Raw genomic sequence first — 922746 nt, 5'->3', positions numbered from 1 at the left:
AGAAACTTTCGCGCCTTCCTCGATGGCGCGCATGAGATGGACGAGCATTTCCGCACCGCGCCGGTGCAGGAGAACCTGCCGGCGCTGCTGGGTCTGGTCGGCTGGTGGCATCGCGTGATCTGCGGTTACCCGGCGCGCGCCGTCATCCCTTATGACCAGCGCCTGTCCAGGCTGCCGGCCTATCTGCAGCAGCTTGACATGGAATCGAACGGCAAGAGCGTCACCCTCGAAGGCACTCAGGTGACGACGCCGACCGGACCGTTGGTCTGGGGTGAGCCCGGCACCAATGGCCAGCATGCCTTCTTCCAGCTGCTGCACCAGGGCACCGATTTCATTCCGGTCGAATTCCTCGCCGCGGCCGTCGGCCACGAGCCCGATCTCAAGCACCAGCATGACCTGCTGCTTGCCAACTGCCTGGCGCAGTCGGAAGCGCTGATGAAGGGCCGCACGCTGGAGGAGGCCCGCGCCCAGATGCTGGCCAAGGGCATGAAGCCGGCCGATGTCGACAAGATCGCCCCGCACCGCGTCTTCTCCGGCAACCGGCCCTCAGTGACCATCCTCTACCGCAAACTCGACCCGCGCACCTTCGGCCGGCTGATCGCGCTCTACGAGCATCGCGTCTTCGTCGAGGGCACGCTGTTCAACATCAACTCCTTCGACCAGTGGGGCGTCGAGCTCGGCAAGGAACTGGCCACCGGCCTTTTGCCTGTCGTGGAGGGCAAGGAAAGTGCCGCGAAGCGAGATGCATCGACCGCTGGCCTTGTGGGATTCATCCACCATTTGCGTGGCTCGGAGTGAAAAGCTTGGCAGACATCAAGGGAATATTGTTCGACAAGGACGGGACACTTGTCGACTTCAACGCGACCTGGCTCGGCGTCGCCGACTTCATGGCCATGGATGCCTCGGAAGGCGACCGCTGGAAAGCCGACAGGCTGCTTGCGGCTGCCGGCTTCGATTTCGCCAACAAGCGTTTCAAACCGGACTCGATCTTTGCGTCCGGCACCAATCTCGACGTCGTCGAATTGTGGTTCCCGCGCCTGTCCAACGAGGACCAGATGCTTGCGGTCGCCCGCTTCAACGAGATCACCTCGGTGCAGGGCTCGGCAATGGCTGTGGCGTTGCCCGGCATCGTCGACACGCTGACGGCACTGCACAGGAAGTCCTACCGGCTTGGCGTCGCCACCAACGACTCGACCAGCGGTGCGGAAAAGACGCTGGTCACGCTCGGCGTCGCCCAATTGTTCGACGCGGCCTATGGCTACGACGCGGTGGCCAATCCGAAGCCGGCGCCCGACACCATCCTGGCCTTCAGCGATCTCACCGGCCTCAGGCCGGCGGAGATCGCCATGGTCGGCGACAACAGGCACGACCTTGAAATGGCGCGCGCCGGCGGCTGCGGGCTGGCGGTTGGCGTGCTCTCCGGCACCGGCACCCGCGAATCGCTGGCCGGGATTGCCGATGTTGTCCTGGATTCCGTAGCCGACCTGCCGGACTTTCTTTCGGCACGGGTCAAGGAGACGATCTGATCCCGTCGGTGGATGCAGTCGCCTCGTCAGCCTTCAAAACGAAAGACACCGCTTGGCTGCAGCGCGCTGTTTTTCGCCTGGCCGAAATCCGGCACCTGATATTCGGCGAGCAACCGCAGCCGTGACAGCGGCAGATAGGCGCGGCCGGGGTCGCCGACCAGGACCTCGATGCCGGCATTCAGGCAGCGTTCGAAAAAGGGCATGACGCGGTCGCCGACGTCCTGGCTGTAGAAGACATCGCCGGCAAGCACGAGGTCGACCATTGGTGGCGAACCCCCGGTGATATCGTCTGCGATCACCGTGATCACGACGCCGTTCGCCGCGGCGTTGAGGCCGAGTGCTGCAACGCCGTTGCGGTCGATCTCGGCGGCAATCACCTCGCGCGCCCCCGCCTTGGCGGCGGCAATGCCGACAAGGCCGGAACCGGCGCCGAGGTCGAGCACGCGGCGACCGGCCACGATTTCCGGATGGTCCAGTATGTGGCGCGCAAGCACGGCGCCGCCGGCCCACACATAGGCCCAATAGGGCGCCTGCGGCTCAGGTCCATCATCGTCCGTCTCTTCATCGACGTCGATGCTTTGGTGCGGATCGGTAAGCCGCCGCAGGCCACTGGCCGGATGCGGCGTATAGAGGCGGATCTCGGGGAGCGACGGCACCGGGGCGATGCGCGTGTTCGCCCTGATGAACTCTGTCGGATCAGGACGGCAAAGCGTGTCCTCGGCCTGCGTGCCGTCGGCTGCGATCATTCGCGCAACGCTCGCCGCAGGATCTTGCCGACCGGTGTCTTCGGCAGCTCGGTGCGGAATTCGATGTATTTGGGCCGCTTGTAGCCAGTCAGGTTCTCGCGGCAAAAGGCGGTGATCGCTTCAGCGGTCAGGGCCGGATCCTTCTTGACGATGAACAGCTTCGGCACTTCGCCCGAATGCTCGTCCGGCACGCCGATCGCCGCCACTTCGAGCACGCCCGGATGCATCGCCACGACTTCCTCGAGCTCGTTCGGGTAGACGTTGAAGCCCGAGACCAGGATCATGTCCTTCTTGCGGTCGACGATCTTGGTGTAGCCGCGCTCGTCCATGAAGCCCATGTCGCCGGATTTGAAGTAGCCGTCCTTGGTCATCACCTTGGCGGTCTCATCCGGCCGGTTCCAGTAGCCCGCCATCACTTGCGGTCCCCGGATGCAGATTTCGCCGACCTCGCCGAGCGGCAGATTGTTGCCGTCATCGTCGCGAATGGCGATCTCGGTCGAGGGCAGCGGCAGGCCGATCGTGCCTGTGAAGTCACCGGCGGTGAACTTGTTGGCGGTGGCCACCGGCGAGGTTTCCGAGAGGCCGTAGCCTTCGGTGACCGGACAACCGGTCAGCGCCTTCCAGCGTTCGGCGACGCCTTTCTGCACCGCCATGCCGCCGCCCAGCGTCAGGATCAGCGGCTTGAAGTCGAGCTTGCGGAAATCCTCATTGTTGAGCAGCGCGTTGAACAGCGTGTTGAGGCCCGGAAAGATGTGCACCGGATATTTCTGCAGTTCCTTGACGAAGCCGGGAATGTCGCGCGGGTTGGGAATGAGCACATTGCGGGCGCCCTGCTGCATGCCCATCAGCGCGTTCACCGTCAGCGCGAAGATATGATAGAGCGGCAGTGCGCAGATGAAGTTGGGGTGCGCCGGTTTCGGCTTGATCGTATAGGCGTCCTCCATCCACTGCGCGTTCTGCACGACATTGGCGAGCACGTTGCTGTGCAGCAGCGTGGCACCCTTTGAGACGCCCGTGGTGCCGCCGGTGTACTGCAGGAAGGCGACATCGTCGGCTGCCACCTTGGCCGGCTTGAAGGTCGCGCCGGCGCCGGCCTTCAAGGCCGCGTTGAACTTGACATGGCCGGGCAGCGACCAGGCCGGCACCATCTTCTTCACGCGGCGCACGACGAAATTGACGATCGTGCCCTTCAGCCCGCCGAGCATGTCGCCCATCGCGGCGACCACCACATGCTTGACCGCGGTCCTGGCGATCACCGCCTGCAAGGTGTTGGCAAAGTTCTCCAGGATGACGATGGCCTGCGCACCGGAATCCTTCAGCTGATGTTCGAGCTCGCGTGGGGTGTAGAGCGGATTGATGTTCACCACGACATAGCCGGCGCGCAAGACGGCCATCATCGCCACGGGATATTGCAGCACGTTCGGCATCATCAGCGCGACGCGAGCGCCTTTCTGAAGGCCTTTCGATTGCAGGTAGGCGCCGAAGGCCGCCGACAGCCGCTCGACATCGGTGTAGCTGATGGACTTGTCCATGCAGGTGAAGGCCGGCTGCGCGGAAAATTGCTTGCAGGCGGCCACGAGGAAATCGCCGATCGAGCTGTAGGGCAGGGCGCCGATTTCGGCTGGCACGTTTTTTGGATAGCTCTTGAGCCACGGCTTTTCCGGCAGTCCCGCGGCGAGAGCCGTGAGCGCTTTCGGCAACCCCTTGGCTGGGGCGGGCTTCGCTGCCGGTGGTGCCTTCGCCGTTGCAGTCTTCGCTGCCGGCTTGACAGCGACTGCCTTTGCGGTGGCCGTCTTTCCGGTCACGGGCTTGGCCGGGGCTTTGGCCGCCGGCTTTGCGCTTGCCTTTGCTGGCACGCTGGCCGCCTTCGGCTGGGCTGCGGCGGCTTTGGCAACTGACGCTTTCGGCTTGGCCGTGGCAGCAGCTGCTTTGGCAGCCGCCTTGGCTCCCGCTTTCACCGGCGCCGTCGTCCTTGATGCTTTTGCCACCCGTTCCTCCCTCGACAATTCTTGCTCGCCCGCGCCGCGCTCGCCCCTGAATTGACAGAGACGCCCTCCGCTGCTGCCGCTATATCATCTATGTATTGCCTCCATTGGTGACGGTGCAAGTGTTGCCCTTGCGGCAAGGCGGCGAAAGATTTGCCGCCGAAAATGTTTCCTGCCGCCGACACCCTCCCCCTGTGTCCCGGCACACCCTCCCCCTGTGTCCCGGCGCACCCTCGGCCACTCGCAAGCGCGCGCGACATCGATATCGTCAGATCGGCGATCAATAAAAAAATGCGGTCGTTAACAATAGCGTGAATGGAAAAAAACTGCTAATTTTTTCTGCCATTTAGCAAAATCGCGGATTTTTTTCCTGCTTCCCGCGGGGTAAGCAAACGGGGTGTTCCAAAGCCGGAAAAACGGTGCTTATATGCGCGCTTCGCGAGCCTGATAGAGGGGCTTGGAAGAACATCAGGGAGTGCTCAATGAAGAAGAAACTGACTTTTGCAGCCGCGTTGCTGGCTGCAAGCGTCCTGGGCGGCGTGGCCAACGCGAAAACTCTGGTCTATTGTGCGGAAGCTTCGCCGGAGGGTTTCGACCCGGCGCCGTATACCGCCGGCCAGACGTTCGACGCGTCCTCGCGTACCGTCTTCAACCGCCTTGTCGAATTCGATCACGGCAAGACAACGATCTCGCCGGGCCTGGCTGAAAGCTGGACGATCTCCGACGATGGCAAGGAATACGTCTTCAAGCTGCGCAAGGGCGTCAAGTTCGCCGCCACCGACTATTTCACCCCGACGCGCGACTTCAACGCCGACGACGTGGTGTTCTCGTTCACGCGTCAGGTCGACAAGGCCGGCCCGTGGTTCCAGTACATCCCGGGCATTGCCTACCAGTATTACAATGACCAGTTCGGCGACAACATCACCAAGGTCGAAAAGGTCGATGACCTGACGGTGAAGTTCACCCTCAAGGATCCGGCAATCACCTTCATTCCGACGCTGGGCATGGACTTCGCCTCGGTCGTCTCCAAGGAATATGCCGACAAGCTGCAGGCCGACAAGACGCCTGAACTGTTCAACCAGAAGCCGATCGGCACCGGCCCGTTCATCTTCGTCGACTACCAGACCGACGCGGCCATCCGCTACAAGGCCAACCCGGACTATTGGGGCGGCAAGCAGAAGATCGACGACCTGGTCTTCGCCATCACCACCGATCCGGCGGTGCGCGCGCAGAAGCTCAAGGCTGGCGAATGCAACATCATGTCGTATCCGGCACCGGCCGACATCGCCGGCCTGCAGGCTGAAGCCAGCCTGAAGGTCGACGAGCAGGAAGGCCTCAATGTCGGTGCGCTGATGTACAACACGCAGCAGAAGCCGTTCGACGACGTGCGCGTCCGCAAGGCGCTCAACATGGCCATCAACAAGAAGGCCATCATCGATGCCGTCTTCCAGGGTGCCGGCCAGGTGGCGGTCAATCCGATCCCGCCGACCATGTGGTCCTACAACAAGGAAGTGAAGGACGATCCGTACGATCCGGATGCATCCAAGAAGCTGCTTGAAGAAGCCGGCGTCAAGGACCTCAAGATGAACGTCTGGGCCATGCCGGTGTCGCGCCCGTACATGCCGAACGCGCGCCGCACCGCCGAACTGATCCAGGCGGACTTCGCCAAGGTCGGCGTCACCGTCAACATCGTCAGCTACGATTGGGGTGAATACCTCAAGCGCGCTTCCGCGGTCGATCACGACGGCGCCGTCATCGTCGGCTGGACCGGCGACAATGGCGATCCGGACAACTTCCTCGGCGTGCTCCTGAGCTGCGCTTCCGTCGGTTCGAACAACCGCGCGGAATGGTGCAACAAGGACTTCGACGCGCTCATCAACAAGGCCAAGACCGTTTCGGATCAGGCCGAGCGCACCAAGCTCTATGAACAGGCACAGGTCATCTTCAAGGAACAGGCACCCTGGGCGACGCTCGCTCACTCCAAGGTGTTCATGCCGATGCAGAAGACCGTCACCGGCTTTGCGATGGATCCGCTCGGTATCCATCGCTTCGACGGCGTCGATATCGCCGAATAAGGTTGCGAAACGGGGGCGTCGCCATGTGGTGACGCCCCCACTCGCCCGCCATGCTGCGTTATATCCTCGGCAAGCTCGCCCTCATCATCCCGACCTTCATCGGGATAACCATCCTCGCCTTTGGCTTCGTGCGCATCCTGCCCGGTGATCCCGTGCTGGTGCTTGCGGGCGAACGCGGCCTGTCGCCCGAACGTCACACGGCGCTGATGCACCAGTTCGGTTTCGACCTGCCGATCTGGCAACAATATTTGACCTATCTGACCAACATCCTCAGCGGTGATTTCGGCACCTCGTTTTCCACCAAGACGCCGGTGCTCAAGGATTTCCTGGTGCGCTTCCCGGCAACGGTCGAGCTCGCCATCTGCGCCATGATCTTTGCCGTCCTCCTGGGTGTCGCCGCCGGCATCTTTGCCGCCATTCGGCGCGGCTCCTGGTTCGATCAGCTGACCATGGGCACGGCGCTGGCAGGCTATTCCATGCCGATCTTCTGGTGGGGTCTGCTGCTGATCATCGTGTTCTCAGGCACGCTGCACTGGACGCCGGTTTCCGGCCGCATAGACCTTCTCTATTTCTTCAAGCCGGTGACCGGCTTCATGACCATCGATTCCCTGATCTCGGGGCAGAAGGGCGCCTTCCGTTCGGCGCTGTCGCACCTCATCCTTCCGACAATCGTGCTCGGCACCATACCGCTCGCCGTCATCGCCAGGCAGACGCGTTCGGCCATGCTCGAAGTGCTCGGCGAAGACTATGTGCGCACCGCGCGCGCCAAGGGCCTGACCCCGTTCCGGGTCGTCGGCCTGCATGCCTTCCGCAACGCGCTGATCCCGGTCGTCACCACCATCGGCCTGCAGGTCGGCACGCTTTTGACCGGCGCCATCCTGACCGAGAGCATCTTCTCCTGGCCCGGCATCGGCAAATGGATGATCGACGCCATTTCCAAGCGCGATTATTTCACCGTGCAGGGCGGGTTGCTTTTGATTGCGCTGATCGTCATGTCGGTGAACCTGATCGTCGACGTGCTCTACGCCGTCATCAACCCACGCATCCGGGCCAACTGACATGAGCAACGAAGGCCCAGCCACAGTCGAAGCCGCGACCGTCGTCAAGCAGCAGGACGCAAGGCTGCAGATGTTCGGCGAGTTCTGGCATTACTTCTCGGTCAACAAGGGCGCGGTGATCGGGCTCTTCGTCTTTGCGCTGCTGATCCTGATCGCCATTTTCGCGCCGCTGCTGGCGCCGCATTCGCCGGACGACCAGTTCCGCGACTTCTTCCTGACGCCGCCGGCCTGGCAGGAGGGCGGCAACGCGCAGTTCCTGCTCGGCACCGACGCCGTCGGTCGCGATATGCTGTCGCGCCTGATCTATGGCTCGCGTTTCTCGCTCGCCATCGGCTTCGTCGTCGTCACGTCAGCGCTGATTTCCGGCGTCATCCTCGGCCTGCTCGCCGGCTACTGCCGCGGTTGGGTCGACACGCTGATCATGCGCATCATGGACATCATCCTGGCCTTCCCGTCGCTGCTCTTGGCCCTGGTGCTGGTCGCGGTGCTCGGGCCCGGCCTCGTCAACGCCATGATCGCCATCGCCTTCGTGCTGCAGCCGCATTTCGCCCGGCTCACCCGCGCTGCCGTGATGGCCGAGAAGACCCGCGAATATGTCGTCTCGGCCAAGGTCGCCGGCGCCAGCCATCTCAGGCTGATGCTGGTCACCATCCTGCCCAACTGCATCGCGCCGCTGATCGTGCAGGCGACGCTGTCCTTCTCCAATGCCATTCTCGAGGCGGCGGCCCTTGGCTTCCTCGGCATGGGCGCGCAGCCGCCGACGCCCGAATGGGGCACCATGCTGGCCGAGGCGCGCGAGTTCATCCTGCGCGCCTGGTGGGTCGTGACCTTTCCCGGCCTCGCCATCCTGATCACCGTCTTCGCCATCAACCTGATCGGCGACGGCCTGCGCGACGCGCTCGACCCCAAGCTGAAGAGGTCGTGAGCATGCCTCTGCTCGAGATCAAGAACCTCACCGTCTCTTTCGACACCGCGGCCGGACCGTTCATGGCCGTGCAAGGCATCGACCTGTCGGTCGAGCCGCGCGAAGTGCTGGCGATCGTCGGCGAGTCCGGTTCCGGCAAGTCGGTGTCGATGCTGGCGGTGATGGGGCTGTTGCCCAACACGGCAACGGTCAAAGCCGACCGCATGGCCTTCGACGGCGTCGACCTCCTGGAACTCAGCCCGTCCGAACGCCGCAAGATCGTCGGCAAGGACATCTCGATGATCTTTCAGGAGCCGGTCGCCAGCCTCAACCCGTGCTTCAACGTCGGCTTCCAGATCGAGGAAGTGCTGCGCTTCCACATGGGCATGGACCGTGCCCAGCGCCGGGCCCGCGCCATCGAGTTGATGAAGCTGGTCGGCATCGCCGACCCGGAAGAACGGCTGAGCTCGTTTCCGCACCAGATGTCCGGCGGCCAGTGCCAGCGCGTCATGATCGCCATCGCCATCGCCTGCAATCCGAAACTGCTGATCGCCGACGAGCCGACAACTGCGCTCGACGTCACCATCCAGAAACAGATCCTCGATCTCCTGGTTTCGCTGCAGGCCAAATACGGCATGGGCCTGATCATGATCACCCATAACATGGGCGTGGTGGCCGAGACCGCCGACCGCGTCATCGTCCAGTACAAGGGCCGCAAGATGGAAGAGGCCGACGTGCTGTCGCTGTTTGAATCACCGAAGAGCAATTACACGCGGGCTCTGCTCTCGGCGCTGCCGGAGAATGCCGTCGGCGACCGGCTGCCGACCGTGTCCGACATGATGTTCGAACCGGCCCCCTCTGCCGCGGGAGCCGCCTCATGAGCACCACGGTTCTCGAAGGCAAGAATATCGTCCGCGACTATCACATCGGCGGCGGCCTGTTCACCGGACCGCGCACCGTGCATGCGGTCAAGGGTGTCTCCTTCAAGGTGGACAAGGGCAAGACTCTGGCCATCGTCGGCGAAAGCGGCTGCGGCAAGTCAACGCTTGCCCGCATCATCACGCTGATCGATCCGGCGACATCAGGTGACCTGTTCATCGACGGCAACAAGGTCGACATCGCCAGGAACCCCTTGACGAAGGAGATGCGCCGCAAGGTGCAGATCGTCTTCCAGAACCCCTATGGATCGCTCAATCCGCGCCAGAAGATCGGCGACGTGCTGGGCGAGCCTCTGCTGATCAACACCGACAAGTCGGCCGCCGAACGGCGCGACCTGGCGATGAAGATGCTGAAGAAGGTCGGCCTCGGCCACGAGCACTACAACCGCTATCCGCACATGTTCTCGGGCGGCCAGCGCCAGCGCATCGCCATTGCCCGCGCGCTGATGCTCAACCCAAGCCTGCTGGTGCTTGACGAACCGGTCTCGGCGCTCGACCTTTCGGTACAGGCGCAGGTGCTCAACCTGCTCGCCGACCTGCAGGACGAATTCCAGCTGACCTATGTCTTCATCAGCCACGATTTGTCCGTCGTGCGTTACATCGCCGACGATGTGATGGTGATGTATTTCGGCGAAGCGGTCGAATACGGCTCGCGCGACGAGGTTTTTTCGGACCCCAAGCACGCCTACACCAAGACGCTGTTTGCCGCCACGCCGCGTGCCGACGTCGCCTCGATCAAGGCGAGGCTGGCGAAGAAGAAGGCCGCCTGAGATCAGCTGACACTGGCCAGTGTCAGCTAAATTGGTGGCACCGGCACCAACATCTTTGCGAGCAGGACGTTAGCGTGACCGCGCGGGAAGTCCTCGAGTTGTACGAGCCGCTGAAATCCATGCTTCTCGTAGAAGTCCGGCGCCTGGAAGGTGAAGGACGAGAGATGGATGACATGGCACCCGCGCCGACGCGCTTCCTGTTCGGCTTCGGCGAGGAGGCGCGAGCCGAGGCCTTTGCCGCGCTCGCTGTCAGCGATCCATAGCGTCTTGATTTCGCACACGCCCGCCCAACTGTGCCCGTGGAGACCGGCATAGATCGTCCCGTCGTCCCTCTTCAGGAAGATCGATAAATAACGGCCGTCATCGACGCCGGTGACGGCGACGTTGAAGCCGTAGAGGCGATCCTCGAGCGCGACAATGTCCTCTGGCGTGGGTTCACTGAGAACAACAAGAGACGTCGCCTCGTCGGCGCTTGGATCATCGGAGCCGCCGGGACCAGTCATGTCACGACAGCTTGGCGATGATGGCGCGCAGCGCCTCACCGAAGCGCCGGACTTCCTCGATCGTGTTGTAGTGGACCAGCGAGGCGCGGATGGCGCCGCTGTCCATCGAGAGGTTGAGGCGCTTCATCAGCCGCGGCGCGTACATGTGGCCGTCGCGGATGCCGATCTGCATCTCGGCCATCTCCTCGACGATCCGCTGCGGCGACAGTGTGCCGATGTTGAAACAGAAGGTCGGCACGCGCTCATTGATGCGGGCCTCGTCGGCAACGCCGTAGATCGTTGCGCCGCAATCCTTCAGCACGGCAAGCATCTCGCGCGCCAGCACCAGCTCATAATCGCGGATGGCGCCCATGCCGGCGACGATGTTGTCGCGCCGCGAGCGGTTGTTGGATGGAGCCAGATTGCGGCCGATCAGTTCGAGATACTGCACGGCGGCGTCCATGCCCGAGACATTCTCGTAGATGAAGGTGCCGGCCTCGACCTTGTAGGGCGGTTCGTCGGGGATGAAATCCTCGCGGAAAGTCGGCAGCCGCTTCAGCGTTTCGAAACGGCCCCACAGGAAGCCCATATGCGGCGAGAAATTTTTGTAGCCGGAGCAGACGAGATAGTCGCAATCCCAGGCCTGCACGTCGATCAGCCCATGCGGCCCGTAATGCACGCAATCGAGGAAGACTTCGGCGCCGGCCGCGTGCGCGATCCCAGCCACCGATGCGACATCGACGATCGAGCCGATCGAATGCGCGGTGACCGTGCAGGCGACGAGACGGGTGCGGTCGGAAACCAGCGGGCGCAGATCGTCGACATGCAGATTGCCGTCCTCGCGCATGCGCCACCATTTGAACTTGACGCCGGCGGACTCCAGCGCCAGCCAGGTCGCGATGTTGGCGTCGTGGTCCATGTCGGTGATGACGATCTCGTCACGCTCTTGCAGCATCTGGCCGATGCCGAGGCTGACCAGGCGAATGAACGAGGTGGCGTTCATGCCGAAGCAGATTTCCGCCGGGCTATAGGCATTGATGAGCAGCGCGACGCTTGTCCGAGCATCGGCAACCGACTGGTCGACGGCGACGCTGCGGCCATAGCGGCCGCCGCGCTGCACATTGTGCGAAACCAGATGGTTGGTCACCGCGTCGAGCACGCTCTGCGGGATCTGCGCGCCGGCGGCGTTGTCCAAAAAGATGAAATCCCCGGCCCGCTGCAAGGCTGGAAACATGGCGCGGATGGTGTCGACGGGGAACGCGCTTGCGTTCGCATTGTCGGTCTGGTGCTTGTTCACGGCAGGCTCCTGCAGAGGACTTGGGCGGGGGGATCGGTTGGCGAGGTCAGCGCTTCTTTTCGGTCTTGAAGCGGTCTTCAAGCAGGCTGACGAGGCGCACCATCGGCCAGAGGAAGATGAGATAGACAAGCGCTGCGCCGATCAGCGGCGATGGATTGGCGTAGAGCGATTGCGCGTTGGTCGCCTCCTTCAGGAGCTCGGGCAGCGCCACGGTGGAGGCGAGCGAAGTGTCCTTGAACATCGAGACGCAGTTGCTGGTCATCGGCGGGATGACCACGCGGATCGCTTGCGGCAGCACCACCTTGCGCAAGGTCAGGAGGAACGGCAGGCCAAGCGCCTGCGACGCCTCGAACTGGCCACGCGGAATGCTTTCGATGCCGGAGCGGAACACCTCGGCCGAGTAGGCCGACATGATGAAGGCGAAGGCCGTCACCGCCGAAGCCCAGGACGACAGGCGTATGCCGAGGAAGGGCAGCGCGTAGTAGATCAGGATCAGCACGACCAGCACCGGCAGGGCGCGGAAGATGTCGGTGTAGCCGACCGCCAGCCACCGCAGCGGCTTTGGCGCATAGAGTCGGACCAGGCTGATCACCAGGCCGATGGGGATGCCGATGCCGATGCTCAATATGCCGAGCAGCAGCGTGTTCAGGAAGCCGCGCAGCAGCGCTGGCAGGCTGGACATGATGACATCGGGGTTGAAGAAGGTATCCAGCAGCGACATGGGAGCGTTCCCGAACCCGAGAGCAAGGATGCTCAGGTTAAAACCAATCGACCTCGCCAATGGCGAGACGGTCTGCGCGGAAGCCGGCGCTGGCGCATGAAATGAATCGTGCCGGCCTGGAAAGCCGGCACGATGTCAGCGCAGCTTTCAGCTCAGGCCTTCGGCAGCGGCATTTCCTTCATGGTCGAAGAGTCGGCGGGTGCGTCGCTGCCGAACCACTTCTTGTGGATCGCGGCCAGCGTGCCGTCCTTCTTCATAGCGCTCAGCGCGTCGTTCAGCTTGCCGAGCAGCGGATGGTCCTTGGTCATCATCAGGCCGTACTGTTCGCCGGTCTTGATGCGCTCCTTGACGACCAGGTCCTTCATCTTGGTGAAGGAATATTCCATGCCCGGAATGTCGCTGACAGCCGCATCGACGCGTCCTGCGCTGAGGTCGAGCAGCAGGTTCTGCTGCGTGTCGTAACCCTTCACGTCACTGAAGCCGTCGGCCTCCTGATGCGCCTTGACCCAGGTCTCGCCGGTCGAGCCGGACAGCACGCCGACGATCTTGCCCTTGAGGTCGGCTTCGGCCTTGATCGCGCTGTCGGTCTTGGTGGCGATGCCCATGTCGGAATCATAATAGGGCTGCGTGAACGACTGCGATTTCAGCCGCTCCGCCGTGATGGTGATCGACGAGATGGCGACGTCGATACGCTTCGAGGTGGTGGCGGCGAACAGCGCCTGGAAGCCGAGATCGGCAATGTCGGTGGTCATGCCGATGCGCTTGGCCGCTTCGTTGACGATGTCGACTTCAAAGCCCTCGAAGGTGCCGCTCTCGTTCTTGTATTCGAACGGCGGATTGGTCGGGTAGGCGCCGACATTGAGCACGTCGGCGGCATAGGCGGTGGCGGGGCCGGCGGCGATGCCGATGGCGGCAGCGAGAAGAAGCAGTCTGCGACGAGTGAAGCTCATGTGTGTTCCCTCTGTTGTTGATCGGGCGGGTTGCTCCCGCACGGTTTTTTGCCGCCCCGCTTCAGGCAGGGCGTCAATTCATGGCAGCGACCATGCGATCGAGCGCGGTCGCTATCTGGTCACGTTCCCGGCACACGCACATCCGCAGGAAGGCCGTTGCCGAACTCCCGAACAGATGGCCGGGCGCCAGCCCGACACGTGCCGTCTCCAATATCCTGGCGCAGGCGTGGCGGGCGTCGCTTTCGCCTTCCATGGCGAAGAAGGCATACATGCCGCCGCGCGGTTTCGCAGGCAGGATGATGCCCGGAATCTGCGCCAGCCTGTCATAGGCAAGGTCGAGACCGGTCCTGATCCGCTGCCGGATCTCCTCGACCAACGGCTCGCCCTGGCGGATCGCCGCGACAGCGCCAGCCTGGATCGGCGCCGCCGTGCCGCTGTTGACATATTGCGTCATGGCGCCGAGCTGGTCGGCCACCCCTGATGGATGCGTCAGCCAGCCGATGCGCCAGCCGGTCATCGCCCAGGCCTTCGAGAAGCTGTTGACCGACAGCACCCGGTCGCCATCCTCGGCGATCTGCAGGATGGAGGGGGCAACGTCGCCGTTGAAATAGAGCCTGCTATAGACCTCGTCGGAGATGATCCAGATGCCGGTGCGCCGGCTGAAATCGAGCAGCGCCTGCATCTCCTCGCGCGACGCGGTCCAGCCGGTTGGGTTGGATGGCGTCGACAGGAAGATGGCGCGGGTGCGTGCATCGCAGATCGCAAACAGCCGGTCGAGGTCGAGATGCCAGTCACCTCTGTAGTCGAGCGAAAACGGCCGTGGCTCACCGCCGATCAAATGGATGGCGTTGTGGATGTTGGGCCATTGCGGCGCGACATAGACGACGTTGGTGCCGGTATCGACCAGCAGTTCCAGCGCCAGGTACAGCGCCTGCATGCCGCCCGGCGTGACGGTGGTGCGTGCGATCGGGATCGGCCGGCCATGGATGCGCGTCTGGTACTCCGACAGCGCTTCATTCAGCGGGCCGTGGCCGCGCATGTTGGGAACGTAGAAGGTCAGGCCTTCATCGAAGGCTGCCTTGGCGGCGTCGCGGATGAAAGCCGGTGTCACCATGTCGCCTTCGCCGTACCAGAGCGCGATCACATCGCCCAGTTCACGCGCCCGCACGGCAAGGTTGGCGATGTTTTCTGTGTGCAGATCGCGAATCTGGGCGCGCACGCCATCGAAGGCATAGCGCGCGCTGGACGATGACTGGGGCAGTACGAACGACAAGGACTGAAACCCCTCCCACCCGGAGCACAACGATGGACTGGCCGGGAAGCCCGCCCGATACGGCCGTCGCCATCGATCCTGGAATGCTTATCCAAAGTGCGGCACTTTTCAAGGCGAAAGTTTTAAGCTTAAAAAGTTTGACCGGCCTGTTGCATTGCCGATACGCCTTTTTCGCCTTGCCGCGCGTCTCAGGCCAGTTCGTCGCGTGCCGCGGCACAGTTGGCCGCGGCGCCGGCGCCGAGAAACATCGTGTCGCTGGCCAGGATGAAGAAGCTGGCGCCGATGGCCGCCCATTGCCCGACGGGCTGCGGGCTGGCGCAAAATATGCCGGCTGCCTTGCCGTGCGCGATCGTCACGCCGACGATCGTGCGGATCGCTGCATTGAGCCTGTCGGCGCCGTTCGGCCCGATCGCGTCGATCGACACCGAAAGATCGCCAGGGCCGACGAAGATCACGTCGATACCGTCGACGGCCGCGATCGCTTCGATGTTGGCCAGCCCTTCCGATGTCTCGACCTGGATCGCGACGACGATCCTGTCATTGGCGCCGGCCAGATATTCGGGAATGCGATAGCCGTAGCCGGCGGCCCGGCCCGGTCCGACGCCGCGCTCGCCTTTTGGCGGATAGCGCGAGGCTTTGACTGCTGCTGCGGCCTGGGCGGCGGTCGATATGCGCGGCACCAGCACGCCTTGCGCGCCACTATCCAAAGCCGCCTGGATGGCTTCCGGCGCATGGCCGGGAACACGCACCATGGCCGGCACGCGATGCACGTCGGCCGCCCGCACCATGCTCTCGATCATGTCGCGCGAGATTTGCGCATGCTCCCAGTCGATGCAGAGGAAATCGAGGCCGGACTGCGCCATCACTTCGACCGCGACGGGATGGGGAATGGCCGCAAAGGAACCGACGAGGCTCGTCTTGCCGATGCATTTCTGGCGGAACTCGCTCATGCCGATCCCCTTTTTTGTCTCTGCCGGAATCCATATCCGCAAACCATGGCGAGGCGAAGCTATTTCATGCTTGAAATATTTTTGCGGAGCCGTAGCGTGCGATCTTCGCCGGGAGGTCGCGACATGAACAAACCACATCCCTTGCACGGCCCGAACAGACTGAAGCTTGGCGTCTTCTCGACCAATGCCGACGGCGGGCTTGCCATCACCGATGTGCCGGAACGCTGGACGGCAAATTGGCAGGACAATCTGACCGCGGCGCAGATCGCCGACCGCGCCGGGCTGGAGTTCATGCTGCCGATCGCGCGCTGGCGCGGTTTTGGCGGCCGCAACAAGGTGCGCGAATGGTCGTTCGAGACCTTCACATGGGCGGCGGCCCTTGCTATGGCCACCGAGCAGATCGGCCTGTTCATGACCGTTCATGTGCCGCTGGTGCATCCGCTCTATGCCGCCAAGGCGCTGGCGACGGTCGACCATATCAGCCAGGGTCGCGCGGGCTTGAACATCGTCTGCGGCTGGAACCCGAAGGAATTCGGCATGTTCGGCACGCCTCTGGTCGAGAAGGGCTACGATCAGGCAGCCGAATGGATCGAGATCCTCGAAAAGCTGTATGCCTCGCCCGAGCCGCTCGATTACGAAGACACCTACTACCGCCTCAAGGAAGCCGTCAGCCGGCCAGCCAGCCTGCAGGTTCCGCGCCCCGTGACCATGAACGCCGCTTTCGGCGGGCCGGGCCGCGATTTCGCCGCCGCCCGATGCGACTATCTGTTCACGACCTTTTCCGAGATGGGCGATGCCGGCAAGCATGTCGCCGATATCAGCGAACGGGCCGACAAGGCGGGCCGCGACGTCGGTGTCTACACGGTTGCACATGTTGTCTGCCGCCCGACGATGGAGGAGGCGCAGGCCTATTACACGCGCTATGCCGTTGATATGGCCGACCACGACGCGGTTGATGCCCATATGGCCGGCAAGAAGGAATTCTCGCAATCGCACGACCCGCATGCCTATGACCGCTACCGGCAACGTTTCGCCGGTGGCGCCGGGACCTATCCGCTGATCGGAACGCCGGAAACGATCGCCGCCGACATGGCCGCCATTGCCGGGCACGGCTATCAGGGCATCGCGCTGTCCTTCGTCAACTACACGCAGGAGCTGCCTTATTTCTGCGATCACGTGCTGCCGATTTTGAGACAGGCGGGACTACGCGAATAATTTATTCTGCGCGGGCAGTTATTCCGGTGATTGGTTATTCCGGTATAACTGCCGTGGCCTGAATCTCCACCTTGGCGCGGTCCTCGACCAGCGCCATCACCTGCATGGCGGCCATTGCTGGAAAATGCCGGCCGATCACCTCGCGATAGGCCTCGCCGATACCCCTAAGGTTGGCGAGGTATTCGGCCTTATCGGTGAAATACCAGGTCATCGAGGTGATGTGCTGCGGCCCCGCACCGGCCTCGGCCAGCACCGCGACGACGTTCTCGAGCGTCTGCTTCACCTGGCCGACGAAGTCGTCGGTTTCGAACTGGCATTGCCCGTTCCAGCCGACCTGTCCGCCGACGAAGACGAGCTGCCCGCGCGCCGCGACGCCGTTGGCGTAGCCGACAGGTTTCGCCCAGCCTTCCGGCTGCAGAATAGTGTGCATTCAAAACCTCCCGGTATTCCAAAAACCAATTTTCAAAATCGAATGCCCGTCAAATCTCTGCCGTCAGGCCGCGCCCATCACTTGCCGCGCGATCACCACCTTCTGCACGTCGGAGGCACCCTCGTAGATGCGCAGCGCGCGGATCTCGCGATACAGGCTTTCGACGATATGGCCTTTGCGGACGCCGTCGCCGCCATGCAGCTGCACCGCCTTGTCGATCACCTCTTGCGCCTTGTCGGTGGCAAACAGCTTGGCCATCGCGGCCTCGCGCGTGACGCGGGGCGCACCCATATCCTTCGTCCATGCGGCGCGGTAGACCAGCAGGGCGGCCGCGTCGACATCGAGCGCCATGTCGGCGATATGACCCTGCACCATCTGCAGTTCGGCCATCGGCGCGCCGAACAGTTTGCGCTCGGCCACGCGTTTGATGCTTTCATCCAGCGCGCGGCGGGCAAAGCCGAGTGCTGCCGCCCCTACGGTTGAGCGGAACACGTCGAGCACCGACATGGCGATGCGGAAGCCGTCGCCGGGCTTGCCAATCAGTGACGAGGCGGGCAGGCGGACCTGGTCGAACGACAGGCGCGCCAGCGGATGCGGCGCAATCACTTCCAGCCGCTCGGCAATGCCGAGGCCCTTGGCGTCGCCAGGCACGAGGAAGGCCGAGAGCCCCCTGGCGCCCGGCGCCTCGCCGGTGCGGGCAAAGACGACATAGAGGTCGGCGATGCCGCCATTGGAGATCCAGGTCTTTTCACCCGACAAAACATAGCTGTCGCCGTCGCGGGTCGCCGTCATTTCGGTGTTGGCCACATCCGATCCCGAGCGCGGTTCCGACAGGGCAAAAGCGGAAATCGCCTTGCCGGCGCGCGTCTTCGAAAGCCATTGCTGCTGTTGCGGCGTGCCGAACAGGCTGAGCGCGCCGGTGCCCAGCCCCTGCATGGCGAAGGCGAAATCGGCCAACCCGTCATGGCGCGCGAGCGTCTCGCGCGTGATGCACAGTGTGCGCACATCGAGTGGTCCAGGATTGTCGGTGTCGAGTGCCGTCGGCTTCAGCCAGCCGTCTCTGCCGAGCTTGCCCACCAGCTCGCGGCAGGCGGCGTCGACATCATGGTGATCGACTGGCAGGTTTTCCGCGCACCATGTCTCCAGGCGTTCGGCCCACTCGCGATGGCGGTCTTCGAAGAACGGCCAGTTCAGGAAGGAGCGGTCAGGCATTGGTGCCTCCGGTACTCGGGCCTTGCGCTCTACGGCGCCCCCCTCTGTCCTGCCGGACATCTCCCCCACGAGGGGGAGATTGGCTGGCACGGCCGTCCCGCCAATTCTGCTACGTTTGATAATGGCGAAACCAAAGCGGATAGCCGATCTCCCCCCTCGTGGGGGAGATGTCCGGCAGGACAGAGGGGGGCGCTGTCCCGCCAACGTCTCCATTGAAACGCTCATCCTCAATCCCCCTCGAACACCGGCTTTTCCTTGGCCACGAACGCCTTGTAGGCGCGCTCGAAGTCGCGGGTCTGCATGCAGATCGCTTGCGCCTGCGCTTCCGCTTCGATCGCCTGGTCGAGACCCATCGACCATTCCTGGTTGAGCTGCGTCTTGGTGATGCCGTGGGCGAAGGTCGGGCCGGAGACGATGCGCGCCGCCATGTCGAGTGCGTCGGCCTCCAGCGAGGCGGCATCGACCAGCCGGTTGTAAAAACCCCAGCGCTCGCCTTCCGCCGCCGTCATGGTGCGGCCGGTGTAGAGCAGTTCGGCGGCGCGGCCCTGGCCGATGATGCGCGGCAGGATCGCACAGGCGCCCATGTCGCAACCGGCGAGGCCGACGCGGGTGAACAGGAAGGCGGTCTTGGCTTCCGGCGTGGCGATGCGGATGTCGGAGCTCATCGCAATGATGGCGCCGGCGCCGACCGCGACACCGTCGACCGCCGCAATGATCGGCTTGCCGCAATTCAGCATCGCCTTCACGAAATCGCCAGTCATGCGGGTGAAGGCGAGAAGCTCTTTCATGTCCATCTTGACCAGCGGGCCAATGATGTCGTGGACATCGCCGCCGGAGCAGAAATTGCCGCCATTGGAGAGGAACACCACGGCGTCGACATCGTCGGCATAGACGAGGTCGCGGAATGTGTCGCGCAGCTCGGCATAGCTGTCGAAGGTCAGCGGGTTCTTGCGCTCCGGCCGGTCGAGCCGGACCTTGGCGATCCTGCCCTCGACCTCCCACAGGAAATGCTTCGGCTTGCGCCCGGCCATCGCGGTCATTCGCGTCCCTCCCAGTTGCTGCGGAACGAGGTCAGCATGCCGGTCAGCCGGCGCGCGTCGTCCTCGCTGACCTTGCCCAGTAGTTCACCGATCCAGCCTTCATGCGCCGCGGCGATCGTGGCGAAGGCCTGCGTGCCTTCCTCTGTCAGCCGCACCATCGATGTGCGGCGGTCGCCATTGCGCCGCGCGCGCGCAACAAGGCCTTCCGAAACCAGCCGGTCGATGATGCCCGTGACATTGCCGTTGGAAACCAGCAGGAAGCGCGACAGGTCGCTCATCAGCATGCCTTCCGGCACCCGATAAAGGGCTGCCATCACATCGAAGCGCGGCAGCGTCGTGTTGAAGTCCTTCTTCAGGCGCTCGCGCAGCTCGGCCTCGATCGTGCGCGAGGCACGCAGCAGCCTGATCCACAGACGCAAGCGGTCCTTGCCGGGTCCCGACGGCGCGGGCAGGGGGCCGGCTACCATGTTTCGCCTCCTGAAATGGAAATCGCCTGTCCGGTGATCGACTGGGCGGCGTCGCCACAGAGCCACAGCACGGCGGCGGCAATCTCATCCGGTTGGATGAAGCGGCCTTGCGGATTGGTCGAGGCAAGGCTCGACCGTGCCTGCTCGGCCGAGCGGCCGGTCTTCTCGATGATGCGCTGGATGGTTTCTTCCAGCATTTCGGTTTCCACAAAGCCCGGGCACACGGCGTTGACGGTCACGCCGGATTTCGCCGTCTCGACCGCCAGCGCCCGCATCAGGCCGACGACGCCATGTTTGGCGGCGACGTAAGGTGCGACATAGGCGTAGCCTTTCAGCCCGGCCGTGGAGGCGATGAAGACGATCCGCCCCGCCTTGCGCGCGGCCATCCCGGCCAGCGCCGGCTTCACCGTCAGGAAGGCGCCGGTCAAATTGACGTCGAGCGTCCGCTGCCAGTCGCTGAGCGCGGTTTTGTGCGCCGGCGCGCTGCCGGACATGCCGGCATTGGCGACGACGATGTCGAAGGGTCCGCGCGCGGCTTGCGCCCTTTCGTAGAGCGACGCCATTGCCGCCTCATCGGTGACGTCGGCGGCGATGCCGAAAATGCCTTTGCTTTCGCCAGCCACTTTGGCAAGCTCGGTGTCGCGCCGGCCGCAGATGGTCACATCGATACCGGCGCCAGCCAAGGCCAGCGCAATGGCCCGGCCGACACCGGAGCCGCCGCCGGTGACCAACGCATGTTTACCCGCAATCATGCGCGTATCCTCGAAACATGGCGCTGCCCCTCGCCCTCACGCAAGATCGACGCCATGGCATGCACAGGTCTTCTGTGACTAGCATGAGTGATTAGCCCGATGCCTGGTTGCCAAGTGGTTCCCCCAATCCGTCGCTGCTTCGCAGCGCCACCTTCCCCCTCCGGAGGGAAAGGAAGGGAGCCTCATGGGACGAGCATCGGCGGCAAAGGGCTCGCGCCCTTCCTCTCCCCCGTCGATCGGGGAGAGGTGGCGCTGCGGAGCAGCGACGGAGTGGGGGTCGACCAGCGCAGCGCGAGACAATGAATGCGCCAAGCTGCCCTGCGTACTATTACGGCGAGAAGGTGCCGGCTGGCGGATGAGGGGCGGCGCTGATGTGGCAAACGAAAAGCGCTCATACTTTCAGCCCCGCTGCGGCGTCGCGCTCGGCCAGCCGGTAGAGCTGGTCGCGTCCGGGCAGATAGGGATCCGGCCATCTGACACCACGGTCGCCGAGCGTGACGGCGGCATGCAGCGTCCAGTAGGGATCGGCGAGATGCGGCCGTGCCAGCGCCACCAGGTCGGCGCGGCCAGCCATCAGGATCGAATTGACATGGTCCGGTTCGTAGATGTTGCCGACCGCCATCGTCGCCATGCCGACCTCGTTGCGGATGCGGTCGGAAAACGGCGTTTGGAACATGCGGCCATAGACAGGCTTTGCCAGGGCCGAGGTCTGGCCGGCCGAGACGTCGCAAATATCGACGCCGGCCTCATGCAGCAGCCGTGCGATCTCGACCGCATCGGCAGGCGTCACGCCTTCGATGCCGACCCAGTCATTGGCCGAAATGCGCATCGAGATCGGCTTCTCCGCCGGCCAGGCGGCGCGCACCGCGCGGAAGATTTCGAGAGGATAGCGCATGCGATTGTCAAGCGAACCGCCATAGTCATCCGTGCGCCGGTTGGTGACCGGCGTGATGAAGGACGACAAGAGATAGCCGTGCGCGGCGTGGATCTCGAGCATGTCGAAGCCGCAGCGATCGGCCATCTCGGCCGAGGCCACGAATTCGTCGCGCACGCGGTCCATGTCGGCGCGGTCCATCGCCTTCGGCACCTGATTCTGCGGTGACCAGGCAACGGCCGAGGCCGCTATCACAGGCCAGTTGCCCGAGGTCAGCGGCACGTCCGTGCCCTCCCAGCCGAGCCGGGTTGAGCCCTTGGCGCCGGAATGGCCGATCTGGGCGCAGATCTTGGCTTCGGTTTCGGTGTGGACGAAATCGACCAGCCGCTTCCACGCCACCTCATGCTCGGGCGCGTAGAATCCCGGACAACCGGGCGTGATCCGCCCTTCCGGGCTGACGCAGGTCATCTCGATATAGATGAGCCCGGCGCCGCCCTTGGCCCGTTCCGCGTAATGGGTGAAATGCCAGTCGGTCGGACAGCCGTCGACGGCCTTGTACTGCGCCATCGGCGAGACGACGACGCGGTTCTGCAGCTTCATGTCGCGCAGCTTGAACGGCGCGAACATCGGCGCGCGGCGCAGGCTGTTGCCGCCGGCGCCCGCCTGGCGCTGGAACCACTCCTCCGCGCCGCCCAGCCATTCGGCATCGCGCAGCCGCAGATTCTCGTGGCTGATGCGCTGCGAGCGGGTCAAAAGCGAATAGTTGAACTGCACCGGATCGAGGCCGAGATAGCGCTCGACCTCCTCGAACCATTCGAGCGAATTGCGCGCCGCCGATTGCAACTTCAGCACCTCGGTGCGGCGGGCGTCCTCATATTTGCGGAAGGCAGCCTCGAGGTCCGGCTCGGTTTCGACATACTCGGCCAGCGCTACGGCGCTTTCCAATGCGAGTTTGGTGCCGGAGCCGATCGAGAAATGCGCCGACGCCGCCGCATCGCCCATCAGCGCGAGGTTCTTGTAGGACCAGCGCTCGCATAGCACGCGCGGAAAATTGATCCATGCCGAACCTCGGATGTGGTTGGCATTGGTCATCAGCGCGTGGCCGCCGAGATGTCTTTCGAAGATACGCTCGCAGACGGCGATCGATTCCTGCTGCGACATCGCGCCGAAGCCGAAGGCAGTCCAGGTTTGTTCGCTGCACTCGACGATGAACGTCGCGGTGTCGCTGTCGAACTGGTAGGCGTGCGCCCACACCCAGCCATGCTCGGTCTTCTCGAAGATGAAGGTGAAAGCGTCGTCGAATTTCTGTTGGGTGCCGAGCCAGACGAACTTGCATTTGCGGGTGTCGATGTCGGGCTTGAAGATGTCGACGAAGCTGTTGCGCGCCCTGGAGTTCAGGCCGTCGGCGGCGACGACCAGATCATGCGTCTCCATATAGGGCTTGGGATCGGCGATATCGGTCTCGAACATCAGCTTGACGCCGAGTTCGCGCGCCCGGCGCTGCAGCAGGACCAGCAGACGCTTGCGGCCGATGCCGCAGAAGCCGTGTCCTGACGAGACCGTGCGCACGCCGTCATGGATGACGGCGATGTCGTCCCAGTAGGCAAAATGCTTCTTGATCCAGACGGCGCTGACCGGATCGTTTTTCGACAAATTGTCGAGCGTCTCGGCCGACAGCACGACGCCCCAGCCGAACGTGTCGTCGGCGTGGTTGCGCTCGAACACCGTCACATCGTGCGCGGCGTCCCTCAGCTTCATCGAAATGGCAAAGTAGAGGCCGGCTGGTCCGCCGCCGAGAACCGCAACCTTCATCTGTGCGATCTCCTCTTCGCTTGCTGGAGTTCAGTATCGCGCCGGCGGCAAGATATTTCAAGCTTAAAGTTTTATATCGAAACGATTGTCCTGATATGGCGAAAGCGCGCTTGCGTGTCATCGCGCAAGCGCGCTGCCGGATCATTTTTCCGGGCTCTTCGGGCTCCACAGCACCGTCTCGGCGCCCTTCTCATAGGCCATCCCATCGGGATAGCTGATCGCTTCCAGTTGCAGTCCCCAAGGCGCCTGGAAGTAGAGAATGGTCTGGCCGGCGGCAGGCCCTTCCTTGACTGGCAGCGGTCCCATGCGTGTCTTGACGCCCTTGCCGTCGAGATAGGCTTTGGCCGCAGTGACATCGTCGACATAGAGGGCAATGTGGAAGCCGCCAATGTCGCTGTTCTTCGGCGTCAGGTCCTTCTGGTCAGGTGCTGTGTATTTGAAGAGCTCGATGTTCGATCCATAGCCGCAGCGCACCATGGTGACCTCTTCGATCACCGCCTTCGGATCGACACCCAGCAGATCCTGCATGAACGTGCCCTTGTCGTCGGCGAACGGGCCGAACGACATCGCCTTCTTGCAGCCGACCACCTCGGTGAAGAAGTCGACCGCCTGCTTCATGTCGGGCACGGTGATGCCCGTGTGGTCGTGGCCGCGCATGCCTGGGATCGAATCCGCCGAGGCCATGCCGGCGCTGCCAAGAATTGCCGCGGCGAGCGTTGCATTTCGAAGTATCGTCTTCATGTCCGTCCTCTCCATTGGCGGGACCTGGGTCTTTGCGGTCGCATGTCCGAACCCCGCTTTTCGGCGTGCGTATGCATTCAAGTCGGCGGCTTGGCCGCGGCAGGGATGTCCAGCCAGCCGGCGTCGATTTCAGGCAGTGGAATGGCTGCGATCAGGTCGCGCGTGTAGGCTTGCCGCGGCTTGTCGAACAAGGCGTCGGTGGCGCTGGCCTCGACGATCACGCCTTCGCGCATGACGATGACTTGCCGGCACAGCCGCCGAATGACCGACAGATCGTGGCTGATGAAAGCGACGGTCAGGCCCATCTCCGCCGCGAGCTTCTCCAGCAGGGTCAGGATCTGCGCCTGCGTCGACACGTCGAGACCAGAGACGATCTCGTCGGCCAGCACGAATTTCGGCGACAGCGCCAGAGCGCGCGCAATGCCGACGCGCTGACGCTGTCCGCCCGACAGTTCATGGCGATAGCGGCTGGCAAAACTCTGCGGCAGGCCGACGCGTTGCAAGGCCTCGGCGACGCGCGCCTTCAGATCGTCGCCGAGGCCATTCTGCTTCAGCGGTGCGGCGATGATGCTGGCAATGGTGCGGCGCGGGTTGAGCGACGACATCGGATCTTGAAAAATCATCTGAAGATTGCGGCGCAATGGCCGCAGCTCCGCTTCCGGCAGACGGGTAATGTCGCGGCCGTCGAAAGTGATGCTGCCGGCGCTGGGCTCCAAGAGGCGCACCAGAGCGCGGCCGAGCGTTGATTTTCCCGATCCGGATTCGCCGACGATGCCGGTCACCGAGCCCTTGGGGAGATCGAAATCCAGCCCTTTCAGGATCTCGGCCAATGGCGCGCGGCCGATCAGCGGCTTGCGCGTCATATCGGGCAGCGCGACCTTCAGCCCGCGCACGGAGAACAACGGTTCAACCATGCGGCCGCCTCCAAGCCTGGTCTGCGGCAGCGATCTCTGAAGCAAGCCCGGCGAGTACTTGGTCGTCCACTGGTTTTAGCGAGGCGAAAGGATCGGTGTAGCGTGGCGTCGCCGCCATCAGCGCGCGTGTGTAGGGGTGCTGCGGCGCGGCAAACAGTGCTGCGGTCTCGGCCTCCTCCACCACCTTGCCGGCATAGAGCACCGACACCTTCTGGCTGATCTTGGCGACGACGCCGAGATCATGCGTGACGAACAGGATCGCCGTGCCGTGCTCGCGCTGCAATTGCACGATCAGCCGCAGGATCTGCTTCTGCACGGTGACATCGAGCGCCGTCGTCGGCTCGTCGGCGACGATCAGCCGTGGCTCGGCGGCGAAAGCGGCGGCGATCAGCACGCGCTGGCGCATGCCGCCGGACAATTCGTGCGGGTAGCTTTTCAGCACGCGGTCGGGGTCGCGGATCTGCACCTCGTCCAGCAATTGCCGGATGCGCGTATCGGCCTTCTCGCCACTCCAGCCGAGGATGCGCACCAGCCGGTCGGTCATCTGCGAGCCGATGCGCCGCGACGGGTTGAGCGCGGTCAACGGGTCCTGCGGGATCAGCGCGGTGCGCGCGCCGATCAGCGTGCGCCGTGCCTTCGGCTGCAGCCTGCCGAGGTCTTCGCCCTCGAGCAGCATGTCGCCTTCGACAATTCGCACGCTTGACGGCAGCACACCGAGCACCGCCTTGCCGATCATCGTCTTGCCGGCACCGCTTTCGCCGACCAGCGCGCGGACCTCGCCGGGCTGGACGGAGAGCGACACCGAACGCAGCACGCGCTGGCCGCTGGGCAGCACGGCGCTCAGATCTCTGATCTCGAGGCAGGCGCTCATCGCAGCACCGGATCGAAGCGCGTCTTCAGCGCCTCGCCGAACTGGCTGAACGACAGCACTGTCAGGATCAGCGTGATCAATGGGAACACCAGCACCCACCAGGCCTGATGGATCGACAGCCGGCCCTCGGCGATGATGCCGCCCCAGGTCGGGTCGTCGGTCGAGATCGACAGATTGACGAAGGACAGGATTGCCTCGACGATGACGGCGATGCCCATTTCCAGCGACAGCAGCGCCACGATCGACGGCACCACATTGGGCAACACTTCGCGCAGCATGATGCCGATGCGGCCATAGCCGGCGATGCGGGCATTCTCGACATAGTCCATGCGCGACTGGCCCATCGCCTCGGCGCGGATCACCCGGCAGAAACGCGTCCAGTCGATGATCGCGATGGCGAGGATCACGGAGCTTAGGCCGGTGCCGAGCACGGCAACCAGAAGGATGGCGAACAGCACTGGCGGAAACGCCATCCAGACATCGACGATGCGCGAAATGATGCGGTCGGCCCAGCCGCCGAAATAGCCTGCGATCAGCCCGAGCGTCGAGCCGACCAGGCAGGCGGCGATGGCCGCGGCAAACGCGACGATGAAAGCGATGCGGCCGCCGAAGATCAGCCGGGAGAGCAGGTCGCGGCCGAGGCTGTCGGTGCCGAGCCAATAGCCGGGTTCGGCTCCATTCATCCAGAATGGCGGCAACCGTTCCAGCATCAGATCCTGCGCCAGCGGATCCTGTGGCGCGACCAGTGGCGCGAAGATCGCCGCCAGAAGCGCCAGCAGCAGCCAGCCGCCGGCCAGCCACAAGCGCGGCGACACGCCTCGCCTTCTCGCGCGTCCCTCATCCATGGCGCAGCCTCGGATTGAGCAGCGCATACATCATGTCGACGCTGAGGTTGATCAGCACGAACAGCAGCGCGAAGACCAGCACGATGCCCTGGATCAGCGGCAGGTCGCGGTTGATGACGGCATCGATCGCCATATTGCCGAGGCCTTCATAGGAAAACAGCCGCTCGACGATGACCGTGCCGCCGATGAGGAAGGTGAACTGCACGCCGACCAGCGTCAGCGTCGGCAAAGCGGCATTCTTCAATGCTTCGCGCAGGATGACCTGCGTTTCCGAAAACCCCTTCACCCGCGCCAGCACGACATAGTCGAGGTCGAGAATTTCCTTCAGCGACTGTTTCAGCAGCTGCGAGATGATCGCCGCCAGCGGCAGCGCCAGCGCCACGGCCGGCATCAGCATGTGCTTCAGGAGATCCCAGGTGAGGTCGAGGCGCAGCCGAAGCAGGCTCTCGAACAGATAGAACTGGGTGACGAAGGGCAGGTCGAGCTGCGGCGACACCCGGCCGGAAATGTCGAAGATCGGCACCAGCACGCCGAACAGAAGGATCAGCACCAGGCCCCACAGGAAGTCGGGAATGGAGAGTGCCGCGCCGCTGGCGATGTCGATGCCCGCCTCGACCGCCGTGCCACGCTCGCGCGCGCCGATGATCGCCGTGGTGCCGCCGAGCGCCACTGCCATCACAAGCGCGACGATCGCAAGCTCCAGCGTCGCCGGCAGCCGGTTGAAGACGAGGCCGAGCACCTCTTGCCGCAGCGAGATCGAGGTACCGAAATCACCCCTGGCCACGCCGGACAACCAGATGAAGAATTGTTGGACGATGGTCTTGTCGAGCCCGTAGAGCGCGCGCAGCCGGGCGATGTCGGCATCCGTCGCACCGGGCGGCAGCATCATGGCGATCGGATCGCCGGGCGCGACGCGGATCACGACAAAGACGACGACGGCCACGCCGAACAGCGTGATCAGCATCGTCAGAAGACGGATCAGGAATCGTTGCAGGAGCATTCCGGCGTAAGCCTACTGCGTTTTGGTGGCTGGAACGAAAATCCCCTCATCCGGCCGCTTCGCGGCCACCTTCTCCCCGAGGGGAGACGAGGTCGCTGACAGCTGAGCCGGTCTCTTCTCCCCAGCGGGGAGAAGGTGGCCCGAAGGGCCGGATGAGGGGGCCTGCGTCGTTAAAGAAGGCACGCCGTCTCGCGACAGCGTGCCTTCCCATATTGGTCAGGCCGGGGTCATCAGGGCTGGCAGCAGCGCGCCGGACACATGTTGCACCACATTAACGCTCTTGGCATGCACGATCGGCTGCGCATACTGCATCAACGGCAGCACATAGGCCTGCTCGGCGATGTATTTGTCGACAGCCTTCCAGCCGGCAATGCGCTTGGCCTCGTCCTTCTCGCCCCACAGCGGGTTGATCATGTCGATCAGATCCTGGCTGTCCCACACCGAATGCGGGCTCGGGCCGTACATGGCAAAGCCGGTCGAGGTGGTCGGATCGCCGATGGCGTTGCCCCAGTTGTAGAAGGCGGCCGGCGCCAGCTTGTCGGCGGCGCGCAGCTCATAGTGCTTGGCGATCTCGTAGACTTCGATTGTCGCCTCGATACCGACCTTGCGCCACATGCCGACGATCGCCTGAATCATCTCATAGTCCTTGGGCTTGAAGCCCTTGGTCGTCTGGATGGTGAACTTGACCGGCTTTTCCGGCGAATAGCCGGAGGCAGCCAGCAGTTCCTTGGCTTTCTCCGGATTGTGCTCGACCTTGATCGACGCATCGTAGGCCGTGTATTCCGGCGTCTCCAGCGTGTCGATCGGCTGGCCATAGCCGCGCAGCAGGCGATCGACCAACAGCTTCTTGTCGATCGACATGACGGCTGCCTGGCGCACGTTCTTGTCCAGCATCGCCTCGATGTCGTTGAAGAAGATCATGCCGATGTCGGAAACGTTCTTGCACGAGCCGGCCAATCCGTCCTTGGCGATCAGCCGGTCATACTCCTCATAGGGAATTTCGAGCGTCACCTGCGAGGAACCGGATTCGATCTCGGCGACGCGGCTTGCCGCGTCAGCGACGAACTTGATCGTCACATTCTCGAAGGCCGGCTTGCCGCCCCAGTAGTTCGGGTTGGCCTTGAGCCGCAGGAAGGCGTTGCGCTCGAATTTTTCGACCATGTAGGGGCCGGTGCCGATCGGCGCTTTCTCGAAGCCTTCGGCGCCGACCTTCTCGTAATAGGCCTTCGGCATGATGTAGCCGGTCAGGAACGACATCCATTTGAAATAGACCGGGTCGAACTGCACGACATCACCGGTGATCTTGTTGCCGTCGATCTTGAAGTTGTTGACGTTCTTCCAGACGAACTGGATCGGGTTGCCAGTCTTTTCGTCACCCGCCCGCTGCAGCGACCAGACCACGTCCTCGGCCGTGAACGGCGAGCCGTCATGCCAGGTCACGCCTTCGCGCACCGTCATCGTGATCTTGGTGCGGTCGTCGTTCCAGCCCCATTCGGTGAGCAGGCCCGGCGCGAAGGACAGGTCTGGCTTTTGGGGAATGAATTGATCGAACACCGACTGGTAGAGACCCTGGATCGTCGGGTTGACGGCCGAGGGGCCGGTGGTCGGATCCCAGGACGGCAAGTTGACATTATAGGCGATGGTCAGTTCGCCGGCAGCCGCCTTGGCGATCTGCGGCAGGCCGACGGCGGCCACCCCGAGTGCCGCGGCACTGTATCCCAGCAATTCGCGTCTGTTGATTGTCATGGTCGTTCCCCTTGTTGGTTTTCTGTTTTCTGCGCGCGTCGTCTTCAGTTCATTGGTTCAGGCTTCTTGGGCAGCAGTTGCCCTCTTTCGCCTGTGTGAAATCTTCGGCTCCTACCTCCCGCCAAGCTGTTGCGCGAGCATGTATCCGGAAGCCGCACCGGTCCCGGCGCCCGGCCACGTTGCAGCACCGGTGAGATGCAGGTTGCCGACCGGCGTGTTCCAGCCGGCATAGCCGCGCACCGGGCGAAACAGGAAATTCTGCGCCAGATGATGGCTGCCGCAGACCTGATCGCCGCCGACGAGGTTCGGGTTCTCGCGCTCGAGATCGATGGGCGAGAACACCGCCTGGCCGAGGATCTTGTTTCGCAGGCCGGGCGCATAGGTCTCGATGATGTCGAGGACACGGTCGGCGTAGACCTCCTTGACCTTGTCCCAATGCGCTGGCGCGATCTTGCCTGCCGCATCGCCAAGGATTTCGGCGGGCAGCATGCGCACCTGCACCCACAGCACATGCTTGCCCTGAGGCGCCCGCGACGGGTCGATCGCCGTCGGCTGACCGACGACCAGCACCGGCTCGTCCGGCAGTATGCCCGCCATCGCCTGCTGATAGGTGCGCGACATGGCGTCGAGCGACGGCGACAGATGGACATAAGCAAACTTCTGAAGCTCAGCGCTGGCGCGCCAGTCCGGCAGATCGTCGAGCGCCAGATGGATCATCATCGTGCCCGGCGCGTATCGGAATTTTTGCATCGCCTTGTCGAAGCCGGTGTCGCTAGAACCATTGGGCAGCAGTTTGCCGGTCAGCGCCTTGGGCGCGACGCCGGCAATCACCGCCCTGTTGGCGGTATGGGTCTCACCGGAAGCAAGCCGCACGCCGGTCGCCTTGCCGGCCGAAACCGTGATCTCGGCCACGTCGGCGCCGGTGAAGATCTTGCCGCCGGCGGAAGTCACCATGCCAGACAGAGCACGGATGATGGTGTCGGCGCCACCCTTGCCCAGCACCATGCCGAAACTCTGGTTGGCCATCGATTCCAGATAGGGGAACACGGCGCCGCCGGCGATGTCGGGCGCGAAGTCGAGATGCATGCCCCAGGTGGCGAGCGTTGCCCTGATATGAGGCGACTCGAAGTTCTCCTCCAGCCAGGCGCGTGGCGAAGACAACAGCAGCCGTCCCGTATCGAGCGCGCCGGCAGTGCCCTTCTTGCGCCACAGGTTCCACGCCGTGCCGACAAGCGCGCGGGCGCTCATCGGCGAACCCAGCAGCCGGAACAGATGCTCGGCCTCCGCCGGGAAGGCGGCGACCAATCTGCGCCATGTCGCGGCGTCAGTGGCGGAAAAGGCGGCCATCCGCGCGGCGGTCTTTTCCAGGTCGTTGCTGACGCCGAACCAGCGTCCGTCCGGAAAGGCGCTGGCGAAACAATCGGCGACGGGCGCGAATTCCAGCCCCTGCGCTTTCAATTCATTTGCATATTTCCGGTGGAAGGCGGAGCCGGCGAACAGGCTGAGATTCATCGCGCCGAAATCGTGACGGAAGCCGGGAAGGGTGAATTCGCGCGTCTGGACAGCGCCGCCGATTGCTGCGCTGCGCTCGAAAATCCCGATTTTCCAGCCTTTGAGCGCCAAATGCGCGGCGCATGCCAGACTGTTGTGGCCCGCCCCGACAAAGATGGCGTCAAACTCGCTCACGCCCCGTTCCCATTTCCTTTATGCTTAAAGATAATTGCAGATGCATATGTTTTCGTCTAGTAGGATATTAAGGGCCGAGACGAGCCTTGATCATCATCACGAAAGAGGGAACTTCAGACCATGGACACCCAAAAACTCCTCGGCGAAGTCGCCGGCCAGCTTCTTTCAGGCGCCATCAAGGTGGTCGACCTGTCGGCGCCGCTCGGACCCGACACGCCGTTGATCAAGCTGCCGCCGGAGCTCGCCGTCGACACACCCAAGGTCGAGATCCACAACATCTCCCGCTATGACAAGAACGGTCCCTGGTGGGCCTGGAACTGGCTGAAGCTTGGCGAACATTCGGGCACGCATTTCGATGCGCCGCAGCACTGGATCTCTGGCAAGGATTATCCGGACGGCGCCACCGACACCATTCCGGCGCAGAACTTCGTCGGCCCGGTCAATGTCATCGACTGCTCGAAGGAAGCCGCCGCCGACCATGATTTCCTGCTCACCGTCGACCACATTAAGGCATGGGAAGCCAAGCATGGCGCGATCAACGCCGGCGAGTGGGTGGTGATGCGCACCGACTGGTACAAGCGCAACGGCTCCGAAGCCGAGTTCCTCAACGCCAACGAGACCGGCCCGCACACGCCCGGCCCGACGGCCGAAGCCATCCAGTTTCTGATCAGCAAGGACATCAAGGGCTGGGGCTCGGAGACGATCGGCACGGATGCCGGCAAGGCCGGTGGCATGGAGCCGCCGTTCCCGGCGCACACGCTGATGCACAAGGCCAACCGCTACGGTCTAGCCAGCCTCTGCAACCTCGACCAGCTGCCGCCGAAGGGTGCCATCCTGATCGCGGCGCCGCTCAAGATCGAACACGGCACCGGCAGTCCGATCCGCGCGCTGGCGCTTGTGTCTGGGCAGTAAGGAGATCTTCGGGAGAAGGTCATGCAGGTTGGCGAAGCGATAGGGAGGCAGGTTGACGGCGCTCGCGCCTTACGGCGCCCCCCTCTGCCCTGCCGGGCATCTCCCCCACAAGGGGGGAGATTGGCGGCTTCCGCGACGGCTCCCATCTTGCAACGTAGAAAATTGGCGAAAGCCGAGATGATAGCCGATCTCCCCCCTTGTGGGGGAGATGTCCGGCAGGACAGAGGGGGGCGTCGTAGAGGGCCGCCCTCCCATGCCCATCCGCTGCCCACAGGAAACGCCCAATGAACGCCCCCGATCACATCATCGTCGGCAGCGGCATCAACGCGCTGGTCTGCGCGGCGATGCTCGGCGGCAAGGGCGCCAAGGTGCTTGTCCTGGAGCGCAACGACCGCATTGGCGGCTGCATGCGCACCGAGGAGATCACCGCGCCCGGCTTCATCCATGACGTGATGGCGACGACCTTCGTGCTGTTCATCACCTCGCCGGCCTTTGCGGTACTCGGCGCCGACCTTGCGCGGCACGGGCTTGAATTCTGCCATACGGCCAAGCCGACCGGCGTGCTGCGGCCGGACGGCAGCTATGCCGTGCTCACCACCGACCGCGCCGCCAATGTCGCTGCCCTCAACGCAATCGCGGCAGGCGACGGCGACCGGCACGCGAACGATGTCGGCGGCATCGAGCGCAATGCCGGCCTGCTGTTCGGCCTGCTCGGCGGCAGCCTGTGGTCCTATCCGACCGCGAAGCTTTTGGCCGGCGATGCCTGGCGGCGCGGCTCGCGTGGCCTTGCCGCCTTTCTCGGCGAAGCACTCGTGCCGGCGCGCAGCTGGCTGGAAAGCACCTACCAGTCCGAAACCATCCGTGCGCTGTGGGCGCCCTGGGTGCTGCATGCCGGGCTCGGACCGGAAGATGCATTCTCCGGCCAAATCGCCAAGGTGATCGCCTTCGCGCTGGAGGCGGCCGGGGCACCGATCGTCAAGGGCGGCGCGCAGAACCTGCTGGCCGCCTTCGAGGCATTGATCACCGAGCGTGGCGGCGTCATCTCTACCGAAGCGGACGTTGCTTCCATCATCCTGGCTGGAGGTCGCGCCACCGGCGTGCGGCTGGCCTCGGGCGAAACGGTCCATGCGAAGAAGAGCGTCATATGCTCGGTCACGCCAACGCAGCTCTATGGCAGGCTGCTTGGCGCGGATGCACCCAAAGCCGATGTCGAGGCGACGCAAAAATACCGCTACGGCAAAGGCAATTTCCAGATCCACTACGCGTTGGACAAACCGCCCTCATGGCGGGGCGAAGGCCTGGACAAAGTGGCGCTGCTGCACCTGACACCGGGACTGGATGGCGTCTCGAAGGCCTGCAACGAGGCGGCGCGCGGCATGCTGCCTGAGGTGCCGACCATCTGTGTCGGCCAGCCGCACGCGCTCGATCCGTCGCGCTGTCCGGAGGGCAAGGCGATCCTGTGGCTGCAACTGCCCGAGGTACCACGTCACATCGAGGGCGATGCCGCAGGCAAGCTGCAGGCGCCGGCTGACGGGCAATGGACCGACGCGTTGCGGGAAGCTTATGCCGATCGCGCCGAAGCGATCCTTGCCAGCCATATCGACGGCTTCAAGGACAGCGTCATCGCGCGCCGCGCCTATTCGCCGGCCGATCTCGAAGCGATGAACATCAATCTTGTCGGTGGCGATCCCTATGGTGGCTCCTCGACCATCGACCAATCGTTCCTGTGGCGGCCGTTCAAGACCAGCCGCAACCACCAGACCGGCATCAAGAACCTCTACCATATCGGCGCCTCCACCCATCCCGGTGCCGGCCTTGGCGGCGGCTCCGGCTTTCTCCTGGCGGGGAGGCTGTGATGGAACAGAAGGTTGCCGAAAAGCGCCAGCGCATCTCGACCCTGGGGCAGATCGGCCTGCAGCAATTCGCGCCCTATCTGATGAACCGCATCATGGGCCGCTACAACGCCACCTTGCGCGACGATTTCCGCAAGCAGGGGCTGACCATTCCGCAGGTACGCACGCTCGCCGTGCTGTCGGTCACCGACGGCATCACCGTCAACGACCTGTCGGTCTACACTGTGATCGAGCAGTCGACCTTGAGCCGGACGCTCGACTCGCTGGAGGGCCAGGGCCTGGTACGGCGCGAGCAAGGTGTCACCGACAGCCGCATCCGCCACGTGTTCCTGACCGACGAGGGCCGCGCCGAATTCACCCGCGCCTGGCCTGCCATGCATGACGCGTTCGAGGCGATGTTCGACGATATCGACGACGCTGAATATTCCGCACTCATCGCGACGCTTTTGAAGATGCTGAAAAACATTCGCAAGCACGACATCTAGCATGACCCCGAAGAGTGGATACCGGTTCTCGGAAGAGGTCATGCTCAAGCAGATAGACCTACGCGCCGCCAGCCTCAGGCGGTAACGGAAGGATTGAAAAAATGGCCGAACGGTCTTTTGCCAAGGAAGTCGAGAAGCTCAGGCTCGGCGCCGGCGAGGAATTTGCCGGCGAAGGCATCCTCGCCATCACCAAGGCGCTGCTGCAATGCGGTGTCGGCTATGTCGGCGGCTATCAGGGCGCGCCGATCAGCCATCTGATGGATGTGCTGGCCGACGCGCAGGACATTCTGGGCGAGCTCGGCGTGCATTTCGAGGCCAGCGCCTCGGAAGCCACCGCCACCGCCATGCTGGCCGCCTCGGTGCATTATCCGATCCGCGGTGCGGCGACCTTCAAGTCGACGGTCGGCACCAATGTCGCCTCCGACGCGCTGGCCAATCTCGCCTCCGGCGGCGTCACCGGCGGCGCGCTGATCATTGTCGGCGAGGATTATGGTGAGGGCTCCTCGATCATGCAGGAGCGCAGCCATGCCTTCGCCATGAAGAGCCAGGTCTGGCTGCTCGACCCGCGCCCGAACCTGCCGTCGATCGTCAAGGCGGTGGAGGATGGCTTCGAGCTGTCGGAGATTTCCAACACGCCGGTCATGCTGCAGGTCCGCATCCGCTGCTGCCATGTCCACGGCCATTTCATCGCCAAGGACAACAAGCGGCCGCCAATGACGGTTGCCGATGCGCTTGACGCGCCGCGCCGCGACACCGGCCGCATCGTGCTGCCGCCCGCTTCCTTCCTGCATGAGAAGGAGAAGGTGCAGAAGCGCTGGCCGGCGGCGGTGGACTTCATCCGCAAGAACAAGATCAATGAATTCTTCGGCTCGGATCATGGTTCGGTCGGCATCGTCATGCAGGGCGGCATGTACAATTCGGTCATCCGCGCGCTGCAGCGGCTCGGCCTTGCCGACACTTACGGCGACACCGATGTGCCGCTCTACGTGCTCAACGCCGTCTATCCGCTGATCGATGACGAATTCCTGTCCTTCTGTGAGGGCAAGCAGTCGGTGCTGGTCGTCGAGGAAGGCCAGCCCAACTACATCGAGCAGGCCTTTGCTTCGATGCTGCACAAGGCCGGTCGCGGCACCAGGCTGGTCGGCAAGGAGCATTTGCCGATGGCCGGCGAATACACCGGCCAGGTCATGCTCGACGGCATCGGCGCCTTCCTGCGCGTCGAGGCGCCGCATCTGCTGCCGGGCGAGGTGCGCGCCCCCAACAAGGTCGGCGACGGCGTCGACGCCGCAGACCTGATCAATGTCGTGCCGGGCCGGCCGCCAGGCTTCTGCATCGGCTGCCCCGAGCGGCCGATCTTTGCCGCGACCAAACTGGTCGAGCAGGAACTCGGCAAGCACCACATCGCCTCCGACATCGGCTGCCACCTGTTCTCGATCATGCCGCCTTTCGAACTCGGCGCCACCACCATGGGCTATGGGCTTGGGCCGGCTTCGGCCTCCGCGTTCAATTCGCCTGATGCCAAGCGCCGTTCGATCTCCTTCGTCGGCGACGGCGGCTTCTGGCACAACGGCCTGACCTCCTCGATCGGCAATGCGGTGTTCAACAAGAATGACGGCGTCATCGTCATCGTCGATAATTTCTATTCGGCGGCGACCGGCGGCCAGGACATCCTGTCATCGCGCGCCGGCAACAAAACCAAGTCGACGAAGCATCCGATCACCGAGGCCGTGAAAGGCATGGGTGTCAAATGGCTTCGCCATGTCGACCGCACCTATGACGTCACCAAGATGCAGGACACGCTGCGCGAGGCGCTGACGACGGAGGAGAAGGGGCCGAAGGTCATCGTCGCCTCGTCCGAATGCATGCTCAACCGTCAGCGCCGCGAAAAGCCGCTGGTCGACAAGGCGATCAAGGGCGGGGAGCGGGTGGTGAAGCCGAAGTTTGGTGTCGACGAGGACATCTGCACCGGCGACCATGCCTGCATGCGGCTGTCGGGCTGCCCCTCGCTGTCGGTGAAGTCAACAGACGATCCCCTGCGCGACGATCCGGTCGCCCATATCGACCAAAGCTGCGTCGGCTGCGGCAATTGCGGCGAGGTCGCCGATGCGGCGGTGCTCTGCCCATCCTTCTACCGCGCCGACGTCGTCCACAATCCGAGCCGCTGGGACCGTTTCCTGGAAGCCGCGCGCCGCGCCACCATCGGCCTGTTGCAGCGCCGCCGCGAAAGCCGGCGGCTGACCTTCGCCGATGCTTGACGCCGTCCCCCCCACTTCGCGCCCACGCCGGCGCTCAGGATAACGAGCGTGTCATCAAGCTTGCCGTGCTGGCGGTCGGCGGCCAGGGCGGCGGCGTGCTGGCCGACTGGATCACCGACGTTGCCGAGCGTAGCGGCTTTGTCGCGCAATCGACCTCGGTCGCCGGCGTCGCCCAGCGCACCGGCGCCACCATCTATTATGTCGAGATGGCCCGCGACACCGGCCGCCTGCCGGTCTTCGCGCTGTCGCCCTCGCAGGGCGATGTCGATATCCTGATCGCCGCCGAACTGATGGAAGCCGGCCGCGCCATCATCCGCGGCTTCGTCACGCCCGAGCGCACCACGCTGATTGCTTCCTCGCACCGCATCGCCGCCGTGTCGGAAAAAATCGAGCCGGGAGATGGCCGGGCCTCGTCGTCCAAGGTGCATGCGACGGCGGAAGCCGCATCGAAGCGCTTCATCGCCTTCGACATGGAAAAGATCGCCGCCGACAATGGCTCGATGATCTCGGCCAGCCTGCTTGGCGCGCTGGCGGGGTCCGACGCGCTGCCGTTCTCTCGTGAGAGCTACGAACAGGCGATCGGTGCCGGCGGCCGGGGCGTCAAGGCGAGCCTCGCCGCCTTTGGCGCTGCGTTTGATCGCGCGCGCGGCACGGCAGCACCGGCGCCGAAGCCGGCCGAGCCGGCGATTGTCGAATCGGCCCTGGGCGCCGGACAGGTGAGTGGCCCGCAAAACCTGCTGCAAGGCTGGCAGGCCTTGGCCGCGCGCATCGATCTGTTGCCGGTGGCCGTGCGCGACATGGCGCTCCGGGGCCTGAGAAAGGTCGTCGATTATCAGGACATCGCCTACGGGCGCGAGTATCTCGATCGGCTGGACAAGGCGGTCGCGCTGGACGGGCCGGACCGCGGCTACAGCCTGTCCATCGCCGCCGCGAAGCACCTGGCCAACGCGCTGTGCTACGACGACATGATCCGCGTCGCCGATCTGAAGACACGCTCGACGCGCGACAAACGCGTCCGCCGCGAGGTCGGCGTCAAGGACGGCTCGATCCTGCAGGTGACCGAGTATTTCCATCCGCGCATCGAGGAGTTCTGCGGCACGCTGCCGGCAAGCCTAGGCAGCTACATCGAAAACCGTCCGAAGTTCGCCGCCTTTCTCGATCGCCGCATCAACCACGGCCGCCGCATCCGCACCGACAGCTTTGCCGGCTTTGCCGCCCTCTGGTTCATCGGCGGCCTGCGCCGCTGGCGCCGCAGCCTGCTGCGCCACAAGGTCGAGATCGCGCATCTCGATCGCTGGTACGCGCTGGTACTCGACCATGTGCCCCAGGATTATGCGCTGGCTGTCGAGATCCTCAACTGCCGCCGGCTGATCAAAGGCTATAGCGACACCCACGTCCGCGCGCAGTCGAAATTCGACCGGGTGCTGTCCGCGCTAGATCTGCTCAAGGGCCGAGCGGACGCCGCCGACTGGCTTCGCCGCCTGCGCGAGATGGCGCTGAAGGACGAGAAGGGCGACATGCTCGACGGTGCGCTGAAGACGGTGGCAACGCTGGGGGACGAAGTCGATTAGCGCGTCCGCAACGGGACCTTCTATGCGGCTGTATCTTATGCCAAGGACTTAAAGGTGTGCTCGACCCCGTTGTCTGCACAAAACTTTTGAAACTTGTCTACGGCCCGTTCTTCGTTGGTGTATTTGTCTCTTAAAAGTGCGAATGCGAGGTGGGCGAGAGCCTCTGTGGGTACATCGACCCAGAACTCGTAATCGTCATCCCCCCAGAATTTCTCAACTTTCGGACCCATGTCGTGGCCGAGGATACGTGCCCCCTCTGACGACACATCGAGGTAGACCTTCCGGTATTCCACGTCGTCTTGCAAAAACAGTGTTGCAGAATGTGCCATTCTTTCTTTGTCCACTCCCCTCGGTATCGGTGATTTTCGAAAGTAGGGACAATTTGAGCGGGCGTGCAAGGTCTTAGGTTGTTGTGTGCGGGCGGTGGGCTGAAGACCGTAGCGATTGCAGGGCCGGATCCAATCTAACGGGTGGCGTCCGCGGACTGGAGCGATGGCGCAAGCCCACGCAGCGGCGCCGCCTCCGGATAGAGATGCAAGAGCCCCGAATCGACGCGCCGGCGCAGATGCGCATCCATTTCGGCCCGATCCTTGCAGCCGTGGAACTGGCTACCGCAATGGTCGCGCAGGCGCACGAGATCGGCCATGACAGGCGACATCGGCAGGCCCGCCGCTTCGAGCAGGCTTGCGCTGAGGAAGCCGACATCGAGTGGCGTCATGTCAGGCATCGGATGGCGCAGTGGGTGGTTGAAGGTGGTGAGCGTGTAGAAGGTGCGATAGGCAAGCGAGCCAGGGCTCGCCAAGGCGTCGTCGCCGGCGATGGCGTCGACGAACGGCTTTGTCGCTGACGACTGGTGATCACCAAATTCGAGCACCACGGCGCCGCGTTTGCCGGCATCCGCTTGCCTGTTGTCGAGGAAGTCCTGGAAATCGCCGCGCGCCACCGCCATCCGGCGTAGATATTCATTGGCCTGGAAATCATCCGAGAAAGGCTCGCCCTCGACCTTCACCTCAGGCTCCATCCGCCCCTCATAGGGCGAGTGCGGAAACATGGTCTGGATCTCGAGGAACAGCGGGCGGCCGTCCTCCTTGCGGTGCCTGGCGATGAACGCCTCGGCTGCGCGATAGTAGAAGTTGTCGCGCAGGTGATAGAAGGGCGCGGCGATGTCCTTGATGTCGAGCACGGTCTCGAAACCGATCGACTTCAGGAACGGCCCTTCATTGACGAACGAAAAGTCCATTGGCGTCATCACGACAGTCCGATAGCCGCAGCGCGCCAGCACCTCCGGCAAGGCACCGGCGACCTTGTCCTGCAGGGTGATCGTCAGATAGGGGCTTCGCCAGCCGAAATCGGTGGCCGACAGACCGGTCATCAGCGACAGATTGGTGATCCAGGTGCCGCCGCCAAACGTCTCGACCTGCATCGGATGCGGCGTGCCGGCCCCGGGTGCGAACCTTTGCAAGAAGCCCGCGCCATTGCTGAGCTGCGGAAAATAGCCGGGATCGGACTGGCTTTCGCTGAGCACGAAGAAGATGTCAGGAAGGTTCGCGCGGTCACCGCAATCGACCGTGTCGGCAAAAGGCGGCTGTGGCGCGACGGCTTGCAGCCGCTTCTCGAAGGCCGATTCGACGACCAAGTTGCGCAAATCCAGCAGCGAGACGAAGAAGGCCGACATGTGCCGGCCCTGCATATAGTAGAAATAGCGGTCCTTCGATGCCTCGGCCGGAAAGGTCACCGGCACCAGAACGACAAGCGCCGCCATGACCAGGACGCGTGCCGACACCGGCCAGCCAATTTTCCGATCGATCCGGAACAGAAGGATCGCAGCCCCGATGCCGAGCCCCAGGGCAATGACGACGGGCGCGATCAGATGGAGGTAGGATCCGAGCAGGAAGCGATACACTTCCGGGTCCCTCGACACGAAGACCGCGTCGTAGAAGTGCAGCGAAAACCCCTTCATCCTGAACTTGATCGCTGAAACCACCGTGATGAAAGCGATGCCCATCCAGGCGAGATAGACGGAAAAGGCCAGGCGTCCCGAAGCCAGGAACAGAAGTCCGGCAAGGGCTGCCACCAGCGCCAGCGAGAACGGCACCGACAGCCATTCGTGCTCGGCCCGTCCGGCGGCGAAGACGCCGGCGAGGCTGACCACGGCCAGCGTCAGCGGATGGCAGAGCACCCGTCCAAGGATTTGAAGCTGAACCACAGATTTTCCCATGAACATGCCTGAGCATAGTTTCGGGAAACTCTTCGATTATTCGTGGGCTAAGAACAAATGTATAGTGAATTTAACCTTAACTCCGGACTGGTGCGCGGGATTGCCCGGTGCGCCAATTCAGGTGATGAGTCCCTGCATTGGCTTCACTGCGGCAGACTCCGGAAACACCTTGTCGCCGAGGGCAGCCGCCGACAATCCGAACTGATCGGCGAGCAGCCCTTTCAGCACCGCCCTGACATCGCTGGTCGGCGCCAGATCGCGTTGTTGGTAAAGCTGAGCCGGCTTCAATCCAGGCCAGTCGGCGATGACGCGCCCACCCTTGATGGCGCCGCCGGCCAGCAGCACCAAGGTGCCGGTGCCGTGATCTGTGCCGACAGTGCCGTTGATCTGGGCCGTGCGTCCGAACTCGGTGATGACGACGATCGCCGTGTCCTCCCAGCGTTCGCCAAGACCCTTTTCGAACGCCTCGAAGGCGCCGTCGAGACCGCCGAGCAAGGTGGCGAGCCGGCCGGTCGCACCGCCTTCATTGACATGCGTGTCCCAGCCATCGAAGGCGAGGGCCGCAACGCGCGGCCCGTCATCGGCCGCCATCAGCTTGGCCGCACCCTGTGCGGCCTGCCGCATGCCGGCGGCGCTGTCGAGACCGCCCTTCGGCTTCATCGCCCCGCCCTTCGGCGTCATCGCGTTGCCGCCCATCTGGTCGTCCAGCGCCATGCGGTCGGCGTCGAGCCCTTTTTGCAGGGCCACCGCCAGAACCGGGTCGCGGTGCTGGTAAAGGTCGAGAACGCGGGCCGCGAAACCATCGCTGGGTGCCGGCAGCGATTGCGGCGCCCAGCCAAGTACGGGTGCGGCCCCGCGGATCACCAGCGGCGTCGACGGCCCGACGGCCAGCCCGCCAAGCCTTGCAACGCGGTCGCCCGATGGCAGGTTTTCAATCGCCCGGTTGAGCCAGCCGGTGGCGACATGGCCGGGGCCGGCAAAGCCGCTTTCCAGCACATCCTGACCATCGAAATGTGAGCGGTCGCGATAGCCGGTTGCGGCCGCATGCACGACCGCCGCCTGGCTGTTCCTGAACAGTCGCGCAAACACCGGCATCGCCGGGTTGAGCGCGAAGAAGCCGTCGAGCGGCAGCGCCGCATGCGGGCCGGTCAGCGACAAGGCGATGTCGCCATGCAGGCCGGCATAGTCGGGATCGCCGACCGGACCGACCGCCGACAGGCCGTCAAGCGCGCCGCGCAGCACGATGACGATCAGACGCGGGTCGCGATTGTCGGCGGCGCGGGCAAAGCGCGGCATGTAGGCCCAGGCAAACAGCGCGCCACCGGTCATCAACATTGCGCGGCGGGAGGGGTCGGGAACTTCGCACAGCAGGCTCATGAATTCGTCTCCACGGGAGTTGTCTGCGCTGGAACTATCTGCGCTGAAATCACCTTCGCTGAAATTCGGGGGCCATCAGCAACAGCGCCAGCCCTTGCTGCTTGGATTCGGCACGGGCGATCGCTTGCCTCGTTTCCGGTGAGGCGGCAGGGCCGATCAGCGCGTCGAGCATGTCGTTGGGATTGCCGATATCTCTAGCCTGGCGTGCCGCTTGCCAGGCGATATCGAGGCGGATCTTCATGCCCTCGGCCGACGCCCAGCCGTCGGCCCCGTCGGAAAAGCCGTTGGGTCCCGGTGGCTGCCAGAGTGGCTCGCCCAGTGCGTTGAGCCAGTTGAGCGACTGGCCGGGATCGTTCGCCGGGCCGGGGCCGGCCGCCCTTCGGATGGCGGCGATATAGTCGAAGGGCGAGCGCATCTTCGCCAAAGGCGTCGACCATGCCTCCGGCATGTCGATGAGGGCGACCGCCAGTGCCCGCAGATTGCCGTCGGTCTTGGTGAAAACCCTGGCGAGGCGGGCGATTGTAGCCGGCGGGGGCGTATCGGCGATGAAATGGCGGGCCAGTTTGGTGGCGATGTGCAGGGCCGTTGCCGGATGGCGGGCGATATCGTTGAGCGCGGCCTCGGCCTGTCCCATGCCGCCGGCGGGATAGGTCTTGCCGAGCAGCATTGCGTCGCCCGGCTCATGCGCATTTGCGTTGAAGACAAAATTGCCGGGCTCGCCCAGTCGTCCATCGCGACCGGCCATCGTCCAGCCGGTGAGGATGCGCGCGAAACTGGTGACATCGGCTTGGCTATAGCCGCCGCCGACGCCGAGCGTGTGCAATTCCAGGATTTCACGAGCCAGGTTTTCGTTGAGGCCGCGCTTGCGGTTCTTGCCTGCGCGCGATTCCGGGCCGATCGACTGCTGGTTGTCGAGATAGAACAGCATCGCCGGATGACGCTCCACCGCCAGAAGCATGTCGGCGAAACGGCCGAGCACGAAGGGGCGGATGGCTTCCCGCTCGAAGGCGCCGGCGCTGGCGCGAACGACGGTGTCCTTTGCCACCGAAACACAGAAATGGTTCGACCAGAAGCAGACAAGGCGTTCGACAAAGCCAGCCTTGGCCCGAACAGCCTTGTCGAAGCGCGCCTGCGCTTCCGCCCGGAACAACGCCGCCTCGACCGGCGGCACGGTGGGTTTGCCGGGAGGCAGGGAGGTCGGCACGATTTGGGCGGGCACGGCTTGAGCGCTCGCCGCCGCCGGCTGCGCTGCCGCGGCCATGCGCTCGCGCTCCAACTTGCGCTGGAAATTTGCCGCCATGCTGGCCTCGATGGCAGTCGTGCTGCCCAGCAGGCCGGCATAGGCGGGGTCATCAAGTGAGATCATGGCGATGTCGGCTTGCCGCAACTCCGCCTTGAGATAACCGCGTGGATCGCCGGCTATGCTGTCGCGGTCGCCGGGCCGTGCTCCGAGCCCGAAGCGGTTGAACGCGACGAGGGCGGGATCAGGGGAATTGGAGGCCGGGATAGCCAAGTCAGCTCTCCATTGCTTGAGTCTCCCGCGCCTGGCGCAGGATGTCCGTTCGAGCCGTTTCGTACCTGTTCAACCTGGGTCGGGGGCCGGCACGCGGTGGAGCGGCCGACCCCCTTGTGTTTCTACCAGCGGTGCCAACGGTGCCAGCGATGGTGCGGATGCCCGACATAGAAGGCCGGGCCATGCCAACGGTGGTAACGAGGATAGACGACCACACGATTAGGGACGCAGCGGCCCCAATGATTGGGATGCCAGCCCGGTCCACAACCCCAGGCGACATGCTCGACCAGCGCCGGCGTGGCAAGGGGCGCCAATGGCATCGCTAGGGATGCCGCAGCGGTCGCAACCGTTCCGGCTACGGCAAGAGCGGCGGTGATCGCGTATCTTGTCAGATGGTTCATGACGATGCTCCGAATGTTTCCGAGGTTGAAAACTTGCCGCACCACACGGATCCGGCAGGACTGCCCTTCGCTTCGTTAAACGGCGCCGTCAGCGTTTTCCGTCGGTCATCACTGTGATTTTTTTGGCGTTGCCCCGCTGCGTTTCATCAGCCCTTGCGCCAGCACGCCGCGCCCCTCAGCGGAACTTGCCGCCGCGAACTCGACGATGCGCTGCTCCAGCCGCGTGCGCACGGTGACGTCGGCATTGCGGGCCCGCTCCAGCGCCGCCGACAGTGCAGTCGTGTCCAGAACCGGCTGTTGCAGCAGGTCCGCTGCCTCACGCCTGGCTTGCTGGCCGTCGAGGATGACCTGACGGGATTCACGGCGAACGTCACGCAACGCCTTGCGGAAGACGGTGCGATCCTGCTCGGGAAGCCGGTCACCGGCCGCCTCCAGCGAATAGCCCTGGTTTTTGCCGTTTCTTATCCACACGGCTCCGCCGGCAAGCGCTCCGGCCAGGAAGACGTTGAGCACCACCGACGCGATGACAAGGTTGCGGCTCATGGTCATAGGTCTTCCTCGATCGTGTCGCGGTCGGGGCTGGCATCGCCAAATGCCGTCACATTGGCATCCAGCACAGTGTGGTCCGGCTGGACCTCGGGCGTGACGATGGCCACCAGGGCCAGTCCTGCCACGGCGCCGGCCAGGCCAATGCCGGCAAGTCCCAGCCCCAGCCACCAGAACCGCTGACGCCGGCGCTGGACGAGGTGCCGGCGGGCGGCCTGCAGGATGCTGCCGTGCAGGGCTCTGCCGGGAGCGTCGACGCGGTAGCCGTCAAGCAGCGCGTCCAGCGTCCCGGCATGCTTCAAAATGGCCTTGCCCGCTTCGCTTGCGGCAAAGACCGTGCCGGCCATCCGCTCAGCCTCGGGCCATCGCCGCAAGTCACCGCCATAGGCCGCCGCCAGGGCGGCAAAGTGCTCGGCATCCATTGCCGGTTCGTTCCTGGACCCTTCAGCCACGTGTCTTCCCCTTGCCCGTCAGTACCGCGTGCCGGCGCGGTGTCGGAACGACAACAACCGGCCACCTGGCGGCGCCTGCAAGGCGCGATGGCCGTTGCGCGTTGGTGCCGGCCCGGTTCTCACGCATCGGCGCCATCCCTGGCCAGGATCGTCTGCAGCGACCGCCGGCCGCGCGCGAGTAAGCTTTCCAAGGCATCGACGCTGATCTCCAAGGTCGCAGCCGCCTCTATGTTGGACATCTCCTGATAATAGACCAGGATGATCGCCTCGCGTTGGCGCGGCGCGATGCGTTGCAGCGCCTGTTCGACCCGACGAGCTTCTTCCCCAGGATGAGCATCGGGAAGCGGCGCAGGATCGGCGACCTCCGGCACCTCGTCTGTCACCCATTCGCGGCGCCGGCGCAGCCGGTCGTAGCACAGGTTCAGCGTCACCCGGTGGACCCAGCTGTCGAAGCGCGCATTGCCGTGTCGCCAGCCCGCGGCATGACGCCAGATCCGGACAAAAGTTTCCTGTGCGACATCCTCGGCCTCCGCCGCGTCGCCGAGCATGCGCACGGCAAGCGCCAGGATGCGCGGCAGCTTGCGCGCGACCAGGGCTTGCACGGCTGCCGGATCGCCGGCGCCGACACGGCGAACCAGCTCCTCGTCTGGATCCGCAGCCATCAGTCGGCGCACTCCCGATGTTCATCGCGCGTCATTGCCTCTTGGTCATTGCTCCTGCTTGGGAGCGGTTTTGTGGCCCGGCAATTCGTCGGCCGTCAAAATGCCGTCGGCATTCTTGTCCAACCGGGCAAAGCGCTTGGCGAAGAAGGCATCGAGTTCGGCGCGGTTGATGAAGCCGTCATGATTGGAATCGATCCGCGCAAAGGATTTGGCGGCGTCGCCCTTGACGTTGCGCTTCGCCTGAAAGGCCTCCCATTCCAGCAGGCTGATCTTGCCGTCGCCATCCGTGTCGGCCGCCATGATCGCCTTTTCGCGCCGCTTCTGGAATTTGGCCAGCGTGATGTCGGACCCGGCCTTTGGTGTGGCGGGGGCGACGGTTGGCGGCGTGGTGGCGGGGGGCGGTGTCGTTGTCTGGGCGAGAGCCGCAACGGCCTGCAAACTCAAGGCAACGACTAAAATCGAACGGCTGATCATACTTTGCGTCTCCGGTTGGCGCGTTGCCGACGGCCTGTGCCGCCATCACGCTTCAACCGTTAAACGCCGCGACCCGAAAAATCCGTCGGTCGCGCATGCCGATCCGTTCGTGCTCGAACAGACAAATAGAGCCCATCCCGAATCCATAGGGATGGAACAGTCCCTAGTCGGATTGGTCGGCCGCAACCAGTTGCTCAGGCTTGAACCCGGCATGTTGCGGGGTCCACACCTCACCCTCGCGATTGAACCAGTGGCACATATACATGCCCGAGGCCGCGCCATCGCTGACCGTCATCCTGGGGCCCCCGGATTTCAGCTTGACGACGTCTCCGGTCTTGAAATTGTTGGGCATTTTTTACCTCCCATGCTGAGGCCACGAGTTTCACATCAAACCGGGGTCTCGACAATGGCAGATGTGCTTCACCGGCGTCGCAATCCACGACAACAAACGCGGCGTTAACGCTTTCGTAAATACTTGGTCGCTACTTGGATGCTCATGGCCTCGTGGCGGAGCGGCTACGCTGGAGACGGCAAATCTCTGAAGCCTCGGTTCGATCCCGAGGCGAGGCCTCCAAACTTTCCAAGATGCTGCCGGACCGTCAGGAGACACCAATCCTGTCCGGCAATGCGTTCAGCAGAGACAATCGACAAGAAGCGAGAGGCCGGGCACAAGAGGCTTGGCCCCGGACGCAAGAGGCTCAGCCCAGTGAGGGCGCTATTACCTGTTCTTTTGGAGGGAAGTGGTGCCGCTTAGGTGACTCGAACACCTGACCCCCGCATTACGAATGCGGTGCTCTACCAACTGAGCTAAAGCGGCCCAGGAGGCCGAGACCTCCAGGATGGGCAGGGTGATAGACGCAACCGGCCGCGAATTCAAGATGGGACTTGGCAATTCATGCGTCGTGCCGTCGTCGAAAGCCGGCCGCCGCGTTGTTTGCCAACCGTTGCCAAGTCGTGCTCCGCACGGCGCGCACCTTCCTGCGCTTGAAAATCGGTGAAACATGCTGATTTTGTTGCCGGAACAGCGCCGGCATGGACTTTGGACACCTCTCCAAGGCAGAATGCGCCGCTCGCCCGTTGATTGATTGGCCGCCTGCGGCTAACGATCACGGCAAGGTTGGCGAACGGACAGAGGGACCCGCTTGGACGCGATCGAAAAAGCGATCCGGAACGCCTTGGAGAGAGGCAATGCCGAGGACCGCGCGTTCCGCGAACGGGTCTATCGATCGGCGTTTGCCGCGCTTGACCGCGCGCTCCAGGCCAATCCCAGCGTGACCGTCGAGGTCGCCATCAAGCGCCGCAAGGCGATCCAGGCGAAAATCACCGAAATCGAATCCGAGTTCCTGCCGGCGGTGCCCGATGTCGGCTCGCAAGGCGATGCTCCGGCGGTCGAGCTTGGTGCAGACTCGGCGCCCGCTGTCGAAACTGGCCAACAGGCACCGTCGCCCGCTGTCGTCGTCGATGGGCCTGCGCAATCCGCTTCCGATGCGCCGCGCTCGCGCGTGCTGCCCGTCGTTCCCGACATCATGCCGGACGCCGCCCTTCCCCACGCTCCGGCCATCGACATGTCGGCGCCGGCCTCGGCCGGCGCGGCGACGGAAGTGGCGCCCGATCGCGATGAACGGCGCATTCGAGGGCGCCGTCTGCCACTGACCGCCATCTTCCTGACCGTGACGCTGCTCGCCGCTGTCGGCATCGGCCTGTTTTTCGCCGTGCAGACCGGCGTGTTCAAGACACAGGCGCAGCTCGATACCGCCCCGCCGCAAGCGCCGCCGACCGTCGATGACGACGATTTCACACCGGCCGACAGCGGCCCGGCAAAGCCCGGCGCCGCGGATCAGGCGCGCGACTGGATCAACGTGTTTTCGCCGACCGATGCGTCGCATGTCAGCGCCCCGTCGGACGCCAAGGCCGAGGTGATGAAGGACGATACCGGGTCGTTCCTGCGCATCCGTTCCGGCGCCTCCGGTTCGGCGATCAGCTTCGATGTCGGGCAAGGCGTGCTGGAGAAGCTCGCCGGCAAACATGCCGTGTTCGACATCATTGCCCGCTCCGAAGAAGGCAAGGAGACGCAGATTTCCGTCGACTGCAATTTCGGCGAACTGGGCGATTGCGGCCGCAAGCGCTATGCGGTCGGCCAGCAGCAGAACGAATATCTGTTCGACGTGCAGTTTCCCGACAAGCATCCCGGCTCGGCCGGCACGATCGCCATCAATTCCGACTTCGACAAGCAGGGCAAGGCCGCCGACATCTACGAGATCCGGGTTTCGGTCGAGCCGTAAGAGCGCCGGACAGGTCTAGAGCAATTCCAGGAAAAGTGTGAAACGGTTTTCCATCCGGAATTGCGTCAAAACAAAGAGCTAGAGCGCTTCGCCGTTTCCGTGAAACGGTGAATGCTCTAGCGATCGAGCAGCGCCTGCAGCGTCTCGATGCGGTCGGCCTCGTTGGCCGGCTTGTCCCAGCGCAGCCGTGAAATCCGGGGAAAGCGCATGGCGACGCCGGATTTGTGCCGGGTCGAGCGGTTGAGCCCTTCGAAGGCCACTTCCAGCACCAGGCCGTTGTCGCGGTCCGCCCTTACCGAGCGCACTGGGCCGAAACGCTCGACCGTGTTGTCGCGGACATATTTGTCGATCTGCTTCAGCTCCTCGTCGGTAAAGCCGAAATAGGCCTTGCCGACCGGCACCAGCTCCTCCTCGCCTTCGGCACCGGACCAGACGCCGAACGTGTAGTCCGAATAGAAGCTGGAACGCTTGCCATGGCCGCGTTGCGCATACATCAGCACCGCATCCACCGTGTGCGGATCGCGTTTCCACTTGAACCATGGGCCTTTCGGCCTGCCGGCGACGTAGGCTGAGTCCCAGCGCTTCAGCATGACGCCTTCGATGATCGGATGCGGCGGCGCCCGCCGCAGCTCCTCCAGCGCTTGCCAGTCCGTGAATTCGACGAATGGCGACAGATCGAAGCGGCTCGGGTCGAGCGTCCCGGCGAAGCTTTCGAGGCGGCCGCGCCGCTCGCGAAACGACAGAGCGCGCAAATCCTCGTCGCCGATCTGCAGCAGATCGTAGCAGCGCATGAAGGCCGGGTACTGCTGCTGCATCTTCGGTGTCACCGTCTTGCGGTTCAGCCGCTGCTGCAGATCCGAGAACGTTCCCGTTGCCTCCCGGGGATCGCCGACCAGCAGCTCGCCGTCCAGCGTCGCGGAAAAATGCATGGCGCCGGCGAGGTCGGGAAAGGCGCCGGAGACATCGTCGCCGGTGCGCGAATAGAGCCGGCGGATGCCGCCTTCAGCCACCGCCTGGACGCGAATGCCGTCCCATTTCCATTCGGCCGCATAATCCGCCGGATCGAGCTTTTCGAGATCGCCGTCGCCAACCGGGTTCGACAGCATCACCGGACGAAACAACGCCAGCGCCGTGCTTTGTGGCTTTTCGGCCTTGCCTTCCAGCCACGCGAACAGCGCCGTGTAAGGCGGCGACAGCCCGTGCCAGAGTTCCTCGATCTCGGCGACATCGACGGTGCCGAAATCCGCCAGCGCTTGTTTGGCCAGCCGCGCCGACACGCCGATGCGCAGGCCGCCGGTGACCAGCTTGATGATGGCAAAGCGCGCCGAGATGCCGGCGCTGTCGAGCAGCCCTGTCAGCACCTTCGGCCCGTCGGACCGGCTTGCCGCCTGCAGTCTTGCGACGACCTCGCCAAGTGTCGGCTCCCGGTTCGGGATATTTCCTGATGTTTGCGGCCAGACCAGCGAGACTGTCTCTGCCAAATCGCCGACATAGTCGTAGGAATAGCCGAACAGCACCGGATCCATGCGCTCGGTGACCAGCGTGCGCAGCATCGCCGGCTTGACCGCGGCGATGTTGAGATCGCCGGTGATGGCGGCCAGCGCCAGGCCGCGATCGGGATCCTCGACGCTGCGGAAATAGTCGGTCAACAAGGTCAGCTTGCCGTTGCGCGACGGCGTCAGGACAAGACGGTCGAGAAGTTCGGCGAAGCGGTTCATGCCATCAATCGCCCTCGTCCTCGTAACCAACCAGATGCAGCGGTCGCGCCGCGATGCCTTCGAGTTCGCACCAGCGCACCAGCGCTTCCTCGCGGCCATGCGTCACCCAGATCTCCTCGGCTCCGGTCTCCTTGATGGTGGCGGTCAGTTCGTCCCAGTCGGCATGGTCCGAGATGATCAGCGGCAGTTCGACACCGCCCTGCTTGGCACGCTGGCGAATGCGCATCCAGCCGGAGGCAAAGCACGAGATCGGATCGGGAAAACGCCGCGCCCAGCGGTCGGCGAAGGCCGAAGGCGGGCCGACGACGATGGCGCCCGCGAAGTCTTCCTTGCCACTCTCCACCGTTGCCGGTTCGAGAGTGCCCAGGTCGATGCCCTGGCTCTGGTAATACTCGCTGAGTTTGGCCAGCGCGCCATGGATGTAGAGCGGCTTGTCGTAGCCGGCATCGCGCAACAGCCGCATCACCCGTTGCGCCTTGCCCAGCGCATAGGCGCCGACCAGATGCGAGCGCTCGGGAAACTGCGCCGCCGATTTCAGCAGGCGGGCGATCTCTTCCGTATCGGGTGGATGGCGAAACACCGGCAGGCCGAAGGTCGCTTCGGTGATGAACACATCGCATTGGATCGGTTCGAATGGCGCGCAGGTCGCGTCCTTGCGCCGCTTGTAGTCGCCGGAAGCGACGATACGTGTGCCCTGATGCTCGACTGATATCTGCGCCGAGCCCAGCACATGACCGGCTGGATGGAAGCTGACGCTGACACCGTTGAGGACAATTGTCTCACCCAACTGTGCCGCTTGCGTAGTTCCCGCGAAATCCTCGCCATAGCGCAGGCCCATGATGTCCAGCGTCTGTTGCGTCGCCAGCACCGAGCGGTGGCCGGAACGCGCATGGTCGGAATGGCCATGCGTGATCAGCGCCCGGTCGACCGGCCGCACCGGGTCGATGAAGAAATCGCCCGGCGGGCAATAAAGGCCCTCGGGCCGGGGGTGAAGCAGGTCGCTGGCGCGCATGATCCCAAGATAGGATATAATTCCGCTGCGGGAAGCCTGTTGTAAGTGACTGCTGACTCCCGCATACAGCACCGCCGGCTCGATCCGCCGACAGGACTCATCGCCATGAAACCGCTTCAGGCCTCGTCCGGCGACTTGAACGCCGATCGCCGTGCCGATTATGCCGAGATGCTTCATGCGGAAGGCGATCATGCGGCAGCGGCGGAATTGCTGCTCGGTGCGCTGGAAATGACGCCGCAATGGGCGATGGGCTGGTTTCGCCTTGGCGAGATGCAGCAGGCGGCGGGCGCGGTGGATCTGGCTGCGCAGGCCTGGACGATGTCGCTGCAACTCGACCCATCCGATCATCAAGGCGCTGCACTGAACCTGCAATTGATCGGCAAGGCGCCGGCGGTCGATGCGCTCCCCAGTGCTTTCGTCGAGACACTGTTCGACCACTATGCCGAGAGCTTCGATGAATCCCTGGTCGACAGACTGGGTTACCGGCTGCCTGAGTTGCTCGATCAGGCCATTCGAACGGCAAGGCCGGGCCGCTTCCCGCTGGCGCTGGATCTCGGCTGCGGCACCGGCCTGATGGGGCAGAGGCTGCGGCCGATTGTCGATCGGCTGGAGGGCTATGACATCTCGGCCAGGATGCTGAGAAAGGCGCGCGCCAAGGGCGCCTATGATTTCCTCGGCAAGGCCGATCTGCGGGATTTTGTCCATGCCGGCCCGAAAGCCGATCTGGTGACGGTGGCCGATGTCTTCATCTATGTCGGCGCGCTGGGCGGCATTGTGAAGACGATTGCCGGCTTGCTGGCGAGCGATGGCCTGTTCGCGTTTTCCGTCGAGAAGCTGGCCGGCGATGGCGATTTTGTCTTGCAGCCATCGCGCCGCTACGCACATGCGCAACACTATGTGCGCGACGTCCTTGCTGCCAACGGATTTTCGGCCCTGTCGCTGGAAACGACCGTGATCCGGCAGGACCGGCGGGAACCCGTCAACGGGCTGGTCGTTGTGGCAGGCAGGCTGCCGGCGGCTTGAGGCTGCGATCTCTTGGCGGCCCCGCAGACATCCATGCTGCGAAAAAGTCCGATTTGCATGCGCGACTGATATTTGCGATCTGGGCGGGATATCAGGAGGAGCATAATCCATGCGCTGGAACATGATGATCTTGGCATCTTGCCTGCTGACCGCCGGCTGCGTTGGCGGCACCTCGGTGTCCGAACGCCAGGACGCCAACATACAGTCCTCCCTGCAGTATGACAGCGTGCCGTGCGACCAGTTGCTGGCGCAGCGCAACGGCTTGGCGCAGCAATACAACCTTTCGGCGAAGGCCAAGCCGACCTTCTCCAATCCGGCGATGGGCTTCGGCCCGTTCACGCCGGACATGCGCTCCAAGGCCAAGCGCGATACCGACCAGGCGAGCGGCGAGATCGATGCCATGAACCGGTCGATCGATCGCCGCGAATGCGGCCAGCCGGACAAGCAGAAGAAGCTCGCCCTGCCTGGTTAAAGATCCGCGACCGCCACGGGTCGAGAATCGCAGGCAGCAAACCATTTTGCAGGGCACGATCGGATGCATCTCTCGGAGCTCGGGGACCGCATATGTATCTTGGGGCCGTCCAACAGTGGCAAGTCGACCCTCGCCGACGCGATTGCCCGCAAGCGTGATCTGGCGACTGTTCACCTCGATCAGCTCTTCCATCTCCCGAACACGGATTGGGAAGCACGCCCAAGAGACGAATTCATTGCCTTGCACGACGCCGCAATCGCCGGCGAGCGTTGGGTGATGGATGGGAATTATTCGGTAGGTATGCCGCAACGTTTTCGGCGGGCGACGGGATTGATCCTGCTGGACATTTCCACGCCCGCAAGTTTGTTGCGCTATTTTCGCCGGACGTTGCTGGAGCGGGAGAGGCGCGGTGCCTTGGAGGGCGGGCGCGACAGCGTCAAATGGGATATGATCCGCCATATCACTGTCGCCACGCCGAAAAATCGCAAACGGTACCGGACTATGTTCGAGCAGATCGATCTGCCAAAGGTGCAGTTATCGTCACTGCGGGCAATCAAGAAGTGCTTCCGGGAGTGGGACCTGGCCCTATGAGGCCTTGTCCTGGCTAGTACCCCGCTTTGCGGTCCACCAGATTGTCGAGCTTTTCGCCGCGCTCGAAGGCGTCCATCTGGCGCAGCATGATCGGCGCCAAATGGACAGGGTCGGAGGTCGCCGCCGCGTGCGGCGTCACGAACACTTTTGGATGTCCCCACAGCGGACTGGTCTTCGGCAGCGGTTCGACCTCGAACACGTCGAGGCTTGCCTCCTTCAGCGTGCCGTCATCCAGTGCCCGCAAAATGTCGGCGTCCTTCTGCAGGCGGCCGCGCCCGGCATTGATCAGCACCGAGCCGCCGAGGCCGTTGCGCTTCCTCAATTCCTTCAGCACGCCATAGTTGATGATACCCTTTGTGTCCGGCGTCAGCGGCAAAAGCACGACCAGGATGTCGGTTGCCTTGAGGAAGGGGATCAGCCCGGCCTCGCCGGAATAGGTCGCGACGCCTTGCATAGGTCGCTCGCTGCGCGACCAGCCATTGACGGCAAAGCCAAGCGATAGCAACACCGAGGCCGCGGCGCGGCCGAGACTGCCCAGACCCATGATGCCGACCGAAATGTCACCGGCCGGCCTTTGCTGTGGCTCGTGCCAGATCTTTTTCGGCTGCTGAGAGCGGTAGAGCAGGCCCTGGCGGTGATGGTCGAGCACCCGCCAGACGACATATTCGGTCATGTACTGGGTGAGGTTCTCGGCGACGACCTTGACGATCGGCACATCGGGCAGGCCGGGATCGGCGAAGATATGGTCGACGCCGGCCCCGATCGAGAAGATGGCGCGCAGATTGGGCAGCGACGCCAGAATGTTCGGCTTCTGCTTCCACACCACGGCATAGGTGATCGAGGGGTCGCTGGCGCCGTCCGGCTCCAGCACCACCTCGCGTTCGGCCGACAGGAGTTCGCGCCAGCGCTGCGGATGAAAGCCGGTGACGGCAAGCAGGATGCGGCCTTTTTCCATCGCGGTCTTTTAGTCCCTCTCTACGCAAATCACTCGCTGACGATCCCGACCGGCGCCGTCTCTATCTTGAAGGCGGCCGAGATCAGCGCCCGAGTATAGTCGGTTTGCGGATTTTCAAAAATCTGCTGGGAAGGGCCGGCTTCGACGATCCTGCCATTGCGCATGACGATGACGTCGTTGGCCAGCGCGCGGATGACTTTCAGGTCATGGCTGATGAAAAGATAGGCGAGGTCGTGCTTGGCCTGCAGGCTGCGCAGGAGGTCGACGACCTGCGCCTGCACGCTCATGTCGAGCGCCGATGTCGGCTCGTCCAGCATGACGAAGCGCGGGTTGAGCACCATGGCGCGTGCAATGGCGACGCGCTGGCGCTGGCCGCCGGAAAACTCGTGTGGGTAGCGGTTGCGCGTCGCCGGATCGAGGCCGACTTCCTTCAGCACGGCCGCCACCTTGTCGTCGCGCTGGTCGGGCGACAGTTTCGGCTCGTGGATCTTCAGGCCTTCCTCGATGATCTCGGCGATCGACATGCGCGGGCTGAGCGATCCGAACGGATCCTGGAAGACGATCTGCAATTCGCGCCGCAACGGCCGCATGGCGTTGAAGGACAGCTGGTTGATGTCGCGGCCGTTGAACTGGATGGACCCGGTCGACGAGATCATGCGCGCCAGCGCCAGGCCGAGCGTCGTCTTGCCGGAGCCGGATTCGCCGACCACGCCCAGCGTCTGGCCGGCACGCACGGTGACATCGATGCCGTCGACAGCCTTCACATTGTCGACGGTGCGGCGAAAGAAGCCCTGCTTGATCGGGAACCAGACTTTTATGTCCTTGCCGGTCATGACAGGCTTGGCCGCGGCATTGGCCGCCGGCGGTTTGCCCTTCGGCTCGGCCGCCAGCAGATGCCTTGTGTAGGCATGCTGCGGATTGGCGAAGATCTCCTTGGTTGGGCCTGTCTCGACGATCTTGCCCTTGGTCATCACGCAGACCCGGTCGGCAATCTTGCGCACGATGCCGAGATCATGGGTGATGAACAGCATCGACATGCCTTTGCGGCTCTTCAGGCCGGCCAGCAGTTCGAGAATCTGCGCCTGCACGGTGACGTCGAGCGCCGTCGTCGGTTCGTCGGCGATCAAAAGTTCAGGCTCGTTGGCCAGCGCCATGGCGATCATCACGCGCTGGCGCTGGCCGCCCGAGAGCTGGTGCGGATAGGCATCGAGGCGCTTGTGCGGATCGCGGATGCCGACCTCGTTGAGCAAGGCCAGCGTGCGCTCCTTGGCCGGGCGGTCGGCCATGCCTTGATGCAGCTTCAGGATCTCGACGATTTGATGCTCGATCGTGTGCAGCGGATTGAGCGACGTCATCGGCTCCTGGAAGATCATGGTGATCTTGTTGCCGCGCACCTGCCGAAGCTGCTTCTCGCTCATCGCAAGCAGGTCGGCGCCCTGGAACAGGATCTTTCCCGAGGGGTGGCTGGCGTTGGGATAGGGCAACAGCTTCAAAACCGACAGCGCCGAGACCGATTTGCCGGAGCCGGATTCGCCGACCAGCGCCACCGTCTCGCCCTTTGCGATGTCGAACGATATATGGTCGACCGCCAGCGACTGGCCGCCGCCCTGGCCGAAGGCGACGCTGAGGTCCTGTACGCTGAGCAGGGGTGCCTCGCTCATCGGAACGTCTTGCGCGGATCGAAGGCATCGCGCGTCGCCTCGCCGACGAAGACCAGCAGCGACAGCATCAGCGAGATGACGATGAAGCCTGAAATGCCGAGCCAAGGCGCATTGAGGTTGCGCTGCGCCTGCTTGAGCAGTTCGCCGAGCGAGGCGGAGCCGGGCGGCAGGCCAAAGCCGAGATAGTCGAGCGAGGTCAGCGTCGAGATCGAGCCTGAGAGCAGAAAGGGCATGAAGGTCAAGGTCGCCACCATGGCGTTGGGCAACAGGTGCCGGAACATGATGGTGCGGTTGGGCACGCCGAGCGCCCGGGCCGCGTTGACATATTCGAAATTGCGGGCGCGCAGGAACTCGGCCCGCACCACGCCGACCAGCGCCACCCAGGAGAACAACAGCATCAGGCCGAGCAGGATGAAGAAGCCCGGCGGCAGGATGGCGGCGACGATGAGCAGGAGATAGAGCACTGGGATCGCGGACCAGATTTCGATGAAACGCTGGAACAGCAGATCGGTCCAACCGCCGAAATAGCCTTGCACGGCGCCGGCCGCGACGCCGATCAAGGCCGAGCCGGCAGTCAGGATCAGGCCGAACAGCACCGAAATGCGGAAGCCGTAGATGACGCGCGCCAGCACGTCGCGTGCCTGGTCGTCGGTGCCGAGCCAGTTCCAGTTGCCGACGATGCAGGCCGGGTCGGCAGCGCCCTGCGGGTACTGGTTGCAGCGCGTCTTGGCGTCATACTGCCAGGACGGCTTGGCCGGGGCTGCTTCCGGAATGGCGTTGTTGACGGTCTGGTAGGAGTAGCGCACCGGCGGCCAGATCATCCAGCCATTGGCGTTGATCTCATCCTGGATGACCGGGTCGCGATAGTCGGTGACGGCATAGAAGCCGCCGAATTTTTCCTCGGGGTAGGCGACCAGCACCGGAAACAGGATCTCGCCCTTGTAGGACGCGATGATCGGTTTGTCGTTGGCGATGAATTCGGCAAACAGCGACAGCACGAACAGGACGAGGAAGATCCACAACGACCAGAAGCCGCGCCGGTTGGCTTTGAAGTTCTGCAGGCGGCGCTTGTTGAGCGGCGACAGAAACGGCCGCTTGATCCGCACGGGTGCCGCCTCCGCGGTGGCAGTAGCCTCCGACATCAGACGTCTCTCCGCTCGAAATCGATGCGCGGATCAACCCAGGTGTAGAGCAGGTCGGACAAGAGCCCGACGAACAGCCCGAGAAGCGAGAAGATGTAGAGATTGGCGAACACCACCGGATAGTCGCGCTCGACCACCGACCTGAAGCCGAGGAGGCCGAGGCCATCGAGGGAAAAGATGTTCTCGATCAACAGCGAGCCGGTGAAGAAGGCCGAGATGAAGGCGCCGGGAAAGCCGGCGATGACAATCAGCATGGCATTGCGGAAGACGTGGCCATAGAGCACTTGCCGTTCCGACAGGCCCTTGGCCCGCGCCGTCACCACATACTGCTTGCGGATTTCTTCCAGGAACGAGTTCTTGGTCAGCAGCGTCGTGGTGGCGAAGGCCGACAGCACCAGAGCGGTCAGCGGCAAGGTCATGTGCCAGAAATAGTCGACGATCTTGCCCCACCAGGACAATTGATCCCAATTGTCCGACGTCAGGCCGCGCAACGGAAACCAGTCCCAGAAGGACCCACCGGCAAACAGAACCATCAGCATGATGCCGAACAGGAAGCCCGGGATGGCATAGCCGACAATGACGACGCCGCTGGTCCAGACGTCGAACGGAGTGCCGTCCTTGACCGCCTTGCGGATGCCGAGCGGGATCGAGATCAGGTAGGACAAAAGCGTGATCCATAGCCCGATCGAGATCGACACCGGCATTTTTTCCAGGATCAGGTCGAGCACGGAAATGTCGCGGAAATAGCTGTCGCCGAAATCGAAGCGGGAATAGTTCCACAACATCATGCCGAAACGCTCGAGCGGCGGCTTGTCGAAGCCGAACTGCTTCTCCAGCTTCTTGATGAATTCCGGATCGAGTCCCTGCGCGCCGCGATATTTCGAGCTGACATCGCCGGCGACGTCGAAATTGGCGCTGCCGCCTGCATCGCCACCGCCGCCGCCGAGGCGGTCGCTGCCACCCTGGTTGGTCAGCCTGGCGATGACCTGCTCGACCGGACCGCCCGGCGCGAACTGGATGACGGCGAAGGATATCGCCATGATGCCGAACAGGGTCGGGATCATCAAAAGGATGCGGCGCAGTATATAGGCGCCCATCAGTTTTTACCCTCCCCCTTGTGGGGAGGGTCGATCCGCGAAGCGGAGCGGGGTGGGGGTAATCTCAAGGCAATGCCGGCGCTAGCACCCCCACCCCGGTTCGCCATCCGCGCTGCGCGCGGAGAGCTCGCCGACCCTCCCCACAGGGGGAGGGTGAAGTGCTGCGCAACATCTCAGCCTTTGCCAATTTTTGCCGCCTTGCCCTTATCGAACCACCACAGCGTCTCGACCGGAAAGCCGAAATCGGGCTTCTGCTCGACAAAGCCGAACATGTCCCAATAGGCGACGCGGTGATTCGCCAGATAGTATGTTGGAATCCAGTCCAGTCGCGCGCGCAAGGCCCGGTCGAGCGCTCTGAGCGCCGTGACGAGTTCAATTCGGCTCTTCGCCTTACCGGCCGCCACGATCATCGCGTCGATGGCCTTGCTTTCGGTGCCCGGATAATTGCGCTGCCCCGGAATTTTCGCCATTCGGGAATCATAGAGCATCTGCAGGCTGTCGTCGGTCGGCGTCGCCCCGATCGACCAATGCAGCAAGGCAAGATCGAAGTCGTAATCGCTGTGCCGCTGCTCATACTGCGCCGAATCGATTTGCCGGATCGAGGCGTCGATCCCGATCGCCTTCATATTCTCGGACCATGGGGTGTAGATGCGAACGATGCCGTCATCCTCGGCCAACATCTCGACCCGCAACCGCTCACCCTTGTCGTTGACGACGAAACTGCCCGCGCGCTTCCAGCCGGCTTGCGCAAGCAATCTCGAAGCTTCGCCCAGCAGCTTGCGGTCATGGCCCGAACCGTCGGAGAGGGGCTGCGTCACCGCTTCTCCAAAGACCTCTGGCGGCAACTCTGCCCGGAACGGCTCCAGCAGGGCCAATTCGCCAGGCGAGGGCAGGCCTTCGGCCTTGTAATCCGATCGTTCGAAGTTCGATTGAGAGCGCTCGTAAGAGCCGTAAAACAGAACCCGCTTCATCCATTCGAAATCGAAGCAATTGGCGATCGCCTGCCGCACCCGTTCGTCGCGGAATTGCGGACGACGCTGATTCAGCGCGACACCTTGCATGTCTGGCGTCTTCTCGCCGGGAAATTCCCGTTTGACGACCTTGCCATCCTTCAACGCCGGAAAGTCGTATCCGGTCGCCCACACCCGTGAGGTGAATTCCTCGCGAAAATGCGTGTCGCCTTTCTTGAAGGCTTCGAAGGCGGCCTGCCGATCAAGATAGAAGTCGATGCGGATACGGTCGAAATTGTAGAAGCCGCGGTTCACCGGGAGATCGCGGCCCCAATAGTCGGCCACGCGGTCAAATTCGACAGTCTGTCCGGCCGCCACGCGCCCAATCTTGTAGGGTCCCGAGCCAAGCGGCGGTGTCATCGTCGAGGCATCGAAATCATTGGCCGTATAAAAGGCCTTGGAGACGATCGGCATCCCCACGATCGCAAGGATGTTTTGCGCCGACTGTTTGCCGTTGAGGGTGAGATCGAGGATGGCGGGATCGACCGCAACCGCGTCGGCCATGTACCGCAACGCCTGGGAAAGGTTCGGATGACCCTTGTCTTTGTAAAGCTTCAGCGAGAAGGCAACGTCCTCCGCGGTCAGGGGCGAGCCGTCGTGGAAACGCGCTTGCGGTCGCAGTGCGAAACGGAAACCGTTGCGGTCTGGCGACAGGGTAACGGTTTCGGCAAGCAGGCCATAGACCGCATCCGGCTCATCGAGCGCGCTTGTCATCAGCGAATCGAAACAGAGTTCGGTGCGCGGCGGCGCCTCCCCCTTCAGCACCAGTGAGTTCAATGTGTTGAAGGTCAGGAAGCTCTGATTGAGGGTCGAGTTCGGCGGCGCAAAATTCATCTGACCGCCTTTGGGGGCGTCCGGATTGACGTAGTCGAAATGCGTGAAGTCCGGTTTGTATTTGAGGTCGCCGAAGGCAGAGAGGCCGTGCAGTTTGGTGCCGGTCGCAGTGTCGGCGAAGGCTTTGCCGGGCAGCAAGGCGGCGGCAGCAACGGCACTGCCCAAGGCCAGGAAGTCGCGGCGGGCAAGGGCCGCCATCAATTGCCGCCCTTGTACTTGGCCGCCAAGGCTTTCTCCTTGTCCGGATCGATCCACCAGGAATCGATGTCGGCACCGACATAGGCGGGCTGCTTGTCGGGGAATTTGAACTTGTCCCAATAGGCCAGCCAGACCACCGAGCGGTAATATTGCGGCAAGACATAGAAGTTCCACAGCAGGATGCGGTCGAGTGCGTGGGTGGCGGCAACGAGATCGTCACGATCTGTGGCGAAGATGATGCGGTCGACCAGCGCGTCGACGGTCGGATCCTTGATGCCCATCAGATTGCGCGAACCTGGCGAGTCGGCGGCTTTAGAGCTCCAGAAGTCGCGTTGCTCGTTGCCCGGCGAATCCGACTGCTGCAGAATCCCGGTGACGACATCGAAATCGAAATTGTTGACGCGGTTGATGTACTGGGTCTGGTCAATGATGCGCAAAGTGGCGTCGACACCGATCTTGCGCAGATTGGCGACATAGGGGCTGGCGATCACCTGGTCGGTATCGTTCCAGCCAAGGATCTCGAACTTGAACGGCGCACCGGTCTTGGCATTGACCATCTTGCCGGCCTTGATCACCCAGCCAGCCTTGGCGAAGAGATCCACTGCCTGTTTCAGGTACTTCCGTTCCGCCTGCGGCGAATCGTAGACCGGCAGCTTGAATTCCTGGGTGAAAAGTTCGGGCGGCAGCTTGTCGCGATATTTTTCCAGGATCTCCAGTTCCTTGCCTTGAGGCAACCCGCTGGAGGCCAGTTCGGTGCCCTGGAAATAACTTGATGTGCGGGTGTTGGAGCCGAAGAACAGCGTGCGGTTCATGCTCTCGAAATCGAACGGGATGGTCAGCGCCTCGCGCACCAGCCGGTCCTGGAACAGCGGCCGCCGCTGGTTGAGGACGAAGCCCTGCATTGCCTGTGGCGCCTGGGTCTGGAAGTCCTTCTTGATGACATCGCCAGCCTGTATCGCCGGGAAATTATAGGCCGTTGCCCATTTGCGCGAGCTGTATTCGCGGTTGATGTCTTCGAGCCCGCCCTTGGTGAAGGCCAGCCAGGCGGCATTGTCGTCGAGGATGTAGGTGTAGCGTCGCGTGTCGAAATTCTCGCGGCCGATCTTCACCGGCAGCTTGGCCGCCCAGTAGTCCGGCACGCGTTGCCAGATGATTTCCGAGCCCGCCTTGAAACTGGCGATCTTGTAGGCCGCCGAACCGAGCGGGATTTCCAGCGTCGGCTTGGCGACGTTGCGCTTCTTGCCGTTGGCATCGGTGCCTTCCCACCAATGTTTCGGCAGCACGGCAAGATCGCCGATGATCTTGGGCAGTTCGCGGTTGCCCTTCTGGTTGAAATGGAACTCGACCTCCCGGTCGGAGATTGCCACCGCATCGGTGACATTCTCAAAATAGCGGCTGTATTGCGGGCTGTTGGCCTTGAGCACCTGGAACGACCAGATCACGTCATCGACGGTGATCGGCTGGCCATCATGCCATTTGGCGCGCGGGTCTAGCCGATAGGTCGCGGAGGAATAATCGGCCGGATATTTGTAGGCGTCTGCGATCAGTGGATGGCTGGTGCTGCCCTCATCGGTCGCCTGCTCCATCAGCGTGTCGTAGAGCAGACCGCCACCGAACCCGACGAGGCCGGCGGCCGGGGATCCCTGGACGATGTACGGATTGAAGCTGTCGAACGTGCCTGGCACCACCGAATTCAGCGTGCCGCCCTTGGGCGCATTCGGGTTGACGTAGTCGTAGTGCTGGAAATTGTCGCCGTATTTGGATTCGCCGATCAGCGATGAGGTGGTGCGCCATTCGTCGGCGCGGGCAGCCTGCAATCCTGCCGCCAGAAGGGCTGCCGCCAGCATCGACTTGAGAAGCGTCCGGCCAACCGTCATGCACTATCCTCTTCGCAATGCCCGTTCATGGGCAATCTAGATGATTTGGCGCTCGTGAAAACCGCCATGCGCGGCTTTGTCGCCGCATATGCATTTTTCCTAACAAAAAAGCCGGGCTGAACCCGGCTTTTTCAAGGTCGTCGAGATGATATCCGGTTATTGAGCCGGAGCCGGGGCGGCAGGAGCGGCCGGCTTGGCGGGCGCTGCGGCTTCAGCCGGCTTGGCCGGGGCTGCTGCATCGGCAGGCTTGGCCGGCGCGCTCGAATCGGCGGCTGCACCCGGTGCCGGCAGCGGCTTGGGGCTGTCGGACAGCGTGCGCAGATAGGCGATGACGTTGGCGCGGTCCTCGTCCTTGGGCAGGCCGGCGAAGCCCATGGCGGTGCCCTTCACGAATTTCTTCGGCGAGGTGATGAAGTGGTTGATGTTGTCGTAGGTCCACTTCTCGGCGCCGCCCTTGGAAAATTCCTTCATGCCTGCCGAATAGGCGAAGCCTTCATGCTCGGCGACCGGGCGGTCGATGAGATCCCACAAATCCGGGCCGACCTTAGTTGGGGCCGCCCTTTTCGCCGGAATGGCAGGCCTGGCATTTCTTGAAGACGGCAGCGCCTTGCTCGACATTGGCGGTCGCCAGCAGGTCGGCGATCGGCTTGGCCGCGACGGCAGGAGCGGCCGGGCCGCCCTCGGCAGGCTCGGCGGCCTCGATGGCAAAGCCGGGCTTTTCAGGCGCCGGCGAAGCAAACAGCGCATCGGACACAATGCCGACCGAGAAGACGACGAAAACGGTTCCGAGCAATCCGGCGAGCAGCTTGTTGACTTCGTTGGAATCCATACGCCCCTTGCTCCCTTTTCCGGCGGACCGAACCGTCCACTCCGTCCGTCGGTATCGTGACCCGCCCTGCCAGGGCGGTCAAATCGGGCGGAAACTAGGTCTTTTGCTGCGGCGTTGCAACACCTATAAGGGCGCTTCCAGTGAGACCTTTTGCCACTTTCCTTGTCCTCTTTTCGAGACGCCTTGCACCTGAGATGTCCACGCTGATCCTGATCCCGGCCCGCATGGCTTCGACCCGCCTGCCGGGCAAGCCGCTGGCCGACATAGCCGGCGCCCCGATGATCGTCCATGTCGCGCGCCGTGCCGCCGAGGCCGACCTTGGCCGGGTGGTGGTGGCGACCGACACGCAAAGCGTGGCCGAAGCGGTGCGCGCGCACGGTTTCGAGGCCGTGATGACGCGCATGGATCACGAATCCGGCTCCGACCGCATCCACGAAGCGCTGGTCGCGCTCGATCCCGGGCGCGACGTCGAAACCATCGTGAATGTGCAGGGTGACCTGCCGACGATCGATCCCCAGATCATCGCCGCGTCGCTCAGGCCGTTCGAGGACAGCGCGGTGGACATCGCTACGCTCGGTGTCGAGATCGTCCGCGACGAGGAAAAGACCAATCCCAACGTCGTCAAGATCGTCGGTTCGCCGCTGTCCGGCACCAGGCTGAGGGCACTCTATTTCACCCGCGCCACGGCACCCTGGGGCGAGGGGCCGCTTTATCACCATGTCGGTCTCTATGCTTACCGCCGCGCAGCGCTCGAGCGTTTTGTCGCGCTGAAGCCGTCGCCACTTGAGCGGCGCGAGCGGCTGGAGCAGTTGCGGGCGCTTGAGGCCGGCATGCGCATCGACGCCGAGATCGTCCAGTCGCTGCCGCTAGGCGTCGACACGCCGGAAGACCTCGAACGCGCCAGAACCATCCTTTCAATCTGAAGCTTCCCCTTCGAGCAGAGACTTTGGCCCATGCCTGAAAAGACCAACAGAATATCCTTCCAGGGCGAGCCGGGCGCCAATTCCGACACCGCCAGCCGCAACATGTTCCCTTCGATGGAGCCGTTGCCGTGTCCGACCTTCGAGGACGCGTTCAACGCGGTCGAGACCGGCAAGGCCGACCTCGCCATGATCCCGATCGAGAACACCATTGCCGGGCGCGTTGCCGATATCCATCATCTGCTGCCGGAATCGAAGCTGCACATCGTCGGCGAATATTTCCTGCCCATTCATTTCCAGCTGATGGTGCTGCCAGGCGTCAAGCGCGACGAGATCAAGACGGTGCACAGCCACATCCACGCGCTTGGCCAGTGCCGCAAATACATCCGCAAGAACGGCTGGAAGGCGATCGTCGCCGGCGACACGGCTGGCGCCGCCAAGATGGTCTCCGAGGTCAAGGACCGCACCATGGCGGCGCTGTCGCCGGCGCTGGCCGCGATCCTCTATGGGCTCGATATCATCGAGCAAAATGTCGAGGACACCGACTCTAACGTCACCCGCTTTGTCGTCCTGACCAAGAACAAGCAATGGGCCGAGCGCCCGTCACCCGACGTCAAGATGATGACGACCTTCATCTTCCGCGTCCGCAACGTGCCGGCCGCGCTCTACAAGGCGATGGGCGGGTTTGCCACCAACGGCATCAACATGACCAAGCTGGAGAGCTACCAGTTGGGGGCTTTCACGGCGACGCTGTTCTACGCCGACATCGAGGGCCATCCCGACGATCCGCTGGTCAAGCTGGCGCTGGACGAGCTTCGCTTCTTCTCCCGCGAAGTGCGGATTCTCGGCGTCTATCCGGCCAGCGCGTCGCGTGAGCAGTGGAAAGTGGCGGACTAAACCACCGAGCCCAGTGGCACGTAGTCGATCTCCATGAAGGCCTCGACCTCCGGCACCCAGCGGTCGCGCACGAAGGCGACATGGTCTGGATGGTCGTTGTACCTGGTATAGGCAGCCTGGTCGGCGAACTCCATCGAGAAGCCGAAATGATAGTCGTTCTTGGGGCTGATCTGCCGCAATTGCTCGAAATGCGTGACGCCCCTGATCGCGGTGAGGATTTTCTTGGCATCGACCAGGAACCTCTTTTCCTCCAGCGAATGCGATGGATGCTTCAGCGTGAAAACGACGGTGTGACGGATCATGTCCTGCTCCTGCAATGTCTTTGAATAATCGCGGCCATCATTCCGAGTCGACCCAGGCGCGGATGAGGTGATGCGCTATCGCGCCTTTCGGTGGCGTGACCAGATTGTCGGCATGCTCCCTGGCCAGCATAAGGCGTACCTCGTCGCGGCCAAACCAGCGGCAGTCCTCCAGCTCGTTGAGGTCGGCCTGGATATCGTCGTTGAGCGGCTCGCCGAAGCAGCCGATCATCAGCGAATAGGGAAACGGCCAGGGCTGGCTGGCGTGGTAGACGACGCGGCCGAGCCTGATGCCGGCCTCCTCCAGTGTCTCGCGGCGCACTGCCGCTTCGATCGTCTCGCCCGGCTCGATGAAGCCGGCAAGGGCGGAGTACATGCCCGGCGCGAAATGACGGCCGCGCCCGAGCAGGCACTTCTCCCGCGTCGCCGTCAGCATGATCGCCACCGGGTCGGTGCGTGGAAAATGCTCGGTCCCGCAATTCGGGCAATGCCGCTTGTAGCCGCCGGCCCGCATCTGCGATTCGGTGCCGCATTTGCTGCAGAAACGATGGCTGGCATGCCAGGCGAGCAGGGCCGCCCCTTGCGCCATCGCGCCGGCAGCCGCCTCGTCGATCAGCCCTTGCATATAGACCGAGCGGTAGTCGATGGCCTTGATGGTCTCCGGCAATTGTTCAGCGTCGATGCCGGCCGGCACCGCCAGCACCGGTCCCTGTTCGGAAAAACCGAGCAGGATGCCTTGCGCCAGTGAAATCTTGAAGGGCTCGCTCTCGGCGGCGCCGAACCAGGGGTCGAGACCACCGCCATACCCGAGCTTCAGAAAGAGCCGGCCGCCATTCATCAGAAGCAGCCTTGTCGCCGGGTCGGCGAGCGCCTTGTCGACGGAATCGTCGGCGCGGTTCTCGGATTGCCGGTCGATGGTGTTGCCGGCAAAGCCGACGAACTGGCTCGGCTCGCGCAAAGGCGCGTCAAACAGGCGGAAGCTCATGGAGACTCTGGCGTACGTTGCGGGATGGACACGGGGAACGCTTATAGCGCCGCCTTGATCGTTTCGGCAAACCGCCGCAGGTCGGAACGTTGATAGGGCTCACGCAGGCCGTGCCCCCATACTGGGCCTGGCCAGCCGGGATCGCCTTCCGAACGCGCGATGACATGGATGTGCAGCTGGCGCACGATGTTGCCGAGCGCGCCGGTGTTGATCTTGGTGCAGCCGGTCGCTTTTTTCAGTCCCTGCGCCACCATATTGGTCTCGAAGGTCAGCATCGCCTGGTCGAGCGGCGTCATGTCGTGGATTTCCTCCGCGCCCGGCCGCTGCGGCACCAGAAGCAGCCATGGCCAGCGACGGTCGTTCATCACCCGCAGTTCGCACAGCCCAAGCCACATCAACTGCTCGCTGTCCGCCTCCAGCCGGGCGTCCAGCGTGAATCCGGCCTTCAGGCCCGGCAACATCGGCGTTTCCCTTGCTTTTCTTGGTTTGCTCAAACGCAGGAACGCTAGAGCGGCGGCAAGGGGGCTGCAAGCGAATCATTGCGCGCCTCACGGTTTGGTGCGCCAATTCCATATCTTTACGATTTCTCCGGCGCACTTGCATTTCGTCGCACAATTGCCGATATGGAAAGCGGGAGGTTGGTGGTGGACGATCCACTCGCCAACCGGGTCAGGTCCGGAAGGAAGCAGCCCTAACGAGCCCGGAACGGGTCATTGTTCCAGCCTCCCACCTCATCGGCCCCTCTCGCGACATTGACGACGCATTGCAGCGCGGGCGAGACTATTGGAGCAATTCCAGGGAAAGTGTGAGCGGTTTCCCGTCCGGAATTGCGTCAAAGCAAAGTGATAGAGCGGTTCGCCGTTTCCAGAAACGGTGAAACGCTCTAACAGGAATCGGCCGCCTTCGGGCGCGGCCATTTGGAGCTTTACGGGCGAATGAGCGAAGCCGGAAATTCGGGACCAAAAAGCCTGGAGATAGGCAAGGCCGCCGCCTATCGCGTTCTGGCGCGCAAGTACCGTCCTTCGAACTTCTCCGAACTGGTCGGCCAGGAGCCGACGGTGCGCACCCTCACCAATGCCTTTGCCACCGGCCGCATCGCCCAGGCCTGGATGCTGACCGGCGTGCGCGGCGTCGGCAAGACCACGACGGCGCGCATACTCGCGCGGGCCCTGAACTATAAAACCGCCACCGTCGACCAGCCTTCGGTCGACCTTGCCGTGCTCGGCGAGCATTGCCAGGCGATCATGGAAGGCCGCCATGTCGACGTCATCGAGATGGACGCCGCCTCGCACACCGGCATCGACGACATCAGGGACATCATCGAGCGCGTGCGCTACGCGCCGGTCTCGGCCCGCTACAAGGTCTACATCATCGACGAAGTGCACATGCTGTCGACGCAGGCCTTCAACGGCCTGCTGAAGACGCTGGAAGAGCCGCCGCCGCACGTCAAATTCATCTTCGCCACCACCGAAATCCGCAAGGTTCCGATCACCGTCCTGTCGCGCTGCCAGCGCTTTGACTTGAGGCGCATCGACGCCGGCGCGCTGGTCGCGCATCTGTCCTCGATATCGGCCAAGGAAGGCATTTCGGTCGACGACGATGCGCTGGCGATGATCGCGCGCGCCGCCGAAGGTTCGGCCCGCGATTCGCTCTCCATCCTCGATCAGGCGATTGCCCATGGTGCCGGCTCGGTCAGCGCCGATGCGGTTCGGGCGATGCTGGGGCTCGCCGACCGCGCCCGCATCGTCGACCTGTTCGAACATGTCATGAAGGGCGATGTGGCGGCAGCCCTTGGCGAATTCCGCGCACAGTACGATACCGGCGCCGATCCGGCCGCCGTGCTGACCGATCTTGCCGAATTCAACCATCTCGTCACTCGGCTGCGTTTCGTGCCGACGGCCATCGAGGATGCCTCGCTATCCGAGGACGAGCGGCAGCGCGGCGCGGATTTCGCCAGGACGCTGTCGGTCAGGGTGCTGTCGCGGACCTGGCAGATGCTGCTCAAGGGCATTCCCGAGGTGCAGTCCTCCAACCGGCCGGTGAGTGCCGCCGAAATGGTGCTGATCCGGCTGGCGCACGCCGCCGACCTGCCGACGCTGGACGAGGCGTTGAGATCGCTTGAGGGCGCAGCACCGCTGCAAAATGGCGCGCCGCGCCCGAATGGCGCCCCCGCAGGGTCCGGCAATGGCGGCGGCGCCAGCGCGGTGACGCAGACGCGTATGCCTGCCGGGTCGGGCGGCGCACAGACCATGCGGCTGGTCGAAGCCACGCCCGCCCCCGTTGCCTTCGTCGCTCCGCCGGAACCGGTCGTGGAGACGCAATCGGCGCCGCTGAAATCGCTGGCCGACATCATTGCCCTGGCCGATGCGCAGCGCGACATCGCCTTCAAGGTGCAGGTCAAGAGCTATATCCGCCTTGTGCGCATCGAGCCCGGCCGTATCGACGTCGGCCTGACCAGCGACGCGCCCAAGATGCTGCTCAACGACCTGACGACGAAGTTGCGCGCCTGGACCGGCCGCAGCTGGCTGGTCTCGCTTTCGAAGGAAGAGGGCGGCCAGACCCTTGCCGAAATGGAATCGGCCAAGCGCGAGAACGCCTTCCTCGACGCCAAGAGCGACCCGACGGTGGCCGCCATCCTGGCGCGCTTTCCCGGTGCCAAGATCATCGACGTGCGCATTCCAGACGCGCCGGAAGCCGAAACGACAGAGGCAGAAGTCCCGGTCGAGCCCCCGGCTGACGACGACGAAACCTGACCCAGCCACGAATCCGCAAAGGACCCGACCATGAAAGATCTTCTCGGCCTGATGGGCAAGGCGAAGGAAATGCAGGCCAAGTTTCAGGCCATGCAGGACGAGATCGCCACGCTGGAAGCGTCCGGCCAAGCCGGCGGCGGTCTGGTCAACGTGACGCTGACCGGAAAATTCGAGATGAAGTCACTGAAGATCGATCCGTCTTTGTTCAAGGAGGACGATGTCGAAATCCTCGAAGACCTGGTGCTCGCCGCCCACAACGACGCCAAGACCAAGGTCGAGCAGATCATGCAGGAAAAAACCAAGGCGCTGACCGCCGGTCTGCCGATCCCGCCGGGAATGAAGCTGCCCTTCTAGCATTCGGCGCGCTCCATGACCGACGAGCCCTCCGAAAGATTGATCGAGCAACGTATCCGCAACAGGATCTACGAGATCCTGGAAATCCTGGCCGATTGCGACGGCGGCGTCGATCTCGTCGGCATCAAGGGTTACTTCAATCTGTTCGAGGATTTCGTCCATCGCCCGTCGATCGAAGCCGGCACGTCGGCGCTTTCGAAGGACGAGCGCGCCATCGTGCTGGAGATCGCCGAATTCCTGGAAGCAGCCAGCGAGACAAACCCGGACTTCACCAAGGCCGAATTCATCGAAAGCGACTGGCCGGCAAAGATCGCGCCGACGGCCAGGGACGCGCGGACGCTGTTCCTCCGGCGCGGCCTGTTTTCGGAGAAGCTCGAGGAGCTTGAGCCTGGCCAGCCGGCCGCGGTTGCGGCCGGGCGATAGACCGGTTCCAGGAAAAACGTGACGCGGTTTTCCCTAGGCAATTGCGGCGAAACAAAGAGAGAGCGGTCATCGCTTTTGTGAAACGATGGCTCGATCTATCTGGAAAGCCACGAAATTGTGCCAATTTGGCAACAGTACGTTGTTAATAACGTTTTGGCCATCATTTTGCCCGAAAGTGTCTCATTCTTGCCGCAGCTTGGGGGCGGGCACGAAGTGAGAGGGTTACCTGTTGATTTCCACGCGATGGAAGACGCCGCTGTTGCTCGGCGCCGTCATTTCACCCCTGTTTTTGGCTGCCTGCAGCCAGACCACTTCGCACGGCATGTCCGTTGCCAGCCTGACCGACGCCATCACGCCGAGTTTCCTGAGCTCCCGGGCCTACAGCCATACGCCGAAGGACAAGGAATGCCTGGAAAGGGCGATGTTCTTCGAGTCCAACCGCTCAAGCCGCGACGGCATGATCGCGGTCGGCACGGTGGTGATGAACCGGCTGCGCTCCGGTAACCACGGCAGCACCATCTGCCAGGTGGTGGGCGAACCCGGGCAGTTCGCGCCCGGCGTCATGACTAGGCCGATGAATTCACGCGCAATGCCCGATGTCGAGGAAGCAGCCGACGCCGTGCTCAAGGGCGAGCGCAAGGCCAAGCTCAAGAACACCATGTATTTCCACACCGCCGGGCTGCGCTTCCCCTACAAGAACATGCACTACACCATGGTTGCCGGCGGCAATGCCTTCTATGAGAAGCGCGGCCGCAACTGGCAGCCGCTGCCGGATGAGCCGCAGGTCGCCATTGCCTCGGCGGCGCCGGAGAAGCCAGCCGCACCGGTGACGCTGGTCGCGTCCGCCGAGCCGGTGCGTCCGGCCAGGACTGCAACCGTTCGATCCGCTCCTGCCCAACAGACCTTTGTGACCGCAGCCGCCGCGCCGACCGCGAAATCCGCGCGTGTCTCGGCGGAGCCGATGGTGGTGGCGATGCAGGAGCCGATGGAGGAACCGGATGCCGCCCGTTTTGGCGGAACCTTGAACACAAGGACAAGGGTCATCTCCTCGGTTGAGGACGCGCCGCAAGAGGCGTCGATGGGGTTCCAGTCGACGCCTGAGAACACCGACGCCATCGGCGCGATGATCGTCAGCCAGGGCCGGCCGCTCGAAGCCAACTGAACGGATCCGCACTCCGTAGGGTCCGACAATTCAACATGGCGGATCCGGTGCCGACGCAGGCTGTTTCAAAGCGCGCTGAAAAATCCTAGATCAGAGCGATGTCCAAGCGAATCGCCGGTCCCGAGATCGAACGCCTGATCCAGCTCCTGGCCAAGGTGCCGGGGTTGGGTCCCCGTTCGGCCAGGCGCGCGGCCCTACATCTGATCAAGAAGAAGGAACAGCTGCTGTCGCCGCTCGCTGCCGCCATGGCCGAGGCGGCCGACAAGGTGTGCATCTGCTCGACCTGCGGCAATGTCGATACATCCGATCCCTGCATGATCTGTACCGATCCGCGCCGTGATGCCGGCACCATCATCGTCGTCGAGGACGTCTCCGACCTGTGGGCGCTGGAGCGCGCGGCGGCGATGAATGTGCGCTACCACGTGCTCGGCGGCACGCTGTCGCCGCTCGACGGCATCGGCCCCGACCAGCTCAACATGCGCTCGCTGGTCGACCGCGTCGCCGGTGGCGAGGTCAAGGAGATCATCCTCGCCGTCAACGCGACGGTCGAGGGCCAGACGACCGCGCATTACCTTACCGACCAGCTGTCCGGCTTCGATATCAAGGTGACACGGCTGGCGCATGGCGTGCCGGTAGGCGGCGAACTCGACTATCTCGACGAGGGCACGCTGGCTGCGGCGCTGCGCTCGCGGACGGCGTTTTGACGCAATTGGCGGGGATGCTTGCGGAGATGACTGCATTCCTTGGCGCCCCCCTCTGTCCTGCCGGACATCTCCCCTTCAAGGGGGGAGATTGGCCGTCACACCTGTTTTCGCGAATTTTCAAAGTTGCTGGTTTGGCGCCGCGGTCGAAGCGGCTGATCTCCCCCTTGAAGGGGAGATGTCCGGCAGGACAGAGGGGGGCGCCACGGAACGCAACCTTCGCAATCTCATCTCTGCATTTCTTCTGGCCGTGCTGACTAGTCTCTTCATTCTCCCCTCGGCCTCCGCCGCAAAGATCGACGACCAGTTCCGCGCCTGGCTGCAAAGCGATCTCTGGCCGCAAGCCAAGGCGAAAGGCATTTCCAAAAAAACCTTCGATGCCGCCTTCGATGGCATCAAGCCCAATCTGAAGCTGCCCGACCTGGTCAAGCCGGGCGAGAAGGCGACCACGCCGCAGAAGCAGCACCAGGCCGAATTCGGTTCGCCCGGCGCCTATTTCGCCGAGAAGACGGTTGGCGCGGTGACATCTGGCGGGCGGGCACGCGAAGCCGCCAATGCCAGGACACTTGCGGCCATCGAAAAGCGTTATGGCGTGCCGGGCGAAGTGCTGCTGGCGATCTGGGGTCGCGAGACCGGCTTCGGCGCGGCGAAGATGCCCTACGACGCCTTCGAAGTGCTGGGCACCAAGGCGTTCATGTCGACCAAGAAGGACTTCTTCCGCACCGAACTCCTGGCCGCACTCGAAATCGTCGAGCGCGGACTGGCCCCGGTCGGCGCGATGAAATCGTCCTGGGCCGGCGCGCTCGGCCAGCCGCAATTCATGCCGACCTCGTTCCTGAAACATGCCGTCGATTTCGATGGCGACGGCCGCGTCGACATCTGGAACTCGACGCCGGACGTGCTGGCCTCGATCGCCAACTATCTCGTCCACTATGGCTGGGTGAAGGGCCGTGGCTGGGGTTTCGAGGTGACCGTGCCGGAGACGGTCTCGTGTTCGTTGGAAGGTCCTGACCAGGGCAAGAAGATCTCCGAGTGGGCGGCAATGGGCATCAGCCGTGTTGGCGGCAAACCGTTTCCGGCGAGTGAGCTGAAGGCCGAGGGATTTCTGCTGATGCCGGCAGGGCGCAGCGGCCCGGCCTTTATCGCCACGCCGAATTTCTACGTGCTGAAGGAATACAACACCAGCGACCTCTACGCGCTGTTCATCGGCCATGGCGCCGATCGCATCGCCCATGGCGATCAGAATTTTGCCGGCAGCTGGGGCGCGGTCGGCGGGCTGCACCGCTCTGACATCGCCGCCCTGCAACGCGCGCTGGAAGCCAAGGGCTATGATGTCGGCAGCGCCGATGGCCTGCCCGGCTTCAAGACCCGCCGTTCGATCGGCACATGGCAAGCCAAGAACGGCCGCGCCGCCACCTGCTTCCCTGACGCCGACCTGGTCGCAGTGCTGAAATAGCTCTGGAATTAGTAGATTTTTCTCGATCGGCCGCCTCGATTGGCTAGCCTATGCGTCGACACCCCACCGGCCTTTCTGGCCCAATGAGCCGTCGTATAAATGCTCGTTGCCCGCCACGGGGCCGCCGGATATGGTGTTGACCAACTGGACAAAAACCGCAACGGTAAGAGATCAGAGAGGCCGTCTCCAGGCCCCGAAAAAAAATCCGCAACCCTGAGCCGGGAACTCAGGTCAACAAACAACAAAACAGGGAACAATCACAATGATGATGGAAAAGTTTGCTCTACGCTCCCGCATCTTGCTCGCGGGTGCAGCCATGTCCGCGCTGCTCCTGGCCGGCGCGCCAGCCGGCGCGGTCACGCCCGCCGACACGCTGGTCGAAGGGTTCGCGATCGACGACATCATCTCCATGGATCCGGGCGAGGCGTTCGAGCTGTCGACCGCCGAGGTCACCGGCAACACTTATGATCTGCTGGTCCGTCTCGATCTCAGCGACACCTCCAAGGTCAAGGGCGACCTCGCCGAAAGCTGGACCGTCTCCGACGACGGCCTGACCTACACCTTCAAGCTCAAGCCCGGCCTCAAATTCGCTTCCGGCAATCCGGTCACCGCGGCCGACGTCGCCTGGTCGTTCGAGCGCGTCATCAAGCTGGACAAGAGCCCGGCCTTCATCATCGGCCAGTTCGGCATCAGCGGCGACAACGTCACCGAAAAGGCCAAGGCGGTCGACGACGGCACTTTCCAGTTCACCGTCGACAAGGCCTATGCGCCGAGCTTCGTGCTGAACTGCCTGTCGGCAACGGTCGCTTCGGTGGTCGACGCCAAGGTGGTCAAGGAACATATCGCGGCGGTAACGCCAAGTGCCGACTACAAATGGGACAATGATTTCGGCAATGCCTGGCTGAAGACCGGCTATGCCGGTTCAGGTGTCTTCAAGCTGCGCGAATGGCGGGCCAACGAGGCCGTCGTTCTCGAGCGCAACGACAACTACTACGGCGAAAAGGCCAAGCTTGCCCGCGTCATCTACCGCAACATGAAGGAAAGCTCGGGCCAGCGTCTGGCGCTCGAGGCCGGCGACATCGACGTTGCCCGCAATCTCGAGCCGAACGACCTCGACGCCATCGCCAAGAATGCCGACCTCACCACCACGAGCGCGCCGAAGGGCACGGTCTATTACATCAGCCTCAACCAGAAGAACGCGAACCTCGCCAAGCCGGAGGTGCGCCAGGCGTTCAAGTATCTGGTCGACTATGATGCCTTGAGCTCGACCATCCTCAAGGGCATCGGCGAAATCCACCAGACCTTCCTGCCCAAGGGCGTGCTCGGGGAACTCGACGAAAATCCCTTCAAGCTCGACGTCGCCAAGGCCAAGGAATTGCTGGCCAAGGCTGGTCTGGCCGACGGCTTCAGCGTAACCATGGACGTACGCACCGGCCAGCCGACGACCGGCATGGCCGAATCGATCCAGCAGACGCTCGGCCAGGCCGGTATCAAGCTCGAGATCATCCCCGGCGACGGCAAGCAGACGCTGACCAAGTATCGTGCCCGCAATCACGATATCTATATCGGCCAGTGGGGTCAGGACTATTTCGATCCGAACTCCAACGCCCAGACTTTTGCCTCGAACCCGGACAATTCGGATGCAGCCAAGACCAAGACGCTGGCCTGGCGCAACGCCTGGGACATTCCGGATCTGACCAAACAGACGGAAGGGGCGCTGCTCGAAAAGGATGCGGGCAAGCGCGCCGATATGTACAAGGACCTTGAGAAGAAGATCCTCGACACCAGCCCCTTCGTCGTCATCCACCAGCAGCTGGAAGTCGCCGGCCTGCGCAAGAACCTCAAGGGTTTTGCGCTCGGCCCGAGCTTCGACAGCAATTTCGTCGGGCCGGTGTCCAAGGAATAGTGTTCGCGGACACGCCGCATGAGCGCGGTTGAAAAAGAAGTGGCGGCGGGGCGCGGCAGCGCCCGTGCCGTTGCTATCGCATCTTCGCTTGGCCGTTTCCTGGTCATCGCGATCACGACCTATCTTGGTCTGCTCGCGGTGACCTTCTTCATCGGCCGCGTCATCCCGATCGACCCGGTGCTGGCGGTGCTTGGCGACCGGGCGCCGGCCAATGTCGTCGAGCGTACGCGCCGCGAGATGGGCCTCGATTTGCCGCTGGTCGAGCAGTTCTACATCTATGTGAAAAATGCCCTGAACGGCAATTTCGGCGTCTCGGTGCTGACCACCAATCCGGTCATGACCGACATTCGCCGCGCGCTGCCGGCAACCACGGAGCTGGCGACGCTGGGAACGCTGATCGGTGCGCTGTTCGGCGTGCCGCTTGGCGTGCTGGCCGCGGTCAGGCGCGGCAGCCTCATCGATCAGATCGTGCGCGTCATCGGCCTGATCGGCTACTCCGTGCCGATCTTCTGGCTTGGCCTGCTGGCGCTGGTGCTGTTCTACGCCAAGCTTCAATGGGTCGCTTTTCCGGCCCGGCTCGACGTCGTCTACGAATACACCTTCACGCCGATCACCGGCTTCTACCTCCTGGATTCCCTGTGGCAGGGGCAGTGGGATGTTTTCTACGACGCCTTCCGCCACATCATCTTGCCGGCCTCGCTGCTCGGCTATTTCTCGCTCGCCTATATCAGCCGCATGACGCGCTCGTTCATGCTCAACGAATTGTCGCAGGAATACATCGTCGCGGCGCGCGCCAAGGGCCTGTCGGAAACCCGCATCATCTGGGGCCACGCGCTGCGCAATGCCGCGGTGCCGATGGTGACGGTGATCGCGCTTTCCTATGCCGGGCTGCTCGAAGGTTCGGTGCTCACCGAGACCGTCTTCTCGTGGCCCGGCATCGGCCTCTACATCACCAACTCGCTGCAGAACGCCGACATGAACGCCGTGCTCGGCGGCACCATCGTCATCGGTTCGGTGTTCATCGCCATCAACCTGCTCTCCGACCTGCTCTACCGGGTGCTCGATCCGAGGACGAAGGTAAGATGAACAGAGGTATCCTACTTTCGGGCCCAGCTGCGGCCAATCACCCCCACTCCGGCCCTTCGGGCCACCTCTCCCCCTGCCCGGGGGAGAGGAAAAGCCGGGCGCACGCTTGGCGCCTTTCCTCTCCCCCGTCGAGCGGGGGAGAGGTGGTCTGCGAAGCAGACCGGAGTGGGGGTCGACAGCTCCAGGAGGCATCGTCATGACCGCCTCCGACGCCCGCCCTCTCTCCCGTCGCGATTGGCTGCTCAGCGAGCGGCCGGCCTCGCGCATGCAGGCAAGGCTCGGCCGCGCCTATGTGGCGTGGCGGCGCTTTTCCGCCAATCGGCTGGCTTTTCTCGGCCTGCTCATCATCATTGCCCTGCTGGTCGTTGCCGCCCTTGCCGGGGTGCTGGCGCCCTATTCGCCGACATTCGGCGACCTCAAGGGGTCGCGCCTGCTGGCGCCGAGCGCCGAGCACTGGTTCGGCACCGACGATCTCGGCCGTGATATCCTTTCGCGCATCCTCTACGGCTCGCGCTGGACGCTCTATGTGGTCATCCTGGTTGCCATCATCGCCGCACCCATCGGCCTTCTGGTCGGCACCGTTGCCGGCTATGCCGGCGGCTGGACCGACGCCGTCCTGATGCGCATCACCGACATCTTCCTCGCCTTTCCCAAGCTGATCCTGGCGCTCGCCTTCGTCGCCGCACTCGGGCCCGGCATCGAGAATGCGGTGCTGGCCATCGCCATCACCTCCTGGCCGCCTTACGCCCGCATCGCGCGGGCAGAGACGCTGACGGTGCGCAATTCCGATTACATCAAGGCGGTGCAACTGATGGGCGCTTCGCCCTTCCGCATCGTGCTGCGCCACATCATGCCGCTCTGCATCTCCTCGCTGATCATCCGGGTGACGCTCGACATGGCAGGCATCATCCTGACCGCCGCCGGGCTCGGTTTCCTCGGCCTTGGCGCACAGCCGCCGCTGCCGGAATGGGGTACGATGATCGCTTCGGGCCGCCGCTTCGTGCTCGATCAGTGGTGGGTGGCCGGTGCGCCGGGCTTCGCCATCCTCATCGTCAGCCTCGGCTTCAACCTGCTCGGCGATGGCCTGCGCGACGCGCTCGATCCCCGCAGTGGTGACCAATGAGTGGCGACCCCAATCAGCAGAAATCAATGAGCGCTCTGCTCGATGTCGACGATCTGCGCGTCACTTTCCCGACCCGCACCGGGTTGATCGAGGCGGTGCGCGGCGTCTCCTTCTCGCTCGGCCGCGAACGGCTCGGCATCGTCGGCGAGTCCGGCTCGGGCAAGTCGCAGACCGGCCGTGCCATCATGGGCCTGACGCCGCCGCAGGCGCGGATATCGGCCAACAAGCTCGCCTTCGACGGCATCGACCTGCTCAACGTCTCGCCACGCGAACGCCGGAAGCTGCGTGGCAAACGCATCGCCATGATCCTGCAGGATCCAAAATACTCGCTCGACCCGGTGATGAGCATCGGCCGCCAGATCGTCGAGACGCTGCGCACCCATGAAAAGGTCGGCAAAGCCGAGGCGCGCGACCGCGCGCTGGCGATGCTGGAGGCGGTGCAGATCCGTGATCCCTCTCGCGTCTTCGACCTGCATCCGCATGAGGTGTCCGGAGGCATGGGTCAGCGCGCCATGATCGCCATGATGCTGATCGCCGGGCCGGAAATGATGATTGCCGACGAGCCGACCTCGGCGCTCGACGTCACTGTGCAGCTCGACGTGCTCGGCATTCTCGACCGGCTGGTCAGCGAGCGCGGCATGGGGCTGATCTTCATCTCGCATGATCTGCGCCTGGTCTCGTCCTTCTGCGACCGCGTCATCGTCATGTATGCCGGCAAGGTGGTCGAGCAGCTCAAGGCTTCGGAACTCGGCCGCGCCCAGCATCCCTACACGCGCGGCCTGCTCAACTGCATGCCCAAGATCGGCGCCGACCGTCACCCGCTGCCGGTGCTCGACCGCAAGCCGGAGTGGGCGGCATGACTTCTGCGATCGCCGTCGACAGGCTGGAAGTGATCTTCGACCGTTTTCGCGCGCTGAAGGGCGTCGGCCTCGACGTGCAGCCGGGCGAATCTTTCGGCCTGGTCGGCGAATCCGGCTCCGGCAAATCGACGCTGCTCAGGGCCATCGCCGGCCTTGCGCCGGTCGCATCGGGCAGTATCACCGTCAATGGCAAGACGCTCGGCACCCGCCGTGACAAGGCTTTCTACCGCGAAGTGCAGATGGTCTTCCAGGATCCGTACGGTTCGCTGCACCCACGCCAGACCGTCGACCGCCTATTGCAGGAGCCGCTTGCCATCCATGGCTTTGCCGATGGCGAAAAGCGCATCCAGCGGGCGCTCGACGAGGTCGGCCTCGGCAACGGTTTTCGCTTCCGCTACTCGCACCAATTGTCGGGCGGCCAACGCCAGCGCGTGGCGATCGCGCGTGCCTTGATCCTCGAACCGTCGATCCTGCTGCTCGACGAGCCGACCTCGGCGCTCGACGCCTCGGTGCAGGCGGAGGTGCTCAATCTGCTGGAAGAGATCCGCCGGCGGCGCAAGCTGACCTTCCTGATGGTCAGTCACGACCTCGCCATCATCACCCATATGTGCGAGCGGCTGATGGTGATGCAAAGCGGCGAGGCGGTGGAGAATCTGGCGGCGGCCGATCTCGTCGAACGTCGCGTGACCAAGGACTATACGCGCAACCTGTTGCGGGCCAGCGACGGGTTTGTGAGAACCGCCTGAATTCGTTTTCTCGTTTTGCGCCGAACAACCATCTTGGGGAATTCCTATGGAGGAATGGAAGTTTGCGGATCCGCCCAATCTCGCAGTGTTCTCGGACAAGAGCATATTTAAACGTGGCGACTGGATCGCATACGTTGTGCATGAAGATGACGACGACGACAGCTACAACGACGAAGGTGGCAGTTGGCAATTCCACAACAGCGAACCCGGACCTGTGGATGACGGCGACATAATGCTCGTCGGCCTGCAAGAGGTGGTACGGTGGGATGAGACCATCCTGGAGTTGGCCGATTTGCCAAAAGGTTGGCATGCTTGGCGCGCCTCGAAATCGTCGCCATGGCGGCGCGCCAAGTCACGCCCCGTACCCTCCAACGACAACGAATGACCCGGCAAAGCCTTAAGTCTGAGCTTGCACCGGTTCGCCGCTCTCCACGGGTGGCTCTTCCTGGGCTTTCGGCTCCTTGATCCTGAACCACGTCACATAAAGCGCCGGCAGGAACAGCAGCGTGATCGCCGTGCCGGCGATGATGCCGCCCATCATGGCATAGGCCATCGGCCCCCAGAACACTTCGCGTGCGATCGGGATCAGCGCCAGGCTGGCGGCCGCCGCCGTCAGCGCGATCGGCCGCATGCGGTGTTCCGTCGCCTCGATGACGGCGGCCCAGCGGTCCTTGCCTTCGGCGACGAGGTCCTCGATCTGCACGATCAGGATGACCGAGTTGCGGATCAGGATGCCGATCAGCGCCAGCACGCCGAGAATGGCGACGAACCCAAGCGGCGCCCCGCTGGGCACCAGTGCGGCCACCACGCCGATCAGGCCGAGCGGCGCCACCGCCACGACCAGGAACAGGCGCTGGAAGCTTTGCAGCTGGATCATCAGGATGGTCGCCATGACGAACAGCATCAGCGGCACCACCGCGGCGATAGGTCCCTGGCTTTTGGCGCTCTCCTCGACCGAGCCCGCGGTCTGGACTGAATAGCCCGGCGGCAGCTTGGCGATGAAGGCGTCGACCGATGGCTTCAGCTCGTTGACGACGGTGGCCGGCAGCACATCGCCAACCAGCCCGGCGCGCACGGTGATCGTCGGAATGCGGTTACGCCGCCACACCGTCGGCTGTTCGAGGTCGTAGCGGAAGTTCGCCACCGCCGCGAGCGGGATCGCCTCACCGTTGCCGGTTGGCAGCTGGAGGTTCTGCAGCGTATCGATCGAGCCGCGTTCGGCCCCGCGCGAGCGCGCAATGACGTTGATCAGATAGGTGGCGTCGCGCACCTGGGTGATGGTGGCGCCGCCGACCGTGCTGTTCAGCGCGCTGGCGATATCGGAGGAGGTGATGCCGAGCTGGCGCGCCTTGTCCTGCAGCACGTCGACCCTGAGCACGCGCTGCGGTTCGTTCCAGTCGAAGGTCGACGCCGCCAGCTTCGGATTGACCGAAATCAGGCCGGCGAATTGCTGCGCCAGCTCGCGCACCGTCTGGATATCGGGGCCGCCGACGCGGTACTGTACCGGACGCCCGACCGGCGGTCCGAGTTCGAGCGGCTTGACGAAGGCGTCGGTGCCGACGAATTCCTCGCGCAGCAGCTTCTCCAGCACAGGCTTCAGCCGATTGCGCGCCTCGATGCTCTTGGTGACGATGACCGTCTGGCCGAAATAGGGATTGGCCGGCTGTACGTCGAAGGTGAGCACGAAACGCACCGCACCCTGGCCGATATAGGAACTGAAATGGTCGATATCGGGATTGCCGGTCAGCGCTCGCTGCTCGAAACGCTCGATCTGGTCGCGGGTCTCGGTGACCGACGAGTTCTGCGGCAGATTCCAGTCGACAATCAACTCCGGCCGATCCGACGGCGGAAAGAACTGCTGCTGGACGAGGCCGAAGCCGGCTATCGAGCCGGCAAACAACAGCACGGTGGCGATGATGGTCAGCCAGTGATGGCGCACAGAGCCGAGCAGCACGCGCCTGAACAGGGTGGTGAAGCGGCCAGGCTTGTCGTGATGCTTTTGTTTCATCGTCGCCGGCAGGATGGTGACGCCGAGCAGCGGCGCGAACAGCACCGCCACGATCCACGACACCAGAAGCGACACGGCAATGACGACGAACAGCGTAAAAGTGTATTCACCGGCGGGGCTGTTGTTGAGGCCGATCGGGATGAAGCCGGCGACGGTCACCAGCGTGCCGGTCAGCATCGGGAACGCGGTCGAGGTGTAGACATAGGTCGCTGCCTTGCGCAGATTGTCACCGACCTCCAGCCGCGCCACCATCATCTCGACGGCGATCATCGCGTCGTCGACCAGCAGCCCGAGCGCGATGATCAGTGCCCCCAGCGAGATGCGCTGCAGCGAGATGCCGAGATAGGCCATGACCGTGAAAGTGATGGCCAGAACCAGCGGGATCGACAGCGCCACGACGAAGCCGGCGCGCATGCCGAGGCTGATGAAGGACACGGCCAGCACGATGGCGACCGCCTCGGCCAGCGCCCGGGTGAAGCCCGAAACCGCTTCCTCCACGATCACCGGCTGATCGGCGACCAGATGCACACCGACGCCGACCGGCAGGTCGGCCAGCACCTCGTTCATTTTCTTCTCAAGTGCGGCGCCGAATTCGAGCAGATTGGCGTTGGGCTTCATGCCGATGGCAAGCCCGATGGCGTCCTGGCCGTTGAAGCGGAACAGCGCCGTCGGCGGATCGGCATAGCCGCGCCGGATCGTTGCCACATCGCTCAGCCGGAAAAAGCGGTCGTTGACGCGCAGATTGATGCCGCGCAGGCTGTCCTCGGAGGTGAACTGGCCACCGACCCGGACGCTGACGCGCTCGGGTCCGGATTCGACGACGCCCGACGGCGTTATGGCGTTCTGCGCCTGCAGGCTGGCCACGATCGCTTGCTGGTTGAGACCAAGTGCAGCGATCTGGCGGGTCGAGAATTCGAGATAGATGGCTTCGTCCTGGTCGCCGACCAGATCGACCTTGCCGGCGTTGGGCACGGTCAGGATCCTCGTCCTGACATCCTCGACATAATCGCGCAGCTGGCGCGGCGTCAGCCCGTCCGAGGTGAAGGCGTAGATATTGCCATAGACGTCGCCGAAGCGATCGTTGAAGAACGGCCCCTGCACGCCTTGCGGAAACTGCGCCTGGATGTCGTTGACCATGTTGCGCACCTGAGTCCAGTTCGGCACGACATCGCGCGCCTTGGTGGTGTCCTTCAGGTTGACGAAGATGACGGTCTTGCCAGCGGTGGTGACCGAGCGGGTGAAGTCGAGACTGTCCAGTTCCTCCAGTTTCTTCTCGATGCGGTCGGTAACTTGCCGCACCGTCTCGTTGACCGATGCGCCCGGCCAGTTGGCCTGGATGACCATGGTCTTGATGGTGAAGGGAGGGTCTTCCTCGCGGCCGAGATTGAGGTAGGCAAAGATGCCGGCAACGACGAAGACCAGCATGAAGTACCAGACCAGCGACCGGTGGTTGAGCGCCCAGTCCGAGAGGTTGAACCCCTTCATGTCGCCCTTCCTTGCGGGATCTTGACCTTCTGGCCCTCAACCAGGCTGTGGACGCCGGCGGTGACGACGCGCATGCCCGCTTCGAGCCCTTCGGCGACAATGAAGCTGGCGCCACCCTTCGATGCAATCTTGATGTCGCGCGTGGAGACGCTCGATGTCTTTTCGTCGACGATCCAGACCTTGTCGCCGCCGTTCTTCTGCAGCAGCGCCGACAGCGGCAGCTCGATCGTAGGCGCGACTTTCGCCACCCGTGTCGCGGTCACCGTCGAGCCGAGCCGGAAGGCCTGCGGCGGGTCGGTGAGCGTCAGCCGGACGCGGCGGCTGCGGGTCGAGCTGTCGGCCTGCGGCGCGATCTCGCGCAGCGTCGCTTCAGTCTCGATAGACGGCAGCGATTGCAGGATGACCTCGAAGGGCGTGCCGACGGCAAGGTCGCCGATCAGCTGGTCGGGAATGTCGACCACCGCTTCGCGCAGGTCCGAGCGCGCCACGGTGACGATGGTCAGGCCGGGAGAGACCGTCTGGCCGACTTCGGCGCCGGTAGCGGTGACGACGCCGTCGAAGTCCGAGAACAGCCTCGCATAGCCAAGCTGCTCTTGCGATTTTGACAGTGCGGCCTTGGCCCGTTCGACGCCGGCTTCGGCGGCTTGCCTGGCCTGTTGCGCGGCTTCGAAGACGGCCTGCGAGGTGTTGGCGGCGGCAAGCAATTGACGTTGGCGGTCCTCGCTGGCGGCGGCATTGGTGAATTGCGCCTCAGCGTTGGAGAGTTCGGCCTTCGCCGCCTGCACGGCAAGTTCCAACGCCGTCGGATCGAGCGTGGCGATCGTGGTTCCCTTGCTGACAATGTCGCCGACCTTGACGTCGCGCGAGACGACGCGGCCGAGCAGGCGGAAGGCGAGATCGGCGCTGACCTGCGGCTCGATGGAGCCGGCGAAGCCGAAGGTCTGCGACGTCCGCGGCTCGATCACCATCGACAGCACCGGCCGGATGATCTCGGGCGGCTTTTCATCCGACTTCGAACAGGCAGCGAGCGTCACCAGTGCAGTGAGGGCAGGCACAAAAAGCAGGATGCGCGGCAATCTCATTGTCCGGCTCCCGAAATCTCGACCGTCTGTCCCGGGCTGAGCAGTTGGCCTCCTGATGTGACGACGCTTTGCCCGGCCTCAAGCCCCTTGTCGACGACGACGACACCGGAATCGAAGGCCAGCACATTGACCAGTGTCGACGTCACTGCCTTGGACGAGGGGTCAACAACCCAGACGGCCGGCTTGCCTTCGCTCGATGTCAACGCTTGCCAGGGCAGAATGACGGCTTTCGACGGCTGGGCGCTGACCGAGCCGATGACCGCCGCGCCCAGCGGCATGCCTGCGGGCGTGTCAGGAATGGCGATCTTGACCCGGATCGAACCCGAAGCCGGATCGACCGCCGGCGCAATTTCGCGCACCTTGCCCATGGCCTTGACCTGCGGGTCGGCCAACAGCGTGATCGTCACCGACGGCGTTGGCGCTGTTTTGGCGACCAGCGTTTCCTGGACATTGAACACCGCGTCGCGGTCTCCGTCCTCGGCCACGGTGAAGACGGTCTGTGCCGCCTGTACCACTTGCCCGGCTTCGACCTGGCGGGCGGTGATGACGCCGGCGGCGCCCGCCTTGAGTTCGGTGAAGGACAGATTCTCCCTGGCGTTGGAGAGTGCGCTTTGCGCTTGGTCGACACTGCCTTGCGCCACCTTCCGCGCCTGGTCGGCCGCATCATAGTCGCGCCTGGTGGTAAACCCCTGGGCAAGCAGCGTCTTCTGCCGCTCGAAGGCAGCGGCGGACTGGGTCAGTTGCGCTTGTGCTGCGTCGAGATCGGCCTGTGCGGAGCGCAGATCGGATTCCTGCTCCTGCGGGTCGATGCGGGCAAGCACCGCACCTGGGTCGACATGCTGGCCGACATCGACGAGCCGCTCGGCGACGCGGCCGCCGACACGGAACGACAGATTGTTCAGCGTGCGCGCCGCGATCACGCCGGTCAGCGAGGTCCTCGGCGCATAGTCGGCCAGCGCTACCGTTTCGGTGCGCACCATGATCGGCAGCTTGTGCTCGGCCGCTTCCTGCTTCTGGCAACCGGCAAGAAGCAGGCTCGCAATCGCGCAGACAAGGATTGGGGTGGTTCGAAATGGCAAAAGGCTGGAGGGCGATGGTTGCAAGGCGGACGATGTCGCGTTCCTGCTCATGGCTTCCCCTGCCTGCGTGGGACGCTCCCACTGCGGAGCCTCGCGGACGTCTGGAAGATAGTCGATCCCTTGAAAAAGAAAACCTCTCTCGTACGCGTATCGAGCGACTGGTTAAGGTGGCGCCGGGATCGCAGGCCCAATCGCCTACCGGTGGTGCCGACTTGAGGAAAACGTGAAATAAGGTCAGAAGACGTGTCAGCGGCATCAAACAAGAACGGGCGCCGGCCCGATGAGGATATCATGAAGAATTCAGCCATTTCCGAACGCAAGAACCAGTCGATCTCGCGCGGCGTCGGCATGACCACGCAGATCTATGCCGACCGGGCTGAAAATTCGGAGATCTGGGATGTCGAAGGCCGCCGCTACATCGATTTCTCGTCGGGTATCGCCGTCGTCAACACCGGTCATCGCCACCCCAAGGTGATCGAGGCGGTCAAGGCGCAGCTCGACCGCTTCACCCACACCTGCCACCAGGTGGTGCCCTATGAGAGCTATGTGCGGCTGGCCGAACGGCTGAACGGCATGTTGCCCGGCAAGTTCGAGAAGAAGACGATCTTCGTCACCACCGGCGCCGAGGCGGTCGAGAACGCCATCAAGATCGCCCGCAACGCCACCGGCCGCCCGGCGGTCATCGCCTTCGCCGGCGGCTTCCATGGCCGCACCTTCATGGGCATGGCGCTGACCGGCAAGGTCGTGCCCTACAAGGTCGGCTTCGGCGCCATGCCGGGCGACGTCTACCACGCTCCGTTCCCGGTGCCGCTGCACGGCGTTTCGGTCGCCGATTCGCTGGCCGCACTCGACCGGCTGTTCAAGGCCGATGTCGACCCGGCCCGCGTCGCCGCCATCATCATCGAGCCGGTTCAGGGCGAGGGCGGCTTCTACGAGGCGCCGCGTGACTTCCTGGTTGCGCTGCGCAAGCTTTGCGACCAGCACGGCATGCTGCTGATCGCCGACGAAGTGCAGACCGGCTTTGCCCGCACCGGCAAGATGTTCGCGATGGATCACCATGAGGTGGCCGCCGACATCACCACCATGGCCAAGAGCCTGGCCGGCGGTTTCCCGCTGGCCGCGGTCACCGGCCGCGCCGAAATCATGGATGCGCCCGGCCCGGGCGGGCTCGGCGGCACCTATGGCGGCAGCCCGATCGGTGTCGCCGCCGCCCACGCCGTGCTCGACGTGATCGATGACGAAAAGCTCTGCGACCGCGCCAACACGCTGGGTGCAAGGCTGAAGCAGCGGCTGCAGTCGATCCGCGATGACGTGCCCGAGATCGTCGACATCAGGGGTCTCGGCTTCATGAACGCGGTCGAATTCAACGACGTCAAGAAGGGCCTGCCGTCGGCCGAGATCGCCAACGCGATCCGGCTGAAGGCGCTCGACAAGGGCCTGATCCTGCTGACCTGCGGCGTCTATGGCAACGTCATCCGCTTCCTAGCGCCGATCACCATCCAGGACAGCGTCATGAACGAGGCGCTCGACATCCTGGAAAGCTCGATCCGCGAAGTCTGCGCTGCGTAGCGCAAACCCCCACCTCCCCCTTGTGGGGAGGTCGGACCGGAGGTCCGGGTGGGGGGCCTCGCGCAGACCCCACCCCGATGCTTCGCATCGACCCTCCCCACAAGGGGGAGGGTAGGCATCCTGCTAACCCGCCGCCCTGGCCGGCACGTTTTCCTGAAACGCGGCCAGTGCCGCTTTCAGCCCTTCGGGACCCATGGCCACCGTTTCCGGCGTCGGCGAGAAGCCGGCGCCGAGCATCTTGCGGCCAAGCATGTGGTCGCCTGGACGGTTGACCGATTCGATGCCGAGCAGCCGGTCGCCGGCATAGTGGTAGATCGAGAATTTGTTGTCGGGCAGGTCGCCCAGCACGACATGGCTGTCGCCGCCGGCGGTCAGGCCGACCATCTGCAATTTCATGTCGCCGATATCGGACCAGAACCATGGCACCGCCGAATAGGCGTCTGCATGGCCTGATATCGTGCGCGCGGCAAGCCGCGCCTGATCGGTGGCGTTTTGCACCGATTCCAGCCGCACGTCGCCGCCGGTGAACCAGTGTCGGTAAGAGGCGGCATCGCCGATGGCGAGAATCTCCGGCACCGAAGTGCGCATCTGGTGGTCGACGCGGATGCCATTGGCGATGCTGAGGCCTGCGGATTGAGCCAGTTCGACATTCGGTACGGCGCCGATGCCGACGATGACCATGCGCGCCGGCAGTCTTTCGCCCGACGAGGTGATCGCGGCCACCACATGGCCGTTCTCGCCTTCGAGCCTGACGATCGAGGTGCCGGTGAGGATGCGTACGCCTGTCGCTTCCAGCCGTTGCCGGACGTGGCTCGCCACGATCGGCGCCACCGCACGGCCCAGCAGCCGGTCCACCGCTTCGACGACTGTCACCGTGCGGCCGGCGGCCCTCAGGGTGGCTGCGATCTCCAGCCCAATGAAGCCGCCGCCGAGGATGACGACCTCGTCGCTCTGCGCGCTGAGCTCGCGGATCAGCCGCGCATCGGCCAGCGAGCGCAGCGACAGCACGCCGGACAGGTCCGAGCCGGGCAACGGTAGGGTGCGCGGGCGCGAGCCGGTCGCCAGGATCAGGTGATCAAAAGCAAGCGCGCCGCCGCCTGATATCTCCAGGCTGCGGCGTCCGGTATCGATGCGATCGATCCTGACGCCCGGCCGGTAGTCGATGGCGCTGCCGGTGTAGAAGGCCTCGCCACGCAAGGGTTGCGGTTTGGCCTCGGCATCCTTGATGAAGGTCTTCGACAGCGGCGGCTTGTGGTAGGGCAACTCGTTCTCGTCACCGACGAGGATCACCGGCCCGTCATAGCCGTCCTCGCGCAGACTGGCGGCCGCTTGCACGCCCGCATGACCCGCGCCGACAATGACCACACCGTTCTTCATCGCATTCCGATCCCGCTTCTATCCTAGGATGTCTCGCCAAGTGGCGATTGTCTGGCGCCGCCGCAAGCGAGCTTTTGCGGGTCGCACCCGGAATGGCGGCTGTCAATCGGACAGTTCGGATGCAAGACCGGTGCAGGAAGCGGCGTAAAGTTGACAGTCGTAGTTTAGAATAATTCTAAACTGTTGTTTCAATTGACTTTTCTTGCGGATTGTCATTGACATCCGACGATGTCGCAGCTTTATGGAAGCTCGCGCGTCAGCGCATCCCTTTAATGTCTGGGCCTTGAACCCTTTCGATTGGAGGCATTTTGGTGTCTTTCTTCCGCGAACCGCGCCATGGCGCGGCATCTCTTGCGCCCAATGGCATGCCTATGGCGTGGCGCTCGCTGCCACGCGCGCCGTTTACAGAAATTCCGAGAAACTGGAGAGCGATTATGACAGCACGATATGGCGGCAGGTTTGCCGCGATCGGCGCCACGGCCCTGCTGACGGCGGCGGTGTTCGTGTTGCCGGCAAAGGCGGAAACCGACGTGAAGGCGGTCATCAAGACCTATTCCGACATCGGGCTGGCCAAATACGAGGATTCGCTGACCACGGCGCAGGCGCTCGACAAGGCGGTCGACGCATTGCTCGCCACGCCATCGGTGGAAACCCTCAACGCTGCCCGCGAGGCATGGAAGGCATCGCGCGTTCCCTATCAGCAGACCGAAGTCTACCGTTTCGGCAACAAGATCGTCGACGACTGGGAAGGCGAGGTGAATTCCTGGCCGCTGGACGAAGGCCTGATCGACTACGTCGCCAAGAGCTACGGCACTGAATCGGACGCGAATTCGCTCTATACGGCCAATGTGATTGCCAACAAGGAGATCGAGATCAACGGCAAGAAGGTCGATGCCTCGACGCTTTCGCCGGAATTCCTGTCCGGCACGCTGCAGCAAGCCGGCGGCATCGAAGCCAACGTCGCCACCGGCTATCACGCCATCGAATTCCTGCTCTGGGGCCAGGATCTGCATGGCACCGGTCCGGGCGCCGGCGAGCGGCCCTCCACGGACTATGATCTCAAGAACTGCACCGGCGGCAATTGCGACCGCCGCGCCCAGTATCTGAAATCGGCGACTGACCTTCTGGTCTCCGACTTGCAGAAGATGGTCAACGACTGGAAGGAGGACGGCGCCGCACGCAAAAACCTCGTCGATGGCGAGCCGAACACCGCCATCTCGATCATCTTCACCGGCATGGGCTCGCTGTCCTATGGCGAACTGGCCGGCGAGCGCATGAAGCTCGGCCTTCTGCTGCATGACCCGGAAGAGGAGCATGACTGCTTCTCCGACAACACCTACAACTCGCATCTTTACGACGCCGTCGGCATCCGCGCCGCCTATCATGCCAGCTACACCAGGCTTGACGGCACCGTCGTTTCGGGTCCATCGGTGCACGACATGGTGAAGGCAGCCGATCCGGCGATCGACAAGGAACTGTCTGACAAACTCGATGTCACCGTCGCCAAGATGGAAGCGATCAAGGCACGGGCACTGGCCGGCGAGGCCTATGACCAGCAGATCGCCGAGGGCAACACGCAAGGCAACGCTACCGTGCAGGCAGCGATCGACGCGCTGATCGACCAGACCAAGTCGATCGAACGCGCCGTTGGCTCGTTGAAGCTGAGCACCATCGCCTTCGAAGGGTCCGACAGTCTCGACGCGCCCGACAAGGTGTTCAAGTAGCCGTCGAAAGGCTGGAGCCTGATCCGGAGCTGGACAATCGGCTTCGCAATGGGCTCTGGTTAAGAAATCAAGCCACACGGCGCTGGAGGCGCCGTCAGCCATCCGAGCAAACTGATGCTGATCTGCCATTGCAATATCATCACGGAGAAGGAGATCGAGCAGACGATCATCGGGCTGCTGGACCAGGATCCCTGGCAGCTGATCGTGCCGGCGAAGGTCTATCATGCCATGCAAAAGCGCGGTCGCTGTTGCGGCTGCTTCCCAAATGTGGTCGAAACGATCATTCGGGTCACCGAAAATTACCACGCCCGCTCGGAGGCGAGCGGCGTGGATGTCGTTTCACATCTGGATCGCGTCAGAGGCCTGCGCGTCCAATACGGGAGCAGAACCCATGAAAGGCGAAAAGCAGATCATCGAGCGGCTTAACGAGGCTCTTTTTCTGGAGCTCGGCGCCGTCAACCAGTATTGGGTGCATTTCCGTCTGCTCGAGGATTGGGGATACGCCAAGCTGGCCAAGAAGGAGCGCGCGGAATCGATCGAGGAGATGCACCATGCCGACAGGCTCGTGGCCCGCATCATCTTTCTTGAAGGCCATCCGAACCTGCAGTCCGTGGCGCCGCTGCGCATCGGGCAGAATGTCAAGGAAGTGCTCGAATCCGATCTGGCAGGCGAATATGACGCGCGTACAGCCTACAAGCGCTCGCGCGAAATCTGCAACGAAGCCGGCGACTACGTGACGATGAAGCTGTTCGAGGAATTGCTGGCTGACGAAGAGGGTCACATCGACTTCCTCGAGACGCAACTCGACCTGCTTGCGTCGATCGGCGAGGAAAAATACGGCCAGCTCAACGCCGCATCGGCGGACGAGGCGGAGTAAGGGCATGCGGGAATGCGGCGCCTGCTAGAGTTCGTGCGCCGCTCGCGGCGGGCCGATGGCTCGCCGCCCCTCGAGAAGACGCCGGCCAGATTGGCGCGTCGGCGCTGTGTCGTCCTCGTGGTGGCGCTCACCTCTTCCGCGATGGCTGGTGACCTTCAGCCTGCCGGCCTCGCCACCACGCGCACCGACCTCAATCCAAAGGATCAGGCGCGCGTCACCGCCATCACCAGGCCGACCACTGATTTTTCCAAGCCCGAGCAGTTCGAACGGATGCAGGGTGGCGCCGGCACGTCCAGGAAGGACGTCAGCCGCGATTCTTTCTCTCAACCCTCGGCCAACATCACCTTCGAGGAAGAGGGCGACTTCAAGCTCGGCAATGCCCTTTTCCGCAAGAACTGGGTGTCGTCGCCTTCCTCGACGCAGGCGTCGGACGGGCTCGGCCCGCTGTTCAACGAACGCGCCTGCCAGAACTGTCATCTGAAGGATGGCCGCGGGCGTCCGCCGCAAGGCGACGCCGGCACGACTTCGATGTTCCTGCGGCTGGCCCGTGACGCCGGCAGCGAGGAGGAGAAAGCCGAGCTTGCCGACCACAAGGCGCTCAACTTCCCCGATCCGGTCTACGGCACGCAGTTGCAGGAACTGGCCGTCCCCGGCCTGCGCGGCGAAGGCAGGATGCATGTCGACTATCAGGAACGGCAGGTGACGCTGGCCGACGGCACACTGATTTCCCTGCGCAAACCCAGCTATTCGGTTGTCGATCCTGCCTATGGACCGCTCGATCCGCGCACCACGCTGTCGCCGCGCCTGACGCCACCGATGATCGGCCTTGGCCTGATCGAACAGATCGCACCGGCGGACATTCTGGTCCGCGCCGACCCGGACGACCGGGACGGCGACGGCATTTCCGGCAGGCCGAACATCGTGCGCGACGGCCAAAGCGGCGAACTGACGCTTGGCCGGTTCGGCTGGAAAGCGCAGACCGCGTCGATCCGCCAGCAGGCGGCGGACGCCTTTGCCGGCGACATCGGCATCTCGACGCCCGAAGAGCCGAAACACTGGGGCGACTGCACCGCCGCGCAAGCCAAATGCCTCGCCATGCCGAACGGCGTGCAGCAGCGTCTCGGCCCGGTCGAGGCGCCGCCGCCGGTGATGGACCTCGTTACCTTCTATTCGCAGAACCTGGCCGTGCCGGCGCGCCGTGACCTCGACACACCGCAAGTGCTCACGGGCAAGAAGGTCTTCTACGAGATCGGCTGCATTGCCTGCCACACCCCGAAATTCGTTACCCGTCGCGGCACGCCCAACAAGGCGCAGGCCTTCCAGTTGATCTGGCCCTATTCCGACTTCCTGCTGCACGACATGGGGCCTGATCTGGCTGATGGCCAGGCGGTGGGCGATGCGACCGGCAATGACTGGCGCACGCCGCCGCTGTGGGGCATCGGCCTGACCGAGACGGTGAACGGCAATTCTTTCTTCCTGCATGACGGGCGCGCGCGCAGCCTGACCGAGGCCATCCTGTGGCATGGTGGCGAAGCGCAGAAGGCGCGCGACCGCTTTGCCGCCGCCAACGCCGCCGACCGTGATGCGCTGCTCAAATTCCTGGAGTCACTGTGATGCTCAAGCGCTCTGCATTGTTTCTCGTTCTTCCGCTGGCTTTGCTAGGCGCCGTCCCGGCGTCGGCGGCGGTCAAAGCCTCCGACATCATCCAGCGGGCGATCGATGGCTTTGTCCGCCCGGCCTATGCCAGCCTGCACGAGCATGCTGAAACCTTGACCGGATCCATGCGAAAGCTCTGCGTCGCGCCCTCGCAAGGCGAGCTTGATGCGGCGCGTGCCGAATTCTCCGCCACCGTCTATGCCTGGTCGTCAGCCGAAATCATCGGCTTTGGGCCGATCAAGGAGGACAACCGGCTGGAACGCATGCTGTTCTGGCCGGATCGCAAGAGCATCGGGCTGAAGCAGGTGCAGGCGGCACTGTCGGCCAAGGATCCGACCGCCACCGATCCGGCACAGCTGGCCGGCAAGAGCGTCGCCATGCAGGGACTGGGCGCGCTGGAGTTCGTGCTTTACGGCGACGGCGCCGATGCGCTTGTAGGCAAGGATGATCGCTATCGCTGCGCTTATGGCGCGGCGGTTGCCGGCAACATCGAAGCCATGGCCGGTGAGGCCAGCGCGGCCTGGAACAAGCCGGACGGCTTTGCAGCGCTTTGGGCCAGTCCGGGGCCCCAGAACGCGCTCTACCGCGACGGCAACGAAGCAGTGACCGAACTGGTCGGTGTCTTCATCAATGAGCTGGAAATGGTCCGCGACGTGCGCCTGAAAGGGTTTTTCGGCGGCAAGCCGGATGCGGACAAGCCGAAACAGGCAATTTACTGGCGCTCGCAAAACACCACCGTGTCACTGGCTGGAAATCTCTCCGGCATCGATACGCTGTTCCAGGCCTCGAAGCTTGGCGATGCCCTGCCTGCCGATGCGCGCTGGATGGCCGATTCGATCCATATCCAGCTGGTCAACGGTGTCGCCACCGCCAAGGCCGTCAGCGGTCCAATCGACAAGGCGCTTGCCGATCCGGCTCTGCGTGACAAACTCGACCATTTCGCGCTGATCACCTCCAGCCTGTCGACCCTGATCGGCACGAGATTGACCGCCGAATTCGGTCTGACCGCCGGCTTCTCCTCGCTGGATGGGGACTGAATTGAAAACCCCTCTGATCGATCGTCGCGATTTCCTGAGAGCTGCTGGCGTTGGCTTCATGGCCGTGATGGCGCCGTCGGCCTGGGCAACGACGCTTGCGGCCGACGCCGTCTTCGCCACCGCCTTCGTCAAGCGCGACGGCAGCTTTGGCGCCGCCGTCCTGTCCGAGGCCGGCAAGGTCCTGCATGCGATCGACCTGCCCGATCGCGGCCATGACGTCACTTTCGATCCGGTGTCGAAACGGTCCGTGGTCTTCGCGCGCCAGCCCGGCACCTTCGCTGTGGTCTTCGACCATTCGGGTCGTGACGCGCCGCTGACCATCGCCAGCATTGCCGGCCGGCATTTCTTCGGCCACGGCGTATTCTCAGTCGACGGCGCGCTGCTCTATGCCACCGAAAACGACTTCGACAACGCCGCTGGCGTCGTCGGCGTCTACGATGCGCGGGCGAAATTCAGCCGTGTCGGCGAGTTCCCGACCTATGGCATGGGTCCGCACGAACTTCTGCTCCTTGGCGACGGCAGGACGATCGCGGTTGCCAATGGCGGCATCGAGACCCATCCGGACTACGGCCGCGCCGAGCTCAACATCGCGACCATGAAGCCATCCTATGCGCTGATAGACCGCGTCACAGGCGACCTCATCGAAAAACACGAATTGCCGGCCGCACTGCATCAGCTGTCGATCCGCCACATGGACGCCGACCCGTCCGGAACCGTCTGGTTCGGCTGCCAATACCGGGGGCCGGGTACCGATCGTCCGTTGCTGATCGGCCGCGCCACGCGCGGCAAGGAGCTCCAGCTGCTCGACATGCCGCAGGACGTTTTGTCCGGCTTCCGCAACTATATAGGCTCGGTCGCCGCCAATCCGGCAGCCGGCACCGTCGCCGTCTCCTCGCCGGAAGGCAATTCGCTTGTCGTCATCGATGCAGCCAGCGGCCGTATCGTCTCGAGCAGCGCGCTGGTCGAGGTCTGCGGCGTGGCGCCCGACGGAACCGGCTTCATGGCCACCACAGGCGCCGGCGAGATCATCGAGGGCAACGGTGCGACACGCTCCGAACCGGACTATGTCTGGGACAACCACATGCTGCGCATCGAGCAGACTTAGGCTTCTCCTTCTCCCACAAGGCGAGAAGGAACTACGAAGCGAAGCCGCTTAACGAATTATGCACTATCCCCTTGCGGTGGCGGGCCGTGGCGGGCACAGGGGATTGTTTCTCGAACCGGTCGTATCATGAAATTGCTTGCCATCGACTGTGCCGCCAACCTCTGCGCCGCCTGCGTCTATGACGCGACGGCGAAGCGGGAGCTTGGCCGTTCGGTGCTCGATCTCGGCAAGGGCCATGCCGAGCATCTGATGGCGGTCATCGCCGAAGCGCTGAAGGCAAGTGCAACCGACTATGCCGGTCTTGGCGCCGTTGCCGTGTCTGTCGGCCCCGGTTCTTTCACCGGTCTGCGCGTCGGCGTGTCGACCGCGCGTGGCCTTGCGCTGGCGCTGAAGGTCCCGGCGATCGGGGTGACGACGCTCGAGGCGCTGGCCGCTGAAGCAGGGGCGGAATTCCCCGGTCGCGCCGTTCTGGCAGCGCTAGATGCCGGGCGGGAGGAAATCCACGCCGCTTTTTACGATAAAACGTCAGCTTTGACTTACGGTCCAGCGGTGGCCACACTGGCTGATGTCGTGGCGATGGCGACGGAAAGGTCTTCGGTGCTTGCCGGTACTGCAGCGGCGCTGATTACCGCATCAGCCGGGCGCCCCTTCGATACCGGACCCCAGACAGCCACCGCCGACATAGTTGCTTACGCCCGCTTGGCTGCCGCGAAGGGGGAAAGCGAAAAGCCGAAACCGCTCTATCTGCGTGGCGCGGACGCCAAGCCGCAAGCGGGATTCATATTATCAAGGCAAGAGAGTTGATGCGCATACCCTTTCTCCAACCACGCCGCCGGGACTATGCGCTCGAGCCGCTGAGGATCGCCGACAGCCGCGCGGTCTCGCTGCTGCATCGCGAGGACTTTGTCCGCCCCTGGACCGATGGCGAATTCGCCGCCTTGCTCGAACAGGACACCGTGTTCGGCTATGCGGCGCGTGAAACCGGACAGGGCGCCAAGCCGCCCGTCGGCTTCGTGCTGGCGAGGCTCGCGGCCGGCGAGGGCGAGATATTGACCGTCGCGGTGGCGCGATCGCATCGCCGGCAGGGATTGGGCTGGCAATTGATGGACGCGGTGTTGCGCGAACTGCACGCGCAGCGCGCCGAAGCGCTGTTCCTCGAAGTCGACGAGACCAATGTTGCCGCGATTGCGCTTTATCGGCGACTGGGCTTCCGCGAGGTCGGCAAGCGGCCGAATTACTACAGATCGCCGGAACACGGACCGACCGGCGCGCTTGTCATGCGCCGCGATCTTCGCTAGCGAGACGGCCGGGGTAGGGCGATGATCAAGAAAATCAGGATTTTCCTGGCGCTGGGCCTCGTTGTTGCCGGCTCATTGGTCCTCGTGCCGTTGCAGATACTGTCGATGAAGACCGGCTGGTGGCCGGAAACCGTCATCCTCAAGATCTGGCACAGGCTGATCATCAGGGCGCTCGGCATGCGCATCCATGTCAAGGGTACGCTGTCGACCAAGCGCCCGCTGCTGATTGCCTCAAACCACATCTCCTGGACCGACATCATGGTGCTGGGCTCTTTTGCCGATGTGAAATTCATCGCCAGAGCCGATATGGAAGGCTGGCCGCTGATCGGCATGCTGTCGAAGCTGCAGCGCACAGTGTTCATCGAGCGCGAGCGCAAGCGTTCCTCGGGCGACCAGGCAAGCGAGATCGCCAGCCGCATGGCCAAGGGCGATGCGATGGTGCTGTTTGCCGAAGGCTCGACCGGCGATGGCAATATCATCCTGCCGTTCAAGAGCACGCTGTTCGGCGCCGCCTCGATGGCGATTTCGGAAGGCGCGGCCGAGCAGGTGTTCATCCAGCCGGTGGCGATTGCCTACACCCGCCTGCACGGCGTGCCGCTCGGCCGCCGCCACCGCCCGCTTGCCGCCTGGATCGGCGACGAGGATTTGATGCCGCATCTCAGGGTATTGCTGGCGGAGGGGGCCCTCGACGTCGAGGTGCATTTCGGCGAACCGATCGCCTTTTCCAAGGGTTCGAACCGCAAGGAAACGTCGAAACTGATGGAAAGCCAGGTGCGCGCGATGATGCAGGCAGCGCTCGCCGATCCCAGCCCGAGCCGCTAGCCCCGGCATACGCCTGCAGGCGCATGCCGAGAATCGTCTGTTTTTTGTCACGGAAAGGCGTTAGAAGCCGCCGGATGGACTTGAACACGATAGAAAGCGACGACATCGGCACTGTGGCTGGACAGCCGGCAGTGCTTTCCACGGCAGCGAAAAAAGTCTTCATCAAGACCTATGGCTGCCAGATGAACGTCTATGATTCACAGCGTATGACCGATGCGCTGGCCGCCGACGGCTACACCGCGACCGACGCCATTGGCGAGGCCGACCTGGTGCTGCTCAACACCTGCCACATCAGGGAGAAGGCGGCCGAAAAGGTCTATTCCGAGCTGGGCCGTATCCGCGATATGAAGGCCGAACGTGCCTTGGCCGGCCGCGAGATGCTGGTCGGCGTCGCCGGCTGTGTGGCGCAGGCCGAAGGCGCCGAGATCATCCGCCGTTCGCCGGCCGTCGATCTGGTCATCGGTCCGCAGACCTATCACCGGCTGCCCGATGTGCTGGCCAGGGTGCGCGGCGGCCAAAAGATCGTCGAAACCGACTACGCCATCGAGGACAAGTTCGAGCATTTGCCGCAGCCGAAGCGCGCCGAGGTCATCAAGCGTGGCGTCACCGCCTTCCTCACCGTGCAGGAAGGTTGCGACAAGTTTTGCACCTTCTGTGTCGTGCCGTACACCAGAGGCTCCGAAGTCTCACGGCCGGTGGCGCAGATTGTCGCCGAGGCCGAGCGCCTGGCGGAAGCCGGCGTGCGCGAAGTGACGCTGCTTGGCCAGAACGTCAATGCCTGGCACGGCCAGGGCGAGGCCAAAGGGGGCAAGACCGAGGAGTGGGGTCTTGGCCGGCTGCTGTTCAGGCTCGCCGAAATTCCCGGCCTGGCGCGGCTGCGCTACACCACCAGCCACCCGCGCGACATGGATGACGAGCTCATCGCCGCCCATCGCGATCTGCCGGCATTGATGCCCTATCTGCATCTGCCGGTGCAGTCCGGCTCCGACCGCATCCTCAAGGCGATGAATCGCCGGCATACGGCGAAGGATTATCTGGCGCTGCTCGACCGCATCCGTGCCGCCCGGCCCGACATCGCGCTTTCCGGCGATTTTATCGTCGGCTTTCCCGGCGAGACGGAAGCCGATTTCGAAGCGACCATGGAATTGGTGCGCCAGGTGAATTACGCCTCGGCCTTCTCGTTCAAATATTCGCCGCGTCCCGGCACGCCGGGCGCCGAAATGCCCGATCATGTGCCGGAAACGGTCAAGGATGAGCGCCTGCAGCGACTGCAGGCTTTGCTTGTGAAACAGCAGCAGGAGTTCGGCTTGAGCCTCGTTGGCACCACCATCGACACGCTGATCGAGAAGCCCGGCCGTCAGGCTGGCCAGAAGGTCGGCCGCTCGCCCTGGCTGCAGCCGGTTATTGTTGATGAAAAGGCCGGCGAAATCGGTGACATTATCCAGGTGCGAATCACGAAGACAGGTTACAACAGCCTGTTCGCCGAATTGGCCTGAGGGGTCTCGGCAGATGAGGAGAGACGGTTGAGCGCAGCAGAGCTGAAGAACCTGCCCCCGGTACCGGCATCTGGGGCTTCTGACATGGCGCACATCGTTCTGACTTTCGACAACAACAAGCTTGCCAGCGCCCTTTACGGTCAGTTCGACGAAAACCTCGCCAGGCTCGAGCAGAAGCTCGGCGTCGACATCCGCTCGCGCGGCAACCAACTGACCATCAAGGGCTCGGCGTCAGCCGCCGAGCAGGCGCGCCGTGCGCTCGACAATCTCTACGGCATTCTCCAGAAAGGCGTCGATATCGGCCAGTCCGATGTCGATGGCGCCGTGCGCATGGCGATCGCCGCCGACGATCAACTGACGCTGCCGACGCTGGAGCGCAAGGGCAAGGTCTCCGCCGCCCAGATCGCCACCCGCAAGAAGACGATCTATGCCCGTTCGCTCAACCAGGACGCCTATATGCGGGCGCTGGAACGGTCGGAACTGGTGTTCGGCATCGGCCCGGCCGGCACCGGCAAGACCTATCTGGCGGTGGCGCATGCGGCGATGCTGCTCGAGCGCGGCATGGTCGAGCGCATCATTCTTTCGCGGCCGGCGGTCGAGGCCGGCGAACGGCTCGGCTTCCTGCCGGGCGACATGAAGGAGAAGGTCGATCCCTATCTGCGGCCGCTCTATGATGCGCTTTACGACATGATGCCGGCCGATAAGGTCGAGCGCGCCATTGCCGCCGAAGTGATCGAGATCGCGCCGCTAGCCTTCATGCGCGGCCGCACGCTGGCGCATGCCGCGGTCATCCTCGACGAGGCGCAGAACACCACGCCGATGCAGATGAAGATGTTCCTGACCCGTCTGGGCGAGAACTCGCGCATGATCGTCACCGGCGATCCGACCCAGATCGACCTTCCTTCGAACACCAAATCGGGCCTGGTCGAAGCCTTGCGGGTGCTGGACGGCGTGGCAGGGGCGGTCACCGTGCGCTTCAACGATGGCGACGTGGTCCGCCATCCGCTGGTGGCGGAAATCGTCAGGGCCTACGACCGGGACGCCAAATTGGCGCGCGGCCTCGGCGCCGAGAATTGATCTTGGCGATGCGGCTTCATGCCTGAGGACATAGTATCCGGCGACGGGAAAGTTCCCGTCGACATCGATATATCGGTCGAAGCGGGCAACTGGCCCGATGAGGCAAGCCTGACGCGGCTGGTCGACCGCGCTGTCACGGCTGCTTTTGCCGAAACCGGCGTGGCGGGCCGTTCCGAACTCAGCCTCGTTTTTTCCAACGATGCCCATATCCGTACCCTCAACGCCGGCTGGCGCGGCAAGGACAAACCGACCAACGTCTTGTCTTTCCCGGCTTTTCCGTTGGCGCAAGGCGGCCCGCTGCCGCCGATGCTCGGCGATATCGTGCTGGCCGCCGAGACGGTCGCGCGTGAAGCGGCACTGGAAGACAAGCCTGTCGAGAACCATATCACCCATCTCGTCATCCACGGCCTGCTGCACTTGCTGGGCTACGATCACGAGACCGACACTGAGGCCGAGGCGATGGAGGCCATCGAACGCGCAGCGCTCGCAAGGCTTGCCATTCCCGATCCCTACGCGTAACTACATCTGACAATTGACCGGACGACGATGAACGACAAACCAGATACTGCCGCCCGCCCCGACGCCGGCAGTGCGACCAAGGCTTCCGATACGTCGGAAGAGGGATCAAGTCCGAGTCCCGTTACCCCTGGTGCTGCCAGCACTGGCAGCGTTGCCAGCGAAACATCGCCTGCCGGTCCCTCCCTGTTCGACCGCGTTCTGGGCCTGTTTCGGCAACGCAACGGAACCAGCCTGCGTGAGGAAATTGCCGGCGCGCTTGCCGAGACGACGAGCGATGCCGAATCCTTCTCGCCCGGCGAACGCGCCATGCTCAACAACATCCTGCGGCTGCGCGAGGTGCGCGTCGAGGACGTCATGGTGCCGCGCGCCGACATCCAGGGGGTCGAGATAACGACGACGCTCGGCGATCTCCTGGGCACTTTCGAACAATCCGGCCATTCGCGCATGCCGGTCTATTCCGAGACGCTCGATGATCCGCGCGGCATGGTCCATATTCGTGACGTGCTGGCCCACATCACCAAGATCGCGCGGGTCAAGAAGGGCCGCACGACCAGGAAGACCCCCGCCGCCACGGTTCTCGATCTCGCCCAGGTCGACCTCGCACGCACCATTGGCGACCTCAATCTGATCCGCCCGGTGCTGTTCGTGCCGCCGTCCATGCTTGCCTCCGACCTGATGGGCCGCATGCAGACGACGCGCACGCAGATGGCGTTGGTCATCGATGAATATGGCGGCACCGACGGCCTCGCCTCGCTGGAGGACATCGTCGAAATGGTGGTCGGCGACATCGAGGACGAGCATGACGAAGACGAGCCGATGATCACCCAGAGCGGTGACGGCGTGTTCATCGTCGACGGCAAGGCCGAGATCGACGACGTTGCCAAGATGATCGGCGAGGATTTCGCCGCCGGCGAACATGGCGAATATGTCGACACAATCGGCGGCATGATCTTCAACACGCTTGGCCGCGTTCCGGCCCGCGGCGAGGTGGTGCAGGCGATACCCGGCTTCGAGTTCCACGTGCTCGACGCCGATCCGCGCCGCGTCAAGCGCGTGCGCATCGTGCAGAGCCAGAAGGGCGAGCGCCGCCGGCGCGCAGCACGCACCGAACAGGCTTAAGCATGATGCCGAAAGGTTGCAGACTTTTCGGATAGATATCATGCGGCAAAACAAGGGTCCAAGCGCTCACCGATGACGGTCGAAGACCCTTTCAAGCACTCTACCCTGGGGTCCGGTGTGTTCTACAAGGATCCATGGGCCGCGCTGGACTGGCTTGAAGCAGCCTTTGGCTTCGTGCGCAGCATGGTGGTCCGCGATGCCGAGGGCAGACTTGTTCACGCCGAGATGCGGTTCGGCGACAGCTACATCATCGTCGATTCCGAATGGACCGATTATGTCGCCAGCCCGGCTTCGGTCTCGGGCAGGAACACGCAATCGGTCTATGTCAGGCTGAAGGATAGCATCGACGCACATTGCGACCAGGCTCGGGCCGCCGGCGCCGATATAATCCAGGAGCCGACGGATCAGTTCTACGGTGAACGCCAGTATCGGGCGCGCGATCCCGAGGGCCATGTCTGGACCTTTACGCAGACCATCCGTTCGGTTCCGCGCGAGGAGGCCGAGCGGCTGGGCGGTGTTCAAATCGACGGCTGGCACCGGTAGGGCGGTGGCCGGGGCTTGCGTCACGGCCGGCCATCCGGCGTTTGGAGCGCGGACCGCGGCCTGTTAAATCTTGCGTCCTGATTCGCGCGACTCGGAAGTATGCATGGAGCGCCTGGCCGGCCGGATAATTCTGCTTTGGGGTTGGCGGCGCGCGCTCGTGGCGTTTCTCGCAGGCGCCCTGGCGGTGCTTGGGCAGGCGCCCTACGATTTCTTCGCCGCCTGTTTCATCTCGTTTCCGCTGCTGGTCTGGCTGCTCGATGGCGCCACCGGTGTAGCCTCCGGCAGCCTGTTCCGGCGCCTGCGGGCGGCCTTCGCCGTCGGCTGGTGGTTCGGCTTCGGCTATTTCCTTGCCGGCCTCTGGTGGATCGGCTCGGCGCTGCTGGTCGAAGCCGACAGCTTTGCCTGGGCGCTTCCCTTCGCGGTGGTCGGCATTCCCTTCATGCTCGCCTTTTTCTACGGCTTTGCGGCAATCGTTGCCCGGCTGCTGTGGAGCAACGACATTGGCCGCATCGCCGCCCTTGCCTTCGGCTTCGGGCTGATGGAGTGGCTGCGCGGCTTCCTGTTCACCGGTTTTCCCTGGAATGCCGTCGGCTACGCGGCCATGCCCGTGCCCTTGCTGATGCAGAGCGTCTCGGTGACCGGGATGATCGGCATGAACGCGCTCGCTGTGTTCGTTTTCGCGCTGCCGGCGCTGCTGGCCGCGCGCCGGCATCTTCGCCTCGGCGCGGCGCTGTTTGTCGTGCTTGCCGCTGCCCATGTCGGCTTCGGCTATGTCAGGCTTGCCGCTCCCGAAAAACCGGCGGCGCGCAGCCTGGACGTCCGCATCGTGCAGCCGGCCGTGGACCTGTCGGAAAAATGGGACGCCTCGGTGCGCGACCGCATCTTCGCCACCCTGATGGGGCTGTCGGCCAAGGCGCCGGACCCTGGCCATGAAAGGCCGCAACTGATCCTGTGGCCCGAAACCTCGGTGCCGTTCCTCTTCACCGAGCGTCCGGACGCATTGACGGCGCTGGGCGACATGCTCGGACCCGGCCAGATGCTGATCGCCGGCGTCGTTCGGGAGGAAGGCGGCTCGGCCGCGAATGCTGACAGCCGTTATTACAACTCCGTGGTGGCGATCGACGACAAGGGCGAAATCGCCGACGCCGTCGACAAGGTTCACTTGGTGCCGTTCGGCGAATACCTGCCTTTCTCCGACCTGCTCGAGCGTTTCGGCATCGAGCAGCTGGTTGCCGGGCCGATGAATTTTGCGGCCGGCAACGAGCGGCACGCCATCACCTTGCCTGGCGGCATCCGCGCACTGCCATTTATCTGCTATGAGGTGATCTTTCCGGATCTGGTGGCAGTTGACGCAACGTCAGCACAGCTTATTGTGAACGTTACCAATGATGCGTGGTTCGGCGACACGCCGGGTCCGTATCAGCATTTCAGGCAGGCCCAGATCCGTGCGGTGGAGAATGGATTGCCATTGCTGCGTGCTGCCAACAACGGCATCTCGGCCGTCGTTGATCCGCGCGGCCGCATCGTCGATGCGCTGGCGATCGACGCCCGCGGCGCCATCGATGCCCATGTCCCGATTTCCGAACAGACGGTCATATCTCCCGGCCAACGGCGCATTAACGGAATGCTGATCATGTTGCTGTTTGCCATCGCCGCGGCATTGTTGAACGTAAGGCAAAGGCTACGGGTGAATTGACAGCCCACACATTAGAAACTCATACTGTAAGCGCCTGAAATTTCTCGAAGCCGGTTGATCATTCTGTTTGGGGCAGTTGCCTCCGGCTTCGTTTGGGCAGGAAAAAAATAGAGAAAGCCGAAAAAATTCGGCGAGGAAAAAATGACAGAAGACAACAAGAAGAAACCGAATCCGATCGATATCCATGTTGGCAGTCGCATCCGGCTTCGCCGCAACATGCTGGGAATGAGCCAGGAAAAGCTGGGGGAAAACCTCGGCATCACATTTCAACAGATTCAGAAATATGAAAAGGGCACCAACCGCGTCGGCGCCAGCCGCCTGCAGGCGATCGCGTCCATACTCGGCGTGCCTGTCGCCTTCTTTTTCGAGGATGCGCCCGGCCAGGAGCCCGTGGCGGGCCGTGGATTTGCCGAGGATGCGTCGATGGCTTTCGCCGTCGAATTCTGCGGCAGCCCCGAAGGTCTTCAGCTCAACCGGGCCTTTGTCAAGATCGCCGACGCCAAGGTGCGCCGCAGGATCATAGACCTGGTCAAGTCCCTCTCCACGGACGATCCCGACTGATCCGCAGTCACGCCAGGACCGGCGGCGTCTTGCCGCCGGTGGCACAAGATAAACGCATCGACATTCATGCCAGAACCGAAGCATCGCTTGACGAGCGGCGCTTCGCCCCGCTAACACGTGGCGCGCCAAAATCGGCAACCTGCCGATCGTTTTTCAAGAGGGGACACCCGTGACGCGGCAGAACTACTTCTTTACCTCGGAATCCGTTGCCGAGGGCCATCCCGACAAAGTCTGTGACCGGATCTCCGACGAGATCGTCGATCTGGTCTATCGCGAAGCCAAGAAGACCGGCATGGATCCGTGGAAAGTCCGCGTCGCCTGCGAGACGCTGGCCACCACCAACCGTGTCGTCATCGCCGGCGAGGTGCGTGTTCCCGACACGCTGCTCAAGCGGGACAAGGCTGGCAATATTCTCAAGGATGCCGCCGGGCATTCGGTCGTCAACCCGGCCAAGTTCAAGTCGGTCGCCCGCAAGGCGATCCGCGAAATCGGCTATGAGCAGGCCGGCTTCCACTGGAAAACGGCGAAGATCGAGGTCTTGCTGCACGGCCAGTCGCCTGACATCGGCCAGGGCGTCGACAACGCCTCCGACCGTCAGGGCGAAGAGGGTGCTGGCGACCAGGGCATCATGTTCGGCTACGCCTGCCGCGAGACGCCGGATCTGATGCCGGCGCCGATCTACTACAGCCACAAGATCCTCGAACTGCTGGCTGCCGCCCGTCACGAAGGCAGCGGTGAAGCCGGCAAGCTCGGCCCGGACGCCAAGAGCCAGGTCACTGTTCGCTATGTCGACGGCAAGGCCGCCGAGGCGACGCAGATCGTGCTGTCCACGCAGCATCTCGATGCGAGCTGGGATTCGAAGAAGGTCCGCAAGGTTGTCGAACCCTATATCCGCGAGGCGCTGGGCGACCTCAAGATCGCCGACAACTGCATGTGGTACATCAATCCGACCGGCAAGTTCGTCATCGGCGGACCGGACGGTGACGCCGGCCTGACCGGCCGCAAGATCATCGTCGACACCTACGGCGGTGCCGCACCGCATGGCGGCGGCGCCTTCTCCGGCAAGGACACCACCAAGGTCGATCGTTCGGCGGCCTATGCGGCGCGCTATCTGGCCAAGAACGTCGTGGCGGCGAAACTCGCCGACCGCTGCACCATCCAGCTTTCCTACGCCATCGGCGTTGCCCAGCCGCTGTCGGTCTATGTCGACCTGCACGGGACCGGCAAGGTCGACGAGGCAAAGCTCGAGGAGGCGCTGCGCACCGTGATGGATCTGTCGCCATCCGGTATCCGCCGCCATCTCGATCTCAACAAGCCGATCTACGCCAAGACGTCGTCCTACGGCCATTTCGGCCGCAAGGCCGGCCGCGACGGGTCTTTCTCCTGGGAAAAGACCGATCTCGCCAAGGCGCTCAAGGATGCGGTCGCCGCCTGACAGCGGCGCCGCAGAGTCCCGCCATGGACCCGAAGGACAGACCAAGCCGCGCGACCGAAGCCTTCTTCGGTCGCCGGCGCGGCAAGACCATGCGTCCGCAGCAGGCGGCCGCACTGGAAAGCGGTTTCGGGACATATCGGCTCAATCTGACGGCTGAACCGCCGGCCGATCTGCACACTCTGTTTGAAGCCGATGTCAGCGCGGTTCGCCTCGAGATCGGCTTCGGCGGCGGCGAACATCTCCTGCATCGCGCGACCGAGGCGCCTTCGATCGGCTTTATCGGCGTCGAGCCCTTCGTCAACGGCATGGCCAAGATGATGATGGCGGTGCGCGAGAAGCCGCTCGCCAATCTGCGGGTCTATGACGACGACGCCACCCGGCTGCTCGACTGGCTGCCGCAAGCCTCGCTCGACGGCATCGATCTGCTCTATCCCGATCCCTGGCCGAAGAAGAAACACTGGAAGCGGCGCTTCGTTAGCCCGGTCAATCTCGAGCGATTCGCGCGTGTGCTGAGGCCGGGTTCAAGATTCCGCTTTGCGTCCGACATCGACACCTATGTCAACTGGACCCTTCTGCATTGCCGTGCGCATGGCGCATTCGCGTGGCGGGCTTCGGAGGCGGCGGACTGGCACCGGCCCTATGATGGCTGGCCGGGGACGCGTTACGAGGCGAAGGCCATTCGGGAGGGACGGCGGCCGGCCTATCTTACCTTCGTCAGGATCTAAGCGCGCTCTCCGGGCACAATGGCGAACATGGTCCGCCCCGCCCGATTTTCAGAAACGGCCGATCCTGTTGAATATAGCCGGGTCCATGCCGAGCCTGCGCAGATCGTCCGCACGCGGCTTGCGCCCGGCTTCCACGGCCCGCGAGGCGGCGACCGCGCTGCCGAATGTCGTGAAGAGTTCGCCTATGGCGGATAATATCTTACGGTTGGTCATGGTCATGCCCTTTCGGTGCTGTGTCGTGCAATCATCTTTGTGCGATGCAACATAAATGGGGACGCAACGGCAAAGCTTACAGGGGTTTCGCCGCATGTAGGCCATGCGTCTGGCGCAACACTGGCGCCGCACGGCTTTGCCCGGCCCGCATAGCGGGCTTGAAACACCGGCCATGTTGGTTTATATCAGCCTCAAATTCTTGGTCGGTATGACGAAGAGTGGGTCCACCCGGTCCCGCTCTTTTTTATTACCTGCCGATAAGTTCGGATAGAGCGACAGGGCTTCAATGACTGCAACGGCAAACGAGGGCGACGATCGCATCATCCGCGAAAGCGGCATCGATGCGCGCATCGCGCTGATCGTCCAGCCGGTTCTGCGCGGCATCGGCTTCCGTCTCGTGCGGGTGCATCTGTCGGGCCAGAACGGGCTGACGCTGCAGATCATGGCCGAGCGCGAGGACGGCACCATGACCGTCGAGGATTGCGAAGAGGTCAGCCGCGCGGTGTCGCCGGCGCTCGACGTCGATGATCCGATCGAAAAGGCCTATCACCTCGAAGTCTCGTCGCCCGGCATCGACCGGCCGCTGGTCCGCAAATCGGACTTCACGACCTGGACGGGTCATCTGGTCAAGATGGAGACATCGATCGTCGTTGCCGACCGCAAGCGGTTCAAGGGCAAGATCGTCGAGGCCGGCGAAGACGATGTGCTGATCGAGCGCGAAAAGGCCGCCTATGGCGAGGAGCCGACGGTGCGGGTCCCCTATGACGCGATTGCCGAAACGCGCCTGATCCTGACCGACGATCTCATCCGCGACGCCCTGTCGAAGGACAACAGGGCGCGCAAGGAAGCCAAAAGAAACCGCGGCGAACCGGACGATGACGTGCCCGAGGGTGCGGAAGCAGACGCCACGGAAGAACACGAACAGGAACTATGATTGAGCTGCCGGGCGCAATGGTCCGGCAAACAGGCTCGGGAGAAAAACGATGGTTGTAAGCGCCAACAGACTTGAACTGCTGCAGATCGCCGACGCGGTCGCGCGTGAAAAGTCGATCGACAAGTCGATCGTCATCGCCGCCATGGCCGATGCGATCCAGAAGGCGGCGCGCTCGCGTTATGGCCAGGAGACCAACATCCGCGCCGACATCAACCCGAACACCGGCGAGATGAAGCTGCAGCGGCTGATGGAAGTGGTCGAGAAGGTCGATGACTACGCCACGCAGATCGCCATTTCCTCGGCTCGCGAGCGCAATCCCGACGCCCAGCTCGGCGATTTCATCGCCGAACAGCTGCCGCCGATGGATTTCGGCCGCATCGCCGCCCAGTCGGCCAAGCAGGTCATCGTGCAGAAGGTGCGCGAGGCCGAGCGTGATCGTCAGTATGACGAATACAAGGACCGCATCGGCGAAATCGTCAACGGCACCGTCAAGCGCGTCGAATACGGCAACGTCATCGTCGATCTCGGCCGTGGCGAAGCGATCATCCGTCGCGACGAACTGATCCCGCGCGAAAACTACAAATATGGCGACCGCGTCCGCGCCTACGTCTACGACGTGCGCCGTGAGCAGCGCGGCCCGCAGATCTTCCTGTCGCGAACCCATCCGCAGTTCATGGCCAAACTGTTCACCATGGAAGTGCCGGAAATCTATGACGGCATCATCGAGATCAAGGCGGTCGCCCGCGACCCGGGTTCGCGCGCCAAGATCGCCGTCATCTCGCGCGATAGCTCGATCGATCCTGTCGGCGCCTGCGTTGGTATGCGCGGCAGCCGCGTCCAGGCCGTCGTCGGCGAATTGCAGGGCGAGAAGATCGACATCATTCCGTGGTCGCCTTCGGCCGCGTCCTTCATCGTCAATGCGCTGCAGCCGGCGGAAGTCGCCAAGGTCGTGCTCGACGAGGATGCCGAACGCATCGAAGTCGTGGTTCCCGACGACCAGCTGTCGCTGGCCATCGGCCGCCGCGGCCAGAACGTGCGGCTTGCTTCGCAGCTGACCGGCTGGGATATCGACATCCTGACCGAGGCCGAAGAATCCGAGCGCCGCCAGAAGGAATTCGTCGAGCGTTCGTCGCTGTTCATGGAAGCCCTCGACGTCGACGAGATGGTCGGCCAGGTGCTTGCCTCCGAAGGCTTCACCAGTGTCGAGGAAGTCGCTTATGTCGATTCCGGCGAGATCGCCTCGATCGACGGTTTCGACGAAGACACCGCTTCGGAAATCCAGACCCGCGCCCGCGAATATCTCGAGAAGATCGAGGCCGAGCACGACGACAAGCGCAAGGCGCTCGGCGTCTCGGACGAATTGCGCGAAATCCCCGGCATCACCACCGCCATGATGGTGACGCTCGGCGAAGACGGCGTGAAGACGATCGAGGACTTTGCCGGCTATGCCGCCGACGACCTCACCGGCTGGAAGGAACGCAAGGACGGCGAGACCAAGGTATTCCCCGGCGTGCTTGCCAATCACGGCGTCGCGCGTGCCGATGCCGAGCAGATGGTTCTGGCTGCCCGCCTCAAGGCCGGCTGGATCACCGAAGACGAGCTTGCGGCCGAAGAAGTCTCGGCTGACGAAGCCGTTGGTGCGTGAGGTGAAACCGCATCGCACCGAACCCGCCCCTGGACGAGATGAACGATCGCACCTGCATCGTTACGCGCAAACAAGCCGAACCGGATGAACTGATCCGTTTCGTCGTCGGCCCGGATTCGTCCGTCGTTCCCGACATCAAGAGAAATCTGCCCGGCCGCGGTTGCTGGGTGAGCGCCGACCGCCTACATATCGACAAGGCTGCGGCGAAGAACCTCTTTGCCCGCGCCTTCAAGGCACAGGTGGTCGTGCCGCCCGATCTCGGCGGCATGGTCGACGGGCTGCTTTCCAGACACGCTCTGGGCATGCTTGGTCTTGCCCGCAAGGCAGGCGCAATTTCGCTTGGTGCTACCAAGGTCGAGAGCGCGGTGCGCGGCGGATTGGCGCTTTTCGTGCTGCATGCGACGGAGGCGTCCGACGACGGCGTGCGCAAGATCAGCCAGGCGCGACGGGCGACAGTCCATCTCGGCGGGCCCGCTATCCTTGCCTACAAACTTTTCTCCGAGGCCGAGTTGAGCTTGGCATTGGGGGGTACAAATGTGATACATGCTGCCGTTCTCGCGGGAGACGCGGGCAGGGCGGTCCAGAAGCGCATGGTTGCGCTCGACCGGTATCGGGGCGGTTCCCCGGACGATCTGGCAATGCTTGCGGCTGTTGCTGACGAAGATGATGCCGCAGAGGATATGGAATGAGCGATACGAAATCGGGTGACGACAATACGCTGAGTGTGACGCCGAAGAAGACCTTGACGCTGAAGCGCCCCGGTATGGAACAGGGCACTGTGCGCCAGAACTTCTCGCACGGCCGCACCAAGCAGGTCGTCGTCGAAACCAAGAAGCGCAAGTTCTCGATGCCTGGCGACAAGCCGGAGCCGGTTGCCGCCCCCGTCTTCACACCGAAGCCGGCGGTTGTGGCCGCGCCCGTTGTGCAGGAAGCGCCGAAGGCACCGCCACCGCCACCGCCCCCACCAGCACCGGTCGAACGCGGCGGCATGGTGCTGAACGAACTGTCGCGCAGTGAAATGGAAGCGCGCCGCAGGGCGCTTGAAGGCTCCAAGGTGCGCGAGGTCGAGGACCGTCAGCGCGCCGCCGAGGACGCTAAGCGCCGTGCCGAGGACGAAGAGCGCCGCAAGCGCGAACGCGATGAATCCGCACGCCGCCAGGCCGAGGAAGAAGGCGCGGCTGCTGACCGAGGCCGAGTCCCGCCGTCGGGCCGAGGAAGAGGCCCGTCGCCGCGCGCCATTGGCTGCCGAACTGGCAACAGTCGATGACGAGGAAGTGGCCAAGCCGAAGCGGACTGGTGCCGGTGTGCCGGTGCGCCGTCCGGTCACGCCCGAAGTGGCGCGTCCGGCTAAGCCGACCAAGAGCGAGGAAGACCGCCGCCGTGGCAAGCTGACGCTGAATTCGGCATTGTCCGACGAAGACGCGCGGGCTCGTTCGCTGTCGTCGATGCGTCGCCGCCAGGAAAAATTCAAGCGCGCGATGCATAATGAGCCGCGCGAGAAAGTCATGCGCGAAGTGATCCTGCCAGAGACCATCACCATCCAGGAACTGGCGCAACGCATGTCCGAGCGCGCGGTCGACCTGGTCAAGTTCTTCATGAAGCAGGGTCAGATCCTGAAGCCGGGCGACGTCATCGACGCCGATACGGCAGAACTGGTCGCCACCGAATTCGGCCACACGGTCCGCCGCGTCGCCGAGTCCGACATCGAGGAAGGCCTGTTCAACATCGCCGACAATGCCGAGGACCTGGTGACGCGTCCGCCTGTCGTGACGATCATGGGCCACGTCGATCACGGCAAGACCTCGCTGCTCGACGCCATCCGCAACGCCAATGTCGTCTCCGGCGAAGCCGGCGGCATCACCCAGCATATCGGTGCCTACCAGGTCGAGAAGAATGGTCACAAGATCACCTTCATCGACACGCCCGGCCACGCCGCCTTCACGGCGATGCGTGCTCGTGGCGCCCAGGCGACCGACATTGCCATCCTGGTTGTGGCGGCCGACGACAGCGTCATGCCGCAGACGATCGAATCGATCAGCCATGCCAAGGCGGCCGGCGTTCCGATCATCGTGGCGATCAACAAGATCGACAAGCATGATGCCGATCCGCAGAAGGTGCGCTCGGAACTGCTGCGCCACGAGGTCTTCGTCGAATCCATGGGCGGTGAAGTTCTGGACGTCGAAGTGTCGGCGACCAAGGGCACCAACCTCGACAAGCTGCTCGAGGCGATCCTGCTGCAGGCCGAAATTCTCGACCTGAAGGCCAATCCGGATCGTACCGCCGAGGGTGTCGTCATCGAAGCCCAGCTCGACAAGGGCCGTGGTCCCGTTGCCACCGTGCTGGTGCAGACCGGCACGCTGATGCCGGGCGACATCCTTGTTGCCGGCAACGAATGGGGCCGGGTGCGCGCGCTGGTCAACGATCGTGGCACGCAGATCAAGGAAGCGCCGCCGGCGATGCCGGTCGAAGTGCTTGGTCTGCAGGGCACGCCGCAGGCCGGCGACCGCTTCGCCGTGGTCAACAACGAGGCCCGTGCCCGCGAGATCACCGAATATCGCCAGCGTCTGGCGCGCGAGAAGGCGGTTGCCAAGCATGCCGGCCAGCGCGGTTCGCTCGAGCAGATGATGTCGCAGTTGCAGACGAGCGGGTTGAAGGAATTCCCGCTGGTCATCAAGGGCGACGTGCAAGGCTCGATCGAAGCGATCAACGCTGCGCTCGACAAGCTCGGCACCGACGAAGTGCGTGCACGCATCGTCCATGCCGGCGCCGGCGCCATCACCGAAAGCGACGTGTCGCTGGCGGAGACCTCGGGTGCCGCGATCATCGGCTTCAACGTCCGCGCCAACGTCCAGGCGCGTGCCGCCGCGGTGGCCGCGGGCATTGAGATCCGCTACTACTCGATCATCTACAACCTTGTGGATGACGTGAAGGCGGCTCTGTCGGGCCTGCTGTCGCCGGAGCGTCGCGAGACCTTCATCGGCAATGCGCAGATCCTCGAAATCTTCGACATCACCAAGGTCGGCAAGATCGCCGGCTGCCGTGTCACCGAAGGCAAGGTCGAGCGCGGTGCTGGCGTGCGCCTGATCCGCGACAACGTCGTCATCCACGAAGGCACGCTGAAGACGCTGAAGCGCTTCAAGGACGAAGTTTCGGAAGTCCCCGGCGGCCAGGAATGCGGCATGGCCTTCCAGAACTACGAGGACATGCGCGTCGGCGACGTCATCGAGTGCTTCCGCGTCGAGATGGTGACCCGGACGCTCTGAGTTCGAGTGACTTGTCCATACCGGGCGGTGGTCGAAAGACCGCCGCCCAAACCATATGAGACATGCGGCACGGTCCCATCCCGCGCCTCACGCTTTCAGGATTGAGAAAAATGCCCCGTCCAACCACATCCAGCCCATCCCAGCGCATGCTGCGCGTCGCCGAACAGGTGCGCCATGCGCTGTCCGAAACCCTGCAGCGCGGCGAGATCATCGATCCGCTGATCGAAAACACCGTGGTGTCGGTCTCGGAAGTGCGCATGTCGCCCGACCTCAAGGTCGCCACGGCTTTCGTCTCGCCACTCGGCGCCAAGGATACCGATGCGGTGGTCGAGGCGCTGAACAAGCATGCGAAGTTCGTGCGCGGCCGTGTCTCCGGCGCGCTGCGGCAGATGAAGTTCATGCCGGAGTTCCGCTTCAAGCTCGACACTTCATTCGACAATTTCGCCAGGATCAACGACCTGTTGAAGTCGCCCGAAGTGGCGCGCGATCTGGGTCCTGAGGATCTGGACAAAGACGACAACAAGGACACCGAATAGTGGCGCGCCGCGGCAAGAAGAAGGGCCGGCCGATCTCGGGCTGGCTGATACTGGACAAGCCGGTCGGCATGGGCTCGACCGAAGCCGTCTCCAAGATCAAATGGCTGTTCCAGGCGGAAAAGGCCGGCCATGCCGGCACACTCGATCCGCTGGCTTCCGGCATGCTGCCGATCGCGCTTGGCGAGGCCACCAAGACCGTGCCTTACGTGCAGGACGGCGCCAAGATCTATCGCTTCACCGTTGCTTGGGGACAGGAGCGCTCCACCGATGATCTTGAAGGCCCGGTGACGAAGGAGGCCGACCTGCGTCCATCGGAAGCCGAGGTCAAGGCGCTGCTGCCGAAATACACCGGCGTCATCATGCAGACGCCGCCGCAATTCTCGGCCATCAAGATCGCGGGCGAGCGCGCCTATGATCTGGCCCGCGACGGCGCGACAGTCGACATACCCCCGCGCGAGATCGAGATCGGCCGTCTGGACGTTGTCGAGCATAGCGCCGACCATACCGTTTTCGAGGTCGAATGCGGCAAGGGCACGTATGTGCGCTCGCTGGCCCGCGACATGGGCCGCGACATGGGCTGCTTCGGCCATATCAGCGAATTGCGCCGGGTCGAGGTCGAGCCGTTCACGGCGGAGGATTTCGTCACCATCGCCGAACTGGAAGCCGCCCGTTTCGGTGTGCAGGATGAAGACAACTCGGACGCGGCGGACATCGCTGACGCGACGGACATCGCTGACGCGACGGAAGCCGCTGACGCGGTGGAGACGCCAATTGACTTCGGCGCCATCGATGCGCTTCTGGTCGATACATCGGCTGCCCTCGATTGCCTGCCGCAGATCGCCATCAGCGACGACGCGGCGACCAAGATCCGCCTTGGCAACCCGGTCATCATCCGCGGCCGCGATGCACCGGTGGAAGCCGAGGAAGCCTGCGCCACGGCGCGCGGCAAGCTGGTCGCCATCGGCGCCATCGAGCAAGGCATGTTCAAGCCCAAACGGGTCTTTGCCGGCTGACTCCTGTCGTCTAATGTCGAGCCGGGACTCGCGTGAGGGGCATATGGCAAAGGCTGAGGCGATCAAGAAGCGGGCGCCCGTGAAAACAAGGCGGCCGCCGGTCGGTGCGTCGCCCGGCACGCTGATCGCCGACCCCTCGGCGCGGCGCAGCGAACTCAGGCTGACACTGATCTCGCCGCAGAAATTCAAAACCATCGAAAATGCCAGCATCGACGACCTCAACACCCATTGCGACAAATGGCCGGTCCTCTGGCTCGACTGCACCGGCCTCGCCAACATCCAGCTGATCGAGGAGATCGGCCGCATTTTCAGCTTGCATCCGCTGGCGCTGGAGGACGTCGTCAACACCGGCCAGCGGCCGAAGGTCGATTTCTTCGAGGACCATGCCTTCGTCGTCGTCAGGATGATCGACGATGTCACGTCGCACCGCTACGAGCAGATCGCCGTCTTCTTCGGCAACAATTTCGTCGTCACCTTCCAGGAGCGGGAAGGCGATCCGTTCGATCCGGTGCGCAAGCGCATCGAAAGTTCGGCGCCCAACCGGTTGCGCGCGCGCGGCGCCGACTACCTCGCCTATGCGCTGATCGACGCTGTCGTCGACAGTTACTTCCCGCCGATCGAGGCGGCCGGCGACATTGTCGACAGCATCGAGGACGAGATGCTGCATTCGCCGCACAAGCACCAGATGCGGCAGCTGCATGAATTGCGGCGCGATGCCAATGTGCTGAAGGGCGTGCTGTGGCCGATGCGCGATGCGCTGGCGACGCTGATCCGCAACGACGTGCCCTATGTGAAGGCCGAGACCAAGATATTTCTCAACGACACGCTCGACCATTCGCTCAGGCTGATCGAACTGGTCGAAACCCAGCGCGACATGCTGACCGGCCTGATCGAGATGCATCTTTCGCTGAGCCAGGCGCGCACCAACGACGTCATCAGCTATCTCACCATCGTCTCGGTCATCTTCATGCCGCTGACCTTCCTGGTCGGTGTGTGGGGCATGAATTTCGATCCGGAGTCTTCGCCCTGGAACATGCCGGAACTGAAGTCCCATTACGGCTATCCCCTATCGCTGCTGTTCATGGCCATTGTCGCGTTCGGGTTGATCGCCTTCTTCAAATGGAAGAAATGGCTCTGACAAGGATAAACCAGGCCATTTCGACCTGAAAAGCCGGCTTGTGAATTGGGCTGGTGTTTTCCGGGGAATTGCACTATATGCGCCGCAGCATAGCGCTAAGACGCTTTGCTTGCACCGGCCCCTGCTGGACGACATCCCGGCTGAGGGCGACCCGTTTCCTCAAACAGATAAGGAAAAACACGATGTCGATTACTGCCGAGCGCAAACAGGAATTGATGGGTGAATTCGCAACCGCCAAGGGCGACACCGGGTCTCCGGAAGTCCAGGTGGCCATCCTTTCCGAGCGCATCAAGAACCTGACCGACCACTTCAAGGACCACAAGAAGGACAACCATTCCCGCCGTGGTCTGCTCGCCCTCGTCTCCCAGCGCCGCAGCCTGCTTGATTATCTCAAGCGCAAGGACGACGCGCGCTACCAGACGTTGATCGAGAAGCTCGGTCTGCGCCGTTGACGAATTGACCGGCGGGCTTTCTTCGGAGAGCCCGCCGGTCGCGCATTCTGCCAGTCGTATCGGCTGGCCAGACCCGGTTTCGATCGTGCAGAGGGCACTCGAAACCGCCCATGGACGGTCATGGGGCAGGATTGCAGGACGCTCGCGCGCGCTCGCCGCGCCGAAATTACCCGAGCTTCCCGTTGTCTTGCCCGTGGCTGCCCGAGAAAGGAAGCCAGGGAAAGGGCATCCGTGCACCGTGAAACGGCGCGGCCCTTTCCTCATATTAAGGACAAGAAATGTTCAATCACCACAAAGTGGAAATCGAATGGGGCGGCCGTCCGCTCATCCTCGAAACCGGCAAGATCGCACGTCAGGCTGACGGCGCGGTGCTCGCCACCTACGGCGAGACCAAGGTCCTCGCCACCGTCGTTTCGATGAAGGAGCCGAAGCCCGGCCTCGATTTCTTCCCGCTGACCGTCAACTACCAGGAAAAGACCTACGCCGCCGGCAAGATCCCGGGTGGCTATTTCAAGCGTGAAGGCCGTCCGAGCGAAAAGGAAACGCTGGTTTCCCGCCTGATCGACCGCCCGATCCGCCCGCTCTTCGCCGCGGGCTACAAGAACGACACCCAGATCGTCGTCACCGTCGTCCAGCACGATCTCGAGAACGATCCGGACATCCTGTCGATCGTCGCCACCTCGGCTGCCCTGACGCTCTCGGGCGTGCCCTTCATGGGTCCCATCGGCGGCGCCCGCGTCGGTTACATCAACGGCGAATACGTGCTCAACCCGCATGTCGATGAGATGCAGGAATCCAAGCTCGACCTCGTCGTCGCCGGCACCACCGACGCCGTGCTGATGGTTGAGTCCGAGGCCAAGGAATTGGGCGAAGAGCTGATGCTCGGCGCCGTCATGTTCGGTCACAAGGGCTTCCAGCCGGTCATCGACGCCATCATCAAGCTGGCCGAAGTTGCAGCCAAGGAGCCGCGCGACTTCACCGCGCCGGATTATTCCGCGCTTGAAGCAGAGATGCTGAAGATCGTCGGCGACGAGCTCAGCGCTGCCTACAAGAACGTCGACAAGCAGAAGCGCTACGCCGCCGTCGACGCCGTCAAGGCGAAGGTCAAGGCCGCGTTCGCCCCGGCTGAAGGCGAAGACGCCAAGTACACCTCCGAGCAGATCGGCACCGTGTTCAAGGAACTCCAGGCCAAGGTCGTGCGCTGGAACATCCTCGACACCGGCTCGCGCATCGATGGTCGCGACCTGAGCACGGTCCGCAAGATCGTCTCGGAAGTCGGCGTCCTGCCGCGCACCCACGGTTCGGCACTGTTCACCCGCGGCGAGACCCAGGCGCTGGTCGTTGCCACGCTCGGCACCGGCGAGGACGAGCAGTATGTCGATTCGCTGACCGGCATGTACAAGGAGAAGTTCCTCCTTCACTACAACTTCCCTCCCTATTCCGTCGGTGAGACCGGCCGCATGGGTTCGCCGGGCCGCCGCGAAATCGGCCATGGCAAGCTCGCCTGGCGCGCTATCCGCCCGATGCTGCCGACCTCCGACCAGTTCCCCTACACGCTGCGCGTCGTTTCGGAGATCACCGAGTCCAATGGTTCGTCGTCGATGGCGACCGTCTGCGGCACCTCGCTGGCGCTGATGGATGCCGGCGTGCCGCTGGCCAAACCCGTTGCCGGTATCGCCATGGGCCTGATCAAGGAAGGCGAGCGCTTCGCCGTGCTCTCCGACATTCTTGGTGACGAGGATCATCTCGGCGACATGGACTTCAAGGTCGCCGGCACCGAAGGTGGCATCACCTCGCTGCAGATGGACATCAAGATCGATGGCATCACCGAGGAGATCATGAAGATCGCGCTTGGCCAGGCCAAGGACGGCCGTCTGCATATCCTCGGCGAGATGGCACATGCCCTGACCGGCGCGCGTTCGGAGCTCGGTGAGTTCGCACCGCGCATCGAAGTGATGCACATCCCGACCGACAAGATCCGTGACGTCATCGGATCAGGCGGCAAGGTCATCCGCGAGATCGTCGAGAAGACCGGCGCCAAGATCAACATCGAGGATGACGGCACGGTCAAGATCGCTTCGTCCAACGCCAAGGAGATCGAGGCGGCGAAGAAGTGGATCCACACCATCGTCGCCGAGCCGGAAGTCGGCGAGATTTACGAAGGCACGGTCGTCAAGACCGCCGACTTCGGCGCTTTCGTCAACTTCTTCGGCCCGCGTGACGGCCTCGTCCACATCTCGCAGCTTGCCAACGACCGGGTCGCCAAGACCTCGGACGTGGTCAAGGAAGGCGACAAGGTCTGGGTCAAGCTGATGGGCTTCGACGAGCGCGGCAAGGTCCGCCTGTCGATGAAGGTCGTCGACCAGGCCACCGGCAAGGAGCTCGCCCGCGACAAGAAGACCGAAGGCGAAGAAAACGCCGCCTGATCGGTCTGAGATCATGAATCGAAACGGGCGCGGCTTAGGTCGCGCCCGTTTTCATTTTCAGCCCGGGTTTCATTTTCAGCCCGGGTCTTCATTCTCAGATTGCCAAGACAGACCTCATTTCGAGACCGAACGATGTCCGCCGAGCCGCTGAAGACGCTTTTTCATCCCTTTGAGGCCGAGACTGTTCCTCTGCCGGGAAACGGCAATCGCGTGCTGTTTCTCGGCACCGAACCGGGTTTTCGCCTGCCTGAAGGCTTCGAAGCCGCGCTTCATCTCGTACAAGGCTTCCGGCCGCATTTTAGCGCGCTGCAGGCGTCTGGCTTCGTCGTCACCGCGCAAGTGGAAGGCGATGGCTTCGATATGGCACTTGTGCTTGCCGGCCGGCATCGCGGCCTGAACGAAGTGCGCATCGCGCAGGCGCTTGAACGCGTCGCGCCGGGCGGCCTGGTGGTCGTTGCCGGCGGCAAGGACGATGGCATTGCCAGCCTGCGCAAGCGCGTTGACGAACTAGTGCCGCTTGAAGGCCATCTGCCGAAATATCACGGCATCGCCTTCTGGTTGCGCCGTCCCGCCGATCTGGCCGCCGCGGAAGAATTACGCGCCGCCAATCCCGCTCTGCTGGTTGAAAACCGGTTCCACACCGCGCCCGGCATGTTTTCCTTCGACCGGATCGATACCGGCTCGAAATTGCTGGTCGAGAACCTGCCGAATGATTTGCGTGGCAACATTGCCGATTTCTGCGCCGGCTGGGGCTATGTGGCTGCCGAGATCGCCGCCCGCTCCCCCGGCATTCTGGCGCTCGACCTCTATGAAGCCGATTTCGCCTCGCTCGAAGCCGCAAAGCTCAATCTGGCGGGGGTTAGCCAGTCGATCACCAGGAATTTCTTCTGGGTCGATCTGCTGAAGGAACCGGTCGAGAAACGCTACGACGCGATCGCCATGAACCCGCCCTTTCATCGCAGCCGGGCGGCCGAGCCGGAGATCGGCGCCGGCATGGTCCGCGCGGCGGCCAAGGCCTTGAAGCCAGGTGGGCGGCTGTTCATGGTCGCCAACCGTCAGCTTCCCTATGAGCCGATCCTGGCGGCCGCCTTTTCGAGCCATGCCGAACTTGCCCGTGACGGCATGTTCAAGGTGCTTTCCGCTCGTCGTTGAAGCATGATCCCGAAAAGTGGATACCGGTTTTCGGAAAAGATCATGCTCAGACGAAAACAGCCATCGCGTCGCGTTCAATGCAGATTGGCGACGCGTCGGACTTCGTCGGTGACATGCGCGTCGCCGACTCTGAGCTTGAGAGGGGCCGGCCTGCCGAACAGGTAGCCCTGCACCACTTCGCAGCCGGCTGCCCTGAGCAGCGTCGCCTGGCTTTCGGTCTCGACGCCTTCGGCAATGATGCTGACGCCGAGCGCGCGCGACAGCCCGACGATGGTCGAGACGACCGCGCCGGAACTGGAATCGGTATCGAGGCGGCTGACGAAGGACCGGTCGATCTTCAGCTTGCCGAACGAGAAGTCGATCAGGTAGCTCAAATTGGAATAGCCGGTGCCGAAATCGTCGACGGCGACCGAGATGCCCATATCCGCAAGCTGCTTCAGGATGGCGGCGGCGCGGTCTCGGTCCTGCATCATCGCCGTCTCGGTCACTTCCAGCTCCAGCCGCGACGGCTTGATGCCGGTGGCCGTCATGGTGTCGCGCACGGTGCCGACGAAGTCCTTGGTCATGAACTGGACGGGCGAGATGTTGACGGCGACGAAGCAGTCGTCGGGCAAATGCCGGGCGTCGCTGCAGGCTTTGCGCAGCACCCATTCGCCGATCGGGCCGATCATGCCGGTTTCCTCGGCGATCGGAATGAACTCCATCGGTGGGATCATGCCGCGTTCCGGATGCCGCCAGCGGATCAGCGCTTCGTAGCCGACGATGCGGCCGGTCGGCAGATCGAGCTGCGGCTGGTAGTGAAGATCGAAGTCACCGCGCTCGAAGGCTGTATTCAGTTCGGATTCGATCCATTGGCGATGGTCGGCGACCCTGCCCATTTCGGCATGGAAGACCGACCAGTTGCCGACGCCGCTGGCGCGCGCGTTCTGCAGCGCCAGATTGGAGCGGCGCAGGAGGAGGACGGGATCGACGCCGTCCTTTGGCATCGCCACGATGCCCACCGACAGGCTGACCGATTGCTGGTGCGTGCCGAGTTCATAGGGCTCCATCATCTCGTCGATGAGCCTCTCAATGGTGCTTTCCAATGACCCTGAAACCTGGTTGTCAGGGAGCAGAATCGCGAATTCACCGGCACCGATGCGTCCGATCAGCGCGCGCTGCGGCACGCAAGTCTTCAATCGCTTGGTGAAGGCGCGGATCAACTCGTCGCCCTGGCTGTAGCCGATGGCGTCATTGATCTGCTTGAAACGGTCGATGTCGATATCGATGAGGAACATCGGCTCGCCGGTCCGGCTTGTCGCGCATGCCGCCTCGGCAATCTTGCCGACCATCGCCGGGCGCGCCACCAGACCGGTCAGCTTGTCGAAATGGGTTTCCGTGAAGACGAAATCCGCCGATTCATCGACGCCGGCAAAGAAGGACATTGCGGCGACCGACGCCGCTAGTGCGCAAAGAGCGGCCATCACTGCGACCATCATGTCCGCGGAGATGCCGGCAAAGCCATCGCCGAGACCGAGCTTCAGGCCCCAGAGTCCGAGGACAAAACTGCCGAGGCCCGAACTCGCTATGGTGAGCAGTCGGAACACCGGTGTTCGCTTCGGGTTACTGACGGCGGACATTGAAAGATCCCCAGAGTACGGGGCTTTCTAGCGGATATCTCCTTAAAATGAGTTTCCGCGAATGCATCTAATTTTATTGGACCGAAAGTATTTCTCGAGCTGGTTAAAGCCCGTCCCGTCGAACTGGGTTCAGTCGGGGCATTTTAAGCTTTTGTTTTATGAATGTCGTTGTCCCAAAACCGCTGCGCACTTTTGGGCGACATGCATTAGTCTCGTCCGCCGTCGGTCTGCTTCAATTCATCGAGCGTCGGCATGGAAACGATGTGATAGCCGGAATCGACATAGTGGATTTCGCCGGTAACGCCGGAAGACAGGTCGGACAGCAGATAAAGCGCGGAGCCGCCGACCTCGTCGATGGTCACCGTGCGGCGCAGCGGCGAGTTGCGCTGCTGGTAGGAGAACATGTGGCGGGCGTCGGAAATGCCGGCGCCGGCGAGCGTACGCACCGGTCCAGCCGATATGCCATTCACCCTGATGCCGCGCGGACCGTAGTCGTTGGCGAGGTAGCGCACACTGGCCTCCAGTCCGGCCTTGGCGACGCCCATGACATTGTAGTTCGGCATGACGCGGACCGATCCTGCATAGGTCAGCGTGATCATCGACCCGCCGTCCTGCATCAAGGCAGCGGCATGGCGGGCGATCTCGGTGAAGGAGTAGCAGGAGATCACCATGGTGCGGACGAAATTGTCCCGGCTGGTGTCGGCGTAGAGGCCCTTCAGCTCGTTCTTGTCGGAAAAGCCGATGGCATGGACGACGAAATCCAACCCGCCCCATTCCTTGCCCAGGGTCTCGAACGTGGCGGCGACTGAAGCGCTGTCCTCGACATCGCACGGCACGACCAGCGCGGCGCCGAGTTTGTCGGCCAGCGGCTTGACTCGCCGCCCGAAGGCATCGCCCTGATAGGTGAAGGCGAGTTCCGCCCCATGTTCGGATAATTTCCGGGCGATTCCCCAGGCGATCGAATGATCGTTGGCGACACCCATGACAAGCCCGCGCTTGCCCTTCATCAATCCGTCCATGGCCGGCAAATCCTTATGCGGAATAGCGCTGGAAAACGAGCGTGGCGTTGGTGCCACCGAAGCCGAACGAATTTGACAAGACAGTGTCGATCCTGGCGTCGTCGATGCGTTTTCGCACGATCGGCATGCCCTCGAATTCGGGGTCGAGGGTCTCGATATGGGCGCTTTCGCCGATGAAACCGCCTTGCATCATCAGGATCGAGTAGATGGATTCCTGCACGCCAGCCGCGCCCAGCGAATGGCCGGTCAGCGATTTCGTCGAGGTGATGTACGGCATCTCTGAGCCGAACACCTCGCGGATAGCACCCATTTCCTTGGAATCCCCCACCGGCGTCGACGTGCCATGGGTGTTGATGTAGTCGACCGGCGTGGAAACCGTGGCCAGCGCCTGGCGCATGCAGCGGACCGCGCCTTCGCCTGAAGGGGCAACCATGTCGTGGCCGTCGGAGGTCGCGCCATAGCCGACGATCTCGGCATAGATCTTGGCGCCGCGCGCCTTGGCATGCTCCAGCTCTTCCAGCACCAGCACTCCGGCGCCGCCGGCGATGACGAAGCCGTCGCGATTGGCATCATACGCGCGCGAAGCGGTCGACGCCTTGTCATTGAATTTCGACGACATGGCGCCCATCGCGTCGAACAGGTCCGACATCGTCCAGTCGAGATCCTCGTGGCCGCCGGCAAAGACCATGTCCTGCTTGCCCCACTGGATCAATTCGTAGCCGTTGCCGATGCAATGCGCCGAGGTCGAGCAGGCCGACGAGATCGAGTAGTTGACGCCGTGGATCTTGAACCAGGTGGCAAGCGTTGCCGATGCGGTCGACGACATCGCCTTCGGCACCGCGAACGGACCGATGCGCTTGGGACTGCCGTTCTTCAGCGTGATTTCGGCCGCTTCGACGATGGTGCGGGTGGATGGTCCGCCCGATCCCATGACGATGCCGGTGCGCTCATTGGTGATGTCGCTCTCGCCGAGGCCCGCATCCGCGATCGCCTGATCCATGGCGACGTGGTTCCAGGCCGCACCTTGGCTCAGGAAGCGCATCGCACGGCGATCGATCATGGCCGATGGATCGAGCGTCGGCGCTCCCCACACCTGGCAACGGAAGCCGTGTTCGGCGAAGGAATCGGAGAAGCTGATGCCGGATCTGGCGTCATGCAGCGAGGCTTGCACCTCGTTGGCATTGTTGCCGATCGACGACACGATGCCGAGGCCTGTGACTACGACACGTCTCATTCGCAACTCCTTCCAGGGATGCTGGCCAGCGGGGCCGGCCAGGGATGCCGGTCAGCCGACCGCCGACTGCTTGGACAGACCGACTTTCAAATCCGTTGCCGCGTATATGGGTTCGCCATCCGCCTTCAGCCAGCCATCGGCGATGCCGAGCACCAGCCGGCCTCGCATCACGCGCTTGAAGTCGATCCCATACTCGACCTTCTTCACCGAGGGCGTCACCATGCCCTTGAATTTCACTTCACCGGTCGACAGCGCCATCCCCTTGCCGGGTTCGCCGAGCCAGCCAAGATAGAACCCCGTCAATTGCCACATGGCGTCGAGGCCGAGGCACCCCGGCATGATCGGATTGCCGATAAAATGGCAGGCAAAGAACCACAGGTCCGGCTTGATGTCGAACTCAGCGCGGATGAAACCCTTCTCAAAGGCGCCGCCCGTTTCGCTGATCTCGGTGATGCGGTCGAACATCAGCATGGGCGGGTAGGGAAGCTGGGCATTGCCCGGTCCGAACAGTTCGCCGCGGGCGCAGGCCAGCAATTCATCGTACTCGTAGCTGGATTTACCCGCCATCAATCTCATCCCCATATCGTTTGGGCTATCGGGTGCCCTTGTCGTTGGTTTCCTAACACAATCTGTTTCAGGCCGGAAACCGGCGTTTGCGCTTAACCTGCTCGTCTGCCTGGGTCAATGCGCGCTATTGATCGCATTCGGACGACAGAATATATGTCCTGAGAGGTCCGGTTTCGGCAGACGTTCATTTTTTTGCCATTCTGGGCGTGTCTTGGGGCGGAACTGTGGGGTTCGACGAGAAGATGGACCTGGACGGCCGGAAGGAAAATGTCGCTGTGGACAAGCGGGTCCGTGAAGCCGGCTTGAGGCCGACGCGTCAGCGCATTGCGCTGGCCGACCTGCTTTTCGCCAAGGGCGACCGTCATTTGTCGGCTGAGGAACTGCACGAGGAGGCCGTTGCCGCCGGCGTGCCGGTATCGCTGGCCACCGTCTACAATGCCCTCCACCAGTTCACCCAGGCGGGACTGTTGCGCATCCTCGCCGTCGAGGGCGCCAAGACCTATTTCGACACCAACACCTCCGACCACCACCATTTCTACATCGAAGGCGAAAACCGCATATTCGACATTGCCGGCGGTCCGGTGACGGTTGCCAACCTGCCGGAGCCGCCGGAAGGGATGGAGATCGCCAATGTCGATATCGTGGTGAGGCTGCGCCCCAAACGCCCCGAATGATCGGCCAGGCCAGAAGCATCGGCCAGGCCAGAATGATCGGCCAGACCAGAATGATCGGCCAGGGATGAAACCCCTCGATCTCACAATCCGGCTCGAATGGGCAATCGTGGCGCTGGCTGCCGTCGTTTTCTACGGTTCGACCGGCATGTCCTGGTGGCTGTTCGGATTGCTTATCCTGGCGCCTGACCTGTCGATGTCGGGCTATCTGGCCGGACCGCGCGTCGGTGCCCTTGCCTACAACGCCTTGCATATCCTGATCGTGCCCGTGCTGCTGCTGCTGCTCGCCGGGCACATGTGGGGCAATGCGACCGCGATGGCGGTTGCGCTGATCTGGATCGCCCACATCGCCATCGACCGTGCGCTGGGCTACGGCCTGAAGCTGTCAACCGGATTTCAGGACACGCATCTCGGCCGTATCGGGCGCTAGACCTTGACCGCGAGGGATCGCGATCAAGAGCGAGAATCAGTCCTTCACCCGTTCGCCGGGATAGGCGCCCCAGACGATCGACTGGGCAAGCCAGCCGGTGTGGCCATCGAACGTCATTTCGCACCACTGGCCGTCGCAGGATTTGATTGTGCCCATGACGCCGGGCTCGACCATCGCGACCACCCGTGCGTCCTTGTCAGGACTGTTGAGAAGGTTGATCTGGTTGCCCTTGCCGCGCTGCCATGGTGCCACGATTGCCGTGCGCCGGCCGGACAGCAGCGACTGGTTGATCCAGCCTTCCGAACCGTCGGCATCGCGCACGCGGCGCCATGTGTCGAATTCCTGGATGATCTCCATCGGCAGGCCGGCCTTCATATACATCCAGTCGACCGAGTAGTTGGCGCCGGGGCCGACGCGCGAGTTGACGCGGCCGGATTTCAGGCTGACGAATCGCGGCAGCGGTAGGCCGCTCGGCCCGAGCGTCACGACGCTCTGTGCAGGCGCTGCGGCACTCTGCGCGGCCGCAAGCGGAGAATAAAGCAGAGCGCCGAGAAATGCTGCACTGAGGGTCAGGCGAAGCGACGCGAAACCAGACACTTTCATTCCTTTCGGCGCTTGCCCATCGGCCTCGGCGCCCCTTTTTCTTTGTCTTCGGCGGCACCGCTTGTTACATGGGGTAATCGGCACCGCGACCGGCTTTCAGTTTCGCCGGTCTTGGTTAAAGAGGTCTCAACGAGATCGGGTTAGAGCAATTCCAGCAAAAGTGTGAAGCGGTTTTGCGTTCGGAATTGCGGCAAATACTCGAGAGGGAAACAATGGCAGGCAAAAAAGGCCTCTCGTCGTCATCACGCGAAAGCTGCCCGACCCGGTCGAGACCCGCATGCGCGAGCTGTTCGACGCAAGGCTGAATGTCGAGGACAGGCCGATGACGCAGCCGGAACTGGTCGCGGCGGTCAAGGAAGCCGACGTTCTGGTGCCGACCATAACCGACAATATCGACGCTGCGCTGATCGCCCAGGCCGGCGACAACCTCAAGCTGATCGCCAATTTCGGCAACGGCGTCGACAAGATCGATGTCGCTGCCGCGGCCAAGAGGGGCATCACCGTCACCAACACGCCCAATGTGCTGACCGAGGACACCGCCGACATGACGATGGCACTGATGCTGGCGGTGCCGCGGCGGCTGGCGGAAGGCGCCAACGTGCTCACCGGCGACAAGAAATGGGCCGGCTGGTCGCCGACCTGGATGCTGGGCCGGCGCATCTGGGGCAAGCGGCTGGGCATTGTCGGCATGGGCCGCATCGGCACCGCCGTCGCCAGGCGGGCCAAGGCCTTCGGACTGTCGATCCACTATCACAACCGCCACCGCGTGCTGCCGGCCGTGGAAGACGGGCTGGAGGCGACCTATTGGGAGAGCCTCGACCAGATGCTGGCCCGCATGGACATCATTTCGGTCAACTGCCCGTCGACGCCGGCGACCTTCCATCTGCTTTCGGCGCGGCGGCTGGCGCTGCTGCAGCCCACCGCCTATGTCGTCAACACCGCGCGCGGCGACATCATCGACGAGGAAGCCCTGGTCAAGCTGATCCAGGACGGCAAGATTGCCGGAGCCGGTCTTGACGTCTACGAGCACGAGCCGGCTTTGAACGGCAAGCTGCTGAAGCTCGCCGCCAAGAACAAGGTCGTGCTTCTGCCGCATATGGGCTCGGCGACGCTCGAGGGCCGCATCGACATGGGTGAAAAGGTCATCATCAACATCCGCGCCTTCGTTGACGGTCACCGTCCGCCGGATCGGGTGCTGCCGCTCAGGACTTGACGCTACCGCGGCGCAACGTTTTACGACTTTTTGAATGAAAGCGCAGGCTTACGAAAAAGCCTTGCGCATCGTGATCGAGGTCGGCCTGGCATAGCCCTCATGCGCCGTCCGCTCGGTCTCATGAAAACCGAAGCGGACAAAGGCTGCATGGTTCCCGGTCAGTTCGATCCGGGTCTGAAGCTCGATGGCGCCCTTGCCGCGGCTGCGGGCAAGGTCTTCGACCGCTTGCATCAGCCGCCGGCCAATGCCTTGTCCCTGGCAGTCCGGCGCGACGGCGAGCTTGCCGACATAAAACTCTGTCACCTTTTCAAGGGCAAAGACGCAGCCGACGATCCTGTCGCCCTTGAATGCCACGAAGCCGGTCTCCCGCAGCGCCTTGTCCCGCAGGCTGTCGGCGGTCAAAAGGTGGGCCGAGGAGGGCGGGTCGATGACGCCGTCCATCGAGGCGAAGGCACGCATGATCAGTGTGAGCACATCGCCCCAACGGTCGAAATCGGCCGGGATCTGCGTGATAAAGACAGCGTCGGTCCGCTCCACGAGGTCAGTTTCTCTTGTAGCGGATCGTGTCGAAGCGCGCCGCCAGCGCATCATAGAGCAGCAGGCGGCCGACCAGCGGTTCGCCGATGCCGGTGATCAGCTTGATCGCCTCCATCGCCTGCAGCGTGCCCACGACTCCGGTCAGCGCACCAAGCACGCCCGCCTCGGCACAGGACGGCACCAGGCCCGGCGGTGGCGCTTCCGGAAACAGGTCGCGATAGCCTGGGTTGGGCTTGCCGTCCTTGCCGTCTTCGAATGGCTTCAGCACCGTGACGGAGCCGTCGAAGCGTCCGACCGCGGCATGCACCAGCGGTTTCCCAGCGCTCGCGCAGGCATCCGCCACCGCATAGCGGGTTTCGAAATTGTCGGAGCCGTCGACGACGATGTCATAGCCGGCAACGAGGGCAGGCGCATTGTCTGGGGTCAGCCGGATTGCATGCGTTTCAACCATTGTGTTGGGATTGATGCGGGCGATTGCCGCCTTGGCGCTATCGGTCTTCAGCATGCCGACGGTGTCGGTGCCGTGAATGACCTGGCGCTGCAGGTTGGACAGCGAAACGGTGTCATCATCGACCACGCCGAGCGTGCCGACGCCGGCGGCGGCAAGATATTCAAGCACCGGCGCGCCCAGTCCGCCGGCGCCGATGACCAGCACCCGCGCCTGCTTCAGCCTCTGCTGGCCGGCGCCGCCGATCTCGGGCAGCACGATGTGGCGGGCATAGCGTTCGATCTCGTCGGCGGTCAGGGTAGTAGGGGTCATTGCCGGACCATATAATGGCTGAAAATCCTTGTCAGGTGCCAATGCATGTCGCCCAAAAGTGTGAAGCGGTTTTGGGACAACGACATGCATAAGAGCTAGATCGTTGGCCCAACCCTACCATGGTCGACCGTCAGGAACTGCGCACGACCGGCCAGGCTGGAAAACAGCGCCGCATCGGTTCCGGTCATGAATGCCTGGCAGTTCAAGTCTTCGAGGATGGAAAACAGCGCCGCGCGCCGCCCGCTATCGAGATGCGCTGCGATCTCGTCGAGCAACAGGATCGGTGTCATGCCTGACATTTCGCCGGTCAGCCGGGCATGCGACAGCACGATGCCGACCAGCAGCGCCTTTTGCTCGCCTGTCGAGCAAAGCTCGGCCGGCATCGCCTTGGGACGGTGCCGAACCACCAAGTCCGAGCGATGCGGGCCCTCGAGCGTGCGTCCAGCGGCACGATCGCGGTCACGGCCCTCGACAAGCGTCCGGCGGAAGCGCTCCTCGACATCGACCGCCGGCACGGCGGCGATCTCGGCTTCCAGATCGCCCGAAAGGCCGATATCGGCCTGCGGAAACGGTCCCGTGTCAGGCAGCCTGTCGATCATGGCGGCGAGCAGGCGCACCATCTCGGCTCGCGCCGCGGCGATCGCCACACCGGTTTCGGCCATCTGCGTCTCGATCGCGTCGAACCAGCGGTCGTCGCGAGAGCCTTCGGTAAGCAGACGATTACGGCCGCGCATCGCCTTCTCGTAGTCGATCGCACGTTGCCCGTGGCCGGGGTCGATCGCCAGCACCAGCCGGTCGAGAAAGCGCCGGCGATCCGCGGCCGGCCCGGTGAACAACGAGTCCATGGCCGGCGTCAGCCACACCACGCGCAGCCATTCCAGCATGTCCTCGGCCGAACGCGCCGGAGCTCCGTTGATGCGCACCCGCCTGCCGCCTTCGCCAGCGGTGTCGCCTCCGGAAATGCCCGTTCCGATCTCGACCTGGCCGTCAAGCCCGTCGAGCTGGGCATGCAGCGCAAAGCCGCCGTCGCCACCCTCGCGCGCGACGTCTGCGTAAGGCGCGCGGCGCAAGCCACGCCCCGGTGTCAAAAAGGATATCGCTTCGAGGAGATTGGTCTTGCCGGCGCCGTTGTCGCCGGAAAAAACCACGGCACCCGGCGCCAGATCGATCGTCAACGTCGCGTAGTTGCGGAAATTGGTAAGTGTTAGCTTACTTATATGATTCTGTACCGGCAACCGCTATCCGCCTGTCGAAGTTGCCGCAAACATCGCTCTTGCCGCCGGTCCATCACAGGACCGAATTGCTGACGCCGCGCCGGCTACACCCGCATCGGCATCAGCACATAGAGTGCGGTCTCGTCGGCCATGTCGTGGATCAGCGTCGGCGAACCGGCATCGGCCAGCATGAACTTGGCCTCCGTGCCGGTCAGCTGTGCGGCAACGTCGAGCAGATATTTGGCATTGAAGCCGATCTCGATCGGATCGGACGAATAGTCGGCGGCCAATTCCTCGGTGGCGCTGCCCGAATCCGGATTGTTGACCGCAAGCGTCACCTGACCCTCGCTGATCGACAGCTTCACCGCGCGGCCGCGTTCGGAAGAGATGGTCGAGACGCGATCGACAGCGGCAGCAAAGCTCTGGCGGTCGATGATCAGCTTCTTGTCGTTGCCGGTCGGAATGACCCGCTGATAATCGGGGAAGGTGCCGTCGATCAGCTTCGAGGTCAAAACCACGCTGCCGATGGTGAAGCGGATCTTGGTGTCCGACAGTTCGGTGGTGACCGCGACATCCGGATCGTCGACCAGCTTCTGCAGCTCGCTCACTGTCTTGCGCGGAATGATGATGCCCGGCATGCCCTCGGAACCGGCCGGCGCGTCGATCTCGGCGCGCGCCAGACGGTGGCCGTCGGTCGCCACCGAGCGCAGCTTCAGCTTGCCGCCGACCTCATGCGTGTGCAGGTAGATACCGTTCAGGTAGTAGCGCGTCTCCTCGGTGGAGATGGCGAACTGGGTCTTTTCGATCAGGCCTCTCAGGGCAACCGAGTCGAGACGGAAGATATGCGAGAAGGATCCGGCCGAAAGCTCCGGGAAGTCGGATTGCGGCAGGCACTGGAGGCGGAAGCTCGAGCGGCCTGACGTCACCGTCATGGCGTTGCCGTCCTCGTCCGTCTTCAGCATCACCTCGGCGCCATCGGCGAGCTTGCGAACGATGTCGTAGAGCAGATGTGCCGGAACCGTCGTCGCCCCGCCGCGCTCGACCTTGGCGGGCGTCGCTTCCGTCACCTCGAGATCGAGGTCGGTCGCCTTCATTTCAAGGCTGGCGCCCTCGGCGCTGAGCAGCACGTTGGACAGGATCGGTATGGTGTTGCGCCGCTCGACCACACGGTGGACGTGGTTGAGCGACTTCAGGAGATTTGACCGTTCCAGGATAACACGCATGACGAAACAGGCTCGCTTGAATGAATGACGGGTCACCAGTGGGCGGCGCCCCGCGAAAGGTCTGAACAGGCTCAGAATCTGCGTAAACTGACAGGAAAAAACCAGCAAACGCAAGCCCGCGCCGCCGGTTCGGGCAGGCTACGCGGGCTTTCTGGGGATAAAGGGCACGAAGTCCGCGAGCCGGTGCCGTAAAACCGAAATCCGGGCCGCTGCCAGGCGGCGCCACGAGCCCATTCCGGGCTCCGGGCCGCACTGGCAAGCCATTGAATTCCGGTGTTGTTCCGGTTCGCCCCCGGTCCGGTCAGGCCTGGTCGTTGATCAACCGCCTCAAGAGCTCGAGTTCCTGCGCCAGCGTGTTGTCGTTGCCGGAAAGGTCTTCGATCTTGCGCACTGCATGCAGCACCGTGGTGTGATCGCGGCCCCCGAAACGTCGTCCGATCTCGGGCAGCGAGCGCGGCGTCATCACCTTCGACAGGTACATGGCGACCTGCCGCGGCTTGACGATGGTGCGCGTGCGCCGGTTGGACAGCAGTTCGGTCTTCGACACATTGTAGTGGCGCGCGACGATGCGCTGGATGTCCTCGATACGGACCCGCTTCGGCTCGCCGGTGCGATAGATGTGGCCGAGGATCTCGTCGATCCGGTCGATGGTGATCTGCGGCTCGAAGGACTGACGGAACAGCAGCTGGTTGAATGCGCCTTCCAGTTCGCGTCCGCTGCCGGTCACGGTGCGTGCGACGTGATTGAGGATCTCTTCCGAAATGTTCAGCGACGCGTCATCGACCCTGGCCGTGGCCAGGCGCAATTTGAGCATGCCAAGGCGCATGGCGAAATCGGGCGCCGACATTTCAAGCGCGACACCACCATTGAGGCGTGAACGGACCCGCGGTTCGAGCGATTCCAGTTCCGACGGCGGCCGGTCGGCGGCGACGACGACCTGCTTGGCGCTGTCGAGCAACATGTTGATCAGGTGGCAGAATTCATGCTGGATCGACTTGCCCTGCAAGAACTGCATGTCGTCGATGATGAGCAGGTCGATGTCGCGCAGCTGTTCCTTGAGCGTCAGCGCGTTGTTGTCGCGGATCGCGGTGGCAAAGCGCCACATGAAATACTCGGCCGTGAGATAGACGACGCGCGACTTGGGGTTCTGCTTCAGCGATTCCGCGGCGATGGCCTGCAACAAATGTGTCTTGCCGAGCCCGACGGTTGCGTGAAGGAAAAGCGGGTTGAAGCGCACCGCGCTCGATTGCGATTCAGCCACTGCCTTGGCGGCGGCGAAAGCCACCCGGTTCGACGGTCCCTCGATGAAGGAGCCGAACGTATAGCGAGGATCAAGCGGTGACCCCAGCACATTGTGCCGGAATTCGCTCTCGATCGGTGTGCCTGGACGCGGAGCCGGTGCACGCTCCACCCGGCCGGGGCTGACGGTGCCGGCGGCAAGCGCCGTCTGCGTCTGCCGAGTCATCTTGTTGCGTGCAGGAACCACCTCCGGCTCGGCCTGGCTGCGTCCCTGACGGGTTGCCGTGCGCACGACGATGTCGATCTTGAGGAGATCGGGATCCTCCTGCTTCCACAGCTCGGAGATGAGGTCGAGATAGTGGCCGTTGATCCATGAGCGCAGGAAGGCGGTGGGCACCGAGATGCGGACAATGCCCTTGGAAGCTTCCGCGACCTTCATGCGGCCAAACCAGCTCGAATAGACTTCGGTTCCCAGGCGCGCCTTCAACTGGGTCTTGACCCGGTCGAATTTCTGTTCCGCGTCGCTGGAGACCGCCATGTCGTTCGCTCCGATCAAAGTTCCAGGAAATGGGAGGTCGCCCGTAAGTTCCCTTTCGATGCCGCTCTGCATGATCTTTTCCTTGTCCTTCCGTACCTGTTTTCCACCGGGGATGCGCCTCCTGCATCCGATTCCGGCGACTGCGTCTTTGCTACGATGTCCGCTGCCGCCGCCGGCAGATGGACGTCGCCCATTATCCAAGGGAACCGGTGCCGGCCCATGGAAGCCAGTCCGCGTTGGGTATGTCAGGGCAATACAACACCGTCCGGCGAAAAGAGCGCCGGCGCGCCGTCTACCTGCCATGTCTAGTTACGCCAGTCCCCTACCGTATCGAAAAAGACAAACCAAATCCGTCCGCAGACTTGATCCGCGTTGCAAATCCCGCCAATTTAAGCTGGCCGATTCAGGCTGGGTTTAAGGCCCAGAGCCCGTCCCTTTCGATAGATCGACATTACCGAAATCGCTGTGGATAGAGCAAGGCCACGTCTAACGGATTTTTAAGGAATCTGGTTACTGGAGGCGGGTTCGAGTAGCGTGCCGCAACGGCACATTTTAACAAAGCCATTGTGATTCAAACCCTTTTCCGGCGAATGTGAAAAACCGGGCGCTGAGAGAAATATTCTGAAATAATTCGCTTGACAGCTACTTGTCCCCCATCGGGTTGGCCCGGTGTGGACAAGCTGTGGATCACCATCTGTAAGTGTCTGAAAGGTATGAGCTATTTCTGATAGCTAAGAATCTTTAAGTCAGCCCTTTTCAAGCATGCCGACCAACAGCATGCATGCATATGCCGGCAAAGTATTCCCAATCGTGAAATCCACACAAGACGTCGTTTCCGGACATTCTTTTTAAGTGCTTGCCGGCAAACGAAAAAACCCGGCACAAACGGCCGGGTTCGAAAGAACGTCAGTCTAGGTAAGTGATATCAGGCCGACAGAACCTTGACCCGATGGGCCAGTCGCGACACCTTGCGGGACGCCGTGTTCTTGTGGATCACGCCCTTGGTTGCGGCGCGCATCAATTCCGGCTCCGCGATCTTGAAGGCAGCCTGTGCGGCAGCCTTGTCACCGGAGGCAAGTGCCTCTTCGACCTGGCGGATATAGGTGCGGACGCGCGAGCGGCGGTTCTTGTTGATCGCTGCGCGGCGGACGATCTTGCGCGTTGCCTTTTTGGCCGAGGATGTATTGGCCATGATGCCTCTCTTCTGATCTGGTCGGCGCATGCGGGATGCCGCAGGGCGCAAAAAACAAACGGGCAGCCACGGGGCCGCCTCGGTTGGTGCGGCTTATAGTTCAGCTTTTCCGGCGCGTCAACGCTGCTTGGCCTTCTTTTGGCGGCCAACAGCCATCTTCTTCGCAGCCAAAGGATTGGCGTCAGCGGTTGGTGAAATTCGGCTTCCGCTTCTCGGCGAAAGCCGCCATGCCTTCCTTCTGATCGTCCAGTGCAAACAGCGAGTGGAACAGCCGGCGCTCGAACCGCAACCCCTCGGCAAGCGTCGTCTCGAAGGCGCGGTTGACAGCCTCCTTTGCCATCATCACCGATGGCAGCGAGAAAGCGGCGATCTTGGCTGCCGCCTTCAGCGCCTCCTCGACAAGCTCGCCGGCAGGCACGACCCGCGACACCAGGCCCGAACGCTCGGCTTCGGCGGCATCCATCATCCGCCCGGTCAGGCACATGTCCATCGCCTTCGCCTTGCCGACGAAGCGGGTCAGCCGTTGCGATCCGCCCATGCCTGGAATGACGCCGAGCGTGATCTCGGGTTGGCCGAACTTGGCCGTGTCGGCGGCGATGATGAAATCGCACATCATCGCCAGCTCGCAGCCGCCGCCGAGTGCATAGCCCGCCACCGCCGCGATAATAGGCTTTCGCGCCCGCGTAAGCTCTTCCCAGCCGACGAAGAAGTCTTGGGCGTAGGCGTCCGCATAGGAGATGGACTGCATCTCCTTGATATCGGCGCCGGCGGCGAAAGCCTTTTCGGAACCGGTGATGACCATGGCGCCGATGCCGGCGTCGGCGCCGAAGGCGTTCACGGCTGCGATCAGTTCGGCCAGTATCCGGGAGTTCAGCGCGTTGAGCGCCTGCGGCCTGTTCAGCGTGATCAGTCCGACCTTGCCGTGCGTCTCGGTGATGATCGTCTCATAGGCCATGGCTGCTTCTCCTCGCTCGCGCTCGTCTAACTCACCGCTGACATGTCCGGCAATAGAAGGTCGATCGGCCGCTCTGCACGATCCGTTCGATGTGGCCGCTGCAGCCGGGCTTCGAGCAGGCCTCGCCTTCGCGGTCGTAGACGGCGAAGGAGTGCTGGAAATAGCCCAGCGACCCATCGGTCTGCATATAGTCGCGCAGTGAGGACCCGCCGGCCGCAATCGCATCTGATATCACCGAGCGGATGGCTTCGGCGAGGTGTTCGCTTTGGGCCTGGGCTTTCTTTCCGGGTTTGGCGATCGTACCCGCCTCGCGCAGCGGCGACAGGCTGGCGCGCCACAGCGCCTCCGACACATAGATGTTGCCAAGCCCGGCGATCAGCCTCTGGTCGAGAAGCGCTGCCTTCAGCGGTGATCGCCGCCCTTTCATCAATGAGGCAAGCAGTGTGCCGTCCAGTGTATTGCCCGTTGGCTCAACGCCGAGTCCGGCCAGCATCGGATGGACGTCCGGCCCTTCCGCAAACAGCATGAAGCCGAAGCGGCGCGGATCATTGAAGATCACGCGTGATCGGGCGCCTGCCGGAGATACGACATGGAAGACGACATGGTCGTGATTGGAGCTCTTCGAGCGGTCGTGCTGGAAGATACCGGGCATGTCGCTGCCGTCCGCCGTCTCGATGCGGAATGAGCCCGACATGCCGAGATGGCAGATCAGCATGGGACCGCCTTCCAGGTCCATCGTCAGATACTTGGCCCGCCGACCGAGTGCCGCGATCGTCTTGCCGGTCAGCCGCTGCGAGAATTTCTCGGGAAATGGAAAGCGCAGATCCGGGCGGCGCGCCTCGACACGGGCAATGGTGGCGCCTTCCAGGACCGGCTGCAGTCCGCGCCGGACGGTTTCGACCTCCGGCAATTCAGGCATGACCGCCAATCGCCGTATAGAAAGAAGTGCCGTAAAGGCCGTGCGCCAGGCCGAGATGCTCGGCCACGGTTTCGCCGATGTCGGCGAATGTCGTTCTCAGCCCGATGTCGCCGCCCTTGAAACCCGGACCTGTGCCGATCACCGGAATGCGCTCGCGCGTATGATCGGTGCCTTGCCAGGTCGGATCGTTGCCGTGGTCGGCCGTCAGGATGAGAAGATCGCCCTGCCGCAACCTTGCAAATGCCTCCGGCAGCCGCCGATCGAAGGCCTCGAGCGCGGCAGCATAGCCCGCAACATCGCGGCGATGACCGAATTCGGTGTCGAAGTCGACGAAATTGGCGAAGACGAGATCGCCGTCGCCGGCATCATCCATCGCGCCCAGCGCCTCGTCGAACATGGCCATGTTGCCCGCCCCCTTGCGCACTTGCGAAATTCCGCGATGGGCGAAGATGTCGCCGATCTTGCCGATGGCGATGACACGGCTGCCACGCGCTGTCAGCCGATCGAGCAGGGTCGGTTCCGGCGGAGGCACGGCATAGTCATGACGGTTGTATGTGCGCTCGAAAGTGGCGGTGGTTTCGCCGACGAAAGGCCGTGCGATCACCCGTCCGATCCTCAGCGGGTCAACCAGCCTGCGCACCACCTTGCAGAATTCATAAAGCCGCTCGAGGCCGAAATGGACTTCATGCGCGGCGATCTGCAGGACCGAGTCGACAGACGTGTAGCAGATCGGCTTGCCGGTGCGGATGTGCTCCTCGCCGAAGCGCTCGATGATCTCGGTGCCCGGTGCGTGACAATTGCCGAGAATGCCCGGCACTTTGCCCTCGCGGATGATCGCCTCGGTCAGTTCAGCCGGAAAGGTGGGAACCGTATCCGGGAAATAACCCCAGTCGAGGCGCACCGGCAGGCCGGCGATTTCCCAATGGCCCGACGGCGTGTCCTTGCCGCTGGAAACCTCCTGCGCGGCGCCATGGAATGCAGCCGCGAGCAGATCCGTCCCACTGCTGGCAAAGCCCAGTCCCGTCGCGGTTTCGGCAGCCTTGCCAAGCCCGAGCGAGGCCATGTGGGGGACAAACAGCGGTCCACTGCGAAGCCCTTCGCGATCCGCGCGTCCTTCGGCACAAGCTTCTGCGATGTGCGCGAATGTGTTGGCGCCGTCGTCACCGTAGCGGTCGGCGTCGGTCGCGCCGCCGATGCCGAAAGAGTCCAGAACGAAGAGGAAAGCGCGCGCCATCGAGTTGTTGCCAGTTTGAACGACCAGACATAGGGTTCCGCGACTTCATTGGCAATTCGGAAACCAAACGGCAACGGCTTGGCGCGATAGTCCAGTTGTCTCGCCCAAAGGTGTGCAGCGGTTTTGGGCAACGAAAGAATCGCAACGATGCGACGGGCATGGATCTAGGAAAACAGACGGCGGTTTTGTCATGAGCGTTGCGCTGAAGGCGTCTGCTGCCCTCATCTTGGTGCAGGCCGTGGTCTGCTCCAATCCGGCACATGCCGACTGGCGCGATGACATCGGCACGTTTCGCATCGGCATCGTTGCCGAGCCAGGCGCCGGCAACACCGTTCCGGGGCTGGCTGTGTTGACCGACGCCTATACCAAGGCCCTGGGCATGAAGGTCGAGTTTGTCGTTGCCCGTGACTATGCCGCGCTGATCGAGGCGCAGGCCAATGCCCGCATCGAATACGCGATCTATTCGGCAACCGCCTATGCGACGGCCTCGCAGCGCTGCTTATGTATCGAGCCGCTTGTGGCTCCAGTCGATTCCGACGGCGCGATCGGCATCCGCTCCGTTCTGCTGACACGGGACGGCAAGCTGCCCGACCTGGCGGCGATGCAGAGCCATCGCATCGCCATGGCGCCTTCGGGCAGCGTCGGCGGTTCTCTCTTGCCGTTGGCGGCGTTGGCGGCGGAAGGCCGCAAGGTTGCGCAAGATGCACCGTTTCTGGTCCATGCCGACTCGGCTGCGGCGGCCGAAACGATGCTGGTCGATGGCAAAGCCGATGGCCTGTTCGGTTGGGTGACGGCCGCTGCCGACGGCCAGCCGCAAACATCGGGCACGCAGGCAAGGCTCGAAGCAGCAGGGCTTTCGGCTACGGCGCTTCGGGTCGTATGGACGTCTGGCTTGCTGAGATATGGCCCCCACGCCGTCCGCAGCGATCTCGACCCTGAAGCCAAACGCCGGCTCACTGTGTTCCTCACCAACCTCAAGTCGATCACGCCTGATATCTACGACCTTCTGGAATCAAAGCATTCGGGAGGCTTCGCTACCGTCGCACCAAAGGATTACGAGATGGCCGCTTCTATCGTGCGCTTCGTCTCGGACAGTGCTCCGCGGCAGTAGCGCAATTCCAGGAAACAGAAGAAGTGCGTAACGATTTTTAGTCTGCAGCTGCGCGGCAACAGAAAACTGGAGCAATCCTGCGAACCGCCTGGTTGCCTCTGTTCAACAGTCGCCGCAAGCGATAGTCACGCTTCTGCGGGGACGCAGATAGTAGGTTTCGCTCATCGTTATGTTGCTGAAAGCCGAGGTCAGTCCAAGCTTCTGTTGACTGCTCGCGCTCCACGCAATGACTGGAATGTAGCCGAGATTGCTTTCGACGCGGATAAGGAAGGTGCTGGCGACCTTGAGCGTTGCTGGAACCGTGGTTTCCGTGGTCGCGGCGGCGCCGGCGCTGGCGACGCCAAGGACCAGCTTGCGTGACCATACCACCAGTGCCCTCGTCCCATCGGCCGAGACCTGTATTGCCGTGATGGTGATGGTCGGGGTCGAGCGGCTGTAGGGCCGAAGGGTGACGGTGCCGATCTGCATGATGGCGTCGACATCAGCCTTGACCACGCTTGTCTGCTGGGTGACGAGATCGGCCACCATGCTGCCGATACGACTGACCTTCTTGCTGGTCTCGATGGCCTGTGACGCCTCCATTGTCAGGAAATACATGATCAGCAGAATAGGCATGATCAAAGCGAACTCGACCGCCGCGATGCCGCGGCGATCGGACCAGAATCGACTTGCCTTCCGCCAAACTCCCGCAGTCCTAAGATGTGCCCCCGCACGCATCATGCCCATTGCCCTTTTTCTTTTGCTGCTTGTGCATCCGCCTCGAATTCAGTCGAACGGCTCGTTCTGCCAGGTCACCGATGCGAAATGCAGAGTCTTGTTGCCGCCCATCGACTGCGCCAACAGGTCGGTCATAATAGGCCACTTGTAGAAGACGCGGAGCATGTTCCTTGATTCCGCCGCCCCCGCCGTAACGACAAAGGGCACTTCGGCGGTGCCATTGGTCAACTGGACATCGTTGTTTTTGATCTTGAAGCCCGCCGTGGCCGCGTCGGCGAATGTTGTATATTGGCGGAGATCCACCAGCAGCTGATTGGGACAATCCTGGGAAACGATGATCTCCAGTTTTGTGCAGATCATGTCCCGCAGACTGGTCCCGGCGACGTCGGTCGCCTTCAACTGGCCGGTGCGCAGCTTGCGCGCGACATCATCGGTGATGTTGGCCATCACTTCCTGGCCGGCAAACGCTATGCAGCTTTCCAGAATGGCAAAGACAAGCAGGGCGAACGGAACTGAAAGGATTGCGAATTCGATTGCCGTGGCGCCGCGCCGGTCACGAAGGAAACGTGCGAAAAACCTTGGGCGTCTCGCCGTATGGTCGCCTGCGCAGCCGAATTCCTTGCTCATGTCTGATCCTGCCGATCTCTGTACGGTCTCGGAAGGAGCATTAGCGCAAACCGATTTAGGTCCGGTTTGGATGACCGTTAAAGTCAGCGCCAGCTTTTTAACCAGCCGATAACCTGAGCTTCATTCGGCTACGCCATCCTACCGGCTGACGCTCATCTCCGCTTCAGAGGCCTTCTCCGCATCGCTCTTGTAGGAGCTTTCGCAATAGGGCGTGCAGGACATCGTCTGTATTTCGGCACGCCGATAGATACGCACGGACGAGGCGGCCTGCCGCACGACGGTAACCTGCTCGTCGACGATCGGGCTGCCATCCGTGTCGAGCACGACCAGATTGGTGACGCCGAAGCCTTTGCCGGTCAGCACGATCGTCGAAGCGTCCTGCACGGAAGCGTCGGCGATTGCCGGGTTGCCGACCACGATCGTGTCGGCGGGGCGCGACAGTTTGACGATCTTGGCCTGGTTCATCGTCACCTCGATGCCAGGGCCGGCCATCGCGGGCGCGATGAAGGTCGTGGCGGCAAGAAGCGCGGCAATCAGGGTTGACGATCTCGGCTGGGCCATTGAGGCGCTCCACGCAAGCGGACTGATCAACGGAACATGAACGAGATTGGTGAACCAACGGTTAAGCACGTGTCGTTGCCGATGGTGCAACGGCCGACAAGGCAGCCTCCGAGCTGCGGTCCTGTCGGAGTCGCAAGCGCCACCAAACCTGCAAACGGAGGGTCGGTCGGCACTTAGCCTGGAGTTAACCACGCAATATGTTCGAACCGGGAAAGGAATCGGTAAGGCTGTTTATTAAGCCGATCGAAAGAGCTTCTCCCTAGATTGGCAGCATCCGATCAACCATCACAGAAGTTGACGGAAGTGCTGTAACACGTGGAGTAGGAGCTCTCAAATGTCTAATCTCATCGCACGTTTTGTGAAGGACGAATCCGGCGCGACCGCTATCGAATATGGTCTGATCGCCGCTCTCATCGCGCTCGCCATCATCACCGGCGCCGGCGCACTCGGCAATGCACTCAACGCCAAGTTCACGACCATCGGAACCACGCTGAACTCGGCCCCCGGCGGCGCCTGATTTGGCGTATTGCTGAGCGCTCAGATTGCGTTTCTGGAAAGGGCTGCCCGCGTGGCGGCCCTTTTTCTGCGCCGTCGTCAATATCAATCAGTCATCTTTTCGTTCCGGGCCTCATCAATCGTTAATCGAACATGCCTAGATTGAGCCCCGTGAAATCGGACAATAGGCATAGCGCCGATGCTTGAAGCCCTGATCTTCGTCGTTTTTCCGTTCTGCATGCTGTTTGCCGCGATCTCCGACATGCTGTCGATGACGATCGCCAATCGCGTGCCGGTGCTGCTCGTCGTTGTCTTCGCGCTGGTTGCGCCGCTGACGGGTATGGAATGGGCGGCATATGGCGGACATTTCGCTGCCGGCGCCCTGGTCCTTGCCGTGACGTTCGGCCTGTTTGCAATGGGCGGCATGGGCGGCGGCGACGCCAAGCTTCTGGCTGCCACCGCGATGTGGATGGGCCTCAATCTGAATCTCGTTGCGTATCTTGTCGCCTCGACAATGATCGGTGGCCTGCTGACGCTCGCCATCATCCTCTACCGGAAGTCGCTGCTTGCGGCCGTTACCGGCCAAAATCCGTTCCTGCGCCATTTCGCCGACGAGGCAAAAGGTGTTCCTTATGGAGTAGCCCTTGGCCTTGGCGGGTTGCTGATCTATCCGGATTCGCCTTTGATGGTATGGGCGCTGGCCAAGCTGGCGGCCTGAACACGATCTTATTTTTCTATTGGTCAGCGTTGCCGCGACAGGCTTTCAACAAGGCCGGCCCGGTCATTTCTGCCGGTCCGGCCACATTCCGGCTAATTTATGTAAACCTTAAATTAATCACGATCGTAAGCATTACATTAACCTTGTTTTGACGATTGCCGCTGCAAAGTCCGGCTTGGCTACGTGGTTTGCCAGGGCAAGGGTTCGGACAGATGCCAGCATCGCGATTGATAATTCTGAGCGTGGCGGTGGCCGCGGCGGGTGGCGCTGGGTATGTCGCGAAAAATATGGTGGCACCGCCGCCCCAGGTCGTCGTCGATTCCGGCCCCCAGGCTCCGGCGGTATCACTGCAGGATGTGCTTGTGCTTTCGGGCGACGTTCCGATGGGCAGCCCGATCGAGAACAACATCGCCTGGCAATCCTGGCCCGCCGACGGCGTCAACCCGAATTTCATCACCCGCACCGCCGAGCCTGAGGCACTGGAGAAGCTGAAGGGTTCCATTGCCCGTGTGGCGATGTACGCCGGAGAGCCTCTGCGGCGTTCCAAGTTGATCGGCGAGGGGCAGAGCTTCATGTCGTCGATCCTGCCTTCTGGCATGCGGGCTGTGGCCACGGCCATCTCGGCCGACACGTCGGCCGGCGGCTTCATTCTTCCGAACGATTTCGTCGATGTCATCATGACCCGCAGGGCCGATGCCGCCAGCGGGGCCGCCGGTTTCAACACCGAGACCATCCTCAAGAATATCCGTGTCCTGGCCATCGACCAGACCATTCAAGAGGACGAGGAAGGCAAGAAGACCAGGGTGGGCCAGACCGCTACGCTGGAACTGACGCCCAAGCAGGCGGAGATCATCACCGTCGCCCAACAGATGGCGGATCGCCTGACCCTGGCGTTGCGGGCGGTCGCGGACACGCAGGAAAAGAATGTGGGTGAGGCCGACTATCTCGTTTCCGGCAATGGTCGCAGGGGAACGGTGAGGCTGATCAAGTCGGGCGAAGTTTCCGAAGTAGGGGCAAGGAAATGAGGCTAAGTGGTAAACTGCCGGCAATTGTAGCCGCGGCATTCGGCCTGCTGCTCGTCGGAACGAATCTGCAAGGCGTTGTCGAGGCAAAGAACGCGCAGGTCACCGCATCGACGGCCACCCAGCGCGTCAAGCTCGGCCTCAACAAATCGGTGGTCATCGACCTGCCGAGCGACGCCTACGACATTCTCGTCGCCAACCCGGCGGTGGCCGATGCGGTGACCCGCACCGCAAGGCGCATCTACCTGTTCGGCAAGGCGGTTGGCGAGACGAACATCTTTGTCTTCGGCCCGAATGGCGAGCAGATCGTCAGCCTGGATCTGGCCGTCGAACGCGACGTTGCCGGCCTCGAGGACTATATCAGGCGCTTCATTCCGACCTCGGCCGTCAAGGTGGAATTGCTGAACGACAACGTCGTTCTCACAGGAACCGTGGATACTCCCCTGGATGCCAAGCGCGCCGAACAACTGGCAAACATGTTCGTATCGGGTGGTGAAGCGACGACGGGGCAATATTCGCAGACGGCGGCCGGCGGCTCGGCGCAGAGCGGTGTCGACATCAACAACCCAGACCAGGAGCGCCGCACCAGCCAGATCGTCAACCTGATCCAGATCATCGGCGATGACCAGGTCACACTGAAGGTGACGGTCGCCGAAGTCAGCCGCTCGGTGATGAAGCAGCTCGGCGTCAATATGGTCGGCGCTGGCAGCTCGAACGGCATTTCCTACAGCGGGGCGAGTTCGCCTGCTTTCGGGTTGGGCAAGCCGATTTCGGCCACGTCCGGTTTGTTGCTGGGGGACGGGAGCGGAAACGGCCTCCAAGCCTACATCAATGCCATGGAGCAAAGCGGCGTGATGAAGACGCTGGCTGAACCGACCCTCACCGCCGTGTCGGGCGAGAAGGCGACATTCAAGGTGGGCGGCGAGTACAACCTGGTAACCGGCCGCACGAATAACGTGTCGACCGACAACCAGACCGGCCAGACCACATACACGTTTGAAAAGCTCGAATACGGCATTGGCCTCGAGTTCCAGCCCGTCGTGTTGTCAGCGGGGCGCATAAGCCTCAAGGTCAGAACGGCTGTTTCGGAGCCGACAACGGATGGGGCGCCGACCCTCGAAGGAGGGGGGAGCAGCAAAAATATCGGTCTACCCGGCATGACGATGTTGTCGATCCGCAAGAGACTTGCCGATACCACTGTCGAATTGCCTTCGGGCGGGTCGATGATGATCGCCGGCCTTGTTCGCGACGACGTTCGCCAGGCTGTCTCGGGCCTGCCTGGTCTGGCCAAGATCCCGGTGCTCGGCGCGCTTTTCCGCAGCAGGGATTTCATCCGCAACGAGACCGAGCTCGTCATCATCATTACGCCCTATCTGGTGAAGCCGGTGGCACGCAACGACCTTGCCAAGCCGGACGACAATTTCAACGCCGCCAGCGATGGCGCCGGCATGTTCCTTGGCCGCGTCAACCGCGTCTACGGCACCATGCAGACCGACAAGCCCAACGGCCGCTACCACGGCGTTGTCGGCTTCATCTACAAGTAAGCGGGGAAGCGGACATGTCTCAGTCAGCATTGAAGGCAAGGACCATCGCCACGACGGTGCGCCTTGACCGTTCTCAGGTCTGCCGGCGAGCCGTTCCGGCCCTGGCGGTCGTGGTTGCGGCGCTGCTCGCCGGCTGTGCCCAGCGCGACAGCATCACGGTCGGCGCCATTCCGGATGACTATCGCACCAACCATCCGATTGTCATCGCGGAGAAGAATCAGAAGATCGACCTGCCGGTTGGCGCCGGTGACCGCGGCATGACCGGCTCCCAGCGCGATACGCTTCTTGGCTTCCTCGACGGCTATGACAAGAGTGCCGCCCCGACGCTGACGATCCAGGTCCCGAGCGGATCGGCCAATGAGGTTGCCGCGACGGCGGCCGGCCGTGATTTCGCCAGGCTCGCAGTCGCCAGCGGCATCAAGCGCAACCGCATCGCCGTGGTCTCTTATCAGGCCGGCTCGAGCGAGACATCCGCCCCGGTTCGCGTCTCCTACATTACGGTGAAAGCCCAGACCGACAAATGCGGACGCTGGCCCGACGACCTCGTCGATACGTCGGAAAACAAGCACTATGCCGACTTCGGCTGCTCCTATCAGAACAATCTTGCCGCCCAGATGGCCAACCCGAACGACCTGCTCGGGCCGCGCAAGCCTGCCAATATTGATCCGGCAAATCGTAGCCAAGCCATCGGGGTCTACCAAAAGAGAGGCATCTCGGATGAGTTCCTCGGCAATTCGGAAGTGACGTACTGAGCCGCAGTCTCGAACAGAACAGGCTACGCGAAAGAGCATGACGATGAGCAACCTTGCCTACGACGCCCCGGTGGATGGCAGCGATACCTCGCAGCAGGACATCGCCGCGATGCAGGCGTTGCGGCCGATCCCGCGCATCTCGATCCAGGCATTCTGCGAGACCGAGGGCGTTGCCAATCCGGTCGAGCGCGCCGGCGAGGACCGCCGCATGACCAAGGCGCATCTCAAGGTCCATATGGGCGGCGTTCCCACCGCCATCGAATTCTACCAATCGGCGCCAACGCCCAACCTGATCCTGCTGGAATCGCGCAGCGAGCCGAAGCAATTGCTGGAGCAACTCGCCCAGCTCTCGGAATATTGCGATCCCACTTCCAAGGTGGTGGTGATCGGTCATTACAATGATGTCGGTCTCTACCGCGAACTCATCCGCAACGGCATTTCCGAATATGTGATCGCACCGGTATCGATGGCTGACATTGTCAGCGTGGTGTCGTCGATTTTCATCGATCCGGAAGCCGAGCCGCTCGGCCGCTCGATCGCCTTTGTCGGCGCCAAGGGTGGCGTCGGCTCCTCGACGATTGCCCACAATGTGGCTTGGGCGATGTCCTCTCTGTTCAAATCCGAGGTGGTCGTCGCCGATCTCGATCTCGCTTTCGGCACCGCCAACATCAATTTCGACCAGGATCCGGCACAAGGCATCGCCGAAGCGGTGTTTTCGCCGGAGCGCATCGATGAAGTCTATCTTGACCGGCTGCTGACCCAGTGCGCCGAGCATCTGTCGTTGCTGGCAGCACCTTCGACGCTCGAACGGGTCTATGACTTCGATCCGGAGGCCTTCACTCAGCTCATCGACACCGCCCAGCGCAGCGTGCCGCTTTTGGTGCTCGATATTCCCCATGTCTGGACGGGCTGGACCAAGAACACCCTGATCAAGGCCGACGAGATCGTCATCACGGCGACACCGGAACTGGCCAATCTGCGCAACACCAAGAACCTCGTCGACATGTTCAAACGGCTTCGTCCCAACGACCCGCCGCCGAAGTTGATCATCAACCAGGCCGGCGTCCCGAAGCGTCCGGAGATTTCGCCGTCCGACTTCGCCGAGCCGCTCGGCCTGTCGCCAATGTCGGTCATTGGTTTCGATCCGTTGCTGTTCGGCAATGCCGCCAACAACGGACGCATGCTTGGCGAAATGGATGCTAAGAACCCGGTTGTCGCGATGATCAACGAAATGGCGCATGTGCTGACCGGGCGCAGTGAAATCAAGGCCAAGAAGAAGGCCGGGCTTGGCAACCTGCTCGGCAAGTTCTCGCGCAACAAGAAGTGACGCTTCAGCAGTGGAATCGGTAGTCGATCATGTTTGGTAAAAGAGGCAGCGACGACGGCAACCGGTTCACGCCGGAATTTCGCCAGCCAGCACCGGCGCCTGTCGCGCCGCCGGCTGCAAGTTCCGCGGAGACGGCGGTTCTGGCCCGGCCTGCGGCTGCGCCAAGCGCGCCTGTCGCGCCGCCGGCGCGCCGCGCGGTCGAGGCACCGCCATTGGCGCCTGAGCCGAAGCGGGCACAGCGCGAAAAGAGCGAAACCTACTACGACACCAAGAGCCAGGTTTTCTCCGCGCTCATCGACACGATCGATCTGTCGCAGCTCGCCAAGCTTGATCCTGAAAGCGCGCGCGAGGAAATCCGCGACATCGTCAACGACATCATCGCGATCAAGAATTTCGCGATGACGATCGCCGAGCAGGAAGAATTGCTCGAGGACATCTGCAACGATGTGCTCGGCTATGGGCCGCTCGAGCCGCTGCTCGCGCGCGACGACATCGCCGATATCATGGTCAACGGCTCCAAGAACGTCTACATCGAAGTCAACGGCAAGGTCGAGCAGACCGGCATCCGCTTCCGTGATAACCAGCAGCTCCTCAACATCTGCCAGCGCATCGTCAGCCAGGTTGGCCGCCGTGTCGACGAATCCAGTCCGATCTGCGACGCGCGCCTTCCCGACGGCTCCCGCGTCAACGTCATCGCGCCGCCGCTCTCCATCGACGGCGCCACGCTCACCATCCGCAAATTCAAGAAGGACAAGCTGACGCTCGATCAGTTGGTCAAGTTCGGCGCCATTTCACCGCAGGGCGCCGAAGTTCTCAAGATCATCAGCCGTGTTCGCTGCAACATCGTCATCTCGGGTGGTACCGGCTCGGGCAAGACGACGCTGCTCAACTGCCTGACCAACTATATCGACCGCGAGGAGCGCGTCATCACCTGCGAGGACTCGGCCGAGCTGCAACTGCAGCAGCCGCATGTCGTGCGCCTCGAAACCCGCCCGCCCAATCTGGAGGGCGAAGGTGAGGTGACAATGCGTGACCTGGTCAAGAACTGCCTGCGCATGCGCCCCGAGCGCATCATCGTCGGCGAAGTGCGCGGACCAGAAGTGTTCGACCTTCTGCAGGCGATGAACACCGGCCATGACGGTTCGATGGGAACGATCCACTCGAACAGTCCGCGCGAATGCCTGAACCGTATCGAATCCATGATCGCCATGGGCGGTTATTCGCTGCCGCAGAAGACAGTGCGCGAAATCGTCGTCGGCTCCATCGACGTGATCATCCAGGCGGCACGCCTGCGTGACGGATCGCGTCGCATCACCCACATCACCGAGGTGATCGGAATGGAGGGCGACGTCATCATCACGCAGGATATCGTCCTGTACAACATCAAGGGCGAGGACGCCAATGGAAGGCTGCTGGGAGAGCATGTATCGACCGGCATCGGTCGTCCGCATTTCTGGGAGCGGGCTCGCTATTATGGCGAGGAGCAGCGCCTCGCCATTGCGCTCGAGGCGATGGAGAAACGCGCTGACTGACGCATCCTGGGGCGTAAGGGTTCGGGCCAATGTTTGGAATTGACGGCACAGTACTGGCCTTTATCGTGCTCGCCGGCTTCAGCGCCGGCGCGGTCGCCTATGCATTCCTGTTCACCCGGATCAGCAACGAGAAACAGGTTGGCAAGCGGCTCGAAACGATCAGGACGGCCGAGACGGATCGTTCCGTCGTCAAGGCCTCGCGCGACCGCGCAGCGGAAGCCGTCAAGCGGCGCAAATCGGTTCAGGATTCGCTCAACGAGCTCGACGCAAAGCAGAAAACCAAAGACAGCGCGGTCAAGAAACCACCGCTGAAAGCCCAGCTCCGTCAGGCCGGGTTGAAGACCACCATCGAGCGCTTCTATATATACTCCGCCATATGCGGCCTCGCTTTGACGATGGCTGCCTTTGTGGGCGGAGCGCCGCTGATCGTCTTGCCGGGCGTGCTGCTGGCCGGCGCGCTCGGCCTGCCGCGCTGGTTCGTCTCGTTTCGTCGCGCCCGCCGCGTCAAGGCATTCCTCAACGAATTTCCAAACGCGCTCGACATCATCGTGCGCGCCGTAAAATCCGGCCTGCCGCTGAACGACGCCGTGCGCCTGATCGCCAACGAATCGCCCGAACCGGTGAAGACCGAATTTCGTCGTATCGTCGATTCCCAGCAGATGGGCCTGTCGATCCCCGATGCGACCTTGCGCATGCCCGAAACCATGCCTTGCACGGAGGCAAGCTTCTTCGGCATCGTCATCCAGATTCAGTCGCAGGCCGGCGGCAATCTCTCCGAGGCGCTGGGCAACCTTTCGCGCGTGCTCCGCGATCGCAAGAAGATGAAAGCCAAGGTCGCGGCGCTGTCGATGGAAGCCAAGGCGTCCGCCGCGATCATCGGTGCGCTGCCCTTCATCGTCGCCTTTCTCGTCTACCTGTCGAGCCCGGCCTACCTGATGCCGCTGTTCGTCACCAGCGTTGGACATCTGATCCTTGGGTGCTCGGCAGTCTGGATGTCGATCGGCATCTTTGTAATGCGCAAAATGATGAACTTCGAAGTCTAGGATCGCGGCATGACCGAGCAAGTCATCAAAACCCTGACGGATCCGACCTTCCTGATCGCGATGCTGGTCGCCATTGCGGTGTTTGCGACCGTCTTCACCTTGCTGCCGGCGTTTGGCGGAAACCAGCTCAAGTCACGCATGAAAACCGTTGCGCTGGAACGCGACGAACTGCGTGCCAAACAGCGCGCCCGGCTTGCTGTCGAGGCGGATCGCCGGCGCAAGGGTCTGCGCGAGGAACAGTCGGTTGGCATGCGCAACATTGTCGATCGGCTGGATCTGAAGCGCGCGCTCGCCGACGAGGGCACGTTACAGAAACTCAAGGTGGCCGGGTTTCGCGGGCAAAATCCGCTGACGCGGTTTCTTTTCTTCCGTCTCGTGCTTCCTTTTGTCGGCTTCGCGCTGGCGGCAATCTACATCTTCGTGCTCGGAGGATTACCCGACAAGCCATTGGTCATCAGGCTGTTCGTCTGCATCCTCGTTGCTTATGGCGGCTTCTACGCGCCGGTTGTCTATGTCAACAACCGTGCCACCAAGCGCAAGCAGTCGATCCAGATGGCATGGCCGGATGCGCTCGATCTGCTGCTGATCTGCGTCGAGTCGGGCATGTCGGTGGAAGCAGCACTCCGCAAGGTCGCCGACGAGATCGGTGCGCAATCGGTGGCTCTGGCGGAAGAATTCATCCTCACCAACGCCGAGCTTTCCTATCTGCAGGAGCGCAAGCAGGCGTACGAGAACCTGGCAAGCCGCACCGGCCTGGATTCAGTCAAGTCCGTGTCGCAGGCACTCGTCCAGGCCGAGCGCTACGGCACGCCGGTGGCGCATGCACTGCGCGTGCTTGCTGCCGAAAGCCGCGACATGCGCATGAATGCGGCCGAAAAGAAGGCTGCCGCCTTGCCGCCAAAGCTCACCGTGCCGATGATCCTGTTTTTCCTGCCAGTGCTTTTCGCCATCATTCTAGGCCCCGCCGGCATTCAGGTCAGCCAGCGCGGTATCTTCGGAGATCATTCGGCACCGGCAGCAGCCCAGTAACGGCAAGGCAAATCCCTGCACGACACATGAAGAAGCCGCGCTGCATGCAGCGCGGCTTCATTGATGGTCGCTACAAGGATCGTCGTCTCAGTTGGTCGCGGACTTTGACTTGTCCTGATCCTTGAGCTGGCTCCAGGCGTTTTGCTGCGCCAGCATCTGCCTGAGATAGGCGACATTCGCCTGCGCCTGTTCGGGCGAGAGTTCCTGTGAGGCGATCTTCTCGGCTTCGTCGAAACGGCCCTGCAAGCCGACGACCAGTGCCAGGTTCTGGCGGACCCGGCTGTCCGCGTTCGGCTGCTGCGCGGCCGAACGCATATAAGTTTCGGCGGTGCGCAGATCACCTTCCAGCACATAGGACATGCCAAGATTGGAGAGCACGGAAGGCTCGTTCGGCTTGAGGTCGAGCGCCTTGCGGTAAAGCTGGCGCGCATCGTCCTTCTGGCCAGTCTGGTCGAGAATGGCCGCTTCGGCCGACACCAGCTTCCAGTCGGGATATTCCGGTGTTTGGGCGCGGCGCACGGCGTCGAGTGCTGCCTCGAACTGGCCGTTGGCGGCCAGCGCCTTGCCATAGGCGGCAAGCACGTCACGATCCTTCGGCAGGGCGATCGCCAGCTTGCGCATCACGGCGAGCGACTGGTCGGCGTCGCCATCCATCTGCAATGCCGCCGCGTAGTTGGTCGCTATCCGCTTGTCGTTTGGGTTCTTGGCGTAGGATTGGCCAAGTGACGTCGTTGCAGTGTGCAGTTCTCCCGCCGACATGGTTTCCAGCGGTTTGCCGCTGGTGCGCCCGATCGAGCCGGTGGAGATCTTGTCGGTTCCGCAGCCGGCGACGCCCGCTGCGAGCGCCAGCGCAAGGGCCGTGGTGATGAGCCGTGTTCCCCTGGCGTTGATCCTGCGGTTGGTCGGCATGGCTACCTAAGCCTCCATTCATGCGCGGCCATTGCGTGGCCGTCTTCCCTCTCGCAGAAATATTCTGTTAACCCTAACGGACGGTTAAGAACGGCGACTCGAAGGTCGCCGCATGGAGAACATCGAATGCCTGTCGAACTCGTCGAGAAGAAACTGCCGGGCTCACTGCCGGTCCATCTGGTCGCCAGGGACGGTCTCGAGGCGACGGGTCTTGCGCCAGCCGCCGTCGCCTGGGCCAGAGCCAACGGTTTTTCCGGCGAGGCAAGCAGGACGCTGGTCGTGCCCGGCGAAAACGGCGCGCTCGGCGGCGCCTTGTTCGGTATAGGCGATGGCGAAGGCGCGCTCGCCCTCGGCGCGCTGGCGAAAGCCTTGCCGGAAGGCGACTGGCATTTCGCCTCGGCGCCGGTCGAGCCGGAACTCGCGGCGACCGCGCTGGTGCTCGGCGGCTATGTCTTCACCCGCTACGGCAAGAAGTCAGACAAGGCGCTGCGCTTCGAACTGCCGGCCGGCGTCGATGCCGGGCGCGTTCGCCGCATTGCCGATGGCGTCTTCATGACACGTGATCTGGTCAACACGCCGACCAGCGATATGGGCCCGGAAGACCTGGAGCAGGCGGTGCGGACCCTGGCCGCCAGGCACAAGGCCGAAGTCTCGGTGGTGAAGGGCGGGGATCTCCTCGATCAGAACTTCCCGATGATCCATGCCGTCGGCCGCGCGTCGGCCGGCGCACCGCGTCTGATCGACATGAGATGGGGGCAGCAAGGCGCGCCGAAGGTGACGCTGGTCGGCAAGGGCGTCTGTTTCGACACGGGCGGTCTCGACATCAAACCATCGTCCGGCATGCTGTTGATGAAGAAGGACATGGGCGGCGCCGCCAATGTGCTTGGCCTCGCCTCGATGATCATGGCTGCCGGCCTGAATTTGCGGCTGCGCGTGCTCATTCCCGCGGTCGAGAATTCGATTGCCGGCAACGCCTTCCGGCCCGGCGACGTGCTGACGAGCCGCAAGGGCATGTCAGTCGAGATCGGCAACACGGATGCCGAGGGGCGGCTGGTGCTGGCCGATGCGCTGGCGCTGGCCGACGAGGAGGAACCGCAGCTTCTGGTCGACATGGCGACGCTGACCGGGGCTGCCCGTGTCGCGCTCGGCCCCGATTTGCCACCCTTCTATACCGGCGACGAAGCGCTGGCTGCCGAACTGGCGGCGGCTTCCGTCGCGGTCGAAGATCCGCTGTGGCGCATGCCGTTGTGGCGGCCCTACGATGCAAAGCTGTCGTCGAAGATCGCCGACATCAACAATGTCACCACGGACGGTTTTGCCGGCTCGATCACGGCGGCACTGTTCCTCAAGCGCTTTGTCGAAAAGACCGCGGGCTGGGCGCATTTCGACATCTTCGCCTGGAACCCAGCCGACCGCCCGCATGGTCCCGCCGGCGGCGAGGCACAAGGCATCCGCGCGCTGGAGCGGATCATCTCGAAACGCTACGGCTGATTGAGGCAGGAAGAGCCGGCAAATTGCTTCGACTGAAACGGAACCGAAACAATTTGCCGTCATGCTGGCGTGATGTCGATTGGGATGCGCCCGAGCCAGGCCTTGCGACTGTGGCAGCAAGTGATGCTATCGCAGGTGCGCGACGACGCGCCCGATCTGACCATGCGCCAGACGGCGATCCTGTTCACAATCTATCTCGATCCGCCGCCGCATACGGTGCGCGGGCTCGCCGCCCGCCTCAATGTCACCAAGCCGGTGATCACCCGCGCGCTTGACACGATGGGCGCGCTAAAACTGGTGTCGCGCCATCGCGACGAGCTCGACAAGCGCAATGTCCTGATCAGGCGCACGGTCGAGGGCGCGCTCTTTGTCGAGCGCTTCGGCGATGGTATCATCGCCAAGGCCCACGAACTGCCAATCTAGAAGAGCATGATCCCGTGGGAACCGGTTTTCGGACAAGATCATGCGCAAACAAACAAAAGCCGAGTTGCCGATTTGACCGCCAGGGATGCCCGCCTTCACGCTTTCCGTTCCGACCTTGCCGATGCACGGCTGAAGGGCGAGGTCGCCGCCGAGCGCTTCGTCGCCGGCCGGCCGGCGCGGATCACCGCGTCCGTGGCCGATATGCGCAAGGCGCCGCGGCCGGATGCCGGCGTCAACACGCAACTTCTGTTCGGCGATGATGTCCTGGTCTTTGAAGTGGCAGAAGGCTGGGCCTGGGTCCAGGCCGAACGCGACGGCTATGTCGGCTATGTCGCCGACACGATGCTGGGCGGACGGGACCATGCGCCCACGCACATCGTCTGCGTGCCGCGCACCTTCCTCTACCCCGGGCCGGATCTGCGCTTTCCGATCGCCGGACAATTGTCGATGGGATCGACGGTGACGGTGACGGATACAGCCGAGACACGCGGCACGCACTATGCCGTCCTGCCCTCCGGCGAGGCGTTGATCGCGGGTCATCTGCGGCCGCTCGGTGAAGCAGCCGCTGACTATGTCGCTGTTGCCGAGACATTTCTTGGAACACCCTATCTCTGGGGTGGTACTTCCGGCTTCGGCATCGACTGTTCGGGCCTGGTGCAACTGGCGATGCGCATGGCCGGCAGCAACGTGCTGCGCGATTCCGACATGCAGGCGGCGACACTCGGCGATCCGCTCGAGCCGGGTCCTGATTTCTCAGGGCTGCGTCGCGGCGATCTGGTGTTCTGGAAGGGCCATGTCGCCATCATGACCGACGCCGACACGATGATCCACGCCAACGGCCACACCATGCTGGTGTCGCGCGAAGGGCTGAAGGACGCCGTCGCCCGCATTGGCTACCTCTATGGCGGCCCGACAGGGTTTCGGCGGCCGTAGCAGAAGCGCCAGTCCTTCCCCCACAGGGGGAAGGGAAAAACGATCCCCTTTTGTTCCGATTCTTCTTGGCGTTCGCGCGCCGTCGCGCTACCTCTGGCGGGTGACAGAGCAGCCGCGCCTTGCCGAACAGAATGCCACCGTGGCCCTGCCCGAACCATTCGTCAGATGGTTTGGCGAGAAAGGCTGGTCGCCGCGCGCCCATCAGATTGAACTTCTGGCGACAGCCCAGGCCGGACAGTCGGTCCTGCTGATCGCGCCGACCGGGGCCGGCAAGACGCTGGCCGGCTTCCTGCCTTCGCTGACCGAACTGGCTGTCAGGCCAAGGAGAAAGCCAGGCCAGGCGCATCGCGGCATCCACACGCTCTACATCTCGCCGCTGAAGGCGCTTGCTGTCGATATCGAACGCAATCTCGGCAAGCCGGTGGAGGAGATTGGCCTGCCCGTCACCATCGAGACGCGCACAGGCGACACGCCATCACACAAACGACAGCGCCAGAAGCTGGTGCCGCCCGACATCCTGCTGACCACGCCCGAGCAACTGGCGCTGCTGATCGCGGCGTCCGATGCCCGTCGCTTCTTCGAGGATCTGCGCTATGTCGTGCTCGACGAGTTGCACTCGCTGGTGACGTCGAAGCGCGGACATCTGCTGGCGCTCGGTCTGGCGCGGCTCCGCAGCTATGTGCCTGGCCTGCAGACGATCGGTTTGTCGGCGACAGTCGCCGAGCCCGACGAATTGCGGCGTTGGCTGGTCGACCAGAATCCGCCAGGCACTATGGCCGGCCTGATCACCGTGGCCGGTGGGGCCAAGCCCGACATCTCCATTCTCGACTCGGAACAGCATGTGCCGTGGTCCGGCCATTCGGCCCGCTACGCCATTCCCGAAATCTATGAGGCGATCAAGCGGCACCGCACGACGATCCTGTTCGTCAACACACGCAGCCAGGCGGAGCTTTTGTTCCAGGAATTGTGGCGGGCAAATGAGGACTCGCTGCCGATTGCCTTGCATCACGGCTCGCTCGATGTCGGTCAGCGTCGGCGTGTCGAGAAGGCGATGGGCGAGAATGCGCTGCGCGCCATCGTCGCCACGTCGACGCTCGACCTCGGCATCGACTGGGGCGATGTCGATCTTGTCGTGCATGTCGGCGCGCCGAAGGGGGCAAGCCGGCTGGCGCAGCGCATCGGCCGCGCCAACCACCGCATGGACGAGCCTTCCAAGGCAATCCTCATTCCGGCCAATCGTTTCGAGGTGTTGGAATGCCGGGCCGCCCTCGACGCCAATTATCTCGGTGCGCAGGACACGCCGCCGCTGATCACCGGCGCGCTCGACGTGCTGTCGCAGCATGTGCTGGGCGTCGCCTGCGGTGCGCCCTTCGATGCCGATCTGCTGTTTGAAGAGGTGCGCGGTGCCGCGCCCTATGCCGGGCTCGCGCGTGAGACCTTCGACCGCGTCGTAGATTTCGTCGCCACCGGCGGCTACGCGCTGAAGAATTACGAGCGCTATGCCCGCATTAGAAAGACGGTCGACGGGCTGTGGCGCGTCTCGCATCCGCGCATCGCGCAGCAATACCGGCTGAATGTCGGCACCATCGTCGAAATGCCGGAGCTCAATGTCCGCTATGTCAGGCAGGGCCGCGGCATGGCGGGTCGCGGCGGGCCCGTGCTGGGCAAGGTCGAGGAGTATTTCGCCGAGACGCTGCGGCCTGGGGACAACTTCCTGTTCGCCGGCAAGGTGCTGCGCTTCGAGGGCATCCGCGAAAACGAATGCGTCGTCTCCAACGGCGCCGGCGCCAACATCATTGTGCCGTCCTATGCCGGTGGCAAGTTTCCGCTGTCGACCTATCTGGCCGATCAGGTGCGCGGCATGCTGGCCGACAGCGACCGCTGGCAGGCGCTGCCCGAGCAGGTTGCCGACTGGCTGCGGCTGCAGAAGGAAAAATCGGTGCTGCCGAAGCGCGGCGACCTTTTGGTCGAGACCTTTCCACGCGGCAACCGCCACTACATGGTCGCCTATCCCTTCGAGGGCAGGCTGGCGCACCAGACGCTTGGCATGCTTTTGACACGGCGGCTGGAGCGCGCGAACGCCCGCCCGCTCGGCTTCGTCGCCACCGATTATTCGCTGGCCGTCTGGGCGCTGGACGACATGGCGGCCCTGTTCAAGGCGAAGAAGCCGTCATTGGCCGCCTTGTTCGACGAAGACATGTTGGGCGACGATCTCGAGGCCTGGCTGAACGACAGCTGGATGCTGAAGCGTACTTTCCGCACCTGCGCTGTCATCGCAGGGCTGATCGAGAAGCGTTTTCCGGGACAGGAGAAGAGCGGCCGTCAGGTGACGGTGTCGGCCGATCTCATCTATGACGTGCTGCGCAGCCACGAGCCGGACCATATCCTGCTGCAGGCAACGCGCACCGATGCGGCGGCCGGGCTGCTCGATGTCAGCAGACTTGCCGAGATGCTCTCGCGCGTGCGTGGTCGAATCATGCATAAGCATCTTGAGCAGATATCGCCGCTGGCGGTGCCGATCATGCTGGAGATCGGCAAGGAATCGGTGAATGGCGGCGCCAATGAGTCGCTTTTGATGGAAGCCGCCGATCTGGTCGAGGAGGCCATGGGCCAAAGATGAGTCGGATTTCCTGATGAATTTTTCGCTGGCGCGCGCATCGCTGATCGCCGAGGCCGACCTTGTCGGCATCGCCGGCGAGCGTGCCGTCTGCGACCCGCGCGGCGTGCTTTATTTTCCGGATCTGCGGCTTCTGGCCGTTTCCGACCTGCATCTCGAAAAGGGTTCGTCGCTGGCACGGCGCGGTACGTTGATCCCGCCTTACGACACCGGCGCGACCTTGCTCAGATTGCAGGCCGTCATCGCTGACTACCAACCATCGATCGTCATCAGCCTGGGCGACTCCTTTCATGATGGCGGCGGCGCCGAACGCATGCACGCAAGTTTCCGCGAGCGGCTGGAAGCGCTGATAGCTGGCCGCGACTGGTTCTGGGTTGCCGGCAACCATGATCCGGAAGCGCCAGCCGATCTGCCCGGCGAGACGGTGCGCGAACTCGCCATAGGCTCGCTGCTGTTCCGGCATGAACCATCGAAGCAGCGTGTCGAAGGCGAAATAGCGGGCCATCTGCATCCCTGCGCCCGCATCGTGCAACGCGGCCGTTCGGTCAGGCGGCGCTGCTTTGCCGGCGACGGCGGCCGCATGATCATGCCGGCCTTCGGCGCCTATACCGGTTCGCTCAACGTGCTCGACCGCGCCTATGCCGGACTGTTCCGGCCGGACACGCTGATGGCATACATGCTTGGCACGGACCGCATCTTCGCGATCTCGCGCTCGATGCTACGGCCTGGCTGAGATCGCCGCCCAGTTTGCTGAAATTCAAGTTTTTTTAAGTACTGCCTGTATGCGATCAAGCGCTTCTTGCGCGCCACCATATCCTTGCGCAGCCGAGCGTCTGAGCCATTGGACGGCGAGGGCAGTATTCTCCTCAACGCCAACGCCTTTGAGATACATTAATCCCAGGTTGAATTGGGCCTTGCCGTTGTTCAGTTGTGCAGCCTTTTCATACCAATAAAAGGCTAGCTTGGGATTCTTATCTACAACCTCTCCGATTAGGTAAGCAGCAGCCAAATTAATCTGCGCATCAACGTTACCTTGCTCTGCTGCCTTGCTTAACCAAAGGATCGCGTCGGCTCCACTTTTGGGAACTCCCTTTCCGACGAAATACACATATCCAAGATATTGCTGAGCTTCGGACAAACCTTTGATCGCGGCTCGGCGCCATAGCTTCGCCGCTTTGGCATCATCCAGCTGGACGCCCTTACCCCAGGAATACAGAAGTCCAAGGTTCAACTCGGCCACTGCCATGTCCTGATCTGCCGCCTTACCCCACCACTCGGCAGCTTTGGAATAATCCAGTGGAACACCAAATCCCCTAGAATACAGAAATCCGACATTAAATTGGGCAATAGCATCCCCTTTTTGCGCGAGGGCCGTCCATTCTTTGTATGCTTCTGGATAATTCTTCGCTTTAAAGGCGGCCTCGGCTTCGAGCGCGCCTGCCATTAAATCGTGGGAAGCAAAAACCAAAATGCCTGCAACGCAAACCCCTCGTGCGAGGTGCGATGCCAAATTGAAGGGGGTGAGGATCATCACCTGCTATGCTAATCCGGAAGATGTGGTTCCAAGAATTACGACACGTTATTCCGAGCCGTAAATTAAGACAACATTATCTGACATCCAGAAACTGCGATGGTATGTCGGCGTTCGCTAGCTGCCGTAATACAGGGTCACCGTGTGCTTCGCCTCGGCGAAGAACAGCCAGCGTTCGACCAACATGCCAGCGAATTGGACAATCGCGGCGAGCCCTGACGGCACCGCGGTATAGGGCCAGGGCAAGGCGAATGTCGCGGCGAGCAACAAGACCGGCAGGGCGAAGACCAGGAGCTGCGTGATCTGGCGTAGCCGCGCGCTGTGCTTGCGCGCGATGCGAAAGCCCATTTCCTTGAGTAGATAATTCTCCTCGGTGTGGGGCCATTCCAGCGACCGCACCGTGCCGCCGGCCAAACCGGTCGCGGTGTTGGCGGTGGTCGGGATTTCGAGTTGGTCGTTGTAGCGCCAGGTCGCCAGCTTCCAGCCCCAGCCGAGCAAGGTCAGCAGTGCGGAAGCCGCCACGAATATTTTCGAACCGAGAGCAAAACTCTGCAAAAGCGCATTCAGGAGAACGCAGCCGGTCATCGACGAGAAGATGAGATAAGCCGGCAGCGTGAAGCGGCTGTGCCACTGCGCGATCGGTTTCAGTGAGGCGTAGATCATGCCCGTGGTGCAGACGGTGACGACGGCACCACAGGCCGTCAGCAATCCGGCCACCGTCACCCAACCGCCGCTGCGGCCGAAGAAGACCCAGCCGATGCCGAACAGTCCCGCCGGGATGAAGGTGATGACCGAAGCGACACCCTCGCGCGACAGCCAAGAACTGCGCCACTGCGAGAACGCCCGCCAGGCGCGTTCGGGTCTGCCGAGATGACCCGTTGAAGACAACAGTCCGGCCGCGATCAGGCTGAGCGCCAGGCCCATGCCGATGAGGCCCAGCCAGAAATCGGGCGGGATGATCTGGAAGCCTCCGAGCACGCCCAGCAGCGCGAGCAGGCCATAGCCGGCGCCGGTGGCGGTGGTGAAGAAGACGACGGAGAAGGCTGGATGCATGGGCTAGTTCGAAAGCATGCGGTCGACCCAGCCGAGGAAGCCGCCTTCGGCTCGCACCGGTTCGAGTGCCAGCGCGGGAACCGATGCGGCGCGCGTGGTGTGGGCGCGTGGCGGCAGATATTTGTTGGTCGGGCGATAGCCGAGCTCCGGCATCAGGTCGACGCCGCCACGCTCCGCCACCAATTGCGAGACAGCCGACAAGGGATCGCCAAGGTCGCCGAAATGCCGGGCACTGGTCGGGCAAGCGGCGACGCAGGCCGGCACGCGGTCTTCTTCGGCCAGATTGTCATTGTAGATGCGGTCGACGCACAGCGTGCACTTCTTCATCACGCCGACATCGGTATCGAATTCGCGTGCGCCGTAAGGACAGGCCCAGCTGCACAATTTGCAGCCGATGCACTTGTCCTCGTCGATCAGCACGATGCCGTCCGAGGCCCGCTTGTAGGAGGCGCCGGTCGGGCAGACGGTGACGCAGGCGGGCGTCTCGCAATGCAGGCAGGAGCGCGGGAAGTTGACGGTGCGCCCGCCCATCTCGGTGGTGTGCTCATAAGCGTGCACGCGGTTGAACCAGACGCCGTCGACATGGCCGCCATAGGGGTCGATGTCGGTCAGCGGCGCCATGTGGCCGCCGGTGTTCCATTCCTTGCAGGCGGTGACGCAGGCCTGGCAGCCGACGCACGTATCGAGATCGATGACGAGGCCGAGCTTCTTGCCGCTTTGACTTGGCAGACAGGTCATTTTGCCGCCTCTCTTGCCCGGCGGAACTCGGCGCCGAAAGTCAGCCTGTCGGGCGAGGGCTCGAAATGCGGCGGTTGCTGGAAACGCTCGAATTGCGGCTCGGTGAAGCCGGCTTCTTCCGCCGCGCATTTGACGATGCGCACCCGCAGGTCGAACCACGCCGCCTGGCCGGTGACCGGATCGGAGTTCGAATAGCGCTTGCCACTAGAGTCGGCGGAAGTCTGGTCGCCGATGATATGGTTGAGCAGGAAGCCACGGTTGGATTCGGCCGCGTCGTCCTTCAGCCCCCAGCTGCCGCGCCGCTTGCCGATGGCGTTCCACGTCCAGACCGTGCTTTCGTTCACCCCGTCGATCAGCTTGATCTGCCCCTTCACTCTGCCGTTGATGCTTTCGATCCACACCCAGTCGTCATCGACAAGGCTGAGGCCAGCTGCCGTCCGGTGATGCACGAACAGCCGGTTCTGGCTGGTGATTTGCCTGAGCCACGCATTCTGCGATCCCCAGGAGTGGTACATGTGCATCGGCCGCTGCGTCAGCGCATGCAGGGGATATTTTTCGAGGTCGACGACCGCTTCCTCGAAGGGCATGTACCAGAACGGCAGCGGGTCCATATAGGTCTCGATGCGCTGGCGATCGCCTTCCGGCGGCAAGACACGGCCATGGCCACGCGCGGCGAGGCGGAAGCGCTGCAGCGGCTCGGAATAGAGCTGGAAGACGATCGGCTCGGCCTTGGGGATGAAGCCCATCTGAACCGCGAAATCGAGATAGGAGCGGTTGGCCATCTTGTAGTAGCGCTGGTCCTCAGCGAAATCATGGTGCCAGAAGCCGCCATTGTCGATGTAACGCTGCAACTGGTCGGGATTAACCTCGCCCTTGCCGGTCGAGGTTCCATCCTTGCCGCGCCAGCCGGCGAGCGGGCCGATGCCGGGCGAGCGCTCATGGTTGACGATGTAGTCGGCATAGTCGCGATACTTGGCGGCGCCGTCCTCATCGACGAAACCGGGCAGGCCAAGCCGCGCGCCGAGTTCGATCAGCACCGACTGGAACGGCCTGACGTCGCGGTCGGGCTCGACGACGGGATGGCGGATGGCGTCGCCGGGTCCGTCGGCATGGCTGATCGGCCGGTCGAGCAGGCTGATGCAGTCGTGGCGCTCGAGATAGGTCGTGTCCGGCAGCACCAGATCGGCGAACGGCACGGTCTCGGAATAATAGGCGTCGGAATAGATGATGAAAGGGATCTTGTAGTTGCCCGCTTCGTCGCTGTCGGTCAGCATCGCCATGGTCTCGACGGTGTTCATCGAGGAATTCCACGCCATGTTCGACATGTACATCATCAGCGTGTCGATCTTGTAGGGATCGCCGGCCCAAGCATTGCGGATGACGGTGTGCATCAGGCCATGCGCGGCCAGTGGCGCGTCCCAGGAATAGGCCTTGTCGATACGGGTAGGCGTGCCGGCCTCGTCGACCAGCAAATCGTCCGGCCCGCAGATGAAACCGAGCGGCATGCCGTCGAGCGGCGTCATCGGCTTGACGGTCTTGCCCGCAGGTTTCGGTCCGGGCGGCGCGGACCGGGGATAGGGCGGCTTGAAACGGAAACCGCCGGGGACATCCACCGTACCCAGCAGCACCTGCAGCAAATGGATGGCGCGGCAGGTGTGAAAACCGTTCGAATGGGCCGAGATGCCGCGCATGGCGTGCATCGAGACAGGCCGCCCCTTGATCGTCTCGTGCCGGCGCCCGGCCCAGTCGGTCCAGGAGATCGGCAATTCGATCGTCTGTTCGAAGGCGACATGGGCGAGTTCGGCGGCGATCCTGCGGATCGTGTCGGCGGCAATGCCGCAACGCTCGGCAACCGCATCCGGTGTATAGCTCTCATCGAGGTAGCGGTCGGCGATCAACTGGAACACCGGAACGCAGTGGCGACCGCCGATCGTGAAGCTGCCGGTCAGCGCCGGTTTCGCACCGGCATCGGTGGCGCTGACCGGTGTCTTCGCCACCCTGTCCCAGGCCAGCGGATTGCCGTCGGCGTCGCGAACGAACAGACCGTCATCGGCGGCACCCGGCTCCTGCACGACGAGGACATGGGCATTGGTGTAGCGCAGCAGATAATCGAGATCGACGCGGCCCGCCCTGAGCAATTCGTGGATAAGGGCGAACACGAACAAGCCGTCGGTGCCGGGCCGGATGCCGATCCAGTCGTCGGCAATGGCATTGTAGCCGGTGCGGCACGGGTTGATCGAGACGACCTTGGCGCCGCGCGCCTTTAGCTTGCCGAGACCGATCTTGATCGGGTTGGAATCATGGTCCTCGGCGACGCCGAACAGCATGAAATATCGGGTGTTGTCCCAGTCGGGCTCGCCGAACTCCCAGAACGAACCGCCGATCGTGTAGAGCCCGCCGGCCGCCATGTTGACCGAACAGAAGCCGCCATGGGCGGCGAAGTTCGGCGTGCCGAACTGGCTCGCCCACCAGCCGGTCAAGGATTGGGATTGATCGCGGCCAGTGAAGAAGGCCAGTTTTTTCGGATCGGTCCGGCGGATGGCCGAGAGCCGTTCCGTTGCGATCGAGAACGCCTCCTCCCATTCGATCTCGCGGAACTCGCCAGAGCCGCGCGGGCCGGTGCGCAGCAATGGCTTCTTCAGCCTTGCCGGGCTGTAATGCTGCATGATGCCGGAGCTGCCCTTGCCGCAGATCACGCCGCGATTGACCGGATGGTCCTTGTTGCCGTTGATGTAGCGGACCTTGCCATCCTTGATGTGCACGTCGATGCCGCAGCGGCAGGCGCACATATAGCAGGTCGTCTTGGCGATGCTGTCGGAAACATCAGGCGAGGTGTCGACGCCATCGCCTTCATCCGGTGCGCGCGTGTCGGCAAGCGGGCGTTGCGAGGGTGCCGAATTCGCGCCGCGCCGCGGTCCCTGCATCATGATCCGGTGTTGCCTGTACGGCCGACGGATTTAGCCCGTGTCTTCGGTCCGGGGCCGCGCATGTAATGCTCTTCCGGATGATAGCGATCGCCGGCCAGCCGCCGCCTTATGCTGCGGGTCCAATGCGCAAGCAGGGATCTGAACCGCCCGATCATTCTGCGCTCCTCGATCTCTCGGCGAATTTTTTCCAACTTCGCTCAAAAACTTAGAATAAAGCTATCGATCCGTCTAATCAGTTGTTCTTGTAAATTCGATCGATATTGGTTCTTAATGCGCCCATGACCCTGGACCAGTTGCGGATTTTCGTCGCCGTCGCCGAGCGCGGCCATATGACCAAGGCGGCGGAACTGCTGGGCATTTCGCAGTCGGCCGCGTCGGCCGCCATCCGCGCGCTTGAAGAACAGCACGGCGTGCATCTGTTCGACCGGGTCGGCCGCAACATCGAGCTTGCCCAGACCGGCCACCGGTTCCTGCCGGAGGCCAAGGCCGTGCTCGAACGGGCCGCCGCCGCCCGCAATGTGCTGGAGCATGTCTCGCAGACCGTCACCGGCAGCCTCTCGATTGCCGCCAGCCAGACCATCGCCAGCTACTGGCTGCCGCGCCGGCTGGCTTCCTTCCACGAAGCCTATCCCGCCGTCAGGTTGAGCGTCAGCATCGGCAACACCAGGCAGGTTGAGGCCAATGTCCTCGATGGCGCGGCCGATCTCGGCCTGGTCGAAGGGCGCACCGAGTCCGACATATTGCGCCGCACCAAGGTCGACGTCGACAGACTGATGCTGGTGGTTGCCAGCGCGCATCCGGAGATCGCCGAAGTTGCGCCCGGCCACTCCGACATCAAGGACCTGCGCTGGATCATCCGCGAGGGCGGTTCGGGCACGCGCGAAGTGCTGGAGGATCTGGCACGCCGCGAAGGAATTTCACTCGCCGACTTGCAGATATTCCTGGTGCTGCCAAGCAACGAGGCTATCCGCCAGGCGGTCGAGGCAGGAGCCGGCGCCACCATCATTTCGGAGCTTGTCGTGGCCCGCGCCGTGGCCGAAGGCAGTCTGAGATCGGTACCGCTCGAATTGCCGCAACGCGACTTCGCCATGATCACCCATCGCGATCGCCAGGCAAGCCTGGCCCAGATGGCGCTCAAGGCGCATCTCGGTGCCGGCGCCGACGAAACGGTGCCGGCTCGCCCGTGAGTGGGCCGCGTCAACCGAATTTTCGCTGAGCGTCCAGTGCCAGGCCAAGTCCGACCGAGCCGAACATGTCGCCTTCGATGACGGATGCCTGCGGCACCAGCGCCAGGATTTCTCGCCTTGCCAGCGGGATCGCGGTCGATCCGCCGGTCAGGAACACTGCGGTGATGTCGGACGGCTTGACCTGAGCATCCCGGATGGTCTGGCCAACCGTGGCGGTGACCCGCTCGATGTCCCGGGCAATCGTGGCATCCAGCCCGCTGCGCGTGATTTCGGCGGCGAACTCCGCACCCGGCAACTTCACCGCCACATGGGCGGACGAACTGTCGGTCAGCTCGATCTTGGCCTTTTCGACAAGTGCCGCCAGCGCGTGTCCGTAGCGGTGTTCGACGATGTGGATGAAGCGGTCGACCAGGTCGGCGCGCTCGGCCTCGTAGCGGATCTGGCGCAAATGCGTCATCGCCTTGGCGGTGTAGACCAGGTTGATGCGCTGCCATGTCGCGAGGTCGATGAAGTAACTGGCCGGCAGGTTGCGCTTGCCGTCCTTGGTTGGCGTCAAATAGCCGAGCTGCGGCATCACATGGGCGATGCTCAGCAGTCGGTCGAAATCCGTGCCGCCGATATGGACGCCCCGGCTGGCCAGGATGTCGTCCTTGCGGTCGAGCAAACGGGAGCGCTGCGGTGAAACGCGCACGATCGAGAAGTCCGACGTGCCGCCGCCCATGTCGATGATCAGCGCCAGTTCCTCGCGCGTCACCTTCTGCTCGTAGTCGAGCGCCGCCGCGATAGGCTCGAACTGGAAGGCGATATGCTTGAAGCCCTGGGCGCGCGTGGCGTTCTCGAGTTCGCTTTGCGCCTTCGCGTCGGCTTCGGCGTCATCATCGACGAATTGCACCGGCCGGCCAAGAACCACGGTCTCGACGGTATCGCCGGCATCTGCTTCCAGCTTCTTCTTAAGATGACCGAGGAACATGCCGACGATCTCCATGAAGCCGATCGAGCGCGCCTTGATGCGGGTCTTTTCATGGGCCAGCGAACTGCCGAGCACGCTCTTCAGCGAACGCATCAGCCGGCCTTCGATGCTGTCGGTGTAGTTGGCGATGGCGTGGCGGCCGAAACAGGTGCGGTTGTCCTCGAAGTTGAAGAACACGGCACTGGGCAGCGTCACCTGGCCGTCTTCAAGTGCGACAAGGCGCGGCTGCCCGTTGCGGACCACGCCAACGGTGGAGTTTGAAGTGCCGAAGTCGATGCCGCCGAAGGCTGGTCGCATGACAAGTTCCTGTATTTGTCGTCGGCGAGCCGACAGGCGCCATGAGAAATCGCGCGCTGCCCGGGGACGGGCTGCTCTGCCGAACCGAATTGTTTGTGTCTGCCATTTGGCTGGGGAGCGCGGTCTACCGCATGCTCCTGCAAAGGGAAACCATTTTTCGGGAAAAGTTCTGAAGTGCGTCGCGTTTGAGTGGATTCACGCGACGCACTTCAGGTCTTTGATTCGATGCATGTCGTTCTCCCAAAACCGGGGCCACTTTTGGGCGACATGCATTAATCGCGCCGGAAGATCAGCCTTCCGAGCCAGCCGGTCAGCATGGCCAGCGATATCGCGAAGACGCCATAGAGGAAGGAATAATTGTGGGCGACACGGAAGATCGACTGTTCGAAACCGGATTTGCGGATTTCGAGCTGGGCCGAGCTTTCCTTGATGAACAGGCCGCTCTTGAACAGGAACGCGCGGGCTTTATGGGTTCCAACTGGCACGTTCGGCGCCAGCCTGACGGTGGCGCGGAACAGGTTCTGCGACAGGAATTGCACGCCGCCGACATTCTCGCTGTAAAGGCCGGTCGCCGACTTGCGTTCCCGCAACGCAGCGGTGAATTCCTCGATGGTCGCCGGGCTGTCGCCGGCATCGGCGGGCTGCATGTAGAGGTTGGAGGCGCCGAGCGACAGCTGCTTGTAGCTGTTGGGTTCGGTGATGTCCTGCAGCGGCCGCGTCGTTGCCACCGAATAGGACACCGGCACGTTCTCGAAGGTTTCGGAGTCCAGATTGACCCAGACGCCGAGCACTCGGTCCTTGCGGCGCACCACCACCGGTTTGGGCGGACCTTCGAGCACGACGATGACATCGTAACGGCCCTGGCGCGCGACGAGTGGATCGGGATTTTCCAGCGACCCGAAGATGGTCAGGTCGGCGCCGGAAAAGCCGGCGGTGATCGAGACATTGTCGGTGGAGAGCCCGATCTGGATGCCTTCCGTCAGCGGGGTCTGTGCCTTCGCCGGCACGGCGGCCGCAAGCAGCGACAGGACAATGGCGGTTGCGAATGCGTTGCGAGCCCTCATCAGTTGAGGCCCACGGCGGACAGCGAATAGAGATTGGGCGGGGTGACGAAAAGATCGATCGCCAATCGTATCGCCACCGCCAGTACCAGCAGCGCCAGCAAGGCCCTGAGCTGCTCGCCGCGCAGCCTCTGACCGGCCTTGGCGCCATATTGCGCGCCGGCCACGCCGCCCGCCATCAGCAGGAAGGCCAGCACGACGTCGACCGTCTGGTTGGTGGTGGCGTGGACCAGTGTCGTGTAGGCGGAGGTGAAGATGATCTGGAACAGCGAGGTGCCGATGACCACGTTGGTCGGCACTTTCAGCAGATAGATCAGCGCCGGCACCATGATGAAGCCGCCGCCGACGCCCATGATCGACGACAGGAAGCCGATACCGGCGCCAAGGCCGAGCACCGGGATGACGCTGACGAACAGTTTCGAGGCCCTGAAGCGCATCTTCAGCGGCAAGCGGTGGATCCAGTTGTGCTGGCCGGATTTCTTCAGCACCGGCGCCGCACCGCTGCGCGTGGCGCGCAGCGCATTGACGCTTTCGACCAGCATCAGCCCGCCGACGGTGCCGAGCAGCACGACGTAGAGCAGCGAGATGAACAGGTCGAGCTGGCCGAGGCGGCGCAGGAAGGCGAAGACGTAGATGCCGCCGGTGGAACCGACAATACCGCCGGCCAGCAACACCCCGCCGAGCTTGAAGTCGAGGGTCCCTCGCTTCATGTGCGAAAGCACGCCGGAGACGGAGGATGCGATGACCTGGTTGGCGCCGGTGGCGACCGCGATCGCCGGGGGTATGTTGTAGAAGATCAAGAGCGGCGTGATGAGGAAGCCGCCGCCGACGCCGAACATGCCCGACAGGAAACCCACCGCCGCGCCCATGGCCAGCAGGACGAAGATATTGACGGAAATTTCCGCGATCGGGAGATAGATGCCCACCCGTCAGTCTCGATCAGTTCTGCCTGTCGGCGAATGCAACCGTTGCGGGCATCTTGGACCGACAAGCCAATTCGTTCTTGCGCCGGAGGTGCTGCGAAGTCAAACCGCGCCACGCCGCCGAAACAAAAAACATCTCAATCAGTTAACAGGCAAATGTGTGGCAAGGGCGTCGTGGAAGCGACGCCTCTGCCGTTATTTGCGCGCCAGCAGCGCCTTGACCAATTTCTCATCGACCTCGCCGGTCGCCGCCATCTTGTTGTCGGTCTGGAAAGCCATGATCGCGGTCTTCGTCTTCTGGCCCATCTTGCCGTCGGCGCCACCGGCGTCGTAGCCGTTCTTGTTGAGAATGCGCTGGATGTTCTGGACTGCCTTCTTCATGTCGATACTGGCGGTCGTCTGCGGTGCGCCGTCCTGCCAGGATTCGGGAATGTCGGCCGAATTGGCTGCCGCATCCAGCGGCTTGGCCTTCCACAGCTCAGTCGCGGCGCGGGCGCGTTCGAGCTGCTCTGGCCGCAGCGCATTGGCGATTTCGTCGCGCTTGGCCGCGGCATCCTTGTCGCCGGTCTTGGCAACCAGCGCGAACCATTTGTAGGATTCCTCGAGATTCTGCTTCATGCCGACGCCCTTGGCGGCGAGGATGCCGAGATTGAACTGGCTGTCCTTGACGCCGACATCGGCCGCCGCCTGGAACCAGTGCGCGGCCGACTCATTGTCGGTCACGCCGTCCGCGGCCATGGCGAACAGCACGGCCAGATTGTGCATGCCGCTGGCGTTGCCCTGCTCAGCGGAAAGCTGGTACCAGGTCTTCGCCTTCTTGATGTCGCGCGCGACGCCGATGCCTTTTTCGTAGAAATTGCCGATGCGATATTCGGCGGGCGCGAAGCCGAGTTCCGCCGATTTCTCGTACCATTTGGCGGCCGCCGCCATGTCTTCCTTGACGCCGCGCGACTCGGCATAGCGCGAGCCGATCTCGAACAGCGCCTTGGCATCACCGCCGGCGGCGGCATCGCGCAAGGCGACCGGGCCGGCGTCAGCGGGAATGTCGAACTTTGCCGTCGCCGCCGCCGGCGAAGCGTCCGCTGGCGCAACCGCGCCCGTGGTGTCCTTGGCGGCGGTCGGCTGAGCCGCCATCGGCTGGGTAGCGGTGTCGGCATCGGTTGCGTCAGCGGAGGGCGTAGCAGCCGGGGCGGGCATAGCGGAAGCCGTCGTGTCGGACGCCATCGCGTTCGCATCGGCGGGCGCGGCCGAAGCGAACGGTGCGGGAGCCGGCTGGGCTGGCGGCGCGGCATCGATAGACGGCTCGGCGCCTGGCGGCGTGGCCATCGGGGTTTGCGATGCCATATCGTCCTTGGTTGGCGGGTCGGACGGTTCGGCCTGTCTGACGGCACGTTCCGGCGCGCTTTCCGCTGCCGGAAGCTGAATGTCTGTCTTTGGCTGGCCAGCGGCGTCGAATGAGGCGGTTTTCACCGGCTGCGAGGCGACGATCGGCGCGACATCGTTGCTCGCCACCTGGGCGGGATCGGCGAAGAAGGCCTTGCCCAGCTGTAGGGCGCCCAGCGCCAGCAGGATCGCCGTTGTCCCCATCAGGATCGGCTTGCGCCGTGCCTTGAGCAGGTCGCCAATCCGCAGCGCCTTCACCGGTCCGGTCACCGTCGACTGGCGCTTCAGCGCATCGGCCTCGGCGGCCGCGGCCTGCGCCGCGCGCCGGGCCGCGGCGATGAAATCCGATTTCGCGGCATCGGTGTCGCTGGGCTTGGCCGGCTGGCCGCGCTCGTCGCGCACGCGCTTCATGATTGCATTGAGGTCAGGTGCGCCGGAGCCGGGCTCCAGTGGCCGGTTGGCCATTTTCGGATCGAGCGGCTCGTCGAGATCGACGCTCGGTATCGGAGCATTCGGCGCCGAGCCGGCCAGTGGCGGAATGTCCGCCTCCTTCTTGCCCTTGAAGGCGCGGGCCAGGCCGCCGAACATCGATTTGCGGCCGCCCGCCTGTTCGTTCTTCTCGACAATCGTGTCAGAGCCGAGAGCAGCCATGGCCGCAGCCGCTGCGGCTTCGGCGGGCGTGCGCGTTCCCATACCCAGGCCGCCCAGGTCGCTGCGAGCACCCGGCTCATTGCGCAGGATGGCGGCGGCGCGGCCATCGAGATCGGCCATGTCCCCAGTCAATGGCAGGGGCTGATCGATATCCATCGACGGTGCGTCGACAGCCATCTTGGGTCGCCGTGCGCCGCGCCAGTTGCTCGGCTCGACCGGTGCCGCATCCAGTAGTTCGCTCATCGCCTCGACCGGCTCGCCGGGTTCGAGCGAACCCAGCCGGTCGACGATCTTGAGCAACGTGTCGTGGATGGCCTCGAATGTTCTCGAATTGCGCTCGTCGGAGCGCCGCGTCAGCGTTTCAAGCGTCTTCAAATCCTGGGCGAGGCCGGAAACGGCGGTCGTATTGGCGCTCGAACCGGCCAGCGATTGCACTGCGTTCTCGGCCGCTTCACGCGCCGCGCCAAGGATGGAATCGCGGGTTCCAGCGAGCGACTTTTCAATTTCGTTGAGACGCGGGCTGATGTCCTCGAATTCCGGCAGCGGCGTGCTGGGCTTGGAAAGATGGGCAGACAGGCCGGCGACCTGCGCCTCCAGGCTGCGGATCAGCGCCGGATCGATGCCGGCCACCTGCGCTGCCGAAGCGTCCAGCCGGCTTGAAATGTCTTCGAGCCGGCTTTCCAGGCCGCGGATCGCCGCTTCGCCCGCGGGATCGGGAACACGCGTTTCCATGCGCTTGGCCAAAGCGGTGAAGCGGGCATCGATGGCTTCCATGATCCCGGCGCTGTCGACCTGCGGCATGCGCTGGTCGAGCCTGTCGGCAACCTCGTCCAGCCGGCGTTCGAGATCGCGGAACAGCATGTTGCCCTGTTCGATGGCGTCACCCTGGCGGCGTTCCATCATGCCCGACAGCACGTCGAAGCGCTGTTCCAGCCCGTGGAAGATGTAGTCGGCGTCGGGCATGGCGGGCGCCTGGTCGATCTTGTCGGCGATGAGTGCGATCTGCTTGGCCAGGCGCTCCATCGCCTGCTCGGGCAGGTTGGCGCGGCCGGCGAGCTCGTCGACCCGGCTCGACAGCGTACCCAGCCGGTCCATGACCGCGTTGCCGGGCCGATCCTGCGCCACTTCCTCGATCTGGCTGGCAAGCGAGTCGATCCGCCTCTCGATGCGCTCGAAAGCCTCGTGGTCGAATGAATTGGCTTGCGCCGCGACCGTCGATGCGACGATGGCGCGGGAAATCTCGTCCAGCCGCTCGTCGATCATGCCAAGCGTGTCGCTGCCGCGATTGTCCTGCTGGCTGGCGAAATGATCGACGGCGCTGGCAAGCGTGCGCACTTTTTCCTCGAGCGAGCGCAGCGACAGCGATTCCGGCAAATTGTTGACGGCATTGCTGATCTGCTCGAGCCGGTCGGTCAGGACAGACAGGCCCGGGTCGTCCGGCCGGTTGCGCTGGTTGGCGTCGACGCGGTCCTCGAAAGCCGTCCAGCGGCGATCGAAATCGTCCCAGCGGCGATCGACCTTCTGCACGCTCTCTTCGCGCGCCAGCGTCTCGAGCGCGGCTTTGACCTGTTCGAGCTCGAGCCGCAGCATGTTGACGCTTCTGTCGTCGCTCTTCTCGGCCAGCGTCTGGATGGCGCCGGAAAGCCGTTCGAACTCAAGGCCGAGTTCGGCGCTGCCCTTGGCCGAAGCGCCGGGCCTGGCGCCCGACTGGAAAGCCCGCTCGATGTCCTTGCGCAGCGCTTCGAACTCGCGCTGCAGCCCTGATGTCATCTGGTGGCGCAATTCCTCGCGCATGCCGCGCAACTCGCCGGCGATCTTGCCGACCATGGCCACGCCGTCCTCCTGGCCGCGCACGCGATCGATGTCGCGGGCAATGGCCTGGTAGGCGGTGGCTCCCTGCATCGGGCTCTTCGGGCGCGGCGCCGGCTGCGGATCCTCATACCAGCGCTGCTGGCCGGCGGGCCGGGCGGCGGGATAGCGCGCATCGGCGCCATATTGGCGGGGATCGGGTTGGCGGAGATCTGGACGTGCCATCGGTTCCTCGCGCGTCCGCTCGAGCCGCTGCTCCAGCGTCTCCAGCGACTGGTTCAACTGCTCGAGCGTGGTCTGCGGCCTGCGCTGCCTGCCGGCGTTGAGAGTATCGAGATAGGACCGCTTGCTGTTCATAGGTGCGTCCGTCTTTCAGAATGGCTGGCTCGTGGCCAGTTCCCCCAAGTCCCTGTCGGAACGAAGGCGACCTGCGGCTATGCCGCGGCGGAAGACGAGCTTCCCAGGTTCTCACCCGCGCTCCGAAAAACCGTGAAAAATTCGATACAGGATAACCACGGGTAGCCGACGTGCCCACATTTCCCCCAACGTGGTAAACAACGCGTTAACCAAACTTAAGAAGTTGCAAGGATGTTGGCTGCCGGCCTGACGGTGCGGCATAAAGCTCACCGCGCAGAACGCCCTTGCGTCATGAGGCGGCTATCGGTATAGAATTGACGTAAACGTAAAAGGCGCATCGAGCGTGCTGTTTGCGATTTGTTTGTTGAAACCACGACTGGAAGCAAGCCCCCGCTTCCAGTCAGGCGACGCACGGTCCAGGACCGCGACGCCACCAGACGGGGAAAGCCAGTGACCATGAAGCTTATCTCGGCCGGCGAGACCGCGGCCAATACCAATATGTCTGTCGAAGCCGGCGAGGACCTTGTCCGCATCGGCGAGATGGCGAAGAAATACGGAGTGACGCTGCGCACGCTGCGTTTCTACGAAGACAAGGGCCTGCTCAACCCGCAGCGTGACGGTTCGACCCGTCTCTACACGCGCCGCGACAAGGCCCGGCTGAAGCTGATCCTGCTTGGCCGCAAGGTCGGGTTCTCGCTGCGCGACGTCAAGCAGATGATGGATCTCTACGATCCGACCGGTTCAAACACCAAGCAACTCAAGCTCGCGCTGGACAAGTCGGAAAAGCAGCTTGCCCGCCTGCAGAAGCAACGGGCGCTGATCGACGACGCCATCAACGAGCTGAGCGGCTCGATGTCGGCGGTGCGCCAGATGCTGGCCGAGCGCACGGCACCGCAGGCGAGCGCGGCTAGCTAAGGCAATTCCGTTCGGGATCGCATCAAGCTCCAAGTCATCTGCTGATCGTTTGATTATCAAAGCCGCGTGGCCCTGCCGCGCGGCTTTTCGTTGTTCTGGCCCCACCCATATGGCCTTTCGGCGCTGGCTTGCGCGACGTCGCGCCGCTACGCTCATTGCCGCAGTGGGCGGGAAATCTTGTCGCATCGAAAAAATTGACGTTTACGCAAACGTCAATTTTTGCTATCCCGCTTCCAACATGGGTCCGCATGCCGCCCCTGGCTTGTCTTCGGGGCATTCGGACCGGGTTTGCAGGGTGGAGAAAAAGCATGCCGACATACAGGGCTCCGGTCCAGGACACGCTGTTCGTGCTCAACGAGGTGCTGGGTTATCAGCGCTATTCGAACCTTCCCGGATTTTCCGACGCCACGCCCGATGTGCTCGAGGCGATCCTCGCCGAAGGCGCCAAGCTCGCCGAAAACGTCATGCATCCGCTGAACCGTGTCGGCGACATGGAAGGCTGCGTGCGTCATGACGATGGCTCGGTGACGACGCCGAAAGGCTTCAAGGAGGCCTTCGACCAGTATCGCGAGGGCGGCTGGATGGGATTGGCCGCACCGGTCGAGTTCGGCGGCCAGGGCCTGCCCTATGCCGTGCACACCGCCGTCGCCGAATACATGGTCTCGGCCAACATGTCGCTGATGATGTATCCGGGCCTGACGCAAGGTGCGATCGCGGCGATCATCACCCACGGCACCGACGAGCAGAAGGCCAAATGGCTGCCCAGGATGATCGAAGGCGCCTGGACCGGCACCATGAACCTGACCGAGCCGCATTGCGGCACCGATCTCGGCCTGCTGCGCACCAAGGCGGTGCCGAACGGCGATGGCACCTACAAGATTTCAGGCCAGAAGATCTTCATCTCGGCCGGCGAACACGACATGTCGGACAACATCGTCCATCTGGTGCTGGCCCGCATCGAGGGCGCGCCGGAAGGCGTCAAGGGCATCTCGCTGTTCATCGTGCCGAAGCTCATGCTCGACGCATCGGGCAATCCGGGCGCCAGGAACACCGTCTCCTGCGGCTCGATCGAGGAGAAGATGGGCATCCATGGCAATTCGACCTGCGTCATGAACTATGACGAGGCCGAGGGCACGTTGCTCGGCGAGGCCAATGGCGGCCTCAAGGCCATGTTCACGATGATGAACGAAGCGCGCCTTGGCGTTGGCCTGCAAGGGCTTTCGCAGTCGGAGATCGCCTACCAGAACGCCGTCGCCTACGCCAAGGACCGTTTGCAGGGCCGTTCATTGTCGGGGCCGAAGGCGCCGGACAAGAAGGCCGACCCGATCATCGTCCATCCCGACATCCGTCGCAGCCTGATGACCATGAAAGCCTTCAACGAGGCCGGCCGCGCGCTGGCGCTGTGGACGGCGATCAAGTCCGACATCGCCCACCGCTCCGGTGACGACAAGGACCGCCAGGCCGCCGACGACTACACCGGCCTGATGACGCCGGTGGTCAAGGGCGTGCTCACCGACAAGGGGTTCGACCACGCCGTCATGGCGCAGCAGGTGTTCGGCGGTCACGGCTACATCGAAGAGCACGGCATGAGCCAGTTCGTGCGCGATGCCCGCATCGCCATGATCTATGAGGGCGCCAACGGCATCCAGGCGCTCGATCTCGTTGGCCGCAAGCTCGGCCTGAATGGCGGCCGCGCCGTGCAGGCCTTCTTCAAGGAAGTCGGTGAGTTCTGCGAAGAGAACCGCGCCGACGAGAAGATGGCGCCGTTCACCAAGGCTCTGAAGAAAGGCCTCAACGATTTGCAGGCCGCCACCATGTGGCTGGTGCAGAACGGCATGGCCAAGCCCGACAATGCCGGCGCCGCCTCCACCGACTTCATGCATCTCTTCGGCCTGGTCGCGCTGGGCTACATGTGGGCGCAGATGGCCAAGGCGGCACTTGGCAAGACGGACGCCAATGGCGCCCAATCTTCCCATGAAAACAACGTGGCCTTCTACGACAACAAGGTCGTGACGGGACGCTTCTTCATGGAGCGGATCATGCCGGAGACGTCAGCTCATCTCGCCCGCATTTCGAGCGGCGCCGACACATTGATGGCACTGCCGGCGGAAGCGTTCTAAGCTCGACCTCGCTAGCCTTTTTGTCTGTCGATACGCGGAGGAAATCGTGGCGACAAATCCAGCCGAAGTGCTCTCTTTGCCCAAGCCCGCCTGGGCGGGGGACGAGGTCGGCATGCTCTACGACATGGCGCATCGCTTCATGTCGGAGGAGATCGCGCCGCGCTACGACGAGTTCGAGAAGAACGAGATGGTCGACCGCGAGAGCTGGCTGAAGGCCGGTTCCGCCGGCCTGCTCTGCGCTTCGATGCCGGAAGAATATGGCGGCTCGGGCGGCACCTTCGCGCATGAGAGCGCCATCATCGAGGCGATCGGCCATGTCGGCGTCGACGGTTTCGGCATCGGCCTGCACAATTCGATCGTCGCGCCCTACATCCTCCACTACGGCTCCGAGGAGCAGAAGAAGAAATGGCTGCCGAAGCTGGCGACCGGCGAACTGATCGGCGCCATCGCCATGACCGAGCCTGGCGCCGGCTCCGACCTGCAAGGCGTCAAGACGCGGGCGCAGAAGGATGGCAACCAGTACAAGATCAACGGCTCCAAGACCTTCATCACCAACGGCCAGCTTGCGAACTTCATCATCGTCGTCACCAAGACCGATCCGGAGAAGGGCGCCAAGGGCACCTCGCTGATCGTCGTCGAGACCGACGAGGTCGAAGGTTTTCAGCGCGGCCGTAACCTCGACAAGATCGGGCTCAAGGCTAACGACACGTCGGAACTGTTCTTCAACGACATGCGCGTGCCGACCTCCAACCTGCTCGGCCACGAGGAAGGGCAGGGTTTCGTCCAGCTGATGCAGCAATTGCCGCAGGAGCGGCTGCAGATCGGCACCGGCGCCATCGCCATGATCGAGCGGGCGCTGGCGCTGACCATCGACTACGTCAAGGAGCGTAAGGCGTTCGGCAAGGCGATCATCGATTTCCAGAACACGCAGTTCAAGTTGGCCGAACTCAAGACCGAGGCCACCATCGGCCGCGTCTTCTACAATGATTGCGTTTCTCGCCACATCGCCGGCGGCCTCGATCCTGTGACCGCGTCGATGGCCAAATACTGGCTCAGCGACCTGCAGGGAAAAGTCGTCGACGAATGCCTTCAATTGCATGGGGGCTATGGCTACATGAATGAATATCCGATCGCCCGCATGTTCCGCGACGCTCGCGTCCAGCGCATCTACGGCGGCACCAACGAGATCATGAAATTGCTGATCGGACGCTCGCTCTAATGCATGTCGCTCAAAAGTGGTCCCGGTTTTGGGGGATCGACATGCATCAGTCCAAAGCGGTCCGATAAACCAGGGAGCAAGAAAATGGCTGAAGCTTATGTCTATGACGCCGTGCGCACGCCGCGCGGCAAGGGCAAGAAGGACGGATCGCTGCACGAGGTGCCGGCGGTGCGGCTTGCCGCCAAGACGCTCGAGGCGCTGCGCGACCGCAATGGGCTCGACACCGGCACTGTCGATGACATCATCTTCGGCTGCGTCGATCCGGTCGGCGAGGCGGGTTCGGTCATTCCGCGCGCCGCCGCCTTCGAGGCCGGCTACGACACCAGGGCGCCCGGCATGCAGATCTCGCGCTTCTGCGCTTCCGGGCTCGATGCCATCAATTTCGGCGCCGCCAAGATCGCGCAGGGCGCCGATGAGATCGTCATCGCCGGCGGCGTCGAATCGATGTCGCGCGTCGGCATGGGCGCCTCCGGCGGTGCCTGGTTCATGGATCCTTCGGTCGGCCTGCCCGGCTGGTTCGTGCCGCAAGGCATCTCGGCCGACCTGATCGCCACCAAATATGGCTTCTCGCGCGACGACGTCGACGCCTATGCGGTCGAGAGCCAGAAGCGTGCGGCAAAATCCTGGGCCGACGGCCGCTTCAAGAGGTCCGTCATTCCGATCAAGGACCAGAACGGCCTGACCATCCTCGACCATGACGAGCATATGCGCCCGTCGACCGACATGCAGTCGCTTGCCTCGCTCAACCCGTCCTTCGTCATGCCTGGCGAAATGGGCGGCTTCGATGCGGTTGCCGTGCAGAAGCACCCCGAGGTGGAAGAGGTCAATCACGTCCACCATGCCGGCAATTCGTCCGGTATCGTCGATGGCGCGGCAGCCGTGCTGCTCGGCTCGAAGAAGGCCGGCAAGGCGATGGGGCTGAAGCCGCGCGCTCGCATCCGCACCTTCGCCAACATCGGCTCCGAGCCGGTGCTGATGCTGACCGGTCCGGTCGACGTCACCGAGAAGCTGTTGAAGCGTGCCAAGATGAAGCTCTCCGACATCGACCTGTTCGAGCTCAACGAAGCCTTCGCTTCGGTGGTGCTGCGCTACATGCAGGCCTTCGATATTCCGCATGACAAGATCAACGTCAATGGCGGTGCCATCGCCATGGGCCATCCGCTCGGCGCTACCGGCGCGATGATCTTCGGCACGGTGCTGGACGAGCTCGAGCGCCGCGATCTGAACACCGCCTTGGTGACGCTGTGCATCGGCGCCGGCATGGGCACCGCAACCATCATCGAACGCGTCTGACGGGGAGAGAAACGATGAGCTACACCAACTTCACCCTCGACATCGACGCCGACGGCATTGCGCTGGTCACCTGGGACATGCCGGGCCGTTCGATGAACGTCTTCACCGAAGAGGCGATGCGGGAGCTGAACGCCATCGTCGATCATGTGGCTGCTGACGCCGCCATCAAGGGCGCGGTGATCACCTCCGGCAAGGACACCTTCTCCGGTGGCGCCGACATCACTTTGCTGCAGAAGATGCTGACGACCTTCGCTGCGGAAAAGGGCAAGGACGCCGAAAAGGCGACCAAGGCGCTGTTCGACAATGCCGGCATGATGACCGGCCTGTTCCGCAAGCTGGAAACTTGCGGCAAGCCGTGGGTGTCGGCGATCAACGGCACCTGCATGGGCGGCGCCTTCGAATTGTCGCTGGCCTGCCACGGCCGTATTGCGGCCGACAGCGACAAGGTCAAGATGGCGCTTCCCGAGGTGAAGATCGGCATCTTTCCGGGTGCCGGTGGCACCCAGCGCGTGCCGCGGCTGACCGATCAGCAGCAGGCTTTGCAGATGCTGACCTCCGGCCAGACATTGTCGCCGCAGAAGGCCAAGTCGATGGGCCTGATCCATGAGATCGCCGAGCCGGCCAGGCTGGTCGAGGCCGCCAAGGCGATGATCAGGAACGGCCTGAAGCCGGTGGCGCCGTGGGACGAGAAGGGTTTCAAGCTGCCCGGCGGCCAGATCTATTCGCCTGCCGGCTTCAATCTGTGGCCGCCGGCCATCGCCATCCTGCGTCGCGAGACCTATGGCAACTATCCGGCTGCCGCGGCGATCCTGAAATGCGTCTATGAAGGCCTGCTGGTGCCGTTCGACACCGCCTTGCGCATCGAGCAGCGCTACTTCACCGAGATCATGCAGACCAAGGAAGCGGCGGCGATGATCCGCTCGCTGTTCGTGTCTTTGCAGGAACTGAACAAGGGCGCCCGCCGTCCCGCCGGCGTGCCCGAAACCAAGTTCAAGAAGATCGGCATTCTCGGCGCCGGCTTCATGGGCGCCGGCATCGCCTATGTCACCGCCAAGGCCGGCATCCCGGTGGTGCTGCTCGACCGTGATCTGGAGTCGGCGACCAAGGGCAAGGCACATTCCGACAGCCTGATCTCGGATCAGGTGAAGAAGGGCCGCGCCAAGCCGGAGGACAAGGACAAACTGCTGTCGCTGATCACGCCGACAGCCGACTACGCCCACCTAGCCGGCTGCGATCTGGTGGTCGAGGCGGTGTTCGAGGATTCGGCCGTCAAGAAGAGCGCCACCGAACAGGCGGAAGCCGTGCTGAAGCCATCGGCGATCTTCGCGTCGAACACCTCGACCATCCCGATCACCGGCCTGGCGAAGAATTCGGCGCGGCCGAAGAATTTTATCGGCATTCACTTCTTCTCGCCTGTCGACAAGATGATGCTGGTCGAGATCATTTTGGGCAAGAAGACCGGCGACAAGGCGCTGGCCACGGCGATCGACTTCGTCCGCGCCATCAAGAAGACGCCGATCGTCGTCAACGACACGCGCGGCTTCTACGTCAACCGCTGCGTGCTGCGCTATATGTCGGAAGCCTACAAGATGCTGATCGAAGGCGTCCCGGCGCCGATGATCGAGAATGCCGCGAAAGCCGCCGGCATGCCGGTCGGCCCCCTGGCGCTGACCGACGAGACGGCCATCGACCTTGCCCAGAAGATCATGAAGCAGACCATCAGGGATTTGGGCGACAAGGCGGTCGATCCCAAGCAGATGGCGCTGATCAACGCCATGGTCGACGATCACGGCCGCTTTGGCCGCAAGAACGGCAAGGGTTTCTACGATTATCCGGCCAAGCCCGCCAAGAAGAAGCTGTGGCCGGGCCTCAAGGATCTCTATCCGCAGCTTGCGCCCGAGAAGGTCGATTATGAGGAATTGCAGCAGCGGCTGCTGGTCACCATCGCGCTGGAAGCGGCCCGGGTGATGGAAGAGGGCATCGTCACCGACCCGCGCGAGGCAGATGTCGGCTCGATCCTGGCCTTCGGTTTCGCCCCCTACACCGGTGGTACGCTGTCCTACATCGACGGCATCGGCGCCAAGACTTTCGTCAAGATCGCCAAGAACCTGCAGAAGAAATACGGCGCCGAGTTCAAGGCGCCCAAGCTGCTGCTCGACATGGCCGAGAAGGGCGAGAGCTTCTACCAGCGCTTCGATCCCTACGCCAAGGGCGACGTGAAGCAGGCAGCCTGACGCTAGGTTATGTATGTCTGGGCACGCATGGCGCGCATGCTGGCCACGGCACTTGGCCGCTCGGCCCGGCCACGCCCGCCGACCGAAGCCGAGCGGCCGTTCATGCTCTCGCACGGGAATCTGCGCGAGCAGGCCAAGCGAGCCTGATCGCGCAAAACAATTTCGCGTTGGCCTGTCAGGCCGAGGCCGCAATCAGGAAGTCGGTCACTTCGTCCGAGAAGCTCATCTTGCGGCCGTCGAAGACGACATAACGCGTGCCCTCGGGGTCTCGGCGCCCGGTCGGCATCCCGTGCGCGACCAGCACTTCGGCGCAACCCAGCCAGTCGCCGTCGGGTTCGGGCTCGTTGACCGACCCCCATCCGAGTGTTCCAAGCACATTGCCGCCGAAACCGTGCGGCTCGCGCCAGTCGGCGCCGTGGTCGAGCAGGAAGCGCGTGAGGTCGACATCGCCGCGGAAGACAGCGTGGTTCAACGCCGAGGCATCCCAGTCGCCGCCGCGCATGGCGATCGGCCAACCCATCCGGACCATTGTCTTCACCGCGTCGCCACAACCCTGCGCGACAAGCTCGGGCAGCAACCGTAACTGCTGGCCCGATAGCGAGCCAGGCAGATCGGGCCGGCGGGCCTTGATCTCACGGGCCGTCGCCTCGTCGCCTGCCGCGCAGGCCGCGACGAACCGCTCCTCGTCGGGAAGCGGGTCGTCGTCTGCCGGTTGCCGCAGCAGCGCGGCGACGTCCGGCAGGCCAAAGCGCAGGGCGACCTGGTAGGCGCTCAAGCCCTCGGGCGTTCGCATGGAGGCATCGGCGCCGGCCGCAAGCAGCGCTTCGATATGCGCCGGCGAGCGCCGCCGCCGGATTGCCCACAACAGCGGACTGCCCCAATCGGAGGTTGGCTGGCTGCCGGCCGGTTCGTTGGGGCTGGCATCCGGCGCGGCGAGCAGCAGTTTCAACACCTCCAGGCTGTCGAGATCGAGAACCCGGTAAAGTGCATTGGAACCGGTGACACGCGCTCCGGCATCGAGCAGAAGCCGCGTGCAGGCCGGGTTCTCGAGCGAGTGGTAGAGCGACTCGCCGTCATTGGGATTGGCGCCGGCGTCGAGCAGCAGCTTCGTCATCACCGGATCGTGGTTCTGGCCGGCCGCGCCATAAAGCGCCGAGAGCGGATATTCGTCCGAAGGCTTTTCCAGCGATGCCGGCGGCCAGCGGCTGCCGACCGCCTGGTTGGGATCGGCGCCGGCCTCCAACAGCAATTTGGCCGCGGCGTGGAGAGCATCGCGAAAGCGCGGCAGCCACACAAGGCTCGAATGGGTGACGGCGACCAGCGGTGGCAGGCTGAGCGGGCCGCCCGGGCGGTTGATCCAGCCGGCGTCGCTCGTGATGGCCTCGCGCAGCAAAGCCTCATCGCCAATGGCGCAGGCGAGATAGGCATCGCCGTGGATCAGTGCCGGGTGGTCCGCGATCATGCGGGCAGCGGCAGCGGGGCTCGCCCGATTGCCGCTGCCGCTGATGTCGCCGGCATAGACGAGGCTTGCCCAGTTGCTGATCGAGCGCACACGGTCGGCACCGTAGGCGCGCCGGGCGTCGACGAAGCTGCTCAGGTCACGCCACGACGGGAAGCCATATTCGCGCGCCAGGCAGGACTGGGCGTCGTGCAGGCGCAGGTCGAGCGCGCGAATCGCGTGATCATCTTTGCCCGCTGCCAACGGCAACGCGTCACGAAAACGCGCAAGCGCATCCGGCTCGCCGCGCCTGTAGGCCGCGAACAATTCTTTGGCCTGCTTCTTCAACAGGTCGAGATCGGGACGGTTGGGGAGTTGTTTCATGAAAACCTCCGTGCGTTTCTTCGCCGAAGGTCCGCAAATCCGGCTGCACAAAGGTTTGGTTGTCAGCTCATCGATGCAAGTGGGTTCAACCCTTCCCGCGGACCCGGATGCGGCTTGCACCGCGGGTGGACCATAGTGTCGTTCGCAGGCCAAGGTCAATCCGGAGATAAAGTCATCGGCGCGGTCACAGCTGTGTGCTTGGATCACTTTCTGTCCGGCAAGGTTGTCGGCGGTAGACAATCCGCGGGTCGCGCGCTAGACAGCTTAGAGGCATTTTTTCCTGTTTGAAGGAGAGCAAGACGTGCTCTCGCATGACCGAGTCTGGGCCGCCATCGATGCTCTTGCCGAGCGCTATTCGCTTTCGGCCTCGGGTCTGGCCAAGCGCGCGGGGCTCGATTCCACCGCCTTCAACAAGTCGAAGCGCTTGTCGTCGGATGGCCGGCCGCGCTGGCCCTCGACCGAATCGCTGGCCAAGATCATCGAGGCGACGGGCGCTTCGCTCGACGAATTCACCGGTCTGATCGAGGGCCGGCCCGGGATCGGCAATGGTGCTTCGACCAGTCATGCCGCTTCGGTCGCCCGCAGAAGTTCCGTGCCGTTGCTCGGCTTTGCCCAGGCCGGCGCCGGCGGCTTCTTCGACGATGCCGGCTTTCCGGCCGGGCAGGGCTGGGATCTGGTCGAACTGCCGGCGCAATCGACCGAGAGTTCCTATGCGCTGCAGGTGCAGGGCGATTCCATGCTGCCGCTCTACCGCAATGGCGATGTCCTCATCGTCGAACCGGGCGCCATCACCCGCAAGGGCGATCGCGTCGTCGTCAAGACCACTGCCGGCGAGGTGATGGCCAAGGTGCTCGAGCGCCAGACCGTCAAGTCGATTGCGCTGGTCTCGCTCAATCCCGATCATCCCGACCGCGATATTCCCATGCGCGATGTCGAATGGGTGGCGCGGATTGTCTGGGCAAGCCAGTAGGTTCGGCTGGTGCGGCTCCTTCCTATTGCCCTGTCTGTTCTGATGGTCCCGGTGATGGCGGCCATGGTCGTCACTGGCGGTCGCACGCTGAAAGGAAGCGACAGCGTCGTCACGGTGGATCAGCTTGATCCGGGCGCCGATACGATCGCGCAGCAAGGCGCCGATACGGCCCCTGAAGAGCCGGCCACATCGGCCATAGCAGCTCCACAGCCGCCACAGCCGGCGTCACATTCGAGGGCGATCGATCCCGAAATTGTCGCCCCACCGGAACTGCCCGCCGAGGGGCTTGAACGGGTCGAGCCGCGCGAGCCATTGAGCAAGCTTGCGCTGGCCGTGCCGCCCAAGCCGAAAATGCCTGATGACTGGAATGGCACAAAGCTGTTCCAGCCGGTTGCGCCGGCCGCCGGGCTGATCGAGGCAAAGGGCTACTCGGTCGCGGTTTCCGGCATCGACATCGTCAGGCAGGACGAGACCTGCGGCGAGGACGGTAAAACCTGGCCATGCGGCGTCCGGGCGCGGACGGCGTTCCGCGCCTTCCTGCGCGGCCGCGCGGTGGTCTGCACCGTGCCGCCCGATGGCGGCCGCGACCTGATCGCCGCCGAATGCCGGATCGGCAAGCAGGATATCGGTCAATGGCTGGTCGAAAACGGCTGGGCGCGCGCCGCCAAGGGCGGGCCCTATGTCGAGGCCGGCGACAAGGCGCGCACGGCCAAGAAGGGCATTTTCGGATCGGCGCCCGATCTGTCCGGCCTGCCGGCAATGCCGGCCGCGCCGAGCCCGGCGCCTCAGGCGCCGAGTTCGATCCTGGAAGAGGTCGACGGCGTGCTCAAGCCAGCTGACCAGCCAGTGCCCGCTCAATGAGCGCCCGCGTCTCGGCAATGCCGTAGAGCGCTGCGAACGAACCGAAGCGTGGGCCGCGCTCCTGGCCGATCAGCACCTGATAGATCATCTGGAAGAAGGCGCCCGAGACGCCGGGGCCACCCTCCGGACTCTGCTTGGAATGATCCTGATAGCGTTCGATCTTGCGTGCGACGTTGAGCGAGGCGTTCTGGATCGCTTCGCCATTGGCGCCTGCCGGCAATTCGCCAAGCGCCTTGTCGAGGGCTTGCAGCGCCTCGCGCTCGACCTCGTCGGCCGGGCGGAAGGTTTTCGTCGGCTTCACGAAATCGTCGAAATAGCGGATCGCATGGCCGACCAACTGGTCGAGCTCGGGATGCGTCTTTGGCGTCACCCCTTGCGTGTGGCGTGAGATGAAGCCCCACAGCACATCCTTGTTCTGCGCGTTGGAAGCGCTGACCAGATTGAGCAGCAGAGAGAACGGCACCGGCATGTCGATGGCCGGCGGGTTGCCGTCATGCATATGCCAGACCGGGTTGCCCAGCCGTTCCTTCCAGTCCTGCCGGGGATACGCGGCGAGGAAGGTATAGTATTCGTCCACAGCCCGCGGGATGACGTCGAAATACAGCTTCTTGGCCTGCCGCGGGCGCTGGTACATGTAGAGCCCGAGGCTTTCGGTCGGCGCATAGGTCAGCCACTCGTCGATGGTCAGCCCGTTCCCCTTCGACTTCGAGATCTTCTGGCCGTTCTCGTCGAGGAACAGTTCGTAGACGAAATGCTCCGGCGCCCGGCCGCCCAGAATGTTGCAGATGCGGTCGTAGACCACCGCATTGGTCTGGTGGTCCTTGCCGAACATTTCGAAATCGACGCCAAGGGCTGCCCAGCGCATGCCGAAATCCGGCTTCCACTGCAGCTTCACGCGGCCGCCGGTGATCGAAAGCGTGGTCTCGGTGCCCTCGTCGTCGAAGGTGATGGTGCCGGCCTCGGCGTCGACATGCTTCATCGGCACGTAAAGCACGCGGCCACTCTTCGGCGAAATCGGCAGGAACGGGCTGTAGGTCGCCTGCCGCTCCGGGCCGAGCGTCGGCAGCATCACCGCCATGATCTGGTCGTAGCGCTCGGCGGCGCGCTTGAGCATCGCGTCGAAACGGCCGGACCTGTAGTATTGCGTCGCGCTGGCGAACTCGTAGTCGAAGCCGAACGTGTCGAGGAAGCGGCACAGCATCGCATTGTTGTGGTCGGCGAAGCTGGCATAGTCGTCGCCGAACGGATTGGGGACCGAGGACAGCGGCTTGTGCAAATGCTGCTCGAGTGCGGCGCGATCCGGCACGTTGTCGGGTATCTTGCGCATGCCGTCCATATCGTCGGAAAAGCACAGCAGCTTGGTCGCAACCTTGTCCTGCGTCAGGACGCGGAAGGCATGGCGCACCATAGACGTGCGCGCCACCTCGCCGAACGTGCCGATATGCGGCAGGCCGGACGGTCCGTAGCCGGTCTCGAACAGGATTGTCTGCGGAAAGTCGGCGCCTTTGTAGCGCTCGATGATCTTTTTGGCTTCTTCGAATGGCCACGCCTTGCTCTCGGCCGCGGCCGCCAGCAGCTCGGGATTGAGATCGATGATGTTTGATCCCGCCATGTTCACTGTTTTCCAAATCATTCGCCGGCCCATTCGAAGGCGGGCCGGAGCAGAGGTTTTTCAACCGGTCTCTAGGCGTGCATCGCCGGAGCGTCAACGCGTGCGGCGCTTTTTCCTTGCGGTGCGGATTGGGCGTTCCTACCTTCGAAGCCCGGTTTAAGGAGAAAAAATTGCCGACACCGCATGAAGCCCTGATCTACCTGATGGTCATCACCTCGGCCTCGGATCGCGACATGACCGATGTCGAACTGGCGCGGATCGGCGATGTCGTCCGCTCCTGGCCGGTGTTCGAGGACTTCAACCACGACAGGCTGGTCGGCGTCGCCCAGGCCTGCCAGAAGCGCCTGCACGAAAAGGACGGGCTGGAAGGCGTGCTGGCCGAAGTCGCCGAGGTCTTGCCCGAGCGCTTGCGCGATACCGCCTATGCCGCCGCCTTCGAGGTTGCCGCCGTCGATCTCGAAATGCGCATGGAAGAGGTGCGGGTGCTGCAGCTGATCCGGCGTCAGCTCGATCTCGACACGCTGACGGTCGCGGCAATAGGCCGTGCCGCCAAGGCGCGGCTGCGCACGCTGACCTGAATATCAGCAGCGTCTAGAAAAAGCTGACCGGGAAATAGCGCAGGTAGAATTCGGCGAACGTGCCTTTCATCGAAATCTCCTGCAAGGCGTAGTCCATCGCGGCGGCCAGCGCTGGATTGTCCGCTTTGGTGGCGATGGCCATGCCCGTGCCCAGATACTCGGGCGCCAGATAGGGCCCGCCGGCAAAGCGGCAGCAGCCCGCGGCATCCGAGCCGCCCAGCCAGAAGGCCAGGCGCATGCCGTCGCCGAAGGCCGCGTCGACCTTGCCGGCCTTGAGATCGTTGTAAAGGTCTTCCGGTCTGTCGAAAGTGACGACCTGAACCGTGTTGAAATAGTCGCGCAGCATGCGCTCATGCGCTGAGCCGGATATGACGCCGACGCGCTTGCCGTGCAATTTGTCAAAGACGGGTTCGGTCAGCGCCTTGCTCTTCGGCATGATGAAGCGTGCCGGAAACTGCAGATAGGGGCGCGAGAAGGCATAGGTCGCGCGCGATTCCGGCGTTGCGGCGATGCCGGCGATGATCGCCTCGCCTTCGCCTTTCTGCAGTGCGCCCTCCAGCTCGCTCCAGGGCAAGGCCTGGATCTGGCACTTTTCGACGATGCCAAGCTCGGCGCAGATGGCGCGTGCCAGATCGATGTGGAGGCCGGACAGCTTTCCCGAGCCGTCGAGGAAATTGAAGGGTGGGAAGTCCGTGGTGGTCAGGAATCTCAGCCGGGGCAGCGCCGAAAGGTCCGGCTTGGGCAGCCGCTCCTTGGCATCCCACAGAACCGGAACCTGAGGCGCCGCGGCGCGCGCGCCATCGGCGAACGACAGCAAACCGATCAGCATCGCAAGGGCGAAGGACCTCCACTGGAACGCCAAGATAAAACTCCGCCACGCTCGTGCTCGCACCGGTTTTGGTACGAAAATGGTACAGGCACAATGGTTTTTGATTTCAACACGCCGATTTCAGGATATGATTTAGCCGGTTTGCAAATCAGCCTTGGCCGCCTTGGTGAGAGGATCAAGGTCGGAACCACAGAATAAGCATGCGGTTTGCAATCCGTGGTCGGTGGCGAAGTGTAAATCAGACACGCATCATTGGCCGCAATGCATGAGGCAACATGGGGTTGATGTTGCGATGAGTCAGTTCGATCGCACGCTGGAATTCATAGACCAACTGCAGCACGCCGCAACGGCGGCGGCAGTCTGCGAAAGGCTGCTGGGCATAACGTCGGATTTCGGTCTCACCGCACTGATGGCGGGAACCGTACCGCAGCCAGGCACGCCGGCCGGCCAGCAAAAGCAGCATGTGCTTCTCTGCGACTGGCCTGGCGAGTGGCTCGAGCGCTATGTGGCACGCAACTATGTCGATCACGACCCCGTCGTCAGCCACATGAAACAGCTGCAGGCGCCCTTCCAGTGGCGCGAGGCGTCGCAGAGCATCCGCATAGACAAGAGCAGTGGCGAAGTGATGGGCGATGCCGGCGCCTTCAAACTGCGCGATGGGCTGGCCTTCCCGCTGATCACGCTCGACGGCCAGATCGTCATGGTGTCACTGGGCGGCGAGGCCGTGGAATTGTCCGCTGCCGAGTTCGGCCAGGTGTCGCTGGTGTCGACCTACGCGGTTGGCCGCGCCATGCAACTCCACACCATGGCGAGCAAGACCATCGATCATATCGTGCTGACGCCGCGTGAGCGCGAATGCCTGCAATGGGCCGCCGTCGGCAAGTCCGAATGGGAGATTTCGCAAATCCTCGGCATCTCCGAACACACCTCGGAGAAACATCTTCTTAACGCCAAAAGCAAACTCGGTGCCGTCAACCGGGTTCAAGCTGTCGCCGAAGCGATAAGGCGAGGCTACATTAGTTAGGTCGGCCGTGCCGGCCTAGAAATCCTTGCCTACGCGATCACGCAATTTTCTCATCAAAGCACGGCCGTATCTTCCTCTGAACACAGGAGACGGCGGAATGCTTTTTTCCCTTACAACCCAGGAATTGATGGAACGTCCCGACCTTTGGGAGGCCGTCCACAGGCTGCGCTACAAGATATTCGTCGAGGAGATGGGATGGGATGATCTCAGGCGCCCCGACGGGCTCGAACGCGACCAGTTCGATCATGACGAGGCAGTGCATCAGATCGTCATCAGAGGTGACGAAGTCGCGGGCTATCAAAGGATGTTGCCGACCACGAGGCCACATCTGCTGACCGAGGTTTTGACCGACCTCTCCGAAGGAACGCCGCCATCGGGCCCAAACATCTGGGAATTGACCCGCTATGCGGTGGCTCCCGGTTTTCGTGATGGCCGTCGTGGCGTCTCGACCGTCGGCACCGAACTGATCGCGGGCTTCGTCGAGTGGGGGCTGAAGCGCGGCGTCGACAAGGTGATCATCGAGTTCGAGCCGATGTGGGTGCTGCGCGCCTTGCAACTGCACTTCCTGGCGACCCCGCTGGGCTATCAGCGCACCTATGGCAACCAGCAGGTGGTCGCCACTCTGCTCACCTTCAACGAGCACACGCTCGACGTGGTGCGGTCGCGCCGCAATCATTTTGCTCCCGTGCTGGCCAGGGGATATCCCGACATGCTCGGCCAAAGGCGAGCGTCATGAGGTCGGAGACAGTCATGAGCGCACATCCACAACCCGAACTCCGCAATCACACGCTGGTCGTCACCGTGTCGTCGAGTGACGGCCGGCCGGTGCTGGACAGGAGAGCCTATGAAAGCCTGGCAAGGACTTTCCATGAAGCCGCCGACAATGAGGAGGTGCGCGTCGTCGTGTTGCGCGGCCTGGCAGGCTGTTTCTGCCTCGGCGGCGACTTCTCCGAATTCCTCGATGCCACCAAGCACCAGAAACTGATCGCCGCCGTCACCGACCTGTTTCGCACGCTGGCGACATTTCCCAAGCCCATCCTTGCCTGCGTCGATGGCGATGCCGTCGGCGTCGGCTGCACCATCCTGTTCCATTGCGACATGGTGATCGCGTCCGATGAGAGCACGTTCAGGGTGCCGTTCGTCGATTTCGGCCTGGTGCCGGATGCAGCGACCAGCATCCTGGCGCCGCAGAAGCTCGGCTATGCCGGTGCTTTCCGCTTCTTCTGCCTCGGCGACACGCTTCGCGCCGAGGATGCCAGGGCGCTCGGCCTCGTCGCCGAGATCGTACCGGGCGGCACCGTCGAGGAAGCGGCGCTTGGCCGGGCGAGACAGCTTGTCAAGAAGCCGGTCGCCGCCCTGTTGCAGACGCGCGGCCTGTTGAAGGGGAACACCGAGGCGCTCTGCGACCGCATCGACCACGAGATTTCGCTTTTCCAGCAGGCGCTGCAGGACGACACCACGCTGCGGCGATTGCAGCGCATCGCCCGGCTCGCGGCCTGAGCGAAAGCGTCAAGGAATACGCGCCGCGCGGCCCTTGGCCGCGCGGCGCGGAAGCGTCAATCCTGCTTGCCGAGGAACGATGGCCCTTCGCCGATGATCTTCTTGTCCTCCTTGCCGATCACGTCGAGATCGCGCCCGTCATAGGGCAGCGACAACAGGATGCGCCGCATGACCGCCAGCCGCGCGCGTCGCTTGTCATTGGCCCGCACGATGATCCATGGCGCGAACTCCTTGTGCGTGCGCTCGAACATGGCATCGCGCACCTCTGTGTAATCGTCCCACTTGGTGATACCGGCAACGTCGATCGGCGAAAACTTCCAGCTCTTCAGCGGGCTGTAGCGGCGGTCGTGAAAGCGCTCCAGCTGCGTTTCCTGGCCGATGTTCAGCCAGAACTTGAAGAAGTGGATGCCCTCGTTGGAGATCATCCGCTCGAAATGCGGCGTCTCCTCGAGAAACTGTTCGTGCTGTTGCGGCGTGCAGAAACCCATCACCGGCTCGACGCCGGCGCGGTTGTACCAGGATCGGTCGAAGGTGACGAATTCGCCCGATGTCGGGAAATGATCGACATAGCGCTGGTAGTACCATTGCCCCAGCTCGGTCGGGGTCGGCTTGGTCAGCGCCACATTGCGTGCCGTACGCGGGTTGAGGTATTGGCGTACCACGAAGATCGTGCCGCCCTTGCCGGCGGCGTCGCGGCCCTCGAACAGCGCCATCACCCGTTTGCCGGTCGACTGAAGCCAGGCCTGCGCCTTGACCAGCTCGATCTGCAATTTCTCGAGCGTCCCGTCATACTCGTCGCTTTTCATCTTCTTGTCGTAGGGATAGCCGCCGGCGGTCAGCTTGTTGTCCTCGACCCAGTCGGGAAGCGCGGGATTTTCGATGTCGAACTCCCGCTCCTTGCCGTCGATCCTGATCTTCAGCGGCCCCGAAGTCGGCGCGGCAGAACTTTCCTTGGTTTTTTTCATCAAGACGAACCCTTTCCAGCTTCCGGACTCATGCTATGGGGAGCCACTACAGCGCCGCGCATCCGTTTGGACGCGCAAAAGACGCTGTAGCACTTTTAGTTTGCGCATGATCCTTTCCGAAAATCGATTCCCGATTTTCGGGGTCATGCGGCAACCGGCCGAGCGGAAGTTTTCGTCACGGTGCGGCCGGGTGCGAAGGCATGGGGTGCGGGCTCACGAGCGAATGGCTGACCTGGATGCAGAGCAGAGAGGCATCGCGCAAACCATGGCCACACGGCTGTGGAACAGCCGCTGGCTGCTTGCGGCCGGCATCGTCGCGGTCGTCATTGTCTATGCCTTGGCCGGGATTTCAGCCTATGTCGTCCTCGCGGCGCTGCTCCTGCTGCTTGTCGCGGCGATACTGCCGGCCACCGGCGCGCGCCAATCCACCGAGAGCGGCGCTGCCATCGAGGCCACCGGCCTGCAGCGGCTTTCCGGTGAATATCTGGCCGCCGCGGTCGCCGATCCTCTGATCATCTTCGACCGGACCGCCACCATCGTGCATGCCAATGCCGCCGCTTTCGCCGCCTTCGGCGGGATCGCGCCGGGCATGTCGCTGTCGTTGAAGTTCCGGGCGCCGGAAATGCAGGCGCTGCTGGACGGTGTGCTGTCGGGCGACGTCGCCTCCGATGTCGTCGACTATACGGAAAAGCTGCCGGTCGAACGGGCCTACCGGGTGAGCGCGTCCTCGGTCGGTCACGCCACCGATCTTTATGTGCTGGTGTTCAAGGACCAGAGCGAAGCGCGCAGGATCGACCGCATGCGCGCCGACTTCATCGCCAATGCCAGCCACGAACTGCGCACGCCGCTCGCCTCCATCGCCGGCTTCATCGAAACGCTGCGCGGGCCAGCCCGCAATGACCCGGCGGCGCGCGATCAGTTCCTGCAGATCATGCAGAGCCAGACCGGCCGCATGGCGCGCCTGATCGACGATTTGCTGTCGCTGTCGCGGCTCGAGATGAAGCCCTATCTGAAACCTGGAACCGAGGTCGATCTGCGCGAAACCATCGACAGCGTCATCGATTCACTCGGACCGCTGGCCAGGGAAAACAGCGTTGCCATCGAGCGGGACTTTGCCGAAGGGCCGCTTGATGTGCCGGGCGATCGCGACGAGCTTTTCCAGGTTTTCGAGAACCTCCTGGAAAACGCCTGCAAATACGGCCAGTCGGGCGGGCGCGTGACGGTGTCGATCGCGCGCAGCGATGCCGGCTCTGAACCCGGCATCGACGTGACCATCAGGGATTTTGGCCCCGGCATACCCGAGGAGCACATTCCGCGCATCACCGAGCGCTTCTACCGCGTCGATGTCGAGACCAGCCGCACCCAGAAAGGCACCGGCCTTGGCCTGTCGATCGTCAAGCATATCCTGACGCGCCACAACGCCAGGCTTTCGATCAAGTCCGAGGTCGGCAAGGGCGCGGCCTTCTCGGTTCATTTGCCGACGCACTGATATCGCCCTAGTTTCGGGGGGACTGTTTCTTTTTTCTGTCATCCGGCTAGCGTATCAGCGGGGATTCGAGGAAACGACTCAAAATCCAAACACCCCGTGGGAAGGCATTTTGCCATGCAGTCCGTGCACATCGTCAGCGCCTATGACGAGGAGCTGAAATATCTGTCGAAGCGCATCGCGGCGATGGGCGGCCATGCCGAGCGCATGGTCGAGCAGGCCATCGCCGCTTTGGTCAATGCCGACCCGGGACTGGCTCAGAAGGTCATCCGCGACGATGCCGTGCTGGATGAAGGGCAACGCGAAATCGACGACAAGGCGATCATCATCATCGCCAAGCGTCAGCCGATGGCGACGGATTTGCGCGAGATCGTCGGCACCATTCGCATCTCCGCGGACCTCGAACGGGTCGGCGACCTCGCCAAGAACGTTGCCAAGCGGGTGGTCGCCGTTACCGACGGACGCCAGCCGACCAGCCTGTTCCGCGGCCTCGAGGCCCTGGCCAACCTGGCGCTGACCCAGCTCAAGGAAGTGCTCGATGTCTATGCATCGCGCTCGGTCGACAAGATCGGTTTCGTGCGCGACCGCGACGACCAGATCGACGCCATGTACACATCGCTGTTTCGCGAATTGCTGACCTACATGATGGAAGATCCGCGCAACATCACGCCCTGCACGCATCTGCTGTTCTGCGCCAAGAACATCGAGCGCATCGGTGATCACGCCACCAACATCGCCGAGACCATCTACTACATCGTCACCGGCGAGCAGTTGCCGGCCGAGCGGCCCAAGGGCGACAAGACCGACAAGATCGGCCTTTCCGGGACGCTGCCGGTGAAGTGAACGGCGGCCTCTCGAACCGCCACGCGAATTGCGCTAAGCTTTCCGGGCTTTGCCTCTATCCTCGTCCGTGGGTTTGCTTCGGGAGGTCGTGATGGAAAATGTTCGGAACCTGACCCCGGCGTCTGCGCCGACATCCGGCATTATCGCTTGCGGCGTCTACACGGCCGGGCGCCGCATCGCCGACATCCCCATCGAGGAAGCCGGCGAATGGGCAAAAAAATCCGGACATGTCGTCTGGATTGGCCTGCTCGAGCCCGACCGCAACCTGCTGCTTCGCGTCCAGGCGCAGTTTCACCTGCATGAGCTGGCGATCGAGGATGCCGAGCACCCGCACCAGCGGCCGAAGATCGAACAATATGGCGACGCCTTGTTCATCGTCGCCCGCACCGCGCAGCTGATCGACGGCCGGGTCACCTTCGGCGAGACCCATTTGTTCGTCGGTAGCGGCTACATCGTCAGCGTCAGGCACGGTCCCTCGACGTCCTATGCCGCCGTTCGTCAGCACTGGGAAAGCTGCCCGCACTCGCTGGCCAAGGGCGAGGATTTCGTCCTCTACGCCATTCTCGATTTCATCGTCGACAATTACATGCCGGTGCTCGAGCAGATCGAGGACGAGGTCGAGGCGATCGAGGACAAGATTCTGCTGAAGCCGATGACCGGTCCCGATATCGAGCGGCTCTATATGCTGCGCCGCGATCTCCTGCGCCTGCGCAATGCGGCGCTACCGCTGGTCGAAGTCTGCCGCCGGCTGACCAGCGCCGAGCTGCCGCAGATCCATACGGCCATGCACCCGCTGTTTCGCGACGTCACCGACCACATCCGCACCGTCCAGGAGAAGATCGACAGCCTGCGCGAGGTGCTGGCGTTCGCTTTTGAAGCCAGCCTTCTGGTCGGCCAGAGCCAGGAAACGGCGAACACCAAGAAGCTCGCCTCATGGGCCGCCATCCTGGCGGTGCCGACGGCGCTCGCCGGTATCTACGGTATGAATTTCAGCGATATGCCGGAACTGAAGATGGAATACGGCTATCCGGTGGTTCTGGCCACGATCGCGCTGATCTGCGCGTTCCTCTACTGGCGGTTCCGCAAGAATGGGTGGCTGTGAAGAGTAGGGCAGTAGGCAATAGGCAATAGGCAATAGGCAATAGGCAATAGGCAATAGGCAATAGGCAGTAGGGTAAGAAGTTCAGAGCAAATTGCCCTACTGCCTATTCCCTACCGCCTAATCCCTAACTATCGGCTCCGCCGCCGCTCCGATGCCGGCTGGAATGCCACGCGGGCGTGATACTTGCAGTAGGGTCCGGTTTCGGCGGCCTCGTTGCCGCAGAAATGGAAGTCCTCCGAAAGCGGATCGCCGTTCGGCCATTTGCAGGTCCGCTCGGTCAGCTCGACGAGCTGCAGATGCCGCGAGATCGGCAACACGACATTCTCGACCGGGCGGATGTAGTGGCGTGCCACCGGTTCAGCGTCGAACTGCGTCTGCAAGGCCGTCGCGCCGATCGACGTCGTGACGTGGCGGGTAGCGGTTGCTGCGCGTGATACCGATTTCTGAACGGTCGATCCTTGCGCCGCCTTCTTCTGGCGTGCCGGCGTTGCGGTCGAGCGTCCGCGGCCCGACAGTTTCAGCCGGTGCACCTTGCCAATGACCGCGTTACGGCTGACCCCTCCAAGCTGTGCGGCAATCTGGCTTGCGCTCAGACCCTCCGACCACAGTTTCCTCAAGAGTTCTACCCGCTCGTCAGTCCAGTTCATGAGACCGCGCTCCTCTAAGCGTGCGGCAATCGGAATCCTTTCCCGACCCGGCAACATTTGCCGGGGCAGACACCACATATATCTGGTGATTAGGTCCGCCGCACGAAATCTAGTTATTTCTCGACTACAACTACTCTATGCGCTGACTCGGTGACAAGAGTCCCAAGTGCAACACGAATCGGTTTTTTCGGTTTTCCCCAACTTGCCCGGTCGCTTATGAGCCGGCGTCTCGTCAGGGGGCTCGCCGCGCGCCACTACGCGACGTTTTCGTTGACTTCATGGCCGAAAAACACGATAAGCCGCACAGGCCGCCGCTTTGGCGGCTTTTTTGATTTTCCGGTACCGGAGACGCATATAATGAGCGGTTCGGCGCTTTACGAGACCTTTGCTCGCGCACCCCTGGCCTTTGACCACGGGGAAGGCACCTGGCTGATTACCGACAAAGGCGAGCGATATCTCGATTTTGCCGGCGGCATCGCCGTAAACTCGCTTGGCCACAGCCATCCGCATCTGGTCGCCGCACTCACCGAGCAGGCCGCCAAGCTCTGGCATGTTTCCAATCTCTACGAGATCCCGGGGCAGAGCCGGCTCGGCGAGCGGCTGGTCGACGCCACTTTCGCCGACAAGGTGTTCTTCACCAATTCCGGCGCCGAGGCGCTGGAATGCGCAATCAAGACGGCGCGCCGCTACCAGTTCGTCAACGGACACCCGGAGCGCTTCCGCGTCATCACTTTCGAAGGCGCCTTCCATGGCCGTACGCTTGCGACCATCGCGGCCGGCGGCCAGTACAAATATCTCGAAGGCTTCGGCCCCAAGGTCGAAGGTTTCGATCAGGTCGGTTTCGACGATATCGACGCCGCCGAGAAGGCGATCACACCGGAAACGGCCGCCATACTGATCGAACCGGTGCAGGGCGAGGGCGGTATCCGTCCGGTGCCGACGCAATCGCTGAAGCGACTGCGGCAATTGTGCGAGCAGCACGGCCTGCTGTTGATCTTCGACGAGGTTCAGTGCGGCATCGGCCGCACCGGCAAGCTGTTCGCGCATGAATGGTCAGGGGTTACGCCAGACATCATGGCGATCGCCAAGGGCATTGGCGGCGGCTTCCCGATGGGCGCCTGCCTTGCCACGGATGAAGCGGCCGTCGGCATGACCGCAGGCGTGCATGGCACCACGTTCGGCGGCAACCCGCTGGCCATGGCTGTCGGCAACGCCGTGCTCGATGTCGTGCTGGAAGACGGCTTCCTCGAAGACGTCCAGCGCAAGGCGCTGCTGATGAAGCAGGGTCTCGCGTCGGTCGCCGACGAGTTTCCCGAAGTCATCGAGGACATCAGGGGCACCGGGCTGATGCTCGGCCTCAAATGCGCCATGCCCAACACCAAGGTGAACATGGCATTGCGCGACCAGCACCTGCTGACGGTTCCGGCCGGCGACAACGTCATTCGCCTGTTGCCGCCGCTCACCGTTACCGATGCCGAGATCCACGACGCGCTCAACCGCATCCGCGCCGGCGCCAAGGGCCTGGCGGAGGCGATCGCCTCCGCCGCCGCGAAGTAATCCCGGAACCATTGCTGATGTCAGTTCGCCATTTCACCGATCTTTCCGCCGTCTCCGAAGGCGATCTGCGCTTCATGCTGGACGATGCGGTGGTGCGAAAGGCTCGCCTCAAGGCCGGCGAGCGGACCAAGCCGCTTGAAGGCAAGGTGCTGGCGATGATCTTCGACAAGCCGTCGACGCGCACGCGTGTGTCCTTCGACGTCGGCATGCGCCAGCTTGGCGGCGAAACCATCATGCTGACCGGCACCGAGATGCAGCTCGGCCGTTCCGAGACCATCGCCGACACCGCCAAGGTGCTGTCGCGTTATGTCGACGCGATCATGATCCGCACCACCTCGCATGAGCGGCTGCTGGAGCTGACCGAGAACGCCACCGTGCCGGTGATCAACGGACTGACCGACGACACCCATCCCTGCCAGCTGATGGCCGATATCATGACCTTCGAGGAGCATCGCGGTCCGGTCGCCGGCAAGACCATCGCCTGGACCGGCGACGGCAACAATGTGCTGCATTCGCTGCTCGAGGCCTCGGCCCGGTTCCGCTTCAACCTCAACGTCGCCGTGCCCGAGGGCAGCGAGCCGGCGCAGAAGCATATCGACTGGTCGCAGGCGCATGGCGGCAAGCTGCACTTCACCCGCTCGCCCGAGGAAGCCGTCGATCAGGCCGACTGCATCGTCACCGATTGCTGGGTGTCGATGGGCCAGGAGCATCGCGCCCGCGGCCACAACGTGTTCTCGCCCTATCAGGTCAACGCCAAGCTGATGGCCAGGGCCAAGCCGGACGCGCTGTTCATGCACTGCCTGCCGGCGCATCGCGGCGAGGAAGTGACCGACGAGGTTATCGACGGGCCGCATTCGGTGGTCTTCGACGAAGCCGAGAACAGGCTCCATGCCCAGAAGGCCGTGCTCGCCTGGTGTCTCGGCGCTTGATCTCCGGGGGTGTGATGCCTATCTGCGGGCCATCACGCAAATCAAGCGCGTTTCGTCGCATGCGCCCCTCAGGGCGGCATGGCCGCGCCCTGGAGCTTTGTCATGTTGGAAACCTATCAAGTGACTGAACATCACCCCAAACTCGGTGAATTCGGCTACGCCGGCGACGATCACGTCGTGCCGTTCGAGGTCGGCCCGCTCGATGTGCGCGGCCGCACCGTCCAGCTCGGGCCGATGCTCGACGCCATCCTCACTCGCCACGACTATCCCGAGCCGGTCGCCCGCCTGCTGGCGGAGGCCTGTGTGCTGACGGTGCTGCTCGGCACCTCGCTCAAGTTCGAGGGCAAATTCATCCTGCAGACCCGCACCGACGGGCCTGTCGACATGCTGGTCGCGGATTTTTCCACGCCCTCGGCATTGCGCGCCTATGCGCGTTTCGATGCCGACCGGCTGGAGGCGCTGGTCGCGGCAGGAGAAACGTCGCAGCAGACCCTGCTCGGCAGCGGCGTGCTGGCGCTGACCATTGACCAGGGCGCCCATACGCAGCGCTATCAGGGTATCGTCCAGCTCGACGGCGAGACGCTGGAAGACGCGGCACGCACCTATTTCCGTCAGTCGGAGCAGATCCCGACCGATCTCAGGCTGTCGGTGGCCAAGCTTTTGACGCCCGGACCCGGCGGGGCCCGCGAGCAGTGGCGCGCCGGTGGCATCCTGGCGCAGTTCCTGCCGCAGTCGCCCGAGCGCATGCGCGTCCCGGACCTGCCGGGTGGCGATGGCGATCCGCGCGAGGAGATCCACGATCCGGCCGACAATTCCTGGCAGGAATTGCTGGCGCTGCTCGGCACCATCGAGCCGACTGAACTGATCGACCCGACGATCGGCGCCGAGCGGCTGCTTTATAGGCTGTTCCACGAGCATGGCGTGCGCGTCTTCGGCGGCGTTCCGGTCGCCGACCAGTGCTCGTGCTCTAGGGACAAGATCCGCGGCATCCTTGAAGGTTTTTCCGCACAGGAGATCAAGGACAGCACCGAGGATGGCGGCATCCACGTCGCCTGCGAATTCTGCTCGAAGCAATATGACTTCGACCCAGCGGAATTTGCGGCTCAGTGAGCCCTCTTTCTCCCCGTAGAACGGGGAGAAAGACGCTAATTCACCGTTCGCCGCGTCCCCGGCAGATCGAGTGAAAACGCCGGAATGGCGATGTCGAACGTCTCGCCCCGCTTGTTGCGCATCGTGTAGTGCCCGACCATGATGCCGGACGGCGTCGAGAGCGGGCAACCGGACGTGTACTGATAACTGTCGCCGGGATTGAGTTCCGGCTGATCGCCGACGACGCCGGGGCCGCGCACCTCTTCGACCCGGCCGGTGCCGTCGGTGATGTGCCAATAGCGCGACAAAAGCTGCACGAAATCGTCCGACTGATTGTCGATAGTTATCTGATAGCCCCAGACATAGCGGTTCTCCGAGGGATCCGAGCGGTCCTCCAGATAGAACGGCCTGACCTGGACTTCGATGTTGCGCGTCACGGCGCTGTACATAAGCGACTCCAAAACAATCCGGTAACTTTCGGCGCTCCACGCGGGCTGGTCAACGGTGCGCGTCCTGTCATTGCGCATTGAGCGGCAGGTGGCGGCAAAGAATGTCATTTAGGTGACACATGACAATGATGGTGTGCGCCAATCAGTGCCGCGCGACTCGGGCGCTCTGTCGAACTGTTGAACCGGTCGTCATGCCAGCCAGATTGTTCTGGCGGACCGGTTTTTCTGGAGTGACCGGATCTCGATGGAACTCACTCTCATAGCCGCCACGCTTTCGACTGCCCTTGTCCTCTCAAATCTCGCCAGCATCGTGCTTGCCGCTTCGCGCCTGAAACGGCGCCGCACCATCGCGCCGCCGGCCGGCAAGCCGCAGCCGGTGTCGATCGTCGTGCCGGCGCGTGGCGTCGAGCCGTTCACGCATGAGACGCTGGAGCGTGCCTTCTCGCTCAACTGGCCGCGCTATGAGCTGATCTTCTGCGTCGCCCATGCCGACGATCCGGTGGTCAAACTGATAAACAGGGCGATTGCCCTGTTTCCAAAGGTGCCGGCCCGGCTGCTGGTCGGCGACGACCGTATCAGCGCCAATCCGAAACTCAACAATTGCCTCAAGGGCTGGGAAGCGGCGCGCCATGACTGGGTCATCCTGGCCGATTCCAACGTGCTGATGCCGAGGGATTACGTCCAGCACCTCATGGCTGCATGGCGGCCCGGCACCGGCCTTGTCTGCTCGACGCCGATCGGCTCGCGGCCGGCCGGCTTTTGGGCCGAGGTCGAATGCGCTTTCCTCAACACGCTGCAGGCGCGCTGGCAATATGCCGGCGATGCGCTTGGCCTTGGCTTTGCCCAGGGCAAGAGCATGCTCTGGAACAAGCCGATGCTCGACGCCAATGGCGGCATCCGCGCGCTGGCCGCCGAGATCGCCGAGGATGCCGCCGCGACCAAGCTGGTGAACAGCCTCGGCCTGCGCGTCAATCTCGTCGCCGCGCCCTTCGAGCAGCCGCTCGGCCGGCGCACGTTCGACGAGATCTGGTCGCGCCAGGCCCGTTGGGCGCGCCTGCGCCGCGTCACTTTCCCGCTGTTCTTCGCACCCGAAATCCTGACTGGCGCGGTGGTGCCGCTGGTGCTTGCGCTGCTTGCGGCGGCAAGTGCCGGCGTCAGCCTCTGGGCAACCGCCCTTACCGTGCTGGCGGCCTTCTACCTTCCGGAGTGCGCCCTGGCCTGGTCCAAGGGCTGGTACCTGTCGCCGCGCATGGTCGCGGCGATCATGGCGCGCGACCTGATCCTGCCGGCGATGTGGGCGCGCGGTTGGCTCGGCGGCGCCGTCGACTGGCGCGGCAACGCGATGACCATCGGCACCAAGGCGGCCGAGCTGGAAGAGACGCCGTCCGGCGCGTGAAGGCCTCTATCTGGCCTTCAGCGCCTGCGCGATGTCCTCTAGCAGATCGTCGGTATCTTCCAGGCCAACCGACAGCCTGAGCGTGCCCGGCCCGATGCCGAGCTCGGCGCGCGCCTCGTCACTCAAATTCTTGTGCGTCGTCGTCGCCGGGTGGGTGATCAGGCTCTTGGCATCGCCGAGATTGTTGGAGATCAGCACGATGTCGAGCGCGTTCTGCAAGGCGAAGGCCGCCTGCTTGCCGCCCTTGACGTCGAGGCAGATCAGCGTCGAGCCGCCCGCCATCTGCTTCTTGACGATATCGGCCTGCGGGTGGTCGGCGCGCCCGGGATAGATGACACGGGCGATTTCCGGCCGCTCGGCCAGGAAATCCGCGATCTTGCCTGCGCTTTCCGTCTGCTGGCGCACGCGCAGCGGCAGCGTTTCCAGGCCCTTCAACAGCGTCCAGGCGTTGAACGGCGACAGGCTGGGTCCGGTGTGGCGGAAATAGTCGTGCAGGTTCTCGTCGATCCACTTCTTGTCCGACAGGATGACGCCACCGAGACAGCGCCCCTGGCCATCGATGTGCTTGGTCGCCGAATAGACGACGATATGGGCGCCGAGCTGCAACGGCTTCTGCTGAAGGGGCGTAGCAAAGACATTGTCGACAATCAGTCGCGCCCCGATCGTATTGGCAAGCGAAGCGACCGCTGCGATGTCGACCACTTCCAGCGTCGGGTTGGTCGGGCTTTCCAGGAAGAACAGCTTGGTGTTCGGCTTGACCGCCTTTTCCCAATTGGCGATGTCGGTGCCGTCGACCAGCGTCGCCTCGATGCCGTATCTCGGCGCCAGCGTCTCGACCACCCAGCGACACGAACCGAACAATGCGCGCGCCGCCACGATATGGTCGCCGGCCTTGGCGCTGCACAGAAGCGCCGCCGTCACCGCGGCCATGCCCGACGCGGTGGCGCGCGCGTCTTCCGCGCCTTCGAGTGCACACATGCGTTTTTCGAACATGTCGACGGTCGGATTGGCGTAGCGCGAATAGATGAAGCCCGGCTCCTCGCCCTTGAAGCGGGCTTCGGCGGCTTGCGCGGTTTCGTAGACATAGCCCTGGGTAAGGTAAATCGCTTCCGACGTTTCGCCGAAGCCGGAACGCAGCGTTCCGCTGTGCACGAGTGCCGTCTGAGGCTTCCAGTTGCGCTTCTTGGTGCTCATCGCTCTTCTTCCAGACACAAAAAAACCGGCCGCGAAAGTCGCAACCGGTCCATACGGCCTTGCGGCCCGACGGTCCTTTAGCGACTTGTTTAACGTGGCTGCAAGCCGACCGGCCAAATCACCACGGGATAACGACCCTTTAGACCCGCGCCACGCTTGCGTCAATTGCCGGCTTCATTAAGAGGTTTGTACCAAGCAGGTTCCGCAAAAGTGTTCCACGGTTTTGCGGCAAGAACCTGCGACAAGAAAAATCGCCTGGCTAAGGAGCGGAGCCTTGCGGCAGACAGGCATTCTTCCAGATCAGGACATATCGGCGCTGCTCCAGTCCGGCGCGCTGAAGTCGGCGCGTGCGCTCGACGCCGACCAGATCCAGCCGGCCAGCCTTGATCTCAGGCTCGGCGACAAGGCCTGGCGGGTGCGTGCCTCCTTCCTGCCGGGTCCCAACCACAAGGTTTCGGAAAAGCTCGATCGGCTGCAGCTGCACGAGATCAATCTTGCCGAGGGCGCGGTGCTGGAGACCGGCTGCGTCTATATCGTGCCGCTGCTCGAAAGCCTGGCATTGCCGGCGGACATTTCGGCCTCGGCCAATCCGAAGAGCTCGACCGGGCGGCTCGACATCTTCACCCGTGTCATGACCGATCGCGGCCACGAGTTCGACAAGATCGCCGCCGGTTATCATGGCCCGCTCTATCTGGAGGTCAGCCCGCGCACCTTCCCGATTGTCGTGCGCACCGGTTCGCGTCTGTCGCAGATACGTTTCCGCACCGGCAATGCGCTGCTCTCGGAAGCCGAGCTGCATGAATTGCATCGCGCGCAGATGCTGGTCGCCACCGAGCCGCCGAACATTTCCGGCGGCGGCATCGCGCTGTCGATCGACCTCAACGGCGATCAAAATGGGCTGGTCGGCTACCGCGGCAAGCATCACACCGGTCTCGTCGATGTCGACAAGCGCGCGGCACAGGAGGTCGTCGACTTCTGGGAACCGATCCACAAGAGCGGCGCCGGTGAGCTGGTGCTCGATCCCGACGAGTTCTACATCCTCGTCAGCCAGGAGGCGGTGCATGTGCCGCCGCTCTACGCCGCCGAGATGACGCCCTTCGATCCGCTTGTCGGCGAGTTCCGCGTCCACTATGCCGGCTTCTTCGACCCGGGCTTCGGCCATTCCGCGTCCGGTGGCACCGGCAGCCGGGCTGTGCTGGAAGTGCGCAGCCACGAAGTGCCGTTCATCCTCGACCATGGCCAGATCGTCGGCCGGCTGGTCTACGAGCACATGCTGAAGCGGCCGCAGGCGCTCTACGGCACCGATCTCGGCTCCAACTACCAGGCTCAGGGCCTGAAGCTGTCCAAGCATTTCCGCGCCGCGCGCTGAGCGCTGAGCGCCTATACCGTCAGGCAAAATACTTGCCTGTACCGGCTCGCCATGCTTGGCTGCCTTGCTGGTCGTCAAGCTAGCGGCGTTCAAGGGGAACCAAGAAAATGCAGATTTCGAAATGGATCATATCGGCGGCCGGCGCTGCCGTGCTGGTGCTGGCGGCCGGCTCGCTGTCGCAGGCGGCTGAGAAAATCAAGATCGGCACCGAGGGCGCCTATCCGCCGTTCAATACCATTACGGCTGACGGCAAGGTCGAAGGCTTCGATATCGACATCGCCAATGCGCTGTGCGCGCAGATGAAGGTCGAGTGCGAGATCGTCACCCAGGACTGGGACGGCATCATACCCGCCCTGCAGGCCAAAAAGTTCGACGCCATCATCGCCTCGATGAGCATCACCGAGGAGCGCAAGAAGCAGGTCGCCTTCACCAACAAATATTATACGACACCGCTCGCTCTGGTGGCGCCGAAGGACAGCGATCTCACTTCGACCGAACCGGCAGCCCTTGCCGGCAAGACGGTCGGCGCCCAGGCTTCGACCACGCAGGCCGACTATGCTCAGAATACCTATGGCAAGGCGGGCGCGGAGGCAAAGCTCTACCCGACCCAGGAAGAGGCGATCACCGACCTGACCAACGGCCGTCTCGACGCCGTACTTTCAGACAAGTTCGTGCTGATGGACTGGCTGAAGAAGGCAAGCGACGGCTGCTGCAAGCTGGTCGGCGATGTCAAGGGCACGGAAACGCAAGCCGGCATTGCCGTTCGCCTGGACGACACAGCACTACGCGACAAGCTCAACGCGGCCATCGACGCCATCGTCGCCGACGGCACCTACAAGAAGATCCAGGCCAAGTATTTCGACTTCGATATTTATTGAGGCGTGGGAACTGCCAATCTCCCCCTCGTGGGGGAGATGCCCGGCAGGGCAGAGGGGGGCGCGAAGGATCGCGACCTCTCCTTAAGAGCAGCGGGAATAGCCTGAAGGCACAGTTGTTTTGATTGAGACGCTGGCGGGATAGCGCCCCCCTCTGGCCTGCCGGCCATCTCCCCCACGAGGGGGAGATTACGCTGTCAAAGCGCCCTAACCGCCACCTTCACCGGTTGCTCGATCTCGAGCGGGTTGCGCAGCGGCAGGCCGAAATCCTTGGCCTCGATCTCGAACACGTCGCCGGCCTCGGTCTTGATGCCGTCGGCGAAGGAGAGCGTCGCCGTGCCGAACATGTGCACATGCACGTCGCCCGGCTGGCGGAAGGCTGCATATTTGAAGTGATGATGTTCGAGATTGGCGATGGTGTGCGACATGTTCGCTTCACCGGACAGGAACGGCTTTTCCCATAGCACCTCGCTGTCGCGCAGGATGCGTGAGCTGCCCCTGATATCGGAAGGCAGGTCGCCGATCAGGATCTCCGGACCGAACGAGGCGTTGCGCAGCTTGGAATGGGCGAGGAACAGATAGTTCACGCGTTCGGTGACGTGGTCGGAAAACTCGTTCGACAGCGTGAAGCCGACGCGGAAGGGCGCGCCGTCGTCGCCGATGACATAGATGCCGGCCACCTCGGGCTCTTCGCCGGCGTCCTTGGCGAAAGCCGGTGACAGGAGTGCGGCGCCTGGCGCCACCGCCATCGTGCCGTTGCCCTTGTAGAACCATTCCGGCTGCACGCCGATCTGGCCTTTCGCGGGCTTGCCGCCCTCCAGCCCCATGCGGAACATCTTCATGGAATCGGTGAGCTGCTCCTCGCCATCGGCGCTGAGCTTCTTGTGCATGGAATCGCGTGTCGCGGCCGAGCCGAGATGCGTCAGCCCGGTGCCGGTCAGGTGCAGATGCGCCGGGTCTGGGTGGTTGATCGGCGACAGCAGCCGCCCCTTCTTGTAGGCCGCCTCGAGATCGACTGTCTCGCCAAGCCCCTTGCGTTCGATCAGCGCAACGAGCCCGGTGCCGGTGCGCGCGGCTTCCATGGCCAGCGAATAGACGCTGCGGGCGCCGTTGATGATCCGGGTCTTGCCGCCGTTGCGGGCGACGACGCGGATGGTCTCGGCGTCGTCGAGGATCTGGGAGATCAGCATGATAAACCCTCTCTGAATTGTCTTGGCTCGGTTGCCGCTTTGACAAACCTTACCCGGCGCAGCGCAGACCTATCCGTGCCACGGGTTGAAATTCTTCGTCCGGATTGCGCTCGCGAACCTAGTCCTTCACCGGACTTCTTTGCACTGCCCGGCAGCGCCGCGATGTGACCCGTATGCCGTCCTGGTTTCCGCTCCCGGGCTAACCCTTGTTCTTGTTGTAGACGTCGAAGACCACGGCGCCGAGCAGCACCAGGCCTTTGACCACCTGCTGCCAGTCGACATTGACGCCCATGATCGACATGCCGTTGTTCATCACGCCCATGATGAAGCCGCCGACCACCGCGCCGATGACCTGGCCGACGCCGCCCATCGCCGAGGCGCCGCCGATAAACACCGCGGCGATGACGTCGAGTTCGCTGCCGAGGCCCGCCGCAGGCACGGCCTGCCCCAGGCGCGCCGCTATGATCAGGCCGCCAAGCGCCGACAGCACGCCCATGTTGACGAACACCATCAGGGTCAGCCGCTCGGTCTTGATGCCCGACAGCTGCGCCGCCTTGGCGTTGCCGCCCATGGCGTAGATGCGGCGGCCGATCGTCATGCGTTTGGTGACGAAGACGAACAATGCGATCAGCGCGCCCATCACCATAAGTACGATCGGCAGGCCCCTATAGCTGGCGAACTGGTAGACAAGGAACAGCGCCAGCGCGCTGGTCACCAAGGTCTTGATGACGAACAGCGTGAAGGGCTCGGCTTGGTAGCCATGCGCTTCGCGAGTACGCCGTGCCTTGAGTCCGAAATAAGCATAGGCGAGCACGGCGATCAGGCCCAGCACAATCGTCGTCATGTGCAGGGTCATGCCGCTGCCCATGATGGTCTTGCCAGCGGCGTTCACCGTCGGTGGGATCAGCGTCAAGGGGCCGATCAAGTCGGGAATGAAGCCGGAACTGAGCGCCTTGAAGCCGTCTGGAAGCGGCCCCACCGAAGACCCGCCACCCAGCAGCGCCTGGCAGATGCCGCGAAAGATCAGCATTCCCGCCAGCGTCACGATGAAGCTCGGTATTCGGTGATAGGCAATCCAGTAGCCTTGGGCAGCGCCGATGCCGCCGCCGATGATGAGGCAGATGATCGACACCACCAGCGGATTGCTGAATGGTCCGAGCGGCCAGATGACCATCATCATCGCCGCCAGCGCGCCGATGAAACCGGCGACGGAGCCGACACTGAGGTCAATATGGCCGGAGACGATGACCAAGAGCATGCCCAGCGCCATCACGATGATGAAGCTGTTCTGCTGCACCAGATTGCTCAGGTTGACCGGCTTGAACAGCGTGCCGGAGGTGGTGAACTGGAAGAACACCATGATGGCGATCAACGCCAGGATCAGGCCGTAGTCGCGCAAATTGGTGATCAGCGCCGAGACGGCAACGCGCGGCCCCTGCTGCACATCTTCGGCGACGCCGCTTTTCGGCGCGGGAGCGCTTTCGGTTGTCATGATGTTTTTCCTTCTCCTCGAACGATGGCGCGCATGATCTTTTCCTGACTGGCGTCACTCGCCGCCATTTCTCCAACCATGCGCCCTTCATTCATGACGTAGATGCGGTCGGTGATGCCGAGGAGTTCAGGCATCTCCGACGAGATGACGATGATCGCCTTACCCTCGGAGGCGAGGCGGGCGATGATGGTGTAGATTTCGTACTTGGCGCCGACGTCGATGCCGCGCGTCGGCTCGTCGAGGATCAGCACTTCCGGATTGGCGAACAGCCACTTCGACAGCACCACCTTCTGTTGATTGCCGCCCGATAGATTGCCGGTCATCTGATAGACGCTGGACGAGCGGATGTTGGTCTTGGCCTTGTAGTCGTTGGCGACGGCGAGTTCGCGCAAATCGTCGATCACGGCGTGGCGCGACACGCCGCCAAGGTTGGCCAGCGTGATGTTGTGCTTGATATGGTCGATCAGGTTGAGACCGTAGGTCTTGCGGTCCTCGGTGACGTAGGCAACGCCATGGGCCACCGCCTTGCTGACCGAGGAGACATCGATCGGCTTGCCGTTGAGCAGCACCTCGCCGGTGATGCGGCGGCCATAGGAGCGGCCGAACAGGCTCATGGCGAATTCGGTGCGTCCGGCGCCCATAAGCCCGGCGATACCCACCACCTCGCCCTTGCGCACGTTGACATCGATGCCCTTGATCACTTGCCGGTCGGCATGGAGCGGATGATAGACCGACCAGTTCTTCACTTCGAACACGACCTCGCCGATGTCAGGCTCGCGCGGCGGATAGCGGTCGTCGAGCGAGCGCCCGACCATCGAGGTGATGATGCGGTCTTCCGAGATGTCTTTCTTGGCCAGTGTCTCGATGGTCCGCCCGTCGCGGATGATGGTGACCTTGTCGGCGACCCGGTTTATCTCGTTGAGCTTGTGCGAGATCAGGATCGAGGTGATGCCTTGGCGCTTGAATTCGAGCAGCAGGTCGAGCAGCGTCTGGCTGTCTTTTTCGGACAGGCTCGCCGTCGGCTCGTCGAGAATCAGCAGCTTGACTTCCTTGCTGAGCGCCTTGGCGATCTCGACCAGCTGCTGCTTGCCGACGCCGATGTTGGTGATCAGCGTCTTGGGGTCCTCCTTGAGGCCCACCTTCTTGAGCAAGGCGCTGGTGCGCGTCTCGTTGGCATTCCAGTCGATGACGCCGAATTTGGCGTGTTCGTTGCCAAGGAAAATGTTCTCGGCAATCGACAGCATCGGCACCAGCGCAAGTTCCTGGTGAATGATGACGATGCCCTTGTGTTCGCTGTCGTGAATGCCTTTGAAATGGCACTCCTCACCACGGTAGACGATCGCGCCGTCATAGGTGCCGGACGCATAGACGCCTGATAACACCTTCATCAGCGTCGATTTGCCGGCGCCGTTCTCGCCGACCACGGCATGGATCTCGCCTTCCTCGACGCTGAGGTTGACGTTCGACAGCGCCTTTACGCCGGGGAACGTCTTGGTGATGTCGCGCATCTCCAAAATCGTCGAGGCCATCAGGAATACCGCTCCTCCGAGGTCCGGAACAATGCCGGGACTAAAGCGCGTCGCGTTGAGGCGGATTCAGGCAACGCGCTTTAAGTCTTTGTTTTTATGCATGTCGTTGTCCCAAAACGGGACCACTTTTGGGCGACATGCATTAATATGCGAATTTTGGATTCGCCGCGCTAGCAAAAAGGGGCCCCGCTGTGCGCGGGACCCCAGGCTTTGTAACCGGGATTACTTCAGATCTTCGGCCTTGATGTAGCCGGAGTCGACCACCAGCGCCTGGTAGTTCGACTTGTCGACATCATGCGGCGTCAGAAGGATCGAAGGAACGACCTTGACGTCGTTGTTGTAGGTCTTTTCATCGAGGCCTTCCGGCTTGCCGCCCGAGAGCACCTTGTCGATCAGGCCGACAGTCGCCTTGGCCAGTTCGCGGGTGTCCTTGAACACGGTCGAGTACTGCTCGCCCGAGATGATCAGCTTGACCGAAGCGGTCTCGGCATCCTGGCCGGTCACGATCGGCCATGGCTGAGCGTCCGTGCCGTAGCCGACAGCGCGCAGCGAAGCGGTGATGCCGCGCGACAGGCCGTCATAGGGCGACAGAACGCCGTCGACGCGGCTGCCGTCCGAGTAGTTGGCGGAGAGCAGGTTGTCCATACGCGCCTGGGCGGTGGCAGCGAGCCAACGCAGCGTGCCGACCTTGTCCATGCCGGTCTGGCCGGACTTGATCTTGATCGAGCCGTCATCGATCAGCGGCTGCAGCACGGAGATCGCGCCGTTGTAGAAGAAGAAGGCGTTGTTGTCGTCGGGCGAACCGCCGAACAGTTCGACGTTCCACGGCTTGGTGTTCGGGAAACGCTCCTTGAGGCCCTTGACCAGCGAATTCGCCTGGATGACGCCGACGCCGAAATTGTCGAAGGTGGTGTAGTAGTCGACATTGGCGGTCTTCTTGATCAGGCGGTCATAGGCGACGACGACGACACCAGCGTCAGCGGCCTTCTGCAGCGCATCCGACAGGGTGGTGCCGTCGATCGAGGCGATGATCAGCGCCTTCGGGCCCTTGGTGATTTCGTTTTCCAGCTGGCTGAGCTGGTTGGGGATGTCGTTCTGCGCATACTGCAGGTCGACGGTGTAGCCGAGTGCCTCGAGCTGGGACTTGACGGCGTCGCCGTCATTGATCCAGCGCTGCGATTCCTTGGTGGGCATCAGCACGCCGATCAGGCCTTTGTCTGCTGCGTGCGCCGAGTAGGTCATGGCAGCGATGCCAAGGGCCGCGACGGCGGCCAGTGTCTTGATGATTTTCACTTTAACTCTCCCTGGTTGATGGACGCGGCACCCCGGGGGTCGCGGGCCGCGCAATCGTGCAGAAGCGCCAAGGCACTGCTGCCGTCATATCGATCTCCGGTATCCTCCCATGGCCCCGAGGCGCTGATTTCAATCGATACGATTTTTCTCGTCAGCGACCGTCACGTCTCGGAACGCGCGAAGGGTGTGGCTCTTTGCCATAACTGTCAAATGCGATCTTTGATGGTTGCTATATCATGGCTGGTATATGTATTGCGGCGTGACGGGTTGATCCCAATACCGGCCGTCCGCGAGCAGAAAAGAGGGAAAGCGATGGCTGCGCCAGGGAATCCGACTGCAGTTTCAGACAGTTACAGAGAGACGCCGGGCGATGGCGAAACCCTGCTGCGCAGCGGTCTCAGCCTACGTCACATGCGCATGATCGTCGCGCTCGACGATCATGGCCGGGTCAGCGCGGCGGCCCAGGTCATGAACATTTCGCAGCCGGCGGCCTCGCGCATGATCAGCGAGATGGAGGCGGTGCTGGAGGTCAAGCTGTGCGAGAGACTGCCGCGCGGCATCACCTTGACGCCCTACGGCAAGGCTTTGGCCAGGCGCGCGCGTTCGATCCTCTTGGAAATGCGCGAGGTCGACCGCGAGATCTCCGAGCTCAAGGCCGGCAAGGGTGGTTCGGTGTTCCTGGGCGCCGTGACGGCGCCTGCAATCGAGCTGGCGGTGCCGGCAATTCGCGAAATCCGCCGCATCTATCCGCGCATCGAGATCACCATGCAGGTCGAGACCTCCAACGTGCTGGCTCGCGAGCTGATCGCCACGCGCCATGATTTCATCATCGCGCGCATCCCCGACGACCTCAATCCGCGCCTGTTCGAGTCGCGCGTCATCGGCGTCGAGAAGGCGTGCCTGATCGTGCGCCGGGGCCATCCGCTGACCAAGGGCAAAGCGGTGCGGCTGGAAGAGACCGCCGCCTATGACTGGGTCTTCCAGTCGGGCGGCTCGCCCTTGCGCCAGGCGATGGAGAGCAATTTCCTCAACCGCAACATCGCTCTGCCGGACCGCATCCTCAACACCAGCTCACTGCTGCTGACCCTGGTCATGGTTGCGCAGTCCGATGCCATTGCGCCGGTCTCGGTCCAGGTGGCGAAATTCATCCAGAACCCCGACGGGCTGGCCGGCGCCATCGATGTTGTCCAGACCGAATTCGACATCGAGGTCAGGCCCTACAGCCTGATCACGGTCAGGAATCGCGTGCTGTCGCCGGCCGCCAAGATGCTGCACGATTTCATTCTGCGGGAGGTGGGATGATGGCTGGTTGGGTAGGGCTGTCCGGCGTCGAGTTCGATCGGGGCGCGCAAAAGCACATGAAAGAGCCGCCAGGCCGAGGCTAGCGAAAGCGAGCCGGGAACATTATTTCCCGCCGATGCGTTCATGATCTTGCAAGGGACGATTTCTTCTGGAGACTGAACATGTGCAGCTTCGAAATCATCGATCTGCTTTACGTGGTCGAAGCCTGCAAGCACGATCGATCGGTCGGGAATTTCGTGTCCATGGCTGAAAGCGTGGAAGAATTGCGGGTACTGACCGGCGATTTCGTTTCATCGGATGACGCGGTGGCAAACGCCCTCGCAACGGTGGCGCTTGCGCGAGGCTGCTCGGTTTTGTTCGACGAACAGGCAGGCGCTGAACTGTTTCTGGCGCCCTAAGCTGGAGCGGGTAGAGGGAATCGAACCCTCGCGTTCAGCTTGGGAAGCTGACAAGCTACCATTACATCATACCCGCGTGTGCCCTCGTTACCATGACGGCCCGGCTTCGGGCAATCGCCAAAGCGGCGCTCGCGCCGGCGCCAAACAAGATCAGGCGCCGGGCAGGTAGATCACCGCGTACTCGTCGGCATAGGCCCGCTTCCAGCCCAGCTGGTCGAAGAAGGGGATGCGGCTGTCGTCGGCCGACAGCAGCGCCCAGCCGATGGCGTATTTCTTCAGCCGGGCGTCGAGGAGCGGCTTGCCGCCGCTGTGGCCCGTCTCGTCATCGGCTTTTGTGAAACCGCCCAGGAACAGCTGGTCCGTCCGTCCGTCGATATAGGTCTTGATCCCGTGGAAGATCAGCGTGCCGCCGAAATTGTATGAATTCAGCACATTGCCGGAAAGATGATGGCTTTCGGCGAATGCCAGCGCCCCGCTGGCCGACGTCTTGGGACTCGGCGTGACCTGATAAGCACTGAAGAGCACGGCGACCGCGCCGATCGGCAAAACGACCGCCGCGCAGCAGATCGCGTAGAAGTGCCTGGCGAAGAATTTTTCCAGGCCGTCGCGCTTTGCAGCCAGCCATGCGGTGGCTGAAAGCGAGGGGTATTGCTGCGCAACCTCGACCGCGATCACCAAGGGGATCAGCAGGAAGAACAGATACATGAAACGCACATGGGCGAGATAGACATGCAAGGTGAAGATGACGAACAACGCCTTGGCCCAGCCAATTCGCAACCGTGACACCAGAAGCCCGAAAAGCGCCAGCAGCATCGCAACTTCCTGGACGGGGTAATCCTGCTGACTGAACGCTTTCCATTCCATGATCAACGACACCGCCTCATTGCCATAGGCCACGGCGAAGGTCGCCAGGATGGCCTGGACGCCATAGGGGTGGATCAGGCTGACCAGCGGGCAAAGCAGCCCGAATGCGATCCATTTCGCTAGGAGGCCTGGTTTCGACAGGCCTGTGCGCGCCAGCAGATCGAGACCGGCGAAAGCCGCGATGATGAAGCTCAGCGTGAAGGTGGCGTGCAGGTTCGCCCACAAAACGACCAGCACAAGCAGCCACCAGGGCGGCGCCCGTTCTTCCCTTGCCGCACGAAAGAGCATCTCCGTCCAGATGACGATGATCGGGAAGGTCAAGACATGCGGACGCGCCGTGAAGATCGGGCTGGTCAGGTACACCGCGGCGAAGGCCAGCGTAATGGCCAGGATCGGCTTCAGCCAGGCGCTGAGAAACCACCCCATCAGGAAAACCGTCAGGGAGATCGAGGCGATGATCAGCGTGACCACCCCGTTCCAGCCTCCTGACCGGTAGGCAAGGGCCAGCAGGACCTGCCCCAGCCATTCCTTGGCAATCCATGGCTGGCCGGCAAACGTGTAGGAATAAGGGTCGACTGTCGGGAATGTCCGGTTTGCCAGAAAATCCAGCCCGACCTTCACTTGCCACCAGTTGTCGGGATCCTGCAGGGTGGAACCGGCTTGGGTAGCCAGCGCCGCCGCCATCGCCAAGGCCGCGAGCAGGCAGAAGATCAGCCTGTTCCGCTCACCGTATGTCGCGGCCTCCACGCTGGCCTGGGCGTTGTTCATGGTTCGCCGCCTCTAATCGTTTCCGATGACAGTTTGGTTCAAGGTGTTCGATTGGCCGGCCGCCGGGGTTCATCGCGTGGTCCGGTCGGCTCTGTCGTCGCCGCGACCGAGCGCCGTGTTCGACAAACCGGGTGCGCCGGATCGTGGCATCCTCGGAACGTCAAACGGCAGGCTTGACCGCTTGCGCAAAATATTGGGCTCCGACAGGGATCTTGGTGAGGAAGCGCTCAAGCGGCCTCAGTCTTGCAAGCAGCCGAGGAAAGAAAATCCGGTAGATGATCCTTGTGTTGGCAAGGCCCGCCTCGGCCATGCGCCTGCGCATCTCCCGGGAATTTATCAAAACCGCGTTTTCGTCGAAGGCGCAGTTTCTCACAGCGTGCGTGGTCAGCGGGTTCCACGGATTGTGCTCGAAAAGAAAGAAACTGCCGCGGTTCGCCAGCACCCGGCCGATCTCCGCCAGCAGCCCGATCTGCAGGTCCTCGGGAATGTGGTGGAAGACGCAAGCCGCGAAGGCCAGGTCGAAGCTGCCGTCGGCAAAAGGAATTGTCTTGCCGTCGAAATGCGTGAAGGCGGCCTGGCCGGGAAAGCGCTGGCTGGCGATGTCGAGCGATTCCCGTGACGGATCGAGCAAGGTGATCTCTGCGTCGGGAAACGCGTTGCGCATATGGCCGAGCGAATTGCCGACGCCGGCGCCAAAATCGAGTATCCGCCGTGGTTTCACACCGGCCCGCCGCAGCGTCGCGGCGACGTCGTCGATCTTGTATCGGGCGAAGAAATCCGGCGTTTCGCCGCTCAGCCTTATGCTCGCGGCATGCTGCTCCTGGTATTCCCGCGCAAACTGGTCGAACTCCGCCTCAAGCACGTGCTGCCCTCTTTGCCATTTCCTGCAGGCGATGGACGGGCAGTTCGCCGTCCCCGGCTGCCTGGCTGCGCGAAACGACCTCGTTGACGAAGTAGAGCGGCCGCCGCTTCGTCTCCATGTACATGCGCCCGAGATATTCGCCGAAGATGCCAAGCACCATAAGCTGGACGCTGCCGAGGATCAGCACGATCGCGGCAAGGCTGGTCCAGCCGGGCAACACGTTTCCGACAGACCATTCAAACAGGGTGTAGCCGAGCACGACCAGCCCCAGAAGTCCGAACATCATTCCGAGCAGCGAGGCGAACCGCAAGGGGACGATCGAGAAGCTGGTCATCGCGTCGACCGCCAGAAGAACCATTTTCTTCAGCGGATAGTGGGTGGTGCCGGCAAAGCGCCGGTGCCGTTCATAGGGGAAAGCCACCTGTTTCAACCCGATCCAGCTCACCATGCCGCGAATGAACCTGTAGCGTTCGGGCATCGCGTTCAGATGGTCGAGCGCGCGGCGGCTCATCAGCCGGAAATCACCGGTATTCGGGGCTATATCGACATCGACCAAGCGGCGCAGCAAGCGGTAGAACATCGAGGCGGAAGCTAGCTTGAACCAGCTTTCGCCATCGCGCGTCAGCCGCTGGCCGTAAACGACATCGAAGCCTTCGTTCATCTTCGTCATCATCGCACCGAGCAGCTCAGGCGGATCCTGCAGGTCGGCATCGAGAATGAGAATGCGCTGGCCGCGACAGAATTCGAGTCCCGCGCTCAACGCGATCTGGTGGCCATAGTTGCGGGCAAGATCGATGGCAACGACATGGTTGTCCTTTTCGGCCAGCTGGAAAATGGCCTCGCGCGTGCCGTCGGTCGCGCCATCGATGACAAGGACGATTTCGTAGGAAGGGCCTTGTTCGAGGCATGCGGCCGTCACTCGCCGATGCAGTTCGGCCACGCCGTCCAGCTCATTGTAGCATGGGACGACCACCGACAGCATGACGGCGCGTCGCGCGGTGTTTTTCTCCGTCTCCACCAAAAGCCTTGCTCCCGCTATTCGATTGGGAATAGCGGCAATTGGTTAGAAAACAGATAAGCCAGCGGGATCGGCCATAGCCATCGGCCGGCCGTCTTTTCCGCCGCCAGTGGCCACGGAACGAACCGGCAGGGCCATGCGGATGCGGGCGCCTTGCCAGGACCCCGCCGCGATCCGGATGGTGCCGTCATGCAGCAGCGCGATCTGCCGGGCAAGGTTCAATCCCAGACCTGCCCCGCGCGATTGCGGCTGCAAGCGGTAGAAGGGTTCGAAGACATTCTCGTGCTCGTCCGCCGGAATGCCCGGGCCTTCATCGCGGACTTCGACGCCGCCGGTCTCGTCAACGGCTATGGTGATCGTGCCGGAGCCGCCGCCATGGTCGATGGCATTGCGCACGAGATTTGCCAGCGCCCGCTCGATCTGCAGGACATTGACCTCGACATGGACCTTGCCGGCGGGCGGCTCGAAGGCAAGATCGTAGCCTGCCTCGATGGCGAGCGGGGCGAAGTCGGCGGCGACCCGGCTGACAAGGTCGCAGAGATCGATGATCCGGCGCTGGTCCGCCGGGCGGTCAAGCAACTGGTGGTCGAGCAACTGTTGCGCAAGATGCGACAGGCGCTCGATGTCATGCAGCAGGCGTGCACTTTGCGGCTCCTGCTTCAGCAGTTCGGCGCGTGTGCGCAAGATGGCGATCGGCGTGCGCAGTTCATGGGCCGCGTCGGTGAGGAAGCGATTGTGCCGGTCATAGCCTTGGGCGAGCCGCGCCAGCGTCTGGTTGAAGGCATGCACCAGCGGCTCGATCTCCTGCGGCACATTCTTGACCGGGAGTTGCATCGCGCGGGTGCCGATGTCGATGCGCGCGGCCTGCTGGACGGTGTCGACGAGGCCGGCAAAGGAACGGCGCACGACGGCGGGCGTCGTCACCAGGGTCGTGGCTCCCATGACGAGGACAATCGGCAACAAAAGGATGATGATGATGGCCGTGAGAGCGGGAAGCGCCTTCTCCCAGTTCCTGCTGCCGTCCGGGTTCTTGGCGACATCGACGGTTGCCGAAATGGTGACTTCGAGGCCTTCTGTTTTGTCGCGCAAGGATCGTGTCGCGGCGATGATCTGAACCGTGCCCGCCTTGGTCGAAACCCTTTCGAGATAGGCCTCCGGCCGCGGGTCATCTTCGGAAAACCCGATGGTCGCGTGATCGGCCGCGCCCAGCAGATCGCCAAAATTCCTGGCGTAGACGTCGGGTATGGTGCCGAAGCGGACGCTCTGGCCGTCGGCGTCGCGGACGATGTACCAGACACTCGGGAAGCCCTCACGAAACGAACGCAACTCGTCGGTCTCATGGACGATCAGCCTGCCGTTGCCGTCACGATCGACCGCATCCTTGAGGGCGGCGACGGCAGCCTCGTTGTCGACAAGAAGCCGTGGATTGGCGATCCATAGCACGGCCGCGCACAGCACGATGAAGATGAGGAGCGTCGCCGCCTGCAGCAGGATCAGCCGCCGCACCAGCACCCATTGCAGCGAGCGTGCGCGCGGCTTTTTCACGAGGCTGCCCGCAGGAGATAACCGAGGTTGCGGATCGCCCTGATCTCGATGCCGGCGGCGACATCGTCAAGCTTGCGGCGCAGCCGCGAAATGTGCGCATCCAGCGCGTTGGAGCCGATTTCGTCGTCGAGGGCGTAGACGGCCTCTTCCAGGGCGCCGCGCATGATGGTCCGGCCCGGCCTGCGGATGAGCGTTTCGAGCACCAGCCGTTCACGCCGCGGCAGCTCCAGGGCCTGATCCTCGACAAGCGCCTCGCGATGGCGGAAATCATAGGTGAGGCGGCCGACCACCGTCTGGTTGGCGCGCGAGGTGAACGAACGCCTGTGCAGGGCATTGAGCCTGGCAACCAGTTCCACCGTGGCAAATGGCTTGACCATGTAGTCGTCGGCGCCGGCATCGAGCCCGGCCACCCGGTCGTCGAGACCGCTGAGCGCCGTCAGCGCGATCACCGGCACGTCCAGATGCAAGGCCCGCAGGCGTGGGATCAGGCTGAGACCATCGCCATCCGGCAGGCGGCGGTCCAGCACCACGGCGTCATGATAGCCGAGCCGCGCCACGGCTTCGGCATCGGCCAGTGTCGCGGCATGGTCGACGATGATGTCCTGGCGCTCGAGTGCCGTCTTCAGCACCGAGGCCATTTCCGGTTCGTCCTCGATCAGCAGGATGCGCATGCGCACGCTCCGTCACGGGCAGCCGGGAGGCTGTGGCAAGTCATTCGCATTCCAGCTTCGGTTGACGAAAATTGGTGATGAACCATCGGCCGCCCGAGGCGCGGGCGTAGAACGTATAGAAGCATTCCTGGCGCTCGATATAGCCAGGCGTTTCGGTCTCTTCGTAGACGGTTCCGTGTTTTGTGTGGCGAACCTCGCCGCTCGAGGTCCCGGACACCGCGTTGGTGGATATTTTCCGCCATTGATAGGCCCGCTCGCCTTGCCCGAGATCAACGACGGCGGTTGGCGGTCCGTAGTCCAGAATGACCGATTCGACCTGTTGCCCGATATAGTTCTTCATGATGTCGGAGGCGCATCCTGTCAGCGCCAGCAGGATTGCGACGAAGAACGCCTTCGAGATCCACACAAGATGGTTTGCGCTGCGTTTGGACATATCTGATTCCCATCATCAAGGTCATCCGCGGCACCCAAAGCATGTCGCCCAAAAGTGACCTCGGTTTTGGGACAACGACATGCGTAAAAACAAGAACCTGAAGCGCGCCGCATGAATCCATTTCGATGCGACGCGCTTTAGGGTGTGAAGATTGCATCGACATTACGCGGGCTGGTGTGATCTGCCGATGCGCGTCGATGTTGGTGCTGAGGCAGGCACGCAATTGCGCGGCACCCATTATCTCTGGGCACCGCGCTGGTCGAATAGACCGCAAGACGGCTGGATTCAGCCGAACCCCGTGGCCTGTCCTAGAAACGATAGTTGATGCCGGCCTTCAGTTCATGGCTGCCGATGGTCGCCTTGGATTTGCCGAAGGTCGATGTCGTTTCAACACCTGGTGTGCGCACATAGTCATATTCGACCTTGGCAGAGAGGCCTCCGGCAAAACCCTGCTCGATGCCGGCGCCGACCAGGTAGCCGAGTTTCCATCCGTCGGTGCTGCTCACCCTGTCGCCCTTTTCGAATTTGGTCATGGCGACGCCCCCGGTTCCAAACAGCAGCGTCTGGTCGAAGCTCAAGCCGGCCTTGGCCTTGGCGGCACCGCGCCACTTTTCCTTGATCTTGCCGCCCTCGACGTCGTGCTCGGCGCCACCCAGATAGGAGCCCTCGATCTCGGCGCCGAGAACCGCCGGGCCTATCTGCTGGTTGTAGCCGGCCTGAACGCCGCCGCTGAGACCATTCCTGCCGGCAAACGGGTTCGGCATCCCGGTGAACGCCGTGCCGCCATGCACGCCGACATAGGCGCCGCTCCACTGGAAAGCAGGGGGATCATTGTAGGTGGGCGCAAGGTCGGCGGCCATCGCCGGCCCGAGGAGGCACACGGCAAGGGCACTTGCCGTCAGGATGATCTTTGCTTGAGAGAACACTGCATTACTCCAACACACGCGCGCATCCGGCAATCGATACGCAGGTTAATTCCCGAGGAGCTCGGCCGTTGGGCGGTCGGCTCCGATTTGGTGTCTTTCAGGGACGGTTGCGCGGTCCTGGGACTGGCTTTCGCCAGCTGTGGTAGGGGGTCAGAGCGCCCGCGCGGCCAATCACCTGAAAGACGCCGACTGTCTCGCAGGCGAAAATTGCACGCACATTGCGGGAAATCGAAAAATGAAGATTTTTCGCTTTATTTTCAACGAATTAAGGCGGTTTCATTTACGCATATTTAACAAATTGACACGGGTTCGGTCCGTTCGGTAGCGCAACCTTGCCATCCAATGCCTCGCTCGAGGTCTTCGGCATCCCGCAAAACTGTCGGCTTGAAGCCGGCAAGCCAAGTGCGTATGTCTGGGCCGACGCCCCTCGAGTCTGGGTAATTCAATCTGGAGACGAGCCTTGTCCGCACTGACGCGCTTTCTCGGCGACTCGCCGCTCAAGGTGATTCTGAAACTGCTGGTCGTGTCGTTCCTCGTCGGCCTGGTCATGAATGCCTTCGGCTGGTCGCCGATGGATGTGCTCTACGGCTTCCAGAAGTTCTTCATCGACCTGTGGAACCTGGGCTTCCACGCCATCGACCGTTTCCTTGGCTATATCCTGCTGGGCGCAGCCATCGTCGTGCCTGCCTTCATCCTGCTCAGGCTCGCCAACTACCGGAAGTAGAGCATGATCCCGAAAAGTGGGAACCGGTTTTCGGATAAGGTCATGCTTAAAGAGGGCTACCGGGCGTAGCCCGAGGCCACCTCGAACAGGATGGCGTGGCGCGCGGCAAGCGCGGGCACGTCCGTGGAATAGCCACCGCCGATGACGCCGCAGACCGGAATGCCCTGCGTGCGAAAGTGGCGGATCACCATGTCGTCGCGGGCCCGCAGGCCGTCATCCGATAGCGCCAGCCGGCCAAGCCGGTCCTCGGCATGGACGTCGACGCCGGCATTGTAGAACACGATGTCCCAATGCGCCTGGGCGGACAGGTCCGGCAGGATGGCGGCGAGCCTCTCCATGTAGGCGGCGTCACCCGTGCCGTCGGGCAGCGCGACATCGAAGTCGGAGGCGATCTTGCGCACGGGGTAGTTGCGGTCGCCATGCATGGAAAAGGTGAACACGCGCGGATCATCAGCGAGAATATCCGCCGTGCCGTCGCCTTGATGCACGTCGAGGTCGACGACCAGGATGTTTCGGGCCGCGCCTTCGGTGAGCAGGACCAGCGCGGCGACGGCGACATCGTTGAAGGTGCAGAAGCCCGCACCTTGCGCGCGCTGCGCATGATGGCTGCCGCCGGCGGTGTTGCAGGCAATGCCGTCGCGCAAGGCGAGCCGCGCCGCCAGCACCGTGCCGCCGGTGGCAAGCTGCGCGCGTAGCGAGACACGCGGGGTCACCGGAAAGCCGATCTCGCGTTCGATTTTTTCGGGCACCGAACAGCTGATGACCTGGGCGACATAGTCCGCCGCATGCGCAAGCTCCAGCCATGAAGCCGGCGCCGGTTCGGCGGTGTTGAGCGCGTCGCGTCCAGCCAGTCCGCGTGCGTGCAAGGTGTCCATCAGCAGCGGATATTTACTCATCGGAAAGCGATGGTTGGTGGCGAAGCCGGCGTCGTAGTCGGGGTGATGGACGATCTGCAGGGGCATGAACTGGATCCGGCGGGCTCGCGCCAGACCGGGGAATTCGGTTGGCCCTCGCGGGAAGAATGATTGCGCGGTGGCCGGAAAATGGGGCACATCGGCTGTTCGATCAAGCCGCAATCAGCAAGGCAGCAATCCTTGGATAAGGGTGCAACCCCAGTCGACGCCAGATCCTCAATCGGCCCCGGATCTTTTGTCGTCACCAACCGTTCCGTGCTCGCCATCGCCGTGCCGATGACGCTTGCCTATCTGACGACGCCGATGCTCGGTCTGGTCGACACGGCTGTCGTCGGTCAGTTCGGCGATGCCGCCCTGCTCGGCGGCCTGGCGGCCGGCGCACTGGTCTTCGACGTCGTTTTCACCTCCTTCAATTTCCTGCGTTCGGGCACCACCGGGCTCGTCGCCCAGGCTTTCGGGCGCGGCGATGCCCTGGAGGAACAGGCGGTGTTCTGGCGCGCCGTGCTGATCGCGGTCGTCGCCGGCATCGTGCTCGCGGCACTTGCGCCCCTGGTCGCCATCGCCGGGCAAAAGTTCATGGGCGCCGAACCGCGCGTCAGCGAGGCGATGGGCGTCTACATCCGCATCAGGCTGCTCGCTGCACCTTTTTCGCTGATCAACTACGCCATCCTTGGCTACGTTCTGGGGCGCGGCGAGGGCGGGCTCGGACTGATGCTGCAACTGGTGCTGAACGGCATCAACATCGCGCTCTGCTTCCTGCTTGGCCTGGAGCTTGGTTGGGGTGTCGCCGGCGTCGCCTGGGCGACCGTTACCGGTGAGTTCCTTGCCATGCTGCTCGGCCTGGCGATCGTGATCCGCCGGTTCCGCGCGGCCCCCTCCTTGCCGCGCCATCGCCTGCTCGACATGGCCACCTTCATGCACATGCTGTCGCTCAACCGCGACATCATGATCCGCTCGTTCTCGCTGCTCGCCGCCTTCGCGCTGTTCACCCGCCAGGGCGCACAGTTCGGCACGGTGACGCTGGCCGCCAACGCCGTGCTGATGAACTTCTTCCTCGTCGCCGGCTACTTCCTCGATGGCTTTGCCACTGCCGCCGAACAGCTGGCGGGCCGTGCCGTCGGTGCGCGTGCCGCCGCGCCGTTCCGGCAAGCCGTGCGGCTGACGCTGTTCTGGGGCTTCGGGCTGGCGGGGGGCGCGACGCTGGTGCTGCTGTTTGGTGGCGCCAATCTGGTTGCTCTTGTGACGACATCGGAGGACGTCCGTTCAGTGGCCGATATCTACCTGCCGTGGGCGGCATTCACCGCGCTGAGCGGTGTGCTGGCTTTTCAAATGGATGGCGTCTTCATCGGCGCGACCTGGTCGCGCGACATGCGCAACATGATGCTGCTGTCGTTCCTCGTTTTCGCGGCCGCGCTGCTGACCCTTGCGCCGACCTTCGGCAACAATGGACTGTGGGCAGCGTTGCACGTTTTCCTGCTCGCGCGCGGCTTCAGCCTGCTGACGATCCTGCGGCTGCGGATGCGGACGGCGTTCAGCTGAGCGGCCTCGTTGCCCATCGATCGAGATGGCTGTCGCGCAACTCGCGAATGGATCTGAGCCGTTCCGTGTCGGCAAAGCGTGCCATCCCGGCGACAATCCGGCCCGGCAGCGCTGGTCCGGCATAGATCATGCTGGTGTAGAGCTGGACGAGATCCGCGCCCGCGCGGATCTTTTCCAGCGCGGTCCCGGCAGAATCGACGCCGCCGACGCCGATGATGACGCGGTCCGGGCCAAGCAGCTTGCGCATCTTCGCCAGCACGATGGTCGAGCGTTCGAACAAGGGTTTGCCCGAGAGTCCGCCGGTTTCGCGCGCGGCGTTGCCGCTGCGCAATGCCGGTCGAGAGATGGTGGTGTTGGAGACGATGACGCCGTCGATTCGCTTCTCGGTGATCTCGGCGGCAATGTCCTCCAGCTCGGCCTCGACCAGATCCGGCGCGATCTTCAGGAAGACCGGCGGCTGGGCTGTTGCCGTGGCGCGCGCGGCCATGACACGCGACAAAAGTTCGCCAAGCTGCTCGCGCGCTTGCATGTTGCGCAGGCCTGGCGTGTTGGGCGAGGAGATGTTGACGGTCAGATAGCTGGCGTATTGCGCAAACCGGGCGACACCGCGCTCATAGTCACTGACGCGGTCGGTGCTGTCCTTGTTGGCGCCGATGTTGACGCCGACGATGCCGCTGCGCCCCTTGCGTGCGGCAAGGCGCTTTTCGGCCGCTGCATGGCCTTCATTGTTGAAGCCCAGCCGGTTGATCACCGCTTCGTCAGCCGTCAGCCGGAAGATCCGCGGCTTCGGGTTGCCGGCCTGCGGCAGCGGCGTGATCGTGCCGACCTCGGCAAAGCCGAAGCCCAGGCCAAGCAGCGCGTCAGGCACCTCGGCGTTCTTGTCGTAGCCCGCAGCCATGCCGAGCGGGTTCGGAAACTCGAGGCCGCAGACCGTAACCTTCAGCCGCGCGTCGAGCGTCGTCCGCGCGCCGACCGGCAGGCCGCATCGCAGCGCCGCGATCGACAGGCCATGCGCGGTTTCCGGGTCGAATGTGAACAGCAGCTTCTGGCCAAGCCGGTCGAGCACGCTCATTGCCCCTCCAGTTCTGGGAACTGGTGCACACCATCAGCGCCAAGCGGCAGTGGTCGGACCCACAGCACGGCCTTGAGGTCGAGCGGACCATAAAGATGCGGAAACAGCGCGCCGCCGCGCGAGACTTCGTATTTCAGCGCGGCGCCCAGGCTGGTCCCGTCGATGGCGACCAGCAGAAGGTCGGTCTGGCCGGCAAAGTGCTTTGCCGCCGTTTCCTTGGCCTGCGCCGCCGTGGAGAAATGGATGAAGCCGTCGGCGACATCGATCGGCGCGCCGGTGAAGCGGCCATCTGTTTCGGCCTCGCGCCAAGGCGCTTGCGGGGTTATCTTGTAGATAATCTGAGACATGGTTGCGCTATAGAGCAGTTCCAGGAAAAGTGTGAAACGGTTTTCCGTCCGGAATTGCGTCAAAAAAATGTGCCCGAACCAGCCACGCGGGAAAGGCCACGCCAAGGATCTTCCCCATTTCCGGCGCAAACATGCGATATTTCAGGCCTTGGCCATGGAGGACAACATGCGTCTGCAGCACATCTTGATCCCCGCCGCGCTCGTTTCGCTGGTCGCGGCTTCAGCTTATTCGGAAGAAACCGACCGTTACCGGCTGGAAAAGTCTGATAACGGCTATGTCCGCATGGATACGCAGACCGGCGCCATGTCGATCTGCGAGGAGCGCTCGGGCCAGCTCGTCTGCAAGATGGCGGCCGACGAACGCGCTGCCTTCCAGGATGAGGTCGACCGCTTGCAGACCTCGATGAAGGCGATGGACGAGCGCGTCACCAAACTCGAGAATTCGCTCTCCGCCCGCCTCGAATCGAAACTGCCGAGCGAGGAGGATTTCAACAAGACGATGAGCTACATGGAGCGCTTCCTGCGCGGCTTCATGGGCATCGTCAAGGATATGGACAAGGACAACGGCGCCCAGCTCAATTCGCAGAAGACCTGAGCATCCAAAGTAGGGAAAACGCGGCGCGCTGGCTTTGCCGCTTGAAAACAGCGCGCAGCCCCTCATAATCGTCCAACTGATCCCGAAAAAAGCAAAAATCATCGGGGGATTCGGGGAGGGACATTTGCCGGCCGGCTATTCTTTCGTCATCGCCGACGATCACCCGCTGTTTCGCGGTGCGCTGCGCGAAGCGCTCGCCGGCATCGGCAATGTCGCCGCCATCCACGAGGCCGGCGATTTCGAGAGTGCCAAGGCGCTGGTGGTGGCCAACGAGGATGTCGATCTGGTGCTGCTCGACCTGTCGATGCCGGGCGCCAGCGGCCTGTCCGGCTTGATCTCGCTGCGCGGGATCCACCCGGCGGTGCCGCTGGTCGTGGTGTCGGCGCATGACGATCCGGCGACCATCAGGCGTGCGCTCGATCTCGGTGCTTCCGGCTTCATCTCCAAATCGGCCAGCATGGAAGAGATCCGCAGCGCCGTGCAATCGGTGCTTGCCGGTGACATTGCCGCCCCTGTCGGCGTCGATCTCGGCGTCGAGCGCGATCCCGAAATATCCGACCTGATCAAGCGCCTGCAGGCGTTGACGCCGCAGCAGACCCGGGTGCTCGGCATGCTGGCCGAGGGCTTGCTCAACAAGCAGATCGCCTATGAACTCGGCGTCTCCGAGGCCACCATCAAGGCGCATGTCTCGGCCATCCTGCAGAAGCTCGGCGTCGACAGCCGCACCCAGGCGGTGATCCTGCTGTCCAAGATCGGCAGCGACCCGCTGCAACCGGCAAGCTGATCGCCAGAGGACCAGCCCCGACGTCTATTCAGGGTGCAGGATTTGGCGACCAAGCCACGGGCGGCTCGTTTGAGTCGACTGTTCTACCTGGATACCGCCGAGCCTGGCCGATGGCGGCGCCAAGGCCGATCGATGCGATCGCCACCAGCGGAATGCCGACGATCCAGGGCAGGCGCGGTGCCAGCGCGTAAAGCGCGGTGCCGATTGAAGGTCCAAGCGAGTCCTTGAGGTCGACCGCCACCGACGAAGCCGCCATGTAGGAGGCCCGTCGCGCCGGAGGCGCAAGTGCATTGACGGCGGTCGGCACCAGCGGCCCGACCAGCATCTGGGCGATCGAGCACAGGCTGACCGCGCCGATCAGCGTCAACAGTGCAGGCGAGGCGGCCAGCAACGCAAAGGCGAGTATCGTCGCGAGGCCGGCACCAACTGTCAGCCACAGAGCGGACCGTGCCTGGACCATACGGCTGACCAGCATCTGCAGGGCCACCGTCAAGGCGGCGGCGTAGGCGAACAGCGCGCCGACGCCTGATGGCGTCAGCGTGCCTGAATCATGCGCGTAGAGGGGGATAATGGCTTCGATCCAGTTGCCGGCGACCTCGAACAGGACGACCCAGAGCAGGAGCTTCGCCAACCGGCCGTCGCGAAACGCCGGCAGCAACGCCGAGAGACCCTCTTCCTCTTCATCGCCTTCGCCCTGGTCGGCAGCGCGTCCCAGATCGATCGTCTCTCTCAGGGCGAGCAGCATCACGATGCCGCCCAGCAGAAGCATTCCACCGGCGGCGAGGAACACGGTTCGCAGCGACAGGAGCACAAGCAGGGCGCCGCAGGCAGGTCCGAGGATATGCCCCGCACTCGAACTTACGCGTGCCAGGCTGAACCAGCGGGGATGTGTGGATGGCGAGGTCACATCGGCGATCGCGGTCAGGATCGTCGGGTGAAGCACCGACTCGCATATGCCGGTCAACAGCAACACGATCGCGGTGACGGCGACGCCATGCACGAAGAACAGGGCGAGGAAGCCGGCCCCGACGCCGAGCGACGACGCGATCAGCACCGGCCGTCGGCCCACCCTGTCGGCGATGCCGCCGATCAGCGGCGCCGCCAGAAGCTCGCCGCCGGCATAGCAGCCGAACAGCAGGCCGATCGCTCCGACAGGAATGCCGGCCTCACTGTTTGCCCAGAGCGGGAAGAAAGGCACGAGTGCGCCATCGGCGAAACCCGCGCAGAAGAAGAGCAGAAGGCCGAGCAGTGCCGGGCGCGGCGTTGCGCGCCAGGAGGATAGAAAAATGTTGATCATGACGTCACCTGCGCCTGGGATTCCCCGCTGTTGGCGAGAATCCGGAGGTTGCGCGTTGGTTGACGTAAACGCTTACGGCCGCCCTGAAGCGACATGGGTGTTTGCGTTGGGTATGCGGCCGCTTCAGCCGAGCCGCACGGACAGTTCGACGTCCTCGCCAAACGTGGTGGACATGTAGCCCGATGCCGGTGAGCGCACGCGCTCCAGGTATTCGGGACAGAAATCGGCGTTGTCGGCGATGACCAACGCCCCTGGCCTGAGGCGGCTCTCGACCAGGCTCAGGATCTCCGGGTAGATTGCCTTGGCGCCGTCGAGCAGCAAAAGGTCGATCGTATCCGGCAGGTCGGCGCCCAGCGTCTGCAGCGCGTCTCCCTCACGGATCTCCACCAGGTCGATGAGGCCGCCCTCGGTCAAATTGGCCTTGGCCCGCATGACCTTGGACGGCTCGAACTCGGTGGTGATCAGATGGCCGCCGCCATTGTCCCTGAGCGCCGCGGCAAGATAGAGCGTCGAGATGCCGAAGGAGGTGCCGAACTCGATGATGATGCGCGCGCCACTGCCGCGTGCCAGCATGTAGAGCAGCGTGCCGGTCTCCGGCGAGATCGCGAGCCAGAGATCCTTCAGTCGTCCGTAGAAATCGACATAGTCGGTCTTGCTGTGCGTGAGGCGCGCCCGCTCCTCGTGCGAGAACTCGGCCATTGCGGGGCTGGTCGCCGCGCCGGCCTCCTTGAACAGGCGAGCCAGCAGGGGTGCAAGCGGGGCGTTGGTGAGCGTCGTCATGAAAGTCTCCGTTCGAAAAATGACTGCGTCCTTGTGTCGTTCTGAAAATACGAATAATCCTTCAGGTTTCCAATTCGCATTGCCGGACCGAGACATGACCGGACGCTCAAGTCCTTTGATTTCTTCACGAAAACAGCCAAAACAGGCACGCGCGACGGACCTTGTCGCGGCGATTTTGCAAGCTGCTGTTCAGGTTTTGGCGAGCGAAGGCGCGCAGCGTTTCACCACCACACGCGTCGCCGAAAAGGCCGGGGTGAGTGTCGGCTCGCTCTATCAATATTTCCCGAACAAGGCCGCCCTTTTGTTCAGGCTCCAGAGCGATGAATGGCGGCAGACGGGTGGTCTGCTGCGCACCATACTCGAGAACGACCAGCGACCACCGCTCGAACGGCTGCGTGCCTTGGTCCACGCCTTCATCCGCTCGGAGTGCGAAGAGGCCGCCGTGCGCGTGGCGCTCAATGACGCCGCACCCCTCTACCGCGACGCACCCGAAGCGCACGAGGCGAAAGCCTCAGGAGAGCGTACCGTTCAGACCTTCCTGCTTGAGGCATTGCCCGAGGCCGAGCAAGCCGTCCGTGTCCTGGCGGGCGACCTGATCATCGCGACACTCAGCGCGGTGGGAAAGGATTTTTCGGGAAGTCCTCAAACGCCAGGTGAGATCCAGAGCTATGCCGACGGCATGGCCGACATGTTCTGCGCTTACCTCGAAAGCCTCGGACACCGGAACTGAGACCGCCGGCTCTGGCCGGGCGCCTTTGACGCTATTCGGCGGCCGATGCCAGCGGCCTGACCCTGGCCATCATCGAGCGCAGCACTGCCGGTTTGAGCGGCTTGTTGATCACGGCAATCTCCAGCCCGCCCGCAGCCGTGCGCACCTCGTTGGAGCGGTCGGCGGTGACCAGTACGGCCGGCAGGTTGTCGCCATGGATCGCGCGCAGCCTGACGATGAGTTCGAGACCGGTTTCGCCATCGAGATGATAGTCGGCAAGGACGATGTCCGGGCGACGCATCGTGGCGCTTTCCAGATCCCCTGAGCCGGACACGGTGTCGACATTGCAGCCCCAGCCTTCGAGCAGGAGCCGCATGCCTTCGAGGATGCGGACGTCGTTGTCGATGCACAGCACGTGCAGTCCCGCCAGCGAGGCTGTGGCGCGGGCCGGGGTTTTGGTTTCGATCTCGCGTCGCGGCTCCTGCACGGCCGCCACGGGCAGGATGACGGAGAAGCGCGTGCCCTTGCCCGGGTTGGAAAAGATCCGGATTTCCAGGCGCAACACGCGGGCGATGCGGTCGACGATGGAGAGGCCGAGACCGAGGCCCTCGGCCTCGCGCGCGCCTTCATCCAGTCGGGTGAATTCATGAAAGACCGTGTTCAGCTTGTCGCCGGCGATGCCGATGCCGGTGTCGATCACCTGGATCTCGGCCAGTTCGCCGCGCCGCCTGACGCCGACCAGCACACGGCCGTGGCGCGTGTATTTGATTGCGTTGGAGACGAGGTTCTGGATCAGGCGACGCAACAAATTGCGGTCCGTCGTCACCGTCAGCGATGACGGCATGATCGTCAGCTCGAGCTTCTTTTCGGCGGCCAGCGGTTGGAAGTCGTTGCCGATCTGGCGCAGCAATCCGTCGAGGTTGAAGGCGGTATCGTCCGGCTTCATCGCACCGGCGTCGAGGCGGGAGATGTCGAGCACGGCGCCGAGAATGGTCTCGACCGATTCCAGCGAGGATTCGATGTTGACCGCTGCCTTGCCGGCAGGTCCCTTGCCGGCCTTCTCGATCAGCGACGAGCAATAGAGCCTGGCAGCGTTCAGCGGCTGCAGGATGTCGTGGCCAGCGGCGGCGAGGAAGCGCGTCTTGCCGAGATTGGCCTCCTCGGCCAGCATCTGCGCCTGCGCCAGTTCCTCGTTGACCCGGGTCAGTTCGATGGTGCGGGTCTTGACGCGCTGCTCCAGCGATTCATTGGCGCGTTTCAGCGCCAAATCCTGCTCGACGCGCCCGGAAATGTCGGCATAGGTGGCGACAATGCCGCCGTCCGGCATCGGGTTGGACCGCAGTTCCAGGATGCGGCCCGAGGTTTTCAGCTCCATCTGCCATGGGCTGACGAAACTGGTCAGCCGGTTGAGCATGGCCACGCGCTGCTCCGCCGGAATGTCGCCGCGCTCCGAGAGATGGCGCAGGATGCTGTCGAGCGAGACGCCGACCTGGCCCATCTCGTCGGGCAGGTCGAACAGGGCCCGGTACTGGCGGTTCCAGCAGATCAGGCGGAAATCGCGATCGAAGACGGTGATGCCTTGTTCCATCTGGTCGAGCGCGATCTGCAGCAAGTCACGGTTGTGCTGCAGCGCCTCGGTGGCGTCGTCGAGCAAGCGGAAGGCGTCCCTCGATTCGCGGTCGTGGCGCCGAAACAGCAGCGACAGGATCAGCCGCGCCGAGGAGGAGCCGACGGCGCTGGCCAGCAATTGCTCGGAAAAGCGGATGACGTCCATGCTCGCCTGCTCGTTGCCGTGCAGCGAGATTCCGTTGGTCTTTTCGAACGACTGGAAGGAGCGCTCGGTGCGCTCGACGCCGAGATAGCGCCCGATCGTGTCCTTGAGGTCGTTGACGGTGATGGCGGTGCGGAAGCGGCGCAGGCTGGGCATCGGGCCGGCATCGCGCGGCACGAAGATCGACGCCTGGATGCGTTCCAGCGGCACCGATGCGCGCGAGAGGGAACCCAGCACAAAGAACACCGCGTTGATCGACAGGCTCCACAACACGCCGTGGTTCAGCGGTTCGGCGACGGTGCCGAACAGGGCCTGCGGCCGCAACGCCTCGAAGCCGAACAGCCCGTGCACGATGATGCCGGTATCGGGTGCGGCAAGCGATGGAAACAACAGCGTGTAGCCCCAGACGAGGATGCCGGCGACCATGCCAAGTGCTGCGCCCCGGCCATTGGCGCCGCGCCAGATCAGCCCGCCGATCAGCGCCGGCGCGAACTGTGCGATCGCCGCGAACGACATCAGGCCGATCGACGACAGCCGCGCGCTGTTGGTGCTCTCGCGGTAGTAGAGGAAGGCGATGAACAAAAGGATGAAGATCGCCCCGCGCCGAACATTGAGGATGAGCGTCGACCAGTCTTCGGTCTCGGACGTCGAGGTCTTGAGCAGGCGGCGCACGAACAACGGAATGACGAGGTCGTTGGAGATCATGATCGACAGCGCCACGCTCTCGACGATCACCATCGCGGTTGCCGCCGACAGCCCGCCGATGAAAGCCGCCATCGCCAGCACGTCATGGCCGCTGAACAAGGGCAGCGACAGCACGTAGAGATCGCTGCTGGTCCCGGTGCCGACCAGCGAAAGGCCGGCAAAGGCGATCGGCAGCACGAACAGATTGATCGCCACGAGGTAGAGCGGAAACACCCATGTCGCGGTGCGCAACTCGGCCTCGCCACGGTTCTCGACGATGGTGACGTAGAACTGCCGCGGCAGCATGATGATGGCAAAGCCGCTCAGGCAGGTCAGCACCAGCCAGGTGGCGAGCGAGGTGTTGTAGCTCATCGCCTGCCGAACCTGTGCATTCTGCGCGAGCTTGTCGACCATGTCGCCCGGGCCGCCGAAGATCAGGAAGGTGACCATCAGGCCGATGGCCAGGAAGGCGGCGAGCTTGACCACGGTTTCGACGGCCACCGCCAGCACCAGCCCGTCCTGGTGTTCGGTGGCGTCGGCGTGGCGTGTGCCGAACAGCACCGCAAACAGCGCCAGCAGCATGGCGACGACCAGCGAGATGTCGCTGACGAAGGGATCGAAGGAGGGCGGCGATCCCGTATAGTGCTCGACCATCAGGCTGACCGAACCGGAGATCGCCTTCAACTGCAGCGCGATGTAGGGGACCGCGCCGATGGTGGCGATCAGCGTGGCGATCGCCGCGACAGTAAAACTCTTGCCGTAGCGTGCGCCGAGGAAGTCGGCGATCGAGGTGATCTTCTCCGTCTTGGCCAGCCGCACGATGCGGTTGAGCAGCGGGAAGCCGAACACGAAGACCAGCACCGGGCCGGTATAGATACCCAGGAATTCGAGGCCGCGTTCGGAAGAGAGGCCGACCGAGCCGAAGAAGGTCCAGGACGTGCAGTAGATCGCGAGGCTGAGCGCGTAGATGAAGGGCCGGGCTCGGCTCGGCTCTGAAATGGCCGAGCGGCGGTCGCCCAGGCTGGCGATGGCGAACAGCAGCGTCACATAGGCGATCGCGATGATGACGATGAACAAGCCCTGCACGCCGGCAAGATCCTCCCTGTGCCGAATTTCAACCCGGCTTGCCCAGACGCAATCACAGCTTGGCGTCCGAGTCCATCACGGCTTTGGGTGCATGAAGGCCGTGATTTCCGGGACTGCCGCCGGGTAAGGAGAAACCGGTTGCTTTCTCCTTTTTGCCGATGTTGCAACCGGAGGTTTTTGTTATGTTGCCTCAGGTCGATGCCCGCAAGGACGGAAACGGCAGTTCGGCCGGTCACGACAAGGAGGGTCGAATGCTGAAAGAATTCCAGGAATTCATTTCCAAGGGCAATGTGATGGACCTTGCGGTCGGCGTCATCATCGGCGCGGCCTTCGGCAAGATCGTAGATTCTCTTGTCAACGACATCATCATGCCGATCGTCGGCGCGATTTTCGGCGGCTTGGACTTCAACAACTATTTCCTGGGGCTCTCCTCGGCCGTCAACGCCACCTCGCTGGCGGACGCCAAAAAGCAAGGCGCTGTTTTCGCCTATGGCAGCTTCATCACCGTGGCGCTGAACTTCATCATCCTCGCTTTCATCATCTTCCTGATGGTCAAGGCAGTGAACAACATGCGCAAGCGGCTTGAACGCGAGAAGCCGGCTGCACCAGCCGCTCCGCCGCCAGCCGATGTCGCGCTGCTCACCGAAATTCGCGACCTGCTCGCCAAGAGATAGACAGATCAGGTTCTTCTGGACCAAAACCCCGGTCGTTCGCGGCCGGGGTTTTCTGTTTTCGCATCTGGTAAGGAGCGCTGATGAACGCCGAGATCGGAACGGACCCGCCCATGACCCTGATCAACAGCTTGCGCACGGAAGCCCGCGCCGCGCCCGAAAGCGGCATTGTCGCCGTCGTCAATTACGGCCGCCTGCGCGAAGGCATGATCCCGCTCTGGGCCGGCGAGGGCGACCTGCCGACGCCTGCGTTCATCACCGATGCCGCGTCCAAAGCGCTGGCCGGTGGCGAGACGTTCTACACTTGGCAGAGGGGCATCCCCGATCTCAGGCAGGCGCTTTCCCGTTACTATGCCAGGCATTTCGGCAAGAATTTCCCCGAGGAGCAATTCATCGTCACCGGGTCCGGCATGCATGCCATCCAGCTGGCACTCGACGCGCTCGCAGGCGCCGGCGACGAGGTGGTCTACCTGTCGCCGGCCTGGCCGAATTTCGATGCCGCAGCAGGGATATCGGGAGCCGTTCCGGTGGCGGTCACGCTCGATCATTCCGGCAATGGCTGGTCCTGCGACGTCGAGAAGATTGCGGCGGCGATCACGCCGCGCACCAAGGCGCTGTTCATCAACACGCCGTCGAACCCAACCGGTTGGACCGCCGATCATGAGACCTTGCAGGCGATCCTCGATCTGGCGCGCGCGAGAAACCTCTGGATCATCGCCGACGAGATCTATTCGCTGTTCCACTACAGCCACGGCCGTGCGCCGTCCTTCCTCGACATCGCCACTGCGGAAGACCGCATCCTGTTCGTCAACAGTTTTTCCAAGAACTGGGCGATGACCGGCTGGCGTGTCGGCTGGATCAAGACCCATCCGAGCTTGCAGCAGGTGTTCGAGAACCTGATCCAGTATTCCAACTCCGGCGTCGCCCAGTTCATGCAGCGCGGCGCGGTTGCCGCCCTTGATGAGGGTGACGCCTTCGTTGCCGAACAGGTGGAGCGGGCACGCAAGGCGCGCGATCTGGTCTGCGATATTCTCGGAGCCACAGGCCGAGCCCGGTTCACCGTGCCGCAAGGCGCATTCTATCTGTTCTTCACCGTCGACGGCATTACCGATTCCCGCGCGGCTGCATTCGACATCGTCGACAAAGCCAATGTCGGCCTGGCGCCCGGCACCGCCTTCGGTCCCGGCGGCGAAGCCTTCCTCAGGCTGTGCTTCCACCGCCGCCTCGACCAGATCGAGGAAGCGGCGCACCGATTGGCGAAGTGGATGAAGACAGTTTGAGGATTGGGCTGGACATGAAAGCCGGCGCGTTTGAAGATTCTGGACCGCCTCACCCCTCGGCCGCGGTAACGGCATGGATCCTAGGGGCTGCGCCGCGTCGCTTCGCTCCTTGCTCCGCCCTAGGATGACGAAGTGAAAGATGCCTCAGCTAATCTCGAAGGTCGGCCATTGCTACGATGCCAGCTCTAACTTCTGTGACTAGCCAGAAGCCCCCGCGCCTTCGTCATCCTAGGGCGTAGCAGTCGCGAAGCGACGTCGCGGAGACCCTAGGATCCATGCCGTGACGTCGGAGCGTCGCGGCGTTGGAAGCAATCGACAGGCGCAAACAGCAACGGGCTTCAGCCGCCTGACTTGGGTACCAGCAGCGGTATGATCCGGTCGCTCTTCGCCACCGAAGGCCGGCCGGCGGAGCCATAGGGAATGCCGAGTGCATCCCAGGTCTCGACCAGCGCGTCCTGCAACTCGGCGATCAGCGCATCGGAATGAAACGGCGTCGGCGTGATGCGCAGCCGCTCGGTGCCGCGCGGCACCGTCGGGTAGTTGATCGGCTGGATGTAGATGCCGTGCACGCCGAGCAGGCGGTCGCTGGCCATCTTGCAGGCCTCCGGATCGCCGACCAGTAGGGGTACGATATGGGTCGGTGAGTCCATCACAGGCAGGCCGGCGGCCGAAAGGATCTGCTTGGTTCGTGTCGCCTGCTGCTGCTGGGCGTCGCGCTCTGCCTGCGAGCGCTTGAGATGGCGGATCGACGTGGTCGCCGCGGCCGCGATCGCCGGCGGCAGCGCCGTGGTGAAGATGAAGCCCGGCGCGTAGGAGCGCACGGCGTCGATCACGGCACTTGTGCCGGTGATGTAGCCGCCCAGCGTGCCGAACGCCTTGGCCAGCGTGCCTTCGATGATGTCGATGCGGTCGGCCAGGCCTTCGCGCTCGGTGATGCCGCCGCCGCGCGGTCCATACATGCCGACGGCATGGACCTCGTCGATATAGGTCATGGCGTTGTAGCGTTCGGCGAGCTCGACGATCTGCCTGATCGGCGCGATGTCGCCATCCATCGAATAGACGCTTTCGAAGACGATCAGCTTGGCGCGTTCGCGGCCGGCCGCCTGCAGCAGGCTTTCCAGATGCGCGACATCATTGTGGCGGAAGATCTTCTTTTCGGCGCCCGAGCGCCGCACACCTTCGATCATCGAGGCGTGGTTCAATTCGTCCGAGATGATCAGGCAGTTGGGCAAAAGCCTGGCGATGGTCGAAATCGAGGCTTCATTGGAGACAAAGCCGGAGGTGAAGACGAGCGCCGCTTCCTTGTCGTGCAGGTCGGCAAGCTCCAGTTCGAGCTCGACCAGCGGGTTGCTGGTGCCGGAAATGTTGCGGGTGCCGCCGGCGCCCGAACCCATCTTGCCGGCCGCATTCTGGAAAGCGGCGATGACGTCGGGATGCTGGCCCATGCCGAGATAGTCATTGGAGCACCAAACGGTGATTTCCTCGGCGCGGCCATTGGAACGCCAGATGGCGCGCGGAAACTTGCCCGCGATGCGCTCCAGGTCGGCGAAAACGCGATAGCGACGCTCGGCATGGAGCTGGTCGATCGCTTCCTCGAAGAACCGCTGATAATTCATGTCGACTTCCCAATTTTGCGCGGGATCATAATCATTGCCCTATTGGTCGTCCACCGGGCCTTTTTGGTCAAAATGCCACGCCCCGGACCTGTTCCTAACGACCACGGATCGTGGCCTATTCCCTTGATGTGGATCAATTTTGTTTCAGGACGATGCCACATGCCGACAACGTCGGTTACCACGAGTTCTAATGGCCAGGCGGCAGGCTTTCCAGTAGAGCGGGGGTTGAGACAGTTTCCGATAAATCTTGAGATGCGAGGTCACGGATGACAGTTTTGGTAACAGGCGGCGCCGGTTATATCGGCAGCCATATGGTCTGGGAGCTGCTGGATGCCGGCGAGAGCGTGGTCGTTCTCGACCGTCTTTCGACCGGTTTCGAATGGGCGGTGGCGCCGGAGGCAAAGTTGGTTGTCGGCGATGTCGCCGACAGGGAATTGGTCGGCTCTATCATCAGGGACAATCATGTCGACGCGATCATCCATTTCGCCGGTTCGATCGTGGTCCCGGAATCGGTCGCCGACCCGCTCAGTTATTATGAGAACAACACGTCGAAGACGCGCACGCTGATCGAGACCGCGGTGCGCGAGGGCGTGCCCAATTTCATCTTCTCCTCGACCGCGGCCGTCTATGGCGGCGCCGGACTGGAGCCGGTGCGCGAGGATGCCCGCTTGGCGCCGGAATCGCCCTACGGCCTGTCCAAGCTGATGAGCGAATGGATGCTACGCGATGCGGCGATCGCGCACGGGTTGCGCTATACGGCACTACGCTACTTCAACGTCGCCGGCGCCGACCCGAAGGGCCGCACCGGCCAGTCGACGCCTGGCGCCACCCATCTGATCAAGGTTGCCTGCGAGACGGCGCTCGGCAAGCGGCCGTTCATGCAGGTGTTCGGCACCGACTATCCGACGCCGGACGGCACCTGCATGCGCGACTACATCCATGTCAGCGATCTGGCGGCGGCGCATCGCCTTGCCCTGCAGCGGCTGCGCGCCGGGGGACAAAGCCTCGTCGCCAATTGCGGCTACAGCCATGGCTACTCGGTGCTCGAGGTCATCGACAGCGTGCGCCGCGCCTTCGGCCATGATTTCGAGGTGAAGATGGGCGATCGCCGTCCCGGCGACGCCGCGGCGGTGGTTGCCAATTCGGATCTCGCCCGCGCGGAACTCGGCTGGACCCCGCAACGCGACGATCTCGACCAGATCGTTGCCGACGCGCTTGCCTGGGAGCGCATCCTGACCGGCAAGAACTCCGCGCGGGGCTGAGCCGGGTTCCCCCAAGGGCTCGCAAGGCACGCGGCGAAGCGCTATTGAAGGCATTCGCGGCACGGCGTGGAGGCGTTGCGTCGCGTGGAGTCTTTGGGGGATGGCATGAAAATAACGGTGCTCGGGGCCGGTGTCGTCGGTACGGCCGCCGCCTATTATCTGGCGAGTGACGGCCACGAGGTCACCGTGATCGAGCGCCATGCGGCGCCGGCGCGCGGCACCAGTCAGTCGAACGCCGGCCTGGTCTCGCCAGGCGATGCCACCGCCTGGGCTTCGCCGGCGGCGCTGAAGACCTTCCTGCGTGCGCTCTACAACCATGATCTCGGCATCAAGGTCCGGCTGCGCTTCGATCCCTATTTCCTCGCCTGGAGCCTGCGCTTCCTGCGCCAATGCACGAAAGAGCGCCTGCGCGCCAACAGCCGGGTCAAGCTGCGCCTGGCGCTCTATTCGCGCGACTGCATCAACGCCATCTCAGCCGTTTCAGGCATTCACTATGACGAGCGCAAGAAGGGCATCCTTTATTTCTTCCGCTCGCAGCACAGCCTCGACACCGGCACCGACAATTATCGCTACCTGGCCGAGCACGGCCTGCCGATCGAGATCGTCGGTCGGGAGCGGCTGATCGAGCTTGAACCGGGTCTTGCCGGCGTGAAGGAAAAGATCGCCGGCGGCGTCTATTCGCCGATCGACCAGACCGGCGATTCCCGGCAGTTCGTGGAAAAGCTCGCGGCCTATTCAGCAGAAAAGCTCGGCGTGAAATTTCTCTACGGCACGACGGTTGAGGGCCTCGACATCGAGGGCGACCGGGTGCGCGCGGTGATGACTTCGGCCGGGCCGGTCGCCGGCGATGCCGTGGTCATCTCGATGGGACCGGAGAGCGGCCTTCTCGGGCGCCGCTACGGCATCGACCTGCCTGTCTATCCGGTGAAGGGTTATACCGCGACCATTCCGCTGGAGGACGAGAGCAAGGGGCCGACCATGGGCGGTGCCGACGAGGATCAGTTGATCGCCTATTCCAGGCTTGGCAACCGGCTGCGGCTCGCCTCGACCGCCGAATTCACCGGCTTCGACCGCAGCCATAAGCCCAGCGACTTCGCTGCCATGTTCAGGACCGGCAAGGATCTGTTCCCTGGTGCCTTCGACGAGAACAAGGCCGAGCTGTGGGCGGGCCTGCGGCCGATGATGCCGAACTCGGTGCCGGTCATCGGCCAGGCGCGCTACAAAAACCTCTATCTCGACACCGGCCACGGCCATGTCGGCTGGACCATGGCCTGCGGCTCGGGAAAATTCCTTGCCGACCTCGTCGCCGGCCGCAAGCCGGAGATCGACCCGCAAGGGCTGGTTTACGGAGGCTAAGATGTCGGGACCGCAAGTCGCCATCGACCTTGGCCGCATCGAGCGCAACGCCCGCACGATCGTCGAGCGCTGCGCGCTATCGGGCATCAAGGTGTTCGGCGTCACCAAGGGCACCTGCGGCATGCCGCAAGTGGCGCGCGCCATGCTGCGCGGCGGCGTTGCCGGCATCGCAGAATCGCGCTTCGAGAACATCCGCCGGCTGCGTGACAGCGGCATCAACGCGCCGATCATGCTGCTGCGCAGCCCGCCGATGGCGCGTGTCGAGGAGGTGGTGCGCACCGTCGACATCAGCCTGCAGTCGGAACTCGCCACCATCCGCGAGATTTCGCGTATCGCCGAGCGCATGGGCCGGGTTCACGACATCATGCTGATGATCGATCTCGGCGATCTCCGCGAAGGCATCTGGCCAAACGACCTTATTCCGACGGTCGAACAGATCCAGGAATTCAAGGGCGTGCGCATCGCCGGCATCGGCACCAATCTCGGCTGCTTCGGCGCCATCATGCCGACGCCGGAAAACCTCGGGCAACTCGTCGCCCATGCCTACAAGACCGAACGCCTGTCCGGCAAAAGCCTCGACTGGATTTCCGGCGGCGCCTCGTCGTCGCTGCCGCTGCTGCTCGAAGGCAGACTGCCGGCCGGCATCAACAATCTGCGGGTCGGCGAGGCGATCCTGCAGGGCGGCGTCGAGACCTTCCGCGACACGCCATGGGCGGAACTTGAACCCGATGCCTGCCGGCTGACCAGCGACATCATCGAGGTCAAGCTCAAGCCGTCACGGCCGATCGGCCAATCGGGCTACGACGCCTTCGGCAACCAGCCGGTCTTTCCCGACGAGGGCGACAGGCTGCGCGCTATCGCCAATATTGGCCGCGAGGACGTGCTGGTCGAGGGGCTGACGCCGATCGCCAAGGGGATACGGGTGCTCGGCGCCTCCAGCGACCATCTGCTGCTCGATGTCGCCGACGCCGATCCGCCGCCGGCCGTCGGCGACCGCGTCGCCTTCCGCATGAGCTATGGCGCCATGCTGTTGGCGATGACTTCGGAATATGTCGAGAAGGCCCCGATGCATGACGTCGAGGACTTTTCCGGCCGCAAGATGGTGCAGATCATGGCCGAGCAGGGGACAGCCGGCATCCTGGCCCGGGAAGGCACCGGCGCGCGGCTGGAAGCGATGAATTTCGACGTCGTGGAACTGGCCGATATCGAGCGGCCGCCATCGGGGCTGATCCGGCTGACAGTCGGTACCGACCGTCGCATCGTCCACAAGGCGCTGACCGCGACGGCGCGCGCGACGCATTCCTTCGGCCTGATCTGGATCGATTCCATAGCCGCCCTGATGCCCGAGGACGAGGACGGCATCGACCTGCCGGAAGGCTCGGTCCTGGCGCGCACCCTCGGCCTCGACCACAAGGCGGGCGCGCTGCAGCCGCAGCTGTCGCCGGAGAATGTCGTCATTGTCGGCCTCCGCCACGCCGACCCGGCCGAGGCGCGCGTGCTGAAGGACTCGCGCGTCTCCGCCTTCACCATGACCGACATCGACGCCATGGGCATGCGCGACCTGATGCATGAAGCGATCCGCATCGCCACGTCGGGCACGCAAGGTTTTCATGTCAGCTACTCGCCCACAGTGACTGAATTCGCCGGCTGGGCAGCGGGCTCCGGTGGGCTGACGGTGCGCGAAACGCATCAGGCGATGGAGGCGGTCGCGCTCTCCGGTGGTCTGTTGTCGATGGATGTTTCGGGTCTGACCGCAGGTCTGGAGCCACGGATCGGCACCGACGTGATCAACTTCGTCATGTCGGTTTTCGGCAAGCGGATCTTGTAGTCAGCCCTGCGCTTCGACCGCGGCGCGCCATGCGCTGACGTAGTCGGCCCAAACCGGGTCGGTCGGCGGCTCCATTCTTTCGCCTTTGCCTTGCGTCGTTGTCTGATCGGAGGCCAGGAGCGCCGCGCCGATGCTGGTGCCGGTGGCGGCTTCGGACGCAACAACGGCGCGTGCCGTGCTGGCTGCCAGCATGCCGACAAAGAGCCGGTTGCGGGCAAAGGGACCTTCGACAGTGGTCGGGCCGTCGGCGCCGATCAGGTCGAGGCAGGTCGCCGTCATCAAGGCCAGATAGAACGAGATGGCGGCAAAGCGCTGGCCATTGTTCATGCCGTCGGCGTTGAGCCATGTCGCAGCCTGATGCGGGAACGGCCCCGACCCTTGCTGGGTCGACGGCAGCAGCAGCACCTTTTGCGCCAGCACGGCGCCGACATCGGCTTCGGTCCACTGTTCCGGCTGGTCCTTCGTCAGCACGGAAAACTCGCGGCCACCCATGAAGCGCGCCGAGGGAACGGGATTGCCGAGTGCGTTGACATTGACCAGCGTGTCGCGCGCGGCATCCAGCGCAATCTGTTTGCCGCCGACTGCCATCGACACCACCCAGGTGCCGGTCGAGACGACGGAGAAAGGCGGTTTGTCGGACAGCAGATGCGGCAGCAGCGAGGCGTTGGAATCATGTAAGCCGCAGAACACTGGCGTTTGCGGATCGAGTCCGGTTCGCACCGCAACGATGGGCAGGATCGGGCCGAGGCGATCGCTCGCCGGCCGCACCGGCGCCATCAGGTCGCGCCATTCCAGGCTGTCGACCAATGATGAAAAATCCGCCTTCCAAGGGTTCCACAGATCGGTGTGGCAGCCGAGCGAAGTCACCTCGTTGGCGGCTATGCCGGTCAGGCGCAAGGCCCAGTATTGCGGGTACATCAGCATCGCGGCAGCCTTGGCGAATTCCGCCGCGAAGCTTTTCTGCTGCCAGAAGAATTGCGCAGCGAGATTGAGGCCGAGCGGCAGGCGCGGCGTGCCGGTCTCGGCGAAAGGCGGGCGGATCGCTTCATAATCCGCTGCCAGCCGGTCAGGGCCGTCGAATTCATAGTCGAGCACCGGCAGCACCAGCTCGCCCGCGGCATCGACCAGTGCGCCCGTCGCGCCATGGGTGGTGATCGATATGGCGTCGATGCGCTGCTCGCGGTTGAGGCTGGCAAGGCTGTCGAGGATGAACGTCCACAAGGCCTCGACATCGTGGTGCGGGTAGGGCGCCTGCCGCACCGGCGCATTGGCCATGCGGCGCAGCGCCATCTCGCTCAGCGTGGCGAGGTCGACCAGCGCCACCTTGGCGTTGGTCTTGCCGATGTCGATGACGGCCACGTGGCGCATCGCACTCATGCCATATGGAACACGGTTTCCAGCGGCACGGCCACCGGCTCGTTGTCCGGCCTGGTTTCCATGATGTCGGCCATGTGTGCCCACCAGCGCTGCATCACCGGATGCTTGGGCAGTTCGTCCATGCCGTGGTCGTCTCGCCGCCACAGCACGCCGAACAGGATATTGGTCTCCTCGTCGAGGTAGATGGAGTAATCGGAGACGCCGGCCTGCTTCAGCAGTGATACCAGCGCCGGCCAGATCTCGTCGTGACGCTTCCTGTACTCGGCCTTCATGCCGGGCTTCAGCTTCATCTTGAACGCGTATTTCTCAGGCATCAGCGCCCTCCGCGCAGCCGCCGCCAGACGATCGGCAGCGCGATGACGATGATCAGCAGCAGGCCGATGAAGATCGACATGACGATGCCGGGCACATTGAGCAGGCCAAGCCCGAAGGTCACCAGCCCCATGATGAAGGCGGCGAGCACGACGCCCAGAATGCTGCCTGCGCCGCCGAGAATGCTGACGCCGCCGAGCACCACCATGGTGATGACTTCCAGTTCGTAACCCTGTGCAATCGACGGCCGTGTCGAGCCAAGGCGCGAGGTGATCAGCACCGAGGCGATGCCCGACATCAGCCCGGTCAGGCAGAACAGGATGAACTTGGTGCGGCCGACGCGCACGCCGGAAAATTGCGCTGCGACCGGATTGTTGCCTATGGCAAAGACGCGTCGGCCGAAACTCGTGCGGTGCAGCAAGAACCAGTAGACGACGGCCGCAATGAGGAAGAGCACCAGTTCGAACGACACCACCCACCAGACATAGCCCTGGCCGAAAAAGGCGAAGCTTGAGGGGTAGCCCTTGTAGGCCTGGTCGCCGAGGATGATGAAGGCGATGCCGCGAAACAGGCTCATCGTGCCGATGGTGACGACGATGGAGGGCAGCCCGAGCCTTGTCACCAGCAACCCGTTGAAGGCGCCGCAGCCGAGCCCGACGACGATGCCGATCAGCACCAGCACCGGTGTGCCGGCGCCGGCCTGCACCGCCATGCCCATCATCGTCGAGGCGAGCGCGATGATGGCGGCGACGGACAGGTCGATCTCGCCCGAAATGATCAGCAGCGCCATGGCGAAGGCGATCAGGCCCTTCTCGGTGAAATTGAAGGTGAGATCGGACAGCGAGTACGGGTCGAGGAAATAGGGCGAGGCGAAGCTGTTGATGGCGAAGATGGCGACGGCCACCACGACCAGCAGTGCTTCCCAGGAAAAGATCGCGGAACGCAGTGGCTTGTCGAGCCGGTCGGGAATGTGGCGCGGGGCGGGGATGTCGGTCATGTCACCGCTTCCACCTTTCTGAGGATGATGCGGCCCTGCTGGCGTTCGCCGCGCGCATTGAGCACGACGGCCAGAATGATGGCGCTGCCCGAAATCGCCATCTGCCAGAAGGGCGAGATGTTGATGACCGGCAGCGCGTTGGAAATGATGCCGAGGAACAGCGCGCCGAGCACCGCGCCGCCGACCGAGCCGATGCCGCCGGCGATCGAGATGCCGCCGATAACGCAGGCGGCGATGATGTTGAGCTCATAGCCGTTGGCGACCTCGACCGAGGCGATGACGTAACGCGAGATCCAGAGGTAGCCGGAAAGCCCGCCGATCATGCCGGAGATGCAGAAGACGATGAACTTCGTCCGGCCGACATCGATGCCGGCATAGACCGATGCCGTCGGGTTGACGCCGATGGCATAGATCGAGCGGCCGAGCGCGGTGCGCGTCATCAAGACGAAGAACAGCCCGATGACCAGGATGGCGATCCACGACAGCACCGGAATGCCGAGGAAGGCGGCGCGCTGAAAGCCGATGAAGTCCGGGCTCATCTTGTCGGCGTTGACCCACGCACCGCCGGACAGGACGAAGGTGGCGCCGCGATAGATGGTCAGCGTGCCCAACGTCACCACGATCGAGGGGATGTTCAGCCGCCACACCAAAAGGCCGTTGATGGCGCCCAGCACCAGTCCGACGGCCAGCGCGATAACGATCAGCAGCGGGATCGGGATCGCCGGATGCGCGGCGTTCAGCATCGCCACCACCATGCCGGTGAAGCAGAGGTTGGACGCCATTGACAGATCGATCGACCGGGTCAGGATGACAACCATCTGGCCAAGCGCCAGGATCATCAGGATCGAGGTGTCGTTGAACACCTGGCGCAGATTGCCGGGGTCGGCAAAGGCCGGGAAGCGCGTCGAGATCAATCCGATCAGCACGACGATGGCCGCGAACAGCCAGATTTCGCGGTATTTGAGGAAAGCCTTCATGCCGCGATCCCTGCTGCCGTCCTGACCAGCGTTTCGGCGTCCAGTCCCTTGTTGTCGTAGACCGCCGCGACGAGACCCTCGCGCATGACGACGACGCGGTCGGACATGCCGAGGATTTCGGGCAGTTCGGACGACACCATGATCACCGACAGGCCTTGCGCCACCAGCTCGGCCATGAAGCCGTGCACCGCGGCCTTGGAGCCGATATCGATGCCCTTGGTCGGCTCGTCCAGGATGATGACCTTGGGCGCGGTTGCCAGCCATTTGGCGATGACGATCTTCTGCTGGTTGCCGCCAGACAGCGTACCGACATCCTGACTGAGCGAAGAGGCGCGCAGGTCGAGCCGCTCGGTGTAGGAGCGGGCCAGATCGAATTCTTCCGCCAGCCGCAGCAGGCCGGATCTGGAGGTACGCTTGAGCGAAGGCAGCGAGACGTTCTGGAAGATCGGCAGGCCGATCACCACGCCTTGCTTGCCGCGCTCCTCCGGCACATAGACGATGCCGGCATCGATCGAATCCGCCGCCGATTTCGGCGCGATCGTCTTGCCTTCCAGCGTGATCGTGCCGGCTGAGGTGCGGGTGATGCCCGATATCGCCTGCATCACCTCGCTGCGCCCGGCGCCGACAAGGCCGTAGAAACCGAGGATTTCGCCCTTGTGCAATTCGAAGCCGATGTCGTTGAATTCGGTCGGGTGCGACAGGCCGGAAACGGAGAGCACAGGCGCGCCGATCTCGGCCTTGCGCTGCGGGAAGATGTGGTCGACCGCGCGGCCGACCATCAGGCGCACGATCTGGCTCTGGCCGGCATCCTTGATCAGGCCTTCGCCGACCATCTCGCCATCGCGGAACACCGTGTAGCGGTCGGCGATGCGGTAGATCTCGTCGAACTTGTGGCTGATGAACAGGATCGCCTTGCCTTCGCTCTTGAGGAACTCGATGAGCAGGAAAAGCTCCTCGATCTCCTTCATCGAAAGCGCGGCGGTCGGCTCGTCCATGATGACGATCTGCGCGTCGATAGACATGGCTCGCGCGACGGCGACCAGATGCTTGTTGGCGATGCCGAGGTCCTTCAGCCGCGCGTCGGCGTCGATATGGCCTGCATGCATGGTGTCGAGCACTTCGCGCGCATTTTTGCGCATCGTGCGCCAGTCGATGGTGCCGAAGCGCGTGCGCGGCGCGTGGCCGAGAAAGATGTTTTCGGCAACCGTCAAATCGTCGAACAGCACGGTTTCCTGGTGGATGGCGGTGACGCCATAGCCGAAGGCGGCATGCGCGCTGGGCAGGGTGACGGCCTCGCCGTCGATGCTGATGGTGCCCGCATCGGGCTGGTAGATGCCGGTCATGATCTTGACCAGCGTCGACTTGCCGGCGCCGTTTTCGCCGATCAACGCGGTGACCTCGCCCGGATAGAGCGACAGGCTGACATTGTGCAGCGCGCGCACGCCGGGAAAGCTCTTGGAGATGCCGGACAGCGTCAGGCGTGGGGCTGCTTTACCCTCCCCCTTGTGGGAAAGGTCGCAAACAAGGTGAGCGGGGTCTACAGGCATATCAAGGTCCTGGCACATGGAGATGTCGCCACCCGCATATAGATTCTTACGAAGAGGGACCCCCACCCTAACCCTCCCCACAAGGGGGAGGGAACGCTGCCGCGCGCTCTGTATCTCCGCTCTTGCATCCAGGCCTCAGTAATTTGCAGAGATCAGCACCAGCAGGGTCTCCCTCCCCCTTGTGGGGAGGGATTAAGGGTGGGGGGTACGTGCCGGGCCAACATTTCAGAAATATGCAAATGCCCTCCCCACAAGGGGGAGGGTGCAACCGCTCCAGATCAATAGATCTTGGAGAATTTCTCGATGTTGGTCTTGTCGAACTGGAAGGGCGGAGCCATCGCGGCCGAGTTGGTGTCGTCGAGCGTGACCTTGCCGACGCGGCCGATCGACAGCGTGGCGCCGGGCTTGGCCTCTTCCTTCTTCACCGCCAGATCATGGGCGAGGTAGACGGCCGAGTAGCCGAGATCGATCGGGTTCCACAGCGCAACCGCCTGGCTGGAACCGTTGTCGATGAACTTCTTGAACTCGGACGGCAGCGCGAGACCGGTGACATTGACCTTGCCGATGAGGTTCTCGTCGGTGACGACTTGGGCGGCGGCAACGACGCCGACGGTGGTCGGCGCGATGATCGCCTTGAGGTTCGGATAGGACTTCAGCAGACCCTTGGCTTCGTCGGTGCTCTTGGCGGAGTCGTCATCGCCATAGACCGTGGCGACGAGTTTGATCTTGGGGAACTTCTCCGGCAGGATCTTCTTGGCCGCATCGATCCAGGCGTTCTGGTTGGTCGCGGTCGACGACGCTGACAGGATGGCGACGTCGCCGCCTTCCGGCAGGTAGTCGGCCGCGAGCTTGATGATGGTCTCGCCGATCAGGCCGGTGTCGGACGGGTTGAGGTGAAGCTGGCGGCCTTCCTTGGCGACGCCCGAATCCCACGAGATGACGGTGATGCCGCGTTCCATGGCCTTCTTCAGCACCGGCACCAGCGCGTCGGCGTCATTGGCCGAAATGGCGATGGCGTTGACCTTCTGGGCGATCAGCGAATTGACCACTTCGATCTGCGCTTCCGCGGTCGCCTTGGTCGGGCCGGTGTAGATGATGTCGACATCGCCGAGTTCCTTGGCCGCCTCTTCGGCGCCTTTGTTGGCGGCATCGAAGAAGCCGTTGCCGAGCGACTTCACCACCAGCGCGATCTTGACGTTTTCTGCGTAGGCTGCATTCACGAACATGGCGGCAGAGAATGCCGCCGTCACCATCAATTTCTTCAAGAAGCTCATCGAATATCCTCCCTTGAGCGTTGCATTCCATCACCGCTGCGGGCGTGAGGGTGTCTCAGGCCTGCAGTGAAGATTCTTCCTTTGCCGACTTGCGGGCGACGATCAGCGTCACGCCTGCGGTTTCCAACATCTTGGCTTCGCGATCCTCGATCCCGTCATCGGTGATGACGGTGGCGATGCGCGACAGGCCGCACAGGATCAGGCTGGAGCGCTTGCGGAATTTCGAGGAATCGACCAGCACCACCAGCTCGTCGGCCTGGTCGATCAGTTTCTGCTCCGCCTGGATCAGCAGGGGATCGCCTTCCATCAGCCCGAGCGGCCCCAGCCCCTGCGCGCCCATGAACATGCGGCGCGCGTAGAAATTGCGCGTCACGTCATTGTCGAAGGGCGACAGGATGATGTTCTGCTCGCGATAGATGGTGCCGCCCGACAGCATTACCGTGTTCTTCGAGTGCTTGAGCAGGTGCTCGGCGATCGGGAACGAATTGGTGAAGATCGGCATGCGGCGGCCGGTCAGGAAATGCACCATCTGGAAGGTGGTGGTGCCGCCATTGATGATGATCGGTTCGCCGTCCTTGCACAGCTCCACCGCTTCGCGGGCAATTGCCCGCTTTTGCGAGGCGTTGATCGTTTCGTTGACGGAAAAGGGCCGGCCGGCCAGCCCGATGAACTGTGGCGGCGAGATCGCCTCGGCGCCACCGCGCACACGGCGAAGGCGCTTTTGAACGTGGAGGGCCGCGATATCGCGCCGGATTGTCGCCTCGGAAGACTCCGTCAGGTCGACCATCTCCTGCACCGTCACAACAGGCTTTTCCTGGACGGCGGACAGAATGATCCTGTGGCGCTCTTTTTCGTGCATGGTTCCTCCCTGCCTGAGCATCTAGGCACCCAAAACGCGCAGTGTCAATCATTTCCGATCATATAATTTCATTGTGCAGTGCAGTATGATCGATGTTGATCGTTTGTGATTGACAAGTTGGCCGCTTCCGTGGAAATTCGGGTCAAATGGGCCGCACCGTTTGCGTGCCTTTCGGGAGGATACCCTATGCTCGACAAGCGCACCGGCGCGCGCCTCGCCAATCTGTGGGATGAGGCCAAGGCTCAAACGATGAGCGAGCCGGAACTTCTGGTCTATCGCTCGAACACACTCGGCTCCGACAAGCGTGTCACCAACTATGGCGGCGGCAACACGTCCTCGAAGATGTGGCAGAAAGACCCGCTCACCGGCGAGAGCGTCGAAGTGCTGTGGGTCAAGGGATCGGGCGGCGACAGTGCTTCGATCAAGCTTGATGGTTTTGCCACGCTCTACATGGACAAGCTGCGCGCGCTGAAAGGCCTATATCGGGGCGTTGAGCACGAAGACGAGATGGTGGGGTATCTGCCTCACTGCACGTTCAATCTGAATCCGCGCGCGGCCTCGATCGACACGCCGCTGCATGCCTATGTGCCGAGGCCTTTTGTCGACCACATGCATCCCGACGCCATCATTGCCATTGCCGCGGCGAAAGATTCCAAGGCGCTGACCAAGGAGATCTTCGGCGACGCCATAGGCTGGTTGCCCTGGAAGCGCCCCGGCTTCGAACTCGGCCTGTGGCTGGAGAAATTCTGCCTCGAACATCCCGCCGCCAAGGGCGTCATTCTGGAAAGCCACGGCCTGTTCACCTGGGGCGACACCCCTGTGGAATGCTACGAGACGACGATCTCGGTGATCAACCAGGCGATCGAATGGTTCGAGCGCCGCTCCGAGGGCCTCGCGATCTTTGGTGGTGAAGTGGTCAAGTCGCTCGACGCCACTGAGCGCCGTGCCATCGCGGCAAAACTGATGCCGAGGATCCGCGGCCTGATCTCGGAAAAGAGCCACAAAACGGGCCATTTCGATGATTCCGCCGCCGTGCTCGAATTCGTCAACTCCAGGGATTTGCGGCCGCTGGCAGCACTCGGCACGTCGTGCCCTGACCATTTCCTGCGCACCAAGATCCGTCCGCTGGTCATCGAGTTCGATCCGGCAAAGCCTGACGTCGATGCCGTCATCGCGCGGCTTGCCGATGACGTGGCTGCCTATCGCGTTGGCTACCAGGCCTATTACGACAGCTGCAAGCATGCGGATTCGCCCGCCATCCGCGATCCAAATGCCGTTGTCTATCTGATGCCCGGCGTCGGCATGTTCACCTTCGCCGGCGACAAGGCGACGGCCCGCATTTCGGGTGAGTTCTACGTCAACGCCATCAACGTCATGCGCGGTGCATCGACCGTCTCGTCCTATGTCGGCCTGCCCGCACAGGAAGCCTTCGACATCGAATACTGGCTGCTCGAGGATCTGAAGCTGCAGCGCATGCCGAAGCCGAAGTCGCTTGCCGGCCAGATCGCGCTGGTCACCGGCGGCGCAGGCGGCATCGGCCGCGCCACGGCCGACCGCCTGCTGCGCGAAGGCGCCTGCGTCGTGCTGGCCGACATCGACGAGGCAGCGCTGGCCAGCGCCAATGACGAACTGGCCAAGGCCTATGGCAAGGATTTTGTCCGGCCGGTGCTGATCAATGTCACCTCGGAGGACCAGGTCATCTCGGGCTTTGCCGAGACGGCGGTCGAGTTCGGCGGTATCGACATTCTGGTGTCGAATGCTGGCCTTGCCACCTCGGCGCCGATCGAGGAGACGACGCTGGCGCTGTGGAACAAGAACATGGACATCCTGTCGACCGGCTATTTCCTGGTCTCGCGGGAAGCGTTCCGGCTGTTCAGGGTGCAGAAGATCGGCGGCAACATCGTCTTCGTCGCGTCGAAGAACGGCCTTGCCGCCTCGCCCAACGCCGCCGCCTATTGCACCGCCAAGGCCGCCGAGATCCATCTCGCCCGCTGCCTGGCGCTGGAGGGCGCGGAAGCCCAGATCAGGGTCAATGTCGTAAACCCGGACGCGGTGCTGCGCGGCTCGAAGATCTGGACCGGCGAGTGGAAGGAACAGCGCGCCGCAGCCTACAAGATGTCGACCGACGATCTGGAGGAGCACTACCGCTCGCGTTCGATGCTGAAACGCTCGGTGTTCCCGGAAGACATCGCGGAGGCGATCTATTTCTTTGCCTCCGACATGTCGGCCAAGTCCACCGGCAACATCATCAATGTCGACGCGGGCAACGCTCAGAGCTTTACGCGATAATTTCTTACCCTCCCCCTTGTGGGGAGGGTCGGCAGGCAGTCGCCGCGAAGCGGTGAGTGCTTGCCGGGGCGGGGGTAACCCCGCCGGCCCTGCTGGCTGAAGCAGCACCATCGGGAGGAACCGCCAGTGTCCGAATCCATCATCTCCGCCGACCTCGTCGACAAGGACAATGCCGCGCGCAAGGCCAACCTCGAGCGCGACTACGCCTCGCTGGGCGAGCGCCTCGACCGTCGCGGCATCGCCATCGACGCCATCCGCGACAAGGTCGAGAAATTCGCCGTGGCGATCCCGTCCTGGGGCGTCGGCACCGGCGGTACGCGCTTTGCCCGCTTTCCCGGCGCCGGCGAGCCGCGCGACATCTTCGACAAGATCGAGGACTGCGCCGTCATCAAGCAATTGACGCAGGCGACGCCGACCGTTTCCCTGCACATCCCGTGGGACAAGGCCGACCCGAACCGGCTGAAGCAGGCGGCCTCGCGCTTTGGCCTCGGCTTCGACGCCATGAACTCCAACACCTTTTCCGACGCCAAGGACCAGAAGCTCTCCTACAAATTCGGCTCGCTGTCGCATGCCGACGCCGGCACGCGTAGGCAAGCGGTCGAGCACAATTTCGAATGCATCGAGATCGGCAAGACGCTCGGCTCCAAGGCGCTGACGGTGTGGATCGGCGACGGTTCGAACTTTCCAGGCCAGGTCAATTTCGCCAAGGCGTTCGAGCGCTATCTCGACGCCATGAAGGAGGTTTATGCCGGACTGCCCGCCGACTGGAAGCTGTTCAGCGAGCACAAGATGTACGAGCCGGCCTTCTATTCCACCGTCGTGCAGGACTGGGGCACCAACTACATGATCGCGCAAGAGTTGGGCGACAAGGCGTTCTGCCTTGTCGACCTTGGCCACCATGCGCCCAACGTCAACATCGAGATGATCGTCTCGCGGCTGATCCAGTTCAAGAAACTCGGCGGCTTCCATTTCAACGATTCGAAATATGGCGACGACGATCTCGATGCCGGTTCGATCGATCCCTACCGGCTGTTCCTCGTCTTCAACGAACTGGTCGATGCCGAACTGTCCGGCGCCGAGGGTTTCGACCCGGCCCATATGCTCGACCAGAGCCATAACGTCACCGACCCGATCGAAAGCCTGATGCTGTCGGCGGTCGAGGTGCAGCGCGCCTATGCGCAGGCGCTGCTGGTCGACCGCAAGGCGCTGGAAGGTTTTCAGGACAGCAACGACGCGCTGATGGCGACGCAGACGCTGAAAGCCGCCTACCGCACCGATGTCGAGCCGATCCTTGCCATGGCGCGTCTGAAGACGGGCGGCGCCATCGACCCGATTGCCGCCTATCGGGCGGCGGGTTACCGCGCCAAGGTCGCGGCGGAACGGCCTGCGGTCGCCGGTGGAAGCGGCGGGATTGTCTGAGGCCGAGCCAGTCCCCCTCATCCGGCCGCTTCGCGGCCACCTTCTCCCCGAGGGGAGAAGAGACGCGCGTCAACGTCGGTGACCTCCTCTCCCCTCGGGGAGAGGTCGGATTGCCCCGAATTGCTCTTTGCAATTCGGTTGGCAATCCGGGTGAGGGGGCTCTTTCTCACGCTCCTTCAATTGTTATTGGACTCGATCGGTCCAACACGGTCTTCTAGGCGTCCCCCGCCCGGAGAACCGCCATGCCTCTCAACCGTCGGACACTGATCGCCGCCAGTCTTTCCATCACCTTTGCCCTGTCGCCGTTGACATGCGTCTTCGCGGCATCGCCGACGCCGGCCAAGGGCGAGCACGGCATGGTGGTGACGGCCCAGCATCTGGCGTCCGAAGTCGGCATCGAGGTCTTGAAGAAGGGCGGCAATGCTGTCGATGCCGCGGTTGCCGTCGGCTATGCGCTCGCCGTCGTCTACCCCAATGCCGGCAATATCGGCGGCGGCGGCTTCATGACCATTCGCTTCAAGGACGGCAAATCGACCTTCCTCGATTTCCGCGAGCGCGCGCCGCTGGCGGCGACCAAGACCATGTATCTCGACAAGGACGGCGACCCGGTGAAGGGCGCCAGCCTTGACGGCTATCTCGCGGTCGGCGTGCCGGGCTCGGTGGCTGGTTTGGAGATGGCCCGCGAAAAATATGGCAAATTGTCCCGGCAGGATCTGATGGCGCCGGCGATCAGCTATGCCAAGGACGGATTCATCCTCAATCAGGGCGACGCCGCCTCTTTTGCCGGCAACGCCGACAGGCTGGCGAAGGACCCTGCGGCCGCCGCCGCCTTCCTCAAGCCCGATGGCAAGCCCTACGGCATCGGCGAGCGCCTGGTCCAGCCCGACCTCGCGGCGTCGCTTGCCGCCATTTCCGAAAAGGGCCCGGATGCCTTCTACAAAGGCGCCATCGCCGATGCCATCGTCAAAGCGAGCGGCGCCAAGGGCGGCATTCTGGCCAAGCCGGATTTCGAGCAATATGCGGTGCGTGAGCTGAAGCCCGTTACCTGCACCTATCGCGGCTACGAGATCACCTCCTCGCCGCCGCCCAGCTCCGGCGGCGTCATCATCTGCGAAATCCTCAACGTGCTGGAAGGCTATCCCTTATCCTATCTCGGCGCAGGTTCGGCCGAGACGGTCCATGTCATGGTCGAGGCGATGCGCTACGCCTATGTCGACCGCAATTCCGCGCTCGGCGATCCCGATTTCGTCGACAATCCGGTCTCGAAACTGCTTGATAAGGCCTATGCCAAGGACATCCGCGACAAGATCGACCCGTTCCGGGCCGGCGTGTCGCAGGATCTGATGCCGAAGGGCTTTGGCGAGAGCAAGGAGACGACCCATTATTCGATCATCGACGATGACGGCAACGCCGTTGCGGTCACCTACACGCTGAACGGGTCCTTCGGCGCCGGCGTCGTGGCTGATGGCACCGGCATCCTGCTCAACAACGAGATGGACGATTTCACCCAGAAGCCCGGCGTGCCCAACCTCTATGGCCTGGTCCAGGGCGAGGCCAACGCCATCCAGCCGAAGAAGACGCCACTGTCATCGATGAGCCCGACCGTGGTGGCCAAGGACGGCAAGCCGTTCATGGTCATCGGCAGCCCCGGCGGCTCGCGCATCATCACCATCACGCTTGAGGCCATCGTCAACGTCATCGACCACGGCATGAACATCCAGGAGGCGATCGACGCGCCGCGCATCCATCACCAGTGGCTGCCCGATACGGTTTATATCGAGCCGTTCGGGCTGTCGCCTGATACCGAAAAGCTGCTGGCCGGCATGGGGTATCACCTAAATCTCGCTGACCAGACCTGGGGCCAGGCGGCTGGCATCCTGGTCGGTGGCAAGAGCCTGGCGGAAATCGAGAAAGGCGGCGGCGCCCGCTACAACGGCGCTATCGACAGCCGCGCGGCCGCTGGCGAGGCGCTCGGATACTGATGGCTCGGAGGAAAGGCTTGGTGCAGCGTAGCGATTCGGGTTGATCGCCTACTGCTCAAGTGGATTGGCTCATAACCGGTTTGGTCGTCACAAGACCAGTGTGATGGTGGACGCAACCAGCATCAAAGCGGCAATGCCGACGAACAGCGCATAGATGCGCGGCCTGTCGAGCAGCAGCGCGTTTCCGGATATCCAGGCAGACGTGGCGCCGCCAAGCGCGAACAGGAAGCCGTTGCGGTGCCCGAACACCATCGATGCGGCCATCAGCCCGCCAATGATCAGCGCGCCGAACACGATGATCACGGCAACGGCGTATTTCTCGAAATCGTTGCCGCTTCCCATGCTCGGACCGATCGCGTTCAACGTCGGCAGGTCGTCCGGATCGAAGGGGTTCGTCGACCCATATTCGTCTTGACCGGCAGGCTCTCGCATCATTCGTTCTCCGTATAGCGGCAACAAATCATCAAGCCTCGCCGAGTGCAACCCGATCGCGCTGCCTTGAGGCGTTCGACCGGTCTCTAACGCCTTCGGGCGGCGGCTTGCCGCCGGCTTTTTGATTCGTGCCCCGGTCGTCTTTTGGTCTCAGGCAATCCAGGACACGGCTGCCCGAAGGCAACCGTGGACCCCTCTATCATGGAATGCATTCGTGGAGGAAAAATGATGCGGGATGTGGATTGGGCTTCGCGAGCAACGATTTTCGGTGGGGGTGACGCCGCACAGCACCATGACGAAGGCCGAACCGCCATGCCGCCAACGCGAATGTGGAACACGGCCGCGTCTGATCGCGGCCCTGGACGCGTCGCATCGTCACGGGTCCATGCGACGCGCGCTTCAGCTGTTGCATGCCAGATCACAGGCAGGGCTGGCCGGCATGCATCAGAACTTCATGCTGAGGCTGCCCTTGATGACACGGCCTTCGCCATAGATGCAGCTGAGGTCTTTGTTACTGCCGGCCTCATAGCAGGTCGAATAGTAGGTCTTGTCGAACAGGTTGGAGACATTGAGCGCCGCCTGCCAGCCATTCTTCTTGTAGCGCAATGCCGCGTCGACCAGCGTATGGCCAGGCACGTTCACTGTGTTTGCATTGTCGCCGAAGCTGGCGCCGATATAGCGCACACCGGCGCCGACGCTCAGGCCCTCAAGGACGCCGCTGCCAACCTCATAGTTGGCCCACAACGATGCCTGGTGTTCCGGCACCCTGGCCGGGCGGTTGCCGATGATGGCGGCGGCATCGCTGGTTATCTCGGCGTCGAGATAGGTGTAGGCCGCCGTCATGCTGAGGCCGGAAGCCAGATCTGCGTTGGCCTCGATCTCCAGGCCACGATGGCGGACTTCTCCGGTCTGGACCTGGTAGACGGGATTGGCTGCCGCCGTCGGCACATTGGTCTTGCGCAGGTCGAACAGCGAAGCGGTGATGAAGCCGGGGAAGAAGGTCGGCTCGTATTTCACGCCGACTTCGTACTGCTTCCCCAGCGAAGGCAGCAGCGCGTCTCCGGACTGGGTCGGGCCGATATTGGTGGTGAAGGATTCGGCATAGCTGGCGTAAGGCGTCAGCCCGTTGTCGAAGAGATAGCCGATGCCGATATTGCCGGTGAAGGCATGGTCCTTTTGATCGTAGCTGCCTGTGCCGAGTCGGTCGAAATTGGTGTGGTCGATCCAGGCCTGCCGGCCACCGACAGTCAGGACCCAGTGGTCGGCGATCTTGGACTGGTTTTGTGCATAGAGACCGACCCGCCCGATCGTCTCCACGCGATCCGTGATGATGAGGCTCGGCGGCGTGACTGGGATCGAATAGTCCGGGTTCTGGGTGTCCAGCGGCGGACCCTCGCCGTAGCCATTGCGCCCGTCGACCGACTGCCTGCTGTAGTCGAGACCGAACAACAGCTTGTTTTCGACCGCGCCGAAGTCAGCCTTGTATTCGGCCTGGTTGTCGACGTTGAACAGCCTTGCGGTCTCGTCCACCGTGAACAGGGTGCGCGACATCGTATGGTCGTCGATCATGTCCGCGCCGCCAAGCCAATGGCCATAGTAGAGCTGCCGGTAGTCGGTGTCCTGCTGCGAGTAGCGCAGGTTCTGCCGCACCGTCCAATGGTCGTCGAACTCATGGCTGAACTGGTAGCCGATCGAACCATGATTGGCATCGAAACGGTCGAAGTCGGGCGAGCCGGTGAAGAAATTGCGCGGCAGATTGCCGTACTGCGCCGGCAGGAACTGAATCGGCGTCAGCCTGTCCCACTGGTAGTTGGCCAGGATGGTCAGCGAGGTCTGCGCATCCGGCTGCCACTTGAGCGCCGGCGCGACGAAAATGCGATCGTTGCGGGAATAGTCGGTTTCGAGCTCACCGTTGCGAACCAGACCGGTCAGCCGGTAGGACCACACGCCGGCATCGTCGATCGGGCCACCGATATCCAGCCCGGCCTCGACCGTGTTGAAGCTGCCATAGCTGAGGAAGCCGTCATAGATCGGCTTGTCGGTCGGCCGCTTGGTGACGGCATTGACCATGCCGCCAGCCTCGTTCTCGCCGTAGAGCACCGAGGACGGTCCCTTCAGCACCTCGATTCGCTCCAGCCCGTAGGGCTCGATCTTGAAGCCTGAGAAATCGATCACCTTCTGCGGCAGCCCGTCGCGGTAGATCGCCGAGGTGCAGAGGTCAAACCCACGGATCAGGCATTGGTCGAAGCGATCGTCGATGCCCCATGGCGAAATGGTGACTCCGGCAAGATAGGACAAGGCGTCCTCAAGCTGCCCCGGCTGGCGGTCGTCGAGTTGCTTGCGGGTCACCACCGAAATCGACCGCGGAATTTCCTTCAGCGGCGTGTCGGTCTTCGAGCCGGTGGTGGTGTTCTTGGCGATGTAGCCGTCATCCGGTCCGACCGGGCTGTCGCTGTGTCCCTCGACATTGATCGGGTTGAGTTCGGTCGTGGTTTCCTGCGCAAGGGCCTGGGTGCAAAGCAGGGTCGAAAGCGATGCGACCATGAGGCCCTGGGCCCGGCTTCGCCGACGCGCCGCACGATATGCACTCAACCCCATCTCGATACCCCTCATGCCTGCAATGCGCCCAGGATCGTTCCGCCCTGCGCCAATTTAAAATTGTTGACTCGTTTAGTCATCTTCAATGTTGACTATTAAAGTCATGTTTCATAGTCAACCTGCCATCGGCTGCCGACAGCCAGATTTTTTGAACCGCGTCGTGTTGGAGAAAAACCGTGCCTGAAATCGACGCCCAGCCGGCTTTCCGCACAGGCGCCGCGCGGTGATGGCGGCCCTTGAATCCCACGGGGCTGGCCGTCTGCGCGGTCGGATCACCCGGCGCGGCGCGCTGGGACTTTTCGTTCTGCCCTTCGCCGCAATTGCATCGCCATCTGCCGCGGCGAAACCGTTGCGCATCGTCTGCCTGGATGACGGCCTGGCCGAGACTTTGCTCATGCTCGGCGTCAACCCGGTTGCCATCGCCGGCCGCGACATCTGGGAGACCTGGGTGGTCGAACCGCCGCTGCCGCCTGACATCGCCGATGTCGGCACGCTGCTCGAACCCAATCTCGAATTGCTGCAGCAGCTCAAGCCCGACATCATTCTGTCCATGCCGTATCTCGTAGGCATCAAGCCGCTGCTCGAACGCGTGGCGCCGGTGACGACGATCGGGCTCTATACCGAAGCCGGGCAGCCCTATCAGCGCGCCATCGAGGCAACCCGCCAGCTCGCCGGGCTTGTCGGCAAGGAAAGCGAAGGCGAAGCGCTGATCGCGGCGACGGATGCGTGTTTTTCAGAAGTTCGCCAGCAGCTGGCGCCGCTTTCGGCGCGGCCGATCTATGTCGTCAGCTTCATGGACCCGCGCAATGTGCGCGTCTACGGCAAGAAGAGTCTGTTTCAGGAGGTGTTCGACCGCATCGGGCTCGGCAATGCCTGGACGGCCGAGACCAATTATTGGGGATTTTCGACCGTCGGCATCGACGGGCTGGCGACATCCAGCGACGCGCGCCTCGCCTATCTCGAACCCTTGCCCGAGGGCGCCGGCGGCACGCTGACCGAAAGTCCGGTCTGGAACGCCATGCCTTTCGTGCGCAACCGCTCGATCATGCGCCTTCCCGCCGTCCATATGTTCGGCGCGCTTCCGTCCGCCACCCGTTTTGCCCGGGTCCTGGCGTCGGCGATGACCGCGGAGGCCGCCCGTGGCTGAGGATGCTGCGGCCATTGCCCAAGGGGGAAAGCCCGCGTCGGCCGGCCGGGCCTTCCCATGGAGCTTCCTTGGCAATCAGCCGATAGGCGCGATCCTGCTTTGTGCGCTGCTGATCACGGCAGCGGCAGCGGCGACCGTCTCGAACCTCGCGGTGCAGCTGCCATCGGCGCTCTGGATGCAATCGCTCGCCGCCCCCCACATCGCCGACATGCGGCAGGTGCTCGTCCACTATGCCTTCCTGCCTCGGCTTGCCGTCAGCCTTCTGTGTGGTGCGGCGCTCGGGCTTGCCGGAACCGTCCTGCAACAGGTTCTGCGCAATCCGCTCGCCTCGCCCGAAACGGTCGGCGTCTCGGCTGGCGCCTATCTGGCGCTGGCACTGGCGACGCTTCTGTCGCCATCCCTGTTTGCCTTCGGCCGCGAATGGGTGGCGCTGGCCGGCGCATTCATTGCCCTTGCCGCGGTCTTCGCTTTGTCCTGGCACAAGGGCCTGTCGCCGCTTTCGGTCGTGCTGGCGGGGCTCGTGGTCAGCCTCTATGCCGGCGCCATCGGCGCCGCTCTCATTGTGCTGCGGCATGAATGGCTGGCCAGCCTGTTCATCTGGGGCGCCGGTTCGCTCGGCCAGCAGGACTGGTCGACGACGCTGTGGCTTTTGCCGCGCATCGGCACTGCCGCGCTGGCGATCTTCCTCATGGTGCGGCCGCTGACCTTGCTTGGCCTCGACGACGAAGGCGCGCGCAGCCTTGGCGTGCCGCTCGGCGCCTACCGCTTCGCCGGACTGGCGGCCGCCGTCGCGCTGATCGCCTTTGTCGTTGCCGCTGTCGGCGTCATCGGTTTCGTCGGCCTGGCCGCCGCGACGCTTGCGCGCATTGGCGGCGCCCGACGGCTGGGCCAGCAGCTGGTGATGGCGCCGCTGATCGGCGGCGCGTTGCTGTGGGCCGCCGACCAAGGCGTGCAGATCGCGACCGGGCCGCAAGGCGACCTGCTGCCGACCGGGGCGATCACCGCACTTCTCGGCGCGCCGCTGCTGCTCTGGTTGCTGCCGCGCCTTGCCCTTGGCTCGGAAGCCCCGGCATTGACGGCCGAGCGCCTGCCACGATCAAGCCGGCCCGGCCTGATGTTGGCGATGATCGGCCTGGCTCTGCTTTTGCTGCTCGGGCTGGCCTTGCTCTATGGACCAGGCCCGCATGGCTGGACCTTCGCTTTCGGCGATGAGCTGCGGCCCCTGCTGGCGTGGCGGTGGCCTCGCGTGCTCGCCGCGCTGAGCGCCGGCGCCATGCTGGCGCTTGCCGGGCTGATGATGCAGCGGCTGACCGGCAATCCGATGGCCAGCCCCGAAGTGCTTGGCATCAGCGCCGGCGCCGCACTCGGCATGATGGTGGCGCTGTTTGCGCTCGTCGATGCCGGACGCCCGGTTCAGACGGCGGCGGCAACCATCGGCGCCTTCGCCGCTTTGCTGGTGACGCTGGCGATCGGCCGCCGTGCCGCCTATGCACCGGAGCGGCTGTTGCTCGCCGGCGTTGCCCTGACCGCCTTGTTCGACGCGCTGATCCTGGTGCTCACCGCCACCGGCGATCCTCGCGCCATGTTGCTGCTCAACTGGCTCACCGGTTCGACCTATGGCGTCGATGTCGGCGCCGCCCTGCTGACCGGTGGCATTGCCGTCTGCCTCTTCGCGCTCGCGCCTCTCTTCATGCGCTGGCTCGACATCCTGCCGCTCGGACCCGCCGCGATTCAAGGCCTTGGCATAAACCTGAAAATGACGCGGCTTCTGGTGCTGCTGGTGGTCGCGGCACTCACCGCTGCCTCGACGCTGATCGTCGGCCCGCTGACCTTCATCGGCCTGATGGCGCCGCACCTTGCCCGTCGCCTCGGTCTTTCCCGTGCGCTGCCGCAGGCCATTGGCGCGGTGCTCGCCGGCGCGCTGATCATGGTCGCCGCCGACTGGATCGGCCGCACCGCCATCTTCCCGCGCCAGATCCCGGCCGGTCTCGTCGCCACGCTGATCGGCGGCCCGGTGCTGATGTGGCTGCTGCGCCGCCGCTGATCTTTTGCCCCTGTGGAGATATCCATGTCGAAGTCGACGCCAGCCCTGATCGCCGACACCACCGTCCACGACTTCGTCCCGGTGCATGGCGGCGCGCCCTGGCGGATATTCCTGCACGTGCCCTCCGGGCCAGTGCCCGAGGCCGGCTGGCCTGTGCTCTACATGACCGACGGCAACGCCGTCATAGGCACGGCGGTCGACGCCATGCGCGCACAGGCCTTCTATCCCACGGGCACCAATGTCGGCTGGGGCGTCATCGTCGCCATCGGCTATCCCGTAGAGGGCGCTTATGACCCGCTGCGCCGCTCATGGGATCTCGGCCCACCGCCGGGCAAGACCTATCCGCCCTTCTACGAGGGCACGCCCGAAGTCCGGACCGGTGGGGCAGGGGAATTCCTTGCCTTCATCGAGGACGAGCTGAAGCCATGGGTCGCCGGTCGGGTCACGGTCGATGCAAGCCGCCAGGCGCTTTACGGCCATTCCTTCGGTGGCCTGTTCGCGCTCTACGCCCTGTTCACGCGGCCTTCGGCCTTCCAGACCTGGATCGCGGCGAGCCCCGCCATCTATTGGGAAGACCGTGCCATCGACCGCTTTCTCGAAACGTTCGAGGCGGCCGTTCCCGATGGCCTGACGGCGACCATGATCCTGTCGGCCGGCGAATATGAGACAGAGAAGCTGGCGCCGTTCCAGATCGGCGCCGAGGACGAGGAAAAGCGCCTGCAGCAGAAGAAGGTGACACGCACCGACGAATTCGCGCGGGCCATGGCGGAGCGGCTTGATGCTTTCCCGGGCGTGCGCGCGAGCTTCGAACTGCATGCCGGCGAGAACCACATGTCGATCCTGCCGGTAACGGTCAATCGCGCCGTGCAGGCAGCATTTGCGGTGAGGGGGAAGGATACCGCCCTTTGCTGAACGCTGCGGCAAGGCGGTCGGCGCCTCGCGCTGTCATTCCTGTGAGGGGGAAGCGCTCAATCGGCGGTAGGAGACGCCGCCGAAGTTTGCCGTCACAAAATCCGTGACGGACATCTTGCGCTTGCCTCCGTCGCTGCAGGCGTAAACCGGCCAACCGGCATCGCTGCATTCTCTGGCAGCGCAGATGCGCGCCAGGCAGTTCCCGATAGTCAGCCGGAAGCCGCCCTTGCCGGCGAAGCCTTGCAACAGGCTGCCGTCCGCCGAGCGCCATGTCCGCGCACGGAATTCCGCCCGCAAAAGCAGTGGTTCGAGAGGGACCGCAAGGTTGCTTTCGCCGGCACGCCCTGCGAGCTGCAGACGGAAGCGCGCCATTGCGGTGGCGTATGCGGTCACAAGATCCGCTTGGCGAAAATAGGCGGTCGCCAGGCTTGAGCGGTCAAGCAGATGAGACGTCCACTCGCCTGCCTCTACCGGCCTCAGCAAGGCAACAAAGGCAACAAAGGCGAAGCAAGCTCGTGACATTTCCAGCCGCCATGTCGATCTCGGCGTGCCGGTTAGCCCCCCGGTTGCCCTCCTATAGCATCCCGCCAATCGGTGCCTGGCGCAAGCCGCTTGCGGAGGCAGTTCAAAGGCCGCCGAGCAAAGGCGCCAGGAGCCGAAGACGGTGTGTGGGCGATGGCGAGGTGGAGGTGGCGTTTGGGGAAAGGGGTCTTCACCAGCCAGGGTTCCTAGCCGATGCGAGCCGGCGACAGCTCGAACAGAGTGGCGCCGTTCTCCTGGCCGCGCTCGACATAGCCGATGACGCCAAACCATCTTTCGACATCCGGTCCCTGGAGCCAGCTGCGCGAGTGGATGGGGAGGTTGCCGGCGAGCGCCTGGATATGCCGGATATGCCGCTTGCAGAAGCGAACGGTGGCGGCACGGAAGAAATCCTCCTGCGCGGCAAACAGCGTGTCGGCGGCATCGCTGTTCTCATGCCAGGCGATGATCGCCACCGTCTTGTCGCCCTCCACAAGCGCGTGAGCGCGGCCTTCCTTCAAATTCATCATCAGATTGTCGTAGGCGATCTTGCTGTCCTTGCCGGCGGCCACGTATTCATCCGACATCCGCTTGGACAGTCCGCGAAAGACATCTTCCACATCCCCGAGCGTTGCTGCGCGTGCTCTCATTTCTCCTCCTAGCGCCCCGGCAGGCAGTTTGCCCTAAGGTTGGGGGATCACCAAGCAAATCAAATCCGCCGGCGGCCTAATATGCGCAAAGTGATTTCGCCCAGAGGATGCGGACGCCGCCGACTACGCCGGCAAGCCTGCAATCCGCATGGCATCGGTGACGTCATCGACGATATCTGGCGAAAGTCCTACGGCGGCGGACCAGCGGCCGATGGAAAAATGCGGGTCGAGCGACAAAAGCCGCGCTCCCGCCGCTTTTGCCTCGTCGATCCGCCCGAGCCTGGCCAGCGGTGCGGCCAGCCATCCGTGCAGCATGCTGAATCCGGGGTTCATTTCCACCGCCCGCCGGCCTGATAAGACGGCCTGCTCGTGCCGGCCGGTGAGAAAATTGCCGAATCCGATCATGCCTTGCGGTACGCAGCTCATGGTGTCGAGAGGGTTCAGCCGTAACGCTTGCTCGCCCCAGTCGATCGCCCGGGCAGCGTCGCCGCCATACGCTACCGACACGCAGCCGAAGGCATAGACGAAGGCGCAGGAGGCGCTGAGCGTCAAAGCCTGCGCAAACGCCTCGTCGGCAAGTCTACGATCATGCTCCACGATCCCGATGGTAAATCCGGCCAGAGCGAGCGCCATGGCGTCGCCCGAGCCATGCTCTATCGCCGCATGGGCATGGCGGATCGATCTTTCCCGATTCTCCGGTTTCATGCCGCCGCGCACGAACAGCGACTGATGCGCCCAGGCGGCAAAGCCATGGGCAAGGGCATAGGTTGGTTCGATGGCGAGCGCCTGGTCGAGCAGCGGCAGGCCCTTGGCCGCACCCTGCGGCATGAAGGTGTAGACATCGGGCAGCGCGCGCAGCAGAAGATCATAGGCGTCGAGACTGTCGGGGCGCTGGCGCTTGACGCGTTCGATCTCGGCCCGGCGCAGATTGGGCTCTATTGCCGCGACCACGCTGACGGTGATCTCGTCCTGCAGTGCGAACACATCGGTCAGTTCGCGGTCGTAGCGTTCGGCCCACAGATGGCTGCCGTCCTCCGCATCGATGAGCTGGCCGGTGATGCGCACGCGGCTACCCACCTTGCGCACGCTGCCTTCCAGCACATAGCGCACGCCGAGCTCGTGTCCGACCTGCTTCACATCCACCGCACGGCCCTTGTAGCTGAAGGAGGAATTTCGCGCGATGATGAACAGCCAGCGGATCCGCGACAGACCGGTGATGATGTCCTCGACCATGCCGTCGGCAAAGTAATCCTGCTCCGGATCGCCGCTGAGGTTCACGAAGGGCAGCACGGCGATGGACGGACGGGCGGGAATGCCCAGGCCAGGCTTCGGTTGCGGTATCGGCGCCGTCGCCTCGCCTTCCTCGCGGGCGGTGCCGACGAAGCGAAAACCCCGGCGCAGAATGGTGCGGATCAGGCGCTGCTCCTCGCCGCTGTCGCGGAGTGCATTTCGCGCGGCGTTGATGCGGCTGGCGAGCGTGGCGTCGGAGACGATGCGCCCCTGCCAGACCGCATCGATCAGATCGTCCTTGCTGACCACCCGCTCGCGATTGCGGATCAGATATTGCAGCAGGTCGAACACCTGCGGCTCGATGGAAATCAGGTCGTTGCCGCGGCGCAGTTCGCGCCGATCGCCGTCCAGGGCAAAATCCTCGAAGAGATACGGCAAAATGGTTCGCTCCAGACCGCGCGGCAAACAGGCCGACACTTTAGCCGCGTCGTGGGCGCAAAATCAAAGCGATCTCAAGGTAAAATCAAGAGCTCCTGAAGGTCGCCTCAAAGCGCGCCCGCCGGCCCTGCCGCATAGTCCTCCTGCAACCAACGCAAACAATGATTTTGAAAAGGAGAACTCAAATGTCGAACAACGCAGCAAAGTCCGTCGTCCTCGTGCATGGCGGCTTCGTCGATGGCTCCGGCTGGGACGGCGTCTACCAGATCCTCAAGAAGGACGGCTATGACGTGACCATCGTCCAGAACCCGACGACCTCGCTCGCCGACGATGTCGCCGTGACCAAGCGCGCCATCGCCGCCGCTGCCGGCAACGTCATCCTGGTTGGCCACTCCTATGGCGGCGTGGTGGTGTCGGAAGCCGGCACCGATCCGAAGGTGGCGGCTGTCGTCTATATCGCGGCCTTCGCGCCGGACGCCGGAGAGTCGGTTTCGAGCCTGATCGCCAACCCGCCGCCCGGAGCCTCGGTGCCGCCGATCCTGCCGCCCGTCGACGGCTTCCTGATGCTCGACAAGGCCAAGTTCGCCGCCTCGTTCGCCGCCGATGTCCGTCCCTCGCTCGCCTCCTTCATGGCGGATTCGCAGGTGCCGTGGGGTGTGGCGGCGCTCGAAGGCAAGGTCACCGCTCCGGCCTGGAAGGTCAAGCCCTCGTGGTATCTGGTCGCCACCGACGACCGCATGATCCCCCCGCCGGCGCAGCGCCAGATGGCAACCCGCGCCCAGGCGACGACGGTCGAGGTTCCCGGCAGCCATGCCGTCTATGTCTCCAACCCCGCAGCCGTCGCCAAGCTCATCGAACAGGCGGCCGCCGGCAAGAACTGAGCCCGCATCACCCGAGATGGACGGCCTGGGCGCCTGGTGGCGCCCGGGCTTTTTGCTGGGCCAATCGGCGCAAAGTCGTTTCACCGAATGAAGCGTGCGATGACGTGACGGGCTCGTCTCACCAAGTCGATGGAGATGGCCTAAGGCGATGAAATTAATCGGGAAATGGTGCCCAGAGGCGGATTCGAACCACCGACACGCGGATTTTCAGTCCGCTGCTCTACCAACTGAGCTATCTGGGCCTGTTCCGGCAAACGAAAACTCGCAGACCGGATTTCATCGAGGCGCCGTGGGGCGCCCCTTGAAAGCGCGTGGGTTATAGCACGGGAATTCGGCCTGTCCAGCGCCTAGGTGGCGATTTCAGACAGGAAAAGCGATGCCGTGCAACGGCCTGGTTCCGATGCCGCGACGGCAGCCGGAGTGGCGGGCGGTGCGGTGCCATTTCGGTTGCCCCGTCCTTGTTCGTGTCGCGATCGCGGGCCGTAACGACAGGACCCGTCCTTTAGCCGACGATCGAGGTCCGGCAGCGCATTCACTGGCCCTGGACGGGCCCGGCTGGTCGCCGCTGCCTATCTGGCGCCGGTCACGCCCCTGCGAAAATCGGAGGGCGACATGCCGGCCAGCTTGCGGAAAGACTTGTTGAAGGCGCTGAGCGAGCCGAAGCCCGAATCCATGGCGACGCGCAGCACATTGGCGTCCTGATGCATCAACAGCGCCTGGGCGTAGCTCAGCCGCAGCAGGTTGACATATTCGTTGAGCGTCATGCCGGTCGATTTCTTGAACAGGCTCATGGCGTATTTGGGATGGATGTCGGCGGCGGCCGCGATGTTCACGCAATCGATGTCGTAGAGGAAGTTCTCGGCGATGAAATCGCACATGCGCCCGACATTGCGCGACGATTGCTGGTCGAACGGGCTGCCCGTTTCCTGCCCGGTCGCGGTTCCGGGCACCAGCCGGTAGGGCTCGAACCGTACCCGCTCCAGCCGCAGGAGCAACTCGTTCACGGCATGCTCGGTCATGGCCGGATCTTTCGAGCGGAAGTAGCGGTTCCAGCGCTCGAAATTGTGGTGGTCGGCCGGGTCGGTGGCGCCGGTCACCAGCGTGGCGCCGGTCATCAGCCGATGGCGGACATCCGTCGGCAAATGCAAGCGGAAGAAATGCACCAGCGGCAGATGCGCGCCGGCATAGATGGCGTCGTCGGACAGATCGTCCATCTGGTGCGGCAGGCCGCCCCAGAACAGGCACATCTCGCCCGCCGACAGTGCGATCTCATGTTCGTTCATGCGGTAGTGCACGCTGCCGCGCACGATGAAATTGACCTCGACCTGGGCATGCCAATGCGGCTTGAGCATCACCAGCGGATGGTTGTGAAACATCTGCAAGGCCAGCGGCAGGCCTTCCACGCTGCTGGCGCCAGGCTGGTAGAACGGCCGATCCGGCATCTTACTTTCCGCCAATTTCATATTCCCTTTGACGGCGACAGGCCCTGCCCACTGCATAGTCTAGCCACGCTCACAGTGAGAGAGCAAATGAAATGGGAGGATTTCTATGCGCATCACATTGACCTGCGCCGCGCTCGCGCTTGCCCTGGGCTCAGCCCCGGCCTTTGCGCAATCCGGCGAAATCACCATCTGGAGCTGGAATATCGCAGCTTCATCGCTGAAGGCGACCGTTGCCGGCTTCAACAAGCAATTTCCCGACGTCAAGGTCACGGTCCAGGATCTCGGCAACCAGCCGACCTACGACAAGTCGATCGCCGGCTGTGCCGCCGGCGGCGTCGGCCTGCCCGACATCGTCTCGGTCGAAAACGGCGAGGCCGAGAATTATTGGAGTCAGTTCCCCGACTGCTTCGTCGACCTGCATACGCTGGGCTACAGCGCCGAGGACCAGGCGAAATTCCCCGATTTCAAGCGCACCGAGCTCGAAGTCGGTGACAAGGCCTACGCGATGCCGTGGGATTCGGGTCCGGTCGCCGCCTTCTATCGCCGCGACTTCTACGAGAAGGCCGGCGTCGACCCGGCGTTGATCAAGACCTGGGACGATTTCATCGCCGCCGGCAAGAAAATCCAGGCCGCCAATCCGGGCGTCACCATGACCAACGCCGATTTCAATGGCGATAGCGAATTCTTCCGCATGATCTCCAACGAACAGGGCTGCGCCTATTTCTCCGCCGACGGCCAGTCGATCACGGTCAACCAGCCAAAATGCGTCGATGCCATGACCAAGGTCAAGGAGATGAAGGACGCCGGCATCATCTCGTCCGCCGACTGGGGCACCAAGATCACCAACAACACCGCCGGCACGGTCGCCACACAGATCTATGGCGGCTGGTATGAAGGCACTATCCGCACGGAATCGGCCGGTGAAAACGGCAAATGGGGCGTCTATCTGATGCCGAGCCTCACGGCCGACGGGCCGCGCGCCGCCAATCTCGGCGGGTCCTCGCTGGCCATCACATCGGCGTCCAAGAACAAGGAGGCCGCCTACGCCTATCTGAAGTATACGCTCGGAACCAATGAAGGCCAGATCACGATGCTGAAGGAGTTCGGCCTGGTGCCATCGCTGGTGTCGGCGCTCAATGACCCCTATGTCTCGCAAGGCCTGCCTTATTGGGGTGGCCAGGCGGTGTGGAAGGACATCCTCGGCACCTTGCCCAAGGTTGTTCCGAGCCGCGGCACGCCGTTCCAGAGCGATGCCGAAATCATCGTCCGCGCCGTGCAGACCAAATATCTGGGCGGCGGCTACCCCGACGCCAAGGCGGCGCTCGACGATGCCGCAAGCCAGATCGCGGCGGCGACCGGATTGCCCGTCAAATCGTGACCTCCGGCGGGCCGAGTGATGCGTCCGGCGGGAACGTTGGCGCTGCCCCTCATCCCCCTGCCGGGACCTTCTCCCCGTATAGTGACGGGGAGAAGGGAGATTGCCGCAGCGCCGGTGCCCTTTCCTGCAACGCCGGTGATTGACGAAACCATTGATGACAGCGCCCCTCTCCCCGTCACTATACGGGGAGAGGATGCCGGCAGGCAGGTGAGGGGCGGCGCGGACCTCGAAGATTGAATACCAACACGCCACCCGAACGGGCGGAAAGCAAAAGGGAAGGAGGCAAAAAAATGCGCAACCGCAACGCCACGGCCTATCGCTTCCTCACGCCCTATCTGCTGATCTTCGCAATCTTCTGGGTGTGGCCGATCATCAGCTCCTTCATGATCTCCTTCCAGGCGACGCGCACCGTGCCGTGGCGGTTCGCGCCAGGCTTCAACTGGGGCCGGTTGATCGGCGATCCGGCCTTTTTCAACGCGCTGAAGAACACGCTGCTCATCCTGGTCATCCAGGTGCCGGTGATGATCTCGCTGGCGCTCGTCATGGCGGTGCTTTTGAACTCGCCGCTCTTGAAGGCGCGCGGCCTCTACCGCTTTGCCTTCTTCGCCCCGGTGGTGGTCGGCGAGGTCGCCTATTCGGCGGTGTTCCGGCTGATGTTCAACCTCGATTTCGGCATCATCAACAAGCTCTTGAACAGCGTCGGCCTGCCCAAGATCGACTGGTTCTCCAATGTCACGCCGGCGATGGCGCTGATCATGATCGCGGTGACCTGGCGCTGGGCCGGTTACAACGCCATCATCCTGCTCGCCGGCATGCAGTCCATTCCCGAAGATGTTTACGAGGCGGCGACGCTCGACCGCGTCAGCAAGCTCAAGCAGTTCTTCTATATCACCCTGCCGCTCTTGAAGCCGGTCATCGTGTTCTGCCTCGTGCTGTCGATCATCGGCACCATGCAGCTGTTCACCGAGCCGTTCCTGATCACCGAGCGCGGCGGGCCGGGCGGCGGCACGGAGACGCTTGGCCTGCTGCTTTACCGCCAGGGTTTTCGGTCGCTCAATTTCGGCTATGCCTCGGCCGTTGCCTACACCATGGCCGGGCTGGCGATCGCCATCACGCTGGCGCAGCTGTGGCTGACGAGGGAACCGAAATGAGTTCGCGCTCCTCCGCCAGACTGGGACGCAGCATCGCGCTGCATCTGTTCCTGACGCCGCTGGCGCTGATCTGGTTGTTTCCGCTGTGGATGATGGTGGTGTTCTCGACCATGCCGGACAACGGCATCTTCAGCCCCGGCATCGAGCTTTTGCCGCACGGCAATTTCATCGACAATTTCAACAATCTGCAGCGTGACACCAACTTCGTCGGCGCCATCGGTATTTCGGTCTCGGTGGCGGTGACCTACACATTCCTGTCGGTGCTGCTGACGTCGATGGCCGGCTGGGCGCTGGCCCGTTACCAGTTCTTCGGCAAGGGCGTGGTTGTCGCCATCATCCTCGGCACCATCACGCTTCCCTATGCGGTCGTGCTGATCCCGCAATTCATCATGGTGGCGCGCGACTTCAAGCTCGCCAACACCTGGGTGGCGCTGATCGTGCCGCCGCTGTTCAATTCGCTCGGTGTGCTGTTCATGCGGCAGAGTTTTTCGATGATGCCGGACGACCTCTTCGATGCGGCGCGCGTCGAAGGCGTCAAGGAATGGCGCATCTTCCTCTTCGTCGCGCTGCCCTTGGCGCGGCCGATGCTGGCCGCACTTGCCATCATCCTGTTCCTCGCCTCCTGGAACAATTATCTGTGGCCGCTTTTGATCAACAGCCAGCCCGGTTCGATGACAGCACCCGTGGCGCTCGGCACGCTGATCGGCCTTACCAAAGTGTCGTGGGGCGGCATCATGGCGGGCGCGGTGATGCTGACCGTGCCGATGCTCGTCGTCTTCGTGCTGCTGCAGCGCCATTTCATCGCCGGCATCGCCGCCGGCGCGGTCAAGTAAACAGGATCTAAATGGCAACCGTCACGCTCAACAATGTCATCAAGCGCTTCGGCGTCTTCGAGGTCGTCCATGGCGCCAGCATCGACATCAAGGACGGCGAATTCGTCGTCTTCGTCGGCCCTTCCGGCTGCGGAAAATCGACGCTGCTCAGGATGATCGCCGGGCTCGAGGACATCAGCGGCGGCGAGATCGCCATCGGCGGCAAGGTGGTGAACGATGTCGAGCCGGCCGACCGCGGCATCGCCATGGTGTTCCAGTCCTACGCACTCTATCCGCACATGAACGTCGAGCAGAATCTGAGCTTCGGGTTGAGGATGACCGGCAATCCCAAGGCCGACACCGACCGGCGGGTGAAGCGGGCGTCCGAGATCCTGCGCATCAGCGAATTGATGGACAGGCGCCCGAAAAAACTCTCCGGCGGCCAGCGCCAGCGCGTCGCCATCGGCCGCGCCATCGTGCGCGAACCGCAGGTGTTCCTGTTCGACGAGCCGCTCTCCAATCTCGACGCGGAATTGCGCGTCCAGATGCGGGTCGAGATCTCCCGACTGCACAAGGAACTCGGCGCCACCATGATCTATGTCACGCATGACCAGACCGAGGCGATGACACTCGCCGACAGGATCGTCGTGCTGCGCGCCGGCCATGTCGAGCAGATCGGCCGGCCGCTCGATCTCTACGACAATCCCGACAATCAGTTCGTGGCGGGCTTTGTCGGATCGCCGAAGATGAACTTCATCAACGGCCGCATTGTCGGGCACGATGCGCGTGGTGTCGTGGTCGAGCTGGCGGGTCAGGAGAAGACCCGCATCATACAACCGCTGACGGGCGCTGCACCCGAAACAGGCGGCCCAGAAATCGGCAGCAAGGTCATCGTCGGCGTGCGGCCCGAACATTTCGGCAATGCCGGAGAGGGCGACACCGACCTTGTGGTTGCCATCGACGTGGTCGAGCATCTGGGCGGCACGAGTTTCCTCTATGCAAGAACGGCCAATGGTGACGACGTGGTAATCCAGCGCGATGCGGCAAAGGTCCCTGACACACCCGAGATCACCGTCTCCATCCGCAAATCCTACCTGTTCGACGAAAAAGGACTGCGGCTGCGCTGACCGCCGGCCCTTTCCAGCCTTCAAGGAGAATGACAATGAACGCAACCACGCCCATTCGCTGGGGCATTCTCGGCCCAGGCAGCATCGCCCAGTCCTTTGCCGGCGGCGTGGCCGGTTCGCGCACCGGAAAGCTGGTCGCCATCGGCGCACGCAATCCCGCCAAGCCGGGCCTCGCCGAGAGTTTTCCCGGTGCCCGCATTCTCGACGGCTACGACGCATTGCTCGCCGATCCAGACATCGATGCCGTCTATATTTCGATACCGCACCCCGGTCATGCGCAGTGGGCGATCAAGGCGGCCGAGGCCGGAAAGCACGTTCTGTGCGAAAAGCCGATCGCTCTGACGGCTTTCGAGGCCGACGCCATGATGCATGCCGCGCGCAAGGCCGGCACTTTCCTCGGCGAAGCCTTCATGTACCGGCTGCATCCGCAGACGCTGAAGCTGGTCGAACTGATCAGGTCGGGTGTCATTGGCGAGATCAGGATGATCAAGTCGAGCTTCGGTTTCGCCATGCCGGGCTTCATGCCGGAGCACCGTCTCTATGCCAATGATCTCGCCGGCGGCGGCATTCTTGACGTCGGCGGCTATCCCGTCTCGATGGTGCGGCTGATTGCCGGCGCGGCGGTCGGAAAGCCTTTCGCTGAGCCGGACAAGGTGGTCGGCACCGCCCATCTTGGCCAGTCCGGCGTCGACGAATGGGCCTCCGCGCTGCTGCATTTCCCAGGTGGCATTGTCGCCGAAGTCTCCTGCAGCATCTCGCTCAACCAGGACAATGTCTTGCGCATCCTGGGCACCAAGGGCCGCATCGAAGTGCCGGACTTCTGGTTCGCCGGCGGCAACCGCGACGTTGGCCTCGGCCAGATCGAAATCATTGCATCCGATGGCGCGCGCGAGACCATCAGCGTCGACGAGAAGCGCCATCTTTATTCCTTCGAGGTCGACGCCGCCGGTGAGGCCATCCGCGCCGGGCGGCAGGAATTCGCCTGGCCGGGCATGGCCTGGGCGGAGAGCCTCGGCACCTTACGCGTGTTGGACAGATGGCGGGCGGCAGCGGGCCTCGAATACGGGATCGAGAAGGCCCAACAACGCGTCAACACCATCTCCGGCTGGCCTTTGCGATCCAACGGCGAGGCGATCGCCAAGCGCACGATCCCTGGCCTGTCGAAGCCGGCATCGGTGGTGGCACTCGGCTTCGAGGATTTCCGCACCTTCTCCTCAGGTTCGATCCTGCTCGATGCCTTTTTCGAGGCCGGCGGCAATCTCTTCGACACCGGCTATGTCTACGGCGCCGGCTATACCGAGAAGCTGCTTGGCGAGTGGTTGAAAAACCGCGGCGTGCGCGCGCAATCGGTGGTCATCGCCAAGGGTGCGCATTCGCCGCTTTGCTATCCCGATGTGATCGGCAAGCAGCTCGACCAGTCGCTTGACCGGCTGCAGACCGATCATGTCGATGTCTATTTCATGCACCGCGACAATCCGGATGTGCCGGTCGGCGAATTCGTCGATGCGATGGATCGCGAGGTGAAGGCCGGCCGCATCCGCGGGCCCTTCGGCGGCTCGAACTGGACGATGGAACGCATGGATCAGGCGATTGCCTATGCCGAACGCACCGGCAAGCAGAGGCCCGGCGCGCTGTCCAACAATTTCTCGCTGGCCGAAATGCTGGAGCCGATCTGGGCTGGCTGCATTACGTCCTCCACGGATGCGTGGAAGGCCTGGCTGACATCTAGGCAGATGCCGAATTTCGCCTGGTCGAGCCAGGGGCGTGGCTTCTTCACCGATCGCGCCGGGCGCGACAAGCGCGACAACGAGGAACTGGTGCGGGTGTGGTACTCGGAGCGGAATTTCGGCCGTCGCGACCGGGCGATCGAACTTGCCGAGAGACTGGGCAAGAGCCCGATCCATGTCGCGCTGGCCTATGTGCTCGCCCAACCCTTCCCCTCCATCCCGCTGATCGGGCCGCGCACGCTGGATGAGTTGGACGACAGCCTGCGCGCTCTCGACATCACGCTGTCGCAACCCGATCTCGAATGGCTGGATGGCGGCAATCTGCGCGCTGCCTAGTCAGTTGCTCGTAGCGGCGTCAGGTCTCGTCATCAAGCGCCCTGACGCCGCGCCTGGCCGGGGTTCTCAAATTGGCGTACATGCCGGTCGTGCGGAATTGACTCGGCGTGATGCCGTAGCCGCGGCGGAAGACCTTCGAAAAATAGTTGGCGTCCTCGAAGCCGCACAGGATGGCGACTTCCTTCACCGGCAGGAAATCCGCCTTTGTCAGCAGCTTCGCCGCGCGTTGCAGGCGCTGCTGCAGCACGAACTCGGCGGGTGGCAGGCCTTCGCTTTCGGCAAAGCAGCGTGAGAAATGGGCCCGGCTGAGGCCACTGATCTGGACCAGGTCCGCCACCGGCAGCGGCCTGTCGAGATTGGCGTTGATGTGATCGATGACCGGCTGCATGGCGCTCAGTTTTTCGGCGAAGGCGTGTGAGCCGAAGACATCGTCATAGAGCGCCATCGCCGCCTCGTAGGCGACGGCGGACGCGGCCCCCGGCGAAGCGGCCCCTTTGATCAGACGCAGGCTGCAATCGGCAAGATGATCGATCGTCGCCGGCTGCAGCCGAAATACCGGACCGGAGACGCTGAGGATCGACTTGTGGATGCGCAGCGCCTCCTCGCCGTTCATCGAAATCCAGAAATATTCCCAGCGCTCGTCCCCGGCCAGCCAGTAGCGGTGGTTGTGCGGCACCAGCACCAGCAAGGTGTCGTTCTTCTGCAGGCGGTAGTTGCGGTTCTCGTAGCGCAGCCGGCCTGTTCCGCTGATCGTGTGCTGAAGCACGGTGAACGGTGTCTGGCCGCGCCTGCGCCCATCCCAATCGTAGATCTCGTCCTCGCGCACCTCATAGCCCGTGCTCGTCGGCATGGCGTGCAGGCGCTGGCGGCCGCGCGGCAGCGAGATCGTGCGCATGGACTGTCCGTTGGCGATCAAATCTTGCAGCACAAAATTACCCTTGAAAGCATAATCCTTCTCTGGTCGCGCTCGCGAATAAGCGCATAATCCCCGTCGAAAAGCGAGAGAGATCCGCAGTCGAGGAGCGGACAGGGAGGTTGGCGAGCCGGATTCCGGCTTGTCCCGCATACATGCCGCGGCATGTGGCTACAGCTTCCCATTGTCATTCCTTGTCTGCCATGTGAACGGAATGAGGTGCGGCTGATGAGTTTCAAAATCGCTATCATCGGTGCCGGCAGCGTCGGCTTCACCAAGAAATTGTTCACCGACATCCTGTGCGTACCCGAATTCAAGGACATCGAATTCGCGCTGACCGACGTCAGCGAGCACAACCTTCAGATGATCAAGGCGATCCTCGACAGGATCGTCGAGGCGAACAGATTGCCGACCAAGGTGACGGCGACGACCGACCGCCGCAAGGCGCTCGAAGGCGCACGCTACGTCATCAGCTGCGTGCGGGTCGGCGGTCTCGAAGCCTATGCCGACGATATCCGCATTCCCCTGAAATATGGCATCGACCAATGCGTCGGCGATACCATCTGCGCCGGCGGCATTCTCTATGGCCAGCGCAACATCCCGGTGATCCTGGATTTCTGCAAGGACATACGCGAGGTCGCCGAGACCAACGTCAAATTCCTGAACTACGCCAACCCGATGGCGATGAACACCTGGGCAGCGATCGAATACGGCAAGGTCGACACGGTCGGGCTCTGCCACGGCGTCCAGCACGGCGCCGAGCAGATCGCCGAGGTGCTCGGCGCGAAGTCCAGGCAGGAGCTCGACTATGTCTGTTCCGGCATCAACCACCAGACCTGGTTCATCGACCTGCGCCTCAATGGCCGCAAGATCGGCAAGGACGAGCTGGTCGCTGCCTTCGAGGCACACCCGGTCTATTCGCAGCAGGAGAAGCTGCGCATCGATGTCCTGAAGCGCTTCGGCGTCTATTCGACCGAAAGCAACGGCCATCTTTCCGAGTATCTGCCCTGGTACCGCAAGCGTCCCGACGAGATCACGCGCTGGATCGATATGTCCAACTGGATCCATGGCGAGACCGGCGGCTATCTCCGCTACTCCACCGAAACCCGCAACTGGTTCGAGACGGAATATCCGCAGTTCCTCGAAGCGGCATCACAGCCGATCGATACCGGGAAGCGCTCCAACGAGCATGCCAGCCACATATTGGAAGCGCTGGAGACCAACCGCGTCTATCGCGGCCATTTCAACGTCAGGAACAATGGGGTGATCACCAACCTGCCGCAGGACGCCATCATCGAGTCGCCCGGCTTCGTCGACCGTTTCGGCATCAACATGGCCGCCGGCATCACGCTGCCGGAAGCCTGCGCCGCCACCTGCATCGCCTCGATCAACGTCCAGCGCATGTCGGTGCATGCCGCGATATCGGGCGACATCGATCTTCTGAAGCTCGCCGTGCTGCATGACCCGCTGGTCGGCGCGGTTTCGACCCCGGAGGAGGTCTGGCAGATGGTCGATGAAATGGTCGTCGCCCAGGCGGCCTGGCTGCCGCAATATACCCATGCGGTTCCAGCCGCCAGGGAGCGGCTGTCGACATCCAACGTGAAGACCCGCGAGTGGGCGGGCGCCGCACGGCGAAGTGTGCGCTCGATCGAGGAACTGCGTGCCGAAAAAGCCGCGCTGAAGCAAGCCGGCTGAAGCGGGCCGGCTGAAACGGGCCGGCTGAAACCTCATGCGGTGATGGTGGATCCAAGGGAGGCGGATCCACTGCCACGAAGCCGTTTTGAGTGCGAGGAGAAGCGGAGCAGGTGCAAACGCTCCGGAACAAACAAGAGGGAGAGAGACAGTGAGGAATTTACGCAATATCGGCCTTGCTGCCGGACTGGCGCTGAGCGTCTCGGTTTCGGCACTCAGTGCATACGCTTCCGAGCCTACGGTTCCGCCGGCGCCGACACCATTCCCCGCCGAGGGCAAGATCAACTATGTCGCGCGTGACTCCATTCTGGAGTTCAAGGCGCTCCCGCAATATCACGAGCCCGACTGGGTCACCGAGAAATACGTCAAGACCGGCAAGTTGCCGCCGGTGAAAGACAGGCTGCCGAAAGAGCCGCTGGTCTTCAAGACGGGCAACATGCAGGACGGCATCGGCGTCTATGGCGATACGATGCGCCATGTCATCGGCGGCCGGCCGGAAGGCTGGAACTACGGCGCCGGCCAGACGCAAGGCTGGGGCGGCATCGACATCGGCCTTTCCGAATGCCTGACGCGCACCGCGCCGCTGTTCCAGGTCGAGGCGAAGGACACCGAACCGCTGCCGAACCTGGCCAGGAGCTGGGACTGGTCGAGCGATGGCCACAAGCTGACCATGCACCTGGTCGAAGGAGCGAAGTGGTCGGATGGCGTTGCCTTCAACGCCGACGATGTCATGTTCTACTGGGACGACGAGGTCGTTGATCCCAATGTCTCGCCGCTGAACGGCGCCACAGAGGAAACCTTCGGTGTCGGCACGACGCTGAAGAGGATCGACGACTACACCGTCGAGTGGACCTTCAAGGAGGCGTTTCCGAAACAATATCTCTACGCGATGGCCTATGGCACCTTCTGTCCCGGCCCCGCGCACATATTGAAGCCGCAGCATCCGAAATATTCGAAGAACACCTACGACCAGTTCAAGAACGCCTTTCCGCCGGAATTCATGAACATGCCGGTGATGGGCGCCTGGGTGCCGGTCGAGTACCGGCCGGACGACATCATCGTCATGCGCCGCAACCCCTACTATTGGAAGGTCGACGAGAAGGGCAACCAGCTGCCTTACCTCAACGAGCTGCAATACAAGCTGTCGACCTGGGCCGACCGCGACGTCCAGGCGGTTGCCGGCTCGGCCGACTTCTCCAATCTCGAGCAGCCGGAAAACTTCGTCGCCTCGCTGAAGCGTGCGGCGGAGGCAAATGCGCCCGCCCGCCTGGCCTTTGGCCCGCGGCTGATCGGCTACAATCTGCGCATGAATTTTTCCGCCAATGGCTGGGGCAACCCGGACGAACGCGGGCAAGCCGTGCGCGAGCTGAACCGCAACGAGGACTTCCGCAAGGCCGTCACCATGGCGCTCGACCGCAAGGCGCTCGGCGACTCGCTGGTCAAGGGCCCGTTCACCGCCATCTATGCCGGCGGCCTGTCGTCAGGCACCAGCTTCTATGACCGCGATTCGACCGTCTACTACCCCTTCGACCTCGAGGGCGCCAAAGCGGAGCTCGCCAAGGCCGGCCTCAAGGATACGGACGGCGACGGTTTCGTGAACTTCCCGGCCAGCACCGCCGGCGGCAAGAACGTCGAGATCGTGATGCTGGTCAACAACGACTACACAACCGACAAGAGCCTTGCCGAAGGCGTCGTCGCCCAGATGGAAAAGCTCGGAATTCGGGTCGTGCTCAACGGGCTTAACGGCACCCAGCGCGACGCCTCGCAATATTCCGGCCGCTTCGACTGGCTGGTCCGGCGCAACGACCAGGAGCTGACATCGGTGGTGCAGAACACCGAGCAGCTCGCTCCCGTTGGCCCGAAGACCAGCTGGAACCACCGCGCGCCTGAAAGCGGCGAGGTAGACCTGATGCCTTTCGAGAAGGACCTCGTCGACATCGTCAACAAATTCGTCTCAACACAGGACAATGACCAGCGCGCGAGCCTGATGAAGCAGTTCCAGAAGATCTCGACGGAACACGTCTACAATGTCGGCCTGACAGAATATCCTGGCGCGCTGATCATCAACAAGCGCTTCTCGAACATTCCGCAGGGCACGCCGATCTTCATGTTCAACTGGGCCGAGGATTCGATCATCCGCGAACGGGTCTTTGTCGCGGCCGACAAGCAGGCGAAATACGAATTGTTCCCTGAGGAGCTGCCCGGCAAACCCGGAGACAAAGGCCCGATGAATTAGGGGTCCGATGAATTAGGTTTACCTCCCTGACCAAGAGAACTCCGGCCGCGCCGTTGGCGCGGCCGGACAAAACCAACCTCCGGACGCAACCAAAGGGCGCGATCGGCGAGACAAGGAAACGGACCGTCCATGTTGCGATTCCTGCTCACGCGCATAGCGTCGGCAATACCGGTCCTCGCCATTCTGAGCCTGGTCACCTTTGCCATCATCCAGGCGCCGCCGGGCGACTATGCCGACTACATCCGCTCGCAGCTGATCAACCAGGGCGGAGCCTCTTTCGCCGAGGCCGACGCGCAGGCCAAGGCCTATCGCATCGAGCACGGCCTCGATAAGCCGCTGCCCGTCCAGTATCTCAACTGGATCGGCGGCATCATCACCCGTGGCGATTTCGGCTACAGCCTCTATTACAACAAGCCGGTCGCCGACGTGGTCGGCGAGCGCCTGCCGCGCACGCTCATTCTGGCGCTGGTCTGCCATCTGCTCGCCTCGGTGCTCGGCATCACATTCGGCATATGGGCGGCGACACGGCAATACACCTGGATCGACTCGACGCTGTCGGCCATCTCCTTCCTCGGCATGACGGTGCCGCGCTTCCTGATGGCGCTGATCATCGTCTATCTCATGGTCTTCCAGTTCAACGTATCGGAGATCGGCAGCTTCTTCTCGCCGCAATATGGCGGCGCGCCATGGTCGTGGGCCAAATTCGCCGACCTGGTCAAACATGTCTGGCCGGTCGTGGCGATCGCCACCTTCGGCGGCCTCGCCTACAATATGCGCGTCATGCGCGGCAACCTGCTCGACACGCTGAATGCGCAATATGTCGAGACGGCCAGGGCCAAGGGGCTGACCGGCGCCGCCGTCGTCATGCGTCACGCCGTGCCCAACGCGCTGCACCCGCTCGTCATGTACCAGGGCGTGGTGCTGCCCTATATGCTGACCGGCGAGATCGAGACGGCGATCATCTTCGCGCTGCCGACCGTCGGCCCGGCAATCGTCGGCTCCATGGCGGTCGGCGACGTCTATGTCACCGCCACCTTCATGATGGTGCTGTCGGCGACGCTGATCGTCGGCAACATCATCGCCGACATGCTGCTCGTCCTGCTCGATCCGCGCGTCCGCCAGTTCGGAGAGGGTTAGATGTTGGCGCGCGATCCATCACCTCCACCGCTGCCGGCCGAAGGCCCCATCGTAGCCAAACCGGCGCGCGGCAATGAAAGCTACGTCGCGCTGGTCTGGCGCCGCCTGAAGCGCTCCTGGACCGGCATGGCCGGGCTTTGGCTGGTCGTGCTCCTGCTGGTGATGGCCGTGTTCGCCGAGTTCATGGCGCCAATGGACCCGAAGGTCACGGATGTCGGCTTCGCTCCGCCGCAGCTGCCAAGCTTCCATGACAAGGACGGCGGTTTCGTCGCGCGGCCGAGGGTCTATGCGCTGGCCGATTCGGCGGACCTCGATCCGGTCACCTTCCAGCCCGTCGTCGGTCCCGACTACGACAATCCAAGGCTGCTTGGTTTCTTCGTGCATGGCGCGCCCTACAAGCTGTTCGGGTTGTTGCCGGCGGACCGGCATCTGTTCGGCTCGCTGGACGGCCAGCCGGTGCATTTCCTCGGCACCGACAAGTTCGGCCGCGACGTGCTGTCGCGCGCCATCCACGGCTCGCGTGTCTCGCTGATGATCGCGCTGACGGTCGTCTTCATCATCACCGTCATCGGCACCACCGTCGGCATGGTCTCCGGCTATTTCGGCGGCAGGTTCGATGTCTGGATGCAGCGCTTCGTCGAACTGGTGCTCGCCTTCCCGCAACTGCCGCTCTATTTGGCGCTGACGACGTTGATCCCGGTCACCGCTCCCACCAACGTCTTCCTCGCCTTCGTCATCATCGTCATGTCGGCATTGGGCTGGGCGCAGATGTCGCGCGAGGTGCGCGGCAAGACGCTGGCGCTGGCGCGGATCGAGTATGTGCGCGCCGCTATGGCCGTCGGCGCCACCGACCGGCGCATCATCATGCAGCACATCTTCCCCAATGTGATGAGCCATGTGATCGTTGCCGTGACGCTGGCGATCCCGACCGTGGTGCTGCTCGAATCTTTCCTGGGTTTTCTCGGCTTCGCCGTCAAACCGCCGCTGATCTCGTGGGGCCTGATGCTGCAGGACACCGCGACCTATTCCGTCATCGGCACCTATCCCTGGATCCTGTCGCCGGTCGGTTTCGTGCTCGTCACCGTCTTTGCCTTCAACGCGCTGGGCGACGGCCTGCGCGACGCCGTCGATCCCTATTGAGGTGGCACAGATGTCCGTCGCGCTCGCCGAATCCTTCGCACCGATCATCCGTCACGACCATGACGGACGCCAGGACCAGCCCATCATCGACGCCCGCAACGTCGCCGTGGCCTTCAAGGTCGAGCATGGCGTCGTCGAAGCGGTCAAGGACATCTCGTTCCAGCTCTATCGCGGCGAAACGATCGCGATCGTCGGCGAATCCGGTTCTGGCAAGTCGGTGACGGCGCGCACCGTCATGGGATTGCTGTCGCGGCGCGCCACGGTGTCGCCCGGATCGAGCGTCTGCTATGACGGGCAAAACATCCTGAAATTTCCCGAGAGCGCCCGGCGCAAGCTGCGCGGCAACCGCATCTCGATGATCTTCCAGGAGCCGATGAGCTCGCTCAATCCGATCTATACGGTCGGCAGCCAGATCGTCGAGGCGATCCGGGTGCATCGTAAGGTCAGCCGCAAGCAGGCCTGGGCGCGCGCGCTCGAACTTCTGCAGCACGTGCAGATTCCCGACCCCGTCGCGCGGCTCAAGCAATACCCGCACCAGCTATCGGGCGGGCAACGCCAGCGGGTGATGATCGCCATGGCGCTGGCCAACAATCCAGATGTGCTGATCGCCGATGAGCCGACCACGGCGCTCGATGTCACCGTCCAGGCGCAGATCCTGAACCTGATCCGCAGCCTGCAGAAAGAGCTGCGCATGGCGGTCATCCTGATCACCCACGACCTGACCGTGGTGCGCCAGTTCTCCGACTACGTCTATGTCATGCAGCATGGCGAAATGTGCGAGCACAACGTCACCGAACGGCTGTTCGCCAACCCACAGCACCCCTATACGAGGCGGCTGCTGGCTTCCGAGCCGAGCGGGCAGCCGAAACCGCTGCCGGAGGGCTGCGGCACCATTCTCGAAGCCAGCGGCGTGCGCGTCTCATTCATGCTGCGCCACGGCACCTTCCTGAGGCCGGACTGGCGAGAACTGGTCGCCGTCGACGATCTTGGCCTGAAACTCTGCCGCCATGAGACGCTGGGGCTGGTCGGCGAGTCCGGCTCCGGCAAGACCACCTTCGGGCAGGCCCTGCTCAAGCTGATCGACGCCAAGCGCGGCGAGATCCGTTTCGACGGCAAGCCGATCCACGGCCTGTCGCGGGCCGAGATGCGACCGTTGCGCTCGCGCATGCAGATCGTCTTCCAGGATCCGTTCTCCTCGCTCAACCCGCGCATGACGATCGGCCAGATCATAGAGGAAGGGCTGATCGTCAACAGCATAGGGGCGACGCGGCGCGAGCGGGTCGAACGGGTGCGCGACGCGCTGGTCAGCGCCGGCATGCCGGGCGATATACTGTCACGGTTTCCGCACGAATTCTCCGGCGGCCAGCGCCAACGCATCGCGATCGCCCGCGCCATCGCGTTGGAACCCGAGTTCATCCTGCTCGACGAGCCAACTTCGGCGCTCGACCTCTCCGTCCAGGCGCAGATCATCGACCTGCTGCGCAAGCTGCAGGACGAGCGCGGCCTCAGCTACCTCTTCATCTCGCACGACCTCAAGGTGGTGCGCGCGCTGTGCCACCGCGTCGTCGTCATGCAGAACGGCAAGATCGTTGAGCAAGGCCCTGTCGACGACGTCCTGTCCAATCCCAAGACCGCCTACACCGAACGGCTCGTCAGGGCCGCTTTCGATGTGGCCTGAACATATGCCGGAGGTTAGCATGGCAAGAAATCCCAAGATCACTTTCATCGGCGCAGGCTCGACGGTGTTCATGAAGAACATTGTCGGCGACGTGCTGCAACGCCCGTCGCTGTCCGGCGCGACGATCGCACTGATGGACATCAATCCGCAGCGGCTGGAAGAGAGCGCCATCGTCGTCAACAAGCTGATCGCGACGCTAGGCGTCAAGGCGAAGGCCGAGACCCATTCGGACCAGCGCAAGGCGCTGGCGGGCGCAGATTTCGTCGTCGTCGCCTTCCAGATCGGCGGCTACGAGCCCTGCACGGTCACCGACTTCGAAGTGCCGAAGAAATACGGCCTGCGCCAGACGATCGCCGACACGCTCGGCGTCGGCGGCATTATGCGTGGCTTGAGGACCGTGCCGCATCTGTGGAAGATCTGCGAAGACATGCTCGCCGTCTGCCCGCAGGCGATCATGCTGCAATATGTCAACCCGATGGCGATCAACACCTGGGCGATATCAGAGAAATATCCCGAGATCAGGCAGGTCGGCCTCTGCCATTCGGTGCAGGGCACGGCAATGGAACTGGCCCACGACCTCGACCTTCCTTACGAAGAGATCCGCTATCGCTCGGCCGGTATCAACCACATGGCCTTCTATCTCAACTTCGAGCATCGCCAGCCGGACGGCTCCTATCGCGACCTCTATCCCGATCTCGTGCGCGCCTATCGCGAAGGCCGTGCGCCCAAGCCCGGCTGGAACCCGCGCTGCCCCAACAAGGTGCGCTACGAGATGCTGACCAGGCTCGGCTATTTCGTCACCGAAAGCTCGGAACATTTCGCTGAATACACGCCCTATTTCATCAAGGAAGGCCGCCCGGACCTGATCGAGAAATACGGCATCCCGCTGGATGAGTATCCCAAGCGCTGCATCGAGCAGATCGAGCGCTGGAAAGACCAGGCGCAGGCCTACCGCTCGGCCCAGCGCATCGAGGTCGAGGAGTCGAAGGAGTACGCCTCATCGATCATGAATTCGGTCTGGACGGGCGAACCCTCGGTGATCTACGGCAACGTCCGCAACAATGGCTGCATCACCTCGCTGCCCCGGGATTGCGCCGCCGAAGTGCCGTGCCTGGTCGATGCCTCCGGCATCCAGCCGACCTATGTCGGCGACCTGCCGCCGCAATTGACCGCGCTGATCCGCACCAACATCAACGTGCAGGAACTGACGGTGCGGGCGCTGATGAGCGAGAACCGCGAGCACATCTACCATGCGGCGATGATGGATCCGCACACCGCGGCCGAGCTCGATCTCGACCAGATCTGGTCACTGGTCGATGATCTCTTGGCTGCTCATGGTGAATGGCTGCCTGCCTGGGCGCGCTTGAAGCGCAAGAACGAGGCCGCCGCCTGATCGGCGGCGCCCAGCCTTAATTCGGAGCGTCGGGGTCCGTCTCTTCCTCGTCATCGCGGGCCTTGATGACATAGGCGCCCTTCAGCCAGCGGTTGAGGTCGATGTCCTTGCAGCGCGTCGAGCAGAACGGAAAGGTGTCGCGCGCCGAGGGCTTGCCGCATTCGGGGCAGGGGCGCTTTGGGCGCAAGGGCGTGACCTTGGAGTCGGAATTCACAGCCGGGTTCCCGCCAGCCAGCCGCCATGCACCTTGAAGCCTTCGCCGCTCAACAGGGCGACGGTCTCATACAGAGGCAGCCCGACGATGTTGGTGTAGGAGCCGACCAGCTTGACGACGAAGGCGCCGGCGAGACCCTGGACGGCGTAGCCGCCGGCCTTGCCGCGCCATTCACCCGAGGCGACATAGGCGTCGATCTCCTCGCGCGGCAGCCGCTTGAAGCGCACCCGCGTCTCGACCAGCCGCTGGCGCAGCTTGCCACCCGGCGTGATCAGGCAGATGCCGGAATAGACCCGGTGCGAGCGGCCGGACAACAGCCCGAGGCAGTTGGCGGCGTCGTCGAGGGTTTCTGCCTTGGGCAGGATGCGCCGCCCGACGGCAACCACCGTGTCGGCGGCCAGCACGAAGCCCGGCGCATAGTCGGCTTCGGTCTTCAGCGACGCGAACGCCTTCTCGGCCTTTTCCTTCGACAGCCGCTTGGCCAGCGAGCGCGGATGCTCGGCACGCAGCGGCGTTTCGTCGACATCGGCCGGCAGCACACGGTCCGGCTCGATGCCGGCCTGTTGCAAGAGCTCGATCCGGCGCGGCGAACCCGAGGCAAGCACCAGCTTCTGCAAAATGCTCATCGCGGACCAGTCGGGCTTTGCTTACTTGAAACGATAGGTGATGCGGCCCTTGGTCAGGTCGTATGGCGTCATCTCGACCAGAACCTTGTCGCCGGTCAGCACGCGAATGCGGTTCTTGCGCATGCGGCCGGCCGTATGGGCGATGATTTCATGTTCGTTTTCGAGCTTTACCCGAAACATCGCGTTCGGCAACAATTCCGTCACGACACCCGGAAACTCGAGGACTTCTTCCTTCGGCATTCGATACCTTTGCTTGGATGGTAGTTCCAGCACCCTGGCCGGAATTTCGGCGGAACCTATATGATAATCGTCCGCTTGTGAACACGCTTAATCCGCCGCGTTTTTTGCCTCTGGAAGCAAAAAACGTCGGCCTATGCGCAACTTCAGCCGCTCGCGCACGTCGCGATAACTAGCCATGATCTGTTCGCGCGTGCCGCCGGCATCGGTCGGGTCCGGCGTCGGCCAGTATTCGACCTCGACGGCGAGCGAGCGGGTAAGCTCAAGTGCGGCGTGGTGCGCTTCCGGCGCCAGCGTGACGATGAGGTCGAAATAGTCGTCCTCGAGATCGTCCATGGTCCTTGGGTGACACTCGCCCAGCGACAGGCCTTCTTCGGCCAGCACCGCATCGACGAACGGATCGCGCTCGCCGGCGCGAACGCCGGCCGAAGCGACGAAGATGGTGGCAGGCAGCATCCGCCGCGCCAGCTGCTCGGCCATTGGCGAGCGCACGGCATTCATGCCGCACAGGAACAGGATCGAACGGGGCAGGGCGCCGGGTGCCAGGACTAGCCCCGCCAGTGCAGCACACAGACCAGCGTGAACAGCCGGCGCGCCGTGTCGAAATCGATGTCGATCTTGCCGGAGAGCCGGTCCATCAGCGTCTGCGAGCCTTCATTGTGCAGGCCGCGGCGGCCCATGTCGATCGCCTCGATGTGGCTCGGTGTCGAGGAGCGGATGGCGTCGTAATAGCTCTCGCAGATCATGTAGTAGTCCTTGACGATGCGCCTCAGCGGCGTCAGCGACAGGATATGGGTGACGACGGCGGCGCCATCCTCGCGGGCCACGGCAAACACCAGGCGCTGCTCGGCCAGCGACAGTTTTAGCCGATAGGGCCCAGGGCCGCTGTCATTGACCGGCTGAAAACTGTTTTCCTCGATCAGGTCGAAGATCGCCACCGCGCGCTCATGCTCGACATCGGGTGTCGAACGGCCGATCGATTCATCGAGTTCGACATCGATCAGCCTGGCGCGGGTTTGATCGGAGTCCGACATCGCGGCCTACATGTTCAACCGTATGGCGACGGAGCGTCCGTGCGCGTCAAGGCCTTCCGCCTTGGCGAGCGCAATCGCCGCCGGCGCCAGGACCCGCAACTGCTCCGGCCCAAGCTTGAGGATCGAGGTGCGCTTGACGAAGTCGAGCACCGACAGCCCGGACGAGAAGCGCGCCGAGCGTGCCGTCGGCAGCACATGGTTGGAGCCGCCGACATAGTCGCCGATGGCTTCCGGCGTGTGGCGGCCCAGAAACACGGCACCGGCATTGCGCATCCGCGACAGGAAACCCTCGGCATCGTCGATTGCCAATTCGACATGTTCGGCGGCGATGCGGTCGACCAGCGGCAGCGAGGATTCAATGGTTGGAACCAGGATCACGGCGCCGAAATCGCGCCAGCTCGCCGCTGCCGTCTCGGCGCGCGGCAGGCTCTGCAGCTGGCGCTCGACCGCCTGTTCGACAGCGATGCCGAAGGCCGGATCGTCGGTGACCAGGATCGACTGCGCCGATGTGTCGTGCTCGGCCTGGGCCAGCAGGTCGGCGGCGATCCAGTCCGGATCATTGCTGCCGTCGGCCACGACAAGCACTTCCGACGGCCCGGCGATCATGTCGATGCCGACGGTGCCGAACACCTGGCGCTTGGCCGCCGCGACATAGGCATTGCCCGGTCCGACGATCTTGGCGACCGGCCGGATGGTTTCCGTGCCGTAGGCAAGGGCTGCGATCGCCTGCGCGCCGCCGACGCGGTAGATTTCGGATACCCCGGCGATATCGGCAGCCACCAGCACCAGCGGATTGATGATGCCGCCCGGCGCCGGCACGACCATGACGATGCGCTCGACGCCGGCCACCCTGGCCGGGACTGCGTTCATCAGCACCGAGCTTGGATAGCTCGCCGTGCCGCCCGGCACATAGAGCCCGACCGCCTCGACCGCCGTCCAGCGCCAGCCGAGTTCCACGCCGGCGGCATCCGTATAGCGATCGTCCTTCGGCCGCTGCCGTTCGTGATGGGAGCGGATGCGGTCGCGCGCGAATTCCAGCGCCTCGATCGTCTTTGGGTCGGCGGCCTTGTAAGCCTGCGCGATGTCGTCCTTCGAGACGGCGATGCCCAGTCCAGCCAGATCGGCGCGATCGAATTTCTGCGAATAGTCGATCAGCGCCGCGTCGCCCTCCGCGCGCACGAGCGCGATGATGTCGCGCACCGCGGCATCGACATCGGCGGACACTTCCCGCTTGGTCAGTAGGAAGGCGGCGAAACGCCGCTCGAAATCGGCATCGGATTGACGAAGCGTGATGGCCATCGGACGCTCAGGCCTTGTGGATGGGGCGCGAGGTGGCTTCCCACGCCCCGCCAATATCGGCAAGGCGGGCCTCGATGCATTCGACGTCGAGCATGATCGCGCCGCCGCCCGCAAAGATCAACTCGACGATGCCGGCCGGCTTGCTGATCTCGATGAAGCTGATCGCCAGCAGCGACAGGATCTCGGCGGGCTTGTCGCGGTCGATGCCGCTGGTCTTGGCGCCGAGCACCCGGTCGAAATGCAGCACGGCCTGCCGCCGCTCATTGTGCTGGCGAAACAGGCCGGATTTGGCCTCCCAGACGAAACGGTTCATGGTCAGCAAGAAACGCTTGGCCGCAGGCAGGAATTCGAGGTCGCTGACTTTCAGTACGGCGTCCTGGACATGAGCCGAAACAATGCTCAGATCCTGGTCGTCGAGCGCGATAAGCTTAAGGCCGGTCATGCGGATTTCGCACCTGAAGGTTGATAACTGAACCTTCTGTTAGGCGGTCTTTCCCGTCGGCGCAACCGCACCGCAAGGCCTTGCGATTGGCCTATGCGGAAATCCGCTCGATCTCCGCGCCGCAGTTGGACAGCTTTTCTTCCAGCCGTTCGAAGCCGCGGTCGAGATGGTAGACCCGGTTGACCGTGGTCTCGCCTTCGGCCGCGAGGCCGGCGATGACCAGCGACACGGAAGCGCGAAGATCGGTCGCCATGACCGGGGCGCCCTTCAGCTTCGGCACGCCGTCGACGATCGCCGTCTGGCCCGAAAGCGTGATGTGGGCGCCGAGCCGCGCCAGTTCCTGCACATGCATGAAGCGGTTTTCGAAAATCGTCTCGGTGATGCGCGACTTGCCCTTCGCCATGGTCATCAGACCCATGAACTGCGCCTGCAAATCGGTCGGGAAGGCCGGGAAGGGTGCGGTCGTCACGTCGACCGGCGAAATGCCGGCGCCGTTGCGCTTCACGCGAATGCCGGAATTGGTCGGCGTGATTTCGGCGCCGGTCTGGGCGATCACGTCCAGTGCCGTCTGCAGCAGCTCCGGCCGCGCGCCTTCGAGCACGACGTCGCCGCCGGTCATGGCGACGGCCATGGCATAGGTGCCGGTCTCGATGCGGTCGGGAATGACGCGCACGCGCGCACCCGACAGCGATTCGACGCCATCGATGGTGATGGTTGGCGTTCCGGCGCCATGGATCTTGGCGCCCATGGCGTTGAGGCATTCGGCGAGGTTGACGATCTCCGGCTCGCAGGCCGCGTTTTCCAGCACCGTCTCGCCCTTGGCGAGTGCCGCGGCCATCATCAGCACATGGGTGGCGCCGACCGAGACTTTCGGGAAGATGTAGCGGTTGCCGACAAGGCGGCCATTCCTGGTCTTGGCGATGACATAGCCGGTGTCGACGTCGATATCGGCGCCCAGCGCCTGCAGGCCTTCAAGGAACAGATCGACCGGGCGCGTGCCGATGGCGCAACCACCCGGCAGCGACACCTTGGCCTCGCCCATGCGGGCCAGCAGCGGGCCGATCACCCAGAACGAGGCGCGCATCTTCGACACCAGCTCGTAGGGCGCCGTCGTGTCGACAATGTTGCGGGCGGAGAAGTTGATGGTGCGCGAATAGCCCTCATTCTGCTTCTCGCGGCGGCCATTGACCGAATAATCGACGCCGTGATTGCCGAGGATGCGGATCAGCTGCTCGACATCGGCCAGATGCGGCACGTTTTCCAGCGTCAGCGTGTCGTCGGTGAGCAGCGAGGCGATCATCAGGGGCAGGGCCGCGTTTTTCGCGCCCGAGATCGGAATGCTTCCGGAGAGCTTGTTGCCCCCGACAATTCTGATGCGATCCATGGAAGAACGTCCCTCTCGGCCAAAAAGGCCGGTTCAATCGTTTGAGTAGCGGCCCGTCTAGACCATTGGCCGGCTTGGTTCAAGAAATAGGATTTCGCCCACCCCGGGCCAAGAGTGGCCGATTTGAGTTAATCTTTTTGTATTTCCTTCGATGCAGCAAGCCCGTCCGGCCGCAGATCGGCTTCTCCGGTGCGGCGCGAGCGCGACTGCGCCTTGCGCTTCTGCAGATTGGCGCGCAATTGCTCGGCCAGCCGATCCTTGCGGATTGTCGCGCTGTTTTTCGGTGGAATTGTCTTGTCTTCCATCGCCCCGTCCCCGCCGGCGACCCACCAGCTTGCTGTTCAGGGATTAGCCAACATTGTGGCACGGCCATGTCATTAAAAGCTATCCGGCAAAGGCTTTCACAGAAGCGTTGCACTTGGCCTTGCGCTTGCCGGTTCGATATGGCAGAAGCCCCGCCATCAGCGGCTGCGGTAGCTCAGTGGTAGAGCACTCCCTTGGTAAGGGAGAGGTCGAGAGTTCAATCCTCTCTCGCAGCACCAGTTCCCAACGATCAGCATTGTCGTGAATTTTGTCCCTTGCATTTGCGAGGCAGGGCTCGCGCATCGCGCCTTCGAGCCGAGATGCATTTCGGCATCGACACGATTCGTTAACCAAGATGCTGTTCATCGGCAGACGTGTTGTGGAATGGATGCCCGTCTGCGCCGGTCAAGTCCGTGCCTTGTCAGGGAGTGGGCCGAAAGGCTCCTCGTATGGGCGGCGACCTCAATCGCCCGAAACTAAAAGAATGTGCAAGGCATGAACGTGATTGAAAACGAGCAAAACGCGCCCGGCGCTTCCCATCGTTGGACATTGCTGCCGGCCATGATGGCGACGTTCCTTTGCCTGTGCGTCAGCAGCGCGTTCGCGGAGACGCGCGCTTTGAGGATTCAACATCTCCATACGGGCGAGAAGGCTGAAATCGTCTTCAAGCGCAACGGGCGCTACGATCCGGCGGGATTGAAGAAGATCAATCTCATGCTGCGCGACTGGCGTCGCAACGAACCGACGAAGATGGATCCGCGCCTGCTCGATCTTGTCTGGCAGGCTTACCGCGCCAGCGGCTCGACGGCCTATATCCATGTGGTCAGCGCCTATCGTTCGCCGGCGACGAACGCAATGCTGCGCAGCCGCTCCAAGGGCGTGGCCCGGGAAAGCCAACATATGGTTGGCCGCGCGATGGATTTCTTCCTGCCGGATGTGCCGCTGAAGAAGTTGCGCGACATCGGCCTCAAGATGCAGGGCGGCGGGGTGGGCTATTACCCGACCTCCGGTTCGCCTTTCATACATATGGATGTCGGCAATGTGCGGCATTGGCCGGGCATCAGCCGCCAGGAACTCGCCAGGGTATTTCCCAACGGCAACACACTGCATGTGCCGAGCGACGGCAAACCGCTGCCCGGCTACGAGCAGGCGTTTGCCGCCTACAAATCGCGCAAGGGCGCCGGCACGCCCAACATCGAACTGGCAAGCGTCGACGGCGGCCAACGCAGGCCGCGCGGCCTGCTGGCGACGCTTCTGGGTGGAGACGAGTCGGATGATGTCGCGGAGGCGGTGCCGGCACCACGCAAGCCGGCCAGGTCCGTTGAACCCAGGCCTGCCGGCATCGCGATCGTGCCGCCGCAGGATGCCCAGCGGGCGGACATCCAGATGGCTTCCGGCGATGCAGGCGAGGAACCGCCAGTTGGACAGAAGGGGAAGACGCCTGAAGCGATCGTCATGGCCATGGCGCCGGGCTCGGTGCCGCTGCCCGCCTTCGCACCGCGCACCGAGCTTGCGGCACCCGTTCCGACCCCGCAAACCGCACCGTTGGCAATCGCCGATGCGTCCACGGCGCGGGCCGAACTGGCCGCTGCCAAGCCGGCAGCCGCCAATGCCGAAATTCCCACGGGTAAGGCGGATGCCGCTGTCGCGAGCGTCGCGCCGGACATGGTGGCGCTCAACATCCCCTTGCCGACATGGCGGCCGGAAAGCCGGACAAGTCCGGTGCGCCAGCCGGAAGCAGCCAAATCTCGCGATGCGGTCGGTGCCCTCCTGGCCATGCAGCACGCCGCTGACGGCCTTGATCGGCTGGCCGCTGAGCAGGTTGCAGTTCCCCCATCGAAGCCCGAAGATCGCGTCAGGGCCAGCCCGAAGGCAGACCGCGTCCAGCCACGTCTCGATCCCGAAGCCACCGCCGTCATTGTGCCAGCCGCGTTGTCCGGCCGGCCGATCGGGACAGGTCGCGGCATCGTCGGCGGAGCCAGGCCTGCGACGGCGCCCGTCATTGCTGCCAATCTCATCCGCACGGCGCCGGAGCATGTCTATCTCGACGGATTCCAGCCGCGAGGACAGACGTCCGATCACCGCCGCTTCACCGGCTCCGCGGTCAAGTTCTTGCCCATCGCCAGCTTCAAATAGGCTGGCCGCGTCCGGGATTTGACATATAGGGAGCAGGCGTGTCGTGGACGGCGAATGCACCCGTTCGACCTGACATGAAATGTGGTGCACGATGCGGATCGCAGGGTCGCAGAGGGATTGCGCAACCCATCCTGAAATCTTGCCGAACGGCTCTGTAAAATAATTTCCAAATTTGACAATCTTGCATGGAATTGTAAGATAATCATCTTCCGTCAGCGATAGGCGATGACCATGTCCATCCGTGAAGAACTGGCCAACATGACCGTGGCGTTCACCTCCGCGGAAGAGAAGATCGTCCAGGTCCTGCTTGCCGATTATCCCATGTCGGGGCTGGGCACCGCGACCAGGCTGGCGCGGCGGGCCGGCGTCAGCGACCCGAGTGTGACGCGCCTGATGACCAAGCTTGGCTATGTCGGCTTTGCCGACTTCCAGGCGCGCCTGCTCACCGAAGTCGAATCGAGGCTGCATTCGCCGCTTTTGATGATGGAGGCCAAGCGTCCGGGCGGCTCCAGCGAAGGCACCGCACTCGCCTATTTCCATTCGGTTTCCGACAGTCTCGAGCGCACCCGCACCGCGGTGCCGGTGCAGGCCTACACGCGCGCCGTCAACATGCTGCTTGAGAGCAAGGGCCAGGTCGTGCTGCTGGGCGGCCGGTTCAGCCGGCATATCGCATCCATGCTGGCCGGCTACCTCCTGCAGTTCCGCTCTGGCGTGCGCGACATCGGTTCGTTGAGCCCCGCCGATTTCGACCTGTTGATCGACCTTGGCAAGCGCGACCTGCTCGTCGTCTTCGACTACCGGCGCTACCAGTCGGACGTGGTGAGATTTGCGCAGCAGGCCAAGGAACGCGGCGTCTCCATCCTGCTGTTCACCGATGTGTGGTTGTCGCCGATATCAGAGGTCGCCGACCTGACCATGGTCGCGGCGATCGACGCCAACTCGCCCTTCGACACGCTGGCCACCGCCGTTGCCCAGATGGAAACCGTCTTTGCCCATGCGCTGGAAGGCCATGGCGCCGGGGTACGCAAGCGCATCGAGGACATCGAGAAGATCCGCAGCGCCAATGCCGTCACCCTCGATGCCGCCCTATCGCCGCCGGACGCCGAAGCCGCCAAACCCGGAACCTCTAGGAAATAGCGTCGATGTGCACAGCGTCGCGATGCAACAAGGGAAAAGAAAATGCCTGACAACCAGACCATCATCGAAGCCGTGCAGGCTGAGATCGAGACCGATCGCGACTGGTTGATCGGGCTGACCCGCGACATGGTCCGCATCCCTTCGGTGAACCCCAAATTCGAGCCCAATCCGGCGATCAACCGCGAGGCGGACGTCCAGGCGCTGCTTGAGCCGATCCTCAAGCAGGACGGTTTCAGGACCGAACAATGGGATGCCTTGCCCGGCCGGCCCAATCTGGTCGGCGAATGGGCTGGAGACGAGGACCGCAGCCTGATCCTGTGCGGCCATATCGACGTCGTGCCGGTCGGCGCGATGAAGGACTGGTCGGTCGATCCGTTCGGCGGCGAGATCACCAATGGCCGGCTTTATGGCCGTGGCGCCGTCGACATGAAGGGCGGCGTCGCCGCCTGCATCGCCGCAGCACGCGCGATCCGCAAGGCGGGCATCACGCTGCAGGGCCGGCTGGCCATCCATTCCGTCGTCGATGAGGAAGCCGGCGGCTTCGGCGCTATGGACGCCGTGAAGAAGGGCAAGCTCGCCAAGGCGGTGCTGGTCGCCGAACCAACCTGGGGCGATGTCCTGCCGGTCGAAGGCGGGTTGGAATGGGCGCGGGTGACGATCCGCGGCCGCAACGCCCATTCGGCGCTGCGCTACAACGAGATCTATCCGCAGCGCCACGACAAGGACCGGCTGGAGCCGGGCGTCAACGCGATCGAGATCGCCGCCCGCTTCATCGGGGCCGTACGCCAGTATGAGCTGGACCGCACGCGGGCGAAATCCCATCCGCTGCTGCCGCTCGGCATGAACACCATCAACATCGGCGTCATGCATGGCGGCACTGGCCTTGGCGAACACGGCCTGCCGACCGTGATGACCAACCCGGCCATCATTCCCGATGTCGCGGTGCTCGACCTCGACATGAAATTCCTGCCGGATGAGAACTCGGCCGACTATCGCCGCGACTTCGAGGCCTTCGTCCACCATTTCGCGCAAACCGATGCCTGGCTGCGCGACAATCCGCCTGCCATCCAGTGGGAGCTCGGCGGCCTGTATTTCCCGCCGATGAACACGCCGGTCGATCATCCGCTGGTGACATCGCTGATGAAGCGCAAGGCGATGGTCGGCAAGGCGCCGCAGGCGCGCGGCTTCGTCGCCGTGTGCGATGCCGCGCACTATGCCGGCGCCGGCGTCGACGGTGTCATCTTCGGCCCGTCGGGCGACGGTTTTCACGGTGCCAACGAATATGTCGAGGTCGAATCGGTGGTCGAGACCGCCAAGGTGATCGCCGCTTCGGTGATCGACTGGTGCGGCATCCGCTGAGGCGGAGCCGCTACTTCGAAAACGGTCAGGCCGGGCGCTTCAGGCGCCCGGCGACGGCACCCCATGAAGCCTTGATCATGCCGACCAGCCCGCTCGGGTAGGCCAGCATCACGCCGATGATCAGCACCGCCGTGATCATCGGTCGCCACGCGCCGAAATCGGCCATCCATTCGGCAAAAATCGTCAGCACGAAGGAAGCGATGATGGCGCCGTAAATGGTGCTGGTGCCGCCAAGCAGCACCATCGACAGGATGATGGTCGCCAGGCTCATGCCGAACACGTCGATCGAGGCGTTGCGCTGGTAGGCGGCATAGAAGGCGCCGGCGATGCCGGTGAAGAAGGCGCTCGCCGCAAGCGTCAGCATGCGCTGGCGCACGATCGAGACGCCGCGGCTGATGGCGTATTCCTCATTGTCGCGCAAGGCGACGATGCTGGCCCCGGCGCGCGAGCGCACGAACACGCGCAGGAACAGCGTGCTTGCCACCAGCAGGGCCAGCGCGATGTAGAAATAGGCTGATTTGCCGTCGCGGACCATGTTGTGGTCGAAGACGTAGAGGCCGGGAATGCGCACCAGCCCTTGCGTGCCGCCGGTGATGTCGGACTGGCTGATGATCACCTGCATCACCAGCTGCGCGAAGCCGAAAGTGACCAGGATGATGTAGATGCCCTTCAGCCGCAAGATCGGGATGGTCACCAGGATCGCCGCCAGCGTGGCGATGACACCGCTGGCAAACAGCGCGATCCATGGGTCGAATGCGGCGAGCTTGGTGAGCAGGCTGTAGGCATAGACGCCGATGCCGAACAGCGCCAGATGGCCGAAATTGAAGACGCCGCCATAGCCGAGGCTGAGGTCCCAGTTCGAGGCGACGATCGCATAGATGAAGGCCATGATCAGGATGTGGCGGGCATAGGTGTCGCCGAAGATCAACGGCAGTAGCGCCAACAGGGCGAAGCCGAGCACGAAGCCGATGGCCTCCTGCTTCCAGGGCGTGCGGCCGGGGGCGATCGGGGTTGCCGCCTCTGCGTGGCTAAGGGTCATCGGCGATGTCGTGTCGGTCATGCAAGGCCTCGGGAGCGGCTGGCGAAAATGCCCTCGGGGCGCACCATCAGGGTCAGAATGAGCACGCCGAACAGCAGCGCCGGCGTCCAGTACAAGCCGAAATAATAGCTGCAGGCGGCTTCAAAGAAGCCGATCAGATAGGCGGCGAAGATCGGTCCCGAGATGCTCGATATGCCGCCGAAGACGACGACGATCAGCGCCTTGAGCAGCGGATCGCTGCCCATCACCGGCGACATGAAACGGTAGCCGCCCATGAAGATACCGGCCAGCCCGGCCAGCGAAGCGGCGATGGCGAAGGCCAATCCGTAGAGCGCGGTGACGTTCAGTCCGACAAGGTGGCTGGCATCTTCGTTCTGCGCCACGGCGCGCAGCGCCAGCCCGAGCCGTGTGCGGTTGAGGAACATCCAAAGTGCGGCAAGGATCAGCGGCGTGATGACGATGATGGCAATCTGGTGCAGGGAGACGCCGACGCCGCCGATGGTGGTGTTGCCGGCGATGAGCGCCGGGATCTGCTTCGAGCGTGGTCCCCAGATGGTCAAGGCGCCATTCTCGATCAGCGATCCGGCCGCCAGCGTGGTGATGACGACGACCAGCACGATGTTGGGCCGGCCGATCAACGGCCGCACGACGCTCGCCTGCAGGATCCAGCCGACGCCGGCCATGACGACGACGGCGACCGGAAAGGCGACCGCCGCCGGTAGGCCGAGTTCGACCAGTTGCCAGGCGATGTAGGCGCCCAGCATCATGAACACGCCATGGCTGAAATTGAACACGCCGATCGTCGTCCAGACGAGCGCGAGCCCGACCGCCATCATGGCGTAGAGCGAGCCCTGGAACAGGCCGCCGAACAGGATTTCCGCCAATGCGCTCATTCCCAAGTTCCTAATGGCCAAAATACATCGACATGATCTCGCCGTGGTCGAGGCTCTCGCCCGGCTTGATCTCGGTCGCCACCGCGCCATGATTGACGAGGTAGAGTTGCTGCGTCAGCTCGAGCAGGAATTCGATGTCCTGCTCGACGACGATAAGCGGCACGCCGCCGCGCGAAATGTCCATGACGGAGGCGCAGAGCTCGTCCTTGATCTTGGGCGCCAGCCCAAGGGTCGGCTCGTCAAGGATCAGCAGGCGCGGATGGCTCATGAGCGCGGTGCCGATCGACACCATCTGGCGCTCGCCGCCCGACAGCGTGCGCACGCGCTGGCGCCAGCGTTCCGCCAGTTTCGGGAACAGCTTGATCACCTTTTCGCGGTTCTCCGCCTCATGCGGCCTCGCCCGCGGCGAATAGGCGCCGAGCGCCATGCAGTCGGCGATCGAGAGATCGGGAAACAGCCGATTGCCTTGCGGAACATGGATCAGGCCGGTGCCGACGATGGCCCGCGCGCTGTGGCCGACAATGTCCTGCCCATCGAACAGGATGCGGCCGCTTTTCGGCTGCAACAGCCCGGAGATGGCGCGCAGCAGCGTCGTCTTGCCATGGCCGTTGGGGCCGAACAGGCCGACATTGCCGAAACGGCCGGCCTCCAGCGAGATATCGTGCAGCACGGTGACGCGGCCATAGCCGGCGGTGACGCCTTCGACGCTGAGAATGGGGTTCACGCCGCCGACCTCCTCGTGCCGAGATAGGCTTCGATGACGCGCGGGTCGGCGATCACGCCGGCCGGGTCGCCGGCGGCCAGGACGCGGCCATTGTTGAGCACCAGCAGATGCTGCGAAAGGCTCATCAGGAAGGTCAGCACATGCTCGATCAACAGGATGGTGATGCCGCGTTCGGCGGTGCGACGGATCAGGCCGATCGATGTCTCGATCTCGGGCTTGGTCAGGCTCGACGCCGGTTCGTCAAGCAAAAGCATGCGCGGCTGCATGGCGATAGCGGTAGCTAGCATCAGGCATTTGCGCTCGAAGACGGACAATTCACCGGCGAGCCGCCCGAAGGACGCGGACCCCAGCCCGACGAACTCCAATGCCTCGGCGGCCGCATTGCGGGCCATGGCCGCTGTCTTTTCCTGCCTGCCGTAGCTGGCGCCGATCAGCGCGTTCTCGAACACGGTCAGCCCGTCGAAGCTGGTCTCGCGCTGAAACGTACGGGCAAGGCCGAGGCGCGCGATGGCGTGTCCCGACTTGCCGTTGATGGCATTTCCGTCAAAGCGGATGCGGCCCCGGTCGGGGCCGAATGGGATACCGGTGATGATGTTGAACAGAGTGCTCTTGCCGCTGCCGTTCGGGCCGGCGATGCCAAAGATCTCGCCGGCCTCGACCTTGAACGACACGCCGTCGACGGCCTTCAGCGAACCAAAGGCCTTCGACACGTCGTCCAGTTCAAGCAGGGCCATTCCTCACTTCATCCAGGGCTGGAGCTTGAAGGCGCCGGTGGCGTATTTCTCCGGAGAGATCAGCGTGCGCTGGCCGTCCCAGATCTGGAAGAAGGTGATCGGGATGTAGTCGTCGCCCTGCGTCGCAAGGTGAGTGGCGGGATCGAATTTCAGCCGGCCTTCCGCGACCTGCTTGTCGGTCTCCGACAGCGCCTTCATGATCGCCGCATGGTCGGATGCGCCACCGACTTTCTTGACCGCGTCGAAATAGACATTGGTCATTTCGTAGAGGCCGACGCCATAGGTGCCGCTCTCGACGCCGTATTTTGCCTTGAACTTGGCCGCCACTTCATCGGCGCGCGGGTTCTTCGGCGTGGTCAGCGCGCCGCCGAGCAGATTGTAGATGACACCATCCGACTTCTTGCCGGTCAGTTCGACGAACTCCGGAACGCTCGGCGCATATTGCAGGAAGACGAGGCTCTTGGTCGGCTGCTCGAGGAACTGGTTCAGGAACGACGCCGAATTGCCCGGCAGATAGTCGGTGTTGATGACGACATCGGGAACGTTCTCGCGCACCTTGGCCAGGATCGAACGCCAGTCGGTCACTTCGCCGAAGGGCACGATCTCGTCGACGGTGATGGTCCAGCCCTTCTCCTTGAAGGTCTTCTTCATGCCCTCGGAGATGGTCTTCGAATAGGCGTTGTCGGACGAGATGATGGCGACCTTCTTGGTCGGCAAGGTGATCTTGCCGTCGGCCGCGAGCTTTTCGACGAACAGGGTGACGTCGGTGTTGTAGGCGTCGAAGGAAGGCGTCAGCGACCAGCAGCACATATATTTGTCGGGGCTCGGCGCGATGATGTCCCTGGTCTGCTGCGAGGTGGCGGCCAGCATGTAAGGCATGTCTGCTTCGGCCATGTTGTCGATCTCGAAATTGGTCAGGCTGGCATAGCCGGTCAGCATGAAATGCACGCCCGGATCGCCAAGCAGGCGCTCGACCGCGCTGGTGACGTTGCCGGCGGACTGATCCTTGACGTCGCCGACCACCAGCTCGAACGTGTCCCCGGCAACGCCGCCGGCTGCGTTGGCCTCGTCGATGGCCATCTGCACGCCGCGCTGGAATTCCTGGCCGTCCGCCGCGGCCGGGCCGGTCAGCGGCGCAAGCAGGCCGATCTTGACGACATCGGCGAAAGCGGGCGCGCCTGATGCGGCAAACATGCCGATCAGCGTCGTGCTCATCAGGATATGGCGGATTCGACTTGCGGCGGATTTGGCTTTCATCGTGCTGTTCCCTGTTTTCCTCCCGTTCATCGGGAGTTGGATAATTGACAATCTACGCATAATTGTTCTTATTTGAAAAGGATTTTTCAGTGCAACCTGACCGGGAAATGTTTACGGCGGGACACGGGGGAACAGTGGCGCTTTGTTGCGCAGCTGCTTCAAAACAGGGCAATTCCAGACGGAGCCGACAATGACGATCTCGCAGAAGACCCTTGAAACCAGCCACGGCAAGATCGCGGTGCGCCAGGCCGGTGGCCAGGGAGCCGCCGTCATGCTGATCCACGGCAATTCGTCGTCCAGTGCCGTTTTCCGCAACCAGTTGGAGGGCTCGCTGGGCGAGCGCTACCACATCATCGCTCCCGACCTGCCGGGACACGGGGCTTCCGGCGATGCGATCGATCCGGAGCGCTCCTACAGCATGGAAGGCTATGCCGATGCCATGACCGAAGTGCTCGGGCTGCTCGGGGTCGACAAGGCCATCGTCTTCGGCTGGTCGCTCGGCGGCCATATCGGACTTGAGATGATCGACCGCTTTCCCGGCCTGCTCGGACTGATGATCACAGGCACGCCGCCGGTGGCGCCCGAGGAGGTCGGCAACGGCTTCAAGCCGAGCCCGCATATGCACCTTGCCGGACAGGAAACCTTCAGCGCAGCCGATGTCGAGGCCTATGCGCGCAGCACCTGCGGCGAACCGTTCGAGCCGTTCCTCCTCGACACGGTGGCGCGCACCGACGGACGGGCGCGGCGCCTGATGTTCGAAAAATTCGCGGCCGGCACCGGCAGGAACCAGCGCGAGATCGTCGCCGGCAAGACGCCGCCGATCGCCGTTCTGAACGGCATCGACGAGCCTTTCGTCAACACCGATTTCGTCTCGGCTGTGAAGTTTTCCAATCTGTGGGAAGGCAAGGCGCACCTGCTCGACAAATCCGGCCACGCCCCGTTCTGGGATTCTCCAGATCGATTCGACCCGATCTTCGCCCGCTTCCTGGCGAGCGTAGATCGAGCATAGGTTCGACCGAACGGCCTACGCCACTGACCAGCCGCCATCGATCAGAATGTTGGCGCCTGTGATCATCGATGCGGCGGGCGAGGCCAGGAACACCACGGTTCCGGCAACGTCGATCGGGTCGCCGATGCGGCCGAGTGGAATGTGGCCCAGCACATGGGCATGAAAGTCCGGCTCGGCGAGGGAAGGCCGCGTTCCGTCGGTCCAGATGAAGGTCGGCGCGACGCTGTTGACGGCGATCTTGTGCTGCGCCCATTCGGCCGCCAGGCAGCGCGTCAGATGGTTGATCGCCGCCTTGCTCATGCAGTAGATCGCCTCGCCCTTCAGCGTCACCGTGCCGGCCTGTGAGCTTATGTTGATGATGCGCCCGGATTTCTGCGCGATCATCAACCGTCCGACCGCCTGGGTGGTGAAGAACGTGCCCTTGAGGTTGACATTCACCGTCAGGTCGAAATCTTCCTCGGTGACATTCTCGGTCAGGTTCTCCGGCCCGAGCCCGACATTGTTGACCAGCACATCGATGCGGCCGAAGACGGCATGCGCCTCGGCGACGGCGGCCCGCACCGTGGCGAGATCGGTGAGATCCATATGCACCGCCAGCGCCCGCCGGCCCATGCTCTCGATCTCGGCGACAAGGTCTGCCCCATCGGCCTTGCCGCGCACGCCGACGATCATGTCGGCGCCGGAGCCGGCGCAGGCCAGCGCGCAGGCGCGGCCGATGCCGCGTGAAGCGCCGGTGACCAGCACCACCTTGCCGACCAGATCGAATTTTGGCGTGAACTCCGTCATCGCAACCTCCCCAGAAATTTTGCGGACCCGCGCGGGCAGCGGCGGCCTCTTTGCCGAACACTACTTGGTCGCCAGATGAAAGCCAGCAGGCAGCTCACGACAAGAACACCGCTTGCGCCCGGACTTGCCACGCGCCGGCCATCATGATGCCATCTCCCCGCGGAAGATTGCGCCGTGCGGGTTCCGGGTTGGGCGATGCTGCTTGGGCGAATGACAGTCGAGGGTGCGCGCAGGTGCGTGGCGTTTGTCGCCGTGCTGATCTTGTGCCTGTACACGCTCGCCCCGGCTCAGGCCGAGGAGCCGAAGGCGCTGAAAGGTGTCGCGCTGATCATCGGCCAGTCCGACTACCAGCATGTCGGCAAACTGCCCAATCCCGAAAACGACGCCCGCGCTATCGAGGAAATGTTCGACAAGCTCGGTTTCGAGACCGATGTCGCCACCAACCGCGACGCGCGCAAACTGCGGCGTGACCTCGAAGGCTTCGTCGATGACGCCGAGGGCGCCGATGTCGCCGTCATCTATTATTCGGGCCATGGCATCGAAGCCGGCGGCGAGAATTTTCTGGTCCCAGTCGATGCCGATGTCTCGGCGCTCGACGATGCCGGCGAAAAACTGGTGCCGCTGTCGTCGATCGTCGCCGAACTGAAGGCGAAGGTGCCGGTCACCATCGTGCTGCTCGACGCCTGCCGCAACGATCCGTTCCCACCGGGCACGCTGCTGAAGCTGGCGCCGGGCGACGACGGCAAGCCGATCGGCGCCGGCGGTCTTGGCGAAACCCGCAGCGTCGTGGCGCTGAACAACGGCGCACCGGCCAAGGGCTCGGCTGATGACAGCCTCGGCCAGGTCATCGGTTTTGCCGCCGAGCCCGGCAAGGTGGCGCTCGACGGTCCGGCCGACGGCAACAGCCCCTATGCGGCGGCGATATTGCGTCACATCGACACGATGGGCGGCGAGGAATTCGGCACCGTGCTGCGCATGATTGGTGAGGAGGTCTATCTCAAGACCAACGGCCAGCAGCGGCCATGGGTCAATGAAAGCCTGCGCCGGCTGCTCTATTTCGGTACGCCCGCCGAGCAGCCAAAAGGCGACGAGGGCGAAATCCTCACCGAGCGCCGCCGGCTGCTGGTCACCATCTCGGCGCTGCCCGATCCGGAACGCCGTCAGATCGAAACCATTTCCCGCGATGGTGGCGTGCCGATGGACGCGCTCTACGCCATGCTGAAGACGCTTGGCACCGACACGCCGAAAGACCCGGCCGAGCTCGACAAATTGCTGCGCGGCCAGACCGAGCGGCTGAAGCAGGTGCTGGCCGAGCAGTCGGCCTTGAAAAGCCAGGATCCGGAAATCGTCCGTCTGTCGAAACTGGCCGAACAGGCGGTGCAGGAAGGCGCGCTCGATGCGGCGCAGAAATTCCACGAGCAGGCCAAGGCTCGCGTTGGCGAACTGTCGAAGACGGTCGACCAGGCCGAAGCCGATCTCAAGGCGCGTCGGCTGGAATTCGCGGAAGTCTTCGCCAGCAGCGCCAAGACCTACGAGCTGTCTTTCAACTATCTCAAGGCGGCGCAGGACTACGCCAAGGCCTTTGACGAAGTGGAAAAATGGAGCGATGCGGACGCCTGGTTCTACAAGGGAGCAGAGGCCGAGGCGCTTTCCAACCAGGGCGCGTTCTCCGGCGACAACGCGTTTCTTGTCCAGGCTATCGCCGCTTACGAAAAGAGCCTGACCTATGTGTCGCGCGAAAAGACCCCGCGCAGCTGGGCCGCCACGCAGAACAACCTCGCCACCACTTTGTCGACGCTGGGCGAGCGCGAGGCCGGCCGCGACAATCTCGACAAGGCGGCCGGCGCCTTCGAGCAGGCGCTGAGTGTCTACACGCGCGAAGCCTCTCCGGACGATTGGGCGTCCACGTCTGGCAATCTCGGTACCGTCTACTGGCGGCTTGGACAGCGCGAGAACGGTACGGCACTGCTCGACAAGGCGGTCGCGACTTTCCGCGAGGCGCTCGAGGTGCAGGGGTCGAAAAAAGTGCCGCTGGAATGGGCGGCGAGCGAGAACAATCTCGGCATCGTGCTGTCGGAACTCGGCGAGCGCGAGGCGACAAGCGACAGTTTTCGTGCCGCGATCGAAGCGCATCGTGCCGCGTTGACGCAGTACAGCCGCGAGCGCGTGCCGCTCGACTGGGCGTTGAGCCAGGTCAATCTCGGTGCTGCCCTGTTCCGTCTCGGCGCGCGCGAGAAGGATGTGGCTACGCTGGACCAGGCGGTTGCAGCCTACCAGTCGGCAACGGAGGAAATGACGAGGGAACGTGCCCCGGCGCAATGGGCGACGATCCAGAACAATATGAGCTCGGCGCTGGAGACGATCGGCGAAATCAATGGCGATGTCGCCACACTGCAGCGTGCACGCGATGCTGCGGAGGCGGCACTTACGGTCTGGACGCGCGAGCATGCGCCGTCGAGCTGGGCGAACGGCCAACTGACGCTCGGCAACGCGCTGCAGCGTCTCGGCGCCAAGCAGGACGACAGTGCCACGCTGCTCAAGGCGGTCAGCGCCTATGAGGCGGCTCTCAGTGAATATCCGCGCGAAAAGCTGCCACTCGATTGGGCCTCGCTGCAGCAGAATCTGGGCTCCGCCTATGCCTCGCTCGGCGAGCGCGACACGGGGGTCGACTATCTGCAGAAGTCGGCAACCGCCTATCGCAACGCCTCGGAGGTCTATACCGCTGCCGCAGCTCCGCTCGAATTCGCCGCCATCGAACACAGTCTCGGCAGCACGCTGTCGAGCTGGGGCGACCGCGCCGGCGACAGAGCAGTGCTCGAACAAGCAGTGGCCGCTTACGATGCCGCACTCACCGTGCGGACCAAACAGAGCGCTCCAAAAGACTGGGCGAAGACGCAGTACCGGCTGGGTGCGGCCCTTTCTATGCTGGGCAAGGCCGATGGCGGCCCGACAGAAGCGCTTGAACGCTCGGTGAGGGCTTACCGTGCGGCGCTTGAGGTGCAGACCCGCGACAGCGAACCGGAGGCCTGGGCGGCAACGCAATGGGGCTTGGGCCACGTACTCCTGGTGCTGGGCGACCGGACAAGCAACGGCGAGGATTTCGCCCAGTCGGTGACGGCGCTCGAAGCGGCCTTGCCGCTCTATGACATCGCCACGGTGCCGCAGGATCACGCCCAGCTGCAAAACGATCTCGGCAGCGCCTACTACTACCTTGCTGGCGCCAGCAATGATCCGTCGCTCTACCAGAAGGCCGCAACGGCGCATGAAGCGGCGCTGGCCGTCTATGCGACGCTACCTGACCGCACGCTGTGGGCCTCTGTCGAAGGCGATCTCGGCAACGCGCGTATGATGCAGGCGAGCGCCACTTCCGACCCGGACACCATGGCGAAATCGGTGCAGGCCTATGAGGCGGCACTGTCGGTGACGACCCGCGACAAGGATGCCGACGGCTGGATCCGCAACCAGGCCAACCTCGCCAGCGCCTTGTCGACGCTGGGCTACTGGCGCAACGACGTCGCCTTGCTGAAGCGCTCGGCCGGCATCTATCGCAGCATACAAAGCGTGCGCACCCGCGACCGTGCGCCGGAGCAATGGGCGCGCACGCAAGGCGATTTCGCCCGTGTGCTCGGTATGATCGGAGAGAAGGCGCCGGAACCGGCGGTGTTCGACGAGGCCATCGCCGTCAACCGGGCGCTTGCCGACGAGGTCGGCCGCGATCGCGACCCCGACCGCTGGGCCAGTCTGCAGAACGAGGTCGGCTACTCGCTGACGCTTGCCGGCCGGACCGAAAACAACGTTGCCCGCTTCGAGGAAGCGGTGCCGATCCTGCGCGAGGCGATCGCCGTGCAGAAGAAGATCAATTCGGTTCCGGGCATCGCCTTCACTGAAGACAGCCTGTGCGATGTGCTGACCGATCTGGGCGCTGCCCGCAAGCAGAAGGCACTTGCCGAGGAAGCGATTGCCGCGTGCCAGGACGCACTGGTCATCTTCCGGGATCGCAAGATGGACGATCTCACCGCCGGCTCGGAGAAAAACCTTGCCGAGGCACAAGCCCTGCTGGCCGAGCTAAACTGACGGAATTGCCGTTCTGGGGCCAGGTGCTTGCAACGACGCGTGACAATGACGAGCGTCTGCCGTATATTGACATAAAGATATCCTTATGTGACATGAAAAGGCTTGTCGCCAAAGGGATAAAAAATGTCGCAGAATTCTGCATCGCTGGACGCTTTGTTCGGCCCCGTCGCGGCAAAACCCGACGGGTCGGAGGTGCTTGCCGCGCTGACGGCTGCTGCGCGCGAACGCATCCTGATCCTTGACGGCGCCATGGGCACGCAGATCCAGGGCCTGGGTTTCGACGAGGACCAGTTTCGCGGCGACGCCTTCGCCGGCTGCGCCTGCCACCAGCAGGGCAACAACGATCTTCTGATCCTGACCCAGCCCGGGGCGATCGAGGAGATCCACTATCAGTACGCCATCGCAGGCGCCGATATCCTCGAAACCAACACCTTCTCCTCGACCTCGATCGCCCAGGCCGATTACGGCATGGAGGATGCCGTCTATGCGCTGAATCGCGATGGCGCGCGACTGGTGCGGCGAGCCGCCGTTCGTGCCGAGCAGCAGGACGGCAAGCGCCGTTTCGTCGCCGGCGCGCTGGGGCCGACCAACCGCACCGCCTCGATGTCGCCGGATGTCAACAATCCCGGCTACCGCGCGGTGACCTTCGACGATCTGCGCCTCGCCTATGGCGAACAGCTGCGCGGCCTGATCGACGGTGGCGCCGACATCATCCTGATCGAGACCATCTTCGACACGCTGAACGCCAAGGCGGCGATCTTCGCAGCAGAAGAGATCTTCATCGAGAAGGGTGTGCGCCTGCCGGTGATGATCTCCGGCACCATCACCGACCTCTCCGGCCGCACGCTGTCGGGCCAGACGCCGACCGCCTTCTGGCATTCGGTGCGTCATGCCAGCCCCTTCACCATCGGCCTCAACTGCGCGCTCGGCGCCAACGCCATGCGCGCGCATCTGGCAGAGATTTCGGGCGTCGCCAACACCTTCACCTGCGCCTATCCGAATGCCGGCCTGCCCAATGAATTCGGTCGATATGACGAGAGCCCTGAATTCATGGCCGCGCAGATCGAGGATTTCGCCAGGGAAGGGCTGGTCAATGTCGTCGGCGGCTGCTGCGGTTCGACGCCGGACCACATCCGTGCCATCGCTGAGGCGGTGCGGAAGTATCCGCCGCGCGCCATTCCGGACATCGAGCCCAAGATGCGCCTGTCCGGGCTGGAGCCGTTCACGCTCACGGACGAGATTCCCTTCGTCAATGTCGGCGAGCGCACCAATGTCACCGGCTCGGCCAAGTTCCGGAAGCTGATCACGGCGGGCGACTATGTCGCCGCGCTCGATGTGGCGCGCGACCAGGTCGCCAATGGCGCCCAGATCATCGACATCAACATGGACGAGGGGCTGATCGATTCGAAGAAGGCGATGGTCGAGTACCTCAACCTGATCGCCGCCGAGCCGGACATCGCTCGCGTTCCTGTCATGGTCGACAGTTCGAAGTGGGAGATCATCGAGGCCGGCCTGAAATGCGTGCAGGGCAAGCCGCTGGTCAACTCCATCTCGATGAAGGAAGGCGAGGCGGCTTTCCTGCATCATGCCAGGCTGGTGCGGGCCTATGGCGCCGCCGTGGTCGTCATGGCCTTCGACGAAGACGGCCAGGCCGACACCAAGGTGCGCAAGGTCGAGATCTGCACCCGCGCCTACAAGCTCCTGACCGAGCAGGCCGGCTTCCCGCCCGAGGACATCGTCTTCGATCCCAACGTGTTCGCCATCGCCACCGGCATCGAGGAACACGACAATTATGGCGCCGACTTCATCGAGGCGGCGGGCGAGATCACCGGCACGCTGCCGCATGTCCATATTTCCGGCGGCGTCTCGAACCTGTCCTTCTCGTTCAGGGGCAACGAGCCGGTGCGCGAGGCCATGCATGCGGTGTTCCTCTACCATGCCATCCAGCGCGGCATGGACATGGGCATCGTCAATGCCGGCCAGCTTGCCGTCTACGACACGATCGAGCCGGCGCTGCGCGAGGCCTGCGAGGATGTCGTGCTCAACCGCGTGCCCAAGGCTGGCGGCACCGCCACCGAACGCATGCTGGAGATCGCTGAACGCTTCAAGGGCACGGCGGGCCAGGAAGCCAAGGAGCGCGATCTCGCCTGGCGCGAATGGACGGTCGAACAGCGGATCAGCCATGCGCTGGTCAACGGCATCACCGAATTCATCGATGCCGACACCGAGGAAGCGCGGTTGGCGGCCGAGCGTCCGCTGCATGTCATTGAAGGCCCACTAATGGCCGGCATGAACGTCGTCGGCGACCTGTTCGGCGCGGGCAAGATGTTCCTGCCGCAAGTGGTTAAGTCGGCCCGCGTCATGAAACAAGCGGTGGCCGGATTGCTGCCTCATATGGAGGCCGAGAAGCTGGCCAATGCCGCCAATGGCATCGACAATGGCGAACGCCAGACAGCGGGAAAAATCCTGATGGCGACGGTGAAGGGCGATGTCCACGACATCGGCAAGAACATCGTTGGCGTGGTGCTGGCCTGCAACAATTACGAGATCATCGATCTCGGCGTCATGGTGCCGGCGGCAAAGATCCTGCAGACGGCGCGCGAGAGACAAGTCGACATTATCGGCCTGTCAGGCCTGATCACGCCATCGCTCGACGAGATGGCGCACATGGCCGCCGAGATGGAGCGTGAGGGTTTCGACATTCCGCTGCTGATCGGCGGCGCGACGACCAGCCGCGTGCACACGGCGGTGAAAATCCACCCGCGCTACACCAAGGGCCAAACGGTCTATGTCACCGACGCCAGCCGGGCGGTCGGCGTGGTCTCGTCCTTGCTGTCGAACGAGACCAAGGGCGGCTATGTCGACACGGTGCGCGCCGAATACAAGAAAGTCGCCGACGCGCATGCCCGCTCCGAAGCCGACAAGCAGCGGCTGCCGCTGGCCAAGGCGAGGGCCAACGCGCATCGGATCGACTGGTCTGAATATGAGCCGCCGAAGCCGTCCTTCACGGGCGTGAAGGTGTTCGAGAACTGGGATCTCACGGAACTCGCACGCTACATCGACTGGACGCCGTTCTTCCAGACCTGGGAGTTGAAGGGCCGCTATCCAAAAATCCTCGAAGACGAGGCGCAAGGCGCCGCCGCGCGCCAACTGTTCGAGGATGCGCAGGCGATGCTGAAGAAGATCATTGCCGAAAAATGGTTCGCGCCGCGCGGCGTCATCGGTTTCTGGCCGGCCAATGCCGTCGGCGACGACATCAGGCTGTTCACGAACGAGGCACGCTCGCAGGAACTGGCGACCTTCTTCACCCTGCGCCAGCAACTGACCAAGCGTGACGGCAAGGCCAATGTCGCCCTGTCGGATTTCGTCGCGCCGGCGGATAGCGGCAAGCCCGACTATATTGGCGGCTTCATCGTCACGGCCGGCATCGAGGAGGTGGCGATCGCCGAGCGCTTCGAGCGCGCCAATGACGACTACTCCTCGATCATGGTCAAGGCGCTGGCCGACCGCTTCGCCGAAGCCTTTGCCGAGCGCATGCACGAGAAGGTGCGAAAGGAATTCTGGGGCTACGCGGCAGACGAAGTGCTGGCGCCGGACGAACTGATCGGCGAACCCTATCGCGGCATCCGCCCGGCGCCCGGCTATCCGGCGCAGCCCGACCACACCGAGAAGGCTACTTTGTTCCGGCTGCTCGACGGCGAAGGCAATGCCGGCGTGAGCCTGACCGAAAGCTACGCGATGTGGCCGGGTTCGTCCGTGTCCGGCATCTATCTGGCGCATCCCGAAAGCTATTATTTCGGCGTCGCCAAGGTCGAACGCGACCAGGTCGAGGATTATGCACGCCGCAAGGCGATGCCGTTGGCCGAGGTCGAGCGCTGGCTTGGCCCTATCCTCAACTACGTGCCGGCACACTATGCCGAGGCGGCTGAATAGCTGATGCCGGCGCGCACCTGATGGTGAAGCGACAGGCGAATGCCGATCGCTTCTCCATTGTCATCCTGGCCCGCTTCGATTCCGGTGGGCTATTGCATGGCGGACGGGTTCATCCACAGCAGCTCCCAGACGTTGCCGTCCGGATCTTCGATGTGGCGGTTGAACATGAAACCGAGATCCTGCACCGGGTTGGGATCGGCGCGACCGCCTGCCGCCACGCCCTTCTCGATTACGGCATTGACCTCGTCCTTGCTGTCGGTGGTGAGCGCGATCAGCATCTGGCTGTCCCGCTTGGCATCGCCGATCGGGCGCGCTGTGAACTGGCCGTAGTGCTGGTGCGTCAGCAACATGACCCCAATCGAGTCGGAGAACATGATCGAGCTGGCCTGGTCGTTCGAGAATTGCGGGTTCAGCGTGCCGCCGATCGCGAGATAGAACTTGGTCGCCGCCTGCAGATCGCGTACCGGCAGATTGAGGAAGATCATCTTGGTCATCGGTTCAAGCCTTGCTTTCGTTGACGGGTACTAGTCAGTCTAGTACTGTATCGATGGCTATCACGCGGGAACGGTACCGTCTAGTACTGATCGAGGGGCGCTATGGAAAATAATGGTGAGACCAGGGCGGCTCGCAAGGATCGTGAAATCATCGAAGCGGCCACGGCCGCGTTCATCGCCAAGGGTTATGATGGAACCAGCATGGAAGAGATCGCCACCAAGGCGGGCGCTTCCAAGCAGACCGTCTACAAGCATTTCACGGACAAGGAGACGCTGTTCGGCGAAGTCGTCGAGGCCACCGCGAGCCAGACCAACGACGTCGTCGAGTCCGTCACGATGCTGCTTTCCGAGGCGCAATTCATGGAGGGCGGCCTGCAGCAGCTTGCCCGACGCATGACAACGACACTGATGGACGACGAGTTGCTGAGGCTGCGGCGTCTGATTATCGCAAACGCGGATCGAATGCCGCAGCTTGGCCGCAGCTGGTATGAAAAAGGTTTTGAGCGCATGCTTGCCTCGGTGGCATCATGCTTTCAAAAACTCACCAGTCGAGGCCTGTTGCAGACCAGCGATCCCCGTTTGGCGGCCAGCCATCTCTTCGGAATGCTTCTCTGGATCCCCATGAACGAAGCCATGTTCACCGGAAGCAACCCGCGTTCGAAGGCTGATCTTGAGCGGCATGCCGATGCTTCGGTTGAAGCGTTCCTTGCCGCCTATGGGCCGCGGTCGAAATAATCACGCTCCTCTCTGTCGGCGATGCGTCTTGCGGTCGATTGCCGTCCACGCCCGTCGCCTTTTGCTTAAGGTGCCCGTCTACATCGGCTGGTATCTTGAGGAGATCTGCCGCGCCAGAAACAGCTTCAACTGCCAGCAGACCGGTTTTGCACAGGCTGCTCGCTTACGATCCAAGGCTGCGATAAACCCAAGCGGCCGTCTTTGCAGTTGGAGCGCCAAATGACCGTAGTCACACGCCGCAGGCTTTTGAAGACAGCCGCGGTTGCCGGCGCGGGCGGGGTCGGGCTCACGGCCCTGGGTCGGCTTGGCGGCTGGGCCGCCGCCACAGCTGAGCCTGTGGTTTTGCAGACGGCAAAAATCCAGGCGAAGCTGATGGATGTCGGCCAGACCAGGGATGTGCTGACCTATGGCAACGCTGGAATGCCGCCCGTGCTCAGAATGAAAAAAGGCGAGCCCTTTGCCGCGCGTCTCGTCAATGCCATCGACGATCCGACGACGATCCACTGGCACGGCATTCGCGTTCCAAACAAGATGGATGGCGTGCCGTTTCTGGTCCAGCCCTACGTCTACACCGGCGATCATTTCGATTACGCCTTCACGCCACCCGACGCCGGCACCTTCTGGTATCATCCGCATTGCAACACGCTGGAGCAGATGGGCCACGGCCTGACGGGCGTGGTCGTGGTCGAAAACCCCAGCGATCCGGAATTCGATGCCGAAATTGTGCTCAATCTGCGCGACTGGCGCCTCGGCGACGACGGCCAGTTCATCGACCAGTTCCGGCCGCGCGATGCCGCAAGAACCGGCACTTACGGCACGGTGCGCACAGCCAATTGGCTCGACCAGCCGCAATATGATGCGCCGGCCGGCGGGCTGGCGCGGCTGCGTGTCGCGATCACCGACGTCACCCGAATCTACGCTTTTCGCGTCGACGGTGCGGACGCGATTGTCATGGCGCTCGACGGCAATCCGGTGCCTGAGCGTTTTTCGCCCGATGCCTTGCTGCTTGGACCGGGACAGCGCATGGAGCTGGCCATCCGCATGCCCGACGACGAGGGCGCGATCGTCAGCTTGAGGGACGTCAGGGGCACCAAGCCAAAAATCCTGGCAACCCTGCGCGCAACAGGAAAATCCCTCAAACGGGACATTCGCGATGTCGCTCCGCTGGAGGTCAATCCGGTGGCGGAAGTGGATCTCGCCAGCGCCCAGCATATTTCCCTGGCTCTGAGCGCCACGGCGGAAAACGTCCCGAGCGACGGTATCTGCGGTTCGCTTGGCTACAGTTTCTGGGCCATCAACAAGGTGCCGTGGCCCGGCGATACGCCGGATCCGACAGCACCCTTGGCCGAATTGAAGCTTGGCGGGAGCTATGTCATCGACATGGAGAACCTGACGCCGCAATCCCATCCGATGCATCTGCACGGCATGAGCTTCAAGGTGCTGTCATCCTCGACGCGTCAGGTGCAGCCTGTCATTTCCGACACCTATCTCATCCAGCCCAACGAGAAGGTTCAGCTCGGTTTCGTCGCCGACAATCCCGGTGACTGGCTGCTGCACTGCCACATCATCGAGCATCAGAAATCGGGAATGACGAGCTACGTCAGGGTGGTCTGAAGCCGCTCCCGGGATCGCGTCAGTCTCCGTGTCGCTCCGTGACCGTCACTTGCGCAGCTGCGCCTCGATCTCGTCGAGGATCTTGTCCTTGCCGATGCCGGTGAGGAAGGCGAGGCCCTTGATGACCGGCTTGGTCACCGAAGCGGAGATCGGGGTGGTGGCGACGATGAAGTCGACATTGTCGGCCAGTCCCGGCACTTCTGTGGCCTTTGCCTGCTGGGCATTGAAGGTGAGGCCGCGTTTCTTCATTTCCTCGGTGACGGCGACGTTGACCGCGGTCGAGGTGGCGATGCCCGTGCCGCAGGCAAAGAGAATGGTTTTCTGTCTGGACATCTCTGCTTCTCCTTGTTTCAGCCGAGTACGGCTCGCACGTCTTCGAGGGTTCTGGCCGACCTCAAGCCGTCCAAGGCTTGCGGGTTCTGGATGGTGGCCATGACGGCCTGCAGCGCCTCAATCTGCTTGTCCTTGTCATTGATGGCAAGCAGGAAGACGAAGCCGACCGGCAGCATCTCGTCGGGGTCTTCCATGTTGGCGAAGATCACAGGTTGCTTCAGTGTGCCCATCGCGATGCCCGGCTTCAGCACATGCTCCGGATCGGTGTGCGGTACCGCGACATTGTCGGGGCGCTCCAGCGGCAATCCAGTCGGGATGCTCATTTCACGGCGCACGACCGCGTCGGCGTAGGAGCTTTTGACATAGCCAAGCCTCTCCAGCCGGCCGGCCAGGATGCGGATGATCTCCTCATTGGTCGATGCATCCGATCCGAGCACGATCGCTTCGGGATCCAGAAGCTGCATGAGGCCGTCAGGCATTTCTTTGCTCCGTCGATGAAATCGTGCGCCCGTGAAGGGCGCACGACTATTTTCAAGTTCCTGGCGCTGTCAGATTCAGGCCGTCTCTTCGGCCGGCTCGTCCTCGGCACCCGCGGCCCGTTCCCAGCCGAGCGGATTGCGGCGGTAGAGGACAAACAATGCCGCGATGACCGCAGCGATCACGATGATGCCGACAAGCCCCATTCCTTGGATCGCCTCGATGATCACGTAAGGCACCCACAGGAAGCCGTCGACCACCGAGGTGATCTGCAGCGCATCCGCCGGCAGCTTGAAGCCCGATGCGACGGCAGCGCTTGTGAACAGCGGCGCCAGCGCGTTGGCGACGTAGAAGCCGATGGCCAGCGTCACCGTACCGATCACCACCATGCGGAACACATTGCCTTTGACCAGCGGCGCGGTCATGGCGACGATGAAGGGAATGACCGCCAGGTCGGCGAACAGGATGACGCGGTTGCCCGGCAGGATGATGGACAGGATGATCGCGATCGGCACCAGGATTAGCGACGACGAGATCGCCGCCGGATGGCCGATCAGGATCGCCGAATCGAGGCCGACAAGCAACTCGCGGTCGCCGGTGCGCTTGCGTACGAACGCCTGTGCGGCGTCGGAAACCGGGAGCAGGCCCTCCATCAGGATCTTGACCATGCGCGGCAGCAGCAGCATCACCGCCGCCAGCGTCATGCCGGTGCCCAGAACCTTTGCCAGCACCACGCTGAGATCACCCGCATTGTAGAAGGCGATCGCGCCGAGCACGAGGCCGATGATGAGGCCCATCACGACAGGTTCGCCGAACACGCCGAACCTGCGCTCGATAGTATCGGTGTTGATGTTGATGCGATTGATCCCGGGAATGCGGTCCATAATCCAGTTGAGCACAATGGCGATCGGCAGGATCTGCGCCGAGGCGAGGTGAGGCACCGAAATGCCGGGCACGCCGTAGAATTGCTGCACGGCGCGCGCCGACCAGTCGGCGAAGAGCAGCGAGAGTGCTGCGACAAGTGCCGCGACCGCGATGCCATAGGCCAGATTGTCTGTCGCGGCGACGACCAGCGAGCCGACAAAGGCGAAGTGCCAGAAATTCCAGACGTCGACATTGAGCGTGCGCGTCATGCGTGTCAGCAACAGCACGATGTTGACGAGGATGCCGACCGGAATCACCCACAGGCCGACCGATGAGCCGAAGGCGATCGCCGCGGCCGAAGGCCAGCCGACATCGATGATGTCACGATGGATGCCGGTGTTGGTGACGATGGCCTTGGCAACGTCTCCGATCGACGTGAACATGAGGCCAAGCACGAGATTGATGCCGATGAAGGCGACGCCGATGGTGACGGCGGCTCGAAAAGCCTTGCTGACCTTGGCGCCCAGAACCACGGCGATGATAAAAATCACGATCGGTAGCAGGATCGTCGGGCCGAGCGTGTCGATGGCCCCTTTGAGGCCCGCGAGAACAGTATCCATTATTCCTCCCCTGGAGCCCCCGAGCCTTCGCTCGACGCCTCGCAATGTTGCTCCATCCAGCCTTTGACGCCACCTTGGCGCAAAGACACTCCCCAGTCCGCCGCGAGGCGCATGCTCTCCGATCTGTCGATGAACATTTGCCTTTGTTGGCGAACGAATGTTTTATTGGGGCTGTTCACGACAATGTCAATTGGCACCCTTTGTGCCAATCACGGGGGACGAATGTCCCTTGTTCGGGCAATTTCGTTGGAAAATGCCGGTCGCCAACGGTTTCGTTGGCAAAGGGAGCCCGTTCCCTGCTATCCGACCACAAATCACGAAGCTGTGGACATTCCCGCATGACCAATGTCGCCCTGACCGGCCTTGCCCGCGATCTCGCCAGGCGTGCCGCCGAGGGCCGCCCTGTGCGCATCGGCGTCATCGGTTCGGGCGAAATGGGCACCGATCTGGTCACCCAGGGCATGCTGATGCCGGGCATTTCGGTCTGCGCCGTCTCGACACGGCGCCCGCACACCGCGCGCGATGCCATCCGCATCGCTTATGGCGACGAAGCCATGGCGGTCGAAGCCGACACCGCGTCGAAAGTCACCGGCGCCATCGAGAACGGCAAGATCGCCATCACCTCCAACGAGATGCTGGTCACCAATCCGTTGATCGACGTCGTCATCGACGCCACCGGCAAGCCTGGTGTCGCCGCCGATTTCTGCCTGTCGGCGATGGAGCACGGCAAGCATCTGGTGATGATGAACGTCGAGGCCGACGTCACTATTGGCTGCTATCTCAAACAGCAGGCCGACCGGCTTGGCGTCGTCTATTCGGTGGGTGCGGGCGACGAGCCGTCGAGCTGCATGGAACTGATCGAGTTTGCGTCGGCGCTTGGCCTAACTATCGTCTCGGCCGGCAAGGGCAAGAACAACCCGCTCAACCACGATGCCGTGCCGGACGACTATCGCGAGGAAGCGATCCGCCGCAACATGAACCCGCGCATGCTGGTCGAGTTCGTCGACGGTTCCAAGACCATGGTCGAGATGTGCGCCATCGCCAACGCCACCGGGCTGGTGCCCGATGTGCCCGGCATGCACGGCCCCAAGGCCGACCGCGACGACCTCGCCAAGGTGCTCATCCCGCGCGAGGATGGCGGACTGCTCACGAAGAAAGGCGTCGTCGACTACACGATCGGCAAGGGCGTCGCGCCCGGCGTCTTCGTCATCGTCGAGGCGACGCATCCGCGCATCATCGAGCGCATGGACGATCTGCATATCGGCCACGGCCCTTACTACAGCCTGTTTCGTCCGTATCATCTGACGTCGCTGGAAGTGCCGCTGACCGCCGCCCGCATCGTGCTGTTCGGCAAGCCCGACATGGTGCCGTTGCCGAGGCCGGTGGCCGAGGTGTGCGCCGTCGCCAAGCGCGACCTTGCCGCCGGCGAGACCTTCGATGCGATCGGCGAGACCTGCTACCGTTCCTGGACCATGACCGTCGGCGAAGCCCGTGCCCAGCGCGCCGTGCCGGTCGGCCTGCTCGAGGGCGGCAAAGTGCTGAAACCGGTCAGGAAAGGCGAGTTGCTGACCGCCGACAATGCGGCGCCCGACCAAACGACGAGGCTGTTCGCCTTGCGGCGGCTGCAGGACGAGATGCTTTACGGGGGTTGAGACCACCAGCTTATCGACGTTGGTGCCGCCCCTCATCCGCCTGCCGGCACCTTCTCCCCGTATAGTGACGGGGAGAAGGGGGCTGGCCGCAACCTCAGAGCCCATTCTGCAACGCTGGCGATTGGCGAAACCATCGACGAGAGAGTCCTTCTCCCCGTCCCTATACGGGGAGAAGTGCCCGGCAGGGCGATGAGGGGCAGCGCGACATCCAAAGCCTTTTTGCGGCGCATAGGCCCCGCGAAGAGGTTAAACCGATCAGACGGCCTTACTTCCCCAGCTCGACTGACCGCAGCCGCGCCGCCTCCACCGCCTGCGTCAGCAGATTGGTCAGCCGATCCTCGCCCATCAGCACATCTAGCGCCGCTGCCGTCGTCCCCTTGGGGCTGGTCACCTGTTGGCGCAGCAAGCCCGGCTCCTCGCCGCTTTCGGCGGCGAGCGAGGCAGCGCCGTAGACGGTCTGCATGGCGAGCAGCTTGGCGGTTGCCGTCGGCAGCCCGGCCCTCTCGGCGGCCACGGTCAGCGCCTCGATGAAATGGAAGATATAGGCCGGCCCTGACCCCGACACGGCGGTCACTGCATCCATCAGGCCCTCGTCGTCGATGGTGGCCACTTCGCCGCTCGCCGACAGCAGGTCGGCGGCGAAACGCTTGGTGTCGTCGGAAACCAGCCTGTTGGAAAACACCACCATCATGCCCTTGCCGATCGCTGCCGGCGTGTTGGGCATGCAGCGCACGATCGGCGCGCGGCTGCCCAAGATTTCCTCGAAGGTGGCGGCAGGCGTGCCGGCGGCGATACTGACGAAAGTGGTGCGGCCATCGGCGAAGCGCTTGTAGGCGGCGGTGACGTCGCGGATCACCTGCGGCTTCACCGCGATGACGACGAGATCGGGCACGGCATCGGCTGGAATATCGCCGGCATCGGCTGATGTGCCGCAGCCCAACGCCGCGGCGCGATTGCGCAGATCGGCATTGGGCTCGACCACGAAAACCGCCGACGGCGCAAGCTTGCCGGACTTCAGCCAGCCCGAGAGCATGGCGTAACCCATATTGCCGCAGCCGGCGAGAACAAGCCTGATCGTCATCGAAAGCCCTCCGAAGGAAGGCCTTCACATAAACGCTGGCGCTTGCCTGGGGAAGCCCCCGTCAGGAGGAACGGGAAGATCGCTCACCGCGATCGGGATCACGCACCGCCATCGACCGCAGCGAGACTTGCCTGAGGCCAAGCACACCGAGCACGAAGAACAGCCAGACCGGGTCGCCGCGATGGAAGAAGAAGCTTTCGAGGAAAGCGTTCAGCGCCGTGAACAGCACCACCATCATGAAGAAGTCGCCGAGAAAGATGTTTTCCCTGCGCAGCGGGATGCGCATGTAGTCGCGCAGCGGCGCGATGAGGAAGGTGTAGACCGCCACGCACAGTGCCGGAATACCCATCAGCACGGCGATGTCGAGATAGCCGTCATGGCCGTGCACGATGGTTCTGATGTCCCAGGGCCGGTCGAAGGGCTGGTCCTGGTTGAGCAGCAGCGGCGTGCCCCAGAAGCTTTCATAGCCGTAGCCGGTCCATGGCTTCTTCGCCAACATGCTGCCGGCGAACTCCCACAGCGTCGTGCGGCCGGTATAGGTCATGTCGGGGAAATAGATCGCCGCCAGATGTTTTACCGGCGGCAGGAAGACGATGCCCAGCGTGCCGACCGCCGTGGCGATGATCGCCAGCGCAAACAGGATCGGCGTGCCGAGCCGCATGCCTATCAGGCTCGGGAACATCACGATCAGGATCGAGAACGGCACCAAGCCGGCTGTTGTCTTGGAGCCTGTGTGCAGCATGAAGATCATCGCTGCGACGAAGATCCCGGCGCCCCAGTACCGCTGCCCGCGCCGGTAGAGATACAGACCTGCGAAGCTGAGGCAGGCCATGATCGGGCCGGCGATGTTCTTATGGGTGAACACGCCGCGCCATAGGCCGGCATGTTCGGGCTCCTGCGAGTCGGCGGTGTGCATCGCTTCGTGCGGAAAGGCGATGAGGCCGAGATAGGAAAGGCCCATGACCACGACGGCGGTGAAGATGATGACCTTCGAGAAGGCCTCGGCGTCGCGCGGCAGCACCAGGATCGTCGCCATCGTCAAAATGCCGATCAGGGTGAAAGAGGCGGCGCGCATGGCCGAAGGCGGATCGGTCGCCAGGATCACCGACAGGAAAAAGAAGCCCAGCATCAGCATCCAGGACGGGCTGAGCAGCGAGCGCACCACGCGCGGATCGGCAAAGGCCATCAGCGAGAAGATCGATATGGCTCCAAGCGAACTGAAGCCAAGCTGGTTGACGATGTCGCCGCCTTGACCGGTGAGTTCGGCGCCGCCTGGCTGGAATGGCCGGAAGGACACCAGGATGACGGTGAACAGCAGCGCGGCAATGGCAGTCGCCACGCCTTCGCGCGTGAACGCGGCGCTGAGCGGTGCGCGCTCAGTTTTTCTCAGGCTGGCGGTATTGCTCATTGGCATATCCGAATTCGGCCAGCACGCGGCCCAGCGCCACGTGGACGGGGTAGATGGCGATAGCCGGCGATCCGGTCCGCGCCAGCCGGATCAGGCCGCGAAACGGCGAGGCGGCAAGCAGCGCCAGGCTCTTCAGCAAAACCTTGGCACCGGCCAGTGGCATGCCGGCGCGCTTCTTCTTTTCGACCAGTGTCGAGATCACACCGTTGCGCAAGCTGCGGGCACGAATCCAGTCGGCCTCGACACGCCGCGCCGGAACGGTTTCTTGCACCTTGGCCTCGGCGCACCAACCCAGCACAAAGCCCTTCTGCGCCGACCGGCTGAGAAAGTCGGAATCGCCGCCGCCCATGAAGTTGAATTTCAGATCGAGAAAGGGCGGACCCATGGCGATCAGCACGTTGCGCCCGACCAGAAGATTGCCGGACGAATAGAGCGCCGGCACGCGTCCGGTTTCCCGGTAAGGTGGTGCGAACACGGGATGCTCGGCCCATCTGGCATGGGCTGGGTCGGCAAACACGGGAACTTGCGGGCCGCCGACGATGTCGGCGCCGAGCGTCTCGGCCGCCGTGCACATCCGTTCCAGCCATTGCGGATCGGCGATCTCGTCATCGTCGATGACCAGCAGGTGCCTGAAGTTGGGGAATTGCAGGATCGCCGTCTGCCAGCCGGCATTGTAGGCGCTGCAATTGCCGCGCTCATGCGCGACGATGACCAGGCCAGGCATCTCGCCGCGCTCGAACAGCGGCAGTGCCGCCTTGGCGCCGGCCCGCGCCTCGGCTTCGTTTTCCATGACGATGACGGCAAAGCGCCTGCCGGTTTGCTGCGCGCGCAGCGACGCCAGCGTTTCCAGCACCTGTTCAGGCCGCTTGAAGGTCGGCAAGGTGACGATCGCTTCGATGGCCTCGACGTCAAGCCGCGCCGAGCGTCCAGCGATCGATACCGAACCGTCCGATGGCAAAGGGATCATCCGTGTCCAGCCACATGGTGAGTTGGGCTCTGGTAGCACCACGGTTGATAAGGTTTCGTTAATCACCTTGCGCGGAGAAGCCCGCCAGGCAGCGGCTTTCGGTCGCCGAATGTGCTGGCTTAATCAAGGGTTCACCGCACTTTGCTACCGGCTACACCACAGGATAGGTGAGATGCATCTGCTGTTCGCCACATCGATCGTGCCCGACGGCGCTCTCGCCTCGGGCTACGAGATCGCCAACGCCGCGATCATCGCCGCCTTGCGGCGCGCTGGCGCGCGCGTAACCGTCATTGGCTTCACCTGGCCGGGGAAACCCGCGGCCGATCCCGAAAACACCGTGGTGCTGGGTGCTATCGACGTGCGCACGGACAATGCCTCCACTCGGCAAAAGCTGGCCTGGGTCGGCAAGGCGCTGCTTTCGGGCCTCACCTTTGCGTCGGTCAAGTTGCGTGCGGTGTCCGACGGCGATGTACTTGCCGCTGTCGAGCGTGCTGGACCGTTTGACGGCTACGTGCTGAATTCCGTGCAGTTCGCAGGCGCCTTCGAAAAGCTGTTCACTGAGCGGCCGTCGATCTTCGTTGCCCACAATGTCGAGCATCTTTCGGCGCGGGAGAACGCCGCTGCCGCCGGCGGCCTGTTTCAGCGCTTATTATTCCGCCGCGAGGCGAGGTTGCTCAAGACCTTGGAAGAGCGTCTCTGTCGCCGGGCGCGCTTCGTCTTCACCCTGGCCGAAGAAGACCGCGCGGCACTCGGTGTCGCCTCGCACGATCGCTCGGCGGTGCTGCCACTGGTAGTCGGCGCTGATGCGCCAACTCCGAAAGGCCAGCGCCACATCGACTGCGATGCAGCACTGATCGGCACCTGGACCTGGCAGCCGAACCGCATCGGCCTCGACTGGTTTCTCGGCAAGGTCGTACCGCATCTACGATCCGGTTTCCGCATCCGCGTTGCCGGCAGCATGCCTTCCGGCGTCATTTCGAAGCATCCCGGTGTCGAATTTGTCGGCCGCGTGCCCGATGCGCAGGCCTTTGTGCGCAGTGCCGCCGTCATCCCGTTGATCAGCACCGCCGGCAGCGGCGTCCAGTTGAAGACCATCGAAACCTTCGAGCTCGGCCTGCCTTCGGTCGCCACCAGCCGTTCGCTGCGCGGCATCGACCATCGCCCGGCCAATTGCGTCGTCACCGACGATCCCGCAGCCTTCGCCAGGGCTCTCGAAGCCGCGGCGGCCGACATCCGCGACGTCGACGGCAGCGCATTCCGGCGTTCGCAGGTCAAGGCGCTCGACGTCGCCATCCGGCTCGGCCTCGAAAAGCTCGGACCTGTCAGGCAGGAGGCGTTTGCATGAACATGCATAACGCCCGGGCAGCGTCCGGGCTCGACACGTTGAAGACGATCCTTGGCATCCCGGTGGTTGCGATCCGCTGGAACGATGCCATCGTCCTGCTGAACCGCCTGATCGCCGAGCGGCGCTTCACCAAGGTCAGTTTCCTCAACGCCCACAACGCCAACATCGCCCATACCGATCCGGTCTTCGCCGAGGCGCTCGATGATTTCCTCATCCTGCCCGACGGCATTGGTGTCGATCTGGCAGCGAAACTTCTCTACGGCGCGCCGTTTCCGGACAATCTCAACGGCACCGATTTCGTCCCCGCCTTCCTGCAGGCCTCGACGACGCCGCTGACCGTCGGGCTGCTCGGTGCGACGCGCGTCAACGCCGAGGCGGCGTCGGTCAAGCTGGCGGCACTGGCCGTGCAGCACCGCTTCGTGGTCATCCATGACGGCTATTTCCCTGCTTCGCAGGAATCGGAAATCGTCGACAGGATCGCCGCGCTGCGGCCGGACGTGCTTCTGGTCGCCATGGGCGTGCCACGCCAGGAATTGTGGATCGCACGCCATATCGACGCGCGCCACTGCACGCTGCCGATCGCCGTCGGCGCGTTGCTCGACTTCCTGAGCGGCTCGGTGCCACGGGCACCCTTGTGGATGCGCCGGCTGCGGCTCGAATGGCTGTTTCGGTTGGCTGTCGAACCGGGTCGCCTTTGGCGCCGCTATGTGGTCGGCAATCCCCTGTTCCTGCTGCGCGTCGTCAGGCAGAAATTCTCGCGAACACCCGAAACGGCGAGGGACAGCCAGTGAACAGCAGGTTCGTTCCAGGCGCCGCTGTCGAACCGAGCCCGCTTCGGCGGACACCGACGGCGGCAATCGTGACAGCAAGCTACGCGCCCGATTTCGAGCGCTGCCGTCTGCTGTGCGAGACGCTTGATCGCCACGTTTCCGGCGCGGCGCACCACTACATCCTGGTCGAACATCGCGATGTCAGGCTGTTTCGCCAATTGGAGACCGGCCGCCGCAGCGTCGTCGATGAAAGGGAATTGCTGCCGCGCTGGCTACACGTCTTCGACGATCCGCTCAGCCTGTTTCGCCGGCGCGTCTGGCTCAGCCTGAAGACCCAGCCGCTGCGCGGCTGGCATGTGCAGCAGCTGCGCCGCATCGCGATATCAGCGCACGCATCCGAAGACGTGCTGATCTTCTGCGATTCCGACGTCGCCTTCCTAAAACCTTTCGACTGCGGCGCTTTCTGGCATGACGGCAAGGCGCGGCTGTTCCGTCGCGACGGTGTGCTGGCGAACGAAGGTCATGAAGAGCATCGCATCTGGTCGCGCAACGCCGGGTCGGCACTCGGTATCGACCCGTCCCGGACATCGATCCACGACTATATCTCGACACTGATCGCCTGGCGGCGCGACACCGTGCTGGCCATGTGCGGCCAGATCGAGAAGGTCCATGGCCGAAACTGGGTCGAGGTCGTCGGCTCGGCGCGCAAATTCTCCGAATGCATGATCTACGGCCGCTATGTCGACGATCTGCTGGAGGGCGCCGGCCACTTCCACGGCTCGGAGGAGTTCTGCCGTGTCCACTGGACCGGCGAAGCGCTGTCGGACGACGAGTTCCGCCACTTCGTTGCCGCCATGGCGCCGGAGCAGGTGGCGATCGGCATGCAATCCTTCATCGGCACCGATATCGGCCGCATCCGCCGTCTGATTGGGTTGAATGAAGCATGATCCCGAAAAGTGGGAACCGGTTTTCGGAAAAGATCATGCTCAAACAAGGAAGTCTTAGACGGGTTTGGCCGGCTTGCGCATCGCCGAATAGGTGAGCAGCGTCGAGGCGAGATACAAAAGCAGGAAGACGACGTTGAGCGACAGCACCAGGTTCGGCGTGTCGAGGATGGTCGTCAGCACATAGGTCAGCAACAGCGCCTTCAGCCCGGCGAGCAGGCCGAGATTGAGCGCCCGCACCAATGTCTGGCCGCGTGCGAACAAAAGCTCGGCCTGGTATTCGACCAGATTGCGCAGTCCCGGCACGCAGATCGCCAGCACGACCAGCGGGGCGGCCTCGGCGACATTCTTGCCGAGCGCATTGGGGAAGAAGTGCAGCACGATGCCAAGCGTCAGCAGCGCCAGCGTCGACACCGCGAACACGCCGCCTTCGATGCCGCTCTTGACCGCCAGCCGTGACAGCAATTCCGGCGCGCGCATCATGCGCTGCACCAGCATCATCGAGAAGGTGCGGATAGGAATGGCGGTCAGGTCGACCAGCCGCATGATGATGGCGTAGATACCGGCCAGATGCGGGCCGCCGATCGCCAGGACCAGCAGCTTGTCGAACTCCATCTGCAGATAGAACAGCACTTCGGCGCCGGCGACATAGATGGAATCGGCCAATCGCCTGAGATAAAGCTCGATGCGCAGCCGCAGACGCTGGCGTGGATAGAAGAAGCCGAACGCAATCAGCAGCGAGGCGGCGTTGGCGCCGATATAGAACCACGACCATATCCAGACGCTGTGTTGCGCCCAGAACATGAACAGCACCGCGCCAAGCGCCCGCAGCGCCGTCGCCAGGATGGCCAGCAAGGCGGCGCGGCCGAACTTGCCCAGACCGTTGTTGACGATCAGCGCCACCTCCACCGGCCGCCACAGCAGCGCTTCGGCAAAGACGATTGCGGCAAACACCGACAGCGGCACGGTGTCGGCGAAGAAAAATCAGATAGACGCCGAACGAGGCCGCCGCCAGCAGCGGCAGCGACAGCACGCCGAGCAGCAGGAAGCCGGCGGTGAAGGTGCCGATCAGATTGGGGCGGATGGTGGCGGTGCGGTAGAGTGCCGAGATGAAACCGAAGGCGAGGATGCGCGACAGCATGACGCCGGCCGCCGATGCGGTGGCGAACATGCCGAATTCGGAGATAGACAGCGTGTTGGCCAGGGCGATGAAATAGGCGAGTGAAAACACCAGTCGCCCACCGGCGCCGCTGATCGCCGAGAAATAGTCGCGAAGCAGCCCCCGTCGTTCGGCCAAAAAGCTGCCGATCCGGGCGAGGGGCCGCCTTTGCGGTATGTCACTGGCCTGCGTCATGTCTCTCATGGAGAGCCTAGGCCGGAAAACTTAACGTGCCGTTCTGAGGCTTAAGGTTGTGTCGAAAATAGATGCAACCGAAGAGGGAAACCGCAGCTTCGGCGCGGGAAAATTAACCTTTTGTTTTCCATGCCTGTTTAGCGTGGCTTAACGAATGGCCAATCGCCGTTCGCAGGTCGCCAAGGGTAAAGTTCCAGACGATGGTCGACAGGGAAAACCGCGAAGACTGGAAGCGCGAGCGCTCGTTGCTGGCGCTTGGCCAGGCTGTGCGCGGCGACGACCCCGACGCGTCCCTGGTCTCGATCGGGGACCGGGCAGACCCGTCATGGCGCGAGGATGCCGCCACGCGCCATCGCCTTGCCCGTTCACGGCGCGAAACGCGGACGAACCCGAAGCTGTCGGATCCTGTCGCAACAGACGGGTATCAGGCTGGCTATGAACCCGCTTTGTCAGCGCAGATGCCGTCCGAACGCGGTCCATCCGCCGACGGTTTTTCGGCAACCGGATCGGCATCATCAGGCAGCACGCAAACCACGTCGCGGACACAGTCTGTTGCTGCCGGTACCTATCGCCCCTCCGAACGTTACCATTCAGGCGAGGCGTCGGCATCGCACAACGACGGCGCCGACAGCCAGCAATGGAAGCCGCTGATCGATCCGATGCAGGTCGTCCGTGGTGTCGGCAAGTCGAAGCTGCTGATCGTGACGACGACGATACTGGGTGCCGCGCTTGGCATTGCCATCGCGCTCTCGACGCCGAAGAAATATGAGGCCACCACCGAACTGATCGTCGACCCGCGCGACCTGAAGCTGACCGATCGCGACCTCACCCAGTCGGTCGTCGCTTCGGACGCCACGCTGGCCATCGTCGAAAACCAGGTCCGGGTGCTGACGTCAGGCACTGTTCTCAACAAAGTCGTCGACAAGCTCAATCTCGTCAACGACCCGGAATTCAATGGGCAAGGCAGCGGCGGCCTCAGCGTCATGTCGCTCATCCGCTCCATCCTGTCTCGCAATGACGGGCCGGGGGGTGTCGACGACACCCGCCGCCGTGCGCTGGCTGTCGGCAATCTGGCCGAGAGCCTCTCGGTCGAGCGCGGCGGCAAGACCTTCGTCATCACCGTCAGCGCCACCACGCAAAATGGCGAGAAGTCGGCTCTGATCGCCAACACGATGACGGACGTCTTCCTGCAGACCTTCGGCCAGATCCAGTCGGACACCGCCGGCCGCGCCACCGACGAACTGACGGCAAGGCTGGACGAGTTGCGCAAGGGCGTCGAGGCGGCCGAGCGCAAGGTCGAGGATTTCAGGGCCTCGCACGACCTTGTCGACGCGCAGGGCCACCTCATCAGCGACGATGAGATGCTGAAGCTCAACGAGCAGCTGTCGGTTGCGCGCGCCCGCACACTGGAGCTGAATGCCCGGGCGGCTTCGGCGCGTTCGGTCGACGTCAACTCGGTTCTCACCGGCACCTTGCCGGAGGAGATCAACTCCAACACGATGAGCGATCTGCGTTCGCAATATGCGTCGCTCAGGCAGGAGGCTGACCGCGCCGCCATCCGGTTCGGCCCGCGTCACCCAGAACTCCAGGCGCTCAATGCCCAGATTGCCGGCGCGCGCGACCGCATTGCCGCGGAGTTGCGCCGCATCGGCTCCTCGCTGCAGGTCGACCTCAAGCGCGCCGTCCAGCTCGAACAGGATCTCGCTTCTCGTCTGGCGCAGCTGAAGGTCCGCAGCGGCGACGTCAACGGCGATCTGGTGTCGATGCGCGAACTGGAGCGCGAGGCTACCGCCAAGCGGTCCGTCTACGAACAATACCTGCTGCGTGCCAAGGAGACCGGCGAGCAGAAGGACATCAACACCGCCAACATCAATGTGATCTCGAAGGCCTTCGCCCCGCTCGAGCCGAACGGGCCGTCGCGGGTCGTGGTGGCGCTTGCCGGCCTGTTGCTGGGCTTTGCCTCCGGCATTGGCCTCGGCGCCATGCGGGGCGCCTATGAGAGCCTGCGCGACACCGCCAATTCGCGATCGCGCCGCGACCGCAACATGGACGAACGCCGGACGCCCTACGAGGATAAGGCATATCGAGCAGCGTCCCCGCCTGCGCCGCAGCCACCAGCGCCGCAAGCGTCGGCACCACCGCCTGCGCCTCTACCGCCGGCGGCACCACCTGCGCCGCCATCGCCGGTTGCACCACCGCCTGTCCGGCAGGCCGAGATCGCGCCGGAAGAAGGTCCCGGCCGGATCAGTGCGCTGCTGTCGAGGCTGCACAAGTCCGTATCCCGCAAGCCGTCCCCGGACGAGCACTTCGATACCGAATGGGTCTCTGCTGAAAACGGGAAGCCAACGCAGGATCCGGCGTACCCCGCTTTTCCCCAGTCGGCGCCGGCCTTTGCGCCCCGGCAGCAAGTTGTGGCAGCCTACCCGCCGCCGCTTTTCCAGCCGGGCGTCCAGGCCCCATATGTGCAGCAGATGGCGCAGCCGCCATTGCCGCCTCACATTGTGCCGCAGCGACCATATTCGGGCCCGCAACTCTATCCCTACGCGCAGCCATTGGGCTACACGCAGCAGTCTGGCCATCCCTATCCGCAGCCCATTCCGGCCCCCAATGCCGGACAGCAGCCCTATCCGCCTCAGCCTGCTTCCGAGTCTTATCCGCAGCCGCCCATCCCGCCGCAGCAGGCGCCTCAGCGATCGGTGGAGCCGCCGCAGGACGTCGAGCAGCAGACGCCAATCGAGGAAATCCGCGCCAGCCTGCGCGAATTCCGCGAAGCGGTCCGCGAACTCACCGAGAGCCGCGCGCGCCGCAGGTATTTCTGAGCCACAAAATTCTTCGCGGTGCCGTACAAAAACATGCCGGTTTCGCGTAAACGGCATAGGAAGGCGCTTTGGCGGGATTGCGTGTTGGAATTTTCGTGAAAATGCCACGCTGTGAAAGATCGAAAAGCGCGTCGCTTCCAGAAGCGACGCGCTTGGGCATTTTGGTGTTGAGGGTGGTCCATGGCCGAAGTGATTGATGGCAAGAGCGTTGCCGAAGACGTGGTGCGGACGGTCAAGACCCTGACGGCCGAGCTGGTTGCCAAAGGCAACGCCAAGCCCGGTCTTGCCGTGGTCATCGTCGGCGAGGATCCGGCCAGCCAGGTCTATGTCGCTTCCAAATCGCGCACTGCCAAGGAATGCGGCTTTCATTCCGTCCAGCACACGCTGCCGGCCGAAACCTCCGAACAGGCATTGCTGAAGATCATCGGCGACCTCAACGCCGATCCGGCCATCAACGGCATCCTGGTGCAGCTTCCGCTGCCGGCCCATATCGACGCCGGCAAGATCATCCAGACCATCGCGCCGGAAAAGGATGTCGACGGCTTCCATTTCATCAATGTAGGCAAGCTCGGCACCGGCGAACTCGAGACAGCCTTCGTGCCTTGCACGCCCGCCGGCTCGATGCTTTTGATCGAGCGGGTACGCGGCAAGGACCTGTCCGGCCTCAATGCCGTCGTCGTCGGCCGCTCCAACATCGTCGGCAAGCCGATGGCCAACCTCCTGCTTGCCGCCAACTGTACCGTCACCATCGCCCACAGCCGCACCAGGGATCTGCCGGCACTGGCCCGCACCGCCGACATTCTCGTCGCGGCGGTCGGCCGGCCGGAGATGATAAGGGGCGATTGGGTGAAGCCTGGCGCCACCGTCATCGATGTCGGCATCAACCGCATTCCGGCGCCGGAGAAGGGCGAGGGCAAATCCCGCCTCGTCGGCGATGTCGCCTATGCCGAAGCGGCCAAGGCCGCCGGGGCCATCACGCCGGTGCCCGGCGGTGTCGGCCCGATGACCATTGCCATGCTGATGGCCAATACGTTAGCCTCCGCCTACCTTGCGGCCGGATTGAAACGGCCGTCCTTCTGACCCGCCAGAAAGCCGCAGCTTTGCCGAACCCCAGTGTTCCCTCAGAACGGCCGGTCATGACGGACCCCGTTCAAGGCGGCCGGCAGTTCGCTTTCCTGCTGGTCGACAAGTTCTCCATGTTCTCGCTGGCCGCAGCGATAGACACGTTCCGGTCGGCAAACCGGTTGCTCGGCCGCGACTTCTATGGCTGGACCACGGTGTCGGCCGACGGCGATCCGGTGATGGCCTCCAATGGCCTGCCGCTCAAGATCGACTACGCCGTTGCCGACCTGCCGCCGGTCGATATCCTCTTCGTCTCGGTCGGGCTGACGACGGAATTTCCAGGCAAGAGCAAGGTGCTGGCAGCACTGCGCAGCTGGGGCAGGCGTGGCAATGCGCTCGGTGCCTTGTCGGTCGGCTCCTACCTGCTGGCCGAGGCCGGCCAGCTCGAGGGCTATCGCTGCACCATCCATTGGGAAAACCGCGCCGGCTTCGTCGAGCGCTTCCCCGACATCAATTGCACGGGCAACGTCTTCGAGATCGATCGCAAGCGTTACACCTGTGCCGGCGGCACCACCTCGATCGACCTGATGCTGGAGATCGTGCGCGGCGATTTCGGCTCGAACCTCGCCAATGGCGTCGCCAACCAGTTCCAGCACGAACGCATCCGCTCGGCGGGAGACCGCCAGCGTGTCGGGCCGGAACGCGACCTGACCGGCAAGTCGGAGAAGCTCAGGCGCATCGTCGAACTGATGGCCGACCATCTCGACGAGCCGCTGTCGGCCGTGCAACTGGCCAAATCCGCCGGCCTGTCGGTGCGCCAGGTCGAGCGCCTGTTCCTGCGCCATCTCAGCGTCACGCCCGGCCGTTATTACATGCGGTTGCGGCTGGAGCGGGCGCGCGAATTGCTGCGCCAGACCAACATGCCGATCCTCGATGTGGCGATCGCGACCGGCTTCACCTCGCATTCCTACTTCGCTCAGAGCTACCGGCTGCAATTCGGCAGGCCGCCCTCGGAAGAGCGCCGCACGACCTACTGAGCGGATTTTTGCTTCCGCCGAAAAGTTTGGCATTCGGCTCCCTCACAGCCGTGCCCGGACTTGTGTCCTGACGCCGTGTCAAATAGCTTTCCCGCCCGGATCAGGGGCGGATTTGAGGAGATATCGATGGCGGGATTTGCACGGAGCGTCGCTGCGGCGATCCTCCTTTTGTCGATGACGACATTCGGCTTTGCCGCAAACAAGGTCATCATCATTCTCGATGCCTCGGGCTCGATGTGGGCGCAGATCGACGGCAAGCCCAAGCTCGAAATCGCCCGTGAATCGCTGAGGTCAGTGCTTCAATCGGTCCCCGCCGACGATGAGATCGGCTTCATGGCCTATGGCCATCGCGAAAAGGGCAGCTGCGACGACATCCAGTTGATCGTGCCGCCACAGGCGGGTTCGGCCAGCGCCATTTCGGCCGCCGCCGACAGCCTGAAATTCCTCGGCAAGACGCCGCTGACGGCGGCCGTCAAGCAGGCGGCCGAAGCGTTGAAATACACAGAGGACAAGGCGACCGTCGTGCTTATCACCGACGGGCTCGAAACATGCGGCGGCGACCCTTGCGCGCTTGGCAAGGAGCTTGAGGCATCCGGCGTCGACTTCACCGCCGATGTCGTCGGCTTCGGCCTTACCGCCGATGAGGGCAAGCAGATTGCCTGCCTCGCCGACAACACCGGCGGCAAATACATCCAGGCCTCCGACGAGAAGGCGTTGCAAGAGGCGCTTGTCGAGACCGTGGCGGCGCCAGCTCCTGAACCGGCACCCGCACCCGCCCCGGCGCCTGCGCCAGCCAAACCGGAATTCAATTTCCAGCCGACGGTGGTGATGGCCGAAGGTGGCGAGCCGATCACCGACGGCAATGCCTGGGAGATCTACAAGGCGAACGCCGACGGCTCGCGTGGCGATTCCGTCACCACCGAATATGGCACCTACAACGGCAATCTCGAGCCGGGCGACTATGTGGTCGTGGCGCGCGATGACGAGGCCAAGGTGGAGCAGAAATTCAAGATCGAGGCCGGCCAGGTCTACAAGCCGCTCTTCACCTTGAATGCAGGCACCATCCTCATTCATCCGCGGCCAAGCCAGGGCGCCGACATCAGCGACGCGGCCAGCCTCAATTTCGCTTATCCGGGCGGCAGCACCACCCACTATGGCGACACCAAGGTCATCGTGCCGGCGGGCGAACAGAAGGTCACGGTCCAGATCGGCACCGGCAGCGTCACCGAAACCATCCAGCTCGTCGCCGGGCAGAAGATCGAGAAGGACGTCATCGTCGGCGTTGGCCATGTCGTGCTCAACGCCTTCTATATCGCCGGCGGTGACAAGGTCGACAATTCCGGCCTCGGTTTCGAGATCGTCAAGGCGAAGAAGAAAATCGACGGCACGCATGACAGTGTCGAGCATTCCTACGGGCCGGACAGCAAGTTCTGGCTGCCACCGGACGACTATGTCGCGGTCACCACGCTTGATCTTGCGGTTGTCGAGCAGCCGTTCAGCGTCAAGGTTGGCGATACCATGGACATCAAGGTGCCGCTCGATGCCGGTGTTCTGGCCATGTCGGCCCCCGGCGCCTATTCGATCGAGATCCTATCACCGAAAAAGGACATAGAGGGCAAGCGCAAGGCGCTTGGCCTGAGCTATGGCGACAGCTGGCAGCAGACCGTTCCGGCCGGCGACTATGTGGTTGTCCGGCATATGTCCGATGCAGGCCATGACAAGGAAATGCCGGTGACGGTCAAGGCCGGCGAACGGAGTGAGATCACCGTTACGCCGTGACTGCCGTTTGACCGGCAGCAAAAAAGGGCGGCCACGAGCCGCCCTTTTTTCATGGACAGGATGGAGATTGCGTCAAGCCGTGCCGAAGGCGCTGGCGCCATGATCGGCGCGGCCGACCAATTGCCGGAAGCCGGCGAACAGCTCGCGGCCAAAACCGAATTCATTGCCGATGAGATCGGCTTCCGCCGTACGGCGCAGTGCGAATTCCGGGGCCGGCACAAACACTTCCAGCGTGCCTGCATCGGCGTCCAGCCGGATGATGTCGCCCTCATGGATCCTGGCGATAGGTCCGTCCTCGACCGCTTCCGGCGTCACGTGGATCGCTGCCGGCACTTTGCCGGAAGCACCCGACATGCGCCCGTCGGTGACCAGCGCCACGCGCTGGCCGCGATCCTGCAGGATGCCGAGCACGGTGGTCAGCTTGTGCAGTTCCGGCATGCCATTGGCCTTCGGTCCCTGGAAGCGGATGACGGCGATGAAATCCCCGGTCAGCGTGCCGGCCTTGAACGCTTCATTCAGCCCTTGCTGGCTGTCGAAGACCTTGGCCGGCGCCTCGATGATGCGCCGCTCCGGCTTCACGGCGGAAGTCTTGATGACGGCGTGGCCGAGATTGCCCGACAGCACTTTTAGGCCGCCTGTCGCCTGGAATGCCTTGTTGAAAGGCGCCAGCACCTTCTCGTCGCCGCTCGTCCGCGGCGAGGCTTCGCGCACGACGCTGCCGTCGGCGCCAAGCTTTGCTTCGACCGCATAGGGCCGCAGGCCTTCGCCCCAGACCGTCTGCACATCTTCATGCAGGATGCCTTCGTCGAGCAGCTCGCGGATCAGGAAGCCGAGCCCGCCGGCGGCGTGGAAATGGTTCACGTCGGCGAGACCGTTCGGATAGACCCGCGCCAGCAGCGGCACCGCTTCCGAAAGGTCGGAAATATCCTGCCAGGTGATGGCGATGCCGGCCGCCGCCGCCATGGCGATCAGGTGGATGGTGTGATTGGTCGAACCGCCGGTGGCGTGCAGGCCGACGACGCCGTTGACGATCGAGCGCTCGTCGATCATCCGGCCGACAGGCGTGTAGGCATTGCCGAGCGCGGTGATCGCCAGCGCCCGCTTGGTCGCCTCGCGGGTCAGCGCTTCGCGCAGCGGTGTGCCGGGATTGACGAAGGAAGCGCCCGGCGTGTGCAGACCCATGATCTCCATCAGCATCTGGTTGGAATTCGCCGTGCCGTAGAAGGTGCAGGTGCCCGGTCCATGGTAGGACTTGGACTCGGCCTCCAGCAGTTCGGCGCGACCTGCCTTGCCCTCGGCATAGAGCTGGCGGACCTTGGCTTTTTCGTCATTGGGCAGGCCGGTCGTCATCGGCCCGGCCGGAATGAACACCGCCGGCAGATGGCCGAAGGTGAGGGCGGCGATGACCAGCCCGGGCACGATCTTGTCGCAGACGCCGAGATAGACGGCAGCGTCGAACATGTTGTGCGACAGGCCGATCGCGGCGGCCATGGCGATGACGTCGCGCGAAAACAGCGACAGCTCCATGCCGGGCTGGCCTTGCGTGACGCCGTCGCACATTGCCGGCACGCCGCCGGCCACCTGGGCTATGCCGCCAGCTTCGCGTGCCGCGTCCTTGATCAGCGCCGGAAAGGTCTCGAACGGCTGATGCGCCGACAGCATGTCGTTGTAGGAGGTGATGATGCCGAGGTTCGGCACCTTGTCCGCACCCAGCGCCAGCTTTTCCGAGGGGCTGCACACCGCAAAGCCATGGGCGAGGTTGCCGCACGACAGCACGGCCCGGTTGGCTGTGCGGTTCGATGCCTCGGCGATGCGGCCGAGATAACGCTCGCGGCCCGGCTTTGAACGCTGGCGGATGCGCTCGGTGATGGCTTCGATGTCGCGTCTGGCGGTCATGGCGTCGGTCCTTTCAGGCGAGGTCCCGCAACACGATCCGGCTGTCCGCCGGGACCCTCAGCACGTTCAAATCAGGGAGCCCAGAAAACCTCTACGGGCTTGTGTGCGGCGTCGAGCACAGCGCGGATTGGCTTTCGCGGTCCAGGTGCCACCGCGCTGTCGAAGGCGGTGCGCTTGTCCTCGCCTTCGATGTGCAGCGCGATGAAGCCGGCATCGACGATGCGCGCCAGCGACAGGGTCAGCCGCGGCTCGCCAGCGCTTGCCGCATGAACCGGCAGCACGATCCTGTCGGAGGACGGGTCGAGCAATCTTGCCAGGTCATCGGCATCGGGAAAGAAAGAAGCGGTGTGGCCGTCCGGCCCCATGCCGAGCACGACGACATCGAGCGGCCACGGCAGTGACTGCAGCGCCGCATTGTCGGAGGAAGCCGCATCCTCGATGCTGGTGGCTTCGTGATAGAGCGGCACGAAGCGCGCCGCCTTGGCCGCGTTCTGCAAGAGATTGGCGGCCACCAGGCCGGCGTTGGAACGCGGCGAGGAGGCTGGCACGAAACGCTCGTCGACCAGCGTCACGATCACCTTGTCCCAGGCGATGGGGATCGCCGAAAGGGCGGCGAAGAATTTTGCCGGCGTGGTGCCACCGGAGACGGCGAGCAGCCCTGTGCCGCGCTCGGCGATTGCCTTGGTCAGGCGGCCAGCGACATGACCGGCAAGGGCCGCCGCCAGTTCCTGGCGCCCGGCGAAGCCGTTCCAGTCATAGGCGGCGCCGTTCAATTGCTCTCGTGCCATGTCCGCCCGTCGCGTTCGATCAGCGCTATCGAGGCCGAGGGGCCCCAGGTGCCTGCCGTATAGCCCTGCGCTTCCTGTCTGGCGCTTTCCCAGGCGTTCTGGATCGGGTCGATCCATTTCCACGCCGCCTCGACTTCGTCGCGGCGCATGAACAGGGTCTGGTTGCCACGGATGACATCCATGATCAGCCGCTCATAGGCATCTGGCGCGCGGCCGTCGAAGGACTGCGCGAAGCTCATGTCGAGCGAGATCTGGCGCAGCCGCATGCCGCCCGGGCCTGGGTCCTTGATCATGATGAACTGCTTGACGCCTTCGTCGGGCTGCAGCCGGATGACCAGCTGGTTGGCGAAGATCGGTCCGGCGCTGTCGCCGAAGATCGAATGCGGGATCGGCTTGAATTCGATGACGATTTCCGAAACCCGGGTCGCCAGCCGCTTGCCGGTCCTGAGGTAGAACGGAACGCCCGCCCAGCGCCAGGTGCCGATCTCGGCCTTGATGGCGACGAAGGTCTCGGTGTTGCTGTCGTGGGCAAGCTCCTCGACATAGCCCTTTACAGCTCCGCTGGCCGAGGCGCCTGCGCGGTACTGGCCGCGCACGGTGTGCTTCGGCGCCTCGTTGCCGTTGATGCGCTTCAGCGCCCGCAGCACCTTCAGCTTCTCGTCGCGCACCGCGTCGGCGTCCATCGACGACGGCGCTTCCATGGCGACGAGGCACAAGAGCTGCAGTATATGGTTCTGCACCATGTCGCGCAGCGCGCCGGCCTTGTCGTAATAGGTGACGCGGTCTTCCAGCCCCACGGTCTCGGCCACGGTGATCTGCACATGGTCGATATGGGCGGAGTTCCACAGCGGCTCGTAGAGTGCGTTGGCAAAGCGCAGCGCCATCAGGTTCTGCACCGTCTCCTTGCCGAGATAGTGGTCGATGCGGAAGATCTGGCTTTCGTGGAAATCGTCCCCGACCAGGTCGTTGAGTGCTCGCGCCGAGGCAAGGTCGCGGCCGATCGGCTTCTCCAGCACGATGCGCGAGTTCGGCGTGATCAGATTGTGCTCTTTCAGCTTGTGCGAGATATCGCCGAACAGCGCCGGCGCCACCGCCAGGTAGAAGGCGCGGATGCGGTCGCTGTCGCCGATCGCCTTCTTCAATTTGTCGAATCCGGCCCCGCTTGTCGCGTCGGCCGAGACATAAGAGAGGCGCGCCAGGAAGGTCTTCAGTTCCTTTGCGTCGATATCGGCCGGTTTGACGTGCTCGGAGATCGCCTGCTTGGCGAAGGCCTGGAATTCCTCATCGCTCATCTTCGAGCGTGACGTGCCGATGATGCGCGTCGGCTCGGAGAATTGATGGTCGCGCTGGCGGTAGTAGAGCGACGGCAGAAGCTTGCGCTCCGACAGATCGCCGGTGCCGCCGAAAATGATGAAGTCGAAAGGGTCGACGGGGATGATCTGGCTGGTCATGGTCTGTCCGCTTTGACGCCGGTCGCTGTGACGCGGCTGATATAATCTAATCGATTTAAATTTTCCAGTGCCATGGTGTCACATCTGGGTGTATGCGCCTGCCCCTTGACAGTCCGATGAGCTGGAGGCTTGTCGACAGGCGCGGCTCCGGAAGCCTTCGCAGTTGCAGCATAGAGCGGGATCGAGGCGAAAGCCAAAGGAGAAATCGGCGATGGCCGCACATCTTTCGACCAATCCGGTCAGAAGCCGTGGCTTTGCGCGGATGAGCGCCATTGGCGCGCCGGTTGACCGTCACCAATCATGAGCGGGAAAAGCATGCGTCTGGAAAACAAGGTTGCCGTCATCACCGGTGCCGCGTCGGGCTTTGGCGAGGGCATCGCCAGGCGCTTTGCGCAGGAGGGCGCCAGGGTCGTTGTCGCCGATCTCAATGCCAAGGGCGCGGAGCGCGTCGCCGGCGAAATCGGTGAAGCGGCGATCTGGACCCAGACGGATGTTTCGCTGCGCTCCGAATTCGACGAGATGGTCTATGCGGCCAAAAGCGCCTTCGGACGCATCGACATCATGGTCAACAATGCCGGTTACACCCATCGCAACGGCGACATGCTCAATGTCGACGAGGAAACCTTCGACCTGATCACCGCAGTCAACATGAAGGCGATCTATCACGCAGCACGCGCCGTGGTGCCGATCATGGAGCGGCAGGGCGGCGGCGTCATCCTGACCACGGCCTCCACCGCAGGTCTGCGGCCGCGACCGGGTCTCACCTGGTACAATGCCTCGAAAGGCTGGGCGATCACCGCCACCAAGTCGATGGCGGTGGAACTGGCGCCGAAGAACATCCGCGTCAACTGCCTCTGCCCTGTTGCTGGCGAGACTGGCATGCTGGAGAAATTCATGGGCGCCGATACGCCCGAAATCCGCGAGAAGTTCCGGGCATCGATCCCGCTCGGGCGGCTTTCGACGCCGCTCGACATCGCCAACGCAGCGCTCTGGCTGGCCTCGGACGAAGCCGCCTTCATCACCGGTGTGGCGCTGGAGGTCGATGGCGGCCGCTGTATATGAAAGCCTGGTCTATGTCGCCCAAAAGTGCGCAGCGGTTTTGGGCAACGACATGCGCTAAAACAGCAGGCGCGCTCGCGCAGCCAGCGTTTCGACGACAGGTTGCGGTGGCTGTCAGGCGCCGGTCTTGATGTAGCTCTTGTAGATCCAGCCGGTCTTGCCGTTATAGGTGATCTGGCACCATTGCTTGCAGCTCATCACCTGCACCGAGGTTCTGGCCGGCACCGTGCCGATGGCGGCGGCATTTTTCTTCGGACCGCTCCGCATGGTCACGGCCCTCAGGATACGCCCCGTTCCGGCGGCTGCGACCTTCCTGGGCTTCGCCTTGGCCTGGCTGCCGTCACCTTCCGCCGCCGCGGGCTGCTGCTCCGGCACTTGCGGCTGCACTGCGGGGATGGCGGCGGTTTGTGCGCCATCGGGATGGCTGCCCGCCGCTGCGGTGGGCGCGGCAACCTTGGCAAGTTCAGTGCTGGCATCTGTATCGGCTGCCGGCTGTGCGAACGCCGCCACCGGCTTGTCCGGCGCCTGTTCAGCCTGGTTCGCCGCCTGGCTGGGAGCAGGCGCGTCGGAAGCGGATGCGGCCTTCGACTGCGAACCGGTCCAACGAGGATCATTGGCTGCGAGCGCCTGTACGTTGGCTTGCGCGGCGGCCACGCTCGGTGAAACCGCGTCGGACTTGCGCGCCTGCGGCACGGTCGCCGCCGCGACTGCGGCCCCCACCGGGGCGATTTTCGTCGTTTTCACTGGAATGGTCGGAATGGTTTGCTCGGGGCTTGCTGCCGCCTGCCTGTCATTGGCCGGCAATGCCAGCCACAACGCCACCGCGGCGACGCCAAGCAGTGCGGCGGTGCCGATCGCAGCGATCACCAGATGCGAGTTCGAACGGACTTCCTGCCAGAACGACGGGCGCATGTCGTATCCGAACTGCATAGCAAAGCGCCGACGTTCCGGCGTACCGAAACTGAAGGGCTCTCTCACTCTCGCCACCTCCATAAGCGGGCCGATGTTCTTTCGATCGAATGCCAAGAACCTGGCGCCAGATCTGCATCGGTCCCAAGAAACCAAAGCGGGCAAGCCCGCAGAATTCCCCGTCAGTCGCCCACAATCGGCATCTCTTGCCGCTGATTGTGGCATCACTACGCCTTCCCCGCGATTCTGCACCTTTGCCGGAGATTCTGCAATGTGCCGCTACGGCAACAAATATTACAGCAATATTACAGGAATTCAGAGCGATCCTGTCCAGCCTGAGGCAGGATCATAAAAGTGGCATCAGGCTTTCGCCATGCCAAACGAGAGATCAGACTTCAGCCGACAGATGGAACCAGTCCTGATTCCATGGAGACGGAACAGGCTCTAAATCCTGTCCCGCAGCGCAAACCAGTTGAGCGCCAGGAACAGCAGCGGCGTGCGGAAGCGCCGGCCGCCGGGGAACGGCGGGATTTTCAAATCCTCGATCAGCTTCAGCCGGTCGCGGTTGCCGGCAACGGTTTCGGCATAGAGCTTGCCGAAGAAGTTCGACAGCATGACGCCGTGGCCGGAATAGCCGCCGGCCGAGATCACATTGGGCATCACTTCGCGCACGAACGGTTTTCTCGGCACCGTGATGCCGACATAGCCGCCCCAGCCATGCGTGATCTCGACATCCCTGAGCGCCGGATAGAGTTCGGCGATCTGGCGGCGGATGTGGATGTGGATATCCTTCGGATCGTTGACGCCATAAACCTCGCGTCCGCCAAACAGCAGCCGCCCGTCCTTCGATCTGCGGAAATAGCGCACGACGAAGCGGGAATCGTCGACCGCTTCGCCGCCCGGCAGCACGTCTGAGTCCGCCCCCAGAGGAACGGTTGCGCCGATGAACGAACCGATCGGCATGATGTGCGCCGCACTCACCGGCTCGAGCGTGCCGCCATAGGCATTGACCGCGATCAGGCATTTCTGCGCCGTCACCGTGCCTTTCGGTGTCGAAACCTTGACCTTGCCGCCACTGGAAACGATGCCGGTCGACGGGGTTCCCTCGAACAGCTGGGCGCCGGCCAGCGCTGCCACCCGCGCCGTGCCGATCACCAGCTTCATCGGGTGGATGTGGCCAGTGCCGGTGTCGCGCGTCCCGCCGAAATAGGCGGTCGAGCCCAGCCGCTCCGCCGTCTCCCTGGCATCCATGAACGAGATATGCGGGTAGGAAAAACGGCTCGCCATGGTTTCGGCATGCGCCTTGTAGTCGTCGACGTAGCGCGGCTTGTGCGCCACCGAGAGCTGGCCCGGCATATAGTCGATATCGATCTGGTTGGCGGCAGTGAATTCGAGGAGGTGCGTCTTCGCCTCCTCGGCGAGATCGAACAGCGCCTTGGCGCGGGTGAAGCCATACTCGGCTTCCAGGTCCTCGACCCAGGCACGCTGGCCGGTGCCAAGTTGGCCGCCATTGCGCCCGGAGGCGCCATCACCAAAGCGATACGCCTCGATCAAAACGACATTGGCGCCCGCCTTGGCCAGATGCGCTGCCGCCGACAGACCGGTAAAGCCGCCGCCAATGATGACGACATCGCACGTGCGGTCGCCATCCAGCGCCGGGTATTCCGGCCGTACGCCGGCCGTGTCCTCATACCAGGAACGGCCGGGAGAGATCGGGGATTGGTAGGGCATGATGCTCACAGGGGAGTAGGGGAGTAGGGGAATAGGGGAATAGGGGAATAGGGGAATAGGGGAATAGGTAAGCTAGTCGGCGGCAAGTTTACGGATGAGAAGTCGAAGAAGCTTTCCCACACTTTCAGTACTCGCCAACAATGAGGCGATCGTCGCTTTCGGCGCGATGCCGGTGCGTTCAGCAATTAGAAGCTGAGTTTCCAGTTCCTTCAGCGATCCTTGAGCTATACGGAGAAACTGCAAATAGGAGCCTCGAATTTCTCTGCCATACCCCTCCGCTATGTTTGCCGGCACCGAGCTTGCGGCGCGTCGCACTTGGCTGGTCAGTCCATAAAGTTCTTCCTTTGGCCAGGATTTCGTTGCGCCGTAAACAGCCACTGCAAGGTCCATCGCCTGTTGCCAAACCAGCAAGTCCTTGTAGGAGCCTGTTTTTTTCGGCCATTCGTTCCTACTCCCCTACTCCCCTACTGCCTTACACATTCAGCAACAAATACTCCCGCTCCCACGGGCTGATCACTTCCATGAAGGTCTCGAATTCCGCCCGTTTGATCGCCGCATAGGTCGCGGCGAAGGACTTACCCAGATGCGCGCAGAGTTCCTCGTCGCCCTCGAACAGGTCGACGGCTTCGAGCAGGCCACGCGGCAGGTCGATCTCGTCGGCGTTGGCCGTGGTCAGCACCGGAGGCTCGGCCTTGATCTTGTTGGTGATGCCGATCAGCCCGCAGGCAAGCGATGCCGCCAGCGCCAGATAGGGGTTGGCATCGGAGGACGGGATGCGGTTTTCGACGCGCCGTGCCGCCGGATCCGAGCGTGGCACACGAAACGCCGTGGTGCGGTTGTCATAGCCCCATTTGTTGTTGACCGGCGCCGACGCCGCCTGCGTCAGCCGGCGGTAGGAATTGACATAGGGCGCGAACATCACCAGCGCGTTCGGCACATGCTTCTGCATGCCGCCGATGAAGTGGAAAAAATCGTCGGTTTCCGAGCCGTCGGCGGCTGAAAAGATGTTTTGTCCAGTCTTCTTGTCGATGATCGACTGATGGATATGCATGGCGGAGCCGGGCTGCCCCTGGATCGGCTTGGCCATGAAGGTGGCGTAGATCTCGTGCTTCAGCGCCGCCTCGCGAATGGTGCGCTTGAACATGAACACCTGGTCGGCCAGTTCGATCGGGTCGCCGTGGCGCAGATTGATCTCCAGCTGGCCGGCGCCTTCCTCGTGGATCAGTGTATCGATCTCCAGGCCCTGGCTTTCGGAGAAATGGTAGATGTCATCGATCAGTTCGTCGAATTCGTTGACGCCGGCGATCGAATAGCCGGCGCCGCCGCCGATCGCGCGCCCCGAACGGCCGACTGGCGGGGTCAGCGGATAGTCCGGGTCGGGATTCTTGCGCACCAGGTAGAACTCGATCTCGGGCGCCACCACCGGCTTCAGGCCGAGTCTGTCATAAGCAGCCACCACACGCTTCAGCACGTTGCGCGGTGTGAACTCGACCGAGCGGCCATCCTGGTGGACAAGGTCGCAGATGACCGCGGCCGTCGGGTCTTCTTCCCAGGGCACCACTGTCAGCGTCGACAGGTCCGGCATCAGCTTGAGGTCGCCGTCGTCTTCCGGGTAATGGAAGCCGTTGCCATCCTCGGGGTAGCCGCCGGAAATCGTCGTCATGAAGACAGCCGATGGCAGTGCCAGCGAGGTGTTGGAGGTGAATTTCTTCGATGGCATCATCTTGCCACGCGCGACGCCGGCCTGATCGGGCGTGATGCACTCGATGTCCTCGATGCCGCGCCACTCCAGCCAGGCGCTGACTTCCTTCCAGTTCTTGACGCCCCGTTGGTTTTTCACGAAGGCAGGCGTGCGGGCACGTCCTCCGCGGCTCGACGGACGGACTTCCTTTTTTGCAGGCGGCATCATTCACCAGATTGGGTTGCGGATTGTGGAGTATAGCCGTGCCCTCCTATGGAAGGGAAGGGGAGCGGCGCCGGGCATTGGCTGACGCGGTTGAAAATCACGCCAATCGGCTTAGTTTCCCCATTCCCAATGCCAATCGAGACGTCCAATGCGGCACAACGGCAAACTGACGACGATCGGCTTCGATGCCGACGACACGCTGTGGCAGAACGAGCAGTTCTTCCGCCTGACGGAGAAGCGCTTTGCCGCCATGCTCGCCGATCATGGCGAAGCGGAGCACATCTCGGCACGATTGCTGGAGGCCGAAAGGCGCAACCTCGCCGTCTATGGCTTCGGCATCAAAGGATTTACCCTGTCGATGATCGAAACGGCGATCGAGGTCACGCAAGGCCGCGTACCGGCTTCGGTCATATCGGAGATTCTCGATGCCGGCCGCGAGATGCTGAGCCATCCGATCGAGGCCTTGCCGCACGCGCGCGAAACTGTCGAAAAGCTTGCCGGCGCATTCCGCCTTGTGCTGATCACCAAGGGCGACCTCTTTGACCAGGAGCGCAAGCTGGCTGGGTCAGGCCTGGGCGATCTGTTCGATGCGGTCGAGATCGTCAGCGACAAGAATGCCGCCACCTATAGCAGGCTCTTCAACCGCCACGGCGATGGTCCTGCGAAAAGCATGATGGTCGGCAACTCGCTGAAGTCGGACGTGGTGCCGGCCATCGAGGCCGGCGGTTGGGGTGTCCATGTGCCGCATGAACTGACCTGGGTGCTGGAGCATGTCGAAGCGCCGGCTGCCGAACCGCGGTTCCACCAGATATCCGATCTCGGACAACTGCCGGGACTGGTTGAAAGCATCATCAATCCGGGCTGATCGCCGGAACTTACCTATTTTTGCGCAATTCCGGACGGAAAAACCGTTACACAGTTTTCCTGCAGTCGCTCTAGCGGCCGATCAGGCGATCGATCACCGGTTGCAGCCGTTCGGGCGTGATCGGCTTGGCGACCACCACGTCGATGATGTCGGACAGGCCCAGGCTTTCCGTCGTGCCATTCTTGGTTGAAAGCAGGATTACCGGTGGCTGCGATTTGCCCGAGACCCGCCGCAACGCGGCGATGCTGGACATCAGGTTGTCGCAGTCCTTGTTGTCGGCGCCGCCGTCAAGGACAACCGCACCGGGAATGAGGGACCGCAAGATCCTTGCCGCCGTGTCGGGAGATTCCGAAATCGGCTTGAGCCCGGATCGCTCGACGATCTTTGAAATCACCACGCGATTGATCGGCGATCTGCCGACGACAAGCACCTGCGACGGATCACGGATCGTCTCGGTGCTTGTGTCGCGGGTCACCAGATTCGGATGTCTTGGAGTCTCGCCTTCGCGATTCACTGGGCACACAAGTCGGCCAAGAAGCTCGTCCCTATTTCAATGCAGAGTTGAATCTCAGGCGCAATTGGCGTGAGATCGCTACCCATGTCAAGTTGAAATAAAAGGACCCGAAATCATCTCCGGGAGCAGTGAATTTCAAGCAACGCTACTGTACTCAACTGTCCACACGTGAATTTCATGAAAAGAAAATTCACCTGCGCAGAGGCTGCGCAGGTGATAGGTCGGTTGCAATGATTTCGATCAGCCGTGGCTCTGCTGCGTGACGATCACCGGGATCAGCAGATCGCCCCAGTTGCCGTCACCGCCGTGATGTCGTGCCGAGCGCACGAGCTCGACCGAGACGCCCGCCTCGACCGCCTTCATCACCGACTGGTTGAGGCGGTGCAGGTCGTTGGCCAACATGCGGATCGTCGCTTGCTGGTCGACGCTCATCGTCGTGGACTGTTCCTCAGCGCGTTCCTTGACACGGCTTATCGATGCCATTGGTCTTCTCCTTGTGTTCCAAGCCCTGTTGGGCGTTTCCTCTGTATTTCTGTGATCCGCTATTCCGCGGCCGGTTTGAACTGTGCGTGCTCGGTCGATTCATGCATGGCGGTGGTCGAGGACTGGCCGCCGGTGATCGCCATCGAGACGGCGTCGAAATAGCCGGTGCCGACCTCGCGCTGGTGCTTGGTCGCGGTGTAGCCATTGGCCTCGGCAGCGAACTCGGCTTCCTGCAACTCGGAATAGGCCGCCATCTGCCGTGCCTTGTAGCCGCGCGCCAGTTCGAACATGCCATAGTTGAGCTGGTGGAAGCCGGCGAGCGTGATGAACTGGAACTTGTAACCCATGGCGCCGAGCTCTCTCTGGAACCTGGCGATCGTCGCGTCGTCGAGGTTCTTCTTCCAGTTGAACGATGGCGAGCAATTGTAGGCGAGCAGCTTGTCGGGGTGGTGCCTGCGCACGCCCTCGGCAAATTTCCTGGCCTGCGCCAGGTCGGGCTTCGAGGTCTCGCACCAGATCAGATCCGCGTAAGGCGCATAGGCGATAGCGCGGGCGATGCAGGGCTCGATGCCGTTCCTGACGTTGTAGAAGCCCTCCACCGTGCGCCCGGCGCCGTAGTCGACGAAAGGCTGGTCGCGTTCGTCGATGTCGGAGGTGAGCAGCTTGGCGGCTTCCGCATCGGTGCGCGCGACGACCAGGGTCGGCGTGCCCATCACGTCCGCCGCCAGGCGCGCGGCGTTGAGGTTGCGGATATGCGCCGCGGTCGGGATCAGCACCTTGCCGCCGAGATGGCCGCACTTCTTTTCCGACGCCAACTGATCCTCATAGTGGACGCCGGCGGCGCCCGCCTCGATGAAGGCCTTCATGATTTCGAAGGCGTTGAGCGGTCCGCCGAAGCCGGCTTCCGCGTCGGCGACGATCGGCGCGAACCAAGTCTCGACCGAAAGCCCGTTGCCTTCGGACGTTTCGATCTGGTCGGCGCGCTGCAGCGTGCGGTTGATGCGCTTGACCAGTTCCGGCGCCGCATTGGCCGGGTAGAGCGACTGGTCCGGATACATCGCGCCAGCCGTGTTGGCGTCGGCGGCAACCTGCCAGCCCGACAGATAGATCGCCTTCAGCCCGGCGCGCACCTGCTGCATTGCCTGGTTGCCGGACATGGCGCCGAGCGCGTTGACGAAATCCTCCTCGTGGATGAGCTTCCACAACCGGTTGGCGCCCATTTCGGCGAGGCTCTGGCGGATCTGCACCGAACCGCGCAGCCGCTTCACATCCGCCGCGGAATAGGGCCGTTCGATGCCGTCGAAGCGACCTTCCGGCGCCGATGGGACGAGGTTGTAAAAATCAGTCATTGGTCACTCCGAAGGATTGCTGCGCGGTGTCCGGGCATCAATTATCTGTGCACCGGAATATGACTGAATTTACATTGCGGCGCGAAATGGGCCAGAAAATTCAACAGAATCGGCGAGATATAAGGGAAAACCTGTGTTGCCTTTGACAGGCGCGCGCTGTAAATTTGTCATGATTGTAAATGGCAGCACAGCGAGGTTGCCACCAAATCTGTGTAAATTCCTGTCAAGGACAGTCGATGGCTGACCAGAAAATATTCGCCGGGCCGCGCATCCGCCGTATCCGCAACGCCAAGGGCCTGACCCAGACAGCGATGGCCGAGGGCCTCGGTATTTCGCCATCCTATCTCAACCTGATCGAGCGCAATCAGCGGCCTCTGACGGTGCAACTGATCCTCAAGCTGGCGTCCGTCTACAAGGTCGATCCTCACGAACTGCAAGGCGAGGCAAGGGGATCCGTCGCTGCCTTGAAGGAGGTGTTCACCGATCCCCTGCTGGTCGGCGAATTGCCGGGCGATCAGGAACTGATCGAGCTTGCCGAGGCAGCGCCCAACGCGTCCGCGGCGGTGATAAAGCTGTTCCGCGCCTATCGCGAGCAGGCCGAGCGCCTGTCCGATCTCAACGAGCTTTTGGCGCGCGAAGGTCGCGCAACGGCACTTTCCGGCGCCCGCCTGCCGATCGACGAGGTGCACGAGATTTTCGAGCGCCGGCCGAACCATTTCGCAGCCCTCGAAGAGGAGGCCGCGGCGTTCACCTCGGTGCTCGATCCCGGCGACGATCTGTTCGGCGCGCTGAAGGCCTGGCTGAAACGCGAATACGGCATCGTGGTCAAGGTGCTGCCGGTCGCCACCATGCCGAACTGGCGCCGCCGTTACGATCGCCACTCGCAGCGCCTGTTCCTGTCCGAACGCCTGTCGCCGTTCGACCAGTTGCGCGAAGTCGCGATGGAGGCCTGTCTGATCCGCATGACAGTCGCGGTCGCCGGCGAGATCCAGGCGCTCAAACTGGCCACCGACGAGGCACGCCGCCTGGCCCGCTTCGAACTTGGCCGCTATGCGGCGCATGCGTTGATGATGCCCTATCAGGCTTTTCACGCGGCTGCCGTGCGTGCCCGCTACGACATCGATGTCCTGCGCTCGCGCTTCGGTGTCTCCTTCGAACAGGCGGCGAACCGGCTGACCATGCTGCAGCGGCAGGGTGCCTCAGGCGTGCCGTTCTTCATGCTGGAGGTCGACAATGCCGGCAACCGCTTCCGCAAGGCCGGCAGCCAGGGCTTTCCGCAAAGCCGCTTCGGCGGCGGCTGTCCCAAACTGCCTGTCCATGTTGCCTTCACCCAGCCCGGCCAGGTCTTCGTCGAGGCGGTGGAAATGCCCGACGGCGCCGAGTTCCTGTGCATCGCCCGCACGCTGGAAGGGCCGCAAGGCGCGTTCTCGGAACGCCCGCGCCGCACCGCGCTGCTGCTCGGTTGCGACATCGGCTTTCGTGACGAGATCATTTACGGCGCGGCACTGCCTGGCGCGGTTGCCGCTGCAAAGGCCGGGGCCGGCACTGTCGCGGCGACGCCGGTCGGGCCTGCCTGCCGGCTTTGCGAACGCGTCGGCTGCCTGGCGCGCGCCGAACCGCCGGTGACGCGTCCGCTCGGCCTCGACGAGATGGTGACGGGCTTGAGCGCCTTCGATTTCCAGTGACGCCGAGGCAAGGTGCCACACAAGGCAAGGTGCCACAATTGTCGCCGGTCGCTGGCTCACCCCTGGGGTTCGGCTTTGCGTTACGCGAACAGGGTATCTTTTTGTCGTCCCTTGCGCATCGTCCCGTCCACAAAAGCCCGACAGTCGCGCCCATGACCGACACCGCATCATCGCCGATCGTCGCATCGCCAGCCGTCTCGCCGCGCGAGGAACGCGTCGGCATGCTTTTGGTGTTCCTGTCGGCGCTGATGTGGAGTTTCGGCGGCACCATCGCCCGCTTCATCACCACCGGCGACAGCTGGACGGTTATTTTCTGGCGCTCCATCTGGGCAGCCGCCTTCCTGATCTGCTTCATGGTCTGGCGCGACGGCTGGCGCGGCATGCTGAAAATGTTCCGTGACATGGGTCTGCCCGGCCTTGGCGTCGGGATCTGCTTCGCCACCGCATCGACCGCGTTCGTCGTGGCGCTTGGCTACACCACCGTCGCCAACATCCTGTTGATGCAGGCCGGCGTGCCGTTGCTGGCGGCGCTGTTTGCCTGGGCGTTGTTCCGCGAAAAGGTTGGTATCACGACCTGGGTGGCGATTGCCGCCGTCATCGCCGGCGTCGCCATCATGGTGTCGGAATCGCTCAATGGCGCCGTCTCGCCCATAGGCGACGGGCTGGCGCTGTTGATCGCGGTCATGTTCTCGATCGCCACCGTCATCACCCGGCGGTTTTCCAGCGTACGCATGACGCCGGCGACCTGCCTCGGCACCATGCTTGCGGCCGGCTTTGCCGCCTCGCAGGCATCGACATTCACTGTATCGGCCAGTGACATGGGCTTTCTCTTTGCTTTCGGCGTGGTCAATCTCGGCATTGGCCTCGCGTTCTTCGCCACCGGCGCACGGCTGATTCCGGCGGCCATCGCCGCACTGCTCGGCACGTTCGAGCCGATCCTCGGCCCTATATGGGTCTGGCTGATCCATTCCGAGGTGCCGTCGGCGCGCACCATCATCGGTGGCGCGGTGGTGGTCACGGCGCTGCTCGTCCATATCGGGCTCGAATTCAAGCGCCAGACACGGCCCGAGCGCGCTGGGGTTACCGGAGTGCCGTCGCCTAATTGAGGCGGCGCGCAGCTTTGCCATTGACAACTTCGTAGCCGCGCGGGCAGGCTGGGAATACGGCAACAACAAGACAGGCGTATCTTGCCAAGTCTCCCCCCCGGTCAGATCGAGACCGGACCACATCGTCGTATCTTTGCCCGCGCCACGGCGAAAGCCTCTGACGATAGCGGCATGCCTCCCAGGCCGCCGCAGGGGCACAGAGCCATCTCTCGCCGCTCATCGGACCGCCCGCATGGTGTCGGCAGTTCGCGCTTGTCGCCCCTTGGAAAGCTCAATAGTCTGAAACAAAAGCACGGTCGCGCTGACACCACGACGAGCCGGCGAAGGAACACTCACCAAAGGAGAATAGCATGATCCGCAAAGCGCTCTGGCTTTCGGCAACCTCGGTATTTCTGACGCTTTTCACCGTCGGCGGTCACGCCGAAGACCGTGTCGTCAACGTCTTCAACTGGTCGGACTATATCGACAGTTCGATCATCGACGATTTCACCAAGGAAACCGGCATCAAGGTCGTCTACGACACCTTCGATTCCAACGAAATCCTTGAAACCAAGCTGCTTGCCGGCGGCAGCGGCTATGACGTCGTCGTGCCCAGCGGCAATTTCCTCGCGCGCCAGATCCAGGCCGGGGTGTTCCAGAAGCTCGACAAGTCGAAGCTGCCGAACATTTCCAACATGTGGGATACGGTTTCGGAGCGAACCGCCAAGTATGACCCCGGCAACGAATACTCGGTCAATTACATGTGGGGCACGGTTGGCATCGGCTACAACATCAAGAAGGTGCAGGCGGCACTCGGCACCGACAAGATCGACAGCTGGGATGTCTTCTTCAATCCCGACAGCCTGGCCAAGTTGAAGGACTGCGGCGTCTATGTGCTGGACTCGCCGGCCGACATCATTCCGGCGGCCTTGAAATATCTCAACCTCGACCCGAACAGCACGTCGCCAGACGATATCGCCAAGGCCGAGGAGACGTTGCTCAAGGTCCGGCCTTACATCCGAAAGTTCCACTCCTCCGAATACATTAACGCGCTCGCCAACGGCGATATCTGCCTGGCGGTCGGCTGGTCGGGTGACGTGTTCCAGGCCCGCAACCGTGCGGTCGAGGCCAAGCAAGGCGTCGAGATCGGCTATTCCGTGCCGAAGGAGGGCGCTCAGATGTGGTTCGACCAGATGGCGATCCCTGCGGACGCGCCGCATGTTGCGGAAGCGCTCGAGTTCATCAATTACATGATGAAGCCGGAAGTTATCGCCAAGTCGTCGAACTACGTGCTCTACGCAAACGGCAACAAGGCTTCGCAGCAATTCGTCGACAAGGCACTGTTGGATGATCTTTCGGTTTATCCCGATGCCGAGACGATAAAGAAGCTCTACACCGTCTCGCCATACGATCCCAAGACCCAGCGCGTCATCACGCGCACCTGGACCAAGATCGTTACTGGCCAGTAAGCAAATCCGACATGGTCCCGGCAGCCACCTGCCCGGGACCATTCTTTTCTGGGGCAAGAAGCAAGAATCAGGACGGAGTGGGACATGAAATCGCTTGGCAGCATCCGCAGGGATTTTGCGCCGTGGAACGACCCGAATGCCAAGCCTTATATCCAGTTCGACAACGTCACTAAGAAGTTCGGTGACTTCACAGCCGTCAACAACCTGTCGCTGACCATCTTCGAGCGCGAGTTCTTCGCTCTGCTCGGCGCCTCCGGTTGCGGAAAATCGACGCTGCTCAGGATGCTCGCGGGCTTCGAGGAGCCGACGGCCGGCCGCATCCTGCTCGACGGCCAGGATCTGCGCGGCATCCCGCCCTACCGGCGGCCGGTCAACATGATGTTCCAGTCCTATGCGCTGTTCCCGCACATGACGGTCGAGAACAACATCGCCTTCGGCCTCAAGCAGGACGGCATGCCGAAGCCCGAGATCGCGTCGCGCGTTGCCGAGATGCTGAAGCTGGTCAAGCTCGAGCAGTTCGCCAAGCGCAAGCCGCATCAGCTGTCCGGCGGCCAGCGCCAGCGCGTCGCACTCGCCCGCTCGGTCGCCAAGCGGCCGAAGGTGCTGCTGCTCGACGAGCCGCTTGGCGCTTTGGACAAGAAACTGCGCGAGGAAACGCAGTTCGAATTGATGGACCTGCAGCAGAACCTCGGCCTGACCTTCGTCGTCGTCACCCACGACCAGGAAGAGGCGATGACGATGGCCGATCGCATCGCCATCATCGACAAGGGCGAGGTGATGCAGGTGGCAACGCCGGCCGAAGTCTATGAGGCGCCAGGGTCGCGCTTCGTCGCCGGCTTCGTCGGCAATGTGAACATGTTCGAAGGCAAGATCGCGCGTGGCGAGGCCGGCAGCGCCAGCATCGATGCCGGCAATGGCATCACCATCCGCACCGACAATGCCGGCACCGCCGGCGCCGGAACGGCCGTCACCTTCGCCATCAGGCCGGAAAAGATCAAGGTGTCGTCGAAGAAGCCGGCCGAGGCGGTCAACGCGATAGAGGGCGAGGTCTACGACATCGCCTATCTCGGCGACATGACCGTCTATCACGTCAGGCTGGACGACGGCCAGGTGGTGCGCGCGAGCACCATGAACGCGGCCCGCATCACCGAGGATCCGTTGAGCTGGAACGACCGCGCCTGGGTTTCCTTCCGGCCCGACGCCGGCGTCGTGCTGACGCGGTAGGGGGCGACCATGTCGAGCGCCGCCGTCACCACCGCATCAGCCTCTCCGGCAACCAATGCCGGCAAATCCGCCCTCGCCAGGCTGGGCGCCGCCTTCTTTGGCCGCCTGGTCATCATCATCCCCTATGTTTGGCTGCTGTTCTTCTTCCTCATTCCGTTCGTCATCGTCTTCAAGATCTCGCTGTCGCAGACGGCGATCGCCATTCCGCCCTATACGCCGGCACTCGATTTCGGCGGCGGCATTTCCGGGTTCCTTACCCAGCTGAAACAACTCAGCCTCGACAACTACGCCTGGCTGACGCAGGACGCGCTCTACTTCAACGCCTATGTGACCAGCGTCATCATCGCCGCGATCTCGACGATCCTGACATTGCTCGTCGGCTATCCGATCGCCTACGGCATGGCGCGCGCACCGGCGACGATCCGCCCGACCTTGCTGATGCTGGTGATCCTGCCGTTCTGGACCTCGTTCCTGATCCGCGTCTACGCCTGGATCGGCATTCTCAAGCCCGAGGGGCTGCTCAATCAGCTGCTGCTCGCCACCGGCGTCATCCACCAGCCGCTGATCATCCTCAACACCTATACGGCGATCTTCATCGGTATCGTCTATTCCTACCTGCCGTTCATGGTGCTGCCGCTCTATTCCGCGCTTGAGAAGATGGATTATTCGCTGATCGAGGCAGCCAAGGATCTCGGCTGCCCGCCGACCAGCGCGTTTTGGAAGATCACTTTCCCGCTGTCGCTGCCCGGCGTCATCGCCGGTTGCCTGCTGGTGTTCATCCCCGCGGTCGGCGAGTTCGTCATTCCCGACCTGCTCGGTGGATCGCAGACGCTGATGATCGGCAAGACGTTGTGGAACGAGTTCTTCGCCAATCGCGACTGGCCGGTATCGTCGGCCGTGGCCGTCATCCTGCTGTTGCTGCTGATCGTGCCGATCATGCTCTTCCAGCGGGCTCAGGCGCGCGCTCAAGAAATGGACAGGTGACCTCATGAACGCCACCTGGAGCCGCTTCAACATCACCTCGATCGTGCTTGGCTTTGCCTTTCTCTATTTGCCGATCGTGCTGCTCATCGTCTTCTCCTTCAACGAGTCGAAACTGGTCACCGTCTGGGGCGGTTTCTCGACCAAATGGTACGTCTCGCTGTTCCACAACCAGGGCCTCATGGACGCGACCTGGGTTACGGCGCGTGTTGGCCTGATTTCGGCCACCGTTGCGACGGTGCTGGGCACTCTGGCTGCACTCACCTTGACCCGCTACACGCGCTTCAAGGGCAGGGTGCTGTTTTCAGGCATGGTCTTTGCGCCGCTGGTCATGCCGGAAGTCATCACCGGCCTGTCGCTGCTGCTGCTCTTCGTCGCTGTCGGCCTCGACCGCGGCTTCCTCACCGTGACGCTCGCCCACATCACACTGACCATGTGCTTCGTCGCTGTCGTCGTACAGTCGCGCCTCATCACCTTTGACCGCTCGCTTGAGGAAGCAGCGATGGATCTGGGCGCAACGCCGGTGAAGACCTTCTTCCAGATCACGCTGCCGGTGATCATGCCGGCCATCGTCTCCGGCTGGATGCTGGCCTTCACTCTGTCGCTCGACGATCTGGTCATCGCCAGCTTCACCTCCGGGCCGGGCGCCACGACGCTGCCGATGAAGATCTACAGCCAGGTTCGCCTCGGCGTGACGCCGGAGATCAACGCCGCCTGCACCATCCTGATCGCCGTTGTGGCAATTGGCGTCGTCATCGCCTCGCTTGCCAACAAGCGGCGTGAGGTGCAGCGCCAACTCGACGAGCGGGCCGCGCAGCGCGGCTGAAAGATGGAAGGCGCGGCTGCTTATTCCCCCGAAACGCCGCGGCTGATCGGGGAAATGAACGGCGTGCTCCATGTCCCGCCGACAAAGAACGACGACTGGTTGGGGCCTTGCTGACCATTGGTCTGCGTTGCCGCCTGGTCCGCCTGGATGACACCGCCGGACAATGCCAGTCCTCGTCCGGCGTAGGAGGCGATGCCCGACAGCCAAATCTTGTACTTCGCCGAATTGGCTTCGGCCTTGTCGATCCGTGCCACGCCCTTCGAAATGGTGGCCTTGATCTCGGCGCCGTCGATCGGCAGCGTTCCGTCGGAGACGTCGTCAAGCGCGAAGAAGCCGCCTTGTTCGGTATGCTTGAGGAAGGCCGGCAGGTTGAGTTTGCTCAATGCACCTGGCCCGAAGGTCGCCGAAACCGAGCCGTCGGCATTGTCGAAGATGGAGTCCCAGGTTCTGCCTGGTCCCTTGAGGATCACCGAGACGGTGCCAGTGCCCACCGGCACCAGCCGGGTCATGCCTGCCGCCGTGCCAAAGGCACCGCCGTCGATGTCGGACGCCAGCAGCCGGATCTCGACCTGCGAGCCTTCCGGCTTGCGGTCGAAGCGAAGGCTGGTCTGGATGTTGCCGCCGAAGGCCGAGGCGTCGGAGATGTCGAAGACGGAAAGACCATCCTTGACCTGGGCGGTGGCGGCGACATCGGCGAGCTGGATAGGCCCCGCCGTGGCGTGCGCTGCCGACAACCTCAGATCGAGGTTGATCTTGTCGGCGAAACTTGTGTCGATTTCGCCGGGCCCCGCCCCTCCGGTCGGCGCCAGCGGCGTGAAGGCGGAGAGGAACGATCTGAGGTCGAGCGTGTCGAAGGCGAGCGTGCCGGAGATCACCGGTTGCGCTTCGCCAAGCGAGAGGTCCAGCGCACCCATTCCCGGATTGTTGTCCAGGGCAATGGCCGTGTTGTCGAATTTGACGCGCCCGCCCGTTGCCGTGATCTTGCTCGAAATGCTGACCGAGCCGATCGCAGCGCCCGGCGCAATGCCGGCCTGCGACCATTCCAGGACACGCCGTAGCGAGGGTGCCGAGAATTTCGCCTGGCCGTCGAAATATGTATTCTCGGACATGCTGGCCGTGCCATCGAACGAGAAGGTGGCGGGTGCCGCCTTGAAGGATAGCGTGAGCGGCGCCGTACCGCCGGCAAACAGCACAAGCGGTTTCGGCGAGGCGACGTCCAGCGCAACGCTTTCGCCGCGCCAGATCCCTGTTGCCGACAGCGTCGCATTGCTGTTCATCGCCGCCCAATTCGCCTGGCCGGTCAAACTGCTCAGGATCTCGACGTCCTTGCCGGCGATGGAGGCCACCATGCGGCCGTCGCGGAACTCGACCGTGCCGAATGTGTCGGTCGGCAGCTTGTCGAGATCCGGCTTGGCGGGGTCGGCATTGACCACGCCGCGCGCCGTGTCGATAGAGCGCGTGATGCGCCCGCCGGTCGGGACGGCGGGCAGGAAGAGGCCGGTTGGCGTGCGCTGAACCCGGATCGTCGGCCGCACCAGCCGTGCCGTCGAAAACACCACGTCGCCGCGCAGGGCCGCCATGGCGGAAAGGTCGACCTCGACCCGCTCTGCTTCGACGACCGGCGGCGCCTCGGTGTCGGTCCATTGTGAGAGCGTCACATCGGTCAGGATGGCGCGGAATGTCGGCCAGACCTCGATGCGCGGCGAACCTTCGATGGCGACCCGAAAGCCGCTCCACGCACTCATTTCCCAGGCGATGCGGTCGCGCACGATACGGGTGGAGGCGATCAGCGGCAGGGCGGCAACCACCAGCGCGATGACGATACCGGCAGCGCCGATCGTCCATACTCCGCGCCGGATCAAAGATGATGGCATATCGCCCCGTATGCTTCCATTCCGACAAAAATCGCCCGACGGGTGTAACCCGGGCCGTCACTACGGCCCCAGTCGTCACTACGACTTAGGGCTGAGGCATTTCAAGTCATTATGGCCCGGCGATGGCATTTGCGCACATCTGGTCGCATTGACCGAACAAAATCTTGCTCTGCTGCGTTGCGATATGCATAAGCGATGGCGACCGTGGAGGAACGATCATGGCTGCCGAAGTACCGCTCTGGACCCCGACACAAGACCAGATTGACGCCGCGCCGTTGACCGCTTTCACCAAGGCAGCCTCTTTGAAAGCCGGCGCAACGTTTTCTTCGTATTCGCAGCTTCACGGCTGGTCGGTCGAGGACCGTGAAGGGTTCTGGAGCCTGGTCTGGGATTTCTGCGGCATCGTCGGCGACAAGGGCACCGATGGGGGCGAGCCCGCGCTCGTCGATGGCGACAGGATGCCCGGTGCCTCCTTCTTCCCCGATGCCACGCTGAACTTCGCCGAGAATCTGCTGAAGAAGACCGGCGCCGGTGAGGCAATCGTGTTTCGCGGCGAGGACAAAGTCGAGCGCCGGCTGTCTTGGAACGAGTTGCACGCGCTGACCTCGCGGCTGCAGCAGCTTTTCCTGTCGCTCAAGGTGAAGAAGGGCGACCGCATTGCCGCCATGATGCCCAACATGCCGGAGACCGTCGCCGCCATGCTGGCCGCCGCCTCGATCGGCGCCGTCTGGTCGTCCTGCTCTCCCGATTTCGGCGAGCAGGGCGTGCTCGACCGCTTCGGCCAGATCGAGCCCGTCATTTTCATCGCGCCGGATGGCTATTGGTACAACGGCAAGGCGATCGAGGTCGCCGACAAGATTGCCGCGGTCGCGGCCAAGCTCGGCACTGTCCGCAAGATCCTGGTCGTCGACTATCTCGGCACATCGAGCGATGTCGCTGCTACCATAGACAAGGCGGTGGCGCTGGAAGAGGCGTTGTCGCCCTTCGCCGGCAAGCCCGTTGCCTTCGAGCCACTGCCGTTTTCGCATCCGCTCTACATCCTGTTTTCGTCAGGCACGACCGGCATTCCCAAATGCATCGTCCACTCGGCCGGCGGCACGCTGCTCCAGCATGTCAAGGAACATCGGCTGCATGCCGGGTTGCTCGACGGCGACCGCTTCTTCTACTTCACCACTTGCGGCTGGATGATGTGGAACTGGCTGGTATCGGGTCTCGCTTCGGGTGCGACGCTGCTGCTCTATGACGGCTCGCCCTTCTACCCCGACGGCAATGTGCTGTTCGATTTCGCCGATGCTGAGAAGATGACCTTCTTCGGCACCTCGGCCAAGTTCATCGATTCGGTGCGCAAGGCTGGTCTCAAGCCGATCCGCACGCATGATCTGTCCACCGTGCGGGCTATTGCCTCCACAGGCTCGCCGCTGTCGCCGGAGGATTTCTGCTTCGTCTATGACGGGATCAAGAAGGACGTGCACCTGGCGTCGGTCTCCGGCGGCACCGACATCGTCTCCTGCTTCGTGCTCGGCGTGCCGACGCAGCCGGTCTGGACCGGCGAGATCCAGGGACCCGGCCTCGGCCTCGCGGTCGATGTCTGGGACGACGAGGGCAGGCCGATCCGACAGGAGAAGGGCGAACTGGTCTGCACCAAGGCCTTTCCGGCGATGCCAATCGGCTTCTGGAACGATCCCGAGGGCAAGAAGTACCAGGCGGCCTATTTCGAGCGTTTCGACAATGTCTGGTGCCACGGCGATTTCGCCGAATGGACCGTGCATGGCGGCCTGATCATCCATGGCCGCTCCGACGCCACGCTCAACCCGGGCGGTGTGCGCATCGGCACGGCGGAGATCTACAACCAGGTGGAACAGATGCCGGAGATTCTGGAAGCGCTGTGCATCGGCCAGGACTTCGACAATGACGTGCGCGTCGTGCTGTTCGTGCGGCTGGCCGCCGGCGTGCAACTCGACGAGGAACTCGAAAAACGCATTCGCGCCAAAATCCGCAGCGGCGCGAGCCCGCGTCACGTGCCGGCCAGGATCGTCGCCGTGTCAGACATCCCGCGCACCAAGTCGGGCAAGATCACGGAACTCGCGGTGCGCGACGTCGTGCACGGCCGCGCCATCAAGAACAAGGAGGCGCTCGCCAATCCAGACGCGCTGGAGCTGTTCAAGAACCTGCCGCAATTAGCTGAATAGCCGGGCGCAGGCATGGTTAACCAAATATGTCAGTAGAATTTACCTAGATTTCATGAGTGGTACACATTCGTAAATTTTCCGCCGTGCCGGTAAGGAGTTGTTAAGGTCCGGCGTCGATAGTCGCATGTAACTTGAGGGAGAAATCCCGTTCCTCAGCCCCCGGAGGATCCGAATTCGCTCAAGCCCCCGTTGTGACAGCAATCCCATCTCTTAAGGCGCCCTTTTGGGCGCCTTTTCTTTGTCGCTACCGGACCGAGCCGTGGAGAGGGCTGGCCTATTCCGCGAGCACGCGGGTCGATGGGAAAGCGACCTCGACCAGGGTGCCTTCACCCGGTGTCGAGTTGATGGTGAACCGGGCGCGGTTGGCTTCCACCATCGCCTTGGTCAGTGGCAGTCCAAGGCCCGTGCCGTCGCCGCGCCCACGCTTCAGCGCGTTGATCTGCTTGAACGGCTTCAACGCCTGCTCGATCTCGGCCTGGCTCATGCCGATGCCGGTGTCGCGCACCCGCATGACGACGTCGCCCGACGTCTCATAGGCGGTCGAGACGATCACCTGGCCGCCGGCCTGGGTGTAACGGACGGCGTTTGACAGGATGTTGAGCGCGATCTGGCGCACGCTGCGCAGGTCGGCCACCACTTCCGGCAGCCGCGATGCGAAGCTGGAGCGGATGATGACGCGTTCGCGGTTGGCCTGCGGCTGCATCATCGCCACCGTCTCGGCCAGCGTGTCGTTGAGCGACACCGCCTCATAGGCCATCTCCTGCTGGCCGGCTTCGATCTTCGAGATGTCGAGCAGGTCGTTGACCAGGTCGAGCACATGATTGCCCGAGCGGTTGATGTCGCGCAGATAGTCGCGGTAGCGGTCATTGGCGACAGGTCCGAACTTCTCGTCGACCATTAGTTCGGAAAAGCCGATGATGGCATTGAGCGGCGTGCGGATCTCGTGGCTGATGCGGGCGAGGAAATCGGTCTTCTGGGAAGACGCGCGCTCGGCCACCGCACGTGCCTGGGTCAAATCCTCTTCGGCCCGCTTCCACTGCGTGATGTCGCGCACGACAGCGCAGAAGCCACTGTCGCTGGGCAGCCGGCCGATGGTCATGAACAGCGGAATGAAGCGCCCCTGCGCCTCGCGGCCGATCACCTCGCGGCCGTCGTTCATGACGCTCGCCACGCCTGGCTCGGACAATCCGTTGAGATAGTCGCGCGCCGCGCGCTGGCTTTCGATCGCAAACAGCGAGGCGAACGGCTTGCCGGTCACGTCGTCGCTGTCGAAACCGAACAGCGCTTCGGCCGGGCGGCTGATCGAGCGGATGGTGCCGTCACGGCCGATCAGCACGACGCCGTCGGTGGCGGTGTCGATGATGGTGCGCATCTCGGCGATGCGCGCCTTCAGCTCGGGAATGTCGGGCTGCGTCTGCTCGTCGCCAACCGCATGCAGGGCCGCCGGTGCATCATCCTCGCCGGAGCGACGCACCACCAGCATCAGCGCCTTGCCGTCGCGCCAGGGAACCGAGCGCAAGATGGCCTCGATCGGGAATTCCTGCCCGTCACGCGTCTTCAACCGCAGCGCGCGATCGGTGCCGTCGGAGGCGCCGTCATCGGCATAGGGGTCGGCAAACAGCGCGCCGAGGCCACCGGCATCCGCCAGGTCATCGAGCGCCTCATAGCCGGTCAGATTGAGGAATTCCTCGTTCGCATAGTGCAACTGGTCGCCGGAATGGATGAGCAGCGGCACCGGCAGCTTGCCGAGCAGCAAGGTGTCCGGAGCCTTGTGCTCATCTCCAGCCGAAAACGCCGATGGCACGAAGCCTTCGGTCTTGAGCGGCGGCACCTGCAGGCGAGGGCGCTCGCCTCGTGCCGTGACGGCGTCGCTTGCGCTGGTGGTTTCCTCGGCGGATGCAACCGCCTCCTCGTCCGCCGCTGCGCGTTCCTCGTCGGGCTGCGCCCAGTCCTCGCTATCCTCGGCATCGCGAAAATCAGCTGACGTCATACTGTCGTCATCGCCGGCGTCATGTGTCGCGTCAGTGGCTTCAGGCTCTTCGCCAGCCGCAATGGGCTTGGTGATTTCCTGTTCCGCCGCCAGCGGTTCGGAAACAGGGGCCTCGTCAGTGTTGTCCGTGACAGGACCGCTTTCGTCATCATGGCCGGCATAGTCGAGCAGCGAGCCCGTCACATTCGGCACGAAGGGTTCTTCAAGAACCGTTTCGCCGGGGTGGCCGCCGTCAAGCCGCGCCAGATCCTGCTCGTCTTCGGCATCGACATCGGTCTCGGATGGCTCGACCGGTTCGTTCTCTGGCTCTGCCGCGGGGATTTCGCCGGCATGCGTCGGACCTTCCTGTTGGACGACATCGGGCGTCGACGCAACCTCGCCGGCCGCCTTGGCCGGAGCCTCGGCCTCCGCTTTCGGCACACCCGCGGTGTCCGCCAAAGGTTCAGCGGATGTCTCGGTCTTCACTCCCCCGGAGCTTTCGAGGCCGGGCTTCTCTGTCTCTGCCGGCTCGACCGGGGCGCTGTCCTTCTTCAGTCTCTCGCCGATTTCGCGAAACGCGCTGCGTTCCAGGGTCGACAGGCCCTTGTCGTTGGCTGGCTGGCGATGCTCGGCCAGCCGGATCACCTTGTCGGCAAAGCGCCGCTCCGGTTTCGGCACGATGGTCAGCGCCGGCACTTCGCCCTTGAACGGGTCCGATGCCTGAGGATCCTCGGCCTTCGGCTGTTCGGGCTCGGGTTCGACGGCTTGCGGTTTCGGCGCCGCGCCATTGGGCACCAGCGCCATGCCGATCGCTTCCGGATCGACGACCGCATCACTGGCGCGGGCGACGCCGAAGCCACGGAAACCCTCGAAGGCGCGGCTGCGGTCATAGACAGGCAGCGCGGCGAGGTCGACAGGTATCTTCAGATCGGTGCCGACGACCGGCCACAGCACGGAGCGCCCGGACCAGGTATCGCGCCGTTCCAGGAGGCCGGATATCTCGCCGGAGGGGTCGAGGCCGAAGGTGGCCGCGACATCCCTGAAGCGCCGGCCGATCACGTCGGCTGCCGGCTTGCCGACGATGTCGGCGAATTCGGGGGACAGTGCGCTGAACTTGCCCTCGGCATCGGTGCGCCAGACGAAGCGTACCGGCGCCGCCGTGCGGTCGATCGACCTCGCAACCGGGCGTTCGAGAGGCGCGGCGGCCTTCGTATCGTCCTGCGTCGGATTTTCCGCTGCAACTTCCGCGACGGTGCCGGGAGGCTCGGCGGACTCGGTTGCGGCTGGCCGGTCGGTTGGTTGTGCATCATCACCGGCATTGAAGTACCAGTGATCATGCTGCGCCGGCGTGCGGTCGGCCGGGTCGTTGTCCGCCGCCTCCGCGGGTTGCTCGGCGGGATAGATATTCTCAGGCTCGGCAGGCACCGATATGGTCTCGGCGGCTTCCGCAACGCTCGGTTCGTCCACTACGGCAGCCGGGTGTTCGCTGTCGACTGTCGGCCTGTTGTCCTGATCGGGTTCCGGCTGGGCGATCGTGCTTTCCGCAGCTGCAGTCCCGGATGAGGCTGGCTGCTGTGCTTCCACGATGCTGCCGTCGGCAGCGGCTTTGTCGTCGAGCCGGTCTTCGTCGATCACCACCAGCAGATGCCGTTCCTCGGTCAATCTTGCCAGCCCTGCCGGATAGGAGACCGTGCGGCCGGGGACGAGACGCTTGACGATGCGGTCGGTCTCGGCCGCGACGTCGGCGACGAGGGCCGCCAGCGTCTCCGGCAAGATGCCCAGTGCCGGAAATCCTTCCGAGGCCGCCTCGATAGTACCGCCGGCGTCGACAAAGGCGATGAAATGGCCATCCTCGGTGAAGCCGCTGATGGCGCGAGTGGCGATTTCGCCGGCACTGCGCGAACCTGTCTGCGCCGCCGGAACGGCCAGCATGATGGCTTTTTCGGCGTCCGGCATGGTCACCGCACTGGCCAGGAAGCCGACGGCGCGGCTGGTCATGCCGGTCGCCAGCCGCACCATGATGGCGCGGTCGCTGCCGATCTCGGGAAATCCGCTGGTCGCCATGATCTGGCGCCTGGCGATCAGGGGCAACTGTGCCGAGGCGCCGATGATCGCCTCGATGTCGGGATAGCCGAACACCGCGGCGCCTGGCCCATTGGCCCAGATCACCTGCTCCAGATCCGCCGACAGGATCGCGATCGCGTCGCCGGCGGCAAAGCGCTGGCGAACCGCGTCGAGCACGGCGACGTCGAGGAAGGAATATTCGGACGGCATGCGCTTGGCGAACCCTCACGGAGCGGCGAATTTGCAGTTAACGCTTTGTTAATAAAAGCCGGAGGCGCGAAGGTCCACAAGCCAGAACGTGCAAAGGCTGGAATCTGGGCTCTTGGTTAACGGCCCAAAAGAAATTTATGGTGCACTGCAACAAAGATATTGCAATGCACAAAATTTGCCTTTATATTGCCATCATACATGAACGAGACGGCTTTCTGTCAAAGCCGCTGCCGCTGAAAAGGATGGAATATGTCCAGGACCAAGACTGCCGACACGATCGAAAACGTTGAATTCCCGAGCTTTGATGCTTCCAAGGCCACCGACCAGATGCGCGCTTTCGCCGAAAAGGGCGTCGAGCAGTCGAAGGAAGCCTATGCCAAGCTGAAGACCGGCGCCGAGGAGACCCGGAAGGCTCTGGAGTCGACCTTCGAGACCGCCAAGACCGTTTCCAGCGACCTGTCGCTCAAGACCATTTCCGCTTTGCGCGCCAATGCCGAGGCCGGCTTCTCCCATCTCGAAGCGCTGATCGGCGCCAAGTCGCTGTCGGAAGTCGTCGAGCTGCAGACCGCCTTCCTGCGCAAGCGCGTCGAAACGACCGTCGAGCAGGCCAAGGACTTCCAGGCCGTTGCCTCCAAGGCCGCCGAAGACGTCTCCAAGCCGATCAAGACCGCCTTCGAGAAGGCGATGAAGGAAATCAAGGTTGCCTAACATCTACGCATGATCTGAAGATGCAACAAAAGGTCGCATTTTCTTAAAAACGATCGGGCGTATGATGGTAGTCATCAAGGAATACCCGGCGGGTGGAACCTCCTCCCTCTGCTCTCCGGGGTGACCAGCCAGCACCTCCTCCCGCTGGCTCGTAACAGGAAAAGGCCGGCACCTCCTCCCGCCGGCCTTTTTCTTTGTCTGGGTCCTGCTCTTGCCTTGTGCCCTCTTTTTGCCAGGCAAATGCCGCGCCGGTGTGGGGAAGTGACCTTTGCTTTCCAAAAGCCTTGAATTAGAATCCATAAGCCCGTAAGGACGCATCGCCGAACGACAGAGCGGTCGGGACGAGTTTCTGTTTCGATCCCGCTCAGGCAAACGTGCCGTTGTAGCTCAGATGGTTAGAGCGCCGGATTGTGGATCCGGAGGTCGCTGGTTCGATCCCAGCCAACGGTACCATTGGGTTTCCCGATAAGTAATTGAATTTGTTGTAGAATTTACCGTTTCCGGTAGCCGGTCTTGCGGCCATTCTTGATTTTGTGTTACCTATTGTGTTACCTATTGTGATACAAATGGGGTTTCTAGGGGCGTGGGAAGACGACGCGAAGCATATGATCCTGACCGCTTCCTGCAACTGAGGGGCGATCATTTCCATTACTACCGGCGGGTGCCCAGAGAGGTCAGGGATGTCGACGAGCGTGGCGTGTTCGTGCGCCGCGCCCTCGACACCACCGACCGCATAAAGGCGCGCACCGCCAGAGATCTCAACGAGGCTGCTGACAATGCTTTGTGGGCGTCGTTGATGTTGGGTGAAAATCCACAGGCGGCGCGTACCCGATATCGCCAGGCCATCAAGCGCGCCGAGTCTCTGGGATTCGTCTATAGACCGCTCGCCGAGATCCTGGTCGCCGAGCCCCTCGATACCATCCTGCAGCGGGTAGAGAGCACGATAGGCGAGCCTGCCAAATCACCATCTGTCGACGCGGTCGGCGGCGCGGTCGCCCGCCCTGACGACAAGATATCGGAAGCGCTGGAGCTATATTTCAACGAGATTGCCCGCGACGAAATCCGCACAAAAAGTCCTGACCAGAAGAAGCGCTGGAAGGCAAAGCGCGAAATGAGCGTCGATGTCTTCATCGGCCTGGTCGCCGACAAGCCAATGAGCGAGATCACGCGCGATGACGCGCGAGCCGTGCATAGATATTGGCTGGACCGTGTTGCGCCCGACAAAGGGCGACCGGACCGTTCAGCGTCGACAGGCAACCGAAACATGGGCAACCTTCGAACCCTCTACGCCGACTACTTTCGCCATCTCGGTTTCCCCGAACAGAAGAACCCGTTCGCAGATCTGTCATTCACCGACAAGTCGAAACGCAGTCGGCCGCCGTTCCCAACCGACTGGATTCGCGACAGGATCTTTGCGCCTGGCGCGCTTTCGGCACTCAATGATGAGGCACGAGGAATCGTGCTTGCCTTCGCTGAGACAGGCGCCCGGCCGAGCGAACTCGCGAACCTGCACGCCGGTGTCATCCATGTTGACCATGAGGTGCCGCACATTTCGGTCGAGCCGCGCGACGATCCCGACGATCCACGAGAGATCAAGACCGCCTCGTCGGTGCGCAAAGTGCCGCTGGTCGGCGTGGCGCTTGAGGTGTTCAAAAAGCATCCTAAGGGCTTCCCACGGTACAAGGATCGCGAGGCGTCGCTGTCAGCCCTGCTGAACAAGCACTTCAAGAGCTACAATTTGTTTCCGACGGACAATCACACCGTCTATTCGCTGCGCCATTCATTCGAAGACCGCATGAAGAACGGTAGGCTGGACGAGGAGCTTCGGCGCATGCTGATGGGCCACACGATCGACCGCCCGAAATACGGCGAGGGCGGCGACATGAAGATGTGGCAAGAGGAACTTATGAAGATCGTGTTGCCGTTCAATCCTGGGATCGTATGACACGCTGGCGCACTGCGGCGAGGCGTTCCTCCTTCGCTCCATGATCCTGCAGGGCGCGTTCCAAATGGTCGTATAGCGGGAGCCATGCCTCACCATGGTCACCTCGCGCAACGATGATCTCGGCGACGCGGTCGAGCGCTCGCTCAATCCGCTGTGCTGTGACTGGTCGAGGCGTGGGCGAGCATCGCTTCACGGCTTCGCCCTTCTGCAGGGCCAGGAATGTAGCATCCCCTATTCGTAGGCGGACGTTCCTGGTGCAGTGAAGGGCCGGCGTTCGGCTCGGGCTTTAACGGCGGCTGCGGCGTGCAGATGGGAAAGTCTCTCGGCCCGGCCGGGGTTAGTAGCGGGAGACCGCTACGTCGCAAGACCCACTATTGAAGAGGCATTCTTTTGCTATCGGCGGCACGCTGCTTAGTCTAGGTGCTGAGCGACGGCTTTGCGCCGAATTTCGGACCTATTGTCGACTGATGCCAAAGCCCAAGTGCGGAAATTATCGAGAGACAATCGCGATTGCCTCAAAAGCGGGCGCGGCTAATCGACAAACAGTTGCACAGATGGACAATGCTAGGTCATCAAAGCCGGATCAAAGGGGCATTTTGTCAGCTTCTCAAAACCGCTGCTCGTAATCAAAACCTGCTCCTCGAGCTTCACGCCTTCAAACGTGAAGACAATTCCGGCGTCCACAAACGCTTGGCGGATCGCCGCGATGTTGTGGGGACGCGGTTTCCGAATGCCTTTCTCGAGAACACTATCGTCATTTCGCTAAGGTTGGCCTTTGAGGCAAGGCGAACTCGCGACCAGTTCAGTAGGGCGCGTGCTGCTTTTGATTGATCGGCTGAGAGTAGGTTTCGGCTGTCCATAGACCACGAACATTCAGCTTGGCTAAAATGTTCCCTCGATTTTGCGAATGGTACGCAAATTCACCAACTCGACAGGCGACAACCAGCCGAGCTAGCCGCATCATTTCCCTGGTCGCGCATCACGATTCCGATGGAACATAAGCTGCGGCTTGAGCTTAGTCACGAATGAGCGAGCGCGGAATTAACTTCCTGGACCGATGGCTGGCCAACAACGTCCCCGAGACAACGAAGGCTGATGTCATCTCGGTTGACGAACTCACGCACAAGCTGATCGCCGATGCAAAGGCGCTGGGGATCAAACGCAGTGAGATCGACGAGGAGGTGGAGAGCCTCTATCGCACGATCCTCGACGCGATTGTGCATTACGATCCAGGCTTGCCCGAATAACCACCCCTACCGAAGCACACAAAAGCCCCGGCGCAGGGTGAATCGCCGGGGCCTTAGCCATGTACGAGCTACTTGTCATGTCCGCTCATTAAGATGCGCTAATGTGCTCAAGAATGAGTAAATCCGCTCCGCAACCTGTAGCTGGTGGCAGTCGAGTGAAAGTCAGGAATATAATCCTCCCGTTGCGGCGATCCCCTCAAACGGAGTTCGTCACTATGGCTAGGACCAAAACCGCCAAACAGCTTTCGCAGGCAGAAATCGACCGCTTCATGATCGAGGCGGAGCGGCTTCACAAGAGCATCGTCCAGCCGCTGCTATCCCCAAGCTGCGAGCATTATCGATCGCTCCAGGCAGTGCATAAGGTGCTGCTGAAATCGATCAAAGAAATCACCGGCAGGGATGCATCATTCATCAGGTGGAACCTGACAGGGCCGGCGCGGGCTGGAACATAAGGGCGCCCTGATAGTTTTCATGGCGGCAGAGGTTCCAACGCCTCGGCAAGTCCCGCGATCCCTAGGGGCGCCCGCTGCTGCCGTGAATGGGGCAGCGGGATTGCCGGCATGATCGCCTTGACGGAACATTAGCCATCTCTGAAGATTGATGCATGCGGCAGGTGGTGCCCTCCTGCCGAAGATCGGGCCTCCGATCCGCCCGCGCACCTCTGGCCGAGAGCGCGGGCTTTTCAATCGTCAGGGGATTAGATGACCGACAAGCCGGCCACAACCTACATCGTCTCGGTTTTCGAGAAGCCGCATTGGCGTACGATGCTGACCACGAAGGACAAGACTAAGGCGCTGGCCATGGCAAAGGAGATCGGCGACAAGGTGCGGGTCGAGGAGATGACGCCGAAGCCTAAGAGGCGCTAGACGGCTCTCGATGCCGCTGCAATCGGCGACATAAACTATGGTACCTGGGCGAGCTTTGAAGGTCTCGGGCTGCATGGGTGAACAGGAGCACGACAAACAGAACGACCACTGCAGACGCAAACCCGGTAACAAGAGCCATACAGGTCAACGTCACTGGCGCCGGGAAGTTCCCAGGCACGGATAAATGGCCGGCGCCAGGGGTGGGAGCTGTTGAGCTGTGCGGCGCCGGCCAAGCGGACAATCAGGTCCGCCGCAAGCAGATGCTAATATACCGAACGCGATTATACCGAAGGCGATCCCTGGCCATGGTGTGATCGCGGAAGTGAGTTTCTGGTAGCCTTGTCGCGCAGGTACATGGTCAGGATTTTCTCGACCATCGACGACACCGACCGCATGTCGTCCTTTGGCGAGGCCAAAGGCAGAGGGCTTTTCATATCGGTTGGTCAAGTCTACACCATCGGTCGGGCGAAAAACGCTGGTGGGGCGCCATGAAACCGATCGCGATTGCAATTCCGTTACTCTTGCTCGTGGTGCAGGCTCAAGCGCAAGAGCGCAGGGATATCGCCGGCCTGAGTTGCGCCGAAGTTCAGGCACTACTGAAGCAGGACGGCACCACCGTCATTCGCTACCGCTCCATATTCAACCTCAGCCTGACGCGCCACGACCTCTATGTCAGCGGGCAGAAGCAATGCCGTCCTGGCGAGGTGGCTACTGGCGCAGGCGTGCCGACGACCGACACAGATTATTGCCCGGTCCATAAATGCATTGCGAGCGATCTCTTCGTGGCAAGGTAGCCGGCCAGGTCGAGCCAATGATCGCCGAAAGGTAGCCGGGCTTTTCTTTGACAAATTAGCTGCTAAGGCGCCAACGGCGGCTATGTAGAGGGTGACCATGTCACTGCGAATTGGTCTGGTAGCATTTGACCTAAATGTCGTTGGAAAAATCAGAGATCGCGTGCTGCTTGAGTTCCGCCCCGTTCCAGCGAACCCCTCCCATTCCCCGACGGCCAGCATCGCGCCAGTTGAGCCCCAACGCAAGCGTGCTCCCCGGAAGGGAGCGGCTTGACGAAGTCGGCGAATAAGCGGATTTTGATCGCGGGTTTGAACACCCTGACCGCGATACACAGAACACCACGATTGGCGTCGTAGGATCTGCTGAGGCGCGTTCAGTGGCCTTGGCGGGCTGCTGGGGCGCGCATAGAGCCGCCTTAGCGGGCGACTGAACTTCGGCCACGTTATAGCGGCCGGGGGCAGATCGTCAATGTCCAGGGCGCAAGCCTGAAGGCGTTCTGACTGGTCTCGCGGCCAGTGTTCAACCCCCGGCTTCGGCGCCGTCCGCCGATGATGGAAGATGGACAGAAACTGTCCGCCGGCTTTGAACAGCCGGTTCGAACCGCGAGACCAATGACCTACATCACCATAGCAATGCTGCTTGCCGCAGCGGGCCTCCGCACGCGCCTTGGGCGCCTCTTGCCTGGCGCACCAGCTCCTCCGCGCCTCCAACGTGCTCCACGAGGCCGGCAGCCGCGCTCTTGACCATGTGAAGCGGGAGGCGGGGCAATAAGCGACCTCGATCTCACCAAAAAGGGCGAAGCCTATGTCGCGGCATCGCTGGCCGCCGATCCCGAAACCTTGCTTGTCCCGCTGACCAACCGGAAGGCCATCGCGGACTCGATCGAGCGGCTGATCAATATGCTCGATGCGATGTCGCCAGATGTCGACCTCGAGGACGGCGCCGACGACGAACCCGATAGCGATGGCGAGCCCTATCTTGGCTGGACTATGCGAGGCCCAGAGGCAGGCGGCATAAACGACGACTGCGAGCTCGACAAAGCTGACGACGAAGACAGCGACCCGGCCGAGTGCAGCGACCCGCTGGAGCCTTCCCTGTGTGGCACTGCCATCTACAACCCGACGACAGGCGGGATGGAAACCGACCTCGAAGGGGATGGCGCCGGCTTCGGGTCAAGGGCTGATGACGAAGACGAACTCGGCTGGACGGAGCATATCGACCAGCGAAAGGCCCGCATTGTCGAGACTGGCACTTGGAACACGCCAGACGGCGAGCCTGATCTCGGCTGGACCGGTCATGGGCGCGGGTGCACTACGGACGAGCCGCGAGACGATCGGGAAGGCGACGACGAGCGCGAAGCCATCGACGCGCGCGAGCAGCCCGACACCGCCGACTGAAAAAGCTGCAAACTTGCAGGATTGGCCCGCTGCCTCACGGTGGCGGGCTCTTCTATTCTTTGTGTTGAACGATGTAGCTATTGCTGATGGCTTTGTTCCCAACGCCCCGCGTGACAACCACGGTGGTGTACCCGGCGGGTAGTGAACCGGTGACAGTCTCGTCGACAGGATGGCATCGTCCGACGACTTCCCCGTTTGGCGCACCTGCGAGCCTGTCTTTCAGAGCTGCCCGACACACGTCTAGCGACGCATATGTGGTCGGCGCGGCCTCAATGGGCTTGCAAACGGCAGCCTCGCCTGGGCTGCAAGAGAGTAAAAGCAATACTGCTGCGGTTGCCGGGTCCATTGTCGAAGCTCCGCTGAGACCAGCCTCAACGCGGAACGACGGCCTTTGTTGCACAGGCAGCCCCGGCCGCGACCCGCTGCCGAGAGGTGGCGGGCGTCGATCAGGACTTTCCCGAGAGTGCAGGGTTCCTATCAGCAACCGATTGCATGATATTTTTGAATTCTTGGGACAGGTTCCCGCCATTGCGCCTGTTCTTGTTCACGCGTGTGGCATCCATTTCATCGGCCAAGATGACCAATGCCCTGTCGGCCATCGCGAGCGCTTTCGGCTTTTGTGCTTCCTCGACCATGTTGACGAGGTCACGAATGATCGCCTCAAGCTCATTAGCCAGCGGCGACAGCTTCGTTGAGTTCATTCCGATCGGTGGTCGCTTGCTCGTCATAAACCTTCCCTTCCCATGTCGCGTTCATGTCGCACGGACCTGCCGATAGTCGCAGGAAACCCTTGGAAATCAACGGTAGTGGTTTGCAACATGGTGCGACATGGAGACAGCAACAGAGGCGCGCTTTTGCAAACGCACTGAGAGCGCTTCACTCTTCAACATCTTCCACGACCTCGTTCTCGATCTCGACGGCGACGGCGTGGAACTTTCGCCGCTCGCCGGCTCCACTGTCCATTTCGACTATGACGGCGACGGCTTCGCCGAGCGGACCGGCTGGGTCTCGGCGGATGACGGTATCCTGGTTGTCGATGCCAATAGAAACGGCGTCGTCGACGGCGTCTCCGAGCTCTTCGGCTCGTCCACGCAGGACGGCTTTGCCGTTCTGGAAACCTTCGATACCAATGGCGACGGCAAGATCGATGCGTCCGATGCGGTGTTCAGCACGCTCAGGGTCTGGCAGGATCTCGACCAGGATGGTGTGTCAGACGCCGGCGAGATGATGACGCTTGAGCCTCACCCGATTGAGGCAGTTGGCGGGGCGGAAATGCCGCATGAGGCCTATTGTCGTTAGCCTCCGACCTGACCGGACCACGATATCGCCTAGGCGGCGCCGCGCCTATCAAGTCGCGTATGGGAGGTTGCTCAACTGGACGCTCGTCAACGTCGACCGCCTTTCGGCTGAGCCAAGCCGGCAGAATCTCTCTCAGCACGGATTTGAGATATTTGACCATTGGTTAGTGTGGCGCGGTTGCGTTCACTTCAGCCAGCTTTGCAACTGCTCGCTCGACCCGTTCGGCCGCACTGTCGGTTTCGTTGAAGCTCAGCAACAACTCGTGCTGCAACAGTGCGAGCCTGGCCGCGCGGTAGATAGGACCGCTTCGAGCAATCTCGGGGTTGAACTGAAAAGTAGGGGGTCATGGTGCCGAATCCTTCAGCCGATCGACCCGGCTCCGTCCTCAGAGCCGGGTCCGGGATCGGAGATCAGTAGTCGCTGTTCTGGATGACGACGTGGCGATGGCGATGCATGGGGCGATCATCGGAGCGCCTGATGACAATAGTGTCGGAGCGGTGCTTCCGGTGCCAATTACGCTTTCCGTTGTCGTAAAAAGCTTCCGTGCCATGCTTGCGGTGATGGAGGCGCTGCCCGTCCTCGTTGATGACGGCCACCCGGTTATTATGGTGACGGTGCTGCTTGTTGGTCGTGATGACGATCGAGTCCGCCGAAGCCACGGCAGGGGCGGCCAGGCAAAGGGCCAGCGCGCCCAGAATCAGGGTGGTTTTCATTATAAGTTCTCCGAGAAATTAAGATGCCCTTCGCCACCTAAACATCGCTGCAGGGCTTTGGTTCCTGCTCCGATCGAGCTGATTAGGGCGAAGGTAGCTACTTGCCGTCAGGGGTCCGGGTTCAAAATCCCGAGCCATGCCGGCCGGAAACCGCTGGGCATCAGAGTTGAGCTAAACCGCAAGAAATCGAGTTTTTCGTGTAATTTCTGCAGGTTTCCGCACGGTAAAAAAGCGGCTGTATCTCTTTCTGCGCATGGCATTGAGAGCGATTTTAGCGACAACCCCCCTTCCCAAAAACCAATCCATTGCGAAGGAAGCAGCCACGCGGTCCGAGGCTTTCTGCCGGTAGCTTTTCGGATGCCCCCCGTGCCTGGGAGCGGCGGAATGGCTAAGTCGCCGGGGACGATACGGTGGGAACGCTGGCGCGATCGGCAGCCCAAAGGCGAGATCATCGTCGATGTACCCGTCGACCATGCGCTCATCGATCTGATGCTCGACACTGGCACGATAGACGAGCGAAGCAGTCGCGACCGGAAGAAGCTTGCTGAAGTGATCCTGCGCCTGACCGCCAACGCGTTGGCCCCAAGCCTCTCCGCCAGAAGGAGAACTGCAGATGCTGGCCAGAACGCCGCGCAAGGACGACTTTTCTGAACTGCTTCGGATCCCGCCCAAGCCGGCGGCCCCGTGTGTCGAAGACATGAGCCCGCTGATCGGGTTGGTTCTGCTTCCGGCAATGAGGCTTTTCGGAAAAGCGCCTCACGCCAGTGTTTTTCGAGCGACAGACCTTGAACGGGCGCTAAGAGCCGCAGGCATCCGAATTATCACCGTTGAGTGGCATGCGGCGAGAGGCAGGGATTTTCGTCCACACATCGTGGCACGCGGGGAACCTTGACAATGGGCTTCGCTGCTGTTGCCGGTACCGCTCCGGCAGGGGACTGGAGCTTCCATTACATGGTGCACTCAAACCCCGCCGCAATGTTCACGTAATGCTTGCCTGCCAGCCTTTTTCAATGATGATGTCCGCCTTTCCAGATCACCCTTATGCAACTCGCAGAACCACGGGATTGCGGACTGGCGTGCATCTGCTGATCCGCATTGGGGGATTGCTGCTACTGACATCAGGATTGATCGCGCCGCGCGTAGTTGCGCAACCGAATGACGACAAGGCGAGGCCAGCTTTGGAGAAAGTCGATCGGCGTGTAGCAATTACCTTTGATGATCTCCCGTTCGTTCATGCCTCAGAGCCGGGGACGAGAAACGGCGTCGAAAATGCGATTACCGCCAACCGAGCGATCGTAGGCGCGCTGGATAAAAGCAGAATTCCGGCGATTGGTTTCGTGGTCGAGAATCGAGTTCGCTCTTTGGGTAAAGAGGGGGTTGAACTCCTGAAGATGTGGGCTTCGCGTGGATTCGAACTCGGAAATCACAGTTTCAGTCACGCAGACAGCAACGAGCTTGACGTTGCGCAGATGCGGAAAGAGATTCGAGATGGTGAAGCCACAATCCTACCTTTGGCGGACTCTGTCGGAAGACCAATACGTTTCTTTCGCTTTCCCTACAATCATGTGGGTGACAGCGATCAAAAACGGGAGGCATTCGAGCGCGTCCTTGCAGAGAGTGGATACGAGCTGGCTGCAACGACGATTGATAGCTCGGACTATCTGTTCGACGAGGCATACGAGCGCGCGCTGGAGCGCGAGGATTGGAGGATGCGTGAGCGTATCGAGGACGCCTATCTCGATTACAGCCGGCTCCAGATCGAACACTATGCGAACTTGAACCGCGATGTACTAGGCTACGAGCCGCCGGCAATCATGCTCTTGCATCTGAATCGGTTGAACGCAGCGACAATGGAGCGAATTCTTCAGATTTTTCGTGAGCAACGGTATCGCTTTGTAACCTTGGGTGAGGCGCAATCTGATCCAGCTTATGAGCGCCAACCTCGGTATTCTACCAAATTCGGACCCATGTGGGGTTATCGCTGGGCTCGTGAGCGGGGCGTCAAGATCGACGGAAGCAAGGAGCAGGAACCACCGGATTGGATATCTGATTATGCGAAGGAAATCACACCATGATCGACGGTTCGGCGCTGCCATCCGCAATTGCGGTACAGGTTCGGGGCGATTGCCAGAAGCTAGTGGCAATATGGAGGCGGGCCACCACAAGAACGGCATCATTTGGCCCGAACCGATCGCGCCGTTCGATCGCTGATCAAATGAAATCGGGCGACTCCGATTGCGATGCGGCCAGCGACAGGATCTACGCCGAGCTTCAGCGGACGCGATGTTTTTTTACGACAACACGGACAGCCGCGTCGGTGGAAGGTTCGCTCCGGCGGACCTGATCGGGCTGCCGTGGCAGGTGATCGCCGGCCCGCGCAGCCTCGGCGCCAACGAAGTCAAGATGAATAATCGCAAGACAGGCGAGCGTCGCACCGTGCCACTCGACAATGTGATCGGCGCCTTGGGAGCCGCCGCATGAGCGAAGCCGACTCGAAAAAGGGCGCGCGGCCGTTTCGGCCTTCGAGCGCATGGTCGCGTGGCGCTATCTGCGCTCCAAGCGCAAGGAAACCGCGATCTCGGTCATCTCGTTCATCGGCATCATGCTGGGTGTGGCTACACTGATCATCGTCATGGCGGTAATGAACGGCTTTCGCGCCGAACTCCTCGACCGCATCCTCGGCATCAACGGCCATCTGATCGTGCAGCCGATCGAGAGCGGTTTCGACGACTATGAGGAGATCGCCGCGCGCTTCAACGGCATTGCCGGCGTGAAGTACGCGATCCCGCTGATCGAAGGACAGGTGCTCGCGCGGGGCAAGGTGGGGAGCGGTTCCGGCGCGCTGGGGCGCGGTATACGCGGCGAGGATCTGTTGCGGCTGGATGTCGTCGAGAAGAACATACGTCATGGCACCATCCAGAATTTCGATGATAGTGAGGGCGTGGCCATCGGGCGGCGCATGGCCGAGAATCTCGGGCTTGTTCTCGGAGACACCCTCACCTTGATCTCTCCCGACGGGGACGTTACGCCGATGGGCACGACGCCGCGCATGAAGGGCTATCCGATCGTCGCGGTCTTCGAGGTCGGAATGTCGGAATACGATTCCTCGATCGTTTACATGCCGCTCGCCGAGGCGCAGCTCTATTTCAATCAAGAGGACCGGGCACAGACCATCGAGGTCTATGTCGACAATCCGGACAAGGTGGAAATGCTGCGACAGCCGATCGAGACGGCTGCGGAACGTCAAATCTACATGACCGACTGGCGCGAGCGCAACCAGACCTTCTTCTCCGCGCTTCAGGTCCAGCGCAACGTCATGTTCATGATCCTGACGCTGATCGTGCTGGTCGCCGCGCTCAACATCCTTTCGGGACTGTTCATGCTGGTCAAGGACAAGGGCACAGACATCGCGATCCTGCGCACGATGGGCGCGACGAGCGGCGCGGTCATGCGCATCTTCTTCATGACCGGGGCAGCGATCGGCGGCGTCGGCACGATCGCGGGCGTCGTGCTCGGCGTCATCGTGTGCATGAATGTCGAACTGATCCGCCAGTTCTTCTCGTGGCTGTCGGGGACGACGCTGTTCAATCCCGAGCTTTATTTCCTGAACCAGTTGCCTGCGCGCATGGACATCGCGGAAACCGTATCGGTCGTCCTGATGGCGCTGGTCCTCTCTTTCCTCGCGACGCTCTTTCCGGCCTGGCGCGCAGCCAGGCTCGATCCCGTCGATGCACTGAGGTACGAATGATGGGGACGAAGACAGTTCTGCTGGGGCGAATGCCAGAACTTGGTGGCCCTATGGAATTCTGTTACCAAGATTTCACGAACCTGTCGTTCTCCACACAGTTGAGGACAATTCATAGGCGCTTGAGCACTTCGATTTTGCGCTTGAGCGAACGCCACGGTAACCCCGGCCATCTTCAGCGTACAGAGGTGGCCGATGGAAAAGCGTACGATACTGCACATTGACTCAAGCGCCCGCGTTGCACGTTCGCACTCCCGCCGGCTCGGTAGACTATTTGTGGATACCTGGCTCGGCGAACGCGGTCAGGATGACGTAATCTACCGCGACGTCGGCACCAATCCGCCACCGTTCATGACCCAAGACTGGATCGCGGCCGCTTTCACCAGGCCCGAGGCGCGCACCGACGCCATGAATGCGACGCTCGCCTGTTCCGACGAACTCATCGACGAAGTCGAGAAAGCCGATGTGATTGTGCTTGGGGCGCCGATGTACAACTACAACATGCCAGCGGCCCTCAAGGCGTGGTTCGACCAGATCGCGCGGATCGGACGCACGTTCTCTTTTGATCTCGCGCGCGGTGACTTCCCGATCGAGCCAATCCTGCGCGGCAAGACATTGGTGGTCGTGTCTTCGCGCGGCGAGTTCGGATTCCAGGACGGCATCCGTCAGCACATGAATGCACTTGATCCCGGCATTGCGGCCTGTGCGCACTATCTTGGCGCTTCCGACATCCACACCATATCGGCGGAGTTTGAGGAGTTTGGCGGAGAGCGCCGCGCAAAATCCGTCGAGCAGGCCGAAGCGAAGGCAAGGACGCTGGCCAATTCGATCGCTTCCGGCCTCAAGGCGGCCGCCTGAAGCCGCCCAATGAGCCCGCCGTCCAAACGTGTTGCGGAGGCAATCCCCGCGTGGCTGCGGGCAGGATCAACCTTCGCCATTGCCAAGTCAGTGGCGAAAGTTGAGGAAATCATGCCAGCGCCTGACCAGGTAATTGTGCTCGTCCATCACCGCATTCCAGATCGCTATCCTTGATACGCGCTCCTGGTAGGCGCCACCCTCCCTGATGTGCCCCCGGCCAACGACGGGGTCTCCGAGAGGACCTGCCAGATCGTCCACGGCAGGCAGGCCGCCATACCAGTAGTCCCATTCTGCTGCCTTCAGGTGCCTGCGAACCAATTCAGGTGCCGAGAAGTAATAGCCATGACGGGCGACGACCGCGCCTGGCCAGCCGTCAAGCCACCAGTTCAGGTATTCATACGCCATGTCGAGCGCTGGCCCGGCGGCATGCCGCGATATCGACATGCCGCCAAACCAGCCGCGATATCCCTCCCTGGGCACAGCCGTCCTGATGTCGACGCCGCGCAGTGTCGGCAACACCAGCGCCGAGGACCAGATGCTGCCGATGCGGGCGCGGCCTCTTGCGAACAGCTCAGCTGATTGTGCCTGGGTCTCCCAGAAATGGGGAAAATGACCGCGCCGGCGCAACGATATGAGAATGCCCATCAGGCTGTCGATTTCCGCTATAGAGAGATTGCCGGGGTCACGGAACTGGACCAGGCCGGCGGCCTGGACGGCAAGTATGGCATCGATGGCGCCGATGGAGGCATTGCTCTGCAGTGTCGCGCGCTTCCAGGCCGGGTCGAGCAGCCATGACCAGCTCTCCGCGCCCATATCAGCGCCCTCCGGCAGCAGTTCGCGACGATAGCCGAAGCTGTCGGCGCAATGGCTCAGCGGCAGCATGCTGATCCGGTCGGCTGGCGTTTCAGAAAGGCGCCCGTCGTCCTGCACGTAAAGCAGCGTGTTCGGTCCGCCGCCCGGGACCGGCGGCAGGGCTGCGTCCGCCTTGCCGGTGAGAGCAAGCTCGCCGACATCACTCCACCTCTTGATCCGGCTGAGCTCGATCGGGCGGATGGAATGAGCTGTCCAGACAAATTCGAGATTGTGGAACCACTGATCGTAGACGTCGAAGCTCTCGGGCGCGACGACACCGACCTGATGGGCGATGTTGCCATCAAGCACCTTGCCCTCGACGGTGAAACCCAGATCGGCCTTCGCCTGCCGCAGGATGGGCTCCAGCACTGTGGATGCGGTCCCAAGCACCCGCAGGATACGTGGCTTGGTGAGGACAGCGGGACGGGAGAGTGGTTCGTGGGTGCGGAGCATGATCGGGTATCCTCGGGAGCGTTCCCCATACTGCAAAATACGACTATTGTTTACAAGTATCATTTTTTATGGGAACTTAGCTCCAGCGGAAACGGAGCAGGCTGATCGCTCCCGTTGCGACAGGTTCGATGCAGACCTCGGGTTTAGAAAGTCCAGAGCAGAAAAACGCGGGCGTCGCGCTGTACCGGCGTTGCGCCCTCCAAATTGCGTCCGCGATCAGAACCGGCGCGCTCGAACCCGGGCTCATCTTGCTGGAAGGTCCGATTTCATCCGTCTTCGAGACGAGCCGGGCCACTGTGCGCAAGGCAATGGGGACACTTGCCGATGACGGCCTCATCGAGCGTTTCGACGGGCGCGGATTTGCCGTCGCAGGCCGGCCTGACGGCTCGCCGCTGACAAAACGACGGCTGTCCGGGCAGGATTTCATGCTCGATGAAGCGATCAGGCCGGACGGCAAGCCGGCGGCGGACCAGATGATCGCCAGCGTCGAGGCCGCCATAATGGTCGCCATCGCCTTCGGCCATTACCGGGTTGACGAGCAGGGGCTAGCCGACAGTTTCAGCGTCAGCCGCCCGGTTGCCCGCGAAGTGCTGTGGCGCCTGCGCGAATCCGGTTTGGTCGAAAAAAACCTGCACTCATCATGGCTGGTGGGGCCGGTCACGGCACAGGCAATCGCACATGATCGCGAAGTGCGCATGCTGCTTGAGCCACACGTGCTCAAACAGTCAGCGCCACACCTGCGGCATGAAGAACTGGCGGCGATGCGCAAAGCCGTTTCGGGCGCAATGGTGATGGAGGGAAAGATACCCAGGGATGTCATCGAAGGCATCGAGCGGGATCTCCACGTCTCATGTCTGCGGCACTTCGACAACAAGCGCATGAGCCAGATACTGCATGGGTGCCGTCTGCCGATGATCGTGGACGCGCTGTTCGCGCAATTCATAGGAATCTATCGCGACGAATCGACCTTCGCCGAGCACCTGGAAATCATTGATAGGCTGCTGGCGGGGGCGTTCGAAGACGCGGCGGCTTCCCATGCGGCGCATCTTCACAACGAAGGCCGCCGTACGCTGGACCGGCTCAAAGTTCTTTCGGTCCTGCCGGAGCCCGAGGTGGCGCCATACCTGCAACGAATTGTCTGAACAGGAGATAGTCATGCGCAAGATTCCGCCTTTGAACGCCATCCGCGCATTCGAAGCCGCCGCCCGTAACCGCAGCTTCACGGCTGCGGCGTCGGAACTTTGCGTGACGGTGACCGCGATCTCGCACCAGATCCGCCACCTCGAGGAGCAGATCGGGCAGAAGCTGTTTGAGCGCACCCCGAGGGCCGTCACCCTGACCCTGCTTGGCGAGAGGCTTTATCCGATCTTGCGCGAGGGTTTCGACCGGTTCGCTGAAGCCTTCGAGGAACTGGAAGATAGGAGCCAGGGCGACACGCTGACCGTGACCACGACGCGCGCCTTCGCCGAGCGCTGGCTGATGCCAAGGCTCTCCCGCTTCACAAGATCGTTTCCGGGGCTGAGCGTGAATGTCGAGGGATCGGATGCGCTGATCGACCTGCGCACAGCCAATACCGACGTCGCGATCCGATACGGCATGCCGGCAGGCGACGAGCTTTCCTCGCTGCCACTTCTGACCGACGTCTATCACCCTGCGGTCGCCATCCCGGCCGATGGTTGTGCCTCGACCAGGATCGAGGATTACATGTCGCGCCCCTTGCTCGCCTATCAATGGCACAACAGGTCGATTGACTGTCCCAATTGGGTGAAGTGGCTGAGCGCCGCCGGCAAGGCTGGCGCGGAGGACTACCGGCTGTCCTGGATCAACGACGAAAGTCTGGCGCTGCACGCCATGGAACGCGGCTTCGGGCCACTTCTGTGCTCCAGCGTGATGGTCGCGGAAGGCATCGAAAGCGGTCGGCTCGCGCGGATCGATGGTCCCGACCTGAACGGTTTCAGTTACCGCGTCGCCTTCGTTCCGACACGCAGGACCAAGCGCACCATTGGACGGTTCACCGATTGGCTGCGTAGCGAAGCATCCGACTTCGGCAACACCTACAGGGGACTTGCCGCCTGACCGCGATCGGTCATCAACGCGACCGGCCCGTCATAGTAAGGCAGGTTCTCCACGCGCACATGGCCACCACCACGCCGGAAGGCATCTACATGCGCGACGATTTCGGCGAGCGGTGCGAACCAGACATTGTGGCTGGCAAGAATCCTTTCGAGAAATTTTTCCACCAGCCGCCATCGCGCAAGCCGGCCTGTCAGGAAAGGATGCCAGACCGGCATCCACAAGCCCCCGGCCTCATAGTGCGCCTCGAACTCCTCGAAGAAGGCCGATAGGCCAATCGAAGGGGAGCGCACGGGCATCATATAGCCGATCTCCTGGAAATGCGCGAAGGCCGGCCAGTCATCGTTGCCCCAGTGCGGCGGTACTTCAAACAGTTCTCCGGCCGGGGTTTTCATCAGGTAGGGAATGTCGTCGGCCATCAGTGAGGAATCGTAGCTGAAACCATGTTCGACAAGCAGGTCCACGGTTCCCTGGGTCACATTGTAGACAGGTGCCCGATAGCCCGTGGGTTTCCTGCCTGTCATGCGCTGATGCACCTGCAGCGCCTGTTCGAACCAGTGGCGCTGTTCGGGTTGCGCGATGGTTGTTGGGTCTTCATGCAGGAACCCGTGATGGCCGATCTCGTGACCGTCGCGCAGGATTGCTTCCACCGCGTCCGGGTACTGTTGCATCGTCCAGGCGGGTATGAAGAACGACTGTTTCAGCCCGAGGCGCCGATAGGTTTCCAGGATGCGCGGCACCGCCACCGTCGGGCCGTAGCGGCCCATGGTGATGGGATAGAGCCGGTTGAAACCGTCGCGCGGCTTGGCGATGTGGATCAGGCTGTCGGCGTCCATGTCGAACGATATCGAACATGCGCATCGGGCCCCGTTTGGCCAGGCGATAGGGTTGAGGATCATCCGATCATTCCCCTTCGCCGACAATGAACGCTAGGCTTTGCGGCATCTGGTCGGCGCCGTTGATCGGGACCATGTCCTGCGGGCACGCCGACATGACCGCGACGACGTCGATCTCTGCGCGGAGCACGAACCGGTCGCCGCTGGATGTGACCGGCGCCAGCCAGGAGATCGAGCCATCGGGCGCGACGGGCGTGTTCATCCAGATGTTGAGGGGCGCCGGCACCGTGGCCGGCTGGCGGCCAACAGCCTGCAGTGCCTGCTTGAAATTGTCCGTGCAGTTGTCGTGGTAGCCTTGCGCGCCCAATTGGCGATAGCGATGGACGTCGCAAGCGGCGACGACCGTGTCGTGGACGCCTGGCGAGGTGTCCTCGATCACGGTCATCAATGGCCGGCGGGCATTGCTCACCAGTGCGCTTTTCTCGCGCAACCCGATTCCGCTCGCGACCGCATGCTGGTGCGGCATCGACGAGAATTCGTTGAGGTCAGCCGCGTTGAAGGCCCAGAAATCGCACACCTGCGAGCCATGGGTGTTGATGATGGTGAGCGACTGGCCAGCACCGACCACGACGGCGCGGCCCTCCCGGGCGGGAATTTCATAAAGGTGTCCGAGGATCGGGATGCCGTTTTCGGATACCCTGGCGGATGAACTGCCATTTCGGCCGTCAGGGATGCTGGGTTCGCTCATTGCCCGGGATGTCGCCATGATTGTTCTCCTTCGATGGCAATCATCCTTGCCATTGCGGAGACCCTCGCACGAATGGGATATTCTCAACCGCTGTTACGAAAAACTGTCGGCGCCATGGACACGTAACACCAGCCGCCCGGCCGCCAGGACCGCATCGTCAAAGCCGGTTGCCCCGGTCAGCAGCACCGATGTCGGCAGCCCTTGCGGGTCGGTTCCAGAGGCCACGGCCAGTCCTGGCATGTCGAGAAAACTGCCAATCATCGTCATCGACAACGTACGCAGATTGAGTCTGGCGAAGAGTTCGTCATTGCTGGCCAGCGGAGCCAGTAGCGGGGCAACATGTGGGACGGTCGGCAGGATCAGGATGGCGCCGTCAAGTTCGTGGCGCAGTGCGCGGATCAATCCGGTCCGGATTCGCCGCAAGGCAATCATGTTCTCCACCGGGGTCGCAGCCGCGATATCGAGGCGGGCTACGACACGCGGGTCGATAAGCGCACGTTCATTCGATGCCAGCAGACCCCGATGAAGCGTCGCCGCCTCGACGCCGCCGGGCCATCCAAATTTGCCGATGGCGGCCCTGGCGCGGCCGATCGACGGCATCACGCGCGGTTCGACAAGCCCGCCGCCGGATCGCAGCAGGCCGGCGAACGCCAGCAGATTTTGGCCAACCGCAGGCTCGAGCTCGGGATCATCGAGCATGCTCCGCTCAATGATGAAGCGGCGCGGCGCGGCGGTGTTGGCAGGTGCCACGCCGCGCATCAGGGCGTCCATCACAACGCAGTCCTCGGCGTTTTTCGCCAACAAGCCGGCGGTGTCAAAACTCGCCGCCAGCGGATAAACCCCACGCATGTCATATCGTCCCCGCGAGGGGCGAAAGCCGGCGATGCCGTTGAAAGCGGCCGGCACCCGGACCGAGCCGGCCGTGTCCGTCCCGAGCGCGACGGGCACGATTCCACGCTGGACCGCGATGGCTGATCCCGAAGAGGAGCCGCCGGGGACGCGGTCTTCCCGCCCCGACGCGGTGGGGGTGCCAAAGTGAGGATTGAGGCCGAGGCCGGAAAACGCGAACTCGCTGAGATTGGTCTTGCCGATGGGGATCATGCCGAGCTTGCGCAGGTTGGCGACGATGGCGCTGTCGCGCGGCGCGGTGGGCACAGCCAGTCTTGTCCGTGAGCCGGCGGAGGTAACCGAGCCCGCGACGTCGAACAGATCCTTGACGGCGAAGGGGATGCCGTCGAAATCGCTGAGCGCCACGCCTGCCGACCTTCGGCGCGTAGCGGCCGCGGCTTCGGCCAGTGCGGCTTCCTCCATCAAGCTTATGAATACGCCGGTCGACGCCTTGGCCTTGTCCAGTGCCGCGCCCACGAGCCTGTCCGGTGTCTCGATATGTTCGATCAGCAGCCGTGCCTGTCCGGCCAACGTCCCAGTATCCATGTCGTCACCTCCGCATCGTGACTTGTGGCGGGGCTTGCAGCCGATGCCAGTGACAAGACCTCAAGGGGGCTTGAGCGCAATCTCCCGCCCCCTCCGTTCAACCCCTCTTGAGAACTGCTCACTTGAGCGACTGGCACGCCGCACGATTAGTAGCCGGCGTGCGGAAGCGTCAATCGCCGGACCGCCTGGGAGGGAGAACCTGATGAAAATCACGAGACGCGGATTGCTTGCCACCGTGGCCCTGGCGGCGCCGGCGCTGTTGCTGGCACGCACCGGCTTCGCGGCCAGCGGCACCTTGAAGGCGGCGATTGTCATGCCGGGTGCCATTACCGACCACGGCTGGAGCCAGTCGGGTTACGAGGCGATGGGGTTCGCCACCGAAAAACTCGGTATCGAGACGGCTTACAGCGAGAAGGTAACGCAACCGGACCACGTCGAGGTTCTCTCGGACTACGCGCGGCGCGGCTTCACCCACGTGATCGGGCACGGCGGAGAGTTCCAGGATGCGATCGACCGCGTGGCCGCCCGGTTCACCGATACCCGCTTCATTGTCACCAATGGGCTTCATGCCGCCGATAACGTCAGCACGGCCGATTTCTATTTCAGCCAACCAGCCTATGTGCTGGGCTTTCTTGCCGGGCGCCTGTCGAAGTCCGGCAAGGTCGGCCTGATCCAGGCGCAGAAGTTCAAGTTCACCAACGACACGCTGGCTGGCTTCGAGGCAGGATTCAAGACCGCGCGGCCTGATGGCGCGGTGTTCGCCACCTGGACCGGCGACTGGGACGATGTCGCCAAAGGCAAGGAGGCGGCACTGAACCAGATCGCGCAGGGCGCGGATATCATATGGCCGACAATGGACAGCGCCACGCAGGGCGCCCTGCAGGCCGTCCGCGAGAAGGGCGTGAAGGCGTTCGGCCTCTACTACGACGCCATCACGAAATGGCCCGATATCATGCTGCAGTCGTCAATCCTTGATGTGAAGTCGCTGATCGTGGCGTTGCTGACAACAGCCAGGGATGAAGGGCTGACGGGCAAGAATTACAGGTACGATTTCAACAGTCCCGATGTAGTGCGGCTGGGAACGTTCGCATCCGAGATTCCCGCCGACACCGCCGCCGAGGTTGCAACCCTGATGTCGAGGATCAAGTCCGGGCAACTTGTCATCGAACCGGCCTAAGCGCCGCGATCGCGGCCACGCCGGCCCTTCGGGCCGTGCCTGGCTTTGCGCGAATGTCGCGCCGGCACCGGTGGGTAATCCGGGAAACAAGGTGGGAGAGGTGATTGTCGTACCTAGTTCTTGATCGGATCAGCAAGCGGTTTGGCGGCTTCAATGCACTGACCAATATCAGCCTTTCCGTCGAGCGGGGGACGGCTCGTGCGGTACTCGGCGAGAACGGAGCAGGCAAGACCACGTTGATGAACGTGCTTTTCGGCCTCTACCGGCCAACCGAGGGAAGCATCCAGATCGATGGCAAGGCCGTCTCTTTCAGGTCGCCAGCCGATGCCATCGCCAATGGCGTGGGCATGATCCACCAGCACATGCATCTTGCCGAGGCGCTGACCGTTACCGAAAACATCGTGCTCGGTCTCGGCGGTTTGCACAGTCCGCTCAACCTGCGCCGGCACTCCGCGAAAATCGCGGCGCTGAGCGAGCGTTATGGCCTCGCTGTCGAGCCAGACCAGCCGGTCTGGAAACTGCCGATCGGCATGCGCCAGCGGGTGGAAATCCTGAAGATGCTCTACAGGGGCGCCAAGATACTGGTGCTGGATGAACCGACAAGCGTGCTGGCGCCGAACGAGATCGACTCGTTCCTTGAGCGCGTGAAGGCATTGCGCGACGACGGTACGACAATCCTTTTCGTCACGCATAAACTCGATGAGGTCATGCGGATCGCCGACACGGTTTCCGTCATGCGCCACGGCCAGTTGGTGGCCGAGCGCGACATTGGGCAGACGGATGTGCGGCAGCTTTCCCGACTGATGGTCGGCAGGGATGTCGAGCCGGTGCGGGTTCCGCGTCTGACCGCGCCGGGAGGTCCGGTTCTGGAATGCGTGGATCTTGTCGCGCGCGGCGAACGCGGACTGACGGCGCTTGACCGGGTTTCGCTGACGATACGCCAGGGCGAGATCCTGGGCGTGGCCGGTATCGACGGCAACGGACAAAGCGAACTGGCCGAAATTATCTGCGGTCTGCGCAAGCCGGAGTCCGGCAGCATTCGCGCTGGCGCCACGGAGATTACCGGGCTCGGTGTTTCAGCGCGGATGCGCGGCTCTCGGATTGGGTTCGTGCCCGAGGACAGGCACGGCGCCGGCCTTGTGCTCGACCATTCGATTGCCATCAACTTCGTGCTGCGATCCTTTCGTCGCAGGCCTGTTTCACGCTTGGGCCTGATCAATGCACGTTTTATCGCTGAACAGGCGCGGCGGATGATGAAAGGCTACGACGTGCGGTCCCGCTCGCCCGCTCAGCCGGCACGGGAGCTTTCCGGCGGCAACCAGCAGAAAATCATCCTGGCGCGCGAAATTGAAGCGGGACCCGAGATCCTGATCGTCATGCAGGCGACCAAGGGCCTTGACGTCGGCGCGATCGAATTCGTCCAGCGGAAAATACTTGAGGCTCGGGATCGCGGCGTCGCGGTTCTCTGCATTTCGACGGAGCTTGAACATATCGCCGAGGTTGCCGACCGCATCGCCGTCATGCATCGCGGCCGCTTCACGGGAGAGGTCCTTCCAGGGCAGGCGACGGCCGAGCATATCGGCCTGCTGATGTCGGGCTTGTCGGTGGGAGAACAACAATGACGCGACTGCGCGACGCACTTGTCGGCTTGCGGGTTGTCATGGCCGTCGCCGTGGCGCTCGGGCTTGGCTCAATCCTGATCCTGGTGACGGGAGCCGATCCGGTGAAAGCCTATGCCGCTCTCGTTCACGAGTCGCTTTTCGACTATTGGGGCCTGTCCAACACAATCGTGAAAACGTCTCCCATCCTGCTTGCCTCGCTTGCGGTCATGGTGCCGCTGCGGGCCGGCGTCTACAATATCGGCGGCGAGGGCCAGATCTACATGGGCGGCCTGTTCGGCACGCTGGCGGCGCTGCATCTACCTGCGCTTCCTTCCATGATTGCAATTCCCTCGGCGCTCCTGTGCGCCATGCTGGGCGGGGCGCTTTGGGCGGGCATCGCAGGCTTGTTGAAAGCATGGCGGGGCATCAACGAGGTCATCGTGACCCTGCTGATGAACTACATCGCCATCCACGTCGTGAGTTTCGCGGTCAGTGGCCCGATGATCGCCAGCGGGGCACCTTACCCCTACTCGGACGAGATCCCCGAGCAATACCGGTTGCCGCTGCTGATGCCGCAGACCGACGCTCATATCGGAATCATTTTCGGTCTTGTCGCGGCAGGTGTGATCGCCTTCATCTTCGCTCGCACAGCGACTGGCCTGTCACTCGACATTGTCGGCAAAAGCCCAAGAGCTGCCAGATACGCCGGGCTGAACGTGAAAACCCATATCGTCGCCTCGATGGCCTCGGGGGGAATGCTGGCTGGCCTCGCCGGCGGCATCGAAGTGCTTGGCCTGAAATATCGCCTCTTCCATCTTTTCAGTCCCGGCTATGGTTTCGATGGCGTCGTCGCCGCCTTCATCGCCAACGCCAATCCGGCCTTTGCCCCGCTGTCAGCCCTGTTCCTTGGCGCGCTCAAATCCGGCGCCAGTGTGATGCAGCGGGCCGCCGGCGTGGAGGGAACCGTCGTCGACGCCATTGTTGGCCTGGTCGTCATCTTGGTCGCCGCCAGCCTGGCCTGGAAAGGCGATCTTCTGGGCGGCCTGATCGAGGGGTTCAGGCTAAAGCCGACGCCGGCCGACCAGGTTAACCCGACGGAGCAACAATCATGAGTTTCCTCCCCGACATTGGTCTGATCGCCGTCCTGCTGGCTTCCGGGGTCAGGCTGGCAACGCCGATCGGCTTCGCGGCCCTGGGCGGCGTGCTTGCCGAGCGCAGCGGCGTCTACAATGTCGGCCTGGAAGGGATGATGTTGTGGGGTGCGTTTGGGGCGGCGGCCGGCACCTATCTCACAGGCTCACCGGTCGCGGGGCTCGTCGCCGGGGTCCTGCTGGGCGCGGTGGCGGGACTGCTGCTTGCCCTGTTGTGCGTCAGCCTCGCGGTCAACCAGCTCGTAGCCGGGATTGCCATCAACTTGCTGTGCGCTGGCCTCACGGCCTTCCTGGCCCGCGCTCTGTTCGGGCTTGCGGGCGGCGGAACCGCGGTCAGCGGATTTGCTTCGCTGCCTGTCCCCTACCTCTCGGGATTGCCGCTGATCGGTCCGGCCCTCTTTAATCAGGATCCGCTGGCTTACATGCTGCCTGTGCTCGTGGCGGCCGTGACGATCTGCCTTTATCGAACGCAGGCGGGTCTAAGACTAAGGGCCGCCGGCGAGGGCCCGAGGGCGGTTGATTCAGCCGGTGTCAACGTAACGGCGGTCCGCTACGTTTCGCTGGCATTGAGCGGCGCGTTCGCCGCAGCCGGCGGCTGCCATCTTGTGTTGTGCCAGGTCTACATATTTTCCGAGGGCATGAGTGCGGGAAAAGGCTTTATCGCGCTGGCCGCGATCATCCTCGGCCGGTGGCATCCGGTCGGCGCGGTTGTCGCGGCTCTCTTCTTCGGATTGTGCGACGCGTTGCAGCTTCAACTGCAGTTTTCCAATCCGCTTGTTCCCTATCAGATCTTTCTGATCCTGCCCTTTGCCGCGTCACTGGTTGCTCTTGTGTGGTTCAACAAGGGCACTCGGCAACCGGCGGCGACAGGCACCGTCTTCGATCGGGAAGCCCGTTAGGGCACCGACAGCGGCTCGATCCATGCGGGCCGGCTAACCACGAGGGCCGCCCGCATTTCGCCCGCGCCCGATATCGCCGCCTTTTGGCATCTCACGGAATTGCTCCGTTCATCGCCGATCAGCGCCGGCCTCAGTGCGCAGGCCAGGACAACGCCATCCAGCATGAAGGCAACCCGCCCGGTCTTGACACGCAAAACGCGTTTTGTTTATAATGCAATCAAGTTGCAAATAGTGCAACAAATGGGAGAGAACATTGCTGAAAACCTTGCGGGCGCTGGTCGCCAGGCTCAACGGATTTGTGCCGGTCGTTGTTGTGTCCGCAGCGGGTGGGCACCCGGCAAGCGTTGTTCCGGGCAGGGCCCTGCCGACACATGCAAAGATGGCGAGCTAGGCGATGCGGTCCCCGAAGCTGAGACGGGATACGCGGCTGGTTCATGCCGGCCGCCACCCAGCCGATTTCGGCGGTGTCGTGAACACGCCAGTGGTCCGCGCCTCGACGGTGCTCTATCCTGACATCGGCGCTTACGAACGCTCCCGGGCCAGCAAATTTGGCGCGTTGCGCTATGGCCGTTATGGCACGCAGACGTCCTTCGCGCTCGCTGAGGCGATGGCCGAAATTGAAGGTGCGGATGGAGCCGTTCTCTATCCGTCAGGCCTGGCGGCAATTGCCGGCGTGCTGAAATCCCTGCTTAGCCCGGGAGACCATCTGCTGGTCACCGACGCGGTGTACGGCCCGGCGCGAATTTTCTGCGATACCGAGCTTCGCCGCAACGGGATTGACGTCACGTTCTTCGCTCCCGGCATTGGCGCGTCCATTGGCGATCTCGTGCGACCGCAAACCCGGGTGGTCTATTGCGAGTCGCCAGGCAGCCTGACCTTCGAGGTCCAGGACATTCCGGTGATTGCGGCCGCCTGCCGTTCGCCCGACATCGCCATCGTTGTCGACAACACCTGGGCGACGCCCTTCTTCCACCGGCCGCTGGACCTTGGCGCCCATGTCACGATCCACGCGGCGACGAAGTACATCGTCGGGCACTCGGATGCGATGCTGGGTGTGGCGGTGGCGAACGAACGCCACTTGCCGCGGATCCGGGACTGGGCAGCCGGACACGGCGTGCTTGCCGGGCCGGATGAATGCTGGCTTGCCTTGCGAGGGCTGCGCTCGCTGGGCGCCAGGTTGCGCCAGCACCAGGAGAGCGCGAAGACGATAGCCGGGTCGCTGAAGGGGCATCCCGCCGTCGAGAGAGTGCTCTATCCAGCACTTGATACCGACAGCTCGCACACGATCTGGGGCCGGGATTTTTCGGGAGCGACTGGGCTGTTCGGCGTTGAACTGGTGAACACCAGCCCTGATATGGTCCGCGCCTTCATCGACTCCCTCGAGCTGTTTGGCATCGGCTCCAGCTGGGGCGGCTTTGAGAGCCTGATCCTCCCTTCAAAACCGGTACGCACAGCCAGCGAACCACACTGGAAAGGCCCACTTCTGCGGCTTCACATCGGCCTCGAGGATCCCGACGATCTTCTCGACGACCTTCAGCGCGGCCTTGACGTGCTGCATGAAGCCAACTGCCATGACGAAAGGAAACGCAATGTCCAGCATCGTTGACGATGAAGTCCAGGCACTCGTTGCCGAGGCAAAGACGCGTATCGAGCGTGATGGCGCGAACCGCGGCAGTCTTACCGATGTCCTCGCGGTCATCGAGCGGGCCGCGAGCCTGCCCGGGCGCTGGGGTCCCGATCGTTATCCCGATCCCGATGCCGGGGAACGGCAGGCCCGCTATCTGATCGCGACCGATCCCGATGACAGCTTCACGCTCTATCTCAATGTGATGCGGCCAGGAAACCGGATACCGCCCCACAATCACACGACCTGGGCCTGCATCGCCGCCGTCGAGGGTGCCGAGCACAACACACTTTACGAGCGCACCGACGGACGCACCGGCGCCGGGCCCGCGACGCTGCGCTCAACCGGTGAGGTCGACGTGCGGCCGGGCAGGGGCATCGCGCTCCTGGCGGACGATATTCACTCGGTGGAGATCCGCGGCGAACAGCCGATCAGGCATTTACATTTCTACGGGAAGGCGCTCGAGACGCTCAGCGAGCGTTTGATGTTTGATCTCGATGCGGGTGAGGCGAAGCCAATGAAGATGGCTGTCGCGACGAAGAAATAGGGCAGGCAGGATGCGATTTCCCTCACCTATCAGTGCTTCCACTGCGAAGGCGTGGCTATCCGACGGGCAGGAGCTTGCCCTCCTCGACGTTCGCGAGGCGGGAGAGTTCGCCTCGGGCCATCCGCTGTTTGCAACCTCGCTGCCGTTTGGTGTGCTGGAGGCCAAATTGCCTGTCCTGGTGCCCTCGACGGCTTGCCGGATCGTTTTCATGGATGACGGCTATTCGCAGCGAGCCGAACGGGCCGCCGAAATCGCCCGGCGGTGCGGTTATCAAGAAGTGTTCTTCCTCGATGGCGGAGCGACTGGATGGCAACGATCGGGCCTGTCACTTTTCGAGGGTGTATTCGTTCCGAGCAAAGCCTTCGGCGAACTGGTCGAGCAAGCCTTCTCTGTGCCGCATGTATCTCCTGAAGAGCTTAATCGTTGGCAGCGGGAGGGCAGGAGGATCGTCCTGCTCGACGGGCGACCGCCTGAGGAACATCACCGGATGAACATTCCGGGCAGCATCTGTCTGCCCAACGGCGACCTTGCGTATCGGGCAAGCGCCATTATCCCGGATCCGGAAATTCCGGTGGTGGTTCATTGCGCGGGTCGCACCAGATCCATCATCGGTGCCCAGATACTTCGTGACCTCGGCTTTCCCAATCCCGTCTTCGCGCTGGAAAACGGAACCCAGGGCTGGACGCTTGCCGGTCTCGACCTGGAACGTGGATCGGACCGAGCTGTCGAGGCGGTACCAGATGCGGAAAGCCGGACGACGATGCGGGCCAGGGCGAGGACGCTCGGCGAGGCGTGGCAAGTGCCGTTTGTCGATGTCGCGACCGTGAATGCCTGGCTCGGCGATGGGCTCAGGACGACCTATGTCTTTGACGTGCGCGGCGATGCCGAATTTCACAGCAATCACATCGAAGGCGCCACGCACGCACCAGGCGGCCAGCTCATCCAGTCGACCGACCATTGGGTTGCGGTGCGCCGGGCGCGGATAGTGCTGGCCGACGATACCGGCCTGCGGGCCGTGGTCGTTGCCCGTTATCTGAAGATGATGGGGCTCGATTGCCACGTGCTGGCGGCCGCTGAAGACGCGTGGGGCGACATTGTATCGCCACGGCCGCCGCGCCCCGCGATGCCGGACCTGCCGCGCGCGGCGGTTCCGCTGCCGCGCGATGCCATCGTCCTGGACGTCAGGGCGAGCATGGCATATCGCTCGGCTCACATTTCAGGCGCTCAATGGGCACTCAGGCATCAGCTCAGCGAGCGGCTGAAACATGTCGGGAAGGCGGCGCTGGTCGTGTTATGCGCCGACGACAGCGACGTCCTGGCACTGGCCGCCTCGGATCTCCGGGAAGACGGGTTTTCCAATCTGGCTGAGCTCTCAGGCACCGCTGCCAGCTGGCGCGAAGCGGGCTTCCAGGTGGTTTCGACACCGGAGCAGCCATCGGACGCTCAGGCGCTGGATTTCGTCTTTTTCACCCATGACCGTCACAGCGGGAACCTTGAGGCGGCTCGTCGCTACCTGTCCTGGGAAACGGGTCTGGTTGGCCGCCTCGACGCCGCCGAGAAACTTGAACTGAGCCGTTGCCTGCCGACGCGAACGGAATCGTTCGCAATGCCTCGACAAAGCGAAAAACGACTTTCCAACGCGGGATGAAAACAGAAACCCTCAGCTTGAGGGTCATCAAAGCATGCCAATAAAATGAAAATCAGTTGCACTATATGCAACCTTAAGAAAGGGGAATATGATATGACCATGCAGAAATCGATCCGTATCGTAGCCGTGCTCGCGGCAATGGCCCTTGGAACGCAGCTCGCCGCTGCCGATCCGATCATGATCGGGCTGAGCAGCCCGCAGACCGGCGGCGCGGCCTATCTCGGCCAGCATCAACGCTGGGGCGCGGAGCTCGCGATCGAGGAAATCAATGCGGCAGGCGGCGCTATTGGCCAGCAGCTCCAGCTCTCAGTCCAGGACAACCAGTGCAACCCCACACAGGGCGCCGCCAGCGCCGAACAGTTGATCAGCGTCGGCAAGGTTTCCGCCATCGTTGGCGCGCTCTGCAGTTCGGCCACGCTGAGCATCATGCCGATCATCGAAAAGGCAGGCATCCCGCTGGTGGTCGAGACGTCAACCTCGCCGAAAATCACCGAGCTGGCGGGTGTGGGCGGCAACAAATGGACATTCCGCATCAACCCGTCCGACCAGGAACTGGCAATCGGCCTCGCCCGCTACCTGATTGCGGACGGCAAGATCAAGAAAGTCGCCTTCGCTGGCGAGGACACTGATTACGGTCGCGGTGGTCATGCGGCCCTTAAGGCCGTGCTCGAGAAGAACGGCGTCGAGGTTGGCAATGGCGACTTCTTCGGCCGCGACACACAGGACTTCTCGGCCTTTCTAGCCCGCATGGGGTCGGACAAGCCGGACGCGATCGCCGTCTACCTCAATGGCGCGGACGAACTGAACTTCCTGCGGCAGTACCGCGCCTCCGGTCTGACCATCCCGCTGACAGGGCGTGTCGAGTTCTCGGAGCTCCAGGAAGGCGTTGTCGAAAGCGGTGCTATCAACGGCGCGACGAGCGTGTTCCCTTATTCTGAGCAGATCACGGTTGGCGACAACACAGCCTTTGTCGAGCGGTTCCGCAAGAAGTTTGGCGAGGTGCCGAATGCCCAGAGCTATGAGGGCTATACGGCCATCAGGCTGGTTGCCGACGCGATCGAGCGGGCGAAGTCGGCCGAGCCCGGCAAGATCCGTGATGCGCTGCAGAGTGCGTCCTTCAAGGCGACGCTGGGCGATGTGCTGAAATTCGATGATCATCACCAAGCCCATCCTTCGGCGGTGATTCTGCAGATCGAGAACAGCAAGGTGGTCGTCAAAGGGCTGTTCAACACCTGATCGGGCCACGGTCCTTTTCGCGAACGAGGTTGTCATGCTTGTCTCGACACTCATTCTAAACGGCCTGGTGATGGGCGCGATCTACGCGCTCATCGGGGTCGGCCTGTCGCTGATTTTCGGGGTTCTGGAAATCGTCAACTTCGCGCACGGGCAGATCTATACGCTCGGCGCACTGGCCCTGGCGTTGCTGGTTGGCCATTTCGGGTTCGGCTTCCTGCCGGCGGCGTTTGTGTCGGCGCTCGGCGTCGCCGCGTTCGGCTATCTCCTCTACGTGCTTTTCCTGCGGCATATCCGAAAGGGTGAGTTCGAGCGCGGCATCATCCTGACGCTCGGCATCGGCATCGTTGTCCAGAATGCGCTGATCTACTTCTACGGCGCCACGCCGCAAATCGTCGACACCGAGTTCAGCTTCAAGGACATCAGTTTCCTGGGGTTGCGGGTGGAGATGATCAAGGCGATCGCTGTCGGTTTCGCTATTGTTTCGATCACCACACTGCATCTCGTACTGACACGGACGCGGTTCGGCATGGCGATCCGGGCGCTGTCGCAAAATCGCGAGGCCGCTCTCGTCGTTGGCATGCGGCCCACTGTCATCGCCGGTCATGCGGTCGTGATCGGGACGGCTCTGGCAGGGCTTGCCGGTGCGGTGCTGGCGCCAGTCTTTACAGTCCATCCGCTGATGGGCGCGCCAATCCTGTTCAAGGCTTTCGCGATCGTCATCATCGGCGGTCTCGGGCACCTGCCGGGCGCCGTCGTCGCTAGCCTGATCATTGGCGTGTCCGAAAGCCTGGCCGGTGGCCTCGGGTCGGCCTCGCTGCAGGATGCGGCCGTGTTCCTGGTGATGATCGCGATGCTGCAGTTCCGGCCGATGGGTCTTTTCGGCAAAGGGGTCAGGATATGAGCATGGCCGCCGCCAGCATGAATTCGCCCTGGCCTCCCTTGCGTCGGCTTGGACTGTCGGCAGGTGCCGTCATCCTGCTTACGCTCCCACTCTGGTCGCCATCGGACTACATCACCGGCATCGCGACGCTTGCCATCTTCTTCGCCGTCGCCAGCACCGGGCTCAACGTGGTCTATGGCTATGCCGGCCTGCTGTCGTTCGCGCAGGTCGGGTTCTGGGGCCTTGGGGCGTATGTATCGGCTCTGCTGGTCACCGATCACGGCTTTTCGCCGTGGACGGCCATTGGCTGTGCGGGTGCCGTGTGCGTTGTGACCTCGCTTGTCGGCGGGCTTGCCGCGCTACGCGTTTCGCGCGATGCGTTCGTCGTCATCACGCTCAGTTTCAGCCTGCTTCTGCAGCTGCTCGCACGCAGCTGGACATCTCTGACCCGCGGCGCCATGGGCATTCCCGGTCTGCCGTCTCCGCAGGTTCGCCTGGGTGATACGATCCTGCTGGATGGCAACACGGCATCGGGTTTCTACTGGATCGCGCTGGGCTGCGGTGCCCTGGTCGTCGCGGCGACCTGGTGGCTTCTTCGATCGCGCGTCGGCAGGGCGTTCGTCGCGGTCAACCTCGATGAGAATCTGGCGCGATCGCAAGGGATTTCCGTTTTCCTTCACCAGCTGTCGGCCTTCGCTCTTTCGGCTCTCATCGGCGGCCTCGCCGGCGCGCTCTACGTCTTCAAGCTCGGCATCGTCGATCCCGGCATCTTCGACATCTACTATGCGCAGATGATGTTGATCATCGTCATTGTCGGAGGCGCCGGTCACTTCTGGTTCGTGCTGTTGATGAGCTTTGTCTTCACCGCGCTGCCCGAACTGCTGCGCCTCGCACCGGAACTGCGCATGATCCTGTTTGGACTTGTGCTGGTCATAACCATCCAGTTCATGCCCCAGGGGCTGGGCGGATATCTGGCCGATCGCCGAAACCGTATGCTGAGGAGGACCGAATAATGCCGTCACAGCAGCCACTTCTTTCGGTTGAGGGCCTCAGCAAATCATTTTCCGGCATCAGGGCGGTCGATGACCTGACATTCGTGGTCGAGCGGGGCGAGATCCTGGGTCTGATCGGACCAAACGGATCGGGCAAGAGCACCTCCATCGACTGTATCACCGGCTTCACGAGGGCGGACCAAGGCTCCGTGTTGCTTGACGGGAAGCGGCTGACTGGCGCGCGCGCCGAGCAGATCGCCCAGGCAGGCCTTTCCCGAACGTTCCAGAATGTGCGCGTCTATGACCGGCTGACACTCATGGAAAATGTGCTGATCGCGCGCCAGGCCTATGACGGCGTCCCTTGGTGGCAGGCGCTGGCCGGCACGCAGGCCTGCCGCGGTGCCGAGCGTCGGGCCAGCGAGCGCGGCCGCGAGCTGATCCATCTGGTGGGGCTGGCGACGATGTCGGCCTTCCCGGCCGCGTTCCTGTCCTACGGGCAAAAGAAGCTGCTCGCGCTGGCGATGGCCCTGATGTCCAATCCGAAAATCGTCATTCTCGACGAGCCGCTGGCTGGCGTTAACCCGACGGTCATCAGGAGGATCGCCGGCCTCATCCAATCACTCAACGGCGACGGTCAGACATTCATCATAGTAGAGCACAACGTTCAGTTCATCATGGAACACTGTTCCCGGGTGGTGGTGATGGAGCAGGGTCGAAAGCTCGCCGAGGGGCCGCCGTCCCTCATCAAGGAGGACGAGCGTGTGCTGCACGCCTATCTTGGCAAGGCCGACGCCGTAGCGATGGAGCTAGCATTCCATGGCCAGTGACGTCGCACTCGAAATCAGCGACTGGTCGGTCGGCTACCTCGATCATCCGATCGTGCGCGACTTCTCGGCGGTCTTCGCTACCGGTTCGGTGACCAGCCTGATCGGCGGCAATGGCGCCGGGAAATCGACGCTGCTCAAATCCATTTTCGGCCTCAACAAACACTTCTCCGGAAAGCTGACCTTCGAGGGCAAGTCCGTTGAGGGACTGTCGCCCGCTGCAAGGCTCAAGACCGGTATCGGCATCGTGCCCCAGGGGCGGTGCAACTTTCCCCAGATGACCGTTCACGAAAACCTGGAGATGGGCGCATACCTTCTGCCGCGGACAAGGGCGTCGGCCGCGATCGAGAGCGTGATCGAACTCTTCCCGATGCTGCGCCGCAAATGGCGCCAGCTTGCCGGCAATCTGAGCGGCGGCGAACAGCAGATCCTGGAAACGGCGATGGTGCTTGAAAACAGCCCCAGGCTTCTTCTGCTCGATGAGCCGTCACTGGGCCTTTCACCGAGGATGCAGTCGGAGGTGTTCGAGACGGTGAATTCGATCCGGAGCAAAGGCGTGACTGTCATCATGGCGGAACAGAATGTGTTCGGATCGCTGATGATCTCGGACCGCGCGATCGTCCTGGAACTCGGCCGCAAATTCGCCGACGGCCCCGCAAGCGACGTCATGCATGATCCCCGTATCAAGGCTGCCTTCCTCGGCGGCGAGCCGGTGGTCGAAACGACAGACATATGAACAGCCCGGAGCGAGACATGAGCCATGCCGAAACAACCGTCATCCCGGCCCGCAAAGGCATTGCCTTCCAGGTGCGTCGCGGGAGCCGGCTGAAGATCATCAACACGCACGGGTCGCAGGTGCTTGACACCTGGGCCTTCGCTCTCAATGACATGAAGGAGTACATGTCGATGGAGCATACGCGATCATCGACCAGCCGCATCATCCCGGCTACCGGCGACACCTATGTGAGCAACCTGTTCACCCCGATGCTCACGGTGATCGAGGACACGTCGCCGGGCATCCATGACACGTTGATGTGCTGCTGCAGCCGCAAGACCTATGAGCGGTTGAAATACGAAGGCTACCACGACAATTGCAACGACAACTTTCACGCCGCGCTGGCAAGCGTTGGCAAGCAGTTGGCCTTCACACCCGGACCGCTCAACCTGTTCATGAACTTTCCGGTGTCAGGCGCAGGCGTCATCACCCGCGAGCCTCCGGTCTCACGGCCGGGCGACCATGTTCTCTTCGATGTGAAGGCGGATCTGCTGATGGTTATTTCGGCTTGTCCGCAGGACATCCAGACGGTCAACGGCGCGGGCAAGATGCCGACTGACGCCGCGTTCCAGATCCTGAACTGAAAGCGTCAGCATGACCGAAACCAGAGGCAGCCATCAAAGATGAAAACGCTCGATACAGCGCTCAAACTGCTCAAGCTGTTCGAAACCGAGGAACAGACGCTTTCGGTGACGGAAATCGCCGAAGCGACGGCCCTGCCGAAAAGCAAGGTATCGCGGCTGCTTGCCGACTTTCGCGCCAACGGCTTTCTGGAGCAGGACGAACAGACGCGCCGTTACCGCGTTGGCCTTGCCGCGTTTGAGCTAGGCTCCAACTACATCAAGTCGCAGCCGCTGGCGCACGCGGCCCTGCCGGTATTGCGACAGATCGTCGAGAGAACGGGTCATTCGACAACGCTCAGCGTGATGCGTGGCGATCTCATCCTGCACATCCTCGCCGTCGAAGGTCCGCACTATATCGACGGCCGCTGGCGCGTCGGCAATAGACTGCCATTCCACGCAACGTCCGCCGGCAAGGTCCTGCTCGCGGGCCTGACGCCGGCTGGTTTCGAGGCGTTTGTCGCCAATCGTCGCCTTGATCCGATCACGCCTTCCACCGTGACGGATCCCGAGGTGTTTCGGCGCCAGATCGAGGAGACAAGAGACAGCGGCGTCTCGCTGACCCGAGGGGAGAGCGCTCCTGGATTGTCTGCGATTGCCGTTCCGGTGCTGGGGCGCTCGAACGACACCGTCGCTGCCCTCGGCCTCATCATTCCCGACCGGTTCTTTGCTGAGGAGGAGACGGATTCACTGATCGCGTTGCTGCACGAAGAAGCGCGAACGCTGTCGATCAAATGCGGCGCCGCCGACTACCCGTTCGGCTCTGCCAGCACTTCACCCAAGCCTGCTCTGGCAAGGTCGGCCGCGCCAGTCTGACAACCGCGAGATGGACGGATCAAGAAGCATGAACGAGCGTGTCCCGCAGTCGCAGCCATTTGTTGCGCCCATTACCGAACGCGGCACAATCAGTGCGGGCACCACCGCAAGCGGGCGCGAGATCCGCATTCCCTATCTGGTCAAGCGCGGGCAGGGCGAGGGACCCTGTCTGTGGGTGAATGCCGCCGTACACGGTGACGAAATCAATGGTGTGTTTGCTGCACAGCGGTTTTTCGATCGGCTCGAACCGTCCGTGATGACCGGCAGCGTCGTGGTGACACCGGTTGCCAACGTGCTGGCCTTCGACGAGCGGCGCAAGACAACGCTGATCGACAGCATCGACATGGATCAGAGTTTTCCCGGCCGGGCGAACGGTTTCGCGACCGAGCGCGCCGCCGCCGCCCTGTTCGATCGTTTCGGCAAGTCCGCCGATGTGGTGATCAACATCCACACGCTTGGCACGCCATTCGATGCCGCGCCCTACGCCGTCTACAAGGTCCATCCGGAAGCGCGGGTCTCCGAAGCCGAATTGCTGGCGCACATAGCCTGTTTTGAGCCCACGATTGCCTGCCGCATGCCCGTCGCCAACGCGTTAGGCGAGTTGCCGGGAAACATTGGCGGCGCGTTGGATTACCAGTCGCTTTCGCTGGGGGCGATCGCTTTCATGGTCGAGCTTGGTGGCGGCGGCCGGCTGGAGGAGGATCACGTTGAACATGGCGTCGCCGGCCTCATGCGGCTGGCTGGCAAGATCGGCATCCTGGCCGCATCGTCGGACCCGGTCGCGCGCCAGATAAGGCGGGTGACCAGGCGCGCCCACCGGCTGGCGAAGGCCGGCGGCCTGTTCGAACCGAAGGTACTGCCTGGAACCGCTGTCAAAGCTGGCGGCAGCATCGGTAGCATCCGCAACCTGTTTGGTGATGTCATCGAGGACATCGCGGTCGAGACAGACAGCTGGGTGATCGCGGTAAGGCGCGATCCCGTCGTGCATTCGGGCGATCGCGTCGCCTTCCTGGCTACTGAATGGAGCGATACAGATGTCGCAGCCTGAAGGAAGCGGCAGGCGACCGATCGTTGCCGTGAGCCAATACGCGCCGGTGCATGGCACGGTCGCCGCAAATCTCGCTTTGTCCCTGGTAAAGATCGATGAAGCGGCGCGGCGCGGCGCCTCGATCGTGATCCTGCCGGAATGCTGCACGACGGGGCTCGTGTTTCCTGACCGGTCCCAGCTGCTCGCGATCGCCGAGACCATCGACGGCCCGAGCGTAAAGGCGTGGTGCGAGATTGCCCTGCGCCTGAACATCTATCTGATCGCCGGGATGGCGGAACGGGATGGAGAACAACTTTACAACACCGCCGTCATCGCCACCCCTGACGGGGCTGTTTCGCGCTATCGCAAGGCGCATGTCTTTGGCCGCGAGAAGAGCCTTTTCGATCTCGGCGATCAACTCGCTTGCATCGACACGCCCTGGGGGAGAGTGGGACTGGCAGTCTGCTACGATCTCTGGTTTCCGGAGGTGACCCGCGCCCTGGCAGCAAGCGGTGCAACGCTTGTAGCTTCACCGAGCAACTGGTCCGTCCCGCCACGTCAGGCCCAGGATGCCCCAAACGCCGCGCCGATGGCGATGCACCTGGCGATGGCCGCCGCCTGCAGCAATGAAATCACCATCGCCTGCGCTGACCGCACTGGCGAGGAGGGCGGCGTACGTTTCCTAGGGCAAAGCTTCATCGTCGGGCCCAATGGCCGGCTTCTGGCAGGTCCGGCTGGGGCAAGCAGCGACGACTGTCTCCTTGCGGAATGGCCTGACTCGGCACTGACGCGCACCATGGTGCAGAGCCACATGGATACACGCCGTGACGAACTCTACCGAAGCCAGGTCGTGGCGCTCGGCACCGGAGGCGATCGGGCGCAATGAGCCGCAGGCTGAGCCACGCGCATTGGGGAACATTCGAAGCGAACCTGAGGGGCGGCCGGATCGATTCTGTCTCGCCCTTCGGCCATGACAGCCACCCATCGGCTCTGATCCAGTCCGTTCCGAGCGCCGTGCATGCCGCCTCGCGCGTAGCGCAGCCGATGGTGCGCGAGGGTTATCTGCTGCGAGGGCCAGGCGACCTGTCCCGGCGGCGCGGAGCCGAGCCGTTTGTTCCGGTAAGCTGGGAGGAGGTGCTTCAGCTGGTCTCGCAGCAACTGCGCGACGTGAAGGAAGAGCATGGCAACAAGGCGATTTTCGGCGGTTCGTATGGATGGTCGAGCGCAGGGCGGATCAATCACGCCCGCACACTTGTCCATCGTTTCCTGTACGGGTTCGGCGGTTGCGTCGATCAGGTGACCAATTACAGCTGGGGTGCGGCGGCAGTGCTGCTGCCGCACATCGTAGGCGGCATCGAAGCCGTTGCAGGGCCTGTCACCGACTGGCCGAGCATCATCAAGAACACGAAGCTCATGGTTCTGTTCGGCGGCGCGGCCGAAAAGAACATGCTCATCACCACCGGAGGCGCCGGTAACCACGAGAGTCCGGGCTGGCTCAAACAGGCCCGGGACGCAGGCGTCGAATTCGTGTCGATCAGTCCTCTCAAACGCGACTGTAGTGACTGGCTTGGTGCCGAGTGGCTGCCGATCAGGCCGGGCGCCGATACCGCTCTCATGCTGGCGTTCGCGCGCACCTTGATTGTCAATGACCGTGTCGACCTCGCCTTCATGGACAAGTGCACTGTCGGCTACGAGCGTTTCCGCGACTATGTTCTCGGTCTCACGGACGGCAGACCAAAATCCCCGGCTTGGGCCTCTGGCCTCACCGGCATTGATGCGGACAGGATTTCTGGTCTGGCGCTGCGCATGGCCGACGCCCGCACGATGCTTTCAGCAACCTGGTCATTGCAGCGTAAGCGCGTAGGCATCCCCACGTAGCGTGCAGGCGGTTGATCGCTCATTTTCAGCATGAATCATGCGGAGAATCCTATGAGCGACAGTATGAGCCATCATCGAACATTCGAGATTTTGACGGCGGAGCCTGTGCCGTCCCGACGCAAGCCGCGCCATCGGTCGGACGAAGAGAAGGCACGGCTTGTCGCCGAAGCGTTCTCGCCAGGGGGCAATGTCTCGGCGGTTGCGCGTTCCGAGGGGCTGGACCCCTCGCAGCTCTATGCGTGGCGCCGCAAGGCGCTTTCGTCGGGCATGGTTGCGCCACTGACGGAGGGAGCGAGCAAGCCGGCGAAGTTCACGCGCTTTGAAGCGGTGGGCAGCGACACGGTGGAAATCGTCATTGGCGACGCAGTGGTGCGCGCCGGCGGCGATGTCGATCCCGATCGCCTGGCGAGGATCATCCGCGCGGTTCGTAAGGCATGATCGCTTCCGGTGTGGTGGTTTACGTGTCGTGCCAGCCGGTCGACTTCCGCAAGGGCGCGGCATCTTTGATGGCGCTGGTCAGGGATGGCGGCCTGGACCCATTCTCGGGGGCACTTCACGTATTCCGTTCGAAGCGTGCGGACCGGGTTCGCATCGTGTGGTGGGACGGCAGCGGGGTTTGTCTTTATTCGAAGACTCTGGAAGATCACAGCTTCTGCTGGCCGGGGATATCGGCCGCGCGCATGCGTCTCGACCACGCCCAGTTGATGGCGCTTCTGGCCGGACTGGACTGGAAAAAGATTCGTCCGGCCAGGGTCAGGCGGCCGTTATCGACGGGCTGAAACCGGCCTGCGGCAAGATGAATCATGCGGCTGGAACGGTTGGGAAAGCGGCTGTTTTTGTGCTCTGTTGCTTGCCATGGTTCTACCGGGTCTTGCCCTTCCCGACGACGTTGATGCGCTGAAGGCGATGATCCTTTCCATGGCTCGCGAGCAGGCTGCAAGCGAGGCCCGGATCGCAGTCGCCGACGCTCGGATCGCAGCATCTGAGGCGGAGGTCGCCCGGCTGAAAGCTGTCGAGAAAAGCGCCAGCGAGCGGATCGCCAATCTCACGTCAATCCTGAAAGTTTTACAGCGCACGCAACATGGCACGCGTTCCGAGCGGCTACGCCTGGCCATCGACGACGAGCAGGCCTCCTTTGCCTTCGAAGAGGTCGAGACCGGCCTTTCGGAAATCCGGAGCGAACTCGACCGCGCGGTCGGGAACAAGCCGAAGCGCGCCCCGCGTCCGCGCAAGGGCTTTGCTGCCCACCTCGAACGCATCGAGGAGGTCGTCGAGCCGGAAATCCCGGCCGACTGCGAGGGGCTTGAAAAGGTTCTGATCGGCGAGGATCGATCCGAGCGGCTGGACGTCGTGCCGCCGAAGTTCCAGGTCATCGTCACGCGCCGTCCCAAATACGCCTTCCGGGGCCGTGACGGCGTGGTCCAGGCTCTGGCGCCGGCGCACATCATCGAAAGCGGCCTGCCGACGGAGCGGCTGCTCGCCTATATCGCCGTCTCCAAATACGCCGACGGCCTCCCGCTTTATCGGCAGGAGGCGATCTATCTGCGCGACGGCGTCGAGATCAGCCGGTCGTTGATGGCGCAATGGATGGGGCATCTGGGCTTCGAGCTGCAGATGCTTGCTGATTACATACTGGAGCGCATCAAGGAGGGCGAAAGGGTCTTCGCCGACGAGACGACCTTGCCCACCCTTGCCCCTGGTTCCGGGAAAACCACGAAAGCCTGGTTGTGGGCCTACGCACGGGATGACCGACCCTATGGCGGAACCAGTCCGCCAATGGTTGCCTATCGTTTTGAAGACAGCAGAGGTGCGGATTGCGTGGCGCGCCACCTCGCCGGATTCAGCGGTATCCTGCAAGTGGATGGCTACTCGGCCTATACCAACCTGGTCAAGGCACGGGCCAAAGCCGGCAGCAATGAAACAATCCGGCTCGCCGGGTGCTGGGCTCACCTGCGGCGCAAATTCTACGACCTGCACATCAGCGGGGTCTCGCAGGCCGCGACGGATTCGATCATCGCCATGACCGAATTGTGGAAGGTCGAGGACGAGGTTCGCGGCAAGGATGCCGGAAGCCGCGCCGCGCTGCGTCAGGAAAAGTCCGTGGCCATTGTCGCGAGCCTCTTCGATCTATGGGAAGCGGAACTGGGCAAGGTCTCCGGAAAATCCAAGACCGCCGAGGCGATCCGCTACGCGCTCACCCGGCGGGAGGCGCTGGAACGCTTTCTGATGGACGGTCGCATCGAAATCGACTCCAATATCGTCGAGCGTGCAATCAGGCCCCAGACGATCACGCGAAAGAATAGTCTATTCGCCGGCAGCCACGGCGGTGGACGAACCTGGGCGACGGTAGCCACCTTGCTGCAAACCTGCAAAATGAACAGCGTCGATCCGCTCGACTGGCTCTCGCAGACCTTGACCCGCATCGCTCAAGGCTGGCCGGCATCCGAAATCGAAATGCTCATGCCTTGGAACTTTAGGCCTGACGTTATCGGCTGACCGCTTACATTGCAGCGCGCCGACCATGGCGAACAACCTTACTGGGCACTCATCGCCTTGGCCGCGATGCTTGGCCAGGTCGGACTGCCGGGCGGCGGCTTCGGCTTCGGCTATGGGTCGATCAACGGGATGGGTACGCCACGCCGGCCGACCAGCTCTCCGGCGATGGAGTCTGGCAAGAACCCGTTGGGTCTGGCAATTCCAGTCGCCCGAATGGCGGATCTGCTGCTTCAGCCGGGCGGGACAATTCCTTTCAACGGCAAGACGGTAACCTTCCCAGATATCAAGCTCGTTTATTGGGCGGGCGGCAATCCGTTCCATCACCATCAGGACATCAACCGCCTGGTCGAAGCCTGGAACAGGCCAGAGACGATCATCGTTCATGAGGTCTGGTGGACGGCGACGGCGCGCCAAGCGGACATCGTATTGCCGGCGACGACCACCTTTGAACGGGATGATGTCGGAGCATCACCCCGCGATCGCTTCATCGTCGCGATGCCGCAACTGATTGAACCGGTTGGCCAAGCGCGCAACGACTACGACATCTTCAGTGACCTTGCCGGCCACCTTGGCTTCCAGGAGCAGTTCACGGAGGGCCGCGATATTCGTGGGTGGATCGAGCATGCTTACGACGGATGTCGCGCGAAGGCTCGGGTGCACAATGTAGAGTTGCCTGAGTTCTCAAGATTCTGGAGGGAAGGCTTCGTCGAGGTGCCGTCGCCGGAGGACGACTTCATCCTGTTCGGCGATTTCCGTGCCGACCCCGTGGCCAACCCACTTCGAACGCCATCAGGGCGCATAGAAATCTTCAGTGAGACTATTGCGGGCTTCGGCTATGACAATTGCCCTGGCCATCCGGTCTGGTTGCCGCCGAAGGAATGGCACTCGGCAAAGGCCGCCAAGCGGTTTCCGCTTCACCTCATCTCAAATCAGCCTTCGACGCGACTTCACAGCCAGCTGGACGACGCAAAGCTGAGCCTCGATTCGAAAGTGGCCGGGCGTGAGCCGATTCTGATCAACAGCATCGATGCTGCTTCCCGACTGATCGAAAATGGCGACACCGTGCGGGTCTTTAATGACCGTGGCGCATGCCTGGCTGGCGCAGTGCTTTCGAGCGACGTCATGGAGGGTGTTGTGCAACTGGCGTCAGGCGCCTGGTACCACCCTGAAGCGTACGCGACACCGGGCTCGCTTGATCTTCATGGAAATCCAAACATGCTCACGCGCGACGAAGGAACGTCATTCCTCGGTCAGGGACCTTCTGCTCAGTCTGCTCTCGTCGAGGTGGAGAGATTCCTTGGTGAAAGGCCGGCAGGCGATTTCCAGATGCCCCAGGTTAAGGCAGGTTTTTAAGTATAGTTGCCGCCACCCCGGTTGCAGTTCGTTCGTGAATTGGGCTCACCAGCACGTAGGGATGGCCAGCGTTCCAGCTGGGCGAGGACGGTGGCGACACCAACGGCAATGCGTCGAATCGATCGCAACGAGCTGGGCTGCAATTCTCTTAGAGGGCCTAACGAGGCTGGCTACCAAGGTGACGGTGCCATTGGGATCATCTTCCCCGAGCCTTGGATCGCCCGCTGTATCAGTCGCCGATACCTCCTACACGGCAAACAGGCCGGAAAGGTCGAGACCAGCCTGCAGGAGGCCGGCAGTCACAGCATTCGCCTCCGATACCATCGGCGAACTTGCCGCGTACAAGATTGCACATCAAAGAGTGAAGTCTGCCAAAAGGTCGGTTCAAACGAAACTCCAAGGCCCTCGAACTTTCTGGGTTGTGCCTCAGCCGAATTGCGCGCGCTTATGAAGGAAGTTGGCGGGTATGGATCCGCAGTGGGGTAAACTTGATCGCAGCGCTTACTTGGTGGTTCGTGTCGGAAGACCGCTACATCGCTAGACCCACTATTGAAGGGACATTCTTTTGCTATCGGAGGCACGCCGCTTAGTCGAAGCTCTCCAGTTCTGAGGGCAGAGATTGACTGCTGCCCTCCGAAGGCAGAGGTCACAGGTTCGAATCCTGTCGGGTGCGCCAATAAAATCAAGTGCTTACGAAGAATTTCGATCGATTGTCGATCGCGTCCCACACAATGTTCCCACACAGCGCAATGATGTTGCGACTGTCGGCAGACGGCACGCCCCTTCATCATTCTGGCCGTTTGGGGTTTTGAAACGGCGACACCGCTGGATCCGGACCACGCAGATCGAACTCGATCATGTCGTCGTCGCGATGCTCGCCGCTGACAAAGCGAACGTCATGAATCAATTCTCCGCTCCGAATCCTATCCTGGAGCAACTGGTGATGGATTGAAGGCTGAGAGCCTTTGGGTCGTCGAGCAATTCACTTGCCGGCTTACCCGCCAAAATAGCCAGAACCGAACTGGCCGGCAGTGAGATACGATCACCCGACATCCTCAATGCTCCCCGCATATTGCTTCGACGCTGGCCCTGAAGCCTATTGGCGAAGGCTGTGCTGATGTTTTCGATCGGCCGAGGCAGATTGGCAACGGCATCTTGTACGAGGCCCTGGATTAGATCACGAATTTGCCCGTCCTCGCTCACGACTTTGAAGCGCAACTCAGGCTTCAATGCGTGAGACGGCCCCACGCTATCGACGGAAAACAGAACGACAAAACTCAATTTGTCGGGGTTTTTCCGCGGATACCTTCTCACAATGTCTTCGATCGGGCCGGTGCTGGTGAGGGGTGATCCCTTTGTCCAAAGGTCGGATCCACCGTCGCAGAGATAAACACCCTTAATCCCGCGGGCAGGCGCGCCTGCCAACTGCTTGCAGGCTTTGTCCAGGTGGCTCTTGGCGACCGAGTCAACGTCGCGATCGTGCCGCCGATGTGTGGTGAATGACGGGTATCCGTGGCCGATGAGGGGAAAACTGGTTCTAGCTGGCTTGTAGGACACGTTTGCCTGCGCATTGTCGTAGAAGACGTGATGCACAAACGGTCGGGAAAAGTCGCCTCCAACTCGGATCAACTCCAGCACAAGGTTCTTGGCGGCCTTTTCGACGTCCTTGGGGAGTGCCGGGACATGCACCAGCTGGCCGTCAATGCGCTTCTGGATCGAGCCAAATTGAATGTGGAAGTAGCCATACACAGGTGCATACTTCAGAATAAATCCAGAGAAGCAGTCCATGAAATATCTAACCGGATAGTCCTTGTGTGCCTGCTTGTCGGATATCGTCTTTACTTCAGAAAAGACTTCATACTCGGGAAGCCAGAGGTCAATCTTTTCTCCCGATGCCGTGGTCTTCTCATAAATAACATGGTGCACTTGGATGTGAGCCCAGAGTAGCGCCAGCTCCAAAACGTAAGGTATTCCGTTCCTTTTTGGCTGGTCTACATGCTGTATTATGCGCTGAAGCTCTTGATAGCTGAGGTGCCCAGCAACCCCATTGATCATCTTCTGTAGAACTCGTCGGGAAAAGATAAGCATGGGGTAATCGTCAGTCCGCTGTTTTGAATCCGGCGATTACCCACGCGACCAGAACTATGGCCGCGGCTACCGCGAATGGCACTCCCAGTATCAACTCGGCTGTTTCGGCGCGGGGGCGAACCGGCAGGTAAAGCCCGGTGCTGCACCAAGGGCTTCGGCCGGTAAGATCGAACCCCAGCAAGCAAGGTATGTTGTCGTGCCAGGACCAAAAGCCTACCCAAGGCAGCGAAAAGGACCACCATAACCGGAAGAGCCCACGTCTAAAATTCATGCCAACAACTCCCTCCCTCAGAGGAAGCTGGCCCAGTGACTTTCGGCGACAATCGAGATTGGCAATCCTTGGTCGCGCCATCCCGTAGCCTTGACGATCTTGTCGCCAAATGACGAATGCTTCCACGATTCGGTGGCATACAGACCCACCTTGGCCGGCCCGTCACGGCTTCCTCCGTGGCGGGCTTTCGCTTTTATGCGTTTGGCGGGCTTTTTAGGCGGCTTTGTTCCCCGCAAGGAACCGACAGCGTGTGACCACGGGGATGGCTTCCTTTACGCCTTCAAGTTGATAACGATCAGCCTGAAACCAATTTCGGGCCTAGCGGTTTGTAACCCGGCACTTCATGCCAGATGACTTGCCGCAGATCACGCATATCGACCCTCGGCCCGCAGTAGGGGGCAATTGAAAAGGTCGCGCTCGTCGTCCCGTGCCGCTTGCCGGGGATCGATGGTCCAAGGTCGGTTAGCTTCGTCATGGCTATCAAACATTCAATTCGTCTAAAATGTTCCGGAACTATTTCAGCGCAAGCTGATTGATCGCTGCTTGTGAGTCCGATGCATGCGTTTGAAGTTCGTCCCACCTTTGATGCCGACCCTTGTCGAGCAACCGCCGGAAGGTGACGGCTGGATTCACGAAGTGAAGTTCGACGGATACCGCTCGCAACTGATCATCGATAAGGAGCACCCTAGGATCTTCACGCGCAACGGCCACGACTGGACGACCAAATATCGCGACCTGGTGAAAGAGGCTGCCAGCCTCGGCGCCGAAAGCGCCATTGTGGATGGCGAGATCATCGTTCTAAACGAGGCTGGCTTGTCTGACTTCGGCGAGCTGCGCAAGGCGATCACCCGCCGGCAGCGCGACCTCTATTTCGTCGCCTTCGATCTCCTCCATCTCAACGGACACGATCTGCGCGACATGGCGCTGGAAGAGCGGCGCGAGATCCTGGCCAGCATGATCGAACCCGGCGGGCGGCTCCAGTTCAGCGAGCCCTTGCCGGGTGATGCGAAGGCCATCTATCACCTGCTCGACCAGGCCGGGCTTGAAGGCATGGTGTCGAAACGGCGCGACAGCAAATACCGGAGCGGCCCGTCGACCAACTGGTTGAAGGTGAAATGCTATACGATTGACGAATATGATCTGCTCGGTGTTGAGCGCGAGCCAGGCAAACCAGCCTTTGCCCTGATGGCGGATCGAACGACTGGGAAGTATGTCGGGTCGGCTTTTATCAATTCACGCGCGGCGATCCGCGACCGGCTTTGGAAGCGTGTCCAGGAGCACGCCGAGCCGCCGCCAAAGGGCATGAAGCGGCCGGCGACGCAGTGGGTGAAGCCAGGCATCATCGGCCGCGTGAAGCACCTCCGAGGCGAGGAGGATCTGCGTCATGCTTCGCTACAGGATTTTCGCGAAGAAGAGTGAAGATGCGACGCGCCAGCATGCCGATGCTTGCCTGCAAGGATCACGCTCGCCGCCCGTCCCATTTCAGGACAGGATTGCTGGCATTGCTCTTGCACCGGACTCACTACTGGGTGATCCCGGTCCTGATCGCGTACCCGATCAGGTAGTAGGCTCGCCGGGCTTCGAGGGCGTTGGGGTCTTCGCCCGGCGAGTTTCCCAACCTCTGGCTTTGAACCGGCAAATCGCGCCGCAAAGTCCGTGTTCAACGTGGGAGCCACGCTGTCGAGGGGTAGCGGGCCTTTTTTTTTTTGTTTGTCCATGGAACCGGGTACCAGGCGAGAGGTTGGGGCGGGCAGCGTTCCCTTCCCTGGGTAGCGCTGCGTGACCGGGTCAGAGCCCCGGGCGGCCCGCCGCTGCCGTGAATGGGGCGGCGGGTTTTTTCTGGAACCGAAACCGGCGTTCCGAGTTTCTTAGCTCACGCAAGATCCATAAGGGCTGACTAATGTTCAATGACAAAGAAACTCGACTTCTGGAGGCAGGACTGTTCGCTGCTGTGCCACTCTCAATCCTCGTCGCGACGGTGATGGTTAGCTTCACGTTCGGTTGGTTTGGATGAGCGCACGCGGGACTGATTTTTTGTACAAATGGATCGGCGCCAACGTTCCTGCGACTGCAGGCGCTGACATCATCTCGGTTGCCGAGTTGACGCAGAAGCTGTTCGCGGACGCGAAGGCGATAGGCATCAGCAGTACCGAGATCGAGGAGGACACAGGTAGTGTGTATGAGGCTGTCCTCGATGCCGTCGTGCATCACAACTCGGGCTTGCCAGAATGAGCGCTCGTGGCCTGAAGTTTCTCGACAATTGGATGGCCCAGCAACTGCCCATTCTGGCGCGGGAAGATCCAATCGCCGCCAGCGACTTGGCGGACCAGTTGATGACGGCGGCTGAGAAGGCCGGTATCCGCGCCGATGAAATCAACGGCGAGGTCGCTGGCGTCTTCGAAGTGATCTTCGAGGCATCGCGTCGTCGCAAGAGAACCGGTTGACTCGTTCGCAGTCCGTTCCCATTTTGGTCTTCCCCGACGTCAGGATGTGAGCTTCGGCTAAAATGTGTGGGCGCGTTTTCGTCAAATCAACAATCCCTGACATGGTGCGGCGTTTCGAGTTTGCCCACCCCGGCGACGTCGAGCGTTTGGGCAACGGGTCCCCGATCTGGAACGGTGCGCCCAGCCTGAACTATCCAATCATCGTCCGCGAAGAGCTTTCCACCAGCATGGCGGGGTTCGTGTCCTCGAAATGGGGGCTTGTGCCTGGCTGGGCTCGGGATGGCGGCGGCAAGCACCCCGGTGAACGCGCGCTGTGAGACAGTCGCCACCAATGGTCTATTTCGGAAAGCCTATGCGTCGCGCCGGCCGAGCGGCTGCGGGATCCTGAGTTTGAGGAGATGTCTCGGCCCGGATGGGATACGGACGGAGTCTGCATGGCCGGACAGATCGACGACGCCAGATTCGCCGAAATCATCAAACTGGCAGGGCGGGAAGGCGCCGGCGTAGAGCATCTCGCAGCACCATCTTGAAACGAGCGACGCAAATCAACCCGCTCAGCAGGGAGGTTGCCTGGAGGCTGTCATCCTTCAGAGATCTTGGCGACCGCTCGGTTGAGCATGCCCCCAGATTCGTTGACCTACATGTTTGAGGCCCGAGGCTCATACGACTTCAGCGGCCGGTATGCAGGTGTCTGCCTGGTCTTCAGATGATCGGCCCGCTTGTCGCCGAGCGATTTCAGAATTGGCATGGAAGTCGGGGATGCAGCGCGTCGGCGCAAAAGTGATTGCGAAAGGTCCGTGACGATTTTCTTGAGATCCATCAGTTCCTCCCATCAGCCCCCAAAGTTGGAGTTACGCCTGGCGAGGGAAATCCGCACTCTCATTTGATAGACGCAATGCCGGGTTCGACCAGCGCCGAGGCTGGAAAGTATCCGGACACTTCTACCGGCTGACCTTTCCGTTCGCCATCAACCACTCGACGGACTCGTACACTGCCTGCAGCGACGAATACCGCGGCTCGTAACCCAGCAGCTTGCGCGCCTTGTCGATCGAATGGCTTGGGCTGCGGGCGACGTGCCCCCAGGTGGCGCGCCAGTTTTCTTCGGTCTGACTGCCCTTCCACGTCTCGAACGGTTCGTAGGTCAGCCGCGGTGCGTGGCCGAACCAGCTGTACATCGCCTCGGCGTAGCCGCGCAGATTGATCGCCTGTGGCGAGACGGCGTTGAAGGCCTCGCCTACGGCGTTGTTCCAGCTCGCAATGGCGCGCATCACCATCTGTGCTACGTCGTCGGCATGCACGTGGTGCACTGTCTCGTTACCAAGATTGGGCAGCACCAGCGGCTCGCCACGGGCGATCTGGGAGAACACGCCGACGTCGAAGTGCCCCGCCGGATTGAGCGGCTCCCAGCCGGGTCCCACGATATGGCCGGGCCGAAACACCGTGGCTGGAAAACCGTTCCGCCTGGCTTCGTTGAGCAGCCAGCTCTCGATCTCGGCCTTTTGCGTGCCATAGCTGCCGAAAGGATTTTTCGGCTGGTCCTCTGTCGCGGGGATTGCGGTGTTGTGCCCATAGACCCAGATGGTGCCACAATGAAGGAAGTGCTGCACCTCGCCTCGCAGCGCGCCGACGATCTGTCTGGTGCTGTCGAGGGTGAAGGAAATCATGTCCACCACGATATCGGCCTTCAGCGCGCGGACCTTCTCGCCGAAGGTGCCAGCCTTCTCCTCCGTGTCGCGGTCGATCACCACTGGCTCGACCGATTTCCACGCCGCATTCGGCGTATAGGCCGCGCGCTGGCCGCGGCTGACATTGACCACTTCATATCCGGCCTCGACCAGCCGCGGCACCAGGTACGTGCCGACATGCCCGCTGCCGCCGATGATCACTACCCGTGTCATTCTCGCCTCGCCGATTGCTGGCGGACTGTGCCACTGGCAAATGGCGAACGCCACTCGAATCCGCCGCGGGTCAACGCCCAGACCTGCCGATGCAGACAGAAGTGATCGACGCCACCGCTCTGAAACCGGGCGCGCGGTCTCATCGGCACTGGGGAGATAGAGAAAGACTCGGGGGGCGGTGACACGGCCGCATCTGTCTCGTCAATTGATCAGACGCGGCTGCGCATTGGACAGACTGCGGATGCGAAATGCTTGCTGCCCGGCGCTCAGCTGTAGACGTTGATGGTGCCGTGGCCACCGAGGAACGTTGGCCGCTGCTGTCCCATCAAAGCGAAGGATCACGTCTCTGTTCGGCGGATGGCCCAGCGTGCCGGTGGGTAGCTGATGAAGGCGACCCAGAGGCACCCACCTCTGCGCATGTGATCTTAGCTCATGTCAGAGCTCGCTTTGGAGGGTCACGGGTCTCGTCGGGGTTGGGGACGGGCAATTCTTCCGGCAAGAGGTCAGGGTCAGGCTCACGCACATCTGGGGTCCAGCTTGGTGCATCCACCGGCGGTTCTTCGTGGGGATCTGGTTTGGGCGGCATAACTATTCTCCCGGTCTGTCAGTTGGGCGCGGTGTCTTGCCGGCCACCGGGCGGGCCTCGCTTTGTCTGGCCAGGAAGGGGTCGGCCAAAAGGCTCTTACTTTTGGGCGGAGCGCCTGCCGTCTTAGGGCTGACTGGCGCTTGGCTGGCGTCCTTGGCGCCGGAGCTTTTACGCTGGATTTCGACACCGGCCGGCTCCGGCTCTTTTACAATTGCATCGGGGAGGTTTTTGATATTGGCCATGCCGTCGTCTCCTTTGCTGGCCAACGACCGGCCGTCAGGAATGTTCCATGCAGAGCGGAACTCGCAGCGTGCAGGCCGGTTATCGATGATCGCACAGGAGCACCGAAAATGTCTGGAAATCACAACCATCGCGAAACCGGAGCGACGAAATATCCCGCTAAGACCGGTGCCGACCCTTCGGATGCGTTCTCCCAGGACGCGGCCGGAAACAAAAAGCCCAAGAACGGCGTCGGATTGACGCGACCCGTGGACGAAGTCGACGACAAGACGCACCAGTCCAACGGGCAGAACCCGCCGGGCCAGGTAAAGAGTGCACGGCCATGAACGTCGCCAATCTTCAGCTCGAAGGTCTGATGATGGCAGTCGCGTCAATCAACAATTTGCTGGTCCACAAGGGCCTGCTTTCGATCGACGACATCGACATCGCGCTGCAAAAGGCCGAGGCCAATGTGACGGGAGATGAGCGGACTTATGAAGATATGTCGCCGGCCAATCGCGACGCCATCTGCTTCCCAATTCGGCTTCTGCAGATCGCAAACAATGCCCAACGCGAGGCCGACATTCCACCGTTTTCGGAACTGGCGAAGATGGTTGGACAAACGAAAGAGCCGTACAACGATCAGCGGTAATGACAGGGGGCCTCGACTTCGTTGACGGCTTACATCTCGCTGTTCTGAATAATTCCCGCTTCGCCATCCTGGATATGGGTGCGCGACGCCGTTGACTTCTTGAGCCGGACGCCGGGTCCGCCCTGGATCGTCTCGCCATCACTCAGAAAGGCAACCCCTGCCAGTTCGAGCGCCGATCGCAACGCAACCAGCATATCGCCGGCCGGAACGCGCTTGCTCTTCTCGAAATCCCGAACGGTTCCCTCGCTGACCTGCGCTTTGGCGGCAAGCCTTGCTTGTGACCAGTCCAGCAGAGCCCGCGCCGCCCGACATTGCTCCACAGTCAAATGGGACACAAAGTTCTCCTCGGTCATCTCTGTGCGCGGTTGACTAAGCGCTCTTGCGCTTCGGAGCGGTCTTTTTAGGTGTCGCTAGCCCCTCCTGCATGAGGCTCTTCTTGAGCACCTCGGCCAGGTTGATGACGTTCTCCTTCGGCTTCGGCACCGCCTTCGGCGGCGCTTTGCCCTTGCGCTTCGCGTCAATCATGGCAATCAGCGCATCTTCGTAGGTGTCCGCGAATTTCGAGGGATCGAAAGCGGTCACCTTTTTGTCGATGAGCATGCCGGCGATTTCGAGCAGCTCAGGATCGTATTTTGCCTTCGTCAGACCATCGAAGACACTGTTTTCGGAGACCATCTCGTTGTGGTTTCGCAACTCGGTCATCACCATGCCCTTGCCATAGGGCTGGATCACAACTTCCCGGCCGCGCTGATAGAGCACGATGCAGGATCGGGCTGCGACTCCCTTGTTCTTCATCGCATCGCGGATCACGCCGTACGCTTCGACGGCTGCGCCGTCGGCTGGAATGAGGTAGTAGGGCTTCTCCAGATAGCGGGTGTCGATCTCATTGATCGCTACAAACTCACCGACTTCAAGCGTGTGATCGGATGTGAGCTTCAGCGCCTTGATGTCGTCGGGCTCGATCTGAAGGAACTCATCCTTCTCGACTTCGAACCCCTTCACCTGGTCCTCGCTCTCGACGGTCTTTCCTGTCTTTTCGTCAGCATAGACACTTTTGACGGGGAGGCCGTCTTTGCGGTTCAGAATCTTGAAATGAATCTTCGATGCCTCGCTGGTGGCGCCGATAATCTTCACCCCGCACGTTACCGATCCAACCTTCAAAAAGCCCTTCCAGGCAGCACGTGGCGCAACCATTTCGCTCATCCCGTTTCCAGTCAGGGCAACGAGCGTCACTCCAAATCGTTCCGCCGCATCGCTGTTGCCGTGAGGCTTCACGGCAGCAGGCTAAGCGGGATCGTCCAGAATTGACCGCACCTTTTCCGCGAGGTCTTCCAGGCTGAATGGTTTGGACAATAGCTGCGTCCCTGGATCGAGGATGCCATTGTGAACGATGGCATTGCGTGTGTAGCCGGTGGTGTAAAGGACCTTGAGCTTCGGATTCTTCTTGCGCAAGATATCGACGAGCTGACGCCCCGACATCTCAGGCATGACGACATCGGTGAACAGCAGGGACAATTGCTGCCCGGCCTCAATCAGCTTGATCGCTTCATTCGGACCATTGGCTTCGACGACAGTGTAGCCAAGTTCGCGCAACGCCTCGGCGGAAACGGCACGGACTCGATCTTCATCCTCCACGACCATGACAATCTCGCTCGCGAGGCCGCCTTCGACGGATCGCGGCTGTGTCGGATCGGTATCCGGCTCAGCAGTGCCATAGTGCCTTGGCAAGTAGATTTTGACCGTCGTGCCGACGCCCGGCTCCGAGTAGATTTTGACGTTTCCACCTGACTGCCGGACGAAGCCGTAAACCTGACTGAGGCCAAGCCCGGTGCCCTTGCCGACGCTCTTGGTGGTGTAGAAGGGATCGAATGCTTTCGCGAGTACGTCCGCTGACATCCCTGTGCCTGTATCGGTCACGGCAATAAGCACGAATTGTCCGGCGGCTATGGCGGATTCGCGAGCGTATCGCTCGTCGACATATGCGTTCGACGTTTCGATGGTCAGCTTGCCGCCATTCGGCATGGCATCGCGCGCATTAACCGAAAGGTTGAGCAGGGCGCTTTCCAACTGACTGGGATCCGCCTTGACCTGCCAGAGACCGGCACCAAAAGCAGTCTCGACAGTAATCGTCTCGCCCAGCGTTCGCATCAGCAGATCTGTCATCCCGCCGACCAGGCGGTTTGCATTGATAGGTTCGGGCTTGAGCGGTTGCTGTCGCGAGAAGGCCAACAAACGCTGTGTCAGGGCTGCGGCGCGGTGCGCGCCGTCCATAGCACCTTCGACAAACCGACCAACGTCCGTCTCACCTTTCGACAATTTACGCTGAAGCAGATTGAGCCCACCGATGATCACCGCCAGCATGTTGTTGAAGTCATGCGCGATGCCGCCCGTCAGCTGGCCCACCGCCTCCATTTTCTGCACCTGGCGTAACTGCTCCTCCGCCTTCGAACGCTCTGCCACTTCCTCGATCACGCGCTGTTCAAGCGTGGAATTGAGCGTTTGCAACGCGGCTTCCGCGCGGCGTCGCTCCGTGAGTTCGCGCTCGGCCGCCTGGAACAGGCGGGCGTTGTCGATTGCCGTGGCTGCGTGGCCGGCGATACCCAGAAGAGCAGTCTCATGTTCCGGTAGAAACTTGCCCGTTTCGGCATGGCCGAAGAACAGCCCACCTAGTACCTCTCCAGAGTTTGAGACGACCGGCACCGCGAGATAGGAGCGCACGGGAAGGTGGCCTTCCGGCATGCCTTTGCGTGGCGTGTTTTTGCCGTAGCGTGGGTCCTGCAGGATATCGTCAGAACGAACCACGGCCGTCCCGAGAAAGGTCGGTTCAAACACGGCTGTGGCGCGCGGCATCGGATAATTCTCAAAGGCCGAACGTGGCGCGCCGGACAGGGCGTAGAGCATATAGCTGCCGCCTTGTTCGTCGAGCACATTGTAGAAGAACGCACCGAACTGCGCCCCGGACAATTGCATGCCGGCGTCCGTTGTTATCTGCACGATCTTGTCGAGATTAAACTCGGCCGCGACCGCCGCGCCGGTGTCGTTCATGATGTTCAGGTGGCGCTCGGCTTTCTTGCGATCGGAAACATCAATGACGGTGCCGATGAAACGGATGGCCTTCCCATTCTCGAAGATGGCATGGCCGCTTGCCGCGACCCAGCGCTCGATGCCGTCCTCCAGACCAATCGTTCGATACTCGATGTTGAACGGCTGTGGATCCACTGGAGACAGGGCCTGCCGCACAGCCTTGTCCGCTTGGTCGCGGTCATCGGGATGCAAGCCAGCGATGAAAGATCCTTCATAAGAAACCCCGGAATCCGATAGAATCCCAAACAGGGCCCGGCATCGCCTGTCCCATCGCAACTGGTTGGCGACAGGGTGGTAATCCCAGGTTCCAATTGCCGCTGCCTGAGTGGCAAGACTCAGCCTCTCCGCAGTCTCCGCCGCGCTTTGATCCGACCTTACCCGCTCGATATGCGCCCATGATCGCTCGGTGACCTCGGTGAGAAGCGCGAGGTCATTCTGTGTCCACGACCGTGCAACATTGTCGTGAATCGCCATCAACGCCGTCAGTCGGCCCTCTTTGACGAGGGGCATGCAGATCGTCGCGGCAATTCCAATGTGCTGGAACGTGGCGGCCTCTTCCGGCAGCAGTTCGGCAACATTGTCATTGATGATCAAGGGCAAGCCCTGATGGAGCCTTAGGACGGCAAGCTGGCCAAACTTTTGCAGGCTATAATAGCCGACAATGCTGGATGACCCCTGCCTGTGCCAATCTCCACGGATCGTAAAGTGGTCCTGATCAGGCTCCATATCGGCATAGGCACAGATTGCCACGCCGAGATGCTCGCCAAGCCTCCTGGTGGTGACTTCAAGGATCGCGTCCGCGTCGGCGCTTTTTGCCGTCTCTTTTCCAAGCGCGTCGAGGAAGCGCAGGCGGCTTTCGTTCTGGCGCAACTCCGCCTGCGCCCGCCGTCGTTCAACCGCTGTGCGGGTCCGCTCGGCCATTTCGCGAACGAACTCGATTTCTTCCTCCGGCCAGAATCGCGGTCTGTCGTGGTTGAGGTATAGCAGGGCGACAAAGCCACCCTTTTCAGTGATCGGCATGTTGATCAAGGATTGAGCGCTGATCGCCTTCAGCGCCTCGGCGTTGTGGCTCGTGCGCGGATCCTTCTCGGCGTCCTCGAAGACGACCGTGATGCCGCGTTTGAGGTCCTCGATATACGTGCCGTAATCACGAAAATGCAGCACGCCGGCCAGGCTCTTGATGCCGGGCGCGTTCCAATCGCGTTCGATTGAAATTGTCTCTTTCTCCAGATCGATCGTGCCGTAACCCGCCCGGCTCACCTCCAGTTCCCGGCCAATGATTTCAGCTGCGGCGTAGGCTAGGTCGTCCGGGTCCTCAATAAGCCGAACAACGTCACCGAGCTCGGCAAGCGCAGCGCTTCGTTTCCTCGCGCGATATGTTTCGGTGACGTCGAACCCCTCGCAGAATATTCCGGTCACGGTGCTGTTGCCGTCGTAGAGCGGTGCGTAGATGAACGTCAGGTATCGGCTCTCTTCAGGAGTTTCCGGCGAACGGCGAAAGCGAACCGGAACGCCTTGCGCTTCAAATGTTTTTCCGCTGCTGAACACGTCGTCCAGACGTTCGAAGAAACCCTGGCCTTCGAGGCTCGGAATAGCACTCCGAATTGGTCTTCCCAGCCAATCGTCGCTGTTAAACACAAGGCGATGGGCGTCGTTCAGGAATTCGACCACGTGATCGGGGCCGCGCATGATGATGATGAAGCCGGGCGCCTGTTCGAACAGATTGATCTGACGTTCCGCGGCTAGGCGCTCTCGTCTTTCGGCAAGAAAGCGGTCCGTCGTTTCCGTGCAGACGCCAAAGATTCCGCCGACCTTACCGGTGTCCGACTGAATAACCGGGTTATAGGAGAACGCGAAGTGCGTTTCCTCTGGAGCGCCGTGCTTGTCGATCCGGATCTCTATGTCGTCCATGTGTACGGACTGGCCTTGGAAGACCTGATCGAACATTGGGCTGATCATGTCCCAGGCCTCAGCCCAAACCTGTTGGCTGGGCAGGCCGAGAGCAGTCGGATGCTTGCGGCCAAGGATAGGAATGAAGGCGTCGTTGTAGAGCCAGATTCGTTCCGCGCCCCAGACAACAAACATGGGCTGAGCAGAATTAAGGATCAGATCGACGAGCGTTTTAAGCTCTGTTGGCCACGACGACACGGGTCCGATCGGGGCCTCGCTCCACGCGCGCGACCCAATACGCTCAGCCATCTCGCCAGCGCTGCGAAACGCGGCGCCCGCCCTGTCCTGGTTGGATGCTGCCAAGATATCCCCCAATATCGAACCGGACAAAACGACGGAACTTGGTTTTGGTTGCATGGCCGAATCTCAGCGGGGTCGTTTTTTTCCGGCGCTGAAAATTTCACTCTCGCTACACCGAGTCGTTTTTGCAGCAAGGGAAGCCAACCTTTTCGCGATGAATATACCGCCGGTGACGCATCAATGGGTTTACAGACAAGAGCCTCGGTTGGGCTGCACGAAAGCAAGATCATCACTGCCGCAGTTGCCGGGTCCATCTTTGAGCCTCCCAATGTTGGGGCAGGCCTCAACGCTCAACAGGCAACTTTATTCCTGGGAGTGACCCGAGGTTGCGGGCTTTCTATTCGGTGCAACTGTCGGTCGCCTGGGTGAATCCGTTAGGTATCTGCATGCGAGATCTGACGCGTCGGATTGAGCGTCGCCAAGCGCTGTTTGGCTTCGGCGACCCGTCGCTGCTCGGATCTGATCCGGCCGCAAAGGGCCAGACTGAGACACACGCCGGGGTTTTCGTCGTTCAACAATTCGTTGGCGCGGTCGAGCGAACGTTCGGCACGTTTCACACGCAGGCGAGCCTTCGCCAATTCAAAAGCAAGAATTTCGACCATCGTTCCGAATCCTTTCGGTGCGAGGTCCCTTCGATAAACCAACCCCCGTTGACCGCTTTGGTTCCTGCGACCGTTTCGCAATCTCGGAACGCTAGCGGAATGAGAACGCTACAGTTGCGACTCGTGGAGCTTGCAATCGGGAGGTTCGGACCGCACCGGGCCACGATATCGCACCAGAGGAGCGGGACCGATAAGGTCGCGCATTGGTGGCTGCTCCGCTAGGCGCACGTCGACGTGGGCCGCCTTTCGGCTGAGCCAGGCCGGCAAGAGTTCTTGGAGAACCGATTTCAGGTAATCGACCATGCAAGGACAAGGCATGTTGCCTTATGCGGGTTCCACGGCCTGACCCGGCTCCTTTGCAGAGCCGGGTCTGTGATCTGCCAACGCGACGACAACTTCGCGTGGAAATGCGGCGGGCGCTGGCCCGTCTCGATATCAAAAATGCAAGCAAAACTCCCCGCTGGCTACTCCACAACAAAGCGTCATTGCAGCATGGTCATTACGGCCGTGAAGAGGGCATTTCTACAATTGCCCGAACTGCGGCCAGAGGGTCGATCAGCGCGACTTACGGATCAGGTCGTCGCCGTATAGCGCGCCGGGGATCGGTGGCCCGAGGTCGGATAGCTTCGCTTCGTCATACCGATCGAACTTTCAATTCGTATAAAATGCTCTGGAACTATTTTAGCGCGTGCTAATTGACTCGCAGTTATGCAGTCAGTGCATGCGTCTGAAGTTCATCAAGCCCATAGAACCCGAGCTCGCCGACACGCCGCCACAAGGCGATGAATGGCTGCATGAGATCAAGTTCGATGGCTACCGCACCCAGCTTATCAAGGATGAAGATGGCATTCGGCTGATCACCAAGAACGGCTATGATTGGACGGCCCGCTATATCCATCTTGCCGAAGAGGCGGAGGCGATCGAAGCTCAAAGCTTCATCATCGATGGCGAGGCCATCATCATCAACGAGGCAGGCCTGTCCGACTTCCACGCCCTGCAATCAGCCATCACCAGGCGTAAGCCGTCGCGCGACCTGTATTTGGTAGCATTCGATATCCTGCACCTGAACGGGCATGATTTGCGCAACGTGCCGGTGGACGACCGTCGCAAGATCCTACAGGAGATGATCCCGTTCGTCGGCCGCATCCAGTTTAGCAAGGCGATGCCTGGCACCGGCGACGCCGTCTATCGCCTGGTCGACAAAGCAGGGTTGGAGGGCATGGTCTCGAAGCGCAAGGACAGCACCTATCGTAGCGGGCCGACGATGAACTGGCGCAAGATCAAGTGCTATGCCGAAAAGGAAATGGACATTATCGGCTTGCAGCGCGAAGCCGGCAAGCCGGCCTTTGCCCTGATGGCTGACCGCGGCACAGGGCGCTATGTCGGGTCGGCGTTCATTACCCTGAACCGGGAAATGCGCGAACGGCTCTGGAAGCGTGTCCAGGATCACCCATGCACGGCGCCAAAGGGCATGAAGCGGCCAGCGACGCAATGGGTAAAGCCCGGGCTGATCGGCCGTGTTAAGCACTTGCGCGGCGAGGAAGACCTAAGACATGCCTCCCTGCAGGATTTCAGGGAAGAATGAGCAAGCGAGGGATGCGCGATTTGCGCTGACCTCTCTTGCTAGGAGGTGGATGAGGATTATATTCCTCCTGTTGCGGCGATCCCCTCAAACGGAGTTCGTCACCATGGCTAGATCAAAACCTCAAAGCAATTTTCTCAGGCCGAAATCGAGCGCTTTCTGGAGGCGGCGGAAGCGCTGCACAAGAGCATCGTGAAGCCCTTCATATCGCCGCATTGCGACCACTACCGGGCAACGCGCGTCTTTGCATGAAGTGCTGTTGAAAGCCGTGCGGGACGTGACCGGGAAGGAAGTTACCTTCATTCAATGGAACGGGACAGGTCCGTCTAAGGGCCCTACGGCTGGGTAGCGTCTAGGGCCCGATGCTTGACGGAACATTAGCAGCTTCGAATAGTTGAGTTCATGCTCGGATGTTGTCACTGGCATCCGGCGAAGGCTAGTGGGTCACACCTCAGCCGGCCCGCGTCCTTGGTCCCTCCATGGCGCGGGCTTTTATCGATCAGAGGAAAAGATGACCGACAAGGCGGCCACAACCTACATCGTCTCAGTTTTCGAGAAACCGCATTGGCGTACGATGCGGACCACGAAGGACAAGACTAAGGCGCTGGCCATGGCAAAGGAGATCGGCGACAAGGTGCGGGTCGAGGAGATGACGCCGAAGCCTAAGAGGCGCTAGACGGCTCTCGATGCCGCTGCAATCGGCGACATAAACTATGGTACCTGGGCGAGCTTTGAAGGTCTCGGGCTGCATGGGTGAAGAGCAGCACGATAAACAGAACGACCGCTGCAAACGCAAACCCGGTAACGAGAGCCATACAGGCCAACGTCGCCAGCGTCCGGAAGTTCCGTGGGTAAAATGGCCGGCGCCGTTGGGCTGGGAGCTGTTGGGCTGCGCGGCGCCGGCCAAGCGGACAATCAGGTCCGCCGCACCTCAGGCATGACGGATTCGCAAGCGTGTCGGTATGGTGCGATCACGTATCCGCTAGAGGCCGCAATATTCGCTTGCGCTAATATAAAAGTGACGTAACGTCACGCCCCAGCATCTTGGGGATGCGCAACCGTGGGGAAAGTACGATGAGAGTGGCTATGTTTTGCGCGGCGATCGTAATCGCTGCGTCCGGTGTCGCTGTTGCCAAAGAGAAGAAGGTAGTGGTCAGTAATGCTGCGGCCCTATGCTCTACCAAGCATTCGGCCAAGAAGCCGGTGCCGGAGCTGGACTGCAGTATGACTGGAACGGCCAAATTGCCGGATGGAGCAACGCCGGAAAAGCCGCGCCTCGGATACGATACCAATCCTTGGATTGTCGGGTTTTAAAGAAGCAGTAGGGCACCCAGCGCGGCCATGAGAAGTGAAGCGGCAGCGCCTATCAGATCGCGCTGCTGGTAGCGCCAGACGGCGCTGGCGAGCATTAGGGAGGGCGAGGGCGGCGACGTAGGGCGGCCGCCTATCGCTTTCACTTTACGAGACTCAGAAACAGGTATCCCGCCCGACCGATGCACGCGATCGAGCCGCACACCACCGTGACAGTCATCCAGCGAAAGACGTTGCCGATGCGCTCAAAAAGGATCGATTTCGGCGTGTCGTGAACGAATGGATGATTGAAATCATACCTCTCCTGACTCCAGGATTTGCCGTACGAAAGTACTAAAATAGGCCAAGCCGGGCGCAATGGCCGTGAAAAGGAGGCTGATGAAAAGCCACGAGAGGATGGCATTAAAGATCAGGAGATCTTCCGGGTTTTGAGACAGCCTTGCGGAGTTTGCGCTGTAGAATCCAAGTGCGGCAGCGACCCCGGCCGCCGCTGCAAAACCTGGCGCCTTCATGCCGTCTACGGCATAGGCTTGGATTTGCTTTATTATCGGTTTGATGTCATCTCTCCTAGCAGCGTGAGAAGATCCGCCGAGCATTACGCGGAACTTCGCTTTGACGGTGTAGCCTTGGCCGTTGAGCCGCCCTTGCTGGCAAAGCTCTGCGAAGAATCTCGGCCAAGTTGACCACGTTCTCTTTGGGCTTCGGCGCAGGCTTCGGCGGCGCCTTGACCTTTCGCTTTGCGTCGATCATCGCGATGATAGCGTCGTCATAAGTGTCTTCGAATTTCGAGGGGTCGAACTTGCGATAAGCATCCCAGCGATTTCGAGGAACCTGTTCTGACGTCGCGACGCAGGCTGGCCAATTGACGGTCGGCGTTGCCAACAGCGGCCCTCCGATCTCGCCGGCGGAAATGGACACTTTGTTCCAGCCGTTTTACGGGCGCGGGGAAAGCCAGCCAACAGGGTTTGGGGATCGGGCTTTAAATCGCCAGCGAGATTGCCAAGGCCTATGGCGGTCGTATCGACGTCTCTCACCTCGGCGAAACCCGCTTCACCTTCGTGATGCCGATAGACGTCTGACAACTCCGAGAAGATGAGGCTTTTCGAGCTGCGTCAATAGGCAGGCACGAGGCGCGTGTCGCGCAGCGGCAGGGCCATGATGAACTGCAAGCCGTCGCGATGAAAGTTCAATTCGACCTTGGCGTTACACTGCACCGCAACAACCTTTTCCAGCAGCGTCGTGCCAAACCCGCGTCGCTTGGGGAGCTCGACCTCCGGCCCATTCCGTTCTCGCCAATCAAGATTGACGATCTGCGCCTCGGCGGACGTGGCGACCGACCAGCGGACATCCAGGCGGCCTTGAGGCCGCGACAACGCGCCGAACTTCGACGAATTGGAGGCCAATTCATGGAAGGCCATCCCGACTGGGATTGCGATGTCAGCAACAAGCGCGACGTTCGGTCCCTCCAGGAGGATACGCGGCCTGTCGCGCGTCTCGTAGTGGCCAAGCTCGCTTTCAAGCAGTTTATGCAGGGATGCAGTCTGCCAATAATCGTCGGTAAGCATCGAATGCGTGTCGGCCAGCGAAACGAGCCTGGCTGAAAAGTCACGCATAAAATCGTCGACGTTGTCGCTCGACCTGGCCGTCGCGCCCATCATGGCGCGCACGTTGGCCAGGGTGTTCTTGACGCGGTGATGCAGTTCGCGGATCAGCAATTTCTGCCGGTCGGCGACTTCCTGCTTCTGTTCGATATAGGATTGGACCTCCCGTTGGCGGGCGCGGGCGCGCAGGGCGGAACGCACCGAGTTGGCGAGGCTCGACGCCAGGAATGGCCGTTCAAGCACGATCAGATAGCGGTCCAGAAATGCCAACCGCGCATCAACTTCGGCCCCTCGCAAGGTCAGAAGCACGATTGGAAAATCCGACCATGCCGGCTGGTTTTCAAGCCAGGCAGCGAACCGGCTTCGATCGGAACTGATCAGGGCCTCCTCTGCCACGACAAGGCAATGTGCCTCGTCCAGGAAGGGCACGGTTTCCTCCAGACTGTCGCAAACCCTCGAGGCAATCTGGTTCGTCTCCAGGATGGAGGCCGCGATCTTCGCATCGCGGCCGAGCGGCGCCAGCACGAGCACTCCGGGGCTGGATGACATCACGATGCCTTGTCTCTCAGAAGATCGCCCTGCTTGCCCTCGAATTCTGGGGATCCCATCAGGATGCCACGGAACTGTTCCAGCGGCTCGCCCACCGCCACTCCGGTAACACCGATCTTAAACTCGCGAATTGTCTCTTCGTGCGGCCCAACGCGTTTCTTGACAACCGAAATAGCGCGTCTCAACCGGCCTGCATTTTCGAAGAAACGTAGAAGCATGATGGAATCGCAGAGATAGGTCATATCGACCGGCGCGGCCATTTGACCATATAGCCCGTGATTGGCCAGAAGCAGGATCGTCACAACAGCCTTCTGATTGAGATAGGTGAGAATCTCGTGCATCTGCAGCACCAGATGCTGTTCTTCCGACATGGCATTGAGGTAGCCGGTGAGGCTGTCGATCACGACGATCCGGGCATTGGAACCTTCCACAGCTGCCTGGATGCGCGAAGACAATTCTCCCGGCGAGAGCTCAGCAGGATTGACCGGCTCAAGCATCAGCATCCCGTCATCGGCAAATGGCTCCAGATCCATGCCGAGCCCTGCGGCGCGCGCCAGGAAAATGCGCTTTGTCTCGTCAAACAACAGCACCAGCACACGCTCGCCACGCATGAGTGCGGCGTGGCAATAGGTGCAGGCAATGGTGGACTTGCCAACGCCAGACGGCCCCATCAGCAACGTGCTGGTCCCGCGTTCCAAGCCGCCGCCGAGCAGGGCGTCGATCTGGTTGTTGCTCATGGCCGGGGAACCATCCTCTGCCATCTGATGCTCGGCTGCAACCAGCCGCGGAAAGGCTGTAACCCCGCCTGGGCGAATAACGAAATCGTGAAAACCGCCCCGGATCTGCACTCCGCGCATCTTGATCACCCGCAGCCGCCGGCGCTCTCCACCATAGATGGGCGAAAGCTGCTCCATCCTAATCACGCCGTGGCTGATCGAATGCAAATTGAGGTCGTCCTGCTCGCTCGTCAGGTCGTCGAGCATTAACACTGTCACATTGTTGAGCATAAAGAAGCTCTTCAGCGCCAACACCTGACGCCGATAGCGCAGCGACCCTTGCGACAAAAGCCGGATTTCAGAGAGCGAATCGAACACCACGCGATCGGGTTTGATGCGGCCAATCTCGGCCAAGGCAGACTGCACGGTTTCCCCGAGTTCCAGTTCGGAGGAATGAACCAATGTCTGGAGCTGTGACGGGTCGAGGCTAAGCTCCGGAGGCACAAGTTCAAGAATTTGTACGCCCTGCAGGTCCCAACCGTGACGGCCGGCAACCGAGAGCAGTTCGCGCTTGCTTTCGGACAAAGTGATGTAGAGGCACGTCTCGCCGCTCTTCGCTCCCTCGATCAGGAACTGGAGGCCGAGCGTGGTCTTCCCGGAACCTGGTTTCCCCTCGACTAGATGAGATCGATTTTTGGCGTAACCGCCGCGAAGAATGTAATCGAGGCCGCTGACTCCAGAAGCAATCGATGACGCATCGTCTCTGTCCACTTGATCCCCCAATGGCGATTTCAAGAACCAGTAACGGCGGCCCCGTTTTATGGTTCCGCTTCCGTCGGTTGTGGCCGTCGCCTGGAGCTTCCGTCGCCTGGATCTTTTGACAATTCGAAAAAGAGGGGCACTGTATTTTACAGCGCCCTTTTCAACTCCATAGGTATTGGCCTACCAGCCTTGCCGGCCGTACCAATTGGACCTACCCACCGCTCGGCCCACCCGGGTAGATCGATCACCCCACCCCAGTCCGGAAACGTTGCCAAGGTCCGGGCGTTCAATCGGAACCTGCCATGCGGTCTGGGTGGCAGTGATTTAGACATCGGCTAGAAAAGCCGGGCCGGACCGTTTCCAATCTGCCAGACCTCAATCTGGCAGACCCCAAATTCCCGCTGGCTTCGGCCGGCGGGCTTTTTTGTTAGCGGTCGGAACTTCGCTGACGGTTGCATGTTGCACCAGATGCGCAGGCGGGCTCTGCTGTCCGAGATTTATCCTCGCTTCGAGCCGAACACTGCCAGCGAGGCGAGCTTTCCCTCGCTAAGGCTGGTTATGTAGTTCTTGCGGCGCTGCACGAACTCTTGACCGAGCACGATCTCGTTGGCCTGCCGCTGCGCGGGTGAGGGCACGATGCCGGTATTTTCCCGCTTCAACGCCAGTTCGACATGCTCGCCGGTTTCGTCGATGACGTCGTCGAGCAGGAAACCGGCTTCGACAAAAAGGCTTTTCAGCGTGTTGCCGTCAACGAGGTGGCTGCCCGCGGGCGACACCGCCCAGGGCAGGGGATAGTGGGGATCACCACCCACCAGCACGGCCTCGGTCCAGATCAGTCTGCCCCGCGGCTTCAGCACGCGAAAGGCTTGCCCGATCACCGCTTCCTTGTCGGCAATGTTCATGCCGACATAGAAGCAGATAGCCGCGTCGAACGTGGCGTCGGCGAAAGGCAGCTTTGTGGCGTTGGCCTCGTGGAAACGAACCTTGTCGCTCAGCCCGCACAGTTCGGTCAGCCGGCGGGATGCCTCGACAAAAGCCGGTGTCAGGTCGACGCCGTCGACGCTGCAGCCATAAGTGTCGGCCAGGAACCGCGCCGGGCCGCCGATACCGCTGCCGATATCGAGAATCCGATCGGTGGACGAGGGGGCAAGGCGCGCCGCGTGGTCCTGCGTCGCGACCAGTTCGCGGCCATGCAGCTGGTCGAACGGATAGAGTTGCCTGGTAACGAGGGCATGGGCATCCGGCACCGCACCCAGAATGCGTTCGACGATGCCATCGCTGCCATAGTGGTTTGTGATATCGGTCAAATTACACCTCACGATTAGACATGCCTCATTCTTTCCCGCAACGATTGCGAAATCAATTCGGAGACGAAAAGGGCCGTTGGAGTAGAGCGCGAGTGCATTGGACGTAGTGGCAAGGTAAGTGCGATGAGCAGGCACTTCCGATTGATCGCAGGCGGGTGATTTCACGGCAAGCATAGGCGGTAGGCGTACGTATGTATGGGGTACATACCGCCACAATCGGCGTTTTGGGTGATCTGCTAAGTTCTCGAAAAGATTGGCTACCCACCGCCTAAAAGTGGACGTCGCCGAAAGCGAAGTTCAGTTCGAGGTTGCGCCACGAGCGGACACTCGTAAATCAACGCCTGCTATTAGTTAGCGCAGCACGAACTTCACCACCTGATCGTTTGCCGGATAGCATTCATCGCTTGTTTCGTAAGGCACCCATTCCGGCGGGGTTATGTTGCCTAGATCGCCGAAAGCGCGCTGCCGGTCAGCTTTCGACAAGCGAAGCGGATCGAGGCGCATGGAAAAATCGCACGCTGGCGTGCAATATCGCGCCCTTGCGTAGAAATGGCGTGAGGTGAGCCCTGGCGATCGACCACCAGGGCTCGCGAACACAGGGCCGATGGACCTGTGTTCGCTAGGCCGCTTCGGCAGCGATGTTGACTGCAGATTCCGCGAGTTCGGTGAGAGCCGCGTCGGTCTCTTTTTCTTCGCCGAGCGTCAGGTCCAACAGATTGACTGCCTCGGTCAGGCCGAGTTCCGCTGCCCAGGTCCGCAGCGTGCCGTAGCGCGAAATCTCGTAGTGTTCAACAGCTTGTGCCGCCGCGAGCAGGCCGGCATCGAGGGCAGGGGAACGTTTGTACTCTTCCATGATCTCGGCGCCCTCGTCGGTGATGCCCACGATGGCAGCACAGGTCTTTGGCGCGGGCTTCTTGCCGATGACTTCAAAGACCTCTTCGAGGCGCGCGACGTGCTCCTCCGTCTGGCCGCGATGCTTCTCGAAGGCAGCCTTCAGATCTGCGCTCTGCGCCGCCTTTGCCATCTTGGGCAGGGTTGCGAGGATCTTCTTCTCGGCGAAGTAGATGTCCTTGAGGGTATCGTGAAAAAGATCGTTGAGGTTTTTGGATGATGCTTTGGTTGTCGCCATCTCTTTTGCTCCTGCTGTTGTTGGGCCTCGTCAATGGGAGGCCGTCGTTAACAGAGTGTCCACCTTCCCGTTCCCACCCCACTCGAATTATGTGGGGTCGCAGCTTAGGGGCCGCGCCGCTGGAGTTCCTCGTAGGTGCAGGTGGCGACGATATCGCCACGATCATTGCGTGCGCGCACGGCCCATCCGACCGGCGTCTCCGGCTTGTCGAGCGCGTCTTTCCACATATCTTCGCCCGACCGATTGACCTCTTCCTGGACGGCGCCGAGGTTGGGCAAGGTGATGCCCGGCATGATCCTCACCACGCCCTTGTCCTGATACTCGAACGTATAGATGCCGCTCTCCCCCTGTGCGTGGTCCTCGTACAAGTCCGGGCGGTCGAATGCCACAACCTGCACCATCATCTGCTTGGCCGTTTCCACCAGCTCTTCGTCGGTGCGTGCCGCGTCGCCTGAGGCGATCGCCACGCGTATGGCCTCACCGCCTTCGCCAAGAAACTCTACCGTTGGCAAGGCGGGGTTACGGTGAACCAACGTATTGATGATTTCCATTTCGATGGCCTCCTGTTCGATCGATGAAATGCCTGTTCGACGAACTCGTTCCCTAGCGCGGTTGAAACTAGCCGCCGCCTCGGTCGCTGGCTCTGGCCGCCATAGCAGCGATGAAAGCGCGCCGGCGTCGCACATTGTTCGTGAGGGTCCATTGGCGAGCAGGACGATTCTTGCCACCCTTGGGCTCAAGCCGTGTCGGGCAGCGAACTCGTCCACGCCGTAGGGCTCAACGAACTCCGATTGCCTGGCTTCATCTCGACGCCGCCTTCTGTATTCGCAGTTTGGCTTCATCTTCGTCTCCCCACCTAGTGACCACCTGACCGATAAAAACGTCGACGATTTGGAAATTTCGCCGCTATAAATTAGCGACAGGTGATTTGGTTCCGGACCAAATTCATTTCCTTGGCTTGAATCGCATTTTTGTGGGTCAGTGGATGCGTTTGCAGTTCATCGAGCCGTTGAAACCGACCCTGGTAGAGAAGCCGCCAGAGGGTGGGACTGGGTTCACGGGGCCAAATTCGACGGTTAAGCGACTCCTTAGCTAGAGCGCATCATGCACTGTCGCTGGCCACTGTATGGGCGCCGGCGCTTGAGAGTGTCAGCGTACTCCGCCCTTGCCGGGAGCTATGCCATGGACGACGACTTAACCCCCACGTGTCCGCGCTCCATTTCCACGTCCTGCGCACATCAGTCGCTGAACTCCTCATCCCAGAAGCGCGATGGGCCGAACACGCCAACGCGATGGTGCGCCGACTCTCGGACGAGGTGCACGTTGATTTGCGGCATGATCGAATGGATCATTCGCAAATGAAGCCGTGTGTCACAGTGACTTGGCGAACGACAGCGGAAAGCGAGTAGCGGACCGATAGCCTGGTGGAGCCACGCACGATGGATCTGGCCACGCCTCCCTGGCTCTGGTCGAGCGTGGATGCCTTTCGGCGCACCTCCATATGGGAATTCACGGGGAGTGGGTCGAAATGATCCTATACGACTGTGACTTTCGAGAGGAGAGGCACCGGTAGCGCCGGCGGTGGCCGGGGTGCCTTCAGCACCCTCGGCAATGCGGTCCGCAATCTACCTGGCCAGCCTAGCGTTGTGTTGGCTAGGCGGCGCGAGGTGCCGCAGCGAGCTCGTCCGCGATAATCTGGCCCAGATCGGCTGAACGGTCGATCACATGGTTCGGTCTGAATGAAAATCGCACAATGTGCGCGCTCGTAGTCAAACCGGTTAGCACCAGCGCTGTCATCAGGCCCGATTCCAATCCAGCGAGCACGTCGGTATCCATCCTGTCACCGACCATAATCGCGTTGGCCGCGCTCACGCCTAGGCGGTATCGCGCCTCGACGTCGGGGTCGGGCGCCAGGTCGGGCGGTCAAGGCATATAATCTCGCGGTCCAGAATATTTGACCCGCTTAGTCTAGCTTCCGGCCTCTGGAAACCAGCCAGGAATATGCATGGCCTTCGATCATGAAGGCGATGCCGTTGCTACACCAATGGCTGAGTGGCACTTCATCCGGGCACGGTTTTGGCGGGGTCCAGGGAGAGGTGGACATCAGTGGTTATGTCGCAACAGTTCCACAAGGGTGCATTGGCGGAGGAGTGGATCGGAAATCCAACCTTCTCTGACCTGCCTGAACGCAGGCTCCGGAGTAGGGCACTGATGGGCGGCCGCCGCTTGATCTTGGGAAGAATCCTCCACAATCGCGCGCTGCCTATAGGCGTAGCCGCTCCGCGGGCAATTCCGAGTTATTGGAACTGTAAAGGGGCCTTCGATACCTTTGCAGGTCCGGAACCTCGGCTTCGGATGTGCGGAGGGTGCTGAAACGATCGCCGAGGACGTCCTGGATTTAGCCGCCGCTCTCGAGTTCGCCGGGGGAGCCGGCGTGCGCCAGACCACCTGATAGGCTTTCCGCCACATGGCTGGCGGTAACGAGGTTCTGCATAGTGCTGGATAGTTTGCTTATCATGCCGTTGAACCTCCAGCGGATTAGGCAGTGCCGATGCAACCAGATCATGGCTGAAAGGTTCTTGCTATTATTTTATACAGGCCCGGCGTCGATCGCCGGCTATGAGTGGTCATTTCATGGACATATCCGTTTCGCGAATTGCGGACTACAACATCGCGGCTGGCAGGAGTGGCTTGCTGCTTGTCCCGGACAATTATGACGCCTTCGCCGTGCGCGTTCTGGCGGCAAGAAGCGCCATTCGCACTCTCGACCTGATGTACTACCTTTGGCACGATGACCATACGGGTCGCCTGCTCCTGCAAGAGGTTTTCCGGGCCGCTGAGCGCGGCGTGCGGGTGCGCATGCTCCTCGACGACACCAATCCGCGCAAAAACGATTCCACCTATCTGGCGTTGAGCAATCATCCCAACATCGAAGTGAAGGTTTTCAATCCGAGCGGCATCAGGCCCGGCAGGATAATGCGTGGTGTGGAAGTGCTTATGCGGCTTTTTGCGCTCACGCGGCGTATGCACAACAAGGCCTGGATCGCCGACGATACGATCGCCATCGTCGGCGGGCGCAATGTAGGAGACGCCTATTTTGATGCGGCGGAAACCAATTTCCGGGATCTCGACGTGCTGCTCCTCGGTCCTGCGGTGCAGCAAACCGCTCAAATCTTTGATGCGTTTTGGGCTTGCAAGGAAGCAATACCGATTGGCGTCCTCGGTTCAGTTGCCGAGACCGCGCATGCTAATCTGTTTGAAAGAAGCGATGCCGATACCGCGTCAAAGCTTTTGAATGCCATCGGTGACCGCGTGTCGATTACAGAGTTCATCGCCGCAAGCAACGAGGTGCATTGGGTCGCTCAAGCGCGCGTGATTTCGGATCCTCCAGAAAAGGTGCGCGGCTGGAGACGACGGAGCTGGCTCATGAGGGAACTGCTCCCAATCATTCAGTCGGCACGCAATTGCCTTGAAATTGTATCCCCCTATTTCATCCCTGGGAGAAGGGGTTCCGCCGTCTTACTGGACCTGGTGGCGAAGGGGGTCGATGTTTCCGTTTTGACCAATTCCCTGGCGGCGACAGATGTCGCAGCGGTCCATGGTGCTTATGCAAACTACCGCAAGCGCTTGCTCAGGAATGGTATCAAGCTTTTCGAGCTTCAACCTTTCAGCCGTCAAGCGGTGATCTCTGTATTTGGCTCCAAGGGTGCCAGCCTGCACACGAAAGCGTTCACCGTTGACGACAAGACCGGGTTCGTCGGTTCCTTCAATTTTGATCCACGGTCCGTGTCGTTGAATTCCGAAATGGGCGTGCTGTTTGAAGATGAGAAATTGGTAGCTGAGCTTCGGCAGCGCTTTCAAGCCGAGATCGCACCGGAAGCCAGCTATCGGCTTGAATTGAGAAACAATGTTTTGCACTGGCATGGGTGCGATGAAGGCGAGCTCCAGGACTATACCCATGAGCCAGAGGCCGGCGTTTTTCGCCGAATCCTGTCAGCCTTGGTTCGCCACTTACCGATTGAGTCTCAGCTTTAGCCAGCACCACAAGAACTGAGTGGCGTCAGTCCACGTTTCAGCGCGCCAACGACGCTGGTCGTGATGCCCGAGGAGTGCCAATCCGTCCCATGACCGCGCCGAAGGATTGAAACCAGAAAGGATGGGCGAGCCTGCGCAGCGGTTCGTTGCGACCATAGTGATGGATCGCTTCGCATATGACGGCACCAAGGCGCGTCATGCGGTCGCCGAGCCCTTTCGGCACGCGCCCGCCATGAAGCGGAAGATCGGCACTTCCTGATCGTTGGGACAATTTGTGCGGCCTGTCCTGTTCGCTGCCTTCGACAGATAGTCATCCAACTGGCAAACAGGAAGCTGCCTCGGGCTATCAGTCGGCTACTTTTCCCAACGTATCGGCGACGACTGCACCACGCTTGCCCATTGGAAGCGCCGGACCCGTGGTCGAGTCGATCGCCGTCTGATGCTCCATCTCCGCATTGATTGCCGCACCAGCGATCAGGATGATGACCGAAATCCAGGTCCACATCATCAAGCCGACAACCGCACCAAGCGATCCGTATGTGGCGTTGTAGTTGGCGAAATGTTGCAGATAGAATGAGAACAGCCACGAGGCAGCGATCCAAACTGCAGTCGCGGAAAAGGCACCCCAGCTCAACCATCGCCATTTCGCACGCTCGCGGCTTGGGCCGAAGCGGTAAAGCAATGAAATTCCCGACAGCATTGCCACCATCAGAACCGGCCATCGCGAAACGTTCACAAGCGTCTCCGTCCAGGCATCAAGATAGAAAAAGCGCAACAGCGCGGGGACAACGCCAACCGCCAGCAGCAAAACGATGCCGATGACCAACGCCCCAACCGTGAACAGGATCGACATCAGATTCAGGGTGATGAAGGTACGTTTCTCGCTTTCCTCGTAAGCGATGTTCATTGCGTCGAATAGCGCCTTCATCCCGCTATTGGCACTCCAGAGCGCGATGGCCAGGCCGACGAAAAAGCCGGTGCCAAGCGCAGCCGGTTTCTGTGTGGCAAGGGCATGCAGCTGATCACGGATGAGGTCGAGACCTCCCGATGGCAACAGTCCGCCAAGATACGCGACATGGTCCGCAACGGTGACTGGATCGGCGACGAAACCATAGATCGAAATGAACGCCGCCAGCGCCGGAAACAGCGCAAGCAGGAGATAGAATGTGGCTCCGGCAGCGACCAGCAGAACCCGGTCCTTGTTGAACTCTTCCCAAAGGCGCCAGAAAATGTCCTTCCAACCGAGCGCCGGAATTTGCGACGGCCATGCTGCATTGCGCCCCCGATCCCCATGCTCCGACCTTAGCGCAGCCCTACTCGCTTCCGTCGTTGATTCCGCGCGACTGGCCGCTTCGCTATCAATTAACGAGGGCTTGTTGTCCATCGCGTGATGGCTCCGTTCCGTCTTGGAAATCCTGTCTTGGCTTTGGCAGAAAGCCTGCCGAGGTCGCGCCGTTGCGGGAAGTTGCTATGGCTGATCTACATTCAATTTTATCTCGAGTGCAGTCCTGACCACTACAGATCGACCTTGGCGACGTTGTCCTTGTAGCTCTCCTTAGGGTCGAACCCGAGCAGCATCTTGATGCCCGCCATCACGCTTGAGCCATCCAGCCAAATCTCTGCCTCCTGCGGATCGAACCGCAGCAACGCAAGCTTGGGGTCCTCTTTTCCGCCTTCAAACCAGGCAGCCACGAAGCGGTTCCAAAGCCGATCAATCGCCGCGCGGTCTTTGTCCACCCAGAGCTTCCCTTGCACGGTAGCAAACAGATCATGGTTCTTTGAGGTGAAGGTAGCGGTTACCTGGTTGCCGCTCCCCAGGCCCTGAACAAGCTCGCTGTCTTTTGCGGTGAAGAACCAAATCGGACCGTTTCGGTCACCCTCTAGCCCGTCCTATTCACGAGCGGCCTGGTTCCTTGCCGCTTGGCGTTCGGTCATGAAGGTGTGAGGCGTCTTTTTCACCGCAGCTGAGACTGGACTTTGGAACGCGCTGGAGGGTCAAGGTATCGGGTTCGGTGGGGCTTTGATGCCCCGGCGCTCATGGCCCTGCGGGCTGCAGCGTGATGGCGATCGTTCGGAACAGACTTGCTTCGGGACAGGCGGCGGCGAAGGCCAGACGGATGCGCGAGACGGTTTCGGTGACGCGGGCGCCGAGCTTGAGAAGCCTGAGCCGCAGTGTAGAGAACTCGGCGTTGCACAGATGATGGGTCGTGGGCACTGCCTCGCGCAGGGTGAGCATCAACCAGTATGCGGCGGTGTGCAGGACGAGACGGACCTGGTTGGCAATCGGTGAGCGGCAGCTGGTGCGGTCGGAGGCGAGCTGGCTCTTGTGCATCTTGATCAGGTTTTCGGCCTGGCCGCGGGCGCAGTAGATCACATCGTAGACATGCTCGGCGGAGCCTTTGTCGAGATTGGTGACGACGAAGCGGATGTCGAGGCCGAGGGTGGTTGCCTCGATGCGGGCGCAGGCGCGGCGTTCCGTCCTCCAGGATTTCGCCTTGTATCGGGTCTCGGCATAGCCGCGCAGCACCGGCTTCTGCTCGAGCGCGCGGCGGGTGCGGATATCGTCGGCGGCTTCATCAACGAGACGCTGGAGAACCTTGTTGCCGGGCAATCCGAAGAGGTAGTCGACCGCATTGTCCTCGCACCATGCCATGACTTGCGCCCGGCCATAGTGGCCATCGCCGCGGATCAGAATGCGGGTGGTCGGCCAGCGGGCGCGGATGCGCCGGACAAGCCGGCGCAGATGGCCGCGGATCTCCTTGCCCGCCGGGGTCCTGCCAGGACGCAGGATCATGGCGACCGGGCGTCCTGTCGCGGCGTCGTAGATGTGGATCGGCAGGAAGCAACGCTCGTCGTAATGGGCGTTGAACAGCGAGAGCTGCTGATGGCCGTGAACGACATCCACCGTGTCGTCGATGTCGAGCGTGACGCTTTTGGGCGGCGCGGCATAGCTCGACAGCCACAGATCGACCAGCACCCAGCCGAGCCGGATGACGGTGCGCAGGTCGGGCAGGTTCTCGAGGCGCGAGCATGTCGGCTGCGAGCACAGATCAATCCCGCTGTCGGGCAGCCGCCCGCAGGCGAGCTTGAAGGCCGGGTCGGTGCGCAGCCGGTCGAGATCGTTGGCATCCTCGTAGCCGCATGCGATCGCAAAGATGCGGGCGCGCACAATGTCGGCCATGGCGTGCGTCACCCGCGCTGGATCGCGCGGATCGTGGATCGCGGCGGCCAGCCTGTCGGCCAGTTGCAGGCGTCGCTCGGCCGCTGCCAAAAGCATGACGCCACCATCCGAGGTGATGCGTCCGCCGTCAAACGCAGCTGTGATCTTCTTGCGTCCAACGGCTGGAAATGAGAGCGGCAGCAACGTATCATCGGTCATGGCGGGTGTGGCTCGCGAGAGGCGGTGGCAGGGTTGGCTTAGACAACCGAATCCTACGCTAAATCAATCGCTTAGGCTACATCCGCCAACCTCTCAGACGCAACGTCGTGCATAAGACGGGCTAGCTGCGCCGTCATCGGTCGCGGGATCACTTTCGATCCATCGATGCCGATCATCATTGTCATGTCGGCCTTGAGGGACTTCCAGAACTTGGCTTCGAGTTCAGCAGGAGTCGGCATATGCACTTCCTTTCAGCATTGCGAAAGAAGGCAAACGACCGCGGGTCATGTCTGTTCCATTCAATTGAACAATGACGCATCTGAGGTCGGATGGTGCCGCCCGCCTGGTTAGCAAGTGCCTATGAGGTCGCTGAAACGAAGGTTATCCATGGATGAACTTGTTATTGTGCGATGCAGCAACGATATTGCTGCAAGTGCGTTGTGTGCGACGCCATTCCGGCGAGCAAGGATATCGATTTGCGAAACATCTCAGATACGATCGCCCGCTTGAGCGCCATGCGCGGTCGACCAGTCGCTTCCGCAAAGCACCGCGACGATCGACTGTGCGATGTGACCGGCTTTGGTTCCAATCCCGGTGCTTTGCGTGCACGCCTCTTCGTTCCCGAAAGTCTGCAGGAGGATGCACCGCTTGTCGTCGTCCTGCACGGCTGCACGCAGATCGCAGCCGACTATGATCATGGTTCCGGCTGGTCGCAACTGGCGGCCGAACAGGGTTTTGCGGTCCTGTTCCCCGAGCAGCAACGCGCCAACAACGCCAACCTTTGTTTCAACTGGTTTGTTCCTGGAGATATCAGGCGCGACAGTGGCGAAGCCCTGTCCATCCGTCAGATGATCGAGGCAGCGGTGGTCGCGCATGGGCTCGACCGCAAGCGCATCTTCATCACCGGCCTCTCCGCCGGCGGCGCCATGGCGACAGTGATGGTGGCCGCCTATCCCGAGGTTTTCGCCGGCGGCGCAATCATTGCCGGACTGGCCTACGGTAGCGCGTCAACGATCCCCGAAGCCTTCGACCGCATGCGTGGCCATGGCGGTCCGTCCAAAGCTGAACTCCAGCGGCTTGTGCGCGAAGCCTCGCCGCACAAAGGTCCTTGGCCGAAGATTTCGGTCTGGCAGGGCTCGGCCGACAACACCGTGGTGCCGTCCAACGCGGATGCCATCGTCGCGCAATGGCATGGCGTTCACGACGTGGGCACCAGCCCGACGCGCGTCGAGACAGTCGATGGCCAGACACGACAGGTCTGGTGCGACAGCAGCGGCCGAGAACTGATCGAGAAATATACCGTTGCCGGGATGGGCCACGGCACACCACTGAAGACGGCCGGCGACGATGGGCTGGGCGGGGCAGGGCCATTCATGCTGGATGTCGGGATTTCCTCGACACGCCATATAGCCTGCTCCCGGGGCCTCGCGAAGCCAACTGTGCGGCGCGCGGAGAAGACAGAGGCAGCCTCCACGGCGCTCGCCTCCCACAACGCGCTGAAGACCTACAACATCGCTGAAAAGCCGCGCGCTGTGCGCATCGATCCCGCCGCGGAAGCGCGGTCGGGTGATGCACGCGGTTCAACCGCTGGCATCACCAAGGTCATTGAGGATGCCCTGCGCGCCGCCGGTTTGATGCGCTAGCCATCCGCGCGCGGACGTTGGAACTCGCCGCGATGGCGGGAGTTGTGCTCCCAGCAATGGAGGACGAAATGGCGAAAGAGCCCACAACGAACGATTTTACCAAGCAGACACTGCACGGCAAAGCCTTCCAGGTGAACGAAAACAGCGTTGAAGGCGGAGAGCCGATCGGATCGCAAGCGCCGTTACAAGTGCCGCAAACCGAGAATTCCAGCAGCAAGCGAAATCGGACGAAGCTGCAGGGCAAAGCCTTCCAAGTTAACGAAAACACCGTCGAGGACGGAGAGCCAATCGCGTCGACGTCTCCCAAAGGCGTTTGAAAGCTCGTCGTTCCGACAGTGTGATAAGGGCGTCTTACTTCTGGAAGAGGGCAGGTCCAATGCGGTCCTGTCCTTTTTTGACTGAATCTGACCTTGGGAGCGCTGCTGGACTTACGACATTTTCACTTTCGGCTCTCGACCCCACAGGCGCAGTTCACCGAGCTCGCCCAGGAAGCCGGCAACGTCTTTCGGGCCGGACAACGAAATGACGCCCTTGTCCAGGCTGTCCGCGATGCCCGCCTTCTCCAACAGGGGCGTTGCCGCTTCGACGTAGCCGATGAACTTGCAATGCGCAAAAGCATCCGCGACGAAATCGCGAGCGGTCGATTCTTTCACAAGATCGGCGATGGCCGCCTGCGAGGGCAACAACGCCACCGCATCGTAAAGGACGGAGGGAGCGCCCGCGAGCATCTGATCCGCTTCGATAAAACTGCCGTCGCTGGCTTTGGCGCCGCCAACCTTGGGAGCGATAATCTCGAAACTGGAGCCGGCCTTGGCCAAGGCTGAAGTCAGTGCCTTCAGCAGTGCGGCGTCGGTACCGTCGGTGACGAGGATGCCGAGCTTGCGGCCCTTGAACTGGTGAGCCCCGTTTTCCAGGATGCTGAGCGATGGCGCGGCGCCAAGATCCTGGCGGGTGGCGACTGCCGCATCAGCGGGTTTTGGCATCGTCTTCAATCCAAGATCGGCAGCAACTTTTTTGGCAAGCCCATCATCGATGTTGAGAAGGTGCGCCACCATCCGTTCGCGAATGACCGGCGTTTTCACCTTGCTGAGTTCGAAGGTCAGGGCAGCCGCGATGTGTCCTTGCTCCGTCGGTGTCTGGCTGATGTAGAACTGCCGTGCCTGGCTGTAGTGATCGGCAAAGCTCTCGGCGCGAATGCGCTGTTTGGGACCTTCTTCGGGCTCGGCGAACGAACGGAACCCGCGCTGCGGCGACTCCCGCGGCCCTTCGCCGAAGGAATTGGGCTGGTAGTTCACCCGTCCCACCGGACTGCGCATGGCCATGTGGCCGTCCTGCTGGAAATGATGAAACGGGCACTTCGGTGCGTTGATCGGGATATGCGTGAAGTTCGGCCCGCCGAGCCGCTTCAGCTGCGTATCCAGATAGGAAAAATTCCGTCCCTGCAGCAGCGGGTCGTTGGAGAAATCGATGCCGGGTGGGACATTCTGGGTCATGAACGCGACCTGCTCGGTCTCGGCGAAGAAATTGTCGGGCATGCGGTCAAGCACCAGGCGACCGACCGGGATCGGCGCCAGGATTTCCTCGGGGATCAGCTTGGTGGCGTCGAGCACGTCGAAATCGAAGCTGTCGGCAAACGCCTGATCGAACAGTTGCAGCTGGAGCTCCCACTCCGGAAAATTGCCGGCCTGGATCGAATCCCAAAGGTCGCGGCGATGGAAATCCGGATCGGCACCGTTGATCTTCACCGCCTCGTTCCAGGCCACCGACTGCATGCCGAGCTTCGGCTTCCAGTGAAATTTGACGAAGGTGGATTCGTCCTTGGCATTGACCATCCGGAAGGTGTGGACGCCGAAACCCTCCATGAAGCGCAAGGAGCGCGGGATGGCCCGATCCGACATCACCCACATGATCATGTGCATGCTTTCGGGGGTGAGCGAGATGAAATCCCAGAAATTGTCATGCGCCGACTGGGCCTGTGGAAAGGCACGGTCGGGCTCTTCCTTGACCGAATGGACGAGGTCGGGAAACTTGATGGCATCCTGGATGAAGAAGACCGGGATGTTGTTGCCGACAATGTCCCAATTGCCTTCCTGCGTGTAGAGCTTGACGGCAAAGCCACGCACGTCGCGCGCCAGATCCGCCGATCCCTTGCTGCCGGCGACGGTGGAGAAGCGCACGAAGGCCGGCGTCTTTTCACCGGCGCGCTGGAAGATATCGGCGCGGGTGTATTTGGCCAGCGATTCATAGGTCTCGAAATAACCGTGGGCGCCGTAGCCACGTGCATGGACGACGCGCTCGGGGATGCGCTCGTGGTCGAAGTGAAAGATCTTCTCGCGGAAATGGAAGTCTTCGAGGACGGTCGGCCCGCGTGCGCCGATCTTCAGCGAGTTCTGGTCATCCGACACCGGGCCGCCCTGGGCGGTGGTCAACACCGGAATATCGCCTTCGGCCGTCTGGTGAAGTTCGCCGCCTAGCCCACGGATCAAAGCCTGGTCATGTATGACGGCTTGGTTGCCGACGGTACGGCGAGGGGACTTTGCCATGATGTGTTCCTTGAATGTGGGATCGCATCTCGTCACAATGCTGTGTCTGGCAAGCGGTTCCCCACGGTCGCTGATTAACTCCGCCGAGACTGGCAAGAGGTTTCGGGGTGGCGAGCAAAAAGCCGATGTGCGGTTGCATCGTCCTGTCGAGGAGCAATCATAACAGGCAGTACATGTGACAGAACGACGTTGCTGGAGCGCGCGAACCTACCGATCGTGGGGAAAGTGTTCAAACTACGGAAGAGCGATGCGCTTTGCCGCATAGAACTTCACGTGGCCAGCGGCGACATTAGATCATCCAGCATGCCAAGCGCCGAGCTGGGTTTGGTCGGCTGAAGAAGTCCCTGCCTGGAAGCTGCGTTCTTGAAAGCGTCGAAGGCCACTGCTGGCTTGCAAATTCCGTCTTTCGCAGCTGCCAGCAGACGAGAGGCTTCGTGGTATGTTGCGGCCTCCTTACTCCGCCATTGGCACGCCAGCGCTTTCTGGGCATCCGCGATGGATGAAACCACCATCGTGGTTCCGTCTGCAAATCGGATATTGAGAGGGACTACTCATGTGACCTGGTTCCCTGGGTGCCTCGGGGCGTGGTTTTCATTAGAACGGGCTTTAACGCCGAAGGTCCAAGCTGGTTGCATCATCAAAACGAAAGCCGAGTGGCAAGCGAGTCGCGCCAGCCGGTCGGCGATCTTGCGAACCCGTTCATCAGACATTAAGCCGGCCAAACCACGCATGTTCCGAGGCGCTTAAATCGCTCACACAATCTGAGCTTTGGAGGAACTTCTCCGATTCCGCAGCGTTCTGAATGAGTTGATCACCCCCAAAAGGAGCGCGCATCGTCATGGGAAGCACAAGCGACAAAGCGGCCGGCCTTGCAAACCAGGCAGCCGGCAACGTGAAGCAGGGCGTCGGCAAGGCCGTTGGCAATGACAGGCTGAGAGCGGAGGGCGCAGCCCAGGAAGCAAAAGGCAAAGTCCAGAAGGCTGTTGGCGACGTGAAGTCCGCGGTCAAGGACGCCACTAACAAGACGGCGGCAGCCATCAATAAGAAGCTGTGAGCTTCAAGAAGGGTCGGCTGATCTAGGCTGGCCCTTTTTCCGACGAACCCAGGCCAACGCTCCAACTCAGCTGCAACCCTTTCGAGCACCTCTCGTGGTTCGTCGACGATCACATCACCGTGGCTGACGATAACGCGTGCGAGGCCCGGTTCTTTTGCCCATTTGCGGAAAGCCCCAGCGAGCGCTTTCCGGTCCTTCACAAACAGCCATTTGCCAACTGGCGGCATCTGCGGACGATTGACACCAAAGCCCAGCACGCGTGCCATAATGTGAGCGCCAATCCCATGCGGATGGCGCACATTGGCGAGTATGTCGTTGACGACGAGGGTCGTCCCACCCTCACGGCACACAAGCAGCGAGGCCTCCTTCCCGGCAACGTCTGGTACTGACTCCATGCGGGACGGCGGGATCATTGAAGATATCTCCCGTGCCATCGACTTTGACGACTTTCTCCACGGCGTCCATCGCACCAGGAGCGCAGACAACCTTCGCCTTGGGATAGCGCAGCTTCCAGGGTTTGATGTCGAGCCGGTGAGCTGTACCCGGAACAATAAGGAAGGTGGGGTCGCCAAGGGCTTCGATTTCTCGCATTTCGGGCTCGGCGAGCGGGATGGCGCTCCAGATAGCGGTGCGCCGTCCCCTGAGCCTGACCACGGTCATCCGCCGAGGAAACTTGCCCAACGGCATTTGGATTTCGCCCGCAACAGTTAGCAGCCCGTCGTCGAGTTTTTCCAGCCGACCGTGCGACCCGACCTTCCACTCGTCATTGAATTTTGGCATGCGGACTTCTCGATTGGTTCGCATTCAACCATAGTTCAGCTCCAATTTCGTTCCGCAATGCTGCCGGTTGGCGAAGCTCGTGCGAAGCACCAGAGGAGCCGTGGCTCTGTTGGGCGTTGGATCTCGACTAGACATCATGAAACCTTTTGATCGGCGCAAGGGCGGCGCCAAGTTTGTCAGCGATATCGTGCTTGTCCCGCGCAAGGGCAAATGGAACCTGCTCACGCCCGCCTTGTGGGGCTCTGGTTCTCGGCGTGAGGTGACGTAGGCCGAGATGGCCCGGACGGAAAATTGAAAAGCAGTCCACGGGAACATGTGCTCTATCCGGAGCGGAATGTTCAACGATCGCTTCGAGGCGCAAGGCGGTCAAGAGCGCCTCTTCACCTGGGAAGTCCGCACTTAGGGTCCAGTGCCGGCTTGGACCTTCCGTAAGCCCAGTCGGCCGGCCTGCGCCAACTCACGCCAATCAGCCCTGCATCATGGAGTGCAAGATGGCCTGCATGTGCTCTTCCAGGTCGAGTTCGCCCCGTGCCTCGACAGTCAACAGGTAGTCGGCTTTGGCCCGGCGATCGCCTCTGCTGGTCGCGGGATAGGAACAGATGGCCAGCAATGCTTGTTCTTCAACTCGGTCTGCCGTCTTGCGGTCGTACCAGTTGCTGCCAGCTCGATGGACCCTATTGAGATCGGCATAGGCCGTTTCGTGGGTTGCGATCAGCGCATGCAATTGGCGTGAGGTATCTTTTCCCTCAGCAAACGCCGGTTGAACGACAGATGCGACGGCGGTGAACGCTAGCAATGTACGGCGGGTGACTGCGGCCATGCCCCTCATATCCTTGCCGGTTGACGACTGCCGGCACACCATAACACCGGCGCTGCGGCTCGTGGAGGTGGTCTGCGACCCGATCGCATTGTCTGCTGACAAAACCTCGCTGCTCCTCCGGTTGTGCCTGGGGGCTCAAAGGCCGCGACCAGAAGCGGCACTGCGCATGCCTCGGCGCTAGATCTAGGGGCGCACCGCTGGCACTCGATCCTCCGAAACGGGGACATTTTCGCCCCGAACTCAGGAGGCAGCGGCCGTCCCTCTAGGTTCTTCAAGGTCAATGTCAAAAACGCACACCAGCCCGGTCGGGTCGAACGTGATGGTGACGTTCCCTGCAGACGATGGCCCAAGAAGCCTTTCAAGCATTCGTGTACCGAACCCCTTCCGCTTAAAAGCTGGAACCGGCGGACCGTCCAGCTCGCGCCATTCTATTCGAACACGCCTTCGCCCGGCTTGCCCGCTTACGGTCCAGCATATCGAGACGGTTCCGTCTTTGCCCGAAAGAGCCCCGTATTTGATTGCGTTGGTAGTCAGTTCGTGGAAACCCAATGACAGCGACAGCGCCAGCGTGGGGGAAAGCCACACCGAGTCTCCTGAGAGTTGGAACCGGTCTGCATCTGCATGCAGTGAAAGGGCCGTCGTGACGACATCCCTAAGGTCGGCGCCGCTCCAGTTCTCTTGCGTCAGGATATCGTGCGCCTTGGCGAGCGAGACGAGCCTGCTTGCAAGCGCGCGCCCCGCCTCAGGCAAACTCGTCGCATTGCGCAGGGTCTGGCTCGCGATCGACTGCACGACTGCCAAGGTGTTTTTGACCCGATGGTTGAGCTCGTTGACGAGGAGCTTGCGCTGCTCTTCACCACGCTTGCGCTCGCTGATGTCGAGGCTGACCTGCACCGCTCCTATGACCTTGCCGGAGGTGCCTCGGATTGGACGCGCACTCGACAGAAGCGTGCGCTGAACGCCATTCGGAAGGATGTAGGCGAATTCCTGGTTGTCGGTCTGCTCGCCCCGCATCGCTCTGCTAAGCGGTCGATCTTCGCGGCTCACGGTGTGCCCACCCTGCAAAGCGATCGTGTCTATGACCAGGTCGGGGGTGCCGAAAGATTTGCGCGTGTCGGTAGGCAATCCCATGAGCTCGGCCGCAAAGCGATTGCGGATCACTCGGCGTGCTTGCGGATCATATGTGAACCAGACCGCCGCAGGGGCTGTCTCCAGGACGGCTTCCAGTTCGAACTCGCGTTCGGCAAGCGCGCGTTCAGCAGCGAGAAGCGCGTCAGCGATCACCGCAAACTCGGAGATCGCGGTCGACATGGCCGTGACGGGTCGCCCTTGCCCCAAAGCATCAGCGCGGTTCGCCAGATCGCGGGCCGCCTTCGCGAACCCCTTTCCGACCACGTAGGCAAGTGCGGAAGAGATCAACATCGCCACAAGGGCGAGGGCAGCGATCGCGGCTAGAGAGCGCCAAAGAGGTGCCTGGACGACCGACAGTGGCACGTTTGCTGTGTAGAACCAATTGGACGCGCCGGAGCGGTAGTAGCCGGCGAGCAGGGTCATGCCCTGGAAATTGCGGGAGGTAAAAGTGCCGGAGCGGCCCGCTATCTTCTCCAGATACTCTGGCAACCCCGGCTTACCGGTCATCTCCTCGTGGCGCGTAGAGCGCGCCACATAGGCACCGTCGCGATCACCAACGCCAATCGTCCAACCTTCAGGCACAGCCGGCATCATGACGTCGCGAATATGGCTGGTGGGAACGGAGATGGCGAGAAGCCAATCCTCGCCTTTTGGGCCATGCACCGGGATTGCGACATCAATCCGAACTTCGCCGGAGACGGCATAGACGCCGCTGACGATCGGTTGACTGGACTTGAGCTTCGCGAGATCCGATGTCGATAGCGGAGAGGCGGGGGGCAGCTCGGCGCCGTAGGGCATCTGGGTGTTGATCAGTTGATGACGACCCAGATCACGAAGCACGATGACGCGGCGCGTCCCTTGCACCAAGCGCGCCGCTTCCTTCTGAAACGCCATCAGGTCGCCGCCAGCCACAGCCGTGGATTTGGACAGACCTTCAACGACTGTAGCCAGGTTGGTGATTTCGCCTTCGACCACCAATGACACCTGACGTGCAACCTGCCGGGCCTCGCTCTCGAACCGTGCCCGTTCGTTGAAAGCATATTGGGCTAGGAGATAGGCGGCAAAGAGCCATACAGGCACGACCGCCGCGGTTATCAGGCCCAGCAAATACAATCGAGCGGACAGACGAGGCAATTTTAGTCCCCACTGTTTTGTGCGCGACTACAAACCTCACTCAGGCTAATCGCCTATTCCAAGGCTAGCACGACTGAAATTGCGTCCGCGAGTTGATGCGATTCGAAGGGCTTTTGAAGCGTCATGACTTCCTGGAAGCGCTCGTCCAGCCCCCCGCAAGCCATAGCCAGTCGCGAAAACGAAGGGAATGCCTCGCTCCTGGAGCAACTGGGCTACTGGAAAGGATTGCTCATTCGCCAAATTGACGTCCAAAACAGCGAGATCAAAAATTTCGTCTCGTGCCATCTCGAGAGCCGGGCCAAGTCGCATTGCAGGCCCAAGCACCTCGTATCCCAACTCCAACAACATGTCCTCGATGAGCATGGCGACGAGCGCTTCGTCCTCTACAACGAGCACTCTAAGGCGCCTTGCATCAGCCAATTGCGCACGTCCTCAGCTCAGCGGTGCTGACACCCTATCGAGCGAAAAGCATAATGAGAATGATAATCGGAATCGGAATTCCGAGCAGCCAAAGCAAGATGCCACGACCCATTTACCCTCCCGCAATCAGACAACGTCCGCCAACAATTCGCAGAACAACTATTCGTTCCCTGGCGAGGCGGCTGCCTCTGTGGTCATTTGACAGCCAAGAAAGATGTTTTCTTATTGTCTCTTCATGCAGAGGCCCCGCCACCTTGCGGCAGCGGGGGCTCGTTGTTCAAATTCGGCTGGCGGCGCGCGCGCGGTCGCGGTCGACCTCGTCGCTGGTGTAGTCGCCTGCGCCGGCATCGAAGCCGGTCCAACCGTCGGCCTCGTAGAGACTGCGGCGCTCACTAAGATTGACCGCGTTGGCTTGGCCCAGGATCTGCTCCGCCTCCACCGAAAGCTCGTCGGGCACCTTGGCAGTTACCAGCGTCCCCCCGCGGCGCACACCTTCTGCGTAGACGTGTGCATCGTTTTCCGGGACGCCGGAATCAGTCAGCGCACCAACAATGCCACCCGTCGCTCCACCGACGGCCGCGCCGACGACTGCGCCGGCCGCCGTCGCGGCAAGCCAACCCGCTGCCACAACCGGCCCGACGCCAGGAATGGCCATGATGCCCAACCCGGCTAGCAGGCCACCAGAACCGCCAACCAGCGCGCCGAGGCCTGCCCCGCCAGCGGCATCTTCTGCAGCCTTTGAGGTTCGATTGTCGTACCAATCGGTGGAGTTGTTGGCGACTATGCTGATGTCGGAATGCGCAATTCCGGTGGCCTCCAAATCGCCGACCGCGTCTGTTGCCTGGTCATAGTCGTCGAATAGCCCGGTTACGGTTTTCATGTCTTTATCTCCTTCTGTTTTCAGTTCGTGCCGGCAACGACGTTGCCTTGATAGTCGAGCGCAACGGCGGTGCTCTTGCCGTCCTTGCTGGCCTGACCACGCCAGATGCCCTGGTCATCCTTGGTCAACGCCGATACGTCTGAGTAACCGGCGTCCTGGATGCGGCGTTTCGCCTGGTCTTCAGTGAAGCTGTTTGCGCCGGGAACGGGGGCTGATGGATCGGCAGTGTCGGTGGTCGTGACAGCAGGCGTTGCTGCAGTGGTCTCTGTCGACTCCGTGCCCGCGGTAGCCGCAATCTTTTCGATCATGTCCTTGTGCATCTTGAGGGTCGGCAACGTCTCTTGCGCAAACGACTTGAGCGTGGCGTTGTCGCCGCCCTTGGCGTATGCCTCAAACAAGCTGACCGCATCAGCATGGGCGCTGCGCTGCATTTCGACGTAGGGCCGATCGAGCGGAGCCTTGCCTTGCTGGAGCTTGTCCAGTTCGGCCTTGTGCTGGGCGTCGACGTCGCTGGGGACCTTCAGTTTCTGTTCGCCGGCAAGCGATTCCAGCTTGGCGTTGGCCGCACCGTGATCGTCGATCATCTTTTGAGCGAAGTCCTTGACGCTCTGGTCGGAGACCTTGTCTTGGGCGATCTTGCTCGATTCCACTTCGAACATTCCGCCAGCTGCGGCCTTGTTGACGAACTCCTGCGCATTTTCAGCGGTGAAGGCCGGTGTAGCGAAAGCCATAGCAGTGGCAGTGGCCAAGCAGGCCATTAAGTGACGTGTTTTCATGGGTTTGTCCTCGTTGTTGCACGACTGTGCGATGAACGAGTAACCACGGTGCGCAGGCTTTGTTCCGGCGGAAAGGCGATATAGCGCTTGGGTAGATGCGGCTGCCTGAGCCGCCAAAAACGACGACCGTTTTTCGCTGGGATGCGCCTGGCGTGGATTTCAAGAATGCCTGCGACCTACCTCAGCGAGCGGTCGCCACAAAGATCCAACTGGGATCGCGAAAGCCTCACCTTGAGATGGCCTAAGAGGCGATCGAAGCTGCCTTCCAAGGGGAAGCGACCATCGACTGAACGATTTCCACGATCTCTAGTGCATAGGCAGGTTTGTAGATCACATGCCGCAGCTGCAGGGTTGCATGATCGCCTTCCAACTTGTCACCCTTATAAAGTGCGAAGGGTACGTCGCTTGCGGTCAAAGTCTCCGCAATTCCAACGCAATCGCCCGTCCCTCAGTTTCACATCCAGAATAGCCGCTGCTGGGCGATGAGCTGTCAGCCAAGCCGCCGCGTCCGTGCATAAATGCACAAGCGTGACGTCAAAACCTCTCTCTGCCAACGCTGCTTCGAACTCTATGCCTATTAAAACCTCGTCCTCAAGCACCAGGACGACCGGCATTGTCTTCCCGACCTGTTCCTGCAGCTTGACAAAAATTTCAGGCTGCTCTTGGCGCTTATTCATCTCATCTCGCCGGCGACCAGGAATGCTTTCGCCGCCGCATCGCAGGCGATGCGCGAGGGTCCGTTGGCAGCAAGAATGACCCGGGCTGCCTGCAGGGCTAAGCCATGTTTATTAGCGAAAACGGCGGCATCGAATTTCGGCCCCGGTTGAGGGGCCGTTCGGCGCGTAGCGACGACTATCCCGTTAACGGCAGCCTCAATGTAGCGGGCTCGCGCATCGCCGGGATCGCCCGGAAGGCTTTGCCGTATCAGAACCGGCTCCTTTGCGCTTGCGAGGATGGCGACGCCGTTCCACGTTTTCTGGCCTAGCCAGAGTGCGCCGTAGCCCGCCCTTTCAAATCTGTGGGCGGGGAAAGCCCCAATCCTCGGTTTTCAGCTCCTGTAAGCAGACTCCGTCCGGCTTGGCCTGCCGCATCCATGCGAGCAGGTTTTCCAGCCGTCGATTGATGTTGTTGATGTTGAACGTTGCGATAAGCATGCTCGACCCCCGCCGAACAATGATGAGGACGGTCAATCGTTCCCTGCCAATTGGTCTCGAGTTGTCAGAACAAGAATCTGCCCTAACCAGCGCTGAGTGCTCGGCTAGGACCGCCGCGGTGGCCAGAACCTTGTCGCAACGATCGTAAGAAAGCCTGTGATTAGAATCCAGACCTGTACTTCGCGCTGGGCGTCCTTGGGGTGCTTCGATATCTGCTGCGGCTCAGCCTTCTTTGCCTGCACGATCGGTTGAAGATCGGACCGGCTGCCTAGACGCACCGAGTAGGCCCGTGTGAGCTCGGCCCCAAGCAAGAAGATCTCCGAGGAATAGTAAACCCAGAGCAGCACGACCAGCAGCGCTCCAGCCGCACCATAGGAAGATGCAATCGCGCTTGTCCCAATGTACCAGCCGATCAGCGACTTGCCGATCGTGAAGAGGAAGGCGGTGACCACTGCGCCAATTCCAACGTCGCGCCACTCCAGGGATCGGTCGGGCAAAATCTTATAAATTGCGGCAAACAGCGCGGAAATCAGAACGAACGATACAATTGCATTTATGGATGCAAGAATGGTCGTCCCGAACGGCAAATGGGCATTGATGATGGCGCCTAATGCTGAAATGGCCGTGCTCGCCGCCAATGAGACGAGCAGCAGGAAGCCGAGTGCAGCGACGAGGCCCAGGCTGGCTGCCCGCGCCCGCACCAATCGCGACAAGGAGGTACCGGGGAGTTCAATCTTCCAGATCTTATTCAGCGAAAGCTGCATCTCTCCAAACACACCTGACGCCGTAACGAAAAGAGTGACGATGCCCACGAGAGTTGCAAAGGTGCCGGCAGTTTTGTGCGAGGCGCTTTCAATCGTGGCGCGGAGAAGGTCGGCGCTCTCCGAACCCATGACACCTGCAATTTCTGCCGACAACGCCACCTGCGCTGCTTCATGACCAAAGACGAGTCCGGCAATGGCAACAACGATCAGCAGTATCGGCGCCAGGGATGTAACGGCATAAAATGCCATCGCAGCACCGTGGCTGAGCGCGTTGTCGTTGATAAAGCCGACGATGCTTTCCTTGCCGAGAATCCAAGTTTGGCGTGCCAGGCGCATTTCTAATGCCCCCTGTTGTCCCTGTCCTAGAACTGTTGCCGCGCGACGTAAGGTCAAGGGACCGGCTCTTGCGGCACGCCCACCGTTGCGATTGCTTTTGGCAGCAATCAGGTCGTGAACCTTTCCCATCCGTCTGCGCCCAACCTGAATGAACAATGCGCGGCGGCAACGAACATGTCGCGCGAAGCCTGCCACTCCCGACATTCCAAATGGATTTGTGGGCGTTCGATATGAATGAGATTGAACGAATTGAGGGCCTGGCGACGGCGCATTAGGTTGCGCTCAACAAACTATTTGCTCATAAAAACGTTCCGCCACGACCTGGTTTCGGGCCTCTCCTTGAACCGGGATATCGCGCTTGCCGATCCGGAGCCGCGCGTGTGAGCGTTCGCGATGGCGGGCCAGGGTCATCGCTGATACTGATGGTGCCAACGCACAGCGCAGGTCCTCATATGACATCGGGTTCCGAAAAGGCCGAGGCGGTCGAGCAACTGCTCGATACGCCTGACCTAGCCACCGCACTGGAAAGCGACCAGTTCAAGAAATTCCTTGATCAGGTGCCGATTGCCATTGCCGTTTCGGATCTGAGCGCAAAGGAGCGCCTCGTATACGCCAATCCGGAATTCGAGAAACTGTCAGGCTTAGACGCCGCCAAACTTACCCGCCAGAACTGGGCGGCGCTTTCAGGCATCGGCATCCACCAGCAGAAGGATCGACCGCTTGACGAGGCCGTTGTCGAGGACACCGATTTCGTCGGCACATTTCGGCTGGAGCGCAAGGACAAGCCTGCAATTGTCGACGTCTATTCCAATATCATTGAGGATGACAACGGCAAGATCTGCTTCCGGCTGGTAGCGCTGATCGACGTGTCGGCCCATGGCGAGGCGGGGGACGCGCGCGCGGCGGAGGAGCGCATTCGCGAGAAGGATACTCTGCTGCGCGAACTGCAGCACCGGGTTAAAAACAATTTGCAGATGATTACTGCGCTAATTCGCCTTGAAACTCGCAACGCGACTGAGCCGGACCAGAAGCGCTTCGAGAGGTTGGCAGGGCGCGTGGACGCACTGGCTATCCTCTATCAGACGTTGTCTGCAGACGATCAAAAGGATGAGGTCGATCTCGGCGTCTATCTCAGCCAGATCGCGTCTGCTGTCATGGCCTCCCATGCGATTGAAGGCATTCGCCTTGACATGAAGGTTGATACCTATCCGGTGTCGATAAACGTCGCGATGCCGACAGGGTTGGTCGTCAACGAACTGCTGACGAATGCGCTTAAACACGCCTTCCCGGGGCGCGAAGGTGGCACGATCACGCTGCACAGCATCGTGAGCGGCGACGGTTGTCGGGTTGTCATTGCGGATGACGGGGTCGGCTTGCCTCAAGGCGAGACATGGCCAAAGGCCGGCAAGCTCGGCGCATTGATCGCGCGCTCGCTGACTGAGAATGCAAAGGCGGAGTTCGACGTCAAATCAAGCGCAAAGGGTACCAGGGTGACCATTGTTTTCAGGCGATCGGCCGCCACCGCGAACTGAAAATCCAACGGCCAAGTGAACGCTGCGAGAGAGCGTCGATGCCTCTGCTAATGACTATCATGAGGCGATTTTTGCTCGCCTCGGGACGAGGGCGCCGAAACGCACCGGTTCATCTAGCCCTTCGCTTTGGAGCGTGAGCTGGGAGCCAGCCGTTTGATACCTGGATCAATAGGCGGTTCAGATTGACGGTCGCGATTGAGATGCGTGCAGTTTTCATAGCTGTGGTCACGCGCTCCGCAGCAAGAACAGCACATGGGGATTTGATTCAATAGCATTTATCGAAATGCACGATCTGAATTCTGGTTCCCGGGGAACAGGCGTAGACTTTCGATTAGCAGGGCTAGGGCACTGCAAATCTGTACCCGCAGCCTCGGGTTCGCGAACTACGGCGTTGCTGATCTTCGGGTCTTTGATCGTGGCCATGGCAAAATCTCGTTCGAGCCGGCAACGAGCACGTCGTGGATTGTCCCCGAGACGTATGCTCGCACTTCACGCACCCAGATTCACGATAGGCTCGGACTGAAGGCTCCGGCGGGGGCCAAAGCCGATTTCGGTCAGGTCACAAAGGAGCCTTCAGGCTGTACCCGCGTTGAGGCGGTCAAGGATCATTTCATGAGCACTGACCCTATCAAGCGGAAAGAACCTGGAGCCGAGGAGCGCCGTGAACGGCGAAAGCTGCGCAGAGAGAAGCAGCGAATCGAAAATCTTGGACGGGCCGTCAAAATGCATGCCGCCCGCATAGCAGATAGAACAGCAAAGGGCGGGAGCCCCTTGTCGCGTTTGGACGCATCTGTCTATGTCGGCTGCTCGGGCTGGTTTTACTGGAAGTGGCGGGGGCAGTTTTACCCTGCAGATTTGCCGACAGGCGAATGGTTCGATCACTATGCGAAGCGATTCGATACCGTGGAAATCAATGCATCCTTTTATTCATGGCCGACGGTCACGAATGTCAAAAGCTGGCTCCGACAAGCTGGTAACCGCAACTTCGTCTATACGGTCAAGGTCTGTGAGCTGATTACGCACATCAAGAGGTTCAAGAACACCAAAACCCTGGTTATGGATTTTGGAATGATTGCCGATATTCTCGGCGAGCGAATGGGCTGCTTTCTATTCCAGCTGCCGCCGAGTTATCATTTCTCAAAGGCACGCCTGGGCGGCATTCTCGGCCAACTCGACCCGGCCCGGCGCAATGTGGTGGAGTTTCGTCACGCCAGTTGGTGGAACGAGACTGTTTACTCGGCCTTTCGTGAGACAGGCACAATCTTCTGCTCCTGCAGCGGCCCTCGTCTTCCGAATGTGTTGGTGCGTACGGCTGATGATGTCTACCTGCGGCTCCACGGTCCAGAGCGCTGGTATCGGCATGATTACACCACAGACGAACTGACGACATGGGTCGACAAAATCCGAGCCAGCGGCGCAAGAAGAGTTTGGGTCTATTTCAACAACGACTATGAAGGTTTTGCGCCTAAGAATGCTCGGGCAATGCGGCGCTTGCTGGTAAAACGACCTTCAGACGAACAACTAGCTCTGACTGCCGATGCACAAATGCATCCCGACTACAGGCGGGAGCGGCACGATTGCCGCCAGCCTGGTTGTCCAGCTGATGAGTAAACCTGGTCCTGCTGCCATTACTTGTTGGATCCCTTACGCATCTGCTAATACGCGCGCCTTGATCGTCAGGCGATGAGTCTCGGTCGGAGAAGGCGGGGTTGAAGGCTGGGGGATTTGGAGCCTTGATCCGCGTTCTGTATGTCATGGCAAATTGCGGCTCCGCAGATGGAACGGAACGCCACGCCCATGCTTAGCTGCCGCACCCCATCCCATAGAATATTCCCCGACGCCAGGAACCGCAGCTAGCCCGCGGAGTTCACCTTGACCAACAGGAGGAAAAACACCGTGAACACGCCCAACACCACCCCGTTCTCCGGATCCAAGCTGGCTGAAGACAATGAATTCCAAAACCAGTCGGACGCCGAACGTGCCGGCAAGAGTGCGGAAGCTTTCAGCAAATTGAAGACCAGCGCGGCGGAAACCGCGACCCACCTGAAAGACACAGCGGCTTCGGTTTCAAGCGACGCGAAGGACTATGCCGGCACTGTCGCCACCGATGCTGCCGGTGCATTCAAGGAAGCGGTCGAGACCAACAAGACCGCTGGTGCCGACGCAATCGCCAACATCGCCCACTCGGTCAAGGAAGCCGCCGACGGCATCGAAAAACAATCGCCTCAGGTGGCCGGCATCGTGCGTAACGCCGCCGAAGGCGTGGAGCGGATCTCGGCAGACATCAGGGATCGCAACGTCGGCGAATTGCTCGACTCCGTTACGAAATTCGCGCAGCGTCAGCCCGCTGCCTTCTTCGGGGTCGGCATCCTGGCTGGCGTGATGCTCACGCGGATCATGCGAAGCTCCGATAGGTCCTGAAGAAGAGGGAATTTCGAGATGGAAAATGGTGGCGACCGCCGTCCCTTCGGCAGTGTCGTCAACGAAGCGATCGGTCACTTCGCTTCGTTGATGCGCCTGGACCTGCGCGTGCTCGAGGCGGAAATGAGGGGAAAGACCGCGACGATCCTCTCTTCCGGTGCATGTGGAATGGCGGCCGCTATTTTGTTCATGCTGGCAGCCTTCGCCTTGGTCGAATTTCTGATCCTGGCAATGATCTATCTTGGTGTCGGCGCGATGGTCGCCTGTCTGCTCGTCGGCATAGTCTTGATTGGCGGAGGGTTTTTCTCCCTTCATCTCGCCAAACAGGCCCTGGTCGGATGGACCATCACTCCCGTCGAGACGCTCAACCAGGTGCGCAGCGATGTGGCCGCATTGAAACAGGGGATTCGCTATGGCTCAACTCAACGATGACATACGGGAGATCATGGTGCAAAGCCGTGCCGAGCGGCAGGCGCTGTTTGAGCCGGTCAGTGAAATCACTCGTCGTGTACAACGGCGACATTTGGTCGAGGTGTGCACGCACTACGCCAAGCACAGGGTGGCAGGTGTGATCGGCGGCGTCACGAAGGCCATCAAGAACAATGGCGGCACGGCGGCTGTCGTCGCCTTGGGCACAGTCGCAGTCTTTGACGCCGGCAGGAGGAGTGCTGAAGGCAGCACTGAGACAGCGAACGCCAAGCGACTCGAAACACCTTCTGGCGAACAGGACGCGACAGAGGTGATCGGTCCTCAAACGGAGCGTCCACAACAGCACGTCACGAACCTGTCACGTGCTAAGGTATTGGCCGGTTCCGCCGGAGGATTGTTGCTCGGTCATGTTATAGCCCGAGCGTTTGATCCAACCGCAAAAGAACAGGAACTGTTCGGGAAAGCCGCGGGCGAAGTCCAAGACGCGGCTTCCGAATTCATCAACCAGCATTCCCATGGTGCAAAAGTTGCAGCGGCGCAGGCCTTTGGCTTCGCCAGATACACCGCGGCTTTCCTGGTCATTTTGGCTGCGGCCAGCGACTATCTGAAGCAGCCTGTAGAAGACGGGCGCGACCGTTCGTCTGACGCCTAGAGCCGGAGCATTTCAACCAAGAAGCTCGACCGTGTCAACGCGACTTCGTAGTGGTGTTGTATTCCCGGTTCGCCGGATAGTCGATCTTGAATGTTTCCTCGGCGACGTGAACGCCCTCTTTCACGTTGGAGATTGTTATCGTCGTTGTTTGTCCCCTCTCGTCGGTAAGGCTCCATTTTCGTAGATCGAGTGATTTCCTGTCAAACATCATAGAAATTTTCGCATTACCGAAAGCTGACCTGTCGGCCAGCCTGACAATGACCAGATCGCCTTCCTCCGTGATCCCTTTGAAGCGTCTGCCGGAGAACTCGACGTTGTTGTCGAGCAGCAGCTTGAGTGGTGTCTTGGACAGGGCATAAAGCCGCGACGTCTTGAGCTTCTTGTTGTAAACGACCAAGGATTTGCCGTCAGCAATGACGCTGACTCCTGATTGGCCTGTATAGTTGAATCGGATCTTGCCAGGTCGTTGGAGATAGAACCTGCCACGGGTCTTTTCGGTCTTGGGGCCCGACTGAACAAAGTCCCCAGACATTGATTTTACCGATGAGAAATGATCGGCGATCGTCTGCGCTTCTACAGGGGCGGCCGAAACCGCGGGCGCGAGTTCCCCATTCATGGTGGCGCCCAGAACGAACCAAAACCCAATGATTTTGTTAGTTAGAACAGCCATGGGATTGTCCTGGGTCACGAGGGAAAGGCGCGTGATCGCAAGCGATCACGCGCCTCGATATCAATAGCCGTCCGGGCAGCGTGCAATGTAGACGCGTCCATTCCGATCGCGATACCGGCATTGGCCGGCCTCACTTGCGTGGCCGATCACAGCGCCGGCGATCGCACCGACTGCACCACCGACAACAGCTCCCTGCACGGGATCGCCGGCAACCGCGGCACCAATCGCGGCGCCACCGAGGCCGCCAACCGCAGCCCCCTGCTCGGTACGGGAGCACGCTCCCAGCGGAAGGAGCAGGCTCAAAACAAGTAGTGTCTTTTTCATTCGTTCTCTCCTGGGCTTGAATTAGCCGGAGATGAAATGCGCCAGTACGTCTTTTGATCCACGCTGCCGGGTCGTTTGCTTCAGCGTTTGATAATTCGGGCCACTGCAATCAAGATACACGCCCCGATGAAGCCTGCGACCAGGTAACCCAGCCAGCCGGCCAACGATACGCCAAGTAGTCCGAGGAGTAGGTTGGCAACGACGGCGCCCACAATTCCCAAAATGATGTTCATGAGCACGCCCATGTTGCTCTTCATAAACATCTCGGCCAGCCATCCGGCGATACCGCCGATGATGATCGCCGCGATCCAACCAACGCCAGGATTCTGCATGACTTTCCCCTTTTATCGAACCGCAATTGGGTCGACGGAGGAAACGTTCAAAAGCCAACTAAGTTCCAACCGGAAATCAAGCTGCAGCTACGGAAATGCGCGGTTTCCAACAACATGAAGCGATCATGGAACTTCGTCTCAAAAGGCTCGTTGTGCAATCGCAAACGGTGCCGCGTTCAGCCTCCCTGCAAGGTTCAGCCGAACGCGGCGTGCATCAACACTAACGCACAAGGAAACGTATCATGATCCGCAAACTTTTGGCTACCACAGCAGTAGCTACGCTTCTGACGGCTGGGCTATGGACCGCGGGTGCCAATGCCGAAGACGCTGCCAAACCCGCCAACACGACCCCAACCATGGCCGCTCCTGCGGCGATGGCCGACGGGAGCCTGGTTTCGAAGATCATTGGCGCCGACGCCTACGATAGCGCGGCGGACAATGCCGAGAAGATTGGCGATGTGAAAGACATCGTCCTCACCAAAGACGGCAAAGCCAAATTCATTATCATCGGCGTCGGCGGGTTCCTGGGCATCGGCGAAAAGAACGTCGCCTATGATTTCAACAAGGCCGAATGGGTTGAGAAGAAGGGTGAACGCTGGCTGGTCGCCAAGACCACCAAGGAAGACCTCCAGGCGCAACCCGATTTCGACCTGAAGGTCTACGACACGACTACGGCTTCGAACGCCACCGATGCCCCGGCTGTCACGGCCAACAGCGAACCGGCTGCGGCCACGACGGACAAGACAGCCACCGCCGCTATCGACAAGGCGGCGCTGACCGAGCTGCCGCTGGACAAGATCAGCACCAAGGATTTCATCGGCACCACCGTCTACGGCGCCGATGATGCGAAGGTTGGCGAGATCGGCGACGTCGTCCTGAGCGGCGACAAGAAGGTGGATGCCGTGGTTCTCGACGTGGGCGGGTTCCTCGGCATTGGCGAAAAGGAAGTAGCTGTCGGCCTGGAGAAATTGAAGTTCATGTCCGACAAGGACGGAAACCGCTATCTCTACACAAATTTCACCAAAGCCCAGCTCGAAGCACAGACCGCCTATGACAAGGGCACCTACGCCCAGAATCGCGACAAACAGCGCATCGTTATTAGTCAGTAACCTTGAGAATGGCCCGCGCCGGCAGGCCGGCGCGGGCCACACTCTTGCGGGTCTTTTGCAGCCTTTCAATTGAAGTTTGCAATAGGATTGAAGTTTGCAATAGGGAGTTAAGGCAATGGATAAGCGACTCAACAGCGTTATGGAGGCTCGGTGGCTCCTTGCAGTGCCGATCTCATTCGCGCTGACGGTCCTGTTTGCCGGTTTCATACTAACGTGAACCGTTTTCTGTTTCTCGCGGCAGACTTTCTATCGCGTCCACCCGGCTTTTATGCGTTGGTCGTGGCTATGGTTCTTTGCACGCTTTTGGTACCTTTCGGTCTCACGAATGCGGTCACCTATGCTCTGTCGGTTGCGGCCATAATCATCACCGGCGTCGTGCTAATCCAGGGCTATCGCGACACTGCTGCCATACACGCCAAGCTGGACGAGCTAATCATAGCTTTGGCTGAAGCGCGTAACGAGGTTGTGGGGCTGGAGCATGCGGAGCCGCATGTGATCAAATCCAAGCTCTCAGAACTCGAACAGGAAGCTATGGCCGACTCGTGAGCAAGCGCGTTTCCCGCGAGACAGCAGTGAACCCACTACCACGCACGCTTGCTCCCATCCTGGCCGGACAATTTTTGAATTTTTGTCCCAATCACAGCCCTACTTCACCTCACGCCTGGAGCCCCACAAAGCGCGCGTGAGCAGGTTCCGTTTGCCCTTGCGCGGGACAAGCTCGACATCGCTGACGAGCTTTGCCCCGCCCGCGCGCCGCTCCAGTGTGATCTTGCGACTGTGGAACGCCTCCAACTCGGCGCGATGCGCCACGCTGATGATGGTGACGTCAGGCAATTCGCGGATCACCGTTCCCAACCTTTCAGCGGGGCTTTTTTGTGCCTGCCGGAACCCCTGAGACACGGCGCAGTGCCAGCATGCCTCGGTAGCGGGTCCACCACACTGGCTGACGAACCCGACAAGCCACGAGCGATTGACGGCCCGGTAATTCAACTCGTTGTCAATGAACAGGTATTTCCGAAGCGGGTGTCAACCATAGAATCGCGCTGTTTATCCGGGGTCGGAACAGGACCGCGGCTGGCGAGTTCATATGCTGATCAACAGCGGAAAAATGCGCTGTGCAACGCGCGATAGCGCCCGCTGATGGAGGAAAACTATGGGTCTGGGTACCATTCTCATCATCATTCTGATCATTGCCTTGCTAGGTGGCTTCAGCGGCTTGGGCGGCGGGCCGTTCTACGGGACCGGCTACTACGGCGGTGGTGGCATCGGTTTGGTGCTGCTGATCGTGATCATTCTCGTTGTTCTCGGGCGCATCTAGCCCCCACTTGCAGCGATAGTTCGGCCCGCTGCGTCTCAGGCGCGGCGGGCTTTTTGTCGGAGCCGCCAGTTCGGCAACGGCTCCTCCAGGAGATTGTCATGCCCCGCAAGCTCGATCTCACAAGCGGCCGGCCGGTCTGGTTCGCCTACCGGGCGCCTGCGGTGCCCGTCGAAAAACTCGCGCGCGACGTGAAGACCGACGTGCTGATTGTCGGCATGGGCATCAGCGGCGCCATGATGGCGGACGCGCTGACGCGCTACGGCCATTCGGTGATCGTGATCGACCGGCGCGGCCCGCTGAAAGGCTCGACTCCGGCAACGACGGCGCTCGTGCAGTTCGAGATCGACCAGCCGCTGATAAAACTTTCGCGCATGATCGGCCGAGCCTCTGCGGAAAAGGCGTGGCGGCGCTCGCGGCTTGCCGTGCTGAACCTCCGTGGACGCATCGCCGAACTGGGCATCGACTGCGGCTCTACCTGCATCCAGTCGCTCTATCTCTCGGGCAACGCGCTCGGACCTTCGCAATTGCACGAGGAAGCGGAAGCCCGCAGGCAGGCGGGCATCGGTGCAACCTACCTGAGCCATGAACCATTGGCGGAAAAATTCGGCATCGACCGTGCCGCGGCCATTCTCAGCCATGACAACCTCGCGCTTGATCCACGCAAGCTCACCGCCGGCCTGCTGCTCAAGTCGCGGGCGCGCAAAGCACGGTTTTATGCACCGGTCGAGGCGACAACCATCGAGGACAGTCGCGACGAGGTCGTTGTCGGCAGCAGCCTCGGCCCGACCATCACTGCGAAACATGTGGTGCTGGCAACAGGCTTCGAACTGACCGACATCGTGCCGGCGACAGCACACCGCATCATCTCGACATGGGCGATCGGCACCCGTCGACAGCCGCGCAACATCTGGCCGGGCGCCGCCTTCATCTGGGAAGCATCTGAACCCTATCTCTATATGCGTGCGACAGCGGACGGTCGCGTTATCTGCGGCGGCGAGGACGAGGATTTCACCAACGAGGACCTTCGCGATTCATTGACGGCCGATAAGGCTGCACGAATCGCCGAAAAACTCGGGCGACTGTTTCCGCATCTGGACACCGGGCCTGAATTCGCCTGGGCCGGGTCCTTTGGCACCACGACCACGGGACTGCCCTATATCGGCGCGCTGCCGCAGCATCCGCGCCTTCATGCGGTGATGGGTTATGGCGGCAACGGCATCACCTTCTCGCAGATCGCCTCCGAGATCGTTTCCTCCGCAATTGGCGGCGCCGATGACACCGATACAGAGCTGTTCGCATTCGGTCGTTAGAAGGCGAGGCGTCAACTCTATCGCCCGTGAAATTCGAGAAAATGTACAGCCAAGACCGACCCCGGTGGTGTCAGGACATTTTCACCTTCGGTTCGCGGCTCCAAAACTTTGCTAGAAAAGTCGCGATATCGTTTGTGCCCGAGAGCACAAAGATTCCTTCGCGGCCCGGATTCGGCTTTGTCGAACAGCTGTTTCGCCGCGTCGACGTAGCCGGTGAACTTACAATGGGCGAAGGCATCGGCGACGAAATCACGCGCGGCCGACTATGTCAGCAGATCGGCGATGACCCTTAAGGAACTTTAAGAGTGGCCGGCCGCCGATCACTTTTTCACCGACTACGTCAAATGCAATAGCGTGACAGCTGCATAGAACATATCATGAACTTATGTCAGCAGTTCCTGTCCGCGAAAAGCTCGCAATCCTGTCCGACGCCGCCAAATACGACGCCTCTTGCGCCTCGTCGGGTTCGGCAAAGCGCGATTCGCTAAAATCCGGCGGCATCGGCTCCACCGAAGGCATGGGCATCTGCCATTCCTACGCGCCGGACGGCCGCTGCATTTCGCTCTTGAAGATCCTGCTCACCAATTTCTGCATCTACGATTGCAGCTATTGCATCAACCGCTCGTCCTCGAATGTGCGCCGCGCCCGCTTCAGCATTGACGAAGTGGTGAAGCTGACCATGGATTTCTATCGACGCAACTACATCGAGGGCCTGTTCTTGTCGTCAGGCGTCATCCGCTCGCCGGACGAGACAATGGGCGAGATGGTGGAGGTGGCGCGGCGGCTGCGGCTGGAAGAGAAGTTTTCTGGCTACATTCATCTGAAAACCATCCCCGAAAGCTCGGCTGAACTGGTCGAGAAGGCGGGGCTCTATGCCGACCGCCTGTCGATCAATGTCGAACTGCCCACCGATGAAGGTGTGAAAAGGCTGGCGCCGGAGAAGAAGCCGGAAACGATCCGGCTTTCGATGGCCAAGCTGCGCCAGAAGATGGAGGAGAAAGCCGAGCCGACGATGCGGACCAAGAAGCGCGAGCGCTTCGCGCCGGGTGGCCAGTCGACGCAGATGATCATTGGCGCCGACAAGACCTCGGACGACGGCATATTGCACACCAGCGCACGGCTCTATGGGAGCTACCATCTGCGGCGCGTCTATTATTCCGCGTTCAGCCCGATCCCGGATTCCTCATCGTCGCTACCGCTGCAGAAGCCGCCTTTGATGCGCGAGCACCGGCTTTATCAGGCCGACTGGCTGATGCGCTTCTATGGGTTCTCCCAGCCGGAGATCCTGGCCGGCAGCAGCGACGGCATGCTCGACCTCGCCATCGACCCAAAACTGGCCTGGGCGCTGCGCAACAGAGGACAGTTCCCGGTCGACATCAACCGCGCCAACCGCGAAGCCCTGCTGCGCGTGCCGGGCCTCGGCACCAAGGTGATCGCGAAAATCCTGGAGACCCGCCGCCACCGGCGGCTGCGGCTCGAAGATGTCGGGCGCCTGTGTCAATCGATTGCCAAGCTGCGGCCCTTCATCATCGCCGAAGGCTGGTCGCCGGGCGGGCTGACGGACAAGGCCGGGCTGCGCGACACCATCGTGCGCTCCTGCGAACAGCTGTCACTGTTTTGACCATGCAGCCGGCTCAGCTCAACCTTGCCCGTTACAGCGTGCAGCTAGGCAGCGAGACCGATTTTGCCGGCTGGCGCGATGCGGCACGGCGGTTAGCGCTGAACGAGGTCAGGCCGGAGGACATTAGCTGGCAGGTCGAGCTCGGTCGGGCTCTGCACGACAATAGATTGCCCGCTATTCCCAGCGGTGCCCGGCTCGACGTTCCACGCGCGTTCATCGACCATGCCGAAACGGCCTTCTGCCATTCCGACCCCACACGGTTCGCTTTTCTCTATCGGTTGCTCTGGCGACTGCGCACCGAGCCCAAACTGCTGGCCATAGCATCGGATGCCGACACCAGGCGCCTCGAAACCATGGTGAAAGCGATACGCCGCGACATCCACAAGATGCGCGCCTTCGTGCGGTTTCGGAAGATCGGCGGTGGCAACGAGGAGCGCTATGTAGCCTGGTTCGAGCCGGACCATTTCATCGTCGAGCGCAACGCGGCTTTCTTTGTCAAACGCTTCACCGGCATGCGCTGGACCATTTTGACGCCACATGCGTCCGCCGACTGGGATGGCGAAAGGTTGGCCATCGGCCGGGGCGCTGCCCAGGGCCAAGCGCCGGCTGAAGACGATACCGAGGCGCTGTGGCTGACCTATTTCGCGAGCATCTTCAATCCGGCGCGGCTCAAGGTGAAAGCCATGCAGAAGGAGATGCCGAAGAAATATTGGCGGAACCTTCCCGAGGCGTCGCTCATTCCAGAACTGATCTCGGGAGCGGACAAGGCCACCAAGGATATGATTGCCAGAATGCCGACAACGCCGGCGCCACACTACGCGAAGGTGCAGGCAAGGCATTGGCCGAAGCGTGAGCCTGCCAGGGTGGTGGAGGACGAGGCCAGAACTGTTTTCGAACTGCGCGAACTGGCGAAGGGTTGCAGTCGCTGTCCGCTGTGGCGCGAAGCGACGCAGACCGTGTTCGGCGAAGGGCCTGGCAACGCGAGGGTGGTTTTCGTCGGCGAACAACCGGGCGATCAGGAAGATCTCGCCGGCAAGCCTTTCGTCGGGCCGGCAGGCAAGGTGTTCGATGCGATACTGGACGATGCTGGGGTCGACCGGCAGAAGGTCTACGTCACCAACGCGGTCAAGCATTTCAAGTTCGAGCCGCGCGGCAAGCGTCGCATCCACTCCAAGCCGAATGCCGGCGAGGTCCAAGCCTGCCGCTGGTGGATTGATCGGGAATTCGAGCTGATCAAGCCCGACCTTGCGGTGGCGCTCGGCGCAACGGCGGCGTTGTCACTACTGGGCAACGCGATCCCGGTCACGACATTGCGCGGCCAGGTTGTCGAGCGCGAGGATGGCTTGCGCGTGTTCATCACGATCCACCCTTCTTTCATCCTGCGCATTCAGGAGCCGGCCGCCAAGGAAGCAGAACGAGAGCGGTTCCTAGACGACTTGAAGCAGGTGAAGAAACTAGTGACGGTTTGAGACTCTTTTGGTGCCGGCGGCGGGCTCGGCGTTTTTGGCACGCTGCAGGGGCTGCAGGAACAGCTTTAGCCGCTGTCCTACGCCAACGAGTGGATCACCAAGATAAACAGCTGACGAGCAGGTCAGACTAGCCTCTCGGATCATCGCCGACCAAATGGCCGGCGTGACTGACGAGGCGGACCTGATAACGCATTCAAGGCTGCCGCTGGGCCTGTAAAGGCGCGTTCGCTCCCACGCGCGGACAGGAAGCGTACTCCTTGATCCTGCTGCGGCGAATTGAGGACGCAACGAAGGTTCTGAACGCTACTTTTTGATGATGTTGCCGTGGTTCAAGTCGAAGGCTTCCGTGCGTCCCGCTTGCTTTTGAAAGTCATCCTGAAGCTCACCCCATTCGCCTATGTAGGCGCCGCAACTGCTGCAATGAATAGCGGTGTGCTCTTCGGCGTTTTCTGGGATATCCATCCGGATTGTCCCACAGGCTTTGCAGTCGAGTTTGTGATCTAGCCGCTTGCTGTTCATTGGTTCTGTTTATCGATCAGCCCGCGAACCGTCTACACGCCTATTGACGCACAGTCCCATCTGCTTTTCTCGCGTCGACCGGAACGAAAACAGCGCTCCCCCGTTCGGTTCTGGCATTGCCCAGGGGGTATCCATGCACGACCCTTTTTTGCAGTTCCAATTATCGTTGAGACCGAAGCGGTGGGCAAATTTCGTACTTTGAGCAGCGTGTCCGAGGCCGCCATCTTCATGATGGAGCGCTGGCCTGAATCGCACGGACCAAGTTACCGGGCAGCACTGCAGGCTTGCACGGGCCCCCTGACTACAGCCGAGGACGTTGGGAATGCTCGGCGAGCCTTTCTGGCGGCTGCCAAGGAGGTTGGCCTGAATGTGAAAGCTGTTTCGGTACAAGACGACCCTCCATTGCCCCGCTCACTCGAGCAGTCCAAGTCGTCCTACATCGGCGATGAGAAACGACGCGACCGCGGGGATAGGGAGGAGCAAGAGGATTTTCTCGTCCGATTCGTTGCGCGGGAAGCCGGCATCACCGAAGCGCAGGCTCGTGAACTGATCAATGTGATTGGCACGGATCGAGCATCATTGCTGCGAGAGGCCAGAATATTGAAGGCGCGGCAGTGATGAGCATGCGCGGGACCAACTTTCTTCACAAGTGGATTTCCAGCAATGTCCCGGAGACGGTCGGCGCCGACATCATCTCAGTCGCCGAGCTGACGCAAAAGCTGTTCGCCGACGCCAAGGCGCTCGGGATCAACAGCGCCGAGATCGAGGAAGATACGGGCAGCGTCTATGAGACGATTCTCGACGCGATAGTCCACCATGATGCCGGCCGATAATGGCGAGCGCTTAGCTCAGGCGTCGGGCCCTACGCGAGCCGCGCTGATCTTCGCGCCCCTGGCAATAAGAAAGGCGACGGAACATTAGCGAGTTCTAACAGTTTGTGCTTGCGACCTAGGAGATAAAAGCCAGACCATGCCCCAATCCTCCGTTGAACCACCGATACTGCCAGAGGGAAACCCAGACCGTGAGATCAACTGTGAAGTGGCCTTGGAAGCCGCGTTCGCGGCCTTGGTGAGGGCCTCGGAGGCTCAGGGATGGACGTCACAAGAAACGGCTACGGGTCTGCTTAAGATCGCTACGGAGCATGCCCAAAAGGTCGCAGCCACTGCTGCAGCTGCTGATGCGCCGGGGGCTGCTAACCAGGCAACGAAGGACATCAGCGAAAAGGTGCGGGTCGAGACGATCACCCCAAAGATAAAGCGTGACGGGCGCGCGCTGAAGGGCACCAAAAAATGAGCGTGCGCGGCGTCAACTTCCTCGGTAACTGGATGGCCGATCACCTGCCCAATGCCTTCACTGATGACCCAGCCGCGATCAGCGATCTTGCCGACCAGGCGATGAAGGCAGCGGAAGGGCAGGGTATATTCCCGGGTGAAATTTCCGAAGAAGTTGGCAGCGTATTCGAGGTCATTCTTGAAGCCATGCGGTACCGCGACGGGAAAAAGGGGGTTTACAACCGCTGGCAGGAATAGGACTGATTGTCCTCAGTGGGGCGACCTCCAGCGGAGTTCGCCAAAATGGCCAGGACCAAACTTTCCAAGCAACTTTCACAGGCTGAAATCGACCGCTTCCCGAGCGAGGCGGAACGGCAAGAGCATTGTCGGCCCGCTGCTGTAGCCCCAGCTGCGATCACTTCCAGCGCTTCTGGGAAAGTTGTCGCATTCATCGGATCTCCGCCCGGTAAGAATTAGTGACAACTTGAAACCATCAGAAGGCCCTCACAGTGGCGGGCGTTTTCGTTTGCGCTCGGAACTTCGTTCGAAGCGGCCTGTTGATTCTGCGGCAGCTAGTCCTTGAAACCTTCGGACTGCTGGCCAAGGGGTGTTCTTGGTCGGCCCGCGTTCTCCGCCAGAGGCGCGGGCCACAGGTAAGATACAGCCGGAACATTAGAGCGTTCAAACAGTTCTAGATGTGTGGGGTAAACACAACCCCCCGGCATCGTATAGGCCCGCCGCTGCGTGAATGCAGCGGCGGGTTTCGGTGTGATTGGGGAATGGAATGAGGAATGGATGATAGCTGCTCACCGCATCAATTCATGGATCACTACTAGGAAGCCAATGGCTGTCTGCGATAGCTGCATCGTGGATGCGGTGAATGTAACTCCGGCTCAAGTTGCGCAGATCACAGGCGCACTCGGCACCACCTACGATTTCGAGCGGGACAAGGGAGTCTGCGGTAGCTGCAGCCAATCCAAGACCGTCATCCGTGCAAAGTAGGGTAACCCCAGCCAGCCGTGAAGACTGTCGGCCGACCATCGCAAGGGTCACGACGTAGCCGGAGATGACGAAAAACAACCAGACCCCGGTCCATCCGAAGGGGAGGAGGTCGTTGTGCTGGGCTACCACGGCCGTCATTACGAAACATCTTAGCGCGTTGATCGATCCGACGCGGTTGCTGCCGCAGCCGCCTAAGGCTAGGTAGCGCTAGCGGAACCTTTCTCTGCTATGCCCGTTGGGTCGCACGGAAGGGACATCCGAATGGTTGATGAGCAAGGCAAGCCGCACGCTGGCAACAGCCTTGTTGTGCGCCGACTTGTCGAAGATACCGGCATCACGGAAGACCAAGCCCGCGAGCTTATCGCCTTCATTGGGGCGCAGAATTGGGCATCCATCTTGCGGGAAGCCCACATTTTGAAGCGAAAACCCTAGAGCCGACGACCGCCTCTAAAATCCTTCTCTCGATAGCGCCTGTTTCAACTCTTCCAGGGTCGTCCTGCCGGCGCTGAAGAGCGAGAATACGCGGCTTGCCAGGTTCTCGCGCTCAGGGCTGTCATGCGAGATGCCGATGGTCTGGCAATGCTGGTCAAGCGCTCTGGTCAGGATGGATAGTTGGACCGGGTTGGCAGTATGTTTGGAACTGCATCTGACACCTCCCACCCAGGCGAAAGCTTTGTCCCTTACATCATCCGTAAAGCCCTTTCCCAGCGGATGACATTCGCTAAAATAAATCTGGTGTCGGTTCATCGCAAGCAAATTTTAGTGCGGGCATTTCCGGCATTCAGCCAAAAACGATGAACCGCCAGACGGACGGAACATTAGCTCTTTCGATCAGTTTTGGTTCATGCTTCGGATGTTGTCACTTGGCATCCGGTGCAAGGCTGGTGGGAGCCGGCCCGCGTCATTGGTCCCTCCATGGCGCGGGCTTTTGCAAGTTGTAGCGGCGCAACCTATCTTCGCAACCTCGCCCAAGCGTAACCGGCCCACGCGGGAACGCCAGCGGCCTCAACGGCAAAGCGACGAACGACCGAGTCAGTGACCGCCTGCCAGACTGAAAACGACCGTGCCGTCATCGTTGCGAACCTCCACGGCCACGATACCATCGACCTCTTTGCGAATGGGAAAGGTCGCGAGCGCTTGGGCGCGAGCAGCTTTCTCGGCGTCGAAGGGAATCTGTTCAACGATACCTTGCCTACCGTACCAAATCAGCGTGTAGGCCATTGTTGGGACACTCCTTTTCCAGGCGCGTGCACCGCCAAAACAACCTCTATAACCTTGGCTCGTGCAGCCAGCCGGCTAATGGCTTTGTATAGCCGCAAGAGAACAACGGCTAAGTTAGCTTCTAGCTTGCCATTGTGGTTCGCCAGCCCTGGTGTCACTGGACGCCTCACTTCCGGATCATCCAGCGTAGCAGCGCCGGAGCGGCAGGGGTGTGCACGTTGAGCGCGCATATCATCACTGTGGGATGGGCGGGCCAGTCCGTTTTCGCGAGACCATCTTCGGCAACAAGTAGGCGGACGGCCCTGCGCACCGCGCGTCGATGGGTATCTGAACAATTGGCTTTTGCCATCTGGATCACTCGCCCGCAAAAGCAGGGTGGTCTTGGTTCAAATTCTGAGTTGGAGCGACGAGGCGGCAGATCAGTCCGCTGGGTGAATAGTCGATCTCGACGCGCCCCCCGAAATCTGCCGATAGAACGCGATTGATGAGGCGAGTCCCAAAGCCCTTCTTCATCGGTGCCGTGACCGATGGGCCGTCTGCCTCTTTCCACTCGAAGTGAAACATGACCGCATCTCCCTCACGCTCCTCCCGCCAGGAAACGTGAACCGTGCCCCGGGTGCTGGAAAGCGCCCCATACTTGGCAGCGTTCGTCGCCAACTCATGGGTGGCAAGGGCGAGCGACAACGCCTGCTTCGAGCCCAAGGTGATGTCTGGGCCGGATATGATGAACCTCCCTTGCCCGGTCCGGTGAGCTTCAAGTGCGTCGTGGACAACATTCCTTACTGACGCCGTAGCCCAGGCGTCGGCCGTCAGAGTGTCGTGGGCCTTTCCGAAGGCGGCCAAACGCCCGTGGAAGGTCGCAAGCGCAGATGCGGAAGGAGTTCCACGAAGGGTCTGCCCGGCGATTGCGCTGACCATTGCCAGCGTGTTCTTAACTCGGTGCTTCAATTCCTGATTCATCAGTCGTAGATGCTCTTCGGCCTGGACGTGGTCAGTGACGTCGATCCCCTCGCAGAAGATGCCCGTGCTCTCCCCGGTGGTCAGGCTGATCGGCTGATAGACAAAGTCGACCACTCTTGTCTTGGTAAGCGCTTCGGCGTCTCCAGCAAAGATGAATGGTACCCGTCTGCCGACATGAGCGACGCCTGTTCGATAGACCTCATCAAGCAATTCGAAAAAGCCTTGGCCCTCCATCTCCGGGATCACTTCGCGCACAGTTTTCCCGACGAATGTTCGATCCCCCACCAGGCGCTTGTAGGCAGCGTTGGCGATTTCGAAGATATGGTTCGGACCCTGGAGCACCGCTATGAAACCGGGCGCTTGCTCAAAGAGTTGCTCAAGGTAGCGAGTGTGATCTTCCAACGCCTCCTTTGCCAGATGCCTCTCAGTAACGTCGTTGCAGATGACCAGGACCCCACCGACCTCGCCATCGACATCAATCGGCCCGTAACTATACGTCCACCAGACATCCTCACGCTTGCCGTGGCGGGTCACCGGGACCAAGGCGTCCTCGTCCCAAGTCGACCCTTTTCCGGCCATAACGAATTCAATTTGAGGACCGATGATGTGCCAGATTTCAGCCCAACAATCCTTGCCACGGTCTCCCAGGGCGCTCGGATGCCGTTCAGGCCCTAGTGTCGCACGGTAGGCATCATTGTAGAATTGGATGAGGTCGGGCCCCCACCAGATGAACATGGGGTGACGCGACTGGAGCATCAGCTTGACGGTTGTACGCAAACTTTGGGGCCAACCTTGAGGTGGCCCGAGGCCGGTCTTGTTCCAGTCGTAAGCTCGGGTGAGCGAGCCCATCTCCCCGCCACCTGACAGGAAATTGGTATTCGACGGTGGATCACCGATCGGCGCAGTGTCTAGAAGGTCGTTCAACACGCAGCCTCCCTTGCAGGCGAAAGCGCGAAGCATCTTCGAACCATCAGCTTGCCGTGGCGATGCTGAGGGCGATCCACATTACCCGCTGAGGCAGGCTCTCACAACACTCTTCCGAATGCCACAAGGCTGGATCCGCGTAAGCGCTCCCATCTATGTGACAGCTGGGCGTAGTCGCATTGACGATGTGCGTCGCTGTGAGAGTGTCGCCGTCCATTTCTTCGACATGATACTTTGGCAACATGCGCTCCCGCGTTCGGTGCAATGCGGAACGCGCATCCGGCAGCTTTGTTATACAGGAGGGGACCGTGCGCTAGGCGGCGCGCGGTGTGGGCGCGAGCGTAGTGGGCCGCTGTCTTAGTCAGCATCGTTGCTGGTCTCTTGGTATCGGGCAAACGCATGACGTCCCTGGATGCTCCGATAAAGCCAGAGACCGGAGCGGCCCAGGTCAAAAGTGAGCCGATACGTCCGCTATGGTCGACAGACACTGCGAAAGCCGCGAAAATGCATCTATCTATTGCCCGAACCGGCCGAGGCGATCAGTCAAGTCACGGTTGCTGGCAAAGCCGTGATCCTCGCGCAGCCGCTGGCCGATCATCTTCACCAGCGCCGGATTGTCGGCGAATTCCGTATGGTTGAAGCTGTCCGTTCCCTTGAACTTCGAGAGGTCGACAACCGTCACGCCGTAGGAAGCAAGATCGGCGGCATCATTGTAGTTGCCGACGCGCGGCAGCGAACCGGCAAGCAGGGCAGAGAACGCGAGAACCCAGTCGTGATGCGACAGCAGCAGGATGAACGGCTTGTCGGGCTTGCCATAACGGCGCATCTGGCTCTTGAACACGTCGACATCGATGTCGGGCGCGGCCAGCACCACGTCGCCGAGCTTGCCGCCAAGATCGCGGTCGCCGGTGATGGCCAGCTCGCGCAGCGTTTCCATGGTGACCCAGGTACCAAGCGAATGCGCGACAATGTCGATGCGACGGGCGCCGGACTGTTGCAGCATCCTCAACGTCAGTTCCAACTGATCGCGGGCCACGCTGGCACTTTCCTTGTCGTAGACATAGTCAGTGGTCTTGGCGCTCGATGCCCAGGAAAACAGCACCGGTGTGCCCGGATAGCCGGAGTCATGGACGATCTGCGTCAGCCGATACGCCTCGTCGTGGATGAAGTGCCATCACCCCGATGTTTTCTGCGCGGCTCTCCTCAACGCCCAGCCGATGGGTTTCTACGCGCCGGCGCAGATCGTCCGCGACACCCGCGATCATGGTGTCGAAGTGCGTCCGGTCTGCGTCAACGCCTCTCGCTGGGATTGCACGCTCGAGCCCACCGAAGATGAGGAGCGGTTCGCGGTTCGCCTTGGCCTGCGCATGGTGCGTGGTCTTGCCAATGCCGATGCGGCAACCATCGTCACCACACGCGCTGATCGGGCCTTCGCGTCGGTCGATGATCTTTGGCATCGGTCTGGTGTGCCCGCCGCCTCTCTGGTCGAGCTCGCCCAGGCCGATGCGTTTCAGCCGGCTTTGTCGCTGGTCAGGCGCGAGGCGTTGTGGGCGATCAAAGCGCTGCGTGACGAGCCGTTGCCGCTGTTTGCCGCTGCTTCTGCGCGCGAGCAGCAAACGGTGCCGGAGATCCAGGAACCGGTCGTGGCATTGCGTCCCATGACATCGGGCGGCGAGGTGGTCGAGGACTACGGGCATGTCGGGCTGACCCTGCGCGATCATCCCGTCTCCTTCCTCCGCGCGGATCTGCGCCGCAAGCGGATCGTCTCTTGCCGGCAGGCCATGCAGGCGCGCGATGGCCAGTGGCTCGAGGCAGCGGGCCTCGTGCTGGTTCGGCAACGACCTGGGTCGGCCAAGGGCGTCATGTTCGTCACGATCGAGGATGAGACCGGCATCGCCAATCTGGTGGTGTGGGTGAAGGTGTTTGAAAGGTTTCGCAGAGTGGTCCTCGGTGCCGGCATGATTGGCGTCTATGGGCGCATTCAGCGCGAAGGCGAGGTGGTTCATCTCGTCGCCCATCGGCTCAGCGATCTGTCCGTCGATCTGGCCAGCGTTGGCGAGCGCGATGCTGCCTTTCCGCTGCCGCATGGCCGCGGCGACGAGTTCCATCACGGAAGCCCGACGCCCGACCCGCGCGGGCTGTCTAAGGGGCCGAGGCCAAGGAATATCATCGATCCCTATCTTCACATCGACCAGATCAAGGTGAAGACGCGGGATTTCAAGTAAATCAAGAGGGAGATGGCCAGCCTGTCAGAGCGAGCGGACCCGAGATCGATCCTCTTGTGGCACCTCCAGCCAGGACGTGCTTACGTTCTCGAAAATGGGAGGACGACATGCTCAGGCTCATGCATGAAATGAAAGCCAAGAAGGCGGCCCAGAAAATGCTCGCCCAGATCGTGAAGCATTCCGTCCCCTCTCGGGGTCCGGTGAACGTCGGCTTCAGAGGTGGCAACGTCGATCGCGAGGTGTTCTCGCATGGCGAAGGTGAACTTTGGGCTTCGATCAGCCGGACGATGCCGAGATTCCGAAATTCTGGAATGCGTTCGGCATTTTCGCCGAACGGCCCGTGCAGCACATCACCGTGGAGATAAATGTCCCTGCCCCTAGCAATAGCTGGCAAGTCGCCGGAGCCTTCGCAGAGGATGAAGAGACGGGCGAGGTCTATTCGATCTACCCTGTGAGAGACTAAATCGATATCAGCCAGCCAGTTCCCTTGCGTCCGATGCCGGTTGCGCCGCCTTTGTAGAGTTCCGAGAAGCCCTTGCCCCTGTCAATCGCTCCCTTTCCGGACGGTTTCGACGACAAGCGACCCCTCAGGAAGCGGCCGTAGCAGTTCCGCCTCTGGCTTCGTCAGATAGATCCATGCCGCCCAATCCGCCGGCTGCAGCACGACAATTTGGCGATCGTGAATAGGCGCGACGTCTGGACCGGGTTCGGTCGTCAGCATCGTGAAAGCGGGAGGATGATTGCCCTGGCCCTCACGCCAAAGGCCTGCGATCGCCATAAATGGCGCACTCTTGAGAGTGAAACGGTGCTTGGCTTTTGGGTATTTCTTGCCGGTGAACTCGAAGAAAGCGCTTGCCGGAATCAGGCAGCGGTTGCTGTTGGCGAAGCTTCGCCCTTTCGAACGGAAGTTGAAGACTGGCCCGCCTTTGCCGGAGGGCGGAAAGCTGAAATTCATTGGAACCAGCTCGATCAGATTGCCGGCCGCACGCATGCGCGTCCACTATCTTCTGGAGCCTGGTTGGAAGGCCGATACCGCCATCCAGGGCCTCGGCCGCACGCACCGGACCAATCAGGCGCAGCCGCCGCTGTTTCGGCCGATCGCGACCAATGTGAAAGCCGAGAAGCGTTTCCTCTCCACCATAGCCCGCCGCCTCGACACCCTGGGCGCCATCACGCGCGGGCAGCGCCAGACCGGTGGGCATGGGCTGTTTCGGCCAGAGGACAACCTGGAATCGCACTATGCGCGCGCTGCCTTGCGCCAGCTCTATCTGCTGGTCGCCCGCGGCAAGGTCGAAGGGTGCTCGTTGCAGCGTTTCGAGGACATGACCGGGCTGAAGCTGATGGACGATAGCGGCATCAAGGATGAGCTGCCGCCGATCACCACATTCCTCAATCGCCTGCTCGCACTCACCATCGACCTGCAGGACATCCTGTTCGCGGTGTTCGAGCAGTTGCTCACCGCCAAGGTGGAAGGCGCCATCGCGGCTGGCGTCTATGACATCGGGCTGGAAACGATGCGGGCCGAGAGCTTCGTCATCGCCGAGCGGCGCACGATCTACACCCATCCGGGCACCGGCGCTGAGACGCAGCTCCTCACCATCGCCCAGCGCCAGCGCAATCGACCCATGTCAGCCGGGGAGGCTGTCGCCCATCTCGACGAGCCACATGCCGTTCTCCTCATCAACGAACGGTCAGGCCGTGCCGCCGTGCAACTTCCGGCGCCCTCATTGATGCTCGACGACGGCGAGATCGAGCGACGGGTGCGCCTGATCCGGCCAATGGAGCAACATCATGCCTCACTGCGCATGATGGAGGAGAGCCACTGGGGCAACGCGGATCGCGACGCTTTCGAGGCGGCGTGGAGCGCCGAGGTTGCTGGCATCCCCGCGTTCTCCGATTCGACCATCCACATCGTCGCGGGCTTGCTGCTGCCGATCTGGAAACGGCTGCCCAACGAATCGAGCCGCGTCTATCGCCTTCAGACCGATGACGGCCAGCGCATCATCGGTCGCAGAGTTTCGGCGGCATGGGTCGCCAGCGCACTCGCAATCGGCGTGAACACGTTGGCCGCGCAGGATGCGAGAGCGGATACTGCCATCGCCGATGCTTGTGTCGGCGGTGGAGGGGAAACCCGACGACTGGACCACACTGCCGCCGCCCTCCTGTCGGCAGACCGCCGAGGCCACGGCGGCGCCTCCGGCCAGGGATGACGACCCGACCCAGTCCGAGCGTCGTCGCCAACCTGAACTCAGCCGTGTCGAGCCGGCCGTGGAGCCTGCGATCGAAAACGAATTCGAGATCGATCACCCCGACGACATCGAGGACGAAGTTGCTCGCAACCGTCGACTGACGCGCCTTATGCAGGGCATTGCTCGACAGGCATCGCTCGACCCGGGGGACGGCGTGGATATGTGAGGCTCCGATGGCGAAGCAACCTCGCAAGCAGCGCCTGTCCGTCTATCTTGACCCGAAGGTGATGAGCAGGCTGGCCGAACATGCGGCGCGCCGTGATTTTTCTCGGTCGCTCGTCGCGGAGGCGGCCATCGAATCGTTCCTCTCGCCCGATGCCGCCGAGCGGCAGGAGGCGGCGATTACCAAGCGACTCGACCAGCTCGATCGTCGCATGACACGCCAGGAGCGCGATCTCGCAATTGCCGTTGAGACGCTCGCCGTTTTCGTCCGCTTCTGGCTGGCGACAACACCGGCTTTGCCCGAGCCCGCGGCGCAGGCTGCTCACGCCAAGGCTGGCGAGCGCTATGACGCCTTCGTCACCGCGCTCGGCCGGCGCCTGGCGAGAGGACCAAAGCTGCGGCAAGAAATCAGTGAGGACATCGACGCCGGTCTCGACACGCCCAGGACCGGCGTGCCCGGGCGATAGCCGGACGGTCGGATCGCGGGCGGCGCGGATCGACGGATCGTCGGCTGCAGGCCCATTGTTCAGGCCTCGGAGATCAGCGCGAGGTTTTTCAGATGTGCGTCAATCGCGTCGGCGACGGCGGATGCAACGGGGAGCGTCTTCTTCGCCTCCGGCCATTCCTCGCGGAATCGGGTGACCGTTTCGCGCGCGGTATCGACGACCAGTTTCTCAGGCAGGTGCGCCTTCGCCGCGAGGTAGCGGAGTTCGTCGAGCGAGAGCTCGCGCATGCGCTTGGTGCGGGCATATTTGATCGCGGCGAACTCATCTGGGATGTAGGGAACTGTCGACACGAAATCATAGGCTGGAGCGAGCACTGCTGAGCGCCGATCGGGATAGATCACAGACCAGTTCTTGAGGTGCATGTCGGCATTGCCGATCAGCGTGTTGAAGACGAGCCGGCGGATGAACTCGCAGGCGCTGTCGTCTCCAGCCTCAACGCCAAGCACGGTCGCAATGTTGCGTGCGCTTGCGCGCTTGTATTTGTCGTCCGGCCATACGCCGAACACCTGGGCGAAATCCTCGATATGCACCGGACCGTCGCCGGTGCGGTCGAAGCGCCGGATGGCGAGTGCCTGGCCCTTCATCCTCCGCATGCCCTCGGGAAGGCCGTCGATCGCATCGACGTCGAGGAGTTGGACCTCTGGCACATCCATGCCGAGCCTGGCCGCGAGACTCATCATCGAGAATTCGTTTTCGGGGACGCCGTCGTAGAGCTGTGAGGGAAGCTTGACGATCCACGAACCGCCGACGCCGTCAGCGGGGATCGTGAGCCCGCCGCCCTTGCCGGTGTTCTGCACCGCCGAGAACTTCAACTGCACGCCCGCGAGTGAAAATCGCAGGGCATTGGTCCGACGCGCGCGACGTGCTTCCGCGTCGCCTGCGTCCTTGAGGTCTGGCCAGGCTTCCGCGTCAGCCGGCACGATGGTGAGCGCGCCGGGAAGGTCGCGGCCGAGAATCCAGAGCAGGAAGAATTCGCGCTTTTCGCTGACGCCAGCCCGTTCGGCAAGGTAGGTCCGCAGCGGTCCTTCCGGCAGGAGGTTCGCAAAGAACGGAGGCACCCTGACATTGACCGGCCGGAATTCGGTCAGGAGCTGCCCGAACTGGTCCTTGAACGACAGGCTGAGCGTCGGCCGCTCGGGATTGTCGATATAGGCCTTGTCGAAGGCAAACAGCGTACGATCGCCCGCAATGAGCGTGAGCGTTGCGATCTTGTCGCCATAGAGGCGAACGTCGAGGACGGAAACGTCAGGCATCCTCGTCATCCTCATCGAGCGCGTAGGCCGGGCGCGGCGCTTCTGGGAGCGCGTGGGCGATCCTGTTGCGCAGTGATTTGAGTTGCCGCGAGGCGAGGTCGATGGCCGAGAGTGCCCTGGGGCCGACCGGTAGTTTCATCAGCCTTTCGGCGATGGCGCGCAGCGCCTCTAGATCGGTTCTACTTAGCCGAAAGTTCGCAAGCTCGCGCAGTGTCTGATCGAGCCCCCCAAAGTTGGCAGCGTCGGGATGGTCGCGGTTCAGCCTTGCAAGGGCAGCGTGGGCGCGATTGAACACCACGGAGCGGTCTTCGCCGTTGAGCGTTGTGTAAGCGTTGCTGACGATGGCCTCGACCGCTGCCAGGGCCTTGCGCGGAACGAGGACCAGTTCGTAGTCGAGCGCTCGTGCGAGCTCAACCAGGCTTGAAAGCCTGAGGTCGGTTCCCCCGCTTTCAATCTTCGAGATATGGCTTTGCGGAACCCCAACGCGAGCGCTGAGGTCGCGCTGGCTCAGCCCGCTCTGCTCGCGGGCGTTGCGGAGCGTCTGGAGAATTTCGTCCGTCGAATAGAGCATCGATATGCCTCTACATATCGTTTTCAAAATTTGATATGCGTAAATATATCATTTGGTGGAGAACTCTTCAAGCACCGATATGTAAAAACATATCGCACTGCTGCATCGATATGTTATTATAGATCAGACCTTCCCAGCCTGTCTAGCCCAGCAGGAGAGACTTGGAGGGTGGCGTCGCCAACACGACAACGATGTTGAGTCGGCGCCGCGGCTACAACGGAACAGGTCTGGTGCGAAATCCGCAATCTGGGCCGCCGGGCCGCACCGCCGACCGCCTGTATTTGCACGCTACGCTACGACGCCTCGATTAAGGTGTTGAATCCACTCGAGATGCGGCTCTCTTAATCATCCCCGTTCTGGGGCGTTCATCTTCCCCCGGGTCGCAACGGGGACAGAATGGCAAATTCGCATCACAGCTCAGAAGGCCTCGCGCGCGGCGCACGCATGTTGCGCACAGCACTCGGATCTGCGATCGCAAGCTATCTCGACGACGCGGGCATCGTCGAAGTGATGCTCAATCCCGATGGGCGTTTGTGGATCGACCGGTTGTCCGAGGGGTTGTCCGACACAGGAGAGCGCCTGTCGGCAGCTGACGGCGAGCGCATCATTCGCCTCGTCGCTCATCATGTTGGTGCCGAAGTCCATGCCGGCGCGCCACGCGTCTCGGCCGAGCTGCCCGAGACGGGGGAGCGGTTCGAGGGGCTTCTTCCTCCCGTCGTCGCAGCGCCGGCCTTCGCGATCCGCAAGCCCGCCGTCGCGGTCTTCACCCTTGAAGACTATGTCGCGGCCGGGATCATGTCGGTGCGCCAGGCGGACGCGCTGCGCCAGGGCGTTGCCACCCGCGCCAACATTCTGGTCGCTGGCGGCACATCCACGGGCAAGACCACGCTGATCAACGCGCTGTTGGCCGAAGTGGCCAAAACCGCCGATCGCGTCGTCATCATAGAGGATACGCGCGAGCTGCAATGCGCCGCGCGCAATCTCGTTGCGATGCGAACGAAAGACGGCGTCGCGTCGCTCTCCGATCTCGTTCGTTCATCGCTGCGCCTGCGCCCCGACCGCATTCCGGTCGGCGAAGTGCGCGGAGCCGAGGCGCTCGAACTGCTCAAGGCCTGGGGCACCGGCCACCCCGGCGGCCTCGGCACGATCCACGCCGGCAGCGCCATTGGCGCGCTGCGACGGATGGAACAGCTCATCCAGGAAGCCGTCGTCACGGTTCCACGCGCGCTGATCGCCGAGACAATCGACCTGGTTGCCATCCTTTCCGGCCGCGGCTCCGCGCGCCGGCTGTCCGAACTCGCCCGTGTCGATGGCCTGCGCCCGGACGGTGATTACCATCTCGCGCCAGCCGTCATCGAAGGTGACGAAAGTTCGCCCCTGCTCATCCAAAGCCCCGAAGGAGAAAATCCGTGATCCAACGCCTGCGCCTCGCGCGCCATCGTCTTCCAATAACCATTTCCGTCGCCACGCTGTCGCTGGTGATCGCCGCGCCCGCCCATGCCGCCGGCTCGTCGATGCCGTGGGAACAACCGCTGCAACAGATCCTCCAGTCGATCGAAGGCCCGGTCGCCAAGATCATGGCGGTGATCATCATCATCGTTACCGGCCTGACGCTCGCCTTCGGCGACACGTCGGGCGGCTTCCGTCGGCTTATCCAGATCGTGTTCGGCCTGTCCATCGCCTTCGCGGCATCGAGCTTCTTCCTGTCGTTCTTCTCGTTCGGCGGCGGAGCGCTGGTCTGATGGAGGGCGCTGTCGAACAGGGCGGCTCAATGCCCGATTATACCGTGCCAGGCTATACGGTGCTCGTGCACCGCGCGCTGACCGAGCCGATCCTGCTCGGTGGCGCCCCGCGCGCCATTGCCATCATGAACGGGACGCTCGCGGGCGCCGTCGGGCTGGGGCTGCGTCTGTGGCTCGTCGGCATCGCCATCTGGGCGATCGGCCATGTTGCCGCCGTCTGGGCCGCCAAGCGCGATCCGCTTTTCGCCGACGTCGTTCGCCGGCATTTGCGCATCCCGGCGCATTTCACGGTTTGAGCGAGGACGCGCCGATGATGAATCTTGCCGAGTACCACAATCGTAGCAGCCGGCTCGCCGACTTCCTGCCCTGGGTGGCGTTGGTCGGCGCCGGCGTCGTCCTCAACAAGGACGGCAGCTTCCAACGGACCGCGCGCTTTCGCGGCCCCGATCTCGACAGCGCCGTGCCAGCCGAACTGGTCGCCGTCGCCGGCCGGCTCAACAATGCCTTTCGCCGTCTCGGCTCCGGCTGGGCGATCTTCGTGGAGGCGCAGCGCCATGCCTCGACCCGCTATCCCGACAGCCACTTTCCGGATGCGGCCTCCACCCTGGTCGATGCGGAGCGAAAGGCCGGCTTCGAGGAGGCCGGCGCGCATTTCGAGTCCAGCTACTTCCTCACTCTGACCTATCTTGCGCCAGCCGAAGACACCGCCCGAGCGGAAGGCTGGCTCTACGAAGGGCGCGAGAAGAAGGGCCTCGACCCCAATGAGGTCCTGACCGGGTTCGCCGACCGCAGCGACCGCATCCTGCGTCTGGTCGAAGCGTTCATGCCGGAGTGCTGCTGGCTCGATGACGCGCAGACGCTGACCTATCTGCATGGCTGCGTCTCGACCAATCGCCATCGTGTCCGCGTTCCCGAAACGCCGATGTATCTGGATGCCCTGCTGGCCGACCAGCCACTGACCGGCGGGCTCGAGCCGCGGCTTGGGGCGTCGCATCGCCGCCGCGCTGCTAGCCGCACCCGTCGCACTCGCACCGATGGTGGCGACACCCGCGCACGCCCTCATCGTCTTCGATCCCTCCAACTATACGCAGAACGTCCTGACAGCGGCGCGCTCGCTCGAGCAGATCACCAACCAGATCACCTCGCTGCAGAACCAGGCGCAGATGCTCATCAACCAGGCCCGCAATCTCGCAAGCCTGCCGTTCTCCTCGCTGCAACAGCTCCAGCAGTCCGTGCAGCGCACCCAGCAATTGCTCGGCCAGGCGCAGAACATTGCCTATGACGTCCAACAGATCGATCAGGCCTTCCAGCAGAAATACGGCAACGTCTCGCTGTCGGCTTCGGATCAGCAACTCGTCACTGAGGCGCGCTCGCGTTGGGGCAACACGGTTGGTGGCCTTCAGGATGCCATGCGTGTGCAGGCGGGCGTCGTCGGCAACATCGACACCAATCGCAGTGAGATGTCGGCGTTGGTCGGCCAGAGCCAGGGTGCGACCGGCGCGCTTCAGGCAACACAGGCCGGCAACCAGCTCCTCGCGCTTCAGGCGCAGCAACTCGCCGATCTCACCGCTGTGGTTGCCGCGAACGGTCGGGCGCAGGCATTGCAATCGGCCGAACAGGCGACCGCCGCCGAGCAGGGCCGCGAGCAGCGCCGCCGCTTCCTGACGCAGGGCTCGGGCTACCAGCCCGGCAGTGCGCAGATGTTCTATGGCAAGAACTGAGGCCCGCGCGATGGATGGCAAGATCTTCGCCCGCATCGGCGCAGTTGTCTTCGTTGCGGTCGCTCTAACAGTGACCGCAATCGAGATGAGCAGCAAGGACGATGAGCCTGGCGTCCCTGCGACGCGAGACCGTCCCTTGGCGTCACAAGACCCACTTGCGGCCGAATTGCGCCGCTGTTCCGGGATCGGCGAGGCCGGTCCTCGCGATCCCGGTTGTCTGAAGGCGTGGGCAGAAAGCCGGCGCCGGTTTCTCGGTCAGCGGGCACCGGCAACGGCGACTGCTCCGATAGCGCCGACAACGCTGTTTCCAGATGTAGCGGCGTCAGCCGACCGGAAAGAAGGGGAGCCGACGGATGTGACCGCTCCCGGGATCCAGGTCGCGCCCTCTCGGTCAGAGGTTCACTGACATGGGCGGCATGGGCGTCATCGACCATTTCCTCGAGATCTTCACGCGCTACATCGACGGCGGCTTCGGCCTGCTCGGCGGCGAGGTCGGCTTCATCGCCACAACCCTGATCGTCATCGACGTGACGTTGGCGGCGCTCTTCTGGTCCTGGGGTGCGGATGACGACATGATGGCCCGCCTCGTCAAGAAGACGCTGTTTGTCGGCGTCTTCGCCTATCTCATCTCCAACTGGAACAATCTCGCCCGCATCGTCTTCGAAAGCTTCGCCGGGCTTGGCCTGAAGGCTTCGGGTACGGGTTTTGCCGTCAACGATCTCATGCGCCCCGGCAAGGTAGCGCAGACCGGGCTCGACGCCGGCCGGCCGTTGCTGGACTCGATCTCGAACCTGATGGGCTATTGGTCCTTCTTCGAGAACTTCATCCAGATTGCCTGCATGTTCTTCGCCTGGGCGCTGGTGCTGCTCGCCTTTTTCATCCTCGCGATCCAGCTCTTCGTCACCCTGATCGAGTTCAAGCTGACGACGCTCGCCGGTTTCGTGCTGATCCCCTTCGGTCTGTTCGGCAAATCCGCCTTCATGGCCGAGCGAGTGCTCGGCAACGTCATCTCGTCCGGCATCAAGGTGCTGGTCCTCGCCGTCATCATCGGCATCGGCTCGACCCTCTTTTCCGAGTTCACCGCGGGCTTCAGCGGCAACACGCCGTCGATTGACGACGCCATGGCGATCGTGCTGGCCGCGCTGTCGCTGCTCGGCCTTGGCATATTTGGACCGGGCATTGCCAACGGTCTCGTCTCCGGCGGCCCGCAGCTCGGCGCGGGTGCGGCGGTCGGCACCGGGCTTGCCGCCGGCGGCATGGCAGCAGTGGGCGCCGCGACCGCCGGCGCAGCCGTGTCCGGAGGCGCGGCTGTCAGCGGTGGTGCTGCGAGTGCAGCTCGTGGCGGAGCCGCCATCGCGGGCACAGCCTGCTAGCCGGGCCGGGGTCCTATAGGTTCGAGTTGTTACCGACGGAGCCAAACACTGAGGGAGAAGCGTTCACGCTGCTTCGTAGCCTTCTGCCGAAGACGCAATTCGAGCGACCAGCACACGCCATCAAGGCAGCCAATCTCATCCTTTGGCCAAAAATGTTCGGAGGCCGCTTTGCCTTCCTGCAGATCGACGACGAGGACATCGCCGACCTGGTGGCGGACCATCTGTCGGACGCAGATTCCTGGTTACGCATGAGACTGCTGGAAGACCCGAAGTTCGCTTCCAGCATCCTTGCCGGCCTCGACGGGCTCGCGTCTGGCCCTTGGAGTGGCTGGCTCCCGCGCGGTACTGATTTCTTCTGGCTCTATGAAAATGGCAAACGCCTTCCGCTGCGTCTGGTCGCCGGAGAACTCATCGATCCTGCGACCGGCATGAAGGTGGCGCGCTTCGCAGCCTCCGACATCCTCGAGCGGCTGGCAAACCGCAGCCTTATCCCGAATCTCCTGCTTACGTTTCTGGTTTTGTCGATCCTGCCCGGCGTGCGCGCGCTTGGAGGAAGCTATCAGCCGATCTACTACCCCTTGATGCGCCATGTCGTCTGCCAGGCGGTCGAGGCCGCAGGCGTGGACGAAGATCTTCGGCAGGCTCTCGCAACCGACGACGTATCGGGTGCTTGGGGACATCGGGTCATTGAGTGTGATGATGATCCGCTCGAACTGTTCCTAAATGGCAGGAACAGCGCGATGAGTGATCTTATCGACCGTTTGGGCGACATTTCCTTCGCCGAGGCTTGTGGAAGCATGAAAGGCTTCGTGACTGACCCGTCGTGGCATGAACTTCACTGCCGACTGCGGCAGGGGTTGATCACGCCGGGCGATGAGGAATGGGCTTTCTCCTGAAATGTCTTGCCATCGACAGCAAGCTTCGCGGCTGCGATCTGGTCAAGATCAAAACGAGAGATCTGGTAACGGGACCGGATATACGAAAGCGGGCGATGGTCGTTCAACAAAAGACAGGACGTCCTGTCCAATTCGAACTGACCAGCGATGTCCGTGCCAGCCTACTGGCGTGGCTGGAGAGGCGGGGCGGCACCGTGGATGACCACGCGTTCCCAAGCCGGATCAACCATGCACACCATATGAGCACACGGCAATACGCCCGTCTGGTCGACGAATGGGTCACTGCGATTGGACTTCGAAGAGCGGACTATGGCACGCACTCTCTGCGCAGAACAAAGGCTGCAATGATCTACAAAGCGACGGGCAACCTACGCGCCATCCAGATTCTGCTCGGGCATACCAAGATCGACAATACGGTGCGGTATTTGGGTGTCGACATCGAAGACGCATTGCTGCTGGCAGAACGAACTGAAATCTGACGCTGTGAGGTCATCCGTGCGCAGCGGATGACCGCTTCGCGCGACGGTCTTATTCTGCTGCGAGATCGGACTGGAGGTGGAATCGGACTGGTCGCTTTCGATCTGCTGAGCATGAAAGCGGTCAGCAAGAGTGGGAGTCACTACGATGCCACCAAGTTTTGCGCCTGACTTTTGTGGCAGAAATTGCCCCAGACGTGAGATTTCAGTAGTTTGTCCACTCGGTCTGAGCCGGGAAAGCTGAGCTTGTTGAAGCTTCAGCGATTTTCGGAGCACCGAATGAACATCCACAAGAATGCTCGTTGACGTCGGTCCGTCTAGGGCAAATCGTTGTCGGTCCGGTCCAAAATCGGCGTCGGGCTGGGAAAGGCGCACGATATCGCGGCTCGTGATGAAGATCGCACGGTGAGATCGGGCGGCATCCTGAAGTCGGATTCCCTTCCTTCGGGGGTTTGATGTAGTCTGGGCGGGTAGTCGCCGACCGCCATGGAGTTGGATACGATGACGTATTTCGATCTAGGCACCTTCTCCCGCCGGCTGGAAAACACGCCTTCCGAGGCGCAGATGTGGTTCGACCGGGGGCTGATCTGGCAATACGGATTTAACCACGAAGAGGCCATTGCCTGTTACGAGCGCGTGCTCGAAGTGGCGCCTTCAAACGTCATGGCGCGGTGGGGAATTGCCCACTGTCTAGGCCCAAACTACAACAAGCTATGGACCTCCTTCGGGCCTGAAGAGCGTATTGTCGCTTTGACGCGGGCGCATGTATTGCTGGCGGAGGCGTGCGATCTGTCCGCAATCGAAGTCGAGCGCGCATTGCTTGGTGCGCTGACCTCGCGGTTCCCTACTGATCCAGAGATTGCGGATTATGGCCCTTGGAATGACGATTTCTCTGCAGCGATGCGCACAGTGTACGAGAGGTTCCCTGACGATCTGGATGTGACCGCGATCTTCGTCGAGGCACTGATCAACCGCACGCCTTGGGCGCTGTGGGATACTCGGACCGGGCAGCCTGGGGTTGGCACCTCGACGGAGGAAGCGCGCGCGGTTTTGGACCGCGCCTTCACGACCCAGCCAGCAGCCTGGGTACATCCGGGGTTGTTGCATTTCTACATTCATCTGATGGAGATGTCGTCGACGCCGGAAAAAGCCTTGCCGCATGCAGATCGGCTGGTGCGCCTCGTGCCAGACTCTGGGCATCTTGTGCATATGGCGACGCATATCGACGTGCTTTGCGGCGACTACAACAAGGTCGTGGTGCGCAACCGGCAGGCGGCTCAGGTGGATCGTTCATATTTCGCTCATGCAGGCGGTGAGAACTTTTACACTGTCTACCGGATCCACAACCTTCACTTTCAAATCTACGGGGCCATGTTTCTTGGTCGCCCTTCGGATGCCTTCGAGGCCGCGAGGGCACTGGCGGAAAACCTGCCAGAGCCGGTGGTGCGTTATATGCCAGAGATGTTTGAAGCCTTCGCGCCGATGAAGTTGCACGTACTTATCCGCTTTGGCCGCTGGTCCTGCATCCTGGAAGAGGCCTTCCCTGACGATGCCGAGCTCTACTCTTTCAGCACCGTCCTGTTGCATTATGCCCGGACCGTGGCTCTGGCCAATCTCGGTAAAATCCCCCAGGCAGAGGAAAGCGCTAGACTTTTCGCGGCCGCGCGCGATGCAGTGCAACCCGAGCGCATGCTGTTCAACAACCCATGCGCCGATATCCTCGAGGTTGCCGAAGCCATGATGCTGGGGGAGTTGTATTACAAGTCCGGCCGCGTCCATGAAGGCCTGGACTTCCTGCGGCGTGCGGTCGATCTCGATGACAATTTGCTCTATGACGAGCCATGGGGTTGGATGCAGCCGACGCGACACGCGCTTGGCGCATTGCTGATGGATGCCGAACGATATGCCGAAGCTGAGGCTGTCTATCGCGCCGACCTTGGGCTTGATGCGACGTTGCCGCGGCCTTGCCAACACCCACGCAACGTCTGGAGCCTTCACGGCCTGCTGGAATGCCTTAGCCGACGTGGTGACGCGGTAGAGGTCAGCCAGGTCCGACAGCAGTTGGATCAGGCGCTGGCGCATTCAGAGGTGCCGATCACGGCATCATGTGCCTGTCGGAGCGCACCGCGATAACGGGCAAGCATCCGCTCGCCACGTTGCAGCCTCCTTAGCGTCATACGAGCCGGCATCAAGCAGCGTCTCGCACGCGTCCATTGCGCGCGCGAAGCCGGCCGTCACTCTGCTGCAGTGCCCTGCACGAAGTCCTTGTCGAACCGTGGCAGTGCAGGTCCGCGTGCGCGATCTTTGGATCGATCACTTCGGCGCGCAGTGCCTTTAGATGGAAGAGAGTCCCGGCCTCATCGGCTCTCATCAAACGCGAGTAGCCAGCTACGTCCGCTGCCAAAACCGCCACAAGCTTTCGTTCCGGGCGCGCCACGAGTCCTCCTGGACTACAAAGACGTCACGTGGTTTTGCTGGGAACGTAGCACTCGCGTGTATGCGCAACTAGCCGCCATAGAAGGTCCACTTTGGTCAGCTTCACACCTTGGTCCCACCAGGCTGAACGTCCGCTATCGTTCTTCGGACGCGAGAAGCCGCCATTCCGCAGTCGGCCCCATGTCGGCCGTTCAATGATGTGCTTCGCGACAAAGCTATCCGCTATTCTTGGCGTCTCGCGCCTTAACACCGCGACGTTCTGCATACTCGATCAATGCGAGCTCAATGACAGCGGTTACCGAACGACGTTCCGACTCTGCCAGTTGTTCAGCCAGAGCTAGCACTGATGGGTCCAAACGCGTTGTGAATGGCTTTTTTATCATTGTCGCTTTTCGGCTTGAACTTGGAGCAGAAAAAATGCATAACAAAGCACGTGCAATGCACATGCATCGCGCGTGCTACGACCGATCAAGGTGCAGGAACACTTTGATCGGCCTGACCAAAACCGCGCTGTCAGGAGTTCGGATCATGGCTGATTCCGACAATACCACGACTTTGCCTCTCGTCATCCGCAGGATGGCAATTGCAATTGCGAGAATGGGAACCCGTCCTCCCGCCAACTCAACGTTCAAACCTGAGGATCTAAGAGCCGTACACCTTCACCCTTTTGACCAGCGGACAGGAATTCGACACCTGCTTTTGTCAGAGCCGCCTCAATGGCTTGCAGAGTGCTGATCCGGGAATCTACCTTGCCGTTTTCCAACCGGGCTAGCGCATTCAGCGACACAATTGCCTTGTCAGCAAGCTCCTGCTGCGACCAACCAAGCAAAGCCCGTGCGGCTCGAATCTGTCGTGGACTGACCATGAGTCCACAATCGGCAGGCCGATATTGTTTGCCACCTATAGGGTTAATTTGCACCCGATAAGGTATATTAAATGGCGATTCGATCTGGAGATGACGTCGGTGTGAAGAGCCCGGAGCGTCGGCGACAGACTCTCTATCCGGCTGGCTAGTGGAGGATCGGAAGGCCTTGTTGAAACCGCAACGCTCCGTTCTCCTTCGGGCGGAGCTGAAGCCAAAGATCGAGAGCGATCCGCATCCCGCCGACCAGCATGTCGGCAGGCAGATTGCGACCGTTCGCGTCCAATCGGATGTCTCGCAAGCCCAGCTTGCCCGATCGATAGGCATCAGTTTCCAGCAGCTTCAGAAATACGAGAACGCGCGCAATCGCGTGACGAAGAGGTTGGCGCCGGCGTCGATGCACATCCGCGCGAAGGTCTGCACCCAGCGCGGCACGTCCTGCCAGCCTGGTTCCCAATGATGGTGGTGCAGATACACGCGACGTCGAGAGTCACCCATGCGGTTTTTTCCAACGCTTCGCGGCGGGATTAGCGCCTGTCGGTCACCTATACACAGGTGTCGCCTACACCATCGTTCAATGGATTTAGCGTTTCCCTTCGTCGATCCTTTTGCGGACGAATGCTGAAGGAGAGCTACCATGACGAGTTCTGGGAAAGGCATCGCTCTCGTCACGGGCGCTTCGTCGGGGATTGGTGCGATCTATGCCGACCGGCTTGCGCACCGCGGTTATGACTTGATCCTTGTGGCTCGCAATCAGACGAAACTGGACGACGTTGCGAAGCGCATCGCCGGCTCGACCGGCCGCGGTGTCAATGCCGTCGCAGTCGACCTCAATAGAAAGATGGATCTAGCGCGGCTCGAAACGCTACTCGAAAGCGATCCCGGCATCACCATGCTTGTCAACAATGCTGGCATGGGCGCGGTATCGCCGCTTCTGGAGACCAACGTCGACAGAATGGCGGCCATGATTGAGCTGAACGTGACGGCGCTGACTCGATTGACTTATGCTGCGGTTCCGGCATTCGTTGCGCGCGGGGGCGGCACTATTATTAACGTCTCCTCAGCGGTGGCCATTGCGCCAGAAATGCTGAACGGTGTCTACGGCGCGACGAAAGCCTTTGTCCTGGCTTTCAGCGTTTCGCTTCACAAGGAGCTTGCCGGCAAAAACCTACGCATCCAGGCGATTTTGCCCGGGGTAATCGCGACCAACTTCTGGGATGTCTCGGGAGGGTCGCTCGACCAACTGCCGAATAAGACACTTGAGGTCATGCAGCCAGACGATCTAGTCGATGCTGCACTTGCCGGCTTGGACCAAGGCGAGTTGGTAACCATCCCTTCACTGCCAGAGGCAGGTGATTGGCACGCATATGAAGCGGCACGCCAGAAGCTCGTTCCGAACCTATCGCTCAGTGCTACTCCGGCTCGTTATCGCGTCGCCGCGGTGGCCTGACGGAATGAAGACGCCTTTCTAAAATAGTCAAATCAAAGGAGGTGAATATGAACGTTGCTCAACTGCCCAGCGAAACCGCGATCGCAACGCCGACAGCGCGAGGCGTAGACATAAGGCTCGAGGTCGCGGTCATTCCCGTTGCGGACATCGACCGTGCCAAACACTTCTATAGCGGCTTGGGCTGGCGACTGGACGCCGACCTCACAGGCGACGGATTTCGCGTCATCCAGTTTACGCCTCCTGGTTCGCCGTGTTCCGTAGTCTTCGGCTCAGGGACCAGAACGGAACCCTATGCCCAGCTCGAACTCGATGTCCTCAGAAGCTGTGGCGAGCTCGTCGTGTCGGACATCGAAATAGCGCGCGGCGAACTCGCCGATCGCGGCGTCGACGTGAGCGAAGTGTTCCACTATGCCGGCAGTGAAGGCCGCGTCATCGGTCCAGACCCCGAACGGCGCAGCTACTTGTCGTGGGCATCCTTTAGCGATCCGGCCGGAAATATCTGGATGTTGCAGGAGGTCACTGCGCGAGCGCCCGGCCGCGTCGACACTGGCGAAACCACATTTGCCTCGTCGACCGAGCTCGCGGCCGCGCTCCGGCGTGCGTCTGTGGCCCATGGCGAGCACGAGAAGCGGACAGGCGGCCAGCGTGATGCGAATTGGCCGGACTGGTACGCGCAGTATATGGCGGCGGAGAAGGCAGGCAAAGCGCTGCCAATATAAGAACGAACGCGCGAGACGGTCATCTCAGAAGGCGTGCGAGCCGCGAATAAGACGTTCAAGGACGATTGGGTATTCGCCATTACCCTTCGAGGTGGCAAAGTGAGGACCATCCGGGAGTATGTCGACACGCAAGCCCTGACGCGTGCTTCCGAGATGGCCCCGTCCCGGCCGGCGTAAAGCTGGCCATCTGTTCCGAGCGCGCCCGTCGAATGCCCAATCGTAAAGGAAATTCCGATGTACGACCAATCCAAGGTATCCGAGTTGATCCGGTTCGCACGAGTTGTTGCGGGCTCCACCGTCATTGACGTTTACCCAGGCGACGGCGACTGGACCCGTCTCTTCTCCGACATCGTGGGACCCGAAGGACGGGTCTACAGCTTCGTGCCTGCCGAAGTCGCCCACTTCAAGAACGATCCGGTCGGCAGCATGCGGACGCTTGCGAAGGAGCCGGGCCGAGAGAACGTCGAAGCCGTCTCGGCGGACCTGGTGGCGATGCCGGAGGTTACGCAACCGGCGGATGTCCTGTGGCTGCACCTGTTCTACCACGATCTCCATACCGAGTTGATCCAGGCCAGGGGCGCGACCGCGGCCGACTTCAATCGAGCCGTCTACGATCGGCTAAAGCCCGGTGGGTCCTACGTCATCGTCGACCACGCCGCCGCCTTAGGGTCGGGCACGAGCGACACCCAGTCGCTGCATCGAATTGAGCCTGCGTCCGTCCGCGAGGAGGTCGTGGCGGCCGGCTTCGTACTGGACGCGGAAAGCACCGTACTCGCGAATAAGGATGATGCGCACTCGATCAAGGTGTTCGATACCTCGATCAAGGGCGAGACCGATCGCTTCACCTATCGGTTTGTGAAAATCTAACACTGAGCTATTCGCCAGCGACGACGCAGGCTCGCGTAAGGGGCGGCTTTGACCGGCGCGACCACTGATTGTGCGTCGGTTTCGGAACGACAGCTAACCGCAGAAGTTGGTTGAAACCGGACCGTCCGCTGTCGGCCCAATTTCGGTCGTACAATGTCGCTTATCCGTATGCCCGCTTCTAGTGCGTTTCTGACATTCAGTCAGATGGATCGGTTGGAGTTTTGATACCGATCCGCGTAGTGCCGTCTGTTGGCAGCTACAGAAATTCCGACCAAATCGCAGCTAGCCTGACAGGCCGAGTTTCGCCGCCATGCTCAGCAGATACGGGAGCGAGCGGGCTTCCATCTTTCGCATCACTTGACCTCGGTGCGCTTTCACCGTGATCTCGCTAATGCCTAGCTCGAAGCCGACCTGTTTGTTCAGCAGCCCGGACGCCACCAATGCCATGACCTCTCGCTCGCGGCGACTGAGCGATGCATATCGGTCCTTGAGCAAGCGCATCTCTGCGTCGCGAACAAGTAGGGCCCTGCTTCGTTCGAGCGCCTTTTCGATAGCCGGTATCACCACGTCATCGCTGAATGGTTTTGTCAGAAACTCAACGGCGCCGGCCTTCATCGCCTTGACCGTCGTCGGCACATCGCCGTAACCGGTTATGAAGATGATCGGCATGTCCGCGTGCTCGACAGCGATCAACTCCTGCAAATCAAGTCCATTGAGATCAGGGAGATTGACGTCCAGAATCAGGCAATTCGGAACCGGCGCCCGAGCATGAGAGAGGAACGGCTCCGCCGACTCGAACATCTGTGGCTGCCAGCCTGCGGAGCGTATGAGCAACTCGAGAGATTCACGAACGGAAATGTCGTCATCCACGACGAACACGACAGGCGTCGGCACAGATGCCGCCGCTGCCCCGCCTTGGCCAGTTGAGAAACCCGTAACCATCGAAACTACCCTCTCCAGGTCACGACTACAGGATTAGACGATCAAGCTCGTGAGCGCAAAACTCAGCGCGTCCTGCGCAGCAGCCTTGTGGAAAACGATCGACGGCATTCTTTCACCGCCGCTTCCTCTTCAGGCCCGATCAAACGATCGTGACGTCGAGGATCATCCATCTGCGGGCAAACGTCAATGTTGGAACAGGGCCATCACGGAGCCTGGGTGGCCAAAGCTGTCGCGAACGCCATCTAAAGCCGCAAAACTCCAAGCAAATTTACCGCAGCCGAGCCGGACGATGAGGGGTTCTGGCCAGTGATCAGGCGACCGTCGACAACCGTGAAATCGGCCCAATCTTCCTTTTTCTCATAGCGCCCGCCCAGGCGTTTCAATTCGTCTTCGAGAAGAAACGGTACGACGTTCGTCAATTGCACGGCTTCTTCCTCGGTGTTGGTAAAGCCGGTGACGCGCTTGCCCCTGACTATCGGCTGCCCCTGGTAGGTTACCTTGAGCAGCACCGCCGGGGCGTGGCAGACGGCCGCGACCGGCTTGCCTGCGTTGTAGAACTCCTCGATAAGCGCGATCGAATCCTTGTCGTCGACCAGATCCCACATAGGACCATGACCGCCGGGATAAAAGACCGCATCAAAGCCATCCGCCTTTATGTCGCGAAGCATTTCTGTGTTTGCCAGGAGCGCCTGAGTTGCGGGATCACCCTTGAAACGAGTCATCGCCTCAGTCTGGTTGTCCGGATCGTCACTCTTGGGATCGATCGGAGGGTGGCCGCCCTTGGGCGAAGCTAACGTTACTTCCGCGCCGGCGCCCTGGAACACGTAATAGGGTGCTGCAAACTCCTCCAGCCAAAACCCGGTCGGCTTGCCCGTATCCCCAAGCCTGTCGTGCGAAGTCAAAACCATCAGGATTTTCATCGATAATCTCCATTCGCTCTTTCGGGCCTGGGTTCAAGAGAGCTTTAGTCTTTCGCCGCCGTCTGCTGCCGGTATTCGAGCGTGGGCAAACCGTCCCAGCCCAATTTTAGGTCTCCACTTTCGCCTGTAATGACGACCACCTTTTTGTCGCGACGTGCGGCCTAAGAGTCCCGCGATTCTGAGTTCGTGGCACACTCATCCACGGTATCGTCGCGGGCTGTGATAATCATCCGACTGATCCAGCCCGGCGGACTGCCAAACGGAGCGCGTCCTGCAAGGACGCGTCGCTGAACGGCTTGAACAGGCACGCTACCGCGCCATCGTCCACAAGCAGCGACCGCAACGCTTCATCTTTTTGCCCCGTGATGAAAATTACCGGACTTGGGACACGTCGGCGCTTCAGTTCGCGATACAGATCTGGGCCAGTCATGCCAGGCATCGTGACATCGAGAATTAAGAGCTTGGCATCTTGCACGATATCACTGGCCAAAAATTCCTCGGAGGAAGCGAATACCGCCGCGCTAAATCCCAATTCCTTGAGCAGGTCGGGGAGGGACTCACGCACGGATTCGTCGTCATCGACGATGGCCACGAGCCGACTGGTAAGTTTCATGAATTATTCGCTGCACTTTCTTTCGGACTGAGCGGTTTGCTCCCCGCGTCCATCACGCGTACTTTTTTCACTTCTTGCCATTTCCGCCTGCGTCCGCTTACAACCATTGTTCATCGGCTGTCGCTAGATTCCTATTGTGCCTTGGTGTCGGTTTTCTCCTTCTTCACCCTGGTGCGTCCGATCGCACCTACCGATGCACGAGCGCCAGCGCGACCAATCCGAAGGTATTGGCGACACCTTGGTGTAATGGATTTGCGTATCAGGTCGGACAATCTGTCCTCCACACCCCGAATGGGGGTGGAACGGATTTGAATCGCGTTATGATCGATTTCTTTCTAGCCGCTTCGTCCGCTGCCGGCGCTGCCAGGTTGGTCCACGGATCGTCGCGCGGAACGCCGTCACCATGGGAGCTGCTCGTGAGCCTCACGCTGACCCTTTGGAGAAAATCTTCAACCTTGACGTCACGGCGCTGAACCGCGCCGCCCTTCCGGCTATAATCATAGGGAGTTTGATCATGACCAGGACTGAACCCTCCGAGACAATCAATCACCGTCGCCGCAGTCTCATCGGCGTCGCCGCAATGACACTCGCCGCCTTCGAGCTTGGCGCAGACAAGCAAGCGAATGCGGCGTCCAGCGAGGCAGCGAAGGCCATGCCGGCTTCGCCGAAATCGTTCGGTCCGCTCAGGCAGATCGATGCTGGGCAGCTGAACGTTGGATATGCCGAGTTGGGGCCGGCCGACGGGGGGCCTGTCATTCTGCTTCACGGATGGCCATACGACATCCACTCCTATGTCGACGTCGCTCCATTGCTAGCAGCGAAGGGGTATCGCGTGATCGTTCCTTACCAGCGTGGCTATGGCACCACCCACTTCCTTTCGGACAAGACGGAGCGCAATGGTCAACAATCGGCGTTCGCTGTCGACCTCATCGCCTTGATGGATGCTCTGAAGATCGAAACTGCCACGATCGGCGGCTGCGACTGGGGCGCCCGCACGGCAAACATTGTTGCCGCGCTGTGGCCGGAACGTTGCAAGGCTATGGTATCGGTGAGTGGATATCTCATCGGAAATCAGCAACTGGGCAAGCAGCCGCTACCGCCGAAGGCCGAACTGCAGTGGTGGTATCAATTTTACTTCGCCACCGAACGCGGTCGCGCCGGCTACGAGAAGAACAGACGTGAGTTCGCCAAGCTGATCTGGCAGACGGCATCGCCGCAATGGAGCTTTGACGACGCCACTTTCGAACGCAGCGCACCTGCGTTCGACAATCCGGATCACATCGACATCGTGATGCACAATTACCGCTGGCGGCTCGGCCTCGCCGAGGGAGAGCCGCAGTATGACGAATTCGAGCGGCGACTTGCTCAGGCACCCCTCATCGACGTGCCGACGATCACCCTCGAAGGTGATGCCAATGGGGCTCCCCATCCCGATGCCAGTGCCTACGCCAAAATGTTCTGGAACAAATATTCACACCGCGTCGTAGAGGGCGGGATTGGGCACAACTTGCCGCAAGAAGCCCCTGAGGCTTTCGCCCAGGCGATTATTGATGTTGCAAGTAGTTGATACCCCGTCGGAGATTGTGGATCCGATAGTCAGATGGGCTGGACGGCCAGCGCCTAACGTGGCGACTGCTTTCTATTCGGCAGCCTTGCGCAAAACCGCATCGAGGGTGGCATCGAGATAACGCCCGACCTCGGTCACGCGCTTGTCGCCATACTGGCCAAACAAGGTTGATGGCCTGTCATATTCAAAAAAGCTCCCGCCCCGTTCGTCCTCGAGCAGAACCACGCGCAGTGGCGCGTAAAGGGCAGCGGAAATCTTGTGACGGGTCATCTTGGAAGCGGTAACGGGATTGCCGATCTCATACTGCACGGCATTGCGTTTTCGGCCTTCGATCTGCAACAACGCGCCGTGGTCGCGGCAGTCGAAAATCGACAACTTTGGTCCATTCTCGTCGTAGTCCGTGACGTATTTCTGATCACCGCTGCGCAGCGCTGCAATTATGCCTGGGTCGAGCGTTGGCAGCATGCTCTCGAGTTTCTCTCGCACCTCTTCGAACGATCTGTTTGACGAGATCTGCACATGCTCAACCACGATCATCTGTGAAGAGAGAGTTTGCGAGGTCGCCTGGGGCATGATGCTCTCCGGAAGGGAATATTCGATTGCTGCCGTGCGAGCGCTTGTCCGTGACATTTGCGCTATCACTCGGCAGCCGGCTTCAGCAGACGTCTTTGATCGTCGTCCTCTACAGACCTCAACATTTGCTCAGCGTCCCACACATGATGGGAAGCGCGCTGATGAACGTGGGCGGTGGTCGTGCGATCGATCAGCAGGCTGAGCAGCTCCGGCCTGCTGTAATGGCCGCGCGAATCCATCAGCCGCTTTCGCTTGTCGATCAGCATGAAGTCGAGATCCGCGATAACCACTCCTTCGCCCGATCGGATTGGTTCTGCGAGCAGACTTCCGTCAGGTGCCACGATCGCCGTGAAACAGCCGCCAGAGATCGCACCGATGCTGCCGCCCCCGGTGTCCTTGACGATCTGCGCTTGCTGATCAGCATCGAGCCAGGCGGTGGCACAGACGACGAAGCAGGCTGACTCCAACGCATGCTGACGGATGTTGATTTGCGTCTGCTCGGAAAACAGCTCTCCGAAAATGGAGCCTGGATACATCGCCGAGTGAATCTGCTCGCCGTCAGCCATCATCGCGTACCGCGCCAGGGGGTTGTAGTGCTCCCAGCAGGCAAGCTGTCCGATGCGTCCGACGGCGCTGTCGACAGCGCGCAACCCGGAACCATCGCCCTGGCCCCAGATCATTCGCTCATGATAGGTGGGCGAAATCTTGCGGCGTCGCTGGATCAATTTGCCGTCGGCATCGAACAGAAGCTGCGTGTTGTAAACGGTTCCGCCGTCGCGCTCGTTAACGCCGATCGAGACGACAATTTCTGCCGCTCGGGCAGCTTCGCCTATGGCATCGACGGCCGGAGACGGCACCGTCACGGCTTGATCGAGCAATTTCTGCTGCTCGGATCCCATGATGTTCTGCACAGGCGCCTGGATGAACGAGAAATACGGGTAGTAGGGGATGATCGTCTCGGGGAAGGTGGCGAACTGGACGCCCTGTCCGCCTAACTCGCGGATATTCCTGACGACCTTTTCGATGGTGCCATCCCGGCTATACAGCACTGGGCTGATCTGCACGGCGGCGGCTTTGACGATGGTGCTCACTGTATTCCCTTTCCTGGTAACACTGAGGGGTTGAAGACAGGTTCGAAGCTGCCGCGCAGCAACGTTCGAGCAGGTCTCGTTCTGCTCGGCTCGGTCACGCGTCGCGACCGGGCGCGCAGGTCGGTCTGTGAATCAGCCAAACGTGAAGCAGAAAACCTCGACGCCAGGGGCCAGAAATTCGATCTGGAATTGGCGATCTACGATTGGCCCCTGTTGCCGGATCAGCTGGAACAGGCGTTGTTCGCTCACCGTGCCGTTGCCCTGTTCGTCAACGTCCAGTCCGTGAGCGCCACCCGGTGGCAGACCATCGATCAGGACGCGGAATTTCACGGATGTTCCCGGCATTGCCGGCCCCATGACAAGATGAAGATCGCGGGCGTGGAATCGATATGTGATGCGGCCGTCGGCCTTTTTCACCGAGACGCCGTCGCTTCCCATTATCCAGTCGCCCGACAGCGCCCATTGGTTCAGGAGCAACTGTGCCGGCGCTTCATAGAGATGCGGCTCGTTGCGAATTGCGCCGCCCAGGGATGCAAAGCCCTGGGTACGTTTGTAGCCGACGTAGTTCTCCGGAGATTTCAGATTGGCTCTGTCGGCAGCGGCTTCGAAGCCCTGCGCATCGACCGACACCAGGTCACTGCTTACGCGCTCGGCTCCGGCCTCTGCCAGCAACCGCTGAATGATCGTCTCGGACTGTTCGTAAGAACCCTCACCGAAATGTTGATCGCGAACCCGTCCCTGCGCATCGATGAAATAGAACGCCGGCCAATAATTGTTGTTGAACCCACTCCAGATCGCTCCCTCGCTGTCGACAGCGACAGGATAGTCGACGCCAAGCGCTTTCACCTCGCGGCGGACGTTGTCGATGTTCTTCTCAAATCGGAATTCCGGCGAGTGGACGCCGATCACGACCAAGCCCTTGTCTTTGTACTTATTCGCCCAGGCGCGGAGATAAGGCTGGACGCGCATCCAGTTGATGCAGGTGTAGGTCCAAAAACTGACAAGGACGACTTTTCCGCGGAGAGCAGCCGGCGTCAGTGGCGGCGAATTGAGCCACTCGTTGGCCCGCTCAATAGACGCCAACTGCGATTGGCCGGCAATCCAGCCGAGAATAGAGGCATGGACTGAACCTTGTGATCCTTTGTATGTCATCGATAGCTCCTTGGCTTCCGCTCCAAAGCTGCTGTTCGGAAGGCCGATCGCGGTGATGAACAGGAACGAGGCCAACAACTGGTTTGTCTTCATGCGGAAACTCCTTCCATGGTCTGACCGTGACCTCCGAATCTCACTTCACCAATTCGACGAGCGGCTTGCCTTTCTCGACGACATAAGTTCCAACCTCGGCGGCGGTAACAGTGCCGACATTCTTCGCGGCATGGGCCACCATGGCGGGAATAAACAGCACGCCGCCGGCATTGATGATTTGTGGCGGCTGGCCCTCGACCTCGTATTCTATCGACCCTTCGAGGACATAGACGATCTCTTCACCGTGATGCCGGTGCATGGGAAAAGCCGCACCGGGCGCGAAGTCCACGCGTGTCTGAACGGCCTCCTGACCCGGGATGCTGAGATCATGTTTCTGCAGGTCCGTACGCTTTATCCCTGGCATCTGTTCCGTCTGTTGCGCCCAGGTTGGGTTGAACACGATACCGCTTCCAGCGATCAATATGATCGCACCAATCTGCCTTGCCTTCATGTCGGCCTCCTACAAATTTGTGATGGGTGATCCGGCCGGATGTTCGGCCGGATGAGTTGTGGTGGAGATAGTCAGGCCTGCCGGAATGACCGGAATGCCGCGCGAAGCTCGGTGCTGAACAGCTGTGGCTGCTCCCACGCTGCAAAGTGGCCGCCCCTGTCGACCTGGTGGAAATAGGTCAGCTTGGGGTAGGCACGGCGTGCCCATGTCTCAGGCGGCTTGTAGACGTCCTCGGGAAACACGGTGATGGCGACCGGTAGAGATATCTCGGACGTCTTCTGCGCGGCCGCGAAGATTATGCTCCCATGGGCTGGGTTCTCCCAATACAGCCGTGCCGACGAGGCTGCGGTATTGGTCAGCCAGTAGAGCGTGATGTTGTCCAGCACGTCGTCTTTCGTCGGCGAGTTGCCAGGATCAGCGCCGTAGGACCAGTGCGCGAAGCCAGGATGCACAAGGATCCACGCCGCGAGGCCGGCTGGAGAATCCGTCGTGCCGTAGCCCACTGTCTGCGGCCGCGCCGACATCATCGTGAAATACGCCAGGTTGCCGTTCTTGCCCGACATCATAAGCGTTTCGATGACCGCGCGTTCCTGTCTTGAAACGCCCGCGGGCAACGGCGCGCCGGCGATAGCCGCGGCCGCTTCCGGCGGCACCGTTGCAGGGAGATTGATGTGGATGCCTCGCAATCCGGGGACCGACTGACGCGCCATCGCGTTGCAGATGGCACTGCCCCAATCGCCGCCCTGGGCGACATAGCTTGTGTAACCGAGGCGTTTCATCAGCTCCGACCATGCTCGCGCAATACGGTCAGGATCCCACCCTGTGCCGGTCGGTCTACCCGAGAAGCCAAAGCCAGGTAAGGACGGGATGACGAGGTCGAATGCTTCCTCGGCGCGGCCTCCATGCCTGGTCGGATCCGTGAGCGGACCGATGATCTTGAGCTGCTCGATTATGGATCCAGGCCAGCCGTGAGAAACTATCAGGGGAAGCGCATTCTTGTGACGCGAACGCACATGGATGAAGTGAATATCGGTTCCATCGATATTGGTGATGAACTGCGGCAATGCATTGAGCGCCGCCTCGACCTTGCGCCAGTCGTAGTCGGTGCCCCAGTACTGAACCAATCCCCGCAGCTTGGCCAACTGAGCACCTTGCGACTGGTCGGTCACGGTCTCCTTGTCGGGCCACCGCGTGGCAGCAAGTCGCCGGCGAAGATCGACGAGCTCCTCTTCAGGGATATGAATGCGGAAGGGGTGGATGGCGTCGTTTGACGCCGCAGCACGCAGCGGCGATGGCACCAGGATTGCCGCACCAGCAGCCACGACACCCGTCGTGACTGCTGCAAGAAGTCGACGCCGATCCTGGTTGATACCTTCTGAAGCTTGTCTCTTGTCCATTGTCCAATCCTCTGGTGTCGTTATGTGTTCTGGAAATGCCGCCGAGAACGTGCTGTGAGCGAAGAGAACCGATGCCGGTCGAGATCATCCCGCACGGTGGGGGGAACCGGCGAGGCCGCCGGCCGGCATCGGTGACGCTGGCCTTGTGCGATGGCCAGCGGAAGATTTAGAGACCGCGACCGCAGCGTCCACGGCCTTCAGCACCGGCGACATCGCGCGGAACAGGACGTCGGTAGCAACCTTGGGTCACCGACGTCATGCCGGTGCTCATAGAGGGAGCGGTTTGCCGGCTTGCTCGGCGACCATGTATTCGCTGTACCAGGCGGGCCAGTTCTCGTCGCGCTCGCCGCCATTTCGCTTCTCGTGCTCGCCATGCGCGACTGCCGCACGATGCATGGCGGCCGCAAGCTCGGCCGGCGACGTGAACGTCGTTACATTCGTTTCGACGCGCCCTGGCAGTCGAGTGGTGACCTCCTGGAGTAGCCACCGGTTGCTGTCCGGATCGCTGAACGACGCGAGCGAACCGTAGCTTGCCCGGTTCGGAGCTGGGCCATCGATCGGGCCCGCGTTGCCTCGATGGAATACATCGGTGATCTCGACGCCACGTCCGGCAAGCTCGGCGCGAGCAGCCTCGATGTCGGATACGACCAGAAAAAGCGCCGACTTTTCACCGAGGTGTATCGAAGACGGCGAGCCTGGGGGGGTGAGCTGAACGGCCCGAGAGCCGTCACCCCGGACAAAGTCAGCATCCACCCGCCAACCCAAGTCGCTGTAAAAGTTTTTGGCGCGATCGATATCGGCAACCGGTATCACGGCGACCTCAAGCTTCATGTCGACGGCTCGCGCTTTCGGGATTTTGGTCGCGGCTTCGCCGCTCGCCAGGACAGCGTTCATCTTGATCTCCTTTATTGCGTGGCTGCATCCGTGACAGTTCAGATGCCCGGGCCAAATTTTGGCCGACACCGGGCGGAAAACAATTACACGAAGGTCTCGGCAATACCTTTGGATTACCAGGTGAAGATCGCAATGCTTTCAGAGACGACCGTGATCATCGAGCAAGCGGCTTCGCGCATGGACGGCAGTAGCGGGCTGGCTTGCCGATTTTCTTTTGGTCGAAAATAGCGGTCGGGGGCCGCGAAGCTCGTCGGCCTCAGTCGGACTTCAGGGCTAGGTCGAGCGCCTTCTGCAGTGCTGTGTCGCTAAACGGCTTGAACAGGCATCCTGCCGACCCTTTCTCAAGGAGAATCGGTCGATCCGTTTCATCTCTTGGTGCTGTAATGAAAACGATTGGGATGAACTGACCTCTGCGCGCCAGCTCTCGCTCAAGATCAGGCCCCGTCATACCAGGCATGTGGACGTCAAGAAGCAGACAGTTGGTCTCATTGACCACGCCTGAACCCAGAAACTGCTCGGCCGAAGAGAACGCCTCGGCACGAAAACCGAATTCTCGCAGCAAATCGGGCAAGGACTCTCGAACAGACTCGTCGTCATCGACGATCGATACGAGAGGGTGAGGGAGGCTCATGAAAAACCTCGATTGATTATGGCGCCGGCTGGCGTCGACGTGACTGCTGAGGGGTGGACAGCTATCTCCCGCTGCACATATTCGCGAATGGAAAAAGAGAACGTTGCTCCGTGACCCTCATTGGCCTCCGCCCAAAGGCGACCGCCGTGGCTTTCTACGATCGAACGGCTGACAGAAAGCCCGATTCCCATCCCGTCGGTCTTGGTTGTGTAGAATGCTTCGAAAATCCGCTCTAATGCATGCGAATCTAGGCCGACGCCAGCGTCTCGAACGAAAAGTCGGATTTCGCCGTCCTCGCCAGTTTCGGTTCCAAGCACGACAAGTCTTGGACGATCGTCTACTGCACTCGTTGCATCAGCTGCGTTGCGCAGCAGGTTCATGATGACCTGCTGCAATTGAACACGGTCGCCGCCGACGAAGGGCAGTCCGCCTGAGAGCTGGGTACGAAGCAGCACCCGGTTGCGTCGCAGTTCCCCCGAAAACAGTGCGATTACCTCAACTGCAGCCTCGTTGAGATCGACCGGTTCGATAGTTGCGGCCTTTTTCCCGAAGAGTGATCGAAGCCGCGCGATCACCTCGGCCGCACGATTGCCGTCCCGGATGGTGCGCCGCGCAGTTTCGCGTGCTCCAACGACGTTCGGCGGATTGGCTGCGAGCATCCGCAGGCAGGTGCCAGCATTTGTAACAATACCGGACAGCGGCTGGTTAACTTCATGTGCAATTGATGCGGTCAGGGCACCCAGGCTCATGATCCGAGTTGCGTGTGAAAGTTCGGACCTGACCTTCTCCAGTGTCTCCTCCGATCGCCGTCGTTGTGTGATGTCGAGAACCGCGCCGATATACTCGGTCTGGGCGGCGTCATTGCGAGCCAAATGGGCGATCAGGTGGAGGTGTTTGATGGACTGATCGGGCAAAACGATCCGGTGCTGGTATTCAAAGTCGCGTTCACAGCGTTGCGCCCGCTCGACCATGTCGGCCATTAGGGGCATGTCTTCAGGATGAACGCGGCTGGCGATTCGTTCGAGCGTGACAAGCGTGCCGGGCTCAAACTCGAAGAGGCGGTAAAGTGGTTCAGACCAGACAATCTTGCCCCTTGTGACCTCCCAGGACAAATTTCCCATGCGGGCAAGATATTGGCCTTCCGAAAGGAAGGCCTCGCTTCGCTTCAGTGCGTCTTCTGCTCGCTTCCGATCATCTATGTCCGTATGCGTGCCATACCATTTGATGATGTTTCCGGCTTCGTCACGAAGCGGGTTGGCTCGAATTAGGAACCATCGATATTCTCCATCGAAGCGGCGAAGGCGAGCTTCCGTTTCTCCTGGTTTCCCAGCCGTTAGCACGGCCCGCCACGTAGCAGTAAGTCGGTCAACGTCGTCAGGATGGACCGACGCGGTCAAATCCCAATATTCGGACAAAGGAGTGGCCGGTTCCCAATCCTTGGAACCCATCGAGAGGCCAACGTAGTAGAGATAGTGCTGATTGAAAAATTCAGGTGAACCGTCTGGACGAGTAGACCATACCATCGAGGGAATCGTGTTGATGATAATGCCGAGTTCGCGTTCCTTGTCCTGCAACGCCTTCTCAGCGCGTTTGCGGTCCTCTATGTCGAAATTGGTGCCGTACCAGTTGACGATGTTCCCCTTAACGTCGAGGTAGGGGGCGGCACGGAACAAGAACCATCTATATTCTCCGTCGAAGCGGCGCAGCCTCGCTTCAGCGTCTCCGGGCATTCCTGATGCCAGGATGGCCTGCCAGGCCGAAGTGAGGCCAATTATATCGTCTGGATGGACTGCGACCGTCCAGCCCCAGCCCTCTGCTTCCTCAGCGCCAATGGCGAGATAGTCGAGAAAATGCCGATTGAAGTACTCAGCCGTACCGTCAGGGCGAGCTGCCCATGCCAAGGCAGGAATCGCATCAACGATCAGCTTGAAATTGCGTTCACTTTGTCGGAGCACCTTCTGCCGCTCCGCTGCGGCCAACTTTAGTTTGCGCTGTCGCAACGACCCCTCGGCGCGTTTTCCTTGATCGATCTCGGTGTTGATCGCGTACCACTCGGCGATACGGCCATCATCATCGTACACCGGACTACAGTGGATCGCGAAACGCCGGTAACTTCCGTCGGCGCTGCGCAAGCGTGCTTCCATTTCACCCGGTTCGCCGGACGCAAGTATGGCGTGCCAGCGTGCCAGCGTTTTCTGCTGGTCACTTGGATGGACCGTACTCTGCCACCCGGAAACGCGACACTGTTCTAGGTCCAGGCCAGTGTATTCAGACCAGCGTTGGTTGATAAAATGCGCCCGCCCATCAGGTAGTGCGGTCCAAACCATTGCTGGTAGAGCATCCAAAACGCACCGCTGATCGATCTCCATTGCGTTCCTTTCGCAAAATATCGCGTGCGCGCGGGACTATGCGCCAACTCCTTTACAGGGTCCATTGTGCCTTGGTGTCGGTCGGCAAGCGGCAACCTCGTTGCCTGTCCGGCGGCCCATCCCAAGGTATCGGCGACACCATCGTCCAATGGATTGGGCGCCATGTGGCGGTAGCATTTCGGGACTGTCATTGGTCAAAAGGGAAGCCGCTATGGCCTTTGCCATCCACGTCAATACCCAGACACTTGGTGTACGCTTCGATGACAGGACTCATTTGTTGGCGGTGCGCGACGTCATTGTCACGGTAAGCTGGAGCTACCATTGCAGCGCCAATGGCGCGCCTGAAGCTCAAACGCAAAATACTCACGAGCGCTTGAAGCGATGAGGCCAGGTGAATCGACGCCAAGTAAAAGACTTTTTCTTGGTACCGACCTAGCAGGGTCGTTGCTCGTCAGCCTTTCGGCGCAGTTGGCTTCCGCCAACGTCGCCGATATCCAGGGAGGGCTCTTTTCCACACCAGACGAGGCGTCCTGGATCTTGACGGTCTATACCATGGCCAGTTTCGCTGGGATCGTCACCTCCGGTCCATTTATCAGGTTCCTCGGCATCGGCCGGTATCTCTCGATGAGCGCCACTGCCTTCGCAATTACAGCGTTGGCGTGTGCCACAGCCCCCGATATCCGCGTGATGATCATGCTGCGGACAATTCAGGGCTTCGTAGCTGGCGGGTTCGGTCCGGGCGCTTTCGTCGCCGTCTTCATGGTCACTGGCGGGCCGCGGCTGCCGCTCGGCGTGACCTTGCTTGCTTTCGTGCTTCTGTTCCCCGGCTCGATAGGGCCGGTGGTGGCCGGTTTTGCCGAAGACAGATTTGGCTGGCAAATGCTTTTCCTGATCCAGGCAGGCTTTGGCGCGATTTTGGCCCTCGCGGCCCGAGGCTGGGTGCCGCGTCAGGACGATGCGGATTGGTCTGCCCTTAAGACCGATTGGACCGCCGTCATCCTGCTCTCGCTTGCGCTAGGGATGCTGATGTTGGTTCTGACTCAAGGCACGCGGCGCTTCTGGTTCGAGAGCGAAATGATCATCTGGGCCGCAGCGGCTTCATTCGGCGCGCTGTCCGGATTCCTTTTCCTTCTGCAGTTCTCACCTTTACCGATCATATCACCCCGGCTCCTTGCGAGGCGCAAATTCGGCATCCCGATCGCGCTCAATCTGGTGTTTCGCGTGGGTTTGATCGTGGTCTCCTATCTTGTGCCGCAGTTCCTCGCAGTCGTGCAAGGCTATAGGCCGCTACAGCTCGCTGAACTGTTTTTGTGGGCTGCGATCCCGCAGCTTGTTGCATTGCCGCTGGTCTGGTGGCTCATGCGACATCTCGACATGCGAGTAGTCATGGTGCTCGGCTTGGGGCTCTGCGCCATGGGAACGACATTGGTGGTTGGCGGCACCGCTCTTGTCGCCGCCGAGCAATTCCGACCGACCCTCGTCGCCTTTGCCGTAGGTCAGGTGCTGTTCTTGGCACCAGCCCTGGTTGTCGGCGCGACCGCCCTTAAACCTGCCGACCTTCCGACTGCCTCGCTTGCCTTCAACGTGGCAACGCTCGGAGGCACTACCCTCGGTATCGCTTTGGCGTCAAATTTCGTTGTCGAGCGCGAAAAGTTTCACTCCGATATCATTGCCTCGAATGTATCGCTCTACGACGCGCTCCACGCTGATCGCCTGACGACGCTCGCGGGAGCTTTCGCGACCGGCTGGTCGATGACAACGGCTCCACCACCCGAGCGGTCGCTTTCTTAGCCTCTCTTGTGCGCCGCGAGGCGTGGGTCTTGGCATTCAACGACAGCTTCTTCGTGGTCGTTGTCGTGTTGTTTTTCGGTGCGATCGGCATTGCCGCGATCGGCCGGTCGCCACCCTTGAGGCCACCGAACATTGCCGAAGGAGAACCACAATGAAGGTTTTAGGCGCTAGTCTGGGCAGTCTTCTCGCAGCTGGAACCGTGTTCGTCGCCGCCTAAACCTCGATCGCCCCGGGACGATGGTTTGCGAGTCTGCAATCGACCTCGACCGATAACGCTTTCGTACGCGGCGATGTCACGCCAATTAGCCCGAAGGTAAACGGCTACATTGCCGAGGTCGCCGTAGGTGACAATCAGGCGGTGAAGACCGGGGAAGTCCTGTTTCGGATTGATGACAGAGACTATCGAGCTCGGGTCGACCAAGCTGCCGCCGAACTTGCTATGCGCCGCGCGCTACTCGCCAATCTGAGCAGCCGGCTCGATCTGCAGAGCGCGGTGATTGAACAGGCGTTAGCCGCATTGGAAGGCGCCGTAGCCGAAGCAAATCGCACGGCGCGCAATTTCGTGCGTACTCAACAGCTAAGCAAAGGGGGTTGGGCTTCACAGTCCGTCAGCGACGAGATGGAGGCGGACAATCTCCGAGCGCGCGCCAAGAGCGCCGAAGCGCGGGCAAATCTGGCTGCCGCTAGGCAGCAGATGTACGTGATCGAGACCCAGCGTCCGCAGCTTGACGCCGACATATCAGCAGCTGTCGCATCTCTCACGCTGGCCCGTATCGAGCTCGCAAGTACGGCCGTGTACTCGCCAGCTGAGGGCTGGGTCGGCGAACGCCAGGCCAAGGTTGGGCAGTATGTACGCGCAGGCACTCTGTTGGCCGCGGTCGTGCCGCGGAACTTCTGGGTGGTGGCCAATTTCAAGGAGACTCAAATTGCCGCACTGCGCATCGGCGACAGGATTGCAGTATCAGTCGATGCCGTCCCCGGCACAGAGTTCTATGGGCGGGTCGAAAGTCTGTCTCCAGCCACCGGAGCACAGTTTGCGCTCCTACCGGCAGACAACGCGACTGGCAATTTCACCCGTATCGTTCAACGCATACCAGTTAAGATCGCATTAGATTTGGGGCAGCCAAGCCTCGATCGTTTGCGGCCCGGCATGTCAGCTTTCGTGGCTCTTTCCCCTGCTAGCCAGCCCGGAACACAAAATGGAACCGGCAGCGGCGAAAAATAGATGATCTGAGGTGATGGCCAACTTCTGAAAGTATAGTGTCCTAAATGCGGGTTCCCACACGAACGTCGGCAATGGACGGCTTGAAACGTCCGCTTATTAACGACTTCGGCCCAAAAGCTGACCGTCTGCTACCGGCCCCTTTGCGGTCATTCAACGATTTTAATATGGCCTCCAGGCCCAGTCGCAATAAATGTGCTACATATTGTGATACCTATTGTGATACAAATCGAAACTCAGGAGTAAAAAGAATAACGAAAACAATAACTTAGAGAAGGCGTCGATCCCAGCCAACGGTACCATCGGCGCTATCCTGTAAACCATTGATTTTTATAACGAATTTCACATATCTGGCCGTGCTTCTCGCATCAATCTACTCATTTGTGTGTTACCTATTGTGATACTTATCAGATAGGTTCGACCTCTTCTTCGCCTTGATGGCACTCATCACCCGTAGCTCAAGCGTTCTGGTTTCGAAAGACCTTGCAACGATGCGTGCGGCAATCGGCGGCAACGACGTGTAATTGGGCGGGTCGTGACCCGAAGCGGACGCTCATTTCGCACAAGCTGGCGGCAGTAATGCGCCGCATGCCAGTATCGGACGTTGAACTTCCAATGTCCGATGTAGTAGTTGACCCTGACATTAGCGTTGTCAGTGAATCAGGAGATAGGGGCGACTTTGCGCGGGCACTTGCGCTCGTCAACGAGATGGCTAGCCGATTGGTCGTGGTAGCCCTCTAGCGGGATCAACGTACTTATCCTGCGGGGCGCTGTAATTGGACGTGGGTGTCCGATATTTTGTCATATTTTGTGATTTGCGCGATGTCGCCGACGGGGCTCTGATGTGTGCAGGCCTTTCTGGCTTCAGGCACGTGGGGAAAAAGGGCGAGGGGTGTGAAAGGTGGCCAAGCATGGCCTATACGAACACCATTGTCTTGAGCGGCGACTATGGCTACCGCCAATATAAAGTATCCGGTCTGCCCGCCGACACCATAATCGATGCCACCAGCGCCTCGTGGATCGTCGCCAATCAGGGAAGCCCCACCAACCTCTATCCCTTCGCGGTCGTCAACCCCGGCGACAACCTCCTGGCTTTGGGCGGCACGATCAACGGCACGGTCTCCCAAACCGGCGACTGGGAGAACATCTACGTCAACTCCGCCGCAGTCCGTATTAATTCAGCCCACAGCTTTACCATCGACGACTGGACGATCACCCAGCCCTGGGATGGCATCCGTGTCGGCGGCACCGGCACCTTCCTTATCGAAGATTCCTATGTCGGCAACTCACGAGACGACGCGGTCGAGGACGACGACGTGATCGGCGGCACCATCCGGGATTCCCTGTTCGACCACGTGTTTTCCGGAGTGAGCCTTGGCGACGGTGACGTGGATGGGTCTGACAACACGGTCACCATGGATGGCGTGCTTCTCGGCATGGGCGAGTACCTTCGCAAAGGCGTGATGACCCACGGTTCGCCATTCAAACTCGACAATGGCACAGGCGCTAACGATATCACGCCCAGCCTGCACTTTATCGACTGCGTGGTGGCGATCACCGACGTTCACCACAACGGCCAGGGGCGGCTGCAGCATGCCTGGGACAAGACGGTCGAGTCGCACGGCAACTACTACCTCAACCTCTCTGACACGCCGCTGCCGTCGGATTATCCAAAGCCGCCCGCCGGCTGGACGGTCCTTCAAGGCCAGGCGGCCCGCGACTACTGGGCCCAGGCCAAGGCGGACTGGCATGCAGCCCATGACGGGACCGACCCGATACCGTCACCTCCGCCCCCGCCGACCGACCCGACCCACGGAACGACCGGGGACGATACGTTTGTCGGCACTGCCGCGGCCGACACCTTTGATGCCCTGGCTGGCAACGATACACTGCGGGGCCTGGGTGGCAACGACGTGCTGACCGGTGGCAGGGGCGATGACACCTTCGTTTTTGATACGGCCTATGGCCCCGGCAATGTCGACACACTCACCGACTTCAACGCGGAACATGACGCGCTTTATCTCGACAATGCCATCTTCACCAAGCTCGGCGCCGGTTCCTTGTCCAGCCCGACGCGGGTGAACTCGTCGTATTTCGAGTTGCGAGAACACGCCGCCCACAGCAACGATTACCTGCTCTATAACCGGGCCACGGGCGTTCTGTCCTATGATCCCGACGGCTCGAAATCGACCCCGCAGGTGGAAATCGCCCACCTAGAGCCCGGAGCGGCCCTGACCTATCACGACGTGTTCGTCGTTTGATCGCTCATGCGATCGCACATGGCACAACGAAGCGCGAGCGCATCACCGGTGTTCCTGTTGCGACTGACAGCGATCAGAAATGGCGGCGGATGGCGCCCATCTAGTTGCCGGTGGCGGGTTTCGCTATGTGGGCTTGTTTGCGCTCAAACGGTTCCCAGGTCGTAACGGTGCATAAGTAGATCGGACCGTGAGTATCGAGGGAGGCGCTGATGCGGCGCGCGAGGAGCCCTGGCCAGCCGCTCGAGCATCAGCCTGTTGTCAGATACCGCCGCTGGCATGTTGGTCTTCGGCAATGTCGCGCTCGTTCAGCCAGTGTTCCAGGGCGTCCACCATCTCTTCGGCCGATCTGCCGAGTGTCTTGAGATGGATTTCCGGGTTTTCCGGCGCTTCGTAGGGAGAATCGACGCCGGTGAAATTCTTGATCTCGCCATTCAGTGCGCGCGCATAGAGGCCCTTCGGATCGCGCCTGGCGCATTCCTCGAAGGGCGTATCGACGAACACCTCGATGAACTCCCCGTCCGCCATCAATTCGCGCGCCATGCGCCGCTCGGCGCTGAACGGCGAAATAAACGAAACAATGACGATCAAACCGGCATCGGCCATCAAACGCGCCACTTCGGCGACACGGCGGATGTTCTCGACGCGATCGGCGTCGGTAAAACCGAGATCTCGGTTGAGACCGTGACGGACGTTGTCGCCGTCCAGGATATAGGTGTGGCGGCCGGTGGCGAACAGCTTCTTTTCGAACAGGTTGGCGATGGTCGACTTGCCGGAGCCCGACAGGCCGGTGAGCCAGAACACAGCCGGCTGCTGGTTCTTCATGTCGGCGCGCACGCGTTTGCCGACATCGAGCGACTGCCAGTGGATGTTTTCGGCTCGGCGCAACGTGTGCAGGATCATGCCGGCGCCGACCGTGGCGTTTGAGATGCGGTCGATCAGGATGAAGGCGCCGGTGGTGCGGTTTTCGGCGAAGGGATCGAAAGCGATCGGCGTCCGCGTCGAGATGTTGCAGATGCCGACTTCATTCATGTCGAGCGACTTGGCCGCTTCATGGGCAAAGTTGTTGACATTGATCCGATATTTCAGATCGGTGACGGTGGCGCTGGTCTGATCGGTCTCGGTGCGCAGGAGGTAGGAGCGGCCAGGCAGCAGCGCTGCCTCGTCGAACCAGACGATGTTGGCGGCGAACTGGTCGGCGACCTGCGGCCGTGCGGCCGGCGAAACCAGCAAGTTGCCTCTGGAGACCTCGACCTCGTCGTCAAGCACAAGGGTGATGGCCTGGCCGGCGACGGCCTGGGCGAGATCGCCGCCATGCGCGACGATGCGCTTGACCCGCGAGGCCTTGCCGGATTTGGCGACGACCACCTCGTCGCCGGGTGCAACCGAGCCGGACGCGATCGTGCCGGCAAAACCGCGAAAATCGAGATTGGGCCGGTTGACATACTGCACCGGAAACCGGAACGGCAGTTCGACCGCGGCCTCGTCGACCGAAACGGTTTCGAGATGCTCGATCAGCGTCGGGCCGGAATACCATTCCATGCTTTCCGATCGGCGGCTGACATTGTCACCATAACGGGCCGACATCGGGATCGGCACAATGGTCTGGAAGCCGAGAGCGCGCGAGAATTGCCCATAATCCTCTACGATACGGTCGAAAACCGTCTGATCGAAATCGACAAGATCGATCTTGTTGACGGCCAGCACGACATGGCGGATGCCGAGCAGTGAGGCGATGATCGAATGGCGCCTGGTCTGCCGAAGCACACCCTGCCGCGCATCGATCAGCACGATCGCCAGGTTGGCGGTCGAGGCGCCGGTCGCCATGTTGCGGGTGTATTGTTCGTGGCCAGGTGTGTCGGCGACGATGAATTTGCGCTTCGGCGTGGCGAAGAAACGGTAAGCGACGTCGATGGTGATGCCTTGCTCACGCTCAGCCTCGAGGCCGTCGACCAGCAGCGCGAAATCGATGTCGTCTCCCGTCGTGCCATGCTTGCGCGAATCGCCTTCGAGCGCGGCGAGCTGATCCTCGAAGATCTGCTTGGTGTCGGACAGCAGGCGCCCGATCAACGTCGACTTGCCGTCGTCGACCGAGCCGCAGGTGAGGAAGCGCAGCAGCGACTTCTTCTCCTGCGCCGCCAGATAGTCGCGGACGCCGTCGGCGGGTGCGAGGCTCTTTGCCACGTGGCGCACGGCTAAAAGTATCCCTCGCGCTTCTCGTCGAGGCGCAATTTCATGGGCTCGTCATCCCTGAGGTCGGTATGCCGTCGCGTTCCACTATCGGTCGTTCCTTGGCCAAATAATGCTTCTCGCGGCGAAACAAGGACAGGTTAAGGATCGGGGTCCGGCGGCCCTCATCCACGGCAGTCCGCCGCGCGATGCAATCCGAAAGGCGGCCCTGCAATATACCAGGCGATCCGATCTGGTCGCTGATGGACATGGTCATCTCCAAGCCTATCACTGGCTCTTCATAACCCTCCTGCTCGCCGCTGTCTTCTCACGATCTGCGCTTCCGGGAGATCAGGCAAGAAGATTGGGAGCGCGTCCGTGAAATGGTCCAATCAATGGGTTAGGTCCGCCTAACTCGGATTGCAAGGCTTCTGATCACGAAGGCCCTGTGGTGGGGCGCCATGCCATGCCAATCACGCTGAGACTATCGTTGCTGCCAGGCCTGATGTGAAGCCCGTCCGCCGTGGGGCCAAATGCGACCCGTTATGGGTCAGTACGCTTGGCACCGCAATTGCGTTGATAGGTGTGTGGGCTGGGGCGAGGGCCCGTCGCCTCGCAAATGGGGCGGCGGGCCTTTAGTCAACGAGGATTTGGATGGAGCGGCCCGGCACCCTTTGTTGGGATGGGGCTAGGACACCGGGCCTAACCGACGGGCAGTTTGTGAGAAACGGCGCCGGGGCTGGGGGACTATATGCGGTCGCGCTAGATATGCGCAAAGCATACGAACGGAGTACGAGAGCAACAATTCGGGTGTCAACCGGAGACCGATACACCGGTGGCGCCGACGTCGTGAGCATATTCGAGAAGCCGCGCTAGGTTCGAGCAGCATGGGATGCGCCTAAGGGAGTGTGGACCGGCAGCGGTCAGTGCGGTTTTCTAAATCGCGGCCCGATTCCTCGAATCGCAAGTTTGCACCTCTCAGGTCGAGGCAATTCCGTATATACTTTTTGGTGTAACATCAGGCCTGTACAATTACAGGCTGTATAGGGTTTATTATATTAGCCATCTAAGATATAATTGCAAATTGTTAACCAGGATTAATGCGTCTTTTCCACAGCATCGTAGTATGCCTTCCAGGTTGGGTTACCTCTAAAGGGCAGGGAAGCCATACGTCCGCGCGTTGGGGCGGCGCATGCCCTACTCCTTAAATCCATTCCTAAGACCTAGGCAGCCTGACACACGATAAACGAGCGTATCAGTTCACGCTGACAAGCTTTTGCGAGGGAGCCAAACCAAAAGGAGTAAAGGCAAGTCAGCGGCGGAGAGGAGCAGGTGAGTCGATGGGACACCCCCAAACTTCCGATTTTTCGAATGACGCGACAAGACCGCTACACAACGGGCATATGCCGGACGCAAATGGCCTTAGCAAGTCCGATCTCGCAGAAGGATATCGAGGCGAAGGTCTTGTCATGATTGTCGACAAGCGAGCACTTGAGCGTGAATGCCTTGCCCGTGGCCTTATCGAACACAATCCGACTTTGCGCGTTAGCGCGGTAGGATCGCTCGACGAAATCCAGCACATTGCCGGGGAAGCGGAGCCGTCTGCGATCCTCGTCATCCTTGGTTCCAGAAAGGTCTCCGACCAGAGTGTTCGGGCGGAACTTGCGCACTTCATTGCCGAGATTGGCGCCGTACCCGTAATCGTCGTGGTGGATTCCGACGAGCCGGCGGAGGTTCTCGCCGCACTCGAATGCGGCGCCCGTGGCTACATTCCCACAAGCGTCACGGTGAAGGTCGCTGCCGAGGCCATTGGTCTCGCTCGCGCCGGAGGAATCTTTGTACCCGCCAGCTGCGTGCTGGCGCTCCGAGAGATCATCCACTCGTCCGCAAACGGTGCCCGTCCGCTCACCGGTATGTTCACCATTCGCGAGGCGGCGGTCGTGGAGGCGCTCAAGAAAGGCAAGGCGAACAAGATAATTGCCTACGAACTCAACCTCTGTGAGAGCACCGTCAAGGTCCACATCCGTAATATCATGAAAAAACTGAAGGCTACGAATCGCACGGAGGTAGCGTACAAACTTAGACAGATGTTGCTTTGAAGGCTGCCTTCGATCGGTCCTTGCCTGGACGGCTCTAGCAATACAACTGCTGGATGCGTAAACGGCGGGGCTAGCGGTTCGCCGTTCTGATCAAACCCGAAGGTCGATCGTCTCGTCCGAGCCTTTTCGCGAGACAGGCACTATCGGCGGGTGTTTAGGCACGTTCCCGACCAACCGTCGCGGACCCTGCCTTCACCAGAAATCCAACGCTGTCCTCTCCGAGCTCCGCGCCCCGATATGCGGCTTCGGCGACCTTCAGCCCACCCGTCAGTCTGCGGACCATTGGAGCCGGTCCGAGTATGTCAAGTGGAAGGCCTAGCTGACCACTGGTGGGCCGCTTCGGTGGCCAGATCCTGAGGCCGAAATAGCTGGCGGCCGAGCGATCGATCCCGCCACTGAACTGCACCAGCAGCGCGTGGCGCGAGTTCCGGGCAATACGGCCTAGGCTGTTGATGTCCATTGGTGGTTTGTCGGAGGGCCTCATCGCGACCACGATCACATCCCATGCATCGCCGGTCAGGAGCTCGGGGTGCGAAAAAACGCTTACACTGGCCCCACCCTCGCGTAGTGTATGCTCAAGGGATGGTGCACAGGGCGTGTCGCAGACGATGGCGATCCTCGCGGCACGTTGATCGACACCGGCATCGCCGAGCAAGATGCAGCATAACCGCGCGAATTCCGGCAGCAAGTCTATAGCTGGGTGGCTGAGATTGGGAGCGGCAACCTTGATGCCGGCCTCGTCACAGGCGTCGAAGTCCACGACGCCCGGCCGAAGCTCCCATGGTTCAGCCATCAGCGAAACAACCGCATGCGAGGGCAAGAGTTCGATGAGCGATCTCGAAATCGGCCCGACCTGGGGACAGTAGGTAACGATGTCGACATCCTGCCATTTGCGGCTGTCGATGCGGTTCGTCACTTCAACGCGTTCGGCGACCTTGGCGTGTTTGGCAAATGCCAACGTCGCATCTGCAGTTGCCGCGAAGCTCGGATGTCTAGAGGAGATGCGGGTGAGCGCAACGACACGGCTGGCATTCGCGAGCGCCGCCACTGTGGCGGTCACCGCTTGGTATCCTGTCGTAGCGCCAACGACCACGGTGAGGCCAGAGAGATCGAGATCAAGCAAGGCTATTTGCTTGCGGACGATAGCAAGTACTCCGTCAAGGTCGATCTCTGGGACGCCACGAGCAAACGAGCTTGCGGGAAAATCACGTGATAGAGGTGTCAAGCTGGGTACCACGTTGCGCGCTCCCACTATCAGATAGGCCGGCAATGCCCTTTAAGCAGCTCAACTGCCTGCCGGGTCTCGTCTCACGGCGATGCATGTGCATTTCCTGCATTGCGTTGACGGACACCTTTGCGGCCCTGCGCATTTGGCAAATGTGGTCCCTGTATTTTCTACCCTCGCCAGGAGCGTGACGGCCCGAATTTGGTTGGCACTTTGACCTTATGGTCGCCGAACCAATTCCGCTGCAGGTTCCGGCAATACAGCCGAACCTGCCGATCTGCTACTGCAGCAAACGGATGCAGGTGATACGCCGTTTGATCAGAAGGCTTACCGACGCTATGCCGCCGACGCGCCTATCAGGCAAAGGGGTAACGAGCGCAGGGTATGGCGCTACCTCCTTTGCTTCTCTTGCCGAGAATGACAAGCCGCAGTGAAGTCGACCAGCAACACCAGCAGCGTTTCTTGGTGAAAACCCATGACAAGCAGCGTATTTGACATAAGGCGCCGCAGGCTCGGCATCCGCATCGGACAAAACATCCATCCGCTTGGAGGCCGGCCCAAGAGGATGATGGACATGACTGTCGCATTGATCGCGCTTGTTCTAGCTGCTCCGGTGATGCTGGCGGTTGCCCTTTTGATATTGGTGACCGACGGGGGACCGGCGATATTCTCACACACCCGGGTAGGGTTCAACGGCAAGCGCTTCGCCTGCTACAAGTTCAGGACCATGGTGGCCAACTCGGAGCGGGTTCTGGCCGACTATCTCGCGAGCAATCCCGAAGCCGCCAAGGAGTGGGAGCAGAATTGGAAGTTCAAGAAGGATCCGCGCATCACATTCCTGGGGCATATTCTCAGGAAGTCGAGCCTAGATGAGCTGCCGCAACTCATTAACGTGCTGCGCGGCGAGATGAGTTGCGTCGGCCCTCGTCCGGTCGTTCCGGACGAATTGAAACGTTACGGCTCCTGTGCGATCGATTATTTAAAAACCCGGCCGGGGCTAACCGGCCTGTGGCAGGTGACAGGCAGAGACGCAATGGATTATCCCAGCCGTGTCTCTATCGACAGCCGCTATGTGCGGGAATGGTCCCTATGGGCCGATGTCGTTATTCTCGTCCGGACTGTTTTCGCCGTGATGAAATTCGACCGTGCGTCTTGATGAGCGCATCGCAAATTCTTGCCTCATGCAGTCGTGGTCCCAAAACCGCAGCGTGCTCTCGCGACCGCAATGGCGAGCAGGTGCGGCGCCGGGCGCGGCGAAATGGCAGCCGCAGACCGTCACTGCTCACGTGACATGCCTCGGCGCCAGATGACGCCAAGGAAGAGTCCGAGCAAATAGGTGCATTGCAGAACGACAACGAGAAGCAGGATTGAAAGCAGGCGGTGCCAATCACTGCCGATGCCACCTGCAACGGCACCGCCCACGACAGTCACCGCGGTCATGATGATGAGCGCAGCTGCTCGAAAACGAAATCCCAGCAAAATGCCGATCACACCGACGACGACAAGACCCCAAAGCACGGCGATCTCCTATGGGTGGAAGACACAGTGTGCCATGCCTAAGTTTCCCACATCTGCAAATCCGTACCAACAGTCAATCCGGCTGCACTGTCTTGCCGGCGCTCGATCAAGTGGCGGGAAATCGCCGCACCTCCGCCGCATTGCACAAAAGGCGTAGAGCACCCTGTCCGAATGCCCCCTTTTCGCTCATTTCCTTGTCCACCCGGCGAGCCTACGCTGCTTGTGAAAGAGGTAAGCGGAGATTCACCCGCCATGCGGCAGCATGCAATGAATCATAATCCGGGAAGGGGCGCTGAGCCTGTGTTTATCGGTGCTGCTACTCAGGACAACAAGGCGCTGGACGTTGCGCGTCGGGGCAGAGCTGTGTCGGCGCGAAGTTCCTGCACAGTGCTTTCAGTGTGACATCTCATCTATGCTGCAGGCATCCGTTCTTTTGCTGATCGTGTCCATCTGGTTCCCTGGCGCCGCGAAGATTGCCGGAACGGATGGCTCGCTTTCCTTCTTGCTGGCTCTGTTCTGCGCCCTGATAAGCATCGTTGCCTATGCCGAAATAGCAAGACGCCTCCATCGGGCGGAAGCGGCCTTGGCGGCTACGGTGCTGACGATATCTGCTTTCATCATCGTTCTGTCCCTACTGTCGATGCTCCACGCAGACATTCCGATCAGGACGATGCGCGCGGTTTTCGCGCAGGTGTTTGGTTTCGCCATTATTCCAGCGGTCGCGGCGATCTCCATGAGACCCAAGGGTCTCGTGGCAATCGACAGGATTGTGATGGCAATGATCATCATGAGTGTTGCAACATCTTGCCTTGTCGCAATCGGGCTGGGCGATGCCAGATTCGCCGATCGGGCGGAGGGCTATTTCAAGCACTCGAACCAACTCGGGATTGCCTTGTCGGCTAGTGTGCCGCTTGTCGCCGCGAAGCTGGTCGCTTCTCGCAGGCACCGTGTTCTCCTCACGGGCTGCCTCGTTGCGGTGCTCCTGGGTTTGGTGAAATCGGGCTCAAAGACAAACTTCATTCTCGGCGTTGCGGGTCTCGGAACTTTCTTCGGTCTGTACAGCATCTATATGGTGAGAAGAAAGCAGCGTCCGGTAACAGTGATCGTGGGGATCGTTACAGCTCCGATATTGTTCGAGGCGATCTTGGTGACATTGCAGTCCCTCAACCCACGGGCCTACGGCCTGCTGTCACTTCAATTTTCTGGAGGTGAGGCGCATTCGGTCGTATCGCGGCAGCGACTGTGGTCTATATCAATCGATATGGGCCTGGCGCATCCGTTCACGGGAGTGGGGGCAGGGCAGTGGGTGGAAGACATCGCTCCCCACAGCCATAACCTGTTCATCGACGCCTTTAGAACGCTGGGGGTGCCAGGCGTCGGGTTAGTATCGGTGATGGTTCTGGTGGTCGTGGCATATCTGGTCAGCGCCGTTCTTCGCACATTGAGAGACAATGCCCAGGGCGACCACGCGACAGAAGTGAATGTGATGGTGCTCGGAACATCGGTTTGCGTGTGGAACTACCTCGTCGCAAACCAGATGAGCGATTCCTTCGGTCCATCAACCGCCGCTTTCTTCTGGCTGCCCCTGGCTTTGCTCATGTTCTACCGCGGTACGCAACGAACACTGCAGCCCGGTCTTGAGAGTCCAAAGGTGTACGCGGGGACCGGGTCCCAGCTATTTCAACATTGAGCCGTTTCTTTAATCTTCCGAAAAATCAACTTTACCACCTGAATCCAATGATTAGGCACACAGTTCGTGACCTGGCGGCAGGCTTGCCGCCAAGCGTCGAACCGCGCGCTCTTCAAACAGACATTCGATTTGTGGAATTCTTTGGTCTTCCCGGGATTGGAAAGACAACCGCCTCCGCCCTGTTAGCGAACGGCTTGCGGCGGCGCGGCCCGTTGGTAGGTGATGTGCGAATAGAGTGGGAGACGAGAAATTTCATCGGCCGCCAAATCTATAGGATCGGTATCGTAGCACCAAGATTTAGGGATCGTGAGTTTCGCTCGCTGCTCGCGCGAATTGCACGCTTTGTCATCGAAAGCGGGCAATCATCGATTGTCGATGTAGCCAGGGTCATCTGGAACCTTTCGTTTTTGGTTGCCTATGTCCAAAGCGAGAGACCAGGAAAAAATACTATTACCATCATGGATCAGGGTCTGTTGCAGGGGTTCTTGTCCATCTTGCTTAAGAGCAGGCATCGGGCAACCTCAGAGAAGTGGCTTGATATTCTGTTTGCCATTGGCGTGCACGACATGGCTTTTGTCCATCTGCGCGGCGAGATCGGCGTGGCACGGGATCGACTTCTGAAAAGGGGCGATCGGTCCTCGCGGATGCAAAGGGCATCTCCTGACCGGGACCTTGATCTCTGGTCGACGGCGGATCGTGCTTGCCGCCAGATTGCGGCCGATCTTGAGGGGGGATGGGAACGGAAGATCACGCCGGCGTGCTGGCGGCGGTCGACGTGGAAAGGTTTGCATCGCCCGAAGATGTCGCCGAAAGGGTTCTCGATGCGGTGCTTTTGGCCTGCCTCGAACGGCATCGGCTGTGCGATTCGGTAGCTCAATGAGCACGAGAATGGACCGCCGTTCATTCATGGGCGTCGCCGGCTTGTATCCTGTAATCGCTCTGTTGCCGGGCTCGTGCCAAGCGCAAGGCGCACCGACGCCGGAAGGCAAGGAGTTCGTTCTGGCGGGTGAGTATGGCTTCGAACAGCAATCGATTCGGAATCTCCAGCCGGGAGCAACCATCAACGCTCGCAATGCTGCCTTCACGGTTGCCAACAGCAGAAACAGCGATCCCAGCGCGGCAATGGGTTGCGATGAGGGGACGCTGCCGGTCAATCGCTATCCGGTCGTCATCCGCAACTGCCCCGGCGTTCGCTTCATCGGGGGCCGCTTCGACGGCCAGGTGCCGCTAACGTCGGATTGGCGGGATACCTACTGCAACAGCGCGGCTCTGCTCATCAGGGACGGAACCACCAATGCGACAATAGAAGGTGTCCGCGTACGCCGCTGCTGGGATGCCATTCGCATCGGCGAGCAGGCGGACGGCTTTCGACTGAAAGGGTGCTGGCTCAGCGAAACCAGGGATGATGCGGTGGAGAACGACTATCTCCTCAGCGGTACCATAGAAGATTGCCTGTTCGATGAATGTTTTTCCGGGCTCAGTGTGGATCCCGCGAAAAATGAACGGGACGGAACACAGCAAACCGTGCGGATCGACGGATCCCTCATCCACATGCACGCCTTTCTCTCCAAGGGCGAAGTCACACATCAGGCGCCGATCAAGGCTGTCGATCAGTCACCCAGGTTGAGGATCACGGGATCGGTTTTTGCATTGGCCGCGGCAAACATGCGTGGATTCCGTCGCCTGGAAAGAACGTGGCGGCTGACGATTGAAAGCCGGGACAACGTGTTGCTGTGGCTGCCCGACGAGCCAATCCCGTCCGCATTGCCGCTGCCGCCATCTGGTTTCAAATTGCTGACCGGCGCTAACGCCCGCGCATATTGGAACAAGGCGCGTCTCCAGTGGGTCGCGGCGCATCAGGACGTGGCCCGGTTCTCCGACGAAGCGCTGTGAGAAGTCGCGGTCCGCAGTCCTCGGCAACGATTATCCGAACCGCGAAGGCATGTGGTGCTTCCTATTCAACGCACCTGCTTTGCAACAACAGCTTGGACCGTCACCGCGATGAATCAGCACGAGGCGATTGACAGAACCGTGGCATCAGGCCCCGCTGATCACAGTCCTGCGACGTTTGTGATCCAGGGGCGGTTGGTACGCGTCAGGGGACAAAACATCCTGTTCAGCCCATCCCAGCAGGCCATTTTCGCCGTCAACGATACTGCCGCCGACATCTGGCGCTCTCTGGAAGAAGGCATGCCACCGCAAGCCATCTCGGTCGAGATGGCGCGCGGTGGCGTTGACAGGCTTGAGGCAAATAGGCATGTCGAGGCCGCGCTCGGGGATTGGCAGCGGCTGAACCTGATACGGCCCTGCGCACCTTTGTCCACTTCGTCAGCTCAAGAGCCCGTGAGCCAGATGGTCGCCGTTGCGGGCCTCAACATACGCATCGTCTATCCGGCAGCCTGCGCGTTTCCGGCGATCACCGTATTTCGGCACCTTGAGGTCCGAAGAGAGACTGCCGACGTTCTGCTCGAGGTGGTCGGGCACGGGGGGCGGGTCCATCTATTCCGGGATGGCGAGTGGATTTTGTCCTGCTCCCCCGACGAACTACCCGTCATGCTGAAGGGACAATTGCTGACAGAGGTTCTGGACTACGGCGCCTATGAACTTGCTGTCCATGCGGCAGCGCTTTTCAGAAATGAACGTATCGTCCTTCTTTGTGGCAATCCGGGCGCGGGCAAGACAACGCTGACCTTGGCGTTGGTTCATGCAGGATTCGGCTTTGCCGCCGATGATGTGACGCTGCTGGACTCTAGGGGGCATGGCGTTGGCCTTCCGTTTGCCCCGGCGGTCAAGGCGGGAGCATGGCCGCTGCTGGCCGAATACTGCCCCGACCTTCATGCCGCTCCAGTCTGGCGCCGCCCGGACCGCAGGCGTGTACGGTATGCCGTGCCCAAGGCGTTCGTGCCCCTGCCTCCTGCTCCCTTGCCCATCGGCTGTGTGGTCCTGCTCCGTCGAGATCGCGACGCGAAAGCTAGCCTGGAGCCGGTCGATCCAGCTCACGCATTGCGCGGTCTGCTCAACGGCGCGCTGGCACCCGGCGGAGAGCTGAGTGGCACCGCGTTCGACGTCCTGATCCAACTCATCGGATCGGCGCAAACCTATTGCCTGACCTATTCGAGGCTTGATGATGCGGTACAGCTTGTCACGAAAGCGTGCCGATGATGAGCAGGGGCAGCGCGCTTGAGGCGTTGGTCGCCGGACTTCGCGGTAGTCGGACTGACAGGGCCGACTGGCAGGCCGTGATTGCTCTGGCAAATCACACTCTGCTCACACCCGATTTGTTCTCGTCCCTCGCGCGCGCCGGACAGATCCACCATCTTCCGGAGGACGTGCGCGAGTACCTTCGGTTCGTTCACGACTGCAATCGGGAACGGAACCTGCGCTTGCGTACCCAACTGCGTGAAGCCGTTGCGGCCCTCAACCGCGGCAACATCGTTCCGTTCCTGCTCAAGGGGGCCGTTCCCCTGTTCCTTTCGCCGGCCGGCCGGGTTCCCAGCAGGATGACGAGCGATCTCGATCTAGCCGTGGAATCGCCCGAAGAGACGACCGCCCGAGCCTGTCTTGAAGAGCTTGGCTACGTCGATGTGGCGGGCGCTCGAGGCATGGCCCGCCAGCAGGACGCCGGAATGCTGGAGCTCCGGACGAGCCGGGCGAACGGGTTTGCCCCCCCAAGCTCGTCCAGCGAGACGGCCTTCGGGTGAAAATTCCTCCCGCTCAGTCTCGCGCCCTGCACTGGATGGTGCACGACCTTCTCAAGGAGGGAGATTATTGGCGCGGAAGGATAGATCTTAGGCATCTTTACGATCTGGCAAGATTGGCGGAAAGCGACGACGTGGACTGGGCGGCACTGCGGGCTTCCATGTCGGATCGAAGCGCCCGCAATGCGCTCGACACCCAGCTTTTGGCCTTGCACCATTTCTTTGGAACCAGAATCCCGGCAAAATGCGCACAACGCCCGATGGTCCGTTTCCAGCACTGGAGGCGCATCTTCACGGCGACCCACCCGATCATCGGCGCCCCGCTGCGCCTCGCGGGCAATTTGATGTGGGGCACATGGCGGTTTTCACGTGCCCACGGTTTGGCGCGACGTGGACCGTCCGATCTCTTGCGTCGCACAGCTCGCACGCTCTTCAACCCTCGTACGAAAATCTAAGCCTTTTGGAGAACTAGTACCCCCGTATCAGCAAGCCTAAGGTGAAAGCTGTGAATTTGAGAAAGTTTGTGAAGAGGTCTGACATGTCAACTGAAAGCACAAAACGCTCGCCGGAAACCCTGGTCTCGGAGGCTCAAGCGCGCCGTGAATTTCTCAAGAAGGCGGGGCGTTTTGCGGCGGTTACGCCGCCGGCTGTGACGCTCTTGCTTGGCACAAGCTTGAACTCCAGGGCGATCGCCAAATCGGGTGGATCAAAACCGGGCAATGGCTGGGGGGACAAGAACCATATTCACGTCGGCCCTCCCGGCCAGGGGTAAGCCCTTCGACCATCATGGTCGCTGAAAACAGCGTTTTGAGGACATAGGGCTCCAGTCTGTCATTTGAAAGCCCGGACCGCTCGCGGCACGCAAAAGTGCCGCCAGCGGTCCGGGCTTTTCTTTGCCGGGGCGACCATCATCCGAACTGCAAATCAGCGCAAAATGGATCCGGTTTCGCCGCACTGATCTTCGGAACCGCGCGACGCGGACCTTTGAGCATGCAGGAAGGCGGCCCTAAGCCAGCAACAGAGTGCTCAGGAAGTTGTCGTCGTGGAACTGGGCCACTTGAACGCCGGTCAGCGTGATCTGATCCCCGCCGCCCAGCGACGCCACGACATTCGAGCCCTGGTTTGTCGCCACCTGCAGGAACTGGCTGTCGTTGTAGATGCCAAAGGCTCTGAGATCGAGGACGTCGCCGGTGCCGGCGCCGGGCAAGAAATTCATGACGGTGTCCTGACCGTCGCCGTGGGCGAACACGAACAGATTGTGCTGGTTGCCGGCAACCAGCAAGTCGTTTCCGCGTCCCCCGATCAGCGTGTCATTCCCGCCCAGACCCCATAGATAGTCCGCGCCGGTCGTGCCGTTCAGGACGTAGCCGCCGTTGACGATTGTCGGCGTGCGCCCTACAGGCGTCGGGACAAAGTAGGAATCCGTGAGCATGCTGGTTGCAGTCGTCCCGTTGAAGCTGCTCACCTTGTAGAACTCGATCAGCATGCCCGCGTCCGTGATCGTCACCAGATTGGCGCCGACATTGGGAACGGTCTTGCCAGCTCCGCCAAGGCCGGTGGTCGTGTACGGAAGAAAGACGCCGTCGCCGTTGTCGTCCCGGTTCTCCCGGTAGTAGTTGTGCTGATGGCCGGCAAAGACCGCGTTCACACCCCACTGCTCGAAGGGCCACCGCATGGTGGCAGTGGAGCCGCTCGGGTTGAATGGCGTGTGATGGAAGTAGGCGACGTCGAAACTCGCGTCGGAATTCGCGAGAAGGTCTTGCATCCAATGGCCCTGCACGGATGTGGAACTGCGGCCATCCGGCTCCTGCTTGTTGCTGCTGAGAGCGAAGAAATGCACCGGCCCGATCTGGTAGTCATAGTACCTCTCATTGTCGGGCAGCGTGAAGTAGTTCAGGTAGTTGGTAACGTTGCCTTCTTCGTATTCGTGATTGCCTAGCGTGGGGAAGAAGCGGTTGATGGCGCTGCCGCTGCCGTATGCGCCCTGATAGTTGCCTATGTAGTCATGATACTGCTGGCCGACGGCGGCATCCAAGGTCTGCGGAGCATACACGTTGTCGCCGATTGTGAGGATGAAATCGGGGTTCCAGGCATGGACCATCGCCGACACCGCCTTCTCGCCGGTGAGATCGGTGTCGCCGTAGTCACCAAAGACCGCGTACCGGTACAAGACCTGCGGCGGCGTCGTCGGGACGACGCTGACCGTATAGTCCTGCGCGGCGGTGCTCCCGTCGGACGAGGTTGCGGTGACGTGGAGGTTGATCGACTGCTCGGTCTGGGCATTGAGCGTTCCCGTGCCAGAGCGCGTGATGACGCCGGTGCTGGAATTGATGGCGAAGCGCGAGTCGTTGAGGCTGTAGGTGACCGTATCGGTGACGTCCGGATCCTTGGCCGAGGCTGTGATGTGGACCAAAGTGCCCGCGGGGGCACGGTCGGGGATCTGGTTGGCCGCAGGGTCGGCATCCTGTGGATGCTTGAAGGCGACCGGGCCGGTCGTCGGCACATAGTACTCGACGTGCAGGAGCGGTGCGCCGGTGGCGCTGCCATCGAAGGAATTGGCCCTGCGCGCGCCGCTGCTGCCGCTGACGACGAATGCCATGTCATTGAGTTGCAAATAGCCTGGCTGGTTGATGATCTCCTGCACGATTGCCGAGAGGTTCGGGGTGCGTTCGGCAAGGGCGGCTTCATTGTTCACGGTCCAGTCGGGTGGCGTCCACGTCACCGAAGTAGTCGTCATCAGGCGCGAGGTGACATCGCTTTTCTCACTCTCGAAGGGGACGGCTTCGTCGCTTTCGCCTCGGATCAGGAGCGACACGGCGCCAGTGCTCGTATTCTGGGCCTGGAACTGGATGTAGGCACTGGTGATGACGGCGTCGTAGGGAATGTCGACGCCGGTGAAGCGCATTCCGACCGTCTGGACTTTGGTGCCGTCAACCACCATGTCGAGATCGGTGCTGGTGAGGTCCATCCCGCCGCTGGGACCTTGCTCGACGTCGTCGGTGCTGGTTGCGATCCTTTTCTCGAAAATCGGCGCTGTGGTCACGCTGACGGCATAGTCTTGGCCCGCGGCGCTCCCATCGGACGAGGTTGCGGTGACGTGGAGGTTGACCGACGGCTCGGTTGCCGCATTGAGCGTGCCGGTGCCTGAGCGCGTGACAACGCCGGTGCTGGAATTGATGGCGAAGCGCGAGTCGTTGACGCTGTAGGTGACCGTCGAGCCGGCATCGGGATCCCTGGCCGAGGCCGTGATGCCGATGGCCGTGCCGGCGGCGGCGTTCTGGGCAATCTGGTTGGCGGCAGTGTTGGCATCCGGCGGGTTGTTGAAGGTGACCGGCTCCGGGCTGTTGAGCACGGCGAGGGTGAAGGCCTGGTTGGCGGTGCTGCCGTCGGAGGAGGTTGCCGTCACCGTCAGGTTGATCGATGTCTGGGTCTCGAAGTCGAGCGTGCCGGTGGCCGAGCGGGTGATGACGCCGCTGCTGACGTCGATGGCGAAGCGCGTGTCGTTGAGGCTGTAGGCCACGGTCGAACCGGCGTCGGGATCCGTGGCCGAAGCGGTGATGCCGATGGCCGTGCCCGCCGGAGCAAGTTCGGCGATCTGGTTGGCAGCGGGGTTGGCGTCGGGCGGCGTGTTGAAAGCCACCGGACTGCCGGCCGGACCGGGCAGGGTATACTCGATGTGCAGCAGCGGCGCGCTGGCCGGGTTGGACTCGTACGAGTCGGCCGTGCGCGTGCCGGTGCCGGTGACCAGGAACGCCATATCGTTGAGCGCCGCCCAGCCCGAGCGGTTGACGATCTCCTGCACGACCGCCGAGAGGTCCGGCGTGCGCTGGGCCAGGCCGTGCTCGCCCACCGTGGTCCACGGGGCCGGCGTCCAGGCCGTGGAGGCTGTCGTCCTCGGAAGCGAGGACACGTTGAAGCTGGCGGTGGTGAAGGGACTGGCGTCGTCGACCTTATCGCCCTGAATGAGCAGCGACGTCGCGCCGGTCTTCACCTCATTGGCCTGGAACTGGATGTAGGCGTTGGTGATGATGGCGCCCTGCGGGATGTTGATGCCGGTGAAGCGCATGCCGACCGTCTGGCGGGTGGAGCCGTCATAGCCCAGCTCCAGGTCGGTGACGTTGGTCGAAATCGCCCCGGAGCCCTTCTCCTCGATATCGTCGCCGGCGGTCGCCACCCTTGTCTCGATGGTTACAGGCGTGGTGTTGCCCGTCCCGGAGACAGCAACGCTGAAGGCGTGGGTATCGATGCTGCTGTCGGACGAGGTGGCCGTGACCGTGAGCGCGACCGTCGGCTCCGAGGCCGCATTGAGCGTGCCGGTGCCCGAGCGTGTGATGACACCGCTGCTGGCGTTGATGGCAAAGCGCGGGTCGTCGATGCTGTAGGTAATCGTCGATCCGGCATCGGGATCCCTGGCCGAGGCGGTGATGCCGATCGCCGTACCGGCGGCGGCGTTCTGTGTAATCTGGTTGACCGCGGTGTCCGCATCCGGCGGGGTGTTGAACGCGACCGGCTCGGGGCTGTTGAGCACGGCGAGGGTGAAGGCCTGGTTGGCGGTGCTGCCGTCGGAGGAGGTTGCCGTCACCGTCAAATTGATCGATGTCTGGGTCTCGAAGTCGAGCGTGCCGGTGGCCGAGCGCGTGATGATCCCGGTGCTGGCGCCGATGGCGAAGCGCGTGTCGTTGACGCTGTAGCTGACGGTCGAGCCGGCGTCGGGATCGGTGGCCGAGGCGGTGATGCCGACGGCCGTGCCAGCCGCCGCAAGCTCGGCGATCTGGTTGGCGGCGGTGTCGGCATCCGGCGGGGTGTTGAACGCGATGGGCTCGGGGCTGTTGAGCACGGCGAGGGTGAAGGCCTGGTTGGCGGTGCTGCCGTCGGAGGAGGTTGCCGTCACCGTCAAATTGATCGATGTCTGGGTCTCGAAGTCGAGCGTGCCGGTGGCCGAGCGCGTGATGATCCCGGTGCTGGCGCCGATGGCGAAGCGCGTGTCGTTGACGCTGTAGCTGACGGTCGAGCCGGCGTCGGGATCGGTGGCCGAGGCGGTGATGCCGACGGCCGTGCCAGCCGCCGCAAGCTCGGCGATCTGGTTGGCGGTGGAGTCGGCATCGGGCGGTGCGTTGAAGGCAACCGGCAACTGGCTGGCCGTGACGCCGACTGTAAAGGCGTGGGTATCGATGCTGCTGTCGGACGAGGTGGCCGTGACCGTGAGCGCGACCGTCGGCTCCGAGGCCGCATTGAGCGTGCCGGTGCCCGAGCGTGTGATGACACCGCTGCTGGCGTTGATGGCAAAGCGCGGGTCGTCGATGCTGTAGGTAATCGTCGATCCGGCATCGGGATCCCTGGCCGAGGCGGTGATGCCGATCGCCGTACCGGCGGCGGCGTTCTGTGTAATCTGGTTGACCGCGGTGTCCGCATCCGGCGGGGTGTTGAACGCGACCGGCTCGGGGCTGTTGAGCACGGCGAGGGTGAAGGCCTGGTTGGCGGTGCTGCCGTCGGAGGAGGTTGCCGTCACCGTCAAATTGATCGATGTCTGGGTCTCGAAGTCGAGCGTGCCGGTGGCCGAGCGCGTGATGATCCCGGTGCTGGCGCCGATGGCGAAGCGCGTGTCGTTGACGCTGTAGCTGACGGTCGAGCCGGCGTCGGGATCGGTGGCCGAGGCGGTGATGCCGACGGCCGTGCCAGCCGCCGCAAGCTCGGCGATCTGGTTGGCGGCGGTGTCGGCATCCGGCGGGGTGTTGAAGGCAACCGGCAACTGGCTGGCCGTGACGCCGACTGTAAAGGCGTGGGTATCGATGCTGCTGTCGGACGAGGTGGCCGTGACCGTGAGCGCGACCGTCGGCTCCGAGGCCGCATTGAGCGTGCCGGTGCCCGAGCGTGTGATGACGCCGGTGCTGGCGTTGATGGCGAAGCGCGTGTCGTCGATGCTGTAGGTGATCGTCGATCCGGCATCGGGATCGGTGGCCGAGGCGGTGATGCCGATCGCCGTACCGGCGGCGGCGTTCTGTGTAATCTGGTTGGCGGCGGTGTCGGCATCCGGCGGGGTGTTGAAGGTGACCGGCTCCGGGCTGTTGAGCACGGCGAGGGTGAAGGCCTGATTGGCGGTGCTGCCGTCGGAGGAGGTTGCCGTCACCGTCAGGTTGATCGATGTCTGGGTCTCGAAGTTGAGCGTCCCGGTGGCCGAGCGCGTGATGACGCCGGTGCTGGCGTTGATGGCGAAGCGCGTGTCGTTGAGGCTGTAGCTGACGGTCGAGCCGGCGTCGGGATCGGTGGCCGACGCTGTGATGCCGACGGCCGTGCCAGCCGCCGCAAGCTCGGCGATCTGGTTGGCGGTGGTGTCCGCGTCGGGCGGTGCGTTGAAGGCGACCGGATTGCCGGGTCCTGGCAGCAGATATTCGATATGCAGCAGTGGCGCGGTGGCCGGGTTGAACTCGTACGAGTCGGCCGTGCGCGTGCCGGTGCCGGTGACCAAAAATGCCATGTCGTTGAGCGCGGCCCAGCCCGAGCGGTTGACGATCTCCTGCACGATCGCCGAGAGGTCAGGCGTGCGCTGGGCTAGGCCATGCTCGCCCACAATGGCCCACGGGTCAGGCGTCCAGGCCGTGGAGGCTGTCGTCCTCGGAAGCGCGGACACGTTGAAGCTGGCGACCGTAAAAGGGTTGGCGTCGTCAACATTATCGCCTTGAATGAGCAGCGACGCCGCGCCGGTCTTCACCTCGTTGGCCTGGAACTGGATATAGGCGTTGGTGATGATGGCGCCCTTCGGGAGGTCGATGCTGGTGAAGCGGAGGCCGACCGTCTGGCGGGTGCTGCCGTCATAACCCAGTTCCAGATCGCTGATGTTGGTTCCGATCGTACCGGAGCCTTTCTCCTCGACATCGTCGCCGGCGGCCGCCACCCTCGTTTCGAAGATGGGGTCGATTGCATTCAAGGCGGCGAGGCTGCTGCTGGTGGTGATATTAGCGCCCGTCGAGACCGTACCGGTGTCAGCGATGAGGGTAGGGGCGGTAAAGGTGACGCCGCTGCCGGCATGGCCCGTTCCTGCAAACTGCCCGAGGCCGGTGTCTTTCGTCGCCACGCTGTCGAGAAAGGTGCTATCCGGATGGATGCCAAGCCCGGCTGCCGCGTCCGCCAGCCCGATCAGCTCGCCACCGTTTGCCGTGATCGGGACGGCGCTTTGACTGTCACTGTGTTTGCCGGTTTCGACGGCGAGGCTGACGCCATCCGATGCCCCGGAAGCCTGCGGCACGCCGTCATCGCCATGCAGGTGCTCCGCAATCTTCGGACCGCCGGTTGCGAACGCCGTGACCGAGCCGTCATCGAGCGGTTGAAGGGCTTTGAGGAGGGGCGTCGAACCGAGCTCCGTCGCGAGCAGTCCGATTGCATTGCCGCTGTCTGGAAGCCGATGTAGTTTGGACATGGCAGAACTCCTTTGCCGTCGTTTTCCACACCTGGGCCTCGCTAGGCCCTGATATGGGCGCCAGGGCCAGGTCCGGTCCGCCGCGATCGAGGACGCCGGCGGTTAGAGGCGTGTGGGGAGGCGATATGCTTGCTGGGCATCCGGCAGGCTGCAGTGAACTGGACCACGGCAGGACCTTGAAGCAACGCGCCCTGCCGGATCAGGCGAGCAGCCAACCATTCAAATGGAATTCATAGATCTTGCCGTCGTTCTCGGTCGGATTCGGGTCGTTGTCCACGCCGCGATCGACGATGTAGAGGCTCATGTGGTGGCTTGGATCGTCGCTGCTCGGCGCCAGCGCCAATCCCGCCGGCTTTTGCGCATTCGCTGCGGAGATATCGAGCGTGCCCAGCAACCCACCTGTCGGTGTCACCATTGCCACTGAGTTGCGCGATTGAAGGATGTAAAGGAGGTCGTGGACCGCGTCGTAGGCAATGCTCTCGTCCGAAGGGATTCCGAGCGCCTGCGCGGAAAAACTCGTCACGATATCATCGCCACCCGTGCTCGGGACGCCGTCAAATCTGCCGTTGGGACCCGGTGCGACGGTGTAAATCGTCTGGGTTGAGCCATCCGCGACATACAAGACTCGATGGTTCGGGTCATAGGCGACGCTCTCCGGATCCGAACTGCCGAACGCGGATGTCTTGAATGAGGTCACTTTATCGTCGGATGTGTTGTAAAGCCCGTCTCGCCCGGGGTTGAGCTCGTACACGCTCTTCGGGGCAGTGTCGTCCGCGAAGAAGAGATGGTGGTTAGCAGGATTATAAGCCACCCCGGCCGGCTCATCGGAGAACTTGACGGTCGTGAGCGTGCCCGCAAGGGTGCCGTTCAAATTCATCTGGTAGAGATTCTTGCCAGTAAAAAGCGCAGGTATCTCCTCGACTTCGCTGTCGGCAACCAGCAACGTGCCGAGGTGAGAGATATAGACGATATCAGTCGGGTCGGGACTCGGCGGCGACCACTGCGAAGTCAGGATGGTGTGTGACAAGGTCACCGATGTGGGCAGCAGCTGGCTACCATCGGTGACAGCAACGCTGAAGGCATGAGTATCGATGCTGCCGTCTGACGACTTCGCGGTCACGGTGAAGGCGACCGACGTCTCGGTCTGGGTATTGAGCGTGCCGGTGCCCGAGCGTGTGATGACGCCGGTGCTGGCGTTGATGGCAAAGCGCGGGTCGTCGATGCTGTAGGTGATCGTCGATCCGGCATCGGGATCCCTGGCCGAGGCGGTGATCCCGATCGCCGTGCCGGCGGCGGCGTTCTGTGTAATCTGGTTGACCGCGGTGTCCGCATCCGGCGGGGTGTTGAACGCGACCGGCTCGGGGCTGTTGAGCACGGCGAGGGTGAAGGCCTGGTTGGCGGTGCTGCCGTCGGAGGAGGTTGCCGTCACCGTCAAATTGATCGATGTCTGGGTCTCGAAGTCGAGCGTGCCGGTGGCCGAGCGCGTGATGACGCCGGTGCTGGCGCCGATGGCAAAGCGCGGGTCGTCGATGCTGTAGGTGATCGTCGATCCGGCATCGGGATCCCTGGCCGAGGCTGTGATCCCGGTGGCTGCCCCCGCCGCCGCAAGCTCGGCGATCTGGTTGACGGCGGTGTTGGCATCCGGCGGGGTGTTGAACGCGACCGGCTCAGGACTGTTGAGCACGGCGAGGGTGAAGGCCCGGTTGGCGGTGCTGCCGTCGGAGGAGGTTGCCGTCACCGTCAGGTTGATCGATGTCTGGGTCTCGAAGTTGAGCGTCCCGGTGGCCGAGCGCGTGATGACGCCGGTGCTGGCGTTGATGGCGAAGCGCGTGTCGTTGAGGCTGTAGCTGACGGTCGAGCCGGCGTCGGGATCGGTGGCCGACGCTGTGATGCCGACGGCCGTGCCAGCCGCCGCAAGCTCGGCGATCTGGTTGGCGGTGGTGTCCGCGTCGGGCGGTGCGTTGAAGGCGACCGGATTGCCGGGTCCTGGCAGCAGATATTCGATATGCAGCAGTGGCGCGGTGGCCGGGTTGAACTCGTACGAGTCGGCCGTGCGCGTGCCGGTGCCGGTGACCAAAAATGCCATGTCGTTGAGCGCGGCCCAGCCCGAGCGGTTGACGATCTCCTGCACGATCGCCGAGAGGTCAGGCGTGCGCTGGGCTAGGCCATGCTCGCCCACAATGGCCCACGGGTCAGGCGTCCAGGCCGTGGAGGCTGTCGTCCTCGGAAGCGCGGACACGTTGAAGCTGGCGACCGTAAAAGGGTTGGCGTCGTCAACATTATCGCCTTGAATGAGCAGCGACGCCGCGCCGGTCTTCACCTCATTGGCCTGGAACTGGATATAGGCGTTGGTGATGATGGCGCCCTTCGGAAGGTCGATGCTGGTGAAGCGGAGGCCGACCGTCTGGCGGGTGCTGCTGTCATAGCCAAGTTCCAAATCGTCGACATTGCCCGATATCGTACCGGAGCCCTTCTCCTCGACATCGTCGCCGGCGGCCGCCACCCTCGTTTCGAAGATGGGGTCGATCGCACTTAAGCTGGCGGCGAGGAAGCTGCTGCTGGTTTCGGTAGCGCCCGTCGAGACTGTGCTGGTGTCAGCGATGAGGGTAGGAGCGGTGAAGGTGACGCTTCTGTCCGCATGATGCCCGAAGCCGGAGGCATTTGCCGTCACGCTGTCGAGAAAACTGCTATCCAGATGAATGCCAAGCCCGGCTGCCGTCTCGGCGAGGCCGGTGAGTTTCAATCCGCCATCGCTTCCCCATGTCGGGGCGATGCCGTGCGCGGAGATGAGATCGAGCTTGCTCGCGGCCGGATCCAGGCCGGGAGTGTGGCTGCCCTTGCCGGTTTCGGCAGCGAGACCGTCGCTAAGATCGGAGGGCTCGCGAGCTGTCTCGTTGCCGCTCGCCCCTACGATTGGCGCGGTCCCATTGTCGATGTTCAGCCAGTCGCCCTTGATGCCGGGGTCGATGCCGAACTCCGTCATCAAGAGTTTCGCGTCACTCCAGGGAAGCTCAGTTGGTTTAGCCACGTCGAATCTCCTTTCGGCATTTCCCTCGACCAAGGCCGGAATCTCGGCGTGCCCGACAGGGCGTCAGTTTCCGACCCCAGATCGAGCACGGCGCCGCGCGTGAAAGCCGTGACACGAAGGCCATGGCCCGCCGGTCGGGCACAAGGGTTGACTTCTATCCCTGATCAGTCTGTTGCCTTCTTCAGTCTGGGCCAGGCGGGCGCTACGGCCGCGAGCAGACGCAGCAGTGATAGGCCGTCCCGTCCAAGGAACAGCGACGGCAGGATCCAGCACAGCAGCAAGCCCCCAGCGGATGCCAGCAATGCTGTTTCGATGAGCAGGAGAAGAGGAGATAGCTGGAACTCGCGCAGCCATTCCACGAGTGCCCAGACGCCGGTCCCGACAACGCCGGCGAGCGCGAGGCCAGGCAGGTGCGCCACGAAGAAGTCCGCCCACGTCATCCCGGTCACCCGGAGGCTCAACTGTGCCATGAGGAAGAAGTTGATCCCGAAGGCGGCGCCGACGCCGAACGCCACACCTTCTATGCCCCAGTGTTGCCCTATGAAGGATCCGGCGAAGACGCCGATGGTGAAAACGGCCTGGCGCCAGGCGCGAGCGTAGACCGTGCCGGTAGCGCGCGAGACGGAATCGCTAAGCTTGTAGCTCGTGCGGAACAGCATGCTGAACGCCAGGATCTGCAGCGGGGCGACAACGCCTATCCACCCCCGTCCCAGAATGACCACAACCAACTCGGGCGCGACGATCGCCACGACCACACTGGCTGGCAGAACGAGCAGAGCGCAACCCGCGACCGCGCTGCGATAGGCACGGGCAAGCCGCGCGGGCTGCTCCTGGACCAGTGCCATGGTCGGGAACAGCACGCGATCGAGAACCTGACCGACGATGACCGCGGGCGTCGTCATGAGCTGTGACGACAGGCCGTACAGGCCGAGCGCATCGGCGCCGAGCCAGCGGCCCACGACAAGCCTGTCCGCCTGGGTGGCGAGATAATTGCACACCCGCGCAATGGTGAAGCCACTCCCGAAATAGAGCAGTTCGACGATGGCGCGCCGCTCCAGCAATGGCCGCATCGGATGCCGCTGGCCCGCGAGCAGCACGATCATGCGGATGAATTGCTGGATCAGGAGCGCGCCGACAAGCGCCCAAATGCCGAAGCCGAGCCAAGCCAGAACCGGACCGGCAACGACGTAGCCGGTAGCGAAGGCGCAGGCATCGACGAGCGCCAGCCAGCGGAATCGCAGCGCGCGCTGGGCCGCGGCCAATGCCACCATGGACGCCCCCTGGAAAAGGAATACGAAGCAGATCGCACGAACGACCGGAGCCAGATCGGCTAGTCGAAGGAGGCCGGCAATTGCCGGTGCCATCACCCAGACCAATGCGGACACAACGAGGCCGAGGAGGCACGACAAGGTGAACCCGACCCGGAGATGCCGCTCTTCCAGAACGGGTCGCTGCACGATCGCGGGAGTAATGCCAAGTCCCTGGAAGATCGCCGAAAACTTGATGATGATCAGGGCCGCGGAGTAAAGGCCGAACTCATTGGGCGATAGCAGCCGGGCCAGGATGAGAAGTGCGACAAGCTCCGCGACGGCGAGGGCGCCCATGGACAGAGCCGTCCAGAACATGCCCACGACACTTTGTTTTGCCAACCCGCGCCCGTTGTTGCTCACGCCTCTCTCCACTCCTCGGCCGGCCCAAACAGGCGGCCATTGCGTTTTCCTGGATCCGCCGAGCTACACAACGGACTTGGGGATTTGATTGCCCTCGGGCCCGATTCGCACAGGGACGAACGATCCATGATGCTCGGCGGCGCTACCGTGCCTGCACGACATCACGATCGCATCGGTCATCAGGGAGGCGTCGGCCGCGTGCCGTCCGCCGCGCCCGGCGCCTTACTCACTGAAGGAGCGAAGGGATTTCGTAGCGATAGAACTCCATCTCATCCCGGACCTCCGGTATGATAGCCGACAGATCCTTCCGTTCGAGGCGGAGCCACTTCTGCTGGCGGCCGGGGTCGATCATCTCCTTGGCCGTGCGAGCGATATCGTCGGTGCAGTTCAGTCCGCAATGTTCATAGATGCGCCGCAAGACAAACTCGGGATCCTGTATCAAATCTTCATAGCGAAAAGACAGCACGCGGCCGTTGCCCAGCCTGGCGAGATCTTCTCGAGCCTTTCGATTGCCACGCGCCCACTGGCGCGCGATCACCGTCAACTTTTCTTGCTCCTTCAAATCCCGATCTATGCCCTTGTAACGCGGCCCATAGATCGATGTATATTTTTTCCCCAATAGCCTTTTTGTGACTATCTGTCTTATGAGGTCGTTTGCGTAATAAGGAATCTGCGTGACGGGAGTGAGTTTCAAGAGCCGTATCAGGCCCTTCATAGACTTTGCCCGCTGCCATTTAAGCTCCATCGAGCTTATGTACGAGAATGGATTCCTCGTAATATACAGAAATATGGCCTCCGGAAAAATTTCGTGGACAAACGGAACGCGCAAGACATTGGCAGGCGTGTTTTCCATGATTTGTCGGTCGCCGTGCCGCGACTGGTATTCAAGGAACCGGCCACGAATGTAACGAGCGACCTTTTCGGTGGCATCGGTTTCGCCAAATTCGTCATGACGCCGCGCCGGATCGGCGTATAGCCACAATGTTTTCGGTTCGTACCAGGTAACGATGTCGGGGTGCAGCCCGATCAATTTTTGCGCAATTGTTGTGCCCGACCGATAGTTGCCGATCAGAAAAATCGGAGGTTTCAGCCCTGTTGCCATCTGACGAGTCTCCGTTGCGAAGGTGAGAATATTGCGCCGAGCCGCACGACAAGCTGGGCCGCGCGGCTATTGGTCCCTGAACGCGCGCATCATCTGGTCCGTCAAAGGCTTCATCAGGTAGGAGAGCACCTTGCGGTCGCCAGTGCGTATGAATGCTTCCACCGGCATGCCGGGAAGGAGCGAGACAGGGCCGAGTTTCTTCGAATCCTTCGGGTCGGGTGTGATGCGGACCACGTAGTAGACTTCGTTGGTGTGCTGATCGCGCGTTACGTCGGCCGCGATCATGGACACCACACCTTCTGTTTCGGGCGTCGTGCGGACGTTGAAGGCGGTGAAGCGAAGAAGCGCGCGCTGGCCGATCAAGAGCTGATCGATGTCCTGCGGAGCGGCCTTCACCTCGACCGTGAGAGTGTCGGTGTCGGGCACGATCAGCATGATCGGCTCCCCCGCGCTGATCACGCCGCCCACGGTATGGACTGAAGATTGATGGACCGTGCCGCTGGCGGGAGCGCGAATATCGATGCGTGACAGCTGGTCCTCGGCGGTGACGTTTCGCTCCTCGAACTCGGCAATCTTGGCCTCGACCTCGCGCAGTTCGCTTCCGGTCTCGCTGGAGAACTCCTTGTCCAGCTGCAGGATCTGCAACTCGACTTCGGCGATTGCGCCCTTTGCCTGCGCCATGCTCGACGCAAGTTGCGCCCGCTCGCCCTCGATGCGTGCTGCCTCGCGTTCATATTCGGTCAGCTTCGACTTGAGGGTGAGCTTCATCTTGACAAGGCTGCGGATGTCGACGAGTTCGTCTTGGATCAGCTCGATCTCCTTCGTCTTTGCCGATTCCTGGGCCGCATAGCCTTCGATCTGTTTCCCGAGCTGTTCGATGCGTTCGCGCAAGCGTGCCTTGTTGCCAGACACCTCGGTTCGACGAAGCTCGAAGAGCCGTTGTTCGCTGGCCACCGTGGCGGCAATCTCAGGGTCGTCCATTCGCGCCACGAGCATTGGGGCAAGCGTCATTCGCTCAACGCCGTCACGCTCGGCTTCGAGCCGGGACTTTCGCGCATAGAGCTCATCCAGGTTCTTTGTCACGTAAGCCAAACTGGCACGCGGAATGGTGTCGCTGAGCTGGACCAAGATATCTCCGGCCCGCACACGGTCGCCATCGCGCACGAAGATCTTGCCGACCACGCCGCCGGTCGGGTGTTGCACTTTCTTTTCGCTGGTCTCGACGACCACCGCGCCATGCGAAATCACTGCTCCCGAAATGTCCACCGTCCCGGCCCAGACTCCCATTCCGCCGACGAGCAATGCGACGACGGTCGTCCCGCCCAGCAGGTTGCGGCGAATGGATCGCCGGTTGGAAAGCGATCGGCTCAAAATCGCAGCCGTCATGTGTCCGTTTCCATCAATTCGGCAGTTGGGGTGAACTTGAAACAGGCTGGAGGCTCTCGGGCATGACCTGTGGCATCGGAAAGAGCTTGGACAGAACGCACTGTCTCGTGCCGAACATGTGCATCTGCCCACCTTTCATCATCAGCAGGAAATCCACAGTGGTGAGAATGTTCGGGCGGTGGGCCACGATCGCCACAATGCCGCCGCGCGCCTTGATTGCGAGGATGGCCTCGGCAAGCGCCATTTCGCCTTCGATGTCGAGATTGGAGTTGGGCTCGTCGAGGACGACCAGGAACGGGTCGCGATAGAGCGCGCGTGCCAGCGCAACCCGCTGACGCTGCCCGGCTGAAAGCGCGGTTCCACCCTCGCCGATCTGCGTCTCGTAGCCATTGGGAAGACCAATGATCAGCTCATGGACACCGGCAGCGCGGGCGGCGGCAACGATGGCATGTGGGTCCGATCCAGGTTCGAAGCGGGCGATGTTGGCTGCAACCGTTCCTGCGAACAGTTCGACGTCCTGCGGAAGGTAACCTATGTAGCGGCCAAGGCGCTCCGACGACCACTGATCGAGCGCGGCGCCATCCAGCTTGATGCGGCCAGCCATCGGTCGCCATGCGCCGACCAGCCCCCGAACGAGGCTCGATTTGCCGGAACCGCTTGATCCGATGATGCCGAGCACCGAGCCGGCGTCCAGGCTGAAGTCCACGCCTTGCACGATGATCCGTTGCACGCCAGGAGCGCCGATCGCGATGCACTCCACCGTCAGATTCGAACTGGGCACCGGAAGTGCCATCGGCTGAGCGTCCTGCGGCAATCGGGCGAGCACCTTGCTCAGCCTGCTCCAGCTTTGGCGCGCGGCCACGAAGTTGCGCCAATGGGCGATGGCAAGATCAACAGGTGCAAGCGCACGGCCCGCAAGGATGGAGCCGGCGATAATGACCCCGGACGTCGCCTCGCCCTGGATCACCAGCCAGGCGCCCACACCCAGCATTGCCGACTGGAGCATCAGTCGAAAGGCGCGGGCGAAGCTGCCGAAGCCTCCGACTAGATCGCTGACACGCTGCTGTTGCGTAAGATATTCGCGGCTCGCTTCCCGCCAATGGTCGTGCAGGCGCTTGCCCATGCCCATTGCCGCAAGGACCTCAGCGTTGCGGCGACTGGCCTCGGCGAAGCTGTTGCGCCGCAAACCTGTCAGAACCGCGGCGCCCATCGGTTTGCGCGTAAAGACCTCGGTCGCGGCCGTCAGCGTCACCAACACGATCGCGCCGCAAATGGCGGTGATCCCGAGGGTCGGATGAAGGCTCCAGATGATCGCCAGATAAAAGGGCAGCCACGGGAAGTCGAAGAGCGTGCTGGGCCCGGGGCTCGAGAGAAATGTGCGGATGTTGTCGAGATCGCGCTGCGGCTGCAGCCCGTCGCCCTGCTGGCCGATGTACAAGGGCAGCCTTGACACGGCGGTGAACACGCGTCCCCCGACCGTTTCGTCCAGTTCAGCGCCGATCCGGGTCATGATGCGGCCGCGCACGAGATCGATGACCGCCTGCCCGACAAACAGAACGCCGGCCAATATCGCCATGGCCACCAGAGTCGGAACGCTGCGGCTTGGCAGTACGCGATCATAAACCTGCAACATGAACATCGCGCCGGTCAGCATGAGGATGTTGCTCACGCCGCTAAAAGCCGCGACGCCCGTGAATGCTGCCTTGCAGGAGCGCAACGCATAGGCCAGTTCCGAACCCGGCGGTGGCTGGATGTCCCTTACCGAGGGTTTGGCGCGGGCGTTCGCGAACGCGCTTGGCAAGCCGCTCCTTCGCCTTGCCTTGCGGGCGGCTAGTATGAGCAGCAAGCCCAGGGTTGCGATCCCCAGCCAAACCGGAAGAGCGTCCGGGCCGGCCAGCAAGACCAGCGGATCGGAAAAATAGCGCCAGTCGGCCACGAGATCGGTCCACGGCCGCGTCGGCCAGTTCTGCCCCAGATCAACGAGGCGCGACAGAAATGCAACTCCCGCAAGCACAAGAGCGAGGAGGAGCAGGATTGCACCTGGAATGCGCGATCGGACGATGGCACGGCGGCGCGGGGCGCGAAGTAACATCTTGCGGCGCGCCGTTGCACGGAGCAGGGTTTGCTGTCTCTGCTCCGTCTCGACATGGGAATTCGCCCGGCGGAGGCGGCCCCCCACGACTGTCAATGCTGCCCTAATCATCATAATCAAGGTTCCGAAGATGAAAGCGTTGCGAGACCGCGGGCCTGAAGCAAAGCCGTGCTCGAGTAAGCGGGCATGTGTTCGTGCTATTGGCCGAGAATACTCGGCTGGAGGGCCGAGCCTTCCGCCTTTGGGGCCGCCATTGTTCCGGAAGTGTCGGGTGCGTAGAACCCTTTGTTGGCCACAATCGAAACCTCGATGACATCGCCAGCCCTGACTTCCGTATTTTCATCGGCGACGATGTCGTGGGCGACTTTCTGGTCACGCCTGAAAATCGAAATCTTCACAGAGCCTTGCAAGTCGTCGAAGGTCCTCTGCTCGCCATATGTGAAGATAAAGAGAAGCTTGTCGGCAACGTACCTTATCTGACTTTGAATTTTCCCCAGCTCGACCTGCGTATCCTGGGTCTGCGAGATCAAGTCCATCTCATAACCCTGCTTCTTTTTTCTCAGCTCACTCTCCGAATTCAGCATCGCCTGCTGCGCTTGTTCCTGCTGCAGCTCGGTCTGAGCAAGTTCGGCGCGATAGCTGGTATGGGCTCTCTCCGCCGTCATGACAGTCGAGTTGGTTATCAGACCTTTTTCCCGCAGTGATCGGGCAGATTGCAGTTCCTCGAGTTGAATGTTCGCGGTCTTTTCCCGTTCTTTTCGCGCGGCGGCGACCATATCTGCTTCCTTCCGGGCCTGATCCAATGAGACATCGAGGTAGGAAATGTCGTCCCGATACGCGGCAAGCCGGGCGTCCAACTGCGCTTGTTCGGACGCGACGATCTCGGCAATCAAGTGTCCGCCAAACTCGACTGGCGGATCCGGCGGAGCAACGAAGGACTTATCCTGTCGGCTTTCGGCCTGGAGCCGGGCGAGCCGGACCTTCAAACGATATTCTTCGATCGCCAGACCTGCGCGCGCGCTGCGGAGATCAGCTATTTGCAGGGCCGGCTCCGTGTTTCCCGCGGCGGTAGCCCGGAAGCCGCCTGCTATGGCGAGTGCATGGCGAACAGTAATTCCGGGTTGAAACGGGTACGATCCGGGATGAGCTACCGTTCCGGAAATAAAGAATGGCCGGTACTGGCCGATCTCCACTTTCACGAAAGGCTCGAGGATGAGCTTCTGCTGCTGAAATGCACGCTGAATGGCCTGCGAAAGGGCAACGCTGGTGAGGCCGCGCGCTTGGATATCACCCAACATGGGAAGTGATATCGAGCCTCGATCATCGACCACGACTTCCAGCGGATAGGATTGCTCGCCAATCACGGATACCCGCAGGATGTCACCGGTGTCGAATGTATATCCATCCGCGCGGGATGCATCCGCGGTGAGCAGAACAAAGGCAATGGCGAGGCCACCGATCAATGCGAGCACGCGGCCAGCCGCGGGTTCGTATCCGAGAAATAGTCGTCGGCCCCAATTCTTCATTCGCAAAGGCTTGGAAAGAAATTGCTGATCGGCACGCATACACATCGTCGGTACTCCGGTTGTCTTGCCTGCCGTCAGCTCCAATCGCCATTTGTCGGAGTGTGACAGCAGGGTATTCGTTCAGTTCGAGAAGTAAGCCTTGGAAATTCGCGCACCTTCGAAGCAGCAAAAGGGATCAAAATCCGTGCAGCCCTGAGGTTTGCTTTACGAGGCGGTCGCGAATTCGTGCGTCGTTTGGCCTTGCGGCCGAAAGGGCTGACTCCAGGACGGATTGATAAATCAGCTCGACCCTGTCGCACATGGAATCCAGTCCCCAGGATGAAAGGTCGGTGAGTTTCGCACTGTCAGCCAGTCGAGCGCGGCAGTGCTCATTTTGGAGAAGATCGGCGACCGCCGCCGCTGCGGCGCCCACGTCGTCCGCTGGCGTTACAATTCCATTCACGCCATGCTTCACAACCTCTTCCACTCCCGGCAAGTGCGAGACCACACTGGCTCGACCACCCGCCAGATACTGCATCATGACCCGAGGCAATCCTTCTCGCATCGACGTCAGCACACATACATCCGCCAGGCTGATCAGTCGTTCAGGCTCGCAATGGTAGCCGATCATGCGAACGTTGTTTGCGAACGGGGATCGTTCAATGGCCGATTCAACGGCGGATCGCGCTGGCCCTTCACCGGCCAGCATCAGTCGCACGTTCGGAATTCGGTCGACGACTTGCCCGAATGATTCAATGAACTCGACATGGCGTTTTCTCGGTTCCAGTGCAGCCAGCATCAGGACCACCGGTGGCTTTGGCTCTCCGGCAGCCGTCCCCAGGAGCAGATGCGGTTCTTGCGGCCATTGCGCGTTCGCGAAGCGTGCCAGATCGAAGCCGGAGTGAACGACATGGTGCTGATCGGGACTGCCCAGATGATTGGCGATGCAAATGTCGCGCATAGCCTGGCTGACATCGATGAAAGCGCGTGTGAACTTCGCGGCCAGGCGTTCGGCACCCAGAAATATCAGCCTCCGCGCGTTGCCCACATGGACGAAAGGCAAAATGTGCACGCCATGGATGATGCAAGGGATATTGGCTTCCTTGGCGGCAAGGCGGCCGACGATGCCGGCTTTGCTTTGATGTGTGTGCACGATGTCAGGCCGCCAATCGCGCATAAGGCGAGTGAGTTGCCCGAACGCAGAAATGTCACGGGATGGTGAAATCGAATTGATGAGTTTTTCCAGGGTCACTACCCGAACGGCTTGGGCAACGGACGCCCGCAAACTCGGGTCGTACTCCTCGCCGTGAACCAAAAGCACGTCGTGGCCGTGCCGCGCCTGAGCTAGACAGCAGGCCAATGTGTTCTCTTCGGAACCTGCCCGAAGCAGTCTGGTGAGCACATGAACGATCTTCATTTGCTTATACCTCAGGGGACATGAAATCCGGGGCGCATCCGGGTGAAAGGGCGAGCGCAAAATCAAATTTCACGCGGCCGCATCGACGTCCGACAGCGACTTCGGTGCCGGCACTTCAGCGTTGTGCGCCGCCGGCCGGTCGTGCTCGAACTGCTCGGCGCCGGGCAAGGCATGCAGCCAGGTCTCGCGCCTTGAGGTCCACAATTCATATTCGGGTACGAGATCGGTCGGCGCGACGTCGAGGCTGCCGATCATCACCTCAGCCTCGTTGTCGTCGATCGAGGCGACGCGGCCGCCGCAGGTCCGGCAGAAGCTGCGCGTGCCATAGGAACTGACGAGGCCCGTCTTCTCGAAGGCCTCGCGCGGCCAGATGGCAAAGGCCGAATAGGCCGAGCCGCCGGCCTTGCGGCAATCCTTACAATGGCAAAGACCAATGCGGAGCGGCGGACCGCGGACTGAGAACTGCACGCCGCGGCACAGGCAACTGCCGGTCCTGCGTATGGTGTCGGACATGGCAACCTCCCTCAATGCTTGGCGCTGCGGGCCGGGTGGGACAGGTGCTCGTCCGAAACAGAGCCATATTGGCTCGTTCGAGTCGGAGCCCCATGCCGATGCCGGGATGAGACAGCCTCTAGCGGCGCGCCGCCATCGAGCGCGAGCGCTCGGCGGCCTTTCCCCCTGGCAGGGAACACCTGTCGATTCGCGATGGCGGAAGGCCGTGCGTCAGGGTCTGTTGGGGATGGACCTCTGGCCGATGAGCCGCCCGCTCTGCCTCTACAAATTCAGCCAGATATGCCTAAAAAGTTCCCGCCCGACCGCCTCTATGCCGGCGCTCGCGTCAATGGTTTGGATGTTCTTGTCCTTCGCTCGCAGTTCCGCCATCAGCGATAGCCGCGCATCGAACGCTTCCTTCTTGATTTCTCCCGGCTTTCGCTGCTCGGAGACGGCAAAATCTGAAACCAGGTGCAAAGTGAGGTGTGGCCGGCATTCTGCCATCTTCTGATAGAGGCTCTGCTCCAGCCGGGCGAGGGCTGACAAGCCTGGGATGCTGAACAGGTGTGGTGGGATGGTTGGCCCGTCCAGATATCCCCTGCCGAGCGCTTGCGGCCACCTGTCGCAAATGACGATCAGGCCGCGCGTCGCCCATCGATGTGCACGTTTCACGACAGCGTATCGCTCAAACGCGATCAAAACTGCCCACAATGCCAACGCCGCCGCAGCAACTCCTCCCTTCGACCAATTTCGGCTAGTGGAATTGTTGCCACCTTGCTGTGCCAAGGACTTAAGGCGGCGTCTATGGGGAAAAACCAGAGTCTGCAACGCCTTGCGAAGCCACCACCCATTGCCGTCTCCGATTCCGACATATGCTTGCGCACACCCGAATTTCCATCGAAATATCTGTTTCAGCCGATCAACCTGAGTGCTCTTTCCCATGCCGTCAGGACCTATGAGCGCCACTACAAAGCCACCAGCCGCAGGCCGTCTCTTTGGTGGAAATCTGCCGGGCATCAATCGCTGAAGGGATCTCAATGCGAGATACGAGGTCTTGCGGGCCAGATGAACGCCGGCGTCGGCTACTCCGTAACGTCCTGTGAAGCCGCACATTTCCCGGATTGAACGTCGCAGTCCGGCAAGATCTCCGCGGTGGGCGACCAGACCGCCGGCGCTTTGCAGAAACCTGCAGCTCGCGATTCTCCCGCCGCCAAGCGTGTATTCCACGACGTGCAAGCCTTGCTCGCCTGACGGAAATGGCAGGCGTGCAAATTGGTCCTTCCAACCGTCCCCGATACTGATCCATTGTCTCCAAGGCAGTGCCCAGGCCCGAAAGGCGAAGCGAGCAATTGCTATCCGAATCTCGTCTTCGGGAGAGACGACCGGGATCGATACGCCGTCCACGCAAATCGACTCCCATCGTGTAATCGCCGCATGATCGAATACCGGATAGCGCTTGCGAAACTCCCAGCCGACCCGGACCCCGATATGCATGTCGAGATGGAGATAGCGGCCATGCGAAAAGTCGGGCAGGAACCAGTCCTCTCGGCCGGCGCAGACATTGTCGTAGCAAGACAGGCTCACGCTGCGACAGCCGTGCAGCTTGCTCACGATCGAGCAGAAGGCCGGGTAGTCGTGTTTGTCCAGAAGGACATCCAGATCGTCTCGGCCCGCAAGTCCATATTGCAGGGATGCGAGATCCTGAATTATTCCGTACTTCAGACCGCTCTCATTGAATGCTCGAAACAATTCTGTGGCGATCGGCAGGGACGGCACCGTCTCGAGGGGCAGGAAGGGGGCGCTTCCGTCGGTTTGTGTAAGACCTGCATCTGCTTTGCTGCCCGACGGGCTTGTGCCAACCACCCTGGCTGGCGCTGGAACACTCGCCCCCGGCGTCAACGTTTCGGTCAGCATGCTTGCCTTGGCCTCTGGAGCCCAGCGACGATACTGTTGCGGCTGCAGGCCATCCCGAGACGCTCCAAGGTCCGCGGGACGATGGCTTCCGGGTTTGGATTTCCGTGAAGGTTGCAAGGGGTTTCCCCAGTTGATCGCGTCGATAGTCAATCGCTCATCGTCGCTGGAAAGTCGTCGAATTGGCGCCATATCCATCCATTGGCGGCTGACTGGCGGGACGTAGCATCCAATGTTCTCAATGCCGGCCTGAAGGCTGGGATGTCGGCTTTTGCAAGCTGCCGCATCGAGGGTGAATTGGGTGCCAATTCATCCCTCCTTGCCCGGTGGTCTCGGCATCTTCCGAGCAAAAATTGTTAGGTGAAAAATAACGCATAGACTTCAAGAAATTACCGAAAGTTTATCCCGGTCGATCGTAATTGGAATCGACCGGTTCATAATATCAAGGAGAATTCTGACTGCTCCAGCATTTCCAACATGATCAAGAACACCAAGCTGGTCCAAGAACGGTCCGTCTATGACCCTAACCCTTTGGCCTGGCTTCAATAGAATGTCGGGGTGCAAAATACCGTCGTCATCGGTTGCTGAGATCAAAGACTCAATCACACCATATGGCGCCGGTGTCGGCATACCTTTGCTCATGACGAGTTTCCGGACGCCGACGGTCGAGTTGATGGGGTACCAGCTCTGCTGATGAACAGCCAGCGAGACGAACAGATAGCAGTCGAAATACGCACTGGAGACGGTTCTGACAATGCGAGCGTGGCGAACGGTTCGTCTTCGCTTGGGCAGATAGGTTCGGAAGTTTTGCGACAACAGGTGCCTCTCCGCCAAGCTCTCGGAATGTTGGTGCGTCTGGACCACGCACCAACGCGCGGAATCCCCGTCGTGAATTTTTTCTACCGGCTCTTGAGGGCGACTATGAGATAAGTCAGCGTGCAGCATGGCGAAATATTTTCTCTAGTTGAGATAGTAACTGTCAGAAACACTACTTTCCAAGGACGTGTAGCGGCCATATTTTGGCAGCTTTGGTTCGTCCACCATTGTCAGGGCGATGCCGGCAATCTTGGACCGGCCGCCAAGATGGCGAATTCCTTCGGCAACGGCCTCGCGCGAGGTTTCACGCCACTTCACGACAAAGAGAACTTTGTCGACATACCTCGCTAGGATCGAGGCATCGGCCGCAGGTCCAACAGGTGGTGCGTCAATGATCACCGTGTCGAATCTCCCGCGAAGCTCGTCGAGGACTGAGCGCATTCGCGCGGAAGCAAGAAGGGCAGGCGGGTTCCGGGTCCTTGCGCCGGCAGGGAGGAGGGAAATCCCCGAGCGTTCGTCCCGATGAATTGCGTTTGCAGCCCTCATCGGTAAAGTCAGAACGTCCACCAACCCGACCTTATCCGCCATGCCGAAGAAGGCCGTGGCAGCAGAAAGCCGCAAGTCCGCATCGACGACCAGAACCCGTTCGCCGTCGGCCGCGGCGGAGCAAGCCAGGCTCAATACCAGGGTTGTCTTTCCTTCGCCGGGCATCGCCGATGTCACCAGTATGAGGCGCGGCGAACGGATCAGGTCCGGTGTTGCCTCGATACCCAGGCGGAGCCGCCGCACGGCTTCGCTATACCTGGAGAGTGGTCTGCGTTCGAGATAGGCCACAGGTTGGGCTTGGGACTGGGCGTCTCTCGACCAGCCCGGCATTCTTGGCATGGACGCAAGAACCGAAACGGCCAGCTCGTCCTCTATCTGCTTCTTTGCCATGAAGCCGGAAGCGAAAAGTTCACGAAGAACGGCGCCGGCGCCCCCGACGAATAAGCCGAGGACAAGTCCCAGGGCAGCAAAAAGAGGCCTGTTCGGGAAACTTGGCGAGACCGGAACACTGGCATTGGTGATCACCCGTACGCCGCTGTTGAGGAGGGTAGACTTCTCCTCGGTGAGCTTCGCGCGTGACAGGAAGGTCTCGAAGAGTTCCTTGTTCGCGGCGGCGATCCTCTCCAGGTCGCGCAACTGGACGCCAACCTGACCTTCGATTTCGGACCGGTTGGATACCGAGTCCATAGCCCGAGCGAGAGAGGCTTCCCTGGCTTCGGCGGCGTCCACTTCATTCTTCAGATTGCCGGTGAGACGCTGGACTTCAGCGGCGATCTGTCCCTCGATGTCGCTGCGCTCGGCCTGAGCCGTCATGACATCCGGATGCCGTTCGCCATACTTCAATTTAAGATCGGCTTCCCGCCGACTAACCAGAGACAACTGAGCCCGAAGGGCGCTGACCACAACGGATTGCAACGCGCCAGGCATCGACTGGATGTCGCCTCCACTAGCCTGCAACTTGTCAACTTGTTGGTATTGTGCCCGTTTCTCCGACAATTCGGCGCGCGCGTTGATTAACGCGATATTCAATTCGGACAGCTGCTGGTCAGTCAAGCTGCCCGCGGCCGTCGCCAACAAGTTGTGATCGATACGAAACTTCTGGACAACTTGTTCAGAACGACTGAGTTCTGCCCGCAGATACGCGGCGCGATCGCTGAGCCATGTGGAGGCCTTCTGGACTCCTTCGTAACGGGATTTGACTCGATCAGCGAGATACGCTTGGGCAATCGCATTTGCCAGCGATGCTGCTTTCGCGGGGTCGTACATGCTTGTATCGATTTGAATGACGTTCCCAAGCCCGACGCGCGAAACTCCCAGCGAGCCCTGGAGCCATGCCAACGCTGCCGGCCCGATCTCAGGGTCTTCCGTCAGCTTTTCGCTGTCAACCACCTGCTGAAGAAGTGAAGCGGATCTCAGGACTGCGATCTGGCTTTCGATAAATGTTGGATTGTCGGCAAAGTCAGAATTGGAATAATCTTGCGGAGTCATATAGTCGATCGGGGCATCCAGCAATATTTGTGCAACGCCCGTGTACGATGGAGGAATTACATAGGCGGCACTAACAAATAAACAGAAGGTGATCGCTGCAATGCTGAACACCAACTTCCATCGGCGGAGGAAGAAATCAAGGATCTCCCTGACGTCGAGCGGTAGAAACTCCCGGTTTATGAGCGGATTGTCAGTTGGACTTGCCATTTCCGAATCCTTGCGATCAGCAGCACAACTCACCCCCTCCAGCGTTGGCTGGTTGGCTGAATGGCTTCAAAATAGTTCGGCCAGTTAGCTGTCAAGCGCGCTCAACCGCATGAAATGTAAGGGTTCGCCCCCTGCCATCCGGCAAGTCCCAATCGCTTTCTTCCGCCCAACCGACCGATCCCGTCACCGGTCAGCCGGAAACATAACAGCTTCGCGGACATCGTCGCCATTACCATTATTGAGTAGTAAATCGGCTAAAGGTCGATCTGGTCTACCCGACAAGCCTTTCAGACCTTAGGACATTCGCCGGGAAATCTGTCGCTCTTCCGGGAGGTCTAGAACGCCACCACCGACCACGATCAGGCGCGCAGGGAGAACCTACGCTCCCAGGCGCCGAGCAAGCGGCCGGCCTCGTCCAGCCTGAGGTTGATATGGATACTTATAGTGACGTTGTTCCGGGGCTTGTGGCTTGGGCGGTCAGCAGACCGTTGTCCATTCTGATGCTGTCTGCAACCTGGCCGTTGATGCTTCTTCTGAATAAGGGCCGGTTGCTGGCCTACGGGGCCCTTGCCTTTTTATTGGAGCCGGGGCCTTGATTGTATTCGGCATCGAAAGTCCCGCAGGAGCAGCCGTTGTCGTTTTGGCCTACAGTTTGCTGGTTTCAGTTGCCTTGCTTTCCGCCTGGAAGCGACTTGCCCAAATCGAAAACCGCCTTGCATCGGTCATATCAGCACTCGACGACCTGGAGGTGGCCGAAGAAAGATGGCAGACTTACAACGCCAAACGTGCCCTGCGACGCCGGAAGTCGGCAGCCAAGCCAATGGAGCAAATCGTTTCGACCGGCGCAACGGAGGGTCTCGATAGAGATACCCAGCTGATCGCCGGCCCGTCTTGGCAAGAATTGCAGGCTCCCGATCCGCGAGTGGGATTGGCTACTCCGGTTTCGGCTCCACCCGCGGTACCCGACGGACTTTCGGAAAAGCGTCAAACAGGGCTGCCATCAAGTTGAGCGGTTCTGTTTCGCGAGGGCTCTAATCGGCTGAAGCGACCGCAAAGTAGCGGTGACGTTCGCTGAGCGCGGCCTAGAAAAGATGTTCGAAGGCGAGCGATCGGTGGCTGCCGGAAGTCCCAGGGCAAGTAGCTGAGGCCATTCCGGTAGCTGGATTATAGGAGCCGGCTTCGATCGAGATGACCAGCGCTGGTCGACTTTCATCCCAATGGTTCACACACTCGCTGCGAGCGGGACGAAAGTGCGCGATCGCCCTGGAAGTCGTTTTGTGCCAGGGCACCACGACGGATCCACCCAAAAGTGGTAAGGCTGTACCCAACAGTAGTAAACTGCAACGCTAATTGGCTGAAAGGACAGCGGGAACTTTTTGTCCAATTGATGGTTTGCAGCTTCAGGTTGATCGAAGGGGCGATCATGGGTGGGGCTTTTAGGACAAAATGGACTTATCAAAACAGGCTTTTGGGCTAGCCCGTCTTATGCACGACGTTGCGTCTGAGAGGTTGGCGGATGTAGCCTAAGCGATTGATTTAGCGTAGGATTCGGTTGTCTAAGCCAACCCTGCCACCGCCTCTCGCGAGCCACACCCGCCATGACCGATGATACGTTGCTGCCGCTCTCATTTCCAGCCGTTGGACGCAAGAAGATCACAGCTGCGTTTGACGGCGGACGCATCACCTCGGATGGTGGCGTCATGCTTTTGGCAGCGGCCGAGCGACGCCTGCAACTGGCCGACAGGCTGGCCGCCGCGATCCACGATCCGCGCGATCCAGCGCGGGTGACGCACGCCATGGCCGACATTGTGCGCGCCCGCATCTTTGCGATCGCATGCGGCTACGAGGATGCCAACGATCTCGACCGGCTGCGCACCGACCCGGCCTTCAAGCTCGCCTGCGGGCGGCTGCCCGACAGCGGGATTGATCTGTGCTCGCAGCCGACATGCTCGCGCCTCGAGAACCTGCCCGACCTGCGCACCGTCATCCGGCTCGGCTGGGTGCTGGTCGATCTGTGGCTGTCGAGCTATGCCGCGCCGCCCAAAAGCGTCACGCTCGACATCGACGACACGGTGGATGTCGTTCACGGCCATCAGCAGCTCTCGCTGTTCAACGCCCATTACGACGAGCGTTGCTTCCTGCCGATCCACATCTACGACGCCGCGACAGGACGCCCGGTCGCCATGATCCTGCGTCCTGGCAGGACCCCGGCGGGCAAGGAGATCCGCGGCCATCTGCGCCGGCTTGTCCGGCGCATCCGCGCCCGCTGGCCGACCACCCGCATTCTGATCCGCGGCGATGGCCACTATGGCCGGGCGCAAGTCATGGCATGGTGCGAGGACAATGCGGTCGACTACCTCTTCGGATTGCCCGGCAACAAGGTTCTCCAGCGTCTCGTTGATGAAGCCGCCGACGATATCCGCACCCGCCGCGCGCTCGAGCAGAAGCCGGTGCTGCGCGGCTATGCCGAGACCCGATACAAGGCGAAATCCTGGAGGACGGAACGCCGCGCCTGCGCCCGCATCGAGGCAACCACCCTCGGCCTCGACATCCGCTTCGTCGTCACCAATCTCGACAAAGGCTCCGCCGAGCATGTCTACGATGTGATCTACTGCGCCCGCGGCCAGGCCGAAAACCTGATCAAGATGCACAAGAGCCAGCTCGCCTCCGACCGCACCAGCTGCCGCTCACCGATTGCCAACCAGGTCCGTCTCGTCCTGCACACCGCCGCATACTGGTTGATGCTCACCCTGCGCGAGGCAGTGCCCACGACCCATCATCTGTGCAACGCCGAGTTCTCTACACTGCGGCTCAGGCTTCTCAAGCTCGGCGCCCGCGTCACCGAAACCGTCTCGCGCATCCGTCTGGCCTTCGCCGCCGCCTGTCCCGAAGCAAGTCTGTTCCGAACGATCGCCATCACGCTGCAGCCCGCAGGGCCATGAGCGCCGGGGCATCAAAGCCCCACCGAACCCGATACCTTGACCCTCCAGCGCGTTCCAAAGTCCAGTCTCAGCTGCGGTGAAAAAGACGCCTCACACCTTCATGACCGAACGCCAAGCGGCAAGGAACCAGGCCGCTCGTGAATAGGACGGGCTAGCGAGGGGACCTACGCTTGCTGACGCGAGCTGGGAAAAGGGCTTCTCTGTACTGCCGGGAGCTGTGCGCCGCCATTATCCAGCGAACACGACGATTGCACGCGAGCATCAGGCCAGATCCCTTATCCTGGTAGTGACTGCGGGATGGGCCGCATTCGCCAAGACATTGCCGAACGGCTCGCGTGTCATCGTCGATTTTGCGCTTCCTCGCGAAATTGCCTTGATTGAGTTCAGCGGAGAAGGGGGCGAGACGGTAACGGCTCTTTCCGATGTGACTGCGATCGAGCTGATCGGTCCTGTCCATACTTGTTTATCGCGCTATCCGCAGGCCATTTGCGAGACTATCCTGCTGGCTGAGGCAAGGCGGTACTCCAGGGTTGCGGAACATCTGGCAGGAGTCAGTAGAAGGGATCCTGTGGAACGCACGGCTCATTTTCTTCTTGAACTGGCCTACCGCGCACATCGATCAGCAACGACCTATCCGGACCGCTTTGAATGCCCGCTGACGCAGGCTGAGCTGGCCGACGCGTTGGGGCTTTCAGCTGTGCATGTAAGTCGCGTGTTGAAGGATTTGCGAGAAAGCGGGTTGGCTTCATTCCGCAATGGTGTGGTCGAGTTGCATGACCATGCGGGACTTATCAAAACAGCCGGATTTGATCCGTCTTACATTTCGAATTGATCTCAAGCGTAGTGCTGGTCTCCGCCCCGCAACTGGATCGATCCTCTGGGTGGTCAACGCCACCCTCTCGCGCTTTTTCCGGTCGGTAACGCACCGAGCCGTAAACGCTACCCAGAGCGTAAGGGAAATGGCCGGTGCGGGTGGGTAACCCTCCGGGGGACGTGAGGACCGCACCGGCCACTACGGCGGGCTTGGGGTTACGCACCCGCATTTGTCAATTTACTAGCACATTAGCAACCGCGCAATTAAGCCTATCGGTGGTACCCGGTATAGGGGAGTGCTGATATCGGGATAGTTCGGCCGCCATCTGCCTTGACGAGCTTTCTTTTCGAGAACAATTTTTGTCATGTCCAATCCGGTGAGATGGTCCGCGCCGATCGGCAGGCGCGGGCGACCGACCAATCCACGCTTCCCGATCAGCGGCAGCAACTGCTGCCCTTTACTGCGGGCACCTGGGAAGTCCGGACCAGAACCGGACTTTCAAACGCAATTGGTCCGAACGCACGGTCGGAATACTGTCCTACCAGCCTTGCCGACCATACCAGTCGTCAACGTCCTTCCGCACCTTCTCGATACCCTTAGGGGCCTGGATTTTGCTTTCGAGCTGATCGCGCTTGCCGGCGATGCGGTCGAGATCATCATCAGTAAGCTTGCACGGGGGAAAACGACCCGCTTCGCCGGCTCCTTCTTGACTTAACCAGCCTTGCTGCCAGACCACTTTGCCTTTGCCTTTGCCTTTGCCAGCGCCGGTTCGTGGCGGCTTTTGCGAGCCGGAGCTTTTCGGAACCAGATCGTCTGGTGCAGCTCGCCGCCTAGTTCTTTTGCGTTGTGAGCTCATCCAAGTAGTGGAATGGACTGAACGCCATATGAGCTTGTAGCGTTCTCTTTTGGGCGCGCAGACTGGGGAGCCGTATGATACCCCTACAAATCAAAGAGTTGTTGGAAATTGACGCGTACCGGCGAACCATCAGGACGCTCGACCACGCCTATGACGTCGACCTGGCAAATGCTTGCACGCCCGCGGAGCGGGAAAAGGCTGAGTACCGACATTATTGGGAAACGTTCCTATACTATGAACAGATTGCGGAGATAAAAACGCGGCGACTGCTCCGGAAGGCGGATCGTCTCAATATCCGGATTAGCAACGAGGGCGACAACAGCCCAATGTGGCGAAGATCGTCCCAGCTTAACAGCTGGATCCTGACGCCACTTGGTTATTCTGACGTCCAAAATATGATCCGCCAAGAATGTAAAAACCGCCGAGAGCACGCCACCACCTGGGCTAGCGTGATCGTCGGCCCACTCACCCGGCTAGTGTCTGTTTGGCTGGTTGCACGCGGGCAGTAAGCTGCACAGCGCACGGCTCTTAAGCCAACTTGCGCATCCAGCGTGAAGGCGCATGTCGCTGCCCGGTACGTGGCGCGCCTGTGGCTGAACCAAGCTCGCCCAGACATCGTCAACGATAAGGAGTTTGGGATGGTACAGGGTGGGCTGAAATTCGAATATCCGAACGCCGGCTTGGAGCAATGCGCCCCAGAAGTAGCGCGAGCTCAGTCAGCCCGGCAAGGAGGCAAAGGCGTCGGGGGGCGTCGCGGGCGAGTGCGGGAGCAGCTCCAGGGAGGACGGTTGGGATACTCAAGACCCTAGCGTCATTGTCTCCGTGGCACCGACGTGATCGCAGCTCCTCTACGGGTGCTATCGCGACGTGATGCTCATGCTTTGTGATCTTCAGCAGAGTCGCAAGGGCTTCACCATGGCTATCAAAAGATGCGCAACCGATAGCATGACAACTCCGCATGATATATAAAACTTGTCTAATATGATCGCTTGTCCGAGGGGCACGTTCGGGATGCCCAGTTATTCGAACAGAACGGTGCTATCGAGAAGCGTGGTCGAAATGGGCCTCTTCTCCGCGGTGATGAACACCCTGGTGTTAATTCTGCCCCTCTACATGCTGCAGGTATATGATCGGGTTTTACCTGCAGCCAATCTGGACACTCTCACCTACCTGACCTTACTTGCGCTTTCGTCGCTCTTGCTCTTCGGAGTGCTCGAAGTCGTTCGGGGGATATATGCGAGCCGGCTCGCCGCGCGGCTCGATGTTGCGTTGGGTGGATCGTCTTTTCTCGCCGCAATGAGCGGCCCCCGCGCTGGGCTCGGCGATGTCCAGGCCTTGCGCGACTTGGCCACCCTGCGGGGGTTCATCGCTTCGCGAACCATTTTCTTTCTCTTCGACCTTCCTTTCGGGCCGATCTTCGTGGGCCTCCTCTATTTCATCCACCCATTGCTCTTCCTTGTAACGGTCGTCGGAGCGGTTCTCATGGTGTCCATCGCCGTGCTGAATCAGGTCTCGAGTTCGAGGCCCGGCAAGGAGGCGGCGGAGAATCTCAATGCCTCAATGAATTCGGCGCAGGCCTTCGCGCGAAACTTCGAAACGGTCCGTGCACTCGGCATGGTGTCCAACGCGATAGAGTTCTGGGGTGCCCGTTTTTCCGCCTCGCTGCACGCCTCGGATGGGCTCGCTCGCATCAACGCATTCTATGGCGGTGTGTCTCGCACCACGCGATCGGTACTGCAAATCGCGATACTAGGCGTCGGCGCTTATCTGGTTCTGCACAACGAGATGACCGCCGGGATGATATTTGCGTCCTCGATGATTTCCGCGCGCGCTTTGCAACCTCTTGATCAAATCGTTGGAAGTTGGCGGCAGATCACCGACGCCAATCTTGCATGGAAGAGGCTTTCGGCTTCCCGATCCGGATCGGGCGAGCAGGAAAACATAGCATTGCCGGCCCCTGAGGGAGCGCTGAGCGCGGATCAGATAGTTTATCATCTTCCTGGATCGGCCGACGGCGCGCTGCCGCTCATAAAGCGGGTGACCTTCGAGGTCCCCGCTGGAGAAACCGTCGCCATCGTCGGCCCAAGCCAGGCCGGAAAATCGACGCTGGCGCGGCTTATCGTCGGTGCCATTCAACCCCGTTCTGGCGCGATCCGCATCGATGGCGGCGATATTCGAAACTGGGATCCCGAGCAGCTCGGCCATCATATTGGCTACCTTCCGCAGGATGTCGAACTCTTCCCAGGAACGATCGCCCAGAACATTTCGCGCTTTGAGCCCGATGCAGCCGACGAAAAGTTAGTCCGGGCGGCCCAGCAGGCGCAGGTGCATGAGCTCATCCTGGGGCAGAGGAACGGATACTCGACTGTGATCGGCCCCGCTGGCGTTCGTCTCTCAGGCGGGGAGCGTCAACGCATTGGCCTTGCGCGCGCCTTTTACGGCGATCCCAAGATCCTGGTGCTCGACGAGCCCAATGCAAATCTTGACACCTATGGCGAAGCCGCGCTCGTGCGCGCGATCATCCAGGCACGTTCACGAAAAACCACCGTGCTTGTCATCACCCACCGACCGTCGCTCGCAGCCAAATGCGATCGGCTACTTATGCTGCGCAATGGCCAGGTCGAGATCTATGGTTCGACCAAGGACGTGCTCGACAAACTTGCCGAGCGACAGGGCCAAGCCACATCGCCCGCAGCTTCCCAGTCCCGTGACAACGTAGGAGTGGTGCCTTTCCCGTCACCGACACGCGTGGAGATAAAGGTCGCCAATGACGGTTCCTAGCCAAGCCATCCAGACGGGCGCCAAGACGTATCGCTGGCAACGCGACGTCGATACACGCACCGATCGGATCACGCTGGCGGGGTATGGAAGCGTGGCCGTTTTCTTGCTCGGCTTCGGATTCTGGGCAGCCACTGCACCGATTGCAGGAGCAACGATCGCGCCAGGGGTGGTAGCAGCAGCAGGGCAAAATGTCATGATCCAGCACCTCGAAGGAGGCGTGGTCAGCAGCATCAAGGTCCGGGAGGGCGACAGGGTCTCAAGAGGCCAGGCCCTGATCGTGCTCGATCCGACGGTGGCGCAGTCCCAGCTCAACCGCGTTCTCAAGCAATGGGTTGCCCAAAAAGCTGACATTGCGCGGCTTGAGGCAGAGCGGGACGGCCTCGAGAAAATTGTCTTGTCCGGTGATCTCGGAGCCTATTCAGACGCTTCTGAATACAGCGATGTCTTCGGAGAGCAAAATAAGGAATTTCAGGCTCGGTTGGCGCGCTATGCCGCAGAACAGGGGATTTTGAAGCAAAGGGTAACGGCCCTCCAGGACGCGATTGTCGGGCTAAGGGCTCAAAAGAAGGCAGCGGAAAATCAAATCGCGATCGTCAGCGGGGAGACGGAGCGAAAAAAAGACCTGCTGGAAAAAGGACTCACAAATCGTTCGGAATACACCGATCTTCTGCGCAGCACCGCCGAGTTGGTAGGCCAGGCAGGGTCTCTGGAAGCGCAGATCGCTAGCTCGGCGACGCAGACTGTGGAAGCGCGTCAGCAGATTGAACGACTTACAACCAGCCGGGTCGAGGATGCCGTTACGGAATTGAACAAAGCACGGGCGCAGGTCGCGGATCTCGAGGAACAAATCAACGCTGGTCGATCGGTTCTCGACCGGACGACCATCCGGGCGCCGGTGGACGGCATCATCGTTAGATCGCTCTACAATTCCCAAGGCAGCGTCATCCGTGCTGGGGAGGTGGTGATGGAGCTTCTGCCGACCACGAACGAGTTCATTGTCGAGGCCAGGATAAAGCCCGAAGATATCGACTCAATCCGGGTGGGGCAGGACGCAAATATGATGTTCACGGCGCTCAACGCGCGTACGACGCCGAAAGTGCCCGGAAAGGTGTTCTACATTTCGGCGGACCGGCTGATCACACCCAGCACGGGACTGCCTTACTTCACCGTACGGCTTAAAATGGCCGACAAGTTACCGCCGCAGATCAAGCCCGAGCAGATCTATCCAGGCATGCCGGTCGAAACATTCATCTCAACCGGCGAGCGAACGTTTCTGGCTTATCTGACCAAACCTCTGGTGGATTCGTTCCAGCGCGCCTTCAGGGAGAGGTAGGCCGGGCTGCTTCTCCTGGATATCGCAAGTTTCAGATTTGAAGCGGACGCCGGGCCAATCCGGCGCACGCTTCACGTTGGAGCCCTGTTGCCTTCTCCGTCAGACGAAGTGGAGGTCATCCGCTGGATTCCGGCCAGTGCCGTCGTCGGCAACTGTGAAGCTGTCCGCATCGTAAGCGCCGATGTCCGGTGCTGAACCAAATATCTCGAGGTCTACCTTGTCATCATTGGTGATGCCGGCGATGCTTCCGCTGAAATCGAATGAATCGTCCAACCGCAATGTCCCGACAGCATCCGTCCCGAAGATGACGTCGGCGGAAGAGGCGGCGTGAAACTCAAGCTGCGACATGTTTCCGATGATGGCATCGCCGTCGCCGGTAACTTGACCGCCTATCGTGACGTCGCCGCCATTGGCCCAGATCAGCCCGGTATTGGCGACACCCGACCCTGTTGACTCCAGCGTTCCTGAGTTGATAACGGTGCTGCCTCAGGTATCGATGACCAGCGCGTGCTGATCGAGGAGCGTAACATTGTCGGCAATGCGCACGATCAGTGCGCACATGCAGGCAGGGTTGCGTAGACTAGTATCCCATCCGCTCGTCGGAGAGGTGCGGCGCCGGTCTGATCGCGGCTGTCGAACTGGTCGCCGACGAGGCCAGCAAGGCGCCATGGGGCAAGGCGGGCGCGCTCGGCGGACTGGTCAACGGGTTTCTGCAGCAGAATGGCGTGATCTCGCGCAACATGGGTGATGCGATTGCCTTCTGCTCGCCGCTGATCATTACCGAGACCCAGGCCGATACACTATCGCTGCTTTCGAGCGGTCGCTCGCCGCCACCCTGCCGCAGGTTCGGCCGCCGGGATGAACAAGATTTGTGATTGCCTCCGAGTTTGATGTGCCTGATCGAACAGCTCGGCGGGACAGAAGAAGTCAATCCTGTTCGTGTAGCGGAACCATACGGAACAATACGGGAATACTTTTGATTTTGGCCCACGAAAAAGTCAATTAAATCAAGGAGCTTGGCACATCCTCCGGGCCCACCCAATCTCAGTACCGGACGAGGATGACGTTTGACACAGCGCGGCGGAAAGAAGCAGGATAGCTGATAGAGTCGACATCGCATATTGATGTCACTATATAGCGGCGGCTTCGACCGTGTACCTTTGGTTGTGCCCGTGAAGCAGTAGGAAATGTGCTACGTATTGTGATACAAATCGGTGGTCGTGGCCGAGAAAAAGCGAATAGAAACAAGTACGTAGGGTCGCAAGCGATCCCAGCCAACGCTACCATCCGATTGATAATCCACACAGGCACGACATCCACCGAGGCACCCGCCGACCTCAATCCACGCAGCCGTGCTTAAAGACGGGCTTTCGTGCTGCGCGGCGTGGCCAGCAGCAGGCTCGTCTCGCTGCCGGTGATACCGGGCACCAGGCGAATTCGGCGCAACACCGCATCGAACTCGGTGAGGGTTGCCGTGTTGAGCTCGACCACCAGATCCCAGCGGCCATTGGTCGTATGAATCGTAGCGACTTCCGCAAAGCCGCCAAGAGCGCGGATCACCCGATCGGCCGCATGGCCTTCGATCTCGATCATCATGATGCCCCTGACGGCCGAACTGATCGCTTCGGCGCGCAAGATGACCGTATAGCCGATGATCTCGCCGGACTGTTCAAGCCGCTCCATTCGCGAGCGTGCCGTGGCGCGCGACACGCCAAGATCCGCCGCCAGGTCGGAGATGCTCCGCCGCGCGCTGTGGCGCAGGAGCGTGATGAGTTTCTGGTCGAGAGAATCCACAATTGTCCAATATGTCAGCCTGATATCTCAAAACGATAACTCTTACTGCTGGTTTTGCCAATCAGCTCTATTCATTCTGCCGGCAGCATACGGTTCAACACCTCCTAGGCTCATAGAGGGAGAGTGCTTGCATGAACTGCAACATATTGGGTGCGCCGGTGCAGGACGGCGCCGGCCGAATGGGCTGCGAAATGGGACCGAGCGCCTTGCGCACGGCGGGGCTGGTCGGCGCCCTCAGGGACCTTGGCCATGCGGTTGCTGATCTTGGCACCGTCGCGCCGACGCCGGTGCGCCCGATCGCCCATGGCAATTTGGCGCTGAAGGCGCTGCCGGAGATTTCAGCGTGGACAGCGGGCATCGCGGATGCAGCCTATGCCGCCAGCGCCGACGCCATGCCGATCTTTCTCGGTGGAGATCACTCCATCTCCGCTGGAACCCTGTCGGGACTGGCCCGTCGCGCGGTGCAAACCGGCAGGCCGCTATTCGTGCTGTGGCTCGACGCGCATCCCGATTTTCACACGCTCGACACCACTGCCAGCGGCAATTTGCATGGCGTGCCGCTTGCCTATGCCAGCGGTCAGCCGGGCTTCCATGGCTATTTTCCGGATCTGCCGGAGCGGATAGACCCGGCCCGCATCTGCACATTGGGTATTCGCAGCGTCGATCCGGCCGAGCGGCAGGCGCTGCGCGCCGCGGGTGTCACCGTGCACGATATGCGCGCCATCGACGAACATGGCATCGCGCCGCTTCTGGGCGCCTTTCTGGACCGGGTGACGATCGAGAATGGCCTGCTGCATGTCAGTCTCGATGTCGACTTCCTCGATCCGTCGATCGCTCCCGCGGTTGGCACGACCGTTCCGGGTGGAGCAACATTTCGCGAAGCGCATCTGGTCATGGAGATGCTCTCGGACAGCGGCTTGGTCAGCAGTCTCGATCTGGTCGAACTCAACCCCTTTCTCGACGAGCGCGGCCGCACCGCCACACTCATGGTCGACCTGACGGCAAGCCTGATGGGCCGCCGTATCATGGACCGGCCGACCAGGAGCTTTTGATCGATGAACGCCAAGCTGAATATCGTTCCCTTCGTCAGCGTCGACCACATGATGAAGCTGGTGCTTGCCATCGGCGTCGATCGCTTCCTCATCGATCTCGCAGCCTATATCGAGGACGACTTCCGCCGCTGGGCACTGTTCGACAAGACGCCGCGCGTCGCCTCGCACAGCATCGACGGCGTGATCGAATTGATGCCGACGAGCGATGGTCGCCTCTATGGCTTCAAATACGTCAACGGTCATCCCAAGAACACGCGCGACGGCCGCCAGACCGTGACCGCTTTCGGCGTCCTGGCTGATGTCGGCAACGGCTATCCGATGCTGCTCTCCGAAATGACCATCCTGACCGCCTTACGCACGGCTGCTACTTCGGCGGTGGCCGCGAAATACCTTGCGCCGAAGTGTGCGGACAGCATGGCCATCATTGGCAATGGCGCCCAGTCGGAATTCCAGGCTCTCGCTTTCAAGGCGCTGCTCGGCGTCAATCGGCTGCGCCTCTACGACATCGATCCGGCGGCCACGCGCAAATGCGCGGATAATCTGGCGGGGCTGGGGTTCGACATCACGCCCTGTGCTTCCGCGCATGCCGCCGTAGAGGGAGTGCACATCGTCACCACGGTTACCGCCGACAAACAGTATGCGACGATCCTCACCGACAACATGGTGGGCAGCGGCGTCCACATCAACGCGGTCGGCGGCGACTGCCCGGGCAAGACGGAACTCCATCGTGACATCCTGCTGCGTTCGCGGATATTTGTCGAATACACTCCGCAGACACGCATCGAGGGTGAAATCCAGCAGCTCGATCCGGATCATCCCGTCGTCGAATTGTGGGAGGTGATGGCTGGAACGGCTGAGGGGCGCAGCAACAACCAGGACGTGACGCTGTTCGATTCCGTTGGCTTCGCCACGGAGGATTTCTCCGCTCTCCGCTACGTGCGCGACCAACTCGCCAATACCGGCCTTTACGAGGAGCTGGATCTCCTTGCCGATCCCGATGAGCCGCGCGACCTCTTTGGGATGCTTTTGCGCTCGGCAAAGCAAGACTGAAACTGCTGTGCCGAGCGCCGCGTCGGCCATACGATTTCTTTCGGCATTTCCGACAACAAGTTGAGGATGGTCGACAATAGCGGCGCGAACCGTCTGGGATTTTATCCGCAGGACTGTGCGAAGCCCTTCCGCGCGGTGGTCGAGGCAAGGGGAGCTCAGCCTCGGCGGACGGGGACTGGTGCAGACCAGCGTTCGCCGCCTTTGATCTGAACGGCAGCGTGCGCGTCGGCTGGCAATAGCGGCGCGACCGTCAGCCAGAAGCGGACAAAGAGGGCCAGCGTTTTGCTCGCAATGTCGACATCTCGCCGACTGGCCTTTCATAGCTCCCATGTGCCCGGCCCGCGCAATCCGATCCGGCCTTCAAAACATGATGACATAGCGTTTGACTCGAAACAGCCTTGCCTGTAGCCTTTAATTCGCCTGTTAAGCAGGCAGGTGGCAACGAGGCCACCGTTTCAGATCAAGGCAAAAGGGCCTCCCTTTGACTCCGTACCAGGAGCCATCGGGAGGCCTTTGTCGTTTGTGCGATACCGACCGAGAAGCCAAGGGGAACAGGCGCCGGTCGGCCTGGAAATGGGAGACACGCGGAAGAAGGCATCAGCCCGCCGCGATCCGTTTCTGAATTCATGGCCGATGGCACTTAACCGAGGAAGCGCGGGCACGGACAAGGGCGTCTCATCGCGACGACGGGCCTCCACGCAACGCGATTGACCCAGGAGGGTGCAATGACGAAAACCTCGGACATCGACAAGCTCGATGAAGTCGACCACGTCCTCGGCGAAGAATACGAGCACGAACCGGTTCCCATTTCTGCCAGACGCAGCAATTTTTCGGTGGCCACTGTCTGGATCGGGTTCCCGATGATCATCACTGGGGCCATGACTGGCTCCATCCTCGTGCTTGGCATGGGGTTCCGCAATGCCCTTTGGGCCATGGTGATCGGAAACCTCATCATGTTCGCTTATGTCGGTGCTCTCGGGGTGCTGGGAACACGGCGCGGCATGAACTTCGCGCTCCTGGCCTCCATCGTCTTTGGCAAAAAGGGGTATGCCTTGGCGTCCGGCCTGCTGTCGACGCTTCTGCTGGGGTGGTACGCGGTCCAGACGGGCATTACGGGCGCACTCATAAGCTCAGCCTACGGCCTCAACTACATTGCCATGACGATCTTGGCTGGGCTGCTCTACATAGGCATCACCTTCATAGGCGTGCGTGGCCTGCATCTCATCGGCCTGGTCTCCGTACCACTCTTTCTCGTGCTCGGCCTTTGGGTCGTGTTCGATGCCGCTTCAACGACGGGATGGGACGTCATCCTCGCTTATCCCGGCAACAACGGGACGGCGACCATGACAATGGGTATAGGCCTCACGGTGGTGATCGCTCTCTTCATCGATGCCGGCACCGTCAGCGCCGATTTCAACCGCTGGGCCAAGGACACGCGCAGCTCGATCATAGCGACCTTTTCGGCCTTCCCCTTCGCCAACCTCCTGGCGATGCTGGTCGGCGGCCTGATGACCGCGGCACTGGCTGTGCCAAATGCCAATCCGTTCGGTGCAGACAATATGTTCGGCTACATGAATGGCAAGCAGATCACCTGGCTGAGCCTGCTCGCTTTCGTTTTCCTTTACTGCAACCTCGGATCGGTATGCGCGCACTGCCTCTACAATTCGGCAACGGGCTGGTCGCGTATCCTGCGCACGCGCATGAGGGTCATGGCCGTGGTGCTCGGCCTGATCGGCATCGCAATTGCCGCTGGCAATGTCTGGGCCTTCTTCATCCAGTGGCTGTCGCTGCTGGGCGTCGTCGTGCCACCGATCGGCGCCATCATTCTGGTCGACCAGTATGTCTACCGCAAGAATGCCGAGATCGCCGACGACTGGCGGCCAACGGCGTTTATTGCTTGGGCGTTCGGATCGGCGGTTGCGCTGATTGTCGAATTCTACGCGCCGCACTTCTCGACCGCCATCAGCGCCATGCTCGCCGGTGGCATCGCCTACGCCATCATCGGGCGTCAGCCTCAGGCAGCACGGGCCGCGGCTTGACATTCAACGGCGCGGGGCCGGCCAAGCCGGTCCCGCCGCTCAATCAACCACAGGGGAACACATATGGCGGATTATGAAATTTTCGATCTCGGCAACTTTACATTCCAGCGCGGAGCGACGCTGCGCGGTGCTAAACTCGCCTACAAGACGTTCGGCAAGCTCAATGCCAAGAAGGACAATGTGATTGTCTATCCGACCTGGTATTCGGGCCAGCAGCAGGACAATGAATGGCTGATCGGGAAAGGCATGGCGCTCGATCCCGACAAGTATTTCATCATCATCCCGAACATGTTCGGCAACGGCCTTTCATCCTCGCCAAGCAATACGCCGGAGCCGTATAACGGACCGCGTTTTCCCAAGGTCACCATCTACGACAATGTGCGGGCACAGCACCGGCTTGTGACCGAGAAGTTCGGCATCAAGAAGATCAGGATGGTGGTCGGCTGGTCGATGGGCGGCGTGCAGTCCTTCCAATGGGGAGCGCTCTATCCCGACATGATCGACGTCATCGCCCCATTCTGCGGTTCAGCCAAATGTTCGCGGCACAATTTCGTCTTCCTCGAAGGCGTCAAGGCCGCGCTCACCGCCGACGGGACCTGGGCTGAAGGCTGGTATGAGACCCGTCCCACACGCGGCTTGCGTGCCGCAGGACGCGTCTATGCCGGTTGGGGTTTTTCGCAAGCGTTCTATCGCCAGGAATTGGACCTCAAGGATCTCGGTTTTTCAAACCTTGAGGACTTCCTGGTGGCGTTCTGGGAAGGTCACTTCCTAGCCCGCGACGCCAACAATCTGCTCGCCATGCTGTGGACGTGGCAGAACGGCGATATCTCCGACAACGAGATCTACAAAGGCGATTTCAAGAAGGCGCTCGGAGCCATCAAGCCGAAAGCCTATGTGATGCCGTGCCGTACCGACCTCTATTTCCCGCCGGAGGACAGCGAGATCGAGGTCGCCAGCATGCCGAACGCCAAGTTTGTGCCGATCGAATCGGTCTGGGGACACTTTGCCGGCGGCCCGGGCACGAGCCCGCATGACGTAAAGTTCCTGGACGGCAAGCTCAAGGAACTGCTGGCCAGTTGACCCTGGGGCAACTGCTGGTCAGTTGACCCGGTCAATTGCTCAGTTGACCACGGTCGTGGCCGACCGCAGGATGGTGGGCGGCCACGTTCCAACGACAAGAAAATGCAGTTGGGGAACTTTTGGGAGCGTATATTGACCGGATCAAGCAATACCTCCGAACCTTGGCGCGTCGGCGTCCTCTTTTCTCGTTCCGGCTTCATGGCCCTTATCGAGGAAACGCAATTGCGGGGCACGCTGACGGCGATCGAGGAGATAAACGACGCCGGCGGCGTGAACGGCAGACCGATCGAGCCGATCTGCTACGACCCGGCCTCCGAAGCGAGCGCTTTCGGGCGCTACGCCAAGAAACTGATGGTCGAGGACGGCGTCAGCACGATATTCGGCTGCTATACGTCGAGCAGCCGCAAGGCGGTTCTGCCGGTCGTCGAACGGCTCAACGGGCTGCTCTGGTACCCGACCCTCTATGAGGGTTTCGAATTCTCGCCCAACGTCATCTATACCGGCGCGACGCCCAACCAGAACAGCGTCGAACTGTGTCGCGTGCTGATGCAGACCTATGGCACACGCTTCTACTTCATTGGCTCGGACTATATCTATCCGCGTGAATCCAACCGCATCATGCGTGAGCTGATCCGCAACAGCGGCGGCAGCATCGTCGGCGAATCCTATGTCAGCATGGGCGCCAAGCGCGCCGAGTTCCTGCCGGTCATGCGCGATGTGAAACGCGTTCAGCCAGACGTGATCTTCTCAACCGTTGTCGGCGATGGGACCGTCTATCTCTACCAGGCCTATGCCGAACTCGGTATCAATCCCAAGGTCATGCCGATCGCCAGCCTCACCACGACGGAGGCCGAGATCCGCGCCATGGGGCACGATGTCGGCGAAGGCCACGTGACCGCCGCCCCCTACTTCCAAGGCATAGGCAATGAGCGCAACTCCGACTTCGTGCGCCGCTACAAGAAGCGTTATGGAGAGGACGAGCCGACCAACATGTGCCTGGAGGCGTCATATTTCCAGGTCAACGTCTTCGCCAAGACCCTTGAGCAGACTGGTTCGATGGACACTGAAATCCTGCGCGCCTCGGTGATGGGATCCGAATTCGAGGCGCCGCAAGGCGATGTGGTCATCAATTCGACCTGGGGCCATGCGGATCTGTGGACCCGCATCGGCCGCGCGAACCGGCAGGGCCAGTTCGACCTTGTCTATGAATCACCGAGTTGCGTCCTATCCGACCCCTATCTGCTTGGGTACGGGCGCAGTCTTCGCCAGCAAACTCTGGAACTAAGCTGACCGGCGGCAACGAGGGAGGACAATTGTGCAAGAGACCGTCGATATGAGAAATACAGGTCGCGACAAGGCCGGGCAAGCAGGGACAACGCGCCCGGACGCTGGAAGCTTTGCGCAAGGGTCCGCCTCTTCCGCGGCCAAATCCCTGTGGGATCTCAAGGTGGCCGTCATTGTCGAACGTGACGACGACGGCGAACGTCTGGTGCGCGAACTGCAAAGGCTGCGCTGTCAGATCCATCACGAATGGCCAATGCCGCCGCAAATACCGGTTCATTGCGACGTCGTCTTCTGCGCCTTGTCTCCCGACTTGCCGCAGCGGCTGCCCTGGATACCGGGCGAACCTGGTGCCGCCCTGATTGTCGTCGATCGCAGCGAGGGTCCGCTCGACCTGAAGCTGCTGCACAATTGCGCCGCCCATGGCGTGCTCCACTATCCGACGACGGCGCGAACGGTGCAGGCGGTGCTCTCCTTGGCGCGCAGCCATTTCCTGTATGAGCGACGCCTGCGCGGCCGCATCGACAAACTGGATGAGAGCCTGCGCACCATGCGCAGCGTTGAGCGGGCAAAATCGCTCCTGATGCGGGTGAAGAACATCACCGAAGAAGAGGCCTACAACCATCTGCGTCGGCAGGCGATGGAACGGCGCGTGACGATCGGTGCCGTGGCCAATGCCATCGTTGACTCCCACGATCTTCTCAGCTAGCCTTTTCAAATTGGCGGCAACGGTGCCGCCTACGAAATACGGGTAATGGAACCTCACGGCATTCGCGGAAGCGAGGCGTGGGGTTTTTTGTTGCGAACGACAGGGTTCGCGGGCGGCGGCGATGCCGCAGACATCAATGGCAACAGGGCCTCGAAACGATCTGCTTCGCGCAGCTCGCTTCGGGGCCTTTTCATTTTCAGGGGAGAAAAAAATGAACAAAGATCGTCGCAGTTTTCTGAAGGCCACCGCCGCGCTCGGCACCGTGTCCCTCGTTGGATTCCCGCATATCTGGAACAAGAATGCTTCGCTGGCGCGGGCCGCCGACGGCCAGATCAAGGTCGGCGTCCTCTTCTCGCTGACCGGCACCACGGCCATCATCGAGGAATCGCTGAACAAGGCGACGATCATGGCCATCGAGGAGATCAATGCGGCCGGCGGCATCAACGGCATGCAGATCGTACCCGTGGTCGAAGACCCGGCGTCCGACCCGGCCACCTTCGCCGAGAAAGCGCGCAAGCTGGTACTGTCCGACAAATGCGTTTCGGTGTTCGGCTCCTACACCTCGGCCAGCCGCAAGGCGGTGCTGCCGGTATTTGAAAAGCAGAACAATCTCTACTGGTACCCGACCCTTTATGAGGGGCGCGAATGCTCCAAGAATGTCATCTACACCGGGGCCGTGCCCAACCAGCAGCAGGATGACTTCGTGCCCTGGCTGGTCAAGAATTTTGGCAAGCGGTGGTACCTGATCGGCTCGAACTACATCTATCCCAAGGAAGAGAACAACTATTGCAAGAAACTGCTGGCCGAACTCGGCGCCGAGGTGGTGGCCGAGGAATACGTCCCGCTCGGCCATTCCGAATTCTCGTCCGTCATCAACAAGCTGAAGGCGGAGAAGCCGAATGTCATCTTCTCCACGGTTGTCGGCGATTCGGTGGTCGCACTGCACCGCCAGTACCATGCCGCCGGGCTCGATCCTGCAACCATGCCGATGGCCAGCCTGACCACGTCGGAGAACGAAGTCGCGGCAATGGGCGGCGAGGCGGCGGCCGGCCATTTCACCTCGGCACCCTACTTCATGGTCTGGGATTCGCCCGAGAACCATAAATTCGTCGATGCCTACAAGAAGCGCTGGGGCGCCGACAAGGTCACCCACTTCGTGTCCGAACCGTCCTACTTCCAGGTCCATCTGTTCAAGCAGGCGGTCGAGAAGCTCGCCAACAGCGACATCACGCCCAATGCCATCCGCGAGGCCGTCAAAGGCCAGGAGATGGTGGCGCCGCAAGGCAAGGTGCGCATCGAACCGGAGAACCTCCACACCTGGCTGTGGCCGAAAATCGGCCAGTGCCAGGCCGACGGTCAGTTCAAGATCCTCAAGCAGACGACCGACTGGCTGGAGCCGGTGCCCTACAAGGCCTACCCGAACCAGAAGTGCACGGCCGAAGGCCTCAAGCAGATCTGAGACCGCAAGAAGGGATGCGGCGCTGCCTCCAGCGCGGCATCCCTTTCGAAAGGTGTGCCATGGACATCATCGTATCACAGCTCATGACCGGCCTCAGCATCGCATCGATCCTGATGCTGGTCGCGCTTGGCCTTGCCATCATCTATGGCGTCACCGGCGTCATCAATCTGGCGCATGGCGAATTCGTCATGCTCGGAGCCTATGTCGCCTGGGCACTCCAGACCGAGTTCGGCATGGGCCTGCTTGCGAGCCTGGTGCCGATCTTCCTCATCATGGCCCTGGTGGGATGGCTGGTCGAAGTGCTGGTCATCAGCCGTCTCTACGATCGCCTGCTCGACACCATCCTGGCCACCTGGGGCATCGGCGTCATGGCACAACAAGCCGTCCGCCTGGTGGTCGGTGGCGAGCTTCGCTACGTGCAGATGCCGGAGTCGCTGTCAAAGAGCGTGACAATCCTGGGCGCAACGGACTCTGCCTACCGCCTGTTCATCCTGTTCGTTGCACTCGCTCTCTTTGGCCTGACATGGGTGATCTATCGCTACACGAATTTTGGATTGAAGCTCCGGGCGATCACCCAGAACCGCGCGATCGCCTCCAGCTTCGGCATCAATACGGCCCGCATTTATCGACTGACCTTCGCCTATGGAGCCGGAATGGCCGGCCTTGCCGGCGCGCTCGTCTCCCCACTTAAAAGCGTGTCACCGGAAATGGGCACCACCTATGTCGTCGATGCCTTCATGGTCGTCGTGCTCGGTGGCACGCAAAGCCTGATGGGGACGCTTGCGAGTTCAGGCATCCTCGGCGAGCTGTCCGGCTACCTGGCCTTCTACTCCAACGACACGATCGCCAAGGCCCTGGTCCTGGTCGCCATCGTCGCCCTCATCCGTTTCCGGCCACAGGGGCTCTTCACAGCCCGTGCGCGGACTTAGGCCACCCAAGAATTCAATCCAGGGAAACAGCAAAGTGTCCGGCAAGACGAAAACCGAGATCGCGATCTATGCAGTGGTGTGCCTGGCAATCCTCCTGGTACCGTTGTTTCTCGACGACGCCTTCCTGCTCAACAAATACGCCCGCTATCTCGTGCTCGGCATGCTGGCCATAGCGCTCAGCTTGTCTTGGGGCTATGCCGGCATCCTGAATCTCGGTCAGGCCACCACCTTCGGGCTCGGCTCCTATTGCATGGCGATGGCGCTGAAGCTGAAGACCATCCCGGTCCACACCGGTTCCGACGGCCTGCCCGACTTCATGGTCTGGAACAATGTCGCCGAGCTACCCTGGTTCTGGAAACCATTCTATTCCATGAGCTTCGGCGTTGCGGCCGGCATCCTGATACCGGTCCTGTTTGCCGCGCTGCTTGGCTGGTTCATGTTTCGCGGTCGGGTCACCGGCGTCTATGCCGCGATCACCACGCTCGCGGCGATGGTGGTGGTGCAGCTCCTCATCATTGACCAGCAGGCCTACACCGGTGGCTTCAATGGCATCACCGACCTCGCACAGTTCGACGTCGCCGGCTTTGCCTTCGATGCCTATGGCCCGGCGATCTATTATCTGGTCGCGATCTGTCTGACGGCCTCGTTGTTCGTCGCCCTCGCGATCACCAAGAGCAAGGCCGGCCTGATCGTCCAGGCGATACGCGACGAGGAAGATCGCGTGCGCTTCTTCGGTTACGACGTCGCGCTCTACAAGATCTTCATCTTCTCGGTTTCTGGCGCCATCGCTGGTCTTGCCGGCATGCTCTACACGATCGTGATGGAGTTCGCCTCGCCGACCTTCCTCGGTGTGCCGATCTCCCTCTCGGTCGTGATCTGGGTCGCCGTTGGTGGCCGCCAGAGCCTTCTCGGCGCCATGCTTGGCGCGCTGGTTGTGACTGGCATGCAAGGCGCGCTCTCGGAATCTGAGACTTTCCTCGACAGCTGGACGCTGATCATGGGGCTGCTCTTCGTGCTTGTCGTGCTGTTCCTGCCGAAGGGCATCGCCGGTGCCGTCGAGACCATCGCCGGACGTTTCGAGCGCCGGCGTGTTCTTGCCCGACGGCGGTCGAAGCGCGCCGACGCCGTCGGCACAGCCCGCCATCTGGAGAGCTTGCCATGAACACGGCCAGCCCACAGCTCGTCATCGACCAGGCAAGGGTTTCCTTCAGCGGATTTGTTGCCGTCTCCGACCTCACGCTGCGCGTTGGCCAGGGCGAACTGCGCTGTCTCATCGGGCCCAACGGCGCCGGCAAGACAACCGCGCTCGATCTGATCTGCGGCAAGACGCGGCTTGCTTCCGGCGCGGTGCGCTTCCAGGACAAGCCCATTCATCGCCTGAGCGAACACGCCATCGCCCGTGCCGGCATCGGCCGCAAGTTCCAGGTGCCGAGCGTCTTTCGTGACTTCAGCGTATGGGACAATTTGCATATCGGTCGCTCGGCGCGCCCTGGCGTGCTGTCGAACCTGTTCAGCTTCGGGCAGGGCGATGACAGAGCGGAGATCGAAAGGTTGGCGAAACTTGTCGGTCTCGAAGACGACCTCAAGACGCCGGCCGCGCATCTTTCTCATGGCCAGACCCAATGGCTCGAGATCGCGCTGATCCTCGCGCAAAATCCCCTGCTGATCCTGATGGACGAGCCGACTGCCGGCATGACCCAGCAGGAGACGAAGAAAACCGCGGAACTGTTCTGCGGTTTGCGCGGCAAACACACGCTGATCGTTGTCGAACACGACATGGGCTTCGTGCGTGACATCGCCCAGACCATCTCCGTCATGCACCAGGGCAAACTGCTTGCCGAAGGAACGATTGGCGAGATCGAAGCCGACCAGGCGGTGCGTGACGCCTATCTCGGCTCAGGAGGGATCGGCCATGCTTGAGCTTGCCAATGTCGACGGCTTCTACGGCCGTAGCCGCGCCCTTCAATCCGTATCGATGAATGTCGAGGCCGGCGATTTCTTCTCGGTGCTTGGCCGCAACGGCGTCGGCAAAACCACGCTCCTGCGCACCATCCTTGGGCTGATGAGCCGCACCACCGGTTCGATCCGGCTCGACGGCGAGGAACTGGTTGATCAGCCCACCCACAAGCGCGCGCTGGCCGGCGTCGGCTACGTGCCGCAGGGCCGTGGCATCCTGCCTGCCTTCACGGTGCGGGAGAACCTCATGGTCGGCACCTTTGCCGCCAAGGATGGCGGCGGCCGCATCGCCGAATGGGTGCTGGAACTCTTCCCCATCCTCAAGGAATTTCTCGGCCGGCGCGGCGGCAATCTTTCGGGCGGCCAGCAGCAGCAGCTCGCTATTGCGCGCGCGCTGCTGTCGCAGCCCAAGATCATGCTGCTCGACGAGCCGACCGAAGGCATCCAGCCCAACATCGTGGCGCAGATCGAAGACGTGTTGATCGACCTCAACCGCAAGCAGGGCCTGACGATCGTCCTTGTCGAACAGAACATCGCGTTCGCGCGGCGCGCGTCGCGACACTTCGCCATCCTCAACCGAGGCAGCGTGGCGGTCGGTGGTCCGATCGCCGAGCTCAGCGACGACATGATCCACCAGCATCTGGTTGTCTAGACGGACACCGGCAAACCCAGGAGGACTACGAAATGTATCACGGCGATATTTCGAGCAGCAACGACACGGTTGGCGTTGCCGTCGTCAACTACAAGATGCCCCGTCTGCATACGCGCGAGGAGGTGCTGGCCAACGCCGGCAACATTGCCAAGATGGTCGAAGGGATGAAGACCGGGCTGCCCGGCATGGATCTCGTCATCTTCCCCGAATATTCCACCCACGGCATCATGTACGACCAGAAGGAGATGTACGAGACCGCTTCGTCCATCCCTGGCGAGGAGACCCAGATCTTCGCGGAAGCCTGCAAGAAGGCCCGTGTCTGGGGCGTCTTCTCGATCACCGGCGAGCGACACGAGGAGCATCCCAACAAGGCGCCCTACAACACGCTGATCCTGATGAACGACAAGGGCGAGATCGTGCAGAAGTACCGCAAGATCATGCCTTGGGTGCCGATCGAGGGCTGGTATCCCGGCGACTGCACCTATGTCTCCGACGGTCCCAAGGGCATGAAGATCAGCCTCATCATCTGCGACGACGGCAACTATCCCGAAATATGGCGCGACTGCGCCATGCGAGGGGCGGAGCTGATCATTCGCTGCCAGGGCTACATGTATCCCGCCAAGGAACAGCAAATCCTGATTTCCAAATCGATGGCCTGGGCGAACAACGTCTACGTCGCCGTCGCCAACGCGGCCGGCTTCGATGGCGTCTATTCGTATTTTGGTCACTCGGCGATCATCGGCTTCGACGGGCGCACACTGGGCGAGTGCGGCACCGAAGAGAACGGCATCCAGTACGGGCAGTTGTCGACCTCGCTGCTGCGCGATGCGCGCAAGAACATGCAGTCGCAGAATCATATCTTCAAACTGCTGCATCGTGGCTACACCGGCCTCATAAACTCCGGCGACGACACGCGCGGGCACGCCGTATGTCCGTTCAATTTCTACAGGCAGTGGATCACCGATCCGGAAGGCACTCGCGAAAAGGTCGAGGCGCTGACGAGGCAGACTGTCGGCACGCCCGAAAGCCCGATTGAAGGCATTCCCAACAAGGTGGCAGCTCATCGCTGAGCGATGGCTCCTCCCAAGCGCCGCGGCATGCGAGGTGTCGCGGCGCACCTTTATCCGAGCCGCTCGGCACTGTGCATCTGGAGATTGAAATGGACCAAGGGACGGGATCCGCGGCAAAGCGCGCGGTGCAGGACGATGCGTTGAAAGATTTTCGCATCCCCGCCGAACCCTATTTCCGGCCCGTTGGCAACGAAGTGGCGCTTTTCGAGGCGGCCTTCGCGTCTCGCATGCCCGTGATGCTGAAAGGCCCGACAGGCTGCGGCAAGACACGCTTCGCCGAGCACATGGCATGGCGGCTTGGGCGCCCGCTCATCACGGTGTCCTGTCATGAGGACATGACGGCCTCCGACCTTGTCGGACGCTACCTGCTCGATGCGGACGGCACGGTCTGGCATGACGGGCCGCTGACTTTGGCCGTTCGCGCGGGCGCCATTTGTTATCTCGATGAGATCGTCGAAGCCCGCCAGGACACCACGGTCGTCATCCATTCGCTGACGGATGACCGCCGTATCCTCTCACTCGAAAAGAAAAACGAGGTGCTGAAGGCGCATCCCGACTTCCACCTCATCATCTCCTACAATCCCGGCTACCAAAGCGTGCTCAAGGATCTGAAGGAATCGACCAAGCAGCGTTTCGCTGCCATAGCCTTCTCCTATCCGGACGAAGCGATAGAAACGGAGATTGTCGCGACCGAGTCCGGTGTCGACCGAGAGCTGGCCCGGACGCTTGTGCGGATCGGTCATCGCGCGCGCAATCTCAAGGGACACGGCCTGGAGGAGGGCGCCTCCACCCGCATGCTCATCAACGCGGGTTTGCTCGCGCGCCGCGGCATTGCCATCGAACAGGCCTGCGAAGTCGCCCTGGTGCTGCCGATCACCGACGATCCCGATATGCGCGACGCGCTGAAGTCCGCTGTCGCTGCCTGTATCTGACCGTGATGACGGATCGAATGCAGGGGCCGGCGCGGCGCGACGCTGCCCATGAGGAGGCGCTGAGACTGCAGGTGCGCGATGCCTTTCCCGGCGACTTGCATCCGGCCTGGATACGCGCCTGTCGCCGCCTGACCGGCGCCGGCTACGGCGATGCCGTGACTGACGCCTACATCCGTTACTCGCCCGAAATATCCAGGCTTGTGTCGCCGCAGATGGCGATCGATGTGGCCGATCTCGTCTCCAGCCTGGCCATTCGATCTGGGCGAACAGCGGCGGCTCTGCTGCCTGAACAGGCAATCGCCGCCGCAAGGATACTGGGAGAAGGCCAGTTCCCGCGCTGGCTGCGCCTGATCGAATACAGCAGCGTGAGCGCACCGGAATCGGTGTCCTTGCTGCTTGGCCAGATGTCGCGATTGCTGGACCAGGCCGGCCTCGACGGGCTGGAATCATGGGTGCGCATCGGTATACGGACGGCTGAAGGCGATCCGCAGAGGCGGCAGCGCTTTTTCAGGCTGGAGGATTCCTCAGCCATTCGATGGTTGCAGCGGACCAGCGGCCAGATCGGCTTTGCCGACATGGAGCCGCGCCTGAGGCCATTCCTCACGGCTCTGTGGGGCGATACGCCGCCGTTGCGCGACACGCCAGCCAACGCCCCCGAGCAGGCACGGCGCAGGGCTGGGTTCGATGGCAATGTGGTGCGTTTGCCCTCATCCTTCCCTGGCTTTCAACCTGCCGACAGCGAGCAGCTCTACCGGGCTGCGGTGGCCCATATCGGCGCGCATCTGCGCTTTACCCGTGAGCGCTTTCCCGTTGGCGGCCTCAAGCCGGCACAGATCGCGCTGGTGTCGCTGATCGAAGATGCCCGTGTCGAACAACTGGCCATGAGCGAACTGCCAGGATTGGCACGGCTGTTCCTGCCATTTCACACGGCGCACCCTTCCACCGCCTTGACCGCACCAGCGCTTTTCGCCCGGCTTGCCCGCGCGCTCGTCGATGCATCTTATGAAGACCAGAATCCCTGGGTCACCAAAGGCCGCGACGCCTTCTTCGCTTCGAGACAAGATTGGCACGATCAGCAGTTCAGCCGCCGGATCGGCAATCTCCTCGGCAACGATCTCGGCCAGATGCGGGTTCAGTTCGATGCCAGGAATTATGTCGTGCAGCCGCCATATCGCGACGACAATCTTGGTCTTTGGGATTTCGGCGACGATGATCAGCAGCCTGAGGATGCCGAGCAGGTTCTGTCGACCGCGCGGATCCGCCAGGAGAAGAATGATGACCGTCCCGACCGCGTCGAATCCGAGAGTGGGTCGGATGGGGATGCAGGCTGGATCGAGGTGGAAGAGGTGCCTTTGGACGGTGTGCTGGTGGCACGCTATCCGGAATTCGATTGTGTGACCGGCCGCGAGCAGCCGGATTGGACTTCGGTCAAGGAATACCTGGCGAATGCCAGCCCTGATGCCGAGCGGATCATCCGGTTGCGCGAACAGCGTGCCGACTTAGCCAACCGGCTGACGGCGCTGATCCGCTCGGCTCGGGTCAGCCGCGCCGAGCGGCTGCGACGACAATCGGAAGGTGAGTTTCTCGATATCGATGCCTGTATCGACGCGGCGATCGCGCGTCGCATCGGCGAGCCACCGAGCCCACGCATCCACGGCAGCTATGAGCGCCGCAGCCGCGACCTTTCGGTATTGTTGCTGCTAGATGTTTCTCAATCCACCAGCGAACGCGTTCGAGATGGAAAGCAGACCGTGCTCGAAGTCGAATGTCAGGCCGCCGCTCTACTGTCACAGGCCATGTCCGGCCTCGGTGACCCCTTTGCCATCGCGGCATTCTGCTCGGATCGGCGTGAGGATGTGCGTTACGTCAGGATCAAGGATTTCAGCCAGCCATACGACGGCCTCGTTGAGGCCCGGCTGGCGGGCCTGCAAAGCAGCTTCTCGACCCGCCTCGGCGCAGCGATACGGCATGCCGGTGCCGACCTCGCTGGCCAGCGCAGCTACAGGCGCCTGCTTTTGGTCGTCACCGATGGCGAGCCATCAGACATCGACGTCGATGACCATCGCTATCTGGTTGAAGACGCACGCAAGGCGGTACAAAGCGCCAGTCGACAAGGCATCAATACGTTTTGTGTCGGCCTCGATTCCAGCGCCGAGGCTCCTCTCGACCGTATCTTCGGCCGCAAGAATGCTTTTAGCATCGCCACGGTCGAGCGGTTAACGGTGCTGCTGCCCAGACTCTATTTGATGCTTGGCAGATGACCATCCGGCGTCAATTGCCGTCGCGTTGGCCTGTTGGCCGTAATCATCGATCGTATCGTGAGGGAAATCCAGGTGCACTCCACCATGATTGCGCTCACAATCGGCGCCAAATTTGGGCTGCCTATTGTGATGCAAATCGAGCTGTGAAATAGAAAAAAGACAATAAAACAATATCTTGCACAAGATGTCGATCCCAGCCAACGGCACCATCAGATTTGATCATCGACACAGGTACGACCTCCGTCGAGGCGACATCCAGTTGCCAAATGTCGTATCGCACGTTTGTCGAGCCCATTCCGAAAGCGGAGCTTTCGGGGCCTTTTGGCGCGGGATGTTTCAATGGCAGTCGATTTCATTGCATTGGCGCGTAGATTCTCAAGGTCGACCTGGCCGTAGCTGCTATCAATCTCCTCAAGCGGCGCCGACATTTCACGGAAGCGGCCGGACCTAACTGCCAAGACAGGTCTGTAGACCGGATACCGCCGTAGCGTGCCAATAGGGACAGTGCTCTTTGACAATCTTCCCCTTCACCGAATCCACTCCAATCCAGTTTCAAGAGCCGCTGCCGAAGACCTCGGAAGTCGTGATCATCGGCGGCGGCGTCATTGGCGTGACCACGGCACTGTTCCTGGCGCGCCGCAACATCTCGGTGACGCTTCTGGAAAAGGGACGCATCGCCGCCGAGCAATCCTCGCGAAATTGGGGCTGGATCCGGCAACAGGGCCGCGATGCCGACGAACTGCCGATCGTGATCGAGGCGCAGCGCCTCTGGCGGCAACTGGCCGAGGAGTGCGGCGAGGACATAGGGCTGAAGCAGACGGGCGTTACCTATCTTGCGCGGACAGACAAGAAGATGGCCGGTTTCGCGAAATTCCTGAAGATCGCCCAGGCTCATGGCGTCGACACGCGTCTCCTCGACCGAGGTGAGACGGCAAGCCTGATCCCGGCCATGTCGCAACCGTTCAAAGGCGCCATGACCACCCCATCGGACATGCGCGCCGAGCCTTGGGTCGCCGTGCCCGCGATCGCTCGCCTGGCCGCCCGGCAAGGGGTCACGATCATCGAGAATTGTGCGGCGCGTATGCTCGATATCTCGGCGGGGCGGATCAGCGGCGTCTGGACCGAGCGGGGCCACATCGCCACCTCGAGCGTCCTCGTCGCCAGCGGCGCCTGGACGTCGCTCTTCCTGCGCGCGCACGGCATCTCGATTCCGCAGCTCAGCGTCAGGGCGACCGTCGCCGCGACAGCGCCGATGGCGGAAATCCACGCCGGTGCCGCCGCGGACGAACACATCGCTTTCCGGCGCAGGCAGGATGGCGGGTACACGCTCGCATCGGGAGGCAGCAACCAACTCTACATAGGGCCGGACGCATTTCGCCATGCGGGCAAATATGTCAGCGCCCTGATGGCCAATCCCCTTGGCACACGCTACCTGCCGGCCGCGCCGCGCGGATATCCGGACGCCTGGTCAACCCCGCGAACATGGGACGCTGACAAGGAAACCCCGTTCGAACGGATGCGCGTCCTCAATCCCGCTCCCGAGGCCTCGGCGCTCCGCGCCATCGACAGCGGGTTCAGGGAGCTTTTCCCGCAGTTCAAGACAGTGCCGATCAAGGCGAGCTGGGCGGGCATGATCGATGCGATGCCGGATGTCGTGCCTATCGTCGATCGCGCCGCTGCGATCCCGGGCCTCGTTGTCGCGACCGGGATGAGTGGCCACGGCTTCGGCATAGGACCCGGAATGGGCCGCATCCTGTCCGATCTGATCCAGGGCAACGAGACCGGGCACAATCTCCACAGGTTCCGTCAATCCCGTTTCAGCGACGGCAGCCCGATCCGGTTGGGACCATCGCTGTAAGCGTTCCAGCCGCCCGCCGGCCCATCGGCTCTGGCCTTGAAGGGCAGGACGAGGGGTTCAGGTGCCGCATGCCCGAGCGTAGACCTCGATGCTTCGCTGGACGTGATCGATCGCGATTTCCTCGCCGTCACAGGCGCGGTCGGCCCAAGCGAGCGCCGAAGGCAGGTGCTGGAGAAACAGCGTCACCGGCACCTTCCGGCCCTTCAACGTGTCGAAGAGCCGGTCGCAGGCGGCCCCGGCCTGCGGGGTCGCCCAATAGTATCGGATGCGATCGGAATAGGAGTAGTGGCGCAGTGCCCGCTTGTCGGCATCGCTGCCGTGATAGTGGCTTGCCCAATTCCTGGGGGCGCCGAACATCAGCTCTTCCATGGCTTGGTAAAGCGGCCGCTCGCCATAGCCAGGCACCAGATCGGAAGCGATCAGGTCGAGCGCGTACAGCGCCTCGCGCAATTTGAAGGTCAGCTCGGGGCCAACCTTGAGGATGGCGAAACCGTCCTCGACGAGTTCACGCAACGGCCTCTCACCCTGATAGTCCGTCGAATGAGCTTCGAAAATGAGCGATGGCAATCTGCTCAAAGTCGCCGCCAGATCGCGGGCCTTCCCCCGGTCGTAGAAAATCACATTCTGGTTGCCGAACTCCACGCCCGGCTGCACCACAAGCCCGATGACGCGGGAAAACGCGCTTTCAAGCCCGGCGGCCTGGAATGCTTTGGCGTGAATGGCATGTGTCTGGCGAGCGGCCTCCGGACTGGTCGGGGTGATCGCATCCAATGCATGATCGGCGCCGCCCGGCGGCGGCACTTCCGTGCCGATGATATAGACCGGGCTTGCCCCGCTGCTCTGCGCTGCCGCCTGTTCCGCGATGCCCGCCAGCCTGGCGGCGCGCTCGGCCACCGTGTGGTCGTCGAGCGCCGCCGGTTCGCCCGCGCAGCCTATCGAGGCATCGAGGTGGATCTTGCGGAAGCCGGCGCGGACATAAGCATCGACCATGGTCCCGGCCTGTGCCATCGCCTCGTTGGTGGGCCGGTCTTTCCAGGGATTTGGGCCGAGATGATCCCCGCCCAGCACGATTAGGTCCTTCGGGCATTGCTCGGCTGCCGCCAGTGCGTCCACCATCGCCGCGAAATCGGCCGGCGTCATGCCCGTATAGCCGCCCAGATGGTTGACCTGGTTGCACGTCGCCTCGATCAGGACGGTGGTACCGGTTTCCCGGCCGTGACGCAGTGCAGCTTTGAGCACCAGGGGGTGTGCCGAACACACCGAGGTCACCCCGATCTTCTTTCCTTCCCTGTGCAGGGCCGGCAAATCTTCGATCGCCACACGCATCAGCTTCTTCTCGCCGTTCTTGCCATGAAATCTTCCAGCTCGGCACGCGTGCCGGCTCCCTCCATGGGGCCGAGGCGTGTGACGTTGCGCGCTCCTGCCGCGTTGGCGAATTCGAGCGCTGTCTGCAGCGGCATGCCCAGCCGCCGGCATGCGACATAGGCTCCTCCGAAACAATCGCCGGCGCCGGTAGGGTCCGTTTCCTCGACGATGAGGCCGGGGCAATCGGCGTGGGCGCCGGTGCGTTGACGGGCCGACGCGCCATGTTCGCCGCGCTTGACGGCGATCTCCTTGACCCCTCGCTTGAACAGCGCCTCGATCGCGCGTTCCTCGCCGTCCGTGCCGGCGGCCAGGAACAATTCGTTGCCCGACGGCAGCAGCAGGTCCGCTTTGTCCACCAGGCCCGCGAATTTCTCCTCGGTCTGGCCGTGGGCCAGCAATTCCTTGCGCAGGTTCGGATCGAGCGACATCGTGCCGCCGCGTGCCTTGATCAGCGGGATCGCGCGTTCGGTGATCGCCCAGGCGGCGGGACTTGCGAACACCGTTCCCATGACGTGGATATGCCCGCAACGCGCGATCAGCGCCTCGACCTGCGGGGTCCATTCCAGCCGGGCGGCCGCGGACTTGGCGATGTTGTAAACGAAATCGCGGCTTCCGTCCTCGCGATAGCGAACAAAGGCGCTGCCCGTCGGATGATCCGGGGAAACGGCGATGGCGGAAATGTCTACGCCGTCTCGCTTCAGGCGCTCGATATTGACGAAGCCGAAATCGTCGTTGCCGACCACGCCCACCATCGCGGCCGCTCCGCCCATACGCGCGCATTGATCGATAAAGATGGCGGGCGCGCCGCTCGGAAAGGGACCAATGAGGTCGATAGGTTCCCGGAAGCCGGTGCCTGTCTCCCTCGCGACGATCTCTACCAGGATTTCTCCAATCGTCACGGTTGGCCCAAGCGAGTCTGGTGCCAGCGTTTTGGGGGTATCGTTCATCAAGCGTCCAATCCTGGGGTGTGGAATCGTTTGCGGTTCATGAGGCTGAGGCGCAAGGGGATTCTTGCCGAATCGATGTGAATCGACCAGATGCCATCACGCTACGATCCTCTACCGGCATGGCCTAGCGCGCACCTGGGAGGTGGCGTTGCGCCAAACTCTCAGCCGGGAAACAGATCCAGGATCGACGAAAGACGGTTGGTACTGAGATCGACGTCGCCGAACAGGCCGCCGCTGGGGAGGTAGCCAACCACGAACAGACCTGCGGCTCGTGCGGCGTCAGCGCCGGTGCGACTGTCCTCTACAGCCACCACCGACCCTGGGGCGAAGGCGAGCTGCCGGCAAGCCTCGCGATAGGGCGTTGGATCCGGCTTGCCGATCGATACGTCATCAAGGCTGATCGTGAAACTCATGAGGTCGAGCACGCCGAGCGCATCGAGATTGGCATTGACGACTTGCCGGCCGGAATTTGACACGCAGACCTGGGGAATACCGCGATCGGCCAGTGCCCGGATCGTCTCGAGCGCCTCAGGGATTGGAGCGGCGTCCGCCCGGTTGGCGACGTAGTGGGCATTGATGGCGGCGAGCCACTCCGCCTGGTCGAGCCCGACCGGGAGACGCGGACGCAGCATTGTCCAGACGTCGCCCATATGGATGCCGCGAAAGGCCTGATCGGGCAGGTCGCCGAGATCGACATTCCAGTTGCGGCAGCCGGCGAGGAGGGATTGATGATGCAATGGCTCGCTGTCGATCAGCGTTCCGTCGATGTCCCAGGCGATGGCGCGATGCATCACGATGACGATCCCGCTCTGGTCGCGCCAGGAGCCGACAGGCGCGCATAGAGATCGCGATAGCGGCGATAGCCGTCGCGGTAGATGTCGGCTTTGCGCGGGTCGGGATCGAGGCGGTCGGCGAAGCTGACGAAACCGGAAACGCCCGACCAATCATCGGTCAGGCCGACGCCGATCGCCGCCGTCCAGGCGGCGCCGATGCAAGAGCCGGGGTGCCCGGTCAGGCGCTGGACCGGCTTTTGCAAGACATCCGCGACGATCTGCATCCAGACCTTGCTGCTTGAGCCGCCGTCGGAGACGAGATAGCGCTCGGTCTGGTGGCCCATGTCGTTGAGCACCTCGACATGATGCGCGATGGCATAGGCGTAGGCCTCAAGCAGAGCGCGCCAGACATGGCCGATATCGTGCGACAGCGTCAGCCCATCGATCACGCCGCGGGCCGCCGGATCATGGATCGGCGTCTTCTCGCCAAGGAAATAGGGCAGGATGGTGAGACCATCGGCACCGGCGGGACGCTCCGCCGCCAGCCCATCGAGTCGCTGATGCACCGAAATGCCCTCGGCCTGTGCCGCGGCGGTCTCGCCACCGGCGAAATTGCGTACGAACCAGTTGAGGCCCGAGCCGCCGGTGGACATGCAGCCATTGGGCATGAACAGGCCCGGCACCAGATGGTAATCGAGATACATGCGCGGATCGGGCTTGATCTGGTCGGTGGCGATCAGGATATCGACCGAGCCGCCGAATTTCAGGAGGACGTCGCCTGGTTTGGCAATTCCGGCCCCGAGCGCGGAGGCGATCAGGTCGGCCGCGCCGCCGACGACCGGCGTTCCCGCTGCCAGGCCGGTCTCATCCGCGGCTTTCGCCGAGACCGAACCGAGGATCTCATGCGAGATGATTTTTCGTGGCACAGCCGAGCGCGGTACGTGCGCGAGCGCCACCAGATCGTCATCGATCCGGTGCGTCGATACATCGACGAAGCCGGCCTCGAGCGCCCAGTTCTGCTCGACCGCACGTTCGCCTGTGAGGCGCCAGTTAATGTAATCATAGGAGCCGAAAACAGTGGCGATGCGGCTGAACACCTCCGGCTCGTGACGCTCTATCCAGCGCAGCTTTGCGGTGACGAGCTGTTGGTTGATGCCGTTGCCGGCCTTGGCGATAAAAGCCGCCTCATCGCACTCGGTCCGCAGTTCGGCCACTTCGGCGCCGCAGCGGCCGTCGCTCTGCTGGATGCTCGGCCGCAGCACCTCGCCCTGATGGTCCAGAAGAACGACCGCCGGCAGCATGCCGGTGGTGCCGATCGCCACGATCTCTTCGGCTTTGATGCCGCTGGTCCTGAGCAGCTCCTGCATGATGTCTCGGACATTCGTCCACCATTGCGCGGGATCTTCCTCGGCCCAGCCCGCGTGCTTGGAATGCAGCGTGACGGGGCGCGAGGCGAGGCCCAGCACCTGATCGGGAAGCCGGATCAGGATGCCGATCGTCGAGGTGGTGCCTATGTCGAGGCCTAGAACGCACGCCATGTCGAGTCCACCGAAATGCGAGGAAAGCAGCCGGGCCTCGTTGTGCCGGCCGGTCGATACCGTCAATCATTCCGGACGTCGGCCCGGAATGATTGATAGGATGTCGGCGGGCCGGCGCAATGGCCGGTGTCGCCGAGGGAACCATCTCTCAACGCAGAGTGGCGACCACATCCATGAAGCGCTTGACCCGATCGCCGTCGACGGCGTTCCAGGTATTGCCATCGATCTTGAAATGGGTCCCGATCACGACGCCGCTCGCCAGCGAGAGGACATCGCGGACATTGTCGATGTTCACGCCGGTGTTGGCGAAGACCGGCACGTCCTTGATCGTCTCGCAGACGCTGCGCAGATGAGACTGGTCGGCTGGCTGGCCGGTGATCGGGCCGGAAACAAGGATCGCGTCGGCCATCGACGAGAACACCGCGCTCTTGGCGCGCAATTCAATCGGGCGCTGGTCGAGCGAGTGGGCGAACTCGGCATTGATGTTGAAGAGAAGCTTCATGTCGTCGCGGCCAAGATTGTGCCGCAGACGCGAGGCGGCGGCGCAATCAGGCTCCCACAGGCCCATGTCGGAAGCGAACAGGCCGGTGAAGATCTCGCGCACGAAGCGAGCTCCGGTGGCCGCGCCGATCGCGACACTGGCCGTTGGATCCCAGAGATAGTTGACGCCAAACGGCACTTTCAGCTCGGGCTTCACCGCCTGGACGATCGCGGTCATGGCGGCAATGCCTTCGGGCGGTGCCTTGAAGACATAGGGGCGGTCGTTCTCGTTGCCGAACATGATGGCATCGACGCCGCCGCTCTGCAGCTTGCGGATGTCGGCGAGTACGCCATCGATCAATTTGTCGAGGCCGCCATCGGCATCATAGAGGGGCGTCCCCGGCAAGGCACCGATATGTGCCATCGAGATGACAGCCTTCTTCTTGTCGCCGAAAAAATCAAACACCATCGAGTCTTCTCCTTGGGGATAAAATGAAAAAATTGCGCCTCAGTCGCGCGTGAGTGGCGGCGCGATGCGCAGCTCGACCTTGGCCGCGGCGAGCGCCGCGGCGATCTTGGCCGGCGGCTCGGCATCGGTGATGAGGATGTCGATGTCCGACAGTGGCGCTATCCGCACCAGCGACATACGCAGGAATTTGGCGGAATCGCACAGCACGATCTTGGTGCCTGATCGTCTGAGATAGGCGCGCTTCATGTCGGTATCATCGAAGGAATAGTCGAACAGGCCGTCCACCGTGATGCCGGAGACACCGATCACGGCGACGTCGAACCACAGCGCCTCGAACTGGGCGATGGCCGCAGGCCCGCCGGTCGACATCTCGTCGGCGCGTACGCGGCCGCCGGCGACATAGACCTCGGGCACACCGCCATTCAGCAACGCCGCGATCCTGAGGCTGTTGGTGAACACCTTGGCATGCGGAAGGTCCTTGAGGTGCTCGGCCATCAGATAGGTGGTGGTGCCGACATCCATCGCGATCGTGCGGTATCCCGAGACCAGCGCGGCGGCTGCGGCGGCAATCGCCGCCTTCGGGTCGCGGCGCTGGCGCAAGCGCGAATCGAAACTCGGCTCCTCACTGTCCATGGCGACCAGCGGCGGGCTGTCCGCCTCGATCGCGCCGCCGTGGATTCGCGCAAGCCTGCCCTCGCGTTCCAATTCGACGAGATCGCGGCGGATCGTCATGTCGGAAACGGCGAGTTCGGCCGCTGCCGCGGCGACGGTGAGCGATCCCGTCCGGCGCAGCAGAGCCAGGATGCGTGCGTGCCGATCGTGCGCAAGAAGGCGCTGACGATCGGCATCGCGCGGTGCGCCATGCGTGGATGATAGGGGAAGGGCGGTGTCGTCTGCCATCGATGTATCCGGTGGGTAAGCCGCCGACGAAGCGGTCTGCTGATTTTCACCCTATCGCATGATCAAACATTTTCAAACAAAAATATGTTTGCAGTGTTCGATTTTATTGGTATGCATCTCGATATCAACAGAATGCGTTCCGCCATCAAGCAGAGAGAATACGACCATGCCGGCTGTCTCCGTCATCCCTCCCGTGCTTGCCGAACTCGCTGGCAAGCGTGCCTTCGTGACGGGCGGTGGCGCGGGGATCGGCCGTGCGATCGCGGCCGCCCTGGCGCGGCAAGGTGTGGTCGTGGCGATCGGCGACCTGGATCCCAAGGCAGCGCGCAAGGCGGCCGAGGAGATTGGCGGCGGTGCCGCCGCCGTCGCGGTCGATGTTCGCCGTCGCGATTCCGTCGAGGCGGCGTTCGCCGCTGCGCTGGAAGCGCTTGGCGGTTGCGACATCCTGATCGCCAATGCCGGCGTGTCCACCATGCAGCACGCGCTGGATCTGACCGACGAGGAGTGGGACTTCAACTTCTCGGTCAATGCCCGCGGCGTATTCCTCGCAAATCAGATCGCCGGACGGCATTTTGTCAAGCAGGGCACGGGTTGCATCGTCAACACCGCCTCGCTTGCCGCGAAGGTCGGTGCGCCGCTCCTGGCGCATTATTCGGCATCCAAGTTCGCCGTGCTCGGCTGGACGCAGGCCTTCGCCCGCGAACTCGCGCCCAAGGGGATCCGCGTCAATGCCGTCTGCCCAGGGTTCGTCAAGACCGGCATGCAATCGCGAGAAGTCGAGTGGGAGGCACATCTGCGGCAAGTCACGCCCGAACGGGTGGTCGCCGACTATATCGCGCAAACTCCGCTCGGACGGCTCGAACTGCCGGAGGATGTCGCCGACGTCGTCGTGTTCCTCTGCTCGGATCAAGCCCGCTTCATGACCGGCCAGGGCGTCAACGTGACCGGCGGCGTCTACATGACCTGAAGGCTTCCTGGCGGCTGTGACCGGATCCTGGTGCCGGCACGTACCGCTCAGAAAAAGTGAACACATACGATCATGAAACAGGCTTTTAATGTTATATTTTGTTCTCTAAGGTGACCATTCACTCGACTTCGACCCTGGCGTTCGGCCGGGTCGGGCCGGGTTCATGAGGAAAGTCTATGGCGTCTATCGAGCTCGATCGCGTTTCCAAGCTCTACGGCAATGGCAATTACGGGGTGCATGAGGTCGATCTCACCATTCCCGATGGCGAATTCGTAATCTTTCTCGGCCCGTCGGGATGCGGCAAGTCGACGACGCTGCGGATGATTGCCGGCCTGGAGAGCATTTCCTCCGGCGATCTTCGCATCGGTGGCAAGAGCGTCGCCAATGTCGCGCCGCGCGACCGCAACGTCGCAGTGGTGTTCCAGAGCTACGCGCTCTATCCGCATATGTCGGTGCGGCAGAATATGGCCTTCGGGCTGAAGATGCGCGGCACAGACGCCGCGGTGATCGATGCCAAGATTGCCGACGCCGCGAACCTGCTCGGTCTTCAAAATCTTCTCGGCCGCAAGCCGGCAGCGCTTTCCGGCGGTCAGCGGCAGCGCGTCGCGCTCGGCCGGGCGATCGTTCGCGAACCGGCGGCCTTCCTGCTTGACGAACCGCTCTCCAACCTCGATGCGCAATTGCGTGCCGAAATGCGGCTCGAACTCGTCAAGCTGCACCGGCGCCTTGGCCGCACCATTGTCCATGTCACGCACGACCAGGTCGAGGCCATGACCATGGGCGATCGCATATGCATCATGCGCGACGGCCGTCTGGTCCAGTCGGGCCGGCCGCTTGAAGTCTATGCCGATCCGGTCAACACCTTCGTCGCGCGGTTCCTGGCGACGCCACCGATGAACCTTATTCCGGCGACGCTTCAGGCCGCACCTGGCGAAGGGCTCTCTGTCCTGACCGACAGCGGTGCCGTGCTTGCCGTCCCCGCCCGCCACCGCGCCGCCTATGGCGGGCGTGTCGGGCGCCGCGTCATTCTGGGTGTGCGGGCCGAGGATTTCCACGAAAGCCCCGACAAGCCGGACTGGCAGAAGATTGCCGTACGGGTCGTGGCCGTCGAGGCTCTCGGCGCCGAGAACGTCCTGATCGGCCAGATCGCGGGTCAGCCCACCGGCAAGGATGATGCGCGCCCGGCCGGCGACGACAGACCGTTGGAGATCGCCGCCCGCCTCAGCCGCTATTTCACGGCGCCCGTCGGCTCGATCGTCGACCTCTACATCGATCCGCTGCCGATGCACCTGTTTGATCCCGAGACCGAATTGGTGATTGCGCGGCCGAGCCTCATGGGAGCCGTTCAATGACCAGCATGGACAGAAACGAACGGCCGGCCTTTCGTCGCCGCTTCGGCCTGCATTTCGGGTTGATCGTCGTTTCCGCCATCGTGCTGCTGCCGCCGCTCTGGGTGCTCCGCACAAGCTTCGTGCCCGAGCAGCTGTCCTACAGCAACGAGCTGATGCCGGCCTTCACGACTGACAATTATTCGGCGCTGCTGTCGAGCCGCTTCGGTCAGTCCTACCTCAACAGCCTGATCGTCGCGCTCGGCTCGGTTCTGCTCGCATTGCCCTTTGCCGCGACCACCGGCTATGCCTTCGCCCGCTTCCGTACGGGCGGGCGTTGGGCGCGTTTTGCCGTTCTGGCAACCCAAATGCTGCCGCCCGTAGCGCTGGTGCTGCCGACCTTCACGCTGTTTCGAAGCCTGGAACTCAGCAATTCGCTGACCGGGCTGATCATCGTCTATGCCGCGCTCAACCTGCCCTTCCTGACCTGGATCCTGATGGGCTTCTTCGAAGGCATTCCGGTCGATCTGGAGTGGGCGGCGATGACCGACGGGGCGACCGCCTGGGGCGCCTTCTGGCGCATCGTGCTGCCGGTGTCGCTGCCCGGTATCGCGGCAGCCGGCGTCCTCGGCTTCATCCTGGCGTGGAACGAGTTTTTGTTTGCCCTGGTTTTGAGCGGGCCGGCGACGGCGACCATACCGGTTGCACTCGCCGCGTTGCAGACCTCCAACGGCGTCCAGATCGCCAAGGTCTCGGCTGGCGTAATCCTTGCCATCCTGCCGCTGGTCGTGGCTTCCCGCTTCATCCAGCGCTTCATCGTCCAGGGCTTGACGTTCGGCAGCGTGAAATAGGCCGGCCGCTCCGAGAGCCGACATGGCTCGCTAGCCGGTTACGAAATCGTGGCGGGATCACCGCTGCGTCCAGAGGGAAAGAGGAGTAGAGAGTTATGACTTGGAACAAGCAGACCTTGATCAAAATGCTGATGACGGCCGTGAGCGGTGCCGCTGTTGTCAGCGCGTCGCTTCCGGCCAGGGCGGCCGAGCCCATCACCTTGCACGCCTTGATGGAGGACGTGCCTGAAACCAAGATCATCGAAGCGCTGTTGCCCGAATTCGAGAAGCAGACCGGCATCAAGGTCGAGTTCGAGAAGATCGGTTATCCCGACATGCACGACAAGCTGGTGTCCCAGCTGACCGCGTCACAGAGCTACTACAATGTGCTCGAGGTCGACTTCCTGTGGGCAGGTGAATTTCCGGCGGCCGGCTGGCTCGCCGATCTGAAACCCTTCGTCGAGAAATCCAAATACGATCTGAGCCCCTTCATTCCTTCGACGCTTGACCTGCTCGGCCGAACCAAGGACCAGCTGTTCCTGGTGCCCATGTACAACTACTCGATGGGCCTCCTCTACCGGACGGACCTGATCGGCGACGGGAAGCTCAAGGCCGCCTACAAGACGGCAACCGGCAAGGAACTTGCCCTGCCGACGACGCTTGAAGACTATGTGGCGATTTCCAAATTCATGAAAGCCAATGCCGGCGTCGCCGGAGCCGCAATGCAGGGCCAGCGCGGCGATCCCAACAGCATGGAATTCTCCAACTATCTGTTCTCCGCCGGTGGCAGCTATCTCAATGCCGACGGCAAGGCGAGCCTCGACACGCCCGAGGCGAAGAAGGCGCTCGATCTCTATGTCGACAACATTCAACACGGCGCCCAGCAGGGTGCTGTGTCGGCGACGCTCGATGACACCATGCGCCTGATGTGCAGCGGTTCCGCCTTCAGCATGGTCACCTATTGGTGGATGCTGCCGCAGATGGACGATGCCGTGAAGTGTCCGACGGTCGCCGGCAAAGTCGGCCTGTCGGTGATGCCGGGCGGCCATGGCGAAAGCGGCGGTTGGGGCTGGGGCATTCCCAAGAACACCTCGCCCGAGGAGCAGGAAGCCGCCTGGACCTTCATCCAGTGGGTGCAAAGCAAGGATGTTTCGGTCAAGCGCGCGCTCGAGGGCCACGCCCCTGTGCGCAGCGATGTCTATGACGATGCAGCGGTGCTGGCGAAGTATCCGTTCTACAAGACCGCAGGCGACGTCGTGTCGACCGGCAAGTCGTTCCCGATCTTCACCTATTCGGCGCAATACGAAGATTTGCTCGGTACCCAGCTCTCGCTGGCGGCTGGCGGCCAGGCGACTTCGGAGGCAGCGCTGAAGGCGGCTTCCGACGGCTTGCAGGGACTCCTCGATAAATAGCAGTCCGACTCTGCCAGGAGATCCGGCGAGATCCGGCGCGGCGTTATCAGCCGCGCCGGATCTTGACCAGACCAGGAACGTCACCCCGACCAAGGCTGCGGTTACGATGCTCAACGCGATCAAAAAGGATTGGCTGCCCGTGGCCGCGAGTGGCGCACTGGCTGGGCCTTTGCCTTGCCCGGCCTCATGCTGCTGGCGATCGTGATGGGCTTTCCGCTGGCCTATGCCTGCATCCTCTCGATTTCCTCGATGACCTTGATCAAGCCGCAGCTTCTGCCGCTTGTCGGGTTCAAGAATTTTGCGTCGATGATCGGCGATTCGCTGTTCTGGAACGCGCTCTGGCTCACGGTGCGCTATTCGGCGGTGACGGTGGTCGGCGAATTCGTGATCGGGCTCGGCATCGCCCTGATGCTCAACCGGACGGTCCGGATGAAGCCGGTCTATTTCGCGGTTCTGACCATTCCCATGGCGATGTCGCCGATCAGCGTCGCCCTGATCTGGCGCATGCTGCTCCAGCCCAATCTCGGCATCGCCAATCATCTGATGGAGACGTTCGGCCTGCCGCGCCTCGACTGGCTAGGCACGCCGGGCATGGCGCTCTGGACGATGGCGGCGATCGACATCTGGCAGCAAATGTCCTTCGTCGTGCTGATCCTCGCCGCAGGGCTCGCTGCTTTGCCGCGCGATCCCTATGAGGCGGCTGAAGTGGATGGAGCACGCGGCTGGCAGCAATTCGTCTACATCACGCTGCCGATGCTGCGACCGGTCGCGGCAATCACCATCATCATCCAGCTGATCAACGAGTTCCGGACCTACGATCTGCCTTATGTCCTGACCAAGGGCGGGCCGGGCAATGCGACCGAAGTCCTGAGCTTCTTTGCCTATCGCCGCGCCTTTCTCGGCCTTTCGCTCAACGAGGGCGCGGCAGCCGCGTTCGTGCTGCTGCTGATCGTCCTTCTGCTCACCGTGATCTTCTTCGCCGTTCTCGAACGCTCGCAATCGGGAGAGGGCCGGCAGTAGAGCCGTTAAGCCTTGCGCAATCTATGCGGTCTATCCTGGCCGGCAGATTGTCGAGGGAACATGAAACGCCAGCCGCTTCTGCTTTTCGCCTTTCCGTTTCTCATTCTTGCGATCCTGGCAGGGGAGCGCATGGCGACCATGTTGCTGGGCGCCTATCCAGCCAGCCCCACCGCATGGTGGCTATGGCTTGAACTGCGCCCCCTGTCGGCGATGTTCTGGCAGCAGGTCGATGCCTGGCTGGGCAGCTCCATGGCTGTTGACGCCGCCATCCTTGCCGCCGCATCGATCGTCTGCTGGATAGCGTGCCACACCAGAAGGTCGGCTTTCTTCTTCCTCGCCAACCATGTCGCCTTGATTTTCGCCGGGCTGATGGTCGCGGTCGGCAGCCACTCGGAAACGGCGAGCACGATCGCTGCATTCACTTCGCCCAGTGGCTTTCCATTCGCGCTGACGGTTGATTTCACCTTGAAGAACAGCCTGATGCTGCTTTTGGGCGTCGCGGCCTGTGCATACTGCCACATCGCCTTCCTCGCCGAGGCGCGGGAGCGGTCCGTCCGGACCATCCGCAATCTGGCTCTGCAGCGCGATCTCTAAACCGTTCCAGGCGGCCTTCGTCAGCTACGCCTCAAAATCTAGTTGATCCTGCGGTAATAGACCTTGCCGTCAGGCTGCTCGATGCGCTGGTAGGAGGAGCTTGGGGCAGGGGGCGATGCCGATGCGGTCCTCTTCCTGGGCGCAGGCGGCGCTTCGACGACGCTGGGTTCGCTCGTGCTCGCGCCGTCAAGAGCTTCGGGTGCTTGCGCCAGCGTGCTGGTGGTGATCTCGGACGGTTCCGCGGCTCTCGATACGGCCTCGCCGCCGGTAACCGGCAAATTCCGTCCCAACCGCGCGATGCTGCCATCGATCTCGTTGAAGCTGCCTTGCAACTGGCTGTCCAGTTTCTCGAACCTGCTCTGGAAGCCGTTGTTGACCGTGTCGAGCCGTGCTGCGATCCGTTGCTCGAACGCGCCGAGCTGCTCCAACCGGGCCTCGACGAAACGCAGGTCGCTTATGCCCCGATAGAGATAGACCGCGGCCGCCATGTTGATCGCGGTGATCAAAAGCGCGCCGCCGGCGACGATAACGCCGACCGTCCTTGTGTTGCTGGGTTTCTCGATGGCGCGCGGTTCGCGCTGTTCCTGGTTTCCGATGTCGATCGCCGGCATGTCCGGTTCGCTGATCGTCGTCATTGGACCACCACCTTTGCGCCGACCGCGACGCGCTTGAAAAGATCGATCACATCCGTGTTGGTAAGACGAAAACAGCCGGACGTTCCGTCGAAGCCGACACCCGACGGATCGTTGGTGCCGTGTATGCGGTAGAGCGTGTCGCGCCCGTCTCGAGACAGATAGAGCGCCCTTGCGCCGAGCGGATTGTAGGGGCCGGCAGGCACCATTTTCGGCAGCTCCGGCTGGCGGGCCCGCATTTCCTGTGGCGGGCGCCACTCCGGCCATTCGGTCTTCGCCCCCACCTTGACGATGCCGGTCCAGCCAAATCCGTCGCGCCCGACGCTGATCTGGTAGCGCAGCGCCTGGCCCTGGCGGGTCACCAGGTAAAGCGCCTTCTCGTCCTTGCGGATGATGATCGTTCCGGGCTGCTCGGTGGTTGCGAAGGCAACGGCCTTGCGCAGGCTGGGGCCCATCGCCGGCAACGGCGGCCGATCCGAAAGGCTTGATCTCGCCTGGGCGAAGTCCTGGACGGACAGCGCCAGCGTCACGCCGAGCACGCAGGCGCCGGCGAGCTTCGGGACGCTCCGATATCTATCGGGCAGCGTCATCGAGCCGCTCTTTGAACATCCGCTTCAGATCCTTGTTGAAGCGCGCCCGCCCATCCACCTCGGAAGGCGGGATGGCCCTGTTCAGCGCATCGGTCAGAAGCGCGTTGTCCAGCGCGACCGACTTGATGTGCGGCGCCTTGAATATCTTTTCGAGCTCGCTGCGCGAAAAATGGTTCCCGAACCATTTGCGTTTGTGCTTGTTGGCGACCAGCGTGATGTTGACCGCATTGCCGCGCAGCTCGCGGATCTTCTTGTAGAGCCGCTTGCCCTGCCGCAGCGAAGCGACGTTGAGTTCGAAGACGATGAAGATCTCGTCGCTCGTCGACAGCACGGAATTATGCCAGGGCGTTTCCAGATTGGGCAGGTCGATGACGATGTCGTCGAAACGGTAGGCGACCAGGTCCAGCAGCCGGAAGACGAAATCGCTGCCATGCGGCTCGAACGGCAGTTGCGGCCGCTCGAAGGCGTAGAGGGTGAGGCCGGACGGGCGCGACAGCTTGATGACATCCATCAACTCGACATCGAGCCGTTCCGGCTGGCCGATGATGCCGGCAAGGTCGAACTGGTTGAACAAATTGAGGTAGGCGCCGCAATTGGCGCTCTGGAAATCCAGGTCAACGAGACAGGTGGACGCCGCGCGCTCGCCCGATTTCGACGCCAGGAATTCGGCCGCCGACAGCGCCAGCGTCGTCGCGCCCGCACCGCCGCTGGCGCTGATGAAGGTGATGATCCGGCTTTTCGTTCCCTGGTTGCCGGTGTCGTGGAAGGTCACCGCGTTGAGCAGCTCCTTGCCGTCGAGCGGCTTGTGCAGCCAGTCCGAGGCGTTCATGCGCACCAAGACGCGCGTCTGTTCCGACGTCAGCTCGTCGGAAACCGCGATCAGCGGCACGTTGGCCCAGAGCGCGCGCGCCTCGACGATGCCGGGCCTGCCGAGCAACTCGCCATCGCCGAAATCGAGAATGACGATACCCGGGCGCGTGTCCGCGGGCGGCCCCTTGAGAAAGTCGCTCGTCTCCGAAACCCTGACGTCATAGATAGCCAGCGCATCGAGCCGCGTCGCCACATCGCGCTTGAAATTCGGATCCGACGAGAACAGCGCCACCTGCTTTCGCTTGGTCGGCGTAACCTTGGTGTTGATGGCATTCATGGCCAGGTGCTCTTCATGTCTTCGCCCGTGACCGTGCTCAGCATGGAGGGCATGGTGATGTTTGCGAAACTGAGCAGTGCGCCCAGAAAGAAGAACTGGAAGGGATGGTTTGTGATGCTGACGGTGATGGTCGGCACCGGCCCGCTGGGACGCGTCCAATAACCGAGACCGGATGCCTGGTATTGGATCCTGACCTCGGACTTCTTTAGAATTGGCAGGAACGTATTCATTCCGGCCCGGCTGCCGCTGCCGTTGAAGATGAAATCGAACGCAGGCTGGCTGGCATTGAGGTTCTTGCACGCGGCGCTCGCGCCGCAAGTGCATGAGACAGCACCCGCGCTGTTGGCCGTGCAGATGTAATTATAGGTAGTGGCATCATAGGCATTGGCAGGAACCGCTTTGCCTACGTCCAGTGAGTCGGTGGGCGTCTTTGCCTCAAGTAAAAGTCCGCTGGCGACCGGGGTGGAAATCTGCGCCAGCCTTGCACCGGCCTGTACGGCCTTGTTGGCGGCGTTCCACTGGTAGAAGGCGTAGCCGAAATCGACAAAACCAAACAGCAGGGTCAGCAGCAGCGGCATGAGGATTGTCACCTCCACCATGGTGGCGCCAGACTGATCCGCGCGGAAATTTTTGCTTGCCCTTACCATCCGAATACGCGCTCCTGATGGGACGCATCTATGTTGATGGTTGCAATGCCTATAAGCCCCAGCAGCCCGACGCCACTGTAAGGCAACGTGGTGCTGACCTTGACAACGACAACGGTTCCGGTGCTGCTGAGATAGACTTGAGTCCCGCCAACCACCGCTGGGAAGAAATCTCTGTCGACATGGACCTGCGAAACGTCCCAGTTGGGAACTCTTAGGCTGCCACCGGTGATGGCGCCATTGACCGCAAGGTTCTTGGCAAGGGTGACGCAATTGTCCCAGTTGCTGTCACTGCATCGTGCCATATAGCGCGCAGCGTCCTCCACGCCAGCCTCGAGCAACAGGCGCTTGTTCAGAACGTTGGAGAATTCGAACACACCGGCCGAGAGAAACAGCACGAATGGAAGTACGAGTGTCGCTTCTATAAGGGCGCCGCCGCTTTCGTCGCTGCGGAATCGGCGGATGGCCTGGCTCAGTGCGATCAACATGGCGCTACCGGTACAACTGCGCTTCGTTGCGCTGAAGCTTCTTCAGCGTACCTTGACCGACGACGGTGCTGATATCCTGCATCTCACCATAGATATCGGCATTCGGCGGCCCGCCTGCTGGCTCGGTCACGAACACGCTGCCAAAAGCTAAGACCGGCAAGGTCTGATTGCCGCCCTGGACAGCGTTGGCTCCGCAGTCGATGATCGCAACATAAAGCAGCCGCCTGTCGGCCGTCTGTGTCGTCGTGTTGCACTCAGGCGCGGTTTTCTCCTGGCCGCTCTTCAAGGTCGGGTTGTCGATTTCGTATTTATAGACGCAGTATCGGCTGGGGCTCGCACCGCATGCGGCCACCACTCCGGCAGTGCTTGCATTGCCGTGATTGACCTTCCAGTAGCTGTTTGCGGAAGTATTGAAATCCCATGTGCCGTCGCCGAGGACTCCAGCTTGCGAACAGGTCCCTGATACAAAACAATTGTCCCTTGGCAGCGCCTTATAGCTGTTCGCCTGGCCGCTGTTGGGCGGGTCGTAGGAGCAGTTGCCCCCGTTCTTCTTCACAACCATCCCCTTTCTGACATTTGGGGCCGGTGGAGCTTGTGCCGGGACAAGCTTTCCGCTGTTGCCATTCGGATAGATGTCAAAGCGCGTGTTGATCCCATCGTTCACGGGGGGGATGTTGCCGGGACGGGTCGTCACCCCACTCTGGTCATAGCAGGCAGGTGGATTGGTGACGGCGAACATTTCGGTAATGGCGCCCGTCGATTTATCGCCTTCGGGCGATGACAGGAAGCCGTAGTTACCGGGGCCGTACTGGGCACCACTGCCGCCCTGCTGCTCTTTCAGCCAGATCATCGGCTTCTTGGTCCCCGACAAAGCTGTCTGAAGCGCGCCCAGATTGGAATAGGGATTGCAGATGAACATCGGCGTGAATTGACAGAGAGCGTTGGTGAAGCCGGCGACGGCCTGCGGCCGCATGGCCATGGTATTGCTACCGCCGAAATAACTTGCCGGGAAAAGCGCCGCGAACGAGGTGGAATTGACCGTTACCTCGGCGAATTTCGCGAGCTTGGGATCGGTAGTGCTCCAGTTCGCGCCATTGGCGTCAATGCCGGCGGCGCTCAAGGTGGTGCTGTCACTGGCCGGTATCCCCGTCAGGTACGTGACAGTCAGGTCAGATGGGACAAGGGTGTGATTGCCCGAGGTCGAAAATTTGGTTCCGTTGGTGGTAAGCAGGAAAGTGACCGCCCTGTTGGCGCGCGTTATGGAGTCGACATTGCCATCCAGTTCCGCGGCGGCCGCGAGCGCGAATGCGTCAACGCCCTTCTGGAGATCGTTCTGAAGGCCGTTTGCCCGGCCCATGTCGATTGCCAACAGCGCGAAGCCGATAAGCACCGGCAGCATAATCGTCACGAGGATCATCGCTATGCCGCGTTGATCGTTCCAGAATGCACGAATGGTCCTCAACATGACCGTACTCTCTGATCCCACTGCGCCAGGATCCCTCGTTTTACCTGACGCGTCGAAACCGCATCCTTCTGTGCTTTAGTTCGTAGGTGTGCCGACATTGACGGTGATCGCTGGCGGCGGTGGTGGCGGTGGCGGAAATTTGTAGTTTTTGGCGACGCCGGCGGCCCGAGCGCCGTCGCCCTCGATCTTCGTATTCCTGGAAGCCGGGTTGAGCGGGTCGACCGTCTGCAGCAGCGAATTGAATTTCTGCGTGTCGCCGGCGGCCAGGGTCACCGAATCATAGTGGTTCAGATAGTCCGCGGCACAGCCCGTCAGGGCACCAGCGCACAGAATGAGGATCAAGGCGCTATTTCTTGACATAGAGCATCTTGTCCTTCGATTTGAAGTCCAGCATGTGGCCATAGGGGCCGGTCACGCCGTCGCCCGTTTCATATTTTCGGATCATGTCTTTGTTCACCTCGAGCTGGCCGAGCACAAAGAATTCCGGGTCGTTGGCGGGCCGTGTCTTGTCGAACGGCGTCGCCAGCCGCTCACCGGGTTTCACCGGCCGCACGAGGTGCGGCGTGACGATGACAACCAGCTCCGTCTCTTCCTTCTGGTTGCTCGAATTGCGGAACAGCGTCCCGATCACAGGCACCTGGCCGAGCCACGGCACCTGGTTCTGAAGCTTGGTGGTCTTGCTGGACAGAAGCCCGCCGACGGCGAAGCTCTGGCCGTCGCGCAACTCAACGACGGTGTCGAGTTTGCGGTTGGTGAAGATCGGGTCGCCGGCGGAAGTGAAGCCGGTCAGGTCGCTGACCTCCGGCGCCAGCTTCATATGGATCTTGTCGTCGGCGAGCACGACCGGCGTGAACTGAAGATTGACGCCGAATTGTTTGTATTCGATCTGGACCTGGCCGTTGGCATCGACGCTGCGGATGGGAACCTGGCCACCGGCATTGAAGCTGGCTGGTTCGCCCGAAAGCGTGGTGAGGTTGGGCTCGGCCAGCGTGCGCACCACGCCCTTGGCTTCCAGCGCCTCGATGATCAGGTCGACTTTGATGTTGCTGTCGATGACGCGGGTGATCAGCGCTGCGAACGGGTTTGAGTTTGACAGAATGCCGCTGACGAGGTCGCCCGCGCCGAGCACCGCTCCGTCCGCGTCGACAGTGGCAATGCCGCTTCCGGCCCGGGTCGTGCCGCTGCTGTTGGTGCTCTTGATCGACACGCCGAGATCGCGGCCGGCATTGCGCTTGGCTTCCAGCACGCGCACTTCGAGATTGACCTGCTGGCTGTCATCGACGGTGACGGCATTTATGATGGCGTCGGGGCCGTATTGCTGCGCAACCTCAAGGATGGATGCCAGCGTGGCGCCGTCCTTGACATGGCCGCCAAGCCTCACCTTGCCGTTGACCGAGCCGATTTCGATGCGCGACCTTGGCGCCACCTGGCGGATCGCCTGCGCCATGTCGCTGACATCGACGCCGACCTCGATCTGGAGGGCGCCGAGCGAGCGCTTGTCGGTGGAGAACAGATTGACCGTGGTGGTGCCGGCGCCCTTGCCGATGACATAGAGCGTGCGGTCGGTCATCGGCTGGGCGTCGGCGATCTTCTCATCACCGACGACGATATCGCCCAGATTGGCACTCACCTGAACCGTCACCGATTGCGACATCGGCAGGAAAATACGATGGACGCTTGGTGTCGACACGTCGATGAAACGGTCGGCCGCATCGGCCACGAGGCTCGATAACGACAGCGCCGCCAGGCAGGACAACGCGGCCGCCGCCGCCATCCTCAACCAAGACCCCTGCATCCCCGTCTCCCCAATCGCTGCCGGTGGCAGCTCCGTTCCGTTTCGCCGCACTTGGCTATTGTTGTCGCGGCACGTCATATGTCTCGAGCTTCACGCCCCGAAAAACGCCGACTGTCGCCCGTGCCGGAGGCTCGGGCTGCACGTATTTGACCACTTCCTTGACGACTTCCCGGACTTCAGGAGCCGATGCCACGGCCGGAGCCGGCTTCACCTTGCTCAACTGGTCGAGACGGCTTCCCACCTGTTCCACGGCCTGGGTCAATCCGGCGATCTTGTCTTCGGCGCGTTTGCGCTCCTCCGCGGCCGCGGCTTCCGCGGCTGCCTTCTTGTCGAGTTCCGCCTGCCTGGCGGCGACATCGGCTGGTGTTTCGCCGGTCAGGTCGGAAAGCGTAATGCGTTCTGTCGTCTCGCCCTGGCTGGCAGCGGCCTGGCGCAGCGCCAGCGACAACTGGCCGGCACCCGCCGCCAGCGTCAGCTTCTGCGCGTCCCTGGTGCTGGCCTCGAGCGTCACTGCCTTGACCACGGTTGGACTGTCCTTGCTCTCGTCGGCGACCTGGTCGACGGCAAGCACCTTCATGCTCTGCAGCAGGACGTCGACGAAGCTCCTGTCCGCGCCGTCACTGTCACGCGCGGTGCGCGTCAAAAGCACATCGACACGGTCGCCGGGGAAGACAAAGCCGGCAACGCCGAGAACGTCATTGACCCGGATGGAAACGGCTTTCATGCCTTCGCCGAGCACGGCCGAAAGCGTGGCGCGCTGGCCGGGGCCGGTGATCTTGGTAGCAAGTATGGGCTCGTTGGCGCTGATCGACTGCAATGCCTGCCTGGGGGCATCGCCGGCCAAGGCTTCCTTCGTTGTCTTGAAGGCGCCAATCGGCGCGGCGCCAGCCGGCCAGGCGATCTCGCGCAATTTGTCGGATGTCAGCGCGTCGCCGAATTTGAGAGCGACAGCCGCCACCACGACGGTGTCGTGCGGGACGTCGCTGGTCTGCGCCATCGCGCTGCGCTGATTGGCCAGCCAGATGTTGGCGAGCACCACCGCCAGCACACCGAAAACACCGGCGAGAACGATCATGATGACTGTGTTGGCGCGCATGGCAAGCCCATCCAATCGTATCCGGTCGCTCCACGATGGTCGTCCGGCCCTGCTTCAATTGTTGGAGGAGGCCCAAACCCCAGGCCCGGGCCTCCTCCTTAGCTAGTTCATACGGTCACGGGGCCGGGGCCGCCGGCAAGGACGGTACAGTCGCCAGGGCGGTGGTGAGGCCCTGCCACCGGCCGGTGACCCAGGTGCCGACAACGATAACCGAAGCGATGACCGCCACGGTGATGATGCCGAGCAGGATAGTGTATTCGACCATGGCAGCGCCGTTTTCGTCGTCGCGGAACTGCCGGGTCATCGTCATGAGCTTGTTCATGTCAATTTCTCCCTTTGGAGTTTCAACCCGACGAGACAGAGCAAGAGATGAAATCCATACCCAAGCATCCCCCGTCACAACGATCCTAGGTCGCGTGAAAAAGCGAAGTCAACGAGATTAAGCATCTGTTAACTTTCCAATACATGATTCGGGCGCTGGTTACCCAGATTTTTATCTTGCTAAGAGGCTGATTCGGCTAATTTTTCGAGCAATCTTAACCATTCGTTCACAAATCAGCCGCGCCTGCGGTCGGGGCATACGTGTATTAGCTTGATTGCATATTCCTTTATATCTAATGGGTTGCGGGGCTTTTTAGGCGACTGCGAATGGGTTTCGACGCGGATGTTGAAATACCGGGAAGAGGCCGGACGACAGCCGATTCTTGTGGAAAAACACAGGCAGGATAAAAAACGATATTTTTTGCCCGCGTCTTAACTATCTTGTAAGTATTTGGCTCTGCGGGCGATCGTTGGCGCTTGTCCGGCGTTTGGTTAACCGTTAGTTTCGGTGCTGCGAATTTAGCAGAGGCTAATTTTTCGGATGGATCAGTTGGAGGCCACGCAAACGGCAGGACAAGAGCAAGTGTCCTTGCGCTTGCTCGGCCGGGTATTCCGCGCATCCAGATCACCATTGCCAATCGGTGGCATGTCGGCCGAAGGCGTGGACATTGGAGCCGGCAAGCTTTCCGCCTTCGTCTTGCTCTTGACTGCCGGGCTCGCGGCCGCGAATTTGATCTGGCTTCCATTCTCGGCCGTAAGCGGTGGCTCGGGTGTCTTGCTCGAAGCGGCGATCGTTGCCGCGCCCCTGGCCCTGCTGTGGGCAGCCCTCGCAGCGATGCGGCGCCAGCTCCGAAAAATGCCTTTTCGCTACCGCGACCTGTTGAGTGATCACGGGGGTAGGATCCAGACGCTGGCCATAGCCTTGAGCGTCATCCTGATGCTCTCGATAGAATTGCTGGTGCTGTCCTACTTGGCCACTGCGACACGTCGTCCCCTCATGGATGCCTATCTGGCTGCAGGCGATGCGGCGCTGGGGTTCAACTGGGTCACCTATGTCGGCCGGCTCAACGAACATCCCTGGATCGCATCCGCGCTTTCATGGGCCTATTTCACCTTGACCGTTCAGCTCTTCCTGCTGCCGGCGATCCTTGCAATGACTGGACGATCGACGCGGCTGCAGGAGTTCGTCGCGTTTTTTGGCCTGTCCGGTTGTTTGACATGCCTGGTGATGGTGGCTGTGCCGGCGGCTGGCGCATTTGATTTCTACCATCCTTCGGCAGATCTCTTGAGTTCGTTTGCTCCCGGCGCCTCGACCCGGCACCTTGAACAGCTTCATGCACTCAGGACCCTGAAGCCATTTCTGATCGAGCTTCCGGAAGGCCTTGTGACTTTCCCCTCGTTCCACTCCGCGCTGGCCGCGATATTCGTCTATTCGGTCCGGGGCATCCGATTTGTCGCCGTACCGGTCTATCTGCTGAACGCCATGCTGATCCTGGCCACGCCTGCCGAGGGCGGCCACTATCTCGTCGACATCCTGGCGGGCTTCGCCATAGCCGCCGTGTCGATCCAAACTGTCCGCTGGATAGTCCGGGCTGGGGCACGGAAGCAGACGAACTACGGGAATGGGAAATTGCAGTCTCGGGGGAAGCCCCATGGGCTTGAGGGTATTGGGGGATTACGCAACATGTTAGGCCGCTTCATGAAGGGACCCGCGGAGCAGCCGGTCCAGCAACCGGCGCCGCATGCGTCGCAGGCGGTTTCGGTATCGCCGGCACCGGTCCCTGATCTTGCGCCGCATGGCGATGAATTCCTGGCGTTGAAGGTCGATCTCCATCGACATCTGATCGACCGGTTCAACCTGACGGCGCTTGAAAATTCGTCGAAGGACGAAATCCTGAACGAGATCCGCCCGATCGTGCGCGAATTCGTTCGTGGCCGCGGCGTGCCGTTGAATGCACGCGAGCTTGACCAACTCACCGGCGACACCGCCGACGAGATGCTCGGCCTTGGTCCGATCGAACCTCTGCTGAAAGACGATTCGATTTCCGACATCCTGATCAATACCCACAAGCGGGTCTTCATCGAGCGGCGCGGCATGATCGAAGAGACGTCGATCCGGTTCCGCGACGAGGCGCATCTGCTGCGTATCGTCAACAAGATCGTCGCGGCCATCGGCAGGCGCGTCGATGAATCCGCGCCGATGGTGGATGCACGGCTGGAGGACGGCTCTCGCGTCAACATCGCGGTGCGGCCGGTCTCGGTCGACGGCCCGCTGGTGTCGATCCGCAAATTTTCGAAAAATCCCTATTCGCTCGAACGCTTGATGGCATTCAATTCGATCCGGCCGCCGATGATCGACCTGCTGCGGATCGCTGTCCAGGCGCGCAAGTCTATCCTGGTTTCGGGCGGCACCGGCAGCGGCAAGACGACGTTGCTCAATGCATTGTCGAGTCACATCCCCTCCAAAGAGCGACTGATCACCATCGAGGATGCGGCGGAATTGCAACTGCAGCAGCCACATGTCGGCAGGCTCGAAACGCGACCACCCAATGTCGAGGGCAAGGGCGAGGTGCGCCAGCGCGAACTGCTCAAGAACGCCCTTCGCATGCGGCCGGACCGCATCATCGTCGGCGAGGTTCGCGGCGAGGAAGCCTTCGACATGCTGCAGGCGATGAACACCGGCCATGAAGGCTCGATGACCACCATCCATGCCAACACGCCGCGCGACGCGATCTCGCGGCTCGAACAGATGGTCGGCATGGCCGGCATGCCGATGAGCCACGATTCCATCCGGGCGCAGATTGCGTCGGCCATCGACATCATCGTGCAGACGCAGCGTCTGTCCGACGGCGGCAGGCGCGTGACGTCCATTTCGGAAATCACCGGCATGGAGGGCAATATCGTTCAGATGCAGGAAATCTACCATTTCGTCCGGCGCGACGTGACCGCCGACGGCGCCATCATCGGCGAGTTTCGCGCCACCGGTGTGCGGCCGCGCTTTGCTCAGGAGGCGGCGACGCTGGGCCACCATTTCGCCAAGGACGCCTTCAACCCGCAGGTTCCGCTCTGATGCTGACCGGCCAGACGCTCCTTTATTTCATCTATGTGCTGGCGGCAGCGTCGGTGATCCTTGCTGCCGAATCCTTTTACCTGTCCTTTGCGGGACGGCGGGCGCGGGCGGGGGCGATAAATCGCCGCTTGCAACGACTGGGTGAGGAGGCGCCGGCCGAACAAAGCCTCCAGAGACTGTTGCAGGAGCGCGGGCTGACGGCATCGGGCGACTTCGCCTTTGGTGCGGTGGGGCTCAACAGGCTCTATACGCAGTCCGGAATTACAGGCAACCCTCTGACCTTCGCTGCGGTATTCATCTTAGCCGGGGCCATATTGGCGCTGTTGCTGAATCTGATCCTCGGTTTTTCGGTCCTTGCCGCAACCGCCACTTTCGTTTTTGTCGGGTTTCTCCTGCCGCTTCTCGTTCTGCGGCGCGCGCGAAACAAGCGAATCCAGAAATTCGCCGCCCAGCTTCCCGACGCACTCGACATGATCGTGCGCTCATTGCGCGCCGGCCATCCGACCACTGTGGCGATCGGACTGGTCGCGCGCGAAATGCCCGATCCACTCGGCACGGAATTCGGCATCGTATCCGACGAAATCACTTTCGGGCTCAGCCTCGAACAGGCGGTCCGAAAACTATCGGAGAGGGTCGGCTTCGAAGGCCTTCATCTTCTGTCGGTGTCGCTCTCCATCCAGGCCAAGACGGGCGGCAATCTCACCGGCATCCTGTCGAACCTGTCCTCCGTATTGCGTGAGCGGCGCAAGCTGCGGCTGAAGATCAAGGCACTTTCCGCTGAGGGCCGGATGTCGGCCTGGATCATCTCGCTCTTTCCGATCTTCATGTTCGGCATCTTGATGGTCATCGCTCCAAGCTATTACGGCGACGTCTGGGACAGCCCGATACTCATGCCGGTGTTTGTGATCTTTGGAGCTTGGGCGCTGCTGGGCGACTTCATCATGTACCGAATGGTCATTTTCGATTTTTGACGAGCGAGACAAACCTTGTTTGCAAACCTTCAAAATCTGGGTCTGTTGTTGTCCATCGCTGTTTTCCTGGCGGCGGCGGCGCTGTTCCTGCTGATTGCCTTCACGTTCATACCTGTCGTTCAGACGAGACGGCTCGTGGCCCGCAGCCTTTTGTCCGAAGGGATTACCGATCGTCGCTCGCTCTACGCCCAGCAGGAAATCAACAGGATTTCGGCGCAACGGCCCGTCGATGCCTATTTTCGCGCCCTGGAGAAGGAACGCGGCGAACCGAATGCGCTGGAAGCGAAGTTGTTCCGGGCCGGTTTTTACAAATCCAGCGCCCCGATAATCTACACGCTATGCCGCCTCGCGGCAGTGTGTATCGGCTTTCTCGCCACCTATGCATTGTTGTCGCGCGTGCTGCCGCCGGAAATGCCGGGCTTGTTCGCATTCATGGGCGCGGCCTTGATCGGACTTGGCTGCATCGTCATTCCCAGTATTGCGCTCGACCGATTCGAGAATCGGCAAAAACAGACCTATCGTCGCGGCTTTCCCGACTTCATGGACATGATGATCACCTGCGCCGATGCCGGTATGAGCCTGGAAGCGGCGGTCGAGCGCGTCGGCAGCGAATTGGCCGGAACCCACAAATGGCTCGGCATCCAGCTTGCAATCATGAATTTGCAGCTGCGCGCCGGTAAGCCCTTGCGTGATGCGTTGCGCGAGCTTTCGGACCGGATCGGGCTTGATGAGGCGCGAGCCCTGGCGGTACTGTTCCGACAATCCGAGGAACTCGGCACCAGTTTGACGGATGCCTTGCGCGTCTACAGCGATGAGATGCGCAGCCAGCGGATTTTGCGCGCCGAGGAGCGCGGCAACGCGCTGCCGGTCAAGATGATGATTCCGCTCGGGCTTTGCATCTTTCCAGTCGTCATGATGGTTGTGATGCTACCGGTGGTCATTCGCATGAAGGGCATTTTCTACTAGTTTGGTATATGATTCGGTCCTAATGTGAGTCGGGGACCCCAAGGGGACACATATATGAAGAGGGCTATCGCGGCCGCGGCCTGTCTGTTGATGGCGGTGCTTGCCGGTTGCCAGACAAATGGGGAAGACGCCACCGGCGGTGTCGTTCGCACCAACGAGCCGTCGAAAGGCGACGTAACGTCCTTTGGCGATGCCTTCGATGGGCTGAAGACGGTCAGCGACGTCGAATACTATGCCTCGGACCAGGCCGTTGCCGAAGCCAAGAACCAGTTCCGTGCGGAAAATTACGGCAATGCCGGCGCGCTGTTCTTCAAGGCGACGCAACTGGCCCCCAATGATGGCAACGCCTGGATGGGGCTGGCCGCCTGCACCGACCGGATCCACCGCTTCGACCTGTCCGATCGGGCCTATGCCAGGGCCTTCAAGCTGGTCGGCGCGACGCCCGAATATTACAACAATGTCGGTTATTCCTACCTGCTGCGCGGCAAGCTGCAGGACGCACGCTCGAATTTCCTCAAGGCCTATGAACTGGCGCCCAACGATCCGACCGTGGCCAACAATCTGAAGCTGCTGTCGTCAAGCGTGCAGAACATCGAGCGCTAGCATGTTGCTGGTCGAAGCGCTGCTGTTGAAAGTGCTCGCCATCCCTCTGCTGGCAAGGATTGCCTGGCTCGACTTCAAGACGCAGAAGATCGCCAATCGCGACGTGCTGCTGCTGCTTTGCCTGGGGGCGGGGTCGCTGCTGCTGTTGTCGCTTCAGTCCGGGTCTTGGTGGGACACGGGGCTGAGCGTCCTTGCCGGGCTTCTGTTGTTTGTCGCGCTTTTTCCGTTCTGGGTCCTGCGCAAGGTCGGCGCCGGCGATGTCAAGCTGATGGCGGTCATGCCATTCTTGATCGGCGGCAGCGGCCTCGTCCTGTTTTCCATGCTGTTGCTGGTCTTTGCCCTGATCACGGTCGTGGTGATGAAAACCCCCTTCATGCTGCCTGAGGGTGCGTTCCGGCTCTACATCCAGCATATGGATCGCAAAGGCGTCGTACCTTTCGGGGTGCCGATCTCGATCGCGGCAATCTGCACGATAGCGTTTCTGATCTGGGTGGCGCTGATGCCTCAGATCAACCCAGGGATATGATCGATGCGTGGGGGTCGACGAGCTTCAAGATACGATCATGCAATGACGAACATGGGCAGCGTCACGTTAACCGTTCGGTAACGAAGAACTTGTCGAGAAATCAGGTTGATGGCTAAATAGACGATCACAGGGGAAGGTAATATGGCACTTCACCTTTCGGCAGACGCCCCGGTTTCAGCCGCGGCAACTCCGCAGAAATATCTCTTCGGCCCGTTCATCGATTTTTTCATGCTTGGCGGAAGCGCGTTGCTGATCCTGCCGGCCCTGTATTTCGTGCCTCTCAAATACGAAGGCCTCGTGGCGCTGACGGCGTTTTTGCTGTCCCATCTCATCAACCAGCCGCACTTTGCCCATTCGTACCAGATTTTCTATCGCAATTTCGCGCGCAAGGTGCGCGGTGACGGATACGACAGGAATCTCCAGCTTCGCTACATTTTCGCAGGCATTGTCGTCCCGCTGGCCATGGGCGCGTTCTTTGCCTATGGCTCCCTAACCGGCAACGCTCGCCTGCTGGGATATGCCACCAATGCGATGGGCTTTTTCGTCGGCTGGCATTACGTCAAGCAAGGCTACGGCATGCTGATGGTGGACGCGGTGCTGAAGCGCAAGTTCTTCAAGGATCAAGACAAGAAAGTGTTGCTGGTCAACGGTTATGCCGTGTGGCTGTTCGCCTGGCTTCAGACAAACGTGGTGATCGCCGAAAGGCAGTACTGGGGCCTGGACTACTACACATTCGCTGTCCCGCCATGGCTCCTCAACATCGCGCTCGGGATCGCCGCTGCCTCTTCGGCGGCCACCATCGTGATGTTTGTTAATCGCTGGCGCAGGCATGGTGGCGCGTTGCCGTACAACGGCGTCGTCGCTTACATCGTGACCCTTTATGCCTGGATTCTGCTCGTGAGGTTAAATCCGCTTTGGCTGCTTGTGGTGCCGGCGCTTCATTCGCTGCAGTATCTGGCGGTGGTCTGGCGTTACCAGACCAATGTCGAACGCGACCGCGCGGATGCCGTCAAGGATCCGGAATTGAAGGTCCTGTCCATTCTCGGGCCGCTGTACAGGCTGCGGGTGCTGACATTTATCATGGCCGGCACAATTCTTGGCGCTCTTGGTTTCTGGCTTGTACCTATGGCGCTGACGGCCTTGGTTCCCTACGACAAACAGGTGCTCGGCTCGTCGCTTTTCCTCTTCATCGCGTGGATATTCATCAACGTGCACCACTACTTCCTGGACAATGTGATGTGGCGCCGCGGAAACCCGGAAGTGTCGAAATATCTGTTCCGGTAGAGACTGTCGCCCTTCGCGAGAGTGTTCAGTCCCGCAGCAGATCGAACATCAGCTTGAAGAAACGGTCCGCATCGACCTCATAGGCGATGCGGGCATTGTCCTTTTCACCGCGCTCGCCCCAGTAGTCGGCGATGGTCGCGCCGAAGGCGTAGGTGCCGGACAGGTCGACGCCGATATGGGCAGGGCGCGTGCGCACCAATGTCGGGTCTATGGCCAGCGCCAGTGCCAATGGATCGTGCATGGCGCCGCCGACGCCCATCGAGTTGCGATGCAGCTTCTCATAGAACAGCAGCCAGTCGTTGACGAGCCGGCCGAGCGGCGTGTCGATGGTGGCGAGTTCAGCATATTGCGGCGCCTCGATCAGCACCTGCATGGTGACGTCGAGGCCAACCATCAGGATCGGCACGCCGCTGTCCAGAACGATCTTCAGCGCTTCGGGGTCGCAGAACGCATTGAACTCGGTCGGCGTGATGATCTCGCTCTTGCGATAGAACACGCCGCCCATCCAGATCAATTCCTTGATCTTGGGCAGCACGTCGCGATGCTTGAGGATCATCAGGCCGATGTTGCTGAGCGGGCCGGTGGCAACGACCAGGATCGGTTCGGGCGCGGCGCGCAGTCTATCGGCCAGGAAATCGACCGCATGCCGATCAACCGGCTTGATCGTCGCCTGCGGCAGGTAGGGCGAGCCCTCGAGGCCGCTTGGACCATCGGCGGTGCCGAGCACCAGCGGGCGCGCCAGCGGACGGTGACAGCCCTGCGCGACAGGCACGTCGCCGGCGCCGATATATTCAAGGATGCGCAAGGCATTGGCGGTCGTCTTCTCAACCTCCGCATTGCCGCAGGTCGTGGTGACGCCGATGAGTTCGATGGCCGGCGAGCGATGCGCCATGACCAGCGCAATGGCATCGTCGTGGCCGGGGTCGCAGTCGAACAGGATAGGAGTTGGCTTGATCATCATGTCGTCTTTCACGCCGCCCGCTCGTAGCGCGCTATGGTTTTCTTGAAGCCGTCGAGGAAACGCCGGCCGTCGAGGCCGGTGCAGATGCGGGTGGTCCTGGGTCCGCCGCCGGGCAACAATTGCCGGCCGCGATAGGCGACGGTCTGGCCGCGCGCCAACCTGCCGTCGAGCACGACGTCGGCGAACAGCGGCTCGGTCATCGTCGCCAGGCCGGGATCGAAAGCCAGCGCCACGGTGATCACGTCGTCCATCGGGAAGCCGACGAGGTCGAAGAACTCGCGCCAGATGTCGATGTAGATGGGAAAGCTGTCGGCGATCATGTCGACCACCGCATTGTCCCTCGCAACGGCCTGCATGTCGGCAATGTCGTCGCGCGTCAGCATCGAGTCGGCGACGCGGTTGTCCTCGCAGATGTCGAGCGGCACGAGAATCTTCTCGACATCGGCGTTCAGCACGATGCGCGAGGCTTCCGGGTCGGCCCAGATGTTGTATTCCGACAAGGGCGTGATGTTGCCCGGCGTCTGGAAATTGCCGCCGAGCACGATCAGCCGCTTCAGCGCGCCGGTCAATCGCGGCTCCTGCAAAAGCGCCATCGCCGCGTTGGTCAACGGGCCGGTCGTCACCAGCGTGATCTCGCCCGGATTGGCCATGACCGTGCCGATGATGAAATCGACCGCATGTCCCGATGTGGCCTGCCGCACCGGCGTCGGCGCCGGCGGGTTGAACTTCTTCAGGCGATCGCCGAACCGGGCAACAAGCCGTTTTTCGAAATGCACCGGCGCCTCCATGTCGGCCTTGGCGTTGCCGACGATCGGCCGCCACGCGCCGGCGTGAACCGGGATGTCGTCACGCCCGGCGAGCGTCAGCGTGTTGAGGACGACGTTGGTGACCTGCTCGATCGGGCCGGCCGCACCTGTCACGGTCGTCACGCCCTCGAGCCGAAGCTTTGGATTGACCGCTGCAAACAGCACGGCGAGAATATCGTCGCCGGCCGAATCCACGTCGAGGATTATGCGTTCCATAAGGGTTCCTTCACTGGGGATTTTTGCCGCCGGGCTCTGCGTTCTTGTCCACCGACAGCAGTTTGCGCATCGACTCCAGCGTCTCCGCGATGACCCTTGGGCGCGCCCGGTAGGACAGCGCGAACAATGCGATCAGCGCGACGACATAGGGGACGGTGAGAACCAGATAGGACGGATAGCCGAACGTCTGCAGGCGCAACGAAAAGGCATCGGCGAAGCCGAACAGCAGGCAGCCAGCCAGCACCTTCAGCGGATCGCCGTTGGAAAAGATCAGGATTGCCACCGCCATGAAACCACGGCCCGATGACATGTTTTCGGTGAACATGGTGATGTAGCCGAGTGACAGATGCGCGCCGGCGAGGCCCGCCAGCAATCCGCACAGCAGCGACGCGGTATAGCGGACGCGGGTGATCGAGATACCGAGCGCCTCGGCGGCTTCCGGCTTTTCGCCGACGACGCGGATATAGAGGCCGAGCCGCGTCCGATTGTAGCACAGAACCAGCAGCGGCACGGCGATGAAGGCGACATAGACGAGTGGCGTGAAGCCGGAGATCAGCGGCGCCCATGAGCCGAGAAGGTTGCGGGCACCGGGCAGCTGGACTTTCGGCAGGCCGACGATGCCGTGCCCGACGATCGAACCGCGCGTGCCGAAGATCGCTTTCATCAGCGAGATCGTCATGCCGCCGGCCAGGATGTTCAGCGCCAGCCCGACGACCACTTCATTGGCCTTGAAACTCACCACCAGGACAGCAAAGACCAGGGCGAAGACGAGCGCCGCCGCGACGCCGCAGGCGACGCCGGCGAGTGCGGAACCGGTCCAGATCGAACCGAGGACGGCAAAGAAGGCGCCGACCAGCATCTGCCCTTCGAGGCCGATGTTGAAGATGCCGGCCTTGGTGGTGAACGAGCCGCCAAGCGCGACCAGAAGGATGGGCGCGGTGGTGCGCAGCGTCGCTGCGATCAGCGCGACGTTGACCAGTCTGTCTAGAATTTCCATCGCCGCTCCCCTGCCTGGCTGTCGCCGCGCTTTCTCACAAGCACCTGGGCCGACACGCTGAGGATGATCAGCGCCTGGATCACGGTGATGATTTCGCGCGAAGCGCTGGTATCGACCTCGAGCAGCAGCGACCCGTTGCGCAGGGCGCCGAAGAACAGCGCGGTGAAGATGGTGGCGACCGGCGAGCCATTGGCAAGCAGGGCGGCGATCAGCCCATCAAAGCCGAAACCGGGAGCAAATCCTTCCATGAAGCGGTGATGGACGCCGAGCGTCTCGACGCCACCGGCCAGCCCGCCTACGGCCCCCGAAAGGAGCAGGACCATGAAACCTTGGCGTTTCACGTTGACGCCGCCATATTCGGCGAATTTCGGCGCCGAACCCACCATCGTGACGCCGTAGCCCCATTTGGTGTAGCGGAAGACAAGGGCTGCGCCGACCGCCAGCACAAGGCCAATGACCAGGCCCCAGTTAAGCCGCGAGAAGGTGAAGATCTCTGGCAGATAGGATGTGGGCAGGATCGGCGGCGTCTCCGACCATCCACCCGGCCGCTTGAACAGGAAGATGGTGAAATAGGAGGTGAGCAGCACCGCCACGTAGTTCGACAGGATCGTCGAGACGACCTCGTTGGTGTTGTAGCGGGCGCGGAAGTAGGCTGGGATGGCGACCCAGGCCGCGCCTGCCACGACCGCGAGCGCCAGCGCGGCCAGCGTGTGAATACCCGCGGGCAGGGGCATGGCAAAGCCGACCCAGGCGGCGGCGAAGCCGCCGAGGAAAAGCTGGCCCTCGATGCCGACGTTGAACATGCCGCCGCGCAAGCCGATACAGGCTGCGACACCGCAGATCAGGATCGGCGTCGTCTGCAGCAAGGTCCCGGCAATCTTCTCCTGGTCGCCGAAGGCGCCGCGCAACAGTGTCATGAACACACGCGCCGGGCTTTCGCCGACCATGAGGATGATGACCGCGCCCATCAGCAGCGCCGCCCCGACGGCGATGATCTGGCCGGAAACGGCACGCAAGCGGTCATTCATCATGCGGTCTCCGCGGCGACTTCCGGCGCGGCCACGCCCGCCATCATCATGCCGATGCGCTCCTCGTCGGCGTCGTCGCCGGCGACCTCGCCCATGATCCGCCCGTTGAACATCACCAGGATGCGGTCGGCAAGGGCGGCAAGTTCGTCGAGCTGCACGGAAATCAGCAGGATCGCGCGGCCGGCGGCGCGCTGGCGCATGATCTCGTCATGAATGGCCTCCTGGGCGCCGATGTCGACGCCGCGCGTCGGCTGATCGATCAGCAGGAAGTCGGCGCCGTTGGTGAATTCACGCGCCAGAACGACCTTCTGGATGTTTCCGCCCGAAAGCCGCTTGACGGCATCATCCGCTCCGCGTGCGCGAATATCGAAGTCCTTGATCAGCGTTTCGGCATTTTGACCGATGGCGCTCCAGTTGAGCACGCCGCTGCGGCTCCATGGTGCGCGGTGCTGGCGGCCCATCAGGATGTTGGCCGATATCGAAGCGTTGCGATCGACCCCGCGCACCATGCGGTCGCCTGGAACATGGGCGAGGCCTGCCTCGCGGATCGCGGCGGGCGAGAGGGCGGTGAGGTTCTGGCCCTTCAGCCAAGCTCCGCCGTGGCTTGCCGGCCGCAGGCCCGAAAGCACTTCCGCCAGCTCCGTCTGACCATTGCCGGCCACACCCGCGATCCCCACCACCTCGCCGGACCGGACCGTGAAACTGGCGTCGCGAAGGGCTGGCAGCAGGCGATCGTCGCGCGCCCACAGATCTTTCACTTCGAGGACCACGTCGCCATGCAGCGACGCGCGCGGCCGGCGGTCGAAGCTGACCTCGCGGCCGACCATCATGTGCACCAACTCGTCCTTGCTGAGTTCGGCCGTCGGTCGGGTCGCCACCTTCTTGCCGTTGCGCAGCACCGTCACCGTGTCGGACACTTCCATCACCTCTTCCAGGTGGTGCGAAATGAAGATCACCGTCATGCCCTCGGCCACGAAGCTGCGCAGCGTCTGGAACAGTTCACGGCTCTCTTGCGGCGTCAGCACCGCGGTCGGTTCGTCGAGGATGATGGTGCGCGCGCCGCGCACCAGAACCTTCAGGATTTCGATGCGCTGCTCTATGCCGACCGAGAGCAGCCCGACGCGCTCGGTCGGGTCGACCTGCAAGCCGAAGCGCTTCGACAGTTCGCGCGTGCGCGCAACCTGTGCAGCGTGGTCGATCAATCCATGGCGACGGATTTCCATGCCGAGAAAGACGTTGTCGGCAACCGAGAGCGAGGGAACCAGCTTGAAATGCTGGTGAACCATGCCAAGACCGGCCTTTATCGCCACGGACGGGTCGGCGATCACGATCTCTTCGCCGTTCAGCCGGATCGAGCCTTCGTCCGGCTGCAGGAGGCCGAACAGGATGTTCATCAGCGTCGTCTTGCCGGCACCGTTCTCGCCGATGATGGCGTGGATCTCGCCGCGGCGGACCGCAAGGTCGATGCCGTCATTGGCGACGAACGCACCAAAACGCTTGGTGATGCCAGTCAACTCGACGGCCATTGCGGCAGTGCTGTGGAGGGTCGGCGACCCCGGCGTGTTCGACAACATGGCTCTCGCAGATTGGACGCTGATCCGCCGCGGCAGGCCGCGGCGGATCAGAGTAGCGCTTTCTTGGGAGGGAGGCGCTGTTGTTGGCTTACTTCGCCTTGGCGATCACGATCTTGCCGTCGAGGATGCCCTTCTTGATCTCATCCAGCTTGGCGGTCACGTCAGCCGGGATCTTGGGGGCGATGTCATCGCAGACCTTGACTTCGACACCACCCGAGGCGAGGTCGAAAGTGCGGGTGCCGGCGGTGATCTTGCGGCCCTCGACCTCGTCCTTGATCAGCGTATAGACGGCGATGTCGCCGCGCTTCAGCATGCTGGCCAGCACATTGCCGGGAGCCGAGCCGCACATGTCGATGTCGACGCCGATCGAATATTTGTCGACCGCGGCACTTGCCTGCATGACGCCTTCGCCCGTCGGGCCGGCAACGTTGTAGACGATGTCGGAGCCTTGGCCGTAGAGCGCCTGGGCAAGCTCGCTGCCCTTGGCCGGATCGTCAAAGGTTCCGGCGAAGACGGAGTTCACTTTCACATCGGGCGCGGCGTATTTGGCGCCCTGTTCGTAGCCGCCGAGGAAGTTGCGGATCACTGGGATATCGCGGCCGCCGACGAAGCCGATGGCCTTGCCGTCGCCGATCTTGTCGAAGGCGGTGCCCTTGGCCTCGATCATGCCGGCAAGCGCGCCGGCGACGAAGGATCCCTGTTCCTCGGCGAAGTTGGCGTAGATCATCTTGGGGTTGTCGAGCACCCCATCGATGAACACGAAGCGCTGGTCGGGATATTCCGCGCTGACCTTCTGCAGCGAGTCCACCAGTTCCCAGCCCATCACGAAGATGAGGTCGTACTGTTTGCCCTTGGCAAGGTTCTCGAACTGCTGCTGGTAGTCGAGCGCGCGATTGCCGGTGTCGACCAGCTTGAGGTCGATGCCGAAATCGGTCTTGGCCTTGTTGAGGCCGTTGACGATCGAAACGCCGAAGCCCTGTGCAAAATATCCCGAGATGGCGGCCACGGAAACCTTGGCCTGTGCGGCGGCCGGCCCGAACGAAATGGCAAGCATCGTGCCGGCCAGAAATAAACTCTTGAGCGCCCTTTTCATGTCATTCCCCTTCAGCTTTTTTCAGCTTTTGAAGCCACGCTTTGACCATCCCACGTGTCGCCGGAACAGCGGCGAGTTCGTTGATGGTCATACGAGTTTAGGAGCGGCTCAACAGGCTGTCAATCGCCATCCGATGCAGTTTTCTTGGCCCTTCGTTCGCTTCCTCGACGTCGACGCTTGACAAATATCGCCAGGCATAATTGTTGATACTCTAACGAGTTTTCATGAACGACGGAACGAAGGAAGCGAACGATGCCGGCTGTGTTGGTCAGGAAATTTCTGGTTCAGGTCGAAGAGATTTTCCATGAGGGCGGGCCCCAGGCGGCACGCCCGCTCAAGCGCGGCGCGGTTGTCGCCGTCATCGCCAATCCCTTCGCCGGACGCTATGTCGAGGAGATCAGCGGCTTCATGGAGGATCTGAAGCCGCTCGGTCTCGATATGGCCCGGCGCCTGATCGACGCCATTGGTGACGGCGTCACTGCAATCGAAGGCTACGGCAAGGGCGCCATCGTCGGCGCTGCCGGCGAGCTTGAACATGGCGCACTCTGGCACAATCCGGGCGGCTACGCGATGCGCGAACTGCTCGGCAACGCCAAGGCGATCGTGCCTTCGACCAAGAAGGTCGGTGGCCCTGGAACGCGCATCGACATCCCGATAACGCACATAAATGCCTCCTATGTGCGCAGCCATTTCGATGCGATCGAGATCGGCATTGCCGACGCGCCGCGCAGCGACGAAATGGCGGTCATCCTGGCGATGACGACCGGCGCACGTGTTCATGCACGAGTCGGCGGCCTTGCCGCAGCCGACATCAAGGGCGAGGACGGCTTGCGATGAACCCGGAAATCCGCCGCATCATCACCATCGTCGAGGAAACCCGGATCGAAGGCGGACGCCCCGTCGATCCGCCGACGCGGCGTGCCGCGGCCATCGCGGTGATCCGCAACTCCTATGCGGGCATCTATGTCGAGGACCTGTCGGCGCTGAGTGCCATCGGCGAAGTGTTGGGCGATATCTTGCCCAAGCGCGCCGTCGCTGCTCTTGGTATTGCCGGCGACCGGGTCGAGAGCTTTGGCAAGGCGGCCGCCGTCGGCGCCGACGGCGAGCTCGAACATGCCGCCGCCATCCTTCATCCCAGGCTTGGCGCCCCGTTTCGCGATGTGCTCGGCAAGGGTGCCGCGCTCATTCCTTCATCGAAGAAGCGCGGTGGCCTCGGCGTGCCGCTCGACATCCCGCTCGGTCACAAGGATGCGGCGCGGGTGCGCAGCCATTTCGACGGCATGGAGGTTCGCGTGCCCGATGCACCGCGTGCCGACGAGATCGTCGTCGCCATCGCCGTCACCGATTCCGGCAGACCGCATCCGCGCGTCGGCGGACTGACCAAGAACAAGGTCGTCGGCAAGGACGGCATCAGCTAAAGCAATTCCAGGAAAAGTTCGCAGCGCTTTCCCTTGGGAATTGCGTAAAACAAAGTGCCCGTGAAAGTCGTTGCCACTACGCAGCTCTGACTTCGGGCACCCGCATCGCCGGCGGAGTGTTGCGGCTTCGGCCGGTCCGCACCACGCCGTCGATGACGACCATGCCGATGCCTGGAAGATTGCCGAGCGCCACGCTGTCGAGCAGCCCGTCGCCGGCGCCGCCGATCGCCTGATCCATGAAGATCAGGTCGGCGGCGCGACCGACCTCGATGATGCCGCGATCATCCAGTCCGCGCACACGCGCCGTGTTGCCGCTGGCAAGACAGAACGCCACTTCCGGCGCGATACCGCCCAGCGAAGCCAGCATGGTGAGGATCCGCAGGATGCCGAGCGGCTGCACGCCGGATCCGGCGGGGCTGTCCGTGCCGAGGATGACGCGCGCAAGTTCGCCGCGCTGCCTTGCCAGGTCGAGCACGAACAATCCGGTGCGCAAATTGCCGTTGTGGACGATTTCGAGCGCGCGCGAGCCGTTCTCGCAGATCTGCCGGATTTCGGCTTCGGGGAGGGCCGTCGGCCCGCCATTGACGTGGGCGACGATGTCGGCGTCGACCTCCAGCACGACATCCGCGCCGATGCGGCCGGAGCCGGGCAGGGACGGACCGCCCGTGTGGGTCATCGAGGTCATGCCGTATTTGCGTGCCCAGGCGATCATCTGCCGGCCGGTCGGGCCGTCCTTGACGCCGCCAAGTCCGACCTCGCCGACAAGCGTCACACCGGCTTCGGCGAGAGTGCGGAAATCCTCCTCGGTGAGGCCGGGTTCCAGGATCGGCGCGCCGGCCAGGATCTTCATGCCGTTCGGACGGAAGTTGGAGAAGGTGCGCTGGGCAGCGATCGCCAGCGCCTTCAGCCCAACCAGGTCGCGCGGGCGGCCCGGCGTGTGGACTTCGCCCGCCGAGATGATTGACGTGACGCCGCCATGCACGGTCGAATCCATCCAGCCGATCTGGTTCTGCCGCGGCGTCCAGTCGCCGGCCACCGGATGGGCGTGGTTGTCGATAAGCCCCGGCGCGACCGCGCAGCCCATCGCATCGATGATCGTCGCCGCACCGCCGCTGTCAATGTCGCCTGCCTTGCCAATGCCGGTGATACGGCCATCGGCCACGACGATGGTGTCGGCGTCGATGATCGGTTGAGCCAGATTGCCGCTCAGTAGGAGACCGATGTTGCGGACGATGAGCGTGTTGGCAGACGACTGGGGGTCGGACGACATCGGTTCTCACTTCTGCTGTTATGGAAAGGTCTGGACGCAGCCTATTTGCCGCCGTCGCCATTCGATGGATCGTCGTCGTTGATGCGCTGGAGCAGGCGAAGCAGGGTCGCCTGCTCGGCCGGTGAGAGCGGAGACAGGAACCGCCGTCCTACTTCGACGCTGCGTTCGAGCCGCTCGAGCGTGTAGTCGGTTCCCTTGCCGGTCAGCGCGATCATCGACAGACGTTGGTCGGTGTCGGAAGCGCTGCGGGTGATCAGCCCGTGTTTGAGCAGTTTGCGCATGACGATGCTGATGGTTGACGGGTCCATCGCCGTCAGCCGGCCGAGATGGTTTTGTGAAACTTCGCCATGCTTGAGGATCGTGGCGAGCGCCGCGAACTGGGTTGGCGAAAGGTCTTCGCCGGCCATCACCTGCTGGAAGCGCAGCGTTGCGCGCTGATGCGCCCGGCGGATGACGTGCGCCGGGTGGCGGTCCAGTTCGTAGCCGGTCTCGGCGTATTGCTGCAGCACCTGCTCGCGGCTCAACGGTGCCGCCTTGCCGCTTGACCCTTTCGGCGCCGCGCTTTTTTTAGGTTGCGGTTTCTTTTCAGTCGTCACACCGGACTCCTATCGCCACTGTCTCGGATATCGCCGGCCCGAAAGGGTTCAAGCCGCAACACTCGCCGGTTGAAGCGACGTTCCGTCGCGAAGGGCTGCGACGACGCTTGCCGAATCGCTGACCACGCCGAAATGCGTCGCTATGTCGTAGAGCGAACTTTCCTGCTCGCGCGGCCCTGTCGCCGCGCAGCAATCGCTGGGCACCACCACCTCATAACCCTCGAAAAAGGCGTCATGGATGGTCGAGCGCACACAGATGTTGGTGACCACGCCGAAGATGACCAACTGATCGGTCTGCATATCTTTCAGCGTCAGGTCGAGGTCGGTTTGAAAGAAGGCCGAATAGCGCCGCTTGATCACGTGGATCTCATCGTCGCGGGCGCCGAGGTCCTCGATGATTTCCGGCCCCCAGCTTCCTTCCAGGCAATGCGGCGTGCGCTTCAGCCATTCGCGCTCGCGTCGCATGCCGGGCCGATGGCTGTCATGAACCCAGATCACCGGGACGCCGGCTGCGCGCGCCGCCTCGATGACGGCCAGCTGCGGTGCGACCAGCGTCTCGTATCCAGGCAGGACCATGGCTCCGCCGGGCTTGCAGAATTCATTGACCATATCGATGACGACAACGGCCGCACGGCGTGGATCGAGGCGCACCGCGTCATCGTGCCGATGTGAGGAAAAACTGTCCACGGGCATGGCGAGCTCCTTTGACCGATCGTTGATGCTCATACAAAAAACCTTGGCGGATGCCAAGTCAATCCCGTTCGACGCAAAGCGTGCTCGTCGACCTTGCACACCGCGCTCCGACAAGGGTATGCGCTATTTGTCCAGCGCGAAATGGCCTTGACAATGCTCGTCAAGCATGTGCTCGATTTGTATGACCATCAATGATATTCAAGCCGCTGGATTGCGGATCCGAGGTCGAGATATGAAGACGATCGTCACCGGAGCCAGTGGCCTGCTTGGCCGCCATGTCGCCGAGGCCCTGGTTGCGGCCGGCCACGATGTGCTGGGTCTCGATGCCGTGGTGCCGGGCGGGGCGACCTGGCAGCATGCAACCGCGGATTTGACCGATTTGGGATCGACGCTGCAGCTGGTGCGCGATTGCGACGCCGTGGTGCATGTCGCGGCTATCCCGCGCCCGACCGGCCGGGCCGGCGGCGAGGTGTTCAAGACCAATGTCGCGACCGCCTACAATGTGGTCGAGGCAGCCGCCATGGCCGGCGCCAGGCGCTTCATCTATGCTTCGTCCTTCAGTGTTTTCGGCTATCCCTTTTTCGAGAAACCGGTGCGGCCGCCCTATCTGCCGGTAGACCTCAACCACCCGGTCGGCGCGCAGGATCCGTACGGCCTGTCGAAATGGCTGGGCGAGGAAATCGTCGACGCGGCGGTGCGCCGCGGCGCCTTTTTCGGCGGTCAGTATCCGCATGCCGTGGATCCAGACGCCGGGTTCCTTTTTCTCTGGCGTCGGTCCGCGCCGCGCCACCGCCGACAGTGCCCGCGACCTGTGGGCCTATCTCGACGCGCGCGATGCCGGCCAGGGCTTCCTGCGAGCGCTCGAATGGCAAGGCGAAGGCCACCTGCGCGTCCTCCTGAGTGCCGCCGACACATTCATGGAAGAGGAAACCGAAGCGCTCGTGCGCCGGGTCTACCCTGATGTCGCGCTGTCGCGGCCGATCGCCGGCTTCGGCTCCGTACTCGACACGGTCCATGCGCGCGAGACGATCGGCTTCGCGGCAAGCCATTCGTGGCGTTCCTACCCAAAGCCGGAGACCCAGGGATGAAACGGTTCGACCAGAAGAAGATCCTCGTCACCGGTGGCGCCGGCGCGATTGGAAGCGCTGCGGTGCGGCGCTTCCGCGACGAAGGCGCGCGGGTCGCCATTGTCGACCGCAATGGCGCGGCGGCGCAGCAACTGGCCCGCTCTCTCGGCGAGGACGTCCTGGCGATCGAGGCCGACGTCACCGATGAAGCGGATGTGCGGCGCGCCGTCGAAACGACCGTCGAGACGTTCGGCGGCCTCGACGTGGTGTTCAACAATGCCGGTATTTCTGGTGTCGTCGCTCCCGTTCACGACCTGCCGGTCGAGGACTGGGACACGATCATCCGCATCAATCTGCGTGGCATCTTCCTCGTTCTGCAGGCGTCGCTTCGGGCGATGATCAAGGCCGGCACCGGCGGCTCGATCGTCAACATGGGCTCGTCCATGGCCGGTTGGGACGTCCTTTCGGGCGGTGCCGGCTATGTCGCCTCCAAACATGGCGTGGTCGGCCTGACGCGGGTCGCGGCGCTCGATGCCGCGCCCTACGGCATACGTGTGAATGCCATCTGCCCTGGCGTGATCGAGACGACGCTTGGCGTGCCGGCTTCCGGCGACGGCGATTTCGAGAGCAGCGTCCAGCACTTTGCCGATCGGATACCGTTGCGCCGCATAGGCCAGCCGGACGATGTCGCCGCCGCCGTGGCCTTCCTCGCTTCCGACGAGGCGAGGCATGTCACCGGCGTGGATTGGCTGATCGATGGCGGCCAGACCTTGCAGAGCTGGGCCAACGCGCCGGCCAGCGGCGTGTTTCCGAAATTTCGCTAAAGTCTCAATCTCGTTAAAGTCTCTTGGGCGGCATTGCCTGGATGATCCGAATGGCAAGGTCGAGGTCGGCGAGCCCGCCGGAAAGCGGCGTGCGCGGTTTCGCGCCGGCCTGGATGCAATCGGCGAAATGCAGCCATTCGCGGCGGAACGACGTATCCGGAACGCCGGGTATCATGCGTTCGGACGCGGTCTCGCCTGCCGCTTCGCGTAGCCGGACGGTTGCCGCGGCGTTGCGGAAGTAGGGGTTCTGGAATTCGATCCGCACCTCGTCGCGCTCGCCATGAACGTGGATCCACTCGTCCCACCATTCATACTGGGCAAGTGCCATGTCGAAGAGGCAAGGGACGCCACCATAGTCGAGCACGGCCAGCAGCTGGTTAGGACCGGTCTGTTGAGCATGGACGACGCGGTCCGGCGTGCCGAAAGCGCCGCGCATGACGGCAAGATCGTGGCTGCTGAGGCCCAGCAGCAAGAGATAGAGGTCGCGATAACCGGCATGATCGGCACCGAGGGCCGCTTCGACGCGCCGGGCGACGGCATCGCGTCCCGCCGCCAGCATACCGGCCGGCACGTCGGTGATGCGGGTCTGGGTATAGAGCTGGCCATAGCGGTCGAAGCGGCCGGCGAAATCATGGACATGGATCGACTTCGGACGGCCGATCGCGGCGATCCGCTCCAACCCGACCTCATAGCCGGGATCATAGAATTTCATATAGCCGACAAGGGCGACAAGGCCGCTCCGCTCAGCCTGCTCGACCAGCGGGCGCGCCTCCTGCGGGGTGAAGGCAAGCGGCTTCTCGACGATCAGATGCTTGCCGGCGCGGATCGCATCGGCGACCATCTCGCCATGGTCGTAGGTGCAGATCACCACCGCATCGACATTCGGATCGGCGAGCAGCGCGCGGTGGTCCGTGTACCGTGCGGCGACACCATAGTGCTCCGCGACCTTGTCGACCGTGCCGGGCGAGATGTCGCACAAGGCGGCGATGCGAAACGCCGGCAATTCCATGAGATACGGCAAGTGCATCAGCTGGGCGATCTCGCCGCAGCCGATGACGCCAACGCCAATGACGCGATCCTGCATGTCAACCCTTCACGGCGCCGGCGGTCAGGCCGGCGATGAACTGCCGTTGCATGGCGACAAAGACGACGATCACCGGCAGTGTCGTGATCGTCAACGCGGCGAAGTAGAGGCTCCACAGCGAGTCGTACTGCTGGAAGAAGCTGACCAGCCCGAGTGGGATGGTCTGCACCGACGGGTCGCGCAGCAGCAGGAAAGCCAGGAAGAAATCGTTCCAGATCTCGATGAAGCCGAAGATGAGGATCAGCGCCACGCCCGGCCGGACCAATGGCAACATGATGTGGATCAGGATCTCCAGCCGGCTGGCGCCATCGACGCGCGCGGCGTCTTCGAGGTCGGCCGGCAGCGTGACGAAGAAGCTGCGCAGGATGAAGACCGAAAGCGGCAGCGATGTCGCGGCATAGATGAAGGCAATGCCGAGCCGGTTGTTGATCAGGCCGAGATCGCGCGCCACCAGGAACAGCGGAATGGCCATCACCTGCGGCGGCACCAGCATGGCCGCCACCGCGACGGCGACCACAAGACCGCGTCCGGGGAAACGAAGACGCGCCACCGCATAGGCGCACGGCGTCGCGACGGCGACCAGGATGATCAATGCCGAGCCGGTGACGAAGACGCTGTTGACGATGCGCGATCCCATGCCGGCGATCCGCCAGGCATCGGCATAGTTCTGCAACACCAGGCTCGACGGCGGACCCCAGACATTGCTCAGCATTTCCTGCTTGGTCTTGAGCGAACCGAACAGCACCCAAAGCAACGGGTAAAGCGTCTCGAAGAGCACGAGGACGAGCGCGGCATAGATGCCGGCAAGTTCGAGGATGCCGCGCATGCCGAGGCGCTGCATGAGCCCGCGACGGCCGGCCGCGCCATCGTCCAGCGAAATTGGAGGGTTGGCGGCGGCTCTCATCAGACGTCGAGCCTTTGCCGCCGCATCAGGGCCAGCAGGCCGACGCTGGCCAGCCCGACGATCATGAAGAGCACATAACCGATCGCCGCGGCGTAGCTCATGGCGCCGTCCTGGAAGGCCTTGCTCATCATGTAGGTGAGCACCACTTCGGTGGCGTGGTTCGGACCGCCCTTGGTCAAGACATAGACGATGTCGAAGTTGCGCACGAAGGCGCCGGAAAGGCCCAGGATGGTGTTGATGAAGATGATCGGCATCATCATCGGGACGGTGACATGCCGGAAGCGCTGCAAGGGGCCGGCGCCGTCCATCTTCGCCGATTCATAGAGTTCAGACGGGATCGTCTGCAGCCCTGCCAGATAGATGACGGCGTGGAAGCCGAGCCATTTCCAGACGTCGACGACGATGATCGAGTAGAGCGCGATGTCGGCGTCGCCGAGCCATGATCGTTTCAACCCGGTGAGACCAATGAGATCGAGCCCGCTGTTGAGCAGTCCGAAGACCGGATTGTAGATCCAGGACCAGAGCAGGCCGACGGCGACGAAGGACATCGTCACCGGGATGAAGGCGGCGGCGCGAAAGAAGGCGCGGCCGAGCAGCGCCCGGTTCAAAAGCAGCGCCAGTCCGAGGCCCAGCACGTTCTTCAGGATCACGACGGCAACGACGAAAATCAAATTGTTGCGCAGCGCGCCGAGGAAGATGCGATCATGCGCCAGGCGCATGTAGTTGGAAATGCCTGCCCAGGTCGGATCGGAAAATCCGTCCCAATTGTGCAGACTGAGCCAGAAGCCGTTGACGAACGGCCAGAGGTAGAAAAGACCAAAGAGGATCGCGGCGGGCAGGATCATCAAGAAGGCGACAACCCCGTCCCCGGTGTCGAAACGCCAGGTGCCGGATCGGCTCGAAACAGGAGCCGCCTCTTGCGGTCGCGTGCTCATGCGGCCTTCGTGCCTTGCGGGGTCAGCACCAGCCCGAGCGTGTCCCTGACATAGGCGATGCTCTCGAGCGTGCTTTGCTCTGCCGTCTTCTTGGACGCATCCAGCTCGATGATTGCGAGGCCATCGTAGTTTGCCTCCAGCAGGACGTCGACGATGCCGGCAAGATCGACGACGCCGGCGCCGAGCTCGCAAAAAGCGCCATATCGGTCATAGCCCTTCAGCGCCGGATCGACCCTAGTGTCCTTGAAATGCATGTAGCGCACGGCCGAAATGTAGGTCTTGACCGCGTCGACCGGATCGGAATTGGTGTGGGCAAGATGCGCCGGATCGATGCACAGGCCGGCCAGGCTGGTATCCAGCTCATCCATCATGCGGTCGAGCTGGTCGCGACGCTCGATGAAGGTGTCGAGATGCGGGTGATAGACCGTCTCGATGCCGAGGTCCTTTGTCCGCCTGCCGATATCCTCGAGCGCCCGGCAAAACGCACGGTAGTCGTCGGCCGTGTGGGGACCGGCGGCGGCTTCCGATGGACCGCCGCCGAGAACCAGCACCGGTGAGCCGAACCCCTTCAGCATCCTGGTCAGCGCGACGAGCACGTCGCGTTCATAAGGCCAGGCGACAGGGTTGGTGAAGATCGCATTGACGTAGAAGGAGGAGAGCTTGATGCCATACTCGCTCTGGCCTTCCGACAGCAGCGCGTAGCGCCGCAAGATGTCGGTGTCGGTGGTCACCCCCATCGGCGCCTGATTGCCGAGCTGCATGTATTTGCGGGCGTACTGGTCCGACAGGCTGGTGAAGGCGAGGATCTCAAACCAGCCAAAGCCCTGGTCGGCGAGAAACTTGATGGCTGGCCTGAGCGGAAGGCCGGTCAGGTCCCAGCTGTTCAGATGATAGCCGATCGAGAAGCGCTGCCGTTCGGCGCGATGTGTCGTCATGTGTTCTCTCCGATTGATGAGGCTGCCCGAAGCAGGCAGCCTCTGTCTTCTTGCCTGGCGCATCAGCCAGGCTGGATGCGGATGCGCTCGCGGGCGCTCACTTGCAGGGCCTCATTTGGGCGGCCAGCTGCCCTGGGCCTTGAGGTCGTCGAATGTGGTCTGGATCGACGCGGCGGCGTCTTCGGGCGTGGTCGTGCCACCGACGATGCCGGCGATTGCCGAAGCCGTGGCGCTCGCGACTTCCGATGGCCAGATCCAGTCGAGGAACTTGATCGTGTTCGGGAAGGCTTCCTTGCGCAGTTCGACGGCATAGGCATCGTCGACCTGCGGCACGCCCTTGATCGAGGCGGCGATCGGCTGTTCCGGCGCGAGATAGAGCGTCGCGACCTCGGGTCTTGTCAGATATTCGATGAACTTGACCGCGGCATCGAGCTTTTCGGGCGGGATCGAGGAGGCGACGCACATGCCGTTGTCGGCACCGCCGCCATGGCCAGGCGCGCCCGGCGTTCCGTCCATTTTCGGAAAGGCAAAGACGCCCCATTTGAAGTCCTTGACGCTGGTCTGCAGCGACGGGATTTCCCAGGTGCCGCCATAATACATGGCGCTCTTGCCGGCGGCGAAGGCCGCACGCATGCCGTCCTGGTCGACGGAAAGCGAATCCTTGGAAAGGATGCCGTCATCGACCCATTGCTTGATCAGCTTGAACGCTTCGACATCTGGCGCATCGGTGAATTTCGCCGTGCCTTCAAGGTTCTTCTGCGTCTTGCCGACCGGGTCGCCCGAGGCCTGCGAAAAGGTCTCGAAATACCACATCGGCCACATCACGGTATTCGACCCCTGATGCAGGAGAGGGATCACGCTTGCGGCCTTGAACTTCGGCACGGCCGCCTTCAGGTCGTCATAGGTCGGCGGAACAGGGACGCCGAGCTTCTGAAAGAGATCGACATTGTAGAAGATCGTCGATGTCGAAAGCGTCGAGATCGGCACGCCGTAGACCTGCCCGCTGACCGTGAAGGCGCCTAGTGCGGCGGCGTCGATCCTGTCCTGGAACGGCTTGATCTTGTCGGTGATCGGCATGACCAGTTTGCGCCTGACATAGGCGCCATTGGTGTAGAAGGCCGGGCAGGCGATCAGATCCATTTCCTGGTTTGCCAGCTTGGCGGTCATCACGCGCTGAATGGAATCGGTCTGCGGCCCCTGGGCATCCCACTCGACCGCGGCGACGTCGGGGTTGGCTTTGAGGAAGCCGTCGATGACCTGCTGCTGGATTTTCTTCTGCTCGTCCGGCGGTTGACGCGGCGCGAGTTCGTCGAGCGCCGAGCCGCCGAAAATCTTGAGCGTGATCCCGTCGGCGTGGCCGATGCCGGGCAGTGTGATCAGGCCAAGGCTTAAAAGTGCGGTGGCAAGGATGGGGGCGGCGGGACGTTGTTTCGGACGATGGGTCACTCTCTGCTGAAGGGGCATCTGGCTCTCCTTTACGCCAATGCCGAGGGGCAACCTCGGGACCAAGATCGTTGATGGTCATATGATCTTGGTCGCCTGTTGATGTTTTTGTCAATCGGCAAGAATGCCTATTATTTCATCGATCGCGTTGGCCCCTTGCGGGTTGAAAATGGCTCGGTGCTTGCTGAAACCTGTCGTCCAGCATTGGGCGCTGGGCGCCCGGCAAGATGTGCTCGGTGCGCATCGGTTTGACCTGACGTTCAAATACTTTTCTTCAATCCGGCTGTTCCCACGTGTGCTAGTTTGACCGGAGTAATTTGGTTCATGGAGCGAAGCAGTGAACGCTCGAAACGCAAAAGAGCACACAAGGTATTTCACGGCGCCGACCACTGGCGTCGAGTGCCTGACGGCGTCGTTCAGCCAGCACCACTACGCCCCGCATGCGCACGACACCTATGTGATCGGGGCGCTGCTGAGCGGCAAGGCCGGTGTCTTCATCCGCGGCGCCCAACGTTTCGCCGGGGCCGGCGATCTAACCCTCTACAATCCGCATGATGTTCATGACGGCGTCCCGATGATGGACGGCTACAGTTACCGGGTGAGTTACCCCGAGGCCGACCTCATCGTCGAAATCGCGTCGGAAATGGCGGACAGCGGAGTTCTCGGGACGCCCTCGTTTCCGGAACCGGTGGTCAAGGACCTGCGAGGCTGCGCCCTCTTTTTCGAGGCCCATCGCGCCTGGGAAGACAATCAATGTCCGCTGGAAGCCGAAGAGCTGATGCTGCGCAGCTACCGCCACTGCCTGTCCAGGCACGCACGGATCGCGCTGAAGCCGACCGGCGCCGAAAAGGGGCCAGTCGCGCGGGCGGCGGCGGTCATGAGCGAACGGTTCGATGAAAAACTGACCCTTGCCGAATTGGTCCGGGAAGCCAGGCTGCCGCGGCAGCGACTGATTGAAGCCTTCCACCGGGACACCGGCTTCACGCCGCATGCCTATCTGATCAACCGGCGTGTGGACGCCGCAAAGGCGATGTTGCGGCGCGGCCACGATCCGGTTGATGTCGCGGCTGCATCCGGCTTTGCCGATCAGGCCCATCTCATCCGCACGTTCAAGGCGCGCATTGGCGTTACCCCGGGCGCCTACCAGGCTGCTTTCGCCATGTAGCGGCTTTGACGGGGTTCGTCCCCTCGTTTCCACAGCATTCCATAACCCAACCAGCCGGCGCCGAAACGCGCCGCAACGAAGGAGCATGCCGCAATGAAACGTTTGCCCGAACCGTTCAGGATCAAGATGGTCGAGCCCATTCGCATGACCGAACGGCCGCATCGCGAAGCCGCTCTGCAGGCAGCCGGGTTGAACCCCTTCCTGCTGCGCAGCGAGGATGTCTACATCGATCTCCTGACCGACAGCGGCACCGGCGCGATGAGCGATCGCCAATGGGCTGGCCTGATGCTCGGCGACGAAGCCTATGCGGGCAGCCGCAACTACTATCGGCTGGCTGAAACCATCGACCGGCTCTTCGGATATCCCTATACGATCCCGACCCATCAAGGGCGCGGTGCGGAGCAAATCCTGTTCCCGGAAATGGTCAAGCGGCGTGGCTCGGCCACGCCGGTCTTCCTGTCGAACTACCATTTCGACACGACAAAGGCGCATGTCGAACTCGCCGGCGCAAAAGCGATCAACGTCCTGACCAAATCCGCCCTCGACACAGCCAGGCACGGCGATTGGAAGGGCAACTTCGACCTCGCGGAACTGCTGCACGCGATAGAAATTCATGGCCGCCAAAACGTTGCCGGCATCATCGCGACCATCACCTGCAACAGCGCTGGCGGTCAGCCCATGTCGATGGCCAACCTGCGAACCGTTTCCGGATATGCAAGGGAAATGGGCATCCCGATGATCATCGACGCGACACGTTTTGCCGAAAATGCCTGGTTCATCAAACAGCGGGAAGTCGGCTACGCCGAGCGCTCGATTCGCGACATCGTGCGCGAGATGATGTGCTATGGCGACATGCTGACCCTGTCCGCGAAGAAGGATGGGCTGGTGAACATTGGCGGTTTTTGTGCTTTCCGCCAGGACGAGGATCTGTTTCGCGCCGTCCAGACCAGATGCGTCCCCATGGAGGGCTTCATCACCTATGGCGGGTTGGCCGGGCGTGACATGGAAGCGGTCGCGATCGGGCTCGAGGAGGCGGTCGAAACCGACTACCTCGCCTATCGCATCGGGCAAGTGGCCTATCTCGGCGAAAGGCTCCGAAACGCCGGCGTTCCGATCCAGTATCCGACAGGTGGACATGCCGTGTTCGTGGATGCCGCCGCTGTCCTGCCGCATGTTCGGCCCGAGCAGTTTCCAGCCCACGCGCTCGCTTGTGAGCTCTACCTTGAGGCCGGTGTGCGCGCGGTGGAGATCGGCTCGCTCATGCTGGGGCGCGACCCGAAAACCGGCGAGCAGGAAGTGTCGCCTCTTGAGTTGCTGCGCCTGACGATCCCGCGCCGCGTCTACACCAACGATCACATGGACTATATCGCCGATGCGCTGATCGCCGTTGCTGCGCGCGCCGAGAGCATTAGCGGACTCGACTTCGAGTATGAACCACCGGTCCTGCGGCATTTCACGGCGCGGTTCCGGTGGGCGGGAAAGGCCTCGGCAACATTCAGCAAGGAACTGGTCGACGCATGAGCCCGCTGGTCAAGCGATACCTCGAAGAGCGGGGTGCGGCATTCTCCGTGGTGACGCACAGGCCGTTGATCTCGTTTGAGGATGCAAAGGAAATCCTGCCGCACGATCCTGGGAACATGGTCAAGAGCCTGGTGTTCCGTTGCGCGGACGACAGCCTTGCGATCGTCGCGCTGCGGGCAGCGGAGCGTGCCGACTACAAGAAGATCGCGGGCGCACTTGGAGAGCGAAGGGCGGACCTTCGCATGGCCGAGGAAGAGTACGTCCGCGACAGGCTCGACATGGAGATCGGCGGCGTCGTTCCGCTGCCGATCAACGGCGCCCGCGTGTTCGTCGACCGCGGCGTCCTTGAATTGGAAGAGGTCGTCTGCGGCACGGGGCGCAACACCGCGACCCTTGTGATTGCCCTTTCCGAGCTGGTGCGGGTCGCTCAGGCCGATGTGGCTGATCTGTCGAAGCCGGCGGGTACCGCAGAGCAGCCCGGCCCTGCCGCGGGTTGAGAGAGGCGATGCGGTGGCCGGGCGTCAAGCTTTCCAGTGCGCGGGTGACGACCAGAATTGCCGGTATCGCCCTGATTGGACTTGGCTTGTTCGGCGTGGCCCGTGCGCTGCTTAACTTGCTCGGGTATTGATCTGTCCAGGGCAACGATGTGGGTGAAGGCCAAGCCCCAATCCTCATGACCTACTTCACGCCGATGCCGGCGGTCAGGCCGCCATCGATCCTGTAGTCCGCGCCGGTGCAGAAGCCGGCCTTCGACGAGCACAGGAAAGCGATGAGCTCGGCCACCTCCTCCGGCTCGCCGATGCGGCCGAGGGGATGCGCTTCGCCAAAGCGCTTGTAGGCAGCCTCGACATCGGCATCCGTGCCGTTCTCGCCGCGCGCGGCCTTCTCGAGAATCGGGGTGCGGATCGAGCCCGGGCTGACGGAATTGACGCGGATGCCGGAGCGCGCGTGGTCGAGGGCCAGGGCGCGCGTCAGCGTGTGGATGGCGCCCTTGGTGGTGGCATAGGCGGCGACGTTTTGCTGGCAGGCAAAGCCCTGCACCGAGGCGACGTTGACGATGGCGCCGCCGCCCCGACGGACCAGTTCCGGGATACCGAAATGCGCGGTCAGATAGATCGACCCGACATTGACCGACATCGCTTTGTTCCAGGTCTCGAAATCGGTGCTGACGGCGGTTCCGTACGGATGCACCGCCGCCGAATTGACGATCACATCGAGGCCGCCGAACCGCTCGACGCCGGCAGCGACCGCGTCGCGAACCTGCTCCGGTACGGAGACGTCGGCGCTTATGACCAGCGCCCCGGCTGCGGAGTTCTCCAGTTCCGCTTGCAGCGCCGCGTTGGCCGTGCGGTCGATGCCGCAGGCGATGATCGCAGCACCACCTGCAGCGAGGCGTCTCGCGGTTGCGAGTCCAATCCCGGTCGTCCCCGTCACCAAAGCCACCTTGCCGTCGAAATCCTTCATCGCGGGAACTCCTTCATTCGCTACCCCGGGTTTGGGCAACGACATGCATAAAACAAAGACCCAAGGCGCGTCGCCTGAATCCGTTCCAACGCGGTGCGCTTTCGTTTGACACTCATTGTGGTCCAACAATAGGTTGCCGTCCTCTCGCAGAAGGAAGCGGCAATGGAACAGTGCTGGCGCTGGTATGGACCGAACGACCCGGTAACGCTCGATCATGTCAGGCAGGCAGGCGCGACAGGCGTGGTGACGGCCTTGCACGATATCTATGACGGACGCGCCTGGCCGCTCGAGAGCATTCTGGAGCGCAAGCGGATCCTCGAAGCCGCCGGCCTGACATGGTCCGTTGTCGAGAGCATCCCGGTCCACAACTCGATCAAGATCGGCGCGCCGGAACGCGAGCGCTACGCCGGCTACTATCGCGACTCAATCCGCGCGCTGGCCAAGGCCGGCATCGCGACGGTCTGCTACAATTTCATGCCCGTGGTCGACTGGACCCGCACGGATCTCGCCTATCGGCTGCCGACGACGGGTTATGCGCTGCGTTTCGATGCGATCGATTTCGCGGCCTACGACCTGTTCGTGCTGAAGCGCGACAATGCCGAGGCTAGCTACAGTGCCGCCCGCATCACCGAGGCGGAAGCGCGGCTGAGGGAGCTGAGCAGCGAGGCGATCGACAGGATCGAGCGCAACCTGATCGCCGGCCTGCCGGCGACCGAGCGCAGCTATGACAGGGACAGTTTTCGCGAGGCCCTGGCCGACTACGATGCGATCGGGCCGAAGGAGTTGCGCGACAACCTTGCCTGGTTCCTGCGCGAGATCATTCCGGTGGCCGAAGAGGAAGGGGTGCGCATGTGCATCCATCCCGACGACCCGCCCTTCTCGCTCTATGGCCTGCCACGCATCGTTTCGACCGCCGAGGATGCGCGTTTCATCCTCAACGCCGTCGACAGCCCCGCCAATGGCCTGACGTTCTGCACCGGCTCCTACGGGACACGCGCCGACAACGACATCGTCGCCATGGTCAAGGAATTCGCCGACCGCATCCATTTCGCTCATCTGCGCAACATCACCATCGAGGATGACGGCTCGTTCTATGAGGCCGAGCATCTCGAGGGCGGCACCGACATGGCGCAAGTGATCCTGGCTCTGATGCAAGAAGAGACGCGCCGCCGCAGGGAAGGCCGTGCCGACTGGCGCATTCCGATGCGACCAGACCATGGCCATCTGCTCGCCGACGACATCGGCAAGACCAGGATCAATCCCGGCTATTCGCTGATCGGCCGGCTGAAAGGCCTCGCCGAGTTGCGCGGCATCATGCGCGCCGTCGAGCAGTTCGGGCTGGCTTGAAGTCGCCGCCCACCGGAGTTTGCTCCCGCCGTGCTTATACGATCTCGTTCAGCAGTGCTGTTCCGGCCGCAGCACGGGCGATGTTGTCGAGCAGCATGTCGATGACGCGCGTCTCGTAGCGGCTGGTTTCGCCCGCGCTGTGCGGGGTCACCAGAACATTGGGCAGGCGCCATATCGACGAGCTTGCCGGCAGCGGCTCCTCATAGACGCAGTCAAGCCCGGCGCCGGCAATGGCGTCGCTGCGCAGCGCCTCGATCAGGGCCGGCTCATCGACGACACGTCCGCGCGCCACGTTGATGAGAAACGCGCTGGGCCGCATCGCGGCCAGGGCGACAGAGCCGATCAGGCCTTCGGTCTCGGGCGTGAGGGGGCAGGTGAGGGCAACAAAGTCGGCTTGCGGCAGCACATCGAGCAATTGCGCCTGCGACACCACTTGCGCCACGCCTGCCACCGCGACCGGATCCCGCTTCACGCCGATCACCTGCATGCCGAAGGCATTCGCGAGGCGGGCAAGCCGCGCGCCGATGCGCCCCAGGCCAACGATCAGCAGCGTCTTGCCGTTGAGTTCGTCCTCACGCTGCGAGCGGTCGCCGAGCATCTGGCGCCAATGCCGTCTGGCCTGGAAGTCGCGCGCCAGATGCAGGTGCCGCGTCAGGCCGAGCATCAACGCCATGGCATGCTCGGCGACGGCGATCTCATTGGCGCCCTGGGCGCTGGCGAGCTTGATGCCGCGTTCGCGCAGCACTGCCCGCGAGAACTGATCGGTGCCGGCGCTGATGGACTGGATCAGCCGCAGCTTTGGCGCGCGCTCCGCCAGTTCGTTGCGCCACAGGCCGGAGACGACGAGGACATCGGCCTCGGCGACGCGCTGCTCCAGTTCGGCGAAGCTGCGAACCTCGAAGCTGGGCATGGCTTGCCCGCGTGTCAGGAACTCGTCACGCAGCCGATAGGCGGCATGAGCGAAGCCGATGGTGAGTTGGGAGGATGCCGGCTCAGCCATGCTGAAGCTGCGCCAATAGGGCGACCCCGACACCAGGCAGCACCTGGTCCGGTGCCGAGACTGCGACAAGCGCGGCGCGTGCCGCATTCCTTGGATGCACCGCGTCAGCCTCTCTGTTTGCCGATTGTTTCAATGCGATCCTACCTAGGCCAAACCCGAACAGACTGACAAGCCGTCCGCACCGACGGACCCCATGGTCTATTGCTATCTTATCGGCGCACACGGTTTTTCAATTGGTTGGCGGTGCTACGTCCTGCCCAGTCAAATGAGAGCATGACGGCCGGCCTTGGCGATACGTCTCGATGCCATCCAGCAGTGGGCCATCCAGTAATGGATTGTCACAAACGCCGAGATCTTTAGGAAAAATCTCCACGCGCGGCGGTGTAAATTACACTAAATCCATAGACGAAGATCGATCGCCGTTTGGCGTGCGTTTGTCTGGATTGTCATATGGCGAAATCTCCCATCATTCTCAACGGCTTCACCATGAACGCCGTCTCGCATGTCGCCTACGGACTTTGGCGGCATCCGGCCGACCAGGCCTATCGCCATGCCGAGCTTGACTACTGGATCGAGCTTGCCAAGGCACTGGAGGATGGCGGCTTCGATTGCCTGTTCATCGCCGATGCGCTGGGTCTCCTCGACGTCTATGGCGGTGGATACGACGCCTCGCTGGCAAAAGGCGTTCAGTCCCCCGTCAACGATCCGCTGTTGCTGGTCTCAGCCCTTGCCGGCGCGACAAGCCGGTTGGGTTTCGGCGTCACCGTTTCGACGACCTACGAAAAGCCGTATCTGCTGGCGCGCAAGTTTACCACGCTCGATCATCTGACCCAGGGGCGGATCGCCTGGAACGTCGTCACCTCGCAGCTCGACAGCGCGGCGCGCAATCTCGGCCTCGACAAGCAGGTCGCGCATGACGAGCGCTACGAGATCGCCGACGAGTTCATGGAGGTCGCCTACAAGCTCTGGCAGGGCTCTTGGGAAGACGGCGCCCTGGTGCGCGATCGCGGCAGTGCCGAGAACCCGGACGGTCTCTATACCGACCCGGCAAAAGTTCATTCGATTGGTCATGCCGGGCGCTATTTCAACGTTCCCGGCCCGCATCTCTCGGAGCCCAGCCCGCAAAGGGTGCCGGTGCTGTTCCAGGCCGGCGGCTCGCCGCGCGGCCAGCGCTTTGCCGCCCGTCACGCGGAGGTGGTGTTCATCGCCGGCGCCGACGCCGACGGCATCAAGCGCAATGTCGCCGAGGTGAAGCGGCTTGCCCGCGACGAGGGCAGGGCGCCCGGCAGCATCAAGTTCATATCCGCGGTCTCGGTGATCACGGATGAGACCGATGCGGCAGCGGCCGCCAAGCTCGCCGACTACAGATCGCACTACGATGTCGAAGGCGCCCTGGTGCACTATTCGGCGACGACGGGCATCGACTTTTCCAGGCATGATCTCGACCAGCCCATCCGTTACACCGAAACCGATTCCAACCGTTCGCTGCTGCGCATGTTCGACGACCCGTCTTCGGGTCGCCAGTGGACCTTGCGCCAGGCGTTTTCGCCGGAAGGCGGGTTCGGGCGCGGCAAGTCGTTTATCGGCGGCCCCAGGACCGTCGCCGACGAGCTTGAACAATGGCTTGATGCCACCGACACCGACGGCATCAACCTGACGCATGTGGTCTCGCCGGGCAGCTTCATCGATTTCTCGGCCCACGTGGTTCCCGAACTGCGGCGGCGCGGGCGAATTCGCGAAGACGTCGGTCCCTCGCTGCGGTCCAGGCTCTTCGGGCGTGACAGCCGCGTGCCGGCCGATCATCCGGCGGCGCAACACGCTTTCTCGCAGGGCCATCAGCCGGAGGCGTTGGCATCATGACCATCCACGCCACCGTTCAGCATGAACAGCGCAGCGATTTCCAAGGCTGGGCCGAGAAGGCCGAGGAGGTCGCGCGCGAGCTCAAGCGCACCGCTGCCGTGCGCGATCTGGCCGGCGCCGCACCCCATGCCGAGATCGACCTTCTGCGTCTGGCCGGTCTGCTGACGATCTATATTCCGAAGCGATTTGGTGGCGGCGGCGCGACGCCGGCCGAGGTGCTGAGGATCGTCCGCATCCTGGCCAAGGGCGACACATCGATAGCCCAGATTGCCATCTATCATCTGTTCGGCACGGCCATCGGACTGGAGGGCGACAACAAGACCCTGATCGAAAAACGGCTGGACGGGTTCCTCTCCAAGGGCTGGTTCCACGCTGGCGTCGCGCAGGCCGCCTATGAGCCGCTTGTCGAGGCAAGGCAGGTGGATGGCGGCTTCGTGCTCAATGGCGCCAAGCCTTTCACCAGTGGTGCGCAGGTGGCCGATACGCTGCAGGTCTGGGTGCGCTTTGCCAGGGGCACGCGGATTTCCGGCATCGATGCCAGCCGTCATATCGGCCAGTTCATCGTTGCAAATCCGACGCCAGGCCTCAGCTTCGGCAATGACTGGGACAATATCGGCCAGAGGCTGACGGTCAGCGGCAGTGCGGCGCTCGAAAATGTCGCCGCATCCGCTGACGACCTCGTCGGGCATTGGCCTGATGATACGGTTCATCCGCCACATGCCACGCTGCACGTGCCGATCGTCCATGCGGCCTTCGGCGAACTTTATCTCGGCACCGCCTTTGCCGCTCTGGAAGACGCCAGGGATTACATCACCCAACGCGGCAGGCCATGGCTGTCCTCGCCGGCGAAGAAAGCCTCCGAGGACACGCTGGTCATCGAGCGCTTCGGCCGGCTTTCGATCGCGCTGGCGTCCGCGCAGGCTCTCGCCGACGCAGCCGGCGAGGCGGTGCAGCGCGCCTTCGAGCGCGGCAAGGATCTCACCGCGGAAGAACGCGGCCGCACTGCTGCCATCGCTTACCAGTCGAAGGTGCATTCGACCGAGGTCGCCCTGGAAGTGACGTCGCGCATATTCGAGCTGACCGGCGCCCGTTCCACCGCCCGCTCGTTCGGCTTCGACCGCTACTGGCGCAACGTCCGCACGCACAGCCTGCATGACCCCGTCCACTACAAGGTGCTGGAAGTCGGCGACTTCGCGCTCAACGGCCGTGCGCCGCCGCCAACCTACTATTCGTGAGCCGAACCATGACAAACTCCACCAGCGCGGCGGTCAAGCCTCTCATCCTCAACGGCTTCGGCATGACCGTGGTCGGCCATGTGTCGGCGGGCCTCTGGCGTCATCCGAGCGACCGCGCCCACACCTACACAAGCCTCGAATACTGGACCTCGCTGGCCAAGCTGCTCGACGATGGCGGCTTCGACGCCCTGTTCCTCGCCGACGCGCTCGGCCACCTCGATGTCTTCCGGGGCACGCCCGATGCATCGCTGCGCACCGCCGCGCAGTCGCCGGTCAACGACCCGCTGCTGCTGGTGTCGGCAATGGCCGCGGCCACCAAGCATCTCGGCTTCGGCATCACCGTGTCGACGACCTACGAGCAGCCCTATCTCCTGGCCCGCAAGTTCACCACCCTCGATCATCTGACCAAGGGCCGCATCGCCTGGAATGTCGTCACCTCGGTTCTCGAATCGGCCGCGAAGAACCTCGGCCTGGAACGCCAGATCGACCATGACGAGCGCTACGATCTCGCGCAGGAGTTCCTGGATGTCGCCTACAAGCTCTGGGAAGGATCCTGGGAGGACGGGGCGGTCGTGCATGATCGCGAGAAGGGGCTCTACACCGACCCCGCCAAGGTCCATCCGATTGGCCATCACGGCAAATATTTCTCCGTGCCCGGCGCACATCTGGCGCAGCCCAGTCCGCAGCGCACGCCGCTTCTGTTCCAGGCGGGAACTTCGCCGCGTGGACGGGAGTTCGCGGCACGCAACGGCGAGGTGGTGTTCCTCGGCGGCACCAGCACGGCATCCATCCGCCGCTCGGTCGAGGCCATCCGCGCCCGCGCCGTCGAACTTGGACGGGCGCCGGACGCGATAAAGTTCATCACCGCGGTTACCGTCATCACCGGCGCCACGGACGAGGAAGCCGAGGCCAAGCACAAGGATTATCTGTCCTACACCAGTGTCGAAGCAGCACTGGCACTGTTTTCGGCATGGACCGGCGTCGACTGGTCGCAATATCCGCTCGACCATCCGCTCGAATATATCGAGACAAATGCCGGCCGCTCCGCGCTTGCCAATTTGACACGGATCGATGCCGACCGGCGTTGGACCGTGGCCGGGATCGCAGACTATATCGGGCTCGGCGGCATCCATCCCAAGCTGGTCGGCTCGCCGCAAAGGATCGCCGACGAGCTTGAACGCATCGCCGATGAATCCGGCGTCGACGGCTTCAACCTCGCCTATGTCGTCAGTCCGGGCACGTTCGAGGATTTCATCGAGTTCGTGGTGCCGGAACTGCGGCGGCGGGGCCGCATCCGCGAACGGGGCGCGCCGGGCACCACGATCCGCGAGCGCTTCCAGGGCGAGGGCCAGCGCCTGCTGCGCGACGACCATCCAGGAGCAGCCGCGCGCGACCGTTCGAACTGGGGCGCCCTCGTCGAGGCGGCCGAGTGAGGGGGCTGCTCGCGGCCTGAAACATGTGCGGCCTGTGGTGGCCGCGACAATGGAGCATGACGAAAAGACAATGTCGGACATTCATATCTATCCGGGCCTCAGTGACGCCGAATTCGAGAGCTGGGTCGAGAAGGCCCGCGACGTGGCGCGCCAACTTGCGGCAACGGCGCTCGAACGCGACCGGGCCAACAAGGATCCGGTGGAAGAACTGGCGCTGCTGCGCGGCAGCGGCTTGCTTGGCTTGGCTGCGCCGCGCGAATTCGGCGGCGCCGGTGCAAACCTGGTCCAGGCGCTCCAGATCAGCCGCATCATCGCCGCCGCCGACGGCTCGATCGGGCAGCTGATCGCCTACCACTATTCCAACGGCGTCTGGACCTACATTCTCGGCACGCGCCAGCAGTGGGAAAAGACGGCGCGCGGCGTCGGCGCGCAAGGCTGGTTCCAGGGCGGTGTCAGCAACCCGCGCGACCAATGGAACGAGATCGAGCATGTCGGCAGCCGCCGCTTCCTGAACGGCAAGCGCACCTTCGCCACCGGCGCGTCGGTGGCGCAAATCATCACCGTCAGCCTGTGGGACAACGGCAAACGCGCCCACTACCAGATTCCGCCGACACGCAAGGGCATCAGCTTCGGCGGCGACTGGGACAATCTCGGCCAGAGGCTGACGGCGAGCGGCAGCGTCACTTTCGACCGTGTCGAAGTCTTCGAGGACGAGCTGCTCAGCGCCCTCGACGACTATGAGGGCGATGTCGAATTGCGCGACGGCCTGCGCGTCCTGTTCAGCCAGCTCATCTTCATCAATTTCTACCTCGGCATCGCCGAAGGAGCGCTTGCCGCCGCCGCCGACCATGTCCGCCGCTTCGGCCGGCCCTGGCCGGAGTCCGGGCTGGAGCGAGCGATCGACGATCCCTACCATCTGGTGCTGTTCGGCCGGCTCTCCGCCGGCATGGCGGCGGGCATTGCAATCGCCGACAAGGCCGCGGCACTCTACGAGGCGGCGCTGCATGCCGGTCCGTCAGTCACTGGGCAGCAATGGGGCGAACTTGCGACGATCATCGACCAGGGCAAGATCGTCGCCAACGACGTCGTGCTCGACGTGACGGCACGCATCTTCGAAGCCACCGGCGCGCGCTCGACGGCCAACAAATATGGCCTCGACATCTATTGGCGCAACGCGCGTACCCACACCGTCCACGATCCGGTCTCCTACCGGGCACGCGAGGTCGGCACGTATCTGCTGGCCGAAACGCTGCCCAGGCCGCGCAGCTATGCGCAGCCGCCCCAGCCAGAAGCACACAAGCCGGAAGAGCAGGGGCCGGAAGCCGTGCTGACGCGGAAAGCGTCATGATATCGGATGTGCGCCTGCTGACCGGGAAGGCCGAGCTCGCGCAGGCGGCGCGCACCTTCCGCACGGCCATGGTCGGCCTGCCGCCGCTCGGCCCGATCGACGACGCGCTGATCGACAGACTGTTCGAACCGGATCGCACCTGGGGCGCGTTTGATGGTGAGACGCTCGTCGGCACCACCGACTCCTATTCGGGACGGATCGCGGTTCCCGGCGGCGCCTGGCTGCCGCAGGCCGCCGTCACCCATGTCGGTGTGCTGCCCACCCATACGCGCAGCGGTGTCGCGACGGCCCTGTTCAAGGCGCAGCTTCGCGCGGCGCGCGAGCAGGGCGAGGCAGCGGCGACCTTGCGGGCATCCGACGCACGCATCTACGGCAATTTCGGCTATGCGATCGCCAACACCTCCGTCAGCTTCGAGGTCGACAAACAACGCGCGCGCCTCAGGCGAAAAGTTGCGACGGACACCATTCGCCTGATCGACAGTGACGATGCCTGGGCGGAACAGGCGCGCATCTACGCCGGCCAGCCCGCTCCGCGCGCGGGCGTCATCGCGCGCTCGGCCTATTGGTGGGATTTCCAGGCGTTACGGCAGGCCAACAGCGGTGCGCCTTCCTATGTTGCCATTCACGGCGAGAAAGGCTCCGAAACCGGTTTCGTACGCTATCACCCTGTCGGCCTCGACAGCTGGTTCACCAGCGCGGAGCGCACAATCGTGGTCGACGATATCGTGGCTTATACGCCGGCTGCCTATGTCGCGCTGGTCGCGCATCTGCTGGCGGTCGACCTGCCGCATCGCATCGTCTTCTGGAGCCGTCCCGCGGACGATCTGCTGCCATGGTTGTTCGAGGATTTTCGAAGCGTTCGCGTGTCGGCGGTGCGCGACGAAACATGGCTGCGGCTCCTGGACGCGGAAAAGGCCCTGACGGCGCGAACCTATGCCGGACAGGGCAGCGTCGTGCTGGAAGTCTCCGATGCCATCCTGCCCGACAACGCGACCCGGTTGCGCCTCTCACCAGAGGGGGCCGAACGCACCAATCTGTCCGCCGACGTGGTGACGGACGTGGCCGCCGTTTCCGCCGCCTATCTCGGCGGCGTGAAGTGGTGGCAGCTCGCGCAGACGGGGCGCCTTGGTGCCTTCGACAGGGCCGCGGTCGAAACGCTCGACACGCTGTTCACGGCGCCAGCCTCGCCGCATTCCGGAACGATGTTTTGACAGACGGCGATAATATAAAAAGTAATTTGAAGGCGTATTCGAAAAATAGGTAATTTTATCTATAAATTATAAACGCTTATTGCAATGGTAGTGCGAAGAATTTCTTCGTAAACTGGAGAGAAGTAATGGCAACAAAAGTTGCAATTAATCTATTTAAAGGCATTGCAGGCGGCCTGATGGCGCTTTCTGTTCTCGGCACTTCCGCGCATGCGGAAGATCTGAGGCCTGGAGGAGTCTTGCGGATTGCTTCGATCCAGTCCGATCTCGATGCGTTCGATCCGCTCACCGGCTACAGCATCGATTCCTGGGAAATCCTGCGCGCGACGACGCGTCAGTTGGTGACCTATCCCGGCTCGCCCGCCGGTCTCAAGGAGGACACCACACTCGTACCGGACCTCGCCAAGTCCTGGGACATCAGCGACGACGGCAAGGTCTACACCTTCCATTTGAAGGACGACGTCTTCTTTTCCGGCAGCCTCGAGCGCAAGATCGTCGCCAGCGATTTCGTCTATGGCGTCAAGCGCTTCTGCGATCCCAACAAGCAGGTCGCCGCCATCAACTATTTCAACCTCGTGATCTCCGGCTTCGTCGATTATTGCAAGGACTTCGCGAAAGTGCCGACAGGCGATCTCGCGGCGACGAAGGCTTTCACCGACGCGCATGAGATTGCCGGCGTCTCGGCGCCCGACGAGCACACGCTGGTCATCAAGTCGGACACCAAGAACTACGACTTCCTCAATATCCTTTCGATGAACTTCGTGTCGCCGGTGGCGCCCGAGATCGCGTCCAAATATTTCCCGGATTCGCTGGAGTCGCGAAAGAACCTGCCGTCCAGCGGCCCTTACTATGTCGACAGCTACGAGCAGGGCCAGAAGCTGGTCCTGAAGAAGGCAAAGAATTTCAAGCCGGAGTCCGACCAGGCGCGCAAGGCCTACGCCGATGAGATCGATATCGATTTCACTGCCAACAGCGAGGACAGCGTCGTCCAGAAGATCATCGCCGGCGAGGCTGATCTGTCGCTCTATCTCGACATCCCGCCCATCCCGACGATCCAGCGCTTCCTGTCGCAGAAGAGCCCCGATATCCATGTCACGAACAGCGGATCGGCGAACTTCATCACCTTCAACCAGCGGCCGGAGGTCAAGAGCGACGGGGCCGAGGCGCTGCGCAAGCTGAAGGTCCGACAGGCGCTGACCTATGCGGTGAACCGCGAGCATCTGGCGCAGACGCAGGCCGGTTCGATCGGTGCGGTGCCGCTCACCCAGATCATCACCTCGACCATCCTTGGTTTCGAGAAATTCGACCCGTATCCAACCGAGAGTTACAGGGGTGATCCGGCCAAGGCCAAGGAACTGCTTGCCGAGGCAGGCTATCCGAACGGCATCGCGTTCGACGCGATCTACAGGGGCAACGCCCAGTTCGAAGCGATTGCCGTGACGGCGAAGGAGGATCTGGAAGCGGCTGGCATCACGCTCAACCTGATCCCGATCCCGCCGACGCAGTGGTACGCATTCATCCAGGATTCGAAGAGCCGCTGGGACGTGTCCCTGGGCGGAACATTCTCCCCGGACTGGCAGGGACCAAGCACGCGCATGCTGCTCGGCGGCTGGCTGAACTCGGACGCGGCGCCTTGCGGCACCGGCAACGTCCACGCCATCTGCTACAGCAATCCGGAGCTCAACAAGCTCGCGGCGCAGGCCTATCCGTCCGACGATCCGGGGCCGATCTGGACGAAGGCCGACAAGCTCGTCTCCGCCGACCTGCCTTGGATCCCGTTGTTCGAGAAGCGCAAGGTCGTCGTCACCTCCGATCGTCTCGCCAACTGGGTGTGGTCGTCACTGGCCGTCAATGCCGACATCACCAACATAGCCCTCAAGCAGTAACAGGCCGGACCGGCAAAAGGAGGCGCGCGTGCCCATCTTCTCCGTCGCCGATCTGCGCGTCGCATTCGGCGCCGTGGACGTGGTGCATGGCGTCTCGTTCGCCGTCGAGCCGGGCCAGACGCTCGCCATCGTCGGCGAATCGGGCTCGGGCAAGAGCGTGTCGCTGCTTGGCGCTACCGGTCTTCTGCCATCGGCGGCGAGCGTCCGCGGCAGCGTCCTGCACAAGGGCGATGAGATATTGGGCCTCGCCGCCGTCGATCTGCGCCGGCGGCGAGGCGCCGACATCGGCTTCATCTTCCAGGATCCGCTCAGCAACCTTCATCCGCTGAAGACGATCGGCCAGCAGATCGCCGAAGCAATCACCGCCCACCGCAAGGTGGGACGTGGCGAATTGCGTGAGCGCGTTCTCGACCTGCTGGCCGATGTCGGCATCCCCGATCCCTCGGCCCGCGTGAACGACTATCCCAGGCAGTTCTCCGGCGGCATGCGCCAGCGCGTGATGATCGCCGCGGCGATCGCACTCAATCCCGGCCTCATCATCGCCGATGAGCCGACAACGGCGCTGGACGTGACCGTGCAGGCGTCGATCCTCGATCTGTTGAAACGAATTCAGCAGGACCACGGCACGGCCATGATCTTCGTCAGCCACGATCTGGCCGTCGTTTCAGACATTGCCGACGATGTCCTGGTGATGCGCGCGGGGCATGTGGTGGAGCAGGCGCCGGCCGAGCTGATCTACCGGGCACCGCGCCAGGCCTATACTAGGGAATTGCTCGGTGCGGCGCGGCTTGGCGGCCTTGTTGCACGTGCGGCGCGACCGCCGCTGCCCCTGGCGCGGTCTCCGCTGCCTCCGGCGCGATCTGCGCTGCCGGCGATGCCCGACCTGCTTTCCGTCTCGGCAATCGCGCGTTCCTTCGCGGGCCGCTCCGCCGCAGGCGCTCTGATCAGGCCGGTGCTCCAGAATATCTCGTTCACCGTCCGCAAGAACGAGATTGTCGGCCTCGTCGGCGAATCCGGTTCCGGCAAGTCGACGATCGGGCGGCTGATCGCTGGCCTCGACCAGCCGGACGAGGGCAGCATCTCGTTGCGCGAGCGTATCTATTCGCGTCCGGGTGCCGGCGGCCTCGCCATCGACCGGCAATTGCGGTCGGACATACAGGTTATCTTTCAAGACCCCTATGCGAGCCTCAACCCGCGGCGGCGCATCCGGTCCATTCTGGCGGAGCCCTTCATCATCGGCACCAGACTGGACGCGGCGGCGATACGCCGGCGCGTGCAAGACCTGGTGCGCGACGTCGAACTTCCAAACCACGTGCTGGACCGTTTCCCGGCCCAGCTTTCAGGCGGCCAGCGGCAGCGCGTCGCCATCGCGCGTGCCATTGCGCTCGAACCTTCCCTGATCGTCGCCGACGAGCCGGTATCTGCACTCGACATCACGACGCAGGCGAAGATTATCAAACTGCTGCGGGCCATTCGCCGGCAGAGAAACCTGTCGCTGCTGTTCATCTCGCATGATCTGGGTGTCGTGTCGGAACTGTGCGACCGCGTCATCGTGCTGGAGAAGGGCGTCATCGTGGAAGCCGGCGAGACAGCCCGCGTCTTCAGTGCTCCCCGGCATCCCTACACAATCAGGCTGATAGACGCGATCCCCGGCAAGGCTCTGCGGCGCAACCCGGTTCCCGAGCGGATCGCCGTGCATGCCTGAAATCCGTGCCCTGGCGTCCGTCCAGGACCATGTCCTGCTAGGGCATGGCGAGGTCGTGAAATCCTACAGGTCGCTGCTCCTGCGAGCGCTGCTGCGCGAACGGTCCTTTCGCATCGGCGCGCTGATCATAGGCTTCGTCATCGCCGGTGCGCTGCTGGCGCCCGTGGTCGCATGGCTGCTGGGTCACGGGGTGACCGAGCAGTTCCGCGATACCGCATTGACCGAGATGGGGCTGCCGACGGGGCCTGCGCTTGGATTTCCACTCGGCGCCGACGGCAATGGCCGTGACGTGCTGGTGAGGACGCTCTATGGCGCGCGCGTATCGCTGGCCATCGCCATCCCGGCGACCACGCTCGCCATGATCATCGGCACCGCCATCGGCCTCGTCAGCGGATTTCTTGCTGGCCGTGTCGACCGCATCATTTCGCAAGCGGTGGACGTCGCTCTGTCCTTCCCCTTCATCGTCACCGCGCTCAGCCTTCTGTCGCTGAACCGGGGCGCCGATGGCAAGCCGCTCGTCGCTCCCTCGCTGGTGGTCGTCCTGATCATAACCCTGTTCTCGTGGACGTATTTCGCCCGGCTGACGCGGGGCCTTGTGCTCGTCTTGCGCCGCAGCCCGCTGGTGGAGGCCGCGCAGACGATCGGTGCCTCGAAGACCAGGATCATCGTGCGCGAAATCCTGCCCAACATCGCGCCGGTGATCCTGGTCTACTGGGCGGTGCAACTGCCGACCAACATCATCGCCGAAGCGACGCTCTCTTTCCTCGGCGTCGGCGTGCAGGCGCCGCAGCCGAGCTGGGGCAACATGATCGCCGAGGCGCAGCGCTCCTCCCTCTACCAGTTGCAGCCCTGGTTCCTGCTCGGCCCCGGCATCGCCCTCTTCCTGACCGTGGCCGGCTTCAACACGCTGAGCGCCGGCCTGCGCAATGTCCTCGATCCCCATCGCCGCAGCGGGTGACGCCATGATCCGGCACACAGGCGGGTTGATTTTCCGGGCGCTCTCGACGCTGCTCATCGTGCTGGTGATCGCGTTCTTCATCACCCGCATAGCCTATCGCAATCCGGCCGCGATGCTGGCGCCGCGCAACGCCAGCCAGCAGGCGATCGATGCAATAGCGCACGCGCTGCGGCTCAACGAGCCATGGTATCTGCAACTGTGGTACTATCTCTATCGCGGCCCCGACATCCAGGGTGCGCCGATGGGGATCGCTCACTGGCCGCCGGCGCTGGGCTACTCCTTCCGCAAGCAGACACCGGTAACCGACCTCATCCTGTCCAAGGTGCCGGTGACGCTGTCGCTGGCCCTTGGTGCCGTCGTCATCTGGATGACGCTGTCGATCCTGCTTGGCGTGATTGCCGCACGCCGGCAGGGCTCCTGGCTGGACAGGCTGATCTCGGGCTTCGCCTATGCGAGCCTGTCGGTGCCGACTTTTCTCTCCGGCATCCTGATCTCCTACTTCCTGTTCTTCCAGCTCTCCAACTATGGGGTCTTCTGGTTTCCAAGCAGCGGTTATGTGCCGCTGACGGAAAATCCGTTCGAATGGGCCCGCCATCTGGCGCTGCCATGGCTGACGCTGGCGCTTGCCGAGATCGGCATTTTCCAGCAGCTGGTCCGCGCAAGCATGCTCGAGGTTCTTGGCGAGGATTACATAAGGACCGCGCGCGCCAAGGGTGTTCCGGAATGGCGGGTCTACTACGATCATGCGTTGAAGGCCGCCCTCAATCCGGTGATCACGCTGGGTGGCCTGGAGCTTGCCGTCATCATGGGCGGAGCGATCGTCACCGAGACCATCTTCGGACTGGACGGCGTCGGCCGGCTGGCGATCAACTCGGCGCTTGAAGGCGATTTTCCGGTCGTCATCGGGACAACGATCTTCGCCGCGGTATCGTTCGTGCTCTGCACCTTCGCCGTCGATATCATAACCAGATGGCGCGATCCGGCGAGCCAGCCACGACCGGCCGTCATCAGGCAATTCGCTCTCATTTCAGCACCGATATTGGGAAAAATATTCGCTCTGGCTGACATCGATGAAGCGCGTTCCCTTACCATAATCCCCTTTGTCTATAATCTTAGTGCACAAACTCACGCCGCAATTCGCAAGAGGCAGGTCAGCCGCGTCATTCGGTGGAGCCACACTATCCCGCGGAGCGACATCTCAGGCTCCGCGATCAATCACTCGACAAGGTGAATTCACGATGATCTCCCGCCTCTTGCGAACCATCATGCTGTCTGTGGCAGTCACGCTCCTGACGCTGGCCGGACTAGCGGCACAGCAGGCAGGCGGGACGCTCAACCTGATCGTCCAGCCTGAGCCGCCGACGGTCAATGTTGGCGTCAATCGTCTCGGCCCGACGACCTATGTCGGCAACAAGATCTACGAGAGTCTGCTGACCTATTCGGCCGACCTGAGGCCGCTTCCGAGGCTGGCGCAGAGCTGGTCGATTTCCGATGACGGCCTGGTCTACACCTTCAACCTGCGCCACGATGTCAAATGGCATGACGGCCAGCCCTTCACGGCCAAGGACGTGGTGTTCAGCTTCCAGAAATTTCTGCCCGCACTTCAGGCCCGCTCGCGGCTCAATCTGGCGGAGGTGAAGGACATCGCCACGCCGGACGACCACACCGTGGTGTTCACGCTCAAGGCGCCATACCCGGCCTTCATCTATGTGCACAACACCGCCGTGCTGCCGGCCCATCTCTATGAAGGGGTGAGCGACTTCCGCACCGCCGAGGCAAACAGCAAGTTCATAGGCACCGGTCCGTTCAAATTCGCCGAGTGGAAGAAGGGGTCCTTCATCCACCTTGTCCGCAACCCCGACTATTGGGACGCCGGCAAGCCGCATCTGAACGACATCTTCTTCCACGTCATTCCTGACGCCAACAGCCGCGCCGTCGCTTTCGAAACCGGCCAGGTCGACGTGCTGCGCGCCGGCGACGTCGAGAACTTCGACATCACGCGCTTGGCCGGGCTCGATGGCGTGCAGTTGACCGAGGCAGGCTGGGAATTTCTGCAGCCGGTCGGCTATATCCACCTCAACAATCGCCACAAGCCGCTCGACGATGCGCGTGTCCGCCAGGCGATCGCGCATGCGATCGATCGCCAGTTCATCATCGATACGATCTTTGGCGGGTTTGGCCACGAGACCAACGGTCCGCTGTCGCGCCAGTCGCGGTTCAAGGACACATCGGTCGAGACGAAATATGAGTTCGATCCGGCCAAGGCAAATGCCCTCCTCGACGAGGTCGGCCTGAAGCCCGACGCCAACGGCGTGCGCTTCGAACTGCAGTTCGTTCCGCTGCCCTATGGCGAGCTGTGGCAGCGGGAAGCGGAATATATCCGCGAGGCGCTGTCGCCTGTCGGCATCAAGGTCAACATCGTGGCGACCGATGTGCCGGGCTGGTTCAAGCGGCTCACCACCTTCGACTATGATCTTGCCGAGAACTTCGTCTACACCACACCCGACCCGGCGATCGGCATCAGCTACGCCTACACCACGCTCGAAGGCGACAATGCCGGCACTACCGGTGGTAACGTGCATGGCTATTCCAACCCGGCCGTCGACAAGCTTTTGGCTGACGCCGCGCACGAGAACGACTTCGACAAGCGCAAGGCGCTCTACTCGCAAGCCCAGAAGATCATCTCCGCCGATGTGCCGCTCGTCTGGACGCACGACATCGTCTTTCCAACGCTCTACCGAACCAAGGTCCGTGATCTGATCACCACAGGCCTCGGCACCGACGAAAACTTCGCTGACGTCTGGCTGGCGAAATAGGCGCGGGGCTGGGTGAGGATGGATCGTCTTGGTTTCCTGACGGGACGGGCTGCCCGCGCGGTTCTCATTCTGTTTGGCGTTATCGTCCTCAACTTCGTGCTGCTTCGGCTGGCACCCGGCGATGCGGCATCGGTCCTGGCCGGAGACCAGGGCGCGGCCGACCCGGCCTTTGTCGCGGAACTGCGCCATGACCTCGGGCTCGATCGCTCTGTTCCCGAGCAGTTGTGGATCTACACCAAATCGCTGGCGCGTCTCGACTTCGGCCAATCCTACCGGGACCAGCGCCCTGTCATCGACATCATCGCGGAACGGCTGCCGGCGACACTGCTGCTGACAGTGACGGCATTCGGCTTTGCGCTGGCGGCCGGCATTACGCTTGGGTCGATCGCCGCCCGGCACGCCGGCACTCTGCTCGACACTGTGCTCACCGGCATTTCGGTGATGTTCTTTGCCATGCCGCTGTTCTGGACCGGCCTGATGGCGATCCTGCTGTTCTCGGTCTGGCTCAACTGGCTGCCATCCTACGGCATGCAGACGGTGGGCGAGGGCGGTTCGGATCTCTCGCTTGTCGGGGATGTGGCCGTCCACCTCATTCTTCCGGCCCTGACGCTCGGCCTGTTCTATATGGCCATCTACATGCGCGTGACGCGCGCCTCGGTGCTCGACGTGCTTGATCGCGATTTCGTCCGCACCGCCAGGGCCAAGGGCCTGAGACCGGGTCTGATCTGGCGCCAGCATGTTCTGAGGAACGCGCTGCTGCCGATCATCACCTTCGCCTCCTTGCAGGCCGGGCAGCTGATCGGCGGTTCGATCCTGATAGAGACGGTCTTCGCCTGGCCGGGCGTCGGGCGTCTCGCCTTCGATGCCCTCATGCAGCGGGACTACAACCTCCTGCTGGCGATCTTCTTCATCACGTCGGCAATCGTCGTCGTGATCAACCTGGTCGCGGATTTTCTCTACGTCGCCGCCGACCCGCGCATAGAACTGGGGGCTTGAGGCCATGGCGTTGCTGCGAAGCTCGTTCCTTAAGCATCCGGGCGCCGTTGCCGGCGCGCTGATCCTGATTGCGATCCTGCTGATGGCGATCTTCGCCGGCATTCTCTTTCCAGGCGATCCCTGGCGCATGGTCGCCCGTCCGAACCTGCCGCCCTTCAGTCCGGGTCATCTGTTCGGTACCGATATGCTCGGCCGCGATCTTGCGGCCGGCATCGCCCACGGGGCACAGGTCACGCTGCTGATCGCTCTGGCGGTGACGCTGCTCGCCGTGGCCTTCGGCACGGCGATAGGCGCTGTCGCCGGCTATTTCGGCGGCTGGGTCGACGACCTCGCCATGCGGTTCACCGAGTTCTTCCAGACCATCCCGAGCTTCCTGCTGACGGTCGTCATCGTTGCGATCATCGCGCCTTCGTTGGCCTCGATCATCCTGGCCATCGCAATCGTCAGCTGGCCGCAGATCGCGCGGTTGGTCCGTGCCGAGGTGCTGAGCCTCGTCAACCAGGACTTCGTGCGCGCTGCACGGGTCGGCGGGCTGTCGACCGCCCGGATCATCTGGGGGCACATCCTTCCCAATGTGCTGTCGCCGGTGATCGTCGCCGCTTCGCTGATGACGGCAACCGTCATCCTGATCGAGTCCGGCATCAGTTTCCTGGGTCTGGGCAACCGCGAGTTCGTCTCCTGGGGCTATCTGCTCGGCACCGGCAGGACCGCCTTTCGTGTCAACTGGTGGCTGTCGACCATTCCGGGCCTGGCGATCTTCCTCACCGTGCTGTCCCTGAACCTTGTCGGCGACGGCTTGAATCATTGGCTCAACCCTCGAAACAGCAATCGCGGCGGGCGCGCATGAGTGCCCTGGTCGAGATCGACGGTCTCTCCATCGCCTTGCCGGTCGATGCCGATCGGGCGTTGGCCGTCGAGGGCGTATCGTTGCGCATCGACCGTGGCGAAGTGCTCTGCCTGGTCGGCGAATCCGGGTCCGGCAAATCCGTACTGGCCGCGGCCATTGCCGGCCTGTTGCCTGCAAAGCAGCTTCGGGTCACGGCCGGTGCGATCCGTTTCGACGGTCGCGACATCGCCGGGATCAGCGAGGCGTCGTTTCGCCTGCTGCGCGGCAAGCGCATAGGCTTCATTTTCCAGGAACCGATGAGTGCGCTCAACCCGGTGCTGACCATCGGCCGCCAGATCGAGGAAGCGCTCGCCGCGCATGATGGTGGTGACCGCAAGGCGCGCGCGGCGCGCGTGCTGGAGCTGGCGCGGGCAACCAGGCTTCCGGATCCCGAGACGATCATCCACCGCTACCCGCACCAACTCTCGGGCGGACAGCGGCAACGGGTGATGATCGCGATGGCGATCGCCAACGATCCGGATCTGCTGATCGCCGATGAGCCGACCACCGCGCTCGACGTCACGACCCAGGTGGAAATCCTGCGGCTGATCCTTGAAATCCGCGAAAGGCTCGGTCTCGCGATCCTGTTCATCACCCATGATTTCGGCGTGGTCGCCGACATCGCCGACCGTGTCGTGGTGATGAAGGAGGGGCGGGTGGTTGAGGCCGGCAGGGCAGACGATGTTCTCGAAGCACCGTCGCAGCCTTACACACGCCGCCTGATCGAAGCCGTTCCGGTTCTGCATGCCGGTACCGTCAAGAGACAAGACGCAGGGGATCCGTTTCTCGTCGTCCGCGGGCTGACCAAGACCTATCGCGATCGCCGCGCGCCTTGGCGGCGGCAGGCATCCGTCACCAGGGCGCTCGACGGCGTCGATCTGACGATCGGGCGCGGCGAGACGGTTGCCCTTGTCGGTGAATCCGGCTCAGGCAAGACGACGCTCGGCCAATGCGTCGTCGGGCTGGCCGACTGGGATGAAGGCAGCCTGAATTTCGACGGACGCGATCTCGCCGGCACGACAAGGGAACGCTCTTTGCGCCCGCGTATCCAGATGGTGTTTCAGGATCCTTTCGCCTCCCTCAATCCCCGCCACCGCGTCCGCCGTATCCTCACGGAAGCCGCTATCATCAACGGCCTCTCACACGAGGCGGCCGAAGAACGCATGTCCCGTCTTCTTGTCCGCGTCGGGCTCGACCCCGGTACGGCCAATCGATTTCCGCATGCTTTTTCGGGCGGCCAAAGGCAGCGCATCGGCCTGGCGCGCGCGCTCATGCTCGAGCCCGATCTGCTCGTCGCCGACGAACCGGTCTCGGCCCTCGATGTCTCGATACAGGCGCAGATTCTCGACCTTCTGGCGGAAATCAAACGTGACCTCGGCCTGTCGATGCTGTTCATCACCCACGACCTGCGCGTTGCCTCGGCGATCGCCGACCGCATCGTCGTCATGCAGCGCGGCAAGATCGTCGAGGACGGACCCGCCGAGCAGGTTTTGACGCGCCCCCGATCCGACTATGCGCGTGCGCTGCTGGCGGCGGTCCCAGGCCTGGCCTGGGAGCGCGGCCGCGAGCGGATCCGGGCGGCTGCAGAGTAGAGATCAACACGTGATACCGGTCACAAATCAAAATCTACTAATTTTGTAGAATTAACAAAAACGCGCTGCCTGTCCTGCACAGGCGATACTGGAATTTCCTCACCCGCCGCCGAAAGGGATGACGTTTTCTTTGTTTCCATCGCCTGCGGTGCGACGCTTCGATCACCAAACGTGAGGATCGACATGAGCAATTCTGCAGACAAGAGAACGATTCCGGTATTGGATTTTTCTCGCTACGAAGCCGATCCGGTGTCTCGCAAAGAATTCAGCGAGGGATTGCGGCGGGCTGCACGCGATGTTGGCTTCTTTTACCTGACGGGACATGGCATTGCGCAGTCGCTGATCGACGATGTGCTTGGCGCGTCACGACGTTTCTTTGCCTTGCCGGACAGGGACAAGCTCCAGATCGAGATGGTCAACTCGCCGCATTTCCGCGGCTACAACCGGGTTGGCCAGGAACTGACGAAAGGCCAGAGGGACTGGCGCGAGCAGGTCGATGTCGGCTCGGAGGCGCCGGCGCTGCCACGCGATGCCGGACTGCCGGCCTGGACGCGCCTGCAGGGGCCGAACCAATGGCCAGGCGCCTTGCCCGAGTTGAAGCCGCTTCTGCTGGAGTGGCAGGATCGCCTCACCGATCTTTCGACGCGCCTGCTGAAGGCCTTTGCCATTGTCCTGGAGCAGGATGAGGACGCCTTCGAAACCATCTATGCCGGGACGCCAAACCACCTTATCAAGATCATTCGTTACCCCGGTCGCGACTCGACCGAAAGCGAGCAGGGCGTCGGCGCCCACAAGGACAGCGGCTTCCTGACGCTTCTGCTGCAGGAAAAGCAGAAGGGGCTACAGGTCGAAGCCGCCGACGGTGGCTGGATCGACGCCGAGCCGCGCGCCGGCACTTTTGTCGTCAACATCGGCGAACTCCTGGAAATGGCGACCGACGGCTATCTGAAGGCCACCGTGCACCGGGTCGTGACGCCGCCGGCCGGCACCGACCGGCTGTCAATCGCCTTCTTCCTCGGCGCTCCGTTCGATGCCGAGATACCGCTCCTGGATCTGGCGCCGCACCTCAAGACACAGGCGAACGGGGTCACCCGCGATCCCACGAATCCTCTCTATCGAAACTCCGGGCAGAACGCGCTGAAGAGCCGGCTGCGCTCGCATCCCGACGTCGCGCGGCGCCATCACGCCGATCTGCTGGCCGCCCAGGCGCGCACAGACGCCGTACCCGTCGCTTGACCGCCGCAACCATCAGGAAGGAACGACACATGACCCTGGAAAATCTTTCTCCCGAGACCCTTGCCCTTCACGGCGGCTCCTGGCGCGCCGATCCCACCAGCGGTGCCGTTGCCGTGCCCATCTACCAGACCACGTCCTATCAATTCCAGGACACCGATCATGCCGATCGCCTGTTTGCGCTCGATGAGATCGGCCATATCTACACGCGTGTGTCGAACCCGACGCAGGATGCGCTGGAGACCCGCATCGCGGCGCTGGAAGGAGGCGCTGCCGCCCTTCTTCTGTCCTCCGGCCAGGCGGCCTCGGCCTATTCGGTGCTGAACCTTGCCGGCGCCGGCGACAACATCGTCTCCGCCACCGATCTCTATGGCGGCACCTGGGCCTTGTTTGCCGCCACCCTGAAGCATTTGGGCGTGCAGGTGCGGTTCGTCGATCCGTCCGATCCTGAGAATTTCCGCCGTGCCACCGATGCGCGGACACGCGCCTACTACGCGGAATCGCTGCCCAATCCGAAGCTGCATGTCTTCCCGATCAAGGAAGTCGGCGACATCGGCCGGTCGCTCGGCGTGCCGTTGATCATCGACAACACCGCCGCACCGCTGATCATCAGGCCGTTCGACCATGGCGCGGCGGTCGTGGTCTATTCGGCGACGAAATACATTGGCGGCCACGGCACCTCGATTGGCGGCATCGTCATCGATGGCGGCAACTTCCCATGGGAAGATCATGCCGAACGTTTCCCGACGCTGAACCAGCCCGATCCAAGCTATCACGGCAAGGTTTGGGTCGAGGCGGCCAAACCGCTTGGACCTGTGGCCTATGTGCTGCGCATCCGCACCGTGCTGCTGCGCGACGTCGGTGCCGCGATCAGCCCGTTCAATGCTTTTCAACTGCTGCAGGGCCTGGAGACGCTGCCCTTGCGCATCCGCCAGCACAATGAGAACGCCATCAAGGTGGCGGAGTTTCTGCGCGGTCATCCGAAGGTCAGCAACGTCATCTTCCCGCGCTACCAGGGCGGCGAGAGCAAGCGCCGGGCCGATGCCTATTTCCGCCAGGGCAGTTACGGCGCGCTGGTCGGGTTCGAACTCAAGGATGGTCGCGAGGCGGGGCGTTCCTTCATCAATGGGCTGAAGCTGCTCTATCACGTCGCCAACATCGGCGACGCGCGTTCGCTGGCTATCCATCCGTCGACCACGACCCACTCGCAGCTTTCGCCGGAAGAGCAACTCGCGACTGGCGTAACGCCCGGTTATGTCAGGCTCTCCGTCGGCATAGAGCATCCCGACGACATCATCCGCGATCTCGAACAGGCGCTCGATCAGGTCGCCGGCGATCGCGAATTGAAGGCCGCCTGAGGCATTTTTCTGGCGAACAAATCACTAGCTCCACATCGATCCGATCACAGGAGGGGACATTGACTTCCAGCAGGAAAATCACGGCAACATCGAAAATCTCGCGGCGCGGTGTTCTGCGCGCCGCCGGCGCGCTTGGTGTTGGCGCCGCGGCTGTAGGCCTGCTCGCCAGGCCGACCAGCTACGCCATTGCCGGCAATGCGACCAAGGTGCGGTTGTCGTGGACCGAGTTCGCGGCTTGCCATTCGCCGATCGCCTTCGCCCTGTCGAAGGGCATCTATGCCAAGCATGATCTCGACATCGAGCTCTACTATCAAGGTGCCAGCGGCCAGACGCTGATCCAGTCGATCGCCACCAACAAGACGGATGCCGGCGCCGGCTTGCTCTATGACTGGGTCAAGCCGCTGGAGCAGGGGCTGGACGTCAAGCTCTTCGTCGGCTCGCATGGCGGCTGTACAAGGCTGCTGGCGTCCAAGGCCTCCGGCGTCACCACGCTCGAAGGACTGAAGGGCAAGACCATCGTCTCCTACGATGTCGCCAGCCCACCCAAACACTCCTTCCAGGTCGCGCTGGCCAAGGCCGGCCTCGATCCCGAAAATGATGTGAACTGGCTCAACGTGCCGTTCGATCTGGTCGGCGAAACGGTTGGCAAGGGCCAGGCCGACGCGCTGGCGCATCTCGATCCGTGGGCCTATTCCCACAAGAAGAAGTTCGACCTTGTCGAGGTTGCCAACACGCAAACCGGCTCGTTCGAGGGCGCGGTCTGCTGTGTGCTTGGCGTCAATTCGGCCTTCCTGGACGCCAACAAGGATGCCATCCGGAGGCTGGCCGAAGCCGACATCGAGATCCACGAATATGCAGCGGCGCATCCAGACGAGGTGGCCAAGTGGTTCGTCGACAATCTCAACCCGGGCTTCCCCTTTGAAGATATCCGCGACGAGATTGCCTCATGGGTGCTGCACAACCATCCGGTCGGCAAGGATCTTCAGGACCAGGTGAAGCACGCCGCCGCTGATCTCGCCTTGATCAAGGTCCTCGATCCCACCACCGACCCGGCGGAACTCGCACAGCGGGTGACGGTCGACATTCTGGCCTGACGGTCACAGTGATGAGCGCAGCGGTCGACAAGGACGCAGGCGAAAAGGGTGTTTCTTCCGCTTTTGCCGGGCCCGTGTGGAAGCACGGGCTCTATGCCGCCTCGGCTTGGCTGCTCGCTGCCATTGTCACGGTTGCCTTTCCCGATGTCGTGCCGTGGGGCAGCCGCGATGTCTTCGTCGCCCTGCTGGTCGCTGGAGCGGTGGTCCTTGCCGGTCTCGCGTTCAGCGTTGAAAAGCTTGGTGGATTTGGCCGCGGGGTGATCCACTACGGCCCCTGGCTGATCGCGCTCGGCCTCTGGTTCGCGCTCTGGGAGCTGATCACGGCCAAGCTCGGCTGGATGCCGAAACCTTTCTTCTCGCCACCGCACGGCCTCTTGCATGTCTATATCGTCGACTGGCAGCGCATCCTCATCTGCATCGCCTACACGGCGCGGCTGTGGACGATCGGGTTCTTCAGCGGCATCATCGTCGGCTTCATCGGCGGCGTTGCGCTAGGCTGGTCCAAAACCTTCGCCTATTGGGGCATGCCGGTGCTGAAACTGATCGGGCCGGTGCCGGCGAGCGCCTGGATCCCGGCAACCTTCTTCCTGTTCCCGACGACGTTCCAGGCCAGCCTGTTCCTTGTCGCGGTTGCATCCGGCATACCGGTCGCGATCCTGACCGCGTCGGGCGTCAACTCGGTCAACCGTTCCTTCTACGACGTGGCACGCACGCTCGGCGCCAGCAGCCGCTATCTGGTTCTGCGCGTGGCGATACCGGCTGCCTTGCCGCATGTCTTCGTCGGCCTGTTCATGGGGCTGTATTATTCCTTTGCCGTGCTGGTGGTCGCCGAAATGCTCGGCGCTAAATACGGCCTCGGCTGGTATCTGCAGTTCCAGACCGCCTATTCGGCCTATGCCAACGTCTATGCCATGCTGATCATCATGGCGTTGCTCTGTTCGGGTCTCGTCAAGCTGCTGTTTGTCGTGCGCGACCGGCTGCTCGGTTGGCAGAAGGGGGTCGTGCAGTGGTAGCCTCTGCCGCCGTTCACGCAGCATCCGATAACTCTGCCGGTCTGGCTGTCGACTTCCAGGGCGTCTCGCATCAATACGATCTGGATGGGCAGCCCTTGCCGGTGCTGCGCCAGATCGACCTGGCCGTGGCGCCGGGCGAGTTCGTGGCGCTGCTCGGCCCGTCCGGCTGCGGCAAGTCGACCTTGCTGCGGCTGGCCGCAGGGCTGGAAAGGCCGACCAGCGGCGGCGTTCTGGCGGATGGCACAATCGTCGCCAGGCCGGATCCTTCGCGCGTTCTGGTGTTTCAGGATCCGACCCTGTTTCCGTGGCGGACCGTTCGCGACAATGTCGCCATCGGGCCGGAAGCGCGCGGCGTTCTGGCCGGCAGCGAGAAGCGGATCGATGATGCGCTTCGCCTGGTCAAGCTCGAAGCCTTCGCCTCCGCCTTTCCGCATCAGCTCTCCGGCGGCATGGCGCAACGTGCCGCACTGGCGCGTGCCCTGGTCAACGACCCGCGCCTGCTGTTGCTCGATGAGCCGCTGGGACGGCTGGACTCGCTCACCCGGCTGACCATGCAGGAGGAGCTTTTGGCGCTCTGGCGGCAGGCCGGATACACGGTCATTCTGGTCACCCACGACGTCGAAGAGGCGCTGCTGTTGTCCGAACGCGTCATCGTGCTGACCGAGCGCCCGGCGCGCATCAAGGCAGAGGTTTCGGTCGATCTGCCCTATCCTCGGCGGCGCGACGACCCTCGCATCGTCGCCCAGCGCCAGCATATCCTCGAAATTCTCGGGTTCTCGGCATGACCGAAAACGCATCGGCTAGGAAGTCGTCTTCGCTGCGCTGGCTGGAAGCGGCGGGGATTGCCCTGACGCTAGTCGCCCTCGTCTGGTGGGCGATCGTCTATGCGCAAGTCATGTCGAACACCGGCTTTCCGATCGAGCGCACCCTGCCGTGCCTGCTGCAGACATCCGATCGCTGCTCGCTCGCCATGTCGCTGTGCAAGACCTGGCATTTCCTCGGCATCAGGCGCTATTCGCCCGAACTGCTGTGGACGGGAGCGGTCGTTTCCAGTTTCGCGCTTCTGTGGGGGAGCGTCATGCAAAATCCAAGGCAGAGAAAAGAAGGAACCTGACCATGCCCAGAATTGTGCCGGTGCTTGATCTGAGTCGTCTCGAACAAGGTGCGTCCGAATATCGTACCTTTCTCCTGGACCTGCGCACGGCGGCCCGGGATGTCGGCTTCTTCTACCTCAGCGGCCACGGAATTTCGGCCTCGGAGATCGACGACGTGCTCGATGCCTCGCGCCGGTTCTTCGCGCTGCCGGAGGCCGACAAGCTGGCGATCGAAATGGTGAAATCCTCGCAGTTTCGCGGCTACACCCGCGCCGGCGGCGAACTGACCAAGGGCGCGGCCGATTGGCGTGAGCAACTCGACATCGGCGTCGAGCGCCAGCCCATCGCGCAGGGACCTGGAATTGCACCGTGGACACGGCTGCAAGGGCCGAACCAGTGGCCGTCTGCACTGCCTGAACTCAAGCCGGCGCTGCTGGCATGGCAGACCAAGGCGACAGCGGTGGCGATCCGGCTGCTGAAGGCCTTCGCGCTGTCGCTCGATCAACCCGAGGATGCCTTCGACGCGATCTACCGCGACTCGCCCAACCATCGCATGAAGATCGTGCGTTATCCCGGCCGTGACGCGACCGAAGGCGACCAGGGCGTCGGCGCGCACAAGGATGGCGGTTTCCTGACCCTGCTGCTGCAGGACGACAACAAGGGGCTGCAGGTCGAATATGACGGAAGCTGGGTGAATGTGGATCCGCTGCCTGGAACGCTGGTCGTCAACATCGGCGAGCTGCTCGAACTGGCGTCGAATGGATATCTCCGCGCCACCGTGCACCGCGTCGTGACGCCGCCTGCCGGCGTCGAGCGGATCTCCGTTCCTTTCTTCTTCAGCGCCCGGCTCGATGCGACCATTCCGCTTCTCGGCCTTTCCGAGGAACTGGCGGCGCAGGCGCGCGGGCCGGCAAGCGATCCCGACAACCCGTTGTTCCGCGATGTCGGCACCAATGTGCTCAAAAGCCGGCTGCGTTCCCATCCCGACGTGGCACGCCGCCACTATGCCGATCTTCTCGAGACCGGAACCGCGGGCTCGTAAGGATTCGACAAAATGGCGCACGAATTTTTGCCGTTTTGTGTATTTTTTGGAATGTCATTCGTCGCCAAGGCTTCGAAATAAGCTCAAACAGGTAAAATCGTTCGGCGGTTTCCTCCCATTCCGCTGGACGGTGTTCCCCTCTGAAGGTTTTGACCTTCTTTTTGGCCGGGCCGCATTCGAGCCCGGCCATTTTTTTCCCGCGGGCCCGGGGGGGCTCGGGCGAAAAACTGAAATTCTGCAAAAGCCCGGCGCGGCGGAACAGAATACCTTCCCGAGTTGGGCGGACCGTCCGATCTTAAGTCAGGCTTCGAGCGCTGGTGCTCGACGGTATCGATCGGTCGGAACGACTTTCATGACACGGAAACAATTGCGTCTCGGCGCCTTCATGCGTCCCGTCAGCCTGCACACCGGCGCCTGGCGCTACCCGGGCGCTTATCCTGATGCCAATTTCAACTTCGCGCATCTGAAGCGCTTCGCCCAGACCCTGGAGGCGGCGAAGTTCGACGCCTTCTTCATGGCCGACCATCTGGCCGTTCTCAACATGCCGATCGAGGCGCTGCGGCGCAGCCATACGGTCACGTCGTTCGAGCCGTTCACGCTTTTGTCGGCGCTGGCCGCCGTCACCGACCATATCGGTCTGGTCGCAACCGCATCGACCACCTTCGATGCGCCCTATCATATTGCCCGCCGCTTCGCCTCGCTGGACCATATCAGCGGCGGGCGCGCCGGCTGGAACATCGTCACCACGTCCAATCCGGATGCGGCGCTCAACTTCGGCCTCGACGAGCATGTCGAACATGACGAGCGCTACCGGCGGGCGCGGGAATTCTACGATGTGGTCACCGGCCTGTGGGACAGCTTCGCCGACGATGCCTTCATCCGTGATGCCGAAAGCGGGCTCTATTTCGATCCGGCCAGGCTGCATGTGCTCGACCACAAGGGTGAGCATCTCTCGGTGCGCGGCCCGCTCAACATCGCGCGGCCGGTGCAGGGCTGGCCGGTCATCGTCCAGGCCGGCGCCTCGGAGGCAGGACGCCAGCTGGCGGCCGAAACAGCGGAGGTCATTTTCGCCGCCCATGCCGATCTCGCCTCGGGGCAGCGTTTCTTCGCCGACGTCAAAGGCCGTGCGGAAAGACTCGGCCGGTCGCGCGACGACATCAAGATCCTGCCGGGTGCCTTTGTCGTGGTCGGCGACAGCGTCGAGGACGCGCAGGCCAAACGGGCGAAGCTCGACAGCCTCGTCTATTATGAGAGCGGCATTGCCTCGCTGTCGATCACGATCGGGCATGACGCATCCGGTTTTGACCCGGATGCGCCCTTGCCGGAAATCCCCGAGACCAATGCGAGCAAGAGCAGCCGCGAGCGCGTCATCGAACTGGCGCGCCAGGAAAACCTGACGGTCAGGCAACTCGCGCAAAGGCTGGGCGGCTATTCCGGCCTTGCCTTTGTCGGCACGCCTGAAACAATCGCCGACGAGATGGAGGAATGGCTGGTCGGCGAGGGTTCCGACGGGTTCAACATCATGTTTCCCCACCTGCCTGCCGGGCTCGATGATTTTGCCGAGAAGGTCGTGCCCGAACTGCAGCGGCGAGGGATCTTCAGGCGGCAATATGAGGGATCGACGCTGCGCGAGAATCTCGGCCTGAAGCGGCCGCCCAACCGGTTTTTCGAGTAGAACATCCTGCCCAGAGAGGTCTCCAATGCCGATCCAGACCAACACCCGAATCGTGCTCGCGGCGCGACCGCAAGGCCGGCCGAAGCCAGGCGACTTCCGCATCGAGACCGCTGAAATTGTCCAGCCGGGGGAGGGCGAACTGCTGCTGCAGATCCTTTACCTGTCGCTCGATCCCTATATGCGCGGGCGCATGAACGCCACGAAATCCTATGCCAAGCCGGTCGATGTCGACGGCGTGATGGAAGGCGGCACCGTCGCGCGTGTCGTCAAATCCCGCCATGCCAACTTCGCCGAGGGCGACATCGTCCTGTCCCATTCGGGATGGCAGAGTTTTGCACTGTCCGACGGTGTCGGGCTGCGCAAGCTGGACCCTGCGGCCGCACCCGTCACGACGGCGCTTGGCGTGCTCGGGATGCCGGGCTTCACAGCCTATGCCGGCCTGCTCACCATCGGACAGCCGAAGCCTGGCGAGACGGTCGTGGTGGCGGCGGCCAGCGGCGCGGTCGGGTCGGCTGTCGGCCAGATCGCGCGCATCAAGGGGGCGCGTGCCGTCGGCATCGCCGGCGGTGCCGAAAAATGCGCCTTCGTGCGAGACGAACTCGGCTTCGACGCGGTCGTCGATCACCGTGCCGATGACTTTGCCGAGCAGTTGAAGGCAGCCTGCCCTGATGGCATCGACATCTATTTCGAGAATGTCGGCGGTCCCATCTGGGACGCGGTGTTTCCCCTGCTGAACGAGTTTGCGCGTGTGCCGGTCTGCGGGCTGATCGCGCAATACAACGCCATGGCTGATGCCGGCATCGACCGGCTGCCGACATTGATGCAGCAAGTGCTGCACCGCAGCCTGACGATCAGGGGTTTCATCCAGCGTGAATTTGTCGACCAGCGGCCGGCCTTCTATCGTGAGATGGCCGACTGGATCGCGTCCGGCCGCGTCCGCTACAGGGAAGATATCGTGGATGGCATCGAGAATGCGCCACAGGCCTTCCTGGGCCTTCTCGATGGCAAGAATTTCGGCAAGCTCATCGTGCGCGTCGCAGGATAATTGTCGCGCACCGAATCGAGGGCTGCCGAGACAATTTCTGTCACAGCCCGTAGACGCGCCTTTGTTCACCACATCATGAAGGAGGCGACGTCTGCGTCCGAGACCTTGCCGGCATTCACATCAGCGATTGCCTGGTCGACGATCGCCACACCCTCGGCCACCTCGTCCTGCGTCAGCGTCAGCGGCGGCATGAATTCCAGCACATTCGCCTTCAGCCCGACATAGGTGAAGGCCGCGCCCAGTTCGTAGCCGCGGTAGATGATCTTGGCCGTGGTCGTGGCTGGAACGGGCTCGCGCGTCGCGCGGTTCTTGACCAGGTCGACGCCGATGGCAAGGCCGCGCCCGCGCACGTCACCGATGATCTCGTGCCTGGCGGCGAGTGCCCGCAGTGCATCGGAAAACAGCGTACCGATCCGCGCCGAGCGCTCGACCAGGCCTTCCGTCTCGATGGTCTTCAGCACCGCGTTGCCGGCCGATGTCGCCACCGGGTTGCCTGCGGTCGTCTGCAGCGCGAAGGCCGGTGCATGGTCCATGATTTCCTTTGGTCCGATCACGGCTGACAGCGGCAGGCCGCCGCCGATGCCTTTGCCGAAGACGACGAGGTCCGGCGTCAATCTTTCGTGCTGAAAGCAGTGCATCAGACCACTGCGGGCGAGCCCGACCTTGACCTCATCGACGACAATCTTGATGCCGTGCTTGCGGCAACGCTCCTGCAGCGCCTTGAGGAAGCCGGGTGGCGGCACGATAAGTCCGCCATCCGACATCAGCGGCTCGATGAACACCGCCGCGACCTGATGCGGCGGGCATGTGGTCTCGAACTGGTAGTCGAGCAGGGCCAGCACATCCTTGGCGCTGAAGTTCGGCCGGTAAGGATCGGGGTAGGGCAGCAGAAGCACACCCGGCCGCGGCAGTGTGTGGGTCATGGCGGTATGGCCGCTGATGCCCATCGAGCCCGAGAGGTTGCCGTGATAGGAACCGATGAACGAGATGAAGCGCGAGCGGCCCGTGGCCGCCTGCAGCACGCGCACCGCGCAGTCATTGGCATCCGACCCGGAATGGCCGAACCAGACGCGCCGTTCGCCTTCTCCCGGAGTGATCGCCAGCAACCGCTCTGCCAGCGATACGGCGGGCTCGTTCGGGTAGAGCAGCAGGCTGGCGCCTGCCATGTTGCGGATCGACGTCTCGACCGCCTCGACGACAGCCGGATGGCCGTAGCCGAGCACCGCCGGACCGGCCGATCCCGACAGGTCGAGCAAGGAGCGGCCGCCTTCCTCGATCAGCCGGTTGCCCCGACCGCCGATGACGCTGAGCGGCGAGAAACGCAGCTTGCCGATCTGGGCGATCGTCGCCGCGTCACGCTCGCGCAGGCTGAGATTGCTCACGGGATTGTCTCCGCCTGCTGAGCGGGCAGTGCCGCCGCCAGGCGGTTCGCCCATTCCTCGATGCCGGACCGTGTCGACAACAAATCCTGCCGAATCTCGACGAGGACGGCGGGGATGCCGCGATCGTCGCCATGGATAGGCACGGCGTAGTCGGCATCGCGGCTGATCACATAGGGCACGTTGGCCGCGACATTGAGCGCCGCATCAGTGCGCAGGCCCGAAAGGATCGCTTCGGCGAGATCGCTGGCTTGGCTATGCAGCACGCCGGCATGCCAGGGCCTGCTGACACCGAGGAAGACCGGCGTGAAGGAATGGATCGTCACGATCCGCGTCTGCCGGCCTGCTTGCGCCCGGCGGTCGAGATACGCGGCCACCCGGTCATGAAACGGCGAAAACATGGTCTCCGCGCGCCGCGTCCGCTCCGCCGCATCGATGCCGACATTGCCGGGAATGTCGGTGTCTTCCGACAGAACCGGAATGCTGCCTTGGCTATGAAGCGGCCGGTTGAGGTCGATCAGCAGCCGCGAATAACCGCTGAGGAAGGCCGGAGCATCGAGCTTCGACGACAGCAGGCGGGTCACCTCGGCGGCGCCGATATCCCAGGCGATGTGGCGCTGCAGATGGCTGTCATCGAGGCCGAGCTGTCGATACTCGGCCGGCATGTGGTTGGACGCATGCTCGCACAACAGCACGATATCGGAATGGCCGCGCTCGTTGAGGACCTCAACGGCGTCGGGCCAATCTTTTTGAGCGGGCAGTTCCTTTTCAGTCTGTGCAGTCATCAATAGAGCGTCCGGTAAAGATCGCAGATGGAGGCCGGATCGAGACCGGCAAGGCGCTCCGCTTCGTGTCGCTTGAGGCCGACGAAGGTTTCGATGAAGACAGGCGCGAACCATCCCGTCACGGTGCTGTCGGCCACAAGCGCGTCCAGCGCCGCCGGCAGGGTTTCGGGCAGGCGCACGAGACCGAGCTTTGCCCGCTCCGCCTCGCTCATCAGCGTCGGGTCGCCGGTGACCAGCGGCGGCGAAGGCAGATCCGCCTTCAGTCCCTCCAGCCCGGCGCGGATGATTGCCGCCAGCGACAGATAGGGATTGCCGGTGGCATCGGCGGCCCTGTACTCGATGTTGTACTGCCGCGCCGGATCGCGTCCGCCGATCGTCACCGTCGGGCAGATGCGAAGCGAAGCCTCGCGGTCGCGGTCGGCGAGCCAGGTGTAGGACGAACTCCAGCTGTGCGGCTTCAGCCGGTAGTAGGACGACACGCTTGACGCCGTCATGGCGGTCATCCCTGGCAGATGACGCAGCACACCGGCGCAGAAGGCGCCGGCTTTGGCGGAAAGTCCGCCGGGTTGCGCCGGATCGTAAGTCGCCGGCTTGCCGGCCTCGTCAACGAAGCTGAAATGGATGTGAACGCCGTTGCCGACGGCGTTTGGCGCCGTCTTGGGCGCGAAGCTCGCACGCCAGCCGGCATTGCGCGCCAATTCGCGTGTGATTTCGCGGATGGCGACGGCGCGGTCGGCCGCCGTCAGCGCGTCCGCCGGCTCATGCGTCACCTCGAACTGCTCGTCGCCGAATTCGGCGATGACCACTTCGGGCGCGACACCTGCCTCCTCCAGCGCCGCCATCAGATTGGGCGCAAACGGGTCGGCGCGGCGCAGTGCGGCGAAAGACATCGAATGCGCCGGCGCGAAGCCGCCGTCGGCGACATGGAATTCATGCTCGAAGGCGGCGATGACCGACAGGCCGGTCGCCTCCTTCAGTTCGGCCAGCGCATTTTTCAGCATCGTGCGCGTGCAGCCGAGCCACGGGTTGCCGTCGAGCTCGACGATGTCGCCGGCGACCATGTCGAACGGCGTCGGCGATCCGGTGCGTGTCGTGCGAAAGCGCGCCTTGAGATCGGGGATCAGCCGCAGGTCGCCCGACGAGCCCCAGGGGTTGGGATCGACGATCGAGTTGAACGGCGTCAGCGACAGATTGGCCTGCAGCCAGCCGACGCCGGTCGTGACGGTTTTCTGCAACTTGCTTTCGGCAACGAAGCGACCTCGCGTAACGGCGGAGAGATCCGTGGTGACGACGGCAACCAAAGGCTCGACGGTCGATGTCATGCCGTTTTTTCCAAAGCGTTGAAGCGGGCAACGACCGTGTCGGTGTCGGTGACCCAGCAGTAGCCGCCAAAGGCCTTGAGCGCGATATCGTGGCGCTCCTGCGTGATGGTGGCGCAGGCATCCGCTACGCAGGTGACGAGGTAGCCTCGGTCGGCGCCGTCGCGCACCGTCATGTCGACGCATTGATCGGTCAGCACGCCGACCACGACGAGATAGCGAATGCCAAGGTTCTTCAGGAGGTAGTCGACATTGGTCGAGTTGAAGATTCCTGACGACGTCTTCGGCAGCATGATCTCGTCGCCGACCGGCGCCAGCGACGCCACCGGCAGGCCCTCGGGGAGGCTGGGCGCAACATGGATCGGCGTCAGCTTGTGGTCGAGCGAGCGGTCGCGGCCGTCTTCGGTCAGGCTCTGGATGATCGTGTGCAGAACCTCGACGCCGTTGGCCCGCGCGGCGGCCAGCAGGCGCTCCTGGTTGGGGATCGTCTGCGACGATGTCTGCCGGTAGAAATAGTGATCCGGGCCACGCTCCGGATGCGACGGATCGGCGCCCGGCTCCAGCCAGATGCGCTGCATATCGACGAGCAGCAGCGCCGTTTCACCGGCACGGAAGGCTTCGTTTCGTCTGGGTAGGGTCTGGGTCATGCTTTGTCGTCCTGCTTTGCTGATTTGGGTCCCGGCGTCTTACGTGGTCCGGGTGTATGGCCCGCGCCGTTCTCTTGCGGGTCGCTGTCGAGCGTCACGGCATTGGCATGCCGCACCTTCTCAAGCCGCTCAATGCGAGCACGAGCGTCGTCGTCCAGCGTCGAGACGATATGAGCGGTGAGGGCCTCCATCTGGGCGATCGCCGGCGCCAGCGTATCGTAGGGCGAGGCCACTTCGAGCGGGCTGACGATGGTGACTTCGGCGAGATCTGATATCGGCGACAGCCACTGGTCGGTGAACAGGACGATGCGCACATCGAGCGCCGCCGCCTGTTTTGCATAGGCCATCACATCGAGCTGGTAGCGGCGGTAGTCGAAGACGACGAGCACGTCGCGGCGGTCGAGGTCGGCCAGCGTGTCGAAGGTCTGTGGCGAGAGCACACCGAGATCGCGAACCCTGGGGCGAAACTGCACGAGATATCCGGCAAGCATGCCGGCGATGTGGCGGCTGAACCGGCCGCCAACCAGCACGACCTCGCCCTTGGCCTCCATCAGCAGACGGGCCGCCCGCTCGTATGTCTGGACGGGTGTCGCGGCGGTGGCTTTCTGCAAGGCCGTGGTGACGCTATCGAGATAGGCCAGCACAGCGCTGTCGTTGGAACCGCTCTGCCGCTTGGCCTCCATCATCAGCAGCGGCGAATGCAGCCTTGCCTCGACCTCGGCCAGAAGCTTTGCCTGGAAATCCGGAAACCCTTCATAGCCGAGCTTCATCACCAGCCGCACCACGGTTGGATCGCTGACGCCGGCGCGCCGCGCCAGCGACGAAGCGGTGCCGAGGCCGGAGGTCGGATAGTCCGTCAACAGCAGCCGGACGATCTTCTCCTCCGACGGTGTCAGCGTGAGATCCCCGCGCATCAGAACATCGCGTATCGCCATGGGCCTCCCCGAAATCCGCGTTCTCTTGTTTTGTCGAGTTTATTACAGAGATTTAAATCTCGGTCAACAATGAAGAGATGTTGACATTGCGCGATCGCTGGCCCTACCTTGTCGGAAAGCAGCCAAGAGACTGTGGGGAACAGCCATGCGAAACGGAAGCGACGTCATCGTCGTCGGTGCGGGTATTGTCGGATCGAGCGCCGCCTATCATCTGGCCGAGGCCGGTGTGAAGGTCACGCTGGTCGAGCAGACCCATCCCGCCGGCGGCCCGTCGGGCAAATCGTCGGCGCTGCTGCACGCCTTCTACCTGATGCCGGAACTGTCGCAGCTTTCCATCCGCGGCCGCGAGATACTGGTGTCGCTGCCGGAGGTCGCGGGCGAAGGCTCCTTCGTCACCGAGGTCGGCATGATGTGGGTCTGCGGCAACGACAACAAGGCGAGCTGGACGGCGGCAGCCGAACGCATCCGCGGCGAGGGCGCGCACATCGAGACATTGTCGCCACAAGCCTTTGCCGACGCCGCGCCCGGCTTTGCGCTGGACAATGTCGCGCTGGCGCTGTGGGAGCCGGAATATGGCTATGCCGATGCCTTCGGCGCCACCAATGCCATCGCCCGTGCCGCTCGCGCCAGCGGTGCGAAGATCATGCAGAACACGTTGGTCGAGAGCCTTCAGCGGCAGGGCGACCGCATCACCGGCGTCACCTTGACCGATGGAACGGTGCTGGAGGCCGATACGGTCGTCCTGGCCGCCGGGCCGTGGACGCGCCGGCTGCTGGCGACGGTTGGCCTCGATCTGCCGCTGCATGTCGAGCGCCATCCGATGGCCGTGCTCGACGCCGCCGGCAAGGCTAGGCAGGTCATGCCTTTCGCCTGGTGCGACGACATTTCCTGCAACTATGCGCGGCCCGACAATGACGGCGTCATCCTGGCCGGCACCTGGGCCGGCGGCGGCACCGGCCTGCGCCATGAACATGCGGGCCGGCCGCGCTTCGTCGAAAATCCCGACACCTATATGGAAGGTGTCGAGGAATCAGAATCGGTCGAGATCCTGGAGACCTTCGCCACCCGTGTGCCGGCCATGGCCGAGCTTGGCATCCGGCCCGGCTATGCCGGGCTCTACGACATGAGCCCCGACGATCTGCCTGTCATCGGCGCCATGCCTGCTGTCGAAGGGCTGGTCGTTTCGGCCGGATCCTCCGGCCACGGTTTCAAGACCGGGCCAGCCGTCGGCGAGGCGGTGGCCAGGCTGGTCACCGAGGGCGCGCAGCCGATCCTGGCGCCGTTCTCGCCCAATCGCTTCAAGGCCGCGTGATGGTGTCGGTGACGATGAGCGAGAGCAAGCCCAGCGGCTTCATGCCGGCCGCGTTTCGCAACGCCACCGCCGATGCCTTGTGCATGGTGGCGGTGCTGCTGCTGGTGGCGCTTGCCGCCTTCATCTTCGGCGGCGCCGCCATGCAACGCGTCGTCACCTATGCCGCGATCATGCTGACGGCGGTGCTTGGCCTGCAAATCTTCTCCGGCAACAGCGGCATCGTCTCGTTCGGCCAAGCGGCCTTTGTCGGCCTCGGCGCCTACGCCACCGGCATCCTCACCATGCCGACCGCACTGCAGCGAACGGCGCTGCGCGACCTGCCGGAATTCCTCGCCGGGCATCAACTCTCCTTCTTCGCGGCGCTGGTCGTGGTCCTGGTCCTGGCTGTCATCATCGGCCTGTTGACCGGCACGCCGCTGCTCAGGCTGTCCGGGTCGAGTGCCTCGATCGCCACGCTGGCCATGCTGATCATCGTCTACACGCTGCTGGTCGCCGGGCGCGAGATCACCCGCGGCAGCCAGCCCTTCTACGGCGTGCCTCGCGAGGTCGGGCTGTGGACGGCCGCGGTCGTCGCTTCGGCGGCGCTGGTGGCGGCGAGGTTGTTTCGCGAAACCTCCTTCGGCCTTGCCACACGCGCCGCCGCCAATGACGAGCGCGGTGCGGCCGCCGTCGGCGTCGACCAGCGCACGGCGCGTCTGGCCGCCTGGGTGGCGGGTGTCGTTGCCGCCATGGCCGCCGGTGCCTTGATGGCGCAATTCCTTGGTGCGTTTTCGCCGCGCGATTTCTATTTCGACCTCGGCTTCACCATGCTCGCCATGCTGATCGTCGGCGGAATGACCTCGTCGCTCGGCGCTTTCGCCGGCGTCATCGTCACCATCGTTTTGATCGAAGTGGTGCGCCGCTTCGAAGGCGGCGGCGAAGTGCTCGGCCTGCATCTGCCTGTGCTGTTCGGCCTGACCCAGGGCGTGCTGGCCATCGCCATGATCCTGGTCATCTGGCGACGCCCGACCGGCCTGTTCGGCGAACGTGAACTGAACCTTCTGCGCCGGCCCGGACGTCAGGCCGTGACGGCTTCGGCGTCACCTCCGCAGCATGTCGAAAGTGGCCGGCTCACCGCCGACCATCTGTCGCGCCGCTATGCCGGCGTCATTGCTGTCGACGACGTCAGCCTGAGTTTCGAAACGGACAGCATCACCGGCATCATCGGCCCCAATGGCGCCGGCAAGACGACGCTGCTCAACATGCTGGCCGGTGATATCAAGCCAAGTGCCGGTACCGTGTCGGTCGGCGGCGCGGTGCGGCAGGCTTCGGCCTTCCGCTTTGCCCGCTCTGGCGTTGCCCGCACCTTCCAGAACATCCGCGTCTTCCCGCACATGACGGTGCTGGAGAATGTCGTCGTCGCCGCACGCCAGGTGGAGCCGGATCTTGGCCATGCCGAGGCGGCGGCAATGGGCGAGCTCGCGCGCATGGGGCTGGAGAGATTTGCCGATCAGCCGGCCGCCAGGCTTGCCTATGGCCAGCGCCGCCGGCTGGAAGTGGCACGCGCTCTGGCGTTGAAGCCGCGCTTTCTGCTGCTCGACGAGCCGGCCGCCGGCATGAACGCCGTCGAGACCGCCGAACTGGTCTCGATCCTGTCGACGGTTCGCGCCGAGCGTCGCATCGGCGTGGTGCTGATCGAACACGACATGCGGCTGGTGATGAATTTGTGCGAGCGCATCGTCGTCATCGATCATGGCCGCGTCATCGCCGACGGCACGCCCGCAGACGTCCAGAAGAACCCCGCCGTCATCGCCGCCTATCTCGGCAGCCGCACGGCGCGCGCCAAGACCGCAACGCCTGAAAACCAGACCGCATGACCCGCAACGACAGCCAACCATAAGAAATCCAGAAGGAGAACCGACATGCCAAGCCTCTATCGACTCCATCGCGCCGCTTTGTGCGCTGCCGTGTTCGGCATCGCCGCCATTTCGACGGCCAGTGCCGAGGAGATCATCATCGGTGCCGCGACCGCGCAGACCGGTGGCCTTGCTCCTTACGATCAGCCGGCACTTGCCGGCTTGCGCATGTCGCTCGACGAACTCAACGCTAAAGGTGGCCTTGGCGGTAAATACACCGTCAAGCTGCTGATCAAGGACACCCGCTCCGACACCGCGCAGACCGCCACTGTCACCCAGGAACTGATCGACGCCGGCGCCAAGATCATGATCACGCCGTGCGATGCCGATCCCTCTATTTCCGCCGGCCAGCTCACCCAGCCGCTCGGCATTCCGACCCTGACGCTCTGCGGCTCCGCCCCGGTGCTGACCGGCGCGGTCGGCGACGTCATGTTCGGCACCTATCCGGCCGACAATGTGCAGGCGACGGCGGTCGCCGACTTCGCCGTCTCCGAAGGCAAGAAGAAGGTGTTCCTGCTGACTTCGCCGGACTCCACCTACACCGCCAATCTGCCGGAATATTTCGGCAAGGTGTTCGAGAAGAAGGGTGGCGCCATTGTCGGTCGCGGCACTTTCAGCATGGGCCAGCCTGACTTCTCCGCAGAGATCACCAACATCAAGGGCCTGGCCGACAAGCCGGACCTGATCATGACGGCGGCCTACGAGCCGGATTTCCCGGCCTTCATCCAGCAATTGCGCGGCGCCGGCGTCACCATCCCGGTCTATGGCGCCGATGCCATCGGCACGCCGACCATCAAGGCGCTCGGCAAGCTGGTCGACGGCGTCGTCTACACCGCGGCCGGCTATGCCGAGCCGGGCAGCAAGCTCGAAGCCTTCAACGCCGCCTTCACCAAATATGCCGGCCACGCACCGGAATCGACTTATGAGGTCAATGGCTACGAGATCGGCCTGATCCTCGACCAGGCGGTCAAGACGGCCGGCTCCGACGATCCCAAGGCCGTCCGCGACGCCATCGCCGGCCTCAAGGATTTCGAAGGCATCACCGGCAAGATCACCTATGCCGGCACCGACCGCATGCCGCTACGGCCAGTGGCGCTGATGCGCTACGAGGGCGGCGAGGGCAAGCATGTCCAAACCTTGATCCCCGACGCCGCCGACGTTCCCGCGCCGTGATGTCATGCTGAGCGTCGAAGCCCTGAAAATCCGGTACGGCGAAGTCGAGGCGGTGCGCCGCGTCGACCTCACCGTCGACAGCGGCGAGATCATTGCGCTGGTCGGCGCCAACGGCGCCGGCAAGAGCTCTACGCTCGGCGCCGTCGCCGGGTTGGTGCCGGCGGCGTCCGGCAAGGTGATCTTCGATGGTGTCGACATCACCGGCCTGGCGCCGGAGGCGATCGCCCGCAAAGGCGTCGCGCTGGTTCCCGAAGGCCGCCGCATCTTCGCCAGTCTGACGGTGGCCGACAATCTGCGTCTCGGCGGCGCGGTGCACCAGCCGGCGGCCGAGGCGCGGCTGCGCGAGGAGGAGATGCTGGAGCTGTTCCCGATCCTGCGCCGCTACCATCGCGTCAAGGGCGGCAATCTGTCGGGCGGCGAACAGCAGATGCTGGCCATCGCCCGCGCGCTGATGGGCAAGCCGCGCATGATTCTGCTCGACGAGCCCTCGCTCGGCCTTGCCCCGCAACTGATCGACACCGTCTTCGACCTGATCGCCGAACTGCGCCGCAAGGGCCTGACCATCCTTCTGGTCGAGCAGAATGTGGCGCTGGCGCTCGAAATCGCCGATCGCGCCGTCGTGCTCGCCAATGGCGAGGTGGTGCTGTCGGGCACGGCAAAAGAACTCGCCTCGTCGGACCTCGTCCGCCAAGCCTATTTGGGAGCTTAAGAAGCATGGTCGCGCAGCAGATCATCAATGCGGTGAGCCTCGGCGGCGTCTATGCGCTGCTGGCGCTCGGGCTGGCGATCGTCTTTTCCATCGTCGGCCTCATCAACTTCGCCCATGGCGAGCTGATGACGCTGTCGGGCTATGCGCTTCTGGCCTCGCTGGTGCTCGGCTTTCCCTTCCCGGTGGCGGTGCTTGTCGCCGTGTCCTGCGGCGCGCTCGCCGCTGTCGCCATGGAGCGCATCGCGTTCAGGCCGATGCGCGGCGCCAGCGTCACCAGTCTGTTGCTGACCAGCTTCGCCGTCTCCAGCCTGTTGAAAGTCGTCTTCCAGAACGGCATCTCGGCGCGGCCGCAGGCCGTCGCCATGCCTGGCTGGATGACCGGCGCCTTCTCCTTTGGCGATTTCACCATCGGCGTCGGTCCCAGCATCTCCATCGTCGTCTCGGCGCTGGCGCTGATTGCGCTCGAAATCTTCCTGCGCCGGTCGGTGACCGGCACGGCCATGCGCGCCGCGGCGGAAGATTTCGACGTCGTACGCCTGATGGGCATTCCGGCCAGCCGTATCATCGCCACCGCCTTCCTGCTCTCCGGCCTGCTGGCCGGGCTGGCGGCCATGCTGTGGGTGGCGCAGCGCGCCTCGGTCGATCCGCTGATGGGCTTCACGCCGGTGCTGAAGGCGTTCATCGCCGCCGTCGTCGGTGGGCTGGGCAGCCTGCCCGGTGCGGTCGCCGGTGGCTTCCTGCTCGGCATCATCGAGGTGCTGTTGCAAGCGACATTGCCGGGAGCGATCGCGCCCTACCGCGACGCCATCGTGCTGTCGGGGGTCATCGCGGTACTGCTGGTTCGCCCGCAGGGCCTGATCCCGGCGGTTCGCGCCCAGCGAAGCTGACCTGATGTACACCAAGCCTGAATTCGCGCCGCTGTCGCGCGACGAGGTGTTCGGCTTGATCGAAGCCGCGGCCTTCGCGACGGTGGTGACGTCAGGACCGCAGGGCCTCGCCGTATCGCATCTGCCCTTCGTGCTCGATCGCGACCGTGGCCCGAACGGAACGTTGGTCTCGCATCTCGCCAGGGCCAATCCGCACAGCGCGCTGATCGCCGAGGGCAGGGAGACGGTCGCCATCTTCCACGGCCCGCATGGCTACATCTCGCCGTCCTGGTATCCGCGAAACCCGGTGCGCGACAGCGCGCCGACCTGGAATTTCGCCGTCGCGCATTGCCATGGGCATCCGGTTCCGCTCGACGATCACGGCACGGCCCGGCATCTCTTGCAGCTTGTCGACGTGCTGGAAAAAGATCGCGACGATCGCTGGCGCATGCGCGAGTTGGGGCCAGGCGGCATGGAGCGGCGCATACCTGGTATCATAGGGTTTGACCTGCCGGTCGGGCAGCTCGAGGCCAAGTTCAAGATGGGGCAGGATGAGCGCCTCTACGACACGAGCGAAGCCATCAGGGCGCTGGAGCAAGACGATCCGGCGCTGGCAACGATGATGAAGGCGCACAACGGGCATCGCCGGGACTGACCGCCGGCAAGCGGCAAGGATAAGAAAAAAATGATTCCCAATCTCAACATCGTGCCCTTCGTCAGCGTCGACCACATGATGAAGCTGGTGCTGAAGATCGGCGTCGAACGTTTTCTCGTCGAACTCTCAGGCTACATTGAGGACGATTTCCGCCGTTGGGAGCTGTTCGACAAGACGCCGCGCGTCGCCTCGCACAGCGCCGAAGGCGTCATCGAATTGATGCCGACCAGCGACGGCGAGGTCTACGGCTTCAAATATGTCAACGGCCATCCCAAGAACATGCGCGAAGGGCGCCAAACGGTGACCGCTTTCGGCATGCTCGCCGATGTCCACAATGGCTATCCCGTGCTGTTGTCGGAAATGACGATCCTGACCGCGCTGCGCACGGCGGCGATGTCGGCTCTTGCCGCCAAATACCTGGCGCCGGCCGGCTCGAACTGTATGGCGCTGATCGGCAACGGCGCCCAGGCCGAATTCCAGGCGGTGGCCTTCAAGGCGCTGCTCGGCGTCGACAGGCTGAGGCTTTGTGACATTGACCGCACGGCCACCGAAAAATGCATCCGCAATCTCGCCGGGCTCGGCTTCGACATGGTCGCCTGCGGCACCGCGCAAGAGGCGGTCGAGGGGGCTGAGATCATCACCACCGTCACCGCCGACAAGCAGTATGCCACCATCCTTACCGACAACATGGTCGGCTCCGGCGTACACATCAACGCCGTCGGCGGCGACTGCCCGGGCAAGACCGAACTGCATCGCGATATCCTGCTGCGCTCCGACATCTTCGTCGAATATCCGCCACAGACCCGCATAGAAGGCGAGATCCAGCAGCTTGGGCCGGATCATGAGGTGACCGAGCTGTGGCAGGTGATGTCAGGCGCCGTGCAAGGCCGGCGCGATCCCAGCCAGATCACGCTGTTCGATTCTGGTCGGCTTCGCCATCGAGGATTTTTCGGCGCTGCGCTATGTCAGGGATCAGCTCAAGTCGACTGGCCTCTACCAGGAACTCGACATGCTGGCCGACCCCGACGAACCGCGCGACCTGTTCGGCATGTTGCTGAGAGCGGCTCAGCAGGGTTGAGGCATAGGGTGTTCAGATAGCCGAACCCCACATGGCATCCGGCACCACCACCAGCTTGCCGACGAAATCCTTGGCGATGAAGTCGGCTTGCGCCTTGTGGAAATCGGAGAGCTTGTAGACCCCGCCGACCAGCGGCCGGATTTTCTTCGCTTCGATGTATCCAACGATGCGGCGGAAATCGGCGCGTGTGCCCTGGCTCGAACCATGCAGCTGCAACTGTTTCAGATACATGGTCCTGAGATCGAGCTGCACGACCGGGCCGGCAATTGCCCCGGCGGTGGTGTAGCGGCCTTCGGGCCTGAGAATACGCAACAGATCATTGAAGATAGAGCCGCCGACGAGGTCGGCCACCACGTCGATCGGCTGGCCGCCGGTCGCCTCGTTCACGGCATGTGGCAGGTCGGCAACGCCACGGGTTATGACAGCCTCGGCGCCGATGTCGCGCACCGCCTGTTCCTTGCCTTTGCCGACGACGGCATAGGGAATGGCGCCGCGCGCCCGCGCCAACTGCACGATGCCGGAACCGACACCGCCCGAGGCGCCGGTGACCAGCACGCGCTCGCCAGCCTTGAGCCCGGCGCGCTCCAGCATCTGTTCGCCGGTGAGGTAGGCGCAGCAGAAGGTGGCGAGTTCGACGTCGGTCAGGTCGGTATCGACGACATGAGCATTCTCGGCCGGGACGGCCTGGTATTCGGCGTAGCCGCCGTCGCGGCCGTGGCCCATATAGTCGATGTCGGCGAGGGAATCGTCGTCGCGATTGTAGATCGAGAAATCGACCATCACTCGTTCGCCGATACGGTCCGGCGACACACCTTCGCCGACAGCGGCGATGATACCGACAGTGTCGGTGCCCTGGATGCGCGGGAAAACAAGCGTGTTGCCCTGGCGCCGCCACGTCGACACGGCGGAAGCGTCCTCTTCCGTGCCATAGGCGCCCTGGCGCACCCAGACATCGGTGTTGTTCATCCCGCAGGCGCTAACTTTCACCACTACCTCACCAGGAGCAGGCACGGGCACTTTGACATCGCTGCGGTAGACGAGCTTTTCCGGTCCGCCGTGCCCGGTGAGCAGCACGGCGGCCATTGTGGCGGGGAGGGTTCTGGTCAAGGCATTCATAGTCGATCTCAGAGATTGGCAAACACGCTCTTCACGGCATCGGCGGTCTTCGAAACGACGATGTCGGCTTCCTCGCGCGTCAGGCAGAGCGGCGGCGCAAAGCCCAGAATGTCGCCCTGCGGCATGGCGCGGCCGATGACGCCGCTTGCGGCAAGCGCCGTCGCCACCTGCGGCCCGATCTTGAGCGAAGCGTCGAAGAACACCCGGTCGTCCTTGTCGGCGACGAACTCGACTGCCGCCAGCATGCCGTCGCCGCGCACGTCGCCGACGTGTTTGTGACCGCCGACCGCCTTGGCCAGCTCTGCGCGGAAATAGGCGCCGGTCTCGCGGGCATTTGTCACCAGGTCCATCTCGTCGATCAGTTCGAGATTGGCGACACCGGCGGCAACGCAGATCGGATGCGCCGAATAGGTCCAGCCATGGCCGAGCGAGCCGAGCTTGTCGGAACCCTCAACCAGCACCTGCCACATCTTGTCGGCGACGATGACGCCCGACAGCGGCGCATAGGCCGAGGTGAGGCCCTTGGCGATGGTGATCAGGTCCGGCTTGATGCCGTAATGTTCGGAGCCGAACATGGTGCCCAGCCGGCCGAAGCCCGTCACCACTTCGTCGGCAACCAACAGCACGTCGTACTTCTTCAGCACCGCCTGGATCTTTTCCCAGTAGAAGGCCGGCGGCGGCACGATGCCGCCGGTGCCGAGGATCGGCTCGCCGATGAAGGCAGCGACCGTTTCCGGGCCCTCGGCCAGGATCATCTCCTCGAGCTTATCGGCGCAATGCTGCGAAAACTGCTCCTCGCTCATCGAGCGATCGGCGCGGCGAAAGTAGTAGGGCGCCTCGGTGTGCAGGATCGGCGCGCGCGGCAGGTCGAAGGCGTTGTGGAACAGGTCGAGTCCGGTCAGCGAACCGGTCATCACGCCCGAGCCGTGATAGCCACGCCAGCGCGAGATGATCTTCTTCTTCTCCGGCCGCCCCAGCACATTGTTGTAGTACCAGATCAGCTTGATGTTGGTTTCGTTGGCATCCGAGCCGGAGAGGCCGAAATAGACCCTCGACATCCCCGCGGGCGCGCGGTCGATGATCATCTTGGCCAGCGTGATCGAGGCCTCGGTGCCGTGGCCGACATAGGCGTGGTAGTAAGCGAGGTTCTTCGCCTGGGCGGCGATGGCATCAGCGATCTTCTGGCGGCCGTAGCCGACATTGACGCAATAGAGGCCGGCAAACGCGTCAAGGCTCTTCCTACCGTTGTTGTCCCAGACGGTGACGCCTTCACCGCCGGCCATGATGCGCGTCGGGCTCTCGCCGCGTGCATGTGTGCCCATATGGGTCGAGGGATGGAAGAAGTGGTCGCGATCCCAGGCGGCGAGTTCGTTGGACTGGTCGAGCATTTTTTCTACTCCTGGAGAATGGGGGCTTGATGCAGCTTAGGCCAAGTCGAGACAAAGATATTTGAGATCGGTGAAGGCTTCGAGCCCCTGGCGCGAGCCTTCGCGGCCGATGCCGGATTGCTTGACGCCGCCGAACGGGATCGGCGCGCCGGTGATCTTTACGCGGTTGATAGCGACCATGCCGTAGTCGAGCGCACGGCCCATGCGTTGCTGGCGGGCGCCGTTCTCGGTCACGACATAGGCGACGAGTCCATATTCGGTGGCGTTGGCGCGGCCGATCACTTCGGCCTCGCTGTCGAACGGCGTTACGGCGGCGACCGGGCCGAAGGTCTCCTCGCGCATGATTAGCGCTTCGTCGGTGACGTCGGCCAGCAGCGTCGGCCGGTAGAACAGCGGCCCAGCCTGGTGCCGCCCGCCGCCGGTGAGGCAGCGCGCACCGTGGGTCAGCGCGTTTGCGACCTGTTCCTCGACCTTCTTGATGGCGCGCTCATGCATCAGCGGCCCAATGTCGATTTCCTGAGCAAGGCCATTGCCGGTCCGCAGCATCTCGATGCGCGCGGCGAAAGCAGCACAGAAGCGATCATAGATCGGACGCTGGACATAGATGCGGTTGGCAGCCAGGCAGTCCTGGCCCGACGTGGCGAATTTGGCGTCGATGGCGATGCTCACGGCTTTGTCCAGATCGGCATCGGCAAAGACGATCAGCGGCGCGTGGCCGCCAAGCTCCATCACCAGCCGCTTCATGGTCGGCGCACTTTGCGCGGCGATCAGCCTGCCGATCTCGGTCGAGCCGGTGAAGCTCATGGCGCGGACGCGCGGATCCTCGCACATCCGGCCGACGATCGTCGAAGCCTTGCCGGTGACGATGTTGAAGACGCCGGCGGGCAGGCCGGCGCGCTCGCCGAGTTCGGCCAGCGCCAGCGCCGACAGCGGCGTTTCCGAGGACGGATGCGCGACGATGGTGCAGCCGGCGGCAAGGGCGGCGGCCGCCTTGCGGGTCAGCATGGCCGACGGAAAATTCCACGGCGTGACGACACCGACGACCCCGAGCGGCTCACGCCGCACCATCATTTCGGCGTTCGGCAGATGGCTGGTGACGCTCTCGGCATTCAGGCGTTTTGCTTCCTCCGCATACCATTCGACGAAGGAGGCGGCATAGTCGATTTCGCCGAGTGATTCCTGCAGCGGCTTGCCCTGTTCCAGCGTCATCAGCAGAGCCAGATCATCCTTGGCGCCGACGATCAGCTCGAACCATTTTCGTAAAATTTTCGAGCGCTCCTGCGGCAACAGCGCCCGCCAGGCCGGAAAGGCGCGCGCGGCGGCATCGATCGCCTTCGTCGTCTGCTGTGCATCGAGCGCGGCGACGAAAGCGACGGTGGTGCCGGTGGCCGGATCGGTGACCTCGAAACTTTCGGCAGCCTCGCTCGCCGTCCAATGGCCGTCGACATAGGCGAGTTCGCGCAGCAGCCGACGGTCGGCGAGGCCGTCGAGCGCTTCATGGCGATGCGAGCGGGCGAAATGCGCGGACATGGTCGAGGCCTCCCGGTTCGGACTGATGCGGGAAGACTACCCGTCCGATGCAGACAGAGAGGCTGTTTGGATGCCTTGAAGTAGAGAGACTCTCTCTATTGCGCCGTCCGGCGAGAGGATCTCTCCAATCCTACGGCGACGCCGGCAGCAGGTCGGCTATGGGCAGCGCGATCTCGTCCTTCACCGTCTTGATGACGATGTAGGTGAAGTAGCGATCGATACCGATTTCGCGGTCCAGCAAGCCATCGACCAACCGCTGATAGGCGTCGATGTCGCGCGCCATCACCTTCAGCACATAGTCGACGCCGCCCCCGACCGACCAGCAGGCGACGATCTCGGGAATGTCGCGGATGACGCGCTCGAAGCGCTCGAAATCGGCTTGACGGTGGTTGGCCAGCGTCACCTCCATCAGCACGGTGGCGACGGGTGCGACGACGCGCATGGCGATCCTGGCGTGGTAGCCAGACACGATCCCGGCCTTTTCCAGCTTGCGCAGCCGCATCCAGCACGGCGTCGGCGACAGCCCGACCTGCTCGGCCAGCGCCAGCTTGGTGATGCGTCCGTCGCGCTGGATGGCGTCGAGGATTTTCAGGTCGATCGGGTCGAGTTTCGCAGCGTTCATCGGCGTCCACTTTTTCGTCCACCGCACCATGACGGCGCATTATTTCGATTGTCAATTGCACTGATTTCGATCTCTAATAAGTCATGACATTGTGGCAACCCGATCCCGCGCTCATCCGGCGGCCAGCCTATCAGTCGCTGGCCGACCAGTTCGCGCGCGCCATCCATGACGGACGCCTTGCCAATGGCGCCCGGCTGCCGACTCACCGTCGGCTGGCCGACGACCTCAAGCTTTCGGTGCAGACGGTCAGCCGCGCCTATGAGGAACTGATCCGGCGCGGCCTGATTTCGGGCGAGATCGGCCGCGGCAGCTTCGTCCAGACGCAGCGCCGAGAGCCGGAACCGCCATACCTGCCGGAGCGGCTCGGCGAGGTCATCGATTTGTCGATTCTGAAACCGGTCTGCGAGCCAATGCATCTGGAGCGGCTGAAGCAGGCGCTGGGCTGGCTGGCCGAGAACCTGCCGTCGAGTTCAGCACTGTCGTTCCGCCCCAACATGGTTTTTCCGCGCCACCGCGCGGTGGCGGTCGAATGGCTGAGATTGTGCGGGCTCGACACCTCCGCGCAGAACATCAGCCTGACCAACGGTGCCACCGCCGGCATGACGGTGGCGCTGATGAGCGTGGCGCCGCCGGGCTCGACCGTCGCCACCGAGGCAATCGGCCATCACACGCTGGTGCCGCTCGCCCGCTATCTCGGCTTCAACCTCGAAGGCCTGCCGATCGACGACAACGGCCTGATCCCGGAAGCGCTGGACGAAGCCTGCCGGCATTCCGACATCCGCGCTGTGTTCGTGCAGCCGTCGGTGATCAACCCGACGGCGACGCTGATGGATGCGGCGCGGCGCGCCGAGATCGCGGCTGTGGCGCGCAAGCACGACATCGCCATCATCGAGAACGATGTGCTGGGTCCCCTGGTCGAAGACCGGCCGCCACCAGTTGCCGCGTTTGCGCCGGAGCGCACGCTCTACGTCACCTCCTTCACCAAGATCACCGTGCCCGGCCTGCGCATCGGCTATCTCGCCGCGCCCGACCGCTATGTCGCCGCCGTCGCCAACCGGCATCTGGTCTCGAACTGGATGGCGACACCGCTGGTGGCCGAGATCGCCACCAAATGGGTGACCGACGGCACGGCGATGGAGCTTGTCCACTGGCAACGCGCGGCTTTGCGGCGCCGGCAGGATATCGCGGCGCAGGTGCTGGCCGGCGTCGACTATCGCGCCCGGCGCGACGGGCTGCATGTCTGGCTGCAACTGCCGGCCGACCGCTCCGAGGAGAGCTTTGTCGCCCAGGCCCGGCTGCAGGGCGTGGCGATTGCACCCGGCACATCCTTCCGCATCTCGGATGCGCCCTGGCATCCGGCGGTGCGCATCTCGCTGGGCTCGACCACCGAGGGGGAATTGCGCGCCGGCCTCGGCGTTGTCACCAAGCTTTTGCTCGGCGATCCGGAGCATCTGCTGCTCGCAATCTAGCGAGTACGCCGCTATTCGGGTGATGTCGGCCTGCGAAAGGCAGCCTCCTGCGCTTCCGGTACTCACGTACGAAAAGTACGCTCCGTTCCGGTTCTCGGAGGCTCCCGTTCTCGGCTCGGCCTGACCCGAATCCCGGCGCACTCTTCGGCACTGGTTGCTCAAGAATTGTGCGGAATGGGAAATATTGTCATGATATTATTTTCCCAATTGACATGATTTGGCGCGTTCCGCATCGTTAAGGGGCACAGGCTTCTCCAGCACGGGGAAATTCATTTGTCCGCATCCGCACCCATCATCAAGATCGACGGCATCTCGAAGAGTTTCGGCAGCTTCAAGGTGCTGGACGGCCTGTCGATGCAGGTCATGCCTGGCGAGAAGCTGGCACTGATCGGCCCGTCCGGCTCGGGCAAGACAACGATCCTGCGGATCCTGATGACGCTGGAGCGCATCGATGGCGGTCATATCCAGATCGACGGCGAGCAGCTCTACCACAGGGAACGCAATGGCCAGCTGCTGCCCGCCGATGAGCGGCACCTGACAAGGATGCGCCAGAAGATCGGCATGGTCTTCCAGCTGTTCAACCTGTTTCCGCACAAATGCGTCATGGACAATGTCACGCTGGCGCCGATGCTGACCAAGGGCACGCCGCGCGCCGCCGCCGAAAAGCGGGCGATGGAACTGCTCGAGATGGTCGGCATGGCCGACAAGGCCAAGTCCATGCCTGCGCAGTTGTCCGGTGGCCAGAAGCAGCGTGTGGCGATCGCCCGGGCGCTCGCACTGTCGCCGAAGATCATGCTGTTCGACGAGGTGACGTCGGCGCTCGATCCGGAGCTGGTCGAGGAGGTGATGAACGTCATGCGCAAGCTCGCCGCCGAGACCGACATGACCATGCTGCTGGTCACCCACGAGATGGGCTTTGCCCACGATTTCGCCGACCGGGTGCTGTTCTTCGATCGTGGCAGAATAGTCGAGGAAGGCAAACCCGACGAGATTTTTCGTCATCCCAAGCAGGAGCGCACGCAAGGCTTCCTGAAGAAGATCATCGCGGCCGGACATCGCGTCTGACCGCCATGCCCCAGGGCGACGAAGTCGTCCCGAGGCGGCGAGGGCCGCCCCGTAACAAAAGCAAACAAGAAACAAGGAGTTGGGAACAATGAAGAAACTTGGCATTCTGGCCGGCGTTGCCGGTCTTGCACTGACGGCGGTGCTGGCCGCCTCGACCGCCGGTTCGGCCGACGACAGCAAGCTCGAACAATTGAAGGCGCAAGGTTTTGCCCGCGTCGCCATCGCCAACGAGCCGCCCTATACGGCGGTCGCTGCCGACGGCAAGGTTTCGGGTGCGGCACCCGATGTGGCGCGCGAGATATTCAAGCGCCTCGGCGTCGCCGACATCGTCGCCTCGATCTCCGAATATGGCGCCATGATCCCCGGCCTGCAGGCCGGGCGCTTCGATGTCGTCACCGCCGGCCTGTTCATGAAACCGGAACGTTGCGCAGCCGTGGTCTATTCGGAGCCGGTGCTGTGCGACGCCGAAGCGATGCTGGTGAAGAAGGGCAATCCGAAAGGCTTCAAGAGCTACGAGGATGTCGCCAAGGACGCGACCGCGACCATCGGCGCCCCCGGCGGTGGCACCGAGGAGAAGCTGGCGCTCAACGCTGGTGTGCCGCGCGAGCGTGTCATCGTCGTGCCGGACGGCCAGAGCGGCGTGAAGATGCTGCAGGACGGCCGTATCGATGCCTATTCGCTGCCGGTTCTGTCGATCAACGATCTGGTCAAGAAGGCCGCCGATCCGAACCTCGAAGTCATCGCGCCGGTGCAGGGTGCGCCGGTCTATTGTGACGGCGCCGCCTTCAAGAAGGGCGACGAGGCGCTGCGCGATGCATTCGACGTCGAGCTCGCAAAGCTGAAGACATCGGGCGAGTTCGCCAAGATCATCGAGCCCTATGGCTTCTCGGCGGCAGCCGCGATGTCGACGACCCGCGACAAGCTCTGCGCTGCGAAGTAGCGCGAGCGTTCTTCCTTCTCCCCGTTCACGGGGAGAAGGTGTCACGAAGTGACGGATGAAGGGCGGCGCATACTTTGGTGGGCTAGCGCCGCCCCTCATCTGCCTGCCGGCATCTTCTCCCCGTAAACGGGGAGAAGGAGCTAAACCCAACGTTGGAACCCAGATGACCCAGTGGTCCGGCTATTTCGGCCTGATATTGCAGGGAGCGCTTGTCACCATCGAGCTGACGCTGATGGGGTCGGTGCTTGCCCTGTTCATGGCCTTCCTGGCCGGGATGGGACGGCTGTCGCGCTTCTTCGTGCTGCGCGCGCTGGCCACCGCCTACATCGAATTCTTTCGCGGCACCTCGATCTTCGTGCAACTGTTCTGGGCCTATTTCGTGCTGCCCTTTGTCGGCATTTCGCTGACGCCGCTGCAGGCCGGCGTGCTGGCACTCGGCCTCAATGTCGGCGCCTATGCCGCCGAAGTGGTGCGCGGCGCCATCCAGTCGATCGGCCGTGAACAGTATGAGGCCTGCACCGCGCTCAATCTCGGCCGCTGGCAAGGCATGCGCCACGTCATCTTGCCGCAGGCGCTGCTGGTGATGCTGCCGACCTTCGGCAACAACGCCATCGAATTGCTCAAGGCGACCGCCGTGGTGTCGCTGATCTCGCTCACCGACCTGACCTTCCAGGCGCAGGTGGTGCGCGCGCAGACCGGCAGCACCTTGGTGCCGTTCACCACCATCCTGATCATCTATTTCATCCTCGCCCTGCTCATCTCATGGGGTGTGCGCTCGCTGGAACGCCGCATGGCGCGCGGCCTTGATGGGGTGCGTGCCTGATGGCCAATGCCCTTCTGATAAATTGGGTCTGCTGATGGAGTGGGATTGGAATTTCGTCTGGGAAATCATGCCGACGCTGATCCAGGGGGTGAAGATCACCATCCTGGCGACGCTGCTCGGCTCGGTGCTGGCGGCGATCGTCGGGCTGGGCATCGCGCTGGCGCGCCGCTCGCCCAACAAGGCACTGTCGCGCACGGTCGGCTTTCTCGCCGAATTCATTCGCGGCACGCCATTACTGGTGCAGCTCTATTTCATCTTCTACGTGCTGCCCGACATCGGCATCCTTTTGCCGCCGCTGGTGGCCGGTGTCATCGGGCTCGGGCTGCACTACGGCACCTACACGGCGGAAGTCTATCGCGCCGGCATCGACAATGTGCCGCGCGGCCAATGGGAGGCCGCCAAGGCCTGCAATCTCAGCGCCAGGCAAACCTGGACCCACATCATCATTCCGCAGGCCATTCCGCCGATGATCCCGGCGCTGGCCAATTATTTCATCGCCATGTTCAAGGAAACGCCGCTGCTGTCGGCGATCACCGTGCTTGAGCTGATGAACCAGGCCAAAAGCGTCGCCAACACCTATTATCGCTATATCGAGCCGATTACGCTGGTCGGTGCCTTCTTCCTCGTCATCAGTCTGTTTTCGGTCGTGCTGCTGCGCTGGCTGGAACGCCGCTACGGCAAGATCGAGAGGTAGCCGATGAAACCCTTGCCCGAGATCAAGGTCTACCCGAAGCGGCCGGCGCTGGATGCGCGCCCGCTGGAGCGGCGCGTCGGCCTGATCATCCTGGCCACCGACCACACCAGCGAGCCGGATTTCCGCCGCATGGTGGCGAGCGAGCGGATTGGCGTCTACGTCGCGCGCATTCCCTACGCCAACCCTACGACGCCGGAAAACCTGCGCAAGATGCAGCCGGCGCTGACGGCGGGCGCGGCCCTGATCCTGCCGGACGAGCCACTCGAGGCGATCTGCTACTCCTGCACTTCAGCGTCGGTGGTGATCGGCGATACCGAGATCGAGGCCGCGATCCAGGCTGCAAAGCCCGGCGTGCCAGTCGTCACGCCGCCGATGGCGGGCGTGCGCGGGCTGCGTGTGCTGGGCGCGAGCAAGATCAGCATCCTCACTCCCTACACAGTCGAGACATCCAGGCCGATGGCCGCCTATTTCGCGGCGCGCGGCTTCGACATCGTCAGCTTCACCTGTCTCGGCTTCGAGGACGATCGTGAGATGGCGCGCATCGCGCCGGCAACGCTTGTCGATCTGGCGCGTGAGGCGACCGATGCGAGCGCCGATGCGCTGTTTGTCTCCTGCACGGCGCTGCGCGGTGCACTCGCTGTCACTGGCATGGAAAAGGCGATCGGCCGCCCGGTGGTGACCAGCAATCAGGCGACCGCCTGGAATTGTTTGCGGCTTTGCGGCGACGACACAGCCCATCCCGAATTCGGCCGTCTGATGACGCTGCCATTGGGACAGTAAGACGATGTTCAGTCTGTGCGAGCACCCCCCTCTGGCCTGCCAGCCATCTCCCCCTCAAGGGGGAGATTCGCAGCTCATACGCCACCCCCCTTCCTGCAAGGTCGACAACTGGCGAACTCGCGGCAGCAGCTAATCTCCCCCTTGAGGGGGAGATGGCCGGCAGGCCAGAGGGGGGCGTTTCGTGATGCCCGCCGTTATCCTCACCGACATCCGTACCGCCCGTGAGCGTATCGCCAACAAGATCGAGCGCACACCAACAGTTTTGTCTCATAGCCTGTCGGAGCGCCTCGGCCTCCCAGTCCACCTCAAGCTCGAGCACCGCCAGACCACCGGTAGCTTCAAGCTGCGTGGCGCCTCGAACGCCGTCGCCTCGCTGAGCGCCGAACAGAAGGCGCGCGGCGTGGTCGCGGCGTCGACCGGCAATCATGGCCGCGCGCTGGCGCATGCGGCGAAGCTTGAAGGCATGCGCGCGGTGATCTGCATGTCGCGGCTGGTGCCTGAAAACAAGCTCGAAGAGATCCGTCGTCTTGGCGCGGAGGTCCGCATCGTCGGCAACAGCCAGGACGATGCCCAGCGGGAGGTCGATCGACTGGTGGCGCAGGAGGGGCTGGTCATGCTGCCGCCCTTCGACCATCCCGCTATCATCGCCGGGCAAGGCACGCTCGGGCTGGAGATGATCGAGCAGGTCCCGGATGCCGCTCTCGTTCTGGTCCAGCTCTCCGGCGGCGGGCTCGCCTCAGGCGTTGCCGCGGCCGTCAAAGGCGTCAGGCCCCGGACAAAAATCATCGGCGTTTCGATGGCGCGCGGTGCGGCGATGAAGGCGAGCCTCGATGCCGGCCACCCGGTGCTGGTGGAGGAATTGCCGACGCTGGCGGATTCGCTCGGCGGCGGCATCGGCCTCGACAACCGGCTGACCTTCGCCATGTGCCGCGACCTGCTCGACGATGTCGTTCTGCTCAGTGAGGACGAGATCGCCGCCGGCATCCGTCACGCCTATGCGCGCGAGCGCGAGATCGTCGAGGGCGCCGGCGCGGTCGGCATCGCCGCGCTGCTCGCCGGCAAGATCACGACGAAGGGTCCGGTGGTTGTTCTGCTTTCCGGCCGCAACATCGATATGGACGCGCACCGCAAGGTCGTCTGCGGTGAGGCGCCGTCGCTTAAGGAGCGTGCCGCATGAGCCGGATGACGATCCTAACCGAGAAAGAATTGCGGGCGATCGTAACGCTCGATCTCGATGCCGTCGCCTGCGTCGAGAACGCCTTCCGCGCGCTTGCCACTCTGCCGGTGGCGATGCCGCCGATCCTACGGCTTGACATTCCCGAGCATCGCGGAGAGGTCGATGTGAAGACCGCCTATGTGCCGGGCATTGACGGCTTCGCCATCAAGATCAGCCCCGGCTTCTTTGACAATCCGAAACTCGGTCTGCCCAGCGTCAACGGCATGATGGTGCTGTTGTCGTCGAAAACGGGCCTGGTCGAAGCGTTGCTGCTCGACAATGGCTATCTCACCGATGTCCGTACGGCAGCGGCCGGCGCAGTCGCGGCCAAATATCTGTCGCGACAGGACTCGTCTGTCGCCGCGATCTTCGGCGCCGGCGTGCAGGCCGGGCTGCAGCTCGAAGCACTCATGTTGGTACGGCCGATCGCCGAGGCGCGCATCTGGGCGCGCGATGCCGTCAAGGCGGAGATGACCGCCGCTGCCTTGCGCGAAAAGCTCGGCATCGTCGTGCGCGCCGAACCCGACGCGGCAAACGCGGTTGCCGGTGCCGATATCATCGTCACCACCACGCCCTCGACCGAACCGCTGATCAAGGCGGGATTCGTTTCCGCCGGCCAGCACATCACCGCGATGGGCTCCGATGCCGAGCACAAGAACGAGATCGCACCGGCAATCCTGCGCATGGCCGATCTCTATGTCGCCGACAGCGCCCGCCAGACGCGGCGGCTGGGTGAGCTGCACCATGCCATCGCGGCGGGTGTGATGGCTGGAGATGCGGAGGTGACCGAACTCGGCCAGATCATCGCCGGCGAAAAACATGGCCGCCGCTCGGCCAGCGACATCACCGTCGCCGACCTGACCGGCACCGGCGTGCAGGACACAGCGATTGCCACGCTCGCTCGCGACCGCGCGCGAGCGGTGAAGGCGGGAACCATTTTCGAAAGCTGATGCTGGCCAAAGCGTGATCCGGAAAAGTGGGAACCGGTTTTCCGAAAAGATCACGCTCAAACAAGAACGACGAGCCGGCTACAACGAAGTTGAAACAGGCTCCGGGCCCAACAAACGAGGACTAAGAACAATGCAACCGAACCTGAAGTTCTCGCGTGGCGAATTTGCGGATCGCCTCGCCAAGACGCGCAAAGCCATGGAGGTGAAGGGCGTCGATCTGCTTGTTATCAGCGATCCTTCCAACATGGCCTGGCTGACCGGCTATGACGGCTGGTCGTTCTATGTGCACCAAGCCGTCATCGTGCCGCCATCGGGCGAACCGGTCTGGTACGGCCGTGGCCAGGATGCCAACGGCGCCAAGCGCACCGCCTATCTCGCGCACGACAACATCGTCGGCTATGCCGACCACTATGTGCAGTCGACCGAGCGCCATCCGATGGATTTTTTGGCCAGCGTGCTTGCGGATCGCGGCTGGGGCAAGCTCACAATCGGCGTCGAAATGGACAATTACTGGTTCTCGGCGGCCGCCTTTGCCTCTCTGCAGAAGCATTTGCCCAACGCTCGCTTCGTCGACGCCACTGCACTGGTCAACTGGCAGCGCGCGGTCAAGAGCCCGACCGAGATCGACTATATGCGCAAGGCTGCCCGCATCGTCGAGACGATGCACCAGCGTATCGTCGACAAGATCGAGGTCGGCATGCGCAAATGCGACCTTGTCGCCGAAATCTATGATGCCGGCACGCGCGGTGTCGATGGTATCGGCGGCGACTATCCGGCGATCGTGCCGCTGCTGCCGTCGGGCGCCGACGCTTCGGCGCCGCATCTGACGTGGGACGACAGACCGATGAAGCGCGGCGAGGGCACCTTCTTCGAAATCGCCGGGTGCTACAACAGATACCACTGTCCGCTGTCGCGCACCGTCTTCCTCGGCAAGCCGACGCAGGAATTCCTTGATGCCGAGAAGGCGACGCTGGAAGGCATGGAAGCGGGCCTCGCCGCCGCCAAGCCCGGCAACGCCTGCGAGGACATCGCCAACGCCTTCTTCGCCGTGCTGAAGCGATACGGCATCGTCAAGGACAACCGCACCGGCTACTCGATCGGCCTGTCCTATCCGCCGGACTGGGGCGAACGCACGATGAGCCTGCGCCCCGGCGACCGCACCGAACTCAAGCCCGGCATGACTTTCCATTTCATGACCGGCCTGTGGCTGGAGACGATGGGACTGGAAATCACCGAGTCCATTCTGATCACCGAAACCGGTGTAGAGTGCCTGGCCAATGTGCCGCGCAAGCTGGTGGTGAAGGATTGAAGCCGATGTCCAGTCTACGCCCATCACCGATCGCGCCGACGGTGGATTTCGACCGCGACGGCGTCCAGCATGGTTTTCTGCGTTTGCCTTACAGCCGCGACGATTCGGCCTGGGGCTCGGTGATGATCCCGATCTGCGTCATCCGCAACGGCAAGGGGCCGACGGCGCTGCTTTCCGGCGGCAACCATGGCGACGAGTATGAGGGGCCGCTGGCGCTCTACGATCTCGCCCGCACGCTCGAACCGAAAGATGTCGGCGGAACGGTCATCATCGTGCCGGCGATCAACTATCCGGCCTTTCGCGCCGGCACGCGCACCTCGCCGATCGACAAGGGCAACATGAACCGCAGCTTTCCCGGCCGGCCGGCCGGCACGGTGACCGAGAAGATCGCAGACTATTTCCAGCGTGAGCTACTTCCCCGCGCGGACATCGTGTTCGACTTCCATTCCGGCGGCAAGACACTGGACTTCGTGCCGTTCTGCGCCGCGCACACGCTGCCCGACAAGGCGTTGGAACAGAAAGCCTTCGCGGCGGTGGCGGCCTTCGCCGCCCCGTTCTCGATGCGCATGATCGAGATCGACGCCGTCGGCATGTACGACACCGCTGCCGAGGAGATGGGCAAGGTCTTTGTCAGCACCGAGCTTGGCGGCGGCGGCACGTCGCGCGCGCAAACCGTGCGGATCGCGCGGCGCGGTATTCTCAATGTGCTGCGTCATGCTGGCATTGTTGAAGGTGCGGTCGAGAAGAGCAAAACCCAATGGCTCGACATGCCGTCCGGCGATTGTTTTTCTTTCGCCGAAGATGACGGCATGATCGAAACCATGGTCGATCTCGGCGAGCCCGTCGAAGAAGGCGCGGTGCTGGCGCGCATTCATTCCACCGGCCGCACCGGCATCGCCCCCCAGGAAATCCGGGCAAAAATGTCGGGCATGCTGGCGGCGAGGCATTTTCCCGGCCTGGTCAAGGCCGGCGACTGCGCGGCGGTTCTCGCCGTCGAAGTTGAGGGTTAGGCGGAAGCAGGCTGATCCCGGCCGATCTTCAAGACATGGCCTGTGGGTCATCGACCTGGACACGCCGGTAGGCGGTAGGCGTGATGCCGACCTTGCGCTGGAAGGCGCGGCGAAACGTGTCGACGTCTGAGAACCCGCACTGGTCGGCGACGAGCTTGGGTGCAGCACCTGTTTCCAACAGGCGCTGCGCCGCCTCGACCCTGATGGCTTCGACCCAGGCCGAAGGCGTGATGCCGACCTCTTGCCGAAACAGCCGGGCGAAGTGGCGCGGGCTCATGCCGGCACGGCTCGCGAGCTGGTCGACGCCATGCTCCTCGGCGAGATTGGCGATCACCCAACGCTGCACCTGCTGCAGTGCTGAACGGCCGGTCGGGCTGCCGGCGCCTCTGCGGCTATATTGGAGCTGGCCGCCGTTGCGGCGGAAATACATGACCAACTGGGCGGCAACGCGGCGTGCGATCTCGGCGCCGAGATCCTCCTCGACCAGCGCCAGCGCCAGATCGAGGCCCGCGGTCACCCCGGCGGCGGTTCTGATCTTGCCGTCACGGACGTGAATGGCGTCGACGTCGAGGATCACCTCGGGAAAGCGCTCCGTCAGCTGGTCGGCGACGGCCCAATGCGTGGTGGCGCGGCGACCGTCAAGCAACCCGGCCTCCGCCAGCAGGAAGGCACCCGTGCACACCGATCCATAGCGCCGGGCAGTGGCGCTGGCGGCCCGCAGCCAATCGAGCAAAGGCTCGTCGCGGACCCATCGCGCCAGATGCGGAGCGCCGGCCACCAGGATCGTGTCGAAGCGCGGCATGTCGGGCTGTCCGATGACGAAATCGGGCAGAAGCCGTGCTCCCGATGAGCAAGATATTGGCCCGGCTGCGGCTGCGATGACCGAGATGGCATAGGCTTGCTGGCCTGCCTGCAGATTGGCTTCGGCAAAGACATCGAGCGGCCCGGAGACATCGAGCAGCTGCGCGCCTTCCATCGCGAGGATGCCGATCCGCAAGGCCATCAATCCACCCCAAGTCCGCTTTGCCGGTGTTTTGGCAGAAATCGTCGTGTTAAAGCGATTACTGCCATAGACGATCAATCTTAGAATGTCACTACTGATCAACAGGAGACGACATCATGGCAACCATTCCCACCAGCGCCACCATTCCCGACAGCAGGCTGGCGCGTGCCATTACCGCATTTGTCCGCGACACCGAGACCGAACTGCTCTTCAACCATTCCAGTCGCGTCTATCATTTCGGCGCACTGGCCGGCTTGCATCGCGGGCTCAGCTTCGATCGCGAACTGCTCTATGCCGGCGCGATGTTCCACGACATCGGGCTGATGCCGAGCCACAGCAGCAGGCATGAACGCTTCGAGGTCGACGGCGCGCATGCCGCCCGTGACTTCCTGCGCAGCCACGGCATTGCCGAGGAGGACGCCTACACGGTCTGGACCGCGATCGCGCTGCACACCACGCCGGGCGTGCCGGTTCACATGCATCCGGTCGTGGCGTTGGTGACGGCGGGCGTCGAAATGGACGTGCTCGGGCTCACCCACAGAGAGTATTCCGACGAGGAGCGCGAAACGGTGGTGCAAGCCTTCCCGAGAACGCCTGATTTCAAGGAGGATATCATCCAGGCCTTTTACGATGGCATCAAACACAAGCCCGACACCACCTTCGGCAACGTCAAGGCCGATGTGATCGCCGACAAGGAACCGCATTTCCACCGCGGCAACTTCTGCTCGGTGATCCGCAACTCCGCCTGGCGGTAGAAGCCAAGCCGATCCCGATCTGCCTGGCCTTGTCTGTGCTGGCGCGGTTCGCCGCCGGTGCGCGGCATTTCGGTGGGGATTCGCGGCTTGTGGTCGGGTTCTCCGGCCAAATTGGCTGCATGTTCGCCGTTGCGAGCGGCTCTGCCGCTCGCAACCTGGCGAATGATTGCCATGGCAAAACGATGCCCGGCCGCTGCGAATATGCCGCGACTCGACCCCTCCGGCGCGGCGGAAAGAAGCAGGATGGCGAGCGGAGTCGACATTGCATGAGGATGACACTATATACCGGCGGCTTCGACCCGCGCGCCTAAGGGTTTGCGCCGCGAAGCAACTGTAAATGCGTTATGTGTTGCGCCATCTATTGTGACGAAAATCGGCTCGGAAACCGGAAAAAAGCAAATAGAAACAGTGGCGCAAAGCTGGGCGAGGCCCAGCCAACGGTACCGGCCCCCCAGAATCAGAAAATGCTCTTGACCCCTCGATTTCCTATGGCTCTGTGGACCTTGGACGGCATCGGCTTGCCGGCTGACCGCGACTCGGCTCGAATGGGGACATGCATCCTTTGTGGGATGTCGACGTTTGTGATTACCAACCGGCTTTGCCGCCAGGGAACAGCAGTATGAGTGAACACGCGATCGAGTTCTTGCGGGGATGGATCGGCGAAAAGGTCCATTGCCAGTCATCCCAGGCCCGGATCGACAAGCAGGCCGAGACTTTGGCCAAGGAATGCGCTGCCAAGGCGGCGGAGGTCGGCATACACCTGGAGGATATCCAGGAAGAAGTCGGTGATATCAAGGAACTCATTGCCTCCCGGCTAGAGGAAGCGGCCGAGGCCGACGAGCAGCAGCAGGCATCCAGCAAAGCCGCGGAATGACCGCATAAAAGCGACTCCATCTGAAACGAAAACGCGGGCTGCTTGGCCCGCGTTTTCGTTTCAGCGACCGCCTTCAGCCAAATTTTTCCTTCAGCCACGCCTTCGGCAGCGCCGGCACGAAGTTTCCGTCGCGCCCGGTCATGTCGTCATTGGCGACCAATGCGTTGAGGATCGCTTCCTCCACGGTCTGGATCACCGCATCGAAAAACGGATCGATGTCAGTGTCCGGAATAAAATCGGCGCTGGCGATGCGGCCGGATGGCGAAAGCGCCGCGCTCGCATTGGCGGTCGAGAAGGCGATAAAAATGTCGCCTGAACTGTGGTAGCCGAAGCCGCCGGTCATGGCGACGCCAAGCGGCACCCGGCGGGCCAGTCGCTTCATCTGATGCGGCAGGAACGGCGCATCGGTGGCGATGACGGCGATGATCGAGCCCTTTTCGGCGCGCGGCGTGCCTTCGCGGACAGCCGGTTCGACAAGTTCCGGCCCGGCGCGCACGCCGCGAACCGTAAAATTGTGCCGTTTGCCGAAATTCGACTGCACGAAGGCACCGACCGCGTAGGTGCGGCCGTGCCATCCAACGATGCGCGATGCGGTGCCGGAGCCGGCTTTGAAGCCGAAGGTGATCATGCCGGTGCCGCCGCCGACGCTGCCTTCCTCGATCGGTCCGCGGGCAGCGCCGTCAAGGGCCTGGGCGACATGCTCCGATGTCAGATGGTGGCCGTTGATGTCGTTGAGGAAGCCGTCATAGGTCTCCGCCGCCACCGGCAGCCCCCAGCCGCTGTCGAGCGCCGCCGGCAGCACGCTTTGCATCCAGCGCAGCGTGCCGTCGCGCGAGACACCGCAGGAATGCGTGTTGGTGATGGTGATCGGGAAGTTGAAAGCGCCGGTTTCCTCGACGATGTGCGAGCCGGTCAGTTCGCCATTGCCGTTCTGGCTGAATATGCCGGCGAAGACAGGGGTCGCCAGATCGGCGCGCGGCCTGGGCAGGATCGCGGTCACGCCGGTGCGCACCGGTCCCTTGCCGACGACAAGCGCGCCGTCGCCCGAGATCAGTGTCGCATAGCCGACAGCGACGCCGGGCACATCGGTGATCGCGTTGAACGGCCCAGGTTTCCCGTCAAAGCCGATGCCAAATCTTCGCGCGCGCGGCTTGCCGGAAGGCGTTGCCAGATGGTTCGGGTTGTCGGTCATGGTCTTTAAAACAGGGATCCCTGGTTTCCCGGCTCTTTGGTCTTGGACGCCGGCTTTGCCACGGCTTTCGGCTTTGCGGTGCCGCTGATCGCCACCGCATCGGCGGTGCCGTCGGCGAACTCAAGCGAAAGCGCCATCCCCGATGCCACATCGGCCGCCTGCTTGATCACCACCCCGTCGGCGTCCTTCACCAGGGCGAAGCCGCGCGCCAGCACCGCCTTGTGCGACAGCGTGGCAAGCAGTCGGTCGGCCTGGCTCAATTGTCCGCGCAGGCGCTCTAACCGCACGGAGATCACCCGATCCTGCCGCCGCGCCAGCGCCGCCAGCGTGTCCCCCAGCAGTTTCTGGCGCCGTACGATCGGTGCCGGCGACAGCCGCGTCGCGGTGCGGGAAAATCGCGCGCGGCGTTCGCGCACGATGGCAAAAAACGCTGCCTGCGCGCGGGCGAGGTCGCGGCCAGTAAGCGTGCGGGCTTCATTGATGCGCCGCGACAGCGTGGCCGGCGTCAGCCTTTGGCCTTGCAGCCGCGCCCGCTTGCGGTCGACACTGACGGACAGCGCCCGGCCGAGCCTGGATGTCGCCTCATCGAGGCGTCGGCGCGGCAGCGCCAGCAATTGATCGGGCGAGGGCAGCGCACGCGCCGCCGCACGGGCAGCCTGCCGCTTGCGTTCGAAATTGCGCAGGACCGCGGCTTTCAGCCGCGCACCCAGGCTGGCAAGCGTTGCTTCAAGGTCGGCCTTCACCGGCACGGCAATTTCGGCCGCGCCTGTCGGTGTCGGCGCCCGCACATCCGCGACGAGGTCGATCAGCGTCCAGTCCGTCTCATGGCCGACAGCCGAGATCACAGGAATGCCGGAAGCGGCGACGGCGCGGGCGAGGGCCTCATCGTTGAAGCCCCAAAGGTCTTCGAGACTGCCGCCGCCGCGCGCGACGATCAGCAGGTCTGGGCGCTGGATGGCGCCATCCCAGGCCAGCGCGTTGAAGCCGTTGACCGCGGCGGCCACTTCAGCGCCAGACGTCTCGCCCTGCACACGCACCGGCCAGACCAGGATATGCAGCGGAAACCGGTCCTTGATGCGATGAATGATGTCGCGGATGACGGACCCCGTCGGCGAGGTGACGACGCCGATGACGCGCGGCATGAACGGCAGCAACCGCTTGCGGCCGGTATCGAACAAGCCCTCGGCCTGCAGCCGCCGCTTGCGCTCTTCCAGCAGCGCCATCAGCGCGCCGGCGCCGGCCGGCTCCAGATTGTCGATGACGATCTGGTAGTTGGACTTGCCGGGATAGGTGGTGAGCTTGCCGGTGGCGATCACCTCCATCCCCTCTTCGGGGCGGAACTTCAGCCGGCTCATCGTGCCTTTCCATACCACGGCGTCGAGCCGCGCGCGGTCGTCCTTCAGCGCGAAATAGGCATGACCGGAGGAATGCGGCCCGCGATAGCCTGATATTTCGCCGCGCACCCGCACATTGCCGAAGACGTCCTCGACCGTGCGCTTCAGCGCGCCGGAGATCTCGCTCACCGTGTATTCGGCGGCGTTGGTGCGTGATTCGGATGCTGCGTCGCTCATCGGTCGATTGGGGGACGGTTGGGCGCCCGCGTCAAGGTGGCCATGTCAGGCCAGGCGTTCATAACCCGCATGCCTGACCCTGCCTACCAGCCGGGCAGGATCTGGTTCGGCTTGGTTCGCCGCAGCTTGGTGAAGGCGAGCGCGGCGAAGTCGAATGTCCCGGTGTCCTCGCTGAGCGGCACCGAAATATTGTCCAGGCTTTCCGAAATATGGCGGGCGAGCGCATCGACGATCTCGGGTCGTGACGTCTGGCCGCGCATGATGCCGATGCGGCAGTCGGGCAAGGCACCAAAGCCGTCGGCTTCACCCAGCACCCGCATGCCGGGCCTGAGCGCGCATTCCGGCAGCACCGAGATCGCCAGGCCCGAAAGCACCGCGGCGGTGATGACCGTGGCCGAGAAGCTGGTGAACAGAATGCGATAGTCGCGGTTCTGCTGGTCGAGCACATCGACCGCGGCGCGCCGCCAGATGCAATTCGGCCGGCCGAAGGCCATCGGCAGTGTTACCTGCTCATGCGTCGCATGGTTGGCCGAGGTGACCCACAACAGCGGTTCGCGCCGCACGACCTCCGACTGGCCGCGTACATCGTTGTGCGTCACCAGCGCCAGGTCGAGATTGCCGCGCTTGATATGCTCGACCAGCCCCGGCGTCGGCTCGCAGATGACGGTCAGTTCGACGCGCGGATTGGAGCGCGTGAACCGCGCCATGATTTCCGGCAGGAAACGGTCGGCATAGTCGTCGGGCGTGCCGATGCGGATCGTACCTTCGAGCCGCCGGTCGTCGAAAGCGGCCAGCGTTTCGCGGTTGAGGTAAAGCAGCCGCCGCGCATAGGAGAGCAGCTTGTCACCTTCCTCGGTCAGCCTGTTGGTGCGCCCGTCCTTTTCGAACAGAGGCTTGCCGAGCCGCTCCTCCAGCCGGCGCATCTGCATCGACACCGCCGACTGGGTCCGATGCACCTCCTCGGCTGCTCTTGTGAAGCTGCCGGTGTCGGCAATCGAGATGAAGGTCTGCAACTGATCGAGATCGAGCGGCGATTTCATCGATATGATCCATCACTAGTGTTGATGCCTAGGATTAGAAACATTCGTTGGATTAATCAATCGCATCATGGCAAATTCGCATTGTCCACATGAAAGCATGTGAATTGGGACCGGAACGGCCGCTGTCGCCAGCGCCGATTGCTTGGTTTCGCCCGTTCGAGTCTGAAGGAGACCGACAATGACCACGTTTGATTTCGCCACCGAGACCTCGCGCATCACCTCGCGTCCGGCCGTTGCGACGCGCGTGGCAAATACCGTCTCCAACATCTACCGCGCCTGGAAAAACCGCCGCGCCTTCTACCGCCTTGGCGAGATGTCGGACGCCGAACTCGCCGATATCGGCCTGACGCGCGCCGACCTGCATGTCGCCATCGACGTGCCGTTTGGCCGCGACCCGACGGCGATGTTGCGCGAAATCGCCAGCGATCGCGTCGAGACGATCGAGGACATCGCCCGCAAGGTGGCCTGATTGCCTGAGTTTCGGTCCCGTTGAACCTTTTTGCGGTTCAGTGCGACCAAGGTTCTGCAGGCTCCCCACTCCCTGCCGGTTCCCCGCCGGCCTGCCTGCATGTTGCCCGGTCCTCCCAAGGACCGGGCTTTTCTTTTTGCTTAAAACCGATCGATAAGCTCGGTGAGCCGTCCACCGGCGAAGATCAAAATCCCGAAGGCCAAAAGGCACAGAGCGAATATCCCGTAGCCGGCGCGATTACTCTCATCTAAAGGCTTCCACTGTGATGATAGCGGCTTGCCATACTTCAAGGCGTCACGAATGTTTCTATACCCGGGTGCGTCACGCGGGTTAAGGAAGTCATATCGATATACTGAGTAGACACTGCCGAGCAGTGCTGCACCCATCAACCCGTTGACGACTATCTCACCTAGAGTCATTGCTTTTTTCCGGACTACCGCCGGTCCATGTCCCGTTTGAACTGATCGAAGATCGTTTCCACGCCCTTCTGGTAGTCGTCACGCTGCTGGGCGCCGGTTTCGAACATCTTGCCGAACAGGTCGTCGAACGGATTCCTTGGCCTGCCGCTCGGATTGGCCTGTGGCTGAGGGGCCTGACGCTGCTGCGGGGGCGCTTGAGGCTGTTGCGGCGCCGGCTGGCCGCCCGGGATGCCGAAGCCGCCACCGCCGCCTTGCCGCAGCATCTCCTCGAAGATCTTTCCCAACGGATTGTCGCCATAAGGGCTTTGCGTCTGCTGAGGCTGCGCCCGACCTTGCGGCTGCGGCTGCGGCTGCGGCTGGGGCGCGCCGCCGCCGAACATGTCCTGCAGCACCTTGCCGAGCGGGTTGTCGCCATAGGGATTGGGTACCGGCTGCGGCTGGCTTTGCGGCTGTGGCGTCCCGCCGCCGAACATGTCCTGCAAAACCTTGCCGAGCGGGTTGTCCATCGGGTTCTGGGGCTGTGGCGCCTGGCGCGGCTGGGGCGCCGGGGCCTGGCCGCCTTGCCGCATCATCTGCTCGATGATCTCGCCGAGCGGATTGTTGCCGCCGCCGCCGAAACCGCCGGCGGCCTGCATCTGGTTTGTCGTCTGCTTGAACAGCCCGCCCATGACCATCGAGGCGATCGCCGGCAGCATCTGCTGCAGGATCTGCTGATTGACGCCGCTCGCTTGCGCCGCCTGGCTGGCCACGGCGCGCGACAGATCCTTCGAGCCGAACAAATGTCCGAGAATGCCGTTGCCCTCATCGACGCCTTGCGGCGAGAAGGCTCTGGTTGCGTCCTCGAAATACTTGGCGTGCTGGCCGCTGGCCATCGCCGTCATGAAGGCGCCGAGCCCATAGGGGTCGGCAGTGTTGCGTTGCAGCCCTTGCGAAAAGGCCGGCAGCAATGCGGCGACCGCCGCCTGCGTCTGCTGCATCGAAAGCCCGTATTGTTGGGCAAGGGCCTGCATGCCGTTGCCGTTCTGGGCCTGCGTCAGCATGTCGAACAAGGTAGGCATCGGCGTCTCCTCCGGAAATCCTCGCCGAAGAAGCCTAGTTCGTTTCCACTTCCGATTGAAGCTACTTTTGCCGATCAATCGGCTGCGTCAAATCCGAGGGTTAATAGGCGTATTCCATGAACACCGGCTCGATCGAGCCACCCCAGCGCGTGTGATAGGCCGACAGCATCTCCTCGGCGCTGGTTGTTCCGCGGGCCACGACTTCGTCGAGCGTGTTGAGGAAGGAGGTCTCGTCGTAGCCGTCGCGGTTCTTGCGGCCACGGTTCTTCAGGCCCATGCGCGAAATGACCATCACGTCACGGGCGATTTCGCGCAGCGTAGTGTTGCGGAAGGGCGCGGAAATGCCTTGTTCCGGCACGGCATTGCGCATCGCCAGCGTTTCTTCATACGTCCAGCTCGAGGTCAGCGCCTCGGCGGCGTCGAGTGCGGCCTCATCATAGAGCAATCCGACCCAGAAGGCCGGCAGTGCGCAGATGCGCCGCCATGGCCCGCCGTCGGCGCCGCGCATCTCGAGGAAACGCTTCAGGCGCACATCCGGGAACAGCGTCGACAGATGGTTCGCCCAGTCGCCCATAGTCGGCAGCCCGTCGGGCACTTCATTGCGCGCTGCCCCGGCCATGAACTGGCGGAAGGTGATGTGCGTCATGTCGTGATAGTGGCCGTCGCGGATAACGAAATACATCGGCACGTCGAGCGCCCATTCGACATAGTCGGCGAAACCGAAATCGGGCGAGAAGCAGAATTCGAGCAGGCCCGAGCGCTGGTTGTCGGTGTCGCGCCAGATGTCGCCGCGCCAGCTCTGCAAACCATTCGGATGGCTTTCGGTGAAGGGCGAATTGGCGAACAGCGCCGTCGACAGCGGCTGCAGCTTCAGCGACACCTGCATCTTGCGGCGCATGTCGGCCTCGCTCTCGAAGTCGAGATTCACCTGGATCGTGCAGGTGCGGTACATCATGTCGAGGCCCTTGGTGCCGACCTTGGGCATGTAGCGTGTCATGATCTCGTAGCGCGATTTCGGCATTTTCGGCGTCTCGGCCAGCGACCATTTCGGGCTGCCGCCGAGGCCGAGGAAGCGGATGCCCATCGGTTCGGCGATCTCGCGCACCTGCGCCAGATGGGCATTGCCCTCGCGGCAGGTCTGATGGATCGTCTCCAGCGGTGCGCCGGAAAGCTCGAACTGGCCGCCGGGTTCCAGCGAAATCGCCCCCTGGCCGGTCGGTTCGACCAGGCCGATGATGCGGCCGTCATCGACGATGGGATCCCAGCCGAGCTTTGACTGCATGCCTTCGAGGATGGCGCGGATGCCACGCTCGCCGCCATAGGGGACCGGCGCGTTGCCGTCGACATAGAAGGGGAATTTCTCGTGCTCGGTGCCGATGCGCCACTTGTCACGCGGCTTGTTGCCTTCGGCCAGGTGCTCGACGAGTTCGTCGAAGTCTTCGATCGGCCGAAAATCGGTTGTATCGCGCGCCATGATTGAGCCCTCAGAGGCGGCCGGACGACCGCCGGCGCTAAATGGACGAAATGTCAGCAGACGATCAAGCGAAAAATCCTGAGCCACAGGTCAACAGGAATTGAACGTTACCGCACTCTCCGTCCCTTGCAAGAGACGAGATCTCACCAGTCTCCGACTGTCGCCTGCATCACCGCGAGCGCGGCCACCGCCGCCGTATCGGCGCGCAGGATACGCGGGCCGAGCGGAATGGCGGTGACGAAGGGCAGGGCGCGCAGCATCTTGCGCTCATCGTCGGAAAAGCCGCCCTCCGGCCCGACCAGCAGCCCAAGCTTCTTTTCCTTGACCGCCTGCAGCGCGGGCAGCGGATTGTTGGTCGAAGCGTCCTCGTCGCAGAAGATCAGCCGTCGCTCCTTGTCCCAGCCGGTCAGCAGGCGGTCGAATTTTTCCGCTTCGCGCACCTCCGGCACCGCCAGGATGCCGCATTGTTCGGCGGCTTCAACGACATTGGCGCGCAGGCGATCGATCGAAGGCTTGGCCACTTGCGTGTGCTGGGTGATGACCGGCTGCAGGATGCCGGCGCCCATCTCGACCGCCTTCTGCACGAGATAGTCGAGCCGGCCCTGCTTCAGCGGCGCAAAGCAGTAGACGAGATCGGGCAGTGGCGGCTGTGGCCGTTGCAGCGCCGACACCTTCAGCCGCACCGCCCTTTTTGTTTTCGCTGATATGGCAGCCGACCACTCGCCGTCGCGGCCATTGAACACCAGGATTTCGGCGCCTTCGGCAAGCCGCAGCACATGCAGGAGATAGTGGCTCTGCTGTTGGCCGGCGTCGAACTCGATGTCTGGCCGCAGATCGTCGGGCACGAACAGACGTTGCATCTTGTAATTGGCGCGCATCGCCGAGGAATGAGCGAGCCGGCCGCCGGCGTCAAGCCTCGGCGGATGGATGCCATACCGGCCGAAAGCCATGCCGCAGCACGGCAAGCGTCGTGGCCGGCGTCAGCAGCGACAGCGTCTTACCGTTGAGCAGGCGGAAATCAGCTGGTGAGCCATATCCAGCAAAGGACCAGCGCAATGCCCTGCCGCTGCGCAAGGCATATACGCTGCCGCCATCCGTGACCATGGCGCCGTCGGGCAGGCCGACAAGGTCGTCAACAGCAACCGCCGGCGGCTTGCCGCCCGACGCCAGCCGCTCCTTGTGCAGCCGCTTGTCGACCATCGGCGCGCGCGGTTCGGCAATGCCGAAAGCCTTGCCGAAGCGGCCGACGAAATCCTTGGCCCGTTCGCGCTGGCAAAAGAAGCAGGGGCGATGCCCGGCCGCCAGTGCCGTCGCCTCGTCGAGGAAAAACAGTTCGGTCCAGCCCGCTTTACCGCCCTTCCGGTTGCGGCCCATCGGTTCGCGCCGCACATCGCGGAATTGGCAGACGCAGATGATCCAGGCCTGAAGCACCCAACGCTTTTTCTTGAGCGTCTTCGACTCGGGATCGTGGAGGATGCCGCGATTGCCGGTGAACAGGCCACGCTCGGGTACGGCGTGGATGGCGCCGAACGGATCGACCCGGTTTTGCAGTGGCATAGTTTTCTCCCGCGACACGCATCTTGGCTGCAATGCTGGCGGCATGATATCGCTGGTCCCACGTTTTTCATGTCAGTAGGGTTTTGCGATGCGGGTGCTGGTGGTCCAGAACTACGACAATACCGGCCTTGGCCAGGTTGGCGCCGCCCTTGCGGAGGCGGGCGCCGATCTCGATCTGCGTCTCCCTTACAAGGGCGATCCCCTGCCGGATGACGCGGCCGGGCATGATGCCATGATCGTGCTCGGCGGCGGCCAGAACGCGCTGGCCGACGATGATTACCCCTATTTCCCGGCACTGCTCGAACTGACCCGCGATTTTGCCGGCAAGGATCGCGCCGTGCTCGGCATCTGCCTCGGCAGCCAGCTCGTCGCTCGCGCCTTCGGCGGCGAGAACCGCATCGGTGGCGCCAACGAATTCGGCTGGCGCGGTGTGTCGCTGACGCCGGACGCCAAGGCCGATCCGGTGCTGGGCGCACTGCCGGAAAAATTTCCGATCTTCCAGTGGCACGACGACACCTTCGTTTTGCCTGAAAACGCCGTGCGGCTTGCCGGCAACGATGTCGCCGAGAACCAGGCGTTCCGCGTCGGCCGTGCCGTATACGGTTTCCAGTTCCATTTCGAGGCCGACCGCCCGATGGTCAAGGACTGGAGCACGTCCTTTGCCCCGACCATTGCCGCGCGCCATCCCGACTGGGCCGGCAAGCTCGACGGCGAAATGGCGCGCAACGGACCTGACGCGGATGCTGCCGGTCTGGCCATTGCCCGCGCCTGGGTAGCGACGATCTGACGTCCCTCTCGTTTGCTGGATTTGAAGTTTCTGCTGTTTGGGCAGCAAATCCTGACAGCGCCCTTCAGTTAAGCTGCCTTTCTGGGCCCAAATCTGAAAGATCTGCTTCATCTGTAACATGGTAACGTTTGAGGGAGACCGATTTTAGGGTTATTTTGGCCACCTCTTGCATGGCACGTTTGAAATGCGGACTCGCAAGATGAGCGTCCAGAGATTCTTGATTGACCCAGGCCTCAGACAAGCGAAACAGGTTCGGGTGAGAGATGTCCTGCCCCGTATAGTAATACAGGCAGCCTGCTTCATTTACGGTCTCTGCGGCACACGCCGTCGTCGAACGAATAAACTCTTGGATATCAGATTCCAGTACTCCAGTCGTTCCGTTGATGATGATTTGAGCTGGGGGCATGAGTTTTCCTTTCCGCCGAAATGCTGGGTGGATCTGTTGAAGTTCGACAAAAACCGAGTTGGCATACGAAGCAATGGTGTCTATTTACTCAGGCACACATTTCGCGATGCCTCTTGAACCTCCAACCAAGTACAATGCGCTCCCAACCCAGAGGTTCCGGAAGCTGGAACCATTGCCGCATTCCCTGCTCGGCAAGCGTTTATCGATTATGGGGGCTCACACCTGACCAACTGCGTGGCAAATTTGGCACGCGGCGGTGAATCCGCCTGGGGAAAACCGGTTTCATCCTTGGCTTGTGTCCGCCCGCCAGCCTAGAAGGCGCGCGCTCTGCATCTTCCATGCAACCGCGATGAACCTTTTGTGTGACCCGTGCGACACACCGTTGATACAGAACATGCCTAGAAGCGCGAAATCGTCGAAACTTTGAAGCGAATTCTTCGTTTCAACGCATTGGTAACCGCCTCGTGCACAGATGCAGAAAGCTCAACAAGAGATGACGTCCGTGAAAGCAGCGCTTCTGTCCTTTGCCATGGTATCCGCCATCGTGCTGTGCGGCCTCGGCATTTATGCCGCCGACGCAGCCAGCAACCACAACGCCGTCGACGGCTACGGCGTCACCGCCTCGCTTCGCTAAAGCCGGGGCTGCGCCACGAGCCGAGCGTCTCGTCCCTGGACGCGCCGCGCTCAAGCTTCCTTTGTCGTCCCAGGTTCCTTGATCGTCCCAGGTTCCTTGATCGTCATTGTCAGGATGCGTTTGTCCGGCCCGTCGACGACGAGCGCGGTCAACATGCCTGATTGCCAGGCGAGCGTGTCGACATTGACGCGGTTGGCCATTACCTCTGCCTCCGGCACCGGCGTGTGGCCGTGCACCACGATCTTCGGATAGAGACCAGGGTGGTTGTGGAAGACGTCGCGGATCCAGATCAGATCCTGCGGGTTTTGCCTTTCCAGCGCGATGCCGGGCCGGATGCCGGCATGGCAGAAGAAAAAGTCGCCCAGTGTCACCGAAAACGGCAGCGACCGCAGGAAGTCGATGTGGCCTTGCGGCACGGCCTCGACCAGGGCCTGATGTCCTTTGCGCACTGCGGACTCGGCCTTGCCGAACCACACGCTGGTGCCTTCACTGATCGCCACGCCGTAGGACTGCGCCGTCTGGATGCCGCCAAACCGGATGAAAAGCCCGTCCGGGTCGGGGGTCTTGAGAAAATCGAGAAAGCCGATGTCGTGATTGCCGGCCAGCATCAGATTTCGCGGGTCGCGCTCTCGCGCTTCGATCAGGAAATCGATGACGCCGTTTGAGTCCGGCCCGCGGTCGACATAGTCGCCAAGATGGATGACGCGCCAGTCGGCAGGCGCCTCCCGCTCGATCTCGGCCTTGATACGCTGATGCATGGCGGCCAGCAGGTCGAGCCGGCCGTGAACGTCGCCAATGGCGTAAAGACGCACACCTTCCGGCCCATGCGCGTCGAGAAAATGGATGCCGGGTTCTGCCAACGTCTCGTCATCTCCGTGGTCAGGCGGTCACGGGACTTAGCGCCGGAGCTGGTCCTTGCCCATGTCGGTGACCAGACGCTTTCCGCACAGCGCCAGCGTGATGTCCATCTCCTTGCGGATGATTTCCAATGCCTTGGTAACCCCTTCCTTGCCAAGCGCACCCAGGCCGTAAAGAAATGGCCGACCGATATAGGTGCCCTTGGCGCCGAGGCAGAGTGCTTTCAGCACATCCTGGCCGGAGCGGATGCCGCCATCCATATGCACTTCGATCGCGTCGCCGACCGCATCGGCAATCTCTTCCAGCACGCCGATCGACGACGACGCACCATCGAGCTGGCGCCCGCCATGGTTGGAAACGATGATCGCATCGGCGCCGGTCTTGGCCGCCATCAGCGCGTCTTCCTTGTCGAGAATGCCCTTGAGGATCAGCTTGCCGCCCCAGCGCTCCTTGATCCAGGCGACGTCCTTCCACGACAGATGCGGATCGAACTGCTCCGTCGTCCACGATGCCAGTGAGGACATGTTGCCGACGCCCTTGGCGTGACCGACAATGTTGCGGAAGGTCCGACGCTTTGTGCCGGCCATGGCGGCGCACCAGCGCGGGCGGATGGCCATGTCGACGATGTTCGTCAGCGTCAGCTTGGGTGGCGCCGAAAGCCCGTTGCGGATGTCCTTGTGGCGCTGGCCGAGAATCTGCAGGTCGAGCGTCAGCACCAACGCCGAGCATTTCGCCGCCTTTGCCCTGTCGATCAGATTGAGCACGAAATCCTTGTCGCGCAACACATAGAGCTGGAACCAGAACGGCTTGCTTGTCACCGAGGCGACATCCTCGATCGAGCAGATGCTCATCGTCGACAAGGTGAACGGCACGCCGAACTCTTCCGCTGCCTGCGCCGCCAGCATCTCGCCATTTGCGTGCTGCATGCCGGTCATGCCGGTAGGTGCCAATGCAACCGGCATTGATACTTTCTCGCCGATCATCGTCGAAGCCAGAGAACGGTTGTCCATGTCGACCAGCACGCGCTGGCGGAACTTGATCTTGCCGAAATCCTCCTCGTTGGCCCGGTAGGTGCTTTCGGTCCAGGCGCCGGAATCGGCATAGTCAAAGAACATCTTCGGCACGCGCCGGCGCGCGAGGTCCTTGAGGTCGGCGATGGTCAGGATTTGGCTCATGGGCTTCCCGTTTCGATAGCTAGGAGCGTTTGCGTGCAGGTTCGGTATCGGTGGCATCGACGCGCTGCTTCAGCCTCAGCCGCGAGACGCGCTGCCAGTCGCCGCTGCGCTCGGCCTCCGCCATCGACCGTTCGACATAGGTGATGTGGTCCATCGCCGCTTGCCGGGCAGCGGCCGGGTCGCCGGCCTTCACCGCCGCATGGATCGCCCGGTGCTGCGCAAGCAGCGCCTCTCGCGCGCCGGGCACGGTGAACACCAGCAGCCGGTTCTGGAACACCCCTTCCGACAACAGCCGATAGCAGGAGCGCAGCGTGTGCAAAAGGATGATGTTGTGCGCGCATTCGCAGATCGCGTGGTGGAACTCGACGTCGATTTCAGCCTCGTCGTCGAAGTCGCCGGTCCGGTGCGCATCGTCCATGCGTGCCATGATCTTGTCGAGCAGTGCCATGTCGTCTGGTGTGGCGCGCCGCGCCGCGTATTCAGCCGCCACCCCTTCGATCTCGCGGCGATATTCCAGATAGTCGGTCACAGCCTTGCGGTGCATCGAGATCAGGTCCGTCACCGGCTTGGTGAACAGCTGGCCGATGACATCGGCGACATGCGTGCCGCCGCCGGGCCTTGTCGTCAGAAGGCCGCGCCCTTCCAGCGCCTTCAGGGCATCCCGCAGGATCGGCCGTGACACGTCGAACTGGCGCGCAAGCTCCCGCTCGCCCGGCAACCGGTCGCCGGTACGCAGCACGCCTTCGAGGATGAGGCTCTCGATCTGCTGCACCACCTCGTCGGCAGTGCGCGAATGCTCGATCCTGGAAAAAATGTCGCTCAACAGGGTGCCTGGAAGGTGAACCGGTGCCGCGCAGGATAAAGCCTGCGTCGCCAACTGGTCAAATTATTTATCCAATTGGCCGGAGCGTGTCGATTTTGCCGCCTGACGCCATATCATCTTCGGCTAAACTTTGCTGTTTGCGTCGCCAGGCCATTGGCTCTAGAGGGACGCGGGTGCAAGAGGGTTCAGAGAAACCCAGGGGACAAGCCGTGTCAGACGACCCGTCCAATCTCGAATTCCAGCCGCGCGCCAAGGGCAGCGTCATGGGGTTTCCCGCGCATGAGGGCCGGCCCGGCGCGCTCGGCGAGGTCCATGCCCGGCCGCATCCGCTGATCGAAAAGCCGCGCGTCCTGGTGCAACTTGCCTTCATGACGGAGGGTGGCTCCGGCGTCGACATGGCCGTGCTTTCCGAACTGTCGCGACGCCTTGGCATCGCCGCGCCCGATCGCCAGGCCCGCCACCACGCCATGAAATGGGGCAAGGGTTCGCTGCGCTGGGAGCGGCATACCGAATTCTCGACCTATCTGTGGGAAGGGCCGCTCTCCGAGAGCGGCAGGACGCAGGAAGATTCGCCCTTCGGCAACGGGTTTTCGCCGCCGGGAACCGTCATCTCGGGCATCAGGCTCGAAATCCGCAAATGGACGCAAGCGAGCGAGCGGCTGATCGCCGGCTTCGATCCGACCAGTCTGTGCTACTCGCTGGTCGAGCGCGGCAACGCCGCCATCGTCACCGACTTCCGCCAGGATGGCGATGGCATGACGCGCATGCTGGTGCTCGATCGCGGCCTGACCCCGGCCCGCACCGGCGCGTTGTCACAGCGGCTGATCGACATCGAAACCTATCGCACGTTGGCCATGCTTGGCCTGCCACTGGCGCTGAACCTGTCCGGCCGCGCCCGCCGCATCGAGGACCGGCTGGCGCAAACCACGCTGGAGATGAAGGTCACCGAGACCCGCGACAGCCAGACCTTGCTGGCCGACCTGACCGAGCTTGCCGCGGAGCTGGAGGCGGACGCGGCGTCGAGCCTCTACCGCTTTGGCGCCAGCCGCGCCTATGACGGCATCGTCGTCGAGCGGCTGGAAGCGCTCGAGGAAGAAGCCGTGCCCGGCTACGACACCTGGGGTGGTTTTTTGCAGCGCCGCGTGGCACCCGCCATGCGCACCTGCCGCTCGGTCGAGGAGCGGCAAGCCAATCTCTCGCGAAAACTGACCCGCGCCACGACGCTGCTGCGCACCTGGGTCGATGTCGAGGTCGAGAAGCAGAACCGCGACCTGCTTGCCTCGATGAACAACCGCGCCCGTCTGCAACTGCGCCTGCAGCAGACCGTCGAAGGCCTCTCGGTCGCCGCCGTCTCCTACTATGTCGTCGGCCTCATCGGCTATGTCGCCAAGGGCGCCTCGATCTTCGGCCATGCCTTCGCGCCGGAGGTCATTACCGCCGCTTCGGTGCCGGTCGCGATCCTGCTGGTCTGGTGGGGCGTGCGTCGCGTGCGGCGAATGCATTCCGAGCCAGGCAAGCTGGCGGGCGAATAGATCTGCTCACCCTCCCCCTTGTGGGGAGGGTCGGCTCATGATCGCAGCGAAGCGAAGATCGTGAGACGGGGTGGGGGTCCTCGTAGAGCGCTGCGCTGACCCCCACCCCGCTCACTTCGTTCGCGACCCTCCCCACAAGGGGGAGGGTGAAGAGCGGCAGATTGACGCTGCGGAAGACAATCCCGGCGTGGGTTTTGCGATTTTGGTCAAGGCAGGGTTTGCAACAGTCCTCTCTGACTGGTAAAAGATTTTGACCAGTGATGCGAAACGAGGCTGCTGATGTCCGGCCTGGCCATGCCGAAACCAGACGACGCCACAATGCGCCGGCGCGACGAGATTGTCGCCGACATGCGCATCATCGTGCCGGGCGAGGGCGTCGTCGACGCCGCCAATTCCATGCGTGCCTTCGAGAGCGATGGCCTGACCGCCTATCGGCAGCTGCCGCTGGTTGTCGTGCTGCCGCAAACGGTGGCGCAGGTTTCGCGCGTGCTGAAATACTGCAACGACCGCAACATCCGCGTCGTGCCGCGCGGCTCCGGCACCTCGCTGTCAGGCGGTGCGCTGCCGCTCGAGGACGCGGTGCTGCTGGTCATGAGCCGCTTCAACCGCATCCTTGCGATCGACTTTCCCAATCGCGTCGTCGTCGCCCAGCCGGGCGTCACCAATCTCGGCATCACCACCGCCGTCGAGCAGGAGGGCTTCTACTACGCCCCCGATCCATCCTCCCAGATCGCCTGCTCGATCGGCGGCAATGTCGCGGAAAATTCCGGTGGCGTGCACTGCCTGAAATATGGCCTCACCGCCAACAATGTACTGGGCATCGAAATGGTGCTGATGAACGGTGAAGTGGTGCGGTTGGGCGGCAGCCACCTCGATGCGGAAGGTTATGACTTGCTCGGCGTCATGACCGGTTCCGAAGGCCTGCTCGGCGTCGTCACCGAGGTCACCGTGCGCATCCTGAAGAAGCCTGAGACGGCACGCGCGCTGCTGATCGGCTTTCCGACCAGCGAGCAGGGCGGCCAGTGCGTCGCCGACATCATCGGCGCCGGCATCATTCCGGGCGGCATGGAGATGATGGATCGGCCGGCAATCCACGCGGCGGAAGATTTCGTCCATGCCGGCTATCCCCTCGATGTCGAGGCGCTGCTGATCGTCGAGCTCGACGGGCCGGGCGTCGAGGTCGATCATCTGATCGGTCTCGTCGAGGCGATCGCCTACAAGAACGGCTCGACCACCTGCCGCATATCGCAGTCGGAGCAGGAGCGGCTGGGTTTCTGGGCCGGCCGCAAGGCGGCATTCCCAGCGGTCGGCCGCATCTCGCCCGACTATTACTGCATGGACGGCACCATCCCGCGCAAGGAACTGCCGCGTGTGCTCGCAGGCATGCGCGAGCTGTCGGAGAAATACGGCCTCGGCGTCGCCAATGTCTTTCATGCCGGCGACGGCAATCTGCATCCGCTGATCCTCTACGATGCCAACGTGCCGGGCGAACTCGACAAGGCCGAAAGCTTCGGCGCCGACATATTGCGGCTCTGCGTCAAGGTCGGCGGCGTGCTCACCGGCGAGCACGGGGTGGGCGTGGAAAAACGCGACCTGATGCCGGAAATGTTCACCCAGGTCGACCTCGACCAGCAGATGCGCGTCAAATGCGCCTTCGATCCCAACCATCTGCTCAACCCGGGAAAAGTCTTCCCGCAACTGCGCCGCTGCGCCGAGCTTGGGCGCATGCACATTTCGGGCGGCAAGCTGCCGTTCCCGGACATTCCGAGGTTTTGATGACGTCAGAAGTCGGCATGTCGGCGTTCCTTCGCGCCCCCCTCTGTCCTGCCGGACATCTCCCCCACAAGGGGGAGATTGGGCGCAGTCTCGGCTTTCGCCAATCTCCAGCGTTGCAAGAGAGGCGCGGCTGCCGGAACTGCCAATCTCCCCCCTTGTGGGGGAGATGTCCGGCAGGACAGAGGGGGGCGTGAAGGATCACGACGTCTCCGCATTCGCCGACGGTGCGTCGATCCCATGACCACCTTCACCCCAACCACGTCGGAAGAAGTCCTGTCCACCGTCGCCTGGGCCGTGGCGGAAGGCTCGCCGCTGGAAATCCTCGGCCATGGTTCGAAGCGCGGCATTGGTCGCCCGCTGCAAACCGAACACACGCTCGACCTGTCGAGGCTCACCGGCGTCACGCTTTACGAACCGGCTGAACTGGTGCTGTCGGCCAAGGCCGGCACGCCGCTGGCCGACATTGAGAAGCTGTTGGCGGAAAACGGCCAGCAACTTGCCTTCGAGCCGATGGACTACGGCCCGCTGCTTGGCGGCGAGCCGGGAAAAGGCACGCTCGGCGGTGTGCTCGCCGCGAACCTCTCCGGCCCGCGCCGGCTGAAGGCGGGTGCTGCGCGCGATCATATTCTGGGCATCAATGTGGTGTCCGGGCGTGGCGAGGCCTTCAAGTCGGGCGGCCGCGTGGTCAAGAACGTCACCGGCTATGACATGTCCAAGCTGATGGCCAACAGCTGGGGCACGCTGGTCGTGTTCACCGACGTCACCTTCAAAGTGCTGCCCGCCGCCGAAACCGAAGTCACGCTCGCCATCCGTGGCCTGCTCGACGATGCGGCTGCCGCCGCCATGGCCATGGCGCTCGGTTCGAGTGCTGAAGTGTCGAGTGCCGCCCATCTGCCGGAGCGGATCGCTGGGCGCGTCGCCGGCGGCAGTCTCGGCAACGAGGCCGCCACGCTGCTGCGTGTCGAAGGTTTCGGCCCGTCGGTCGCCTACCGCATCGCCGCGCTGAAAACGCTGCTCGGCAATGCCGGGCCGCTGGAGGAGATTGCCGGCGAAGCCTCACGGCTGATCTGGCGCGATGTGCGCGATTGCAAGCCCTTCGCCGACAACAGCGAGAAACCGGTCTGGCGGGTGTCGATGACACCGGGAGAAGGCCACCAGATGGTTCTGACGCTGCGCATGCAAGCCGCCGTCAGCGCCTTCTATGACTGGCAGGGCGGGCTGGTATGGCTGCGCATGGAAGAGGGCGACCCGGAAGCCGCTCTGCTGCGCGGGCTGTTGAGAAAACATGGCGGCGGCCATGCGACGCTGGTGCGCGCGGCACCCTCCCATCGCGCCGCCTTGCCGGTGTTCGAGCCGCAGTCGCCCGCCCTGGCCGCATTGGCGGCGCGCCTGAAGCAGGAATTCGACCCCAAGAACATCCTCAATCCCGGCCGAATGGCCTAGGATCCAACGCGATGCAGACCAATTTTTCGCTTGCCCAGCTTGCCGATCCGCATGTCGCGGAGTCGGAAAAGATCCTGCGCAAATGCGTGCATTGCGGCTTCTGCACCGCCACCTGCCCGACCTATGTGACGCTCGGCAACGAGCTCGATTCACCGCGCGGGCGCATCTACCTGATCAAGGACATGCTGGAGAACGGCCGTCCGGCCGACAAGGAAATCGTCACCCATATCGATCGGTGCCTGTCGTGCCTCGCCTGCATGACGACGTGCCCGTCAGGCGTCAACTACATGCATCTTGTCGACCATGCGCGTGCCCATATCCAGGAGACCTACACGCGGCCGCTGCTCGACCGCCTGACCCGCGCCATGCTGGCCTTCGTGCTGCCCTATCCCCAGCGCTTTCGCGCGGCACTCAGACTGGCGAAGCTGGGCAAGCCGTTCATTGGCCTGTTCGACAAGGTCCCGGCGCTGAAACCGCTCAGTGCGATGCTCAAACTCGCCCCGGCCTCGATCCCCACAGCCTCACCGATGGCTTCAACTGGCATCCATGCCGGGCAGGGGACGAAAAAAGGCCGTGTCGCCATCCTCACCGGCTGCGCGCAATCGGTGCTCGATCCCGCCATCAACGAGACGACGATTTCACTGCTGACGCGGCTCGGCGTCGAGGTTGTGGTGCCGCCGGGCGAAGGCTGCTGCGGTGCGCTGGTCCATCACATGGGGCGCGAGGAAGCCGCCCTTGCCTCTGCCAGGCAGAATGTCGACGCCTGGACGCGCGCCATCGACCAAGCGGGGCTCGATGCCATCGTCATCACCGCGTCCGGCTGCGGCACGACGATCAAGGACTACGGTTTCATGCTGCGACTGGACCCGGCCTATGCCGACAAGGCCGCGCGCGTCTCGGCACTGGCCAAGGACATCACCGAATATCTCTCGACCTTCGATCTGCCCGAACCGGTGCGCAAACCTGGCACGGTGGTCGCCTATCACTCGGCCTGCTCGATGCAGCACGGCCAGAAGATCATTCGCCAGCCGAAGGAGTTGCTGGCCAAGGCCGGCTTCATCGTGCGCGAACCGCGCGAGGGCCATCTCTGCTGCGGCTCCGCCGGCACCTACAACATCCTGCAGTCCGAGATTTCGGCAAAGCTGCGCGACCGCAAGGTGAAAAACATCGAGGCGACGGGTGCGTCGATCGTTGCCACCGGCAACATCGGCTGCATCACGCAGATCGCCTCGGCAGCGAAGCTGCCGGTGGTGCACACGATCAAGCTGCTCGACTGGGCCTATGGCGGGCCAAAGCCGGAAGGTGTTCTGGAGAGCCCGATCGCAGCGGAATAGGGCGCCCGGCCCGGCGCTACTCCGCCGCGAGCCTGTCGGCTGTGCCGTAGGTCGCCTCATAAAGCGCGCGCTGTCGGCTGAGCGCCACCATCGTGTTGCGCAGCAGGATGGCGACCGTGATCGGGCCGACGCCGCCCGGCACCGGCGTGATCCAGGATGCAACCTCGCGCACGCTTTCGGTGTCGACGTCGCCGACGATACGGCTGGAGCCGTCAGGGCCGATCTCGGAATTGATGCCAATGTCGATGACGGCAGCGCCCGGCTTGACCATGTCGGCCTTGATCAGCCGCGGCTTGCCGACGGCAACGAACAGCGCGTCGGCGCGCCGCGCATGGGCGGCGACCGATCGGGTCATGTGGTGGCAGACCGTGACCGTCGCGCCTTCGCTCATCAACAGGAAGGCGATCGGCTTGCCGACGATTTCCGAATGGCCGACGATGACGACTTCCAGCCCCTTGAGGTCGAGGCCGGTCTCCTTGAGCAGCTCGACCGAGGCGGCCGCCGTGCAAGGCGCGAGGTCGAGCTGATTGTAGACGATGTTGCCGATCGAGGCCGGATGCATGCCTTCGACATCCTTCAGCGGATGCACCGCCGCCTGCAGCATCCTGATCGGGATGTTTACGGGCACCGGCCGCTGGATGATGATGCCGGTGACGCGCGGATCGGCGTTCAGGCCGTGGATCGCTGCTTCCAGTTCGCCTGACGTGATGGTGGCGGGAAAGCGCCGTTCCTCGAAATCGATGCCGGCGAGCTGCGCCTTGGCGCGCTGGTTGCGCACATAGACGTCCACCGCATCGGTGTCGCCGACGGTGATCGAGATCAGCTTGGGTGGAAAACCCTCGGCTTTGGCTATCGCGGCATCCTCGCGCACGGCGGCGATGATGCGCTGGGCGACCGGGCCGCCTCTGAGATAGCGGCTGTCATCGGACAGGGGCATGAATGGACTCTCTGGCTGGTACGTGCCGCCGAGATAGCAAAAGAATTCGGCGAAGGGCAGCATGAAAGCGAACCGCCATGCCCTCGGCGCGACGTTCGGGCGCAGCCTTGCCTGCTGTCAGGCCAATTTTACTCGAAAACGGAAAGGGCAGCGCGGTTTCCCGTGCTGCCCTTCCTGACCGGCCGCATCCCCATACGGCCCGTCCCCCGTATCCCTAAACTGGCCTCGAAAAGCGGATTGCTTTGCCGGCCAAGTGATTCGCAAGAACTATTATATCACCTCGACCGTGGTTCCGACATTGACGCGTTCATAGAGGTCGACGACGTCCTCATTGCGCATGCGGATGCAGCCAGAGGACACCGCGCCGCCGATCGTCCACGGCTGGTTGGTGCCGTGGATGCGGTACTCTGTCGTGCCGAGATAGAGCGCACGCGCGCCAAGCGGGTTCTCCATGCCGCCGGCCAGATAGGTCGGCAAATAGCGGCCCTTGGCGGCTTCGCGCTTGATCATTTCCGCCGGCGGGCGCCAGTCCGGCCATTCGCGCTTGTTGGTGATCTTGTGCGTGCCCGACCACTCGAAGCCGGGTTTGCCGGTGCCGACGCCATAGCGCCGCGCTTTGCCGTTCTTCTCGACCAGGAAGAGGAAATTCTGCGTGGTGTCGATGACGATCGTGCCCGGCTTCTGCGCGCCGTCATAGGCGACTTCCTGCGGCAGGTAGATCGGGTTGATCTGCGGACGCATGACCATGCGCTTGGCCGGCGCCTGCACGCCCGCCGTCTGCACCCGGTCGGGCTGCGCCGGTTGCGCGGTGCGCAGGCGCGGCTGCTGCACGACCTGGCGATTCTGCCGGACGATGCCGGGCGCATGGCCAAGCTGCAGCACCCAGGGTGCGGAAAGGTCGGGGCTCACCATCACCGGAGGCCTGTCGGCATAGCGGTCGCCGGCTGTGGAGGGCGTGACGCCGGCGGCAAACACAGCCACCGCGCCGAGCACGGGAAACAGAACTGTCTTCATCGGAACGCACCTTGATCGTCGAACACAAAACGGGTGGAAACGCCCGCCCGGTTCGGCGATCATTGGCGCGCAAGCAGCAACCGAAACATGAATCGGAATGCGTAAAATGCGCAAGTGTCGGTAAACCTTTTGGTGTGGTTACCGCCGGGTTCAGGAATCTGGTAAAGCCGCAGTAAATACAGCGCAAAAGCGCATTAACGAACGGATCTTGGCTTATGGACAAGGAAAACACCGGTCTGCTCGCCGGTCCCGACGGTGTCGCGCGCTGCTTCTGGCACGGCAATCTGCCCGACTATCTGCACTATCACGATCATGAATGGGGCCGGCCTGTCGCCGATGACCGCAGGCTGTTCGAAAAGATCTGCCTCGAAGGCTTTCAGTCGGGCCTGTCGTGGCTGACCATCCTGCGCAAGCGGGAGAATTTTCGCGAAGCCTTCGCCAATTTCGAATTCGACAAGGTCGCCGCTTTCACCGACAAGGATGTCGAGCGCCTGCTCGGCAATGCCGGCATCATCCGCCATCGCGGCAAGATCGTCTCGACCATCAACAACGCCAAGCGCGCCCGCGAGATGGCCGATGAGTTCGGCTCGCTGGCCGCCTGGTTCTGGAAGTTCGAACCCGGCAAGGACGAGCGGCCGGTGATCGTCGATCTCGTCCATCTGCGCGCCAACCCGACCACGGCGATCTCGGTGCGGATTTCGAAGGAGTTGAAGAAGCGCGGCTGGAGCTTCGTCGGGCCCACCACGGTCTACGCCTTCATGCAGGCGATGGGTCTGGTCAACGACCACCTCGAGGGCTGCGTCTGCCGCAAAGAGGTCGAGAAGCAGCGGAAGGCCTTCAAAAGGCCGAAGTAGGGCTCCCTACCTCCCCCTTGCGGGGAGGTCGCGCCGAAGGCGCGGGTGGTGGGAGCTTCAGGTGCCGTTGGCGCTGGCCAGCACCAAGCCGGCGACGATCGCCACCACCGTGGCCACGGTCGGGTAGATCACCAGCAGGCCGGTTATCAACGCGTCGCGCATGGAAGGTCCCTTGCCGGTGTCGGCGGGTACTTCGAACGGGCCGGCAGCCTGGCTGACCATTTTCGGAGCGTGGATGTCGGCCGGGCGCAAGCGTGCGGGCAATTCGGCATCGCTGTCGATGGCATGAAATCTTGCTCTGCTGGTCATGGCCGCGAACCCCCCGTTTCGGCGCGTTTATCGGCTGCGATTGTGTCGGCACGATGCCGCGCCCATGGCGGGATTGTTTCATTTTCGGTGCGGTTTTGTTGCAGGGGGGCTCAACTGGCGGCCTTGATAGGGGCCGATACCTTCATCGCTTTGCGCTGCCCCTCATCGCCCTGCCGGGCACTTCTCCCCGTATAGTGACGGGGAGAAGGACGCCTCCATCGATGATTTCGCCAATATCGAGCGTTGCTGAGAGGGCGCCGAGGGTTGCGACAACTCCCTTCTCCCCGTCACTATACGGGGAGAAGGTGCCGGCAGGCGGATGAGGGGCGGCGCAGCCTTACCGGAACTGTCCCCATGGGCAGAAGGCTTGCCAACCCTTGCCGCACCAAGCCGCTTCGGCTAGGACACGCGCACTCGAAACAAGTCCGCATTTATCCAACAAAAAGACCCCAGCTCATGGCCGACAAATCGGAAAAGACGAAAGCGCGACTGCCGCGCGGTTTTGCCGACCGCAGCGCTGAAGACATCCGCGCCGTCGAGAAGATGATGGCGACGATCCGCTCGGTCTATGAGCTTTACGGTTTCGAACCGGCCGACCAACCGCTGATCGAATACACCGATGCGCTCGGAAAATTCCTGCCCGACCAGGACCGGCCGAACGAAGGCGTCTTCTCCTTCCAGGATGACGACGACCAATGGCTGTCGCTGCGCTATGATTTGACCGCGCCGACGGCGCGCTTTGTCGCCGAGAATTACGAGCGCCTGCCCAAACCCTATCGCAGCTATCGCTCCGGCTGGGTGTTCCGCAACGAGAAGCCAGGCCCCGGCCGCTTCCGCCAGTTCATGCAGTTCGATGCCGACACGATCGGCACGCCGGGCGTGGCCGCCGACGCCGAGATGGCCATGATGATGGCCGACGTCATGGAAGCGCTCGGCATCAAGCGCGGCGACTACGTCATCCGCGTCAACAACCGCAAGGTTCTCGACGGCGTGCTGGAGGCGATCGGCCTTGGCGGCGAGGAGAATGCCGGCCGCCGGCTGACGGTGCTGCGGGCGATAGACAAGCTCGACAAGCTCGGGCCGGAAGGTGTGAAGCTTTTGCTCGGCCCGGGGCGCTGGGATGGCGGCAAGGAAGGCGAGGGCGACTTCGCCAAGGGCGCCGGGTTGAACAACGGGCAAGCCGAGGCGGTTCTTCTCGCGACAGCGAGGACCATACAGGCCGGCCAGGATTCCATGGTCAATTCGAACGCGACCTATCAGGAAGGCGTTGGAGAACTTACGACGATTGAAGCCCTGGTCCGGGCGGCAGGATATGGCGAGGACCGTATTGCCATGGACCGCTCGGTCGTGCGTGGCCTCGAATATTACACCGGCCCGGTCTTCGAGGCCGAGCTGCTGGCCGAGATCCCCAATGAGGACGGCCAGATCGTGCGTTTCGGCTCGGTCGGTGGCGGCGGCCGCTATGACGGACTGGTCTCGCGCTTTCGCGGCGAGCCGGTGCCGGCGACCGGCTTTTCCATAGGCGTCTCCCGGTTGATGACCGCACTGAAGAATCTTGGCAAGCTCGACAGCACGGACGTGATCGCGCCGGTCGTCGTGCTGGTGATGGACAGGGACACCGACAGCCTCGGCCGCTACCAGAAGATGGTGTCGGAACTGCGTGCCGCCGGCATCCGCTCGGAAATGTATCTCGGCGGCGCCGGCATGAAGGCGCAGCTCAAATATGCCGACCGGCGCGGCTGCCCGGTCGCCATCATCCAGGGCGGCGATGAACGCGCCAAGGGCGAGCTGCAGATCAAGGACCTGATCGAAGGCGCGCGCATGTCGGCCGAGATCACCGACAACGCCGAATGGCGCGCCGCCCGCCCGGCGCAGGTGACCGTGGCGGAGGGCGAGCTGGTCGCCGAGGTGAGGAAGATCCTGGCGGCGCAGGCTGAGGAGAGGGCGCGTGGCAAGTAGAGGCCGCGTTCTGTCGCGCCCCCTCTGTCCTGCCGGACATCTCCCCCACGAGGGGGAGATTGGCCGTTTCATCTGCCTCGCTTTTCTTGCAGCGTAGGCGATTGGCGAAATCCGTCGCGACATCCAATCTCCCCCCTCGTGGGGGAGATGTCCGGCAGGACAGAGGGGGGCGCCGTAGAGCGCCGACCTTAAGTCGACCCGCTGATCTCAAACCAGTGGGTCGTTCGATACGGAGGCCAAATTGACCTCCCGCTACCCCGCAATATCAGTCGACATCATCAACCTCTTCGCCACCCGCAACACGCATGCGGTCGAGGTTGCCGTACTGCAGCCGGCCGACCCCTTCCTCGACATGGCCGGCGAGGATTTGCGCCGCCGCATCTTCCTCACCGAAAGCGAGACCGGCCAGACATTGTGCCTGCGGCCGGAATTCACCATTCCGGTCTGCCTTGATCACATAAGTTCGCAGGCCGGCACGCCGCGCCGCTATTCCTACCTCGGCGAGGTGTTTCGCCAGCACCGCGAAGGCGGCAATGAGTTCTTCCAGGCCGGCATCGAGGATCTCGGCGACCGCGATACGGCTGAAGCCGATGCTCGCTCGCTGGCCGACGCGCACGCGCTGCTGTCGCTGGTGCTGCCTGGTCAGGCACTGGCGATCACGCTCGGCGACCAGACCATTTTCGAGGCTGTGCTGGCCGCCCTTGGCCTGCCGCGCGGCTGGCGCATGCGCCTTGCCCGCGCCTTCGGCTCGGCACCGATGCTTGAGGTGGCACTCGCCGATCTTGCCAACCCGCCGCGCAACAGCCAGCTCTCCGGCCCGGTGGCCGCTCTCGTCCTTGACGGCGACCTGGACGGTCTTTCCGCCCACATCGCCGGCGGCATGGAAGAGGCGGGCCTGTCGGCCTCCGCCGGGCGTTCGCCATCCGATATTGCCCGGCGGCTGATCGAGAAAGCCGAATTGCGCAGCGTGCGGCTGTCGAACGAGGCTTTTTCCGCGCTGAAAAGTTTTCTGGCAATCGACGTTCCGCTTGATGGTGCGGCCCAGGCGCTGGCGACCTTCGCCACCGGTGCCGGGCTTTCGCTCGATACCGCGCTGGAGAAGTTCGCTGCCCGCGCCAGGGCGATCGAGACGCACGGCCTTCCGGCTGGAAAAATCCGCTACGACGCCGCCTTCGGCCGCCCGCTCGACTACTACACCGGCCTGGTTTTCGAAATCGCGGCCGACAATGGCGACCGGCCGCTGGCCGGTGGCGGCCGCTATGACCGGCTGCTGACCTTGCTCGGCGCGAAAACGCCGATCCCCGGCGTTGGCTTTTCCGTCTGGCTCGACCGTATCGAGGCATTGCGGGAGACGGCGCCATGATCACGCTGGCGGTTCCGTCGAAAGGCCGGCTGAAGGAACAGGCGCTGGAAGTGCTGGCCAAGGCCGGGTTCGCCGTCAGCCTGCCCGGCGACGAGCGCAAGTACCACGCCCGCGTCGAAGGCCTGGACAATGTCGAAGTGGTGTTCCTGTCGGCTTCCGAGATTGCTGGCGAGATCGGCCAGGGTGCGGTCGATCTCGGCATCACCGGCGAAGACCTGGTGCGCGAGAACCTCGCCGACTGGGAAACGCGCGCTGAAATCATTGCCCATCTCGGCTTCGGCCATGCCGATGTCGTGGTGGCCGTGCCCGACATCTGGCTCGATGTCGACACCATGGCCGATCTCGACGACGTCGCCGCCGATTTTCGCCAGCGCCATGGCCGGCGGCTGCGCATTGCCACCAAATACTGGCGGCTGACCCAGCAATTCTTCTCGCAGAAGCATGGCATCCAGGTCTATCGCATCGTCGAAAGTCTCGGTGCCACCGAAGGCGCGCCGGCGGCCGGGCTGGCCGATGTCATCGTCGACATCACCACGTCAGGCTCGACGCTGCGCGCCAATCATCTCAAGGTGCTGGGCGATGGCCTCGTCCTGCGCTCGCAGGCCTGTCTTGTGGCGTCGAGGAAAGATCGTTCCGCCGCGGATGAGGCGCTCGTGCGCGATATCGCTGCGAAGATGGCTTCCATAATCGCCTAACGGCGGCGCTATCCCCCTCTCCGTCTCGGGCTTCGCCCGATCCACCTCTCCCCCATTTCATGGGAGCGAGGAAACGCCAACTGTCGGGGTTGCGCCCTTTGAAAGCTTGAGTTCCTCGCCCCCACGGACGTGGGGAGAGGTGGCTCGGCGAAGCCGAGACGGAGAGGGTGGCGCTGCCATATGCGATTGCCCTCGGGCAGAGCAGAAGAGTGGACCCGGGATGGAGGCCCCCTAGGCCTTCCAGTACCATCGGCGGGATTTCCTCCATCCCGGCAGGCTGATAGGCTCGGCCGATCCCGGGAGGAGAGAGCGATGCCAGTCAATCTCGACGAGCTGAAGAACGCCACCAATCTGCGCGGACGCGGAGCGCGCAATGGCGGCACCTTCGTGGCACCCGTCGACGGCAAGGCGCATGTCTCAGGCGAGCGCGGCGTGCCGCTGCTCAACAAGACAATTCCCGCGCTGTTTTCCGACACAGCCAGCAAATATGCCACGCAAGACGCCGCCGTCTTCGTCGACCAAGACAAGCGCTTCACCTGGAGCGAACTGTCGGACACCGTCGACGCTCTGGCCGCCGGCTTCCTGGCACTGGGCCTCGAAAAAGGCGACCGCGTCGGCATCTGGTCGCCCAACCGCTGGGAATGGCTGGTGACGCAATTCGCCACCGCCCGCATCGGCCTGATCCTGGTCAACATCAACCCCGCCTACCGGCTGACCGAACTCGAATACGCTTTGAACAAGGTCGGCTGCAAGGCGTTGGTCACGGCGGCCAAATTCAAGACCTCCGATTATCTCGGCATGATCGAGACGCTGGCGCCGGAGATTGCGAAGGCCACGCCGGGCAAGCTCAAGGCGCAAAAACTGCCTGATCTGAAGATCGTCATCCGCATGGGTGACGAAAACTCGCCCGGCATGTTCAATTTCGGTGATGTGCTGGCCATGGCCGGCCGCGACGAGCATGACAGCCTCGACCGCATTTCCGAGGGGTTGAAGCCCGGCGACGCCATCAACATCCAGTTCACCTCAGGCACCACGGGCGCGCCCAAGGGCGCGACGCTGACCCACAACAACATCGTCAACAACGGCAATTTCGTCACCTCGGCGATCAAACTGACCGTCGACGACCGGCTCTGCATCCCGGTGCCGCTCTATCACTGCTTCGGCATGTCGATGGGCACGATGGGCTGCGTGTCGAAGGGCGCCACCATGGTATTCCCGGGCGAGGGGTTCGACCCCGGCGCCACGCTGAAGGCGGTGGCGCAGGAGCGCTGCACCGGTCTCTATGGCGTGCCGACCATGTTCGTAGCCCTGCTCGATCATCCGGACTTCCAGTCTTTCGATCTCACCAGCCTGCGCACCGGCATCATGGCCGGCTCGCCCTGCCCGATCGAGGTGATGAAGAAGGTGGTGTCGCTGATGCATATGGAACAGGTGACCATCGCCTATGGCATGACCGAGACCAGCCCGGTCTCGTTCCAGAGCGGCGTCGACGACCCGCTGGAAAAGCGCGTCTCGACGGTCGGGCGCATCCACCCGCATGTCGAGGTCAAGGCGGTCGATGCCGATGGCGCCACCGTCGCCGTCGGCGCGCCGGGTGAGCTCTGCACCCGCGGCTATTCGGTGATGAAGGGCTACTGGGACGACGAGGAGAAGACCCGCGAGGCGATAGACACCGACGGCTGGATGCACACCGGCGACCTCGCCACCATCGATGCCGAGGGCTATTGCAACATCGTCGGTCGGGTCAAGGACATGGTCATTCGCGGCGGCGAGAACGTCTATCCCAGAGAGGTCGAGGAATTCCTCTACCGCCATCCCAAGGTCAGGGAAGTGCAGGTGTTCGGCATTCCCGACGCCAAATACGGCGAGGAACTCTGCGCCTGGATCGTTCTCAAGCCCGGCCAGATCGCCACCGAGCAGGAGATCAAGAACTTCTGCGCCGGCCAGATCGCCCACTACAAGATCCCCCGCCACATCCGCTTCCGCAGCGAATTGCCGATGACGGTGACCGGCAAGCCGCAGAAGTTCTTGATGCGCGAGGCGATGGTGGAGGAGTTGGGACTGGTGACGCAGAAGACGGCTTGAGGGGTTGGGCGCCTCGATTTTGTCGTTGCGCTCAATAATGCCAGGGACGCGCGACCTTGCGGCATCTTCAGGAGCCGCAGGTCGGTGTCGTTTGCCGGAGTCGATGACATTGGCTGAGGCGCTCCCCACAGGCTTCCCGCAAGGTTCGCAGAAACACATGAGGGCTTGAATGAGTGGTTTCGGACGATCGGCGATTTCCTACGCGATGCCCCTCGCTGCGCTGGCGATGGCTGTCGCGGTCAGAGCCAGCGGGCTGTCGGTAGACCAGGGTTCGCTGAACGCCAGGATCGTTGTCGGTGCGCTGTCGAGCGCGATCATGTTCGTCACCATTTTCGTGGTGCTCGACCACGCCGAGGCGGTGGCTCGGCGGGTAGGGGAGCCGTACGGCACGCTGGTGCTGACCTTTGCCGTCACGGCAATCGAAGTGTCGATCATTGTTTCCATGATGCTGCATGGAGAGAACAACCCGACGTTGGCACGGGAGTCCGTCTTCTCGACGGTGATGATCACGTCCACCGGCGTTGTCGGCATGTGTCTCGCGCTTGGCGGTTGGCGTCATCGCAAGCAGGCCATCGTGCGGCAAGGGACCAGTGCCTATCTGGCGGTTCTGATCGCGCTGACCGTCATGACGCTTATTCTGCCGACCTACACCCAGACGACGGATCCGGGCACGTTTTCGGCAGCCCAACTTGGTTTCGTTAGCGTCCTTTCAGTGCTGCTCTATGCAAGCTTCGTGTTCGCGCAGACCGTCCGGCACCGGGAAGACTTTATTCAGGGACAACCACACGACGTTCCGGTGAGCGCTGCCCCTCACGAGAACATCTCTGCCAGCGCTCTGCTGCTGATGGCCGGGCTGATCGGAATTGTCATGCTCGCCGAGCAGGTCGCGGCAAGCGTCGAAGATACGCTCGTTGCCTACCAGGTGACCCAGGCTGACAGCATTGTGGGGGCAATGATCGCGGGGCTGGTGTTGATGCCGGAGGCCATTTCGGCGGTGCGCGCTTCACTCAACAACGAGCTGCAGCGCGGCTTGAATGTCGCGATGGGTTCGGCTTGCGCCACGATCGGCCTGACCATACCCGGAGTCGCAGCCGCCAGCCTGTTGACGGGGAGAGGACTGACCCTGGGGCTGCCGGCTGCTGATGCGGTCCTTTTGGTCTTGGCGCTTTTCATATGCAATGTAAGCTTCAGCACTGAAAGAACGACGTTCTTGACCGGAATGGTCCATCTTGTAGTATTTTTTACTTATGTATTTCTGATATTTATACCATGAGAGCTTTGGTGTAAGCGAAGCGCCGGGGGGCGGCATCCTTCGTTACCTCAGACCGCGGATTTGAGGTGGTCGATGAAGGCGCGCAGCTTCGGCAGGATCTGGCGTTTGCCGGGATGATAGAGGAAGACGCCCGGTGTCGTGGCGGCGACGCTGTCCAGCACCGATTTCAGTTTTCCCTGGGCAATCGGACCTTCGGCGACGGGTCGAGGCGTCTGCGCCAGCCCAACCCCCTGCATCGCAGCCCCCAGCAACGTCGGATAGTCGTGCGCGATCAGTGGGCCTGAGATCATCGCTTCGATCTCCCCGTTGCCGTCGACGAAAGACCAGGGCGCGATGGCGCCGTTCGAACGGCGCAAGCGCAGGCAGGCGTGGTGGCGCAAATCCTCGACGCGCTCGGGGGTGCCATGGCGCTCGAGATACTCCGGGCTGCCGACGACCACGAACGGGAACGATGGCGTCAGCCGCACGGCGACCATGTCGGGCGCGATAAACTGGCCAAGGCGGATGCCGGCATCGAACCCGCCGGTGGCGAGATCGACCATCTCGTCACTCGCGGCGATCTCCAGTTCGATCTCGGGATAGGTCCGGCAGAACGACGCGATCATCGGCTCCAGGATCAACGGCACGACGGCGCGGGGTACGGACAGGCGTAGCAGACCGGTCGGCCGTTGGCCGACATCACGCGCGGCCTCGCCCGCCGCGACGAGTTCCTCGAAGGCAGGGCCTGCACGGTCGAGGAACCGCTGGCCAGCCTCGGTCAAACCGACGCTCCGGGTCGTGCGGACGAACAGCGCCGCACCCATGCGGGCTTCCAGCGTGCGCACCGCCTGGCTCACGGCGGACGGCGTCACGCCGAGATCGGCGGCGGCGCGGCGGAAGTTGCGGCGCCTGGCGACTGCCAGAAACACCTCGACGCCCTCCAGCGCACCGTGTCGGACTGTGTAGTTCTGCTTCATAGGTTGTTGTGATTACAACGGATAGTCGAACTATGGAAGCGGGCTTAGAGGTAACCGACTGAAGCTGGGGCGGGTGAACCAAGCTTCTGACAGGAGGCCAAATGTCCACGGAAATGGTGTTCCAAACCCATCTCGTTCTAGGCTACGTCGCGTGGCTGCTCTGCTTCGGTGCATACATCTGGCCCTGGCTGAGTTCAATGAACCGGGTCGAGGCGCAGCGGGCCATCGCCACTCTGCACAGCTTCCGCTTCTTCGGGCTCGTCTTCATCCTGCCGGGCGTCGTGAGCCCCGATCTCCCAACCGGTTTCGCCGTGTTCGCCGCCTACGGTGACTTTGCAACAGGGCTGCTGGCCATGCTGGCGCTGCTCACGGTGAGGCTGCCTCGGCTCTTCTGGGCGTTCGTCGTCGCCTTCAATCTCGTCGGCACGGTCGAGCTCGTCGTCGACTATTACCACGCCATCCAGGTCGGCCTTCCCGCACATGCGGAGCAGCTGGGCGCCGCCTACGCGATCCCGATCATATACGTGCCGCTGCTGATGATCACGCACATCGCCGCATTCTATTTTCTGCTGCGTCCTCACCAGAACGCGACTCGAGCCATCGCGGATGGTGCGACCGCTTCCTAGTCTAGAGCATCCGGAGGGGCCGTTTTCGGATACTAACGCCGCCCGCTCCGCATCTCCGACGGCCTCGGTGCTGTACCGGGTTCCTGCACAAGCGGCCCGAGCAGCACCTCTCCGAACAGCGGCTGATAGCGGCGGCGCACGGCCGGGTCTTCCTTGAAGGACAGCGCGTACTGACCGATCTGATGGAAATAGGTGATGCGCGCCCGCACGATGCTCTCGTCCTCCGAATAGCCCATGGCGCGGAACGACCGGATAAGCAGCTCGATGCGCAGGTCGTCGATGTCCTTGACGTCCTGGGCGAGTTTTTTTGACGTCCGCGACCAATCGCGCACGGCCAGATCGAGCAGGGGACTGAAAGGGGCCTCATCCACCCAGACATGCACGATGTCGGTGAAGAACTGCAGGCCGTCCATGTCGTGGATCTCCCGCATTGCCCAGAACGGCGCGCAGTTGCTGTTTCGCCATTCCTGCAGGAGGCCGCCGCGCAGGTCCGCCAGGCTGGCAAAATGGAAATAGAAGCTGCCGCGCGTTACCTTCAGTTGCTGCGCCAGGCGGTCGATCTTGACCTCGCCGATGCCACGTTTTTCCAGCACCTTGCGTGCCGCGGCGATCCAGGCCTCGCGGCTGAGCGTCTGCCGCGCCGCTTTTGGCCGCGCCGCCGGTCGAGGCGGTCTTTTCGTTTTCGCCAGCGCGCCTTTCCCGTTCATGAAATTCGAGACCTTCGTCGCCGCGTGCAACGCGCATGGCCGATTCGCCAATCGAACCGGCCCCTGACTGCTTCGCAATTCTCCGTGTCACCGTCTATCTCTGGACACGCATTTTCAGGGCAGCGCACTGATCCGCTCCAGCATCAGCGCGAAGAACGGCGCCGGATTGATCCGGCGCAGCACGTTGCAGTTCTTGCGGCGGCCGGTGACGTGCCACCAGTCGACGACGGTCATGCCTATGGTCTCGGGCGAGACGATATCGACCGTCACGGCGCACTGGCGCTGCTCGTAGATCTCGGGGGCCAGAAGGTACCCGGTGACGCACGCATCGTGGATCGGGCGCGCCGCCGTCGCGAATTTGTGGGTGCCGTATTGGCGATAGAAGTCGGCCATGTTGGCGGCCTCGATCGCCGCGCGACTGCCCGTGGCACGCAGGGCATCGAGCCATTCGGGCGTCATCAGGGCGGTGTAGGTGCAGTCGATGCCCGCCATCGTCACCGGGACGCCGCTGTCGAACACTTTGTGCGCGGCATGCGGATCGACGAAGATGTTGAATTCCGCGGCAGGCGTGGCATTGCCGCCTTGAAAAAAGCCGCCGCCCATCAGCACGACTTCGCGCAGCCGGGGAATGATTCTCGGCTCCATGGTCATGGCCATGGCCAGATTGGTCATCGGGCCGAGCGTGCAGACGGTCAATTCGCCTTCCGGCGCATCCATGATCGTGCGCACCAGATAGTTGACTGCGTGCTCGCTCTGCAGCGGCGTGACGGGTTCGGGCAGGTCGGCGCCATCGAGGCCCGTTTCGCCGTGAACATACTCGGCCGTGATCAGCTTGCGCACCATCGGCGCCGGGCAGCCTGCATAGACCGGCACATCGGGCCGCCCGGCCAGTTCCACGACCTTGAGCGCGTTCTTCGACGTCAAGGCGAGCGGCACGTTGCCGCCGACCGTCGTGATGCCGACCACTTCGAGTTCGGCTGGCGAACCAAGCGCGAAAAGGATAGCGAACGCGTCATCCTGGCCGGGATCAGTGTCGATGATTATCTTGCGTGGTGCCATTGTGCCGCGATTTTCCCGTTGCGTTCGAAAGCCTATTGCTGAGGCGATTTGGATGTGTAGAAATACAGTACTGTATCTTATGTTCAAGACAAGGTGTTCGAATGGACGCACGCGGCGACTTTTCCGAAATTCCTATCCTCGACGTGTCGGCGCTTTACCGCGGCGACCAGGATGCGATCGCCGCGACAGCGGCGACACTGCGCCGCCATCTCGAGACGATTGGCTTCCTCTATGTCGTCGGGCACCCGATCCCGCGTGCCGACGTCGAGGCGGTTCGCGAAGCCAGCAAGCGCTTCTTCGCTCTGCCCGACGAGCAGAAGCTGGCGCTGAAGATCGACAGGAATTTCCGCGGCTACCTGCCCTTTGCCGGCTCGACCATCGTGACGTCGTCGGTGGCGACCGTGAGCAAGCCGAACCAGAGCGAATCGATCTTCTTCATGCACGAGGTCGAGGCCAACGACCCCAGGGCATTGGCCGACAAGCCGCTGCAGGGTCCCAACCAGTGGCCGGACGAGGCAGCACTTGCCGGCTTCAGGCTGACGATCGAACGTTATGTCGACGAGATGAGCACGCTGGCCCGCAAGATGGTCGGCGCCATCGCGCTTTCTCTCGGGCTTCCAACCGACAGTCTCGACCGCTACTTCGATCAGCCGACGACCTTCCTGCGGTTGCTGCACTATCCGACGCAGCCCCAGGAAGAGGGGCTTTTCGGCTCGGCCCCACACACCGACTACGGCTTCATCACACTGCTCGCGCAGGACAATGTCGGCGGCCTGGAAGTCAAGAACAAGGCGGGCGACTGGGTTCCCGCGCCGCCGGTCCCGGACTCCTTCGTGATGAATGTCGGCGACATCCTGGCGCGTTGGTCGAACGACCAGTTCGTCTCGACGCCGCATCGCGTCATCAACCGGTCGGGGCGCGAGCGCTATTCCCAGCCCTTCTTCTTCGACCCGTCCATGGATGAAACGATCGAAGCGCTGCCGGTCTGCGTGCCGGCCGGTAGCCGGCCGAAATATGAGCCGGTGCTTTACGGCGACTATCTGATGGAGCGCATCGACAAGAACTACCACTACCGCAAGAAGAAGGCTGCGGAGGCAGCCGCTTCATAGACGGATCAATGCGCGGCTGCGTCGGTGCGGACGCGAGGCCCGGATTGGAGAGCAGACTGCAAGAACCGTTGTAATCAAAAAGGGGAACGAAAATGAGAGCACATTCGCAGATGGCCGCCTTCGCGCTGGCCGCACTTGCCGTAGCCTGGGGCGGACCTTCGGGCGCCGCCGAGGTGACGAAGTCGGCCGAGGTCCAGCGGACCGGCATGCTGACCGTCGCCAACACGCTGGACTATGCGCCGTTCGAGTATCTCGACGCCGACGGCAAGCAGACCGGGATCATCATTGAACTGGCCGGTGAGGTGGCCAAGCTGGTCGGCGCCAAGCTGGACGTGGCGCGCACGCCTTTCCCCTCGATGATACCGGGGTTGGCGGCCGGCCGCTTCAAGGTCGCCTGGGAAACGTTCTCCGCCACGCCCGAGCGGCTCAAGCAGGTCGATTTCGTCATGTTCCTGAAGGCCGGCCTGGCTGTTTCGACGTCGCCGGACAAGAAGGCAAGCTTCAGCGGCGACACCCCGCTCTGCGGCAAGCGGATCGGTGTTTCGGCAGGCAGCGCATCGGATTTCCTGGTCGACAAGCTGAGCACGGATTGCACCGGCAAGGGCCAGGCGGCGATCGAAAAATCGGTCTTCAACTCGTCGACGGATATCGTCCAGGCGGTGCTGTCCGACCGCGTCGACGCCCGCATGGACGATGCGACCGCATCGAGCTATTTCGAGGTCACCAGCAAGGGCCAGCTCGTGGTGCTGCCGACCCTCTATGAAGTCGCGCCGCTCGGCATGGCGATCGCCAAGGACGACAAGGAGACCGCCGACATGATGGTGGGCGCACTCTCCGAGCTGTTCAAGAATGGCACTTACAAGGCTGTTCTCGACAAATATGGCATGGGCGCCTACGCGATCAAGGAGCCCTATTTCGTCGGCACCATGGAGGCGCTGCGCGCGGACTAGCAAAGTGCGTCCATTCGGACGCATTTTGAGACTTGAAAGTTCGCATCGTGCTTTTCGCACTCATGCGAGAGCGACTGTCGGCGCCCGGTCTCGTATCGGGCGCCGTTTGCGGATGAAGACCAGGAGAACCAGCGATGGGCGTGGCCCACCCTACCGAGATACGCATCGAGCCAGGCGTCGCCGAGGCGGTTTCGCGCCTGACCGTCGTGCCGCAGCGCCGCTACGGCATCTGGGTCGGCACCGCGCTGGCCCTGTTCTTGGCGTTTCTCATCATCCGGGCCTTCGCCAGCAATCCCGCCTTTGCCTGGCCAACCGTGGTGGGCTACCTGTTGCATCCCTCCGTCATGCGCGGCCTGGGCAACACCTTGATGCTCACCGCGGTGATCATGATATTGGCGATCGTTGTCGGCACCGTCATCGCCATCATGCGCGTGTCGCCAAGCCCGGTGCTGCGTTCATTCGCTGGCCTGTACGTCTGGTTCTTCCGTGGCGTACCGGCCCTGATACAGCTGATCTTCTGGTTCAACCTGTCGCTGCTCGTGCGCGAGATCTCTTTGACCATCCCGTTTGTCGGCACGCTGTTTTCCGTGCGCACCAATGATTTCATGACGCCGTTCTTCTCCGCCGTCGTCGCGCTTTCCCTGTGCGAGGCCGGCTATATGGCCGAGATCATCAGGGCCGGCATCAAGTCGGTGCCGTCGGGTCAGGCCGAGGCGGCGAGCGCGCTTGGTATGCCCTACCGCATGATCCTGAAGCGCATCACGCTGCCGCAGGCGATGCGTTTCGTGCTGCCGCCAACCGGCAACGAGGCCATCAACCTTTTGAAGATGACGTCACTTGTGACGTTCATCGCCGTCGACGACCTGTTCTATTCGGCGCAGAGCATCTATGCGCGCACCTTCGAGACGATCCCGCTCCTGATCGTGGTCGCCTTCTGGTATCTCGCTGTGGTCAGCATCATGTCGGTGGGGCAGCATTTCCTCGAGCGCCATTTTGGTCGCAGCGACACGCGCCGCGATCCCATGACGATGCGCTTCCTGCGCAATGTCATCAGCCTGCGGGGCATTTCGCGATGAGCGACGTGAAGGACGAAAATCGCGCCCGCTTCGGCGTCCCAGCCGACTCCATGGTTTTCGCGCGCGGCGTGCGAAAGTCCTATGGTCCGCTCGAGGTTCTCAAGGGGGTCGATCTCGACGTACCCGTCGGGTCGGTCGCCTGTATCATCGGCCCTTCGGGTTCCGGCAAGAGCACGTTCCTGCGCTGCATCAACCATCTTGAGAAGCTCAGCGCCGGTATCCTGCTCGTCGACAGCCAGTTCGTCGGCTACGACCTCAGGGACGACAGGCTCTACGAGGTCAAGGACGACCTGCTTTGCCAGCGGCGCGCCGAGACCGGCATGCTGTTCCAGTCGTTCAACCTGTTCTCCCACATGACCGTGATGGAGAATCTGATCGAGGCGCCGACGCAGGTGCGGCGCATCCCGCCGGACCAGGCAAAAGCCGAAGCGGAGATCCTGCTCCGGCGTGTCGGCCTCCTGGACAAGGTCGACCGCTACCCCAGGGAACTGTCCGGCGGCCAGCAGCAGCGTGTCGCCATCGCACGAGCGATGGCGATGAAGCCCAAGGTCCTGCTCTTCGATGAGCCGACATCGGCGCTCGACCCCGAACTGGTTGGCGAGGTGCTGCAGGTCATGCGCGATCTGGCCGAAAGCGGAATGACGATGGTCGTGGTTACTCACGAGGTCGGTTTTGCCCGTGAGATCGGCGATCAGCTGGTGTTCATGGATGGCGGCGTGATCATCGAACGCGGCGCTCCGCGCGAGATGATTGCCGATCCGGTATCGCCGCGAACCCGCGAGTTCCTGTCACGGGTGCTTTGACGGCAAGAGGATCCAGCAAAGAAAAGGCACGGACCTGGCCCGCGCCTTTTTGTGTTCAGGCTTTCGAAGCTCAATCGTTCTGGAAGATGCACGCCTTGGCGACTCTCCGGCAATGGCGCCACCGATCAACGGTGCTACGATGAAGAGCAAGAGCTCGACGATCGCGGCGTTGCCGGAAAACAGCACCAGGCCGATCGACCGAAAGCATCACGTCTGTCAGCAGGTCGGGCACAAAGGTTATTGACCAACGCGCCTCAAGCCGGGCGGCTGCTGGCCGCTTTGGTCAGTTCCTGCTCCAGATCGACCAGTTCCTTGCCGCCCGCCATCAGATTGAGCAACTGATCACGATCAATTTCGCTTTTCGCGTAAGTGCCGGTGCTTTTGCCGCGCTTCAACAGCGTGAAGCGATCGCCGACCACATAGGCGTGATGAACGTTGTGGGAAATGAAGATGACGCCGATGCCACGCGCCTTGGACTGGACGATGAGCTTCAGAACCACGGATGCCTGGTGGACGCCCAGCGCCGATGTCGGCTCATCCAGGATCAGCACCTTGGCGCCGAAGTATACGGCACGGGCAATAGCCAGGCACTGACGCTCGCCGCCTGAAAGCGTGCCGACGGGTTGCTCGGGATCGCGCAGCTGGATTCCCATCGCCGCCAACTCGTCATACGCGGTGCGGTTGGCGAAGTCGGCGTCGAACTGGCTGATCGGCCCGAACTTGCGCATCGGCTCGCGCCCGAGGAAGAAGTTGCGCGCCACGCTCATCAGCGGCACCAGCGCCAGGTCCTGGTAGACTGTTGCAATGCCGCTGTTGCGCGTATCGGCGGGCGAGGCAAACCGTGTCGGCTTGCCCTGTACGCGGATTTCACCTTCGTCGGGCGTGTAGACGCCGGACAGCGTCTTGATCAGCGTCGACTTGCCGGCGCCATTGTCGCCGAGCAGGCAATGCACCTCGCCGGGACAGACATCGAAGGACACGTCCTTGAGTGCCACGACCGACCCGAAATACTTGCTGACCGATCTCAGTTCGACATAGGGCTCGGCCATCACCGGCTCCTCATGGCGCGGTTGCGCACATAACTGTTGAACAGCACCGCGATGACCATCATGGCACCCATGAAAAGCTTGAACCAGTCTGTGTCGATGCCGGTGTAGAAGATGCCCATTTGCACCACGCCGAAGATCAGGGCGCCGAACATGGCGCCGACGGCCGATCCGTAGCCACCGGTAAGCAACGTGCCGCCGATGACGACGGCAATGATGGCCTCGAATTCCTTCTGGGTGCCGCGTAGCGTGTCGGCCGAGCCCGTGACCAGAACCTGGATCGCCGCAAAGAGCGCGGCGGCCATGGCCGTCATGACGAACAGGGTGATCTTGGTGCGTGCAACCGGCACGCCGAGGTTGCGCGCGGCATTGGCTTCACCCCCCGCAGCGAAGATCCAGTTGCCAAAGCGGCTGCGCGTCAGCAACCAGGTACAGGCCAATGTCAGCACGATCCACCAGACGATCGACACCGGAATGCCTGATATCGACGGCAGGCCGTCGGCCCGTTTGCCGATCAGGCCGATGTTCGAAAGCCAGGCGATCAGGCCGGAAAACACCTGTCCCGAAAACAGGCTGTTGAGCGGATCGTTCTGCGCCAGTTCGTGCACGCCCGACACCTGCGTCCGCCCTGATATGCCGCGTGTGAGGCCGAGCGTCAGGCCGCGCAGCATGAACAGGCTGCCGAGCGTCACGATGAAGGAGGGCAGGCCGGTCCTGACGACGGCGAGCCCGTTGAGCGCGCCGATGCCGCCGCAGACGGCGAAGGTGAACAGCAGCGAAAGCCAGATCGGCCAGCCCCAGAAAACGGCAGGGATGGCGATGAGGATGCCGGCAAAGCCGATCATCGAGCCGACCGACAGATCGAACTCGCCGGCGATCATCAGCAGAGCCACGGGGGCGGCGAGAATGCCAAGCTGCGCCGAGACTTCGAGAAAGTTGATGATGCCCTTGGCACTGAACAGTCCCGTGCCCCCCGCCGTGATGGCGAAGAACACGAAGACCAGCACGGTGCCGGCGGCCGCGCCAAGCTCCGGCCTGCTCAACAGGCGGCTGAGGCGTGAGACGGACCGGACCCGCTCGTCGCGAATCTCTGAAACCATGGCGTGACCCCACAAATGCAGCGGTCGGGCTAGGCCCGGCCGCCAGTGTTAGCGCTTGCCGAGTTTCGACAGCTCGATAACCGAGGCGGCGGTGTCCTTGGTGACGAAGCCGGGGCCGGTCGGATAGTCGGCGATCGGCATGATCTTGTATTTCTTCCAGAGATCGAACATCGCGACCGGGATATAGCCCATGGCATATTGCTGGGCGTCGATACCCCACTCCATCTTGCCGGCGACAACGGCCTGCAGGATTGTTGGGGAAAGATCGAACGTGCCGGTCTTCACCTTGCCCGACAGACCCAACTCATCGAGCGCGGCAAGCGTCGGTTCGGCCCCGCTGGCGCCGACGGCGAGAATGAACTGTGTATCGGCATGAGCGGTCATGTAGGCGATCACGCGGTTCTTCATTTCGGTCGGGTCGATGACGCCGTTCATCACCGGCACGTCGACGCCAAGGCCTTTGGCAAAGCCGGCGCAGCGGTCATCGAGGCTCGAATTGCCGACCTCATGGTTGGCGCAGACCGCCTTGGTGAGGCCAAGCGCCTTAATGCGCTCGCCCGCCGTGACGCCCGCCTGGAACTCATCCTGCCCCATGAAGAGCAGGCCGCCAAGGTCATGGGTGAGCTTGGAGCCACCGGAATCGATGATGATGACCGGGATGCCCGAGGCGATGGCATTCTTCACCGGAGCCGAAAGGGCGGCCGCGTCGGGGATCGAGACGACCATGCCGTCGGGCTTCGAGGCCGCGATGGCGTCGATCATCTGCGCCATCTTGGCCATGTCGAAGGTTTCGGGCGCCAGATATTCGGCCTTGACGCCGAGCGTCTTGGCGGCATCGTCCATGCCGTTCTTGACCACCGACCAGTAGGGGTCGCCGCTCTGGCCGTGGGTGACGAACACCACCCGCGTTTCATCGGCGGCCGCAAGGGTCGTGGCCGCCGCCATCATGGTGAAGCCGGCCAGCAGGCCGAGCGCAGGCTTTACTAATTTCGCAAGCGAAAACATAGAACCTCCTGTTTGTTTTCCGCCGCCGCAATTACGGTCGGCAGTCCAGTTGCCCCTTCATTCCAGTCTCATTCCTCAGCACTGGTTCCCTGGAGGCCGCATGGCGGCCTCAATCACTCAATGACATCAAATCCGGCTTGCCTCGCCATGCGCGACAGGTTCTGGAAGCCCATCGTCGCATAGGTCAGCGGGTTGGCCTTGTTGGGATCCTGCTCGGCCTCGACGACCAGCCAGCCGCTATAACCGTTGTCGGCAAGCACCCGCAAAATGGCCGGGTAATCGATGAAGCCGTCGCCGGGGACGGTGAAGATCCCGTCCATGACCGCACCCATAAAACTCATGTCCTCGGCGCGGGCACGCTCGAGCACGGCTTTGCGAGCATCCTTGCAATGCACATGCACGACGCGTTTGACCTGCGCCTTGATCAGGGCCAACGGGTCGCCGCCCGAAAATGTGGAATGGCCGGTGTCGTAGAGCAGGCCAACGGCTTCGCCGGTGTGGTGCATCAAGAGGCCCACTTCGGCATCGGTTTCGACGATGGTTCCCATATGGTGGTGAAAGGCCATGCGCACGCCAAAATCCGCCATTCTCTCGGCCAGCATGGTCAACTTGCGGCCGTAGGCGGGCCATTCTTCCGGGTTCAGCACAGGGCGCTGCGAGATCGGTCCCCAGATGGCGTTGTGGCGGCCGCGCGAGGTGTCAGCGTAGACGACATGGGTCGAGCCCATATCCTTCAGAAGCTGGAGATGCGGCATGATCGCATCCATCTCCGCACCGACATCCTTCTCGTCGCAACGGCCATCATACCAGCCGGAGATCACGGCAAGTCCATACTGCTCCATGATCGGCTTGAGTTCAGCCGACCGGCGCGGAAACTTGCCGCCAAGTTCGGTGCCGGCATAGCCGGCCTGCCTGGTTTCGCTGAGACAGACGTCAAGCGGCGTATCACCGCCGAGCTCCGGCACGTCATCGTTTGACCAGGTGATCGGATTGATGCCGATGCGAACCTTCACGGGCGAACTCCTGATTGCTTCGACTGGGCCAGGTGATGGCGGGCGAGGCCGGCCAGCAGCGTCATGTCGCGGCGGGCATGCTCGGCGGTGTTGCGCGCCGGTGCGCCTTCGACGACCGCCGACCAGAAACCTTTCAACTCCTCGACGAATGCCTCTTCGTAGCCGCTGCGGATGTCGCGGCTGGAGAGCGTGTGGCCGCCGCCGGTGCGGATGGTCAGCCGCGTCGGTTGATGGTTGAGATAGGGCGAGGGGAATTCCAGCTCAAGCGAGGCGTCGTCGAAGTAGAGCGTGATGCGCTCGCGGTATTCGGGTAGCCTTGGAGTCGCGATGTGGACCATGTTCCACAATGCCTGGCCGTTGAGCAGTCGCACGGCGCCCTGTCCGCCTTCGCCTTTGGCGAACAGCCAGGCGCCGACGATTTCGCCATCGGCGATGCCGAGCGCGTCAAGCAAGCCATGGATGGCGTTGACGTCGTGCACGATCGACGAACAATAGGCGCCGACGAAGCCGCGAAACGCGTTGGGATCGTCGATCCCGGGTACCGCGCGGTCCACCTGCTCGCGCTGCCTTGCTTCGGTCGAGGCAATCAATTCCGCCGCGACGTCGTCACCCCGGCAACTGGAGGCGTGCCGGATGAAGGGCCAGGCGTCGGGATCGTTGACCTCGACCGAAATATAGCGAAGCGTCCGGGCCGTGCCCGGCAGCATTTTCAGTGCCGCCTCGTAGCTCGGGTCGAAGCGCTTCATATAGCCGACCTGGAGCACCTTTCCGGCGCGATCCCTGGCGGCGATCAATTCGTCGATGTCTTGCACACCGTAGCAAAGCGGTTTTTCACAGAAGACATGCAGACCCTTGGCGAGGGCAGCGAGACTCTGTTCCAGGTGCAACGCATCCGGCGAAGCTATGACTACGGCGTCAAGCGGCATGGCAAGAAGCTCATCGAGCTCGGCAAATGTCCTGAGGCCGAACTCCTCTTCGACAAAGACGCGGACTTTCTGCGACGGATCATAGACCCCGAGGACCTCGAACTGCCGGTGCAACTTGAGCAGATTGGGAATGTGTTCGACCTGGGCAACGCCACCGGCACCGATCACACCCACCCTTATGCATTGCATCGGTCAGTCCCATCTGAACCTGATCGCATTTTTCTTGAGCCTAGGACTGCTTTGGTTCCATTGTTAGAGCCAGATCGCTTTGATTTTTTGGAACCACAATGAAGACCAGTTTTCCAATCGACGGCATTTCACTGGATCGCGACAGCCCCGCCAATTTGCATCGGCAGCTCTATGTCCAGTTGCGTGATCTGATCGAGCACCGCGTGTTGCCGAGCGGTCACGCGCTGCCCTCGACACGGGTTATGGCGCGGGATCTGCACGTTGGCCGCAACACCGTGATTGCTGCTTGCGACCAACTGGCGCTTGAAGGCTACCTGGCCATGCGGCCGCGCAGGCCCTCAGTGGTGATGGATCTGCCAACCCGTTCGGCCGTGCAGGAACATGTCTCAGCAGCGGACGAGAACCCGATATCCTTGCGTGGGCAGACCATGCTCGCCCAACCCTACCATCATGGCCGGCCGGGCATGCTGGCCTTTCACCCCGGCATGCCGGATCCGGATAACTTTCCTTTCAACACCTGGTCCAAGCTGCTCAGTCGCCGCGCAAAATTCGCGCACATCGACCTTTTCGGAACCTATCACGTCAAAGGCTATCCCCCTCTTTGCGAAGCCATAGCTCGCTATCTCACGGCTTCGCGGGGCGTGAAGTGCAGCCCCGAACAGATCGTCGTCACCAATGGTGCCCAGTCGGCGTTCGATCTTCTGGCTCGGCTGCTGATCGATGAAGGCGACACGGTATGGATGGAGGAACCAGGATACTATGGCGCCGGTTCGGCCTTTGTCTCGGCCGGCGCGAAACTGGCACCGCTGCGCGTCAGCAACGCCGGCTGGCACCTCGATCCGCCGCCTGTCATTCCGCGCATGATCTTTGTGACGCCCTCCTGCCATCACCCTCTCGGCATAACCATGCCGATGGAACAGCGGCTCAATCTCCTGCACATGGCCGAGACCTGGCGCTCATGGATCATCGAGGATGACTATGACGGCGAATATCGTTTTCAAGGACAGCCGATTCCTGCGCTACAGGGCATCGGCGCGTCAAATCGCGTGGTCTATGTCGGCACCTTCGCGAAGATACTGTTTCCAGCCATGCGGCTCGGCTTCCTGGTGGTGCCCAAGGCGATCGACCATACGATCGTCTCGGCGCTGAGCGTGACCGGCCAGTTCGCCCCCTTGCTGACCCAGGCCGCGCTGGCCGACTTCATGAATGAGGGGCATTTCACCCGTCACCTCAGGCGCATGCGGCGGCTCTATGGGGAGAGGCGGCAGTTCTTTCTGGAAAGCGCGCAAAGGCATCTCGGCGAATGGCTGGATTTCCACACGACCGAATCCGGCATCCAGGTCGTCGGCATTTTCCGCGACATATGCAGCGACAGGGCGGTCGCCGAGGCGGCGCTCCAGCAGGGCATCAATGTCTCGGCGCTGTCGATCCAGTACCGTCACGGCACGGAGCAAAACGGTCTTGTCATGGGCTTTGCGGCTGCCGATGCGCAGACAACCGAAAAGACTATGCAGAAATTTCGGACCCTCCTGAAAACCCGTTTCTCAAAAACACCTGATCTCGGGTAAAATGCCGAGACTAATCATTGTCTTGAGGCCGAGCCGTTGGCGAGAATTAGATGGGTCTATCGCCAACAAAAAAGGCGCGGACCTGGCCCGCGCCTTTCGATGCCCGAGCCTTCGAAACTCAGTCCTTCTCGAAGATGCGTGCCTTGGCGACGACGCCGGCGATGGCGCCGCCGATCAGCGGTGCAACGATGAACAGCCAGAGCTGGCCGATCGCGGCAGTTCCCGAAAACAGCGCCGGGCCGATCGACCGGGCCGGATTGAGCGAGGTGCCGGTCACCGGGATGATGGCAAAGTGCAACCCTGCCAGCGTCAGGCCGATGACCAGCCCGGCGAACGCCGTCGAGTGCTTTTCAGCCGTGACGCCCAGGATCACGGTGACGAAGGTGAAGGTGCCGATCACTTCCCACAGGAATGCCGAGCTGACACCCCATTTCGTCACGTCCCAGCCATTGGCGCCGAAGCCTGTGGTGTGTCCGCCAACCTGGCCGGAGACGATGATCCACAGCGCCAGCGAAGCAAGGACGCCGCCGATGACCTGCGCGATCCAGTAGGGGATGACGTCCTTGGCCGGCAGCCGGCCGGCAAGGAAGACGCCGAGTGTCACCGCTGGATTGAGATGCGCGCCCGAAATGGGGCCGATCGCATAGGCCGCCGCAATGAGGCCGATGCCGAATGCCAGACCGATGCCTTCCTGGCCGAGCGGCACCGCACCGCCGAAGCCGCCCGTCACCACAGAAGCCGTACCGATGAACACCAATAGAAATGTGCCTAGAACTTCCGCCAGATAAGTCTTCATTGCCCTCTCCTCGTGTCGATCCGCCGGTCCGCCTTTTCGCGCCGCGAATCACAACCGAAAGAGTATTCGCAACCAGAAAAGTTGGAAAGCAGAGCGGTTGTGCCGGCTGGCCTGCTTGTGCCCGCCGGTTGCGCGCTCTAGAGCAGGGCCGGAATAATTTTCTGCGTGACGGAACAAGACCATGCGACTGGGCGGACGGCTGGCTGCGGCCATCGAAGTGCTGGAAGACATCGGCCGGCGCCACCGGCCGGTGGCGGACGCGCTGAAGGATTGGGGCCTGTCGCATCGCTTTGCCGGCGGCGGCGACCGTGCGGCGATCGGCAACATCGTCTACGACGCCTTGCGTCACAAGCGTTCCGCCGGCTGGCTGCTGGGCGAGGACACGCCGCGCGCCATCGGCTTCGGCGCGCTGCTGCTCGAATGGGGCCAGACGGCCCAGTCGCTCAACGACGCGCTCGATGGCGACAAGTTCGCACCGCCGCTGCTGAGCGCCGCAGAGCTTCAGGCAATTGCCGATCGCCGGCTTGCCGATGCGCCGGACGCGGTGCGGGCGGATGTTCCTGACTGGTGCGCGCCGCTTTTCGAGCGAGCCTTTGGCCCCAGCTGGGCCGATGAGGGCGCCGCGCTGGCGACACGCCCGCCGCTCGACCTCAGGGTCAATACCTTGCAAGCCAATCGCGACAAGGTGCTGGCCGAACTGACGGGAACCGGTGCGAAACCCTCGGCAATAGCCCCGCACGGCATCCGCATCCCGCCGATCGACGGCGACGGCCGGCACCCAAACGTTCAGGCCGAGCCGGCCTTCCAGAAAGGCTGGTTCGAGGTCCAGGACGAAGGCTCGCAGATCGCGGCCGCCCTTGCCGGGGCCGAAGCCGGTATGCAGGTGCTGGATTTCTGCGCCGGCGCCGGTGGCAAGACACTGGCCCTGTCGGCTTCGATGGACAATCGGGGCCAGATCTTTGCCCACGATGCCGAAAAGGCCCGGTTGGCGCCGATCTTCGACCGCATCCGCCGCTCTGAAAACCGCAATGTCCAGATCGTCACCAAGCCGGCCGAACTCGCCCCGCTCGGCAACCACATGGACATCGTGCTGGTTGATGCGCCCTGCACCGGCAGCGGCACCTGGCGGCGCCGCCCCGACGCCAAATGGCGGCTGACGCAAAGACAGCTCGATGCCCGCAAGGGTGAGCAGCAGGCGATCCTCGATGCGGCCAGGGCCTATGTCAAACCGGGCGGCCTGCTGGTCTACATCACCTGCTCGGTCTTCGATGAGGAGAATGGCGAGCAGGTCGCGGCCTTCCGGGAGCGCAACAGCGGTTTTGTCCCGGTCGACCATCGCGCGCTCTGGGACAGCCGTTTTCCCGGCCATGAGGCAGCCGTACGCATCGGCGCCAAAGGCGACATCTCGCTGTCGCCGGCGCTGAGCGGCACCGACGGGTTTTACTTCTGCGCATTGCGCAGGTCGGCTTGAACCCGTTGGATATCGCCAATCCCTGACGGATGCGTGCCGCCGGCCAGAAGACGAGGTCGATTGCTGCAGTGCAGCAAAAGCATTTGCCTGCCGCCCATGCCTCTGCAATAAGCTTATCCGCATAAAGGAAGGCAGCGGCCATGGCAGCAAAGATCGTACCCGCCCCGGACTATGAAGATCGCGTCAGGACCTCCTTCGCGCGCCAGAAGGCGATGGCCACGATCGGCGCCGAACTGACACTGGTGACGCCCGGCATCATCGAGATCGAGATGCCCTATTCGGAAGCACTGACTCAGCAGCACGGCTTTCTGCACGCCGGCGTCATTTCGACCGCGCTGGACTCGGCCTGCGGCTATGCGGCGTTTTCGCTGATGCCGGAAAACTCTGGCGTGCTCACCATCGAGTTCAAGGTCAATCTGCTGGCGCCGGGCAGGGGCGAGCGCTTCCTGTTTCGCGGCTCGGTGACCAAACCCGGCCGCACCATCATCGTTGCCGACGGCCAGGCCTATGCCTTCGCCGCCGACGGCGAAGCCAAACTGATTGCTACCATGACCGGCACGATGATGACCGTGGTTGGCCGCGACGGCATAGAAGGGTGAGTGGCCGGTTCGCCGCAGGCGAATTCATCGTGCCAGTGGCACGATGAAAGGCCGCGAACGTCGGGAGCTGCCGCAGGCAGCGGGTCCCGGCGGGCGGCGGTGCAGATAAGCAGGTGATCGGCAGAGGAGTAAATGATCATGGCCGGTAAAGTGGCGCGCCTGTCGGGCAAGGACGTCCTCTTCGTCATGGCGGCGCAAGCCGAATACGGTCCACACCTCAAGCAACTGTTCACGCCGCTGATGACAGGCGTCGGTCCTGTCGAGGCCGGCGTCAGGCTGGGCGCGGAACTCTCCTGGCTGAAATCGCAGAAGGCACTGCCTGACCTCGTCGTGTCGCTCGGCTCAGCCGGCAGCCGGACGCTGGAACAGACGGAAATCTACCAGGCCGTCTCGGTCAGCTATCGCGACATCGATGCCTCGCCGCTCGGCTTCGAGAAAGGCGCGACACCCTTCCTCGACCTGCCGGTGACCGTGCCATTGCCGTTTAGGATTCCTGATGTAAGGGAGGCGACGCTGTCGACCGGCGGCGCGATCGTCACCGGTGCGGCTTATGATGTGATCGCCGCAGATATGGTCGACATGGAGACGTTCGCTTGCCTGCGCGCCTGCCAGCTGTTCGACATCCCGCTGATCGGGCTGCGCGGCATTTCCGACGGCGCGGCCGATTTGCAGCATGTCAGTGACTGGACCGAATATCTCCATGTCATCGACGAGAAGCTGGCGGATGCGGTCGGGTTGCTCGATCAGGCGATCGGTGACGGCTTGCTCGGCGCCTGACTGTACCGATCAGGCCGCCAGGCTGGCAGGATCGCCGAAATCGATGCGCGAGATGCGCCCGCGCACAGTGCCAGTTGCATCGACATAGTCGATGGCTCCCGGCTTGTGATCGAGTTTCCAGGAGCCGGCCGGGCCATCCGCCCATTCGACCTTGTAGCCGTCGTCCAGCAGGTCCCATTGTCCATGGAAGCGGGTGCCGTCCGGCAGCAGCATGTGTGCCTTTTCAGCGGTTTGGTAGTGGATGAAGGCGCTCTTGCCGCCCATGTCGATGACATGCGTGGTGCCGATCATGATGATGGCCAGCGTGTCCCTGTTCAGAATTGTCATTGTCCGAGGTCCCAGGTTTGAGTTCGAAATCGCTCGACGCGATGGGAGTCGTCAAGTATCTTGACTATACGGAGCATCGATAAAATGGTCAAGGAGCTTGACGAAAAAGCCGAAGCATTGCTCGACCACATCGGTTGGCGCCTGTGGCAGGCGAGCCGCGCCTGGCAGGCCGAATTCGCCGCTGCGATGCGCGCTGCCGGTCACGGCTGGTTCACGGAAGCGCGCGCCGGGCTGCTGGGGCATATCTCTCGCGACGGGATTCGCCAGGCTGCTCTGATTGATCGCTCGGCGATTTCCAAGCAGGCGGTCCAGCAATTGCTCGATGGGCTGGAGGCGGAAGGCGTGGTACAGCGCCTGCCCGATCCGCGAGACGGGCGCGGCAAGCTTGTCGGCTACACAAGTAAGGGACTGGACGCCTTGCGCGACGGTGACCGCATCAAGCTTGAGATCGAGCGGCGCTATGTCGGGCGCATCGGCCAGCAGCGCTTCGCAGCGCTGATGGACGCGTTGCGAGCCCTCGATACACACCTGCCGAATGCCGGTGACAAAGGCGCCGAAGTTCCGTAGCGGTGCGGCCTCGCAACCCATTGCGCCGACTCATTTCTTTCTCTAAACGCTCGCCATGAAAACAGCCAATCATCCCGACACCGTCCTGATTGTCGATTTCGGCAGCCAGTTTACCCAACTCATCGCCCGCCGCATCCGCGAGGCAGGTGTGTTTTCCGAGATCGTGCCGTTCCAGTCGGCCGAAGCGGCGTTCAAACGCATCAATCCCAAGGCTGTCATCCTGTCCGGTGGCCCGGCTTCGACCGGCGATATCGGCAGCCCGCGCGCGCCGCAGATCGTCTTCGACGCCGGCGTCCCGGTGCTTGGCATCTGCTATGGCCAGATGGCCATGTGCGTGCAGATGGGCGGCGTCGCCGAAAGCTCCGACCATCGCGAGTTCGGCCGCGCCTTCGTCGAGATCCAGAAGGACAGCCCGCTGTTCGAGGGCCTGTGGGCGCCCGGCCAGCGCCACCAGGTGTGGATGAGCCATGGCGACCGCGTCATCTCCTTGCCCAAGGGGTTCGAGGTGTTCGGCAAGTCGGAGGGCTCGCCCTTCGCCATCTTCGGCAACATCGAGCGCAAGATGTACGGCATCATGTTCCACCCCGAGGTGGTGCATACGCCCGACGGTGCCCGGCTGCTCAGGAACTTCGTCCACAACATCGCCGGCATCGAAGGCGACTGGACCATGCGCGCCTATCGCGAGCACGCGGTCGAGACGATCCGCAAGCAGGTCGGCAAGGGCAAGGTCATCTGCGCGCTGTCGGGCGGCGTCGATTCCTCCGTTGCCGCGCTGTTGATCCACGAAGCGGTCGGCGACCAACTGACCTGTATCCTTGTCGACCACGGCCTGATGCGCAAGGACGAGGCCGCGGGCGTGGTGGCGATGTTCCGCGAGCACTACAATTTGCCGCTCATTCTGGTGAACGCGTCGGACCGTTTCATCGACGCCCTTGAGGGCGAGTCGGACCCGGAGAAAAAACGCAAGACCATTGGCCGGTTGTTCATCGAGGTGTTCGAGGAAGAGGCCAAGAAACTCGGCGGCGCCGAATTCCTGGCGCAGGGCACGCTCTATCCCGACGTCATCGAGAGCGTCTCCTTCACCGGCGGCCCGTCGGTGACGATCAAGTCGCACCACAATGTCGGCGGTCTGCCGGCGCGCATGAACATGCAACTGGTCGAACCGCTGCGCGAACTGTTCAAGGATGAGGTGAGGGCGCTCGGCAAGGAGCTCGGCCTGCCCGAAAGCTTCATCGGCCGCCATCCGTTTCCTGGCCCCGGTCTCGCCATCCGCTGCCCCGGCGGCATTACCCGCGAGAAGCTGGAGATCCTGCGCGAGGCCGACGCCATCTATCTCGACGAGATACGCAAGGCCGGCCTCTACGACGCCATCTGGCAGGCCTTCGCCGTGCTGCTGCCGGTGCAGACGGTCGGCGTGATGGGCGACGGCCGCACCTACGAGTTCGTCTGCGCGCTACGCGCCGTCACCTCGGTCGACGGCATGACGGCGGATTTCTACCACTACGACATGACGTTCCTCGGCGCTGCCGCCACCCGCATCATCAACGAAGTCCGCGGCATCAACCGCGTCGTCTACGACGTGACGTCGAAGCCGCCGGGAACAATCGAGTGGGAATGATTTTAGCCCCTCCGGCAGTATCCGATTGCACGCCCTCATTCGCTATAAATAATTGTGATATAACGATAATTGTAACGAGGTCTATCGCCCTCTATCGAGGGGCAGTACTCCGATTGGACGGTATAGCAGACGGTATGGGGGAACTTGTTCGGTCGTGAGTTTCGCTATACCGTCACGGCCGAGAGAGCTGATGACGGTATTGTTTTTTGTATTAACGGCCTGGTTTTAAACGGGAATCGTGCTTGCAGCATCGCCTTTTTTGGCCTGACGGTATAATCGGCGCCTCTCTCCGGTTTTTAGACGGTTTTGGAGGCCCCCATGCTGACTGACACTGCGATTAAGGCACTGAGATCACAGAAGAAATTGTACAAGGTGAGCGATCGTGACGGTATGTACGTCGTGGTGCAGCCGTCGGGGGCGATCGTGTTCCGGTATGACTACCGCCTCAACGGTCGTCGCGAGACGCTGACGCTTGGGCGATACGGCCCGGATGGCCTCTCGCTTGCCAGGGCTCGCGAGAAGCTGATCGATGCGAAGCGAGCCATTTCCGAAGGGCGGTCTCCTGCTCAAGAAAAGCAGCACGACAAACGACGACTAAAGGAGGCTAAGAGGTTCGGCGAGTTCGGCGAGAAGTGGTTCCAGGAGTCGCGCATGGCCGACAGCACGCGTGCCATGCGGCGCTCGATCTATGAGCGCGATATCCTACCATCGTTTCGAAATAGGCTTCTGACGGAGATCACGCCTGACGATCTCCGCATGATGTGCGGGAAGGTGAAGGATCGCGGCGCACCAGCCACGGCCGTGCATGTGCGGGATATCGTTAAACTGATCTTTGCGTTCGCGATCCTGCATGGCGAGAAGGTCGCCAACCCAGCGGATGAAGTCGGGCCCGCGTCTATCGCGACCTTCGTACCGAAGGATCGCTCGCTATCTCCTGCGGAGATCCGCGTCATGCTCGGTCAGCTCGAGCATGTACCGACCCTGCCGACCATACGGCTGGGAATGAAGCTCTTCCTCCTAACGATGGTCAGGAAAAGCGAGCTGCAAGATGCGACGTGGGATGAAGTTGATTTCGAGAACGCCGTCTGGTCGATACCCAAGGAGCGAATGAAGCGGTCGAAGGCACACAACGTCTATCTGTCACAGCAGGCTGTCGACATATTCATCGCACTGAAAACCTGCGCAGGCAATTCGCGCTACGTCCTTCCATCGCGATATGACGCTGACGCGCCGATGTCGCGGGCAACCTTTAACCGGATTACGACCGCAGTCATTGTCAGAGCGAAAAAGGAGGGGCTGCCACTCGAACCTTTCACTGTTCACGATCTTCGACGCACAGGCTCGACGCTGCTGAATGAGCTGGGCTTCAACAGTGACTGGATCGAGAAGTGCCTAGCGCACGAGGACGGCCGATCCTCGCGTGGCGTCTACAACAAGGCGGAGTACGAGCATCAACGCAGGCATATGATGCAGGAGTGGTCCAATCTGGTGGACGCGTGGGTCCTAGGGCGGAAGTATGTCCCGACACTGCTCCCGCCGACGATGAAGCTGGTTGAGCTCGAGCCTAGTGTTTGACTGGCCGGGAACGGCGCAATCTCACGTCGGGACTGGGAGCGCGCTTGACGGTGTTAATCCGAGAGGCATGGCGTCGAGCGTCGAGCCAGGCTTCGACCTCTGCCAAGTCCCAGACGACGCAGCGGGCTGTGAGATAGAAGCGCTGCGGGAATTCTCCTCGCTGCTCCATGTCGTAGATCGTGCTGTCGGCAAGCGGCACGATCTCTCGGAGCTGGTGACGGCGAATTGTCCTGCGGGTGACATGCGGGGCAGCGCTCATACTCTATCTCCACGTTTTGCTCTTGTGGAGATAGAAGGCGATAGATCTTCCGCTTTGAAGCCCACGCGTAAACGGGTGCGGTAATATCGGGCTATGTCGTGTAAATCGGACGGGTCATCCGAACGGGTAGGTGTCGTATAGGGGCGTCGGTCGACCCTTCTCGTTCGGACAGACAAACCGAGGAATTTCACGAGCGTCGCAGATCAGGCCGTCGGGCCAGATCCGGGGCTTAGCGGTGACCCGGCCCGCTCTGCTTCGTCCCTGATTTTTCGGTTTTCATGTGCAACTTGAATCCCTCGGCAGGATCTCCCAACCCTGGTCGCAGCAGCATTGTCGGGATCAGGTAGTCGCCGCCATTTTGTTGCCGGTAAGGGATTGGCGGCGTCGTCTCGAGGGTCCGCATTCTCTCACGGAGCTGTTCGGCCACGCGTTCGAAACCCTCTTCGCCGAGGCGATCGGCTTGATAGACGACAAACGGCGGAAGCACCTCATAACCAGGATAATAGAGAATACCGTGATTGATCGGGAACAGGAGGTCATCGATCGGACCATTGATTCCCCGCGCTGAATAGTGCTCCGTCCAGCCTCCGGCGGTGACGATCAACATGGCCCTTTTGCCCGCCAGGGTGCCTTCACCATAGCGGTCGCCCCAACGTTTGTCGTTGTGCTCGCCGACGCCATACGCGAACCCGTACGAGTAAACTCGATCAACCCAGCCCTTGAGGATCGCAGGCATGGTGAACCACCAAAGCGGGAACTGAAGAATCAGGACGTCAGCCCAGAGTAGCTTTTCCTGCTCAGCCTTTACGTCGGGAGATAGGGCGCCAGCGTCGAAGGCCTCTCCCGAGGCCGCAGGCACTCTCAGCCGCGCCTGCGGCTGCAGCTGCGGGAAGTCGGCACGATCGACCTGAGACTTCCAGCCTTGGGCATAGAGATCCGAAAGGAGCACCTCGTGTCCCTGAGCCTTCAATTCCTTCACTGCCACGTCAAGGAGAGAGGCGCCAAGCGACTGAGGTTCAGGATGGGCAAAAACCAGCAAGATTTTCATCGGTCAGCCTCCAAGGTTGGAATTGACCTTGAGATGGACCCAATTAGAGTAATGCGCTAGATATGCGAAATGGATAACATTCTGCCGAATAATGGATAAATCGGAAGTCACTTTCGATCGCATGCGGACCTTCGTCCGGGTTGCCGAACGGGGTAGTCTTTCGGCGGTCGCCCGTGAGCTCGGAACTGGGCAGTCAACCGTTACACGCCACCTGCGCGAACTCGAGGAGGCAGTCGGTGTACCTTTGCTTAGCAGGACCACGCGCCGCGTCACGCTCACTGAGGAGGGGAGAGGCTATTATGCCAACTGCATCCAGATACTCCGCCTTGTGGAGCTGGCCGGCGATGAGGCGCGCGGCTCGGGGGGATTCTCGCTTGGTACTGTCCGGATTTCATGCACAGCCGCTCTCGGCGTATTGCACATCAGCCGCCTGATCTTCGCTTTTCAGGACAGATACCCCGATATCGTTATCGACCTGAGCCTCTCTGACGAACGGATCGACCTGCTGCGTGAGGGCGTCGACGTCGCCATTCGGCTCGGGCCGCTCAGCGACAGCTCCATGAAATTGCGAGTTCTCGGCCGATCGAAACGGCTTATGGTGGCGGCGCCGTCCTATCTCGCAAGGGCCGGAAGGCCATCTAGTCCGCAGAATCTGCGCGACCATGAAGGTATCCGAATGTCGAATATCGCTGGAAGCGACACGTTGGTGCTGCTGACCTCGACCGGCGAACGCCACGAGATACCTTTCGGTGGAGGGCTTCGGGTCGACCACGGGCTAGCCGCGCGGGAGGCGCTTGTAGCCGGGCGCGGTGTCGCGCCGGCGCATCGATGGCTTGTAGATGATCTTTTGGCCGAGGGGCGGCTCGAGGTGATCCTGCCAGGATATTTCCCCCGCCGGTGCCGCTGAGCATGCTAATCGTGCCGGAGCGCGCCACCATTGCACGGGTTCGGCTGCTCATAGATTTTCTTGACGACCACATTGCCGCTATGCCTGGAATCGAGCGTTCTCGCTAACATTAGCCTCACGTTTCTGAGGGAGCGGAGCTTGCTTCACCTGCAACTTGCATAGAAGTCGCAACTTTTAGCCTCTGCATGCGGATAGGAACTTCAATCGAACCGATCATCTGTCAGCGCGTAATCGAGCATTGGCCTATCAAGCTACACTCTGACTTAGTTGTCACAGGTTTCAGCCCAGGCTCATCCGTGCTGCCGGATAGCACGCGTTTTCGGCGTATGAGATTGAATACAAAGTATTTAGGAATCTCATCTACCAAGTCGCTTCCGGTTTATTAGCGTAGAGAACTGACCCCGCCTGGCCCCTGCAGGTAAGCTTTGCTTATACGCGCCTTAGTGAGAAATCCCTTCGCGGCCGACCACCGCCATGAGCGTGCCTGTCATTGTAGCGACGAGCGTTTCCTGCCCCGCCTGCACTGCGTAGGCCCGGGCGTCGCAGATCGTAATGGTGCGACCTGGTTTGATCACCGTTGCTCGAAATAGAAAATATTCTCCCTTGGCCGGGGCAATAAGGTTCGTTTTGAATTCCACCGTCAGAATCGCCGCATGCTCAGCCATGAGAGAAAACGCCGCGTATCCGCAAGCTGAGTCGAGCGCGGTCGTGATAATGCCAGCATGCATAAAACCGTGTTGCTGGGAAAATTTGGCGTCGTACGCCATTCTCAGATCAACTTCTCCTGCCTCCAGCCTCTCGATCTCCACACCTAACGTTGCCATCACCGTTTGACGACTGAACGACTTCCGGACGCGGCTCATGTAATTTAGGTCCTTCGGGAGAAATGTCGTGGCCATCTGAATCACCATCGTTTGGTTTTGCGTCGCAGATAGCCAGACGTAACCGGCCTCCCAGAGCAGGTTCTTTGATAAATCGGACAATCTCCTGGGACTTTTGTCGAGCTGCTCGTTGGCGAAAGCGGCTCGGAGATGATCCGCAATGCTTCGTGAAGTCGACAGTCAGATGGGCTTGATCCGCGTAGCCAGAGTCCAGGGCGATTGATGCCAAGCGTGCATCATCTTCTACGATCCGCCTAAGGGCTCTGGTGAAGCGCGCGACCGTTAGGTATTTTTTTGGCGGCATACCCACAGCACCACGGAAACGCCGCTGCAGCGTACGTGGAGCGATGCTGATCGCTTCAGCCAAGGTACGTACATTTCCATTGAGTTTTTGGGATGCGGCACAGGACGGCACTACGGCCAAAGATGGCTTAAGAAGCCCTGCGTCGGAAAGCCGATCGAGCCAATCGTCAAGCATGTTGACGACCGTATCCAACGCCTCACTGCGCGTGCTGTTAGCGAGGGCTTCGATCGGAACATATCGCATGAGTTGATCAGTTCCGATGGCAGCATCTAACGGGCGACACCGGAAGCCGATGATCCAGCCGTGAAAAGCACACGGCCGCTGCCGTCGGCCGAACCGTGCTGAGGTATGAGTTGCCCGCCATGTTACTGTTTCGCTTTGGCTTGTTTCAAAATTGGCGCATCGCGAGCCTATCAGAGCAACTTCACTGAATGGAGACGCAAACAATGCCGCGTCCGCCCCCGTCAGTCTTCCTTTGTCCTTGAGAACAAAAAGGTGGTCAGTGATCCCTCTGTGCCGATCCAGCGGATTGAATTCGGCATAGAATGACAAGTCCGCCAAATTCACAGATCTTACAGCTTCAGCCATTTAGGGGATCCAGACTGACATGCGCGGGATGTATCCGATCAATAGAAGAATTGCCCGCCTTACGCATCAGCCGTGATCCGCTAAGCCAATTGTAGTGGCGGAAGACACGTTCTCGCGGCATCATGTCCTCTTCGGCGTCGCTCTGACTAAGACAATGCTCGCGCGCGGGCGTTGTCCTAGCCGTAGAGACTCTCGCTACGGATGCGGTTCTGGCGATTTGGCGCGCTTTGCTCGCGGCGCGGTTCAGTATGCGTCGTCCCGCACACGCAAGCCTGCGATTGTGTAGCCCCCGTCAACGAGGATACTCTGGCCGGTTACAAAACGCGCCTGATCCGTCGACAGCCACACAGCCACGTCGCCCGCGTCTTCTGGCAATCCCGCCCGCTTTGCCGGAGTATGTTCCACAAAAGGGCGAAAAGCGGCTTCGTCATTCCAACCACCGCGCGCCATTGGGGTATCAATGATCCCTGGATTGATATTGTTGATGCGAATACCTTTTGGCCCATATTCAAGGACGAGTGCCCGGATCATCGCATCAAGCGCGCCTTTGCTGGCCGAATAGGCGGACGACCCGGCGAGTGCACCGTGCGTCAACCAGGACGAGGTGTTGACTATCGTCCCCGCAACGCCCTGCGCCAGAAAAGCTTCAATCTGGTATTTCATTGAGAGCCAGACGCCGCGCAGATTCGTGGCGATCACGGCGTCAAAGTCGGCGCTTGTTTGCTCCGTGATCGGCCGGAAACTCCCGAGGATGCCGGCGTTGTTGAAGGCGATGTCCAGGCGCCCGTAATGCGCCATCGTCTCGTTTACGAGGCGTTGGATATCGGGTTCCTTTGTAACGTCGGTGACGAGTGGCAGCGCTTCTCCGCCTGCTGCCGTTATTTCGTCGGCAACTTCCTGAATTTCTTTGGATCGGCGACCGGCTAGCGTGACCTTAGCTCCCTGCTGCGTGAACGCTAGTGCTGCGGCTCGGCCGATGCCGGTGCCTCCACCAGAAATAATGGCGACGCGATTGCTTAGCTGCAGTGGCGTCGATTTTGGCTGTTGGGTGGTCATTTTATTCTCCCTTGTCTGTACGCCGTGATTTCGGCGGTTCACTGGCTCGCAGCCGTACATGATCTACAGTCTTCCATTGATGGGCATAAGCGAGCTTGCATCGCACGTGGTGATGGCTTAAATTCATCAATCATGAAAAGCGGTGATTTCGGAGAACTGGCGGCTTTCGTGGCGATCGCCGAGGAAGGCAGCTTCCGTCGCGCAGCCGCCCGGCTTAACCTAAAGCCTTCGACGCTCTCTCATTCTCTTCGGGCCATCGAAGGAAGACTGGGGGTGAGGCTGATACATCGCACGACGCGTACAGTCTCTTTGACGGAGGCAGGTCAAACATTGCTGCGGCAAATCGCGCCAGCGTTCGCCAGTATCGAGACGGCCGTCGAGTCGATAAATGCTTTCCGGGAACATCCGGTCGGGAGGATTCGTCTAAGCGTTCCGCGCACCGTTATCGCCAGCATTATTGCTCCGAGATTCCGGGCTTTCGCGGACAGATATCCCGATGTCGTTTTAGAAATTGCCGCGTCGAACAACTTCGTAGACATCATCCGGGATGGTTTCGACGCCGGTATTAGGTTAGCATTACAGTTGCATATTTATCTACGGTCTGAATCTATGGGTCTCCATGATTCGGAGGTCATGGATGACAGGTGCATCAATCGAGACGACGCTTGAGCTTTGGGCATCATCGCTGCGTGACGTGAAGGCTCGCATGCGCGGACTGTTTACGCAGGAGCGAGTTGCAGCCTCTGCGAACCTCTTCCTGGACGGCCTGCTGGGTGACGAGCGGCGTAAGACAGGTTGGATGCGCGCTGAGGCGGCCGGTGACCCCGGCCCGTGGCGGCAACAAGCCGTTCTGGGTCGCGGGCGTTGGGACGCGGACGCACTTCGCGACATCGTGCGAGAGTATGTTGTAGAAAACCTCGCCACGGATGATGCGGTCCTGGTCATCGACGAGACGGGCTTCCTCAAGCAGGGCAAGACGTCGTGCGGTGTTGCGCGTCAATATACAGGTTCGGCAGGCAAGATAACGAACTGCCAGATCGGTGTGTTCGCCGCCTATGTGTCCGCTCGCGGTCATGCCTTTATCGACCGGGCCTTGTACTTGCCCAAAAGCTGGACCGGAGATCGGGCAAGGCTTGCAGCAACCCATGTTCCTGAGGCTATAGCCTTCGCTACCAAGCCAGGCTTGGCTGTCGATATGATACGGCGTGCGCTGGCAGCCGATGTGCCGTTTTCATGGGTGGCCGCAGATGCGGTGTATGGCGTCGGGGACGTCGAAGGAACCCTGCGCCGAGCCTGCAAAGGCTACGTTCTTGGGGTCAAATCGGACCACCATTTCGGCTCCTGGTCGGGTAAGCCTCCGGTCGCCGGCACAGCTCAGGAGATCGCCCGTGATCTTGATCCAACTGCATGGCAGCGTCTTTCCGCCGGTGAGGGCACCAAAGGCGCGCGGCTTCATGACTGGGCCTACTGCGAACTCGCCGATCTCGATGCCGACGAATATAACGAGACGAAATCGGGGCTTTGGACCCGTGGCCTCCTAATCCGGCGCAATATCAGCGACGGTGATCTCGCATTCTTCACCACATGGTGCCCGGCCGGGACGGGCATCCAGACGCTCGTTTCCGTTGAAGGCCATCGCTGGGCGATCGAAGACAGCTTCGAGACCGCCAAGAACGAGCTCGGACTCGATCACAACGAAACCCGGTCATGGCATGGCTGGCATCGCCACGTCTCCCTCGTCATGCTGGCCTTCGCCATGATGGCGGTGATCCGATACCGCGCCAATGACGTGACGCCCCAAAAAAGACCGCGGATGCCGACCATCAGGATTTGATCCGCTGGTCTATCCAGGAAGTCCGGCGCATCGCCATCAGACTCGCCCAGCGTCGCATAAAACCCGCCTACGTCATCGCATGGTCATGCTGGAGGCGCGCCCATCAGGCGGCCGCTCGACGAGCTCATCTGAAATCTAAACCGCAACTGTAATGTTAGGCGAAAGCCTCGACAGGGATATGATCGCGGTGCGGATCACGACCGATCTGCGAACGGCCGTCGTCGCATCTCCTGATTACTTTGCCCGCTTTTCACCACCCCAAACCCCCCGAGATCTGCTTGAGCACCAATGCATTGGCTATCGCCAGATCGCGAGTGGCGAACTTTATCGGTGGGAGTTCGAGCAAGAGGGTCGAGTGTTTAGCGTTGCCGTCAACGGACCGGTCGTGCTCGACGATCCTGACCTAATGCTTGCAGCGGCGCTTGATGGTGTCGGCATCGCCTACACGAATGAGCATGACATTCGTGAAGCGGCGGCTTCGGGACTTCTGGTCCGCACACTTCAACCTTGGTGCCCCACGTATCAAGGCTTCTTTCTTTATTATTCAGGTAGACGGCAGCCCCCGGCTGCACTGGTGGCGTTCATTGAAATGATGAGACTGGACACCAGAACGTCGGCCATGCTGTCTCAGTGAGAAACCGGAAGCGCCTCGCTGGCGTCTAACAAGGTGGAGGCCGACATTATCCCGCGAATGGGCGCTTTCGAGGGCAGATCTACCGGTACGACCGGTTGAGGTGATGACTCGCATCCAGCAGATCGCCAAAAACGTGCTGGATCCGTCCGGGGCTCCATGCTCGGAGGATCTCGCCCTAGCTATGAAAGTGGTTTCGAAATCATTTGCAGCTGGTGCATAGCCGTAGCCGACGTGCGCCTGACATGTGGATGATGTGGGCGCGGACATCTTTCTCAAAGAAACCATTCGCGGACCGTCCGCGCAAATAGCAAGCGGTTGATGTAAATACCGTACGAGGCAAGATATGCAGCAGAACATTTATGATAATCCCGTTTTTTTCGCAGGCTACAAAGCTCTTAGGCGAAACGACACCGGTTTAAATGGGGCTTTGGAAGTCCCAGCTCTGCGTGCCGTTCTGCCTGAACTCGGGGGCCTCCGGGTGCTGGATCTCGGATGCGGTTTTGGCGATTTTGCGCGCTTTGCTCGCGGCGCTGGTGCAGTTTCTGTTGTTGCCATCGACGCTTCGAAAAGCATGATTGCCGAAGCAGCTCAATTGACGAACGACCCAGGGATAACTTACCTGGTGAACGGGATCGAAGACGCTACGTTCGCATCACGCTCGTTCGACCTCATAGTCTCATCGATGGCGTTGCATTATGTTTCTGACTATGAGGCGGCCGTCCGGCGCATCTTTCGAGCTTTAGAGCCCGAAGGCGCCTTTGTTTTCTCGGTGGAGCATCCGATCTGCACGGCTAATCCAGTGGGCTGGGTCAATGGAAGTGCCGGCGACGCGCAGCATTGGCCTGTGGACCGCTACCAGGACGAGGGGAAGCGAGAAACCAACTGGTTTGTAGAAGGTGTCACAAAATTCCACAGAACAATCGAAACCTATGTGTCGACTTTATTGGCCGCCGGGTTTCGACTAGACCACCTCGGGGAACCCCGGCCGGTTGAGGAAGCGTTGGCGAAGCGACCCGAGTTAGCTAAAGAATTGCGGCGGCCACCCATTCTTGTGCTCGGAGCCACTAAGATGAAGGAGTAGGGGGCCCTTCGCGCGTTGGAAAGCGTTGCGGTTCACACGGTGCTCCCCAGGAGCAGGCCAACGAAGATCCGGTTTGCGGGGGTCGAAATGCCATGCTTTTGTCCAAACCGCACGACGGCGCCGTTCCGTGCATCAATCTCCAATGGTTTGCCGGCGATCCGATCAGCATGAAGTGAGTTGATCGCTCCTGGCGGACCGTCGCGATAACGGTTCAGAACCCGGTCGGCAAAGTCGGCGTCGAAAGACGCGCCCTCAGCACGTCCGACAGCGACACACTCCTCAACAAGTTCGCGCATTATGGCGGCAATGGGGGCGCTGCGAACGATGGACGCGGGCTTCATGAGCAAAGCCGGTACAGCTCCCGCGCAATTGTGAGCAAGCTTTCTCCACGCTTCTGAAATAAAGTCTGTCGTCGTCTCGACATGAATATTGGTACCCCGGAACAAGGAAGAGAACTCCTCGCCGTGCGTGCTGGTAGCGACCACGAGTCGACCGGTCCGGCCTTGGCGGAAATGTCCCGGGCCCAATCGCTCAACTGGCATGTCGACCACGACGGGTACAATCATCGACTCCGCCAGGTAGGGAGCAAAACGCGCGATGCGCGGCGACAATTAAGTTGGCCAGTTCGACGACAATTATCTTGGCCGGTTAGGGCGTCCGCCAGCGCCGTTTGAAGGGAGGGGCGGAGCCCCGACCGGAAAGCGGCACTGGCGGACGGCGGCGATTTCAAGCCCCCCCTTCAGGGTGGGCCAGCCGTTCGGCGTCGAGGGTGGTATCGCAGCTCAATCAACCAACGATTTGAGCTCGATGCCAAACCTTCATGTGACCGACTGCCAGGTGATGCTCTACATGACCTCCCGTTCCCGACACCAAAGCAAGGATGCCGCCGCAGCCAGCGCCGGCTTTAGCGCGCGCACCGCACGCCGCATAGACAAAGACCCGCGTTTGCCGTCTCAAAAGAAGCAGCCGCGAACCTGGCGAACTCGCACCGACCCACTGACGGACGTCTGGCCCCGGGTATTGGAGATGCTGGGGATACCAGGTGTCATGGCCGTGACGATCTTCGAGGACCTCCAGGATGAACTCGGCCTTGACGCTCTTCCCGACAGCGTCCGCCGCACGCTGGAGCGTCGCATCGCCAAATGGCGCGCCCTTCACGGCGAAGACAAGGAGGTCTTCTTCCCTCAGCGCCATGATCCCGGCCGCCAGGCGCTGTCCGATTTCACCGTCACGGACAGCCTCGGCGTCACCATTGCCGGCGAGCCTTTCCCGCACCGCCTCTATCATTTCCGGCTGGCCTGTAGCGGCTGGGAACATGCGCGAGTCATTCTCGGCGGCGAAAGCTTTTCAGCTGTCGCCGAAGGCCTGCAGGATGCGCTTTGGAAGCTGGGCGGCGTCCCGCGCGAACACCGGACTGACTCGCTGTCGGCTGCTTTCAAAAACCTCGACCGCGACGCCGAACGCGATTTTACCAAGCGTTATGGCGACCTGTGCCGACACTACGGCATGGAGCCCACCCGCAACAATCCCGGCGTCGCCAATGAGAACGGTAGCATCGAAGCCGCCAACGGCCACATCAAGATCCGCCTCGACCAGAGGCTCCGGCGCCGCCGAAGCCGAGATTTCGACAGCCTTGAAGCCTATCGAGCCTTCGTCAGTGGCGTCTGCGATCGTCACAACGCCCGCCGCGCCAAGGCCGTCGCGGCCGAGCGCGAGACGCTCAAAACTCTGCCCAAGCGCCGAACCACCGACTTCGCGATGGTGACGGCGAAGGTGACACGCAACAGCACCATCAATGTCGATCGGATCCTCTATTCCGTTCCGTCCCGGCTCATCGGCAACAAGATCGAAGTGCGTCTCTTCGATGACCGGCTGGAATGCTTCCTCGGCCCCGACCCGGTCATGCGCATGACCCGCGCACGGACCGACCGAGCACGCGGCCACTCGATCGATTATCATCATCTGATCGGTACACTGCGGCGCAAGCCGCAAGCCCTCCGATACCTCGTCTACCGCGAAGCACTCTTCCCGCGCGCAGCCTACGCTCGCGCCTGGACCGCTCTGGACGAAGCCCTGCCGCCCAGAGACGCCTGCCGGTCAATGGTCGCTTTGCTGGCAATGGCCTCGACCTGCGAAGCCATTGAGATCACCTTGGCCGATCGTCTCGACGCAATCCTGGACGCCGGCCGGCTGCCTGACCTCGCCAAACTTGAGATCGAGTTCGCGAGCAAACCGAACTCGTCGAGCGAGGTCGCCATCCCAGAGCCAAATCTTGAAGCCTACGATCGGCTTCTGCCCTCGGCTTGCGAGGTACGGCCATGACCGACGCAGCCCTCCTCTCCTCCTTGCTGACCGAACTGCGCCTGCCCAGCATCGTGCGCAATTGGCGGCGCATCGCCGACACTGCCGACCGCGACGGCTGGCCAGCCCAAAAAACCATCGCTGCGCTGATGGAGATCGAGGTCGCCGAGCGCACCTCACGCCGCATCCAGCGTCATCGCGATCAATCCGAAGCGCCGGCTGGCAAAACCTTCGCCAGCTTCGATTTCGACGCCGCACCAGGCGTGCGCAAACAGCAACTTCTGTCCCTCGGCGCCGGCGGAGACTGGATCAAGAACGGCGACAACCTCCTGTTGTTCGGCAAAAGCGGCACAGGCAAAAGTCACGCTATCGCGGCCATCTGCCATGCTCTTATCGATGCTGGAAAGCGGGCCTTGTTCACGCGTACCATCGACATCGTTCAAAGGCTGCAGACTGCGCGTCGCGACCTTTCCCTGATCGGCGCCCTTGAGAAGCTCGATAAGTTCGACCTCATCGTACTCGACGACCTTTCCTATGTCAGGAAGGATCAAGCCGAGACCAGCGTCCTGTTCGAACTCATCGCGCATCGATACGAACGGCACAGCATCGCCATCACCGCCAATCATGCATTTTCAGCATGGAGCACCGTTTTCCCGGACGCCGCCATGACCGCGGCGGCGGTGGACAGATTGGTCCATCACGCCACGATCATAGAAATGAATGGCGAAAGTTATCGAGAGCGCTCCGCCGCCCGGCGAGCCACCAACGAGGAAACTCCCATCTTGGCTTAGGCTTTAACAGCAACACATCATCGCATGGGCTGTAATCGTCGCTGGGACAATAGCTAGCGACAATTACTCACGCCACTATCATAAACAGCCAGCGACAATTAAAATGATTGTCGCTAAGACTCCCCTTGTCAAACGACAATTAGAAAGATAGACGTCTTGTCGCTACTCGGCGACTGTCCAAATATGCCAGTTTAATTGTCGATAGACGGACACCGTAATTGTCGCGTTGCAGCGCGACGTGCTCAACACCATTCTGTAATATGGCAACACGCGTTTTCGGGCCAACGAGACCCAAGAGCCAAGGCTCCGTGCTTGTCACATCATAGGCCTTGGTCGCAACTATCACCCAATCCATCACCTCACCGCGACCGGGCGAGTTCAGTATCCGAGGTGCGATAGACTTACGCCCTTCAGCGGTTTCGACAATCAGCTCCGAAAATATGGAGCGCGCGCATAAAGTGATCCTATGAGGGGGCTTTTCGCTCAGATATGCCGCGACTGTTCCCCCGATTGCTCCTACTCCGAGGATCGCGATATCCGTCATGACCTAACCCATCCCGTCGTTAGTAGTCCTAGAAGATGTCTCTGTGCGGCTGAGTTATGCCAAGAGTCCAGACATGCGAAGAAGCCATAAGCCAAGTAAGCCAAATTCGCGTGTAACAGGTGTCTTGAAAGAAGATGTGAAAAATAACTGGTACCGAAATGTAGCTCGCTGCACTGCCGACTTGCCCTAGGTAGTTGTAGTCTTCCGCTTGACTGGGCTCGCCGATATTGTCCCTCGGACTAGCCAGCCGAAGATTGCATCAGGTGGAGTATGTGCTCCGTCAGAGCACCGCTCGCGTCGCTCGGCCCACCAAGAAGTTCCTCGATTCGCGCGGGGCAAAAACGAGGGATTGGACGTTCGCCGATTGGTGGAAGGACCCGCACCTCGCTTGACGAACCCACGCACGCCACTATCTTTTGCGCAATCCACTCCCAAGTGAAAATCGCACGGTCAACGCAGATGTAGACCGGATGCGGATTATCAGCGCTGGCGAGCATGCGTGTGACCTTGGCGACTGTCGCCACATCCGACAGTTGGCGTCCGTCTCCCGCCAGGACCTCGAGTGGACGTGCTTCCATCGCGGAGGCTACCATCCCAGCAAGGCGGTGGTCGCTGCGAAAGGAGCCTCCTGAAAATGCGGGCAGACCGACGACCGGCCCCGGACGGATGACGATCCCAGTCATCTGATGTTCCGTGCATGCCGCGCGGAGGAAAAGCTCGCCGGCTGCCTTTGTGGCACCGTAGTAGTCAGTCGCCGAGAGCCGCTCATCGTCGGACATCTCTTCCGCGAATGGGCGATGCACTGCTACCGAAGACATGAAAATGCAACGGGCTATGCCGGCTTTTCCCGCTGCGTCGAAAAGCTTCGCGGAAAACACCGTGTCCCTGAGCTCAAGCTCTTCGTCCGGCTGGCCCCAGACGAGCGCAACATGCACGCAAACATGGTGCCCAGCCAGCGCCCGTAGGACCTGATGTTGTCGCGCGAGGTCAGCCGTCACAATTCGCAGGTTAGGGGCGTGCGCGTAAGATCCCAGCTTCAAAGGCGACCGCACCAGAGCGGTGACCTCATGGCCGGCCGTAAGGAGTTCGCACAATACGTGCAGACCGATATAGCCGCTTGCGCCAGTCAGAAAGATTCGCATGGATCTCACCAATGCCAATGCCGTCGGCGGAGAGCAATCAGAGATCCAATTGGACTCAATCGACCTTTTGCTACGAATGGAGCCCTTATGAGAAGCTGCTCAACGCGCCGACTGGAGCCTTGTCCTCAGCTCCGGACCGACAACTTCTAGTTCGTTTGTAAGCACCCCACCAGAGTAATGCCCAGGCAAGGCGAGAACCTGATCTCGAGTATCAATGCCTGTCGAAAACTCTCCGCCGTGATAAGGTCCCACCAAGAAGGCCAGGCTGTTGGCCGAAGCCATCCTGTTTAGAAAAACGTTAGGCCAACCCCACAGCCATCCTGCAAAATTTGTGGGTACAAAGATGACCATGTTATTGCAAGCTGCAGGAACAACCCCAGTCCAACCATATGCAATATAGGGGATGAGGCATCCCTTTAGTGAACTAAGCGACATCGTTTTGATGTCCGGGAGCGCGCGCCTCAGCGCGGCGATGGGCTTGTCCCCACCGTACACCATAAGCCTTGCCAGATCGCCCGATGCAATGCGCGAAAGTTCCTGAGAGAGCAGATCGCCCTCGGATGCATCATTGCTCTTGATGTTTATCAGGAATCTCTTGCGAGGAAACGTTGCAAGCACTTCGTCCAGCGACGGCATCATGCCAACTCCTTTCCCTCGAAAGGGAAAGGTCTTGCCTGCGTCTGCCGTGTATCCGTATCCGACGTCCAATTCCCTCATTTCCGCCATTGAGTGCTCTCTGGTAACCCCGTGGCCGTTCGTGCGGCAGTCCAGCGTCCAGTCATGAAAGACAGCGAACTTCCCGTCGGTTGTTGGGTGCACATCCAGTTCGACGATGTCTGCCCCTGCCTCAAAGCTAGCCCGCATCGATGGGATTGTGTTCTCCAAATACCCGTGTGTCGGGGGCAACATACGAGAGGCTGTGCAAGTGTCGTTGCGCAGGTTTGTTCGATCGAATTGCTGTGACATCCCCCGGTGCGCAAGCAGCGTCGGTTTCCCCCTCAGAGCGAGGTGAGAACATCGTCGTATTGTTGAAAAATACAGCCGACCCGAAGAGCAAAGCCGCAACTGAGATTCCACGCCATAATTTCCCCATCGAACAAAGCCATTTCATCGTTTGAATACCGACTCCAGCTGTGTCGGCAACTGGTCACGGTGATCGTAAATGACGCGGAAATGATGGGCTTGGAAAAACGCGACAGCGCTCGCATCGAACATGCGATGCCACGGGGGGTGATCGACCCGCGAGGATCTTTGGGGCGCATACACGTGCGGCGGCGGGCGCCCCCATCAACGCTGGCCGCATTTTTCGATCACTGCTGGATCATAGAATGGAGATTGGAGGACCGGCCCCCTGAAGAACAGTATGTTCTCCCGTCCCCAAACGCTCATTTGCTGATTTGCCCAGGTGAAACGGCTCTCTATGGCGTTGTGCGCGGGAAACACGGGCGACTGCTTAGAGGAAATGGGCTGGCGCTAGGATTGCGCTTTCGGATGGGAGGGCTGCGCCCATTCCTTCACGGCCCGGTTGCAGAAATGACGGGAAAGACCGCGCCTCTTGAATCATTAACTGGTAAGCCTGACCACTGCGTTGAGGAAGCGGTGTTATGCCAAGCTTCGTTTGAAGATATGATGCAAGCGGCGGAAGCTACGCTTATGCCGCGGCTTCCCATGCCAGATCCTCTTATTGACGAGGTATGCTCAATTGTCGCCAGGGTTCGGCGGCAGGGAGGCCCCAGGCGAGCGGATGCGCTAGCAAAAGAGGCGGGCATGACCCTTCGGTCCATGCAGCGCCTTTTTCATGAGTATGTTGGCGTTTCGCCAACTTGGCTACTGCGTCGATACCGATTGCAGGAAGCTGCGCGGCTCTTGGCGGAAAGCAGTCCTCTCCGACTGGCCGAACTCGCCTCCGACTTAGGCTATTTTGACCAGGCCCATCTCGCCCGGGACTTTGGTCGACTGTTCGGTTGTTCCCCCAAAGAATATAGAAGCAGCCAATTCGACTGACGATGTCACCGACCCTCCGAGGGAGCGGGCCGTCGTCGACAGGGACGACCGGGACTGTCTAGAAAAGATGGCTCGTGGATCGACGGCGCCCGACTAGGCAAAGGAGCGGTCCAATTGTCACTCGAAGGTTTCATTTCAAGCTGGATTGAACCGCGCCGGCGAGCCCTCGGATCGCCGGTGTAGCCTTGGGCGAACTCGCCCGTGCGTACAGAACAATCTCTGAGGCGGGCATCGTCGGGAGCCCGCAGGCGGGACCGATATCTGGAAGGCCTCCCGACGCTATCCGTCCCATCGGCGCCACGCCGATGCCGGCCTGCACACCCGCGAGCAGGGCTGCGCAACTCCCGCCGGTGAAGGATTCGCGCCACGAAATCTGCGCGCTTTCCAGTTGCTTGATCGCGGTGGCGCGGACGCCACAAGGTGCACCAAGAAGCGCAAGTGGCACTGACTGACCCGGCGAGAGTGTCCAGCCATCCGCGGCGCGCCATCCTAACGGATCGGTTCCCAGAACCTCACCCCCGACGCCGCCACGCTCACGCCGCAAGACGGCCACATCCACTTCACCATCATCAAACAGCTGCAGTACAGACTGCGAGATCCCAACCCGGACCTCAATCGAAGCGTTAAGAGGAAGTGTGGCTCGGATCTTTCGTAGAACCTGTCCCGCGCCGAGACCCAAAGCATGGTCACTAAGCCCGATCGCGAAGCGGAACGCGGGTTCATCGCTAAATCGCGTGGCTTCATCATGCGCCGACAGTAAGTCCCTGGCGCGGGGTAAAAAGATGGCTCCGTCCTGTGTCAGGCGCACGAAACGAGGAGTGCGTTCGAGTACCTTTCGTCCGAGTGCCGCCTCAAGGGCCTTCAGCCTTTGGCTCACTACAGGCTGCACCGTGCCGGCCGCTTCCGCAGCGCGGGTGAGGCTGCCTAAGTCGACCACAAGGACAAAAAGTCGAACCGATTCAAGATCAAGCATCATTGTGATTCACTATGATTGTTATAGCCAATCATAGCGTTTACGATGGGATGATCAAGTGGCAGAAGTCACTCATTCACATTGAAGGAGGCCTCCGATGCCAATGATCACAGTCCGTTATGTCACGCCAAAGTCCCAACCTGAGCTCCGTGGGCGCGTTGCGACCCTCGCAGCCGAACTAGGCGCGCAGCTACTTGGCAAAGATCCTAAGGTCACTGCCGTGCTCGTCGAGGCGGCCGAGCCAGAAAGCTGGTTCGTTGCGGGCGAGCACCCCACCGACGCGGGCTTGTCGGCCTTTTGGCTCGACATCAAAATCACTGCGGGCACAAATGTTAAAGCAGACACCACGGCCTTCGTGAACGCGGCGTTCAAACGCATGCAGGACCTACTCGGGCAACTGCATGAGGAGAGCTATGTTCTCGTCCACGCCGTGGACGGCGATGCCTATGGCTATGGCGGTCGAACACAGAATGGCAGATGGGCTGCATCTAACCCCGGCTGATCTCTCTCCATCCTCGCGGGCAGCTTGCAAGCGATTTCCGGGACCTCCGCGGATAACCTCGCCGCTGACCCCCGACACTTAACTGACGGACAGTAAGCTAACGACGTCGAGCAGCCGCACCCGCTACGGCTAGACCTTCCGTTCCGGTCGCCTCCACTAAGGTACCTTTTGCGGGCGCCTTAGAAACTACCAGGAAGTCGAGTCATCGGACGCCAATAGGGGCCGGTCTTGGTCTACGTCAATGACCTTTGTCGCATGGTCGAGCCGGCGGCCGGGGTGGGACCATTGCCGCTCGCACGCCAACAGCTCGTCGTCTGTGCCGTGGCGCGGGTGCCTTGGTCGAAGTGGGTGCCGCCGATCCCGCTTGCGGTGTCAGCCTGCAGTCAACATGGGAAAGCCGCGGCTTGGCGGCCGCGCTTTTCAAAGCATCGGGACCTGGAACGTATGGGGGCATCGGACGACGCAAGGACGCCGGCTGGCATCGGTTGTTTCGGTAGTCATGTGAAATAGCCCAGTGGACGCGCTGCGGAGTGCGAGGCCGGACGTACCGCGCCAACGATGAATCCCAGGGAGAGAAGTTAGGTCGGGAATGGTTAGAGGCGACCGAGTCCCACAGTAACTCGCGATGCGGGCGATCGCCCCCTGATCGAAAACGTGTTTTGGAAGCAACGACCGTGCCCGACCTCTCACTGGACCTGCGCTATCTGCGATATGCGATTCTCGTCGCGGAATATGGCAGCTTTCGAAGAACCGCAGATGTCCTCAATATCCCGCAGTCTACCGTAAGCCGGCGCATCCAACTATTAGAGCGCCGCATCGGAATCTCATTGTTCGACCGAACTGGATCTGGCGCTCGCCCTACTTCCGAAGGGGAACGTTTCCTGCGAGAGGCCACAATCGGAGCGGAATATTTAAGGGAAGCTGTCGATGCACTCGCGCTTGCGCGACGTGGTCATTCTGGCGAGTTACGGATTGGATTGATGGCTTCTCTGGCGAGTGGCTATCTTGGGGATTTGCTTTGTAGCTACCATCGCCGGTTTCCGGCGATCGAGATAAGGCTCGACGAGGCTTCCGCGCAGGTTAATTCCGGCGCTGTGCTCAACGGCCGACTGGATGCCGCCTTCATGCCTGGCGATCCAAGACTACCCGGTTGCCGGGCTGAAATTTTGTGGCAGGAAAGAATTTATGCTGCGATCCCTGATGCTCACGCGCTTTGTACTCTCGACGCGGTCAGTTGGGATGATCTAAGGCACCAAACCTTCCTCGTGAGCGTTGATGCAGCAGGATCGGAGATCGAAGACCATATCGTGCGCCAGTTATCCGAGCCGGGATTTCGCCCAACGATCTCCGTTCAGCGCGTCGGCCGCGAGAACTTGATCAATATGGTTGCGAAGGGTTTTGGAATCACACTGACCACAAACTCGACGCTCGGTATCACGTATTCGGGAGTTTGCTTCCTCCCTGTCGTTGGTCGCGAAGAAACGGTATCATCGAGCATGGTATGGTCTGTGTCAAATCAGAATCCTGCTCTCAAGCTTCTGCTCGGACTGACTCGATCTCACGAGCATGAAGCTCGACTGCGAAAAACGAAGTTCGGAACAGAGTAGGCGGCGTAGCTCCGCGGGGGGTGATGACGCTGCGAGGCCCGACCTCACTGCGAGCCGGTCCGCGACCCGCGCGCCGACCAACCGTTACCGCAAGGCCTGCCAATGGCGCTGAAGGCAGTAAAAAGCGGCCGCGGTCGAATGTTGGGTTTGCATTAAAAGGATTTTCTTCGAGCCTTGGCGAAGCCGCGATCCGTGGCGATGAAGCGCTGCACCATAGGAGCGATCAGCTTAACTGGTTCGGCAACCGGCTGCCCCGTTTCGCGGGCAAGGATCTCGGCATAGGCAATGAGGTCCCGGTGCAGCGGCCCGGGCAGCTCGACCGTCACCTTGATCGGCTTGTCGTCGGCTATCGTGCCGAGCTTAAGCTTGGTCATCTCACCCTCCGTAAGGTTCGAGCACTAGATCGCGGGTGACAATCACGCGCACAGGGAAGCCCGGACGGATTGTCAACGTCGGCGCAATATTAAGCTGACGGCGGACGATCTGCTGGCCGGCGTCATTGATGGTATCCTGGCCGCCACTTCGGATCGCCTGGATAAGTCGATCGTCATCGTTCGTGGCGAGTTCTGCTCCAACGCCAAGCAGCGTGGAAAGCCCCGCCGCCTTGACGAGATCCCACCAGTGATAGTCGACACCGTCCTGAAGGCCGGCAAACCCCTCGGCATCCGCGCCGGGCTGGCGCTCGAGCACGATCGACCGGCCGTTCGGGAAGATCAGTCGATTCCAAACGAGTAGCACGCGGCTTTGGCCGAACTGGACGTTGTTGTCGTACTGGCCGATGATGCGCGTGCCCTGCGGCACGAGCAGGATATGGCCGGTCGGACTGTCGTAGATATTTTCGGTCACCTGCGCGGTGATCTGGCCCGGCAGATCGGACCTGATGCCGGTGATCAGCGCGGCCGATATGACCGCGCCTGCTTGCAGGATGTTCGGAGATGCGGGCGCAACGACACGATCGGCCGCGACTGTACGGCGGTCCGGGGCCGCGTTGAGGAAGGCAGTCTGGCGGTCCTGCGCCGATGGTGTCGCGGGCGGAGGCGCGAGGCCAAGGCCCGCGAGGTCGGGCGCTGGCGGCGGAGCGATAGCGGGCGCCGCAACGGACGCTCCAGTGCGCATCTCGGTGCCGGAAAATAGCCGGCTGGTCCTGGCGGTCTCGATCTCCTGCAGCCTGCGCTGTTCTTCGGGACTGATGCCCGGATTGGGAGTGGCGATGCCAGGCGTCAGAACGGGTTGGCCGCGCTCCTGCGCGCCGACGATCGCGCGGCCGAGGTCTCCCGGGAGCGGCGGACCAAGGCGAGGTACACCGCTGTAGTCACGCGGCAGGCCGGCGAGCCCGTCGGCGGTCGAGCGGTTCTCCGTTGAATAGAGTTCCTCGTTCGGGCGTCCGCCATCGCGGGTCTGAAGCGCGTAGACGAGAGCGCCGCCGAGCCCGACGCTGGCGACGAGGCCGATACCCGCGAGGAACTTACGCGACAGCCGCGTGACGCGCGGCGGTTCCGCGCGCAGACGCATTGGCGCGGGCCCGATCGGCTCGCCGGTCAGGGGCTGCGTATCGTCGTCCGGCACTTCCTCGTTCCGGCGCGGATTCTCGCTCACGATGCGGGCCTCCCGTCAGTGCGGGTAATGCGCACGCGCTTCTGGTGATCGCCGGAGCCGAAGCGCAGTTCGGCCGCGGCGAAGAGCCGATCGACGATCATGTGATTGCCGCGAACACGGTAGTTCACAAGCTCTGAGGTATTGCCCTCCGGTCCGACGACGAACAGCGGCGGCATTTCGCCCTGACTGATCCCGCGCGGGAATTCGATGAAGACCTGGCGGCCATCGTCAAAGGCGCGCAGCGGCCGCCACGGCGCGCGGTCGCCGTCGATGGCGTAGCGGAAGTTGACGTTGGCAAGATCGACGCCGCTCGCCACCGGCTGGGCGGCCTGCGCTTCGGCGTTTTGCCGGCGCAGCGCGATGAGCTGGTCCTGTGGGTAATGCCAGGACACAGACGCCATATACGTCCGCTCGGTCGAGCGCAGTTCCATATGATAGGTGCGCAGATTGGTATTGATGACGAGGTTCGTCATCAGATCGGTGCGGGTGGGCTTCACGAGTATATGGATCTGCCGGGTCGCGCCCGAGCCGCTCTCGGTATCACCGATGATCCAGCGCACCGTGTCGCCGGCGGCGACGGGGCCTGAGCCGACGAGCTGCTCGCCGGGTTGCAACGCGATGTCCGTGATCTGTCCGACGGCGGTATAGACCTGATAGAGCGCTCCTTGCGTAAACGGATAGACTTGCATCGAGTTGATGAAGCCGTCGCGCACCGGCTGGATGCGGGCGGCTGCATTGGCCTGGTTCACCCGCGCCGTTGGATCGGTCGGCTCCGGTATGCGCCGGGATGGCTCGACGCGCTGCAGTTGGCCAGGCAGCGGCAGCGGCCGAGGCAGTTCGACTACCGTTACGGGTGCAGGCGGATCGACGGTCTGCACGGCCGGAGCGGCGTTGTCATAAGAGATCTCCGGCGGCGGATTGGTGGTGGCGCAGCCTGCGAGCGCGGTCGTCGCCAGCAGGGCCATGGGAAATGCGGCTCTGCGGAAAGCCGAGACTACGGATGTGTATGAAGCCGGGTTTCCGGCTTTACGGAAATACGGCTTCATTGCCCAAGCTCCCGTGACCAGTTGATTGCGTTGACGTAGATGCCGAGCGGATTTGCCCTGAGCCGATCGGCGTTGCGCGGGATCTGCACCACGATCGTCAGGATCGCTGTCCAGCGCGTGGTCTCGGCGAGCTGGCCATTCTCATAGCAGCGCTCGACCCAGGCGACGCGGAAGCTGTCGGGTGAGGCGCGAATGACACTGGAGACGTCGACCGCGATCTGCTGGCGGCCGACCTTCGCAAACGGGTCGTTCGACCGAGCGTAATCATTCAGGGCCATGGCGCCGCGATCGGTCGTGAAGTCATAAGCGCGCAGCCAATTCTGGCGCACGATGATGGCGTCGGCCGGAATAGAGCGGACCTGTTCGATGAACCGCGCGAGGTGGAAAGCGATTTGCGGATCGGTCGGCCGGTAGTCGGTGACGGCAGGCGCGACGGCCTGCGCCTGGCCGAGCCGATCGACCTGCACCACCCACGGCACGATCGTTCCCCGCGCTGACTGCACAACGAGCGCGGTGGCGAACCCGGCCGACAGGATCAGCGAGCCGAACGCCATCAGCCGCCAGTTCTTCGCCTGGACACGCGAGGCGCCGATACGCTCATCCCAGGCCTGGGCGGCGCGCTGATAGGGCGTCTCCGGCTCGGAGGCTTTTCCATAATGAGTGGTTGGTCGTTTGAACATCAGCGATCGCCTTCGGAGAGGTTGACGGAGGAGCCGCCGCCGTGGGCGTCGCCTGAGCGGACGGCATGGGCCGTGGCCTGCACGGCATGGGTCATGTGCTGCGAGCGCCGCATCCGCTGGGCCCAGGCCGGCGGAGCGCCGGCGGTTGGAAAACCGGCAGCGGCGTCACCGGCCGCGTCACCGCCGATCGAGCCCGCGGTGGAAGTGCCGCCCGTCGCCTCGAAGGCGGCCTTGCCGCCAGCATTGAAGCTGGAGCGCATGCTTTCCGCGGCCCGCGAGGCGGCGCGGCGCAGTGGTGAGACCGCGGCGCTACCGCCCGCACGCGCGACCCCGCCGAGGCCGGACGCGACACCGGACGCACCGGACTGGCCCGCTGCGCCAAGGCTGTAGGCGGTGGATGCGCCGCCAGCGATCGCAGCACCGCCGCGAGCGGCGGCGGCGGCGCCACCGGCCAGCGCAGCACCACCGGAGGCGGCGGCGCCGACGGCGCCAGCGCCGAGCGCGACCATGCCGCCCGCGGCCATGCCCGTGCCGACCGCCGCGCCGGCGCTGAGCTGCGGGCCGCCGGAAACGAGACCACTGGCGATGCCAGGACCGAAGATGCCGAGGCCAAGCAGCGACAGCGCGGCAAGCACGATCGCCATCGCTTCGTCGATGGTGGGGGTTGCCCCGTCGAAGCCGGATGTGAACTCTGAGAAGAGGGTCGAACCGATGCCGATGATGACGGCAAGCACCAAAACCTTGATGCCGGAGGAGATGACGTTGCCGAGTACGCGTTCGGCCATGAAGGCCGATTTGCCGAACAAGCCGAAGGGGATCAGCACGAAGCCCGCGAGCGTCGTCAGCTTGAATTCGATGAGGGTGACGAAGAGCTGGATGGCGAGGATGAAGAAGGCGAGAAGCACCAGCGCCCAGGCAAGGAACATGCAGGCGATCTGGATGAAGTTCTCGAAGAACGACCAGTAGCCCATCAGACCAGAGATCGACTCCAAGAGCGGCCGGCCGGCGTCGAGACCGGTTTGCGCGACCCTGCCAGGGCGCAAGAGATCGGCCGTGGTGAAGCTGGTGCCGCTGGCCTTTAAGCCCAGGCCGGCGAAGCTTTCGAAGACGATGCGTGCCAGGTTGTTCCAGTTGCCGATGATGTAGGCGAAGACGCCGACGAACAGCGTCTTCTTCACCAGGCGAGCCATGATGTCGTCGCCGGCGCCCCAGCTCCAGAAGAGTGCAGCCAGCGTCACGTCGATGACGATCAGGGTGGTGGCGATGAAGGCGACTTCGCCGCTAAGCAACCCGAAACCGCTATCGATGTAGCGGGTGAAGACCTCGAGGAAATGGTCGATGACGCCGGTGCCGCCCATGATGTTATCTCGCTTCGTCGAGCTGCGGCGGCGCGATCGGCGCGGCGGGCTCCACGGCTGGCTGATCGGTGCGGCCCGGTTGGGGAGTGGTGTCGTTTCGCGGCGCTGGCGGCATGTCCGGCAGTCGCTCGGCAGGTCGCGCGCCGGGCGCAAGGAAGCGGTTGCGGTTTTCAGCCCAAGCCCGCAGGCATGCGAGGTCGCGGGGACCGGCTTCGCCGAGCGCCTGGCAGCGGATCAGCTCGTCGCGCAACGGGTCGGCCGCGGTCACGGCGGCGCGGCCGGACGGCCACGCCTCGGGCGCTTCTTCTTTCCGGCTCATCTGGATCGCGCTCGCAGTCACTGCGATTGCGACAAACACGACGGTGCCGAGTCGGGCGAGCATCTTGCCGTCCATGGCCGCGCCCCTCAGTTGGCGTTCGGGAACATGCGGGCATTGCCCGGCTGGTAGCCGCTGCCCGGCGTCAGGAAGCGACGGCGCTGCTCGCGACCTTGCTCGGCAGCGGCTGAGCGCTCCGCTTCGGACAGGCTCTGCGCGCGACCGTTTGCGGCCACCACAGCCGTTAGGTCGGCGAGCTGCTGCGCTTGCAGGGCGAGAAGCTGATTGCCCGCCTGTGTCGCCTGCAGCGCGCCGGTAGCGCCCTGGCTCTGCCCGACCAGCGCCGACATTTGGGTTCGGTTCGTGTCGATGTTGCCGACGACGCCGGCCTGGACGCGCATCGCATCCTGCAAGCCACCGACCGTGTTCTGCCAGCGCTCCCGCGCGCCGGCGACGAGCTGCTGGTCAGACGCGGTCATCGACGCGTTGCCATAGGTTGTGCGGAACGCCTGGTCGATGTTCTGCACATTGTAGGCGATGTTCTGCGCTTGAGTGAGGAGCTGTTGCGTCCGCTGCACGGACTGCTGAAGCCGCTGCAGTGACGAGTATGGCAAGCTCGCGAGGTTGCGCGCCTGATTGATCAGTGACTGCGCCTGGTTCTGCAGCGAGGTGATCTGGTTGTTGATCTGCTCGAGCGCGCGGGCAGCCTGAAGAACGTTCTGCGCGTAATTGGTGGGATCGTAGACGATGATGGCTTGGGCCGGCGCGGTGAGCAGCGGTGACAGCGCCAAAGGTGCGGCCAGAATGGAGAAGGCGAGCCGAGCGGCACGCGAGTGGGAACGAACGGAACGGGTCATGGGCGTGCCTCCGGATCGGTTTGAGGAGTGACGTTGGTGAGGTCGGCGATGAGGTCGGCGGCCCAGGCAAGCCGGTTTTCGGCGAGCCACTCCGCGAGGAACCCGTCCGTGCCGCTGCGGGCGTGAACCTCCGCAATCAGCGCCTGATGCTGCTTCGATGATGCGGCGCAAAGCGCGAGCGCCACGTCCGACAGGCCCAGCTCGAACAGCCGGTTGCCGCGCCGGGATTGGCAGTAATAGTCGCGCTTGGGCATCGCCCGCGCGAGGATCTCGATCTGGCGATCGTTGAGCCCGAAGCGGCGATAGATAGCCGTGATCTGCGGCTCGATCGCGCGCTCGTTCGGGAGCAAGACGCGGGTCTGGCAGCTTTCGATGATGGCCGGCGCGATCGCCGAGCCGTCAATATCCGAGAGCGACTGGGTGGCGAAGATGACGCTGGCGTTCTTCTTGCGGAGCGTCTTCAGCCATTCGCGGAGTTGCCCGGCGAAACCCTCGTCGTCCAGCGCGAGCCAGCCTTCGTCGACGATCAGCAGTGTCGGGCGACCGTCTAGGCGATCCTCGATACGGTGAAAGAGATAGGCGAGCACAGCGGCAGCCGCGCCAGTGCCGATAAGTCCTTCGGTCTCGAAGACCTGAACATTGGCCTCACCCAGATGCTCGGCCTCCGCGTCGAGCAGCCGTCCATAGGGACCGCCAACGCAATAGGGCCGCAACGCCTGCTTCAGGTCGTTCGACTGAAGCAGGACAGACAGACCCGTCAACGTCCGCTCGGCGATTGGTGCGGAGGCCAGCGAGGAGAGCGCCGACCAAAGATGTTCCTTCACCTCGGGCGTGACGGGCACACTCTCGCGTATCAGGATCGCGACTAGCCAATCGGAGGCCCAGGCGCGCTCGGCGACATCCTCGATGCGTGCGAGCGGTTGAAGCGACACGCTGTCGTCTGAGCCTTCGGTGAGGCCACCGCCGAGATCGTGCCAGTCGCCACGCATGGCGAGCGCCGCGGCGCGGATTGATCCGCCGAAGTCGAAGGCGAAGACTTGGCTTTGGGGATAGCGTCGGAATTGCAGCGCCATCAGCGCCAGCAGCACCGACTTGCCGGCGCCGGTCGGACCAACGATCAGAGTATGGCCGACGTCGCCCACATGGATGGAAAGCCGGAATGGGGTCGAGCCTTCGGTCTTGCCGAACAGCAGTGGGGGTGCTGCGAAGTGCTCGTCCCGTTCCGGTCCCGCCCACACCGCCGACAGCGGGATCATGTGGGCGAGATTCAATGTGTTGATCGGGGGTTGGCGGACATTGGCGTAGACATGGCCGGGCAGCGAGCCGAGCCAGGCTTCCACAGCGTTGATCGTCTCGGGCATTGCGGTGAAGTCGCGGCCCTGGATGACTTTCTCGACCATCCGCAACTTCTCGGCGGCGATGCGCGGATCATCGTCCCAGACCGTGATCGTCGCGGTCACATAGGCTTGGCCGGCGTAGTCCGCGCCCAGCTCCTGCAACGCCATGTCGGCATCGGCCGCCTTGTTAGAAGCATCGGTGTCCACGAGGGCGGAGGCCTCGTTCGTCATCACCTCTTTCAAGATGGCGGCGATCGATTTGCGCTTGGCGAACCATTGCCGCCGGATCTTGGTCAGCAGCTTGGTCGCGTCGGTCTTGTCGAGCAGAATGGCGCGCGTCGACCAGCGATAGGGAAAGGCCAGCTGGTTCAGCTCGTCGAGGATGCCGGGCGTGGTCGCGGTCGGGAAGCCGACAATGGTGAGGATGCGGACATGCGCATCGCCCAGGCGCGGCTCCAGCCCGCCGGTGAGTGGTTGATCGGCGAGCAGTGCATCGAGATACATCGGCGTTTCGGGGACGCGGACGCGATGCCGCTTCGTCGAGACCGTCGAATGCAAATAGGTCAGCGTCTCGCCGTCATCGAGCCAGGCGCATTCCGGCATGAAGGCGTCGATGAGCTGGAGGATGCGATCGGTGCGGTCGGCGAAGCCGCGCAGGATCTCGTGCGCGTCGACGCCGGCGTGATCGCGGCCCTCGTAGAGCCAGGTTTCGGCCCGCGCCGCGTCCTCGACCGGCGGCAGATAGAGGAAAGTCAGGAAGTAGCTGGACTCGAAATGCGCGCCGGCTTCCTCGAAATCGGCCTTGCGTTCGGCATCGACCAAGGCGGAGGCGCTGTCGGCGAACATGCTGGCGGGATAGGTCGCGGCGCCATGGCGCTGCGCCTCGACGAAGATCGCCCAGCCGGAACCCAGGCGACGGAAGGCGTTGTTGAGACGGCCTGCGACCGCGACCAGCTCGGCCGGCACCGCACTGTCAAGGTCGGGGCCGCGGAAGCGCGCGGTGCGCTGCAGGCTGCCGTCCTTGTTCAGCACGATGCCTTTGCCGACCAGAGCGACCCAGGGCAGGAAGTCCGCGAGTCGGGTGTTGCGGTTGCGATATTCGGCGAGGTTCATCATCGTCGTTCCTGCTCAGAGCGACAGGTGGCCGGGGATGCGCAGATGCTTGCGCACGACGTCGACGAATTGCGGATCGCGCTTGGCGGCCCAGACAGCCGCGAAGTGGCCGAGAGCCCAGAGCCCGAGACCGACCAGCCAGAGGCGAAGGCCGAGGCCAAGCGCGGCGGCGAGCGTACCGTTGAGGATGGCGATCGAGCGCGGAGCGCCGCCGAGCAGGATATGCTCGGTCAGCGCCCGATGGACCGGGACCGAGAGGCCCGGCAGCTCACCGCCATTGTCGGCGCCGTCGGCCATCAGACGAGCGCCCCGCCGCCGAACGAGAAGAACGACAGGAAGAAACTGGACGCGGCGAAGGCAATCGACAGACCGAAGACGATCTGGATCAGTTTGCGTGCGCCGCCCGACGTGTCGCCAAAAGCGAGTGTCAGGCCGGTGATGATAATGATCATGACCGCGATGATCTTGGAGACCGGACCCTCGATCGAATCGAGAATTTTCTGCAGTGGTGCTTCCCACGGCATTGAGGATCCCGTGGCGTGGGCGGCGGGGGCGAGCGCCAGCGTGAGAAAGGTGACTGACACCGCCGTGGCGATGTGGCGGCGGATGCGCAGGGTATGCTGGATCATGACGGGTCTCCTGTGAGGGGCTGGCTTGCGGGGGTGACGCGGTAGTCGCCGTCGGGGCCAAGGCCCTCGATACGGGCGAGTTCGGTGAGGCGGCGCGACGCGCCGCGACCGGACAGCACGGCGACCAGGTCAATCGTCTCGGCGATCAGAGCGCGCGGGACGGTGACCACGGCTTCCTGGATCAGCTGCTCCATGCGGCGCAGCGCCCCGATGGCCGTGCCGGCGTGGATCGTTCCGACGCCGCCGGGATGTCCGGTGCCCCAGGCCTTCAGCAGATCGAGTGCCTCAGCGCCGCGCACCTCTCCAATCGGGATGCGATCGGGGCGCAGGCGAAGCGAGGAGCGGACGAGATCGGAGAGCGAGGCGACGCCGTCCTTTGTCCGCATCGCGACCAGATTGGGCGCGGCGCATTGCAGCTCGCGAATGTCCTCGATCAGGACGACCCGGTCCGAGGTCTTCGAGACCTCGGCGAGCAGTGCGTTGGTGAGGGTCGTTTTGCCGGTGGATGTGCCTCCGGCGACGAGGATGTTGCGCCGTCCGGCGACGGCTTGGCGCAGCGTCTCGGCCTGATCCGCCACCATGATCCCGGCGGCGACATAATCGTCGAGCGTAAACACGGCGACGGCAGGCTTACGGATCGCGAAGGCCGGCGCGGATACCACCGGCGGCAACAATCCCTCGAACCGCTCCCCCGTTTCGGGCAGCTCGGCCGAGACACGCGGGGCGCCGGGATGAACCTCCGCGCCGACATGGTGGGCGACGAGCCGGATGATCCGCTCGCCGTCCGAAGGCGACAGCACTTCACCTGTGTCGGAAAGCCCTTCGGAAAGACGGTCGACCCAGAGCCGCCCATCGGGGTTGAGCATCACCTCGACGATCGCAGGGTCTTCCAGAAACCGGGCGATCGCCGGCCCGAGGGCGGTGCGCAGCATGCGCGCGCCGCGAAGGATCGCCTGCGATTTCTGGTGATTGGCCGCCACGTCGTCCCCGTCCTTTTGCGGGTCCGCGAAGCGCGGCCCTGGATCGGGGATGAGTAGGAGAGGCAGAAATCATGGCCTGACAACAACCATAATGTGGTCGTCGTACTGTGGCGTACAAAGACAGGGAAACGGCGGAATGGCGGAATACTTGCGGCAGACGCAGCCGTGATTATTCCGCGTCATGCGCGGGCGCGATGTCCTCCGAAATCTCTTGCCGAAGCTTCGGCCCGTGAGCGAGTCGGCGGCCGAGCGCGGTGACGAACGCCTCGTAGCGCTCGCCGGCTTTGGCGCGCGCCGCAGTCTGGGCAGGCTCCGGTAGCGGCGGGTTCGTCGTCAGCCAGAAGCGGATGAAGACGGCCAGCGTTTCGACGGCGATGCCAAGGTCGCGCTCCATGCGTGCCATTCGCCGGTCGAGCTGATCGAGCCGCTTCGTCGTCGCCGCCTCCTGCCGTTCGGAGGCGTCAGGCGAGAGGAAAGAGGCGATGCCGGCTTCCGCGATCAGGGAGAGGGATTGATCGCGCCGGGCGGCGTGCGCGGCGAGCGCTTTCATGACGTCCGGTTCGAGATACACGGATAGCCGCTGCTTTTTGGGAGGCTTTACCATGGTGCCTCCTAAAGCTCGATGCCGTCGTTGGGATCGAGCGAGGCTTGGCGTGCCACCTGGCGCATGGTCTGGCTCATGCGCGAGAGACGTGCGGCATCCTCGTCGGCGTCGTCGCGGGGGTCGATCTCGAATTCGTTTTCGATGGGTTGCTTAGTCTCGACGGGTTTTGAGCGGCTCAGTTCCGGCTGGTGCCGGCGCTCGGAGTCGGTCGTGTCCTCATCTTCCGATCCGCCGCCGCCGGTAGCCGTCGCCACCGCCGGCTTCACCGGAAGGGGCAGCGTGCTCCAGTCGTCCGGTCGGGCGGCTGTTGGCTTCAAAAGGTTTGGCGGCGGCAAGATGCGCTCCTGAAACCGGCGATCCTCATAATATCGCGCCTTCTTCGCGCGGATCGGCGGGGTGCCGGCGACCATGACGATTTCGTCGGATGGCGGAAGCTGCATGATTTCGCCGGGCGTCATCAGTTGCCGGGCCGTTTCCGAGCGCGAGACCATCAAGTGGCCGAGCCAGGGCGACAGGCGATGACCGGCATAGTTCTTCATCGCGCGCATCTCGGTCGCGGTGCCAAGCGCATCCGACACACGTTTGGCGGTCCGCTCATCGTTGGTCGCGAAGCTGACGCGCACATGGCAGTTGTCGAGGATCGAGTTGTTCGGCCCGTAGGCCTTCTCGATCTGGTTCAGCGACTGGGCGATGAGGAAGGCTTTGAGGCCGTATCCCGCCATGAAGGCGAGCGCACTCTCGAAAAAGTCGAGGCGGCCGAGGGCCGGAAATTCGTCGAGCATCAGGAGAAGACGATGGCGGTTGCCGTTCGCCTTCAGATCCTCCGTGAGCCGCCGGCCGATCTGATTGAGGATCAGGCGGATCAGCGGCTTGGTCCGATTGATGTCCGATGGTGGCACGACGAGGTAGAGCGTCGTTGGATGCTTGCCGCCGACGATATCGACGATGCGCCAGTCGCAGCGGCGTGTGACCTCTGCCACTACGGGATCGCGGTATAGGCCGAGGAACGACATCGCGGTGGACAGCACGCCCGACCGCTCATTGTCTGATTTGTTCAGCAGCTCGCGTGCGGCGCTGGCGATCACCGGATGCGGTCCGGCCTCGCCGAGATGCGCCGTCTTCATCATGGCGGCGAGGGTCGAATCGATCGGCCGCTTTGGATCGGAGAGGAAGGCGGCGACGCTCGCGAGGGTCTTGTCGGCCTCGGCGTAGAGGACGTGCAGAATGGCGCCGACCAGCAACGCGTGGCTAGTCTTCTCCCAATGATTCCGTTTCTCGAGCGAGCCTTCCGGGTCGACCAGGATGTCGGCGATGTTCTGGACGTCGCGGACCTCCCATTCACCGCGGCGCACCTCGAGCAGCGGATTGTAGGCGGCCGACTTCGCGTTGGTCGGATCAAATAGCAGGACGCGGCCGTGCCGGGACCGGAAGCCGGCCGTCAGCGTCCAGTTCTCGCCCTTGATGTCATGGACAATCGCCGAGCCGGGCCAGGTGAGTAGCGACGGCACGACCAGGCCGACGCCCTTGCCGGATCGCGTGGGCGCAAAGCACAGCACATGCTCGGGACCATCGTGGCGGAGATAGTCGCGCTCGAACTTCCCCAGGATGACGCCATCCGCGCCCGTGAGGCCGGCGGCGCTCACTTCGCGCGCATCGGCCCACCGGGCGGAGCCGAACGTCTCGGCGTTCTTCGCCTCACGCGCCCGCCAGACGGACATGCCGATCGCGACGGCGATTGAGATGAAGCCGCCAGACGCCGCGATATAAGCGCTCTCGATGAAGATCGGCGGCGCATAGGCATCGTAGAAATACCACCACCAGAAGAAGGCGGGCGGATAGTAGATCGGCCAGCCGACCAATTCGAACCACGGGAGTCCGAGCTGCGGCTGGAAGCCGAGCCGATAGGCCGTCCACTGCGTCGCCGCCCAGGTCGTCATGAGCACGATCAGGAAGACGGTGAGAATCTGGCCCCAGAGGATCTTGGTCGCCGACATGGCGGGCACTCCTTTCTTGATTGGGCTACATGCCGAGGCCGCGGTTGCGGCTGAAGCTCCAGTCGACGCCGCCGGCGCCGCGCGACACACCGGAGACGTGCTGACCGACCTGGCGTTCGAGGGACGGCGACCAGGGCACGAGCTGGAAGCCGAGGCCGTCGTCGATCATGGCGAAGCGGCCGGAAGCGAGCGCGAAGCGCTGGCGATAGGTGCCCGCCACATACTCGCCCGTTGCGGCCCTGATGAACTGGCGCCCGGTTTCGGCCGCGAGCTTCTCGCCAAGGGCCTCCACCTCGCGCTGCCGGAGCGTGTCGATCAGCCCCGGCGAAAAGCTGATGCCGCGCGTTTGTCGCTCGGCGAGACCCTGGCTGACGAGATGCTCGGCGCGCCGGTCCATCGCCTGGCGAACCTCCGCACCGAAGCCGCCACCGCCGAGTGCGACGGGCTCGCGGGCGATCGCCTGCCGGTCGAGCCAGGTTGCGCCGGTCGCATGGACTTGGGCGGAGATGTCGAGATCGGAGCGGACGGCGAGTGCGACCCGCCTGCGTCCCTGCGCGTCGTCGAATTTGCGCAGCTCGACGATCGAGCCCGGCGCGCTGTCGCCGGCGGCGTCGAGGTCGGGCAGCTTGATGTGATGGGTTCGCCCGTCCGTGCCGTCGACCACGGCATAGGCCGTGCCTTTCAGCTCATCGTCGAGACCCCGATCGACCAGCCGGCCGACGACAGGATCGCTGAGGCTCTCGCCGGCGAGCACATAGCTCGCCGCGCCCCGTTCGATGCCGCGTTCGGTTAGGCCGCGATGAACGCGCTTGATGATGTCGCCACGCTCGCCCAGCTCGCGCAGGGTCGCCTCGGCATTCTCGGACACGGCCCATTGGCCGGGGCCGATCTGGTCGGCGAGGCCGAGCGTCTCCAGCTTCCGCAGCCGACCGACCTTCATCGCATGGAATTCGTCGGGCCGGCGATCGGGGTGCGGGGCAAGATCGACAACGCCGGTGCGGTAGCTGTCACGGGCAAGCTGGCGATCGAGATTGGTCCAGCGTTCCGCCTCGGTCTGCCGTTGGAGATTGCGGCGGATCTCGTGATCGGTGCGCGGTCCCAACTCCTGGGTGACGAGATCCTGCGCGCGGGCACGCATGCCTTCCTTGATGTAGTCGCGCGAGATCACGAGGTCCTGGCCGTCATCGTTGCGCCCGCGCAGGATGATATGGACGTGCGGATTGTCCGTGTTCCAGTGATCGACGCCGACCCAATCGAGCTTCGTGCCGAGGTCCTTTTCCATCTGGCCCATCAGGTCGCGGGCGAAGGTCTTGAGGTCGGACATCTCCGTCGCGTCCTCGGGCGAGACGATGAAGCGGAAATGATGGCGGTCGTCCTGGGTCCGCTCCGCGAAGGCCTTGGGATCGGCGTCCTCGGTCTCCGGCCCGAACAGCCGGGCTTTCTCTCCATCCCGGGTGACACCCTCGCGCCGCAGATAGCTGAGGTGGGCGCTGAGCGGCGCGGCCCGAGCGCTGTGCCGGACGACGCGCGTCTTGATCACCGTGTTGCGCGAGCGGCTGGTGAGCAAACGATTGGCCTGTACGGTCGCGCGCTGACCGCGCCCGAAACGCGAGTGGTTGCCCGAGCTGATCTTGCCGGAGCGCGAGACGCTACCGCCGGCGCGCTGGGCGGCGGCGAGCGCCTGGGCGATGAAGGGCCGCGCCTGCTGTGCGCGGGTCGAGCGGATGCGGCCAGGCCGGATGCGGAAATCGTCCTCGCCGCTCATGGTCGAGGCCCCGCACATCGCGCAAAGCCGAGGAAACACTTGCAGGAATCTCGATGGCGCAGGCTGCGCCGATCAGGCGCACCTCGCGCGAATGCTCCATAAGTCTCTGAAAACACACGGCCGCGCCAGGCCGCACATCGCGCGCTTTTATCTCGCCATCGTTCGGTTGTGCTGCCTGCTTTTCCCGCCTCTGACGCCAACTCCACGCCAGAACCCGACAATGCCGCATGGAGTGCGAAGCCACTCATCGCGGCCCCGCAGTATCAGTCCGCGCCACGAATAGGCCGTCCGATCGCGGTGCAGGCAGGTCCGGATGGCGAGCGGACTCCCGCGCAGAGGGTGCGGCCGGATCGCCGTCCCGCTGCCGCTGGACTGCACCCGCGCTGCTGTCGACCTGCACGATGAAGAGTGGCGCACGGGTCCAGGCGAGCGGATCGGCGGTCGCCACCGTGACGGGGGCAGCGAGATCGCCGCCGCCGATGATCGGTGCGAGGGCGGCGACATAGGCGCGTGTTTCGGCCGGCAACGGGCGGCCGGTCGCCCGATATTCCTCGTAGCGGCCGGGACCAGCGTTGTAGGCCGCCAGAAAGCCGGGCGAGCCGTAGCGATCGTGCATCTCGCGCAGATACGCCGCGCCCGCCATGATGTTATCGCGCGGGTTGTAGGGGTCGCCGAGACCATGTCGAGCGCGCAAATTCGCCCAGGTCGCGGGCATGATCTGCATCAGGCCCATCGCGCCGGCCGATGAGATGGCGCGCATGTCGCCGGCGCTTTCGACGCGCATGACCGCACGAATCCAATGTTCGGGAACGCCAAATCGTCGCGCAGCCTCGGCGATCAAGGCGGCGTAGGGATCGACGCGAGAGAGGCGTTCGCCCGACACGGTCTGTGCATTCGCGTCGGCGCAAAGCGGCGCGGCGGTCAGCAGGCCGGAAAGGAGAAGGAAGGCTGTGCGCCGGACGGTGGAATGCCGGCCGGCGACAGCGGGATGGCGGCGGGCCGACATCGCTCAGTCCCGCTCGCTGCGCCGAGGCGGGCGGTTCCAGTGCAGACCCCAGTCGGACTTGTCGTCGGCCGACTGGAACAGGTTAGCGCGGACCGGTTGGCTGAAGGTCGGATCGTCTATCTGCAACGAAACGTACTCGCCGGCCTTCTCACCGGTGCGCTTCCAGCCCGCTCCAACTTCGGGACCGTCCTCATCCGATCCGAGATGGACGCGGTAGTCGGGCGCGTTCTCCGTGTCGGATTGCTCTACCGGCACGAGCACCAACTCGGCGTCGAGCGTGAGCGTTCTGACGCGCCCGGCATAGCCCGATTTGGTGCGGCTGAATTGACCGATTAGGGACATGATTGTCTCCATTGATGTGCGGTGAGATTAGGAATGGGCACGTCGTCACCGCGTCGGCGCGCGCCAGACGAAGCGGCCATCGCCGTCCTCGTCGGTGTAGAGAGGGATGGCCCGGCCGATCACGGCGGCGGCGGGAAGCGCGCCGAAGTAGCGGCCGTCGAGGCTGTCGCTGACCTGCCAGTTCATCAGGAACAGCTCGCCCTCGGCGACGACGCGGCAGCCTTGCCAGACGGGCAGCAGATTGCCGCGACGATCGCGATCAAGCGCGTCGCCCATCGGCACGGCGTCGACGGTGATGGCGAGGCCTGTCCTGCAAACGCGTTGACCGGGAAGCGCTACGACGCGCTTCATCAGCGGCACGCCGCGCGGCAGATAACCGCCCTCGGCGAGGAAGCTCGCGAACGGCTCGGGCGCACGCACGGCGACCAGATCGGTGACCTCGGGGGACGGGTCTGGCGCGATGGCATAGAGGCCGATCGGCGTGCTGGCCGACGCATTCCAGATCAGCTTCGGCGCGAAGGAAACGATCGATAGGATGCCGAGCAACGACACGGCGCCCGTCGTGGTGACGGCGTAGCCGAGCCGGGTCATGCGCCGATCCTCCGCGCCAGGAGGAAGGCGCGATGGCGCTGCGTCGTGTAGGCGCGCGGCGTCTCGCCGACGGCCAGGCGATTGTGAACGTGCCGCCAGTAATCGGGCGCGACCTCGGCCGGATCGATGCCGATGGCCTCGATCGCGTCGATGAGCTGGAGCATGCGCTCCACCCTCGGCCAGCCGTCGACGCGGAGCAGAATGTCGCCGCCGGGCGTCACGGTCGGGATTGTCTGGCAGCGTTCGCCAGGACCCACCGCGCGCAGAATGTCGAGGCGGGAGAGCATGGTGCCGTGCTCGTTCGCGGCCCAGCGCACCAGCGCGAAGACCGCGCCGGAAGGGAAGAAGAGGATACGGCGGCGACGGTCGAGGACCTGTTCGCGGACCTCGCGGCCGAAACGAATCCAGTGCTCGATCTGCTTCTCGATCCAGACGAGTTCGACTTTGGTGAGATCCGCAGGCGGCGTGGGAGGTGCGCGGCCGGCGCGCGCGGATACGGCAGCAAGGCCGGACATCAGTCGTCTCCTTGGGATTGTGGGAATTCGCGTTCGAGCAGCGTGCGGAGCATGTCGGCGACAGTCTGGCCGCGCTGGAAGGCCGCAATCTTGATGCGGCCGCGCATGTCGGCGGTGACGTCGATGGTCAGCCGAGCCGAGAAGTCGTCGGCGGATTGCGGTCGCTGTGTCTGGCGATCGGGCGCCTTGATCCAGTTTTCTGGATCGCCTGGCCGAGATGCGAACCCACGCCTGGGAGATCGTTCGCTCATGCGCCGATCCTCAAGATTTCGGCCGCGAGCGCGGTGATCTCGCGCGCGCCCGGACAATCCTGGTCCTGCTCCGCGGCGATCCGGCCGGTCTGCACGACATCGGCGAAGACGATGCGCTGACCGATGGTCGTCGCGAGCAATGGCGGGTCGTGGTCGGCGAGCGTCTCGACGGTTTCGCGGGCGAGCACGGTGCGCGCCGCGCAGCGGTTCAGCACGAAGCGAGCGGCAAGCTCTGGGCGGTAGATACGTGCTTCATTGAGCAGCGCGAGCATCTCGGCCGACGCCCAGCCGTCGAGCGGCGACGGCTGCACTGGGATCAGCACGAGGTCGGCGGCGAGCAGCGCCGAGCGCATCAAACTGGCGACGCGCGGCGGTCCGTCGATGACGACATGGTCAGCGTCACGCGCCAGCTCCGGCGCTTCACGGTGGAGCGTGTCCCGGGCCAGGCCGACAACACCGAACAGCCGCTGCAATCCCTCCCGGCTGCGTTGCTGCGACCAATCCAGCGCAGACCCTTGAGGATCGGCGTCGATGAGCGTGACGCGCTTACCGCCCCGAGCCCGTTCACCGGCGAGATGGAGGGCGAGCGTCGTCTTGCCGACGCCGCCCTTCTGGTTGAGGAGCGCGACGATCATGACGGTCTCCCGACGATCGGGGACTCGTCCACACAGCACGAAAAAACGGGTTGCGTTAGAAAGATTCCGTAGGAATCTAGGTTAGATAAGTTACGGGGCTCGCAAGCTGCTGATTCAGCGCGATGAATCGGCGATTTCGGTCCCCGATAGCACGAGGGTCCGGTCCCCAATGGCACGATAGCCCCGGTCCCTGATAGCACGAGATGATTCACAGCTTATCCCCAGGTCGAGTTGTCGAGCGGCGACGGCGGCGCGGAATGCCGAGCGCGTCGTGATCGGTGGGTACGAAAGACAGGATTTCGGGACCGCCGAAGCATTGCTCGATGGTCAGGCGATAGCCGGGCAGCGGCTGGCGGCGGACGATCTCGCGCAGGTCGTAGGCGAAGTGTTTGAGCGGCGAGAGGCTGCCGGATTTCGCGTGGAGGTGCGGGAAATCGAAGCTCCAGCCGTGTTCCTGCTTGCCGCCGTGCTTGCGCACCAGGCGATAAAGCCAGCGCTCCAGCCCGCCTGTGAGATCGAAGTATCTGCGGTCGATCGTCAGCACGAGCGCATCGTCAAGGACGGCGCCGTAAAACCAGTCGGGAACGATCAGCTCGAGGCCGAGCGGACGGCCGCGGTGATCGGCGCGCTCCTTCCATTCGTTGATCCAAGAGAAGCGGTGCATCCGCCGCTCGGTCGGCTGGCGGATCGAGGTCGCGACCGTGGTCGACTGCAGCCGGTCGAGCGCGGCCTTCAGGCGGTCGTAGTCGCGTAGCGACACGCCGCGGCCGATGAAGTTCAGAATTTCATAGGGGGTGGTCGCCATCAGGCGCGACGGACGCAAGCCGACATCGCGCGCTTCGACAATCTGGGAGGCTGCCCAGATGAGGACATCGGCGTCCCAAATCGTGGCCATGCCATGTTCGGGGACGGCTTCCACGCGGATCTTCACCGAACCCGCCTTGAAGTCGATCGGCGCCAGGCGCTTCGACTTGGCGAGCGAGAAGAACGGATAAGCCATGAGGTCCTGGGCATCGCGGGGTGCGAGATCGCCGGGCAGCGCCCGGAACAGATCGAGCTGCGCGCGCTCATCGTGATGGGTGTGGCGGGACGACACGGCCGGCCGCCTCAGCGCGCGAAGCGGCCGCCGGCGGTGGCGGGGGATGCGGTGACCTGGCGCTTGGCTGGGAGCACGGTGCCGCCGCGCGGATCGGAGGTCGAGGTGACCAGGCCCCGGTCGGCCCAGCTCTGCAGGTCCTCGACGGAATAGACGACGCGGCCGCCGAGCTTGCGGTAGACCGGACCGGTGCCGTAGGTCCGGTGCTTCTCGAGGGTGCGTTCGGAGAGGCCGAGGAAGCGGGCGGCTTCCTGCGTCCTCAGGTAGCGTGGCGGTAGATTGGCGGCTCTGTCGGCCATGGTCGCACCTTCGTGGTCTCGCGGTGGCCGCTGCGAACAAGCGGCGGGTTGCGAGCACGGTGGCGCGAAGACGGCGCCTCGGACGATGTCGAAGTAAGGCGCTAAAATCGACACCCGAGCGGGCGTCAGCGATCCCGGCGTGGGCGGCGCAGCAATGTCCGGTAGCCGCCGCGAACGAGCTTCATGCCGTCGCGGGCGAGACGGATGGTGATCTCCCGGATTGGGTCGCCGACCCAGGACGCTGCGTCGATCTTGTGCTGAGGGAAGAGATGCTCTGCGACGGTGCGGTAGATGGCGCCGCTCTCGCGCGCGTCGACAGCGCGCAGCATCTGGCGCGCGCGCTGACGTCTCTGCAGCGTCATGCGCGGATCGGGCGGCACACGCTTGCCGAACATTGCGTGCCAGAGGCGTTCGACCGCGGTCAATCGGTCGGGCGTCAGTTCATCGAACAGGACGAATGCGCCGAGGGGGCGGGCATCATCGACGTCGACCAAGGCCACGTCGTGGGGCTCGCCCCGCAGCGTGAGCCGGATCAGACCAGGATCATGCTCGATGATGGCATGGGCGAGCAGATCCTCAACGCCGAGGCGGAAATCTCCCGCCGGACTCGGTCCGCTGGTGAACGGGAGTGTCGCGGGATCGGTTTGCGGGGTCCAGAAGACCGGCTGGATGAGCGCGGAGTTGCGAGGGTCGGCGACGAAATCGCAACCCCCATTGTTCGGCGAATTCCCGGGCGATGTCCCCGGTCAGCCGTCCGATCGCAACCAGTTCCTGATATGATTTTCTGTAGTCGGGATTACGACGCAGGAACTCCCAGGCAAGATCGCCCGGCGTCAACTTGTCGATATAGTCATAGGCGGCTTCAGACCGCCAACTTTCATCCTTCATCCTCCACCGCCTCCGCAACGTTTTACAACGCGAGTTGTGCAGCGGATACGATTCCCGGTTGAACAAAGCGCGGGAAGAACGAAGTGGGCGCAACGTGATGCGGTTTGTGCATCACCTCAGTGCAGGCGGCCTTGCAGCAATTGACAGAAGCCGCTGGTGGTCATCCATTTCGCGCGGTCGAGATGGCTGGTGTAGATGCGCCGAGCGCGCTCCGGTTCGGCCTTGGCGTCGAGCCCGAAGAGGACTTCGACCACCTCACGCCAATCGGCGCTTTCCGCGTCGGCATCGAGCAGCCGGACATAGAGCTTCAGATGCGCCTCGTCATAAGCGGTCAAAGCCGCGCCGGCCGGCGGCTGGTCGAGAAAATCGTCTTTAGTCACAACATCCCCCGATCGCGAGATGTATCCAAACTGGAGGAGATTGTTAACGATGATTTCATCGGAAAAATGACGCAAGGCCCTGATGCGGGAAGATGTGGCAACGCCACGACCTGTCGAACGTCAGGTTTCCTTCTTTGCATCAACGAGCAGCACTCCCTTGCCCTGATCGGAGTTCAGGAAGACGATGCCCGCGCGCTCGAAAGCCCTTCGCACCTCGTCGCGCGTACTCTCAAAGACCTCGAGGCCACTGGTGGATTCGAGGCGCTTAAGCGCGGTCAATGAGACCCGGGCCTTGTCAGCGAGCGTCTCCTGTGTCCAACCCAGCAACGCGCGTGCGGCCCGAAATTGTCGGGCGGTGATCATGCATGATCACCTCCCACACGGACATACGCGTACGCCAAGACTACGACTATAATAGTCGTTCTTGGCAGGATCTTCCAGCCGGAAATGGCTGTTTGGGCTCTCTACGGTCGATTGGGCCGCAACTGATTCGGTCGCCGCAAAGCCGAAGGCCCCGGCCTTCCGGCCGGGGCCTCGCGCGGGGCCTCAGTCGCCCCGCCGCCCGTTGGGGCGGGACCAGATCAGCGAGAAGGTCTCGCCTTCCTCGTCGTCGAAGAGGTTGGCGTAGATCGGGGCGTTGAAGCTCGGATCGTCCAGCTTGAGGCCCAGATAGTCGCGGCCCTCGTTAGAGCGCTTGGACCAGGCGGCGCCGATCTCGGCGCGGCCGACCAGGACCCGGTGACTGGGGGCGTTCTCGCCGGTCGCGCGCTGGTCGGGGACGATGCGCACGTTCTTGGCCTGGACACTGAGGGTGACGATTTCGCCGGTGAATTCGTTCGAGCCGGTCTTCTTGAAGGTGCCGATGGTCGCCATTGTAAGTCTCCGTTTTCCGTTCCCGAGCCCGCACCATTGCGGCCTCGATGGCGATCGGCAGGCCGGAGGCGATCGACGGCGCACCCCGCAGGGGCCTGACAGCCAAGGAGGGCTTTCTTGTCTCGCGAGGAATGGCGGCGCAGCCGGCAGGGGAAGAAAGTTTGACGCGGCTGTTGCGTCATAGGCGATCGAGGCGAAGCCGGCGTTCGGCCAGATCAGGCCATTGAAGAGGCCGTGTGGAGCGGTTGAGGCACGGTCAGAGAACGGAGAAAATGGCGGCCGTCTCGCGCCAGCAAACCGGCGTCACGGCAATGCTCACGGGCATCGTTTCTTCGCGGCAAGGCATTGGCTCTGCATCCTGACCCTCCACCGCCAACCGAGATATCGCCGCGACGGATATTCGGTGTGCCGCTCAGACATGGTCGTGCCACGGCAGCGCTCTAACTAAGGCGCCTGCTGGACCCAGCGTCGATCCGCACCCCACGCTCAATCCCAATGCCTAGCTAAGAAGAGGTGGGCGGTCGTCGCCGATAGCTGATCTCGCCCTCGCAACGCCGATATCGACGATCAGGCTCGCGCGAGGTCCCGGCTGGACGGGCCTGGGGACGCCGCCATTCCTGCGAGCCGCACGAAGGCGGTTATGCCCACCGCGATCGCGCCAATAACGGAGAAGGCGATCTGCCATCCTTCGGAAGGCATAAGGTGCTTCACAATGCCATGCGTCGCGTGGAAACCGGCGATGGCGGCCGGCGCGACGAAGGCGATGGCCACGAGCAGCTTCAGCCACATCGGCCGGACAAAGGTGATCAGCAGATGACCAGCCGCCAGGGTCAGGGCCGCGGCGCCGGCCCCGACCAGAACCGCGCCGGGAATGCCAGCGCCGGTGCCGTGCGCCCACGCGCCCGCGGTCACGCCGACGAACGCCGGCAGCGCGAAGATGGCCAGCGTGAACAGCAGCCAGCAAAGCAGGCCGATGGCTGCGAGGGATGCAAATATTGCGAGGATGATCATGGTGGCGTCCTCCGTGAGAAACGGTCTGACGGTCGCGCCTCCACCACCACCACGGCGCGCTCGAACTATAGCTGAAAAGTGGCTGAGCCGGGAGCGGAAATCGCGTGCGACCTCCGCGCGGCGACGCCGGTTCGCCCCGGTTATGGGGCGAAGGGATCGATCTCATGGACGATCGCGGCCATGTCGCCGTCGTATTCGCTGGCGGGCGTGACCGAGAGGGTGCCGTCGCCGGCCTGGAAGATGATGATCGCGGCCATCAGGGTGGTGGCGAGGCTGAAGGCGAAGGCGTGCGCGTCGTTGAGGGACATCGATCCGGCTCCTGTTTGAGCGGAGGACCATCCCCCGCTGACAGGCGCCCGAAGCGTCGGGCTGAGCGCCGCAATCACCGCGCAGGCGCAGCCGAAGCGGCGGCATGCTCGCATAGCCGACCCTTTACGGGTTGATGGCGTCAGGCGATCAGTCTGACCAAGGATCAGCGCAGATAAGCGGGGGTGTGTCGGGCGGTCCGAAATGGTAGTCGTGATGTTCTCAACAGCCTTGCCGCTAAGACCTCAGCCGGACGTCTCGCGCATACGAGGCGACAACTTTGTCTGGGAGGACCATGGCAAGCGGATTCCATGTGCCGGATGGCAACGAGGCCCTGCGGTCGGATATTCCTGCCATCGTCGAACTTATCGAGCGGACGGCACGGTGGGTACACCCCGACACGTTTCGCGCGCTGCCGGTCTGGGCACCACATACAGCGCGCGGTCGGGCCCTCTTTGATGCGGGGTGGACGCGCCGTTACACGAACACGCGAAAGCTGACCGGCGTAACGGCGGAGAAGTTCGAAGGAAATGTGGCTGCGCTCAACGCCCTTGTCGCTGCGCTCGACGTAGCGTCCCCCAAGCCGAAGAACTGGACCGTCTGTCACATCTGGGGTTACGACGATCCATCGTTCGCGCAGGGCAGCAGCGTGGTGCAGGATCCGCGCTATTTCTCCTGTGTCGCGAACATGGTGTGGCTCCCCACGTCGTTGAAGGGTTTCACCGACACCCTCCCAGAGATCAAAGCCATGCTGCGGGTATGCTCTTTCCATCTGTACGGATGGGCATGTGAGCACGAGGCAGTCGCCGCACAGGCTGAGCAGGTGCGATCGGGTTGGACACCGCCCGACTATCCGAACAGTTGGCCCAAAGCGGATCGGCCTGGCGTCCTGCCGCCGGGGACAGCGCCATTCACGCCACGCATCGAACGCGAAATCGCAAAGCGGAAGTCGAAAATCCGGTCCAATCTCGCCAACGCCGATTTTCTTCACTATCCGAAGACTGAGGTCGAGGATGTGCTGAAGTTCTGGAAAGTCGATCTGGGATAGGCGGCGCTCACGCGCCGCCGAACTTCCAAACCGGGATGCCGAGCTTCTTTGCCTTGTCGGCGAGGTTGTCGTTTATGCCGGTGCCGGGGAAGTGCATCACGCCCTTGGGCAGGATTTCCAGCATCTCGTCGTTGCGCTTGAAGGGCGCTGCGCGGCCGTGCTTCGTCCAGTCGGGAGCGAAACCGATCTGGGGCACGTTCCGGTTCGTCGCCCAAAGGGATGCGATCTTCTCGGCGCCCTTCGGCGACTTGCCGTGCATCAGCACCATGTCTGGGTGCTTTTCGTGCACCTGGTCGAGCTTGGCCCAGATCAGGCGGTGATCATTGAAGTCGAGCCCGCCGGTGACGAGGATTTTCGGCCCAGCGGGAAGAAGGATCGTCTGCTCGGCGCGCCGCTTCGCTGCCAGGAAGTCGCGGCTGTCGATCATCGCCGAGGTGAGGTTGCGGTGGTTGACCCTTGACCCGCTGCGCGGAAACCAGGTTTTGCCGACGTGGCGTTCGTAATGTTCGGCCGCCTGGTCGCGCATCAGTTCGAAGGCGTTCTGACGTTCCATCAGAGTTTGGCCTTCGGCGATGTGACGCTCGAGTTCGACGGCCTTTACCTCGCTGCCGTCCTGTTCACGTTGCCCGCGGCGTTGCGCCTGCTCGTTGTCGTCGAGTTCGCGCGCGATACGGTCGGTGGCGCGGTGAAAGACGTTGACCGTCGACCAGAGGAGATCGTCGAGGTCGGGTTCGAGGCGAGTGTCCTCCAGCGTTCCGATCAGGGCGTCGAAGATGTCGGCGATGGCGCCTGCGACCGCATTGCCGTCCGGGAGGAGTCGCTGGTCGGGTTCATCCTCGGAGGGACGGTAGCCGTGGAGCTGAAGCTCGGTGAGGACATGGTCGGTCGGTGATGAGGCGTGATGCGGTTCGAAGTCGTCGTGCTCGCTCATGGGATGCTCCGTCGGTTGGACCGCGACCGTCGCGGCCTTCATGGCGACGAATGCCGGCGGGCGGGCCGGCCCTGCACCCGGAGCAAGGCGCAGGGCCGGAGCGTCAGCGGAGGATGGCGGAGGCCGGCGATTTTGCCTCGCGATGGAAAGGCGCGGCACGCGCCGCCGGAAAATCGTCGGCCGCAGCCATTGTTGGGCAGGCCCGTTTGCTGGCCGATCGCCCTCTCGAAGGCCGAGGCGCGGTCCCCCACCGACGGTTGGTGCATCTGCGAGCACGACGACGCACCGCCATTGTCGGTCTCCCGTGCCGGGCTATGCCGCCAGCGCCATGAACCTTGCGACATCCTGGGGTGCAATCTGCATCCGCGACTGCTGCCGGAGATGCTCGATGCCAAGGGTACGGAGATCCTCGTTTAAGTCGCCGAGCGCCGGCGAGATGACAATCGCCTCGATCCCGACGGCGGTGGCCCGTTCGATCAGGCTGTCACGCGCACCGTCACCGGCCGGATCATTGTCGCACACGATGTAGAGCCGTCGCAGCGTAGCGGGGAACAGGATGGCGGCGAGATGCGCTGCAGAGAGCGCCGCCAGCATCGGCATGTCGGGAAGCACCTGTCGGAGCGACAGGACGGTCTCGATGCCTTCGCCGGCCGCCATGACCTCGCCGCCGATGCCGAAGCGCACCGCGTTGCCGAGCAGGTCGCCCATGGCTCGCCTCGGCGTGTCGAGCGGCGCCTTATCACGCGATCGGGGATCGAGCCAGGTTCTATGCGCGCCTGTGATTTTGCCGTCGAGATCGGTGACAGCGGCGATCATGGCCGGCCAGGTCTCGGTGGGCGCGTGCTCGTCGGGTCGATAATAGCAGCGTGGATGGAAGCGAAGGTTTCCGGTTCCGCGTAAATCAGTGATGCCGCGTTGCCGTAAATACGCTTGCACGATTGTGCCCGTTATCGGCTGCGACATGCCGATCAGACGCCGCGCTGCTTCCGGCGAGCCGCTCGGTACAGGGCGTCGGCGCCCATTAAATCGCGGCTCCGGCTCGGGTGGTGGCATGCTGAGGAAGTTCCTGGCTTCATAGGCGACGGCCTTGAAGTTGATCAGGCCGCAGCTCTCGCGGATGACGTCGAGTAGGTCGCCATGTTCTCCGGTAGCGGCATCGGTCCATTTGCCGGCGGCGCCTTTGCAGCTGTCGCCGCCTTTCAGCCGCACGAACATCGATCGGCCCGGCGTGTTGCGTGCATCGCCAACGAGCCAGTAGCGGCCTTCGCGGTGGCCGTTGGAGAGGTAGTGGCGACAAACGGCCTCGGCCTGAGCAGCCAGCCGTCGCGCAAGATCTGTGGCAGGTTGCATCGCGGACTCCGAGACGAAAAATGGGCCCGCCGTTGCCGGCGGGCCCTCGGGGGACGTGTTGCTCCTTCGGCTATTCAGCCGCGATCACATGCATGTCGATCTCGGCCGGCTCATCTTCGATCTGTGGCTCGGATTCCGCCATGGCCGTTTCGCCGCCGTCTTCCGCCGTATCTTCGACCTCACGATCGCCGGACTGGCCAGTCTCGAAGGCTGATGTGTCATCGACCGCGGTGACCGGCTGGCCGGGCGTGCGCAACGGCTCCGGCAACCAACCGGACCCGGCGAGCAGTTCCTGCGCCTTCTCGGCCATGTCGCCCTTCTTCAGGTGCTCGATGCGATCACCGGCGCGCGTACCCTTCGCCTCGCGCACCGACGCGAGGATGCGGGCCTTGGTGACACGGCCGAGATAGGTGTCGATCGTGGGCTCCCAACCGGCCGCCACCATGTCGAGATCGACTGCCTGGGCGAGCTGGTCGGCGTGGGCGAGCGCACGAGGCCGACGGTTATAAGCCTCGTAGATCGCGTTGACCGACAGCGACACGCAATGGGCAAACAGAGCGTGGCGGCTGTCGCCGTCGAACGCCTGCAGCGCCTCCCACAGCTCGCCGGGCTCCTTGGGAAGCGCCGCCACCCACGCTTGATGGCGGCCGTCGACTGCCGAGGCCAAGCTGCTGTCATTCAGACTCGGCGCCTGCGCGCCGAAACTGACGCTCTTCAGGTCGAACTCCAGGCAGGTGTCCGAGCCATAGTGATAAAAGGCCCGAAGGGTGAGCGCATGGAGCGCGGCGAGGAAGGCGACATCGGGCCGCTCGCCGAGCGCGTGGCGCAGAGCCAGCGTGCGATGGGCGGTCAGTTCGGTCATCAAGCGGTCCGGGATCGGCTTCAGGCCGTCGTCTTCCTCGGGGTCCGCTGTCGTCTCGATGTCCGCGGTCAGGTGATCGTCCTCATGCTCCGCGCGTGCCGCGACGGCGCTCACGCCGTCCTCGATCTCGGGATCGACTGCCGGCTCAATCGGCCGTTCGTCTTCTGGGCGGACATAGCCGCGCTCGACCCGCAGGTTGCCCGATCCGTCGATGCTAACGAAAGCGCCGGCCCGCCCGATCTCCTCGGGATCGAAGACCATCGGCCGATCGTCGAGCGCGCTGATCGCAGTCTCGATCTCCCCGAGCCGCTCGTCCACCTCTTCGGGCAATTCCTCGGCATCGGCATAGGTTTCCTCCAGTCCGTCCAACTCAGCCTGAAGGGCGTCGCGCGTGGCCTGTTCCTCCTCGGTGAGAGGGACTTGCTCGCCACGGAGGTGACGCAGGCCGTAGGTGTGGCCGTAGGGGAAGTCCGGCGCGACATCGATCCACCTCCAGCCTTCGGCGGAGATCGCCTCGGACTGCTCACGCAGTTTCTCGGCCACCAACATGTCGAGAAGGCCGACATCCTGCAGCCAGCCGCCGTCGTCACCCTGAAACAGGTCGTGCATGATGACGCCGCCAGCTTCGGAGTAGGCTTCCAGCCCGACAAACTGTGCACGCTTATCGGCTGCGCGGACCGCGCCCTCGGTGAGCATCCGGCGGATGAGATGCGGTTCCTTGCTGTAGCCCTGCGCAAGGCGCTCGAAGACCTGCTCCTGTCGCTCATGATCACCGTTGACCGTGAACGCCATCAGCTGATCGAGGGTCATGCCGTCGGCGGCATAGACGTCGAAGAGCTTGGGCGAGACCGACGCCAGACGCAGGCGCTGCTTCACGACCGATACCGAGACGAACTGGTTGGCGGCGATCTCCTCCTCGGACATGCCCTTCTCGCGGAAGGTCAGGAAGGCGCGGAACTGGTCCAGCGGATGCAGCGGCGCCCGCTGAATGTTTTCGGCCAGCGAATCCTCCTCGGCCATGCCGCCCTCGCGGACGACGCAGGGGACTGGCGCGTTCTTGGCGAGGCGCTTCTGCTTCACCAGCAGTTCAAGCGCCCGATAGCGGCGCCCGCCGGCCGGGATCTCGAACATGCCGGTCTCGTTGCCGTCCGCATCGCGCACGGGCCGCACGGTGATGCTTTGGAGGAGAGTTCGCCGGGCGATGTCCTCCGCCAGCTCCTCGATCGACACGCCGGCCTTGATCCGCCGGACGTTCGCCTGGGAGATGACGAGCTGGTTGAAGGCGATGTCGCGCGATGACGACAGGGTGATCTTCTTCGCTGCAGTAGCCATGGGAATGTACTCCGCGACGGGCGCCGAGAGACTCTCTCTCAGCCCTAAACCCGTCACGAAGCGAAGCGCCGCCCTCTTCCTCTAAAGGGGCAGCACCACGAACCGGCAACCGGAAAGACACGGAAGCGCAAAGCCGGAGACGCGGAAAACCGCATCCCCGGCTTCACGGAAGTCAGGCCACTCGGTCGAGCAGCTTCTTGGCCTTGGCCTCCATGTCGAGGCGGGCGTCCTGATGCGGCTTGTCGCGGGCGACGGCCGTGATGCCCTGCACGAAATCGAAGATGCTCTCCGGCGGGCGGCCTTCCTCGGCCAGCACCGTGTCGATGATCTTGCCGGTCTCGGCCTTGGAGAAGCCGCGCCGGCGCAAGAAGTCGGTGCGGTCTTCGTTGGTTCTTGCCACGATCCGCTCGCGCGCCGCCTTGATGCCGCAGACGAAGGGCAGGGGCGAGGAGTTCGCGAAGTTCAACAACGCCGGGGCAGCCTCATGGGCGAACCGGTTTGCGGCGTATTTGCTGTGGCGGATGGTGATCTCCTCGAAATCTTCCACGCCCCAAAGATTCCGATTCTGGCAGACCGCACGGAGATAGAAGCTCGCCATGCCGAGGGTCTTGGCGCCGACCTCGGAATTCCAGCAATAGAAACCCCGGAAATAGAGGTCGGGCGATCCGTCCGGCAGTCGGCCGGCCTCGATCGGATTCAGGTCGTCGACCAGGAACAGGAAGACGTCCCGATCGGAGGCATAGAGCGTCGTCGTGTCCTTGGTGATGTCGACGCGCGGATTGTAGACGCCGGTCGACCAGTCGAGCACGCCCGGCACCTTCCAGCGGGTGTCGCCCGTGCCGTTACCGGCGATGCGCTGCACGGCTTCCACCAGTTCTGCGTCGAATATCCTCCCATAATCCGGGCCGGTGACGGCGCGCAGTTCCGTGCGGCCGTCGTCGGTTTCCAGCGTCTTGATCTGCTCGGCGCGATTGGATGTCAGGCCATATTGCAGGTTGATCCCGGCGAGCGCGGCCGGAAGCTGTCGTAGATAGGCAGCGGGTGCGCCGACCAGGCTGGCGAGTTGGCCGAAGCTCCAATGGGTCGGGGTGATGGGCGTATCCGTGCCTGGCAGGATCAAAGCCAGCCGTTCCGGGTCGCTGCGGTTCGCCTCGACATGGATCAGGGCGCTTTCCACGACGCGGATCCGGCTGCGATCGGCCCGATCGCGCACCGATTGCGCCAGTTCGGAGAGCGAGAGGTAGCGTTCGTCGGCCGGACGCGCGAACCACTCCGACGAGACGCGGCCGACCCGCTCGCCGCGGCTGACATCTACCTTGTAACCGCCGGTCGTGTCACGGCGCGCATCGAAGACTTGTATGTTCATGGGACCAATCTCCAGGACGGGCGCGGGAGCCTCTCTCCCACCTTTCACCCGTCACGGAAACCGGTCCGCACTCTCACTCTCAGGGGGCGTTGCGGGGTCTCCCCGCAGAAGGGGTCGGGCGAGACCTCGGGCTCGGCCGCAGGGGAGGCTTTCCCCACAAAGGTGAGAGGCCGGAAAAGCGGCTTTCAGGGTTTCAGAATTCGAGGCTCGAAAGGCGCTTCAGACCGGCGATTGCAAACTGTCAGAAAACCGCATATATTTCTGACAGGAGAACGGCCATGCAACGCTTGACCGAACAGATTCTGACGCACGCGAAAGGGCTGCCAGAGGGCACGCCCATCGCGGCTAAAAGCTTGCTCCACCTCGGCAACCGCCCCGCGGTGGATCAGGCATTGTCGCGTCTAGCCGAGCGGGCGCAATTGATCCGGGCGGGTCGCGGCGTTTATCTCCTCCCGGTCACGAGCCGGTTCGGCACCCGGGCTCCCTCTGTGGAACAGGCGGTCGAGGCGCTGGCCAGCCAGCGGGGAGAGACCATCGTCCGGAGTGGCGCCGCTGCGGCCAACACCTTGGGCCTTACGACCCAGGTGCCGGTCCGGTCGGTCTATCTGACCTCTGGCCGCACCAGGAAAATGAACCTCGGCAAGCAGGTCGTCGAGCTTCGCCACGCGCCGCGCTGGCAACTCGCCATGGCGCATCGACCGGCTGGCGAGGCGGTGCGCGCGCTCGCTTGGCTTGGGCCGGAGAAGGCGGAGGCCGCCCTCCAGACATTGAAGCGGAAACTCCCGCCGGGCGCCTTCAGCGAGCTGGTCGCGGTAGCGCCGCAGCTTCCGACCTGGCTGGCGCGCAGCGTGGGCAAGGTCGCACATGGCTGATTCTTTTCTCCACCTCCCGGTCGAGGATCGGCGCGAGGCGCTCGGCGTCGCGGCCGATCGGTCTGGCCGGCCGGCGCACCTTCTGGAGAAGGACGTGTGGGTGGTCTGGGCGCTCGCCACCCTTTACGGCTCGGCGCTCGGCGAACATCTGGTGTTCAAGGGCGGCACGTCGCTGTCCAAGGCCTACAAGGTCATCCGGCGGTTTTCTGAGGATGTCGACCTGACCTACGACATCCGGACGATTGCACCCGACCTGGTGGGCGAAAACGGCGAAGCGTTGCCGAAGACCCGTAGCGAGGAAAAACGCTGGTCCAGCGAGGTTCGCAAGCGCCTGCCCGAGTGGGTTGAAGGAAGCGTTCAGCCGATCATCGCAAAGGCGGTTGTTGCTGAAGCATTGACGGCCACCATCCGCGTCGAAGGCGAGAAGCTGTTCATCGACTACGAGGCCGCCACGGCCGGCTCCGGCTATGTGGCGCCGAGCGTGATGCTCGAATTCGGAGCGCGATCGACGGGCGAGCCAGCGAGCTTGCGCGACATCGCTTGCGACGCGTCCGGCCTGATCGAGGGCGTGACCTTTCCCACGGCTCGTCCACGCGTGATGCATGCGGAGCGAACCTTCTGGGAGAAGGCGACGGCCATCCATGTCTTCTGTCTGCAGGAGCGGCTGCGTGGCGATCGCTTTGCTCGTCACTGGCACGATATCGCGCGGTTGGACGAGGCCAACTTTGCGACGTCCGCCTTCGCTGATCGCGAACTTGCCAATGCGGTGGCGCGCCACAAGACCATGTTCTTCGCCGAGAAAGCAGGGGATCAAACGCCGATCGACTACGCTGCCGCTGTGAACGGCGGCTTGAGGCTGGTGCCTGACGGCGATGGGTTAGCTGCACTGCAGCAGGATTATGCCAGCATGGTCGAGGACGGACTACTGCTGGAAGATGCCGAACCCTTCGATGCACTCATGAGTCGATGTGCTGAAATCGCGTTGCGCGCTAACCAGATACGGGAGCGTGCATGAACGCCGTCGAGATTGAAGAGGCAATATCCCAGCTCGCCGAGCAGCCCTTCGACGTCGAGGAATTTCCGCTCGCCTTCCTGCAAGCCTTTGGGAACAAAGAAACAACCCTCAAACGGCTACGCACGGGCGAGTCGAACAAATCCGATCTGGGCGGCATTCTTCAGACTAACAACATCCACATCGCCGTTGCTGCCCCTGGCGAGGTCACGAAGATGCTTGCCGCGCTGAAGGCTAGCCCGGCGACGGCGAGGGCTAAGGCGAAATTCGTTCTGGCGACCGATGGGGACACGTTCGAAGCCGAGGACTTGGCATCGGGTGAGACGGTAGCTTGCGCCTACGCCGACTTCCCCGACCATTTTGGCTTTTTCCTGCCGCTTGCCGGCATCACTACCGTCCAGCAGCTCCGCGACAGCTCTTTCGACATCCGGGCCACCAGCCGCTTAAACCGACTCTACGTCGAGCTTCTGAAGGACAATCCCGAATGGGGGGACGGCCGAGCGCCGCCCCGACATGAATCACTTCATGGCGCGGCTGATCTTCTGTTTCTTCGCCGAAGACACCGACATCTTCGGCGGTACCCGTCGCTTCACCACCACCGTCGAGCGGATGAGCGCCAAGGACTCGTCCAACACCCACGAGGTGATTGGTACCATATTCGTCGCCATGAACATGAAAGGGTCGAGATCGCGCGGCGGCAGCGATCCCCCGGTGGGCCGACCAGTTCCCCTATGTGAACGGTGGTCTCTTCTCCGGCAGCATGGAGGTGCCGCGCTTCAGCCGCATCGCGCGCGCCTACCTTCTTCATATCGGAAATCTCGATTGGACCAAGATCAACCCCGACATCTTCGGGTCGATGATTCAGGCCGTGGCGGAGGACGAGGAACGCGGTGCGCTTGGGATGCACTACACGAGCGTCCCGAACATCTTAAAGGTCCTCAATCCTCTATTCCTCGACGACCTGCGCGCACGGCTCGATGAGGCCGACGATAATCCTCGGATGCTGCTGAACCTGCGCAAGCGAATGTCGCGGATCCGGGTTTTCGATCCGGCCTGCGGCTCCGGCAACTTTCTGGTCATCGCCTACAAGCAGATGCGAGAGATAGAAGCCGAGATCAACCGGCGGCGCGGTGAGCTGGATCGACGTAGCGAAATCCCGTTGACCAACTTCCGTGGAATCGAACTGCGTGACTTTCCAGCTGAGATCGCGCGTCTCGCCCTCATCATCGCCGAATATCAGGGCGACGTACTCTATCGCGGCCAGCAAGAGGCCCTACGAGATTTCTTGCCGCTGGACGCTGAAAACTGGATTACTTGCGGCAACGCCCTGCGTCTCGACTGGTTGAGCATTTGCCCACCCACCGGGACCGGGGTGAAGCATCACGCGGAAGACCTGTTTCATTTACCGCTTGATCAGGCTCAGATCGATTTTGAGAACGAGGGCGGCGAAACGTATATCTGCGGCAACCCCCAGTTTAAGGGTGCCAGAAAGCAGAATACGGCACAAAAAGAAGATATGGCTTTCGTCTTCGGAGGTGGAAACGACTTCAAGGACTGTGATTATGTCACGGCTTGGTATTTGAAGGCGTCGGAATTCGTAAAGTATTGCGATGCGACGTTCGCGTTTGTATCAACCAGTTCGATTAGTGAAGGCGAGCAAGTCGCCCATTTATGGTCCCGACTCTATGATGCTGGTTGTCATATCATTTTTGCGCACCGAGGCTTCAAGTGGAGAAACAACGCTTCGAACAACGCCGTTGTGCAATGCGTTATCATCGGCGTGGGCTTGTACAAGGAAGGTCGATGCGCGTTGTATGAGGGGGAGCTAAAGAGGGAAGTGGAATCGATTTCCCCGTATCTCATCTCCGGGCCAGAAGTTTGTGTGGAAGCGCGAAGTAAACCGCTGTCTGTCGAGCTAGACCCAATGGTTTCGGGCAGTATGGCGCGGGATGGCGGAAACCTTATCCTTACCTACGACGAAGCAAATGAGTTCGTTACCCATAATCCCTCGGCACGAGCGTTTTTGCGCGGATTAGTGGGCTCTCAGGAGTTGGTGCATCACAGAAACCGTAGATGCCTGTGGATAGAGGATGATCTTCTGTCTCTGGCCATGAAAGTCCCTGCTGTTGCCGACAGAATTGAGAGTGTGCGGACCTTTAGGAAGAATTCCTCTGCAAAGACAACCAATGCGTATGCTGCGATCCCCCACAAATTCGCGCAGCGTGCTCATAAAGAAACTATATCTATCGCCGTGGCAAAAACCTCTTCAGAAAACAGAGAATACATACCCTCTGATATATTTAAGAGTGACACTGTAATATCAGACCTGGCTTTTGCTCTGTATGACCCACACCTATGGGAGATTGCGATCGTTCTCTCGAAGCTGCATCTATCGTGGATATCAACCGTTTGCGGCAGATTGGAAAGTAGGCTCCGGTACTCTTCTACGCTAGGTTGGAATACCTTTCCTCTTCCTAACCTTACGGAGAAGAACAAGGCCGATCTGACTCGCTGCGCCGAGGACATTCTTTTGGCGCGTGAAGCGCATTTTCCTGCGACGATCGCCGAACTCTACGACCCCGAAAAGATGCCCGCGGATCTGCGCGAAGCGCATGAGCGCAACGACGAGGTGCTCGAGCGCATCTATATCGGTCGCCGGTTCCGCAACGACACCGAGCGGCTGGAAAAACTGTTCGAGCTGTACACCAAAATGGCCGCCTCACCGACGGCCGCGAAGAAACGCAAGGCGGAGGCGCGCGCATGACCGACGAAAGAAAAATGGTCCCCTCCGTCTCGGTCTCCTATGCCCGCAACGGCAACTCAACTAAGGCCAACGCCTTCGGCATGCGGCCGATGCAGGAACGCGCCTATGAGAAGCGGGGCGAGCAATATCTTCTCATTAAGTCGCCGCCGGCGTCGGGCAAGAGCCGCGCGCTTATGTTTATCGCCCTCGATAAGCTCCACAATCAGGGATTGCGGCAGGCAATCATCGTCGTGCCGGAAAAATCCATCGGCGCGAGCTTTAACGATGAGCCGCTGAAGCGGTTCGGCTTCTGGGCCGATTGGACAGTCACGCCGAAATGGAACCTGTGCAACGCGCCAGGCGAAGATGGCGGCAAGGTCAATTCGGTTGGCGCATTCCTCACCAGCGAAGACAAGGTGCTAGTCTGCACCCATGCGACCTTCCGCTTCGCCGTGGACAGGTTCGGAGTGGAGGTGTTCGACAATCGACTGATCGCCGTGGACGAGTTCCACCATGTCTCCGCTAACCCGGACAACAAGCTCGGCCTGCATCTCGGCCAATTCATCGCCCGCGACCGTATGCATGTCCTGGCGATGACCGGTTCCTATTTCCGGGGCGATGCCGAAGCCGTGCTCGCCCCGCAGGATGAGTCGAAGTTCGATACCGTCACCTACACGTATTATGAGCAGCTCAACGGCTACGAATATTTGAAGCAGCTCGACATCGGCTATTTCTTCTATTCGGGTTCCTATGCCGACGACATCCTCAACGTGCTCGACCCAGCCGAGAAGACGATCATCCACATCCCGAGCGTCAATTCGCGCGAGAGCACGAAGGACAAGATCAGGGAGGTGGACCACATCATAGAGGAACTGGGCGAATGGCAGGGGGGTCGATCCCGCCACCGGCTTCCAACTGGTTAAGACGCCGGAAGGCCGCATCCTTCGCATTGCCGACCTGGTTGATGACGACGCTGCTAAGCGGGATCGGGTTTCAGCGGCGCTGAAAGACCCGGCGCAGAAGAACAACCGCGACCATGTCGACATCATCATTGCCCTGGGCATGGCAAAGGAAGGCTTCGACTGGATTTGGTGCGAGCACGCGCTGACGGTCGGATATCGGTCGAGCCTGACCGAGATCGTGCAGATCATCGGTCGAGCCACACGAGATGCGCCGGGCAAGATCCGCGCGCGCTTCACCAACCTGATCGCCGAACCCGACGCCTCCGAGGAAGCTGTCACTGAGGCGGTGAACGATACGCTGAAGGCCATCGCGGCGAGTCTGCTTATGGAACAGGTGCTTGCTCCCCGTTTCGAGTTCAAGCCTAAGAACCCGCAAAGCGAGGCGACGCCGGGCTTCGATTATGGCGAAGGCGGCTATGATCCCAACAAAACCAATGTCGGCTTTAATGACGAGACGGGGCAGTTCGAGATCGAGATCAAGGGCCTTGTCGCTCCAAAGAGCCTGGAGGCTCAGCGCATCTGCCAGCAAGACTTGAACGAGGTGATCGCCGCCTTCGTGCAGGACAAGATGACTCTCACACGCGGTCTGTTTGATGGCGAGCACGCTGGTGGCGAGACCTTGGCAGAAGAGCTGACCCAGCTTCGCATGGGCAAGATCATCAAGGACAAGTTCCCCGAGCTCGATGAAGAGGATCAGGAGGCCGTGCGTCAGCACGCTATCGCCGCCCTGAACCTCACGCAGAAGGCAAAGGAGGTCGCCTTGGGCGGGATCGAAAGCGACGGCGACAAGAGTCCGAATACAGCGTTTATCGAGGGCGTCCGCAAGTTCGCAATGGACGTGCGCGAGCTGGACATAGACCTGATCGACCGCATCAACCCCTTTGGCGAAGCCTATGCTATCCTCGCCAAGACGATGAGCGAGGAGAGCCTGAAGCAGGTCGCGGCTGTGATCGGGGCCAAACGTGCCACGCTATCGATCGAGGAGGCACGCGAGCTTGCCAAGCGGGCCTTGAAGTTCAAACAGGAGCGCGGCCGGCTCCCCTCGATCACCTCGCCCGACGCCTGGGAGAAGCGCATGGCCGAAGGCGTAGCCTTCCTTCAACGCATGAAGACGGAGGCCGCGCGTGACTAAGAGCTTCACCGATGAGGATAATGCGCTTCTCGAAGAGCTTGGCGTCGAGATTGAGGCGAAGAAGGAGTCGAGCCGGACGCCGCGCGAAGAGCGCGTGATCACCGGCTTTGAGGAGATTCAGCGTTTCGTCGAGAAGAACGGCCGCCCTCCGCAGCACGGCGAGGACCGTGATATCTTCGAGCGCCTCTATGCCGTGCGCCTCGATCGCCTGCGAAAGTTGGCCGATTGCCGTACCGTGATTGAACCTTTCGATCATCAAGGGCTTCTGGCGGGCGCTGAATCTGGGCCGGACCGCGCCCCCATCGAACTAGACGATGACGAGCTTCTGGCGCAGCTCGGGGTAGACACCGCCGAGCCAGCCGATATCACCGAACTGCGTCACGTTCGATCGGCTGCGGAGAAGCGCGCGGCCGAGGAAATCGCCAACCGCCAGCCCTGCGAGGACTTCGAAACCTTCAAGCCGCTGTTCGAGCAGGTGCAGAAAGAACTGAGCGGCGGCTTGCGGCAAACCCGCCGCTTCGAGCGCAAGTCCGAGATCGCGCCTGGCCGATTCTATATTCTTGGTGGCCAGAAAGCCTATGTCGCGACGATGGAGCAGCCTGCCACCAATGAGCACGGTAACATCGATGCCCGGCTTCGCGTGATCTTCGACAACGGGACCGAGAGCAATTTGCTCATGCGGTCCCTTCAGAAGGCTCTGCAACAGGACCCTGCTGGCCGGCGGATTGTCGAGCCCTCGGCAGGTCCGTTATTCTCTGATCAGAACGAGGACGGGGACGAGGCAAGCGGCGTCGTCTATGTGCTGCGGAGCAAATCCGACCATCCTGCCGTCGCCGCCCACCGCGAGGTGCTGCACAAAATCGGCGTCACAGGCGGCGATGTCGTGCGACGGCTCGCCAATGCGAAGCTGGACCCGACCTTCCTCATGGCCGACGTCGAGGTCGTCGCGACCTACGAGCTATTCAACATCAACCGCACCAGGCTTGAGAATCTGATCCATCGGATATTCGGCGGGGCCCGCCTCGACATCGAGGTTAAGGATCGCTTCGGCATGCCGATCATCCCGCGAGAATGGTTCCTTGTGCCGCTTTTCGTGGTCGACGAGGCCATTGAGAAGATCCGGAACGGAACGATCACCGGCTACACCTACGACCCAAAGACGGCTTCGCTCACTCGAGCAATCAGCTAGCCTGAAAAATTCATGGGGGTTGGTGGATGTGGCGCAAGCCGTTGAAATGACTTAGGATTTGGTTGCTTAAGCCGATCCGAACCATTTCCCGGAGACCACACCCACCATGAACGATCTTACGCTGCCGCTGAGCGGTTTGTCATCAGTCGGCGGCAAGTCCGTCGTCGCCCGTTTCGACGGCGGCATGCTGTCGTCCAACAGCGGCGTTCTGGCTTTGGCCGAGGTGGAAAAGCGGTTGCGGGTGGCCGAGCGTCTGGCGCGTTGCATCGACGATCCGCGCTGCCCGGACCAGGTCGTCCACAGCCTGGCGGACATGATCGGCTTTCGCATGAAGATGATTGCCGCCGGCTACGAGGACGGCAACGACGCCAACCGGCTGCGCCGCGATCCGGTCTTCAAGATGGCCCAGGATGCGCTGCCGTCGGGTCGGGATCTGGCGTCGCAATCGACGCTGTGCCGGCTGGAGAACCTGCCCGGCGTGCGGGAGCTGGTTGCGATGGGGCGGGCGATGGTCGATCTCTATTGCGCCTCGTTCCGGCAGGTGCCGAAGCGGATCGTACTCGACATTGACGACACCTTCGACGCTGTGCACGGAGGCCAACAGCTTCGCCTGTTCAATGCCCACCATGACGAGTACGGCTTCCAGCCGATCGTAGTGTTCGATGGTGCGGGACGGTTCGTCAGCGCGATCCTGCGACCGGCCAAGCGGCCGAGTGGGGCTGAGATCCGCCCCCACCTGCGCCGTCTGGTGCGGGCGATCCGGATCAACTGGCCGAACATTCGAATCCTGCTCCGCGGCGATAGCCATTATTGCAGCCCGCAGGTCATCGACTGGTGCCGCGCCAACGACGTCGACTTCATCTTTGGCCTCGCGCCCACCACGACCCTGCGCAAGCATGTCGCGGATCTGGAGGCCAGCACGACGGCGCGCTTCGAAGCGTCGGCCAAGACAGGCAAGGTCCGCAGGTTCAAGGAGTTCGTTGACGGCGCCGCTAGTTGGAGCCGCGTCGAGCGCATCATCGCGCGGGTCGAGGTCGGCGCCCAAGGTGCCGACACCCGCTTCATCGTCACCAATCTGGCCAGTGGCAAGGCCAAGGCGCTCTACGAGGACCTCTACTGCCGGCGCGGCGCGGCCGAGAACCACATCAAGTCCTGGAAGACGCATCTTGCCGCCGACCGCACATCCTGCACAAGAGCGACGGCCAACCAGTTCCGGCTCTTCCTGCATGCCGGCGCCTACTGGCTGATGTGGAGCCTGCGCGCTGCGATGCCGAGGCGCTCGAGCTTTGCCGTCGCCCAATTTGACACGCTGCGATTGCGCCTCATCAAAATCGCCGCGCGGGTGGTCGAGATGAAAACGCAAATCCGCCTGCACCTGCCGACATCCTGCCCCGACCAGCGTATTCTGCGCATCGTCCTCGATCGCATCCCCCAACTCGTGACATAGCGACGGGGCCAAGATGCCCCGAACCGAACCCGCCAACATCAACCCGCAAACCCCGCCTCCCATCACCGACGGATCAGCCCCGCCGCCCGACCAGGCTTGTCAAAATGCACCCACATCGCGACCAAATCGTAGCTTCAGGCCGCCGACAACTCATCGCTGTGCATCAAGGCGGCTAGGAGCTCAAGATGAACGGGGACAGCCATCACGCGAGGACGCCGGCGCCATGAAAGCCAGCATTGCCGGCCGCATCCGCAACACCAATCTTCCGAAGGCAAAAGCTCTCCTTCCGCTCTTCGAGGCTGTCATGAACGCGTTCCAGGCGATCGAGGAGGCCGGTGGCAAAGACCACGTAGTTCGGATCGTCGCGGAGCGGCAGGGCAGCCTGGAGGGTAAGCCAGGGCCGATCGAAGCCTTCACCGTGATCGACAGCGGCATCGGCTTCACCGACGCGAATTTCGACAGCTTCGAGACCGTCGATTCTCCCTACAAGACCACTCGCGGCGGGAAAGGCCTCGGTCGGTTCCTGTGGCTGAAGGCGTTCTCGCGCGTCGAAATAGAGAGCCACTTCCGCGCAGTCGGCATGGACGGACTGTTGTGCCGGAAGTTTTCCTTTGTCGCGAGCGATGAGGAGCTGACGCGGGCGGCGCTTCCCTCTGATCGCCAGAAACCCGAGACCACGGTGCGGTTGGTCGGCTACCGCACCCCTATGTGGACGAATGCCCGCGCCAGCTCGACATCATCGCGCAGCGCCTCATCGGGCATTTCCTGCCTCTGTTCCTGGACCCGGACGGCCCAGACCTCACATTTGCCGACTCGGCCGATACGATTGACCTTCGTGAGTTCTTTCGGGACAATTTTCAGACTTTCGCGACGGAGCGCAGCTTTTCCGTCGGCGGGCACAGTTTCACGCTCAGCGGATTCCGGCTGCCCGGCGCGCTCGCCGATCACCATGAGCTGGTCTATGCCGCGCATTTTCGCGAGGTCATCACGGAGCGGCTCGCTAAGTTCCTCTCCAACCTCAAGAACAAGCTCACCGATCCCGACAATGCGAGCTTCTATTATCTCGCGTTCGTCCAGGGCCAGTTTCTCAATGACAAGGTGAACAGCGAGCGCACCGATTTCTCGATTCCTACGGAAGTCACCGCCGCCGATCGCGACGCCAGCAGCAGCGCAGAAGACGCGCCGTCCGAGCTTTTCGCCGACGAGATTAGCCTGAAAGCCATTCGCGACGGTGCACTCGCGGCCGTGACCGAGGACCTGAAATCCTTCATGGATGCAATCAACACGCAGAAGGAAGCCGCCCTCACTTCCTACATCGCCGAGGACGGGCCGCAATACCGCGTGCTGATGAAGTACAAAGGGGAATTCATCGACGACATTCCGCCCCAGGCCAGCAAGACCGAGATGGAAATGGCGCTTCATCGCCAGCTCTATCAGCGACAGGTACGCCTCAAGCATGAAGGCGCGCGCATCCTTTCGGAGCCGGCGGCCCTCGACAACACGCAGGAATACTACGCGCGGCTTCAGAAGTTCGTCGAAGACGAGAACGAGATCGGGAAAACGTCACTCGCGCAATACGTCGTGCATCGGCGCGTGATTCTGGAGCTGCTCGAAAAATACTTGACGCAAGACCCTGACACGGGAGACTACGGTCTTGAGAAGACGGTCCATAGCCTGGTGTTCCCCATGCGCGCGACGTCGGATGACGTGCCATTCGAACAGCAAAATCTTTGGATCATCGACGAGCGGCTGACTTTCCATTCGTTCCTGTCATCCGACGTACGGCTTGACCAAGCGCAGCCGCTCGAAAGTGATTCCGCGAGCCGGCCCGATCTGTTGATCTTCAATCATCCCTTGGCGTTTAGTGAGGATGCCGAGCCACTTCAGTCGATGGTCGTGATTGAGTTCAAGAAGCCAGACCGCACTGCCTACCAGGATGAGGACCCGGTAACGCAGGTGTACCGCATGGTCCGCGAAATTCGGGAAAGCAAGAAGAAGGATCGGCAGGGCCGCTATATCCGGCCGGCAAACCAGAATATTCCAGCCTATTGCTATGTGATTTGCGACCTCACGCCGCCCGTGGAAATCCGAATCCAGAACATGGGCGCGCGACGCACCCCGGACAACCTCGGTTATTACGGATTCAACGAGACCCTCAACGCCTATTACGAGGTTATCTCATATACAAAGTTGCTCAGCGACGCGCAGAAACGAAATCGGGTGCTTTTCGAGAAGCTCAATTTGCCGACAACGGGTCGCTAGCGACCGCTAGCAAACTCGCACTCCCTCACGCTGGCGGATCGGCGGTCGCAAGTTCTGGAGGTTCCGCCTCCTGCGAGCGCTGTCCTCTCAGGCCTGAGCCTGGACCACCGCTTCGATCACAAGCAAGTCGGCTTTTGTCTTCTCCACGATTTCCTTCGTGCAGGCGATGCAGAAGATGGGTCGGGCAGTGAAGCCGCTCTTCTGCTTCGGGATCTGGAAGCAGGCTGCCGCAGTCGCGATTCTCTCTTCGCAACGATCGCAGTTCGTCGCCTTGCCGCAGGTATGGAGAACCGGCGACCCGGTCGACATGGAGAGCAACGACGGGGTCTTACCCTTTGGCTTTGCCACCCAAAATCCCCTTATATCTTTTAGTCAGATTGTTGAGGATTTCTTCGAGGCTCTTGATGGCGCCCTCAAATTCTTCTGTCGACCAATCCTTGCGTTCTTTCGGGTTATTCTTCTTGAGTTCCTTATTTATGAGGGTGACGCAAGCGACAAAATTATTTGTGGCAGGTATGCCGCTATTGACAATCTCACGGCCCGCTCGATTGATGCCTAACCTGTTCACGAGCAGATTTGCCGCACGGCTGACCTCATCGTTGAGCCCTTTACGGCGCATTTCCCACTCGCGAATGGGAAGCTTCTGATAGGGCTGGGCGGCCTTCGAGGTCGCTTGGGTGGTCGAGCGCGCGAGCACGATCGCTTCCGCCTGATCCGGGTCTAAGCCAAGCCGCTCGAGATTTTCACGCAACTCCCTGATAATGTCTTCTTGTTCTGCGGACGTGAATTGTTCTTCAATGAGGGAGTCGACGATCTCGTAATTCACGACGACCGGCTCAGACAACTTCATCCTCGCTTCGCCAGATTTCACTTCCTCGGGCGCCTCCGGTTCCTTCCCGCCAATGATTTCCTCCCAAAACTTTTGATCGTCGCTTTCAAACATTTTGAATTCACGCAGCCGCTCATCCAAGTTCATGCCGGCGTGCGTTACGACGTGACCGTAGTTGTCGGGGTGGCCGGGACTGTTTTGCACGATAACGCGCAGGATCCGACCGACAAATTGAATGTACGGCGCCAAGGTGCGAAATGGTCGGAAGATTGCTGCAACGCTTAATTTGGGATGGTCGAAGCCCTCGCCGAGCATCTGAACTTGGACGATGCAGTCGAGTTCGCCGCTCGTCAGCCGCCGCTTAACCTCGATCTTCTTCTCTTCGTCCATTTCGCTGTAGATGAGGTCCGCCTTAAAACCCCGCGCTTCGTACATCGCCGTGATCCTGCGAGCGTGATTCACGCTGCAAGCGACGGCGATCAACTGGTGCGCGGTGCCGGTCTCTCTCAACAGCTCAAGCTTTTCGAGGCTGTTGTCCACGATGGTTTGGTTGCATGGATCTGAGAGCGCGATCCCTCGGCTAAACCAGTCCTTGTCCTTCATCGCCAGCACGTCATCAAGCGAATAGACCTTGGTCTCGCCCTTCGCCGTGAATTCAAGTTCGGTTGGCGCGGCGTAGGATGCCGTGATGCGCTTGATGTAGCCTTTAAATGTCGCTTTCTTGAACGGGTATCGATAGACGAGATCACCGGCGATTTCCTGCCCGTCGCCGCGGAACGGCGTGGCAGTCATGTTGATGACGCGCGCACCGTCGAAGTGCTCAAGAACCTTCTTCCAACTTTCAGCCGGCGAGTGGTGAGCTTCGTCGACGATGATCAGGTCGATGAAATCCTTGGGAAATTTGTAGAGCCATTTGTCCGTGTTGGTTGCGAGCTGCTGCACGTTCGACACGATGAAGTGAGACTTCTCGCAAACGGATATGTTTCCGGTGTCCAGCGTCGTCGCGAAGGGCCCGCCAATCATTGCCTCGTCAGTGAGGATATTCCGCTTACGCCAGAAGCACTTCTGCCGGTTTGTGACATCAAGCGCCTCGAACAGACCCTCCTTGATCGTGAGATTGGGCGCAACTACCAGCACGCGACCCTTTGCGATCCCAAACGGCGCGATCGCGGCGATGCCTGATTTCCCGCAGCCGACAGGAATCTGGATGATGGCTGTTTTGCCGCCCTCTTTGAAATATTCGTACAGGGCCTGGTAAGCTTCGACTTGCGGTTCGCGGAGTTGGAGGTTCTCGTCAATGTGTGCGGGCGTCTTGAGGAAGTACTGTTCCAGCGGGATGTTTGAGCGAACCCACGCATCCAAATCGGTTTTGCTGAAGAGCCATTTGCTCCCGACCTTGTTAGATGGAAGGGACCCTTCGCGCGCGAGGTCGTACAGAGCCGTTTTGCCGAGCTGCAGGTACCGCGACGTTTCCTCGATCGTCATCCATTCGTCGGCCATATGAAGACTCCTTCTTATCGAGGAATATCATATGGTGCCGTCTGATACAAGTTGCGAATGGCGGTGCCGACGTTTAGCGTCGTCGAGAAGTTGGGGGACGCTGCGTTACTCGCACCGTTGCAGACGGGCTTCGGCCGCTGGACATGTGAGCCGTCGCCTACGACCGCGCGCTCGTAATCTTCGACGATCAAGGGAAGCTGGAAGGTTCTCCAGCAGTAAGGCTGCAAACAGGGGAGGTTGCGCTGGCGCTGGCCGATCTCCTTACTAATGAAGAAGGAGGGCTCGCTCGTCGTCACAAGGGCTTGCAAGCGTCTTTGCGGGGATGGTTGAGGTGCCCACGCGCGGCGCTTGAACTGGAGGCCACAAAGCCCAGAGTGTCGACTAACCTCAGCAGGGGAGCGGGCAATCGGCGCTTTGAATCTAGATGGCCTGCCGCGTGTGGCGATGGAGCCATCGTGACGGTATAGTCCATAGGCCACGAACGATCCTCGTCGTGCTTGGGCGGGGATTCGGCGGGTTGATTTGACTACGGCTCGCGTGGGCTTCTTGGCCGGGGCCTGGCGATAGATGGCGGAAAGTGCTTTTCCGAAATCGGGCCAAATAACCAGTGTTTTCAAGAGCGCGGTTTTTTGACGGTCTACCTGACGGTATGGCGTTCTGCCATAATTTTTTTAGTGGGGAAAATCAATTGCTTATGGCGCCAGGAAATAATCGAGTGGGAGTAGGGGTTAGCGTAGTCTGGCGTACATCGGCGTAGTTTTTCGCAGAAAAAGCAGCGATTCAGACTGGATTCGGAACGCTGCCGCCTTTATGCGCGCGCTTGATCCGGATCGAGCGCCATCGGTAACTTTTTCGGGCGCGATGGCATCCGGCTTCGGTCGCGACAAGTCGCTGCACGCGCTCGACAAATACACCGACCTGAAGACCGCCTGGGTTGCTCTGAGCTGACGTCTCGCTTGCAGCTATGCCCCAAGAATGAAATCGGCGCAGCGGTCGCCGATCATGATCGCCGGCGCGTTGGTGTTGCCGCTGATCAGGCGCGGCATGATCGAGGCATCTGCAATGCGCAGGCGCGGCACGCCGCGCACCCGAAGTTGCGGATCGACCACCGCGGTTTCGTCCGAGCCCATGCGGCAGGTTCCCGAGGGGTGATAGACCGTCTTGGCGTGGCGAATAATGTGGTCAACGATGGTCTGATCTGGAAGGTCGTCGGCATTGCTGGGCGCGAGCTCCTCGGCGATCACTTCCTCCAACGCCGGCTGGCGCAGGACGGTGCGGGCGATCTTCATGCCGGCGAGCAGCGTGGCGAGGTCGTCAGGGTGCGACAGGAAGCCGGTGGTGAAACGAATCGGCGCCTGCGGATCGCGTGACCGCAACAGGATCGTGCCGCGTGATTTCGGCCGGAGCACGCAAGGATTGATCTCCATGCCGTGGCGCTCGATCGAGCCATGCTCGGCGCTTTCGATCATCACCGGCAGCACATGGAATTGCACATCGGGCCGGCCGTCGCCGTCGGTGTCGAAGAACCCGCCGCTCTCGACCACGTTGGAGGTGAGCAGGCCGCTGCGAAACAGCAGATACTCGATGCCATGGCGCAGCGCCTTCAGGCCGCGATCCTGGCCGAGCAGCGAGATCGGCTTGCGGGTCAGCGCATAGAGCGGTGCCGCGACATGGTCCTGCAGGTCGCGGCCGACCGCCGGCATGTCGCGGATCACAGGAATGCCCAATTCCGCCAGATGCTCGGCCGGCCCCAGGCCCGACAGCATCATCAGCTTCGGGGTGGCAAGCGCGCCGGCGGCGAGGATCACTTCGGCCTCGGCGGTGACCGTGCAACTCTGCCCATCCGCTGTGGTGTAGGCAAGCCCGCTCGCCGCGCCATTCTCCAGCGTCAGCCCGGTGATCAGCGCATCGGTGATCACCGTAAGGTTGGCGTTGCCGGCCAGCGGCTTCAGGAACACCTTTGCCGCCGACTGCCGCTCGCCGTTCGCGGTCGTCGTCTGGTAGAAGCCGACGCCTGCCTGCTCCTCGCCGTTGAAGTCATCGTTGTATCTGTAGCCAGCCTGCTGAGCGGCCTTGACATAGGCCAGCGACAGCGGATGCCTGTGGCGCGGGTCCGACACCGGCAGCGGACCGGCATTGCCGTGGCGATCGCCGGCCAGCCGCTCGTTGCGCTCCAGTCGCCTGTAGACCGGCAGCACGTCGTCCCAGCCCCAGCCGGGGCAGCCGAGATCGCGCCAGCCGTCATAATCCTCAGGCTGGCCCCTGATATAGAGCATGGCGTTGATTGACGAGCCGCCGCCCAGCGTGCGGCCCTGCGGGATCGGCAAGGTGCGGCCGCCGACGCTTGGCTCAGGGTCCGACTGGTAGATCCAGCTGCGTGTCGTGCCGATTACCTTGGCGAAGGTGGCGGGCATGTCGATGAAGCGGGAATTGTCCGCGGGCCCGGCCTCGACCAGAAGCACGCGCTTGCCCGCGCTGACCAGCCGGTTGGCCAGCGTGCAGCCGGCCGAGCCGGCGCCGGCGATGATGTAGTCGTAGGTTTTTGTCATGGCTCAGGCGTAGCGCATGATGACGGTTTTCATCTCGAGATAACCGTCGATCGCGGCGCGGCCATGCTCGCGGCCGATACCGGATTGCTTGAAGCCGCCGAACGGCGCGTTTGGGTCTAGCGTGTTGTGCGAATTGGCCCATACCGTGCCGGCCTTGAGGCCGTGGACGGCGGTCATCGCCTTGCCCATGTCGCGGGTCCAGATCGAAGCCGACAGGCCGTAGCGCGTGTCGTTGGCGACGCGGATCGCCTCGTCGAGGTCAGCGACCGGCATCGCCGCCACGACAGGCCCGAACACCTCCTCGCGCACGATCTCCATGTCTGGCCTGACATTGTGCAGGATGGTCGGCGCCACATAATGGCCCTTGCCGGGCACCGGCCGCGCGCCGCTGACGCGTTCGCCGCCGGCGGCCAGGCTGCGCTCGACAAAGCCCTCGACGCTCTTCCTGTGCTTGGCCGAGACCAGCGGGTTGATCTGCGCCTCGGCGTCGCGGCCGGAGCCCAACGTCATGCCGTCGGCGATTTCGGCGAGCCGTGCCAGCGTGCGGTCGTAGATCGACTTTTCTATCAACAGCCTTGAGGCCGAGGTGCAGACCTGGCCCTGGTTGAAGAACATGCCGAGCCCGGCGATCAGCGGCTCGACGCCTTCCTCCATGTCGGCCAGCAGTATCATCGGCGATTTCGAGCCAAGCTCCAGCGTAAAGCGCGCTACGCGGTCGACCGCGGCATGGCCGACGCGCTTGCCGACCTCCGTCGATCCGGTGAAGGTCAGCTTGTCGATGCCGGGGTGGCGGATCAGCGCTTCGCCGGTGACCGCACCGCTGCCGGTGACGATGTTGACAACGCCGGGCGGGAAGCCGACCGCTTCGATGAGTTTGGCGAGCCTGAGCAGGCCAAGCGGCGTTTCCTGCGGCGGCTTCAGCACCACCGTGCAGCCGCAGGCCAGCGCAGGCGCGATCTTCCACATGCCGATCAGCAATGGAAAATTCCACGGCACGATGGCGCCGACGACGCCGACCGGCTCCATCACCGTCATCGCATGGTGTTTTGCACCCGGTGGCACGGGGATGGAAACCTGAAAGGTCGAGCCCTCGATCTTGGTCGCCCAACCGGCATAGTAGCGCAGCCAGTCGACCGTGCCGCCGACGCTCAGCATGCGGGCAACGCCGAGCGACTTGCCGTTCTCGATGCTTTCGATCTCGGCCAGCAGGTCAGCATCGGCCTCGACCGCGTCGGCCAATTTCAGCATCAGGTTCTGGCGGTCGACCGGCCGCATCGACGCCCACGGTCCCTCAAGCGCCGCACGCGCCGCGCGCACCGCCTGGTCGACGAGCTCCGGACCGCTTTCGGGGACGCGGGCGACAATCTCGCCGGATGCGGAATCGTCAACGGCGAGTCCGTCACCTGCAAGGCCTTCCACGAAACGCCCATTGATGAACGGACGATGTGAGCGGGCCAGGAAAGCGGCGGCAGCAGCACTGATCGGCGGCACAGTTCTTTCGTTCACGCCATCCTCCTCGACTGATGATGAACATGTCTGAAGCGATATGGAGCGGGACGGAACCGTTCAAGCTGTTGACGACACGAGTGCGCGCTCAGTCAAAACAAAGTTCCCGCTCGGACAAGACGGCCGGCATTCCTCCAATCAAGATGAAGAACGAGATCGGACCGCTGGTTCGACTAGAACGACGTCGGAGGGTTGCAGCGGTTGAGCGCGTTTCTGGGCAATCCGATGGTCACCACGGCTGCGCTGCCCTTGCTGCTCGGCATTGTGTTGGTGTTGTTGGCGAAATTCGTCCTCCCGGGAGCATCAGTCATTGCCACGCTGATCGCAGGCGCGGCGGTGCTGTTCCTGTACTGGGATACGGTCGGCGCGCCGGCCTTTCCACCAATTGCCGCCAGCCAGAAGCTGGTCTATCTCGCGGTCGCCGGCATTGTCATCGGGCTGCTGTTCGGGCGCTTGCTGAACGGCCCAAGGGCCGGCGTGTTCGCTGCCTTTGCCATCGTCGTGGCCGTCGCATGGCTCGGCTGGCGGCGCATCCTTGCCGGTCCCCTGGATCTGCAAATGGCTGCGGCAATCGTCGTCGGCCTGCTGACGGCGGCCGGTGCGGTGGCGCTGATGGCGATGCGGACCGAGCCGTCGCCGCCAGCCGAGCGGCCGTTCCTTGTGCCGGCCGCTGCGCTCGCTCTGTCGCTCGCCGGCGCTTTCATCTCGGTGCTCGGCGCCTCGATCGTCGTTGGCCAGTTGCTCGGCTCGCTCGCTGCGCTGATTGGCGGCTGGTGCCTTGTCGAATACATCGCGCTGCTGCGCGGCCGCAACGCAGCCGGCTGGGGCAAGGGCGTCGAATTCCTCGTTCTCTTCGCCGCTGGCACGGCTCTCATTCAGGTCGCTCTGCTGGCGCCGAAGGCCAACCCCGTCGCGCTGGTGCTTTCGCCTATGCCGTTGCTCGTGGCAGCGTTTCTGCCTGGCCCGCTGCAAATCCTGCTTCCCGGCAGCCGGCCGTTGCGGCCGCTGGTTGCCGGTCTCCTGATCGCCATACCGGCGATGCTGGCTGTGCTCGTGGCGATCGTCTGGGCGCCGCATGGGGCAGCACTCGGCTTTTCCTGAGCCAATAGCGACAACCAACCTTCGAACAACCGGGAGAGATATGTGATGACAAGAAAACTGATCGCCGCCCTTGCCTTCATCGGCGCCTCTGCAATGGCGTCGGCCGCCCATGCCGACGTTTACGAGATCGACGGCCAGCACAGCTGGGTGACCTTCACCATCAAGCACGGCATCTACGGCATCGCGCATGGCCAGTTCGACGCTGCGTCGGGCACCATCGTCATGGACAAGGCTGACGTGTCGAAGAGCAGTGTCAAGGCGGAGCTTGACGTCGGCTCGGTCCACACCGCCTACGACCAGCGCGACAGCGATTTGAAAGGCCCCGATTTCTTCAACGCGGCTGAGTTTCCGAAAATCTCCTTCGAGAGCACCAAGGTCGAGAAGGTGAGCGACACAACCGGCAAGGTGACCGGCAATTTGACCATCAGCGGTGTCGCCAAGGAGATCACGCTCGACGTCACGCTCATCAACGAAGCGCCGGCGCCGTGGGATGCGACGCTGACCAAGGCGGCGTTCACCGCGACGGGCAAGGTCAGCACCGCCGACTTCCCGATGGCCAAGGCCGCCGCCGGCTTCGGCCTCGGCCCGGATGTCGACATCGTCATCGATCTCGAAGCGGTGAAGAAATAAGCCGCCTGCATCTTACGGGCGCGGCCGCGCGATCGAAAGGTCGCGCGGCACGTCATCGGACAGGCGAAGTGCGCGCTCAGTCAAAACAAAGTTCCCGCTCGGACAAGACGCGGAATGGCTGATGCCGCACTATCCCCAGCGAAGATCGGCGCTTAGCCGGCGCGCTCAGCAAATCGGGATGGAACCATGCGATTTTCGGGAAAGACGGCCTTCATCACCGGCGGCGGTACCGGCATCGGTGCGGCGGTCGCCAGGCGCATGGCGGCCGACGGCGCCAAGGTGGTGCTGATGGGCCGGCGGCGCGAGCCGCTTGAGGCCGTGACCAGGGATATTGGCGGGCTGCTGGTGCAGGGCGATGCAGCCGATCCGCAAGCGGTGCGCGCCGCACTCGCCGAAGTGCATGAAAAATTCGGGCCGGTCGACATACTGGTCGCCAATGCCGGTGGCCACGGCGTCGGCCCAACCATTTCGATGAGCGATGAGACCTGGTCGCTGGCGACGCGCACCAATCTCGATACCGCCTTCGTCTGCGCCCGCGAATGTCTGCCCGACCTGATCGAGCGTCGGGGCAATATCGTCGTCGTCGCCTCGATCGCCGGCCTGTTCGCCGGGCCGGCGGCGGCCGGTTACGTCACCATGAAACATGCCTGTGTCGGCTTCGGCAAATCGCTGGCGCGCGACTATGGCCGCCAGGGCGTACGCACCAACATCATCTGCCCCGGCTGGGTGGCGACCGCCATGGCCGATGAGCAGATGCAGGTGATCGTCGACAAGTACGGCCTCGCTTCGGTCGACGAAGCCTATCGGCTGGTGACCAAGGATGTGCCGCTCGGCCGTCCGGCGACACCGGAAGAAGTTTCCAACGTCATCTGCTTCGTCGCCTCGGGCGAAGCGGCGATGATGAACGGCTCCATCCTGACGGTCGACGGCGGCGCGACGGTCGTCGACCTGCCGACCTTGGCCTTTGTCGATTGATGTGGAGATGGCGATGAACGACCAGAACAGACCTGCCGACTGGAAGCATTTCGACGACTTCGCCGCCGGCATCGCCACCAACAGGCTGGCGACGACATCGGCGCTGCGCGGCCAGACTTTCAAGATCACGCTGAACACCGGCCGCACCATCGATCTCGCCTTCACCGCCGCCGACACCGTGGCCTGGAGCGAGGGAAGCAATGCCGGCGCCGATTGGTACGAGGCGCTGGAAGTGGCTCCGCAGGTGTTCTTTATCAACATGACCTTCGCCACCCACCTGACGGAGGACGAAGCCTTCATCGTCAACACCAGGACGCGGCGCGTGCTGTCGGTGCGCGAACGGGTGCGCGATCCCGGCGAAGCGCCCGGCGAGCCGCGCGTGGCGCAAATCTACGCGGCCGGCGTGCTCGGCGATCCCTCTGTGCCGCCAACCGGCATCGAGCCAGCGCCGACGCGCGATCTGATCGGTCTCACCGCGCACTACACATACAGCTCCAACCACGTCTACGAGCACATCTATCTGAGCTCGGAACGCTATGCCTGGCAGAATCTCGTCGGCATTCAGCGCGGCCATGGCGATGTCGATCTGGCGACCACCTGGAAGTTCGCCGACAACCTTTATGTCTTCGGCTTCCGCGAGTTCATCATCCCGGTCGCTTCGCTGTTCTTCTACAACTGGGAGACGATGCGCTCGACCGGAAAATTCCTCGGCGTGACCAGCCAGGGCAAGGTCGAGAACAAGCCGGCCGGCGCCTTCATCGAGAAGAAATCCACAACCGTCTACGACCACGGCCAGGCGCCGGTCTGAGCGCGCGGAGCAAAAATGATGAGCAGGAACTACGAGATCATCAAGGCGCACTATGCCGGCTCCGACGCCAAGGATTTGGCGGCGATGATGGCGCCGGTCACGGACAAGACGGCCTGGATCGAAATGGCGGGCTTTCCCTATGCTGGCACCTATGTCGGCCCCGACGCCATCATCTCCGGCGTCTTCAAGCGCATCGGCGAGGACTGGGACGGCTATGCCCTCAAGCTCGAAAGACTGATCGACGGCGACACCACCATCGTCGGCATCGGCACCTATTCGGGCATCTACAAAAAGACCGGCAAGGCGATGTCGGCGCGCGTCGTCCATGTCTGGGACATGGAAGACGGCAAGGCCGTGCGTTTTGAGCAGTTTACCGACACCAAACTGGTCGCAGCGGCGATGAGTTGAGGCCGGCGCATGCATGCGGGCCTGGCGTTGACGCGTCTGCCCGAGGGAAAACCTGGGAGGATGAAATGGGCTATTGTCTGAAAGGAATGCTGGCGGGCTTGGTGTTGTCGACCGCGCTTGCGGTCGGTGGCGCGGGCGTCGCCAATGCCGGCGACAACGAGATCGTCATCGGCGCGCCGATCTCGCTGACCGGGCCGCTGGCCGGCGACGGCAAGGAACAGAAATGGGCCTACGAGCAGGCTGTCGCCGACATCAACAAGGCCGGCGGCATCATGATCAAGTCGGCCGGCAAGAAGCTGCCGGTCAGGCTCGTGGTTGCCGACGACGAGAGTTCGGAAAGCAAGGTCGCCTCGGCGCTCGAAAACCTGATCAAGGTGCAGAAGGTCGATGCGCTGTTGTCGACACACTCCGGGCCGATGAACATCGCCGGTGCCATCGTCGCCGAAAAATACAAGAAGTTCTACATGATCACGACGGCCTTCCCGTTCGAGTGGCAGCCGTTGAAGCTCAAGTACTCGGCGCTGTTCTTCTTCCATCCGGGGCCTGGCGCCGAGGTGCCGTTCGAAATCTGGGACAAGCTGCCGGCCGGCGAGAAGCCGAAGAACCCGGCGCTGGTTTCCGAAGATTCGCCCGACGGCAAGGGTTTTGGAGGCGCCTTCGAGGCGGCGGCCAAGAAATACGGCTACACTTTTGCCGTCGACGATCCGTGGGCGATCGGCGCCACCGACTATTCGGCGCTGATCACCAAGCTCAAGGCCGCCAATGTCGATGCCATGCTGGTGTTCGGCTCGCCGGCCGACACCATTACGCTGCTGCGGCAGATGAAGGAGCTTGGCTTCAGCGTGCCTTATCTGCATGGCTGGAAGGGCACCTGGACGGGTGAGTTCCACGAGGCGCTCGGGCCGGATTCGGACTACATCATGACTGATGGCTTCTGGTCGTCCAGCTACCCCTATCACGGCGCCAAGGAGCTCGGCGACCGCTACGAGGCCGAGTTCAAGAAGGATTCGGTGACGGTCGGCGCCTTCTACGCCAACGCGCAGGTTTTGGCGCAGGCCATCGAGAAGGCGGGCACGACCGATGCCAGCGCCTTGCATGACGCGATCTTCAATCAGGAGTTCAAGGACACTGTGGTCGGCGACCTCAAATTCGACGAGACCGGCTTTGCCCTGATCCCCAGTGTCGCCACGCAATGGTGGCAAGGCAAGCACCAGCTGATCTTCCCGAATGGCGACTGGACCTACAAACCGGCGCCGGCCTGGGACAAGCGCTGAAGCGCGAAAGCGTTGAGCGAACTAAGGTGGGCGCCTGACTGTGAAGCCAGGCGCCATCTATCAATAGTCAGCACCTGACGACTGGAACGGAAACACGATGCAGCAGGACGAAACTTTGCTTCGCCTCGAGGCGGTCCAGAAACGGTTCGGCGGGCTCGTCGTCCTCAACAACATTGACATCGCTGTCGGCGCCAACGAGCTGATCGGCCTGATCGGTCCCAACGGCGCCGGCAAGTCGACGCTGTTCAACATCATCACCGCCATCTACACGCCGACTGAAGGGCGGATCCGGTTTCGCGACCGCGACATTACCGGCACGGCGCCGCACCGCATCTGTCGCCTCGGCATTGCCCGCACCTTTCAGCTGGTGCGCACCTTCCTGACCATGACCGCGTTCGAGAACGTCATGGTCGGCGCCGTCTATGGGGCAGGGGGGCGTGTCCGCAATGCGACCGAGGCGGCCACGCAGGCGCTCGAACTGGTCGGCTTGACGGCAAAGCGCGATGTGCGCACCGCGCATATGACGCTGTCCGACCGGCGGCTGCTGGAGATCGCCAGAGCCGTGGCATCCAGCCCGGCGCTGCTCTTGCTCGACGAGCCGATGGCCGGGCTGAACCCAACCGAGATCCAGCGCATGGTCGACGTCATCCGCCGCGCGCGCAGCGAAAGAGGCATCTCCATCCTCTGGGTCGAGCACAAGGTCGACGCTATCATGAAGGTGTGCGGCCGGGTGATCGTGCTCGACCATGGCGAGAAGATCGCCGACGGCACGCCGCATGAAATCGCCGCCAACCGCAAAGTCATCGAGGCCTATCTTGGCGAACCGACTGCTTGAAGTCACCGATCTCGAAGTCGCCTATGGCGACGTCCGTGCGCTGTGGGGCGTGTCGATGCATGTCGATCCCGGCACCATCGTTGCCATCGTCGGCGCCAATGGTGCCGGCAAGACGACGTTGCTGAAAACCATCTCCGGCCTGCTCAAGCCGAAGGCCGGCGACATCCGTCTCGCCGGCGCTTCGCTGGTCGGCAAGGCGCCGCAGGACATCGCTGGCATGGGCATTGCGCATGTGCCGGAAGGGCGTGGCCTGTTCCGCCAGATGACGGTGCTGGAAAATCTCGAGCTCGGCGCTTTTCAGCCGCGGGTGCGGGCGCGCATGAAGCAATCGCTCGACAAGGCCTACGCGCTGTTTCCACGGCTCAAGGAGCGCATCGGCCAGAGGGCCGGCTCGCTCTCCGGCGGCGAGCAGCAGATGCTGGCCATTGCGCGCGCCACCATGTCGGAGCCGTCGCTGCTCATCCTCGACGAGCCGTCGCTTGGCCTCAGTCCGATCGTGGTGCAGCAGATGTTTTCGCTGATCCAGGCCTTGCACAAACAGGGCGTCACCATCCTGCTGGTCGAACAGAACATCCACCAGGCGCTCAAGGTCGCCGACTACGCCTTCGTGCTGAAGACCGGGGCGCTCGCGATGCAAGGCACCGGCGTTGAACTGCTCGCCGATCCCGAAATCCAGAAGGCCTATATGGGCGTGTTGGAGTAGCTGAAATGTTCAACATTCCGCCCCCCGAGATCCTGCTGCAATTGTCACTCAACGGCGCGCTGGGTGGCGCCATGTATGGCGTTGCCGCCGTCGGCCTTAGCCTGATCTTTGGCACCATGCGGCTGATCTTTCTCGCCCAGGGCGCGATGATCATCCTTGCCGCCTATTTCGTGCGGGCGCTGTTTTACGGCCTCGGGATCGATCCGTTTCTGTCGCTGCTGATCGTCGTGCCCGTAGGGCTCTGCGTCGGCTGGCTGATCTACCAGGGCCTGTTCCGCAAGGCCGCGGCCGAGGAAGACCGCAACGTCTCCTTGCTGATCGCCGTCGGTCTGATGTTCCTGGTGCAGAACCTGATGACGGTTATCTGGGGTGGCAACACCGCAGGCATTGTCACCACCTACACGGCGAGCGGCATCGAACTCTTCGGCGTGCGCACCTCTTTCACCCGCTCGATGGGCTTCCTGATCGCGCTCGCCGGCACCGGGCTGGTGGTGCTGTTCCTGCGCAAGACGCTGGTCGGCAAGGCGGTGCGCGCCGCCTCCGAGGACATGGAAGCGGCCACGCTGATGGGCATCAGCCCGCACCGAGTCAACGCCATTGCCTTCGCCATCGGCATCGGGCTCGCAGGTGCTGCCGGCGTCGCGGTGGCAACCACCTTTCCGTTCAACCCGTTTGCCGGGTTCATCTTCAGCCTGAAGGCGCTAGTCGCGCTGGCGCTTGGCGGCATCGGCAATGTCGCAGGCGCGCTCGCCGGCGGCATCCTGCTCGGCCTGATCGAAGCCTATGTGCAGTATTTCATCTCAGGCGGCTGGACCAACGCCATCGCCTACGGCGTGTTCCTGGCTGTGCTGATGTTCAAGCCGGAAGGCCTGTTCAGCCGGCCCTACAAGAAGGCTTGAGCACCATGCAGCACGCCTGGAAATGGATCGCCGTCATCGTCGTTGCAGCGCTGGCACTGCTGCCGCTTCTGCCCGGCGCGGTCGACTCCTACGCCTTCTCCTTCCTGTTCTTCGTCTTCATCTACGCCATCATGGCGCAAGGCTGGAACCTGGTCGCCGGCTTCGGTGGCCAGATCAGCCTCGGCAACCATGCCTTTTTCGGCCTTGGCGCCTACACCACCGCCATCCTGTGGAGCGGCAACTATCTCTGGGGCTCGCTCTACGACAGTCACCCCAACGTCTACTATTTCGATCCGGTGACCATGGTGCTTGGCGGCCTGGTCGCGGCCTTTGCCGCGGTGCTCGTCGGCCTGCCGCTGCTGTCCAAACTGCGCGGCGACTATTTTGCGCTTGGCACGCTGGGCTTCGGCGAGATCGTCAAGGTGATGTTCATCAATGGCGGTGACTTCACCGGCGGCGCTTTCGGCATTGTGGCGCCGGCCAGCACCTTCGACACACTACGTCCGCACTATCTGGTCGGGCTGGGGCTGGTGGTCGGTGTTGCGCTTGCCATTCGCACGCTGATGCGGTCGCGCTACGGGCTGGCGCTGATTGCCGTACGCGACGACGAGATGGCGGCATCGGCCAACGGCATCGACACGCTCAGGGTCAAGGTCGCCGCCTTCGCCGGCAGCGCCTTCATCGCCGGCATCGCCGGCAGCCTCTACACCTACTACATCTTCCACGTTGGTCCGGACTCGGTGTTCGACCTCGACTGGATGCTGCTGCCGCTGATGATGACGGTGGTCGGCGGCACCGGCACCCTGCTCGGCCCGATCCTCGGCGCTTTCGTCATGTACGCGGTGTTCGACCTCGCGCGTATCGTTGTGCCCGACTACCACCCAGTCATATCGGGCCTGACCATCATCCTGGCAATGCTGTTTTTGCCGAAGGGGCTGATGCGGAGCTTTGCGGGGAGGTCGCAGTCGGTCTGAGGGCCGTCGCACTCAGTGCAGCGGTAACCTCTGCTTCTCGCGCAGTTCGCGCGGCGCCACATCATACTTGCTCTTAAAGGCGCGCGAGAAATGCGCGCTCGAATTGAAACCGCAAGCAAAGGCGATCTCGGAGATCGAAACCGAACGCCGCGCCGGTGACAGCAATTCTTCCTTGCTGCGCTCCAGTCGCCTGTCCCAGACGAAACGCTCCAGCGTCATGCCTTCGCCCTCGAAGGCGCGGTGCAAATAGCGGCGTGAGCAGCCCATGTGGCGGGCTATGTCCTCGGCCGACAGGCTGCTGCGCGCGAGGTTGGCGTCGACATAGGCGACGATGCGCTCGCGCAGCGCCTCCAGCGGCGACCGGCGGAATTCCGGAGCCATCGGCTTGGCCTGGATCAGCCCGTTGACGAGTTGGATCAGGCTTTCGCCGACCCGCCGACAGCCGGTCTCGTCGAGCCTATGGGCCTCGCCGATCGCCATTTGCATCAGGCCGGAGACGATATGGGTCAGGCTGTCGTCATTGCCGGGCAGCGGTACCGGATCCGATAGGCGGGCGAGCGTCTCGTCGCCGAAGGTCGAGCGCGGCACCTGCAGGATGAGCTGGTCGACCTCCGAGAGGTTCTGCAGCGAGTAGCTGCGTACCGGGTCGTAAATGATGGCCGAGCGGGGACCGAGATCGACGGCTACCGACTGCTGTTCGAAGCGGCTGCGGCCGCTGAGCTGCATCAGGATCTTGATGGCGTCCGGGTCGAAGCTGCGCCAGAACAGGCGGTCGTTGACGACCAGATGCGAATTGGCCTTGATCTCGGACAGCCGGCAAGCGCCGAGATGCACCGATACCAGCCTTGGCAGGGAAGGCTCCACGCCGCGCGAAAAGCGCTGGGTGATCGGGCCGAACAGCATCCGGGACGTGGACAGGAAAGCCTCGCCGTCGGCGACGCTCACATGGTGGGCGGCAGCTTGCATAGTTTCCTCCTCCAGAGCGTGATCCCGAAAAGCGGAAACCGTTCGGAAAAGATCATGCTCGAACCAGACCCTCCCGTCTTGTCGCGGGACTACGGCGCAAAGGGCAATGCCCGATGCATCCGTCACGGAAGTTAACATGCTAACTATCTCCACTGCAACGGCAGAGATTCAGGGCATCAGGTGGCAATAGCGCAAGTTCGGCACGTAGCGCCTCCGCTACTGTGCCTACGCCAATGACCCTTACCGGCCTGGATCGCCTTCCAAAACAATCTGACGGCACTGAAACGTGGCTGTGCGCGGATGCAGAGCGTCCTCTGAGCTGTGTAGAGCCTTGGCGTACAATGGCGTGCAAATAGGCGGGTTTGGACAGATTGCCGGCTCTGAACTCGACCTGGGCCAGTCCAAACGTTGCGTCGGTGTAAGCAGGCGCTATGGACAGCGCTTGCGAAAAGGCGCTCCGCGCAGCCGGCAGGTCATTGAGACCCAGTTCGGTGAAACCCAGCTGAACCAGCGCGTCGGTATTGCGGGCTGAAGAGCAAGGACACGCTTCAGCAACCCGGCGGCTTCTTCGAAATGCTGTTCCTGCCGGGCCTTGACGCCTTGCGCATAAAGACTATCGGCCGTTTGTCCATGTGCCGCAGTCGCGCAACCGAGATACAGAACCGCGTATCCGGCAAGTGCGACAAGCCGCTTCTGGTGCATCAGACCTTCCCGCCGCGGCTATGATGGCTTGGTGCGACATTCGTGCCTCGCCCCTTCTCCAGGTTTCTTGCCTGCCGTAGCGGAAACCATGTGCTGAAATTTCAAGGCCAGGACCCATGATACTTCAAATGGGAGAATTTTGTTTTCTACAGTATCAGCATAAAATATGTTTAAAAAAAATAATGTCAGACATACATATTAGATGGCTGGGAGCTATACTAATAGCGATGGAAATATACCCACAGATAATCATATGCTTTTTCGGGGTATACGCCTATGGTTCATATTGTCACAAATTTTACATAAATATAGACTCGTCGCGGTTTCGTGATCGCCTTGCGCCCAAGAATTTTCGGATGTACGTTAGCTTGCGGTCAATTAGCCATAGATGATGTTTGAGGGGGGCAAAATGAACATTTTGTCGAGGCCAGCTTTTTTTGAAGCATTTCAGAAGAGATTAGCCAGCAAAGAACAGACACCCGTCCCTGGCGTATTTGGTCGTTGGCTGGCAAGTTCGCTGTTGCGGCGCTCGCCGGGGCGAGCCCGACGGCCCAGCATGACATCAGATTTGCCGAACCTGGCACTTGAAGCGCTTGAACCGCGTTATCTGCTGTCGGCCGACATCTTGCCTTTCGCAGTCGACATGAACGACTTGGCCGGCGCCGACTATTCGCTGCGCTATGACAATCTGATCCAGGCGATCCAGATCTACGACAACAAGTCGGACACGCTGATCGACCAGCGCAACGTGCAGCAGATCGACTATATCGTGGTGCACGGCACCGCTGCCGACGACAAGCTCACCATAGACTTCGGCGAAGACTTCCTTGCGGCGCTCGACGTGCGTTTCGACGGTGGTGCCGGCAATGACACGCTTGCCATGACCGGCGGCAGCTTCGACGCCGTGCGGCTGGCGACCGACACCGGCCTGTCAGGCAGCATTACCGCGCAAGCCGGAGCGTTGACCCATAGCATTGGCCTGGCAAACGTCGGCGCGGTCGAGGACAATACGACGGCCAGCCAGCGCATTTACGCCGACACTTCCGGGCAAGCGCGGGTGATCCGCATCGGCAGTTCAGATGATTCCAATGACGGTCTGTCGGTGCTTGACGCTGGAGCATTTAACAATCTGATCACCTACAAATTCGCAACTCCGACGGTCTCGTTGACCGTCGACGCGGGCGCGGGCGACGACAGCTTTGTGCTGCGCGAGATCGACCCCGCTCTGGCTGGCAGGGTTGTGTTGAGTGGCGGCGCCGGCAGCGACGCTGTGGTCGGGCCTCCGCAGGACACCGACTGGCATCTCACCGGCGACGGTTCTGGTGATGTTGCTGGGGTGTCCTTCGTTACGGTCGAGAACCTGATCGGTTCCGCTGGCAACGAGGACACCTTTTTTGTTGGTGCGGCTGGAAAATTGAGTGGCGTCATGGCTGGCGGCGACGCCGGCTTCGACAGCATGGTTCTCGACGGCGGCACCTTCGCCTCGGTGAAATATGTAGCCACTGGGCAGACGTCGGGCACGATCACGCGTGACGGTGTCGTGTTCCGCTATGACGGTCTCGAACCGATCACCGACAACACTGTCGTTACGGACCGGGTCATCACGACCAGCAATGCCGACGATGGAGCGACTCTGATCGACAATGGCGCGACACTGACGCTGTCGTCAGGTCTCCTAGGTTCATTCGAGTCGATCACTTTCAACAAGCCCAGCTCCAGCTTGACCATCAATCTCGGCGATGATTCTGGCATTCCTATTTTTTCAAAGGATACCCTGACCATCAACAATGCGGTGAACCTCGGTTCAACCGCACTCATCATCAACGGCCAGGACGGCAAGGACGAGGTGACGATCTCCGGGACGCTGACTGCCGGCGCAGTTACCGTCAATGCCGAGAAGATCAGCGTTTCCAGCACCATAAACGCCAGTTCGGTGACCCTGACAGCAGCGGCGGCGGACGATGGAAAAATCACGGGTGGCGCGTATTTCGCGACCCCGGAGGCAATCATCGACCTGAGCGGCGCCACGATCATCGTGACGGGCGCGGCTCAATTCACCGCAACCGCGACCGCCAATGTCGAGGCTGAGACTTTCGAAGTTGGGCCGCTCGCGGGTGTCATCGCGACGATCCTGCCCGAAGCGCGGGTCAAGTTCAGCAGCACAAATGTGACCGCGGCCAGCCTGTCGGCGTCGAGCACCGTAACCGTCACCCTGACCGCGAAGGACGAGTCCGACGCCGGTTCCGACAACGATGAAAAGAAGGATGCGGCGGTTTCCGTCACCGTTCTGGTCAGCGACGCGATCACCGAAGTGCTCGCGGGCAGCGTGCTCAGCGTCTCGGGCGCGGTGTCGCTGACTGCGACCAGCAACTTGACGATGACCACCGAGGCCGATGGCGGTAGCGGCGGCAAGGGCGCAAGCGTTGCGGTTTCAGAAGTCAATGCGACGACCCGCGCCAATGTCTCGGGCGGTTCGACGATTGGCGCGAATGCCGGCGATACGCCCAATTCGATCGCGCTCGGCGCAACGCTGACCAGCAATATCACGACGACCGCCAAGTCGACGGCAGGCGGATCGGACCAAAGTGCAGGCGGTGACAACGAATCCGAGGAGCGCCTGAAGGACCCCAATAAGGACGGCATCACGTCCGACAAGGCGACGACCAGCAGCGGCGATATCACCTTTGCCGGCGCGGTGACGGTGTCGGATTATCGGCCGACCACCGAAGCCTTCGTTCAGGCCTCCACCCTCACATCCGGTGGCGCGATCACGCTGACCGCGCAATCGACGGACAAGGTGACGGCGACGGCGGACGGCACCAACACGAACTCTTCCTCCAACGGCGCAACCGGCATCGGCGTTGCAGTGGCGCTGAGCATTGCCGACGTCACGACGCGCAGCTATCTCGGCGGCGCCTCGTCGCTGTCGGCGAGTGCGGTGTCATTGAGCGCCACGATTGCGGCCGGCGACAGCTTCATCGCCCAGGCGACCTCCGGTGCCGGCGAAGGCTCCAAGACGCAGGTCGCGGGTTCGCTCGCCATCAATATCGTCATCACCGAGGCTTCCGCCGACGTCGCGGCAAACGCCTCGATCAATCTGAATGGCGCGGATCTGTCGCTCACCGCCCATTCCACCACCGACGTCAAGACCGATGCGGTCCCTGACGACGCGAGCGGCGCCGCAGGCGAACTCGGCATCGGTGGTTCGGTCGCCCTGACCATCGTCGACAATTCCACCTCGGCATCGATCCGCGACAACGCGACCATCGTTGCCGGCGACGCTATCACCATGATTGCGACCGGCAACCATACAGCTGCCACCAAGGCAGAAGCGGGCGCGGAAGGCGGCAATGTTGGCATCGGCGGTGCGGTGGCGATCGACGTCATCGACAACAATACGGAATCGTCCATCGGTTCCGGTAGCGAACTCGACATCACCGGCAATTTGTCGGCCAGCGCCAGCAATCATGGCGTGAGCACGACGCTGGCCGATGGCGATGCCATCGGCTCGACGGCGATCGGCGCGGCGATCGCGCTTGCCTTCGTGGACAACCGTGCGTTCTCGACATCGAACCGCAATCTTCGTTCGAACGGATCGATCAGTCTGTCGGCCGCCAATGACGGTTCCAGCAAGGCGGAGTCGATTGCGAGCGCCGCTGGCGCCGAGAAAGACGAGGACGGCAACACCAAGGCCGACGAGCAACGGGACAAGGAAGTCGGTCTGGCCAACAGCAAGTCGAATGATGGCGACAGCGCCAGCAAATCGGCCAACAGTTCAGGTGGAAGCGGCGGCGGCGATGTTAGCGTCGCGGCAGCGCTTGCTCTCAATGTCTCGTCGTCGCTGGCGGTGGCGTCGATCAATGACGGGCGCACGGTTGTTGCCGGTGAGGGCGCTGGCGTCGGTGAACTCAATTTACAGTCGTCCAACAATATGGATGCGACGGCGAAAGCCGATGGCACCGCAAAGACGAGCGACAGCGGCACCGCTGTCGGTGTCGCCGTGGCGATCAATATCGCGACGATGCGCAACGAGGCGTCGATAGGGGCTGGCAGCATCATCACGGCCGACGGGGTGAAAGCCGAAGCCAAGATGAAGAACGTCGGTGGTGACGTGACGCATCGTTTCGGCGCCGAGTCGACCTCCGGCGCCAGCGGCGGCGATATCGGCGTGGCCGGTTCGTTTGCGCTGAGCTTTGCCGATACCGACACGCTTGGCGTGATTGGTCTCGACCATGCCGATCAGCCAGCAAGCGGCGCCGCGACGGTTACATTGACCGGCGGCAATGTTCTGCTCACGGCGATCAACACGACCGTGACCACCACGACGGCGACCTCCTCCGGGGCCGGAAGCGGCTCGGGCAGCGTCGGCGTCGGCGCGTCGATCGCGCTCGGCATCGGCTTGAACACCACGTTTGCCGGCGTCGAGAACGGCGAGACGGTTAGCGGGACGACAGGCAATTTCACCGTCACCGCGACATCCAATGACACGCTGACGACGACGGCCAAGGCCGGCGCTGAAGGCGCTACCGGCATCGGCGGCGCGATCGCTGTCGCCTATGTCGATAACGATACGGATGCGCACATCGGCACCGGCGGCGGCGCAACGATCACGCTGACGGGCAATTTGGCCGCGCAAGCCTCGCACACCGGTACGGTTCACACGCTTGCCGATGGCGAAGCTGCCGGCAGCAGCGTTGGCGTTGGCGCGTCGATTGCACTGAATATCGGCGAAGTCACCAACGACGCTTTCCTCGGCCGCAATTTCCAGAACGTTGGCACGGTTACGATCACCGCGACCTCGACACTCGACACCAAGGCAGAGTCCAAGGCGAGCTCGAAGGGCCAATCCACCAAGAAGTCCGATGGCACAACGGACAGTGCCAGCTCCGATCAGGAGACGACCAACCAGACCGAGATGGCCAAGAACCAGAGCGGCGGCACCAAGACGCCCTCGCAGAGCGGCGGCAGCAGTCTTGGCCAGGCGGATGGCAACAGCAGTGGGCAGACCGGCAAGGGTACGCAGGGCGGCAACGGCTCCGGTGGCACCAATGTGGCAGCGACGATCGCCGTCAACTTCCTCGATGCGGACAACCAGGCGCAGATCGCCAGCAATGTGACGATCGCCGGCACAGGCGCGATGAAGGTCGAGGCGATCAGCACGACCGACGCGCGGGCATTGGCCACCGCGACGTCCACGAACACCAGTTCCAACACCGGCGTTGCCGCGGCGATCGGCCTCAACATCGTGCTGCTGGACAACAACGCGATGATCGGTTCAAACGCCGATCTGACCGCCGGATCGATCGAGGTCCGCGCCGCGACCGGCAATGGACAGAAGAACACGTTCCAGGCGCGCGCCCTCTCCGGCGCGGTGTCCAAGAACACCGCGGTCGGCGGCTCGGTTGGCGTCAACTATCTCGATGTCAACACGCTGGCATCGGTCGGCGACAATGTCGATCTCGACGCCAACACCGGCAATATCGAGATCGGCGCCGTCAGTCTCAATGAAATGCAGAACCTGGCCGGCGGTGCGGCTTTGAGCACCGGCAGCGGCGGCGGCGGCGTGGGCATCGCGGTCACCGTCAACATCGTCAACGATCTCAACACCAAGGCTCAGACCGGCATCAATCTCGATGCTGAAGCGCAGGGCACGATCAACGTCACCTCGCATGCCGAGCTGCTGCCGATCTCGGAAGACCTGCCGGTCATCGGCTCGTTGGCCGTCACCAGCTTTGCCGCCGGCATCGCCGGTGCGTCCGGCGGCTTTGCCGTCGGCGGTTCGTCCAGCGTCAACGTGATCTTCATGGAGACGCACGCCTCGGTGAACGACAACTCCGATCTCGAGGCCGGAACCGGCATCAAGATCGAGGCGACGGACCTGCTGACCGTGGTCAGCGGGGCGGGCGGCATCGGCCTGACGCTGAACGGCAATGCCGGCGTCGGCATCGGCCTGGACGTGCAGGTGATCACGCGCAACACCAGCGCCTGGATGGGCGGCGGCGCGGACCTCGATACGACCGCCGGCAACATCGTCATCAACGCCGACTCCTTCGACGACATCACTTCGATCGCGGCGACGTTCGGCGGCAGCGCCGGCGGCTCGGCCGGCGTCGCTGCGTCGGTCGGCGTGCTTTACCTCGACACATCGACCCAGGCCTTCGTCGAGGCCGGCAGCACGCTGAACAAATCGCATCTGGGCGCCGGCGGAGGTGTCTCCGTGACGGCGACCGGCGACGCGGACGTGTTCCTGCTGGCTGGCGCGGCGGCGTTCGGCCAAAGCGCCGGCATCGGTATTTCCGGAACGGTGTTTGTCCATCTCGACGATGTGAAGGCGGAGCTCTATGGCGACGCCGACGTGGTCACCGGTGGCGCAAACGGCCTCTCCGTATCGGCGATCTCCACCGATGACGTGCTGATCATCGCAGCCGCCGGCGCTGCTTCCGCGCAGGCGGCGGTCGCCGGTTCGGTCGCGGTGACGGTACTGACCGAGACAACGACGGCTCGCATCGGCGCAAACAGCAAGGTTTCCGGCCAGACGCTCGCCAATGATCCCGGCGTTTCGGTCTTTGCAAGCGACGAAACCGATATCCTGACAATCGCGGGCTCGCTCGCGGTTTCCGCCGGCAGTGCCGGCGTCGGCGCCGGCGTCAATGTGTCGACGCTGACAAAGACGACGACTGCATCGATCGAAGCGGGCGCCGACATCGACGTCGACGGCAATGTGACGGTCGAAGCAACCGGCAACGAGGACATAGGTTCGTTCTCCGTGGCCGCGGGCGCGTCGAGCGGCGCTGGCGTCACGCTGACGGCTGACGTCTTCGTGCTGAATCTGAAGACCCGCGCCTTCATTGGCTCGGACCCGCTGGCGCCGATCGGCGGCCTGACGGATGTGCGGGCACGCGGCAGCGTGCTTGTCCAGGCACTCGACGAGACCGAGATGGACCTGATTGTTGGCGGCGTGGCGATTGGCGGCAGTGCCGGCGTCGGCGTCGCGGCCGGCGTTGCGGTTGTCGACAAGGTGACGGATGCCTTCATCGGCGCAGGCGCACGCGTCACCGGCGAGGGCCACGGTACGGTAGCGGCGAGAACCGGCCGCTACCAAATCGACTATGTAGGCAGCCAGGCGATGTCGAGCTTCGACCCGCAGGGCGGCAACAAGCCGACCGCGAGCAGCCTGGAGGCTGGTACGCCGTCGGGCCTCACCCAGTTCAAGAACCTCGACCAGGAGGGTGGCGACGACGTCCAGCAGGATCCGGGCTTGACCCAGAACCGGGTTGCGACCGCGTCGGTCGATACCGGCTTCCGTGGCGTGGCCGTCTCCGCCTCGGCGAAGGATGATGTCGAGACTTTTGCGATTTCCGTCGGCGGCGGCGGTTCGGTCGGCGTAGCTGTCGGTGCGGCGGTCAACGTCGTCGATACCAAGACGAAGGCGTTCATCGGAGCCGATGCGCAGATCAACCAGGACATGGCCGGCCCCGGAAATGCAGGACAGTCCGTGCTGGTTGCGGCGGCGAGCGACTTCAGCCATGTCGGTGTCGGGGCCGGTGCGGCCTTCGGCGGCGCGGGCGCGGGCGCGCCCGGCGTCGACGTGTCGGTGATCAAGGTTGACACGTTCGCGACGATCAATGACGGCGCGGACATGAAGGCGAACAATGACGTTGCGGTGATCGCCACGTCCAAGGAAAAAGTTATCGTCGTCTCCGCCGGCCTTGCCTTCAGCGGCACGGTCAGCCTGGCGGGCGGTGTCTCGGTGCTGTCGTTTGACACCGAGACCTATGCTCGCGTCGGCGCCAACGCGACGATTGTCGCCGGCGGCGACGTCGCGGTCATGGCCAAGGACGATTCCGAGGTGGTGGTGGTCGCCGGTGCGGTCGCCATCGGCCTGTCGGGCGGCGGTGCCGCCGGATCGGTCGCGGTCGTCAATGTCGACAAGCTCACCGAAGCGACGATCGGCGACAATGCCAGTATCGACGCGTCCGGCAACGGCACCGGCATCGGCGGCGTGCTGACCGGCACGATCGTCGGCGGCAGCAATCCGAGCGGCTTCGGCACGGCCGAGGTGCATGGCGTCATCGTTCAGGCCGAATCCTCGGAAGAGGTCACCAACGTTACGGTCGCCGGTGCCGCCGGCCTTTACGTCGGCCTGGCCGGCTCCGTCACCGTGACGCTGCTCAATTCCGACACCAAGGCGCTGATCGGCGTCGGCGCCGACATCAATCAGGGCGCTGCAGATTACCTCGCCCACCCAGGCACGGTGTCGGGTGCACAAGGCGTCTATGTCAATGCGGCCAACGAGGTCCGGGTCACGTCCTTCGCGGGCGCTCTCGGCGCCGGTTTCGTCGGTCTGGCCGGCGGCATCGACTTCGGCAGCATCAAGAACGATACGGTTGCCGCGATCAACGCCAACGCCATGGTGCGGGCGCGCGGTGACGTCTCGGTCAATGCGGTCGCAATCAAGGTTCTGCGTGGGTTCGCCTTCAGCGGCGGCGTCGGCGTCGCCGGGCTCGGCGCGTCCATATCGGTCTGGTCGATCGGCGAGGCGTTCACCGACTCCTACGAGGACAACCAGGGTGGCAGCGGCAACGCGACGAAGGACGACGGAAGCTCCAAGACCGCCAACGACGAGGCCGGCGAACAGGCCGACGGTGGCGTCGCAGGCATCACTGGGGAATTGGGCCGCTTCGGCAGCGGCGCCAACAGCAACACGGCCGACTCACGGGTCAAGGCCGGTGTTGAAGGCGCCCGCGACAAGGTCGGCGCCAACGCACTGACCTCAGGCGCCCTGACCAACAAGCTGACCGCCGCCGTCACCGACGAGCGCGGCACTACCGCCTCCGTCGAAGGCGGTGCGACGGTCGAGGCTGGTCACGACATCGTCGTGAACGCGCGTGAACAGATGAAAGCCAACATCCTGGTCGGCAGCCTGGGCGCCGGTCTTGTCGGCCTGGGCGCATCGATTTCCGTCGTCAATGTCTCGGGCCAGGTGAGAGCGAAGGCCGGCGGAAACCTCAAGGCTGGCAATGCCATCCGCGTTGAAAGCCATTTCGGCCAGAATATCGATGTCACGACCGTCGCCTTGCAGGCCGGTTTCGTCGGCCTCGGTGCATCGGTCGCGGTGGTCAACGATACCAGCCGTGTTCAGGCCGGCTTGCTCGACAACGCAGTGGTCAACGGCGCGGCCAGCCTTACGGTCTCGGCGAGCAGCAACCAGACGTTTGACGTGCTGACGACCGGCATACAAGCCGGCGCGGTGGCCGTCGGTGCGTCCTACAGCGACGTCACCATCGGCGATGACGACGACAACACCAAGGAAGTCCTGGCTACGATCGGCGCGGGCAGTCAGATTGGGCAGATCGACGCTGTCGGGGCCATCACGGTCCATGCGGACTCGACGATCAACGTGGATTCCGACACCTTCGCGCTGGCTGCCGGGCTCGGCGCGCTGACCTTCAATTTCGCTTTCGTCGATGTTCAGCCGAACGTAGAGGCATCGGTTGGCGGCAGCGCCAACATCAACGCGACGGGCCTCCTCACGGTGGAGGCGTGGACGCTGCACGATGCGACCGGCGACATATTCGCACTTTCGGTCGGCGCACTGGCGGCGGGCACCAGCCTGACGACAGTCAATGTCGTCCCGACGGTGACCGCATTGATCGGGGGCAATTCGACGATTCACGCCGGCGGCATCGTCATGCTGTCGTCGCACAATTACGAGGGCGAGACGGCGACCGACCGCGGGGCGAAGGCCTTTGCGGAAGCCTCCGGCGGTGGCTTGTTCAGCGGCCAGGGCTCGGTGCCGACCGCGAGGTCCAATGCGGTTGCCAACACCACGATCGGCGCCGGCGGCGCATTCACCATCACCGGTGACATCAACATCAAGTCGCGCATTCGCAACTATGCCGTCGCCAATGCCGAGGCCAATTCGTTCGGGGCGGCTGCGGTAGGTGCTTCGTTGGCTGAAGCGGAGGCCAATGGCCAGAGCAACGCCGCGATGAACGCCAACATCGTCTCGGTTACCGACATCATGATCGAAGCGCTTGCCGTAAATGGTGCGCTTGCCGTAGCCGAAACGGCCGGCGGAGGCCTTCTGGCGGGGATCACCGTCAATCGCGCGACCGCGACCGCGAGCCCGTCTTCGGTAAGCGCCGCGATCGGCAACAACACGTCGATCCAATCGGCACGCAATGTGCGGCTCAAGGCCCAGGCCCAGACGGAGGGCGACTCGAAAGTAGTCGGGTCCACAATAGGCGGCATAGCCGCGGTTGGGGACGCCGATGCGGAAACCCATGTTAACCCGACGGTCGCGAGTTCAATCGGCGCCGGCGTGGTGATCAACGCGACCGGCGATATCCTGGTCGAAGCCTCCGCCTCGCCGATCCCCGGCGAGCAACCGACCTACGAAATCGTCGATGTCGATGGCACCGCCAACACGATCACCGTGAACGGGCATGGACTGGTGACTGGCGATACGGTCGAATATGATGCCGGAAACGTCGGCGCCGTCATTCCGGGCCTCAAGTGGCCGGATCCGGCCGATTCGGCGGTGAACCGCCAGTACAGCGTGATCAATGTCGTCAATGCAGGCGTGACAGATCCCAACACGCTCTATTTCGGCTCCGTCTTTAACGCCGCCGACATCGATCCGAACACCGAGATCATCGAGTTCGCGGGTGGCCACAATTTCCTGAGCGGCGATGCCGTCCGCTACTATCCGGGACCGGACGAAACAGTCGACAGCTTTGGGCTGACCGAGGGCAACCTCTACTATGTGCTGGTTATCGACGGGTCACACATCAAGCTGGTGAACAGCTTCGACAAGGCGGTCAACCCGCAGAATTACCTCAAGAATTTCCAGCCGGACGATGTCTCGGGCAACAGCATAACCATCGCCGGGCATGGCTTCGTCAACGGCACGGCGGTGACCTATGAGGCACCGGACGCGCGCACCTTCGTCAGTCGTCAGGTCGACGTCAATTCGAGCAGCCTCAATCCCGACGGCTCGCCGATCGCCGATGCCAACGCCGACAACATCCGTTTCTTCGACGATAACGGAAACGCGCTGGCGCACGGTTTCGCCGAGGGCGAGCACGTTGTCTACGACGTCAAGAATGCGAGCGGAGGAACCGGTCTGGCGATCGGCGGCCTGGTCGACGGCCAGACCTATCGCGTGCATGTCGTCAACTCCTCGACGATCCAGCTCAAGCGTAACGACGCGATCACCGAACAGGTGCAGTTCATTCGCAATGCCGCTGGCGACCAGATCAAGCGAACTGACGGCCTCAACTGGGCCGACAACGGCTTTGGAAACGGCACGCTGTTCATCAGCGGCGGCCTCGTCAATTCCGGCACGTACACGATCGTCGGCGTATCCGGTGATACGCTGACCCTTCTTGAGAAGAACACCGTCACAGCAGGTACGCTGACGAGGGACTTCGATCAGCCGATCATCGCGCTGAACCCGAACAAGGGTCTCAGCGCCAATCCGGCGCTCAATGTCGGCGCCAGCGATACGCATTCGCTGGTCAATGCCAAGAATCTGCCGATCGGCGGGCTCGAAGACGGCAAGACCTATTATGTGCGCGGCGTCAGCGGCGCTGGCGACAACACGTTCGAACTGTGGAATGCGCCGAGCGGCGGCAGTCAGATCGTTCTGACGCCGACGGCAATTGCTGGCCCCTACGGCAATCACAGCCTCACTGCGCTTGCGGTCGACATCTCGGCAGCCGGCGACAGCGAGCAGCAACTGCGCATCGACATCAATGACAGCGCCACATCGGCGGCGCCGGGCCAGTTCCTGTTCGGTCCGGGCGAAGTTCCGCTCAGCGAAATCGCACCGCAATCGGGCGACGGCGTATCGTCAGCTTACTCGAAGGGGTCCGGCGGCGGGTTCGTTGGAGTCAACGGCAATGATGCCGACGTTTTCAGCAGTCCGAATGTCTCGGCGACGATCTCCGCGACGCAGATCACGACGGTGGGCGACGTGACTGTCAGCGCGTCGGCGACGACCAATACGTCCAGCTACGCGGTCAACGGCACGGGCGGCTTCGTCGCCGTCGGTGATGCCGACGCGAGCAGCTTCCAGGACATCACGAGCACGGCGACGATCAGTGATGGCACGCGCATCGTGGCGGGCAAGAACTTCACGCTTGCCTCGGCAAGCAATGCCATTACCAGCGCCTCCTCGCAGGCGAGCGCTGGCGGTGCGGTCGGCCTGGCCGACCCGAGCACCGATGTCCGCATCGAATACAACACGGTTTCGACAATCGGCTCCAACGCCATCGTTCTGGCCGGTCAGCTGGCCAAGGCCACGGCGAATGCATCCGTCGATGTGACGGCCAAGTCGACCGGCTCCGGCATCGGCTTCGGCGGTGACGGCGACGCCGTCACACATGTCAATATTGGCTCCCCGGACGCCGATCCGGACGCCGACCAGGCCGACGCGATCGTCTCGCTGGCGGCCAATGCCGTGCTCAGCGCGCGGCGCACTTCGCTTGCGGCGCGAGTTGACAAGTTCCACGTCTTCTCCGGCAGCGACGGACGCGGCGCCGGATTCTACGGCGAGGGCGAGGCCGAAAGCACGATCACGGCACGGCCGAACGCGCAGGTGCGGATCAATGCGGGCGCCGACCTGACGGGTTGGGAAGGCGTCGACCTGATCACCCGCTACGACAATGTCAACACGCATGCGAAATCCTATGCCCGGTCGACGGGCCTGTTCGGCTTCGTCGATTCCGACGCGCATAACGACACCGACGTCTCGTCCGAGATTTTTGGTGCGGCAGGCGCATTGGTGACAGCCGGTCCGCGCGACAACGGCGATGCCGTGCTTGGACATCCGGATTATCCGCAGGAACCTGGAAGCTCGGCCGAGCACCTGGCCTTGTTCGCCTCGACCGTGAACGGCTCGATCTCGCAGACAGATGACGCCGATGACAGCAAGCGCTCGCTCGCCGCCGGCGGATCGAGCGGCAGCAGCCCAGATGACAGACCGCAATCGATCAATTTCAGCTCCGACGTGCTGATCCTTTCCGGCCGTTCACCCGAACTGGTCGTCAAGCAACTGAACATCGGCCTCGACGGCCAGATCGATGTCGCGGTCGAAGTGTCGGTCAACGACACCGCGGGCGGCGGCGGTGCGGCCGAAGGCGAAGGCAGCACGATCCAAAGCAACGACATTGTCGTCAACAACATCGTCAATCCGGGTCCCGGCGACGTGGTGTTCGATTCGAACTCGATGATCGGCGCAGGCGGCACCTGGACGTTCCGCGATACGTTGCAGCGCGTGTCGATCCGCAACGAGTCCGACAAGGACATCATTATCAACAATATCGATGTCGTCACCGACGAGCAGCCGCTGGCATGGCTCAATCCGTCGCAGAGTGTGACGCTGACCTTCAACGTGGTGCGCGAAGTCGCGCCAACACTGATCGAGATCACCGACACCGGTGGCCATTCCGATATCTACATCAACGGCACGATCGACAACCCGATCGGCACGACGTCGATCGTCAACACTGACGGATCGGTGTTCGCCACCAACGATCGCGGCGTCACTGGCAGTGATGGCCGCCAGTCGCTGATCCGTACGCACATCCTGAACATTCGCGCCGACGAAAACATCGGCGCGACCGGTGCGCGCGTGAACATCGACATCGTCGACAGCGCCGGCCTGCCGCTCGGCATAGGCTTCGACACCGGCCGCGTCGCCGGCTTGACGAACCAGGTATTCCTTGGGGTCGAGAACCGTTTCTATACCGGCCAACTGGTCCGCTACGATGCCGTGACCACGGCCATCGGCGGGCTCACCGACGGCGGCTATTACTACATCATCGCTTCGCCCGATGGGCAGAGCGTCAAGTTGGCGACCACGTTGACAAACGCTCTGGCCGGCACGGCCATCGATCTGGCACCGGGTGGCGCGCTGACCGATCTGCACAGCCTGATTTCGGCTGAAACCTTCACCGCTGACGCGCTCGGCAACATCAACCTTGACCTCAAGGCGCTGCTGCGCGAGGCGCCGGCCGGCGGCTTCTACATCGTCGAGATCGACCGGATCAATGCCGGCAACACGGCCGATGTGCTGCTGCAAGCCAGCATTGAACAGTTCGGCGACGGTCTGTCCGGCGGCCTGCTGGTCAAGGCGCCGGCGTTGCCCGCGGGCGGACAGACCTACTACAATAAATTCCGGCCGGATGAGGGCGCTATCCCGTCGCTGAGCCGTGGTGTCTTCGCCACCGGCAACACGGAGATCGCGTCGACCTATGATTTCCGGGGCCTTGACCCGGCAACCGGCCTGCGCACGTTGCCTGGGCTGCAGGCAGGCTCGGTCGTCACGGGCGGTGACATCATCGTCGCGGCAGCCAATCCCGCACCTGCGGCGACCACCATCAACGTCCTTGGCATCACCGAGATCGCCGGCGCTGGCGACATCGACGTGCTGACCAATGGCTACATCGCGCTGACGGAAAAGACCGGTGACATGCGCGTCGAGCGCATTCGCTCCAACGCCTCGGATGTGCTGCTGTATTCGCCCCGGCGCATCCTCGATGCGCGCGATGACAACGGCAACCCGACCTTGATCGAGGCAGATGTCTCGGGCCGCAACATCACCATGGCCGCTGGCGTGGGGCTGTTTAACCCGACCCATTTCCAGGTGGCTGCCGAGGTGCTCAACCCGACACTGCTTGACATCAATTCGGCCCTGGGCGGCATTGGTGAGCCGGGCAATTTCCTCGAGATCAACGTTGACAACCGCAATGGCGTCGGTGGTCTTGGCGTGCTGCGCGCCTTCGACATCAGCGCGGATGCGACCTTGGGCATCTTCCTCGACGAAGTCGTCGGCGACATGCATGTTCATACCGTCCACACGATCCGTGATGTGTCGCTAAGGACCGTCGCAGGCTCGATCCTGGATTCACGCAACAACGGCTTGGGCGACGATTTGGCCGACGTGATGGGGCAGACCATCGACCTCGACGCCAACGGCAACGGCTCCATCGGCGCCTTTACCAACGACCTCGAGATCGATTCGTCACGCGGTTCGAGCGATGACGACGTCGCGCTCGAAGCCGGCAACAACATTTACCTGGCCGAAGCGCCGGAGGTTCCCGGCGGCACCGCCGGCAATCTGCGGCTGGTGCTGGCGCACACCTATGATGGCGATATCCGCATCACGGTGCGCGAGACCTCGGTTCAGGGCGAGAACCTCGACCTGCTGCACAGCGGCAGTGCCCGCTTCGGTGAAGATGGCACGACCTTCCCGACCTTCCAGCCCGATGCGTCACGTGCGATCGCACATGGCCAGATCTTCGCCGAAAAGGGTTCCGTGCTGCTGCGCGTCGGCGACAACGTAACGCTCGATTCCAACAGCGAAACGCTGGCGGCCAAGAGCATCGACATCTATGGCGACGTGTCGGCGACCAACGAGGTCATCCATGCGCTCGTCAACCTGGATTTCGCCTTCGGCACCGTGATGGTGCTGCGTGGCCGCATCATCGCCAACGCAACCGTGGTGCCAGGCAACAAGACGATCGGCGTGCCGGTCGGCTCGGCAACGCCGACGCTGACAGCGAACCCGGTCACCGGACCGACCGTGCTGACCCGAATCTTCGGCAATACGGATGTCGACACGATCCAGTTCGGCGACACGTCCGGTGCCGGTGGCACCAACACCCAGGGCAGCGCCGGTTACATCTTCCTCGGCTCGAAGACGCGCGCCTATGGCAGCCAGAACCTCGATGTGAACAACGTCGATGGCGAAGACCGCTTCCGCGTCTACTACCTCCAGGATACCGCGACGCAAACCTCTCCGAACATGCAGACGGCGGCCGAGCACACGCTTACGCTCGACGGCGTGTCGGGCACCGATCTCTATGAGATCTACACGCTTGGCTCCAACAATCCGGGGCAGGGCACCGCGGGCACCGACTTCCAGCGCAATTACGTCATCAACATTCTCGACAGTGGGCGCTCCATCGACGGTGTCGATGAACTGACGATCTTCGGGTACGATTCAGCGCAGAATGGTCTGGTCGGCGGCAACAAGCCGATCGACGACATCTTCCTGCTGCGCGGCGCCAACTATCTGCCGCACGAAGCCGCCGACCGTCCCGGCTACGTCGCTATGGTCTACGGACAGCCGAAGACCTATGCCGATACGATCGAAGACAATGAGCCTTCGAACGAAGTCGCGCGCATCAACTACGACACCGCGCTCAATGGCCGGATCACCATCGAGGGGCAGGGCGGCAACGACAATTTCTACTCCGACGACACCACGGCGATCGTTTCGCTGCAAGGCGGCGCCGGCGACGACTCCTTCAACATCGGCCAGATATTCGGCACCAAACGCACCGGCGATGCGGAAGACGGCGTCACGCCGTTCTTCGGCGGCAACCTGCTCGACCAGGACGTGTTCCCCGACATGGTGGCCACGACACGCGGCTGGCTGAGCCCCGGCATCAGTGCGCCGATGGTCGCGCAAGGCGGCACCGGCAACGACGAATTCCGGGTCTATGCCAACCAGGCCGAATTGCGGCTCGAAGGCGACGACAACAACGACCTGTTCATCGTCCGCGCGTTCGCCATTGCGGCGGTCGCCAACCAGGACTGGAACGGTGACGGCACGATCGATCAAGACGACTTGCCGGCGGTTACGCTCGACACCAATGGCGATGGCGTGATCAATTTCGCCGACGCTGACTCGACGCCGGACGACTACACCGACGACGTCATCGTGCTGGACGACTTCGGTGTCGCCAAGCCGATCATCGGGCTCGGCTTCTCGGTCGCGCGCGCGCCGGACATCCGCGCCGGCGGCGGCGAAGACGAAGTGCAATACAACGTCAACGCGCCGGTCTCGGTCGACGGCGGCACCGGCTTTGACAAGCTGGTTATCCTCGGCACGGAATTCGCCGACGATTTCGCCATCACCGACAAGGGTATCTTCGGCGCCGGCCTCAACGTTCGCTACACCACGATCGAAGTGGTCGAGGTCGACGGGCTTGAAGGCGACGACGAATTCTTCGTCCAATCGACGGCTTTCGGCGTGGCCTATCGCGTTATCGGCGGCCTGGGTTCCGACACGATCAATGTCGCTGGCGATGTCACGGAAGACATCATCACACGTGAACTCGAAGGCGCCTCCGGCGCTGTCGACCACCTCGTCACCTCGGGCGATCCACTTTACGATGGCGTGCTGGTCGACGGCTTCGACTATCACGTGGCCGGCCCCCAGGAGGGCATCGTCCGCATCGACGAGACGAATGGCTTCACAGCTGTTCGGGAAGGCGGACCGCACAATGTCGACAGCTATACCGTCAGGCTGGCGGTGGCGCCGCTGGCCGGCCAGATCATCTATGTGACGATCTCGGCGGCACGTTCGCCACAGCAGGAAGAAGACGGCACGCTGATCAATCCGGCACCGTTGCCGAATGGCATCGGCGATACGATCTGGCTTTCGAAGCTGGATCCCGGCGCCGTCGGAACCGACGGCGAATTCCAGCATGTCATCACCATCAACGGCGTTCCGACGATCATCAACGACCGCTCGATCGTACTGGCCTTCGACAGCACCAACTGGAACACGGCGCAGAACGTGTACCTCTATGCGCCCGACGATTTGCGCGCCGAGGGCGATCGGGTGGTTGTCGTCCAGCACAGCGTCATCTCCGACACGAGCGGTGTCGCGCCGGCACTGCTGGCCGCGGCCTATCCGAACGGCGATCCCTTCGACGCGGCGGACGTGCGCAACGTCGAGGTCGACCTGCGTGACAACGACACGCCCGGAATCTATGTCACCGAGGTGACGCCCGGCACGAACACCGAAGATGGCCGCTCGCTGGTCATCGAAGGCAATGCCACGACCAAGCTGAATGACGAACTGCTGGTGCAGCTCGCCAAGGCGCCCGACGCGGGCGACACGATCGTCGTCAAGTTGTACGTCAACGAGTTCAGCGACGAAAACATCATGATCTACGACGTCGATGACCCGAACGGTCTCGACAACCGCATGTTCAAGGGTGCCGACGGCTACTGGCGCATCACGTTCGACAGCGGTAACTGGAACGATGCGGTGCGCGTCGGCATCGAAGCGCGCGACGACATCCCGCGTGAGGATCCGCACACAGCGGCGATCTTCTTCCAGCTCGACCAGGCGCTGACAGTCGACGCCAACCACAACTACGTGTTCCCGAACCTGCGCTCAGGCCCGGGCTATGTCGACATCGACGTGATCGACAATGACAGCGCCGGCGCGGTTGTGCTGGAGAGTGAAGGCAATACGCTGCTCAACGGCGACGGGTCGGACACCGACGACTATACGATCCGGCTGACCAAGGCGCCGTCGACCAACGTCAGCGTCGCGGTACTCACGGACGGTCTGGCGGATGTCGTTAGTGTCAATGGCGTCGCGGTCACGCCCGGCTCCGGATACAGCATCATTGGCGGCCTCAGGCCAACGCAGATATTCGACGGCAATCTTGTCTTCTCCAACGAAGGCGGCTTGGGTAAGGTCACGCGTGGCACGGGTGCCGATCTCGGCAGCTTCGTCGATGAAGGCTTCTTCGTCGGCCAGCAGATACGCATCGGCAATGCCGGCGCCGGCAGCGGCGACTATTTCATCACCTCGATCGATGCGGATGGAAAGTTCTTCAAAGTCGACAGGCTGTTGGCAGCGACAGGCGCGAAGGACGACGTCATCCTGTCCGATCTGGCGCGGGACGGTGAGTACACCGGCAACATCCGCTTTGAGCAGGTCATGGAAGACGGTGTTCCGACCTACCGGATCACCATCGCCGGACTTGGCGACAAGGACGATGGCTGGCTGTCATTCGGTTTCCTCGAAGGACAGTGGATCCGCGTGTTCGATACGGCCGACAATCTGATCGGCGACTTCAAGATCGCGATCATCCGCGGCGACAACGACACCAAGGACACCTCGATCCAGATCACCGGCACCAATGTCGCGCAGATCCTGCCGCATCTCGGCGCCACGCTGAACGACGTGCGCGTGGTTCGCACCGCGGCCGTGGCCGTGTTCACGCCGGCCAACTATTACCAGCAGCAGACGGTCGAGCTGCGCGCCGACGCCGAATACGAAGTGCCGATAACCCGCGAAGGCGTCAAGGTCTTCCCGGTTTCCGGCCATTACCTGTCCAAGCTGCGCGGACCCTTGGCTGTCGAGGGCGGCGTCACCGGCGCCGACCGTTCGCTCGAGAACGGCCTCAAGCTGCCTGGCGAAGCCGACGACTTCCTGATCGCGATCGGCCAGCAGCCGCCGGAATCGCAACAGATCGACGTGCTGAACATCTTCAACGACACCAGCAAGGAAGATGTCGGCGGCGTGATGACGGCGACGACGCTCACCGGCTTCAACATGGCTGACAATCTAAGCCTGGGGCTCGGTGTGACCGGCGATCCGACTTTCGGTGAATCCGGCTTCTTCCCGGGTGGCATCAGCTTCGGACGCATCAGCGTCGACCAGAACGGCGATTTCGGCACCGACGGCACCAAGAGCACCATCGAGGTGGTCAATCTGATGCTCGGTGAAGGCAACGACAAGCTCGTCATCGAGGGCACGCTCAATCCTGCGCCGCCGGTGCAGGTGACGAGCACGTTCGACATAACGCCATCCGGCGTCAACGGCGGCACCATCGTGCGCACCGGATTCGACTGGAAAGCGATGGGCTTCCTCGTCGGCCAAACGGTGAAGATCGACAACCTGCCGGGCGTCTGGACGATCGTCGCCATCAATGATGCGCTGATCAATCCGGCCAATCCGGCCGAAGGCGCGGATCCGAATGACAACTCGATCCTGGTTCTGAGCGGACCGACGCTGGCCAGCGTGGCGGACGGGCCGCACACCATCACCGCCTTCGACAAGGATGTGATCACCCCGAACAAGTCGGTGGATGTGGCCACGACGACGGCGGGCGGCATTCTCACGCGCACCGACGGCGGCAACTGGGCCGGCTTTGCGGTCGGGGACTTCATCTCGATCGATGAGGACTTTGCGCAGGGCGAGTATCAGATCGTGGCGATCGCCGGCGCGGTCATGCGCGTCATCGGCGGACAACTCGCGCCGGTCTCGGAAGCACCGCGCACCATCAATCGCATCAACCCGGTGACCAACGCCGTGCTGCAGACCGTGGTGGCCGAAGTCGATGTCGACCCAACTTATACCGGCGGCATCGTCACGCGCCACGACAACGTCAAATGGGCCGCTGAAGGCTACCTCGCCGGACATCTGGTGACGATGGTCGATGCCAGCGGCAAGCGTGACTTCCGCATCATCGAGATATCGGAAGACGGCTTCTCGCTGACGCTCGAAGGCGCGCCGCTCGCGACGCAAAACGGCGCGGTGAAGAGCTTCTACGTGCAAGGCCAGCATGGCGGGCTGACGCTCGTTCATGGCGGCGGCAACATGTATCTGGAAAGCACCGGCCCGATGAACATCGCCGCCGGAACCGGTGGACAGATCATCGTCACCCGTCAGGACGGCCGCGACTGGTCGGAGGACCGCTATCAGGTTGGCCAGGTGATCCAGCTTGCGGGCGAAACCTACACGCGCACCATTCTGGCGATCGCCGATGCGACCCTGCCGGCGCCGGCCAACTCCGCGCTGACATGGGGTGACGGCAGCAAGCTGGTGCTCAGCGCACCGAACACACGCGCCGGCCAGCCAGCCGGCACGGTGCTCGCGCCCAACGCGTTCAACAGCTATGCCGAGCGTTCACTACACGTCGCGGAGCCGCGCGCCATCACCGGCACGGCGACCGTCAGCATCGCTACCAACAGCCTGACACGCAGTCTCGGCAGCTGGCTGGCGGATGGCTTCTATGTGGGCCAGAAAGTGCAACTGAGCGGATTTGCCGGCACGTTCACCATCCAGGCGCTCACTGCGAGCGTGATAACGCTGCAGAGCGTTGCGCTGACGCCGAAAGCCGGTGTTTCGATGACTGTCTCCGGTGTCGATATAACGCTGGACGGTGGCACGCGTGTCGGTGGCGACCACATTATCGTCACCGGCGGCGCCGGGCCGAACTCGCCACTGGTCATCTATGGCGACACCAGCCAGGACGGAATCTGGTATTCCGGCCAGGCGCACAATGTCTTGGGTATGGAATTCGGCGAGAAGCCGTTCGATCCGTTCCCCGAACTGCAGGACGGCGAGAACGAGGATGACGAGTGGGTGTTCCCGCTCGCCAATCCCTACAAGCTCGCCGGCAACGACATCATCGACGCCAGCGCCTTGTTCGCCGGCACGTCGTCGGCAAACCTGCCGAGCGTCGGCCTGACGATCTATGGCGGCGCGGGCAACGACACGATCTACGGCAGCCAGGCCGGCGATCATCTCGCCGGCGGTTCCGGCGACGACCTGATCATCGGCAATCGCGGCGCCGACCACATCTATGGCGATAGCGGCGTCAACGTGAACATCTTCACGCGCCAGCTGTTCATCGACACGGTCGACAACAGTCCATTGCCTTCGGCCAATCCGAATGCCGACACCAACGGCACGACGATCAAGCCGGTCAAGTCGTCGGTTCGTGACCTGATGAATGCGGGCGACGACGTGATCTTCGGTGATGGCGCTTCGCATCTCGGCTATGGGCCGAGTTCGGTCGCGGCTGCCGGCCTGCTCGGCGACTTCGACGACATCATCTTCGCCGATCACGGCGTGATCGAAATGTTCGTCGACGATCCGAACTTCCCGTCAGCCTTGAAGCAGCGCATCCAGACGACCGAGCTGGCGTTGGTCACCGGCATCAAATCGGCCGAACTGCAGAATGGCGGCGACGACGTGGTGTTCGGCGGCCTCGACCGCGACGTCATCGTCGGCGGCGCCGGGAATGATCTGCTCGATGGTGACCAGCAGGACGATCGCGTCTTCGGCGACAACGTCTACCTGTCGCGCCAGGGCGGCGCTGACGGCAATCTGTTGGATGATACGTTCAGCCTGCGCTTCCAGACATTGGCCGGAACGTTGATGTACAGCCGTACCGACCGGCCGATGCCGGCCGGCCTTGGCACGGTCAATGCCGACAACAGCGGCTTGCTGCTGGTCGACGGTGTCGCGCGGCGGTATCGCGATCCGGACGGCGCTCCGTGGTGGAGCGAGTATTCGGTCGATTACGCGGCACTGCACACCTTCGCCTTCGACGAGGGCACGGTCGGCGTCGGCAGCTTCGGCAACGACTACATCGCCGGCAGCGAAGGCAATGACGAACTGTTCGGTCAGCTCGGCCATGACGTGGTGCAGGGCGACGGCGGCATCGAGCTTGCCTTTGCCGGTACCTCGCATGTCGGCGCATCGCGCACATCCGGCGGCGTCACCGATCCGATCGGTCCGCTCACGGTAATCGCTTCCTTCACGGCGGCGACCGACGGCCAGGACTATATCGAAGGCGGTGGCGGCGACGACCAGATATTCGGCGGTCTCGGCCAGGATGACCTGATCGGCGGTTCCTCGTCCTTCTTCAGCCTCATCGATCCGAATATGCGGCCTGACGGAGACGATTACATTTTCGGCGGCGCCGGCATCGAGATCGACCGCAATGACGACAATTTGCCGAATGACGGCACGCTGGCCAATTCGCGCTTTGCTCGCGATGCCGACTCCATGATCGGCGACAACGGCAACATCGTGCGGATCGTCGGCGTCAATCACACCGACATCAATCCGAACGGCACGGTTGGGCAGCAGCTTTATGTCCAGTACAATTACGACGTGAACGACCCGGCGCGCGCTGGTGGCGAACGCCTTGTCGTGCGCGGCATCCATCTGCTCGACTACACGCCGGGCGGCCCGGACTTCCGTCCGGACCTGTTCTCCAAAACCAACCCGAACGATCCTGCCTATCGCAGCGAGTTCGGCCTATGGGCCAAGCAGGATATCGGCGGCCATGACGAGTTCCATGGCGAGACCGGTGACGACACCGCCTATGGCGGCGGCGGCCATGACCGGATCTTCGGCGATGCCGAGAACGACGATCTGATCGGCGGCTGGGGCAATGACTGGATCTCCGGTGGTACCGGTGAGGACGGCATCCTGGGTGACGACGGCCGCATCTTCACCAGCCGCAACAGCGCGACCTACGGCGAAAGCCTGTTCGGCGTGCTGCCATTGCTGGCGACCGATCCGGATACGCGCACCAGCCAGGGCGATGTGCTCAACGAGTTCATCTACACGCCCGGACAGGTGCAGACCGAGACGATCAATGTCGGCGGCAAGATGAAGAAGGCGGTCGACCTGACCCCTTACAATCTGACGCCGAACGCGCAGGGCGGCGACAATCCGCTGTTCGACGCCAATGTCGTCGACGATATCATTTTCGGTGGCCTGGGTGACGACTTCATCCATGGCGGTTCCGGCGACGATGCGGTCGGCGGCGGCGAAGCTCTGCCAGATTCCTACACGCAGCGCTTCGATGCGGCGGGCAATGTTGTCGGCATCGTGCGCACCGACTTCTCGCGGCCATGGAACCCTGGCGACGTGCTGCGGTTCGGTCCCGACAGCGATCCGTGGAACGCACCCAAGCCTGTGCAGAGCCGGCTCGGCGAGTTCTTCCTCTATGACGAGTACGATCCGCGCCGGACAATCATGTTCAACGCCGATGGTTCGGTATGGAAGGCCGGCCCGGCACCTACCACGCGCCAGTATTTCCTCAACCTCGTCGACAATGAAGGACCGCTGGTTAACGGTGCGATCGCTTTTGCGCCGAACGGCACACCGACGGCGTTTGCACAACGCAACACCGATGGCAACGATGCGGTCTTCGGTGACCTGGGCAATGACTGGATCGTTGGTGGCACCGGCCGCGACCATATCTATGGCGGCTGGGGCAACGACCTCATGAACGCTGACGATGTGCTCTCGACCAACAACTGGCTGAACGACCAGCCAGAGACGCACCCAATGTATGAGGACCGCGTTTTCGGTGGGGCCGGGCTCGACATCCTGATCGGCAACACCGGTGGCGATCGCCTGATCGATTGGGTCGGGGAGTACAACAGCTACCTGGTGCCGTTCGCACCGTTCGGTATCGCGACGGTAAGCCGCCAGGTGCCGCCGCAACTGTTCGACTTCCTCTATGCGCAGGCATTCAGCGACGGCGTCGACATCACCCGCACCGCTGACACTGGCAGCATCAACGGAGACGACAAGTACAGCCACGTCCATATGTTCATGGGCGGCGTGGAAGGTGAAATCGGCCTGATCACCCAGAAGGATCATGGCTTCTGGCAGGATCAGACCGGCGGTCCGACGGATCCCCAGGCTGGCAACATCCCGGGCGGCAAGCGAGACGTGTTGCGCACCGCTGACTTCAACGACGGCAATGCCAAGGTCGTGGCGGTTGACGAGGGCAATTTCGCAGTCGCCAGCGGCAAGCTGACCGTTCAGTCGGCAAGCACCTGGGATCAGGCAGCCGCGGTTCTCTATCTCGACGTCTATACGCCGATCTACTACGAGCTCGCGGCGACCTTGACGACCGACAAGCCGACGGGCGGCTGGAAGGCCAACTCCTACATAATCTTCGACTATTATTCGCCGACCGATTTCAAATATGCCGGCATCAATATCTCGAACGACCAGATCGAGATGGGCTACCGCGACGCCAGCGGCTGGCATCAGTTGGTCAAGTCCAACAAGCCGGTGCAGCTCAAGGCGAACCAGGCTTACGATGTTCTGCTCGCAGTCAACGGCACGAACGTGAGTTTGACCGTGGCCGGCGTAAATTGGTTCAGCTACACCTTCGCGCCGCGCATCGTCGATGGCCAGCCAGTGGCGCTGAACAAGGGCCTCGTCGGTGTCGGCAACAGCGGCTCGAAGGGTACGGTGGACAACTTCCGTGTCCAGGTCTTGCCGCCACAGATCACGCTCGACTACGCAGCCGAGTTCAACGGGCCGCCGACCTATCCGATGTCGAAGACCGCGGCTCAAGGCTGGACGCTCTCGGGCGGCAGGCTGAATGCGGCGGCCGGCGCCGGCACCAATCTGCTGGATGTCGGCCCGGCGATCGGGGCGGACGCCTATCTGGAACTGACGGCGAAGTTGAAGACCGCCGGGACCGCTGGCATCGTCTTCGACTACTACGGCGCCAACGACTACAAGTTCGTCACCCTGGATGTGGTCGGCCAGAAGGTTTTGGTCGGACACGTGACGTCGAAGGGCGGCACGGTGATCGATCAGAGCTTCGCGCGCACGCTCAGTTCAACGACGGACTATGACGTCCAGTTGACCATACGAGGCGCAGCCCTCTCGATCGCCGTCAACGGCGCATTCGTCGGCAGTTATGGCTTCAATGCAGCCGTTGCCGATGGCGAGTTCGGTCTGGTGACAGGCAATGCAGGGGCGTCCTTCGACCGGCTGCAGGTCCGCACCAACGCGTCGGCGTTCAGCACCAGCTCCAATCAGCTGGCGCTTGCTTCGCTCGGCCAGGCCGCGGACACGGCAACGGCGGTCGGCATCGATCAGGCCAAGGCGATGCTGGCGCAGGCGGTGGCGATCTGGTCGGGCAGCGGCCAACTCGACGCGGCACAGCTCGCAAAGCTGTCGAACCTGGATGTGCAGATCATCGATCTGCCTGGCTCGGCGCTGGCACAATCGGTGTTCGGCGCGGTGCTGATCGACCGCAACGCGGCCGGACAGGGCTGGTTCGTCGACCTGTCGCCTCTCGACAGCAGCGAATTCCAGCTCGATGCCTCCGGGCACCTGACGGCGTTGCCGGGCGGCGCCGCCGATGGACGGATGGACCTTCTGTCGGTGCTGATCCACGAAATCGGTCATCAGGCGGGCTTCGAGCACGATGAGAGCGAGGCGGGCGTGATGTCGGCTGAGTTGGCCGCCGGCGAGCGCCGGCTGCCGGAGGCCGGATCTGCCGGTCCGCTGACTGAAACGCAGCTCTTCCATGATGGCCTGGGCGTCTTTGTCGGCGCGCAGGAGCATGGATTGCTCCAGAGCGCTGGCATCGCGCCGGCCGAAGCGGTTGGTGAGGTCTCGACGATACCGAGCGCAAGAGCTTCCGGCGGTGCGGCGGCGGCGCATTCCAGGTCTGAGGCCGATGCAAGCGCCAAGACCGACGATATCGTGCTGACCGGGGCTCCTTCCGGCTTGCAGGCAAGCGGCCAGCTCAACTGGGTGTTTGATGAAGCCAGCGGAACCTTTGTTGCCGCACAGGGCCGGCAGCAAGACCGTCCGCACGACGCAGCGCCGAATGCGGATCATGACGATGGCGACGCAACTTCGGACGACCTCAATGGTCTCGCCGAATGGAGCAACCGCAAGGGTCTGCTGTCGCGCCTGTCCAGTCTGTTTGGAGTGCGATGAGACAATGATGGCGGCGCAGTTCACACATTTCGCGAACTGCGCGCGCCGCTTCGAAACGGGTGTCCATGGCTGATAGCATCCTTGAAGGTGATACCCACAGGATGCTGGATGATGCCGGCATCGTCAGCTACAGCGTTCTTGACCAGGCGCTGTGGACACGCTTCCGCACTGCCGCAACATCAGATGAGTTCATCGGTGCATGGCTGGGCCTTCTGTGCCGCCAGATTGCCGATGCCTCGGCAGCAGCCCTGGTGCTCGGGGAAGCCGATACCGGGCCTTATGTGCTGGCCGCCGCATGGCCGAACTCACAGTCGCCGGTCAGTGGACTTCTCGCCGCCGCCGAGATGGCCACGGGAAAGCGTCAGGGCGTCAGTGTATCGGGTCCGGCGGACAACACACAGATCATCGCGTCACCCATCCTCATCGACGGGCATCTGTTCGGAGCCTGTGCCGTTGCCGTGAAGCGAAACGACGCTGCCTTCACCGACATCATGCGCAAGATCCAGTGGGCTTGCGGCTGGGTGGAGGTGCATCTGCGCCGTGGCATGAGCGACCAGAGCGAACAGGCCGCGCAGCGCAGCCGCTTTGCGTTCGATATGTTGGCGGCGGTGATCGAGAAGAAGCGGTACAAGGGCGCTTGCACCGCCCTCGTCACCGAACTCGCCATGCGGCTGAACTGCGACCCGGTCGCCGTCGGCGTGATGCGCCGGCGCTGGACGCGCGTTGCGGCGGTGTCGCATTCGGCGGCATTCGACGGCAAGGTCAGCTTCATGCGCGACATCGCGGCGGCGATGGACGAGGCAATCGACCAGCGCGCCGTGGTCGTCGCGCCACCGCGCCAGGGTCAGGAATATCGGGTCAGCATCGCGCACGAAGCCTTGACACGCCAGTACAAGAACGGCGCTGCCCTGACCGTGCCGCTGCAGAGCAACGGCACGATGACGGGCGCGCTCACCTTCCTGCGGCCCGCCGACGCGAGCTTTGACCAGGAGACGATCTATCTTTGCGATGCAGTCGCGGCCGTGGTCGGACCGGTGCTCGAGGAAAAACGCCGTAACGACCGGACGATCTTCACCAAGGCGATCGAAGCGGGCTGGATCCAGATCAAGAGGCTGCTTGGCCCGCGCTTCATCGGGCGCAAGATTGCGACGCTGGCCGCGGTGGCGATAGCGGCCTATCTGAGCGTCGCCACCTCACCCTATGCGGTAACGGCGCCCGCGGTCATTCGCGGTTCGGTGCAGCGAACCATCGTTGCCCCATTCAGCGGCTATGTTCTGGCTGAATTCGCCAAGGCAGGCGAAACGGTGCGCAAGGATCAGGTGCTGGCGCAGCTCGATGATCAGGATCTGAATTTCGAACGGCTGCGGCTGGTTACCACCAAGGCTCAGAAGGAGACGGAATTCGACCGCGCTCTGGCGCGTGGCGAGCGTGCCGAAAGCCAGATCATCGAGGCCCAGATCAAGCAGGCGGACGCGCAGCTGTCGCTGATCGACGAACAGCTGCGGCGCACCCGGCTGGTGGCGCCGTTTGACGGATTTATAGTCTCCGGCGATCTGTCGCAATCGGTCGGCGCGGCGGTCGAGCGCGGCCAGGAATTGTTTCACATCGCGCCACTCGATTCTTACCGCGTTGTCCTGGAAGTCGACGAAAGCGACATCGATGACATCAAGATCGGCCAGACCGGCCAGTTGCGGGTCAGCGCGTTGCCGAGGGAGCCGCTGCCCTACAAGATCGAACAGATCACCTCTGTCTCGCGACAGGGCAACGGCCGCAACTCGTTCAGGGTCGAGGCCTCGCTCGCCGGGTCTCTCGAGCGGCTGCGTCCTGGCATGGAGGGCGTCAGCAAGACCCATGTGGATGAACGGCTGCTGTTCTTCGTCTACACCCAGAAGATGATCGACTGGCTGCGCCTGACCCTCTGGCGCTGGGCGGGCTGACCATGGACGGGAGCTATTTCAGTTCGTCCTGGTATCGCGTTGCGCAATTGAAGCCGCGGCTGCGAAGCCAGGTGAGCATCCACCGCACGATCTTTCGCAACCAGGTCTGGTATGTGATGCAGGATCGGACCTCTGGCCGCTTCCATCGCTTCACGCCGGAGGCCTATTTCATCATCAGCCTGATGACGGGCCGACGTACCATGCAAGACGTGTGGGACAACGCCTGCGAACACCTCGACGAAAAGGTCATTACGCAAGACGCGGTGATCCGTCTTTTGGGGCAGCTTCACGCGGCGGATGTGCTGTTCGGCGACATTCCACCCGACATCGAGGAAATCGCAGACCGCGCCAGCAAGCAGCACAACCGTAAGCTCCTCTCGAAATTCGCCAATCCGCTGGCTATCCGCGTCGGGCTGTTCGATCCGGACGAGTTCCTGAACGCGACCTATCCGCTGGTGCGGCCGTTCCTGTCCTGGTTCGGCGGCGTCGCCTTCCTCGCGCTGGTTGCCTATTCGATTTTCCTTGCCGCGATGAACTGGCAGGCGCTGACTGGCGACGTAACGGACCGGGTTCTGTCGGCCGAGAATATCGTGCTGATCCTGATCGCCTATCCCTTCATCAAGGCTTTGCATGAGCTGGGGCATGCCTTCGCCGTCAAACGTTGGGGCGGCGAGGTGCACGAGATCGGCGTGATGCTGCTCGTGTTCATGCCGGTGCCCTATGTCGACGCGTCGGAGAGCCTGGCATTCCGGGACAAATGGCAGCGCGCCCTGGTGGGTGCGGCAGGCATTATCGTCGAGGGGCTGTTGGCCTGTCTGGCGCTGATCGTCTGGCTGAACGCCGAGGCCGGACTGGTGCGCGCCTTCGCATTCAACGTGATGCTCATCGGCGGCGTCTCGACCTTGCTGTTCAACGGCAATCCACTGCTGCGCTTCGACGGCTACTACGTTCTGAGCGATATTCTCGAGATACCGAACCTTGGTCAGCGGGCGACCAAATATCTCGGCTATCTGGTGCAGCATTATCTGTTCGGCATCGAAAGCGCCGAAACGCCGGCGACCGCGCAGGGCGAAGAGTTCTGGCTGTTCAGCTACGGCGTCACGTCATTCTTCTACCGGATCGGCGTCATGGTGGCGATCGTCACATTGGTCAGCCAGCGTTACTTTGTCGTCGGCATGATGATGGCTGGGTGGGCGCTGGTGCTGATGGTTGGCGTGCCGCTGGCGCGCCAATTGTGGTTCCTGTTCACGAGCCCGTCCCTGAGAAAAACGAGGGGAGGGCCTTCGCCGTCGTTGCAGCCAGCCTCGCACTGGTAGCCTTGCCGTTCTTTGTCATCCCGCTGCCTTACGCGACCGCCGCGCAGGGCGTCGTATGGCTGCCGGGCGACGGAGTCGTCAATGCCGGTGTCGATGGCGTGGTGGCGGAAATTGTCGCGACTCCCGGCGCCAGGATCGAGCGAGGCGACCCGATCCTGCGGCTGGAAGACCCCTTGCTGGAGGCGCGGACCGTCCTCTTGGATTTGCGGGTTGGGGAGCTTGAGCGCCGCCTCGAAAAACTCGATGTCTCGGACAAGGTCAACGCCAAAGTGGTGGCCGAAGAACTCAGGCTGGCACGCGCCGACCTTGTCATCGCACGCGACCGTGCCGAAGCGCTGACGGTACGGGCGCAGGCAAGCGGAACTCTGATCGTTCCTTCGGCAAATGATCTCGAAGGCAAGTTCGTGCGCCGTGGCGAGACGCTGGCCTATGTGACGCGGTTCGACCAGCCGACATTGCGCGCCGTGATCCCGGAGGGCGACGCCGACCTGGTTCGCAACCATACGGAGTTCGTCGACGTGCGCTTCGTCGAAGACCCGTCGGTTTCGCATTCCGCCAAGATCATACGCGAAGTGCCGTCGCTGACCGCGACTTTGCCGAACGCCGCATTGAGCACGGTGGGCGGTGGCCAGTTCTCACTCGACCCGACCGATCATGCGCAGAAGCGGGTGCTTGCCAATTTGATGCATCTGGAACTGGCGCTGGCCAATCCAAGCAAGATCGACCGCATCGGCGGGCGAATCTACGTCCGCTTTTTTCACGGCAATGTCCCGCTTTACGAACGGACCTATCGCTGGATCAGACAGGTTTTCCTGCGGGTCTACAAGGTATGATCTGCGCTACCGGAGGAGTTAATATTTGGATTGAGTTAACTAGATCGCCTGATGAGTGCGCGAAAATTCAATAAATTGTTTACTTATACAAATAAATGAGAGACAATACTTTAGATTAGGTGTCGATGTAGACTGTAGAAACGACGACTTGGCCGTTTTTCACCTCGAGGAGAGTTCTCATGACTGTTCAGCTTCTTTTCTACCAAGACGCAAAGCCGGTGACCTCAGACCGTCACAGAGATGTTTCGATCAAAGCGGGTCACTCCTACAGCTTCGCCCGAAACGTGAATTCGGTACCGGTGACGGCTGTCGAATTCGCGCAGGCAGCGGCGGAGTACCCGATCGTTTTCGCGGGCACCGAACACTCGATCATGCCGGCGGTCATTCTCGGCGTGAAGCAGACCGAAAACCTTTATGTCGACGATGCCGGCAACTGGAGCGGCAAGTATGTTCCGGCGTTCGTTCGGCGCTATCCGTTTGTTTTCTCTTCCGATGCCGGCGGCCGAACGTTCATCCTCAACATCGACGAGAGCTTTGAAGGCATCAACCGGGAGGGCCGCGGCGAGCGCCTGTTCGACAGCGACGGACAGCAGACGCGCTACCTGAAAGAGGTGCTCGGCTTCCTTCAGGATTATCAATCGCGCTTTCAGCGCACCAAGCAATATTGCGATCGTCTGAAGTCGCTCGGGTTGCTGCAGCCGATGCAGGCGCAGTTCAATTTGAACAGCGGCGAGCGCCATTCTCTGGCCGGCTTCATGACCGTCGACCGGGAGAAGCTGAAGGCGATCGATGTCGCCGACCTGCAAGCCTTGTTCGGAAATGACGAATTGGAGTGCACCTATCTTCACCTCCACTCCTTGCGGCACTTCGCCAACATGCTGGAGCGGATGCCTGCCCCGGCCCTGGATGTCGAGGACAAACCGGAACCGGCACCAGAGGCCGCCAAAGCGAAACGGGAAAACGGCAAATCGCCGGCGCACAAAGGCGGTGGACGAAGCGCGGATGCCGGGCTGCAGGCCGAGGCCGAGGATAGTGGGCAGCAGGCTTGACCAGGTGACGACCGGGATATCACTCGAGCGTAGTGGAGTAGGAGCTTGACTGCGGCCGGGCAACCGGCCGGCGTCTTGCTTCCGGCCCTCGATCTCGGCGCCGAGCGGGAAGACCCGGCGCCGAAATTCCTCGACTGGCTGGATCAGTGGCTGGTCGGCGTGACCTCGCCGCTGCGAGAGCGAGCGAGGCTCAGGCGGATGTATCGCGCACTGCCTCGCATCGAGGTCCTGGGGCGTGACTATGCGGCCATAACCGAAGTTGAGCTTGTCGAGCGGGTCGCGGCGTTCCGCGGGGTGATGCGTCGCGGCGGCCTGACCCAGGCGAACATCGAACGATGCTTCGCGATCGTGCGCGAAATATCGTGGCGTAAGCTCGGGCTACGACACCACAACGTTCAAATTCTGGGCGGCCTCGCAATGCTTGACGGGCGGGTGGCGGAAATGGCGACCGGCGAAGGAAAGACGATCACCGCCGGTCTCGCCGCATCGGCAGCGGCGCTGGCTGGCACGCCGGTTCACGTCATAACCGTGAACGACTATCTGGCGGAACGCGACCTTGCGACGCTCAAGCCCGTCTATGACTTTCTCGGCCTGACCACGGGCCTGATCCAGAGCGGCGACAGGGCAGGGCGGCCGCAAGTCTATGCGTCGGACATTGTCTATGCGAGCAACAAAGAGGTTACGTTCGACTACCTGCGCGATCGCATGGCTCTTGGCCAAAGGACCGGGCTGCTGCACCGCAAGCTCAGCGGCTTCGGCCAGGTCGGCAATGAGAATTCGCAAACGGTCATGCGCGGTCTGCACCTGGCGATCGTCGACGAGGCCGACAGCGCGCTGGTCGATGAGGCGCGTACGCCACTGATCATCTCCCAGGAAAGCAACTCCGTCGACGAACGCGACTGGGCGGAAAAGACGTTTCGTCTGGTCGAGGACCTGCAGCAGGATGTCGACTATTTGCTGTTGCCGGACCGGCGCCGTATCGAATTGACGGAAGCAGGCAAGGACAGGCTCTGGACGCGCGCTGAGGCGGCCGACGGATTCTGGCGCAACCGCATCCGACGCGAGGAATCGGCCAGGCAGGCACTCTCCGCCTTGCTGCTTTTTCGGCGCGGCGAACACTATCTGGTCGCCGACGAGACAGTCCAGATCGTCGACGAATTCACCGGACGCATCATGGCCGACCGCACCTGGAGCGATGGCCTTCATCAGTTGATCGAATTCAAGGAGGGCTGCAAGGTGACGCCGCGCAAACGCACCGCCGCGCGGATCACCTATCAGCGCTTCTTTCGTCGCTATCTGCGCCTCGCCGGCATGTCCGGCACAGCCTACGAGGTCAAAGGCGAACTGGGCGCGGTGTACGGGCTGTCGGTTCTCGCCGTGCCGACCCATGTGTCGCCCCGGCGCGCGAAGCTCGCGCCAATCGTGTGCGCGACGCGCGAGGAGAAATGGAACCGCATCGTGCAGGAGGTCGAGACGATGCGGACCCTCGGACGGCCGGTACTGATCGGCACGCGTTCGGTCTCGGCGTCGCAGGAACTCAGCGCGTGTCTCGACCGCGCCCGCATCGAGCATGCCGTGCTGAATGCCGAACAGAGCGCGGACGAGGCGAATGTCATTGCGGGCGCGGGTCGTGTCGGAACGGTGACGGTCGCGACCAACATGGCCGGGCGCGGCGTGGACATCAAGGTCGATCCGGAGGCGCTGGCAATGGGCGGGCTTCATGTGGTGCTGAGCGAGCGCCACGATGCCCGTCGGATCGACAGGCAGATGGAGGGGCGGACGGCGCGCAAAGGGGATCGGGGGTCAACGCGCGATATTCTTTCGCTGGAAGATTCGATCCTCGATCTCGCGCCGCAACGCCTCGTCGAGTGGGCAAGCCGACGTCAAAGCTGGTTCAGGCGTCGCGCCGCGCTCGTGCTGTTTCGGGTGGCGCAGATGCGCGCCGAACGCGCGCATGCATCGGAGCGCAAGGACTTGCTCGACCAGGACCGGAGGCTGGGTGTGCTGCTCGCCTTCTCCGGCAAATCCGAATAGCTTAGGCCGGCGGCTGGACAGGCCGCGGCGGGCAGGGGAGCCACGTCAAATGCTGCGAGCCATCTTATCCATCGCCGCTCTGTTTCTGGGCCACGCAGTTCATGCGGCGTCGTTCGATTGCGTCGTCAACCCTTCGATCGTGGTGGGTGTCGGCGGCACAGTGCCTGGCCTTCTGGAGGAAGTGCTGATCGATCGTGGCGACATCGTCAAAAAAGGTCAAATCCTGGCCCGACTGAACGCGAACACCGAGCTGTCAACCGTCGACTTGATGTCCGAACAGGCGGCCAACACGTCGGAAATCGAGGCCCAGCAGACACGACACCAACTGGCCTTGAACCGCATGGAGCGCTCCCAGCGGTTGGCCAGCCTGAACGTCACCTCCAAGGATGCCGTGGAGGAAGCGATCGCGCAAATGGAGGTCTCCAAGCGCGAACTGGCGCTCGCCCAATCGCGCAAGCGCATTCTCGAACTTGAACTCGCCCGGGCAAGAACGGTGCTGGGCCAGAAAATTATTGTCAGTCCGATCGACGGCATTGTCATGGAGCGCAAGCTCTATGCCGGCGAGTATCTCGATCAGGACGGGAAACTGGCCACCATCGCACAGCTCGACCCGTTGAGCGTGGAAGCCTTCGTCGCCGACAGCGAATACAGCAAGTTCAGCGTCGGCCTTGCCGTCAAGGTGACCGTCAGCGAGCCGCGCGATGAAGTCCATGTCGGCACGGTTCAGGTGATCGACCGGGTGCTGGACGCGGCCAGCAGGACGTTCGGCGTGCGCATCATGCTGCCCAATGCCGGCAACCGCTTGCCCGCCGGCCAGCGATGCAAGGTCGAATTCGACACCAAGTCGAACTGAAGCGCTCCGACCGCAGCCAAAGCCGGCCACTGTCACGCGCATCCGGCCAGCGGGAAAGTTTCCGATTATTGTCCATAAAAGATAATAAAATCAATAGAATAGACGCGCCTACAAGCCTGCCCGTGATCATTGATTTTCAACGAAAATACCTTTGTTGGAGTGGTGACGGTACTTTTCGAAACTCTGTGGGGTCGCCGTCGGACTCCGCCAGGAGCAAAAAAATCGCCCGATTGGTCCCGATAGTTGGTGAAACCTCAAAATATTTTTTGCGGCGATTTTCGCTTTAAAATCAAAAGCGTAACTTTTTGGCGGCCTATCGGTCGGCGTTGTGCGTCACCAATAGGAAAAAACCGAGATAGATCAATGACCTACCTGGGTTAGAAAGTAACCGGGGCAGATTACCGGGCAGTCAGGCTTGAGCGGCTTGCCTAACGAGATCCGGGAGCGGCGGAATCGACTCTTGTGTTGGTATGGCGAGGCGGTCGCCGAGATAGCGGAAGAATGAGACGTCGAGCTTGATGCAGGTCTTCATCAGGCCGAGCAGGACGTCGCGGGCGTTCTTGCCTGCCTCGCTGACGGTTCCGCCGGAGATCTTGCGCTTGGTGACGAAGGTGCGGATGTCGTTTTCCGAACCATTGGTGTGGAGTGGGATCTCGGGACGATCGAGAACTCGCAGGAGTTCATGCTTGCGGCGATGCAGCCTGGCAAGAAGCCGGTCGAGCATGACGTAGCCGGTTCGTCGTTTGAACAGGCGCTCGAAGCGGGCGCGCAGGGCCGCCGCGTGGCGCGGACAAGGAGCACGCTGGTAGCTCTTGAGGTCGCGATAGAACCACCAGATCAACTGGCGCATGATGTCGACGGCCTGACGTTGATCCGGGGTCACGGGTATCAATTTGTGGACGAGCCGCTCGGCGTGGACCCAGCACAGAGCATGGTCGCCGATGCGGAACTGGCCGGCATCATCGGACACGACCACGGTATCGCCAAGAAAGCCGTGGTGGCGGATCGCTCCCCACATCGCCCCTTCGGTGGCGATCCTGACTGGGTTGGGCTCAACCGCGAGCTGGTCGAGGCCGAGTGCGGCCAGATGCGCCTGCCATGCGGCGCTGTCGGCAAATGCCTTGTGCGGCGCAGCCGCCAGCCGCGCGATCACCGGACCGGCGAGGTTGCGGCCGCGCATATAGGCCAGGGCCTCTTCATTGATGAAGTAATCGCTGTGCCCGGCACGCAGCGTCGCCAGGAACGCCTCCCGTGACTTCGATCGCCCGGTGCGGAACGCGGTGAAGCGGCGATCGCCGATCTGGGTGGTGTAGCCGTCCTGGTGGGCGTGGCGCGCCGACGTATCATCGACGGTGATCCAGGGCGCCGTAGCCAGCCCGGCGCGCAGCACGTCACGGTCCTCCGCCGCGAAGGCCTCCAGGCCCTCCGAAATCAGCCGCACCACCTGGCGCTTCGAAATGTCGACCCCGATCCCGGTCAACAACGCCGTCAACCGCTCCGTCGTCACCTGGCCTTGAATGTGACAGGCCAGAATGAAGCGGCGCAGGTTCGCGCCCCAGCCGCCGATGATCCCCGCCGGCAAGGGCGCCACCATCGTTTCGCCGGTCGGTGTCACCCAGCGCTCGCGGCGATAGCGCACCACCTCGGCCGACAACGCCAGATCGCGCACCAGGATCGTCTCATACCCCTTGAAGCGAGAGCCCGCAGGAGCGCTCACCGCAACCGTCACCTCGCGGCTCACGCGACCGCCGTCGCGCTTGGCGCCGCGCCGGCGGCGCTTGCCCTTGCCAGATGTCGGCTGCGTCGCCTTCTCCATGCCCGATGGCTTGGTCGGCTTGACCGGGGGACGCGGCGGCAGGTCCTTCAGCCGGGCGATCTCATCCTTCAGGGTCTGGTTCTCGGCGCGTAGCGCCTGGTTCTCGATCTCAAGGCTCTCGACCCGGCTTTGAAGACCGCGCACTTCGCCGATCAGCGCAGAAACCAGCCCGCGGAGTTCCGCGAGCGACAGGCCTTCAAGCGAATCAGTCGGTGGTAGCGTCACGCAAAGGGTGAATCACGAAAGCACGCGCCTGCAAACCCCCACCGCCCGGTAATCTGCCCCGGTTACGGTTAGAAACAATCGAGTGGGAATAGGGAAAACCTGGCTGCGACTGCAGAGATTCGGCCGCCCTCATCTTTCAAGTACCGTCGGGGTCGGTGAGGCTCGCGACGGTGCTTTTTCGCCTTAACCGGTTGAAGATAAAAGAGTATCCCTGCCACGAGCCGATGCGCGGAAAGTCGCGCTGTGACCGGCGGGTGTCACCGCTTTCCTACTCCGTTGTACTCGCCTTTTTTCTGCGCCGATTGGTGTGCGACTGCGCGACGGCCATTTGCAACTCGGGTGTGATCTCCAACGGCGCATTCTCTGCCCAATGTGGATTCTGCAGCCCCTGGACATGGACGGTCGGAAATGGGAGTTCGATGCCCTGCTCCTTGAAGACTTGGCGCAGCCGCACATAGAATTTGCGTTTCATACCGAAGGCGCCTCCGGGTCTGGTCATGGCCTTGACCCTCAGTACGATGCCGTACTCACCGAATTCCTGTACGCCCTGCATCTTGATCGGGTCGAGCACCCAGTTTTTGAATTCGGGATCTTCCGCCAGTTCGAGGCCGATCCGCTTGATCAGCTTGCGAGCGAAGTCGATATCGGTGTCATAGCCAACAGTAATGTTGAATTTGTCGACAACCCAGTCACGGCTCTGGTTCTGGACTGCCCCGAGTTCACCGAACGGTATCGTGAACAGCGGACCACGATGGTGGCGCAGCTTCACCGAGCGCAGCGAAAAGCTTTCCACGGTACCCTTGTAATTGCCCGAGGAAATATATTCGCCGACACGAAACGCATCATCGAGCAGAAAAAACACGCCTGAGATCACGTCCTTGACGACGGTTTGTGCACCAAAACCCACGGCGACACCGACGACGCCGGCGCCGGCGATCAGTGGGCCGATCTGGATACCCATTGAGGCGAGCATCATCAGCACCGCCATCACGATGATCAATGCGAGCAGCATGTTCTGGAGGATCGGCAAGAGCGTGCGCAGCCGCGCCTGCTGCGGATCGAGGACCGGGACGTCCTCGTCGCTGATCACCGCGTGTGGTGTTTCGATGCCCAGCTTTCGTTCGATCAACGCCTTGATGATCGACCAGCCGAAATCGGCTGCGAGGGCAATGACCATGACATTGATCAAGCCGCGCAATATGAACGTCGCGGTCGCATTGCCCTCCTGCATTGACTGCATGTTCAGGCCCCAGACACGCGCGAGAAAGTAAGCCGCCGCCAGGATCAAAACCATCCGGATTCCGCGATCGATGACAGCGATCATCACCGCCGGGATCGTAGGCCGGCCAACTTCTTCTGTACCCGGCCGCAGGACGAAATTAACCCCGCGCTGCGTCAGCACGATTGCCAAAGGCAGGAAGAATGCGGCGAAGGTAAACCAGAAGAATGTATAAAGGCCAGCGTTGCGCTGCAGGAACAGAACGACGAAATAAGCAGTCAACAACCATGTCGCTCCCGTGTGACCGCTTTGGTGCGCACTGTCTCGCTGCGTTCTTGGCCGACGCCAGATGGCAAGCAGCAAGAGCACCAGCAGTACGATATCGGCGCCCAATGCCAGGACCATCATTCCGTCATGATCGATGCCGAGACCCGGCAACAGGATGAACGCGGCGCCGAAGAAGGCGAAGACGCCGACGATCCGGGGTAGCCAATAGGACCAATGGTCAGCCGTGTCGTTGGTGATCGGCAAAGCACGAACCTCGACGGCGTTCTCGACGTTCATGAAGGAAGGGACGAGCGTGGCCATGACGTATAGGCGCACACCCCATGTAACGACCGCCGCCATCAGAAATGTCAGCACAATCTCGCGGATAAGCATTGGCCAGTCGAACAACATGAACGCGCCGGCGCTGCCCAGTGCGAACGAGACGATCAGCATGCTGGAATAAAGCGCGCGACCACCAATCTTCTTGGCTCGCCCGATGGGCGTATCCTTCGGTTGCGCGATAACCCAAAGACGAAATGGACGAGTGACTTTGTAAGTCGCCCAAGTGAGCGCCAGGCCGGCAGCGATGAACATCGCAATCAGAATAAGTACGCTGACAGGCCCTTTGCTGGACATATCCTGCATGGTCTCTGCGCGAACGCGGGCGAACTGGCCTGGCAGCAGGGGCAAAGTCCGCACGATTCTCTCGATATGGTGTCTGATCCGATCGAGCGTCGAGGAGGCCATCGTATTCATCTGGCCTGGTGCGGCCGCGGCGCCGGACGATGCGTCGGTCGGCGGAGCTGCTGCCTCGGCAGGCGTTGATCCGGCGTCCTGATTTCGTTGTTCGGCCACCCAGGCCTTCACCGACGGATCGTCGAGAAGCTCGAACAGCTGTTTGACCTTTTCAGGTGGGACGGTCGCCGACGCCTGCGCCTGCGCCGGACCAGCCAACAGGAGGGCGATACCAAAGACGAGCGGTCCGGCAATCAGGACAAACATCGCAGTCAGATATCCGAGACGTCGTGCCGGGCGCGCCGGAGTCCTGGCTCCCAATCGTCGAATCATGCGTGGCATCGTGCTGTAACCTTCCGGTTAAATCGGCAAGCAACGACTTCTATGTCCGTCGTTGCCCTACCTTGAAGAAACCGATGTTGTGGTGCAAGGCGTCATCATTGCGAGCCAGACCGTTGCGCCGGGTACTTGGCGTTGGCGGTGTTTATTTAGCCGCCGGGGGCAGGGCATTCCGACCTTGGCCTAGGCTTCCAGCCGTTCTATGAAGTGGGCATCCGTGATGCAGAACGCCTGGCACCAGATCCCAGGCCACCGACCGGTCCAGCCTGGACGCCCAGCCCTATGCAAATGCGGCGAGATGGCGGCCAGGCCGCGACTGCTAAGCGAAATTCCAGCGCTAGTCGATATGGCCGACCCTATGCCGACATTCCGAGCGTCTGCACCAGGTGCTGGGCTCACCCATCAGGCCGGGAGCCGCCACATTCGCACACGACCTGCCCCACGCAGTTCCGTTTCCTCGAGCGGGTCGCAAGCAAATTTTGGTCCGAGCAGTTGGCGAGTTGCATCGGAAATACGGATTTCATCGGGCTCCGCGGACGTTTGAATACGTGAGGCGAGATTAACCGTCTCGCCCCACAGGTCATAGGCGAACCTCCTTTTGCCTATGACGCCAGCGACGATCGGTCCCGAGTGAATTCCAATTCTCAGCCTTATCGGTTCTCCCGCGAAGCGTTCGCGCTTGACCGCCTTGCGCAGTTCAACTGCATAGTGCGTGAGGGCTCGTGCATGATCGGATCGCGCGATGGGCAGGCCAGCGACCACCATGACACAATCGCCGATTGTCTTGATCTTTTCGCAGCCGTGTCGTTCCGAGAGCCGATCCGCCGCCTTGAAGAAGTAATTCAAGATAGCGAGCGTCGTCACCGCTCCAACACTGCGCGCTCTTTCCGTAAAACCGACGATGTCCGCAAAAAGCACACTCACCTCCGCGTGGCTGTCGGCAATTTTCTTTTGCGCTTTCAACCGCTCCGCGATCGACGCCGGAAGAATGTTGAGGAGCAGGGTTTCGGCGCGCTGATATTCACGCGCCAATCCCTCCTGGCTCTTCCTCAACGCCTCGTTCGTCGATTGTAATTTCTCGTTGAGTTGACGCTCCCTCTCTTGCAGGAGCGTCATTTCGTAAGCCTTCTGCTGAAGCCGCTGCTTGTTGTCGCGTTCGGCAGTGGCGTCAAGAAAGAGCAGCCACACGCAGTCGTCGTCAGCAAAAAGATGAAGGTCCGCGACGCGCCCGCTGGGCAGTTCGACCATGGCCATATGATATGGAAGCTCCGGGCAAGGCAGCAAACCTTCCATGAATTCAAGCTGATCGGTAACGGGCTTACCGATACCAAGGGACGAGAGCCCGTAATGTTCAACGTTACCGCCCTTCGCAGCTATACATAGCTGGGCGTCAATTTTCACGTATGCGATAGAGTGCTCGTTGTAGAAGAAGTTGTAAATCCAGTTTCCGACTTCTCTTGGCAATCTAGACATGGTCTATTTGGTGACCATCGAAGCAAGTTGAAGAAACGCATCATCGACATGCTCACCGGTAAGCGCGCTTGTCAGATAGATTTGCCATCCTCGTTGCCTCAGCCCGTCGATCTCACTATCCGGTATGACCCACCGATCGGCCAGATCGGATTTGTTGAAGAGCAATACAAACGGCATAGCGCCGAATTCGGCCTCGACCCGCTCGCGCAGCGTGAGCGCGGCGGCAAGAGTAGCGGCGCGGGTTCCATCGACGACAAGCACCAGCCCGGTCGCACCTCGCACATGGCTGACGCGGAATGAGCCGATATCGTCTTCGCCAGCCAAATCCCACAAAATCAGATCCACTGTTTTGTCCGGGAGTGCGACACTCTTCTTGTCGATTTTCACTCCCACCGTGGTCAAGTAGGTTTCTGAAAAGATGCTTTTCACAAACCTGCGGACCAGGCTCGTCTTTCCGACAGAGAACCCGCCCAACATACAGATCTTTTTTGCAACATCTTGGGCTCCGCCTAGTCCAGGTTTACCGTAACCGAAACCCGGCGATTGGTGGAGCTACCAGTTTGACTATTTTCAGGCACCGCCGGTTCAAAGGTGCCCGCGCCCCGAACCAGCAGCAGTTCCGGAGCGACGCCGCGCTTGTTGAGAAGCGCACGAACTGTCTCGGCGCGGGCGGCGCTGATCGACGCGTTGGCCGTCTCACGGCCCGTGGTGTCCGAATGGCCGGTCAACATGAACCGCGCTGTTACACCTGACTTGCGGGCACTTTGGGCGAATTCCTTTATTTGATCCGCCAATCTGTCGAGAACCGGAGTCTGCTCTGGTCCCGGCACAACTTTGCCGGAAGAGAAGAAAATATCGGTCGTCTGGATGGCCTCTCTCAAATGATTGAGTTCTGCAAGATCCAGCTCACGCAGCTGCGAGACATCCAGAACCACTCCGTCCGCCGAAAGTTGTTCGGCGGCGGCCTGCGCCCGGTTGATCCAGGTGGCAGGAGCCTCACCCACGACAACGATGCGACCCTGGATGATCGAAAGCTGGACCGATTTCGGCGGGGTCAGCGACGCCGTCAGCCGCTTCACCACGAACTTCGGATCAAGGCTCTGATAGAATTGCCACTGTGAATGAACGCGGGCAGGATCAACCTCCGTTCCGGGCAGCAGAGCTTGCGGGTCGGCGGCAAGCGGGTCTCTCAGGCCGGAAATGTAGAAATGTCCGCCTCTCGCCGTTTGTTGGGCGACGATGATTCCCGGTTGGGCCTCAAGTCGCGACACATAATACTGCCAGTGCTCCGCCGCGCGTGCTTCGGGGCTCACATCACGAACCTTGGAGATGTCGAATTCCGGTCCGCCTGCCGAAAGCTGTCGGGCCGCTACGCGCGCCCGATCTATCCAGGTGTCGGGAGCCTCGCCCTCGGCAACGATGCGATCATTGACGATCGAAAGTCGTACTGTATCCGGCGGATACAGCGACGCCGCCAGCCGCTTCAACACGAACTCCGGCTCAAGGCTTTGATAGGATTGCCACTGTGAATGAACCCGGGCGGGATCGACCTGCGTTCCAGACAACAGCGATTGCGGGTCGGCGCCAAGCGGATCTCTCAGGCCGGAAATATAGAATTGGCCGTCGCGTATCTTTTGTTCTGCAACGATGATGCCCGGCTGGTTCCCCAGCCGCGACACATAGGCCTGCCAGCGCTCCGCCTCGAGTACTTCGGGGCTTACGTCACGAACCTTGGAAATATCGAAGACCGGCCCGCCTGCCGAAAGCTGCTGGGCCGCTGCGCGCGCCCGATCTATCCAGGTGCCGGGAGCCTCACCCTCGGCAACGATGCGATCATTGTCGATCGATAGTCGTACTGAATCCGGCGGAGCCAGCGACGCAGTCAGCCGCTTCAGCACGAACTCCGGTTCAAGGCTCTGATAGAATTGCCACTGCGAATGAACCTGGGCGGGATCGACCTGCGTTCCAGACAACAGCGACTGCGGGTCGGCGGCAAGCGGGTCTCTCAGGCCGGCAATATAGAATTGGCCATCGCGTACCTGTTGTTCTGCAACGATGATGCCCGGCTGGGCCTCCAGTCGCGACACGTAAGCCTGCCAGCGCGACACGTAGGCTTGCCAGCGCTGCGCTGATTGCCAGGAAAGAAAGTACCAACCGCCTGCCAGACTCAAAAGCAGCACGGCAACGGCCGCCACCAGCCACGGAAATCCCTCGTTTGATTCCTCCTGCTTGAGCTCGACGCAGGTCTGCAACTGCGCCTCTACGGTGGCCAACTGCGAACCGTCGCCGTCAAACTGCTCTAAAGCCTGTGAGCTTTCCTCATGGATGCGAAGCAATACATCGCGAACTATTTCATGCAATTCCTCTGGCGGATTTCCCCGGATCACCGAAACCAGGGTGGCAAACGGTCCAACTTCCGACCAGAGACGAAGGTCGCCAAAACGGATTGTGTCCAGGCCGCTCTGCTCTTTCTCGTTAAACGAGTCCTTCACGAAATCCTGAATTGCACTAAGCATCGAAGAGATGAGTTGAGGATCTTCGCTCGTTGCATTGTCGGCGGTGACATGCGCTATCAAAAGACCGGAATTGCGGTGAATGAGAAAGGCGTGCTCTATACGATAGACAAGAGAGTGCTTAAGGACAACTTCCGAAAAGCTTGCCCCTGTCCTCCAAGATTCAAATCTCCACTTGAGCCCATGCCAGGTAAATATATGTCTTAGAGTTTCGTTCAGCGACTGAAAGGTCTGGTCGATCTTTTCCCCGATCGACTTGCGAATTGCCGGCAGAAACACCGGGTATAATATATCCGTCAGTGTGCGCGGGCTCTTCTGGATTGACCGTTGCACAGCCCTTTCGACAGCTGGCGCAAGCGCCTCGCCGAGCTGCGCATGAGGCGCTCGCGCGGCCGCACTGGGAAGAATGTCGCCCACGGCTGCCGCAAGCTGCTCGGGTTCGTCCAGCAGATGCGTAACTCGTGAAAGCTCCGAAATTTCGCGGCTGACCAGCAACTGGCGCAGCGTTTCCATGCGAGGATCGGCGGTTGGAACTCCGTCGAAACGCGCACGATAGTCCGGATCAACGTTCCGGGCAATTTCGATCAAAAGACGAGCCAGAGCCTCGCGATCAATCTCTGTATCGTTCGAGGCTGTTCTTTGCGGGAGGCTGATTGGGTCGACGGTTGACGTCAAGGTCCCATCAACTCACTTTCCAGCTACGTTCCGAGTTGCCCTTGCTGCCGACGGGATCCTGATTCAGACATTTTGCAACCTCGACAAACAGGCCGGCCAAAAGATTTCGGTCGGTCTTGACGTTGCTGAGATCGGCAAACATTTTCTCTATCAGCATCTGAACGCCTTCATTCTTCTGCTTGATTTCCTCACGCAGCAAATGATCGTTTCGATTTATCCGGTCCGAAACGTCGCGCTCAAGCGCGCTCAATTGATCCGACAACGCACGCACCTGCTTTTCAAGTGCCTGGTTTTGCTCGCGAAGATTCCGGTCGATCTCCTTGTCGGCATCGGCTCGTGAATCTTTTTCGTTCCGCAATTGCGCCGCAAGCGAATCGACCTGCTTCTTTGCATTTGACTCGTACATGTCAAGATTGCGCTTGGCTTCGGATTCGACATCCTTGAAGCGCTGCAACACCCGTTCTTCAAGCTTGGAAAAACGGCGGTCATAATCCTGCATCTGGTTGCCGAACAGCAGATCACGTATCTTGTCGACACCTACGGCGTCGCCGGCCCCCCGTTCTCGCGAGCCTGGGCGGCCATGAAGTTCAGCCCGTTTCCTTCTGCGTTACCCATCAGATTTGCGTCCGCCTTATTTGCGGAAGAAGCGGTACTCGAAGTACTCGAAGATTCCTTAGCCATCCTTATGCCCCTCTATTTGAACACCTGCCACAGTGCAGAAACCCATAAACGAGCAAACATGTCAGCAAAATACCCGGCCCGCAAGCCGGACTTTTGGCCTATGCCGATTTCGTTCGTCCCTTTTACATCTCGTGGACTAGCAGCAAAAGCACGAGGCCCGATCGGTGTCGCTCTCGCACCTCTTTATGATAGCAGCCATAGCCAGCTAATCTAGTCGACCATTGGCCGCAATCTACGATCGAAATGAGTAATACAATGTCAGGATACAGCCAATGGAGAGAAATTAAGTAATTCAGCTTTTATTAGAAATGTCTAAAATAACCAATCCGACGCCAAGCATACTATCTTGCTCCCGGCTGTATACTGAGACCATCAGCTTCCGACGCGGACTCAACAGTAGAAGGAGGGTCTTCTTTTGCACGAAGAATGGCCGTTCTAGAATGCACCTCGGAGTCGAGGCGTTTCGGTCGATAGGAGGGGAGCAATAGTCCCAATAGCTGCAGTCATTCACGCCAAAGCTTCCGTGGGCTTGCTTTATTGCGCCCCCGATTGCAAAGGACGTCAGTTTGCCATAGCTAGGTGCCAGGGACCGCAGCTTGTGGTCATGGCGCCGATTTCGGGGATCGACATGAGTATGCGGTATGACGTGTATCTGCGACAGCTGGCACCCAAGCTCGGCGGCACGGATGCGAATGCTGCGCCAGGCTTCCAACATCGGTAGCACGACAGGAGCAAGCTCGCACTGCAGCCAAATGGCGGCGTCGCGACGGCTCGGACGAGTCCGCAGGAGACTGTTTGGACGCAGCGTCCTCGAGGACCGTTTCCTTTGGCAGGAAATCGCCGGCTATGTCTCGGCACCCTTGCTCTATCTTCGAACCAGGCGCGGGTAAGACGGCGTGGCGTATAATCCCTTGGTTTCAATCGTGGTTCCTGCGCACAACGCGGAGGCAACGCTGGCGCGCGCACTCGATTGCCTGCTCGATCAGGAAATAGTGGATTGGGAGGCGATTGTCGTCGACGACGCCTCCACGGACCGCACCCCCGCGATCATCGCCGGTTATGTGGAGCGCGATGCCCGCTTTCGAATGTTGAGCTCCTGCGCGCACAGCGCCGCCGGCGCGCGCAACAGCGGGATTTCGACTGCGCGCGGGCAATGGCTCATGTTTCTGGATGCGGACGATTGGGTGGATGCCGGCTTCCTTGCGAAAATGCTGGCCGCGCTGAAAACCGCTCCAGATGCGGTGGCCGCCTATTGCGGTTCCCGGCGCGCGATGCCTGATGGCGAACTCTCCCCGCCGAGCATCTCGACGGAGATCGCGACCCAGTCCTTCGAAACATTCGCCCGCCAGTGTGCCGTCGCCACTCACGCGCTGCTGGTCGACCGGGAGACAATTGTCGGGTTGGGCGGTTTCGATGTGTCGCTGCGCACCTGCGAGGACTGGGATCTATGGCAGCGCCTCGCGCGTCTGGGCAAAAATTGGGTGATGGTCGACGAGCCGCTCGCTTTCTATCGTACCAGCCCCAACGCGCGCTCCCGCAATTCGACACAGATGCTGGCAGATGCGGAAATCGTCATCGCCCGAGGCTTTTCTCCTGATCCCAGGGTCAAACACCCGGCATCGGCTCATGCCAATGGAGCGATCGAGGCGAACGGCGGCACCGCCTCCGAGGCACTCGCGTGGTTCGCGTTGTCGAACGCCGCGTCGGATTGCGGCAGCGGCTCGCGCTCGATCGACCCGCGGTCCCTGCGTGCGCTTCCGGCAGGAGGCAAATGGGCACGTGAGATCGCCAAGGTGGCCGTCGATGGCCTTGCGGTAGGAAGCCTGTCGGTGCCGGCGCAATTGGCCGCCAGGTGGGACAGGTTCGGCGGCGCCATCACCGGGTTGATTACCGAACTGGGCAATGTCTGGGACAATCCCGCAGCGGCTCGCCGCGTCCAGTATCATCTTGAGCAAATGCTTCTCGACGTCGACGATCTTGCCGCGCCGCGCAGGCTGGCGAGTACACTTGGAATTCGCGTCGACGCTCGAAATCCGACCTCGACCGAACTGCCGCAAGGTGTCGATCAAATCTATGCCTACCTGATGATGGATGGCCAGATCGAGGCTGTCGTGCAGTTCGGCGTACTCGGGACCGTGACAAGGGATCATTGGATTGAACTGATCGCACCGCAAAAGGACGCCGGTGCCGACACGTCAAACACGCGTGCAGCCGAGGCACTGTTGACCTCAGCCGAACGCGTGCCCGATCCGGACAGCCACTTCGGCAAACTCGCGCGACTGGCCGCGCAAGCGCGGGAGCTGGTTCGCTCGAGCGCCGAACCAGCGGAGCCTCCTGCGGCGCCGCGCCGCGCACGGCCCAGGCACGACAAGGATCGCACGTCGTTCTGGAATGGCTATTTCGCGACCGAGGATCCCTGGAACTACGGTTCGTCCTATGAGCAGGAAAAATACGAGCGGCAGCTCGAAATCCTGCCTGCCGGCCCCATCGGACGGGCGCTCGAGCTGGCCTGCGCGGAGGGCCACTTCACGCGGCAGCTGGCGCCGCGAGTGGGCCATCTGACCGCAACCGACATCTCCGCCATAGCCGTCGAGCGGGCCCGCGCGCGATGCAGCGATCAGCCGAATATTGAATTCGGCGTACTGGATTTCTCCGCCGACACGCTGCCGGGTGACATGGATCTGATCTTCTGTTCGGAAGTGCTCTACTACCTGGATGATCTCGCCGAGTTGCGGCGCATTGCCAAAAAATTCGCCGAGGCGTTGGCGCCTGGCGGCAGTTTCATCAGCGCACACGCATTCGTGCTGCGTGACAATGTCGACAGGACGGGCTTCGACTGGAACACATTCGGTGCACAAACGATCGCAGAGACGCTGGCGGCTACCGAAGGTCTCGTCCTCGAGCAATCGATCCAGACCGAACTCTATCGCATAGACCGCTTCCGCCGCCTGTCACCGGACGATGTGGTGACGGAACCGATGATAGATCATGTGCCGATCCGCGCGCCCATCGGAATCGGGGTCGCGCGAAACATCGTCTGGGGCGGGGCGCGGGCCTTGCGCCGCGACGTCGCGCGCAGCGAGCGGCGCCAGCGCATCCCCGTCCTCATGTATCACGGCGTCTCCGATGAAGGTCCCGCCGCGCTCGCCCGTTTTCGGCTCACACCCGCCGCCTTCGCCAGCCAGATGGCATGGCTGCGCGCCAATGGCTTTCACGCCATCGGGTCCGAGCAGCTGGAAGGATTCATCGCCAACCGGCAGCCTTTCGCTGGCCGCCCGGTGCTCATCACCTTCGATGACGGTTTCCAGAACTTTGCCGACCATGCCTGGCCGATCTTGCGCGCCAACGACCTGACGGCGGAAGTGTTCCTGGTGACGGATCTGGTGGGTGAAACTGCACAATGGGACGCCTACAGTGGTCCGCCGGCGCAGCTTATGGGCGCCGGAACGGTGCGACGCCTCGCCGGCGAAGGTGCGTTCTTCGGAAGCCATATGGCTACGCATCGCGCGATCGATGGTTTGTCGAGCTCTGACCTGGCCGCCGAGCTCCTGCGCTCCCGTCTGTTCATCGAACGCTGGACCGGTCGGCCAACCACGGCGTTCGCGGCACCCTTCTCTGTCACCGACCGACGGCTTGGCCGGCTGGCCAGGGAGTGCGGCTATCGAGTGGGCTTCGGCCGCAAACACGGGCCGGCGGGCCTTGACTGCGATCCCATCGACCTTCCGCGCATCGAGATTCGCGGGGACCGCTCGCTAGATGATTTTGTTGCCACTGTCGGGGCCGTACTCGAATGAACGGCGTACTTGTCAGTCCGCTTTGGAATGGGAGCCTGGTCGCAAGGGCGCGAGCAACAGATCATCTCGGGGTGAACGAATGAACATCTTATCCCTGACCACTCCCAACGCCTCCACATGAAACCCTGCAGCTCGGTGCGTGCAAAAGTCGGCTAATGACCACCCGGCACCGACATTCACAGCGTCTGCATCGGTGTGGCGCGTGCCGCCCCAAGTCCTGAGACACGCGAAGGATTTCCATCCATTCGCATCGGGCAGGATTTTTTAGTAGGCTGCCGCGGGCAAATTGGGGATTTCGGCGTGATGGTGGTCAACGATCGTCTTCTCGAAGGCAAGATGACCGAGATCGAGCAAGCGCGAGCATGGAGCCCGCGCGTCATCTCAAAATTCGAAACGCTTGTCAGGAGCGGCGACGACCAGGCGCTCTATCGAGTCAATCCGCTGGCCTTTGCCCGCGACCGCGCAATCGCCGAGCCTGAAGCGATCGACCTCTTCCTTTATGCGGCCCGTTGAGGCCTGTTCGATATGAGCTGGGACGTGCTCTGTCCCCAGTCCGGGATGGTGCTCGACAGTTTCGGCGCCCTGCGCACGCTGCGGACGCATTACGTCTGTGGCCTGTGCGACGTATCGGGCGATACCGACCTCGACGACTTCATCGAGGTCTCCTTCTCCGTGTCGCCCCATCTGCGACGCCTTCCGTTCCACGAGCCCCAAACGCTCTCTGTCGAGGATTTTCACTGGAAGCTGCGCTTCGGCAATGACGGGCGGCTGCCCGGGCAGGACATACGCTTTCTGGATGTTCTGCGAGGCTTCGTGCGGGGCATGACGTTCCTGCCGCCGTGCACCACAACAATGCTGCGCGCTGATCTCGGTCCCGGCGCCCTGTCGGGCGTCAACGTGCAGACACAGGCGGCATTCGCTGTACCCATATCAGGGGATCCGGTGTTGGAGCCGACGCTTCTTAAGATCAACTATGACGGCAAGCGCTTCTTGCCGGCGTTGCTAGTCGTGCCACCCGGTCCGGTTGTCATTGAGGTTGCGAATACCGGACCTGGTCGTGGCGCGTTGCTTCTCATCAACTGGCCGCCCGAGCTTGTCGCGTTGACGACCAAACCGACGCCCGATTTCGACCCATACGTTTCCGGCGGGGCGCTGCTTGCGCGGCAAACCTTCCGCCACCTCTTCCGTTCCGAGCGTGTCGACGAGAAGGAGGGGCTCGGCATCCGGCAGATCACCTTCCTGTTCACGGATCTCAAGGGCTCCACCGCCATGTATGAGCGCCTTGGCGATCTCAACGCCTATGCCCTGGTTCGCGAGCATTTCGCTCTTCTCAATGCGGCGGTCCACCAGCATTCCGGCGCTGTCGTGAAGACGATCGGAGATGCGGTGATGGCAGTATTCTCGCGGCCATCGGATGCAATCTCGGCCGCCCTGCATATTTTTGAAGAGATCGATCGCTTCAACGGCGACAATGTCAGGCCAGGGATTGTTCTGAAGATGGGTGCTCACTGCGGTCCATCGATTGCCGTCACGCTCAACGACAACCTCGACTACTTCGGCCAGACCGTAAATGTCGCCGCACGCGTGCAGTCCCTGGCTGAAGCCGGACAGGTCTGCATCTCAGAGGCGCTCTATTGCGCGCCCGGCGTGAGCGACCTGCTTGCGGACCGGGGCGTCGTCGCGTTTGATGCGCCTCTTCGAGGTGTAGAGGGCCATGCAACTGTTCTATCGCATTATGCGCGGATAGACGCGACTGCGTGCCGCAACCATTGCCTCGGCCCCAGTAGCCCGCCTGTTTACCTCGTCACAAGTCTATTGGGCGACTTGGGAAACGGCTGACATCAGCTCCTGCGGGTTTGGCGCGCCAAACATGTATCGCCCACCCTCTGGAACCTCCGTGAAGCTCCAGCGAACGATTCCCTGACGGTCCAGCAGGAACTGACCTATCAGCTGTCCGTGTCCCGTTGCCATCATCTGCTCGTCGGCTTCGGTCACTTCGTAATTGTCCTTCTTGTTGAGGATTTCGCCGGCCGTCATGGGATCCATCGGACCGGGCAACTCGCCTGGTATCTCGACCCGCATATCCTGTGCCACTGCCATCGCGACCTTGTACGGCCAGTTCGTCTCGTTCTCGGTGAATTCGAGATTCGGCAGCCCAAAAGCACGATGTGAAGCGCGTTCAGGGTCGGAGGCCGCAAGCAGGTTCGGCATCGGGTGGTAGCGGAAGTAGAGACGCGCCCGTTCGATCGGTGTGTTGACCACCGTCAGGCTCTCCACGCCCCTTTCGCGCAGCTCCGGATCAAGCCGCGCCTGGGCTGCGATATGGCGTCGGCAAAACGCACAATGCAGACCTCGAAACAGGCCGACCAGCACCGGTTTTTGTCCGCGAAAGTCGTCAAGCGCGATCTTGCCTTCCTGGGTAATGGCGTCGAGTATCAGGTTCGGCGCACGGTCGCCTGGTTGAAGCGGTACCAAGTCAATACGCGAGGACATTTCCAACCCCCAACCCCGGCTAGTCGAGAAAAGGCAGCACCACAAGCGCTTCCGGGTCGAGCCCGTGCTGGGCGCATATACCCTGCGCCAGGGAAAAGTAGCGTTCGGCCTCGGCCAGATTGTCGAGGTCGAGATTAAGCGTTGCAAGACCATCATAGCACGGAAACAGATGCTGGGGCTCGCCCGTTTCGCGGGCTACGTCCAGTGCTTCGTGGAACAGGCTAACCGCCAGTTCCGGACGGCCGTTGCACTGGTGGATCTGCCCAAGCACGATCAACGGCACCGGCAGGTGCTCGCGCTGGTCGAGCGCTCGGTCGATCTCGATGGCCTTCTCGGCAGCAGGCACGCCCTCCGTTGGGCAGCGATCCGTGAAAGTACAACAAGCGACCGCCAGATTGGCGAGGAGGCGGGCCTGGAAACCCAAATCACCAATATGGCGCGCCACTTCAAGACCGCGCCGACAGACCTCCATCGCCTTTGCCGGATCGATGGTCGTGTAAAGCACGCCGAGATTGGTGTAGCCGCGGCAGGCCGCGCCCAGTAGACCGGCGGCTTCGGCCAATTCAATGCTACGCTCGACCTGACGCACGGCTTCACGGTTTCGCCCGAGGCGAGCCAGCGCAACAGCCTTGGTATTAAGTGCCTCGGCGGTCACAAGAGTGGCATCCCGCCCTACGTCGGAGACATGCTCCGTTGTCAGACTGCGTACGCAATCCAGCGCCGCGTCCGCCCATTTTGCCGCGAGGGAGTGATCTCCGCTACGGAACGCCTGTCGGCCACGTTCTTGCCAGAGATGCGCCTGCTCGATCGGAGCATCCGCTCCATCGAGGAGCGCCGCCGCTTCAGCATAGCGGGATTCTGCGTTGTCCCGCTTGCCGACGTCCCAGAGCAGCCGACCGATCTTGCGCAAAACGCGTGCCGAAGCGACACGATCGGCTGACTCGCGGTATGCCTGCAACACCGTCTCGTAGTGGTGGTGCGCGATCTCGCGGCGGCCTGCCGGGCCGCTCAAATCGGCAATGCGCTCTGCAATTGCCAGTTTGAGCGGTGTTTGCCCGATCGCGCCCAACGCAGCCAGTGCTCTCTCGTAGAAACGAAGGGCGTCGTCGTTGGCGTATATCATGCGAGCGCGATCGCCCGCCGCCTGCAGGTAATGCGCGCCCCTCTCTCGCTCGGCACTCTGTGCGAAATGATGACCGAGTGCGGCCAAATCCTCGAGCCGTTCCGGCTTGTCGCCGCACAGTTGCTCCAAGGCAGCACCGACCCGCCCGTGGATGTCGGTCCGGCGTTGCAGGAGCAGATTCTGGTAGATCACGTCCTGCAGCAATGTTTGCGTAAAGCGGTAGCTTTGCGACGAGACCGAGCCCGATCCAGCAACTTCCTCGATGATTTCCGCATCGCAAAGCAGTTCGCAGCCGGCTTCTAGCCGGCCGGGGTCGGCTGTAACGGTTTTCAGAAGTGTGGCATCGAAGCGCGGGCCGATTACCGCGGCTTCCTGGGCCAACCGGCGCACCTCTTGGGGCAACCGGTCGACCCGAGCAAGCAACATTGCCTGGATCGTGGCGGGAATGCCGGTTGCGACTTCGCCCGCCACAGTCCGCCATCGCTGGCCCTCGCGCATCAATACACCGCGATCGATAAGGCCGCGAACGATCTCCTCTAAAAAAAGCGGGTTGCCGCCCGCGCGCTCGAGGATCTGGCCGAGAAGCCCTCCTGCGGAGTTTACCCAGCTCTCGCCGAAAAGCGCCGCCAGCAGGCTGCGTCCGTCATCATTGTTGAGCGGCGAAAGCCTGAGCGCCGTGTGACTGACCCGACTTGAATCGAGCTGGTCATTGTCCGGCGCCGGACGATGCGTGACCAGCAACATCAACCGCGTGCGTTCCAACCTGTCCATCACGAAACGCAGTGCCTCGAGCGACACGGCGTCGGCCCAGTGCAGGTCTTCCACGACAATCAACAGCGGCGACAATGCAAGCCGCCGTTCGATGATTGTGCGGACGGCGTAAAGAATTTGCCGCCGCAGCTGCTCGGGCTCGACATGCTGCAAGGTGGCATCGGGGTCGCCAAGGCCAAGCACATGGTAGAGCAAAGGCATCAGCCGTTTCGCCTCCTCGCCCTCTAGGCCGAGATCGGCAAGCAGGGCTGCGAGCTTCCCCCGCATTTCGTCCCCATTGTCGTTTTGCATCATCCCGGCGGCGCTGCGCACCACTGCGCCCAAGGCGCCAAATGATCGTTCGCCCAGCGGTGAGCACATGGCTTGCCGCACGGCGACGTTGCGAAAACGATCCTCGTCGCCGACGCGGGCGACGAACTCCTTCACCAGCCGCGATTTCCCGATGCCGGCTTCTCCGACGAGACGGACAAGTTGGGCCGAGCCGCCGCACGCCTGGTCAAGGCTCGCCAGCATTCTATGAAGCTCCGCACCACGACCTACCATCGGCGCGCTGAGGCCGAGCGCCTCGAGCCCACGCGCTGCACGCGGGGCCGCAAGCGGTGCATCCAGTCGATGGACGAGCACGCTGCCGGCCTTGCCGCGAAGCACGACATCGCCCAGCGACTCGTAAGAGAAGGCATGCCGGGTCAGCCTGTGAGTGAGCTCGCCTACCAGCACCTCACCCGGTGCAGCCAGCGATTGCAGGCGTTGCGCCGTATTCACGGTGTCGCCGGTCACCGAATAGGATTTGGCGGTGCCGATGCCCAATCCGCCAGTGACGACCGGACCGGTGTTTATGCCGATATGGAGTAACAGAGGCGAGCCGGAGTGGCGGGTGCTTTCACCGAGCCGCGCCGTCCGGGCGATCATGTCGAGAGCGGCGCGAAGCGCACGTTCCGGATCGTCTTCATGCGCCACCGGCGCACCGAACAAAGCGAGCAGCGCATCGCCGATGAATTTGTCGACGAAACCGCCAAAGTTTCGCACGGCCGCCGTCAATTCCTTGAACAGCTCGTTCTGCAGCGCTTGCATCACCTCGGGGTCGAGCTGCTCGCTGAGTGTCGTGAAGCCGCAAAGGTCGGCGAACAGGATCGTTACCGTCCGGCGATCGGCGTCAGAGACGGGATGCAGCCCATCGCTTTCGATGTCCGGAGGCAGCGACGGCGTTCGAGAAGGCGGCACGATGGTCGCGCTTGGCGTCGGAGCAGGCCGTTCGACGGTTTTTGCGGACGCACCGACGCTTGCCCCACATTTCGGACAGAACTCGAAATCAGGTGCGCAGGGGTAGCCGCAGCTGGCGCATGGCACGGGCTGGCGCCTGCCACACTTCGGACAGAAGGCGTAACCGCCCTCAATCTCGAAACCGCAGCCCGAGCAGTCCATGGACACCTCACCCGAGCATGATGCCGAAAAGTGTGAAGCGGTTTTCGGACGACATCATGCTCTATCTCTTTGACCTAGAGACGGATTCAGATTTCAGGTCGATTCGACCTGAGATCATCCGGCTCTTGGGGCCATGACGCGTGATCTCGCCACGCTCTTCACGGCCAGGGTATGCACAAGGATGAACCGATAGCCGTCAACCGGCAAGCGGCAGCGCAAATGGGCAATCCGTGGGGTCCGGTGGCGGAGCGCTGCCGGTTCGGACGGCCGTGCGGCCGTCGTTTGCGAAAGTTCCCTCCACCCGCTGCCTTCCTGCTATCGTGGAGGTAAGGAGATGGACGCATGAGTGAGAACCGCAAGCTGGCCGCAATCCTGGCTGCAGATGTGGTCGGATACAGCCGGCTCGCGAGCGCGGACGAAGATCGCACCTTGGCGAGGTTGCGAGCACTACGCAGCGACCTGATTGATCCGATCATCGCAGTGCACAACGGGCGGGTGATCAAGCGCACCGGGGACGGAGCGCTGGTTGAGTTCCGCAGTGTGGTGGATGCCGTGCGCTGCGCCGTTGAGATCCAGAACGGCATGGTCGAGCGCAATGCCGGCGTGCCGCAGGACCGCCGCATCGAGTTCAGGATCGGCATCCATCTGGGGGATGTGGTCGAAGAAAGCGATGGCGACCTGATGGGCGACGGCGTCAACATCGCCTCGCGTCTGGAGGGCGTCGCGGCGCCCGGCGCCATCTGCCTGTCCGAGGATGCCTATCGCCAGGTCAAGGCGAGGCTCGACCTCTCGGTCAGCGATCTCGGCAGCACGCAGCTCAAGAACATCGCCGAGCCGATCCGGGTGTATTCGCTGCAAGTCGGGACCACGGCGGCCGCGACCCCGGAACCCGCGGCGAGCCTGCCGGCTGCGGCAGCGCCGCCGAAGCTGTCGATCGCCGTCCTGCCATTCGCCAACATGAGCGGTGACGCCGAGCAGGACTACTTCGCCGACGGCATCTCCGAAGACATCATCACGGCGCTGTCCAAACTGTCGCAGCTCTTCGTCATCGCGCGCAATTCGTCGTTCACCTTCAAGGGCCAGAACGTCCATGTGCAGGAGGTGGGCACGAAGCTCGGCGTGCGGCATGTACTCGAGGGCAGCGTCCGCAAGTCGGGCAACAGGGTGCGCATCACTGCGCAGCTCATCGATGCAATTTCGGGCGGCCATCTTTGGGCGGAGCGGTTCGATCGTGACCTGACCGATATATTCGCCGTGCAGGACGACGTGACGCAGCAGATCGTCGGTGCGCTGGCGCTCAACCTGACTGAGGATGCCCGTCAGCGGCGGGCGCCCGAGCACTCGCGCAACATTGAGGCGTATGACTGTTTCATGCGGGGCCGGGAGCTGTGGCACCGGCTGACGAAGGACACGAACGTCGCCGCCCGCGAGCTCTTGCAGCGTGCCACCGAGCTGGACCCGAACTTTGCCTCTGCCTACGCTTTCCTCGCCCTCACGCACGGAATCGATTATCTGAACAGGTGGGGTGCGTCTCCGCCGGAATCGATGGCGCAAGCGGAAGAAGCCGCGGCGCGAGCGGTAGCGCTGGATGACAGCGATCCCTGGGCGCACTGGGCGCTAGCGATAGCCAAGCTGTACACACGACGGCACGACGAGGCCATCGACGAGGTCGAGCGCGCACTGGCCCTCAATCCGAACTTCGCCGAAGCGCACGTCTGCCGCGGCGAAACGCTGTACTATTCAGGCAGACCCGAGGAGGCCCTCGAGAGTTTCGCCCGGGGAAAGACCTTGAACCCATACTTTCCGGATGTGGTTCTGCACTTCCAGGCTTTGGCGTTGTTTCAACTGGGAAGGTACGAAGAGGCCGTTGACCTCTTGCTGCAACGGCTGGCTCGCAACGCTGTCACCGACGTCTCGCGCGCGCTTCTGGCCGCCAGCTACGGCCATCTGGGCCGTTTGGAGGAGGCCCGAGCGGCATGGCAGGAGGTGCTTCGCGTCAATCCCGACTATTCGCTGGAATACCGTCGCAAAGTCTTGCCTTACAAGAACCCTGCCGATTTCGAACTCATGGTCGACGGCCTCCGCAAGGCCGGCGTGGTGCAATGACCGGTGGCGGCCGGATCAGAGGCCGGAGGCGCGGCCTATCTTGCGCCATCGGGCGTTTTCGCGAACCAGTTTCAGGTCGTCGGTCGTCTCGGCAAATGTCCGCAACCGGTATTGCCGGAGCAGGTCCGGGAAAAGCGCCCCTTCCGGCAGGCCGGCAAGCTGCTCGCGGACCGACATCTTTTCGTCGATGACCCGCATGCCCCAGGCATTTTCCCGAACCTGCAGCTCCGCAGCCAGATCGCGCTCTTCCGGCGCGGTTTCATCCAGCGCGGCCAGCAGGATCGAGTGGAAAAGCGCCACATAGCCAATCTGTCTCAGGCCGCCCACAATCCGCACGCGCGGCAATATGGCAAGGACGAGGACCATCAGGAACAAGTTCGGCAACAGCACGCCCTCCAGCAGTGCCTGCTTGAGATGCGGCCGCTCGAACGGGATGGAAAGACCTTGCGGCCGGTCAGGCTCGATCAGCTGCCCGTTCTCGAGGACGAGCTTGCGCACACGTTCCTCGCGGATGCCCCAGAAATAGGCCGTGGCGTTGGGCAGGAACCTCCCAAATGGGCCCGACGCGGCCTCTTGCAAGGCATGGTCGAGACGCTGGCGCCTTGCGGGCTCAAGGAGCAGCTTGGAAAGAAGGCTGCTGTCATGTTCCAGATGCCGCGCCACTGCAGAAGCGGCGAGCCGATCGTCGATGAAGACCGGCAGGGCCATGCCGGAACGATCCCAATCGGCGACCAGGTCTTCGTTGAGTTCTGTCAGCGCATCGGCGGCGGTTGCAAACACCTTGTCCTGGCTGGCGAGCAGTGTGTCCAGCCAGCGGCCGGCGTCCGTCTCATTGCCCACAGCTTCGAGCGCGCGCCTGTTGAGGGTGACGGGACCGGCCGCGCAGACGCTTTTGCGGCACAGTTTGTGGCGCCCCATGCCAAACAGGTTGACCTTGTCGTCGCCGACATCGAGCCATCCCGGCCCCTCCCGGCCAACGGTCTCCATGGTCATCGTCGCTCCCATGAAGCCGAAGAAGGCCGACAGCCCGTTTTCGACCGCACCGAGCCAGGCAAGCAGGAGAGCATCGAAGGTGATCCGGTCCATCAGCAGCAGGCAGTGCAGGCCGGACTGGATCACCGGTCTGTGCTCGAATTCTTCGAGGGCCTTGCCGACCTCTTCAGGCTGCATGATCAAACCAAGGCGCTGATGCAGGATGTCGCGCAGGATCGAGCGGGCAGCGATCGACGGGCCCGATGCCGGCCTTGCCACCGGCCGCCACAGATGGCGGGCATATTCGGAAACCGGTGCATTCCAGTTCTGCTCGATGTCACGCACGACTTCCGGGCAGAGCAGCGACAGCACAGCCAGAACTTCCACCGGAGGCTTAGGGGTTGGACCAAAGACCGTGGTCATCAGAACCGTAGCCGGGCCATGCTCAGGAGGTCGTGATACTGCCCGTCGGTAAAACCGGCCTTCACATGCCGGCCTTCGACCTCGAAGCCGTGGCTGGTGTAGAGACGGATGGCCGGTTCGTTGTCGGCATAGACGCTCAATTCGACCCGCTTCAGGGCGCGCCAGTTGTCGGCCACGTCAAGCAGCGCGCCAAGGATCGCAGAGCCGATACCTTTGCCGACAAAGCCATCGTCAAGGCCGATATTGATCTCGCCTATATGCGAACGGCGCGGCGAACTTTGCACGACCAGGCTGCCATGGCCGACGACCTTGCCGTCCAGTTCGGCAACGATCCAGGTGGTTTCCTGGCCGGACTTGGCGATGCGCCGCTCCACCTGCTCCACCATTTCGAACGGCATCCTGAGCGTGCCCCAGCGGAAACCCGGCATGTTGAAGATGGCGCAAAGCGCCTCCGCATCGCTTGGCCGGACGGCTCGGAGTTGCGGCTGGATCTTTTCGGAGGATGGCGTACTGGTCATGGCTTTTCCGGCGAAGGCAATCGGTCCGGCACGATGCACCGGACGTCACCTGAAAATCCAGCCCTGCACCCTATGATCCCGGTTGCGCACCAAAATGTCGGGAGGCGGCGTAGAGTTTGAAGGCGCCGCTGATGCCGATCCAGCCGAAAAGGGCGAGCCAGCACAATGTCCCGGTCGCCGTCCAGCCGATCTTGTGCACCGCGGCGTCGGTGATGACGAGGCCTAGGATGGAAAGCAGGCCGACCAGAAACTGCGCCAGGCCTAGCACCAGCAACTCCTCGCGCGGCGCGCTATTCCAGACGAGATATGTGCCGCCCGCGCCGGCAAGGAAGATGGCGCTGTAGACCTGGGCGTGGAAGGGATCGACCGGCCATGGCCAGGTGCTGCTGACCATCAGGGGAAACAGCAACAGGCCGACGCCATAGAGCCCGAGGATCGCCGTTTCCACCAACATGTAGCCGCGCCATGCGGGGTTTAGGGTCACGCCTTTTGCTGAAGGACCGGCCCTGGCCCGCCACAGGAACAGCCCGGATACCGCAGCCGAGGCAAGATAGACCAGGAACCAGAGCCAGGTAGCTTTTCGTTCGAAGTTGAAATAGCCGAGATTGATCAACGAAACCACCGACACGATGACGGTGAAGATGAAGGCCATGACCAGCACCAGCCTGCCGGGCGACCAGCGATTCCAGAACAAGAGCGCCGCCATCACCGCCATTTCGGCGGCGTAAAAGCCGCCGAGGAAGCGGGCACTGAATGGCGTGACGGGCCAGGGCCAGCGCGGCTTGACCAGCGCCGGCGCGAAAAACAGGCCGGCGCCGACGATCAGGACGATGATGACCCCCGCCGAGAAAAGCCGCAGGGCCGCGGGAAATGGCGGGTTGTCGGGTGTCGGCACGGGCGAAAGCCCCAAAGATGAATTCCCCATGGGCCTACCATAGTGTCGCTTGCGGCCGGTGAAAATCCGCCGAATGGAAATTGACCTGTCACCAGGCTTGTCCATTCGAATGGCCGTTCGATCCGTTTCGACGTAGGATGGAGCGCTGGGGCCGAGGACCGGTCCAGCCAACACGCCTCGGGGCGCATTTTCCGGAGCCTGCACGATGAACGAAGCTCAGGATCTGTTCTCGCTTCTGCGGCAATCGACCGATGTCGATCCGCAGGCAATCGACGCGATCCGGCAAACCATCGCGGAGGGCAAGGACCGCGAACTTTGCCGCATCAATGTGCCAGCCTTCGCCAGCAAGCATGGTCTCGACGAGGAGCGCGCCATAGGCGCCTTCCTCCATGCGGCGCGGGTGGGCATCTTCGACATTTCCTGGAATGTGCTGTGCCCCGGCTGCGGCGGCGTGCTCGACACCAACGCCACGCTGAAAACCCTGCAGAAGGACGAATATACCTGCGCGCTATGCTCCGAGGATTATTCGCCGACCCTCGACGAGATGGTCGAGGTGACATTCACCATCAGTCCCCGAATACGCAGGATTGCCGCCCACAATCCACACGAACTGCCGTTGATGGAATATTTCCGCCAGATCTACTGGGCGTCCGGCGTCGATCTGCCGGGCGAGGATTTCGCAAAAACGTTGGAAGCGTTCACGCTGGAAGATATCGAGCTCGCGCCCGGTGAAAAGGCGGTTCTGCCCATACAGCTTCCATCCGAATTCGTCATCGTCTTCGAGCCGGTCACCCATTCAGTGCAGTTCATCGACGGGAAGGGCGAACCCACAAAGGAGCGCCGAAGCCTCTCTTTGGTCTTCGACCGCGACCATGTCCAGAACCAGACGCTGGAGATGCAACCTGGCCCGCTGCGCATTTCGCTGGAAAACAGGACCGAAACCCGCGTGCTGCCGACGGTCTTCATTGCCGGCCATGCATTGCATGATTTCCTGGGCAAACGCCGGCCCTTCCTCACCGCCAAGCGCCTGCTCACAAACCATACATTCCGCGATCTCTACCGCACGGACACGCTCGACATCAACCAGCGCCTGAAGATCACCAGCCTGACCTTCCTGTTCACCGACCTGCGCGGATCGACCGCGCTTTACGAGCGGGTGGGCGACCTTTCGGCCTTCGATCTTGTACGCGCGCATTTCCAGGTTCTGCACGAGATCGTCGCGGCGGAGGCGGGCGCGGTGGTGAAGACGATCGGTGATGCGGTGATGGCGACCTTCGCGACCCCTGATCGTGCGATTGCCGCGGCCCTCAGGATGCGCGATGCCATGCGTGCGCTCAACGACAAGAGCGGGCGCGAGGATCTGGTGCTCAAGATCGGAGTCCATGCCGGCCCCTGCATCGCCGTGTCCATGAACGAGCGACAGGACTATTTCGGCCAGACGGTCAACATTGCTTCACGGGTCCAGAACCTCGCCGACGCACAGGCGATCTTCGCCACGAATGCGGTGGTCGACGACAATCTGACCGCCGACCTGTTGCGCAGGAACGCGCTGACGCCCGTGCCCCACGAGGTCTCGCTGCGCGGCATTGAGCGGGAGATAGCAGTCTATACGATCCCCTGAAGACTTGGGTCGTCTCGGCTTTCACACGCGTCTGCAGATAAAATAACGATCGGCTGATACCGAAGGCGGTGGCGGGAGGCGTTGCAACAGCGGGTGGTCGAGCGGCGTGCCGCTGACCGCGATGCCGTCGACGCGAAGCAGACGCGCAATCAGATCGGGAAGCCAGGTAGAGGTCACTGCATCACGATCTTCATAGCCGGTGCCGATGTCGGCATGAACAAGAGCGGCGTCGATGCCAATGAACCTCTCCGCCGTCTCGCGAATTTCGCCGAGCACGAGGTTTTCAGCTTCGGGAATTGAGCTGGCGTGTGCGGCAAGTGCGCGGTCGAACGCTACGATCCGGCGTCCGGGCAGGCGCTCGCGCAGATGGTGGAACGTCCGGCCATTGCCGAGGCCGAGCTCGACCACGGGCCCCTCCATCTTCGCCACCTCGGCGCAGACAAGATCGAGAATGTCGCGCTGTGCGGTCATCCTGCGGATGAAGCTATCGAGGCGGCTCATATGCGATTGTACGTCCTGAAGCAGTCGGCGATGCCCCGACCAGAGCGTTTTTCGGGCTGATACCCGTGTCAGACCCCGATCGGGTTTCGCCGCGTATAGAGGCGAACAATGAACACTGCAATGATCGAACCGGCGGCCGGCAAGGATCATCCAGGGTGAGTCGGCGGCACGGGCGCGGCGGGAACAGCGATCTCACTTGTAGGGGTCAGCGGCGTCCCGCAAGCCGTCGCCGAGGAAGTTGAACGCCATGATGACGAGAATGACGGGGAGCATCGGCAAAAGCAGCCACGGATAGAACGCGATCACGCTGACGCTGCGCGCCTCGGTGAGCAGGATGCCCCAGCTGGTTATCGGCGCTCTCAGGCCCAGCCCGAGGAAGCTCAGCGCCGTCTCGCCCAGGATCATGCCGGGAATGGAGAGCGTCGCCGTCGCGATCAGATGCGACATGAAGCCGGGAATGAGATGCCGCCTGATGATGCGGCTGCTCCCGGCGCCCATCAACTGCGCGGCCAGAACGTAATCCTCCTCGCGCAAGGCCAGAAGCTTTGAACGCACGGCCCGCGCCAGTCCGGTCCAGTCGAGCAACCCGAGGATGACGGTGATGCCGAAATAGATCAGGATCGGACTCCAGGTTATCGGCATGATCGCCGCCAGGGCCAGCCATAGCGGGATGCTGGGAATCGATTGCAGAACTTCGATTATTCGTTGAACGATCAGGTCGAAGATACCACCGTGATAGCCGGCCAGTCCGCCGATGACGATGCCGAGCAGGAAGCTGAAACTGATGCCGACGAGGCCGATTGTCAGTGAAATGCGTGCGCCATAGATCATGCGCGAGAGCACGTCGCGCCCAAGCCTGTCGGTGCCGGCCAGAAAGAGCTGGCCGTTTTCGGCAGGGCAGACAAAATGCCTGTCACCTTCGATCAGGCCCCAGAACTGGTAACTGTCGCCCTTGCAGAAGAAACTGAGCCGCTGAACATCGTCCTGGTTCTCGATGTAGTTCCGCTTGAGCGTGTCCATATCCAGCGTCATCTGGCGGCCATAGACGAACGGCCCGACGAACTCGCCATTGTGGAACAGGTGCACCTGCTGCGGCGGCGAATAGATGTAGTCCATGTTGCGCGTGTGTAGATTGTAGGGCGCCAGGAACTCGGAGATCAGTATCCCGAAATACAGCACCGCCAGGAATATGCCGGATACAAGCGCAAGCCGGTGTTTCCGGAATTTCCACCACATCAGCCGCAACTGCGACGCCTGAAAGGCCTTCGACTGCTCCGGCGTCATCGCCTCGACCGACTGCAGGTCAAAAGGCGCGCTGGAAACGTAGTGTTGCAGTGGAGCACCCGGAGCGGGCAGCGGCGAATCCGTCTTCATTTGGTGCTGCCGCCCTGCAAACGAATTCGTGGATCAAGCAGCGCCAGCGCCAGGTCGGAAATCAGGACACCGATGACCGTCAGGAAGGCGAGGAACATCAGGAATGACCCTGCCAGATACATATCCTGGCTTTGCAGCGCCTTGATCAGCATCGGCCCGGTCGTTTCCAAAGACAGCACGATCGCCGTGATTTCGGCGCCGGAGATGATGGCCGGCAGGATGGAGCCAATGTCGGAAATGAAGAAATTGAGCGCCATGCGCAGCGGATATTTGACCAGCGCCTTGAAGGGATGGAGGCCTTTGGCGCGCGCGGTCACGACATACTGCTTGTGCAGCTCATCGAGCAGATTGGCGCGCAGCCGCCGGATCATGCTTGCCGTGCCCCCGGTGCCGATGATCAAGACCGGGATCCAGAGATGGGCGAGGATCGACTTCGCCTTGGCCCAGCTCATCGCCTCGCCGAGATATTGCTGGTCCATGAGATGGCCGATGGACGTGCCGAACCAGATGTTGGCGAAATACATCAGGATCAGCGCCAGCATGAAATTCGGAATGGCAAGGCCGAGAAGGCCGAAGAAAGTCAGGCCGTAGTCGCCCCAGCTGTATTGATGCGTAGCGGAGTACATGCCGATCGGAAAGGCGATGAGCCAGGTGAAGATGATCGTGACGAAGGAAACCAGCACGGTCAGCCACATTCGGTCCCCGACGACGTCGCGAACCGGCAGCTCATATTCGAAGGAATAGCCGAAATCGCCATGCAGCATCCCGCCGACCCAGTAGAAGTAGCGAATGACCGGCGGCTGGTCGAAACCGTATTCCTTGCGCATCATCTCGATGCGATCGGAATCCACCGCTTCGCCCTGGGCCCGAAGCTCGGCGACATAGCTGTCGAAATAGTCACCCGGTGGAAGTTCGATGATGGTGAACACCAGCGCCGATATAACCAGCAGCGTTGGAACCATCACGGCGATGCGCCAGACAAGATATCGAAGCACGCTCAGGAGCCTCCAAGCCAGAATGCATCCATCATGTAGACACCGAAATAGGCGGTCGGGTCGTAGCCGTAGAGCGCCTTGTCAGGCAGATTGCGCAGCCGTGAGGACACCAGAATCGGCTGATGCGTTCCGTTCACCGTGCCGATTGAAAACACCTGGTCGGTGTAGATCGACAGCATCGAATTCCAGATTTCGGCGCGCTCCGTGGTTTCGGTCGATCCGTTCCAGCGCTTGAGCAAAGCCATCAACTCGACCACTTCAGGAAGATCGGGCGCCTCACCCATCTTGCCATGGGACAGATAGTGAGCGCCCCAGAGCGGCCATTGCAGCTGGTCATCGATGGTGGGGGCCAGCTGGTACGGGTTCATGTCGGCGGTCGGCACGCCATTGTCGATGCCCGACCACATCGACATCATGATCTGGCCGCCAAGCGCGCGGCTGCGGAAGATGTCGCGCTGCGAAGTCCGGATGAACAGGGCGATGCCGATCTGGCGCCAGTGATCGGTGATGAGTTCGAGCGCGTCGGTTTCCAGCGTGCTTTCGCCGGCCGTTTCCACGATGATTTGTGCCGGGCGTCCATCGGGAAGCATCCGCAGGCCGTCATCGCCACGCGCCTGAAGCCCGGCTTGGTCGAGCAGGGCATTGGCCTGGTCGGGATCATGGGCTACCCAGGCTTTCGCGAATTCCGGCCGATAGAGCGGGCTCTCCGGCAAGACCGTATCGGCACTTTCCTGCGCCAATCCGTAGAACACGGCCATATTGATCTCGCGCCTGTCCACAGCGAGCGAAAGGGCGCGGCGCACGCGCACGTCACGCAAAAGGCCACGCCACACCGGGTCGGCACAATTCAGATTGGGCAGCAACGCCAGCCGCGAACCCTGTGTGCGTTTCCACAAATGCATCTTCACCGGGTAGCGCTTCTCCGCGTCCTTCAGGAAGGAGTAATCGCTGAAGTCAATTCCCATGCATTGCAGGTCGCTCTCGCCCGCACCGGTTTTGGCGGAGATGATCGCCGACGAGCTGACATTCATGATGATCCGGTCGACATAGGGCAGTTGCCGGCCATTCTCGTCTGTTCGATGAAAGAACGGGTTGCGCTCGAAGATGAACTGCTCGGCCGGCGGCTTTGTCCGGTTCTGCCAGGGATCGAGCGTCGGCAGATCCGGGTTCTCCGGGCGATACTGCCGCGACATGCGGATATGCAGGAGCGTCCATTTCTGCGCCCGGTTCTCCTTCATCAGGCCGGCGAGCCGGAATGGATCCTGGTATTTCTTGTGGAACTGCTTGAGATAGGCGGCCGGCAGAACGAGCGATAGCGGCGCAGCGGCAGCGAGCTTGGGCAGGAAGTCGGGATTGGGCGCATCCCAACTGTAGCGCACCGTCAACGGATCGATGATCTCGAAGCGTGGCGGCTTGCCATCCGCCATCAGGGCCGGAGCGAGCCCGCCTTGCGAAAGCTCATCGTTCAGCCAGACATCTTCCCAACAATAGCGAAAATCCTCCGGCGTCAGCAGGCTGCCGTCGGACCATTTATGCCCTTCCCGTATCTTGAACGTGAAGATGCGATCATCCGCGACGTCGAAACTTTCGAGAATGTCGGCCTGCAAGCTAAGCTTTTCGTCGTAGCCGACCAGGCGAGAATATCCGTAGATCGTCATCATCCGGATATCTTTCTGGCTGCCGATGATCGTACGCAGCGTGCCGCCATATTGGCCGGGCTGCCGGCCCATCGCGGCGAGATTCAATGCGCGCGGGCTCTTGGGCAGGCGCTCGGCGAGTGCCGGCAGCGCCCTGGCCGTCAGCTGCGGCCGAAGAAATTCCGGCTCCAGATCGCCAGCGCGCGACGTGCCCGGCAGGAGTGCCGAAGCCATCAGGCCAAGGACGGTGCGACGGCTGATCAATGACGTAACTCGCTGACATCGGCCGAACGTCGGGCCAGCACGAGGTGCCCGCCGCCAAGATCGAGCGGCGACAGCATATCCTCGTCGCCTTCTTCGCGGAATTGCGGTCCCCATGCGCTGGTGTCGGAAGCGCCGCCGAGCTTCAGCGTCTTGAAATCCATCGGCCGGTCGAGATCGGGGAAGGGTACCGCGGCGAGCAGTGAGCGCGTGTAGGGGTGGATCGGTTTCCTGAGCAGAATTTCGCGCGGCGCAAGCTCGACGATACGCCCGCCGCACATCACCGCGATGCGATCCGCCATGTAGTCCACCACCGCCAAATTGTGGGATATGAACAGGTAGGTCAGGCCCAGTTCCTTTTGCAGGTCCTTCAGAAGGTTCAGGATCTGCGCCTGGACAGAGACATCGAGCGCCGAAACCGGCTCGTCACAGATCAGGAGTTCAGGCCCCAGCGCCAACGCGCGCGCGATGCCGATACGCTGACGCTGCCCACCGGAGAAACTGTGCGGATAACGCTTGATGAAGCGCGGATCGAGCCCGATTGCCTGCATCAGACTCTTGACCGTGGCGAGCCGGGACGCGGCATTGCCACGCTGATGGATTTCCAGCGGCTCGCTCAAGATGTCCTCCACGGTCATGCGAGGTGAGAGCGACGATACCGGATCCTGGAAGACCATCTGGATTTTCGCGCGCAGCAACCGCAGGGCTTCTCCCTCGGCTGCCAGGACGTTGATCGGTCCTTCGCGGCCGTTGAAGACCACGGAGCCGCCGCTAGGGGTGACGGCCCGCATGAGGATCTTGCTGACGGTGGTTTTGCCGCAGCCGCTTTCCCCGACCAGACCCAGGCACTCACCCCGCCTGATGTCGAAGCTCACGCCGTCCACGGCGCGAACAGAGGTTTGATGGCTCCCGCCGAACCATCCGGACTTGCGGGTGGTGTAGACCTTTTTCAGATCCCTGACCGACAGCAGGACGTCGTCCGCCCCCTTCGATGCCGGCGCCGTCTGCTTGCCCAGCAGGTTCTCGACATTAACCGGCACCTCGCGGAGCGCCTTCAGCCTTTCGCCAGGCTTCAGGTCGAAATGCGGAACGGCTGCCATCAGACCCTTCAGGTAAGGGTGCCCTGGCCGGCGGAATATCGCCTCCACAGGTCCCGCTTCCATGATCTCGCCATGGTACATGACCACCACCTCGTCGGCGACATTGGCGACAACGCCGAGGTCGTGTGTGATCAGCAGCATCGCCATGTTCAGCTTGGTCTGAAGCCCGCGCAGCAATTGCAGGATTTGCGCCTGGATGGTGACGTCCAACGCCGTCGTCGGCTCGTCGGCGATCAACAGCGCGGGCCGGCAGATAAGCGCCATGGCGATCATGGCGCGTTGGCGCAATCCTCCCGAAAGTTCAAACGGATACATGTCATAGGCGCGCTTGGGATTGGGAAAGCCGACAAGGCCGAGCATTTCCTCGGTCCGCGCCTTGCGCTCCGCCCGAGCCATGGGCATGTGAATCTGCAGGGATTCGCTGACCTGGTTGCCGATCGTGTGCAGCGGCGACAGCGATGTCATCGGCTCCTGAAAGATCTTGCCGATGCGGCTGCCTCTCAACGCCCGGATTTCGGGCCCGTCACGCGGCATCTGCAGGATATCCTGCGTCGTGCCGGGCTTTTCAGGATCGGAAAACAGGATACGGCCGCGGACATGGGCTGTCCTCGGCAAAATGCCCATCACTGCCTGGCTGAGAACCGATTTCCCGGAACCGGACTCGCCCACAAGCGCGGTAACCTTGCCGGGCAGGACGCGAAGATTTGCACGCCTGACGGCATGCAACGGTCCCCCGACAATGGCAAAAGAGATGCCAAGATCCTCGATCCGCAGCAGATCAACGCCCGAATTCATTCTCACACCAGCCCCACTCTGGCAGTCTGCCGGGCGGCAGACCCAAAAAGCGAGACTAGCGCATTGCCAGCCCAGAGCAACTTGGATTCTAAACGAATTCCCCGGCGGAACCGCCGACCGGACTTACCAAGGCGTTCGGATAATCGTGGCGGTTACTGGAGCTTCCTCGGGTCGCCCGCCGACAGCCGCGAGGCATCGCGATGAAGCAGCATGAGCTGCTCGGCGTCCGATCTTCGGTCGTAGATCGGCTGCAGCGCACCGTCTTCCTCGAGTGCGAGAGCACCCGACAGATCGGGTGAAAGCACCGTCAGCTTCTGCTTGATGCCCACCAGTTCCTCCTCGCCGAGCGTCAGCCAGCTGTTGGCGCCGCAATAGCCGGCGAAGTCTTTGCTGGCGAGAACGCTGTGCGGATATTTCTTGGTCAGGGTCTGGAGGCGCTGGACCTCGTTTACAGCCGAGCCGAAGACAGAGAATGTGAGCCGGTCGGTAAGCCCGACATTGCCGAACATCACATTGCCGACATGCAGGCCGATACCAAATTTTATGTCGCCCAATCCCTGCTTCTTTCTGCGCTGATTGAGATCCATCATGCGCGCGCTGGCCTTGTGCGCTGCCGCAAGAGCAGCCTGGCAGGCGATCTCGGACTGCGAGCGGTGCCTTTCGCAGGGGTAGACGGCAATGAAGCCATCACCCAGGAAACTCATGATCTGCCCGCCTTTGCGATTGAAAGGTGCGGCAATGGCATCGAAAAACTGGTTCAGCGTATCGATATAGACTTCGCGGCCGGAGGTTTCGGCAAGTCTTGACGACCCGCGCATATCGCCCATGACCAGTGCGGCCCGGATCGTATCACCCTCGCCGCGCTTGATCTGGCCGTCGAGCACGCGCTTGCCGGCGTCGCCGCCGAGATAAGTGGTCATCATGTTGTCGGCGAGCTTGGTGAGTACCGCCATCTTGGTTGCGATAGCGAGATGGTTCTGGATGCGCAGCAGCGCCGAAATCATGCTGTCGCTGAAGCCTGCAGCACTGTCGGTGGACCAGGACCCCAACATGCCCTGACTGGTGTTGCCGTTGAAGGGATGGACGAAAGCCATGTAGTCGGTGACGCCCATAAGCTTGAGTTCATCGAAAACAGGAAACTCCGACGGCACCGACGTGTTGAACCGGCGCCGCAGATGGTCGAGCTTGTTGCTGAGCAGATGGTAGTATGGGCTGGTCAGGAATCTATCGGACTGCACGCCGCCCTCCTTGCGGAAGCCTTCCATTTCCATGCCCTGGCCGCGAAGCCAGGTGAAGCCAAGCGCGTCATAAAGCGGATGAAGCATCGAAAAGCTCAAATGCACCCGCTTCAGTGGCAGGCCGGCGGCAGCCAGCCGTTCACAAAAGCCCTTTACCAATGTTTCCAGGTCGTTGCCCGCCAGCGCCGATTGCGTCAGCCAATCGGCAACCTTATCCATAAGAATGGTGGAAATTTCTGCTTGCACTGTGCTCATACTATCTATCTCGAAACCCGTCGAAGACGAGCCATCTCCTTTGATCCGCCACACAATCGAAGTCAATGAAACCGGCTTCGGCGGCAAAAGCCGGCGAAGAATTTCCCGAATGACTGTCCTTGCAGGCAAGGAGCAGGCGTAAACTGCATCTATCACCTGCAGCATCATGTGGCGAGGCTGCCGGCGGAGTGCAATCCCGATCCTGACATCGGGCAAAGAATTCGCCGTCTCAGTCACCGTCAGGCCTTCACCACCGTCTCTCGGGCCAGCCCGAGGCGGCCAAAAACATTGCGTGTGTCGACGATCAGCGGCGCGTGATCAGCGATCGCCTGATAGTCGATCGCGTCGTGGTCGGTTGCCACGACGACAGCATCGAAATCCTTCAAGGCCGCCTCGGTCAATTCGACCGAGCGACGCCCCTTGATCGCCATATGCTCGCGTGTGGTCGGGATCTCTGTAACATGCGGATCGTGGAATTCCGCCTTGCCGCCCCACTCCTCGATGAGTTCGATGAGCCGCAATGAGGGGCTTTCGCGGATGTCGGGCACGTTCTTCTTATAGGCGAGCCCGATGATGAGAATGCGCGAGCGGCTGAGCGCCTTGCCGCAGCGCCGGTCCAGCGCCTTCGCCAGTTCATCGACCACATGACGCGGCATGGCCGTGTTGATCTCTGCCGCCAGCTCGATGAAGCGGGTCGGCAGTTCGTACTCGCGCGCCTTCCACGTCAGGTAGAAGGGATCGATCGGAACGCAGTGCCCCCCAAGTCCGGGGCCGGGATAGAAAGGCATGTAGCCGAAGGGCTTGCTCTTTGCCGCCTCGATCACCTCCCAGATGTCGATGCCCATCGCACCGAGCACGACCTTCAACTCGTTGACGAGGGCTATGTTGACCGAGCGGAAGATGTTCTCGGTCAGCTTGACCGCCTCGGCGGTCGCCGTGCTGGAAACCGGAACGACGGTCTTGACCACGCTTTGGTAGAAAGCCTTCACGAGCGTCGCCGCTTCAATGCCGTCGCCTGCCACGACCTTGGGGATCGTCGAGACCTCAAAGCTGCGGTTGCCGGGATCCTCGCGTTCGGGCGAGAAGCCGAGGAAGAAGTCTATCTTCGACTGCAAGCCGGTTTCTTCCAGTATCGGCTTGATCACGTCGTCGGTGGTGCCGGGATAGGTGGTCGATTCCAGCACGATCAGCTGGCCAAGGCGCAGATGCTTGGCGATCGTGCTTGCCGTGTTCCTGACAAAGGAGAGGTCCGGCTCGCGATGTTTCGTCAGCGGTGTCGGAACGCAGATGATGATGACATCGCAGACGGCCAGTTCGGCAAAATCCGCAGTGGCGCGGAACCGCCCGCTCGCCACATGGCCGGCAAGGGCTGTCGACGTCACTGCCTCAATGTAGGATTGGCCGTTGTTCAGGCTCTCGACCTTCCGCGCTTCGATGTCGAAGCCGGAAACCGGAAAGCCGGCGCGTGCGATCGCAACCGACAGCGGCAACCCGACATAGCCCAGTCCGATCACGCCGACTTGCGCGGCGCGCGTCGAAATCCGGTTCAGAAGACGGTCATATGTCGATCGTGAGGCGTCCAAAAATCTGCTTTCCCGTCAATTCGGACAGGCTATCCGCTCCCATGGCGAGGCTCACCGGGTGCCAACAACCATGGGCGAGGGCATATTGCGGAAAATCGATTTCCGCAAGCCGTCATCAGACCGGCGCCTTCGCCTTCAGGCTTGCGGCAGCCATCGCATAGCCGCCGGCGGCGCCATCGATGAAATGAACGTGATCGCGCTGTAGCGGCGAGATGACGAGGCATGTCATCAAGGCCGACTTCTGGCGGTGGAGGCCATACTTGCAGATGCCCGCCTCTTCCGCCTGCTTCAGCCGGTCCTCGATCCGGTGCAGCACATCCGCGTCGACGTCGATAGTCATCTTCAAGCCGTCGTCGAACTTCCGGAAATCCGAATTGCTGGCCACGTCGCGTTTGTAGATCTTCGGATCGAAGCCGCCGATCGTCCAGCCAAATCTATCGGTGACAGCCGTAAGCGTCATCAGGAACACGATCCACAGCTTCGACCGCCACCGCCATCCTGGCGGGGCCATGGCCCGAGCCTCGACATCGAGGCCGGCCGGCAGAAAACTGTAGTCCGGCCCGTTCACCGGCACCGGGTGGCCATCGCGCTCCTGCCTGCCGGCAAGGGCGATGATATCGGAAGCCAGAGATTGAAAGCCGCGCAAGTCGCGCGACGCCCCCGCTATGGCTATGACCGAGACGATTTCGCCATGCCGGGCTTCGATAGGGTTCCAGCGGCAGGAAAGGCCGGTCAGATCCGGCCGCGCGCCGGCCGGCGCAGGATCGATGCGGTAGCGCCCCGCTTTCATCTCAGCTTCCGCCCAACTGCCGCCACCGCCGGCGAACATGGCATAGAAGGCCGCTTCGGAGGCTTGGAACCTCGCCACGCGAACGTCGAGGCCATGCGCCCTTATGTCCTTTATCGGCACGATCGCGGCACGCAAGGTCAGGTCCAGTTCGTCCGCCACCCATCTCTGGACAGCCGCCAGCGCGTTGCGGGCGATCTCCAGCGCCGAGCCGGGAAACGCCACGAGCGCGCCGTCGCCGCCGAAGACAAAGGGAAAATCTTGCCGACCCAGCGCGTTGAGCAGCGCCGAAATAACGCTGGCGCCGGCCATGTTGACGGTTTTATAGCGCCCTGCCTCGATCGCCTTGGTCGAGCCGACGATGTCGGCGGTGGCCAGCGCCCAGCCATCGGGGAGGGGCCGATAGTTATCGATGTCGGCAACGCTTTCGAACTTTGCGAAGACCGGCAAAGAAGCGACAAACGGGTCGGGCGCGGCAGCTGTTTCCATGACCATCAGATAGCACATTCCACGGCTTGAAGGTGAAGTCGATCACGCTTGGAAATTGACTTGCGCAGGCTTTCCGATGATAGGGTCCGGCAATGCGAATTGCCTTCTATGCGCCGCTAAAGTCACCCAATCATCCCGTTGTCTCCGGCGATCGCCAGATGGCGCGGATGCTGGTCAGAGCGCTGGAGCATGGCGGGCATAGCGTCGAACTGGCATCTGAATTGCGCTTCTATCTACGCCAACCGGAGCCGAAAAGTTTCGATGCGCTCAAGATCGAGGCCCAAGAGGAAGCCGCGCGGCTGACAGAGCTTTGGCATCGTGACGGCAAGCCCGATCTCTGGTTCTCCTATCATCCCTATTACAAGGCGCCCGACCTGATCGGGCCCGAGCTGGCGTCGGCCTTTGGTGTCCCCTATGTGACAGCGGAAGCCTCCTATTCGAGGCGGCGCAACGTCGGTTTGTGGGCCGATAGCCAAGCGTTGGTGGTGCGAGCCATCGAACAGGCAGCGCTGAACATCTGCTTCACGCAAAGGGATCGCCAGGGACTGACGGACGCTGCTCCCGACGCAGCTTTCGGTATGCTTTCGCCCTTCATCGACACATCGGCATTCAAGGAAATGCCGGCACGAGGTTGTCCGACGCGCCTCGTTACCGTCGCCATGATGCGCCCGGGCGACAAAGTCGAAAGCTATCGCATGCTGGCGCAAGCGCTCGGTTCGATCTGCCATCTGCCCTGGACCATGTCGGTCGTCGGCGACGGGCCTGCCCATGACGAGGTCAAGGCGCAATTCGCCGGCTTGCCCGCCGACCGTATCGAATGGCTCGGCGCGATTGAGCCAGCCGCCGTGCCGGACGTCCTCTACACCGGCGGAATTTACGTCTGGCCGGGTTACGGCGAGGCCTATGGCGTTGCCTATCTTGAAGCACAGGCCGCCGGCCTTCCGGTGGTGGCTCAGGACATCGCCGGCGTGCCGGAGGTCGTGCGCGATGGCCAGACCGGGTTTCTCACCCCGCCGGGCGATGTGGCGGCGTTTGCTTCCGCCATTGAAAGGCTTCTGGCCCGTAACGACGAAAGAACCATAATGGCCGTGGAAGCCAGACGTTTCGTCCTCGACGAACGTTCCCTCGGTGGCGCAGCGGCGCGTCTGGCCGCACTTTTTGCGAAGATTCGAGTCTCATGACATCCGATCTCATCTGGCAGCCCTTGGTGGAAGAACTGGCGCGCCGCCAACGGGCGGGCCGCAAGGCAGAGTTCTGGCTGCGTGACGATGACGCCGTGGATCCGACGCCTGCGCTTGATCGGCTGCTCGACCTCACCGGTGAATTCGCGGTGCCGGTCACTCTGGCCGTCATTCCGGCCCGTACCGACGGGAAGCTTGTCGCACGGCTTGACGAGGCGCCGCATGCCACGGTCGCCATCCATGGCTGGGCGCACCGAAATCATGCGCCCGAGGACCAGAAAAAGCAGGAGCTCGGCGCGCATCGGCCACGCGAGGCCGTGCTCGATGATCTGGCTCGCGGGCTGTCGCACGTAACCGGCCTGCATGGCGCACGTGCCGTTCCTATGCTGGTGCCACCCTGGAACAGGATCGACGCCGGCTTGGTATCCGACCTTGGATCGATAGGATTTGCGGCATTGTCGGTCTATGGGCCGCCGAAGCCGGCGTCCCTGGCGGTCATCAACAGCAATGTCGACATCATGGATTGGCACGGCACGCGCGGTTGCCGCGATCATGGCCTGTTGGTTCAGGCTATCATCGCGCATTTGCAGCACGCATTCGACGGGGGCGAGCCGGTCGGCCTGCTCACCCACCATCTCGTACATGATGAATCGGCCTGGCTTTTCCTCGAACGGCTGTTCACAGTCACCGCACAGATTGAAGCCTGCGCATGGCTTCCGATCAGGACATTCATTGATCGTGCGCAGCGCCGCTAGAGCAATTCCAGGAAGCACGTAGCGCTTTCCCTGGGGAATGGAAAAATAGCTCAGCGCTTTTTGTGCAATGAGACCGGAAATTTGAGCGTCTGGCCATCCCACGCGGCAAAAGCGCCGGCAAACCTGTCCTTGGCCAGTTTCTCCATCTCGTCCAGTTGCTCGTCGGTGCGTGTCGGATCGTGGTGAAACAGCGCGAGCCCCCGCGCACCGGCCGCCTCACAAAGCTTGACGCCCTGTTGCCATGTCGAGTGGCCGTTACCGCGGCGCCGTTCCATTTCCTTCTCGGTGTAGGTGCAATCGTAGATGACGAGGTCGGCATCTTCGATCAGGCCGAGCACCGACTGATCGAGTTTGTCCGGCTCGTGCTCGGTGTCCGTGATCACCGCCACGACGCGGCCGCCCCATTCGACCCGGTAGCCTATGCAACCACCCGGATGGGTGAGACTGCCGGTCCGAACCACCACGCCTTCGCGCGGCCGAAGCACGTCTCCGGACACGAAATCGCGGCAGTCGAGCTTGGCCTTGCAGACGTCCATTTTCACCGGAAACCAGGGCGGCCGTATGAACTCATCGATCATCTGCCGGGTCGTCATGCGTCCTGCAAGATGCCCGGACCAAAGCGTAAACTTGACGCTTGGGTCAAAGATCGGCGCAAAAGCCGGCAGCCCGATGATGTGATCGTAATGACAATGGGTGAAAAGCAGGTCGAAATCGGTCACATCCGACGCCTGAAGCGCCCTGCCGGCAGGCCGTAGGCCAGAGCCCGCGTCGAACAGAAGCGTATGCTTGCCGCATCGCATCTCGATGCAGATTGTGTTGCCGCCATAGCGAGCGAATTCTGGCCCGGATACCGCGATGCTGCCGCGCACGCCCCAAAATCTGACCAGGAAAAAATCGTCGTCCATACTACTTTTCGCCCATCGTAGCTCTAGGCGGTTCGTGCGTCGATCAGATCCGCGGTCGTATGGCTTAGCCGATCGGCAAGAACCCGCAATATCTCGATGGTCATTTCCGGGAACTCCTTCATAAGCCTTAGGAAATGATCCTTGCGGATTCTCAAGACCTCCAGATCACTTGCCGCTCTGACGGTGGCAGTGCGGGAGCTGTTGCACAATATGGCGATCTCGCCAACGATCGAATTTGGCAGCAGTTCGGCAACTTTTATCTGCCCGCTGTCGGAATCGACCAAAATATCCGCCCTGCCCGAAAGGATGACATAGGCGGCGTCTGCCTCGTCGCCCTGCCGGAAAAGAATCTGGCCGGCGCTGTAGTTCACGCGATCGGATGTGAACGCAAGCAGCTTGAGCTTTGCCGGCTCGATGCCAGAGAACAAGGGAACGCGTTGCAGCATTCCAACTTCATCCTTGAGCAGCATTGTCGCAAACCTTCCTAAATTCGCGTCTGCCAGACTATGACAGAAGTTCCTTGAAGATACCGTTCTCTGCCAAAAGTGTCTCGTGTGTACCGTCTTCCACCAGTTGACCCGAGTCAAAGACGATAACGCGATCGAACATCATCGCCATTGCCGGACTCGTCACGACCCACACAATCGCCGGCGAATGGCCGTCGCGTCTGGCTTCCTCGAGCACGTTTCGCAGCACCTTGTCCTGAATGCGCTGGTCGAGCGCCGACAGCGGCCGGTTGAGAATGAGAAAATCGGGACGCTTGAGCAGGGCCCGGGCAACATCGAGCTTTTGTCGCTGTCCACCGGTCAGCCGCCTGCCGCCGGCGCCGACGTTGAAGTCCAGGCCGACATCCAGAAGCTCGGCATAAAGCCCCAGTTCGTCAAGAATTTCATAGACGATGGAGCGTATCCGGTCCGGCGCGTCGGGATGGTTGTTGCCAACACGCCCGAACAGGACATTGTCCATGACGGTGGCCGCGGCGATGTATTTGGCAGGATCATACCGTTCGATCGCGTTTTGCAGCTCGGGCGGCAGGTTTTCATAGAACTGGTTGCGTGCGGCGACGATCTTGCTCATCAACTCGTCGGTCAGCAGGCCGAAGCGGTGCCGGGGCTCGATATAGGCAAAGCTCAAGGTGATGATCATGGCGCGGTCGGCCTCCGAAACCGCCTCGTAGGGACGGTTCTTGAGCCGCTGCAGTAAGGTCTCGTAGGCGGGGATCTCCTCGGCGCTCATGAAGGCGAGCTGCTGGAAGAACTGGTGATCGGGCGGCAGGTCGGCAAACAGCTCGATCGCCTGTTCGGCGATCTCCATGCCCATTTCGTAGAGCGTGCGGTCAAGGCCGGCTTGCTTCAGCACGGAAGCAAAATAGGGATTGGCCGCCAGAGCCTTGTCGGCCAGTTCGGGGCCGGCGGCAGCACCGAAAAGCAGGTTCTGACCGATCGTCGCTTCCGTGTTGTAAGCGCCCGGCTCGAAAGGAACCACCAGTTCGCGCAGCCCTTCCTGTTCCAGCCTGGTTCGCAGCGCCGCACGCAGTTCGACGATCCGCCCGGCAAGCTTCGTGTGACGTGTGAGGTCGGCCGAAGAGCGCAAGCCAAGATCCAGAATGTCGCGCGACAGAAGAACCGCGTCGAGCACCCGGCGCACCGCTTCAAAGAGGTCGTGCGGGCCGGTAGCACCGGCGGAAGCATAGTCGATCCAGTCGCTGTGGATATCGAAATCCGGATTGCCCGACCGGCGCGCCTCGTCGATGTTCCAGCGCTGCTGGTCTGCCGCGGCGCCGTCATAAGTCACCGATGTCAGCGGTGCATGCTTCAACCCGTAGAGCAGGTTATCGCGCAGGCTTGCGTGGAACAGGAAAACATCCGACGAGGCGTAGGACATGCGCCGGCCGGTCACTGCTTCGGGGAGTTCAAGCAGGTCATCGGCGCCCGAAGCGACCTTTCCGCTTTCCGGCCAGTTCAGCCGCGCGAAGGCTTCTGCTAGCGCCTCCGCTCCACCTGTTGGGGTGCTGACCAGCGCCACCGTCTCAGCCGGCTTGACCTGCATGGAGATACGGTTGAGGAGCATTGCACCACCATCGTCTGCGATGGACAGACCGACCGCCGACAGCGGGTTTGTCATCGGACCGGGATCGTCGATCGTTAGTGCTCCGATCCCCGGCGCAATGATATCCTCGACGGTGAACTGTTCAACGACCTGCTGATATTTGACCTGGACATCCTGCCGATCCTGATCCCAGTCGATCAGTTCCTTCATCGGTCCGGGCAGGTCCTTGTAGGCGCCGATCACGGCCACGAGCTGGCCGACGTCCAGCCGGCCCCCGATGACCAGATACCCGCCGATCATGTAGAACAGAAAGGGTGTGAGCTGCGCGAGAAAATTGTTGAGGAACTTTACCATGAATTTCCATTGGTAAAGATCGAAGCGGATCTTGAAGATGAGCCCGAGCCGGGCAGCTATGTCGGCGCGCTCGTAGTTTGACGTGTCGTGGACGTGAACCGCGCCGATGCCGTCGACGATTTCGCCAACCCGGCCCGAAAGCGCGCGCGCCGTCAATTGCCGTTGGCGCCCGAGCACGAGCAGCCGCCGCCGCATTCGCGGGATGAGCACGATCTGGATCACCACGATCACGACCGCTATCATTCCAAGCCAGACGTTCTGGACCATGATGAACAGCATGGCTGTCAGCGCCTGGCCGCCGAGCAGCACCGGCTGCAGAAATGCATCGCCGATGAAGCCGCCCAGCGGCTCCACCTCGTCCTTCACCATGGTCGCCACTTCGGCGGATTTCACCCGCTTGAAGTAAATCGGCGGAAAACGCAGCACACGATCGATCAGATCGAAGCGGATACGCCGCAGCATGCGTTCGCCGAGGCGGCCCTTGTAGGTGTTGATGTAGAGTTTGAACAGGCCGTTGATGACGACCAGCAGCAGGAACACGAGGCTCAGGGCAAGCAGCGTCGCCGTGCGGTCGAGCTGAAAGCCGGAGAAGAACTGGACCTCGCCAATGAACGGCAGGTTATAGTGCAGCCTCATGAAGGGCAGGGTCGCGCCGGGTTGCTCGAACCCCTTGCCCTGGATCGGGCCGTTGACGATCAGCTTCGGCAGGTCGAAGGACATGAAATACGGGATCATCGAAAGCAGGACGATCATCAATATCCAGATCTGCTGCTTCCTAGTGTGCTTCCAGATATAGTGGGCTAGGCTGGGTTCCATATGCGACTGTGGACCCTTCAGCTGGAAGGATGCAGGATGGAGAGGCACCTGCTGGCGAATGGTGTATCGGCGATTTCTTCGTCGCCGGCGACAAGCTCGAAGCTGCAGTGCATGGAGGACGCCGACGGTCCGGACAGATGCAACCGGCACTCTCCGGCACCGGGCAATGGAGAAGCGGCTAGCAGCATATTCATGTCCGTGGATCAACAGCCTTGCTGGGGCAAGATTGCGTTGTGTCGCCCGAAATCCCACCATACAAGACGAATATGATGGATGTCACGCAACCACGCAATGCCGGCATGGACGGGCACGAGCAAGCCCTGGACCTCACGCGGGGAATTGCTGCCTATGTCAACCACCCTCTCGTGGCCGGGCTGGCGCGCGTCATCGCCAAGCATCCGCAGGCCGATATCGCCAACGCCTTCAACCACAAGCAGGTCGCCTGCAAGATGTGGGCGCTCGACAAGCTGTTCGAAAGCAACGGCGGCCGGTTCGGGCGCATATGGGTTCTGGGCGGATGGTACGGCGTATTGCCGGCAATGCTTTTCAACGACGCCCGTTTCGACATCGCGGCGATCGACAGCATCGACATCGATCCTGAAGTCGGGCCGGTCGCCCGGACCCTCAACCGGGAAGCAGGCGACCGCTTCCGGGCGCTGACGGAAGATATGTACGCACTCGACTATGCGGCCGGGCGGCCCGACCTAGTGGTCAATACGAGCTGCGAACACATAGCCGACCTGGGTGCCTGGCTTGCCCTGCTTCCGCGGGGCACGAATGTGCTACTGCAATCGAACGATTACTTCAGCGAGCCGACGCACATCAACTGCGTGGCTTCGCTTGCAGCCTTCGAAGCGATGGCGGCGCTACGGGAGATCAGGTTCTCCGGCGAACTGCCGACAAAAAAATATACGCGCTTCATGCTGATTGGAACTGTCTGAAGCGCGTTGCGCGAATCCAACCGAGATGCGACCTGCGCTAATGCATGTCGCCCAAAAGTGGCCCCGGTTTTGGGAGATCGACATGCATAAAGACAAAGACCTAAAGCGCGTCGCCTGAATCCGTTCAAACGCGACGCGCTTTAGGATTTCGAGGACCAGGTTCGATGGCGCTCGCGCAGGATTTGCGCCGAGTGACGGGCGCCTTCCAGATCGAGACGATGCGCGGCTGGCGTCGGTCCCGCAAGCGCCTGTTCGATCGCTTGCGCCAGACCTTCAGGCGTCAGGTCCTTTTCCATCCGCACCGTTGCAAGACCGAGCTCTTCGAGCATCAGGGCGCGAACCGTCTGTTCCGTTTCCCCGCCGGCTGCAAAGGGAACGAGCAGCGAGCGACAGCGCGCGCGCAGGACATCGCAGACCGTGTTGTAACCCGCCTGCGAGACCGACAGGCGGGCGCCGGCCAGCAAGCTGGCGAAATCCTCGCGAAACCGGAAGATGGACAGGCCCGGCGTGGCATCGCCTGAAATCGCGTCAAACTCGTCCTTCGGCAGGTTTGGGCCGGTGATCAGACACCATTTCCAGGCGTTGTCGGCATTCCGCGCTGCTGCGACGGTGGACCGGACAAGGTTCTTTCCGGCGGCCCCGCCGCCAACCGACACCACAACGTCGAAACGCTCGGAGGCCGCAGGCGCTGGTGGCGCGGCAACGAGCCCTGTGTACGCAACCTCGGCCCTGATCGCTCCCGCCAGTGGAAATGTCTTGTCGATGGTTGCGAAAGCCGGATCGCCATGGACCATGACAAGGTCAAAATGCCTGTTGACGAGATCGACCGTTTCCTCGTTTCGGCCCGGCTTGACGCGCTCCTGAAGGATATCACGGACGGACGTCACCAGCAGCGGTCTGGGCGACGCCGCGTCGATGGCCTCGATCAGCGGCAAGAGTTCGAAACGCATCTGCCGGCGTCCAAATGGAAACGCCTCGACAATGACGATATCAGGCCTGCGATCCCGGAATGCCTGCAGCAGCATCTCTGAACGCCGTTTCTTGAAATCATCGTCGATGGGCTTGCCCTGCAGGTCGACAAGTCCGGAAAATCCTTCATCACTGGAGGTGACAGGTGGCAGGGTTACGGATATTGCCCCCAATCCCGGAAACCCCGCGACCGGCGCTCCGCCAGTGACGACGGTTACGTCAAACCCGTCATCGACCAGAGCTGCCGCGACGCGGCTGGAGCGCGCGAGATGGCCGATGCCGAGCAGGTGCTGGACATAGAAGAAAGCGCGCAGCCGCTTCATTCGGCGGCCCGCCACTCCCGTTCGAACAGCTCCTTGAGCTGTCCAATGCTTGCCATATGATCGAAATTGCCGCGCACGCGCGCCTCTGCGGCGTCGCCGAGGCGGGCACGCAGCAGGGGATCACGGATCAGGCGCTCCAGCGCCCGTGCCAGGGCGATTGGGTTTTCCGTCGGAACCAGCAGCCCGGTTTCATCCGGCGATAAAAGCTCCGGCACGCCGGAAATATCGGTCGACACGCAGGCAAGCCGCTGGCTGGCCGCCTCCACCAGAACATTCGGAAGACCGTCCCGGTCGCCATTTGCGGTGATCCTGCAGGCCAGGGCGAAGATGTCGGCACGGCGGTAGTGCTCGAGCACCTCCTCCTGCGCGAGAGCGCCTTTCCAAGAGACGCGACCATCCAGTCCGAGCTTTTGCGCCAGCGCCTTGAGCCGTTCCAGTTCCTCGCCGCCGCCAATATGCTCGAAACGCCACGCCAAATCACCTGGCAAGAGGGCAAGGGCCTCCAGCAAGGTATCGTAACCTTTCTTTGCAACGGCGCGCCCGACACTCAGAACGATGACCGGTTCGTCCGGCGCCGAGCCGTCATGCTGTTTTCGTGCCTCGCCGGAAATGCCGAAGCGATCAAGGTCGAGCCCATGATAGCTCAGATGCACAGACGAGTTGCCGTTAGCGAGTTTTTTCAGACGGTCGAAGCCGGTTTTCGTGCAAGTGACCGTCCAGCGCGCCGAGGCAAGCTTGCCAGCCAGATCCCAGTCCGCCGAAGTCCAGATGTCCTTGGCATGGGCCGAGCAGCTCCAGGGCAGGCCACGAAGCTGGCTGGCATAGCGCGTCACCGATGCCGGCGTGTGCGCGAAATGTGCATGCAGCCAGCCCGCATCTTCCGGCCATTCGGCCGCCAGCACGAGCGCTTGCCCGAAGCGGCGCACGCGATTGCGCGTAAAGTCGCGGGGGATATCGGCCGCCAGCGATCCGAGCGCGCGCCAGAAGCCCGGCCGCGGCAGACAAGCAAACAGCGAGCGAACCACGCGCAGCGGCTCTTCATGCAGATATTCCGGCAGATAATGGACGGGCGCTTTGATCTCGTCATGCACGGGGTGGCGTTTTGCGTCGGTCGGCCGCCTGAGCGCGAAGAGTATCAGATCGAACCCCGCACGCTCCAGACCGAGCAGTTCCTGCGCGATGAAGGTTTCCGACAGCCGCGGATAGCCCTTCAGAACCACGACGATCTTGCGACGTTGCAACTCAGTTCATTCCCTCAATGACCGAAAGGTGATGGCCGGCCCGCCGGTCGAGCAGTTCCGCGACGATTTCGGAAATATGAGGCAGCCCTTCCAGCGTCAGGTGCGGATTGCTCTGTGATGGGCGGGGCCGGTCCGGCAGCGCCACCAGTGCATCGGCAAACCGCTGGGAATCCTTGGCTTCTTCCGGCAAAAGCATCTCGATGAGGCCGAGCTCGGCTGCGCGCCGTGCGCGGATCAGTTGTTCCTCGCGGGGTTCGACGCGCGGCACGATCAGCGCCGGCTTGTCGAAAGACAGTATCTCGCAATAGGTGTTGTAACCGCCCATCGCCACAACCGCCTTGGCGCCGGCAATCAGCTCTTCCATGCGGTTGTCGAACTCGATGATCTTGATATAGGGAATCTTGGACCCCTTCTTGAGCAGTTTGTTGCGCTTGCGCGCTGGCATGTAAGGCCCAAGCACGATCAGCGCCCTATGCTGCAACTGCGGATCCTGCTGATAGGCATCGATGACGTCGTGGATCAGTTCGGCGCCGTCACCACCGCCACCGGTGGTAACGAGGATATAGTCGCCCTCGGGCCGGTGGCCGGGCAACTCGTTCTTCTGCAGGCTCCGTTGCAGGAAACCGACAAACTTCATCTTTGCCCTGACAGCCGGCGGCACATCCAGGCCGGTCAACGGATCGTAGAAATCCGGCGGACCATAGGCCCAGACCTTGTCGTAGAACAGGCCTATCTTGCGCATCACATCCCTGCGTGCCCACTCTGCTTCGAGCAGATGCGGCGCGTCCATCACCTCGCGCAGGCCAAGCACGAGCGTGGTGCCCCGCGTCTTGAGGTAGGACAGCGTGTCCTCGATCTCACCGCGCAGGCCGAGCGGCTCCTTGTCGACGATGAAGATATCCGGCCTGAAGGTCTCGGCTGTGTGGCGGATGATCGACTGGCGCATCCTTAGCGTCTCATGCAGATCGATATCCTTTTCCAGCGAGGTGTATTCGCCGTTGCGCAACTTGATGACGCTGGGGATCTTCACGAAGTCGACACGGGCGCGGTAGTCAAAGGCGCCAGCAATAGGCGCACCCGAGATGATAAGCACCTGAAGTCCGCGAAAATCCTCGACCAGCGAATGCGCGATCGTCCGGCAGCGCTGCAAGTGGCCGAGCCCGAACGTGTCGTGGCTGTACATGAGAATTCGAGCGTTTTGTACGTGCTGTGTCATTGTTGAACGTCTCTTAGAATTCTCGCATTGAGGACCGTGAGCGACCCGCAGGCTTCGAAACCATCATCGGTCTACCGACCTGTTTTGAAACATGATGGCGCAATTTTCAATTTGTATTACCCAAGGGGTCCAAGGATGACGCACTTCTTGATCGTGCCTTCAGGCTGATCGTCGTCCGCTATACGACGTTCGACGATGTCGTCCAAAGCTTATTAATCACTCCAAAGGTCGGGCAATCCGAGCCGCCGCGTGCCAACGCCTCGTGGCTGAAAGTGGCGCCAGCTATCACCAATTCGAAGGTATCCTGTGGAATGCCTGTCAGATAAGCTTTCTGATTACCTGAGCCCGAAACTGGATGGAATGGCGAATATCGCCTCTGCAGGAGCGGGCCGAGACTCCCTATTATTGCTTTGGGATGGATCGAAGGGCAAAGCGGTGTCCAAAAGATCGGCGGAAGCCATCCCCCTTGATTCCAATTAACTCCTGTCTCTCCGAACTCCATTGGTTTCAGAGCGGTGAGGGCGAATTCCGCTATCCTGCCAATATACCAAATTGCTTGATCGGCATAAAGGACAAGGTCGTCGGGCTTCGCACCGCGCTTATTGTTGTAGAAACCATTTCGGGCGCCATTGCTCTCGGTCTTGGAGGACCAAAGGTGCTGCCCGTCAATCTCTTGACGAGCGGTCTGACTATGATTCACCCACCAGAACTCAGCCATCTATCACCCAAGCTAGCCGGAAATTCGGCAGGAATCGAGTGGGCCCGCGCTGACAACACACCGCTTGCGGCAGGGTATGTGCAACACCGGTCGCTTGTCGATCGCTATGGCCTCTGGCTAATGCCTTGGCTGGGGCGGTAACGGTACTTTTTGAGACGGCCTGAGCGCGCCATCGAACGTCGCGAGGTGCAAAAATCGGCCGATTGGTCCCAATAGTCGGCGAAACCTCAAGATACTTCTTACGGCGATTTTCCCTTTAAAATCAAAAGTGTAACATTTTGACGGTCTCGATGTCGGAATTTGCGCTACGCCGAGAAATATTTGAGAATGATTTCAATGATTTATAAGATGTTTGAACAATCGAGTGGGAGTGATTCAGACCCATCCAAACGCCGCCGAAAACACGCCGGTCTGCGGCGTAACGTACTGGAGACAAAAATAAATCCGCCCAGGGACAATCGGTGCGCAGAGATTGGCTTTGACGGTCCGCCTGACGGACCTTGCGCATATTGCCCACTCGAATTTTTCCAAATACCGTCAGAGCCAGTGAGGCTCGTGACGGTATTTTTTGCCTCGCGTCAAATGCGGGTGCTTTCGATGACTCCCGCCAAGCAATCGCCTGCTTGGGTACCGGCGATACCTAAATCGCGCACGCTATCCATATGGTTCCGATCGCTCAGAGACACCTCGCTGACCGCGAGCCCCCGCGCACGCAGTCTCGCCGAGAACTCGGCGGCCTGGTGGTGAAAAGGTGGCGTTTCCTGCTCCCCGACGAGAATGGTCACTGTCGTCTCAGGTTCATGCCGCCGCGTCATCGGGGTGAAGGCGTCAGCCTCCTCGTCGGTGATGCCGATCAGCGGCTCAAGGAAGGATCCCTGCAGCGGCTTCAGGTCGTAGAGCCCACCCAGCAGCAGCGCGGCCTGGATGCGTGACGGTGCTGGTGTCTGCTCGAACAGGAATGTGGCAAGGTGCGCGCCGGCCGAATGGCCACTGACGCTCAGCCGGCCGGGATCGCCGCCATGGCCGGCGATGTTGTCCACCACCCATTGTTTGGCGCGCCGGACCTGCTCGATGATCTCCGCCATCCTGACTTCAGGCATCAGTGCATAATCGACGATGACCGCAATCGCGCCGGCTCTGGTGATGGTGTCCGCGATATAGGAATAGTCGCTTCTTGAAAACATGCGCCAGTAGCCGCCATGGACAAAGATGTGCACTGGAAGGCCGCTACGTCTTCCCTGCGGAAAGAACAGGTCGAGCCTCTCGGCTTTGCCTTGACCGTAGGGAATATCAGCAACCATGGGCAGCGTTGCCCGGGTCGTGGCACTGCGCGCCACGATATCGGCCACGATGTCATCGAAGTCGGCAACATGGTCGCGGGTGCGGAAGGGGTCTTTCGACATGGGTGCCCGATCAGAAGGTGACGGCGATATATTTCGCCTCCATGAACTCGGCGATGCCGTGATGCTGGCCGCCTTCGCGGCCAAGGCCGCTTTGCTTGACGCCGCCGAAGGGCGCCGCTGGATCAGACATGAGTCCCCGGTTGAGGCCTATCATACCGGCCTCGATTCCCGATGCCACACGCATGCCCCGCCCCACGTCGCGCGTATAGATATAGGCGGCAAGGCCATATTCCGTGTCATTGGCATATTCGATGGCCTCCTCCTCGGTTTCGAACCTGGTGATGGGCGCCACCGGCCCGAAGATCTCCTCATGCGCCATGTCGGCTTGGGGCGATACCTCCGAAAGCACCGTCGGCGGATAGAAAAAGCCTTCGCTGTCAGAAGTCGAGCCGCCGCAAAGTACCTTGGCTCCCCGCGACACCGCGTCTTTGACGAGGCGGTCGATCTTGTCGACAGCCTTTTTGGTGATCATCGGTCCGCACTCTGTGTCGGCATTCGTGCCGGCTCCCACCTTGAGCGCCGCCATACGCTTGCTGAGCCCTTCAGCGAAGGCATCGTGGATGCCTGACTGCACATAGAGGCGGTTGGCGGCGGTGCACGCTTCGCCGGCATTGCGCATCTTGGCGATCATGGCGCCATCGAGCGCGGCATCGAGATCGGCATCGTCGAAGACGACGAACGGCGCATTGCCGCCGAGCTCCATCGAACAGGAGATTACATGCCTGGCGGCCTCGCCGAGCAAGGTTCGGCCGACTCCAGTTGAGCCGGTGAAGGAGAGCTTCCTGACACGCGGATCGGCCAGCATGGCCGAGGTCAACGGGCCGGGATTGGTCGTGGTGATCACATTGACGACGCCGGCCGGCACGCCGGCGTCGCTGTAGAGCGCCGCCAGCGCGAAGGCAGTCAGCGGCGTTTCGCTGGCCGGTTTCAGGATGACCGTACAGCCCGCCGCCAACGCCGGCGCGATTTTCCGGGTCGCCATCGCGGCGGGAAAGTTCCAAGGCGTGATCAGCACGCAAATGCCGATTGGCTCATAGTCGACCACGATCCTGTTGGTGCCGGATGGCGCTGTGCCGAATTCTCCGGTGATCCGGACCGCCTCTTCGGCATTCCAGCGGAAGAACTCAGCCGCATAAGCCACCTCGCCACGCGCGTCGCGCAGCGCCTTGCCATTCTCCAGCGAGATCAGCATGGCGAGCGTTTCGGACCGTTCGACCATCAGCTCAAAACAGCGCCGAAGGATTTCCGAGCGTTTGCGCGGCGCCGTCTCCCGCCATCCTTTGGCCGCCTTGGCCGCGGCCTCGACGGCAGCGATGGCGTCCTCGAGCGTCGCATCGGGAACCGCGGCGATCACCGACCCTGAGGAGGGATCGACGACATCGATGAGCCGGCCATCCGAGGACGGTCGCCAGATGCCGTCGATATAGAGCCCGTGTGAAAAGCCGCGCACGTCATAGCCGTCCTGGTCGAGTTGCTGAGCGTTCAAATTCATCGCTTTGTTCCGTTTTTCACATAACGCATGCGGCGAGGTCGCCGTCATGGGCTGCCTGGACAAGGCGTCGCATGGTGGCGAGATCGAAGGGGCGCGGGTTGTTCTTGATGAGGCGGTCGATGCCGAGCGCTTGCTCGGCGGTCCAGTCAAGCTTGTCGGCGGGGAGGCCGAGATCCGCCAGCGTTGGCGTGATGCCGATCGCCGCGAACAGCCGCCTGATCTCTTCGATGGTGGCGGCTGCCATCTCGTTGGCGCTTTGCCCCTTGGTCGCAAGGCCAAGTGCCATACCGATCTCGCCCATTTCGGCGGCGGCCACGCGACTGTTATAGGTCATGACGTAAGGCATCATTGTCGCCACGCCCAAACCATGGGCCGTGTGGGTAAGGGCGCCGGCCGGATATTGCACGGCATGCGCCGCGGCCGTTCCGGCCGTCCCAAAGGCGCAGCCCGCTGCCAGCGCGCCCATCATGACATCGGCACGCGCATCGGCGTCGGTGCCGTCGGTGCAGGCTTTCTCCAGGCTCCGACCAAGCAGCTTTATCGCCAGCAACGCAAAATGGTCGGTGAGCGCAGTCTTTCCAATGAAGACGTGTTGTTGCGGCAGGTTCGGGTCTTCTCCGCGCCGCATGGCGGTGAAAGCCTCGATGGCATGCGTCAAGGCGTCGGCGCCGGCGATCGCGGTCAAGCCGGGCGGACAGGTCATCGTCAGTTCGGGATCGCAGACAGCGACAGCGGCGATGAGGTAAGGGCTCGATATGCCGACTTTAAGCGTCCGGTCTGGATCGGAAATAACCGCGACCGGCGTCACCTCGGAACCGGTGCCGGCCGTGGTGGGCACGGCGATCAGCGGCAGCGTCGGGCCCGGCACCTTGAACTCCCCGTAATAGTCCTGGAGCTTGCCGCCATGGCTGAGCAGCAAGGTGGCGCATTTGGCGAAATCAAGACAGCTGCCACCGCCGATGCCGATTACCATGTCCGGCTTGAACCCCTTCGCTTCCTCGACGCAGATGCCGACCGTGTCACGCGGCACGTCGGGCAGGACGCGGTCATGCACCAGCACCTCGATCGAGGCTGACTGAAGGGACTTGATGATCTCCGCGAACACCGCGGTGCCGGCGAAACGCTCATCGGTGCAAACCAGAGCGCGCCGACCGAATCGGTCGGCCACCGTCGGCAGCACGTGACGCTGCCCCTTCCCGAAAAGGATTTCACGCGGCAACCGCAGGGCGGCGAAGAGGGTCATGATGTTCGGGTCCTTTGACGGCGGCTGAACTGGAAACGAAGGGTATCTTTTGCTCTAAAACGTATCCGCTTTAAAATCGTATAGGATATAGGATTGCATCGACGGAACCATCGTGTTAGCAGTCCTCACTGTCAAGAGGCAAAAGATGCAGACCGCAAACTTACCCGATACGAGTGATGTCACCCTTGGCGCTGGTCGCATCCAGCGCGCCAACAGCCTTGTCGAGGATGTCTATGAAGCCATCTTCGCGCAGTTGATGGCGTTGAAGATCGCGCCAGGCTCACGCATTACAGTCGACAGCCTGGTCAAGGAATTCAACGTATCGCACACGCCGATCCGCGAGGCGTTGGGCCGACTCGAAGGCGAAGGCCTGGTGCTCAAGACGCATCTGATCGGTTATCGTGCCGCGCCCCAGATCACCCGGCGCCGTTTCGACGAATTGTACGAGATGCGTCTGCTGCTCGAACCGCATGGCGCGGCAAAGGCCGCCGCAGCCATGGACGAGGCCAAGCTCAATCTGTTGCTCGAAGCCGCCGGCGTGATGTCGCGCCGCGAAGGCAAGGACGACCGCGTACGCTATTCGAACTTCGCCAGGCAGGACGCGATCTTCCACGACAAGATCATGGAGTTCTCCCAAAACGAACTTATCCGCGAGACGTTGAGCCACCAGCATACGCACTTCCATATCTTCCGCCTGATGTACCATGCCCGCGTGACCGAGGAGGCGCTCGACGAACACGAGGCGATCCTCGCCGCGTTCGGCGCGGCCGATCCCGATGCCGCCGAAAAGGCGATGCGCATCCACATAGAGCACTCGCGCGATCGCCTGCTGCCGGCATTCGATTGAGGTCGAAACCCATGTCCATTGCCGCGAATATCGCCGGGGAGGGCGGAAGCACGTTGTCCAGCGATGCGCCGGGTTCGCTCGAACCGGTGCTGCGCGCCCAGGGCTTGTCCAAGCAGTATGGCCCGGTGACGGTGTTGTCGGATGTCACGATCGAGGTCCTGCCCGGTGAGGTCCACGCCATTATCGGCGAGAACGGCGCCGGCAAGTCGACACTGATGCGGCTGCTGTCCGGCTATGTCGAACCGACGCGCGGCACACTGTCGATGGCCGGGCGGCCGGTGAAGTTCGCCAAGCCTGCCCAGGCGCAGGATGCCGGCATCGCCTTGGTCCATCAGGAGATACTGCTCGCCGAGGGGCTCACCGTAACCGACAATCTGTTTCTGGGGCGTGAGCTTTCACGTGGCCATGTCGTGGATGACCGCACCATGCGGCGGCTGGCTGCCGAGAAACTGGCGCAGATCGGTTGCGCCGTCTCGCCGACCGCACTGGTGCGCGACGTCTCGCTGGCCGACCGGCAGATGGTGCAGATCGCCCGCGCCCTGCTTGACGACCACAAGGTGGTGATCTTCGACGAGCCGACCGCCGTGCTGACCGGCGGCGAGGTTGAACGGCTTCTGGAGATCGTCCTGCAACTGAAGGTCCATGGCACCGCCGTGCTCTATATCAGCCATCGGCTGGACGAGGTGCAGCGGGTCGCCGACAAGGTGACCGTTCTGCGCGACGGCAAGATGGTCGGCACCTATCCCGGCAAGACGCTAAGCCAGATGGACATGGCGCGGTTGATGGTCGGCCGCGAACTGGCGGCACTCTATCCCGAAAAAACCGTGGCGCCCTCGGATGTGCCGATGCTGAGTGTCAGCAACGCCTCCGTTCCCGGCTATGCCGAGGGTGTGTCGTTCACGGTCCACAAGGGCGAGATCCTTGGGTTTGCCGGCATGGTCGGGGCGGGCCGCACCGAACTCTTCGAGGGCATTGTCGGCCTGCGCCCGGCGACCGCCACCGTCGAACTCAAGAGCAAGCCGGTCCATTTCCAGTCGCAACGCGCCGCGATCGACGCCGGTGTCGGCTACCTGACCGAGGATCGTAAGGGCAAGGGACTGCTACTTCAGGAGCGCCTGGCGCCCAACCTTACGCTCTCAGCGCTCGGCCTGTTCCACCCCGGCCTCTCGATGGGTCGGCGCCGCGAAGCGGAGGCCCTGGAACAGGCCGTCGACACCTATGACATCAGGCCGAAGAGCTTCAGTGCCAAGGCAGTTCAGCTTTCAGGCGGAAACCAGCAGAAGCTTCTGCTGGCCAAAGTGCTGCTGACCGACCCGTCCGTGGTCATCATCGACGAGCCGACACGCGGCATCGACATCGCCAACAAGGCGCAGATCTACGCCTTCATCCAGGGCCTGGTGGCCAAGGGAAAGGCCTGCATCGTCATCTCTTCGGAGATGCAGGAACTGATCGGCATTTGCGACCGCATCCTGGTGATGCGGGAAGGCCGCATCACCGGCGAGGTTTCCGGCGCCGAAATGACCGAAAGCAATGTGGCGGTACTGGCGACCAGTGGCCCCAAGCCAAGGCCGAAAGCCAAGGGAGGCACTGAATGGCTGTCATGACCGAATCTGCATCCAGGGGTCGTCCCCTCGATCTCAACATCGGTTGGACCGACATCGGGCCCCTCCTTGCGCTGGCGGCTCTGCTGGTGGTCGGTTATCTCATCAACCCCGATTTCCTGTCCGCCACCAACCTCGCCAACGTCATCACCCGCAGCGCCTTCATCGCCATTATCGCGGTCGGCGCGACTTTTGTGATCTCGTCCGGGGGCTTGATCTTTCTGTCGGCTCGATGGCCGCCTTCATCACCGGCATCACCATCATGTTCATGAACGCGGTGGCGCCGCATGCCGGCATCTGGGCAATTCCCGCGGGCATGGTGGTGGCGATCCTGGTCGGCCTGCTGTGCGGGCTTGCCAACGGGCTCATCGTCACGGTTGGCAAGATCGAACCGTTCATCGCCACGCTGGGCACGATGGGGATTTTCCGGGCGCTGATAACCTATCTGACAGACGGCGGCACGATACCGATCGACCGGTCGCTGCGCGACGCCTACCGGCCGGTCTATTTCGGCACGGTCGGCGGGATCCCGATCCCCATCCTGATATCCGTCGCCGTCGCCGCGGTCGCATCCTTCATCCTCTACAAGATGAAATATGGGCGCAAATGTGCGGCGGTCGGCGCCAATGAGGATGTCGCCCGCTATTCCGGCATCTCGGTGATCAAGACGCGGACCGTCGCCTACATCGTCCAGGGTGTCTGCGTGGCCATCGCCGCGATTTGCTACGTGCCGCGCCTGGGCGCCGCGACGCCGACCACCGGGCAGCTTTGGGAATTGCAGGTCATCACAGCCGTGGTGATTGGCGGCACCGCGCTGCGCGGCGGCAAGGGCCATGTGTGGGGGACGGTCGCCGGCGCCGTCATCCTGGAACTCATCGCCAACCTCATGGTGCTGTCGGACTTCGTCTCCGAATACCTCGTTGCCGCTGTTCAGGGCGTCATCATCATCATCGCCATGCTCATCCAGCGGTTTTCGAATTCGAAATAGCGCCGCGTCCGGACCACGCGGATTAACGTTCTTGTAGGTCCAATGGGAGAAGACAATGTTCAGTAGAAAATGGATTGCGGCGGCGGCACTTGGCTCGCTGCTGCTGGCCGGCCAGGCCATGGCGCAGGACAAGAAAGTCATCGCCGTGTCGATACCGGCGGCCGATCACGGCTGGACCGCCGGCATCGTCTATCACGCGCAGGCCGCGGCCAAGGAAATCAATGCCGCATTCCCGAACGTCGAAGTCGTCGTGAAGACGTCACCGTCGGCGGCGGAGCAGGTCAGCGCGCTTGAGGACCTGTCTGCCAGCCGCAAGCCGGATGCTTTGGTGATCCTGCCTTACAGCTCGGAAGAACTGACCCAGCCGGTCAAGGCGATCAAGGACATGGGCACGTTCATCACCGTCGTCGATCGCGGTCTGACCGACGCGTCGATCCAGGATCTTTACCTCGCCGGTGACAATATCGCGGTCGGCACCAACACCGCCAAGTTCATGATCGACAAGCTCGGCGGCAAGGGCGACGTGGTTGTGCTGCGCGGCATTCCGACCGTCATCGACGACGAGCGCATCAAGGGCTTTCAAGACACGATCAAGGGCACGAACCTGAAAGTCCTCGACATCCAGTACGCGCATTGGAACAGCGACGAAGCCTTCAAGCTGATGCAGGACTACCTGGCCAAGTACCCGCATATCGATGCGGTCTGGGCCAATGACGACGACATGCTGCTTGGCGTGCTCGAGGCCGTGAAGCAATCGGGCCGGACCGACATCAAGCTGGCGCTCGGTGGCAACGGCATGAAGGACATCGTCAAGAAGGTGATCGACGGCGACGCGATGACGCCGGTCGAGACTCCGTACCCGCCGTCGATGATCAAAACTGCCATCTACATGACGGTCGCCAACCTGATCGGCCAGGCACCCGTCCGTGGCACCGTCAAGCTCGACGCGCCGCTGATCACCCAGGCCAACGCCAAGGAATACTATTTCCCGGACTCGCCATTCTGACCCTATCCGATTTCACCGAAAGGCAGGGCGCGGTCTGCGCCTTGCCTAGCTCAAAACACTGAGAGGAAGAGCCATGCCAGGCAAAAAGATACTGATGCTGACCGGTGAGTTCACCGAAGAATACGAGATCTTTGTCTATCAGCAGGCGATGGAAGCCGTCGGTCACACCATTCACGTGGTGTGCCCAGACAAGAACGCCGGAGATCTGATCAAGACCTCGCTGCACGACTTCGAGGGCGACCAGACCTACACCGAAAAGCTCGGCCACTATGCACTGATCAACAAGACCTTCTCCGAAGCAGAGAGGCAGCTCGATCAATATCATGCCGTCTACTGCGCGGGCGGCCGCGGCCCGGAATACATCCGCACCGACAAGCGCGTGCAGGCGATCGTGCGCCATTTCCACGAGGCCAAGAAGCCGATCTTCACGATCTGCCACGGCGTGCAGATCCTGATCGCGGTCGACGGTGTGGTGCGTGGTAAGAAGGTTGCTGCGCTCGGAGCCTGCGAGCCTGAGGTGACGCTGGCTGGCGGCACCTACATCGACCTGTCGCCTACCGAAGCCTATGTGGATGGGACGATGGTTTCCGCAAAAGGCTGGACGGCGCTTGCGGCCTTCATCCGCGAATGCCTCAAGGTCCTGGGAACGGAAATCCGCCACGCTTGAAACCTGACGGCGGGCGGAATAGATCGTCGCCCGCCGAATTTCTCCCAAGGTGGCCCGCGTCCAACATCAACGCGGGCCGACCGCGGCAGGGACGAGGTTTGCCGGCCGGCGAAAAGAACCGCTTTTCCTTGCCGTCGATCCGGCGAGCGTCAGCCTGTTCGATCCCGATGATGAGCAGCGCATCGATGTCTAAGGCAGGGGCACCGATAGGCGGAATACGCGGTCGCGCGCGCTGTTCGAAGACGTTAGCGCGCGCGACCAGTTCTCGGCGTCGATCGCACGGTCGTAGATCGATTACTGCTCCTTCTTGAACAAATCCTGGAAGATGAGCTGGCCCCAAACGCGGCCGCGTGCGTGCACCAGCGCGCCACCCTCGTTGAGCCTTCCCAGCTTGACGGGTGCGAACCCGAGTTGTTTGGCCAAGGCCGCCACGGGAGCGATCGCGTCCTCGTCGTCGCTCGACAGAAAGACCACCCGGTGGCCGCCCTCGACGACCGGGTCGGCAGCCAGGGTGGTTGCAATCAAGTGATTGAATCCTTTCACGAACCTGGCGCCGGTGAACGACTTCGCAACGAACGCGGAGGACGGGAGCCCGCCCAGCTCTTCAGGGACAGGAAACGCGTTCATCGCGTCGATGATTGTCTTGCCCTCCCAACTCGGCAGGGATTTCGCAACCTCGCGATGCTCCCCGAACGGGACCGCCAGGATGATCGTGTCGGCCTCGAGTGCTTCCCGCAGCGACTTGGCGACGACCGTGGGTCCAATCGCCCGAGCCTGCGGCGCCAACGCCTCGGGCGGCCGGCGGCCCGCGACGGTCACATCGATGTTTTTACGGGCGAAGGCGTGGGCGAGGGCCTGGCCTATCTTGCCGAATCCTACGATTGCGTAGCTCATAATGCTTCTCCGATCCGTGTTGGTATTGTTTCCCGAGCCTTCAACGGCGCTGGGTTATCCGTTCCGCCGTGTGGCGACCTTTGCGTATACGTCCTGCGGTGAACGACTTCCGCGCGGCCGGACGGTCAGCCACTTCCGGCGATCCGGCGCAAATTCAGATGGCCGAGAAGCCGCCGTCGACAGACAACTCCACCCCATTCACGAAGCTCGAATCGTCTGAAGCAAGAAACAGCGCGACCGCCGCAATTTCCTCAGGACGCCCCATCTTTCCCCGCGGGATCAGGGATTCGAACATCTGCTTCGCCTCCTCGGTGAGAACTTGGTCCTGCATCGGTGTGGCGATCGGCCCTGGGTGCAGCACGTTCACCCGGATATTCCTGCCCTTGAGTTCGTTGAGCCACCCGCGTGCGAATGCGAGCAACGTCGCCTTGCTCGCCGCATATACGCTGTAACCAGGAAAACCTTTGATCGAAGCAACGGACCCGGTCATGAAGATCGATCCGCCATTGTTGAACAGCGGCAACGCCTTCTGTACCGTAAACAGCGTGCCGCGCGCATTCAGGTTGAAGGCCGCATCGAAGTGCTGCTCGGTAACCTCGCCCAGTGGGACGGCTTCGCCCGTGCCGGCGCTCGCGTACAGGACGTCGATCTTGCCCTTTTCCCGCTTGACTGTATCGAACAGGCGGTCGAGGTCGTCGAGATTGGACGCGTCGCCGCGAACGCCGGTCACGTTCCGGCCGATCAGCTTGACGGCCTCGTCCAGCGCCTCCTGTCTCCGGCCCGTGATGAAAACATAGGCGCCTTCTTCAACGAATCGCTTGGCGCTCGCCAACGCCATGCCGCTCGATCCACCCGTGATGACTGCAACCTTACCGTCTAGCTTTCCCATGACTTTTCCTTTCAGGCTCTGCCTTTGGTCGTTCGGGAAGAACCCCGAGAGCCTGGAAATAAGTCTGCCGGGGTCAGGCTTTGAGTGCGGAAACGCGCACATCGGTGGTGCAAAATCGATCCGGCTGGACGATCGACGCTAGCCGCGACGATCGGTGTCCGCCGTTTGGAATTGGACCGTGCCTGTCGGCACGAGCTATGATGACCGCCCCGCGCCACCCACATATGAGATGCTTTTTGATGTGTTGGACACGGGCTTTGGAAGGCGCACCGCGCGGTGCGGGATTGCACCATGATCGACTGGGATGACGTTCGTTACTTTCTTGCCGTCGCGCGCGGAGGCTCGGTGCGGGCTGCCGCCGGGCGCCTCGGTGTGAATCACTCCACCGTGCTGCGACGCATCGCACAGCTCGAGGAACGCCTCGGGGCGCACATGTTCGAAAAGCTGCCTTCGGGCTACCGCCTGACGGCTGCGGGCGAGGAGGTCCTCGAGCTCGCGAACCAGATGGAAGCGTCGTCGCACCAGCTGGAGACGCGCGTCTTCGGGCGCGACCAGAGCGTGCGCGGGCTTCTGCGGGTGACGTTGGCTCCGCCCCTCGCGGCACACCTGCTCATGCCGGACTTCGCCGATTTCGCGCGCCTGCATCGCGACATCGAGATGGAAATCCTGTCGTCCGGCGAGCTGGCAAATCTGACCAACCGAGAGGCCGACGTGGCGATCCGCGTCGTCTACGACCGCAAAACCCTGCCGCTCAATCTTCACGGCCTGAAGGGACCGGAGCTGTTCGGCGGCGTCTATATGTCTCGCGATCGACTGGCCGCATGGCGTGCGGGCGCGCCTGATCCCATCCGGTGGATCGTCATAAGCATTCATGGAATTCCGGATTGGGCCAGCGAGGGTGAGGTTCGCACCACGGGGGTTCCATTCAGGACCACGGACGGCGAGGCGCAGATCGTTGCTGTACGGCAAGGGCTCGGGATCACGACACTGCCGTGCTTCGTCGGAGATGCCGACCCCCTACTGGTGAGGGTGCCGGGCACCGACCTGCACATGTACGGAACGCTCTGGCTTCTCACACAGGGGGAGACACGCAAGACGAAGCGCGTGCGGCTCTTCACCGAGTTCGTATCCCGCAGGCTCGCCGGATACGCCCCGCTTCTCGCGGGGCTGTCCATATCGCGCGACTGACGCCCGGCAGGTCGCCGGCGGTGCTTGCCGCAATCCGGTCGGAAGCCGAGCTGCGATCGCTTGAAGCGGCGTCGTTCAATCCGCGTATGTTGCGCCGTATCGTAACCGGCGCGAGGGCTGCTGGCGGCGACGGACGTCACCATCGCTGACGATCCTTTTGGCAGGCTGGAGACACGATCTCGTTGATTATCGGCGCTGCTGGCGATCTCTGTGACGACAATGCCCGGCCATGAACCGCCTCGGTCTGGCATTGCGGGATCGCATCAGCGTGGTTGCTTGAGCGCACGGGACGATATTTATGGTCCGGCTACTCGACCCGCGTCAGGTAACCGGCGGTCACACTCGGGCCTGGAATGATCGCGACGATTTTCATCTGGGCAATCATACGTTTCATTGCGGCGTCGAGATGTGTTTCCAGCATCGCGGCCGCGGCTGTCACGGCACCGCGGATGAGAAGCTCCACAATCAGGCGCAGTTCGGTGATGACCGTCGGATCGCCGGGAAGCCCGAGCTTGCGCAGCAGCCGCTCGGAAGCGCCAACGGGAAGCAGATTGTTGCGGATGAGCTCGCGCAGTTGCTCGTTCTCCGTGGTCAGTATGCAGGTTTCGATCAGTCGCGTTTGAAGCTCCTCGATATTCTTGAGGTGATCGGTGGTATCCAGTTCCTCAAGGGTCACAAGCTGGCTAAAAAGTTTCGTCAGCCTGTCGCGGTCAATGAGCGGTGCACCCGCCAGCAGCGACGACGGCTCCAGCATGCGGCGGAGCGCAAAGTGATCCTTGATCGTCTGGGCGGTCAGGGGGCCGGCCATCCAATGGGAACTCTGGTTCTTGCGCACAAGGCCACGTTCCTGCAGGCGGCTGAGGACGTCTCGCACCACGGTGCGGCTGACATTGAAGTGATTGGCGATTTCTATCTCGATGATCCGGTACTTGCCGAACACCACGCAGCCGGCAACGTCGGCTTCGACCGTGTTGTAGATACGCTCCCAGGACGAGCGGCTTTGAAGCGCTTCATCGGCATGTTGCAGGACGACAAGGCCGAGCGACTTTATGTCGGTGCGGTTGGGCACGATATCGCGACCTTGCGGGCCGACGAGAAACCCTCTGCCCTTGAAGCGGTGGACAAGGCCTTCGGCTTCGAGACGCAGAAGCGCGCGCTGAACGGGAGCTCGGGAGGTCTGCAGGATCTCTGCGATCGGTCCTTCGAGAAGAACCAGTCCGTGAGGAAGCAACCCGTCTTTGATATTGTTGCGCAGCACATCTTCGGCAATTTCGTAGCGCCGCTGCGTGTTCTGGCCTGCATTGCTGCGTGTCATGGCGAGAGGCATTCTCCGTCTTTGACCCTGATGAGAACAGGAAACTGGATGTCTGTGTGTACGCTATTTTGCGAACGTTTCACATCGACAAATAATGACTTTTGCATACAAAATCTGAAAAATCGGACCGGCAACGCCGGAATTTTCGAAGCGCGTATAGTTGGCATGACGCTTGCTTCGAACCCATGGCGGCCAGGGAATCTGCGCTAGAGAGTGGATTTGTGCCGTAAATTTAGGCTCTGTTTGCTCCAAACAGGCAGCGTTTTCGCATTGTCTAGGCATAAATTGTTACTTTGTTACAAGCGCGTTGCTCATTTCGATAGGGCGAAAGCGTTTTGTGAAATGTCGATGCAGGCGCTGGCGCCGATCAGCTATTTCACGCGGTGCGCTCAAAATAGCGAAATGCTAAAAAGCCTATTGAATACAAAAATCATTTATGCCATAAATTTTGAAGCGGATGCCGGAAGAAGCATCCCGAGGTGGATGACCACAACCACAAGAAACGGATTGCTTCAATGCGCGCAGATCGTGCGCGCAACCGCTATCGGCTTGCCCGTTCGCGGAAACGTTTCCGCACCGCGCGGTGACGTAAGCGACAGTTTACTTGCGAGAAACCGGCAGGGAAATCGTGGCGGCAGTTTTGCAGCTCTCTCAGGTGACAAAGGCTTACGGCGCGTTGCGGGCGCTCGACGGCATCGATATCTCGCTGCCGGACAACGCCTACATCTCGCTTCTCGGTCCGAGTGGATCGGGCAAGACGATCCTGTTGCGCGTGATCGCCGGCTTCGAGGCTCCCGATAGCGGCAGCATCCTTTTCAAGGGCGAACGCGTCGAAGCGGTTCCGCCGCATCGCCGCAACATCGGCTTCGTGTTCCAGAATTTCGCTCTGTTCCCGCATCTGTCCGTCGCAGGCAACATAGCTTTCGGCCTGGAGAACCGGGAATTGAATCCAATCACGGATTCGGCCGTCGTTCGCGCCAAGGTTAGGGATATCGTCGCTCTCGTCGGTCTGACCGGTCTTGAAGACCGCGGCGTCGCGCAGATTTCAGGCGGCCAGCGTCAGCGCGTGGCGCTGGCCCGAACATTGATAACCGAGCCGTCGCTGGTCCTGCTGGATGAGCCGCTTGGCGCGCTCGATGCCAATTTGCGCACGCGCATGCGCGCCGAGCTGCGGGCGATCCGCGAGCGCTGCGGCGTAACGTTTCTGCATGTGACCGGCAGCGAGACCGAAGCACTGGCAATGGGTGACACCGTTCTCGTGCTGAATCGTGGGCGCATCGCGCAGGCAGACGACGCCGACACCGTCTACAACCGGCCGCGGTCGGCGGCCGTGGCAAGATTTCTCAATTGCTACAATCTCTTCGAGGGGCAGCTCGCGAAGGATGATTTCGTCAGTCCGGTAGGAAAATTTCCGTTGCAGGGTCAGCAGACTGATGCGCGCGGTCAGCCAGCCTATGCCATCCGTTACGATCGAATCTCCATCAGGCCGCTCGTTGCCCCCGTTACAGCAGAGGAAGTCCGCATCGAGGGTACGTTCATTGCCGATGAATATTCAGGTGCGGCCATCAACTCCTTTTTCTCGCTCGATGACGGGCGTGTGATCGAGGTCGAGTCCCATCTCAGCCAGGCAGCGCCAGAGGCCTGCGTGCCGCACGGCCGCTACGCCCTCGTCTGGAAACGCCAGAATGCACTTGTCTATGCATGAATTGCGCTTGGGCTCTGTTTTTGCCAGCGGAATGGAGAATTGAACGATGGCGATGACTGCCGCCACGGCTGAAGCCGCGTCCGCCGACCGGTCCGCGAAGAAAATGCCCGACAGGACGTTTTGGCTGCTCGCGCCTGGCGTGATCTGGATGGTTCTTTTTCTCGTCGTGCCGATCCTGATGATGGTCTACGTCTCGTTCTGGACGCAGACCACATTTGCGATAACGCCGACGCTGACGACTAAGAGCTGGATGACGTTCTTCTCCAGCGACACCTATCTCAGCGCGCTTTGGACGACAATTCGCATCTGGCTCATCGTCCTGGCGGCAACCCTGATCGTCGGATATCCGGCTGCTCTTTTTGTCGGGCTGTTCGTGCGCAACAAGACCCTGCAGACGGTGCTCTTGGTGCTCTGCGTCATTCCGTTCTGGACATCGTTTCTGATCCGCGTTCTCGCCTGGCGTCCCATGCTCGGCAAGGAGGGCGCGATCAATCTCATTCTTCAGGGCGTCGGCCTGATAAACAGGCCGATAGAGGTGCTGCTGTTTTCCGAGCTATCCGTCATCATTGGCATGACGCAGATTTATTGCGTGTTCATGGTCGGGCCGATCGCCTTCATGATGGGCCGCATCGACCAGAGCGTCATTGAAGCCGCACAGGATCTCGGTGCCGGCTTCTGGCGGATTTTCCGCACCATCATCCTGCCGTTGTCGATGCCGGGCGTCGTGGTCGGCGCGATCTTCGTGTCGGTGATGGTGCTCGGCGAATTCGCAACGTCGGCGGCCCTGTCCGGCCGCAAGGTCAATCTTCTGGGCAATATCATCGTGACGCAGGTCGGATCGCTGAAATGGGCATTTGCCGCGGTCGCGGGCGTGATCCTGACCATCCTGATGGGCATCGTCGTCGCTGCGCTGCTGCGTGTGGTCGATCTCAGGAAGGAGCTCTGATCATGCAGGCAAACGGAACAAAGCTGGCTCTTGGCATCTATACGGCACTGTTTCTCGTGTTTCTCTATGGCCCGATGGTGGTTCTCGCCATCCTGTCCTTCCAGACGGGGCCGGAAGGCGGCCCGCAGTTCCCGATCATCGAATGGTCGATCTACTGGTACAAGCATCTTTTCGGCATGACGCCGCCGACGCGCATCGCACCGCTGCCGATTGAGGAGGCGCTCGTCCGCTCGCTCATCCTGGCGGTGATGACGATGATCGTCTCGACCGTTCTCGGGGTTACCTCGGCACAGGCATTCCGCAAGAAATTCACCGGCTCCGGTTTTGCTTTCTATCTGATCGTGCTCGGCATGATGGTCCCCGGTGTGCTTGTCGGGCTTGGCATGGCGCTGATCGCCAATGCATTGGGTATCGACCGGCACTGGTGGGGAACGACCTTCGTCCTTCATGTCGTCTACACCTATCCCTTCGCGTTCCTCGTAATGCTGGCAATTCTCAACCGCTTCGACCAGAGCGTCGAGGAGGCCTCGTGGTCGCTTGGCGTGTCGCCGGTCAAAACGTTCCGCAAGGTGACGTTTCCGCTGATTTTTCCTGGCGTCCTCTCGGCGATGCTGTTCGCCTTCACGCTGTCCTACGATGAGTTTTCGCGCACCCTGTTTGCATCGGGCCGTGACCTGACGCTGCCGCTTGCAATCTACGGAACGTTCTCGGTGGAGGTCCATCCGAACGTCTTTGCCTTCGGCGTGCTGACGACGCTGTTTTCCTTCGCACTGCTCGGGACCTATGCGGCGCTGATGATGCTGTCGATCCGCCGCGCCCGCCGGGTCGCCATTCAGGAGGAGGCATGATGCCCGGCGAAACAGCGAGCGCAATCGTAACCGGCGCCGGTTCCGGGATAGGCAGGGCGATAGCCGTTCGGCTCGCCGCCGATGGTTATGCCGTCCTGGTGAACGACTTCAATCTCGAACGCGCGCAGGCCGTGGTCGCGGAAATTGCCGCCTCTGGCGCAAAAGCAGCCGCGGCCGCCGGCGATGTCTCGTCCCAAGAGGACGCAAAGGCCATCCATGCGGCGGCCGTCGCGGCCTTCGGCGACACGGATCTACTGATCAACAATGCCGGCATCGTGCATCAGTCGCTGTTTGAAAATCTCGAGATAGAGGATTTCGACCGGATGTTTGCGGTTCATGTGCGCGGAACCTTCCTGATGACGAAGATGGTTCTGCCGGCGATGCTGAGGGCTGGCAAGGGCGCCGTCATCAATGTCGCGTCGCAGCTTGGCCAGATCGGCGGCGTCGAGCTTTCGCATTACGCGGCCGCCAAATCGGCGATCATCGGCATGACCAAGTCGCTGGCCCGAGAGGTGTCGAGCCGCGGCGTGCGCGTCAATGCGGTTGCGCCTGGGCCTATCAACACACCGCTTGTTCGGGAACTGTCGCAGGAATGGCGCACCCGCAAGGCATCCGAGCTGCCGCTTGGCCGTTTCGGCGAGCCTGAGGAAGTGGCGGCAACCGTCGCCTTTCTCGCTTCGCCGCAGGCCAGCCTGTTTGTCGGACAGACGCTCGGTCCTAATTCCGGCGATGTGATGCTGTGAGCGAGGAAATGACGATCATGACTGACACGCCGCTTTCTTCCCGTGTCGTTCTCATCACCGGTGCCGGCATCGGCATCGGCCATGCGACGGCCAAGGCCTTCGCAGCGCTCGGCGACCATGTCGTCGTCACCGATGTGCTGGAGCGCGAGGGCAACGACACGGTCGAGGCCATCCGGATGGCTGGCGGAGCAGCTGAGTTCCATTTTCTGGACGTGCGCTCGACGTCCGCTGTCGATGCGCTGGTCGCCGACGTGGAGGCGCGTTTGGGCCGGATCGATGTGATCGTTGCCAATGCCGGCATCGCCCACAAGGCGCCGCTCGAGACGCTAGACGACGACAAGTGGGACCTGACGTTCGATATCGATCTGAAGGGCATTTTCCGCGTTGCGCGTGCCGCGGTTCCCGGAATGAAGGCGCGCAAATCCGGCGCCATCGTCGCGCTCTCCTCGATCATGGGGACGTCCTATGGCTGGGACGAACATGTGCACTATTCCGCCGCCAAGGCTGGCGTCGTCGGCCTGGTGCGCGGCCTTGCCGTGGAACTCGCCCGTGACGGCATCCGCGTCAACGGCATGGCGCCTGGCTATATCCGCACCGCCCAGCTTCTGTCGGAGGAAAATTCGCTGGGGGCGGCGGGCGCCGAAGCCGCGGGCGTCTTCATTCCAATGGGGCGCATCGGCGAGCCCGAAGAAATCGCCGACGTGATCACATTCCTCGCATCACGCGGCGCCAGATACATGACCGGTCAGACGCTGGTCGTGGATGGAGGCCTCCTTGTGGGCCGGTACTAGCACACGACTTCCTCCGAAAATCCCGAGAGGGTTTTCGGAATTATTACGCCAGAACAATGAATTAGGGTGTCCACAAGGGGATGCTCCGGGGACCACAAGAACAACTGGAGACAAAGCAATGTCAGTTTCGTCAGAAATCAATCGTCGTTCACTGTTGAAGCGTTCCGCGGGCGCCATGGCGCTTGCGATGGGAGGCGGCACGCATTTCCTGTCTTCCAGCGCCGCTTACGCGCAAAGCACCGCGCTTACATCCGAGCAACTGCGCACCATCGGCCTTTCGGTGACCGTTCAGGAACGCATCCTGGCCGACTTCAAGACGGCAAGCGGCGTCGGCACGACCTCGGGCACGGCGGCAACCTTTCCGGATGCGCAGACCAAGATCCTGTCCGGTTCCAAGGACTATGACGTGTGGGAAACCATTGGCGAGCGCCTGCCATCCGTCGTCATGACCGACAATGCCGATCCGATCGCGACCTCGGCGCTGAAGAACTGGTCGAACATCCGCGACATCTTCAAGAAGCCCGATCCGAAGTGGCCTGCCTCGGCGCAGATCGTCGGCCAGATCTGGACGGACGAAACACAGACGGCGTTGTGGATGGTGCCTTCGGTCTTCAACTTCGATTCCGTTGGCTACAATCCGGAGATCGTTTCCGAAGAAGAAGCAAACAGCTGGACGGCGATTTTCGATTCCAAGTGGAAGGGCAAGTCCGGCCTCAACACCGACCCGTTGACCGCTTTCGGCCAAGCCGTGATGGCGATGAACACGCTTGGCCTCTCGGATGTGAAGAACCCGGGCAATGCATCGGCAGCCGAGATCGACGAAGCCGCGAAATTCCTGATTTCCAAGAAGAAGGACGGCCAGTTCCGTGCCCTATGGGGCGATTTCGGTGAACTGGTCAACTTCCTCGCCTCCGGTGAAATCGTCGTGTGCGACGCCTGGCAGCCGGCCGTCATGGCCGTCAAGGCTCAAGGCAAAGCATGTAAATACGCCATCCCCAAGGAAGGCTATCGCGGCTGGTCGATCGGCAACACCATGCTGAAGGGCACGCCCAACAAGGCCGCCGTCGAAGCCTACGCCGATTACTGGCTGTCGGGCAAACCGGGCATCACTGTTTCCGAGCAGGGCTACTATTCGCCGACGACCAACATCAAGGAGGTCATGTCGCCTGAAAAATATGCCTTCTGGTATGAAGGCAAGCCCTGGATCGGCGCTGAAGAGCGCGGCATCAAGGAAGGCGATCTGCGTGATGGCGGTTCACTCGAAACACGCGCCGCCAACGTCGCCTACTGGCACCAATGGCCGGAAGAATATGATCACCTGGTGCAGAAGTGGGATGAATTCTTGAGCGCCTGATGTCTGACGGGGCGGGCGATCAGCCTTGCTTGCCCGCCCCATACCCTTTTGCGAAGTGAGTGCGATGATTTACGATCTCGAACTGTACAAGATCGGCAAGGTTTACGACAACGGCACGCCAGCCGTGATCGACTTCAACCTGTCCGTCAGCAAGGGCGAGTTCATCGCATTCCTCGGCCCGTCGGGCTGCGGCAAGACAACGACCCTGCGAATGATCGCCGGGTTCGAAAGCATTTCCTCCGGCAACATGATGGTCAAGGGCGTTCGCATCAACGATATGCGACCCGCTGACCGCCCGACATCGATGATCTTTCAGAACTACGCCCTGTTTCCGCACATGACGGTCCGCCGCAATGTCGGCTATGGCCTCGAGGTCAAGGGGATGGCGAAGGCCGAGCGTGACGCCAAGGTCGATCGCATGCTTTCGACGCTTGGTCTGGACGATGTGGCCGAGAAAAAACCCGACAGGCTTTCCGGGGGCCAGCGCCAGCGCATCGCACTTGCCCGCGGCCTGGTGGTCGAGCCGGATATTCTCCTTCTGGACGAACCGCTGGGCGCGCTCGATGCCAATCTGCGCAAAGCCATCCAGAACGAATTGAAGCTGCTGCAAAGGACGCTTGGCATCACCTTCGTGTTCGTGACGCATGCGCAGTCGGAAGCATTGGCGCTCTCCGATCGCGTCGTGGTGATGAACCAGGGCCGGGTCGAACAGATCAGCCCGCCCCATCAGCTTTATACACGCCCCAACACCCCGTTTGTTGCCCGGTTTATCGGCCGCAACACGATCTTCACTGGCGCGGTCAAGGGCATTGAAGACGGGCGTATCATCGTCGACACGCCGCTTGGAACGCTTGCCGGCGGCGCCAATGGCGACATGAACGCCGGTGCCGACGTCAATGTCGTCATTCCGGCCGAAGCCATGCAGGTTCATACGCTGAGCAGCGCCACGCGCGCGGCGATCTCCAGGCAGTCCGGCGGCAATGTCATAGACGCCAAGATCCGCCGCTTCGATGTCGTGGGCCACATTTCCCACCTTTCGGTCGAGTTGCCGGATGGGCGGGAGATCGCGCTCGAGGCGCATATCGACAAATATCCGCCGGGCGTCTTTCCCGTGGGATCGCCTATCCTGCTTGCCTGGAACCCTGGCCAGGCAACGGTCATCCCGGCGAACTGAAACCATCGAGCCCATAAAATGGACCGGAAAACCCCAAGGAGAAAATGACATGGCAAAGGAAATTCTGTGCAGCTTTGGCGTCGATGTCGATGCCGTGGCCGGGTGGCTCGGGTCTTATGGCGGCGAGGATTCACCGGACGATATTTCGCGCGGTCTGTTTGCCGGTGAAGTCGGCAGCATGCGCCTTCTGAAATTGTTCGAACGGTTCGGCATCAAGACCACATGGTTCATTCCCGGTCACTCCATCGAGACGTTCCCGGAGCAGATGCAGGCCGTGGCGGACGCAGGCCATGAAATCGGTATTCACGGCTACACCCACGAAAACCCGATCGCGATGACACGCGAACAGGAGATCGAGGTCCTCGACAAGTGCATCGAACTGGTGACGAAACTGTCCGGCAAGCGCCCGACCGGCTATGTCGCGCCATGGTGGGAGTTTTCGACAGTCACCAACGAATTGCTGCTGGAACGCGGCATCAAGTACGACCACTCGCTGATGCACAATGATTTCACACCGTACTACGTGCGTGTCGGCGACAGCTGGACTAAGATCGACTATTCCAAAAAGCCCGCCGACTGGATGGTGCCGCTGAAGCGCGGCCACGAAACGGACCTGATCGAAATCCCGGCATCCTGGTATCTGGACGATCTGCCGCCGATGATGTTCATCAAGAAGTCACCCAACAGTCACGGCTTCGTCAACCCGCGCGATATCGAGGACATGTGGAAGGCTCAGTTCGACTGGGTCTATCGCGAGATGGACTACGCGGTCTTCCCGATCACCATCCATCCCGATGTCGCCGGCAGGCCACAGGTCCTGATGATGCTGGAACGGCTCTACGCCCATATCAGCAGTCATCCCGGCGTCAAATTCGTTACGATGAACGAGATCGCCGATGATTTCGCCAAGCGCTTTCCGCGCCGGAAATAAGGTCGATAATGCCGGCGCTTTGTCCGTCATGAGGTCGTAGTCATGTGTTCGCTGTGCGGAATTCTGGGAAGCAATGAGCACTGGGCCGATGCGGTGGCGCGTCCGGGCGTGTTTACACGCAACACCGAGCGTGTCGACCGCCGCCGGGAGCGGGCGAAGCGCGTCCGTATCGCCGGCCGTATTCTCACCGAGTTCGGCATGTCCCTGTCGGACTGGCAGGGCAGTTCGTTCCTTCTGTCGACCCGCACGGGCAAGACGGAGATGGTCGAGGATCTTGGACATCTGTGGCCGCTGGCGGAAAAGATCTCCGGCCGCGTCTGCGATCCGCTGTCCCATTCGCTGATCGAGAGACTGGAGGGCGGCGGCGATGCCTGATGCTTTCCCCGACTTCACGCCGGTCAACCTGCTGACCGGATTTCTGGGCTCCGGCAAGACCACGCTTCTGCGCCGTCTGCTGCAAGATCCGGCGCTCTCCGATACGGCGGTGCTGATCAACGAGTTCGGTGAAGTCGGCCTCGACCATCATCTGCTGGAGCGGATCGATGACACCATGGTGCTGCTGCAATCGGGCTGCGTGTGCTGCACCATCCGGGGCGAACTGGCGCAGGCGATGCGCGACCTGCAGTCAAAGCGCGAACGCGGCATCGTCCCGCCCTTCCGGCGGCTGATCATGGAAAGCACCGGGCTTGCCGATCCGTTCCCGGTTCTGTCCACTCTCAAATCCGATCCTGTGCTGCGCCATCATTTCAAGGCGGCAAATGTGATCACCACCCTCGATGCGGTGAATGGCCTGGTCCAGCTCGAAACCCATGGCGAATCGGTGCGGCAAGCGGCAATCGCCGATGCGATCGTGTTGACCAAGACCGATCTGACCGATGAGCCGGCGATCGCCCGGCTGATGCAGCGCGTGCGCCGGATCAATCCGGATGCCCCCTTTGTCGACGCGCAAGGCGATCACTTCGATGTCGATCGTCTGCTAAACGCAGCATCGGGTTCGGGTGAGGGCGCGCCTTCAAAGGGCGGCTTTTATTGCGAGGAGCCGGTGTCCGTCATCGGCGAAGCGGGCAGCGCCCATCAAAAGCCGGTGCATTCCTTCGTCATGACCATCGACGCTCGTATCGACTGGACCGCCTTCGGACTGTGGTTGACCATGCTGCTCAATCGGCACGGCGACAAGGTCCTGCGGGTCAAGGGCATCCTCAATATCGAGGGAGAGGACAACCCCGTCGCCATTCACGGCGTCCAGCATCTCGTCCATACCCCTGTTCACATGACGGGATGGCCATCGGATGATCGCCGTTCCCGCATCGTTTTCATTGTTGACGGACTGGATGCCGATTTGATCCGACGCTCTTTTTCTGCCTTCAACCGGCTCGGGCTGCCACAGCCCGCAGTGAAGATCATCGAGACCGCGTAGAGGACATGAACAAGCACAACAAGCCATCGGCACTGTCGTCGCCCGCGGTTCACACGCAGGGCCGGCCGAAGCTTCGCATTCTCGGCACGGCAATTTCCCTGCTGGAGGAACTGCGGCTCGGCGCCGAGCGCGATCTCGGCATGGATATCGAATTCGACAATCAGGATTTCATGACGGCGCAGCACAAGGCGGCGCTGGAACCGGACACCTATGATATCTACGACCAATGTTTTCACAATCTCGATATCGTCTGGTACTGGCGGGCGGTGCAGCCGATCGATATCGATCGGATCGGCCTCTGGGATGAAATCACCGATCTGACCAAAACGGGGCGCATCGGTCCGAACGCGCGGATCGGCCAGGGCGATGCCCCGGTCACCAAGCTTTTCGTACAACCGAACCTTGCCCTGGACGAAAAGCCGTCGCGCTGGATTTCCATGCTGCCGACGACCCACAATTTCGACAGCTTTGCCTACAGTCCCGAGGTTATAAACAAAAACTCTGCGCGGATGACCTCGTGGGCAGCGCTGCTGGACGAGGGATTTCACGGCCATGCGGCGCTGGTCAACGAGCCGGCGATCGGCATTTTCGACGCGGCGCTCGCAGCCCAGGCGGCGGGCCTGATGACCTTCAAAAATCTCGGCAACATGTCGGTCGAGGAAATCGACAGACTGATGGATATTCTGGAGGCGCGCAAGAAATCCGGATTCTTCAAGGGGTTCTGGAGATCCGCCGAAGATGCCGCCGATCTGATGACCTGCGGTGACGCCGTCATCGAAAGCATGTGGTCGCTCGGCATCAGCAAGCTGGACCTGCGCGGCGTTCCCGTGGAGCTGGCAAATCCGGTGGAGGGCTACCGCGCGTGGCACGGCGGGCTATGCCTGTCCAAGCGGCTGAACGGACGCATGCTGGACGCGGCTTACGAATATCTGAACTGGTGGCTGTCGGGATGGCCAGGCGCCGTGGTTGCGCGCCAGGGCTACTACATGTCGACGCCCGAACGGTCCCGGGCGCACATGACGCCTGCCGAATGGGACTACTGGTACCAGGGATTGCCGGCGGCGAACGACCTTCCGGGGCCGGATGGATTGCTTCGGGTCAAGGCGGGAGCGGTCAGAAGCGGCGGCTCTTACTGGCAACGTGCCAATTCCATTGCAGTCTGGAACACCACCATGGACGAACACAATTATCTCGTGCGCCGCTGGATGCAATTTGTCGCGGCCTGAGAACACCCCCAGAAAAGGAAGCATAGCCATCACAAAAAAACTGAACTCCCTGTCTGTTGCCCAACTCTCGGTGATGATCCAGTCCGGTTCGGTTGACCCGATCGAGGTGGCCGAAGCGACGTTCGACGCAATTGCCGCCCATGCCGATACGGCCGTTTTCATCAGCCTGTTGCGCGACCGGGCAATGAGCGAGGCGGGCGCTGCCTCGCGCCGGATCAGGGATGGTCGCTCACTTGGCCTTCTCGACGGCATTCCGGTTGCCTGGAAGGACTTGTTCGACATCGCCGGCCTGGCAACGACGGCGGGCTCCAAGGTTCTTGCCCATGACGCGCCGGCACTCGACGATGCCGACGTGGTCTCGCATTTGAAGGCGGCCGGCATGGTTGCCACCGGCCGCGTCAATATGAGTGAGTTTGCGTTTTCGGGGCTCGGTATCAATCCCCACTACGGCACACCGAAGAACCCCAGAAGTACGGATGTGCCGCGTATTCCGGGTGGCTCTTCGTCGGGCTCTGGCGTTGCTGTCGCAGCCGGTCTGGTTCCGGTCTCGATCGGAACCGACACCGGCGGCTCGGTGCGCATCCCTGCCGCCTTCAACGGCATTGTCGGATACAAGGCCACCCGCGGGCGCTACTCGATGCGCGGCGTCTTTCCGCTGGCGCGGAGCCTCGACGCGCTGGGGCCGCTCTGCCGGACGGTGCGGGATGCCGTCTGGATCGATGCCGCCATGCGCGGCCTGTCAGCGCCCTCGATAACCCACGGTTCCCTCCAGGGCCTGACCATCGTGATCCCGCAGAATGTGGTGTTCGACGATGTCCAGTCCGGTGTTTCGGATGCGTTCGAGGCGGCAATCACCCGCCTTGCCAAGGCAGGCGTCAAGATCGTGCGGTTTGCCATTCCCGCCTTCAATGAGATTCTGGATCTGACGGCCAAGCATGGCGCGCTGGTGACGGCGGAAGCCTATGCCTTGCATCAGAGCCGGCTTTCCGGCCCGGAGGCCGCCGACATGGATCCGCGCGTGGTGACACGAACGCGGCTCGGCGCCAAGATCACGCTTGTCGACTATCTCCAGATCATCAATGCGCGCACCCGCCTGATCGGGGAGGTCGCTCGGCTTGTCGATGCCGGGGCGCTGATCGCCTTTCCGACCGTCGTCCACGTGGCGCCGCCGATCGAGCCGCTGAAAACCGATGACGACCTCTTCGTCAAAACCAACATGCGCACGCTCCGCAACACGCTGCTCGGCAATTTCCTGGACTGGTGCGGGGTTTCCATACCTTGCGGCACGGGCGAGGCCGGCATGCCTGTCGGCTTCCTGCTGTCGGCGCTGCCCGCGCGCGACGAGCAGCTGCTGTCGGTGGCGCTTTGTGCCGAAGCGGTCATTCGCGGCGAATAGCGCTGCCGTCCAGATGAATATGGAAGCCCTTGGTCGGGTTTCCCAACTGAAAAACAAGGAGAACAGCAATGTGCATGGCGTGTTATGTCGACGAGGCGATGAAAAGCAAGATCATTGCCTACAATGCCGAATTCCATAAGGTCACCAAGAGTCCCTACGGCAGCGACGACGAGATCGGCATGCTGAACCTTATCGATGCCAAGTCCCGCTCGGCCATCATGAGCCGCACCGATCCATCCAAGGTGTTCGATCTGTCAGTGGATCATTTCATCGGCATGCCCGGCTGGTTCGGTGCCGGCGATCAGCCATATCAGATCTGGATGACGCACACGCCGCAGGGTGAGATCGTTGCCAACGCCATGGGTGTCACCCCCGAAGCCAACAAGCTCGTCGGCTATTCCGGCGATGCGATATCGATGTACACCCATTGTGGGACCCACATCGATACCTTCAACCATTTCGGCTACAATGGCGAGATATTCAACGGGTTTACCGCGCGCGACCATCTCGGCAGCCGCGCCTGGCAAAAATGCGGACCGGAAAAATATCCGCCGATTTTTGCGCGTGGCATTCTGCTGGATGTCGCGGCTCTCCACGGCGTCGATACGTTGCCGCCGAGCCATCCGATCGGCAAGGCCGATATCGAGGGTTGCCTGAAGAAACAGGGCCTGTCGATCAAGCCTGGTGATGTCGTTCTGCTGCGCACGGGCCAGATGCTGCTATGGCCCGACAAGGTGTTCGCCAGCAACACGCCGGGGCTCAATCGCGAAGGCGCCGAGTATCTCGCCAAGCACGGCGTGATCATGATCGGCGCCGACAATCTGACACTGGAACAAACACCTTCGGCACATCAGGAGAATTTCTTCCCCGTTCACACCTATCTCCTGGCCGAAGCCGGCGTTCCCATCTTGGAAATGGCCCAGCTGGAGGAACTGGCGGCGGAAAAGGTCTATGAGTTTGCCTTTTTTGGTGCCTGCATCAAGCTGCGCGGCGCCACGGGAACGCCGATGCGGCCGGTGGCGATGCCGCTTCGATAAATTGCGCGCACGCCCGCGAAACTGCGCGCTTGCAAGCAAGTACTAGCGGCTGTCCGATCGAACAGCGACAGGCTAGAGCAATTCCAGGAAAAGTGTGAACGGTTTTCCCGGGAAAAGCGCATAGCGCTTTCCCTTGGGAATTGCGTCAAAACAAAGAGTTAGAGCAGTTCATAGTTTCCACGAAACGGTGAACTGCTCTGAGGGAAATCGAACCCCGTTCCGGCATGGGAAAGCGAGCCAGCTGCCAACGACCACATAAGTTTATTCGTTTTTGACCAATACGCGGGGGCGGATTCCTGTAATCTTCAGAAAAACACCGGGCTAACCGGGGGCCAACCAGAAAGGTCGGGGAATGAAATACGTCGTCGATTCGATCGGCGGTCCCGCCGGCGGTGATGCCTGGCAAGCCGCTGTTACCGAAGCCTATTTTCCGCTCGACACCGAGTATCGGAACCGTCGTGAATTTTCAGGCACGTTGGAAACCTTCTCTCTCGGGCTCGTCAGCGTGTCCAAAATGCGCTGCGATGCCGTGAGCTATCGCCGCCATCGCCGCCACTTCCTCAACGAGCGTGACGCCAGCCTGCTCATCACCATCCCGGAGATGTCGGAGGTGAATTTCTCGCAAGGGTCGAGAACCGTCAATTGCAGTCCGGGGGCTTCCTCGTTGAGAGGGGAGATGCACCCTACGAATTCTGGCACGGCAAGCCAAACGCGCTGTGGGTCCTGAAGGTGCCGTCAGCGAGCGTTCGGGCGCGGATCGGATCCGCCGAACGGCTCAGCGCGCTCAGTTTCGACGCGACCCAAGGCATCGCCGCGCTCTTCCTCGACACGGTGCGAACCACGATCGGCCATCTCGATGAGATCACTGAAGTCGCTCGTGAGATGATGGGCAGGCACATACTGGAAATGCTGTGCCTGTCGATCGTGAGCGACGATCGCGTGTTGGACAGCAGCATCTCGTCGATCCGAGCCGGCCATTTGCATCGCGCCGAGCAGTATATTCGCGACAATCTGAAGAGTTCCGGCCTCGGCCCGCAGGCGGTGGCCGATGCCTGCGGCATCTCCCTGCGTTACCTGCAGGTTCTTTTTCAGGACAGCAACAAGTCGATCAACGGCTTCATCCGCGACGCCCGGCTGGAACTTTGCGCCGAGGAGCTGATGTCGGTGACCAACATCAGCAGCGTTGCCGAGATCGCTTACCGCTGGGGCTTTGCTGACCAGTCTCAGTTCTGCAAGCACTACCGGACGCGATTCGGCTGCGCACCGACCGATACACGTCGCGAAGCAGCGAACCGGGCAGGCCGCGCTTCAACCTCAAGAGAGCGGCACTAGAGCAATTCCAGGAAAAGTGTGAAGCGGTTTTCCGTCCGGAATTGCGCCAAAACAAAGAGTTAGACCCGACGAAATCCGAGCCAAGTCCACAATCTATTGCGACGTCGCCCCGGCAAGGGGCGGCGAAAGCCGAGCCTTGCCCGCAAAGACCCGCGAAGGAACTGTCATGAGCCGAATTAGAGTTGCCGTCGATGTCGGAGGGACCTTCACCGACATCTGCATCATGGACGAAGACAGCGGTGCGATCCGCATCGAAAAGACCGCCTCCACGCCTGACGATCCCATGCGGGCCATCATGAACGGCGTGGAGCAGGGCCGCATCGATCTTTCCCAGGTGACGATGTTCTCTCACGGCACGACGGTCGCCACCAATGCGTTGATCACCCGCCGCCTGCCACGCACCGCAATGGTCTGCACCGAGGGTTTCCGCGACGTTGTCGAGATCCGTCGCGCCAACAAGGAAGACCTCTGGGACACCTACAAGGATGTCGCCAAGCCCTATATCCCACGCCGCGACCGGCTGACCGTCCGCGAACGGGTCAGTGCCGAGGGCACGATCCTGGAAGCGCTGGACGAAGAGGCCGCGCGCCGCGTCGCGGACATTCTCAAGAAACGGCAGGTCAAGTCCATCGCCGTCTGCTTCATGAACTCCTATGTCAACGGCGCCAACGAGCGCCGCATGCGTGAGATCCTGAAGGAGGCCATGCCGGATCTGCCGGTCTCGATCTCCTCGGAGGTCATGCCGGAAATCTTCGAGCACGAACGTTTTTCCACCACCATGGCGAACGCCGTCTGCGCGCCGGTCGTCGTCGACTACGTGTCGCGTCTCGGAGAAAAGCTGGCCGCCGCCGGATACAAGCGAGATCTCCTGTTGCTGCACAGCGGTGGCGGGGTCATGACACCCGCGAGCGTCAAGGATTTTTCAGCCCGGCTCGCAGGATCGGGCATCGCAGCCGGCGCGATCGCAAGCCGCTTCATTGGAAATCTCTGCGGCTTCCTGAACTCGATCGGCTTCGACATGGGCGGCACCAGCACCGACGTCTCGCTCGCATGGAACGGGGAGTCGCGCATCACGAAAGACTGGTACATCGAATTTGGATATCCGATCCGCTTCCCCTCCATCGAGGTGCTGACCATCGGTGCGGGCGGCGGGTCGTTGGCATGGCAGGACGAAGGCGGCAGCTTGCGCAACGGACCGCAGTCCGCCGGCGCCTTTCCAGGCCCGGCCTGCTACAAGAATGGCAATCGCACCGCCACCAACACCGATGCCAATGTCGTGCTCGGTCGTCTCGGCACCAGCCTTGCGGGCGGCAAGATCACGCTCGACCCCGCTTTGGCCGCCCAGGCGGTGCAGGAGACGGTGGCGGCACCCTTCGGCATGGAACTCCACCAGGCGGCCGAGGCGATCATCGCCGTCGCCAACGCCAATATGGGCAATGCCGTCCGGCTTCTCTCCATCAGCCGAGGCTATGATCCACGCGATTTTGCACTCGTCGCATTCGGCGGTGCAGGCGCATTGCACGGAGCGGCCGTGGCGAAGGAGCTTTCGATTCCAACCGTGATTGTGCCGCCCAATCCCGGCGTCACCTCCGCGCTCGGCTGCCTTCTCGTCGACGTGCAGCACGATTTCTCAGAAAGCTTCATGGCCGATGCTTCGACTGTCTCGCCTGCCGAGATGCAGACAGCCTTTGTTCAAATGGAAAAACAGGCCGTTGAGCGCCTGGCCCATGAGGGCGTGGCGCAGGAAGACATGGCGCTGCAGCGTACGGTCGAGATGATGTACCAGGGCCAGTGGCGCTCGCTTGCGGTGTCGGCGCCGGCGCAGATCGAGAGCATCTGCTCGCTGATCGAGGCGTTCCACAACGAGCACGAACGCGAGTTCAACTACCGCCGCGAAGAGGCGCCGGTGTCGATCTTCCGCATCGCAGTCAAGGCGATCGGCATCGTCCCGAAAGCCGAGATACCGCGGCACGAAGTCTCGCCGCATGAGCCACGGCCGGCCGGCCGCCGCAGTGTCTGGTTCGACGGCGTATCTCATGATGCAGCCGTGTACGAGCGTGACCAATTCAGCGCCGGCGCCGCCTTCACGGGGCCTGCCATTGTCGAACAGTTCGATTCCACCACCGTGGTTCCGCCGGGAATGAGCGCGACCGTCGATGGCTTCCTGAACATTATCATCGTTACGAAAGGCTGAGACATGACAAAGCTGATTGAAACGAGCCCTGGCCTCGATCCTGTAACGTTCGAGGTGCTGAAGAACTCCTTCATCACCACCGTCGACCAGATGGCCGAACAGATGCTTCGCACCTGCTATTCCTTCGTCATCTACAACCGAGACTTTTCGAACGCCCTGCACGACGCCGATGGCAACTCCGTCGCCCAGGGCAATTATGATATCGCGGTCCATGTCGGTACACTTCACAACACCTGCAAGGAGGTGATCCGGGTCTTCGAAGGCGATATGGCGCCCGGCGACGTCTACGCAATCAACGATCCTTATGCCGGCGGAACGCATTTCAGCGATGTTCGGCTCGTCCGGCCGATTTTCGACGAAGACAAACTGATCGGCTTCTCCCAGTCGAACGGACACTGGTCGGATCTCGGCGGCTCGGTGCCGGGTTCCTTCGACGTCACCGCCCGCGACATGTTCCGCGAAGGCCTGCGGATCACGCCGCTGCGCCTTTTCCAGCGCGGCCGCTTCTGCTCCGACGTCGCCAACATGATCGCGGCCAACACGCGCGATCCGGCATCGATCATCGGTGACATCCATTCCCAGGCGCAGGCGACGCAGGCTGCCGAGCGCGAACTGCTGCGGCTGGTCAAGAAGTACGGCCGCGGCCAGGTCATGCGCGGTATGGAGGAGGTCCAGGACTACGTCGAACGTGCGGTGCGAAAGCGTCTCGCGGACCTGCCCGACGGCACCTGGGAGACGGTCGACTACATCGATCGGGATCTCGGTGCCGGCGAAGGCATGATCCCGATCCGCATCAAGATGACGATCAAGGGCGACACGATCCACTACGATTTTACGGGAAGCCATTCGACCATTGCCTCGATGTACAATTCCGCGCCGGGGGCAACCTTCTCGGCCGTGGTCGCCGGCATGAAGACCTTCTTCCCGGACCTTCCACTCAACAGCGGGTTTTACCGGATGATCGAGGTGACCGCGCCAAAGAACAGCATCGTCAGCGCGGAATGGCCGGTGGCGGTGACCGGGTTCCTGATGCCGTTCGAAAAGATCATGAACGCGATCTTCGAGATGTGGTCGAAGATCATGCCCGAACGCGCTATCGCTTGTGCTTTCAACCTCGAATATCTGCTGGCCGGGGGACGGGACGCGCGCAAACCCGAAAAGCCGATCTTCATGTTCTACGAATGGCTGCCCGGCGGCTGGGGCGGGCGCAACGGCAAGGATGGTGCCGATGTCACCACCGCCTGTTTCGGAACGGGCTTGATGTCGCAACCCAACGAAGGCAACGAGCGGGTGAATCCCACTCGGACGATCGAGTTCCAGATCAAGCAGGATTCAGCCGGTCCCGGCAAATGGCGGGGCGGCGTCGGCGTGCAGAAGACCTCGTTGTTGCTTGAGGCCGAAAATGCCGTCATGTCCTATATTTGCGACCGCGAGCGCGCTGTCGTCTGGGGTGTCGAAGGAGGCCTGCCGTCGATGCCCCACGGCTTGACCATGAAGCGCGCCGGAGAAGAAACCGAGATCTGGCTCGGCTCCGTGTTCTCCGATTACTCCGTCCACACAGGCGACCAGTTCGCTCGTCCGACGGCCGGCGGCGGGGGTTTCGGCGATCCACTGGAACGCGAGCCCCGCAAGGTGATGGAGGACGTGATCGACGACTACGTTTCTCTGGAGCGCGCCAAGACTGACTACGGCGTGGTGATCCGCGAAATCGACCGCGACCTGTGCCAGTACGAAATCGACGAGGCGGCAACCGAGGCCTGCCGTGCCGACATCCGGGCGAAACGGAAGGACTGGGCGCGTATGGATCCTGAAGAGGTCGCGCGCAAATACCGCTCCGGCGAGATCGATACGCTCGATGCGGTTCGGCACTATGCCGTGATCCTCGACTGGGAGACTGGTGAGCTCCTTCCCAAAACCACCGCCCAGTTCCGTGAGAGCTTTGAGAAGCGGACGGTCGCTCACTGGGCTTGAGCACCAACGAGCGCGCCGCAAACCTTGCGGGCGCTAGCATGGAGTTATCTGTTTTCTCGATACGATATTCAAAGAATTACTATTTCACAGGAGCCTAAAGCTGGAGCAACAATGCTGCAGCGCCGCAAAAGACGGCTACTTCCGAGGGGTATGACAGATGGCATCAAGCGTGGAACGATCGTTCACCGCAGCCAGCACACTTGACGAGGCAATGGCCGCACGCCGGCAAGGTGCGGCGGTGCTTGCCGGCGGCACCTGGATGATGCGTGATCCACGACGCGGGATCGACCTTCCCGAGGCGGTGGTCGCACTCCATCGAATACCGGCCTTGTCCAAGGTCGAAATCGAACCGGACCATGTCGTGATCGGCGCAGCCGTTACCCACGCAGTCCTTGGCCGCGCGTTGTACGGCGCAGCGGGCTTCGAAGGGGTGGTTGCCGCTGCGGAGGGTGCGGCCAATCCCGGCATCCGAAGGGTCGCCACCGTGGGTGGCAACCTTTGTGCCCTCGATTTTGCCGCCGCCGATCTGGTCCCTGCGCTTCTCGTCTGTGAGGCGACGGTGGAGCTGGAGACGGTCGAAGGCCCAAAACTCCTCGGTATTTCGGATTTCCTCAAAGACAGGCATACGCTGCTGACCGACGGGATCGTAACGAGAATTCATCTGCGCCGCGACCTTGTCGCAAGTGCTCATATCCGCCTGCCGCTTAGGAAAGCCGGCGACTATCCGGTCGCCATCGTCTCCCTCGCGATGGACAAAGACAAACGATGTCGCATTGCCGTCGGCTCGGTGGAGCCGGTAGCGCGGCGCTGGACGGCGCTCGAACAGGCCATGAGGGCAGGCCCGGCCTCCGCCCTCGATCCGGAACGTGCCGCCGAGCTTGCACTGGAGCACAATGATTTTCAGGGCCGCGACGGCAAGGAAGCGGAGGGTTGGTACCGGCGCCAGGTTCTTCCGCCGCTGGTCAAGCGCGGTGTTGCGGCACTTCTCAAGACCGGGGGCCTGGCATGACCGTGACATTCCAGCTGAATGGCGAGGACTGCCGCTTTCATGGCGATCCGATGACGCCGCTCGTCGACATCTTGCGGCAGGAACGATTCCTGACGGGGACCAAAGCCGTCTGCCGCGAAGGCTTTTGCGGCGCGTGCACGGTGCATGTCGACGACGAAGCGGTGCCGTCCTGCCTGAAGCCGATTGCACTCGTCCAGGGATGCGCGGTGACGACCATCGAGGGATTGAGTTCCGGAAACCACCCGTTGCACCCGCTCCAGGCGGCTTTCGAGGCGGCCGATGCCGTGCAATGCGGCATGTGTTTTCCGGGAATGGTCATGAGCCTTTCGGCCTTCGTGCGTGACAATCCGCATGCGAGCCGTCCCGAAATCAAAGCCGCGATGGTCGGCAACATCTGCCGCTGCACGGGATATGAGCGGATCGTCGACACCGTGGCCGACTGCCTCGACCAAGCGCGGAAGGCTGGCCAGTTGGTGGGAGGCGTCCATGTCTGAGCTGTCCGCCACCGTGATGAATCTTCCCCGCCGCGATGCGCAGGACAAGCTCCGCGGGCGCACGAAATACACCAACGACCGGATTCGCCCCGACATGTTGCATGCCGTGTTGCTGCGGTCGACCGTTCCCGCGGGGCGTATCCGCAAGCTCGACGTTTCGGCGGCACTTCGCTGTCCAGGCGTGCGCGCGGTGGCGACCGGCGCCGATGCGCCAGGGCTCTACGGCATCGGCATTGCCGACCATCCGCTCTTGGCCATCGACACCATCCGCTATCACGGCGAGCCAATCGCCGTCATCGCCGCCGAGACGGAGAAGCAGGCGCGAGCGGCACTTGCCGCCATCGTGCTCGAGGTTGAGCCGCTGGCGCCGGTGTTCACCATGGCCGAAGCGCTCCAGCCCGCCGCCCGTCTCGTCCACGAAGGCTGGCGCGGCTATGAGGTGATCACGGAAGGCGGTGCACGCGCCGGCAACATTGCATGGGAGGCAAAATCCAGTCGCGGCGATGTCGATGCTGCTTTCGCCCGTCCCGACATACGCATCGTCGAGAGCAGCTTCACCGTTGGCCGGCAGAGCCATGTACCCTTCGAACCGCGCGTTGCCATCGGCTCCTGGGAGGACGGCCGTGCTCACATCCAGACCTCGACGCAGGTGCCTTGGACAGTGCGCAACGTCACCGGAAGGGTCATGCAGCTTCCGCCCGGGCGTGTGCGGGTCACCGTACCCCCTGTCGGTGGCGGGTTCGGCCTGAAATTCGATGCGTCCATCGAGCCGATCACGGCACTTCTGGCGCGGATGACCGGGCGCACGGTGGTCCTGGAAAACACCCGGCAGGAAGAGATGGCAACCTGCCTCTGTCGCGAGAACGCGGAAATCCGCATTCGCTCCGCGGTCACCCCAGAAGGATACATTGCCGGGCGCGAGGCGGTCGTGCTGATGGACTGCGGTGCGTATGGCGGTGAACAGGTCTTCCTGACGACGATGACGGCGCACACGCTGGGCGGCAATTACAAGGTTGGCGCAATGCGGCTCGTCAGCCGCGCCGTATACACCAACACACCGCCCAACGGCGCTTTCCGGGCTTGCAACGGCGTCTACAACACATTCGCGTTGGAGCGGCACACCGACGAAATCTGCGATGCGCTGGGCTTCGACCCAATGGAGTTCCGGAAGCAAAATGTCCTTGGAGATGGCGATCTCGGCGCCACGGGCCAGGTTTTCGAGGCCGACGTGCTGGGTCCGATGCTCGATCGTATGGAAGCGTTGCGTGCCAGTACCGGCACATCGGAAGCGAAGGCCGACGGCAGGCTCTATGGAATCGCGACCACGGTCGGCACATGGTTCGTTTTCGTCGGACCCTCGGCGGCGACGGTGAATTTGAACGCCGACGGCAGCGCAACGCTGGTCACGTCGGGTGTGGAGATCGGATCGGGCACGATGGTGCAATCCCTGCCGCAGATCGTGGCTGGGCAGCTCGGCCTCGCTCCCGACCAGGTGATCGTGCGCGAAGCCGATACAGATGCCGCCGGTCTCGATGTCGGCGTTGGCGGTGGGCGCACCACCGTGTCCATTGGTGCTGCGAGCATCGCCGCCTGTGCAGAGGTGCGGGAGAAGCTGCTGCGGACCGCCGGCGAGATGCTCCAGACCCGACCGGAAGACCTGGTGCTGCGGGATGGTCGTGTCGAGATCACGGGTCGTCCCGGTTCCGGCATGTCGATCCCCGCTGTCGTCGCCCATGCGCAGGCCACCACCGGCCCGATTACAGGAAGCGGAGCCTTTACCGCCAGGAACACTCCGGCAATGTCCGGCTGCGCGATGGGGCATTTCATCGATGCACTCGACATTCCCGTCTTTGTTGTTCACGAGGCCGAGGTGGCGGTCGATCCGGACACCGGTCATGTCGAGGTGCTGGCCTATCGCGTGGTTCAAGATGTCGGCCGCGCGCTCAACCCGCGCGCCATCCTGGGCCAGATACAGGGCGGTGTGGTGCAGGGGCTGGGCTATGCCTTGCATGAGGAGGTGACGCTCACCGTCGACGGACGCATCGCGCAGGACGATTTCGAGACCTATCGCCTGCCGTTGGCGCAGGACGTGATTCCGGTCGCCGCCGACCTCTATGAGGGCGCACCGTCGATGGGGCCTCTCGGCACCAAGGGCGCCGGTGAGGTCCCAATCCTGGCCGTGGGCGCGGCGATCGGCTGCGCGGTGGCGCGCGCCATCGGCAAGCCGGTGCAGCAGCTGCCACTGACGCCGCCGCGCGTGCTTCGGCTGCTGCACGAGCGCGAACCGCCACCGGAATTCCCGCACATAGCCCCCGGCTGGGCAGCAAACACTCTGGGCTGAGGCAAGCAAACCATGGTCACCCTGAATTGCGACATGGGGGAAAGTTACGGCAACTGGCGCTTCGGCGACGATGCCGGCATCATGCCTCATATCGATTGCGCCAACATCGCCTGCGGCTTCCACGCCTCCGATCCATGGACCATGCTGAAGACCGTGCGGCTCGCGCTTTCGCATGGAAAGCAGGTTGGGGCGCATCCCTCCCTTCCCGATCGCGAGGGGTTCGGCCGGCGCGAAATGAAACTTCAGCCGGAGGAACTGACAGCCGCCTTCCTCTACCAAATCGGTGCGCTGACAGGGATGCTGGCCGCCGAGGGCGGGCAGCTCAGCCATGTCAAGCCGCACGGCATCATTTACGGCATGGCCGCGAACGACATCGACACTGCCCGGGCAATTGCCACGGCGGTCAAGCCGTTCGGCGTCCCGCTCTTCGGCATGGCGGGAACCTGTCACGAGACGGCGGCAGATGAACTCGGCGTTGCCTTCGTGGGCGAGTTCTTTCCCGATCTTGCCTACGCTCCCGGCGGTGGCCTGATCATTCCAAGGGTACAGTCGGCCATCGACCTGACGCTTGCCGAGCATCGCATGGTGGGGGCGCTTACCCGACACGAACTGGTCACGACAGACGGCACGGTCCGCCCGGTCGACTTCGCCACCGTCTGCATCCACTCCGATCCGCCGAATGCGCGCGACGTCGCCGCGCTGATGCGACGGATCATCGACACCCATTCCGACGGCCTCTCATGATTGGTTTTCCCGAATCGTGAAGGCTCCACGCCCGCGATCGAGGACCATCTCGAACTCACTGCCCGAACCATTTCCCCAAGCCGCTGAGGACTTCCATGGACGCGCTTTCCAACTCTCTCGCCGCCGCCGACATCGCCACAACCATGCACCCCTACACAAACCTGCGTCAGCACGAAAAAACCGGGCCGCTGATCATCAGCCGCGGCGACGGCATCCGTGTGTTTGACGAGCGCGGCAAGGAATACATCGAAGGGCTCGCGGGGCTGTGGTCTGTGGGCGTCGGCTTTTCGGAAAAGCGGTTGGCCGACGCTGCCTATCAGCAAATGCTGAAGCTGCCCTACTACCACACCTTCTCCTCCAAGGCGCATGAGCCGTCTATCCGGCTCGCGGAGAAACTCGTGGAGATGACGCCGGAAAACCTGACGCGTGTCTTCTTCACGTCGTCGGGCTCGGAAGCCAACGACACCATCGTGAAGATGATGTGGTTCATGAACAACGCGCTGGGCCGGCCCAAAAAGAAGAAATTCCTGGCACGGACCAAAGGCTATCACGGCATCACCGTCGCCTCCGGCAGCCTGACGGGCCTGCCGATCAACCATCGCGACTTCGACCTGCCGGCGATACCCGTTCGCCACCTGACCTGCCCGCACTTCTATCGTTTCGGCATGGAAGGCGAAGACGAAGCGGCCTTCACGGCGCGTCTGCTCGCCGAGCTGGAAGCGGTGATCGCGGAAGAAGGGGCCGACACAATCGCAGCCTTCATAGGAGAGCCGCTGATGGCAGCTGGCGGCGTTCTGCCGCCGCCGGTCGGATACTGGGAAGGTGTGGAGAAAATCTGCCGGGCAAATGATATCACTCTGATAGCAGATGAGGTGATCTGTGGTTTCGGGCGGCTCGGCACGCCCTTTGGCTGTCAGAAATTCAGCTTCACGCCTGATATCATGACGCTTTCCAAGCAGATCACCTCCTCCTACATGCCGCTGGCCGCGGTGATGTTCTCGGAGGCGATCTATCAGGCGATCGCCGACAACACCGCAACGATCGGCAATTTCGGCCACGGCTTCACGGCGTCGGGTCATCCGGTAGCCACGGCGGTGGGTCTCGAAAACCTCGCCATCTTCGAGGAGCGGGACCTGATCGGAAACGCGGCCCGCCTCGAGACGTCGTTCCAGGCCGGCATTCGCTCGTTTGCCGATCATCCGCTCGTCGGCGAAGCGCGGGGCACCGGTCTTATCGGCGCCGTTGAGCTGGTGGCAGACAAGGCGACGAAACGCCCCTTCGCCAAGGTTGGGCGCGCAGGGACGATCGCAGCAGGGATCGGCCAGGAGGAAGGCCTCATCTTCCGCGCCATCGGCGACCAGCTCGCGCTTTGTCCGCCGATGATCTCGACAGAAGACGATGTGAAGGAAATCATGACGCGCATGAGCCGGACGCTTGAGCGCCTGACCGGTGCGGTTGCCAAGGAGGGACTTGAATGATCGGCGAACATGCGGACCAGACAGTCATGACCGGAGGCGATCTTCCGGTACAGCGGTCTGCGCTTCTTGGTCGGTTTATGGCGGCGTGGAACGCCCACGACCTTGACGGCTTGATGGCCTGCATGGCGGAGGATTGCGCCTTCCATGGCTCGGCTGGACCCGAACCGAGCGGTCGCCGTCACATTGGACGGGAAGCCGTACGGGCTGCCTATGCCGCTATCTTTTCAACCTTTCCGGATGCTGCCTGGTCAAATGACAGCCATGTGGTCAGCGGAGCTACCGGACTGTCTTCCTGGCGCTTCACGGGAACAACGGCAGCGGGCGACAAGATAGAGGTCGACGGCTGCGACATCTTCGTTTTTTCAGGCGCGCGGATTGCGCTCAAGGATTCCTACCGCAAGGCCCGGACGTAAAGTTTTGGATGTCATGGACTGATGAATTGAACCGGCCCGCATCATGCGGGCCGGTTTTTGCATTGCGGGATGGAAAGAACGGCCGGACCGAGCCGGTCGCCACGACTACTTCAAGAGCGCGTCAAGCGGGATCGGTTCGGAGATCGTCCAGCTGTCGATGATCGATGGCTTGCCTTTCTCGGTGTCAGCGATCAGGTATTTGGTCTGGTTCTGGTGGTGCAGTTCGGATGTGAAGGTGCGGGGACCGAAAAGGGTCGGCTCGTTCTTCATTTTTTCGAGTTCTGCGACAACGGCATCCGCATCGATGCTCTTGGCGCGTTCGACGGCCTTTGCCCAGACGTCGATCATGACATAACCTGGATAGACATACATGGACGACGGGTCGGCGCCGGTCTTGGCCTTGTAGGCTGCGTTGAACTTGTTGACTTCCGGGTTCGGGTCGTCACCGTAGATGGAACCCTGGACCGGAACGTAGAAATTGGAAAGGTCAGGTACAGCCGACAGCCAGTAGCTGCCGTCCATGCCGGAGCCGTTGAGAATCATCGAATTGATGCCGGCGGCACGGATCTGTTTTACCGCCGAAACACCGCCCGGCATCATGGTGCAAAGCATGATCGCATCGGGCTCCTTTGGCAGGGCCTTGATACGGCTGATCTGGGCAGCGATTGAGGGGTCGTCGTTCTTGAAGGTATCTTGACCCACAAGTTTGGCGCCCTTGGTCTCCAGCTTCGGCATCATCCAGTCGAAGCCGTCGCAGATGCCCTTGTTGTATTCCGTCCAGGTGTCGAGCAGGCGGTAGAAGGTCTTGGCCTCCTTCTTGTTGTATGCCCATTCGGCCATCGTCGCTCCCTGCACGGCCGCCAGCACCGACGCGGAGAAGCTGTGCGGACCTACGCCCTGGATGCCCGCCTTGACCGATTCAGCGCAGAGGAAGAAGGAAACCTTGCCAGCCGCCTCGGCGGCGAGTGCCGCTGGCGAGCCGAAGTCGTAGTCGCAGGAGACGACGACGAGGTCAGCGCCCTGGTCGAGAACGGAAAGACCTGCCTTTGCGCCTTCGGCACGGTCGGACTTGGTGTCGGCTTTCACGACTTCAATCTTCTTCCCCAGAAGACCGCCGGCGGCGTTTATTTCGTCGATGCGGATCAGCGCGGCATCGGTGGCAGGCTTGTCGTAAGCCTCCATGAAGCCCGATTCCGCCGTGGCGAAACCGACCACGATCTTGCTGTCGTCCGCCAAGGCTGGAAAGGCAGCCGTTGCGGTGAAGAGCATCGTTGCTGTCGCTATTTTTAGTTTGTTTATCATAGACTTCTCCTTTCAAGGTTACGGCGGCTCACAATCCGCCGGTCAGTCACCGCGGTTGCGGGTTAAAGAGATCTCGCGATTGCCGAAAACGCCTGCCGGACGAAGCGCCAGAATGATGATCATGATGATACCCAGGGCGATCTCCTGAAGGCCTTTCGGTATGGCGAAGGCGACGTCGCCAATGGAAACCCCGGCTTCCAGCCAGCGCAGGGTCTGAATGAGGGCCGAGAGGAACACGACACCGATCACGCCGCCCGAAAGGCTGCCCATGCCGCCAACGACAAGCATGGCGATGGTGATGAAGGTGAGACCGAGATAGAAGGTATCCGGCGTTACAACCCCGATGGAGTGGGCCATTAAGGCGCCGCCGAGACCCATTATGGCACCGGAGATCACAAAGGCGACAAGCCGCTCCCTTGGAATATCGACGCCGGAGGCTGCTGCTGCCGTCGGTTCGTCGCGGGCGGCACGCAGTGCCAGACCGGAACGCGATATTGCATGTGCCCAGGCAATGAAGATCGAGATGATGGCGGCGATCAGATAGGGCCAGATCGAGCGGATGATCGGGATGCCGACGACCGACGATGTCCCGCCGGTGACGGTTTCCCAGTTGGAGTAGATCGTGTTGATCATCGCCAGCATGGCGAAGGTCGCGATGGAGGCGGCGATGCCCGATAGCCGCATCAGGATTCGCCCGAAGATCAGCGCCGCCAGACCTGCAAAGATCGCGGCGATGATGGCCGCCTCCCAATAGGGCATTTGGGTTTTTATCAGCCAGCCGGGAAGACCGGAAAAGGCCATCTTCTTCATGATGGGATTGATCGTCAGCCACGCCGCCACATAGGCGCCGAGGCAGGTGAAGCCGATATGGCCGAAGCTCAGCACGCCGGAATTGCCAATAAATACATAAAGGCCGACGACGAGGATGACGCGGAGGAAGACATCAATGATCACCTGATTGAATGGTCTCGATCCGGTCATCATCGTCAGCAGCGCGATGGCGATCATCAACAGCGCCAGCAGGATCGGCGTGATGATGGTACGGCGCGCCAGCACGAAGGGCCGAGGGGTTTTGGCAACGATGGCGCCGGTGGTCAGTTGCGGCTCGATGGCCGGGGACGCTGCGGACATGGATCAGACCCTTTCCTTTGTGCCACGGGCCGAAATCAGGCCTTGCGGACGGAAGAGGAGGACGAGGATGACCGCTCCATAGACAAAGGCATCGCGGAAGGGCCGGGCATCGATGGGCAGCATGACCTGCATGACCACTGATGCGGCACCGAGCAGGAAGCCCGCCAGCACGGCGCCAGCCAGACTGCCTAGGCCGCCGATAACCGTTGCGATGAACGCCATCAGCATGATCGCCGCCCCCATCTGGATATCGGCGGTGCCGGTCTGGGCCACGAAGATCAAGGCGATGGCACCTGCCAGCGCGCCGGACAGCGCGAAAGCTCCCATGATGACCCGGTTGGCGCGGACGCCGAGCATGCGCGCCATGGAGAAATTCTCCGCCGCCGCCCGCATTTCCAGTCCGAACCGGGTCCGGCGCAGAAAGGCGGTCAGGCCCAACAGGATCAACATGGTCGCGACGATGGTGATGAGCTGGAGAAGCGGCAGCCGGGCGCCGAAAATCTCGACGGGCTGGGAGAGTTCGGGGAGGAGATTGATCGATTTCGGCCGACTGGAGAAAAGCATCAGCAGGAAGTAGCGAATGACGAAACCGAGCGCGAAGGAGGCGATCATCATCGTTGCCGGATTCGCCTTGCGGAACCGCCTGAAGACGACGATTTCGCACAGCACCGACAGCCCGGCCCCGCAGAGGAGCACGAAGGGCACCAGCAGGTACCACGGCAATTGGCCAGCGAAGACGATGGCCATGGCGTCTGTTGACGGCCACAGCAGCGCGAAGACGCAGAAGGCGATGACGTCGCCATGCGCGAAGTTCACGAGCCGCATGACGCCGAAGATGAGGGCAATGCCAAGCGCCCCGAGCGCATAGAGCGAACCAAGCGAGAGTGCGTCAAACAGGATCTGGAGCATCTCAGTGGTCCTCGTAACCGAAATAAGCAGCCTGGATCGCCTCGCCGTTGCCGAGCGTCCGGGCGTCGCCATCGAGCACGATCTGTCCGCCACGCATCAGGATCATCCGCCCGCCCACCATCATCGCCCGGGCCGAGCTCTGCTCCACGATCAGGAGCGTGAGCTGGCGCTGCGCACGCAGCGCGATCAGCCGCTCGTAGACCTGGTCGTTGATGTTGGGGGCGAGGCCCAGCGAAGGCTCGTCGATGGCTACAAGCCGCGGATTGGTCATCAGCGCGCGTCCGATGACCAGCATTTGTTGCTGCCCGCCGGACAGCAATCCCGCCTGCCCGTGCCGCCTCTCTTTCAGCATCGGGAAGGTTGCGTAGACGGCTTCGAGTTCACTGGCCGCCCGGCTGCGCCAGCCGCGGTCGCGGGCATGCATGCCG

General features: G+C 62.3%; 776 protein-coding genes, 5 tRNA genes, 1 other RNA gene, 38 pseudogenes and 1 riboswitch (2 of these 821 cut by a window edge). Of the genes and pseudogenes, 433 read left to right on the top strand and 387 right to left on the bottom strand.

Annotated elements, in window-relative coordinates; all coding sequences use genetic code 11:
* Both pgi and HB777_25815 read left to right on the top strand, forming a co-directional pair.
* Positions 1-798: the 3' portion of a glucose-6-phosphate isomerase gene (gene pgi / locus HB777_25820; GenBank protein QND67001.1), read on the top strand. The gene continues 846 nt to the left of window position 1, outside the view; 798 of the gene's 1644 nt are visible here — the last part of the coding sequence; its start codon lies off the left edge, out of view; the stop codon is at positions 796-798.
* Between the two features lie 5 nt (positions 799-803).
* Positions 804-1526: an HAD family hydrolase gene (locus tag HB777_25815; GenBank protein ID QND67000.1), complete on the top strand. Its 723-nt coding sequence runs from the start codon at positions 804-806 to the stop codon at positions 1524-1526.
* Between the two features lie 26 nt (positions 1527-1552).
* On the opposite strand, the gene HB777_25810 is transcribed toward HB777_25815, so the two are convergent.
* Together HB777_25810 and HB777_25805 are read right to left on the bottom strand one after the other, a co-directional pair.
* Entirely contained in the window at positions 1553-2272 is a 720-nt protein-coding gene (locus tag HB777_25810) for a methyltransferase (protein ID QND66999.1), read from the bottom strand.
* Positions 2269-4260 (bottom strand): long-chain fatty acid--CoA ligase, encoded by a 1992-nt coding sequence (locus HB777_25805; protein QND66998.1) that lies wholly within the window; start codon positions 4258-4260, stop codon positions 2269-2271. The genes HB777_25810 and HB777_25805 overlap by 4 nt, the downstream gene beginning before the upstream one ends.
* Positions 4261-4739: 479 nt before the next feature.
* On the opposite strand from HB777_25805, the gene HB777_25800 reads away from it, so the two are divergent.
* The 5 genes from HB777_25800 to HB777_25780 are packed head-to-tail and all read left to right on the top strand — an operon-like array spanning position 4740 to position 10002.
* Positions 4740-6332 (top strand): ABC transporter substrate-binding protein, encoded by a 1593-nt coding sequence (locus tag HB777_25800; protein ID QND66997.1) that lies wholly within the window; start codon positions 4740-4742, stop codon positions 6330-6332.
* 50 nt (positions 6333-6382) lie between these two features.
* Entirely contained in the window at positions 6383-7390 is a 1008-nt protein-coding gene (locus HB777_25795; GenBank protein ID QND66996.1) for an ABC transporter permease subunit, read from the top strand.
* A 1-nt stretch (position 7391) separates the two neighbouring features.
* A complete protein-coding gene (locus HB777_25790) occupies positions 7392-8315 on the top strand; it encodes an ABC transporter permease subunit (GenBank protein QND66995.1) in 924 nt (307 codons plus the stop codon).
* Between the two features lie 2 nt (positions 8316-8317).
* Entirely contained in the window at positions 8318-9175 is an 858-nt protein-coding gene (locus HB777_25785; GenBank protein QND68906.1) for an ABC transporter ATP-binding protein, read from the top strand.
* Positions 9172-10002: a dipeptide ABC transporter ATP-binding protein gene (locus HB777_25780; GenBank protein ID QND66994.1), complete on the top strand. Its 831-nt coding sequence runs from the start codon at positions 9172-9174 to the stop codon at positions 10000-10002. The genes HB777_25785 and HB777_25780 overlap by 4 nt, the downstream gene beginning before the upstream one ends.
* Before the next feature lie 26 nt (positions 10003-10028).
* Here HB777_25780 and HB777_25775 read toward each other — a convergent pair whose 3' ends face one another.
* The 6 genes from HB777_25775 to HB777_25750 form a co-directional block, all read right to left on the bottom strand.
* The gene (locus tag HB777_25775; GenBank protein ID QND66993.1) at positions 10029-10505 is read right to left on the bottom strand and encodes a GNAT family N-acetyltransferase; all 477 of its coding nucleotides are present in this window, start codon (positions 10503-10505) and stop codon (positions 10029-10031) included.
* Position 10506: 1 nt separating this feature from the next.
* Positions 10507-11781, bottom strand: coding sequence for a cysteine desulfurase-like protein (locus tag HB777_25770; protein ID QND66992.1), 1275 nt, complete (start codon positions 11779-11781; stop codon positions 10507-10509).
* 46 nt (positions 11782-11827) lie between these two features.
* Positions 11828-12502, bottom strand: coding sequence for an amino acid ABC transporter permease (locus HB777_25765; GenBank protein QND66991.1), 675 nt, complete (start codon positions 12500-12502; stop codon positions 11828-11830).
* Between the two features lie 152 nt (positions 12503-12654).
* On the bottom strand, positions 12655-13452 hold the full coding sequence (locus tag HB777_25760; GenBank protein ID QND66990.1) for an amino acid ABC transporter substrate-binding protein: 798 nt from the start codon (positions 13450-13452) through the stop codon (positions 12655-12657).
* A gap of 73 nt (positions 13453-13525) precedes the next feature.
* Positions 13526-14725 carry a pyridoxal phosphate-dependent aminotransferase gene (locus tag HB777_25755; protein ID QND66989.1) on the bottom strand — a complete coding sequence of 400 codons (1200 nt, stop codon included), beginning with the start codon at positions 14723-14725 and terminating at the stop codon, positions 13526-13528.
* 188 nt (positions 14726-14913) lie between these two features.
* Positions 14914-15675 carry an HpcH/HpaI aldolase/citrate lyase family protein gene (locus HB777_25750; GenBank protein ID QND66988.1) on the bottom strand — a complete coding sequence of 254 codons (762 nt, stop codon included), beginning with the start codon at positions 15673-15675 and terminating at the stop codon, positions 14914-14916.
* Positions 15676-15798: 123 nt separating this feature from the next.
* Between HB777_25750 and HB777_25745 the strand changes: the two genes are divergently transcribed.
* Complete coding sequence (locus HB777_25745; protein ID QND66987.1) at positions 15799-16890, top strand: LLM class flavin-dependent oxidoreductase; 1092 nt, start codon at positions 15799-15801, stop codon at positions 16888-16890.
* A gap of 34 nt (positions 16891-16924) precedes the next feature.
* On the opposite strand, the gene HB777_25740 is transcribed toward HB777_25745, so the two are convergent.
* From HB777_25740 to HB777_25680, 13 genes are all read right to left on the bottom strand, one after another.
* Positions 16925-17320, bottom strand: a complete 396-nt coding sequence (locus HB777_25740) for a RidA family protein (GenBank protein ID QND66986.1) — start codon at positions 17318-17320, stop codon at positions 16925-16927.
* Between the two features lie 63 nt (positions 17321-17383).
* Positions 17384-18532: an acyl-CoA dehydrogenase gene (locus HB777_25735; protein QND66985.1), complete on the bottom strand. Its 1149-nt coding sequence runs from the start codon at positions 18530-18532 to the stop codon at positions 17384-17386.
* A gap of 227 nt (positions 18533-18759) precedes the next feature.
* Positions 18760-19572, bottom strand: a complete 813-nt coding sequence (locus HB777_25730; GenBank protein ID QND66984.1) for an enoyl-CoA hydratase family protein — start codon at positions 19570-19572, stop codon at positions 18760-18762.
* Positions 19569-20039: a MarR family transcriptional regulator gene (locus HB777_25725; GenBank protein QND66983.1), complete on the bottom strand. Its 471-nt coding sequence runs from the start codon at positions 20037-20039 to the stop codon at positions 19569-19571. The genes HB777_25730 and HB777_25725 overlap by 4 nt, the downstream gene beginning before the upstream one ends.
* Entirely contained in the window at positions 20033-20791 is a 759-nt protein-coding gene (locus HB777_25720; GenBank protein QND66982.1) for an SDR family oxidoreductase, read from the bottom strand. The genes HB777_25725 and HB777_25720 overlap by 7 nt, the downstream gene beginning before the upstream one ends.
* 391 nt (positions 20792-21182) lie before the next feature.
* Complete coding sequence (locus tag HB777_25715; GenBank protein QND66981.1) at positions 21183-23477, bottom strand: bifunctional salicylyl-CoA 5-hydroxylase/oxidoreductase; 2295 nt, start codon at positions 23475-23477, stop codon at positions 21183-21185.
* 141 nt (positions 23478-23618) lie between these two features.
* The gene (locus HB777_25710) at positions 23619-24218 is read right to left on the bottom strand and encodes a glyoxalase (protein QND66980.1); all 600 of its coding nucleotides are present in this window, start codon (positions 24216-24218) and stop codon (positions 23619-23621) included.
* Positions 24219-24295: 77 nt separating this feature from the next.
* Positions 24296-25132, bottom strand: a complete 837-nt coding sequence (locus HB777_25705; protein ID QND66979.1) for an ABC transporter ATP-binding protein — start codon at positions 25130-25132, stop codon at positions 24296-24298.
* Entirely contained in the window at positions 25125-26003 is an 879-nt protein-coding gene (locus tag HB777_25700) for an ABC transporter ATP-binding protein (protein ID QND66978.1), read from the bottom strand. The genes HB777_25705 and HB777_25700 overlap by 8 nt, the downstream gene beginning before the upstream one ends.
* Positions 26000-26848 (bottom strand): ABC transporter permease, encoded by an 849-nt coding sequence (locus HB777_25695; protein ID QND66977.1) that lies wholly within the window; start codon positions 26846-26848, stop codon positions 26000-26002. Before HB777_25695 ends, HB777_25700 begins: the two co-directional genes overlap by 4 nt.
* Positions 26841-27848, bottom strand: coding sequence for an ABC transporter permease (locus HB777_25690; protein ID QND66976.1), 1008 nt, complete (start codon positions 27846-27848; stop codon positions 26841-26843). Before HB777_25690 ends, HB777_25695 begins: the two co-directional genes overlap by 8 nt.
* A gap of 216 nt (positions 27849-28064) precedes the next feature.
* Positions 28065-29594 carry an ABC transporter substrate-binding protein gene (locus HB777_25685; protein QND66975.1) on the bottom strand — a complete coding sequence of 510 codons (1530 nt, stop codon included), beginning with the start codon at positions 29592-29594 and terminating at the stop codon, positions 28065-28067.
* A gap of 111 nt (positions 29595-29705) precedes the next feature.
* Positions 29706-31280, bottom strand: a complete 1575-nt coding sequence (locus tag HB777_25680; GenBank protein ID QND66974.1) for an NAD(P)/FAD-dependent oxidoreductase — start codon at positions 31278-31280, stop codon at positions 29706-29708.
* 120 nt (positions 31281-31400) lie between these two features.
* On the opposite strand from HB777_25680, the gene HB777_25675 reads away from it, so the two are divergent.
* The 5 genes from HB777_25675 to HB777_25655 all read left to right on the top strand — a co-directional run bounded on the left by HB777_25675 (position 31401) and on the right by HB777_25655 (position 38356).
* Complete coding sequence (locus HB777_25675; GenBank protein ID QND66973.1) at positions 31401-32192, top strand: cyclase family protein; 792 nt, start codon at positions 31401-31403, stop codon at positions 32190-32192.
* Positions 32193-32476: 284 nt separating this feature from the next.
* Positions 32477-34048: an NAD(P)/FAD-dependent oxidoreductase gene (locus HB777_25670; GenBank protein QND66972.1), complete on the top strand. Its 1572-nt coding sequence runs from the start codon at positions 32477-32479 to the stop codon at positions 34046-34048.
* Positions 34048-34530, top strand: a complete 483-nt coding sequence (locus HB777_25665; protein ID QND66971.1) for a MarR family transcriptional regulator — start codon at positions 34048-34050, stop codon at positions 34528-34530. The genes HB777_25670 and HB777_25665 overlap by 1 nt, the downstream gene beginning before the upstream one ends.
* Before the next feature lie 101 nt (positions 34531-34631).
* Complete coding sequence (locus HB777_25660; GenBank protein ID QND66970.1) at positions 34632-36785, top strand: indolepyruvate ferredoxin oxidoreductase subunit alpha; 2154 nt, start codon at positions 34632-34634, stop codon at positions 36783-36785.
* On the top strand, positions 36782-38356 hold the full coding sequence (locus tag HB777_25655; protein QND66969.1) for an indolepyruvate oxidoreductase subunit beta family protein: 1575 nt from the start codon (positions 36782-36784) through the stop codon (positions 38354-38356). The genes HB777_25660 and HB777_25655 overlap by 4 nt, the downstream gene beginning before the upstream one ends.
* Positions 38357-38391: 35 nt before the next feature.
* On the opposite strand, the gene HB777_25650 is transcribed toward HB777_25655, so the two are convergent.
* The 11 genes from HB777_25650 to HB777_25600 all read right to left on the bottom strand — a co-directional run bounded on the left by HB777_25650 (position 38392) and on the right by HB777_25600 (position 46816).
* Positions 38392-38685, bottom strand: coding sequence for a hypothetical protein (locus HB777_25650; GenBank protein QND66968.1), 294 nt, complete (start codon positions 38683-38685; stop codon positions 38392-38394).
* 134 nt (positions 38686-38819) lie between these two features.
* Positions 38820-40574 (bottom strand): sulfatase-like hydrolase/transferase, encoded by a 1755-nt coding sequence (locus HB777_25645; GenBank protein ID QND66967.1) that lies wholly within the window; start codon positions 40572-40574, stop codon positions 38820-38822.
* A gap of 117 nt (positions 40575-40691) precedes the next feature.
* Positions 40692-41951 carry a DUF1501 domain-containing protein gene (locus HB777_25640; protein ID QND66966.1) on the bottom strand — a complete coding sequence of 420 codons (1260 nt, stop codon included), beginning with the start codon at positions 41949-41951 and terminating at the stop codon, positions 40692-40694.
* 49 nt (positions 41952-42000) lie between these two features.
* Entirely contained in the window at positions 42001-43464 is a 1464-nt protein-coding gene (locus HB777_25635) for a DUF1800 family protein (protein QND66965.1), read from the bottom strand.
* A 122-nt stretch (positions 43465-43586) separates the two neighbouring features.
* Entirely contained in the window at positions 43587-43865 is a 279-nt protein-coding gene (locus HB777_25630) for a hypothetical protein (protein ID QND66964.1), read from the bottom strand.
* A gap of 108 nt (positions 43866-43973) precedes the next feature.
* On the bottom strand, positions 43974-44414 hold the full coding sequence (locus tag HB777_25625; protein ID QND66963.1) for a periplasmic heavy metal sensor: 441 nt from the start codon (positions 44412-44414) through the stop codon (positions 43974-43976).
* Positions 44411-44863 (bottom strand): hypothetical protein, encoded by a 453-nt coding sequence (locus HB777_25620; protein QND66962.1) that lies wholly within the window; start codon positions 44861-44863, stop codon positions 44411-44413. Before HB777_25620 ends, HB777_25625 begins: the two co-directional genes overlap by 4 nt.
* A gap of 119 nt (positions 44864-44982) precedes the next feature.
* Positions 44983-45525, bottom strand: a complete 543-nt coding sequence (locus tag HB777_25615) for an RNA polymerase sigma factor (protein ID QND66961.1) — start codon at positions 45523-45525, stop codon at positions 44983-44985.
* 45 nt (positions 45526-45570) lie between these two features.
* Positions 45571-45999, bottom strand: coding sequence for an acid-shock protein (locus HB777_25610; protein ID QND66960.1), 429 nt, complete (start codon positions 45997-45999; stop codon positions 45571-45573).
* Between the two features lie 163 nt (positions 46000-46162).
* On the bottom strand, positions 46163-46351 hold the full coding sequence (locus tag HB777_25605) for a DUF2158 domain-containing protein (GenBank protein ID QND66959.1): 189 nt from the start codon (positions 46349-46351) through the stop codon (positions 46163-46165).
* Positions 46352-46740: 389 nt separating this feature from the next.
* Positions 46741-46816, bottom strand: a tRNA-Thr gene (locus HB777_25600).
* 325 nt (positions 46817-47141) lie between these two features.
* Between HB777_25600 and HB777_25595 the strand changes: the two genes are divergently transcribed.
* Complete coding sequence (locus HB777_25595) at positions 47142-48281, top strand: hypothetical protein (GenBank protein ID QND66958.1); 1140 nt, start codon at positions 47142-47144, stop codon at positions 48279-48281.
* A 116-nt stretch (positions 48282-48397) separates the two neighbouring features.
* Here HB777_25595 and HB777_25590 read toward each other — a convergent pair whose 3' ends face one another.
* Both HB777_25590 and HB777_25585 read right to left on the bottom strand, forming a co-directional pair.
* Entirely contained in the window at positions 48398-49999 is a 1602-nt protein-coding gene (locus HB777_25590; protein QND66957.1) for a cisplatin damage response ATP-dependent DNA ligase, read from the bottom strand.
* A 4-nt stretch (positions 50000-50003) separates the two neighbouring features.
* Positions 50004-51011: a ligase-associated DNA damage response exonuclease gene (locus HB777_25585; protein ID QND66956.1), complete on the bottom strand. Its 1008-nt coding sequence runs from the start codon at positions 51009-51011 to the stop codon at positions 50004-50006.
* A 105-nt stretch (positions 51012-51116) separates the two neighbouring features.
* On the opposite strand from HB777_25585, the gene HB777_25580 reads away from it, so the two are divergent.
* The 3 genes from HB777_25580 (at position 51117) to HB777_25570 (ending at position 53097) form a co-directional block, all read left to right on the top strand.
* Positions 51117-52034: a methyltransferase domain-containing protein gene (locus HB777_25580; protein QND66955.1), complete on the top strand. Its 918-nt coding sequence runs from the start codon at positions 51117-51119 to the stop codon at positions 52032-52034.
* 109 nt (positions 52035-52143) lie between these two features.
* Positions 52144-52506, top strand: a complete 363-nt coding sequence (locus HB777_25575; GenBank protein ID QND66954.1) for a hypothetical protein — start codon at positions 52144-52146, stop codon at positions 52504-52506.
* A gap of 63 nt (positions 52507-52569) precedes the next feature.
* A complete protein-coding gene (locus HB777_25570) occupies positions 52570-53097 on the top strand; it encodes an AAA family ATPase (protein QND66953.1) in 528 nt (175 codons plus the stop codon).
* A gap of 13 nt (positions 53098-53110) precedes the next feature.
* Here the strand turns inward: HB777_25570 and HB777_25565 are convergent, their stop codons facing one another.
* From HB777_25565 to HB777_25535, 7 genes and pseudogenes are all read right to left on the bottom strand, one after another.
* Entirely contained in the window at positions 53111-54052 is a 942-nt protein-coding gene (locus tag HB777_25565; GenBank protein ID QND66952.1) for a glyoxylate/hydroxypyruvate reductase A, read from the bottom strand.
* A 29-nt stretch (positions 54053-54081) separates the two neighbouring features.
* The gene (locus HB777_25560) at positions 54082-55713 is read right to left on the bottom strand and encodes an ABC transporter ATP-binding protein (GenBank protein ID QND66951.1); all 1632 of its coding nucleotides are present in this window, start codon (positions 55711-55713) and stop codon (positions 54082-54084) included.
* Positions 55710-56855: an ABC transporter permease gene (locus HB777_25555; GenBank protein ID QND66950.1), complete on the bottom strand. Its 1146-nt coding sequence runs from the start codon at positions 56853-56855 to the stop codon at positions 55710-55712. Before HB777_25555 ends, HB777_25560 begins: the two co-directional genes overlap by 4 nt.
* Positions 56855-57952, bottom strand: coding sequence for a microcin C ABC transporter permease YejB (locus HB777_25550; protein QND66949.1), 1098 nt, complete (start codon positions 57950-57952; stop codon positions 56855-56857). Before HB777_25550 ends, HB777_25555 begins: the two co-directional genes overlap by 1 nt.
* Positions 57953-58125: 173 nt before the next feature.
* On the bottom strand, positions 58126-59994 hold the full coding sequence (locus HB777_25545; protein ID QND66948.1) for an ABC transporter substrate-binding protein: 1869 nt from the start codon (positions 59992-59994) through the stop codon (positions 58126-58128).
* On the bottom strand, positions 59994-61871 hold the full coding sequence (locus HB777_25540) for an ABC transporter substrate-binding protein (protein ID QND66947.1): 1878 nt from the start codon (positions 61869-61871) through the stop codon (positions 59994-59996). The genes HB777_25545 and HB777_25540 overlap by 1 nt, the downstream gene beginning before the upstream one ends.
* 156 nt (positions 61872-62027) lie before the next feature.
* Positions 62028-62700, bottom strand: a pseudogene (locus HB777_25535) (cytochrome c family protein).
* Positions 62701-62894: 194 nt separating this feature from the next.
* Here HB777_25535 and HB777_25530 point away from each other — a divergent pair.
* Both HB777_25530 and HB777_25525 read left to right on the top strand, forming a co-directional pair.
* Positions 62895-63623, top strand: a complete 729-nt coding sequence (locus tag HB777_25530; GenBank protein ID QND66946.1) for a 3-deoxy-manno-octulosonate cytidylyltransferase — start codon at positions 62895-62897, stop codon at positions 63621-63623.
* A 30-nt stretch (positions 63624-63653) separates the two neighbouring features.
* Positions 63654-64517 carry a prephenate dehydratase gene (locus HB777_25525; GenBank protein QND66945.1) on the top strand — a complete coding sequence of 288 codons (864 nt, stop codon included), beginning with the start codon at positions 63654-63656 and terminating at the stop codon, positions 64515-64517.
* On the opposite strand, the gene HB777_25520 is transcribed toward HB777_25525, so the two are convergent.
* The 3 genes from HB777_25520 to HB777_25510 are packed head-to-tail and all read right to left on the bottom strand — an operon-like array spanning position 64514 to position 66262.
* Positions 64514-64819: a Dabb family protein gene (locus HB777_25520; GenBank protein ID QND66944.1), complete on the bottom strand. Its 306-nt coding sequence runs from the start codon at positions 64817-64819 to the stop codon at positions 64514-64516. The genes HB777_25525 and HB777_25520 overlap by 4 nt on opposite strands.
* Before the next feature lie 37 nt (positions 64820-64856).
* Positions 64857-65801, bottom strand: a complete 945-nt coding sequence (nudC, locus tag HB777_25515; protein QND66943.1) for an NAD(+) diphosphatase — start codon at positions 65799-65801, stop codon at positions 64857-64859.
* Positions 65802-65842: 41 nt separating this feature from the next.
* Complete coding sequence (locus HB777_25510; GenBank protein ID QND66942.1) at positions 65843-66262, bottom strand: HIT domain-containing protein; 420 nt, start codon at positions 66260-66262, stop codon at positions 65843-65845.
* 172 nt (positions 66263-66434) lie between these two features.
* Between HB777_25510 and ffs the strand changes: the two genes are divergently transcribed.
* From ffs to HB777_25445, 13 genes are all read left to right on the top strand, one after another.
* An RNA gene (ffs, locus tag HB777_25505) (signal recognition particle sRNA small type) lies at positions 66435-66531 on the top strand.
* 205 nt (positions 66532-66736) lie between these two features.
* Positions 66737-68554 carry a DNA polymerase III subunit gamma/tau gene (locus HB777_25500; protein QND66941.1) on the top strand — a complete coding sequence of 606 codons (1818 nt, stop codon included), beginning with the start codon at positions 66737-66739 and terminating at the stop codon, positions 68552-68554.
* A 30-nt stretch (positions 68555-68584) separates the two neighbouring features.
* Positions 68585-68908, top strand: a complete 324-nt coding sequence (locus HB777_25495; protein QND66940.1) for a YbaB/EbfC family nucleoid-associated protein — start codon at positions 68585-68587, stop codon at positions 68906-68908.
* Positions 68909-68923: 15 nt separating this feature from the next.
* A complete protein-coding gene (locus HB777_25490; protein QND66939.1) occupies positions 68924-69331 on the top strand; it encodes a hypothetical protein in 408 nt (135 codons plus the stop codon).
* A gap of 229 nt (positions 69332-69560) precedes the next feature.
* The gene (locus HB777_25485; GenBank protein ID QND66938.1) at positions 69561-70493 is read left to right on the top strand and encodes a cell wall hydrolase; all 933 of its coding nucleotides are present in this window, start codon (positions 69561-69563) and stop codon (positions 70491-70493) included.
* Positions 70494-70591: 98 nt separating this feature from the next.
* A complete protein-coding gene (recR, locus tag HB777_25480) occupies positions 70592-71197 on the top strand; it encodes a recombination protein RecR (GenBank protein ID QND66937.1) in 606 nt (201 codons plus the stop codon).
* A gap of 175 nt (positions 71198-71372) precedes the next feature.
* Positions 71373-72650: a lytic murein transglycosylase gene (locus HB777_25475; GenBank protein QND66936.1), complete on the top strand. Its 1278-nt coding sequence runs from the start codon at positions 71373-71375 to the stop codon at positions 72648-72650.
* 262 nt (positions 72651-72912) lie between these two features.
* Positions 72913-74556 (top strand): ABC transporter substrate-binding protein, encoded by a 1644-nt coding sequence (locus tag HB777_25470; GenBank protein ID QND66935.1) that lies wholly within the window; start codon positions 72913-72915, stop codon positions 74554-74556.
* Between the two features lie 18 nt (positions 74557-74574).
* Entirely contained in the window at positions 74575-75642 is a 1068-nt protein-coding gene (locus HB777_25465) for an ABC transporter permease (protein ID QND66934.1), read from the top strand.
* 196 nt (positions 75643-75838) lie between these two features.
* Entirely contained in the window at positions 75839-76765 is a 927-nt protein-coding gene (locus HB777_25460) for an ABC transporter permease (protein QND66933.1), read from the top strand.
* A 26-nt stretch (positions 76766-76791) separates the two neighbouring features.
* Positions 76792-77625, top strand: a complete 834-nt coding sequence (locus HB777_25455; protein QND66932.1) for an ABC transporter ATP-binding protein — start codon at positions 76792-76794, stop codon at positions 77623-77625.
* Positions 77622-78371: an ABC transporter ATP-binding protein gene (locus HB777_25450; GenBank protein QND66931.1), complete on the top strand. Its 750-nt coding sequence runs from the start codon at positions 77622-77624 to the stop codon at positions 78369-78371. Before HB777_25455 ends, HB777_25450 begins: the two co-directional genes overlap by 4 nt.
* A 46-nt stretch (positions 78372-78417) precedes the next feature.
* Positions 78418-78756 carry a hypothetical protein gene (locus HB777_25445; GenBank protein ID QND66930.1) on the top strand — a complete coding sequence of 113 codons (339 nt, stop codon included), beginning with the start codon at positions 78418-78420 and terminating at the stop codon, positions 78754-78756.
* Positions 78757-78768: 12 nt separating this feature from the next.
* Here HB777_25445 and HB777_25440 read toward each other — a convergent pair whose 3' ends face one another.
* Genes HB777_25440 through HB777_25430 form a run of 3 tightly spaced genes read right to left on the bottom strand, consistent with a single transcriptional unit; the run spans position 78769 to position 84076 of the window.
* On the bottom strand, positions 78769-81864 hold the full coding sequence (locus tag HB777_25440; GenBank protein QND66929.1) for an efflux RND transporter permease subunit: 3096 nt from the start codon (positions 81862-81864) through the stop codon (positions 78769-78771).
* Positions 81861-82946 carry an efflux RND transporter periplasmic adaptor subunit gene (locus HB777_25435; GenBank protein ID QND66928.1) on the bottom strand — a complete coding sequence of 362 codons (1086 nt, stop codon included), beginning with the start codon at positions 82944-82946 and terminating at the stop codon, positions 81861-81863. The genes HB777_25440 and HB777_25435 overlap by 4 nt, the downstream gene beginning before the upstream one ends.
* Positions 82943-84076, bottom strand: coding sequence for an efflux RND transporter periplasmic adaptor subunit (locus HB777_25430; GenBank protein QND66927.1), 1134 nt, complete (start codon positions 84074-84076; stop codon positions 82943-82945). The genes HB777_25435 and HB777_25430 overlap by 4 nt, the downstream gene beginning before the upstream one ends.
* Positions 84077-84316: 240 nt before the next feature.
* Between HB777_25430 and HB777_25425 the strand changes: the two genes are divergently transcribed.
* Positions 84317-85594, top strand: coding sequence for a 4-aminobutyrate--2-oxoglutarate transaminase (locus HB777_25425; protein QND66926.1), 1278 nt, complete (start codon positions 84317-84319; stop codon positions 85592-85594).
* Positions 85595-85717: 123 nt separating this feature from the next.
* Here the strand turns inward: HB777_25425 and HB777_25420 are convergent, their stop codons facing one another.
* Positions 85718-86971: an FAD-dependent oxidoreductase gene (locus tag HB777_25420; GenBank protein ID QND66925.1), complete on the bottom strand. Its 1254-nt coding sequence runs from the start codon at positions 86969-86971 to the stop codon at positions 85718-85720.
* A 434-nt stretch (positions 86972-87405) separates the two neighbouring features.
* On the opposite strand from HB777_25420, the gene HB777_25415 reads away from it, so the two are divergent.
* From HB777_25415 to trmB, 18 genes are all read left to right on the top strand, one after another.
* On the top strand, positions 87406-88695 hold the full coding sequence (locus HB777_25415; GenBank protein ID QND66924.1) for a peptidase: 1290 nt from the start codon (positions 87406-87408) through the stop codon (positions 88693-88695).
* A gap of 114 nt (positions 88696-88809) precedes the next feature.
* The gene (locus HB777_25410; protein QND66923.1) at positions 88810-89121 is read left to right on the top strand and encodes a (2Fe-2S)-binding protein; all 312 of its coding nucleotides are present in this window, start codon (positions 88810-88812) and stop codon (positions 89119-89121) included.
* Positions 89087-89572, top strand: coding sequence for a bacterioferritin (bfr, locus tag HB777_25405; protein QND66922.1), 486 nt, complete (start codon positions 89087-89089; stop codon positions 89570-89572). The genes HB777_25410 and bfr overlap by 35 nt, the downstream gene beginning before the upstream one ends.
* A 12-nt stretch (positions 89573-89584) precedes the next feature.
* Complete coding sequence (locus tag HB777_25400; GenBank protein ID QND66921.1) at positions 89585-91186, top strand: c-type cytochrome; 1602 nt, start codon at positions 89585-89587, stop codon at positions 91184-91186.
* Positions 91186-92265 carry a peptidase M75, Imelysin gene (locus HB777_25395; protein ID QND66920.1) on the top strand — a complete coding sequence of 360 codons (1080 nt, stop codon included), beginning with the start codon at positions 91186-91188 and terminating at the stop codon, positions 92263-92265. Before HB777_25400 ends, HB777_25395 begins: the two co-directional genes overlap by 1 nt.
* 1 nt (position 92266) lies before the next feature.
* Positions 92267-93370 carry a DUF1513 domain-containing protein gene (locus HB777_25390; protein ID QND66919.1) on the top strand — a complete coding sequence of 368 codons (1104 nt, stop codon included), beginning with the start codon at positions 92267-92269 and terminating at the stop codon, positions 93368-93370.
* Positions 93371-93496: 126 nt separating this feature from the next.
* Positions 93497-94174 carry a tRNA (adenosine(37)-N6)-threonylcarbamoyltransferase complex dimerization subunit type 1 TsaB gene (tsaB, locus tag HB777_25385; protein ID QND66918.1) on the top strand — a complete coding sequence of 226 codons (678 nt, stop codon included), beginning with the start codon at positions 93497-93499 and terminating at the stop codon, positions 94172-94174.
* Complete coding sequence (rimI, locus tag HB777_25380) at positions 94174-94668, top strand: ribosomal protein S18-alanine N-acetyltransferase (GenBank protein QND66917.1); 495 nt, start codon at positions 94174-94176, stop codon at positions 94666-94668. Before tsaB ends, rimI begins: the two co-directional genes overlap by 1 nt.
* A 21-nt stretch (positions 94669-94689) precedes the next feature.
* Positions 94690-95490, top strand: coding sequence for a 1-acyl-sn-glycerol-3-phosphate acyltransferase (locus tag HB777_25375; protein ID QND66916.1), 801 nt, complete (start codon positions 94690-94692; stop codon positions 95488-95490).
* 74 nt (positions 95491-95564) lie between these two features.
* Entirely contained in the window at positions 95565-96986 is a 1422-nt protein-coding gene (gene miaB, locus HB777_25370) for a tRNA (N6-isopentenyl adenosine(37)-C2)-methylthiotransferase MiaB (protein ID QND66915.1), read from the top strand.
* 27 nt (positions 96987-97013) lie between these two features.
* Entirely contained in the window at positions 97014-98063 is a 1050-nt protein-coding gene (locus HB777_25365; GenBank protein QND66914.1) for a PhoH family protein, read from the top strand.
* An 18-nt stretch (positions 98064-98081) separates the two neighbouring features.
* Positions 98082-98582 carry an rRNA maturation RNase YbeY gene (gene ybeY / locus HB777_25360; GenBank protein ID QND66913.1) on the top strand — a complete coding sequence of 167 codons (501 nt, stop codon included), beginning with the start codon at positions 98082-98084 and terminating at the stop codon, positions 98580-98582.
* A gap of 27 nt (positions 98583-98609) precedes the next feature.
* Positions 98610-99701 (top strand): HlyC/CorC family transporter, encoded by a 1092-nt coding sequence (locus tag HB777_25355; protein QND66912.1) that lies wholly within the window; start codon positions 98610-98612, stop codon positions 99699-99701.
* A gap of 72 nt (positions 99702-99773) precedes the next feature.
* The gene (locus HB777_25350; GenBank protein ID QND66911.1) at positions 99774-100244 is read left to right on the top strand and encodes a glyoxalase; all 471 of its coding nucleotides are present in this window, start codon (positions 99774-99776) and stop codon (positions 100242-100244) included.
* 103 nt (positions 100245-100347) lie between these two features.
* On the top strand, positions 100348-101940 hold the full coding sequence (lnt, locus tag HB777_25345; GenBank protein QND66910.1) for an apolipoprotein N-acyltransferase: 1593 nt from the start codon (positions 100348-100350) through the stop codon (positions 101938-101940).
* Positions 101941-102081: 141 nt separating this feature from the next.
* Positions 102082-102501 (top strand): helix-turn-helix transcriptional regulator, encoded by a 420-nt coding sequence (locus tag HB777_25340; protein QND66909.1) that lies wholly within the window; start codon positions 102082-102084, stop codon positions 102499-102501.
* A 169-nt stretch (positions 102502-102670) separates the two neighbouring features.
* Positions 102671-103936: a methionine adenosyltransferase gene (locus HB777_25335; GenBank protein QND66908.1), complete on the top strand. Its 1266-nt coding sequence runs from the start codon at positions 102671-102673 to the stop codon at positions 103934-103936.
* A gap of 23 nt (positions 103937-103959) precedes the next feature.
* Positions 103960-104661, top strand: coding sequence for a tRNA (guanosine(46)-N7)-methyltransferase TrmB (gene trmB / locus HB777_25330; GenBank protein ID QND66907.1), 702 nt, complete (start codon positions 103960-103962; stop codon positions 104659-104661).
* Between the two features lie 48 nt (positions 104662-104709).
* Here the strand turns inward: trmB and HB777_25325 are convergent, their stop codons facing one another.
* Positions 104710-104874 carry a hypothetical protein gene (locus HB777_25325; GenBank protein ID QND66906.1) on the bottom strand — a complete coding sequence of 55 codons (165 nt, stop codon included), beginning with the start codon at positions 104872-104874 and terminating at the stop codon, positions 104710-104712.
* 286 nt (positions 104875-105160) lie between these two features.
* On the opposite strand from HB777_25325, the gene rimP reads away from it, so the two are divergent.
* The 10 genes and pseudogenes from rimP (at position 105161) to HB777_25275 (ending at position 117433) form a co-directional block, all read left to right on the top strand.
* Entirely contained in the window at positions 105161-105808 is a 648-nt protein-coding gene (rimP, locus tag HB777_25320; GenBank protein QND66905.1) for a ribosome maturation factor RimP, read from the top strand.
* A 49-nt stretch (positions 105809-105857) separates the two neighbouring features.
* Positions 105858-107453: a transcription termination/antitermination protein NusA gene (gene nusA, locus HB777_25315; GenBank protein QND66904.1), complete on the top strand. Its 1596-nt coding sequence runs from the start codon at positions 105858-105860 to the stop codon at positions 107451-107453.
* Positions 107454-107482: 29 nt separating this feature from the next.
* On the top strand, positions 107483-108142 hold the full coding sequence (locus HB777_25310; protein ID QND68905.1) for an RNA-binding protein: 660 nt from the start codon (positions 107483-107485) through the stop codon (positions 108140-108142).
* Positions 108139-110716, top strand: a pseudogene (gene infB, locus HB777_25305) (translation initiation factor IF-2). Before HB777_25310 ends, infB begins: the two are co-directional and overlap by 4 nt.
* Positions 110717-110826: 110 nt before the next feature.
* Complete coding sequence (rbfA, locus tag HB777_25300; GenBank protein ID QND66903.1) at positions 110827-111252, top strand: 30S ribosome-binding factor RbfA; 426 nt, start codon at positions 110827-110829, stop codon at positions 111250-111252.
* Positions 111252-112265, top strand: coding sequence for a tRNA pseudouridine(55) synthase TruB (gene truB, locus HB777_25295; protein ID QND66902.1), 1014 nt, complete (start codon positions 111252-111254; stop codon positions 112263-112265). Before rbfA ends, truB begins: the two co-directional genes overlap by 1 nt.
* Before the next feature lie 43 nt (positions 112266-112308).
* Positions 112309-113403, top strand: a complete 1095-nt coding sequence (corA, locus tag HB777_25290) for a magnesium/cobalt transporter CorA (protein ID QND66901.1) — start codon at positions 112309-112311, stop codon at positions 113401-113403.
* A gap of 182 nt (positions 113404-113585) precedes the next feature.
* Positions 113586-113855, top strand: coding sequence for a 30S ribosomal protein S15 (rpsO, locus tag HB777_25285; protein ID QND66900.1), 270 nt, complete (start codon positions 113586-113588; stop codon positions 113853-113855).
* A gap of 278 nt (positions 113856-114133) precedes the next feature.
* The gene (gene pnp / locus HB777_25280; protein ID QND66899.1) at positions 114134-116281 is read left to right on the top strand and encodes a polyribonucleotide nucleotidyltransferase; all 2148 of its coding nucleotides are present in this window, start codon (positions 114134-114136) and stop codon (positions 116279-116281) included.
* 132 nt (positions 116282-116413) lie between these two features.
* Positions 116414-117433 (top strand): class I SAM-dependent methyltransferase, encoded by a 1020-nt coding sequence (locus HB777_25275; GenBank protein QND66898.1) that lies wholly within the window; start codon positions 116414-116416, stop codon positions 117431-117433.
* 74 nt (positions 117434-117507) lie between these two features.
* Here the strand turns inward: HB777_25275 and HB777_25270 are convergent, their stop codons facing one another.
* The 4 genes from HB777_25270 to fabA all read right to left on the bottom strand — a co-directional run bounded on the left by HB777_25270 (position 117508) and on the right by fabA (position 121872).
* Positions 117508-119052, bottom strand: coding sequence for a bifunctional diguanylate cyclase/phosphodiesterase (locus tag HB777_25270; protein QND66897.1), 1545 nt, complete (start codon positions 119050-119052; stop codon positions 117508-117510).
* Positions 119053-119258: 206 nt separating this feature from the next.
* A complete protein-coding gene (gene fabI, locus HB777_25265) occupies positions 119259-120071 on the bottom strand; it encodes an enoyl-ACP reductase FabI (GenBank protein QND66896.1) in 813 nt (270 codons plus the stop codon).
* 13 nt (positions 120072-120084) lie between these two features.
* Positions 120085-121305 carry a beta-ketoacyl-ACP synthase I gene (gene fabB, locus HB777_25260; protein QND66895.1) on the bottom strand — a complete coding sequence of 407 codons (1221 nt, stop codon included), beginning with the start codon at positions 121303-121305 and terminating at the stop codon, positions 120085-120087.
* 51 nt (positions 121306-121356) lie between these two features.
* On the bottom strand, positions 121357-121872 hold the full coding sequence (gene fabA, locus HB777_25255) for a 3-hydroxyacyl-[acyl-carrier-protein] dehydratase FabA (protein QND66894.1): 516 nt from the start codon (positions 121870-121872) through the stop codon (positions 121357-121359).
* A gap of 242 nt (positions 121873-122114) precedes the next feature.
* Here fabA and HB777_25250 point away from each other — a divergent pair, with 242 nt between their 5' ends.
* Both HB777_25250 and HB777_25245 read left to right on the top strand, forming a co-directional pair.
* Positions 122115-122546 (top strand): transcriptional repressor, encoded by a 432-nt coding sequence (locus HB777_25250; GenBank protein QND66893.1) that lies wholly within the window; start codon positions 122115-122117, stop codon positions 122544-122546.
* 64 nt (positions 122547-122610) lie between these two features.
* Complete coding sequence (locus HB777_25245; protein ID QND66892.1) at positions 122611-122973, top strand: DUF4260 domain-containing protein; 363 nt, start codon at positions 122611-122613, stop codon at positions 122971-122973.
* Between the two features lie 36 nt (positions 122974-123009).
* Here HB777_25245 and HB777_25240 read toward each other — a convergent pair whose 3' ends face one another.
* Entirely contained in the window at positions 123010-123570 is a 561-nt protein-coding gene (locus tag HB777_25240; protein ID QND66891.1) for a hypothetical protein, read from the bottom strand.
* Positions 123571-123760: 190 nt separating this feature from the next.
* Here HB777_25240 and HB777_25235 point away from each other — a divergent pair, with 190 nt between their 5' ends.
* Complete coding sequence (locus HB777_25235; protein ID QND68904.1) at positions 123761-124789, top strand: D-glycerate dehydrogenase; 1029 nt, start codon at positions 123761-123763, stop codon at positions 124787-124789.
* Positions 124790-124837: 48 nt separating this feature from the next.
* Here HB777_25235 and HB777_25230 read toward each other — a convergent pair whose 3' ends face one another.
* The 9 genes from HB777_25230 to HB777_25190 all read right to left on the bottom strand — a co-directional run bounded on the left by HB777_25230 (position 124838) and on the right by HB777_25190 (position 134600).
* Complete coding sequence (locus tag HB777_25230) at positions 124838-125326, bottom strand: GNAT family N-acetyltransferase (protein QND66890.1); 489 nt, start codon at positions 125324-125326, stop codon at positions 124838-124840.
* A gap of 4 nt (positions 125327-125330) precedes the next feature.
* Positions 125331-126086, bottom strand: coding sequence for a molybdopterin-synthase adenylyltransferase MoeB (locus HB777_25225; protein QND66889.1), 756 nt, complete (start codon positions 126084-126086; stop codon positions 125331-125333).
* Between the two features lie 95 nt (positions 126087-126181).
* The gene (recF, locus tag HB777_25220) at positions 126182-127321 is read right to left on the bottom strand and encodes a DNA replication/repair protein RecF (protein QND66888.1); all 1140 of its coding nucleotides are present in this window, start codon (positions 127319-127321) and stop codon (positions 126182-126184) included.
* Between the two features lie 83 nt (positions 127322-127404).
* Entirely contained in the window at positions 127405-128523 is a 1119-nt protein-coding gene (locus HB777_25215; protein QND66887.1) for a DNA polymerase III subunit beta, read from the bottom strand.
* A gap of 301 nt (positions 128524-128824) precedes the next feature.
* On the bottom strand, positions 128825-130372 hold the full coding sequence (dnaA, locus tag HB777_25210) for a chromosomal replication initiator protein DnaA (GenBank protein ID QND66886.1): 1548 nt from the start codon (positions 130370-130372) through the stop codon (positions 128825-128827).
* A gap of 853 nt (positions 130373-131225) precedes the next feature.
* Entirely contained in the window at positions 131226-131492 is a 267-nt protein-coding gene (gene rpsT, locus HB777_25205; protein ID QND66885.1) for a 30S ribosomal protein S20, read from the bottom strand.
* Between the two features lie 181 nt (positions 131493-131673).
* Positions 131674-132447 (bottom strand): enoyl-CoA hydratase, encoded by a 774-nt coding sequence (locus HB777_25200; GenBank protein QND66884.1) that lies wholly within the window; start codon positions 132445-132447, stop codon positions 131674-131676.
* A 31-nt stretch (positions 132448-132478) separates the two neighbouring features.
* On the bottom strand, positions 132479-133366 hold the full coding sequence (gene mutM, locus HB777_25195; protein QND66883.1) for a bifunctional DNA-formamidopyrimidine glycosylase/DNA-(apurinic or apyrimidinic site) lyase: 888 nt from the start codon (positions 133364-133366) through the stop codon (positions 132479-132481).
* Entirely contained in the window at positions 133359-134600 is a 1242-nt protein-coding gene (locus HB777_25190) for a phosphopentomutase (protein ID QND66882.1), read from the bottom strand. Before HB777_25190 ends, mutM begins: the two co-directional genes overlap by 8 nt.
* A gap of 190 nt (positions 134601-134790) precedes the next feature.
* Here HB777_25190 and HB777_25185 point away from each other — a divergent pair, with 190 nt between their 5' ends.
* A complete protein-coding gene (locus HB777_25185; protein ID QND66881.1) occupies positions 134791-135711 on the top strand; it encodes a PhnD/SsuA/transferrin family substrate-binding protein in 921 nt (306 codons plus the stop codon).
* Between the two features lie 102 nt (positions 135712-135813).
* Here HB777_25185 and HB777_25180 read toward each other — a convergent pair whose 3' ends face one another.
* The 3 genes from HB777_25180 to HB777_25170 form a co-directional block, all read right to left on the bottom strand.
* The gene (locus HB777_25180) at positions 135814-136431 is read right to left on the bottom strand and encodes a pilus assembly protein (protein QND68903.1); all 618 of its coding nucleotides are present in this window, start codon (positions 136429-136431) and stop codon (positions 135814-135816) included.
* 45 nt (positions 136432-136476) lie between these two features.
* Positions 136477-137055, bottom strand: coding sequence for a pilus assembly protein (locus HB777_25175; protein ID QND66880.1), 579 nt, complete (start codon positions 137053-137055; stop codon positions 136477-136479).
* Positions 137056-137193: 138 nt separating this feature from the next.
* Positions 137194-137616, bottom strand: coding sequence for a hypothetical protein (locus tag HB777_25170; GenBank protein QND66879.1), 423 nt, complete (start codon positions 137614-137616; stop codon positions 137194-137196).
* Positions 137617-137950: 334 nt separating this feature from the next.
* Between HB777_25170 and HB777_25165 the strand changes: the two genes are divergently transcribed.
* From HB777_25165 to HB777_25125, 9 genes are all read left to right on the top strand, one after another.
* Positions 137951-138133 carry a Flp family type IVb pilin gene (locus tag HB777_25165; protein ID QND66878.1) on the top strand — a complete coding sequence of 61 codons (183 nt, stop codon included), beginning with the start codon at positions 137951-137953 and terminating at the stop codon, positions 138131-138133.
* A gap of 177 nt (positions 138134-138310) precedes the next feature.
* The gene (locus tag HB777_25160) at positions 138311-138829 is read left to right on the top strand and encodes a peptidase (protein ID QND66877.1); all 519 of its coding nucleotides are present in this window, start codon (positions 138311-138313) and stop codon (positions 138827-138829) included.
* Positions 138830-139041: 212 nt separating this feature from the next.
* Positions 139042-139854 (top strand): Flp pilus assembly protein CpaB, encoded by an 813-nt coding sequence (gene cpaB / locus HB777_25155; protein QND66876.1) that lies wholly within the window; start codon positions 139042-139044, stop codon positions 139852-139854.
* Positions 139851-141395 (top strand): type II and III secretion system protein family protein, encoded by a 1545-nt coding sequence (locus tag HB777_25150; GenBank protein ID QND66875.1) that lies wholly within the window; start codon positions 139851-139853, stop codon positions 141393-141395. The genes cpaB (HB777_25155) and HB777_25150 overlap by 4 nt, the downstream gene beginning before the upstream one ends.
* A 14-nt stretch (positions 141396-141409) precedes the next feature.
* Positions 141410-142147, top strand: coding sequence for a CpaD family pilus assembly lipoprotein (gene cpaD, locus HB777_25145; GenBank protein ID QND66874.1), 738 nt, complete (start codon positions 141410-141412; stop codon positions 142145-142147).
* A 37-nt stretch (positions 142148-142184) separates the two neighbouring features.
* Complete coding sequence (locus tag HB777_25140; protein QND66873.1) at positions 142185-143474, top strand: AAA family ATPase; 1290 nt, start codon at positions 142185-142187, stop codon at positions 143472-143474.
* A 29-nt stretch (positions 143475-143503) separates the two neighbouring features.
* Positions 143504-145006: a CpaF family protein gene (locus tag HB777_25135; GenBank protein ID QND66872.1), complete on the top strand. Its 1503-nt coding sequence runs from the start codon at positions 143504-143506 to the stop codon at positions 145004-145006.
* Between the two features lie 29 nt (positions 145007-145035).
* The gene (locus tag HB777_25130; protein QND66871.1) at positions 145036-146049 is read left to right on the top strand and encodes a type II secretion system F family protein; all 1014 of its coding nucleotides are present in this window, start codon (positions 145036-145038) and stop codon (positions 146047-146049) included.
* A 9-nt stretch (positions 146050-146058) separates the two neighbouring features.
* A complete protein-coding gene (locus tag HB777_25125) occupies positions 146059-147078 on the top strand; it encodes a type II secretion system F family protein (protein ID QND66870.1) in 1020 nt (339 codons plus the stop codon).
* An 87-nt stretch (positions 147079-147165) separates the two neighbouring features.
* On the opposite strand, the gene HB777_25120 is transcribed toward HB777_25125, so the two are convergent.
* The gene (locus HB777_25120) at positions 147166-147987 is read right to left on the bottom strand and encodes a tetratricopeptide repeat protein (protein QND66869.1); all 822 of its coding nucleotides are present in this window, start codon (positions 147985-147987) and stop codon (positions 147166-147168) included.
* 30 nt (positions 147988-148017) lie between these two features.
* Between HB777_25120 and HB777_25115 the strand changes: the two genes are divergently transcribed.
* The 5 genes from HB777_25115 to pdeM all read left to right on the top strand — a co-directional run bounded on the left by HB777_25115 (position 148018) and on the right by pdeM (position 154184).
* The gene (locus HB777_25115) at positions 148018-149478 is read left to right on the top strand and encodes a leucyl aminopeptidase family protein (protein ID QND68902.1); all 1461 of its coding nucleotides are present in this window, start codon (positions 148018-148020) and stop codon (positions 149476-149478) included.
* Positions 149479-149550: 72 nt separating this feature from the next.
* On the top strand, positions 149551-149901 hold the full coding sequence (locus HB777_25110; GenBank protein QND66868.1) for a winged helix-turn-helix transcriptional regulator: 351 nt from the start codon (positions 149551-149553) through the stop codon (positions 149899-149901).
* Positions 149902-149973: 72 nt separating this feature from the next.
* Entirely contained in the window at positions 149974-150834 is an 861-nt protein-coding gene (locus tag HB777_25105; protein QND66867.1) for a C40 family peptidase, read from the top strand.
* A 100-nt stretch (positions 150835-150934) separates the two neighbouring features.
* Positions 150935-153454 (top strand): ligase-associated DNA damage response DEXH box helicase, encoded by a 2520-nt coding sequence (locus tag HB777_25100; protein ID QND66866.1) that lies wholly within the window; start codon positions 150935-150937, stop codon positions 153452-153454.
* A 13-nt stretch (positions 153455-153467) separates the two neighbouring features.
* On the top strand, positions 153468-154184 hold the full coding sequence (gene pdeM / locus HB777_25095; GenBank protein QND66865.1) for a ligase-associated DNA damage response endonuclease PdeM: 717 nt from the start codon (positions 153468-153470) through the stop codon (positions 154182-154184).
* Between the two features lie 24 nt (positions 154185-154208).
* Here the strand turns inward: pdeM and HB777_25090 are convergent, their stop codons facing one another.
* The 4 genes from HB777_25090 to HB777_25075 form a co-directional block, all read right to left on the bottom strand.
* A complete protein-coding gene (locus tag HB777_25090) occupies positions 154209-154982 on the bottom strand; it encodes a sel1 repeat family protein (GenBank protein QND66864.1) in 774 nt (257 codons plus the stop codon).
* Positions 154983-155099: 117 nt separating this feature from the next.
* Positions 155100-156035, bottom strand: coding sequence for a dimethyl sulfoxide reductase anchor subunit (locus tag HB777_25085; GenBank protein ID QND66863.1), 936 nt, complete (start codon positions 156033-156035; stop codon positions 155100-155102).
* 3 nt (positions 156036-156038) lie between these two features.
* The gene (locus tag HB777_25080) at positions 156039-156773 is read right to left on the bottom strand and encodes a 4Fe-4S dicluster domain-containing protein (protein ID QND66862.1); all 735 of its coding nucleotides are present in this window, start codon (positions 156771-156773) and stop codon (positions 156039-156041) included.
* Entirely contained in the window at positions 156770-159697 is a 2928-nt protein-coding gene (locus HB777_25075; protein ID QND68901.1) for a molybdopterin-dependent oxidoreductase, read from the bottom strand. Before HB777_25075 ends, HB777_25080 begins: the two co-directional genes overlap by 4 nt.
* Before the next feature lie 281 nt (positions 159698-159978).
* Here HB777_25075 and HB777_25070 point away from each other — a divergent pair, with 281 nt between their 5' ends.
* The gene (locus HB777_25070) at positions 159979-160887 is read left to right on the top strand and encodes a LysR family transcriptional regulator (protein ID QND66861.1); all 909 of its coding nucleotides are present in this window, start codon (positions 159979-159981) and stop codon (positions 160885-160887) included.
* A 10-nt stretch (positions 160888-160897) separates the two neighbouring features.
* Here the strand turns inward: HB777_25070 and HB777_25065 are convergent, their stop codons facing one another.
* The 4 genes from HB777_25065 to HB777_25050 all read right to left on the bottom strand — a co-directional run bounded on the left by HB777_25065 (position 160898) and on the right by HB777_25050 (position 168338).
* The gene (locus HB777_25065) at positions 160898-162154 is read right to left on the bottom strand and encodes an Hsp70 family protein (GenBank protein QND66860.1); all 1257 of its coding nucleotides are present in this window, start codon (positions 162152-162154) and stop codon (positions 160898-160900) included.
* A 272-nt stretch (positions 162155-162426) separates the two neighbouring features.
* Positions 162427-163218 carry a TIGR02186 family protein gene (locus HB777_25060; protein QND66859.1) on the bottom strand — a complete coding sequence of 264 codons (792 nt, stop codon included), beginning with the start codon at positions 163216-163218 and terminating at the stop codon, positions 162427-162429.
* Positions 163218-164141 carry a sulfite exporter TauE/SafE family protein gene (locus HB777_25055; protein ID QND66858.1) on the bottom strand — a complete coding sequence of 308 codons (924 nt, stop codon included), beginning with the start codon at positions 164139-164141 and terminating at the stop codon, positions 163218-163220. Before HB777_25055 ends, HB777_25060 begins: the two co-directional genes overlap by 1 nt.
* Before the next feature lie 192 nt (positions 164142-164333).
* Positions 164334-168338: a peptidoglycan-binding protein gene (locus HB777_25050; GenBank protein ID QND66857.1), complete on the bottom strand. Its 4005-nt coding sequence runs from the start codon at positions 168336-168338 to the stop codon at positions 164334-164336.
* 450 nt (positions 168339-168788) lie between these two features.
* Between HB777_25050 and HB777_25045 the strand changes: the two genes are divergently transcribed.
* The 6 genes and pseudogenes from HB777_25045 (at position 168789) to HB777_25020 (ending at position 176266) form a co-directional block, all read left to right on the top strand.
* The gene (locus HB777_25045) at positions 168789-169253 is read left to right on the top strand and encodes a MerR family DNA-binding transcriptional regulator (protein ID QND66856.1); all 465 of its coding nucleotides are present in this window, start codon (positions 168789-168791) and stop codon (positions 169251-169253) included.
* Between the two features lie 308 nt (positions 169254-169561).
* Positions 169562-171373, top strand: coding sequence for an acyl-CoA dehydrogenase (locus HB777_25040; protein ID QND66855.1), 1812 nt, complete (start codon positions 169562-169564; stop codon positions 171371-171373).
* A gap of 112 nt (positions 171374-171485) precedes the next feature.
* Positions 171486-172592: an acyl-CoA dehydrogenase gene (locus tag HB777_25035; protein QND68900.1), complete on the top strand. Its 1107-nt coding sequence runs from the start codon at positions 171486-171488 to the stop codon at positions 172590-172592.
* Between the two features lie 84 nt (positions 172593-172676).
* A complete protein-coding gene (locus HB777_25030) occupies positions 172677-173885 on the top strand; it encodes an acetyl-CoA C-acetyltransferase (GenBank protein ID QND66854.1) in 1209 nt (402 codons plus the stop codon).
* 14 nt (positions 173886-173899) lie between these two features.
* Entirely contained in the window at positions 173900-176119 is a 2220-nt protein-coding gene (locus HB777_25025; GenBank protein QND66853.1) for a 3-hydroxyacyl-CoA dehydrogenase, read from the top strand.
* A 48-nt stretch (positions 176120-176167) separates the two neighbouring features.
* Positions 176168-176266, top strand: a pseudogene (locus tag HB777_25020) (thioesterase).
* 28 nt (positions 176267-176294) lie between these two features.
* Here HB777_25020 and HB777_25015 read toward each other — a convergent pair.
* Positions 176295-177941 carry a hypothetical protein gene (locus HB777_25015; GenBank protein ID QND66852.1) on the bottom strand — a complete coding sequence of 549 codons (1647 nt, stop codon included), beginning with the start codon at positions 177939-177941 and terminating at the stop codon, positions 176295-176297.
* A 301-nt stretch (positions 177942-178242) separates the two neighbouring features.
* Here HB777_25015 and HB777_25010 point away from each other — a divergent pair, with 301 nt between their 5' ends.
* Entirely contained in the window at positions 178243-178911 is a 669-nt protein-coding gene (locus HB777_25010; protein ID QND66851.1) for a helix-turn-helix transcriptional regulator, read from the top strand.
* 42 nt (positions 178912-178953) lie between these two features.
* Positions 178954-179772 carry a thermonuclease family protein gene (locus tag HB777_25005; protein QND68899.1) on the top strand — a complete coding sequence of 273 codons (819 nt, stop codon included), beginning with the start codon at positions 178954-178956 and terminating at the stop codon, positions 179770-179772.
* On the opposite strand, the gene HB777_25000 is transcribed toward HB777_25005, so the two are convergent.
* Positions 179738-181384: a lysine--tRNA ligase gene (locus HB777_25000; protein QND66850.1), complete on the bottom strand. Its 1647-nt coding sequence runs from the start codon at positions 181382-181384 to the stop codon at positions 179738-179740. The two genes, HB777_25005 and HB777_25000, sit on opposite strands and share 35 nt — an antisense overlap.
* Positions 181385-181512: 128 nt before the next feature.
* Between HB777_25000 and HB777_24995 the strand changes: the two genes are divergently transcribed.
* Positions 181513-181962, top strand: a complete 450-nt coding sequence (locus HB777_24995; GenBank protein ID QND66849.1) for a tellurite resistance TerB family protein — start codon at positions 181513-181515, stop codon at positions 181960-181962.
* A gap of 13 nt (positions 181963-181975) precedes the next feature.
* On the opposite strand, the gene HB777_24990 is transcribed toward HB777_24995, so the two are convergent.
* On the bottom strand, positions 181976-182824 hold the full coding sequence (locus tag HB777_24990; GenBank protein QND66848.1) for a transporter substrate-binding domain-containing protein: 849 nt from the start codon (positions 182822-182824) through the stop codon (positions 181976-181978).
* A gap of 259 nt (positions 182825-183083) precedes the next feature.
* On the opposite strand from HB777_24990, the gene HB777_24985 reads away from it, so the two are divergent.
* From HB777_24985 to HB777_24975, 3 genes are all read left to right on the top strand, one after another.
* On the top strand, positions 183084-183815 hold the full coding sequence (locus HB777_24985; GenBank protein ID QND66847.1) for a LuxR family transcriptional regulator: 732 nt from the start codon (positions 183084-183086) through the stop codon (positions 183813-183815).
* Positions 183816-183912: 97 nt separating this feature from the next.
* Positions 183913-184551, top strand: a complete 639-nt coding sequence (locus tag HB777_24980; protein ID QND66846.1) for a GNAT family N-acetyltransferase — start codon at positions 183913-183915, stop codon at positions 184549-184551.
* Positions 184548-185315, top strand: a complete 768-nt coding sequence (locus tag HB777_24975) for a crotonase (protein QND66845.1) — start codon at positions 184548-184550, stop codon at positions 185313-185315. Before HB777_24980 ends, HB777_24975 begins: the two co-directional genes overlap by 4 nt.
* Positions 185316-185371: 56 nt before the next feature.
* Here the strand turns inward: HB777_24975 and ppk2 are convergent, their stop codons facing one another.
* Positions 185372-186280 carry a polyphosphate kinase 2 gene (gene ppk2, locus HB777_24970; protein ID QND66844.1) on the bottom strand — a complete coding sequence of 303 codons (909 nt, stop codon included), beginning with the start codon at positions 186278-186280 and terminating at the stop codon, positions 185372-185374.
* A gap of 223 nt (positions 186281-186503) precedes the next feature.
* On the opposite strand from ppk2, the gene HB777_24965 reads away from it, so the two are divergent.
* The 3 genes from HB777_24965 to HB777_24955 all read left to right on the top strand — a co-directional run bounded on the left by HB777_24965 (position 186504) and on the right by HB777_24955 (position 189711).
* Positions 186504-187769, top strand: coding sequence for a two-component sensor histidine kinase (locus HB777_24965; protein ID QND66843.1), 1266 nt, complete (start codon positions 186504-186506; stop codon positions 187767-187769).
* Positions 187770-187883: 114 nt separating this feature from the next.
* A complete protein-coding gene (gene phoU / locus HB777_24960) occupies positions 187884-188609 on the top strand; it encodes a phosphate signaling complex protein PhoU (protein QND66842.1) in 726 nt (241 codons plus the stop codon).
* A 91-nt stretch (positions 188610-188700) separates the two neighbouring features.
* Positions 188701-189711: a magnesium and cobalt transport protein CorA gene (locus HB777_24955; GenBank protein ID QND66841.1), complete on the top strand. Its 1011-nt coding sequence runs from the start codon at positions 188701-188703 to the stop codon at positions 189709-189711.
* Between the two features lie 128 nt (positions 189712-189839).
* Here the strand turns inward: HB777_24955 and HB777_24950 are convergent, their stop codons facing one another.
* Positions 189840-190358, bottom strand: a complete 519-nt coding sequence (locus tag HB777_24950) for a GcrA cell cycle regulator (GenBank protein ID QND66840.1) — start codon at positions 190356-190358, stop codon at positions 189840-189842.
* A 357-nt stretch (positions 190359-190715) separates the two neighbouring features.
* Here HB777_24950 and HB777_24945 point away from each other — a divergent pair, with 357 nt between their 5' ends.
* The 3 genes from HB777_24945 (at position 190716) to HB777_24935 (ending at position 193954) form a co-directional block, all read left to right on the top strand.
* Complete coding sequence (locus HB777_24945; protein QND66839.1) at positions 190716-191915, top strand: aspartate aminotransferase family protein; 1200 nt, start codon at positions 190716-190718, stop codon at positions 191913-191915.
* A 17-nt stretch (positions 191916-191932) separates the two neighbouring features.
* Positions 191933-192844: an ornithine carbamoyltransferase gene (gene argF / locus HB777_24940; protein QND66838.1), complete on the top strand. Its 912-nt coding sequence runs from the start codon at positions 191933-191935 to the stop codon at positions 192842-192844.
* Between the two features lie 102 nt (positions 192845-192946).
* Positions 192947-193954 (top strand): Hsp33 family molecular chaperone, encoded by a 1008-nt coding sequence (locus HB777_24935; protein ID QND66837.1) that lies wholly within the window; start codon positions 192947-192949, stop codon positions 193952-193954.
* Positions 193955-193989: 35 nt separating this feature from the next.
* Here the strand turns inward: HB777_24935 and apaG are convergent, their stop codons facing one another.
* Entirely contained in the window at positions 193990-194382 is a 393-nt protein-coding gene (apaG, locus tag HB777_24930) for a Co2+/Mg2+ efflux protein ApaG (protein QND66836.1), read from the bottom strand.
* A 244-nt stretch (positions 194383-194626) separates the two neighbouring features.
* Between apaG and HB777_24925 the strand changes: the two genes are divergently transcribed.
* Positions 194627-195778 (top strand): glycosyltransferase, encoded by a 1152-nt coding sequence (locus tag HB777_24925; GenBank protein QND66835.1) that lies wholly within the window; start codon positions 194627-194629, stop codon positions 195776-195778.
* A gap of 6 nt (positions 195779-195784) precedes the next feature.
* On the opposite strand, the gene HB777_24920 is transcribed toward HB777_24925, so the two are convergent.
* The gene (locus HB777_24920; protein ID QND66834.1) at positions 195785-196972 is read right to left on the bottom strand and encodes an O-succinylhomoserine sulfhydrylase; all 1188 of its coding nucleotides are present in this window, start codon (positions 196970-196972) and stop codon (positions 195785-195787) included.
* A gap of 57 nt (positions 196973-197029) precedes the next feature.
* Positions 197030-197107: riboswitch (SAM riboswitch) on the bottom strand.
* A gap of 139 nt (positions 197108-197246) precedes the next feature.
* On the opposite strand from HB777_24920, the gene HB777_24915 reads away from it, so the two are divergent.
* The gene (locus HB777_24915; GenBank protein QND66833.1) at positions 197247-198341 is read left to right on the top strand and encodes a 2'-deoxycytidine 5'-triphosphate deaminase; all 1095 of its coding nucleotides are present in this window, start codon (positions 197247-197249) and stop codon (positions 198339-198341) included.
* Between the two features lie 107 nt (positions 198342-198448).
* Positions 198449-199219, top strand: coding sequence for an ABC transporter substrate-binding protein (locus HB777_24910; protein ID QND66832.1), 771 nt, complete (start codon positions 198449-198451; stop codon positions 199217-199219).
* Between the two features lie 194 nt (positions 199220-199413).
* Here the strand turns inward: HB777_24910 and HB777_24905 are convergent, their stop codons facing one another.
* The 4 genes from HB777_24905 to HB777_24890 all read right to left on the bottom strand — a co-directional run bounded on the left by HB777_24905 (position 199414) and on the right by HB777_24890 (position 204720).
* Complete coding sequence (locus HB777_24905; protein ID QND66831.1) at positions 199414-200406, bottom strand: GguC protein; 993 nt, start codon at positions 200404-200406, stop codon at positions 199414-199416.
* 199 nt (positions 200407-200605) lie between these two features.
* Positions 200606-201898 carry a sugar ABC transporter permease gene (locus HB777_24900; protein ID QND66830.1) on the bottom strand — a complete coding sequence of 431 codons (1293 nt, stop codon included), beginning with the start codon at positions 201896-201898 and terminating at the stop codon, positions 200606-200608.
* Positions 201895-203427: an ATP-binding cassette domain-containing protein gene (locus HB777_24895; protein ID QND66829.1), complete on the bottom strand. Its 1533-nt coding sequence runs from the start codon at positions 203425-203427 to the stop codon at positions 201895-201897. Before HB777_24895 ends, HB777_24900 begins: the two co-directional genes overlap by 4 nt.
* Before the next feature lie 222 nt (positions 203428-203649).
* Entirely contained in the window at positions 203650-204720 is a 1071-nt protein-coding gene (locus HB777_24890) for a sugar ABC transporter substrate-binding protein (GenBank protein QND66828.1), read from the bottom strand.
* A 312-nt stretch (positions 204721-205032) separates the two neighbouring features.
* Here HB777_24890 and HB777_24885 point away from each other — a divergent pair, with 312 nt between their 5' ends.
* The gene (locus HB777_24885) at positions 205033-206022 is read left to right on the top strand and encodes a LysR family transcriptional regulator (protein ID QND66827.1); all 990 of its coding nucleotides are present in this window, start codon (positions 205033-205035) and stop codon (positions 206020-206022) included.
* A 161-nt stretch (positions 206023-206183) separates the two neighbouring features.
* Complete coding sequence (locus HB777_24880) at positions 206184-206420, top strand: hypothetical protein (protein ID QND66826.1); 237 nt, start codon at positions 206184-206186, stop codon at positions 206418-206420.
* A 2-nt stretch (positions 206421-206422) separates the two neighbouring features.
* Here the strand turns inward: HB777_24880 and HB777_24875 are convergent.
* The 8 genes from HB777_24875 to HB777_24840 form a co-directional block, all read right to left on the bottom strand.
* Positions 206423-206496, bottom strand: a tRNA-Gly gene (locus HB777_24875).
* Positions 206497-206570: 74 nt separating this feature from the next.
* Positions 206571-208052 (bottom strand): hypothetical protein, encoded by a 1482-nt coding sequence (locus HB777_24870; GenBank protein QND66825.1) that lies wholly within the window; start codon positions 208050-208052, stop codon positions 206571-206573.
* A 160-nt stretch (positions 208053-208212) separates the two neighbouring features.
* The gene (locus HB777_24865) at positions 208213-208914 is read right to left on the bottom strand and encodes a class I SAM-dependent methyltransferase (protein QND66824.1); all 702 of its coding nucleotides are present in this window, start codon (positions 208912-208914) and stop codon (positions 208213-208215) included.
* Positions 208907-209935, bottom strand: coding sequence for a glycosyltransferase family 2 protein (locus HB777_24860; GenBank protein QND66823.1), 1029 nt, complete (start codon positions 209933-209935; stop codon positions 208907-208909). The genes HB777_24865 and HB777_24860 overlap by 8 nt, the downstream gene beginning before the upstream one ends.
* A gap of 42 nt (positions 209936-209977) precedes the next feature.
* The gene (locus HB777_24855; GenBank protein QND66822.1) at positions 209978-211477 is read right to left on the bottom strand and encodes a HAMP domain-containing histidine kinase; all 1500 of its coding nucleotides are present in this window, start codon (positions 211475-211477) and stop codon (positions 209978-209980) included.
* Positions 211474-212148 carry a response regulator transcription factor gene (locus HB777_24850; GenBank protein QND66821.1) on the bottom strand — a complete coding sequence of 225 codons (675 nt, stop codon included), beginning with the start codon at positions 212146-212148 and terminating at the stop codon, positions 211474-211476. Before HB777_24850 ends, HB777_24855 begins: the two co-directional genes overlap by 4 nt.
* 40 nt (positions 212149-212188) lie before the next feature.
* Entirely contained in the window at positions 212189-212581 is a 393-nt protein-coding gene (locus tag HB777_24845) for a hypothetical protein (GenBank protein ID QND66820.1), read from the bottom strand.
* 308 nt (positions 212582-212889) lie between these two features.
* Positions 212890-213507, bottom strand: coding sequence for a porin family protein (locus HB777_24840; protein QND66819.1), 618 nt, complete (start codon positions 213505-213507; stop codon positions 212890-212892).
* A gap of 460 nt (positions 213508-213967) precedes the next feature.
* Here HB777_24840 and HB777_24835 point away from each other — a divergent pair, with 460 nt between their 5' ends.
* Positions 213968-214231 (top strand): hypothetical protein, encoded by a 264-nt coding sequence (locus tag HB777_24835; GenBank protein QND66818.1) that lies wholly within the window; start codon positions 213968-213970, stop codon positions 214229-214231.
* Positions 214232-214287: 56 nt separating this feature from the next.
* Here the strand turns inward: HB777_24835 and HB777_24830 are convergent, their stop codons facing one another.
* On the bottom strand, positions 214288-215193 hold the full coding sequence (locus HB777_24830; protein QND66817.1) for a histone deacetylase: 906 nt from the start codon (positions 215191-215193) through the stop codon (positions 214288-214290).
* A 132-nt stretch (positions 215194-215325) separates the two neighbouring features.
* Between HB777_24830 and HB777_24825 the strand changes: the two genes are divergently transcribed.
* Complete coding sequence (locus HB777_24825) at positions 215326-216684, top strand: MATE family efflux transporter (protein ID QND66816.1); 1359 nt, start codon at positions 215326-215328, stop codon at positions 216682-216684.
* Here the strand turns inward: HB777_24825 and HB777_24820 are convergent.
* On the bottom strand, positions 216677-217756 hold the full coding sequence (locus HB777_24820) for a quinone-dependent dihydroorotate dehydrogenase (protein ID QND66815.1): 1080 nt from the start codon (positions 217754-217756) through the stop codon (positions 216677-216679). The genes HB777_24825 and HB777_24820 overlap by 8 nt on opposite strands.
* A complete protein-coding gene (locus HB777_24815) occupies positions 217753-218103 on the bottom strand; it encodes a DUF952 domain-containing protein (protein ID QND66814.1) in 351 nt (116 codons plus the stop codon). Before HB777_24815 ends, HB777_24820 begins: the two co-directional genes overlap by 4 nt.
* A 166-nt stretch (positions 218104-218269) precedes the next feature.
* On the opposite strand from HB777_24815, the gene HB777_24810 reads away from it, so the two are divergent.
* Both HB777_24810 and HB777_24805 read left to right on the top strand, forming a co-directional pair.
* Positions 218270-218698 carry a hypothetical protein gene (locus tag HB777_24810; GenBank protein QND66813.1) on the top strand — a complete coding sequence of 143 codons (429 nt, stop codon included), beginning with the start codon at positions 218270-218272 and terminating at the stop codon, positions 218696-218698.
* Positions 218699-218822: 124 nt separating this feature from the next.
* Positions 218823-219482 carry a response regulator transcription factor gene (locus tag HB777_24805; GenBank protein ID QND66812.1) on the top strand — a complete coding sequence of 220 codons (660 nt, stop codon included), beginning with the start codon at positions 218823-218825 and terminating at the stop codon, positions 219480-219482.
* Positions 219483-219576: 94 nt separating this feature from the next.
* On the opposite strand, the pseudogene HB777_24800 reads toward HB777_24805, so the two are convergent.
* Positions 219577-220779, bottom strand: a pseudogene (locus HB777_24800) (MFS transporter).
* Between the two features lie 123 nt (positions 220780-220902).
* A complete protein-coding gene (locus HB777_24795) occupies positions 220903-221559 on the bottom strand; it encodes an O-methyltransferase (protein ID QND66811.1) in 657 nt (218 codons plus the stop codon).
* 94 nt (positions 221560-221653) lie between these two features.
* Here HB777_24795 and HB777_24790 point away from each other — a divergent pair, with 94 nt between their 5' ends.
* Positions 221654-222289: a TetR/AcrR family transcriptional regulator gene (locus HB777_24790; protein ID QND66810.1), complete on the top strand. Its 636-nt coding sequence runs from the start codon at positions 221654-221656 to the stop codon at positions 222287-222289.
* 31 nt (positions 222290-222320) lie between these two features.
* On the opposite strand, the gene HB777_24785 is transcribed toward HB777_24790, so the two are convergent.
* On the bottom strand, positions 222321-225809 hold the full coding sequence (locus HB777_24785) for a response regulator (GenBank protein ID QND66809.1): 3489 nt from the start codon (positions 225807-225809) through the stop codon (positions 222321-222323).
* Between the two features lie 251 nt (positions 225810-226060).
* Between HB777_24785 and mscL the strand changes: the two genes are divergently transcribed.
* Positions 226061-226483, top strand: coding sequence for a large conductance mechanosensitive channel protein MscL (gene mscL / locus HB777_24780; protein QND66808.1), 423 nt, complete (start codon positions 226061-226063; stop codon positions 226481-226483).
* 110 nt (positions 226484-226593) lie between these two features.
* Complete coding sequence (locus HB777_24775) at positions 226594-227760, top strand: pyridoxal phosphate-dependent aminotransferase (GenBank protein ID QND68898.1); 1167 nt, start codon at positions 226594-226596, stop codon at positions 227758-227760.
* Positions 227761-228098: 338 nt separating this feature from the next.
* On the opposite strand, the gene hemA is transcribed toward HB777_24775, so the two are convergent.
* The gene (gene hemA, locus HB777_24770) at positions 228099-229376 is read right to left on the bottom strand and encodes a 5-aminolevulinate synthase (protein QND66807.1); all 1278 of its coding nucleotides are present in this window, start codon (positions 229374-229376) and stop codon (positions 228099-228101) included.
* A 266-nt stretch (positions 229377-229642) separates the two neighbouring features.
* On the opposite strand from hemA, the gene galE reads away from it, so the two are divergent.
* From galE to HB777_24755, 3 genes are all read left to right on the top strand, one after another.
* A complete protein-coding gene (gene galE, locus HB777_24765; protein QND66806.1) occupies positions 229643-230638 on the top strand; it encodes a UDP-glucose 4-epimerase GalE in 996 nt (331 codons plus the stop codon).
* Between the two features lie 105 nt (positions 230639-230743).
* A complete protein-coding gene (locus tag HB777_24760; GenBank protein ID QND66805.1) occupies positions 230744-231994 on the top strand; it encodes a D-amino acid dehydrogenase in 1251 nt (416 codons plus the stop codon).
* 1 nt (position 231995) lies between these two features.
* Positions 231996-233822, top strand: a complete 1827-nt coding sequence (locus HB777_24755) for an alanine racemase (GenBank protein ID QND66804.1) — start codon at positions 231996-231998, stop codon at positions 233820-233822.
* Here the strand turns inward: HB777_24755 and HB777_24750 are convergent, their stop codons facing one another.
* The 7 genes from HB777_24750 to HB777_24720 all read right to left on the bottom strand — a co-directional run bounded on the left by HB777_24750 (position 233823) and on the right by HB777_24720 (position 241165).
* The gene (locus HB777_24750) at positions 233823-235199 is read right to left on the bottom strand and encodes a carbohydrate kinase (protein ID QND66803.1); all 1377 of its coding nucleotides are present in this window, start codon (positions 235197-235199) and stop codon (positions 233823-233825) included.
* Positions 235196-235513, bottom strand: coding sequence for an L-rhamnose mutarotase (rhaM, locus tag HB777_24745; GenBank protein ID QND66802.1), 318 nt, complete (start codon positions 235511-235513; stop codon positions 235196-235198). Before rhaM ends, HB777_24750 begins: the two co-directional genes overlap by 4 nt.
* Positions 235513-236508, bottom strand: a complete 996-nt coding sequence (locus HB777_24740) for an ABC transporter permease (GenBank protein QND66801.1) — start codon at positions 236506-236508, stop codon at positions 235513-235515. The genes rhaM and HB777_24740 overlap by 1 nt, the downstream gene beginning before the upstream one ends.
* Positions 236505-237485 carry an ABC transporter permease gene (locus tag HB777_24735; protein QND66800.1) on the bottom strand — a complete coding sequence of 327 codons (981 nt, stop codon included), beginning with the start codon at positions 237483-237485 and terminating at the stop codon, positions 236505-236507. Before HB777_24735 ends, HB777_24740 begins: the two co-directional genes overlap by 4 nt.
* Complete coding sequence (locus tag HB777_24730; GenBank protein ID QND68897.1) at positions 237482-238963, bottom strand: sugar ABC transporter ATP-binding protein; 1482 nt, start codon at positions 238961-238963, stop codon at positions 237482-237484. Before HB777_24730 ends, HB777_24735 begins: the two co-directional genes overlap by 4 nt.
* A 347-nt stretch (positions 238964-239310) precedes the next feature.
* The gene (gene rhaS / locus HB777_24725; GenBank protein ID QND66799.1) at positions 239311-240306 is read right to left on the bottom strand and encodes a rhamnose ABC transporter substrate-binding protein; all 996 of its coding nucleotides are present in this window, start codon (positions 240304-240306) and stop codon (positions 239311-239313) included.
* Positions 240307-240361: 55 nt separating this feature from the next.
* On the bottom strand, positions 240362-241165 hold the full coding sequence (locus HB777_24720; GenBank protein QND66798.1) for a DeoR/GlpR transcriptional regulator: 804 nt from the start codon (positions 241163-241165) through the stop codon (positions 240362-240364).
* A gap of 186 nt (positions 241166-241351) precedes the next feature.
* Between HB777_24720 and HB777_24715 the strand changes: the two genes are divergently transcribed.
* The 3 genes from HB777_24715 (at position 241352) to ggt (ending at position 246855) form a co-directional block, all read left to right on the top strand.
* On the top strand, positions 241352-243454 hold the full coding sequence (locus HB777_24715) for a bifunctional rhamnulose-1-phosphate aldolase/short-chain dehydrogenase (protein ID QND66797.1): 2103 nt from the start codon (positions 241352-241354) through the stop codon (positions 243452-243454).
* A gap of 126 nt (positions 243455-243580) precedes the next feature.
* Entirely contained in the window at positions 243581-244873 is a 1293-nt protein-coding gene (gene rhaI / locus HB777_24710) for an L-rhamnose catabolism isomerase (GenBank protein QND66796.1), read from the top strand.
* 242 nt (positions 244874-245115) lie between these two features.
* On the top strand, positions 245116-246855 hold the full coding sequence (gene ggt / locus HB777_24705; GenBank protein ID QND66795.1) for a gamma-glutamyltransferase: 1740 nt from the start codon (positions 245116-245118) through the stop codon (positions 246853-246855).
* 87 nt (positions 246856-246942) lie between these two features.
* On the opposite strand, the gene HB777_24700 is transcribed toward ggt, so the two are convergent.
* Both HB777_24700 and HB777_24695 read right to left on the bottom strand, forming a co-directional pair.
* Positions 246943-247290: a hypothetical protein gene (locus tag HB777_24700; GenBank protein ID QND66794.1), complete on the bottom strand. Its 348-nt coding sequence runs from the start codon at positions 247288-247290 to the stop codon at positions 246943-246945.
* Positions 247291-247731: 441 nt separating this feature from the next.
* A complete protein-coding gene (locus tag HB777_24695; protein QND66793.1) occupies positions 247732-249831 on the bottom strand; it encodes a TonB-dependent siderophore receptor in 2100 nt (699 codons plus the stop codon).
* Positions 249832-250111: 280 nt separating this feature from the next.
* Between HB777_24695 and HB777_24690 the strand changes: the two genes are divergently transcribed.
* Genes HB777_24690 through HB777_24680 form a run of 3 tightly spaced genes read left to right on the top strand, consistent with a single transcriptional unit; the run spans position 250112 to position 253988 of the window.
* A complete protein-coding gene (locus tag HB777_24690; GenBank protein ID QND66792.1) occupies positions 250112-251032 on the top strand; it encodes an ABC transporter substrate-binding protein in 921 nt (306 codons plus the stop codon).
* Positions 251025-253076 carry a Fe(3+)-hydroxamate ABC transporter permease FhuB gene (gene fhuB / locus HB777_24685; protein ID QND66791.1) on the top strand — a complete coding sequence of 684 codons (2052 nt, stop codon included), beginning with the start codon at positions 251025-251027 and terminating at the stop codon, positions 253074-253076. Before HB777_24690 ends, fhuB begins: the two co-directional genes overlap by 8 nt.
* A 24-nt stretch (positions 253077-253100) precedes the next feature.
* Positions 253101-253988 carry an alpha/beta hydrolase gene (locus HB777_24680; protein QND66790.1) on the top strand — a complete coding sequence of 296 codons (888 nt, stop codon included), beginning with the start codon at positions 253101-253103 and terminating at the stop codon, positions 253986-253988.
* A 33-nt stretch (positions 253989-254021) separates the two neighbouring features.
* Here the strand turns inward: HB777_24680 and HB777_24675 are convergent, their stop codons facing one another.
* The 3 genes from HB777_24675 to HB777_24665 form a co-directional block, all read right to left on the bottom strand.
* Positions 254022-254510 (bottom strand): hypothetical protein, encoded by a 489-nt coding sequence (locus HB777_24675; GenBank protein QND66789.1) that lies wholly within the window; start codon positions 254508-254510, stop codon positions 254022-254024.
* Positions 254511-254716: 206 nt separating this feature from the next.
* Complete coding sequence (locus tag HB777_24670; GenBank protein QND66788.1) at positions 254717-255157, bottom strand: hypothetical protein; 441 nt, start codon at positions 255155-255157, stop codon at positions 254717-254719.
* 123 nt (positions 255158-255280) lie between these two features.
* Positions 255281-256825 (bottom strand): transcriptional regulator, encoded by a 1545-nt coding sequence (locus HB777_24665; GenBank protein ID QND66787.1) that lies wholly within the window; start codon positions 256823-256825, stop codon positions 255281-255283.
* Positions 256826-257010: 185 nt separating this feature from the next.
* Between HB777_24665 and HB777_24660 the strand changes: the two genes are divergently transcribed.
* Entirely contained in the window at positions 257011-257706 is a 696-nt protein-coding gene (locus HB777_24660) for an alpha/beta hydrolase (protein QND66786.1), read from the top strand.
* A 166-nt stretch (positions 257707-257872) separates the two neighbouring features.
* Here the strand turns inward: HB777_24660 and HB777_24655 are convergent.
* Together HB777_24655 and HB777_24650 are read right to left on the bottom strand one after the other, a co-directional pair.
* Positions 257873-257948, bottom strand: a tRNA-Phe gene (locus tag HB777_24655).
* 327 nt (positions 257949-258275) lie between these two features.
* Positions 258276-259148 carry a helix-turn-helix domain-containing protein gene (locus HB777_24650; GenBank protein QND66785.1) on the bottom strand — a complete coding sequence of 291 codons (873 nt, stop codon included), beginning with the start codon at positions 259146-259148 and terminating at the stop codon, positions 258276-258278.
* A gap of 106 nt (positions 259149-259254) precedes the next feature.
* Between HB777_24650 and HB777_24645 the strand changes: the two genes are divergently transcribed.
* The 5 genes from HB777_24645 to HB777_24625 all read left to right on the top strand — a co-directional run bounded on the left by HB777_24645 (position 259255) and on the right by HB777_24625 (position 265679).
* Positions 259255-260526 carry an extracellular solute-binding protein gene (locus HB777_24645; protein QND66784.1) on the top strand — a complete coding sequence of 424 codons (1272 nt, stop codon included), beginning with the start codon at positions 259255-259257 and terminating at the stop codon, positions 260524-260526.
* 290 nt (positions 260527-260816) lie between these two features.
* Complete coding sequence (locus HB777_24640; GenBank protein QND66783.1) at positions 260817-261677, top strand: sugar ABC transporter permease; 861 nt, start codon at positions 260817-260819, stop codon at positions 261675-261677.
* Positions 261674-262510 carry a carbohydrate ABC transporter permease gene (locus HB777_24635; protein QND66782.1) on the top strand — a complete coding sequence of 279 codons (837 nt, stop codon included), beginning with the start codon at positions 261674-261676 and terminating at the stop codon, positions 262508-262510. Before HB777_24640 ends, HB777_24635 begins: the two co-directional genes overlap by 4 nt.
* Positions 262511-262521: 11 nt before the next feature.
* Entirely contained in the window at positions 262522-263616 is a 1095-nt protein-coding gene (gene ugpC / locus HB777_24630) for a sn-glycerol-3-phosphate ABC transporter ATP-binding protein UgpC (GenBank protein ID QND66781.1), read from the top strand.
* A 35-nt stretch (positions 263617-263651) separates the two neighbouring features.
* On the top strand, positions 263652-265679 hold the full coding sequence (locus tag HB777_24625) for a Gfo/Idh/MocA family oxidoreductase (protein ID QND66780.1): 2028 nt from the start codon (positions 263652-263654) through the stop codon (positions 265677-265679).
* A 19-nt stretch (positions 265680-265698) separates the two neighbouring features.
* Here HB777_24625 and HB777_24620 read toward each other — a convergent pair whose 3' ends face one another.
* Complete coding sequence (locus HB777_24620) at positions 265699-266607, bottom strand: AraC family transcriptional regulator (protein QND66779.1); 909 nt, start codon at positions 266605-266607, stop codon at positions 265699-265701.
* Positions 266608-266820: 213 nt separating this feature from the next.
* Here HB777_24620 and HB777_24615 point away from each other — a divergent pair, with 213 nt between their 5' ends.
* The 6 genes from HB777_24615 (at position 266821) to HB777_24590 (ending at position 275868) form a co-directional block, all read left to right on the top strand.
* Positions 266821-268287, top strand: coding sequence for an alpha-glucosidase/alpha-galactosidase (locus tag HB777_24615; GenBank protein ID QND66778.1), 1467 nt, complete (start codon positions 266821-266823; stop codon positions 268285-268287).
* Between the two features lie 148 nt (positions 268288-268435).
* Positions 268436-270520 carry an ABC transporter substrate-binding protein gene (locus HB777_24610; protein ID QND66777.1) on the top strand — a complete coding sequence of 695 codons (2085 nt, stop codon included), beginning with the start codon at positions 268436-268438 and terminating at the stop codon, positions 270518-270520.
* A gap of 129 nt (positions 270521-270649) precedes the next feature.
* The gene (locus HB777_24605; protein QND66776.1) at positions 270650-271657 is read left to right on the top strand and encodes an ABC transporter permease; all 1008 of its coding nucleotides are present in this window, start codon (positions 270650-270652) and stop codon (positions 271655-271657) included.
* Positions 271658-272797: an ABC transporter permease gene (locus HB777_24600; GenBank protein QND66775.1), complete on the top strand. Its 1140-nt coding sequence runs from the start codon at positions 271658-271660 to the stop codon at positions 272795-272797. It begins immediately after the preceding gene.
* A 10-nt stretch (positions 272798-272807) separates the two neighbouring features.
* The gene (locus HB777_24595; protein ID QND66774.1) at positions 272808-274475 is read left to right on the top strand and encodes an ABC transporter ATP-binding protein; all 1668 of its coding nucleotides are present in this window, start codon (positions 272808-272810) and stop codon (positions 274473-274475) included.
* A 19-nt stretch (positions 274476-274494) separates the two neighbouring features.
* A complete protein-coding gene (locus HB777_24590; GenBank protein ID QND66773.1) occupies positions 274495-275868 on the top strand; it encodes an alpha-glucosidase/alpha-galactosidase in 1374 nt (457 codons plus the stop codon).
* 16 nt (positions 275869-275884) lie between these two features.
* On the opposite strand, the gene yacG is transcribed toward HB777_24590, so the two are convergent.
* The 9 genes from yacG to HB777_24545 all read right to left on the bottom strand — a co-directional run bounded on the left by yacG (position 275885) and on the right by HB777_24545 (position 281409).
* Positions 275885-276082 (bottom strand): DNA gyrase inhibitor YacG, encoded by a 198-nt coding sequence (gene yacG / locus HB777_24585; GenBank protein ID QND66772.1) that lies wholly within the window; start codon positions 276080-276082, stop codon positions 275885-275887.
* Entirely contained in the window at positions 276079-276708 is a 630-nt protein-coding gene (locus HB777_24580) for a Maf-like protein (GenBank protein ID QND66771.1), read from the bottom strand. Before HB777_24580 ends, yacG begins: the two co-directional genes overlap by 4 nt.
* 21 nt (positions 276709-276729) lie before the next feature.
* On the bottom strand, positions 276730-276948 hold the full coding sequence (gene infA / locus HB777_24575; GenBank protein ID QND66770.1) for a translation initiation factor IF-1: 219 nt from the start codon (positions 276946-276948) through the stop codon (positions 276730-276732).
* 87 nt (positions 276949-277035) lie between these two features.
* Positions 277036-277506 carry a low molecular weight phosphatase family protein gene (locus HB777_24570; GenBank protein ID QND68896.1) on the bottom strand — a complete coding sequence of 157 codons (471 nt, stop codon included), beginning with the start codon at positions 277504-277506 and terminating at the stop codon, positions 277036-277038.
* Positions 277494-277979: a UPF0262 family protein gene (locus tag HB777_24565; protein QND66769.1), complete on the bottom strand. Its 486-nt coding sequence runs from the start codon at positions 277977-277979 to the stop codon at positions 277494-277496. Before HB777_24565 ends, HB777_24570 begins: the two co-directional genes overlap by 13 nt.
* Before the next feature lie 6 nt (positions 277980-277985).
* Positions 277986-279278 carry a histidinol dehydrogenase gene (gene hisD, locus HB777_24560; protein QND66768.1) on the bottom strand — a complete coding sequence of 431 codons (1293 nt, stop codon included), beginning with the start codon at positions 279276-279278 and terminating at the stop codon, positions 277986-277988.
* Positions 279279-279285: 7 nt separating this feature from the next.
* Positions 279286-279720 (bottom strand): DUF2948 family protein, encoded by a 435-nt coding sequence (locus HB777_24555; protein ID QND66767.1) that lies wholly within the window; start codon positions 279718-279720, stop codon positions 279286-279288.
* 91 nt (positions 279721-279811) lie between these two features.
* On the bottom strand, positions 279812-281104 hold the full coding sequence (murA, locus tag HB777_24550) for a UDP-N-acetylglucosamine 1-carboxyvinyltransferase (GenBank protein QND66766.1): 1293 nt from the start codon (positions 281102-281104) through the stop codon (positions 279812-279814).
* A 128-nt stretch (positions 281105-281232) separates the two neighbouring features.
* Complete coding sequence (locus tag HB777_24545; GenBank protein ID QND66765.1) at positions 281233-281409, bottom strand: hypothetical protein; 177 nt, start codon at positions 281407-281409, stop codon at positions 281233-281235.
* A gap of 162 nt (positions 281410-281571) precedes the next feature.
* On the opposite strand from HB777_24545, the gene HB777_24540 reads away from it, so the two are divergent.
* The 4 genes from HB777_24540 (at position 281572) to HB777_24525 (ending at position 286039) form a co-directional block, all read left to right on the top strand.
* Positions 281572-281646 (top strand) — tRNA-Thr (locus HB777_24540).
* 256 nt (positions 281647-281902) lie between these two features.
* The gene (locus tag HB777_24535) at positions 281903-283543 is read left to right on the top strand and encodes a DUF882 domain-containing protein (GenBank protein ID QND66764.1); all 1641 of its coding nucleotides are present in this window, start codon (positions 281903-281905) and stop codon (positions 283541-283543) included.
* A 231-nt stretch (positions 283544-283774) separates the two neighbouring features.
* Entirely contained in the window at positions 283775-284680 is a 906-nt protein-coding gene (locus HB777_24530; protein ID QND66763.1) for a MurR/RpiR family transcriptional regulator, read from the top strand.
* A gap of 42 nt (positions 284681-284722) precedes the next feature.
* Positions 284723-286039, top strand: a complete 1317-nt coding sequence (locus tag HB777_24525) for an ArgE/DapE family deacylase (protein ID QND66762.1) — start codon at positions 284723-284725, stop codon at positions 286037-286039.
* A 25-nt stretch (positions 286040-286064) separates the two neighbouring features.
* Here the strand turns inward: HB777_24525 and HB777_24520 are convergent, their stop codons facing one another.
* Genes HB777_24520 through HB777_24500 form a run of 5 tightly spaced genes read right to left on the bottom strand, consistent with a single transcriptional unit; the run spans position 286065 to position 290686 of the window.
* The gene (locus HB777_24520) at positions 286065-287099 is read right to left on the bottom strand and encodes a branched-chain amino acid ABC transporter permease (GenBank protein ID QND66761.1); all 1035 of its coding nucleotides are present in this window, start codon (positions 287097-287099) and stop codon (positions 286065-286067) included.
* Entirely contained in the window at positions 287096-287971 is an 876-nt protein-coding gene (locus HB777_24515) for a branched-chain amino acid ABC transporter permease (protein ID QND66760.1), read from the bottom strand. The genes HB777_24520 and HB777_24515 overlap by 4 nt, the downstream gene beginning before the upstream one ends.
* 10 nt (positions 287972-287981) lie before the next feature.
* Positions 287982-288695: an ABC transporter ATP-binding protein gene (locus HB777_24510; GenBank protein QND66759.1), complete on the bottom strand. Its 714-nt coding sequence runs from the start codon at positions 288693-288695 to the stop codon at positions 287982-287984.
* Positions 288692-289429, bottom strand: a complete 738-nt coding sequence (locus HB777_24505) for an ABC transporter ATP-binding protein (protein QND66758.1) — start codon at positions 289427-289429, stop codon at positions 288692-288694. Before HB777_24505 ends, HB777_24510 begins: the two co-directional genes overlap by 4 nt.
* A gap of 3 nt (positions 289430-289432) precedes the next feature.
* A complete protein-coding gene (locus tag HB777_24500) occupies positions 289433-290686 on the bottom strand; it encodes an ABC transporter substrate-binding protein (GenBank protein ID QND66757.1) in 1254 nt (417 codons plus the stop codon).
* A gap of 190 nt (positions 290687-290876) precedes the next feature.
* Here HB777_24500 and HB777_24495 point away from each other — a divergent pair, with 190 nt between their 5' ends.
* Entirely contained in the window at positions 290877-291695 is an 819-nt protein-coding gene (locus HB777_24495) for an alpha/beta hydrolase (protein QND66756.1), read from the top strand.
* 15 nt (positions 291696-291710) lie between these two features.
* On the opposite strand, the gene HB777_24490 is transcribed toward HB777_24495, so the two are convergent.
* Entirely contained in the window at positions 291711-292481 is a 771-nt protein-coding gene (locus HB777_24490) for a 3-oxoacyl-ACP reductase FabG (GenBank protein QND66755.1), read from the bottom strand.
* 174 nt (positions 292482-292655) lie between these two features.
* Between HB777_24490 and HB777_24485 the strand changes: the two genes are divergently transcribed.
* Entirely contained in the window at positions 292656-296555 is a 3900-nt protein-coding gene (locus HB777_24485; GenBank protein QND66754.1) for a tetratricopeptide repeat protein, read from the top strand.
* Between the two features lie 123 nt (positions 296556-296678).
* On the top strand, positions 296679-300488 hold the full coding sequence (gene metH / locus HB777_24480) for a methionine synthase (protein ID QND66753.1): 3810 nt from the start codon (positions 296679-296681) through the stop codon (positions 300486-300488).
* A gap of 89 nt (positions 300489-300577) precedes the next feature.
* On the opposite strand, the gene HB777_24475 is transcribed toward metH, so the two are convergent.
* Entirely contained in the window at positions 300578-300982 is a 405-nt protein-coding gene (locus tag HB777_24475; protein QND66752.1) for a VOC family protein, read from the bottom strand.
* A gap of 102 nt (positions 300983-301084) precedes the next feature.
* On the opposite strand from HB777_24475, the gene HB777_24470 reads away from it, so the two are divergent.
* Positions 301085-301717: a TetR/AcrR family transcriptional regulator gene (locus HB777_24470; GenBank protein ID QND66751.1), complete on the top strand. Its 633-nt coding sequence runs from the start codon at positions 301085-301087 to the stop codon at positions 301715-301717.
* Positions 301718-301936: 219 nt separating this feature from the next.
* Entirely contained in the window at positions 301937-303331 is a 1395-nt protein-coding gene (locus HB777_24465; GenBank protein ID QND66750.1) for a multicopper oxidase family protein, read from the top strand.
* A 45-nt stretch (positions 303332-303376) separates the two neighbouring features.
* Here the strand turns inward: HB777_24465 and HB777_24460 are convergent, their stop codons facing one another.
* The 3 genes from HB777_24460 to HB777_24450 form a co-directional block, all read right to left on the bottom strand.
* Positions 303377-303664: a PTS sugar transporter subunit IIB gene (locus HB777_24460; protein QND66749.1), complete on the bottom strand. Its 288-nt coding sequence runs from the start codon at positions 303662-303664 to the stop codon at positions 303377-303379.
* A 17-nt stretch (positions 303665-303681) separates the two neighbouring features.
* Positions 303682-304143: a PTS sugar transporter subunit IIA gene (locus HB777_24455; GenBank protein QND66748.1), complete on the bottom strand. Its 462-nt coding sequence runs from the start codon at positions 304141-304143 to the stop codon at positions 303682-303684.
* Positions 304144-304218: 75 nt separating this feature from the next.
* Positions 304219-305625 (bottom strand): PTS sugar transporter subunit IIC, encoded by a 1407-nt coding sequence (locus HB777_24450; GenBank protein ID QND66747.1) that lies wholly within the window; start codon positions 305623-305625, stop codon positions 304219-304221.
* Positions 305626-305963: 338 nt separating this feature from the next.
* Between HB777_24450 and HB777_24445 the strand changes: the two genes are divergently transcribed.
* Positions 305964-307277, top strand: coding sequence for a homoserine dehydrogenase (locus HB777_24445; GenBank protein ID QND66746.1), 1314 nt, complete (start codon positions 305964-305966; stop codon positions 307275-307277).
* Positions 307278-307542: 265 nt separating this feature from the next.
* On the opposite strand, the gene HB777_24440 is transcribed toward HB777_24445, so the two are convergent.
* The 3 genes from HB777_24440 to HB777_24430 all read right to left on the bottom strand — a co-directional run bounded on the left by HB777_24440 (position 307543) and on the right by HB777_24430 (position 310733).
* The gene (locus tag HB777_24440) at positions 307543-308358 is read right to left on the bottom strand and encodes a pyrroline-5-carboxylate reductase (GenBank protein ID QND66745.1); all 816 of its coding nucleotides are present in this window, start codon (positions 308356-308358) and stop codon (positions 307543-307545) included.
* Between the two features lie 61 nt (positions 308359-308419).
* The gene (locus tag HB777_24435; protein QND66744.1) at positions 308420-309766 is read right to left on the bottom strand and encodes an O-antigen ligase family protein; all 1347 of its coding nucleotides are present in this window, start codon (positions 309764-309766) and stop codon (positions 308420-308422) included.
* Positions 309735-310733 carry a glycosyltransferase family 2 protein gene (locus tag HB777_24430; protein QND66743.1) on the bottom strand — a complete coding sequence of 333 codons (999 nt, stop codon included), beginning with the start codon at positions 310731-310733 and terminating at the stop codon, positions 309735-309737. Before HB777_24430 ends, HB777_24435 begins: the two co-directional genes overlap by 32 nt.
* Positions 310734-310905: 172 nt before the next feature.
* Here HB777_24430 and HB777_24425 point away from each other — a divergent pair, with 172 nt between their 5' ends.
* Genes HB777_24425 through HB777_24415 form a run of 3 tightly spaced genes read left to right on the top strand, consistent with a single transcriptional unit; the run spans position 310906 to position 313795 of the window.
* Entirely contained in the window at positions 310906-312078 is a 1173-nt protein-coding gene (locus HB777_24425) for a glycosyltransferase (GenBank protein ID QND66742.1), read from the top strand.
* Positions 312075-312869, top strand: coding sequence for a WecB/TagA/CpsF family glycosyltransferase (locus HB777_24420; GenBank protein QND66741.1), 795 nt, complete (start codon positions 312075-312077; stop codon positions 312867-312869). Before HB777_24425 ends, HB777_24420 begins: the two co-directional genes overlap by 4 nt.
* Complete coding sequence (locus HB777_24415) at positions 312866-313795, top strand: hypothetical protein (protein QND66740.1); 930 nt, start codon at positions 312866-312868, stop codon at positions 313793-313795. Before HB777_24420 ends, HB777_24415 begins: the two co-directional genes overlap by 4 nt.
* A 54-nt stretch (positions 313796-313849) precedes the next feature.
* Here the strand turns inward: HB777_24415 and HB777_24410 are convergent.
* Positions 313850-315146: pseudogene (locus HB777_24410) on the bottom strand (lipopolysaccharide biosynthesis protein).
* 200 nt (positions 315147-315346) lie between these two features.
* On the opposite strand from HB777_24410, the gene HB777_24405 reads away from it, so the two are divergent.
* The 4 genes from HB777_24405 (at position 315347) to HB777_24390 (ending at position 321843) form a co-directional block, all read left to right on the top strand.
* Positions 315347-317965 (top strand): succinoglycan biosynthesis protein exop, encoded by a 2619-nt coding sequence (locus HB777_24405; protein ID QND66739.1) that lies wholly within the window; start codon positions 315347-315349, stop codon positions 317963-317965.
* Positions 317966-318145: 180 nt separating this feature from the next.
* Positions 318146-319045, top strand: a complete 900-nt coding sequence (gene folD / locus HB777_24400) for a bifunctional methylenetetrahydrofolate dehydrogenase/methenyltetrahydrofolate cyclohydrolase FolD (protein QND66738.1) — start codon at positions 318146-318148, stop codon at positions 319043-319045.
* Between the two features lie 20 nt (positions 319046-319065).
* Positions 319066-320064 carry a GlxA family transcriptional regulator gene (locus tag HB777_24395; GenBank protein QND66737.1) on the top strand — a complete coding sequence of 333 codons (999 nt, stop codon included), beginning with the start codon at positions 319066-319068 and terminating at the stop codon, positions 320062-320064.
* A gap of 126 nt (positions 320065-320190) precedes the next feature.
* The gene (locus HB777_24390; protein QND66736.1) at positions 320191-321843 is read left to right on the top strand and encodes a VWA domain-containing protein; all 1653 of its coding nucleotides are present in this window, start codon (positions 320191-320193) and stop codon (positions 321841-321843) included.
* A gap of 72 nt (positions 321844-321915) precedes the next feature.
* On the opposite strand, the gene HB777_24385 is transcribed toward HB777_24390, so the two are convergent.
* The 3 genes from HB777_24385 to zwf all read right to left on the bottom strand — a co-directional run bounded on the left by HB777_24385 (position 321916) and on the right by zwf (position 325978).
* Complete coding sequence (locus tag HB777_24385; GenBank protein ID QND66735.1) at positions 321916-323739, bottom strand: phosphogluconate dehydratase; 1824 nt, start codon at positions 323737-323739, stop codon at positions 321916-321918.
* A 71-nt stretch (positions 323740-323810) separates the two neighbouring features.
* Complete coding sequence (gene pgl, locus HB777_24380) at positions 323811-324527, bottom strand: 6-phosphogluconolactonase (GenBank protein QND66734.1); 717 nt, start codon at positions 324525-324527, stop codon at positions 323811-323813.
* Entirely contained in the window at positions 324509-325978 is a 1470-nt protein-coding gene (gene zwf / locus HB777_24375; GenBank protein ID QND66733.1) for a glucose-6-phosphate dehydrogenase, read from the bottom strand. Before zwf ends, pgl begins: the two co-directional genes overlap by 19 nt.
* Before the next feature lie 315 nt (positions 325979-326293).
* Here zwf and HB777_24370 point away from each other — a divergent pair, with 315 nt between their 5' ends.
* Complete coding sequence (locus HB777_24370; protein ID QND66732.1) at positions 326294-327040, top strand: SDR family oxidoreductase; 747 nt, start codon at positions 326294-326296, stop codon at positions 327038-327040.
* 111 nt (positions 327041-327151) lie between these two features.
* Here HB777_24370 and HB777_24365 read toward each other — a convergent pair whose 3' ends face one another.
* The 4 genes from HB777_24365 to HB777_24350 all read right to left on the bottom strand — a co-directional run bounded on the left by HB777_24365 (position 327152) and on the right by HB777_24350 (position 331586).
* Positions 327152-328015: an SH3 domain-containing protein gene (locus HB777_24365; protein ID QND66731.1), complete on the bottom strand. Its 864-nt coding sequence runs from the start codon at positions 328013-328015 to the stop codon at positions 327152-327154.
* Between the two features lie 375 nt (positions 328016-328390).
* A complete protein-coding gene (locus HB777_24360; GenBank protein ID QND66730.1) occupies positions 328391-329677 on the bottom strand; it encodes an FAD-binding oxidoreductase in 1287 nt (428 codons plus the stop codon).
* A gap of 72 nt (positions 329678-329749) precedes the next feature.
* Positions 329750-330067, bottom strand: coding sequence for a four helix bundle protein (locus HB777_24355; protein ID QND66729.1), 318 nt, complete (start codon positions 330065-330067; stop codon positions 329750-329752).
* A gap of 82 nt (positions 330068-330149) precedes the next feature.
* Complete coding sequence (locus HB777_24350) at positions 330150-331586, bottom strand: glutamine synthetase (protein QND66728.1); 1437 nt, start codon at positions 331584-331586, stop codon at positions 330150-330152.
* Between the two features lie 145 nt (positions 331587-331731).
* Between HB777_24350 and HB777_24345 the strand changes: the two genes are divergently transcribed.
* Positions 331732-332448 carry an HAD family hydrolase gene (locus HB777_24345; GenBank protein ID QND66727.1) on the top strand — a complete coding sequence of 239 codons (717 nt, stop codon included), beginning with the start codon at positions 331732-331734 and terminating at the stop codon, positions 332446-332448.
* Positions 332449-332518: 70 nt separating this feature from the next.
* Here the strand turns inward: HB777_24345 and HB777_24340 are convergent, their stop codons facing one another.
* From HB777_24340 to aceA, 3 genes are all read right to left on the bottom strand, one after another.
* On the bottom strand, positions 332519-332971 hold the full coding sequence (locus HB777_24340; GenBank protein ID QND66726.1) for a response regulator: 453 nt from the start codon (positions 332969-332971) through the stop codon (positions 332519-332521).
* 231 nt (positions 332972-333202) lie between these two features.
* Positions 333203-333445, bottom strand: coding sequence for a hypothetical protein (locus HB777_24335; protein QND66725.1), 243 nt, complete (start codon positions 333443-333445; stop codon positions 333203-333205).
* A 59-nt stretch (positions 333446-333504) separates the two neighbouring features.
* Positions 333505-334794: an isocitrate lyase gene (aceA, locus tag HB777_24330; GenBank protein QND66724.1), complete on the bottom strand. Its 1290-nt coding sequence runs from the start codon at positions 334792-334794 to the stop codon at positions 333505-333507.
* A gap of 236 nt (positions 334795-335030) precedes the next feature.
* Here aceA and HB777_24325 point away from each other — a divergent pair, with 236 nt between their 5' ends.
* The 6 genes from HB777_24325 (at position 335031) to HB777_24300 (ending at position 342064) form a co-directional block, all read left to right on the top strand.
* A complete protein-coding gene (locus HB777_24325) occupies positions 335031-336479 on the top strand; it encodes an XRE family transcriptional regulator (GenBank protein QND66723.1) in 1449 nt (482 codons plus the stop codon).
* 152 nt (positions 336480-336631) lie between these two features.
* Positions 336632-337585 carry a DMT family transporter gene (locus tag HB777_24320; GenBank protein ID QND66722.1) on the top strand — a complete coding sequence of 318 codons (954 nt, stop codon included), beginning with the start codon at positions 336632-336634 and terminating at the stop codon, positions 337583-337585.
* A gap of 350 nt (positions 337586-337935) precedes the next feature.
* Positions 337936-339033 (top strand): polyamine ABC transporter substrate-binding protein, encoded by a 1098-nt coding sequence (locus HB777_24315; protein ID QND66721.1) that lies wholly within the window; start codon positions 337936-337938, stop codon positions 339031-339033.
* Between the two features lie 84 nt (positions 339034-339117).
* Positions 339118-340257 carry an ABC transporter ATP-binding protein gene (locus HB777_24310; protein ID QND66720.1) on the top strand — a complete coding sequence of 380 codons (1140 nt, stop codon included), beginning with the start codon at positions 339118-339120 and terminating at the stop codon, positions 340255-340257.
* A 9-nt stretch (positions 340258-340266) separates the two neighbouring features.
* On the top strand, positions 340267-341241 hold the full coding sequence (locus HB777_24305) for an ABC transporter permease subunit (protein QND66719.1): 975 nt from the start codon (positions 340267-340269) through the stop codon (positions 341239-341241).
* A 4-nt stretch (positions 341242-341245) separates the two neighbouring features.
* Complete coding sequence (locus tag HB777_24300; GenBank protein ID QND66718.1) at positions 341246-342064, top strand: ABC transporter permease subunit; 819 nt, start codon at positions 341246-341248, stop codon at positions 342062-342064.
* Between the two features lie 20 nt (positions 342065-342084).
* Here HB777_24300 and HB777_24295 read toward each other — a convergent pair whose 3' ends face one another.
* Complete coding sequence (locus HB777_24295; protein ID QND66717.1) at positions 342085-343938, bottom strand: AsmA family protein; 1854 nt, start codon at positions 343936-343938, stop codon at positions 342085-342087.
* Positions 343939-344156: 218 nt separating this feature from the next.
* On the opposite strand from HB777_24295, the gene HB777_24290 reads away from it, so the two are divergent.
* The gene (locus HB777_24290) at positions 344157-346127 is read left to right on the top strand and encodes an acetoacetate--CoA ligase (protein QND66716.1); all 1971 of its coding nucleotides are present in this window, start codon (positions 344157-344159) and stop codon (positions 346125-346127) included.
* A 274-nt stretch (positions 346128-346401) separates the two neighbouring features.
* Here HB777_24290 and HB777_24285 read toward each other — a convergent pair whose 3' ends face one another.
* On the bottom strand, positions 346402-350370 hold the full coding sequence (locus HB777_24285; GenBank protein ID QND66715.1) for a PAS domain S-box protein: 3969 nt from the start codon (positions 350368-350370) through the stop codon (positions 346402-346404).
* 249 nt (positions 350371-350619) lie between these two features.
* Between HB777_24285 and HB777_24280 the strand changes: the two genes are divergently transcribed.
* From HB777_24280 to HB777_24265, 4 genes are all read left to right on the top strand, one after another.
* Positions 350620-351078 carry a phasin gene (locus HB777_24280; protein QND66714.1) on the top strand — a complete coding sequence of 153 codons (459 nt, stop codon included), beginning with the start codon at positions 350620-350622 and terminating at the stop codon, positions 351076-351078.
* Between the two features lie 376 nt (positions 351079-351454).
* Positions 351455-351531 (top strand) — tRNA-His (locus HB777_24275).
* A 130-nt stretch (positions 351532-351661) separates the two neighbouring features.
* Positions 351662-353023 carry an integrase gene (locus HB777_24270; protein QND66713.1) on the top strand — a complete coding sequence of 454 codons (1362 nt, stop codon included), beginning with the start codon at positions 351662-351664 and terminating at the stop codon, positions 353021-353023.
* Positions 353024-353117: 94 nt separating this feature from the next.
* Positions 353118-353264 (top strand): hypothetical protein, encoded by a 147-nt coding sequence (locus tag HB777_24265; GenBank protein QND66712.1) that lies wholly within the window; start codon positions 353118-353120, stop codon positions 353262-353264.
* 323 nt (positions 353265-353587) lie between these two features.
* Here the strand turns inward: HB777_24265 and HB777_24260 are convergent.
* Positions 353588-353674 (bottom strand): annotated as a pseudogene (locus HB777_24260) (aminopeptidase P family protein).
* A gap of 374 nt (positions 353675-354048) precedes the next feature.
* Here HB777_24260 and HB777_24255 point away from each other — a divergent pair.
* The 5 genes and pseudogenes from HB777_24255 (at position 354049) to HB777_24235 (ending at position 356989) form a co-directional block, all read left to right on the top strand.
* On the top strand, positions 354049-354270 hold the full coding sequence (locus HB777_24255; protein QND66711.1) for a DUF768 domain-containing protein: 222 nt from the start codon (positions 354049-354051) through the stop codon (positions 354268-354270).
* Positions 354271-354485: 215 nt separating this feature from the next.
* Positions 354486-354722, top strand: coding sequence for a hypothetical protein (locus HB777_24250; protein ID QND66710.1), 237 nt, complete (start codon positions 354486-354488; stop codon positions 354720-354722).
* Between the two features lie 249 nt (positions 354723-354971).
* Positions 354972-355136 (top strand): hypothetical protein, encoded by a 165-nt coding sequence (locus tag HB777_24245; GenBank protein QND66709.1) that lies wholly within the window; start codon positions 354972-354974, stop codon positions 355134-355136.
* A gap of 488 nt (positions 355137-355624) precedes the next feature.
* A complete protein-coding gene (locus tag HB777_24240; protein ID QND66708.1) occupies positions 355625-355930 on the top strand; it encodes a hypothetical protein in 306 nt (101 codons plus the stop codon).
* 816 nt (positions 355931-356746) lie between these two features.
* Positions 356747-356989, top strand: a pseudogene (locus HB777_24235) (hypothetical protein).
* A gap of 782 nt (positions 356990-357771) precedes the next feature.
* On the opposite strand, the gene HB777_24230 reads toward HB777_24235, so the two are convergent.
* Complete coding sequence (locus tag HB777_24230) at positions 357772-358053, bottom strand: hypothetical protein (GenBank protein QND66707.1); 282 nt, start codon at positions 358051-358053, stop codon at positions 357772-357774.
* A gap of 100 nt (positions 358054-358153) precedes the next feature.
* Between HB777_24230 and HB777_24225 the strand changes: the two genes are divergently transcribed.
* Positions 358154-358624, top strand: coding sequence for a hypothetical protein (locus HB777_24225; protein ID QND66706.1), 471 nt, complete (start codon positions 358154-358156; stop codon positions 358622-358624).
* A gap of 410 nt (positions 358625-359034) precedes the next feature.
* Here the strand turns inward: HB777_24225 and HB777_24220 are convergent, their stop codons facing one another.
* On the bottom strand, positions 359035-359337 hold the full coding sequence (locus HB777_24220) for a hypothetical protein (protein ID QND66705.1): 303 nt from the start codon (positions 359335-359337) through the stop codon (positions 359035-359037).
* 384 nt (positions 359338-359721) lie between these two features.
* Here HB777_24220 and HB777_24215 point away from each other — a divergent pair, with 384 nt between their 5' ends.
* The 4 genes and pseudogenes from HB777_24215 (at position 359722) to HB777_24200 (ending at position 363940) form a co-directional block, all read left to right on the top strand.
* Complete coding sequence (locus HB777_24215; GenBank protein ID QND66704.1) at positions 359722-359988, top strand: hypothetical protein; 267 nt, start codon at positions 359722-359724, stop codon at positions 359986-359988.
* A gap of 1278 nt (positions 359989-361266) precedes the next feature.
* Positions 361267-361818, top strand: a pseudogene (locus tag HB777_24210) (hypothetical protein).
* Positions 361819-361867: 49 nt separating this feature from the next.
* On the top strand, positions 361868-363085 hold the full coding sequence (locus tag HB777_24205; GenBank protein QND66703.1) for a lipoprotein-releasing ABC transporter permease subunit: 1218 nt from the start codon (positions 361868-361870) through the stop codon (positions 363083-363085).
* 192 nt (positions 363086-363277) lie between these two features.
* A complete protein-coding gene (locus HB777_24200; protein ID QND66702.1) occupies positions 363278-363940 on the top strand; it encodes an FMN-dependent NADH-azoreductase in 663 nt (220 codons plus the stop codon).
* Between the two features lie 87 nt (positions 363941-364027).
* Here the strand turns inward: HB777_24200 and HB777_24195 are convergent, their stop codons facing one another.
* Positions 364028-365245 carry an extracellular solute-binding protein gene (locus tag HB777_24195; protein ID QND66701.1) on the bottom strand — a complete coding sequence of 406 codons (1218 nt, stop codon included), beginning with the start codon at positions 365243-365245 and terminating at the stop codon, positions 364028-364030.
* Positions 365246-365373: 128 nt separating this feature from the next.
* Between HB777_24195 and HB777_24190 the strand changes: the two genes are divergently transcribed.
* The gene (locus tag HB777_24190) at positions 365374-366387 is read left to right on the top strand and encodes a GntR family transcriptional regulator (protein QND66700.1); all 1014 of its coding nucleotides are present in this window, start codon (positions 365374-365376) and stop codon (positions 366385-366387) included.
* 13 nt (positions 366388-366400) lie between these two features.
* A complete protein-coding gene (locus HB777_24185; GenBank protein ID QND66699.1) occupies positions 366401-367321 on the top strand; it encodes a LysR family transcriptional regulator in 921 nt (306 codons plus the stop codon).
* On the opposite strand, the gene HB777_24180 is transcribed toward HB777_24185, so the two are convergent.
* From HB777_24180 to HB777_24170, 3 genes are all read right to left on the bottom strand, one after another.
* The gene (locus HB777_24180) at positions 367300-368217 is read right to left on the bottom strand and encodes a polysaccharide deacetylase (protein QND66698.1); all 918 of its coding nucleotides are present in this window, start codon (positions 368215-368217) and stop codon (positions 367300-367302) included. The genes HB777_24185 and HB777_24180 overlap by 22 nt on opposite strands.
* A gap of 4 nt (positions 368218-368221) precedes the next feature.
* Positions 368222-368920 (bottom strand): urea carboxylase-associated family protein, encoded by a 699-nt coding sequence (locus HB777_24175; GenBank protein ID QND66697.1) that lies wholly within the window; start codon positions 368918-368920, stop codon positions 368222-368224.
* Between the two features lie 75 nt (positions 368921-368995).
* Entirely contained in the window at positions 368996-370336 is a 1341-nt protein-coding gene (locus HB777_24170) for a glutamyl-tRNA amidotransferase (protein QND66696.1), read from the bottom strand.
* A 202-nt stretch (positions 370337-370538) separates the two neighbouring features.
* Between HB777_24170 and HB777_24165 the strand changes: the two genes are divergently transcribed.
* From HB777_24165 to HB777_24065, 21 genes and pseudogenes are all read left to right on the top strand, one after another.
* Complete coding sequence (locus HB777_24165) at positions 370539-371513, top strand: BMP family ABC transporter substrate-binding protein (GenBank protein QND66695.1); 975 nt, start codon at positions 370539-370541, stop codon at positions 371511-371513.
* Between the two features lie 104 nt (positions 371514-371617).
* Positions 371618-373135: an ABC transporter ATP-binding protein gene (locus tag HB777_24160; GenBank protein QND66694.1), complete on the top strand. Its 1518-nt coding sequence runs from the start codon at positions 371618-371620 to the stop codon at positions 373133-373135.
* Entirely contained in the window at positions 373132-374226 is a 1095-nt protein-coding gene (locus HB777_24155; protein ID QND66693.1) for an ABC transporter permease, read from the top strand. The genes HB777_24160 and HB777_24155 overlap by 4 nt, the downstream gene beginning before the upstream one ends.
* Complete coding sequence (locus HB777_24150; GenBank protein ID QND66692.1) at positions 374223-375164, top strand: ABC transporter permease; 942 nt, start codon at positions 374223-374225, stop codon at positions 375162-375164. Before HB777_24155 ends, HB777_24150 begins: the two co-directional genes overlap by 4 nt.
* Before the next feature lie 409 nt (positions 375165-375573).
* The gene (gene metC, locus HB777_24145; protein QND68895.1) at positions 375574-376770 is read left to right on the top strand and encodes a cystathionine beta-lyase; all 1197 of its coding nucleotides are present in this window, start codon (positions 375574-375576) and stop codon (positions 376768-376770) included.
* Positions 376754-377335, top strand: a complete 582-nt coding sequence (locus HB777_24140; protein QND66691.1) for a hypothetical protein — start codon at positions 376754-376756, stop codon at positions 377333-377335. Before metC ends, HB777_24140 begins: the two co-directional genes overlap by 17 nt.
* A gap of 10 nt (positions 377336-377345) precedes the next feature.
* Positions 377346-378983, top strand: a complete 1638-nt coding sequence (locus tag HB777_24135) for a sulfurtransferase (GenBank protein ID QND66690.1) — start codon at positions 377346-377348, stop codon at positions 378981-378983.
* A 93-nt stretch (positions 378984-379076) separates the two neighbouring features.
* Positions 379077-380219, top strand: a complete 1143-nt coding sequence (locus HB777_24130; protein ID QND66689.1) for an ABC transporter substrate-binding protein — start codon at positions 379077-379079, stop codon at positions 380217-380219.
* Between the two features lie 34 nt (positions 380220-380253).
* Positions 380254-381120 (top strand): branched-chain amino acid ABC transporter permease, encoded by an 867-nt coding sequence (locus tag HB777_24125; protein ID QND66688.1) that lies wholly within the window; start codon positions 380254-380256, stop codon positions 381118-381120.
* Positions 381121-381122: 2 nt separating this feature from the next.
* Positions 381123-382112 (top strand): branched-chain amino acid ABC transporter permease, encoded by a 990-nt coding sequence (locus tag HB777_24120; protein ID QND66687.1) that lies wholly within the window; start codon positions 381123-381125, stop codon positions 382110-382112.
* Complete coding sequence (locus HB777_24115; protein QND66686.1) at positions 382112-382918, top strand: ABC transporter ATP-binding protein; 807 nt, start codon at positions 382112-382114, stop codon at positions 382916-382918. Before HB777_24120 ends, HB777_24115 begins: the two co-directional genes overlap by 1 nt.
* On the top strand, positions 382908-383651 hold the full coding sequence (locus HB777_24110; protein ID QND66685.1) for an ABC transporter ATP-binding protein: 744 nt from the start codon (positions 382908-382910) through the stop codon (positions 383649-383651). The genes HB777_24115 and HB777_24110 overlap by 11 nt, the downstream gene beginning before the upstream one ends.
* 17 nt (positions 383652-383668) lie before the next feature.
* Positions 383669-384274: an urea carboxylase-associated family protein gene (locus HB777_24105; GenBank protein ID QND66684.1), complete on the top strand. Its 606-nt coding sequence runs from the start codon at positions 383669-383671 to the stop codon at positions 384272-384274.
* Between the two features lie 39 nt (positions 384275-384313).
* Positions 384314-385126: an IclR family transcriptional regulator gene (locus tag HB777_24100; protein ID QND66683.1), complete on the top strand. Its 813-nt coding sequence runs from the start codon at positions 384314-384316 to the stop codon at positions 385124-385126.
* Between the two features lie 28 nt (positions 385127-385154).
* Positions 385155-386174, top strand: coding sequence for a hypothetical protein (locus HB777_24095; GenBank protein QND66682.1), 1020 nt, complete (start codon positions 385155-385157; stop codon positions 386172-386174).
* Positions 386161-387039: a hypothetical protein gene (locus tag HB777_24090; protein QND66681.1), complete on the top strand. Its 879-nt coding sequence runs from the start codon at positions 386161-386163 to the stop codon at positions 387037-387039. The genes HB777_24095 and HB777_24090 overlap by 14 nt, the downstream gene beginning before the upstream one ends.
* A complete protein-coding gene (locus HB777_24085; protein ID QND66680.1) occupies positions 387036-388031 on the top strand; it encodes a molybdopterin-dependent oxidoreductase in 996 nt (331 codons plus the stop codon). Before HB777_24090 ends, HB777_24085 begins: the two co-directional genes overlap by 4 nt.
* A 51-nt stretch (positions 388032-388082) precedes the next feature.
* The gene (locus HB777_24080; protein QND66679.1) at positions 388083-388469 is read left to right on the top strand and encodes a transposase; all 387 of its coding nucleotides are present in this window, start codon (positions 388083-388085) and stop codon (positions 388467-388469) included.
* Positions 388466-388810 carry an IS66 family insertion sequence element accessory protein TnpB gene (gene tnpB, locus HB777_24075; protein QND66678.1) on the top strand — a complete coding sequence of 115 codons (345 nt, stop codon included), beginning with the start codon at positions 388466-388468 and terminating at the stop codon, positions 388808-388810. Before HB777_24080 ends, tnpB begins: the two co-directional genes overlap by 4 nt.
* 76 nt (positions 388811-388886) lie before the next feature.
* Positions 388887-390527 carry an IS66 family transposase gene (locus HB777_24070; protein QND66677.1) on the top strand — a complete coding sequence of 547 codons (1641 nt, stop codon included), beginning with the start codon at positions 388887-388889 and terminating at the stop codon, positions 390525-390527.
* Positions 390528-390536: 9 nt separating this feature from the next.
* Positions 390537-391880, top strand: a pseudogene (locus HB777_24065) (molybdopterin-dependent oxidoreductase).
* A gap of 903 nt (positions 391881-392783) precedes the next feature.
* Here HB777_24065 and HB777_24060 read toward each other — a convergent pair.
* Positions 392784-393935: a hypothetical protein gene (locus tag HB777_24060; protein QND66676.1), complete on the bottom strand. Its 1152-nt coding sequence runs from the start codon at positions 393933-393935 to the stop codon at positions 392784-392786.
* A gap of 862 nt (positions 393936-394797) precedes the next feature.
* Here HB777_24060 and HB777_24055 point away from each other — a divergent pair.
* The 4 genes and pseudogenes from HB777_24055 to HB777_24040 all read left to right on the top strand — a co-directional run bounded on the left by HB777_24055 (position 394798) and on the right by HB777_24040 (position 397043).
* Entirely contained in the window at positions 394798-395658 is an 861-nt protein-coding gene (locus HB777_24055; GenBank protein ID QND66675.1) for an ATP-dependent DNA ligase, read from the top strand.
* A gap of 591 nt (positions 395659-396249) precedes the next feature.
* On the top strand, positions 396250-396471 hold the full coding sequence (locus tag HB777_24050) for a DUF768 domain-containing protein (protein ID QND66674.1): 222 nt from the start codon (positions 396250-396252) through the stop codon (positions 396469-396471).
* The gene (locus HB777_24045) at positions 396468-396683 is read left to right on the top strand and encodes a DUF768 domain-containing protein (GenBank protein QND66673.1); all 216 of its coding nucleotides are present in this window, start codon (positions 396468-396470) and stop codon (positions 396681-396683) included. The genes HB777_24050 and HB777_24045 overlap by 4 nt, the downstream gene beginning before the upstream one ends.
* Before the next feature lie 62 nt (positions 396684-396745).
* Positions 396746-397043 (top strand): annotated as a pseudogene (locus HB777_24040) (SOS response-associated peptidase).
* A 277-nt stretch (positions 397044-397320) separates the two neighbouring features.
* Here HB777_24040 and HB777_24035 read toward each other — a convergent pair.
* The 3 genes from HB777_24035 to HB777_24025 form a co-directional block, all read right to left on the bottom strand.
* Complete coding sequence (locus HB777_24035; GenBank protein QND66672.1) at positions 397321-397503, bottom strand: hypothetical protein; 183 nt, start codon at positions 397501-397503, stop codon at positions 397321-397323.
* Between the two features lie 121 nt (positions 397504-397624).
* Entirely contained in the window at positions 397625-398581 is a 957-nt protein-coding gene (locus HB777_24030; protein QND68894.1) for an NAD(P)-dependent oxidoreductase, read from the bottom strand.
* Positions 398582-399169: 588 nt separating this feature from the next.
* The gene (locus HB777_24025) at positions 399170-399409 is read right to left on the bottom strand and encodes a hypothetical protein (protein QND66671.1); all 240 of its coding nucleotides are present in this window, start codon (positions 399407-399409) and stop codon (positions 399170-399172) included.
* A gap of 108 nt (positions 399410-399517) precedes the next feature.
* Between HB777_24025 and HB777_24020 the strand changes: the two are divergent.
* Together HB777_24020 and HB777_24015 are read left to right on the top strand one after the other, a co-directional pair.
* Positions 399518-399715 (top strand): annotated as a pseudogene (locus HB777_24020) (hypothetical protein).
* Positions 399716-399729: 14 nt separating this feature from the next.
* Positions 399730-400038, top strand: a complete 309-nt coding sequence (locus HB777_24015; protein QND66670.1) for a hypothetical protein — start codon at positions 399730-399732, stop codon at positions 400036-400038.
* A gap of 29 nt (positions 400039-400067) precedes the next feature.
* On the opposite strand, the gene HB777_24010 is transcribed toward HB777_24015, so the two are convergent.
* The 4 genes from HB777_24010 to HB777_23995 all read right to left on the bottom strand — a co-directional run bounded on the left by HB777_24010 (position 400068) and on the right by HB777_23995 (position 405974).
* Positions 400068-400391, bottom strand: coding sequence for a helix-turn-helix transcriptional regulator (locus tag HB777_24010; GenBank protein QND66669.1), 324 nt, complete (start codon positions 400389-400391; stop codon positions 400068-400070).
* Between the two features lie 16 nt (positions 400392-400407).
* Entirely contained in the window at positions 400408-401232 is an 825-nt protein-coding gene (locus HB777_24005; GenBank protein ID QND68893.1) for a Ku protein, read from the bottom strand.
* Positions 401233-401322: 90 nt separating this feature from the next.
* Positions 401323-404811 carry a GAF domain-containing protein gene (locus tag HB777_24000; GenBank protein QND68892.1) on the bottom strand — a complete coding sequence of 1163 codons (3489 nt, stop codon included), beginning with the start codon at positions 404809-404811 and terminating at the stop codon, positions 401323-401325.
* A 935-nt stretch (positions 404812-405746) separates the two neighbouring features.
* Positions 405747-405974 carry a hypothetical protein gene (locus tag HB777_23995; protein QND66668.1) on the bottom strand — a complete coding sequence of 76 codons (228 nt, stop codon included), beginning with the start codon at positions 405972-405974 and terminating at the stop codon, positions 405747-405749.
* 721 nt (positions 405975-406695) lie between these two features.
* On the opposite strand from HB777_23995, the gene HB777_23990 reads away from it, so the two are divergent.
* The 4 genes and pseudogenes from HB777_23990 to HB777_23975 all read left to right on the top strand — a co-directional run bounded on the left by HB777_23990 (position 406696) and on the right by HB777_23975 (position 408870).
* Positions 406696-407559 (top strand): ATP-dependent DNA ligase, encoded by an 864-nt coding sequence (locus tag HB777_23990; GenBank protein ID QND66667.1) that lies wholly within the window; start codon positions 406696-406698, stop codon positions 407557-407559.
* A 111-nt stretch (positions 407560-407670) separates the two neighbouring features.
* A pseudogene (locus HB777_23985) lies at positions 407671-407905 on the top strand (hypothetical protein).
* Positions 407906-408067: 162 nt separating this feature from the next.
* Positions 408068-408232, top strand: coding sequence for a hypothetical protein (locus HB777_23980; protein QND66666.1), 165 nt, complete (start codon positions 408068-408070; stop codon positions 408230-408232).
* A gap of 422 nt (positions 408233-408654) precedes the next feature.
* Positions 408655-408870, top strand: a pseudogene (locus HB777_23975) (hypothetical protein).
* 648 nt (positions 408871-409518) lie between these two features.
* Here HB777_23975 and HB777_23970 read toward each other — a convergent pair.
* The 8 genes and pseudogenes from HB777_23970 to HB777_23935 all read right to left on the bottom strand — a co-directional run bounded on the left by HB777_23970 (position 409519) and on the right by HB777_23935 (position 416782).
* A pseudogene (locus tag HB777_23970) lies at positions 409519-409694 on the bottom strand (Ku protein).
* Positions 409695-409979: 285 nt separating this feature from the next.
* On the bottom strand, positions 409980-411017 hold the full coding sequence (locus HB777_23965; protein ID QND66665.1) for a sensor histidine kinase: 1038 nt from the start codon (positions 411015-411017) through the stop codon (positions 409980-409982).
* The gene (locus HB777_23960) at positions 411017-412504 is read right to left on the bottom strand and encodes an AAA family ATPase (protein QND66664.1); all 1488 of its coding nucleotides are present in this window, start codon (positions 412502-412504) and stop codon (positions 411017-411019) included. The genes HB777_23965 and HB777_23960 overlap by 1 nt, the downstream gene beginning before the upstream one ends.
* A 488-nt stretch (positions 412505-412992) precedes the next feature.
* Positions 412993-413802: a methyltransferase domain-containing protein gene (locus HB777_23955; protein QND66663.1), complete on the bottom strand. Its 810-nt coding sequence runs from the start codon at positions 413800-413802 to the stop codon at positions 412993-412995.
* Between the two features lie 351 nt (positions 413803-414153).
* The gene (locus tag HB777_23950) at positions 414154-414306 is read right to left on the bottom strand and encodes a hypothetical protein (GenBank protein ID QND66662.1); all 153 of its coding nucleotides are present in this window, start codon (positions 414304-414306) and stop codon (positions 414154-414156) included.
* A 115-nt stretch (positions 414307-414421) separates the two neighbouring features.
* Positions 414422-414931 (bottom strand): ferritin-like domain-containing protein, encoded by a 510-nt coding sequence (locus HB777_23945; GenBank protein QND66661.1) that lies wholly within the window; start codon positions 414929-414931, stop codon positions 414422-414424.
* Positions 414932-415035: 104 nt separating this feature from the next.
* Positions 415036-415482, bottom strand: a complete 447-nt coding sequence (locus HB777_23940; GenBank protein QND66660.1) for a hypothetical protein — start codon at positions 415480-415482, stop codon at positions 415036-415038.
* Positions 415483-416584: 1102 nt separating this feature from the next.
* Positions 416585-416782: an HAD hydrolase-like protein gene (locus HB777_23935; GenBank protein ID QND68891.1), complete on the bottom strand. Its 198-nt coding sequence runs from the start codon at positions 416780-416782 to the stop codon at positions 416585-416587.
* Positions 416783-417565: 783 nt separating this feature from the next.
* Here HB777_23935 and HB777_23930 point away from each other — a divergent pair.
* Positions 417566-418966, top strand: coding sequence for a phospholipase D family protein (locus HB777_23930; protein ID QND66659.1), 1401 nt, complete (start codon positions 417566-417568; stop codon positions 418964-418966).
* A 14-nt stretch (positions 418967-418980) separates the two neighbouring features.
* On the opposite strand, the pseudogene HB777_23925 reads toward HB777_23930, so the two are convergent.
* The 5 genes and pseudogenes from HB777_23925 to HB777_23905 form a co-directional block, all read right to left on the bottom strand.
* Positions 418981-419237 (bottom strand): annotated as a pseudogene (locus tag HB777_23925) (DUF763 domain-containing protein).
* 75 nt (positions 419238-419312) lie between these two features.
* On the bottom strand, positions 419313-420350 hold the full coding sequence (locus tag HB777_23920; GenBank protein QND66658.1) for a YihY/virulence factor BrkB family protein: 1038 nt from the start codon (positions 420348-420350) through the stop codon (positions 419313-419315).
* Positions 420351-420481: 131 nt separating this feature from the next.
* Positions 420482-420826 carry a pyridoxamine 5'-phosphate oxidase family protein gene (locus HB777_23915; protein ID QND68890.1) on the bottom strand — a complete coding sequence of 115 codons (345 nt, stop codon included), beginning with the start codon at positions 420824-420826 and terminating at the stop codon, positions 420482-420484.
* A gap of 175 nt (positions 420827-421001) precedes the next feature.
* The gene (locus HB777_23910) at positions 421002-422345 is read right to left on the bottom strand and encodes an IS1380 family transposase (GenBank protein ID QND66657.1); all 1344 of its coding nucleotides are present in this window, start codon (positions 422343-422345) and stop codon (positions 421002-421004) included.
* Between the two features lie 71 nt (positions 422346-422416).
* Positions 422417-422584 (bottom strand): hypothetical protein, encoded by a 168-nt coding sequence (locus HB777_23905; GenBank protein ID QND66656.1) that lies wholly within the window; start codon positions 422582-422584, stop codon positions 422417-422419.
* Between the two features lie 276 nt (positions 422585-422860).
* Here HB777_23905 and HB777_23900 point away from each other — a divergent pair, with 276 nt between their 5' ends.
* Together HB777_23900 and HB777_23895 are read left to right on the top strand one after the other, a co-directional pair.
* Positions 422861-423988, top strand: coding sequence for a PHB depolymerase family esterase (locus HB777_23900; protein QND68889.1), 1128 nt, complete (start codon positions 422861-422863; stop codon positions 423986-423988).
* A 68-nt stretch (positions 423989-424056) separates the two neighbouring features.
* On the top strand, positions 424057-424305 hold the full coding sequence (locus HB777_23895; GenBank protein ID QND66655.1) for a hypothetical protein: 249 nt from the start codon (positions 424057-424059) through the stop codon (positions 424303-424305).
* Between the two features lie 111 nt (positions 424306-424416).
* Here the strand turns inward: HB777_23895 and HB777_23890 are convergent, their stop codons facing one another.
* Both HB777_23890 and HB777_23885 read right to left on the bottom strand, forming a co-directional pair.
* On the bottom strand, positions 424417-426531 hold the full coding sequence (locus HB777_23890) for a catalase (protein QND66654.1): 2115 nt from the start codon (positions 426529-426531) through the stop codon (positions 424417-424419).
* 269 nt (positions 426532-426800) lie between these two features.
* A pseudogene (locus tag HB777_23885) lies at positions 426801-427166 on the bottom strand (DUF982 domain-containing protein).
* Positions 427167-427369: 203 nt separating this feature from the next.
* Between HB777_23885 and HB777_23880 the strand changes: the two are divergent.
* Complete coding sequence (locus HB777_23880; GenBank protein ID QND66653.1) at positions 427370-427585, top strand: CsbD family protein; 216 nt, start codon at positions 427370-427372, stop codon at positions 427583-427585.
* Positions 427586-427924: 339 nt separating this feature from the next.
* Here the strand turns inward: HB777_23880 and HB777_23875 are convergent, their stop codons facing one another.
* The 10 genes from HB777_23875 to HB777_23830 form a co-directional block, all read right to left on the bottom strand.
* Complete coding sequence (locus tag HB777_23875; protein QND66652.1) at positions 427925-428365, bottom strand: hypothetical protein; 441 nt, start codon at positions 428363-428365, stop codon at positions 427925-427927.
* 466 nt (positions 428366-428831) lie between these two features.
* Positions 428832-429185, bottom strand: a complete 354-nt coding sequence (locus tag HB777_23870) for a hypothetical protein (GenBank protein ID QND66651.1) — start codon at positions 429183-429185, stop codon at positions 428832-428834.
* Positions 429186-429425: 240 nt separating this feature from the next.
* Complete coding sequence (locus tag HB777_23865; GenBank protein QND68888.1) at positions 429426-431429, bottom strand: PAS domain-containing protein; 2004 nt, start codon at positions 431427-431429, stop codon at positions 429426-429428.
* 66 nt (positions 431430-431495) lie between these two features.
* On the bottom strand, positions 431496-431870 hold the full coding sequence (locus HB777_23860; GenBank protein ID QND66650.1) for a response regulator: 375 nt from the start codon (positions 431868-431870) through the stop codon (positions 431496-431498).
* Positions 431871-432147: 277 nt separating this feature from the next.
* A complete protein-coding gene (locus HB777_23855; protein QND66649.1) occupies positions 432148-432750 on the bottom strand; it encodes a hypothetical protein in 603 nt (200 codons plus the stop codon).
* Positions 432751-432770: 20 nt separating this feature from the next.
* On the bottom strand, positions 432771-433526 hold the full coding sequence (locus HB777_23850; GenBank protein ID QND66648.1) for a DUF4142 domain-containing protein: 756 nt from the start codon (positions 433524-433526) through the stop codon (positions 432771-432773).
* 380 nt (positions 433527-433906) lie between these two features.
* A complete protein-coding gene (locus HB777_23845) occupies positions 433907-434203 on the bottom strand; it encodes a hypothetical protein (protein QND66647.1) in 297 nt (98 codons plus the stop codon).
* Entirely contained in the window at positions 434200-434382 is a 183-nt protein-coding gene (locus tag HB777_23840) for a hypothetical protein (GenBank protein ID QND68887.1), read from the bottom strand. The genes HB777_23845 and HB777_23840 overlap by 4 nt, the downstream gene beginning before the upstream one ends.
* A 154-nt stretch (positions 434383-434536) precedes the next feature.
* Positions 434537-434680 carry a hypothetical protein gene (locus HB777_23835; protein QND62440.1) on the bottom strand — a complete coding sequence of 48 codons (144 nt, stop codon included), beginning with the start codon at positions 434678-434680 and terminating at the stop codon, positions 434537-434539.
* Between the two features lie 104 nt (positions 434681-434784).
* The gene (locus HB777_23830; protein ID QND66646.1) at positions 434785-435780 is read right to left on the bottom strand and encodes a YihY/virulence factor BrkB family protein; all 996 of its coding nucleotides are present in this window, start codon (positions 435778-435780) and stop codon (positions 434785-434787) included.
* 452 nt (positions 435781-436232) lie between these two features.
* Here HB777_23830 and HB777_23825 point away from each other — a divergent pair, with 452 nt between their 5' ends.
* The 5 genes from HB777_23825 to HB777_23805 all read left to right on the top strand — a co-directional run bounded on the left by HB777_23825 (position 436233) and on the right by HB777_23805 (position 440814).
* Positions 436233-437312: a PAS domain S-box protein gene (locus HB777_23825; GenBank protein ID QND66645.1), complete on the top strand. Its 1080-nt coding sequence runs from the start codon at positions 436233-436235 to the stop codon at positions 437310-437312.
* Positions 437313-437924: 612 nt separating this feature from the next.
* Positions 437925-438923, top strand: coding sequence for a DUF72 domain-containing protein (locus HB777_23820; GenBank protein QND66644.1), 999 nt, complete (start codon positions 437925-437927; stop codon positions 438921-438923).
* Between the two features lie 285 nt (positions 438924-439208).
* Positions 439209-439733 carry a hypothetical protein gene (locus HB777_23815; protein ID QND66643.1) on the top strand — a complete coding sequence of 175 codons (525 nt, stop codon included), beginning with the start codon at positions 439209-439211 and terminating at the stop codon, positions 439731-439733.
* An 18-nt stretch (positions 439734-439751) separates the two neighbouring features.
* Positions 439752-440165, top strand: coding sequence for a phage holin family protein (locus tag HB777_23810; GenBank protein ID QND66642.1), 414 nt, complete (start codon positions 439752-439754; stop codon positions 440163-440165).
* Positions 440146-440814: a hypothetical protein gene (locus HB777_23805; GenBank protein ID QND66641.1), complete on the top strand. Its 669-nt coding sequence runs from the start codon at positions 440146-440148 to the stop codon at positions 440812-440814. The genes HB777_23810 and HB777_23805 overlap by 20 nt, the downstream gene beginning before the upstream one ends.
* 34 nt (positions 440815-440848) lie before the next feature.
* Here the strand turns inward: HB777_23805 and HB777_23800 are convergent, their stop codons facing one another.
* From HB777_23800 to HB777_23790, 3 genes are all read right to left on the bottom strand, one after another.
* A complete protein-coding gene (locus HB777_23800; protein QND66640.1) occupies positions 440849-441484 on the bottom strand; it encodes an outer membrane lipoprotein carrier protein LolA in 636 nt (211 codons plus the stop codon).
* A 60-nt stretch (positions 441485-441544) separates the two neighbouring features.
* A complete protein-coding gene (locus tag HB777_23795; GenBank protein ID QND66639.1) occupies positions 441545-441808 on the bottom strand; it encodes a hypothetical protein in 264 nt (87 codons plus the stop codon).
* 80 nt (positions 441809-441888) lie between these two features.
* A complete protein-coding gene (locus HB777_23790) occupies positions 441889-442140 on the bottom strand; it encodes a GlsB/YeaQ/YmgE family stress response membrane protein (GenBank protein QND66638.1) in 252 nt (83 codons plus the stop codon).
* Between the two features lie 242 nt (positions 442141-442382).
* Between HB777_23790 and HB777_23785 the strand changes: the two genes are divergently transcribed.
* Together HB777_23785 and HB777_23780 are read left to right on the top strand one after the other, a co-directional pair.
* Positions 442383-443249, top strand: a complete 867-nt coding sequence (locus tag HB777_23785; GenBank protein QND66637.1) for a PRC-barrel domain containing protein — start codon at positions 442383-442385, stop codon at positions 443247-443249.
* 213 nt (positions 443250-443462) lie between these two features.
* Positions 443463-443795 (top strand): hypothetical protein, encoded by a 333-nt coding sequence (locus HB777_23780; GenBank protein QND66636.1) that lies wholly within the window; start codon positions 443463-443465, stop codon positions 443793-443795.
* A gap of 99 nt (positions 443796-443894) precedes the next feature.
* Here HB777_23780 and HB777_23775 read toward each other — a convergent pair.
* A pseudogene (locus HB777_23775) lies at positions 443895-444098 on the bottom strand (hypothetical protein).
* A 304-nt stretch (positions 444099-444402) separates the two neighbouring features.
* Here HB777_23775 and HB777_23770 point away from each other — a divergent pair.
* From HB777_23770 to HB777_23755, 4 genes are all read left to right on the top strand, one after another.
* Complete coding sequence (locus tag HB777_23770) at positions 444403-444567, top strand: DUF3309 family protein (GenBank protein ID QND66635.1); 165 nt, start codon at positions 444403-444405, stop codon at positions 444565-444567.
* Positions 444568-444665: 98 nt separating this feature from the next.
* The gene (locus tag HB777_23765) at positions 444666-445877 is read left to right on the top strand and encodes an FAD-binding oxidoreductase (protein ID QND66634.1); all 1212 of its coding nucleotides are present in this window, start codon (positions 444666-444668) and stop codon (positions 445875-445877) included.
* Positions 445878-446262: 385 nt separating this feature from the next.
* A complete protein-coding gene (locus HB777_23760; GenBank protein ID QND66633.1) occupies positions 446263-447498 on the top strand; it encodes a putative DNA modification/repair radical SAM protein in 1236 nt (411 codons plus the stop codon).
* A 2-nt stretch (positions 447499-447500) separates the two neighbouring features.
* Complete coding sequence (locus tag HB777_23755; protein ID QND66632.1) at positions 447501-448967, top strand: UdgX family uracil-DNA binding protein; 1467 nt, start codon at positions 447501-447503, stop codon at positions 448965-448967.
* Between the two features lie 303 nt (positions 448968-449270).
* Here HB777_23755 and HB777_23750 read toward each other — a convergent pair whose 3' ends face one another.
* Positions 449271-449429: a hypothetical protein gene (locus HB777_23750; protein ID QND66631.1), complete on the bottom strand. Its 159-nt coding sequence runs from the start codon at positions 449427-449429 to the stop codon at positions 449271-449273.
* Positions 449430-449666: 237 nt separating this feature from the next.
* On the opposite strand from HB777_23750, the gene HB777_23745 reads away from it, so the two are divergent.
* The 5 genes from HB777_23745 (at position 449667) to HB777_23725 (ending at position 452191) form a co-directional block, all read left to right on the top strand.
* Positions 449667-450104: a DUF982 domain-containing protein gene (locus HB777_23745; protein ID QND66630.1), complete on the top strand. Its 438-nt coding sequence runs from the start codon at positions 449667-449669 to the stop codon at positions 450102-450104.
* Complete coding sequence (locus tag HB777_23740) at positions 450104-450319, top strand: DUF768 domain-containing protein (GenBank protein QND66629.1); 216 nt, start codon at positions 450104-450106, stop codon at positions 450317-450319. The genes HB777_23745 and HB777_23740 overlap by 1 nt, the downstream gene beginning before the upstream one ends.
* A 211-nt stretch (positions 450320-450530) precedes the next feature.
* Entirely contained in the window at positions 450531-450779 is a 249-nt protein-coding gene (locus tag HB777_23735; protein ID QND62439.1) for a hypothetical protein, read from the top strand.
* The gene (locus HB777_23730; GenBank protein ID QND66628.1) at positions 450776-451015 is read left to right on the top strand and encodes a DUF768 domain-containing protein; all 240 of its coding nucleotides are present in this window, start codon (positions 450776-450778) and stop codon (positions 451013-451015) included. The genes HB777_23735 and HB777_23730 overlap by 4 nt, the downstream gene beginning before the upstream one ends.
* A gap of 1005 nt (positions 451016-452020) precedes the next feature.
* Positions 452021-452191, top strand: coding sequence for a hypothetical protein (locus HB777_23725; protein QND66627.1), 171 nt, complete (start codon positions 452021-452023; stop codon positions 452189-452191).
* Between the two features lie 600 nt (positions 452192-452791).
* Here the strand turns inward: HB777_23725 and HB777_23720 are convergent.
* The 3 genes and pseudogenes from HB777_23720 to HB777_23710 all read right to left on the bottom strand — a co-directional run bounded on the left by HB777_23720 (position 452792) and on the right by HB777_23710 (position 456014).
* Entirely contained in the window at positions 452792-452980 is a 189-nt protein-coding gene (locus tag HB777_23720; protein ID QND66626.1) for a hypothetical protein, read from the bottom strand.
* Positions 452981-453334: 354 nt separating this feature from the next.
* Positions 453335-454900: a PAS domain-containing protein gene (locus HB777_23715; protein QND66625.1), complete on the bottom strand. Its 1566-nt coding sequence runs from the start codon at positions 454898-454900 to the stop codon at positions 453335-453337.
* Positions 454901-455378: 478 nt separating this feature from the next.
* Positions 455379-456014: pseudogene (locus tag HB777_23710) on the bottom strand (alpha/beta hydrolase).
* Positions 456015-456027: 13 nt separating this feature from the next.
* Here HB777_23710 and HB777_23705 point away from each other — a divergent pair.
* A complete protein-coding gene (locus HB777_23705) occupies positions 456028-457089 on the top strand; it encodes a DNA-binding protein (protein QND66624.1) in 1062 nt (353 codons plus the stop codon).
* A 265-nt stretch (positions 457090-457354) separates the two neighbouring features.
* A complete protein-coding gene (locus tag HB777_23700; protein QND66623.1) occupies positions 457355-457552 on the top strand; it encodes a hypothetical protein in 198 nt (65 codons plus the stop codon).
* Positions 457553-457633: 81 nt separating this feature from the next.
* On the opposite strand, the gene HB777_23695 is transcribed toward HB777_23700, so the two are convergent.
* Positions 457634-458080, bottom strand: coding sequence for an SOS response-associated peptidase (locus HB777_23695; GenBank protein ID QND66622.1), 447 nt, complete (start codon positions 458078-458080; stop codon positions 457634-457636).
* Here HB777_23695 and HB777_23690 point away from each other — a divergent pair.
* From HB777_23690 to HB777_23680, 3 genes and pseudogenes are all read left to right on the top strand, one after another.
* Positions 458076-459299 (top strand): annotated as a pseudogene (locus HB777_23690) (methylase). The gene HB777_23695 and the pseudogene HB777_23690 overlap by 5 nt on opposite strands.
* Positions 459300-459357: 58 nt before the next feature.
* Positions 459358-459504, top strand: a complete 147-nt coding sequence (locus HB777_23685) for a hypothetical protein (GenBank protein QND66621.1) — start codon at positions 459358-459360, stop codon at positions 459502-459504.
* Positions 459505-459511: 7 nt separating this feature from the next.
* Positions 459512-459967 (top strand): ribbon-helix-helix protein, CopG family, encoded by a 456-nt coding sequence (locus HB777_23680; protein QND66620.1) that lies wholly within the window; start codon positions 459512-459514, stop codon positions 459965-459967.
* A 59-nt stretch (positions 459968-460026) separates the two neighbouring features.
* On the opposite strand, the gene HB777_23675 is transcribed toward HB777_23680, so the two are convergent.
* The gene (locus HB777_23675) at positions 460027-461259 is read right to left on the bottom strand and encodes a type II toxin-antitoxin system HipA family toxin (protein QND66619.1); all 1233 of its coding nucleotides are present in this window, start codon (positions 461257-461259) and stop codon (positions 460027-460029) included.
* Positions 461252-461830, bottom strand: coding sequence for a helix-turn-helix transcriptional regulator (locus tag HB777_23670; protein ID QND66618.1), 579 nt, complete (start codon positions 461828-461830; stop codon positions 461252-461254). The genes HB777_23675 and HB777_23670 overlap by 8 nt, the downstream gene beginning before the upstream one ends.
* A 396-nt stretch (positions 461831-462226) precedes the next feature.
* On the opposite strand from HB777_23670, the gene trbB (HB777_23665) reads away from it, so the two are divergent.
* The 10 genes and pseudogenes from trbB (HB777_23665) to HB777_23620 all read left to right on the top strand — a co-directional run bounded on the left by trbB (HB777_23665) (position 462227) and on the right by HB777_23620 (position 470171).
* Complete coding sequence (gene trbB, locus HB777_23665) at positions 462227-463243, top strand: P-type conjugative transfer ATPase TrbB (protein QND66617.1); 1017 nt, start codon at positions 462227-462229, stop codon at positions 463241-463243.
* Positions 463240-463572, top strand: a complete 333-nt coding sequence (locus tag HB777_23660; protein QND66616.1) for a conjugal transfer protein TrbC — start codon at positions 463240-463242, stop codon at positions 463570-463572. The genes trbB (HB777_23665) and HB777_23660 overlap by 4 nt, the downstream gene beginning before the upstream one ends.
* A gap of 29 nt (positions 463573-463601) precedes the next feature.
* Positions 463602-463868 (top strand): conjugal transfer protein, encoded by a 267-nt coding sequence (locus HB777_23655; GenBank protein QND66615.1) that lies wholly within the window; start codon positions 463602-463604, stop codon positions 463866-463868.
* 14 nt (positions 463869-463882) lie between these two features.
* Positions 463883-464566 (top strand): annotated as a pseudogene (locus HB777_23650) (conjugal transfer protein TrbE).
* Entirely contained in the window at positions 464553-465293 is a 741-nt protein-coding gene (gene trbJ / locus HB777_23645; protein ID QND66614.1) for a P-type conjugative transfer protein TrbJ, read from the top strand. The pseudogene HB777_23650 and the gene trbJ (HB777_23645) overlap by 14 nt, the downstream one beginning before the upstream one ends.
* Before the next feature lie 10 nt (positions 465294-465303).
* Positions 465304-465699 (top strand): putative entry exclusion protein TrbK-alt, encoded by a 396-nt coding sequence (gene trbK-alt / locus HB777_23640; GenBank protein QND66613.1) that lies wholly within the window; start codon positions 465304-465306, stop codon positions 465697-465699.
* A gap of 1 nt (position 465700) precedes the next feature.
* A pseudogene (gene trbL / locus HB777_23635) lies at positions 465701-466660 on the top strand (P-type conjugative transfer protein TrbL).
* A 32-nt stretch (positions 466661-466692) separates the two neighbouring features.
* Positions 466693-467562: a hypothetical protein gene (locus tag HB777_23630; protein ID QND66612.1), complete on the top strand. Its 870-nt coding sequence runs from the start codon at positions 466693-466695 to the stop codon at positions 467560-467562.
* Positions 467547-468041, top strand: coding sequence for a tyrosine-type recombinase/integrase (locus HB777_23625; GenBank protein QND66611.1), 495 nt, complete (start codon positions 467547-467549; stop codon positions 468039-468041). The genes HB777_23630 and HB777_23625 overlap by 16 nt, the downstream gene beginning before the upstream one ends.
* A gap of 498 nt (positions 468042-468539) precedes the next feature.
* Entirely contained in the window at positions 468540-470171 is a 1632-nt protein-coding gene (locus tag HB777_23620; GenBank protein QND66610.1) for a hypothetical protein, read from the top strand.
* A gap of 518 nt (positions 470172-470689) precedes the next feature.
* On the opposite strand, the gene HB777_23615 is transcribed toward HB777_23620, so the two are convergent.
* Both HB777_23615 and HB777_23610 read right to left on the bottom strand, forming a co-directional pair.
* A complete protein-coding gene (locus tag HB777_23615; GenBank protein QND68886.1) occupies positions 470690-470857 on the bottom strand; it encodes a ribbon-helix-helix protein, CopG family in 168 nt (55 codons plus the stop codon).
* A 245-nt stretch (positions 470858-471102) separates the two neighbouring features.
* Complete coding sequence (locus tag HB777_23610) at positions 471103-471339, bottom strand: helix-turn-helix domain-containing protein (GenBank protein ID QND66609.1); 237 nt, start codon at positions 471337-471339, stop codon at positions 471103-471105.
* Between the two features lie 169 nt (positions 471340-471508).
* On the opposite strand from HB777_23610, the gene HB777_23605 reads away from it, so the two are divergent.
* The 5 genes from HB777_23605 (at position 471509) to HB777_23585 (ending at position 474372) form a co-directional block, all read left to right on the top strand.
* A complete protein-coding gene (locus HB777_23605) occupies positions 471509-471796 on the top strand; it encodes a helix-turn-helix transcriptional regulator (protein QND66608.1) in 288 nt (95 codons plus the stop codon).
* Positions 471797-471973: 177 nt separating this feature from the next.
* Entirely contained in the window at positions 471974-472786 is an 813-nt protein-coding gene (locus HB777_23600) for an SDR family oxidoreductase (protein QND66607.1), read from the top strand.
* 47 nt (positions 472787-472833) lie between these two features.
* Positions 472834-473505: a glyoxalase gene (locus HB777_23595; protein QND66606.1), complete on the top strand. Its 672-nt coding sequence runs from the start codon at positions 472834-472836 to the stop codon at positions 473503-473505.
* Positions 473506-473526: 21 nt separating this feature from the next.
* Positions 473527-473682, top strand: a complete 156-nt coding sequence (locus tag HB777_23590; GenBank protein QND68885.1) for a hypothetical protein — start codon at positions 473527-473529, stop codon at positions 473680-473682.
* 57 nt (positions 473683-473739) lie between these two features.
* Positions 473740-474372 carry a class I SAM-dependent methyltransferase gene (locus tag HB777_23585; protein QND66605.1) on the top strand — a complete coding sequence of 211 codons (633 nt, stop codon included), beginning with the start codon at positions 473740-473742 and terminating at the stop codon, positions 474370-474372.
* Between the two features lie 282 nt (positions 474373-474654).
* Here the strand turns inward: HB777_23585 and HB777_23580 are convergent, their stop codons facing one another.
* From HB777_23580 to HB777_23570, 3 genes are all read right to left on the bottom strand, one after another.
* A complete protein-coding gene (locus tag HB777_23580) occupies positions 474655-475314 on the bottom strand; it encodes a response regulator transcription factor (protein ID QND66604.1) in 660 nt (219 codons plus the stop codon).
* A 242-nt stretch (positions 475315-475556) separates the two neighbouring features.
* Positions 475557-476234, bottom strand: a complete 678-nt coding sequence (locus HB777_23575; GenBank protein QND66603.1) for a type 1 glutamine amidotransferase domain-containing protein — start codon at positions 476232-476234, stop codon at positions 475557-475559.
* Between the two features lie 226 nt (positions 476235-476460).
* Positions 476461-476847 carry a response regulator gene (locus tag HB777_23570; GenBank protein QND66602.1) on the bottom strand — a complete coding sequence of 129 codons (387 nt, stop codon included), beginning with the start codon at positions 476845-476847 and terminating at the stop codon, positions 476461-476463.
* Between the two features lie 514 nt (positions 476848-477361).
* Here HB777_23570 and HB777_23565 point away from each other — a divergent pair.
* Positions 477362-478414, top strand: coding sequence for an alpha/beta hydrolase (locus HB777_23565; protein QND66601.1), 1053 nt, complete (start codon positions 477362-477364; stop codon positions 478412-478414).
* Between the two features lie 72 nt (positions 478415-478486).
* On the opposite strand, the gene HB777_23560 is transcribed toward HB777_23565, so the two are convergent.
* The 8 genes from HB777_23560 to HB777_23525 form a co-directional block, all read right to left on the bottom strand.
* Positions 478487-478987, bottom strand: a complete 501-nt coding sequence (locus HB777_23560; protein ID QND66600.1) for a DUF302 domain-containing protein — start codon at positions 478985-478987, stop codon at positions 478487-478489.
* Between the two features lie 65 nt (positions 478988-479052).
* Positions 479053-480078 (bottom strand): aliphatic nitrilase, encoded by a 1026-nt coding sequence (locus HB777_23555; GenBank protein ID QND66599.1) that lies wholly within the window; start codon positions 480076-480078, stop codon positions 479053-479055.
* Positions 480079-480210: 132 nt separating this feature from the next.
* Positions 480211-481323: a redoxin family protein gene (locus HB777_23550; protein QND66598.1), complete on the bottom strand. Its 1113-nt coding sequence runs from the start codon at positions 481321-481323 to the stop codon at positions 480211-480213.
* A 40-nt stretch (positions 481324-481363) separates the two neighbouring features.
* A complete protein-coding gene (locus HB777_23545; GenBank protein QND66597.1) occupies positions 481364-481774 on the bottom strand; it encodes a cupin domain-containing protein in 411 nt (136 codons plus the stop codon).
* A 71-nt stretch (positions 481775-481845) separates the two neighbouring features.
* Positions 481846-483171, bottom strand: coding sequence for an epoxide hydrolase (locus HB777_23540; protein ID QND66596.1), 1326 nt, complete (start codon positions 483169-483171; stop codon positions 481846-481848).
* Between the two features lie 267 nt (positions 483172-483438).
* A complete protein-coding gene (locus HB777_23535; GenBank protein ID QND66595.1) occupies positions 483439-484065 on the bottom strand; it encodes a glyoxalase in 627 nt (208 codons plus the stop codon).
* A gap of 256 nt (positions 484066-484321) precedes the next feature.
* A complete protein-coding gene (locus HB777_23530) occupies positions 484322-484696 on the bottom strand; it encodes a response regulator (protein QND66594.1) in 375 nt (124 codons plus the stop codon).
* Positions 484693-487065, bottom strand: a complete 2373-nt coding sequence (locus HB777_23525; protein QND66593.1) for a PAS domain-containing protein — start codon at positions 487063-487065, stop codon at positions 484693-484695. Before HB777_23525 ends, HB777_23530 begins: the two co-directional genes overlap by 4 nt.
* 211 nt (positions 487066-487276) lie before the next feature.
* Between HB777_23525 and HB777_23520 the strand changes: the two genes are divergently transcribed.
* The 4 genes and pseudogenes from HB777_23520 to HB777_23505 all read left to right on the top strand — a co-directional run bounded on the left by HB777_23520 (position 487277) and on the right by HB777_23505 (position 492339).
* A complete protein-coding gene (locus HB777_23520; protein QND66592.1) occupies positions 487277-487450 on the top strand; it encodes a hypothetical protein in 174 nt (57 codons plus the stop codon).
* Positions 487447-489011: pseudogene (locus tag HB777_23515) on the top strand (MFS transporter). The gene HB777_23520 and the pseudogene HB777_23515 overlap by 4 nt, the downstream one beginning before the upstream one ends.
* Positions 489012-489079: 68 nt before the next feature.
* Positions 489080-490081: an HlyD family secretion protein gene (locus HB777_23510; GenBank protein ID QND68884.1), complete on the top strand. Its 1002-nt coding sequence runs from the start codon at positions 489080-489082 to the stop codon at positions 490079-490081.
* A 908-nt stretch (positions 490082-490989) separates the two neighbouring features.
* Positions 490990-492339: a hypothetical protein gene (locus HB777_23505; protein ID QND66591.1), complete on the top strand. Its 1350-nt coding sequence runs from the start codon at positions 490990-490992 to the stop codon at positions 492337-492339.
* 258 nt (positions 492340-492597) lie between these two features.
* Here the strand turns inward: HB777_23505 and cysN are convergent, their stop codons facing one another.
* Together cysN and HB777_23495 are read right to left on the bottom strand one after the other, a co-directional pair.
* The gene (gene cysN / locus HB777_23500) at positions 492598-494529 is read right to left on the bottom strand and encodes a sulfate adenylyltransferase subunit CysN (GenBank protein QND66590.1); all 1932 of its coding nucleotides are present in this window, start codon (positions 494527-494529) and stop codon (positions 492598-492600) included.
* Between the two features lie 40 nt (positions 494530-494569).
* Entirely contained in the window at positions 494570-494776 is a 207-nt protein-coding gene (locus HB777_23495; GenBank protein QND66589.1) for a hypothetical protein, read from the bottom strand.
* A gap of 1069 nt (positions 494777-495845) precedes the next feature.
* On the opposite strand from HB777_23495, the gene HB777_23490 reads away from it, so the two are divergent.
* Complete coding sequence (locus HB777_23490; GenBank protein QND66588.1) at positions 495846-496604, top strand: response regulator transcription factor; 759 nt, start codon at positions 495846-495848, stop codon at positions 496602-496604.
* A gap of 154 nt (positions 496605-496758) precedes the next feature.
* Here the strand turns inward: HB777_23490 and HB777_23485 are convergent, their stop codons facing one another.
* A complete protein-coding gene (locus HB777_23485) occupies positions 496759-497727 on the bottom strand; it encodes a hypothetical protein (GenBank protein QND66587.1) in 969 nt (322 codons plus the stop codon).
* 577 nt (positions 497728-498304) lie between these two features.
* Here HB777_23485 and HB777_23480 point away from each other — a divergent pair.
* Complete coding sequence (locus HB777_23480) at positions 498305-498985, top strand: sugar transferase (GenBank protein QND66586.1); 681 nt, start codon at positions 498305-498307, stop codon at positions 498983-498985.
* 119 nt (positions 498986-499104) lie between these two features.
* Here the strand turns inward: HB777_23480 and HB777_23475 are convergent, their stop codons facing one another.
* Positions 499105-499347, bottom strand: a complete 243-nt coding sequence (locus tag HB777_23475) for a hypothetical protein (GenBank protein ID QND66585.1) — start codon at positions 499345-499347, stop codon at positions 499105-499107.
* A gap of 412 nt (positions 499348-499759) precedes the next feature.
* Between HB777_23475 and HB777_23470 the strand changes: the two genes are divergently transcribed.
* The 5 genes and pseudogenes from HB777_23470 (at position 499760) to HB777_23450 (ending at position 505190) form a co-directional block, all read left to right on the top strand.
* On the top strand, positions 499760-501037 hold the full coding sequence (locus HB777_23470; GenBank protein ID QND66584.1) for an O-antigen ligase family protein: 1278 nt from the start codon (positions 499760-499762) through the stop codon (positions 501035-501037).
* Complete coding sequence (locus HB777_23465) at positions 501034-501909, top strand: hypothetical protein (GenBank protein QND66583.1); 876 nt, start codon at positions 501034-501036, stop codon at positions 501907-501909. The genes HB777_23470 and HB777_23465 overlap by 4 nt, the downstream gene beginning before the upstream one ends.
* 16 nt (positions 501910-501925) lie before the next feature.
* Positions 501926-502930, top strand: coding sequence for a hypothetical protein (locus HB777_23460; protein ID QND66582.1), 1005 nt, complete (start codon positions 501926-501928; stop codon positions 502928-502930).
* Positions 502931-503038: 108 nt separating this feature from the next.
* Complete coding sequence (locus HB777_23455) at positions 503039-504199, top strand: aldolase (protein QND66581.1); 1161 nt, start codon at positions 503039-503041, stop codon at positions 504197-504199.
* Positions 504196-505190 (top strand): annotated as a pseudogene (locus HB777_23450) (nucleotidyltransferase family protein). Before HB777_23455 ends, HB777_23450 begins: the two are co-directional and overlap by 4 nt.
* 551 nt (positions 505191-505741) lie before the next feature.
* Here HB777_23450 and HB777_23445 read toward each other — a convergent pair.
* The 12 genes and pseudogenes from HB777_23445 to HB777_23390 form a co-directional block, all read right to left on the bottom strand.
* Positions 505742-511210 (bottom strand): hypothetical protein, encoded by a 5469-nt coding sequence (locus HB777_23445; protein QND68883.1) that lies wholly within the window; start codon positions 511208-511210, stop codon positions 505742-505744.
* A gap of 1447 nt (positions 511211-512657) precedes the next feature.
* Positions 512658-515132, bottom strand: a pseudogene (locus tag HB777_23440) (hypothetical protein).
* A 209-nt stretch (positions 515133-515341) separates the two neighbouring features.
* Complete coding sequence (locus HB777_23435) at positions 515342-516802, bottom strand: lipopolysaccharide biosynthesis protein (GenBank protein QND68882.1); 1461 nt, start codon at positions 516800-516802, stop codon at positions 515342-515344.
* A 271-nt stretch (positions 516803-517073) separates the two neighbouring features.
* Positions 517074-517949: a sulfotransferase gene (locus HB777_23430; GenBank protein QND66580.1), complete on the bottom strand. Its 876-nt coding sequence runs from the start codon at positions 517947-517949 to the stop codon at positions 517074-517076.
* Between the two features lie 66 nt (positions 517950-518015).
* Complete coding sequence (locus tag HB777_23425; protein ID QND66579.1) at positions 518016-519335, bottom strand: HlyD family type I secretion periplasmic adaptor subunit; 1320 nt, start codon at positions 519333-519335, stop codon at positions 518016-518018.
* 13 nt (positions 519336-519348) lie between these two features.
* Positions 519349-521088: a type I secretion system permease/ATPase gene (locus HB777_23420; protein QND68881.1), complete on the bottom strand. Its 1740-nt coding sequence runs from the start codon at positions 521086-521088 to the stop codon at positions 519349-519351.
* 536 nt (positions 521089-521624) lie between these two features.
* On the bottom strand, positions 521625-522899 hold the full coding sequence (locus tag HB777_23415; protein ID QND68880.1) for an exopolysaccharide biosynthesis protein: 1275 nt from the start codon (positions 522897-522899) through the stop codon (positions 521625-521627).
* A 229-nt stretch (positions 522900-523128) separates the two neighbouring features.
* On the bottom strand, positions 523129-524349 hold the full coding sequence (locus tag HB777_23410; GenBank protein ID QND66578.1) for a glycosyltransferase family 4 protein: 1221 nt from the start codon (positions 524347-524349) through the stop codon (positions 523129-523131).
* Between the two features lie 69 nt (positions 524350-524418).
* On the bottom strand, positions 524419-524862 hold the full coding sequence (locus HB777_23405) for a GFA family protein (GenBank protein QND66577.1): 444 nt from the start codon (positions 524860-524862) through the stop codon (positions 524419-524421).
* Between the two features lie 261 nt (positions 524863-525123).
* Positions 525124-526755: a hypothetical protein gene (locus HB777_23400; protein QND66576.1), complete on the bottom strand. Its 1632-nt coding sequence runs from the start codon at positions 526753-526755 to the stop codon at positions 525124-525126.
* A 378-nt stretch (positions 526756-527133) separates the two neighbouring features.
* Positions 527134-527697 carry a transcription antiterminator NusG gene (locus HB777_23395; protein ID QND66575.1) on the bottom strand — a complete coding sequence of 188 codons (564 nt, stop codon included), beginning with the start codon at positions 527695-527697 and terminating at the stop codon, positions 527134-527136.
* 15 nt (positions 527698-527712) lie between these two features.
* On the bottom strand, positions 527713-529809 hold the full coding sequence (locus tag HB777_23390) for a polysaccharide biosynthesis tyrosine autokinase (protein ID QND66574.1): 2097 nt from the start codon (positions 529807-529809) through the stop codon (positions 527713-527715).
* Positions 529810-530401: 592 nt separating this feature from the next.
* On the opposite strand from HB777_23390, the gene HB777_23385 reads away from it, so the two are divergent.
* From HB777_23385 to HB777_23375, 3 genes are all read left to right on the top strand, one after another.
* Positions 530402-530818, top strand: a complete 417-nt coding sequence (locus HB777_23385; protein ID QND66573.1) for a hypothetical protein — start codon at positions 530402-530404, stop codon at positions 530816-530818.
* 589 nt (positions 530819-531407) lie between these two features.
* Positions 531408-532751 (top strand): IS1380 family transposase, encoded by a 1344-nt coding sequence (locus tag HB777_23380; protein ID QND66572.1) that lies wholly within the window; start codon positions 531408-531410, stop codon positions 532749-532751.
* Positions 532752-532968: 217 nt separating this feature from the next.
* Entirely contained in the window at positions 532969-533583 is a 615-nt protein-coding gene (locus tag HB777_23375; protein QND66571.1) for a Crp/Fnr family transcriptional regulator, read from the top strand.
* A gap of 520 nt (positions 533584-534103) precedes the next feature.
* On the opposite strand, the pseudogene HB777_23370 reads toward HB777_23375, so the two are convergent.
* A pseudogene (locus HB777_23370) lies at positions 534104-534235 on the bottom strand (CsbD family protein).
* A 1197-nt stretch (positions 534236-535432) separates the two neighbouring features.
* Here HB777_23370 and HB777_23365 point away from each other — a divergent pair.
* Entirely contained in the window at positions 535433-537202 is a 1770-nt protein-coding gene (locus HB777_23365) for a type I secretion system permease/ATPase (GenBank protein ID QND66570.1), read from the top strand.
* Complete coding sequence (locus HB777_23360; GenBank protein QND66569.1) at positions 537189-538535, top strand: HlyD family type I secretion periplasmic adaptor subunit; 1347 nt, start codon at positions 537189-537191, stop codon at positions 538533-538535. Before HB777_23365 ends, HB777_23360 begins: the two co-directional genes overlap by 14 nt.
* A 99-nt stretch (positions 538536-538634) precedes the next feature.
* Here the strand turns inward: HB777_23360 and HB777_23355 are convergent, their stop codons facing one another.
* Positions 538635-538883 carry a hypothetical protein gene (locus HB777_23355; GenBank protein ID QND66568.1) on the bottom strand — a complete coding sequence of 83 codons (249 nt, stop codon included), beginning with the start codon at positions 538881-538883 and terminating at the stop codon, positions 538635-538637.
* Positions 538884-539015: 132 nt separating this feature from the next.
* Between HB777_23355 and HB777_23350 the strand changes: the two are divergent.
* A pseudogene (locus tag HB777_23350) lies at positions 539016-539397 on the top strand (aminotransferase class III-fold pyridoxal phosphate-dependent enzyme).
* Between the two features lie 494 nt (positions 539398-539891).
* On the opposite strand, the gene HB777_23345 reads toward HB777_23350, so the two are convergent.
* Positions 539892-540329, bottom strand: coding sequence for an Lrp/AsnC family transcriptional regulator (locus tag HB777_23345; protein ID QND66567.1), 438 nt, complete (start codon positions 540327-540329; stop codon positions 539892-539894).
* A 131-nt stretch (positions 540330-540460) separates the two neighbouring features.
* Here HB777_23345 and rocF point away from each other — a divergent pair, with 131 nt between their 5' ends.
* The 15 genes from rocF to HB777_23270 all read left to right on the top strand — a co-directional run bounded on the left by rocF (position 540461) and on the right by HB777_23270 (position 558657).
* Positions 540461-541381 (top strand): arginase, encoded by a 921-nt coding sequence (gene rocF, locus HB777_23340; GenBank protein ID QND66566.1) that lies wholly within the window; start codon positions 540461-540463, stop codon positions 541379-541381.
* Between the two features lie 3 nt (positions 541382-541384).
* Complete coding sequence (locus HB777_23335) at positions 541385-542431, top strand: ornithine cyclodeaminase (GenBank protein QND66565.1); 1047 nt, start codon at positions 541385-541387, stop codon at positions 542429-542431.
* Between the two features lie 725 nt (positions 542432-543156).
* Positions 543157-544470 (top strand): cytosine permease, encoded by a 1314-nt coding sequence (locus HB777_23330; protein ID QND66564.1) that lies wholly within the window; start codon positions 543157-543159, stop codon positions 544468-544470.
* Between the two features lie 63 nt (positions 544471-544533).
* A complete protein-coding gene (locus tag HB777_23325) occupies positions 544534-545550 on the top strand; it encodes an alpha/beta fold hydrolase (protein QND66563.1) in 1017 nt (338 codons plus the stop codon).
* A gap of 102 nt (positions 545551-545652) precedes the next feature.
* Positions 545653-546840, top strand: a complete 1188-nt coding sequence (locus HB777_23320) for a transporter substrate-binding domain-containing protein (protein QND66562.1) — start codon at positions 545653-545655, stop codon at positions 546838-546840.
* A gap of 43 nt (positions 546841-546883) precedes the next feature.
* Positions 546884-547540 carry an ANTAR domain-containing protein gene (locus HB777_23315; protein QND66561.1) on the top strand — a complete coding sequence of 219 codons (657 nt, stop codon included), beginning with the start codon at positions 546884-546886 and terminating at the stop codon, positions 547538-547540.
* Between the two features lie 211 nt (positions 547541-547751).
* Positions 547752-548999: an ABC transporter substrate-binding protein gene (locus HB777_23310; GenBank protein QND66560.1), complete on the top strand. Its 1248-nt coding sequence runs from the start codon at positions 547752-547754 to the stop codon at positions 548997-548999.
* Between the two features lie 59 nt (positions 549000-549058).
* Positions 549059-549928 carry an urea ABC transporter permease subunit UrtB gene (gene urtB / locus HB777_23305; GenBank protein QND66559.1) on the top strand — a complete coding sequence of 290 codons (870 nt, stop codon included), beginning with the start codon at positions 549059-549061 and terminating at the stop codon, positions 549926-549928.
* A gap of 34 nt (positions 549929-549962) precedes the next feature.
* A complete protein-coding gene (gene urtC / locus HB777_23300; protein ID QND66558.1) occupies positions 549963-551090 on the top strand; it encodes an urea ABC transporter permease subunit UrtC in 1128 nt (375 codons plus the stop codon).
* The gene (urtD, locus tag HB777_23295; GenBank protein ID QND66557.1) at positions 551087-551848 is read left to right on the top strand and encodes an urea ABC transporter ATP-binding protein UrtD; all 762 of its coding nucleotides are present in this window, start codon (positions 551087-551089) and stop codon (positions 551846-551848) included. The genes urtC and urtD overlap by 4 nt, the downstream gene beginning before the upstream one ends.
* Positions 551841-552536, top strand: a complete 696-nt coding sequence (urtE, locus tag HB777_23290) for an urea ABC transporter ATP-binding subunit UrtE (GenBank protein ID QND66556.1) — start codon at positions 551841-551843, stop codon at positions 552534-552536. The genes urtD and urtE overlap by 8 nt, the downstream gene beginning before the upstream one ends.
* Before the next feature lie 32 nt (positions 552537-552568).
* Entirely contained in the window at positions 552569-553606 is a 1038-nt protein-coding gene (locus HB777_23285; GenBank protein ID QND66555.1) for an aliphatic amidase, read from the top strand.
* Positions 553607-553695: 89 nt separating this feature from the next.
* The gene (locus HB777_23280; protein QND66554.1) at positions 553696-554538 is read left to right on the top strand and encodes a CbbQ/NirQ/NorQ/GpvN family protein; all 843 of its coding nucleotides are present in this window, start codon (positions 553696-553698) and stop codon (positions 554536-554538) included.
* A 5-nt stretch (positions 554539-554543) separates the two neighbouring features.
* A complete protein-coding gene (locus HB777_23275) occupies positions 554544-556799 on the top strand; it encodes a VWA domain-containing protein (protein QND66553.1) in 2256 nt (751 codons plus the stop codon).
* A 511-nt stretch (positions 556800-557310) separates the two neighbouring features.
* Positions 557311-558657, top strand: coding sequence for an FAD-binding oxidoreductase (locus tag HB777_23270; GenBank protein ID QND66552.1), 1347 nt, complete (start codon positions 557311-557313; stop codon positions 558655-558657).
* 57 nt (positions 558658-558714) lie between these two features.
* Here HB777_23270 and HB777_23265 read toward each other — a convergent pair whose 3' ends face one another.
* The 6 genes from HB777_23265 to HB777_23240 form a co-directional block, all read right to left on the bottom strand.
* Entirely contained in the window at positions 558715-559983 is a 1269-nt protein-coding gene (locus HB777_23265) for a D-tagatose-bisphosphate aldolase, class II, non-catalytic subunit (GenBank protein QND66551.1), read from the bottom strand.
* Positions 559983-560969 carry a sugar kinase gene (locus tag HB777_23260; protein ID QND66550.1) on the bottom strand — a complete coding sequence of 329 codons (987 nt, stop codon included), beginning with the start codon at positions 560967-560969 and terminating at the stop codon, positions 559983-559985. The genes HB777_23265 and HB777_23260 overlap by 1 nt, the downstream gene beginning before the upstream one ends.
* 161 nt (positions 560970-561130) lie before the next feature.
* Positions 561131-561760: an HAD family phosphatase gene (locus tag HB777_23255; protein ID QND68879.1), complete on the bottom strand. Its 630-nt coding sequence runs from the start codon at positions 561758-561760 to the stop codon at positions 561131-561133.
* Complete coding sequence (locus tag HB777_23250) at positions 561760-563280, bottom strand: FGGY-family carbohydrate kinase (protein QND66549.1); 1521 nt, start codon at positions 563278-563280, stop codon at positions 561760-561762. Before HB777_23250 ends, HB777_23255 begins: the two co-directional genes overlap by 1 nt.
* Before the next feature lie 148 nt (positions 563281-563428).
* Positions 563429-564229: a BtpA/SgcQ family protein gene (locus HB777_23245; GenBank protein ID QND66548.1), complete on the bottom strand. Its 801-nt coding sequence runs from the start codon at positions 564227-564229 to the stop codon at positions 563429-563431.
* A gap of 39 nt (positions 564230-564268) precedes the next feature.
* A complete protein-coding gene (locus HB777_23240; protein QND66547.1) occupies positions 564269-565129 on the bottom strand; it encodes a DeoR/GlpR transcriptional regulator in 861 nt (286 codons plus the stop codon).
* Positions 565130-565295: 166 nt separating this feature from the next.
* Here HB777_23240 and HB777_23235 point away from each other — a divergent pair, with 166 nt between their 5' ends.
* From HB777_23235 to HB777_23210, 6 genes are all read left to right on the top strand, one after another.
* Entirely contained in the window at positions 565296-566096 is an 801-nt protein-coding gene (locus tag HB777_23235) for an SDR family oxidoreductase (GenBank protein QND66546.1), read from the top strand.
* Positions 566097-566272: 176 nt separating this feature from the next.
* Complete coding sequence (locus tag HB777_23230; protein ID QND66545.1) at positions 566273-567448, top strand: ATP-binding cassette domain-containing protein; 1176 nt, start codon at positions 566273-566275, stop codon at positions 567446-567448.
* Positions 567449-567453: 5 nt separating this feature from the next.
* Positions 567454-568275, top strand: coding sequence for a carbohydrate ABC transporter permease (locus HB777_23225; protein ID QND68878.1), 822 nt, complete (start codon positions 567454-567456; stop codon positions 568273-568275).
* A 125-nt stretch (positions 568276-568400) separates the two neighbouring features.
* Positions 568401-569666 (top strand): extracellular solute-binding protein, encoded by a 1266-nt coding sequence (locus HB777_23220; GenBank protein ID QND68877.1) that lies wholly within the window; start codon positions 568401-568403, stop codon positions 569664-569666.
* A 186-nt stretch (positions 569667-569852) separates the two neighbouring features.
* On the top strand, positions 569853-570686 hold the full coding sequence (locus tag HB777_23215; protein QND68876.1) for a sugar ABC transporter permease: 834 nt from the start codon (positions 569853-569855) through the stop codon (positions 570684-570686).
* Between the two features lie 60 nt (positions 570687-570746).
* A complete protein-coding gene (locus HB777_23210) occupies positions 570747-571280 on the top strand; it encodes a hypothetical protein (GenBank protein QND66544.1) in 534 nt (177 codons plus the stop codon).
* Between the two features lie 38 nt (positions 571281-571318).
* Here HB777_23210 and HB777_23205 read toward each other — a convergent pair whose 3' ends face one another.
* The 10 genes from HB777_23205 to HB777_23160 form a co-directional block, all read right to left on the bottom strand.
* A complete protein-coding gene (locus tag HB777_23205; protein QND66543.1) occupies positions 571319-571915 on the bottom strand; it encodes a hypothetical protein in 597 nt (198 codons plus the stop codon).
* Positions 571912-572502: a L,D-transpeptidase gene (locus HB777_23200; protein ID QND66542.1), complete on the bottom strand. Its 591-nt coding sequence runs from the start codon at positions 572500-572502 to the stop codon at positions 571912-571914. Before HB777_23200 ends, HB777_23205 begins: the two co-directional genes overlap by 4 nt.
* Positions 572486-573649 (bottom strand): AAA family ATPase, encoded by a 1164-nt coding sequence (locus HB777_23195; protein ID QND66541.1) that lies wholly within the window; start codon positions 573647-573649, stop codon positions 572486-572488. Before HB777_23195 ends, HB777_23200 begins: the two co-directional genes overlap by 17 nt.
* A complete protein-coding gene (locus tag HB777_23190) occupies positions 573646-574296 on the bottom strand; it encodes a pilus assembly protein (GenBank protein QND66540.1) in 651 nt (216 codons plus the stop codon). The genes HB777_23195 and HB777_23190 overlap by 4 nt, the downstream gene beginning before the upstream one ends.
* Positions 574290-574781 carry a pilus assembly protein gene (locus tag HB777_23185; GenBank protein ID QND66539.1) on the bottom strand — a complete coding sequence of 164 codons (492 nt, stop codon included), beginning with the start codon at positions 574779-574781 and terminating at the stop codon, positions 574290-574292. Before HB777_23185 ends, HB777_23190 begins: the two co-directional genes overlap by 7 nt.
* Positions 574782-574785: 4 nt before the next feature.
* Positions 574786-576246 (bottom strand): pilus assembly protein, encoded by a 1461-nt coding sequence (locus tag HB777_23180; GenBank protein ID QND66538.1) that lies wholly within the window; start codon positions 576244-576246, stop codon positions 574786-574788.
* Positions 576247-576321: 75 nt separating this feature from the next.
* Positions 576322-576606 carry a hypothetical protein gene (locus HB777_23175; protein ID QND66537.1) on the bottom strand — a complete coding sequence of 95 codons (285 nt, stop codon included), beginning with the start codon at positions 576604-576606 and terminating at the stop codon, positions 576322-576324.
* Entirely contained in the window at positions 576593-578041 is a 1449-nt protein-coding gene (locus tag HB777_23170; GenBank protein QND66536.1) for a type II and III secretion system protein family protein, read from the bottom strand. Before HB777_23170 ends, HB777_23175 begins: the two co-directional genes overlap by 14 nt.
* 55 nt (positions 578042-578096) lie before the next feature.
* Positions 578097-579137: a Flp pilus assembly protein CpaB gene (gene cpaB / locus HB777_23165; GenBank protein QND66535.1), complete on the bottom strand. Its 1041-nt coding sequence runs from the start codon at positions 579135-579137 to the stop codon at positions 578097-578099.
* Positions 579138-579252: 115 nt separating this feature from the next.
* Positions 579253-579459 carry a Flp family type IVb pilin gene (locus HB777_23160; GenBank protein QND66534.1) on the bottom strand — a complete coding sequence of 69 codons (207 nt, stop codon included), beginning with the start codon at positions 579457-579459 and terminating at the stop codon, positions 579253-579255.
* Positions 579460-580119: 660 nt separating this feature from the next.
* On the opposite strand from HB777_23160, the gene tadA reads away from it, so the two are divergent.
* From tadA to HB777_23130, 6 genes are all read left to right on the top strand, one after another.
* Positions 580120-582528, top strand: a complete 2409-nt coding sequence (gene tadA, locus HB777_23155) for a Flp pilus assembly complex ATPase component TadA (protein ID QND66533.1) — start codon at positions 580120-580122, stop codon at positions 582526-582528.
* Positions 582528-583499 carry a type II secretion system F family protein gene (locus HB777_23150; GenBank protein ID QND66532.1) on the top strand — a complete coding sequence of 324 codons (972 nt, stop codon included), beginning with the start codon at positions 582528-582530 and terminating at the stop codon, positions 583497-583499. Before tadA ends, HB777_23150 begins: the two co-directional genes overlap by 1 nt.
* 15 nt (positions 583500-583514) lie before the next feature.
* Positions 583515-584465, top strand: a complete 951-nt coding sequence (locus tag HB777_23145) for a type II secretion system F family protein (GenBank protein ID QND66531.1) — start codon at positions 583515-583517, stop codon at positions 584463-584465.
* A gap of 54 nt (positions 584466-584519) precedes the next feature.
* The gene (locus HB777_23140) at positions 584520-585068 is read left to right on the top strand and encodes a tetratricopeptide repeat protein (GenBank protein ID QND66530.1); all 549 of its coding nucleotides are present in this window, start codon (positions 584520-584522) and stop codon (positions 585066-585068) included.
* 1 nt (position 585069) lies between these two features.
* Positions 585070-585594, top strand: coding sequence for a prepilin peptidase (locus HB777_23135; protein QND66529.1), 525 nt, complete (start codon positions 585070-585072; stop codon positions 585592-585594).
* Positions 585595-585735: 141 nt separating this feature from the next.
* On the top strand, positions 585736-586878 hold the full coding sequence (locus tag HB777_23130) for a hypothetical protein (GenBank protein QND66528.1): 1143 nt from the start codon (positions 585736-585738) through the stop codon (positions 586876-586878).
* Between the two features lie 25 nt (positions 586879-586903).
* On the opposite strand, the gene HB777_23125 is transcribed toward HB777_23130, so the two are convergent.
* From HB777_23125 to HB777_23100, 6 genes are all read right to left on the bottom strand, one after another.
* The gene (locus tag HB777_23125; GenBank protein ID QND66527.1) at positions 586904-587851 is read right to left on the bottom strand and encodes a nucleoside hydrolase; all 948 of its coding nucleotides are present in this window, start codon (positions 587849-587851) and stop codon (positions 586904-586906) included.
* Positions 587848-588861, bottom strand: coding sequence for a nucleoside hydrolase (locus HB777_23120; GenBank protein QND66526.1), 1014 nt, complete (start codon positions 588859-588861; stop codon positions 587848-587850). Before HB777_23120 ends, HB777_23125 begins: the two co-directional genes overlap by 4 nt.
* 10 nt (positions 588862-588871) lie before the next feature.
* On the bottom strand, positions 588872-589858 hold the full coding sequence (locus HB777_23115) for an ABC transporter permease (GenBank protein ID QND66525.1): 987 nt from the start codon (positions 589856-589858) through the stop codon (positions 588872-588874).
* Complete coding sequence (locus HB777_23110) at positions 589846-590889, bottom strand: ABC transporter permease (protein ID QND66524.1); 1044 nt, start codon at positions 590887-590889, stop codon at positions 589846-589848. The genes HB777_23115 and HB777_23110 overlap by 13 nt, the downstream gene beginning before the upstream one ends.
* Positions 590886-592460, bottom strand: a complete 1575-nt coding sequence (locus HB777_23105; protein ID QND66523.1) for an ABC transporter ATP-binding protein — start codon at positions 592458-592460, stop codon at positions 590886-590888. Before HB777_23105 ends, HB777_23110 begins: the two co-directional genes overlap by 4 nt.
* Before the next feature lie 88 nt (positions 592461-592548).
* Positions 592549-593553 carry a BMP family ABC transporter substrate-binding protein gene (locus HB777_23100; GenBank protein QND66522.1) on the bottom strand — a complete coding sequence of 335 codons (1005 nt, stop codon included), beginning with the start codon at positions 593551-593553 and terminating at the stop codon, positions 592549-592551.
* A 252-nt stretch (positions 593554-593805) separates the two neighbouring features.
* On the opposite strand from HB777_23100, the gene HB777_23095 reads away from it, so the two are divergent.
* Both HB777_23095 and HB777_23090 read left to right on the top strand, forming a co-directional pair.
* Entirely contained in the window at positions 593806-594390 is a 585-nt protein-coding gene (locus tag HB777_23095) for an amino acid synthesis family protein (protein QND66521.1), read from the top strand.
* Positions 594387-594971: an amino acid synthesis family protein gene (locus HB777_23090; protein QND66520.1), complete on the top strand. Its 585-nt coding sequence runs from the start codon at positions 594387-594389 to the stop codon at positions 594969-594971. The genes HB777_23095 and HB777_23090 overlap by 4 nt, the downstream gene beginning before the upstream one ends.
* Positions 594972-595047: 76 nt before the next feature.
* Here HB777_23090 and HB777_23085 read toward each other — a convergent pair whose 3' ends face one another.
* From HB777_23085 to HB777_23075, 3 genes are read right to left on the bottom strand one after another with little or no spacing between them, the layout of a single operon-like run.
* Positions 595048-596241, bottom strand: coding sequence for an amidohydrolase family protein (locus HB777_23085; GenBank protein ID QND66519.1), 1194 nt, complete (start codon positions 596239-596241; stop codon positions 595048-595050).
* Between the two features lie 41 nt (positions 596242-596282).
* Complete coding sequence (locus tag HB777_23080; protein ID QND66518.1) at positions 596283-596837, bottom strand: winged helix-turn-helix transcriptional regulator; 555 nt, start codon at positions 596835-596837, stop codon at positions 596283-596285.
* Positions 596838-596885: 48 nt separating this feature from the next.
* Entirely contained in the window at positions 596886-597530 is a 645-nt protein-coding gene (locus HB777_23075) for a cysteine hydrolase (GenBank protein ID QND66517.1), read from the bottom strand.
* A gap of 232 nt (positions 597531-597762) precedes the next feature.
* Here HB777_23075 and HB777_23070 point away from each other — a divergent pair.
* Both HB777_23070 and HB777_23065 read left to right on the top strand, forming a co-directional pair.
* A pseudogene (locus tag HB777_23070) lies at positions 597763-598618 on the top strand (NAD(P)-dependent oxidoreductase).
* Positions 598615-599421 (top strand): SDR family oxidoreductase, encoded by an 807-nt coding sequence (locus tag HB777_23065; protein ID QND66516.1) that lies wholly within the window; start codon positions 598615-598617, stop codon positions 599419-599421. Before HB777_23070 ends, HB777_23065 begins: the two are co-directional and overlap by 4 nt.
* 13 nt (positions 599422-599434) lie before the next feature.
* Here HB777_23065 and HB777_23060 read toward each other — a convergent pair whose 3' ends face one another.
* From HB777_23060 to HB777_23040, 5 genes are all read right to left on the bottom strand, one after another.
* Positions 599435-600505 carry a Gfo/Idh/MocA family oxidoreductase gene (locus HB777_23060; GenBank protein QND66515.1) on the bottom strand — a complete coding sequence of 357 codons (1071 nt, stop codon included), beginning with the start codon at positions 600503-600505 and terminating at the stop codon, positions 599435-599437.
* Position 600506: 1 nt separating this feature from the next.
* Complete coding sequence (locus HB777_23055; protein ID QND66514.1) at positions 600507-601409, bottom strand: carbohydrate ABC transporter permease; 903 nt, start codon at positions 601407-601409, stop codon at positions 600507-600509.
* On the bottom strand, positions 601409-602344 hold the full coding sequence (locus tag HB777_23050) for a sugar ABC transporter permease (GenBank protein QND66513.1): 936 nt from the start codon (positions 602342-602344) through the stop codon (positions 601409-601411). The genes HB777_23055 and HB777_23050 overlap by 1 nt, the downstream gene beginning before the upstream one ends.
* Positions 602341-603279, bottom strand: coding sequence for a TIM barrel protein (locus tag HB777_23045; GenBank protein ID QND66512.1), 939 nt, complete (start codon positions 603277-603279; stop codon positions 602341-602343). Before HB777_23045 ends, HB777_23050 begins: the two co-directional genes overlap by 4 nt.
* Before the next feature lie 111 nt (positions 603280-603390).
* Complete coding sequence (locus HB777_23040; protein QND66511.1) at positions 603391-604743, bottom strand: extracellular solute-binding protein; 1353 nt, start codon at positions 604741-604743, stop codon at positions 603391-603393.
* 316 nt (positions 604744-605059) lie between these two features.
* Here HB777_23040 and HB777_23035 point away from each other — a divergent pair, with 316 nt between their 5' ends.
* The 3 genes from HB777_23035 (at position 605060) to HB777_23025 (ending at position 607905) form a co-directional block, all read left to right on the top strand.
* Positions 605060-605887, top strand: a complete 828-nt coding sequence (locus HB777_23035; GenBank protein ID QND66510.1) for an AraC family transcriptional regulator — start codon at positions 605060-605062, stop codon at positions 605885-605887.
* Positions 605888-605980: 93 nt separating this feature from the next.
* Positions 605981-607408 carry a tryptophanase gene (locus tag HB777_23030; protein QND66509.1) on the top strand — a complete coding sequence of 476 codons (1428 nt, stop codon included), beginning with the start codon at positions 605981-605983 and terminating at the stop codon, positions 607406-607408.
* On the top strand, positions 607405-607905 hold the full coding sequence (locus tag HB777_23025; GenBank protein QND66508.1) for a hypothetical protein: 501 nt from the start codon (positions 607405-607407) through the stop codon (positions 607903-607905). The genes HB777_23030 and HB777_23025 overlap by 4 nt, the downstream gene beginning before the upstream one ends.
* A gap of 181 nt (positions 607906-608086) precedes the next feature.
* Here the strand turns inward: HB777_23025 and HB777_23020 are convergent, their stop codons facing one another.
* Entirely contained in the window at positions 608087-608872 is a 786-nt protein-coding gene (locus HB777_23020; GenBank protein QND66507.1) for an SDR family oxidoreductase, read from the bottom strand.
* Between the two features lie 162 nt (positions 608873-609034).
* On the opposite strand from HB777_23020, the gene uxuA reads away from it, so the two are divergent.
* Complete coding sequence (gene uxuA, locus HB777_23015; GenBank protein ID QND66506.1) at positions 609035-610219, top strand: mannonate dehydratase; 1185 nt, start codon at positions 609035-609037, stop codon at positions 610217-610219.
* A gap of 34 nt (positions 610220-610253) precedes the next feature.
* Here the strand turns inward: uxuA and HB777_23010 are convergent, their stop codons facing one another.
* Complete coding sequence (locus tag HB777_23010) at positions 610254-611219, bottom strand: D-2-hydroxyacid dehydrogenase (protein QND66505.1); 966 nt, start codon at positions 611217-611219, stop codon at positions 610254-610256.
* A 450-nt stretch (positions 611220-611669) separates the two neighbouring features.
* Between HB777_23010 and HB777_23005 the strand changes: the two genes are divergently transcribed.
* The 13 genes from HB777_23005 (at position 611670) to HB777_22945 (ending at position 629142) form a co-directional block, all read left to right on the top strand.
* The gene (locus HB777_23005) at positions 611670-613079 is read left to right on the top strand and encodes an LLM class flavin-dependent oxidoreductase (protein QND66504.1); all 1410 of its coding nucleotides are present in this window, start codon (positions 611670-611672) and stop codon (positions 613077-613079) included.
* On the top strand, positions 613076-614314 hold the full coding sequence (locus HB777_23000) for a hypothetical protein (GenBank protein QND66503.1): 1239 nt from the start codon (positions 613076-613078) through the stop codon (positions 614312-614314). The genes HB777_23005 and HB777_23000 overlap by 4 nt, the downstream gene beginning before the upstream one ends.
* 8 nt (positions 614315-614322) lie before the next feature.
* Complete coding sequence (locus HB777_22995; protein ID QND66502.1) at positions 614323-615747, top strand: LLM class flavin-dependent oxidoreductase; 1425 nt, start codon at positions 614323-614325, stop codon at positions 615745-615747.
* A 70-nt stretch (positions 615748-615817) separates the two neighbouring features.
* Entirely contained in the window at positions 615818-617095 is a 1278-nt protein-coding gene (locus HB777_22990; GenBank protein QND66501.1) for a monooxygenase, read from the top strand.
* A complete protein-coding gene (locus HB777_22985) occupies positions 617092-618306 on the top strand; it encodes a GNAT family N-acetyltransferase (protein ID QND66500.1) in 1215 nt (404 codons plus the stop codon). The genes HB777_22990 and HB777_22985 overlap by 4 nt, the downstream gene beginning before the upstream one ends.
* Positions 618307-618431: 125 nt before the next feature.
* Positions 618432-620189 (top strand): ABC transporter substrate-binding protein, encoded by a 1758-nt coding sequence (locus HB777_22980; protein ID QND66499.1) that lies wholly within the window; start codon positions 618432-618434, stop codon positions 620187-620189.
* Between the two features lie 28 nt (positions 620190-620217).
* Entirely contained in the window at positions 620218-621894 is a 1677-nt protein-coding gene (locus HB777_22975) for an ABC transporter ATP-binding protein (GenBank protein ID QND66498.1), read from the top strand.
* On the top strand, positions 621887-622852 hold the full coding sequence (locus HB777_22970) for an ABC transporter permease (GenBank protein ID QND66497.1): 966 nt from the start codon (positions 621887-621889) through the stop codon (positions 622850-622852). Before HB777_22975 ends, HB777_22970 begins: the two co-directional genes overlap by 8 nt.
* A 4-nt stretch (positions 622853-622856) precedes the next feature.
* The gene (locus HB777_22965; GenBank protein QND66496.1) at positions 622857-624083 is read left to right on the top strand and encodes an ABC transporter permease; all 1227 of its coding nucleotides are present in this window, start codon (positions 622857-622859) and stop codon (positions 624081-624083) included.
* A gap of 7 nt (positions 624084-624090) precedes the next feature.
* Positions 624091-625668, top strand: coding sequence for an ABC transporter substrate-binding protein (locus HB777_22960; GenBank protein QND66495.1), 1578 nt, complete (start codon positions 624091-624093; stop codon positions 625666-625668).
* A gap of 18 nt (positions 625669-625686) precedes the next feature.
* On the top strand, positions 625687-626664 hold the full coding sequence (locus HB777_22955) for an ABC transporter permease (GenBank protein QND66494.1): 978 nt from the start codon (positions 625687-625689) through the stop codon (positions 626662-626664).
* Between the two features lie 4 nt (positions 626665-626668).
* Positions 626669-627511, top strand: a complete 843-nt coding sequence (locus HB777_22950; GenBank protein QND66493.1) for an ABC transporter permease — start codon at positions 626669-626671, stop codon at positions 627509-627511.
* Positions 627508-629142 carry an ABC transporter ATP-binding protein gene (locus HB777_22945; GenBank protein ID QND66492.1) on the top strand — a complete coding sequence of 545 codons (1635 nt, stop codon included), beginning with the start codon at positions 627508-627510 and terminating at the stop codon, positions 629140-629142. Before HB777_22950 ends, HB777_22945 begins: the two co-directional genes overlap by 4 nt.
* 20 nt (positions 629143-629162) lie before the next feature.
* On the opposite strand, the gene HB777_22940 is transcribed toward HB777_22945, so the two are convergent.
* Positions 629163-629327 carry a hypothetical protein gene (locus HB777_22940; protein ID QND66491.1) on the bottom strand — a complete coding sequence of 55 codons (165 nt, stop codon included), beginning with the start codon at positions 629325-629327 and terminating at the stop codon, positions 629163-629165.
* On the opposite strand from HB777_22940, the gene HB777_22935 reads away from it, so the two are divergent.
* The 9 genes from HB777_22935 to HB777_22895 all read left to right on the top strand — a co-directional run bounded on the left by HB777_22935 (position 629326) and on the right by HB777_22895 (position 638696).
* Positions 629326-630378, top strand: a complete 1053-nt coding sequence (locus HB777_22935; GenBank protein ID QND66490.1) for an isopenicillin N synthase family oxygenase — start codon at positions 629326-629328, stop codon at positions 630376-630378. The genes HB777_22940 and HB777_22935 overlap by 2 nt on opposite strands.
* Before the next feature lie 29 nt (positions 630379-630407).
* Entirely contained in the window at positions 630408-631733 is a 1326-nt protein-coding gene (locus tag HB777_22930; GenBank protein QND66489.1) for a bifunctional O-acetylhomoserine aminocarboxypropyltransferase/cysteine synthase, read from the top strand.
* 77 nt (positions 631734-631810) lie between these two features.
* Positions 631811-632827 carry an ABC transporter substrate-binding protein gene (locus HB777_22925; GenBank protein QND68875.1) on the top strand — a complete coding sequence of 339 codons (1017 nt, stop codon included), beginning with the start codon at positions 631811-631813 and terminating at the stop codon, positions 632825-632827.
* 11 nt (positions 632828-632838) lie between these two features.
* Entirely contained in the window at positions 632839-633840 is a 1002-nt protein-coding gene (locus HB777_22920) for an ABC transporter permease subunit (GenBank protein ID QND66488.1), read from the top strand.
* The gene (locus HB777_22915; GenBank protein QND66487.1) at positions 633834-634625 is read left to right on the top strand and encodes an ABC transporter ATP-binding protein; all 792 of its coding nucleotides are present in this window, start codon (positions 633834-633836) and stop codon (positions 634623-634625) included. Before HB777_22920 ends, HB777_22915 begins: the two co-directional genes overlap by 7 nt.
* Positions 634622-634954, top strand: a complete 333-nt coding sequence (locus HB777_22910; GenBank protein ID QND66486.1) for a hypothetical protein — start codon at positions 634622-634624, stop codon at positions 634952-634954. The genes HB777_22915 and HB777_22910 overlap by 4 nt, the downstream gene beginning before the upstream one ends.
* Before the next feature lie 2 nt (positions 634955-634956).
* Positions 634957-635976, top strand: a complete 1020-nt coding sequence (locus HB777_22905) for an isopenicillin N synthase family oxygenase (protein ID QND66485.1) — start codon at positions 634957-634959, stop codon at positions 635974-635976.
* Between the two features lie 352 nt (positions 635977-636328).
* Positions 636329-637651 (top strand): LLM class flavin-dependent oxidoreductase, encoded by a 1323-nt coding sequence (locus HB777_22900; GenBank protein QND66484.1) that lies wholly within the window; start codon positions 636329-636331, stop codon positions 637649-637651.
* Positions 637652-637676: 25 nt separating this feature from the next.
* The gene (locus tag HB777_22895) at positions 637677-638696 is read left to right on the top strand and encodes an NADP-dependent oxidoreductase (protein QND66483.1); all 1020 of its coding nucleotides are present in this window, start codon (positions 637677-637679) and stop codon (positions 638694-638696) included.
* Positions 638697-638761: 65 nt separating this feature from the next.
* Here HB777_22895 and HB777_22890 read toward each other — a convergent pair whose 3' ends face one another.
* Genes HB777_22890 through HB777_22870 form a run of 5 tightly spaced genes read right to left on the bottom strand, consistent with a single transcriptional unit; the run spans position 638762 to position 643761 of the window.
* Positions 638762-640078 carry an aspartate aminotransferase family protein gene (locus HB777_22890; protein QND66482.1) on the bottom strand — a complete coding sequence of 439 codons (1317 nt, stop codon included), beginning with the start codon at positions 640076-640078 and terminating at the stop codon, positions 638762-638764.
* Positions 640075-640860: an N-formylglutamate amidohydrolase gene (locus tag HB777_22885; protein ID QND66481.1), complete on the bottom strand. Its 786-nt coding sequence runs from the start codon at positions 640858-640860 to the stop codon at positions 640075-640077. Before HB777_22885 ends, HB777_22890 begins: the two co-directional genes overlap by 4 nt.
* Positions 640860-642182 carry a glutamine synthetase gene (locus HB777_22880; GenBank protein QND66480.1) on the bottom strand — a complete coding sequence of 441 codons (1323 nt, stop codon included), beginning with the start codon at positions 642180-642182 and terminating at the stop codon, positions 640860-640862. The genes HB777_22885 and HB777_22880 overlap by 1 nt, the downstream gene beginning before the upstream one ends.
* A complete protein-coding gene (locus tag HB777_22875) occupies positions 642179-642826 on the bottom strand; it encodes a cysteine hydrolase (protein ID QND66479.1) in 648 nt (215 codons plus the stop codon). Before HB777_22875 ends, HB777_22880 begins: the two co-directional genes overlap by 4 nt.
* On the bottom strand, positions 642823-643761 hold the full coding sequence (locus HB777_22870) for a MurR/RpiR family transcriptional regulator (GenBank protein QND66478.1): 939 nt from the start codon (positions 643759-643761) through the stop codon (positions 642823-642825). The genes HB777_22875 and HB777_22870 overlap by 4 nt, the downstream gene beginning before the upstream one ends.
* Before the next feature lie 145 nt (positions 643762-643906).
* On the opposite strand from HB777_22870, the gene HB777_22865 reads away from it, so the two are divergent.
* From HB777_22865 to HB777_22835, 7 genes and pseudogenes are all read left to right on the top strand, one after another.
* Positions 643907-645073 carry an FAD-binding oxidoreductase gene (locus tag HB777_22865; GenBank protein QND66477.1) on the top strand — a complete coding sequence of 389 codons (1167 nt, stop codon included), beginning with the start codon at positions 643907-643909 and terminating at the stop codon, positions 645071-645073.
* Positions 645073-646929: a branched-chain amino acid ABC transporter ATP-binding protein/permease gene (locus HB777_22860; GenBank protein QND66476.1), complete on the top strand. Its 1857-nt coding sequence runs from the start codon at positions 645073-645075 to the stop codon at positions 646927-646929. The genes HB777_22865 and HB777_22860 overlap by 1 nt, the downstream gene beginning before the upstream one ends.
* A 45-nt stretch (positions 646930-646974) precedes the next feature.
* Entirely contained in the window at positions 646975-648141 is a 1167-nt protein-coding gene (locus tag HB777_22855) for an ABC transporter substrate-binding protein (protein ID QND66475.1), read from the top strand.
* 4 nt (positions 648142-648145) lie between these two features.
* A complete protein-coding gene (locus HB777_22850) occupies positions 648146-648850 on the top strand; it encodes an ABC transporter ATP-binding protein (protein ID QND66474.1) in 705 nt (234 codons plus the stop codon).
* A 5-nt stretch (positions 648851-648855) separates the two neighbouring features.
* Positions 648856-649737, top strand: a complete 882-nt coding sequence (locus HB777_22845) for a branched-chain amino acid ABC transporter permease (GenBank protein ID QND66473.1) — start codon at positions 648856-648858, stop codon at positions 649735-649737.
* 4 nt (positions 649738-649741) lie between these two features.
* Positions 649742-650371, top strand: a complete 630-nt coding sequence (locus HB777_22840) for an FMN-binding negative transcriptional regulator (GenBank protein QND66472.1) — start codon at positions 649742-649744, stop codon at positions 650369-650371.
* 30 nt (positions 650372-650401) lie between these two features.
* Positions 650402-651449: pseudogene (locus tag HB777_22835) on the top strand (ornithine cyclodeaminase).
* 12 nt (positions 651450-651461) lie between these two features.
* On the opposite strand, the gene HB777_22830 reads toward HB777_22835, so the two are convergent.
* The 4 genes from HB777_22830 to HB777_22815 form a co-directional block, all read right to left on the bottom strand.
* Positions 651462-652565: a zinc-binding dehydrogenase gene (locus HB777_22830; GenBank protein QND66471.1), complete on the bottom strand. Its 1104-nt coding sequence runs from the start codon at positions 652563-652565 to the stop codon at positions 651462-651464.
* A gap of 8 nt (positions 652566-652573) precedes the next feature.
* Entirely contained in the window at positions 652574-653953 is a 1380-nt protein-coding gene (locus tag HB777_22825) for an aspartate aminotransferase family protein (protein ID QND66470.1), read from the bottom strand.
* A gap of 36 nt (positions 653954-653989) precedes the next feature.
* A complete protein-coding gene (locus HB777_22820) occupies positions 653990-655483 on the bottom strand; it encodes an NAD-dependent succinate-semialdehyde dehydrogenase (protein QND66469.1) in 1494 nt (497 codons plus the stop codon).
* 130 nt (positions 655484-655613) lie between these two features.
* Positions 655614-656105, bottom strand: a complete 492-nt coding sequence (locus tag HB777_22815; GenBank protein QND66468.1) for an Lrp/AsnC family transcriptional regulator — start codon at positions 656103-656105, stop codon at positions 655614-655616.
* An 83-nt stretch (positions 656106-656188) separates the two neighbouring features.
* On the opposite strand from HB777_22815, the gene HB777_22810 reads away from it, so the two are divergent.
* The 10 genes from HB777_22810 (at position 656189) to doeB (ending at position 666361) form a co-directional block, all read left to right on the top strand.
* On the top strand, positions 656189-657574 hold the full coding sequence (locus tag HB777_22810) for a PLP-dependent aminotransferase family protein (protein QND66467.1): 1386 nt from the start codon (positions 656189-656191) through the stop codon (positions 657572-657574).
* Between the two features lie 273 nt (positions 657575-657847).
* Entirely contained in the window at positions 657848-658639 is a 792-nt protein-coding gene (gene ehuA, locus HB777_22805) for an ectoine/hydroxyectoine ABC transporter ATP-binding protein EhuA (protein QND66466.1), read from the top strand.
* An 88-nt stretch (positions 658640-658727) separates the two neighbouring features.
* Complete coding sequence (gene ehuB, locus HB777_22800) at positions 658728-659579, top strand: ectoine/hydroxyectoine ABC transporter substrate-binding protein EhuB (GenBank protein ID QND66465.1); 852 nt, start codon at positions 658728-658730, stop codon at positions 659577-659579.
* Between the two features lie 163 nt (positions 659580-659742).
* On the top strand, positions 659743-660402 hold the full coding sequence (gene ehuC, locus HB777_22795) for an ectoine/hydroxyectoine ABC transporter permease subunit EhuC (protein QND66464.1): 660 nt from the start codon (positions 659743-659745) through the stop codon (positions 660400-660402).
* Positions 660403-660436: 34 nt separating this feature from the next.
* The gene (gene ehuD, locus HB777_22790; protein QND66463.1) at positions 660437-661096 is read left to right on the top strand and encodes an ectoine/hydroxyectoine ABC transporter permease subunit EhuD; all 660 of its coding nucleotides are present in this window, start codon (positions 660437-660439) and stop codon (positions 661094-661096) included.
* A gap of 3 nt (positions 661097-661099) precedes the next feature.
* Positions 661100-661876, top strand: coding sequence for an ectoine utilization protein EutA (gene eutA / locus HB777_22785; protein QND66462.1), 777 nt, complete (start codon positions 661100-661102; stop codon positions 661874-661876).
* A gap of 184 nt (positions 661877-662060) precedes the next feature.
* Positions 662061-663053 carry a hydroxyectoine utilization dehydratase EutB gene (eutB, locus tag HB777_22780; protein QND66461.1) on the top strand — a complete coding sequence of 331 codons (993 nt, stop codon included), beginning with the start codon at positions 662061-662063 and terminating at the stop codon, positions 663051-663053.
* The gene (eutC, locus tag HB777_22775) at positions 663050-664042 is read left to right on the top strand and encodes an ectoine utilization protein EutC (protein QND66460.1); all 993 of its coding nucleotides are present in this window, start codon (positions 663050-663052) and stop codon (positions 664040-664042) included. The genes eutB and eutC overlap by 4 nt, the downstream gene beginning before the upstream one ends.
* A gap of 130 nt (positions 664043-664172) precedes the next feature.
* A complete protein-coding gene (gene doeA, locus HB777_22770; GenBank protein ID QND66459.1) occupies positions 664173-665351 on the top strand; it encodes an ectoine hydrolase DoeA in 1179 nt (392 codons plus the stop codon).
* Between the two features lie 5 nt (positions 665352-665356).
* Positions 665357-666361 carry an N-alpha-acetyl diaminobutyric acid deacetylase DoeB gene (gene doeB / locus HB777_22765; GenBank protein QND66458.1) on the top strand — a complete coding sequence of 335 codons (1005 nt, stop codon included), beginning with the start codon at positions 665357-665359 and terminating at the stop codon, positions 666359-666361.
* Positions 666362-666389: 28 nt separating this feature from the next.
* Here the strand turns inward: doeB and HB777_22760 are convergent, their stop codons facing one another.
* Positions 666390-667364, bottom strand: a complete 975-nt coding sequence (locus HB777_22760) for a GlxA family transcriptional regulator (protein QND66457.1) — start codon at positions 667362-667364, stop codon at positions 666390-666392.
* A gap of 116 nt (positions 667365-667480) precedes the next feature.
* Between HB777_22760 and HB777_22755 the strand changes: the two genes are divergently transcribed.
* Positions 667481-668119, top strand: a complete 639-nt coding sequence (locus tag HB777_22755; GenBank protein QND66456.1) for an HD domain-containing protein — start codon at positions 667481-667483, stop codon at positions 668117-668119.
* A 619-nt stretch (positions 668120-668738) separates the two neighbouring features.
* Positions 668739-668993: a DUF768 domain-containing protein gene (locus tag HB777_22750; protein QND66455.1), complete on the top strand. Its 255-nt coding sequence runs from the start codon at positions 668739-668741 to the stop codon at positions 668991-668993.
* A gap of 73 nt (positions 668994-669066) precedes the next feature.
* Here HB777_22750 and HB777_22745 read toward each other — a convergent pair whose 3' ends face one another.
* The 3 genes from HB777_22745 to HB777_22735 all read right to left on the bottom strand — a co-directional run bounded on the left by HB777_22745 (position 669067) and on the right by HB777_22735 (position 672796).
* Positions 669067-670185 carry a P1 family peptidase gene (locus tag HB777_22745; GenBank protein QND66454.1) on the bottom strand — a complete coding sequence of 373 codons (1119 nt, stop codon included), beginning with the start codon at positions 670183-670185 and terminating at the stop codon, positions 669067-669069.
* Positions 670186-670190: 5 nt separating this feature from the next.
* Positions 670191-671756, bottom strand: coding sequence for an exodeoxyribonuclease VII large subunit (locus tag HB777_22740; GenBank protein QND66453.1), 1566 nt, complete (start codon positions 671754-671756; stop codon positions 670191-670193).
* Between the two features lie 83 nt (positions 671757-671839).
* Positions 671840-672796 carry a LysR family transcriptional regulator gene (locus HB777_22735; protein QND66452.1) on the bottom strand — a complete coding sequence of 319 codons (957 nt, stop codon included), beginning with the start codon at positions 672794-672796 and terminating at the stop codon, positions 671840-671842.
* 178 nt (positions 672797-672974) lie between these two features.
* Here HB777_22735 and HB777_22730 point away from each other — a divergent pair, with 178 nt between their 5' ends.
* Entirely contained in the window at positions 672975-673265 is a 291-nt protein-coding gene (locus HB777_22730; GenBank protein QND66451.1) for a DUF1127 domain-containing protein, read from the top strand.
* Between the two features lie 433 nt (positions 673266-673698).
* Here the strand turns inward: HB777_22730 and HB777_22725 are convergent, their stop codons facing one another.
* The 4 genes from HB777_22725 to HB777_22710 form a co-directional block, all read right to left on the bottom strand.
* Positions 673699-674742 (bottom strand): DUF937 domain-containing protein, encoded by a 1044-nt coding sequence (locus tag HB777_22725; protein QND66450.1) that lies wholly within the window; start codon positions 674740-674742, stop codon positions 673699-673701.
* Positions 674743-674842: 100 nt separating this feature from the next.
* Positions 674843-676216, bottom strand: coding sequence for a glutamate--cysteine ligase (locus HB777_22720; GenBank protein ID QND66449.1), 1374 nt, complete (start codon positions 676214-676216; stop codon positions 674843-674845).
* Between the two features lie 143 nt (positions 676217-676359).
* Positions 676360-677094, bottom strand: coding sequence for a 16S rRNA (uracil(1498)-N(3))-methyltransferase (locus tag HB777_22715; protein ID QND68874.1), 735 nt, complete (start codon positions 677092-677094; stop codon positions 676360-676362).
* A gap of 31 nt (positions 677095-677125) precedes the next feature.
* Positions 677126-677773 (bottom strand): hypothetical protein, encoded by a 648-nt coding sequence (locus HB777_22710; protein QND66448.1) that lies wholly within the window; start codon positions 677771-677773, stop codon positions 677126-677128.
* Between the two features lie 88 nt (positions 677774-677861).
* Here HB777_22710 and HB777_22705 point away from each other — a divergent pair, with 88 nt between their 5' ends.
* Positions 677862-678560 carry a GMP synthase gene (locus tag HB777_22705; GenBank protein QND66447.1) on the top strand — a complete coding sequence of 233 codons (699 nt, stop codon included), beginning with the start codon at positions 677862-677864 and terminating at the stop codon, positions 678558-678560.
* 64 nt (positions 678561-678624) lie between these two features.
* On the opposite strand, the gene HB777_22700 is transcribed toward HB777_22705, so the two are convergent.
* From HB777_22700 to HB777_22685, 4 genes are all read right to left on the bottom strand, one after another.
* Positions 678625-678966 carry an antibiotic biosynthesis monooxygenase gene (locus HB777_22700; protein QND66446.1) on the bottom strand — a complete coding sequence of 114 codons (342 nt, stop codon included), beginning with the start codon at positions 678964-678966 and terminating at the stop codon, positions 678625-678627.
* Positions 678967-679650: 684 nt separating this feature from the next.
* Positions 679651-680460: a serine/threonine protein phosphatase gene (locus HB777_22695; GenBank protein QND66445.1), complete on the bottom strand. Its 810-nt coding sequence runs from the start codon at positions 680458-680460 to the stop codon at positions 679651-679653.
* A 36-nt stretch (positions 680461-680496) separates the two neighbouring features.
* A complete protein-coding gene (locus HB777_22690) occupies positions 680497-681633 on the bottom strand; it encodes an alpha-hydroxy-acid oxidizing protein (GenBank protein ID QND66444.1) in 1137 nt (378 codons plus the stop codon).
* Between the two features lie 19 nt (positions 681634-681652).
* Entirely contained in the window at positions 681653-682456 is an 804-nt protein-coding gene (locus HB777_22685) for an FCD domain-containing protein (GenBank protein QND66443.1), read from the bottom strand.
* A gap of 209 nt (positions 682457-682665) precedes the next feature.
* Between HB777_22685 and HB777_22680 the strand changes: the two genes are divergently transcribed.
* The 4 genes from HB777_22680 to glcF all read left to right on the top strand — a co-directional run bounded on the left by HB777_22680 (position 682666) and on the right by glcF (position 688541).
* Entirely contained in the window at positions 682666-683988 is a 1323-nt protein-coding gene (locus tag HB777_22680) for a DUF3422 family protein (GenBank protein QND66442.1), read from the top strand.
* 279 nt (positions 683989-684267) lie between these two features.
* The gene (locus tag HB777_22675; GenBank protein QND66441.1) at positions 684268-685764 is read left to right on the top strand and encodes an FAD-binding protein; all 1497 of its coding nucleotides are present in this window, start codon (positions 684268-684270) and stop codon (positions 685762-685764) included.
* A gap of 237 nt (positions 685765-686001) precedes the next feature.
* Positions 686002-687207, top strand: a complete 1206-nt coding sequence (gene glcE / locus HB777_22670; protein ID QND66440.1) for a glycolate oxidase subunit GlcE — start codon at positions 686002-686004, stop codon at positions 687205-687207.
* Positions 687208-687218: 11 nt separating this feature from the next.
* Entirely contained in the window at positions 687219-688541 is a 1323-nt protein-coding gene (gene glcF / locus HB777_22665) for a glycolate oxidase subunit GlcF (GenBank protein QND66439.1), read from the top strand.
* Between the two features lie 16 nt (positions 688542-688557).
* Here the strand turns inward: glcF and HB777_22660 are convergent, their stop codons facing one another.
* Positions 688558-689478 carry a bifunctional 5,10-methylenetetrahydrofolate dehydrogenase/5,10-methenyltetrahydrofolate cyclohydrolase gene (locus HB777_22660; GenBank protein ID QND66438.1) on the bottom strand — a complete coding sequence of 307 codons (921 nt, stop codon included), beginning with the start codon at positions 689476-689478 and terminating at the stop codon, positions 688558-688560.
* 270 nt (positions 689479-689748) lie between these two features.
* The gene (locus tag HB777_22655) at positions 689749-690492 is read right to left on the bottom strand and encodes a L,D-transpeptidase (protein QND66437.1); all 744 of its coding nucleotides are present in this window, start codon (positions 690490-690492) and stop codon (positions 689749-689751) included.
* Positions 690493-690707: 215 nt separating this feature from the next.
* On the opposite strand from HB777_22655, the gene HB777_22650 reads away from it, so the two are divergent.
* Positions 690708-691346: a DNA-3-methyladenine glycosylase I gene (locus HB777_22650; GenBank protein QND66436.1), complete on the top strand. Its 639-nt coding sequence runs from the start codon at positions 690708-690710 to the stop codon at positions 691344-691346.
* 57 nt (positions 691347-691403) lie between these two features.
* Here HB777_22650 and HB777_22645 read toward each other — a convergent pair whose 3' ends face one another.
* Positions 691404-691655, bottom strand: coding sequence for a hypothetical protein (locus HB777_22645; protein QND66435.1), 252 nt, complete (start codon positions 691653-691655; stop codon positions 691404-691406).
* 456 nt (positions 691656-692111) lie between these two features.
* On the opposite strand from HB777_22645, the gene HB777_22640 reads away from it, so the two are divergent.
* The 5 genes from HB777_22640 to HB777_22620 all read left to right on the top strand — a co-directional run bounded on the left by HB777_22640 (position 692112) and on the right by HB777_22620 (position 699030).
* Positions 692112-693614: a histidine--tRNA ligase gene (locus HB777_22640; GenBank protein QND66434.1), complete on the top strand. Its 1503-nt coding sequence runs from the start codon at positions 692112-692114 to the stop codon at positions 693612-693614.
* Positions 693615-693855: 241 nt separating this feature from the next.
* Positions 693856-694977: an ATP phosphoribosyltransferase regulatory subunit gene (locus HB777_22635; protein ID QND66433.1), complete on the top strand. Its 1122-nt coding sequence runs from the start codon at positions 693856-693858 to the stop codon at positions 694975-694977.
* Positions 694974-695672 (top strand): ATP phosphoribosyltransferase, encoded by a 699-nt coding sequence (locus HB777_22630; GenBank protein ID QND66432.1) that lies wholly within the window; start codon positions 694974-694976, stop codon positions 695670-695672. Before HB777_22635 ends, HB777_22630 begins: the two co-directional genes overlap by 4 nt.
* 312 nt (positions 695673-695984) lie before the next feature.
* Positions 695985-697757 carry an AMP-binding protein gene (locus HB777_22625; GenBank protein ID QND66431.1) on the top strand — a complete coding sequence of 591 codons (1773 nt, stop codon included), beginning with the start codon at positions 695985-695987 and terminating at the stop codon, positions 697755-697757.
* A 169-nt stretch (positions 697758-697926) separates the two neighbouring features.
* Entirely contained in the window at positions 697927-699030 is a 1104-nt protein-coding gene (locus HB777_22620) for a calcium:proton antiporter (GenBank protein QND66430.1), read from the top strand.
* 47 nt (positions 699031-699077) lie between these two features.
* Here HB777_22620 and HB777_22615 read toward each other — a convergent pair whose 3' ends face one another.
* On the bottom strand, positions 699078-699986 hold the full coding sequence (locus HB777_22615) for a LysR family transcriptional regulator (protein ID QND66429.1): 909 nt from the start codon (positions 699984-699986) through the stop codon (positions 699078-699080).
* A gap of 101 nt (positions 699987-700087) precedes the next feature.
* On the opposite strand from HB777_22615, the gene HB777_22610 reads away from it, so the two are divergent.
* Positions 700088-700612: a hypothetical protein gene (locus tag HB777_22610; GenBank protein QND66428.1), complete on the top strand. Its 525-nt coding sequence runs from the start codon at positions 700088-700090 to the stop codon at positions 700610-700612.
* A gap of 32 nt (positions 700613-700644) precedes the next feature.
* On the opposite strand, the gene HB777_22605 is transcribed toward HB777_22610, so the two are convergent.
* Both HB777_22605 and HB777_22600 read right to left on the bottom strand, forming a co-directional pair.
* Positions 700645-701319, bottom strand: a complete 675-nt coding sequence (locus tag HB777_22605) for a TetR/AcrR family transcriptional regulator (protein QND66427.1) — start codon at positions 701317-701319, stop codon at positions 700645-700647.
* A 114-nt stretch (positions 701320-701433) separates the two neighbouring features.
* A complete protein-coding gene (locus tag HB777_22600) occupies positions 701434-702378 on the bottom strand; it encodes a nucleoside hydrolase (GenBank protein QND66426.1) in 945 nt (314 codons plus the stop codon).
* Between the two features lie 101 nt (positions 702379-702479).
* On the opposite strand from HB777_22600, the gene HB777_22595 reads away from it, so the two are divergent.
* From HB777_22595 to HB777_22580, 4 genes are all read left to right on the top strand, one after another.
* Complete coding sequence (locus tag HB777_22595) at positions 702480-703487, top strand: isopenicillin N synthase family oxygenase (protein ID QND66425.1); 1008 nt, start codon at positions 702480-702482, stop codon at positions 703485-703487.
* A gap of 92 nt (positions 703488-703579) precedes the next feature.
* Complete coding sequence (locus HB777_22590; GenBank protein QND66424.1) at positions 703580-704437, top strand: ABC transporter substrate-binding protein; 858 nt, start codon at positions 703580-703582, stop codon at positions 704435-704437.
* A gap of 134 nt (positions 704438-704571) precedes the next feature.
* Positions 704572-705513, top strand: coding sequence for an amino acid ABC transporter permease (locus HB777_22585; GenBank protein QND66423.1), 942 nt, complete (start codon positions 704572-704574; stop codon positions 705511-705513).
* A 50-nt stretch (positions 705514-705563) separates the two neighbouring features.
* A complete protein-coding gene (locus HB777_22580; GenBank protein ID QND68873.1) occupies positions 705564-706316 on the top strand; it encodes an amino acid ABC transporter ATP-binding protein in 753 nt (250 codons plus the stop codon).
* 70 nt (positions 706317-706386) lie between these two features.
* Here the strand turns inward: HB777_22580 and HB777_22575 are convergent.
* The 6 genes and pseudogenes from HB777_22575 to HB777_22550 form a co-directional block, all read right to left on the bottom strand.
* Positions 706387-706517 (bottom strand): annotated as a pseudogene (locus HB777_22575) (aquaporin).
* Between the two features lie 53 nt (positions 706518-706570).
* Positions 706571-707365, bottom strand: a complete 795-nt coding sequence (locus HB777_22570) for a sugar ABC transporter ATP-binding protein (protein ID QND66422.1) — start codon at positions 707363-707365, stop codon at positions 706571-706573.
* Positions 707365-708462 carry an ABC transporter permease gene (locus HB777_22565; protein ID QND66421.1) on the bottom strand — a complete coding sequence of 366 codons (1098 nt, stop codon included), beginning with the start codon at positions 708460-708462 and terminating at the stop codon, positions 707365-707367. The genes HB777_22570 and HB777_22565 overlap by 1 nt, the downstream gene beginning before the upstream one ends.
* Positions 708463-708510: 48 nt before the next feature.
* Positions 708511-709467, bottom strand: a complete 957-nt coding sequence (locus HB777_22560; protein QND66420.1) for a sugar ABC transporter substrate-binding protein — start codon at positions 709465-709467, stop codon at positions 708511-708513.
* Between the two features lie 113 nt (positions 709468-709580).
* A complete protein-coding gene (iolE, locus tag HB777_22555; protein ID QND66419.1) occupies positions 709581-710480 on the bottom strand; it encodes a myo-inosose-2 dehydratase in 900 nt (299 codons plus the stop codon).
* On the bottom strand, positions 710477-711595 hold the full coding sequence (locus HB777_22550; protein ID QND66418.1) for a Gfo/Idh/MocA family oxidoreductase: 1119 nt from the start codon (positions 711593-711595) through the stop codon (positions 710477-710479). Before HB777_22550 ends, iolE begins: the two co-directional genes overlap by 4 nt.
* A 98-nt stretch (positions 711596-711693) precedes the next feature.
* On the opposite strand from HB777_22550, the gene HB777_22545 reads away from it, so the two are divergent.
* Positions 711694-713163, top strand: coding sequence for a PLP-dependent aminotransferase family protein (locus tag HB777_22545; protein QND66417.1), 1470 nt, complete (start codon positions 711694-711696; stop codon positions 713161-713163).
* A gap of 118 nt (positions 713164-713281) precedes the next feature.
* On the opposite strand, the gene HB777_22540 is transcribed toward HB777_22545, so the two are convergent.
* A complete protein-coding gene (locus tag HB777_22540) occupies positions 713282-713959 on the bottom strand; it encodes an MIP family channel protein (protein ID QND66416.1) in 678 nt (225 codons plus the stop codon).
* Positions 713960-714140: 181 nt separating this feature from the next.
* Here HB777_22540 and HB777_22535 point away from each other — a divergent pair, with 181 nt between their 5' ends.
* The 3 genes from HB777_22535 to HB777_22525 all read left to right on the top strand — a co-directional run bounded on the left by HB777_22535 (position 714141) and on the right by HB777_22525 (position 716806).
* A complete protein-coding gene (locus HB777_22535) occupies positions 714141-715430 on the top strand; it encodes an RsmB/NOP family class I SAM-dependent RNA methyltransferase (GenBank protein ID QND66415.1) in 1290 nt (429 codons plus the stop codon).
* A 140-nt stretch (positions 715431-715570) separates the two neighbouring features.
* The gene (locus HB777_22530) at positions 715571-716029 is read left to right on the top strand and encodes a PaaI family thioesterase (GenBank protein ID QND66414.1); all 459 of its coding nucleotides are present in this window, start codon (positions 715571-715573) and stop codon (positions 716027-716029) included.
* Positions 716030-716167: 138 nt separating this feature from the next.
* Positions 716168-716806, top strand: coding sequence for a 5'-methylthioadenosine/S-adenosylhomocysteine nucleosidase (locus tag HB777_22525; protein QND66413.1), 639 nt, complete (start codon positions 716168-716170; stop codon positions 716804-716806).
* A 9-nt stretch (positions 716807-716815) separates the two neighbouring features.
* Here the strand turns inward: HB777_22525 and HB777_22520 are convergent, their stop codons facing one another.
* Positions 716816-717133, bottom strand: a complete 318-nt coding sequence (locus HB777_22520) for a hypothetical protein (protein ID QND66412.1) — start codon at positions 717131-717133, stop codon at positions 716816-716818.
* Positions 717134-717217: 84 nt separating this feature from the next.
* Here HB777_22520 and HB777_22515 point away from each other — a divergent pair, with 84 nt between their 5' ends.
* From HB777_22515 to HB777_22505, 3 genes are all read left to right on the top strand, one after another.
* Positions 717218-717700, top strand: coding sequence for a winged helix-turn-helix transcriptional regulator (locus HB777_22515; protein QND66411.1), 483 nt, complete (start codon positions 717218-717220; stop codon positions 717698-717700).
* Positions 717701-717755: 55 nt separating this feature from the next.
* A complete protein-coding gene (gene guaA / locus HB777_22510; GenBank protein ID QND66410.1) occupies positions 717756-719318 on the top strand; it encodes a glutamine-hydrolyzing GMP synthase in 1563 nt (520 codons plus the stop codon).
* A gap of 318 nt (positions 719319-719636) precedes the next feature.
* The gene (locus HB777_22505) at positions 719637-720893 is read left to right on the top strand and encodes a tyrosine-type recombinase/integrase (GenBank protein QND66409.1); all 1257 of its coding nucleotides are present in this window, start codon (positions 719637-719639) and stop codon (positions 720891-720893) included.
* Here the strand turns inward: HB777_22505 and HB777_22500 are convergent.
* Together HB777_22500 and HB777_22495 are read right to left on the bottom strand one after the other, a co-directional pair.
* The gene (locus HB777_22500; GenBank protein ID QND66408.1) at positions 720883-721152 is read right to left on the bottom strand and encodes an AlpA family phage regulatory protein; all 270 of its coding nucleotides are present in this window, start codon (positions 721150-721152) and stop codon (positions 720883-720885) included. The genes HB777_22505 and HB777_22500 overlap by 11 nt on opposite strands.
* A gap of 229 nt (positions 721153-721381) precedes the next feature.
* Positions 721382-722200 carry an NAD(P)H-dependent oxidoreductase gene (locus HB777_22495; protein ID QND66407.1) on the bottom strand — a complete coding sequence of 273 codons (819 nt, stop codon included), beginning with the start codon at positions 722198-722200 and terminating at the stop codon, positions 721382-721384.
* 91 nt (positions 722201-722291) lie between these two features.
* On the opposite strand from HB777_22495, the pseudogene HB777_22490 reads away from it, so the two are divergent.
* Positions 722292-723214 (top strand): annotated as a pseudogene (locus HB777_22490) (LysR family transcriptional regulator).
* A gap of 333 nt (positions 723215-723547) precedes the next feature.
* Here HB777_22490 and HB777_22485 read toward each other — a convergent pair.
* Entirely contained in the window at positions 723548-724006 is a 459-nt protein-coding gene (locus tag HB777_22485; GenBank protein ID QND66406.1) for a PaaI family thioesterase, read from the bottom strand.
* A gap of 1117 nt (positions 724007-725123) precedes the next feature.
* Entirely contained in the window at positions 725124-725936 is an 813-nt protein-coding gene (locus tag HB777_22480; GenBank protein ID QND66405.1) for an SDR family oxidoreductase, read from the bottom strand.
* Between the two features lie 132 nt (positions 725937-726068).
* On the opposite strand from HB777_22480, the gene HB777_22475 reads away from it, so the two are divergent.
* The 4 genes from HB777_22475 to HB777_22460 all read left to right on the top strand — a co-directional run bounded on the left by HB777_22475 (position 726069) and on the right by HB777_22460 (position 729485).
* Positions 726069-726605 (top strand): LysR family transcriptional regulator, encoded by a 537-nt coding sequence (locus tag HB777_22475; GenBank protein ID QND68872.1) that lies wholly within the window; start codon positions 726069-726071, stop codon positions 726603-726605.
* Positions 726556-727770, top strand: a complete 1215-nt coding sequence (locus HB777_22470) for an IS701 family transposase (GenBank protein QND66404.1) — start codon at positions 726556-726558, stop codon at positions 727768-727770. Before HB777_22475 ends, HB777_22470 begins: the two co-directional genes overlap by 50 nt.
* A gap of 151 nt (positions 727771-727921) precedes the next feature.
* Complete coding sequence (locus tag HB777_22465; protein ID QND66403.1) at positions 727922-728404, top strand: hypothetical protein; 483 nt, start codon at positions 727922-727924, stop codon at positions 728402-728404.
* Positions 728405-728747: 343 nt separating this feature from the next.
* The gene (locus HB777_22460) at positions 728748-729485 is read left to right on the top strand and encodes a class I SAM-dependent methyltransferase (GenBank protein QND66402.1); all 738 of its coding nucleotides are present in this window, start codon (positions 728748-728750) and stop codon (positions 729483-729485) included.
* A 32-nt stretch (positions 729486-729517) separates the two neighbouring features.
* Here HB777_22460 and HB777_22455 read toward each other — a convergent pair whose 3' ends face one another.
* Positions 729518-730096 (bottom strand): hypothetical protein, encoded by a 579-nt coding sequence (locus HB777_22455; GenBank protein QND66401.1) that lies wholly within the window; start codon positions 730094-730096, stop codon positions 729518-729520.
* 238 nt (positions 730097-730334) lie between these two features.
* On the opposite strand from HB777_22455, the gene HB777_22450 reads away from it, so the two are divergent.
* Together HB777_22450 and HB777_22445 are read left to right on the top strand one after the other, a co-directional pair.
* On the top strand, positions 730335-731807 hold the full coding sequence (locus tag HB777_22450; protein QND68871.1) for an IS21 family transposase: 1473 nt from the start codon (positions 730335-730337) through the stop codon (positions 731805-731807).
* Complete coding sequence (locus tag HB777_22445) at positions 731804-732577, top strand: ATP-binding protein (GenBank protein ID QND66400.1); 774 nt, start codon at positions 731804-731806, stop codon at positions 732575-732577. The genes HB777_22450 and HB777_22445 overlap by 4 nt, the downstream gene beginning before the upstream one ends.
* 139 nt (positions 732578-732716) lie before the next feature.
* Here the strand turns inward: HB777_22445 and HB777_22440 are convergent, their stop codons facing one another.
* The 3 genes from HB777_22440 to HB777_22430 form a co-directional block, all read right to left on the bottom strand.
* Positions 732717-733121 (bottom strand): hypothetical protein, encoded by a 405-nt coding sequence (locus HB777_22440; GenBank protein ID QND66399.1) that lies wholly within the window; start codon positions 733119-733121, stop codon positions 732717-732719.
* 239 nt (positions 733122-733360) lie between these two features.
* Complete coding sequence (locus HB777_22435) at positions 733361-734263, bottom strand: NAD(P)-dependent oxidoreductase (GenBank protein QND66398.1); 903 nt, start codon at positions 734261-734263, stop codon at positions 733361-733363.
* Positions 734264-734362: 99 nt separating this feature from the next.
* Positions 734363-735229, bottom strand: a complete 867-nt coding sequence (locus tag HB777_22430) for a glycerophosphodiester phosphodiesterase (GenBank protein QND66397.1) — start codon at positions 735227-735229, stop codon at positions 734363-734365.
* 567 nt (positions 735230-735796) lie between these two features.
* Between HB777_22430 and HB777_22425 the strand changes: the two genes are divergently transcribed.
* Positions 735797-736267, top strand: a complete 471-nt coding sequence (locus HB777_22425) for an AraC family transcriptional regulator (GenBank protein ID QND66396.1) — start codon at positions 735797-735799, stop codon at positions 736265-736267.
* Positions 736268-736397: 130 nt separating this feature from the next.
* On the opposite strand, the gene HB777_22420 is transcribed toward HB777_22425, so the two are convergent.
* Positions 736398-737240: a LysR family transcriptional regulator gene (locus HB777_22420; protein QND68870.1), complete on the bottom strand. Its 843-nt coding sequence runs from the start codon at positions 737238-737240 to the stop codon at positions 736398-736400.
* Between the two features lie 97 nt (positions 737241-737337).
* On the opposite strand from HB777_22420, the gene HB777_22415 reads away from it, so the two are divergent.
* Positions 737338-737742: a 4-oxalocrotonate tautomerase family protein gene (locus HB777_22415; GenBank protein ID QND66395.1), complete on the top strand. Its 405-nt coding sequence runs from the start codon at positions 737338-737340 to the stop codon at positions 737740-737742.
* Between the two features lie 674 nt (positions 737743-738416).
* Positions 738417-739349, top strand: coding sequence for a LysR family transcriptional regulator (locus HB777_22410; protein ID QND66394.1), 933 nt, complete (start codon positions 738417-738419; stop codon positions 739347-739349).
* A 152-nt stretch (positions 739350-739501) separates the two neighbouring features.
* On the opposite strand, the gene HB777_22405 is transcribed toward HB777_22410, so the two are convergent.
* From HB777_22405 to HB777_22260, 30 genes and pseudogenes are all read right to left on the bottom strand, one after another.
* Complete coding sequence (locus tag HB777_22405) at positions 739502-739723, bottom strand: DUF2274 domain-containing protein (protein ID QND66393.1); 222 nt, start codon at positions 739721-739723, stop codon at positions 739502-739504.
* Between the two features lies 1 nt (position 739724).
* Positions 739725-740945 (bottom strand): TrbI/VirB10 family protein, encoded by a 1221-nt coding sequence (locus tag HB777_22400; protein ID QND66392.1) that lies wholly within the window; start codon positions 740943-740945, stop codon positions 739725-739727.
* The gene (trbG, locus tag HB777_22395; GenBank protein QND66391.1) at positions 740942-741991 is read right to left on the bottom strand and encodes a P-type conjugative transfer protein TrbG; all 1050 of its coding nucleotides are present in this window, start codon (positions 741989-741991) and stop codon (positions 740942-740944) included. Before trbG ends, HB777_22400 begins: the two co-directional genes overlap by 4 nt.
* Complete coding sequence (locus HB777_22390; protein QND66390.1) at positions 741988-742671, bottom strand: conjugal transfer protein TrbF; 684 nt, start codon at positions 742669-742671, stop codon at positions 741988-741990. Before HB777_22390 ends, trbG begins: the two co-directional genes overlap by 4 nt.
* A complete protein-coding gene (gene trbL, locus HB777_22385) occupies positions 742671-744029 on the bottom strand; it encodes a P-type conjugative transfer protein TrbL (GenBank protein ID QND66389.1) in 1359 nt (452 codons plus the stop codon). The genes HB777_22390 and trbL (HB777_22385) overlap by 1 nt, the downstream gene beginning before the upstream one ends.
* A 4-nt stretch (positions 744030-744033) precedes the next feature.
* Positions 744034-744423: a putative entry exclusion protein TrbK-alt gene (trbK-alt, locus tag HB777_22380; protein QND66388.1), complete on the bottom strand. Its 390-nt coding sequence runs from the start codon at positions 744421-744423 to the stop codon at positions 744034-744036.
* Positions 744424-744434: 11 nt separating this feature from the next.
* Positions 744435-745202 carry a P-type conjugative transfer protein TrbJ gene (trbJ, locus tag HB777_22375; GenBank protein ID QND66387.1) on the bottom strand — a complete coding sequence of 256 codons (768 nt, stop codon included), beginning with the start codon at positions 745200-745202 and terminating at the stop codon, positions 744435-744437.
* Positions 745199-747655 (bottom strand): conjugal transfer protein TrbE, encoded by a 2457-nt coding sequence (locus tag HB777_22370; GenBank protein QND66386.1) that lies wholly within the window; start codon positions 747653-747655, stop codon positions 745199-745201. The genes trbJ (HB777_22375) and HB777_22370 overlap by 4 nt, the downstream gene beginning before the upstream one ends.
* 12 nt (positions 747656-747667) lie before the next feature.
* Positions 747668-747949 carry a conjugal transfer protein gene (locus HB777_22365; GenBank protein QND66385.1) on the bottom strand — a complete coding sequence of 94 codons (282 nt, stop codon included), beginning with the start codon at positions 747947-747949 and terminating at the stop codon, positions 747668-747670.
* Positions 747949-748281, bottom strand: a complete 333-nt coding sequence (locus HB777_22360) for a conjugal transfer protein TrbC (GenBank protein ID QND66384.1) — start codon at positions 748279-748281, stop codon at positions 747949-747951. Before HB777_22360 ends, HB777_22365 begins: the two co-directional genes overlap by 1 nt.
* Positions 748278-749261, bottom strand: a complete 984-nt coding sequence (trbB, locus tag HB777_22355; GenBank protein ID QND66383.1) for a P-type conjugative transfer ATPase TrbB — start codon at positions 749259-749261, stop codon at positions 748278-748280. The genes HB777_22360 and trbB (HB777_22355) overlap by 4 nt, the downstream gene beginning before the upstream one ends.
* Positions 749262-749430: 169 nt before the next feature.
* A complete protein-coding gene (locus HB777_22350; protein QND66382.1) occupies positions 749431-749865 on the bottom strand; it encodes a CopG family transcriptional regulator in 435 nt (144 codons plus the stop codon).
* Between the two features lie 8 nt (positions 749866-749873).
* Entirely contained in the window at positions 749874-751859 is a 1986-nt protein-coding gene (locus HB777_22345) for a conjugal transfer protein TraG (GenBank protein ID QND66381.1), read from the bottom strand.
* Positions 751860-751884: 25 nt separating this feature from the next.
* Entirely contained in the window at positions 751885-753624 is a 1740-nt protein-coding gene (locus HB777_22340) for a DUF3363 domain-containing protein (protein QND66380.1), read from the bottom strand.
* 244 nt (positions 753625-753868) lie between these two features.
* Positions 753869-754630: a lytic transglycosylase domain-containing protein gene (locus tag HB777_22335; protein ID QND66379.1), complete on the bottom strand. Its 762-nt coding sequence runs from the start codon at positions 754628-754630 to the stop codon at positions 753869-753871.
* A gap of 3 nt (positions 754631-754633) precedes the next feature.
* Complete coding sequence (locus HB777_22330; GenBank protein QND66378.1) at positions 754634-754972, bottom strand: DUF736 domain-containing protein; 339 nt, start codon at positions 754970-754972, stop codon at positions 754634-754636.
* Positions 754973-755017: 45 nt separating this feature from the next.
* Positions 755018-755563, bottom strand: a complete 546-nt coding sequence (locus tag HB777_22325) for a S26 family signal peptidase (GenBank protein ID QND66377.1) — start codon at positions 755561-755563, stop codon at positions 755018-755020.
* Positions 755560-756078, bottom strand: coding sequence for a DUF2840 domain-containing protein (locus tag HB777_22320; GenBank protein QND66376.1), 519 nt, complete (start codon positions 756076-756078; stop codon positions 755560-755562). The genes HB777_22325 and HB777_22320 overlap by 4 nt, the downstream gene beginning before the upstream one ends.
* Positions 756078-756329: a hypothetical protein gene (locus HB777_22315; protein ID QND66375.1), complete on the bottom strand. Its 252-nt coding sequence runs from the start codon at positions 756327-756329 to the stop codon at positions 756078-756080. Before HB777_22315 ends, HB777_22320 begins: the two co-directional genes overlap by 1 nt.
* Positions 756326-756964 carry an AAA family ATPase gene (locus tag HB777_22310; GenBank protein QND66374.1) on the bottom strand — a complete coding sequence of 213 codons (639 nt, stop codon included), beginning with the start codon at positions 756962-756964 and terminating at the stop codon, positions 756326-756328. The genes HB777_22315 and HB777_22310 overlap by 4 nt, the downstream gene beginning before the upstream one ends.
* Before the next feature lie 208 nt (positions 756965-757172).
* Complete coding sequence (locus tag HB777_22305) at positions 757173-758060, bottom strand: replication initiator protein A (GenBank protein ID QND66373.1); 888 nt, start codon at positions 758058-758060, stop codon at positions 757173-757175.
* Between the two features lie 11 nt (positions 758061-758071).
* Positions 758072-758359, bottom strand: coding sequence for a helix-turn-helix domain-containing protein (locus HB777_22300; GenBank protein ID QND66372.1), 288 nt, complete (start codon positions 758357-758359; stop codon positions 758072-758074).
* Positions 758360-758484: 125 nt separating this feature from the next.
* Positions 758485-759030, bottom strand: a complete 546-nt coding sequence (locus HB777_22295; GenBank protein ID QND68869.1) for a DUF2285 domain-containing protein — start codon at positions 759028-759030, stop codon at positions 758485-758487.
* Between the two features lie 13 nt (positions 759031-759043).
* Positions 759044-759247: pseudogene (locus tag HB777_22290) on the bottom strand (hypothetical protein).
* A gap of 116 nt (positions 759248-759363) precedes the next feature.
* Complete coding sequence (locus HB777_22285) at positions 759364-759627, bottom strand: DUF2285 domain-containing protein (GenBank protein ID QND66371.1); 264 nt, start codon at positions 759625-759627, stop codon at positions 759364-759366.
* Positions 759628-759747: 120 nt separating this feature from the next.
* Positions 759748-759990 carry a helix-turn-helix transcriptional regulator gene (locus HB777_22280; protein QND66370.1) on the bottom strand — a complete coding sequence of 81 codons (243 nt, stop codon included), beginning with the start codon at positions 759988-759990 and terminating at the stop codon, positions 759748-759750.
* A gap of 183 nt (positions 759991-760173) precedes the next feature.
* Positions 760174-760500, bottom strand: a complete 327-nt coding sequence (locus tag HB777_22275; GenBank protein QND66369.1) for a DUF736 domain-containing protein — start codon at positions 760498-760500, stop codon at positions 760174-760176.
* Between the two features lie 22 nt (positions 760501-760522).
* Positions 760523-760714, bottom strand: a pseudogene (locus tag HB777_22270) (hypothetical protein).
* Positions 760715-761067: 353 nt separating this feature from the next.
* Positions 761068-761511: a hypothetical protein gene (locus HB777_22265; protein QND66368.1), complete on the bottom strand. Its 444-nt coding sequence runs from the start codon at positions 761509-761511 to the stop codon at positions 761068-761070.
* Between the two features lie 140 nt (positions 761512-761651).
* Positions 761652-761819 (bottom strand): hypothetical protein, encoded by a 168-nt coding sequence (locus tag HB777_22260; protein QND66367.1) that lies wholly within the window; start codon positions 761817-761819, stop codon positions 761652-761654.
* 293 nt (positions 761820-762112) lie between these two features.
* Between HB777_22260 and HB777_22255 the strand changes: the two genes are divergently transcribed.
* Entirely contained in the window at positions 762113-762865 is a 753-nt protein-coding gene (locus HB777_22255; protein QND66366.1) for a hypothetical protein, read from the top strand.
* A 7-nt stretch (positions 762866-762872) separates the two neighbouring features.
* On the opposite strand, the gene HB777_22250 is transcribed toward HB777_22255, so the two are convergent.
* From HB777_22250 to HB777_22235, 4 genes are all read right to left on the bottom strand, one after another.
* Entirely contained in the window at positions 762873-763796 is a 924-nt protein-coding gene (locus HB777_22250) for a DUF2493 domain-containing protein (GenBank protein QND68868.1), read from the bottom strand.
* Between the two features lie 312 nt (positions 763797-764108).
* Complete coding sequence (locus tag HB777_22245; GenBank protein ID QND66365.1) at positions 764109-765146, bottom strand: DNA primase; 1038 nt, start codon at positions 765144-765146, stop codon at positions 764109-764111.
* Positions 765147-765216: 70 nt separating this feature from the next.
* Positions 765217-767340 (bottom strand): ParB N-terminal domain-containing protein, encoded by a 2124-nt coding sequence (locus HB777_22240; GenBank protein ID QND66364.1) that lies wholly within the window; start codon positions 767338-767340, stop codon positions 765217-765219.
* 172 nt (positions 767341-767512) lie between these two features.
* Positions 767513-768706: a DUF932 domain-containing protein gene (locus HB777_22235; GenBank protein ID QND66363.1), complete on the bottom strand. Its 1194-nt coding sequence runs from the start codon at positions 768704-768706 to the stop codon at positions 767513-767515.
* A gap of 278 nt (positions 768707-768984) precedes the next feature.
* Between HB777_22235 and HB777_22230 the strand changes: the two genes are divergently transcribed.
* The 6 genes and pseudogenes from HB777_22230 (at position 768985) to HB777_22205 (ending at position 778063) form a co-directional block, all read left to right on the top strand.
* On the top strand, positions 768985-769578 hold the full coding sequence (locus HB777_22230; protein ID QND66362.1) for a hypothetical protein: 594 nt from the start codon (positions 768985-768987) through the stop codon (positions 769576-769578).
* Entirely contained in the window at positions 769571-770593 is a 1023-nt protein-coding gene (locus HB777_22225; protein QND66361.1) for a nucleotidyl transferase AbiEii/AbiGii toxin family protein, read from the top strand. The genes HB777_22230 and HB777_22225 overlap by 8 nt, the downstream gene beginning before the upstream one ends.
* Positions 770590-773354, top strand: a pseudogene (locus tag HB777_22220) (class I SAM-dependent DNA methyltransferase). Before HB777_22225 ends, HB777_22220 begins: the two are co-directional and overlap by 4 nt.
* Positions 773351-775427, top strand: a pseudogene (locus HB777_22215) (DEAD/DEAH box helicase). The pseudogenes HB777_22220 and HB777_22215 overlap by 4 nt, the downstream one beginning before the upstream one ends.
* On the top strand, positions 775420-776616 hold the full coding sequence (locus HB777_22210; protein QND66360.1) for a GIY-YIG nuclease family protein: 1197 nt from the start codon (positions 775420-775422) through the stop codon (positions 776614-776616). The pseudogene HB777_22215 and the gene HB777_22210 overlap by 8 nt, the downstream one beginning before the upstream one ends.
* Before the next feature lie 106 nt (positions 776617-776722).
* Positions 776723-778063, top strand: a complete 1341-nt coding sequence (locus HB777_22205) for an IS1380 family transposase (GenBank protein ID QND66359.1) — start codon at positions 776723-776725, stop codon at positions 778061-778063.
* Between the two features lie 202 nt (positions 778064-778265).
* On the opposite strand, the gene HB777_22200 is transcribed toward HB777_22205, so the two are convergent.
* Positions 778266-778628, bottom strand: coding sequence for a hypothetical protein (locus HB777_22200; protein ID QND66358.1), 363 nt, complete (start codon positions 778626-778628; stop codon positions 778266-778268).
* A 143-nt stretch (positions 778629-778771) separates the two neighbouring features.
* Here HB777_22200 and HB777_22195 point away from each other — a divergent pair, with 143 nt between their 5' ends.
* On the top strand, positions 778772-780325 hold the full coding sequence (locus tag HB777_22195; GenBank protein QND66357.1) for a hypothetical protein: 1554 nt from the start codon (positions 778772-778774) through the stop codon (positions 780323-780325).
* Positions 780326-780412: 87 nt separating this feature from the next.
* Here HB777_22195 and HB777_22190 read toward each other — a convergent pair whose 3' ends face one another.
* Entirely contained in the window at positions 780413-780673 is a 261-nt protein-coding gene (locus tag HB777_22190) for a hypothetical protein (protein QND66356.1), read from the bottom strand.
* Positions 780654-782654, bottom strand: coding sequence for a DEAD/DEAH box helicase family protein (locus HB777_22185; protein ID QND66355.1), 2001 nt, complete (start codon positions 782652-782654; stop codon positions 780654-780656). Before HB777_22185 ends, HB777_22190 begins: the two co-directional genes overlap by 20 nt.
* A gap of 810 nt (positions 782655-783464) precedes the next feature.
* On the opposite strand from HB777_22185, the gene HB777_22180 reads away from it, so the two are divergent.
* A complete protein-coding gene (locus tag HB777_22180) occupies positions 783465-783602 on the top strand; it encodes a hypothetical protein (protein ID QND62438.1) in 138 nt (45 codons plus the stop codon).
* 14 nt (positions 783603-783616) lie between these two features.
* On the opposite strand, the gene HB777_22175 is transcribed toward HB777_22180, so the two are convergent.
* Both HB777_22175 and HB777_22170 read right to left on the bottom strand, forming a co-directional pair.
* Positions 783617-785203, bottom strand: coding sequence for a GMC family oxidoreductase (locus HB777_22175; protein ID QND66354.1), 1587 nt, complete (start codon positions 785201-785203; stop codon positions 783617-783619).
* A gap of 3 nt (positions 785204-785206) precedes the next feature.
* Entirely contained in the window at positions 785207-786694 is a 1488-nt protein-coding gene (locus HB777_22170) for an aldehyde dehydrogenase family protein (protein ID QND68867.1), read from the bottom strand.
* 216 nt (positions 786695-786910) lie between these two features.
* On the opposite strand from HB777_22170, the gene HB777_22165 reads away from it, so the two are divergent.
* The 10 genes from HB777_22165 to HB777_22120 all read left to right on the top strand — a co-directional run bounded on the left by HB777_22165 (position 786911) and on the right by HB777_22120 (position 795316).
* On the top strand, positions 786911-787810 hold the full coding sequence (locus tag HB777_22165) for a hypothetical protein (GenBank protein ID QND66353.1): 900 nt from the start codon (positions 786911-786913) through the stop codon (positions 787808-787810).
* A 45-nt stretch (positions 787811-787855) separates the two neighbouring features.
* The gene (locus HB777_22160) at positions 787856-788440 is read left to right on the top strand and encodes a YceI family protein (protein ID QND66352.1); all 585 of its coding nucleotides are present in this window, start codon (positions 787856-787858) and stop codon (positions 788438-788440) included.
* Between the two features lie 186 nt (positions 788441-788626).
* Complete coding sequence (locus HB777_22155) at positions 788627-789415, top strand: SDR family oxidoreductase (protein QND66351.1); 789 nt, start codon at positions 788627-788629, stop codon at positions 789413-789415.
* Between the two features lie 13 nt (positions 789416-789428).
* Positions 789429-790223 carry a molybdenum cofactor biosynthesis protein F gene (locus HB777_22150; protein ID QND66350.1) on the top strand — a complete coding sequence of 265 codons (795 nt, stop codon included), beginning with the start codon at positions 789429-789431 and terminating at the stop codon, positions 790221-790223.
* Between the two features lie 18 nt (positions 790224-790241).
* Positions 790242-790631: a nuclear transport factor 2 family protein gene (locus tag HB777_22145; GenBank protein ID QND68866.1), complete on the top strand. Its 390-nt coding sequence runs from the start codon at positions 790242-790244 to the stop codon at positions 790629-790631.
* Between the two features lie 65 nt (positions 790632-790696).
* Complete coding sequence (locus HB777_22140; protein ID QND66349.1) at positions 790697-791905, top strand: ABC transporter substrate-binding protein; 1209 nt, start codon at positions 790697-790699, stop codon at positions 791903-791905.
* Positions 791906-792002: 97 nt separating this feature from the next.
* Positions 792003-792740, top strand: coding sequence for an ABC transporter ATP-binding protein (locus HB777_22135; protein ID QND66348.1), 738 nt, complete (start codon positions 792003-792005; stop codon positions 792738-792740).
* Positions 792733-793443: an ABC transporter ATP-binding protein gene (locus tag HB777_22130; GenBank protein ID QND68865.1), complete on the top strand. Its 711-nt coding sequence runs from the start codon at positions 792733-792735 to the stop codon at positions 793441-793443. The genes HB777_22135 and HB777_22130 overlap by 8 nt, the downstream gene beginning before the upstream one ends.
* A 5-nt stretch (positions 793444-793448) precedes the next feature.
* Positions 793449-794342: a branched-chain amino acid ABC transporter permease gene (locus tag HB777_22125; GenBank protein QND66347.1), complete on the top strand. Its 894-nt coding sequence runs from the start codon at positions 793449-793451 to the stop codon at positions 794340-794342.
* Between the two features lie 5 nt (positions 794343-794347).
* Positions 794348-795316: a branched-chain amino acid ABC transporter permease gene (locus HB777_22120; GenBank protein QND66346.1), complete on the top strand. Its 969-nt coding sequence runs from the start codon at positions 794348-794350 to the stop codon at positions 795314-795316.
* Positions 795317-795328: 12 nt separating this feature from the next.
* On the opposite strand, the gene HB777_22115 is transcribed toward HB777_22120, so the two are convergent.
* Positions 795329-796282 (bottom strand): helix-turn-helix domain-containing protein, encoded by a 954-nt coding sequence (locus HB777_22115; GenBank protein QND66345.1) that lies wholly within the window; start codon positions 796280-796282, stop codon positions 795329-795331.
* 1258 nt (positions 796283-797540) lie between these two features.
* Between HB777_22115 and HB777_22110 the strand changes: the two genes are divergently transcribed.
* The 7 genes from HB777_22110 to HB777_22080 all read left to right on the top strand — a co-directional run bounded on the left by HB777_22110 (position 797541) and on the right by HB777_22080 (position 831335).
* Positions 797541-823313 carry an LEPR-XLL domain-containing protein gene (locus HB777_22110; protein ID QND66344.1) on the top strand — a complete coding sequence of 8591 codons (25773 nt, stop codon included), beginning with the start codon at positions 797541-797543 and terminating at the stop codon, positions 823311-823313.
* A gap of 65 nt (positions 823314-823378) precedes the next feature.
* Positions 823379-825250 carry an HlyD family efflux transporter periplasmic adaptor subunit gene (locus HB777_22105; protein ID QND66343.1) on the top strand — a complete coding sequence of 624 codons (1872 nt, stop codon included), beginning with the start codon at positions 823379-823381 and terminating at the stop codon, positions 825248-825250.
* Between the two features lie 2 nt (positions 825251-825252).
* Positions 825253-826566 (top strand): hypothetical protein, encoded by a 1314-nt coding sequence (locus HB777_22100; GenBank protein ID QND66342.1) that lies wholly within the window; start codon positions 825253-825255, stop codon positions 826564-826566.
* A gap of 2 nt (positions 826567-826568) precedes the next feature.
* Entirely contained in the window at positions 826569-827399 is an 831-nt protein-coding gene (locus HB777_22095; protein QND66341.1) for a hypothetical protein, read from the top strand.
* A gap of 179 nt (positions 827400-827578) precedes the next feature.
* Entirely contained in the window at positions 827579-828448 is an 870-nt protein-coding gene (locus tag HB777_22090) for a SapC family protein (GenBank protein ID QND66340.1), read from the top strand.
* 45 nt (positions 828449-828493) lie between these two features.
* The gene (locus tag HB777_22085) at positions 828494-830482 is read left to right on the top strand and encodes a prepilin peptidase (GenBank protein QND66339.1); all 1989 of its coding nucleotides are present in this window, start codon (positions 828494-828496) and stop codon (positions 830480-830482) included.
* Between the two features lie 49 nt (positions 830483-830531).
* On the top strand, positions 830532-831335 hold the full coding sequence (locus HB777_22080) for an efflux RND transporter periplasmic adaptor subunit (protein QND66338.1): 804 nt from the start codon (positions 830532-830534) through the stop codon (positions 831333-831335).
* A gap of 409 nt (positions 831336-831744) precedes the next feature.
* Here the strand turns inward: HB777_22080 and HB777_22075 are convergent, their stop codons facing one another.
* The 6 genes and pseudogenes from HB777_22075 to HB777_22050 all read right to left on the bottom strand — a co-directional run bounded on the left by HB777_22075 (position 831745) and on the right by HB777_22050 (position 841278).
* Positions 831745-833376 carry a transposase gene (locus tag HB777_22075; protein QND66337.1) on the bottom strand — a complete coding sequence of 544 codons (1632 nt, stop codon included), beginning with the start codon at positions 833374-833376 and terminating at the stop codon, positions 831745-831747.
* Between the two features lie 268 nt (positions 833377-833644).
* A complete protein-coding gene (locus HB777_22070; GenBank protein ID QND66336.1) occupies positions 833645-835864 on the bottom strand; it encodes a mechanosensitive ion channel family protein in 2220 nt (739 codons plus the stop codon).
* Positions 835865-836338: 474 nt separating this feature from the next.
* A complete protein-coding gene (locus HB777_22065; protein ID QND66335.1) occupies positions 836339-837409 on the bottom strand; it encodes an adenylate/guanylate cyclase domain-containing protein in 1071 nt (356 codons plus the stop codon).
* Positions 837410-837412: 3 nt separating this feature from the next.
* Entirely contained in the window at positions 837413-837886 is a 474-nt protein-coding gene (locus HB777_22060) for a GTP-binding protein (GenBank protein ID QND66334.1), read from the bottom strand.
* 32 nt (positions 837887-837918) lie between these two features.
* Complete coding sequence (locus HB777_22055; GenBank protein QND66333.1) at positions 837919-840597, bottom strand: OmpA family protein; 2679 nt, start codon at positions 840595-840597, stop codon at positions 837919-837921.
* 7 nt (positions 840598-840604) lie between these two features.
* Positions 840605-841278 (bottom strand): annotated as a pseudogene (locus tag HB777_22050) (hypothetical protein).
* A gap of 896 nt (positions 841279-842174) precedes the next feature.
* Here HB777_22050 and HB777_22045 point away from each other — a divergent pair.
* Entirely contained in the window at positions 842175-845072 is a 2898-nt protein-coding gene (locus HB777_22045; protein QND66332.1) for a glycosyltransferase, read from the top strand.
* A gap of 300 nt (positions 845073-845372) precedes the next feature.
* Positions 845373-846819: pseudogene (locus HB777_22040) on the top strand (adenylate/guanylate cyclase domain-containing protein).
* 65 nt (positions 846820-846884) lie between these two features.
* Here the strand turns inward: HB777_22040 and HB777_22035 are convergent.
* Both HB777_22035 and HB777_22030 read right to left on the bottom strand, forming a co-directional pair.
* Positions 846885-847565 carry a redoxin domain-containing protein gene (locus tag HB777_22035; protein ID QND66331.1) on the bottom strand — a complete coding sequence of 227 codons (681 nt, stop codon included), beginning with the start codon at positions 847563-847565 and terminating at the stop codon, positions 846885-846887.
* A 19-nt stretch (positions 847566-847584) separates the two neighbouring features.
* Positions 847585-850881: a tetratricopeptide repeat protein gene (locus HB777_22030; protein ID QND66330.1), complete on the bottom strand. Its 3297-nt coding sequence runs from the start codon at positions 850879-850881 to the stop codon at positions 847585-847587.
* Between the two features lie 342 nt (positions 850882-851223).
* Between HB777_22030 and HB777_22025 the strand changes: the two genes are divergently transcribed.
* Positions 851224-852987: a tetratricopeptide repeat protein gene (locus tag HB777_22025; protein ID QND66329.1), complete on the top strand. Its 1764-nt coding sequence runs from the start codon at positions 851224-851226 to the stop codon at positions 852985-852987.
* A 15-nt stretch (positions 852988-853002) separates the two neighbouring features.
* On the opposite strand, the gene HB777_22020 is transcribed toward HB777_22025, so the two are convergent.
* The 3 genes from HB777_22020 to HB777_22010 form a co-directional block, all read right to left on the bottom strand.
* Positions 853003-854382 (bottom strand): hypothetical protein, encoded by a 1380-nt coding sequence (locus HB777_22020; GenBank protein QND66328.1) that lies wholly within the window; start codon positions 854380-854382, stop codon positions 853003-853005.
* The gene (locus HB777_22015; GenBank protein ID QND66327.1) at positions 854382-854900 is read right to left on the bottom strand and encodes a GNAT family N-acetyltransferase; all 519 of its coding nucleotides are present in this window, start codon (positions 854898-854900) and stop codon (positions 854382-854384) included. Before HB777_22015 ends, HB777_22020 begins: the two co-directional genes overlap by 1 nt.
* A 70-nt stretch (positions 854901-854970) precedes the next feature.
* The gene (locus HB777_22010; protein QND66326.1) at positions 854971-855795 is read right to left on the bottom strand and encodes a hypothetical protein; all 825 of its coding nucleotides are present in this window, start codon (positions 855793-855795) and stop codon (positions 854971-854973) included.
* Positions 855796-856000: 205 nt separating this feature from the next.
* Here HB777_22010 and HB777_22005 point away from each other — a divergent pair, with 205 nt between their 5' ends.
* Positions 856001-857416: an adenylate/guanylate cyclase domain-containing protein gene (locus HB777_22005; GenBank protein ID QND66325.1), complete on the top strand. Its 1416-nt coding sequence runs from the start codon at positions 856001-856003 to the stop codon at positions 857414-857416.
* A 21-nt stretch (positions 857417-857437) separates the two neighbouring features.
* Here the strand turns inward: HB777_22005 and HB777_22000 are convergent, their stop codons facing one another.
* The 8 genes from HB777_22000 to HB777_21965 form a co-directional block, all read right to left on the bottom strand.
* The gene (locus HB777_22000; GenBank protein QND66324.1) at positions 857438-857917 is read right to left on the bottom strand and encodes a hypothetical protein; all 480 of its coding nucleotides are present in this window, start codon (positions 857915-857917) and stop codon (positions 857438-857440) included.
* A 192-nt stretch (positions 857918-858109) separates the two neighbouring features.
* Complete coding sequence (locus HB777_21995; GenBank protein QND66323.1) at positions 858110-859291, bottom strand: ABC transporter permease; 1182 nt, start codon at positions 859289-859291, stop codon at positions 858110-858112.
* Entirely contained in the window at positions 859288-860286 is a 999-nt protein-coding gene (locus tag HB777_21990) for an ABC transporter permease (GenBank protein QND66322.1), read from the bottom strand. The genes HB777_21995 and HB777_21990 overlap by 4 nt, the downstream gene beginning before the upstream one ends.
* A 2-nt stretch (positions 860287-860288) precedes the next feature.
* Positions 860289-862187 carry an ABC transporter substrate-binding protein gene (locus HB777_21985; GenBank protein ID QND66321.1) on the bottom strand — a complete coding sequence of 633 codons (1899 nt, stop codon included), beginning with the start codon at positions 862185-862187 and terminating at the stop codon, positions 860289-860291.
* Positions 862184-864079, bottom strand: coding sequence for an ABC transporter ATP-binding protein (locus tag HB777_21980; GenBank protein QND66320.1), 1896 nt, complete (start codon positions 864077-864079; stop codon positions 862184-862186). Before HB777_21980 ends, HB777_21985 begins: the two co-directional genes overlap by 4 nt.
* Positions 864080-864231: 152 nt before the next feature.
* Positions 864232-865572, bottom strand: coding sequence for an adenylate/guanylate cyclase domain-containing protein (locus HB777_21975; GenBank protein QND66319.1), 1341 nt, complete (start codon positions 865570-865572; stop codon positions 864232-864234).
* A gap of 239 nt (positions 865573-865811) precedes the next feature.
* Positions 865812-867155, bottom strand: coding sequence for a nucleotide sugar dehydrogenase (locus HB777_21970; protein QND66318.1), 1344 nt, complete (start codon positions 867153-867155; stop codon positions 865812-865814).
* 115 nt (positions 867156-867270) lie between these two features.
* Entirely contained in the window at positions 867271-868449 is a 1179-nt protein-coding gene (locus tag HB777_21965; GenBank protein QND66317.1) for a DUF3095 domain-containing protein, read from the bottom strand.
* Between the two features lie 74 nt (positions 868450-868523).
* On the opposite strand from HB777_21965, the gene HB777_21960 reads away from it, so the two are divergent.
* A complete protein-coding gene (locus HB777_21960) occupies positions 868524-869612 on the top strand; it encodes a glycosyltransferase family 4 protein (GenBank protein QND66316.1) in 1089 nt (362 codons plus the stop codon).
* Complete coding sequence (locus HB777_21955) at positions 869609-870367, top strand: polysaccharide deacetylase (protein ID QND66315.1); 759 nt, start codon at positions 869609-869611, stop codon at positions 870365-870367. Before HB777_21960 ends, HB777_21955 begins: the two co-directional genes overlap by 4 nt.
* 50 nt (positions 870368-870417) lie before the next feature.
* Here the strand turns inward: HB777_21955 and HB777_21950 are convergent, their stop codons facing one another.
* The 3 genes from HB777_21950 to HB777_21940 are packed head-to-tail and all read right to left on the bottom strand — an operon-like array spanning position 870418 to position 874491.
* Positions 870418-871272 carry an MBL fold metallo-hydrolase gene (locus tag HB777_21950; protein QND66314.1) on the bottom strand — a complete coding sequence of 285 codons (855 nt, stop codon included), beginning with the start codon at positions 871270-871272 and terminating at the stop codon, positions 870418-870420.
* Between the two features lie 23 nt (positions 871273-871295).
* Positions 871296-871742 carry a cyclic nucleotide-binding domain-containing protein gene (locus HB777_21945; protein QND66313.1) on the bottom strand — a complete coding sequence of 149 codons (447 nt, stop codon included), beginning with the start codon at positions 871740-871742 and terminating at the stop codon, positions 871296-871298.
* A 34-nt stretch (positions 871743-871776) separates the two neighbouring features.
* Complete coding sequence (locus HB777_21940; protein ID QND66312.1) at positions 871777-874491, bottom strand: ABC transporter ATP-binding protein; 2715 nt, start codon at positions 874489-874491, stop codon at positions 871777-871779.
* A gap of 269 nt (positions 874492-874760) precedes the next feature.
* On the opposite strand from HB777_21940, the gene HB777_21935 reads away from it, so the two are divergent.
* The gene (locus tag HB777_21935; protein ID QND68864.1) at positions 874761-875432 is read left to right on the top strand and encodes a class I SAM-dependent methyltransferase; all 672 of its coding nucleotides are present in this window, start codon (positions 874761-874763) and stop codon (positions 875430-875432) included.
* 140 nt (positions 875433-875572) lie between these two features.
* Here the strand turns inward: HB777_21935 and HB777_21930 are convergent, their stop codons facing one another.
* The 7 genes from HB777_21930 to HB777_21900 form a co-directional block, all read right to left on the bottom strand.
* A complete protein-coding gene (locus tag HB777_21930; protein QND66311.1) occupies positions 875573-876724 on the bottom strand; it encodes a glycosyl transferase in 1152 nt (383 codons plus the stop codon).
* A complete protein-coding gene (locus HB777_21925; GenBank protein ID QND66310.1) occupies positions 876721-877965 on the bottom strand; it encodes a glycosyltransferase family 4 protein in 1245 nt (414 codons plus the stop codon). Before HB777_21925 ends, HB777_21930 begins: the two co-directional genes overlap by 4 nt.
* A 1-nt stretch (position 877966) precedes the next feature.
* The gene (locus tag HB777_21920; protein ID QND66309.1) at positions 877967-879181 is read right to left on the bottom strand and encodes a hypothetical protein; all 1215 of its coding nucleotides are present in this window, start codon (positions 879179-879181) and stop codon (positions 877967-877969) included.
* 178 nt (positions 879182-879359) lie between these two features.
* Entirely contained in the window at positions 879360-879899 is a 540-nt protein-coding gene (locus HB777_21915) for a hypothetical protein (GenBank protein ID QND66308.1), read from the bottom strand.
* A gap of 578 nt (positions 879900-880477) precedes the next feature.
* Positions 880478-881302 carry an alpha/beta hydrolase gene (locus HB777_21910; protein ID QND68863.1) on the bottom strand — a complete coding sequence of 275 codons (825 nt, stop codon included), beginning with the start codon at positions 881300-881302 and terminating at the stop codon, positions 880478-880480.
* A 10-nt stretch (positions 881303-881312) separates the two neighbouring features.
* Positions 881313-882794 carry an NAD-dependent succinate-semialdehyde dehydrogenase gene (locus HB777_21905; protein ID QND66307.1) on the bottom strand — a complete coding sequence of 494 codons (1482 nt, stop codon included), beginning with the start codon at positions 882792-882794 and terminating at the stop codon, positions 881313-881315.
* A 16-nt stretch (positions 882795-882810) separates the two neighbouring features.
* Positions 882811-884037 (bottom strand): iron-containing alcohol dehydrogenase, encoded by a 1227-nt coding sequence (locus HB777_21900; protein ID QND66306.1) that lies wholly within the window; start codon positions 884035-884037, stop codon positions 882811-882813.
* Positions 884038-884182: 145 nt separating this feature from the next.
* Here HB777_21900 and HB777_21895 point away from each other — a divergent pair, with 145 nt between their 5' ends.
* From HB777_21895 to HB777_21875, 5 genes and pseudogenes are all read left to right on the top strand, one after another.
* Entirely contained in the window at positions 884183-884884 is a 702-nt protein-coding gene (locus HB777_21895) for a GntR family transcriptional regulator (protein ID QND66305.1), read from the top strand.
* Between the two features lie 11 nt (positions 884885-884895).
* A complete protein-coding gene (locus HB777_21890; GenBank protein QND66304.1) occupies positions 884896-886488 on the top strand; it encodes a sugar ABC transporter ATP-binding protein in 1593 nt (530 codons plus the stop codon).
* Positions 886476-887473, top strand: a pseudogene (locus HB777_21885) (ABC transporter permease). The gene HB777_21890 and the pseudogene HB777_21885 overlap by 13 nt, the downstream one beginning before the upstream one ends.
* Positions 887474-887528: 55 nt before the next feature.
* Positions 887529-888479 carry an ABC transporter substrate-binding protein gene (locus HB777_21880; GenBank protein ID QND66303.1) on the top strand — a complete coding sequence of 317 codons (951 nt, stop codon included), beginning with the start codon at positions 887529-887531 and terminating at the stop codon, positions 888477-888479.
* A 73-nt stretch (positions 888480-888552) separates the two neighbouring features.
* Positions 888553-889146, top strand: a complete 594-nt coding sequence (locus tag HB777_21875) for a DJ-1/PfpI family protein (GenBank protein ID QND66302.1) — start codon at positions 888553-888555, stop codon at positions 889144-889146.
* 294 nt (positions 889147-889440) lie between these two features.
* On the opposite strand, the gene HB777_21870 is transcribed toward HB777_21875, so the two are convergent.
* Together HB777_21870 and HB777_21865 are read right to left on the bottom strand one after the other, a co-directional pair.
* Positions 889441-890040, bottom strand: coding sequence for an NAD(P)-binding domain-containing protein (locus HB777_21870; GenBank protein ID QND66301.1), 600 nt, complete (start codon positions 890038-890040; stop codon positions 889441-889443).
* 154 nt (positions 890041-890194) lie between these two features.
* On the bottom strand, positions 890195-890929 hold the full coding sequence (locus HB777_21865) for an SDR family oxidoreductase (protein ID QND66300.1): 735 nt from the start codon (positions 890927-890929) through the stop codon (positions 890195-890197).
* 291 nt (positions 890930-891220) lie between these two features.
* Between HB777_21865 and HB777_21860 the strand changes: the two genes are divergently transcribed.
* Positions 891221-892117, top strand: a complete 897-nt coding sequence (locus tag HB777_21860; GenBank protein ID QND66299.1) for a LysR family transcriptional regulator — start codon at positions 891221-891223, stop codon at positions 892115-892117.
* A 307-nt stretch (positions 892118-892424) separates the two neighbouring features.
* Here the strand turns inward: HB777_21860 and HB777_21855 are convergent, their stop codons facing one another.
* Positions 892425-893432 (bottom strand): GntR family transcriptional regulator, encoded by a 1008-nt coding sequence (locus tag HB777_21855; protein QND66298.1) that lies wholly within the window; start codon positions 893430-893432, stop codon positions 892425-892427.
* A 628-nt stretch (positions 893433-894060) separates the two neighbouring features.
* Between HB777_21855 and HB777_21850 the strand changes: the two genes are divergently transcribed.
* The 22 genes and pseudogenes from HB777_21850 to HB777_21745 all read left to right on the top strand — a co-directional run bounded on the left by HB777_21850 (position 894061) and on the right by HB777_21745 (position 918976).
* Complete coding sequence (locus HB777_21850) at positions 894061-895137, top strand: ABC transporter ATP-binding protein (protein ID QND66297.1); 1077 nt, start codon at positions 894061-894063, stop codon at positions 895135-895137.
* Positions 895138-895183: 46 nt separating this feature from the next.
* Positions 895184-896083, top strand: a complete 900-nt coding sequence (locus HB777_21845; GenBank protein QND66296.1) for an ABC transporter permease — start codon at positions 895184-895186, stop codon at positions 896081-896083.
* 2 nt (positions 896084-896085) lie between these two features.
* Positions 896086-896931, top strand: coding sequence for an ABC transporter permease (locus tag HB777_21840; protein ID QND66295.1), 846 nt, complete (start codon positions 896086-896088; stop codon positions 896929-896931).
* Positions 896928-897674, top strand: coding sequence for a glucose 1-dehydrogenase (locus HB777_21835; protein ID QND66294.1), 747 nt, complete (start codon positions 896928-896930; stop codon positions 897672-897674). Before HB777_21840 ends, HB777_21835 begins: the two co-directional genes overlap by 4 nt.
* Before the next feature lie 8 nt (positions 897675-897682).
* Positions 897683-898465, top strand: a complete 783-nt coding sequence (locus HB777_21830) for an SDR family oxidoreductase (GenBank protein QND66293.1) — start codon at positions 897683-897685, stop codon at positions 898463-898465.
* A gap of 118 nt (positions 898466-898583) precedes the next feature.
* Positions 898584-899819, top strand: coding sequence for an extracellular solute-binding protein (locus HB777_21825; GenBank protein ID QND66292.1), 1236 nt, complete (start codon positions 898584-898586; stop codon positions 899817-899819).
* A gap of 64 nt (positions 899820-899883) precedes the next feature.
* Positions 899884-900993 (top strand): ABC transporter ATP-binding protein, encoded by a 1110-nt coding sequence (locus HB777_21820; protein QND66291.1) that lies wholly within the window; start codon positions 899884-899886, stop codon positions 900991-900993.
* Positions 900994-901042: 49 nt separating this feature from the next.
* Positions 901043-901924 (top strand): polysaccharide deacetylase, encoded by an 882-nt coding sequence (locus tag HB777_21815; protein QND66290.1) that lies wholly within the window; start codon positions 901043-901045, stop codon positions 901922-901924.
* A gap of 42 nt (positions 901925-901966) precedes the next feature.
* Positions 901967-902299, top strand: a complete 333-nt coding sequence (locus HB777_21810; protein ID QND66289.1) for a hypothetical protein — start codon at positions 901967-901969, stop codon at positions 902297-902299.
* Complete coding sequence (locus HB777_21805; GenBank protein ID QND66288.1) at positions 902292-903341, top strand: GTP-binding protein; 1050 nt, start codon at positions 902292-902294, stop codon at positions 903339-903341. Before HB777_21810 ends, HB777_21805 begins: the two co-directional genes overlap by 8 nt.
* A gap of 5 nt (positions 903342-903346) precedes the next feature.
* Positions 903347-904567 carry an extracellular solute-binding protein gene (locus HB777_21800; GenBank protein QND66287.1) on the top strand — a complete coding sequence of 407 codons (1221 nt, stop codon included), beginning with the start codon at positions 903347-903349 and terminating at the stop codon, positions 904565-904567.
* Between the two features lie 28 nt (positions 904568-904595).
* A complete protein-coding gene (locus HB777_21795) occupies positions 904596-905963 on the top strand; it encodes an amidase (protein ID QND68862.1) in 1368 nt (455 codons plus the stop codon).
* Positions 905964-906031: 68 nt separating this feature from the next.
* Positions 906032-907000 (top strand): cyclase family protein, encoded by a 969-nt coding sequence (locus tag HB777_21790; GenBank protein QND66286.1) that lies wholly within the window; start codon positions 906032-906034, stop codon positions 906998-907000.
* A gap of 352 nt (positions 907001-907352) precedes the next feature.
* A pseudogene (locus tag HB777_21785) lies at positions 907353-908332 on the top strand (helix-turn-helix domain-containing protein).
* Positions 908333-908498: 166 nt separating this feature from the next.
* Positions 908499-910526, top strand: a complete 2028-nt coding sequence (locus tag HB777_21780) for a hydantoinase/oxoprolinase family protein (protein QND66285.1) — start codon at positions 908499-908501, stop codon at positions 910524-910526.
* Between the two features lie 3 nt (positions 910527-910529).
* Positions 910530-912497 (top strand): hydantoinase B/oxoprolinase family protein, encoded by a 1968-nt coding sequence (locus HB777_21775; GenBank protein ID QND66284.1) that lies wholly within the window; start codon positions 910530-910532, stop codon positions 912495-912497.
* A 157-nt stretch (positions 912498-912654) separates the two neighbouring features.
* Positions 912655-913506 carry a molybdopterin dehydrogenase gene (locus HB777_21770; protein QND66283.1) on the top strand — a complete coding sequence of 284 codons (852 nt, stop codon included), beginning with the start codon at positions 912655-912657 and terminating at the stop codon, positions 913504-913506.
* The gene (locus tag HB777_21765; protein ID QND66282.1) at positions 913503-914000 is read left to right on the top strand and encodes a (2Fe-2S)-binding protein; all 498 of its coding nucleotides are present in this window, start codon (positions 913503-913505) and stop codon (positions 913998-914000) included. Before HB777_21770 ends, HB777_21765 begins: the two co-directional genes overlap by 4 nt.
* Positions 913993-916341, top strand: coding sequence for a xanthine dehydrogenase family protein molybdopterin-binding subunit (locus tag HB777_21760; protein QND66281.1), 2349 nt, complete (start codon positions 913993-913995; stop codon positions 916339-916341). The genes HB777_21765 and HB777_21760 overlap by 8 nt, the downstream gene beginning before the upstream one ends.
* A 12-nt stretch (positions 916342-916353) precedes the next feature.
* The gene (pxpA, locus tag HB777_21755) at positions 916354-917085 is read left to right on the top strand and encodes a 5-oxoprolinase subunit PxpA (GenBank protein QND66280.1); all 732 of its coding nucleotides are present in this window, start codon (positions 916354-916356) and stop codon (positions 917083-917085) included.
* Positions 917086-917180: 95 nt separating this feature from the next.
* Entirely contained in the window at positions 917181-918563 is a 1383-nt protein-coding gene (locus HB777_21750) for an aspartate aminotransferase family protein (GenBank protein QND66279.1), read from the top strand.
* A complete protein-coding gene (locus HB777_21745) occupies positions 918560-918976 on the top strand; it encodes a nuclear transport factor 2 family protein (protein QND66278.1) in 417 nt (138 codons plus the stop codon). The genes HB777_21750 and HB777_21745 overlap by 4 nt, the downstream gene beginning before the upstream one ends.
* 105 nt (positions 918977-919081) lie before the next feature.
* Here the strand turns inward: HB777_21745 and HB777_21740 are convergent, their stop codons facing one another.
* The 4 genes in view from HB777_21740 to HB777_21725 are tightly spaced (at most 42 nt apart) and all read right to left on the bottom strand, a layout consistent with a single transcriptional unit that may run on beyond the window.
* Positions 919082-920278 (bottom strand): ABC transporter substrate-binding protein, encoded by a 1197-nt coding sequence (locus HB777_21740; protein ID QND66277.1) that lies wholly within the window; start codon positions 920276-920278, stop codon positions 919082-919084.
* 42 nt (positions 920279-920320) lie between these two features.
* Positions 920321-921409: a branched-chain amino acid ABC transporter permease gene (locus HB777_21735; protein QND66276.1), complete on the bottom strand. Its 1089-nt coding sequence runs from the start codon at positions 921407-921409 to the stop codon at positions 920321-920323.
* A gap of 3 nt (positions 921410-921412) precedes the next feature.
* Complete coding sequence (locus HB777_21730; GenBank protein QND66275.1) at positions 921413-922318, bottom strand: branched-chain amino acid ABC transporter permease; 906 nt, start codon at positions 922316-922318, stop codon at positions 921413-921415.
* A gap of 1 nt (position 922319) precedes the next feature.
* Positions 922320-922746: the 3' portion of an ABC transporter ATP-binding protein gene (locus HB777_21725; GenBank protein ID QND66274.1), read on the bottom strand. The gene runs 308 nt beyond the window's last position; the window shows 427 of its 735 coding nt (coding positions 309-735); the start codon falls outside the window, past its right edge; its stop codon occupies positions 922320-922322.

The organism is Mesorhizobium loti, assembly GCA_014189435.1.
Lineage (GTDB): Bacteria > Pseudomonadota > Alphaproteobacteria > Rhizobiales > Rhizobiaceae > Mesorhizobium > Mesorhizobium loti_G.
This window is presented reverse-complemented; position numbering and strand designations above follow the sequence as displayed.

Coding starts and splice junctions, on each gene's coding strand:
- HB777_23505 (QND66591.1), top strand. CDS start 490,990: ATGGCCTATACGAACACCATTGTCTTGAGCGGCGACTATGGCTACCGC.
- HB777_24475 (QND66752.1), bottom strand. CDS start 300,982: ATGACCAAGATGATCTTCCTCAATCTGCCGGTACGCGATCTGCAGGCG.
- HB777_24255 (QND66711.1), top strand. CDS start 354,049: ATGAGCGAGCGCGGAATTAACTTCCTGGACCGATGGCTGGCCAACAAC.
- HB777_25705 (QND66979.1), bottom strand. CDS start 25,132: ATGGTTGAACCGTTGTTCTCCGTGCGCGGGCTGAAGGTCGCGCTGCCC.
- HB777_24515 (QND66760.1), bottom strand. CDS start 287,971: ATGAGCGCATTGGCGGAAATCCTGTTCGGCGGCCTGTTCCAGGGCTCG.
- HB777_24470 (QND66751.1), top strand. CDS start 301,085: ATGGAAAATAATGGTGAGACCAGGGCGGCTCGCAAGGATCGTGAAATC.
- HB777_23565 (QND66601.1), top strand. CDS start 477,362: ATGACCAGGACTGAACCCTCCGAGACAATCAATCACCGTCGCCGCAGT.
- HB777_24700 (QND66794.1), bottom strand. CDS start 247,290: ATGATGCGAGAGCCTGCCGGTCAAGACGAATATGGGTCGACGAACCCC.
- HB777_25530 (QND66946.1), top strand. CDS start 62,895: ATGTCCACGCTGATCCTGATCCCGGCCCGCATGGCTTCGACCCGCCTG.
- aceA (QND66724.1), bottom strand. CDS start 334,794: ATGACTGATTTTTACAACCTCGTCCCATCGGCGCCGGAAGGTCGCTTC.
- HB777_24625 (QND66780.1), top strand. CDS start 263,652: ATGAACGCAACCACGCCCATTCGCTGGGGCATTCTCGGCCCAGGCAGC.
- HB777_25750 (QND66988.1), bottom strand. CDS start 15,675: ATGAGCGAGTTCCGCCAGAAATGCATCGGCAAGACGAGCCTCGTCGGT.
- HB777_23380 (QND66572.1), top strand. CDS start 531,408: ATGACCGATGATACGTTGCTGCCGCTCTCATTTCCAGCCGTTGGACGC.
- HB777_22145 (QND68866.1), top strand. CDS start 790,242: ATGAGCAGGAACTACGAGATCATCAAGGCGCACTATGCCGGCTCCGAC.
- HB777_21950 (QND66314.1), bottom strand. CDS start 871,272: ATGGACGACGATTTTTTCCTGGTCAGATTTTGGGGCGTGCGCGGCAGC.
- HB777_25180 (QND68903.1), bottom strand. CDS start 136,431: ATGATGCGTGCGGGGGCACATCTTAGGACTGCGGGAGTTTGGCGGAAG.
- HB777_22560 (QND66420.1), bottom strand. CDS start 709,467: ATGTTTTCGCTTGCGAAATTAGTAAAGCCTGCGCTCGGCCTGCTGGCC.
- HB777_22705 (QND66447.1), top strand. CDS start 677,862: ATGCGGGTGCTGGTGGTCCAGAACTACGACAATACCGGCCTTGGCCAG.
- HB777_22875 (QND66479.1), bottom strand. CDS start 642,826: ATGACCCAGACCCTACCCAGACGAAACGAAGCCTTCCGTGCCGGTGAA.
- rimP (QND66905.1), top strand. CDS start 105,161: ATGACTGCAACGGCAAACGAGGGCGACGATCGCATCATCCGCGAAAGC.
- HB777_22340 (QND66380.1), bottom strand. CDS start 753,624: ATGAGCGGCGAGGACGATTTCCGCATCCGGCCTGGCCGCATCCGCTCG.
- HB777_24390 (QND66736.1), top strand. CDS start 320,191: ATGGCGGGATTTGCACGGAGCGTCGCTGCGGCGATCCTCCTTTTGTCG.
- HB777_23560 (QND66600.1), bottom strand. CDS start 478,987: ATGCCCCAGGCGACCTCGCAAACTCTCTCTTCACAGATGATCGTGGTT.
- HB777_22860 (QND66476.1), top strand. CDS start 645,073: ATGGTGTCGGTGACGATGAGCGAGAGCAAGCCCAGCGGCTTCATGCCG.
- HB777_24900 (QND66830.1), bottom strand. CDS start 201,898: ATGACAACCGAAAGCGCTCCCGCGCCGAAAAGCGGCGTCGCCGAAGAT.
- guaA (QND66410.1), top strand. CDS start 717,756: ATGAAAACAGCCAATCATCCCGACACCGTCCTGATTGTCGATTTCGGC.
- HB777_24215 (QND66704.1), top strand. CDS start 359,722: ATGGCTAAGTCGCCGGGGACGATACGGTGGGAACGCTGGCGCGATCGG.
- HB777_25780 (QND66994.1), top strand. CDS start 9,172: ATGAGCACCACGGTTCTCGAAGGCAAGAATATCGTCCGCGACTATCAC.
- HB777_25440 (QND66929.1), bottom strand. CDS start 81,864: ATGAAGGGGTTCAACCTCTCGGACTGGGCGCTCAACCACCGGTCGCTG.
- HB777_22225 (QND66361.1), top strand. CDS start 769,571: ATGGCTGATTCTTTTCTCCACCTCCCGGTCGAGGATCGGCGCGAGGCG.
- HB777_23740 (QND66629.1), top strand. CDS start 450,104: ATGAGCATGCGCGGGACCAACTTTCTTCACAAGTGGATTTCCAGCAAT.
- HB777_24200 (QND66702.1), top strand. CDS start 363,278: ATGGAAAAGCGTACGATACTGCACATTGACTCAAGCGCCCGCGTTGCA.
- HB777_23140 (QND66530.1), top strand. CDS start 584,520: ATGAAGAGGGCTATCGCGGCCGCGGCCTGTCTGTTGATGGCGGTGCTT.
- HB777_24460 (QND66749.1), bottom strand. CDS start 303,664: ATGTCCAGACAGAAAACCATTCTCTTTGCCTGCGGCACGGGCATCGCC.
- HB777_25165 (QND66878.1), top strand. CDS start 137,951: ATGTCTAATCTCATCGCACGTTTTGTGAAGGACGAATCCGGCGCGACC.
- HB777_25060 (QND66859.1), bottom strand. CDS start 163,218: ATGAGGGCTCGCAACGCATTCGCAACCGCCATTGTCCTGTCGCTGCTT.
- HB777_24205 (QND66703.1), top strand. CDS start 361,868: ATGGTCGCGTGGCGCTATCTGCGCTCCAAGCGCAAGGAAACCGCGATC.
- HB777_22180 (QND62438.1), top strand. CDS start 783,465: ATGCGCGCGCTTGATCCGGATCGAGCGCCATCGGTAACTTTTTCGGGC.
- HB777_24935 (QND66837.1), top strand. CDS start 192,947: ATGTTGGAAACCTATCAAGTGACTGAACATCACCCCAAACTCGGTGAA.
- HB777_22365 (QND66385.1), bottom strand. CDS start 747,949: ATGGCCGACGGCGCCGACAATGGCGGTGAGCTGCCGGGCCTCTCGGTC.
- HB777_24810 (QND66813.1), top strand. CDS start 218,270: ATGCGTCTGCAGCACATCTTGATCCCCGCCGCGCTCGTTTCGCTGGTC.
- HB777_23085 (QND66519.1), bottom strand. CDS start 596,241: ATGTCGTCCGACCCCCAGTCGTCTGCCAACACGCTCATCGTCCGCAAC.
- HB777_22845 (QND66473.1), top strand. CDS start 648,856: ATGGTCGCGCAGCAGATCATCAATGCGGTGAGCCTCGGCGGCGTCTAT.
- HB777_25325 (QND66906.1), bottom strand. CDS start 104,874: ATGACCAACCGTAAGATATTATCCGCCATAGGCGAACTCTTCACGACA.
- HB777_25700 (QND66978.1), bottom strand. CDS start 26,003: ATGAGCGCCTGCCTCGAGATCAGAGATCTGAGCGCCGTGCTGCCCAGC.
- HB777_25130 (QND66871.1), top strand. CDS start 145,036: ATGTTTGGAATTGACGGCACAGTACTGGCCTTTATCGTGCTCGCCGGC.
- HB777_22000 (QND66324.1), bottom strand. CDS start 857,917: ATGAGCCGCCTCGATAGCTTCATCCGCAGGATGACCGCACAGCGCGAC.
- HB777_22620 (QND66430.1), top strand. CDS start 697,927: ATGAGTGGTTTCGGACGATCGGCGATTTCCTACGCGATGCCCCTCGCT.
- HB777_24670 (QND66788.1), bottom strand. CDS start 255,157: ATGAGAGCACGCGCAGCAACGCTCGGGGATGTGGAAGATGTCTTTCGC.
- HB777_21800 (QND66287.1), top strand. CDS start 903,347: ATGAACAAGCACAACAAGCCATCGGCACTGTCGTCGCCCGCGGTTCAC.
- HB777_23030 (QND66509.1), top strand. CDS start 605,981: ATGAAACGTTTGCCCGAACCGTTCAGGATCAAGATGGTCGAGCCCATT.
- HB777_25785 (QND68906.1), top strand. CDS start 8,318: ATGCCTCTGCTCGAGATCAAGAACCTCACCGTCTCTTTCGACACCGCG.
- HB777_25430 (QND66927.1), bottom strand. CDS start 84,076: ATGAGCAGGAACGCGACATCGTCCGCCTTGCAACCATCGCCCTCCAGC.
- HB777_24250 (QND66710.1), top strand. CDS start 354,486: ATGGCTAGGACCAAAACCGCCAAACAGCTTTCGCAGGCAGAAATCGAC.
- HB777_21900 (QND66306.1), bottom strand. CDS start 884,037: ATGACCCTCTTCGCCGCCCTGCGGTTGCCGCGTGAAATCCTTTTCGGG.
- HB777_21920 (QND66309.1), bottom strand. CDS start 879,181: ATGACACAGCACGTACAAAACGCTCGAATTCTCATGTACAGCCACGAC.
- HB777_24325 (QND66723.1), top strand. CDS start 335,031: ATGGCTGACCAGAAAATATTCGCCGGGCCGCGCATCCGCCGTATCCGC.
- HB777_22735 (QND66452.1), bottom strand. CDS start 672,796: ATGAAATCGCCGCTCGATCTCGATCAGTTGCAGACCTTCATCTCGATT.
- trbJ (QND66387.1), bottom strand. CDS start 745,202: ATGACCCGTTCCGTTCGTTCCCACTCGCGTGCCGCTCGGCTCGCCTTC.
- HB777_24025 (QND66671.1), bottom strand. CDS start 399,409: ATGGCCAATATCAAAAACCTCCCCGATGCAATTGTAAAAGAGCCGGAG.
- HB777_22150 (QND66350.1), top strand. CDS start 789,429: ATGAACGACCAGAACAGACCTGCCGACTGGAAGCATTTCGACGACTTC.
- HB777_23330 (QND66564.1), top strand. CDS start 543,157: ATGACGAAAACCTCGGACATCGACAAGCTCGATGAAGTCGACCACGTC.
- HB777_25460 (QND66933.1), top strand. CDS start 75,839: ATGACCGCCTCCGACGCCCGCCCTCTCTCCCGTCGCGATTGGCTGCTC.
- HB777_22605 (QND66427.1), bottom strand. CDS start 701,319: ATGAACGGGAAAGGCGCGCTGGCGAAAACGAAAAGACCGCCTCGACCG.
- HB777_22300 (QND66372.1), bottom strand. CDS start 758,359: ATGGCCGACAGAGCCGCCAATCTACCGCCACGCTACCTGAGGACGCAG.
- HB777_22885 (QND66481.1), bottom strand. CDS start 640,860: ATGACTGCACAGACTGAAAAGGAACTGCCCGCTCAAAAAGATTGGCCC.
- HB777_21910 (QND68863.1), bottom strand. CDS start 881,302: ATGTCGAAAGACCCCTTCCGCACCCGCGACCATGTTGCCGACTTCGAT.
- nusA (QND66904.1), top strand. CDS start 105,858: ATGGTTGTAAGCGCCAACAGACTTGAACTGCTGCAGATCGCCGACGCG.
- trbB (QND66617.1), top strand. CDS start 462,227: ATGGCAAATTCGCATCACAGCTCAGAAGGCCTCGCGCGCGGCGCACGC.
- HB777_23570 (QND66602.1), bottom strand. CDS start 476,847: ATGAAACTTACCAGTCGGCTCGTGGCCATCGTCGATGACGACGAATCC.
- trbK-alt (QND66613.1), top strand. CDS start 465,304: ATGGATGGCAAGATCTTCGCCCGCATCGGCGCAGTTGTCTTCGTTGCG.
- HB777_24755 (QND66804.1), top strand. CDS start 231,996: ATGTCGGGACCGCAAGTCGCCATCGACCTTGGCCGCATCGAGCGCAAC.
- HB777_23430 (QND66580.1), bottom strand. CDS start 517,949: ATGGCAACAGGGCTGAAACCTCCGATTTTTCTGATCGGCAACTATCGG.
- HB777_23755 (QND66632.1), top strand. CDS start 447,501: ATGCAGCCGGCTCAGCTCAACCTTGCCCGTTACAGCGTGCAGCTAGGC.
- HB777_22435 (QND66398.1), bottom strand. CDS start 734,263: ATGCGAATCTTTCTGACTGGCGCAAGCGGCTATATCGGTCTGCACGTA.
- HB777_24880 (QND66826.1), top strand. CDS start 206,184: ATGTGCAGCTTCGAAATCATCGATCTGCTTTACGTGGTCGAAGCCTGC.
- HB777_24130 (QND66689.1), top strand. CDS start 379,077: ATGACCATGCAGAAATCGATCCGTATCGTAGCCGTGCTCGCGGCAATG.
- HB777_23175 (QND66537.1), bottom strand. CDS start 576,606: ATGTCAAGAAATAGCGCCTTGATCCTCATTCTGTGCGCTGGTGCCCTG.
- HB777_23805 (QND66641.1), top strand. CDS start 440,146: ATGGCTCAACTCAACGATGACATACGGGAGATCATGGTGCAAAGCCGT.
- HB777_23255 (QND68879.1), bottom strand. CDS start 561,760: ATGCATCGCGCCATCGCCTGGGACATCGACGGAACGCTGATCGACAGC.
- HB777_25065 (QND66860.1), bottom strand. CDS start 162,154: ATGCGACCAGCCTTCGGCGGCATCGACTTCGGCACTTCAAACTCCACC.
- HB777_24115 (QND66686.1), top strand. CDS start 382,112: ATGCCGTCACAGCAGCCACTTCTTTCGGTTGAGGGCCTCAGCAAATCA.
- HB777_25745 (QND66987.1), top strand. CDS start 15,799: ATGAACAAACCACATCCCTTGCACGGCCCGAACAGACTGAAGCTTGGC.
- HB777_23230 (QND66545.1), top strand. CDS start 566,273: ATGGCGTCTATCGAGCTCGATCGCGTTTCCAAGCTCTACGGCAATGGC.
- HB777_22005 (QND66325.1), top strand. CDS start 856,001: ATGAACGAAGCTCAGGATCTGTTCTCGCTTCTGCGGCAATCGACCGAT.
- HB777_23200 (QND66542.1), bottom strand. CDS start 572,502: ATGACGCTGCCCGATAGATATCGGAGCGTCCCGAAGCTCGCCGGCGCC.
- doeB (QND66458.1), top strand. CDS start 665,357: ATGTCCAGTCTACGCCCATCACCGATCGCGCCGACGGTGGATTTCGAC.
- HB777_25445 (QND66930.1), top strand. CDS start 78,418: ATGGAGGAATGGAAGTTTGCGGATCCGCCCAATCTCGCAGTGTTCTCG.
- HB777_25645 (QND66967.1), bottom strand. CDS start 40,574: ATGGGAAAATCTGTGGTTCAGCTTCAAATCCTTGGACGGGTGCTCTGC.
- HB777_24155 (QND66693.1), top strand. CDS start 373,132: ATGACGCGACTGCGCGACGCACTTGTCGGCTTGCGGGTTGTCATGGCC.
- HB777_22580 (QND68873.1), top strand. CDS start 705,564: ATGGTTTTCGCGCGCGGCGTGCGAAAGTCCTATGGTCCGCTCGAGGTT.
- HB777_24790 (QND66810.1), top strand. CDS start 221,654: ATGACCGGACGCTCAAGTCCTTTGATTTCTTCACGAAAACAGCCAAAA.
- HB777_25765 (QND66991.1), bottom strand. CDS start 12,502: ATGTCGCTGCTGGATACCTTCTTCAACCCCGATGTCATCATGTCCAGC.
- HB777_25495 (QND66940.1), top strand. CDS start 68,585: ATGAAAGATCTTCTCGGCCTGATGGGCAAGGCGAAGGAAATGCAGGCC.
- cpaD (QND66874.1), top strand. CDS start 141,410: ATGTCTCAGTCAGCATTGAAGGCAAGGACCATCGCCACGACGGTGCGC.
- HB777_25270 (QND66897.1), bottom strand. CDS start 119,052: ATGTCCGCCGTCAGTAACCCGAAGCGAACACCGGTGTTCCGACTGCTC.
- HB777_24185 (QND66699.1), top strand. CDS start 366,401: ATGCGCAAGATTCCGCCTTTGAACGCCATCCGCGCATTCGAAGCCGCC.
- HB777_22330 (QND66378.1), bottom strand. CDS start 754,972: ATGTCCCTAATCGGTCAATTCAGCCGCACCAAATCGGGCTATGCCGGG.
- HB777_22660 (QND66438.1), bottom strand. CDS start 689,478: ATGCCCCTGTCCGATGACAGCCGCTATCTCAGAGGCGGCCCGGTCGCC.
- HB777_24290 (QND66716.1), top strand. CDS start 344,157: ATGGCTGCCGAAGTACCGCTCTGGACCCCGACACAAGACCAGATTGAC.
- HB777_21845 (QND66296.1), top strand. CDS start 895,184: ATGGCGATGACTGCCGCCACGGCTGAAGCCGCGTCCGCCGACCGGTCC.
- HB777_24280 (QND66714.1), top strand. CDS start 350,620: ATGTCCAGGACCAAGACTGCCGACACGATCGAAAACGTTGAATTCCCG.
- fabA (QND66894.1), bottom strand. CDS start 121,872: ATGGCGGGTAAATCCAGCTACGAGTACGATGAATTGCTGGCCTGCGCC.
- HB777_23895 (QND66655.1), top strand. CDS start 424,057: ATGGCGAAAGAGCCCACAACGAACGATTTTACCAAGCAGACACTGCAC.
- HB777_24495 (QND66756.1), top strand. CDS start 290,877: ATGACGATCTCGCAGAAGACCCTTGAAACCAGCCACGGCAAGATCGCG.
- HB777_21820 (QND66291.1), top strand. CDS start 899,884: ATGATTTACGATCTCGAACTGTACAAGATCGGCAAGGTTTACGACAAC.
- urtE (QND66556.1), top strand. CDS start 551,841: ATGCTTGAGCTTGCCAATGTCGACGGCTTCTACGGCCGTAGCCGCGCC.
- HB777_21745 (QND66278.1), top strand. CDS start 918,560: ATGATCGGCGAACATGCGGACCAGACAGTCATGACCGGAGGCGATCTT.
- HB777_22275 (QND66369.1), bottom strand. CDS start 760,500: ATGGCGACCATCGGCACCTTCAAGAAGACCGGCTCGAACGAATTCACC.
- HB777_23520 (QND66592.1), top strand. CDS start 487,277: ATGGCCTTTGCCATCCACGTCAATACCCAGACACTTGGTGTACGCTTC.
- ehuD (QND66463.1), top strand. CDS start 660,437: ATGGAGTGGGATTGGAATTTCGTCTGGGAAATCATGCCGACGCTGATC.
- HB777_22920 (QND66488.1), top strand. CDS start 632,839: ATGAGCGCAGCGGTCGACAAGGACGCAGGCGAAAAGGGTGTTTCTTCC.
- rbfA (QND66903.1), top strand. CDS start 110,827: ATGCCCCGTCCAACCACATCCAGCCCATCCCAGCGCATGCTGCGCGTC.
- HB777_25525 (QND66945.1), top strand. CDS start 63,654: ATGCCTGAAAAGACCAACAGAATATCCTTCCAGGGCGAGCCGGGCGCC.
- HB777_21765 (QND66282.1), top strand. CDS start 913,503: ATGACCGTGACATTCCAGCTGAATGGCGAGGACTGCCGCTTTCATGGC.
- HB777_25465 (QND66934.1), top strand. CDS start 74,575: ATGAGCGCGGTTGAAAAAGAAGTGGCGGCGGGGCGCGGCAGCGCCCGT.
- HB777_23990 (QND66667.1), top strand. CDS start 406,696: ATGCGTCTGAAGTTCATCAAGCCCATAGAACCCGAGCTCGCCGACACG.
- HB777_23495 (QND66589.1), bottom strand. CDS start 494,776: ATGTCCATCAGCGACCAGATCGGATCGCCTGGTATATTGCAGGGCCGC.
- HB777_25185 (QND66881.1), top strand. CDS start 134,791: ATGAGCGTTGCGCTGAAGGCGTCTGCTGCCCTCATCTTGGTGCAGGCC.
- HB777_24545 (QND66765.1), bottom strand. CDS start 281,409: ATGGAAGACAAGACAATTCCACCGAAAAACAGCGCGACAATCCGCAAG.
- HB777_24005 (QND68893.1), bottom strand. CDS start 401,232: ATGGTTGCGCCACGTGCTGCCTGGAAGGGCTTTTTGAAGGTTGGATCG.
- HB777_24750 (QND66803.1), bottom strand. CDS start 235,199: ATGAGTGCGATGCGCCACGTGGCCGTCATCGACATCGGCAAGACCAAC.
- HB777_22350 (QND66382.1), bottom strand. CDS start 749,865: ATGGTAAAGCCTCCCAAAAAGCAGCGGCTATCCGTGTATCTCGAACCG.
- HB777_25475 (QND66936.1), top strand. CDS start 71,373: ATGTCCGGCAGGACAGAGGGGGGCGCCACGGAACGCAACCTTCGCAAT.
- HB777_23810 (QND66642.1), top strand. CDS start 439,752: ATGGAAAATGGTGGCGACCGCCGTCCCTTCGGCAGTGTCGTCAACGAA.
- HB777_22625 (QND66431.1), top strand. CDS start 695,985: ATGCCAGTCAATCTCGACGAGCTGAAGAACGCCACCAATCTGCGCGGA.
- ybeY (QND66913.1), top strand. CDS start 98,082: ATGCCTGAGGACATAGTATCCGGCGACGGGAAAGTTCCCGTCGACATC.
- HB777_25735 (QND66985.1), bottom strand. CDS start 18,532: ATGCCTGACCGCTCCTTCCTGAACTGGCCGTTCTTCGAAGACCGCCAT.
- HB777_21740 (QND66277.1), bottom strand. CDS start 920,278: ATGATAAACAAACTAAAAATAGCGACAGCAACGATGCTCTTCACCGCA.
- HB777_21750 (QND66279.1), top strand. CDS start 917,181: ATGGACGCGCTTTCCAACTCTCTCGCCGCCGCCGACATCGCCACAACC.
- HB777_23940 (QND66660.1), bottom strand. CDS start 415,482: ATGGAAATCATCAATACGTTGGTTCACCGTAACCCCGCCTTGCCAACG.
- HB777_21955 (QND66315.1), top strand. CDS start 869,609: ATGACATCCGATCTCATCTGGCAGCCCTTGGTGGAAGAACTGGCGCGC.
- HB777_23750 (QND66631.1), bottom strand. CDS start 449,429: ATGGATATCCCAGAAAACGCCGAAGAGCACACCGCTATTCATTGCAGC.
- HB777_24045 (QND66673.1), top strand. CDS start 396,468: ATGAGCGCTCGTGGCCTGAAGTTTCTCGACAATTGGATGGCCCAGCAA.
- HB777_22905 (QND66485.1), top strand. CDS start 634,957: ATGCCCAGAATTGTGCCGGTGCTTGATCTGAGTCGTCTCGAACAAGGT.
- HB777_25170 (QND66879.1), bottom strand. CDS start 137,616: ATGGCCCAGCCGAGATCGTCAACCCTGATTGCCGCGCTTCTTGCCGCC.
- glcE (QND66440.1), top strand. CDS start 686,002: ATGACCACCTTCACCCCAACCACGTCGGAAGAAGTCCTGTCCACCGTC.
- HB777_23120 (QND66526.1), bottom strand. CDS start 588,861: ATGGAACGCATAATCCTCGACGTGGATTCGGCCGGCGACGATATTCTC.
- HB777_25625 (QND66963.1), bottom strand. CDS start 44,414: ATGACCATGAGCCGCAACCTTGTCATCGCGTCGGTGGTGCTCAACGTC.
- HB777_22970 (QND66497.1), top strand. CDS start 621,887: ATGCCTGAAATCCGTGCCCTGGCGTCCGTCCAGGACCATGTCCTGCTA.
- HB777_21730 (QND66275.1), bottom strand. CDS start 922,318: ATGCTCCAGATCCTGTTTGACGCACTCTCGCTTGGTTCGCTCTATGCG.
- HB777_22335 (QND66379.1), bottom strand. CDS start 754,630: ATGTCGGCCCGCCGCCATCCCGCTGTCGCCGGCCGGCATTCCACCGTC.
- uxuA (QND66506.1), top strand. CDS start 609,035: ATGGAACAGTGCTGGCGCTGGTATGGACCGAACGACCCGGTAACGCTC.
- HB777_23470 (QND66584.1), top strand. CDS start 499,760: ATGCTGCAGGCATCCGTTCTTTTGCTGATCGTGTCCATCTGGTTCCCT.
- HB777_24140 (QND66691.1), top strand. CDS start 376,754: ATGTCCAGCATCGTTGACGATGAAGTCCAGGCACTCGTTGCCGAGGCA.
- HB777_25545 (QND66948.1), bottom strand. CDS start 59,994: ATGGCGGCCCTTGCCCGCCGCGACTTCCTGGCCTTGGGCAGTGCCGTT.
- HB777_25250 (QND66893.1), top strand. CDS start 122,115: ATGGACCTGGACGGCCGGAAGGAAAATGTCGCTGTGGACAAGCGGGTC.
- HB777_23240 (QND66547.1), bottom strand. CDS start 565,129: ATGGCAGACGACACCGCCCTTCCCCTATCATCCACGCATGGCGCACCG.
- HB777_22110 (QND66344.1), top strand. CDS start 797,541: ATGACATCAGATTTGCCGAACCTGGCACTTGAAGCGCTTGAACCGCGT.
- HB777_25790 (QND66995.1), top strand. CDS start 7,392: ATGAGCAACGAAGGCCCAGCCACAGTCGAAGCCGCGACCGTCGTCAAG.
- HB777_22265 (QND66368.1), bottom strand. CDS start 761,511: ATGATCATCCTCGCAATATTTGCATCCCTCGCAGCCATCGGCCTGCTT.
- HB777_23490 (QND66588.1), top strand. CDS start 495,846: ATGGGACACCCCCAAACTTCCGATTTTTCGAATGACGCGACAAGACCG.
- HB777_24885 (QND66827.1), top strand. CDS start 205,033: ATGGCTGCGCCAGGGAATCCGACTGCAGTTTCAGACAGTTACAGAGAG.
- HB777_22465 (QND66403.1), top strand. CDS start 727,922: ATGTTAGGCGAAAGCCTCGACAGGGATATGATCGCGGTGCGGATCACG.
- HB777_25025 (QND66853.1), top strand. CDS start 173,900: ATGAGCTACACCAACTTCACCCTCGACATCGACGCCGACGGCATTGCG.
- HB777_23580 (QND66604.1), bottom strand. CDS start 475,314: ATGGTTACGGGTTTCTCAACTGGCCAAGGCGGGGCAGCGGCGGCATCT.
- HB777_23695 (QND66622.1), bottom strand. CDS start 458,080: ATGCGTGCGGCCGGCAATCTGATCGAGCTGGTTCCAATGAATTTCAGC.
- HB777_24455 (QND66748.1), bottom strand. CDS start 304,143: ATGCCTGACGGCCTCATGCAGCTTCTGGATCCCGAAGCGATCGTGCTC.
- HB777_22640 (QND66434.1), top strand. CDS start 692,112: ATGGCCGACAAATCGGAAAAGACGAAAGCGCGACTGCCGCGCGGTTTT.
- HB777_25760 (QND66990.1), bottom strand. CDS start 13,452: ATGAGCTTCACTCGTCGCAGACTGCTTCTTCTCGCTGCCGCCATCGGC.
- HB777_24795 (QND66811.1), bottom strand. CDS start 221,559: ATGACGACGCTCACCAACGCCCCGCTTGCACCCCTGCTGGCTCGCCTG.
- HB777_24845 (QND66820.1), bottom strand. CDS start 212,581: ATGTCCAAACGCAGCGCAAACCATCTTGTGTGGATCTCGAAGGCGTTC.
- HB777_25580 (QND66955.1), top strand. CDS start 51,117: ATGAAACCGCTTCAGGCCTCGTCCGGCGACTTGAACGCCGATCGCCGT.
- HB777_25245 (QND66892.1), top strand. CDS start 122,611: ATGAAACCCCTCGATCTCACAATCCGGCTCGAATGGGCAATCGTGGCG.
- HB777_21940 (QND66312.1), bottom strand. CDS start 874,491: ATGGAACCCAGCCTAGCCCACTATATCTGGAAGCACACTAGGAAGCAG.
- HB777_25395 (QND66920.1), top strand. CDS start 91,186: ATGCTCAAGCGCTCTGCATTGTTTCTCGTTCTTCCGCTGGCTTTGCTA.
- fabB (QND66895.1), bottom strand. CDS start 121,305: ATGAGACGTGTCGTAGTCACAGGCCTCGGCATCGTGTCGTCGATCGGC.
- HB777_23180 (QND66538.1), bottom strand. CDS start 576,246: ATGTTGAGGACCATTCGTGCATTCTGGAACGATCAACGCGGCATAGCG.
- HB777_22760 (QND66457.1), bottom strand. CDS start 667,364: ATGGCCTTGCGGATCGGCATCCTCGCGATGGAAGGCGCGCAGCTGCTC.
- metH (QND66753.1), top strand. CDS start 296,679: ATGTCGCAGAATTCTGCATCGCTGGACGCTTTGTTCGGCCCCGTCGCG.
- hisD (QND66768.1), bottom strand. CDS start 279,278: ATGGCCATCACGCTTCGTCAATCCGATGCCGATTTCGAGCGGCGTTTC.
- HB777_24555 (QND66767.1), bottom strand. CDS start 279,720: ATGACCGGCCTTAAGCTTATCGCGCTCGACGACCAGGATCTGAGCATT.
- HB777_22955 (QND66494.1), top strand. CDS start 625,687: ATGGATCGTCTTGGTTTCCTGACGGGACGGGCTGCCCGCGCGGTTCTC.
- HB777_25565 (QND66952.1), bottom strand. CDS start 54,052: ATGGAAAAAGGCCGCATCCTGCTTGCCGTCACCGGCTTTCATCCGCAG.
- HB777_24180 (QND66698.1), bottom strand. CDS start 368,217: ATGATCCTCAACCCTATCGCCTGGCCAAACGGGGCCCGATGCGCATGT.
- HB777_22850 (QND66474.1), top strand. CDS start 648,146: ATGCTGAGCGTCGAAGCCCTGAAAATCCGGTACGGCGAAGTCGAGGCG.
- HB777_22630 (QND66432.1), top strand. CDS start 694,974: ATGATCACGCTGGCGGTTCCGTCGAAAGGCCGGCTGAAGGAACAGGCG.
- HB777_24775 (QND68898.1), top strand. CDS start 226,594: ATGACCCTGATCAACAGCTTGCGCACGGAAGCCCGCGCCGCGCCCGAA.
- HB777_23205 (QND66543.1), bottom strand. CDS start 571,915: ATGACGACGATCAGCGAACCGGACATGCCGGCGATCGACATCGGAAAC.
- nudC (QND66943.1), bottom strand. CDS start 65,801: ATGAGCTTCCGCCTGTTTGACGCGCCTTTGCGCGAGCCGAGCCAGTTC.
- HB777_22690 (QND66444.1), bottom strand. CDS start 681,633: ATGAGCCAAATCCTGACCATCGCCGACCTCAAGGACCTCGCGCGCCGG.
- HB777_23225 (QND68878.1), top strand. CDS start 567,454: ATGGACAGAAACGAACGGCCGGCCTTTCGTCGCCGCTTCGGCCTGCAT.
- HB777_23480 (QND66586.1), top strand. CDS start 498,305: ATGACAAGCAGCGTATTTGACATAAGGCGCCGCAGGCTCGGCATCCGC.
- HB777_25520 (QND66944.1), bottom strand. CDS start 64,819: ATGATCCGTCACACCGTCGTTTTCACGCTGAAGCATCCATCGCATTCG.
- HB777_23825 (QND66645.1), top strand. CDS start 436,233: ATGACATCGGGTTCCGAAAAGGCCGAGGCGGTCGAGCAACTGCTCGAT.
- HB777_22415 (QND66395.1), top strand. CDS start 737,338: ATGCCAATGATCACAGTCCGTTATGTCACGCCAAAGTCCCAACCTGAG.
- HB777_23065 (QND66516.1), top strand. CDS start 598,615: ATGAAACGGTTCGACCAGAAGAAGATCCTCGTCACCGGTGGCGCCGGC.
- trbL (QND66389.1), bottom strand. CDS start 744,029: ATGGGCGGCACCGGCGTCATCGACCATTTCCTCGAGGTCTTCACCCGC.
- HB777_22980 (QND66499.1), top strand. CDS start 618,432: ATGGCAACAAAAGTTGCAATTAATCTATTTAAAGGCATTGCAGGCGGC.
- HB777_24525 (QND66762.1), top strand. CDS start 284,723: ATGCCTGACAACCAGACCATCATCGAAGCCGTGCAGGCTGAGATCGAG.
- tsaB (QND66918.1), top strand. CDS start 93,497: ATGAAATTGCTTGCCATCGACTGTGCCGCCAACCTCTGCGCCGCCTGC.
- HB777_22255 (QND66366.1), top strand. CDS start 762,113: ATGGCAAGCGGATTCCATGTGCCGGATGGCAACGAGGCCCTGCGGTCG.
- HB777_21905 (QND66307.1), bottom strand. CDS start 882,794: ATGAATTTGAACGCTCAGCAACTCGACCAGGACGGCTATGACGTGCGC.
- HB777_23195 (QND66541.1), bottom strand. CDS start 573,649: ATGAATGCCATCAACACCAAGGTTACGCCGACCAAGCGAAAGCAGGTG.
- HB777_21915 (QND66308.1), bottom strand. CDS start 879,899: ATGGCTGAGTTCTGGTGGGTGAATCATAGTCAGACCGCTCGTCAAGAG.
- HB777_25005 (QND68899.1), top strand. CDS start 178,954: ATGGTCCCGGTGATGGCGGCCATGGTCGTCACTGGCGGTCGCACGCTG.
- HB777_21840 (QND66295.1), top strand. CDS start 896,086: ATGCAGGCAAACGGAACAAAGCTGGCTCTTGGCATCTATACGGCACTG.
- HB777_25150 (QND66875.1), top strand. CDS start 139,851: ATGAGGCTAAGTGGTAAACTGCCGGCAATTGTAGCCGCGGCATTCGGC.
- HB777_25540 (QND66947.1), bottom strand. CDS start 61,871: ATGACGGTTGGCCGGACGCTTCTCAAGTCGATGCTGGCGGCAGCCCTT.
- HB777_22140 (QND66349.1), top strand. CDS start 790,697: ATGGGCTATTGTCTGAAAGGAATGCTGGCGGGCTTGGTGTTGTCGACC.
- HB777_23595 (QND66606.1), top strand. CDS start 472,834: ATGAACGTTGCTCAACTGCCCAGCGAAACCGCGATCGCAACGCCGACA.
- HB777_25175 (QND66880.1), bottom strand. CDS start 137,055: ATGAGCAAGGAATTCGGCTGCGCAGGCGACCATACGGCGAGACGCCCA.
- HB777_23655 (QND66615.1), top strand. CDS start 463,602: ATGCCCGATTATACCGTGCCAGGCTATACGGTGCTCGTGCACCGCGCG.
- HB777_22070 (QND66336.1), bottom strand. CDS start 835,864: ATGTTTGTCCTGATTGCCGGACCGCTCGTCTTTGGTATCGCCCTCCTG.
- HB777_22995 (QND66502.1), top strand. CDS start 614,323: ATGACAAACTCCACCAGCGCGGCGGTCAAGCCTCTCATCCTCAACGGC.
- HB777_23285 (QND66555.1), top strand. CDS start 552,569: ATGTATCACGGCGATATTTCGAGCAGCAACGACACGGTTGGCGTTGCC.
- HB777_25400 (QND66921.1), top strand. CDS start 89,585: ATGCGGCGCCTGCTAGAGTTCGTGCGCCGCTCGCGGCGGGCCGATGGC.
- HB777_25650 (QND66968.1), bottom strand. CDS start 38,685: ATGGCACATTCTGCAACACTGTTTTTGCAAGACGACGTGGAATACCGG.
- HB777_21860 (QND66299.1), top strand. CDS start 891,221: ATGATCGACTGGGATGACGTTCGTTACTTTCTTGCCGTCGCGCGCGGA.
- HB777_21805 (QND66288.1), top strand. CDS start 902,292: ATGCCTGATGCTTTCCCCGACTTCACGCCGGTCAACCTGCTGACCGGA.
- HB777_22115 (QND66345.1), bottom strand. CDS start 796,282: ATGCAAGCTGCCGCCCACCATGTGAGCGTCGCCGACGGCGAGGCTTTC.
- HB777_22280 (QND66370.1), bottom strand. CDS start 759,990: ATGATCACCGCCCGACAATTTCGGGCCGCACGCGCGTTGCTGGGTTGG.
- HB777_24230 (QND66707.1), bottom strand. CDS start 358,053: ATGACGAGCAAGCGACCACCGATCGGAATGAACTCAACGAAGCTGTCG.
- HB777_25720 (QND66982.1), bottom strand. CDS start 20,791: ATGATTGCGGGTAAACATGCGTTGGTCACCGGCGGCGGCTCCGGTGTC.
- HB777_23530 (QND66594.1), bottom strand. CDS start 484,696: ATGAGCCTCCCTCACCCTCTCGTATCGATCGTCGATGACGACGAGTCT.
- HB777_22105 (QND66343.1), top strand. CDS start 823,379: ATGGCTGATAGCATCCTTGAAGGTGATACCCACAGGATGCTGGATGAT.
- HB777_22825 (QND66470.1), bottom strand. CDS start 653,953: ATGCTCGACCAGTCCAACGAACTCGCCGCCTGGGATCGCGACCACTTC.
- HB777_24820 (QND66815.1), bottom strand. CDS start 217,756: ATGAGCGTGCTCGACCGGCTTGGCCAGAAGCTGCTGTTCACATTCGAC.
- HB777_25140 (QND66873.1), top strand. CDS start 142,185: ATGACGATGAGCAACCTTGCCTACGACGCCCCGGTGGATGGCAGCGAT.
- HB777_24315 (QND66721.1), top strand. CDS start 337,936: ATGATCCGCAAAGCGCTCTGGCTTTCGGCAACCTCGGTATTTCTGACG.
- HB777_24350 (QND66728.1), bottom strand. CDS start 331,586: ATGATGCCGCCTGCAAAAAAGGAAGTCCGTCCGTCGAGCCGCGGAGGA.
- HB777_21875 (QND66302.1), top strand. CDS start 888,553: ATGCCAGGCAAAAAGATACTGATGCTGACCGGTGAGTTCACCGAAGAA.
- HB777_22700 (QND66446.1), bottom strand. CDS start 678,966: ATGCCCCCAGCTCAAATCATCATCAACGGAACGACTGGAGTACTGGAA.
- corA (QND66901.1), top strand. CDS start 112,309: ATGGCAAAGGCTGAGGCGATCAAGAAGCGGGCGCCCGTGAAAACAAGG.
- HB777_25725 (QND66983.1), bottom strand. CDS start 20,039: ATGGTAGCCGGCCCCCTGCCCGCGCCGTCGGGACCCGGCAAGGACCGC.
- HB777_22750 (QND66455.1), top strand. CDS start 668,739: ATGAGTGAACACGCGATCGAGTTCTTGCGGGGATGGATCGGCGAAAAG.
- HB777_24600 (QND66775.1), top strand. CDS start 271,658: ATGTTGGCGCGCGATCCATCACCTCCACCGCTGCCGGCCGAAGGCCCC.
- HB777_22480 (QND66405.1), bottom strand. CDS start 725,936: ATGACCACCCAACAGCCAAAATCGACGCCACTGCAGCTAAGCAATCGC.
- HB777_23835 (QND62440.1), bottom strand. CDS start 434,680: ATGCTTATCGCAACGTTCAACATCAACAACATCAATCGACGGCTGGAA.
- HB777_25355 (QND66912.1), top strand. CDS start 98,610: ATGAACGACAAACCAGATACTGCCGCCCGCCCCGACGCCGGCAGTGCG.
- HB777_25500 (QND66941.1), top strand. CDS start 66,737: ATGAGCGAAGCCGGAAATTCGGGACCAAAAAGCCTGGAGATAGGCAAG.
- HB777_22500 (QND66408.1), bottom strand. CDS start 721,152: ATGAGCGCTGCCCCGCATGTCACCCGCAGGACAATTCGCCGTCACCAG.
- HB777_22715 (QND68874.1), bottom strand. CDS start 677,094: ATGCGCGCCAATTACAAGATGCAACGTCTGTTCGTGCCCGACGATCTG.
- HB777_23025 (QND66508.1), top strand. CDS start 607,405: ATGAGCCCGCTGGTCAAGCGATACCTCGAAGAGCGGGGTGCGGCATTC.
- HB777_23090 (QND66520.1), top strand. CDS start 594,387: ATGAACCCGGAAATCCGCCGCATCATCACCATCGTCGAGGAAACCCGG.
- HB777_24955 (QND66841.1), top strand. CDS start 188,701: ATGGAAAATGTTCGGAACCTGACCCCGGCGTCTGCGCCGACATCCGGC.
- HB777_25435 (QND66928.1), bottom strand. CDS start 82,946: ATGAGATTGCCGCGCATCCTGCTTTTTGTGCCTGCCCTCACTGCACTG.
- HB777_22900 (QND66484.1), top strand. CDS start 636,329: ATGACACGGAAACAATTGCGTCTCGGCGCCTTCATGCGTCCCGTCAGC.
- ehuB (QND66465.1), top strand. CDS start 658,728: ATGAAGAAACTTGGCATTCTGGCCGGCGTTGCCGGTCTTGCACTGACG.
- HB777_23715 (QND66625.1), bottom strand. CDS start 454,900: ATGCTTCGCGCTTTCGCCTGCAAGGGAGGCTGCGTGTTGAACGACCTT.
- HB777_22865 (QND66477.1), top strand. CDS start 643,907: ATGCGAAACGGAAGCGACGTCATCGTCGTCGGTGCGGGTATTGTCGGA.
- HB777_23115 (QND66525.1), bottom strand. CDS start 589,858: ATGGAAATTCTAGACAGACTGGTCAACGTCGCGCTGATCGCAGCGACG.
- HB777_24050 (QND66674.1), top strand. CDS start 396,250: ATGAGCGCACGCGGGACTGATTTTTTGTACAAATGGATCGGCGCCAAC.
- HB777_25575 (QND66954.1), top strand. CDS start 52,144: ATGCGCTGGAACATGATGATCTTGGCATCTTGCCTGCTGACCGCCGGC.
- HB777_22910 (QND66486.1), top strand. CDS start 634,622: ATGACCGAAAACGCATCGGCTAGGAAGTCGTCTTCGCTGCGCTGGCTG.
- HB777_23170 (QND66536.1), bottom strand. CDS start 578,041: ATGCAGGGGTCTTGGTTGAGGATGGCGGCGGCGGCCGCGTTGTCCTGC.
- HB777_21830 (QND66293.1), top strand. CDS start 897,683: ATGACGATCATGACTGACACGCCGCTTTCTTCCCGTGTCGTTCTCATC.
- HB777_25610 (QND66960.1), bottom strand. CDS start 45,999: ATGATCAGCCGTTCGATTTTAGTCGTTGCCTTGAGTTTGCAGGCCGTT.
- HB777_25690 (QND66976.1), bottom strand. CDS start 27,848: ATGCTCCTGCAACGATTCCTGATCCGTCTTCTGACGATGCTGATCACG.
- HB777_22595 (QND66425.1), top strand. CDS start 702,480: ATGGACGCACGCGGCGACTTTTCCGAAATTCCTATCCTCGACGTGTCG.
- HB777_22470 (QND66404.1), top strand. CDS start 726,556: ATGATTCGGAGGTCATGGATGACAGGTGCATCAATCGAGACGACGCTT.
- HB777_23425 (QND66579.1), bottom strand. CDS start 519,335: ATGACGGCTGCGATTTTGAGCCGATCGCTTTCCAACCGGCGATCCATT.
- HB777_23185 (QND66539.1), bottom strand. CDS start 574,781: ATGTTGATCGCACTGAGCCAGGCCATCCGCCGATTCCGCAGCGACGAA.
- fabI (QND66896.1), bottom strand. CDS start 120,071: ATGGACGGATTGATGAAGGGCAAGCGCGGGCTTGTCATGGGTGTCGCC.
- HB777_25730 (QND66984.1), bottom strand. CDS start 19,572: ATGACCGCGATGGCCGGGCGCAAGCCGAAGCATTTCCTGTGGGAGGTC.
- HB777_24615 (QND66778.1), top strand. CDS start 266,821: ATGAGTTTCAAAATCGCTATCATCGGTGCCGGCAGCGTCGGCTTCACC.
- HB777_21890 (QND66304.1), top strand. CDS start 884,896: ATGTCCATTGCCGCGAATATCGCCGGGGAGGGCGGAAGCACGTTGTCC.
- HB777_23575 (QND66603.1), bottom strand. CDS start 476,234: ATGAAAATCCTGATGGTTTTGACTTCGCACGACAGGCTTGGGGATACG.
- HB777_24910 (QND66832.1), top strand. CDS start 198,449: ATGCAGATTTCGAAATGGATCATATCGGCGGCCGGCGCTGCCGTGCTG.
- HB777_22945 (QND66492.1), top strand. CDS start 627,508: ATGAGTGCCCTGGTCGAGATCGACGGTCTCTCCATCGCCTTGCCGGTC.
- HB777_24985 (QND66847.1), top strand. CDS start 183,084: ATGAGTCAGTTCGATCGCACGCTGGAATTCATAGACCAACTGCAGCAC.
- HB777_24385 (QND66735.1), bottom strand. CDS start 323,739: ATGACCGCCAGACGCGACATCGAAGCCATCACCGAGCGCATCCGCCAG.
- HB777_22570 (QND66422.1), bottom strand. CDS start 707,365: ATGGCCGAGCCCTATGTCGAACTGAGATCGGTCAGCAAGTATTTCGGG.
- HB777_24850 (QND66821.1), bottom strand. CDS start 212,148: ATGCGCATCCTGCTGATCGAGGACGAACCGGAAATGGCCTCGGTGCTG.
- HB777_23935 (QND68891.1), bottom strand. CDS start 416,782: ATGGTCGGTGACAGGATGGATACCGACGTGCTCGCTGGATTGGAATCG.
- rimI (QND66917.1), top strand. CDS start 94,174: ATGCGCATACCCTTTCTCCAACCACGCCGCCGGGACTATGCGCTCGAG.
- HB777_22135 (QND66348.1), top strand. CDS start 792,003: ATGCAGCAGGACGAAACTTTGCTTCGCCTCGAGGCGGTCCAGAAACGG.
- HB777_22235 (QND66363.1), bottom strand. CDS start 768,706: ATGAACATACAAGTCTTCGATGCGCGCCGTGACACGACCGGCGGTTAC.
- HB777_22495 (QND66407.1), bottom strand. CDS start 722,200: ATGAAAATCTTGCTGGTTTTTGCCCATCCTGAACCTCAGTCGCTTGGC.
- HB777_22485 (QND66406.1), bottom strand. CDS start 724,006: ATGGCCACGACATTTCTCCCGAAGGACCTAAATTACATGAGCCGCGTC.
- HB777_22160 (QND66352.1), top strand. CDS start 787,856: ATGACAAGAAAACTGATCGCCGCCCTTGCCTTCATCGGCGCCTCTGCA.
- HB777_23675 (QND66619.1), bottom strand. CDS start 461,259: ATGCCTGACGTTTCCGTCCTCGACGTTCGCCTCTATGGCGACAAGATC.
- HB777_22600 (QND66426.1), bottom strand. CDS start 702,378: ATGGCACCACGCAAGATAATCATCGACACTGATCCCGGCCAGGATGAC.
- cpaB (QND66876.1), top strand. CDS start 139,042: ATGCCAGCATCGCGATTGATAATTCTGAGCGTGGCGGTGGCCGCGGCG.
- rpsO (QND66900.1), top strand. CDS start 113,586: ATGTCGATTACTGCCGAGCGCAAACAGGAATTGATGGGTGAATTCGCA.
- HB777_24110 (QND66685.1), top strand. CDS start 382,908: ATGGCCAGTGACGTCGCACTCGAAATCAGCGACTGGTCGGTCGGCTAC.
- HB777_22730 (QND66451.1), top strand. CDS start 672,975: ATGACCACGTTTGATTTCGCCACCGAGACCTCGCGCATCACCTCGCGT.
- HB777_24360 (QND66730.1), bottom strand. CDS start 329,677: ATGCCCTACCAATCCCCGATCTCTCCCGGCCGTTCCTGGTATGAGGAC.
- HB777_22895 (QND66483.1), top strand. CDS start 637,677: ATGCCGATCCAGACCAACACCCGAATCGTGCTCGCGGCGCGACCGCAA.
- HB777_25590 (QND66957.1), bottom strand. CDS start 49,999: ATGAACCGCTTCGCCGAACTTCTCGACCGTCTTGTCCTGACGCCGTCG.
- HB777_23820 (QND66644.1), top strand. CDS start 437,925: ATGAGCACTGACCCTATCAAGCGGAAAGAACCTGGAGCCGAGGAGCGC.
- HB777_22590 (QND66424.1), top strand. CDS start 703,580: ATGAGAGCACATTCGCAGATGGCCGCCTTCGCGCTGGCCGCACTTGCC.
- HB777_24165 (QND66695.1), top strand. CDS start 370,539: ATGAAAATCACGAGACGCGGATTGCTTGCCACCGTGGCCCTGGCGGCG.
- HB777_24445 (QND66746.1), top strand. CDS start 305,964: ATGACCAATGTCGCCCTGACCGGCCTTGCCCGCGATCTCGCCAGGCGT.
- zwf (QND66733.1), bottom strand. CDS start 325,978: ATGACCAGCCAGATCATCCCCGTCGACCCTTTCGACTTCATCATTTTC.
- HB777_22100 (QND66342.1), top strand. CDS start 825,253: ATGGACGGGAGCTATTTCAGTTCGTCCTGGTATCGCGTTGCGCAATTG.
- HB777_22950 (QND66493.1), top strand. CDS start 626,669: ATGGCGTTGCTGCGAAGCTCGTTCCTTAAGCATCCGGGCGCCGTTGCC.
- HB777_24095 (QND66682.1), top strand. CDS start 385,155: ATGAACGAGCGTGTCCCGCAGTCGCAGCCATTTGTTGCGCCCATTACC.
- rhaS (QND66799.1), bottom strand. CDS start 240,306: ATGAGCTTCTTGAAGAAATTGATGGTGACGGCGGCATTCTCTGCCGCC.
- HB777_23045 (QND66512.1), bottom strand. CDS start 603,279: ATGACGACACATCGCGCCGAACGGCAGCGCTTCTCGATCGGCTATCAT.
- HB777_24105 (QND66684.1), top strand. CDS start 383,669: ATGAGCCATGCCGAAACAACCGTCATCCCGGCCCGCAAAGGCATTGCC.
- HB777_23455 (QND66581.1), top strand. CDS start 503,039: ATGAATCAGCACGAGGCGATTGACAGAACCGTGGCATCAGGCCCCGCT.
- HB777_22810 (QND66467.1), top strand. CDS start 656,189: ATGACATTGTGGCAACCCGATCCCGCGCTCATCCGGCGGCCAGCCTAT.
- HB777_23945 (QND66661.1), bottom strand. CDS start 414,931: ATGGCGACAACCAAAGCATCATCCAAAAACCTCAACGATCTTTTTCAC.
- HB777_22535 (QND66415.1), top strand. CDS start 714,141: ATGCGACTGGGCGGACGGCTGGCTGCGGCCATCGAAGTGCTGGAAGAC.
- HB777_25455 (QND66932.1), top strand. CDS start 76,792: ATGAGCGCTCTGCTCGATGTCGACGATCTGCGCGTCACTTTCCCGACC.
- HB777_22245 (QND66365.1), bottom strand. CDS start 765,146: ATGCAACCTGCCACAGATCTTGCGCGACGGCTGGCTGCTCAGGCCGAG.
- HB777_23800 (QND66640.1), bottom strand. CDS start 441,484: ATGGCTGTTCTAACTAACAAAATCATTGGGTTTTGGTTCGTTCTGGGC.
- doeA (QND66459.1), top strand. CDS start 664,173: ATGCAACCGAACCTGAAGTTCTCGCGTGGCGAATTTGCGGATCGCCTC.
- HB777_24070 (QND66677.1), top strand. CDS start 388,887: ATGGTTCTACCGGGTCTTGCCCTTCCCGACGACGTTGATGCGCTGAAG.
- HB777_25040 (QND66855.1), top strand. CDS start 169,562: ATGCCGACATACAGGGCTCCGGTCCAGGACACGCTGTTCGTGCTCAAC.
- HB777_22025 (QND66329.1), top strand. CDS start 851,224: ATGAGTGAGAACCGCAAGCTGGCCGCAATCCTGGCTGCAGATGTGGTC.
- HB777_25030 (QND66854.1), top strand. CDS start 172,677: ATGGCTGAAGCTTATGTCTATGACGCCGTGCGCACGCCGCGCGGCAAG.
- HB777_23845 (QND66647.1), bottom strand. CDS start 434,203: ATGAATAAGCGCCAAGAGCAGCCTGAAATTTTTGTCAAGCTGCAGGAA.
- HB777_24135 (QND66690.1), top strand. CDS start 377,346: ATGCGATTTCCCTCACCTATCAGTGCTTCCACTGCGAAGGCGTGGCTA.
- HB777_25490 (QND66939.1), top strand. CDS start 68,924: ATGACCGACGAGCCCTCCGAAAGATTGATCGAGCAACGTATCCGCAAC.
- HB777_25570 (QND66953.1), top strand. CDS start 52,570: ATGCATCTCTCGGAGCTCGGGGACCGCATATGTATCTTGGGGCCGTCC.
- HB777_23280 (QND66554.1), top strand. CDS start 553,696: ATGGACCAAGGGACGGGATCCGCGGCAAAGCGCGCGGTGCAGGACGAT.
- HB777_22990 (QND66501.1), top strand. CDS start 615,818: ATGTCGGACATTCATATCTATCCGGGCCTCAGTGACGCCGAATTCGAG.
- HB777_22310 (QND66374.1), bottom strand. CDS start 756,964: ATGATCGTCGCGCTCCTCAACCAGAAGGGCGGCGTCGGCAAGACGACG.
- HB777_25640 (QND66966.1), bottom strand. CDS start 41,951: ATGAGCCTGCTGTGCGAAGTTCCCGACCCCTCCCGCCGCGCAATGTTG.
- HB777_24120 (QND66687.1), top strand. CDS start 381,123: ATGGCCGCCGCCAGCATGAATTCGCCCTGGCCTCCCTTGCGTCGGCTT.
- HB777_23325 (QND66563.1), top strand. CDS start 544,534: ATGGCGGATTATGAAATTTTCGATCTCGGCAACTTTACATTCCAGCGC.
- HB777_23540 (QND66596.1), bottom strand. CDS start 483,171: ATGGACAAGAGACAAGCTTCAGAAGGTATCAACCAGGATCGGCGTCGA.
- HB777_24370 (QND66732.1), top strand. CDS start 326,294: ATGCGTCTGGAAAACAAGGTTGCCGTCATCACCGGTGCCGCGTCGGGC.
- HB777_23245 (QND66548.1), bottom strand. CDS start 564,229: ATGGTGTTTGATTTTTTCGGCGACAAGAAGAAGGCTGTCATCTCGATG.
- HB777_24815 (QND66814.1), bottom strand. CDS start 218,103: ATGTCTCAGATTATCTACAAGATAACCCCGCAAGCGCCTTGGCGCGAG.
- HB777_24310 (QND66720.1), top strand. CDS start 339,118: ATGAAATCGCTTGGCAGCATCCGCAGGGATTTTGCGCCGTGGAACGAC.
- HB777_22675 (QND66441.1), top strand. CDS start 684,268: ATGTCCGGCCTGGCCATGCCGAAACCAGACGACGCCACAATGCGCCGG.
- HB777_22120 (QND66346.1), top strand. CDS start 794,348: ATGCAGCACGCCTGGAAATGGATCGCCGTCATCGTCGTTGCAGCGCTG.
- HB777_25125 (QND66870.1), top strand. CDS start 146,059: ATGACCGAGCAAGTCATCAAAACCCTGACGGATCCGACCTTCCTGATC.
- mscL (QND66808.1), top strand. CDS start 226,061: ATGCTGAAAGAATTCCAGGAATTCATTTCCAAGGGCAATGTGATGGAC.
- HB777_24465 (QND66750.1), top strand. CDS start 301,937: ATGACCGTAGTCACACGCCGCAGGCTTTTGAAGACAGCCGCGGTTGCC.
- HB777_25090 (QND66864.1), bottom strand. CDS start 154,982: ATGATCCTCACCCCCTTCAATTTGGCATCGCACCTCGCACGAGGGGTT.
- HB777_22935 (QND66490.1), top strand. CDS start 629,326: ATGAGCAATTCTGCAGACAAGAGAACGATTCCGGTATTGGATTTTTCT.
- ugpC (QND66781.1), top strand. CDS start 262,522: ATGGCAACCGTCACGCTCAACAATGTCATCAAGCGCTTCGGCGTCTTC.
- HB777_24090 (QND66681.1), top strand. CDS start 386,161: ATGTCGCAGCCTGAAGGAAGCGGCAGGCGACCGATCGTTGCCGTGAGC.
- HB777_23995 (QND66668.1), bottom strand. CDS start 405,974: ATGGTCGAAATTCTTGCTTTTGAATTGGCGAAGGCTCGCCTGCGTGTG.
- HB777_22345 (QND66381.1), bottom strand. CDS start 751,859: ATGTCGGCGACCAAGATCCTCTGGGGCCAGATTCTCACCGTCTTCCTG.
- HB777_23600 (QND66607.1), top strand. CDS start 471,974: ATGACGAGTTCTGGGAAAGGCATCGCTCTCGTCACGGGCGCTTCGTCG.
- HB777_22985 (QND66500.1), top strand. CDS start 617,092: ATGATATCGGATGTGCGCCTGCTGACCGGGAAGGCCGAGCTCGCGCAG.
- HB777_24980 (QND66846.1), top strand. CDS start 183,913: ATGCTTTTTTCCCTTACAACCCAGGAATTGATGGAACGTCCCGACCTT.
- HB777_22405 (QND66393.1), bottom strand. CDS start 739,723: ATGACCAAGCTTAAGCTCGGCACGATAGCCGACGACAAGCCGATCAAG.
- HB777_24295 (QND66717.1), bottom strand. CDS start 343,938: ATGCCATCATCTTTGATCCGGCGCGGAGTATGGACGATCGGCGCTGCC.
- HB777_23410 (QND66578.1), bottom strand. CDS start 524,349: ATGAAGATCGTTCATGTGCTCACCAGACTGCTTCGGGCAGGTTCCGAA.
- HB777_24265 (QND66712.1), top strand. CDS start 353,118: ATGGTCACCTCGCGCAACGATGATCTCGGCGACGCGGTCGAGCGCTCG.
- HB777_24320 (QND66722.1), top strand. CDS start 336,632: ATGACCGACACCGCATCATCGCCGATCGTCGCATCGCCAGCCGTCTCG.
- argF (QND66838.1), top strand. CDS start 191,933: ATGTCAGTTCGCCATTTCACCGATCTTTCCGCCGTCTCCGAAGGCGAT.
- HB777_24080 (QND66679.1), top strand. CDS start 388,083: ATGAGCGACAGTATGAGCCATCATCGAACATTCGAGATTTTGACGGCG.
- HB777_22230 (QND66362.1), top strand. CDS start 768,985: ATGCAACGCTTGACCGAACAGATTCTGACGCACGCGAAAGGGCTGCCA.
- HB777_22610 (QND66428.1), top strand. CDS start 700,088: ATGTCCACGGAAATGGTGTTCCAAACCCATCTCGTTCTAGGCTACGTC.
- HB777_25075 (QND68901.1), bottom strand. CDS start 159,697: ATGCAGGGACCGCGGCGCGGCGCGAATTCGGCACCCTCGCAACGCCCG.
- HB777_22390 (QND66390.1), bottom strand. CDS start 742,671: ATGTTCAAACGACCAACCACTCATTATGGAAAAGCCTCCGAGCCGGAG.
- HB777_23920 (QND66658.1), bottom strand. CDS start 420,350: ATGGACAACAAGCCCTCGTTAATTGATAGCGAAGCGGCCAGTCGCGCG.
- HB777_23260 (QND66550.1), bottom strand. CDS start 560,969: ATGAACGATACCCCCAAAACGCTGGCACCAGACTCGCTTGGGCCAACC.
- HB777_21825 (QND66292.1), top strand. CDS start 898,584: ATGTCAGTTTCGTCAGAAATCAATCGTCGTTCACTGTTGAAGCGTTCC.
- HB777_24245 (QND66709.1), top strand. CDS start 354,972: ATGACCGACAAGCCGGCCACAACCTACATCGTCTCGGTTTTCGAGAAG.
- HB777_23435 (QND68882.1), bottom strand. CDS start 516,802: ATGTTCTGGACGGCTCTGTCCATGGGCGCCCTCGCCGTCGCGGAGCTT.
- HB777_24660 (QND66786.1), top strand. CDS start 257,011: ATGTCGAACAACGCAGCAAAGTCCGTCGTCCTCGTGCATGGCGGCTTC.
- HB777_24335 (QND66725.1), bottom strand. CDS start 333,445: ATGGCATCGATAAGCCGTGTCAAGGAACGCGCTGAGGAACAGTCCACG.
- HB777_22445 (QND66400.1), top strand. CDS start 731,804: ATGACCGACGCAGCCCTCCTCTCCTCCTTGCTGACCGAACTGCGCCTG.
- HB777_22030 (QND66330.1), bottom strand. CDS start 850,881: ATGGACTGCTCGGGCTGCGGTTTCGAGATTGAGGGCGGTTACGCCTTC.
- HB777_23890 (QND66654.1), bottom strand. CDS start 426,531: ATGGCAAAGTCCCCTCGCCGTACCGTCGGCAACCAAGCCGTCATACAT.
- HB777_24635 (QND66782.1), top strand. CDS start 261,674: ATGAGTTCGCGCTCCTCCGCCAGACTGGGACGCAGCATCGCGCTGCAT.
- HB777_23100 (QND66522.1), bottom strand. CDS start 593,553: ATGAAAAGGGCGCTCAAGAGTTTATTTCTGGCCGGCACGATGCTTGCC.
- HB777_21775 (QND66284.1), top strand. CDS start 910,530: ATGACAAAGCTGATTGAAACGAGCCCTGGCCTCGATCCTGTAACGTTC.
- HB777_21995 (QND66323.1), bottom strand. CDS start 859,291: ATGAAGACGGATTCGCCGCTGCCCGCTCCGGGTGCTCCACTGCAACAC.
- pnp (QND66899.1), top strand. CDS start 114,134: ATGTTCAATCACCACAAAGTGGAAATCGAATGGGGCGGCCGTCCGCTC.
- HB777_21965 (QND66317.1), bottom strand. CDS start 868,449: ATGTGCTATCTGATGGTCATGGAAACAGCTGCCGCGCCCGACCCGTTT.
- HB777_22360 (QND66384.1), bottom strand. CDS start 748,281: ATGATCCAGCATACCCTGCGCATCCGCCGCCACATCGCCACGGCGGTG.
- HB777_23725 (QND66627.1), top strand. CDS start 452,021: ATGGTTGATGAGCAAGGCAAGCCGCACGCTGGCAACAGCCTTGTTGTG.
- HB777_23760 (QND66633.1), top strand. CDS start 446,263: ATGTCAGCAGTTCCTGTCCGCGAAAAGCTCGCAATCCTGTCCGACGCC.
- HB777_25190 (QND66882.1), bottom strand. CDS start 134,600: ATGGCGCGCGCTTTCCTCTTCGTTCTGGACTCTTTCGGCATCGGCGGC.
- ehuC (QND66464.1), top strand. CDS start 659,743: ATGACCCAGTGGTCCGGCTATTTCGGCCTGATATTGCAGGGAGCGCTT.
- HB777_23585 (QND66605.1), top strand. CDS start 473,740: ATGTACGACCAATCCAAGGTATCCGAGTTGATCCGGTTCGCACGAGTT.
- HB777_25795 (QND66996.1), top strand. CDS start 6,383: ATGCTGCGTTATATCCTCGGCAAGCTCGCCCTCATCATCCCGACCTTC.
- HB777_25810 (QND66999.1), bottom strand. CDS start 2,272: ATGATCGCAGCCGACGGCACGCAGGCCGAGGACACGCTTTGCCGTCCT.
- HB777_24175 (QND66697.1), bottom strand. CDS start 368,920: ATGGCGACATCCCGGGCAATGAGCGAACCCAGCATCCCTGACGGCCGA.
- HB777_22830 (QND66471.1), bottom strand. CDS start 652,565: ATGAATGCCTTGACCAGAACCCTCCCCGCCACAATGGCCGCCGTGCTG.
- HB777_25420 (QND66925.1), bottom strand. CDS start 86,971: ATGAAGAACGGTGTGGTCATTGTCGGCGCGGGTCATGCGGGCGTGCAA.
- HB777_24760 (QND66805.1), top strand. CDS start 230,744: ATGAAAATAACGGTGCTCGGGGCCGGTGTCGTCGGTACGGCCGCCGCC.
- HB777_24030 (QND68894.1), bottom strand. CDS start 398,581: ATGACACGGGTAGTGATCATCGGCGGCAGCGGGCATGTCGGCACGTAC.
- HB777_23190 (QND66540.1), bottom strand. CDS start 574,296: ATGGTAAGGGCAAGCAAAAATTTCCGCGCGGATCAGTCTGGCGCCACC.
- HB777_24430 (QND66743.1), bottom strand. CDS start 310,733: ATGATCCCTTTGCCATCGGACGGTTCGGTATCGATCGCTGGACGCTCG.
- HB777_25800 (QND66997.1), top strand. CDS start 4,740: ATGAAGAAGAAACTGACTTTTGCAGCCGCGTTGCTGGCTGCAAGCGTC.
- HB777_24440 (QND66745.1), bottom strand. CDS start 308,358: ATGACGATCAGGCTTGTTCTCGCCGGCTGCGGCAATATGGGTTACGCC.
- HB777_22090 (QND66340.1), top strand. CDS start 827,579: ATGACTGTTCAGCTTCTTTTCTACCAAGACGCAAAGCCGGTGACCTCA.
- rhaM (QND66802.1), bottom strand. CDS start 235,513: ATGCCTGAGAAATACGCGTTCAAGATGAAGCTGAAGCCCGGCATGAAG.
- HB777_24425 (QND66742.1), top strand. CDS start 310,906: ATGCATCTGCTGTTCGCCACATCGATCGTGCCCGACGGCGCTCTCGCC.
- HB777_23785 (QND66637.1), top strand. CDS start 442,383: ATGATCCGCAAACTTTTGGCTACCACAGCAGTAGCTACGCTTCTGACG.
- HB777_23275 (QND66553.1), top strand. CDS start 554,544: ATGACGGATCGAATGCAGGGGCCGGCGCGGCGCGACGCTGCCCATGAG.
- rpsT (QND66885.1), bottom strand. CDS start 131,492: ATGGCCAATACATCCTCGGCCAAAAAGGCAACGCGCAAGATCGTCCGC.
- HB777_24690 (QND66792.1), top strand. CDS start 250,112: ATGGCGGCCCTTGAATCCCACGGGGCTGGCCGTCTGCGCGGTCGGATC.
- HB777_22720 (QND66449.1), bottom strand. CDS start 676,216: ATGGCGCGCGATACAACCGATTTTCGGCCGATCGAAGACTTCGACGAA.
- HB777_22320 (QND66376.1), bottom strand. CDS start 756,078: ATGTCCGGCCTTGCTGCCGTATCCGCGCGCGCCGGCCGCGCACCTCCC.
- HB777_24085 (QND66680.1), top strand. CDS start 387,036: ATGAGCCGCAGGCTGAGCCACGCGCATTGGGGAACATTCGAAGCGAAC.
- HB777_22540 (QND66416.1), bottom strand. CDS start 713,959: ATGAAGACTTATCTGGCGGAAGTTCTAGGCACATTTCTATTGGTGTTC.
- HB777_24895 (QND66829.1), bottom strand. CDS start 203,427: ATGGCCTCGACGATTTTGGAGATGCGCGACATCACCAAGACGTTCCCC.
- HB777_24590 (QND66773.1), top strand. CDS start 274,495: ATGGCAAGAAATCCCAAGATCACTTTCATCGGCGCAGGCTCGACGGTG.
- HB777_23390 (QND66574.1), bottom strand. CDS start 529,809: ATGGCAAGTCCAACTGACAATCCGCTCATAAACCGGGAGTTTCTACCG.
- HB777_22740 (QND66453.1), bottom strand. CDS start 671,756: ATGAGCGACGCAGCATCCGAATCACGCACCAACGCCGCCGAATACACG.
- HB777_22965 (QND66496.1), top strand. CDS start 622,857: ATGATCCGGCACACAGGCGGGTTGATTTTCCGGGCGCTCTCGACGCTG.
- HB777_23875 (QND66652.1), bottom strand. CDS start 428,365: ATGCCAAAATTCAATGACGAGTGGAAGGTCGGGTCGCACGGTCGGCTG.
- HB777_23160 (QND66534.1), bottom strand. CDS start 579,459: ATGAACAAGCTCATGACGATGACCCGGCAGTTCCGCGACGACGAAAAC.
- HB777_21935 (QND68864.1), top strand. CDS start 874,761: ATGGATGTCACGCAACCACGCAATGCCGGCATGGACGGGCACGAGCAA.
- HB777_25410 (QND66923.1), top strand. CDS start 88,810: ATGCTGATCTGCCATTGCAATATCATCACGGAGAAGGAGATCGAGCAG.
- HB777_22545 (QND66417.1), top strand. CDS start 711,694: ATGAAGACCAGTTTTCCAATCGACGGCATTTCACTGGATCGCGACAGC.
- HB777_22155 (QND66351.1), top strand. CDS start 788,627: ATGCGATTTTCGGGAAAGACGGCCTTCATCACCGGCGGCGGTACCGGC.
- HB777_25015 (QND66852.1), bottom strand. CDS start 177,941: ATGAAACAACTCCCCAACCGTCCCGATCTCGACCTGTTGAAGAAGCAG.
- eutA (QND66462.1), top strand. CDS start 661,100: ATGAAACCCTTGCCCGAGATCAAGGTCTACCCGAAGCGGCCGGCGCTG.
- HB777_22175 (QND66354.1), bottom strand. CDS start 785,203: ATGACAAAAACCTACGACTACATCATCGCCGGCGCCGGCTCGGCCGGC.
- HB777_25555 (QND66950.1), bottom strand. CDS start 56,855: ATGTCGGAGGCTACTGCCACCGCGGAGGCGGCACCCGTGCGGATCAAG.
- HB777_22460 (QND66402.1), top strand. CDS start 728,748: ATGCAGCAGAACATTTATGATAATCCCGTTTTTTTCGCAGGCTACAAA.
- HB777_25120 (QND66869.1), bottom strand. CDS start 147,987: ATGCCGACCAACCGCAGGATCAACGCCAGGGGAACACGGCTCATCACC.
- HB777_24975 (QND66845.1), top strand. CDS start 184,548: ATGAGGTCGGAGACAGTCATGAGCGCACATCCACAACCCGAACTCCGC.
- HB777_21760 (QND66281.1), top strand. CDS start 913,993: ATGTCTGAGCTGTCCGCCACCGTGATGAATCTTCCCCGCCGCGATGCG.
- HB777_24720 (QND66798.1), bottom strand. CDS start 241,165: ATGCACGAAAAAGAGCGCCACAGGATCATTCTGTCCGCCGTCCAGGAA.
- HB777_25675 (QND66973.1), top strand. CDS start 31,401: ATGGACACCCAAAAACTCCTCGGCGAAGTCGCCGGCCAGCTTCTTTCA.
- HB777_25070 (QND66861.1), top strand. CDS start 159,979: ATGACCCTGGACCAGTTGCGGATTTTCGTCGCCGTCGCCGAGCGCGGC.
- HB777_25550 (QND66949.1), bottom strand. CDS start 57,952: ATGGGCGCCTATATACTGCGCCGCATCCTTTTGATGATCCCGACCCTG.
- HB777_23405 (QND66577.1), bottom strand. CDS start 524,862: ATGTCCGACACCATACGCAGGACCGGCAGTTGCCTGTGCCGCGGCGTG.
- HB777_22525 (QND66413.1), top strand. CDS start 716,168: ATGGCCGGTAAAGTGGCGCGCCTGTCGGGCAAGGACGTCCTCTTCGTC.
- HB777_23905 (QND66656.1), bottom strand. CDS start 422,584: ATGCCGACTCCTGCTGAACTCGAAGCCAAGTTCTGGAAGTCCCTCAAG.
- lnt (QND66910.1), top strand. CDS start 100,348: ATGGAGCGCCTGGCCGGCCGGATAATTCTGCTTTGGGGTTGGCGGCGC.
- HB777_22125 (QND66347.1), top strand. CDS start 793,449: ATGTTCAACATTCCGCCCCCCGAGATCCTGCTGCAATTGTCACTCAAC.
- HB777_23135 (QND66529.1), top strand. CDS start 585,070: ATGTTGCTGGTCGAAGCGCTGCTGTTGAAAGTGCTCGCCATCCCTCTG.
- HB777_23075 (QND66517.1), bottom strand. CDS start 597,530: ATGCCCGTGGACAGTTTTTCCTCACATCGGCACGATGACGCGGTGCGC.
- HB777_22755 (QND66456.1), top strand. CDS start 667,481: ATGGCAACCATTCCCACCAGCGCCACCATTCCCGACAGCAGGCTGGCG.
- HB777_23880 (QND66653.1), top strand. CDS start 427,370: ATGGGAAGCACAAGCGACAAAGCGGCCGGCCTTGCAAACCAGGCAGCC.
- HB777_25670 (QND66972.1), top strand. CDS start 32,477: ATGAACGCCCCCGATCACATCATCGTCGGCAGCGGCATCAACGCGCTG.
- HB777_23460 (QND66582.1), top strand. CDS start 501,926: ATGGACCGCCGTTCATTCATGGGCGTCGCCGGCTTGTATCCTGTAATC.
- HB777_22855 (QND66475.1), top strand. CDS start 646,975: ATGCCAAGCCTCTATCGACTCCATCGCGCCGCTTTGTGCGCTGCCGTG.
- HB777_24595 (QND66774.1), top strand. CDS start 272,808: ATGTCCGTCGCGCTCGCCGAATCCTTCGCACCGATCATCCGTCACGAC.
- HB777_24355 (QND66729.1), bottom strand. CDS start 330,067: ATGGACCTTGCAGTGGCTGTTTACGGCGCAACGAAATCCTGGCCAAAG.
- HB777_25740 (QND66986.1), bottom strand. CDS start 17,320: ATGCACACTATTCTGCAGCCGGAAGGCTGGGCGAAACCTGTCGGCTAC.
- HB777_23150 (QND66532.1), top strand. CDS start 582,528: ATGCTGACCGGCCAGACGCTCCTTTATTTCATCTATGTGCTGGCGGCA.
- urtB (QND66559.1), top strand. CDS start 549,059: ATGGACATCATCGTATCACAGCTCATGACCGGCCTCAGCATCGCATCG.
- HB777_23770 (QND66635.1), top strand. CDS start 444,403: ATGGGTCTGGGTACCATTCTCATCATCATTCTGATCATTGCCTTGCTA.
- HB777_24830 (QND66817.1), bottom strand. CDS start 215,193: ATGCCCCTGCAGATCGTCCATCACCCCGACTACGACGCCGGCTTCGCC.
- HB777_25415 (QND66924.1), top strand. CDS start 87,406: ATGACAGCACGATATGGCGGCAGGTTTGCCGCGATCGGCGCCACGGCC.
- hemA (QND66807.1), bottom strand. CDS start 229,376: ATGAATTATCAGCGGTTCTTCGAGGAAGCGATCGACCAGCTCCATGCC.
- HB777_22530 (QND66414.1), top strand. CDS start 715,571: ATGGCAGCAAAGATCGTACCCGCCCCGGACTATGAAGATCGCGTCAGG.
- HB777_22585 (QND66423.1), top strand. CDS start 704,572: ATGGGCGTGGCCCACCCTACCGAGATACGCATCGAGCCAGGCGTCGCC.
- HB777_25775 (QND66993.1), bottom strand. CDS start 10,505: ATGACTGGTCCCGGCGGCTCCGATGATCCAAGCGCCGACGAGGCGACG.
- HB777_24150 (QND66692.1), top strand. CDS start 374,223: ATGAGTTTCCTCCCCGACATTGGTCTGATCGCCGTCCTGCTGGCTTCC.
- HB777_22325 (QND66377.1), bottom strand. CDS start 755,563: ATGACCCGGCTCGGCTACGCCGTCACCACGACGGGCGCCGTGTCGTTG.
- HB777_25085 (QND66863.1), bottom strand. CDS start 156,035: ATGCATCCAGCCTTCTCCGTCGTCTTCTTCACCACCGCCACCGGCGCC.
- cpaB (QND66535.1), bottom strand. CDS start 579,137: ATGCGCGCCAACACAGTCATCATGATCGTTCTCGCCGGTGTTTTCGGT.
- HB777_22205 (QND66359.1), top strand. CDS start 776,723: ATGAACGATCTTACGCTGCCGCTGAGCGGTTTGTCATCAGTCGGCGGC.
- HB777_24035 (QND66672.1), bottom strand. CDS start 397,503: ATGGATCTCAAGAAAATCGTCACGGACCTTTCGCAATCACTTTTGCGC.
- HB777_22515 (QND66411.1), top strand. CDS start 717,218: ATGGTCAAGGAGCTTGACGAAAAAGCCGAAGCATTGCTCGACCACATC.
- HB777_24740 (QND66801.1), bottom strand. CDS start 236,508: ATGACCGACATCCCCGCCCCGCGCCACATTCCCGACCGGCTCGACAAG.
- infA (QND66770.1), bottom strand. CDS start 276,948: ATGCCGAAGGAAGAAGTCCTCGAGTTTCCGGGTGTCGTGACGGAATTG.
- HB777_23235 (QND66546.1), top strand. CDS start 565,296: ATGCCGGCTGTCTCCGTCATCCCTCCCGTGCTTGCCGAACTCGCTGGC.
- HB777_23265 (QND66551.1), bottom strand. CDS start 559,983: ATGCGTGTGGCGATCGAAGATTTGCCGGCCCTGCACAGGGAAGGAAAG.
- HB777_24015 (QND66670.1), top strand. CDS start 399,730: ATGAACGTCGCCAATCTTCAGCTCGAAGGTCTGATGATGGCAGTCGCG.
- HB777_22450 (QND68871.1), top strand. CDS start 730,335: ATGACCTCCCGTTCCCGACACCAAAGCAAGGATGCCGCCGCAGCCAGC.
- HB777_23130 (QND66528.1), top strand. CDS start 585,736: ATGGCACTTCACCTTTCGGCAGACGCCCCGGTTTCAGCCGCGGCAACT.
- HB777_22960 (QND66495.1), top strand. CDS start 624,091: ATGATCTCCCGCCTCTTGCGAACCATCATGCTGTCTGTGGCAGTCACG.
- HB777_25695 (QND66977.1), bottom strand. CDS start 26,848: ATGGATGAGGGACGCGCGAGAAGGCGAGGCGTGTCGCCGCGCTTGTGG.
- HB777_21980 (QND66320.1), bottom strand. CDS start 864,079: ATGAATTCGGGCGTTGATCTGCTGCGGATCGAGGATCTTGGCATCTCT.
- HB777_22870 (QND66478.1), bottom strand. CDS start 643,761: ATGGCGATACGCGATGTTCTGATGCGCGGGGATCTCACGCTGACACCG.
- HB777_23105 (QND66523.1), bottom strand. CDS start 592,460: ATGTTGTCGAACACGCCGGGGTCGCCGACCCTCCACAGCACTGCCGCA.
- HB777_22020 (QND66328.1), bottom strand. CDS start 854,382: ATGACCACGGTCTTTGGTCCAACCCCTAAGCCTCCGGTGGAAGTTCTG.
- tnpB (QND66678.1), top strand. CDS start 388,466: ATGATCGCTTCCGGTGTGGTGGTTTACGTGTCGTGCCAGCCGGTCGAC.
- HB777_23320 (QND66562.1), top strand. CDS start 545,653: ATGCAGTTGGGGAACTTTTGGGAGCGTATATTGACCGGATCAAGCAAT.
- murA (QND66766.1), bottom strand. CDS start 281,104: ATGGATCGCATCAGAATTGTCGGGGGCAACAAGCTCTCCGGAAGCATT.
- HB777_22315 (QND66375.1), bottom strand. CDS start 756,329: ATGAGCGAACGATCTCCCAGGCGTGGGTTCGCATCTCGGCCAGGCGAT.
- HB777_22035 (QND66331.1), bottom strand. CDS start 847,565: ATGTCCTCGCGTATTGACTTGGTACCGCTTCAACCAGGCGACCGTGCG.
- HB777_24435 (QND66744.1), bottom strand. CDS start 309,766: ATGAGCAATACCGCCAGCCTGAGAAAAACTGAGCGCGCACCGCTCAGC.
- HB777_25560 (QND66951.1), bottom strand. CDS start 55,713: ATGAGCGAGGCACCCCTGCTCAGCGTACAGGACCTCAGCGTCGCCTTC.
- HB777_24170 (QND66696.1), bottom strand. CDS start 370,336: ATGGATACTGGGACGTTGGCCGGACAGGCACGGCTGCTGATCGAACAT.
- HB777_24535 (QND66764.1), top strand. CDS start 281,903: ATGAACGTGATTGAAAACGAGCAAAACGCGCCCGGCGCTTCCCATCGT.
- HB777_23980 (QND66666.1), top strand. CDS start 408,068: ATGACCGACAAGGCGGCCACAACCTACATCGTCTCAGTTTTCGAGAAA.
- eutC (QND66460.1), top strand. CDS start 663,050: ATGAGCCGGATGACGATCCTAACCGAGAAAGAATTGCGGGCGATCGTA.
- HB777_24100 (QND66683.1), top strand. CDS start 384,314: ATGAAAACGCTCGATACAGCGCTCAAACTGCTCAAGCTGTTCGAAACC.
- HB777_25510 (QND66942.1), bottom strand. CDS start 66,262: ATGTTGCCGGGCCTGAAGGCCGGATTCACGCTGGACGCCCGGCTGGAG.
- HB777_23005 (QND66504.1), top strand. CDS start 611,670: ATGGCGAAATCTCCCATCATTCTCAACGGCTTCACCATGAACGCCGTC.
- HB777_23335 (QND66565.1), top strand. CDS start 541,385: ATGAACGCCAAGCTGAATATCGTTCCCTTCGTCAGCGTCGACCACATG.
- HB777_25110 (QND66868.1), top strand. CDS start 149,551: ATGTCGATTGGGATGCGCCCGAGCCAGGCCTTGCGACTGTGGCAGCAA.
- HB777_24945 (QND66839.1), top strand. CDS start 190,716: ATGAGCGGTTCGGCGCTTTACGAGACCTTTGCTCGCGCACCCCTGGCC.
- HB777_23000 (QND66503.1), top strand. CDS start 613,076: ATGACCATCCACGCCACCGTTCAGCATGAACAGCGCAGCGATTTCCAA.
- HB777_24650 (QND66785.1), bottom strand. CDS start 259,148: ATGCCGGATCGGCCGTTCTACCAGCCTGGCGCCAGCAGCGTGGAAGGC.
- HB777_22710 (QND66448.1), bottom strand. CDS start 677,773: ATGCCACTGCAAAACCGGGTCGATCCGTTCGGCGCCATCCACGCCGTA.
- HB777_23795 (QND66639.1), bottom strand. CDS start 441,808: ATGAAAAAGACACTACTTGTTTTGAGCCTGCTCCTTCCGCTGGGAGCG.
- dnaA (QND66886.1), bottom strand. CDS start 130,372: ATGCAGAGCGGCATCGAAAGGGAACTTACGGGCGACCTCCCATTTCCT.
- HB777_23550 (QND66598.1), bottom strand. CDS start 481,323: ATGAAGACAAACCAGTTGTTGGCCTCGTTCCTGTTCATCACCGCGATC.
- HB777_25340 (QND66909.1), top strand. CDS start 102,082: ATGACAGAAGACAACAAGAAGAAACCGAATCCGATCGATATCCATGTT.
- HB777_22425 (QND66396.1), top strand. CDS start 735,797: ATGACGGGAAAGACCGCGCCTCTTGAATCATTAACTGGTAAGCCTGAC.
- HB777_24580 (QND66771.1), bottom strand. CDS start 276,708: ATGAGCATTTTGCAGAAGCTGGTGCTTGCCTCGGGTTCGCCGCGCCGG.
- HB777_24125 (QND66688.1), top strand. CDS start 380,254: ATGCTTGTCTCGACACTCATTCTAAACGGCCTGGTGATGGGCGCGATC.
- HB777_24420 (QND66741.1), top strand. CDS start 312,075: ATGAACATGCATAACGCCCGGGCAGCGTCCGGGCTCGACACGTTGAAG.
- HB777_23615 (QND68886.1), bottom strand. CDS start 470,857: ATGATAAAAAAGCCATTCACAACGCGTTTGGACCCATCAGTGCTAGCT.
- HB777_24345 (QND66727.1), top strand. CDS start 331,732: ATGCGGCACAACGGCAAACTGACGACGATCGGCTTCGATGCCGACGAC.
- HB777_23870 (QND66651.1), bottom strand. CDS start 429,185: ATGGCCGCAGTCACCCGCCGTACATTGCTAGCGTTCACCGCCGTCGCA.
- HB777_24640 (QND66783.1), top strand. CDS start 260,817: ATGCGCAACCGCAACGCCACGGCCTATCGCTTCCTCACGCCCTATCTG.
- HB777_23830 (QND66646.1), bottom strand. CDS start 435,780: ATGCGCCTGGCACGCCAAACTTGGATTCTCGGCAAGGAAAGCATCGTC.
- HB777_22080 (QND66338.1), top strand. CDS start 830,532: ATGCTGCGAGCCATCTTATCCATCGCCGCTCTGTTTCTGGGCCACGCA.
- HB777_22240 (QND66364.1), bottom strand. CDS start 767,340: ATGGCTACTGCAGCGAAGAAGATCACCCTGTCGTCATCGCGCGACATC.
- HB777_22065 (QND66335.1), bottom strand. CDS start 837,409: ATGTCTAGATTGCCAAGAGAAGTCGGAAACTGGATTTACAACTTCTTC.
- HB777_21870 (QND66301.1), bottom strand. CDS start 890,040: ATGAGCTACGCAATCGTAGGATTCGGCAAGATAGGCCAGGCCCTCGCC.
- HB777_25585 (QND66956.1), bottom strand. CDS start 51,011: ATGCGCGCCAGCGACCTGCTTCACCCCCGGCCCGAGGGCCTTTATTGC.
- HB777_24950 (QND66840.1), bottom strand. CDS start 190,358: ATGAACTGGACTGACGAGCGGGTAGAACTCTTGAGGAAACTGTGGTCG.
- HB777_23050 (QND66513.1), bottom strand. CDS start 602,344: ATGAGCACGCGACCGCAAGAGGCGGCTCCTGTTTCGAGCCGATCCGGC.
- HB777_24530 (QND66763.1), top strand. CDS start 283,775: ATGTCCATCCGTGAAGAACTGGCCAACATGACCGTGGCGTTCACCTCC.
- HB777_23355 (QND66568.1), bottom strand. CDS start 538,883: ATGTCGCAGCTTGAGTTTCACGCCGCCTCTTCCGCCGACGTCATCTTC.
- HB777_24520 (QND66761.1), bottom strand. CDS start 287,099: ATGACCGACACGACATCGCCGATGACCCTTAGCCACGCAGAGGCGGCA.
- pxpA (QND66280.1), top strand. CDS start 916,354: ATGGTCACCCTGAATTGCGACATGGGGGAAAGTTACGGCAACTGGCGC.
- glcF (QND66439.1), top strand. CDS start 687,219: ATGCAGACCAATTTTTCGCTTGCCCAGCTTGCCGATCCGCATGTCGCG.
- HB777_24220 (QND66705.1), bottom strand. CDS start 359,337: ATGAAAACCACCCTGATTCTGGGCGCGCTGGCCCTTTGCCTGGCCGCC.
- HB777_23855 (QND66649.1), bottom strand. CDS start 432,750: ATGAAAACCGTAACCGGGCTATTCGACGACTATGACCAGGCAACAGAC.
- HB777_24490 (QND66755.1), bottom strand. CDS start 292,481: ATGACGGAGTTCACGCCAAAATTCGATCTGGTCGGCAAGGTGGTGCTG.
- HB777_23445 (QND68883.1), bottom strand. CDS start 511,210: ATGGCATTTTTGGTCACCGGCACCGGCACGCGCACGGCCGACTCGTAC.
- HB777_23535 (QND66595.1), bottom strand. CDS start 484,065: ATGAACGCTGTCCTGGCGAGCGGCGAAGCCGCGACCAAAATCCCGAAA.
- pgl (QND66734.1), bottom strand. CDS start 324,527: ATGGCACGAGAGCAATTGAACGGCGCCGCCTATGACTGGAACGGCTTC.
- trbK-alt (QND66388.1), bottom strand. CDS start 744,423: ATGGACGGCAAGATGCTCGCCCGACTCGGCACCGTCGTGTTTGTCGCA.
- HB777_22060 (QND66334.1), bottom strand. CDS start 837,886: ATGTTGGGCGGGTTCTCTGTCGGAAAGACGAGCCTGGTCCGCAGGTTT.
- HB777_24505 (QND66758.1), bottom strand. CDS start 289,429: ATGGCCCTGCTTGAACTGGACGACGTGTCGAAGGCCTTTGGTTCGCTG.
- eutB (QND66461.1), top strand. CDS start 662,061: ATGCCCGCCGTTATCCTCACCGACATCCGTACCGCCCGTGAGCGTATC.
- HB777_22015 (QND66327.1), bottom strand. CDS start 854,900: ATGACCAGTACGCCATCCTCCGAAAAGATCCAGCCGCAACTCCGAGCC.
- ppk2 (QND66844.1), bottom strand. CDS start 186,280: ATGAAAAAAACCAAGGAAAGTTCTGCCGCGCCGACTTCGGGGCCGCTG.
- trbG (QND66391.1), bottom strand. CDS start 741,991: ATGAAGCCGTATTTCCGTAAAGCCGGAAACCCGGCTTCATACACATCC.
- phoU (QND66842.1), top strand. CDS start 187,884: ATGCAGTCCGTGCACATCGTCAGCGCCTATGACGAGGAGCTGAAATAT.
- HB777_22420 (QND68870.1), bottom strand. CDS start 737,240: ATGCTTGATCTTGAATCGGTTCGACTTTTTGTCCTTGTGGTCGACTTA.
- HB777_25425 (QND66926.1), top strand. CDS start 84,317: ATGAAGAATTCAGCCATTTCCGAACGCAAGAACCAGTCGATCTCGCGC.
- HB777_22505 (QND66409.1), top strand. CDS start 719,637: ATGCTGACTGACACTGCGATTAAGGCACTGAGATCACAGAAGAAATTG.
- HB777_22840 (QND66472.1), top strand. CDS start 649,742: ATGTACACCAAGCCTGAATTCGCGCCGCTGTCGCGCGACGAGGTGTTC.
- HB777_25000 (QND66850.1), bottom strand. CDS start 181,384: ATGGCGGGATCAAACATCATCGATCTCAATCCCGAGCTGCTGGCGGCC.
- HB777_25685 (QND66975.1), bottom strand. CDS start 29,594: ATGACAATCAACAGACGCGAATTGCTGGGATACAGTGCCGCGGCACTC.
- galE (QND66806.1), top strand. CDS start 229,643: ATGACAGTTTTGGTAACAGGCGGCGCCGGTTATATCGGCAGCCATATG.
- HB777_22520 (QND66412.1), bottom strand. CDS start 717,133: ATGACAATTCTGAACAGGGACACGCTGGCCATCATCATGATCGGCACC.
- HB777_24195 (QND66701.1), bottom strand. CDS start 365,245: ATGCTCCGCACCCACGAACCACTCTCCCGTCCCGCTGTCCTCACCAAG.
- HB777_21855 (QND66298.1), bottom strand. CDS start 893,432: ATGACACGCAGCAATGCAGGCCAGAACACGCAGCGGCGCTACGAAATT.
- HB777_25200 (QND66884.1), bottom strand. CDS start 132,447: ATGGCCTATGAGACGATCATCACCGAGACGCACGGCAAGGTCGGACTG.
- recR (QND66937.1), top strand. CDS start 70,592: ATGTCCAAGCGAATCGCCGGTCCCGAGATCGAACGCCTGATCCAGCTC.
- HB777_24735 (QND66800.1), bottom strand. CDS start 237,485: ATGAAGGCTTTCCTCAAATACCGCGAAATCTGGCTGTTCGCGGCCATC.
- HB777_22440 (QND66399.1), bottom strand. CDS start 733,121: ATGACGGATATCGCGATCCTCGGAGTAGGAGCAATCGGGGGAACAGTC.
- HB777_24300 (QND66718.1), top strand. CDS start 341,246: ATGAACGCCACCTGGAGCCGCTTCAACATCACCTCGATCGTGCTTGGC.
- HB777_22370 (QND66386.1), bottom strand. CDS start 747,655: ATGATGAACCTCGCCGAATATCGCAACCGCAACACCCGACTCGCGGAC.
- HB777_24010 (QND66669.1), bottom strand. CDS start 400,391: ATGACCGAGGAGAACTTTGTGTCCCATTTGACTGTGGAGCAATGTCGG.
- HB777_23670 (QND66618.1), bottom strand. CDS start 461,830: ATGCTCTATTCGACGGACGAAATTCTCCAGACGCTCCGCAACGCCCGC.
- HB777_23610 (QND66609.1), bottom strand. CDS start 471,339: ATGGTCAGTCCACGACAGATTCGAGCCGCACGGGCTTTGCTTGGTTGG.
- HB777_21880 (QND66303.1), top strand. CDS start 887,529: ATGTTCAGTAGAAAATGGATTGCGGCGGCGGCACTTGGCTCGCTGCTG.
- HB777_22430 (QND66397.1), bottom strand. CDS start 735,229: ATGTCACAGCAATTCGATCGAACAAACCTGCGCAACGACACTTGCACA.
- HB777_25050 (QND66857.1), bottom strand. CDS start 168,338: ATGAACAGCAAGCGGTCCTATCTCGATACTCTCAACGCCGGCAGGCAG.
- HB777_24055 (QND66675.1), top strand. CDS start 394,798: ATGCGTTTGAAGTTCGTCCCACCTTTGATGCCGACCCTTGTCGAGCAA.
- HB777_23765 (QND66634.1), top strand. CDS start 444,666: ATGCCCCGCAAGCTCGATCTCACAAGCGGCCGGCCGGTCTGGTTCGCC.
- HB777_23395 (QND66575.1), bottom strand. CDS start 527,697: ATGCTGCACGCTGACTTATCTCATAGTCGCCCTCAAGAGCCGGTAGAA.
- HB777_21810 (QND66289.1), top strand. CDS start 901,967: ATGTGTTCGCTGTGCGGAATTCTGGGAAGCAATGAGCACTGGGCCGAT.
- ggt (QND66795.1), top strand. CDS start 245,116: ATGCCTCTCAACCGTCGGACACTGATCGCCGCCAGTCTTTCCATCACC.
- HB777_21770 (QND66283.1), top strand. CDS start 912,655: ATGGCATCAAGCGTGGAACGATCGTTCACCGCAGCCAGCACACTTGAC.
- HB777_21835 (QND66294.1), top strand. CDS start 896,928: ATGATGCCCGGCGAAACAGCGAGCGCAATCGTAACCGGCGCCGGTTCC.
- HB777_23250 (QND66549.1), bottom strand. CDS start 563,280: ATGGCGTGCGTTCTAGGCCTCGACATAGGCACCACCTCGACGATCGGC.
- HB777_21865 (QND66300.1), bottom strand. CDS start 890,929: ATGGGAAAGCTAGACGGTAAGGTTGCAGTCATCACGGGTGGATCGAGC.
- HB777_21895 (QND66305.1), top strand. CDS start 884,183: ATGCAGACCGCAAACTTACCCGATACGAGTGATGTCACCCTTGGCGCT.
- HB777_24680 (QND66790.1), top strand. CDS start 253,101: ATGTCGAAGTCGACGCCAGCCCTGATCGCCGACACCACCGTCCACGAC.
- HB777_25135 (QND66872.1), top strand. CDS start 143,504: ATGTTTGGTAAAAGAGGCAGCGACGACGGCAACCGGTTCACGCCGGAA.
- HB777_23680 (QND66620.1), top strand. CDS start 459,512: ATGGCGAAGCAACCTCGCAAGCAGCGCCTGTCCGTCTATCTTGACCCG.
- HB777_25375 (QND66916.1), top strand. CDS start 94,690: ATGATCAAGAAAATCAGGATTTTCCTGGCGCTGGGCCTCGTTGTTGCC.
- HB777_21960 (QND66316.1), top strand. CDS start 868,524: ATGCGAATTGCCTTCTATGCGCCGCTAAAGTCACCCAATCATCCCGTT.
- HB777_23900 (QND68889.1), top strand. CDS start 422,861: ATGCGCGGTCGACCAGTCGCTTCCGCAAAGCACCGCGACGATCGACTG.
- HB777_24925 (QND66835.1), top strand. CDS start 194,627: ATGGAACTCACTCTCATAGCCGCCACGCTTTCGACTGCCCTTGTCCTC.
- HB777_24605 (QND66776.1), top strand. CDS start 270,650: ATGTTGCGATTCCTGCTCACGCGCATAGCGTCGGCAATACCGGTCCTC.
- HB777_23930 (QND66659.1), top strand. CDS start 417,566: ATGGACATATCCGTTTCGCGAATTGCGGACTACAACATCGCGGCTGGC.
- HB777_24190 (QND66700.1), top strand. CDS start 365,374: ATGCAGACCTCGGGTTTAGAAAGTCCAGAGCAGAAAAACGCGGGCGTC.
- HB777_23310 (QND66560.1), top strand. CDS start 547,752: ATGAACAAAGATCGTCGCAGTTTTCTGAAGGCCACCGCCGCGCTCGGC.
- HB777_23040 (QND66511.1), bottom strand. CDS start 604,743: ATGCCCCTTCAGCAGAGAGTGACCCATCGTCCGAAACAACGTCCCGCC.
- HB777_24500 (QND66757.1), bottom strand. CDS start 290,686: ATGAAAGCCAAATCCGCCGCAAGTCGAATCCGCCATATCCTGATGAGC.
- HB777_24905 (QND66831.1), bottom strand. CDS start 200,406: ATGCTGATCTCCCAGATCCTCGACGACGCCGAGACCATCCGCGTCGTC.
- HB777_24305 (QND66719.1), top strand. CDS start 340,267: ATGTCGAGCGCCGCCGTCACCACCGCATCAGCCTCTCCGGCAACCAAT.
- HB777_23950 (QND66662.1), bottom strand. CDS start 414,306: ATGCGCCTCGATCCGCTTCGCTTGTCGAAAGCTGACCGGCAGCGCGCT.
- HB777_23400 (QND66576.1), bottom strand. CDS start 526,755: ATGCTGACCGAAACGTTGACGCCGGGGGCGAGTGTTCCAGCGCCAGCC.
- mutM (QND66883.1), bottom strand. CDS start 133,366: ATGCCTGAATTGCCGGAGGTCGAAACCGTCCGGCGCGGACTGCAGCCG.
- HB777_25615 (QND66961.1), bottom strand. CDS start 45,525: ATGGCTGCGGATCCAGACGAGGAGCTGGTTCGCCGTGTCGGCGCCGGC.
- HB777_25715 (QND66981.1), bottom strand. CDS start 23,477: ATGAAGGTTGCGGTTCTCGGCGGCGGACCAGCCGGCCTCTACTTTGCC.
- HB777_21815 (QND66290.1), top strand. CDS start 901,043: ATGGCAAAGGAAATTCTGTGCAGCTTTGGCGTCGATGTCGATGCCGTG.
- HB777_22645 (QND66435.1), bottom strand. CDS start 691,655: ATGACCAGCAGAGCAAGATTTCATGCCATCGACAGCGATGCCGAATTG.
- HB777_25605 (QND66959.1), bottom strand. CDS start 46,351: ATGCCCAACAATTTCAAGACCGGAGACGTCGTCAAGCTGAAATCCGGG.
- HB777_21945 (QND66313.1), bottom strand. CDS start 871,742: ATGCTGCTCAAGGATGAAGTTGGAATGCTGCAACGCGTTCCCTTGTTC.
- HB777_23365 (QND66570.1), top strand. CDS start 535,433: ATGCCCAGTTATTCGAACAGAACGGTGCTATCGAGAAGCGTGGTCGAA.
- HB777_23020 (QND66507.1), bottom strand. CDS start 608,872: ATGAAGGATTTCGACGGCAAGGTGGCTTTGGTGACGGGGACGACCGGG.
- HB777_22820 (QND66469.1), bottom strand. CDS start 655,483: ATGTCCGCGCATTTCGCCCGCTCGCATCGCCATGAAGCGCTCGACGGC.
- HB777_24715 (QND66797.1), top strand. CDS start 241,352: ATGCTCGACAAGCGCACCGGCGCGCGCCTCGCCAATCTGTGGGATGAG.
- HB777_22725 (QND66450.1), bottom strand. CDS start 674,742: ATGCCTACCTTGTTCGACATGCTGACGCAGGCCCAGAACGGCAACGGC.
- HB777_24060 (QND66676.1), bottom strand. CDS start 393,935: ATGATCAATGGGGTTGCTGGGCACCTCAGCTATCAAGAGCTTCAGCGC.
- HB777_23705 (QND66624.1), top strand. CDS start 456,028: ATGAAGTGCCATCACCCCGATGTTTTCTGCGCGGCTCTCCTCAACGCC.
- HB777_21735 (QND66276.1), bottom strand. CDS start 921,409: ATGTCCGCAGCGTCCCCGGCCATCGAGCCGCAACTGACCACCGGCGCC.
- HB777_21780 (QND66285.1), top strand. CDS start 908,499: ATGAGCCGAATTAGAGTTGCCGTCGATGTCGGAGGGACCTTCACCGAC.
- HB777_23620 (QND66610.1), top strand. CDS start 468,540: ATGACGTATTTCGATCTAGGCACCTTCTCCCGCCGGCTGGAAAACACG.
- HB777_23220 (QND68877.1), top strand. CDS start 568,401: ATGCTGATGACGGCCGTGAGCGGTGCCGCTGTTGTCAGCGCGTCGCTT.
- HB777_23625 (QND66611.1), top strand. CDS start 467,547: ATGGGCTTTCTCCTGAAATGTCTTGCCATCGACAGCAAGCTTCGCGGC.
- HB777_24965 (QND66843.1), top strand. CDS start 186,504: ATGGCTGACCTGGATGCAGAGCAGAGAGGCATCGCGCAAACCATGGCC.
- HB777_22260 (QND66367.1), bottom strand. CDS start 761,819: ATGTCCCTCAACGACGCGCACGCCTTCGCCTTCAGCCTCGCCACCACC.
- HB777_21930 (QND66311.1), bottom strand. CDS start 876,724: ATGAAGCGGCTGCGCGCTTTCTTCTATGTCCAGCACCTGCTCGGCATC.
- HB777_22880 (QND66480.1), bottom strand. CDS start 642,182: ATGACATCGACCGTCGAGCCTTTGGTTGCCGTCGTCACCACGGATCTC.
- HB777_23730 (QND66628.1), top strand. CDS start 450,776: ATGAGCGTGCGCGGCGTCAACTTCCTCGGTAACTGGATGGCCGATCAC.
- HB777_25160 (QND66877.1), top strand. CDS start 138,311: ATGCTTGAAGCCCTGATCTTCGTCGTTTTTCCGTTCTGCATGCTGTTT.
- HB777_24675 (QND66789.1), bottom strand. CDS start 254,510: ATGTCACGAGCTTGCTTCGCCTTTGTTGCCTTTGTTGCCTTGCTGAGG.
- HB777_21975 (QND66319.1), bottom strand. CDS start 865,572: ATGAGCACAGTGCAAGCAGAAATTTCCACCATTCTTATGGATAAGGTT.
- HB777_22565 (QND66421.1), bottom strand. CDS start 708,462: ATGGTTTCAGAGATTCGCGACGAGCGGGTCCGGTCCGTCTCACGCCTC.
- HB777_23850 (QND66648.1), bottom strand. CDS start 433,526: ATGAAAACACGTCACTTAATGGCCTGCTTGGCCACTGCCACTGCTATG.
- HB777_25035 (QND68900.1), top strand. CDS start 171,486: ATGCTCTACGACATGGCGCATCGCTTCATGTCGGAGGAGATCGCGCCG.
- HB777_23525 (QND66593.1), bottom strand. CDS start 487,065: ATGGAGATCGATCAGCGGTGCGTTTTGGATGCTCTACCAGCAATGGTT.
- HB777_23360 (QND66569.1), top strand. CDS start 537,189: ATGACGGTTCCTAGCCAAGCCATCCAGACGGGCGCCAAGACGTATCGC.
- HB777_25710 (QND66980.1), bottom strand. CDS start 24,218: ATGAAGACGATACTTCGAAATGCAACGCTCGCCGCGGCAATTCTTGGC.
- HB777_22745 (QND66454.1), bottom strand. CDS start 670,185: ATGACCGACAACCCGAACCATCTGGCAACGCCTTCCGGCAAGCCGCGC.
- HB777_24920 (QND66834.1), bottom strand. CDS start 196,972: ATGAGCACCAAGAAGCGCAACTGGAAGCCTCAGACGGCACTCGTGCAC.
- HB777_25080 (QND66862.1), bottom strand. CDS start 156,773: ATGACCTGTCTGCCAAGTCAAAGCGGCAAGAAGCTCGGCCTCGTCATC.
- HB777_24405 (QND66739.1), top strand. CDS start 315,347: ATGGTCGACAGGGAAAACCGCGAAGACTGGAAGCGCGAGCGCTCGTTG.
- apaG (QND66836.1), bottom strand. CDS start 194,382: ATGTACAGCGCCGTGACGCGCAACATCGAAGTCCAGGTCAGGCCGTTC.
- HB777_25660 (QND66970.1), top strand. CDS start 34,632: ATGGCCGAACGGTCTTTTGCCAAGGAAGTCGAGAAGCTCAGGCTCGGC.
- HB777_23095 (QND66521.1), top strand. CDS start 593,806: ATGCCGGCTGTGTTGGTCAGGAAATTTCTGGTTCAGGTCGAAGAGATT.
- folD (QND66738.1), top strand. CDS start 318,146: ATGGCCGAAGTGATTGATGGCAAGAGCGTTGCCGAAGACGTGGTGCGG.
- HB777_22940 (QND66491.1), bottom strand. CDS start 629,327: ATGTCGATCCTCACGTTTGGTGATCGAAGCGTCGCACCGCAGGCGATG.
- HB777_23010 (QND66505.1), bottom strand. CDS start 611,219: ATGGCTGAGCCGGCATCCTCCCAACTCACCATCGGCTTCGCTCATGCC.
- HB777_24565 (QND66769.1), bottom strand. CDS start 277,979: ATGTCGGACTCCGATCAAACCCGCGCCAGGCTGATCGATGTCGAACTC.
- pdeM (QND66865.1), top strand. CDS start 153,468: ATGAATTTTTCGCTGGCGCGCGCATCGCTGATCGCCGAGGCCGACCTT.
- trmB (QND66907.1), top strand. CDS start 103,960: ATGGACCCGAAGGACAGACCAAGCCGCGCGACCGAAGCCTTCTTCGGT.
- HB777_22475 (QND68872.1), top strand. CDS start 726,069: ATGAAAAGCGGTGATTTCGGAGAACTGGCGGCTTTCGTGGCGATCGCC.
- bfr (QND66922.1), top strand. CDS start 89,087: ATGAAAGGCGAAAAGCAGATCATCGAGCGGCTTAACGAGGCTCTTTTT.
- HB777_24240 (QND66708.1), top strand. CDS start 355,625: ATGAAACCGATCGCGATTGCAATTCCGTTACTCTTGCTCGTGGTGCAG.
- HB777_24285 (QND66715.1), bottom strand. CDS start 350,370: ATGCCGTCCGAATATTCCTTCCTCGACGTCGCCGTGCTCGACGCGGTT.
- HB777_22185 (QND66355.1), bottom strand. CDS start 782,654: ATGGCCGACGAATGGATGACGATCGAGGAAACGTCGCGGTACCTGCAG.
- HB777_25665 (QND66971.1), top strand. CDS start 34,048: ATGGAACAGAAGGTTGCCGAAAAGCGCCAGCGCATCTCGACCCTGGGG.
- HB777_23790 (QND66638.1), bottom strand. CDS start 442,140: ATGCAGAATCCTGGCGTTGGTTGGATCGCGGCGATCATCATCGGCGGT.
- HB777_23720 (QND66626.1), bottom strand. CDS start 452,980: ATGGCCTACACGCTGATTTGGTACGGTAGGCAAGGTATCGTTGAACAG.
- HB777_25630 (QND66964.1), bottom strand. CDS start 43,865: ATGAACCATCTGACAAGATACGCGATCACCGCCGCTCTTGCCGTAGCC.
- HB777_25350 (QND66911.1), top strand. CDS start 99,774: ATGACGGTCGAAGACCCTTTCAAGCACTCTACCCTGGGGTCCGGTGTG.
- HB777_25215 (QND66887.1), bottom strand. CDS start 128,523: ATGCGTGTTATCCTGGAACGGTCAAATCTCCTGAAGTCGCTCAACCAC.
- HB777_23060 (QND66515.1), bottom strand. CDS start 600,505: ATGCAGGATCGCGTCATTGGCGTTGGCGTCATCGGCTGCGGCGAGATC.
- HB777_22815 (QND66468.1), bottom strand. CDS start 656,105: ATGAACGCTGCGAAACTCGACCCGATCGACCTGAAAATCCTCGACGCC.
- HB777_25470 (QND66935.1), top strand. CDS start 72,913: ATGATGATGGAAAAGTTTGCTCTACGCTCCCGCATCTTGCTCGCGGGT.
- miaB (QND66915.1), top strand. CDS start 95,565: ATGGACTTGAACACGATAGAAAGCGACGACATCGGCACTGTGGCTGGA.
- HB777_21790 (QND66286.1), top strand. CDS start 906,032: ATGTGCATGGCGTGTTATGTCGACGAGGCGATGAAAAGCAAGATCATT.
- HB777_25275 (QND66898.1), top strand. CDS start 116,414: ATGTCCGCCGAGCCGCTGAAGACGCTTTTTCATCCCTTTGAGGCCGAG.
- HB777_22550 (QND66418.1), bottom strand. CDS start 711,595: ATGCAATGCATAAGGGTGGGTGTGATCGGTGCCGGTGGCGTTGCCCAG.
- HB777_24000 (QND68892.1), bottom strand. CDS start 404,811: ATGCGCGGCCCCGATCACGTGGTCGAATTCCTGAACGACGCCCATCGC.
- HB777_23910 (QND66657.1), bottom strand. CDS start 422,345: ATGACCGATGATACGTTGCTGCCGCTCTCATTTCCAGCCGTTGGACGC.
- HB777_23210 (QND66544.1), top strand. CDS start 570,747: ATGAAACGCCAGCCGCTTCTGCTTTTCGCCTTTCCGTTTCTCATTCTT.
- urtD (QND66557.1), top strand. CDS start 551,087: ATGAACACGGCCAGCCCACAGCTCGTCATCGACCAGGCAAGGGTTTCC.
- HB777_24225 (QND66706.1), top strand. CDS start 358,154: ATGGAGACAGCAACAGAGGCGCGCTTTTGCAAACGCACTGAGAGCGCT.
- HB777_23315 (QND66561.1), top strand. CDS start 546,884: ATGAGAAATACAGGTCGCGACAAGGCCGGGCAAGCAGGGACAACGCGC.
- HB777_24450 (QND66747.1), bottom strand. CDS start 305,625: ATGGATACTGTTCTCGCGGGCCTCAAAGGGGCCATCGACACGCTCGGC.
- HB777_22615 (QND66429.1), bottom strand. CDS start 699,986: ATGAAGCAGAACTACACAGTCCGACACGGTGCGCTGGAGGGCGTCGAG.
- HB777_24645 (QND66784.1), top strand. CDS start 259,255: ATGCGCATCACATTGACCTGCGCCGCGCTCGCGCTTGCCCTGGGCTCA.
- HB777_24870 (QND66825.1), bottom strand. CDS start 208,052: ATGAACAACGCCCAGGCCAGCGTGGAGGCCGCGACATACGGTGAGCGG.
- HB777_23215 (QND68876.1), top strand. CDS start 569,853: ATGCTGCTGGCGATCGTGATGGGCTTTCCGCTGGCCTATGCCTGCATC.
- HB777_23545 (QND66597.1), bottom strand. CDS start 481,774: ATGAAGGCAAGGCAGATTGGTGCGATCATATTGATCGCTGGAAGCGGT.
- HB777_25225 (QND66889.1), bottom strand. CDS start 126,086: ATGACCCCTACTACCCTGACCGCCGACGAGATCGAACGCTATGCCCGC.
- HB777_22655 (QND66437.1), bottom strand. CDS start 690,492: ATGAAGACAGTTCTGTTTCCCGTGCTCGGCGCGGTGGCTGTGTTTGCC.
- HB777_25450 (QND66931.1), top strand. CDS start 77,622: ATGACTTCTGCGATCGCCGTCGACAGGCTGGAAGTGATCTTCGACCGT.
- HB777_23110 (QND66524.1), bottom strand. CDS start 590,889: ATGATGAATGACCGCTTGCGTGCCGTTTCCGGCCAGATCATCGCCGTC.
- HB777_24695 (QND66793.1), bottom strand. CDS start 249,831: ATGGTCGCATCGCTTTCGACCCTGCTTTGCACCCAGGCCCTTGCGCAG.
- HB777_22250 (QND68868.1), bottom strand. CDS start 763,796: ATGAGCGAGCACGACGACTTCGAACCGCATCACGCCTCATCACCGACC.
- HB777_23055 (QND66514.1), bottom strand. CDS start 601,409: ATGAGAGCCGCCGCCAACCCTCCAATTTCGCTGGACGATGGCGCGGCC.
- rocF (QND66566.1), top strand. CDS start 540,461: ATGAACTGCAACATATTGGGTGCGCCGGTGCAGGACGGCGCCGGCCGA.
- HB777_22930 (QND66489.1), top strand. CDS start 630,408: ATGACCCTGGAAAATCTTTCTCCCGAGACCCTTGCCCTTCACGGCGGC.
- HB777_22650 (QND66436.1), top strand. CDS start 690,708: ATGGACAAGGAAAACACCGGTCTGCTCGCCGGTCCCGACGGTGTCGCG.
- HB777_23965 (QND66665.1), bottom strand. CDS start 411,017: ATGTCATCCAGCCCCGGAGTGCTCGTGCTGGCGCCGCTCGGCCGCGAT.